The organism is Streptomyces sp. VNUA24, assembly GCF_029167005.1.
In the GTDB taxonomy this organism is placed as follows: Bacteria; Actinomycetota; Actinomycetes; order Streptomycetales; family Streptomycetaceae; genus Streptomyces; species Streptomyces scabiei.
In genome coordinates this window covers 5,856,842-6,779,587 of sequence record NZ_CP119143.1, presented here as the reverse complement: position 1 = coordinate 6,779,587, position 922,746 = coordinate 5,856,842, and the positions used below count along the sequence as shown (strand labels likewise).

General features: G+C 71.3%; 782 protein-coding genes, 20 tRNA genes, 3 rRNA genes, 1 other RNA gene, 13 pseudogenes and 4 riboswitches. Of the genes and pseudogenes, 376 read left to right on the top strand and 443 right to left on the bottom strand.

The window, feature by feature from the left end; translation table 11 throughout:
- Positions 1–278 precede the first annotated feature (278 nt).
- The 5 genes from PYR72_RS29065 (at position 279) to PYR72_RS29045 (ending at position 3,623) form a co-directional block, all read left to right on the top strand.
- Positions 279–677: a hypothetical protein gene (locus PYR72_RS29065; protein ID WP_013003076.1), complete on the top strand. Its 399-nt coding sequence runs from the start codon at positions 279–281 to the stop codon at positions 675–677.
- Entirely contained in the window at positions 674–1,723 is a 1,050-nt protein-coding gene (locus PYR72_RS29060; RefSeq protein WP_275458032.1) for a hypothetical protein, read from the top strand. The genes PYR72_RS29065 and PYR72_RS29060 overlap by 4 nt, the downstream gene beginning before the upstream one ends.
- A gap of 37 nt (positions 1,724–1,760) precedes the next feature.
- A complete protein-coding gene (locus PYR72_RS29055) occupies positions 1,761–2,363 on the top strand; it encodes a roadblock/LC7 domain-containing protein (RefSeq protein WP_275458031.1) in 603 nt (200 codons plus the stop codon).
- Between the two features lie 16 nt (positions 2,364–2,379).
- Positions 2,380–2,754 (top strand): hypothetical protein, encoded by a 375-nt coding sequence (locus PYR72_RS29050; RefSeq protein ID WP_013003073.1) that lies wholly within the window; start codon positions 2,380–2,382, stop codon positions 2,752–2,754.
- A 161-nt stretch (positions 2,755–2,915) separates the two neighbouring features.
- Positions 2,916–3,623 carry a lipoprotein gene (locus PYR72_RS29045; protein ID WP_275458030.1) on the top strand — a complete coding sequence of 236 codons (708 nt, stop codon included), beginning with the start codon at positions 2,916–2,918 and terminating at the stop codon, positions 3,621–3,623.
- Positions 3,624–3,636: 13 nt separating this feature from the next.
- Here PYR72_RS29045 and PYR72_RS29040 read toward each other — a convergent pair whose 3' ends face one another.
- The 4 genes from PYR72_RS29040 to PYR72_RS29025 all read right to left on the bottom strand — a co-directional run bounded on the left by PYR72_RS29040 (position 3,637) and on the right by PYR72_RS29025 (position 7,846).
- Positions 3,637–4,203 (bottom strand): hypothetical protein, encoded by a 567-nt coding sequence (locus PYR72_RS29040; RefSeq protein WP_275458029.1) that lies wholly within the window; start codon positions 4,201–4,203, stop codon positions 3,637–3,639.
- 110 nt (positions 4,204–4,313) lie between these two features.
- Entirely contained in the window at positions 4,314–5,174 is an 861-nt protein-coding gene (locus tag PYR72_RS29035; protein WP_037724962.1) for a MurR/RpiR family transcriptional regulator, read from the bottom strand.
- Positions 5,174–6,760 (bottom strand): aromatic amino acid ammonia-lyase, encoded by a 1,587-nt coding sequence (locus PYR72_RS29030; protein ID WP_275458028.1) that lies wholly within the window; start codon positions 6,758–6,760, stop codon positions 5,174–5,176. The genes PYR72_RS29035 and PYR72_RS29030 overlap by 1 nt, the downstream gene beginning before the upstream one ends.
- 189 nt (positions 6,761–6,949) lie before the next feature.
- Entirely contained in the window at positions 6,950–7,846 is an 897-nt protein-coding gene (locus PYR72_RS29025) for an alpha/beta hydrolase (protein WP_275458027.1), read from the bottom strand.
- 161 nt (positions 7,847–8,007) lie between these two features.
- On the opposite strand from PYR72_RS29025, the gene PYR72_RS29020 reads away from it, so the two are divergent.
- Together PYR72_RS29020 and PYR72_RS29015 are read left to right on the top strand one after the other, a co-directional pair.
- On the top strand, positions 8,008–8,988 hold the full coding sequence (locus tag PYR72_RS29020; RefSeq protein WP_275458026.1) for a helix-turn-helix domain-containing protein: 981 nt from the start codon (positions 8,008–8,010) through the stop codon (positions 8,986–8,988).
- A 41-nt stretch (positions 8,989–9,029) separates the two neighbouring features.
- Positions 9,030–9,467, top strand: a complete 438-nt coding sequence (locus PYR72_RS29015) for a hypothetical protein (protein WP_275458025.1) — start codon at positions 9,030–9,032, stop codon at positions 9,465–9,467.
- Positions 9,468–9,865: 398 nt separating this feature from the next.
- On the opposite strand, the gene PYR72_RS29010 is transcribed toward PYR72_RS29015, so the two are convergent.
- Positions 9,866–11,254 carry a cystathionine beta-synthase gene (locus PYR72_RS29010; RefSeq protein ID WP_275458024.1) on the bottom strand — a complete coding sequence of 463 codons (1,389 nt, stop codon included), beginning with the start codon at positions 11,252–11,254 and terminating at the stop codon, positions 9,866–9,868.
- Between the two features lie 156 nt (positions 11,255–11,410).
- Between PYR72_RS29010 and PYR72_RS29005 the strand changes: the two genes are divergently transcribed.
- The 3 genes from PYR72_RS29005 to PYR72_RS28995 all read left to right on the top strand — a co-directional run bounded on the left by PYR72_RS29005 (position 11,411) and on the right by PYR72_RS28995 (position 15,152).
- Entirely contained in the window at positions 11,411–12,505 is a 1,095-nt protein-coding gene (locus tag PYR72_RS29005; protein ID WP_275458023.1) for an SGNH/GDSL hydrolase family protein, read from the top strand.
- A gap of 351 nt (positions 12,506–12,856) precedes the next feature.
- Positions 12,857–14,074 (top strand): acetyl-CoA C-acetyltransferase, encoded by a 1,218-nt coding sequence (locus PYR72_RS29000; RefSeq protein WP_275458022.1) that lies wholly within the window; start codon positions 12,857–12,859, stop codon positions 14,072–14,074.
- A gap of 295 nt (positions 14,075–14,369) precedes the next feature.
- Entirely contained in the window at positions 14,370–15,152 is a 783-nt protein-coding gene (locus PYR72_RS28995; RefSeq protein ID WP_275460549.1) for a hypothetical protein, read from the top strand.
- A 19-nt stretch (positions 15,153–15,171) separates the two neighbouring features.
- Here PYR72_RS28995 and PYR72_RS28990 read toward each other — a convergent pair whose 3' ends face one another.
- Positions 15,172–15,483: a hypothetical protein gene (locus PYR72_RS28990; protein WP_173402906.1), complete on the bottom strand. Its 312-nt coding sequence runs from the start codon at positions 15,481–15,483 to the stop codon at positions 15,172–15,174.
- A 103-nt stretch (positions 15,484–15,586) separates the two neighbouring features.
- On the opposite strand from PYR72_RS28990, the gene PYR72_RS28985 reads away from it, so the two are divergent.
- On the top strand, positions 15,587–15,817 hold the full coding sequence (locus PYR72_RS28985) for a DUF4287 domain-containing protein (protein WP_013003062.1): 231 nt from the start codon (positions 15,587–15,589) through the stop codon (positions 15,815–15,817).
- Between the two features lie 93 nt (positions 15,818–15,910).
- Here PYR72_RS28985 and PYR72_RS28980 read toward each other — a convergent pair whose 3' ends face one another.
- Together PYR72_RS28980 and PYR72_RS28975 are read right to left on the bottom strand one after the other, a co-directional pair.
- The gene (locus tag PYR72_RS28980; protein ID WP_275458021.1) at positions 15,911–16,792 is read right to left on the bottom strand and encodes a Bax inhibitor-1/YccA family protein; all 882 of its coding nucleotides are present in this window, start codon (positions 16,790–16,792) and stop codon (positions 15,911–15,913) included.
- A gap of 290 nt (positions 16,793–17,082) precedes the next feature.
- Positions 17,083–17,165: transfer RNA gene (locus PYR72_RS28975), tRNA-Leu, on the bottom strand.
- A gap of 586 nt (positions 17,166–17,751) precedes the next feature.
- Between PYR72_RS28975 and PYR72_RS28970 the strand changes: the two genes are divergently transcribed.
- Together PYR72_RS28970 and PYR72_RS28965 are read left to right on the top strand one after the other, a co-directional pair.
- Positions 17,752–18,522 carry an ABC transporter ATP-binding protein gene (locus PYR72_RS28970; RefSeq protein ID WP_275458020.1) on the top strand — a complete coding sequence of 257 codons (771 nt, stop codon included), beginning with the start codon at positions 17,752–17,754 and terminating at the stop codon, positions 18,520–18,522.
- A gap of 54 nt (positions 18,523–18,576) precedes the next feature.
- Complete coding sequence (locus PYR72_RS28965; RefSeq protein ID WP_275458019.1) at positions 18,577–21,114, top strand: ABC transporter permease; 2,538 nt, start codon at positions 18,577–18,579, stop codon at positions 21,112–21,114.
- A 101-nt stretch (positions 21,115–21,215) separates the two neighbouring features.
- Here the strand turns inward: PYR72_RS28965 and PYR72_RS28960 are convergent, their stop codons facing one another.
- The 15 genes from PYR72_RS28960 to PYR72_RS28890 form a co-directional block, all read right to left on the bottom strand.
- Positions 21,216–22,511 carry a class I SAM-dependent methyltransferase gene (locus PYR72_RS28960; protein ID WP_275458018.1) on the bottom strand — a complete coding sequence of 432 codons (1,296 nt, stop codon included), beginning with the start codon at positions 22,509–22,511 and terminating at the stop codon, positions 21,216–21,218.
- Between the two features lie 385 nt (positions 22,512–22,896).
- Complete coding sequence (locus PYR72_RS28955; protein ID WP_059079888.1) at positions 22,897–24,285, bottom strand: NAD(P)/FAD-dependent oxidoreductase; 1,389 nt, start codon at positions 24,283–24,285, stop codon at positions 22,897–22,899.
- 447 nt (positions 24,286–24,732) lie between these two features.
- Positions 24,733–25,674, bottom strand: a complete 942-nt coding sequence (locus tag PYR72_RS28950) for a Ppx/GppA phosphatase family protein (protein ID WP_275458017.1) — start codon at positions 25,672–25,674, stop codon at positions 24,733–24,735.
- Positions 25,671–26,213 (bottom strand): DUF501 domain-containing protein, encoded by a 543-nt coding sequence (locus tag PYR72_RS28945; protein WP_275458016.1) that lies wholly within the window; start codon positions 26,211–26,213, stop codon positions 25,671–25,673. The genes PYR72_RS28950 and PYR72_RS28945 overlap by 4 nt, the downstream gene beginning before the upstream one ends.
- Before the next feature lie 28 nt (positions 26,214–26,241).
- Positions 26,242–26,754, bottom strand: coding sequence for a septum formation initiator family protein (locus tag PYR72_RS28940; RefSeq protein WP_013003054.1), 513 nt, complete (start codon positions 26,752–26,754; stop codon positions 26,242–26,244).
- Positions 26,755–26,883: 129 nt separating this feature from the next.
- Entirely contained in the window at positions 26,884–28,164 is a 1,281-nt protein-coding gene (gene eno, locus PYR72_RS28935; RefSeq protein WP_013003053.1) for a phosphopyruvate hydratase, read from the bottom strand.
- Between the two features lie 416 nt (positions 28,165–28,580).
- Positions 28,581–29,273 carry a transglycosylase family protein gene (locus tag PYR72_RS28930; protein ID WP_275458015.1) on the bottom strand — a complete coding sequence of 231 codons (693 nt, stop codon included), beginning with the start codon at positions 29,271–29,273 and terminating at the stop codon, positions 28,581–28,583.
- 4 nt (positions 29,274–29,277) lie between these two features.
- Positions 29,278–29,478, bottom strand: a riboswitch (cyclic di-AMP (ydaO/yuaA leader).
- A gap of 182 nt (positions 29,479–29,660) precedes the next feature.
- Complete coding sequence (locus PYR72_RS28925; protein WP_275460548.1) at positions 29,661–30,713, bottom strand: transglycosylase family protein; 1,053 nt, start codon at positions 30,711–30,713, stop codon at positions 29,661–29,663.
- Positions 30,714–30,944: 231 nt separating this feature from the next.
- Positions 30,945–32,102, bottom strand: a complete 1,158-nt coding sequence (locus PYR72_RS28920; RefSeq protein ID WP_275458014.1) for a transposase — start codon at positions 32,100–32,102, stop codon at positions 30,945–30,947.
- Between the two features lie 127 nt (positions 32,103–32,229).
- The gene (locus tag PYR72_RS28915) at positions 32,230–33,510 is read right to left on the bottom strand and encodes a cytochrome P450 (RefSeq protein WP_275458013.1); all 1,281 of its coding nucleotides are present in this window, start codon (positions 33,508–33,510) and stop codon (positions 32,230–32,232) included.
- Positions 33,511–33,612: 102 nt separating this feature from the next.
- Positions 33,613–34,722: a nucleoside triphosphate pyrophosphohydrolase gene (locus PYR72_RS28910; protein WP_275458012.1), complete on the bottom strand. Its 1,110-nt coding sequence runs from the start codon at positions 34,720–34,722 to the stop codon at positions 33,613–33,615.
- Between the two features lie 82 nt (positions 34,723–34,804).
- The gene (locus PYR72_RS28905; protein ID WP_275458011.1) at positions 34,805–35,482 is read right to left on the bottom strand and encodes a SurA N-terminal domain-containing protein; all 678 of its coding nucleotides are present in this window, start codon (positions 35,480–35,482) and stop codon (positions 34,805–34,807) included.
- A gap of 186 nt (positions 35,483–35,668) precedes the next feature.
- Entirely contained in the window at positions 35,669–37,162 is a 1,494-nt protein-coding gene (locus tag PYR72_RS28900) for a serine/threonine-protein kinase (RefSeq protein WP_267892303.1), read from the bottom strand.
- 44 nt (positions 37,163–37,206) lie between these two features.
- Positions 37,207–37,827 (bottom strand): hypothetical protein, encoded by a 621-nt coding sequence (locus PYR72_RS28895; protein WP_275458010.1) that lies wholly within the window; start codon positions 37,825–37,827, stop codon positions 37,207–37,209.
- Between the two features lie 232 nt (positions 37,828–38,059).
- Positions 38,060–40,090 carry an N-6 DNA methylase gene (locus tag PYR72_RS28890; protein WP_275458009.1) on the bottom strand — a complete coding sequence of 677 codons (2,031 nt, stop codon included), beginning with the start codon at positions 40,088–40,090 and terminating at the stop codon, positions 38,060–38,062.
- Between the two features lie 271 nt (positions 40,091–40,361).
- Here PYR72_RS28890 and PYR72_RS28885 point away from each other — a divergent pair, with 271 nt between their 5' ends.
- Entirely contained in the window at positions 40,362–41,099 is a 738-nt protein-coding gene (locus PYR72_RS28885; protein WP_275458008.1) for a hypothetical protein, read from the top strand.
- Positions 41,100–41,132: 33 nt separating this feature from the next.
- On the opposite strand, the gene PYR72_RS28880 is transcribed toward PYR72_RS28885, so the two are convergent.
- Both PYR72_RS28880 and mfd read right to left on the bottom strand, forming a co-directional pair.
- Positions 41,133–41,855, bottom strand: coding sequence for an HNH endonuclease family protein (locus tag PYR72_RS28880; protein ID WP_275458007.1), 723 nt, complete (start codon positions 41,853–41,855; stop codon positions 41,133–41,135).
- Between the two features lie 137 nt (positions 41,856–41,992).
- Positions 41,993–45,526, bottom strand: coding sequence for a transcription-repair coupling factor (gene mfd, locus PYR72_RS28875; protein WP_275458006.1), 3,534 nt, complete (start codon positions 45,524–45,526; stop codon positions 41,993–41,995).
- Positions 45,527–45,870: 344 nt separating this feature from the next.
- Between mfd and PYR72_RS28870 the strand changes: the two genes are divergently transcribed.
- On the top strand, positions 45,871–47,331 hold the full coding sequence (locus PYR72_RS28870) for a DUF2079 domain-containing protein (RefSeq protein WP_275458005.1): 1,461 nt from the start codon (positions 45,871–45,873) through the stop codon (positions 47,329–47,331).
- A gap of 107 nt (positions 47,332–47,438) precedes the next feature.
- On the opposite strand, the gene PYR72_RS28865 is transcribed toward PYR72_RS28870, so the two are convergent.
- Both PYR72_RS28865 and PYR72_RS28860 read right to left on the bottom strand, forming a co-directional pair.
- Positions 47,439–50,018 (bottom strand): FtsX-like permease family protein, encoded by a 2,580-nt coding sequence (locus PYR72_RS28865; protein WP_275458004.1) that lies wholly within the window; start codon positions 50,016–50,018, stop codon positions 47,439–47,441.
- Positions 50,015–50,803 (bottom strand): ABC transporter ATP-binding protein, encoded by a 789-nt coding sequence (locus PYR72_RS28860; protein WP_275458003.1) that lies wholly within the window; start codon positions 50,801–50,803, stop codon positions 50,015–50,017. Before PYR72_RS28860 ends, PYR72_RS28865 begins: the two co-directional genes overlap by 4 nt.
- A 465-nt stretch (positions 50,804–51,268) precedes the next feature.
- On the opposite strand from PYR72_RS28860, the gene PYR72_RS28855 reads away from it, so the two are divergent.
- The 3 genes from PYR72_RS28855 (at position 51,269) to PYR72_RS28845 (ending at position 55,082) form a co-directional block, all read left to right on the top strand.
- The gene (locus PYR72_RS28855; RefSeq protein ID WP_275460547.1) at positions 51,269–52,789 is read left to right on the top strand and encodes an MFS transporter; all 1,521 of its coding nucleotides are present in this window, start codon (positions 51,269–51,271) and stop codon (positions 52,787–52,789) included.
- 170 nt (positions 52,790–52,959) lie between these two features.
- Complete coding sequence (locus PYR72_RS28850) at positions 52,960–53,427, top strand: DUF485 domain-containing protein (protein WP_275458002.1); 468 nt, start codon at positions 52,960–52,962, stop codon at positions 53,425–53,427.
- A complete protein-coding gene (locus PYR72_RS28845) occupies positions 53,424–55,082 on the top strand; it encodes a cation acetate symporter (protein ID WP_275458001.1) in 1,659 nt (552 codons plus the stop codon). The genes PYR72_RS28850 and PYR72_RS28845 overlap by 4 nt, the downstream gene beginning before the upstream one ends.
- A gap of 285 nt (positions 55,083–55,367) precedes the next feature.
- Here PYR72_RS28845 and PYR72_RS28840 read toward each other — a convergent pair whose 3' ends face one another.
- The 3 genes from PYR72_RS28840 to PYR72_RS28830 all read right to left on the bottom strand — a co-directional run bounded on the left by PYR72_RS28840 (position 55,368) and on the right by PYR72_RS28830 (position 60,272).
- Positions 55,368–56,243 (bottom strand): cellulose-binding protein, encoded by an 876-nt coding sequence (locus tag PYR72_RS28840; RefSeq protein ID WP_275458000.1) that lies wholly within the window; start codon positions 56,241–56,243, stop codon positions 55,368–55,370.
- 245 nt (positions 56,244–56,488) lie between these two features.
- Positions 56,489–59,254, bottom strand: coding sequence for an SUKH-4 family immunity protein (locus PYR72_RS28835; RefSeq protein WP_275457999.1), 2,766 nt, complete (start codon positions 59,252–59,254; stop codon positions 56,489–56,491).
- Positions 59,255–59,261: 7 nt separating this feature from the next.
- Positions 59,262–60,272 carry an SMI1/KNR4 family protein gene (locus PYR72_RS28830; RefSeq protein ID WP_013003033.1) on the bottom strand — a complete coding sequence of 337 codons (1,011 nt, stop codon included), beginning with the start codon at positions 60,270–60,272 and terminating at the stop codon, positions 59,262–59,264.
- A gap of 322 nt (positions 60,273–60,594) precedes the next feature.
- Between PYR72_RS28830 and PYR72_RS28825 the strand changes: the two genes are divergently transcribed.
- Complete coding sequence (locus tag PYR72_RS28825) at positions 60,595–61,095, top strand: YwqJ-related putative deaminase (RefSeq protein ID WP_275457998.1); 501 nt, start codon at positions 60,595–60,597, stop codon at positions 61,093–61,095.
- 223 nt (positions 61,096–61,318) lie between these two features.
- Positions 61,319–61,813: an SUKH-3 domain-containing protein gene (locus PYR72_RS28820; RefSeq protein ID WP_275457997.1), complete on the top strand. Its 495-nt coding sequence runs from the start codon at positions 61,319–61,321 to the stop codon at positions 61,811–61,813.
- Between the two features lie 84 nt (positions 61,814–61,897).
- Here PYR72_RS28820 and PYR72_RS28815 read toward each other — a convergent pair whose 3' ends face one another.
- A complete protein-coding gene (locus tag PYR72_RS28815) occupies positions 61,898–63,241 on the bottom strand; it encodes a histidine kinase (RefSeq protein WP_275457996.1) in 1,344 nt (447 codons plus the stop codon).
- Positions 63,242–63,408: 167 nt separating this feature from the next.
- Between PYR72_RS28815 and PYR72_RS28810 the strand changes: the two genes are divergently transcribed.
- The 7 genes from PYR72_RS28810 to PYR72_RS28780 all read left to right on the top strand — a co-directional run bounded on the left by PYR72_RS28810 (position 63,409) and on the right by PYR72_RS28780 (position 69,113).
- Complete coding sequence (locus PYR72_RS28810; RefSeq protein WP_275457995.1) at positions 63,409–64,281, top strand: hypothetical protein; 873 nt, start codon at positions 63,409–63,411, stop codon at positions 64,279–64,281.
- Between the two features lie 11 nt (positions 64,282–64,292).
- Positions 64,293–64,363: transfer RNA gene (locus PYR72_RS28805), tRNA-Gln, on the top strand.
- 138 nt (positions 64,364–64,501) lie between these two features.
- Entirely contained in the window at positions 64,502–65,950 is a 1,449-nt protein-coding gene (gene glmU, locus PYR72_RS28800) for a bifunctional UDP-N-acetylglucosamine diphosphorylase/glucosamine-1-phosphate N-acetyltransferase GlmU (RefSeq protein WP_275457994.1), read from the top strand.
- A 110-nt stretch (positions 65,951–66,060) separates the two neighbouring features.
- Positions 66,061–67,035 carry a ribose-phosphate diphosphokinase gene (locus PYR72_RS28795; protein ID WP_013003028.1) on the top strand — a complete coding sequence of 325 codons (975 nt, stop codon included), beginning with the start codon at positions 66,061–66,063 and terminating at the stop codon, positions 67,033–67,035.
- Between the two features lie 183 nt (positions 67,036–67,218).
- The gene (locus PYR72_RS28790) at positions 67,219–67,812 is read left to right on the top strand and encodes a 50S ribosomal protein L25/general stress protein Ctc (protein WP_275457993.1); all 594 of its coding nucleotides are present in this window, start codon (positions 67,219–67,221) and stop codon (positions 67,810–67,812) included.
- A gap of 86 nt (positions 67,813–67,898) precedes the next feature.
- Positions 67,899–68,501, top strand: a complete 603-nt coding sequence (gene pth / locus PYR72_RS28785) for an aminoacyl-tRNA hydrolase (protein WP_059079913.1) — start codon at positions 67,899–67,901, stop codon at positions 68,499–68,501.
- Between the two features lie 78 nt (positions 68,502–68,579).
- Complete coding sequence (locus PYR72_RS28780; RefSeq protein ID WP_275457992.1) at positions 68,580–69,113, top strand: hypothetical protein; 534 nt, start codon at positions 68,580–68,582, stop codon at positions 69,111–69,113.
- A 195-nt stretch (positions 69,114–69,308) separates the two neighbouring features.
- Here PYR72_RS28780 and ppc read toward each other — a convergent pair whose 3' ends face one another.
- Positions 69,309–72,041, bottom strand: coding sequence for a phosphoenolpyruvate carboxylase (gene ppc / locus PYR72_RS28775; RefSeq protein WP_275457991.1), 2,733 nt, complete (start codon positions 72,039–72,041; stop codon positions 69,309–69,311).
- Between the two features lie 381 nt (positions 72,042–72,422).
- Here ppc and PYR72_RS28770 point away from each other — a divergent pair, with 381 nt between their 5' ends.
- Positions 72,423–73,457, top strand: coding sequence for a fatty acid desaturase (locus tag PYR72_RS28770; RefSeq protein ID WP_059079916.1), 1,035 nt, complete (start codon positions 72,423–72,425; stop codon positions 73,455–73,457).
- A complete protein-coding gene (locus PYR72_RS28765) occupies positions 73,454–74,131 on the top strand; it encodes a TetR/AcrR family transcriptional regulator (RefSeq protein ID WP_037724988.1) in 678 nt (225 codons plus the stop codon). The genes PYR72_RS28770 and PYR72_RS28765 overlap by 4 nt, the downstream gene beginning before the upstream one ends.
- A 186-nt stretch (positions 74,132–74,317) precedes the next feature.
- Here PYR72_RS28765 and PYR72_RS28760 read toward each other — a convergent pair whose 3' ends face one another.
- The 4 genes from PYR72_RS28760 to PYR72_RS28745 form a co-directional block, all read right to left on the bottom strand.
- On the bottom strand, positions 74,318–76,402 hold the full coding sequence (locus PYR72_RS28760; RefSeq protein WP_275457990.1) for a glycosyltransferase family 4 protein: 2,085 nt from the start codon (positions 76,400–76,402) through the stop codon (positions 74,318–74,320).
- A 489-nt stretch (positions 76,403–76,891) separates the two neighbouring features.
- Positions 76,892–77,755 carry a PaaX family transcriptional regulator C-terminal domain-containing protein gene (locus PYR72_RS28755; protein ID WP_275457989.1) on the bottom strand — a complete coding sequence of 288 codons (864 nt, stop codon included), beginning with the start codon at positions 77,753–77,755 and terminating at the stop codon, positions 76,892–76,894.
- Positions 77,756–77,943: 188 nt separating this feature from the next.
- The gene (locus PYR72_RS28750) at positions 77,944–79,314 is read right to left on the bottom strand and encodes an MFS transporter (RefSeq protein ID WP_275457988.1); all 1,371 of its coding nucleotides are present in this window, start codon (positions 79,312–79,314) and stop codon (positions 77,944–77,946) included.
- Between the two features lie 129 nt (positions 79,315–79,443).
- Entirely contained in the window at positions 79,444–80,259 is an 816-nt protein-coding gene (locus PYR72_RS28745; protein WP_275457987.1) for a trans-aconitate 2-methyltransferase, read from the bottom strand.
- 134 nt (positions 80,260–80,393) lie between these two features.
- Here PYR72_RS28745 and PYR72_RS28740 point away from each other — a divergent pair, with 134 nt between their 5' ends.
- Positions 80,394–80,891, top strand: coding sequence for a MarR family transcriptional regulator (locus tag PYR72_RS28740; RefSeq protein ID WP_059079921.1), 498 nt, complete (start codon positions 80,394–80,396; stop codon positions 80,889–80,891).
- Here the strand turns inward: PYR72_RS28740 and PYR72_RS28735 are convergent.
- Positions 80,850–81,626: a response regulator transcription factor gene (locus tag PYR72_RS28735; protein ID WP_037724993.1), complete on the bottom strand. Its 777-nt coding sequence runs from the start codon at positions 81,624–81,626 to the stop codon at positions 80,850–80,852. The genes PYR72_RS28740 and PYR72_RS28735 overlap by 42 nt on opposite strands.
- A 261-nt stretch (positions 81,627–81,887) precedes the next feature.
- Between PYR72_RS28735 and PYR72_RS28730 the strand changes: the two genes are divergently transcribed.
- On the top strand, positions 81,888–82,331 hold the full coding sequence (locus PYR72_RS28730) for a GNAT family N-acetyltransferase (protein ID WP_275457986.1): 444 nt from the start codon (positions 81,888–81,890) through the stop codon (positions 82,329–82,331).
- A gap of 2 nt (positions 82,332–82,333) precedes the next feature.
- Here PYR72_RS28730 and galK read toward each other — a convergent pair whose 3' ends face one another.
- From galK to rsmI, 18 genes are all read right to left on the bottom strand, one after another.
- Positions 82,334–83,494, bottom strand: a complete 1,161-nt coding sequence (gene galK, locus PYR72_RS28725; RefSeq protein ID WP_275457985.1) for a galactokinase — start codon at positions 83,492–83,494, stop codon at positions 82,334–82,336.
- Between the two features lie 140 nt (positions 83,495–83,634).
- The gene (gene galE / locus PYR72_RS28720) at positions 83,635–84,597 is read right to left on the bottom strand and encodes a UDP-glucose 4-epimerase GalE (protein ID WP_275457984.1); all 963 of its coding nucleotides are present in this window, start codon (positions 84,595–84,597) and stop codon (positions 83,635–83,637) included.
- Complete coding sequence (galT, locus tag PYR72_RS28715) at positions 84,594–85,655, bottom strand: galactose-1-phosphate uridylyltransferase (protein WP_275457983.1); 1,062 nt, start codon at positions 85,653–85,655, stop codon at positions 84,594–84,596. Before galT ends, galE begins: the two co-directional genes overlap by 4 nt.
- Positions 85,656–85,808: 153 nt before the next feature.
- Complete coding sequence (locus PYR72_RS28710; RefSeq protein WP_275457982.1) at positions 85,809–89,177, bottom strand: S8 family serine peptidase; 3,369 nt, start codon at positions 89,175–89,177, stop codon at positions 85,809–85,811.
- A 123-nt stretch (positions 89,178–89,300) separates the two neighbouring features.
- A complete protein-coding gene (locus PYR72_RS28705) occupies positions 89,301–90,311 on the bottom strand; it encodes an ABC transporter permease subunit (protein WP_275457981.1) in 1,011 nt (336 codons plus the stop codon).
- Positions 90,308–91,255: an ABC transporter ATP-binding protein gene (locus PYR72_RS28700; RefSeq protein WP_275457980.1), complete on the bottom strand. Its 948-nt coding sequence runs from the start codon at positions 91,253–91,255 to the stop codon at positions 90,308–90,310. The genes PYR72_RS28705 and PYR72_RS28700 overlap by 4 nt, the downstream gene beginning before the upstream one ends.
- A 61-nt stretch (positions 91,256–91,316) precedes the next feature.
- Positions 91,317–91,763: a GntR family transcriptional regulator gene (locus tag PYR72_RS28695; protein WP_275457979.1), complete on the bottom strand. Its 447-nt coding sequence runs from the start codon at positions 91,761–91,763 to the stop codon at positions 91,317–91,319.
- A 711-nt stretch (positions 91,764–92,474) separates the two neighbouring features.
- Positions 92,475–93,158, bottom strand: a complete 684-nt coding sequence (locus PYR72_RS28690) for a response regulator transcription factor (RefSeq protein WP_078852412.1) — start codon at positions 93,156–93,158, stop codon at positions 92,475–92,477.
- 272 nt (positions 93,159–93,430) lie between these two features.
- On the bottom strand, positions 93,431–95,419 hold the full coding sequence (locus PYR72_RS28685; protein WP_275457978.1) for a PQQ-binding-like beta-propeller repeat protein: 1,989 nt from the start codon (positions 95,417–95,419) through the stop codon (positions 93,431–93,433).
- Positions 95,420–96,418: 999 nt separating this feature from the next.
- On the bottom strand, positions 96,419–98,212 hold the full coding sequence (locus tag PYR72_RS28680; protein WP_275457977.1) for a PQQ-binding-like beta-propeller repeat protein: 1,794 nt from the start codon (positions 98,210–98,212) through the stop codon (positions 96,419–96,421).
- 332 nt (positions 98,213–98,544) lie between these two features.
- Positions 98,545–100,359: an ABC-F family ATP-binding cassette domain-containing protein gene (locus tag PYR72_RS28675; RefSeq protein WP_275457976.1), complete on the bottom strand. Its 1,815-nt coding sequence runs from the start codon at positions 100,357–100,359 to the stop codon at positions 98,545–98,547.
- A gap of 363 nt (positions 100,360–100,722) precedes the next feature.
- Positions 100,723–102,120: an acyltransferase gene (locus PYR72_RS28670; protein ID WP_275457975.1), complete on the bottom strand. Its 1,398-nt coding sequence runs from the start codon at positions 102,118–102,120 to the stop codon at positions 100,723–100,725.
- A 67-nt stretch (positions 102,121–102,187) separates the two neighbouring features.
- Positions 102,188–103,108, bottom strand: a complete 921-nt coding sequence (locus PYR72_RS28665; protein ID WP_275457974.1) for a 4-(cytidine 5'-diphospho)-2-C-methyl-D-erythritol kinase — start codon at positions 103,106–103,108, stop codon at positions 102,188–102,190.
- Positions 103,105–104,043: a 16S rRNA (adenine(1518)-N(6)/adenine(1519)-N(6))-dimethyltransferase RsmA gene (rsmA, locus tag PYR72_RS28660; RefSeq protein ID WP_275457973.1), complete on the bottom strand. Its 939-nt coding sequence runs from the start codon at positions 104,041–104,043 to the stop codon at positions 103,105–103,107. Before rsmA ends, PYR72_RS28665 begins: the two co-directional genes overlap by 4 nt.
- 309 nt (positions 104,044–104,352) lie before the next feature.
- A complete protein-coding gene (locus PYR72_RS28655; protein ID WP_275457972.1) occupies positions 104,353–105,774 on the bottom strand; it encodes a resuscitation-promoting factor in 1,422 nt (473 codons plus the stop codon).
- Positions 105,775–105,929: 155 nt separating this feature from the next.
- Positions 105,930–106,841: a TatD family hydrolase gene (locus PYR72_RS28650; protein ID WP_275457971.1), complete on the bottom strand. Its 912-nt coding sequence runs from the start codon at positions 106,839–106,841 to the stop codon at positions 105,930–105,932.
- 59 nt (positions 106,842–106,900) lie between these two features.
- On the bottom strand, positions 106,901–107,326 hold the full coding sequence (locus PYR72_RS28645; protein WP_275457970.1) for a hypothetical protein: 426 nt from the start codon (positions 107,324–107,326) through the stop codon (positions 106,901–106,903).
- Between the two features lie 430 nt (positions 107,327–107,756).
- Positions 107,757–108,605 (bottom strand): 16S rRNA (cytidine(1402)-2'-O)-methyltransferase, encoded by an 849-nt coding sequence (gene rsmI / locus PYR72_RS28640; protein WP_275457969.1) that lies wholly within the window; start codon positions 108,603–108,605, stop codon positions 107,757–107,759.
- 154 nt (positions 108,606–108,759) lie between these two features.
- On the opposite strand from rsmI, the gene PYR72_RS28635 reads away from it, so the two are divergent.
- The 3 genes and pseudogenes from PYR72_RS28635 to PYR72_RS28620 all read left to right on the top strand — a co-directional run bounded on the left by PYR72_RS28635 (position 108,760) and on the right by PYR72_RS28620 (position 112,785).
- Positions 108,760–110,499 (top strand): phospholipid carrier-dependent glycosyltransferase, encoded by a 1,740-nt coding sequence (locus PYR72_RS28635; RefSeq protein WP_275457968.1) that lies wholly within the window; start codon positions 108,760–108,762, stop codon positions 110,497–110,499.
- Between the two features lie 1,241 nt (positions 110,500–111,740).
- A pseudogene (locus tag PYR72_RS28625) lies at positions 111,741–112,084 on the top strand (hypothetical protein); the annotation flags it as partial.
- Between the two features lie 200 nt (positions 112,085–112,284).
- Entirely contained in the window at positions 112,285–112,785 is a 501-nt protein-coding gene (locus PYR72_RS28620; protein ID WP_275457967.1) for a hypothetical protein, read from the top strand.
- Between the two features lie 308 nt (positions 112,786–113,093).
- Here PYR72_RS28620 and PYR72_RS28615 read toward each other — a convergent pair whose 3' ends face one another.
- Positions 113,094–113,390 carry a hypothetical protein gene (locus tag PYR72_RS28615; protein ID WP_275457966.1) on the bottom strand — a complete coding sequence of 99 codons (297 nt, stop codon included), beginning with the start codon at positions 113,388–113,390 and terminating at the stop codon, positions 113,094–113,096.
- 390 nt (positions 113,391–113,780) lie between these two features.
- On the opposite strand from PYR72_RS28615, the pseudogene PYR72_RS28610 reads away from it, so the two are divergent.
- The 3 genes and pseudogenes from PYR72_RS28610 to PYR72_RS28600 all read left to right on the top strand — a co-directional run.
- Positions 113,781–114,737 (top strand): annotated as a pseudogene (locus PYR72_RS28610) (IS110 family transposase); the annotation flags it as partial.
- A 121-nt stretch (positions 114,738–114,858) separates the two neighbouring features.
- Complete coding sequence (locus PYR72_RS28605) at positions 114,859–116,235, top strand: IS1380 family transposase (protein ID WP_275453335.1); 1,377 nt, start codon at positions 114,859–114,861, stop codon at positions 116,233–116,235.
- 159 nt (positions 116,236–116,394) lie between these two features.
- Positions 116,395–116,649, top strand: a pseudogene (locus PYR72_RS28600) (IS110 family transposase); the annotation flags it as partial.
- A 44-nt stretch (positions 116,650–116,693) separates the two neighbouring features.
- Here the strand turns inward: PYR72_RS28600 and PYR72_RS28595 are convergent.
- On the bottom strand, positions 116,694–117,218 hold the full coding sequence (locus PYR72_RS28595; protein ID WP_275457965.1) for a hypothetical protein: 525 nt from the start codon (positions 117,216–117,218) through the stop codon (positions 116,694–116,696).
- A gap of 49 nt (positions 117,219–117,267) precedes the next feature.
- Here PYR72_RS28595 and PYR72_RS28590 point away from each other — a divergent pair.
- Together PYR72_RS28590 and PYR72_RS28585 are read left to right on the top strand one after the other, a co-directional pair.
- A pseudogene (locus tag PYR72_RS28590) lies at positions 117,268–117,454 on the top strand (hypothetical protein); the annotation flags it as partial.
- A 63-nt stretch (positions 117,455–117,517) separates the two neighbouring features.
- On the top strand, positions 117,518–117,793 hold the full coding sequence (locus PYR72_RS28585; protein ID WP_275457964.1) for a hypothetical protein: 276 nt from the start codon (positions 117,518–117,520) through the stop codon (positions 117,791–117,793).
- A gap of 128 nt (positions 117,794–117,921) precedes the next feature.
- Here the strand turns inward: PYR72_RS28585 and PYR72_RS28580 are convergent, their stop codons facing one another.
- A complete protein-coding gene (locus PYR72_RS28580; protein ID WP_275453335.1) occupies positions 117,922–119,298 on the bottom strand; it encodes an IS1380 family transposase in 1,377 nt (458 codons plus the stop codon).
- A 743-nt stretch (positions 119,299–120,041) separates the two neighbouring features.
- Between PYR72_RS28580 and PYR72_RS28575 the strand changes: the two genes are divergently transcribed.
- Both PYR72_RS28575 and PYR72_RS28570 read left to right on the top strand, forming a co-directional pair.
- Complete coding sequence (locus PYR72_RS28575; protein WP_275457963.1) at positions 120,042–121,676, top strand: penicillin-binding transpeptidase domain-containing protein; 1,635 nt, start codon at positions 120,042–120,044, stop codon at positions 121,674–121,676.
- Positions 121,677–121,858: 182 nt separating this feature from the next.
- Positions 121,859–123,601 carry a penicillin-binding transpeptidase domain-containing protein gene (locus PYR72_RS28570; protein ID WP_275457962.1) on the top strand — a complete coding sequence of 581 codons (1,743 nt, stop codon included), beginning with the start codon at positions 121,859–121,861 and terminating at the stop codon, positions 123,599–123,601.
- A gap of 160 nt (positions 123,602–123,761) precedes the next feature.
- On the opposite strand, the gene PYR72_RS28565 is transcribed toward PYR72_RS28570, so the two are convergent.
- Entirely contained in the window at positions 123,762–124,394 is a 633-nt protein-coding gene (locus PYR72_RS28565; RefSeq protein ID WP_275457961.1) for an alpha/beta hydrolase, read from the bottom strand.
- 143 nt (positions 124,395–124,537) lie between these two features.
- Here PYR72_RS28565 and PYR72_RS28560 point away from each other — a divergent pair, with 143 nt between their 5' ends.
- The 3 genes from PYR72_RS28560 (at position 124,538) to PYR72_RS28550 (ending at position 126,257) form a co-directional block, all read left to right on the top strand.
- Positions 124,538–125,050 (top strand): YbaK/EbsC family protein, encoded by a 513-nt coding sequence (locus PYR72_RS28560; RefSeq protein WP_275457960.1) that lies wholly within the window; start codon positions 124,538–124,540, stop codon positions 125,048–125,050.
- Entirely contained in the window at positions 125,047–125,892 is an 846-nt protein-coding gene (locus tag PYR72_RS28555; RefSeq protein WP_275457959.1) for an EamA family transporter, read from the top strand. Before PYR72_RS28560 ends, PYR72_RS28555 begins: the two co-directional genes overlap by 4 nt.
- Positions 125,893–125,981: 89 nt before the next feature.
- Positions 125,982–126,257, top strand: a complete 276-nt coding sequence (locus PYR72_RS28550) for a DUF1876 domain-containing protein (RefSeq protein WP_037724654.1) — start codon at positions 125,982–125,984, stop codon at positions 126,255–126,257.
- A 271-nt stretch (positions 126,258–126,528) separates the two neighbouring features.
- Here PYR72_RS28550 and PYR72_RS28545 read toward each other — a convergent pair whose 3' ends face one another.
- From PYR72_RS28545 to PYR72_RS28520, 6 genes are all read right to left on the bottom strand, one after another.
- The gene (locus PYR72_RS28545) at positions 126,529–127,707 is read right to left on the bottom strand and encodes a serine hydrolase domain-containing protein (RefSeq protein WP_275457958.1); all 1,179 of its coding nucleotides are present in this window, start codon (positions 127,705–127,707) and stop codon (positions 126,529–126,531) included.
- Between the two features lie 166 nt (positions 127,708–127,873).
- A complete protein-coding gene (locus PYR72_RS28540; RefSeq protein WP_275457957.1) occupies positions 127,874–128,344 on the bottom strand; it encodes an organic hydroperoxide resistance protein in 471 nt (156 codons plus the stop codon).
- Between the two features lie 154 nt (positions 128,345–128,498).
- Complete coding sequence (locus tag PYR72_RS28535) at positions 128,499–128,972, bottom strand: MarR family transcriptional regulator (RefSeq protein ID WP_275457956.1); 474 nt, start codon at positions 128,970–128,972, stop codon at positions 128,499–128,501.
- Between the two features lie 275 nt (positions 128,973–129,247).
- Positions 129,248–130,042, bottom strand: coding sequence for an ABC transporter ATP-binding protein (locus PYR72_RS28530; RefSeq protein WP_275457955.1), 795 nt, complete (start codon positions 130,040–130,042; stop codon positions 129,248–129,250).
- Positions 130,030–130,791, bottom strand: a complete 762-nt coding sequence (gene cbiQ, locus PYR72_RS28525) for a cobalt ECF transporter T component CbiQ (protein WP_275457954.1) — start codon at positions 130,789–130,791, stop codon at positions 130,030–130,032. The genes PYR72_RS28530 and cbiQ overlap by 13 nt, the downstream gene beginning before the upstream one ends.
- Before the next feature lies 1 nt (position 130,792).
- Positions 130,793–131,860: an energy-coupling factor ABC transporter permease gene (locus PYR72_RS28520; RefSeq protein ID WP_275457953.1), complete on the bottom strand. Its 1,068-nt coding sequence runs from the start codon at positions 131,858–131,860 to the stop codon at positions 130,793–130,795.
- A gap of 301 nt (positions 131,861–132,161) precedes the next feature.
- Here PYR72_RS28520 and PYR72_RS28515 point away from each other — a divergent pair, with 301 nt between their 5' ends.
- Together PYR72_RS28515 and PYR72_RS28510 are read left to right on the top strand one after the other, a co-directional pair.
- On the top strand, positions 132,162–132,506 hold the full coding sequence (locus PYR72_RS28515) for an SsgA family sporulation/cell division regulator (protein WP_275457952.1): 345 nt from the start codon (positions 132,162–132,164) through the stop codon (positions 132,504–132,506).
- A gap of 104 nt (positions 132,507–132,610) precedes the next feature.
- Positions 132,611–133,288 (top strand): histidine phosphatase family protein, encoded by a 678-nt coding sequence (locus PYR72_RS28510; RefSeq protein ID WP_275457951.1) that lies wholly within the window; start codon positions 132,611–132,613, stop codon positions 133,286–133,288.
- Between the two features lie 14 nt (positions 133,289–133,302).
- Here PYR72_RS28510 and PYR72_RS28505 read toward each other — a convergent pair whose 3' ends face one another.
- From PYR72_RS28505 to PYR72_RS28480, 6 genes are all read right to left on the bottom strand, one after another.
- Complete coding sequence (locus PYR72_RS28505; protein WP_275457950.1) at positions 133,303–134,199, bottom strand: intradiol ring-cleavage dioxygenase; 897 nt, start codon at positions 134,197–134,199, stop codon at positions 133,303–133,305.
- Between the two features lie 120 nt (positions 134,200–134,319).
- Positions 134,320–134,706, bottom strand: a complete 387-nt coding sequence (locus PYR72_RS28500; RefSeq protein WP_275457949.1) for a hypothetical protein — start codon at positions 134,704–134,706, stop codon at positions 134,320–134,322.
- Positions 134,703–135,119, bottom strand: a complete 417-nt coding sequence (locus PYR72_RS28495) for a DinB family protein (protein ID WP_275457948.1) — start codon at positions 135,117–135,119, stop codon at positions 134,703–134,705. The genes PYR72_RS28500 and PYR72_RS28495 overlap by 4 nt, the downstream gene beginning before the upstream one ends.
- Positions 135,116–135,766, bottom strand: coding sequence for a hypothetical protein (locus tag PYR72_RS28490; protein WP_275457947.1), 651 nt, complete (start codon positions 135,764–135,766; stop codon positions 135,116–135,118). Before PYR72_RS28490 ends, PYR72_RS28495 begins: the two co-directional genes overlap by 4 nt.
- A gap of 259 nt (positions 135,767–136,025) precedes the next feature.
- Positions 136,026–138,338 (bottom strand): MMPL family transporter, encoded by a 2,313-nt coding sequence (locus PYR72_RS28485; RefSeq protein ID WP_275457946.1) that lies wholly within the window; start codon positions 138,336–138,338, stop codon positions 136,026–136,028.
- 196 nt (positions 138,339–138,534) lie between these two features.
- Positions 138,535–139,137 (bottom strand): TetR/AcrR family transcriptional regulator, encoded by a 603-nt coding sequence (locus PYR72_RS28480; protein WP_275457945.1) that lies wholly within the window; start codon positions 139,135–139,137, stop codon positions 138,535–138,537.
- Between the two features lie 551 nt (positions 139,138–139,688).
- Between PYR72_RS28480 and PYR72_RS28475 the strand changes: the two genes are divergently transcribed.
- Entirely contained in the window at positions 139,689–142,928 is a 3,240-nt protein-coding gene (locus PYR72_RS28475; protein WP_275460546.1) for a S41 family peptidase, read from the top strand.
- A gap of 120 nt (positions 142,929–143,048) precedes the next feature.
- Here the strand turns inward: PYR72_RS28475 and PYR72_RS28470 are convergent, their stop codons facing one another.
- The 4 genes from PYR72_RS28470 to PYR72_RS28455 form a co-directional block, all read right to left on the bottom strand.
- Entirely contained in the window at positions 143,049–143,318 is a 270-nt protein-coding gene (locus tag PYR72_RS28470; RefSeq protein WP_275457944.1) for a hypothetical protein, read from the bottom strand.
- A 101-nt stretch (positions 143,319–143,419) separates the two neighbouring features.
- Positions 143,420–144,316, bottom strand: a complete 897-nt coding sequence (locus tag PYR72_RS28465; protein WP_275457943.1) for an SDR family oxidoreductase — start codon at positions 144,314–144,316, stop codon at positions 143,420–143,422.
- Positions 144,313–145,248 carry an alpha/beta fold hydrolase gene (locus tag PYR72_RS28460; protein ID WP_275457942.1) on the bottom strand — a complete coding sequence of 312 codons (936 nt, stop codon included), beginning with the start codon at positions 145,246–145,248 and terminating at the stop codon, positions 144,313–144,315. The genes PYR72_RS28465 and PYR72_RS28460 overlap by 4 nt, the downstream gene beginning before the upstream one ends.
- The gene (locus PYR72_RS28455; protein WP_275457941.1) at positions 145,245–146,828 is read right to left on the bottom strand and encodes an NAD(P)/FAD-dependent oxidoreductase; all 1,584 of its coding nucleotides are present in this window, start codon (positions 146,826–146,828) and stop codon (positions 145,245–145,247) included. The genes PYR72_RS28460 and PYR72_RS28455 overlap by 4 nt, the downstream gene beginning before the upstream one ends.
- 156 nt (positions 146,829–146,984) lie before the next feature.
- Between PYR72_RS28455 and PYR72_RS28450 the strand changes: the two genes are divergently transcribed.
- Positions 146,985–147,650, top strand: coding sequence for a MerR family transcriptional regulator (locus PYR72_RS28450; RefSeq protein ID WP_275457940.1), 666 nt, complete (start codon positions 146,985–146,987; stop codon positions 147,648–147,650).
- A gap of 246 nt (positions 147,651–147,896) precedes the next feature.
- On the opposite strand, the gene PYR72_RS28445 is transcribed toward PYR72_RS28450, so the two are convergent.
- Positions 147,897–151,103, bottom strand: a complete 3,207-nt coding sequence (locus PYR72_RS28445) for a BTAD domain-containing putative transcriptional regulator (RefSeq protein ID WP_275457939.1) — start codon at positions 151,101–151,103, stop codon at positions 147,897–147,899.
- Positions 151,104–151,429: 326 nt separating this feature from the next.
- Between PYR72_RS28445 and PYR72_RS28440 the strand changes: the two genes are divergently transcribed.
- Positions 151,430–152,692: a hypothetical protein gene (locus PYR72_RS28440; RefSeq protein WP_275457938.1), complete on the top strand. Its 1,263-nt coding sequence runs from the start codon at positions 151,430–151,432 to the stop codon at positions 152,690–152,692.
- Between the two features lie 66 nt (positions 152,693–152,758).
- On the opposite strand, the gene PYR72_RS28435 is transcribed toward PYR72_RS28440, so the two are convergent.
- Positions 152,759–154,945 carry a tetratricopeptide repeat protein gene (locus PYR72_RS28435; protein WP_275457937.1) on the bottom strand — a complete coding sequence of 729 codons (2,187 nt, stop codon included), beginning with the start codon at positions 154,943–154,945 and terminating at the stop codon, positions 152,759–152,761.
- A gap of 187 nt (positions 154,946–155,132) precedes the next feature.
- Positions 155,133–155,936: an exodeoxyribonuclease III gene (locus PYR72_RS28430; RefSeq protein ID WP_275457936.1), complete on the bottom strand. Its 804-nt coding sequence runs from the start codon at positions 155,934–155,936 to the stop codon at positions 155,133–155,135.
- 141 nt (positions 155,937–156,077) lie between these two features.
- Between PYR72_RS28430 and PYR72_RS28425 the strand changes: the two genes are divergently transcribed.
- Entirely contained in the window at positions 156,078–156,560 is a 483-nt protein-coding gene (locus PYR72_RS28425) for a GNAT family N-acetyltransferase (protein WP_275457935.1), read from the top strand.
- A gap of 334 nt (positions 156,561–156,894) precedes the next feature.
- On the opposite strand, the gene PYR72_RS28420 is transcribed toward PYR72_RS28425, so the two are convergent.
- The 7 genes from PYR72_RS28420 to galU form a co-directional block, all read right to left on the bottom strand.
- Positions 156,895–156,968: transfer RNA gene (locus tag PYR72_RS28420), tRNA-Ala, on the bottom strand.
- 126 nt (positions 156,969–157,094) lie between these two features.
- On the bottom strand, positions 157,095–158,486 hold the full coding sequence (gene glpR, locus PYR72_RS28415; protein WP_275457934.1) for a gephyrin-like molybdotransferase receptor GlpR: 1,392 nt from the start codon (positions 158,484–158,486) through the stop codon (positions 157,095–157,097).
- 288 nt (positions 158,487–158,774) lie between these two features.
- Positions 158,775–159,416 (bottom strand): GNAT family protein, encoded by a 642-nt coding sequence (locus PYR72_RS28410; RefSeq protein ID WP_037724629.1) that lies wholly within the window; start codon positions 159,414–159,416, stop codon positions 158,775–158,777.
- A 17-nt stretch (positions 159,417–159,433) separates the two neighbouring features.
- Positions 159,434–159,964 carry a MogA/MoaB family molybdenum cofactor biosynthesis protein gene (locus PYR72_RS28405; RefSeq protein ID WP_275457933.1) on the bottom strand — a complete coding sequence of 177 codons (531 nt, stop codon included), beginning with the start codon at positions 159,962–159,964 and terminating at the stop codon, positions 159,434–159,436.
- Positions 159,961–160,443, bottom strand: a complete 483-nt coding sequence (moaC, locus tag PYR72_RS28400) for a cyclic pyranopterin monophosphate synthase MoaC (RefSeq protein WP_013002929.1) — start codon at positions 160,441–160,443, stop codon at positions 159,961–159,963. Before moaC ends, PYR72_RS28405 begins: the two co-directional genes overlap by 4 nt.
- Positions 160,444–160,527: 84 nt before the next feature.
- Positions 160,528–161,850 carry a gephyrin-like molybdotransferase Glp gene (gene glp, locus PYR72_RS28395; protein ID WP_275457932.1) on the bottom strand — a complete coding sequence of 441 codons (1,323 nt, stop codon included), beginning with the start codon at positions 161,848–161,850 and terminating at the stop codon, positions 160,528–160,530.
- Positions 161,847–162,758, bottom strand: a complete 912-nt coding sequence (gene galU, locus PYR72_RS28390; RefSeq protein WP_013002927.1) for a UTP--glucose-1-phosphate uridylyltransferase GalU — start codon at positions 162,756–162,758, stop codon at positions 161,847–161,849. The genes glp and galU overlap by 4 nt, the downstream gene beginning before the upstream one ends.
- Positions 162,759–162,861: 103 nt before the next feature.
- Between galU and PYR72_RS28385 the strand changes: the two genes are divergently transcribed.
- Positions 162,862–163,470, top strand: a complete 609-nt coding sequence (locus PYR72_RS28385; RefSeq protein WP_275457931.1) for a 5-formyltetrahydrofolate cyclo-ligase — start codon at positions 162,862–162,864, stop codon at positions 163,468–163,470.
- An 87-nt stretch (positions 163,471–163,557) separates the two neighbouring features.
- Here PYR72_RS28385 and PYR72_RS28380 read toward each other — a convergent pair whose 3' ends face one another.
- Complete coding sequence (locus PYR72_RS28380) at positions 163,558–166,416, bottom strand: penicillin acylase family protein (RefSeq protein WP_275457930.1); 2,859 nt, start codon at positions 166,414–166,416, stop codon at positions 163,558–163,560.
- Between the two features lie 368 nt (positions 166,417–166,784).
- Between PYR72_RS28380 and PYR72_RS28375 the strand changes: the two genes are divergently transcribed.
- The 6 genes from PYR72_RS28375 (at position 166,785) to mscL (ending at position 172,867) form a co-directional block, all read left to right on the top strand.
- Positions 166,785–168,398, top strand: coding sequence for a potassium/proton antiporter (locus PYR72_RS28375; RefSeq protein WP_275457929.1), 1,614 nt, complete (start codon positions 166,785–166,787; stop codon positions 168,396–168,398).
- Between the two features lie 266 nt (positions 168,399–168,664).
- On the top strand, positions 168,665–169,972 hold the full coding sequence (locus tag PYR72_RS28370) for an MFS transporter (protein ID WP_275457928.1): 1,308 nt from the start codon (positions 168,665–168,667) through the stop codon (positions 169,970–169,972).
- Between the two features lie 69 nt (positions 169,973–170,041).
- Complete coding sequence (locus PYR72_RS28365) at positions 170,042–170,386, top strand: FmdB family zinc ribbon protein (RefSeq protein ID WP_275457927.1); 345 nt, start codon at positions 170,042–170,044, stop codon at positions 170,384–170,386.
- Positions 170,387–170,461: 75 nt separating this feature from the next.
- Positions 170,462–171,442 (top strand): S-methyl-5'-thioadenosine phosphorylase, encoded by a 981-nt coding sequence (locus tag PYR72_RS28360; RefSeq protein ID WP_275457926.1) that lies wholly within the window; start codon positions 170,462–170,464, stop codon positions 171,440–171,442.
- Between the two features lie 219 nt (positions 171,443–171,661).
- Positions 171,662–172,288, top strand: coding sequence for a hypothetical protein (locus PYR72_RS28355; protein WP_275460545.1), 627 nt, complete (start codon positions 171,662–171,664; stop codon positions 172,286–172,288).
- Positions 172,289–172,390: 102 nt separating this feature from the next.
- Positions 172,391–172,867: a large conductance mechanosensitive channel protein MscL gene (mscL, locus tag PYR72_RS28350; RefSeq protein WP_275457925.1), complete on the top strand. Its 477-nt coding sequence runs from the start codon at positions 172,391–172,393 to the stop codon at positions 172,865–172,867.
- Positions 172,868–172,895: 28 nt separating this feature from the next.
- Here the strand turns inward: mscL and PYR72_RS28345 are convergent, their stop codons facing one another.
- Positions 172,896–173,078 (bottom strand): hypothetical protein, encoded by a 183-nt coding sequence (locus tag PYR72_RS28345; RefSeq protein WP_013002918.1) that lies wholly within the window; start codon positions 173,076–173,078, stop codon positions 172,896–172,898.
- Positions 173,079–173,292: 214 nt separating this feature from the next.
- Between PYR72_RS28345 and PYR72_RS28340 the strand changes: the two genes are divergently transcribed.
- The 4 genes from PYR72_RS28340 (at position 173,293) to PYR72_RS28325 (ending at position 178,020) form a co-directional block, all read left to right on the top strand.
- Positions 173,293–174,561 carry a low temperature requirement protein A gene (locus tag PYR72_RS28340; RefSeq protein WP_275457924.1) on the top strand — a complete coding sequence of 423 codons (1,269 nt, stop codon included), beginning with the start codon at positions 173,293–173,295 and terminating at the stop codon, positions 174,559–174,561.
- The gene (locus tag PYR72_RS28335; RefSeq protein WP_275457923.1) at positions 174,551–175,582 is read left to right on the top strand and encodes a P1 family peptidase; all 1,032 of its coding nucleotides are present in this window, start codon (positions 174,551–174,553) and stop codon (positions 175,580–175,582) included. The genes PYR72_RS28340 and PYR72_RS28335 overlap by 11 nt, the downstream gene beginning before the upstream one ends.
- A 304-nt stretch (positions 175,583–175,886) precedes the next feature.
- Positions 175,887–177,104, top strand: a complete 1,218-nt coding sequence (locus tag PYR72_RS28330) for an Ig-like domain-containing protein (protein ID WP_275457922.1) — start codon at positions 175,887–175,889, stop codon at positions 177,102–177,104.
- Positions 177,105–177,261: 157 nt separating this feature from the next.
- Positions 177,262–178,020: a DUF6227 family protein gene (locus tag PYR72_RS28325; protein WP_275457921.1), complete on the top strand. Its 759-nt coding sequence runs from the start codon at positions 177,262–177,264 to the stop codon at positions 178,018–178,020.
- Between the two features lie 64 nt (positions 178,021–178,084).
- Here the strand turns inward: PYR72_RS28325 and PYR72_RS28320 are convergent, their stop codons facing one another.
- The 5 genes from PYR72_RS28320 to PYR72_RS28300 all read right to left on the bottom strand — a co-directional run bounded on the left by PYR72_RS28320 (position 178,085) and on the right by PYR72_RS28300 (position 184,793).
- Complete coding sequence (locus PYR72_RS28320; RefSeq protein WP_275457920.1) at positions 178,085–178,363, bottom strand: hypothetical protein; 279 nt, start codon at positions 178,361–178,363, stop codon at positions 178,085–178,087.
- Positions 178,364–178,564: 201 nt separating this feature from the next.
- Positions 178,565–180,691 carry a fructose-specific PTS transporter subunit EIIC gene (locus tag PYR72_RS28315; protein WP_275457919.1) on the bottom strand — a complete coding sequence of 709 codons (2,127 nt, stop codon included), beginning with the start codon at positions 180,689–180,691 and terminating at the stop codon, positions 178,565–178,567.
- Positions 180,692–181,004: 313 nt separating this feature from the next.
- Positions 181,005–181,952, bottom strand: coding sequence for a 1-phosphofructokinase (gene pfkB / locus PYR72_RS28310; RefSeq protein ID WP_059085022.1), 948 nt, complete (start codon positions 181,950–181,952; stop codon positions 181,005–181,007).
- Positions 181,949–182,821 carry a DeoR/GlpR family DNA-binding transcription regulator gene (locus PYR72_RS28305; protein WP_275457918.1) on the bottom strand — a complete coding sequence of 291 codons (873 nt, stop codon included), beginning with the start codon at positions 182,819–182,821 and terminating at the stop codon, positions 181,949–181,951. Before PYR72_RS28305 ends, pfkB begins: the two co-directional genes overlap by 4 nt.
- 253 nt (positions 182,822–183,074) lie before the next feature.
- A complete protein-coding gene (locus tag PYR72_RS28300) occupies positions 183,075–184,793 on the bottom strand; it encodes an MFS transporter (protein ID WP_275457917.1) in 1,719 nt (572 codons plus the stop codon).
- A 61-nt stretch (positions 184,794–184,854) separates the two neighbouring features.
- On the opposite strand from PYR72_RS28300, the gene PYR72_RS28295 reads away from it, so the two are divergent.
- Positions 184,855–185,829, top strand: coding sequence for a YafY family protein (locus PYR72_RS28295; protein ID WP_275457916.1), 975 nt, complete (start codon positions 184,855–184,857; stop codon positions 185,827–185,829).
- A 624-nt stretch (positions 185,830–186,453) separates the two neighbouring features.
- Here PYR72_RS28295 and PYR72_RS28290 read toward each other — a convergent pair.
- A complete protein-coding gene (locus PYR72_RS28290; RefSeq protein WP_275457915.1) occupies positions 186,454–187,452 on the bottom strand; it encodes a sigma-70 family RNA polymerase sigma factor in 999 nt (332 codons plus the stop codon).
- 193 nt (positions 187,453–187,645) lie between these two features.
- Between PYR72_RS28290 and PYR72_RS28285 the strand changes: the two genes are divergently transcribed.
- A complete protein-coding gene (locus tag PYR72_RS28285; protein ID WP_275457914.1) occupies positions 187,646–188,164 on the top strand; it encodes a GNAT family N-acetyltransferase in 519 nt (172 codons plus the stop codon).
- Between the two features lie 15 nt (positions 188,165–188,179).
- Here the strand turns inward: PYR72_RS28285 and PYR72_RS28280 are convergent, their stop codons facing one another.
- Both PYR72_RS28280 and PYR72_RS28275 read right to left on the bottom strand, forming a co-directional pair.
- Positions 188,180–188,578 (bottom strand): DUF1330 domain-containing protein, encoded by a 399-nt coding sequence (locus PYR72_RS28280; protein ID WP_275457913.1) that lies wholly within the window; start codon positions 188,576–188,578, stop codon positions 188,180–188,182.
- Between the two features lie 225 nt (positions 188,579–188,803).
- Positions 188,804–189,589, bottom strand: a complete 786-nt coding sequence (locus PYR72_RS28275) for a class III extradiol ring-cleavage dioxygenase (RefSeq protein ID WP_275457912.1) — start codon at positions 189,587–189,589, stop codon at positions 188,804–188,806.
- A gap of 207 nt (positions 189,590–189,796) precedes the next feature.
- On the opposite strand from PYR72_RS28275, the gene PYR72_RS28270 reads away from it, so the two are divergent.
- Positions 189,797–190,303: a MarR family transcriptional regulator gene (locus tag PYR72_RS28270; protein ID WP_275457911.1), complete on the top strand. Its 507-nt coding sequence runs from the start codon at positions 189,797–189,799 to the stop codon at positions 190,301–190,303.
- Between the two features lie 465 nt (positions 190,304–190,768).
- Here the strand turns inward: PYR72_RS28270 and PYR72_RS28265 are convergent, their stop codons facing one another.
- On the bottom strand, positions 190,769–192,337 hold the full coding sequence (locus tag PYR72_RS28265) for an MFS transporter (protein WP_275457910.1): 1,569 nt from the start codon (positions 192,335–192,337) through the stop codon (positions 190,769–190,771).
- A 156-nt stretch (positions 192,338–192,493) separates the two neighbouring features.
- Positions 192,494–193,153, bottom strand: a complete 660-nt coding sequence (locus PYR72_RS28260) for a TetR/AcrR family transcriptional regulator (protein ID WP_275457909.1) — start codon at positions 193,151–193,153, stop codon at positions 192,494–192,496.
- Positions 193,154–193,425: 272 nt separating this feature from the next.
- Here PYR72_RS28260 and PYR72_RS28255 point away from each other — a divergent pair, with 272 nt between their 5' ends.
- From PYR72_RS28255 to PYR72_RS28245, 3 genes are all read left to right on the top strand, one after another.
- The gene (locus tag PYR72_RS28255; RefSeq protein ID WP_275457908.1) at positions 193,426–194,820 is read left to right on the top strand and encodes a M6 family metalloprotease domain-containing protein; all 1,395 of its coding nucleotides are present in this window, start codon (positions 193,426–193,428) and stop codon (positions 194,818–194,820) included.
- A 358-nt stretch (positions 194,821–195,178) separates the two neighbouring features.
- Complete coding sequence (locus PYR72_RS28250) at positions 195,179–196,909, top strand: IclR family transcriptional regulator C-terminal domain-containing protein (RefSeq protein ID WP_275457907.1); 1,731 nt, start codon at positions 195,179–195,181, stop codon at positions 196,907–196,909.
- A 186-nt stretch (positions 196,910–197,095) separates the two neighbouring features.
- On the top strand, positions 197,096–197,836 hold the full coding sequence (locus PYR72_RS28245; RefSeq protein WP_275457906.1) for a TetR/AcrR family transcriptional regulator: 741 nt from the start codon (positions 197,096–197,098) through the stop codon (positions 197,834–197,836).
- Positions 197,837–197,887: 51 nt separating this feature from the next.
- Here PYR72_RS28245 and PYR72_RS28240 read toward each other — a convergent pair whose 3' ends face one another.
- From PYR72_RS28240 to PYR72_RS28230, 3 genes are all read right to left on the bottom strand, one after another.
- Positions 197,888–198,709 carry an ABC-2 family transporter protein gene (locus PYR72_RS28240; protein WP_275457905.1) on the bottom strand — a complete coding sequence of 274 codons (822 nt, stop codon included), beginning with the start codon at positions 198,707–198,709 and terminating at the stop codon, positions 197,888–197,890.
- 2 nt (positions 198,710–198,711) lie between these two features.
- On the bottom strand, positions 198,712–199,446 hold the full coding sequence (locus PYR72_RS28235; protein ID WP_275460544.1) for an ABC-2 family transporter protein: 735 nt from the start codon (positions 199,444–199,446) through the stop codon (positions 198,712–198,714).
- Between the two features lie 129 nt (positions 199,447–199,575).
- Positions 199,576–200,745: an ATP-binding cassette domain-containing protein gene (locus PYR72_RS28230; protein ID WP_275457904.1), complete on the bottom strand. Its 1,170-nt coding sequence runs from the start codon at positions 200,743–200,745 to the stop codon at positions 199,576–199,578.
- A gap of 218 nt (positions 200,746–200,963) precedes the next feature.
- Here PYR72_RS28230 and PYR72_RS28225 point away from each other — a divergent pair.
- A tRNA-Arg gene (locus PYR72_RS28225) sits at positions 200,964–201,036 on the top strand.
- 101 nt (positions 201,037–201,137) lie between these two features.
- Here the strand turns inward: PYR72_RS28225 and PYR72_RS28220 are convergent.
- The 10 genes from PYR72_RS28220 to PYR72_RS28175 form a co-directional block, all read right to left on the bottom strand.
- A complete protein-coding gene (locus PYR72_RS28220) occupies positions 201,138–202,274 on the bottom strand; it encodes a site-specific integrase (RefSeq protein ID WP_275457903.1) in 1,137 nt (378 codons plus the stop codon).
- Positions 202,274–202,486, bottom strand: coding sequence for a helix-turn-helix domain-containing protein (locus tag PYR72_RS28215; RefSeq protein ID WP_275457902.1), 213 nt, complete (start codon positions 202,484–202,486; stop codon positions 202,274–202,276). Before PYR72_RS28215 ends, PYR72_RS28220 begins: the two co-directional genes overlap by 1 nt.
- Positions 202,479–203,762, bottom strand: a complete 1,284-nt coding sequence (locus tag PYR72_RS28210) for a replication initiator (RefSeq protein WP_275460543.1) — start codon at positions 203,760–203,762, stop codon at positions 202,479–202,481. The genes PYR72_RS28215 and PYR72_RS28210 overlap by 8 nt, the downstream gene beginning before the upstream one ends.
- Before the next feature lie 155 nt (positions 203,763–203,917).
- Positions 203,918–204,163, bottom strand: a complete 246-nt coding sequence (locus PYR72_RS28205) for a SpdD protein (RefSeq protein ID WP_107464697.1) — start codon at positions 204,161–204,163, stop codon at positions 203,918–203,920.
- A 25-nt stretch (positions 204,164–204,188) separates the two neighbouring features.
- Positions 204,189–204,383, bottom strand: coding sequence for a hypothetical protein (locus PYR72_RS28200; RefSeq protein ID WP_033531893.1), 195 nt, complete (start codon positions 204,381–204,383; stop codon positions 204,189–204,191).
- A gap of 24 nt (positions 204,384–204,407) precedes the next feature.
- Entirely contained in the window at positions 204,408–204,599 is a 192-nt protein-coding gene (locus PYR72_RS28195; RefSeq protein WP_031059711.1) for a mobile element transfer protein, read from the bottom strand.
- A gap of 11 nt (positions 204,600–204,610) precedes the next feature.
- Positions 204,611–205,261, bottom strand: a complete 651-nt coding sequence (locus tag PYR72_RS28190) for a DUF2637 domain-containing protein (RefSeq protein ID WP_275457901.1) — start codon at positions 205,259–205,261, stop codon at positions 204,611–204,613.
- A gap of 88 nt (positions 205,262–205,349) precedes the next feature.
- Entirely contained in the window at positions 205,350–206,726 is a 1,377-nt protein-coding gene (locus tag PYR72_RS28185) for an FtsK/SpoIIIE domain-containing protein (protein ID WP_275457900.1), read from the bottom strand.
- Positions 206,726–207,082 (bottom strand): hypothetical protein, encoded by a 357-nt coding sequence (locus PYR72_RS28180; RefSeq protein ID WP_275457899.1) that lies wholly within the window; start codon positions 207,080–207,082, stop codon positions 206,726–206,728. The genes PYR72_RS28185 and PYR72_RS28180 overlap by 1 nt, the downstream gene beginning before the upstream one ends.
- Positions 207,083–207,250: 168 nt before the next feature.
- Entirely contained in the window at positions 207,251–208,039 is a 789-nt protein-coding gene (locus PYR72_RS28175; RefSeq protein WP_060903208.1) for a GntR family transcriptional regulator, read from the bottom strand.
- Positions 208,040–208,146: 107 nt separating this feature from the next.
- Between PYR72_RS28175 and PYR72_RS28170 the strand changes: the two genes are divergently transcribed.
- From PYR72_RS28170 to PYR72_RS28155, 4 genes are all read left to right on the top strand, one after another.
- Positions 208,147–208,554, top strand: coding sequence for an NUDIX hydrolase (locus PYR72_RS28170; protein ID WP_275460542.1), 408 nt, complete (start codon positions 208,147–208,149; stop codon positions 208,552–208,554).
- Positions 208,555–208,600: 46 nt separating this feature from the next.
- Positions 208,601–209,029, top strand: coding sequence for an ATP-binding protein (locus tag PYR72_RS28165; protein WP_275457898.1), 429 nt, complete (start codon positions 208,601–208,603; stop codon positions 209,027–209,029).
- A complete protein-coding gene (locus tag PYR72_RS28160; RefSeq protein ID WP_275457897.1) occupies positions 209,023–209,415 on the top strand; it encodes a hypothetical protein in 393 nt (130 codons plus the stop codon). Before PYR72_RS28165 ends, PYR72_RS28160 begins: the two co-directional genes overlap by 7 nt.
- Before the next feature lie 456 nt (positions 209,416–209,871).
- Entirely contained in the window at positions 209,872–211,182 is a 1,311-nt protein-coding gene (locus PYR72_RS28155; protein WP_275457896.1) for a hypothetical protein, read from the top strand.
- A gap of 931 nt (positions 211,183–212,113) precedes the next feature.
- Here the strand turns inward: PYR72_RS28155 and PYR72_RS28150 are convergent.
- From PYR72_RS28150 to PYR72_RS28140, 3 genes are all read right to left on the bottom strand, one after another.
- Positions 212,114–213,217 carry a CU044_5270 family protein gene (locus tag PYR72_RS28150; protein ID WP_275457895.1) on the bottom strand — a complete coding sequence of 368 codons (1,104 nt, stop codon included), beginning with the start codon at positions 213,215–213,217 and terminating at the stop codon, positions 212,114–212,116.
- A complete protein-coding gene (locus PYR72_RS28145; RefSeq protein WP_275457894.1) occupies positions 213,214–213,858 on the bottom strand; it encodes an RNA polymerase sigma factor in 645 nt (214 codons plus the stop codon). The genes PYR72_RS28150 and PYR72_RS28145 overlap by 4 nt, the downstream gene beginning before the upstream one ends.
- Positions 213,859–214,128: 270 nt before the next feature.
- Positions 214,129–214,809, bottom strand: coding sequence for an NAD(P)H oxidoreductase (locus PYR72_RS28140; RefSeq protein WP_275457893.1), 681 nt, complete (start codon positions 214,807–214,809; stop codon positions 214,129–214,131).
- 115 nt (positions 214,810–214,924) lie between these two features.
- On the opposite strand from PYR72_RS28140, the gene PYR72_RS28135 reads away from it, so the two are divergent.
- The gene (locus tag PYR72_RS28135) at positions 214,925–215,866 is read left to right on the top strand and encodes an AraC family transcriptional regulator (RefSeq protein ID WP_275457892.1); all 942 of its coding nucleotides are present in this window, start codon (positions 214,925–214,927) and stop codon (positions 215,864–215,866) included.
- A 147-nt stretch (positions 215,867–216,013) separates the two neighbouring features.
- On the opposite strand, the gene PYR72_RS28130 is transcribed toward PYR72_RS28135, so the two are convergent.
- Together PYR72_RS28130 and PYR72_RS28125 are read right to left on the bottom strand one after the other, a co-directional pair.
- A complete protein-coding gene (locus tag PYR72_RS28130) occupies positions 216,014–216,961 on the bottom strand; it encodes a CU044_5270 family protein (RefSeq protein WP_275457891.1) in 948 nt (315 codons plus the stop codon).
- Between the two features lies 1 nt (position 216,962).
- Entirely contained in the window at positions 216,963–217,595 is a 633-nt protein-coding gene (locus PYR72_RS28125; RefSeq protein WP_275457890.1) for an RNA polymerase sigma factor, read from the bottom strand.
- Between the two features lie 272 nt (positions 217,596–217,867).
- Between PYR72_RS28125 and PYR72_RS28120 the strand changes: the two genes are divergently transcribed.
- The 5 genes from PYR72_RS28120 (at position 217,868) to PYR72_RS28100 (ending at position 223,932) form a co-directional block, all read left to right on the top strand.
- Positions 217,868–218,065: a hypothetical protein gene (locus PYR72_RS28120; RefSeq protein ID WP_275457889.1), complete on the top strand. Its 198-nt coding sequence runs from the start codon at positions 217,868–217,870 to the stop codon at positions 218,063–218,065.
- 771 nt (positions 218,066–218,836) lie between these two features.
- Positions 218,837–219,589, top strand: a complete 753-nt coding sequence (locus PYR72_RS28115; protein ID WP_275457888.1) for a hypothetical protein — start codon at positions 218,837–218,839, stop codon at positions 219,587–219,589.
- Positions 219,590–219,782: 193 nt separating this feature from the next.
- A complete protein-coding gene (locus PYR72_RS28110; protein ID WP_275457887.1) occupies positions 219,783–220,277 on the top strand; it encodes an HNH endonuclease signature motif containing protein in 495 nt (164 codons plus the stop codon).
- A gap of 182 nt (positions 220,278–220,459) precedes the next feature.
- A complete protein-coding gene (locus PYR72_RS28105) occupies positions 220,460–223,462 on the top strand; it encodes a M36 family metallopeptidase (RefSeq protein WP_275457886.1) in 3,003 nt (1,000 codons plus the stop codon).
- Between the two features lie 176 nt (positions 223,463–223,638).
- The gene (locus PYR72_RS28100; RefSeq protein WP_275457885.1) at positions 223,639–223,932 is read left to right on the top strand and encodes a zinc-ribbon domain-containing protein; all 294 of its coding nucleotides are present in this window, start codon (positions 223,639–223,641) and stop codon (positions 223,930–223,932) included.
- 82 nt (positions 223,933–224,014) lie between these two features.
- Here the strand turns inward: PYR72_RS28100 and PYR72_RS28095 are convergent, their stop codons facing one another.
- Complete coding sequence (locus PYR72_RS28095; RefSeq protein WP_275457884.1) at positions 224,015–224,617, bottom strand: ATP-binding protein; 603 nt, start codon at positions 224,615–224,617, stop codon at positions 224,015–224,017.
- Positions 224,618–224,793: 176 nt separating this feature from the next.
- Between PYR72_RS28095 and PYR72_RS28090 the strand changes: the two genes are divergently transcribed.
- The 5 genes from PYR72_RS28090 to PYR72_RS28070 all read left to right on the top strand — a co-directional run bounded on the left by PYR72_RS28090 (position 224,794) and on the right by PYR72_RS28070 (position 227,867).
- Positions 224,794–225,711: a helix-turn-helix transcriptional regulator gene (locus PYR72_RS28090; protein WP_275460541.1), complete on the top strand. Its 918-nt coding sequence runs from the start codon at positions 224,794–224,796 to the stop codon at positions 225,709–225,711.
- Complete coding sequence (locus tag PYR72_RS28085) at positions 225,665–225,808, top strand: DUF397 domain-containing protein (RefSeq protein WP_275457883.1); 144 nt, start codon at positions 225,665–225,667, stop codon at positions 225,806–225,808. The genes PYR72_RS28090 and PYR72_RS28085 overlap by 47 nt, the downstream gene beginning before the upstream one ends.
- 281 nt (positions 225,809–226,089) lie before the next feature.
- Complete coding sequence (locus tag PYR72_RS28080; RefSeq protein ID WP_275457882.1) at positions 226,090–227,073, top strand: hypothetical protein; 984 nt, start codon at positions 226,090–226,092, stop codon at positions 227,071–227,073.
- A gap of 93 nt (positions 227,074–227,166) precedes the next feature.
- The gene (locus PYR72_RS28075; RefSeq protein WP_275457881.1) at positions 227,167–227,535 is read left to right on the top strand and encodes a hypothetical protein; all 369 of its coding nucleotides are present in this window, start codon (positions 227,167–227,169) and stop codon (positions 227,533–227,535) included.
- Positions 227,529–227,867, top strand: coding sequence for a type II toxin-antitoxin system PemK/MazF family toxin (locus PYR72_RS28070; protein WP_275457880.1), 339 nt, complete (start codon positions 227,529–227,531; stop codon positions 227,865–227,867). The genes PYR72_RS28075 and PYR72_RS28070 overlap by 7 nt, the downstream gene beginning before the upstream one ends.
- A 13-nt stretch (positions 227,868–227,880) precedes the next feature.
- Here the strand turns inward: PYR72_RS28070 and PYR72_RS28065 are convergent, their stop codons facing one another.
- A complete protein-coding gene (locus PYR72_RS28065) occupies positions 227,881–229,077 on the bottom strand; it encodes an MFS transporter (RefSeq protein WP_275457879.1) in 1,197 nt (398 codons plus the stop codon).
- A 108-nt stretch (positions 229,078–229,185) separates the two neighbouring features.
- Between PYR72_RS28065 and PYR72_RS28060 the strand changes: the two genes are divergently transcribed.
- The 4 genes from PYR72_RS28060 (at position 229,186) to PYR72_RS28045 (ending at position 233,738) form a co-directional block, all read left to right on the top strand.
- A complete protein-coding gene (locus PYR72_RS28060) occupies positions 229,186–230,262 on the top strand; it encodes a winged helix-turn-helix domain-containing protein (RefSeq protein ID WP_275457878.1) in 1,077 nt (358 codons plus the stop codon).
- Positions 230,259–230,765 (top strand): glutathione peroxidase, encoded by a 507-nt coding sequence (locus PYR72_RS28055; RefSeq protein ID WP_013002850.1) that lies wholly within the window; start codon positions 230,259–230,261, stop codon positions 230,763–230,765. Before PYR72_RS28060 ends, PYR72_RS28055 begins: the two co-directional genes overlap by 4 nt.
- Before the next feature lie 100 nt (positions 230,766–230,865).
- Positions 230,866–231,723: a MerR family transcriptional regulator gene (locus tag PYR72_RS28050; protein WP_275460540.1), complete on the top strand. Its 858-nt coding sequence runs from the start codon at positions 230,866–230,868 to the stop codon at positions 231,721–231,723.
- A 341-nt stretch (positions 231,724–232,064) separates the two neighbouring features.
- A complete protein-coding gene (locus tag PYR72_RS28045) occupies positions 232,065–233,738 on the top strand; it encodes a hypothetical protein (protein ID WP_275460539.1) in 1,674 nt (557 codons plus the stop codon).
- Between the two features lie 82 nt (positions 233,739–233,820).
- On the opposite strand, the gene PYR72_RS28040 is transcribed toward PYR72_RS28045, so the two are convergent.
- The 4 genes from PYR72_RS28040 to PYR72_RS28025 all read right to left on the bottom strand — a co-directional run bounded on the left by PYR72_RS28040 (position 233,821) and on the right by PYR72_RS28025 (position 239,684).
- Complete coding sequence (locus tag PYR72_RS28040) at positions 233,821–234,738, bottom strand: hypothetical protein (RefSeq protein WP_275457877.1); 918 nt, start codon at positions 234,736–234,738, stop codon at positions 233,821–233,823.
- A gap of 131 nt (positions 234,739–234,869) precedes the next feature.
- Positions 234,870–235,259 (bottom strand): peptidase inhibitor family I36 protein, encoded by a 390-nt coding sequence (locus PYR72_RS28035; RefSeq protein ID WP_275457876.1) that lies wholly within the window; start codon positions 235,257–235,259, stop codon positions 234,870–234,872.
- Positions 235,260–235,340: 81 nt separating this feature from the next.
- Positions 235,341–236,555 (bottom strand): helix-turn-helix domain-containing protein, encoded by a 1,215-nt coding sequence (locus PYR72_RS28030; RefSeq protein WP_275457875.1) that lies wholly within the window; start codon positions 236,553–236,555, stop codon positions 235,341–235,343.
- A 225-nt stretch (positions 236,556–236,780) separates the two neighbouring features.
- Positions 236,781–239,684 (bottom strand): D-alanyl-D-alanine carboxypeptidase, encoded by a 2,904-nt coding sequence (locus tag PYR72_RS28025; RefSeq protein WP_275457874.1) that lies wholly within the window; start codon positions 239,682–239,684, stop codon positions 236,781–236,783.
- Positions 239,685–239,981: 297 nt separating this feature from the next.
- Between PYR72_RS28025 and PYR72_RS28020 the strand changes: the two genes are divergently transcribed.
- The 3 genes from PYR72_RS28020 to PYR72_RS28010 all read left to right on the top strand — a co-directional run bounded on the left by PYR72_RS28020 (position 239,982) and on the right by PYR72_RS28010 (position 242,606).
- Positions 239,982–240,740 (top strand): GPP34 family phosphoprotein, encoded by a 759-nt coding sequence (locus tag PYR72_RS28020; protein WP_059084037.1) that lies wholly within the window; start codon positions 239,982–239,984, stop codon positions 240,738–240,740.
- A 515-nt stretch (positions 240,741–241,255) separates the two neighbouring features.
- A complete protein-coding gene (locus tag PYR72_RS28015; protein ID WP_275457873.1) occupies positions 241,256–242,125 on the top strand; it encodes a helix-turn-helix transcriptional regulator in 870 nt (289 codons plus the stop codon).
- Positions 242,126–242,396: 271 nt separating this feature from the next.
- Complete coding sequence (locus PYR72_RS28010) at positions 242,397–242,606, top strand: DUF397 domain-containing protein (RefSeq protein ID WP_046917909.1); 210 nt, start codon at positions 242,397–242,399, stop codon at positions 242,604–242,606.
- 146 nt (positions 242,607–242,752) lie between these two features.
- Here PYR72_RS28010 and PYR72_RS28005 read toward each other — a convergent pair whose 3' ends face one another.
- Positions 242,753–243,610: a hypothetical protein gene (locus PYR72_RS28005; protein WP_275457872.1), complete on the bottom strand. Its 858-nt coding sequence runs from the start codon at positions 243,608–243,610 to the stop codon at positions 242,753–242,755.
- 80 nt (positions 243,611–243,690) lie between these two features.
- Between PYR72_RS28005 and PYR72_RS28000 the strand changes: the two genes are divergently transcribed.
- The gene (locus PYR72_RS28000) at positions 243,691–244,479 is read left to right on the top strand and encodes an SDR family oxidoreductase (protein WP_275457871.1); all 789 of its coding nucleotides are present in this window, start codon (positions 243,691–243,693) and stop codon (positions 244,477–244,479) included.
- Between the two features lie 195 nt (positions 244,480–244,674).
- Positions 244,675–246,252: a sodium:solute symporter family protein gene (locus tag PYR72_RS27995; protein WP_275457870.1), complete on the top strand. Its 1,578-nt coding sequence runs from the start codon at positions 244,675–244,677 to the stop codon at positions 246,250–246,252.
- 3 nt (positions 246,253–246,255) lie between these two features.
- Here the strand turns inward: PYR72_RS27995 and cpt are convergent, their stop codons facing one another.
- The 4 genes from cpt to PYR72_RS27975 all read right to left on the bottom strand — a co-directional run bounded on the left by cpt (position 246,256) and on the right by PYR72_RS27975 (position 251,559).
- Entirely contained in the window at positions 246,256–246,849 is a 594-nt protein-coding gene (gene cpt, locus PYR72_RS27990; RefSeq protein WP_275457869.1) for a chloramphenicol phosphotransferase CPT, read from the bottom strand.
- Between the two features lie 89 nt (positions 246,850–246,938).
- Positions 246,939–247,385, bottom strand: a complete 447-nt coding sequence (locus tag PYR72_RS27985; protein WP_275457868.1) for a GNAT family N-acetyltransferase — start codon at positions 247,383–247,385, stop codon at positions 246,939–246,941.
- Between the two features lie 24 nt (positions 247,386–247,409).
- Positions 247,410–248,525, bottom strand: a complete 1,116-nt coding sequence (locus PYR72_RS27980; RefSeq protein WP_275457867.1) for an ADP-ribosylglycohydrolase family protein — start codon at positions 248,523–248,525, stop codon at positions 247,410–247,412.
- A 361-nt stretch (positions 248,526–248,886) separates the two neighbouring features.
- Positions 248,887–251,559, bottom strand: coding sequence for a tetratricopeptide repeat protein (locus tag PYR72_RS27975; RefSeq protein ID WP_275457866.1), 2,673 nt, complete (start codon positions 251,557–251,559; stop codon positions 248,887–248,889).
- A gap of 120 nt (positions 251,560–251,679) precedes the next feature.
- Between PYR72_RS27975 and PYR72_RS27970 the strand changes: the two genes are divergently transcribed.
- A complete protein-coding gene (locus PYR72_RS27970) occupies positions 251,680–252,201 on the top strand; it encodes a DUF2165 domain-containing protein (RefSeq protein WP_275457865.1) in 522 nt (173 codons plus the stop codon).
- A 33-nt stretch (positions 252,202–252,234) separates the two neighbouring features.
- Here PYR72_RS27970 and PYR72_RS27965 read toward each other — a convergent pair whose 3' ends face one another.
- The 3 genes from PYR72_RS27965 to PYR72_RS27955 all read right to left on the bottom strand — a co-directional run bounded on the left by PYR72_RS27965 (position 252,235) and on the right by PYR72_RS27955 (position 257,387).
- The gene (locus tag PYR72_RS27965) at positions 252,235–254,820 is read right to left on the bottom strand and encodes a bifunctional FO biosynthesis protein CofGH (protein ID WP_275457864.1); all 2,586 of its coding nucleotides are present in this window, start codon (positions 254,818–254,820) and stop codon (positions 252,235–252,237) included.
- A gap of 812 nt (positions 254,821–255,632) precedes the next feature.
- Entirely contained in the window at positions 255,633–256,478 is an 846-nt protein-coding gene (locus tag PYR72_RS27960) for an LLM class F420-dependent oxidoreductase (RefSeq protein WP_275457863.1), read from the bottom strand.
- A 69-nt stretch (positions 256,479–256,547) separates the two neighbouring features.
- Complete coding sequence (locus tag PYR72_RS27955; RefSeq protein ID WP_275457862.1) at positions 256,548–257,387, bottom strand: serine hydrolase domain-containing protein; 840 nt, start codon at positions 257,385–257,387, stop codon at positions 256,548–256,550.
- A gap of 187 nt (positions 257,388–257,574) precedes the next feature.
- Between PYR72_RS27955 and PYR72_RS27950 the strand changes: the two genes are divergently transcribed.
- Positions 257,575–259,155 carry a CehA/McbA family metallohydrolase gene (locus PYR72_RS27950; RefSeq protein ID WP_275460538.1) on the top strand — a complete coding sequence of 527 codons (1,581 nt, stop codon included), beginning with the start codon at positions 257,575–257,577 and terminating at the stop codon, positions 259,153–259,155.
- Positions 259,156–259,331: 176 nt separating this feature from the next.
- A complete protein-coding gene (locus PYR72_RS27945) occupies positions 259,332–260,174 on the top strand; it encodes an SAM-dependent methyltransferase (protein WP_275457861.1) in 843 nt (280 codons plus the stop codon).
- Between the two features lie 61 nt (positions 260,175–260,235).
- Here the strand turns inward: PYR72_RS27945 and PYR72_RS27940 are convergent, their stop codons facing one another.
- Positions 260,236–261,135 carry an endonuclease/exonuclease/phosphatase family protein gene (locus tag PYR72_RS27940; protein ID WP_275457860.1) on the bottom strand — a complete coding sequence of 300 codons (900 nt, stop codon included), beginning with the start codon at positions 261,133–261,135 and terminating at the stop codon, positions 260,236–260,238.
- A 73-nt stretch (positions 261,136–261,208) separates the two neighbouring features.
- Between PYR72_RS27940 and PYR72_RS27935 the strand changes: the two genes are divergently transcribed.
- Entirely contained in the window at positions 261,209–261,679 is a 471-nt protein-coding gene (locus PYR72_RS27935) for a nitroreductase/quinone reductase family protein (protein ID WP_275457859.1), read from the top strand.
- Here the strand turns inward: PYR72_RS27935 and PYR72_RS27930 are convergent.
- Both PYR72_RS27930 and PYR72_RS27925 read right to left on the bottom strand, forming a co-directional pair.
- Positions 261,643–261,900 (bottom strand): hypothetical protein, encoded by a 258-nt coding sequence (locus PYR72_RS27930; protein WP_275457858.1) that lies wholly within the window; start codon positions 261,898–261,900, stop codon positions 261,643–261,645. The two genes, PYR72_RS27935 and PYR72_RS27930, sit on opposite strands and share 37 nt — an antisense overlap.
- Before the next feature lie 71 nt (positions 261,901–261,971).
- Positions 261,972–262,721: a class I SAM-dependent methyltransferase gene (locus PYR72_RS27925; RefSeq protein WP_275457857.1), complete on the bottom strand. Its 750-nt coding sequence runs from the start codon at positions 262,719–262,721 to the stop codon at positions 261,972–261,974.
- Positions 262,722–262,901: 180 nt separating this feature from the next.
- Between PYR72_RS27925 and PYR72_RS27920 the strand changes: the two genes are divergently transcribed.
- Positions 262,902–263,825 (top strand): virginiamycin B lyase, encoded by a 924-nt coding sequence (locus tag PYR72_RS27920; protein WP_275457856.1) that lies wholly within the window; start codon positions 262,902–262,904, stop codon positions 263,823–263,825.
- 210 nt (positions 263,826–264,035) lie between these two features.
- Complete coding sequence (locus PYR72_RS27915) at positions 264,036–264,575, top strand: hypothetical protein (RefSeq protein ID WP_275457855.1); 540 nt, start codon at positions 264,036–264,038, stop codon at positions 264,573–264,575.
- A 19-nt stretch (positions 264,576–264,594) separates the two neighbouring features.
- Here the strand turns inward: PYR72_RS27915 and PYR72_RS27910 are convergent, their stop codons facing one another.
- From PYR72_RS27910 to PYR72_RS27890, 5 genes are all read right to left on the bottom strand, one after another.
- Positions 264,595–265,224, bottom strand: coding sequence for a hypothetical protein (locus PYR72_RS27910; protein WP_275457854.1), 630 nt, complete (start codon positions 265,222–265,224; stop codon positions 264,595–264,597).
- Positions 265,225–265,264: 40 nt separating this feature from the next.
- The gene (locus PYR72_RS27905) at positions 265,265–266,731 is read right to left on the bottom strand and encodes an aldehyde dehydrogenase family protein (protein ID WP_275457853.1); all 1,467 of its coding nucleotides are present in this window, start codon (positions 266,729–266,731) and stop codon (positions 265,265–265,267) included.
- On the bottom strand, positions 266,728–268,458 hold the full coding sequence (locus PYR72_RS27900; RefSeq protein WP_275457852.1) for a D-aminoacylase: 1,731 nt from the start codon (positions 268,456–268,458) through the stop codon (positions 266,728–266,730). The genes PYR72_RS27905 and PYR72_RS27900 overlap by 4 nt, the downstream gene beginning before the upstream one ends.
- 250 nt (positions 268,459–268,708) lie before the next feature.
- A complete protein-coding gene (locus PYR72_RS27895; protein WP_343245542.1) occupies positions 268,709–269,836 on the bottom strand; it encodes an LLM class flavin-dependent oxidoreductase in 1,128 nt (375 codons plus the stop codon).
- Positions 269,837–269,972: 136 nt separating this feature from the next.
- Entirely contained in the window at positions 269,973–270,728 is a 756-nt protein-coding gene (locus PYR72_RS27890) for a glucose 1-dehydrogenase (RefSeq protein WP_275457850.1), read from the bottom strand.
- A 198-nt stretch (positions 270,729–270,926) separates the two neighbouring features.
- Between PYR72_RS27890 and PYR72_RS27885 the strand changes: the two genes are divergently transcribed.
- Both PYR72_RS27885 and PYR72_RS27880 read left to right on the top strand, forming a co-directional pair.
- Entirely contained in the window at positions 270,927–271,673 is a 747-nt protein-coding gene (locus PYR72_RS27885) for a hypothetical protein (protein WP_275457849.1), read from the top strand.
- A 129-nt stretch (positions 271,674–271,802) separates the two neighbouring features.
- A complete protein-coding gene (locus PYR72_RS27880) occupies positions 271,803–272,594 on the top strand; it encodes a hypothetical protein (protein ID WP_275457848.1) in 792 nt (263 codons plus the stop codon).
- 116 nt (positions 272,595–272,710) lie between these two features.
- Here the strand turns inward: PYR72_RS27880 and PYR72_RS27875 are convergent, their stop codons facing one another.
- Complete coding sequence (locus PYR72_RS27875) at positions 272,711–273,343, bottom strand: response regulator transcription factor (RefSeq protein WP_275460537.1); 633 nt, start codon at positions 273,341–273,343, stop codon at positions 272,711–272,713.
- 454 nt (positions 273,344–273,797) lie between these two features.
- Between PYR72_RS27875 and PYR72_RS27870 the strand changes: the two genes are divergently transcribed.
- A complete protein-coding gene (locus tag PYR72_RS27870) occupies positions 273,798–274,544 on the top strand; it encodes a hypothetical protein (protein WP_275457847.1) in 747 nt (248 codons plus the stop codon).
- Positions 274,545–274,898: 354 nt separating this feature from the next.
- Here PYR72_RS27870 and PYR72_RS27865 read toward each other — a convergent pair whose 3' ends face one another.
- Positions 274,899–275,825: an LLM class F420-dependent oxidoreductase gene (locus tag PYR72_RS27865; RefSeq protein WP_275460536.1), complete on the bottom strand. Its 927-nt coding sequence runs from the start codon at positions 275,823–275,825 to the stop codon at positions 274,899–274,901.
- A 77-nt stretch (positions 275,826–275,902) separates the two neighbouring features.
- Positions 275,903–277,177: an amidohydrolase family protein gene (locus PYR72_RS27860; RefSeq protein WP_275457846.1), complete on the bottom strand. Its 1,275-nt coding sequence runs from the start codon at positions 277,175–277,177 to the stop codon at positions 275,903–275,905.
- Positions 277,178–277,342: 165 nt separating this feature from the next.
- On the opposite strand from PYR72_RS27860, the gene PYR72_RS27855 reads away from it, so the two are divergent.
- From PYR72_RS27855 to PYR72_RS27845, 3 genes are all read left to right on the top strand, one after another.
- The gene (locus tag PYR72_RS27855) at positions 277,343–280,345 is read left to right on the top strand and encodes a BTAD domain-containing putative transcriptional regulator (protein WP_275457845.1); all 3,003 of its coding nucleotides are present in this window, start codon (positions 277,343–277,345) and stop codon (positions 280,343–280,345) included.
- A 206-nt stretch (positions 280,346–280,551) separates the two neighbouring features.
- Positions 280,552–280,743, top strand: coding sequence for a sigma-like protein (locus tag PYR72_RS27850; RefSeq protein ID WP_275457844.1), 192 nt, complete (start codon positions 280,552–280,554; stop codon positions 280,741–280,743).
- Positions 280,744–280,836: 93 nt separating this feature from the next.
- Positions 280,837–281,238: a DUF6247 family protein gene (locus PYR72_RS27845; RefSeq protein ID WP_275457843.1), complete on the top strand. Its 402-nt coding sequence runs from the start codon at positions 280,837–280,839 to the stop codon at positions 281,236–281,238.
- A gap of 71 nt (positions 281,239–281,309) precedes the next feature.
- Here PYR72_RS27845 and PYR72_RS27840 read toward each other — a convergent pair whose 3' ends face one another.
- Entirely contained in the window at positions 281,310–282,974 is a 1,665-nt protein-coding gene (locus tag PYR72_RS27840) for a fatty acid--CoA ligase family protein (protein ID WP_275457842.1), read from the bottom strand.
- Between the two features lie 157 nt (positions 282,975–283,131).
- Between PYR72_RS27840 and PYR72_RS27835 the strand changes: the two genes are divergently transcribed.
- The 3 genes from PYR72_RS27835 to PYR72_RS27825 are packed head-to-tail and all read left to right on the top strand — an operon-like array spanning position 283,132 to position 285,503.
- Positions 283,132–284,280 (top strand): lipid-transfer protein, encoded by a 1,149-nt coding sequence (locus tag PYR72_RS27835; RefSeq protein WP_275460535.1) that lies wholly within the window; start codon positions 283,132–283,134, stop codon positions 284,278–284,280.
- Positions 284,281–284,310: 30 nt separating this feature from the next.
- Positions 284,311–284,727 (top strand): OB-fold domain-containing protein, encoded by a 417-nt coding sequence (locus PYR72_RS27830; RefSeq protein WP_275457841.1) that lies wholly within the window; start codon positions 284,311–284,313, stop codon positions 284,725–284,727.
- Complete coding sequence (locus tag PYR72_RS27825; protein WP_275457840.1) at positions 284,724–285,503, top strand: enoyl-CoA hydratase/isomerase family protein; 780 nt, start codon at positions 284,724–284,726, stop codon at positions 285,501–285,503. Before PYR72_RS27830 ends, PYR72_RS27825 begins: the two co-directional genes overlap by 4 nt.
- A gap of 67 nt (positions 285,504–285,570) precedes the next feature.
- Here the strand turns inward: PYR72_RS27825 and PYR72_RS27820 are convergent, their stop codons facing one another.
- The 4 genes and pseudogenes from PYR72_RS27820 to PYR72_RS27805 all read right to left on the bottom strand — a co-directional run bounded on the left by PYR72_RS27820 (position 285,571) and on the right by PYR72_RS27805 (position 291,220).
- A complete protein-coding gene (locus PYR72_RS27820) occupies positions 285,571–286,797 on the bottom strand; it encodes a CU044_5270 family protein (RefSeq protein WP_275457839.1) in 1,227 nt (408 codons plus the stop codon).
- Complete coding sequence (locus PYR72_RS27815) at positions 286,794–287,444, bottom strand: sigma-70 family RNA polymerase sigma factor (RefSeq protein WP_275457838.1); 651 nt, start codon at positions 287,442–287,444, stop codon at positions 286,794–286,796. The genes PYR72_RS27820 and PYR72_RS27815 overlap by 4 nt, the downstream gene beginning before the upstream one ends.
- A 147-nt stretch (positions 287,445–287,591) precedes the next feature.
- Positions 287,592–289,933, bottom strand: a pseudogene (locus PYR72_RS27810) (PQQ-binding-like beta-propeller repeat protein).
- 348 nt (positions 289,934–290,281) lie between these two features.
- Positions 290,282–291,220, bottom strand: coding sequence for a VOC family protein (locus PYR72_RS27805; RefSeq protein ID WP_275457837.1), 939 nt, complete (start codon positions 291,218–291,220; stop codon positions 290,282–290,284).
- Between the two features lie 238 nt (positions 291,221–291,458).
- Between PYR72_RS27805 and PYR72_RS27800 the strand changes: the two genes are divergently transcribed.
- The gene (locus PYR72_RS27800) at positions 291,459–292,106 is read left to right on the top strand and encodes a TetR family transcriptional regulator (protein ID WP_275457836.1); all 648 of its coding nucleotides are present in this window, start codon (positions 291,459–291,461) and stop codon (positions 292,104–292,106) included.
- 223 nt (positions 292,107–292,329) lie between these two features.
- On the opposite strand, the gene PYR72_RS27795 is transcribed toward PYR72_RS27800, so the two are convergent.
- Entirely contained in the window at positions 292,330–292,815 is a 486-nt protein-coding gene (locus tag PYR72_RS27795) for a nitroreductase/quinone reductase family protein (protein ID WP_275460534.1), read from the bottom strand.
- A 53-nt stretch (positions 292,816–292,868) separates the two neighbouring features.
- Positions 292,869–294,164, bottom strand: a complete 1,296-nt coding sequence (locus PYR72_RS27790; RefSeq protein ID WP_275457835.1) for an acyl-CoA dehydrogenase family protein — start codon at positions 294,162–294,164, stop codon at positions 292,869–292,871.
- Between the two features lie 117 nt (positions 294,165–294,281).
- On the opposite strand from PYR72_RS27790, the gene PYR72_RS27785 reads away from it, so the two are divergent.
- Both PYR72_RS27785 and PYR72_RS27780 read left to right on the top strand, forming a co-directional pair.
- Positions 294,282–295,505 (top strand): acetyl-CoA acetyltransferase, encoded by a 1,224-nt coding sequence (locus PYR72_RS27785; RefSeq protein WP_275457834.1) that lies wholly within the window; start codon positions 294,282–294,284, stop codon positions 295,503–295,505.
- Between the two features lie 575 nt (positions 295,506–296,080).
- Positions 296,081–296,794 carry a pyridoxal 5'-phosphate synthase gene (locus PYR72_RS27780; RefSeq protein ID WP_275457833.1) on the top strand — a complete coding sequence of 238 codons (714 nt, stop codon included), beginning with the start codon at positions 296,081–296,083 and terminating at the stop codon, positions 296,792–296,794.
- 72 nt (positions 296,795–296,866) lie between these two features.
- Here the strand turns inward: PYR72_RS27780 and PYR72_RS27775 are convergent, their stop codons facing one another.
- From PYR72_RS27775 to PYR72_RS27755, 5 genes are all read right to left on the bottom strand, one after another.
- Positions 296,867–297,670, bottom strand: a complete 804-nt coding sequence (locus tag PYR72_RS27775) for a class I SAM-dependent methyltransferase (protein WP_275457832.1) — start codon at positions 297,668–297,670, stop codon at positions 296,867–296,869.
- Positions 297,670–298,320 (bottom strand): GNAT family N-acetyltransferase, encoded by a 651-nt coding sequence (locus PYR72_RS27770; RefSeq protein WP_275457831.1) that lies wholly within the window; start codon positions 298,318–298,320, stop codon positions 297,670–297,672. Before PYR72_RS27770 ends, PYR72_RS27775 begins: the two co-directional genes overlap by 1 nt.
- A 24-nt stretch (positions 298,321–298,344) precedes the next feature.
- The gene (locus PYR72_RS27765) at positions 298,345–298,794 is read right to left on the bottom strand and encodes an OB-fold domain-containing protein (protein ID WP_275457830.1); all 450 of its coding nucleotides are present in this window, start codon (positions 298,792–298,794) and stop codon (positions 298,345–298,347) included.
- A gap of 42 nt (positions 298,795–298,836) precedes the next feature.
- Positions 298,837–299,283 carry a DoxX family protein gene (locus tag PYR72_RS27760; protein ID WP_275457829.1) on the bottom strand — a complete coding sequence of 149 codons (447 nt, stop codon included), beginning with the start codon at positions 299,281–299,283 and terminating at the stop codon, positions 298,837–298,839.
- 101 nt (positions 299,284–299,384) lie between these two features.
- Positions 299,385–300,908 carry an ATP-binding protein gene (locus PYR72_RS27755; protein ID WP_275457828.1) on the bottom strand — a complete coding sequence of 508 codons (1,524 nt, stop codon included), beginning with the start codon at positions 300,906–300,908 and terminating at the stop codon, positions 299,385–299,387.
- Between the two features lie 441 nt (positions 300,909–301,349).
- Between PYR72_RS27755 and pglX the strand changes: the two genes are divergently transcribed.
- The 5 genes from pglX to PYR72_RS27730 all read left to right on the top strand — a co-directional run bounded on the left by pglX (position 301,350) and on the right by PYR72_RS27730 (position 310,945).
- Positions 301,350–304,946 carry a BREX-2 system adenine-specific DNA-methyltransferase PglX gene (gene pglX, locus PYR72_RS27750; RefSeq protein ID WP_275457827.1) on the top strand — a complete coding sequence of 1,199 codons (3,597 nt, stop codon included), beginning with the start codon at positions 301,350–301,352 and terminating at the stop codon, positions 304,944–304,946.
- A gap of 221 nt (positions 304,947–305,167) precedes the next feature.
- Entirely contained in the window at positions 305,168–306,382 is a 1,215-nt protein-coding gene (locus tag PYR72_RS27745) for an NAD(P)/FAD-dependent oxidoreductase (protein WP_275457826.1), read from the top strand.
- A 497-nt stretch (positions 306,383–306,879) separates the two neighbouring features.
- Positions 306,880–309,132: an acetate--CoA ligase family protein gene (locus PYR72_RS27740; protein ID WP_275457825.1), complete on the top strand. Its 2,253-nt coding sequence runs from the start codon at positions 306,880–306,882 to the stop codon at positions 309,130–309,132.
- A gap of 124 nt (positions 309,133–309,256) precedes the next feature.
- Positions 309,257–310,081, top strand: a complete 825-nt coding sequence (locus tag PYR72_RS27735) for an enoyl-CoA hydratase-related protein (RefSeq protein ID WP_275457824.1) — start codon at positions 309,257–309,259, stop codon at positions 310,079–310,081.
- 195 nt (positions 310,082–310,276) lie between these two features.
- Positions 310,277–310,945 (top strand): flavin reductase family protein, encoded by a 669-nt coding sequence (locus tag PYR72_RS27730; protein ID WP_275457823.1) that lies wholly within the window; start codon positions 310,277–310,279, stop codon positions 310,943–310,945.
- On the opposite strand, the gene PYR72_RS27725 is transcribed toward PYR72_RS27730, so the two are convergent.
- From PYR72_RS27725 to PYR72_RS27710, 4 genes are all read right to left on the bottom strand, one after another.
- A complete protein-coding gene (locus tag PYR72_RS27725) occupies positions 310,935–311,471 on the bottom strand; it encodes a hypothetical protein (protein WP_275457822.1) in 537 nt (178 codons plus the stop codon). The genes PYR72_RS27730 and PYR72_RS27725 overlap by 11 nt on opposite strands.
- A gap of 79 nt (positions 311,472–311,550) precedes the next feature.
- The gene (locus tag PYR72_RS27720) at positions 311,551–312,600 is read right to left on the bottom strand and encodes a Zn-dependent alcohol dehydrogenase (RefSeq protein WP_275457821.1); all 1,050 of its coding nucleotides are present in this window, start codon (positions 312,598–312,600) and stop codon (positions 311,551–311,553) included.
- A gap of 5 nt (positions 312,601–312,605) precedes the next feature.
- Positions 312,606–313,772 (bottom strand): acyl-CoA dehydrogenase family protein, encoded by a 1,167-nt coding sequence (locus PYR72_RS27715; RefSeq protein ID WP_275457820.1) that lies wholly within the window; start codon positions 313,770–313,772, stop codon positions 312,606–312,608.
- 79 nt (positions 313,773–313,851) lie between these two features.
- Entirely contained in the window at positions 313,852–314,763 is a 912-nt protein-coding gene (locus PYR72_RS27710) for an SDR family NAD(P)-dependent oxidoreductase (RefSeq protein WP_275457819.1), read from the bottom strand.
- A gap of 134 nt (positions 314,764–314,897) precedes the next feature.
- Between PYR72_RS27710 and PYR72_RS27705 the strand changes: the two genes are divergently transcribed.
- The gene (locus PYR72_RS27705; RefSeq protein WP_275457818.1) at positions 314,898–315,830 is read left to right on the top strand and encodes a cyclase family protein; all 933 of its coding nucleotides are present in this window, start codon (positions 314,898–314,900) and stop codon (positions 315,828–315,830) included.
- Positions 315,831–316,767: 937 nt separating this feature from the next.
- Here the strand turns inward: PYR72_RS27705 and PYR72_RS27700 are convergent.
- From PYR72_RS27700 to PYR72_RS27685, 4 genes are all read right to left on the bottom strand, one after another.
- The gene (locus tag PYR72_RS27700) at positions 316,768–317,343 is read right to left on the bottom strand and encodes an ATP-binding protein (protein WP_275457817.1); all 576 of its coding nucleotides are present in this window, start codon (positions 317,341–317,343) and stop codon (positions 316,768–316,770) included.
- 505 nt (positions 317,344–317,848) lie between these two features.
- Positions 317,849–319,003, bottom strand: a complete 1,155-nt coding sequence (locus tag PYR72_RS27695) for an acyl-CoA dehydrogenase family protein (protein ID WP_275457816.1) — start codon at positions 319,001–319,003, stop codon at positions 317,849–317,851.
- 95 nt (positions 319,004–319,098) lie between these two features.
- Entirely contained in the window at positions 319,099–320,229 is a 1,131-nt protein-coding gene (locus tag PYR72_RS27690) for an acyl-CoA dehydrogenase family protein (protein WP_275457815.1), read from the bottom strand.
- Positions 320,230–320,240: 11 nt separating this feature from the next.
- Positions 320,241–321,452, bottom strand: coding sequence for an amidohydrolase family protein (locus PYR72_RS27685; protein WP_275457814.1), 1,212 nt, complete (start codon positions 321,450–321,452; stop codon positions 320,241–320,243).
- Between the two features lie 264 nt (positions 321,453–321,716).
- On the opposite strand from PYR72_RS27685, the gene PYR72_RS27680 reads away from it, so the two are divergent.
- Complete coding sequence (locus tag PYR72_RS27680; RefSeq protein WP_275457813.1) at positions 321,717–323,243, top strand: AMP-binding protein; 1,527 nt, start codon at positions 321,717–321,719, stop codon at positions 323,241–323,243.
- Here PYR72_RS27680 and PYR72_RS27675 read toward each other — a convergent pair.
- Positions 323,227–323,739, bottom strand: coding sequence for an EF-hand domain-containing protein (locus PYR72_RS27675; protein WP_086755908.1), 513 nt, complete (start codon positions 323,737–323,739; stop codon positions 323,227–323,229). The genes PYR72_RS27680 and PYR72_RS27675 overlap by 17 nt on opposite strands.
- Before the next feature lie 195 nt (positions 323,740–323,934).
- Positions 323,935–324,312, bottom strand: coding sequence for an STAS domain-containing protein (locus tag PYR72_RS27670; protein ID WP_275460533.1), 378 nt, complete (start codon positions 324,310–324,312; stop codon positions 323,935–323,937).
- A 627-nt stretch (positions 324,313–324,939) separates the two neighbouring features.
- Between PYR72_RS27670 and PYR72_RS27665 the strand changes: the two genes are divergently transcribed.
- On the top strand, positions 324,940–325,521 hold the full coding sequence (locus PYR72_RS27665; protein ID WP_275457812.1) for a sigma-70 family RNA polymerase sigma factor: 582 nt from the start codon (positions 324,940–324,942) through the stop codon (positions 325,519–325,521).
- A complete protein-coding gene (locus PYR72_RS27660; protein WP_275457811.1) occupies positions 325,518–326,846 on the top strand; it encodes a zf-HC2 domain-containing protein in 1,329 nt (442 codons plus the stop codon). The genes PYR72_RS27665 and PYR72_RS27660 overlap by 4 nt, the downstream gene beginning before the upstream one ends.
- A gap of 310 nt (positions 326,847–327,156) precedes the next feature.
- Here PYR72_RS27660 and purU read toward each other — a convergent pair whose 3' ends face one another.
- On the bottom strand, positions 327,157–328,038 hold the full coding sequence (gene purU / locus PYR72_RS27655) for a formyltetrahydrofolate deformylase (RefSeq protein ID WP_275457810.1): 882 nt from the start codon (positions 328,036–328,038) through the stop codon (positions 327,157–327,159).
- A 97-nt stretch (positions 328,039–328,135) separates the two neighbouring features.
- Positions 328,136–328,636, bottom strand: a complete 501-nt coding sequence (locus PYR72_RS27650; protein WP_013002768.1) for a hypothetical protein — start codon at positions 328,634–328,636, stop codon at positions 328,136–328,138.
- Between the two features lie 128 nt (positions 328,637–328,764).
- Between PYR72_RS27650 and PYR72_RS27645 the strand changes: the two genes are divergently transcribed.
- Positions 328,765–330,069: an ABC transporter substrate-binding protein gene (locus PYR72_RS27645; RefSeq protein WP_275457809.1), complete on the top strand. Its 1,305-nt coding sequence runs from the start codon at positions 328,765–328,767 to the stop codon at positions 330,067–330,069.
- Between the two features lie 55 nt (positions 330,070–330,124).
- Here the strand turns inward: PYR72_RS27645 and PYR72_RS27640 are convergent, their stop codons facing one another.
- Together PYR72_RS27640 and PYR72_RS27635 are read right to left on the bottom strand one after the other, a co-directional pair.
- Entirely contained in the window at positions 330,125–331,798 is a 1,674-nt protein-coding gene (locus tag PYR72_RS27640) for a hypothetical protein (RefSeq protein WP_275457808.1), read from the bottom strand.
- 163 nt (positions 331,799–331,961) lie between these two features.
- Positions 331,962–333,344: a transcriptional regulator gene (locus PYR72_RS27635; RefSeq protein ID WP_275457807.1), complete on the bottom strand. Its 1,383-nt coding sequence runs from the start codon at positions 333,342–333,344 to the stop codon at positions 331,962–331,964.
- 319 nt (positions 333,345–333,663) lie between these two features.
- Here PYR72_RS27635 and PYR72_RS27630 point away from each other — a divergent pair, with 319 nt between their 5' ends.
- Positions 333,664–334,332, top strand: coding sequence for a bifunctional DNA primase/polymerase (locus PYR72_RS27630; protein WP_107118230.1), 669 nt, complete (start codon positions 333,664–333,666; stop codon positions 334,330–334,332).
- A 244-nt stretch (positions 334,333–334,576) separates the two neighbouring features.
- On the opposite strand, the gene PYR72_RS27625 is transcribed toward PYR72_RS27630, so the two are convergent.
- The 3 genes from PYR72_RS27625 to PYR72_RS27615 all read right to left on the bottom strand — a co-directional run bounded on the left by PYR72_RS27625 (position 334,577) and on the right by PYR72_RS27615 (position 339,805).
- Complete coding sequence (locus PYR72_RS27625; RefSeq protein ID WP_275456303.1) at positions 334,577–335,848, bottom strand: IS30 family transposase; 1,272 nt, start codon at positions 335,846–335,848, stop codon at positions 334,577–334,579.
- A gap of 74 nt (positions 335,849–335,922) precedes the next feature.
- Complete coding sequence (locus tag PYR72_RS27620; protein WP_059080430.1) at positions 335,923–336,780, bottom strand: alpha/beta hydrolase; 858 nt, start codon at positions 336,778–336,780, stop codon at positions 335,923–335,925.
- Between the two features lie 2,332 nt (positions 336,781–339,112).
- Positions 339,113–339,805, bottom strand: a complete 693-nt coding sequence (locus PYR72_RS27615; protein ID WP_013002761.1) for a metal-dependent transcriptional regulator — start codon at positions 339,803–339,805, stop codon at positions 339,113–339,115.
- A 422-nt stretch (positions 339,806–340,227) separates the two neighbouring features.
- Between PYR72_RS27615 and PYR72_RS27610 the strand changes: the two genes are divergently transcribed.
- The 4 genes from PYR72_RS27610 (at position 340,228) to PYR72_RS27595 (ending at position 344,861) form a co-directional block, all read left to right on the top strand.
- Positions 340,228–340,989 carry an SIS domain-containing protein gene (locus PYR72_RS27610; RefSeq protein ID WP_275457806.1) on the top strand — a complete coding sequence of 254 codons (762 nt, stop codon included), beginning with the start codon at positions 340,228–340,230 and terminating at the stop codon, positions 340,987–340,989.
- Positions 340,990–341,169: 180 nt separating this feature from the next.
- Positions 341,170–342,663: a PAS domain-containing protein gene (locus tag PYR72_RS27605; RefSeq protein WP_275457805.1), complete on the top strand. Its 1,494-nt coding sequence runs from the start codon at positions 341,170–341,172 to the stop codon at positions 342,661–342,663.
- An 87-nt stretch (positions 342,664–342,750) separates the two neighbouring features.
- The gene (locus tag PYR72_RS27600; RefSeq protein ID WP_275457804.1) at positions 342,751–343,392 is read left to right on the top strand and encodes a 1,4-alpha-glucan branching protein; all 642 of its coding nucleotides are present in this window, start codon (positions 342,751–342,753) and stop codon (positions 343,390–343,392) included.
- A gap of 440 nt (positions 343,393–343,832) precedes the next feature.
- Positions 343,833–344,861: a 2-oxoglutarate and iron-dependent oxygenase domain-containing protein gene (locus PYR72_RS27595; RefSeq protein ID WP_275457803.1), complete on the top strand. Its 1,029-nt coding sequence runs from the start codon at positions 343,833–343,835 to the stop codon at positions 344,859–344,861.
- A 15-nt stretch (positions 344,862–344,876) separates the two neighbouring features.
- Here PYR72_RS27595 and PYR72_RS27590 read toward each other — a convergent pair whose 3' ends face one another.
- Positions 344,877–345,980 (bottom strand): citrate synthase 2, encoded by a 1,104-nt coding sequence (locus PYR72_RS27590; protein WP_059080423.1) that lies wholly within the window; start codon positions 345,978–345,980, stop codon positions 344,877–344,879.
- Positions 345,981–346,135: 155 nt separating this feature from the next.
- Between PYR72_RS27590 and pdxH the strand changes: the two genes are divergently transcribed.
- Positions 346,136–346,765 carry a pyridoxamine 5'-phosphate oxidase gene (gene pdxH, locus PYR72_RS27585; protein WP_275460532.1) on the top strand — a complete coding sequence of 210 codons (630 nt, stop codon included), beginning with the start codon at positions 346,136–346,138 and terminating at the stop codon, positions 346,763–346,765.
- A 7-nt stretch (positions 346,766–346,772) separates the two neighbouring features.
- Here the strand turns inward: pdxH and PYR72_RS27580 are convergent, their stop codons facing one another.
- The 8 genes and pseudogenes from PYR72_RS27580 to PYR72_RS27545 all read right to left on the bottom strand — a co-directional run bounded on the left by PYR72_RS27580 (position 346,773) and on the right by PYR72_RS27545 (position 357,653).
- The gene (locus tag PYR72_RS27580) at positions 346,773–347,525 is read right to left on the bottom strand and encodes a TetR/AcrR family transcriptional regulator (protein ID WP_275460531.1); all 753 of its coding nucleotides are present in this window, start codon (positions 347,523–347,525) and stop codon (positions 346,773–346,775) included.
- Positions 347,522–348,268 carry an enoyl-CoA hydratase family protein gene (locus PYR72_RS27575; RefSeq protein ID WP_275457802.1) on the bottom strand — a complete coding sequence of 249 codons (747 nt, stop codon included), beginning with the start codon at positions 348,266–348,268 and terminating at the stop codon, positions 347,522–347,524. Before PYR72_RS27575 ends, PYR72_RS27580 begins: the two co-directional genes overlap by 4 nt.
- Positions 348,265–349,833 carry a 4-coumarate--CoA ligase family protein gene (locus tag PYR72_RS27570; protein ID WP_275457801.1) on the bottom strand — a complete coding sequence of 523 codons (1,569 nt, stop codon included), beginning with the start codon at positions 349,831–349,833 and terminating at the stop codon, positions 348,265–348,267. The genes PYR72_RS27575 and PYR72_RS27570 overlap by 4 nt, the downstream gene beginning before the upstream one ends.
- A 44-nt stretch (positions 349,834–349,877) precedes the next feature.
- Positions 349,878–351,041: an acyl-CoA dehydrogenase family protein gene (locus PYR72_RS27565; RefSeq protein WP_275457800.1), complete on the bottom strand. Its 1,164-nt coding sequence runs from the start codon at positions 351,039–351,041 to the stop codon at positions 349,878–349,880.
- 81 nt (positions 351,042–351,122) lie between these two features.
- Positions 351,123–352,973 (bottom strand): biotin carboxylase N-terminal domain-containing protein, encoded by a 1,851-nt coding sequence (locus tag PYR72_RS27560; RefSeq protein WP_275457799.1) that lies wholly within the window; start codon positions 352,971–352,973, stop codon positions 351,123–351,125.
- 5 nt (positions 352,974–352,978) lie between these two features.
- Positions 352,979–354,577: a carboxyl transferase domain-containing protein gene (locus PYR72_RS27555; RefSeq protein WP_275457798.1), complete on the bottom strand. Its 1,599-nt coding sequence runs from the start codon at positions 354,575–354,577 to the stop codon at positions 352,979–352,981.
- A gap of 584 nt (positions 354,578–355,161) precedes the next feature.
- Positions 355,162–356,847 (bottom strand): annotated as a pseudogene (locus PYR72_RS27550) (acyclic terpene utilization AtuA family protein); the annotation flags it as partial.
- Positions 356,848–356,855: 8 nt separating this feature from the next.
- Positions 356,856–357,653 (bottom strand): TIGR03084 family metal-binding protein, encoded by a 798-nt coding sequence (locus PYR72_RS27545; protein ID WP_275457797.1) that lies wholly within the window; start codon positions 357,651–357,653, stop codon positions 356,856–356,858.
- A gap of 253 nt (positions 357,654–357,906) precedes the next feature.
- Here PYR72_RS27545 and PYR72_RS27540 point away from each other — a divergent pair, with 253 nt between their 5' ends.
- A complete protein-coding gene (locus PYR72_RS27540; protein WP_275457796.1) occupies positions 357,907–358,872 on the top strand; it encodes an EamA family transporter in 966 nt (321 codons plus the stop codon).
- 31 nt (positions 358,873–358,903) lie between these two features.
- On the opposite strand, the gene PYR72_RS27535 is transcribed toward PYR72_RS27540, so the two are convergent.
- Positions 358,904–359,455, bottom strand: coding sequence for a UTRA domain-containing protein (locus PYR72_RS27535; RefSeq protein ID WP_275457795.1), 552 nt, complete (start codon positions 359,453–359,455; stop codon positions 358,904–358,906).
- Positions 359,456–359,502: 47 nt separating this feature from the next.
- On the opposite strand from PYR72_RS27535, the gene PYR72_RS27530 reads away from it, so the two are divergent.
- Entirely contained in the window at positions 359,503–359,862 is a 360-nt protein-coding gene (locus tag PYR72_RS27530; RefSeq protein ID WP_275457794.1) for a DUF952 domain-containing protein, read from the top strand.
- Positions 359,863–359,935: 73 nt separating this feature from the next.
- Here PYR72_RS27530 and PYR72_RS27525 read toward each other — a convergent pair whose 3' ends face one another.
- Positions 359,936–360,583, bottom strand: a complete 648-nt coding sequence (locus PYR72_RS27525) for a tetratricopeptide repeat protein (protein WP_275457793.1) — start codon at positions 360,581–360,583, stop codon at positions 359,936–359,938.
- 88 nt (positions 360,584–360,671) lie between these two features.
- On the bottom strand, positions 360,672–363,671 hold the full coding sequence (locus tag PYR72_RS27520) for an FAD-binding and (Fe-S)-binding domain-containing protein (protein ID WP_275457792.1): 3,000 nt from the start codon (positions 363,669–363,671) through the stop codon (positions 360,672–360,674).
- A gap of 271 nt (positions 363,672–363,942) precedes the next feature.
- Here PYR72_RS27520 and PYR72_RS27515 point away from each other — a divergent pair, with 271 nt between their 5' ends.
- From PYR72_RS27515 to serC, 5 genes are all read left to right on the top strand, one after another.
- Positions 363,943–366,561 carry an ATP-binding protein gene (locus PYR72_RS27515; protein WP_343245541.1) on the top strand — a complete coding sequence of 873 codons (2,619 nt, stop codon included), beginning with the start codon at positions 363,943–363,945 and terminating at the stop codon, positions 366,559–366,561.
- Positions 366,558–367,064, top strand: a complete 507-nt coding sequence (locus tag PYR72_RS27510; RefSeq protein ID WP_275457790.1) for a roadblock/LC7 domain-containing protein — start codon at positions 366,558–366,560, stop codon at positions 367,062–367,064. The genes PYR72_RS27515 and PYR72_RS27510 overlap by 4 nt, the downstream gene beginning before the upstream one ends.
- Positions 367,061–367,408 (top strand): DUF742 domain-containing protein, encoded by a 348-nt coding sequence (locus PYR72_RS27505; protein ID WP_275457789.1) that lies wholly within the window; start codon positions 367,061–367,063, stop codon positions 367,406–367,408. The genes PYR72_RS27510 and PYR72_RS27505 overlap by 4 nt, the downstream gene beginning before the upstream one ends.
- Positions 367,389–368,672: a cytochrome P450 gene (locus tag PYR72_RS27500; protein ID WP_275457788.1), complete on the top strand. Its 1,284-nt coding sequence runs from the start codon at positions 367,389–367,391 to the stop codon at positions 368,670–368,672. Before PYR72_RS27505 ends, PYR72_RS27500 begins: the two co-directional genes overlap by 20 nt.
- Before the next feature lie 339 nt (positions 368,673–369,011).
- Positions 369,012–370,130, top strand: coding sequence for a phosphoserine transaminase (gene serC / locus PYR72_RS27495; protein ID WP_275457787.1), 1,119 nt, complete (start codon positions 369,012–369,014; stop codon positions 370,128–370,130).
- Positions 370,131–370,202: 72 nt separating this feature from the next.
- Here serC and PYR72_RS27490 read toward each other — a convergent pair whose 3' ends face one another.
- From PYR72_RS27490 to PYR72_RS27475, 4 genes are all read right to left on the bottom strand, one after another.
- Positions 370,203–371,822, bottom strand: coding sequence for an alpha/beta hydrolase (locus tag PYR72_RS27490; protein WP_275457786.1), 1,620 nt, complete (start codon positions 371,820–371,822; stop codon positions 370,203–370,205).
- 262 nt (positions 371,823–372,084) lie between these two features.
- The gene (locus tag PYR72_RS27485; protein ID WP_275457785.1) at positions 372,085–373,635 is read right to left on the bottom strand and encodes a cellulase family glycosylhydrolase; all 1,551 of its coding nucleotides are present in this window, start codon (positions 373,633–373,635) and stop codon (positions 372,085–372,087) included.
- Positions 373,636–373,842: 207 nt separating this feature from the next.
- On the bottom strand, positions 373,843–374,709 hold the full coding sequence (locus PYR72_RS27480; RefSeq protein WP_275457784.1) for an ABC transporter permease: 867 nt from the start codon (positions 374,707–374,709) through the stop codon (positions 373,843–373,845).
- The gene (locus PYR72_RS27475; protein WP_275457783.1) at positions 374,706–375,686 is read right to left on the bottom strand and encodes an ATP-binding cassette domain-containing protein; all 981 of its coding nucleotides are present in this window, start codon (positions 375,684–375,686) and stop codon (positions 374,706–374,708) included. The genes PYR72_RS27480 and PYR72_RS27475 overlap by 4 nt, the downstream gene beginning before the upstream one ends.
- Before the next feature lie 97 nt (positions 375,687–375,783).
- Between PYR72_RS27475 and PYR72_RS27470 the strand changes: the two genes are divergently transcribed.
- Entirely contained in the window at positions 375,784–376,746 is a 963-nt protein-coding gene (locus PYR72_RS27470; RefSeq protein WP_275457782.1) for a TetR/AcrR family transcriptional regulator, read from the top strand.
- A 43-nt stretch (positions 376,747–376,789) separates the two neighbouring features.
- Here PYR72_RS27470 and PYR72_RS27465 read toward each other — a convergent pair whose 3' ends face one another.
- Positions 376,790–377,839 (bottom strand): WD40 repeat domain-containing protein, encoded by a 1,050-nt coding sequence (locus PYR72_RS27465; RefSeq protein WP_275457781.1) that lies wholly within the window; start codon positions 377,837–377,839, stop codon positions 376,790–376,792.
- 231 nt (positions 377,840–378,070) lie between these two features.
- Between PYR72_RS27465 and PYR72_RS27460 the strand changes: the two genes are divergently transcribed.
- From PYR72_RS27460 to PYR72_RS27445, 4 genes are all read left to right on the top strand, one after another.
- Complete coding sequence (locus tag PYR72_RS27460; RefSeq protein WP_275457780.1) at positions 378,071–378,754, top strand: GDSL-type esterase/lipase family protein; 684 nt, start codon at positions 378,071–378,073, stop codon at positions 378,752–378,754.
- 98 nt (positions 378,755–378,852) lie between these two features.
- Positions 378,853–379,443, top strand: a complete 591-nt coding sequence (locus tag PYR72_RS27455) for a Uma2 family endonuclease (RefSeq protein WP_060878860.1) — start codon at positions 378,853–378,855, stop codon at positions 379,441–379,443.
- Between the two features lie 108 nt (positions 379,444–379,551).
- A complete protein-coding gene (locus PYR72_RS27450) occupies positions 379,552–381,000 on the top strand; it encodes an MFS transporter (protein WP_275460530.1) in 1,449 nt (482 codons plus the stop codon).
- Positions 381,001–381,069: 69 nt separating this feature from the next.
- On the top strand, positions 381,070–382,062 hold the full coding sequence (locus tag PYR72_RS27445) for an aldo/keto reductase (protein ID WP_275457779.1): 993 nt from the start codon (positions 381,070–381,072) through the stop codon (positions 382,060–382,062).
- Positions 382,063–382,291: 229 nt separating this feature from the next.
- Here PYR72_RS27445 and thpR read toward each other — a convergent pair whose 3' ends face one another.
- The 3 genes from thpR to PYR72_RS27430 all read right to left on the bottom strand — a co-directional run bounded on the left by thpR (position 382,292) and on the right by PYR72_RS27430 (position 385,129).
- The gene (gene thpR, locus PYR72_RS27440) at positions 382,292–382,864 is read right to left on the bottom strand and encodes an RNA 2',3'-cyclic phosphodiesterase (RefSeq protein WP_275460529.1); all 573 of its coding nucleotides are present in this window, start codon (positions 382,862–382,864) and stop codon (positions 382,292–382,294) included.
- A gap of 36 nt (positions 382,865–382,900) precedes the next feature.
- Entirely contained in the window at positions 382,901–384,259 is a 1,359-nt protein-coding gene (locus tag PYR72_RS27435) for an MFS transporter (protein WP_275460528.1), read from the bottom strand.
- A 432-nt stretch (positions 384,260–384,691) separates the two neighbouring features.
- On the bottom strand, positions 384,692–385,129 hold the full coding sequence (locus PYR72_RS27430) for a MarR family transcriptional regulator (RefSeq protein WP_275457778.1): 438 nt from the start codon (positions 385,127–385,129) through the stop codon (positions 384,692–384,694).
- A 164-nt stretch (positions 385,130–385,293) separates the two neighbouring features.
- Here PYR72_RS27430 and PYR72_RS27425 point away from each other — a divergent pair, with 164 nt between their 5' ends.
- Entirely contained in the window at positions 385,294–385,476 is a 183-nt protein-coding gene (locus PYR72_RS27425; protein ID WP_037722774.1) for a hypothetical protein, read from the top strand.
- 16 nt (positions 385,477–385,492) lie between these two features.
- On the opposite strand, the gene PYR72_RS27420 is transcribed toward PYR72_RS27425, so the two are convergent.
- Positions 385,493–386,911: an NCS2 family permease gene (locus PYR72_RS27420; protein WP_275457777.1), complete on the bottom strand. Its 1,419-nt coding sequence runs from the start codon at positions 386,909–386,911 to the stop codon at positions 385,493–385,495.
- A gap of 149 nt (positions 386,912–387,060) precedes the next feature.
- Between PYR72_RS27420 and PYR72_RS27415 the strand changes: the two genes are divergently transcribed.
- The 3 genes from PYR72_RS27415 to PYR72_RS27405 all read left to right on the top strand — a co-directional run bounded on the left by PYR72_RS27415 (position 387,061) and on the right by PYR72_RS27405 (position 391,199).
- Positions 387,061–387,522 carry a DUF2530 domain-containing protein gene (locus PYR72_RS27415; protein WP_275457776.1) on the top strand — a complete coding sequence of 154 codons (462 nt, stop codon included), beginning with the start codon at positions 387,061–387,063 and terminating at the stop codon, positions 387,520–387,522.
- 544 nt (positions 387,523–388,066) lie between these two features.
- Positions 388,067–390,469 (top strand): HAD-IC family P-type ATPase, encoded by a 2,403-nt coding sequence (locus PYR72_RS27410; RefSeq protein ID WP_275457775.1) that lies wholly within the window; start codon positions 388,067–388,069, stop codon positions 390,467–390,469.
- Between the two features lie 175 nt (positions 390,470–390,644).
- Positions 390,645–391,199 (top strand): hypothetical protein, encoded by a 555-nt coding sequence (locus tag PYR72_RS27405; protein WP_275457774.1) that lies wholly within the window; start codon positions 390,645–390,647, stop codon positions 391,197–391,199.
- Between the two features lie 70 nt (positions 391,200–391,269).
- Here the strand turns inward: PYR72_RS27405 and PYR72_RS27400 are convergent, their stop codons facing one another.
- From PYR72_RS27400 to PYR72_RS27380, 5 genes are all read right to left on the bottom strand, one after another.
- A complete protein-coding gene (locus tag PYR72_RS27400) occupies positions 391,270–392,118 on the bottom strand; it encodes a hypothetical protein (protein ID WP_275457773.1) in 849 nt (282 codons plus the stop codon).
- 385 nt (positions 392,119–392,503) lie between these two features.
- Complete coding sequence (locus tag PYR72_RS27395; RefSeq protein ID WP_275457772.1) at positions 392,504–393,274, bottom strand: calcium-binding protein; 771 nt, start codon at positions 393,272–393,274, stop codon at positions 392,504–392,506.
- A 275-nt stretch (positions 393,275–393,549) separates the two neighbouring features.
- The gene (locus PYR72_RS27390) at positions 393,550–394,095 is read right to left on the bottom strand and encodes an MOSC domain-containing protein (RefSeq protein WP_037722784.1); all 546 of its coding nucleotides are present in this window, start codon (positions 394,093–394,095) and stop codon (positions 393,550–393,552) included.
- A 69-nt stretch (positions 394,096–394,164) separates the two neighbouring features.
- Positions 394,165–397,317: a molecular chaperone Hsp90 gene (locus PYR72_RS27385; protein ID WP_275457771.1), complete on the bottom strand. Its 3,153-nt coding sequence runs from the start codon at positions 397,315–397,317 to the stop codon at positions 394,165–394,167.
- A 314-nt stretch (positions 397,318–397,631) separates the two neighbouring features.
- Positions 397,632–398,564, bottom strand: coding sequence for a DUF3027 domain-containing protein (locus PYR72_RS27380; protein WP_275457770.1), 933 nt, complete (start codon positions 398,562–398,564; stop codon positions 397,632–397,634).
- Between the two features lie 850 nt (positions 398,565–399,414).
- On the opposite strand from PYR72_RS27380, the gene PYR72_RS27375 reads away from it, so the two are divergent.
- From PYR72_RS27375 to PYR72_RS27360, 4 genes are all read left to right on the top strand, one after another.
- Complete coding sequence (locus PYR72_RS27375; protein WP_275460527.1) at positions 399,415–400,761, top strand: MFS transporter; 1,347 nt, start codon at positions 399,415–399,417, stop codon at positions 400,759–400,761.
- A 74-nt stretch (positions 400,762–400,835) separates the two neighbouring features.
- The gene (locus PYR72_RS27370; protein ID WP_275457769.1) at positions 400,836–401,306 is read left to right on the top strand and encodes a hypothetical protein; all 471 of its coding nucleotides are present in this window, start codon (positions 400,836–400,838) and stop codon (positions 401,304–401,306) included.
- Positions 401,307–401,322: 16 nt separating this feature from the next.
- Positions 401,323–402,093, top strand: a complete 771-nt coding sequence (locus PYR72_RS27365) for a futalosine hydrolase (RefSeq protein ID WP_275457768.1) — start codon at positions 401,323–401,325, stop codon at positions 402,091–402,093.
- Positions 402,094–402,145: 52 nt separating this feature from the next.
- A complete protein-coding gene (locus PYR72_RS27360; protein ID WP_275460526.1) occupies positions 402,146–402,973 on the top strand; it encodes a 1,4-dihydroxy-6-naphthoate synthase in 828 nt (275 codons plus the stop codon).
- Positions 402,974–402,995: 22 nt separating this feature from the next.
- Here the strand turns inward: PYR72_RS27360 and PYR72_RS27355 are convergent, their stop codons facing one another.
- The 3 genes from PYR72_RS27355 to PYR72_RS27345 form a co-directional block, all read right to left on the bottom strand.
- Positions 402,996–403,379: a cold-shock protein gene (locus tag PYR72_RS27355; protein WP_005486266.1), complete on the bottom strand. Its 384-nt coding sequence runs from the start codon at positions 403,377–403,379 to the stop codon at positions 402,996–402,998.
- A gap of 852 nt (positions 403,380–404,231) precedes the next feature.
- Positions 404,232–404,540 carry a hypothetical protein gene (locus tag PYR72_RS27350; protein WP_275457767.1) on the bottom strand — a complete coding sequence of 103 codons (309 nt, stop codon included), beginning with the start codon at positions 404,538–404,540 and terminating at the stop codon, positions 404,232–404,234.
- A 242-nt stretch (positions 404,541–404,782) separates the two neighbouring features.
- Positions 404,783–406,399 carry a recombinase family protein gene (locus tag PYR72_RS27345; protein ID WP_275457766.1) on the bottom strand — a complete coding sequence of 539 codons (1,617 nt, stop codon included), beginning with the start codon at positions 406,397–406,399 and terminating at the stop codon, positions 404,783–404,785.
- 165 nt (positions 406,400–406,564) lie between these two features.
- Between PYR72_RS27345 and PYR72_RS27340 the strand changes: the two genes are divergently transcribed.
- Positions 406,565–406,816 (top strand): hypothetical protein, encoded by a 252-nt coding sequence (locus PYR72_RS27340; RefSeq protein WP_275457765.1) that lies wholly within the window; start codon positions 406,565–406,567, stop codon positions 406,814–406,816.
- 60 nt (positions 406,817–406,876) lie between these two features.
- Here the strand turns inward: PYR72_RS27340 and PYR72_RS27335 are convergent, their stop codons facing one another.
- Both PYR72_RS27335 and PYR72_RS27330 read right to left on the bottom strand, forming a co-directional pair.
- On the bottom strand, positions 406,877–407,503 hold the full coding sequence (locus PYR72_RS27335) for a haloacid dehalogenase-like hydrolase (RefSeq protein WP_275457764.1): 627 nt from the start codon (positions 407,501–407,503) through the stop codon (positions 406,877–406,879).
- Between the two features lie 278 nt (positions 407,504–407,781).
- Positions 407,782–408,846 carry a hypothetical protein gene (locus PYR72_RS27330; RefSeq protein WP_275457763.1) on the bottom strand — a complete coding sequence of 355 codons (1,065 nt, stop codon included), beginning with the start codon at positions 408,844–408,846 and terminating at the stop codon, positions 407,782–407,784.
- A gap of 202 nt (positions 408,847–409,048) precedes the next feature.
- On the opposite strand from PYR72_RS27330, the gene PYR72_RS27325 reads away from it, so the two are divergent.
- Together PYR72_RS27325 and PYR72_RS27320 are read left to right on the top strand one after the other, a co-directional pair.
- Positions 409,049–411,763 carry a helicase C-terminal domain-containing protein gene (locus tag PYR72_RS27325; protein ID WP_275457762.1) on the top strand — a complete coding sequence of 905 codons (2,715 nt, stop codon included), beginning with the start codon at positions 409,049–409,051 and terminating at the stop codon, positions 411,761–411,763.
- A gap of 226 nt (positions 411,764–411,989) precedes the next feature.
- Positions 411,990–412,193 carry a hypothetical protein gene (locus tag PYR72_RS27320; protein ID WP_275457761.1) on the top strand — a complete coding sequence of 68 codons (204 nt, stop codon included), beginning with the start codon at positions 411,990–411,992 and terminating at the stop codon, positions 412,191–412,193.
- Here PYR72_RS27320 and istB read toward each other — a convergent pair.
- From istB to PYR72_RS27305, 3 genes and pseudogenes are all read right to left on the bottom strand, one after another.
- Positions 412,177–413,616: an IS21-like element helper ATPase IstB gene (istB, locus tag PYR72_RS27315; protein WP_275457760.1), complete on the bottom strand. Its 1,440-nt coding sequence runs from the start codon at positions 413,614–413,616 to the stop codon at positions 412,177–412,179. The genes PYR72_RS27320 and istB overlap by 17 nt on opposite strands.
- Positions 413,617–413,902: 286 nt before the next feature.
- Positions 413,903–414,259: a carboxymuconolactone decarboxylase family protein gene (locus tag PYR72_RS27310; protein WP_275457759.1), complete on the bottom strand. Its 357-nt coding sequence runs from the start codon at positions 414,257–414,259 to the stop codon at positions 413,903–413,905.
- A 678-nt stretch (positions 414,260–414,937) separates the two neighbouring features.
- Positions 414,938–415,084, bottom strand: a pseudogene (locus tag PYR72_RS27305) (VapC toxin family PIN domain ribonuclease); the annotation flags it as partial.
- 737 nt (positions 415,085–415,821) lie between these two features.
- Here PYR72_RS27305 and PYR72_RS27300 point away from each other — a divergent pair.
- The 12 genes and pseudogenes from PYR72_RS27300 (at position 415,822) to PYR72_RS27245 (ending at position 430,652) form a co-directional block, all read left to right on the top strand.
- On the top strand, positions 415,822–416,781 hold the full coding sequence (locus tag PYR72_RS27300) for a polyphosphate kinase 2 family protein (RefSeq protein WP_275457758.1): 960 nt from the start codon (positions 415,822–415,824) through the stop codon (positions 416,779–416,781).
- A 63-nt stretch (positions 416,782–416,844) separates the two neighbouring features.
- Complete coding sequence (locus tag PYR72_RS27295) at positions 416,845–419,574, top strand: HAD-IC family P-type ATPase (RefSeq protein ID WP_275457757.1); 2,730 nt, start codon at positions 416,845–416,847, stop codon at positions 419,572–419,574.
- Between the two features lie 58 nt (positions 419,575–419,632).
- On the top strand, positions 419,633–421,381 hold the full coding sequence (sulP, locus tag PYR72_RS27290; protein WP_275457756.1) for a sulfate permease: 1,749 nt from the start codon (positions 419,633–419,635) through the stop codon (positions 421,379–421,381).
- A 633-nt stretch (positions 421,382–422,014) separates the two neighbouring features.
- Entirely contained in the window at positions 422,015–423,505 is a 1,491-nt protein-coding gene (locus PYR72_RS27285) for an APC family permease (protein WP_275457755.1), read from the top strand.
- Positions 423,502–423,939 (top strand): hypothetical protein, encoded by a 438-nt coding sequence (locus PYR72_RS27280; RefSeq protein ID WP_275457754.1) that lies wholly within the window; start codon positions 423,502–423,504, stop codon positions 423,937–423,939. Before PYR72_RS27285 ends, PYR72_RS27280 begins: the two co-directional genes overlap by 4 nt.
- A 28-nt stretch (positions 423,940–423,967) precedes the next feature.
- Entirely contained in the window at positions 423,968–425,284 is a 1,317-nt protein-coding gene (locus tag PYR72_RS27275; RefSeq protein WP_343245540.1) for a dipeptidase, read from the top strand.
- 31 nt (positions 425,285–425,315) lie between these two features.
- A complete protein-coding gene (locus PYR72_RS27270) occupies positions 425,316–426,434 on the top strand; it encodes an aminopeptidase P family protein (protein WP_275457752.1) in 1,119 nt (372 codons plus the stop codon).
- 112 nt (positions 426,435–426,546) lie between these two features.
- A pseudogene (locus tag PYR72_RS27265) lies at positions 426,547–426,651 on the top strand (NUDIX hydrolase); the annotation flags it as partial.
- 149 nt (positions 426,652–426,800) lie between these two features.
- Positions 426,801–428,033 carry a helix-turn-helix transcriptional regulator gene (locus PYR72_RS27260; protein WP_275457751.1) on the top strand — a complete coding sequence of 411 codons (1,233 nt, stop codon included), beginning with the start codon at positions 426,801–426,803 and terminating at the stop codon, positions 428,031–428,033.
- Positions 428,034–428,313: 280 nt separating this feature from the next.
- Positions 428,314–428,529 carry a hypothetical protein gene (locus PYR72_RS27255; protein WP_275457750.1) on the top strand — a complete coding sequence of 72 codons (216 nt, stop codon included), beginning with the start codon at positions 428,314–428,316 and terminating at the stop codon, positions 428,527–428,529.
- Between the two features lie 651 nt (positions 428,530–429,180).
- A complete protein-coding gene (locus PYR72_RS27250; RefSeq protein ID WP_275457749.1) occupies positions 429,181–430,296 on the top strand; it encodes a hypothetical protein in 1,116 nt (371 codons plus the stop codon).
- Complete coding sequence (locus PYR72_RS27245) at positions 430,293–430,652, top strand: ASCH domain-containing protein (RefSeq protein WP_275457748.1); 360 nt, start codon at positions 430,293–430,295, stop codon at positions 430,650–430,652. The genes PYR72_RS27250 and PYR72_RS27245 overlap by 4 nt, the downstream gene beginning before the upstream one ends.
- Positions 430,653–432,334: 1,682 nt before the next feature.
- On the opposite strand, the gene PYR72_RS27240 is transcribed toward PYR72_RS27245, so the two are convergent.
- Positions 432,335–432,763, bottom strand: coding sequence for a winged helix-turn-helix domain-containing protein (locus PYR72_RS27240; protein WP_275457747.1), 429 nt, complete (start codon positions 432,761–432,763; stop codon positions 432,335–432,337).
- Between the two features lie 164 nt (positions 432,764–432,927).
- Between PYR72_RS27240 and PYR72_RS27235 the strand changes: the two genes are divergently transcribed.
- The 6 genes from PYR72_RS27235 (at position 432,928) to PYR72_RS27210 (ending at position 437,875) form a co-directional block, all read left to right on the top strand.
- A complete protein-coding gene (locus PYR72_RS27235; protein ID WP_275457746.1) occupies positions 432,928–433,287 on the top strand; it encodes a hypothetical protein in 360 nt (119 codons plus the stop codon).
- Positions 433,284–433,571: a hypothetical protein gene (locus PYR72_RS27230; RefSeq protein ID WP_275457745.1), complete on the top strand. Its 288-nt coding sequence runs from the start codon at positions 433,284–433,286 to the stop codon at positions 433,569–433,571. The genes PYR72_RS27235 and PYR72_RS27230 overlap by 4 nt, the downstream gene beginning before the upstream one ends.
- Before the next feature lie 2 nt (positions 433,572–433,573).
- Positions 433,574–434,974 carry a cell division protein FtsK gene (locus PYR72_RS27225; RefSeq protein WP_343245539.1) on the top strand — a complete coding sequence of 467 codons (1,401 nt, stop codon included), beginning with the start codon at positions 433,574–433,576 and terminating at the stop codon, positions 434,972–434,974.
- Between the two features lie 49 nt (positions 434,975–435,023).
- The gene (locus PYR72_RS27220) at positions 435,024–435,737 is read left to right on the top strand and encodes a DUF2637 domain-containing protein (RefSeq protein ID WP_275457744.1); all 714 of its coding nucleotides are present in this window, start codon (positions 435,024–435,026) and stop codon (positions 435,735–435,737) included.
- Positions 435,738–435,887: 150 nt separating this feature from the next.
- Positions 435,888–437,369 carry a replication initiator gene (locus tag PYR72_RS27215; RefSeq protein WP_275457743.1) on the top strand — a complete coding sequence of 494 codons (1,482 nt, stop codon included), beginning with the start codon at positions 435,888–435,890 and terminating at the stop codon, positions 437,367–437,369.
- Positions 437,366–437,875, top strand: coding sequence for a hypothetical protein (locus PYR72_RS27210; RefSeq protein ID WP_275457742.1), 510 nt, complete (start codon positions 437,366–437,368; stop codon positions 437,873–437,875). The genes PYR72_RS27215 and PYR72_RS27210 overlap by 4 nt, the downstream gene beginning before the upstream one ends.
- 280 nt (positions 437,876–438,155) lie before the next feature.
- On the opposite strand, the gene PYR72_RS27205 is transcribed toward PYR72_RS27210, so the two are convergent.
- The 3 genes from PYR72_RS27205 to PYR72_RS27195 form a co-directional block, all read right to left on the bottom strand.
- A complete protein-coding gene (locus tag PYR72_RS27205) occupies positions 438,156–438,641 on the bottom strand; it encodes a hypothetical protein (protein WP_275457741.1) in 486 nt (161 codons plus the stop codon).
- On the bottom strand, positions 438,641–442,510 hold the full coding sequence (locus tag PYR72_RS27200; RefSeq protein ID WP_275457740.1) for a DNRLRE domain-containing protein: 3,870 nt from the start codon (positions 442,508–442,510) through the stop codon (positions 438,641–438,643). Before PYR72_RS27200 ends, PYR72_RS27205 begins: the two co-directional genes overlap by 1 nt.
- Positions 442,511–442,880: 370 nt before the next feature.
- Positions 442,881–444,440 (bottom strand): recombinase family protein, encoded by a 1,560-nt coding sequence (locus PYR72_RS27195; protein WP_275457739.1) that lies wholly within the window; start codon positions 444,438–444,440, stop codon positions 442,881–442,883.
- 108 nt (positions 444,441–444,548) lie between these two features.
- On the opposite strand from PYR72_RS27195, the gene PYR72_RS27190 reads away from it, so the two are divergent.
- Positions 444,549–446,189: a DNA repair helicase XPB gene (locus PYR72_RS27190; RefSeq protein WP_275457738.1), complete on the top strand. Its 1,641-nt coding sequence runs from the start codon at positions 444,549–444,551 to the stop codon at positions 446,187–446,189.
- Positions 446,190–446,433: 244 nt separating this feature from the next.
- Here the strand turns inward: PYR72_RS27190 and PYR72_RS27185 are convergent, their stop codons facing one another.
- The gene (locus PYR72_RS27185) at positions 446,434–446,631 is read right to left on the bottom strand and encodes a hypothetical protein (RefSeq protein WP_037722794.1); all 198 of its coding nucleotides are present in this window, start codon (positions 446,629–446,631) and stop codon (positions 446,434–446,436) included.
- 373 nt (positions 446,632–447,004) lie between these two features.
- On the opposite strand from PYR72_RS27185, the gene PYR72_RS27180 reads away from it, so the two are divergent.
- Positions 447,005–449,065: an ATP-binding domain-containing protein gene (locus PYR72_RS27180; protein WP_275457737.1), complete on the top strand. Its 2,061-nt coding sequence runs from the start codon at positions 447,005–447,007 to the stop codon at positions 449,063–449,065.
- Here PYR72_RS27180 and PYR72_RS27175 read toward each other — a convergent pair.
- Together PYR72_RS27175 and PYR72_RS27170 are read right to left on the bottom strand one after the other, a co-directional pair.
- Positions 449,062–449,637 carry a hypothetical protein gene (locus PYR72_RS27175; RefSeq protein ID WP_275457736.1) on the bottom strand — a complete coding sequence of 192 codons (576 nt, stop codon included), beginning with the start codon at positions 449,635–449,637 and terminating at the stop codon, positions 449,062–449,064. The two genes, PYR72_RS27180 and PYR72_RS27175, sit on opposite strands and share 4 nt — an antisense overlap.
- 104 nt (positions 449,638–449,741) lie before the next feature.
- The gene (locus tag PYR72_RS27170; RefSeq protein ID WP_275457735.1) at positions 449,742–450,995 is read right to left on the bottom strand and encodes a hypothetical protein; all 1,254 of its coding nucleotides are present in this window, start codon (positions 450,993–450,995) and stop codon (positions 449,742–449,744) included.
- Positions 450,996–451,568: 573 nt separating this feature from the next.
- Here PYR72_RS27170 and PYR72_RS27165 point away from each other — a divergent pair.
- Entirely contained in the window at positions 451,569–452,354 is a 786-nt protein-coding gene (locus tag PYR72_RS27165) for an NPP1 family protein (RefSeq protein ID WP_059080378.1), read from the top strand.
- Between the two features lie 26 nt (positions 452,355–452,380).
- Here the strand turns inward: PYR72_RS27165 and PYR72_RS27160 are convergent, their stop codons facing one another.
- Positions 452,381–452,908, bottom strand: a complete 528-nt coding sequence (locus PYR72_RS27160; RefSeq protein WP_275457734.1) for a hypothetical protein — start codon at positions 452,906–452,908, stop codon at positions 452,381–452,383.
- 141 nt (positions 452,909–453,049) lie between these two features.
- Here PYR72_RS27160 and PYR72_RS27155 point away from each other — a divergent pair, with 141 nt between their 5' ends.
- Positions 453,050–454,168 carry a hypothetical protein gene (locus PYR72_RS27155; protein WP_275457733.1) on the top strand — a complete coding sequence of 373 codons (1,119 nt, stop codon included), beginning with the start codon at positions 453,050–453,052 and terminating at the stop codon, positions 454,166–454,168.
- Positions 454,169–454,191: 23 nt separating this feature from the next.
- On the opposite strand, the gene PYR72_RS27150 is transcribed toward PYR72_RS27155, so the two are convergent.
- The gene (locus PYR72_RS27150) at positions 454,192–454,890 is read right to left on the bottom strand and encodes a copper homeostasis protein CutC (protein WP_275457732.1); all 699 of its coding nucleotides are present in this window, start codon (positions 454,888–454,890) and stop codon (positions 454,192–454,194) included.
- Between the two features lie 71 nt (positions 454,891–454,961).
- Here PYR72_RS27150 and PYR72_RS27145 point away from each other — a divergent pair, with 71 nt between their 5' ends.
- The 3 genes from PYR72_RS27145 to PYR72_RS27135 all read left to right on the top strand — a co-directional run bounded on the left by PYR72_RS27145 (position 454,962) and on the right by PYR72_RS27135 (position 458,978).
- Positions 454,962–455,282 (top strand): DUF397 domain-containing protein, encoded by a 321-nt coding sequence (locus tag PYR72_RS27145; RefSeq protein WP_275457731.1) that lies wholly within the window; start codon positions 454,962–454,964, stop codon positions 455,280–455,282.
- A gap of 132 nt (positions 455,283–455,414) precedes the next feature.
- Positions 455,415–455,576, top strand: a complete 162-nt coding sequence (locus tag PYR72_RS27140; protein ID WP_275457730.1) for a hypothetical protein — start codon at positions 455,415–455,417, stop codon at positions 455,574–455,576.
- Between the two features lie 90 nt (positions 455,577–455,666).
- Positions 455,667–458,978, top strand: coding sequence for a S8 family peptidase (locus PYR72_RS27135; protein ID WP_275457729.1), 3,312 nt, complete (start codon positions 455,667–455,669; stop codon positions 458,976–458,978).
- A 3-nt stretch (positions 458,979–458,981) separates the two neighbouring features.
- Here PYR72_RS27135 and PYR72_RS27130 read toward each other — a convergent pair whose 3' ends face one another.
- Positions 458,982–459,590 (bottom strand): hypothetical protein, encoded by a 609-nt coding sequence (locus PYR72_RS27130; protein WP_275457728.1) that lies wholly within the window; start codon positions 459,588–459,590, stop codon positions 458,982–458,984.
- A 141-nt stretch (positions 459,591–459,731) separates the two neighbouring features.
- Here PYR72_RS27130 and PYR72_RS27125 point away from each other — a divergent pair, with 141 nt between their 5' ends.
- The 6 genes from PYR72_RS27125 to PYR72_RS27100 all read left to right on the top strand — a co-directional run bounded on the left by PYR72_RS27125 (position 459,732) and on the right by PYR72_RS27100 (position 466,446).
- Positions 459,732–461,495 carry a histidine kinase gene (locus tag PYR72_RS27125; protein WP_275457727.1) on the top strand — a complete coding sequence of 588 codons (1,764 nt, stop codon included), beginning with the start codon at positions 459,732–459,734 and terminating at the stop codon, positions 461,493–461,495.
- Between the two features lie 108 nt (positions 461,496–461,603).
- A complete protein-coding gene (locus PYR72_RS27120; RefSeq protein WP_275457726.1) occupies positions 461,604–462,263 on the top strand; it encodes a response regulator transcription factor in 660 nt (219 codons plus the stop codon).
- 80 nt (positions 462,264–462,343) lie between these two features.
- A complete protein-coding gene (locus PYR72_RS27115; RefSeq protein ID WP_275457725.1) occupies positions 462,344–463,150 on the top strand; it encodes an SGNH/GDSL hydrolase family protein in 807 nt (268 codons plus the stop codon).
- Positions 463,151–463,334: 184 nt separating this feature from the next.
- Entirely contained in the window at positions 463,335–464,012 is a 678-nt protein-coding gene (locus tag PYR72_RS27110; protein WP_275457724.1) for a hypothetical protein, read from the top strand.
- Between the two features lie 44 nt (positions 464,013–464,056).
- Positions 464,057–465,313, top strand: a complete 1,257-nt coding sequence (locus tag PYR72_RS27105) for a Cmx/CmrA family chloramphenicol efflux MFS transporter (RefSeq protein ID WP_275457723.1) — start codon at positions 464,057–464,059, stop codon at positions 465,311–465,313.
- Between the two features lie 29 nt (positions 465,314–465,342).
- Positions 465,343–466,446: a GNAT family N-acetyltransferase gene (locus tag PYR72_RS27100; RefSeq protein ID WP_275460524.1), complete on the top strand. Its 1,104-nt coding sequence runs from the start codon at positions 465,343–465,345 to the stop codon at positions 466,444–466,446.
- An 80-nt stretch (positions 466,447–466,526) separates the two neighbouring features.
- Here the strand turns inward: PYR72_RS27100 and PYR72_RS27095 are convergent, their stop codons facing one another.
- Both PYR72_RS27095 and PYR72_RS27090 read right to left on the bottom strand, forming a co-directional pair.
- Positions 466,527–466,802, bottom strand: a complete 276-nt coding sequence (locus PYR72_RS27095; protein ID WP_275457722.1) for a DUF4031 domain-containing protein — start codon at positions 466,800–466,802, stop codon at positions 466,527–466,529.
- A complete protein-coding gene (locus PYR72_RS27090) occupies positions 466,799–467,254 on the bottom strand; it encodes a hypothetical protein (protein ID WP_275457721.1) in 456 nt (151 codons plus the stop codon). The genes PYR72_RS27095 and PYR72_RS27090 overlap by 4 nt, the downstream gene beginning before the upstream one ends.
- A 55-nt stretch (positions 467,255–467,309) precedes the next feature.
- On the opposite strand from PYR72_RS27090, the gene PYR72_RS27085 reads away from it, so the two are divergent.
- Together PYR72_RS27085 and murQ are read left to right on the top strand one after the other, a co-directional pair.
- Positions 467,310–468,293 carry a MurR/RpiR family transcriptional regulator gene (locus PYR72_RS27085; protein ID WP_275457720.1) on the top strand — a complete coding sequence of 328 codons (984 nt, stop codon included), beginning with the start codon at positions 467,310–467,312 and terminating at the stop codon, positions 468,291–468,293.
- Positions 468,294–468,519: 226 nt separating this feature from the next.
- Complete coding sequence (murQ, locus tag PYR72_RS27080; RefSeq protein WP_275457719.1) at positions 468,520–469,521, top strand: N-acetylmuramic acid 6-phosphate etherase; 1,002 nt, start codon at positions 468,520–468,522, stop codon at positions 469,519–469,521.
- A gap of 9 nt (positions 469,522–469,530) precedes the next feature.
- On the opposite strand, the gene PYR72_RS27075 is transcribed toward murQ, so the two are convergent.
- Together PYR72_RS27075 and PYR72_RS27070 are read right to left on the bottom strand one after the other, a co-directional pair.
- Positions 469,531–469,947: a PIN domain-containing protein gene (locus tag PYR72_RS27075; RefSeq protein ID WP_275457718.1), complete on the bottom strand. Its 417-nt coding sequence runs from the start codon at positions 469,945–469,947 to the stop codon at positions 469,531–469,533.
- Positions 469,944–470,168 carry a type II toxin-antitoxin system VapB family antitoxin gene (locus PYR72_RS27070; RefSeq protein WP_275457717.1) on the bottom strand — a complete coding sequence of 75 codons (225 nt, stop codon included), beginning with the start codon at positions 470,166–470,168 and terminating at the stop codon, positions 469,944–469,946. The genes PYR72_RS27075 and PYR72_RS27070 overlap by 4 nt, the downstream gene beginning before the upstream one ends.
- A gap of 186 nt (positions 470,169–470,354) precedes the next feature.
- On the opposite strand from PYR72_RS27070, the gene PYR72_RS27065 reads away from it, so the two are divergent.
- The gene (locus tag PYR72_RS27065; protein WP_275457716.1) at positions 470,355–470,933 is read left to right on the top strand and encodes a hypothetical protein; all 579 of its coding nucleotides are present in this window, start codon (positions 470,355–470,357) and stop codon (positions 470,931–470,933) included.
- Between the two features lie 204 nt (positions 470,934–471,137).
- On the top strand, positions 471,138–472,007 hold the full coding sequence (locus PYR72_RS27060; protein ID WP_275457715.1) for a hypothetical protein: 870 nt from the start codon (positions 471,138–471,140) through the stop codon (positions 472,005–472,007).
- A gap of 15 nt (positions 472,008–472,022) precedes the next feature.
- Here PYR72_RS27060 and PYR72_RS27055 read toward each other — a convergent pair whose 3' ends face one another.
- The 4 genes from PYR72_RS27055 to PYR72_RS27040 all read right to left on the bottom strand — a co-directional run bounded on the left by PYR72_RS27055 (position 472,023) and on the right by PYR72_RS27040 (position 474,772).
- Entirely contained in the window at positions 472,023–472,223 is a 201-nt protein-coding gene (locus PYR72_RS27055; protein ID WP_059080358.1) for a type II toxin-antitoxin system VapB family antitoxin, read from the bottom strand.
- A 54-nt stretch (positions 472,224–472,277) separates the two neighbouring features.
- Positions 472,278–472,961 (bottom strand): hypothetical protein, encoded by a 684-nt coding sequence (locus PYR72_RS27050; RefSeq protein WP_275457714.1) that lies wholly within the window; start codon positions 472,959–472,961, stop codon positions 472,278–472,280.
- Between the two features lie 286 nt (positions 472,962–473,247).
- Positions 473,248–473,802 (bottom strand): hypothetical protein, encoded by a 555-nt coding sequence (locus tag PYR72_RS27045; protein WP_275457713.1) that lies wholly within the window; start codon positions 473,800–473,802, stop codon positions 473,248–473,250.
- Between the two features lie 112 nt (positions 473,803–473,914).
- A complete protein-coding gene (locus tag PYR72_RS27040) occupies positions 473,915–474,772 on the bottom strand; it encodes an LLM class flavin-dependent oxidoreductase (protein WP_275460523.1) in 858 nt (285 codons plus the stop codon).
- Between the two features lie 509 nt (positions 474,773–475,281).
- On the opposite strand from PYR72_RS27040, the gene PYR72_RS27035 reads away from it, so the two are divergent.
- Positions 475,282–476,181, top strand: coding sequence for a hypothetical protein (locus tag PYR72_RS27035; protein WP_275457712.1), 900 nt, complete (start codon positions 475,282–475,284; stop codon positions 476,179–476,181).
- Here PYR72_RS27035 and PYR72_RS27030 read toward each other — a convergent pair.
- From PYR72_RS27030 to thrC, 5 genes are all read right to left on the bottom strand, one after another.
- Positions 476,174–477,295 (bottom strand): NADH:flavin oxidoreductase, encoded by a 1,122-nt coding sequence (locus PYR72_RS27030; protein WP_275457711.1) that lies wholly within the window; start codon positions 477,293–477,295, stop codon positions 476,174–476,176. The genes PYR72_RS27035 and PYR72_RS27030 overlap by 8 nt on opposite strands.
- 216 nt (positions 477,296–477,511) lie before the next feature.
- Positions 477,512–479,134 (bottom strand): chaperonin GroEL, encoded by a 1,623-nt coding sequence (groL, locus tag PYR72_RS27025; RefSeq protein ID WP_275457710.1) that lies wholly within the window; start codon positions 479,132–479,134, stop codon positions 477,512–477,514.
- A gap of 368 nt (positions 479,135–479,502) precedes the next feature.
- Complete coding sequence (locus PYR72_RS27020; protein WP_005486335.1) at positions 479,503–479,709, bottom strand: cold-shock protein; 207 nt, start codon at positions 479,707–479,709, stop codon at positions 479,503–479,505.
- 462 nt (positions 479,710–480,171) lie between these two features.
- The gene (locus tag PYR72_RS27015) at positions 480,172–480,447 is read right to left on the bottom strand and encodes a MoaD/ThiS family protein (protein WP_275457709.1); all 276 of its coding nucleotides are present in this window, start codon (positions 480,445–480,447) and stop codon (positions 480,172–480,174) included.
- Between the two features lie 102 nt (positions 480,448–480,549).
- Positions 480,550–481,842, bottom strand: coding sequence for a threonine synthase (thrC, locus tag PYR72_RS27010; RefSeq protein WP_275457708.1), 1,293 nt, complete (start codon positions 481,840–481,842; stop codon positions 480,550–480,552).
- Between the two features lie 17 nt (positions 481,843–481,859).
- A riboswitch (SAM riboswitch) is annotated at positions 481,860–482,006 on the bottom strand.
- Between the two features lie 131 nt (positions 482,007–482,137).
- On the opposite strand from thrC, the gene PYR72_RS27005 reads away from it, so the two are divergent.
- Entirely contained in the window at positions 482,138–483,082 is a 945-nt protein-coding gene (locus PYR72_RS27005) for a glucosyl-3-phosphoglycerate synthase (protein WP_275457707.1), read from the top strand.
- A 224-nt stretch (positions 483,083–483,306) separates the two neighbouring features.
- A complete protein-coding gene (locus PYR72_RS27000; RefSeq protein ID WP_275457706.1) occupies positions 483,307–484,725 on the top strand; it encodes a trehalose-6-phosphate synthase in 1,419 nt (472 codons plus the stop codon).
- 13 nt (positions 484,726–484,738) lie between these two features.
- Here the strand turns inward: PYR72_RS27000 and otsB are convergent, their stop codons facing one another.
- The 3 genes from otsB to PYR72_RS26985 form a co-directional block, all read right to left on the bottom strand.
- Entirely contained in the window at positions 484,739–485,614 is an 876-nt protein-coding gene (gene otsB / locus PYR72_RS26995; protein ID WP_275457705.1) for a trehalose-phosphatase, read from the bottom strand.
- A 17-nt stretch (positions 485,615–485,631) separates the two neighbouring features.
- Positions 485,632–485,859, bottom strand: a complete 228-nt coding sequence (locus PYR72_RS26990; RefSeq protein WP_059080344.1) for a DUF3263 domain-containing protein — start codon at positions 485,857–485,859, stop codon at positions 485,632–485,634.
- 180 nt (positions 485,860–486,039) lie between these two features.
- Entirely contained in the window at positions 486,040–487,287 is a 1,248-nt protein-coding gene (locus PYR72_RS26985; RefSeq protein ID WP_275457704.1) for an extracellular solute-binding protein, read from the bottom strand.
- 266 nt (positions 487,288–487,553) lie between these two features.
- On the opposite strand from PYR72_RS26985, the gene PYR72_RS26980 reads away from it, so the two are divergent.
- The 3 genes from PYR72_RS26980 to PYR72_RS26970 all read left to right on the top strand — a co-directional run bounded on the left by PYR72_RS26980 (position 487,554) and on the right by PYR72_RS26970 (position 490,899).
- A complete protein-coding gene (locus PYR72_RS26980) occupies positions 487,554–488,534 on the top strand; it encodes an ROK family protein (RefSeq protein WP_275457703.1) in 981 nt (326 codons plus the stop codon).
- Positions 488,534–489,838, top strand: a complete 1,305-nt coding sequence (gene nagA, locus PYR72_RS26975; RefSeq protein ID WP_275457702.1) for an N-acetylglucosamine-6-phosphate deacetylase — start codon at positions 488,534–488,536, stop codon at positions 489,836–489,838. Before PYR72_RS26980 ends, nagA begins: the two co-directional genes overlap by 1 nt.
- 134 nt (positions 489,839–489,972) lie before the next feature.
- Positions 489,973–490,899 carry a 1-phosphofructokinase family hexose kinase gene (locus tag PYR72_RS26970; RefSeq protein ID WP_275457701.1) on the top strand — a complete coding sequence of 309 codons (927 nt, stop codon included), beginning with the start codon at positions 489,973–489,975 and terminating at the stop codon, positions 490,897–490,899.
- 10 nt (positions 490,900–490,909) lie between these two features.
- On the opposite strand, the gene PYR72_RS26965 is transcribed toward PYR72_RS26970, so the two are convergent.
- Both PYR72_RS26965 and cdgB read right to left on the bottom strand, forming a co-directional pair.
- Positions 490,910–491,893 (bottom strand): carbohydrate-binding protein, encoded by a 984-nt coding sequence (locus tag PYR72_RS26965; protein ID WP_275457700.1) that lies wholly within the window; start codon positions 491,891–491,893, stop codon positions 490,910–490,912.
- 213 nt (positions 491,894–492,106) lie between these two features.
- The gene (cdgB, locus tag PYR72_RS26960; RefSeq protein ID WP_275457699.1) at positions 492,107–493,870 is read right to left on the bottom strand and encodes a diguanylate cyclase CdgB; all 1,764 of its coding nucleotides are present in this window, start codon (positions 493,868–493,870) and stop codon (positions 492,107–492,109) included.
- Between the two features lie 328 nt (positions 493,871–494,198).
- On the opposite strand from cdgB, the gene PYR72_RS26955 reads away from it, so the two are divergent.
- Both PYR72_RS26955 and PYR72_RS26950 read left to right on the top strand, forming a co-directional pair.
- Complete coding sequence (locus PYR72_RS26955) at positions 494,199–494,693, top strand: DUF1877 family protein (RefSeq protein WP_275457698.1); 495 nt, start codon at positions 494,199–494,201, stop codon at positions 494,691–494,693.
- A gap of 480 nt (positions 494,694–495,173) precedes the next feature.
- Entirely contained in the window at positions 495,174–495,686 is a 513-nt protein-coding gene (locus PYR72_RS26950; RefSeq protein WP_275457697.1) for a flavin reductase family protein, read from the top strand.
- Between the two features lie 22 nt (positions 495,687–495,708).
- Here PYR72_RS26950 and arfB read toward each other — a convergent pair whose 3' ends face one another.
- Positions 495,709–496,137: an alternative ribosome rescue aminoacyl-tRNA hydrolase ArfB gene (arfB, locus tag PYR72_RS26945; RefSeq protein WP_059080336.1), complete on the bottom strand. Its 429-nt coding sequence runs from the start codon at positions 496,135–496,137 to the stop codon at positions 495,709–495,711.
- 200 nt (positions 496,138–496,337) lie between these two features.
- Between arfB and PYR72_RS26940 the strand changes: the two genes are divergently transcribed.
- The gene (locus tag PYR72_RS26940; RefSeq protein ID WP_230221891.1) at positions 496,338–496,913 is read left to right on the top strand and encodes a TerD family protein; all 576 of its coding nucleotides are present in this window, start codon (positions 496,338–496,340) and stop codon (positions 496,911–496,913) included.
- Between the two features lie 184 nt (positions 496,914–497,097).
- Here PYR72_RS26940 and PYR72_RS26935 read toward each other — a convergent pair whose 3' ends face one another.
- A complete protein-coding gene (locus PYR72_RS26935; RefSeq protein ID WP_275457696.1) occupies positions 497,098–497,820 on the bottom strand; it encodes a hypothetical protein in 723 nt (240 codons plus the stop codon).
- Between the two features lie 115 nt (positions 497,821–497,935).
- Here PYR72_RS26935 and PYR72_RS26930 point away from each other — a divergent pair, with 115 nt between their 5' ends.
- Positions 497,936–498,925, top strand: a complete 990-nt coding sequence (locus PYR72_RS26930) for a bifunctional GNAT family N-acetyltransferase/NUDIX hydrolase (protein ID WP_275457695.1) — start codon at positions 497,936–497,938, stop codon at positions 498,923–498,925.
- A gap of 100 nt (positions 498,926–499,025) precedes the next feature.
- On the opposite strand, the gene PYR72_RS26925 is transcribed toward PYR72_RS26930, so the two are convergent.
- Positions 499,026–500,534, bottom strand: coding sequence for a M1 family metallopeptidase (locus tag PYR72_RS26925; RefSeq protein ID WP_275457694.1), 1,509 nt, complete (start codon positions 500,532–500,534; stop codon positions 499,026–499,028).
- A 7-nt stretch (positions 500,535–500,541) separates the two neighbouring features.
- Here PYR72_RS26925 and PYR72_RS26920 point away from each other — a divergent pair, with 7 nt between their 5' ends.
- Complete coding sequence (locus PYR72_RS26920) at positions 500,542–501,042, top strand: hypothetical protein (RefSeq protein ID WP_275457693.1); 501 nt, start codon at positions 500,542–500,544, stop codon at positions 501,040–501,042.
- Between the two features lie 652 nt (positions 501,043–501,694).
- Here the strand turns inward: PYR72_RS26920 and PYR72_RS26915 are convergent.
- Positions 501,695–502,363 (bottom strand): pentapeptide repeat-containing protein, encoded by a 669-nt coding sequence (locus tag PYR72_RS26915; protein ID WP_275457692.1) that lies wholly within the window; start codon positions 502,361–502,363, stop codon positions 501,695–501,697.
- Positions 502,364–502,554: 191 nt separating this feature from the next.
- Here PYR72_RS26915 and PYR72_RS26910 point away from each other — a divergent pair, with 191 nt between their 5' ends.
- Positions 502,555–503,763: an FAD-dependent oxidoreductase gene (locus PYR72_RS26910; RefSeq protein WP_275457691.1), complete on the top strand. Its 1,209-nt coding sequence runs from the start codon at positions 502,555–502,557 to the stop codon at positions 503,761–503,763.
- A gap of 100 nt (positions 503,764–503,863) precedes the next feature.
- Here PYR72_RS26910 and PYR72_RS26905 read toward each other — a convergent pair whose 3' ends face one another.
- Complete coding sequence (locus PYR72_RS26905; protein ID WP_275457690.1) at positions 503,864–505,276, bottom strand: FAD-dependent oxidoreductase; 1,413 nt, start codon at positions 505,274–505,276, stop codon at positions 503,864–503,866.
- Between the two features lie 118 nt (positions 505,277–505,394).
- Here PYR72_RS26905 and PYR72_RS26900 point away from each other — a divergent pair, with 118 nt between their 5' ends.
- The 3 genes and pseudogenes from PYR72_RS26900 to PYR72_RS26890 form a co-directional block, all read left to right on the top strand.
- Entirely contained in the window at positions 505,395–506,282 is an 888-nt protein-coding gene (locus PYR72_RS26900; RefSeq protein ID WP_275457689.1) for an aminoglycoside phosphotransferase family protein, read from the top strand.
- Between the two features lie 118 nt (positions 506,283–506,400).
- Positions 506,401–507,567 carry a helix-turn-helix transcriptional regulator gene (locus tag PYR72_RS26895; RefSeq protein ID WP_275457688.1) on the top strand — a complete coding sequence of 389 codons (1,167 nt, stop codon included), beginning with the start codon at positions 506,401–506,403 and terminating at the stop codon, positions 507,565–507,567.
- A gap of 704 nt (positions 507,568–508,271) precedes the next feature.
- Positions 508,272–508,364: pseudogene (locus tag PYR72_RS26890) on the top strand (winged helix-turn-helix domain-containing protein); the annotation flags it as partial.
- Positions 508,365–509,167: 803 nt separating this feature from the next.
- Here the strand turns inward: PYR72_RS26890 and PYR72_RS26885 are convergent.
- The 4 genes from PYR72_RS26885 to PYR72_RS26870 all read right to left on the bottom strand — a co-directional run bounded on the left by PYR72_RS26885 (position 509,168) and on the right by PYR72_RS26870 (position 517,139).
- Positions 509,168–515,248, bottom strand: a complete 6,081-nt coding sequence (locus PYR72_RS26885; RefSeq protein ID WP_275457687.1) for a DNRLRE domain-containing protein — start codon at positions 515,246–515,248, stop codon at positions 509,168–509,170.
- 550 nt (positions 515,249–515,798) lie between these two features.
- On the bottom strand, positions 515,799–515,990 hold the full coding sequence (locus PYR72_RS26880; protein ID WP_275457686.1) for a hypothetical protein: 192 nt from the start codon (positions 515,988–515,990) through the stop codon (positions 515,799–515,801).
- 133 nt (positions 515,991–516,123) lie between these two features.
- On the bottom strand, positions 516,124–516,423 hold the full coding sequence (locus PYR72_RS26875) for a hypothetical protein (RefSeq protein WP_275457685.1): 300 nt from the start codon (positions 516,421–516,423) through the stop codon (positions 516,124–516,126).
- Positions 516,414–517,139 carry an ATP-binding protein gene (locus PYR72_RS26870; RefSeq protein ID WP_275457684.1) on the bottom strand — a complete coding sequence of 242 codons (726 nt, stop codon included), beginning with the start codon at positions 517,137–517,139 and terminating at the stop codon, positions 516,414–516,416. The genes PYR72_RS26875 and PYR72_RS26870 overlap by 10 nt, the downstream gene beginning before the upstream one ends.
- Positions 517,140–517,502: 363 nt before the next feature.
- Here PYR72_RS26870 and PYR72_RS26865 point away from each other — a divergent pair, with 363 nt between their 5' ends.
- The 4 genes from PYR72_RS26865 to PYR72_RS26850 are packed head-to-tail and all read left to right on the top strand — an operon-like array spanning position 517,503 to position 519,459.
- A complete protein-coding gene (locus PYR72_RS26865) occupies positions 517,503–517,910 on the top strand; it encodes a hypothetical protein (RefSeq protein WP_275457683.1) in 408 nt (135 codons plus the stop codon).
- Positions 517,882–518,406 (top strand): DUF6879 family protein, encoded by a 525-nt coding sequence (locus tag PYR72_RS26860; protein WP_275457682.1) that lies wholly within the window; start codon positions 517,882–517,884, stop codon positions 518,404–518,406. The genes PYR72_RS26865 and PYR72_RS26860 overlap by 29 nt, the downstream gene beginning before the upstream one ends.
- Positions 518,407–518,413: 7 nt before the next feature.
- The gene (locus PYR72_RS26855) at positions 518,414–519,268 is read left to right on the top strand and encodes a helix-turn-helix transcriptional regulator (RefSeq protein WP_275457681.1); all 855 of its coding nucleotides are present in this window, start codon (positions 518,414–518,416) and stop codon (positions 519,266–519,268) included.
- An 8-nt stretch (positions 519,269–519,276) separates the two neighbouring features.
- Positions 519,277–519,459: a DUF397 domain-containing protein gene (locus tag PYR72_RS26850; RefSeq protein WP_152170417.1), complete on the top strand. Its 183-nt coding sequence runs from the start codon at positions 519,277–519,279 to the stop codon at positions 519,457–519,459.
- Between the two features lie 197 nt (positions 519,460–519,656).
- On the opposite strand, the pseudogene PYR72_RS26845 reads toward PYR72_RS26850, so the two are convergent.
- The 5 genes and pseudogenes from PYR72_RS26845 to PYR72_RS26825 all read right to left on the bottom strand — a co-directional run bounded on the left by PYR72_RS26845 (position 519,657) and on the right by PYR72_RS26825 (position 525,407).
- A pseudogene (locus PYR72_RS26845) lies at positions 519,657–521,371 on the bottom strand (relaxase/mobilization nuclease domain-containing protein).
- The gene (locus PYR72_RS26840) at positions 521,368–521,937 is read right to left on the bottom strand and encodes a MobC family plasmid mobilization relaxosome protein (protein WP_275457680.1); all 570 of its coding nucleotides are present in this window, start codon (positions 521,935–521,937) and stop codon (positions 521,368–521,370) included. Before PYR72_RS26840 ends, PYR72_RS26845 begins: the two are co-directional and overlap by 4 nt.
- 344 nt (positions 521,938–522,281) lie before the next feature.
- Positions 522,282–523,103: a DUF2637 domain-containing protein gene (locus PYR72_RS26835; RefSeq protein WP_275457679.1), complete on the bottom strand. Its 822-nt coding sequence runs from the start codon at positions 523,101–523,103 to the stop codon at positions 522,282–522,284.
- A 487-nt stretch (positions 523,104–523,590) separates the two neighbouring features.
- Positions 523,591–524,886: a DUF3631 domain-containing protein gene (locus PYR72_RS26830; RefSeq protein WP_275457678.1), complete on the bottom strand. Its 1,296-nt coding sequence runs from the start codon at positions 524,884–524,886 to the stop codon at positions 523,591–523,593.
- 290 nt (positions 524,887–525,176) lie between these two features.
- Positions 525,177–525,407 (bottom strand): hypothetical protein, encoded by a 231-nt coding sequence (locus PYR72_RS26825; RefSeq protein WP_275457677.1) that lies wholly within the window; start codon positions 525,405–525,407, stop codon positions 525,177–525,179.
- A 111-nt stretch (positions 525,408–525,518) separates the two neighbouring features.
- Between PYR72_RS26825 and PYR72_RS26820 the strand changes: the two genes are divergently transcribed.
- Positions 525,519–526,184, top strand: a complete 666-nt coding sequence (locus PYR72_RS26820; RefSeq protein ID WP_275457676.1) for a helix-turn-helix transcriptional regulator — start codon at positions 525,519–525,521, stop codon at positions 526,182–526,184.
- Entirely contained in the window at positions 526,181–527,794 is a 1,614-nt protein-coding gene (locus PYR72_RS26815) for a site-specific integrase (protein ID WP_275457675.1), read from the top strand. The genes PYR72_RS26820 and PYR72_RS26815 overlap by 4 nt, the downstream gene beginning before the upstream one ends.
- 128 nt (positions 527,795–527,922) lie before the next feature.
- On the opposite strand, the gene PYR72_RS26810 is transcribed toward PYR72_RS26815, so the two are convergent.
- A tRNA-Thr gene (locus PYR72_RS26810) sits at positions 527,923–527,996 on the bottom strand.
- Positions 527,997–528,229: 233 nt separating this feature from the next.
- On the opposite strand from PYR72_RS26810, the gene ugpC reads away from it, so the two are divergent.
- From ugpC to PYR72_RS26795, 3 genes are all read left to right on the top strand, one after another.
- Positions 528,230–529,366 (top strand): sn-glycerol-3-phosphate ABC transporter ATP-binding protein UgpC, encoded by a 1,137-nt coding sequence (gene ugpC, locus PYR72_RS26805; protein WP_275457674.1) that lies wholly within the window; start codon positions 528,230–528,232, stop codon positions 529,364–529,366.
- 241 nt (positions 529,367–529,607) lie between these two features.
- On the top strand, positions 529,608–530,057 hold the full coding sequence (locus tag PYR72_RS26800; protein WP_013002643.1) for a hypothetical protein: 450 nt from the start codon (positions 529,608–529,610) through the stop codon (positions 530,055–530,057).
- A gap of 226 nt (positions 530,058–530,283) precedes the next feature.
- Entirely contained in the window at positions 530,284–531,015 is a 732-nt protein-coding gene (locus PYR72_RS26795) for a nucleotidyltransferase family protein (protein WP_037688459.1), read from the top strand.
- Positions 531,016–531,162: 147 nt separating this feature from the next.
- On the opposite strand, the gene PYR72_RS26790 is transcribed toward PYR72_RS26795, so the two are convergent.
- From PYR72_RS26790 to PYR72_RS26765, 6 genes are all read right to left on the bottom strand, one after another.
- Positions 531,163–532,893, bottom strand: coding sequence for a DoxX family membrane protein (locus tag PYR72_RS26790; RefSeq protein ID WP_275457673.1), 1,731 nt, complete (start codon positions 532,891–532,893; stop codon positions 531,163–531,165).
- Between the two features lie 128 nt (positions 532,894–533,021).
- The gene (gene rlmB, locus PYR72_RS26785; protein WP_275457672.1) at positions 533,022–533,963 is read right to left on the bottom strand and encodes a 23S rRNA (guanosine(2251)-2'-O)-methyltransferase RlmB; all 942 of its coding nucleotides are present in this window, start codon (positions 533,961–533,963) and stop codon (positions 533,022–533,024) included.
- Between the two features lie 122 nt (positions 533,964–534,085).
- Positions 534,086–535,489 (bottom strand): cysteine--tRNA ligase, encoded by a 1,404-nt coding sequence (gene cysS, locus PYR72_RS26780; protein WP_275457671.1) that lies wholly within the window; start codon positions 535,487–535,489, stop codon positions 534,086–534,088.
- A gap of 472 nt (positions 535,490–535,961) precedes the next feature.
- A complete protein-coding gene (ispF, locus tag PYR72_RS26775) occupies positions 535,962–536,492 on the bottom strand; it encodes a 2-C-methyl-D-erythritol 2,4-cyclodiphosphate synthase (RefSeq protein WP_275457670.1) in 531 nt (176 codons plus the stop codon).
- Positions 536,482–537,258: a 2-C-methyl-D-erythritol 4-phosphate cytidylyltransferase gene (gene ispD / locus PYR72_RS26770; protein WP_275457669.1), complete on the bottom strand. Its 777-nt coding sequence runs from the start codon at positions 537,256–537,258 to the stop codon at positions 536,482–536,484. The genes ispF and ispD overlap by 11 nt, the downstream gene beginning before the upstream one ends.
- Before the next feature lie 352 nt (positions 537,259–537,610).
- A complete protein-coding gene (locus PYR72_RS26765; protein ID WP_003953493.1) occupies positions 537,611–538,093 on the bottom strand; it encodes a CarD family transcriptional regulator in 483 nt (160 codons plus the stop codon).
- 818 nt (positions 538,094–538,911) lie between these two features.
- On the opposite strand from PYR72_RS26765, the gene PYR72_RS26760 reads away from it, so the two are divergent.
- Positions 538,912–539,604 carry a copper chaperone PCu(A)C gene (locus PYR72_RS26760; protein WP_275457668.1) on the top strand — a complete coding sequence of 231 codons (693 nt, stop codon included), beginning with the start codon at positions 538,912–538,914 and terminating at the stop codon, positions 539,602–539,604.
- A gap of 154 nt (positions 539,605–539,758) precedes the next feature.
- Here the strand turns inward: PYR72_RS26760 and PYR72_RS26755 are convergent, their stop codons facing one another.
- Positions 539,759–540,439, bottom strand: coding sequence for a response regulator transcription factor (locus PYR72_RS26755; protein ID WP_009340348.1), 681 nt, complete (start codon positions 540,437–540,439; stop codon positions 539,759–539,761).
- Positions 540,436–541,701: an ATP-binding protein gene (locus tag PYR72_RS26750; protein WP_275457667.1), complete on the bottom strand. Its 1,266-nt coding sequence runs from the start codon at positions 541,699–541,701 to the stop codon at positions 540,436–540,438. The genes PYR72_RS26755 and PYR72_RS26750 overlap by 4 nt, the downstream gene beginning before the upstream one ends.
- A 288-nt stretch (positions 541,702–541,989) precedes the next feature.
- Here PYR72_RS26750 and phoU point away from each other — a divergent pair, with 288 nt between their 5' ends.
- The 6 genes and pseudogenes from phoU to PYR72_RS26720 form a co-directional block, all read left to right on the top strand.
- Positions 541,990–542,679, top strand: coding sequence for a phosphate signaling complex protein PhoU (phoU, locus tag PYR72_RS26745; protein ID WP_005476809.1), 690 nt, complete (start codon positions 541,990–541,992; stop codon positions 542,677–542,679).
- Positions 542,680–543,280: 601 nt separating this feature from the next.
- Entirely contained in the window at positions 543,281–543,529 is a 249-nt protein-coding gene (locus tag PYR72_RS26740; RefSeq protein ID WP_013002634.1) for an SCO4226 family nickel-binding protein, read from the top strand.
- Between the two features lie 117 nt (positions 543,530–543,646).
- Complete coding sequence (locus PYR72_RS26735) at positions 543,647–543,946, top strand: hypothetical protein (protein WP_343245538.1); 300 nt, start codon at positions 543,647–543,649, stop codon at positions 543,944–543,946.
- A gap of 60 nt (positions 543,947–544,006) precedes the next feature.
- Positions 544,007–544,390, top strand: coding sequence for a hypothetical protein (locus tag PYR72_RS26730; RefSeq protein ID WP_275457666.1), 384 nt, complete (start codon positions 544,007–544,009; stop codon positions 544,388–544,390).
- Between the two features lie 785 nt (positions 544,391–545,175).
- Positions 545,176–546,231: a ParA family protein gene (locus PYR72_RS26725; protein WP_275457665.1), complete on the top strand. Its 1,056-nt coding sequence runs from the start codon at positions 545,176–545,178 to the stop codon at positions 546,229–546,231.
- A 142-nt stretch (positions 546,232–546,373) separates the two neighbouring features.
- A pseudogene (locus tag PYR72_RS26720) lies at positions 546,374–547,011 on the top strand (site-specific integrase); the annotation flags it as partial.
- A gap of 100 nt (positions 547,012–547,111) precedes the next feature.
- On the opposite strand, the gene PYR72_RS26715 reads toward PYR72_RS26720, so the two are convergent.
- Positions 547,112–547,873: a phosphoglyceromutase gene (locus PYR72_RS26715; RefSeq protein ID WP_059080320.1), complete on the bottom strand. Its 762-nt coding sequence runs from the start codon at positions 547,871–547,873 to the stop codon at positions 547,112–547,114.
- A gap of 153 nt (positions 547,874–548,026) precedes the next feature.
- On the opposite strand from PYR72_RS26715, the gene PYR72_RS26710 reads away from it, so the two are divergent.
- Entirely contained in the window at positions 548,027–549,514 is a 1,488-nt protein-coding gene (locus PYR72_RS26710; RefSeq protein WP_275457664.1) for an MFS transporter, read from the top strand.
- Between the two features lie 487 nt (positions 549,515–550,001).
- On the opposite strand, the gene PYR72_RS26705 is transcribed toward PYR72_RS26710, so the two are convergent.
- The gene (locus tag PYR72_RS26705; protein ID WP_275457663.1) at positions 550,002–550,445 is read right to left on the bottom strand and encodes a DUF2000 domain-containing protein; all 444 of its coding nucleotides are present in this window, start codon (positions 550,443–550,445) and stop codon (positions 550,002–550,004) included.
- 49 nt (positions 550,446–550,494) lie between these two features.
- On the opposite strand from PYR72_RS26705, the gene PYR72_RS26700 reads away from it, so the two are divergent.
- Positions 550,495–551,361: an AraC family transcriptional regulator gene (locus PYR72_RS26700; protein ID WP_275457662.1), complete on the top strand. Its 867-nt coding sequence runs from the start codon at positions 550,495–550,497 to the stop codon at positions 551,359–551,361.
- On the opposite strand, the gene PYR72_RS26695 is transcribed toward PYR72_RS26700, so the two are convergent.
- Both PYR72_RS26695 and mshA read right to left on the bottom strand, forming a co-directional pair.
- On the bottom strand, positions 551,306–551,821 hold the full coding sequence (locus PYR72_RS26695) for a YbjN domain-containing protein (protein WP_275457661.1): 516 nt from the start codon (positions 551,819–551,821) through the stop codon (positions 551,306–551,308). The two genes, PYR72_RS26700 and PYR72_RS26695, sit on opposite strands and share 56 nt — an antisense overlap.
- A gap of 102 nt (positions 551,822–551,923) precedes the next feature.
- On the bottom strand, positions 551,924–553,264 hold the full coding sequence (mshA, locus tag PYR72_RS26690; RefSeq protein ID WP_275457660.1) for a D-inositol-3-phosphate glycosyltransferase: 1,341 nt from the start codon (positions 553,262–553,264) through the stop codon (positions 551,924–551,926).
- Positions 553,265–553,408: 144 nt separating this feature from the next.
- Between mshA and PYR72_RS26685 the strand changes: the two genes are divergently transcribed.
- The 3 genes from PYR72_RS26685 (at position 553,409) to PYR72_RS26675 (ending at position 557,700) form a co-directional block, all read left to right on the top strand.
- The gene (locus PYR72_RS26685; protein ID WP_275457659.1) at positions 553,409–554,206 is read left to right on the top strand and encodes a class I SAM-dependent methyltransferase; all 798 of its coding nucleotides are present in this window, start codon (positions 553,409–553,411) and stop codon (positions 554,204–554,206) included.
- 409 nt (positions 554,207–554,615) lie between these two features.
- Positions 554,616–555,731 carry a C40 family peptidase gene (locus PYR72_RS26680; RefSeq protein ID WP_275457658.1) on the top strand — a complete coding sequence of 372 codons (1,116 nt, stop codon included), beginning with the start codon at positions 554,616–554,618 and terminating at the stop codon, positions 555,729–555,731.
- A 538-nt stretch (positions 555,732–556,269) separates the two neighbouring features.
- A complete protein-coding gene (locus PYR72_RS26675) occupies positions 556,270–557,700 on the top strand; it encodes a response regulator (protein ID WP_275457657.1) in 1,431 nt (476 codons plus the stop codon).
- A gap of 12 nt (positions 557,701–557,712) precedes the next feature.
- Here the strand turns inward: PYR72_RS26675 and PYR72_RS26670 are convergent, their stop codons facing one another.
- The 3 genes from PYR72_RS26670 to PYR72_RS26660 form a co-directional block, all read right to left on the bottom strand.
- The gene (locus PYR72_RS26670) at positions 557,713–558,057 is read right to left on the bottom strand and encodes a DUF2516 family protein (RefSeq protein WP_059080455.1); all 345 of its coding nucleotides are present in this window, start codon (positions 558,055–558,057) and stop codon (positions 557,713–557,715) included.
- Positions 558,058–558,281: 224 nt separating this feature from the next.
- Positions 558,282–558,890: a hypothetical protein gene (locus PYR72_RS26665; RefSeq protein ID WP_275457656.1), complete on the bottom strand. Its 609-nt coding sequence runs from the start codon at positions 558,888–558,890 to the stop codon at positions 558,282–558,284.
- A 116-nt stretch (positions 558,891–559,006) separates the two neighbouring features.
- On the bottom strand, positions 559,007–559,477 hold the full coding sequence (locus PYR72_RS26660) for a helix-turn-helix transcriptional regulator (RefSeq protein ID WP_275457655.1): 471 nt from the start codon (positions 559,475–559,477) through the stop codon (positions 559,007–559,009).
- A 373-nt stretch (positions 559,478–559,850) separates the two neighbouring features.
- On the opposite strand from PYR72_RS26660, the gene PYR72_RS26655 reads away from it, so the two are divergent.
- From PYR72_RS26655 to PYR72_RS26645, 3 genes are all read left to right on the top strand, one after another.
- On the top strand, positions 559,851–560,798 hold the full coding sequence (locus PYR72_RS26655) for a GNAT family N-acetyltransferase (protein ID WP_275457654.1): 948 nt from the start codon (positions 559,851–559,853) through the stop codon (positions 560,796–560,798).
- Positions 560,795–561,394, top strand: a complete 600-nt coding sequence (locus PYR72_RS26650; RefSeq protein WP_275457653.1) for a DinB family protein — start codon at positions 560,795–560,797, stop codon at positions 561,392–561,394. Before PYR72_RS26655 ends, PYR72_RS26650 begins: the two co-directional genes overlap by 4 nt.
- A gap of 599 nt (positions 561,395–561,993) precedes the next feature.
- A complete protein-coding gene (locus PYR72_RS26645) occupies positions 561,994–562,857 on the top strand; it encodes a nitroreductase/quinone reductase family protein (protein ID WP_275457652.1) in 864 nt (287 codons plus the stop codon).
- Between the two features lie 226 nt (positions 562,858–563,083).
- Here PYR72_RS26645 and PYR72_RS26640 read toward each other — a convergent pair whose 3' ends face one another.
- From PYR72_RS26640 to PYR72_RS26625, 4 genes are all read right to left on the bottom strand, one after another.
- Positions 563,084–565,273, bottom strand: a complete 2,190-nt coding sequence (locus PYR72_RS26640; RefSeq protein ID WP_275457651.1) for an AAA family ATPase — start codon at positions 565,271–565,273, stop codon at positions 563,084–563,086.
- Between the two features lie 116 nt (positions 565,274–565,389).
- On the bottom strand, positions 565,390–566,013 hold the full coding sequence (locus PYR72_RS26635; RefSeq protein WP_275457650.1) for a TetR family transcriptional regulator: 624 nt from the start codon (positions 566,011–566,013) through the stop codon (positions 565,390–565,392).
- Positions 566,014–566,107: 94 nt separating this feature from the next.
- A complete protein-coding gene (locus tag PYR72_RS26630) occupies positions 566,108–568,312 on the bottom strand; it encodes an aminoglycoside phosphotransferase family protein (RefSeq protein WP_275457649.1) in 2,205 nt (734 codons plus the stop codon).
- Positions 568,313–568,495: 183 nt separating this feature from the next.
- Positions 568,496–569,407, bottom strand: a complete 912-nt coding sequence (locus PYR72_RS26625) for a GntR family transcriptional regulator (protein ID WP_275457648.1) — start codon at positions 569,405–569,407, stop codon at positions 568,496–568,498.
- 208 nt (positions 569,408–569,615) lie between these two features.
- Between PYR72_RS26625 and PYR72_RS26620 the strand changes: the two genes are divergently transcribed.
- The gene (locus PYR72_RS26620; protein ID WP_275457647.1) at positions 569,616–569,798 is read left to right on the top strand and encodes a hypothetical protein; all 183 of its coding nucleotides are present in this window, start codon (positions 569,616–569,618) and stop codon (positions 569,796–569,798) included.
- Here the strand turns inward: PYR72_RS26620 and PYR72_RS26615 are convergent.
- Both PYR72_RS26615 and PYR72_RS26610 read right to left on the bottom strand, forming a co-directional pair.
- Complete coding sequence (locus PYR72_RS26615) at positions 569,789–570,526, bottom strand: HAD family hydrolase (RefSeq protein WP_275457646.1); 738 nt, start codon at positions 570,524–570,526, stop codon at positions 569,789–569,791. The genes PYR72_RS26620 and PYR72_RS26615 overlap by 10 nt on opposite strands.
- Positions 570,526–571,413 (bottom strand): winged helix-turn-helix domain-containing protein, encoded by an 888-nt coding sequence (locus PYR72_RS26610; RefSeq protein WP_275457645.1) that lies wholly within the window; start codon positions 571,411–571,413, stop codon positions 570,526–570,528. The genes PYR72_RS26615 and PYR72_RS26610 overlap by 1 nt, the downstream gene beginning before the upstream one ends.
- Positions 571,414–571,592: 179 nt before the next feature.
- On the opposite strand from PYR72_RS26610, the gene PYR72_RS26605 reads away from it, so the two are divergent.
- Positions 571,593–571,784 carry a hypothetical protein gene (locus PYR72_RS26605; RefSeq protein WP_275457644.1) on the top strand — a complete coding sequence of 64 codons (192 nt, stop codon included), beginning with the start codon at positions 571,593–571,595 and terminating at the stop codon, positions 571,782–571,784.
- A gap of 40 nt (positions 571,785–571,824) precedes the next feature.
- Here the strand turns inward: PYR72_RS26605 and PYR72_RS26600 are convergent, their stop codons facing one another.
- The 3 genes from PYR72_RS26600 to PYR72_RS26590 all read right to left on the bottom strand — a co-directional run bounded on the left by PYR72_RS26600 (position 571,825) and on the right by PYR72_RS26590 (position 575,214).
- Positions 571,825–572,742 (bottom strand): winged helix-turn-helix domain-containing protein, encoded by a 918-nt coding sequence (locus tag PYR72_RS26600; RefSeq protein WP_275457643.1) that lies wholly within the window; start codon positions 572,740–572,742, stop codon positions 571,825–571,827.
- A 280-nt stretch (positions 572,743–573,022) separates the two neighbouring features.
- Positions 573,023–574,312, bottom strand: coding sequence for a GNAT family N-acetyltransferase (locus PYR72_RS26595; protein WP_275457642.1), 1,290 nt, complete (start codon positions 574,310–574,312; stop codon positions 573,023–573,025).
- Positions 574,313–574,578: 266 nt separating this feature from the next.
- Complete coding sequence (locus PYR72_RS26590) at positions 574,579–575,214, bottom strand: AmfC protein (protein WP_275457641.1); 636 nt, start codon at positions 575,212–575,214, stop codon at positions 574,579–574,581.
- A 215-nt stretch (positions 575,215–575,429) separates the two neighbouring features.
- On the opposite strand from PYR72_RS26590, the gene dtd reads away from it, so the two are divergent.
- Positions 575,430–575,855, top strand: coding sequence for a D-aminoacyl-tRNA deacylase (gene dtd, locus PYR72_RS26585; protein ID WP_059084287.1), 426 nt, complete (start codon positions 575,430–575,432; stop codon positions 575,853–575,855).
- Between the two features lie 20 nt (positions 575,856–575,875).
- On the opposite strand, the gene PYR72_RS26580 is transcribed toward dtd, so the two are convergent.
- From PYR72_RS26580 to PYR72_RS26570, 3 genes are read right to left on the bottom strand one after another with little or no spacing between them, the layout of a single operon-like run.
- Entirely contained in the window at positions 575,876–576,841 is a 966-nt protein-coding gene (locus PYR72_RS26580) for a folate-binding protein (RefSeq protein WP_275457640.1), read from the bottom strand.
- 9 nt (positions 576,842–576,850) lie between these two features.
- Positions 576,851–577,288 (bottom strand): transcriptional repressor, encoded by a 438-nt coding sequence (locus tag PYR72_RS26575; RefSeq protein WP_059084270.1) that lies wholly within the window; start codon positions 577,286–577,288, stop codon positions 576,851–576,853.
- A 16-nt stretch (positions 577,289–577,304) separates the two neighbouring features.
- Complete coding sequence (locus PYR72_RS26570; RefSeq protein WP_005476868.1) at positions 577,305–577,880, bottom strand: FABP family protein; 576 nt, start codon at positions 577,878–577,880, stop codon at positions 577,305–577,307.
- Positions 577,881–578,118: 238 nt separating this feature from the next.
- Here PYR72_RS26570 and PYR72_RS26565 point away from each other — a divergent pair, with 238 nt between their 5' ends.
- Positions 578,119–578,481, top strand: a complete 363-nt coding sequence (locus PYR72_RS26565; protein ID WP_275457639.1) for a DsrE family protein — start codon at positions 578,119–578,121, stop codon at positions 578,479–578,481.
- A 14-nt stretch (positions 578,482–578,495) separates the two neighbouring features.
- Here PYR72_RS26565 and PYR72_RS26560 read toward each other — a convergent pair whose 3' ends face one another.
- The 7 genes from PYR72_RS26560 to PYR72_RS26530 all read right to left on the bottom strand — a co-directional run bounded on the left by PYR72_RS26560 (position 578,496) and on the right by PYR72_RS26530 (position 584,149).
- Positions 578,496–578,759 carry a DUF3099 domain-containing protein gene (locus PYR72_RS26560; protein WP_005476872.1) on the bottom strand — a complete coding sequence of 88 codons (264 nt, stop codon included), beginning with the start codon at positions 578,757–578,759 and terminating at the stop codon, positions 578,496–578,498.
- A gap of 96 nt (positions 578,760–578,855) precedes the next feature.
- Positions 578,856–579,143 (bottom strand): DUF1416 domain-containing protein, encoded by a 288-nt coding sequence (locus PYR72_RS26555; RefSeq protein WP_013002600.1) that lies wholly within the window; start codon positions 579,141–579,143, stop codon positions 578,856–578,858.
- A 69-nt stretch (positions 579,144–579,212) separates the two neighbouring features.
- Positions 579,213–580,052 (bottom strand): sulfurtransferase, encoded by an 840-nt coding sequence (locus PYR72_RS26550; RefSeq protein ID WP_275457638.1) that lies wholly within the window; start codon positions 580,050–580,052, stop codon positions 579,213–579,215.
- Between the two features lie 446 nt (positions 580,053–580,498).
- Positions 580,499–581,227, bottom strand: a complete 729-nt coding sequence (locus tag PYR72_RS26545) for a DUF2993 domain-containing protein (protein ID WP_275457637.1) — start codon at positions 581,225–581,227, stop codon at positions 580,499–580,501.
- Positions 581,228–581,647: 420 nt separating this feature from the next.
- The gene (locus PYR72_RS26540) at positions 581,648–582,874 is read right to left on the bottom strand and encodes a hypothetical protein (protein ID WP_275457636.1); all 1,227 of its coding nucleotides are present in this window, start codon (positions 582,872–582,874) and stop codon (positions 581,648–581,650) included.
- 10 nt (positions 582,875–582,884) lie between these two features.
- On the bottom strand, positions 582,885–583,139 hold the full coding sequence (locus PYR72_RS26535; protein WP_275457635.1) for a MoaD/ThiS family protein: 255 nt from the start codon (positions 583,137–583,139) through the stop codon (positions 582,885–582,887).
- 80 nt (positions 583,140–583,219) lie between these two features.
- Positions 583,220–584,149, bottom strand: a complete 930-nt coding sequence (locus PYR72_RS26530; protein WP_275457634.1) for an alpha/beta fold hydrolase — start codon at positions 584,147–584,149, stop codon at positions 583,220–583,222.
- A gap of 218 nt (positions 584,150–584,367) precedes the next feature.
- Here PYR72_RS26530 and PYR72_RS26525 point away from each other — a divergent pair, with 218 nt between their 5' ends.
- The 6 genes from PYR72_RS26525 to PYR72_RS26500 all read left to right on the top strand — a co-directional run bounded on the left by PYR72_RS26525 (position 584,368) and on the right by PYR72_RS26500 (position 590,167).
- On the top strand, positions 584,368–585,147 hold the full coding sequence (locus PYR72_RS26525; protein ID WP_275457633.1) for a response regulator transcription factor: 780 nt from the start codon (positions 584,368–584,370) through the stop codon (positions 585,145–585,147).
- 94 nt (positions 585,148–585,241) lie between these two features.
- Positions 585,242–586,264, top strand: a complete 1,023-nt coding sequence (locus tag PYR72_RS26520) for a LacI family DNA-binding transcriptional regulator (RefSeq protein WP_275457632.1) — start codon at positions 585,242–585,244, stop codon at positions 586,262–586,264.
- Between the two features lie 177 nt (positions 586,265–586,441).
- A complete protein-coding gene (locus tag PYR72_RS26515; protein ID WP_275457631.1) occupies positions 586,442–587,572 on the top strand; it encodes a trypsin-like peptidase domain-containing protein in 1,131 nt (376 codons plus the stop codon).
- A 68-nt stretch (positions 587,573–587,640) separates the two neighbouring features.
- Entirely contained in the window at positions 587,641–587,826 is a 186-nt protein-coding gene (locus tag PYR72_RS26510; protein ID WP_059084261.1) for a hypothetical protein, read from the top strand.
- Positions 587,827–587,975: 149 nt separating this feature from the next.
- Positions 587,976–588,710, top strand: coding sequence for a response regulator transcription factor (locus PYR72_RS26505; RefSeq protein WP_275457630.1), 735 nt, complete (start codon positions 587,976–587,978; stop codon positions 588,708–588,710).
- Complete coding sequence (locus tag PYR72_RS26500; RefSeq protein WP_275457629.1) at positions 588,707–590,167, top strand: HAMP domain-containing sensor histidine kinase; 1,461 nt, start codon at positions 588,707–588,709, stop codon at positions 590,165–590,167. Before PYR72_RS26505 ends, PYR72_RS26500 begins: the two co-directional genes overlap by 4 nt.
- 54 nt (positions 590,168–590,221) lie before the next feature.
- Here PYR72_RS26500 and PYR72_RS26495 read toward each other — a convergent pair whose 3' ends face one another.
- The 3 genes from PYR72_RS26495 to PYR72_RS26485 are packed head-to-tail and all read right to left on the bottom strand — an operon-like array spanning position 590,222 to position 591,614.
- Positions 590,222–590,530 (bottom strand): hypothetical protein, encoded by a 309-nt coding sequence (locus PYR72_RS26495; RefSeq protein WP_275457628.1) that lies wholly within the window; start codon positions 590,528–590,530, stop codon positions 590,222–590,224.
- Positions 590,531–590,586: 56 nt separating this feature from the next.
- On the bottom strand, positions 590,587–590,787 hold the full coding sequence (locus PYR72_RS26490) for a DUF397 domain-containing protein (RefSeq protein WP_275457627.1): 201 nt from the start codon (positions 590,785–590,787) through the stop codon (positions 590,587–590,589).
- The gene (locus tag PYR72_RS26485; RefSeq protein WP_275457626.1) at positions 590,784–591,614 is read right to left on the bottom strand and encodes a helix-turn-helix transcriptional regulator; all 831 of its coding nucleotides are present in this window, start codon (positions 591,612–591,614) and stop codon (positions 590,784–590,786) included. Before PYR72_RS26485 ends, PYR72_RS26490 begins: the two co-directional genes overlap by 4 nt.
- Before the next feature lie 149 nt (positions 591,615–591,763).
- Between PYR72_RS26485 and PYR72_RS26480 the strand changes: the two genes are divergently transcribed.
- From PYR72_RS26480 to PYR72_RS26470, 3 genes are all read left to right on the top strand, one after another.
- Positions 591,764–592,000, top strand: coding sequence for a hypothetical protein (locus PYR72_RS26480; protein WP_275457625.1), 237 nt, complete (start codon positions 591,764–591,766; stop codon positions 591,998–592,000).
- Positions 591,997–592,272 (top strand): hypothetical protein, encoded by a 276-nt coding sequence (locus tag PYR72_RS26475; protein WP_275457624.1) that lies wholly within the window; start codon positions 591,997–591,999, stop codon positions 592,270–592,272. Before PYR72_RS26480 ends, PYR72_RS26475 begins: the two co-directional genes overlap by 4 nt.
- A 159-nt stretch (positions 592,273–592,431) precedes the next feature.
- Entirely contained in the window at positions 592,432–593,292 is an 861-nt protein-coding gene (locus PYR72_RS26470; RefSeq protein WP_275457623.1) for a hypothetical protein, read from the top strand.
- 107 nt (positions 593,293–593,399) lie between these two features.
- Here PYR72_RS26470 and PYR72_RS26465 read toward each other — a convergent pair whose 3' ends face one another.
- The gene (locus PYR72_RS26465; protein ID WP_275457622.1) at positions 593,400–595,202 is read right to left on the bottom strand and encodes a bifunctional metallophosphatase/5'-nucleotidase; all 1,803 of its coding nucleotides are present in this window, start codon (positions 595,200–595,202) and stop codon (positions 593,400–593,402) included.
- A 274-nt stretch (positions 595,203–595,476) separates the two neighbouring features.
- On the opposite strand from PYR72_RS26465, the gene mshD reads away from it, so the two are divergent.
- The 10 genes from mshD to PYR72_RS26415 all read left to right on the top strand — a co-directional run bounded on the left by mshD (position 595,477) and on the right by PYR72_RS26415 (position 605,527).
- Entirely contained in the window at positions 595,477–596,403 is a 927-nt protein-coding gene (mshD, locus tag PYR72_RS26460; RefSeq protein ID WP_275457621.1) for a mycothiol synthase, read from the top strand.
- Between the two features lie 121 nt (positions 596,404–596,524).
- Positions 596,525–596,938: a GntR family transcriptional regulator gene (locus PYR72_RS26455; protein WP_275457620.1), complete on the top strand. Its 414-nt coding sequence runs from the start codon at positions 596,525–596,527 to the stop codon at positions 596,936–596,938.
- On the top strand, positions 596,935–597,834 hold the full coding sequence (locus PYR72_RS26450) for an ABC transporter ATP-binding protein (protein ID WP_275457619.1): 900 nt from the start codon (positions 596,935–596,937) through the stop codon (positions 597,832–597,834). The genes PYR72_RS26455 and PYR72_RS26450 overlap by 4 nt, the downstream gene beginning before the upstream one ends.
- The gene (locus PYR72_RS26445) at positions 597,831–598,832 is read left to right on the top strand and encodes an ABC transporter permease (protein WP_275457618.1); all 1,002 of its coding nucleotides are present in this window, start codon (positions 597,831–597,833) and stop codon (positions 598,830–598,832) included. The genes PYR72_RS26450 and PYR72_RS26445 overlap by 4 nt, the downstream gene beginning before the upstream one ends.
- Positions 598,829–599,809 carry an ABC transporter permease gene (locus PYR72_RS26440; protein WP_275457617.1) on the top strand — a complete coding sequence of 327 codons (981 nt, stop codon included), beginning with the start codon at positions 598,829–598,831 and terminating at the stop codon, positions 599,807–599,809. The genes PYR72_RS26445 and PYR72_RS26440 overlap by 4 nt, the downstream gene beginning before the upstream one ends.
- A gap of 470 nt (positions 599,810–600,279) precedes the next feature.
- Positions 600,280–602,514, top strand: coding sequence for an RNA degradosome polyphosphate kinase (locus PYR72_RS26435; protein WP_275460521.1), 2,235 nt, complete (start codon positions 600,280–600,282; stop codon positions 602,512–602,514).
- Entirely contained in the window at positions 602,495–603,598 is a 1,104-nt protein-coding gene (locus PYR72_RS26430) for a CHAD domain-containing protein (protein WP_275457616.1), read from the top strand. The genes PYR72_RS26435 and PYR72_RS26430 overlap by 20 nt, the downstream gene beginning before the upstream one ends.
- Complete coding sequence (locus PYR72_RS26425) at positions 603,595–604,017, top strand: NUDIX hydrolase (RefSeq protein ID WP_275457615.1); 423 nt, start codon at positions 603,595–603,597, stop codon at positions 604,015–604,017. Before PYR72_RS26430 ends, PYR72_RS26425 begins: the two co-directional genes overlap by 4 nt.
- A 396-nt stretch (positions 604,018–604,413) precedes the next feature.
- Complete coding sequence (locus PYR72_RS26420) at positions 604,414–605,247, top strand: hypothetical protein (protein ID WP_275457614.1); 834 nt, start codon at positions 604,414–604,416, stop codon at positions 605,245–605,247.
- Positions 605,248–605,341: 94 nt separating this feature from the next.
- A complete protein-coding gene (locus PYR72_RS26415; RefSeq protein WP_275457613.1) occupies positions 605,342–605,527 on the top strand; it encodes a hypothetical protein in 186 nt (61 codons plus the stop codon).
- A 116-nt stretch (positions 605,528–605,643) separates the two neighbouring features.
- Here the strand turns inward: PYR72_RS26415 and PYR72_RS26410 are convergent, their stop codons facing one another.
- Positions 605,644–606,009 carry a metal-sensitive transcriptional regulator gene (locus PYR72_RS26410; protein ID WP_013002575.1) on the bottom strand — a complete coding sequence of 122 codons (366 nt, stop codon included), beginning with the start codon at positions 606,007–606,009 and terminating at the stop codon, positions 605,644–605,646.
- Positions 606,010–606,197: 188 nt separating this feature from the next.
- Here PYR72_RS26410 and PYR72_RS26405 point away from each other — a divergent pair, with 188 nt between their 5' ends.
- Positions 606,198–606,818: a DUF47 family protein gene (locus PYR72_RS26405; protein WP_013002574.1), complete on the top strand. Its 621-nt coding sequence runs from the start codon at positions 606,198–606,200 to the stop codon at positions 606,816–606,818.
- A 7-nt stretch (positions 606,819–606,825) separates the two neighbouring features.
- Positions 606,826–607,824, top strand: coding sequence for an inorganic phosphate transporter (locus tag PYR72_RS26400; RefSeq protein WP_059084245.1), 999 nt, complete (start codon positions 606,826–606,828; stop codon positions 607,822–607,824).
- A gap of 121 nt (positions 607,825–607,945) precedes the next feature.
- On the opposite strand, the gene pstB is transcribed toward PYR72_RS26400, so the two are convergent.
- From pstB to pstS, 4 genes are all read right to left on the bottom strand, one after another.
- Entirely contained in the window at positions 607,946–608,722 is a 777-nt protein-coding gene (pstB, locus tag PYR72_RS26395) for a phosphate ABC transporter ATP-binding protein PstB (RefSeq protein WP_037726303.1), read from the bottom strand.
- An 88-nt stretch (positions 608,723–608,810) separates the two neighbouring features.
- A complete protein-coding gene (gene pstA / locus PYR72_RS26390) occupies positions 608,811–609,866 on the bottom strand; it encodes a phosphate ABC transporter permease PstA (protein ID WP_275457612.1) in 1,056 nt (351 codons plus the stop codon).
- Positions 609,863–610,870 (bottom strand): phosphate ABC transporter permease subunit PstC, encoded by a 1,008-nt coding sequence (gene pstC, locus PYR72_RS26385; protein WP_275457611.1) that lies wholly within the window; start codon positions 610,868–610,870, stop codon positions 609,863–609,865. The genes pstA and pstC overlap by 4 nt, the downstream gene beginning before the upstream one ends.
- A gap of 136 nt (positions 610,871–611,006) precedes the next feature.
- Entirely contained in the window at positions 611,007–612,137 is a 1,131-nt protein-coding gene (pstS, locus tag PYR72_RS26380; protein ID WP_275457610.1) for a phosphate ABC transporter substrate-binding protein PstS, read from the bottom strand.
- A gap of 679 nt (positions 612,138–612,816) precedes the next feature.
- Between pstS and PYR72_RS26375 the strand changes: the two genes are divergently transcribed.
- Positions 612,817–614,376, top strand: coding sequence for an FAD-binding oxidoreductase (locus tag PYR72_RS26375; RefSeq protein WP_275457609.1), 1,560 nt, complete (start codon positions 612,817–612,819; stop codon positions 614,374–614,376).
- Positions 614,377–614,547: 171 nt separating this feature from the next.
- Here PYR72_RS26375 and PYR72_RS26370 read toward each other — a convergent pair whose 3' ends face one another.
- From PYR72_RS26370 to PYR72_RS26360, 3 genes are all read right to left on the bottom strand, one after another.
- Entirely contained in the window at positions 614,548–615,276 is a 729-nt protein-coding gene (locus PYR72_RS26370; RefSeq protein ID WP_275457608.1) for a phosphatase PAP2 family protein, read from the bottom strand.
- Positions 615,277–615,509: 233 nt separating this feature from the next.
- Entirely contained in the window at positions 615,510–616,517 is a 1,008-nt protein-coding gene (locus tag PYR72_RS26365) for a bifunctional lytic transglycosylase/C40 family peptidase (protein ID WP_275457607.1), read from the bottom strand.
- A 28-nt stretch (positions 616,518–616,545) separates the two neighbouring features.
- On the bottom strand, positions 616,546–616,713 hold the full coding sequence (locus PYR72_RS26360; RefSeq protein WP_275457606.1) for a hypothetical protein: 168 nt from the start codon (positions 616,711–616,713) through the stop codon (positions 616,546–616,548).
- Between the two features lie 18 nt (positions 616,714–616,731).
- On the opposite strand from PYR72_RS26360, the gene PYR72_RS26355 reads away from it, so the two are divergent.
- The 7 genes from PYR72_RS26355 (at position 616,732) to PYR72_RS26325 (ending at position 629,784) form a co-directional block, all read left to right on the top strand.
- A complete protein-coding gene (locus PYR72_RS26355; RefSeq protein WP_275457605.1) occupies positions 616,732–621,777 on the top strand; it encodes a hypothetical protein in 5,046 nt (1,681 codons plus the stop codon).
- Positions 621,778–622,303: 526 nt separating this feature from the next.
- A complete protein-coding gene (locus PYR72_RS26350) occupies positions 622,304–622,612 on the top strand; it encodes a hypothetical protein (protein WP_013002563.1) in 309 nt (102 codons plus the stop codon).
- Between the two features lie 204 nt (positions 622,613–622,816).
- Positions 622,817–623,674: a hypothetical protein gene (locus PYR72_RS26345; protein ID WP_275457604.1), complete on the top strand. Its 858-nt coding sequence runs from the start codon at positions 622,817–622,819 to the stop codon at positions 623,672–623,674.
- Positions 623,664–624,983: a hypothetical protein gene (locus PYR72_RS26340; RefSeq protein ID WP_275457603.1), complete on the top strand. Its 1,320-nt coding sequence runs from the start codon at positions 623,664–623,666 to the stop codon at positions 624,981–624,983. Before PYR72_RS26345 ends, PYR72_RS26340 begins: the two co-directional genes overlap by 11 nt.
- Positions 624,980–626,539 (top strand): SCO6880 family protein, encoded by a 1,560-nt coding sequence (locus tag PYR72_RS26335; RefSeq protein WP_275457602.1) that lies wholly within the window; start codon positions 624,980–624,982, stop codon positions 626,537–626,539. The genes PYR72_RS26340 and PYR72_RS26335 overlap by 4 nt, the downstream gene beginning before the upstream one ends.
- A 66-nt stretch (positions 626,540–626,605) precedes the next feature.
- Positions 626,606–628,042 (top strand): ATP-binding protein, encoded by a 1,437-nt coding sequence (locus PYR72_RS26330; RefSeq protein WP_275457601.1) that lies wholly within the window; start codon positions 626,606–626,608, stop codon positions 628,040–628,042.
- Between the two features lie 104 nt (positions 628,043–628,146).
- The gene (locus tag PYR72_RS26325) at positions 628,147–629,784 is read left to right on the top strand and encodes a type IV secretory system conjugative DNA transfer family protein (protein ID WP_275457600.1); all 1,638 of its coding nucleotides are present in this window, start codon (positions 628,147–628,149) and stop codon (positions 629,782–629,784) included.
- Positions 629,785–629,809: 25 nt separating this feature from the next.
- On the opposite strand, the gene PYR72_RS26320 is transcribed toward PYR72_RS26325, so the two are convergent.
- From PYR72_RS26320 to PYR72_RS26295, 6 genes are all read right to left on the bottom strand, one after another.
- Positions 629,810–630,199 (bottom strand): signal peptidase I, encoded by a 390-nt coding sequence (locus PYR72_RS26320; RefSeq protein ID WP_275457599.1) that lies wholly within the window; start codon positions 630,197–630,199, stop codon positions 629,810–629,812.
- Positions 630,200–630,235: 36 nt separating this feature from the next.
- Positions 630,236–630,778 (bottom strand): GNAT family N-acetyltransferase, encoded by a 543-nt coding sequence (locus PYR72_RS26315; protein ID WP_275457598.1) that lies wholly within the window; start codon positions 630,776–630,778, stop codon positions 630,236–630,238.
- A gap of 112 nt (positions 630,779–630,890) precedes the next feature.
- Positions 630,891–631,007, bottom strand: a 5S ribosomal RNA gene (gene rrf / locus PYR72_RS26310).
- A 90-nt stretch (positions 631,008–631,097) separates the two neighbouring features.
- A 23S ribosomal RNA gene (locus tag PYR72_RS26305) occupies positions 631,098–634,218 on the bottom strand.
- Positions 634,219–634,527: 309 nt separating this feature from the next.
- Positions 634,528–636,053: ribosomal RNA gene (locus tag PYR72_RS26300) — 16S ribosomal RNA — on the bottom strand.
- The 16S, 23S and 5S rRNA genes sit together here, the layout of an rRNA operon.
- A gap of 672 nt (positions 636,054–636,725) precedes the next feature.
- A complete protein-coding gene (locus PYR72_RS26295; protein WP_275457597.1) occupies positions 636,726–637,283 on the bottom strand; it encodes a MarR family transcriptional regulator in 558 nt (185 codons plus the stop codon).
- Positions 637,284–637,454: 171 nt separating this feature from the next.
- Between PYR72_RS26295 and PYR72_RS26290 the strand changes: the two genes are divergently transcribed.
- A complete protein-coding gene (locus tag PYR72_RS26290) occupies positions 637,455–638,714 on the top strand; it encodes an MFS transporter (protein ID WP_275460520.1) in 1,260 nt (419 codons plus the stop codon).
- 204 nt (positions 638,715–638,918) lie between these two features.
- Here PYR72_RS26290 and PYR72_RS26285 read toward each other — a convergent pair whose 3' ends face one another.
- Both PYR72_RS26285 and PYR72_RS26280 read right to left on the bottom strand, forming a co-directional pair.
- Positions 638,919–640,592 (bottom strand): SpoIIE family protein phosphatase, encoded by a 1,674-nt coding sequence (locus tag PYR72_RS26285; protein ID WP_275457596.1) that lies wholly within the window; start codon positions 640,590–640,592, stop codon positions 638,919–638,921.
- Positions 640,593–640,817: 225 nt separating this feature from the next.
- Complete coding sequence (locus PYR72_RS26280) at positions 640,818–642,182, bottom strand: NAD(P)/FAD-dependent oxidoreductase (RefSeq protein ID WP_275457595.1); 1,365 nt, start codon at positions 642,180–642,182, stop codon at positions 640,818–640,820.
- A gap of 480 nt (positions 642,183–642,662) precedes the next feature.
- On the opposite strand from PYR72_RS26280, the gene PYR72_RS26275 reads away from it, so the two are divergent.
- Positions 642,663–643,463 carry a helix-turn-helix domain-containing protein gene (locus PYR72_RS26275; protein ID WP_059084756.1) on the top strand — a complete coding sequence of 267 codons (801 nt, stop codon included), beginning with the start codon at positions 642,663–642,665 and terminating at the stop codon, positions 643,461–643,463.
- A gap of 267 nt (positions 643,464–643,730) precedes the next feature.
- Complete coding sequence (locus PYR72_RS26270; RefSeq protein WP_275457594.1) at positions 643,731–645,590, top strand: sigma-70 family RNA polymerase sigma factor; 1,860 nt, start codon at positions 643,731–643,733, stop codon at positions 645,588–645,590.
- Positions 645,591–645,661: 71 nt separating this feature from the next.
- Here PYR72_RS26270 and PYR72_RS26265 read toward each other — a convergent pair whose 3' ends face one another.
- Complete coding sequence (locus PYR72_RS26265; RefSeq protein WP_275457593.1) at positions 645,662–647,755, bottom strand: asparagine synthase-related protein; 2,094 nt, start codon at positions 647,753–647,755, stop codon at positions 645,662–645,664.
- Positions 647,756–648,468: 713 nt separating this feature from the next.
- Between PYR72_RS26265 and PYR72_RS26260 the strand changes: the two genes are divergently transcribed.
- From PYR72_RS26260 to PYR72_RS26245, 4 genes are all read left to right on the top strand, one after another.
- Positions 648,469–649,893: a hypothetical protein gene (locus tag PYR72_RS26260; RefSeq protein ID WP_059084754.1), complete on the top strand. Its 1,425-nt coding sequence runs from the start codon at positions 648,469–648,471 to the stop codon at positions 649,891–649,893.
- A gap of 206 nt (positions 649,894–650,099) precedes the next feature.
- Complete coding sequence (gene lhgO, locus PYR72_RS26255; protein WP_275457592.1) at positions 650,100–651,311, top strand: L-2-hydroxyglutarate oxidase; 1,212 nt, start codon at positions 650,100–650,102, stop codon at positions 651,309–651,311.
- Between the two features lie 97 nt (positions 651,312–651,408).
- Positions 651,409–652,275, top strand: coding sequence for a tRNA (guanosine(46)-N7)-methyltransferase TrmB (gene trmB / locus PYR72_RS26250; protein WP_275457591.1), 867 nt, complete (start codon positions 651,409–651,411; stop codon positions 652,273–652,275).
- 98 nt (positions 652,276–652,373) lie between these two features.
- Positions 652,374–653,747, top strand: coding sequence for a PrsW family intramembrane metalloprotease (locus PYR72_RS26245; protein ID WP_275457590.1), 1,374 nt, complete (start codon positions 652,374–652,376; stop codon positions 653,745–653,747).
- Positions 653,748–653,771: 24 nt separating this feature from the next.
- Here PYR72_RS26245 and PYR72_RS26240 read toward each other — a convergent pair whose 3' ends face one another.
- The 5 genes from PYR72_RS26240 to PYR72_RS26220 all read right to left on the bottom strand — a co-directional run bounded on the left by PYR72_RS26240 (position 653,772) and on the right by PYR72_RS26220 (position 659,022).
- Positions 653,772–654,716, bottom strand: a complete 945-nt coding sequence (locus PYR72_RS26240; protein ID WP_275457589.1) for an aldo/keto reductase — start codon at positions 654,714–654,716, stop codon at positions 653,772–653,774.
- 164 nt (positions 654,717–654,880) lie between these two features.
- On the bottom strand, positions 654,881–655,942 hold the full coding sequence (locus PYR72_RS26235; protein ID WP_275457588.1) for a M23 family metallopeptidase: 1,062 nt from the start codon (positions 655,940–655,942) through the stop codon (positions 654,881–654,883).
- Positions 655,943–655,952: 10 nt separating this feature from the next.
- A riboswitch (cyclic di-AMP (ydaO/yuaA leader) is annotated at positions 655,953–656,114 on the bottom strand.
- Between the two features lie 263 nt (positions 656,115–656,377).
- Positions 656,378–657,490, bottom strand: a complete 1,113-nt coding sequence (locus PYR72_RS26230; RefSeq protein WP_275457587.1) for a PP2C family protein-serine/threonine phosphatase — start codon at positions 657,488–657,490, stop codon at positions 656,378–656,380.
- Between the two features lie 116 nt (positions 657,491–657,606).
- Positions 657,607–658,266: a GTP cyclohydrolase II gene (ribA, locus tag PYR72_RS26225; RefSeq protein WP_275457586.1), complete on the bottom strand. Its 660-nt coding sequence runs from the start codon at positions 658,264–658,266 to the stop codon at positions 657,607–657,609.
- Positions 658,267–658,428: 162 nt separating this feature from the next.
- The gene (locus PYR72_RS26220) at positions 658,429–659,022 is read right to left on the bottom strand and encodes a MarR family transcriptional regulator (protein ID WP_275457585.1); all 594 of its coding nucleotides are present in this window, start codon (positions 659,020–659,022) and stop codon (positions 658,429–658,431) included.
- Positions 659,023–659,071: 49 nt separating this feature from the next.
- Between PYR72_RS26220 and PYR72_RS26215 the strand changes: the two genes are divergently transcribed.
- Both PYR72_RS26215 and PYR72_RS26210 read left to right on the top strand, forming a co-directional pair.
- A complete protein-coding gene (locus PYR72_RS26215) occupies positions 659,072–660,229 on the top strand; it encodes a dihydrofolate reductase family protein (RefSeq protein ID WP_275457584.1) in 1,158 nt (385 codons plus the stop codon).
- A gap of 98 nt (positions 660,230–660,327) precedes the next feature.
- A tRNA-Met gene (locus PYR72_RS26210) sits at positions 660,328–660,401 on the top strand.
- Positions 660,402–660,541: 140 nt separating this feature from the next.
- Here PYR72_RS26210 and cyaB read toward each other — a convergent pair.
- From cyaB to PYR72_RS26185, 5 genes are all read right to left on the bottom strand, one after another.
- Positions 660,542–661,126, bottom strand: coding sequence for a class IV adenylate cyclase (gene cyaB / locus PYR72_RS26205; RefSeq protein ID WP_275457583.1), 585 nt, complete (start codon positions 661,124–661,126; stop codon positions 660,542–660,544).
- Positions 661,127–661,228: 102 nt separating this feature from the next.
- Positions 661,229–662,434 (bottom strand): FtsX-like permease family protein, encoded by a 1,206-nt coding sequence (locus PYR72_RS26200; protein WP_275457582.1) that lies wholly within the window; start codon positions 662,432–662,434, stop codon positions 661,229–661,231.
- On the bottom strand, positions 662,431–663,201 hold the full coding sequence (locus tag PYR72_RS26195) for an ATP-binding cassette domain-containing protein (RefSeq protein WP_275457581.1): 771 nt from the start codon (positions 663,199–663,201) through the stop codon (positions 662,431–662,433). The genes PYR72_RS26200 and PYR72_RS26195 overlap by 4 nt, the downstream gene beginning before the upstream one ends.
- Positions 663,202–663,223: 22 nt before the next feature.
- Entirely contained in the window at positions 663,224–664,849 is a 1,626-nt protein-coding gene (locus PYR72_RS26190) for a hypothetical protein (RefSeq protein ID WP_275457580.1), read from the bottom strand.
- A 15-nt stretch (positions 664,850–664,864) separates the two neighbouring features.
- Positions 664,865–665,329 carry a hypothetical protein gene (locus tag PYR72_RS26185; RefSeq protein ID WP_013002534.1) on the bottom strand — a complete coding sequence of 155 codons (465 nt, stop codon included), beginning with the start codon at positions 665,327–665,329 and terminating at the stop codon, positions 664,865–664,867.
- Positions 665,330–665,717: 388 nt separating this feature from the next.
- Here PYR72_RS26185 and PYR72_RS26180 point away from each other — a divergent pair, with 388 nt between their 5' ends.
- Positions 665,718–667,109, top strand: a complete 1,392-nt coding sequence (locus tag PYR72_RS26180; protein ID WP_275457579.1) for a chloride channel protein — start codon at positions 665,718–665,720, stop codon at positions 667,107–667,109.
- A gap of 79 nt (positions 667,110–667,188) precedes the next feature.
- Here PYR72_RS26180 and PYR72_RS26175 read toward each other — a convergent pair whose 3' ends face one another.
- Positions 667,189–667,566, bottom strand: a complete 378-nt coding sequence (locus PYR72_RS26175) for a hypothetical protein (protein ID WP_275457578.1) — start codon at positions 667,564–667,566, stop codon at positions 667,189–667,191.
- The gene (locus PYR72_RS26170) at positions 667,566–667,916 is read right to left on the bottom strand and encodes a hypothetical protein (RefSeq protein WP_275457577.1); all 351 of its coding nucleotides are present in this window, start codon (positions 667,914–667,916) and stop codon (positions 667,566–667,568) included. Before PYR72_RS26170 ends, PYR72_RS26175 begins: the two co-directional genes overlap by 1 nt.
- Before the next feature lie 172 nt (positions 667,917–668,088).
- On the opposite strand from PYR72_RS26170, the gene PYR72_RS26165 reads away from it, so the two are divergent.
- Positions 668,089–668,385, top strand: a complete 297-nt coding sequence (locus tag PYR72_RS26165; RefSeq protein ID WP_275457576.1) for a winged helix-turn-helix domain-containing protein — start codon at positions 668,089–668,091, stop codon at positions 668,383–668,385.
- Positions 668,386–668,892: 507 nt separating this feature from the next.
- Here the strand turns inward: PYR72_RS26165 and PYR72_RS26160 are convergent.
- Both PYR72_RS26160 and PYR72_RS26155 read right to left on the bottom strand, forming a co-directional pair.
- Positions 668,893–669,951, bottom strand: a complete 1,059-nt coding sequence (locus tag PYR72_RS26160) for a hypothetical protein (protein WP_275457575.1) — start codon at positions 669,949–669,951, stop codon at positions 668,893–668,895.
- A 101-nt stretch (positions 669,952–670,052) separates the two neighbouring features.
- Complete coding sequence (locus PYR72_RS26155; RefSeq protein ID WP_275457574.1) at positions 670,053–671,072, bottom strand: LacI family DNA-binding transcriptional regulator; 1,020 nt, start codon at positions 671,070–671,072, stop codon at positions 670,053–670,055.
- A 304-nt stretch (positions 671,073–671,376) separates the two neighbouring features.
- On the opposite strand from PYR72_RS26155, the gene PYR72_RS26150 reads away from it, so the two are divergent.
- From PYR72_RS26150 to PYR72_RS26130, 5 genes are all read left to right on the top strand, one after another.
- On the top strand, positions 671,377–672,762 hold the full coding sequence (locus tag PYR72_RS26150; protein WP_275457573.1) for an extracellular solute-binding protein: 1,386 nt from the start codon (positions 671,377–671,379) through the stop codon (positions 672,760–672,762).
- Between the two features lie 5 nt (positions 672,763–672,767).
- A complete protein-coding gene (locus PYR72_RS26145; RefSeq protein WP_275457572.1) occupies positions 672,768–673,688 on the top strand; it encodes a sugar ABC transporter permease in 921 nt (306 codons plus the stop codon).
- A 2-nt stretch (positions 673,689–673,690) separates the two neighbouring features.
- Positions 673,691–674,539, top strand: coding sequence for a carbohydrate ABC transporter permease (locus tag PYR72_RS26140; RefSeq protein ID WP_275457571.1), 849 nt, complete (start codon positions 673,691–673,693; stop codon positions 674,537–674,539).
- A gap of 48 nt (positions 674,540–674,587) precedes the next feature.
- Complete coding sequence (locus PYR72_RS26135) at positions 674,588–676,261, top strand: alpha-amylase family glycosyl hydrolase (protein WP_275457570.1); 1,674 nt, start codon at positions 674,588–674,590, stop codon at positions 676,259–676,261.
- A gap of 115 nt (positions 676,262–676,376) precedes the next feature.
- A complete protein-coding gene (locus PYR72_RS26130; RefSeq protein ID WP_275457569.1) occupies positions 676,377–677,348 on the top strand; it encodes a carbohydrate kinase in 972 nt (323 codons plus the stop codon).
- 36 nt (positions 677,349–677,384) lie between these two features.
- Here the strand turns inward: PYR72_RS26130 and PYR72_RS26125 are convergent, their stop codons facing one another.
- The 7 genes from PYR72_RS26125 to PYR72_RS26095 form a co-directional block, all read right to left on the bottom strand.
- The gene (locus PYR72_RS26125; RefSeq protein WP_275460519.1) at positions 677,385–678,428 is read right to left on the bottom strand and encodes a serine hydrolase domain-containing protein; all 1,044 of its coding nucleotides are present in this window, start codon (positions 678,426–678,428) and stop codon (positions 677,385–677,387) included.
- A 100-nt stretch (positions 678,429–678,528) separates the two neighbouring features.
- Positions 678,529–679,644, bottom strand: coding sequence for a glycosyltransferase family 4 protein (locus tag PYR72_RS26120; protein WP_275457568.1), 1,116 nt, complete (start codon positions 679,642–679,644; stop codon positions 678,529–678,531).
- Complete coding sequence (locus PYR72_RS26115) at positions 679,641–680,177, bottom strand: deoxycytidine triphosphate deaminase (RefSeq protein ID WP_275457567.1); 537 nt, start codon at positions 680,175–680,177, stop codon at positions 679,641–679,643. The genes PYR72_RS26120 and PYR72_RS26115 overlap by 4 nt, the downstream gene beginning before the upstream one ends.
- Complete coding sequence (gene dcd, locus PYR72_RS26110) at positions 680,174–680,713, bottom strand: dCTP deaminase (protein WP_275457566.1); 540 nt, start codon at positions 680,711–680,713, stop codon at positions 680,174–680,176. Before dcd ends, PYR72_RS26115 begins: the two co-directional genes overlap by 4 nt.
- Complete coding sequence (locus PYR72_RS26105) at positions 680,710–681,945, bottom strand: metallophosphoesterase (RefSeq protein ID WP_275457565.1); 1,236 nt, start codon at positions 681,943–681,945, stop codon at positions 680,710–680,712. Before PYR72_RS26105 ends, dcd begins: the two co-directional genes overlap by 4 nt.
- Complete coding sequence (locus PYR72_RS26100) at positions 681,942–683,228, bottom strand: UDP-N-acetylglucosamine 1-carboxyvinyltransferase (RefSeq protein WP_275460518.1); 1,287 nt, start codon at positions 683,226–683,228, stop codon at positions 681,942–681,944. The genes PYR72_RS26105 and PYR72_RS26100 overlap by 4 nt, the downstream gene beginning before the upstream one ends.
- A gap of 39 nt (positions 683,229–683,267) precedes the next feature.
- Entirely contained in the window at positions 683,268–683,699 is a 432-nt protein-coding gene (locus PYR72_RS26095; protein ID WP_275457564.1) for an ATP-binding protein, read from the bottom strand.
- A 206-nt stretch (positions 683,700–683,905) separates the two neighbouring features.
- Here PYR72_RS26095 and PYR72_RS26090 point away from each other — a divergent pair, with 206 nt between their 5' ends.
- Positions 683,906–685,165 (top strand): helix-turn-helix transcriptional regulator, encoded by a 1,260-nt coding sequence (locus PYR72_RS26090; protein WP_275460517.1) that lies wholly within the window; start codon positions 683,906–683,908, stop codon positions 685,163–685,165.
- Positions 685,162–685,707, top strand: coding sequence for a flavoprotein (locus PYR72_RS26085; protein ID WP_275457563.1), 546 nt, complete (start codon positions 685,162–685,164; stop codon positions 685,705–685,707). The genes PYR72_RS26090 and PYR72_RS26085 overlap by 4 nt, the downstream gene beginning before the upstream one ends.
- A 257-nt stretch (positions 685,708–685,964) precedes the next feature.
- Here PYR72_RS26085 and PYR72_RS26080 read toward each other — a convergent pair whose 3' ends face one another.
- From PYR72_RS26080 to PYR72_RS26060, 5 genes are all read right to left on the bottom strand, one after another.
- The gene (locus PYR72_RS26080) at positions 685,965–687,680 is read right to left on the bottom strand and encodes a mobilization protein (protein WP_275457562.1); all 1,716 of its coding nucleotides are present in this window, start codon (positions 687,678–687,680) and stop codon (positions 685,965–685,967) included.
- Complete coding sequence (locus PYR72_RS26075) at positions 687,677–688,234, bottom strand: MobC family plasmid mobilization relaxosome protein (protein ID WP_275457561.1); 558 nt, start codon at positions 688,232–688,234, stop codon at positions 687,677–687,679. The genes PYR72_RS26080 and PYR72_RS26075 overlap by 4 nt, the downstream gene beginning before the upstream one ends.
- Before the next feature lie 345 nt (positions 688,235–688,579).
- Complete coding sequence (locus tag PYR72_RS26070; RefSeq protein ID WP_275457560.1) at positions 688,580–689,374, bottom strand: DUF2637 domain-containing protein; 795 nt, start codon at positions 689,372–689,374, stop codon at positions 688,580–688,582.
- Positions 689,375–689,824: 450 nt separating this feature from the next.
- The gene (locus PYR72_RS26065) at positions 689,825–691,087 is read right to left on the bottom strand and encodes a DUF3631 domain-containing protein (protein ID WP_275457559.1); all 1,263 of its coding nucleotides are present in this window, start codon (positions 691,085–691,087) and stop codon (positions 689,825–689,827) included.
- Positions 691,088–691,351: 264 nt separating this feature from the next.
- Positions 691,352–691,591 (bottom strand): hypothetical protein, encoded by a 240-nt coding sequence (locus PYR72_RS26060; RefSeq protein ID WP_275457558.1) that lies wholly within the window; start codon positions 691,589–691,591, stop codon positions 691,352–691,354.
- Between the two features lie 96 nt (positions 691,592–691,687).
- On the opposite strand from PYR72_RS26060, the gene PYR72_RS26055 reads away from it, so the two are divergent.
- Together PYR72_RS26055 and PYR72_RS26050 are read left to right on the top strand one after the other, a co-directional pair.
- Entirely contained in the window at positions 691,688–692,368 is a 681-nt protein-coding gene (locus tag PYR72_RS26055; protein ID WP_275457557.1) for a helix-turn-helix transcriptional regulator, read from the top strand.
- Positions 692,365–694,002: a site-specific integrase gene (locus PYR72_RS26050; RefSeq protein WP_275457556.1), complete on the top strand. Its 1,638-nt coding sequence runs from the start codon at positions 692,365–692,367 to the stop codon at positions 694,000–694,002. Before PYR72_RS26055 ends, PYR72_RS26050 begins: the two co-directional genes overlap by 4 nt.
- Before the next feature lie 34 nt (positions 694,003–694,036).
- On the opposite strand, the gene PYR72_RS26045 is transcribed toward PYR72_RS26050, so the two are convergent.
- The 5 genes from PYR72_RS26045 to PYR72_RS26025 all read right to left on the bottom strand — a co-directional run bounded on the left by PYR72_RS26045 (position 694,037) and on the right by PYR72_RS26025 (position 699,639).
- Positions 694,037–694,109, bottom strand: a tRNA-Lys gene (locus PYR72_RS26045).
- 191 nt (positions 694,110–694,300) lie between these two features.
- The gene (locus PYR72_RS26040; RefSeq protein WP_275457555.1) at positions 694,301–695,875 is read right to left on the bottom strand and encodes an amino acid permease; all 1,575 of its coding nucleotides are present in this window, start codon (positions 695,873–695,875) and stop codon (positions 694,301–694,303) included.
- 187 nt (positions 695,876–696,062) lie between these two features.
- Positions 696,063–698,339 (bottom strand): DEAD/DEAH box helicase, encoded by a 2,277-nt coding sequence (locus PYR72_RS26035; RefSeq protein WP_275457554.1) that lies wholly within the window; start codon positions 698,337–698,339, stop codon positions 696,063–696,065.
- A gap of 324 nt (positions 698,340–698,663) precedes the next feature.
- Complete coding sequence (locus tag PYR72_RS26030; RefSeq protein ID WP_275457553.1) at positions 698,664–699,203, bottom strand: hypothetical protein; 540 nt, start codon at positions 699,201–699,203, stop codon at positions 698,664–698,666.
- Positions 699,204–699,288: 85 nt separating this feature from the next.
- Complete coding sequence (locus PYR72_RS26025) at positions 699,289–699,639, bottom strand: metallopeptidase family protein (protein WP_059249887.1); 351 nt, start codon at positions 699,637–699,639, stop codon at positions 699,289–699,291.
- 193 nt (positions 699,640–699,832) lie between these two features.
- On the opposite strand from PYR72_RS26025, the gene PYR72_RS26020 reads away from it, so the two are divergent.
- From PYR72_RS26020 to PYR72_RS25985, 8 genes are all read left to right on the top strand, one after another.
- On the top strand, positions 699,833–701,458 hold the full coding sequence (locus PYR72_RS26020) for a metallophosphoesterase (RefSeq protein ID WP_275457552.1): 1,626 nt from the start codon (positions 699,833–699,835) through the stop codon (positions 701,456–701,458).
- An 81-nt stretch (positions 701,459–701,539) separates the two neighbouring features.
- A tRNA-Glu gene (locus PYR72_RS26015) sits at positions 701,540–701,612 on the top strand.
- Between the two features lie 37 nt (positions 701,613–701,649).
- Positions 701,650–701,724 (top strand) — tRNA-Asp (locus PYR72_RS26010).
- A 24-nt stretch (positions 701,725–701,748) separates the two neighbouring features.
- Positions 701,749–701,822, top strand: a tRNA-Phe gene (locus tag PYR72_RS26005).
- A 99-nt stretch (positions 701,823–701,921) separates the two neighbouring features.
- Positions 701,922–703,571, top strand: a complete 1,650-nt coding sequence (locus PYR72_RS26000; protein ID WP_275457551.1) for a hypothetical protein — start codon at positions 701,922–701,924, stop codon at positions 703,569–703,571.
- Between the two features lie 81 nt (positions 703,572–703,652).
- A complete protein-coding gene (gene hrpA, locus PYR72_RS25995) occupies positions 703,653–707,630 on the top strand; it encodes an ATP-dependent RNA helicase HrpA (RefSeq protein WP_275457550.1) in 3,978 nt (1,325 codons plus the stop codon).
- Positions 707,631–707,729: 99 nt separating this feature from the next.
- A tRNA-Asp gene (locus PYR72_RS25990) sits at positions 707,730–707,804 on the top strand.
- Positions 707,805–708,074: 270 nt separating this feature from the next.
- Entirely contained in the window at positions 708,075–708,266 is a 192-nt protein-coding gene (locus tag PYR72_RS25985) for a DUF6274 family protein (RefSeq protein ID WP_275457549.1), read from the top strand.
- A gap of 515 nt (positions 708,267–708,781) precedes the next feature.
- On the opposite strand, the gene bldC is transcribed toward PYR72_RS25985, so the two are convergent.
- Complete coding sequence (bldC, locus tag PYR72_RS25980) at positions 708,782–708,988, bottom strand: developmental transcriptional regulator BldC (RefSeq protein WP_003949541.1); 207 nt, start codon at positions 708,986–708,988, stop codon at positions 708,782–708,784.
- A gap of 654 nt (positions 708,989–709,642) precedes the next feature.
- Positions 709,643–710,485 carry a hypothetical protein gene (locus tag PYR72_RS25975; RefSeq protein ID WP_275457548.1) on the bottom strand — a complete coding sequence of 281 codons (843 nt, stop codon included), beginning with the start codon at positions 710,483–710,485 and terminating at the stop codon, positions 709,643–709,645.
- Between the two features lie 222 nt (positions 710,486–710,707).
- Between PYR72_RS25975 and PYR72_RS25970 the strand changes: the two genes are divergently transcribed.
- Both PYR72_RS25970 and PYR72_RS25965 read left to right on the top strand, forming a co-directional pair.
- Complete coding sequence (locus tag PYR72_RS25970; RefSeq protein ID WP_275457547.1) at positions 710,708–711,802, top strand: Glu/Leu/Phe/Val dehydrogenase dimerization domain-containing protein; 1,095 nt, start codon at positions 710,708–710,710, stop codon at positions 711,800–711,802.
- Between the two features lie 313 nt (positions 711,803–712,115).
- The gene (locus PYR72_RS25965) at positions 712,116–712,370 is read left to right on the top strand and encodes a DUF3073 domain-containing protein (RefSeq protein WP_275457546.1); all 255 of its coding nucleotides are present in this window, start codon (positions 712,116–712,118) and stop codon (positions 712,368–712,370) included.
- Between the two features lie 204 nt (positions 712,371–712,574).
- On the opposite strand, the gene purM is transcribed toward PYR72_RS25965, so the two are convergent.
- The 4 genes from purM to PYR72_RS25945 form a co-directional block, all read right to left on the bottom strand.
- Entirely contained in the window at positions 712,575–713,645 is a 1,071-nt protein-coding gene (purM, locus tag PYR72_RS25960) for a phosphoribosylformylglycinamidine cyclo-ligase (protein WP_275457545.1), read from the bottom strand.
- Positions 713,646–713,686: 41 nt separating this feature from the next.
- The gene (gene purF, locus PYR72_RS25955) at positions 713,687–715,213 is read right to left on the bottom strand and encodes an amidophosphoribosyltransferase (protein ID WP_275457544.1); all 1,527 of its coding nucleotides are present in this window, start codon (positions 715,211–715,213) and stop codon (positions 713,687–713,689) included.
- Between the two features lie 84 nt (positions 715,214–715,297).
- Complete coding sequence (locus PYR72_RS25950; RefSeq protein WP_275460516.1) at positions 715,298–716,119, bottom strand: META domain-containing protein; 822 nt, start codon at positions 716,117–716,119, stop codon at positions 715,298–715,300.
- A gap of 54 nt (positions 716,120–716,173) precedes the next feature.
- Entirely contained in the window at positions 716,174–716,971 is a 798-nt protein-coding gene (locus PYR72_RS25945) for a maleylpyruvate isomerase family mycothiol-dependent enzyme (RefSeq protein ID WP_275457543.1), read from the bottom strand.
- A 185-nt stretch (positions 716,972–717,156) separates the two neighbouring features.
- Here PYR72_RS25945 and PYR72_RS25940 point away from each other — a divergent pair.
- Positions 717,157–717,697, top strand: a pseudogene (locus PYR72_RS25940) (Uma2 family endonuclease).
- Between the two features lie 67 nt (positions 717,698–717,764).
- Here PYR72_RS25940 and purL read toward each other — a convergent pair.
- The 3 genes from purL to purS are packed head-to-tail and all read right to left on the bottom strand — an operon-like array spanning position 717,765 to position 720,960.
- Positions 717,765–720,023, bottom strand: coding sequence for a phosphoribosylformylglycinamidine synthase subunit PurL (purL, locus tag PYR72_RS25935; RefSeq protein WP_275457542.1), 2,259 nt, complete (start codon positions 720,021–720,023; stop codon positions 717,765–717,767).
- The gene (purQ, locus tag PYR72_RS25930) at positions 720,020–720,700 is read right to left on the bottom strand and encodes a phosphoribosylformylglycinamidine synthase subunit PurQ (protein WP_059084297.1); all 681 of its coding nucleotides are present in this window, start codon (positions 720,698–720,700) and stop codon (positions 720,020–720,022) included. The genes purL and purQ overlap by 4 nt, the downstream gene beginning before the upstream one ends.
- Positions 720,697–720,960: a phosphoribosylformylglycinamidine synthase subunit PurS gene (gene purS / locus PYR72_RS25925; RefSeq protein ID WP_005482678.1), complete on the bottom strand. Its 264-nt coding sequence runs from the start codon at positions 720,958–720,960 to the stop codon at positions 720,697–720,699. The genes purQ and purS overlap by 4 nt, the downstream gene beginning before the upstream one ends.
- Before the next feature lie 341 nt (positions 720,961–721,301).
- Between purS and PYR72_RS25920 the strand changes: the two genes are divergently transcribed.
- The 8 genes from PYR72_RS25920 (at position 721,302) to PYR72_RS25885 (ending at position 726,162) form a co-directional block, all read left to right on the top strand.
- A complete protein-coding gene (locus PYR72_RS25920) occupies positions 721,302–721,619 on the top strand; it encodes an Lsr2 family protein (RefSeq protein WP_275457541.1) in 318 nt (105 codons plus the stop codon).
- Between the two features lie 163 nt (positions 721,620–721,782).
- Positions 721,783–721,854, top strand: a tRNA-Gly gene (locus PYR72_RS25915).
- An 80-nt stretch (positions 721,855–721,934) separates the two neighbouring features.
- Positions 721,935–722,007: transfer RNA gene (locus PYR72_RS25910), tRNA-Gly, on the top strand.
- Between the two features lie 197 nt (positions 722,008–722,204).
- Positions 722,205–723,242 carry an ABC transporter ATP-binding protein gene (locus PYR72_RS25905; protein WP_275457540.1) on the top strand — a complete coding sequence of 346 codons (1,038 nt, stop codon included), beginning with the start codon at positions 722,205–722,207 and terminating at the stop codon, positions 723,240–723,242.
- Positions 723,239–724,099, top strand: coding sequence for an ABC transporter permease (locus PYR72_RS25900; protein ID WP_275457539.1), 861 nt, complete (start codon positions 723,239–723,241; stop codon positions 724,097–724,099). The genes PYR72_RS25905 and PYR72_RS25900 overlap by 4 nt, the downstream gene beginning before the upstream one ends.
- A gap of 13 nt (positions 724,100–724,112) precedes the next feature.
- A complete protein-coding gene (locus tag PYR72_RS25895) occupies positions 724,113–725,435 on the top strand; it encodes a histidine kinase (RefSeq protein ID WP_275457538.1) in 1,323 nt (440 codons plus the stop codon).
- Entirely contained in the window at positions 725,432–726,067 is a 636-nt protein-coding gene (locus PYR72_RS25890; protein WP_275457537.1) for a response regulator transcription factor, read from the top strand. Before PYR72_RS25895 ends, PYR72_RS25890 begins: the two co-directional genes overlap by 4 nt.
- Positions 726,068–726,089: 22 nt before the next feature.
- A tRNA-Gly gene (locus tag PYR72_RS25885) sits at positions 726,090–726,162 on the top strand.
- Between the two features lie 98 nt (positions 726,163–726,260).
- Here PYR72_RS25885 and PYR72_RS25880 read toward each other — a convergent pair.
- From PYR72_RS25880 to ffs, 6 genes are all read right to left on the bottom strand, one after another.
- Positions 726,261–727,160, bottom strand: coding sequence for a phosphoribosylaminoimidazolesuccinocarboxamide synthase (locus PYR72_RS25880; protein ID WP_275457536.1), 900 nt, complete (start codon positions 727,158–727,160; stop codon positions 726,261–726,263).
- Between the two features lie 85 nt (positions 727,161–727,245).
- Positions 727,246–728,757 carry a N,N-dimethylformamidase beta subunit family domain-containing protein gene (locus PYR72_RS25875; RefSeq protein ID WP_275457535.1) on the bottom strand — a complete coding sequence of 504 codons (1,512 nt, stop codon included), beginning with the start codon at positions 728,755–728,757 and terminating at the stop codon, positions 727,246–727,248.
- 227 nt (positions 728,758–728,984) lie between these two features.
- Entirely contained in the window at positions 728,985–731,162 is a 2,178-nt protein-coding gene (locus PYR72_RS25870) for a hypothetical protein (protein ID WP_275460515.1), read from the bottom strand.
- A 492-nt stretch (positions 731,163–731,654) separates the two neighbouring features.
- Positions 731,655–732,908 carry a phosphoribosylamine--glycine ligase gene (purD, locus tag PYR72_RS25865; RefSeq protein WP_275457534.1) on the bottom strand — a complete coding sequence of 418 codons (1,254 nt, stop codon included), beginning with the start codon at positions 732,906–732,908 and terminating at the stop codon, positions 731,655–731,657.
- 126 nt (positions 732,909–733,034) lie between these two features.
- Positions 733,035–735,425: a DNA polymerase III subunit gamma and tau gene (locus PYR72_RS25860; protein WP_275457533.1), complete on the bottom strand. Its 2,391-nt coding sequence runs from the start codon at positions 735,423–735,425 to the stop codon at positions 733,035–733,037.
- Positions 735,426–735,604: 179 nt separating this feature from the next.
- An RNA gene (gene ffs, locus PYR72_RS25855) (signal recognition particle sRNA small type) lies at positions 735,605–735,701 on the bottom strand.
- 118 nt (positions 735,702–735,819) lie between these two features.
- Between ffs and PYR72_RS25850 the strand changes: the two genes are divergently transcribed.
- Positions 735,820–735,907 (top strand) — tRNA-Ser (locus tag PYR72_RS25850).
- Positions 735,908–735,986: 79 nt separating this feature from the next.
- On the opposite strand, the gene PYR72_RS25845 is transcribed toward PYR72_RS25850, so the two are convergent.
- The 14 genes from PYR72_RS25845 to PYR72_RS25780 all read right to left on the bottom strand — a co-directional run bounded on the left by PYR72_RS25845 (position 735,987) and on the right by PYR72_RS25780 (position 746,124).
- Positions 735,987–737,225 (bottom strand): tyrosine-type recombinase/integrase, encoded by a 1,239-nt coding sequence (locus PYR72_RS25845; RefSeq protein ID WP_275457532.1) that lies wholly within the window; start codon positions 737,223–737,225, stop codon positions 735,987–735,989.
- Positions 737,226–737,235: 10 nt separating this feature from the next.
- Positions 737,236–737,469 (bottom strand): excisionase family DNA-binding protein, encoded by a 234-nt coding sequence (locus tag PYR72_RS25840; RefSeq protein ID WP_275457531.1) that lies wholly within the window; start codon positions 737,467–737,469, stop codon positions 737,236–737,238.
- On the bottom strand, positions 737,462–738,814 hold the full coding sequence (locus PYR72_RS25835) for a replication initiator (RefSeq protein ID WP_275457530.1): 1,353 nt from the start codon (positions 738,812–738,814) through the stop codon (positions 737,462–737,464). Before PYR72_RS25835 ends, PYR72_RS25840 begins: the two co-directional genes overlap by 8 nt.
- A 106-nt stretch (positions 738,815–738,920) precedes the next feature.
- A complete protein-coding gene (locus PYR72_RS25830; protein ID WP_275457529.1) occupies positions 738,921–739,235 on the bottom strand; it encodes a SpdD-like protein in 315 nt (104 codons plus the stop codon).
- A gap of 27 nt (positions 739,236–739,262) precedes the next feature.
- A complete protein-coding gene (locus PYR72_RS25825; RefSeq protein ID WP_275457528.1) occupies positions 739,263–739,418 on the bottom strand; it encodes a hypothetical protein in 156 nt (51 codons plus the stop codon).
- A gap of 17 nt (positions 739,419–739,435) precedes the next feature.
- Positions 739,436–739,615, bottom strand: coding sequence for a mobile element transfer protein (locus PYR72_RS25820; protein ID WP_033526533.1), 180 nt, complete (start codon positions 739,613–739,615; stop codon positions 739,436–739,438).
- 14 nt (positions 739,616–739,629) lie between these two features.
- Positions 739,630–740,370, bottom strand: a complete 741-nt coding sequence (locus PYR72_RS25815; protein ID WP_275460514.1) for a DUF2637 domain-containing protein — start codon at positions 740,368–740,370, stop codon at positions 739,630–739,632.
- 5 nt (positions 740,371–740,375) lie between these two features.
- Positions 740,376–740,858: a hypothetical protein gene (locus PYR72_RS25810; RefSeq protein WP_275457527.1), complete on the bottom strand. Its 483-nt coding sequence runs from the start codon at positions 740,856–740,858 to the stop codon at positions 740,376–740,378.
- A gap of 83 nt (positions 740,859–740,941) precedes the next feature.
- Positions 740,942–742,360 carry an FtsK/SpoIIIE domain-containing protein gene (locus PYR72_RS25805; protein WP_275457526.1) on the bottom strand — a complete coding sequence of 473 codons (1,419 nt, stop codon included), beginning with the start codon at positions 742,358–742,360 and terminating at the stop codon, positions 740,942–740,944.
- Between the two features lie 5 nt (positions 742,361–742,365).
- The gene (locus PYR72_RS25800; RefSeq protein ID WP_275457525.1) at positions 742,366–742,713 is read right to left on the bottom strand and encodes a hypothetical protein; all 348 of its coding nucleotides are present in this window, start codon (positions 742,711–742,713) and stop codon (positions 742,366–742,368) included.
- 200 nt (positions 742,714–742,913) lie between these two features.
- Positions 742,914–743,762, bottom strand: coding sequence for a protein phosphatase 2C domain-containing protein (locus PYR72_RS25795; protein WP_275457524.1), 849 nt, complete (start codon positions 743,760–743,762; stop codon positions 742,914–742,916).
- Positions 743,759–744,610 (bottom strand): sigma factor-like helix-turn-helix DNA-binding protein, encoded by an 852-nt coding sequence (locus PYR72_RS25790; RefSeq protein WP_275457523.1) that lies wholly within the window; start codon positions 744,608–744,610, stop codon positions 743,759–743,761. Before PYR72_RS25790 ends, PYR72_RS25795 begins: the two co-directional genes overlap by 4 nt.
- A gap of 175 nt (positions 744,611–744,785) precedes the next feature.
- Positions 744,786–745,175: an ATP-binding protein gene (locus PYR72_RS25785; RefSeq protein WP_275457522.1), complete on the bottom strand. Its 390-nt coding sequence runs from the start codon at positions 745,173–745,175 to the stop codon at positions 744,786–744,788.
- Positions 745,176–745,272: 97 nt separating this feature from the next.
- Positions 745,273–746,124, bottom strand: a complete 852-nt coding sequence (locus PYR72_RS25780; RefSeq protein WP_275457521.1) for a helix-turn-helix transcriptional regulator — start codon at positions 746,122–746,124, stop codon at positions 745,273–745,275.
- A gap of 976 nt (positions 746,125–747,100) precedes the next feature.
- On the opposite strand from PYR72_RS25780, the gene PYR72_RS25775 reads away from it, so the two are divergent.
- The 3 genes from PYR72_RS25775 (at position 747,101) to PYR72_RS25765 (ending at position 752,921) form a co-directional block, all read left to right on the top strand.
- Positions 747,101–749,479: a tetratricopeptide repeat protein gene (locus tag PYR72_RS25775; RefSeq protein ID WP_275457520.1), complete on the top strand. Its 2,379-nt coding sequence runs from the start codon at positions 747,101–747,103 to the stop codon at positions 749,477–749,479.
- A 409-nt stretch (positions 749,480–749,888) separates the two neighbouring features.
- Positions 749,889–751,577 (top strand): DUF262 domain-containing protein, encoded by a 1,689-nt coding sequence (locus PYR72_RS25770; RefSeq protein ID WP_275457519.1) that lies wholly within the window; start codon positions 749,889–749,891, stop codon positions 751,575–751,577.
- A gap of 858 nt (positions 751,578–752,435) precedes the next feature.
- Positions 752,436–752,921 (top strand): DUF4265 domain-containing protein, encoded by a 486-nt coding sequence (locus PYR72_RS25765; RefSeq protein ID WP_275457518.1) that lies wholly within the window; start codon positions 752,436–752,438, stop codon positions 752,919–752,921.
- A gap of 198 nt (positions 752,922–753,119) precedes the next feature.
- On the opposite strand, the gene PYR72_RS25760 is transcribed toward PYR72_RS25765, so the two are convergent.
- A complete protein-coding gene (locus PYR72_RS25760) occupies positions 753,120–753,416 on the bottom strand; it encodes a hypothetical protein (protein WP_275457517.1) in 297 nt (98 codons plus the stop codon).
- Between the two features lie 518 nt (positions 753,417–753,934).
- Positions 753,935–754,255 carry a hypothetical protein gene (locus tag PYR72_RS25755; protein ID WP_275457516.1) on the bottom strand — a complete coding sequence of 107 codons (321 nt, stop codon included), beginning with the start codon at positions 754,253–754,255 and terminating at the stop codon, positions 753,935–753,937.
- A gap of 1,420 nt (positions 754,256–755,675) precedes the next feature.
- Here PYR72_RS25755 and PYR72_RS25750 point away from each other — a divergent pair.
- The 3 genes from PYR72_RS25750 to PYR72_RS25740 all read left to right on the top strand — a co-directional run bounded on the left by PYR72_RS25750 (position 755,676) and on the right by PYR72_RS25740 (position 758,856).
- Positions 755,676–758,102: a helicase-associated domain-containing protein gene (locus tag PYR72_RS25750; protein ID WP_275457515.1), complete on the top strand. Its 2,427-nt coding sequence runs from the start codon at positions 755,676–755,678 to the stop codon at positions 758,100–758,102.
- Between the two features lie 119 nt (positions 758,103–758,221).
- Positions 758,222–758,437: a type II toxin-antitoxin system VapB family antitoxin gene (locus tag PYR72_RS25745; protein WP_275457514.1), complete on the top strand. Its 216-nt coding sequence runs from the start codon at positions 758,222–758,224 to the stop codon at positions 758,435–758,437.
- Positions 758,434–758,856, top strand: coding sequence for a PIN domain nuclease (locus PYR72_RS25740; RefSeq protein WP_275457513.1), 423 nt, complete (start codon positions 758,434–758,436; stop codon positions 758,854–758,856). The genes PYR72_RS25745 and PYR72_RS25740 overlap by 4 nt, the downstream gene beginning before the upstream one ends.
- A gap of 49 nt (positions 758,857–758,905) precedes the next feature.
- Here the strand turns inward: PYR72_RS25740 and PYR72_RS25735 are convergent, their stop codons facing one another.
- From PYR72_RS25735 to PYR72_RS25670, 14 genes are all read right to left on the bottom strand, one after another.
- The gene (locus PYR72_RS25735; protein ID WP_275457512.1) at positions 758,906–759,163 is read right to left on the bottom strand and encodes a hypothetical protein; all 258 of its coding nucleotides are present in this window, start codon (positions 759,161–759,163) and stop codon (positions 758,906–758,908) included.
- Positions 759,164–759,177: 14 nt separating this feature from the next.
- On the bottom strand, positions 759,178–759,426 hold the full coding sequence (locus tag PYR72_RS25730) for a hypothetical protein (protein WP_275457511.1): 249 nt from the start codon (positions 759,424–759,426) through the stop codon (positions 759,178–759,180).
- A gap of 11 nt (positions 759,427–759,437) precedes the next feature.
- Positions 759,438–762,065 (bottom strand): class III lanthionine synthetase LanKC, encoded by a 2,628-nt coding sequence (gene lanKC, locus PYR72_RS25725; RefSeq protein ID WP_275457510.1) that lies wholly within the window; start codon positions 762,063–762,065, stop codon positions 759,438–759,440.
- Positions 762,066–762,223: 158 nt separating this feature from the next.
- Positions 762,224–763,891: a daptide biosynthesis intramembrane metalloprotease gene (gene mpaP, locus PYR72_RS25720; RefSeq protein WP_275457509.1), complete on the bottom strand. Its 1,668-nt coding sequence runs from the start codon at positions 763,889–763,891 to the stop codon at positions 762,224–762,226.
- A 223-nt stretch (positions 763,892–764,114) separates the two neighbouring features.
- Positions 764,115–764,858 carry an ABC transporter permease gene (locus tag PYR72_RS25715; protein WP_275457508.1) on the bottom strand — a complete coding sequence of 248 codons (744 nt, stop codon included), beginning with the start codon at positions 764,856–764,858 and terminating at the stop codon, positions 764,115–764,117.
- Positions 764,851–765,684, bottom strand: coding sequence for an ATP-binding cassette domain-containing protein (locus PYR72_RS25710; protein WP_275457507.1), 834 nt, complete (start codon positions 765,682–765,684; stop codon positions 764,851–764,853). Before PYR72_RS25710 ends, PYR72_RS25715 begins: the two co-directional genes overlap by 8 nt.
- Entirely contained in the window at positions 765,681–765,878 is a 198-nt protein-coding gene (locus PYR72_RS25705) for a hypothetical protein (RefSeq protein WP_013002404.1), read from the bottom strand. The genes PYR72_RS25710 and PYR72_RS25705 overlap by 4 nt, the downstream gene beginning before the upstream one ends.
- A 177-nt stretch (positions 765,879–766,055) precedes the next feature.
- Positions 766,056–766,211: a daptide-type RiPP gene (locus PYR72_RS25700; RefSeq protein WP_275457506.1), complete on the bottom strand. Its 156-nt coding sequence runs from the start codon at positions 766,209–766,211 to the stop codon at positions 766,056–766,058.
- 98 nt (positions 766,212–766,309) lie between these two features.
- Positions 766,310–766,483, bottom strand: coding sequence for a daptide-type RiPP (locus PYR72_RS25695; protein WP_275457505.1), 174 nt, complete (start codon positions 766,481–766,483; stop codon positions 766,310–766,312).
- 79 nt (positions 766,484–766,562) lie between these two features.
- Positions 766,563–767,825 (bottom strand): daptide-type RiPP biosynthesis dehydogenase, encoded by a 1,263-nt coding sequence (mpaC, locus tag PYR72_RS25690; RefSeq protein WP_275457504.1) that lies wholly within the window; start codon positions 767,823–767,825, stop codon positions 766,563–766,565.
- Positions 767,822–769,108 carry a daptide-type RiPP biosynthesis aminotransferase gene (mpaD, locus tag PYR72_RS25685; RefSeq protein ID WP_275457503.1) on the bottom strand — a complete coding sequence of 429 codons (1,287 nt, stop codon included), beginning with the start codon at positions 769,106–769,108 and terminating at the stop codon, positions 767,822–767,824. The genes mpaC and mpaD overlap by 4 nt, the downstream gene beginning before the upstream one ends.
- On the bottom strand, positions 769,105–770,139 hold the full coding sequence (gene mpaM / locus PYR72_RS25680) for a daptide-type RiPP biosynthesis methyltransferase (RefSeq protein WP_275457502.1): 1,035 nt from the start codon (positions 770,137–770,139) through the stop codon (positions 769,105–769,107). Before mpaM ends, mpaD begins: the two co-directional genes overlap by 4 nt.
- A gap of 8 nt (positions 770,140–770,147) precedes the next feature.
- Positions 770,148–771,206, bottom strand: coding sequence for a daptide biosynthesis RiPP recognition protein (gene mpaB, locus PYR72_RS25675; RefSeq protein ID WP_275457501.1), 1,059 nt, complete (start codon positions 771,204–771,206; stop codon positions 770,148–770,150).
- Positions 771,207–771,226: 20 nt separating this feature from the next.
- On the bottom strand, positions 771,227–772,189 hold the full coding sequence (locus PYR72_RS25670; protein ID WP_275457500.1) for an LLM class flavin-dependent oxidoreductase: 963 nt from the start codon (positions 772,187–772,189) through the stop codon (positions 771,227–771,229).
- A gap of 265 nt (positions 772,190–772,454) precedes the next feature.
- Here PYR72_RS25670 and PYR72_RS25665 point away from each other — a divergent pair, with 265 nt between their 5' ends.
- Complete coding sequence (locus tag PYR72_RS25665) at positions 772,455–773,474, top strand: helix-turn-helix transcriptional regulator (protein WP_275457499.1); 1,020 nt, start codon at positions 772,455–772,457, stop codon at positions 773,472–773,474.
- 115 nt (positions 773,475–773,589) lie between these two features.
- On the opposite strand, the gene PYR72_RS25660 is transcribed toward PYR72_RS25665, so the two are convergent.
- From PYR72_RS25660 to PYR72_RS25650, 3 genes are all read right to left on the bottom strand, one after another.
- Complete coding sequence (locus tag PYR72_RS25660; protein WP_275457498.1) at positions 773,590–773,961, bottom strand: hypothetical protein; 372 nt, start codon at positions 773,959–773,961, stop codon at positions 773,590–773,592.
- A 147-nt stretch (positions 773,962–774,108) separates the two neighbouring features.
- Positions 774,109–774,555, bottom strand: coding sequence for a hypothetical protein (locus tag PYR72_RS25655; RefSeq protein ID WP_275457497.1), 447 nt, complete (start codon positions 774,553–774,555; stop codon positions 774,109–774,111).
- Complete coding sequence (locus PYR72_RS25650) at positions 774,552–774,791, bottom strand: hypothetical protein (RefSeq protein WP_275457496.1); 240 nt, start codon at positions 774,789–774,791, stop codon at positions 774,552–774,554. Before PYR72_RS25650 ends, PYR72_RS25655 begins: the two co-directional genes overlap by 4 nt.
- Before the next feature lie 205 nt (positions 774,792–774,996).
- On the opposite strand from PYR72_RS25650, the gene PYR72_RS25645 reads away from it, so the two are divergent.
- Positions 774,997–775,482 carry a TrkA C-terminal domain-containing protein gene (locus PYR72_RS25645; protein WP_275457495.1) on the top strand — a complete coding sequence of 162 codons (486 nt, stop codon included), beginning with the start codon at positions 774,997–774,999 and terminating at the stop codon, positions 775,480–775,482.
- Positions 775,483–775,509: 27 nt separating this feature from the next.
- Here the strand turns inward: PYR72_RS25645 and PYR72_RS25640 are convergent, their stop codons facing one another.
- Positions 775,510–776,448: an NAD(P)-dependent oxidoreductase gene (locus PYR72_RS25640; protein WP_275457494.1), complete on the bottom strand. Its 939-nt coding sequence runs from the start codon at positions 776,446–776,448 to the stop codon at positions 775,510–775,512.
- A 216-nt stretch (positions 776,449–776,664) separates the two neighbouring features.
- Between PYR72_RS25640 and PYR72_RS25635 the strand changes: the two genes are divergently transcribed.
- From PYR72_RS25635 to PYR72_RS25625, 3 genes are all read left to right on the top strand, one after another.
- Positions 776,665–777,642 carry a TauD/TfdA family dioxygenase gene (locus tag PYR72_RS25635; protein ID WP_275457493.1) on the top strand — a complete coding sequence of 326 codons (978 nt, stop codon included), beginning with the start codon at positions 776,665–776,667 and terminating at the stop codon, positions 777,640–777,642.
- A 90-nt stretch (positions 777,643–777,732) separates the two neighbouring features.
- Positions 777,733–778,599, top strand: coding sequence for a DUF72 domain-containing protein (locus PYR72_RS25630; protein WP_275457492.1), 867 nt, complete (start codon positions 777,733–777,735; stop codon positions 778,597–778,599).
- A gap of 79 nt (positions 778,600–778,678) precedes the next feature.
- Entirely contained in the window at positions 778,679–779,143 is a 465-nt protein-coding gene (locus tag PYR72_RS25625) for a GNAT family N-acetyltransferase (RefSeq protein ID WP_275457491.1), read from the top strand.
- A gap of 72 nt (positions 779,144–779,215) precedes the next feature.
- Here PYR72_RS25625 and PYR72_RS25620 read toward each other — a convergent pair whose 3' ends face one another.
- The 4 genes from PYR72_RS25620 to PYR72_RS25605 all read right to left on the bottom strand — a co-directional run bounded on the left by PYR72_RS25620 (position 779,216) and on the right by PYR72_RS25605 (position 784,945).
- A complete protein-coding gene (locus PYR72_RS25620; protein ID WP_275457490.1) occupies positions 779,216–781,240 on the bottom strand; it encodes a copper resistance protein CopC in 2,025 nt (674 codons plus the stop codon).
- A gap of 125 nt (positions 781,241–781,365) precedes the next feature.
- Entirely contained in the window at positions 781,366–781,899 is a 534-nt protein-coding gene (locus PYR72_RS25615) for a cupin domain-containing protein (protein ID WP_275457489.1), read from the bottom strand.
- Positions 781,900–781,991: 92 nt separating this feature from the next.
- Positions 781,992–782,603, bottom strand: a complete 612-nt coding sequence (locus PYR72_RS25610; RefSeq protein WP_275457488.1) for a GNAT family N-acetyltransferase — start codon at positions 782,601–782,603, stop codon at positions 781,992–781,994.
- Positions 782,600–784,945 (bottom strand): penicillin acylase family protein, encoded by a 2,346-nt coding sequence (locus PYR72_RS25605; RefSeq protein WP_275457487.1) that lies wholly within the window; start codon positions 784,943–784,945, stop codon positions 782,600–782,602. The genes PYR72_RS25610 and PYR72_RS25605 overlap by 4 nt, the downstream gene beginning before the upstream one ends.
- Positions 784,946–785,039: 94 nt before the next feature.
- On the opposite strand from PYR72_RS25605, the gene PYR72_RS25600 reads away from it, so the two are divergent.
- The 6 genes from PYR72_RS25600 (at position 785,040) to PYR72_RS25575 (ending at position 789,121) form a co-directional block, all read left to right on the top strand.
- The gene (locus PYR72_RS25600) at positions 785,040–785,786 is read left to right on the top strand and encodes a siderophore-interacting protein (RefSeq protein WP_275457486.1); all 747 of its coding nucleotides are present in this window, start codon (positions 785,040–785,042) and stop codon (positions 785,784–785,786) included.
- 68 nt (positions 785,787–785,854) lie between these two features.
- Positions 785,855–786,448 carry an HhH-GPD-type base excision DNA repair protein gene (locus tag PYR72_RS25595; protein ID WP_275457485.1) on the top strand — a complete coding sequence of 198 codons (594 nt, stop codon included), beginning with the start codon at positions 785,855–785,857 and terminating at the stop codon, positions 786,446–786,448.
- Positions 786,449–787,262: 814 nt separating this feature from the next.
- A complete protein-coding gene (locus PYR72_RS25590; protein WP_275457484.1) occupies positions 787,263–787,532 on the top strand; it encodes a hypothetical protein in 270 nt (89 codons plus the stop codon).
- Between the two features lie 74 nt (positions 787,533–787,606).
- Positions 787,607–787,801, top strand: coding sequence for a hypothetical protein (locus PYR72_RS25585; RefSeq protein WP_275457483.1), 195 nt, complete (start codon positions 787,607–787,609; stop codon positions 787,799–787,801).
- Between the two features lie 225 nt (positions 787,802–788,026).
- Positions 788,027–788,323, top strand: a complete 297-nt coding sequence (locus tag PYR72_RS25580) for a type II toxin-antitoxin system VapB family antitoxin (RefSeq protein WP_003999914.1) — start codon at positions 788,027–788,029, stop codon at positions 788,321–788,323.
- A gap of 153 nt (positions 788,324–788,476) precedes the next feature.
- Positions 788,477–789,121, top strand: a complete 645-nt coding sequence (locus PYR72_RS25575; RefSeq protein ID WP_275460513.1) for a LytR C-terminal domain-containing protein — start codon at positions 788,477–788,479, stop codon at positions 789,119–789,121.
- Between the two features lie 67 nt (positions 789,122–789,188).
- Here PYR72_RS25575 and upp read toward each other — a convergent pair whose 3' ends face one another.
- On the bottom strand, positions 789,189–789,824 hold the full coding sequence (gene upp, locus PYR72_RS25570) for a uracil phosphoribosyltransferase (RefSeq protein WP_059083870.1): 636 nt from the start codon (positions 789,822–789,824) through the stop codon (positions 789,189–789,191).
- 467 nt (positions 789,825–790,291) lie between these two features.
- Here upp and PYR72_RS25565 point away from each other — a divergent pair, with 467 nt between their 5' ends.
- From PYR72_RS25565 to PYR72_RS25525, 9 genes are all read left to right on the top strand, one after another.
- On the top strand, positions 790,292–790,471 hold the full coding sequence (locus tag PYR72_RS25565) for a hypothetical protein (RefSeq protein ID WP_059083869.1): 180 nt from the start codon (positions 790,292–790,294) through the stop codon (positions 790,469–790,471).
- A gap of 354 nt (positions 790,472–790,825) precedes the next feature.
- Positions 790,826–791,350, top strand: coding sequence for a hypothetical protein (locus tag PYR72_RS25560; protein WP_275457482.1), 525 nt, complete (start codon positions 790,826–790,828; stop codon positions 791,348–791,350).
- A 22-nt stretch (positions 791,351–791,372) separates the two neighbouring features.
- Positions 791,373–791,924: a tRNA adenosine(34) deaminase TadA gene (tadA, locus tag PYR72_RS25555; protein WP_275457481.1), complete on the top strand. Its 552-nt coding sequence runs from the start codon at positions 791,373–791,375 to the stop codon at positions 791,922–791,924.
- 55 nt (positions 791,925–791,979) lie between these two features.
- Positions 791,980–792,064: transfer RNA gene (locus PYR72_RS25550), tRNA-Ser, on the top strand.
- Between the two features lie 238 nt (positions 792,065–792,302).
- The gene (locus tag PYR72_RS25545) at positions 792,303–792,788 is read left to right on the top strand and encodes a hypothetical protein (protein ID WP_275457480.1); all 486 of its coding nucleotides are present in this window, start codon (positions 792,303–792,305) and stop codon (positions 792,786–792,788) included.
- A gap of 197 nt (positions 792,789–792,985) precedes the next feature.
- Complete coding sequence (locus PYR72_RS25540) at positions 792,986–793,162, top strand: hypothetical protein (protein ID WP_275457479.1); 177 nt, start codon at positions 792,986–792,988, stop codon at positions 793,160–793,162.
- A gap of 45 nt (positions 793,163–793,207) precedes the next feature.
- Positions 793,208–793,501 (top strand): Dabb family protein, encoded by a 294-nt coding sequence (locus PYR72_RS25535; protein ID WP_013002375.1) that lies wholly within the window; start codon positions 793,208–793,210, stop codon positions 793,499–793,501.
- 208 nt (positions 793,502–793,709) lie between these two features.
- Positions 793,710–794,597, top strand: coding sequence for an RNA polymerase sigma factor SigF (locus PYR72_RS25530; RefSeq protein WP_037725961.1), 888 nt, complete (start codon positions 793,710–793,712; stop codon positions 794,595–794,597).
- 649 nt (positions 794,598–795,246) lie between these two features.
- Positions 795,247–796,167, top strand: a complete 921-nt coding sequence (locus PYR72_RS25525) for an RNA polymerase sigma factor SigF (RefSeq protein ID WP_013002373.1) — start codon at positions 795,247–795,249, stop codon at positions 796,165–796,167.
- Between the two features lie 363 nt (positions 796,168–796,530).
- On the opposite strand, the gene PYR72_RS25520 is transcribed toward PYR72_RS25525, so the two are convergent.
- Complete coding sequence (locus PYR72_RS25520) at positions 796,531–796,734, bottom strand: hypothetical protein (RefSeq protein WP_275457478.1); 204 nt, start codon at positions 796,732–796,734, stop codon at positions 796,531–796,533.
- 172 nt (positions 796,735–796,906) lie between these two features.
- On the opposite strand from PYR72_RS25520, the gene PYR72_RS25515 reads away from it, so the two are divergent.
- From PYR72_RS25515 to PYR72_RS25500, 4 genes are all read left to right on the top strand, one after another.
- Entirely contained in the window at positions 796,907–797,353 is a 447-nt protein-coding gene (locus tag PYR72_RS25515; RefSeq protein WP_275457477.1) for a MarR family transcriptional regulator, read from the top strand.
- A 140-nt stretch (positions 797,354–797,493) separates the two neighbouring features.
- Positions 797,494–800,001, top strand: a complete 2,508-nt coding sequence (locus PYR72_RS25510) for an MFS transporter (protein ID WP_275457476.1) — start codon at positions 797,494–797,496, stop codon at positions 799,999–800,001.
- A 146-nt stretch (positions 800,002–800,147) separates the two neighbouring features.
- Positions 800,148–800,987, top strand: a complete 840-nt coding sequence (locus PYR72_RS25505) for a YceI family protein (protein WP_275457475.1) — start codon at positions 800,148–800,150, stop codon at positions 800,985–800,987.
- Between the two features lie 92 nt (positions 800,988–801,079).
- Entirely contained in the window at positions 801,080–801,550 is a 471-nt protein-coding gene (locus tag PYR72_RS25500) for a PPOX class F420-dependent oxidoreductase (RefSeq protein WP_275457474.1), read from the top strand.
- A gap of 35 nt (positions 801,551–801,585) precedes the next feature.
- Here the strand turns inward: PYR72_RS25500 and PYR72_RS25495 are convergent, their stop codons facing one another.
- The 10 genes from PYR72_RS25495 to PYR72_RS25450 all read right to left on the bottom strand — a co-directional run bounded on the left by PYR72_RS25495 (position 801,586) and on the right by PYR72_RS25450 (position 814,126).
- Entirely contained in the window at positions 801,586–802,347 is a 762-nt protein-coding gene (locus PYR72_RS25495; RefSeq protein WP_275457473.1) for a TetR/AcrR family transcriptional regulator C-terminal domain-containing protein, read from the bottom strand.
- A 150-nt stretch (positions 802,348–802,497) separates the two neighbouring features.
- Positions 802,498–804,012, bottom strand: a complete 1,515-nt coding sequence (locus PYR72_RS25490; RefSeq protein ID WP_275457472.1) for an MFS transporter — start codon at positions 804,010–804,012, stop codon at positions 802,498–802,500.
- A 148-nt stretch (positions 804,013–804,160) separates the two neighbouring features.
- The gene (locus tag PYR72_RS25485) at positions 804,161–806,452 is read right to left on the bottom strand and encodes a glycosyltransferase family 39 protein (protein ID WP_275457471.1); all 2,292 of its coding nucleotides are present in this window, start codon (positions 806,450–806,452) and stop codon (positions 804,161–804,163) included.
- Entirely contained in the window at positions 806,449–807,990 is a 1,542-nt protein-coding gene (locus tag PYR72_RS25480; RefSeq protein ID WP_275457470.1) for a glycosyltransferase, read from the bottom strand. Before PYR72_RS25480 ends, PYR72_RS25485 begins: the two co-directional genes overlap by 4 nt.
- Positions 807,991–808,016: 26 nt before the next feature.
- Positions 808,017–809,729, bottom strand: a complete 1,713-nt coding sequence (locus PYR72_RS25475) for a HAMP domain-containing sensor histidine kinase (RefSeq protein ID WP_275457469.1) — start codon at positions 809,727–809,729, stop codon at positions 808,017–808,019.
- Positions 809,726–810,466: a response regulator transcription factor gene (locus tag PYR72_RS25470; protein ID WP_275457468.1), complete on the bottom strand. Its 741-nt coding sequence runs from the start codon at positions 810,464–810,466 to the stop codon at positions 809,726–809,728. The genes PYR72_RS25475 and PYR72_RS25470 overlap by 4 nt, the downstream gene beginning before the upstream one ends.
- 252 nt (positions 810,467–810,718) lie before the next feature.
- Positions 810,719–811,213 carry an antibiotic biosynthesis monooxygenase gene (locus PYR72_RS25465; protein WP_275457467.1) on the bottom strand — a complete coding sequence of 165 codons (495 nt, stop codon included), beginning with the start codon at positions 811,211–811,213 and terminating at the stop codon, positions 810,719–810,721.
- Between the two features lie 106 nt (positions 811,214–811,319).
- The gene (locus PYR72_RS25460; RefSeq protein WP_275457466.1) at positions 811,320–812,210 is read right to left on the bottom strand and encodes a DUF2797 domain-containing protein; all 891 of its coding nucleotides are present in this window, start codon (positions 812,208–812,210) and stop codon (positions 811,320–811,322) included.
- Positions 812,211–812,445: 235 nt separating this feature from the next.
- Positions 812,446–812,667, bottom strand: a complete 222-nt coding sequence (locus tag PYR72_RS25455) for a hypothetical protein (protein WP_013002359.1) — start codon at positions 812,665–812,667, stop codon at positions 812,446–812,448.
- A gap of 184 nt (positions 812,668–812,851) precedes the next feature.
- Positions 812,852–814,126, bottom strand: a complete 1,275-nt coding sequence (locus tag PYR72_RS25450; RefSeq protein WP_275457465.1) for a M23 family metallopeptidase — start codon at positions 814,124–814,126, stop codon at positions 812,852–812,854.
- A gap of 502 nt (positions 814,127–814,628) precedes the next feature.
- Here PYR72_RS25450 and PYR72_RS25445 point away from each other — a divergent pair.
- Genes PYR72_RS25445 through PYR72_RS25415 form a run of 7 tightly spaced genes read left to right on the top strand, consistent with a single transcriptional unit; the run spans position 814,629 to position 818,332 of the window.
- A complete protein-coding gene (locus PYR72_RS25445) occupies positions 814,629–815,753 on the top strand; it encodes a hypothetical protein (RefSeq protein ID WP_275457464.1) in 1,125 nt (374 codons plus the stop codon).
- The gene (locus PYR72_RS25440; protein ID WP_275457463.1) at positions 815,750–816,115 is read left to right on the top strand and encodes a hypothetical protein; all 366 of its coding nucleotides are present in this window, start codon (positions 815,750–815,752) and stop codon (positions 816,113–816,115) included. Before PYR72_RS25445 ends, PYR72_RS25440 begins: the two co-directional genes overlap by 4 nt.
- Positions 816,112–816,534, top strand: a complete 423-nt coding sequence (locus tag PYR72_RS25435) for a hypothetical protein (RefSeq protein WP_275457462.1) — start codon at positions 816,112–816,114, stop codon at positions 816,532–816,534. The genes PYR72_RS25440 and PYR72_RS25435 overlap by 4 nt, the downstream gene beginning before the upstream one ends.
- The gene (locus PYR72_RS25430) at positions 816,531–817,295 is read left to right on the top strand and encodes a hypothetical protein (protein WP_275457461.1); all 765 of its coding nucleotides are present in this window, start codon (positions 816,531–816,533) and stop codon (positions 817,293–817,295) included. Before PYR72_RS25435 ends, PYR72_RS25430 begins: the two co-directional genes overlap by 4 nt.
- Positions 817,292–817,438, top strand: coding sequence for a hypothetical protein (locus tag PYR72_RS25425; protein ID WP_275457460.1), 147 nt, complete (start codon positions 817,292–817,294; stop codon positions 817,436–817,438). Before PYR72_RS25430 ends, PYR72_RS25425 begins: the two co-directional genes overlap by 4 nt.
- A 10-nt stretch (positions 817,439–817,448) precedes the next feature.
- Complete coding sequence (locus tag PYR72_RS25420) at positions 817,449–817,961, top strand: hypothetical protein (RefSeq protein WP_275457459.1); 513 nt, start codon at positions 817,449–817,451, stop codon at positions 817,959–817,961.
- Positions 817,961–818,332: a hypothetical protein gene (locus PYR72_RS25415; RefSeq protein WP_275457458.1), complete on the top strand. Its 372-nt coding sequence runs from the start codon at positions 817,961–817,963 to the stop codon at positions 818,330–818,332. Before PYR72_RS25420 ends, PYR72_RS25415 begins: the two co-directional genes overlap by 1 nt.
- A 602-nt stretch (positions 818,333–818,934) precedes the next feature.
- Here the strand turns inward: PYR72_RS25415 and PYR72_RS25410 are convergent.
- Together PYR72_RS25410 and PYR72_RS25405 are read right to left on the bottom strand one after the other, a co-directional pair.
- Entirely contained in the window at positions 818,935–819,159 is a 225-nt protein-coding gene (locus PYR72_RS25410; RefSeq protein ID WP_275460682.1) for a hypothetical protein, read from the bottom strand.
- Positions 819,156–819,365: a hypothetical protein gene (locus tag PYR72_RS25405; RefSeq protein WP_343245537.1), complete on the bottom strand. Its 210-nt coding sequence runs from the start codon at positions 819,363–819,365 to the stop codon at positions 819,156–819,158. The genes PYR72_RS25410 and PYR72_RS25405 overlap by 4 nt, the downstream gene beginning before the upstream one ends.
- A gap of 166 nt (positions 819,366–819,531) precedes the next feature.
- Here PYR72_RS25405 and PYR72_RS25400 point away from each other — a divergent pair, with 166 nt between their 5' ends.
- Together PYR72_RS25400 and PYR72_RS25395 are read left to right on the top strand one after the other, a co-directional pair.
- Positions 819,532–820,809 (top strand): hypothetical protein, encoded by a 1,278-nt coding sequence (locus PYR72_RS25400; RefSeq protein ID WP_275457457.1) that lies wholly within the window; start codon positions 819,532–819,534, stop codon positions 820,807–820,809.
- Positions 820,806–821,357, top strand: a complete 552-nt coding sequence (locus PYR72_RS25395; protein ID WP_275457456.1) for a GNAT family N-acetyltransferase — start codon at positions 820,806–820,808, stop codon at positions 821,355–821,357. The genes PYR72_RS25400 and PYR72_RS25395 overlap by 4 nt, the downstream gene beginning before the upstream one ends.
- Positions 821,358–821,480: 123 nt before the next feature.
- Here PYR72_RS25395 and PYR72_RS25390 read toward each other — a convergent pair whose 3' ends face one another.
- The 5 genes from PYR72_RS25390 to PYR72_RS25370 all read right to left on the bottom strand — a co-directional run bounded on the left by PYR72_RS25390 (position 821,481) and on the right by PYR72_RS25370 (position 826,725).
- Positions 821,481–822,104, bottom strand: a complete 624-nt coding sequence (locus PYR72_RS25390) for a bifunctional DNA primase/polymerase (RefSeq protein ID WP_275457455.1) — start codon at positions 822,102–822,104, stop codon at positions 821,481–821,483.
- Between the two features lie 722 nt (positions 822,105–822,826).
- Positions 822,827–823,744, bottom strand: coding sequence for a hypothetical protein (locus PYR72_RS25385; protein WP_275457454.1), 918 nt, complete (start codon positions 823,742–823,744; stop codon positions 822,827–822,829).
- A gap of 240 nt (positions 823,745–823,984) precedes the next feature.
- On the bottom strand, positions 823,985–825,292 hold the full coding sequence (locus tag PYR72_RS25380; RefSeq protein ID WP_275457453.1) for an AAA family ATPase: 1,308 nt from the start codon (positions 825,290–825,292) through the stop codon (positions 823,985–823,987).
- Positions 825,289–826,161, bottom strand: a complete 873-nt coding sequence (locus PYR72_RS25375; protein ID WP_275457452.1) for a bifunctional DNA primase/polymerase — start codon at positions 826,159–826,161, stop codon at positions 825,289–825,291. Before PYR72_RS25375 ends, PYR72_RS25380 begins: the two co-directional genes overlap by 4 nt.
- Positions 826,162–826,521: 360 nt before the next feature.
- Complete coding sequence (locus PYR72_RS25370; RefSeq protein WP_275457451.1) at positions 826,522–826,725, bottom strand: helix-turn-helix domain-containing protein; 204 nt, start codon at positions 826,723–826,725, stop codon at positions 826,522–826,524.
- A gap of 118 nt (positions 826,726–826,843) precedes the next feature.
- Between PYR72_RS25370 and PYR72_RS25365 the strand changes: the two genes are divergently transcribed.
- Together PYR72_RS25365 and PYR72_RS25360 are read left to right on the top strand one after the other, a co-directional pair.
- Positions 826,844–827,431 carry a helix-turn-helix transcriptional regulator gene (locus PYR72_RS25365; RefSeq protein ID WP_275457450.1) on the top strand — a complete coding sequence of 196 codons (588 nt, stop codon included), beginning with the start codon at positions 826,844–826,846 and terminating at the stop codon, positions 827,429–827,431.
- Positions 827,424–828,644, top strand: a complete 1,221-nt coding sequence (locus PYR72_RS25360; RefSeq protein ID WP_275457449.1) for a site-specific integrase — start codon at positions 827,424–827,426, stop codon at positions 828,642–828,644. The genes PYR72_RS25365 and PYR72_RS25360 overlap by 8 nt, the downstream gene beginning before the upstream one ends.
- A gap of 117 nt (positions 828,645–828,761) precedes the next feature.
- Here the strand turns inward: PYR72_RS25360 and PYR72_RS25355 are convergent.
- Positions 828,762–828,837, bottom strand: a tRNA-Arg gene (locus PYR72_RS25355).
- Positions 828,838–829,035: 198 nt separating this feature from the next.
- Positions 829,036–829,126: transfer RNA gene (locus PYR72_RS25350), tRNA-Ser, on the bottom strand.
- A gap of 212 nt (positions 829,127–829,338) precedes the next feature.
- Between PYR72_RS25350 and PYR72_RS25345 the strand changes: the two genes are divergently transcribed.
- The gene (locus PYR72_RS25345; RefSeq protein ID WP_275457448.1) at positions 829,339–829,899 is read left to right on the top strand and encodes an SSI family serine proteinase inhibitor; all 561 of its coding nucleotides are present in this window, start codon (positions 829,339–829,341) and stop codon (positions 829,897–829,899) included.
- Between the two features lie 332 nt (positions 829,900–830,231).
- Positions 830,232–835,250, top strand: a complete 5,019-nt coding sequence (locus tag PYR72_RS25340; protein ID WP_275457447.1) for a PAS domain-containing protein — start codon at positions 830,232–830,234, stop codon at positions 835,248–835,250.
- 128 nt (positions 835,251–835,378) lie between these two features.
- Here PYR72_RS25340 and PYR72_RS25335 read toward each other — a convergent pair whose 3' ends face one another.
- From PYR72_RS25335 to PYR72_RS25310, 6 genes are all read right to left on the bottom strand, one after another.
- Positions 835,379–837,037, bottom strand: a complete 1,659-nt coding sequence (locus PYR72_RS25335) for a long-chain fatty acid--CoA ligase (RefSeq protein ID WP_275457446.1) — start codon at positions 837,035–837,037, stop codon at positions 835,379–835,381.
- A 177-nt stretch (positions 837,038–837,214) separates the two neighbouring features.
- The gene (locus PYR72_RS25330; protein ID WP_275460511.1) at positions 837,215–837,754 is read right to left on the bottom strand and encodes a SigE family RNA polymerase sigma factor; all 540 of its coding nucleotides are present in this window, start codon (positions 837,752–837,754) and stop codon (positions 837,215–837,217) included.
- Between the two features lie 481 nt (positions 837,755–838,235).
- Complete coding sequence (locus PYR72_RS25325; protein WP_275457445.1) at positions 838,236–839,402, bottom strand: lipid-transfer protein; 1,167 nt, start codon at positions 839,400–839,402, stop codon at positions 838,236–838,238.
- Positions 839,399–839,848: a MaoC family dehydratase gene (locus PYR72_RS25320; protein WP_275457444.1), complete on the bottom strand. Its 450-nt coding sequence runs from the start codon at positions 839,846–839,848 to the stop codon at positions 839,399–839,401. The genes PYR72_RS25325 and PYR72_RS25320 overlap by 4 nt, the downstream gene beginning before the upstream one ends.
- Complete coding sequence (locus PYR72_RS25315; RefSeq protein WP_275457443.1) at positions 839,845–841,005, bottom strand: bifunctional MaoC family dehydratase N-terminal/OB-fold nucleic acid binding domain-containing protein; 1,161 nt, start codon at positions 841,003–841,005, stop codon at positions 839,845–839,847. The genes PYR72_RS25320 and PYR72_RS25315 overlap by 4 nt, the downstream gene beginning before the upstream one ends.
- A 313-nt stretch (positions 841,006–841,318) precedes the next feature.
- On the bottom strand, positions 841,319–841,624 hold the full coding sequence (locus PYR72_RS25310) for a hypothetical protein (RefSeq protein ID WP_275457442.1): 306 nt from the start codon (positions 841,622–841,624) through the stop codon (positions 841,319–841,321).
- A 398-nt stretch (positions 841,625–842,022) separates the two neighbouring features.
- Between PYR72_RS25310 and PYR72_RS25305 the strand changes: the two genes are divergently transcribed.
- On the top strand, positions 842,023–842,889 hold the full coding sequence (locus PYR72_RS25305) for a bifunctional DNA primase/polymerase (protein WP_275457441.1): 867 nt from the start codon (positions 842,023–842,025) through the stop codon (positions 842,887–842,889).
- Between the two features lie 90 nt (positions 842,890–842,979).
- Here the strand turns inward: PYR72_RS25305 and PYR72_RS25300 are convergent, their stop codons facing one another.
- The 6 genes and pseudogenes from PYR72_RS25300 to PYR72_RS25275 form a co-directional block, all read right to left on the bottom strand.
- Positions 842,980–843,189 (bottom strand): antitoxin, encoded by a 210-nt coding sequence (locus tag PYR72_RS25300; protein ID WP_037726275.1) that lies wholly within the window; start codon positions 843,187–843,189, stop codon positions 842,980–842,982.
- Positions 843,190–843,366: 177 nt separating this feature from the next.
- Positions 843,367–844,059, bottom strand: coding sequence for an SUMF1/EgtB/PvdO family nonheme iron enzyme (locus PYR72_RS25295; RefSeq protein WP_275457440.1), 693 nt, complete (start codon positions 844,057–844,059; stop codon positions 843,367–843,369).
- A gap of 439 nt (positions 844,060–844,498) precedes the next feature.
- Positions 844,499–844,888, bottom strand: coding sequence for a hypothetical protein (locus PYR72_RS25290; protein ID WP_275457439.1), 390 nt, complete (start codon positions 844,886–844,888; stop codon positions 844,499–844,501).
- 116 nt (positions 844,889–845,004) lie between these two features.
- Positions 845,005–846,147, bottom strand: coding sequence for a tyrosine-type recombinase/integrase (locus tag PYR72_RS25285; protein ID WP_275457438.1), 1,143 nt, complete (start codon positions 846,145–846,147; stop codon positions 845,005–845,007).
- Positions 846,147–846,290, bottom strand: a pseudogene (locus tag PYR72_RS25280) (excisionase family DNA-binding protein); the annotation flags it as partial. The gene PYR72_RS25285 and the pseudogene PYR72_RS25280, both read right to left, overlap by 1 nt.
- A 47-nt stretch (positions 846,291–846,337) precedes the next feature.
- Positions 846,338–847,630: an IS256 family transposase gene (locus PYR72_RS25275; RefSeq protein ID WP_275457437.1), complete on the bottom strand. Its 1,293-nt coding sequence runs from the start codon at positions 847,628–847,630 to the stop codon at positions 846,338–846,340.
- A 13-nt stretch (positions 847,631–847,643) separates the two neighbouring features.
- On the opposite strand from PYR72_RS25275, the gene PYR72_RS25270 reads away from it, so the two are divergent.
- Positions 847,644–848,093 (top strand): hypothetical protein, encoded by a 450-nt coding sequence (locus PYR72_RS25270; RefSeq protein WP_275457436.1) that lies wholly within the window; start codon positions 847,644–847,646, stop codon positions 848,091–848,093.
- 392 nt (positions 848,094–848,485) lie between these two features.
- The gene (locus PYR72_RS25265; protein ID WP_275460310.1) at positions 848,486–849,016 is read left to right on the top strand and encodes a hypothetical protein; all 531 of its coding nucleotides are present in this window, start codon (positions 848,486–848,488) and stop codon (positions 849,014–849,016) included.
- Here the strand turns inward: PYR72_RS25265 and PYR72_RS25260 are convergent.
- Entirely contained in the window at positions 848,934–849,740 is an 807-nt protein-coding gene (locus PYR72_RS25260) for an IS5 family transposase (RefSeq protein ID WP_275453327.1), read from the bottom strand. The two genes, PYR72_RS25265 and PYR72_RS25260, sit on opposite strands and share 83 nt — an antisense overlap.
- 707 nt (positions 849,741–850,447) lie before the next feature.
- Here PYR72_RS25260 and PYR72_RS25255 point away from each other — a divergent pair.
- The 3 genes from PYR72_RS25255 to PYR72_RS25245 all read left to right on the top strand — a co-directional run bounded on the left by PYR72_RS25255 (position 850,448) and on the right by PYR72_RS25245 (position 853,805).
- Positions 850,448–851,827, top strand: a complete 1,380-nt coding sequence (locus PYR72_RS25255) for an ATP-binding protein (RefSeq protein ID WP_275457435.1) — start codon at positions 850,448–850,450, stop codon at positions 851,825–851,827.
- Positions 851,824–852,465, top strand: a complete 642-nt coding sequence (locus PYR72_RS25250; RefSeq protein WP_275457434.1) for a DUF4276 family protein — start codon at positions 851,824–851,826, stop codon at positions 852,463–852,465. Before PYR72_RS25255 ends, PYR72_RS25250 begins: the two co-directional genes overlap by 4 nt.
- Before the next feature lie 533 nt (positions 852,466–852,998).
- Positions 852,999–853,805: an IS5 family transposase gene (locus tag PYR72_RS25245; RefSeq protein ID WP_275453327.1), complete on the top strand. Its 807-nt coding sequence runs from the start codon at positions 852,999–853,001 to the stop codon at positions 853,803–853,805.
- Here the strand turns inward: PYR72_RS25245 and PYR72_RS25240 are convergent.
- Positions 853,723–854,253, bottom strand: a complete 531-nt coding sequence (locus PYR72_RS25240; protein WP_275460310.1) for a hypothetical protein — start codon at positions 854,251–854,253, stop codon at positions 853,723–853,725. The genes PYR72_RS25245 and PYR72_RS25240 overlap by 83 nt on opposite strands.
- 413 nt (positions 854,254–854,666) lie before the next feature.
- Between PYR72_RS25240 and PYR72_RS25235 the strand changes: the two genes are divergently transcribed.
- Entirely contained in the window at positions 854,667–855,188 is a 522-nt protein-coding gene (locus PYR72_RS25235) for a hypothetical protein (protein ID WP_275457433.1), read from the top strand.
- 265 nt (positions 855,189–855,453) lie between these two features.
- Positions 855,454–855,819: a hypothetical protein gene (locus PYR72_RS25230; RefSeq protein WP_275457432.1), complete on the top strand. Its 366-nt coding sequence runs from the start codon at positions 855,454–855,456 to the stop codon at positions 855,817–855,819.
- 248 nt (positions 855,820–856,067) lie between these two features.
- Here PYR72_RS25230 and PYR72_RS25225 read toward each other — a convergent pair.
- Positions 856,068–856,152, bottom strand: a tRNA-Ser gene (locus tag PYR72_RS25225).
- Between the two features lie 177 nt (positions 856,153–856,329).
- On the opposite strand from PYR72_RS25225, the gene PYR72_RS25220 reads away from it, so the two are divergent.
- Positions 856,330–856,824 carry a hypothetical protein gene (locus tag PYR72_RS25220; protein WP_275457431.1) on the top strand — a complete coding sequence of 165 codons (495 nt, stop codon included), beginning with the start codon at positions 856,330–856,332 and terminating at the stop codon, positions 856,822–856,824.
- Positions 856,825–856,933: 109 nt separating this feature from the next.
- Here the strand turns inward: PYR72_RS25220 and PYR72_RS25215 are convergent, their stop codons facing one another.
- Positions 856,934–858,742, bottom strand: coding sequence for a trypsin-like peptidase domain-containing protein (locus tag PYR72_RS25215; protein ID WP_275457430.1), 1,809 nt, complete (start codon positions 858,740–858,742; stop codon positions 856,934–856,936).
- A 254-nt stretch (positions 858,743–858,996) separates the two neighbouring features.
- On the opposite strand from PYR72_RS25215, the gene PYR72_RS25210 reads away from it, so the two are divergent.
- From PYR72_RS25210 to PYR72_RS25200, 3 genes are all read left to right on the top strand, one after another.
- Positions 858,997–859,806, top strand: coding sequence for a glycerophosphodiester phosphodiesterase (locus PYR72_RS25210; protein WP_013002327.1), 810 nt, complete (start codon positions 858,997–858,999; stop codon positions 859,804–859,806).
- 429 nt (positions 859,807–860,235) lie between these two features.
- Positions 860,236–860,865 (top strand): ATP-binding protein, encoded by a 630-nt coding sequence (locus PYR72_RS25205; RefSeq protein WP_275457429.1) that lies wholly within the window; start codon positions 860,236–860,238, stop codon positions 860,863–860,865.
- 151 nt (positions 860,866–861,016) lie between these two features.
- Complete coding sequence (locus PYR72_RS25200) at positions 861,017–862,006, top strand: DUF5926 family protein (protein WP_275457428.1); 990 nt, start codon at positions 861,017–861,019, stop codon at positions 862,004–862,006.
- 255 nt (positions 862,007–862,261) lie between these two features.
- On the opposite strand, the gene PYR72_RS25195 is transcribed toward PYR72_RS25200, so the two are convergent.
- Together PYR72_RS25195 and PYR72_RS25190 are read right to left on the bottom strand one after the other, a co-directional pair.
- Positions 862,262–862,882, bottom strand: a complete 621-nt coding sequence (locus tag PYR72_RS25195; RefSeq protein WP_275460510.1) for a hypothetical protein — start codon at positions 862,880–862,882, stop codon at positions 862,262–862,264.
- A gap of 196 nt (positions 862,883–863,078) precedes the next feature.
- Entirely contained in the window at positions 863,079–863,744 is a 666-nt protein-coding gene (locus PYR72_RS25190; RefSeq protein WP_013002323.1) for a bifunctional DNA primase/polymerase, read from the bottom strand.
- 513 nt (positions 863,745–864,257) lie between these two features.
- Here PYR72_RS25190 and PYR72_RS25185 point away from each other — a divergent pair.
- Together PYR72_RS25185 and PYR72_RS25180 are read left to right on the top strand one after the other, a co-directional pair.
- On the top strand, positions 864,258–865,781 hold the full coding sequence (locus tag PYR72_RS25185) for a PP2C family protein-serine/threonine phosphatase (RefSeq protein ID WP_275457427.1): 1,524 nt from the start codon (positions 864,258–864,260) through the stop codon (positions 865,779–865,781).
- Positions 865,782–865,941: 160 nt separating this feature from the next.
- Positions 865,942–867,414 (top strand): aminopeptidase P family protein, encoded by a 1,473-nt coding sequence (locus PYR72_RS25180; RefSeq protein WP_275457426.1) that lies wholly within the window; start codon positions 865,942–865,944, stop codon positions 867,412–867,414.
- Between the two features lie 96 nt (positions 867,415–867,510).
- Here PYR72_RS25180 and PYR72_RS25175 read toward each other — a convergent pair whose 3' ends face one another.
- Together PYR72_RS25175 and PYR72_RS25170 are read right to left on the bottom strand one after the other, a co-directional pair.
- On the bottom strand, positions 867,511–868,383 hold the full coding sequence (locus PYR72_RS25175; RefSeq protein ID WP_275457425.1) for a triphosphoribosyl-dephospho-CoA synthase: 873 nt from the start codon (positions 868,381–868,383) through the stop codon (positions 867,511–867,513).
- 8 nt (positions 868,384–868,391) lie between these two features.
- Positions 868,392–869,315 (bottom strand): intradiol ring-cleavage dioxygenase, encoded by a 924-nt coding sequence (locus PYR72_RS25170; protein ID WP_275457424.1) that lies wholly within the window; start codon positions 869,313–869,315, stop codon positions 868,392–868,394.
- A gap of 381 nt (positions 869,316–869,696) precedes the next feature.
- On the opposite strand from PYR72_RS25170, the gene fxsA reads away from it, so the two are divergent.
- The 4 genes from fxsA to fxsT all read left to right on the top strand — a co-directional run bounded on the left by fxsA (position 869,697) and on the right by fxsT (position 877,845).
- Positions 869,697–869,894, top strand: a complete 198-nt coding sequence (fxsA, locus tag PYR72_RS25165) for an FxSxx-COOH cyclophane-containing RiPP peptide (RefSeq protein WP_013002318.1) — start codon at positions 869,697–869,699, stop codon at positions 869,892–869,894.
- A 34-nt stretch (positions 869,895–869,928) separates the two neighbouring features.
- Positions 869,929–872,337 (top strand): FxsB family cyclophane-forming radical SAM/SPASM peptide maturase, encoded by a 2,409-nt coding sequence (locus PYR72_RS25160; RefSeq protein WP_275457423.1) that lies wholly within the window; start codon positions 869,929–869,931, stop codon positions 872,335–872,337.
- Between the two features lie 148 nt (positions 872,338–872,485).
- On the top strand, positions 872,486–873,736 hold the full coding sequence (locus PYR72_RS25155; protein ID WP_275457422.1) for a TIR-like protein FxsC: 1,251 nt from the start codon (positions 872,486–872,488) through the stop codon (positions 873,734–873,736).
- 101 nt (positions 873,737–873,837) lie between these two features.
- Positions 873,838–877,845, top strand: coding sequence for an FxSxx-COOH system tetratricopeptide repeat protein (gene fxsT / locus PYR72_RS25150; RefSeq protein WP_275457421.1), 4,008 nt, complete (start codon positions 873,838–873,840; stop codon positions 877,843–877,845).
- A gap of 30 nt (positions 877,846–877,875) precedes the next feature.
- Here the strand turns inward: fxsT and PYR72_RS25145 are convergent, their stop codons facing one another.
- Positions 877,876–878,328, bottom strand: a complete 453-nt coding sequence (locus PYR72_RS25145) for an ATP-binding protein (protein ID WP_275457420.1) — start codon at positions 878,326–878,328, stop codon at positions 877,876–877,878.
- 1,303 nt (positions 878,329–879,631) lie between these two features.
- Between PYR72_RS25145 and PYR72_RS25140 the strand changes: the two genes are divergently transcribed.
- The 9 genes from PYR72_RS25140 to PYR72_RS25100 all read left to right on the top strand — a co-directional run bounded on the left by PYR72_RS25140 (position 879,632) and on the right by PYR72_RS25100 (position 889,898).
- Positions 879,632–880,447 carry a hypothetical protein gene (locus tag PYR72_RS25140; RefSeq protein ID WP_275457419.1) on the top strand — a complete coding sequence of 272 codons (816 nt, stop codon included), beginning with the start codon at positions 879,632–879,634 and terminating at the stop codon, positions 880,445–880,447.
- A gap of 163 nt (positions 880,448–880,610) precedes the next feature.
- A complete protein-coding gene (locus tag PYR72_RS25135; RefSeq protein ID WP_275457418.1) occupies positions 880,611–881,354 on the top strand; it encodes a YcnI family protein in 744 nt (247 codons plus the stop codon).
- An 83-nt stretch (positions 881,355–881,437) separates the two neighbouring features.
- Positions 881,438–882,109: an SCO family protein gene (locus PYR72_RS25130; protein WP_275457417.1), complete on the top strand. Its 672-nt coding sequence runs from the start codon at positions 881,438–881,440 to the stop codon at positions 882,107–882,109.
- On the top strand, positions 882,106–882,573 hold the full coding sequence (locus PYR72_RS25125) for a copper chaperone PCu(A)C (protein WP_275457416.1): 468 nt from the start codon (positions 882,106–882,108) through the stop codon (positions 882,571–882,573). The genes PYR72_RS25130 and PYR72_RS25125 overlap by 4 nt, the downstream gene beginning before the upstream one ends.
- Before the next feature lie 13 nt (positions 882,574–882,586).
- Positions 882,587–884,629 (top strand): copper resistance protein CopC, encoded by a 2,043-nt coding sequence (locus PYR72_RS25120; RefSeq protein ID WP_275457415.1) that lies wholly within the window; start codon positions 882,587–882,589, stop codon positions 884,627–884,629.
- A gap of 8 nt (positions 884,630–884,637) precedes the next feature.
- Positions 884,638–886,038 carry an iron uptake transporter deferrochelatase/peroxidase subunit gene (gene efeB / locus PYR72_RS25115; protein WP_275457414.1) on the top strand — a complete coding sequence of 467 codons (1,401 nt, stop codon included), beginning with the start codon at positions 884,638–884,640 and terminating at the stop codon, positions 886,036–886,038.
- 116 nt (positions 886,039–886,154) lie between these two features.
- Positions 886,155–887,090, top strand: a complete 936-nt coding sequence (gene pheA, locus PYR72_RS25110; protein WP_275457413.1) for a prephenate dehydratase — start codon at positions 886,155–886,157, stop codon at positions 887,088–887,090.
- A gap of 634 nt (positions 887,091–887,724) precedes the next feature.
- The gene (serS, locus tag PYR72_RS25105; protein ID WP_275457412.1) at positions 887,725–889,002 is read left to right on the top strand and encodes a serine--tRNA ligase; all 1,278 of its coding nucleotides are present in this window, start codon (positions 887,725–887,727) and stop codon (positions 889,000–889,002) included.
- Between the two features lie 89 nt (positions 889,003–889,091).
- Positions 889,092–889,898, top strand: a complete 807-nt coding sequence (locus PYR72_RS25100) for an HAD family hydrolase (protein ID WP_275460509.1) — start codon at positions 889,092–889,094, stop codon at positions 889,896–889,898.
- A 539-nt stretch (positions 889,899–890,437) separates the two neighbouring features.
- Here PYR72_RS25100 and PYR72_RS25095 read toward each other — a convergent pair.
- From PYR72_RS25095 to PYR72_RS25070, 6 genes are all read right to left on the bottom strand, one after another.
- Positions 890,438–890,521, bottom strand: a tRNA-Ser gene (locus tag PYR72_RS25095).
- A 284-nt stretch (positions 890,522–890,805) separates the two neighbouring features.
- Positions 890,806–891,135: a hypothetical protein gene (locus PYR72_RS25090; RefSeq protein ID WP_275460681.1), complete on the bottom strand. Its 330-nt coding sequence runs from the start codon at positions 891,133–891,135 to the stop codon at positions 890,806–890,808.
- Positions 891,136–891,278: 143 nt separating this feature from the next.
- The gene (locus PYR72_RS25085) at positions 891,279–891,998 is read right to left on the bottom strand and encodes an ABC transporter permease (protein ID WP_275457411.1); all 720 of its coding nucleotides are present in this window, start codon (positions 891,996–891,998) and stop codon (positions 891,279–891,281) included.
- Between the two features lie 10 nt (positions 891,999–892,008).
- Positions 892,009–892,920, bottom strand: coding sequence for an ABC transporter ATP-binding protein (locus tag PYR72_RS25080; protein WP_005482879.1), 912 nt, complete (start codon positions 892,918–892,920; stop codon positions 892,009–892,011).
- Positions 892,917–893,870, bottom strand: coding sequence for an ABC transporter permease subunit (locus PYR72_RS25075; RefSeq protein WP_275457410.1), 954 nt, complete (start codon positions 893,868–893,870; stop codon positions 892,917–892,919). Before PYR72_RS25075 ends, PYR72_RS25080 begins: the two co-directional genes overlap by 4 nt.
- Positions 893,860–894,849, bottom strand: coding sequence for an ABC transporter ATP-binding protein (locus PYR72_RS25070; protein WP_275460508.1), 990 nt, complete (start codon positions 894,847–894,849; stop codon positions 893,860–893,862). Before PYR72_RS25070 ends, PYR72_RS25075 begins: the two co-directional genes overlap by 11 nt.
- Before the next feature lie 419 nt (positions 894,850–895,268).
- On the opposite strand from PYR72_RS25070, the gene PYR72_RS25065 reads away from it, so the two are divergent.
- The 6 genes from PYR72_RS25065 to PYR72_RS25040 all read left to right on the top strand — a co-directional run bounded on the left by PYR72_RS25065 (position 895,269) and on the right by PYR72_RS25040 (position 901,657).
- Positions 895,269–896,126 (top strand): M24 family metallopeptidase, encoded by an 858-nt coding sequence (locus PYR72_RS25065; RefSeq protein WP_275457409.1) that lies wholly within the window; start codon positions 895,269–895,271, stop codon positions 896,124–896,126.
- Complete coding sequence (locus tag PYR72_RS25060) at positions 896,123–897,907, top strand: SDR family oxidoreductase (RefSeq protein ID WP_275457408.1); 1,785 nt, start codon at positions 896,123–896,125, stop codon at positions 897,905–897,907. The genes PYR72_RS25065 and PYR72_RS25060 overlap by 4 nt, the downstream gene beginning before the upstream one ends.
- A gap of 148 nt (positions 897,908–898,055) precedes the next feature.
- The gene (locus PYR72_RS25055; RefSeq protein ID WP_275457407.1) at positions 898,056–898,997 is read left to right on the top strand and encodes a MerR family transcriptional regulator; all 942 of its coding nucleotides are present in this window, start codon (positions 898,056–898,058) and stop codon (positions 898,995–898,997) included.
- Between the two features lie 132 nt (positions 898,998–899,129).
- Positions 899,130–899,678 (top strand): RNA 2'-phosphotransferase, encoded by a 549-nt coding sequence (locus PYR72_RS25050; protein WP_275457406.1) that lies wholly within the window; start codon positions 899,130–899,132, stop codon positions 899,676–899,678.
- Positions 899,679–899,714: 36 nt separating this feature from the next.
- The gene (locus tag PYR72_RS25045; protein WP_275457405.1) at positions 899,715–900,617 is read left to right on the top strand and encodes an LLM class flavin-dependent oxidoreductase; all 903 of its coding nucleotides are present in this window, start codon (positions 899,715–899,717) and stop codon (positions 900,615–900,617) included.
- Positions 900,618–900,787: 170 nt separating this feature from the next.
- Positions 900,788–901,657, top strand: coding sequence for a Cof-type HAD-IIB family hydrolase (locus tag PYR72_RS25040; RefSeq protein ID WP_275457404.1), 870 nt, complete (start codon positions 900,788–900,790; stop codon positions 901,655–901,657).
- Here the strand turns inward: PYR72_RS25040 and PYR72_RS25035 are convergent.
- The 6 genes from PYR72_RS25035 to hisC all read right to left on the bottom strand — a co-directional run bounded on the left by PYR72_RS25035 (position 901,654) and on the right by hisC (position 911,688).
- Complete coding sequence (locus PYR72_RS25035; protein ID WP_275457403.1) at positions 901,654–902,745, bottom strand: IS630 family transposase; 1,092 nt, start codon at positions 902,743–902,745, stop codon at positions 901,654–901,656. The two genes, PYR72_RS25040 and PYR72_RS25035, sit on opposite strands and share 4 nt — an antisense overlap.
- Positions 902,746–902,844: 99 nt before the next feature.
- The gene (locus PYR72_RS25030; RefSeq protein ID WP_275457402.1) at positions 902,845–903,909 is read right to left on the bottom strand and encodes a peptidoglycan DD-metalloendopeptidase family protein; all 1,065 of its coding nucleotides are present in this window, start codon (positions 903,907–903,909) and stop codon (positions 902,845–902,847) included.
- 216 nt (positions 903,910–904,125) lie between these two features.
- A complete protein-coding gene (gene cydD / locus PYR72_RS25025; RefSeq protein ID WP_275457401.1) occupies positions 904,126–907,737 on the bottom strand; it encodes a thiol reductant ABC exporter subunit CydD in 3,612 nt (1,203 codons plus the stop codon).
- 126 nt (positions 907,738–907,863) lie between these two features.
- Complete coding sequence (gene cydB, locus PYR72_RS25020) at positions 907,864–908,868, bottom strand: cytochrome d ubiquinol oxidase subunit II (RefSeq protein WP_275457400.1); 1,005 nt, start codon at positions 908,866–908,868, stop codon at positions 907,864–907,866.
- Positions 908,869–908,895: 27 nt separating this feature from the next.
- Complete coding sequence (locus tag PYR72_RS25015) at positions 908,896–910,404, bottom strand: cytochrome ubiquinol oxidase subunit I (RefSeq protein WP_275457399.1); 1,509 nt, start codon at positions 910,402–910,404, stop codon at positions 908,896–908,898.
- A gap of 204 nt (positions 910,405–910,608) precedes the next feature.
- Positions 910,609–911,688 carry a histidinol-phosphate transaminase gene (gene hisC, locus PYR72_RS25010; RefSeq protein WP_275457398.1) on the bottom strand — a complete coding sequence of 360 codons (1,080 nt, stop codon included), beginning with the start codon at positions 911,686–911,688 and terminating at the stop codon, positions 910,609–910,611.
- A gap of 424 nt (positions 911,689–912,112) precedes the next feature.
- Between hisC and PYR72_RS25005 the strand changes: the two genes are divergently transcribed.
- The 3 genes from PYR72_RS25005 (at position 912,113) to PYR72_RS24995 (ending at position 915,583) form a co-directional block, all read left to right on the top strand.
- Positions 912,113–913,225, top strand: a complete 1,113-nt coding sequence (locus PYR72_RS25005) for a LacI family DNA-binding transcriptional regulator (protein WP_275457397.1) — start codon at positions 912,113–912,115, stop codon at positions 913,223–913,225.
- 215 nt (positions 913,226–913,440) lie between these two features.
- Positions 913,441–914,520: a metallophosphoesterase gene (locus PYR72_RS25000; RefSeq protein WP_275457396.1), complete on the top strand. Its 1,080-nt coding sequence runs from the start codon at positions 913,441–913,443 to the stop codon at positions 914,518–914,520.
- 184 nt (positions 914,521–914,704) lie between these two features.
- Positions 914,705–915,583: a hypothetical protein gene (locus PYR72_RS24995; protein WP_275457395.1), complete on the top strand. Its 879-nt coding sequence runs from the start codon at positions 914,705–914,707 to the stop codon at positions 915,581–915,583.
- A gap of 189 nt (positions 915,584–915,772) precedes the next feature.
- Here PYR72_RS24995 and PYR72_RS24990 read toward each other — a convergent pair whose 3' ends face one another.
- Positions 915,773–917,212: a VWA domain-containing protein gene (locus PYR72_RS24990; protein WP_275457394.1), complete on the bottom strand. Its 1,440-nt coding sequence runs from the start codon at positions 917,210–917,212 to the stop codon at positions 915,773–915,775.
- 95 nt (positions 917,213–917,307) lie between these two features.
- Positions 917,308–919,152, bottom strand: coding sequence for a phosphomethylpyrimidine synthase ThiC (gene thiC, locus PYR72_RS24985; RefSeq protein ID WP_275457393.1), 1,845 nt, complete (start codon positions 919,150–919,152; stop codon positions 917,308–917,310).
- Positions 919,145–919,301, bottom strand: a riboswitch (TPP riboswitch). It overlaps the preceding gene by 8 nt.
- Before the next feature lie 71 nt (positions 919,302–919,372).
- Here thiC and PYR72_RS24980 point away from each other — a divergent pair.
- A complete protein-coding gene (locus PYR72_RS24980; RefSeq protein ID WP_275457392.1) occupies positions 919,373–920,824 on the top strand; it encodes a YibE/F family protein in 1,452 nt (483 codons plus the stop codon).
- A 30-nt stretch (positions 920,825–920,854) separates the two neighbouring features.
- On the opposite strand, the gene PYR72_RS24975 is transcribed toward PYR72_RS24980, so the two are convergent.
- Together PYR72_RS24975 and PYR72_RS24970 are read right to left on the bottom strand one after the other, a co-directional pair.
- Entirely contained in the window at positions 920,855–921,292 is a 438-nt protein-coding gene (locus PYR72_RS24975) for an SsgA family sporulation/cell division regulator (protein ID WP_275457391.1), read from the bottom strand.
- 98 nt (positions 921,293–921,390) lie between these two features.
- Complete coding sequence (locus PYR72_RS24970; protein ID WP_275460507.1) at positions 921,391–922,176, bottom strand: helix-turn-helix domain-containing protein; 786 nt, start codon at positions 922,174–922,176, stop codon at positions 921,391–921,393.
- Between the last annotated feature and the right edge of the window lie 570 nt (positions 922,177–922,746).

Genomic DNA, 922,746 nt, shown 5'->3' with positions numbered 1-922,746 from the left:
CCCAGGAATGCGCACCACACGCGCGCCCCTCGCGCCCCCCAGAATGAGGGACACCCGGCGCCCCGCCCGCCCCCGGTATGCGACCCGGCCGCATAGCCGCACCTCAGCGCGTCGGCGGACCGCCCGGCACCCAACAGCGGCGAAAAGCAGGCAAGTCGACCTACCTTAGTCACCTCTCCGCATGTTCCGCCGGAAAATGCCAGATCGCTCACTCCCCACGCACACGTTGCGTAGCGTCTGCGTCACTCAGCCGAACCGCAGGCAGGAGGGGAGCCACGGTGCCCGGAATCGACGAGTGTCTGGTGGAGGCCATGAGGCTGCCCGGTGCCCTGGGCGCCGCGGTGGTCGACTGGACCAGCGGGCTGGCCCTGGGCACCGTCGGGGAGGCACCCGGCGGTGACCACGAGACGACCGCCGCGGAGGCGGCGGAGCTGGCACGGCTGGCGGCGGAGCACCGGGCGTTCGCACCGGAGGAGGGCTCGGACTGGTCCGGCGCGGATCTGCCGGTCGAGGACCTGATCGTCAGCAACCGGGACACGTACCACGTGCTGCGGTTCGTGCGGACGACCTTCGACAGCAGTGTGTTCCTGCACCTGTGGCTGACCCGTTCGGACGGCAACCTCGCGCTGGCCCGGATCCGGCTCGGCGAGATGGCGGGACGGCTGGTGCTGGCATGAGCGTGATCACCACACCGGCGCCCCCGCTGCCCGTGCGCGGCGAACACTTCCGGCAGGCCGTCTCCCCGATGCTGAGCCGGCTCGCCGCCGAGCGGGCCACCGGCGTACTGCTGCGCGAGAGCGGCTCGCTGTACCTGTCCGAGGGGGAGGTCGTGCATGCCGAGAGCCCCCGTTCCCCGGGCCTCGACGTGCTGCTCGCCACCGGGGGCGTCCTGGACCGCGACGGCTGGCGGGAGGCGGTCGACACGGCCGGGGCCGGGCTGCGGGTCGGGCGGTTCCTCGTGGACAGCGGCCGGGTCGCGCGGGGCGCTCTCGAACTGTGCCACGCGGGGGCGCTGTTCGACGCGGCGTACTTCGTGCTCGGCCCGAGCAGCGCCCCGGCCAGCTTCCGTTACGGGGCCGCGCACTGGCTGGGGCCGATCCGTCCGGTGCCGGTGGCCGCCGTGGCGCGCGAGGCCCGGCGCCGCCGCGACCTGCTGCACCGCATCTGGCCCGACGCCGAGACGGACGACGCGCCGCTGGCCAGGGCCGCCGACCGGGGCGTGCCCCCGGTCCCGGCCCGCCAGGGAGCCGTGCTCGGCCAGGTGAACGGTCTGCGCACGGCCGCCGAGATCTCCCTCACCCTGGGCCGCCCGGCCTTCCACACCCTGGTGGACGTACGGAGGCTGGCGGCCGCGGGGCTGATATCCGCGACCCGGCACACCCCGGTGGGAACCCCACCGGCGCCGGCCGGCCCGGACCACCACTCCCGGGCCCCCCACCCCGAGCACTCCCCCGCCCCGCACCCGGGCCACACCGAGACGTCACCCGATCCGGGCCGCCTCGCCCCACCGGCGGCCCTCACCCCACCGGCCGCTCCGGGCCGGCACGCGGCCACCGGCCCCACGACGGCCGGACCCACGACCACCGGACCGGCCGGATCCGCGATCGCCGGACCCGCGGCCACCGCCGCGGCCCCGTCCCTCGTCCCACCTTGGCCCCTCACCACCACAGACCCCGACGTGGCTCTACTGCAAAGGCTCAGGGATGCGCTGGAGGCCCTTTGAGCGGCAGCGGGAGCGTCCCGCCGAGAGGAGACTGCTCATGGCCGCGGAGGCCGAAGTCCTCGACGAACTGCACCGGTTGAGGGCCCGTGTACCCCAACTGACCGGCGCGCTCGCGGCCAGTGTGGACGGGCTCGTGCTCGCCCACGACACCCCCGGCGTCGAACCGGAGGGCCTCGCGGCACTCACCGCCGCCGCGCTCGGCGTCGCCGTACGGATGACGGACACCGCCGGCCGGGGCGAGCTGCGCGAACTGCTGCTGCGCGGCGACGACGGCTATGTGGCCACGTACGCGGCGGGCTCCTCCGCGGTGCTGACCCTGCTGGCCCAGGACCGGGTCAACGTGGGCCGGCTGCACCTGGAGGGCCGCCGGGCCGGCGGCCGGATAGGCGAGCTGATGGACGCCCGGCCGCGGCCGGACGACTCCGCGGCCGCCGAGACCAGGCCGGTCACCAGGAACCCGGCCCGAGCGGTGGCGAGGACCACGAGCACGGCCACGAGCACGGCCTCGGCCACCGCCGCGTCCCCGGCACCGGCCAAGGCCACGGTCAGGTCGACCATGCCCCGCCGCACCCCCCGCGCCCTCCCCTCGCGCACCACCCCCCGAACCACTCCCAACGCACCTACCACCAGTGAAAGCTGAAAGGACACCGCACACCATGGCCAACACCGAGACCACGTTGAAAGAGGCCCTCGCGTCCATCGAGGGCGCGACCGGCGCCGCCCTGGTCGACTACACCAGCGGCATGGCACTGGGCACGATCGGCGGCAGCAAGGGGTTCGACCTCAACGTCGCCGCCGCCGGGAACACCGACGTCGTCCGAGCCAAGCTGCGCACCATGGAACACCTCGGCCTCAAGGGCGAGATCGAGGACATCCTGATCACCCTGTCCGACGCCTACCACCTGATCCGCCTGCTCACCGGCCGCGGCGGCAACGGCCTCTTCCTCTATCTGGTGCTCGACGCCAAGCGGGCCAACCTGGCCATGGCGAGGCACCAGTTGAAGCGGATCGAGGCGGAGCTGGAGGTCTGACCCGACCGACACCAGGGCTCCGGCGGCGCACCCCACCAGGGGAGCGCCGCCGAGCACGTTCCCGGCACCTCCGACCTCGGCCCCGCCCGCACACTCGTGCGAACGACACCCCTCCCGCTCCGCTACCGTGTCCGCCCTGGGACCAGGAGAAGAGGACGACGGTGGGGACAGTGGTACGGGGGACGGTGCCGGCGCTGCTGGCGCTGCTGGCCGGGGTGCTGACGGGGTGCGCGGAGCCGGCGGAGGGCGGCGAAGGAAAGCCGTCGGCGAGCGCGGGCAGGCCGGCGGAGGAGCGGTCCGGGTCGGGGTCGTCGCAGGAGACCGTCAGGAGCGGCGGCAGCGTGGGGGCGGCCGGTTCCGCCTGCGCACTGCCGGTCACCTTCGAGACCGCCGAGAAGTGGCGGCCCCAGGCCGTCGAGACCGGGGCGCCCGGCGGCGGGAGCGGTTCCGAGGAGGAGGAGCTGGCCGCCGAACTGGCCGAAGGGCTGCTGCACCAGGGCCCGTTCACCGCCGCGTGCGAGATCGACGCCAAGCCGGCCGGGAACATCGGCTTCCTCCGCGTGTGGACCGGCGAGGCCGGTGCGAAGGGCGGGGAGGCGAAGGCCCTGCTCAAGAAGTTCGTGGCGGCGGAGGGCGGCACCAGCGAGGCCGAGTACCACGCGTTCCGCTCGGACTCCGGTGTCTCCGGCGCCGAGGTCGAGTACCTCTACACCAGCGAGGCCCTGGGCGAGACCAAGAAGGAGCGGGCCTTCCTGACGGTCACCCCGAAGGGGCCCGTCGTCGTCCATCTCGGCGGCCTCGACACCGAGGAACACGAGGAGATGCTCCCGGCGTACGAGCTGGCCAGGCGGACCCTGAGCACCATCTGAGAGGGCGCGCGGCCTACCGCCGGCCGCCCCCGGGCGCCGCGTCGCCCGCGCCGAGCCCGGTGACCCGGTACGCGTCCACCCGCTTACCGGCAGGCCCGCCGCCCCGCGCGGACAGCCGGTCCACGGGGACCCAGTAGAGCAGGCCGGCGGCGTGTTCGCGGCGGCCCAGCCAGGCCGCCCTGAGACGCAGGCCGGCGCCGACTCCGGCGAGCAGCAGACCGCCCGCCGCGGGCAGCGCGAGGGACGAGCCCAGGGCGAGCAGGAAAGCGAGCAGCAGCCACCAGCGGTGCCCCCGGCGCCAGTTGCGCAGGGTCACGGCACGGTCCTGGAGGACGTCGTGCTTGCCGGCGCGCACGGCCGCGCGCTCCGGCGCGAGGTACCGGCCGCGCCGGGCCCACGCCACCGCTGCGGCGGCGAGGAGGAACAGGGCCGCCCCGGCCAGCACACCGATCCGCCGCCCGGTCAGGCCCGGCGGCACCGCGCCGGCCCCCGCCGCGACCACTCCCAGCCACCACGTCGGCCCGGCCCCGGCCCGCATCACGACGGCCACCCGAGCGAGCCCCTGCCCTCCGCGCGCCACACCTGTCCCCTTCCCGTCCCGCTTCGGACGTCGTCACGACGGTCGCGGGCACGGTATCCGGCGAACGTGAAACGCGCCTGAGAATCGGCGGGATCTCCCGGCCGGAGGGGCTACTCGACGAACAGCCCCCTGCTCGCCGCCCGCGCGTCGAACTCCTCCAGCCGGGCCTGGGCCTCCGGCAGGTCGTCGCACATCGCCTCCAGGAGCACCCGGCCCAGCAGCATCGGGGCACAGGCCGTGTCGAAGGCCAGCCCGGTGCCGACGGCCGCCGGCAGCAGCAGGTCGGAGACCTTGGCGACGGGCGCGAACGCGGAGTCGGCGACGGTGACGACGAAGAGGCCCGCCTCCCTGGCGTACGCCAGGGTCTCGACGACCTCGCGCGGATGCCGGGGCAGCGCGAAGCAGAGCAGCGCGCTCGCACCCGCCCGTACGGCGGCGTCGATACGGTCGTGCAGCATGCTGCCGCCCTCGTGCAGCAGCCGTACGTCCGGGTGGACCTTGGCGGCGAAGTAGCCGAAGCCGTACGCCTGGGAGGCCGCGGCCCGCAGACCGAGCACGGGCAGCGGGCGGGACGCGGCCAGCAGGCGCCCGGCCCGCGCGACCGGCCCGGGGTCGGCGAGCACCTCGGCCAGGTGCCGCAGGTTCTCGATCTCCGCCTCCACGGCCTGCTGGTACTCGTTGTAGGCGGTGGTGTCCGGGGCCGGCTCGGCGGGCGCGACGTCGCGCAGATGGCGGCGCAGCGCCGGGTAGCCGTCGAAGCCGAGCGCCACCGCGAAGCGCGTCACGGACGGCTGGCTGACCCCGGCCAGCTCCGCCAGTTCCACACTGGACAGGAACGGCACGTCGGCCGCCCGCCGCACCATGCTGTGGGCGATGCGCCGCTGCGTGGGCGTCAGCCGGTGGCCCTCGAAGAGCGCCTGCAGCCGCGCGGCGGGACTGTCCGTCACGCCCGTGCCCTTGTCCGCGCTCATCACGCGCTCCCCCTCAGTGGGTCCGCCTGGACGTCCGTCCAGATCTCGGTGAACCGGTCGAGCAGTTCGGCCGCCGCGCCGACGTCCGCCGTCAGCGGCCGGTCGGCCGGGTCCGCGTCGAGCACGGTCTCGGCCAGTTCCAGCGCCCGCGCGACGGGCAGCCCGGCATCCGGCCGCAGGTCGCGCTGGCGCAACGCCCGCACCGCGGCGACCAGTTCGCACCCGACGACCAGCCGGTACGGGCCGCACGCCCGCAGGGTCTGCCGGGCGGCGAGCGAGGCGAAGCTGGCCTGTTCCTCGACGCCCCGGGAGAGTACAGCGTGGCCGAGCGACGCGGGCGCCGAGAAGGCCCGCAGATCACCGAGGGCGGCCCCGGCGGCGTACTCCAGGATCATCACGCCCGAGGACGCGGGTTCGTGGTCGGCGAGGAAGGGGCGCAGCCGGGTGTAGGCGGGCTCGTTGAGGGAGGAGAGCCGGGAGGTCGACAGCCGGGCCACCTGCGTCACGGCGAGCCTGAAGTGGTCCAGGGCGAGGGCGAGCTGGGCCTGGTAGAAGCCGCCGTGGTGGTAGGCGGCCAGGTCCTCGGGGCAGATCAGCGGGTTCTCCGCCGCCGCGTTGATCTCGACCTCCAGGACGCCCTCCAGGGCGTCGGCCGCGTCCAGGGCGGGCCCGTGGATCTGCGGCAGGCACCGGAAGCCGTACGGGTCCTGGATGCGGCCCAGCGGGGGTGTGGGCCGGTCGGCCGCCCCGATCAGCTCCCGCATGCGCCGGGCCACTTCGCGCGACCCCAGGTGGGCGCGCGCGACGTGCACGGGCGCCGCGTACGCCTCGTGCGAGCCGTCCACGGCGAGCAGCGACAGCGCGGCCACGACCTGGGTGGCGGCGATCAGCCCCCGCAGCTCGTGGAGCGCGAGCGCGGCCTGTCCGAGCGTGAGCGCGTTGCTGCTGATCAGCGCGAGGGCGTCGTTGTTGTCCAGCGGCTGGGCCTCGGGGACCCCGGTGCCGGCCTCGAACCGTGCCCCGGCCTCCCCGCCGGTGCCCGGCCCCCGCCACGGGTGCTCCCCCGCGAGGGCCAGCCCCATCTGGGCCAGTGCCGCGATGTCGCCCGTACCGACGGACCCGAACTCGTTCACCACGGGGTACGCCCCGCTCTCCAGCGCCTCGCAGAGGGCCGTGACCACGCTGGGCCTCAGTCCGGCGCCGCCCGCGAGCAGCTGGTTGGCGCGGACGGCGAGCATGGCCCGTACCTGCCGGGCGGGCAGTTCGTCCCCGACGGCACCCGCGTGGCTGCGCAGCAGCCGCAGACCGTGCTCGGCGGCGGCCTCGGTGGGCACGTCCTCGCTGCGGTTGGCGCCGACGCCGGTGGAGCGGCCGTACACCCGTCCGGTCGCCGCGATCTGCCGGGCCGCGTCCCAGGACTCCTCGACCCGCCGCATCGCCTCGCTGCCGGGTACGGGCCGCGCGGCCCCGTCGGCGAGCCGGACGACGTCGGCGACCCCGAGGGCGTGCCCGTCGAGGACGACGAGGCCGCCGCCCCCGGCGACGGCGGCGGCGTCCGACGCACCCACGATCGGAGAGGACCTCATCCGCAGCCTCCAGCCCTGCACGGACACCGGTGTCCTGGCACCGGCCGGTCGGCGGCCGACCGTTCGGCCACCGGATATTCAGACACCGAGAACTCTGCATGAGGCTATGCAGGCAGGGCAAGAGATGCCGGGCACCGGCGTACGCGGGCGTGCTTCCCGGCGGCCGGAGGGCCGGTCGCCGGGCGCTCGTCAGCGCAACTGCTCGGCGAAGAACTCGGCCGCGGCGTCGGCCACCCGGTCGAAGGCCGGACCCGCCCTGTACGCGTCGAAGTGGCCGGCCGGCACGGTCAGCAGCCGTTTCGGCTCCCGGGCCCGCGCGTAGGCGCCGAGCTGCAGGTCGGGCGGGCACACCAGGTCGGCCTCACCCACGATCATCAGCAGGGGGGTGGGGCTGACCTGTTCGATGAGCAGCCCCGGCTCGTAGCCGGACACCAGCTCCATCGACCGCAGGGTCACCTCGTTGCGGTACGTGGGAAGGTCGCGCTCGGACTGGAAGAACTCCCAGGAATCGGGGGTCGGCAGCGCCGCCGGCGCGGTGGGGTCGGGACTGGCCACCGGGATCATCGCCGGCTCCTTGCCTGCCATGCGCGCCAGCCGGTCGGCGCGCTGGAACGCGGCGGCCGCGGCGAGGGCCGGCGCGGGGACCAGGCGCCGACCGCATTCCCGGCCGCTGACCATGGGCATCTGGCTCACGACACAGCGCACCCGCCGGTCCTGGCCGGCGAGGACGATCACATGGCCGCCCGAGAGACTGGAGCCCCAGGCGCCGATGCGCTCCGGATCGGTCTGCGGCAGCGTCTCGGCGAAGGTCACGGCGTCGCTGTAGTCCCGCATCTGCAGGAGGGGGTCGATCTCCTGCCGGGGCGTGCCCTCACTGGTCCCGAAGTTCCGGTGGTCGTACACCAGCACCGCGAGTCCCTCGCGCACGAAGCGCTCGGCGTACGCGGGCGTGTGCCCACCGTCCTTGACCCCCGAGAAGCCCGTGGCCATCACGACCGTCGGGAAGGGGCCGGGCCCTTCCGGCACGTAGTGCCAGCCGCTGAGCCGTACGCCGTCGTTGGTCTGGAATTCGATGTCGGTTCGCATACCGGGATCCTCACGGCCGCCCCGCGTCCCCGCTGGTCCGTGCGCGCAACCGAACCTGCCGGTTCGCGCAATCCGCCCGCGCCGCGACGGCCCGGCCGCGGCACGGCCCGCGACCGGTCACGGGAGCCCTCGGGGCGGGGACGGCGTGGTTGACTCCGTGCATGAGCACTACGGCAGTGCGGACGACCCGCCTCGACTGGCGCGGGGGACACGAGCAGGACGAGGCTCTGCTGTCCGCCACACATCTGCCCTGGACGGTCGAGTCGCGGGCCACGGCCCCGCCGCACGGCCTCGGTGACCGGGTCCGGGTCCGCTCGTGCGAGCTGGGCCGGGCCCGGCTCGTCGACTGCACGGTGGCCCCCGTCACGGCCCGCCGGGGCCACCGCGAGATCGCCCGGACCGACGGCGAATGGATCGGCGTTCTCCTGCAGCTGGAGGGCCGGAGCCTGATCAGGCACGGCGACACGGCCGTCGAGTCGCGGCCGGGCAGCGTCACCGTGTGGGAGAGCACCGTGCCGGGACGGTTCGCCGTCACCGAGACGGAACGCAAGCGCACGATCATGTTCCCCCGCGAGGTCGCCGCCGGGCTGTGCCCGTCACTCGATTTCCGGTCGGTGATCCAGCTGCCGGAGGACCGGCCCGCCGTGCGGTTGTTCCGTACGGTCGCCGACGACATCGCGAACTGCGCCGGCGACCTCGACGAGGGTGCCCGCCAGGCCGCGTCCCGGGTTCTGGCGGAACTGCTCGCCGCCTGCCTGCGCCCGTACCAGGCGGTCGGCCGGGCCGCCCTGCAGGCAGGTCTGTTCGCCAACGCCTGCGCCTACATCGACCGGCACATCGGCACCTCCGATCTGCGCCCCGGCACCATCGCCGCGGCTCTGCGCGTGCCGTTGCGCACCTTGCAGGACGTCTTCGCCCAGCGTGGCGAGACCATCTGGGGCTACATCAAGTCGCTGCGGCTGACCCGGTGCCGCGCCGAACTGGAGCGGGGTGACGGCCGGACCGTCACGGAGATCGCGTTCGCGTTCGGGTTCAGCAGCTCCGGGCACTTCAGCCGCTCCTTCCGAGAGCGGTACGGGGTCACGCCCCGCGAGGTGCGCGCGGCGGGCGTGGGGAAACCGGTGCGCGGACAGGGGGGCTAACCCCAGTGCCGGGCGGCCCGCGGCTCCCTACCGTGGACGGCATGACCGGTATGGACGCTCGTGACACCCGGCTCGGGGACGCCGAGCTGAAGAAGGAACTCGCCGCGACCCTGCACGCCCGCCGAGAGCTGGGCGAGGAGTACGAGTCGGCGCTCGTCGACTCGTTCCTGGAGAAGGTCGACCAGCGCATCGACGGCGCGGTGGACCGCAGGGTCCGGCGTCAGGTCGCCGAGCAGCAGATGGTGGTGGCCCGCGGCAGCCGCGCTCCCAGGTCGACCGACAGCTGGGGCGAGCGCTACGGCTTCGGCCTGGTCTCCCTCGTCGCCGCCATCCCCCTGTCCGGCATCGGCGGCGGCGTGGCCGACCTGCGGGGCCTGTTCGTCACCTGGGCGGGCATCGTGGGCGTGAACCTGGCCTGGGCCCTGCGCGGTTCGTCGACCCTGCGCCGGCTCGGGCGCGGGAGCACGGACCCGGACTGAGGGCGGTGATCCGCACGCCGGTCACCGGAAGAGATGTGCGCGGGGACCGCCGCACCCCCGTGTGACGGGGGGCGGGACGACGGCGGTCCCCGCGGGGACGCGGGCCGGGTCAGGACCGGGCTTGCGCGTCCTTGGCGTCCATGGAGGTCCGGGAGCCGCTCCGGAGGTCCTTGACGCCGTTTCGTCGTCGGCCGGGGCGGGGAGCCGCTCCCGCCCTGCCGACATCCACCAATGTGCCGGACCCGTGTTAAGCGAGTGCTGCGTGGACGTGACGCCCTCGTACCACTTCTGCGAAGTCAAACCCCTGCCTCGCAACAATTTTCGACGCAGGGGGCCCTTTACGGGCATTTCGTCTCCGTGACGCGCGTCCGGCGAGACCGCCGGGCGGCCTGTCGCCGCTACACCCCGCCCTTGGCGAGGAACGCGAGCAGGTCCTGCCGGCTGACGACCCCGGTCGGCTTGCCCTCGACCAGCACGATCGCCGCGTCGGCCGTACCGAGCACGGACATCAGGTCGCCCACCGGCTCTCCGGAGCCGACCTGCGGCAGCGGGGCCGACATGTGCTTCTCCAGCGGGTCGTCGAGCGAGGCGCGCTGGGTGAACAGGGCGTCCAGCAGTTCCCGTTCGACCACGGAGCCGACCACCTCGGCGGCCATGACGTCCGGGTGCCCGGCGCCCGGCTTCACGATCGGCATCTGCGAGACGCCGTACTCGCGCAGCACCTCGATGGCCTGGCCGACCGTCTCGTCCGGGTGCATGTGGACGAGCGAGGGGATGGCGCCGTGCACCTTGTCGTTCAGGACGTCGGCGACGCGGGCGCTCGGGCCCTCGTCCTCCAGGAAGCCGTAGTCGGCCATCCACTCGTCGTTGAAGATCTTGCTGAGGTAGCCGCGCCCGCTGTCGGGCAGCAGGACGACCACGACGTCGTCCGGGCCGAGCCGCTCGGCGACCTCCAGCGCGGCGACGACCGCCATGCCGCAGGAGCCGCCCACCAGCAGGCCCTCCTCCTTCGCGAGGCGGCGGGTCATCTGGAACGAGTCCTTGTCGGACACGGCGACGATCTCGTCGGCGACGGTCCGGTCGTAGGCGGTCGGCCAGAAGTCCTCACCGACGCCCTCGACGAGGTACGGCCGCCCGGAGCCGCCCGAGTACACGGACCCCTCGGGGTCGGCTCCGACGACCTGGACGCGGCCGTCGCTGGCGTCCTTGAGGTAGCGGCCGGTGCCGGAGATGGTGCCGCCGGTGCCGACGCCCGCCACGAAGTGCGTGATCCGCCCCTCCGTCTGCTCCCACAGCTCAGGGCCGGTCGAGTGGTAGTGGGAGAGCGGGTTGTTGGGGTTGGAGTACTGGTCCGGCTTCCACGCCCCGGGGGTCTCCCGCACCAGCCGGTCGGAGACGTTGTAGTACGAGTCGGGGTGCTCGGGGGCGACCGCGGTGGGGCAGACGACGACCTCGGCGCCGTAGGCCCGCAGCACGTTGATCTTGTCGGTGCTCACCTTGTCGGGGCACACGAAGATGCACTTGTACCCCTTCTGCTGGGCCACGATGGCGAGCCCCACACCCGTGTTTCCGCTGGTGGGCTCGACGATCGTGCCGCCGGGCCGCAGCTCGCCGCTCTTCTCCGCCGCCTCGATCATGCGCAGCGCGATGCGGTCCTTCACGGAACCGCCGGGGTTGAAGTACTCGACCTTGGCCAGGACGGTCGCCTGAATGCCCTCGGTCACGCTGTTGAGCCTCAGCAGCGGGGTGTTGCCGACGAGGCTGATCATCGAGTCGTGGAATTGCACCGTTGTCTCCGGAGCCGCAAAAAGGGATGGTCGTAATGTTCCGCCAGCCTAAGCCCCACCCTCACTCTTCTCCTCCCTGTTCACCCGTCGTCGGGATTGGCCGAGGGCCGGTACGGGGCAAGGAGTGGGTACGGAACGAGGAGGTGGCGGCGACGCATGACGAGCATGTCGAGAGCACGGGTGGCCCGCCGCATCGCGGCGGGCGCGGCGTACGGCGGGGGCGGCATCGGTCTGCTGGGCGCCGCCGCCGTGGGTGTGCTGCTGGCCGAGGTACGGATGGCCAAGCGGATCGTGGGCAACGGGCACAGCCCGCACCCGCCGAGCGCGGAGGGTGTGTACGGTCACACGCACGGCAGCCCGTACGGCCGCGCGTACGGCTACGGGTCGTACGGCAGTTCGTACGACGCCCCTGACGATCCCCCGCTCCGCCTCGTCATGCTCGGCGACTCCACCGCCGCCGGCCAGGGTGTCCACCGGTCCCGGCAGACCCCGGGCGCGCTGATCGCCTCGGGGCTCGCGGCGGTCGCGGAGCGCCCGGTGCTGCTGCGCAACGTCGCGCTGCCGGGCGCCCGGTCGGACGACCTCGACCGGCAGGTCGCGCTGGTCCTGGAGGATCCGGCCCAGGTCCCCGACGTCTGCGTGATCATGATCGGGGCGAACGACGTGACCCACCGGATGCCGCCGACGCGCTCGGTCCGCCACCTCTCGGCGGCCGTGCGGCGGCTGCGGACCGCGGGGGCCGAGGTGGTGGTGGGCACCTGTCCCGACCTCGGCACCATCGAGCCGGTGCAGCAGCCGTTGCGCTGGCTCGCCCGCCGGGCCTCGCGGCAGCTGGCGGCCGCCCAGACGATCGGAACCGTCGAGCAGGGCGGCCGCACCGTGTCGCTGGGGGACCTCCTCGGCCCCGAGTTCGAACAGAACCCCCGGGAGCTGTTCGGCCCCGACAACTACCACCCCTCCGCCGAGGGCTACGCGACCGCCGCGATGGCCGTGCTGCCGACGGTGTGCGCGGCGCTGGGCCTGTGGCCGGCGGACGAGGAGCGGCCGGACGTCAGCCGCCGCGAGGGGTTCCTGCCGGTGGCCCGGGCGGCCGCGGAGGCCGCGTCCGAGCCCGGCACCGAGGTGACGGCCGCGATGCCGACGGGGCCGCGTGGGCCCTGGGCCCTGCTCAAGCGGCGGCGTCGGCGGCGGGTGCCGGCCACGGACCCCGCCCCGGCGGCCTCCGCGGAGGCGCAGCCGGGCGCCTCGTAGCCCGGGGGCGCCCGTAGCAGTGCGCGTGCGGCCCGGTGGGGCTTCTCGCGCAGTTCCCCGCGCCCCTAAAAGCCCAGGCCCTGCGGGCCTGAAAGCCGACGGGCGTGCGGGCCTGAAAAGCTCGGGGCGCAGCCCCTGCTTTTCAGGGGCGCGGGGAACTGCGCGACCAGCCCCCACGCACCCGCACCCGCCGACGCACCCGCACCCCCCGCCCCACTAGGCGCCCCACCCCAAAAAGCAAGCGCTTAGAAAAGTGCGGTCGGCGTCACACCCGACTACCCGTGACCCCGCCCATACGTACGGGTAACTTCCCCCACAGCCCTGCTTTCCGTCGCATGCCATGGAGCCGTGATGCCCGAAGCCGTGATCGTCTCAGCCGCCCGCTCCCCCATCGGCCGCGCTTTCAAGGGCTCGCTGAAGGACCTGCGCCCGGACGACCTGACCGCCACCATCGTCGCCGCCGCCCTCGCCAAGGTCCCGGAGCTGGACCCGAAGGACATCGACGACCTGATGCTCGGCTGCGGCCTCCCCGGCGGCGAGCAGGGCCACAACCTGGGCCGTATCGTCGCCGTCCAGCTGGGCATGGACCACCTGCCGGGCTGTACCGTCACCCGCTACTGCTCCTCCTCGCTCCAGACCTCCCGCATGGCCCTGCACGCCATCAAGGCCGGCGAGGGCGACGTCTTCATCTCGGCGGGCGTGGAGGTCGTCAGCAGCACCGCGCGCGGCACCAGCGACATCCCGACCGCCCGCAACCCCCTCTTCGCCGAGGCCGAGGCCCGCACGGAGGCCGTCTCCAAGTCGGTCGGCGCCTCCTGGCACGACCCGCGCGAGGACGGCCTGCTCCCCGACCCGTACATCGCGATGGGGCAGACCGCCGAGAACCTGGCCCGTCAGTGGGGCGTGACCCGCGCGGACATGGACGAGTTCGGCGTCCGCTCGCAGAACCTCGCCGAGGAGGCCATCGGCAAGGGCTTCTGGGAGCGCGAGATCACCCCGGTGACGCTGCCCGACGGCACGGTCGTCAGCAAGGACGACGGCCCGCGCGCGGGCGTCACCCTGGAGGCCGTGCAGGGCCTGAAGCCCGTCTTCCGCGAGGACGGCCTGGTCACCGCCGGCAACTGCTGCCCGCTGAACGACGGCGCCGCCGCCCTGGTCATCATGTCCGACACCAAGGCGCGGGACCTCGGGCTCACCCCCCTCGCCCGGATCGTCTCCACCGGCGTCTCCGGCCTCTCCCCCGAGATCATGGGCTACGGCCCCGTGGAGGCGTCGAAGCAGGCCCTGTCCCGCGCGGGTCTCACCGTCGACGACATCGACCTGTTCGAGATCAACGAGGCCTTCGCCGCCCAGGTGATCCCCTCCTACCGCGACCTGGACATCCCGCTGGACAAGCTGAACGTGAACGGCGGCGCCATCGCCGTCGGCCACCCCTTCGGCATGACCGGCGCCCGCATCACCGGCACGCTCATCAACTCGCTGCAGTTCCACGACAAGCAGTTCGGTCTGGAGACGATGTGCGTCGGCGGCGGTCAGGGCATGGCAATGGTCATCGAGCGCCTCAGCTGACCCGCCGCCCGCACGCGGAGCCGTGACTGTTCGAACGCGCTCCGCGATGCCATGGCCCGGAGTCCCGATTTTCCGGGGCCTCCGGGCCGTTTTGTGATCCAATCTCCCCCAGGATGTGACCTATCTCCCTTCGGAGAGGGATTTACGCAGGTCAGAGTCGTTTCACTACCAAACATCGGGCCCAGATTCCTGCCCGATTCGTGACGTTACGCACTGACAGCTGGTTAGTCCGCCCTTCAAGCTGATGTAGGAAGTCGGGGGTCGACTTTGAACCGGGAGTACGTCAGTGAGCGCTATGCCGATCGCCTTGCTGCTCACCACGGCCGCCACCGCGGCCGTGGGCGTCGCCGTCCTGCGCACCCTCACGGGGCTGCGCCGACAGGTCACCGCCCTGCGCGCCGAGCTGGCCGCGAGCCGGGCCGCCGGGGTGCGGGCGCCGGTACCGGCCGCCCGGCCGGCCGCCGACACGGAGGAGATACGCGCCGCCGTCGCCGAGGCGCTCGCCGAGGAGCGGGAGCGTGAGCTGGCCGAGGCGAGGGCTTTCTGGGCGGCGCAGGAGTCCCGTGACGTCGCCGACGCGCCCTCCCTGCTGGGACTGCCCGAGAGCGACCTGTTCATGCCCCGGCAGTCCGACTTCGCGGGTCTGGAGCACCTGGAGCCGGTGATCGAGCCCAGCCTGGAGGGCGACGAGTTCGCCCCGGACTCGGCCGAGCTGGCCGCGGCCCGCCGCCGGCACCCCTCGCACCCCGACTTCGTGCCGGTGCAGTCGCCCGTCACCAACGACCACGAGCGCACGGTCGCCTGCCTGGAGGACCTGGCCGCCTCCCGCACCGAGCTGGCCGACGTCCGTCCGGGCCCCCTGGGCACCCTCGACGTCTACGTCTTCGCCGACGGCACCACGCTCTGTATGACCCCCGGGCACCGCGAGACCGCCGAACGCCTGGCCACGGCCCTGCAGACCGGTGACACCCCGGTCCTCCTGGGCGGCTCGGGCATCTCGGGCGCGTACACCCTGACGTTCGCGTGCGGCGACGACATGGTCTACATCCTGGCGGACCGGGTCATCGCGTCGCTGTAAGGGCCGCCGCGCCCCGGGCTCACACCCCGGCCCGCCGCTGGGCCTCCTCCACCAACGCCACGGCCTCCGCCACCGCACCCTCGTCGCCGAGCACCAGTGCGAGATCGTTCCCGGCGACCATGACCTGATCGGCCGCCGCGAACATCCCCACGTCCGGCATCTCCCGGGCGTCCGTGCCCGGCGCCTCCAGCCGCTGGGCACGCCGTGCCATCTCCCTGGCCAGCGCCAGCGCCTCCGCGGCGGCCCCCCGCTGCAGCCGGCTCTGCGGGGCGGCCCGCAGGCGGTCGGCGAAATGATCCACGGCACGGGTCAACGGTGTCGTATCAAGCACGCCGCGAGAGTACGCGCCTTCACCGGACTGTTGCCAACAGCCCGCCACTCAGGCAACGTGACCTGAAGGACCGGCTTACATTCCCTTTCGTCCGGAGGCGCCGATGTCCCAAGTCTTCTCCGAGGAGACCCACCGCAACCTGCTCGCCCGCATCCCTCACTGCACCGGTCGTGAAGTCTCCGACTGGCTGCGCAAAGTCGACGACGGCCCCGCTCTCCACAATTTCGAGGAGAAGGTCAGCTGGCTCCGGCACGAGTACGACCTCGCGTACGGACACGCCAAAGCGATCATTCACGAGTACGACCTGAGGAGGGCCGCGCGGAAACTCCGCTGAAGACGCCGAGAACTACGAAGGGCCCCCGGACCGTGAGGTCCGGGGGCCCTTCATCGCCGGGGCGGGATCACTCCCGTCTCCTGGGGGTCACTCCTAGTCGTCGCCGCTGAAGATGGCGACCAGACGGAGCATCTCGACGTAGATCCACACGAGGGTCATGGTCAGGCCGAACGCGGCCAGCCAGGCCTCCTCGCGCGGGGCGCCGTAGGCGATGCCGTCCTCGATCTGCTTGAAGTCGAGGGTGAGGAAGAAGGCGCCGAGCAGGATCGCGAGGATGCCGACGACCGCGCCGAGCGGGCCCATGCTGCGCAGTCCGCCGTCGGGGGCGAGCCCGAAGACGACGAGGAGCAGGTTGACCGCCATGACCAGGACGAACGCGATCGCGATGGTCATACCGATGCGGGCGTACCGCGCGGTGACCCGGATCCAGCCCGCCTTGTAGACCAGCAGCGTGGCGCCGGAGACGGCCATCGTGCCGAGCACCGCCTGGAAGGGCGCGCCGCTCCACTGCGTGTTGAACATCTCGCTGAGCACACCGAGGAAGACACCCTCGAAGGCCGCGTAGGACAGGATCAGCGCGGGCGAGGCCTTGCGCTTGAAGGACTGCACCATCGCCAGGACGAAGGCGATGAGCGCGGCGCCGATGGCCAGGCCGTAGCTCGTGGGCGACACCGGCAGGAGGGCCCAGGCGAGGACCGCGCCGACGACGACCGTGCCGAGCGTCATGGCCGAGCGCATGACGACGTCGTCCATGGTCATGGCGCCCGTGCGGGCCGGGGCCTGCGGCGGGACACCGTGCTGGACGTCCTGCTGGGCGTACGGGTTCGTCGCGTACGGGTTGCCGCCCTGCTGGGCGTAGGGGTTGCCCTGGGTGCCGACAGCTGCTCCCCCGGCCTGCGGCGCGGTGTTGAAGCCCGCGTAGCCGTTGTCGCGGCTGAACCCCCGTCGCGAGAAGACCGGGTTGCTGCTCCTCATTTCACTCCTCCATGGCCACCCTGCGTGGCCTTGGCTCAAGAGTAATAGGTAGGCAAAGGATTGACTCTACTGCTTGGGGAGGATCTTTCCCTGCCATGTCCTCGAACACGCTACGCGTCTCCGTGATTCCCCGCCCCACACCCCACAACCCCTGACCAACCCGGTACGAGTCCGCGATCATCCGGAGACCGAACACGAGAGCGCCCACACCGTCACGCGCCCCCGGGGCGCTGCCCGCCCGAGGGCGGCATGTGAGAGTGTGGGCGAAAATGTTCGAGTTTGGTCGGAGGTGCCCGGAACCGGACTTGAACCGGTACGCCCGCGAGGGGCAGCGAGGTTTAAGCTCGCCGTGTCTGCATTCCACCATCCGGGCAGGCCATGGGCTCCGCGCTGAGCTTCCGAGCCTATCGGGAGGCTTCGCCCGAACACTCGACCGGCGGACCGATGTTGTCTTATTTTATTGACGTCTGAGGGTGCATCAGCCCACGGAACACGCCATCCGCACTTGCCAATAGCCTTCCGGACGGCACGACCGGGCGTATGGGGAATGACGGAATTTCACCGCCCGAACGAGCGCCCCGGTGAGGACACGCGCGGTGACGCGGCGGCTCTCGTGGGTCATCGGGGTCCCGCGACGGGGATCTGACGGTCCCTCGAATCGGACAGGAAACCTCAGCCGCCGGTCACGCGGCCCGGCGCACGCCCACGGCTCCCGGCGGCCCGCTCTCCGGGCGGACGCCGCCGTCATCCCCAGGTATGACGCCCCGCCCGCCCGTCCGTCGCAAGTCTGCCCCCGGAACCAGGACAGCGGCTGACTACACGGCGCCCTCGCCTCGGGACGATGGAGACATCCACGAAGCGACCGGCTTCCGGCCTGCCGCGCCGCACGGCCGGGCACGCCCCGGGCCGTCCTTCCGGCGCCCCCTCGACCGTCACCCGCCCCCAAGGAGCACCCACCCGTGACCACCACTCCCCTCGCCGACCGGGCCACCGTCGTGGCCGCCCGCGCCACGGAACTGTCGAAGGTCTACGGACAGGGCGAGACCCGGGTGGTCGCGCTGGACCAGGTCTCCATCGACTTCCGGCAGGCCCAGTTCACCGCGATCATGGGCCCCTCGGGCTCCGGCAAGTCCACGCTGATGCACTGCGTGGCGGGCCTGGACACCTTCTCCTCCGGCTCCGTCCGCATCGGCGACACCGAGCTGGGCTCGCTCAAGGACAAGCAGCTCACCAAGTTGCGCCGGGACAAGATCGGGTTCATCTTCCAGGCGTTCAACCTGCTGCCGACCCTGACCGCGCTGGAGAACATCACCCTCCCGATGGACATCGCGGGCCGCAAGCCGGACAAGCAGTGGCTGGACACCGTGATCCGCATGGTGGGCCTCGCCGACCGGCTGAGCCACCGGCCCGCCCAGCTCTCCGGCGGCCAGCAGCAGCGCGTCGCCGTGGCCCGCGCTCTCGCCTCCCGGCCGGACATCATCTTCGGCGACGAGCCGACCGGAAACCTCGACTCGCGTTCGGGCGCCGAGGTGCTGGGCTTCCTCCGCAACTCCGTACGGGAGTTGGGGCAGACCGTGGTGATGGTGACCCACGACCCGGTGGCCGCGGCCTACGCGGACCGGGTCGTCTTCCTCGCCGACGGACGCCTCGTGGACGAGATCCACGAGCCGACGGCCGACTCCGTCCTCGACCGCATGAAGCGGTTCGACAGCAAGGGCCGTACGAGCTAGGCGCTCCCCCTCACCCTCGCCCCGCCCCTCCGACCCCTGACAGGGACCCCACTCATGTTCCGTACCGCCCTGCGCAACGTGCTCTCGCACAAGGCCAGGCTTCTCATGACCGTGCTCGCGGTGATGCTCGGCGTCGCCTTCGTCTCGGGCACGCTGGTCTTCACGAACACCATCTCGGACGCGCTGCAGCGGAGTTCGGCCAAGGGCTTCGACCATGTGGACGTCGCGGTCCGGCCGGGGTACCAGCCGGACGAGGGCGACACCGTCGCCGAGCAGCCCAAGCTGACGCCGGGTCTGCTGAAGAAGATCGAGGGGGTGCCCGGCGCCGAGTCCGCGATCGGGGTGGTGAGCGGGTTCACCGCCCTCGCCGACAAGGACGGCAAGCTGATCGGCGGCGGCTTCCAGTCGCAGGGCGGGAACTTCTGGGGGACGGACGATCCCCGCTATCCGCTCCGGGACGGCACCGCGCCGAAGGGCACGGACGAGGTCGCCATCGACTCCGAGACCGCGAAGCGGGCCGGGTACCGGGTGGGCGACACCATCCGGCTGTCCGTCGACGGCCCGGTCCTCACCCCGACCGTCAGCGGGATCTTCACGACGGACGACGGCAATGTCGCGGCCGGCGGCAGCCTCGCCCTGTTCGACACGGCGACCGCGCAGAAGCTGTTCCACGACGAGGGCGAGTACGACGAGATCACCGTGGCCGCGGCGGCCGGCACCAGCCAGACCCAGCTGCGGCAGGCCGTCGACAAGGTCCTCCCCGAGGACGCCGCGGAGACGATCACCGGACGGCAGCTCGCCGATCAGCAGGCCACGCAGATCGCCACCCAGATGAGCGGCATGAAGAACGCGCTGCTGGTCTTCGCCGGGATCGCCCTGTTCGTGGGCACGTTCATCATCGCCAACACCTTCACGATGCTCGTCGCCCAGCGCACCAAGGAGCTGGCGCTGCTGCGTGCCGTCGGCGCCTCCCGCCGCCAGGTGACACGGTCCGTGCTGATCGAGGCGTTCGTGGTGGGCACGGTCGCCGCGGTCACCGGCCTCGTCGCCGGTGTGGGCATCGGCGCCGGGATGCGGGCTCTGATCAGCACCCTCGGCGAGACCGTCCCCGACGGCCCGCTGGTGGTCTCCCCCGGCACGGTCGGCACCGCCCTGCTGGTCGGTGTGCTGGTCACCATGCTGGCCGCCTGGCTGCCGGGCCGCCGCGCCGCGAAGATCCCGCCGGTCGCCGCGATGAGCAGCGTCCACGCGAAGGCGACGACCAAGTCGCTCGTCGTACGGAACACGCTGGGCGCGCTGCTGGCGGGCGCCGGCGCCGCCACCGTCCTGTACGCCACCACGATGGACGGCTCGGACGGCCAGGCCCCGATGGGCATCGGCGCGGTCCTGCTGATCATCGGTGTCTTCGTCCTCACCCCCCTGCTCTCCCGCCCGCTGATCGCGGCCGCGTCCCCCCTCATGCGGGTCTTCGGGATCTCCGGCAAGCTCGCCCGGCAGAACTCCGTGCGCAATCCGCGCCGTACCGCCGCGACCGCCTCGGCGCTGATGATCGGTCTGACGCTGATCACCGGGATGACGGTGATGGCGGGAAGCCTGCAGCAGGCCATCTCCAGGATGGCCGCCGACGCCATCAAGGCGGACTACGTCGTCTCGATGACCAGCGGCAGCTACCTCTCCCCCGACGTGGAGAAGAAGCTGTCCGCCGCCGAGGGCGTCACCGCCGTCTCCCCGCTGCGCAACGCCGAGTCCCGCATCGGGGACGAGACCGAGTACCTGACGGGCGTCAACGGCGCGGCGATCGGCAAGGTCACCGACCTGCCCCTCGACGCGGGGACGTTCAAGGTCGGCGGTGCGGACGTCGTGGTGGACGCGGACACCGCCGCCCGGCGCGGCTGGAAGGCGGGCTCGGAGTTCACGGCCAGCTTCGAGGGCGGCGAGAAGCAGAAGCTGACGGTCGCCGGGGTCTACGAGAGCAACGAACTGATCCGGGGCATCCTCCTGGACAACGCCACGCTCACCGAGCGGCTGCCCGCCTCCGCCGACCCGGCCGACATGATGGTCATGGTGAAGACCTCGGCGGGTGCCTCCGACGCCACCAAGGACCGGCTGGAGAAGGCCCTCGGCGACAACCCCGCGATCCAGGTCCAGAGCGGCAAGGACCTCTCCGACGACATCGCGCAGATGTTCACACTGATGCTGAACATGCTCTACGGCCTGCTGGCCATGGCCGTGATCGTCGCCGTCCTCGGTGTCATCAACACCCTGGCCATGTCGGTCTTCGAGCGTGCGCAGGAGATCGGCATGCTCCGGGCGATCGGTCTCGACCGGCGGGGCATCAAGCGGATGGTCCGTCTGGAGTCCCTCGTCATCTCCCTGTTCGGCGGTGTCCTCGGCATCGGCCTCGGCGTCTTCTTCGGCTGGGCCGCCGGCGAACTCCTCGCCAGCCGGATGCCGACGTACGAACTGGTCCTGCCCTGGGCGCGGATGGCCGTCTTCCTGCTGCTCGCCGCCACGGTCGGCATCCTGGCCGCGCTGTGGCCGGCCCGCCGCGCGGCGAAGCTCAACATGCTGGCGGCGATCAAGTCGGAGTAGCCGCGCGGGAGCGGCGACGACCGACCGAGGGGCCCCGTTCCGGTGCGGAACGGGGCCCTTCGCGCGCCCCCGTACGGCCGCTCACGCCCCTGTACGGGGAGTCAGGCTCCCCAGGTCCGGGCCCTGAGCGGGAGCCCCGACGCGCCCCCTTCCGAGGGCCGTACGGCCAGCACCTGGTTGACGCCGAGCCGGTTGCGTTCGAAGCCGAGGGCACAGGCGGCCATGTAGAGGCGCCAGACACGGGCGCGGCCGGGACCGGCGAGGGCGACCGCCCGGGCCCAGCCCGCTTCGAGCCGGGCGACCCACGCGCGCAGGGTGAGGGCGTAGTGCTCGCGGAGGGACTCCACGTCCCGCACCTCGAACCCGGCGCGTTCGAGCTGGGTGACGGTGGTGCCGACGGGGGCGAGTTCGCCGTCCGGGAAGACGTACGCGTCGATGAAGCCGTCGAGGGAGTAGGCGCCCTCGTCCTGCTGGGGACGGCGGGAGATCTGGTGGTTGAGCAGCCGTCCGCCGGGGGCGAGGAGCCGGTACAGGTCCCTGGCGTACTCCAGGTACCGGTCGGCGCCGACGTGTTCGGCCATGCCGATGGAGGAGATGGCGTCGTAGGGCCCGTCGACCACGTCCCGGTAGTCCTGGACGCGGATCTCGACACGGTCGGTGAGGCCCTCGTCGGCGACCCGCTTACGGGCGTACGCGGCCTGCTCCTGGGAGAGGGTGACCCCGACGACGTGCACGCCGTACGCGCGGGCCGCGTGCACGGCCAGGGAGCCCCAGCCGCAGCCGACGTCGAGGAGCCGCATGCCCGGGGCCAGGGCGAGTTTGCGGCAGACGAGGTCGAGCTTGTCGTGCTGGGCGGCTTCGAGGGTGGCGTCGGGGGCCGGCCAGTAGGCGCACGAGTACACCATCGACGGGCCGAGGACGAGCTCGTAGAAGTCGTTGCCCACGTCGTAGTGGTGGCTGACGGCCCGTCTGTCGGTGCGCCGGGTGTGCCGGTGGCGGGCGCGGACCTCCTCGCGGGGCGGGGCGGGCGGGACCAGGGCGGCGGGGCCGGCCAGTTTCAGCAGACCTCCGACGGCCGCGCGGGCCTCCGGGTCGCGCAGGGCCCGGCGCGTGCTCCGGGCGTCCTCGTCCCGCTCCCACACATGGGCGGCCACCAGGTCCAGTACGGCGTAGAGGTCCCCCTCGACGCCGAGGTCGCCGGCGACCCAGGCGCGGGCCAGGCCCAGTTCGCCCGGCTTCCACAGCAGCCGGCGCAGGGCCCTGCGGTTGCGTACCACCAGGGCGGGGGCCTCCGGTGGGCCTGCCGTCGAGCCGTCCCAGGCCCGCAGCCGGACCGGGAGCGGTTCTCCCGACAGCTGCTCGAACAGGTTCTTCAGCCGCGACGCGGCGTCCTGCATGGCGCACACCTCCGTGACAGGAGATCCCGGAATGTCCAACGCCACGGTAATCACCTGCGGGGCTGTGCCGTATTCCCGTGGGGAGGTGTGTTCTTCGGGTGCGGGCCCGGTGGGGCTTCTCGCGCAGTTCCCCGCGCCCCTAGAAGCCCAGGCCCTGCGGGCCTGAAAGCCCAGGGGCCCGGGGGTCCGAAGGCGGCGGGTGTCGGCGCTGAAAAGCACGGGGCGCAGCCCCTGCTTTTCAGGGGCGCGGGGAACTGCGCGACCAGCCCCCACTCACCCGCACCCACCCACGAACCGAACCCCCCGAGCTCCCCCACGCACCCCGAAGGGCCCCCCGCACCACGGATGGCGGGAGGCCCTTCGGAGGACACCAGGGGTCAGGGCGTCAGGACGCCTTGGCCTTCTCGGCGGTCTTGCTCGCGGCGGCGACCGGCGCGGGCGCCGGCTTGGCGGCCTCGTAGAACTCCTCGCGAGGAGTCTCGATGGCGCCCAGGGAGACCACCTCACGCTTGAGGAACATCGCGAGGGTCCAGTCCGCGAAGACACGGATCTTCCGGTTCCACGTCGGCATCGCGAGGCCGTGGTAGCCGCGGTGCATGTACCACGCCAGACGGCCCTTGAGCTTGATCTTCATCTTGCCCATGACGATCATCGCGACGCCCTTGTGGAGGCCGAGACCCGCCACCGCGCCCTTGTTGGAGTGCGCGTACTCCTTCTGCGGGAAGCCCCGCATACCGGAGACCACGTTGTCGCCGAGGACCTTCGCCTGACGCAGCGCGTGCTGGGCGTTCGGCGGGCACCAGGCGTTCTCGACGCCGGCCTTGCGGGCCGCGACGTCCGGGACCTGGGCGTTGTCGCCCGCGGCCCAGATGTAGTCGGTGCCGGTGACCTGGAGGGTCGGCTGGGCGTCCACGTGGCCGCGGGGGCCGAGGGGGAGGCCGTAGCGCGAGAGGACCGGGTTCGGCTTGACGCCGGCGGTCCAGACGATCGTGTTGGAGTCGACCTCCAACCCGTTCTTCAACACGACGTGGCCGTCTACGCAGGAGTCCATGGAGGTGTTGAGGTAGACCTCGACCCCACGGCCCTCCAGGTGCTCCTTGCCGTAGCTGCCGAGCTTCGGACCGACCTCGGGGAGGATCTTGTCGGCGGCGTCGACGAGCACGAAGCGCATGTCCTCGCGGGACACGTTCTTGTAGTACTTCGCGGCGTCGCGGGCCATGTCCTCGACCTCGCCGATGGTCTCCGCGCCGGCGAAGCCACCGCCCACGAAGACGAAGGTCAACGCCTTGCGGCGGACGTCCTCGTCGGTCGTGGAGTCGGCCTTGTCGAGCTGCTCCAGCACGTGGTTGCGCAGGCCGATGGCCTCCTCGATGCCCTTCATGCCGATGCCCTGCTCGGCGAGGCCGGGGATCGGGAAGGTGCGGGAGACCGCGCCGAGCGCGATCACCAGGTAGTCGAAGGGCAGCTCGTACGCCTCGCCGACCAGCGGGGCGATCGTGGCGACCTTGCGGTCCTGGTCGATGGTGGTGACCCGACCGGTGAGGACCTCCGCCTTCGGCAGCACGCGTCGCAACGGGACGACGACGTGCCGGGGGGAGATGCTGCCGGCGGCGGCTTCGGGGAGGAAGGGCTGGTAGGTCATGTACGACCGGGGGTCGACGACCGTGACGGTCGCCTCGCCGTAGCGCATCTTCTTGAGGATGCGCCGAGCTGCGTACAGGCCTACGTACCCACCGCCTACTACGAGGATCCTGGGACGCTCCGTGGTGCTCATGCCATCGAGTATGTACCCGCCATCCGGGGGTCGCTCGTGCGCCCCTTCACAAGCTTCCTCGCCCCCTCTGCTACACTGCGCGACCCCTTGGGCGGGACCCGCGGTCCACCAGGGAACCAGCCGGTGGGTTTGACCGTTGTCAAGGCCGCGTGAACTGCCGTTCCGGTCTCCCGGGAGCGCTGGACCACCCCCCGGTTTCACACGGACGAGACCCCCGCGACATCCCCTCGGGGACGCCCCGTCGACCCCCCGAAGCCCCGGAACGCTCTGCGGAGCCTCAAAACATCGCTCAACTGGGCCGATTCTCTTGTGAAGAACTTCACGAAGTTTCCCGGCGGAGGGCCGCCGAGGGGCGCCGGAGCACCCCTCGGACGCGCTCATACGTTATCCGAACAGCTCAAGCGAGGCTACTGACGAGTAGTAAAACAGGTGCGGGCCGCCCGGGAGCTAGGCGACGGACCAGGCGATTCCGTCCAGGATGTCGTGTTCGCTGACCACGACCTCCGACGCGCCGATCCGCTCCATGATCGAGAGCAGGACCAGAGCGCCCGCGGCGATCACGTCCACCCGGCCCGGGTGCATCGACGGCACCGCCTGCCGCTCGGCGTGCGTCGAGGCCAGCAGCCACTCGGTGATCTCCCGGACGCGGTCGTGGGAGACCCGGGAGTGGTGGATGGCCACCGAGTCGTACGCGGGCAGATCCTGGGCGATCGCCGAGATGGTCGTCACCGAACCGGCGAGCCCGACGAGGGTGTGCGCCTCCCGCAGCGGGACGTCCCGCTCGGCGAGGTCGAGGGCGGCCTCGATGTCGGCGCGGATCGCGGCGATCTGCTCCGGCCCGGGAGGGTCGACGACGGCCCCGTCCCGGACGAGGTGCCGCTCGGTCAGCCGGACGCAGCCGATGCCCACGGAACGGGCGCCGCGCACGTGGCCGTCGCCGACCACGAACTCGGTGGAGCCGCCGCCGATGTCCACCACCAGGTACGGCGTGGTGAGGTCGGTGCGGCCCGTCAGCTCCTTGGTGGCGCCCGTGAAGGAGAACTCGGCCTCCCGGTCGCCGGAGATCACCTCGGGCTCGACGCCCAGGATGTCGAACACCCCGCGGACGAAATCGTCCCGGTTCTCGGCGTCCCGGGAGGCGGAGGTGGCCACGAAGCGGATCCGCTCGGCACCCAGTTCCTTGATGAGGGCCGCGTACTCCCGGCAGGCCGCGAAGGTCCGCTCCAGCGCCTCGGGCGCCAGCCGTCCCGTACGGTCCACGCCCTGGCCCAGCCGGACGATGGTCATCCGCCGGTCCAGCTCGACGAGTTCACCGGTGGCCGGTTCGCAGTCGGCGACCAGCAGCCGGATGGAGTTCGTGCCGCAGTCGACGGCGGCGACCCGGGTCACTGGCCGTCCTCCTTCGCGGACTCCGGCGCGGGCACCACGCACGGGCCCTTCGCCCACCACTCGGGCAGCATCGCGATCGCCTCGTCGCCCAGCGGGTTGACACCGGGACCGGCGGCCAGCGAGTGCCCCACCAGGACGTGCAGGCACTTCACGCGGTCCGGCATGCCGCCGGCGCTCGGGAAGCCCTCCAGGACCTCGATCTCGTCGCGGCGGGCGATGTAGTCCTCGTGCGCGGCCCGGTAGGCGGCGGCCAGTTCGGGGTCCGTCGCCAGCCGCTGTGTCATCTCCTTCATCACGCCGTTGGCCTCCAGCGTGCCGATCGCGGAGGCCGCGCGCGGACACGTCAGGTAGTACGTCGTGGGGAACGGCGTGCCGTCCGGCAGACGCGGGGCCGTCTCGACGACGTCCGGCTGGCCGCACGGACAGCGGTGCGCGATCGCGCGGAGGCCGCGCGGGGGGCGCCCGAGCTGCTGCTGGAACGCCTCGACGTCGGCGTCGGTCGGCTCGGTGCGCTCGGTGGTCGGCGGAGGGGTCTGCATAACCTGCTACTCAAGTCCTCGGTGTGGCTCATCGGTCGACGGTCACGGAGGTGACCGTCCGGCTGTCGGCGGCGTCGGCCTTGTCGACCCCGTCCCAGACATTGGTGTACCAGGGACGGTCGGCCGCCCCCTGGGTCGTACGGGACTGCTTCGCCGCGTCCGGGTCGATCATGGTGTAGCCGGTCTCGCCCGGCATCACGTAGTGCAGCCGCTCCCGGATGCGCTGCTCGGCGTACGCGTCGTCCTGCCAGCGCGCCTTGAGGTCGCGCAACTCCTCGACCCGCTCGCGCGCCTCCTGGCGCTGCCGCTGCATGTCGGCGATCTCGGCGCGCTGGGAGACGTACTGCCTTATGGGATAGGCGAGCGCCACGATCATCGAGCAGAGGACGAGGGCGAGCAGCGCGGCCCGGCCGGTCAGCCGGGAGCGGCGGACCTGGCGCTTGGCCTGGGAGCGGTAGACCCGGGCGGCCGTCTGCTCACCGAGCACCTTCAGCCGGGTCGCGGTGGAGAAACGGTCCCGGTCCCGGTCCTTCACGGCCATGTCCCGCGTCCCCTTCCGCTGCTGCCTTCTCCCGCGCACGCGCGTACGTCCCCGCACACGGTACGGGACCGGTACGGGGACGTACGTACGACTGGCGCGGGCTTGGCCCTCAACGGGTCAGTCGGCGGCTCAGCCCTTGAAGCGCGGGAAGGCGGAGCGGCCGGCGTAGACCGCGGCGTCGTCGAGGATCTCCTCGATGCGCAGCAGCTGGTTGTACTTGGCGACGCGGTCCGAGCGGGCCGGGGCACCGGTCTTGATCTGGCCGCAGTTCACGGCGACGGCCAGGTCGGCGATGGTGACGTCCTCGGTCTCGCCGGAGCGGTGGGACATCATGCACTTGAAGCCGTTGCGCTGCGCCATCTCGACGGCGTCCAGGGTCTCGGTCAGCGAGCCGATCTGGTTGACCTTGACGAGCAGGGCGTTGGCCGAGCCCTCCTCGATACCGCGGGCGAGGCGCTCGGGGTTGGTGACGAAGAGGTCGTCGCCGACGATCTGGACCTTGTCGCCCAGCTTCTCGGTGATGGTGTTCCAGCCGGCCCAGTCGTCCTCGAACAGCGGGTCCTCGATGGAGACGAGCGGGTACGACGCGACGAGGTCGGCGTAGTACTCCGTCATCTCGGCGGCGGAGCGCTCCTTGCCCTCGAAGGTGTAGACGCCGTCCTTGTAGAACTCGGAGGCGGCGACGTCCAGGGCGAGGGCGATCTGCTCGCCGGGGGTGTAGCCGGCCTCCTTGATGGCCTCCAGGATGAGGTCCAGGGCGGCGCGGTTGGACTCCAGGTTCGGGGCGAAGCCGCCCTCGTCGCCGAGGCCGGTGGACAGGCCCTTGGTCTTCAGCACCTTCTTGAGGGTGTGGTAGACCTCGGCGCCCCAGCGCAGGGCCTCGGAGAAGGACTCCGCGCCGATGGGGGCGATCATGAACTCCTGGATGTCCACGTTGGAGTCGGCGTGCGAGCCGCCGTTCAGGATGTTCATCATCGGAACGGGCAGCAGGTGCGCGTTCGGGCCGCCCAGGTAACGGAAGAGCGGGAGGTCGCTGGCCTCGGAGGCGGCGTGCGCGACGGCGAGGGAGACGCCGAGGATGGCGTTGGCGCCGAGGGAGCCCTTGTTGTCGGTGGCGTCCAGGTCGAACATCGCCTGGTCGATCAGGCGCTGCTCGGTGGCGTCGTAGCCGACCAGCTCCGGGCCGATCTGCTCGATGACCGCGAGGACGGCCTTCTCGACGCCCTTGCCGAGGTAGCGGTTGGGGTCGCCGTCCCGCAGCTCGATGGCTTCGAAGGCGCCGGTGGAGGCACCGGAGGGAACGGCGGCACGACCCGTGCTGCCGTCGTCGAGGCCGACCTCGACCTCGACGGTGGGGTTGCCTCGTGAGTCGAGGATTTCCCGGGCTACGACGACGTCGATGGACGGCACGAGCATCTCCTTCATGGGATGTGACGCTGGTTGTGCGGGGCCGCTTGGGGCCGTGCGACTAGAGCCTAACCGCCCCCGGGCCGTCGGCAGCCGACCGACCGTCCCGTGGACAGACAGACCGTACCCATTGTTCCCGCCCGGAACAAAGGGGGGGTGAACAAGAGAAGTCGCCGACGGTGCAAAAAAAGCCCCGCCCCGGTGCGTACGGGGGAATGCGCACCGGGGCGGGGAGCCCGTGGGGACGGGGGGACGGCCCTCACGAGGTCTTCACTCTGGAGGACACGGATGTGAGCGGGCTGTGGTTCAGCCGGGGAGCGGCCTGATTTCCGGCCCGGCTGAACCTGCCCTCGCCTGCCCGGCCGTGGGGGCGGCCGTGGGGGCGGCAGGCGTGTGGCGGCCGTCGTGGACGCCGTGGGTCAGCTCAGGTGGAGCTGCTGGCCCGGGTAGATGAAGTCGGCGTCGTCGATGATGTCCTTGTTCAGCTCGAAGAGCTTCTCCCAGCCACCCTTGACGTGCTTCTTCGCGGCGATGCCGCTGAGGGTGTCGCCCTTGACGACCTTGTACTCGCCGTCGCCCTTCTTGACCTTCTTGCCGGTCGGGGTCTTGACGGTGGCGCGCTCGGAGGAGCGGGAGGCGCGGTTGCCCTCGGTGCTCTTCTTGGTGCTCTCCTGCGTGCTCTGCGAGGAGCCGGAGGAGTTCGTGGTGCCGGAGGAGGCGGGGGCGCCGTCGTACGAGGCGCCGGACAGGCCGACACCGCAGACCGGCCAGGCACCCTTGCCCTGGCCCGCGAGGACCTTCTCGGCGATCGCTATCTGCTGGGCCTTGCTCGCCTGGTTGGCGGTGGAGGCGTACTGCGTACCGCCGTAGGCGGCCCAGGTGGAGGCCGAGAACTGCAGGCCGCCGTAGTAGCCGTTGCCGGTGTTGATGGACCAGTTGCCGCCGGACTCGCACTGGGCGACGGCGTCCCACTCGGAGGCGGTGGCGGCCGAGGCGCTGCCGGCGGCCATCAGCGGGGCGGCGACGGCGGCGGCACCGGTGACGCCGACGACGGCGATGGCGCGAGCGGCCTTGGACGGGCGACGGTGCTTGCCCTTGCTGGAGAACAGCATGGAGAGATCCCCTCACCGACGCCTGCGAGGTGAGCTGTCGGGTTCGGGCCGGTTGAGTTGCCCGGCCGCGCACGCTCGCCTCTCGGCTCACGTCGCGCGGCTTCACCCCCAGCCGGTTCCGGTCGTTGCGCCCCCGAAGGGCCGCAACCGCCGGACCCGGCACTTACCTTGGGTCCCCCGCTCCTGCCTACGGCGCTTGACGCGACGACTGTTCCTCACGGCCGATGGCAGGATTCGGCGTGCCGACCGGGAGGGCCCGCTGTGGCGAGCGGTCACGACCGTAAACAGGTGATTGCCCGAATTTCAAAGACGATCAGGGGGTCTGTGATTCATCTCCCACGGAGATCAAAACGGGCAATCAGGGTCGAACCATGACCCGAACTGCCGCTACTTTTCGCCCGTTTCGGCACCGACTTCGAGGGTCTGACCGGGAAGGATGAGGTCCGGGTCGGTTCCGACCGTGCGCTCGTTCTCGGCGTACAGCGACCGCCACCCGCCGTCCAGGCCGAGCGAGTCCACAATGCCGGTCAGACTGTCCCCCACGCGGACGGTGTAGGCGCCCTCGACCGCCTCGCGCGAGGCGCCGCCGTCCCGTGAGGCGTGACGGCCGGAGGAGGTGCCGTCGGCGCGTGAGCCGTCGCCGGACTCCGCGGCGGAGCCGGTGTCCGTGCCGGATCCCTCGTCGGCGCTGGCGCCGCGGTGGCGGCCCGTACCGCTCTCGCCGTCGCCGGAGGCCGCGGAACCGTCGCTCCGGCGCGCGTCGTCCGACGTTCCGCCGCCGGACGTGCGGGAGTCGCCGTCGCCGGAGCCGGTGGAGTCCGCGGAGTCGGAGTCGGAGTCCGTGGTCGCCTTCGCGGAACCGTCGTCCGTGTCCGCGTCCGCGGACGGGGTCGGCGAGGCGGCCCGCTTCCCCGAGCCGTCGCCGGAGTCGGCGTCGTCGGTCGACTTGGCCGAGTCGGCCGAGTCCGGCGAAGCGGAGGAATCCGGCGAACCGGATGTACCGGAACCGCTGCCGGAGTTCGACGAGTCGTCCGCGACGCCGGTGTCCACGTCGGCGGAACCGGAGTCGCCGCCCAGGTTGTGGAGCAGTCCGCAGGTGGACCAGACGCCGACGCCCTGGTCGGCGAGGACCTTCTCGGCCACGGCTATCTGCTGGGAGCGGCTGGCCAGGTCCGCGGTCTTCGCGTACTCGAGGCCGCCGTACTTCTCCCAGTTGGCCTGGGTCAGCTGGAGACCGCCGTAGCGTCCGTTCCCGGTGTCCGCGCTCCAGAAGCCACCGCTCTCGCACTCCGCCACCTGGTCCCAGGTGGTTCCGCTCGCCGCACTCGCGCCGGTGGCGCCGAGGAGCGGGATGGCGATGGCCGACCCGGTCACTCCCGCCGCGACGAGGAGAGCCGGAGCCTGACGGGGGCGACGGTGACGACCGTTCCCGGAGAGCATGCGGTTGCCTTTCACACGACAGCGGTGGCCTGTGCGACGGGCGTGACGACCCCTTCGCACTGACGTGTGAACGTAGCCTTAGACGATCGTTTATAACAAGTCGATGCAGCACAGATCACGTCACCATCTCGGCCGTGAACCATCAGGCTGCCGCATGAGAGTTCACACCGCGTCGCGCTCCCGACTGCCCCCTACGACAGGACGGTCACGGGTCGCATCTCCCGCTGTCGGCTACGCCGGTGACGGGACGGGCATGGTGACGAATGCCCACGCCGAGCGTGCGCGGTTGCGCACGTTGACCCCGGCGACGACATCGGCAGGCCCAGCGAGGCCGCACCGACGACAACGGAAGTGATCCCGGTCGGACCGGTTGGCCCGCTCGGTGTGGCCGCAGCGCGGACAACGCTGCGATGTGTAGGCCGCATCCACCTCCAGGAATGGCACCCCAGCCCGGCGGGCCTTGTAGGCGAGATGCTGCCCGAGCTGGTGGAAAGGCCAGGAGGAGAGCCTGTCCCGCTGGCCGCCGCGTGGCCGTACCCGCTCGCGAATGCCGCCGAGTGCTTCGACAGCGATGCCGCGACCGGTGCGTTGGGCGACGGACACGATCTCCTTACTGATCCGATGGTTCACGTGAGCGGTATGGCGCTTCTCCTTCTGCCTGCAGCAAGCCAGGCGCCGCCGAGCCGATCGGGTGTTCTTCCGCTGCAACTCAGCGCGCTTGCAAGCCTGCCAACGTCGATAGCGAGTCAAGCCGCGCCCTTGATGGTTGGCACCGTCGGAGGTGGTGGCCAGGTTCACGATGCCCCGATCCACCCCGATCCAGTCGACTGGCTCGTAAACGTCCGGCTCGGAAATCTCGCAGGTAGCGATGAGGAACCACTTGCCACCCCGCTGGACCAGGTCGCTCTCACCCTTGCGATGCGCCATGAGCATCTTGAGCTGGTCGGACGAGCAGGCGAAACGGATGCCCTTCATCCGCCCATTCACCGTCCAGATGGACACCGTGCGTGCGTCGCACTGCCAGGACAGGCAGCGGTCGTCGAACGGCTGCGCCGCCTCCGGCCGGAAGACGATCGGGGCGCCGACCGCCTTGCGGTACCGCTTCGAGGCAGATGACCCCACATTGCCAGCCCGCAGATTGGCTTTCAGTGTCGCGTAGGCGTCGACCACCTTCTTCACCACCCGCACCACCGGCTGTGCGGACAACCCGAAGGTTGCTTTCAAATCCGCATACACGTCCCTCTGTAGACCGTTACGGTCCGTCAAGTCCTTGGCAAAGGCGACGGCAGAGGCATAGGTGGCAGCCCGGTTGCAGGCGCTCAGGGTCACGTCCAGCGCCGACGCCTGCTCGGGCGTCGGCAGCAGCTTCACCTGCACCACCAGCTTCATGACATCGGACCGTAGTGCGGCAGCCGCACATACGGCCGCCACTCGACTCACGGCCACCATGACGGGCGAACCTCAGGACAATCGTTCGTTTTCCCTGCTTCTTCTGGCCAGCCCTCCTGATACCGAATCAGCTGAACTCCACTGGCAATGTGCGCAGTCCGCGCATGATGAGCCCGCCGCGCCACCTCAGGTCGATGGGATCCACCGCGAGTCGGAGATCCGGGAGGCGGGTGAGGAGCGTCGCCAGCGCGGTCTGGCCTTCGAGCCGGGCGAGTGGCGCGCCGAGGCAGTAGTGGATGCCGTGGCCGTAGCCGAGGTGCTGGTTGTCACGGCGGGAGAGGTCCAGGGTGTCGGGGTCGTCGAAGCGGGCCGGGTCGCGGTCGGCCGCCGCGAGGACGACGAGGACGGGATCGCCGGGGGCGATGTCCTGCCCGCCGAGGGTGAGGGGCTCGGTCGCGAAGCGCCAGGTGGCGAGTTCGACGGGACCGTCGTAGCGCAGGAGTTCCTCGACGCCTGTTTCGAGCAGTCCGGTCTCCCCGGCGGCGAGGGAGCTCTGCAGCCGGGCACGCTGCCCGGGGTGGGTGAGGAGGGCGTACGTGCCGTTCCCGATGAGGTTGACGGTGGTCTCGAACCCGGCGAACAGCAGGATGAACGCCATCGCCGCCGCCTCGTTCTCGGTGAGGTGCTCACCGTGGTCGGAGGCGCGGATGAGCGCGGAGATGAGGTCCTCGCCGGGGGCGGGGTGGTCGGTGAGCCCTTCCCGCTTGCGGTGGATGAGGTCGGCGAGGTAGCCGCGCATCTTCTTCACCGACCGTGCGACACCGCCCCGCGGACCGCCGCCGTGCCGGATCATCATGCCCGCCCAGTCCCGGAAGTCGTCCTGGTCCTCGCGGGGGACGCCGAGCAGGTCGCAGATCGCGTAGATGGGCAGGGGGAAGGCGAACTCGTGGATGAGGTCGGCCTCCCCCCGGTCCGCGAATCCGTCGATGAGCCGGTCGGTCAGCTCCTGGACCCGGGGGGCGAACTCGGCGACCCGGCGGGGCGTGAACGCCTTCGAGACGAGGCGACGGAGCCTGGTGTGGTCCGGCGGATCGATGTTCAGCAGGTGCGTCATCAGCTCGGCCTTGCGCTCGCCGGGGATACCCGTCTTCCCCTTGGCGTGCGCGGGCTCGGCGTGATGCGCAGGGTTCTTCGACAGCCTCCCGTCGGCGAGGGCCTGCTTCGCGTCGCCGTAGCGGGTGACCAGCCACGCCTCCACACCACTGGGCAGACGGGTCCGGTGGACGGGGGCGTGCTCTCGGAGCCAGGCGTACGCCGGGTAGGGATCGGTGGCGAACTCCCAGGTGAAGAGCTCGGGCGCGCCGGTACCCGTGGGCACGGCGGAGCTGGGTGCGGGCTGGTTGGTCACCCGCCGACGGTATCCGGCGCCGGCGGGGCGGCCTGCCCGTGCCCCGGCTGCCGACGGCGTCGGCGAGCGGTGACCGGCGACCGGCGACCGGCGACCGGCGGTTCAGGTTCCGTCGGTGTCCGTGTCCGTGTCCGTGTGCGTGTCTGCGTCCGCGTCTGCGTCCGTCCGTTCCTCCGCTTCGGGGCGGATGCCCTCCGGTTCCGGGTGGACGCCCTCCGCGACCCGGATCGCGTCCCGGTACGCGCGGGCCGCCGCCCGGAGCGCCGCCTCGGGGTCGATGCCCCGGGACTCGGCGTCGGCGGCAAGGGCGAGGAGTCGGTGGCCGAGGTCGTCGCCGACGGGTATCGGGACGTCGAGGCCGGCGGTGCGGACGCGGGAGGAGAGCTTGGCGGCGAGGGCGAGACCGGGCTGGCCGAGGGGTACGCCGTCGGTGACCGACTCGCGCCGCTTCTCGACGGCCTTGGTGCGCAGCCAGTGCTCCTTGACCTCTTCCGGGGTCGTGGCCGTCGCGTCGCCGAAGACGTGGGGGTGGCGGTGGATGAGCTTGGTGACGATGCCGGCGGCGACGTCGTCGACGGAGAAGGGGGCGTCGGGGTCGTCCTCGGCGATGCGGGCGTGGAAGACGACCTGGAGGAGGACGTCGCCCAGCTCCTCACGGAGCTCGTCCCGGTCGCCCTCCTCGATGGCCTCGACGAGTTCGTACGCCTCCTCGATGCCGTACTTGGCGAGGCCCCGGTGCGTCTGCCGCGAGGACCAGGGGCACTCGGCGCGGATCCGGTCCATGACCTGGACGAGGTCGAGGAGACGGGCGCCGGGGAGGTCGTAGGAGGCGGGCAGCAGCTCCAGGGACGGCATCCGGGCGCGGCCGGAGCCGGCGAGGCGGGCCAGGCCGTCGGTGAGGCGGGGCTCGCCGTCGGCGCCGGCCACCACGACCACCGTGCGGTCGCCGGCGCAGTCGTCCACCAGTTCCTCGGCCGTGGGGGCCGCCCGCTCGACCGTGATCCCCGCCTCGCGGAGGTAGGGGAGCTGGGGATGCGCCGCGTCTGCGCAGAGAACGCGGTCGGCCCCGTGCAGTGCCTGCCAGGCCGGCCAGGAGAGCAGGCCGGGCGCGACACGGTGGCTGGTGGTGAGCAGGACGACCCGGCCGGGGCCGGGGGCCGTGCTCTCGGGGGCCGTGGTGGCGGAGGTGCCGTCGGGGCGGTGTGCGTTCACCCCACGAACGTAACCCACGTCACGGACGGCCCCCGGAGTTGTCCACAGGCGGGCGCCCGGGGCATCGGCGGGGGCCCGGAGGTCACCCCTGCGCCTGCTCCGGCGTCGCCGCCCGGGTGACCTCCTTCAGCCATGGTGTCTTCGCGTCCACCAGCCCGACCCTGCCGGACGACGGGTCGACGCCCCAGCTGCCGTAGCGGGGGTTGAGGTCCACGTCGAGTTCCTTCGACGCCTTGGAGAGCGCCTTCCAGAAGGCGGCGCCGCCCTCCGGGGTGTTGAGGTCGGCTCCGAGGGCGGCGGAGAGCTTCTGGACCTCGACGTCGCTGCGGAGGCTCTCCTCCAGCTGCCCCGGGGCGACGCTGTAGCGCTGCAGGTAGGCCGTCTCCAGGGCCTCGGCCCCGCCGGCCTGCGCTTCCAGGTCGGCCCGGTACTTCTGGACCTCCTTGCGGGTGACGGTCACGCCCGCGTCCTTCAGGGCCTGGTCGAGGACCTTCTCCAGGACCATGCCGTTCAGGGTGTTGCGGGTGAGGGCGCTGCTCTGGGCGACGGCCTGCTGGTACTGGCTGTCGTCCGTGCTGACGGCGCGCTGGGCGGTGCGCACCTCGTTCACCCTGTTCTCCAGCTGCGCGACCGTGATCCGGTCCTGGCCGACGACGGCCGCCGCGCCGGGATGCGCGTCGTTTCCGCAGGCGGTGAGGAGCGGGGCCGCGGCGGCGATCGCTGCGGAGAGGAGGAGCGCGGAGCGACGGCGGCGGTGCAAGTGAGCCTCCCGAGGAGATTGTGCGGCGGTGCACAAGGTCTTGCGGTGATCGATGGTAGGCAGTGGCCCTGCTCTCGGCCAGCCATTCGACCAACGATTCACGCCGACTTCGGGCACCGTCGCTCCGGGAGCCCGCCGCCACCGGCCCGTCCCGGCCCATCCCGGCCGCCGACAGCGTCAGCTCTGTCAGCCGCGTACCTGCCCCAGCCACTGCAGAGTGCGCCGGACCTCGCCCGCGAGGGGGTGGCCGGGGCCGCGCAGCCGTTCCACGTCGAGCAGCAGGCGGCCCAGGGTCTCGTGGGCGGCGCCCCGGTCGCCGAGGGCGAGCAGCAGGTGGCCGATGCGGCGGCGGACGTCGAGGGCGAGTTCGGGGTCGCCGCCGACGTACTGGTTCTCGTAGTAGGGCAGCAGGGAGCGGTACTCGGCGAGGGCCGCGGCCGGTTCGCCGAGCTGTTCGAGGCACTGGGCGGAGTCGTAGCGCCAGCGCAGGGCCTGGGGGTCGGCCTGTCCGGCCTCGGTGGCCCGCTCGTCGGCGAGGCGGCGCAGCTCGGGCAGGGCGCGGCGGTACTGGCCGTCGTCCATGAGGGTGGCCGCGTACTGCTTGCGCAGGGTGCGGACGACGGGTGAGTGCTCGCCGTGCTGGGCGGCGGCGGCCGGGAGGATCGCGCCGAGGATGTCGACGGCCTGGGTGATGCGGCCCTCGCCGAGCAGCCGTTTGACCTCGTCGACGGCGCCCGCCACATCGGGCTTGTCGACGGCGGGCACCGGGTCGGGCACGGCGGACGGCTGCGGCGCGGGGATGCGGGCGCGGTCCGGCCAGGGGGCGTGCGGGCGCAGGAAGGGGCGCGTGGGGTCGAGCGGGGAGCCGGTGGGCATGCCGCGCGCGGGCAGCAGCGGAAGGAGCTGTTCGTACGTCTCCTGCGCGGAGGACGGGCGGTGCTGCGGGTCCTTGGAGAGCAGCCGCAGGACCAGGGCCTCCAGGTTCTCGGGGACCTCGGGGCGCAGTCGGCGGACGGGGACCGGCGGCTCGTAGAGGTGGCGGTGCAGGACTCCGAGGGCCGTGGAGCCGGTGAAGGGGACGTTCCCGCTGAGCAGTTCGTGGATGAGCACGCCGAGGGCGTACAGGTCGGTGTAGGGGCCGACCGCGCCGCCCATGGCCTGTTCGGGGGCCATGTAGGCGGGGCTTCCGATGGGTGAGCCGGTGTGGGTCAGGCGGGTGGTGTCGGTGTCCATCACGGAGGCGACGCCGAGGTCGAGGACGGTGACCGTGCCGTCCTGCTTGACCATGACGTTCCGCGGCTTGAGGTCGCGGTGGATGATCGGCACGGCGTGCACGGCCGACAGCACGGCGCACAGCTGCGCGGCGACCGAGACGGCCCACTGCCACGGGTACGGGTCGTGCTCGGCAAGGTGGTCGGAGAGGTCGGCCCCGTCGACGTACTGCATGACGAGGAACAGCTCCTCGCCCTCGCTGCCCGCGTCGTGCACGGTCACCAGGCCGGGGTGGTCGACCTGGGCGGTGACGCGGCACTCGCGCACGAAGCGGCGGCGCAGCTCGTCGGCCTCCTGGCCCGCGACCTTGTCCGGGCGCAGCAGCTTCACCGCCACGCGCCGGTCGAGGCGCTGGTCGTACGCCGTCCACACCTGGCCCATGCCGCCCTGGCCGATGAGCGTGGACAGTTCGTAGCGGCCGGTGATCAGGCGTCCGGTTCCCTTCCCCTGGGTCACCGGTCTCCTTCGTGATTGCGGAGATAGTCACTGAGCTCGTCCAGCTCGGCGCGCACCTGGTCGATACGGGCGGGCCCGGGGCGCTGCGGCTCCGGGGCGGGCCGGGGCTGCGGCGGGGGCTGGTGCTGGGCGGGCGGCTGCGGGACCGGCGGCGGGGTGTAGGGCTGGGGGACCTGGACGGGCGGGTAGCTGTACCCGCTCTGCCCGGTGTTGTAGCCGGTCTGCTGCGCGTACCCGGTGGTCTGGGCGTACGGCGACGCGTGGAGCCCCCGGGCGCGGCTGAAGTGGCGTATGTCCGCGTACAGGTAGTACGCGACGATCGCCGCGAGTCCGCCGAACAGCAGCCCCATGCCGACGTCGCCGCGCCAGGTCGTGAACTCCTCCTCGCCCGGGTCGCTGCCGATGATGTACAGCGTCACGACGATGTGGACGAGCGACAGGGCGAACAGCCACCAGTCGCGGGGCCTGCGGGTCACCGAGGCGAGCCGCACCATGCAGGCCCAGGCGAGCAGGCCACAGCTCATGACCGCGACCACCACGAAGATCACACGGAGTGTGACCTGGCCCCCCTGGTCGGGGCCGGGGGGAGGTGTCGGCGCATAGCCGTGGCCTTGCATGGCTGCTCCTGAGGGCCTGGTGAGAGTGAACGCGCGATGTCGTCCCGAGGGTATCGGTCGATCACGACATGAGGTCCAGGGATGTGGACAACCGTTGTAGTACTGCAGTGCTGGTCACGCCGCCGTGGGCGGAGCGGTTCCGTCCGGTAGCCGGGAGTGGGCGGAAGTCGGCGGCTGACGGCGGGAGTCGGCCGGGGCGGGCGGGCGCCCGCCGGTGTCCCCGCGCGAGGTGTCAGTCCGGGGCGACGGTGCCGTCGGTCAGTCCGTCGTACATGCCCCTCACCAGCCGTTCGCCCAGGCGGCCGGCCTGGCGCAGGGCGTCCTCGAAGGCGGCGAGGGCGCGGAAGCGTTCGCCGTAGCGGCGCTGCTGGTCCAGGGGCAGCCGGGGCAGTTGGAGGCGGCGTACGTCGAGGCGGGTCGCGGTGGAGGCGTAGCTGCTGGCCTGGCGGCTGTTGGCGGTGCCGCGCAGGAAGCCGGCGACGAACCACGCGTCCAGCGCGGCCCGGTCGGGGCGCAGCAGGGTGAGGTTGCGGCCGAGGGCGGCGCCCGCGGTCTCCTCGTCGATCACCCGTGCGACCCCGCCGCCGCCGAGGACGGGGACGACGATGTCGCCGGCTTCCACGAGCACGGGGTCCTCGCCGGCCCCGGGCAGCGTTCCCGAGGGTGCTGTGCCGGCCAGCACGTCGTGGTCGGTGAGCACGCGCGCGTGGGGGCCGCTTCCGCCGGTGCGCAGCACCAGGGCTCCCCCGCGCGCGAGTTCGCCGACCGTGGTGAGCGGCCAGCGGGCGGGGCCCGCCTCCCCGGCGAGCGCGGGTGTGAGGTCGGTGGTCAGGCGGAGCGTCTCGCCGAGGCGGTCGCGTACGGCGGCCAGTTGCTCGGCGCCGCCGCCCGCGGCCGGGGGCGGCAGATGCCGGGCGGGGGCCAGGTCCACGTCGTCGTCGAGGAGTTCGATGACCGGCAGCGAACGGCTCAGCCCCGGCTGTTCCGTCACCTCGCCGGTCCGGTCGAAGGTCCGCCAGGCGTCGAGCACGGCGGTACGGACGGCCGCCCGGTCGGACCCGCCGCGCCCCTCGTGGACGAGCCGGCCGGTGTCGACGAGCAGCAACTCGGGCGGCACGGGGGCCCGGCCGGGCCTGCGCAGCACCCACAGGTGCAGCGGGATGTTGTACGGGGGCGCCGCGCCGACCGGCAGGGCGATCACGGCGCGCAGCGCGCCCCGGCGCAGCAGGTCGGCACGGATACGGCGCCCGGAGCGGCGGCTCGCGACGGCCGGCGGCATCAGCAGCACGGCGGTGCCGCCGTCCTGAAGGCGGGCCAGCGCGTGCTGCACCCAGGCGAGTTCGGACTCCGTACGGGCCGGGAAGCCGTACTCCCAGCGGGGGTCGTAGGCCAGTTCGTCGTGGCCCCAGTTGCGCTCGTTGAACGGCGGGTGGCACAGGACGGCCTCGGCCCGCAGCCCTTCGTGGGCGTCCGCGCGGAGGCTGTCCCCCGCGGCGGTGCGGACCGCGGCGTTCCCGCTGCCGAGGGCGAGGCGCAGGGCGGTGAGGGCGGCCAGTTCGCGGGAGCTGTCCTGGCCGTACAGCTCCTGGCCGGGGCGGGCGGCGACGGCGTGCAGGAGCGCTCCGGTGCCGCAGGCCGGGTCGAGCACCGAGCGGGCGGGTCCGGCGAGTTCGGCCATCAGCTCGGCGAGGCCGGCCGGAGTGAGCGTGTACTGACGCGGGTTGGCGTCGAGGTGCCGGGCGAGCAGGAACTCGAAGGTCTGCCGCGCGCCCAGGTCGGCCGCGAGTTCGGTGGCGCCGCGCAGCAGCGGGATCGAGGGCAGCAGCCCGGCGGGCGTCGGCCGGGGCACGGCGGACTCGGGTGACGGGCCGAGGCGCGGGGCGAGGACCTGCCACAGCGGCTCGGCCAGGTCCCGGGCCAGCTGCCCGTCGTCGGGGCAGGCGCTCGACTCCAGCCAGGCCAGGGGCCGTTCGTGGAGGTGGAGCAGGGCGCAGCCGACGTGCACCAGGGCGGTGACGGGCCCGTCCGGGTGCCCGGTGACCTGCTGCCAGACGCGCTCCTTCAGGGGCACCTCGGCGAGCTTGCCCTGGTGGCGCAGCCACTCCTCGACCTCGCCGAGCGCGAAGGCCGGACTGGTCTCGGTGCCGCCGACCGGTTTGGGGAAGTCGGCATGCCGTCGGCGCCAGTTGCTGACGGCGGCGCGCCCCACGCCGGCGAGCCGCGCGATCTCCGCGGCGGTGACCTCTGTTCCGTTCCCCTGCACGCGCCCGGCTCCCCTCGTACCTGGTGGTGTGACGTCGAGCATACCGACGGGCGCAAGATCTACCCCTTCACATCGTGAACCGACTCAAATCTGTGAACCGTGTTGACTCGGTTCACAGGCTCTGCTCTGATTGACCCATCGAACGACGGACTGCCCCAACCGGGCGGTCACACGTCGGACGTGCTGTCACACCCGGGAACGCCGCGGCGCACAGCGCCACACCACCGCTCGTCCCACGCAGCTCACACCGATTTCCCAGGGGGGAACTCCCATGCGTCGCACCGCACTCGCCGCTCTCTGCATCGCCGCCGCGGCCACCTTCTCGCTCACCGGCTGTCTGCCCGGCGAGGAGAAGGCGGACGGCCCGTTCGCCGGTCTGACCGGCGGCGAGATCGCCGACAAGGCCGTGAAGGCCACCTCGGGCGCCGACTCGCTCCGGATGAAGGGCGAGATCCAGGACGAGTCCGCCGGCGGCACGGTCCGGATGGACATGGCGATGAACCGCAAGGGCGACTGCGCCGGCACCATGAGCATGGGCGGCGAGGGCCAGGCCGAGCTGATCAAGGTCGGCGACACCCTCTACATGAAGTACGACGAGGCGTTCCTGCGCGCCCAGTCGAAGGACTCCTCCAAGGAGGAGGCCGACATGGTCGTCGACATGCTCGCCGGCAAGTGGACCAAGACGTCCGCGACCTCCGCGGACTCCAAGGACATGGCGAGCTTCTGCGACCTCGACACCGTCCTCGCGGACTTCGAGGACGTCAACTCCGACGCCACGCGCGGCAAGACCGCCGAGGTCGACGGCACTCCCGCGATCGTCCTCAAGGAGAAGGACGGCAAGGACAGCTACACCCTGTACGTCGCCACCAAGGGCGAGCCGTACCTCCTGCGGGTCGTCAGCAAGTCCGCGAAGGAGCCCGGCGACCTGGTCTTCACCGACTTCGACAAGCCGGTCCCGGCCGAGGCCCCCGAGGGCAAGGTCATCGACATGGACAAGGACTTCGGCTGATCCGCCGCGCCGCGCGGCGGCACCGCGACGGCCTCAGCCCGCGTGGAAGCGGGACGGGGCCTTCGTCGGGTTGCCGCCGGTGGGCAGCTTCTGCTGCGGGCAGGTGCGCAGCACCCGCTTCATGGCGGCCTGTTCGGCGGAGGTGACCCACAGGCCGTACTTCGTCTTCACGGCGACCTGGGCGGCCACATAGGTGCAGCGGTACGCCTTGTTGGGCGGGAGCCAGGTGGCCGTGTCACCGTCGCCCTTGCCCCGGTTGGTGCCGGAGTCGACCGCGAGCAGGTTGAGCGGGTCGTTGGCCAGGGCTATGCGCTTGCTGTCGTCCCACTTCTGGGCGCCCTTCTGCCAGGCGTCGGAGAGGGCCACCACGTGGTCCACGTCGACCTTGCTGCGGCCCCGCACGTACGGCACGTCCTTCCCCGTGTAGGGGTCGGGGTCGAGCATCCCGGAGACCACCGTGCAGTCCCCGTCGCGGAACTTCACGTCGTCCAGGTCGCGTTTGAGTATGTCGTCGCGGGTGTCGCAGCTGTTGGAGTCCGTGTCGGCCCAGGCGCTGCCGAACTCGTCGCGGTCGTACGTGTTCTTCGGCGCCCGCCCCTTGACGGTCAGCGCCTCCGCGGCGGCGTACGCGGCGCCCCCGCCCCCGGCGGGGTTCTCCTGCGGTCCGGCCGCACCGCCCGTGCCGTCCAGTTCGCAGCCGGTCGCGGCGGCCAGCACCAGAGCGACGACGGCGACCCCACCCCTCAGACGTACCACGCGACACCCCTTCCCTCTGTTCGTTGCCGTTCGGCGGTCCCGCTCGGGGTTCCCCGTCCCGCCCGCTCGACACCGTAGCCGCCGCCGGACGCACCGGTGGTGGGTGCCCCGGCGGCACCCACCACTTCACGGGGCCCCTACGACCCGAGGATCGACGCCAGGAACTCCCCGGTCCAGCCCAGCAGATCCCGCCCGAGCAGCGGCTTCCCGCCCACCTTCGCCGTCTTCGGGCGGGGCACCAGCACCTGGTGGGCGGCCGGCTTGATGACCGTGCCGGGGTACAGGCGCTTCAGGCGCAGCTCCTGCGACTCGCGCAACTCCACGGGCGCGAAGCGGATGTTGGTGCCCTGGAGGACGATCTCGCCCACCCCGCAGGCCCGGGCGAGCATCCGCAGTCCGGCGACGAGCAGCAGGTTCTCCACCGGCTCGGGCAACTTGCCGTACCGGTCGACGAGTTCCTCGCGCACCGCGGCGATGTCGGCCTCGGTGTTGACGGAGGCGATCGCCCGGTACGCCTGCAGGCGCAGCCGCTCGCCCGGCGCGTAGTCGTGCGGGACGTGCGCGTCGACCGGCAGCTCGATCTTCACTTCCAGCGGCGGCTCCTCCTCGATCCCGCCGCTCTCCAGCTGGCGCCGGTAGTCCGCGACCGCCTCGCCGACCATCCGCACGTACAGGTCGAAGCCGACCCCCGCGATGTGCCCGGACTGCTCGCCGCCCAGCAGGTTGCCCGCGCCGCGGATCTCCAGGTCCTTCATCGCCACGTACATGCCCGCGCCCATCTCCGTGTGCTGGGCGATGGTCGCGAGCCGTTCGTGCGCGGTCTCCGTCAGCGGCTTCTCGGGCGGGTAGAGGAAGTACGCGTAGCCGCGCTCCCGGCCCCGGCCGACCCGGCCGCGCAGCTGGTGCAGCTGCGACAGGCCGAAGGTGTCCCCGCGCTCCACGATCAGCGTGTTCGCGTTGGAGATGTCGATGCCCGACTCCACGATCGTCGTGGAGACGAGGACGTCGAACTTCTTTTCCCAGAAGTCGACGACGACCTGCTCCAGCGCCTGCTCCGACATCTGTCCGTGGGCCGTCGCGATCCGCGCCTCGGGGACGATCTCCCGCAGCCGGGAGGCCGCCCGGTCGATGGACTCCACCCGGTTGTGGATGTAGAAGACCTGGCCCTCGCGCAGGAGTTCACGGCGGATCGCCGCACCGATCTGCTTCTCCTCGTACGGGCCGACGAACGTCAGGACCGGGTGGCGCTCCTCCGGGGGTGTGGTGATCGTCGACATCTCGCGGATGCCGGTGACCGCCATCTCCAGGGTGCGCGGGATCGGGGTCGCGGACATCGTCAGCACGTCCACGTTCGCGCGCAGCTTCTTCAGCTGCTCCTTGTGCTCGACGCCGAACCGCTGCTCCTCGTCGACGATGACCAGACCGAGGTCCTTGAACTTCGTCTCGGAGGAGAACAGGCGGTGGGTGCCGATGACGATGTCGACCGCGCCCTCGCGCAGCCCCTCCAGGGTGCCCTTGGCCTCGGTGTCCGTCTGGAAGCGGGACAGGGCCCGGACGTTCACCGGGAACTGCGAGTACCGCTCGCTGAAGGTGCCGAAGTGCTGCTGCACCAGCAGGGTCGTCGGCACGAGCACGGCGACCTGCTTGCCGTCCTGGACGGCCTTGAACGCGGCCCGGACCGCGATCTCCGTCTTGCCGTAGCCGACGTCGCCGCAGATCAGGCGGTCCATGGGGACCGTCTTCTCCATGTCCTCCTTGACCTCGGCGATCGTCGTCAGCTGGTCGGGGGTCTCCGCGTACGGGAAGGCGTCCTCCAGTTCGCGCTGCCACGGGGTGTCCGCCCCGAACGCGTGACCGGGCGCCGCCATCCGGGCGGAGTACAGCTTGATGAGGTCGGCGGCGATCTCCTTGACCGCCTTCTTCGCGCGCGCCTTCGTCTTCGTCCAGTCGGCGCCGCCGAGGCGGTGCAGGGTCGGCGCCTCGCCACCGACGTACTTGGTGATCTGCTCCAGCTGGTCGGTGGGGATGTAGAGGCGGTCGCCGGGCTGGCCGCGCTTGGCGGGCGCGTACTCGACGACCAGGTACTCGCGGGTCGCGCCCTGCACGGTCCGCTGGACCATCTCGATGTAGCGGCCCACACCGTGCTGCTCGTGGACGATGTAGTCGCCCGCCTCCAGGGTGAGCGGGTCGATGGTCTTGCGGCGGCGGGCGGGCATCCGGGCGCCGTCCTTGCCGGCCGCCTTCTGCCCGGACAGGTCGGTCTCGGTGAGGACCGCGAGCTTCAGGGCGGGGTCGATGAAGCCGTAGTCGATCGAGCCGCACGCCACGTGCACGACCGAGGGGGCGATCTCCCCCAGCTCGGCCTCCAGCCGGGCCGGGACGCCCTCGCCGCCGAGCACCTCGACCGTGCGGGCGGCCGGGCCGTGGGCCTCGGTCACGAAGACCGTGCGCCAGCCGTCGGCGAGCCAGCCCTTGGTGTCGGCGAGGGCCTTGGCCGTGTCCCCCCGGTAGGTCTCCGGGGCGTGCATCCCCAGCTTGAGGGTGTCCGAGCCCAGCTCCTCGTCGGCCGCGAACGGCGACACCGACCACCACATCATGTCCAGCTCACGGGCCCGGTCGCGGACGTCCGCGATGGACCGCAGGGAGGCCGCGCCCACGTCGATCGGCGCCTCGCCGCCCCCGGCGGTCGCCGCCCAGGACGCCTGGAGGAACTCCTGCGAGGTGGCCACCAGGTCCGCCGCCCGCGTCCGCACCCGCTCCGGGTCGCACACGACCGTCATGGCGCCCTTCGGCAGGACGTCGATCAGCAGTTCCATGTCGTCGACGAGGACCGGGGCGAGGGACTCCATGCCCTCGACGGCGATCCCCTCGGCGATCTTGTCGAGGAGTTCGGACAGCTCGGGGTGGCGTTCGGCCAGCTCGCGGGCGCGGGCGCGCACCTCGTCCGTGAGGAGCAGCTCACGGCAGGGCGGCGCCCACAGGCCGTGCTCGGCGACCTCCAGCGATCTCTGGTCGGCGACCTTGAAGTACCGGATCTCCTCGACGTCGTCGCCCCAGAACTCCACCCGCAGGGGGTGCTCCTCGGTCGGCGGGAAGACGTCCAGGATGCCGCCGCGCACGGCGAACTCGCCGCGCTTCTCGACCAGCTCGACACGCGCGTACGCCGCTGCCGCCAGGGCCTCGACCGTACGGTTCAGATCGGCCGTCCCGCCCGTGCGCAGGGCGACCGGCTCCAGGTCGCCGAGGCCCTTGACCTGCGGCTGGAGCACCGAGCGGACGGGGGCGACGACGACCGAGACGGGACCGGTCTCCGGGTCGTCCGGGCGGGGGTGGGTCAGGCGGCGCAGGACGGCGAGGCGGCGGCCGACGGTGTCGCTGCGCGGGCTGAGGCGCTCGTGCGGGAGCGTCTCCCAGGCGGGGTACTCCACCACGCCGTCCGGGGGCAGCAGCGAGCGCAGGGCAGCCGCCAGGTCCTCGGCCTCACGGCCCGTCGCCGTCACGGCGAGTACGGGGCGGCCGGCGTCCCGCGCGAGGGCGGCCACGGCGAAGGGGCGGGCCGCCGGGGGGCCCACCAGGTCGATGTGGTTGCGGTGGCCGTCGGATGCCGCCCTGATCGCTTCCGCGAGGGGGGCGTCCTTGACTACGGCGTCTAGCAGGCCGTGGAGGCTCATTCGGGGCGTTTCCCGTCCGGGTGGGCAAGGGGTGGGGTCTGGTGGGGCAAAAGGTGTGGGGCGACTGGTGTGGGGCAACACGAACGCCCGGACTCGTGTGAGGGGCCGGGGGTGTCCAGGGTACGACGGGTGGTGCGGGGGGCGTGGACGGCTTTTTCTCGCCCCCGCCGCCCCTACCCTTCCCATCCATCAGGGGCTGCGCCCCTTCGACCCCCAGCCGCGGGTCCGGTGGGGGCTGGTCGCGCAGTTCCCCGCGCCCCTGGAAAGCAGGGGCTGCGCCCACTGCTTTCCAGGGGCGCCTAGTCTCTATGGGCGCCCCTGTCCCCTGTCGAACGTGAGTACCCATGGCATCGAGCGCCCCGTCCACGGAGTCGTCGGGTCCGGCGCTCATACCGGGGCCGGTCGCGGTGGCCGCACCGGCCCGTGACCGGCGTCTCCCGCTCGTGGGCCGGGAGCCGTACGTGCTCGCGTTCCTGTTCTTCGTGGCGTACGCGACGGTGTCGGTCGGGCGGTACCTGCGGATGGGGACCCGTTCGTACGACCTGGGCATCTACGAGCAGACCGTGCGGGCGTACGCGCACTTCCAGGCGCCGATCGCCGAGCTGAAGGGGCCGGGGTACAACGTGCTCGGGGACCACTTCAGCCCGGTCACCATGCTGCTCGCGCCGTTCTACCGGCTGTTCCCCACGTCCGTGACGCTGCTGGTCGTGCAGGCGGCGCTGTTCGCGCTGTCGGCGGTGCCGGTGACCCGTGCGGCCACCCGGGCGCTGGGGCGCGCGCGGGGGCTCGCCCTGGGGGTGGCGTACGGGCTGTCGTGGGGGCTGCAGAACGCCGTGGACTTCGACTTCCACGAGATCTGTTTCGCGGTGCCGCTGATCGCCTTCTCCCTGGAGGCGCTGCTCGCCCGGCGGTGGCGCGCCGCGCTGCTCTGGGGGCTGCCCCTGGTCCTGGTCAAGGAGGACCAGGGGCTGACGCTGGCGGTCGTCGCGGCCGTCGTCGCACTCCGGGCCCGGCGCCACGGCGCGCCCCGGGTGGTGCCGTACGCCCTCGCGGTCGCGGTGTTCGGCGCGCTCGCCACCCTGCTCGCGTTCACCGTGCTCATCCCGGCCTTCAACACCGCCGGTTCCTCCGACTACCTGGCGAAGGTCGGCGGCGGGGGCCCGCTCGACGGCCTGGACGTCAAGATCCGTACGGTCCTGTGGGTGCTGATCCCGACCAGCGGGCTGCTCGCCCTGCGCTCCCCGCTCGTCCTCGCCGTCCTGCCCACCCTGGGCTGGCGGTTCGTCGCCTCCGACCACAACTACTGGGGCACGGCCTGGCACTACAGCGCCGTCCTGATGCCGATGCTCTTCCTCGCGCTCGTCGACGCGCTGCCCGGCGCCCGTCACAGCCTCCGCCCGTGGCTGCGCTCGTACGCCCTGCATCTGCCCGCCGCCGTCCTCGCGGCCTCCGTCGCGCTGACGCCCTCACTGCCCCTGGGCACCCTCACCGAGGGGTCCGCCTATCGTGTCCCGGCCGAGGTCGGGGCCGTGGAGAGGCTGCTGGGCACCATCCCCGACGGAGCCACCGTCGAGGTCAACATCGGCCCCATCAGCCGGCTCACCTCCCGCTGCCGCGTCTTCTGGATCGGCCGGACCGGGAAGCTCGCGCCCGACTACATCGCCTTCAACAACCGCACGGGCTGGGTGAAGGACGTCCCCGCGTACGCCCGGCAGCTCCATCCCCGCGACACGTATGCGCTGCGGGGCGTCATCCAGGGGTTCGTGCTGCTGAAGCGCACGTCCCCGGAGCGAGGAGCCTCCTGAAACGGGTGGAGCCCGGCGCCCGGAAGCCTTCGCCTCCGGACGCCGGGCCCTCCCCCGGTTTCCCCCGTTCCCCGTTCCCCCGTTCCCGGGCCCCCCGTGCCCGGTGGCTAGTCGGTGGCGATCGCGTTCAGCACGTTCATCCGGCCCGCCCGGAACGCCGGGACCAGCGCGGCGAACAGGCCCACGAAGGCCGAGCCGATGAAGACCCCGATGATCGTCGGCCACGGGATGTCGAGGACGTTCAGGCCCTCCAGGGCGAGGAGCTGCTGCGCGGTCGCGCCCCAGCCCATGCCCAGCCCCAGGCCGAGGAGCGCGCCGAAGAGGGCGATGACGACCGACTCCAGGCGGATCATGCGGCGCAGCTGGCGGCGGGAGAGGCCGATGGCGCGCATCAGACCGATCTCACGCGTCCGTTCGACCACCGACAGGGCCAGCGTGTTCACGACTCCCAGGATCGCGACGATGATCGCCAGGGCGAGCAGGCCGTAGATCATGTTGAGGAGCTGGTCGATCTGGCCCTTCAGGGCCTCCTTGTAGTCCGTCTGGTCACGGACCTCGTACTGCGGGTAGTCGTGCAGCGCGTCCTTGAGGGACGTGTACGCGGCCGCGTCCTGGCCCTCCTTCGCCGAGGCGAAGAGCAGCTGGTCGAGGGGCATCCTGTCGGCCGGCACGTACCTGGCCATCGTGTCGATGGAGGTGTACATGGCCCCGGCGTCGATGACGACGTCGCTGCTGGTGATGGCGCGGACGGTCAGGTCGGCCGTGCGGCCGTCCTTGAAGGCCACGGCGATCTTGGAGCCGAGCCGGACGTCGTGGTCCTTCGCGAACTTCTCGTGGACGGACATCGAGTCGGGCCTGTACGCGTCGGCCAGCTTGCCCGCGACGACCTCGGTGGCGAGGTCGGTGGCGTAGCTCGGGTCGGCGGCGGTGATCGCCGTGTCCTTGAGCGTCTTGCCGTCGGGGGTGGTGAAGTCGGCCTGGGTCCACTTGTACTCGGTGAGGCTCTTGATGCCCTTCGCGGAGCGCGCGGCCTCGACGGCCTGCGGGGTGATCAGCTCACCGCGGTCGGACTGGATGATGAAGTCCGTGCCGACCGTCTTGTCGAGCTGCTCGGTGGCCGAGGCGACCAGGGAGGAGCCGACGACCGACAGGCAGGCGACCAGGGCGAGGCCGATCATCAGGGCGGCGCCGGTGGCCCCCGTGCGGCGGGGGTTGCGCAGCGCGTTGCGCTCGGCCATCCGGCCGACGGGTCCGAAGGCCCGCAGGACCACCGCGCCCAGCACCCGCACCACCGCGCCGGCCAGCAGCGGGCCGATGACGACGAAGCCGATGAGGGACAGGACGACCCCGCCGCCGAGCCACATCGACCCCTCGCTCGCCTTGTCGGCGGCGGAGGCGAGGTAGAGGCAGAACCCGCCGGCGCCGGTCAGCAGGAGACCGAGCACGGCCCGGACGAGGCCGGCCTTGGCGTCCAGCGGTGCTCCGGCGTCGCGCAGGGCGGCCATGGGGGAGACCTTGCCGGCGCGCCGGGCGGGCACGTAGGCGGCGAGGACGGTGACGACGATGCCCAGGAGCAGGCCGACCGCCGGGGTGGTCCAGGCGATGGTGAGGTCGTCGGTGGACAGGTTCATGCCGGTGGCGCTCATCAGCTTCATCAGCCCGATGGCGAGGCCGACACCGCCGGCGACACCGAGGACCGAGCCGAACACGCCCAGGAGCAGCGCCTCGACGAGCACCGACCGGTTGACCTGGCCGCGGCTGGAGCCGATGGCCCGCATCAGGCCGATCTCGCGGGTGCGCTGGGCGACCAGCATCGAGAAGGTGTTGATGATGAGGAAGATGCCGACGAGGAAGGCGATCCCGGCGAAGCCGAGCATGGCGTACTTCATCACGCCCATGAACTCGCCGACGTCCTTGGCGTTGGCGTCCGCGACCTCCTTGGCGGTCTGCACCTTGTAGCCGCCGCCCAGTTCGGCGGAGACGTTCTTCTTCACCTGCGCGTCCGTGAAGCCGGCGGCGGCGGTGACGTTGACGTTGGTGTAGACACCGGTCTCGCCGACGAGGGTCTTCTGGGCGGTGGCGGTGTCGAGGTAGAAGATCGCGGCGCCGGGGTTGGTGACCTGGAAGTCGGCGATGCCGGAGACCTTCGCCTCATGCGTGCCGACCGCGCTGATCACGCCGATCTCGTCGCCGAGCTTCAGGTCGTGCTTGTCGGCGGTGTCCGCGTCGACCATGATCTGGTCCGGGCCGCGGGGCGCCGCACCGGAGGAGATCTTCATGGTGCGGGCGTCGTTGGCGTTCCAGTTGCCGACGATGGTCGGGGCGCCGCTGGTGGGCGAGAGGTTGTCCTTGTCGGCGTCGACGACCGTGACCGAGGTGGAGAAGACGGTCCCCTCGGCCGACTTCACGCCGTCCGCGTCACCCACCTTGTCCACGACCGACGCCGGCATGACCGGCGGCTTGCCGGTGTCGGACCGCGTCTCCCCGCTGTCCGAGGCGCCCTTGGCGCTGACCGTGACGTCGGAGGAGGTGGCCGCGAACAGCTTGTCGAACGTGGTGCCCATCGTGTCGGTGAAGACCAGGGTCCCCGTCACGAACGCCACCGACAGCATGACCGCGATGGCCGAGAGCGCCATCCGCCCCTTGTGCGCGAAGAAGTTGCGCATCGAGGTCTTCATGACGGTCATGACGTACGCCCCCGGGCGTCGAAGTCCTTCATCCGGTCCAGCACGGTGTCGGCGGTCGGCTTGAGCATCTCGTCGACGATGCGGCCGTCCGCCAGGTACAGCACCCGGTCCGCGTAAGAGGCGGCCACCGGGTCGTGGGTGACCATCACGATGGTCTGGCCCAGCTCGTCGACCGACCTGCGCAGGAAGCCCAGGACCTCGGCGCCGGCCCGGGAGTCCAGGTTGCCGGTCGGCTCGTCACCGAAGATGATCTCCGGCCGGGCGGCCAGCGCCCGGGCCACGGCGACGCGCTGCTGCTGGCCGCCGGAGAGCTGGGTGGGCCGGTGCTTGAGCCGGTCGCTCAGGCCGACGGTGTCGACGACCCGGCCCAGCCACTCCTTGTTCGGCTTGCGTCCCGCGATGTCCATCGGGAGCGTGATGTTCTCTATCGCGTTCAGCGTGGGCAGCAGGTTGAACGCCTGGAAGATGAACCCGATCCGGTCCCGGCGCAGTTGCGTGAGCTTCTTGTCCTTGAGCCCGGTGATCTCGGTGTCGTCGAGGTAGATCTGACCCGACGACACGGTGTCGAGTCCGGCGAGGCAGTGCATGAGGGTGGACTTGCCGGACCCCGAGGGGCCCATGATCGCGGTGAACTGGCCCCGCGCGATGTCCACGTCCACGTGGTCGAGGGCGACGACGCGGGTCTCCCCGGACCCGTACGCCTTGACGACCTGCCGCGCCCGCGCGGCAACGGCCGTAGTCCCTCCAGTACCCCCGTGCCTGGTGATGGTCACAGCCGATGTCACGGTATGTCTCCTAAGTCGGGCAGCGGATGGTTCCGTTGCTCAGTGGGCGAGCCGTACGAGCGTGGTGCCGGGCCGTACGCGGTGCTGTGCTGTGCTGTGCTGTGCTGCTGAGTCTGGCCTGCGGAGGGGGCCCGGCGCGCTGGTGCCCAGCGCAGTCTTCTGCTGGGGAAAACCCCACCCCCACCGGTCCGGTACACCGCCCCCCAGCGGCGTAAAGCCAGGTTAAGGACGGCAGGTGCCCGGTCTCCTCCTCCGTCGGTACGAACCCGTCCCCAGCCGTAGTGCGGAGGTACCCCTAGGGGTTGTCGCCCGGCGGGAGGAGACGGTCTCGGGGTCGGCCTCCTCCCCGCGCCGCGACCAGGCTGCACCCTGCCGTGGCGTGAGGGTCAATGGCATGGTGGTCGGCGGCAGATAGGTGCAAGGGGAAGGCATCCGGTGGACGACGATTCCGTGGGCGGCAATCCGGTGGACGACATACGCCCCGTCCTGCGCGACACGGCACGGCGCACCGGACCCGACCGGCGAGGGGCCGTCACCGCCGCCCTGATGCTGGCCATGGGTCTGGCGGCGCTGGACTCCACGATCGTGTCGACCGCCGTCCCGCAGATCGTCGCCGACCTCGGCGGCTTCTCCGTGTTCTCCTGGCTGTTCTCCGGCTATCTGCTCGCCGTCACCGTCACCCTGCCCGTCTACGGCAAGCTCTCCGACACCTTCGGCCGCAAGCCGGTGCTGGTCGTGGGGGCGGTCCTGTTCCTGCTGGGCTCCCTGCTGTGCGCGCTGGCCTGGAACATGGGTTCCCTGATCGCCTTCCGCGTCGTCCAGGGCCTGGGCGGCGGGGCGCTGCAGGGCACGGTCCAGACGCTGGCGGCCGACCTCTACCCCTTGGAGGAGCGGCCCAGGATCCAGGCCAGGCTGTCCACGGTGTGGGCGGTGTCGGCGGTGGCGGGCCCCGGGGTGGGCGGCGTCCTGGCGGCGTACGCGGACTGGCGGTGGATCTTCCTCGTCAACCTCCCGCTCGGCGCGGCGGCGTTGTGGCTGCTCGTCCGTCATCTCCACGAGCCACGGCGGGAGTCGACGGGCCGCCCCCGGGTGGACTGGGCCGGCACCCTGACCGTCTTCGCCGGCGGCGGGGCGCTGCTGCTGGCCCTGGTGCAGGGCGGGGTGGCCTGGGCCTGGCTCTCGCCGCCCTCGCTCACCCTGCTCGGCACGGGGGCCGCCCTGATCGCCCTGCTGGTGCTGATCGAGCGCCGGGCGGCCGAACCGATCATCCCCGGCTGGGTGTGGCGCCGGCGCACGATCGCGTCGGTGAACCTGGCGCTCGGAGCGCTGGGTCTGCTGATGGTCGCGCCGACGGTGTTCCTCGCGACCTACGCCCAGTCGGTGCTGGGGCTGGCGCCGGTGGCCGCCGGGTTCGTGGTCTCCGTCTGGACGCTGAGCTGGCCGGTGTCGGCGGCCCTCAGCCAGCACGTCTACCGCCGCATCGGCTTCCGCGACACGGCGCTGCTCGGCATCGCCGCGGCCGCGGCGCTCCTGTTCGCCTTCCCGTTGCTGCCCTACCCGGGCGAGGCATGGCAGCCGGTGCTGCTGATGCTCCTGCTGGGCGCCGCGCTGGGCCTCTTCCAGCTCCCGCTGATCATCGGCGTCCAGTCGACGGTGGCGTGGGAGGAGCGCGGCACGGCCACCGCGTCGATCCTCTTCTGCCGCCAGACCGGGCAGACGCTGGGGGCCGCGGCCTTCGGCGCGGTCGCGAACGGGGTGCTGGCCTCCCGGCTCGGGGGCGCGGGAGACCTGGACGGCGTCACCCGGTCCCTCGGCGCGGGCGACGCGGCCGCCGAACCGGTCCGCCGCGCGCTCGCGGACGCGGTCCACGCCGTCTACCTGGGCGCGGCCTGCGCGGCGACGGTGGCGTTCCTGGTGCTGCTGGTGGCACCGCGCAGGTTCCCGGTACTCGCCGCCGACACTCCTGACCCTCGTTCAAAAACCTGAGTTAATCCGGGTAACACCCCAGGTCAGCGTGAGATGCGTCTAGTAAGCGCATACCGACCGATCAGTTTGTCGAAACGCTCGCGCACCGCCGCACCCCCGAGTAGCGTTCACGCCCGCCCCCCGCTCCCCGCGGTCCACGAAGGACCCGAGCCGCGCAAGGAGACCAAGGGATGACCGACGCCTTCTCGTCACCCCCGCACCAGCCGCCGTACCGCCCGCCGCACACGCCGTACCCTCCGCACACCTCGTCCCCCTCGTACCGGACCTACCCCTGGGACCCCCAGGAGCCGGCCGCGGACCCGGGCCCCCGGTCCGCCCGCACTCACCCGCCCCTCGGTCACCACAGCGACCTGCGGGTGCTGCGCAGCGCGTACCGCTGGCAGCGGCGGGTGGCGACGCTGGCCGCGCTGGGCTACTTCGTGCTCTTCCTCGTCCTGTCCGCGTTCGCCCCGTCGTTCATGACGAGCGAGGTCAGCGGCGGACTCTCCACGGGCCTGCTGCTCGGCCTGCTCCAGGTCCCGGTGACCTGTCTGGCCATCTGGCTGTACGAGCACACCGCGCGCCACCGGGTCGACCCGCTGGCCGACCGCATCCGCGAACTGGCGGCGGCGGACGCGCGGCGGGGGGCCGCCCGATGACCACCTTCACCCCCCTGACCACCGCCGCGGGCGGCCTCGCCGAGTTCAGCGGGTCGGCCCGGGCCATGTCGCTCGTCGGGTTCACGGCGGTCGCGACGATCACCCTGCTGCTCTGCGTGATGACGGGCCCGGACCGGGACGACCTCGACGAGTTCTACACCGGCTACAGCTCCCTCTCCCCCCTGCGCAACGGCCTCGCCATCGCGGGCGACTACATCTCGGCGGCGACGGTGCTGGGCACCGGCGGAGTGATCGCCCTCTTCGGCTACGACGGTGTCGTCCTCGCCCTCAGCACGGCCCTGTCCCTGATGCTGCTGATGTTCCTGCTGGCCGAACCCCTGCGCAACGCGGGCCGGTTCACGATGGGCGACGCGCTGGCCCGGCGGATGCCCGGCCGGTCCGTACGGATCGTCGCCTGCGTCGTGACCATCGCCGCGCTGATGCCCATGATGCTGGTCCAACTGGCAGGCACCGGCGACCTGCTGGCGTTCGTCCTCGGTTTCTCCGGCGACAGCCTGAAGACCGGTGTCGTGGTGGTCGTCGGCGCGCTGATGATCGGCTACGCGGCGATCGGCGGCATGAAGGGCACCGCCCTCATCCAGATCATCAAGATCGTGATGCTGCTCGGCTCCGGCGCGCTGATCTCCGTACTGATCCTGGACAAGTTCGACTGGGACCCCGGTCTGCTGCTCGGCACGGCGGCCGAGCGGAGCGGTATCGGCAGCGGCTACCTCAGCTCCGGGCTGCAGTTCTCCGGCGGCCCGCACCCCGAACTCGACATGATCAGCGCCCAGTTGACGGTCGTCCTCGGCGGCGCCTGCCTGCCGCACGTCACCATGCGCATGTACACGGCGAACAGCGCCCGCCAGGTCCGCCGCTCGCTGTCCTGGGCGGTGCCCTCCGTCGCCCTCTTCGTCCTGATCATCTCGGTGATCGGCTTCGGGGCGACGGCCCTGATCGGCCGCGAGGCGATCGCGGGGGCCGACCCGCAGGGCAACACGGCCTATCTGCTGGGCTCCATGGCGGCGTTCGGCACGGAGGTGTCCACGGCGGAGACCCTGCTCTTCACCACGGTCACCACGGCGGTCTTCCTGACCCTCCTCGCCTCCGTGGCCGGGATGATCCTCGCCTGCGCCAACTCCCTCGCCCACGACGTCTTCGCGGCCTGCGCCCCCCGCCCCCTCACCCCGCGCCGCGAGATGACCGTCGCCCGGCTCTCGGCGGGCGCGGTCGGCGTCACGGCGATCCTCCTCGCCACGCTGGTCCAGCACCGCAACCTCCAGCCGCTGGTCACCCTCTCCTTCTGCCTCGGCGCCTCCGCGATCGCGCCCGCGCTCGTCTACGGGCTCTTCTGGCGCCGGTACACCCGTACGGGGCTGATGTGGACCCTCGTCGGCGGCAGCCTCTCGGTCCTCGTCCTCATGACCGGCACCAACCTGGTCTCCGGCTCCCCCTACTCGGCGTTCCCGCGCGCCGACTTCAACTGGTTCCCCTTCACCACCACCGGCCTCGTCTCCATCCCGCTGGGCTTCCTCGCGGGCTGGCTCGGCACGGTGGCCTCCGGCGGGGAGCGGGCCGGGGAGCAGCGTCGGCAGTACGAGGCGGTGGAGGGGTGGATCCTGGCGGGGGGTGCGCGGCGGGACGGGGGCGCCTGAGGGGGTGGGGGGTGCGGGGTTCGTGGGCGGGTGCGGGTGAGTGGGGGCTGGTCGCGCAGTTCCCCGCGCCCCTGAAAAGCAGGGGCTGCGCCCCGTGCTTTTCAGGCCCGCAGGCCGTCGCTCTTCAGGCACGCGGGGCCTGGGCTTTCAGGCCCGCAGGGCCGTCGCTTTTCAGGCCCGCGGGGCCTGATGCCTTTAGGGGCGCGGGGAACTGCGCGACCAGCCCCCACCGGACCCGCACCCGCCCACGAAACCGCACCCCCCACCCCCTGCCGCGCCCGCGACCTAATCCGTCAGCGCCGACAGGCTGTCCCGGATGCAGTCCATCTGCGCCCGCACCTCGTCCCACCTCTCCCCGTGCTCCCGCAACACCCGCTCCGTCTCCCGCACCACCCACTCCTCCCGCCGCCGCGCCTCCGCCAGCGCCTCGGCGGCCCGCTCCTCCGCGTCGTCCTGCATCCGTACGGCATCGGCCTCCGCCGCCTCGAACTCCCGCTCCGCCTCGGCGAGGGCGGCCTCCGCCCGAGCCACCCGTTCGGCCAGCCCCGCGTCGAACGCGGCCTCCCGTTCGGCCACCTCCCGCTCGATGCCGGCCACCCGCTCGTCGTACTCCTTGGCCAGCTCGGTGAGCATCCCCTCGGTCCGCTCCCGCACCTCCCGCAGCGCGGCCAGCGCCTCGCCGCGCCCCTCCTTCACCCCGCGCCGGGCCTCGATGCGCAGCTCGTCGGCCTCGGCCCGGGCGGCCAGCACCACCTGCCGGGCCCGCTCCTCGGCCTCGCCGCGCACCTCGTCGGCGTATGCCTCCGCCGCCTCCCGCAGCCGCAGCCCCGTCTCCTCCGCCTCGGCGACGATCCGCCGGGCGCCCTCACGGCCGCGCTCGCGCACGGCCGCGGCCTCCTCGGCACCGAGGGAGAACAGCTGCCGGGCCCCCTCGCCGAGTGCCTCGTACGTCTGCGGGGTCAGTCCGGCGACCGTCTCGTGCAGCCGGTCTCGTTCGATGCCCATCTCCCGGGCCAGCACGGTCAGCCGGGCGGCCCGCTCCCACGCGGCGTCCCGGTCCCGCGACAGGGCCGCCGTGTGGGCGTCGACCTGGTCGGTGCGGTAGCCGCGCCGTACGACGTCGAACGCGAAGTCATGGGGTGCCGTCGGTGCGCTGCTCATGCTGGGCCCTCTCCGCCGGACGCACACGAAATGATGATTTCGCGCACATCTTGATGGATCGGACAGAAAGGTTCATAACGCGACACTCCGTGCGAGGGTCACGGGAGGACCCGCGTGCGCCGGACAGGAGCAGGGGCCCGGGCGGGGGCGGCCGGCGCACGCGAAGGGCCCGGCCCCGGTCTCGTACGACCGGGCCGGGCCCTCGGCACACGCGCGCGTGGCGCGGCGGCGTCAGCCGCGACGGATCACAGCAACCCGTCCCACATCTGCTCCAGCAGCACCGACCACCAGCTCTCCGGCGAGGCGAGCGCCGCCGGGTCGAGCGCGGCGAGCTGCGCCTGGAAGTCGACGGTCCAGCGGCCCGCCTGCTCCTGGTTGAGCCCGAACCGCAGCCGCCACATCCGGCCGAGCAGCGCCAGGCAGCGCGCGAACTCCGGCAGACCGGTGTTCACGAACTGCGGCGGCACGGGCGCACCGCCCGGCCCCGCCTCGACCGGCACGGCCACGATGTTCGCCGTGCCGTACTGCACACACAGCGCCTTGCCGAAGTCGCTGCCCATCACCAGGTACGACCCCGCGTCGGCCGCCGGCTGCACCCCCCGCTCCTGCGCCAGCTCCGCCAGCGTCGGCACCGGACGGCCCGGCTGGGCCTGCGCCCAGAAGAACGGGCCCATGTCGACCGGCAGCCCGGCCACGACCAGCGTGTGCGCCACGATCGGCGGAACGCCCTGCCGCGACACCGCCTGCTGGTCGAACCGGAACACCCCCGGCCCGAACGCCGCCGCCATCTCCTGACCGATCGCCTCCGGCGGGACCGGCGGCGCCGGCTGCACCGGATGCAGGGGCGCCCGCACCGGCGCGTGCCGGGCCGGACCGTCCGCCACCTGGTGCAACTCACCCTGGTGGGCGATGAGCTGGGCCATGCCCTGCTGGCGGCTCGCGTGGTCCTTGCCGTACGGCGCGATGGACGTGATGCGGGCGTTCGGCCACTGCTCACGGATCATCCGCGCGCAGTACGCCCCCGGCAGCTCGCACGACTCCAGCTCCGTGTGCAGCTCCAGCACCGCCTCCGGCGGGATGTTCATGCCCCGCAGCTCATGGAAGATCTGCCACTCCGGGTGCGGCGTCCCCGGCGCCGAACGCCGGATCACCTGCTGCTCGGAACCGTCCGGCGCCCGGAACCGCAGCACGGCCTGGTAACCGGGACCGACGGCGGGCTGACCCACGGGCGGCTGCGGATAGCCGTACGCCGGCGGGGCACCCATCGGCGGACCGGGCACCGGCCCCGGCTGCCCTGGACGACCGGGCATCCCCGGGTGCGCGCCCGGCGGCATCCCGGGCGCGCCCGGACCGCCCACGGCAGGCCCGGCCAGCATCGTCTCGGCATGGTGCACGGGCCCGGGACCAGCGGGGCCGCCGGGGCCACTCGGCTGACCGGGAGCCCCGGGGTGACCGGGAGCCCCGGGGTGACCGGGAGCCCCGGGCACACCCGGCTGCCCCGGAGCGCCGGGCGGACCCGGCGGCAGCGGCGCGCCCGGACCGCCCACGGCGGGCCCGGCGAGCATGGTGGCCGCGTGGTGCATCCCCCCGGCGGGCGTGCCCCCGGGCGGATTCGGCACCCCGGGGGCACCGGGCGCACCCGGACCACCGGGCTGCCCCGGAGCACCGGGAAGGCTCTCCGGCCCGTTCGGGCCGAGGGCGGAGACCAGCTGGGTCGGCACGTACCCGCCCGCCGGGGTACCCGGCGCACCGGGCCCGGACGGCGGCGGAGGCGTACCGCCCGGAGCACCCGGGGCACCGGGCGGAGCCGGGGGCGGCGGCACACCGGGCCCACCGCCCCGGCGCGGCGGCGCCGCCTTGCTCGTGGCCGCGTCGGCGATGTCACCGGCATGGGGCGCCGGCGCACGCCCCGGCGGCGTACCAGGACCCTGCGCGCCACCGGGCCCCTGCGGATACCCGTACGACTGCGCACCGGGCGGCGGGGTCCCCGGACCCTGCGGGCCACCCGGCCCCTGCGGATACCCGTACGACTGCCCGCCCGGCGGCGGGGTCCCCGGACCCGACGGCTGCTGCTGCGCCGGGGCGCCCGGCGTGCCCGGCGCGGAGCCGGGGCCGCCCAGGACCGGCGACACGGCCGTCCGGGGAAGCCGGCTGCCGCCGGAGATCAGCGCGGTCTGCGCGTCCGGCAGCGCGTTGGGCGCCGGAGCGTCGTCCTCGTCGCTCACCTCGGTCAGCTGCCGCGCGAACACCGTCTCCGGCAGCGGCACCGAACGGTCGTCCCCGGCATCGGCGTTGGTGTCCGTGCCCGCCCACGGCGTCGCCCCGTCGGGCACCCCGGGGACCTCGTCCTGCGGCTCGGTCTCCCTCGGCGGCGGCACCGCGTCCCGCACCTCGTCCTCCGCCGACGCGGCGGCGGGCCACGGCGTGGCGTCGGCCGGCGCGTCGGACACCCCACGACCGCCGGAGGAAGACTGCCCCACCGGCCCCGCCAGCGTCTCGGGCAGCGCACCACCGCCCCCGGACGCCCCGTCGGCGCCCACCGAGCCCGACCCGCCCGGACCGTCGGCCGCAGCGGCCGCCGCACGGGACCCCGCACCGTCCGAAGCGTCGTCCCGGGCACCCGCGCGGTGATCCGGGATCCCCATCCGGTCCGCCGCCTCCTGCAGCCACTCCGGCGGAGTCAGCAGGAACGACGTCTGGTTCAGATCCACCCGGGCCGCCGGCACCGGCGCGGGAGCCGGAGCCTCGTCCACCCGGCCGTACTCCTCCTCGAACCGGCGGATCACCTCACCCACCGGCAACGACGGCCACAACGTGGCATCCCCGCTGTCCCGGGCGATCACCAGCCGCTGCGCGCCACCGTCGGACCGCGGACCGTCCGCACGGTCCTCGGCCCACACCACGAACCCGAGATCGAACTCCCGCACCCGCACCTCACGGTGCTGGTACGCCGGCAGATCCCCGTTGATCCACTCCTCGGCGCGCTCCTGCGCCTGAGCGAACGTCACCATCGAAAACTCACTCCCCCACCGAGGACGCGGCGGCGCCCGCGGCGACCGGCACGGCCTGCGCGAAGCCACCGTCCACCATCAGGTTGGCCACCGTCTCCAACTCCGGCGGATTGCCCGCCAGCCGGGCCAGGAACGCGTCGAAGTCCGCACCCGCGGGGAGCAGCAGCCGCTCCACCCGCTCGGCCGGCGGCCACGACGGATCGACGTCACGGGCGTCGTCGTACGCGCAGAACCAGACCGACCCGATCCGGTCGCCCTTCACCTTCACCGCGAGAATCCCGCCCTGCGCGAACGCCACGGCCAGGTAATCCTTGGTGAGGTGGTCCCGCAGACACTTGTTGACGTACACCAGATCGTTGACCGCGGCCTCGTCCCGCACCGTGAAGAACGGCTGGTCGACCAGCAGCCCCAGCTCCGCGTCCAGCGCCGCCCCGACGGGCGCACAACCGCCCGCCGCCTTCAGGAACGACCGGTACGCACCCGGCAGCCGGTACCCGAGATCCTCCTCGACCCCCTGCACCTGCGCCTCGGTCACCGCCACCGCCGACGACTTCGGCAGCCCGAAGTGCGCCGGCCGGGTCTCCTGCAACGGCCGCGTGCCCCGCTTGTGCTGGTCCACGCGCGCCGTCGCGATACCACCGTGGTGCCGCAGCAGCGCCTTCACCTCGACCGGCACCAGCTCCAGCCGCCGGCCGCCCGGCGCGTGGTGCCACGTCCAGCCGTGTGGCGTCGCCACCGGCGGGATCGTGTCCCACAACTCGTGCCCGGTCGCCGCCAGCGCCGCGTTCGCGGACACGTAGTCCGTCAACCGCAGCTCGTCCACCCCGAACCCTTCCGGAGGATCGGCGATCTCCGCCGCGGCACGCGCGTAGGGCGAGAAGTCCGGATAGCCGTGCGCGTCGACACGGACACCCCTCGGATGACGCGCGGCCCGGACGGGGTCCGGGAACTGCACGACCTGCCCGGCGTAGGCCGCGTTCGGCGGCGCGGCTTGCTGCCCGAGCCGACCTGTCGTCATGGCGGTAGCCCCCTGCGGCGTTCTGTGTGACCTGCTCTGGCTGCGATGTCGCTCTGTCGTACCGCTCCCCCGAGCGGAAAAGACCCTGATACGGCCTGTTCCGCCCACCTTCGATCGCAAGACCGAAAGGATCGCGGTGGTCGACAGCCTATGCGGTACGACGGCACCGGTCACCGGGCCTCCGGTTCCGTGACCAGCCGTCACACCACCCTTACGGAACGCCGAAGCCCGGGCGTGTCGAACTGCCCCAGCTTCCGCACGGGCCACGCCGTTTGGCACTCTGTGTCCCCTGGCGGGGTATGCACAGGAGGGGATCACGTTCATGAGCGCGACGCAGGCGGGACCTTCGGGCGACCCCCGCATCGGCTGGAGCACCGCGGAACAGCCGCACGCCCCCGCCCTCCTCCACCGCCGCGACGGCATCCTGCCCACCGTGGCCGCCGCCCTCTCCGTACGCGGCGAGACCCTCACCGGCACCGCCGCCCGCGGCGACCACGCCCCGCCCCTGCACCCCCTGGTCCAGGAGTTCCTCGACTCCCTCGCCACCGCACAGCGCGACCGCTTCACCGGCCGCTGCGCGGAGGCCATCCTCATCTCCCGCCACATCACCGCCGCCGACGCGGCCCGCAGCAGGCGCGCCGCCCGCAGACCCATGTCCAACGGCGAGGCCCGCAAGGCCCTCAAGCAGGCCAAACTCACCACCCGCCACATCCGCGAGGACGGCGACCCCCTCCACGGCGCGTTCGCCACCCCCTGCCGCTCCTGCGCGGCGCTCAGCGCCCACTTCGGCGTCCGCGTCGTGGACCCGGCACAGGACAACTGAGCCGGACCACCCCGCCCGGTCCCACCGGACACCCTCCCGGCCAGGAACCTCTCCCCCGGAAATCGCGTCGGAACACACGAAACCGCTCCGGGACCGCGAGCCACCTGGTACGCCGGAACCCCGGCCCCTCACCGGCCCGCACGCGCACCACCCACGCACCACCGACGCACCACCCCAGCACCATCGGTGAACCACCGACGAACCCCCGACGAACAAAGGGCAGATGCACACCGACCGCACCTCCACCACCCGCTTCTCCGTCCCCGTCGACGCCGCCCTGCGCACCGCCGGATGGCTGCCGGGCCGCTGGGACATAAAGCAGGCCGAGATCTGGGCCGACACCCTGCGCGAGCACACCTCCCCGGCCGGCCACCGCCACGCGGTCTTCCCGGCCGCGGTCGAGGCATGGGCCGAGTTCGGCGGCCTCCGCCTCACCGCCCAGGGCCCCGGCCGCCGGCTCGCCCCCGCCGACCTCCACCTCGACCCGCTGCACGGCCTCCACATGGCCCGCACCCTCGGGGACCTCGGCCGCGCCCTCGACACCGAGGTCTGCCCCCTCGGCCACGAGACCGCCACCCACTCCCTCGTCGCCATCGACGCCGAGGGCCGCACCTACGCCCTCGACCACACCGGCGACTGGTACCTCGGCCCCACCATCGACGCGGCCCTCACCACACTCCTGACCGGCACCGACCCGACCCGCCTGACCGCCAACTGAACGCGGCGCGCCGCCCCGGACCACCCGCAACGCCCCCCCACGAGCCACCACGAGCCGCCACGCACCCCCACACCCCCGCGCCCCCTACGACGCCGGAATCACCGCCGACACCCGGAACCCCCCGGCGTCCGTGGGCCCCGACACGAAGACACCCCCCAGCTCCGCCACCCGCTCCTTCATCCCGAGCAACCCGTTCCCCCCGCTCGGCAACCGCGCCGCCCCCGCCGCACCCGGCACCGGCGGCGCCCCGTTCTCCACCTGCATCGCTATCTCCGCCGCCCGATGCGCCAACCGCACATGCGTCTTCGCCCCCGCCGCATGCTTGTGCACATTCGTCAGCGCCTCCTGCACCACCCGGTACGCCGTCTGCTCCACCTCCGCCGCGTACACCCGCACCTCCCCCTCCACCGACAGCTCGACCACCATCCCCGCCGCCGCCGACTGCCCCACCAACGCCTCCAGCTCGGCCAGACACGGCCCCTCACCGGCCTCGTCCTCCGCCCGCGAGGCCGCGGCCGCGGCAGCCGCCCCCACCGCCGCCAACGGCACCGGCGCCGACGCCGGCTCCACCCGCGCCATCGACGAGAACCCCTCACCCGACCGCAGCACCCCGAGCATCTCCCGCAACTCGGTCAACGCCTGCCGCCCCATGTCCCCCACGAGCGCCGCGTTCCGCACGGCCTTCTCCGGATCCTTCCGCGCCACCGCCTGCAACGCCGCCGCGTGCACCACCATCAACGACACCCGGTGCGCCACCACGTCGTGCATCTCCCGCGCGATCCGGGTCCGCTCCTCACCCCGGGCCCACTCCGCCCGCTCCTCCGCCCGCTCCGCGAGCAGCTGCAACTCCCGCTCCAGCGAATCCGCCCGCTCCCGCAGGCTCTCCATCAACCGCCGGCGCGCCCCCACGTACAGCCCCAGCAGCACCGGCGGCGCCGTCAGCCCGATCGCCATCGTCGACGCCAGGAACGGCGCGAACGCCTCCCCGCCCCCGACGGCCCCGTCCCCCCGCAGATCACTCTGGGTCGCCTGCACGAACCACACGATGAACACACCGGCGAACGCCATCCCCGACAACGCCCCGATGATCCGCCGCGGCGCCTCCGACGCCGCCAGCGTGTAGAGCCCCACGAGCCCCATCAGATAGCCCATCTGGGCGGGCGCCACGGCGATGAACACCAGCACGACCGCGACGGGCCACATCCGTCGCACCAGCAGCACGGACCCGGCGAGCGCCCCGAACGCGACCCCCACCGCCTCCGGCAGCCCGGCGTTCCGCGCGAACGTCACACCCTCCACCGCGCACTCGACCGCCGACACCAGCGCCAGCCCACCGTCGAGGAACGCCCCCCGACGCCGCTCCCACCACCACGGCCCGGCCCCGTCCCCCGTCCCGGCCGCGGTGTGGTCTTCCCCCGTCGTGGTCATGGCCCAAGCCTACGTTCGAGCGCCACGGCTTTTCCGGCGAGTTTCCCGTACCGCCCCACACCACGCCCCACCTTCGAACAGAAGCGAAACCACCCGCTTTCCCTCGAACTGCTGAATCGCCCGTCGTTCGACCCCGGAACCCCTCATTCCACCCGGACGGTATGCCCATGGCACATCCACACGGCAAGTACGCCGACTTCGAGGGACTACGGGACCAGGCGCTGACCCTGCGCCGCGAAGGCCTCAGCCGCCGCCAGATCCGCGACCGACTCCACGTCGACAACAACGACCTCCTCAACCGCCTCCTGGAAGGCGAACCGCCGCCGGAATGGACGAAGCGTCCGAACGCGAAGGACGACCTCCGAGCCAGGGCCAGAGAGCTACGCCTCCAGGGCTGGACGTACGACCAGATCCAGGTCGAGCTGGGCTGCTCGAAGAGCTCGATCTCGCTCTGGGTACGGGACCTGCCGAAGCCGGAGCGCACGCGCAGCGCCGAGGAAGCGTCGGCCATCGCGAGAAGAGGCTGGGAGGCCACACTGCAGCGCCGCGAAGAGGAGCGCCGACTGACAAAAGCCACAGCCATGCACGCGATCGGCGAGCTGTCCGAACGAGAGGTCTTCCTGGCGGGCGTCGCCCTTTACTGGGCGGAAGGCGCCAAGGACAAGTCGTACAGCCGACGAGAGAGGCTGGCCTTCATCAACAGCGACCCGAACGTCATCCGCTTCTTCCTACGCTGGCTCGATGCACTCGGCGTGGAGCGTGACCGACTGCGCTTCCGCGTGAGCATCCACGAGTCGGCCGACGTGACGGACGCCGAAGCATTCTGGGCCGAACTAGTCGGCGTGAATCCCTCCGCACTACAGAAGGCCACCCTCAAGAAGCACAACCCGAAGACGAAGCGGAAGAACACCACAGAGGCCTATCGAGGCTGCCTGAGCATCTACGTGCTCCGCAGCGCCGACCTATACCGTCGCATGGAGGGCGCTTGGTACGGCATAGTGGGGGGCGGCATCGCTTCCGATCTAGGAAATCGGACATAGCGGTTAAACTATCCCGGATCGTCTAAGGGTAGGACAAACGGTTTTGGTCCGTTGAATGAGGGTTCGAATCCTTCTCCGGGAGCCCACAGCACACAAGACCTCAGTTCGGGTCCTGACCCCAAGCACCACGGGTCAGGGCCCGCTCCCATTTCCCCCTCTCAACGCCCCGGTATCCTGCGGATGACAACCCCCTCCCCATCCACAGCCGAAGGGCATCCCCGTGAGCGCAACCCGCCCGGCAGCCGTCGTCGTCCTCGCAGCGGGTGAGGGCACCCGTATGAAGTCGGCCACACCGAAGGTTCTGCACAGCATCTGTGGCCGTTCGCTGGTCGGTCACGTCCTCGCCGCCGCGCGGGAGCTGGAGCCGGAGCACCTGGTCGTCGTCGTGGGGCACGCCCGCGAGAAGGTCACCGCGCATCTCGCCGAGGCCGACCCCGGCGTACGGACGGCGGTGCAGGCGGAGCAGAACGGCACGGGCCACGCGGTGCGGATGGGCCTGGAGGAGCTGGGCGGGGTCGTGGACGGGACCGTGGTCGTCGTCTGCGGTGACACTCCCCTGCTCACGGGCGCGACGCTGCGCGCCCTGGCCGCCACGCACACGGCCGACGGCAACGCGGTGACCGTGCTGACCGCCGAGGTCCCGGACGCCACCGGCTACGGCCGGATCGTGCGCGACGGTGCCTCCGGTGCCGTGACCGCGATCGTGGAGCACAAGGACGCCACCGAGTCGCAGCGCGCGATCCGTGAGATCAACTCCGGGGTCTTCGCGTTCGACGGGCAGCTCCTCGCGGACGCCCTGGGGAAGGTCAGGACCGACAACAGCCAGGGTGAGGAGTACCTCACGGACGTGCTGGGGATCCTGCGGGAGGCCGGGCACCGGGTGGGTGCCTCGGTCGCCGGGGACCACCGTGAGATCGCCGGGATCAACAACCGTGTGCAGCTCTCCGAGGCGCGGCGGATCCTGAACGACCGGCTGCTGACCGAGGCCATGCTCGCCGGGGTGACCGTGATCGACCCCGCCACCACCTGGGTCGACGTCACCGTGACGTTCGAGCAGGACGCGCTGGTCCACCCGGGGACCCAGTTGCTGGGTGCCACGCATCTGGGCGAGGGCGCGGAGGTGGGGCCGAACACGCGGCTGAAGGACACGCGGGTGGGGGCCGGCGCGCGGGTGGACAACACCGTGGCGGACGGTGCGGAGGTCGGGCCGCAGGCGAGCGTGGGGCCGTTCGCGTACATGCGCCCGGGTACGCGTCTGGGTCCGAAGTCGAAGCTCGGTACGTACGTCGAGACGAAGAACGCGACGGTCGGCGAGGGGACGAAGATCCCGCATCTGTCGTATGTCGGTGATGCCACGATCGGCGAGTACTCGAACATCGGTGCGGCGAGTGTGTTCGTGAACTACGACGGCGAGAGCAAGCACCACACGACCGTCGGGTCGCACTGCAAGACGGGTTCGGACAACATGTTTGTGGCGCCTGTCACGGTCGGGGACGGCGCGTACACCGCCGCGGGGTCCGTGATCACGAAGGATGTGCCGCCCGGTTCGCTGGCCGTGGCCCGTGGCCAGCAGCGGAATATCGAGGGTTGGGTGGCTCGTAAGCGTCCGGGGAGCGCGGCGGCGAAGGCCGCCGAGGCGGCCGCCCGGGAAGACGAAAGCGCAAGCTGACCGGAAACAGGTGCGCCAAGGACGTCGTACCGTGATAAGTGCACACCCGCACCCCAGCTGAGTGAGCGGCTTCCGCATGCCTGGCTGAGAACCTCTGAGGAGACAGTGCTGTGACCGGGATCAAGACGACCGGCGAGAAGAAGATGATGTTCTTCTCCGGCCGCGCCCACCCCGAGCTTGCCGAGGAGATCGCCCAGCAGCTGGGTGTCGGGGTCGTCCCGACGAAGGCCTTCGACTTCGCGAACGGCGAGATCTACGTCCGCTACCAGGAGTCGGCGCGTGGTGCGGACTGCTTCCTGATCCAGAGCCACACGGCTCCGATCAACAAGTGGGTCATGGAGCAGCTGATCATGATCGACGCGCTGAAGCGTGCGTCGGCCCGTTCGATCACCGTGATCGTGCCGTTCTACGGTTACGCGCGGCAGGACAAGAAGCACCGTGGGCGTGAACCGATCTCGGCGCGTCTGATCGCGGATCTGATGAAGACGGCGGGTGCGGACCGGATTCTCGCGGTCGACCTGCACACGGACCAGATCCAGGGCTTCTTCGACGGTCCGGTCGATCACCTGTTCGCGCTTCCGCTGCTGGCGGACTACGTGGGCGCGAAGGTGGACCGGGACAAGCTGACGGTGGTGTCGCCGGACGCGGGCCGTGTGCGGGTGGCGGACCGCTGGTGCGACCGGCTGGGCGCGCCGCTGGCGATCGTGCACAAGCGGCGTGACAAGGACGTGGCGAACCAGGTGACCGTCCACGAGGTCGTGGGTGAGGTCAAGGGCCGGGTGTGTGTCCTGGTGGACGACATGATCGACACCGGTGGCACGATCTGCGCGGCCGCGGACGCGCTGTTCGCGCACGGTGCGGAGGACGTCATCGTGACGGCGACGCACGGTGTGCTGTCGGGTCCGGCGGCGGATCGGCTGAAGAACTCGAAGGTGAGCGAGTTCGTGTTCACCAACTCGCTGCCGACGCCGAACGAGTTGGAGCTGGACAAGATCACGGTGCTGTCGATCGCGCCGACGATCGCGAGCGCGGTGCGTGAGGTGTTCGAGGACGGTTCGGTGACGAGCCTCTTCGACGAGCAGTAGGGGTCACCGGCGTTCGCCGGAGATCGTTTTGGGTACGGCCTTCCTTTCCGAGTAGACTGCTGCAGTTGCTCGGCGAGGGAGGCCGTACCCGTGTGTACGGCGGTCCGTTATCGACGCGCTCTTCGTAGCAGGCCGATGGTTTGGCCGGGTGACCACCTTTCCCCCGTTCTACGAGGAGTGATCATGTCCGAGGTCAAGCTCGCCGCGTCGACCCGTACCGAGTTCGGCAAGGGCGCCGCCCGCCGTATCCGTCGCGACGCCAAGGTTCCCGGTGTTCTGTACGGTCACGGTTCCGACCCGCTGCACCTGACCCTTCCGGGCCACGAGCTGCTGCTCGCGCTGCGTACGCCGAACGTCCTGATCTCCCTGGACATCGACGGCAAGACCAGCGAGCTGGCGATCCCGAAGTCCGTGCAGCGCGACCCGATCAAGGGTTTCCTGGAGCACGTCGACCTGCTGCTCGTGAAGAAGGGCGAGAAGGTCACCGTCGAGATCCCCGTGCACGCCGAGGGTGAGCTGGCGGCGGGTGGCAACCTGCTGGAGCACGTCCTGAACGCGCTGCCGGTCGAGGCCGAGGCCACGCACATCCCCGAGTCGGTCACGGTCTCCGTGGAGGGCCTGGAGGCCGGCGCGTCCGTCCTCGCGAAGGACATCACCCTGCCGAAGGGTGTCACCCTGGCCGTCGACGCCGACGCCGTGGTGCTGCAGGTGCTGGCCGCGCAGGCCGAGGAGCCCTCGGAGGAGTCCGCCGAGGGTGACGAGGCCGCGGAGGCCTGAGCCCTCGCTCCGTCATCGGTTCGTCAGCCGCTGCTTCCCTCCGGGGGGCGGCGGCTGGCGCGTATCCGCCCGCGTACCAAGGAGACATGCACGTGACGACCGATCCGAGTGCCCCCTGGCTCGTCGCCGGGCTCGGCAATCCCGGGCCCGAGTACGCGGCGAACCGGCACAACGTGGGGTTCATGGTGGCCGATCTGCTGGCCGAGCGGATCGGGGGGAGGTTCAAGCGGGCCGGGAAGGCGCAGGCGCAGGTCGTGGAGGGGCGGATCGGGCCGCCGGGGCCGGCGAACCGCCGGGTGATCCTGGCGAAGCCGATGTCGTTCATGAATCTCTCGGGCGGGCCGGTGACGGCTCTGCGGGACTTCTACAAGGTGCCGGTGGCGAACATCGTGGCGATTCATGACGAGTTGGACATCGACTACGGTGTGCTGCGGCTGAAGCTCGGTGGTGGTGACAACGGTCACAACGGGCTGAAGTCGATGACGAAGGCGATGGGCTCCGACTATCACCGGGTGCGGTTCGGGATCGGTCGTCCGCCGGGCCGGATGCAGGTCGCGGACTTCGTGCTGAAGGACTTTTCCGCCGCGGAGCGCAAGGAGTTGGACTATTTCGTGGACCGGGCGGCGGACGCGGTGGAGTGCCTGGTGATCGAGGGGCTGGAGCGGGCGCAGGGGACGTACAACTCCTGAGCCGATCCGGACAAGTCCCGATTCGTGCGCTCGTGGGCGCCGACCTGGGGGAGTTGACCGACCGCAGGGGCATGGCCAATGATCCCCGCCATGCCCGCCACCAAAGCACCCGCTCACCGTTCGCCGCGCCGTCGGCGCGCGGGCGGCGGTGGTACGTCGGTCGCGCTGCGGTACGGGCGGCTGGCGGCGACCGGGGTGATCGCGGTGGTGCTGCTGATCGCCGGGGTGTGGGGCTCCTGGGACTGCGCGCAGCACGTGATGCTCAGCAAGGGGCGCGAGCAGGGCACGATGACGGTGTCCCGGTGCGTCGGTGAGACCTGCTGGGGTCCGTACGAGCCGGTGTCGGCGGGGTCGCGGGCCCGGGGCCGGGTCGACATCGAGCGGTCGGTGGCGGTGGAGACGGGTGAGACGTACACCGTCGTGGTGAAGCCGGGCAGCAGTGACGTGGTGCGGACGGGTCCGGCGGGTCTGCTGCACGCGTGGGTGCCGTTGGGTGGGGCGCTGTTGTTGGCGGCGGTGGTGGTGGCCGGGGGGCTGCGGATGGTGCGGTCGGCGTGGGTGCTGGGCGGGCTGGGGTTCGCGCTGATCACGGCGGCGTGGGTGGCGCTCTGAGCCTGCGGCGCGGGGCGGACGGTTCGATAGCGGCTGACGGCCCGGTGGGGCTTCTCGCGCAGTTCCCCGCGCCCCTAAAGGCCCAGGCCCCTGCGGGCCTGAAAAGCACAGGGCGCAGCCCCTGCTTTTCAGGGGCGCGGGGAACTGCGCGAACGGCCCCCACCGGGCCGCCCGCCGCGAACGAATCCGCCGAAGTCAGCCCGTGTTGCGCAACCCCGCGGCGACACCGTTGACCGTGAGCAGCAGCGCCCGCGCCAGCAACGGATCCGCCTCCTCCTCCGCGGCGGCAGCGTCCCGCTGACGCTTGAGCAGGGCGACCTGGAGATACGAGATCGGGTCGAGGTAGGCGTCACGGATGGAGAAGGTCTGCTGCAGGACGGGGTTGGCGTCGAGCAGCTTCTCCTCGCCGGTGACGCGCAGCACCTCGCGGACGGTCAGCTCGTGTTCGGTCCGGATGGTGTCGAAGACGTGCTTGAGCTCGTCGGGGACGAGGGTGTCGACGTAGTGCTGGGCGATCCGCAGGTCCGTCTTGGCCAGCGTCATCTCGACGTTGGAGAGGAAGTTGCGGAAGAAGTGCCACTGCTCGTGCATCTCGTCGAGCACGGTGTCCAGGCCGGCCTCGCGCAGTGCCTTCAGGCCGGAGCCGACACCGAACCAGCCGGGCACGATCTGCCGGGACTGGGTCCAGCCGAACACCCAGGGGATGGCGCGCAGACCGTCGAGGGAGACACCCGAGCCGGGGCGGCGGGAGGGCCGTGAGCCCAGGTGCAGGTCGGCGAGCTGGTCGACCGGTGTCGAGGCGAGGAAGTACGTCGGCAGGTCGGGGTCCTCGACCAGCCGGCGGTAGGCCGCGTGGGCGGCGTCGCTGACCAGGTCCATGGCCGCGTCCCAGCGGGCGAGGGCCTCGACCGACTGGCGGGGGGAGGTGTGCAGCGCGGATGCCTGCAGGGTCGCCGCGACCGTGAGTTCGAGGTTCTCCCGGGCCAGGGACGGCACGAGGTACTTGTCGGAGATGACCTCGCCCTGCTCGGTCACCTTGATCTCGCCCTCCAGCGTGCCCCACGGCTGCGCGAGGATCGCGTCGTGCGAGGGGCCGCCGCCGCGGCCGACGGTGCCGCCGCGGCCGTGGAAGAGACGCAGGCGTACGCCGTAGCGGTGGGCGACGTCGCGCAGGCGGCGCTGGGCGCGGTGGATCTCCCACTGCGAGGTGGTGATGCCGCCGAACTTCGACGAGTCGGAGTAGCCGAGCATGACCTCCTGGACGTCGCCGCGCAGGGCGACGAGCCGTCGGTAGGAGGGGTCGGCGAGCATCTCTTCGAGGATCGTGTCGGCGGCCTTGAGCTCGTCGGTGGTCTCCAGGAGCGGGACGATGCCGATCCTGGCCCAGCCGGCGTGCAGGTCGATGAGACCGGCCTCGCGGGCGAGGACGGTGGCGGCGAAGACGTCGTCGGCGCCCTGGCACATGGAGATGATGTACGACTCGATGACCTCGGGGCCGAAGACGGCGAGCGCCTTCTTGACGGTCTCGAAGACGCCGAGGGTCTTGGCGCCGGCGGCGTCCAGCGGCGCGGGGGTGGGGGCCAGCGGCCTCCTCGACCGCAGCTCACGGGCGAGGAGCTTGTGGCGGTACTCGCGGGGCATGTCCTCGTAGCGCCAGGACTCCTCGCCGAGCCGGTCGAAGAGCTGGCCGAGGGCGTGGTGGTGGGCGTCGGCGTGCTCGCGGACGTCCATGGTGGCGAGCTGGAGGCCGAAGGCGGCCAGGGTGCGGATGGTGCGGTTCATCCGGCCGTCGGCGAAGAGGCCGCCGCGGTGTTCGCGCAGCGAGGTCTGGATGAGGGTGAGGTCGCGCAGGAGTTCGGCGGTGCCGAGGTAGTCGCGGCCGTCCTCGTGCGGGATGCCCTTGGCCAGGCGCTGCTTGGTGTTCTCCAGCTTCTGCCGGATGCAGGTGGCCTTGAGGCGGTAGGGCTCCTCGGCGTTGAGGCGCTTGTAGCGGGGGCTGATCTCGGGGAGGGCTTCGAGGTCGGCCCGGAGGGAGGTCAGCAGGTCCTCGGTGGCTCCGGTGTAGCGGATGGAGTTGGAGAGGAAGCCGCGCAGTTCGTCGATGAGTTCGAGGGCGTCGTTGATGCCGTGTTCGTGCTGGAGGATGAGGACGTCCCAGGTCACCTGGGGGGTGACGTTGGGGTTTCCGTCGCGGTCGCCGCCGATCCAGGTGCCGAAGGTGAGGGGACGGGTGGCGTCGGGGATGGTGACGCCGACCCGCTCCAGCTCGGCCGTCAGGTCCTCCAGGACGTCGCCGACCGCGCCGGCGTGCAGTTCGTCCAGGTAGTAGATGGCGTTGCGGGCCTCGTCGGCGGGCTCGGGGCGTACGACGCGCAGTTCGTCGGTCTGCCAGACGAGGTCGATGTTCTCGGCCAGTCGGGTGTCGTGGCGGCGGCGGTCGGAGTCGATGACGGGGGTCTCCAGCAGCGCGGCGATGCGCCGGAGCTTGTTGAGGACCGACCGGCGTGCCGCTTCGGTGGGGTGGGCGGTGAAGACGGGGCGGACGTTGAGGTTCCCGACCGTTTCGCGTACGTGTTCGGGGTCGGCGTCCTTCAGGCGGTCGGCCGTTCGGGCGAGCAGGCCGCCCTCGGCGGCACGGCGTGCCCTCAGCTCGCGGCCGCGGTGCACCTGTTCGGTGACGTTGGCCAGGTGGAAGTAGGTGGAGAAGGCGCGGACGAGCTTGGCGGCGGTCTCCAGCTCGGTGCCGCGCAGCAGGTCGGCGGCGGCTTCGCCGTCCTCGCGGGTCAGGCGGCGGACGCGCTCGACCAGGTCGAGAAGGTCGGGGCCCTCCTGGCGTACGAGGGTCTCGCCCAGCAGGTCGCCCAGGCGCCGGATGTCGGCGCGCAGTTCGCTGCTGACCGTGGTGGTCTGGTCGTCGGCACTGCTCACAGGTGCGGCTCCTTGCAGTGTTGAAGCTCGTCCGGAGGGGAACCCGGGCGGGGGCCCGGTGGGCGGCGGCCTCGCGGGCCCCGGCGTGCGGGCGGGATGCGGAGCGGACCGCGCTGTCCGACCGCGTCCAGGATAGGCGTCCGTGCGGGCGCCTCCGGAGACGGGTGCCACTTTTGCGGCACTGAGTGCCACCTGTCCAGCGAGCCCGTCCGCCACACCTGGACGCGCAGAGAGGTGGACTCTTGCCGCCCGGCACCGCGCTGCCATACTTACGATGCCGTAGGTTACGGAACCGTAGGGAATGCCGTCAGGTGGCCCTCGCACGCTGTCGCCGCAGGCACTTCCCCCCACTCTCCACCCTCGACCCCCCAGGGGACGCCCATGAGCACAAGGTCCGATGTGATCGAAGACGCGCCGAACGCACATGGTTCGCCAGGCTCCGCGGCGGCCGGCTCGCCCGCGCCGTCGGCCACGCTGGGCGGCGAGCAGAAGCGTTCGATCGAGCAGATCACGCTGCTCCTGTTCATCATCGTCCCGTTCCTCGCGGTCGTCGCGGCGGTACCGCTGGCCTGGAACTTCGGGGGCGTGAGCTGGCTGGACCTCGGTCTGCTGGTGTTCTTCTACTACCTGGGCTGCCACGGCATCACGATCGGCTTCCACCGGCACTTCACGCACGGCTCGTTCAAGGCCAGACGCCCGCTGAAGATCGCGCTGGCGATCGCCGGGTCGATGGCCGTCGAGGGCCCGCTGGTCCGCTGGGTGGCCGACCACCGCAAGCACCACAAGTTCTCCGACGCCGAGGGCGACCCGCATTCGCCGTGGCGTTTCGGCGAGACGCTCCCGGCGCTGCTGAAGGGCCTGTGGTGGGCGCACATCGGCTGGATGTTCGACGAGGAGCAGACCCCGCAGGAGAAGTACGCACCGGATCTGATCAAGGACCCGGCGCTCCGGGCGATCTCCCGTCAGTTCATCTACTGGACGATGCTCTCCCTCGCGCTGCCGCCGCTGATCGGCGGTCTGGTGACGATGTCCTGGTGGGGCGCGTTCACGGCGTTCTTCTGGGGCTCGCTCGTCCGGGTGGCGCTGCTGCATCACGTGACCTGGTCGATCAACTCGATCTGCCACGCGGTCGGCAAGCGCCCCTTCAAGTCCCGCGACCGCTCGGGCAACGTGTGGTGGCTGGCGGTCCTGTCCTGCGGCGAGTCCTGGCACAACCTGCACCACGCCGATCCCACCTCCGCCCGGCACGGCGTGGAGCGCGGCCAGCTGGACTCCTCCGCGCGGCTGATCCGCTGGTTCGAGGTGTTCGGGTGGGCGTACGACGTCCGCTGGCCGTCACGCTCGCGTATCGATTCCAGGCGCAAGACGGGTGAGGACGGCTCCGAGCACCGGACGGCGGCCGCCGAGGCGGCATGATTGACGCCGTGGCGACCGACTCCAGCAGCACCCCGAGCAACGAGAAGCCGCGGCGTGTGCGCCGCACCCGGATGACGGGCGCCGAGCGCCGGGCACAGTTGCTGGAGGTCGGGCGGGCCCTGTTCGCCGCGAAGGGCTTCGAGGCGACGTCGGTGGAGGAGATCGCGGCGAAGGCCGGGGTGTCCAAGCCGGTGGTGTACGAGCACTTCGGCGGCAAGGAGGGCCTGTACGCGGTGGTGGTGGACCGTGAGATGAGCCGTCTGCTGGACATGGTGACCAGCTCCCTGACGGCCGGTCACCCCCGCGAGCTGCTGGAGCAGGCCGCCTTCGCGCTCCTGGACTTCATCGAGGAGTACACGGACGGCTTCCGCATCCTGGTCCGTGACTCCCCCATCCCGCAGTCGACGGGGTCCTTCGCGTCCCTGATCTCCGACATCGCCACGCAGGTGGAGGACATCCTCGGCCGCGAGTTCAAGAGCCGCGGCTTCGACCCGAAGCTCGCGCCGCTGTACGCGCAGGCGCTGGTGGGCATGGTCGCCCTGACGGGGCAGTGGTGGCTGGACGTCCGGCGCCCGAAGAAGGCGGAGGTGGCCGCGCACCTGGTGAACCTGGCGTGGCACGGCCTGGACGGCCTCAACCAGAAGCCGCGGCTGATCGGACACCGCAAGAGCTGAGCGGGGGTGCGTTGTCGGGTGCGGGCCCGGTGGGGCTTCTCGCGCAGTTCCCCGCGCCCCTAAAAGCATCAGGCCCCTGCGGGCCTGAGAAGCACGGGGCGCAGCCCCTGCTTCTCAGGGGCGCGGGGAACTGCGCGAGAAGCCCCACGCACCCGCACCCGCCGACGGAACCGCACCCCCGAGCCGTCAGGCGCCCTCGCCCACATCCCGCGCACTGAGCGCCAGCTCGTTGCGGACCGTGAAGTACGGCCGCACCCGGGTCCACCCCCGCCCCGCGTGCACGAGCACCCGCCCCGGCACCAGATCGGTCTTGCGCCGCTCCACCACGTCCCCGCCGATCCGCCCCACCGGCACTCCCGCCACCGTCAGGTCCCACAGATCGTGCTCGACCGCGCGCCGGGCCATGATCTCGCCGTACGGAACGGTGAACCGCACCACCCGCTCCCCGACGGCACGGGCGACGACGGTGAAGTCGTACGCGGTGTCGGTCCGGGAGACGGCCCGGACCTCGGCCCCCTCCCGCACGGCGTCGGCGTCCCCGTACAGCGTCGCGGTGACGGTCACCGACTCCTCGCCGACCTCGACGGTGTCGATCTCCGCGTGGGCGGGCCGCAGCCATGTCCGCAGCGCGAGGAACCCGTCGGCGGTCGGGTAGGGGATCCACGCCCCCACGCCGTCCCGGCCGGCGCGCGGCGGGCGCCCGACGAGCGCGGCCTGCTCGACCAGCCGCGCGGTCAGCCGCAGCCGCTTGGCCGTGCCGCGCGGCACGACGTAACAGTCCCAGCGGCCCTCGGCGAGGGTGTGCTCGGTGGGGCGGAGGACCGCCCGCAGCACGGTGTCCGGCGCGTCGGCGCCCGGCAGGACCGGCACGCCGATCTGCCGTTCGCCGGGGTCGCGGCGGAGCCGGGCGACGAAGTCGAGCGGCCCGGCCGGCAGCTCCGCGGGGTCCAGCAGGACGACGAGACCGCCGTCGCCGGTGGCGCGGGCGTGCGCGGACGGGGTGGCGGCGCTCCCCCCGGTTCCGGCGGCGGGTGTGTCCCGCACGCGGCGCGAACGGAGCGCCCGGGCGGCCCTCACGGCGAGCCGTCCGAGGCGGGCGGCGCCGTCCCGGCGGCGGCTCCGGGCGCCGGCCAGTTCCTCGAAGAGGTCCTCGTAGCGGCGGGCGACGGCGGCGGGCGCGTACGTCCCGGCCTTGGTGAGCGCCTCCTTGCCGAGCCGTTCGCGCAGGGCCTCGTCGGTGACGACACGGTTCAGGGCGTCGGCGTAGGCGTCGACGTCCCCGTCGAGCGGGACGAGGATGCCGTCCCGGCCGTCGGTGATGATCTCGCCGGGGCCGTGCGGGCAGTCGGTGGCGACGACCGGCACCCCGCAGTGCATGGCCTCGACGATGGTCATGCCGAAGGACTCCATGTCGGAGGAGACGGCGGCGACGGCGCCCTTGGCCCACTCGGTCTCGATCGGTGAGACCGCCCCCATGAGGAAGACCCGGTCGTGCAGCCCGAGCCGGTCGATCTGCTCGCGCAGGTTCTCCTTCTGCGGGCCGCGTCCGTAGATGCGCAGGGTCCAGCCGGGGTGGTCGGCGGCCACCTTGGCGAAGGCGTTCACCAGCCGGTCGTACCGCTTGATGGGGATGAGCCGGCCGGCGGCGACGATGACCCGGGAGTCGAGGGTGGAGCGTTCGACGGCGCCGGCCCGGACGCCGTTGGGCACGCACACGATGGTGGTGCCGACGTGGGGCAGCGCGGCACGGTACTGGGCGGCGTCGGCCTCGGAGACGGTGACGTAGGCGTCCAGACCGGCGATGGCCTTCGTCTGGTCGGTGCGCAGCGGTTCGCGGTACTGGTCGAGGCTCAGGTGCTCCTGGCCGACGCGGAGGTAGCGGCGACGGCCGTCGCGGGCGAGGTAGCCGTTGAGGTCCGGACGGGTGGCGATGACCACGTCGGCCTCGGTGCGGGCGAGGAAGCCGCCGATGCGTGCGTCCTGGAGCCCGGTGTAGGGCAGGTTCCCGGTGGCCCCGCTGTACGGGAACATCGTGCCGGGCCGTTCGGTGAGCGGGTGGTCGCCCTCGTAGCCGGCGGTTCCCTCCCGCAGGTCGATCAGCGAGGTCAGCCGGACGCGCGGATCGAACGTGAGGGCCGGTTCGGCGCGGGAGCGGTGGACGCTGACGACCTCGACGTCGTGCCGGTCGGCGAACGCGGCCGAGAGGTTGGCCGTCGAGCGGATGGTGCCACCGATACCGAAGGCGTTGTTGATCAGAAAAGCGATCTTCATATGTGGTTCCCCTGGAAACCGCCCGGGCGCGGGCGGCATCGCGCCGGTCGGTCAGGGAATGCGCGCGGGCACGGCTGTCACATGGTCGGCGATCGACGAATGAGCGATAGAACGAGGAATGAGTGAACGGGTGAGCGAATGAACGGGTGAATGCATGAATGAACGAACGGACGCAGCGGAAATCGACCGGACGCCCCGAAAGCGCGTCATACGGTGAAATTCCCGCCGGACGGCGAAAAGCCTATGCGGCGAACGTCCCGATTCCCGCCGGAACGCGCCGGGCGGCTCGACGGATCCTCATGGCCCCGGATTCGCCTGGTCACGGATTCGCCTGGTCACGGCAGGCTCCCCTGCCGGCCAGGTCAGGCGGATGGGAGGGGGAAGGAAAAGTGGGCCGAGATTATGTTCACCAGAAACAGGAACTCAGAATAATCTCGGCCACGCGCGCGCCGGAATTATCGGCCGCGACGTCACCGACTGATGTGCGTGCTACTGGTTTTCGAGCGGGGCGGGCCGCAGCGGAGTCGTCTCCAGTACGTCCGCCGCCATCCGTGCGGCCGGCTCCGCGGTGTGCGCGGCGATACGCCGGAACGTGTCCTGGGCCTGTCGCGCGGGCCATTCGGCGGGCAGATGCCGCACGGGAAGGCGCGGGTCGGTGCGGATGACACGCAGCCATTCGGCGACGAGCCGCAGCCGGGTGGCGATCGGGTCGGCGGCGGTGAGATCGGCGGTGGTCCACCGCTTGTCGAAGGCGACGTAGCGCGCGGCCAGTCCCTCCAGGTCCCAGCTCTCGCGGATCATCAGGCCGACGTCGGTGAACGCGTCGGCCTGCGCGTGGAACACCTTCACATGCGCGTCCAGACCCAGCTCGGAGACGATTCCCCGCACGTCCACCCGGCCCGGCGCGATCCACAGGCCGCTGTAGAGGGCGCCGAATCCGGACCAGGTGAGCCGGGAGCGCAGATCGTGCCGCTGGCGCTGCCAGGACTCGGGGAGGGAGAAGCCGAGGAGGGTCCAGGTGCCGTCCCAGTCCTCGTTCACGGCGCCGTCGCGCCAGATGCGCTGTCCGCCGTCGCGCAGGATGTCCCCCGCGTGCGGGGTGAGCCCGAAGAACATCCTCCGGCCCTCCCGCTGCCGCCGCAGCAGCCCCCGGTTCACCATCCGCGTCAGCGTGGACCGAACGGCCTGCTCTCCGGTGCCGACCCGCCCCAGCACGTCGATGATGCTCCCCGAGTACACCCCGAGGTCGCCTTCCTCCAGGTCGAGCACGTGATTACCGAAGAAGGACAGCACCAACGACTGCGGCCGCAACTGCGCACCGACGACATCGACTTCCAGGATCGCGTCCTCCACAGCGGTAAGGGTACGGGGGCTGCGCGGGCCGGTTCAGGCGACTTCCCCCGCCGGCAAGCAATCCACCACCGCCCAACAGAACCGCCCCGCAGGGGGCGCGGGGAACTGCGCGAGAACCCCCACCGGACCCGCACCCGAACACCCGCACCCCCCCCGCCCCGAACCCGGCCGCGGCCCGCCGCATCCCCCTACGAAGCCACCTCTTCCCTCGCCGCCCCCTCCCGGAGGGACACCTCGCCCAGTGAATCCCGGTGGGTCTCGCGGACGAACCACACGGTCGCGGCGGTGATCGCCGCACCCCCGCAGATCAGCAGCGAGATCGGCGTGCTGGACCCCCCGTCGGCCGCCACCAGACTCCCCGCGATCATCGGCGAGAACCCGGCACCGATCAGGGTGGCGAGCTGGTACCCGAGGGACGCCCCCGTGTAGCGCACCTTCGTCCCGAACATCTCGGTGAGCAGCGCCCCCAGCGGCCCGTACATCACGGACTGGGCGAACCCGTGGCCGAGGACGACCGCGAGGATCAGCAGTCCGGGCGAACCGGAGTCCACCAGCGCGAGCACGGGGAAGGCGAGCGCGACGGAGGCGACGGCCCCGGCGAGGACGACGGGCCGGCGGCCGACCCGGTCGGAGAGCGCCGACGCGCACGGCAGCACGACCAGGGCGACGGACGCGGAGACGGTGAGCGCGGTGAGGACCTGCGGCCGGGGGTAACCGATCCCGGTGGCGTACGCGATCAGGTAGCTGGTCAGCAGCGACTGGGCCGTGAACGCGCCGATGCCGACACACGCGGCCAGCACCAGCGCCCGCGGCCGGCGCAGCACGTCCACGATCGGCAGCCGCGCCTCGGTCCGGTCCTTCTTCACCTGGGCGAAGAGCGGGCTCTCGACGACCTTCAGCCGGACGAAGAGGCCGACGCCGAGCAGGACGACGCTGAGCAGGAACGGCACACGCCAGCCCCACGCGGTGAACTCGTCGCGGGGCATGGCGACGACGAAGGTCACGACGAGCGAGGAGAGCAGGGAGCCGAGCGGGGCTCCCATCTGCGTGAAGCTGGACCACAGTCCGCGCCGCTTCTCGCCGGCGTGTTCGACGACCATCAGGGTGGCCCCGCCCCATTCGCCGCCGATGGCGATGCCCTGGAGGACGCGCAGGGTGATCAGGAGGACGGGGGCCCAGACGCCGATCGTGTCGTAGGTGGGCAGCAGGCCGATGAGGAAGCTGGCGCCGCCCATCAGGCCCATGGTCAGCAGCAGCATGGACTTGCGGCCGAGCCGGTCGCCGTAGTGCCCGAAGACGATGCCGCCGAGGGGGCGGGCCACGTATCCGGCGGCGAACGTGCCGAACGCGGCGATCGTGCCGACGGCCGGGTCGGCGCCCGGGAAGAACAGTTCGCCGAAGACGAGCGCGGCGACGGTGCCGTAGACGAGGAAGTCGTAGAACTCGACGGCCGTACCGAGCAGCCCGGACAGCGCGACGCGGCGCAACTGCTTGGCGCGCAGGGCCTGTTCGGGCGGTCCGGGCTGTTCGGCGGAGGTGGGGAGGGGGGACGGGGGCATGCGGTTCTCCCTGGAGCGAGGGGGGAAGAGGGAGGGAACACCGCGAAGGTAGGCGCCTGTCTACCCGCCGTCAATATTCTGCACAACATCGACTTCGGGCAGCGCGCCCGGCCCCACCGCCCTGGAAACTCAGGCCCCCTCCGGCTTGCGGGCGACGGCGAAGATGCGGCGGAACGGGAACGGGGTGCCGTGGGCGGTGGCCGGGTAGGCCGCGCGGAGGGCCGCCCGGTACTCGGCGACGAACGGCTCGGCGTCCGCGCCCAGTTCGGTGAGGACCGGCCGCAGTCCCGTACCCCTCACCCAGTCGAGCACCGGGTCCTCGCCCTGGAGGAGGTGGACGTACGTCGTCTCCCAGGCGTCGGCCTCGCAGCCCAGGTCGGCGAGGGCGGCGAGGTAGCCGGCCGGGGTGTGGACCGCGTCCTCGTGGCGGAGCGTGTCGCCGAGCCGGTCCTTCCAGCGGGCGGAGTGGGCGAGTTCGCGCATGAGGCGATGGCTGGGCGAGTCGAAGTTGCCGGGGACCTGGAAGGCGAGGGTGCCACCGGGGGCGAGGGCGTCGACCCAGGCGGGGAAGCGGTCGAGGTGCCCCGGCACCCACTGGAACGTGGCATTGCTGACGATCAGGTCGTACGGCTCCCCGGGCACCCAGGTACGGACGTCGGCCGGGGTGAAGTCGATGCTGCCGCCGCCCGGGGTGGGTCCCTCGTGGTCGACGTGGGCCCGGTCGAGCATCTCGGGCGAGTTGTCGTACCCGGTGATGTGCGCGGTGGGCCAGCGGTCGGCGAGGAGGCGGGTGACGTTGCCGGGGCCGCAGCCGAGGTCGGCGACGCGCGGGTGCGCGGCGGGCGGGTCGGGGACGTGGGCGAGCAGGTCGACGAAGGCGCGGGCGCGGTGGCCGGCGTGCCGCAGGTACTGCTGGGGGTCCCAGGTGGGGCTGGTCGCGGGCATGGGGGTACCTCCTCGTGGATCCGTGTCGCTCCGTCCTCACTCTCACGGGCGATTATCTCGAAGTCAAGAGACTTGCTCCTAACTCTCTCGATCTCAAGAGACTTCACGTCGACACAACCACTACACTGATCGTCATGGAGGACGAGGTCGATCGGCTGGTCGCAGCGTGGCGCCGGGAGCGCCCCGACCTCGACGTGGAGCCGCTGGAAGTACTCAGCCGGGTGAGCAGACTCGCCCGGCACCTGGACCGCGCGCGCAGGCTGGCGTTCGCCGAGCACCAGCTGGAGCCGTGGGAGTTCGACGTGCTGACCGCGCTGAGGCGTGCGGGGGACCCGTATCAGCTCTCGCCGGGCCAGCTGCTGACGCAGACGCTGGTGACCTCGGGCACGATGACGAACCGCATCGACCGGCTGACGAAGAAGGGCCTGGTCGAGCGGCTGCCCGACCCCAGTGACCGCCGGGGCGTGCTCGTCCGGCTCACGGACGAGGGCCGGGACCGCGCCGACCAGGCGCTCGCCGGGCTCCTCGACCAGGAACGGGCGATCCTGGCCGAGCTGTCCCGCACCCAGCGGGGCGACCTGGCGGGCCTGCTACGCCAGTTGACCGCCCCGTTCGACAACATCCCCGGCTAGGTCCACCGGTCCGACCCCCGCCCGGCGCGCGAGCGCGACGGCGGCGAGCGTGGAGTGGACGCCCAGCTTGCCGAGGACGTTCTGCATATGGGTGCGGACGGTGTGCGGGGAGAGGAACAGGCGCTCGGCGACGGCCTTGCGCCCCAGCCCCGCCACCATGCACCGCAGCACCTCCCGCTCACGCGGGGTGAGGGACTCGACGAGCCGCTCGCTCTCCGTGCGGTGCTTGCGCGCGGCGGTCAACTCCCGCAGGACACCCGTGAGCAGCGCGGGCGGCAGATGCGTCTCGTCCCGCAGCACGCCCCGGATGACCGTGAGCAGCCGGGACAGCGAGCAGTCCTTGGCGACCCACCCGGACGCGCCCGCCTGGAGGGCCAGCGCGGCCCGGCGCGGATCGTCCTTCTCGGCGAGGACGACCGTCCGTACGCTCGGCTGGCCCGAACGCACACCCGCGACCAGCGATATCCCGTCCACCAGCCCGTCCTCGCCACCGTCCGAGACGGCCACGGGCACGGCGGCCGGGCGGGCGCCCGGGGCATGGGCTCCCAGGTCGGCGTCGACCAGGAGCACGTCGAACCTGCGTCCCTCGGCCGCCGCGCGGTCCAGGCAGCGCAGAGCGGCGGGGCCGCTGCCCGCCGCGGACACGTCGACGTCCGGCTCGGCGGCCAGGGCCGCGGCGAGCGACTCGGCGAAGATACGGTGGTCGTCGACGACCAGTACTCGGATGCGCACCACAGAAACCCCCACTGGTCGGGGGACGACCGGCGCGAGTACGGCGCCCGAAGCGTGCCCCGGTGAACACCTGGGACGGGGCGTCGCAGCCGCACGGCCGCCGCCGTGCTGAACCGCTACCCCCACTCCGGGCGTCGTACCCGACTGTCTCGCCCCCTGATCAGCACCGGCCCCCACCGGCGCTGTTCATCAGAGTACGGCCGGGGAGCAGGAGCGGAAGGTAATTTGCAGAACTGTTTGTCCGGCACGTTTATGGTGGGCCACATGTTTCGTATCGAGACAGAAGTCGACAGAGAACGAAGCCAATTACTGCTTTCCCGGCTGCGCGCGAGTAACACCGCCGCCTCGCCGGTCCTCCGTGAGCTGCGCGGCACCCCCGGTGAACGGGAGTCCCCGCTCCAGGTGTGGGCCCTGGACGAGGCGGGCGAGGTCGCCGGCGGACTGGTCGGCCACACCTGGGCCACCTGGCTGCACGTCACCTATCTGTGGGTCGACGAGCGCCACCGCGGCGAGGGCCTCGGCTCGCGGCTGCTGGCGACGGCCGAACGGATCGCCGTCCGCGACCGGGCCTGCCGGTCCGTCCGCCTGGAGACCTGGGACTTCCAGGCCCCGGATTTCTACAAGCGGCTCGGCTACGAGGTGGTGTGCGTGATCCCCGACTATCCGCCGGGGATCACCGAGTACACGCTGACGAAAAGGATCGGCTGAGGTCAGGAGAGCCGTCGGGCGCCCGCCGACGGCACCGCCGCGAAGACCCGGGGGGCGGTGAAACCGGCGGCGGCGAAGGCATCCTCGACCGACTTGGTGACCGCGTCCGCGTCGCTCTCCTCGACCAGGACGATCGCGGAGCCGCCGAAGCCGCCGCCGGTCATCCGGGCACCGAGGGCGCCCGCGCCCAGCGCGGTGTCGACGACGAGGTCCAGTTCGGGGCAGGAGATGCGGAAGTCGTCGCGCAGCGAGGCGTGGCCCTCGACGAGGACGGGCCCGATCGCCCGGGTCTCGCCCGACTCCAGCAGGGAGACCACGCGTTCGACGCGCTGGTCCTCCGTCACCACGTGGCGGACCAGGCGGCGGACCTCCTCCTCGTCGCCGAGGCGGCTCAGGGCCGCGTCCAGCTCGTCGTAGGCGACGTCCCGCAGCGCGTCGACGCCGAGCAGGGCGGCGCCCTTCTCGCAGCCGGCGCGGCGCTTGCCGTACTCGCCCTCGCTGTGGGAGTGCTTGACCTGGGTGTCCACGACGAGCAGCCGCATGCCCTCGGCGGCCAGGTCGAAGGGGATCTGCCGCTGGGAGAGGTCCCGGGTGTCGAGGAACAGGGCGTGGCCGCTCTCGCAGCAGGCGGAGGCCGTCTGGTCCATGATCCCGGTCGGGGCGCCGACGTAGACGTTCTCCGCGCGCTGGCACAGGCGGGCCAGCTGCCAGCCCTTGAGACCGAGGGCGTAGAGGTCGTTGAGGGCGAGGGCGACGACCACTTCGAGGGCCGCCGAGGAGGACAGGCCCGCGCCCGTGGGGACCGTCGAGGTGAGGTGGATGTCGGCGCCGGTGACGGCCGTGTGGCCGGCCTCGCGCAGGGCCCAGACGACACCCGACGGGTACGCCGTCCAGGCGCGGTCGGCGCCCGGGGTCAGCGCGTCGAGGGACAGTTCGGCCACGCCGCCCTCGATGTCGTCGGAGTGCAGGCGCAGCAGGCCGTCCGTGCGCCGGGACACCGCCGCGATCGTGGTGTGCGGGAGGGCGAAGGGCATGACGAAGCCGTCGTTGTAGTCGGTGTGCTCGCCGATGAGGTTCACCCGGCCCGGCGCGGCCCACACCCCCTCCGGCTCCGCCCCGTACAGCTCCTCGAACCGCTCGGCGACGACGACAGCCTCGCTCATCCCCTGACCCTGACCTTTCCGTACTCGACCGACGAACCGGCTCGACCGTGTGAAACGGGCCGGGCCGGCACACTACTGGGCGCCCATCGGGGCGTCTCCGCCCCGTTCGGCGTGCGCCTGCCTACGGGGCGTGCGCCTGCCTACTCGGCGTGCGCCTGCGCGAACCGCCAGGCGTCCGCGACGATCCCGGCGAGGTCCGCTCGGGAGGGGTTCCAGCCGAGGCGGGCGCGGGCCGTGTCGGCGGAGGCGACCAGGGTCGCCGGGTCGCCGGCGCGGCGCGGGGCGACGACCTCGGGGATCGGGTGGCCGGTGACCTGCCGGACGGTCTCGATCACCTCGCGCACCGAGAAGCCGTTGCCGTTGCCGAGGTTACAGATGAGGTGCTCGCCGGGCCGTGCGGCGTCCAGCGCCAGCAGGTGGGCGTCGGCGAGGTCGGCGACGTGGATGTAGTCGCGGATGCAGGTGCCGTCGGGGGTCGGGTAGTCGTCGCCGAAGACGGAGATCGCGTCCCGGCGGCCCTGGGCGACCTGGAGCACCAGCGGGATGAGGTGCGACTCGGGCTCGTGGCGCTCGCCGCAGGTGCCGTAGGCGCCGGCCACGTTGAAGTAGCGCAGCGAGACGGCGCCCAGGCCGTGGGCGGCGGCCTCGCCGGTGATCATGTGGTCGACGGCCAGCTTGGAGGCGCCGTAGGGGTTGGTCGGCCTGGTGGGCGCGGACTCGACGATCGGGGTGGTCTCCGGCTCGCCGTAGGTGGCGGCCGTGGAGGAGAAGACCAGCTTGCGCACACCGGCCTCGCGCATCGCGGCGAGCAGGGCCATGGTGCCGCCGACGTTGTTGTCCCAGTACTTCTCGGGCTTCACCACGGACTCGCCGACCTGCGAGAACGCGGCGAAGTGCAGCACGGCGTCGAACGTCGCGTCGAGCCACTTGGCGGCGTCGCGGATGTCGCCCTCGATGAAGGACGCGCCGGCGGGCACGCCCTCGCGGAAGCCGGTCGAGAGGTTGTCGAGGACGACGACCTCGTGGCCCGCCTCCAGCAGATGCTGGGCGACCACGCTGCCGACATAGCCCGCGCCACCGGTGACCAGGTACTTGCCGCTCATGAACTCGCTACCTCTCGCAGTCGCTCGGCCGCGCGCTCCGGCGGCACGTCGTTGATGAACACGTTCATGCCGGATTCGGAACCCGCGAGGAACTTCAGCTTGCCGGAGGTGCGGCGGATGGTGAAAAGCTCGAGGTGGAGCGCGAAGTCCTCGCGCTGGACGCCCTCGAACTCCTCCAGCGTGCCGAACGGGGCCTGGTGCCAGGCCGCGATGTACGGGGTCGGAGGCTCACCCTCGCCGAAGATCCGGTCGAAGCGCCTCAAGAGTTCCAGATAGACCTGGGGGAATTCTGTGCGGGCGTCCTCGTCGAGCGCGAGCAGGTCGGGCACGCGGCGCTTGGGGTACAGGTGGACCTCGTACGGCCAGTGCGCCGCGTACGGCACGAAGGCGGCCCAGTGCTCGGTCTCCAGGACCATCCGGTCGCCGGCCAGTTCGCTCCGCAGGACGGCGTCGAAGAGGTTCTCGCCGCCGGTGGCGTCCTTGTGGGCCGCGAGGGAGCGCAGCATCAGCGCGGTGCGGGGTGTGGTGAAGGGGTAGCCGTAGATCTGCCCGTGCGGGTGGCCCAGGGTCACGCCTATCTCGGCGCCGCGGTTCTCGAAGCAGAACACCTGCTCGACGGAGGGGAGATGCGACAGCTCCGCCGTGCGGTCGGTCCACGCGTCCAGGACGAGACGGGCCTGTTCGTCGGTGAGGTCGGCGAAGGAGGCGTTGTGGTCCGAGGTGAAGCAGACGACCTCGCAGCGGCCGGAGTCACCGGCCAGGGACGGGAAGCGGTTCTCGAACACCACGGCGTCGTACGACGAGTCCGGGATCTCGCTGAGCCGGTCGCCCTCGGAGGGGCAGAGCGGGCATTCGTTCGCCGGGGGGTGGTAGATGCGGCCCTGCCGGTGCGAGGCGATCGCGACCGAGTCGCCGAGCAGCGGGTCCCGGCGTACCTCCGACGTGGTGACGGTGCGCTCCAGGGGTCGCTTGTCCACCGCGTCGCGCACCGTGTCGTCGCGCAGGTCGTAGTAGATCAGCTCACGACCGTCGGCCAGCCGGGTCGAGGTCTTCTTCACGCCGGACTCCCCATCCCACCCATCAAACAGAACCAAACACATCAAAGCACAGGTTCCGACGTTCGTCACCATCACAAACAAACAAAGATCACCAGATCCAGACTGGTCGGCCCCCGCCGGTTGCCCGGCGGGGGCCGACTGCGTCGTGGTCGTCTACTTGGTCGTGCGGTAGGCCCGGTGGACGGTCTGGGTCAGGGTGTTGCCGTCGGCGTCGGTGAGGGCGACCCGCAGGGAGACGGGGCCCGGCTCGGCGGGACTGCGCAGCTTGAGCAGCTTGCCGTCGACGGCGGTGGCCTTCTTCCAGGTCCTGCCGTCGTCGTAGGAGACGGTGAAGGCCAGCTTGCGCAGCGTGGTGGCCTTGGTGGCCGCGCCCTGGAGGGTGAAGGGCACGGTCAGGGTCGTACCGGCCTTGGCGGTACTGGCCGTCGACAGCTTGGGCGTGTAGCGGACGACGGTCAGCGGGAGCCGCCTGGGGGTCTCACCTGGGACGTGGGCCGAGGCGAAGGTCCAGGTGGCGGTCGTCCGGGTGCTGACCGCGAACCGTGCCGGGTCGCGGGAGACGTCCACGGCGAGCCTGTAGGTGCGCTTGCCCGCGGGGACCGTGTACGAGTCGCCGTTCAGCGGGGCGTTCACGGCGAAGATCTTCTTGCCGTCGGCGTGGAGCGAGCTCCTGGCCCGGGTGTGGTCGGAGGTTCCCAGGTTGCCGACGCCGTCGGAGAACAGCGGGACGTACGCCGAGAAGGTGTCGCCGACGCGTACCGCTTCGGGCCGGTCGAGGACGGCCGAGAGGGGGCCCGAGGGGAGGGACGGACCGAAGACGCCGACGTTGAACCGCTGGGTGTGGACCTTGCCCGCCCCGTACGCCCGGGGAATGCCGGCCTGCGTGCTCTCCCACGTCGGCTCGCCCTCGGCGTCGGGCGCGCCGTACTGACTGGCCTGGTAGAACCACTTGATTCCGTTGGGCAGCACGTAGTCGGTGCCGGACAGCGGCAGACGGCCCGCGGTCGTGTGCGGGTTGTAGAAGCCGCCGTACATCAGCGGTGCGGCGGCGACGGTCGTGGTCCTGCCCTTGACCGGCGCACCGACGACGACCTCGACCTTGGTGAGCTGGGCCCGCCTGACGTTCTCGGTGAAGCCGGACAGATCACCCGTACGGTTCCAGGCCAGCCGGTAGTTGACGGCCTTGTGGGTCCAGATGCCGTGGTACAGAGCGGACACCTCGGCGGCCGGCGCCGGGGCGCCGAGCTGTCCGACGCGGATGCTGCCGAAGGAGGGGACGTCGTAGACGGAGGTGTACGGCTTGTCGTCGACGTCGACGTGGAAGAAGAACATCGCGCCCGCGGGCCTGGCCGCGGCGTCCGGCACGGTGATCCTGACGGGCTTCGTCCTCCGGGCGTCCATGACCACGGTCGTGTCCTCGGTCAGCGCGAACTTCGGGTGCAGCAGCACGGACCCTCCGTCGCCGGCGGTGCGGAGCATGCCTTCCAGGGCGTAACGCCCCTTCGGCAGACGGATGGTGACCTCGCCGTCCTTCTCGTCGGAGGCGTCCGTCCAGACGTCGTTGTCCAGACCGTAGATGCTCGTCGAGGCGTCGCCGAGGGCCTTGCCCTCGAGGTCGAGGTGCTTGACGGTCAGGTCGTACGACTCGACCTCGCGGACCACGCCCAGGGAGGTGCGCGCGGTCGTCGTGCCGCCGGCGGTCGTGCCGTCCGTGCCGGTGGCGGTCAGCGAGCCGCCGAAGCCGCCGTCGGCCGTTCCCACGCGGGTGTCGGCGGTCACGGTGGCCGTCGCCTCGCCGCCCGCCGGGACGGTGAGGCGCTGCGGCGAGACGGTGAACAGGCCCTCGGCGGCGGGCTTTCCGTCGTTGCCGTACGCCTCGGTGGCCAGGTCGAGGGTGACCGGCTCGGTGCCCGCGTTGCGGTAGGTGACGTCCTTGGTGACCGGCCGGTCGTCGGTGTGGGGGTACGCCTGGGTGCCGAAGCCGAGCGCGGTCGGACTGCTGGTGAGCTGCTGGGTGATCGCCCTGGCGACGTCCAGCCGGCCGGTGCCCTGCGTGTACGCGGAGGTGGCGTCGGTCGGTTTCGCGGAGGCGGTGAGGGCGGCCTTGATCTGCGGGCCGGTCCAGTCCGGGTGTCGCTGCGCCAGGATCGCCGCGGCGCCCGCCACGTGCGGGGTCGCCATCGACGTACCGCTCAGGGAGACATAGCCGTCGGCGGCGGGGTCGCCCATGTCGCCCTCGGCGGCCCTGGCGGCGACGATGTGCACGCCCGGCGCGGTGACATCGGGCTTGAGGAAGCCGTCGGCCGTGGGACCTCGGCCGGAGAACCCGGCGATGGCGTCCCGGCGGTCGACCGCGCCGACGGTGAGCGCGGCGGCCGCGCTGCCGGGCGTTCCGATGGTGCCCTCTCCCGGGCCGTCGTTGCCGGCGGCTATGACGAACAGGACGCCGGAACGGGCCGACAGGTCGTCGACGGCCTGCTCGACGGGGTCGATGCCGGGGGTGTCGGTGCCGCCCAGGCTCATGTTGACGACCTCGGCGCCCTGCGCGACGGCCCACTGCATGCCCGCGATGACACCGGAGTCGTCGCCCTCGCCGGAGTCGTCGAGCACCTTCCCGACCAGGAGCCGGGCGCCGGGCGCGACGCCCGCGTACGTCGCGCCCGTGGGGGACGCGGCCCCGGAGCCCGCGATCGTCGAGGCCACATGGGTGCCGTGGCCCGCGCGGTCGACGGTGTCCGCGGCGGCGGAGAAGTTCTTCACCGCCTCGATACGGTCCTTGAGGTCCGGGTGGGTGGCGTCGATGCCGGTGTCGAGGACGGCGACCTCGACGCCCTTGCCGTCGTATCCCGCCCTGTGCGCCGCGGGCGCGCCGATCTGCGGCACGCTCCTGTCCAGGGTCGCCTTCACCTTCCCGTCCAGCCAGATCTTCCTGACCTTCGCGGAGCCGGTGCCGCTGGTGAGGGTCTCCCACAGTCCCGCGCCCTCGGACTTTCGGACGCGTACGGCGTCGCCGTTGATGCTCGGCAGATCCCGCCGGACGGTCGCGCCCGCGCCGCGGAACGTGCTCGCCGACAGGGACGTGCCCTTGTCGTAGGTGACGATCAGCGGCAGGTCGGAGCGGCGGGCGTCGTCGTAGCGCGAACGCACCAGGTGCGTCACATCGAACAGCCGCCGGTCGGCGGTCCCGTTCGCGAGCAGCGGTTCGGCGTCGCGCGGCAGGACGTACGCGTGGCCCGCGGCCTGCTGGACGCGGAAGGCCATCCCCTCGCGGCCCTCGGCGGCCGTCACGCCGGTGACCTTGCCCTCGGCGTCGAGGGTCACCCGGTCGCCGGTGACGAGGGTGACGGTCCTCGCGGGGGCGCCGGCCCGGGGCCCCGGTGGGGCGGCCTCGGCGCTGTCGGACGTGCTCACCAGCAGCCCGGCGCCGAGCGCCGCCGCCAGGGCGGCCGCCAGCGGGACGGTGGTGACCGCTCGTTTCCTGCGCTTGTGCGACTTCAACTCGGGCCTTTCGACATGCTTCATGGCGATGTGTTCGCCGAATCGGGGCAGCATCGGGACGCGGCGGAGCGACGGTGTGGCCGCTCGGCCGCGTACGGGGTGACGACTGCGAGGAGGATCGGGTCGGACGAGGCGCTCGGACGGATGTCAGACGAGGCGCTTGCGACCCCAGAGGATGACGAACGCCGCGATGCCGGCGGTCAGGGCCAGCAGGATCGAGGCGCCGAGCCACTGCATGGACGACATCTGGGAGAAGGGGATGTAGTCGACGGACCAGCCGACGACCTGCGCCTTGTCCAGGCAGGCTTCGCGGGCCTTCTCGGTCGCCTCGGCGCAGCTGCCCCAGCCGATGAGGTCACCGGAGGCGGTGAGGTAGGACTCGTCCAGGACGTAGGCGTTGCCGGGCAGGTCCGGTGAGGAGTTGTCACCGACACCGTTGTGGGTGGTGATCGTGGCGACGTTCCCGAGGGACGTCCGGACGTACGACCACGCCATCTGCAGCGCGACGGCGAAGCCCAGCGTGACGACCATGGACAGCAGGGTCCGGCGCAGCAGCATGCCGATCGCCACGCCCCCGACGACGGTGAGCAAGGTGAGCGCCACGGGCACGGGTCCGCTGTTGTCGAACGCACCCGGCTCGGCCCAGGTCAGGACGTACGACGACGACTTGACAGGTGACCACCACCAGGTGAACGCGGCGGAGACCGCCGTGGCGCACACCACGACCACGAGCGCGGTCATGGCGAGCTTGGTGACGAGCCAGCGGACGCGGCTCACGGACTGTGCGTTGATCAGCTTGGCGGTGCCGGTCTCCAGGTCGCCGGCGAGCAGGGGCGGGCCGAGGAGCACGCCGATCACGACGGGCAGGAGCCCGAGCAGACCGGCGGCCGCGTTGAGCGGCTTCTGGTCGAACTTGTTCTCCCAGCCGGACTTGAGGTCGGGGTAGCCGTACCCGTCGAGGTACGTGATCATCTGCTGGCGCTGGTAGACGATCACCGCGACGGTGACGGCGGTGGCGGCCAGCAGCGTCCAGTAGGCGGCGCGGTGCTGACGCCAGACGAGCCAGTTCATGCCGCTGAGCCGGAGGCCGCGGCCACGGCCGGCCTCCGCGGCGGCGGGGTCGTAGGAGATGCCGTCGGTGCCGGTCATCGTGCTCATGCCGCCACCGCCTGCGGGGCGACGTAGGAACTGGGGCTGATCAGCGGCGGGGCATCGGGCGAGCGCAGATAAGCGAGCAGGAGCTCCTCCAGGTTCGGGACGCTCGCCTCCCACGGGCCGCCGGTGACCGGCCCGTCGGGGCGTACGAGCGAGGTGAACTGCCGTCCGCTGGTGCGGGTCTCGACCACGGTGTGGTACGCCAGCTCCGGGGGCGTCCGCCCGTCGGAGTGGACCCCGGTCAGCACGGCGTGGGAGGTGCGCAGTTCGTCGACCTCACCGGCCAGACGCAGCCCGCCGTCCGCGATGACCAACAGGTAGTCGCAGGTGTTCTCCAGCTCGGCGAGCATGTGGGTGGACATCAGCACGGTGGTGCCGCGCTCGGCGGCCTCGGCCAGCAGGGTGCCCATCAGCTCGTGGCGGACCAGCGGGTCGAGGTCGGACATCGGCTCGTCGAGGAGCAGCAGGTCGGGACGCTTGCCGAAGGAGACGGCGAAGGCCACCCTGGTGCGCTGGCCGCCGGAGAGTGTGCCGATCCTCGCGTCGAAGGGCACGTTGCCCGCGCGGACGATGTCCTCGGCGGCCCGCTGGTCCCAGCCGGGGTTCAGCTCTCGTCCCATCCGCAGCGTCTCGGCGACGGTGAAGCGCCGGAACAGGGGCTTCTCCTGGGCGAGGAACGCGGTTCGCCGGGTGGCCTCCGCCGACTCGGGGGCCGCGCCAAACACGCGCAGGGTGCCGGTGGTCGGCTCCAGCAGATTGGCGGCGATGGACATCAGCGTGGTCTTTCCGGCCCCGTTGGGACCGACCAGACCGCAGATCCGCCCGGCCGGCAGCCGGAAGGAGCAGTCCCGCAGCGCCCAGCCCCGGCGGTACTTCCGGCCCACCCCGCGGGCTTCTATCGCGGACGTGTCCGCCGGCCCCCCGTAGCCCGTCTCATAGCTCGTCATGCGTGTCCCCTCGTCCTGTGGTGCCTGTGGTGCCTGTGATTCCTGTGGTGGTTCCTGCGGGTCACACCGGTCCCGTCGGTCCCGGCGGTCCCGCGTGCTCGGCGGCAGGCCCGGTCCCGGCGTACCGCTCCTCCATCACCGACGTGACCAGAGCGGTCACGTCGTCCTGTTCGAGACCCGCCTCGCGGGCCCGGTCCATCCAGCTCTCCAGCTCGCCGCGCAGCAGCGAATCCACCGCCGCCTGCGGACGGGCCAGCGACTGACTCACGAACGTCCCCAGCCCCGGCCGCGCTTCGACCAGCCCCTCCCGCTCCAGCTCGCGGTACGCCTTGAGCGTGGTGTTGGGGTTGACCGCGGAGGTCTGCGCCACCGACTTGGCCGTGGGCAACTGGTCGCCGGGCCCGAGTACGCCGAGCCGCAGCGCCTGCTTGGTCTGCTGAACGATCTGCTGATAGGCGGCGACCCCGCTCCGCCTGTCGATGCGGAACTCCAACCCCTTCACCACCAATTCACTAGTCGACTAGTGAATTGATGATGGAGCACACATCGCGAACCTGTCAAAGCCCACAGGTCGGGGCGCCGGCGAGGGGGCGCGAGGGAAGCCGTCGCGCGCGGCGGGGGGTGGGGGCAACACCAGGAGCCGGCGGGTGTTCAGGGGATCCGCTGCTACGACCCGTGGGGCACGGTGGGAAGTCCGCGCCCGGCCGTCGGGTGCACGCCGAACCGGCCGGGTCACGTCGGCCGGGTCAGGCCGGGCGGGTCAGGCTTGGTCGTCGTCGAACAGCTCGGTGGCGTCGTCCGGCCTGTAGGGGTCTGCAGAACCGCCGCGAGGGTGACATCCCGCGCCACCTCGGCCTCTACCTCGTCCACGATCACGGGCACGTTGTCCGGCCCGAGGAGGAGAGGCCGTACGACCGGCGAGGCACGGTCCGGCAGACCGCTTCAAAGGGGCCGAGGGGCATGCCCTACGGGGGCGGGCCGGTCGCCGAGTCGGACACGGCATGGCGTGGCACTCCCCGCGGCACGGTCTTCATCGACGCCGAGGCCCGACGCGGCGTACCGCGGACGGGAGAAGCCGTGTCACTGGCCCCGGCACGTGGCGGAAGTAGACGTTCTCCGACGGCGGCGAAGGCGACACCTGCGTCGAACGCGCCGCCTCCCCCGCGCCCACCTCCTCCACGCCATGAGCGACGGCAGGCCCCACGCGCCGGGTGGGTGATCAGGGTTCCGGGTGCGGGACCGGGCCCGCCCGGTCCAGGAGGCCCGTGCGGGCGGCCAGGGCGGCCGCCTCCAGGCGGGAGCCCACGCCCAGCTTCATCAGCACCCGCTGCACGTGCGTGCGGGCCGTCGACGGGGCGATGCCCATGCCCGCCGCGATGAGGCGGGTGTCCTCGCCGTCCGCGACCCGCACCAGGACCTCGACCTCCCGCGGGGTCAGCATCTGGAGCAGCCGCTGTCCCTCGTCGTCCGGCTGGGCCGCCGGGTTGAGGAGTTCACCGAACGCGCTCTGCAGCAGTTGCGGCGCCACCGCCGCCTCCCCCGCGCGGGCCTTCATGATGGCCCGCTCGACGCCCTCGATGCGCTCGTCGTGCCGGACGTAGCCGGACGCGCCGGCCGCGAACGCCGCCGCGATGCCGCGCGGGTTGGGCACCGGGCCGAGCACCAGCACCGCCACCTGCGGGCGTTCACGCTTGATCTTCACCACCGGGTCGAACATGCCCGGCTCGGCGGGTGTCGCCGTCCCGAGCAGGCACACCTCGGGTGCCCTCGTGATCACCAGATCCGCCGCGCCCGCGGCCGGCGCCGTCGCCGCGAGCACCCGGTGCCCGCGCAGCTTCAACGCCGAGGCCAGCGCCTCGGCCAGCAGTCGGTGATCGTCGACCACCATGAGCCGGACTCCCATCGAGCCACCCCACCCCCCAGTCCCCCAGATGGTTGCCAACTATGGCCGCCCACTGGTCCTCACGGACAGAAGCCCCCCGACTTCACCGTCGGCTCCCCGCTCTTCATGCCCCCGGAAGCTACACGCTTGTTCGACGTTGCGCTCCCCCTACCGGAGAGAAGTGCCCGGATTACCGAAATTCCCGCCCATTCGAGAGGGATGCGGGATACGTGCACGGCCCCGCCCCTGAGCTGGGGCGGGGCCGACGACGGAGATCGAGGGGGCGCTTGGGGTTACTTCACCCCGAAGCCGAGCGCCGTGTACTCCTTCTCGTCCTTCGAATACGGCTTGCTGACCAGTTCCGAGCCGATGAACCACCGTCCGTCGGTGTAGAGCATCTCGCTCAGCGTGGGCGTCATCCCGCTGATCGCGCGGAGCACCGACTCGGAGGACGGGGTCTCCAGGAGCTTGGTCTGCTTCAGCGTCTTGCCGTCGATGGAGACGATCTGGGCGCCCTTGTCGTACGGGCCGTCCTTGTAGGCGATGATGTTCGGCCCGTCCATCCGGATCGGGAACAGGTCGTAGTCGTCACCCGCGTCGACCCGGTCGCCGGTGGACTTCCCCGTGGCCAGCGAGAAGGAGACGATCTCGTTGGTGGAGCTGTACGAGCCGGTGCCGTCGTGGTTCTTGGTCGGCATGTACACCTTGTCGTTGCCGACGTAGATGCCCCGGCAGGCCCAGACACCGCGGACCGGGCACTCGTAGTCGTACTTGTCGTCCGGGATGGAGATCTTGGCGCGCAGCTTGCCGCTGTCGTCGAGCGAGAAGATGTCCGTCGTGCCGGTCAGCGGGACGTCGCTGCCGGTCACCACGCCGAAGACCACCGGCTTGGTGGAGATGATCTTGGCGCGCTGGATGCCGGAGGGCACCTTGTAGGTCCACTTGACGCTGCCCGACCTCGGGTCGAGCAGCTGGATCTGGAAGGTCTCGCTGCCGTAGTCGCCGCACTTGCGGACCGCGATCAGCTGGGCGCCGCCCGCGTAGCCCTCGTCGGTGCACTCGCCGACCTTGGGCGACCACAGCACCTTGCCGGAGTTGACGTCGAACGCGGCGCCGCCGCCGTAGCCGCCGGCCGCCGCGACCGTCGTGCCGGAGATGGTGACCTCGCCGAACGGCACCTTCTCGCCGCTGGTGTCGGCGCTCTTGGTCCACACCTCCTTGCCGGTCTCGACGTTGAACGCGGTGACCTCGGTGCAGGGCTGGCGGTCGTCGTTGTTCTTGCGCTTGGCCGACTCGGTCACCACGACGGCGATGCCCTCGGTGGTGATCTCACGGGAGCCCGCGCAGGTCTGACCGGTGAGGTCCAGCGTCCACTTGGTCTTGCCGGTGTCCGGCTCGTAGCCGACGATCTTGTTCAGGGCGGACTTGGCGTACGTGGTCTTCGTCAGCCAGGAGCCCTTGACGCTGTCGATGGTCAGCTTTTCCTTGACCTCGTGCGCGGGCACCTGGAAGAGGATCTTCGCGGCGGCGCTGCCGGGCGCCTTCTCCTGTGCCTCGGTCGGCACCTCCACGCCGCCGGACGAGGAGCCGCCGGACGACGAACCGCCGTCGTCGCCCTTGGTGTCGTCCTTGCCGCCGGTCGTGCCCTCCGAACTGGCGGTGTCCTTCTTTCCGGTGTCGTCGCCCCCGCTGGTGGAGGTGTAGAGGACACCGCCGCCGACGATCAGCGCGATGGCCACGACCGCCGCCGTGATGATGATCGCCGTGGCGTTGACCTTCTTCTTGCCGGCCGGCTGCCCCACCTGCGGGTGCATCGCCATGGTCGGCGGCTGGTAACCGTAGGGGCCGGGCGGCTGCTGCCCGTAGGGGCCGGGCTGCGGGTGCTGGCCGTACGGGCCGGGCTGCGGCTGTCCGTACGGACCCGGCTGGCCCGGGTAGCCGTAGCCGGGCTGCGGCGGGGGCGTCTGCGGGTAGCCGTAGCCGGGGCCCTGCGCGGGCGGGGGTCCCTGCGGGGGCTGGGCCGGGGGCGGGGTCTGCTGGGCCGGGGGCGCCTGCGGGTAGCCGTAGCCCGGTCCCGGCGCGGGCGGGCCCTGCGGCGGGGGTGCCGGGGCGCCGAAACCGCCGGCCGGCGGGGGCGTGGGCGCGCCGAAGCCGCCCTGCGGCGGAGTGTCCTGCGGGGGCTGCGCGGGCGGCTGGCCCTTGTCCAGCGACGGGGGCTCGGCGGGCGGCTGGTTCGGGGGCGGGCCCGGGGGCTGGTTCGGCGGGGGCGGCGGCTGCGTCATGACGTGAATACCTCGAAGCGGATAGCGGAGGACAGAAGAGGGACGGAGGGGGTGGTCGACCGGTTCACGGCGGGGCCGGACGGCGCCGGACACCCGGCGCCCGAGGCCCGGACCGGCGCGCGGGACCGGCCGACGACGGGGACCGAGCAGGAACCACGGGCCGGCCCGACGGTATGCCCCGGGCTGTCAACACCAGCCGGGCCGTTGACACCGATCGGACCGGTGACGAAGGCCGGGCCGGTGCCACGGACCCGGGCGGTGCCACCGACTGAACCGGTGCCACAGCCCAGGCCGGGGCCGGAGACCGAGCCGGCGCCACGGACCGGCCAGAGACCACGGACCGGAGCGGTGCCAGAGCCGCAGCCGGGGCCACGGACCGAACCGAGGCCACAGTCCGCACCGATGGCACAGACCGAACCAGTGGCACCGGCCGAACCGAAGCCACGAACCGAATCGAAGCCACAGGCCAGGCCGGGGCCGGAGACCGAGCCGGCGCCATGGACCAACCTGAGACCACGGACCGGAGCGGTGCCAGAGCCGCAGCCGGAGCCACGGACCAAACCGAGGCCACAGTCCGGACCGCTGGCACAGACCGAACCAGTGGCACCGGCCAAACCGAAGCCACAGACCGGACCAGTGGCATCGGCCGAACCGAAGCCACGAACCGGACCAGTGGCACAGGCCGAGCCGAAGCCACGGACCGAACCGAGGCCACAGGCCAAACCGATGGCGCAGGCCGAACCGAAGCCACAGGCCGAACCAGTGGCACAGGCCAAACCGAAGCCCCGCGTCGGAGCGGGCTCACGCGCCGGGCCCGGGGCGTCGCCCGAGTCGGCGGCCAGGGCGGCATCCGGGACGTCGGCCAGGGCGTCGCCCGGGACGCCGGCCGGAGTATCGCCCGAGTCGGCGGCCAGGGCGTCGTCCGGGACGTCGGCCGGGGTGTCGCCCGAGTCGGCGGCCGGGGGGTCGCCCGGGCGTGGCTCGTGGCGGTCGTGCGGGTCACTTGCCGAAGGCCAGCATCAACTTCTCCTTCGCGTCGTCGACTCCGGTCAGCAGGGTGGTGGAGATGTAGAAGCGCCCGTCCACGTAGTCGACGGCCTTCGCGTAGAAGGAGCCCTCGATCTCCGCGGCGCTCGCCGGCATCTGGAGGAGCTTGGTCGCCTTGGGGGCACCGGCGGCCGGGACGGACACGACCTGGCCGCCCGCGTCACGCGTGGGTTCCACGTACGCCAGGAGCCGGCCCCCCTCCGCCTTGAGCGGCACGATCTCCGCGTCGGCGGAGGGCGACTTGAGGCGCCACTTCTCCTTGCCGGTCGCGAGGTTCAGGGCGACGACCTCGTTCGTGCCGTCCTTCTCCTCGGTCGGCAGGTAGAGGGTGTTCGCGTCGGCCGCCACGGCCGTGCAGCCCGCCACGTCACGGGTGAGGATGCCGCCGTCGCACTCCGGCGCGAACGAGTCGTCGGAGTCGACCTGCGAGCGGGTCGAACCGTCGGCCCTGAACGTGGAGATGTTCCACGTGTTCTCTTCCTCGTTGGCGAGGTAGAGCACGATCGGGTCCACCGAGTAGGCGTGTTCGACCTTCCAGCCCTTGGGGATCTTCCGCGTCCACTTGGCCTTGCCGGTCCTCGGGTCCAGCTCCTGGACCTCGTCGTGCTCCTTGTCGGTGGTCACCGCGCAGGAGGAGACGGCGATCAGCCGCGCGCCGCCCGCGAACCCGGCCGGGTAGCACGACTGACCGTAACTCTTCTTGTCGAACAGCTTCTTGCCGGTGTTGACGTCGTACGCCGTCCCGGACTGCGAGCGGCCCACCATGAGCGTGTCCCCGGTGACGGAGAGCCCGACGCTGATGGCGCTGTCGAACAGCTCGCCCTCCTCCACCTCCGCCGACCAGCCCTTGTCACCGGTGTTCAGGTCGATCTGCTGGAGCTGGTCACACTCGGCGTTCTTCGAGGTGTTCTTCTGGTACGAGATCACGACCCGGCCGGCGGCGGTCGCCTTCGGGGTGACCGCGCAGATCTTGCCGGGGAACTCGATCGGGTCCCAGGCGGGGTTGCCGTCCGACACGTTGTAGCCGAAGAGCTGCTTGTACGCGGGCTTCACCGCCACCTTGTCGGTGACCCACAGGCCGGGGGCGCTCGCACCGGAACCGGGGGCGTCGGGCGCGCTCTTGTACCAGAGCACCTTCGCCTCGCCGGCCTTGACGTCCGCGTTGAGGTCGGAGATGTCGAGGTCCTCGCCGCCGTCGCCGCTGCCGTCACCCTCGTTGACGGGCGCGGACGGCGCCTCCGAGGGCTTGTCGTCCTGGCTCGGCTCCGTGCTCTCCTTGGCGACCGGCTTCTTCTCGCCGTCGTCCCCGAGGCGCGTCACCGCGAACACCGTGCCGCCGACCACGAGCAGTGCGGCCACGGCGGCACCGACGATCATCGCGGGCCTGCCCTTGAACGGGCTCTTGGAACCACCGCCACCGGCCGCCGGCGGGGTGGGCGCGCCCGGGTACTGCGCCTGCGGGTAGCCGTAACCGGCCTGCGGCGACGGATTGTACGGGCCGGGCTGCGCGTAGGGGCCGGACTGCTGCGGCTGTCCGTACGGGCCGGGCTGGGTGTAGGGGCCGGGCTGCGCGGGCGGCGGCTGCTGGGGGTAGCCGTAGCCGGGACCCGGAACGGGCGGGCCCTGCGGCGGGGGCGTCTGCGGGTAGCCGTACGGCTGTTGCGGCGGTTGCGGTTGTGACGGCGGCGGCGGGCCTTGCGGTGTTCCGTAGCCGCCCTGCGGCGGCTGATCGGGTGGCTGAACCATCAGCGCTTTCCCCCTGTTCGCTGCTTTCGAGCCACCCGTGGTCACGCGTGGTGTCGCTTCTCAGACTGTGAAGACTCTTCTCAGACGGCTCTTTCTATCACTGCGAGGCTCCTCCGCACGGGGCCGGTCGCACCCCTGTTCCCAAGGGAGAACCGGCCCGTAATGCCTCCGTTACGCACCTTCACGCCCCCTTCACGGGACGCACGCCCCATACGCCGCAAGCCCTCCGCGCCCCGAAAGGGGCGCGGGGAACTGCGCGAGCAACCACGCTCGACCCGCACCCGGCATCGAACACCGGGCCAACTCGCGTCACCCCGCACGAAGCGGAGCGCTCACGCGTCGTCCGCCAGTTCCAGCCACCGCATCTCCAGCTCCTCCTTCTCGCCGGCCAGCGCCCGCAGTTCGGCGTCCAGCTCCCCCACCTTCGCGAAGTCCGTCGCGTTCTCGGCGATCCGCGCGTGCAACGTCGCCTCCTTCTCGGAGACCTTGTCCAACTGCCGCTCGATCTTCTGCAGTTCCTTCTTCGCGGCCCGCGCGTCGGCGGCGTTGCGCTGCGGGGTCTCGGCGGCGGCGGGCTTCACGGCGATCCCGGAGGAGGCCGCCGCGGCCTCCTCCATGGCGTGCCGCCGCTCGATGTACTCGTCGATCCCGCGCGGCAGCATCCGCAGCGCCGCGTCGCCGAGCAGCGCGAACACCCGGTCGGTCGTGCGCTCGACGAAGAACCGGTCGTGGGAGATGACGATCATCGAGCCGGGCCAGCCGTCGAGCAGGTCCTCCAGCTGGGTGAGGGTCTCGATGTCGAGGTCGTTCGTCGGCTCGTCGAGGAAGAGGACGTTGGGCTCGTCCATCAGCAGCCGCAGCAGCTGGAGCCGGCGCCGCTCACCACCGCTGAGGTCGCTCACCGGCGTCCACTGCTTCTCCTTGTTGAACCCGAAGGTCTCGCAGAGCTGCCCCGCGGTCATCTCGCGCCCCTTGCCGAGGTCGACCCGGTCGCGGACCTGCTGCACGGCCTGGAGCACCCGCAGGTTCGGGTCCAGCTCGGCGACCTCCTGGGAGAGGTAGGCGAGCTTGACCGTCTTGCCGGTGACGACCCGGCCGGCGGCGGGCTGCTTCTCCCCCTCGCTGCGGGCGGCTTCGGCCATGGCCCGCAGCAGGGAGGTCTTGCCGGCGCCGTTGACGCCGACGAGGCCGATGCGGTCGCCCGGCCCGAGCTGCCACGTCAGATGCTTCAGCAGCACCTTCGGGCCGGCCTGCACGGTGACGTTCTCCAGGTCGAACACGGTCTTGCCGAGCCGGGACGACGCGAACTTCATCAGCTCGCTCTTGTCGCGCGGCGGCGGCACGTCCGCGATCAGCTCGTTCGCGGCCTCGACGCGAAAGCGCGGCTTCGACGTACGGGCCGGGGCGCCGCGCCGCAGCCAGGCCAGCTCCTTGCGGACCAGGTTCTGCCGCTTGGTCTCCTCGGTGGCGGCGATCCGCTCGCGCTCGGCGCGGGCGAAGACGTAGTCGGAGTAGCCGCCCTCGTACTCGTAGACCGAGCCCTTCTGCACGTCCCACATCCGGGTGCACACCTGGTCCAGGAACCACCGGTCGTGGGTGACGCAGACGAGCGCGGACCGGCGCTCCCGCAGATGGTTCGCGAGCCAGGAGATGCCTTCCACGTCGAGGTGGTTGGTGGGCTCGTCGAGGACGATCAGGTCCTGTTCCTCGATGAGCAGCTTGGCGAGCGCGATGCGGCGCCGCTCGCCGCCGGAGAGGGGGCCGATGACGGTGTCGAGGCCCTGCGGGAAGCCGGGCAGGTCGAGACCGCCGAACAGGCCGGTGAGCACGTCCCGGATCTTGGCGTTGCCCGCCCACTCGTGGTCCGCCATGTCCCGGATGACCTCGTGGCGGACGGTGGCGGCGGGGTCGAGGGAGTCGTGCTGGGTGAGCACGCCGGCGTGCAGGCCGCCGGAGTGGGTGACCCGGCCCGAGTCGGCCTCCTCCAGCTTGGCGAGCATCCGGATCAGGGTCGTCTTGCCGTCCCCGTTCCGCCCCACGACACCGATCCGGTCCCCTTCGGAGACGCCGAGCGAGACCCCGTCGAGCAGGGCGCGGGTGCCGTACACCTTGCTGACGTTCTCGACATTGACCAGGTTGACGGCCATTACTCTCCTGCCACGGGGACGATCGACCCTCCAGGGTAGTCGGCGGGGTGGAGGGGGCGTGACGGGCGCCCGGCCGGGGCGAGCAGGACGGCCCCTGCGTCCGGCAGCGGGTCCGGTGGGGGCTTGTCGCGCGGTTCCCCGCGCCCCTGAAAGCCGGGGCCGCGCGACCACGACGCACCCGCACCCGCTGCCGGAGGCCGCGCGCCCCGGGGGCGTGTCCACCCGGGGCGCGCGGCGTTCGTGCGAGACCCGGGCCGCGCCGGTGCGGTGCGGGGCACGGCGTGATGCCGTCGGTGTCTCGGCGAGGAAGACGGCCGGGACGGCGTTCGCGTTGGCCGCCCGGCGCGATTCCTCCGCGCCGGCTCACACGGAACGGATCCGCGACGGGCGCCCGCGCCCCGCCCGCTCCACCAGCAGCCAGCCCGCGACGGTCATCGCCACCGCCACCGGCGCGCTCACCTGTACGGCGATCAACAGGGCCGTACGCCCCTCGAACAGCCCGCCGAAGCCGACCATCGACAGCCCCAGCACCCCGAAGAGGCAGAGCACGACCCCGACGGTGGCGGCCGCTCCGGCGTACGCCGTCGGCCCGTGCGCACTCCCGCGCGGGCGCGGGACGCCGGCGCGTGCCGCGGGCCGCTCGAAGCGCCGGAAGGCGGCGACGAGCAGCGCGGTCAGCACCGCCGCGGCCACGATGCGCGGGGGCAGCTGGGCCCACCAGGCGCCCGTCGCGGGCGCGGGCAGCGGCACCCGCAGCGCGAGCAGCACGCCGTAGACGCCGAGCATGGCCGACAGATGCCACAGGAACGCGGTCATCGACACCCCGTTGGCCGCCACGACCGCCCGCCACACCCTCGGCCGCTCCAGCCACCGCCCGGCCGGTCCGCGCAGCCACTCCACCGCGCCGACCAGCCACAGCCCGTGGCACAGCAGCGCGAAGGTCGGCGGCGCCATGTTGGACACCTTCTCGCCGGGCATCCCGACCATCGACAGCGGATACGGCCCGTACGCCACCAGCAGCGCGGCCCCCGCGAGCCCGGCCCCGGCGAGCAGGTACGGCCGGGTCAGCCGCCCGTCGGCGCGCAGGAACCCGAGCTGGTGGACCGCGAGCCACACGAAGGCGAAGTTGAGGAACTCGACGTACGGCACGCCGAGGGCGAAACGCAGCACGTCGACGGCGCCCGCCGCCGCGACCAGCGCCCCGAACGCGCCCCACCCGTACCTCTCGTGCAGCCTCAGCAGCGGCGGGGTGAAGGCGACCATCGCGAGATAGATGCCGATGAACCACAGCGGCTGCGCGACCAGCCGCAGCGCCACGTCGAGCAGTCCGCCGCCCCGGCCCGCGAGCTGGAGGAAGACTGCCGCGACGCCCCACACCCCGATGAAGACCATGGTGGGCCGCAGGAGCCGCTGAAGGCGGGCGCGGAGGAAGGCGGGGTACACGGAGTCGCCGTCCGGGTGGCGGCGGCCGAGCGAGCGGTAGGACAGGGCGTGCGAGAAGCCGCCGACGAAGAAGAACACCGGCATGATCTGCAGGGCCCAGGTGAGGATCTGCAGGCCCGGCTCGACGGCGAGGAGGTTGCCCACCTCGACCCGGCCGTCCTCCCCGCCGCCGGTGGTGACCGCCGCCATCAGCCAGTGGCCGAGGACGACCGTGCCCAGGGAGGCGACGCGCAGGAGGTCGACGTACCGGTCACGGGAGGACGGGGTGGCGGCGGCGAGTTCGCTCGCGCTCGCGCCGGCATGCACGGTTGCACTCATGGGAGTATGGTCGCGCCGGCGCCCGGTCGGGCGTCAGCGCTCCCGTACTCAACTGCCGTCTGAGTACCTAGGCTTGGGTGTTCGTGTTCCGGACGACGGTCGCCCCGGGGGCCGGTGAGACGGCCACCCGTGCCGTCCGGCAGGTGCCGGACGCGAGCAGCCCCTCGGCGACGGCGTGGGCCGCGTCGGCGTCCCGGGCGAGGAAGGCCGTGGTCGGGCCCGAGCCGGAGACGAGCGCGGCGAGCGCGCCGGCCGCGCCGCCGGCGGTGAGGGTGTCGGCCAGCTTCGGGAAGAGCGAGAGCGCCGCGGGCTGGAGGCCGTTGGAGTCCGGCAGGAAGGCCGCCAGCGCGTCGGCGTCCCCCTTGGCGAGCGCGTCGAGCAGGACCTGGGAGGCGACGGGCTCGGGGACGGTGTCGTCTGCGTGCAGCCGGTCGAACTCGCGGTAGACGGCGGGCGTGGAGAGCCCGCCGTCGGCGACGGCGAACACCCAGTGGAAGGTGCCGCCGACGTCGAGGGGCCGGAGTTGCTCGCCCCGTCCGGTCCCGAGGGCCGCCCCGCCCACCAGGCTGAACGGCACGTCACTGCCCAACTCGGCGCAGATGTCGAGGAGTTCGTCGCGCGAGGCGTTCGTCCCCCACAGCGTGTCGCAGGCGAGGAGCGCACCGGCCGCGTCCGCGCTGCCGCCGGCCATGCCGCCGGCGACCGGGATGTCCTTGGCGATGTGCAGATGCACGGCCGGCTCGACGCCGTGGCGTTCCGCCAGCGCGAGCGCGGCCCGCGCGGCGAGGTTCGTCCGGTCCAGCGGGACCTGGTCGGCGCCGGGGCCCGCGCAGGTGACGGTCAGCTCGTCGGCCGGCGTCGCGGTGACCTCGTCGTACAGACCTACGGCGAGGAAGACGTTGGCCAGGTCGTGGAAGCCGTCGGGCCGGGCACCGCCGACCGCGAGCTGCACATTGACCTTGGCGGGGACGCGAACGGTGACGCTCACGAGCGGTGGTGCTCCTCGGTGTGGTGGCTGTCGTAGGTCCTGGCGCCGGTACGGGTCCCGGTGCCGGCGGTGCCCTCGGTGACGCGGTGCTCGGCGATGGCGGCGAACTCCTCGACGCCCAGGGACTCGCCGCGGGCCTGCGGGGAGACACCGGCGGCGACGAGGGCGGCCTCGGCGGCGGCCGCGCTGCCGGCCCACCCGGCGAGGGCGGCCCGCAGCGTCTTGCGCCGCTGGGCGAACGCCGCGTCGACGACCGCGAACACCTCCCGTCGGGTGGCGGCGGTCTTGACCGGCTCGGTCCGGCGGACCAGCGAGACGAGCCCGCTGTCGACGTTCGGCGCGGGCCAGAAGACGTTCCGCCCGATCGCCCCAGCACGCTTGACCTCCGCGTACCAGTTCGCCTTCACCGACGGCACGCCGTACACCTTCGAGCCCGGCCCGGCGGCGAGCCGGTCGGCGACCTCCGCCTGCACCATCACCAGGGTGCGCTCGATGCTGGGGAAGGTCTCCAGCATGTGCAGCAGCACGGGGACGGCGACGTTGTACGGGAGGTTGGCGACGAGCGCGGTGGGCGGGGGGCCGGGAAGCTCGGTCACCTGCATCGCGTCCGAGTGCACGAGGGCGAAGCGGTCGGCGCGGGCGGGCATGCGGGCGGCGATGGTGGCGGGGAGCGCGGCGGCGAGGACGTCGTCGATCTCGACGGCCGTGACCCTGTCGGCGGTCTCCAGCAGGGCGAGGGTGAGCGAACCGAGACCCGGGCCCACCTCGACGACCGTGTCCTGCGGGCGGACGTCCGCGGTCCGCACGATCCGGCGGACCGTGTTGGCGTCGATCACGAAGTTCTGGCCGCGCTGTTTGGTGGGGCGCACGCCGAGCGCTGCCGCGAGTTCACGGACGTCTGCGGGGCCGAGGAGGGCGTCGGGGGGGCTGCTCACGGCACCCAGGGTACGGGGCGGGGTGGGGTGCGATGTTCGGGTGCGGGTGGGTGGGGGCCGGTCGCGCAGTTCCCCGCGCCCCTGAAAAGCAGGGGCTGCGCCCCGTGCTTTCAGGCCCGCAGGCCGTCGCTTTTCAGGCCCGCAGGCCGTCGCTTTTCAGGCCCGCGGGGCCTGGGCTTTCAGGCCCGCAGGGGCCTGATGCTTTGAGGGGCGCGGGGAACTGCGCGACCAACCCCCACGCACCCGCACCCGCCGACGAACCGAACCCCCCACCCCCCAAGGCGCCCCAGACCACAGGCACCGCACCCCTCACCCCCGCAGCCGCGCCCCACAGTGCGGCCAGGGACTCGCCCCCCGCTGCACATACAGCTTCTTCGCCCGCAGCGTCTGCTCGCCCGCGGACGCGTCCTGCGGCCGGCCGCTCCCGCCGAGGCTCTGCCAGGTCCGGGTGTCGAACTGGTACAGCCCCCCGTACGTCCCGGAGGGATCCACCGCGTTCGCCCGCCCCCCGGACTCGCACGCCGCCAGCCCCGCCCAGTTCAGCCCCTCCGCCCCCGCCACGGACGTGGGCATCGCCTTCGTCCCGACCTTCACGACCTGGTCCCGCGGCTCCCGCACGACCTCCGTGCGCAGCAGCCGGGGCCGCTGCCGGACCCCGTTGACCGTGCGGAGCGCGTACGTGATGCGGCGGGTGCCCGGCCGGCCCGCCCGCTCGACGACCTCGGTGCCCCGGAAGAGGGACGGGTCCTCGACGCGGTGCACCCGGAACGGGACCGGCACCTCCCGCACCTCCGTGGACCCGGTCACCCGCAGCACGGTCACCGTCTGTCCGTCCCGGGGGAAGCTCGACGCGTCGACCGAGGTGGTGTCCTCACCGCGCAGGGTGATGCCGGCCTGCTCCACCGCCTCCCCCACGGTCGCCGCGTTCGTACGGATCGTCCTCGTCCGCCCGTCCGCCATGATCGTGACGGTGCGCTCGGTGCGGACGTCCAGCTCCAGCCCCTGACGCCCGATCCGCTGCGAGCGTGAGGTCGAGACGTACGCGCCCTCCGCACGGACCCCGAGCTGCCGGAGCGCCCCGTCCACCGTGCGGGCGGTCGTCCAGACCTCGCGCCGCCGGCCGTCCAGGGTCAGGGCGACGGGCCGCCCGTAGTGGACGGCGACCTCGTCGCCGCTGCTCAGCGCGGTACCCGGGGCGGGGGCGACGACATCGTGGGCGCCGAAGGCGACCCCCTCGTCGGCGAGCAGTTCGGAGACGTCGTCGGCGAAGGTGTGCAGCGTGCGCGGCCGCCCGTCGACGGTCAGCTCGATCGCCTTGTCCTTCGCCACGAACGCGGAGGTCCCGCCCGCGAGAAAGGCCACCACCAGCGCCTGCGGGACCAGCCGCCGCAGCGATCCCGGCCGGTCGGCGGCCCGTCTGCGCCGCACGGCCCGCCGCGAGCCGCCCGCGCCACCCTCGGCGGCCGCGCCGGGCCCGGAGAACGGCCCGTCCGGCTCCGCGGGGGCGGCGGCGTAGGCGGGCCGGTACGTGTCCGCGTAGACCCCGTACGGCAGGGTCTCGGCCTCGTACGGCGGGGTCTTGGCCTCGTACGACAGGGTCTTCGCCTCGTACGGCGGCACTCCGGTCCCGTACGGCAGTGTCCCGGCGTCGTGCGCGACCGGCGGCCGGCCCGTACCGTCCGGGCCATGGCTCTCGTAGGTCTCGTACGACGACGACTGCACGTTGCTCACGACGACACGCTCCAGAGGGGATCCGGGTCCGGGTCGGGCGACGTGAACCTAGCGGACTTCGGTCACCCTCCAAAGCAACGTGGTCACGCAGTGTCGCGACACGGGCCACTGATCATCTTTCTGGGTCACCCGTACGGCCCAAGGAGCGTGATCCGTCAGTAATCGAACACCCTCGCCGTGTTCGCCGCGATCGCCGTCGCCAGCGCGTCCTCGCCGATCCCCCGGACCGCGGCCATCGCCCGGACCGTGACCGGAACGAGATACGGCGCGTTGGGCCGTCCGCGGTACGGCGCGGGTGTCAGGAAGGGCGCGTCGGTCTCGACGAGGACGAGTTCGAGGGGGGCGACGGCGAGGGCGTCGCGCAGCGGCTGGGCGTTCTTGAAGGTCATGTTCCCGGCGAAGGACATGAACCAGCCGTGCTCGGCGCAGACCTCGGCCATGGCGGCGTCGCCGGAGTAGCAGTGGAAGACGGTCCGTTCGGGAGCGCCCTCCTCCTTCAGGACCCGCAGCACGTCGTCGTGGGCGTCGCGGTCGTGGATGACGAGCGCCTTGCCGTGCCGCTTGGCGATCTCGATGTGCGCGCGGAAGGAGCGCTCCTGGGCGGCCTTGCCCTCCGGTCCGGTCCGGAAGTAGTCAAGGCCCGTCTCCCCGACGCCCTTGACCTGCGGTAGCGCGGCCAGCCGGTCGATCTCGGCGAGCGCGTCGTCGAGGGCCGCGTCACCGCCGGGGGTCCGGGCGCCCTGCCGGGACCAGCCGTCCGGGTCGCCGTGCACGATCCGCGGCGCCTCGTTGGGGTGCAGGGCGACCGTCGCGTGCACGGCCTCGTACCGCGCGGCCGTCTCGGCCGCCCAGCGGGAGCCCTTGATGTCGCAGCCGACCTGGACGACCGTGGTCACCCCGACGGAGGCGGCCTTCGCGAGGCCCTCCTCGACCGTGCCGGACTGCATGTCCAGATGGGTGTGCGAATCCGCGACCGGTACCCGCAGGGGTTCGGGGAGCGGCGGCGCGGCGTTCCTGTCGTTCCTGGCGTTCTTGCCGGACGCGGTACCGGAGTCGTTCGAAGGCATGCCCCGATCCTACGAATCGCACGATCGGGACATGCCCTGCAGGCTCACTGGGGGGAGGATCAGCTCGCCTTGCGGTGGAACGGGTGCAGCAGGTCGGAGAAGTGCCAGTGGTGGTGCTCCCCGGCCTCCGCCGCCCCGGTGTCCGCCGCGTCCGGCGCGTCCGCGGTGTCCGCCGCCGCCGGGCGCGGCTTCGGCACGTGGCGCCGGTGCTCGGCGTCCCGGACCGACGACACCTGGCCGGCCCGCATGATGCGTACGACATGACCGTCGCAGTTCTGGCACGCCGGCCGGGAGAGCGGGGACGGCACGACCTTGCCGTCGGCCACGTACATCACGAAGTCCCGGCCCTGGGCGTCGTTGTGGTGCTCGATCTCGTACGACTGCTCCCAGCCGTGCCCGCAGCGCATGCAGGCGAACGAGTAGGACTCGTGAACGACGGCGGTGGCGGTGTCGCGCAGCACTGCGCGCTCTGCGATCTCGGTCATTGCCAGCTCCTCTGGTCCGCTGGACGCCGAGGACGAGTACGTCCTCTGCACCCATGGGACTCCTCGGAGGACCTGGAGTGCACCCCACCTGCCGACTGTTGAAGCCGTTTTGGCCCGTCCTTGTGGGAAGGCCGTTCGCGCGAGGGCTGTGCTTTGCTCTGCTTTGCCGGGACATGGGGCGCGTCGGGGGTGGGGGGTCGGGTACGTCGACGGGCGCACGCCGGTGAGGCTTCTCGCGCAGTTCCCCGCGCCCCTGAAAAGCATGGGCCGCGCCCACTGCTTTTCAGGCCCACAGCGCCGTCGGCTTCAGGCCCGCAGGGCCGTCGGCTTCAGGCCCGCAGGGCTTGTGTCTTTCAGGGGCGCGGGGAACTGCGCGACCAGCCCCCACCGGACCCGCACCCGCCCACGCACCCCCCACCCCCTCGTCCCCCTACGGCGCAGCCCGCTTCGACGCGACCACCGCGTCGAAGACCTCCCGCTTCGGCAGCCCCGCCTCCACCGCCACCGCGGCGATCGCCTCCTTGCGCCGCTCCCCGGCCTCCTCCCGGACCCGGACCCGCCGCACCAGCTCCGTCGCGTCCAGCTCCTCGGGCCCCTTCTCCGGCGCCCCCTCGACCACGACGGTGATCTCGCCGCGCACCCCGGCCGCCGCCCACTCGGCCAGCTCCCCGAGGGGCCCGCGCTTGACCTCCTCGTACGTCTTGGTCAGCTCGCGGCACACCGCCGCCCGCCGCTGCGCGCCGAAGACCTCGGCCATCGCCGTGAGCGTGGCGTCCAGGCGGTGGGGCGCCTCGAAGTAGACGAGCGTGCGCCGCTCCTCGGCGACCTCGCGCAGCCGCCCCAGCCGCTCCCCCGCCTTGCGCGGCAGGAACCCCTCGAAGCAGAACCGGTCCACGGGCAGCCCGGACAGCGCGAGCGCGGTGAGAACGGCGGAGGGACCCGGCACGGCGGTGACGCGGATGTCCTTCTCCACGGCCGCGGCGACGAGCCGGTACCCGGGGTCGGAGACGGACGGCATGCCCGCGTCGGTGACCAGCAGCACCCGCGCCCCGCCCACCAGCGCCTCGACGAGTTCCGGCGTACGCGCGGCCTCGTTGCCCTCGAAGTAGGAGACGATCCGCCCGCCCGGCTGCACCCCGAGCGCCTGGGTGAGCCGCCGCAGCCGCCGGGTGTCCTCGGCGGCGACCACGTCCGCACCGGCCAGTTCCTCGGCGAGCCGGGGCGGCGCGTCCGCGACATCACCGATGGGGGTACCTGCCAACACAAGGATTCCAGTCACCCCCCCATCCTCCCAGGGGCGGAGCCGGCGGCGGGGCGCGGGACCAGCGGCGGCGGGGCTCGGGACCGGTGGCGGGGCGCGGGACCAGCGGCGGCGCCCGGCCCGGATTCCCGTCCCACGGGACTCCCACAGCCGTGTTCCCTACGATGGCGCGGTGACCAGTACCGCGTCCTCCACGGACACCCGGCAGGACCAGGCCACCGAAGACCAGCGGCCGTCGTGGCAGCACCGCCTGCGCCGATTCGGCTACGCGGCGCCCCCCAGAGGCGACGTCCGCACCCGGCTCGTCCCCCCGTACACCCGGCCGGGCCCACGGGTGTGGGCCGCGCTCGGGCTGCGCGAGAAGGGCGCGGCACGCCTGGTCCGGTGGTCGGCGTGGGGCGGTCCGCTGCTGGTGACGCTGTTCGCCGGGCTGACGCGGTTCTACAACCTGGGCAGCCCCAGGGCGGTGATATTCGACGAGACGTACTACGCGAAGGACGCGTGGGCGCTCGTCCACCGCGGCTACGAGGTCAACTGGGCGAAGAACGCCAACGAGCTGATCCTCCAGAACAACGGGAACGTGCCCATCCCGACCGAGGCGGCCTACGTGGTCCACCCCCCGGTCGGCAAGTACGTGATCGGTCTGGGCGAGCTGATGTTCGGGTTCGACCCGTTCGGCTGGCGTTTCATGACGGCCCTGCTCGGCACGCTCTCCGTGCTGATGTTGTGCCGGATCGGCCGTCGGATCTTCCGCTCGACGTTCCTCGGCTGCCTGGCGGGCGCGCTGATGGCGGTGGACGGCCTGCACTTCGTGATGAGCCGCACGGCACTGCTGGACCAGGTGCTGATGTTCTTCGTGCTGGCCGCGTTCGGCTGCCTGGTCGTCGACCGCGACAAGGCGCGGCAACGCCTGGCCGCCGCCCTCCCCCGGGACGGCGACGGCGTGGTGCGCCCGGACGTCCTGGTCGCCGAGACGACACGCCTGGGCTGGCGCCCGTACCGCTGGCTGGCCGGTCTCTGCCTGGGCCTGGCCCTCGGCACCAAGTGGAACGCCCTGTACTTCCTGGTGTTCTTCGGGATCATGACCGTGCTCTGGGACTACGCGGCCCGCAAGGTCGCCGGCGCCCGGCAGCCGCTGATCGCGACGCTCCAGCGCGACCTGGGCCTCGCGTTCCTGTCCACGGTCCCGGTCATGATCGCCACGTATCTGGTCTCCTGGACGGGCTGGATCCTCTCCCCCGACGACGGCAGCGGCGGCTACTACCGCAACTGGGCGGTGACCGAGGGCAAGGGCGGCTGGTTCGCCTGGCTCCCGGACTGGCTGCGCAGCCTGTGGCACTACGAGCACGCGGTCTACGAGTTCCACATCGGGCTGTCGTCCCCGCACACGTACCAGTCGAACCCGTGGAGCTGGATCGTCCTGGGCCGCCCGGTCTCGTACTTCTACGAGTCCCCGTCCCCCGGCAACGACGGCTGCCCCGTCGACACCGCCGACAAGTGCGCCCGCGAGGTCCTCGCCATCGGCACCCCGCTGCTGTGGTGGGCGGCCGCCTTCGCGGTCCTGTACGTCCTGTGGCGCTGGCTCTTCCGCCGCGACTGGCGGGCCGGCGCGATCGCCTGCGGTGTCGCCGCCGGCTATCTGCCCTGGTTCCTGTACCAGGAGCGCACGATCTTCTTCTTCTACGCCGTCGTCTTCCTGCCGTTCCTCTGCCTGGCCGTCACGATGATGATCGGCGCCATCCTCGGCCCCCCCGGCGCCCCGGAACGCCGCCGCGTGGCCGGCGCGGCGGGCGCCGGCGTCCTGGTCCTCCTGATCGCCTGGAACTTCATCTACTTCTGGCCCCTCTACACCGGCCAGCCCATCCCCATCGACTCGTGGCGGTCGCGGATGTGGCTGGATACCTGGGTCTAGCTGCGCAGACGCACCATGGCCAGGCGACCGGTGCCGGGCCATGGTGGTCGTCGTTGGTCGTCGTTGGTCGTCAGTGGTCGTCGTCGGCCGCCCTCGGACGGCCCGGAGACGGCCCGATGGTGCGGTGAGCCGCAAGCGGCCGAAGTGCAGCAACGTGCCCGATCTTGAAGTAGGGCCGGGCACCCGCAGTCCCGGCCCTCAAGGGCTCAGCGGTGCTGAACCCACCAGATGATTCCCGTCACGATGCCAGCGCCGCTCGCCGCAGCAATACTGCGGACCATCTCCCGACTGGCGATACGAGTCAGTTCCCGTAGGCGCCTCCGCCAGCGCGACGTTGGATCATCGCTGGTTTGGGGCTTCTCCAGCGACACGGAAGGAGCCGGCGAGACATGCTGACTCGACGGGACTACGGCCGGGCCCGTAGTCTCGGGTTTGGTACTGATGGCTTTCTCCAATCATTTGCCTGATGACGGTGCGAGCTGTTGGAACCATGCGATTGGTGGCCCCTCGTTGGCGCGGGGGGCCACAACCGTTTCGCGCTCCCTTCGAGAAACGATTTGGTCTGGGCGACGCGGAACCTGTTGGCGCAGGTCCACAGTGGTTGAAGAACCCGCCCTCTGCGATGCGGGCCCGCCGTCTGCCTCAACATCGACGTTAGCAGGCGACAACAGGACCACCTTCTGTGTCACCCGGCTCCGCCCTGGACACCCTTTGGAATTGCCGTAGACCGCTAGAGCAGTACCGACCACACTCGAAAACATTCGATCCATTCACGAAAAATACAGACTCAATCTGATCGAATTCTCGCACCATTGAAGCAAAAGCAATGACCGGCTGGAGCTAACGCATCTAAAAGCACAAACGGTGCACGGTGACCTCACCGGCACGACCGGTCTTGGTGTAGCCGCTGTGCGTGATCCAAGGCAGGCTGCTGTCGACCTCGAACGCCTCAACCGAGGCCGCCGCACGCCGCTTCGGGGCTCCACACCCGGCTAGAGCATGGCCAGGGAGCCGTTCGCGGGCGGCCATACCCGTCCATCGCCGTAGGCGTGGACCGTGATGGACCGCTCTGGACCGGGATGAGCGAGACGGACAACTGAGACGAGTGAACGGTGCACCCATCAGGTCCGATCTGCCGTTTCGGACACCAGACGCCTTGTGAAGCCCTCGCCGCGAAGCCGCCCGTAAGCGGCTAGAACGTCGTCGGGAACCTCTTGCTCGATCATGAAGACTTACCGGGGATACACCTTGGGTCGCTGCCGGGCGCCGACGAGCACCCCCATCACCCCGCCGCACCGGCGCCCCTCGCTCCCGTCCAGCCGGGCACCGTCCCGGCGGTCGCGTCCGTTGTCCTCCCCGAGGGGCGAGTCGTCACCGATCTACGCCATCGACCACGCCGGCCCGGAGCCAGGGCCACCAAACCGGCCGTCTCCCGCGCGGCCGTGACGTCGCGCTCGAGGGCATCGGGTTCGCCGCCGTCATCTTCGGCGGCTGGATAGCCGTGCAGGCATTCAGTGTGAGCGGCGACAAGGGCAGGACCTCAGGCAACATTCGCAAGGCCGTGACCAAGCGCAACCGCTTCCACAGCCGAAGGTATCAAGACTGGCTAGAAGCAATGGGCGCGATGTGGCCAAAATGCACTACACATACACTCTACGGGGCTTTTATAGCTAATTCGCGACACTTCAGCGATGCCATGAAGAGGTATTGAAGGAAATGCTTCCCCTTGCCACATGTGAGGGAGGGGACATGTCCAGCTCTTCGGGTTCTGCGGGACCAAACTGGATGGAACGCCATCCGGTGATGTGCAGCGTCTCTGCCGCCATCATCGCGTCCATGATCACGGGAGGTGCTACCTACACAGCTCAGCGAGACAAGGACGCCGCGCCGGTCGAGGTAGCACCGACAGGGGAGATCACGGAGCCGACGTCTGTGAAGGTGGGAAGTAAAGTGCGCCTTAGCGGGTGGATCAAGGACCTCCCCAAGGGGTACGCAGTCTGGGGGTTCAACGCCCAAGAGTCGAGTGGACAGCTTTGGCCGCTCTACAGCCCGTGCGTGGTCAATGAGGCCAAAACTGCGTGGACATGCCCCGATGTCCGTGTAGGTGGAGCGAACGATGGCCCGGGTTCGGAATGGGAACTGCGCGTCTTCGCGGTAACGGCACAGGATGTCGTCGACATCAAGGCCTACGCTATCGCGAAGGTATACAAGGGCGAGAACCCGGATTTTGCGAACCTCTCTGACGACGCGATCCTCATCGATGAGATGAAGGTCATCCGGGAGTAGGCCCGGGCCGGGGCTCGCCGCGTGGGCGGCGAGCCCGGAGGTGCCAGCAGCCGTAGCCACCGCGGCGTTCTACCAGCCTGACAGACCGCACCTCGCTCGGTCCATGAGCAGTCGAGTTGCTCAGAATCGCCGGGCGAGCCCGCGCCCGTGGCCAGCTCACGCAACAAGAACTCAGGTCGTCACCGGTCTGGTAGACCAGCGCGACGGACTCTTCGCTGAGGAGATCCCGACGTCTGCGATGGGCTCGCTAGGCAGCAACACGGCCACCCGCAGACTCGCCCGTTCGGGGATGCGCCGGCGGTAGTCAGTCAACTGCCCGATCGCCTCCGTACGTTTGCCCGGGTGGTCCGCCCCTTCGCCTCATATAGCGCATGATCCGTAGCGTCGTACAGGTCAGGGGTTAGCGCTCCGGGCTCGCCCTCGATGGTGATCTGGAAGCTGTGGCTCTTATGGCCCACCGCGGCCAGGTAAGCGGCAAACACCTCGACCAACTCGCCCTCCCGGCGCAGGACCTTGCGCCGTCCGGCAGAAATGTCCGCAACCGTCTCCGCCGTGGTGTGCTGCTCGGTCTTCTTGGCACTCGCTCCGCTTTGTGTCGGCAGCACGACCGCCTACAGCTCGAAGGGCGTGGCGCCGCCCTTCGAGCCCATTCCGAGGAGTCGCCCCGATGGACGTGACACTTCCCTGGCGGACGCAGGGGTCATCCCAAAGCCCAAGCGCGGCGATGCGTACGCGTCGGCCCCCGAGGACGGCATGCACGCGCTCCTTACCTTGTTGGCGGGTTGATTCCGCTCCTTCGTACGATCGGGAGACCCAGGGGCCTGGGTGTGGCTGAAAGCGCTCATGCCGTCCGTGTGGCTTTGACTGATAGGCCGCCCAGCGCCCCGCGACGACACGGCCACTCATTGGGATGCGCGAACAGAGATCGCTTCGTAAGGACACGTCGGCGTGGTCGTCTGCAGGGACCAGTCAACCGATCGACGAGGGAGGCTCGGGTGCCCGAGCTCTGGGCAGGGACGGATGCCGGCAAGGCCGCGCACCACTGCACGGTGATCGACACAGACGGGACGAAGGTGCTCTCACGCCGAGTACCAAACAACGAGGCGGAACTGCTGGAGCTGATACGCGACGTCCTCGCGCTGGCTCAGGATGCCCCGGTGACCTGGGCCGTCGACCTGAACGCGGGCGGAGCCGCCCTGCTGATCGCATTGCTCACCGGTCACGGCCAACGGCTCGTCTATATCCCTGGCCGCACAGTTCACCACGCCTCCCACAGCTACCGAGGGGACGGCAAGACCGACGCCAAGGACGCCTACGTCATCGCCGACCAGGCCCCGATGCGCAGGGACCTGCAGCCTCTGCAGGACTGGGATGAGATCGCGGTGGACCTGAAGATTCTCACCGCTCGCCGCTGCGACCTGGCAGCCGACCGCACGCGGGCCATCAACCGAATGCGGGCTCAGATGCTGGAGTACTTCCCTGCTCTGGAGCGGGCGTTCGACTACGCCGCATCCAAGGGTGCTCTCGTGCTGCTGACCGGCTACCAGACGCCAGCTGCCTTACGACGGATCGGTCCGAGCCGACTGGCGAACTGGTTGAAGAGCCGCAAAGTGCGTGGCACGCAGGCCCTGGCCGACGCTGCCGTCGCTGCAGGGCAGGCCCAGCACACTGCTGTCGCCGGGGAGACCACGGCCGCCGCTGTGGTCCAAACCCTGGCCAAGGCCGTACTGGCGCTGGACGAGGAGATCTCCAGCATCGACCTGAAGATCGCTGCCCGCTTCCGTGAGCATCGCGACGCGGAAGTGATCGTCAGCATGCCCGGAATGGGCCCGTTGCTGGGGGCGGAGTTCATCGCCTGCACCGGAGGGGACAGGGACGCCTTCGGGAGTGCGGGGCGCCTCGCCGGAGTCGCTGGTCTCGCCCCGGTCCCACGGGACTCAGGGCGCATTAGCCTCGCGCTTTCACGAAGCGGGCTGTCCGGCAGGTGATCAGGCAAGCAGAAAGTGCCTCTGACCAGCGAGAATGAGGATTGCTGAGGTCCTTGTTCCCGCCCCTGTCGGAGGCACTTTCCAGGTGAAGCAGCCTATCGGGTCCTATCCCCATGTCCTTGTCCGGGACGACGGCCGGGCCGTGGTCTCGCAGGCCGGTTCAGTGCTGCTGGTCGAAACCGTCCGCAAGACCGGCCTCGACCAGGCCATATCCGCAGCACTCGCCCCCTGGCGGAAACCGCGGGCCGTCCACGACCCGGGCAAGATACTCGTAGACCTTGCGCTGGCGGTCGCGCTCGGCGGCGACTGCCTCGCCGACATCGCGATGCTGCGGGCCGAGCCGGCCGTGTTCGGACCGGTCGCCTCCGACCCCACGGTCTCCCGCCTGATCGACACCCTCGCCACCGCGGACGAGAAGGCGCTGAACGCCATCCGCACCGCCCGGCACGAAGTCCGGGCCCGCGCCTGGTCGTTGGCCGGCAGCCGGGCACCGGACACCGGTGGGCAGGTGATCGTGGACCTGGACGGAGTCCTGGTCGTCTCCCACTCCGACAAGCAGGATGCCGCCCCGACCTGGAAGAAGACCTACGGCCACCACCCGCTGATGGCCTTCGTCGACCACGGGCCGGGCGGGACCGGCGAACCCGTCGCCGCTCTCCTTCGTCCTGGGAACGCGGGCTCGAACACCGCCGCCGACCACATCACCACCACTCGCCTCGCCCTCGCTCAACTGCCCAAGAAGTACCGGCGCGGACGGCAGACCCTCATCCGCTGCGACTCCGCGGGCGGCACCCACGAGTTCGTGGCCTGGCTCGCCCAACGCGGGCGCTGGCTGTCCTACTCCGTTGGCATGGTGATCAACGAAACCATCCACCAGCACGTTCTGAAGATCCCGGCATCGGCCTGGACTCCGGCCATCGAGACCGACGGCGAGGTCCGCGACGGAGCATGGGTCGCCGAACTCACCGGCGACATCCTTGAGGGCTGGCCGAAGGGCATGCGGCTGATCGTCCGCAAGGAACGGCCGCATCCCGGAGCCCAGTTGAGGATCACCGACGCGGATGGCATGCGGGTCACGTGCTTTGCCACCAACACCGCCGACCGCCCGATCGCCCAGCTTGAGCTCCGTCACCGCCTGCGGGCCCGGGCCGAAGACCGGATCCGGGCCGCCCGCGCGACCGGCATGCGCAACCTGCCCCTGCACGACACCGCGCAGAACAAGGTGTGGCTGGAGATCGTCCAGCTCGCCCTCGACCTGCTGGCCTGGATGCCCATGCTCGCCCTGACAGGCCAGACCCGCCTCTGGGAACCCCGCCGTCTGCGATTCCGCCTGTTCTCCGCAGCCGGGCAACTCGTCACCACCGGCCGGCGCCGCGTTCTCCGCCTCGCCCGCCACTGGCCCTGGACCGGTGAGGTCACCACCGCACTCGAACACCTTGCACTCTTGTCGAACCCCGGCTGACCAGCAACCTTCCCGCCCCTACGAGGGAACCAGTCCACCGGAGCAGTGGAACCCGGCGTCCACCCGAGACGAAACTCGGGCCCTCGGCCTGCCCGCCATGAGCCCCAGAAAGCGGAACGGTCCACCGACTACGTCAGCGGACCGTCACGAAAGATCGAGGTTAGTGGCCACATGCGTCGGCCACATCGCTACCACCGCCGGCTCCTGCGCGTCTTCTATCTCTCCGCTCAAATCGCCGCTCTCTTCTGTCCCACCTCGAAGACCTTCTACGACCGCAAACGGTCCGAGGGCAAGAGCCACAAGCAGGCGATCCTCGCCCTCGCCCGTCGACGCCTCGACGTCCTGTGGGCCCTCATCCGCGACCAGCGAACCTTCGACGTCCTACCACCTCAGCGCGGTCTCGCGGTGGGCTGATCCCTGTCGCCTGGGACGGCGCGTGCTTGCTGCCGCGGTGTGTCTCAGTTCCTGATGAGAGGCTCGTAGGAGTGGTCCTCCGGCGTGAAGATGAGGACGAAGTCTTCTCCCATCCGAACAGCTACCTCCCGCAAGCGGGCCAAGACGTCTGCCTGTGCTGGCAGGTCGAGGCCCAGGGCCGCCGCGGCACGGTCTCTCCGAGCCGCGAGATCCGGCATGTCCTCCAGGTACTCGGCCGAGAGCTCTCGACTCTCCTCGTCCGTGAACGCTTGGCAGTCGCGCCACCAAGGGGCGACCAGCAGCAGCCGCAGGAGCTCGGGCAGGCCGATCGCAACCAGAGCCGCACCTCCTTCGGAGTCGGCATAGAGGATGGGACGTTCCTCTCCACCATCACCGCAGAAGAAGTACGTGCCCCCAGCGCCGTCGCCGGCGAAACTCTCGAGCGCAGCCCCCGAGGCGAGGTGGACCTCCTCGACATGGTCGCCTCGGTCCAGGTCGAAGTCGCCCGGCCAGGCGAGAAACCGGGCAGCCTCGCCCTGTTCACGGACGGCAGTGATCAACGAATCCATGAGCAGCACCCTACGGCTCACTGGTTGACAAGCATCATTGGGAATCAGTCACTTCTACGCATCCGTGCTGTTGGACGCAGGCGAGAACATCCGGGCCCTCAGCCAGTATCTGGGACAAAGTAGATCCGGAGTTCACGCTCCGGACGTACACGCACCTCTTGCCGAGCAGCGAGGGGCGCACCCGTAAGGCAGTCGATCGCCTCTTTGCCGTACATGAGCATGATGAGATGCGCTGATCCTGGCCCACTCTCTTGGATAGGCCGCTACCTGCGCATACAGCCCCGGCCTACCGTTCCAGCATGGTTCTTCAGGATCTGCTCGGCCCGTCGATAGGCGCAGTGGCCACACTCGCGGGCCTCTTTGTCGGCGGCCGCATCGGAAGTAAGTCTCAGGAACACCACTGGACACGAGAAGCGATTCGCGATGGATGCACCGAGGTTCTCAAGACCTATGCAGTGATCAATGAACAGCTCAGCCAGTGGGCGCGCCACGGAGAACGACCGGACATCGATTGGCCGGAGTGGAACCGGGTGATGGGGTTAGCCTCGATCTTTCGTGACGGTCCGCTGACGTAGTCGGTGGACCGTTCCGCTTTCTGGGGCTCATGGCGGGCAGGCCGAGGGCCCGAGTTTCGTCTCGGGTGGACGCCGGGTTCCACTGCTCCGGTGGACTGGTTCCCTCGTAGGGGCGGGAAGGTTGCTGGTCAGCCGGGGTTCGACAAGAGTGCAAGGTGTTCGAGTGCGGTGGTGACCTCACCGGTCCAGGGCCAGTGGCGGGCGAGGCGGAGAACGCGGCGCCGGCCGGTGGTGACGAGTTGCCCGGCTGCGGAGAACAGGCGGAATCGCAGACGGCGGGGTTCCCAGAGGCGGGTCTGGCCTGTCAGGGCGAGCATGGGCATCCAGGCCAGCAGGTCGAGGGCGAGCTGGACGATCTCCAGCCACACCTTGTTCTGCGCGGTGTCGTGCAGGGGCAGGTTGCGCATGCCGGTCGCGCGGGCGGCCCGGATCCGGTCTTCGGCCCGGGCCCGCAGGCGGTGACGGAGCTCAAGCTGGGCGATCGGGCGGTCGGCGGTGTTGGTGGCAAAGCACGTGACCCGCATGCCATCCGCGTCGGTGATCCTCAACTGGGCTCCGGGATGCGGCCGTTCCTTGCGGACGATCAGCCGCATGCCCTTCGGCCAGCCCTCAAGGATGTCGCCGGTGAGTTCGGCGACCCATGCTCCGTCGCGGACCTCGCCGTCGGTCTCGATGGCCGGAGTCCAGGCCGATGCCGGGATCTTCAGAACGTGCTGGTGGATGGTTTCGTTGATCACCATGCCAACGGAGTAGGACAGCCAGCGCCCGCGTTGGGCGAGCCAGGCCACGAACTCGTGGGTGCCGCCCGCGGAGTCGCAGCGGATGAGGGTCTGCCGTCCGCGCCGGTACTTCTTGGGCAGTTGAGCGAGGGCGAGGCGAGTGGTGGTGATGTGGTCGGCGGCGGTGTTCGAGCCCGCGTTCCCAGGACGAAGGAGAGCGGCGACGGGTTCGCCGGTCCCGCCCGGCCCGTGGTCGACGAAGGCCATCAGCGGGTGGTGGCCGTAGGTCTTCTTCCAGGTCGGGGCGGCATCCTGCTTGTCGGAGTGGGAGACGACCAGGACTCCGTCCAGGTCCACGATCACCTGCCCACCGGTGTCCGGTGCCCGGCTGCCGGCCAACGACCAGGCGCGGGCCCGGACTTCGTGCCGGGCGGTGCGGATGGCGTTCAGCGCCTTCTCGTCCGCGGTGGCGAGGGTGTCGATCAGGCGGGAGACCGTGGGGTCGGAGGCGACCGGTCCGAACACGGCCGGCTCGGCCCGCAGCATCGCGATGTCGGCGAGGCAGTCGCCGCCGAGCGCGACCGCCAGCGCAAGGTCTACGAGTATCTTGCCCGGGTCGTGGACGGCCCGCGGTTTCCGCCAGGGGGCGAGTGCTGCGGATATGGCCTGGTCGAGGCCGGTCTTGCGGACGGTTTCGACCAGCAGCACTGAACCGGCCTGCGAGACCACGGCCCGGCCGTCGTCCCGGACAAGGACATGGGGATAGGACCCGATAGGCTGCTTCACCTGGAAAGTGCCTCCGACAGGGGCGGGAACAAGGACCTCAGCAATCCTCATTCTCGCTGGTCAGAGGCACTTTCTGCTTGCCTGATCACCTGCCGGACAGCCCGCTTCGTGAAAGCGCGAGGTTAGTGCGCCTCGTTGCCACACCGGCGGTGGTCAGCGCGGGAGACGCGATCGACACTGACTTCTGGGAGTGGGAGCACGAACTCAAATCCGGACGGGGAGGGCTTGAGAACTGGCTGCGGTTTCAGGACCGGCTCGACGCCAAGCATCTCGCCTTCGTGAACGCCGCCAGGCAGAACGTGAAACCACGGAGCATCAGCCTCACCAGATCGGTAGGGCGACCGCCTACTGATCATCCGATGTGGCGGACAGGCTGACCGAACCGCTCTGAGCCATGATCCTCTCGGACCACATGAACCATGATCACGGCCCAGGGGCGGGCCTGGGGTTCCCGAGACGGCCCGCAGAGGAAGCGAACGCGCCGTAGGGCCCCATCGGGCCCCGCCCTGCGGACTGCATCCACCTCTCGCCCCTGCACACCGGCCAGCCCATCCCGATCGACTCGTGGCGGTCGCGGATGTGGCTGGATACCTGGGTGTGATGGCCGGAAGCGGCGCGCCCAGCTCCGGCGGGCTAACAATCAGGGCACACACGGGAGTCATTTGCCCCACGTGTTACCCCGGCGTGCCTACAGTGAGCCCCGGCAAGCGGTTTCTGAACGCGTTCAAAGGGGGAGTCGCGTCATGCGCAAGGGGGTCAAGGGCGCCATAGTCGGCGGGGTGCTCGCGGCGATGCTGGGCGGTGCCGGGTACGGCGGGTACAACTTCGTGACGGCGCTGAACGGGGACGGGGGAAGTCCGCAGAAACGGACCGGGCCCCCGGACGCGGACGAGGTCCGGGAGACCACGGACAAGTTCTTCGCGGCGTGGGAGAAGGGCGACCCGTCGGCGGCGGCGTCCTACACGAACGACGCGCTGGACGCGGGGAAGGTCTTCGACAGCTTCACCGGCGTCGCACGCATCGACGACGTACGGATCGAGCCGGACGAGCCCACCGGCAGCGGCGGCAGGACCGTCCCGTTCTCCGTCCGGGCGACCGTGTCGTACAAGGGCAAGAGCAAGGACCTCGCCTACAAGAGCCGGCTGACCGTCGTGCGGGGGAAGACCACCGGGCGGGCCCTGGTCGACTGGCGGCCCTCCGTCGTGCACCCCGGGCTGAAGAAGGGGGACACGCTGGTCACCGGGGAGGCGGCGGCGCCGCCCATCGAGGCCGTGGACCGCGACGGCAAGGTGCTGACGAAGGAGAAGTACCCCTCCCTCGGGCCGATCCTCGACACCCTGCGCGACCGATACGGCGCCGAGGCGGGCGGCACCCCCGGCATCGAGCTGGGCATCCACCACGCCGCCGCGGAGGCCGGCGACACCACCCTGCTGACCCTCGTCAAGGGCAGGGCGGGCAAGCTGCGGACCACGATCGGCGCGGGGATCCAGGCGGCGGCCGAGCGGGCGGTCACCCAGCACCCCGAGTCGTCGGTGGTCGCCGTGCAGCCCAGCACCGGACAGGTGCTGGCCGTCGCCAACCACCGCGACGACGACTTCAACGCGGCCTTCCAGGGTGAACTCCCGCCCGGCTCCACGATGAAGATCATCACCGCCGCGATGCTCATCGACAACGGCGTGACCTCGATGAACGGCCCCGCGCCCTGCCCCGACACGGCGACCTGGATGAGCCAGACCTTCAAGAACCTGCCCGGCCTGAAGGCGGACGAGACGTCGAGCGCGACGCTCGCCAACAGCTTCGAGCGGTCCTGCAACACGGCCTTCATCAAGCTGATCGACGAGAAGCCGCTGTCCGACGAGTCGTTGACCCGGGAGGCGCAGGAACGGTTCGGGATCGGCCGGGACGACTGGAAGACGGGCATCGTCTCCATGGACGGCAAGGTGCCGCCCTCCGGCGGGCCGAACCGCGCCGCCAACGCCATCGGCCAGGGCGACGTCCTGATGAACCCGTTGAACATGGCCTCGGTGACGTCCACGGCGATCACGGGCACCTTCCGGCAGCCGTACCTGGTGTCCCCGGAGCTGGACGACCGGAAGCTGGCCACCGCCAAGGGGCTGTCGGCCGGTACGTCGGCGCAGTTGAAGCAGATGATGCGGCTGACCGCGACCCGGGGGACCGCGGCGACCGTCATGTCCGGACTCGGCGGTGACATCGGGGCGAAGACCGGCTCCGCGGAGATCGACGGGCAGGCCGTGGCGGACAGTTGGTTCACCGGGTTCCGCGGGGACGTGGCGGCGGCGGCGATGTCGGAGGGCGGCGGCCGAGGCGGCGAGGCGGCCGGTCCGATCGTGGTGGAGGTGCTGAAGGCCGGGGGGTGAGCGGGTCGATGAGACGCGGTGGGGCGCAGCCCCCGCGTTTCAGGGGCGCGGGGGGTGCGCGACCGGCCCCCACCCACCCGCGGACAAACCCGGCCCCACCCACGGAGTGACCCGCGGGACTCTAGTGTGGGGGTTCTCGTTGTGGGACGAGAGGGCAGTCGGGGGCAGCGGAAGGTCGGAGCGTGGGTAAGAGAAGGCGTGTCGACGAGCGGAAGGCCGCGAAGTCGGGGAGGCCGCGGCGGCATCTCGTGCTGGGCGGAGCGGCGGTCGCGGCCCTGGGCGGCGGCGCGTTCGCCGTGTACACGGTGTTCGGCGCCGGCGCGTCGGCCGACGACGGCTCCGCCGACGCCAAGGCCGTGAAGAGCGGGCCCCTGTCCGCCGGTGAGGTCCGTACGGCCGCGACCGCGTTCCTGACGGCCTGGCAGAAGGGCACCGTCACCGAGGCGGCCGCCGCCACGGACGACGCGGCGGCCGCGAAGGCCGCGCTGACCGGCTTCGCCAAGGACGCCCACGTCAAGGACGTCACCCTCACCCGGGGCAGACGCGCGGGCGACGAGGTGCCGTTCACGGTGAAGGGCACGGTCTCCTACAAGGGCACGCAGAAGCCGCTCACCTACGAGAGCGCCCTCACCGTCGTCCGGGCGAAGAAGGACGGCGAACCCGTCGTCGACTGGCGGCCGTCCGTCGTCCACCCCGAACTGGCCGAGGGCGACCGCCTGGTGACCGGCGAGGCGGGCACGCCCCCGGTGAAGGCCCTCGACCGGGACGGCGGTGAGCTGACGACGAAGAAGTACCCGTCGCTGGGCTCGGTGCTGGACGGTCTGAGGGAGAAGTACGGCAAGAAGGCGGGCGGCAGGGCGGGCGTCGAACTGCGGATCGTCCGCGCGGACCCGGAGAAGACCGGGTCGGACGGCGGGTCCTCCGCCAAGTCCACCAAGTCGGCCGGCTCCACCAGGTCCACGAAGGAGAAGGCCGCCGACAAGACGCTGCTGGAGCTGAGCGAGGGCACCCCGGGGGAGCTGAGGACGACGCTCAGCCCGGCGCTGCAGGCCCTCGCCGAGACGAAGGTGGCGGCCACGAAGCGGGCGTCGGTGGTGGTGATGCGCCCCTCGACCGGCGAGATCCTGGCCGCGGCCAACTCCGGCAGTTTCAACGTGGCGTTCCAGGGCTCCCTGGCTCCCGGCTCCACGATGAAGATCGTGTCGTCGGCGCTGCTCATCGACAAGGGGCTCGCGTCGGCGGAGAAGGTCCACCCCTGCCCCAAGTTCTCCTCGTACGGCGGCTGGAAGTTCCAGAACGACGACAAGTTCCAGATCAGGAACGGCACGTTCAAGGCCAGCTTCGCGCGTTCCTGCAACACCGCCTTCATCTCCCAGGCGAAGAAGCTGGACGACGACTCCCTGACCCTGGAGGCCCAGCAGGTCTTCGGGCTCGGCCTGAACAACTGGGCCATCGGCGTGTCCAGCTTCGACGGCGCGGTGCCGGTGCAGCGCGACGCCCCGATGGCGGCCTCGCTGATCGGCCAGGGCGGTGTGCGGATGAATCCGCTGAACATGGCGTCGGTGGTGTCGACGGCCAAGACGGGCGCCTTCAAACAGCCCTACCTGGTCGCCCCGTCCGTCGACGGCCGCACCCTCGCCACCGCCGCGCGGCCGTTGTCCGCCGAGGCCCGCACCCAGTTGCGCGAACTCCTGCGGTACACCGCCGCGGCCGGTACGGCGGCCGAGGCGATGTCGGGTCTCGGCCCCGACTTCGGGGCCAAGACCGGCTCCGCCGAGGTCGACGGCCAGAAGGAGCCCAACGGCTGGTTCACCGCCTGGAAGGGCGACCTGGCCTCCGCCGGGGTCGTCCAGCAGGGCGGCCACGGCAGCGAGTCGGCGGGCCCGATCGTGGCGGCGCTGCTGAAGGCGGGCAGCGGGGGCTGAGCCCGGGGTGACCGGCGGCGGACATCCGCGTCGGCGTCCCCTTCGACATCGGTTTCGACATCGGTTTCGACATCGGTTTCGGCGTCGGTTTCGACGTCGGCGTCGGTTTCGGCGTCGGTTTCGGCGTCGGTTTCGGCGTCGGTTTCGGCGTCGGCGTCGGTCACGTACGGCCGTGCACGGGGGCCTTCTCGTACGATCCGGGCGTCGCGTCCAGGCACCAGTCGAAGACCGACGGCCAGGAGCCGTAGCCCGCGTCCAGGTCCAGGTGGCCCTGGCCCGGGAGTACGTCGGCGTCCAGGCCCAGCGGCCCGGCGTAGACCGCGGCCGCGCCGCCGGGGCAGTACGGGTCGTCGTCGCCGCCCACGACCCGGGTGTACGAGGCGGCCGCCGCCAGCCGGGCGGGGTCCGGCGGCGGCGGGGCGAACTCGGCTATCTCCGGGTGGTCCAGGGCGACTTCGGGGGCGGGCGGGGCGACGAGCAGGACGCGGTCGACGGGGCCGGACAGGACGTCGTCCCGCGCCACCGCGTGCAGCCACAGCAGACAGGCCAGGCTGTGGCAGACCACCGTGATCCGTCGGCCCGCCAACTCGCCCAGCAGCGCGTCCAGTTCGGCCAGCCACCGCTCCAGGTCCGGGTCGTCCGGCTCGGGCAGCTGCGGATACGCCACCTCGTGGCCCAGGTCGGTGAGGCGGTCGGCCAGCCAGTGCTGCCAGTGGGCGGCCGGGCGGTGGTTCTGCCACCCGTGCAGGATCAGGAAGGCGCGGGTGCCGTCGGCGGTCGGGGTCTGTGTCATGCCCAGATCGTCAGCGAAACGCCGTTGCAGGTCCAGTGCCGTCTCTGTGGCTGGATGGACCACCGGGCCCGCGGCCACCGGGGCCACCGGACCTCCCCACAATCCCCTCGCATGGCCCGTACACGCACCGCTAGCGTGCCCGCATGACCAACCCCACGCAGGACACCGAGGGCTCCGTGGCCCACCCCCGTTTCGCCGAGGCGCTCACCGGGCTGGGCCTGGGCGAACTGCACGCCCGGATCCGCCGCTTCCCGGAGGCGACGAGGACCGCGGCGGAGGCGGCCGCCGCGCTCGGCTGCGAACTGAGCGAGATCTGCAAGTCGCTGATCTTCGAGGCGGACGGCGTCCCGGTGCTGGTGCTCATGGACGGCGCGTCGAGGGTCGATCTGGAGGCGGTCCGGCGCGAACTCGGCGCCACGAAGGTCACCCGGGCCCGCGCGGACGTCGTACGGGAGACGACCGGGTACGCGATCGGCGGGGTCCCGCCCTTCGGTCACCGGACGCGGACCCGTGTCCTCGCCGACCGCTCGCTCCTGGACCACCCGACGGTGTGGGCGGCGGCCGGCACCCCGTACACCGTCTTCCCCATGGCTCCGGCGACGCTGATCGCCCACGCGGGCGCCACCCTGGTGGACGTCCGCGAGCCGCACGCGTGACCCCGGCCGTCACCGCGGCGGTGCTCCTCGCCGCGGTCACCCACGCCGGCTGGAACGCCCTCGCGCACCGGATCACGGACAAGCTGGTCGGCTTCACGCTGATAGCCGGCGGCGGGGCACTGATCGGGTTCGTGATGGTGCCGTTCGTGCCGCTCCCGGCGGCCGGCGCGTGGCCGTACCTGATCGCCTCGGCGATCGTGCACCTGGTCTACTACGTGCTGCTGATGACGTCCTTCCGGCTGGGCGACTTCGGCCAGGCGTACCCCCTCGCCCGCGGCTCCGCACCCCTCGTCGTCACCGTCCTCGCCGCCGTCTTCGCGCACGAGGTCCCGGACGGCTGGGCGGCGGCCGGCATCCTGCTGAGCTGCGCCGGGCTGAGCGGGGTCGCGCTGTGGGGCCTGCGCGGCGACCGTCCGCACTGGGCGGCGATCGGCGCGGCGCTGGCCACGGGCCTGTCGATCGCCGCGTACACGGTCGTGGACGGCCTGGGCGTACGGGCCTCCGGGTCCGCCCTCGGCTACATCGCCTGGCTGATGGCCCTGGAGGGGCTGGCGATCCCCGCGTACGCGGTGTGGCGCTGGCGCGGCGGAACGGTGGCCCGACTCCGCCCCTTCGCCGCCGTGGGCCTGCTCGGAGCCGCCCTGTCGGTGCTGGCGTACGGCCTGGTCCTGTGGGCCCAGACCAAGGCGGAACTGGCCCCCATCGCGGCCCTGAGAGAGTCGTCGATCATCGTCGGCGCGGCCATCGGGGCGGTGTTCTTCAAGGAACGCTTCGGAGCCCCGAGACTCGTGGCGGCGGGGCTGCTGGTGGTGGGGATCGGTCTGATGCTGCGGGCGGGATAACCGGGTGGGCGATCTTGTGGCGCTGGGCGGTCGTGCGGTTGTGGGTGGGGAGGCGCACTCTGGAGGGAGTGGTTTCGGAGGTGATCGTCATGATGAAGTCCACGGTCGGATGGCACGTCGAGCTGGAGTTCCAGGAGGACGACCAGCGCACCCGGGCGGCGGCGCTCGTACGGCTCCCCGACGGGCAGGAAGTACGTGCGAACGGCTATGCCAGCCGTCACCGCACCGACGCCTCGCAGCCGCGGGTCGGTGAGGAGATCGCCGGTGCGCGGGCCTTGAACGAGCTGGCCATGAAGCTCCTCACCAAGGCCCACGACGAGATCGACTCGGCGTCGGGGCGGACGTCCCATCCGATAGCTCTCTGAACGGCAGGAAGGGTCGCGGACGGCCGGACGGCATCACCCCGCCCCGGCCTGGCCCGGCCCTGCCCGTGGCGAACAGTGGACGCGTTGCCAAGTGACAGTGGACCGTCAGCCAACGACACGGGTGGTTTTTCCGCGCATCCTGGTGATCGCCGCCGTGGAGTGCGGCCGTCCGGATCACCGGGACCGGGCCAGGACACCAGCGGGGGAGCCCTGGGCCGGTCCGGCCGCTCATCCGTGGCGGCCCCTCCGCGGCGGATCGCGCTTGCCCTGATCAGCCCTGCGGCAGGGCTGTCCGCACCGCCCTGACGAGCGCCTGCGCCCGGGGGTCCGCCGTCACCGTCTTGCGGTAGCCGTTGGTGACGTAGCCGAAGGCGATGCCGCTCTCCGGGTCGGCGAAGCCCAGGGGGCCGCCCCGGCCGGGGTGGCCGAAGGAGCCCGGGCCGAGCAGCGGGGAAGCGGTGCCGTGGAGCATGTAGCCGAGGCCGAAGCGCGTGTTGATGACGAGGACGCGGTCGGGTCCGGCGGATTCCTCGGCGCGGGCCGCCGCCAGCGTCGCCGGGGCGAACAGCCGTACGCCGTCGACCTCGCCGAGGAGCGCCGCGTAGAAGCGGGCCAGGCCGTCCGCCGTCGCGATGCCGTTGGTCGCGGGGAGGGCGGACGCGCGGTACGCCGGGTCGTTCTGGTCCGGGAACGGGGTGATCGCGGCGAAGGCCCGGCGGGTGAGGGAGTCCGGGTCGTCGTACGCCTCGGTGACCGTCCGCTTGGCGCGCACCCGGAGGCCGCCCGTGGGCTCGGGTGCCGACTCCAGACGGCCCGCGCGGCCGACCCGTCCGGCCGCCGCCACCGCGTCCGGCAGGCCCAGCCACAGGTCGTCGTCCAGGCCCAGCGGCGCGGCGATGTCGGACGCGATCCACTCGCCCGTACCCCGCCCGGTCACGCGCCGGACCAGTTCGTCGAGCATCCAGCCGTACGTCAGCGGGTGGTAGCCGTGATCGGTGCCGGGCTCCCAGGCGGGGGCCTGCGCGGCCACCGCCGCCGGTCCCCGGCGCGGGTCGAGGGCCTCGGCGGGGGTGAGGGGCCGGTCCAGGACGGGGAGCCCGGCCCGGTGACCCAGCACGTGCCGCACCAGCGTGCGGTCCTTGCCGTGCGCCTTGAACTCCGGCCAGTAGCGGCCCACCGGCGCGTCGAGGTCCAGTCCACCGCGCTCGGCCAGCATCAGCGCCACCGCCGCGGCGACCCCCTTCGTCGCCGAACGCATGATCTGGGCGGTGCCGTGCCGCCAGGGTTCGTCGCCGTCGATGTCACGGGTGCCGGCCCACAGGTCGACGACCTTGCGCCCGTGGAGGTACACGACGACCGCCGCGCCCCGCTCGCCGAGCGCCTCGAAGTTGCGTACGAACGCTGTCCTGACCGGTTCGAAGCCCCCGGCGACCGTACCGTTCACGTCCACACCGGTGCTCCTGTCCGTTCGCCCGCCGCGGTCACGCTCCTCGACCGCGCGCCCCCACCGCCCGTCGCGACCGCTCGCCGCGACGACGGATGCAACGTACAGGCACGGTGCTCGATTCCTGCCGCCCGGGGCCTGTTGCGGAGCCTCCCCCGCCGCTCCGCCGCGCTCAGCCCAGCAGGATGGTGACCTCGATGTTGTCGCGGGTGGCGTTCGAGTACGGGCAGACCTGGTGGGCCGCGTCGACGAGCTTGGCCGCGATCTCCTGGTCGATGACCGGGAGGGAGACGCTGAGGGCGACGGCGAGGCCGTAGCCGCGCTGCTTGTTGGGGCCGATGCCGACCTTCGCGGCGACGGTGGAGCCGGTCAGGTCGTAGCCCTCGCGGCGGCCGACGAGGACCAGCGCGTTGTGGAAGCAGGAGCTGTATCCGGCCGCGAACAGCTGCTCGGGGTTGGTGCCGTCGCCGTCGCCGCCCATCGCCGGCGGCATCGCGACCTTGAGGTCGATCTGGCCGTCCTGGCTGGTGATGTACCCGCTCCGGCCGCCGTGCGCGGTGGCCTCGGCGACGTACATGATCTTCGTCGGACGCGTGTCCGGACGGCTGTCCGCACCGGTCTCCACCGCGGCGTGGTCAGTCACTTCCTTGGCCTCCCCCAGGACGAGCGCGTGGCCTCCCCAGGACAGGCGCGCACGAATACATCGTGCACAAGGTACCGGTCGGTAGGGGACAGCGGTTACCAGGGGGTAGTAACCATGGGTAACAAAAGGTCACCGGCCACGAGGTCACCGATGCTCAGCGGCCCGCCGCCTTGGTCGCGCGGGCCGTCACCTGCCACAGTTCCTCGCGCAGCCGGGCCACCTCGGGGGCCTGCAGTCCGGTGGCGGCGGCGAGGGTGGCGGGGACGGCGGCCGCGCGGTCGCGCAGCTGTTCGCCGCGGCCGGTGAGGGTGATCCGGACGGAACGCTCGTCCCGCAGCGAGCGCTCCCGGCGCAGCAGTCCGGCCGACTCCAGCCGCTTGAGCAGCGGGGAGACCGTGCCGTAGTCGAGCCGCAGGGCGGCCGTCAGTTCCTTGACGGTGGTCTCGCCGTGCTCCCAGAGGGAGAGCATGACCAGGTACTGCGGGTAGGTGAGGCCGAGTTCGTCGAGCAGCGGGCGGTAGGCGGCGGTCACGGCACGCTGGGCCGCGTACAGCGCGAAACAGAGTTGCTCGTCGAGGAGCAGCGATCCGTGCGGTTGCGCATCCGCTTCGTTCGTCACGGGGGTCATTGTCGCGGATGCGGGGCGTTGGGGGGTGGGGGGTCCGGGGGGTGGGGGGTCCAGGGGGTGGGGGGCGCCGGGGGTGCGTTGTCGGGTGCGGGTCCGGTGGGGGCTGGTCGCGCAGTTCCCCGCGCCCCTAAAAGCATCAGGCCCCTGCGGGCCTGAAAGACCACGGCCCTGCGGGCCTGAAAAGCACGGGGCGCAGCCCCGGCTTTTCAGGGGCGCGGGGAACTGCGCGAGAAGCCCCACCGGGCCGCACCCGACCACGCACCCTTCCCCCGCCCCTACCCCACCCGCACCGACCGGGGATCGAAGCCGAACGGGAGTTCAAGGCGGTGGGCCCGCATCAGGGCGTCGTCGACGAGGAGTTCGCCCGTCGCCCCGTCCGCCGCGATCACCCCCTCGCTGAGGATCAGCGAACGCGGGCACAGTTCGAGCGCGTACGGCAGGTCGTGCGTCACCATGAGGACGGTGACGTCCAACGCCCGCAGGATGTCCGCGAGTTCACGGCGCGACGCCGGATCGAGGTTGGAGGACGGCTCGTCGAGGACGAGGATCTCCGGCTCCATGGCGAGGACGGTGGCGACGGCCACCCGCCGCCGCTGCCCGAACGAGAGGTGGTGCGGCGGCCGTTCCTTGAACTCCGTCATGCCGACCTGCGCCAGGGCCCGGTCCACCCGGGCCTCCAGCTCGGCCCCCGCCATCCCCGCCGCCGCGGGCCCGAAGGCCACGTCCTCCCGGACGGTCGGCATGAACAGCTGGTCGTCCGGGTCCTGGAAGACGATGCCGACCTTCCGCCGGATCTCCGCCATGTGCCGCTTGCCGACGGGCATCCCCGCGACGGTCACCGTGCCCGCGCCCCCGGTGAGGATGCCGTTGAGGTGCAGGACGAGCGTGGTCTTGCCGGCCCCGTTCGGCCCGAGCAGCGCGACCCGCTCACCGCGCCGGACGGTGAAGTCGACGCCGAAGAGGGCCTGATGGCCGTCGGGGTAAGCGAAGGCCAGCCCGGCGACTTCGAGAGACGGAGACGGGGACGGGGACGGGGGTGCGGGGTTCTCGGACACGGTCACAGGCTCCATCCCAGCAGACACACCACGAGCGCGGCGACCGGGAGGGCGAACGCGTACGACCACTGCGCCCGGGACGCGGTCACCTCGTCGATCACGGGCATGGTTCCCGCGTACCCCCGGCTGAGCATGGCCAGATGGACCCGCTCACCGCGCTCGTACGAGCGGATGAACAGCGCCCCGGCCGTCTTGGCGAGGACCCCCCAGTGCCGTACGCCGCTCGCCTCGAACCCGCGTGACTCGCGCGCGATCCGCATCCGCCGCAGCTCGTCGGTGATCACGTCCCCGTAGCGGATCATGAAGGACGCGATCTGGACGAGGAGCGGGGGGAGTCTGAGCCGCTGGAGTCCGAGGAGGAGGGCGCGGAGTTCGGTGGTGGACGCGAGGAGGACGGAGGCGGCGACGCCGAGGGTTCCCTTGGCGAGGACGTTCCAGGCGCCCCACAGCCCACTGACGCTCAGCGACATCCCGAGGACCTCGACGCGCTCGCCCTGCGCCACGAACGGCATGAGCACGGCGAACGCGACGAACGGGATCTCGATCAGCAGCCGCCGCAGCAGGAACCCGGCGGGCACCCGGGCCGTGTACGCGACCACGCCCAGCAGCACGGCGTACAGCCCGAACGCCCACACGGCCTCCCGGGGCGTCGACACCACGACGACGACGAAGGCGAAGACGGCCGCGATCTTGGTGTGCGGCGGCAGCGCGTGCACGGGCGAGTGCGCGTGCCGGTACAGCTTGTGGGCGTGGCCGGCACCCATGTCAGCCGACGTTCCCGGGGACGGCGGAGGGGGACACGTCCTCGCCAGCGCGCCGCCTGCGGACGGCCCAGAAGACGCCCGTGCCGGCGACGACGGTGACACCGACTCCGATCACGCCCGCGAGACCGCCGGCGAGCCGGGCGTTGTCGAGGCCCTCGACGCCGTAGTCGGCGAGCGGGGAACCGGCGGCGGCGTGGTCCTCGGCCTTGGCGTCGATGCCCTTGTCGGCGGCGACCTTCTCCAACCCGTCGGGGCTGGCGGACGCGTAGAAGCTGACGACACCGGCGAGGAGGAGGGAGGCGCCGAGGCCGGCGAGGAGCACCTTGCGCGTGGAGCGGGCGGCGACGGGGGCGGGCGGGGCCGCCGGCGCGGCGGCGGGGGCGTCGACCAGTTCGCCGTCGATCCGCAGCTTGAGCGGGGTGGTCAGGCCGCGGGCCCCGTACACGAGGTCCGGGCGTACGGCGATGACGGCGCCGACCGTGGCGGCGGTGATCGCGGCCTCGCCGATGCCGATGAGGACGTGGACGCCGACCATGGCAGTGAGGACCGAGCCGATCGGCACGTCCGTGGTGCCGCCGACCGCGTAGACGAGCGTGAAGGCGGCGGCCGCGGCGGGCACGGAGACCAGGGCGGCGACGAAGGCGGAGACGGTGACCGAGCGGCGCTTGCCGGGGAGGACCTTCACCAGCCCGCGGAAGACGGCGTAGGCGACGACGGAGGTGACGACCGCCATGACGTCGATGTTCACGCCGAGCGCGGTGAGGCCGCCGTCGGCGAAGAGGATGCCCTGCATCAGCAGCACCACGGACACGCACAGGACCCCGGTGTAGGGGCCCACGAGTATCGCGGCCAGGGCGCCACCGAGCAGATGTCCGCTGGTCCCGGCCGCGACCGGGAAGTTCAGCATCTGCACCGCGAAGATGAACGCGGCGACGAGGCCGGCGAGCGGCGCCGTCCTCTCGGCCAGCTCCCGGCGGGCCCCGCGCAGGCTCACGGCGACCGCGCCGGCGGCGACGACTCCGGCTGCCACCGAGACGGGGGCGTTGATGAATCCGTCGGGCACGTGCATACGAGGGCTCGCTCTCCTGGTAGCCGCGGCTGGCTGGAACCTTACGATGATAGAGCCCTCTTGCGAGTCTGTTGCAAGAGCGCGTCACTGCGGACTGCGCAAGGCTCGCCGAAGCCTGCGGGCGGCCTTCCGGCGGCCTTCCGGCGGCCTTCCGGCAGCCTTAGGGCGGCCTTAGGGCGTTCCGGCGGGTCGTCCAGTGGGCCCTCCGGGGGCGCCGGGCGGAAAATATGCGACATTGGAGAGGCAGTGGACAGCGGATTCACAGCTTCTGCTTGGGTCACTCAGCGTGAGGAGCAGCCCGATGTCTGTCACCGTCGAGCAGTACGCCCGGGCCCACGTCGTCACCGACACCCCCGACGACCGGGACACCGTGCCGGTCGTCCTGCGCTACGACCCCGACAGCGATGCCTCCGCCGTCCGCGTGCGCCTGCCCGGTCCCGACGAGTGGACCTTCCCCCGCGAGCTGCTCGAACGCGGCCTACGTACCCCCACCACCTCCGGGCCCGTGAGCATCTGGCCCTGCGGCCGCGTCCAGGCGGTCATGGAGTTCCACTCCGCGCAGGGGGTGGCGGTGATGCAGTTCGACACGAAGGCACTGATCCGCTTCCTGCGGCGCACCTACACGGCCGTGCCGGTGGCGCACTGACCGGGGCGTCCGGGCAGTCCGGGCAGGGGTGGACGCCCGCGCCCGGGACGGGGCTCGCGCCCGGGGAGGGGCTCGCGCCGCCGTACGCCCTCGCGTCGCTGTGGGTGGTCCGGCACGGGCAGAGCACCGCCAACGTGGCGTACGCCGAGGCCGAGCGGACCGGGTCGACCGTGCCGTTGCCGGGCCGGGACGCGGATGTCCCGCTGTCCGGGCGGGGCCGGGCGCAGGCCGAGGCACTGGGCGGGTGGCTGGCGGGGATCTCCGCGGACGGAGGCAGGGGAGACGGCGGCCCGGGGCCGGACCTGGTGGTCTGTTCGCCGTACGTGCGGGCCCGGCAGACCTGGGAGTCGATGGCCGGGCATCCGCGTGTGGTCCCGCCCCCGCTTCTCGTCGACGAACGGCTGCGGGACCGGGAGACGGGGATCTTCGAGTTGCACCCGCCGAGCGCGCAACGGGCCCGTTCGCCCGAGGAGGCGGACCGGCGGGCCCTGGTCGGCGACTGGTACTACCGTCCGCCGGGCGGGGAGGCGCTGACCGATGTGGTGCTGCGCGTGCGGGACTTCGTCACCGAGCTGGACCGGGTTGCCGGGGGCCGGCGGGTGCTGCTGGTCGCGCATGACGCGATCGCCGTCGCCGTCCGTCTGGTCTGCGCGGGCCTCGGCGCGGCCTCCCCCGGCGCGCTGCCGCCCGTCCCCAACGCCTCGGTCTCGCAGTGGGAGAGCGACGGGGGACGGCTGCGGCCGACGCGGTGGGGGGAGACGGCGCACCTCGGCCCGAACTGAACGGCTCCGGGGGGTCAGACCGGCACGGTGAGGGTCGCCGTGTATCCCTTGCCGGTGCTGCCCTTCATGGTGGCGAGCTGCTGGTCGTAGCCGTCGCTGAAGACCATGTCGGTCTCCAGGGAGAGCTCGCCGAGGTTCCGGACGCTGTCGCCGTAGCCGTCCGTGGCGTACACGGTCTCGCAGACGTCCTTGGGGAAGGCGAGCTGCGAGACGGCGGCGGTCTTCCCGGCCGCGGTGGCGTCGGCGAGGCTGTCGTAGACCTCGAAGTGGAGGTGGGGCCAGCGGCCGGGGTAGCAGCCGGGGAAGACCGACGTGAAGGTGAGCCGGCCCTCGTCGTCGGTCTCCTGGACGCCGCGCAGGTAGTTCTCGTCGGTGACGCCGTCGGAGTAGAGGGAGTACCGGCCCTCGCGGTCGCACTGCCACAGGTAGACGGCCGCGCCCTTCTTCGGGGTGTCGCAGCCGGAGGACCGGTCGACGACGGTCAGGGTGATCGTCAGGGGGATGCCTGCGGCGACGCCGTCCGCCGAGCCGAAGCTCTTGGTGATGTCCTTCCGGACGACACCGCTCTCCTTGAGGACGTTCGGGCCGTTCGAACCGTCACCGGGGTACGGGCCGGCCGTCTCGGTGGGGATGACCTCGCAGTCCGAGCCGGAGGTGCCGGAGGAGGACGTACCGGAGGAGGACGAGCCGGAGGAGGACGAGCCGGAGGAGGAGGCGTCCGACGCGGAGCCGGTGCCGGAGTCGTCCGTGGAACAGGCCGCCAGCAACGGGACCATGCTCGCGCCGGCCAGCAGTCCGATCATGCGGCGGCGGGCCAGCACGGGAAGGTCGTGGGAGAGCCCTCTGTCGAACTCGTCGTCGTGGTGGTGCCCTCGGCGGTGGCCGCCGCTGTTGCCGGGTGCTGTGCTCATGATGCCGAACCACGCCTTCCGAGTGTCCCCGTCATGGAATGCGCGTGATGCTATGAGGGTTTGCTGTGCGCTTCCCAGGAGTCCGCCAAGGGCGCCTCGTGGGTCGGGCGCCTTTTGCGGTCACCGTACGGCAGCCAGGACCACGAGCGTGAACAGCACGGCAGGGGCCGCGATCATCGTGGCCAGGTGGACGGCCAGGGTCCGCGTCATCCCCAGCGCCGGGAGCAGGACCAGGCCGCCCAGGAACCACCAGCCGTAGATCCGGCCCGCGAGATGCCAGGCCGCGGTCTCCTCGGCACGGGTGGCCGGCTCCACGAACAGCACGCCGACGGCGGCCAGGAGGAGCACGCAGCACAGCAGCACGTTCCCGACGCCGACGACGACCCCGGTCACGCCCCGCCCGTCCACCGCCCGCATGTGCCGCCGCAGGCGCCGGAGGCGTCCCGCGCGGGCCGGCGGGGGCTCGTGCGCGGTCCCCGAGGTGCCCGCGGCCCCGTCGGCCCTCACGCCCCCACGGTCCCGTCGATCCCTTCCCGCAGGAAGTCCGCGTGGCCGTTGTGCCGGCCGTACTCCAGCAGGACGTGGATCATGACCATCCGCAGGGAGACGTCCTCGTTCCAGCGCGGCTGGCGACCGGTGAGCTCCAGGGACTCCGCCTCCCGTTCGATACGCCGCGAGGTCGCCACCTCCGCCTCCCAGGCCCCGAACGCCTCCGCCCGCGTCGAGGCGCTCGCGTCGTACGCCGCCTGGAAGTCGATCTCCTTCGACCACACCATGGGGGCGTCCTGGTCCTCGAACACCCGGCGGAACCAGGCCCGTTCGACCTCCGCCATGTGCCGTACGAGACCCAGCAGCGACAGCGTCGACGGGGGCATCGACCGACGCCGCAACTCCTCGTCGGTGAGACCCGCGCACTTCATGGCAAGGGTCGCGCGGTGATGGTCGAGAAAGGCGCGGAGGGTCTCGCGTTCGGCCCCGAGGAGGGGCGGCCCGACCCGCTCGTCCCGAGCACCGCCGTCGCGACCACCTCGTCCACCCGCCCTGCCGGCTCCGACCCGCCGGTCCGGTCGAAGCCGGCGGGCGCGCCCACCCCATCGACCTGACCGACCTCGCCGACGCGCTGCCGGGTCTGTTCGGCCACACCGAGCCCGCCCGCCCCATCGACCCGGCCGATCTCGCCGAGGCGCTGACCGGCCTGCTCCGCCTGCTCGGCCCCACCAGCCCGCGCACCCCGGTCGGGCGCGCTGGGGACGCCTCCCTCATCGACCTGGTCGGCCCCACCGACCCGCATCGCCTGCTCCGCCTGGCCGGCCCGACCTGTGTGCACGTCCCGGTCGGTCCCGCCAGTCCGGTTGGCCCCGCCGAACTCGCCCGCCCGGTTGGCCTCGCCCGGGCGCTCGCCCCGCCCGGCCTCACCGGCCTCGACCTCACCGGCCGGCTCGGCGCCACGGGTCCGGTCGGCCTCGCGTATCCGGTCGTCGGCCCCGCCCGCCCGTACGGCCTCCTCGCGCACGCCGAGCAACTCGCCCTCGTCACGCCCGGTGGTCCCCACGGCCTCCTCGCGCACGCCAGACACCCCTCCCCCGTCACGCACACCAGACACCTCAACCCCGTCACGCATGCCCGCACCCCCTGCCCCGCCACGCACGCCGGTCACCCGGTCCCGGCACACACGTCGGCTCTGTCGGTTCTCTCGGTCCTCGCGCCTCTTCTCCTGTCACCCGTCATCTTCACCCCTCGCACGGAAGCCGGTGAGGGCGCCCGTCTCCACGGGGCCTCACCGGCGGTCCTGATTCTGCGGTCCTGATTCTGTGCGGGCGCCCGCGTCAGGCGCGGACCAGTTCCCTGTCCTCGTCCTCGTCCTCGTCGTCCTCGGCCACGTCACCGGAGGTGTCGGCCGTCCGCAGTCCCTCGCCCTCGACGTCGACGTTCGGCAGCGCGCGGTCGAGCCACTTCGGGAGCCACCAGGCCCGGTCGCCCAGGAGGGCGAGGACGGCCGGGACGATGGCCATGCGGACGACGAACGCGTCGAAGAAGACGGCGATGGCGAGACCGAAGCCGATCATCTTGATCATCGACTCGCCGGAGCCGATGAAGCCGGCGAAGACGGCCATCATGATCGCCGCGGCGGCCGCGACCACCCGCGCGCTGTACCGGAAGCCGGTCACCACGGCCTGGTGCGCGTTCTCACCGTGCACGTACGCCTCGCGCATGCGGGTCACGAGGAACACCTCGTAGTCCATCGCGAGACCGAAGACCACGCCCACCATGAAGATCGGCATCATCGACATGATCGGCCCGGTCTCCTCGACCCCGATCAGCCCCGCCAGCCAGCCCCACTGGAAGACCGCGACCACGGCGCCGAGCGCGGCCAGCACGCTGAGCAGGAAGCCGAGGGCCGCCTTCAGCGGGACCAGGACCGACCGGAAGATCACGATCAGCAGGAGGAAGGCGAGGCCCACCACGAGCGCCAGATACGGCAGCAGCGCGTCGGTGAGCTTCTGCGAGAAGTCGATGTTCATCGCGGTGGCACCGGTGACCAGCACCTTCGCGTCGGTGTCCGCGCTCACGCCGGCCCCCGCGTCACGGATGGCGTGCACCAGGTCCTCGGTCTGCGTCGAGGACGGCTTGGACTTCGGGATCACCGTGATCATCGCGGTGTCGCCGGCCTTGTTGAACGTCGCGGGGGTCACCGTCACGACATCGTCGAGGCCCTTGATCCCGTCCGTCACCGCGGTGGCGGCCCGCTGCGGGGACGCGCTGTCCTTGGCGTCGACGACGACCATCAGGGGGCCGTTGAAGCCGGGGCCGAAGCCGTCGGAGAGGAGGTCGTACGCCCGGCGCTGCGTGGTGGACGTGGCCTGCGAGCCGTCGTCGGGAAGGCCCAGCTCCAGCTGGGTGGCGGGCACCGCGACCGCTCCGAGGCCGACCACACCGAGCAGCAGCACGGCCACCGGGCGACGGACGACGAAGCTCGCCCAGCGGGTGCCCAGTCCGGGCTTCGCCACGACCGCACTCCCGGCGGCGTCCGCGGTGGGGACCCCGGCGGAGCCTGCGCCGGCGACCGCGGCGGAGCCTGCGGTGGACTTCTTCCCCCTGCCGCGTCCGAGCAGCCCACCCTTCTCGCCGGCCGGCCGGACCTTGCGGCCCGCGTAGCCGAGCAGCGCCGGGACCATGGTGAGGGCGATGAGGACGGCGACGACGACCGTGCCCGCCGCCGCGAGACCCATCTTGGTCAGCATCGGGACGTTGACGACCGCGAGTCCGGCCAGCGCGATGACGACCGTGAGTCCCGCGAAGACGACCGCCGACCCGGCGGTGCCGACGGCCCGGCCCACCGCCTCCTCGCGGCCCCTGCCCTCGGCCAGCTCGGACCGGTAGCGGGAGACGATGAACAGCGCGTAGTCGATACCGACCGCGAGACCGATCATCAGGGCGAGCGTGGAGGTGGTGTCGCCCAGGTCGAGCGCGCTGGCGAGGGCGGTGATGGTGGAGACGCCGATGCCGACCCCGATGATCGCCGTCAGCAGCGGCAGTCCGGCCGCGACCAGCGAGCCCAGGGTGACGACGAGGACGACCGCGGCGAGGGCGAGGCCGATGATCTCGCCGGTGGCCGCCGTCTCGGGCTCGGGCTGCAGGGCGTCGCCGCCCATCTCGACCGTGAGCCCGGCGGCCTGCGCCTTGTGCGCGGTGGTCTCCAGGGCCTCCTTGGAGGAGTCCTTCAGCTCCATGGCCGGGACCTCGTACGTCACCGAGGCGTAGGCGATCGTCCCGTCCGCGCTGACCGCGCGGGTGGTGAACGGGTCGCTGACGGAGACGACTTCGGAGCCGTCGCCCAGTTCCGCGACGGTCTTCTCGACGGCCGCCTTGTTGGCGGCGTCGGTCATCTTCTCGCCCGCGGGCGCCTTGAAGACGACCCGGGCGGTGGCGCCGTCGGCGCTCATGCCGGGATAGCGCTGCTCCAGCAGGTCGAAGGCCTTCTGGGCCTCGGTGCCCGGGATGGAGAAGGAGGAGGAGCCGGCGGCGGGCGCGGAGGCGGCGCCGACGCCCGCGAGCGTCAGCAGCGCCACCCAGATCAGGACGGTGACATGCCGTCGCCGGAAGGCGAACCGGCCGAGTCTGTAGAGGAAAGTGGCCACGGGGCGGTACTCCCGTTCAGGTCGTGGACGTGCAGGAGGGCAGAACGGATCAGCCCGTGCCGCGGGGAGGGGAGAAGGCAGGGCGGGGCGAGGCAGGGGTGATCGGCCCGACGACATGAGCGGTGCGTCAGGTGGGGCGTCGGATGGGGCGTCAGATGGGGCTCAGCCGCGCGTCACGCGGCCTCGCACAGGTGGGTCAGTCGGTCGGCACACCGAGGGCGGGGAGGACCACGGCGTCGATGTACGAAGCGATGAAGGCCTGGGTCGGAGGCAGCTCGTCGATCATGCCCCGCGCGACGAAGGCGCCGACGAACATGTGCAGGACGTAGTCGACGGCCGGGTTGTCCTCGCGGATCTCACCCCGGTCGACGGCACGCTGCAGCATGCGGCGGATCTCCAGCAGCTCGGGCTCGATGATCAGCTCGCGGAACGCCTTCAGGAGGTCGGGATTCCCGTGGATCGCCATGGCCAGCCCCCGCATGAGCGCGGAGTTCTGTTCGATGGCGCAGTCGTCCTGACTCATGATCAGCGCGTGCATGTCGCCCCGCAGGGACCCGGTGTCGACGGAGTCGAAGTCCGGACGGGGCTTGTTGGCCCGCATCGCCTTCGCCACCAGCTCGGCCTTGCCGCCCCACTGGCGGTAGAGGGTGGCCTTGCTGGACCGGGTGCGGGCGGCCACGGCGTCCATGGTGAGGGCGTCGTAGCCGACCTCCCGGAGCAGGTCGAGGACGGCCGCGTACAGCTCGGCCTCGCGTTCGGGCGTGATCCGGCTGCGGCGCACCGTCGCGGTCTCCGTCATCCCACTCCCCTTGCTCCGGCTTCCCGTTCGGGACGACAAGGCTACCGGCCGTGCCACCGGGGCACGGGCCGAGAACCCCGCTTCCGAACGAAACGGTTTCGTACGCTTACGACGATACCCCGACCCGCGAAGAAAACGAAACCGTTTCGTACGTGTGCAGGGTCACGGCCGAAGCCGCCGGAGCCGCGGTGGGTGAGGTCGCCGGGACCACGGCGGGCGAAGTCGCCGGAGCCGCCGCGGGTGAGGTCGCCGGGACCGCGGCGGGTGAAGCCCCCAGGAAGCCTCGGGGGGCCATGGCGGGTGAAGCCCTCCGGGGCCATGCCGGGTGAAGCGGCCGGCGTCACGACGGTGAAGTCGCCGGAGCCACGGCGGGTGAAGTTGCCGGGGCCTCCCCCGCGGCGAAGCATGGGGAGGTGAGCGACACCCATGACCAAGGGCCGGACCGCGAGCGCACCCGTGAGCGGGCAACGGGCCGGGAGCAGGCACGGCAGGCGGGCCCGGACGCCGGCTACCTCCGCCACCCCCACCTCAGCGGCGACCGCCTCTGCTTCGTGGCGGAGGACGACCTGTGGCTGGCACCCCTCGACGGCTCGGACCGTGCCTGGCGGCTGACCGTCGACCGTACGAAGGTGGCCTGCCCGCGCTTCTCGCCCGACGGCCGGCACATCGCGTACACGAGTTGGCGGAGCATCACCCCGGAGATCCATCTGACCCCGGTGGACGGCGGCGCCCCCGCCCGCCGGCTCACCCACTGGGGCAGTCCCGACACCGAGGTCCGCGGCTGGACACCCCCGAACCGGCAGGGCCGCTCGGACATCCTCGCCGTCGCCTCCCACGGCGAGCCCTTCTCGTACTTCACCTGGGCCTACAAGGTCCGCACCGACGGCGACCCCGGCCGCAAACTGCCCTGGGGCCCGGTCTCCGACATCCAGTCCGCCGAGATCGACGGCGAGCGCCGCACCCTGCTGCTCACCGGCACGCCCCCGCACGAACCGGCCTCCTGGAAGCGCTACCGGGGCGGCGCCACGGGCCGCCTCTGGCTGCACGGCGAACGGCTGCTGGCCGGCCTCGAAGGGCACCTGCACTCCCCCGTGTTCGTCGGCGGCCGGATCGCCTTCCTCTCCGACCACGAGGGCGTCGGCAACCTCTACTCCTGCGCGTACGACGGCTCCGACCTGCGCCGCCACACCGACCACGACGCCTTCTACGCCCGCCACGCGTCGAGCGACGGCACCCGGGTGGTGTACCAGTGCGCGGGCGAGCTGTGGATCGTCGACGACCTCGCCCCCGACGCCCGCCCCCGGCGCCTGGACGTGACGCTCGGCGGGGCGCTCACCGGGCGGCGGCCCTACCAGGTGCCGGCCGCGCAGCACGTGGACGGCCTCTCCGTCGACGAGACGGGCCGGGCGAGCGCGGTCGTCGTACGCGGCAGCCTCTACTGGCTGACCCACCGCGACGGCCCCGCCCGGACCATCGCCGACACCCCCGGCGTACGCGTCCGGCTGCCCGAGATGCTCGGCTCCGGGGGCCAGGTGGCGTACGTGACGGACGCGGACGGCGAGGACGCGGTCGAGATCGCCCACCTCCCCCGGGCCACCGGCGACCGCGAACCCCGCCGCCTCGCCTCCGGCGGCCTGGGCCGGGTCCTGGAGCTGGTGGCGGACCCGAGCGGTGGGCGTCTCGCCGTCGCCGCGCACGACGGCCGGGTCCTGCTCCTCGACACGACGGAGGAGTCCGACGGCGAGGTCGTCGAACTCATCGCCTCCCTCAACGGCCCCGTCCGCGACCTCGCCTTCTCCCCCGACGGCGCCTGGCTGACCTGGTCCCACCCGGGCATCGGCCGTTCCCTGCGGCAGATCAAGATGGCCCGGATCAAGGACCGGCTCGTCGTCGACGTCACGAGCGGCCGCTTCGAGGACGAGAACCCGGTGTTCACCCGCGACGGCCGCTACCTCGCCTTCCTGTCCTGGCGCGGCTTCGACCCGGTGTACGACGTCCACACCGGCGACCTGTCCTTCCCGCTCGGCTGCCGCCCCTACCTGCTGCCGCTCTCCTCCGCCACACCGTCCCCCTTCGCCCTGAACCCCGACGGCCGCCCGGTCGCCGGCGGCATGGACCCGACCGACGACGAGGACACCGACGGGACGGTCACCGTCGAGACCGAGGGCCTGGAGAGCCGCGTCACCCCCTTCCCCGTCACCGCCTCCAAGTACTCGGCGCTGTACCCGGTCTCCGGCGGCGGCCTCGTCTGGCTGCGCTGGCCGATCTCGGGCGCCCTGGGCGAGACCTTCGCCAACCCGGACGACATGACGGGCCGCCCGACCCTCGAACACTTCGACATCAGCCGGGCGAAGAAGTCCGAACTCGTCGATCATCTCGACTGGTTCGCGGTCAGCGGCAACGGCTCACGGCTGGTCGTCGTGGACGAGGGCGATCTGCGGGCGGTGCCCGCCACCGAGTCCGGCGACGGCGACTCGACCGTCTGGATCGACCTCAGGCGCGTCCTGCACGAGGTCGACCCTGCCGCCGAGTGGCGCCAGTCGTACGCGGAGGCCGGCCGGCTGATCCGCGCCTACTTCTGGGACCCCGGGATGAGCGGTATCGACTGGGACGCGATCCTCGACCAGTACCGCCCCCTGGTCGAACGGGTCGCCTCCCCCGACGAGTTCGCGGACCTGCTGCGGGAGGTCCTGGGCGAACTCGGCACCTCCCACGCCTATGTCTCCGCCGCCCGCCGCAACGAGGGCCCGCCCCACTACCAGCGCCGCCAGGGCCTCCTCGGCGCCAACCTCGTCCGCCGGGACGGCCACTGGACGGTCCGCCGCATCCTGCCCGGCGACTCCTCCGACTCCAAGGCCCGCTCCCCGCTGGCCGGCACCGGCATCAGGGAAGGTGACGCGCTGACCCACGTCGACGGCCGCCCGGTGGACCCGACGACCGGCCCGTACCCCCTGCTGGCGGGCGCGGGCGGCACCACCGTCGAACTCACCTTCGCCCGGCCCGTCGCCCGCCCTGCCGAGGAAGGCCCTTCGGGCCCCTCGGATGCCGCGGGCGAGGGCCGCTCCCGCCGTGTCGCCGTGGTCCCGCTGATCGACGAACGTCCCCTGCGCTACCAGGACTGGGTGGCCAAACGCCGTGAGGTGGTACGGGAGTTGAGCGGTGGCCACTGCGGCTATCTGCACATCCCGGACATGGGCGGCTCGGGCTGGGCCCAGTTCAACCGCGACCTGCGCATGGAGGTCTCCCGGCCCGCCCTGATCGTGGACGTGCGCGGCAACGCGGGCGGCCACATCAGCGAGTTGGTGGTGGAGAAACTGTCCCGCACGATCCTCGGCTGGGACCTGACCCGGGACGCCCAGCCGGTGTCGTACGCGTCGAGCGCCCCGCGGGGCCCGGTGGTGGCGCTGACCGACGAGGCGACCTCGTCCGACGGCGACATGATCGCGGCGGCGTTCAAACTCCTCGCCCTCGGCCCCGTCGTGGGCCAGCGCACCTGGGGCGGCGTCGTCGGCATGACCGGCCGCCATCAGCTCGGCGACGGCTCGGTCATCACCGTCCCCATGAACGCCGCCTGGTTCGACGCGTACGGCTGGACCGTCGAGAACCGGGGCGTCACCCCGGACCTGGAGACCCTGCGCACCCCCCTGGACTGGGCCGAGGGCCGCAACACCCAGCTGGAGGCGGCGGTGACCCTGGCCCTGGACCTCCTCAAGACCCACCCCCCGGCGGACCCGCCGGACCACACCGGCGTCCCCGACCGGAGCCGCCCCCAACTGCCGGGACGCCCCTGACCGGCTGGCGCGGGACGCACGACGCGGCCGACGCAGGGCGCCCTCCCGGAAGGAGGGCGCCCCACGTTCAGCGTGTCCGGAGCGGGTCCGGCACTACACGTCGGCACTACACGTCCGGCACTACACGTCCTGCCGGAACCGGTCCTCGTCGTCCCGCATCAGCCGCTCGGACTCCTCGTCCCGCCGCCGCGCGCCACGCTCCGGCTGCCCGTGCTCGCGCTGCGGCCGGTGCTCGCGCTGCGGCTGCCCGTGCTCACGGCCGGGCTCGCGCCCGTGCTGCTCACGCTCACGCTCACCAGGCCGCTGAGCCTGCTGCCGCTCCTGCGGCGACTGCCCGGACTTACGCTTCAGCTGCTCAGCCTTGTCCTGGAACTGGTCCTTCATGCCCATGTGGATTCACTCCCGTTGTGGGTGAGGGGATCGGGCCTCGACCAGACAAACACGGGCGGACATACGATGCATTTCGATCAGTGACGTACGGTGACGCACCGCTATCGGGGCTCCGGCGCCTCGACCCCCCGCGTCCGCTCGTCCGCGGCCCCGCCGGCCCCCACCAGCCCCTTGGCCACCCCGCGCAGCCGCGGCTCCATCCGCCGCACCTCGCGTGGCGCGAACGTGCCGATGAGACCCGGGAGATACCCGCGCACGCCCTGCATCCCGCGCAGCCACCACTGCCCGTACACATGACTGGACCGCCGCTCGATCCCGGCGACCAGCCGGTCCACCGCCGGCCCCAGCGGATACGTCTTCCCCGCTGGCCACGGAAGCCGCTCCCGCAACTCCCGCATCGCCTCCTCCTTGTCGGCCCCGCGCACCATGTCCGTGTCGGTCCAGGACAGATACCCGACCCCGACCCCGACCCCCCGGTGCGCGACCTCGGCCCGCAGACAGTGCGCGTACGCCTCCACACCCGACTTGGAGGCGCAGTACGCCGTCATCATCGGCGCCGGGGTGATCGCGGCGAGGGAGGCGATCTGCAGCAGATACCCCCGGCTCTCGATCAGCGCCGGCAGGAACGCCCGCCCGGTGACGGCCGATCCGACGAGGTTGACCTCGATGACCCGCCGCCAGGACTCGGGGTCGGAGTCCACGAACGGCCCGCCCGTGGCGACGCCCGCGTTGGCGACGACGATGTCGACCCGCCCGAACCGCTCCTTCACCTCGGCGGCGACCCGCGTCATGGCCTCCTGGTCGGTCACATCGGCGTGCCAGTACGCGCAGTCTCCGTACACCCGCTCCGACACCCGCTTCAGCTCGTCCGGTTCGAGGCCGACGAGCGCGACCTTCACCCCCCGCACCGAGAGCTTGCGCGCGAGGAGTTCCCCGACGCCCCGCGCGGCCCCGGTGACGACCGCGACCCGCCCCTCCAGGGTGCTGCCGTTGCTCATGCGCCCGCCTCCTCCAACTCGTCCCGCTCCACCCGTACATGTGCCGCCGCCAGCCCGCGTATCCGGGCGGTGACCGCCTCCGGCGCCTCCACCGGCGCCATGTGTCCGACCCCGGTCAGCTCGCTCACGCCCACGCAGTCGGGCAGCGCGGCGGCCAGCGCCCGCGCGTGCACGGGCGGGGTCATCCGGTCCGCCGTGCCCACGACGACGGCCGTCGGCACCGTCAACTCCCGTACCCCGTGGTCGAGGTCGAGGGTGGCGAGGACGTGCGACCAGGCGTGCCGCACCCGCGCCGGGCACGCGTGCACGATCCGCGCGCACGCCTCGACCATCACCGGCGACGCGCCGGGGCCCATGGTCGCGTACTTGAGGATGCGCCGGGCGACCGGTGTGACCGGCCCGAGCGGGGCCCGGGAGCCGAGGACCTGCCGCGTGAGCCAGGTGCGTACCCGGCCCGGCCGCATCGGCACGACCAGCGACTCGTCGACCAGCCGTGAACTGCCCGTGCTGCACAGCAGGACCGCCGCCGCGTGCTCCCGGAAGCCCGGCCGCCCGGCGGCCGCCATCAGCGTCATCCCGCCCATGGAGTGCCCGGCCAGCACCGCCTTCTCGCCCGGCGCGAGCGTCGCCGCGAGCACGGCCTCCAGATCGTCGGCGAGGGCGTCCGCGTGGCACGCGGCGGAGGCGGTGCTGCGGCCGTGGCCGCGCTGGTCGTAGACGACGACCCGGTGGTCGGCGGCCAGTTCCCGCACCTGCGCCGCCCAGTAGGCCGTCGAGCAGGTCCAGCCGTGCACCAGGACCACCGCGGGCGCGTCCTGTGGACCGTGTGTCTCGACGTGCAGCCGCGTCCCGTCGGCGGACACGGCCGTCAACTCCCGGACGGCGACGGGAGGGGCGTAGGGCCCGTGCTTCACATGGGTCAGTCTTGTCACGCTCCGGCCTCCACCTTCGCCGTGCCGTCCGTCGCGGAGGCCCCGGGCGTCTCGTCGTTCTCCGTACGCGTCCGGGCCGCCCGCAGCACCGTGTACTCGCTCAGGTCGACGCGCCGGGTCGCGCTGCGGAACTCGCTGGTCGTGCCCGGCCAGACGGTCGTGTTGCGGCCGTCGGCGTCGAGGTACCAGCTGGTGCAGCCGCCCGTGTTCCAGACCGTGCGCTCCATGCGCTGCTGCAGCCGCTGGTTCCAGGCCGCCACGGCGGCGGGCCGGGCGTCCAGGGCGACCCGGCCGCCCAGCACGTCCAACTGCCGTACGTAGTCGGCCAGGTAGTTCAGCTGGGACTCGATCATCAGGATCATGCTGGAGTTCCCGAGGCCCGTGTTGGGCCCGATGATCGTCATCCAGTTGGGGAACCCGGCGGCCGACGCCCCGCGCAGGGACCGCATCCCGCCGTCCGCCCACGCCTCGGCGAGGGTCCGGCCGTCCGCGCCCACGACCCGGTCGGCGATCGGCATGTCGGTGACGTGGAACCCGGTGCCGAAGACGATCGCGTCGACCTCGGCGGCGGACCCGTCGGCGGCGACGAGCGTGGAGCCGTCGACCTTGGCCAGCCCGGACGCGATGACGTCGACGTTCGGCCGGGTGAGCGCCGGATAGTAGGTGTTGGAGAGCAGGATGCGCTTGCAGCCGATGCGGTAGTCGGGGGTGAGCCGGGCGCGCAGCTCCGGGTCCCGCACCGCGCGGGCCAGGTTCCGCTTCGCCACCCGCTCCACCAGGCCCAGCGCCTTGGGGCGTTTGGTGAACGCCTGCACCTGCATCTCCCGGACGCCCCACAGCACTCCGCGCCGCGCCTGCGCGGTGAAGGGCAGCTGCCGGTGCAGCCACTGCTCGACGGGGCCGATGCTCCGGTCGACCCGTGGCATCACCCAGGGCGGGGTCCGCTGGAAGAGGGTCAGCCGGCCGACCTCGGGCGCGATCGCCGGCACGATCTGGGCCGCGGAGGCGCCCGTGCCGATCATCGCGACCCGCTTGCCGCGCAGGTCGTAGCCGTGGTCCCAGCGGGCGGAGTGGAAGACCTTGCCGGGGAAGGAGCCGAGACCCGGCAGTTCGGCCTCGGTGGGGATCCTCGGATCGGACAGCGGCCCGGTGGCGGAGACGACGAGGTCGGCGCAGAGCCGCCCGCCGCTGGTCTCGATGTCCCAGCACAGCCGCTCCCCGTCCCAGGCCATCCGCAGCACCTCGGAGTCGAAGCGGATGTGCGGGCGCAGCCCGAAGACGTCCGTCACGTGCTCCAGGTAGGCCCGGATGTGCTCCTGCCCGGAGAAGGCGCGCGGCCAGGCGTGGTTCGGCGCGAAGGAGAACGAGTACAGATGGGAGGGCACGTCACAGGCGCACCCCGGGTAGTCGTTGTCGCGCCAGGTGCCGCCCACGGAACCGGCCCGCTCCAGGACGACGAAGTCGGTGATCCCCTCGCGCCGCAGCCGCACGGCCGCGCCGAGCCCGCCGAACCCGGACCCGACCACCGCCACCCGCACATGCGGCACCCGTTCCCGCCCGCCCTGATCCTGCCCGGCCATCCGGTACCTCCACGCCTCATCGCGTGCGCACGCCGCGTTCGCACCTCATGTCCGCGCCAGTAATCACTGGCGCAGTGGGAGCGTAGGGCAGGACCGTACCGATGGGTAGGGGTCCGGCCCTCTGGAGTTACCAGCGGTACGACATAGGCTGCGCGGGTGGCAGAAGACGGCGAGCGACACGAGTACCGCATGGAGGAGCTGGCCAGGGAGGCCGGCATCACCGTACGCACCCTGCGCTTCTACCGGGAGCGCAGGCTGATCCCGCCGCCCCGCCGCGAGGGCCGTATCGCCTGGTACGACGACACGCACCTGGCCCGGCTGCGCACCATCTCGGCCCTGCTGGAGCGGGGCCACACGCTCAGCGGCATAGCCGAGCTGGCCGAGGCGTTCGACCAGGGCCGCGACGTGGGCGAACTGCTCGGCCTGGGGGACCCCACCGAGGAGGTCCCGGTCCGTCTCTCCCCCGAGGAACTCGCCGACCACTTCGGTGACCAGGCGACCCCCGAGAACCTCGCCACCGCCCTGGACCTCGGCTATCTCGCCACCGACGGCGGCGAGATCGTGCACATCAGCCGCCGCCTGCTGGACGTCACGGCCGCCCTGGTCCGCGAGGGCGTCTCACTGGCCGACGTCCTCACCGTCGGCCGCCGCGTACGCGAACACGCCGAGGCCCTCGCCACCCTCTTCACCGACCTCCTCAGCACCCAGCCCGACCACACCCCCGAAGACCTCCACCGCCTGCGCCCTCTGGCAAAGAGCGCAATGGAGGCGGAGCTGTCACTGGCGCTGGACCGACGACTACGGGAGTCGACAAATAAATAAGTACAGAACACACTCCACGCGCGCCACATTCACCCGAACGAGTGAGCAGAATCGATTCCACACATCATCGAATCGGCTTCGAATCCGCTAACGTAGGCCAAACATCGTTCGGACGTTCCACTTGTGGATACTTTTTCGATCAGGAGAGAAGTGCGCACGCTCGCCGTCTGTTTCGCCACCGCCGCCATTCTCGTCATGAACATGACCTCGGCGCACGCCGAGTGCATTTGGTAGGCACACCGGCTCTCACGAGCCGGTAGCACCCCGGTCGTCGAACAAGCGGTGCAGCTCAGCCGCCTCCCCGTCCGCCCCGAGCCTCCGGTACATCGCCAGCGCGCGTTCCGCGTGGGCTCGGGCGGACCGAATGTCGCCCATACAGAGACCCACCCGGGAAATACCGGCCAGCGCCCGCGCCGAACACAGGGAATACCCGTGCTCGTGCGCGATGGAAAGCGCGTTCCGATAGGTCTCCAGGGCGATACCCCACCGTCTCTCCCGGTAATGCGTGTCGGCAATTCCGAGGAGGGCCCTCTGCCGCTCGTACGCGTTGTCGATACGTCGGGCCACCTCCTCCGCCGCGCCGAAGTGCGTCAGGGCTTCCGCCGTACGGCCGGTACTCGCGCAGGTCTCGCCCAGGGAGATCAGGGTGTTGACCTCACCGATGGCGTCCCCACCCGCCCGGTGACTGGCCAGGGCCCGGCGGAAGCAGGAGAGCGCCCACTGCGGCTGGCCGGTCGCCGCGTACACGGCCCCGAGGTTGGTGTCGAGAATCGCGAGTTCCTTCTTTCCGCCGACCTCGCGCATCAGGACCAGGGCGTGCTCGTAGTGGTGACGAGCCTCCTCGTGGAGTCCCAGAGCGAGCCGGATGTCCCCCAGGTTGTTCCATGCGACGGCCTCACCATGACGGTCCCGCAGCTCCCGGTTGATGCCCAGCATGGTCCGGAAGCACTGTGCCGCCTCGGTGTACTCGGCCCGGTGCACCCTGGCCGTGCCCTGCACGTTGAGGGTCGCGGCGATGCCGTGCCGGTCGTCGACGGCACGGTAGAGCGCCAGGCACCGGTCCAGTTCCCGCAGACACGCCTCGCCGCGGCCCGCCCCGAGATGGGCCCGGCCGATCTCCAGTGACGCGTCGGCCCGGCCACGGGTGTCGCCGAGTCTGTTGTACAGCGTGAGGGCCTCGGTCGCGGCGGCGAGAGCCTCGCCGTGGTTCTCCCGGGCGAGGACGCTCGCGCGCTCCACCAGCGTCCACGCCAGGGCCGGCCGGTCGCCGGCCGCGCGCAGCGCGGTCAGTGCGGCGGACTGCAGTTCGGCGGTGATGTCGTGCGTGCCCCAGCGCTGGAGGGAGTGGGCGAGGACGTGCGGGAACAGAGCGGCGAACTCGGGGAACTCCGCCGCGGCCGTCCGGGCCACCGCCAGCAGGTTGCCCCGCTCCACCGTCAGCCACACCGTCGCTTCGTCGGCGGCGGATTCGGCGTGCGGGGCCGTCGTGAACCCTGGGCCGACGGGCGCGACCAGCTCCGCCGGGACGTGGCGTCTGCGTCGACGCGGGTGGGCCAGCCGGTCCGCCCGGTCGGCAGCCGTGAGGTAGTAGGACGACAACCGCCGCAGGGCCGCCCGGCGTTCGGCCGGCGGATCCTCCCGGCGGCCGAGCCGGCCGCCGAACGCACGGGCCAGATCGTGCAGTTGATAGCGGTCCCGGACCGGCTCGTCGAGCAGGTGGCGGTCCAGCAGGGACTCGGCCGCACGGCGCACGGCACCGGGGTCGACATCGCCGGAGAGCGCCATCGCCGCCTCCAGGGTGATGTCGGGGCCCGGATGCAGGGCCAGCCCTCGGAAGAGTCTGCGCGCCGAGGGGTCCAGGTCGGCGCAGGACATCTCCAGGGCGGCGGCGACCCGCTCGTCGAACTCCTCCAGCCGGTCGCCGGCCCCGTCCAGCCGGTCCGCGACGTACTCCAGGTCCCAGGTGTCCCGGTGCCGGAACCGGCTCGCGTGCAAGGACAGCGTGAGCGGGTGCCTGCCGCACAGTTCCACGACACGGCGCAGGGCTACGGTGTCGGAGACCCGGGCCGCCCCCGCGATCCGGGCGAAGAGCGCACCGGCCTCGGACACGGACAGCACGTCCAGCAACAGCGAGGTGGCGCCGTCCAGTTCGGTGAGCCGGTTACGGCTGGCGACGATCGCGCGGCACTCCGGTGAGCCGGGCAGCAGCGGGCGGATCTGCTCGGCGTCCCGGGCGTTGTCGAGCACCACCAGCACCCGGTGCCGGGCCGTCCACTCACGCCAGCGCGCGGCCCGCTCGTCCAGGGTGACCGGCAGCGGATCGGGGACCCCGACGGTGTGCAGCAGGAACGCCAGGGCGTCCGCCGGATCGTGGGGCGGCTGGTCGCCGTAGGCGCGCAGGTCCACGTAGAACTGGCCGTCCGGATAGCGTCCGCGCATCCGGTGGGCGGCGTGGACGATCAGCGCGGACTTGCCGACACCGGGCATGCCGTGCACCACGGTGACCGGGAGCGCCGTCCCGGTGTCGCCGGGTCCCCGGTCGGCGAGCAGGATGTCGATCTCGCTCGCGCGGCCGGTGAAGTCCCTGGTGTCGCGCGGCAGACTGCTTCCCGGATGCCTGCCCGCCGGCTCCGCCGCCCACGGGCCACCGCCCCGGCCGGCTCCGGGTGCGACGCCCGCGGGGTGCGGCTCCCGCAGGGTGGGGTCCTGGCCGAGGATGCGGAGCTGCAGCTCCTGCAGTTCCGTGCCGGGGTCGATGCCGAGTTCCTCGTTCAGCCGGGCGCGCGTCGTGCGGTACAGGGCCAGCGCCTCCCCGTCCCGGCCCGATCGGTACAGGGCCAGCATCAGGGTGGTGACGGCCTGTTGGGCCAGGGGTTCCAGGGAGACCAGCTCCCGGAGTTCACCCAGCAGATCGGCGTGGCGGCCCAGCTCCAGCTCCAGCCGGATGCGCTCCTCGCGGACCCGCCGGTGATCCTCCGTCAGCCGCGCCCGGGCGGACGCGGCCCAGTCGCCGGTGAACTCCGCGAACGGCTCCCCCCGCCACAGCGACGCGGCGGTGTGCAGCAGCCCGACCGCGTACTCCCGGTCCCCGCGTCCGGCGGCCGCGCGGGCCTCACCGCGCAGCCGCTGCAGCCGTACGAAGTCCACGTCGTCCGCGTGCCGGACGCGCAGCCGGTAGCGGCGCGGGGAGGGGCGCTCCAGCAGTGCCAGGTCACCTACGGCGCGCCGGAGCCGGTTGCGCAGCCGGGAGAGGTAGGTGTGCAGCGTCTCCACGGCGGTCACGGGCACCTCGTCGTCGTCCCAGACCCGTTCGACGAGCGTATCGACGGCGACGGGATCGCCCTGGGCGTAGAGCAGGACCGCGAGCACCCGGCGTTCCTTGAGAGAACCGAGCGGGTACTGCCGTCCCTCGTGCCACAGTTCGAGCGGCCCGAGCGCAAGAAGGTGCACCACTTCCCCCAGGTGGTTCGCTTCGTCCAGGCGTCGTTCGCGGTCGTGCTTTCCTCACGCCGGCGGTCTCCGCACGGGCGGGCTGGTGGATCGCACATCTGTCCACCTCGCGTCTCACTGTCGCCACCGCCCCGCGAAAGGAACAGAGGTGCAAGACAGGGCGCACAGGCGCGTGCAGGGGCGCACGGGGCCGGGTGCGGATGCGCAGGCGGAAGGTGCAAGTTTTCTGCAAGTCCGCCGTCCGTCCTCCCGGGCAGACCCCCCACTGTGGCCGCGCACCAACCGGATACGGCCACGACTCAACTCGCTTCATCCACGGGGGAGTTCATATGAGTCTGCTGATGCCGGACGCCGACCGGCGCCCTGCTGTGCCCTTGCGTCTGGATGTCGAGCGCTGGGCGACCTTCCGCATCCGCAAGCGCGTGCTCGCGGTGGTGCACACCGTCACCTCCGCCCGTCGGCTGCTCGACGCGGTACGGCTGCTGGAGGGGGACCCGCGGGTCCAGGTCATGTTCACGGTGGCCGGTGACGTCTTCAACCACGGCGTGGACGAGTTCCTGGAAACCACCAGGGCTCTCGTCGTGCCCTGGGGCCAGGCGGTGCACACCCGCTTCGACCTCGCGCTGGCCGCGAGCTACGGGAGTCTGCACGAACTGAACGTCCCGGTGATCGTGCTCCCGCACGGCGCCTCGTACAACAGGAGGGTCTCCCTGCCCCAGGGCCGCCGCGTCCGTCTGCCCGCCGTGCGCGAGGTGTACGGGCTGGGCCGGCAGTGGCTGATCCGTGACGGGGTGGTGGTGCCGGCGGCGATCGTGCTGGCGCACGAGGACGACCGTACCCGTCTCGGCCGGGAGTGCCCCGAGGCGCTTCCGGTGGTCGAGGTGGTCGGAGATCCCTGCTACGACCGCGTCGCCGCGAGCCTGCCCGCACGGGACCTGTACCGGCGCGCACTCGGCGCGGCACCGTGGCAGGAGCTCGTCCTGGTCTGTTCGACCTGGGGCCCCGACTCCCTGGTCGGACGCCACTGGAGCCTGCTGGAACAGCTGGCCGCCCAGTTGCCCCGGGAGGAGTTCCGCATCGTCGTCATGCTGCACTCCAATGTCTGGAACGCCCACAGCGAATGGCACATCCGCAGCGCCTTCGCCGGGCTGGGCCGCTGCGGCATCGGACTGGTCAGCCAGGACGCCGAATGGAGCGGCGCGGTCGTCGCGGCCGACTACATCGTGGGAGACCACGGCTCCGTGTCGCTCTACGGGACGATGACGGGCGCCCGTCTGCTGAGTTCCGGCTCACCGGACACGGACCTCGATCCCTCGTCGCCGATGGCCGAACTGCGCGCGCTGGCGCCGTGGCTGGACACGGACCGGCCGCTGCTGCGCCAGTTGCGGCAGAGTTCGCTCGCCTACCGCCCGGGCCGGTACGCGCGCGTCGCGGCCCGGATCACCTCCGAACCGGGCCGGTTCGCGCGAAGGATGCGCGCCCTCCTCTACCGGAAGCTGCGCCTGCGCGCCCCGGTCGCCCGCCTCGCCCCCGAGGCGGCGGCGCCTCCGACCCTGGTGCGATACGGCCCGCCCGACGGCGCCGGGCCGTGAACGCGGCCGGGAAGCGGACGCCCACGCGGTCCGGTGGTGCCGCCGGTCGACACCGGCCGCTCCGCGTCATCCGACGCCGTCGGGACCGGCCTGCGCTCCTGTGCCGGTCCCGGTCCCGACCAGCAGGCGCAGTCGCTCGTGCAGTTCGTCCGCCTGTGCCGGCTGGTTCGCCGCGACGGCCAGCGCGAGCGCCCGCTCGTAGCGGTCACGGGCGAGGGCACGCTGCCCGCGGCCCTCGGCCACCACGCCCAGCGCATGCAGCGCCCGGGCCGTCTCGGAGTCGGCCCCCACGGCACCGAGATCGGCGACCGCTCCGGAGAGCAGCCGTTCCGCCTCGTCGGGCTCGCCCAGCAGGAGCACGGACCGGCCGAGCAACGTCGCGGCGCGAGCGGCGTTGTACGGGTCGTCCGCGGCCAACAGCACGGCCCGTGCCTCGGCGGCCCCGTCGGCTGCCCGCTGCGGACGGCCGAGAGCGAGGTCGATGTCGGCGACGTTGAGCCGGGCGAGTCCGCCCGCGCGCGCGTCACCGCAGCGGGGGAGTTCGAGGGCCGCGCGGGCGAACAGCGCGGCCGCCTCGCCCGGTTGCCCCAGGCGCTGGTGCGCCAGACCCCGGTAGTTCAGCGTGCGGGCGTGGCCGAGCGGGTCCCCCAGGGAGGCGAAGAGCCCGGACGCCTCCTCGAACATCGCCAGCGCCCGGCCGTACCCGCCACGGCCGAGTTCGCCCTGCCCCCCGGAGGTGAGCATCCGGCACACGGCCCGGGTGTCGCCCACCTCGCGGGCCGCGGCCAGCCCTTCCTCGTACGCGGCGAGCCACTCGTCGTAGTGCTTGCGCCGGACGAAGAGCGGGCCCAGGGCATCGGCGAGCTGCCAGCAGGTGTCCGGCGCGCCCGCCTGCCTGGCACGCCGGAGCACCGCCATCACCTGGGGCAGTTCCCGCTCCAGCCAGTCCAGTGCGGCCCGCGGTCCGGGCCCCAGGGCTGCCTCGACCACCGGCCCGGGGCCGTAGGAGCGCTCCCGCAGAGGGTGGTACGGCTCGACGGCCCTCTCCGCCCGGGTCGCGGTCGCCAGATAGTGGTCCGCGACCCGGCGGAACGCGGCCGCGCGTTCCGTCTCGGACTCGTCCTGCGCGGCCTTCTCGACGGCGTGCAGCCGGACGAGGTCGTGGAAGCGGTAGCGGTCCTCGCCGACGTCGACGAGCAGGTTGGCGTCGTACAGGTGCTCCAGCGCGTGGACCGCGTCGCGGTCCCGGGGAGCGGCGCCGTCGCCGGGCGGCCCGGCGGTGTCGCCGTGCTCCGGTCCACCGGTGGCGGGCCCGCGCGCCAGCAGCGCCGCCGCGACCGTGCTCTCGAACTCCCTCCCGGGGTGCACAGCGAGCAGACGGTAGAGCCTGGCCGCCGCCTCGGGCAGCCCTCGGTACGACAGGTCCAGTGCGGCGCGCACGCCGAGGTCTCCTTCGATCGCGAGGGCGTCCAGTCTCCCCTGCTCGGCGGCGAGAGCCCGCACCATCGTCTCGATCCGCCGGCCCGGCCGGGCGGCGAGCCGCGCGCCCGCGACGCGCACGGCGAGCGGCAGCCCGGCGCACAGACCCACCAGGGCTCGGGCGTCGTCGGCCTGGGTGGCGACACGGTCGTCGGCGAGGGTCGCCGCGAGCAGTTCGACCGCGGCGTGCGGGGCGAGGGGTTCCAGATGCAGCCGGTGGCAGCCTTCCAGCGTCAGACCCGGCATCCGCCGCCGGCTGGTCACGAGCGTGACGTTGCGCCCGCCCGGCAGCAGCGGCCGTACCTGGGCCGCCGTGGCCGCGTCGTCGAGCAGGACGACGAGGGCGCGCTCGGCGGTCAAGGACCGGTAGAGCGCGGCCCGTTCCTCCCGACCGTGGGGCACCTGTCGCGACGGCACCCCCAGTGCGCGCAGGAATCCGCCCAGCACCTCGGCGGGGTCGGCGGGCCCCGACGAGGACTGGGCGGCCAGGTCCGCATGGAGCTGACCGTCCGGGAAGTGCGGACGCAGCCCGTGCAGCCAGGACAGGGCGAGAGCGGTCTTTCCCACCCCTCCGAGGCCGCTGACGGCGACGAGGGTGGGGTGGCCCCGGCGGGAGGCCGAGGCGCGATGCAGGTCCAGACGCTCGACCTCGGCCGTGCGGGCCGTGAGCGCGACGACGGGCGGAAGCTGCCACGGCACCGCGGCGCGCGGTCGCGGTGCCGTGCCGTCGCCGGTACGGATCCGCACGTCGCCGTACACGACGGCGGCCTGCACGCTGGGACCGCACACGATGCCGCCGAGTTCGTTGTGACTCTCTGGCCCCTGCCCCCGCACGACCACCCCTCCGACCGGTCGGCACCGTCTTCTGCGGAGGAGTATGTCCACACCGCCATCGAACAACCGGCGCACAGCGGCACAGAGTGCCGAGGACGTGTGGCGCGGGTCGCCGTCCGGCGACGGCTCAGAGGTCGTAGACCGCCGTCACCGGCGCATGGTCCGACCACCGCTCGGCGTGGGTCGCGGCCCGCTCCACGAACCCCTTGACCGCCTTGGCGGCGAGCCCGGCCGTGGACACCTGATAGTCGATCCTCCAACCTGAATCGTTGTCGAAGGCCCGCCCCCGGTACGACCACCAGGTGTACGGCCCCTCCACGTCGGGGTGCAGGGCGCGCAGGACGTCGACGTACGCGCCGTCGGCCTCGTCGAAGACCTGGCCGAGCCAGGCCCGCTCCTCCGGCAGGAACCCGGAGTTCTTCTGGTTCGCCCGCCAGTTCTTGAGGTCGGCCTGCTGGTGGGCGATGTTCCAGTCGCCGCAGACGACGACCTCGCGCCCGTCGGCGGCGGCCCGTTCCCGCAGGTCCTTGAGATAGGGCAGGAACTCGCCCATGAACCGGACCTTCTCGTCCTGCCGCTCGGTGCCGACCTCACCGGAGGGGAGGTAGAGGCTGGCCACGGTGACGCCGGGCAGGTCGGCCTCGACGTACCGTCCGCTCCCGTCGAACTCGGCCGACCCGAAGCCGATCCGGACGCGGTCGGGCTCGCGCCGGGTGTAGAGCGAGACACCCGCGCGCCCCTTGGCGGCGGCCGGGGCGTGCACGACGTGCCAGCCCTCGGGCTGCCGCACCCCCTCGGGGAGTTGCTCCGGCTCGGCCCGCACCTCCTGGAGGCACACCACGTCCGCCGAGGTTCCGGCGAGCCATTCCACGAAGCCCTTCTTCGCGGCGGCCCGCAGCCCGTTCACGTTCACAGAGGTCACAGTCAGCACGCGGGCACGATACCCGTACCGTGGACGGGGTCCGGATACGAGGAGGATCGAACCGGACGGCCGCGCTCCGGGCGCCGCCGGGACGCGTCCGCGCCGCACACCCCCGCGGAGAGCGTCATGCATAGATGTACGATGCAAGGCATGATTATCCACCCTGTGCCTTTCGACCACCCCGACGCCGTGAAGCTGAACGACGAGGTCCAGGCCGAATACAGCGTCCGCTACGGCGACGACGGCGACGCCACCCACATGGACCCGGCGCACTTCCTGCCACCGCGGGGCCTGTATCTGATCGCCTACGACGAGCACGGCAGAGCCCTGGCCACGGGCGGCTGGCGCAGCCAGGACGCCAACGACGAGGGCAACCGGGACGGCGACGCCGAGATCAAGCGGATGTACGTCACCCCCGAGGCGCGGGGCCTGGGCCTGGCCCGCCGCATACTCGCCGCGCTGGAGTCCGACGCCCGCGCCGCAGGCCGCGCCCGCATGGTCCTGGAGACCGGCAGCAAGCAGCCCGAGGCCGTCTCGCTCTACACCTCCAGCGGTTACGAGCCCTGCGGGAAGTTCGGCTACTACCGCTTCCACGAGCTGAGCCTGTGCTTCGCGAAGGACCTGCGCGGCTGACCTCCGGCCGCCCGTAGATCCCGGCGCCCGTCGCGGTGTCGGGCCCCTACGGTGTGCCCGTGAAGAAGCCCCCATCGCGTGGCCCACGACCGCTGCCGGCTCAAGCTGTCCCTCTACCCGCAGGGGGCGCGGCGCCGCCGCCGTGAACCTGGCCTCGATCCGTCCGCCCAGGAGGTCGTGGTGGACGGCCGTACTTCGACGCGATCACGGAGCCGGCGCGGGGGCCCGGCGCGGGGGCCCGGCGCGGGCGCCCGGCGTGGGCGCTGACGGATCATCGTCCTGACAACACGTCAGAGCCTCCAGTGGTGATCACCACTGGAGGCTCTGAGCTGCGTGGACCTGTGGGGATTTGAACCCCAGACCCCCTCGATGCGAACGAGGTGCGCTACCAGACTGCGCCACAGGCCCTTGCAACGAGTGAAACTCTAGCACCCCGATCGCCGTGCTCGGAAATCCGTATCCGAGGCGCCACCCGACGGTCCCCGGCGGGCTCCCTGGCTGGTCAGCGCCAGGGAGAGTTCCGGGGCCGTGAGATCACTCGTTGGCCGCCCGGGGGCGGTCGCCGTCCTCGTACTGGTCGAAGAGCGGCGTACGCCCCCGCTCGCGGGAGCGGCGCGCGGACGCGGCCCGGCGGGCGTCGCAGCGGCCGTCGTCGGACGCGTCCGCCTCGTCCGCACCGGCGTCCGCCGCTCCCTCCTCCGCGCCCCGCTCCGCCTCCGGTTCGCGCCCGGTGGCGGGCGCGGGGTGGGACGGGGCGCCCGGGGTGCCGTGCGGGTCGGCCGCGCTGGAGCGTGCGGAGCTCCAGGCGTCCGGGGCGCCGAGGTCCACGCCGGAGGTGGCGCGGGGGGCGACCGGGGCGGTGACGTAGGTGGGGAGCGGCACGGGGACCGGGTCCCAGCTGTCGCCCTGGCCGGGCCGCCGCTGGCGCTCCCGCTGCTGGTCGACCCACTCGGCGTGGTCGGTCTGTTCGACGAGCGCGCGGCGGTCGGCCGCGAGCGCGGTCAGCTCGGCCCGGCTCTCCTCGCTCTCGGGTCCGTCCTCCGGCTCGTCGGTGTCCACCGGGTCCGGTGCGGGGCGCCGCCGCTGGGGCTGCCGCTCCCGCAGCCGCTGGGCCGCGACCTCCGCCTGCCGCCGGTCCATGGTGTACGCGAACCGCTTCAGCTCCTGGCGGCGCAGGTGCGCGATGTACACGCTCAGCAGTACCGCGGGGACGGCCGGCGCCCACAGGAAGGCGAGTCCGCCGACCGCCGCGACGACCGCGCCGAGGGTGAAGGCGAGGAAGAGCAGCACCGTCGTACGCCGTCGGCGCGCGAGTACCTTCGAGCGCTGGGCGCGCGCTTTGGCCTCCGCCGAGGTGCCCCGGCGTGCGCCCGCCGTCTGCTTGTCCGGGCGCTTCGTGCGCGCGGGTGCGGACGGGCGGGCCGCCCCCGACGGGTGGGCCGCGCCCGACGAGTGGGCCGCCCCCGACGAGTGGGCCGCGCCCTGCTTCCCGGACGGTGTGCCCGGCTGCTTGGTCTGCGGTGCCCCGCTCTGCTGGGGCAGCGGCTTCGACGGTGCCGGTGCGCTCGCCTGCGCCGCGGGTTTCCCCGGCTGCTGCCCCTGCGGCTCCGGCTCACCCCGCTCCACCGGCAGTTGGGCCTTCGTGTGCTCCCGGTGCGGGGGCATGGCGAAGGCCCGGACGTCCACCGAGTCGGTGACGTCGTCCGGTCCGGCGCTGGGCTCCCCCTCGTCGGTGGAGCGCGCCCGCAGGTCCTTGGCGTATCGGCGCTCCATCCCCGCCCGGCCGGAAAGCAGCCGGATGGCGGTGCTGAAGCGTTCCGTCGGACGGGCTTCGTTCAGCTCGTCCTGCCTACGGAGCCACATCGGCACCAAGTAGGCGGCCCAGGCCCCGACGATGACTGCGTAGATGAGGCCGCTGCTGCTCACGACTCACACGGTAGAGGGGTTTGCGTGAGGCCATCCGCCAATTGAGCCGGTGTGTCGCACGATCCGGCTGATATTTCGAGCTTTTTTTGTGACCGATCCGATCAGCGGGCCGCCGAGAGCACGAAATTAACGTGCCAGAACGCACTCACAACGCACCGAGAGCGCCCCGAGAACGCCCCGAGAACGTGCCGACTCGTTCAAGCCGGATCGCCGTCCGATCGCCGCGCGTTCACCGGCCGGGGCATTTTTTCGAACACGCATTTCATTTATGGGGGCGTCCATGGGCGTCTATGGCGGCGGCCCCGTGGTGCCGGCGTCGGAACCGGCGTTCCGTGCGTTCCGCGCCCGTTCGCGCTGCCAGCGCCCGAGCAGCCCCTCGGGGACCTCCTCCGCGGTGAGCGCGAAGACGAGATGGTCGCGCCAGGCCCCGTCGATGTGAAGATATCGTGGACGAAGACCTTCCTCACGGAATCCGAGTTTCTCCACCACGCGCCGGCTGGGCCGATTCTCGGGGCGAATGCAGACCTCGATGCGGTGCAGTCCGACGGTCCGGAAGCAGTGGTCCACGACGAGTGCCACCGCCGTCGGCATCACCCCGCGCCCGGCCACCGACTCGTCCACCCAGTAGCCGACGTGTCCGGAGCACATGGAGCCCCAGGTGATCCCGGCGACCGTCAACTGGCCCACCAGCCGCCCCTGGTACTCGATCACGAACGGCAGCATGCGGCCCGCGTTGGCCTCCGACCGCAGATGGCGGACCATCTGACGGTAGGTCGGCCGGTGGGCGATGGGTCCGCTGGGCGTGGGCGGCGGGATGGTCGCCTCCCAGGGGCGCAGCCAGTCCCGGTTGCGCCGGTTCACCTCGCGCCAGGCCCGCTGGTCACGCATCTTTATGGGCCGCAGGACGACTTCGCCGTCGACCAGCGCCACGGGCCAGGATGGAGTGTTCAGCTCGCACCCCCGTGGCCGGATGCCGGGTGGTCCCCGCCGCGGAGCTGGTCGACGGCGTGGGTGAGCAGGGGTTCCAGTACGGCCAGGCCGTCCCGGACGCCGCCGGTGGAGCCCGGCAGGTTGACGATCAGGGTCCGGCCCGCGACTCCGGCGAGGCCCCGGGAGAGTGCCGCCGTCGGCACCTTGTCCCGGCCGTACGCCCTGATGGCCTCGGGGATGCCGGGCACCTCGTGGTCGAGGACCGCGCGGGTGGCCTCGGGGGTGCGGTCGGTGGGGGAGATCCCGGTGCCGCCGGTCGTCACGATCACGTCGTACCCGGCGGCGACTCCGGCCCGCAGCGCGGCCTCCACGGGGTCTCCGTCGGGCACGACCCGGGGTCCGTCGACGGTGAACCCGAACGTCCGGAGCCCCTCGGCGATCAGGGGTCCGCCCCGGTCCGCGTAGACGCCGGCCGCGGCCCGGTTGGAGGCGGTCACGACCAGCGCGCGGTGGGGCGCTCTCCCGGTGTCCTCGGCGGGCGGCGTCATGTCCGGTTCCAGTCGCCCGACTTGCCGCCCGTCTTCTCCTCGACGCGGACGTCCGTGATGACCGCGCCCTTGTCGACGGCCTTGACCATGTCGATCACGGTGAGGGCGGCGACGGAGACCGCGGTGAGGGCCTCCATCTCGACGCCCGTACGGTCGGTGGTCTTCACGGTGGCGTGGATCTCCACAGCGTCGTCCGCGACCGACAGGTCCACCTTGACGCCCGAGACCGCGAGCGGATGGCAGAGCGGGATGAGGTCGGGGGTGCGTTTGGCGCCCATGATCCCGGCGATGCGCGCGGTGGCGAGGGCGTCCCCCTTGGGCACCCCCTCGCCGCGCAGCAGTTCGACCACCGTCGGCGAGACCAGGACCCGGCCGCTGGCGCGGGCGGTGCGCGCGGTCACGTCCTTCCCGGAGACGTCGACCATGCGGGCTGCGCCCGCCTCGTCGATGTGGGTCAGTCGGTCGTGCGGCGTACTCATGGTGGTGTGACGCTCCCGGTCGGGGCCCGTCGCGGTGCGGCGCGCGGTCGGTTGTGCGCGACACGGTACGCCACCCCCGAGGGTTCAGCCGAGCAGGACGACCTCGACCTCCGACGCGGGCTCGACCGACTCGGTGCCCTCGGGGATCACGATCAGCGCGTCGGCGTGCGCGAGGGCCGCCACGAGGTGCGATCCGGCGCCGCCGACGGGCGTGACCTCGCCGTCGGCGTACGTCCCGCGCAGGTACTGCCGGCGTCCCGCGGGCGAGGTCAGCGCCTTGGGGGCGCGGAGGGTGGCCGTGGCCGTCGGCCGGTGGACGTCGGGCAGGCCCATCAGGGTGCGGATGGCGGGCCGGACGAAGATCTCGAAGGAGACGTACGACGACACCGGGTTGCCGGGCAGCGCGAGCAGCGGGGTGTGGTCGGGGCCGATGGTGCCGAAGCCCTGGGGTTTGCCGGGCTGCATGGCGAGCTTGCGGAAGTCGATGCCGGCGCCCTCCTCCTCCTCGTCGCCGACGGACTCCAGGGCCTCCTTGACGACGTCGTACGCGCCCACGCTGACCCCGCCGGTGGTGACGACCAGGTCGGCGCGGACGAGCTGGTCCTCGATGGTGGAGCGGAGGGTCTCGGCGTCGTCGGCGACGGCTCCGACGCGGTAGGCGATCGCGCCCGCGTCCCGGGCGGCCGCGGTGAGGGCGAAGCTGTTGGAGTCGTGGATCTGGCCGGTGGCCGGGGTCTCGCCCGGGGGGACCAGTTCGCTGCCGGTGGAGAGCACGACCACGCGCGGGCGGGGGTGGACGCGGACCGAGGCGTACCCGATGGCGGCCAGCAGTCCGAGCTGCGGCGGGCCGAGGATCGTGCCCGCGGCCAGGGCGCGTTCGCCGGCCTTCACGTCGCTGCCCTGCGCGCGTACGTGCGCGCGGGCCTCGGCGGGGCGGTGCACGGCGACCTGGCCGGTGGCGCCCTCGGGGTTCGCGCTGCGGGCGCGCATCCCGGAGACGGGTCCCTCGCCGAGGCCGCCGTCGGTCCACTCCACCGGGACGACGGCCTCCGCGCCGGGCGGCAGCGGGGCGCCGGTCATGATGCGGGCGGCCTCGCCGGGCCCCACGTGCGGCTGTTCCGCCTGGCCCGCCGCGACGTCCCCGATCACCGTGAGCACGGCCGGGAACTCCTCGCTCGCGCCCGCGATGTCCGCGACCCGTACCGCGTACCCGTCCATCGAGCTGTTGTCGAACGGCGGCAGGGAGATCGGCACCGTGACGTCGTCGACCAGCACGCAGCCCTGGGCGTCGAGGAGTTGCAGCTCGATGGGTTCCAGGGGGCGGACGGTGGCGAGGATGTCCTCCAGGTGCTCGGTCACCGACCAGAGGTGGTCCGGGTCGGTGGTGCGGGTCGCGGCGGTGCTCACTGTGGCTCCATCTCCTCGGCTACGTAACTGCGAAGCCAGGTCCGGAAGTCCGGGCCCAGGTCCTCACGTTCGCATGCGAGTCTGACAATGGCACGCAGGTAGTCGCCACGGTCACCGGTGTCATAGCGGCGGCCCTTGAAGACGACGCCGTGCACGGGGCCGCCGACCTTCTCGTCCGCGGCGAGCTGCTGGAGGGCGTCGGTGAGCTGGATCTCGCCGCCGCGGCCCGGCTCGGTGCGGCTCAGCACCTCGAAGATCTGCGGGGCCAGGACGTACCGGCCGATGATCGCGTAGTTGGACGGGGCGTCGGCGGCCTCCGGCTTCTCGACCATGCCCGTGACCTTGACGACGTCTCCGTCGACCGTGGCCTCGACGGCGGCGCATCCGTAGAGGTGGATCTGTTCCGGCGCGACCTCCATGAGCGCGATGACGCTGCCGCCGTGCTCCTCCTGGACCTGGACCATGCGCTTCAGGAGCGGGTCGCGGGGGTCGATCAGGTCGTCGCCGAGGAGGACCGCGAAGGGTTCGTCGCCCACGTGCGGCGCGGCGCACAGGACGGCGTGGCCGAGGCCCCTGGGGTCGCCCTGGCGGACGTAGTGCATGGTCGCGAGGTCGCTGGACTCCTGGACCTTGGCGAGCCGGTGGGCGTCGCCCTTCTTCTGGAGGGCCGACTCCAGCTCGTAGTTGCGGTCGAAGTGGTCCTCAAGGGGGCGCTTGTTCCGGCCGGTGATCATCAGGACGTCGTCGAGACCCGCCGACGCGGCCTCCTCCACCACGTACTGGATCGCCGGCTTGTCGACCACCGGCAGCATCTCCTTGGGAGTCGCCTTGGTGGCCGGCAGGAACCGGGTTCCCAGACCCGCGGCGGGGATGACAGCCTTGCTGATCCTGGGGTTCGCCTCACTCATGGGCGGAACCATATCCGGTGCCTTTGTGGGGAATCTGTGGCTCCGATGAATTCGTTCTCATATAAGCCGATTACGAACAATACTGGAGCTACCTGTGAGCCGGATGGGACCTGAACCGGAGCTTTCCAAGCGAACGTTGCGACGAGAGCTCCTCCTGGTGAGGAACGGGTTGACGACGGATGACGTCCGGAACACGACGGGCGCCCTTGCGGAACGGGCCCTCGGTCTGCCCGAGCTGGCGCACGCGCGCACGGTCGCGGCGTACGTCGCCGTGGGGAGTGAACCGGGCACGCTCGCGCTCCTCGACGCGCTCCGCGCCCGGGGCGTGCGCGTCCTGCTGCCGGTGCTGCTCCCCGACAACGACCTCGACTGGGGCGCCTACGAGGGAGAGCCCGCCCTCGCGCGCGTACGGCACGGCGGCGGACGCATGGAGCTGCTCGAACCCGCCGGCGAGCGCCTCGGCCCGGAGGCCGTGACCACCGCCGACGTCGTCCTGCTGCCGGGCCTGGCGGTCGACGCGCGCGGGATGCGGCTGGGCCGGGGCGGCGGCTCCTACGACCGTGTCCTGGCCCGCCTGGAACGCGCGGGAGCCGACCCGGCGCTGGTGGTGCTCCTGTACGACACGGAGGTCGTGGAGCGGGTGCCCGAGGAGCCGCACGACCGCCCGGTGCACGCGGTGGTGACCCCGGCGGGGGTACGGCGGTTCCGGTGACCCGCATACGACTGTTCCGGTGACCCGGACACGGAAGCAGCCCTCCACGCGCGCGTGGAGGGCCGCTTTCCCGCGTTCAGACCGGCGTCACGGTTTCAGCAGCAGCGTGTCGCTGGTGTCGCGCTCGACGGCCTTGTCCGAGAACGACCAGGTCAGCAACTGGCCCTTGACCCACTTGTCGGTCTGGTCGGTGTAGTGCGCGTTGTACGCGTGCCCGGAGGCGCCGGTGAGGTTGATCCACTTGGACTTGTCGAGGTCCCCGAGGTTCACCACCATGCGCATCGAGGGCACCCAGACCACCTCGTAGCCGCCCGCCGCGTTCCAGCCGGTGGCGTTGACCGTGGCCTCGCCGCCGCCGAGCTTCCAGGGGCCGCGGTTGAGCATGTACTTGAGGAAACCGGGGCCCGCGGTGCCGAGGGTCTGGTTCTTCAGGAACAGCCGGTGCAGCCGGCCCCAGCTCCAGGTGTCGATGTCCTTGCCCAGCTTGGCGGTCAGCTCCCAGCGGGCGTCCCGCATGGCCCGGTTGAACAGCTCGTCACGGGTGTCGACGGCGTCCAGGGTGCGGGTCTTCGGCGCGGACCACCAGGCGTTGTCCTGGTCGTCGATGATCCGGCGGACCACCTCGAACCAGCGGTCGCCGCCGTCCGGCTGCGCCTGGTCGGCGTCCCGCCTGCCGCACTCGCGGACCCTGCGGTCCTCGTCGGCCGGCCCGGTGGCGTCGACCGGCTCCACCGACAGGCACTGGCCCTCGACGCGCAGTTCCTTGGGCAGCTTGTTGCCGAAGGCGAGCTTGAGGATGTTGCGCCAGACGGAGTTGAAGTACGCGGCGGCCGCCGAGTCGGCGTCCTGCGTGTAGTCCCAGCCCTCCAGGAGCTTCTGCGCCTCGCGCACGTGCGGGTCGTTCACGTCGATCTTGAGCAGCAGCGGCACGAGCAGCTTGGCGATCTCGCTGCTGTTGTCCATCTGCATCTGCCGCATGTCGTCGGTGGAGATCTTGCCGCCACCCTTGATCTTCGACTCGATGAGACTGGTGATCCGCTGCGCGCGCGTGCCGTAGCCCCAGTCGGTGGTGAGCGTGTACGGGTACTTCTTGTCGACGACGGCCTGGTTCGCGGTGACGATGTAGCCGCGCTTCGGGTCGAACTCCCAGGGCAGTTCGTCCTGGTCGATGTAGCCGGTCCAGCGGTACCTGGCGTCCCAGCCGGGTGCGGGGATCGAGCCGTCGCCCCGGCCCCGGGTGGGGATCTTGCCGGGCAGCTGGTAGCCGATGTGGCCCTCGGTGTCGGCGTAGATCAGGTTCTGCGAGGGGACGTCGAACAGGGCGGCGGCCTTGCGGAAGTCCGCCCAGCCCTTGGCCTTGTTCATGGCGAAGACGGCGTCCATGGAGGTGCCGGGGTCGAGCGCGGTCCAGCGCAGGGCGATGCCGTAGCCGTCGCCGCGGTCGGGTGCGTCCTGGTCCACGGTGGCTTTCTTGCCGACCTGGACCAGTTCGTTGCTGCGGTCGGAGAGCAGCGGGCTGCCGTCCTTGGTGAGCCGGACGACGATCTTCTTCGACTCGCCGCCGGCGACCTCGATGGTCTCCTCGCGGGTCTCGAAGGGCAGGACCTTGCTGCCGTACTGGTAGCCGTCGCCGGTCAGCTTCTCCAGGTAGAGGTCGGTGACGTCGACGCCGGAGTTGGTCATGCCCCAGGCGATGTCGGCGTTGTGGCCGATGACCACGCCGGGCATGCCCGCGAAGGTGTAGCCGGAGACGTCGTACTGGCACTTGGCGGAGACGGCCTTGCAGTGCAGGCCCATCTGGTACCAGACCGAGGGCAGCGACGCCGACAGGTGCGGGTCGTTGGCGAGGAGCGGCTTGCCGGTGATGGTGTGGTCGCCGGAGACGACCCAGGAGTTGGAGCCGATGCCGTTGCCGTTCACGCCGACGGCCTCGGGCAGGTTCTCCAGGACGTTGTAGAGGCCGCCCAGCTGGGTCTGGAGGGCTCCGGAGTCCGTGGACGTCCCCGCGGTGCCCGTACCCGTTCCCGCGCCGCCGGTGCCCTGCGTGGAGCCTCCGGCGCCCTGCCCTGTGCCCGTGCCCGTTCCGGTGCCGCCGGTGCCCGTACCCGTGCCGCCGGTGCCCTGGGTGGAGCCGCCGGCGTTCTGCGAGGAGCCCGACCCGTCCGACCAGGTCTTGGTCAGCTCGTCGTACTGGCCCTCCCGCACGATCGTCCCGTTGCGGTCGTAGGGGTACTGCGGGTACAGGTCGGCGATCTGCTTCGGGCCGAGGCGGCTGGTCATCAGGGCGCGGTCGATCTCGTCCTGCATGTTGCCGCGCAGGTCCCAGGCCATCGCCTTCAGCCAGGCGACCGAGTCGACCGGGGTCCACTCCTCGGGCTTGTAGTCGTTCTCGAAGCCGAGGGCCGCGTACTCCAGCGAGATGTCGGCGCCGTCCTTGCCCGCGAGATAGGCGTTGACCCCCTTGGCGTACGCGTCGAGATACTTCCTGGTCTCGGCCGAGAGCGTCTTCTGGTACTCCTCCTCGGCGATGCGGTGCCAGCCGAGGGTGCGCAGGAACTCGTCGGTGTCGACCTGGCTCTCGCCGAACATCTCCGAGAGGCGGCCGGCCGTCAGGTGGCGGCGCACGTCCATCTCGTAGAACCGGTCCTGCGCCTGGACGTAGCCCTGCGCCATGAACAGGTCCTCGTCGGAGGAGGCGTAGATCTGCGGGATTCCGTAGCCGTCGCGCTTGACGTCGACCGGTCCCGACAGACCGTCCAGGGTTATCGAACCCTTGGTCTGGGGGAAGGAGGCGCGCACGGTGGAGACGGACCAGAACGCCCCGTAGCCGACGCCACCGATGATGGCCAGAACCAGGACGATCAGGAGAAGACGGACTTTGCGTCCCTTCTTCCTGCCGGACTTGCCGGACTGCTGGCCGGAGGAGGCGGGATTGTCGGTGGGCATCGCTGTCCTTGCTGTCCTAACACGAGCGGCAGGTCGGGCTGTGCTTTGTACTGAACGCTGGAGCAACCATAGGCGCAGGGCCCGGCACGACTTGACGCGGAGTCGGGAACTGGCGCGGACGGCTGTTCGATCTTGCCCCCGCGAGCGTCAAGAAATCGTCAAGAGTTAGGTAAGGTAACGAAGTACTTGCACTGACGTAACCGCAATCGCACGGTTTCCGTGATCGGCTCGGCACGCCCACGCGCGCGTGCCCCGCATCCAGTGCTCGGCAGCCCCATCCGGAACCACGTGCGGTTCGGCGAGAAAGGTACGGCCCTCTGACTGTCCACGACCTCAACCAGCTCCTGCTCGTCTGCTCGCTCGTCCTGTTGGTCGCGGTCGCCGCGGTCCGGATCTCGTCGCGCAGCGGGCTCCCCAGCCTGCTCGTCTACCTGGGCATCGGCATCGCCATGGGCCAGGACGGCATCGGCGACATCCACTTCGACAACGCCGAACTGACCCAGGTCATCGGCTACGCGGCCCTCGTCGTGATCCTCGCGGAGGGCGGCCTCGGCACGAAGTGGAAGGAGATCAAGCCGGCCCTGCCCGCCGCCGCCTCACTGGCGCTGGCCGGGGTCGCGGTGAGTGTCGGGGTCACGGCCGCGAGCGCGCACTACCTGATCGGGCTGGAGTGGCGGCAGTCACTCATCATCGGCGCGGTCGTGTCCTCCACGGACGCGGCGGCCGTCTTCTCCGTGCTGCGCAAGATCCCCCTCCCCGCGCGCGTGACGGGCACCCTGGAGGCCGAGTCCGGCTTCAACGACGCCCCCGTCGTCATCCTCGTCGCCGCGCTCTCCATGGCCGGACCGGTCGAGCACTGGTACGTGCTCATCGGCGAGATAACGCTGGAACTGGCGATCGGCGCCGCGATCGGCCTCGCCGTGGGCTGGCTGGGCTCCTGGGGCCTGCGGCACGTGGCACTGCCCGCCTCCGGCCTCTACCCCATCGCCGTCATGGCGATCGCCGTCACCGCCTACGCGGCCGGCGCCATGGCCCACGGCAGCGGCTTCCTCGCCGTCTACCTGGCCTCCGTCGTCCTCGGCAACGCCAAGCTGCCGCACTGGCCGGCCACCCGCGGCTTCGCCGAGGGCGTCGGCTGGATCGCCCAGATCGGCATGTTCGTCCTGCTCGGCCTGCTCGTCACCCCGCACGAGATGGGCGACGACATCTGGCCCGCGCTCGTGATCGGCCTGGTGCTGACCATGGTCGCGCGACCGCTGAGCGTGATCGTCGCGCTGACCCCGTTCCGGGTGCCGTGGCGCGAGCAGACCCTGCTGTCCTGGGCCGGCCTGCGCGGCGCGGTGCCCATCATCCTGGCGACGATCCCCATGGTGAGCGGGATCGAGGGCAGCCGCCGCATCTTCAACATCGTCTTCGTGCTGGTCGTCGTCTACACCCTCGTCCAGGGGCCCACCCTGCCCTGGCTGGCCCGCAAGCTGCGGCTCGGCTCCGGCGAGGCGGCCGCCGACCTCGGCATCGAGTCGGCGCCCCTGGAACGCCTGCGCGGCCACCTGCTGTCCGTCGCCATCCCCGAGAAGTCCCGGATGCACGGCGTCGAGGTCAACGAGCTGCGGCTGCCCCCGGGCGCCGCCGTCACCCTCGTCGTACGCGACGGCACCTCCTTCGTGCCCCTGCCGACCACGGTGCTGCGCCGCGGTGACGAACTGCTCGTCGTCGCCACGGACCCGGTCCGCGACCAGGCCGAACGCCGCCTCAGGGCCGTCGGCCAGGGCGGCAAGCTGGCCTACTGGCTGGGGACGGGGAACGGGAACGGGAACGGGGACGGGGACGGGGACGGGGACGGGGAGGGTGGCGGTGAGGCGAACCGGGGCGGGAGTGGACGCGGAGGCCGGGGCGGGAGCGGGAGCGGAGGCCGGGGCGGCGGGAGCGGAGGCCGGGGCGGGAGCGGAGGCGGGCGCGGGAAAGGTGGGGCGGGGCGTTAAGGGGAGGTTTCGTCCTGTTCACACCCTCTGGATTCGGAGGTGCGGCCGCCCATGGTGCTCGGTTTCACAGGCTCCCCGGCCGATCATCCCTGTACGATGAAGGCGCACTTGATCGGACCAACTCTGCCTGACGCAGAGCTGGCGCGACCGTATGGCGGCCGGGACGCCCCTCTCAGCGGGCTCCGGCATCTACCGCAGTAGCGCAAGAGGACAGCTCTCGGCGCCCCCCGCACGGGCGCGCTACCAGGCGGCGGAAAGGCACGGCCGTGGCATCCACGGTCTCCTCGAACACCTCACGCACCCCGCGCACCCCTGGCCCCTCGAAGGCCTCCCGCCCGGGATACGGGCAGCTGCTGCGCACCCCGCGCGCGTGGACGTTCCTCCTCCCCGGCTTCGCGGCCCGCCAGCCGTTCGCCATGCTGACCCTCTCCCTCGTCCTGCTGGTGCAGCACACCACCGGCTCGTACGGGGCGGCGGGCGCCGTGGCGGCCGCCACCGGTGTCTCCATGGCGCTGTTCGCCCCCTACAGCGGCCGTCTCGCCGACCGGCACGGACAGCGGGCCGTCCTGATCCCCGGCGTTCTCGTCCACGGTGCCGCCGGCCTCACCCTGACGGCGCTGGCCCTGATGGACGCCCCGCTGTGGGCGCTGTTCGTGGCCGCCGTGCCGACCGGGGCGTCGGTGCCGCAGATCGGCCCCATGGTGCGGGCCCGCTGGGGCGTCACACTCAAGGGCTCGCCCCTGATGAGCACCGCCGCCGCCTTCGAGTCCGTCACCGACGAGCTGACCTTCGTGCTCGGCCCGCTGCTCGCGACCGCGCTCTGCACCGCCGTGCACCCGGCCGCCGGTCTGCTCACCGAGGCCGGGCTCACCCTGGTCGGCGGTCTGCTGTTCGCCGCGCAGCGCGCCACCCAGCCCCAGGTCGTTCCCGCGGCGCACGCGCGCGTGGAGCGGGTCTCCGCGCTCGCCGTGCCCGGCGTACGCGTCCTGATCGTCACCTTCCTGGGCATCGGCTCCGTCTTCGGCGGCATGCAGGTCTCCCTCGCCGCCTTCTCCGAGTCGATCGGCGAGCCCGGCATCAACGGCGTCCTGTACGGCGTCTTCGCCGCGGGCAACATGCTCGCCGGCATCGTCTGCGGCGCGATCGCCTGGAAGGCGGCCCCGCAGCGGCGCCTGCTCGTCGGCTACACCGCCCTCGCGCTGGCCGCCTCCGCCCTGTGGACCGCCGACTCCGTGCTCGTGCTCGCCGCGCTCGGCCTGCTGGTCGGCATGTGCATCGCCCCCGCCCTGATCACCGGATACACGCTGGTCGACTCGCTGGTCCCGTCCGGCGCCCGCACGGAGGCCTTCACCTGGCTCACCGGCGCGGTCGCGCTCGGCCAGGCGGCCGCCGTCACCACCGCCGGCCAGCTGGAGGACCGGCTGTGGACCGGCGCCGGATTCCTGGTGCCCGCGGCCGGTACGGTACTGGCCCTCGCCACGCTGTTCGCCCTGCGTACGAGGCTGGTGGGCACCCCCCGGAGCCGTACCGTCGCGCGTGTCGTCGGTCACCGAGTGCCGGTGACAGTGGACTGATCCCGGGGGAATACGTCACTATGGACCGTCGTTAGCACTCATCGAGTGAGAGTGCCAGGAGGAAGACCAGTGCCGACGTACCAGTACCAGTGCACCGAATGCGGTGAGGGCCTCGAAGCGGTGCAGAAGTTCACCGACGACGCCCTGACCGAGTGCCCCGCCTGCAACGGCCGCCTCAAGAAGGTGTTCTCCGCGGTCGGCATCGTCTTCAAGGGCTCCGGTTTCTACCGGAACGACAGCCGCGGCTCCTCGTCGAGCAGTAGCCCCGCGACGTCGAAGTCGTCGGACACGAAGTCGTCCTCGGACTCCAAGTCCGCGTCGACCTCGTCCTCGTCCTCGTCGGGTTCGTCGTCCTCGGACTCGAAGTCGTCGTCCGCGGGCTCTTCCTCCACCAGCAGCACCTCGGCGGCCTAGCACCCTCGTCCGGGACCCCGCCGTCGTACGACGGCGGGGTCTTCGGCGTGTCCGGGCCCCGGTTAGGGTGCGGGCATGGCGAACACGGAGCAGGCGGACGGGACGGGGCCGGTGGGCGGGACGAGCACGGCGGACGGCACGGTGGGGACGGGCTCGGCGGGGACGGAGTCGACGGGAACCGAGCCGACGGGGACGGACGCGACAGGAACGGACGCGGCGGGGACGGACCTGGCGGAGATCGGTGTCATCGGGGGGTCGGGTTTCTACTCCTTCCTCGACGACGTGACCGAGATACAGGTGGACACCCCCTACGGACCCCCCAGCGACTCCCTCTTCCTCGGTGAGATCGCCGGGCGCCGGGTCGCCTTCCTGCCGCGCCACGGCCGTGGGCACCATCTGCCGCCGCACCGCATCAACTACCGGGCCAACCTGTGGGCACTGCGGTCCGTGGGCGCGCGCCAGGTGCTCGGGCCGTGCGCGGTGGGCGGACTGCGGCCGGAGTACGGACCGGGCACGCTCCTCGTCCCGGACCAGCTGGTGGACCGCACCAAGTCCCGCGCCCAGACCTACTTCGACGGCCTTCCGCTGCCGGGCGGGTCCGTCCCCAACGTCGTCCATGTCTCACTGGCCGACCCCTACTGCCCCACGGGCCGCAGGGCCGCCCTCGAAGCGGCGCGCGGCCGGGACTGGGAACCGGTGGACGGCGGCACCCTGGTGGTGGTCGAGGGTCCCCGTTTCTCCACCCGCGCGGAGTCCCTCTGGCACCAGGCCCAGGGCTGGTCCGTCGTCGGTATGACCGGCCACCCCGAGGCCGTCCTCGCCCGCGAACTGGAGCTCTGCTACTCCACCCTGACCCTGGTCACCGACCTCGACGCCGGCGCCGAGACCGGCGAGGGCGTCTCCCACGAGGAGGTCCTGCGGGTGTTCGCCGCGAACGTCGACCGGTTGCGGGGCGTCCTCTTCGACGCGGTCGCCGCCCTGCCGGCGAACGACAGCCGCGACTGCCTGTGCGCGACGGCACTGGGCGGCATGGACCCGGGGTTCGACCTGCCCTGACGCTGCCGCGACACTGCCCTGACGGGGGGTTCCGGCTGCCACGGCTCCGACGGAACTCCTCGTTCGGGTGATGGGGTTTTCCACAGTCGGCCGGTGGTCCACAGGTCTCGGCGGGTTCCGCCGCCGGCCCTCATCGTGGGACCGCCAGCCGATCTCCCACAGCAGGTGGTGGTCCCCATGTCCCGTCCCTCGTCCGAGCCGACGCCCCGGCCCCCTCACATGTCCCCGTTCCCGTCGCCGTCCCCATTCCCGTCGCCGTCCCTGCCACCGGCCCCTCCCCCGTCCTCCTCCCCGTCGCCGTCCCGGCCCGCGCCCGGGCGGGTCCCCTCCTGGGCCATCGGCCCACCCGGCGCCGACGCCCCTCCCACCTGCGAGGTTCCGCACTTCGCACCGCTCAGGGTGCGCGGCGGGGCACACCGCCTGCGTCGTCTCGCCCGCTGCCGGCGACGGGCCATGGCCGCGGGCCTGGCGGTGACCGCGGCGGCCCTGCTGGTGACAGGAGCGGGCCCCCGGGAGTCCGGACGGGTCAGGGGCCACCCCGTGGCCGACCCGGTCCCCGAGCGCCCCGCCCCCGTGGAGAGGGTGACCGCGCCGGTACGCATCGCCGACGCCGCGACGGTACGGCTGCTGCGCCCCGGCGACCGCGTCGACGTGATCGCGGCCGAGGAGTCGGCGACGGGCGCCGGCGCCGCACGGATCGTCGCCCGCGGCGCCCGGGTCTCCAAGGTGCCGGCCGCCGACGCCGCCGAGAGCGGAGCCCTGGTCGTCCTGACCGTGCCCCGCCGCACCGCGGCCCGGCTGGCCGGCGCGAGTGCCACGTCCCGGCTGGCGGTGACACTGTGGTGACGCCGGATCCCACGATGGTGGGACCCGACTGGACACGGGGGCCGGGCCCTGCCGTAGGTTGCGGAGTCATTTGTTCCACAATCAGCGCGGAAGGGCCTCGTGGTGAGCAAGCAGAAGGAGCCGGGCGTCTGGGAGGGCTTCAAGGCCTTCCTGATGCGGGGGAACGTCGTCGACCTGGCCGTCGCCGTGGTCATCGGCGCGGCCTTCACCAACATCGTCAACTCGGTGGTGAAGGGGGTCATCAGCCCGCTGGTGGGGGCGTTCGGCACGAAGAACCTGGACCAGTACAGCTACTGCCTGAAGGACCCCTGCAAGGTGGGGACGGACGGCACGGTCACCGACGGCGTCTCGATCCTCTGGGGCACGGTGCTGAACGCGACGCTCACGTTCCTCATCACCGCGGCCGTCGTCTACTTCCTGATGGTGCTTCCGATGGCCAAGTACCTGGCCCGTCAGGAGGCCCGCCGCAAGGCGAAGGAGGGCACGCACGAGGTCATCGAGGTGACCGAGCTGGAGGTCCTGAAGGAGATCCGCGACGCCCTGGTGGCCCAGCGCGGCTCCGGCCACGACCGCACGTAGCGGCTCCCGCTGCCCTCGGCCGGCGGTGTCAGAGGTGGTGGGGCGGCTTCTCGTCGAGGAAGCGCTTCAGGTCGGCCGCGCTGTCGCCGCCGTCGCCGGGCCGCTCGCCCCATCCGTGGTCCGTGTCGTCGGACGACGGACGGCTGAACGGGTCGTCGAAGACCAGCGCGGCCTTGGGGTCACGCGGTTCGGGGGCGGGAGCGGTACTCATGCCTCCAGAGTACGGCCCCGGTCCCGGCCGACGGGCGGCCCCGGCCACTCCCCCGGGCACGTCCGCACGTCCGCGCGTCCGCCCGGCACGACCACGCGCTCGCCGAGCCAGTCCGCGCGTCCGCCCGGCATGTCCGCGCACTCCGTCGGTCCCTCCCGGTACTTGTGCGACCCCGGGCAGGAATTTCCCCGGGTTATCTGGTGTGCTTGGCCGCATGACGTCCCGTTCCACGCCCCCGACCCCCTCGGTTCCCGCACCCACCGGCCGGGCCCCGGTGCGCAGGCTGGTCGCACGGGGGCGCGGGGAGGAGCACCGGGTCGCCTCGCCGCTGGAGCTCCTGTTCGACCTGTGCTTCGTGGTCGCCGTCGCCCAGGCGGGCGTCCAGCTGGTGCACTCCGTCGCGGAGGCGCACGCGGCCGAGGGCATCGCCAACTACGCGATGGTGTTCTTCGCGATCTGGTGGGCCTGGATGAACTTCACCTGGTTCGCCTCGGCGTACGACAACGACGACGTGCCGTACCGGCTGGTGACCCTCGTCCAGATCGCCGGTGTGCTGGTGCTCGCCGCCGGGGTCACCCGGGCCTTCGAGGACCACGACTGGCTGCTGGTCGTGCTCGGGTACGTGATCATGCGGCTGGCGATGACCGCGCAGTGGCTGCGGGCCGCACGGACCGCGACGGGCCCCGAGCGGACCACGGCCCTGCGGTACGCGGGCGGTGTGGCGCTCTGCCAGATCGGCTGGCTGGGGCTGCTGGTCCTGCCGGAGCCGGCCAGGCCGTGGCTGTTCCTGGTGATGGCGATCGCCGAACTGAGCGTCCCGGTGTTCGCGGAGAAGGGCTTCCAGACGTCCTGGCATCCGCATCACATCGCCGAGCGGTACGGCCTGTTCACCATCATCGTGCTCGGCGAGACGATCCTGGCGGCGACGGTCGCCGTGAAGTCGGCGGTGGACGACGAGGACGCGCTGGGCGAGCTTTTGCCGATCGCGGCGGGCGGACTGCTGATCGTGTTCTCGGCGTGGTGGGTCTACTTCACCGTCCCCATCCACGGCCATCTGCGCTCCAGCAAGGAGAGCTTCCTGTGGGGCTACGGCCACTACCTGATCTTCGCCTCGGCGGCCGCGATCGGTGCCGGGCTGGAGGTGGCGGTGGAGCAGGCGGTCGGCAAGGCGCACATCTCCACGCTGGCCGCGTCCGCCGCGGTGACCCTGCCGACGGCGCTGTATCTCCTGTCCGTGTGGGCGCTGCACGCCCGCCACTACAAGGTGGGTACGACCCGGCAGGCGGTTCTGCCGCTCTCCGCGCTGGCCGTGGTCGGGTGCACGTTCCTGGGTCACTGGGCGGTCCCGGCCGCCGGCTTCGTGGCCGCCGCGACGGTCGCGGTCGGAGTCACACTCACTGCCCGGGACCACCACGCCGAGGAGACCCGCCAGGCCCCGGGGGCGGACCCGGCCCACGACACCCGTGACGCCCATGGCCGTTGACGCGCTCACCGACGTCGCCGGTCTGCGGGTCGGTCACGCCACCCGGGCGGGCGGGGGCTGGCTGACCGGGACCACGGTCGTGCTGGCCCCGGTGGGCGGCGCGGTCGCGGCGGTGGACGTGCGCGGAGGAGGACCGGGCACCAAGGAGACGGACGCGCTCGACCCGCGCAACCTGGTGCAGAAGGTCGAGGCGTTGGTGCTGACCGGCGGCAGCGCGTACGGGCTGGACTCGGCGTCGGGCGTGATGGCCTGGCTGGAGGAGCGGGGGCGGGGCGTGCGCGTCGGCCGGGACCCGGCGCACGTGGTGCCGGTGGTTCCCGCCGCCTGTGTCTTCGACCTGGGCCGGGGCGGGGACTTCGGGGCCAGACCGGATGCCGCGCTCGGCCGGGCCGCGGTCGAGGCGGCCGACGCCGGCGGGCCGGGCGCCCCGGTGGCGGAGGGGTGCGTGGGTGCCGGGACGGGAGCGACGGCCGGGCTGCTCAAGGGCGGCATCGGCACCGCGAGCACCGTGCTGGACTCGGGTATCACGGTGGCCGCTCTGGTGGTGGCCAACGCGGCAGGCTCGGTGACGGATCCGGAGACGGGGGTGCTCTACGGGGAGCTGTTCCAGGGGCGTGCGGCGTACCCGCCGCCGGAGGTCCACGCGAGCGCGCGGCGCCGGATCGCGGAGGCGGCCGCGCAGAGTCCCCCTCCCCCGATGAACACCACGCTGGCCGTGGTCGCCACCGACGCCGACCTGACCCGCGCCCAGGCCCAGAAGCTGGCCGGCACGGCCCACGACGGTATCGCCCGCGCCGTGCGCCCCGTGCATCTGCTCAACGACGGGGACACGGTGTTCACCCTGGCGACGGGCGCCCGCCCGCTGCCGCCGCAGGCTGGCCCCCTCGCCCTGAACGAACTCCTCGCGGCGGGCGCCGACCTGGTGACGCGGGCGATCGTACGGGCGGTGCGGGCCGCGGAGTCGGTGGACGGGCCTGGGGGCACGTGGCCGTCGTACCGGGAGCTGTACGGGGACGCGTGAGGAGGGAGGGGGCGGGCGATGGGGCGGTGGGAGGGGAGGGGGCGCGGGAGGGGAGGGGGTGGGGGCGGGGGGAGGCCCCCAAGGGGATCAAAAGGGGCTGAGGGATCGGTAGTTCCAGCGTTCAGCGGGTGCCGTCGGGTTCAGCCGGTGCCGCCGGGGGCGATTGTCCCGGTTCTGTCACGCGATGCCGTCAGGCCGGAGTCAGCGGGAACCCTCCCGGCCGTCGCCGGCTCTTTCTCCACGTAACCGAGCGGAGCACGTAGATCACGCGGATCACGCGGACGCGAAGAAGCTGGAGCAGATCGTGACAAGGCCGAAGATTGCTGTACGGCGGGCACTGGGGACCTGTGCCGTGCTGGTGGTCGGTGCGCTGACCCTCACCGGCTGTGGCGGAGACGCCCAGGCCGACAACAAGGGTGGTGGCAAGGGGACTTCGGCCGAGGACGCGGTGGCGCGGATCACGATCTCGGCGAAGGACGGGTCGACGGGCGCGTCCATCAACGCGACCGGGGTGAAGGTCAGCGGCGGCAAGCTGACCGAGGTGAAGATGACCGCCGTCGAGAGCGGCGCCGCCGTGGCGGGCGAGATAGCGGCGGACGGGCGGTCCTGGAAGCCGAAGGAGCAGTTGGAGCGCGGTACGAAGTACCGGATCTCCGCGACCGCGAAGAGCGCCGCCGGGAAGACGGCGGCGGCCAACTCCATCTTCACGACCGTGTCGTCGGCCGACAGTTTCATCGGGACGTACACCCCGGACAACGGCACCACGGTCGGGGTCGGGATGCCGGTGTCGTTCACCTTCGACAAGGCCATCACGGACAAGAAGGCCGTGCAGTCGCACATCAAGGTGACGTCGAGCAGCGGGCAGCAGGTGGTCGGGCACTGGTTCGGGGGGCAGCGCCTGGACTTCCGGCCCGAGGAGTACTGGAAGGCCGGTTCCAAGGTCACGGTGAAGCTGGACCTGGACGGCGTGGAGGGCGCGAACGGTCTCTACGGCGTGCAGGACAAGACGGTCACCTTCACGGTCGGGCGGGCGCAGGTCTCCACGGTGGACGTGAACACGCAGACGATGACGGTCGAGCGGGACGGGAAGACGCTGAAGACGGTGCCGATCTCGGCGGGCGCCGCCGCGAACCCGACGTACAACGGCCAGATGGTGATCTCGGAGAAGTTCCGGCAGACGCGGATGAACGGGTCGACGGTGGGCTTCGGCGGTGAGTACGACATCGCGGACGTGCCGAACGCGATGCGGCTGACCACGTCGGGCACGTTCGTCCACGGCAACTACTGGTACAACCGGGGCAACCCGCCCTTCGGGCGTGAGGGCACCAGCCACGGCTGCATCGGTCTCGCCGACGCCCAGGGCGCGAGCGGCGACACGCCCGGCAAGTGGTTCTTCGACAACTCCCTCGTCGGCGACGTGGTGATCGTGAAGAACTCCCCGGACAAGACAGTCGCGCCGGACAACGGCCTCAACGGCTGGAACATGCCGTGGAGCGAGTGGACGGCCGGAAGCGGTATCTGACCACTCTGTTCAGCTGGTTCGTGGGGCCGCGCGGGAACAGACCGCGCGGCTCCGTCGTTCAACGGGCGTACGTTTTCTCGGTTCCCGGACATGATGTCCGACCGAGGGGCTACGGTATGCACCCACAAGGTGACATGCAGCAACGCCGGGAGAAACCTTGAGCGTTCCGTACGAGACGGCAGCGTACGAACCACCCGAGTCGCCCGAGTCTCCTGAGGAGCACCTCGCGCGGCTCCTCGGCCGCGCCCTGAACTCCTTCGAGCTGCCCGACGAGACGCTCCGGCAGCTGGACTGTGCCCTCGCCCACGACAGCTCGCTGCATTCCGCGCACTACAGTTCGGGGCTGCATCGGGCGACGTACCGGCACACCTGGCTGCTGGCCGACGGCTCGGCCGTCACGCTGTGGGAGCTGGTGCACAATACGGCGCTCGGCGGTGAGGTCCAGCACGAGGTGTACACGGACGAGGAGGAGCTGCGGGCCGCGACCGCGCGCCTGCCGCTGCCGCCGGACGCCGCCGACTTCGAACTGCCCGCCGTCGTGGAGCTGGCGGCGTTCCCCGAGCCCCGCCACGAGTACGTGCCGGACGATTCGGCGGACCATGCGCGTCGCCTGCTGCGGCGCGCGGAGAATCCGGACTCGCCCGGGGACGAGCTGGCCACGCTGTTGTTGCGCACCGCGTTCGCCCACGAGATCACCCAGGCGTTCGGCCGTCCGCACCGTCCCGCGCGGCGGGGCCGGCCCGGCTTCAGCTTCTCCCTCTACGAGCATGCGTTCCTGCTCACGGACGGGCAGGAGATCTCGCTGTGGGAGGTCGAGCACACGGCCACGGCGGACGGACGCCATATGTGCGAGGTGTACGCGACGGAGGACGCGGCCCGGGACGCGATGGAGCGTCGGGCGGGGACGCTCGGCTAGCGGGCTCGGGCGGACACCCGGGCCGTGAGGGCCCGGGCGGCGGAAGGCCCGGGCGGTGGCGGGCTCAGGCGAGGCGGTCGTCGCTGAACTGGCGGGCCAGGAACGCGAAGGCGTCCTGTTCCGCCGGGGTCAGCTCCACGTGCTCCACGTACGGGCCCCTGCGGCGCTGGTGCGGCAGACCCCACCCGCGCTGCCCGCGCCGGCCGGCCAGTGCGGCGAAGCGGCCTCGGTGGACCTGGTGGTCCCGGTTCAGTACGCGGACCAGCAGGGCGACCCAGACGACCGACGCGAGGACGAGGGCGGCCAGGCCCAGCGGCTGGAGGATCGACACGTGCTCAGGCATGCCGTCCAGTAGACACCACAGGAGGGGACTTCGGGCCCGGACCGTGACGTATCTCGCAGGTGTGGCGTACACGTCATACGCACGTCAAAGTGCCCTAAAGGGGCGCGCGGGGGCGAGTACGTGTGAGGCCGCGGTCTCCCGGGACGCGTGAGGCCGCGGCCCCTGCCGGGTGGGGGCCGCGGCCTGCGTACGGTCGCGGGTTCAGGCCGCGACCGGCTCCTTCGTCCGCTCCTCGGCGGTCGCGGGCGTGGAGTCGGCCGCCGTGCCCGCCGGGGTCTTGCGCAGGCCCTTCAGGAGGATGACCAGGCCGGCGGTGACGGCCGTGCCGACCGCGATGGCCAGCAGGTAGAGGAGCGGCTTGCCGATCAGCGGGGTGACCCAGATGCCGCCGTGCGGGGCGCGCAGGGTCGAGCCGAAGGCCATGGCCAGTGCGCCGGTGACCGCGCCGCCCGCCATGGACGCCGGGATCACGCGCAGCGGGTCGGCCGCGGCGAAGGGGATCGCGCCCTCGGAGATGAAGGAGGCGCCGAGCACCCATGCCGCCTTGCCGTTCTCGCGTTCGGCGGTGGTGAACAGCTTCTTGCGGAGCGTGGTGGCGAGCGCCATGCCGAGCGGCGGGACCATGCCGGCCGCCATGACGGCTGCCATGATCTTCATCGCGGAGTCGCTGGGGTCCTGCACGGCGATGCCGGCGGTGGCGAAGGCGTAGGCGACCTTGTTGACCGGGCCGCCCAGGTCGAAGCACATCATCAGGCCGAGCAGGACACCGAGCAGGACGGCGTTGCTGCCGGAGAGGCCGCTCAGCCAGTCCGTCATGCCCTTCTGTGCCTGGGCGATGGGCTTGCCGATCACCACGAGCATCAGGAAGCCGACGATCAGCGAGGAGATCAGCGGGATCACGACCACCGGCATGATGCCCCGCATCACCGGCGGGATCTTGATCCGTTGGATGCCGAGGACGACTCCGCCGGCGATCAGACCGGCGACCAGGCCGCCGAGGAAGCCGGCGTTGATGTTGGCGGCGATCATGCCGCCGACGAAGCCCGGCACGAGGCCCGGCCGGTCCGCCATGCCGTAGGCGATGTATCCGGCGAGGACCGGGATCAGGAAGCCGAAGGCGACGGCGCCGATCTGGAAGAGCAGGGCCGCCCAGCTGTCGATCTGGAGCCAGTCGAAGTGCTCGGTGACGGGCTTGGCCTGGTTGATCTCCCAGCCGCCGATCGCGAAGCCGAGGGCGATCAGCAGACCGCCCGCCGCGACGAACGGGACCATGTAACTCACACCGGACATCAGCCATTTGCGCAGCTTGGTGCCGTAGCCGTCGCCGGGTTCGCCCGCGCGGTCGACGGGGGTGCCGGGCCGGGCGGCGGCCGTGACCTCGCCGCGCTCGGCCTTCTGCCGGACCTCGGCGATCAGCGCGCCGGGGCGGCTGATGCCCGCCTTCACGCCGACGTCGACGGTGGGTTTGCCGGCGAACCGGTCCTTCTCCCGTACGGGCACGTCGTGGGCGAAGATCACGCCGTCGGCGGCGGCGATGACCGCCGGGTCGAGGCGGGAGAAGCCGGCCGAGCCCTGCGTCTCGACGACGAGCTCGACGTCACCGGCGTCCCGGCCCGCGTTCTCCAGCGACTCGGCAGCCATATAGGTGTGCGCGATGCCGGTGGGGCAGGAGGTGACGGCGACGATACGGAAGGGGCGGGCTTCGGCGGGGGCGGCCGCGGCCGGGACCGGGGCGGCCACTGCCGGAACCGGGGTGGTCTCGGCCGGGGTGGTTCCGGTCGGGGTGGTTCCGGTCGGGGTGGTGCTGACCGCGGCGGCGTCGGGGGAGGCCGTTCCGCCCGACGCCGCCGCGGAGTCTTCGGTGCCCTCGGCCGCGTCGGCGCCGGTGGCGTCGCCCCGGATGAGCGCGGCGGCGTGGGCCGCGTCGTCCACGGCGCGCAGCGCGTCCGTGAACTCGGTGTTCATCAGCTGGCGGGCGAGAGAGGAGAGGATCGTGAGGTGGGCGTCGTCGGCGCCCGCGGGCGCGGCGATCAGGAAGATCAGGTCGGCGGGGCCGTCGGGCGCGCCGAAGTCGACGCCTGCCGCGCTGCGGCCGAAGGCGAGGGTCGGCTCGGTGACGTGCTCGCTGCGGCAGTGCGGGATGCCGATGCCGCCGTCGAGGCCGGTCGGCATCTGTGCCTCGCGGGTGGCCACGTCGGCGAGGAAGCCGTCCAGGTCGGTGACCCGGCCCTTCGCCACCATGCGCTCGGCGAGGGCACGCGCCGCCGCTTCCTTCGTCTCGGCGGACAGGTCGAGGTCGACCAGGTCCGCGGTGATCATCTCGCTCATCGCGGGCTCCTTCGCACGCGTATCGCCCGGGGGGTGTGGTGGGCGGGGGTGGGGACGGAAGTGTGGGGGGCGGGGGCCGGGAGGCAGGGGCGGGGGTGGGGACGGGGTGCGGCGAGGGATGCCACAAAACGAAGGTTCGTTCGCGGAGAGGCCGGGGCGGAGGAGGCAAAACGAGGGTTCGTTCGCGGAGAGACCGGGCCGGAGGAGGTAAAACGAAGGTTCGTTCGCAGGGAGACCGAGACGGCGACGCGAGGCGCGGGCGCGGGCAGATTCGCCGCCCGGCCAAAATGAACGTTCGTTCGCGATTCCCGCGTCACGACACCGGCTCCCTCAGCACCCGGTCCGCCGGCACCTCCGCCGTGACCGTGACCGCCGCCGGGTCCAGGTCGCGGGGTGTCGGCATGACGCTGCCCGGGAGCTGGACGGCCGCGGCCCCGTGGGCGACGGCGGAGGCGAGCGCCTCGGGGCCGTGCCCGCCGGCGATCAGGAAACCGGCGAGGGAGGAGTCGCCGGCGCCGACGTTGCTGCGGACGGCGTCGACGCGGGCGGTGCCGAACCAGGCACCCGAGGCGTCGACGAGGAGCTGACCGTCGGCGCCGAGGCTGGCCAGCACCACACCGGCCCCCATCTCACGAAGTTCCTCCGCGGCCTTGACGGCGTCGCCGACCGTGGCGAGGGGGCGTCCCACGGCCTCGGCCAGTTCCTCGGCGTTGGGCTTGACGACGTCGGGGCGTTCGCGGAGCGCGGCGAGCAGCGCCGGGCCGGAGGTGTCCAGGGCGATACGGGCGCCGGCCGCGTGGGCGCGGGCGACGAGTTCGGCGTACCAGGACGGGTCGAGGCCGCGCGGGAGGCTGCCGCAGCAGGCGATCCAGGAGGCGTCGGCGGACCGGGCGCGGACCGCTTCCAGGAGGAGTTCGCGTTCGGTGGCGGACAGTTCGGGGCCGGGTGCGTTGATCTTCGTCAGGACGCCGTCGGCCTCCGCGAGGGCGATGTTGGAGCGGGTCGCCCCGGCGACCGGCACCCGGGCGACCTCGATGCCCTGGGCGTCGAGCAGGTCGGCGACCAGGGCGCCCGGTGCTCCGCCGAGAGGCAGTACGGCCACGGTGCGCCGGCCCGCGGCGGCGACCGCCCGGGAGACGTTGACGCCCTTGCCGCCCGGGTCCATGCGTTCACCGGTGGCCCGGATGACCTCGCCGCGGTCGAGGGAGGGGACCTCGTAGGTGCGGTCGAGGGACGGGTTCGGGGTGACGGTGAGGATCATGAGCGGTCTTTCCGGCCCGCGGCGGAGCCGCCCTCGTGGGAGCCGCCCTCGTGGGAGCCGCCCGGGGTGGAGCCACTCGTGTGGGAGCCGCCCGCGGCGTCGGCGCCCGGGACGCGCAGCACCTCGGTGCCCTGTCGTTCGATGGTGAGGGCGTCCTCGACGCTCAGCCCGCTGTCGGTGATGAGCAGGTCCACGTCGGTCAGGTCGCCGAAGCGGGCGAAGTGCTCCTGGCCGTGCTTGGAGGAGTCGGCGAGCAGCACCACGCGCCGGGCCGCGGCGACGGCCGCGCGCTTCACGGCGGCCTCGGCCAGGTCGGGGGTGGTCAGACCGCGGTCGACGGAGAAGCCGTTGGCGGCCACGAAGAGCACGTCCGCGCGGATCTCGCCGTAGGCCCTGAGCGCCCAGGCGTCCACGGCGGCGCGGGTCCGGTGGCGGACGCGGCCGCCCACCAGATGGAGCTGGATGCCCGGGTGGTCGGCGAGGCGGGCGGCGATGGGCAGGCTGTGCGTGACCGCGGTGAGGGCGGATTCCAGCGGGATGGCGGCGGCGAGGCGCGCGATGGTCGTACCGGCGTCGAGGACGATCGTGCCGTCGTCCGGCAGTTCGGCGAGGGCGGCCTGGGCGATCCGGTCCTTCTGGTCGGCGGCGGTGCCCTCGCGTTCGGCGAGGTCCGGCTCGAAGTCCAGGCGGCCGGCGGGGATCGCGCCGCCGTGCACGCGCTGGACGAGCCCGGCACGGTCGAGGGCCTTGAGATCCCGGCGGATCGTCTCGGCCGTGACCTGGAACTGCTCGGCCAGCGACACCACGTCCACCCGGCCGCCGTCACGCGCGAGCCGGAGAATCTCCTGCTGCCGCTCGGGTGCGTACATGCCCGTTCGCCTCCGACTGGTGCCCGACTCTGTGGTTTCGCTCGGAGACTACGCCGGGATGTCCGGAAAGTAAACAGGTACGACCGCGATACGGGCACAGTCGGGCATGGTCGGGCACAAGTGGGCATGGGCGGGCGCGGACACGCAGGGGCGGGCGTGACCGGGCGGTACGCCGAGAGCGGGGCCGGCGACCCGAAGGTCCCCCGCCCCGCTCTCGTCGTCTGCCCGGCGGGCAACCCCACCGGCCGACAGGTCAGCGCACCGGCCCACCGGCCTCCACGACGGCCGGCACCCCGGGCTCCATGGACGCCCGCTCACCGTCACCGTCCTGCGCCACCGCCTCGTCCCGCGCCACCGCCTCATCCTGCGCCGCCACCGCGTCCTGCGCCGCCAAGCCGGTCTCCGCCGCCACCCCGGTCACCGCCGCCCCGGTCTCCGCCACCCCAGCCTCCGTCGCCCGCCTCGGCAGCGCGAACATCAGCAGGAAGATCGCGAACAGGACCGCGGCCACCCAGCCGAGGGCGTATTCGAAGGAGTCGACGAAGGCGGGGCGGACGTCGGCCGGAGCGAGGTGGTCGTCCATGACGCCGAAGAAGACGACGGCGACCAGGCCGAGCCCCAGCGCGTTGCCCATCTGCTGGACCGTGCTGATCAGCCCGGACGCGGACCCGGCGTGCTCACGCGGCACCCCGGAGAGGATCGCGTCGGTCAGCGGGGCCACGATGAGCCCCATGCCCGCGCCCATCACGACCAGCGGGAGGGTCATCTGCCAGGAGGTGATGGCGAGGCCGTAGTGCTCGGAGGCGCCCCTGTACAGCAGGACTCCGGCCGCCATCAGCAGCGCGCCCGCCTGGAGGACCTTGCGGCCGAAGCGCGGAACGAGCTTCTGGACCGAGACGCCGGCCGCGACCGACACGGCGAGGGAGAACGGGACACCGGTGAGACCGGCCCGCAGGACGCTCCAGCCGAGGCCGGTCTGCAGGTAGAGCGTCCAGACGAGGAAGAACACACCGAGGGCGATGCCGAAGACGGTCTGTACGGCGATGCCCGCCGCGAAGCTCTTCACCCGGAACAGCGACAGTTCGATGAGCGGGGACCCGTCGCGCGCGGTCTTGCGCCGCTCGTACGCCACCAGCACCGCGAGCACGACCAGCGAGCCGGCCATCGAGACGTATCCCCACAGCGGCCAGCCCAGCTCCCGGCCCCGGGTGAGGGGGTAGAGCAGCATCAGCAGACCGGCGGTGACCAGCGCGACGCCCACGAGGTCCAGCTTCAGGGCGTGCGGTGCCCTGGACTCGGCGATGAAGCGGCGGCCCAGGATCAGGCCCGCGACGCCGACCGGGAGGTTGATGAGGAAGATCGCCCGCCATTCGAGGCCGAGCGGGTTCCACTCGATGAGCAGCGCGCCGAGCAGCGGACCGGAGACCGCGCCCAGGCCCACGATCGCCCCGAACAGGCCGAAGACCTTGCCGCGTTCGTGCGCCGGGAAGGTCGCGTGCACGATCGACAGCACCTGAGGCACCATCAGCGCGGCGGTCGCGCCCTGCGCGATCCTGGCCGCCACCAGCATCTCCGGGTTCGCGGCGAGGCCGCACAGCGCGGAGGCGAGGGTGAAGCCGCCGATGCCGAGGAGGAAGATCCGCCGGCGGCCGTGGATGTCGCCGAGCCTGCCGCCGGTGACGAGGCCCGCGGCGAAGGCGAGCGCGTACCCGGCGGTGATCCACTGGATCTGGCTGAACGAGGCGTGCTCGGTGCGCTGGATGGAGGGGATGGCGATGTTGACGATGGTGACGTCGACGAGGTCCATGAAGGCGGCCGTCATGACGACGGCGAGGGCGATCCAGCGCCGCCGGTCGGCCTCGGGGGGCGACGGAAGCGCTGTTTCGGTGACGGTGGCCGGGTCACCGGCGGTCGGTCGGGGCTGGTCGCGCAGTTCGCCGCGCCCCTTCAGGGCGCTCGTTGTCGAGGTCATGCTGTGACGGTAGAGGCCGAGTAGGTCAGATCGTGTCCTAGTTATCCGGCATGCTCGGAGCATGACTACGGACACCCCGGCGCGGCTGCTTCAGCTCCTTTCCCTCCTTCAGACGCCCCGCGAGTGGCCGGGCGGTGAACTCGCCGACCGGCTGCGGGTCTCGCGGCGGACCGTCCGGCGGGACATCGACCGGCTGCGCGAGCTGGGCTATCCGGTGCAGGCGACCATGGGCGCCGACGGCGGCTACCGGCTGGTGGCGGGCAAGGCGATGCCCCCGCTGGTCCTGGACGACGAGGAGGCGGTGGCGATCGCGGTCGGCCTGCGGGCCGGGGCCGGGCACGCTGTGGAGGGCGTGGACGAGGCGTCCGTACGGGCGCTCGCCAAGCTCGAACAGGTCCTGCCGTCGCGGCTGCGCCACCGGGTCTCCACGCTGCAGGCCGCCACCACTCCGCTGACCAGCGGCGACGGCGCGACGGTCACGCCGGAGACGCTGACCGTGATGGCCTCGGCGGTGGCCGGCGGGGAGCGGCTGCGCTTCGCCTACCGTTCCGGTGACGGCACGGACTCGCGGCGCCACTGCGAGCCGTACCGGCTCGTGTCGACCGGCCGTCGCTGGTATCTCGTCGCCTACGACCTCGATCGCGCCGACTGGCGCACCTTCCGGGTCGACCGGGTGGAGGAACCCTTCGCCACCGGGGCCCGGTTCGCCCCGCGCGAGCTGCCGACGGGGAGCGCGGAGGAGTTTCTGCGGCGGTCGATGTACCGGCGGCAGGAGACCTACGCCTTCGACGTCACCTTCGCCGCGCCCGCCGAGTTCATCGCGGCCCGGCTGCCCCGCTGGCTGGGTACGCCCGAACCGGTCGACGAGCACAGCTGCCGGCTGCGGGCCTCCGTCGGCGATGCCGTGGAGTGGCTGGCCGTGCGGGTGGCCATGGTCGACTGTGAGTTCACCGTGCACGAGCCGCCTGAACTGGTGTCTTACGTAAGGGAGTTGGGTGCCCGGCTGACCCGGGCGGCGGGCGGCGCCGGGGAGTGAGGGGCGGGGCGAGGGTTCCGTGAGGGCTGTGACGTGCGGGTTCGGCCTTCGCGACACCTCCGGCGGAGAACGCCCGCTGTGGCACAATCTGCCGTTCGGGTCACCCCGGGGTTCAGGTCCGGGGTGGCCCTTCGTTCTGCCCGGCCCGGCGGACGGAAAGAAGCCGGGCCTCGGCGCCAAGGGGGGGAGGCGCCGAAGCCCGGCTCTCGGAGAGTCCCGGCGCTGGGGGGAGAGCGTCGGGACTTGGCTTCGGGTGGTCTCGGGGCGGTGCGATGCGGACCGGTGCGAGCGGGGTGTTCAGGGTGTGCTGCGGGGTGTGCTGTGGTGTGACTCCGACTCCCTCGGACTCGGGGTCCCGGGCCTGACGGCTCCGGGCCCGGTGAAGTCGTGGGCCCGGAAGTCTTGTGCCCCGGGAAGGGGGAGTTGAAGCGGCGCACTACGGCCAACCAGCGGTACAGAAATGGCCAAGTCCCGGCGGGGACAGGGCGACGGGCGGACGGCACGGCGGACCAAGCCCCGCTGCGGCCCCAGGGGTTGGGCCGTACGGGGCTGGTGGTCCGTACCGGGCGACGGTCGCCGTACCGCTCCTCGAACGGGTCGGGAACGGGTGGGGCGACGGGTCGTTCAGGCGACCGCGTCGAAGCCCGTGTCGCGGGCGAGCTTCTTCAGTTCGAGCAGGGCGTGCTTCTCGATCTGGCGGATGCGCTCGCGGGTGAGCCCGTGCTCCTTGCCGACCTCGGTGAGGGTGCGCTCGCGGCCGTCCTCGATGCCGTACCGCATCTTGATGATGGACGCGGTGCGCTGGTCGAGGCGCCCGATGAGGCCGTCCAGCTCCTCGCTGCGCAGCAGCGTGAGCACGGACTGCTCGGGCGAGACCGCGGAGGTGTCCTCCAGGAGGTCGCCGAACTGGGTGTCGCCGTCGTCGTCCACCGACATGTTCAGCGAGACCGGGTCGCGGGCCCAGTCGAGGACGTCGGTGACACGGTCCGCGTTGGAGCCCAGCTCGGCGGCGATCTCGGCGGGCTCGGGGTCGCGCCCGTGCTCGCGGTTGAACTCGCGCTGCACACGGCGGATCCGGCCCAGCTCCTCGACGAGGTGCACGGGCAGCCGGATGGTGCGCGACTGGTCCGCGATGGACCGGGTGATGGCCTGCCGGATCCACCAGGTGGCGTACGTCGAGAACTTGAAGCCCTTGCGGTAGTCGAACTTCTCCACCGCGCGGACCAGGCCCGCGTTGCCCTCCTGGATGAGGTCGAGCAGGGGCAGACCACTGCGCGGATAGCGCCGGGCGACGGCCACGACGAGGCGCAGGTTCGACCGTATGAAGATGTCCTTGGCCCGCTCGCTGTCGGCGACGAGGGCTTCGAGTTCTTCGCGGGTCGCGTCCGCCTGGGCCTCCTCCTCGCCGTCGAGGATCTGCTGGGCGAACACGCCCGCCTCGATGACCTGGGACAGCTCGACTTCCTTGGCGGCGTCGAGCAGCGGTGTACGCGCGATCTCGTCGAGGTACATGCCGACCAGGTCGCGGTCGGCGATCTCGCCGCCAGAGGCGCGAACGCTGCGAGCCGCGTCGGTCCGGCCGGAGGCGGACGAACGACGAGCGGCGACGGCAGGGGTTGCCATGCGTGCTCCCTTGCGATGGTGGGCTGGCAGGGTCGTGTCTGTTCCTACGTGTGTCTTGATGCGGCCGCTCGGACACTCTCCCGAGTGCCCTGCTTCCGAAGGAAACAACGACTGGAATCAGGACAGAATTCCCAACCCGTCCCACTATTTTTCTGATCTTGCAGTACCCTGTGCCGCCACAAGGGGAGGCGAGATGTCCGGAGAGTCCGCGGAGGTGCAGGTCAGACCAGGAGTCGCGACCGACCTCGCCGCCCTCACCGACATCTACAACCACTACGTCCGTGAGACGCCCATCACATTCGATACCGCTGTCCTCACTCCGGAAGAGCGCCGCCCTTGGCTGCTCTCCCACCCTGAAGACGGCCCGCACCGCCTGATGGTTGCCACCGCGAAGGACTCACAGCGGATTCTCGGGTACGCCACGAGCAGCGCGTTCCGCCCGAAGGCGGCGTACGGGACCTCGGTGGAGGTGTCGGTGTACCTCGCCCCGGACGCGGGTGGCCGGGGCGTCGGCACACTGCTGTACCGGGCCCTTTTCGCCGCGCTCGCCGCCGAGGACGTCCACCGCGCCTATGCCGGCATCGCCCAGCCGAACGAGGCGTCGACGCGGCTGCACGAGCGGTTCGGGTTCCGGTACGTCGGCACGTACCGGGAGGTCGGGCGGAAGTTCGGGCGGTACTGGGACGTGGCCTGGTACGAGAAGGAGCTCTGACCGCCGCCGGCCGGACTACCGCTCGGCGGTGGACGGCGATTCGGTGGACGGCGGCTCGGTGGGCGGCGGCTCGGTGGGCAGGGAGTCCCTCATGGCCTGCGCGGTGGCGGTGGGGTCATAGCCGTCGGGTACCCCTTCGACCAGGATGATGTCGCCCGCGATGTGCCGTGACCGCAGTGGGGCGATCTCCTGGTACGCGGGAGAGTCCCACCAGCTGCGCGCCTCCGCGATCCCGGGGAAGCCGATCACCACGACGGCCCCCGGCCAGCTCCCCTCCTTCACCTCGTGCCGGGCGACATGCACGAGGAATCGGCCGCCGTACGGCTCGAAGGTGGCGGGGATGCGCTCGATGTACTCGGCGATCTCCGGGTGCGGGGCGGCGTCCCTCAGGTGGGCGATGGCGTAGGCGGGCATGGGGTGGGGTCCCTCCGGTCGGCCGGGCTCGGGCGGGCCGGGCGGGGGGACTCGCACGAGCCTCGCCGCTCCGACTCCGACGAGCCTGGCAGGCGGACGGGCCGGGGTCGATGACCTCTCGGGTAAGGGACCGCCGCGGGCCCGCAGGCCCGTACGCCGGTGGGTCCGCACGCCGCAGGCCCGTGGGCCCGCGGGTCCGTACGCCCGCGGGCCAACTGTCACCCCTTACCCGAACTGCACCGACCGCTTCGCCAGGCCCAGCCAGAAGCCGTCGATCACCGACCGCTGGGCGTCCAGCTCGCCGGCGGCCTCGGCCGCGCCCATCGTGACGAAGAGGGGGGCGAAGTGCTCCGTGCGGGGGTGGGCCAGCTGGCCGGCCGGGGACTTGTGCAGGAAGTCGAGCAGGGAGTCCCAGTCGCGGGTTTCGAGGGCCTGGTGACCCCAGTCGTCGAACTCGGCGGACCAGGCGGGGGTCCCGGCCTGGCGGAGGGCGGCGAGGTTGTGGGTGAAGAAACCGGAGCCGACGATCAGCACGCCCTCGTCGCGCAGGGGGGCGAGCTTGCGGCCGATGTCCATCAGCTTCACCGGGTCGAGGGTCGGCATGGAGATCTGCAGGACCGGGATGTCGGCGTCCGGGTACATCTCCACCAGCGGGACGTACGCGCCGTGGTCCAGACCCCGGTCGGGGATGTCCTGGACGGGGATGCCGGGGGCCTGGAGCAGCTTGCGGACCGAGGCGGCCAGCTCGGGGGCGCCCGGGGCGGCGTACTGGACCTGGTAGTAGTGCTCGGGGAAGCCCCAGAAGTCGTAGACGAGGGGGATGGTGGTGACCGCACCGAGGGCGAGGGGGGCCTCCTCCCAGTGCGCGGAGATCATGAGGATGGCCTTGGGGCGGGGCAGGGTCGCGGACCAGGCGGCCAGTTCGCCGGGCCAGATCGGGTCGTCGGCGAGCGGCGGGGCCCCGTGGCTCAGGTACAGGGCGGGCATGCGCTCGACGGGGGCGGCGGACATAGGGGTGACTCCCTCAGCACACGCGACGCACCACGACGCGCGCGCCTCGGCGGGCCCGGTGGTCGCTTCTGTCTCCTTGGATTCGCCTGGCTCACCAGGCGCTTGAGACTCCTCCCAACTCCCCAGTAGTTGAAGTCTCAATATTTCTGGTTTCACCTTACATCTCTATAGTTCAAAATTCAAGAAGGGGCCTCGTACAGTGGGAGCATGAAGACCGCATCCACTGAGGAAGAACCGCGCTGGCTCACCGCCGAGGAGCGGCGCACCTGGCTGGCCTATGTCCACGCTACGACCCTGTTGGAGGACCACCTCGACCGCCAGCTGCAGCGTGACGCGGGCATGCCGCACCTTTACTACCATCTGCTCGTCGTTCTGTCCGAGGCTCCGCAGCGGCGGCTGCGGATGACCGAGCTGGCGATGCAGACGAAGATCACGCGATCACGGCTGTCCCACGCCGTGGCCCGGCTGGAGAAGAACGGGTGGGTGCGGCGCGAGGACTGCCCGTCGGACAAGCGGGGCCAGTTCACGGTGCTGACGGACGGCGGTCAGGAGATGCTCGGCCAGAGCGCGCCCGGGCATGTGGGCGCGGTGCGGCAGGCGCTGTTCAACCGTCTCACCGACGACCAGGTGAAGGCGCTCGGCGAGATCATGGGGATCGTCGCGGAGGGGCTCCAGCCCAGCGAGGCGGGGGCGGACCTGCCGTGGCTCCGGTAGCGCTCCGCCGGGTTCGGCGGCGGGGTCGTCGCCGTTTCCCTTGAGGGGTGCTCGGGGGCTGGGGGCGCGTAGGGGAGCGTGGGGGTGTGGGGGCCCGTGCCGTGCCTGAGGGGTCGTGGGGTCCGGGAAGTCCGTAGCGGGTGGGACCGCTTGGGGGGCCTGCAAGTCCGCGGGGTCGTGAAGGTGTCCGTGGGGTCGTGAAGGTGTCCGTGGGGTCCGTGGGGTCGCGGGCCCCAGGGGGTGACGGGGGATCCGGGGGTCAATGGGGTCGTGGGCCCCAAGGGGTGACGGGGGATCCGGGGGTCCGCGGGGTCGCGGGCCCCACAGGTGCAGGCGGTGTCCGGGGTGGGTGGGGTCGCGCGCCTCTGGGGCCGCCTGCCGTTGTGCGGGAGGGGCGGGGCAGGGGGTGACCCCCTGCCCCGCCCCTCCCTTTCCGGCACGGCTTCCGTCAGTCCGGCGCGGTACTCAGTGGGCGATCACCGGGACCTTCAGCTCGTCCGTCGCGCCCTCGTCGTCCGATCCCGTCGCCGCCATGTCGGGCTTGCCCGTGGTGACGAAGGTGAAGGCGATGGTGGCGGACACCACCAGGATGGCCACGGCGAACCAGATCGCGTTGGTGTACCCGTGGACCATGCCCTGGAGCTGGACCAGCTGGGCGGCCGGCTTCGAGGTGGCCGAACCGATGTGGTCCGCGATGTAGGACGTGGTCGCGGAGGCGGCGATCGTGTTCAGCAGCGCCGTACCGATGGCGCCGCCGACCTGCTGCGAGGTGTTGACCATGGCGGAGGCCACGCCCGCGTCACGCGGCTCGACCCCGTACGTCGCCAGGGACATCGCCGGCATGAACGCCGTACCCATGCCCAGGCCGAGCAGCAGCTGCGCCGGCAGGAGCAGGCCGGCGTAGGAGGAGTCGACCTCCATCTGCGTCAGCAGGAGCATGCCGAGGCCGGCGACCAGGAAGCCGGGGGCCATCAGCAGGCGCGGCGCGACCCGGGTCATGAGGCGGGTGCCGATCTGCGTCGAGCCGGTGATCATGCCCACGATCATGGGCAGGAAGGCGAACCCGGTCTTGACCGGCGAGTAGCCCTTCACGATCTGCAGGTAGTAGGTCAGGAAGAGGAACAGGCCGAACATCGCGATGATCGCGAGACCGAGGGAGAGGTAGACACCGGCACGGTTGCGCTCGGTGATCACGCGCAGCGGCAGCAGCGGGGCCTTGACCTTGGACTCGACGAACACGAAGGCCGCGAGGAGGACCGCAGAGGCGACGAACAGGGTGATCGTCATCGAGTCGCCCCAGCCGTCGGACTCGGCCCGGGTGAAGCCGTAGACCAGGGAGACCAGGCCCAGGGTGGACAGGACCACGCCGGGGATGTCGAGCGGGGAGCGGTTGCGGCCGCCCGCCGGCTCACGGATGACGAAGTACGCGCCGACCGCGGCGATCACCGCGAACGGGATGTTGACGAAGAACGTCCAGCGCCAGTCGAGGTACTCGGTGAGGAAGCCGCCGAGGATCAGGCCCACGGCGCCGCCGCCACCGGCGATCGCGCCGTAGATGCCGAACGCCTTGGCGCGCTCCTTGGCGTCGGTGAACATCACGGCGAGGAGGGAGAGCGCGGCGGGCGCGAGCAGCGCGCCGAAGGCGCCCTGGAGCGCGCGGGCGCCCAGCATCATCGCCTCACCGGTGGCCGCGCCGCCCAGTGCGGAGGCGCCGGCGAAGCCGATCAGGCCGGTGACGAAGGTGCGCTTGCGGCCCCACAGGTCGGAGATACGGCCGCCGAAGAGGAGCAGACCGCCGAAGGCCAGGGCGTAGGCGGTGATGACCCACTGACGGTTGCCGTCGGATATCCCGAGGTCCTGCTGGGCGGACGGGAGGGCGATGTTCACGATGGTCGCGTCGAGCACGACCATCAGCTGGGCGAGGGCGATGAAGACGAGCGCTTTCCAGCGGCTGGCGTGCGCGTCGTCCTGCTGCTTCTGCAGGTCGGCGGCCGATCCGGAGGATCCGGAGGCGCTGCGGACTGTTTCGGACATGGGGGTACCCACTTCGGGACTTCGTGACGGAAAGATCGGTATCGGTGACGGATAAGGGCGTCGTGAGGGAGCGGCTTGTCGTCGTCGACAGCCTCGGGGTCAGCGGATCAGAGAGATCAGCAGGTCAGCAGGTCAGCAGGTCAGTGGGTCAGCGGATCAGGACGGGCAGGGCCTCCGTAGGTCCTCCACGGTGACCGGAGCACCGGGCAGTTCGGAGGGGGCCGGGGCGCGTAGGCCGTCCAGGAGCAGTTGCAGATGGCGGTGGAGGAACCGGTCGACGCCCGCGCACTGGGTGCCGGCCGGGGGCCTGCTGAGCTGGCTGACGGCGATCATCAGGTCGCCGACGCCCACGTCGGAACGGAGCTGCCCGGCGTCCCGGGCCCGCTGCATGATCCCCTCGACCTGCTCCTCCAGCCGCTCGCGCGCCGCCTCCAGGTCGGGGTGGTGCTGGTCGAACGTGTTCTGGATCATCGGGCAGAGCGCGCTGATCCGTTCGTCGGCCGAGATGTGCACGAAGCGCGAGAGCGCCTCGAACGCGTCACCGGTCTCGGTGAGCGCGGCCTCGGCCGCCAGGGCCGTACGGTCCATGACGGAGCAGACGACCTCACGGACCAGCGCGTCGCGGTCCGGGAAGTTGCGGTACAGCGTGGCGTTGCCGACGCCGGCCCGCCGGGCGATCTCGTCGAGCGGCACATCGGGGCCGAACTCCACGAACATCTCCCGGGCGGCGCCGACGATCCGCTCCCGGTTGCGCAGGGCGTCGGCCCGGGGGCGGGACACCTTGCGACGTACGGCGGTGGCGGTGGCGGTCTCCACGGCGTACTCCTCTGCTGCTGATCCGGTGGTGTGTGGGGGGCGCCCGGTGACTATCCGGGGATGGAGTCCCCGTTTCGTTCGGACACAAGGCTAAACGGGGAGACGGTCCCCGGTTATTTCCCCTCACCGAAGACTTCTCCTGTGACCTGAGTCACAGAGGCGGCTGCCCACGTTCGGCCCTTCCAGCGCGCGCCCGCGCACCCCTCGTCCGAGGGTGATCGAAAGAGGACAGCCTCGTCACGGACGGCTGCCGTGGAGCGAAGGGCGCGTGGATGCAGCAGCCGTTCCGCAGAAACGGGATACCCGCGCGCCGGACACGTCCCCACCGGACCCACCAGACCCACCAGACCCACCAGAGCCACCAGAGCCACCAGAGCCACCAGAGCCAACGGGCCCGTTCGCGCCGGATACGTCCGCGCCGGATCGTCGCGCTCGCCTCCGTCACCGCCCTCACGCTCGCGGTCACCACCTCGGCCGGCACCGGGCAGCTGGTGGCGAAGGAGACGACCAGGGCCGCGGGGGCCGGCGCCCTGCTGCGCGGTTCGACGCTCGACCCCTGCATGATCCGCGGCCCGCTCGGCACGCAGATGTCCGAGGGCATCCCCACCCCGCCCGGCTACGCCCGCTCCACCGGCACGGTCCGCGCGCTCAACCTGATGATCGACTTCTCCGACGCGCCCGGCGAGGGCAGCGCGATGGACCGCTTCGCGGAGTTCGCCCCGCAGACCCAGAAGTGGTTCAGGACCAGCAGTTACGGCCGTATCGACTACCGCCCCGAGGCGCCGCTCACCGACTGGCTGCGGATGCCGAAGTCCTTCCGCTCGTACGGCATAGAGCGCGGCGCCCCCTTCGACCCCGGCTACCGCCGCCTGGTCCAGGACATGGTGCGGGCCGCTGATCCACTCGTGGACTTCCGGTCGTACGACCTGATCAACGTGCTTGTCACCCCGAACGCGGGCCCCTCCGCCCTCGACACGGTCCTGTCGGTGACCTTCGCCGGCAACCGGGAGGCACCGATCGCGGACGGCGTGCCGGTCGCCAACGCGTCGTTCGTCTACAGCCGGCAGGACGACGGCTCGGGTTCGTACGGGGAGACCGGGTACCGGGTGCTGCCCCACGAGAACGGCCATGTGTTCGGGCTGCCCGACCTCTACACCCACGAGGGCGGGGGCGCGGTCGGGCACTGGGACATCATGAGCGAGGACTGGGGCGTCGACAACGATCTGCTGGGCTGGCACAAGTGGAAGCTCGGGTGGCTCGACGAGACGCAGGTCGGCTGCGCGGCGGCGGCAGGCGCGGCCGCGTACACGCTGACCCCGCTCGCCACCGCCGGAGGCGCGAAGCTGGTCGTCGTCCCACTGGGCTCCCGGTCGGCGTACGTCGCCGAGCTGCGGACCCGGGCGGGCAACGACGCGGCGGTGTGCCGGCCGGGGGTGCTCGTGTACCGGGTCGACGCGACGGTCGACACCGGGAACGGGCCCATCAAGGTGCACGACGCCCGCCGGGACAGCGGGGGGTGCACCCGCAGCCCCAACGTCCACGCGGAACTGTCCGACGCGCCGCTGGTCCCCGGTGAGACGTTCAGGGACAGACGGGCGGCGGTGGAGATCGCCGTGGTGGGGGTGGAGGCCGGGGGGAGCCATCGGGTGGTGGTCAGGCGGAGGTGAGGGGGCGGGGAGCGGGAGGGGTCGCGGAGTGGGAGGGGGGGCGGAGTGGGAGGGGGGCGCGGAGCGGGAGGGGGGCGCGGAGCGGGAGGGGGGCGCGGAGCGGGAGGGGGCGCGGAGTGGGAGGGGGGCGGATGTCGGGGGTGCGTGGTCGGGTGCGTTGTCGGGTGCGGGGCCGGTGGGGCTTCTCGCGCAGTTCGCCGCGCCCCTGAAAGGCAGGGGCTGCGCCCCGCGCTTCTCAGTCCACCGCCGGCCGCGTTCGGATCCCCGTCGGCCGCTGGTCAGGGGCGCAAGGGAGCGGAATTCCGAGCCACTGAGCACCCGGCGTGGCGGCGCGGCCGGGGCGCATTACCGTGAGCGCATGCTCCCGAACGCCCCCGGCGCGGCCGCCACCACCCCCGCCACGACCGCCGCGCCCGCAGAAGCCGTCGCACCCCTGATGCGGGGCATCGCCGTGCTGCGTCGGCTCACCGAGGCGGACGGGACGCTGAGTCCGAGCGCGCTGGAGAAGGCCACCGGGCTCGCGCGCTCCACGGTCGACCGGATCACGGCGACGCTGGCCCGCATGGGCTACGTACGCCTGGACGGCCGCGACGCCGTCCTCGCCCCCCGCCTGATGGAGCTGGGCAACGCCTATCTGGCGGCCCTGCGCCTCCCCCGCCTCCTCGACGCCCACGCCGACGCCCTCGCCGACGAACTGGACGAGTCGGTCTCCCTCGCGGTCCGCGACCGGGACGGCATCCGCTTCATCCACCAGGCGACCCGCCGCCGCGCGATGTCCCTCAGCTTCCGCATCGGCGACCTCCTCCCCGCCGAACGCACCGCCCCCGGACCGCTGTTCGCCACCGAGTGGGAGCCGACCGACTGGGCCCGGTGGCGGACCCGCCGCACGGCCGACCCGGAGGGCCACGGCTTCCCGGCGGTGCCTCCGCGTGCCGGGGCGTACGACGACTTCGAGGACCGTACGGCACGGGCGGGCGCCCAAGGGTGGGCGCTGGACGACCAGTTGATCGAACCGGGGCTGGTCGCGGTGTCCGTACCCGTGCGGGACCCCCGTACGGGACGCATCGCGTGCGTGGCGAACGTCGTCAGCCACACCAGCCGGCACACGGCGGAGTCCCTGCGATCGACGCTGCTGCCGAGGCTGCGGACGGCCGTGGCGGCGATGGAACAGGAACTGCCGCGCGAGCAGGGCGAGTTGCGCAGACCCTCGCCCCCGGCCGCCGCTTCCGCCCCTTCCATCCCCTCCATCCCCTCCATCCCTTCCGCCCCCTCCGGTCTCGCCGCCTGGACGGGCGCCTCCAAGCAGGAACTGGGCCGGGAGTTCATCGAGTCGCTCGCCCGAGGGCTCACCGTGATCACCTCGTTCGGCGAGGGACGCGCCGAGCTGACCCTCACCGAGGTCGCCCGGACCACGGGGCTCGCCCGTGCGACGGCCCGGCGCGCGCTGATCACCCTCGAACACCTGGGGTACGTCGAGTCGTCCGACCGTGTCTTCCGCCTCACCCCCCGCGTCCTGGGCCTGGGCTTCCCACCCCTGTCGATGCTGCCCCTCCCCCGCATCGCCGCGCCGCACCTGGCCGAACTCTCCGCGCGCGTCCACGACTCGGCGTCCCTCGCGATCCTCACCGGGGGCGGGGACGAGGTGCAGTACACGGCACGGGTCGCCACCAGCAGCATCATGAGCGCCAACATCACCCTCGGCACCCGGCTGCCGGCGTACGCGACCTCCCTGGGCCGCGTCATGCTCGCCGACCTGCTCCCGCAGGCCCCCCTGCCGGACGCTCTCGCCGCCCTCACCCCGCACACGGTCACCGACCGGCAGGAACTGCGGACCGTCCTGGAGCGCGTACGGGAGACCGGATACGCCCTCGTCGACGGGGAGTTGGAGGAGGGCCTGCGGTCCGTCGCCGTGCCGGTGCGAGAGGGTGGCGGGAGGGTCGTCGCCGCGGTGAACGTCGCCATGCACAGCAGCCGCCGTTCGGTGGCGGAGTGCGTGGAGGAGGTCCTGCCCGCACTGCGGGACGCGGCGGGGCGGATCGAGGGCGAGCTGGCGGTGGCGGGGATGTTCCGCCGCGTCCCCGAGGTCTGACCTGCGCCCCACCCCATGCCCGACGCCCTACGCCGAACACCGAACACCGAACACCGAACGCCGAACACCGGAGTCCGCACGTGAGGGCTCCGGTCCGTCGCGAACACCGTGAGCGAACACCGTACGCGAGCCGCGTCAGCCGTACGCTGTGCGCGTCAGCCGTACGCAGCAGAGGAGAGGCTCCCCATGGCACCCGAGAAGCCGGTCAGGAAGCAGGAGGGGTTCCAGTCCGTGTGGACGCGGCCCCGGACCGCACGGGAGCAGCCCGTGCTGAGCCGGGAGCACATCGTCGCCGAGGCGCTGCGGCTGCTCGACGAGGAGGGGATCGACGCGCTCAGCATGCGCAAGCTCGGCGGCCGACTGGGCGCCGGAGCGACCTCCCTCTACCGCCATGTGGCCAACAAGGACGAGCTGCTGGAGCTGGCCGTCGACGAGATCTACGGCGAGATCGAGGTCGAGGCCGACCCCGTCCCGGCGAACTGGCGTGCCGACACGGCCAGATGCGCCCACAGCCTGCGCGCCACGATCCTGCGCCACCCCTGGATGGCCTCGATCCTCGGCGAGCTGGGCATGTCCTATCTCGGCCCGAACTGGATGCGCAGCTCCGAGGCCATGCTGAAGCTGCTCACCACCGCCGGGTTCCCGGCCGACGAGGCCGACCGGGCGCTGTCGACGCTCGTCGCGTACGTCATCGGCACGGCCACCAGCGAGGCCGCCTGGCTCAACGTCCTCGCCCGCAGCGGCGAGGACGAGCAGAGCATGGTCGAACGGCTGTGGCCGGCCGCCGAGCAGGCCGCCCAGGACTTCCCCCTGCTGCGCGAGGGCTACGCCGAACAGCGGGGCGCGGACCCGCGGGAGGCCCGGGAGGAGGGGTTCCGGTACGGGCTCGACCGGGTGCTGGACGGGCTGGAGACACGGCTGAAGTGAGCCGACTCACGCCTGAGTTCGGGGGAAGCCACCTCAACTCGTCTCCTCTCCTCACCCGTTGACGCCGGTGTATCTGCTCAGACTCCAGTTCCACAGCAGCCGCGACAGGACGAACGCGGTGAGACCGATGAAGGGGGAGGCGACCGCCAGCGCCTCCGGTACGCCCATCGCGTCGCCGTGGCCGGTCAGTACCCCGGCCGGGAAGTACGCGATGAAGGCGAGCGGGACGACGAAGGTGAAGGCGGCGGACACGGCCCTCGGGAGGATGCTGAGGGGGTAGCTGCCGAAGGTCCCCATCAGCTCCTCCAGCCACTGGCTCCAGTACGCGGTGGCCGGGAAGTGCAGCGCGGCGGCGGCCAGGGCGGTGAAGAGCGCGGCCTCGACCAGCATGCCGCCGGCCACCCCGGCCAGCACGTACGCGATCCGGCCCGCCGTCCAGTCCAGGGAACTGCGCTGCAGCGCGGCGACGAACAGTCCGGCCGCGACGACCAGGTCACCGATGGCGTTGACCGGGAAGAAGGCGAGCTGGACCTGCCGGTAGACCGGCATCGGACGGATCAGGCAGGGGTCGACGATCCCCTCCTGGACGAGGACCTGCATGTACTGGACGCGGCCGAGAAAGAGCACGTACAGCCCGTGGGCCAGCATGCGCATGCTGGCGATGAGCAGCACGTCGGAGCTGGACCAGCCGCCGAGTCCGGGGAACCGCGTGAGCAGGACCGAGGCGAAGACGACGATGGAGACCTGCCAGATCGCGCCGACGGCGACGTTCATCAGGAACTCGCCCCGGTACTCCAGCCGGGCCTTGAAGTTGAGCCTGGTGATCCGCCAGACGACCCGCCACGCGTGCGCGGTCCCATGGGGTGCCGTCATGGTCATCCTCCCTGGGCCACGACGCGACGGCCGGCCCGTTCCCAGAGCCGGCGGGTGAGCAGCGCGAGCAGCACGATCCAGACGGCCTGCACCGCCAGCTGCCCGAAGGCGTCGCCGACGGCGATCCGGCCGACGTAGATGGACAGCGGTACGCCGAGCGTCGCCTGGAACGGCAGGAACGCGCTGAGCGTGATGAACCAGTCCGGGAAGTACCACAGCGGGGCGTACACGCCGGAGAGCAGGTTCTGCGCGAAGACGAGGATCAGCAGGGCCGCCTCGTTGCGCAGGGTCCAGAAGCACAGCAGGTCGACCAGCATCATCACGTAGTACAGGACCAGTTGGCCGAGCAGCAGGCTCACCGCGAAGACCCCGGCCACGGCGGCGGAGGCGGGCGGGGCGACGACTCCGGCGGCGAGGGACAGCAGGTATCCGGCGAGCACCCAGCCGAAGCCGTACAGCTGGTCGCCGAGGGCGCGCAGCGCGTAGTAGCGCTGGGGCCTCATCGGCCGCAGGTACCAGTAGACGATCGTGCCGAAGTGCAGGTGCTGGATCACCGTGTCGCGGCCCGCCCGCCGGTCGAGGCCGCGGATACGGCTCGCGAGCACGGCGAGGACGGCATAGCCGACGGCCTGGGTCTCGTCGAGCCCGGCGCTGGAGTCGGTGTTCGCGTACAGCCCGCGCCAGAGAAAGACGACCAGGCAGACCTGGACGAGGAGGCGTACGGCGGTCGCGGTCATCCGGGGCGGGGCGAGCAGTTCACCGCGGGGGGTGATCCAGGAGACGCGGCGGGCACGGGTGAGGACGGACGGGGCGGGCGGGGCGGGTGGGGCGGACGGGGTGGACCGGGTGGACGGGGCGGCCATGGGTCAGCCGCCCTGGGAGGGGGAGGCGGAGGCCGAGGCGGATGTACCAGGTGCGGCAGGTGTGGCAGGTGTGGCAGGTGGAGTGGGTGGAGTGGGTGGAGTGGGTGTGACGGGATCCTGGTCTGCTGTCGTCGGACCGGCTGGTGGCAGGTCACTCAGGTAGGCGGCGCGCATGACGTCCTCCAGGTCGTTCTCCTCCAGTGCGAGGTCAGCGACCCGGAACCGCCCGATGATCACCTTCAGCGCCTCGTGCACGCTGGGCGCGTCCTCCCCGACCGGCCCGAACACGACGCGCGGCCCTTCCCGGCGGAGCACCCCGACCCCGGCGAACCCGGGCAGCGGAACGGGGGCGCCGGCGCCGACGGTCGCGACGATGTCGACGTCTGCCGGGTCGGCGAGGGTGGCCCGGACCTGCCAGGTGCCGCCGAAGCGGCGCCGGATCTCCTGGAGCGAGCCGTCGAGGACGATCCGGCCGTGGTTGATGAGCACGACGCGCTCGGCGAGCCGTTCCACCTCGGTCATGTCGTGCGTGGTGAGCAGGACCGTACGGTCGCGCTGCTCGACCTGGTGCCGCAGGAACCGCCGCACCTGCTCCTTGACCACCACGTCCATGCCGATGGTGGGCTCGTCGAGGAAGACGACGGGCGGGTCGTGCAGCAGGGAGGCGGCGAGATCGCAGCGGACCCGCTGCCCGAGCGACAGGTGCCGGACGCGGGTGTCCCAGAACTCGGAGAGTTCGAGCAGCCCGTCGAACTCCTCGATACGGTCCCGGAACTGCCCCTCGGGGACCCCGTAGATGTCCCGGAGGATCTCGAACGAGTCCCGCGCGGGCAGGTCCCACCACAACTGCGTCCGCTGCCCGAACACGGCCCCGATGTTGTGGGCGTTGCGCTCCCGGTCCCGGTGCGGGACGACCCCGGCGACGACCGCCTCACCGGAGGTGGGCGTGAGAATGCCGGTGAGCATCTTGATGGTGGTGGACTTCCCGGCCCCGTTGGGACCGAGCAGGGCGAGCAACTCCCCCCGCCCCACGCTGAATTCGACGTCCCGCACCGCGACCTTGTCCACGCGCTGCGGACTGACGAGCGATCTGAGCGCCCCCGCGAGGCCGGGCCGCCGCACGGTCGTCCGGAACACCTTGGACAGCCCACGCGCCTCGATCACCGCAGACAACGGCCCCACATCCCCTCAGCCGGCTCGGTCGAGCCCCACCACACCGTCCGACCCACCGAACAGCATCCGAAGCACCGGCAGGCATGCTAGGCCCGCCCCACGCCCCGCAAAACCGATTTGTTTGCCCACCCCACCCAGTTCCGGCCCACCCCCACCCCACCCCGGACACCAACCCCCACCCCACCACCCCACCACCCGCTACACTGACCGGGCACCTTGCCTTCGTAGCTCAGGGGATAGAGCACCGCTCTCCTAAAGCGGGTGTCGCAGGTTCGAATCCTGCCGGGGGCACAGCCAAAGGGCCAGCTCAGGAGGTTTTCCTCCCAGGCTGGCCCTTCGTCGTGTTCGAGGCCGTGCCACACGCGTGCCACTAATGCCACGCGGATGCCACATCACTCCTGGCCGGTGGACTCTCCCCCGCCCTCGCGGATCATCACCCCGAGCCGGTCGGCGATGGCCCGGTCACGGTCGCTGGTCATGTGCTGGTAGATCAGCGCGGCGCGCGAGCTGCTGTGGCCCATGCGAGTCATCAGCTCACGGGTGCTGGCCCCGGCCGTCGAGGCCAGCGTGTTGCCCGTGTGCCGAAGATCGTGGAAGTGCAGCTCGGCCGTGACGCCCGCAGCCTTCCGGGCCTTGACCCAGTCATCGCGGAAGTTGCTTCGTCGCAGTTGCCCGCCCTGCGGCCCGACGAAGACGTGACCGTCACGACCAGGAGCCGCGAAGTGCTCCAGATGACGCGTGACCTCGCCGAGCAGCTCGGCCGGGAAGGAGACGGTACGCACCCCGGCCGCAGACTTCGGCGCCTTGTCGAACAGCAGACCGCTCTGCAACTCAGCCTGAGCCCGGCGAACAGTGACGGTCAGCCCCTCCTGGTCGATGTCCCGACGCCGCAGGGCCGCCAGCTCCCCGAACCGCAGCGTCGTGAAGGCCGCCAGGAGCACGAGCAGCCGGTAGCGCGGCGCAATGGAGTCGGCGACGGCGAAGACCTCGGGCACCGTGAGGATCGGCCGCTCGGGTACGTCGTAGCGATCCGCCCCCTTGACGCGGCACGGGTTGCGCCGGATCAGCTCGTCGTCCACGGCCGTGTTCATCAGGGCCCGCAGCAGTTGGTACGCCTTGACGACCGTCGGCTCACCGATGCCGGCGGCGAGGAGCCTGCCGCGCCAACTGCGCACCCGAGTCGTCGTCACGTCGGCCACCGATCCGGCCCCGAAGGTGGGCAGGATGTGCAGCCGCACCACCGACTCGTTCCGCTCTCGGGTACGGTCGGCGAGCTTCCGGTCCCGCAGCCACGCGGTTGCGTACTCCTCGAAGTTCACCGCCCCGGCGTCCGGGTCCGACCACTGCCCACGCGTGATGTCGGACTCGATGTGCGTGAGAGCGGCTTGAGCATCGGTCTTGGTCGGGTAGGTCTTCTCGGCCGGACGCAACTGGCCCGTCTCCGGGTCGCGGTAGCGGACCTGCCACCGACCGGACGGAAGCTGCCGGACCGACCCGAAGTTTCTGCGCCTCCCCTTCTTGTTGGCCATCAGGCGGCCCTCCGGAGAGAGCCTCGCCGGTGGCCGATCGGCTGCACCGTGTTTGCGTCGATGAAGGCATTCACCGCGCTCTCTGGGATGCGGACGTGGCGGCCGACCTTGACGAACGCAATGCGTCGCTCGGCGACGAGGCGACGCGGGAAGCGTTCTGTGGTGCCGAGGAGTTCGGCCACCTGCGCCACGGTGAGGTAGCGGTCAGCCACGGGTGGGTTCTCCTTCCGTTCCGGGAGCGGGGGTGAGGGATTCGGCGAGCCAGGCTTCGGTGTCGGAGAGTCCGGTTCCTGCAAAGACCCAGTGGGCGAGGACGTACGTCGTATCCGGAGTCGGTCCGTTGGCTGTCGCGGCTTGTGCGCGGCGCCATTCGGCGCGGGCGTCGCGGAGGGCGCCGAGCGTGGTGGAGTAGCGGCGGGATTTGGTGGAGAAGTGGCCGCGGAAGCCGAGCATGTGGGCCCAGGCGCGGAGGCGGAGGTGTTCGAGATCTTTGCGGGCGCCGAGGGTCCAGGCGGTTCGGATGAGGCGGCGGGCGTGGTCGCTGATGTCGAGCTGGGCGAGTTCGGCGGCGAACTTGAGTGGGCGGTCGAGAGCTCCCGTGGCGGTTTCGGCGCCCTTGGTGGCGTACTTGGCGATGTACGAGGCGACCGCGCGCTCGGTCAGTTCCTGGCCGTCGTTGAAGTCGGCGGATCGGATGGTGCGGACGTCGAGTTGGGGGCCGAAGGTGAAGGTGTGGGTGCGTCCGTCGATGGCCGGGCCGTCGACTCGGACCTTGGCCGCCGCTGTTTTGATGGCGTCGGTGAGGAGTTCGGCGGTGGCCCAGGGCGGGGGTGGGGTGTCGCCGCCGGTGGGGCCGTCGATGCGGATGACGGCGTGGAAGTGGACGGCGCCGCGCTTTTGGTACTCGGCGACCTTGGCGAAGGAGACGCGGGCGTGGTCGCGGAAGCGGCGTTGTGACAGGCCCGCGCGCTTGGCGACTTCCCGGCGGAGGTAGGTGGAGAAGCGTCGCCAGAGCGGACCGGCGTGGGCGTTCCAGAGGACGGCCGCTTCGTAGTCGTAGGTGTCCGGGTCGAGGGCGGTACCGAGTACGGCGTCGTCCTGGTCGTGGTGGGTGCCGCAGCGGCAGGGGCGTCCGCTGGAGGGGCGGTTGTGGACGGGGCCGAAGCTGGGTGCGGTGAAGGTGGCGAAGACGCGCGGGTGGGTGGCGACGTGTTCGGGGACGCCCTTGCCGCCGCGCAGGCCGGAGGTGATCAGGTGGAAGGTGTCGCGGCGGTAGACCTCGGAGCAGGCCGCGCACCGAGTCGTACGGCGATTGTTGCAGCGGACGAGGAGTTGGCCGGCCGGGAGGTCGGTGGAGTCGAGGTGCTGGAGGACGCGGCCGATCTCGCCGGTCGTGGTGTCGACGTCGTGCTCGGTGCGGTGGCCGTCGAGGCGGATCGGGTTGGTGCAGCCGCCGAGGCCGGAGAGCTGGCGAAGGATACCGGGCAGGGTGCCGTGCTCCGCGAGCTTCGCGAGTTCCGGGAGCGGGGGCGGTGTCGTGCGGGTGAAGATGGCGGTTCTCCTTCTGACTGGCTCGGTCAGGAGTGATGGCCCCGGGGCGGCAGATGCTTGGTCGTGTGTGCCGCCCCGGGTGTCGTGCGCGTTCAGCGCCGGTTCTGCTCGCGGATCAGGGAGCGCAGGACCACGGCCGCGATGGCGACGGAGACGGCCGAGACGGCGACGGCGGCCAGGAGCGCGGTGAGGACGACACCGCCGACGACCACGGCCGCCACGACTCCGGGACTGATGGAGACCGCCGGGAGCGAGCGCCGTACGGGCGCCGGATCGGCCGGGGTGTGGGTGTGTGCGGGCGGCGGGGTGGGGCTGTCGGGGTACTTGGGCAGGAACACGGTCACGTTCTCCTCATCTACTCGTCTAGGCATGTGAGCCGTTTATGACGTCCACGCCGGAGCGGGTGCCGGACTCGATGGCGGGGGCGAGGAAGGTCTGAGAGAGGTAGAAGCCGAAGAGGGCGATCAGGACGACGACCCAGGTGCGGACGCCGAGGAACTTGACCGCTCCCCAGGCGAAGAAGCCGAGGACGACGACGAGCGGCAGGCTGACGGTCACGGTGTACGGGGTCCCTTCGGAGGATCAGCGGACGGGGCAGCGATGGGTGCGTGCGGCAAGCTCGGCGGCGGCACGGCTGTCGTAGTCGGCGGAGAAGCCGCAGCGCGGAGCCGTACAGGCGGCGGTGTGCTTCTCGCGGCCCCGGCCGTCGTAGGACGTGGCGACCTGGACCGGGCCGATGCGGGTGACGTTGCGGAAGCGGCGGTTGGCGGACACGGGATCTCCTCTCAGAGGTGGGCGGCGATGGCTTCGGCCATGGGCGCGGGGACGCCGAGGCGGGCGCGGAGCGTCGGGGTGTCGATCGGTGCTCCCGTGCGGGTGTGGTGTTCGGCGGCGACCTTGCGGGCGTGTTCGACGAGGGCGGCCGGGACGGGTACGGCGGGCCGCTCGGGCGGCGGTGGCTCGATGGCCGGTGGTGTCGGCGGCGGTTCCTCGGGGGCAGGTTCGGGCGCGTGCTCCTGGTCCACGGTGTCGTCCGTGTCCTCGGGGCCCTTGTGGTCTTCGCCGGCTGTCGCGGGGGTGGTGTGGGCGAGGAGGGTTCCGCCGAGGAAGGCGACGGCGGGCCAGCCCGCGACGAGGATGCGCAGCCAGGCCGGGACGTTGTCGAGGTCGAGGAGGCCGGCGGTGGCGACGTTCGCGCCGAGGGAGGCGGCGAGGGCGATGACGAACCAGCACCACCCGGCCGCTTTCGCCTCACCCGAGCGCAGTCGGCGCCAGGCGGCGACGAGCAGCAGGTCGACCGAGACCGGGTAGGCCCACGCCTTCCACCCGTCCTGACCGGCCGCCGAGGCGATGTCGTGCAGGTGGGCGAAGGACAGCGCGGCGGCGATGAGCGCCTGGACGAGCACCGCGTCGACACGGGCCAGTTGGGCGCGCATGAGCGGCTCCTTTTCGGATTCAGGCATGACAGGGGTAGGGAGTTGGCGTGAGACGGTCACGCCGACCGGGGTGAGGGGTGGGCGAAGGTCAGTCGGTCACCGGGTGCGGCTGCACCGTCGGGGCCGAGGACTCGACGGGCCGTGCGGGGGTGTCGGGGCGGAAGGGCTTGAGCGCGGGCAGGTCGGGCACCAGGGGGGCCGCCTCCCGGCAGATCCCGGCAGCGTCGCTGAGGGAGAGGTACGGGGTGCGGATGCGGGACCAGCCGCCGGAGGTGTCACCGGCCACGGCCAGGCCGGGCAGCTCGGGAGCGATGGCGCAGGCGGCGAAGACCGCTTCTGGGGCGATGTCGCCGAGCGCCATCTTCGCGGAGGCTTCGTCGTTGACGCGGTGGCAGACCCGTCCGGTCAGCTGAGCCCGGAGCATCGTGGCACCCTTGCCCAGCTCAGCGCCGAAGCGCTGCCCGCACACCTCCAGGTAGATCCCGGCGGCGCGGCCGAGCTGGGCGAGCCGGATGAGCTGGGTGACCATCTCGTCTCGCCGTTCCTCGTCCTTCTTCGTGGCGACGAGGAAGAGTTCGGCCACCTCGTCGACGAACAGCACGATCGGCACCGGGCGTTCGCTCTCGGGCAGGCCCCAGATGTCGGAGGTGATCTCCTCGTCGGGTGTGCCCGGTGCGATGCCCTGCCGGGCCTTGATCAGGTCATAGCGGTCCTCCATTTCCTTGATGAGCACGGGCAGCAGCTCGGCAGCTTCGTCGGGATCGGTGGCGAGGGCGGAGAGCCGGGAGGCGAACGGCGCCAGCTCCACCCCTCGCTTGCAGTCGATGCCGACGAGCGCGACGGGTTGCCGGGCGAGTCCGGTGATCAGGTGGCGCAGGTACATGGACTTGCCCGACAGGGTGGCGCCGAGGGTGAGCTGATGCGGAATGGTGCGGTAGTCGCGTACGAACGGGGTGGCGTCTTCCCGCAGTGCCACGGGCACCTTGAGGAGTTCGGCGGTGGCTTTCCGGGGCATCCGGACGTTCCGCAGCACGTCGAAGCCGACGAGCCGAAGTTCGACCACGCCCGGCTTGACCGTCGTCACGTACACGGCGTGGACGCCCCAGGCGTGCCGCAGCCGTTCGGCCGAGGCGGCGACGTCGGCGGGTTCCTGGCCCGGGGCGAGCCGGAGGCGGAGCCGCAGCCCGGTTGAGGTGGGCCGGATGATGCCCCGCCGGGGCGGTACCGGCCGGACCTCTCGCCGAGTGGTGGCCTTGACGGCGAGGACCCGCAGCCGGGACGGCGCCACGGTCAGCCCGCACGCCTCCATGACGGAGCTGTACGAGCTGAAGAGCCGGGCGGTCGATATCGGCAGGCCGACCGTGGGCCAGTACACGCGAGGGTGCTTGGCCCGGGTGTAGGCAGCCCCGCCACCGAGCGCGGCGACAGGACCACCCACCTCTAGAAGAGTCACCAGATCGGACATCAGGCCGTGGCCCCCATGGCGGCCGGGAAGGCAGCCGGAGTCACGGCGGCGGCGCGGAAAGCGATGCCGTGACGCTGCTGCCCGTTGAACACCGACTCCCACGGCCGGGCCACCAGCCCCGGCAGCGAGACCGGCGCCCCCAGCGTCAGCCCCTCGGCCACACCGCCCTCAGGCACGGTGACCTTGACCAGCGACGACTCACCGTCCTCGATGTAGACGACGCCGATCGTCATCAGCGCTTCCCCGCTGAGAGCGTCCTTGGCGATCTCGCCCGTCTGCCGGTCCCGGACCTTGGGCTCGGGAGCCTCGGTCAGCAGGATCGTCGCGGCCGAGGTCTCAACACGAATGGTGCGCAAGGAAATTCACCCATCTACTCGTCTATACATGATGCGGTCTGTGAACCCGACCTCCGGGCTCATGTGGACCACCCTGCCACACCACTTGCCCACTCGTCTATACGAGTATGCGTGTTGGGGCGTACGAGTCGGAGAAGCGTCCCCCGCGCACCACCGCAAATCACCTCATCACGTCGCCGGAAGCTGATACGACAGCACGTACGCATCCGCCGCCATGACCGTGTCGCAGACCTCCACGGCCCGCCCCTCGGCATCGAAAGCAGTCCGGATCAGATGGATCACCGGCACACCGGAGGCCAGCCGAAGCGTCTTCACCTCGGCAGGCGAAGGCATCCGGGCGCGGATCTCCTCCTCGAAGTGGTCGAGGCGGTGACCCAGCTCTTCGAGACGGGCGTAGATCCCGCCGGGCCCGGGGTTCGGCTCAGCAATCGGCGTACCGCGCGCGATGTCGAGCGGCAGATACGAGGTGGCGAACTCGACCGGCCGCCCGTCGAGGAGATACCGGCGCCGACGAGCCAGCACCCGCCGCACGGACCCGAGCCGTGTCGATACGTCCTGACTGGCCTTTTCTTCCTTGACCTCAAGGCTGTCGACCTGGGGGTGACTGCCGGCCGCGTTGGCTTCGACGATGAAGGCCGCCTTCCCCTGCTCGCGGTGGCGCCGGGCGAACCGGTCGGAGGCGAGCCGCCGCACGGGCGGCCGGGGCCGGACGAAGACGCCCTTGCCGTGCTCGGCATGCACGAGCCCTTCGCCCTGGAGGACGGAGAAGGAGTTGCGGACCGTCATCCGGGATACCCCGTAGTGGTCAACAAGCTCAGCCTCCGAGGGCAGTTTTTCACCCTCCTTGAACCGCCCACGGTCGATGGCCTCGCGCAACTGGTCGGCGATCTGCCGAAAGACCGCACGATCACTCGTGGGATCGAGATCACCGAGGAAGCCGGAAGGAAGAGAGGGCACGTGTACTCCTTTAGATATCTAGACGAGTGGGCGATTGTTGTTGCTACGGTGGAGAGCCTAGCCAGCCGAGAGGGCCGAGGAACGTGAGCACCGAACGTCCGCACTCCGTGAGCGTCGCCGGAGTCATCGTCGACGACCAGGGCCGGGCCCTCTTGATCAAACGCCGTGACAACGGCAAGTGGGAACCCCCGGGCGGAGTCCTCGAACGCGAGGAAACCCTCCCCGAAGCCCTCCAGCGCGAAGTCCTCGAAGAGACCGGCATCAAGATCGCACTTCCCGCGACCCTGACCGGCGTCTACAAGAACATGACAGGCCTGATCGTCTCGCTGGTCTTCCGCTGCGAGGCGGCCGACGGCACACCGACCACCGGCGACGAGACCCGCGCACTGCGCTGGGCCACCCGTGAAGAAGTCACCGAGCTTGCCGACGAGGCATACGCGATCCGCGTCACCGACGCATTGGACGCGGCATCCCCGCCGGCCATCCGCGCCCACGACGGCGTGAAACTCGTCTAGCCCGAACCCGCTGCACATGGCGGCCTACCAGCACGAAGGAACTTGTATGCACGAGTATACGAGCATCGCCCGGGTCTGGGGACTCACTTGCCCAGGATTTCCGGAAGAGGTGAGCCGGGCCCGCCGCTGGACCCGCGACATCCTGCGCGGATCTCCCCTGGCCGAGGACGCCGAGCTGATCGTGAGCGAGCTGAGCGCGAACGCGATCCTCCACACGGCCAGCGGCATGGAATCCGGCAGCTTCCACCTGGCCCTCGCGGTAACCCGGCAGGTGATCGCCCTCTCGGTCACGGACGGCGGAGGAACCGGCACGACCCCCAAGGCCGAGCACCAGGACGACGAGGCCGAACACGGCCGGGGCCTGGGCATGGTCACCGCACTCGCCCACCGGGTCGTCGTCCACGGCAGCAACGGCGGCTACACGGTCACCGCGGAACTGTTCACCGGCACCCGACCGGGAGACCACCTGTGCTGAAGGACGAAGCCCGCCGGGGCTACTGGTGCGAGTGCTGGACCAAAGACCTCACCGACGAGGGCGAGTTGGTACTCCGGGCATCCTTCGACGCCTACACGGCACCCCAGGCCGACCGATGGGTAGCCGTCGCGCTCCGCACCATCTCACCGGCATTCGACCCGGAAGCATCCGAGCAGGCATGGCAGTGGCTGTACGACGGCCGCATAGACACACGCCGAGCCCTCATGCGCTCCGAGCCCTGCACCGTGTCAGTCACCTTCGACTCGACCCGCATCACCTGGACGATCCGCCCCGTGATCTTTCTGCCTCTCGCACACCGCCAGGCCACAGAACTGCCAGCTTGCGCATACGACTTCAAGCCCCGACCGCCCCAGCAGACCAACTGAGTTACAACTTTCTCTACTGGTTCAAGGCGGCTCGCTCCGCTCCCCGCGCGCGGCCCGGCCCCCGACCGGGCCTGCGCTCCTGTCTCCGCCCCGCTCCAGCCCGGCCGGCGCCCGTGCCGCGCTCAAAGCATGCAGCCACCTGATGCCGGAGAGAAGGGGTACGTCGCGGCTGGGGCGGTCGGCTCCACGGCTTTAGCCACCTCCCCGGTCCGGGTCCCACGTCGAGCAAGACCAGGGGGCCACTCGTGCACATTGCGGTCAGGCCCAAAGCCTGCCCGAGTTGCCAGCCAGCGTACGGCCCCCTGATCATGCTCGACCCCAGACCGGGCAGGCCACCGGCCAAACCCGCTCCGCCGACCTTTGACCTGGCCCAAGATGCGTAAACCGGACGCATCAGCCAGCCCGTGAGGGTATAACACTTGGATCAGAGCGCAAGCGGGGAGGGGATGCGGTTCTATGACCGAGATTGATTTTGAAGAGGCGATGGATTGCTTGAAACTCGTCCTGGCAATCGACGCCTGGACGGAAAGTCAAGTGATCCTGCAGAAACCAGTTACCCTCGACACGGCGCATCGAATCGACCGACTTGAAGTCGCAGAGATCAAGTCCGCCATGGAACGCGCCAATGCGGCTAGGGGGCTGCAAGGCGCGGAAGTAAGCTGGGGAACTTCCTTTGAAGTAATGGTGGTCCGCAATGCCACGAGCATTGCGCGGATGGGGTTCAATATTCGCACAATCGAAGAAACGTCCTCCTTCGATGAAAATGGGCTCAAATTCTCCATCGGAAATCCCAGTCTGGAATTTTCGCTAAGCGTGCTAAGGGAAATGAGAGAGGGCGATCAGGCGCGAAGGGCAAATTTTCTGCGCACGTCACGCAATCGGCGAGATTTGCAAATCTACCTATCTCCCGAAGATGTGCAAAACATGATCAAACCTGGCGCTCCACTTGCTCGGAGAATCGTCGGAGAAATCGTTCCATTTATCACTCTGAAAATAGAATCGGCCAAGCCGCGGTCCGACTTCAGGGAGATCTCCGAGGCCTTTCTGTTCCAACTTGCCTACAACTATGACGTCTCCTATCGAGTTGCGGATAATCTAGAGCACTTGGTCTCCTCGGGTCGCGTGAGGAGGAGAGGTCGGGCGGCCGACGCAACGATGGATGCCCCTCGAATGACTTACAAATCCGACCTCGTGCATCATTATCAACTCGCGGTCTCCGCCGACAGTCCTATGCTTCAGTACCTTTCGTACTATCACATTGCAGAGCACTTCTTTGAGCGCGTATTCAATGACGATTTCGTAGAGCAGGTGCGCAGGAAAATTGCCGATCCTGCCTTCTCCCTCAAGCGAGCTAAGGATATTCAGGGTGTCATAAAGCTGATCTCTTCTACGCAGAGAAAGGTTCGCGACGAGGGAGGCGTGGACGAACAGCGCGCACTTAATCTAGTCCTCGATAAGTACGTAGACCTCCCGAGACTTGCCAGCGAACTAAACGCCCACGACGGTGATCTACTCGATTATTACAAGAAGCAATCGCCATCATTTTCCGAGAATGTCACGGTTGACCTCGCCAATGAACGTGAACCCGAAGTGAAAAGCGCTCTGGCTAAGAGGATCTATCAGACACGCAATTCCCTCGTGCACGCTAAGGACGGTGCACGCCCGCGCTATTTCCCTTTCGTTAACGATGCGGAACTGGCTCGCGAGGTACCCCTTCTTCGATTCTGCGCGGAGCACATCATTATCGAAAATGGAAAGGTGATTTGATCCTCACGGTTGACATTACCGGCTCATTAACGTCGCCGGACAACGGTGGAGCCTGGCGGCCGAGACTGGACTCCGGACGGCCCAACGAGCATGAGGCTGAACCGTCCGCAGAGCCGGGGGGGGAACCTGCGTACGTCATTCTGCGTCGTGGCGATGCCGAGGCCGACGACTCTCGGGTGGACCTGTGTTCGGCCAAGACTCGGGGGCGTGCCAGATCCGTGCCAGGTCGTGCGGGGAACCACGGGGAATGCCGGGTAAGCGGTAAGCAGCCAACCGGACGCCGCTCAGGCTCCGCCGCAGGTCGGCACAGCGGCTACCTCGAATCACCTGGGCTTCCCAAGCTGAGGGCTCGCGCATCGTCGTGACGGGATCCGCCGTCAGAGCTTGCTCTGGTCGACGACACAAGCCAGTAGCGTGGCTGAGACCGGTGGGGGTACAGCGAGGCATACGCGTGCGTGGTCGGCCGACGCACCCGCCGTCGTGGCTGACTGTCGTCGGCTGAGGTTCGTGCCACTGCCGTGCCAGATGCAGGGGTCAGCCACGGTCAACGGGGGTATCTCGCGGGCGAATTCTCAGCAGCCTGGGCAGGTATCGAAGCTCCAGGTCAGCGGCCTTGCTCCCCCGCCTCTCTCCTAAAGCGGGTGTCGCAGGTTCGAATCCTGCCGGGGGCACCAGCGAAAAGGCCCCGGACCGATCATGGTCCGGGGCCTTTGACGGCAAGGGTGACGGCAGTCCTATCCGGACATATGGCGTTCAGCAATGTGCAAGGTGAACCGCGCCGGACAGGGTCGGGTCTGGTGCAGGTTCAGGTGACGGGTTCGGGCACGCGGTCTGGACGGCCGGCGTGGTCATGACGGTCTCGAATTCGACGGGGTCAGCCGGTCGAGTGAGGCCTGTCTGCGGCGGCGGTGATGGGTCCGCTCGATCCAGGTCACGAACTTGCCTGCCCGGGGACCTGCCGGGTGGCGTCGACGACCGCGCGCTCGGTGATCGCGCTGGTGTGCGCGACGGTACCGACCTTGAGGGGACTGTCAGGCGTGGCCTTGACCACCACGACGCGCTCGCCGAGGAACCGCAGCGTCTTCTTGTCGAAGATCCACTCGGTGCGCTCGCCGGCTACGGGGTCCTCCCGCGCGATCGCGATCCCGTGCCTGCCCGTGGCGTCGACCGCGTCGTTCACCGCGACGACGCCGGGGATCTTGGCCGCGGCCTTGTAGAGGGCGGCGCCGACCTCGGCGGGCGGGTAGCTCTCGAACAGCAGATCGCCGATCGCGACGAAGGCCGCCTGGTCGCGGGGGACTTCGGGGTCCCGGACGGCGTCCGAAGCGCGGTAGATCCGCCGCAGCAGCGCGTCGGGGTCGGTCGGCAGCTCGGCCAGGGCGTTGTAGGCGGCGCTGTCCGGGGTGTCGCTCTGCAGGGTCATGCCCTTGTCGCTGGTCTCACCGGCCTCGATCAGCCAGCCGTCCCTGCCGTCGAGGGATTTCCAGACCTGGCGGGAGTGCAGCTTGGTACTGACCGCCGCGCTCTTGTTGTCGCCGTCGACCGCGATGTAGGTGTCGGCCACCTTCGAGGCGATGTAGATGTACTGGCCCTTGCGCGGGGTGGGCTCGGAGGTGTCGGCGGCGGCCAGGGAGATGCGTTCGAGGAGCTGGGGGGCGCCCTTGGCGTCGGCGACGCCAATGCTGGTGGTCAGTGCGGGGCCGGTGGCCAGGACGGTCGTGCGGCCGTGGCCACCGGCCCCGTCGCCGCCGCCGGTGAGGGTGAGGCCGCCCGCGACCGCGCCGGCCAGGGCGAGGGCCGCGGCGGGCAGGAGGATCGTACGGCGCAGGAACGGGTTGGAGCGCTTCACGGGCGCGACCGGAGAGGTGGCGGACGTACGGGAGGGGGTGCGGAGGTCTTCGTGGATCCGGGCCATCATCTGCTCCCTGTGGAACTGGTGGCGGCCCGCCGGCAGATCCCGCTCGGCGGAGGGCAGCAGACTCTGCGTCTCCGTCCACTCGGCCGGGTGGGGCCGGTGGGAGGGGCTGGCGTTCATCGGTTTCCTTCCTGTGCGGACCGGACCGCGTATCCGCGATCACCTGTTATCTGCCGGTTCATGCGAATGGGTTCCCTTTTTTCTCCGAGCAGTTGCGCGTCGGCGAGCTTGCGCAGCTTGGCGCGGGCGCGGGAGAGGCGGGAGCGGACGGTGCCGACCGGGATACCCAGGGCGCGGGCCGCCTCGGTGTACTCCAGCCCCTCCCACAGGCACAGCGTCAGGACCTCACGCTCGGGGCGCTTGAGCAGGCTGAGGGCGGCGAGCGTGGCGTTGATGCGGCGCCGGTCGTCCAGGCGTCCGGCGGTCTCCTCGGCGTGGTCCTCGACCCGTTCCTCGGCGGCGTGCGCGGCGGCCGCGGCGCTCGCCGCGGTGCGGTAGCGGCGGTTGCTGCGGTGGTGGGAACGGGCGACGTTGGTGGCGATGCCCAGCAGCCACGGACGCAGCGAGCCGCCTTCGGCCTCCACCGAGGCCCGGCGCCGCCACGCCTCCATGAAGGTCGTCGACATCACGTCCTCGGCCAGCGACCAGTCGGCGGTCAGCCGGAAGGCGTGGTTGTACACCGCGAGGGCGCACGCGTCGAAGAGTTCCGCGAAGGCGTCCGGATCTCCGTTTCGCACCCGGGTTCGCATATCTGTGGTCACGTCTTGAGCTGACGTACGGTGCGGGCGAGTTCCGGTGAGACACGTCACAGCCGTCGTACAGGTCGGACGAACGGCCCGATCGCCGACCGACCGGGCGGAGTTGAGGCCCCGGCATCAGTACAGCGTTCACCGCGGTGGTGAACTGCTTCACCCGGCTCCCCGGCATGATCACGGCGGCGCTCGCCGCGCCGCCGGGCCTCCTGGTCGATCTGTGGACGGCGCCGGCCGGGATCATCGCGCTGTTCACGGTCGTGCGGCCTGCGTCCGTCCTCAGGCGGCTGCCGGTTCCGCGGCGAGGAACCCTTCCAGGGCCTTCGCCGCGCGGCGGTCGAACTCGGCGTACTGCGCCTCGCGCTCGGCTCCCGCGACCGCGTCGCCGATGAGCAGATTGCCCTCGGCGTCGACGCGCTGTGGGCGCTCCTCGGCGTCGGGGAGCAGGGCGACGGAGGAGGAGGAGAAGCCGCAGTAAGAGGCGATGCCCTCGCTCAGGTTGGTCTCCAGCACGGCCTGCATCCCCTCTGTGACGGGGTCGTCGGAGGTGGCGCCGGCCAGGCCCAGCCACAGCATGCGCTTGCCCGCCAGGCGGGGCTTGCTGCGGCCGTAGGCGAATCCGTAGTTCCACACGCGATCGATCCAGCCCTTGAGGAGGGCGGGCACGCTCTGCCAGTACACGGGGAAGACGGCGACGACGACGTCGGCGTCGAGAACGCGCCGCATATGGGCCTGGACTTCGTCCGAGTACGGCTTCTCCCGGTTGCCCCAGTCCGGCTGGTCCGCCACGTTCATCCGCGGGTCGAACCCCTCGGCGTGCAGGTCGAGCAGGTCGACGCGGTATCCGGCGGACTCGAGTCGCGCGGTGGTACGGCGTGCGGTGTGCGCGGTGAGGGAATCGGTCCGGTGGTGTGCGACGACCACGAGGGCGGTCCTGGCAGCGTTGCTGCGGTGCGACACGGTTTCTCCTGGCTGGGTCTCGGTCGGTTCGACCGGTCCAGTACACCCGTGATCCTTTAGACGATCCATAGGGGAAACGCTCCGCCACATAGGAGTTCGTCTACGTTCGTCTACGATGACATCCGTGGATCCTTTGAGTGCGCTACTCAGTGGCATCCGGGCCGAGGGCTCGATCGTCAGCCACGCCGTGCTGGAAGCGCCCTGGACCATCCGCTTCGTCGACGGCGCCCCGCTCACGATGGTCAGTGTGCTGCGGGGCGGTGGCATCCTGCTGCTGCCCGACGGCAGCGAACAAGCGGTCGGCGTCGGTGACACGGCCATCGTGCGCGGCCCCGACACGTTTCACCTCGTGGACCAGTCGGCCACCCTCGACCGCCCACACGTCGAGTACGAAATCGCGTGCTTCGCGGCGGATGCCGCATGCACGGCCCAAGACCTCGGCGGCATCCGCTGGGGCGACGAACCGGACGGAGCAACCGCCCTGATCGTGGGCGCATACCGCGCCTCGGGCCATCGTCATGAACGACTGCTCCGCGCCTTGCCGCCCGTACTCGTGATCAACGAGGACACGGAGGTCTGCTCCTGGCTGGAGAAGGCCGCCGCCGACGCCGCCCTGCGCTCCGCCGGCTCCCAGGCTCTGATGGACCGACTGCTGGACTGGGCCCTGGTGTGCACGCTGCGTACCTGGTTCGACCGGGCGGGCTCGGAAGCTCCCGACTGGTATCGCGGCCTGGCCGACCCGATCCTCGCCCCCGCTCTCGAAGCCTTCCACGCCCGGCCCTCCCAGAGATGGACGGTAGAGGCGCTCGCCACCGAATCCGGTGTCTCCCGAGCGCTGTTCGCCAAACGCTTCACCAAGGTGATGGGCCGCCCGCCACTGGCCTACCTCAACGGATGCCGCATGGACGAGGCCGAGGCGCTCCTGTCCGACACCGACTCCTCCATCGCTCGGATCGCCAAGTCCGTCGGCTATGCCGATGCCTTCGGCTTCAGCGCCGCCTTCAAACGCCATCGGGGCGTGAGCCCCAGCGCCTTCCGCGCCCGTGACACCCCTTGAACGAAACGGCCGGTCGGCCGGGGCACTCGACGAGGAGCCGGCCGGGCCGGGTGCCCCTCCGCCTCTGCGCGGCGGCCGGCCTCTCAGCGCCGCCGGGGTGGACCGCCGAGAGGCTCAGGAGCGCTGGGGCACTGCCGCCCGCTCGGTTCAGGGCTTCTCGCCCTCCCGGTCGACCAGGGCCTGGGTCGTCTTCATCTCGCAGGATGTGACCTCGCCCTTCTTGTACGAGCGTCCGGTCGACGCGCCGTCCTCGTACTTCTCCTCGTAGTCGCGCACCGCGACCGACTGGTTCCCCCGGTACTGGAAGGTGTCGGGGTCGAGGAGGTACTCCCGGCGCTGTACGGGCTTGCTGCCCAGGTCCGGGTATACGGCGATGGCGTCATGCCCCGTCGGGTCCTTCACCAGGTGCGGAACCACCTCGATCCCGGGGTCCGCGGCCAGGGCCCGGTACAGCTTGGCCATCCCCTGCGGAGGCACGGGGTAGGCCTCGTCGACAGTCGCCAGGAGCGCGAAGGTCTCGCGCTGCTCACGCGTCAAGCCGGTGTCCTTGCCCAGCGGGAACATGTCCGCCGCCCGCTTCCGGATCTCGGCGGGGTCGTCCGGCAGTGCGGCGAGCAGGCGGTACAGCCGCCGCTGCGAGGGCTCGGTGTCGCCGTCCTCGTCGTCCTCCCGCACGGGGCTGTCGTACCGGACCCACTCCTCCCTCACCTCGGGCTTGGCATCGGGCGCCGCGTCCGACGCTCCGTACTGGCACTGTGCGGTCTTCAGGTAGATCCACTGGCCGTCGCGCGGATGCAGATCCGGCTGCTGCGACACCACGTCCGCCGCCTGCTCCAGGAGTGCCGTCGGGGACGTCAGGTCGGGTCCGGCCGGCTGCACGCCGCGCTCGGGCCCGTCGCCGCCGACGAGCGTGGTCACCACCACCGCGATCGTGACCACCGTCGCGGCGACCCCGGCAGCCGCCATGCGCCAGTCCAGCCGCACCCTGCGGACAGAACCCTGCTGTGCTGCCTGCAGCAGCCTTTCGCGGCCGGGGGCCAGCCGCGCCCGGTCCGGCGTCGGCGCGTCGGCGCGCAGTTCGTGCATCTTGGTCATGTCATCCATGGGTTACCGCCCCGCTGTGGTCGCTGACGAGGGTGGGGTCGGCGCCGAGCGCCGTACGCATCTTGCGCCGCGCCCGGTTCAGCCGGGAGCGGACCGTGCCGACCGGCACCCCGAGGGCGTCGGCACACTCCTGGTAGGTGAAGTCCGCCCAGGCGACCAGCAGCAGCACATGCCTGTCCTTCGCGGCCAGGGCCGCGATCGCCCCGGCCAGCGCCTGCTGCGATGCCTCGGCCGTCACCCGCTCGTCGGCCCGTTCCGACCAGGACTCGGCCACCGGGTCGACGCCGGTACGGGCCAGCGCCCGCAGCGCCCGCACCTCCGAGCGGCGGTGGCTGCCGATGAGGTTGCCGGCGATGCCGTAGAGCCAGGGCCGGGCACTGGCGCGCGCGACGTCGAAGCGCGCGCGGTTGCGGAAGGCGATGAGGAAGGTCTGCGCCGTGATGTCGTCGGCATGACTGTCGCCCAGGCGGCGCATCACATACCGGTGGATCTCGGCGGCATGTCTGTCGTAAAGCCTGGCGAACATCTCCGGCCGCTCCAGGGATTCCTGAATGATCAGCGCGTCGTCGGTGGGTGGGTCCCCCACGAGGCCCTCGCTTCTTCGTTCGGTTGGAGTGGAGTGCATTGCACCCCCTGTTGTCCGAAGGGGCCAGGAGGGTTCACGCGCGGGAGAGGTGCCAGTTCGTGTGCCCGGACAGTTCACGGGCTGTCGCCGCCGGGATCCGTGACGGCGGCGTGCCGTTCTGGGGTTTGGGGCGTGGTGTGCTCAGAAGTACTCACCAGGCGCTGCCGAGAAGGGAGGGCGCTCTGGACGGAGACACGACCACCTCGTATATCGTCATGGTCCTTGGCTGGAGAGCACTCACGTCGACAGCCGTGGGTGGAGAAGGATCCGGTATGAGTGACGTGTATGTCCCTGAGCGAGGAGACCGCTACCACCTCTACGAGGACTGCGCGGACATCGGCTCCGGACAACTGGGCAATACCGCCCAGGGATTCGGGACGTACAGCGTCATGCCGATGCCTCTCGACCAGGCGGAAGCCCTGAACAGAACCCTTTGCCGAACCTGCCGCAAGGCCGCACCGCGCTCGTAGCTCCGCACCACCCAGCTGGCGACCGCAGCCATGAGTTCACCGGGCAAGACAGTGCCGGGACAGGTTCCAGCCGTCAACGCGTCACGTGCCGCAGTCGTGCCGGATGCAAGAGTCAGCCACGGTCGGCAGGAGGACCGGCCGGAACCATCCTGCCAACTGGCTTGGTCGGAGTATCCGCAGTTCATCTACCTTCCAGCCAGCTCCCTCCTGAAGCGGGTGCCGCAGGTTCGAAGCCTGCCAGGCGCGCAGAGAAGTGCCGGGCCACAGGCCCTTGCCGTCCGGACGGCAGTAGGGGCGTCTCCACTGCTGTCCCGGGCGGCGCGCGTGAGAAGCACCGTCGCAGATCGACGTGGCTGAACTGAATCGGCGACGCATCCTCCCGGTGCCTGAGCACGCCAAGAACGCTCGTACCGGTCCGGACCACGCGTTCCTTCCCAGCCTGGAAACGGTCGACGGTCAACCTCCCGCGCCGGTAGAGTTTCTGGCCTCTCCGAACGACGCCCGGGCAACACGGCACCTGGGCAGCACCCGCCGGTGCGGCCCCCTCCCCATGCTCGACGCCACCGCGGTCGGGCGTGATCACGCGGAGAGCAAGTGCTTCGTGGCTCGCGGCCTCGCGGTCGTCGGGGGTACGGCGCGCACCGGTTTGCCTCGCCCCCTGCAGGCAGTTGGAACAGGGAGCAGGGCGTGCCCAGGGAAAAGTGGAGCCCTTCCGGCTGTGCACATGACACACTCGGTCCCCTTGTCAGCACATGGAGGAGGTCCCCTGTCATGCGCCACTTGGCCACCGTGGCGGCCGGTATCGCGGCCGTCGTCTTGATGACCGGGTGTGGCGCCGGAGAGACCGAGAAAGCATCCGTACCGACGTCGAGGAGCGGATCAGCGGCCACACCAGGGTCCGACGGTGCGTTCGAAGTCGAGGCGGCGCTCAAGAACGCCGACCCAGCTCCTTACTCGGCTGAGATCAGGACGGAGACCTATACGGGCTCCACGCTGACGGTCGTCATGGCCGGACGGATGAACTTCAACGGATCGGGCCCTACGGGCAAACTGACCTTGGCGACCTCCGACAGTGTCCCGAAGGACCAGGCATTCCGTACGGAGACGATCCTCCTCAAGGACGCCACCTACACGAGGACACGCGATGAGGACGGGTCGGCCGGTGAGTGGCAGCGTACGGAACTGGACTCGTCAAGCCCGGGAATAGCTGACTACGCTGCTTACGCACAGTTGCTCTTGGACCTTGGGCCGAATGCCCGAAAGGGTCAGGAACAGACCGGCGGAGTCGCGGCGTACCGGCTTTCAGGGAGCCTCACCCAGGACCAACTCCGCACGGTGGACCGTCGGCTGTACGACAGGATGCGTGCCACGGGTACCGAGGAGTTCGCCTGCGACGTATGGGTCAATGAAGCCGGTCGAGTCGTGCGCTTCGAACAGTGGCTGGAGATGTCCGGCAACTCGGCACGCAACGTCGTGACGTTCAAGAACTTCAGGCGCCCGGTGCCGGTGAGTGCACCCGAGTAGGTCCGTCCCGACCGTCGCGTACGGGCAGGGCGGCCTACGTCGGCTGACGTCGGCGACCGACACCAACGAGGGCGATCAGCCACGGTCGGCGCGGGAGCCCTGGGACACATGGCCAAGGCCCACATGCCTGGTCGGTCCTGCCGTAGGCCGAGGTCGGACGGCACGTCGATGTCCAGCGAAGGAGAGGGCGGCGGTGAGCGACCCGGAACCCCCCGCGCCCCCGTCTCGCAGCGAGGCCAAGCGGGTGCAGGATCGGCGGCGGCGGGCGCGGTTGCGGGCCCATGGGCGCGTCGAGCGTTACGACGTGGCGGAGATCGGTGTGCGGGACGGCTGGGTGTGCGGTCTGTGCGGGGATCCGGTGGACCGGGACCGGCGGCACCCTGATCCGCGGTCCCCGAGCGTCGACCACGTCCGCACCGTCGCGGCCGGCGGCACGGACACCCGTGACAACGTGCGTCTCACCCACTGGGGCTGCAACCACGAGCGCAACGACCGCACCCCGCTGAGGACCGTCGAGGAAGCGGAGGCGCAGCGCGCCGTCCTGCTGCGGATTCCCTCGCTCCGGGAGTACGCCGAGAGTCTGGTCGCGGAGGAGATGGTCCGGCGCTCCCTGGCCTCGCACGCACCGGAGCGGTACCGGGCCAAGTTGGCGCGCCGGGTGGCACGTTACGAGCAGGAGGGGCGCTGATCGCGCGGGCGCACGCGCCCCGTACCCATGCGCTCGTCCAGGCAGTCGTGGGGCCTGCGGTGTTTCTGTGAAACTTGAAGTTTCAGGGTTTCAGGCGTCCCCGTGCGGATGACAGGGTCGAAACGCACAACTCGACCGCTACGGGCGGTCGTTGGACTCCTCACCCCCCACGAGGCAGTGACATGGCGAAAGCCTCCTCGCAGAGAACGCGAGCGACCATACTCACCGCGACGGCCGGCCTGGCGCTGGCCGTCGCCCTTCTGCCCGGTTCCGCCGACGCGGTGCCGGACGACCCGACGGGCCGCCCCGCCCCGGGCAACGGATCCCCCGCGGCGGAGAGCGAGCCGCCCGCCCCGTCGCAGCAGACGCTGGTACGGCGTGACGCGCGGCTGGCGAAGGCCGAGCAGCGGCCCGGCGTACAGCGGCTGCGGGACCGGCTCGGTGCTCAGGGCGTGCTCGAACTCGACCCGGCCACGGGCACCGCGCGCCAGGTCGCCCGGCTCGACGGGTATCTGACCGCGCGCAGCGCGGCCGACCCGGAGGACATCGCCCGTGCGTACCTGCGGGCCCATCCCGACGTCTTCGGCCTCTCCGCCGGCCAGGTGCGCGCCCTGACGCTGCGCAAGCAGTACACCGACGTCGCCGGCACCCGCCATCTGTCCTTCGTGCAGTCGGTCGACGGTGTCCCGGTGTTCGGCAACGGCGTCAAGGCCCACGTCGCCCGCGACGGGCGGCTGATCAGCGTGCAGGGCTCCCCCGTGCGGAACCTGCCGTCCGCGCTGTCTGCCGGGCGGATCACCGGCACCCAGGCGCGGCACACCGCCGTCCGGGACATCGCGGGCGCCCGGGCCGTCGGCGACGACAACACCCGCGGCGACACCGCCAAGCAGGTGGTGTACGCGGCATCCGGCGGCGCCGCCCGCCGCGCGTGGCGGACCGTCACCTCGCCGGACGGCCACGCGATGTGGCTGCACGTCGTCGACGCGGAGACCGGGCGGGTGCTGTACCGGCAGAACCTGTCGTCCGACCAGTCCGCCGACCGGTCCGCCGGTCGTCAGTCCGGCCGGACTGACGGCGTCACGACGGCCGAGAAGGCCAGCAATAAGGCCAGCAATGAAACCACCATGAAGGTCACCGAGAAGGCCAGCGAAAACGCCGGCAGGAAGGCCACGACTCCGCCCGCCAAGGCTCTGGCCTGGGATCACGCGCCCGGTGACGTACGGGGCGGCAGGCAGCGCTCCCGCAACCTGACCGCCCGCGGATGGCTGCCCGCCGGCGCCAAGACCCTCGACGGCACCGTGGCGCACGTCTACAGCGACGTGAACGACAACAACCAGCCGGACGCCGGGGAGGAGGTCGCGCCGACGAAGAAGGGAGCCTTCTCCTTCCCGTTCAAGCCCTTCACCGGTGACGGCTGCGGCACCCCGGTGCCGTGCTCCTGGGACGCCAAGACGCCGAACTCCTGGGAGACCAACCGCGCGCAGAACGCCGCGCAGGTCTTCTCCTTCCTCGGCACCTTCCACGACCACCTGAAGGCCGCCCCGATCGGCTTCACCCGGGCCGCGGGCAACTTCGACGCCCGGGACGGCGACGCCGTCCAGGCACAGACCGACGACGGCGCGGCCGTCAAGGACGGGCTGCCCGACGACGACCACCTGAACAACGCCAACATGGGGACGCCGCCGGACGGACGGCCGCCGACGATGCAGCTGTACCTCACCGCGCCGTCGGACGGCTATCCGATCGTGCAGGGCAACTGGGGCGACGACGCCGCGACCGTCTACCACGAGTACACGCACGGTCTGTCGAACCGGCTCGTCGTCGACGCGGACGGCGTCTCGACACTCGTCGGCCGGCAGGCCGGGGCCATGGGCGAGGCGTGGAGCGACTGGTACGCCCTCGACTTCCTCGCCGACGAGCACCTGCGCAGGGACACCCGTCGTACGGACGGCGAGATGACCCTCGACCCGGCCGGCTGGGCCGACTCCGCGCCGAGCCGGACCCAGGCGCTGGACTGCCCGGTCGGCTCCACCTCGCCCAGGTGCCCCGGCACGTCGGCGGCGGGCCCCGGCGGGTACACGTACGGCGACTACGGGAAGATCTCCCGCCGTGGTCCGGAGAGCCACGCGGACGGCGAGATCTGGGGCGAGACCCTGTGGGACCTGCGCTCGGCGCTCGGCAGCCCGCTCTCCCAGTCGCTGGTGACCCGGGCGATGGAACTGTCGCCCGCCAACCCCAGCTTCCTCGACCAGCGCAACGCCATCCTCCAGGCCGACACCGTGGTCAACGGGGGACGCGCCCACGACCGTATCTGGAAGGTCTTCGCGCACCGGGGCATGGGCTACTTCGCCGCCGCCCTCTCGGGTGACGACACCCGGCCCGACGAGGACTTCTCCCTGCCGCCGGGCCCGGACACCCCGGTGGCCACCCTCACCGGCAAGGTCACCGACGACGCGTCCGGCGCCGCCGTGGGCGGGGTGACGGTCAGCATCAGCGGGCACTCCTCCGGCTTCCCGGGCGCCGACTTCTCCGCCGTGTCCGCGGCGGACGGCACGTACACGATCCCGGACGTCCCCGAGGGCACGTACCGGAAGGTGTACGCGAGCGGCAACGGCTACGAGCCCCAGATCCGCACCCTCGTCGTCGGACGGGCCGGTGCCGCCGACTGGCAGGTGCGCCGCGACTGGGCGGCCTCCTCCGGCGGTGCCGAGGTCGCGGACTTCGGCGGACCCGACAACTCCGGGTTCGGCTGCGGGCCCGGCGGGCTGATCGACATGGCGGGCACCGTCTGGGGCTCGGACGTCGGCGACGGCGGAGCGCACCCGCACAACACGGTCCGGCTGCCCGCGGCGGTGGACATCGGCGAGCTGCTCGTCGATCCGACGGCGGGTTGCGGGGACGACACGACCGCGTCGCTCGGCGACTACCGGATCGACACCTCCGCCGACGGCACCACCTGGACCACCGCCGCCGAGGGGCACTTCGGCCCCGTCGACACCGGCCGGGAGAACGCCGTCGCCCTCCGGGCGGGCACCGGTGACGACGTCCGCTACGTCCGGCTGACGCTGCTCGGCAGCCAGGCCGCCGACAACGGTGTGGACTGCGCGAAGGACTCCGGTCCCTCGGGCTGCACGTACGTGGACGTGACCGAACTCGTGATCCACGGCACCCCCCACCGGGGCTGACGGCACCGGCATCATCCGCCGCACCCCCGAGGGCGGCGTTCCGGCGACGGGACGCCGCCCTCGGCCGTGCCGGCGGGCTCGGTGTGCGGAACATGCACACTGGAGGGCAGTGTGTGCGGCGCGTGCGGTGACTGCGGTGCGTGCGGCGCGTCTCCGAGCGCCCCGGGAAGGATCAGATGTTCGTCATCTTCGGCACCAAGGGATACCTGTACCAGCTCGCGATACTGACGCTGGTGTGCGGGCAGTGCGGAAACCCCGCCGCGCACACGCTCAGGAAGCGGGTCACGAAGTTCACCCTGTTCTTCGTGCCGCTGTTCCCGTTCTCGACGAAGTACCAGACCCAGTGCACCTTCTGCGGCGCGGAGCAGAAGGTGACCGCCGAGCAGGCCGAACAGCTCCAGGCACAGAGCGCGGGCGGTCCCGGCGGCCAGTCCCACGGCCAGCCGCAGCGGCAGCCGTACCAGTCCTGAGGACGGCGGGAATCGGCAGCAGCGACAGCGCCGCCACCGAGATCGCCGAGTGGGTCAAGGACAACGGCAGCGCCGTGAGCGACTACAGCGGGCTGTACCGACTGGACGCCTCCGACGTCGGCTGATCACCAGCTCCCGCCAGGGGCGGGCCACCGGATTTCCCTCCGGCGGCCCGCCCGGCTGTTTCGATGGACACCTCCGCCCATACCGTCTTCCCCACGGGCCGACGAGGCGCCGACCCCCAGCGCACGGCCAGGACGTCCACCAGGAGCAGGCCTCGACCGGACTCGCCCTCGGGGTACGACAAGGGCGGGGCCTTGGGCGGCCATTTCGCGGAGGCCGCGTCCGCGACCTCGACGCGAACCAGGCCCGCAGCCGCGTCGAGGGCGATCCGAAGGCCGAAGCCGTGTCCGGGTACTCGACCGTGCTGTACGGCGTTCGCGGCGAGTTCGCCGACGACGAGCGCGACCGCGCACGACGTGTCGGACACCGACAGGTAGCCCCACTCCTGCATGCGGCGGACGGTGAGTCGGCGGGCGAGCCGCACACCCCTCGGCGAGGATGCGAACTGCTCGGCGAACGCCGGGAGTTCGCGTTCCGCGTCTGTCGGCGCGCCGGTTTTCGCCGCAGGGTGCGCGGCGCTCCGTCGTGGCCCGTCTCCCGGGGTGGTCGTTCCTGTCAGCACGGTTGGTCCGTCCTTGTCCGTCGAGCCGAGACATGTCGCGACGTACGCGAGTCATCACTTTCCGTGCTCAAGAATCGTCCGGTCGGCCTACGCTCGACAGGTGACACAGCCTTACTTTTCCTCCCGTAAGGAACGGAAGTGACGCTTTGGCCAACGGAATTGACCCCAGCACGTCGATGGCGGCCCTGTTCGGCGCGCGAGTGCGCAGGCTCCGTACGGCGGCCGGACTGACGCAGGCCGAGCTCGGTGACCGGACGCACGTGGTGAGCACGCGGATCACCCAGATCGAGCGGGCGTCCGGAGCGAAGCCGACGCTGGAGCTGGCGCGTGCGCTGGACGCGGTCCTCGGTGCGGACGACCTGTTGGTCGAGTTGTGGCCGTATGTGTACCGGGAGGCGTTTCCGGACTGGTCACGGAAGTTCATGGAGTACTCGGCGCGGGCGGTGACCATCCGCGAGTACGCGGCTCATGTGGTGCCTGGCCTGTTGCAGACGCAGGACTACGCGCGGGCAGTGCTGAGCGTCGGCCGAACGCTCGCAGGCAAGGAGCAGTTGGAAGAGCGGGTCGCCCTTCGCATGGGACGACAGGAGCGTCTCGGTACGCCCGCTCGTCCCGAGCTGTGGGTGGTCCTCGACGAGGCGGTGCTCAGGCGTCCGGTCGGCGGCCAGGCGGTGATGTGTGAGCAGTTGGCGCGGTTGCTCGGGACCAGGGCGGAGCCTCACCTCACCGTGCAGGTACTGCCGTTCGACCAGGGCGAGCACGATGCCTTGGGCGGATCGCTCACCGTGCTCACCATGCAGGACGGCTCGGAGATCGCCTACACGGAAGGCGCGCACTACGGCCAACTCATCGAGGATCCGGACGAAGTCAGGAGTTTCGCGCTGACTTACGATCGGCTGCGGGCGGCAGCTCTGCCCCCGCTCATGTCGCTCGACATGATCCGATCCGTGATGGAGGACAACCACCGTGGAGCGAAGGTCCCGTCCCGATCTGAACGGCGCCGCCTGGCGCAGGAGCAGCTACAGCAATCAGGAGGGCGGCAACTGCGTGGAGGTGGCCGACCGGTTCCGAGGAGCGGTCGTCCCCGTCCGTGACAGCAAGGTCCCGCACGGTCCGGCGCTGTGCTTCGAAGCCGCCTCCTGGGCCGTCTTCATAGGCGAGTTGAAAGCCGGGCCGCACCACCGCCCCTGAGACGACCGGGCCCTGGCCGCCGTCCGCCTTCCGGGCTCACCGGGCCCTTGTCCGCGAGGGTCCGGCGGGCCGCTGACCTCCTGAAAGAACCGGGGGAAAGAACTACCCGCCCACCCACCCTCCCTGGCCGCGAGGCCCGCGTCACCCGTCCGAGTGACCGGCTTGCAGGCGCGGGATGCGGGCGGTTACGTTCGCCGCGACAACCGCAAACAGATACGGCCCCCGGCCGGGACTGCAATCCCGATCGAGGGCCTGACCAACCAGGAAGTAGCACCTTCCCGATGGCTGACCCGCAGTCTAACGCGCGCCTGCGCGCCGACGCCGGAGCACCGAGCTCCGGCGTGATCCACGTACGCACCCGCCTCACGGCCGACTTCACGGTGATCTCCAACGCCCTCGCGCAGCGGCGCGGCAGCGCGGTCACGGTCGGTGTGGCGACGTACATCTCCTCCCTCCCCACCGGCACCCTCGTGAGCATCACCGCCCTGTGCGAGCACTTCGACGAGGGCGAGATCCTGATCTCGCGGGCCCTCAGGGAGCTCGAAGCCGCCGGATACCTGGAACGCCGCCGCGAGCGGACGCCCACGGGGCACATCCGTACCCGCACGTACTTCTACGACGTCCCCGGCGGCGACCCCGACCCGGACCCCAACCCAGACCCGGGCGGGCCTCCCCGGCCGCCCAAGGCGCGTGCGCCCCGGAAGCGGCCCGCCACTTCCGCGCCCGTGCCCGGGGCGGAGGCCGCGTCCACGTCAGCGTCCACGTCCGGGGCCGTGCGAGAGCCGGTGCAGGTGCAGGTGCCCGCGCAGGTGGGGGAGAAGACGGAGGAGGCGGCGAAGCCGGACTCCAGGACGGAAGCGGAGGCATCGGCCCTGCTCGCCGACGTCGACCCCCGGGCCGTCGCCGTACTCGCCGGCCTCCGTCGGGCCGACCCCCGCCTCGTCCTGTCCGAGCGGGAAGCCACTCGCCTCGCCCCGGCCGTCAGCCGGTGGCTCGCGGTGGGCCTGCTGCCCACCCAGATCACGGACCACCTCACCGCACGACTCCCGGCAGACCTCCTGGTCCGCCCGGTCGGCATCCTCGCCTACCGGCTCAAGGAGACTCCACTGACCTGCGCACCTGCGACCGGAAGCCCCGAGACCGCGGAGCGCCCGGCGGTCCTGCCCATGCGGAACTGCGACGGCTGCGACCGGGGGTTCCACTCCGCGGGACACAGCCACTGTCGCGACTGCCGGACCCGGGACCCGCTCCCCGCCGCCGTCTGAGGCGGCAGCGACTCAGCACGCTTGACCACGAAAGGCACAGGAATGACACTGGGTGTACGACATTTGTCCTACAGCGGAATCAAGGGGGTGGGAATGACTCCGAAGGCCGAGCAGAAGAACCGCGCAGAAGGTGCCGAGAGCAAGAAGCGCACCTCGGCCACAGCGGCCCGAACCGCGCCGACCCGACCGACGCGGGGCGCCGGCGGTGCGACAAGCGTGGCCCAGGTACGGCTGCGCCCGGACGAACTGGCCGATCTGCAACGTGTGATGCGAACCCTCAACCTGCACTCGCTCTCCGATGCCCTGCGCGAAGGGCTTCGGTTGTTGTCCCGCGAGGCGGCCGAGGTGGCAGCCGCCCAGGAGATCCGCGACTTCTACCAGGGCGCTTCGGCTCCGACTCCCGTCGGCGTCGTGCCCGCGACAGCGGACGAACTGGCGGCGGCGGACGACACCGCGTGGTGAACATCGGCTCCGCCCTGCGGGGCGAGGTGTGGGGTTGCGCCCTCCCCGGCCCCTTCGGCCCGCATCCGGTGGTCGTCCTCACGGTGAACCGCATCGCCGAACCGCTGTCGGCGCTGACTGTCGCCGTGATCACCGGAACGAGCGGCCCCGCCTCCACCCACGTTCCGATCGGCCCTGACTGCGGGGTGACCAAGTACGACGAGTCGTACGTGAACTGCACCGACCTGCACACCGTGGACAAACCAAGGCTCCGGAGACGTCTCGGTCTGCTGGATGCGAGCGAGATGCGGACTGTGGAAGATCGCGTTCGCGTGGTCCTGGGGCTGGCGTAACCCGACGTCGGTCTCACGACACGCGCGCCGGTGACGTGAGCCCCGTCCGCTCGTCTCGTCCCGCCGCCCACAACACCAGCGTCACCAGCACCGACGCTCCCGCCATCACCGTCATCGCGGTTCCCGGTGAGGCCAGTTGGGCCAACCCGCCCGCCAGACCCGCGCTCACTCCCTGCAACGTGAGCATGCCTGCCGAGTGCAACCCCAAGGCGTGGCCCGTGAGTTCGGGCGGGGTCAGGGCGAGCAGTCGCTGTTGCTGGACCAGGCTCGCCCCGAAGCCGACGGAGGCGAGGGTCGCGCAGGCCGCCGCGGCGGGGGTCGGGGGGTGGACGGCGAAGAGGAGGTACGGGGTGGCCAGGAGCAGCAGGAGCGGGGTGGCCAGGCGGTCCCGGATCCGGGGCGGGAGGAGGCGGCCGACCGTCACGTCGCCCGCCAGCATGCCGAGCGCGGCGCAGGCGAAGAGGAGGCCCGCCCGGTCGGGGTCGTACGCGACGAAGAGGGACTCACAGCCGACGACCAGGCCGTTGGGGATCCACAGGCCCAGGTAGAGGCGGCGCCGCGGGGCGGAGGACCACAGGCGGGCGTTCGTGCGCCAGGTCTCGGCGACGGACGGACGGCCGGTGGCGCGCGGGGCGCGGCGGGACAGACCGAGAGCCGTGCACAGGGCCGCCGTCGCGTACAGGGCGGCCGCGACCAGGAGGGTGACCGCCGGGGACAGCAGCGCGACCAGGGCGCCGCCGGTCGCGTACCCGGCGATCTGGGTCACCCCGTGGAGCATGTTGAACACCGAGCGGCCGAGGAGATAGCCGTCCTCCGGGAGGATCTCGTTCAGCAGGCCCCAGCGGACCCCGCCGCCGAGGGAGGCGACCAGGCCCTGGGCCGCGATCACCGCGAAGACCGCCCACAGCGGCAGGCCGGGCAGGGCGAGGGCGGCCGTGCTCGCCGCGAGGGCCACGGCCAGGCCCGTCATCGTCGCTCTCGGCGACAGGCGGTCCGCCGCCGAGAGCAGGGTCGTCGCGCCGGCCACCTGCGCGAGGGACGGGCCGAACATGCTGAGGGCGGACAGCAGCGGGGAGCCCGTCGCCGTGTAGACGGAGGTGGCGAGGGCGAGGCCGCCGATCGTGGAGGCCGCGACCTGGAGGGCGGAGGACAGGAAGAGAGGGGTGAACTCCCGGGTGCGGAAGAGGGCTTGGTAGCCGTGGCTGCGCATGGGACAGGAGACTCGGGCCCCGCACCGCGCCCGCCGTAATGTTTCGCGCACACGCGAAAGCTCCCGCCGGGCCGGGCGGGCTCGCGTCGCACCCCGGGAGGTGGCCGCGTGGGCTGGTGGCAGGTCAACGCCGACACCCTCGCCGGGAGCCGGTTCGTCGTCTCCCCGCTCGCGGAGACCTTCGCGAGTCTGAAGATGCTGCACGCCGGGGTCGCCACGCACCCCGGGGAGCACGCCTGGCTCGCGGCCCATCTGCCCGCGTACCGCAGCGAGTTGGGCCGGGACCCCGTCACCGCGCTGCTGGTCCGCGCGGGGCTCGGCCGGGACTGGATCGCCGACTTCCTGACACCCACGCCGCGCGAGGACGAGTCCTTCGCGGACGAGATCGCCCGCGTCCGGGACGCCGACCCCGCCGCCGCACGCGCCCACCTCACCCTCTCCCGGCCCGGCCCGCTGCCCGCCGCCCTGCACCGGGACGACCTGCCCGCCCGTGCAGCCGGCCTGCTGACGTACGTGTGGGAGGAGACCGTACGGCCCTACTGGGAGCGGCGTCGGCGGGTGCTGGAGGCCGATGTGCTCGCACGGACGGCACGGCTCGGGCAGGGCGGCTGGGCGGCCGTGCTGGACGCGATGCGGCCGGGGATGCGGTGGCTCGGCGAGAACCGGCTCCAGGTGAACGCGCACGCATATCCGCCGCGCGAGATCTCGGGGGCGCGGCTGGTCTTCGTGCCGGTCACCCGGCAGCGGACGGGGTGGGTGGCGTGGGAGGAGGGGGAGCGGTACGCCGTCGTGTACCCGTGCTCGGGCGTCCTCGCCGACGGCGGGGACGGCCCCGGCCACACTCAGGGTCAGGGTCAGGGTCACGGGGCGTACGGCCGTGAGGCGTACGGCCGCGGCACCCCCGTCGTCCCGGCCGCCCTCGGGGCGCTCCTCGGCATCGCCCGTGCCCGGGTGCTCGTCCTCCTCGACTCCCCCATGAGCACCACCCAGCTGTGCGCGGTGACCGGGCAGGGACTCGGCTCCGTCGGCCGGCATCTGCGGGTGCTGCTGGACGCGGGGCTGGTGCGGCGGGGACGGGCCGGGCGGTCGGTGCTGTACGGGCGCACCCCGGAGGGAGAGGTGCTGGTGCGGGCGTCGCACCCTCGCGGTGGCGAACAGGCTTCCGGAGATAGCATCCGTTTATGACTACTGACCACGCCACCCCCTCCCCCCTCGACGTCGAGATCGGCGCCCTGAAGGGCGGCTCCGCCGACCTCGCGCAGTACGCCGGACAGGCCGTCCTCGTCGTGAACGTCGCCTCCAAGTGCGGCCTCACCCCGCAGTACACGGGCCTGGAGGCGCTGCAGGCGCGCTATGCCGCGCAGGGCTTCACCGTGCTCGGCGTGCCGTGCAACCAGTTCCTCGGGCAGGAGCCGGGCTCGGCGGAGGAGATCGCGGAGTTCTGCTCGGCGACGTACGGCGTGACCTTCCCGCTGACCGAGAAGGTCGAGGTGAACGGTGGCGGCCGGCACGCGCTGTACGAGCGTCTGGTGGACCACGCGGACGCCGAGGGCCACACCGGCGACATCCGCTGGAACTTCGAGAAGTTCCTGATCGGCCGCGACGGCACGGTCGTCGCCCGCTTCTCGCCGCAGACCGAGCCGGAGTCCGCGGAGCTGGTCGCCGCCGTGGAGAAGGCCATCGGCTGACCGCCCCGCGTTGACCTTGCCCCTGGGTCAGGGGGCACCGTCCCTCTCGCCGGGCGGAGGGCGCCCGGTGACGGAGGATGACCCAGTGCACGTGGACGACATGGACGGCCTGCTCACCATCGGCGCCTTCGCCGCCCGCGCGCGGCTGTCGGCGAAGGCGCTGCGGCTGTACGACCGGCTGGGGCTGCTCACGCCGGCGTACGTCGACGAGGTGAACGGCTACCGGTACTACCGGGCCGCGCAGGCCGAACGTGCCCGTCTGGTGGCGCTGCTGCGCCAGCTCGACATGCCTCTCGCCCGGATCGCCGAGATCGTGGGCGCCGTGGAGCAGGAGGGCACGCGGGCCGCCGAGCGGCTCGACGCGTACTGGGCCGGGGCCGAGGAGCGGTTCGCGTCCCAGCGGACCCTGGTCGCCTACCTCCGTGGACGGTTGTCGGGAAGGGGATCCGAGATGGACGGAACGTTCACGGTCGAGACGGTCGACACCGCTGCGCAGGTGCTGCTGACCCAGTCACGGCACACGCTCGCGGACGAGTTGCCGGCGTGGATCGGGGCGTCGCTGGGGCGGCTGGAGGCGGGCGCGGAGGCGTGCGGGGGAAGCACGGGCGCGCCGTTCGTCGTCTACCACGCCGAGGTGTCGATGGAGAGCGACGGCCCCGCGGAGGCGTGCGTCCCGGTGGCGGACGAGAGTGCCGCGCGGGCGTGGGCGGCCGCGCACGGGCGGTCCTGGGAGACGCGGGTGCGCGTGGAGCCGGCGGGGCGGCTGGTGTACACGCGGATCAGCAAGGCCCAGGTGGCGTATCCGCAGATCCTCGCGGCGTTCGAGGCGGTCGAGCGGTGGATCGCCGGGCGCGGGCTGGAGATCACCGGGCCGTGCCGGGAGATCTACTTCGCGGACTGGGAGGCGGCGGGTCCCGAGGACCCGGTGTGCGACGTGGCGTTCCCGGTCGCATCCTGACCTTGCCGGCACCGGCACGGGGTGCCGCCACCCGGTGCCGGTGCCGGGTACCGGGTGCCGCTGTGGTCGAATGGCGAGGAGGCCGGGACGCGGGCCGCCGTAGGGGTTTCCCTACCGCCGTAGCGGATCGCACACGTCCTGTCGGCCAACTGTCGGCGAGTGGTTAGCGTCTACCTCGACACACGGAGAACGCCAGGGACGACGTCCGTGCAGACCGCACCCGCCCGCACGAGCCGAAACGGAACGGAAGAGCCGCAGTGGCCTTTGCCGAGCTGACCCCACGACGACCCGTCTCGCGCGCCGACGAACCGTCGCGCGAGCCGTGGCGGGAACGCCATCGGGTGCCCCTCACGGCCGCCCTGTGCGCCCTTCCGCTGTACGTCGTGTGGTGGGCGGTCTTCGCGACCGGCGGCGGCGATCTGGCGGCCCAGGTGGCGTGGGCGGAGTTCGCCAAGATGTACCCGGACTCCGCGGTCAACCTGTTCTGGTACGGGGGTCTGCACGCGGCGAACTACAGCGTGCTCTCGCCGTACCTGATGGCGGCGTGCGGGGTGGTCCCCGTGACGCTGGTGTCGGGGCTCTCCGCCTCCTGGCTGGCCGGTGCCGTCGTCACTCGTACGGGTGTACGTGCGCCGGTGCCGGTCGCGCTGGCGGCGACGTTCTCGCTGTGGTGCCAGGTGGTGTCGGGGCGCTCCACGTTCATGCTGGGCACGGCCTTCGCGATGGGGGCCCTACTCGCGGTGCTGAGCGGTCGGGGCGCGCGGCAGCTGTCGGTGGCGGCGGTGTGCGCGACGCTGTCCACGCTCGGGAGCCCCGTCTCCGGGCTGTTCCTCCTCGTGGTCGGCGCCGCGTATCTTCTGTGCCGTGAGTGGGGCCGGGCGGGGGTGCTGATCCTGCCGCCGGTGGTTGTCGTGGCCGTGACCACGCTGCTGTTCCCGTTCGAGGGCGAGCAGCCGATGGCCTTCAGCCGGATATGGCCGCCGGTCGTGCTGTGCGCGGTGGTCGTGCTGGTCGCGCCGAGCGCCTGGCGGGTGCTGCGCCTGAGCGCCGCGATCTACGCGCTCGGCGTGGTCCTCTGCTACCTGATCCCCACGCCGATCGGCACGAACGTCGAGCGGCTCCTGGAGCTGGCGGGTCCGGCGGCGGCCCTGGCGATCTGCCTGTACCGGGGCGAGGCCCGCGCGGACGGCTCCCGGCTCCCCCTGTCCTGGTTCACGCCCCGGCGGCGGACGGTGGCCGGGGCGGTGGCCCTGGTGCTGTCGGTGACCTGGCTGACCGGCAAGACGACCGCGGACATCGTCACCAACACCAAGGTGCCGGAGTGGGCGGTGAAGACGGACGGCGTCGTGAAGGAGCTGAAGCGGCTCGGCGCCTGGAAGACCCGCGTCGAGGTGGTGCCGGCCCGCGACCACCGCGAGGCCGCCATCCTCGCGCCGTACATCAACATGGCGCGCGGCTGGAACCGGCAGGCCGACGTCGAGCGCGGCCGCCTCTTCTACGAGGGGCACGGCGGGACCGAGGTGCCCGAGGGGGCGTTCACGCCGGCCGCGTACAAGGCGTGGCTGTCGCAGTGGGCCGTCGGGTTCGTGGTCCTCGTCAACGGGGAGCCGGACGGGCCCGCGGAGCTGGAACACGCGCTGGTGACCAGTGGGCCGGACTATCTGCAGCCCGTCTGGCAGGACGCCAACTGGAAGATCTACCGGGTGAAGAACGCCACCCCGCTGGTCGACAGGCCGGCCACGGTCGTCAGCGCGGACGGCGCGAACCTCGTCGTCCACATGCCGAGGGCCGGCGAGGTCACCGTGCGCGTCGCCTACTCCCCCTGGCTCTGGGCGGACAACGGCTGCCTCACCGCCGACCGGGAATCCGACGGCGACCTCACCGAGTTCACCCGCCTGACGGTGCACGAACCGGGCGACGTCCGCATCAGCTCCCAGTACGGCGGCCCGTCCCGCAAGACGACCCTGGAATGCGAGAAGGAAGCGGACGAGAAGGGGACGGGCGGGGGCGAGTAGGGGGCAGCGGGTAGCGAGGCGCTGCAGGGGACGCGCGACTGCACCGAAGCCGGGAGCCCGGAGCCGGGAGCCGGGAGCCGGGTCAGGAGTGTTCGCGGAGCGTTGCGCGGGCCGCGGTGAGGTGGGCCTGGCGGGTGGCTTTCAGGGCCTGGAAGTCCGTGGGGGCCTCGGCGATCGCCGCCCGCTGGATGCGGGTCTCGGCGGCGCGCCAGACGGGGACCACTCCGGTCTCCTCCTTGCAGCGGACGTCCGCGCGTGCCGTCGCGATCTCGCGGGCGGAGGGGGCCGTCGAGGCACCCCAGCGCGGGTCGTTCACCGCGGCCGGCGGATCGGCGTACCGGAAGCCGTCCTTCGCCATACAGGCGCTCCACTCACGGAACACCGCCCGCACCCGGGGATCGCGCCGCGAGTCCTCGAAGGCGCGCAGGGCACGGCGGTTGAGGACGCCGTAGTCGGACGCGGGCACTCCCCGCAGCAGCCGGTCGTGCGCCTGCCGCCAGCAGCCGCCGGTGCCGTCGTCGCCGTACGCGGCCCGCCGCTCCCCGGCGGTGAGGGCCTCGGCCCGCCGCTCCAGCGCGGACGTGAAGCGCACCTCGGCGACCGGGTCCGGCGGCGCGTGGAACCCGAACTCCCGGGCCACCGCGTCCTCGATGACCCCGTAACGGCGCCGGTTCGGCGGGTCCGTCTCGGCGGCCTTCACCGGTGGACGGGCCGTCCAGCCCATCCCCTTCGCCCTGAGACAGTCCCCCATCAGCACGTCCTCGGCGGCCGCGACGAGGTAGTCGTCCGCCTTGGACATCTTGTACGTGTCGAAGGGCAGCACCAGTTCCCGTGCCTCCGCGCTCGGCGCGGGCGCGGCCTCGGCGGCGGCCTGCTCGCGGGCCGGCGGCCGCCGCGTGGTCGTGTCGGCCGCGCAGCCCGCCGTGACGACCACCAGACCGAGGACGGCGACACCGCGCAGCGGCCGGCGGGCGAGGCGTACGGACGCGGGGAAGGACATGGACGCGGGCTCCTCTGCCTGTATGTGTGGGTGTGGGCGTGTACGTGTGGGCGTGCCGGTACGTGCGCGGGGGCGCCGCGTCCGGACGCGGCGCCCCCTCATGGCGCGTGCGGGTGGGAGACCCGGCTGCCTCAGAACTCGACGCAGCTCACGGAGTTGTCGCCGATGTCGTTGTTGCTGAAGTCCGCGTCCGCGCTGTTCGCGGCGGCACGGTAGGACTCACCGGTCTTGCCCGCGCCCTGCCACAGCCAGACGGACGAGGTACGGCCGTTGGACATGGAGCTGGCCTCGTTGTCCATGATCGTGTTGGTGCCGGCCCACTTGTTGTTGGAGAGGTTGCAGTCCGTGGCGCTGAACACGGCCTTGTGTCCGCCGAAGTCGTCGTGCTCGAAGAGGGTGATGGACCCGGCCCGGATCTGGGCCGCCGCGCCCGCGGTGTCGGCCGCGGTGGCTGCGGGGGAGGCGGCGATCAGGCCGGCTCCGAGACCGAGGGTGGCGACCGCGATGGCGATCTTGCGCATCTCTGTATTCCTCCGTTGCCGCTTGCCGGTCGGCGGACGCCGACCGGCTTGCCGTGCGAGGACGATCCTTCCGAACGCGGGTCAGGAAGTCGTTGGCGATGCGTGCGCAACGGTTGGATACGCGTGCGCCGGGTGGTGCGCGGGTGACACGGGGGCGGGCCCCCACTCCGGGGCCGGTTCCGGAGCCGGTTCCGGGGCCGGTTCCGAGGCCGGCTTCGGCTCCGGCCCCGTACACGCCTTGCGGTACTCGCTCGGCGCGATGTCGTACGCCGCCCGGAAGAGCCGGCTGAAGTGCGCGGCGTCCGGGAACCCCCAGCGGGTCGCGATGGTCTGGATGGGCGTGCCGCGCTGACCCCCGTCGGCCAGGTCGTGGCGGCAGCCCTCCAGCCGGCGGTGCCGTATCCAGGCGGCGACCGTCAGCCCCTGTTCGTGGAAGAGCTGGTGCAGATGGCGCAGGGAGATCCGGTGCGCGTCGGCCACCTCGCGGGGGCCGAGTCCGGGGTCGCCCAGGTGGCGCAGGATGTGGGTGTGGATGCGGTTCTGCAGGGCCAGCCGCTCGGGGTCGGCGGCCGGATCGGCCCCCCGCCCGGAGCCCGTCCCGGCGGCCGGACCGCCGTCCGGCCTGGCCAGGAGCGCCCCCATGAGGTCCACGGTGACGGCGGCGACACGGGAACGGTCGGCCGGGCTCCAGCTCCCGGCCTGCCGTACGACGTCGTGAAGGTGGCGCGAGAGCATCGACGCCATGGCCTCGGTCCGGGCGAAGCGGGTGAGCAGCCACTGCTCGGCGCCCTCGGCCCGCACCGGGATCAGCTTCGCCGACACCAGGGCGGTGAGCACCGACACCCGCCCGGCGCCGCCGCCGCAGACCCCGGCGTCCGGTGACGGCACCGGCGGGGTCATGCGCACGGTGAACGGGCGGGTCGTGTCGCAGAAGGTGAGGTCGCCCGGGGCCAGCGCGACGGCCCGTCCGCTCTCGTCGGCGACGGTGACGTGGCCCGCCCGGCTGAGCACCAGCGCGTAGCGACGCGGCCCCCCGGCCGCCGGGCCGGACGGGCGGGCGGCGCGGCGGGCGTGGGCCTCCAGCGGCGGTGACGTGGTGGTCGCGACCCGGACGATCCCGAGGTCCACCAGGCGCAGGCTGGCCGGGAAGTCGGCCGCGTGCGGGGTGCGCACCTCCAGGGGTGCGAGGGCGAGGGCGTGGGCGAGCCGGTGCCGCCAGGCGGTCAGCCGCTCGGCTCGCGGGAGCAGGGTGGTGTGCAGGTCGGCAGGGCAGCTCGGGCCCGCGGTCTCGGTCAAGACGATCTCCCCGTGGCGATGGTCGGGCGGATGGTCAGTCCGGGCTGTGACCCTGAGCGATCACAGCGATCCCGCAGGGATCAAAGCATTGCGAACCGAGTCCCGTCCATGACAATCGATCACCAGGAAGAAGCACCCCAGCGCCTTGGGAAACAAGTCCCGGACATGCGGAAGCGCCCCTGTCCGTCCGTATGGTCGGACAGGGGCGCCTCGGCGTCGGGTCGCTCAGCTCACCCGGGTCAGCTTGGTGAGGAAGCCGGGTTCGGTGAGCGTTTCCCGGAGGGCGACCGGGACCTTCACCCCGTCGCCGGTGCCGTTGCCGACGATCAGTGATCCGACCACGGTCCCCGGCTTCGCCTCGTGCGGGATGGTCGCGTTCGCGTCGAGTTCGAGCCGCACGGTCTTGCCGGCCCAGCCGACCGCCGAGACGTTCTTCGTGACCACGACCGGGGTCCGGCCGCCGAGTCCGTCGTCGACCTGTCCGACGACGTCACCCTTCTTCAGGATCGTGTCGGAGGTCAGCGCGTCCTGGGCGGCGATCATCGCGGTCTTGCTGACCGCGTTGACCGTGTCGATGATCGGCGGGGTGTGCTGGCCGAGGACCGCGCCGACGACGATCGCCGTCTCGCCGCCGACCTCCTGCGTGGCCGCGAAGAGGAGGTTGCCGCCGGCGGCGGTGGTGGAGCCGGTCTTGATGCCGATGGCGTTGTTGTACGGGACGAGACGGTTGTAGTTGTCCCACTTCTTGCCCGACGGGTCCACCCAGGTGGGCAGTTTGGTGATGTCGGTGAGGGCCTTCATCTTCACCAGCGCGTTGCCGAGCTTGACCTGGTCCTCGGCGGTGGAGACGGTCGTCTCCTTCAGCCCGGAGGGGTCGGTGTACGTCGTGTTCTTCATCCCGAGGTCCTTGGCGGCGGCGTTCATCTTCTTGACGAACGCCTCCTCCGAGCCCTTGCTGTCCCAACGGGCCAGCAGCCGCGCGATGTTGTTCGCGGACGGAATCATGATGGCCGCGATCGCGTCGTACTGGGAGAGCTCGTCGCCCTCCTTGACGGTGTTGAGGGTGGACTCGCCGTCCTTGTCGTAACCGCCCTCGGTCTCGCCCTTGGCGTCGACGGTGATCGTCTCGCCCTTCTCGCCGGGCTTCATCGGGTGGTCCTTGAGGATGACGTACGCGGTCATCGCCTTGGCGACGGAGCCGATGGCCACGGGCTTCTGCTCGCCGAAGCTGTCCATCGTGCCGATGCCGTTGACGTCCATCCAGCCCTGGCCCTCGGCGGGCCACGGCAGGTCGACCTTGCCGCCCTTGAACGCGTACGACTCGTCGGCGGTCAGGGCGAGGGCAGGGGCGGGCAGCGGACGCAGGGACTGTGCGACCGCGAACACGATCACCAGCAGGACTGCCAGGGGCGTCCAGATCTTGACCCGGCGGATGAACGTCCGTACGGGGGTCTGGCGCGGCGGCGGGGTGTTGGTCAGCTCGGCCAGCAGGTCGAGCGGCGGCTTCGGCGGCAGCGGCTGCTGTGTCGTCCGCTCGGGGCCTACCTGCGGGATGGCCCGCGTCGCCTCCGCCGGGGTGACGGCGGGCCCGTCGGGCGCGGCGGGCGCGGCGGCCGGGGGCCTGGCCGGGGCGTGCTCGTCCAAGGGCTTCAGGGCGACGAATTTGCTGGTGCGCTCGGACGGGGCCGGGGGGTCCGCGAGGGCCTTCCCGGCGGGCTCGGCGTCGGCCTCGGCCCGGTCGGTCCCGGCGTCGGCCTCGGCCCGGTCGGCGGGTTCGGTGGCCTTGGGGGCGGTGGCGCCGCCCAGCTTGAGCATGGTGGTGGGCTGGTCCACGGCGGGGGGCCGCGGGGCCCGGAAGATGGCGGTCGGCTGGTCCACGGCCTGCTTCGCCTCGGCCTGCTCCGCCTCGGCTGCGGCCGGGTCCTCGCCCTCGCCCTCGGGCTTCCCCTCGGCCCGGCTTTCGTCGTCGACGGCATCCCGCTCGTCGGCGGCGGAACGGTCCTTCACCTCGTCGGCCGCAGCCGGACGCGCGTCCTCGGGGTGGGCATCGCCCGCGGCACGGGCGACGACCGCGTCCTCCGGCTCCGTCCGCACGGCTGCGGCGGGCACGCGGAGCGTGGTCGTCTTCGAGTCGTCGCCGGTGCGGGGGGACCGGGGGGCGGCCTCGGCCTCGGCCTCGGCCTTGTCCTTGACGCCGACCCCCGTGCCTGTGCCGGTGCCGGTATCGGCATCTGCGGCTGCGTCCGCGTCTGCGTCGGTCTCGCCTTCCGCATCCGCGTCCGTACCCGTGGCGGCCACGCGGTCGCTCTCCTCCCCCGCGCGGGCGCCGGGCAGGCGGGCCGCCGAGGCGGCGGGGGCGGGCGCGTCGGCACCGCGTTCAGGTGAGTCGGTGTCGTCGTGATCGGCGCCGGGCTCGTCCGTCGGGGCCTCGTCGGCGGCCTCGGGCTCGTCCGCCGTGCTCCGGGCGCCCTCACCGGCTCCGGCGGCTCCGGCGGCTCCGGCGGCTCCGGCGGCTCCGGCGGCTCCGGCGGCTCCGGCGGCTCCGGCGGCTCCGGCGGCAGGCTCGCTCCCGGGGGTCTCCTCCCGGTGCCGCTCCTCTCCGCCGCCCTGGCCGTCCTCCGCCTCGTCGGAGTCGGCGGGGGCCTGCGCGGAGCCGTGCGGGGCGTTCGGGGCGCCGTCGGAGCCCTCACCGTCGCCGGAGCCGGCATCCGCCGAAGCGTCGTCGGAGGGGGACTCGGACGCGGTGTCCGCGGCAGGGCGAGACGAACCGGTGTCCGAGTCGCCGGAACCGGCACCGGCACCCGACGGCCCGGCTGCCGGCCCGCCGGAACCCGTGTCCGCACCCGAGCCGCCCGTCTCCGGACCACCGTCACCCGGCACGGCCGCAGCCGCATCGGCCTCGGCCGTGTCGCGGTCGGTCGCGACCTCCGTCGTCTCGGTCAGGGAGCGGCGGGAGAACACCGCCGTCGCCTGGTCGGGCTTCGGGGCGGTGTCCCGGGACATCGCGAGGCGTGGGTCGGGGGACGGCTTCGCGGGACCGGGGGTGTCCCGGACCGGTGGCTCGTTCCCCGTTGTCGACTCCGTCGACGACTCGTACCGCTTCGACCTGTCGGGGGACGTGCCCGCCACCGATGCCTCCTCCCGCGCGCCGCCCGTCCAAGGAGCGCGCGCCCAACCGAACCGTGAACCGTGAACCCGTGAATCCGCGAATCCGTGAAAAAAACCCGCCGCCCGGACACTAGCCACCGGCGCACCACCGCGCCTCGCCGCTGTCCGAACCATGTACCAGTGTCCTGTGTGCGGGCTTAACCCCTGCGGTAGACGAGAACGACATACCTATCGGTTCCACTACATTCCGGTCACGCACCCTCGACAGACCAATGTGAGAGGGGTCACCCTGTCTTTCATCCACGCGGGGAGGCATGGATGGGCAGGAGCCGCAGAACACTTCCGGAGGAGCTTCTGCTGCTGGCGTTGGACCCGGCCACGGGTACCACCGCGCAGCCGCAGTCGCTCGACCTGGGTCTGGCCGGAGCGCAGCTAGTGGAGCTGGCGCTGGCCGGACGGATAGCCCCAGACGGGGATCGTATCGCCGTGGTGTCCCCACGGCCGACTGGAGATCCGACTCTGGACTGCGCGTTGGAGTTGCTGCGAAGGCGTGGCGCTCCCGTACGGGCGGTCCACTGGATCGGCGGGCCGCGTCTCGGGCTCCGCCAGATCTACCTCTCGCATCTGGAGCGGTGCGGCATGGTGCATGCCGTGGCGGGCCAGATGTGCGGAGTGCTGCCGACCACTCGCTACCAGGCGAGTCAGACCGAGATCAGCCGGGAGATCCGAGCCCGGCTGGACTCCGCGATCCGCACCGGCGTACCGCCGGACCCGCGGACCGCGGCGCTCGCCGCCCTGGCGCACGCGGTCGGCCTCGGCAAGCACCTGTATCCGGGGAACGAGGGACGCTCGTCCCGCTCCCGGCTGCGGGACCTGATCCGGCACGACCCCATGGGCGGCCTGGTGGCCCACGCCGTCATGGATGTGCAGAACGGTGTGGCCGCGCAGCCACGCCGCAGCCCGGCACCGACCGGCCGTCAGGCCGCCCCCGGCGCCAGGCCACCCGCACCGGAGCCCGCGCGCGGCGTTCCGATGCAGCCACGCCGTGGCTCGATGGCCCGCGTGGTGGCGCACTGAGCAGCACCCGCAGCACCCGCAGCACTTGAGTACGCGCAGCACCCGAAAGACCCGACACACCTGAGGCACGCGCGGAGCTCGACGTTCGACGCGCGCGTCACGGCACCGTGGTGTGCGGTGGGAGCAGGACCCCGGAGCCGCGGGTCCCGCCCCCACCGCACCACGGACGTCACGCGCGTGTCGTGCGTCTCGCACGTGCCGAGGGACCCAGGACCCGGTTCGGGAGCCGCAGGTTCGCGCGGGGCGTGCGGGGCCGTCACACGCCCCGCACGCCCCGCGCGACCGCATGTCCGCGTCCGGGGCGCGTCGGGGTACGTCCGGGTCGCGTCCGAGCCGCCCGGGCCGCGCACCCGTGTCCGTCCGGCGAAGATCCCTCCGCGGCGGAAAATCACCGGCACAAAGGGCGCGTGCGCAGCGCATATCCGCTGTTTTCCAGCGGTACTCGGCACCTTGGTGGCAATCTGCTCAGCAGCAGATACGCAAAGTAGAGGCACGCAGCCGGAGGTGCACGTCCCGTGGCGTCCAACGTCAATCCCACCGTCAGGCGACGCCGGTTGGGCCAGGAGCTGCGTCGGCTCCGCGAGCTCAAGGGCATGACCGCCGAGGAGGTCGCCGAGCGGCTGCTGGTCTCCCAGTCGAAGATCAGCCGCCTGGAGAACGGCCGCCGCAGCATCAGCCAGCGTGACGTCCGCGATCTCTGCGGGGTCTACGAGGTCGAGGACCAGCGGGTCGTCGACTCCCTCATGCAGATGGCCAAGGACTCCCGGCAGCAGGGCTGGTGGCATGCCTTCGGCGACGTCCCGTACAGCGTCTACATCGGCCTGGAGACCGACGCGGCCAGTCTGCGCGTCTACGACCCCCAGGTCGTCCCCGGGCTGCTGCAGACCCGCCCGTACGCCGAGGCGCTCATCGCGGGCGCGCTGCCCGAGACGACGGCCGCCGACATCGAGAAGCGGGTCCAGGTACGGCTGAGGCGACAGGAACGTATCTCCGCCCCGGAGAGCCCGCTGCGGCTGTGGACGGTCCTCGACGAGTCCGCGCTGCGCCGGGTCGTGGGCAACCGCTCCCTCATGCGCGAGCAACTGGAGCACCTGGTCGAGCAGTCCCAACTCCCGCACGTCACCGTCCAGGTGATCCCCTTCGACATGGGTGCGCACCCCGGGCTGAACGGGCAGTACGCGATCCTGGAGTTCCCGGACGCGTCGGACTCCAGCGTCGTCTACATCGAGGGCGTGACCAGCGACCTGTACCTGGAGAAGCCGGCCGACGTCCAGAAGTACAGCGTGATGTACGAGCACTTGAGGGCCCAGGCCCTGAACGTGGAGCAATCCCGCCAGCTCATCGAGAAGATCGCGAAGGAGTACGCGCGGCTCCGTCCCGAGTGAACGGGCTCTCCCGGCCCGGATGGGACTGAAGGGGCCGGAAGATACACCCTCGACACACTCGAGGGGAAGACCCCCATGGAATATGCCACCCACCCGAGTGAATAGTCGCTTCGTCAGGCGATGTTGGCGAGTAGCGTCGATCACGCCAAGGAAAGCAACGACCTTGGCGCAAACCGAGCCGTGGATTCCGGTAGCGGACAGCACCGTTTCCCCTTCCCTCTCCACGGCTCGGCGACAGCAACTCAGCGACCAACCGGCAAGCGGAGCAGAAATGGCAATTCAGCAAGGCGCCCAGAACTCGTGGGTCAAGTCGTCCTACTCCACGGGCAACGGCGCGTGCGTCGAGGTCAAGTCCCCCGTCGTCTCGGCCCTGTCCGTACGCGACTCCAAGGTCACCGACGGGCCGACGCTGGCGTTCCCCGCCGACTCGTGGAGCGCCTTCGTGGCCGAGGTCGGCCGGGGAGCCTTCGACCTCGCGTGACCATGGTTCACCACGACCATCACCACCTCCCTCATCACCCCAACTTCACACACACCCACTGACAGAGCCCTCTCGACCGGCCCGCCGTCCTGGCCGAGGGGGCTCGGCCTTGCCCGCGTTCCAGGGGGGCGGCCCCGGGCGCGGCATCAGCGCAGCCGGTCCACGTACCTGTCGGTACCCGGCACCGTCGGGACGAACGGCGCCAGCAACTCCTGCCGCCCCAGGCCCGATTCGGCGACCGCCTCGCCCAGCCCGCCGAAGGACGCCTCCCAGCGGTCACGCGGATCGGTCTCCAGGAACCACAGCAGCGTCAGGCGGGTGTCGACGCCCTCGACCTGCTTGACGTACGACATCCGGTCCAGGGGCAGCGGGGTGGGCCGGAAGACGGTGACCATCGCGGCCGGCGATCCCGCGAGCCGCTTCGGGAGGTGGCGGGACCGCAGCCACTCCAGCAACTCCGCCCGTTCCCCGGGCCCTTCGGCGTCGATCACCTGGAGCACGAGGCCCGCGTACGGGTGGTCGAGGGCATGGAAGTCCCGGGGGCCGGCGGCCCCGTCGCGGTAGACGGTCACCTCGTGGTCCTGGAAGGCCGTGAAGACGTGCGTACGGTCCTGGTAGACGCGTGCGTCGCGATTCAGCCGCCTGTTGATGGCGACGGTCCACCGCATGTGGTCGTCGTAGCGGCCGTCGGTGATCCAGTACGTGGAGAGGTAGCAGCCGGCGGTGACCGGCTGGGCGATCGCCGACTTCTCGGGTGTGCGCAGGAGCTGGAGGTCGCGGGTGGCGACCCAGCGGCGCCCCGAGAACATCCACGGCATCGCCATCGCGCCCGCGTAGTAGTGGTCGTCCTCGTACCAGCGGTTGTACGCGTACTCGTGGCCCGGGTGCGGCTCCACCATGGTGATCAGGGCATGGCCGGGGTGGACACCGTACGGGCCGACGGCGGCCAGTTCGGCGTACGTGGCGCTGCGGGTGTCCTCGCCCGTGTGCTCGGCGTCGCTCATGTGCTTCCCCTTCCGTCCACCTGCGGTCGCCCATACTCTGACGCTCCGTCAGATAATGCGCCAGAGCCGGGAGGTCTCCGATGTCACTGCTCAGCGGAAAGACGGTCGTCGTCTCGGGAGTCGGGGCGGGGCTGGGTCTGCGGGTCGCCGCGGCGGTCGTCCGGGACGGCGGGAACGCCGTGCTGGGGGCGCGCACGGAGGCGCATCTCGCCAAGGCCGCGGCGGAGGTGGACCCGGGCGGCGCGCACACGGCGTACCGGGCCACCGACATCACCGACGAGGAGCAGTGCGCGGCGCTCGCGGCGCTGGCGCGGGAGCGGTTCGGGGGCGTGCACGCGGTGGTGCACGTGGCGGCCTGGGACAGCTACTTCGGGGGCCTGGAGGACGCCGACTTCACCACCTGGCAGGCGGTCCTCGACGTGAACCTGCTGGGCACCCTGCGGATGACCCGGGCGTGCCTGCCGGACCTGAAGGAGGCGGGCGGCGGGGCGGTCGTCATCATCGGCACGCAGTCGGCGGTGGCCGCGCCCTCGCAGGTGCGGCAGGCGGCGTACGCGGCGTCCAAGGGCGCGCTGACGAGCGCGATGTACTCGCTGGCGCGGGAGCTGGGGCCGCACCGGATCCGGGTCAACACCGTCCTGCCGGGCTGGATGTGGGGGCCGCCCGTGGAGGCGTACGTGCGGTTCTCGGCGCACGGCGAGGGGGTGTCCGAGGCGGAGGTGCTGGCGCGGCTCACCGAGCGGATGGCACTGCCGGAGCTGGCCACGGACGGGGACGTCGCGGACGCGGCGGTCTTCCTGGCCTCCGACCGCGCACGGGCGATCACCGGCCAGTCGCTGCTCGTCAACGCCGGGGAACTGATGCGCTGACCTGCTCCCGCCGGGGCTCCCGCCCGAGGGAGGAGAGTGATCCTTTTCGGCCACTCATCGTTCATGTACATGAACTGAAGTCATCGCTCGGAACTTTTTTACCCCCTCTTGACTTACCCCTTCCTTGCCGTGGCCATGCCACCGAACCCAGAGTTCACATGCCTGACCCTGGCGGCGGACCCTGGAAGGGGGCCCATGAACAGTCTCGACTGGGCCGTGCTCATCGGCTACTTCGGTGTGATGGTCGCCATCGGCGTCTGGTCGCACAAACGCGTGGACAACGTCAGCGACTTCTTCACCGCGGGCGGCCGGATGCCCTGGTGGCTCTCCGGCATCTCGCACCACATGTCGGGCTACAGCGCGGTGATGTTCACCGGCTACGCCGGCATCGCCTACACCTACGGGGTCACCTCCTTCGTGACCTGGTCGTTCCCCATCGCCCTCGGCATCGCCATCGGCTCCAAGCTGTTCGCGCCGCGCATCAACCGGCTGCGCTCCCGGCTGCACGTGGCCTCGCCGCTCGAATACCTGAAGAACCGTTACAACCTGGGCACACAGCAGGCGTTGGCGTGGTCCGGGATGCTGCTGAAGATCGTGGACGTCGGCGCGAAGTGGGCCGCGATCGCCACCCTGCTCTCCGTCTTCACCGGCGTCTCCCTCAACCAGGGCATCCTGATCACGGGCACGATCACGGCCGTGTACTGCACGATCGGCGGCCTGTGGGCCGACGCGCTCACCGAGCTGGGCCAGTTCGTCATCCAACTCCTGGCGGGTATCGCGATGTTCGTGGCCGTCGTCGCCAAACTCGGTGACTACGGCGGCTTCTTCGGGGTCTGGGACCGCCCCGAGCTGGAGGGCCACGCCGAGCCGCTGGTCGGCCCCTACGGCACGGTCTTCCTGCTCGCCTTCCTCTTCATCAAGCTGTTCGAGTACAACGGCGGCATGCTCAACCAGGCCCAGCGCTACATGGCCACGGCCACCCCGTACGAGGCCGAGCGCTCCGCCCGGCTGTCCGCGATCCTGTGGCTGGTCTGGCCGCTGGTGCTGTTCTTCCCCATGTGGATGTCCCCGCTGCTGGTGAAGTCGGAGACGGGCAACGGCAGCGACACGTACGCCCTGATGACCGAACAGCTGCTGCCGCACGGTCTGCTGGGCCTCGTCATCGTCGGGTTCTTCTCCCACACGATGGCCATGTGCTCGTCCGACGCCAACGCCATCGCGGCCGTCTTCACCCGCGACTGCGCGCCGGTGATCTGGCGCCGGGCACGGACGTGGAGCGAGGGGCAGGGGCTGCGGGTCGCCCGCATCACGACGGTCGTCTTCCTCGGCCTGTCGATGGCGGCGGCCACCCAGGTCAACTCGCCCGCGTTCAAGGACATCATCACCGTCGTCATCAAGTGGGTCGCCGGCCTCATGGGCCCGATGGCCATCCCGATGATGCTCGGCCTGCTGCGGCCCTTCCGCCGCTCCGGCCCGACCGCGGCACTCACGAGCTGGGCGTGCGGGCTGTTCGCCTTCTGGCTGGTGAACTACCCGATCCACTGGAACATCGACGGCGGCGTACCCCTGCAGTACCAGGTCTCCATCCCGCTGGCCGTCTCGCTCGTGCTGTACGTCGTCATCGGCTTCGTCAAGCCGGAGGACACCCCCGAGCGGCTCGCGCTCATCGAGATCATCAACTCCGACGGCGACGGGGACGGCAGGGGCGGGGCCGGCGCGGCGGCCGCGGTACCGGCCCAGGGGAAGGACGCGTCCAGCCCGAGCGGGGTCTGAGGGCTACGAGGGCCGCGCCCGGGAGGGGTTCCGGGGGCGGCCCTCACGGCTGCCGAGGTGGGCCGCGATGGCGCGGGCGCAGTCCAGGGACTCGGTGTGGGTGGTGTCGACCTCCAGGTCGTAGCGCACACCCTCGTGGACGAGGCGCGCCTGGGCCTCGGCCATGCCCCGGACCCGGTCCCCGCGGGCGATCTCGCGGCCCGCCGCGACGGCGGCTTCGCAGCGGACGCCGACCCACAGCGCGTCCACTCCGGCGCCGTGCGGGCCGTCGAGAAGCCGCTGCCAGCGCTGCTGGGAGACCGCTCCGCCGAGGAAGACGTCGTCGACGATGACACGGCCCCCCGCGCGGGCCATGGCCACCAGGCCCTGGGCCCAGACCTGCTCCAGCACGCGGAAGTCCGCCCCGATGCCGACCTCGCCGTCGGCCGAGATCGCGATGCCGCCGTCCGACGTCTGCATCCGCGCGGGCATGGCCTCGGTGAGGGAGTCCACCCCGAACGCCAGCCACTGGTCCGGCAGTTCGGCCTGCAGACAGCGCACGATGCCGGACTTGCCCGCGCTGGAACCGCCGTTGAGGATGATCATCCGTGTGCTCACCGGGCCACGGTAGGGGGACGCGCTCGCGGCACGAAACCCATTTCGCGCGGGGCGTGCGACCGCGGGGCCCATGGACGAGGGGCGTGCGCTCACCCGCCGTCCGGCGGGCGTACCAGGAACGCGTCCACCCGGTCCTCGGTCTCCAGGCGGAAGCCGTGGCGTTCGTAGAGACGGCGGGCGGGGCTGCCCCGGAGGACGTTCAGGCGGACCGGGAGGCCGGCGGGGGCGGAGCGGGCGAGGAGGGTGCGGAGCACGGCGGAGCCGATGCCGGCGCCCTGGAGGTGCGGGGCCAGGTAGAAGTGCTCCAGCCAGTGCGCGTCGGCGGCCGGCCGCAGGGCCACGCAGCCGGCGAGGACCCCGCCGACCTCGATGATCCAGGTGTGGGCCGGGTCGAAGGAGTCGCGCAGGCGGCGGCGGACGCGGTCGGGGTCGTAGCGCCCGAGGCGTTCGAGGTCCGGGCGCATGACCACGGCGCGCAGCTCGGCGACGGGGTCGACGTCGGCCGGCCGGGCCGGGCGCAGGGTCCAGTCGGGCATGAGCGGCACCGTGGTCGCGCTTTCTCAGGCGCGCGGGTACCGGGCCAGCCAGCCCGGTACCGCGCCGCCCGGGGCGTGCAGGGCCGGGCCCTGGGTCATTTCGAGGGCGAAGTCGTCGGCGAGGACGAGGATCGTGGGGCGGCCCTCCAGTTCGGCGAGCCAGGCGGGGGGCAGCGCGGTCTCGCCGTGGAGGGCGCCGAGGAGGCCGCCGGTGAGGGCGCCGGACGCCCCCGAGGGGCCGCTGTGGTTGACGGCGAGGCACAGGCCGTGGCGGACGTCCTCGCCGACGAGCGCGCAGTACACGGCGACGGCCAGCAGTCCCGCCGCCGCGCCGTCCCCGGCGAGGCGTTCGACGACGGCGGGGGACGGCGTGCCCTGGCGGGCCGCGGCGACGGCCTGCTGGAGGGCGTCGGCGACGGGCTCGTGGCCGGGGCGGGCGGCCAGCAGGACCAGGGTCTTCTGCACGGCGGCGTCCAGACCCTCGCCGCGCGCCAGGGCGTGGACGATCACGGCGTAGGAGCCGGCGGACAGATAGGCGGCGGGGGCGCCGTGCGTCTGCGCCGCGCACTCGACGGCCAGCTGGAAGACCAGCTGGGGCTCCCAGCCGACGAGGAGACCGAAGGGTGCGGAGCGGGCCGCGGCCTCGGCGCCGCACGCGCCCGGGTTCTTGGGGGCGTCGAGGGTGCCCATGGTCCCGTCGGCGAAGCCGAGGAGGCAGATGAGGGAGGGGTCGCGGCGCGCGTAGAGCCACTCCTCGCGGGCGAGCCAGCCGTCGTCCTTGCGGCGTTCGTCGGGGCCCCAGTCGCGCTGTGTCGCGGCCCAGCGCAGATACGCCCGGTGCAGGTCGGTCGGCGGGTGCCACACGCCGGTGTCACGGCGGACCTGGGCGCGGATCAGCCCGTCGACGGTGAACAGGGTGAGCTGGGTGAGGTCGGTGATCGCGCCGCGCCTGCCGTACGCGGAGGCCAGATCGGTCAGCCACTCGGGGCCGTACGCCTCACCGATCTGCGCCAGGGTCAGCTGCTCGACGGGGGCGCCCAGCGCGTCGCCGACGGCCGCGCCCAGCAGCGTCCCGCGCACGCGGCTGCGGTAGTCCTGCTGCTCGACACGCCCCCAGACGGCACCGGCTGTCGCACCCACCCCAGCCTCCTCATGGCCCCGGCCTCGACCCGTACGTCAGTACATCAGTACATCCGTACGCCCGTACGGCTCGACAGTCCAGCACTGTAATCGAACAGGAACTGTCGATTCAGGGCTCTCATCGAGCACGGAACAACACCCGATGTGCGATCGCTCGGTCAATCCAGCACAGACGCGCAGAGATGAACAGGTCGTGCGCCGGGGTCCCACTCTCGGAGAAAGCGTGCGCCGGCGCAACATCCTCCGACGGTCCGTTCCGGACGGCTCGCGCTGCGCGGCTCACTCCGGGTGACCTGCTCCGGGCGACTCACTCCTGGCGCTCACTCCTGGCGCTCACTCCGGGCGGCGCACTCCTGGCGGCTCACTCCGGAGGTCGCGGAGGCTCCGCCCGCCGGGCCGTCGCCGCTGCCGCTGCCGCGGCCCGCTCGTGCACGTCCGCGACCGCCGGGTCGTCGGGGAGCAGCGTCCGCGCCCGCTCGGCGTCGGCCAGCGCCCGCTCCGGGGAGCCGAGTTCGAGGTGGAGGGCGGCGCGGTGGCGCAGGGCCCAGGCGTACCCGGGGAGCAGGGCGACCGCCGCGTCCAGGTCGGCGAGGGCGTCGTCGTGGCGGCCCAGCCGGAAGCGGGCGACGCCCCGGCTGGCGTACGCGGAGGCGTACAGGGGGTCCAGCTCGATGGCCCGGTCGTAGTCGGCGAGGGCCTCCTCGTCGCGGCCGGCGGCCCGCAGGGCGTCACCGCGTTCGCAGCGGACCCAGGGGGCGTCCGGGTCGAGGGCGACGGCATGGTGCAGATCGGCCAGCCGCCGCTCCTGCTCACCCCGGGACCGCCGTACGCGCGCCCGGCGCACCAGCGCCCAGACGTACTCCCCGTCAAGCTCCAGCGCGCGGTCCAGATCCGCGAGTGCCTCGTCGAGGCGGCCCTGCGCATGCCGGGCGGCACCGCGCGAGGCCCACGTCGAGCGGAGGACGGGGTCGAGGGCGACCGCGCGGTCGAGGTCGGCGACCGCCGCGTCCGGGTCGCCGAGGAGGCGGTGGTAGTCGCCGCGCAGGACGAGGGTGGTGATGTCGTCGGGGGCGAGCGCGTCGGCCCGGTCGAGGTCGGCCACGGCGCCCGCGTAGTCGCCGGTGTGCGCCCGCGCGACCGCCCGGCCCTGCCACGCCGTGGCGGACCCGGGGTCGAGGGCGAGGGCCTGGTCGTACTCGGTCACCGCCCGTTCGTGCGCGCCGTCCCGGTGCAGCGCACGCCCCCGCAGAGCGCGCGCGTACGCCTGGTGCCCGGTGTCGAGGGGGGCCCGGAGCAGCAGGACTCCGAGCGCGTCGTGGACACCGCCGCGCTCCAGCGCGCCCAGCAGGTCCCGCCCCCAGCGGGCCGTGTCCTCGTCGTCGGCGTCCTGCCCCGCCTGGGCCAGGGCCTCGGCCCACCGCCGGGCCACGGCGGTGTCCTCGCCGCACGCGTCCACGACGTCCCGCAGCATCCCGGCGAGCGCCCCGCGCTCCCCCGCGCACAGCCGGTGGTACGCCTCGGCCAGCCGCAGTTCGCGCCAGCGCGGCTCCCCCCACGGCTCCCCGCCCTCCTGTGTGGACGCGGCCCGCGCACGCCACCCGGCGAACGCCTCCGCCAGCCGGCGGTGCCGCTCGCCCCAGTCCCGGGGCGACCGCGTCCGCTGCAGCCGCACCATCGGCGCCCGTACGACGTCGTGGAAGACCACCCGGTCCCCGCGGTCGGTCACGAAGGGCAGGGCGCGCAGCCAGGCGAACAGCGCGTGGGGGTCCTCGGCGCCCGCTCCCTGGTCCGCACCCGCCCCCTCGGCCTCGCCCGTCACGGCCACGCGGAACACCTCCGCGTCCAGCCACCGGGGCAACGCGCAGGTCAGCGCGGCGGCCCGGCGTACGGGGTCGCCCTCCCAGCGCAGGAAGCGCTCCACGGCGGTGGCGCTCGCGTCGCCCGCGTCGGCGAGGTCGTCGAGGCCGGCGGGGCGGGCCTCGGCGAGGGTCGAGACCAGGACGGGCAGGCCGCCGGTGAGCCGCAGGACCTCCTCCACCACCGGCGGGGCGAGCACACCCCGGGCCGCGAGGAGACCGCGGGACTCGGCCTCCGTGAAGGGCCGCAGCGGGAGGTCGAGGACGAAGTCGCCGAGGCCGCCCCAGCGGGTGGCGTCGAGCGGGCGCTGGCCCGCCGTCACGAGGACCAGGTTGCCGGGGAGGGGGCCGTGGCGGTCGCCGGAGACCAGGTCGTGCAGCCACGGGTCCAGGAAGGCACCGGTGCGCTCGTAGGTGTCGAAGAGCAGGACCAGCCAGGGCGCTTCGGCCGCGGCGCCGGCCAGTTCCTCCAACAGGGCCGGGGTGAGGACGAGTTCGGGGGCGAGCAGCAGTTCGGCATCCTCGCGACCGCGGGCGCGTGTGCCGAGGCCCGACCGCAACCGGTCCGCCTGGCGGGCGAGTTGGGCGGGATCGACGGCACCGGCGAACGGGCCGACGACCGGGACGAGCCCGAGTGCGACCAGGGTCGCCCGGGCGGCGGCCATGCTCGCGGCCGACGGCTCGGCGGCTCCGCCGGGCCGCGCCCGCGTCGACGCCCCCGGTCCCCCTGCGTCACCCTCGTCCGCCGCTCCCCCGGCCGTCCTGTGCCGTGGTCCCTCCCGCTCGGCCGCGGCCATGGCGGCCAGTTCGGCCTCGTACCGGTGCTCGCGGTGGGCGGTGAGCAGCCGGTCCAGTTCCTTGAACCGCCTTCCCTGCCGGGCGAACCGGTCCGCGATCACGGCCATGGCCTCCGGCACGCTGCCGACGCCGTCGTCGACGTACGCGGTCAGGGCCCCGTGCTCCCGGGCGATCTGCTCCAACTCCCGGACCAGGAAGGTCTTTCCCATGCCCGCGTTGCCGTGCACGTGGAAGAGGAAGCGGCGCCGCTCGTCGTCGACGGGCAGAGCGAGATTGGCGCGGAAGGCGGCCCGTTCGGCGGTTCGGCCGACGAAGCCCTGGCGGGTGCGCCGCCGGATCAGCTCCTGCATCGTCGGGATCGGCGGCTGCGCGCGCCCCATGGATACCCCTCCGGCCGTCCTCGGTTCGCCATGGTTCTCCGCCATCGGCGGCTCCCATTGTGATCCAACGCGCCGAAAAACGCCTGGGGATGATCCGTGGCCCGGGCACATAGTGGAACCATGGCTGAAACCCGGACCTCCCGCGGCTCACTCCTCCCGCTCGCCTCGACCCTGCTCGTCGGCACGGTCGCCCTCTACATGGCGTTGGTGGCGTTCAGCAACATCACGGACTTCGGAACGAACCAGCAGTTCGTCCGCCATGTCCTCGCCATGGACACCACGTTCAAGGACGAGCACCTGATGTGGCGTGCCATCGAGTCGAAGGGCCTCCAGGACGCGGCCTACGTCCTCATCATCGCCTGGGAGACCGTGACGGCCCTGGTACTCATCGCGGCCACCTGCCTCTGGGCCCGCGCCCTCGCCTCCGGCACCTTCCCCACGGCCCGCCGCTACAGCACCCTCGGCCTCCTCATGGTCCTCCTCCTCTTCGGCGCCGGCTTCCTGGCCATCGGCGGCGAGTACTTCGTCATGTGGCAGTCCGCCGACTGGAACGGCCTCGACGCCGCCCTGCGGGTGTTCCTGCTGAGCGGGGTGGTGCTGGTGGTGACGCATCTGCCGACGGGTGGCGGCGAGGCGAACTGAGGAACGGCGCTCCGGGCGACGGGCCGGCGGGACTCACTCCACCACCGGCAGCAGTTCCGGGAGGTGGCCGTCCGACAGGGTGGCGGTGTGTTGGCGTTCCTCCGGGACCTCGCCGTAGAGGGTGGTGCGGGGGCGGGCGGGGCGGCCTGCCGCTTCGGCGACGGCGATGAGGTCCTTCACCGACTTGTAGGAGCCGTAGGAGGAGCCCGCCATGCGGGAGATGGTCTCCTCCATCAGGGTGCCGCCCACGTCGTTCGCGCCCGAGCGGAGCATCTCGGCCGCGCCCTCGGTGCCGAGTTTGACCCAGCTGGTCTGGATGTTGGGGATGTGGGGGTGGAGCAGCAGCCTCGCCATCGCCGTCACCGCCCGGTTGTCGCGCATCGTCGGGCCGGGGCGGGAGATGCCCGCCAGGTACACGGGCGCGTTGGTGTGGATGAAGGGGAGCGTCACGAACTCCGTGAAGCCGCCGGTCTGTTGCTGGATGCGGGCCAGGGTGCGCAGGTGGCCGAGCCAGTGGCGGGGCTGGTCCACGTGGCCGTACATCATGGTCGAGGAGGAGCGGATGCCCAGTTCGTGGGCGGTCGTCACGACCTCGATCCAGGTGGCGGTGGGGAGCTTGCCCTTGGTGAGGACCCAGCGGACCTCGTCGTCCAGGATCTCCGCGGCCGTGCCGGGGATGGAGTCGAGGCCCGCCTCCTTCGCGGCCGTCAGCCATTCCCGGACGGACATCCCGGTGCGGGTCGCGCCGTTCACCACCTCCATCGGGGAGAAGGCGTGGACGTGCATGCCGGGGACGCGGGTCTTCACGGCCCGCGCGATGTCGAAGTACGCCGTGCCGGGCAGGTCGGGGTGGATGCCGCCCTGCATGCAGACCTCGACAGCGCCGAGGTCCCACGCCTGCTGGGCGCGGTCGGCGACCTGGTCAAGGGAGAGGGTGTACGCGTCGGCGTCCGTGCGGCGCTGCGCGAAAGCGCAGAAACGGCAGCCGGTGTAGCAGACGTTGGTGAAGTTGATGTTGCGGGTGACGATGTACGTGACGTCGTCGCCGACCGCCGACCTCCGGACGTCGTCCGCGATCCGGGTGAGGGCGTCGAGCGCCGGGCCGTCCGCGTGCAGCAGGGCGAGGGCCTCGGCGTCCGACAGCCGTGTGGGGTCGTCGGCCGCCGTCGCCAGGGCCGCGCGGACGTCGGTGTCGATCCGCTCGGGGACCATGCCGGGTGCCGCCGCCTCGCGCAGGGCGCCCCAGTCGCCGTAGACGGAGTGGAAGTCCTCCCGGCGGTCGCCGGTACGGCCCTCGGTGTCGATGGCGGTGTGCAGATCCGTGCGGCCGACGGCGACGAAGACCTCCTCCGGCTCCTGCCAGGGGTGGCCCTCGACCACGGCGTCCGGGCGGGCCAGCCCGGTCTCGGGGTCGGCCAGCGCCCGCACGTGCGGGAGGAGGCGCGGGTCCAGCCAGGGCTCGCCGCGCGAGACGAACTCCGGGTACACGCAGAGGCGTTCGCGCAGCTCGAAGCCGGTGGCGCGGGAGCGTGCGGTGAGTTCCTCGATCTGCGGCCAGGGGCGCTCGGGGTTCACATGGTCGATGGTGAGGGGGGACACCCCGCCCCAGTCGTCGATGCCGGCGCCGATCAGCCGCTCGTACTCGCCCTCGACCAGGTTCGGCGGGGCCTGGATGCAGCCCGCCGGCCCCATCAGGAGCCGGGCGACGGCCACCGTGGCGACCAGCTCGTCCAGCTCCGCGTCCGGCATGCCGCGCATCGCGGTGTCCGGCTTGGCGCGGAAGTTCTGGATGATCAGTTCCTGGATGCCGTGGTAGGCGCGGGAGATCTTGCGCAGCGCGAAGAGGGACTCCGCGCGCTCCTCGTACGTCTCCCCGATTCCGATGAGGACGCCGGAGGTGAAGGGGACGGAGGAGCGGCCCGCGTCCTCCAGGACCCGCAGCCTGACCGCCGGCTCCTTGTCGGGGGAGCCGTGGTGGGGGCCGCCCGGCTCGGACCACAGCCGGGTCGCGGTCGTCTCCAGCATCATGCCCATGGAGGGGGCGACGGGCTTCAGGCGCTGGAAGTCCGTCCAGCTCATGACGCCGGGGTTGAGGTGCGGGAGGAGGCCCGTCTCCTCCAGGATGCGGATGGAGATGGCGCGGACGTACGCGATCGTGTCGTCGTAGCCGTGCGCGTCGAGCCATTCGCGCGCTTCCGGCCAGCGGTCCTCGGGCTTGTCGCCGAGGGTGATCAGTGCTTCCTTGCAGCCGAGGGCGGCGCCCTTGCGGGCCACGTCCAGCACCTCGTCCGGGGACATGAACATGCCGTGGCCGGCGCGGCGGAGTTTGCCGGGCACGGTGACGAAGGTGCAGTAGTGGCATTTGTCCCGGCAGAGCCGGGTGAGGGGGATGAAGACGCTCTTGGAGTACGTGATGACGCCGGGGCGGCCTGCCGCCTCCAGGCCCGCGTTCCGCACGCGTGCGGCCGTGGCGGCCAGGTCCTCCAGGTCCGTGCCGCGTGCCTGGAGGAGGACCGCCGCCTCGGTCGCGTCGAGGGCCACGCCGTCGCGGGCGCGTTTGAGGGCCCGCCGCATGGAGTTCTCGGTCGGGGCGGGCCCGGAGGTCGCGGAAGTCGTCATTCGTCGAGCATACGAGCGGCTTGGCTCCGCCTTGGCGGGGGCTCCGGGTGGGGTGGGGGCCGGGGGGTCGGTGGTGGGGTGGGAGGTGCGGTGTCTTGGCGGGTGCGGGTCGGTGGGGGCTGGTCGCGCAGTTCCCCGCGCCCCTGGGAGGGCGAGGCGCTGGGCCAGGGCCGAAACGCCCTCGGCAGCGGTCCTCGGCGGGCGCCTGAGGGGAAGGGAGGTTCGGTGCGTCGGCGGATGCGGGTCGGTGGGGGCTGGTCGCGCAGTTCCCCGCGCCCCTGGGAGGGCGAGGCGCTGGGCCAGGGCCGAAACGCCCTCGGCGCCGGCCCTGAGCGGGCGCCTGAGGGGAAGGGAGGTTCGGTGCATCGGCGGATGCGGGCCCGTGGGGGCTGATCGCGCAGTTCCCCGCGCCCCTCAAAGACCCAGGCCCCGCCAGCCTGGAAAGCTCAGCCCCCGTGGGCCCGAAAGCCCGGGCCCCGCCAGCCCGAAGCCCAGTTCACCGCAGGTCCGAAAGCCATGGCCCCGCCAGCCCGAAGCCCAGTTCACCGCACGCCCGAAAGCCCGGGCCCCGCCGGCCCGAAGCCCAGTTCACCGCACGCCCGAAAGCCCGGGCCCCGCCGGCCCGAAGCCCAGTTCACCGCAGGCCCGAAAGCCGGGGCCCCCGTCGGCCTGGAGCGCTCAGCCCCCGTGTCCCCGAAAGGCTCGGGGCGGAGCCCCGGTGTTTCAGGGGCGCGGGGAACTGCGCGACCAGCCCCCACCGGGCCCGCACCCGCCGAGCCGGACGGCGCGGAGAGCCCCATGCACCGGGCCCGCTAGAGAAACGTGCCGTACTCGTCCAGCAGCCCCAGCACCTCCGCCTCCCCCGCCGGAGGCAACTGCACCACGGCCTCCTCGATGCCCAGCTCCGCGTAGTACGCCAGCTTCCCCGCGCTCGGCTGCACCGCGTACGGGACCACCTGCAGGCCCGCGGGATCGCGCCCCGCGTCCGCCCACGCCGTGCGCAGCACCGGCAGCGCCTCCCCCAGGCCCCGCCCTCCGATCGGCAGCCACCCGTCCGCGTACTCGGCGATGTGCGCGAACAGCTTCGGCCCCGCGGCGCCGCCGATGAGCGTGCGCGGCCCCACCACAGGACCCCGCGCCTTCTGCACCGGCTTCGGATACGCGGAACTCGCCCGCACGCTCCCGAACTCCCCCTCGTACGCCGTCGGCTCGTCCGCCCACAGCGCCCGCATCAGCGCCATCCGGTCGCGCACCAGCTCCCGCCGGGTGCGCCAGGTGACCCCGTGGTCGGCGGCCTCCTCCACGTTCCAGCCGTAGCCGAGGCCGAGGGTGAGGCGGCCGCCGGAGAGGTGGTCGACGGTCGCGATCTGCTTCGCGAGGTCGATCGGGTCGTGCTGGGCGACCAGCGTGATCCCGGTGCCGAGGCCCAGCCGCTCGGTGACGGCGGCGGCCTGGCCGAGCGCCACGAAGGGGTCGAGGGTGCGGCCGTACTCGCGCGGCAGGTCCCCGCCGGCCGGATACGGGGTCGTCCGCTCGACGGGGATGTGCGTGTGCTCGGGGAGGTAGAGCCCCGCGAAACCGCGTTGCTCCAGCTCACGGGCGAGCCGGGTCGGGGTGATCGTCTCGTCGGTGAGGAAGATCGTCACGGAGATGCGCATGCGTCATCTGTAGCGGCTCGGGACGGGGATGTCCATACCGACCGGTCGGCACCCCCCTGTCCTGGATCTTCAGGCTCGGCCGGATGCCGCGAGCACCCGCGTCGCCAGACGTTCCGTGCGGGCCGGGCCGCCGAGCCGGTGGACCAGGATCCACCGTCCGTCGTCGCATGCGGCGCCCAGCACGGACGAACCGCGCGTGGCGCCGTTGTGCCACCGGACCGAGGGCCCCCGCTGCCAGGAGGGCGCCGGATCGCCCAGCCGGCGTTCGACGAGCAGGGCGACCACGAGGTGCGCCAGTGTCCGGCAGGTGGACCACATACCGCCGGCCGGCAGGATCGGCCCGGTCAGCGTCCACAGCGGACGCGCCCGGCCGAACGGGTCGCGCGGCACGAGCCGTCGTTCCTCCGGCGGACCCGCCGTCACCACCCCTTCCGCCAGCCCCAGCGGCGCCAGGACGTGACGGTCGACGAGCCGCTGGTAGGAGCACCCCGTGGCGGCCGTGAGCGCGGAACCGAGGACGGCGTAGCCGAGGTTGGAGTACTCCCGCTCGCCCAGCCGTCCGGCCGTCAGCCGGTCCAGGCCGTGCAACGTCTCCCGCAGCGCCGCCGCCGTGAAGGTGAGATACGGATCGTCCGGCGGGCCCGGGGGCCCGACGGGCAGACGGGGCAGTCCCGAGGTGTGCTCGGCCAGATGCCGCAGGGTGACGCCCGTGCCGCCCGGCACCTCGTCGAGGCAGTCCTCCAGCGGGGTGTCGAACCCGACCGTCCCCTCCGCCGCCAGCCGGGCCAGCACGGTCCCCGTGAGCACCTTGGTCAGCGAGCCGATCTCCACGAACCGGTCCACGTCGTGCCCGTACGCCACCCGGTCGGTGATCCCGGCGCCGCCCAGCAGGCAGGTGGGTGTCCGCATACCCGGTACCTCCGACTCCCTCTTCCTCTTCCTCTTCCGTCTCCGGCATGTCCTTCCGGGGCGAAACGAAAACCGGCGATTTCCTTGCCTTGTCCCTCAGTTCACCACCGCATAGGAAGGTGGCGCGCACCACCCCTGCACCACCCACGCCTTGTCCCTCACGACGACCGACCTGGGGAGCAGCAGCATGTGCGACGACCACGACCACGACCACGCCGAGGCGGACCGGGACGGCGATGGCGACGGCGACGGCGACGGCGACCGCGACGGACTCGGAAGGCGCGCGCTGTTCGTGACGTCGGCGGCGGCCACACTTACGTTGGGAAGCGTGACCTTCGGGACGAGCGGCGCCGAGGCCGCGCACGGTGACCAGGAGACCAGGACCATCCGGGGAACCCTCCCCACCGGCTCCCCCGACTTCGTGTACCTGCCGGTCGAGGTGCCCTCGGGGGTACGGGAGTTGAGGGTCTCGTACAGCTACGACAGACCGGCCGTCCCGGCGGGCACCCCGGGCAACGCCCTGGACATCGGGATCTTCGACGAGCGCGGCACCGCTCTCGGCGGCAAGGGCTTCCGGGGCTGGTCGGGCGGCGCCCGCTCGGAGTTCTTCCTCCGGACGGACGAGGCGACCCCCGGCTACCTGCCGGGCCCGGTTCGCCCCGGCACCTGGCACATCGCGCTGGGCCCGTACACGGTGGCTCCGGACGGGCTGCCGTACGAGATCACGGTCACCCTCACCTACGGCACCCCGGCCCCGGTCGTGCGGCCGGTGTACCCGCCGGAGCGGGCCGAGGGGCGCGGGCGGGCCTGGTACCGGGGCGACTGCCATCTGCACTCCTGGTACTCCGACGGCCGCCGCACGCTCGGCGAACTCGCGGCGCTGGCGCGGGCGGCCGGTCTGGACTTCATCAACAGCTCCGAGCACAACACCCCCTCCGCGCACGCCCATTGGGCCGAGCACGCGGGTGACGACCTGCTCGTCATGCTGGGCGAGGAGGTCACCACCCGCAACGGTCACGTCGTGGCGCTCGGCATCGATCCGGGGACCTTCGTCGACTGGCGCTACCGGGCCCGGGACAACCGGTTCGGCCGGTACGCCCGGCAGATCCGCCGCGCCGGCGGCCTGGTCGTCCCGGCGCATCCGCACGCCACCTGCGTGGGCTGCAACTGGAAGTTCGGCTTCGGCGAGGCGGACGCGGTGGAGGTGTGGAACGGCGCCTACTCGCCGGAGGACGAGGTGGCGCTCGCCGACTGGGACGGCATGCTCGTGGCGTCAGTGAAGGAGGGACGCGGCTGGATCCCGGCGATGGGCAACAGCGACGCCCACCGCGACCCCGACCCGGTCGGACGCCCCCAGACGGTGGTGCTCGCCGACGACCTGACCAGGGAGGCCGTCCAGGAGGGCCTGCGGGCGGGCCGCTCCTACGTCGCCGAGTCCAAGGACGTGTCCGTGTCCTTCACGGCAACCGGCGCGCGCGGCGAGCACGCGGGCATCGGCGAGCGGCTGGAGGTGGCGCCGGACACCCCCGTCACCGTCCGTCTGGAGGCCACGGGCAGCGCGGGCTGCAGCATCCGCTTCGTCACCGACCAGGGCGTGCTGTTCACCTCGGCCGCGCTCGGGGAGTCCGGCACCGGCTCGGCCGAGTGGCGTACGACGGCCTCGTACGCGGCGTACGTACGGGCCGAGGTCCGCCGGCCGGCGATCGTGCCGGGCTTCCCGGGCCCGCTGGCGGCCTTCACCAACCCGATCTTCCTCGGACGGCGGTAGCAGCCTGCCGGAAGATCCGGTGACCGTAGGGAGAACCCGCGTTCGCAATACGTGCGTTGGGCCTTAGGTTTGGCTGGACACATCACCTGCGTCTGTACGGCTGCCACGGCCCGCACGACCGACACCGGCCGAGCCGTACGCGCGGACGCACCTGCACGGCGGAGGAGACGGCGCCCATGACCGATCACGCGACCACGCCCGACCCGGCGGCGGCTCCGGCGGCGAAGGAGAAGGTCGACACCTCGGTGCCCGCCTCCGCCCGCATCTGGAACTACTGGCTGGGCGGCAAGGACAACTACCCGGTGGACGAGGCGGCCGGTGACGCGTACGCCGGTGCCTTCCCCGGCATCGTGACCATCGCCCGCAGCAGCCGCGCGTATCTGCGGCGCAGCATCCGGCACCTGGTGGAGGTGGAGGGCGTCCGGCAGTTCCTGGACGTCGGCACCGGGCTGCCCACGGCGGACAACACCCACCAGGTCGCGCAGCGGAGCGCGCCGGAGGCGCGGATCGTCTACGTCGACAACGACCCGACGGTCCTCGCGCACGCCCGCGCGCTGCTGTACTCCGCCCCCGAGGGGGCCACCGCGTACGTCGACGCGAGCCTCTACGAGCCCGAGCGCATCCTCGCGGCCGCCGCCGGGACGCTGGACCTGTCCCGGCCGACGGCGCTGATCCTCAGCGGCATCCTGGGCCACGTCGCCGACTACGAGGAGGCCCGCGACATCGTCCGCCGTCTCATGGCCGGCCTCCCCTCCGGCAGCTACCTCAACATCAACGAGGGCTCCCGGGGCACCGACCCCGACTACGAGCGCGCGCAGGACGCGTACAACGAGACCGGCGCGGTCCCGTACTTCCTGCGCCCCATCGACCAGATCACCGGCTACTTCGACGGCCTCGACCTGATCGAGCCCGGCATCGTCTCCGTACCGCTGTGGCACCCGGACCCCGCGGCCGAGGGCGAGCCGCAGCCGAAGCCGAAGCCGATCGGGCAGCACGGCGGGGTGGGCCGGAAGCCGTAGCCCGCCGCGTGGGCGGTGCGGGCGGTACGGGCGGTACGGGTGGCGCGGGCGGCCTCGGGTCTCAGCCGGGGCCGGTCCCGTCCGCCCGGCCGTCCGCCCGGCCGTCCGCCGGGCCCGCCAGGTCGGCGACGACGGCCAGATGGTCGGACGGCCACACGCCGTCCACGGGCCCCTCGCCCGCCCTGCGCACGGCGCGCACGTGCCCGAGCCCGCCGGGCCCCGGCGGTCCGACGTGGATGTAGTCGACCCGCACGCTCGGCCCGAACGACCCGGCGACGTACGGGTTCGCCAGGTCCCAGGTGGCCGAGGGCGCGCCCGGCTCGGCGTACTCCCAGACGTCGAAGAAACACTGTCCGGGCACAGCGGGCGCGGTCTTGTAGCCGCCGAACAGCCGGACCTCGTCGGAGTCGGGCCAGGCGTTGAAGTCGCCGGTGATCACCGGCGGGTGGGCATGTCCGCCCCGGTGCCGGGCCACGAACCCGGCGAGCGCGGTGACCTGCCGGCAGCGCACCGCGGACGCGTCGGTCGCCGAGCTGAGGTGGGCGGTGAAGAAGGGCACCGGCGCGCCCGGCGCGTCGAGGAGGGCGTAGAGGGCGCCGCGCGTGCTGCCGCCGTCTCCGCTCGGCAGCGCGATGGTGTCCCGCTCCCGCACGGGCCACCGGCTGAGCACGGCGCCACCGATCCCCACGTCCGGGTCCCCGATCCGCCGCTGCCAGCGGCCGGCGTCCCCGTACGCGCCCCAGGCCCAGTGCATCCCCAGCTCCCCGGCGAGCCACCCGGCCAGATTGTCCCCGCCCCCGTCCCCGCACCCGCCGTCCCGGCCGGGCTCGCCGCCCCGCTGCCAGACCTCCTGCAACCCGACCGCGTCGGGGCGCAGTTCACGCAGCACGGCGAGGATCGCCTTCTGCCGCTCCTGCCAGGGTCCGAACCGCCACCACAGGTTCCACGTCACGACCCGCACCGTCCGCCCACCGCCTTCGCCCGTACCCGATCCTGTGACCAGTACCTGCCACCTTCCGAGGGGAACCACGCCCATGACGAGCCACGCGAGCCCTGCGGACGGCCCGGAACGCCCGGGCCCCAAGCAGCGGGCCGTCACGGCCTTCCAGCGTCACGTCGCCAATCCGGTGCTGCGCCGGATCCCGCTCCAGACCCTCCTGGAGACGACCGGCCGCACCTCGGGTCTCCCCCGCCGCACCCCCGTCGGCGGCCGGCGCGTCGGCGACACGTTCTGGCTGGTCTCCGAGTACGGCGAGAGGTCCCACTACATCCGCAACATCAAGGCCGACCCGTCGGTGCGGGTACGCATCCGGGGCCGCTGGCACACCGGCACCGCCCACCTCCTCCCCGACGACGACCCGGTGGCCCGTCTGCGCACCCTGCCCCGGGTGAACAGCGCGGCGGTCCGGGTGCTGGGGTCGGGGCTGCTGACGGTACGGGTCGATCTGGGCGGGGAACGCCCTCCCGGTCAGTCGTCCTCGGGATCCGGCTCGAAACTGAAGTAGACGCTCAGCACATACGGTTCGTCCTCGTCGTACTCATAGTCCCAGGACACGTCCACCAGGAAGACGTCGTGCTCCCCCACCCACACGGACGCCTTCCGGAACGCCTCCGCTGCGCTCGTGGCCGGGAACAGCTTCCGCGCCATGGGATGCACCTGGGTATCGGCGTCCGAGTCGTCGAAGCCCGCCGGAACGGCCAGGCAGAGATCGGGATCGAGTTGCATGGACTGCGCCCTCCTGTCGATGACGCCCGGTAAGACCGCGGCACCCGGTCGGGGGTTGAGAGGGGAACGGGTCAGTCCGCCGCCGGCCGGCGCGCCACGAACACGAACTCCCTGCCGGGGCGGTCGGGGGCGTCCCGTACGTCCTCCAGCAGGTATCCGTGGGCGGCGAGATCCGCCTCGACCTCGGCCCGCTCGCGGAACCTGAGGGTGGAGTCCGACGTCAGCGTCACCTCGCCGTCATCGCCGTCGTCGCCGTCGAGGACGTAGTGCCAACGGAAGCTCACCAGCGGGCCGGTGACCCGCGTCAGCTCCACCCAGCTCACGACCGCGCCGAACCCCGCTACCTCGGTGACCCGGTACGAGTCCTCGCGATTCCACTCCTCCCAGGCCCGCGCGGCGGGGTCGCGGGTCTCGAAGACCAGACTGCCGCCCGGCCGCAGGGCCTCGTACGCGCCCGCCAGCGTCCGCCGCCACATCTCCGGTTCCACGATCGCCTGCGCCACGTTGGCCGTCATCGTGACGAGGTCGACCCGCAGCGGGGGAAGGGCGGTGACGTCGCCGTGGACCCACCGGACCCGGTCGGCCCCCGGTTTGGCCCGCGCGACGTCCAGGGAGGCACCGGCCGGGTCCAGCCCGACCACCTCCACCCCGCGCTCCGCGAGCAGCAGCGCGAGGACGCCCGTTCCGCAGCCGATGTCCAGCACGCTCCGCGCGCCGGACTCCTGCGCGTGCAGGAGGTAGGCGTCCAGGTCGCCGCGATCGGGGTCGAGCGGGTCGTACAGTTCGGCGAGCCACCGGTCCCGGAAGATCTCGTCAGCCATGCGGCCACCGTAGGGGACGGGGCGGATCGGCTGCTCCAACGGCCCACGCCCCTGCGGCAATTCGGGCGACAGGGCGCGGCCCGCTCTGGAACGCTGGGCGTCGACCGCCGTTCCCCGGCCCCGACTCTTCGACTTCTCGACTCTTCGACTCTTCGACTCTTCGACTGAGGCTTCGCATCCATGACTTCTCGCCGCCCGGCCGTGTCCCTTCAGGAGTTCCCCGTCTCCGACGCCGAGGCGGGGCCGTACGGAATCGCCGCCGGGCCGGACGGCGCCCTGTGGTTCACGCTGGTCCACGCCGGACGCGTCGGCAGGATCACGCCCGACGGGGAGACCGCTTCGTACGCCCTCGCATCGGCGTCCGGCGGGCCCTCGGTCATCACGGCCGGGCCGGACGGCGCGCTGTGGTTCACCGAGTTCAAGGGGCACCGGATCGGTCGGATCACCACGGCCGGGGAGGTCACGTCCTTCGCCCTGCCGACGCCCGACGCCGGGCCGTTCGGGATCGCGGCCGGGCCCGACGGCGCGCTGTGGTTCACGGAGGCGGGGGCAGGCCGGATCGGGCGGATCACGACCGAGGGGGAGGTCGTCGAGTTCCCGCTCCCGGTCGCCGGGGCGTTCCCGTCGGCCATCGCCGCCGGGCCGGACGGCAGGCTGTGGTGCACGATGAACCAGGCGAACGCGATCGGTGCCGTCACGGTGGACGGTGACGTGACCGTCCACCCGCTGCCGACGCCGGGCGCCGGTCCCGTGGGCATCGCCGACGGTGGTGACGGGGCCCTGTGGTTCGTCGAGATCGGGGCCGGGCAGATCGGGCGGATCACTCCGGACGGGAAGATCGACGAGTTCCCGCTGCCGGACCGCGCGTCCCGCCCGCACGCCATCGTCGCCGACACCGACGGCGGTTGCTGGTTCACCGAGTGGGGCGCCAACCGCGTGGGCCGGATCACGTACGACGGCCACCACCACGAGATCCACGAACACGCGCTGCCGACCCCCGCCTCGGAACCCCACGGCATCGCTCTCGGCCCGGACGGCTCGGTGTGGACGGCCCTGGAAACCGGCTCGGTGGCCCGCCTGCGGGTCGTCGCGGACGCGGGCTGACGTACGTCGTCCGGCGCGGCCCCGCGGGCGTCGTCGGCGGGGCCGGGGAGGGGCCACGGGCGCACGGCGGGTGGGCGCCGCCAACCTCAGATGATGCTCTGAACCCCCGCTTTCGCCTTGTTGCCGTGTTCGGCCCGGTGTCACGATCACCGCCTCGCCCGCCACCAACGGGCCGACAGACGGGGGCCGTTCATGTCACGCACTACACGTATGCCACGCCGCACACTCACCGCCCTGGCCCTGTTGTCGGGGGCCGTCCTCCTCGCCGCCACCGCCTGCTCGGCGGACGCCGAGACCGGTTCGCAGCGGCGGGAGCCCGTACGGACGGCCGAGTCGAGCCCCGCGAGGACGACACCGGCTGCGGACTCCGGCGAGGGGGACGAGGCCGCCGTGTCCGAGACGGCCGAGGAAGTCGCCCCGGACCTGGACATGGCCGAACGCATCGTGCTGCGTCGGGACGGCGCTCGGGGCAGCGCGGCGATGGAGTTCGGCAAGGCGAAGAAGGGTGACGGCAAGGCGCTGACCGTCGGGGCGGAGTGCGAGGGCGAAGGGGAGATCGAGGTCTCCCTGCGTCCCATGGATGCCTCGTTCTCCGTGGCCTGCGGCGACGGTGAAGTGAGCGGTGAGTACAACGAGTTCTCCGTCGAGGACGCGGTCCGCGCGGGCACCGTCACCGTCAATGCCCCCTCCACCGTGCGCTGGTCCCTGTCCGTCGGCCGCGGCGACCCGACCGAGCTGGAAGCCGACTAGGGGCAGGCCCCCTACCCCCTCAACCCGTCGTGCGGGCGAACGCCGCGAGCGTGGTGAAGTCCGGGTCCCGCAGGCCGAGGCGGGGGTCCACGCGGTGCAGCAGGGCGGAGCCGTGGTGGTGGGCGGCGATGAACTCCCGGTCGGCGCGGCCGATCTCGTCGTCGACCCAGGCGAAGGGGCGCCCGGCCGCGTGCTCGACGAGGCGCCGCGTCTTCCAGAAGATCCCGGGGGTCGCGGCCGTGCCGGACACCTGCGGCGGCCCGGACGGGCCCGGACCGGCGGGCCACTCCACCACGGGCAGTTCCGGCAGCCCGAGGACCGGCCCGATGTAGGTGTTCGCCTCGCCGACCCAGGTCGTCGCCCAGGTGACGTCGAACAGGGCGGCCAGCTGCAGGAGTCGCCGTCCGTGCTCGGGGTTGAGCCAGACCCGGAGCGGCTTGACGTACGCCTCGGGCTGTCCCGGGTGCTGGGCGAGCCAGCCCTGCGGTTTCATCCGGTGGGTGGTGTACCCGGCGGGCCGCCGCTCCGGCTTCGCGGCGTACGGGTTCAGCGGCCCGTCGACGTCGAGATAGAGGAGCGGCCGGTCCGTCGACCCCCGAGGCTCACCCCGCTCGCCTCCCTCACCCCGCTCGTCCGGCTCACGCAGCATGCGGACATCATCGCGTCCGGGAGGAACGGAGGGGAAGCCCTCACCCCGGCCAGACGATCGCCTGCGTCTCGCTGTACGCGTGCAGCGCGTACGACCCCACATCGCGCCCCACCCCGCTCTTCTTGAACCCGCCGAACGGGGCCTCCATGTTGCGGCCGACGGTGTTCACGCCCACGCCTCCCGCCCGCAGGCACCGGGCCACCCGGAAGGCGCGGGCCACGTCCCCGGACCAGACGTAGTCGATGAGGCCGTAGTCGCTGTCATTGGCGAGGGCCACGGCCTCGTCCTCGTCGTCGAAGGGGAGGACGACGACCACCGGGCCGAAGATCTCCTCGCGGACGACGCGCAGGTCCGGGACGCAGTCCGCGAGGACCGTGGGAGCGACGTAGAAACCCCGTTCGTACGGCGGCCGTTGCCCGCCCGTCACCACCCGGGCGCCTTCCTTGCGGCCCAGTTCGACATAGGACTCGACGCGGTCCCGGTGCGCCGCCGAGATCACCGGGCCGACCACCGTGCCCGCCTCCCGCGGGTCTCCCACCGTCAACCGGTCGGCGTACGCGGCCAGTTGGGTGACCAGGCGGCCGTAGACACCGCGCTGGGCGATCACCCGTGTCGGTGCCGTGCAGATCTGCCCGCTGTAGAAGGTGAAGGTGGTCGCGATGCCGGCGACCGCCGCGCCCAGGTCCGCGTCGTCGAAGACGACCGCCGCGCCCTTCCCGCCCAGCTCCATCAGCTGGCGCTTCATCCCGCGCCCGCACACCTCCGCGATCCGCTGTCCGACCGCCGTCGAGCCGGTGAAACTCACCATGTCGACGTCCGGGGAGTCCACGGCGGCCTCACCCGCCTCCGCGCCGGAGCCGCTCACCACGTTCACCACGCCCGGCGGGAGACCGGCGGCCTCCAGCGCCTCCGCCATGCGGTAGACGGAGAGCGGGTCCTGCGGGGCCGGTTTCACGACGACCGTGTTGCCCATGGCGAGGGCGGGGGCGATCTTCCCGGCCGGGTTGGCCCAGGGGTTGTTGTACGAGGTGATGCAGGTGACCACGCCCACGGGGTGCCGTACGGCGAGGGCGCCCATCACGGCCGCCCGGCCGAAGGGACCCGCCTCGTTGATCTGCGGGGCGATGGGCTCCTCCACCGGCTCGACGCGGGAGTACCGCTGGAACCGGGCCGCCCCCACCCCGACCTGCATGGCCCGTGCCGTGCCGGTCGTCGCACCGCTCTCGGCCTGTGCGAGTTCGGCGTACGGGACGAGGTGGCGCCGTATGTGGTCCGCCGTACGGGCGAGGATCGCGGCCCGCTCGGCGGCCGGTACCCGCGACCACGGCCCGAACGCCTCGCGGGCGGCGGCGGCCGCCGCGTGCACCTGCTCCCGCGACGCCTCCGGCGCCCACCCGACGACCTCCTCCGTCGCCGGGTCGACGACCTCGTAGTGCCCGCCGTCGGGCTCCACCCAGGAGCCGCCGACGAACAACCGCTGCCGCTGCGTGGCCCCCGTGGGACTCACTTCGTACTCACCGTCCGGGTGTCCCGGCCGCTCCGCAGCACCTTGCCCGGCACGGCCCCGGTCACCACGTCGTCGCGGATCGCCTCGACGCCGTTGACCCAGACCGCCCGTACGCCGATCGCCCGGGAGTCGAGGCGCGGGCTGTCGCCCGGCAGGTCGTGCACCAGGGTGGCCTTGCCGGCGTCGACGCGCTCCGGGTCGAACAGGACGAGGTCCGCATGCCAGCCCTCCCGCACCTGCCCCCGTTCGCGCAGCCCGAAGAGGCGCGCCGGGTCGTCGGTGAGCATCTTCACCGCCTGCTCCAGGCCGACCAGTTTCCGGCCGCGCAGGCAGTCCCCGATGAACCGGGTGGTGTACGGGGCGCCGCACATCCGGTCCAGGTGGGCGCCCGCGTCCGAGCCGCCGAGCAGCACGTCCTCGTGCCGCCAGGTCTCGGCGCGCAGGGCCCAGGAGCCGGGGTCGTTGTCGGTGGGCATGGGCCACAGGACCGTACGGAGGTCGTCGGCGGCGCAGATCTCCACCAGGCACTCGAAGGGTTCCTGGCCTCGCTCCGCCGCGATGTCCTTGACGACGCGGCCGGTCAGGCCCTCGTTCGCCTCGCTGTAGGTGTCGCCGATGACGTACCGCCCGAAGTTCGCGAGCCGCCGGAAGACGCCGGCCTCCTTGGAGTCCGCGCGCCGCAGCATCTCCGCCCGGACCTCGGGGTCGCGCAGGCGGGCGATCCGCTCGGGCACCGGGAGGCCCAGGACCGGGCCCCATCCGGGGATCAGGTTGAGCGCGCAGAACGTGCCCAGCGACATGTTCATCGGGGTGAGGATCGGCATGGTCAGGGCCACCACCCGGCCGCCGGCCTTGCGCGCCCGTTCGCTGGCCTCCAGCTGGCGCGGCACGCGTTCGGGGACGGCGGCGTCGATGGTGAGGACGTTCCAGTTGAGGGGCCGCCCGGCGACCGCGCTCATCTCCACGAAGAGATCGATCTCGTCGTCGCTGAACTGGTCAAGGCAGCCCGCCACGATCGCCTCGATCTGGGTGCCCTCGTGCTCGCCCACGGCCCTCGACAGGGCGATCAGTTCGGCGGGCCTCGCGTGCCGCGAGGCGACCGGCATGCCGTCGCCGTCGCTGTGCGTCGAGGACTGCGTGGTCGACAGCCCCCACGCCCCGGCGTCCATCGCCTCGTGGAACAGCCGGAGCATCGCGTCCAGTTGCTCGTCGGTCGGCTGTCCGCCGACGGCGTCCGGGCCCATCACGTAGCGCCGCAGCGCGCAGTGGCCGACCATGAAGCCGGCGTTGACGGCGATCCGTCCTTCGAGGGCGTCCAGGTACTCCCCGAAGCCGTTCCAGTTCCAGGGCGCGCCTTCCTCCAGCGCGACCAGGGACATCCCCTCGACCTTGGACATCATGCGCCGCGTGTAGTCCGCGTCCTCGGGGCGGTCGGGGTTCAGGGGCGCGAGCGTGAACCCGCAGTTCCCGCCCGCGACGGTCGTCACCCCGTGGTTGAGGGACGGTGTCGCGTACGGGTCCCAGAACAGTTGGGCGTCGTAGTGGGTGTGGGGGTCGACGAAGCCGGGGGCGAGGACGAGCCCGCGCGCGTCCTCCGAGGTGCGGGACTCCTGCGTCACCTCCCCGACGACGGCGATACGGCCGTCGCGTATGCCGACGTCGGCGGTGTACGCGGGGGCGCCCGTTCCGTCCACGACGGTCGCGCCTCTGATCACATGGTCGAGCACGGCTACGCCCCTTCCACACAGGCGACAAGCACGGGAAACGAAGGCTGTGCTGCCGCGCCCCGAAGGGGCGCGGGGAACTGCGCGGGCCACCAAGACGGGCCCGCAGCCGCCGGACGAACGGCCGACCGCCGAGGAGCCCACCGCTGACGAGCCCACCGCCGACGAGCCGACCGCCGACGAGCCGACCGCCGACGCAAGACCTCGGCCTGCCGCCGAGGGCGCACCGCGGCCCGCCGGCGCCGGGCGCCCCTCAGCCGGCGCTCGCCGCGGAGCGGAACCGCGAGGTGCGGTGCACCGGATCCGTGTCGATCTTCGGGATCACGTGCTCCCCGACCAGCCGGATCGTCTGCAGCGTCGCCTCCTTGGGCACCCCCACCGGCAGTCCGAAGCTCAGCTGGTCCGCCCCGGCCTGCTCCCACCGCTTGCACTGCCGGAACACCTCGTCGGGGTCGCCGCAGATCAACAGCTCTTCCTCGATGAGGAGTTCGATGAACTCCTCGTTGTACTCGGGCAGCGTCTCCGGCCACACGGGGAAGCCGTCGGGCCGGGGGAACGTGTCGTGGTACCGGAAGACGAGCGAGGGCAGATAGTGCAGCCCGCCGTTCACGGCGATCCGCACCGCCTCGTCGTGGGTGGGCGCGCAGATCGCGGTCGTGGTCACCATGACGTTGTCGTTGACGAAGTCACCGATGGGTTCGGCGTCGACGATCGCGCTCTTGTACTTCTCCAGCACCCACTCCATGTCGGAGACCTTCTGCACGCTGAAGCCGAGCACGCCGAGCCCCTTGCGCGCGGCCATGGAGTACGAGGGCGGCGACCCGGCGGCGTACCACATCGCGGGGTGCGACTTCCCGTACGGCTTGGGCAGGATCTTGCGCGGTGGCAGCGACCAGTGCTTGCCCTGGAAGCCGACGTACTCGTCCTGGAGCCACATCTTGGGGAACTCGGCGATGGTCTCTTCCCAGATCTCCTTGGTGTGGTTCATGTCGGTCACCCCGGGGATGAACCCGAGGATCTCGTGCGAGCCGGCCCCGCGTCCGCTGCCGAACTCGAAGCGGCCCTCGGTGAGGTGGTCGAGCATGGTGACCTTCTCGGCCACCTTCACGGGGTGGTTGACCTGGGCGAGCGGGTTGAAGATGCCGGAGCCGAGGTGGATGCGGTCGGTCGCGTGGGCCAGGTAGCCGAGGAAGACGTCGTTGGCGGAGAGGTGCGAGTACTCCTCCAGGAAGTGGTGCTCGGACGCCCACGCGTACTTGAAGCCGGACCTGTCCGCCTGGATGACGTACTCGGTCTCCTCCATCAGCGCCTTGTGCTCGGCGAGGGGGTCCGTCTCGGCCCGCTTGCCCACGTATCCCTGTACAAAGAGCCCGAATTCCAAGGAGGTTCACCGTCCTCAGCGATACCCGGCGGCATTATCTGACTGTACGTCAGATCTCGTCAGGGCCGACTGTTCCACCGGCCCCGTGGAGCGTCAATAGCTGACGTGCCGTCAGATAGGCGTCCGGAACCCGCCCTCAGAGCAGGCTGACCCCGGCCAGCCAGCCGCCGTCGATCACGAACGGCTGCCCGGTGATGTAGGACGAGTCCTCGCAGGAGAGGAACAGCGCCAGGCGGGCCACCTCGTCGGGGCGGCCGATCCGGCCGAGCGGGACACGCTTGCGGTAGAGCCTGGCGACCGTCTCGGCGGACGCCTCGTCGCCCGGGTCGGTCATCGGGGTGTCGACGGAACCGGGACAGACCGCGTTGACCCGGATGCCCTTGCGGGCCAGCTCCAGCGCGGCGACCCGCGTGAGGCCGACGATCGCGTGCTTGGTCGCGGCGTACGCGCCGACGTACGCCATCCCCGTCAGCCCCGTGTACGAGGCGGTGTTGACGATCGTGCCGCCGCCGGCCGCCTCGATCTCGGGGGCCAGGGTCTTGATGCCGAGGAAGACACCGACCTGGTTGACCCGTACGACCTGCATGAACTCGTCGAGCGGGGTGTCGACGAGGGAGTTGAAGCGCAGGACGCCGGCGTTGTTGACGAGGCCGTCGACGCGGCCGTACGCGTTCTTGGCGGCGGCCACGGCGGCCGCCCAGTCGTCCTCGCGGCCGACGTCGAGGTGGGCGTAGAGCGCGCCGATCTCCTTGGCGAGGGCCTCCCCCTGGTCGTCGAGGACGTCGGCGACGACCACCTCCGCCCCCTCGGTCCGGAACAGCCGGGCCTCCTGCTCGCCCTGGCCGCGTGCGGCGCCTGTGACGAGGACGACACGTCCGTCGAGCTTGCCCATGTGGACTCCCTTCGCGGTGCGTTGGCCGAGGTCAGGGTACCGCTGAATCTGATGATGCGTCAGATAGCCGGTGAATCATTCACTCACGCAATCATAAGTGACCGGCAGGTAGGGATATTTGACCCTGTCGGGGATCCGTAAAGGCGGCCAATAATCCCTCATCGAAAGGTAAAGCCACCCCCAAGGAGACACTGCGACATGGCAGCCAAGAGGCGCTTCAAGAACAAGAAGGTCCGGTACATCGCCATCGGAGCCTCGCTCACGACAGGAGTGGCCGTCGCCGCCGTTCTGCTGCCGTCGGCCAGCGCCGCCGAGGAGTTGACGGCCGACCAGATCATGAAGAAGTGCGAGCGGGCGAAGGTACTCAACGGCAAGCAGCAGGACATCTTCGATTTCGGAGGACATCCGGTTGCCGGTCCCAGTTTCGAGTCCGACAACTGTGATTTCGTCGAGACGAAGTTCGAGACCTTCGACGGTCCCACGGAGAAGGTCACCGTCGACTTCCCGAACTGCGAGCCGAACGCCACCGAACCGTCGAAGGTGACCACCGAGTTCTCCAAGGCGGTGGGTCAGGGCGAGGGCAAGTACACCGTGACCCAGCAGGGTGCCCTCGGCGGCCTCTTCGGAGCACTGAGCGGATCCTGGGTGAAGCACAAGGGCACCCTCGACATGACCGTCAAAACGGCCACCGCAAGCGAGTCGGAAACCCGGGAAGTGCCGGTCGGCAAGGTCATGCACGTGACGTTCACGCCGAAGATGCAGCGCATGACGGGCGAGTGGCGGGTGCGCATCGACGCCGACCCCGGCAGCTTCGCCGTGAACCCCACGCCCGAGCAGAACTTCGTGGCGCCGGACGTCGTCGAGGGTCCGGTGATTCTGGAGAGCGCCGCGGGCACACCCGGACTCGCGGACGGCACCAGCAAGGTCGTGCTGGAGGACTGCTGACGGCCGCCACCGGTCGCCCCCACACCACACCTCCCCCCGGATCCCGGCGAGCCGCCTCCCCGCGCCCTCCCCGCACGGGCACCCCTCTCCATCCGCTCATCCCCCCGATTCCCCTCGCAGGAGACACGCATGACACGCACCAGGCGCAGCGGCAACCACCGCAGCAAGAAGAAGCGCATCACCCTCGCGCTGGCACCGGTCGCCGCCCTGGGTCTCGCCATCCCCCTGATGTACAGCGCCGGCGCCGCGACCCCCGACGAAGTGGCCACCGACTGCCGCACAAACTCTGACAAACTGGACAACTGCGAGTTCGTGGACGTCCAGGTGAAGAGGGACAGCCTGGGTCCCAACGAGCGGGTCACCTCGGTCACCGACAACTGCGGGGTCAGCACCGCGGCGACCAAGACCTTCAGCGGCACCGCGTCCGTGACACGCGTCATCCAGCTGGAGGACGGCTTCAGTGTGGACGGCAGCACGAAGCTGGGGAACTCCTTCTTCGAGATCGGCGGCAAGTTCTCCACCTCGGAGATCAACATCAAGCGCGACGACACCACGTCGTCGTTCTCCTTCTCCCGGTCCGACACGGTGAAGGCCGACCACATCGCCTTCTTCATGTGGTCCCACAAGCGCACCGACGTGAGCGGCTTCCTCAAGGCCACCTACAAGGAGGCCCAGGACGGTCAGACGGTGTTCTTCTCGCCCAGTGAGGGGGCGACGAACGTGCACGTCTTCTATCCGCAGCTGCTGGCCAGCGGAACTCCGGACGGCCGCCTCTGGCTGCGCAACGTGCAGTGCGGTACGCCCCAGGCCAACGGAATCATCAACAGCGAGGGAAGCGTGCGCGCCGAACCCGGATTCGAGCAGGGCGGCGAGAACGTGACCGACGTCGAGATCCCGCTCTCCGAAGTGACCATCCAATAGCGTCCGGAGAAACCCGAATAATCCCCCGTGCCCTGCGCGGGGGATTTTTTGTGCGGCTTCCGGTAAACGCGTCCGCGTTTATCGAAGTTGCCTCGAAGGACTTCAGCCGAGTGTTCTCACACGCGAACCTCCGGGGTCGCTCCCAGCCATCTCAGTACGGCCTCCGTGCTCCCCCGGGCGTCCAGCTTGGCGTAGATGTTGCTGAGGTTGTTGCGGACGGTCTTCTCGCTCAGCGACAGACGCAGGCCGATCTCCTGGGCGCCGAGGCCGGTGGAGAGCAGTTCCATGACCTGGCGCTCGCGGGGCGAGAGCAGTGAGCGCAGCCGCTCTCTCGCCTCCCCGTGCCCGGGCAGGTGCCGGGCCGCGTCCCGGATGGCGGCGCAGGCGACGGGCGAGAAGTAGGTGTGGCCGACCGTGGCGGCCACCACCGCGGAGGAGAGCATGCAGGTGCAGTAGTCGCCGTCGACCAGGTAGCCGGCCCCGCCCCGGAACGCCTCCACGACCGTCTCGGGGTCGCGGCAGGGGCTGACGACGATCACCGGGGCGCTCATGGGCCCCATGGCCTTCAGCAGCCCCGCGAACGACACCGACGGGTCCTCGGAGCGCAGGACCACGACGTCCGCCTCGGTCTCGCGGAGTTCACGGTAGGGCGGCGGGACGAGCAGGGCGCTGCTCACGTACCGGTCGTCGGGGCCCGGCCAGTCCTCGTGCGGCCACTGCCCCGGGGCACAGGCCAGGGCGACGGACAGGCCGGGGGGCGACGGTGCCGTCGGGCGGGGTGGGCGTGCCGGGACTCGGGTGGGTTGTGCGGGAACAGCCGAAACGGGGGTGCCTGCGTGCTGGGACGTTCTGACGTGCCGGGGGGATCGCACCTCGCGTGTCCTTCCGCCGAAGCCATGACTCCCCTACATACGTGACTCCGGGGTCAGTTGTTCGAAGTTTCAAGGACGAAAAGCGAAGCTGTCTGACAGGTTCGCCGCCCCGGCCAACGGGCGGCCGAAACCCGTCTGTCCTGAACTCTCGTGCGCAGCAGCCGAGTTCAGAGGGCTGGACCCTCGCGGAGCGGACGGGCGGTAAGGTCCGGACGTGCGTTGATCCGCCGGGCGGTGGCCGAGTGCCGCCGCAGAGGACGCGGGCGACACCGGCGAGTCCCGGGGCCGCCCGGTTCGGCCTACCCGCCTCCACCCACCCGGAGATCACGCCATGACCGCTCAGCGGCCCGCCCTCTCGTACTCCTACGACGCGTTCGTCGGACTCGCCACCGCCGACCCGGCCGTCGTCGGCCTCGTCCTCAAGGGCTCCCGGGCCCACGAGGGCATGACCACCGCGCACTCCGACCACGACCTGTACGTCGTCCTCGCCGACGGCACGGCCACGTCCCTCACCCGCTGCCACGGACACCGCACGCCGGAACTCGACCTCGTGGTCCTCTCCCTCGACGACTTCCGCGCGACGGGCATGCCCGGCTTCGAGCGCTACGCCCTGGCCCGCGCCCGGGTCGTGCTCGACCGGCTGGACGGGGAGATCGCCCGGATCCTGGCGGCCAAGGCGCGGCTCGGCGCGGACGAGGCCCGCCGGGAGGCGGCCGCCCACCTCGACGCCTACGCCAACTCCCTCTACCGCTCGGTCAAGAACGACCGCGACGGCCAGGCGCTCGCGGCCCGCCTGGACGCCGCCGACAGCGTCCGCCACCTGCTGGAGACCCTCTTCGCCCTGGACCGCCGCCCGCGCCCCTACAACAAGTACCTGGAGTGGGAGCTGACCCGCTTCCCGCTCCCCGACTGGAACACGGCCACGCTCCTGGACGCCGTGCACGACATCACGACCACGGGCGACGTCTCCACACAGCGCCGCCTCTTCGCCCAGGTCGAAACGGTGACGCGCCGCGCCGGGCACGGTCCGGTCCTGGACGCGTGGGGCGAGGACCTGCGGCTGATGCGGCCGCGGTAGGGGCAGGGCCGTCGCGGTGACCGGAGAGAAGCGTGGCCAGGCATCAGGCGACGCTACCCGCTCGCCTCACGCCGGTCGGGACGCAGCGCGGCGCGAGCCGCTGCGACCTCTTCCCGGGAGAGCGGGTCATGGTCGGTCTCGAAGTCGGTGACCAGGTCATGCAGCTTGTCCATGGCCACACGCTGTTCCAGTGCCTCGGCCACATAGGCCGAGAAGCCCCCGGGGCCCACCTGCGCGCGTACAGCCTCGGCGAGGTCCTCGGGAAGGCTGACAGAGTATTTCCTCCAGCCACGCATGCACCTCATGCTGCCAGAGAAGGGCATTCACCGCCTTGCCTGACACCATCGGCAGACCTCACAGGGTCCTCGCAGAGTCCTCCTGAAGCAGCGGCCCCACCTCGGCCCCGAACACCCCCACCTGGTCCGCGAGTTCACTCACCCCTCGGCTCCGGAAGCGCACCTGGATCTGGTTCACGCCCATCGCCCCGTACGCGCGCAGGGAGTCCGCGAGGGCGGCCGGGCTGCCGGTCAGGGTGCGGCGGCCCACCTCCCAGGACGGGGTGCCCATGTACAGCGGCTCGGTGATCGCGCCGATCGTGAGCGGGGTCGCGACGCCGGCCTCCTCCCGCAGGCGGCGCAGGCGGGCGATCTGGGACGGGAGGCGGTCGCGGGGGTCGCCCTGGGGGAGCCAGCCGTCGCCCCGTACGGCGGCCCGGCGGACGGCGGCGGGGGACGAACCGCCGACCCACACCGGGACGCGGGCCTGGGCGGGGCGCGGGCGCTGGCCCAGGTCCTCGAAGTCGTAGAGCTTGCCGTGGTGGGAGGGGAACTCGTCCGGGCCGAGGGCCGCGCGCAGGGCGTCCAGGCACTCGTCCAGGACCGCGCCCCGGCGTTCGAAGTCCACCCCCAGCGCCTCGAACTCCTCGCGCACGTGGCCGGCGCCCACGCCGAGGACCAGCCGGCCCCCGGAGAGGTGGTCGAGGGTGGCGTACTGCTTGGCCGTCAGGAGCGGTTGCCGCAGCCCGACGACGGCGACATGGCTGAGCAGCCGGACCCGTTCGGTGACGGCGGCCAGGTAGGCGAGCGTGGCGACGGGGTCGTACCAGACCGTGCTCATCGCGGGCGCGAGGCGGCGCGGTATGGCCACGTGGTCGCAGGCGGCGATGTACGCGAATCCGGCCCGGTCGGCGGCCCGCGCGATCCGTGCCAGGTCCTCCGGGCCGGCGTCCGCCTCCCAGGGCTCGGCGTAGAGGGTGCTCTGCGACTGGACCGGCAGCTGCATCCCGAAGGCGAGCCCGCCGCCGGACCCGCCCGGCCGCCCTTCCCCGGTGGCGCTCACCTCGCGCTCCCCCGTCCCGCTCACCTCGCGCTCCCCGGCCCCGCCCACAGCCCCTCCTTCGTCAGGCCCAGCAGTTCGATCGCGTTCCGCCGCACGATGCGGTCCACGACGTCCGGGTCCAGGTGGCCCATCTGCGCCTCGCCGACCTGCCGCGACTCGGGCCAGGTGGAGTCGGAGTGGGGGTAGTCGGTCTCGTACAGCACGTTGCCGACGCCTATCGCGTCGATGTTCCTCAGCCCGAACGCGTCGTCGAAGAAGCAGCCGTAGACGTGGTCGGCGAAGAGTTCCGACGGCGGGCGGTGGACCTTGTCGGCCACCCCGCCCCAGCCCCGGTTCTCCTCCCACACCACGTCGGCGCGCTCCAGGATGTAGGGGATCCACCCGATCTGCCCCTCGGCGTACATGACCCTGAGGTTGGGGAAGCGTTCGAACTTGCCGCTCATCAGCCAGTCGACCATCGAGAAGCAGCAGTTGGCGAAGGTGATCGTGGAGCCGACGGCGGGCGGCGCGTCGGCGGAGGTCGACGGCATCCGGCTCGACGAGCCGATGTGCATCGCCACGACCGTGCCGGTCTCGTCGCAGGCGGCGAGGAAGGGGTCCCAGTCGTCGGTGTGGACGGAGGGCAGACCGAGGTGCGGGGGTATCTCGGAGAAGGCCACGGCCCGCACGCCGCGCGCCGCGTTCCGGCGTACCTCCGCCGCCGCCAGCTCCGCGTCCCAGAGCGGGATGAGGGTCAGCGGGATCAGCCGGCCCCGGGCGTCGGGGCCGCACCACTCCTCCACCATCCAGTCGTTGTAGGCCCGCACGCCCAGCAGCCCCAGTTCGCGGTCGGCCGCCTCGGTGAACGTCTGGCCGCAGAAGCGCGGGAAGGTCGGGAAGCAGAGGGCCGACTGGACGTGGTTGACGTCCATGTCCGCGAGGCGCTGCGGGACGTCGTACGAGCCGGGGCGCATCTGCTCGTAGGTGATGATCTCCAGCTTGATCTCGTCCCTGGAGTAGCCGACGGCGGTGTCCAGGCGGGTCAGCGGGCGGTGCAGGTCCTCGTAGACCCACCAGTCGCCGATCGGGCCGTCGTCGCCGGGAGCGCCCATCACGGGCTTGAAGCGGCCGCCGAGGAACGTCATCTCCTTCAGCGGCGCGCGGACGATCCGGGGGGCCGTGTCCAGGTACTTCTTCGGGAGCCTGTCCTGCCAGACGTTCGGCGGCTCCACCGTGTGGTCGTCGACGGAGATGATCTTCGGGAACGGGGTGGGGGCGGTGGCGGGATCCGTGGCGCTCGTCTCCAAGGTGTCCATGTCCGTCACGGTAGCGCTGATCTGACGACCCGTCAGTAATCTGTTCGCCTGTGTGGACCTGGTGACACTCCCGTGGCTCCGCGTGATCGAACCCCTCCACGGCTGACGGATCCGCCACGAGCAAGGCAAACTGGCTCGTGCACCAAGGAGGCTTGGGAGACGTCGATGGGTGGTGAACCGGGAGTGCCGCAGAGCGGTGTGCCGCGCGTGCCGGAGCAGAGGGCCGCCGTGGACGCAACGGTTCCGGAACCGGCCCCCCAGCCGCCGGCCGACCTGCGCTTCGCCGTGCTCGGACCCGTACGGGCCTGGCGCGGCACCGAATCCCTCGCCACCGGTTCGCCTCAGCAACGGGCACTGCTGGCCGCGCTGTTGCTGCGCGAGGGCCGCACGGCCACCGCGCACGAGCTGATCGACGCCCTGTGGGGCGACGACCCGCCCTCGCAGGCGCTGGCGGCGGTGCGGACGTACGCCTCGCGGCTGCGCAAGGTGCTGCCCGGGGTGCTGGTCAGCGAGTCCGGCGGCTACGCGGTCCGCGAACTGCCCGGCGGCGCGCTGGACCTGGCCGTGGCCCAGGAACTCGCCGCCGACGCCGAGAAGGCAAGAAGCTCCGGCGATCTGCTCCGGGCCCGCGAGCTGCTGAACAGGGCGCTGGGACTGTGGGACGGCGAAGTCCTGGCGAGCCTGCCGGGACCGTACGCGGAGACCCAGCGCGCCCGCCTGGAGGAGTGGCGTCTCCAACTCGTGGAGTCACGCCTCGACATGGACCTGGAACAGGGCTGCCACGCGGAGGCGGTCTCCGAGCTGACCGCGCTCACCGCCGCCCATCCTTTGCGCGAGCGACTGCGCGAACTGCTGATGCTGGCCCTGTACCGCAGCGGACGGCAGGCCGAGGCCCTCGCGGTCTACGCCGACACCCGCCGCCTGCTCGCCGACGAACTGGGCGTGGACCCCCGCCCGGGTCTGCGGGAGCTGCAGCAGCGCATCCTCCAGGCGGACCCGGGCCTCGCGGAGCCCTCCGCGCCCCTCGCGGCCGAGACCTCCGCGGCCCCGGTCCGGCCCGCCCAACTTCCCGCAACGGTTCCGGACTTCACCGGCCGCGCCGCGTTCGTGAAGGACCTGAGCGAGGTGCTGGCGGAGGCGTCCGGCGCCGAGGGCCAGGTGATGTCGGTGTCCGCGCTGGCGGGCATCGGCGGCGTCGGCAAGACGACACTCGCCGTGCACGTGGCCCACCAGGCCCGGTCGTCCTTCCCGGACGGGCAGCTGTACGTCGACCTCCAGGGCGCCGGCGCCCGGCCCGCCGAGCCGGAGACGGTCCTCGGCTCGTTCCTGCGCGCGCTCGGCACGGCCGACTCCGCGATCCCGGACTCCCTGGAGGAGCGGGCCGCGCTGTACCGGTCGGTCCTGGACGGCCGCCGGATCCTGGTGCTGCTCGACAATGCGCGGGACGCGGCCCAGGTACGGCCGCTGCTGCCCGGCACGGCGGGCTGCGCGGCCCTGGTCACCGCCCGGGTGCGGATGGTGGACCTGGCCGGCGCCCATCTCGTCGACCTCGACGTGATGTCGCCCGACGAGGCCCTGCAGCTCTTCACCAGGATCGTCGGCGAGGAGCGTGTCGCCGCGGAGCGCAAGGCCGCGCTCGACGTCGTCGCGGCCTGCGGCTTCCTGCCGCTCGCCATCCGCATCGCCGCGTCCCGGCTGGCGGCGCGCAGGACGTGGACGGTGTCCGTCCTCGCCGCCAAACTCGCCGACGAGCGGCGCCGGCTGGACGAGCTGCAGGCCGGTGACCTGGCGGTGAAGGCCACCTTCGAGCTGGGTTACGGCCAGCTGGAGCCCGCGCAGGCCCGCGCCTTCCGCCTCCTCGGCCTCGCGGACGGCCCGGACATCTCGCTGGCCGCGGCGGCCGCCGTGCTGGACCTGCCGCCGGAGGAGACCGAGGACCTCCTGGAGATCCTCGTCGACACGTCCCTCCTGGAATCCGCCGCCCCCGGCCGCTACCGCTTCCACGACCTCGTCCGCCTCTACGCGCGTGCATGCGCCGAACGCGACGAACAGCCGCCGAGCGAGCGGAGCGCGGCGATGTCCCGGCTGCTGGACTTCTATCTGGCGACGGCGACCCGGGTGTACGCGATCGAGCGGCCGGGGGACCGGACGGTCGCCCATCTGGAGCGGAGCCGTTATGCGGGACGGGAGTTCGTCTCCGCCTCCGACGCGTTGGACTGGCTGCACGCGGAGGCGGAACCGCTCCTCGCATGCGTCCAGCAGTCGCTGGGGGCGTCCACGCTGCGCCGGGCCGTCGACCTGCTGCTGGCCACCATCGACCTGGCCGAGTCCGGCGCCGGTTCGCGCCGCTACGAGACGACCGCGCTCGCCGCGCGTGACGCGGCGGCGGCCGTCGGGGACGCGCACGCCGAGACCCGGGCACGCATCACACTGGCCCAGGTCCTCAGCCAGGCGGGACGCTTCGACGAGGCCGAGCGGGAGGCCGAGCGCGCCGATCTGGTGAACGAGGCGGCAGGCGACCCCTGGACCAGCGGCACCGCCCCCAACCAACTGGGGATCATCGCCATCTGCACCGCCCGCTTCCCGGACGCCGAAGCCTTCCTGCTCAGGGCCATCGAGGCGTTCCAGGCGGACGGCAACAAGCCCGGCGAGGCGAGCGCGGTGTGCAACCTGTCCCGCTCCCTCGCCTCCATGGGCCGTACCGCCAGCGCCGTCGATCTCGCCCGGCGGGGCGTGGAGATCTACGACGAGCTGGGTCTGACCGTACGCCTCGCGAACTCCCGCTATGCCTCGGGAATCGTGCTCACCCAGGCGGGCCGGCTCCATGAGGCCCTGGAACAGCTCGAAGCGGCACTGCTGATCTTCACCGAGAACCGGCAACGGCTGTGGGAGGGCACGACCCACTTCCGGGTGGCCCAGGTCCACCTGGCGGCGCGGCGGCCCGCGCAGGCGGCCCAGCACGCCGAACAGGCGCTGGCGATCGGCTGCATCGGCGGCGACTGGATGCGGGCCAATGCCCTGACCCTGTTGGGCCGGGCCCTGGTGGCCCTCGGCCAGTCGGACCGGGCCCGTGTCTGCTGGCGTGAGGCGCTGACGATGTACGAGCGGAACAACTCGGCGGAGGCCGACGAGGTGCGCGGTCTGCTGCATCCGCTCGCGGCGGCGTGACATCCCTGGGGCAGGACGTTCATCGAACGTTTATGGGCGGCTGACAAGCTCAGTTCATCGATCCGTCGCGTCGGGGGGCAGGCGGATCCGAAGGGCCTCACGGTCGGTCGAGGCCACCTGAAACGCCCGTTCGGCGACCCCCGGGGGAGTTGCCGAACGGGCGCTTTCCGCCCAGAAGCACCGTTCACTCACGGGGAGTTCCAGCGATGAGCGACAAGTTGAAGCAAGACCCGGAGATCACCACGATGGACCAGCACGCACCCGCCCCGCCGAAGAAGGACGGGCCGGTCACCACGCTGGACCAGCACGCGCCGGCCCCGCCGAGCGAGGACCCGGAGATCACCACGATGGACCAGCACGCACCCGCCCCGCCCGCCCTGGACCTGGGCGGCAAGTGACCTTCTCCTGACGGGGGATCGGCCGCGGTGGCGCGGAGGGGGAGCCACCGCGGCCGAGGTGTGTCCGGGGGCGGTGCTCAGGGAGGGACGAGGATGATCACAGCGCCTGCCGGGCCGGGCACGCCCGTCGTGCCGCGGCCGGAGAGGACCCCGCCCGCGCTGCGCGCGGCCCTGGCGCGGGTGGCGCCGCACCGCCTGGGCGAGATGGAACGGCAGAAGGACGAGGCCATCACCCTGGCCGCCCGCACGGGCAGCCTGGGCCCGATCACCCGCTTCCTCGACACCTGGGCCGTCACCGTCGAGATCGCCCGGCACCCCGCCACGGCCGCCCGCCTGCACACCGCGGAGCACACCGCCCGCACCGTCGACCACGTCGACCCGGCCTGGCGCGAGGCGATGCACGAGATCCGCGACCTGCACGCGACGGCCCGGAGATCACTCGATCAGGAACCACCCGGCCAGGACCCGGCCGGGCGGACGGCGGCCGACCGGTAGCGGGCCGACCGGTAGCGGGCCGACCGCGTACCGGCGAGGGCGCGCACGGACGATCCCGCATCGCCCACCCCTCACCGCCCCCGCAACTCCCCCTTCACCACCTTCCCGCTCGCGTTCCGCGGCAGCTCCCTCATGAACTCCACCGATCTCGGCACCTTGTAGTTGGCCATCTCGCGCCGGGACCAGGCGATGAGGTCGTCGGCGGTGACGTGGGAGCCGGGGCGGCGGACGACGTAGGCCCTGCCGACCTCGCCGAGGCGGGTGTCGGGGACGCCGACGACCGCCACGTCGGCCACGTCCGGGTGGAGGCCGAGGAGCTGCTCGATCTCCGCCGGGTACGCGTTGAAGCCGCCGACGATGAACATGTCCTTGATGCGGTCGGTGATCCGGAGGTTGCCCGCCTCGTCGAGGACGCCGACGTCACCGGTGCGGAGCCAGCCGTCGGCGGTGACCGCGCGGGCGGTCTCGGCGGGGTCCTCGAAGTAGCCCCGCATGACGTTGAAGCCGCGGACGAGCACCTCGCCCGGCGAGCCCGGAGGCAGGGCGGAGCCCAGCGGGTCCACGACCCGCACCTCCGTCCCCGGTATCGCCCGCCCGGACGTCGAGGCGATCACCGACGGCTCGTCGCCGCGCCGGCACATCGTGACGATGCCGGACGCCTCGGACAGGCCGTACGCCGTCAGGACGGTGTCCACGCGCAGCTCCGCCCGCAGCCGTTCGACCAGGCGCAGCGGCACCACCGCCGCGCCGGTCACCACCAGGCGCAGGGAGCCGAGGTCGTAGTCGTCGCGGGCGGGGTGGTCCAGGAGGGACTGGTGGAGGGTGGGCGGGCCGGGCAGGACGGTGACGCGTTCCGCCGCCACGTTGGCCATCGCCGTCTCCACGTTGAACACCGGCTGCGGGATCATCGTCGCGCCCCGCATGAGGCAGGCGATCACGCCCGCCTTGTAGCCGAAGGTGTGGAAGAAGGGGTTCACGATGAGGTAGCGGTCGCCGCGGCGGAGCCCGGCCAGCTCGCTCCACACCTCGTACGCCCGCAGGGTCTGCGCGTGGGTGATGACCACGCCCTTGGACCGGCCCGTGGTGCCGGAGGTGAAGACGATGTCGGACGGGGAGTCCCCGGTCAGCGCCTCCGCCCGCTCCCGCACGGCCCGCTCCCCCACCCCGTCGCCGCTCGCGAGGAAGTCCTTCCAGGTGCGGAAGTCGGCGGGTGCGTCGTCGGCCAGCACCACCACCTGTTCCAGGTGCGGGAGTCCGGGCAGCGGTCCCGGCCGCTCGCACACGCTCCCGGCGCCCCGCGCCCGCAGCCGTCCGCCGTCCGCGCCGGCGGCCCGCCGCAGCGAGGCCACGTACGACGTCCCGAGGAACGTCCCGGTGACGAACAGCAGCCTGGCCCGGCTGCGCGCCAGCACGTCCGCCGCCTCGCCGCCCTTGAAGCGGGTGTTCAGCGGGACGAGCACCGCGCCCGCCGAGACCGCGCCGAGCGCGGAGACGATCCAGTCGAGGGAGTTCGGCGCCCAGAGGGCGACCCGGTCGCCGGTCCGGACGCCGTTCGCGACGCAGGCGGCCGCCGCGCGTTCCACCCGCGCGCCCAGCTCCGCGTACGACACCCGCGTACGCCCGTCGACGACGGCCTCGTCCCCGCCGTACCGCCGGGCCGCCGAGCGGACCAGCCCGGGGACGGTCCCCCACGCCTCCCGTCCCAGGTCCGCGCGTCCCTCCACCTCACCGATCACAGCAGCCTCCGTAGCGAGAAACCAGTGTCCACGTACTGCCCGGCCATGAGCTGACTACCCGTCAGATTAGCTGTACCCTGACGGACTGTCAGCAGCCGACAGCCCCTGTGCGGAGGTGTGCTCCGCAGCCTGTGCGGAGGTGTGCCCCATGGCTCCCATGACCGTGCTCAAGGACGCGACGGCGATCGTCGGCATCGGCCAGACCGCCTTCGCCAAGCAACTGCCGGCAACGGAACGGGCCTTGGCGTGCCGGGCGATCCTCGCCGCACTCGACGACGCGGGCATAGCCCCGGACGAGGTCGACGCGCTCGCCTCGTACACGATGGAGGAGACGGACGAGGTCGAGGTGGCCAAGGCGCTCGGTCTCGGCGACCTCACCTTCTTCAGCAAGGTCGGCTACGGAGGCGGCGGTTCGTGTGCCACGGTCGCGCATCTGGCCGCCGCGATCGCGACCGGCCAGGCCACGGTCGGCGTCGCCTGGCGGTCCCGCAAACGCGGCTCGGGCCCCCGCCCGTGGAAGAACACCACGGTCCAGCTCCCCACCCCCGCGCAGTGGACCCGCCCCTACGGTCTGCTCCGCCCCGCCGACGAGATCGCCATGCTCGCCCGCCGCCACATGCACGAGTACGGCACCACCCGCGACCACCTCTTCAACGTCGCCCTGGCCTGCCGCAACCGGGCGAACCAGAACCCCGCCGCGATCATGTACGAGCGCCCCCTGACCCGCGAGATGTACATGAACTCGCGCTGGATCAGCGAACCCCTCTGCCTCTTCGACAACTGCCTGGAGACGGACGGGGCGTTGGCCTGTGTCGTGGTCTCCGCCGAACGCGCCCGCGACTGCCGCCGCACCCCCGTCTACGTCCACTCCGCCGCCCAGGGCCTGCCCGCCCAGCACCACGGCATGGTCAACTACTGGAACGACGACCCGCTGACCGGCCCCGCCTGGACCGCCGCCCGGCACCTGTGGAAACACGCGGACATCACCCCGGACGACATCGACGTGGCCCAGATCTACGACGCGTTCACCGCGCTGATCCCCCTCTCCCTGGAGGGCTACGGCTTCTGCGGCCGGGGCGAGGGCGGCGCGTTCACCGAGGGCGGCGCCCTGGAGAGCGGCGGCCGGCTGCCCCTCAACACCTCCGGCGGCGGCCTCAGCGAGGCGTACGTCCACGGGTTCAACCTGATCACCGAGGGCGTACGGCAGCTGCGCGGCACGAGCACCGCCCAGGTACCGGGGGCGGCGAGCTGCCTGGTGACGGCGGGCGAGGGCGTCCCGACGTCGGCCCTGCTGCTGAGGAACTGAACACCGGACGGAACCGAAGGAGTCGAGGACATGCTGACCCCCGCCGTGGACGAGGACGGCGCCCCCTTCTGGGAGTACGCCGCCCGGGGCGAACTGCGCATCCAGGCCTGTGCCGACTGCGGCGAACTCCGCTTCCCGCCCCGGCCCTGCTGCCCCCACTGCCGCTCGTTCGCGGCGACGTGGCGCCGGGTCGGCGGCCGGGGGCGCATCTGGTCGTACGTCCTGCCCCACCCGCCCCTCCTGCCCGACTACGCCGAGCAGGCCCCGTACAACGTCGTCCTCGTCGAACTCGCCGACGCCCCCCGCGTCCGCCTCGTCGGCAACCTGGTGAGCGCGCCGGGCGCCCGCCTCGACTCCGTCCCCGCCGACCGTCTGCGGATCGGCGCCCGGGTCCAGGTGGTCTTCACCGCCGACGGCCTCCCCCAATGGGTACTGGAGCGGCCGTGACCCTGCGGACCACGACGGACAAGGACACGGGCGTCGCCCTGCTCACCCTGGACCGCCCGGAGCGGCACAACGCCCTCGACCTGACGACGATCGAGCAACTGACCCTGACCTGGAGGGAGTTGCGCTACGACGACACCGTACGGGCGGTCGTCGTGACCGGCGCCGGCGACCGGGCTTTCTGCACGGGCCTCGACCGGGATGCGGCCTCCTCCGTCCCCCAGCCGCACTCCCCCTACACGATCGAGGACCCCCTCCTCCGGGTCGGCCCGAAATCCAACGACCTCTGGAAACCGGTGATCGCGGCGGTCAACGGCATGGCCTGCGGCGGCGCGTTCTACCTCCTCGGCGAAGCGGAGTTCCTCGTCGCGGACCCCTCGGCCGCCTTCTTCGACCCCCACACCACCTACGGCATGGTCAGCGCCTTCGAGTCGATCCTCATGTCCCAGCGCATGCCCTACGGGGAGGCCACCCGCATGGCCCTGACGGGCACCGCCGAGCGGATGTCGGCCCGCAGGGCGTACGAGGTGGGCCTGGTCTCGGAGGTGACGGAACCCGGCGGATCCGTCCCCGCCGCGCTCCGCTGCGCCGAGGTGATCGCCGGGTACCCGCCGGAGGCCGTCCAGGGCACGGTCCGCGCCTGCTGGGCCGCCCGGGAGACGGCACGGGCGCACGCGCTGGCGTACGCCCCGCACCTGGTCTCCCTGGGCAACCTGCCGACGGACCGGCAGACGGAGCTGTTCACGGGCCGCCGGCCGGGTGGGTACCGGGTGCGGTGAACTCCGGCCCGCACCCCCGCGCACCCACGCCCCCGCGCACCCGGGACGCCGCCCCGCCCGCCCCCGCTCAGTGCCGGGCGTTCGCCGGTACCTCGATCTGGCTGTCGGCCCAGCCCGTCCGGGTCGTCGCCGTGTAGTTCACCGTCGTGCCGGCGTCGAGACCCGCCTCGCGGGCCCTGGCCGACGGTTCGACCAGCACGAGCAGTTCGGCGAGCAGCCCGCCGGTGGACGGGTCCACCACGACCCGCTGCTCCACACGGCCCAGCGGTGTCGCGTGCGTGCCCGGGAAGGCGATGCCGACGCCCTTGCGCCCCAGCGGGTCGGTGACCCGCCCGAGCCCGCGGACGCCGGGCTGTTCCGCCATCACCCGGTACGCGGCGGCCCGGACGGCGGGCTTCACCGGCATCGTGATCAGGTCGGCGGCCTGACGCAGGACGTAGGCCGTGCGGTCGCCGATCTCGGCGCCCTCGTCCTGCCCGTGCCGGCGCTCCAGCTCCCGCCGCAACTCCGCAGTACCGGAAGGGAGTTCGAGCAGATCCTGGTAGGAGGCGTTGCGCGGGCCGAGCGCGTAGATCTTCTCGTCCGCGTCCGTGCGCATGACCATCGGCCGCCGGGGCCCCATCGTGTACCCGAGCGTGCCGCCCGCCTCGTTGCCGAGAACCTCCGCCTGCATCGTCCGAGGGGAGCCGGCGGCCCGCCAGCGTGCCGCGTCCTCCTCGGTCCGGGGGGCGATCTCGGCGTCCAGACCGGAGACCAGCAGGCTCCGGGTCCCCGGGCGCACCCCCACCGACCACCGGGAGGTCGCCGTGTCGCGCACGGCGAGGAGCTGCCCCTTGCCGTCCTCCGCGCCGACGACGTTCACGTCCTGCGAGCGGGTGGTGGTCTGCCAGTACGTTCCCTCGCCGTCCGCCGTGCCGACCTTCCTGGCCGCGCTGAGCAGTTCGAGGCGTCCGTCCGGCGCGGACGCGTCCGGCCCTGCGGCGGAGGAGGAGTGCGGGGACGCGCCCGGGCGGGTGCCGAGCGGGTCGCGGTCGAGGGTGCTCACGACCACGGCCGACGCGGCGACGGCCGCGAGGGCGGCCGCGGTGCCGAACGGCCGGATGCCGGACCGCAGTCGCTCCGGGACGCGGAGGCGTGCCGGGCGGTCGTCCGTCGACCGGGCGAGGATGCGCGCCAGGTCCGCGCGCTGCCGCGGGGAGTCCGCGAGCTTCGACGGGTCCAGTTCGTCGGGCCGGGCGTCCGCGAGCACCTGCATGACGTCGGGCCGCCCGGACCGTCCGTGGGTGTCCTTCACGTGAGTGCTCCTCTGCGATCGGTGCGGCCGGGGGCCTGGGGTGCGTGGGGTGTGGGCGGTGCGGGCGGTGCGGGCGGTGTGGGGGACGCGGGCGGTACGGGCGCCGTGGAGTGCGCGTTCCGTACGGGGGCCGCCGGGGCCGGGTGCGCCGGGTGCGCCGGGTCCAGGGCCTTCTCCAGACGGCGGCGGGCTCGGTGCAGCCGGACGGCCAGCGTCGCGGTGGTGCAGCCCAGGACCCGGGCGGCCTGCCGGGCACTCAGCCCGTGCCAGGCGATGAGTGTCAGCAGCTCCCGGTCGGCCTCGGACAGGCTCGCCAGGGCCTGCAGCGCGGCGTCCCGTTCGGTCACGTCCGCCGCGACGTCACCGGTCTCGCCGCGGGCACCGCGGCCGATCTGCTGTGCCTCCGCGGCGGCGAGGGCGTACTGGTGGGCGTCGCGGCGGCGCAGTTCGCGCACCAGGTTGCGCGCGACCCCCAGGAGCCAGGGCAGCGCAGGGCGCGGGATGTCCCGTACCCGCCGCCAGGCCACGGTGAAGGTCTCGCTGGTGATGTCCTCCCCCACCTGCCGTCCCACCAGGCTGGTGGCGTAGGCGAGGACGCGTGGATAGCACTCCTCGTAGATGTCCCTGAAGCGTTGCGCATGGGTCACGCGCCATCCCCTCGTATCGGCTGTCTCACCGAGCAATGCGCGGGGCGGCCGGCTTCTTACAGGGGGAGCGGAGATTCACGGTCTGTGGCCCACGTCACGTCCGGTGCGTGCGTGGGCCGGGGAGGGGGAAGGGGGACTCTCGCGGTGCTAGGACGTCCGGGCCGTCCCCGTCCCCTTCTCCGCGTCCAGCGCGTACACGCACCGGTCCTTGCTGCAGGCGTACACGACGCCGTCCTTGACGACGGGCGACCCGGTGATCTCCCCGCCCGTGGCAAGCTTCCACCGCAGGCGGCCGTCGTCGGCCTTCAGCGTGTACAGCAGGTGGTCCGTCGAGCCGAAGTGGATCCGTCCCTCCGCCACCGACGGCGCGCCGACGATCTCGCCGCCCGCCTGGAAGCGCCACTTCGGTGTGCCCGTGACCGCGTCGAGGGTGTAGAGCCCCTTGCCGCTGCCGACGTGGACGTGTCCGGCGGCGACGAGGACCGGCTCCAGCGAGGAGCGGGCCTCCGTGGCGATGCGCCAGCGGTCGCGGCCGTCGGTCGCGTCGAGGGCGTAGACCGTGCCGAGGTAGTCGGCGAGGTAGACGCCGCCGCCCGTGACGGCGGGGCCGGGCGCGAACGTGGGCGCAGAGAGGAAGACGGCCGGTGCCTCGAAGTGCCAGCGGACATGGCCGCTCGCGATGTCGACGGCGAGGACGCGGCTGCCGGCGGAGATGTACACATAGCCGTCGGCGGCGGGTGCGAGCCGGACCGGGACGCCGCCGCAGGAGGCCGCGTCCCCGATGGGGTACGACCAGCGCTCCTCGCCCGTACGGGCCTCCAGCGCGCGCAGCCGGGCGTCCTTCCAGACATAGACCGTGCCGTCCTGGACGACCGGTCCGGCCTCGGGGGTCTCGAAGTCGGTCTGGGCGCCGGTCAGCTCCCAGAGCTTCTGCCCGTTGGACGCCTCCCAGCCCTGGACGCCGCCGCCGCGGGTGGCGGTGACCACGGTGCCCCGGTCGGCCTTCAGCGAGTACACCCAGGCGTCCGTCGACAGCCGCCACAGGTCCCCGCCCTCACGGGCGTCGAGCGCGAAGAGGGTGGGTCCGTCGGAGGCGTGGATGCGTCCGTCCGCGACCGCCATCGACCAGGCGACGTCACGGGTCTTGAAGCGGCGCCGGCCGGTGGCCACGTCCAGGGCGTGCACCTCGAAGGAGGTGACGTAGACGAGGTCGTCGGCGACCGACGGGGTGCCCCACACATCGTTCGACATGCGGAAACGCCAGGGGCGCCAGCCGGAGGGTGCCGACTCGGGGGTGGCGGGCGGGGTGGCGACGGGCGCGGGGTCGGCGCCGTTCACGCCGGCGCGCGGCCGCGACCAGGACGCGGCGAGGCCCGCCTCGGGCGGGGGCGCCTTCACGGCGGCCGCACGGGCGTCGGCGACGCGGGGCCCGGGCCCGATGGGCACCTGACCGCCGGCGAGCCGCACCGGCCCGGTGTCGGGGGCGCCGACGGGGACGGGCGCGGGGTCGTACGGCGGCGGGGCGGGGGGACCGGGGCGGTCGGGCGGCCGCCGCCGCTGCGGCCGGAGGAGGTCTGCGGCTTGGGCGCCGGGCGCCCGCCCCGACGGGTCTCGATCATGGTGACGGCCTTCTCCGGCAGCCACGCCGAGGCCGTACCGCTGTCGTCCGAGCCGGAGCCGAAGAGGTGCGGGGCGAGCTGGGCCTGGAGGTCGGCCGGGTTGGGGCGCGCGGTCGGGTCCATCTGCATACAGGACTCGATCAGCGGGCGCAGGTCCTCCGGCAGACCGGAGAGGTCGGGGCCCTCGCGCAACAGCATGAAGACGGTCTCGACGGGGTTGGCGCCGTGGAACGGGGCGTGCCCGGTGGCGGCGAACACGAGCATCGAGCCGAGCGAGAAGACATCGCTCGCGCCGGTCACGCTGCGCGAGTCCTTGGCCTGCTCGGGCGACATGTACGCGGGCGTCCCGACGGCGACGTTCGTCATCGTCAAACGCGTGTTCGAGACGCCGGACGCGATGCCGAAGTCGATCACGCGGGGCCCGTCCTCGACGACGAGCACGTTGGAGGGCTTCAGGTCGCGGTGGACGAGCCCGGCGCCGTGGATGGACTGCAGGGCCTCGGCCACGCCCGCGGCGAACCAGCGGACGGCCTGGACCGGCATGGGTCCGCAGTCGTTCACTATCTCTTCGAGGGAGGGCGCGGGAACGTACGCGGTCGCCAGCCACGGCACGGCGGCACGCGGGTCGGCGTCGACCACCGCCGCCGTGTAGAAGCCGGACACCGCGCGGGCCGCCTCGACCTCGCGCGTGAAACGGACCCGGAAGAGCTGGTCCTCGGCCAGTTCCGTCCGCACCGTCTTGATCGCCACACGCCGGCCCGACGCCGAGCGCGCCAGATAGACCAGCCCCATGCCGCCGGCACCCAGCCGTCCCAGCACCTCGAACGGCCCGATCCGCCGCGGATCGTGCTGCGTCAGCTGATCCACCACTTGCCCTGCCACCTCCCCGTACGGACCGCGTCACCCGTATTGTGCGCGCGACCCCGTGCAGCGTCTCACCACCGCACCGCCCTGGCGGCACGCACCCCGATTCTTCCTGTAGCGGGGGCAGGTTGCGAACCCGGGGGCGAGTCGGGGTGTCTCAGGACAAAACCACGTGGGTCCGCCTCTCGGGAAGCGGGAGCCCGGATGGTGGGACACCGGGGCGAGCGACGTACCACCGGCGCACAACCGCGTCCTTCCGCCCGCGCAGCGCCCCCGTCACGCCCCCGGAGCGCCCGCGCGCACCAGGAGCCGGACACCCGTTCACCCGCCTGCCGGTCACCGTCTTCCCGCTGGTCAGCCGTCGTCCTCCGGGGCGTTCGCGTCGCGTGCGCCCTGCGCCGGGGGGTCGTCCGTACGCCGGTCGTCGCCCTCCTGCCGCAGTTCGTCCGGGTGCTGTTCGGTCTGCTCCGCCTCCTGCGGCGCCTCCCGCCAGGCGTTTCCGTCCTTCCGCTGCAGCAGCGCGAACGACGCGCCCTGGTTGTCCGTGACGACCGCCACATTCCCGTACGAGGTGGCGAACGGCGGCACCTGCACACGCCCCCCGAGCCGGCCGACGGCCGCGACCGCCTCCGCGCAGTCCTCCGTCCCGAAGTGGACCAGGAAGTGCGGCGGCATCTCGGCCGGGAAGACGTCCGTGAGCGCGGCACGGCCGAAGTCCGGGACCGCGTCCGGGCCGAAGAGGGCGTCGTGGAAGAGGTGCGCGTAGAAGGAGTTGGCCGCCTTGGTGTCCCGGGTGTACAGCTCGGCCCACGCGAACGTGCCGGGCTCGTGGCGCCGTCCGAAGCCGGGGTGCGCGCCGGGCTGCCAGAGGCCGAAGACGGCGCTCTCGGGGTCGGTGGCCAGCGCGGCGACGCCGAGCGTGCCGACCGGGGTCGGCGGGGTGATCACCTGACCGCCGGCCGCGGTGATCCGGGCGGTGAGGGCGACCGCGTCCGGCGTGGCGAAGTGCACGGTCCACACGGTGGGGAGGCGGCCGTCGGGCTTGGGAGCGAGGGCGGCCACGGGGGCGCCCTCGACGTACGCCCACACCTCGTGCGCGCCGTCCCCGGGGGCCACCGCGAAGGTCCACCCGAAGAGTTCGCCGTAGAACCGCTTGCCGGCTTCCACGTCGGGCAACTGGGCGTCCACCCAGCAGGGGACGCCCTCGGGGAACGGGACACCTCCCGCCCCGGCGGCGGCTCCCGCTGCGGCGGCGGCTCCCGCTGCGGCGGCGGCTCCCGTCTCATCGGCCATAGGGCCAAGCTAAGGGCGGCGCACGCGGGGCGCGCGTCGGGCGCGTCCGTACCGGGGGAACCGGGGCCGCGCCCCGCGGCTCCCGGGCCCGCGGCACCCTGTCCGTCGGGCCCCGCTCACCCGAAACAAACGCGCCACCACACTGCGTGATCAGCGCACGAACCCCTAGGTGACGCCCCTGCTCCCCATTTGCAGTCGGCCGAATCGCGCTCCGATCGCCCCTCGGTAAGCTGACGGCATGACAGGACAAGTGCGTACCGTCGACGGCCGCGTGGCCGGCCGACGAGGGCAGGCGACCCGGCAGAAGCTGCTCGACTGCCTCAGCGAGATGCTCAGCTCGTCGCCCTACCGGGACGTCAAAGTCATTGATGTCGCCCGGAAGGCGGGGACTTCACCCGCGACCTTCTACCAGTACTTCCCGGACGTCGAGGGCGCCGTCCTGGAGATCGCCGAGCAAATGGCCGCCGAGGGCGCCACCTTGACGCGCCTGCTCGAAGGCCGCTCCTGGGTCGGCAAGGCCGGCTGGCAGACCGCACAGGAACTCGTCGACGGCTTCCTGGACTTCTGGCGCAAGAACGACGCCATCCTCCGCGTCGTCGACCTGGGCGCCGCCGAAGGCGACAAACGCTTCTACAAGATCCGTATGAAGATCCTGAACTCGGTCACCAACTCCCTGTCGGAGACGGTCTCCGAGCTGCAGGCCAAGGGCCGCGTCGACAAGGACGTGAACCCGGCGGCCCTCGCCGGCTCCCTCGTCGCGATGCTCGCCTCGGTCTCCGGGCACCAGAAGGGCTTCCAGACCTGGGGCGTCAAGCAGGCCGAACTGCGCCCCAACCTGGCGCTGTTGGTCCACCTGGGCATCACCGGCAAGAAACCCCTGAAGTAACCAGGAGCACCCGGGCACGCCCCCGGACGCGATTCCTGTCACGCAGACGGCACCCTCGGCCGAGGAGTGCCGCCTGCCGCGTTCCGGGGACTGCCCGGCGGGCCTGTTCAGCGGGCCTGTTCAGCGGGCCTGTTCAGCGGGCCTGTTCAGCGGGTCTGTTCAGCGGGTCTGTTCAGGGGGACTTGAGAGCCGGGGGAATCCGTGGAGACCGCCGGGACGCGGTTCACCGCCGTACGATCCGGAACACCCGTATCTCGCGGTCCACCCGCGCCTGATACGTCGAGTACGGCGGCCAGAAGCGCAGCAACTCCTTCCAGACGGCCGCCCGTTCCTCCCCCGCCAGCAGGTGCGCGGTGACGGGGATGTCCCGGCCCTTCCAGTTGATCACGGCGTCGGGATGGGCCAGCAGGTTCGCGCTCCAGGCCGGGTGGCCGGGGCGGCCGAAGTTCGACCCGATGAGCACCCAGCTGTCCCGTCCCTCCTCGGGCATACAGGCCAGCGGCGTACGGCGCGGCTCCCCGCTGCGCGCGCCGGTCGCGGTCAGGACGACACCGGGCAGCAGCTGCGCGCTGAGCAGCACCCGCCCCCGGGTGACCCGGTGCACGGCCCGGTCCAGCGCCGGTATGACGTGCGGTGCGACCCGGGCGAACGCCGGGGCCGAGGAGACCTTCTGCACCAGCCGCACGCCCATGTCCTTCACGGCCGTCATGCCCTTCCCGCCCTTCGCCGCCCCTGCCGCCGGCCCGGCCGCCCTCTTCGAAGTCATCCGCCCCGCACCACCCTCCGCTCGTCCGGCCCGTCGGCCGTGGGGACCCCCGTCTCGTCGGCCGTGAAGATACCCGCGATGTCGGCCGCCCGCCCCCGCAGCCGGTGCACGGGCCCAAAGAGCGCCTCGTCCCCCGCCGCCCGCTTGAAGTACAGCTGTGCCTCGTGTTCCCAGGTGAAACCGATGCCCCCGTGCAGCTGGATGCCTTCGCCCGCCGCCACCCGCAGCGCCTCCAGCGCCTGCGCGAGCGCCAGCCCGCCGACCCGCTCCCCGCCGCCCGCTCCGCCCGGCCCGCCGGACCGCGCGGCGGCCCAAGCGGCGTAGTACGCCGCCGACCGGGCCGCCCGCACGCGCACGTACACATCGGCGAGCCGGTGCTTCACGGCCTGGAACGACCCGATCGGCCGCCCGAACTGCTCCCGCTGCCGCGCGTAGGCGACCGTCCGCTCCAGCGCCCGGTCGGCGGCTCCCACGGCCTCCGCCGCGAGCACGGCGGCGGCCGCGTCCCCGGCCCCGGCCAGGGCCGACAGCACGCGGGCGTCGGCGCCCGCGCCGGCCCCGGCCTCCTCCCCCAGCAACTCGGCCTGTACATCGCGCAGTTCGAGCCGGGCCACCGGCCGTGTCTCGTCGATGGAGGTCTGCCGCACCCGGACGAGGCCCCCGCCGGATCCCGCCTCCCCGCGCGGCGCCCGCACGAGGAACAGCAGCGTCCGCGACCGGGCGTAGCCCCCGGTGTGCGCGGCCACGAGCAGCAGCCCCGCGCTGTGCCCGTCGAGCACCTGCCCGGCCTCCCCGTAGAGCCGCCACCCGTCCCCGACGCGTCGCGCCTGGATGCCGCCGGCCCGGCCGCCCCCGGCCCACGATCCTCCGTTGTCGCAGGTCAGGGCCAGGGCGGCGGAGAGTGCGGTGCCCGGTACGGCGAGGGCCGCGGTGAGCCGGCCCGCGGCGAGGCGCGGCAGCAGCACGGCGCGCTGCGGCTCGGTGCCGAGGGCGAGGATCAGGGGAGCGACGAGAACGGCGGTGGACAGCAGTGGGGAGGGGGCCAAGGCGCGCCCCAGTTCCTCGCTCGCCAGGGCGAGTTCGGTCGCGGAGCAGCCGACGCCGCCGTACGCCTCGGGGAGCGCGAGCCCCGGCAGTCCGAGCTGTTCGGAGAAGGCGAGCCAGAGGCCGGGGTCGTACCCCTCCTCCGTCCGCACGGCGGACCGGACCTCCTCCGGGCCGCAGCGCTTGAGCAGCAACTCCCGTACCGTGCGCCGGATCTCCTCCTGCTCGGCGGTGAAGCGGGCGTCCATGGCGGTCCCCCTTCCACTCCCCCATCGTCAACGTGATCTGACGGTCCGTCATATTAGGCCGGAAGACCGCGGAAGCACAGGGTTGCCGACCCGCTCATCTGATGTACCGTCAGATCCATGACCGCTGCGCCCGCTCCTTCCGGATCCGGTGGCCCTCGTGACACGGCACGGCGAGGCGGCGGCCGGAAGGTCGCGATCGTCGGTGCCGCGCTGTCCGACTGCGGCCGGGTGGACGACGCCACCCCCTACGCGCTCCACGCACAGGCCGCCCGCCGGGCCCTCGCCGACGCGGGACTGGAGCACACGGCCGTCGACGGCCTCGCCTCCGCCGGACTCGGCACGCTGGCGCCGGTGGAGGTGGCCGAGTACCTGGGCCTGCGGCCCACCTGGGTGGACTCCACCTCGGTCGGCGGCGCGACCTGGGAGGTCATGGCGGCGCACGCGGCGGACGCGATCGCCGCCGGGCATGCGAACGTCGTCCTCCTCGTCTACGGCTCCACCGCCCGCGCGGACATCCGGGCGGGCCGCCGCACCGGCACCCTCTCCTTCGGGGCGCGCGGCCCCCTGCAGTTCGAGGTCCCGTACGGGCACACCCTGATCTCCAAGTACGCCATGGCCGCGCGCCGCCATATGCACGAGTACGGGACGACCCTGGAACAGCTGGCCTCCGTCGCCGTACAGGCCCGGTCGAACGCGGCGGCCAACCCCGAGGCCATGTTCCGCACGCCGATCACCGTCGACGACGTCCTCTGCTCCACGCCGATCGCGGACCCGTTCACCAAGCTCCACTGCTGCATACGGTCCGACGGCGGCGCGGCGGTCCTGCTGGCGGCCGAGGAGTACGTACGGGACTGCCGGCCGGCCACGCCCGTCTGGATCCTCGGCACCGGCGAGTACACCTCCCACACGACCATGTCCGAGTGGCCGGACTTCACGGTCTCCCCGGCGGCGGTCAGCGGCCGCCTCGCCTTCGAACGAGCGGGCGTGCGCCCCGCCGAGATCGACTTCGCCGAGATCTACGACGCCTTCACCTACATGACCCTCGTGACCCTGGAGGACCTCGGGTTCTGCGCGAAGGGCGAGGGCGGGGCCTTCGTGGAGAAGGACCGCCTGACCCTGACCGGCGACCTGCCCGTCAACACCGACGGCGGGGGCCTCTCCGCCCAGCATCCCGGTATGCGCGGCCTGTTCCTCCTCGTGGAGGCCGTACGCCAGCTGCGCGGCGAGGCGGGCCCGCACCAGATCCCCACCTCCGACGGCACCCCGCCCCGCCTGGCCGTCGCGTCGGGGACGGGCGGCTGGTTCTGCTCGTCGGGGACGGTGGTACTGGGGCGGGAGTGAGTGCGGGCCGACGTTTCTCGCCCGGTGCCGTGCGTGTTGCCGCCGCGCGCGTATGCGCGTGCGCTCCGGGCGACGAATCTCGTCCGCCCCGGACGACGGGTCTCGTCCGCACTGCGCGCGTATGCGCGTGCGCCCCGCACGAAAGGGCTCGTGCGCCTCGGGCGACAGGTCTCGTGCGCCTCGGGCGACGGATCTCGTCCGCCTTGCGCGCGTATGCGCGTGCGCCCCGCACGGAAGGGCTCGCCCGCCTCGGGCGACAGGTCTCGTCCGCCTCAGGCGACAGGTCTCACCCGCCCCGAGCGACGGATCTCGCCCGCCCTGCGCGCGTAAGCGCGTGCGCCCCGCACGAAAGGCTCGCCCGCCCCGCGCGACAGGTCTCGTCCGCCCCGGACGACGGGTCTCGTCCGCCTCGGGCGACAGGTCTCGTCCGCCCCGAGCAACGGATCTCGCCCGCCCTGCGCGCGTAAGCGCGTGCGCCCCGCACGAAAGGGCTCGCGCGCCCCGCGCGACAGGTCTCGTCCGCCCCGGACGACGGGTCTCGTCCGCCCCGGGCGCGGTGTGAGACCGTCCCACCCATGATCGAACCTTCCGCCCCGTCGGGGCCCGCGTCCCCGGACTCCGCCCCGCCGTCCGCTCTCGTCCAGGCCCTGCGGGGTCTGCGGGTCTGGGATCCGCAGGTCAGCGCGCTGCCGTTGTTCGACCCGGCGGCGGCCCCGGCCGAACCCGTGGCGCTCTTCGCCGCCTGGTTCGGCGAGGTCGTGGCGGCCGGGGAGGTGGAGCCGCACACGATGTCGCTGGCCACGGCGGACGCGGAGGGCCGGCCGGACGTCCGTACGGTGATGCTGCACGACGTGGACGCGCACGGCTGGCACTTCGCCTCCCACGCCGGCAGCCGCAAGGGACGCCACCTCGCGGCCCGCCCGTACGCCTCCCTCGGCTTCTACTGGCCCCTCCTCGGCCGCCAGGTCCGGGTGCGGGGCGGCGTCACGGTCCAGCCCGCCGAGGTCGCCCACGCCGACCTGCACGCCCGCTCCACGGGCGCGCTGGCCGCCGCCCTCGTGGGCCACCAGAGCGAGGTGCTGCCCTCGTACGAGGAGCTGGAACGCGCCTCGCAGGCCGCCTGGGAACGCGCCGAGCGCGAGCCGGACGTGGCGGTGCCCTCCTGGACGGCGTACGTCGTGGAGCCGGACGAGGTGGAGTTCTTCCAGGGCGACGCCCGACGACGGCACGTACGGCTGAACTACCGGCGGGAGGGCGACGGCTGGGTCACGGAGCTGCTCTGGCCGTGACGGCCGGGGTGGCCGGGGTGGCCTTGGCGCAGTGGGGCGCGGAGGCGCGCGGAGGGCGCACCCGCGGACCGCTCAGACCTTCTCCCACACGGACACGTGCTCGGTGCTGTCGTTCGTGAACGGCTCGCCCTTCCATCCCGCCCAGCGGTCGCGCAGCCGCATGCCGGCCAGCCGGGCCATCAGGTCCAGTTCGGCCGGCCAGACGTACCGGAAGGGGATCGAGCGGTACACCGGCCGCCCCTCGACGACGACCATGTGGTGCGACCGCATCCCCTGCGTCGCCACGTCGTACGTGTCGAACCCCAGCCGCGTCGGCCCGACATGGAACGGCACCGCGTCCTGCCCCGGCGGCAACCGCCGCAGATCCGGCACCCCGACCTCGATCACGAAGCGGCCGCCCGGCAGGAGATGCGCGGCGGCGTTGCGGAAGCAGTCCACCTGGGCGTCCTGCGTGGTGAGGTTGTTGATCGTGTTGAAGACGAGGTAGGCGACGGTGAAGCCGGGACCGTCCACCCGGGTCGTGGCGAAGTCCCCGAGGGTGACGCCGATGTCCGCGCCGCCCGGCTTGGCCCGCATCCGTTCCACCATCGCCCGGGACAGGTCGATGCCGTGCACCGGCACACCGCGCCGGGCGAGCGGCAGCGCGATCCGCCCGGTGCCGATCCCGAACTCCAGCGCCCGCGCGTCCCCGCCGGGCCCGCCCGCGAGCCCGGCGATCAGCTCCACGGCCGGGTCGATGGCCTCCGCGCCGAACCTGGGGGAGGAGGGGTCGTCGTAGTGCGCGGCGACGGCTTCGCCGAAGTAGCCGTCGGGGTCGTCGACGCTCTCGTGGTTCTGGTACGCCGACTCGTGGGCGGAGTGGTCGTCCGTGCTCATCAGAGTCCTTCCGGTGCCGGGTCGGTGGCCAGCCGTGCGTGCAGATGGGCGTCCCGGAAGGCGTCGTGGCGCTCCTCCTCGAACGCCGCCCCGCGCATGGTCCCCTCGTACGGGAACCCGCACAGCTCGGCGACCCGGCAGGACGCGGCATGGCCGACGACATGGTCGAGTTCGAGCCGGTGGATGCCGAAGTCGGTGAAGGTCCAGCGGGCGGCGAGGTCGAGGGCGCGGGTGGCGACCCGGCGGCCACGGGCCTCGGGCAGCACCCAGTAGCCGACGACGGCCCTGCGCAGGGACATGTCGATCCCGCTCAGCCCGACCTGCCCGAGGGTCACACCGCTGCGCGCGTCCGCGACGCGGAAGGACACGGTCTTCCCCTCCGCGTCGGACTCGGTCCGCAGCCGGAGCGACTCCCGGGCGCCGTCGAGATCCTCGTCCGGCATCAGGGGGGTGTTCCACCGCCGGAAGTCGGGGTCGGCCCGCCCGCGGAACCACGCCTCCACGTCCGCGTCGGACTCCGGGTCCCACGCGCACAGCCGCAGGCCGTGCCCGTGCGGCAGCTCGCCGGAGGACGGCGGGGGAAGGTCGGGGTACGGACCGGCGGATCGCTCGGGGTACGGACCGGCGGATCGCTCATCAGTACGGCTCACGCCCCCATTGAAACGCGCGCCCCCTCACGGACGCGCGCGAAATACGGGCACCACCACACCCCCGCCCTCCCGGAAGGCGACCTCCAACGCCATCCCCATCCGCAGCCCCGCCTCCGGAGCCCCCTCCTCCCGCACCACCTCGGTCATCATCCGCGGCCCCTCGGCGAGATCGACGACCGCGGGGACGTACGGCGTCCGCTCCCCGAAGGGCGGCAGGTCGTTCCGGTGCACGACGGACCAGGTGTAGAGCGTGGCGTGCCCGGACGCCTCCTCCCACCGCACGTCCTCGCTCCAGCAGTACGGGCAGAACTCCCGCGGATAGTGATGAGCGCGCCCGCATCCCGCCGCCCCGCAGCGCCGCAGCAGCAGCCGCCCGCCGGCGGCGGCGTCCCAGTACGTGCGCGTGAAGTCGTCCACCTCGGGCAGATCGAACCGCACGCCACCACCCCCACTGTTCCCACCCCCGCCGCTCATCCGTCGTCCCTTCCCTCGCGCACCCCTCCCCCTCCCGGAACGTCAGAACAACCCCAGCGCACTGTCGACCGACCACGTCTGCCAGGACATCCCGAACAGCCCCACCACCGAGATGAGCGCCATCATCGAGTTCTGCCCCTGCTCGGCCCAGTCGTGGATCATCAGCACGAGATAGAGGAGGTTGAGCAGCAGCCCGCCCACGAGCGCGACCGGCGTGAGGAACCCGAGGATCAGCCCCAGTCCGAGGGCGAGTTCGGCGTAGACGACGACGTACGCCATCACCTTGCGCCGCGGCTTGACGACGACATCGAACCCGCCGCGCACCGCCCCCCACCGATGCTTCTCCGCCACTCCGGCGGCCCACTCGATCCCAGCCCCCTCGAACCAAGCCTTCTTGTCCTTGTGCCGCCAGCTCTCCAGCCACCACAGCCCGAGCCCGATACGCAGCACGGCCAGCCACTCGGCACCGCCGAGCCAGATCGTCTCCATGCACATCGCCACCCTTCCGCGCCCGCACGGGGTTTCTGACGGTACGTCAGTTCAGCGGATGGAGGGAAAATCCACAAGAGACGCGGGCGGGCCGACGAAGCCTAGGGCGCGAACCCGACCGGCGCGGCCCGTCCGTAGAGTTCATCGAGGCCGACCAACAGCACGCCGCCTTCCTCGGCCTTGGTACGCAACGCGTCACTGAATCCCGCCGCGCTGAAGAAGGCCAGCCCGCAGTGGCTCGTGTCGAAGCCCCTCTGGGCAAGCAGATGGCGGGCCCGGTCCAGTCGCTCCAGATGGCCGACTCCGAGGACAGTGCCCCATTTCGCTTCTCCCAGAAGGCCGACCGAGGGCCGCCGCCCTCCGGAACCCGGCTCGACGACGGCCACATCGACCTGCAACTGCCGTCGCTCCGCCGAGTCGGTCACGACGCCGCTGCCGACCTCTCCCAGAGAAGTACTGAGCAACGACCGCCCCGGCCCGATCACATACTCACGGCAGACCGCCTCGAAGTGCGGTCCGGCCACCTGCGCCGCGAACCGCTCGGCCGCCTGCTCCCACACCTCCGCCGCCTGGCCGCTCTCCAGCCGGGCCCAGGCAGGACGCATCACGGCTTCGTAGAAGTTGATCAGAGGTTCGGTGATGCGGTACTGCGATTTGCCCGCCCGGAAGATGTCGGACTCCCGCACCAGGAGATGGCTGTCCTCCAGGACGTTGAGCGGATGCGAGATGTCGACGGACTTGCGGCCGATGTATCCCGCGATGCCGCCCCGCGTCGAGTTGCCCTGCGCCACGGCGGCGAGGACCGAGTGATAGAGCGCCGTGTCCCTGATGTCGGCCTCCTCGGCGAGCAGATAACGCGCCTCGCGGAAAAGGGGGCTGAACGGAGAGAGGACGGTACGGCAGACCCAGTCGTCGAAGGCGCGCAGGTCCTCGGGAACGTCGTCCGCCAGGAACTGCCGGCGATACGCGGGCGTACCGCCGACGACAGCGTGCAGTCGGGCTGCGAGGGCGGGGTCCTCGGCCACGCCCCAGAACTCCGCGGCGGCCCGATACCCGAAGGGCCTGACGACCAGTTCGAGCTGCGCCCGGCCCCGGAGGGGAGCCGTGCTCGCCAGCAGCCCACCCATGACCGACATCGCCGAACCGCAGAGAAGCAGCCGCATTCGGCTCACCCGCGTTTGATGCCGATCGATCTCGCGCTGGATGAGAGAGGGAAGTTCGGGGGCGACCTTCACCAGATAGGGAAATTCGTCGATGACGACGAGACCCGGGCGCGCCTCGCCCTCTCCTTCTTCGCCCTCGGCCGCAAGCCCGAAGAGGTAGGAGATGGCGTCGTCCCACGTCGCGAAGGAGAAGGACGCGGGAGAACCCACGTGTTCGGCCAAGGCGGCGCTGAACTGGCGAAGCGACTCCGTGGCCGTACCCGCCGTGGCCCCGAAGTAGAAGCCCCCGTGCTGTTCGACGAGGGCCCTCAGCAGATACGTCTTGCCCATCCGACGCCGACCGCTGACGACCCCGAGCATGGCCTGCGGCAGGGGGCGGTGCGCGAAGGCCACGAGCGCCTCCCACTCGGGCCCGCGGTCGAACACATGAGGAGGTTTGACCGACCTCTTCTGACGCACCACACTTCCTCCTTAGGAGTACATCCCTAAGAAGTGTACTCCTTACCGACTGGGCGCCGCGAGGAACGCTCGGGCCGCGAGCCCCAGGGTTGCCAAGCCCAGGAACGCACCCCCTCCCGTCGTCAGAACCGTCACCATCTCGCCGCCGGCCGCCCGGACGGCTACGGCGGCGAGGCCCGCGCACACCAGGGATCCCAGCAGAATGAGCGCCAGCCAGATCCCTCTGAACGCCCTGTCGTTCCCCTCCATGGGGCACACCTCTTCCACAGCACCGGATCGCGTCGAGCCGACCGCCGGTCGACGGCCGTACGAGTGAACAGCCTAAGGGAACACTCCAACACTCTCCACTATTTACGACACTCTCGCGGTGATAACCTCAGCGTCGGATGCAATGGTGGACCGACCGGCCATGAATGCCCGTCCGTCCCAGAAGGAGGAAGGGCCATGTCGTCTCGCGTCGGCCTGCTCACGGACCTGCGGCGGATCAGGTCGGAGATCGCGCGCGATCTGACCACGCGCGCCCCCTCCGACCCCGCCACCGACAGGATGCGCGAGGAGTACAGGGCCGCCCGGGCGCAGATGCTGACCGCGTCGACGTGGCAGGCCCGGCTGGAGGAGCAGCTCTCGCAGATCGCAACCGGGTGGGTCCTGGCCACCGTGTTGGTCCGGTTCTGCGAGGACAACGGACTGCTCGACCTTTCCTTCGCCACGCGGCGGGCCGACGAGCCCGATGCCGAGCCGAGTGCCGAGCCGGGTGCCGACGACCCGATCAGCTCCGCCGTGAACCGTCTCTCTTCCCACCCCGCCATGGCGGCGGTCTTCAGCAGAAGCAGTCACCCCATGTGGCGGATGCGACCGAGCCACGAGGCGCGCCGGGCGCTCGTCGACTTCTGGCGTCTTCGGACCCCGGACGGGCTCCTTGTCCACGATTTCGAGGACGCGTCACGGGACACGCGGTTCCTCGCCGATCTCTACGGGCACCTGAGTGACCAGGACCGGAAGTCTTCTGGGCAGGTCAGCACTCCGGACTTCGTGGTCGAGCTGATCCACGATCTGACCCTGGAGCCGGCACTGGAGGCCCACGGATCGACAGCCGGGCCGGCTGGATTCCGGATGATCGACCCCGCGTGTGGCACCGGTGGGTTCCTGCTCGACGCGTACGCCCGCCTGTGCCGTCGCTGGTCCGATGCCCGCCCCGAAATGAGCCCATGGCAGCGCGCCGCCCGGGCTCTCGCCTCGGTTCACGGGTGCGACATCGATCCCTGTGCCGTCAGCATCTCGCGCTTCCGGCTGCTGATGGCCGCGATGGACGTCGCCCGGGCACGGAGACTGGACGACGTTCCGGACATCCCCTTGCTGGTCGCGACCGGGGACGCGCTTCTGCACGACCGGGCCGGTGCCTCCCTCGGCCCCGAGTTCACCGACTTCCCTACCGGGCCGGGACTCACCGGCTCCGGATCTCCGGCCGACATCGACGAGTACGCGGAGCGCCACAGCCTTCTGCGCCCCTCCTCCTACCATGCGGTCACGAGCAATCCCCCGTACGTCACCGTCAAGGACAAGGCTCTCTTCGCGGCCTACCGCGACACGTACGAGAGCTGCGAAGGGCCCTACGCCCTGTCGGTGCCCTTCACGGAGCTCGCCTTCCGTCTGGCACTGCCGGGTGCCTCGGCCGGGCGGATCGGTCTGCTGGTGGCCAACTCCTTCATGAAGCGCGATTTCGGCCGCAAGCTCATCGAACGCGTCCTGCCACGCGTGATGCTCTCGCACGTCATCGACACCTCCGGGGCCTACATCCCCGGTCACGGCACGCCCACCGTCATCCTCGTCGGTCAGAACCGCGTTCCCCCGCCCGAGGTTCCCGTCCACGTCGTCGTCAGCCTCCGTGGCGAGACCCGCGGTGGTGAGCTCCTGCCGGCGGTACCCGCCGACGCACCCGCCTGGCAGTCGCTGTGCCGACTGGCGTTCGCCCCCGGTGTCATGGGCCACTGGGCCGAGTCCTACCTCCTTAAACGCGCGCAGCTGAACGTGTTCCCCTGGAGCCTCACTCCCTCGGCCGCTCGTCATGTGCTGCGTCTCATGGAGAACGGGAAGCGCCTTCGCGAACGCGTCGCCCGCATCGGATACGCGGCCAACACCGGTTCCGACGACCTGTTCTGTTCCACCCCCGCCGCCTTCCGCCGCTACGGTGTCGAGGACGCTGCCACGGTCCCGGTACTGACGGGGTCCGAGGTCCGCGACTGGTCCTCGGACGCGCCCGGGAGGGCGTTCTTCCCTCGCACCGGGAACGGCAGAGAGGTCATCGACCTGGACCTCTTCCCACGGCATCGGCGACGGCTGTGGCCCTACCGCACGGTGCTGCGACAGCGCCGGGGGGCCAACAAGTCGTCCCCCTGGTACGACTGGCACCAGTTCGCGCTGGACTGGGACGCTCACCCGTGGTCGATCGTCTTCCCCTGGGTCGCCACCCACCCCCACTTCACGGTTCTCCGCGGCGGTGCAGTACCCCTGAATTCAGCACCGGTGATCAAACTCCCGCCGAACGCGACGGAGTCGTCCCATCTGGGACTCCTCGGGGTGCTCAACAGTTCGGCCGCGTGCTTCTGGCTGAAGCAGGTGAGTCAGAGCAAGGGGCAGGCCCATATCGGCACGCTCCGAGGCGGCGAGGCCTGGGAGAAGATCTACGAGTTCACGGCCGGCCGTCTGCTCGACCTCCCGCTCCCTGGCACCCTCCCACCGGCGACGGCGGAGGAGATCGACGCGCTGGCCACCGAGTCGGCCGTCTGTCTGTCCGAGATCTCCGCCCCGGATGCGCCTCTCACCGCCCGGACGCTGGACTCGGCCAGGGAGCGCTGGTTCTCGCTCCGCGCGCGGATGATCGGGCTCCAGGAGGAGCTGGACTGGCAGGTGTACGCGGCGTACGGGATCGTCGACGACACCGAGGAACTGACTGCCGTGGTCGAGCCCCCTCCTCTGCAGGTCGGTGAGCGGGCGTTCGAGATCACGCTCGCCAGGAGGATCGCCGTAGGCGAGACGGGAACGTCGTGGTTCACCGACGATCCAGAGGGCAAGTGGTTCACACGCCATCAGGCCACCCCGGTGACCGAGATTCCCGAGCAATGGCCGTCCGAGTACAGGAACCTCGTACAGCGCCGAGCGGAGGCCATCTCCCGGAACGCGTTCCTGGCGCTGCTGGAGCGGCCCGAGTACAAGCACCGCTGGATCGCTCCCGACTGGGATGCCATCGTCCAGGACATCCTCCGGGAGCGTCTGCTCGACCACTGTGAAGCGGAACGGCTGTGGTTCGAGACCACGCCGAACGGTCGGCGCCCGGTCGCTCGGACGGTGTGGGAGCTGAGTGACCTGCTCGCGGAGGACGAGGAGTTCATGTCCCTGCTCTCGCTCTACGCCGACCCGGCTCACGCGGTCGGCACAGGCATCCCGCGTGTGCTGTTGGACCTGCTCACCACCGAACACGTGCCGCAAGCGGCGCCGCTCCGGTACCGACCGTCGGGCCTCGCAAAGCGGCGCACGTGGGAAGAGCTGTGGCAGGCGCAGGCGCGGGAGGACGAGCGAGGTCCTGTCGACGCCCGGGACCTGCCGGAGCCGCCTCGATTCACCACCGTGGACTTCCTCAAGTCCTCCTACTGGAAACAACGCGGGAAGTTCGACCTGCCGAACGAGCGTCTCGTCTCTTTCGGTTCCTCCATCGCCCCTCTGTCCTCCACGACCTTGCTCGGCTGGGCGGGCTGGGACGCCCGCGAGCGGGCGCAGGTACTGCTCGACACCCTGGAGACGGAGTCCCACGCCCACGCGCACCGGCCCGAGTCCGCCCTGCCGCTGCTTTCCGCACTCGCGGAGGTGCTGCCCTGGGTCACCGCCGTCGACCGGGGCCTCGGCCCGGTCACGGCATCCGACGGGGACGAGCGGTACCGGAGGAGCTACGAGCACCACCTCGACCGCCTGGGCCTGTCCGCCGAGGACGTGACGTCATGGCGGCCCGCCGCCCCCCGGCGGGGACGGCCGCGCAAAGGGGTGTAGGCGATCGGCGGGGAGAACGGAACCGCGGCCGGACCGCGCGCCGTCACCCCGCACCCCGCACCCCGCGACCTCACCCCCAGGTGCCTCTCCCCCTCACCCCCACATTCCGAGAGACCTACGCCACAGACCCCACCCACCCCTCCTACACCCGTGATCAATCCGCAACCAATTCCGGGCTTGACCGAGACCCAACAAATGAGGGCGTGAATACGCTCAGGCGCATGGCCGACTCCAGAGCTTCCGTGACTCCCGCCTCCCCCGACCGCCCCGTCTACGTGATCGGCGGCGGCCCCGGTGGGCTGGCCGTCGCGTACGCGCTGCGGGCTCGGGGGGTGCGGGCCGTGGTGCTGGAGAAGGCCGAGGGGGTCGGGGCGTCCTGGCGGCGGCACTACGACCGGCTGCACCTGCACACCACCCGCCGCCTGTCGGCACTTCCCGGCCTGCCCATGCCGCGCCGGTTCGGGCGCTGGGTGTCGCGGGACAACGTGGTGCGCTACCTGGAGAAGTACGCCGAGGTGCACCAGCTGGAGATCGTGACCGGCGTCGAGGTGTCCCGCGTGGAGCGGACCGCCGACGGCACCGGCTGGCTGCTGCACGCCACCGGGGGCCGTGAGCTGACCGGCGGCGCGGTCGTCGTCGCCACCGGCTACAACCACACGCCCCACGTCCCCGACTGGCCCGGCCGCGACACGTTCACCGGTGACCTCGTGCACGCCTCCGGATACCGCAACCCCGAGTCCTACGCCGGCCGTGACGTCCTCGTCGTCGGCATCGGCAACACCGGCGCCGAGATCGCCGTCGACCTCGTCGAGGGCGGTGCACGACGCGTACGGCTCGCGGTGCGCACGGCCCCGCACATCGTGCGCCGGTCGACCGCCGGATGGGCGGCCCAGTACACGGGCGTCCTCGTACGGCGGCTGCCCGTCTCCCTCGTGGACCGGCTCGCCAAGCCGATGGCGAAGCTCAGCGTCCCCGACCTGTCCGCGCACGGCCTGGCCCGGCCCGACACCGGTCTCTACTCCCGCGTACAGGAGGGCGCCGTCCCCGTGCAGGACGTCGGGCTCATCGACGCCGTACGGAAGGGCAAGGTCGAGATCGTCGGCTCGGTCGAGGGGTTCGAGGACGGCAAGGTCGCCCTCGGCGACGGCACCCGGATCGAGACCGACGCCGTGATCGCCGCGACCGGCTACCGCCGCGGTCTCGACGGGCTCGTCGGACACCTCGACGTCCTCGACGGACGCGGGAAGCCGGTCGTGCACGGGGCCCGCTCCCCGGGGAACGCCCCCGGCCTCTACTTCACCGGCTTCACCAACCCCATCAGCGGCATGTTCCGCGAACTCGCCCTCGACGCCGAGAAGATCGCCAGGACGATCGCGAAGAGGGGTGGCGTCACCACCCGCGACGCGGTCACCGTACAGATCCGCACCACCAGCTGAACGATCGACCGGCCGACCCGCCGACCGGCCGACCCGTCGGCCCGTCGGCCCGGCGGCCCGGCGGCCCGGCGGCCCGGCGGCCCGGCGGGCGAACGACGGAACGGCCGGACCACACAACCGCCAGGCGGCACACGGCGCGGTGGGCGAACAGCCGGACGACAGAACAAACAGCGGCACCCGGCACCCGAACGGCCAGGCGTCGGACGAGCGCTGCTGCCCCCGCTCCCCTTCCTCGCCCACTCCCGCCCCCCGTTCCCCGACCCCGCCTCCCGTTCCCCCGCCCCTCCCCCCCCACCCCCTCCCGCCCCAGACCCACCCCCCTCCCCCACGTCTGACCGCCCCCTCGTACGGGTACAACCTCCTTACTGCCGCGTAGCTTTGCCCGCACGACCATTCCTGACGGAGCGTCAGTTCAGTAGTCTGATATCTGACGTGTCGTCAGAAACGTGAATGCGTCACGTCACTGAATTGGCTGTCACACAGGAGCGGGCGGACCGATGCTTGGATCAACCCACGGCACCCTCACCACCGACTCCCGCCGGGCCCGGGCCATCGCGTGCGGGGAGCACCCCGCGCAGGTCGTGCACGGCAGGCCCGCCGAGGCCGGCGACCTGGACGTCAGCGGGCGTCCGCTGTACGCCGACGTCCCCGATCTCGACCGGCTGTTCCGCCCGGAATCCATGGCCGTCGTCGGCGCCTCGGACTCCGAAGGACGACCGAACACCGGGATCACCCGGCAGCTGCTCGCCTGGTCCGAACGCGTCGGCGCCCGGCTGCACCCCGTGCACCCCACGCGGGAGTCGGTCTTCGGCATCCCCTGTGTCCCCACCGTGGCCGACCTGCCCGAACAGGTCGACCTCGCCGTACTGCTCCTCTCCGACCCCCTCCCCGTGATCGGCGAACTGGCCGAGGCCAAGGTGAAGTTCGCCGTCGCCTTCGCCTCCGGCTTCGCCGAGACCGGCGCGGAGGGTGCCGCCGCGCAGGAGCGGCTGGCCGCGGCCGTGGCCCGCGCCGACGGTCTGCGGCTGCTCGGCCCCAACACCAACCTCAACGCCTTCGAGCGCTTCCGGGACGACCTCGACGGCCCGGCGATCGCCCTGATCACCCAGTCCGGCCACCAGGGCCGCCCCGTCTTCTCCCTCCAGGAACTCGGCATCCGCCTCTCCCACTGGGCCCCCACCGGCAACGAGGCCGATCTGGAGACCGCCGACTTCATCTCCTACTTCGCCGAGCGCCCCGAGGTCGGCGCCATCGCCGCCTATGTCGAGGGCCTCAAGGACGGCCGCGCCTTCCTGCTCGCCGCCGACCGGGCCGCCCGGCGCGGTGTGCCCGTCGTCGCCGTCAAGGTCGGCCGCACGGAGACCGGCGCCCGCACCGCCGCCTCCCACACCGGCAAGCTGACCGGCGCGGACGCGGTGGTCGACGCGGCGATGCGGCAGTACGGCGTGATCCGCGTCGACGGTCTCGACGAACTGCAGGACACGGCCACCCTCCTGGCACGGGCCCGGCGCCCCCGCACCGCCGGAGCGGCCGACCCCCGCCCCGAGGGTGTCGTCGTCTATTCGATCTCGGGCGGCACCGGCGCCCACTTCGCCGACCTGGCCACCGAGGCCGGACTCCCCCTCCCCACCCTCTCCGCCGCCAAGCAGGCCGAGCTGCACCAGTGGATCCCGGACTATCTGAGCGTGGCCAACCCCGTCGACAACGGCGGCCACCCGGTGGGCGACTGGCGCGGGCCCCGCATCCTCGACGCGATCCTCGACGACCCCGCGGTGGGGGTGCTGATCTGTCCCATCACGGGCCCCTTCCCGCCGATGAGCGACAAGCTGGCCCAGGACCTGGTGGCCGCCGCCGAGCGGACGGACAAGCTGGTGTGCGTGGTGTGGGGGTCGCCGGTGGGCACCGAGGCCGCGTACCGCGAGACGCTGCTCGGCTCGTCCCGGGTGGCGACCTTCCGTACCTTCGCGAACTGCATCACGGCCGTCCGCGCCCACCTCGACCACACCCGCTTCACCAGCGCCTACCGCTCCCCCTTCGACGAGGCCCCGCGCTCCCCCTCGCCCTCCTTCCGCAAGGCGAAGGCGCTGATGCGGCCGGGGCAGCAGCTGAGCGAGCACGCGGCCAAGCAGCTGCTGCGCGCGTACGGGATACGTGTCCCGCGCGAGCAGTTGGTGACCAGCGCGGCGGCGGCCGTACGCGCGGCGAGCCTCGTGGGCTACCCGGTGGTGATGAAGGCGTCCGGTGCGCGCATCGCCCACAAGACGGAACTCGGCCTGGTGAAGGTCGGACTGACCTCCGCGAGCCAGATCCGGGACGCCTATCGCGAGCTGACCGACATCGCCCGCTACGAGGACGTCTCCCTCGACGGGGTGCTGGTGTGCCAGATGGTCGAGCGGGGTGTGGAGATGGTCGTGGGCGTCACCCACGACGACCTCTTCGGGCCCACCGTCACGGTCGGTCTCGGCGGTGTCCTCGTGGAGGTCCTGCGCGACTCCGCCGTACGCGTGCCCCCCTTCGCCGAGGACCAGGCGCACGCCATGCTCGCCGAACTGCGCGGGCGGGCCCTGCTGGACGGGGTACGCGGGGCTCCCCCGGCCGACGTGGACGCCCTCGTGGAGGTCGTGCTCCGCGTGCAGCGCATGGCGCTGGAGCTCGGGGACGAGATAGCGGAGCTGGACATCAACCCGCTGATGGTGCTGCCGAGGGGACAGGGGGCCGTGGCGCTCGACGCGCTGGCAGTGTGCCGCTGAGCGCCGGCACGGCGGCACACCCAGGGCGCCCACGGCACCCACGGCACCCACGGCACCCAGGACAGCCACACCGGCCAGGACCACCACGCCGACTGTCACTCTCCGTAGAAACAGGAGCACCCGCATGTCCGCTTCCCCCCATGAACATCCCGAAAAATCCCGTGACTCATTGATACTGCACGCCACTGACAACGCCGTCTCGTGGATCACTCTCAACCGCCCCGAGGCGATGAACGCCCTCACCCCCGACCAGCGCGACCACCTCATCCGGCTCCTCTCCGACGCCTCCGCCGACCCCGCCGTGCGCGCGGTCGTCATCACGGCGACGGGCCGGGGCTTCTGCACGGGGGCGGACCTGCGCGGCGCGTCGGCCGGCGGGGAACGGGTGGCCGGTGACGTGGCGCGCACCATCCGGCTCGGCGCACAGCGCCTCGTCGCGGCCGTCCTCGACTGCGAGAAGCCGGTGATCGCGGCGGTGAACGGCACCGCGGCCGGCCTCGGGGCGCATCTCGCCCTCGCCTGCGACCTGGTGCTGGCAGCCGAGGAGGCCCGCTTCATCGAGGTGTTCGTGCGACGCGGCCTGGTCCCCGACGGGGGCGGCGCATATCTGCTGCCCCGGCTCGTCGGGCTCCACCGGGCGAAGGAGCTGATGTTCTTCGGGGACGCGCTGTCCGCCGCCGACGCGGAACGCCTCGGTCTCGTCAACCGCGTCGTCCCCGCGGCAGACCTGGAGAAGACGGCCCGCGAGTGGGCCGAACGCCTCGCCGCCGGCCCGACCCGCGCCCTGGCGCTGACCAAACACCTGGTCAACACCTCCCTCGACGCCGACCGCGCCACCGCCTTCGCCGCCGAGGCCGCCGCGCAGGAGATCAACATGACGACGGCGGACGCCCAGGAGGGCGTGAAAAGCTTCGTGGAGCGACGGACACCGCGCTACGAAGGCCGCTGAGCCCCGGCCCGTCACGCAAACCGCCACCACCACCACCACCGCCACCGCCACCGCCACCGCCACCGCCACCGCCACCGCCACCGAGGAACACGTACGGAGGAACACGTGCGGAGGAACCGCCGCGGAGGAACCGGTGCGGGACTTTACCCATCTCCCCTTCACTTCTGACGGACCGTCAGTTTCAATGAGAAGGTGATGGGACATGCGGGAATGGCGGCCGCCGCCGTCCGCTACCTGAGGACGGACCCGGCGGACCCGGCGGACAGCGGCCGGAGGACGACGCGTCCGGAGCCGGGCGTCGAGGCGCTGCCGCGCCCCGAACTGCGCTGCGTGGGCGAGAACGAGCGCGCACCGGTCGACCAGGCGGAGTTCCGCCGCGTCCTGGGCGCCTTCGCTACGGGCGTCACGGTGATCACCGCCCCGGCGACCGGACCGTCGGCGGGAGCCGGCGCCCCGGCCGCCACCGAGCCCCCCGCGGGCTTCGCCTGCCAGTCGTTCTCGTCCCTCTCGCTCGATCCGCCGCTGGTGGCGTTCATGGTCGGCCGTACGTCGACGACCTGGCCCCGCATCGCCCGCGCGGGCGTCTTCTGCGTGAACGTACTCGGCGCGGAGCAGGGCGAGTTGTGCCGGCGGTTCGCGGTCAGCGGAGCGGACAAGTTCGCCGGTGTCGCCCACACCCCGGCCCCCGTCACGGGCTCACCCCGCCTCGCCGGCGCCGCCGCCTGGATCGACTGTGTGATCCACGCCGTGCACACCGGCGGCGACCATCTGATCGTGGTGGGCCGGGTGGAGGCGCTGGACACGGACGACGGGACGCCGCCGCTGCTGTTCCACCGGGGACGCTTCGGGCAGCTCAGGACCTGACGAGCAGCATCGCGCCGACGGCCGCCACCCCCAGCACGACCAGCGTCCCCCACCCGAGGATCGCGGCGCAGGGCTGGACGGGGCGGCCCGCCTCGGCACGTGCGACGGCGTGGTGGGTGGTCAGGGCCGGGGGCAGGACCGCCGCGTAGAGGACGAAGCCGGTGAGCTGCCACGACGGGGCGGCCAGAGCGGGGAGCACCCACAGCGTGCAGGCGGGCGGAATCCACCACCAGGCGATACGGCCGGTCAGCTGCCGTGCGGTCCAGTGGGCGAGCAGGACGGCCGGGAGAACGTACCCCACGGTCAGCATGGTCGCGGCGAACAGGACGAGCACGAGCAGCAGCGGGACGACGGCGAACGCCGTACCGACCCCGGGCCCCGGCAGCGCGCCGGCCCCCAGCAGGAACAGCACCGCGCACAGCAGCGCGCCCTCCACCCCCAGTACGGCCATGGACACCGCCGACGGCGCGGCCCCCTCGCGGACCGCGCCCTCCCCTGCCACTCCAGCCGCCGCCATGCGCGTCATCACCGGCTCCCCTCCCCGTTCGAAGGGAGTGTTCCCCGGCCGAAACGGTTGCCCCACACGGGGCCCACGAACCCGTGGCCTAGAAGGTGAGCACCGCCCGGGCCACCCGCCCCTCCTCCGCGTCCTGCGCCGCCTTCGCGAACTCCTCCACCGGGTAGGCGGCCGTGACCAGTTCGTCCAGGAGCAGGCGGCCCTCGCGGTAGAGGTCGGCGTAGAGCGCGATGTCCCGTTGCGGGCGGGAGGAGCCGTACCGGCAGCCGAGGATCGACTTGTCCAGGTAGAGGGAGGAGACGAGGAAGGACGCCTCGGCGGTCGCGGCCGGCACGCCGAGCAGGACGGCCTGGCCGTGCCGGTCCAGCAGGTCGATCGCCTGACGGATGAGCTGCACGCGGCCGACGCACTCGAAGGCGTGGTCCGCGCCCGTGGGGAGGATGTCCCGCACACCGGCCGTGGAGGTCAGGAAGTGCGTGGCCCCGAACAGCCGCGCCGCCGCCTCCTTCTCCGGGTTGGCGTCCACGGCGACGATCCGGGTCGCCCCCGCGATCCGCGCGCCCTGGACGACGTTGAGCCCGATGCCCCCGGCACCGATCACGACGACGGAGTCCCCGCGGTCGACGCGCGCCCGGTTGAGCACCGCGCCGACGCCGGTCAGCACTCCGCAGCCGATCAGCGCGGCGGAGGTGAGCGGGATGTCGTCCGGTATCCGCACGGCCTGGACGGCCTTGACCACGGTCCGCTCGGCGAAGGCGGAGTTCGCGGCGAACTGGAACACCTCCCGCCCGGCGCGCGAGAACGGGCGGGTGGGCCGTCCGATCGCGCTGCGGCACATGGTGGGCCGCCCCCGGTCGCAGTCGGCGCAGGCCCCGCAGTTGGCGAGGGTGGACAGGGCCACGTGGTCCCCGGGCCGGACGTGCCGGACGCCCGCCCCCACCGCCTCGACGACCCCCGCCCCCTCGTGCCCCAGGACCACCGGCACCGGGAACGGGATCGTCCCGTCCACCACCGACAGGTCGCTGTGGCAGAGCCCGGCGGCCGAGACGGCCACCAGCACCTCCCCGGGCCCCGGGTCCCGTACGACCAGGTCGTCGACGACCTCGGCCCGCTTCCCGTCGAACACCACTCCGCGCATGGCCCTCACCCCTCAGCTCGGCCTCTCGGCTCCCTCGGCAGACCGAGCACCCGCTCGGCGATGATCGTGCGCTGCACCTCGTCCGAACCGCCGTAGACGGTGTCGGCCCGGCTGAACAGGAACAGGTACTGGAAGGGGTCCAGGGCGTACGGCTCCGGCGCCGACCAGTCCCGTGGCCCGAGGACCGCCCCCGCGCCCCGCACCTCCATCGCCAGCTCGCCGAGGCGCTGGTGCCACCGCCCCCACAGCAGCTTGGACACACTCGGCGCGCCCGGCTCCGCGCCGCCCTCCGCGCCGCCGAGCGTGCGCAGGGCGTTCCACCGCATCACCCGCAACTCGGCCCACTGCCGGACGAGCCGGTCGCGGACGACCGGATCGTCCGCCGCCCCGCTCGCCACGGCGGCCCGTACGACGTCGCCCAACTCCCGCTCGAAGCCGATCTGCTGGGCGAGGGTGGACACCCCCCGCTCGAAGCCGAGGAGGCCCATGGCGACCCGCCAGCCGTTCCCCTCGCCCCCGACGACGTGTTCCGCGCGGGCGTGCGCCCCGTCGAAGAACACCTCGTTGAACTCGCTGGTCCCGGTCATCTGCCGGATGGGCCGCACCTCGATCCGGCCCGGCTGGTCCATGGCCACGAGCAGCAGCGACAGCCCGTGGTGCCGTCGCGACCCTGCCTCGGTACGGGCCAGCACGAAGCACCAGTCGGCCTCGTGGGCGAGCGAGGTCCAGATCTTCTGCCCGGTGATCCGGTACGACCCGTCGTCCGCGCGCTCCGCCCTGGTCCGCACTCCGGCGAGATCCGATCCGGCGCCCGGTTCGCTGTACCCCTGGCACCAGAGTTCCTCGCCGCGCGCGACCGGCGGCAGGAACCGCCGCTTCTGCTCCTCGCTGCCGAACGCGAGCAGCGTCGGCGCGAGCAGTTTCTCCCCGATGTGCCCGGACCGGGCGGGTGCGTCGGCCCGCGCGTACTCCTCGGCCCACACGACCTGCTGGACGAGTGTGGCCGTCCGGTTGCCGTAGCCGCCCTCGCTCCAGCCGAGTCCGATCCACCCGGCGGCGCCCAGCGTCCGTTCCCAGGCCCTCCGGTCCTCGCCCGCTCCGGCGTGCGCCGCCAGCCAGGCCCGCACCTCCGCCCGGAACGCCTCGTCCTCGTCACTGAACCCGAAGTCCATGCCACCTCCCGTTCGCCGGCTGCGGGTCAGGGTGCGGGGCCGAACGCCAAGGGGTGCGGCCCCGCCCCTCAGGCGCTCCTCACGCGTTCGGCCGCTCCCCGGCCGCCGCCGCCCGGGCCATCGCCTCCACCCGCTCCAGCAGCGGCATCGGGTCCGTGCCCACCGCCCCCGGCAGCACCTCCGCGATCCGTTCCGGGGTCCACCCCTGCTCCGCGTACGCCGAGCGCAGCTCCCGGGGCTGTGCCCACACCGCGATCTTCGGCCCGGCGACCGTGTAGACCTGTCCGGTGATCCGCTCCTCCCGGGCGCGGTCCGACAGCAGGTACACCACGAACGCGGCCACGTCCTCCGGCTCACCGATCTCGGTCAGCTCCGTCGGCACACCCGCGGACATCCGCGTACGCGCGACCGGCGCCACCGCGTTGGCCGTCACCCCGTACCGGTGCAGGCCGAGGGCCGCGCTGCGGACCAGGGAGATGATCCCGCCCTTGGCCGCGCTGTAGTTGGCCTGCGACACGGACCCCTGGTGGTTGCCGCTCGTGAACCCGATCAGGGTGCCGGACCGTTGCCTGCGCATGACGGCGGACGCGGCCCGGAACACGGTGAACGTGCCCTTCAGATGGGTGGCGATCACCGGGTCCCACTCGTCCTCGGCCATGTTGAACAGCATCCGCTCGCGCAGGATCCCGGCGACGCAGACGACGCCGTCGATACGCCCGTACGTCCGCACGGCCGTGTCCACGAGGCGCTGTCCGCCGGCCATCGTGGAGATGTCGTCGGCGACGGCGACGGCCTCGCCGCCGGCCGCCTCGATCTCCTTGACGACCGTCTCGGCGACGGAGCTGGTGGGTTCGGAGCCGTCGACGGAGACGCCGTAGTCGTTGACGACGACCCGCGCACCCTCGGCGGCGGCGCCGAGGGCGACCGCCCGGCCGATCCCCCGCCCCGCTCCGGTGACGGCGACGACCTTGCCTGCCAAGAAGTTTCCCACCCCGGCCCCTTCCCCTCATCGCGGTGTCTGACGGACCGTTATCTGACGCACCATTACCTGACGTGCCGTCAGATTTGCTGTACGGCGATTCTACGGCCCGCCGGACACACCCACACAAGCCCCGGGGAGGGCCGATGTCATTGCCCGTGGAGTTCCACGACATCGCCAAGCGCGTGAACAACTGGGGGCGTTGGGGGGTGGACGACGAGATCGGCACCCTCAACCTGATCACCGACGAGGTCGTCCGGGAGGCCGCCGCCTCGGTCCGTTCCGGGCGCCGGGTGCCGCTCGCGCTGCCCCTCCAGCAGGACGGGGTGCAGACGGGGATGATGCCGGGCCGGGTGAACCCGCTGCACGCGATGGTGCAGATCAACCAGGAGATCTTCGGGCCGGGCACGGTCGCCTGCAGCGACGACACCGTGACCATGGGGCTCCAGGCGGCGACGCACTGGGACGCGCTCACCCATGTCTCGCACTCGGGCCGGATCTACAACGGCCGCCCGGCGGACACCATCACCTCGCACGGCGGCGCGGCCTTCGCCGGCATCGACAAGGCCCGGCACATCGTCTCGCGCGGGGTGCTCCTGGACGTCCCGCGCGCCCTGGGACTCGGTGACGACCGCCTGCCCGGCAACCATGCGGTCACCCCCGAAGACCTGGACGCGGCCGAGGAGTTGGCGGGCACCCGGGTCCGCGCGGGGGACATCGTGCTGGTCCGCACCGGGCAGATCCGGACCTACCTCAGCGGCGACAAGCACGCGTACGCGTTCCCCTCACCGGGGCTCTCCCTGCGTACTCCGGAGTGGTTCCACGCGCGCGATGTCGCCGCCGTCGCCAACGACACGCTGACGTTCGAGATCTTCCCGCCCGAGATCGAGGACCTGTGGCTGCCGGTGCACGCGCTCGACCTGGTCGAGATGGGCATGCCGCAGGGGCAGAACTGGAATCTGGAAGAGTTGTCCACAGCCTGTGGACAAGCCGGGCGGTACGACTTCCTGCTCTCGGCGATGCCCGAGCCGTTCGTCGGCGCCACGGGCACGCCGGTGGCGCCGGTCGCCATCCTGTAGACACGCCGCGCCACGGGTCCCGGGGCCGGGCCGGACAGGGAGGACCCTGAGCCGGCTGGCGGCGCGCCGCTGCCCGCCCCGAGCACGGCACCGCGCGCCGCCATCCGGCTTCGGCGGGCCCGCTCCGCCCCCGGATCCCTGCGCGAGCCGACGCCGAACACGACCCACGCTCGTCGAGGACCTCCGTCACCGAAACCCTCGTCGTCCCCTCGCGGCGAATCGCTGGACACAAGCGTGATCAAACGGACACGACACGTCAACACCCGTTCGGGCGCCGACCGCGTGGAACCGGTATCGCGGCGGTGCGTACGGAAGCACGTCCCGGCGCACGGGTCGGGCGCCGCCGGTGGGCCGCCCCGCGCCGCGCACTCGCGCGCAGGCGCGCGCGGCGCTCAGCGGGGCGGGGGGTGCGGCGCCCGGCGGGGCGGGGGGTGCCGTTCGTGTGCGGGAGCGGGTGCGCCGTGGTTGCTCGCGCAGTTCCCCGCGCCCCCGGGGACCCGGGCCCGCCCCTTCTACATACGTGCGCGGCGACGGCCGCCAGAAGGCCGGGCGCCCGCCCACAGCCTCACCGTCGACCCGGCTCCGCCCGAGGGGCAGGGCCGCGGGCGGATGGGTACCGGGGCGGGGGGCACTGTCGGGCGCGGGTGCGTCGTGGTTGCTCGCGCAGTTCCCCGCGCCCCCGGGGACCCGGGCCCGCCCCTTCTACATACGTGCGCGGCGACGGCCGCCAGGAGGCCGGGCGCCCGCCCACAGCCTCACCGTCGACCCGGCTCCGCCCGAGGGGCAGGGCCGCGGGCGGATGGGTACCGGGGCGGGGGGCACTGTCGGGTGCGGGTGCGTCGTGGTTGCTCGCGCAGTTCCCCGCGCCCCTGAAGACCCGGCCCGCCCCTTCCACAGAGGTGTGTGGCGCCGGCCCACAGCGTCGACCGCCCCCGGCCTAGACCGCCTCGTACGCCATTCCCTCGCGCGCCCGGCTCTCCCGGGCCACCGCCGCGACCCCGGTCACCGCGCCGCACGCCGGATAGACCGCCGGCGCCAGGACGCCACCGCCCGCCGTCGGCGCACCACCCGACGCACCCGAGAAGCCGACCGCCCCGGCGACCCCCGGCACCACCCGGTCCAGCTCGCACCAGATGCGTTTGCCGACACCCTCGTACGACCAGCCCCAGCGGTCCGCGAGGACCTCGACGAGGGCGAGGCCGCGTCCGCCCGTCTCGTCGCCGTCGGCGCACCGCGGGGCCGGCGGACACGCGCTGGTGTCGGCGACCTCCAGGCGGACCTTGCCGATGGCGCCGTCACGCAGACCGGACAGCAGCAGCCGCAGCACGGCCGGACGGCCGGTGTGCACCACCGCGTTGGTGACCAGCTCGGAGACCAGGAGGATCAGCGTCTCGGCGAGCGGTTCGTCGTCCCCTATCCCGGACCCGGCGAGCCGTGAACGGGCCCATCTCCGTGCACGACCCACCTCTGCGGGGTCGGGCCGGATCTCCAGCTGCACTTGAAGCACCTGCACCGCTCACACCATCCGAACCGGCGGACACATCGCCGCACGCCCCTCAGGGGCCACGATCGTGGTCATCTGCTGCCTGGCCGACGCCACCGTCATCGACACCGTCGACACCGGGATCACGGAACGTGATCCCCTTACAGGACAGCATGGTTGACGTACAGTCACCCCAACAAGCGCTTCGGGCATATTCCAGCGCGAAGGAGTACGCGTACGGCATACTGTGCGACGCTCGTCGCGGGGAGTCGAACAGACTGGGGCCGCGAGACTCCGGCCCACTTCACGGGTACCGCGCACCGCCGGATCCGGGGCCGCCACAGGGGCAACACCGGCTCGGCTCGACCTCGGAACCACTCGCATCCACCAGAAGGTACCGGAGCGGGACTCCGACTCCAGGCCGTGACAAGTCACACCTAGGACACAACCCGGTATCAACGCTCGGTAATTCCGGTATGCCACGTTCCGCGACATTCGCGGATTACGGTGCCACACGTTGCCGCTCCGCACCTGGTCAGCGCGGTCGGACCGCCTCGCTCAGCAGTTCCCTCGCCAACAACTCCTCACTCTCCGTGATCGATCCGCCACGTTCCGCCCGTACCCATGCCCGCTTCAGACACAGGTGTACGTCGGCCTCCCAGGTGAACCCCATGCCGCCGTGTACCTGGAGACAGTCACGGGCCCCGCGCACCGCGGCCTCGTCGGCCAGCAGCCGGGCCACCGCGATGTCCACCGGATCGGCGGTCACCGCCGCCGCGTACAGCGCCGCCCGCGCCACCTCCACCCGCACCAGCAGTTCGGCGCAGAGATGCTTGACCGCCTGGAACGCCCCGACCGGCCGCCCGAACTGCTCCCGCGTCCGGGCGTGTTGCACGGCGGCCTCACAGGCCCGGACCGCCGTCCCCACCTGCTCGGCGGCGGTGAGCAGGACGAACAGATCATCGAGGCGGTCGTCCGAACCGCCCCCCGGCACCCGGTGCAGCGGCGTCAACGGATCGACCGACCGCACCTCCACGGCCACCGACGGACCTCCCGCCTCCCGCCGACCTCCGGTCCCCCGCACATCTCTGGTCCCTCGCACATCTCCGATCTCCCGCACATCTCCGGTCCCCCGCACATCTCCGATCTCCCGCTGACCTCCGGTCCCTCGCAGACATCCGGCCTCCGGCAGGTCTCCGGCCTCTCGCAGCTCTCCGAACTCCTGCGGCCCTTCGGCCTCCCGCAGATCCCCGGCCCCCCGCAGGCCCCCCGTCGCCGACAGATCTCCCGCGTCCCGCACATCCCCCGCCGTGTCCACGACCGCGTCCGCCTCCGCCAGCCACTCCACCAGTCCCCCGCCCCCGACGGCGGTCACCACGGCCTCCCCGGTCGCCGCTCCCGGCACCGTGCCCGCCGCGAGGTGTGTGGCCACGAGGGGCCCCGGCACCAGGGCACGCCCCGCCTCCTCGAACACCAACACGGCCTCCGGCAGCCCCAGACCGACCCCGCCCTCCGCCTCCGGCAGCCGCAACGCGAAGAACCCGGCCGCCCCCAGCTCCCGCCAGAGCCCCCGGTCCAGCCCGGGTCGCTCGACGGCCGCCCGGAGCGCCTCCTGCCCGAAGCGCCGCGCCAGCAGCTCCCGAACGCCGTCGCGCAACGCCCGTTGATCCTCCGTGAGCCGAAACCGCACAGCCGACCGCCCCTCATCGACACCGAGTTCGAGACCGAGTACGAGACCGAGTACGAGACCTAGTACGAGACCGAATTCGAGACCGCACGCGCCCGTCACCCCTTGGGCAGCCCCAGGATCCGTTCGCCCACGATGTTCCGCTGGATCTCGGAGGTCCCCGCGGCGATGGTGTACGACAGCGAGGCGAGCCGGTCGAGGACCCACGGCCGCCCGAGGTCGACGGCCCCCGCCCCCAGCACCTCCCCCGCCGCGTCGAACAGCTCCTGCCGCGCGCGCGAGTACCTGAGTTTGAAGACCGACCCGCCCACCCCCGGCACCCCTCCGGACGCCTCCGCCGCGCTCACGTTCCACTGCGTGAGCCGCCACAGGGCCCGGAACTCCGCGTTCAGCCGTCCCAGCCGCCGCCGCACGGAGGAGTCGTCCCAGCGTCCGTTCTCCCGCGCCTCCCGCGCGATCTCCCCCAACACCCGTCGGCAGGCGACCACTTCGCCGACGAAGGCCGTTCCGCGTTCGAACGACAGCGTCACCATCGTCACGCGCCACCCGTCGTTCTCCTCGCCCACCCGGTTGGCGACCGGCACCCGCACCTCGTCGAGGAAGACCTCGGCGAACTCGGTGGAGCCGGCGAGGGTGCGCAGCGGCCGTACGGTCACCCCGGGCGCGTCCATGGGCATGGCCAGCCAGGTGATGCCCCGGTGCTTCGGCGCCCCGGGGTCCGTGCGCACCAACAGTTCGCACCAGTCGGCGACTTCGGCGTGCGAGGTCCAGATCTTCGACCCGCTCACCACGTACGTGTCGCCGTCCCGGCGCGCGCGGGTGCGCAGCGCCGCGAGGTCGGAGCCGGCGTCCGGTTCGCTGAACCCCTGGCACCAGACCTCCTCGCCCCGCAGGATCGGCGGCAGCCAGCGCGCCCGCTGCCCGGCCGTCCCCTCGGCGGCGATGGTGGGCCCGGCGTGCAGCAGCCCGACGAACCCCGCGCCCACGTACGGGGCGCCCGCCTTCTCCGTCTCCTCCAGGAAGATCAGCCGCGTGGTCGGCGAGGCGTCCCAGTGGACGTCGGCGTACCCGGCGTCGTACAGGGTCCGCTGCCAGCCGAGGTCGTAGGCGCGCCGCCCGGGCCAGTCGTCGGGGGAGGGCTTCGGCGGCAGCGCGGGAAGCGTCTTCGCCAGCCACTCCCGCAGCCGTGCCCGGAACTCCTCCTCCTCCGGGCTGTACGCGAGATCCATCGCCCGGGACCCTACTTAGCGAGGCCGCGGTCGCGGTCGAAGTCGAGGCCGAGCATGCGGATCGCGTTGCCGCGCATGAGCTTGTAGACGGTCTCGTCGTCGAGGCCCTTCACATGGTCGAGGGCGACCTCCTTGGTGTGCGGGAAGGTCGAGTCGACGTGCGGGTAGTCGGTCTCGAAGGTGGCGTTGTCCCGGCCCACGACGTCCAGCGAGGCGACCCCGTGCTTGTCGCGGAAGAAGCAGCAGAACATCTGCCGGTAGTAGTACGTCGACGGCGGCTCGGGGATCAGGTCGCGTACGCCGCCCCAGGCGCGGTGCTCCTCCCAGACGTCGTCGGCGCGTTCCAGGGCGTAGGGGATCCAGCCCATCTGCCCCTCGCTGTAGGCGAGTTTGAGGGTCGGGAACTTCACCAGGACCCCGCTGAAGAGGAAGTCCATCATCGAGGCCATCGCGTTGTTGAAGGAGAGCGATGCCTGGACGGCGGGGGGCGCGTCGGGGGAGGCGGCCGGCATCTGGGAGCTGGAGCCGATGTGCATGTTGACGACCGTGCCGGTCTCCTGGCAGGCCGCGAAGAAGGGGTCCCAGTAGCCGGAGTGGATGGAGGGCAGGCCGAGGTAGGTGGGGATCTCGGAGAAGGTGACGGCCCGCACGCCCCGGGCGGCGTTCCGCCGGATCTCCTCGACCGCGAGGCCGACGTCCCACAGGGGGATCAGGCAGAGCGGGATGAGCCGGCCGCCGCTGTCGCCGCACCACTCCTCGACCATCCAGTCGTTGTAGGCGCGCACGCAGGCGAGGGCGACCTCCTTGTCGTGCGCCTCGGCGAAAGTCTGGCCGCAGAAGCGCGGGAAGGTCGGGAAGCAGAGGGACGCCTCGACGTGGTTGAGGTCCATGTCCGCCAGCCGGGCCTTCGGGTCCCAGCAGCCGCGCCGCATCTCCTCGCGGGTGATGCCCTCCAGGGTCATCTCGTCCCGGTCGAAGCCGACGGCCGCGATGTTCCGCTTGTACGGGAACTTCAGGTCCTCGTAGATCCACCAGTCCGTCGGCTGCCCCTCCGGGTCCATGGTGATCTGGTACTTGCCGGCGACGTACGCCAGCTCGCCGATCCCGGCGGTGAGGGGCTTCGGACCCCGGTCGCGGTACTTCTCCGGCAGCCAGGTGTCGAAGAGGTGCGCGGGCTCGATCACATGGTCGTCGACGCTGATGATGCGGGGCAGTTCGGTCATGGATCCCCCACTCAGTTATCTGATGGACCGTCAGATCCTCGTGAGCAGGTTAGTGGCACACCCCTGGACCGACAAGGCGCCCCGGCCTACGCTCTGGCCACGATCTGACATACCGTCAGCCAGTGGCGAGTGAGCCGAAGGGGCGCGTCGGTGTCGAGCCCGCGAGCGCGCGGAGGCCCGCAGGGTCGAGCACGGTCGCGGGCTCGACACCGACTGAGGCGCCCCGGAGGCGAACCGAGCCTCAAAAGAAGGGGGCCCCGCGCTGTGAATGACACCGCCCACGCACTCGGCACGTCCCGCACCCTGTGGGAACTCCTCGACCGCCGCGCCGGCCTCACCCCCGACCGGCCCGTCCTGCTCCAGGACGACCGCGCCGTGAGCTTCGGCGAACTGCGCGCCCGCGCCGAGCGGGTGGCGGCGGGGCTGTACGACAGGGGCGTACGCCCGGGCACGGTCGTCGCCTGGCAGCTGCCCACCCGGATCGAGACGGTCCTGCTCTCCCTGGCGCTGGCCCGCCTCGGCGCCGTCCAGTCCCCGGTCATCCCCTTCTACCGCGACCGCGAGGTCGGCTTCGCGCTGCGGGAGTCGAAGGCGGAGTTCTTCGCGGTGCCGGGAGAGTGGCGGGGCTTCGACCACACGGAGATGGCCGGGCGGCTGGGGGCGCGCGGCGTCTTCGAGGCGTACGACCGGCTCCCGGAGGGCGACCCCTCGGCGCTCCCCGCCCCGCCGGCCGACGGCACCACCGTCCGCTGGATCTACTGGACCTCGGGCACCACCTCCGACCCCAAGGGCGTCCTGCACACGGACCGTTCACTGATCGCGGGCGGCTCCTGCCTCGCCCACGCGCTGCGCCTCACCCGGGACGACGTCGGCTCGATCGCCTTCCCGTACGCGCACATAGGCGGACCGGACTACCTGGTGATGCTCCTGCTGTACGGCTTCCCGGCGGTGCTGTTCGAGCACTTCGCGCTGCCGGACGCGCTGGAGGGCTACCGCAAGCACGGGGTGACCGTGGCGGGCGGGTCCACGGCGTTCTACTCGATGTTCCTGGCCGAGCAGCGCAAGCAGCCGGGCGTGCCCGTCGTGCCCACCCTGCGGCTGCTCGCGGGCGGCGGGGCGCCGAAGCCGCCCGAGGTCTACCACGCGGTCGTCCGGGAGATGGGCGTGCAGCTCACCCACGGCTACGGCATGACCGAGGTGCCGATGATCACGATGGGGGCGCCGGACGACTCGGCGGAGAACCTGGCGACGACGGAGGGACGGCCGCCGGCCGGGATGGAGATCCGGATCGCGGCGGACGGGGAGGTGCGGTTGCGGGGGGAGGCGGTCTGCCGGGGCTATCTGGACCCGGCGCAGTCGGCGGCGGCCTTCGACGCGGACGGGTTCTTCGTGACCGGCGACCTAGGGCATCTGACCGGCAGCGGCCATCTGGTGCTGACGGGCCGTGCGAAGGACGTCATCATCCGCAAGGGCGAGAACATCTCGGCCAAGGAGATCGAGGACCTGCTGCACGGCCACCCCGCCGTCCGGGACGTGGCGGTGATCGGACTCCCGGACGCCGAACGCGGGGAACGGGTCTGCGCGGTGCTGGAACAGCCGCCGTCGGCCGAGCCGCTGACGCTGGAGGCGGTGGTGGCGTACCTGCGCGCGGAAGGGCTGTCGGTCCACAAGCTGCCGGAGCAGGTGGAGGTGGTGGACGCCCTTCCGCGCAACGAGACCCTGCGGAAGGTCCTCAAGTACAAGCTGCGGGAGCGTTACTCGGGAACCGGGAGCGCTACTCGGGGACGGTGAAGTAGCGGGCGAACGCGTTCACGACCTCGACCTCGTCCACCTTGCCGTCGGCGTCGGTGTCGAGCGTGGCGGCGGCCGCGGCGGCCACCTCCTCGGGGGCGCCGAGGGCCTTGAGGACGCGGGCGGTCTCCTCGACCGTCGCCCTGCCGTCCCCGTCGGCGTCCGCGACGGCCAGGGCCGCGTGCAGGAAGGGGCGGGCGATCTCGGCGAAGCGGTCGGGGTTGTCCCGCAGCCGCTTCACCGCGCCGTTCACGAACTCGTCCCGGGTGATGCGCTGGTCGCCGTCCCGGTCCGCTATGCCGGCCATGCCCTGCCAGAACGCCTCGGCGCCGCCGTACAGGGCCTGGCCCTTGTCCGAACGGGCGGTGGTGCCGAACTCGTTGAGAACCGCCTTGCTCGCCGCGCTGAAGTCCTCGCGGTCGATCCAGCCGTTGCCGTCCTGGTCGAAGGTGGCGAACCGGGCGGCGATCCTGCGCTCGTACTCGCTGCTGACCATGTTTCCTCGGGCCCGCCTTACGTCAAGTGGGGTGCTTCTCGGACGGAGCGTACGACGTCAGAGGCCCTGACGGTGCGGGAAAGCGTCGCTTGTACCAAGACCGCGGGAATTCCGGGACAACTGTGTGGCCGCCGGGACACCACCGTGTGCGACGCCTCCCGCGCGCGTGCCGCTCCTCGGGAGGGATGCGAGAGGTCAGGCCGACAGGGGGCCGGCCTCGTCGTCGGACTCCGGCGCGACCGCCGAGGCGACGTCCGGGTGGACGTCGAAGAGGCGGCGGACGCCGAGGGCGGCGAGGACGCGGTTGACGTGCGCGCCCTCGGACGGGCCGCCGCCCGCGTGGCCGTCGGCGGGCAGGATCAGCCGCAGCCGTCCCCGGCACGACCGCATGAGCCGACGGGTGGCGACGAGGACCCCGACACCGCTGGAGTCGCAGAAGACGACGTCGGTGAGGTCGAGGACGAGGCTGCGGCGGCCGTCGGCCACGGCCTGGTGCACCCGCTGACGCAGCTGGGGCGAGGTGACCAGGTCCATCTCCCCGGACACGTGCAGCACGACCCACTCGCTCCGCACACCCGCACCCCGGACGTCGTCACCCCGTACGTCCTCGCCCTGTACGCCCTGCCCGTCCTGATCGCCGTCGGTCACCTGGAACGTCACCGCGATGCCTCTCAGTCGCCGAACCGGAAGCCACTGCACCGCTTCCTGCTGCGCGGCTGCCCCGCCGTCGTTCCATGAAACACCCCCCGCCCGCCGAAAGCGCGGGGTAAGCGAGCCAATTCAGGGGCCTTTTCGGTGCGATTTCTATCGAGTACGGTCACATGTGATCGACTATTGCCCGCGAATGGATGCGGATCGGACATCCATCGGTCGAATGCGGGCAGATCCGAGCCATGCGGAGTCACAAGGGGTCACAAGGGGTCACGCCAGCGGTCGTACAAGCATACGAAGGATGGGCGGACGCCCACGTGGGCGGCATGGAAACGGCTTGCGCCGGCGGTCATACCACCTCCGCCCCCAGGAGGGGCGCACATTGCCATAAAGGGGCGTGCGCGGTGAGCGGTGCCGACTACATTCGGGACGGCAGTGCACGGAGGCTGGAACAGGACCGGGGACGGGACGGGCGGACACCGGGTCCGCGGTTCCGCGGTCCGGCGGCCATCAGGAACGGCGCGGGTACGAGCAGGGTGAGGGGGCCGTATGGCGACGCAGGACGCACCGCCCCGCTGGGACCGCAGGATGCAGCAGCGGCTGGCACGGGGCGAGGCGGCGGCGCTCGGTGAGCTGTACGACCGGTTCGCGTCCCTCGTGCACGGGCTCGCCCACCGCGTCCTCGGCGACGAGCGGGGCGCCGACGGCATCACCCGCGAGGTGTTCCTCCAGCTCTGGGAGAACCCCGAGGCGTACGACCCCCGGCACGGCCCCCTGCGCTCCTGGGTGGCGGCGCTGACCCACCGCCTGGCGGTGCAGCGGCTGCGCGCCACCGAGACCGCCGCGCTCGCCCGGGGCGACGGCGGCACCACGGAGGACCTGGAGCGCAAGGTCCACCACGCCTCGGTCGCCGCCCGCGCCGACTACATAGTGCAGGCGATGCCCACCCCCTTGCGGGCCGCCCTGGAGCTGGCGTACTTCCAGCGCCGCGACTACCGCCAGACCGCCGCCGACCTCGGCGTCACCGAGGACGAGGCCCGCCGCCGCCTCCGCCTCGGCCTGCAGCTCCTGTCCACCGCCCACGACACCCGCCCCTCCGGCACCCCGCCCGAACCCGGGGCCACGGCGTGACGGGCGGACCGACCCCGTTCGAGGGGCCCGGCGGCCGGGGGAACGGCTCCGGCGGACCGTCCGGACCCGACGGCCCCCGCGGCGGCGACGGCAAGGAGCCGGTCGGACCGCCGCGCATACCTCTGCCGCGCTCCTCCGTGGAGGACACCGGACTGCCGCTGCCGGACCCCGTCCCGCCGGCGGCGCCCCCGGCGGTCCTCGTGCTGGAGCACCACGTGCTCAAGGCCCTGCTCGGCGCCTGGGCGCTGGCCGCGTGCTCGGCGGAGGAGGCGCTGGCCGTCGAGGAGCACCTGGGTACGTGCGGGACGTGCGCGGACGAGGCCCGGCGGCTGCGGGAGGCCGTGGGCCTGCTGCATCCCCCGGAGAGCCTCGACCTGGACCCGGCGCTGCGCACCCAGGTGCTGGGCGTCTGTCTGGGCCGCCGCCCGCCGCGCATCCCCGTTCCGCGCTGGGCCGCCCCGTACGACGCGGAGACGGCCCGCCTCGACGCGCTGCTGCAGGACATCGGCACCGCCGACTGGCACGCGCCCGTACGCCTGCGCTGGTTCGAGGGCGCCGGGCCGGTGAGCCGGCGGACGACCGTCGCCGGGGTCATCGCGCATCTGCTGAGCGTCGACGGGCTGGTCGCGACGGCGCTCGGCCTGGACGACCCGCTCGACCTGCCGACCGCCGAGGACGACGGGCCGGTCGACCGCACGCCCGCGGGGCGCACCGAGGCGTACTGGAAGGCGTCCCACTTCCCGCCCGGTCGCGCCCTGCGCACGCCCTGGCGGCAGCAGAGCCACGACATCGTCCGCACGACGTCGTTCACAGGCGACGGCGACCGGGACGGCTCCGACGGCTCGGGGCGCCTGGCGGTCTCGTACGGCGGCTTCGCACTGCCCCTGCGGGACGCGATGCTGGACCGGGCCTTCGAGTGCTGGATCCACGCGGAGGACATCGCGGAGGCCGTGGACTACCCGTACGAGCCGCCCTCCGGCCGCCATCTGCACGGCATGATCGACCTGGCGGCGCGCATGCTGCCGCTGTCCCTGGCCGAGCGCCGCCGCACCGGACTGGCGTCCCCGCCCGCCGGCACGCCCGGCCGCAGCCTCCGCCTGGAGATCGAGGGCTCCGGCGGCGGAGAGTGGCTCATCCCGCTGGACTCCCCCGCGACCACCGGCTCCACCGACCACGAGGTCGCCCACGTAGCCCTGGACGGCGTCGAGTTCTGCCGCCTCGCCGCCGGCCACGTCCCCCCGCAGGAAGCGGCCGCGGGCCAGTCCGGCGACCGAGAGGCCATCAAGGACGTCCTCTTCGCAGCAGCGGCCCTGAGCCGCATGTAAAGGAAGCCGGAGAAAGCCGCCCCGCGCCCCGTCAGGACCGCGCCCCGCTCAGGGGCGCGAGGAACTGCGCGACCAGCCCCACCCACCCGCACCCGAAGACGGCCTGAATCGGGCGCAGCCCATTCAGGGGCGCGGGGAACTGCGCGAGCAACCCCCACCCACCCGCACCCGAAGACGGCCTGAATCGGGCGCAGCCCATTCAGGGGCGCGGGGAACTGCGCGACCAGCCCCCACCCACCCGCACCCGCACCCGCACCCGCCGAACCGCTGTCACCCCCGAGCAACAAGGCACCCCCGCCCGGCGGAGCCCTTACGCGAAGACGACCGTCCGCCGCCCGTTCATCAGGATCCGCCGCTCCGCGTGCCACTTGACCGCCCGCGCCAGCGCCTGGCACTCCACGTCCCGCCCGACCGCGACCAGCCCTTCGGGCGTCACCCCGTGCCCCACCCGCTCGACCTCCTGCTCGATGATCGGCCCCTCGTCGAGGTCGGCGGTGACGTAGTGCGCCGTCGCCCCGATCAGCTTCACACCCCGCGCATGCGCCTGGTGGTACGGCTTCGCGCCCTTGAAGCTCGGCAGGAAGGAGTGGTGGATGTTGATGATGCGCCCGCTCAGCTGCTTGCACAGGTCGTCGGAGAGGACCTGCATGTAGCGGGCCAGCACGACCAGCTCGACGTTCTCCTCGCGCACGATCTCCAGCACCCGCGCCTCGGCCTGCGCCTTGGTGTCCTTGGTGACCGGAACGTGGTGGAACGGAATGTCGTACGACCTCACCAGCTCGGCGAAGTCGGTGTGGTTGGAGACCACGGCCGCGATCTCCACCGGCAGCGCCCCGATGCTGGCCCGGAAGAGCAGGTCGTTCAGGCAGTGACCGAACTTGCTGACCATCAGGACGACGCGCATCTTCTCGTCGGCCCGGTTGATCTGCCAGTCCATCTGGAAGGAGTCACCGATCGCCGCGAAGCTGGCCCGCAGCTTCTCCACGTTCACCGGCGCCTCCGCCGAGAAGTGGACGCGCATGAAGAACAGTCCCGTGTCGTGGTCGCCGAACTGCTGGCTGTCCTCGATGTTGCCGCCGGTCATGAAGAGGTAGCTCGACACGGCGTGCACGATGCCCGGCTTGTCCGGGCAGGCAAGGGTGAGGACGTACTGGTCGGCGGGGGCCGCGGCTCGGGTGGACTGCGCGTTCATGCCCGACAGGGTCCCATATGGCGTACCCGTACCGGCAACCGTCCCGAGGACCGGACCCCCGCCCCCGGCGCCCCGCCCGCGCCACCCCGCGGGCGGCCTACGCCGCCCGCGTCATGATCCGCAGCACCTCAAGGGTGCGCGGCGCCGTGTCCGGGTCCTCCCCGTCGCTCGCCGAGAGGCGTACGTGGGCCTCACGGGCGGCCCGCACGGCCTCGGGCCAGGCGTCGTGGTCGAGGTAGGCGGAGACGGGCGCGTCCGGGCCGACCTGGTGCATGATCCGCAGCACGCGCAGCACGGCGGTGTCGACGAGGGCCGCCTCCTGGGCGTCCCGGAAGATCGTGCCGACGTACTTCTCGGCGGACCAGTTGTCCAGCCAGGTGTCCTCGACCAGGCGGTACACGGCATCGGTGACGTCCCCGTACCCGTCGACGCCGGCCAGCCAGACGTCTCGCTGGAACCCGGGGTCGGAGAGCATGTGCAGCGCGGAGCGCACATTGCTGCGCCAGCGCCACCACGGCATGTCGTTCAGTGGCATGTCGCCCATGGTGGATGAGCGACGCCCGCGACGGGAAGGGGTCTCCGAGCCTTGGACGGTCATCGATCCTGCGTTCCTCTCTGCGACCTCAGGAAAATACGATCGTAGCTCTTCGCAATTCACCTCCCGGTCACCTCGTGTTGCCCCTCCGTGACGCCCGGGTTGGCGATGTGGCGGAATCGTGCGGAGTCATGACTGGCTTCCGGGCACGACGGATCCCTCTGCTGACCCACCTCCCCCACGGGCTCGCCACACGCCTGGTCAGGGCCACCACGCTGGCGGCGTGCGCGTCGCTCGTCGCCGGGTGCGGGGTCGTCCCTGGTACCACGGGGGGTACCGGGGACGGCCCCGTCACCGTCATGACCTGGGCCCCCGAGAAGACGGCCGCCACCAACAAGCCCGGCATGCCCGCGATGGCGAAGGCGTACGCCCGCTGGGTCAACGCCAACGGCGGCATCAACGGCCGCGAGCTGAAGATCCTCACCTGCAACGACCACAACGAGACCGTGACCGCCGCGAAGTGCGCCCGCCGGGCCGCCGACGCGAACGTGGTCGCCGTCGTCGGGTCCTACAGCCAGCACGGCCGTTCCTACCTCGCCCCGCTGGAGTCCGCGGGCATCCCCTACATCGGCGGCTACGGCGTCACCGACGACGAGTTCGCCAGCGCGCTGTCCTACCCGGTCAACGGCGGCCAGGCCGCGCTGATGGCGGGCCTCGGCGAGCAGCTCGCCAAGGCGTGCGGCCCGGTCGCCCTCGTACGCCCCGACTCGATCGCCGGCGACCAGCTGCCCCTGCTGCTGGACTCGGGGCTGCGCTCCGGGGGCCACCAGGGGTCCGAGGACCAGCTGGCGGCCGAGGACGCCACCGAGTACGGCGGGCACGCGCGGGAGGCGCTGCGGCGGGCCGCCGCCGATCCGGCCGCGCGGGGGTGTGTGGTCCCGGCGCTCGGCGACCGCACCTTCACCTTCATGGACTCCTTCCGCCGGGACCGCGCGGACTTCCCGTCCGTCCGCACCGGGACCGTGCTCGGCAGCGTCGACCAGACGGTGATCGACGCCACCGGTGGCAGGTCGGGGCCGTACGAGGGGGCGTACGTCACCGGCTGGTACCCGGTGGAGACCGACAAGCGGTGGGACCGGATGAAGCGGGTGATCCGGGAGCACGCCTTCGACGACAACCGGATCGACCCGGCGGACCCGGGGGTGCAGACCACGTGGATCGCGTACACCGTCCTGCGGGCCGCCCTGGAGAAGATCGGCGACGGCGAGGTCACCGCCCAGGCGGTCCGGCACGTCCTCGACGACGGTCTGAAGGTCGGCACGGGCGGTCTCACGCCGCCCCTGCGGTGGCGCTTCGAGGACCTCATCGCCTCCGCCGGCTTCCCCCGCCTCGTCAACCCCGACGTCACCTTCCAGGTGGTCCGCAAGGGCCGGCTGGTCGCCGCCCGCCAGGACTTCGTGAACGTGGAGAAGACCCTGGTGGAGGCGGAGGGCTGAGCGGACCGGCCGGTTCGGTCCGGCGGACGGACCGCCGGCCGGCCGGGGCGCGTCGTTACAGCTGGACCGCCTGGCGCTGGGTCAGGCCGTACTTCGTGGCGATCGTGTTCCAGAGCTTCGCGGCCTTGGCCTTCTCCGCGCTGGCGGTGCCGCTGGCCACGTTGCCGGCCTGGGCCTGGCCGGTGGGGCGGGCCTGGCCCTTGCGGCAGCCCTTCTTGCCGGCGGTCTGGTCGGCCCACGCGGCGTAGTGGTCGTCGGCGGAGGCGGACGCCTGCCATGCCTTGGTGAGCGAGGCGGTGAGGGCCTCGTGGTCGGGCAGCTTGTCGACGGACAGTTCACCGAGCCGGGTGACCAGCTCGTTGCGCTGCTCGGCCGCGTCCCGCAGGTCGGTGGCGGCCTGCCCCAGGTTCGTGCAGGTCTTGATGTTCCCGACGGCCTTGATCACGCTGTTGCGGCTGTTGCCGCTGTCCGCCAGGAGCTTGTCCAGCGCGACCGCCTGCGCCTTCGCCGGGTCGGCCGGCGCCTTCGACTCCTCGGGCTCCCCGGTCGCCGCCACCGGCGTGTTGGCGCTCGGCGACTCCTTGTCCCCCGAACCGGCCATCAGCGCGCCCGCCCCGATGCCGAGCACCGCGATCCCCACCCCGACGAGCGCGATGAGCGGCGCCCGCGACTTCGTCCGGCCGCCCCCCGCGCCGCCGCTCTCCCGTCTCCCGGAGGACGACCGCCCGGCGTGACCGCCGTGGCCGCCGTGACCGCTCGGGCCCTGCGGCGGCTGCGGGGCCTGCGCGGGGTCGATCTTCGGCAACTGCTGCGTGGCCCCGGAGACACCCGCGGCCCCCGCGTCACTGCGGAAGAGACTGTCGAACACGTCCGGCTGCTGCGGGGGCTGCCGGCGCTGTTGCGCCCGCTGCTGCCCCGGCGCGCCGTACGACTGTGGCGGTGCGGGTGTCTGCGCGGCGACCGGCGGTATGAACTGCGTCGGCTGGGCGTCCGGATTCCCGCCGGGCATCGCGTGCGGGGGCTGTCCGGGGTGGCCGGCGGGCGGCATCGGCCCGGCGCCGTGGTCCGGGACCCGCCCGAGGTACGCCGTCGCGTCGGCCGACGCCTCGGGGGGCAGCGCGCCCGGCCCGACCGGCGGCAGGAACTGCGTGGCGGCCTCCGCGGCGGGCGGGTGCGCGGCCACCGGCGGTATGTACTGCGTGGCCCCTTCGTCCATCGGCAGGGCGCCGGCGGCCGGCACGGGCGGCAGGAACTGGGTGGCCCCCTCGTCCAGGGGTGCCTGCGGCACCGCCGCCCCACCGGCGACCGGCGGCAGGGGCGCGCCCGAGCCCACCCCGCCGTAGCCCCCGAGGCCGTACGTCTGCCCCTGGGGGCCCTCGGGCGGCAGCGGCGTCCCGCCCTGGGCGCCGTACGCGGCCTCGGTGCCGTACGCGGCCTGGGCGCCGTACGTGTCGTACGCGCCCTGGCTCCCCTGGCCGCCCCACTCCGGAGCGGCCGGCGCCGACGGCGCGCCGCTGTAGGGGGCGGCCGGCGCGGCGGCTTCCCCGGAGCCCCAGGGCTCGCGCTGGTCCCACGGCTCACGCTGGTCCCAGGGCCGGGGCGGGGCCGGCGGCAGGGGCGCCGGTGGCAGATCGCTCGGATGGAGGGGCGCCCCACCGTCCGAGGGCAGCACGATGCCTTCGCGCGCGGTACGCGCCGAGGGCTCCTCGCCCTGTCCACTCTGCGTCACCGAGACTCCTACGAATGGGGGACTTGCGGAATCGTCGGCTCACGCTACCGGTTCCGGATGACGGCCCTTGCACCGCCCGCGCCCCCGACGGGGGGCCGAAGCCCTCCGCCGGGGCGCGGGAAACCGCGCGAGCGAGCCGTCCCAGTACCCCCTCCGCGGCGCTCTACGCCGCCTGCAGGTCCATCCGCGCCCCGAACTCCCTGACCACCGCCTCCTCCCGGAACGGCTCCAGCCGCTGCTGGAACTCGTCCAGGTACTCGGCCCCGCGGTTCGAGCGCAGCGACCCCAGCAGTTCCACGGCCTTCGTCCCCGTGTGGCAGGCCTGTTCGATCTCCCGCTGCTGCACCTGCGCCGTGGCGAGGAGCACATAGCCGATCGCCCGCCGCCGGGCCCGTGACTCCGGATGTCTGGCCAGCGACTCCTCGGCCCGCCGGGCCGCCGCCTCGGCCTGCCCCAGATCCCGGTGGCAGTGCGCCAACTCGTCGGCGAGATACGCCTCGTCGAAGTGCCTGATCCACACCGGGTCGTCCCCGGCCGAGGGGTCCGCGCCCTCCAGTGCCTCGACGGCCCGCCCCGCCGCGGCCTGCGCGGCGCGCGCGTCGCCCATCAGCGCGTGCCCGCGCGCCTCCGCGGCGTGGAACATCGACTCCGCGCGCGGAGTGGCCCGCCCCCGCGCCCCCTCCTGCGCCGCGCGCGCCAACTGCGCGATCTCCCGCGGGTTTCCGAGCTGCGCGGCGAGGTGGCTCATGGACGCGGCCAGGACGTACCCGCCGTAGGCCCGGTCGCCGGCGGCCTGGGCGAGGCGGAGCGCCTGGATGTAGTACCGCTGGGCGAGGCCGGGTTGCCCGGTGTCGACCGCCATGTACCCGGCGAGTTCGGTCAGTCGGGCGACCGCGGCGAACAACTCCCTCCCCACCGCCTCCCGGTAGGAGCCGGCGAGCAGCCCCGAGACGACGCTGTTCAGATAGTGCACGACGACCGGCCGTACGTGCCCGCTGCCGTACTGGTGGTCGAGGTCGACGAGCGCCTGTGTCATCGCGCGCACGGCGTCCACGTCGGCCGACCCCACGCGGGGTCCCGCCGTGCGGGCGACCTGGGCGTCCGGTGCGGAGATCAGCCAGTCCCGGCTGGGCTCGACGAGCGCGGAGGCGGCGACGGACGAGCCGGAGAGGAAGTCCCGCCGCCCCACGTCACTGCGCCACAGCTCGCAGACCTGCTCGATCGCCCCGAGCACCGTCGGCGAGAACTGCAGACCGACCCCGGACGCGAGGTTCTTGCCGTTGGCCATGCCGATCTCGTCGATCGTGACCGTCCGGCCCAGTTTGCGGCCGAGGGCCTCGGCGATGATCGCGGGCGCCCGGCCCCTCGGCTGCTGTCCCCGCAGCCAGCGGGCCACGGACGTCTTGTCGTAACGGAGATCCAGGCCGTGCTCCGCGCCGCACATGTTGACCCGCCGGGCCAGTCCCGCGTTGGAACAGCCCGCTTCCTGGATGAGCGCCTGCAGTCGTTCGTTCGGCTGCCTGGCGACGAGCGGCCTTGCGGCCATGGCGTACCCCCTGTGGCTGTGGTGCCTTGCCCACGCACCGAGTTGACGTGTCCTCAGTGGCCGATTCCTCTCGCATACGTGTACCCATCTGGCGAAAGGATCCGGCCTCGAAGATCAATGCCCCGCCGACATACCGAAGATGCGAGACATACCTGGATTGCCGGGGTAAACACGGATGCTGTACCCCACACGTGGCTACCCGGCTCACTTCGTGATCCCGCCCGCGCGCCCCCGCCCGTGCGCCGATGCGCCCCGGGCCGATCGGCGATGCTCTCCCCCGCGCATGTGACTTCCGTAACCCCTGATGACCGCTAGAGTTGTGTTCATCGTGGAAGAGACCATCGCGGGCCCTGAAGCTGCCCATATCCCGAAGCAGCGCGGCGAATCGCTGCTGGACACCGCCGTTCGATACGCCGAAGAGCGTCACTGGGACGTGTTCCCCGGTACGTGGCTGGAAGCCGTCGACGGGGTGCAGCACTGCTCCTGTGGCAACACGGTGTGCGCCACCCCCGGCGCGCACCCGGCGCGCGAGGACTGGGCGACCCAGGCGACCGGCAGTGCGACCGTCGCACGCCGTCTGTGGTCGAAGCAGCCCACCGCGTCGATCCTGCTGCCGACCGGCCACACGTTCGACACGATCGACGTTCCCGAGACGGCCGGACTGCTGGCGCTGGCCCGCATGGAGCGCATGGAGCTGACACTCGGCCCGGTGACCTGGACGCCGGACCGCCGGATGCACTTCTTCGTGCTGCCCGGTGCCTCCGTCAAGGTCCCCGATCTCGTACGGAAGTTGGGCTGGTCGCCGCTGGCGCTCGACCTCAAGGCGCTGGGCGAGGGCGAGTACGTGGCGGCTCCGCCGACGCGGTACGGGTCGCGGGGGGCCGTGCAGTGGGCCCGGCGCCCCACGCCGGCGAACCGGTGGCTGCCGGACGCGGAGGAACTGATCTCGCCGCTCGCCTACGCGTGCGGCAGGGACGGACGTCGCTGACTCTCCACGCCGACGGTGAGGTGCGGGGCGTGACGACCGCCTTCGGGATCGACGCGGGGAGCAAGGGCACGCCCACCGCGGACAGTTGAGGCTTCCGGGAGCCATATGGCTTGCGTGAGAACCCTGTTGGGTCACCCGCTGGGTCACCTGTCGGGTCACCTGTCGGGTCACCACTACAACGACGAGGAAGGGCCCCGGAGCGATGGCGAATTCCAGGGGTCGTTGCAACACCGCGGTGAGTTGATCAAGCCGCGAGCAGTTTAGACAGACGCTCGGCTGGGGTTTCCCAGCCGAGCGTTTTGCGTGGGCGGCTGTTGAGTTCGGCGGCGACGGCGTCCAGGTCCTCGCGGGTGTGGACGGACAGGTCGGTGCCCTTGGGGAAGTACTGCCTCAGCAGGCCGTTGGTGTTCTCGTTGGAGCCGCGTTGCCAGGGGCTGGCCGGGTCGCAGAAGTAGACCGGGACGTCGGTGGTGACGGTGAAGTTGTGGTGGTAGGCCATCTCCGTGCCCTGGTCCCAGGTCAGAGATCGTTTCAGGTGGGGTGGGAGGGTCTGGACGGTGTCGACCAGCGCGGTGCGGACGGCGGCGGCGCTGTGGCCGTGGGGAAGGTGGAGGAGCATCAGGTAGCGGGTGCTGCGTTCGACCAGGGTGGCGATGGCGGAGCGGGTGTTGGCGCCGATGATGAGGTCGCCTTCCCAGTGGCCGGGAACGGCGCGGTCGGCGGCTTCGGCGGGCCGTTCGCTGATCATGACCATCGGGTGCGGGAACCGCTGCCTGCGGCTCGCAGCCTGACGGCGGGGCCGTCGCATGGCGCGTCCGGTCCGCAGGGCTCGTGTCAGTTCCCGCTTCAGCTCACCGCGGCTCTGGACGTAGAGGGCCTGGTAGATCGTCTCGTGGACCACGTGCATCTCCGGCCGGTCGGGAAAGCGCCTGCGCAGAGCGTGGCAGATCTGCTCCGGACTCCACCGTTTGGTGAGGTGGTCCTGGATGAAGTCCCGCAGCTCGGGGTTCTGCCCGATCTTGCCGGGCTTGGGACGGGGGCGTCGCCGTTCGGCGCGACGGTGGGCGTGGAATGGCTGGTAGGCCCAGCCGCCCCTGGGCATGGGCCGCCGGTTGCGGCGTATCTCCCGGCTGATGGTGGAGGGGCTGCGGCCCAGCTCGGCCGCGATCGTGCGGATGGACGCCTTCTCCCGCAGCCGGTCGGCGAGGTGGATGCGCTCGGCCTCGCCCAGGTACCGGGACGGGCCAGCCGCTTCGGGCTCTGCCGCCGATCGGGCAGGCACCTCATGGGGCTCCCACGGAATCCCGGTGTCGGCGATGGGCGCGTACGCCCTCTTCTTCCCGGATGCCTGCCGGCCGTAACGCCATCGTGTGCCGGTGCGGCGGTTGATGCCGACGATCCGGCAGGCTTCCGTGTTGCTTATCCCAAGATCCACAAGCCGAAGGTATTCCTCCCGCTCCCGGACCAGAGGCTTGGCGCCGTAGTTGCCCCGTTCCTCACGAACCTCGAAGTCCATCGCACCCCTTGAACTGGGGTGTTGCGACGACCACTAGAACCCGGGGATACGGGGCCCTTTCGCTTCGTCCGGGGTCAGTCCGCGAAGCCGTCCAGGAACGGCTCTATCGCCGCGCGCCACGCGTCCGGCTGGTCGTAGTGGACGAGGTGGCCCGCGTCGGCGACCTCGGCGTACTGGCCGTGGGGCAGCACGCGGACCATCTCCTGGGACTCGGCGCGGCCCAGCTCGCCGTCGAGACCGCGGACGACGAGGGCGGGGCAGCGGACCTGGGTCAGCTCCTCCCAGTGCGCGTCGTACACCCACGTCTCACGGGTCTTCAGCATCTGCTCGGGGTCGAAGACGGGCCGCCAGCCGTCGGGGCCCTCGTGCATGACCTCGGCGTAGAACTCGCCGCGGGACGGGCTCGGGCGCTCCACCCAGGGATCGTCCTCGCCGAACCACTTGCGGACGTCGGCGAGCGTGGCGAACGGCAGCGGCCACGCCTTGAACCAGTTCTCCCACTCGCGCTGCGAGGCGGCGCCCAGCGCCGAGGCCCGCATGTCGCAGATGATCAGACCGCGCACCAGGTCCGGGCGGCGGGCGGCGAGCTGCCAGGCGGTCAGGGCGCCCATGGCGTGGCCGATGAGGACGACCGGGCCGAGGCCCAGCTGCTCGACGGCGGCCTCGGCGTCCTCGACGTAGGCCTCCCTGGTGTAGGCGGCCTGTTCCGGCTTCGCGCTCTGGCCGTGGCCGCGCTGGTCCAGTGCGACGGCGCGGTGCCGTTCGGAGAGCCAGCGGGCGGTGGGGGCCCAGTGGGAGGCGCGGCCCATGAGGCCGTGCAGTAACAGCACCCCCGGCCGGGGCTCGTGTTCGCCGGACTTGGGCGGTTCGTCGAACTCCCAGGCGGCGAGACTCACGCCGTCCGCTCCCGTCACGTCGATACGCCGCACCATTGGCACCCCCCAGACTCCCGCCCGGACCGCTCGCTCCCGCCTCGTGTACCCATTTCGAGCCGGTCGGTCCACTCGTCCCACCTGCTGTCGTTCCGCTGTTCCGCTGCTGCCCTTGCCGCTGCCCTTACTGCTTCCCCGCCGCATCCGCCGTCGCTCCCGCCGCTGTCGCCCTGTGCGCGCCGCCCGGACGACGGGCACTTGTGTTACAGCGTGCATATCGGTTGACACGTTACGTGTGGGGTGTGCGCATCAGTTATGGCACGAGTCACGCGGCGCCACGCCGCACACGTTATCGAATACACATTCGAGGATGCCGCTCCGGGCGCCAACACCCCTCATTCGAGTGACCTCCCTCAGGGATTGCCCGCCGTCGCCGAGGGGAGATCTTCAACGGGAGGCGGACCGCTCGGGGACAACGGTCCGAGGGGGATGACCCTGGGAGCTCGGGGCTCCGGGTCAGCACAGGGGAGGACAGGCCCCGGCGCCGAGTGGCGCCGGGGCCCTCCTCACGTCCACGGCACATCACGCCCTGCCCCCTCCCCTGCCACCGGAGATCCGCCGTCTCGGGCGGCCAAGAGCCCCTCAGGTCATATGCCTCACGCGCAAGCCTCGCATGCGAACGGGTTGCGCGCTGCGATTCCGCGCACTGAATCTTCGATTCACCGGCATCCCGGACGCGGACCTCTCCCGTCCACAACTCCCCCTCCAGTACCGGGAGTTGGCAGGTGATACGAACACCCGCCGACACACCCGGAACAACGACGCCCAGAAGCCGCCACGAACCGCCACCGCCGACCGAACTCGGCCGGTACACGACGCCGACGGCCGGAACCCACCGGTACGGCAGCGCGTCGGGACGGGCCCCGGGAGCCTCGGCGGCGAGGCCGCGGGGCCGTGGGGCTGGCTCACATGACGCATCGGCGGTATCGGCTGACACCGAGCCCTGAACCCGCGGCCCGCCCACCGGTCGGCACGGCCCCGGCACCGCCCACCGGGCGGCACGGCGGCGCTCGCGGCGGCGGCAGTCAATCGGTGAGCGGCAGCGGGCGCACGGGCCCAGGCATCCTCGGCAGCGAGGGCCACGGGTCGCCGCACCGGCCGGTTCGACCCCGGCACCCCCGACGGCCAGGACGGAGGACCGGCACCGCACGGCGGCGGTCGACGGTCGGGGGCGGGCGGCGCGAGCCCGGCGACACCGATCTTGAACCCGAGGTGCGCCCCACCGGGCGGCATGGTCTCGGAACCCCCGTCGACCACGGCGGCGCCCGCCGCGACGATCGACGGTCGGGGACAGCGGGGCGTGACGCGGGGCCGGCCTCTTCGGCGGCGAGGGTCGCGGGGCGCCGCCACGTGTTACGTGCCGGGCACCGGCCCGCGCCGGGCCGGACCCGCGGTGCGCCCCACCGGTCGGTACGGTCCCGGGACCGTACCGACGGTCAGGGCGGAGGACCGTCGCACGTCGGCGCGGCGGTATCGGCCGACGTCAGCGGCCGGGATCGGCCAGTGCGGGGGACGCGCCCCTCGGAGGCGCGCATCGGGTGGACAGCGCGTCGGTGGGGGCGCGGCGGCGCGCGTGCACCGAGGACGGGAGCCGCCCGTGCTCGGTACCGGTCCCGGCGCCCCCTTCGACCAGGGACGGAAGAAGGCTGAGGCGCGCGGGCGCAGGCCGGGGTGTGCGGCGTGGGGGGGGCGTGGGCCCCTGCCCCGGCACCCGTCGGCGGCGGGGCGCGGCGGCGCGCGTGCGCCGAGGACGGGAGCCGCCGGCGCTCGGTACCAGTCCCGGCGTCCTCTTCGGCCAGGAACGGAAGAAGGCTGACGGCGCGCGGGGGCAGGCCGGGGTGTGGGGCGTCGATGGCGCGGGGCCCCTGCCCCGGCACCCGTCGGCGGGGAGCGGCGGCGCGCGTGCGCCGAGGACCGGAACCGCCCGCGCTCGGTACCGGTCCCGGCGTCCTCTTCGACCAGGGACGGAAGAAGGCTGACGGCGCGCGGGCGCAGGCCGGGGTGTGCGGCGTCGATGGCGCGGGGCCCTTGCCCCGGCACCCGTCGGCGGGGAGCAGCGGCGCGCGTGCGCCGAGGACGGGAGCCGCCCACGCTCGGTACCGGTCCCGGCGTCCCCTTCGGCCAGGCACGGAAGAAGGCTGAGGCGCGCGGGCGCAGGCCGGGGTGTGCGGCGTGGGGGGCGTGGGCCCCTGCCCCGGCACCCGTCGGCGGCGAGGAGCGGCGGCGCGCGTGCGCAGCCGGTGCGGCGGGGGGCCGCGCCGGTACCGGTGCGCGGGAGGGTGCCCCTACCGGCGCCGGGGCGGTAGGGGCGAGGGCGGCTTCGGGCGGGGGGTCAGCGCTTGGCGACGAACACGTGGGAGGCCACGTCCGCCTCCAGCTCCGCCGCCTCGCCGCCGCTGCCGACGAGGACACCGCCGGCCGCCTCCGTCACGCTCACCACGGAACCGGGCTGCACGCCCGCGCGGCGCAGCGTGTACATCAGCTGGGCGTCCGTCTGGATGGGCTCTCCGATCCGGCGTACGACCACGGTCTTGCCCTCGGTGCCCGGGTCCAGGTCGGCCAGCGACACCATGCCCTCGTCCAGGAAGGGATCGGCGCCGTCCTTCTCGCCCAGCTCCTCCAGACCCGGGATCGGGTTGCCGTACGGCGACTCGGTGGGGTGGCGCAGCAGCTCCAGGACGCGGCGCTCGACCGCCTCGCTCATCACGTGCTCCCAGCGGCACGCCTCCGCGTGCACCTGTTCCCACTCCAGGCCGATCACGTCGACGAGCAGACACTCCGCGAGGCGGTGCTTGCGCATCACACGCGTGGCCAGCCGGCGCCCCTCCTCGGTCAGCTCCAGGTGACGGTCCGCGGCGACGCCCACCAGGCCGTCGCGCTCCATGCGCGCGACCGTCTGGCTCACCGTCGGGCCACTCTGGTCGAGCCGCTCGGCGATCCGGGCACGCATGGGGACCACACCTTCCTCCTCCAGCTCGAGGATGGTGCGGAGATACATCTCCGTCGTATCGATCAGTCCGGACATACGTGCCCCTCGATGAGATCCAGCCGGAGGCTTCGACGGCCATACCGGCTTGCTGCGACTTGCTGCGCTGGCCCTGGACCCAATTCTTACGCATCCGACCGACAACCGGGTGGTGCCGGGGGAACGACGGCGGTATGACTCGCGTCGGGTGGCCGATTTGTGACCCGACGCCCCTTTCCGGCGGACGACGAACCACTCGGGCGGTTCCGGGACGGGCGGCTGCGACTCCGGGACGGACTGGCCGCGGTCCCGGGACGGGCGGCTGCGGTCCGAGGGCGGGCGCGGATCGCACACAGCCGGTCGGCACCGCTCGCCCGCAGCCATATTGACACCCCACTGGTCCAGACCTTTAACGTGATCCGCGACACTCGGGACTCGCGACTCGGGACTCGGGAAACGACAGAAGGCGAAGGGGTCGGCGCATGGGGCTGGACGGCGGCACGGCGGGTGGGCGGTTCCTCGACGCGGCGATCGGGCTGCTGGAACGCGTACGGGACGAGGAGGCCGAGGCGGTCGTCGCGGCCGGCGAACTGATCGCGGACACCGTCGCCGACGGCGGCCGCCTCTTCGCGTTCGGAGCCGGCCACTCCTCTCTCGCCGCCCAGGACCTCGTCTACCGGGCCGGCGGCCTCGCCCTGATGAACCTGCTGGCCGTCCCCGGCACGCTCGGCGTCGACGTGCTGCCCGCGACGCTCGGCTCCGCACTGGAACGGGTCGACGGACTGGCGACCGCCGTGCTCGACAACAGCCCCCTGCGCACCGGCGACCTGCTGGTCGTGATCTCCCTCTCCGGCCGCAACGCCCTGCCCGTGGAGATGGCGGCGCACGCCCGGGAACGCGGGGTGAAGGTCATCGGCCTCACCTCCGTCGCATACGCCACGGCGACGACCTCACGCCACTCCTCCGGCACCTTCCTCAAGGACCACTGCGACCTCGTCCTCGACTCGAAGATCGCGGTCGGCGACGCCGAACTCACCCTCGACACCATCCCCGCCCCCTTCGCCCCGGCCTCCACCGTCGTCACCTCCGCCCTCCTCCAGTCGGTCATGGCCACCGCCGCCGCCTCCCTCGCGGACCGGGGCATCGAGCCGCCCCTGCTCCGCTCCGGGAACGTCGACGGCGGTCTCGACTGGAACGACCGGATCATGCGGGAGTACGGAGATCGCATCTTCTACCTGCGCTGACTGAGCAACCGGGTTCGTGGGAACGTTGAGAAGGGTGAGGAGGAAATCCCGCGAACAACGATTTCGTCCAAATCTTGCGTGAACCAGATGTGGGCTGGGTCACGTTCGAGTTGAATGATGGCCAGTGAGCGAACCGACGCGCCGTACACGCGGACGTAACGCAGCCTGCAGGGGGTTCAGGTGAGTGCTTCCCGGCGTCGTGGGACCACCGACGAGCTCGGACCCGACGAGCCCGAGCGGAACGGTCCGACGGACGAGAACGCGAAGGACGCCAAGGACACCGACGCCGAGGGCACCGACGGCTCGGTGGACGGCGAGGACACCGACGGCACCGGAAGGACGGACTCCGGTGGCTCGGACCTTCTCGCCGCCCTGCTGGACGGGATGGACGCCGCCCTCTGCGCCTTCGACGCCGACGGCGTCGTCACCCACTGGAACCGCGAGGCCGAACGCATCCTGGGCTGGAGCGCCGAGGAGGCGGTGGGCCGCCGCGGCTTCGCCGGATGGGCCGTACGGACCGCCGACGCCGAGGAGATCGAGGGGCGGCTGATGGCCGCCATGCACGCCGCCGGCCGGCAGGTCCACGAGTTCGCCCTGGTCACCAAGGACGGCGGACGCGTCCTCGTACGCACCCAGTCCGCCGCCGTACGCGGACCCGACGGCAAGCCCGCCGGCCTGTACTGCGCCTTCAGCGAGGTCCACGCGCAGATCGACCTCGAACGGTCCATCGCCCTCAGCGAGGCCCTCTTCGAGGACGCGTCCTGGGGTGTCGTCCTCGTCGACGCCGACCTGCGCCCCGCCGTCGTCAACGCCCACGCGGCCCGCTCACTCGGCATCGGCCGCACCTCCGTCCTCGGCCGCCCCCTCGGCGAACTCCTCGCCCAGGGCGTCGAGGAACTGGAGAGTGCCCTCACCCACGTCCTCGCCGAGGGCGCCCCGCCCGCGCCCGCCGAGATCTGGGTGGGCGTGCGCACCCCCGAGGGCGAGAAGCGCCGGTGCTGGCGCAGCGGCTTCCTGCGGCTCGCCTCACCACTGGCCGAGGAACCGGTTCCCCTCGGCGTCGGCTGGCTCTTCCAGGACATCACCGAGTCCAAACAGGGCGAACAGGAAGCCGCGCAGCTCCGCTTCCGCGTCAACCAGCTGCACCGGGCCGCGCGCGCCGCCGCCGAGTGCGAGGACCCCGGCGAGGCCGCCACCGTCCACCTCGACTTCGCCCTCGCCGGCTTCGCCGACCACGCCCTCATCGACCGGGTCTCCGGCGGCTCCCTCACCGACGGCGAAGGCCCCGCCCGCCTCGTGCGCGCCGCCGCCACCCCCTCCGGCCGGCCCGGCCCCAGCCACCTCGCCGGCCACGCCGGCATCCCGGTCCGCTACGGCCCCGGCCACCCGGCCCTGCAGTGCGTCGACCGGGCCGGCTCGGTCCGCGCCAGCGCCGGTACGGCCACCCCGGAAGCGGCCCGCGAATGGGCCACCGGACGCCAGTGGCCCCCGGACACCGTCCACGCCCTCTGCGCGGTCCTGCGCAGCCGGGGCCGCACCCTCGGCGTGGTCACCTTCCTGCGCACCGCAGGCCGCACCCCCTTCGAACGCTCCGACGCGACCTACGCCGAGGGAGTCGCCCTGCGCATCGCCTCGGCCCTGGACCTCGAAGCCCTGGAGAGGTCGTCGCAGTAGGAAAGTCGCAGGAGGACGTGCGCGGGTCCCCCGACAGGCGAAGGCAAGGGCTCGCGTCCGCCGATCGTCCCGGCGGAGAATCCCCGCATGGCTGTCATCCACCACACCACCCTGAAGCCCACCAAGCTCGAACTGCTGACCTCCTGGCTGCCCACCCGCCCCTGGTACTCCGGCGGCCCGGACGCCCCGGTACTGGCCCGGGCCGGCGGCTTCCGGCTCGACGACCCCGAGGGCGAGGTCGGCATCGAGTTCATGGTCGCCACCGACACCTCCGGCCCGGCCCCGGTCCACTACCTGGTCCCCCTCACCTACCGGGGCGCCGAACTCCCCGACGCGGCCCACGCCCTCGTCGGCACCATGGACCACGGCGTCCTGGGCCCACGCTGGGCCTACGACGGCTGCCACGACCCGGTGCTGATCACCCAGCTCCTCGCCCTCGTCGAGGGCCACACCGAGCCCCAGGCCCAGAGCCTCACGGACACCCCGGACCACGAGGTCACCCGGTCCTACGAGGGGGACGGCCCCCTGCCCCCGGCCGCCTCGCCGGCCACCGACACCGCCGAGGGCACCGAACTGAAGCTCGGCCCCGGCGGCCTCGTCCTGCACCTGAACCGTGTCCTCAAGCCGGGCCCCTCCGGCCTTACGTCCTCCGTGAAGGGCCAGGTCACCGGCCATTGGACGCTGCCGGACGACACCCGGGCACACGGGGTCTTCGCCGTCCTGCGGTAATTCCTCGGCAATCCCCTCGGAAAATCACTTGAGCGTCCCCGGAGCGCTTCCTAGGGTGTGCGGTACACGAGAGAGGAGGTGGTTCGGCAGATGTATTGCAACCGGACGCGTGAGGTGGCTGCGGGCTAGCGGCCCTGCACCACACACAGTGCGGTGCCGGACCAGCACGCGTCGAGCGTGCAGCCGGCCCAATCTCAAGCAGTCACCCGACCCGCAGGCTCGCCGGTACGTCCGGCCGGCTTCTTCGCTCTTGGGCGGAGGGACCCAGAGTCTGCGGGTCGTCTGCGTTTCTTAGGGCGCAGTATGCTTTCACCATGCTTCCGATACTCGTTCGACGCCGGCACGTGGACTTCGTGCGCGTCACGAGCATGGGCTGTCGGCCTTCCGTCTGACCTCGGAACCCGGCCCCCAGCACGCTTCTCTCACCTCGGACGCATCTCATGACGAACTCAGCGACGGCATCGTCGTCCCTCCAGCTGCCCATCATCGATCTCTCCGCCGCCGATCGCGGGCCCGCGGCGCGGGCGCTGCTGCACGCGCAGCTGCACAGTGCCGCCCATGACGTGGGGTTCTTCCAGCTCGTCGGCCATGGGGTGAGCGAGGAGGAGACCCGGCGGCTCACCGGCGCCATGCGGCGGTTCTTCGCCCTGCCCGAGGCCGAGCGGCTCGCCATCGACAACGTCAACTCGCCGCATTTCCGGGGGTACACGCGCACCGGCGACGAGCGGACGGGCGGCAGCCGGGACTGGCGGGACCAGTTGGACATCGGGGCCGAGCGGGCCGCGCGTCCGCCGGGGGACGGGGAGCCCGCCTACTGGTGGCTGCAGGGGCCCAACCAGTGGCCCGACTCGCTGCCGGAGCTGCGGGAGGCCGCCCTCGCGTGGATCGACCGGCTCGGTGCCGTGGCGCAGCGGCTGCTGCGTGAGCTTCTGGTGTCCATCGGGGCGCCCGCCGATTTCTACGACCCGGTCTTCGGGGAGCGGGCGCATCCGCATCTGAAGCTGGTGCGGTACCCGGGGAGCGCGGGGGACGGTGCCGATCAGGGGGTGGGGACCCACAAGGACTACGGGTTCCTGACGCTGTTGCTGCAGGACCGGGTCGGCGGGTTGCAGGTGGAGCGTGCGGACGGGCTGTTCCACGACGTGCCGCCGCTGCCGGGGGCGTTCGTGGTCAATCTCGGGGAGCTGCTGGAGGTGGCGACGAACGGCTATCTGCTCGCGACCCGGCACCGGGTCGTGAGTCCGGCCGGGGCGACCGAGCGGTTCTCGGTGCCGTTCTTCTACAACCCCCGGCTCGACGCGCGGGTCGAGCCGCTCGTCTTCCCGTACGCGTCCGTCGCGCCCGGGGTGACCGACGATCCGGGCAATCCGCTGTTCGCGGAGTACGGGTTCAACGAGCTGAAGGGGAAGCTGCGGGCGCACCCGCTGGTCGCGGAGCGGCATCACGCGGGGCTGCTCAGCCCCGCGTGACGGTACGCCCGTGTTCTAGTGCGCGGCGATGTCGGCGTAGCCCGCGATCTCCTGGGGGCTGCGGGCGCCCGGTCCCACGTAGCGGGCGGAAGGGCGGACGAGGCGGCCGGTGCGCTTCTGTTCGAGGATGTGCGCGGACCAGCCGGCGGTGCGGGCGCAGGTGAACATCGACGTGAACATGTGGGCCGGGACCTCGGCGAAGTCGAGGACGATCGCGGCCCAGAACTCGACGTTCGTGGCGAGGACCCGGTCGGGGCGGCGGGCGTGGAGTTCGGCGAGGGCGGCCTTCTCCAGGGCCTCGGCGACCTCGAAGCGGGGGGCGCCGAGGTCACGGGCGGTGCGGCGCAGGACGCGGGCGCGGGGGTCCTCGGCGCGGTAGACGCGGTGGCCGAAGCCCATGAGGCGTTCGCCCTTGTCGAGGGCCTGTTTGACGTAGGCGTCGGCGTCGCCGGTGCGTTCGATCTCCTCGATCATGCCGAGGACGCGGGAGGGGGCGCCGCCGTGCAGGGGGCCGGACATGGCGCCCACGGCTCCGGAGAGGGCCGCCGCGACGTCGGCGCCGGTGGAGGCGATGACGCGGGCGGTGAAGGTGGAGGCGTTCATGCCGTGCTCGGCCGCGGAGGTCCAGTAGGCGTCGACGGCCGCGACGTGCTTGGGGTCGGGTTCGCCGCGCCAGCGGATCATGAAGCGTTCGACGACGGACTGGGCCTTGTCGATCTCGCGCTGCGGGACCATGGGATGGCCCTGGCCGCGGGCGGACTGGGCGACGTAGGAGAGGGCCATGACGGCGGCGCGGGCGAGGTCGGCGCGGGCCTGTTCCTCGTCGATGTCCAGGAGGGGTTTGAGGCCCCAGACCGGGGCGAGCATGGCCAGCGCGGACTGGACGTCGACGCGGATGTCGCCGGAGTGGACGGGGATGGGGAACGGCTCGGCGGGCGGCAGGCCGGGGCGGAAGGCGCCGTCGACGAGCAGGCCCCAGACGTTGCCGAAGGAGACGTGGCCGACCAGGTCCTCGATGTCGACGCCGCGGTAGCGGAGCGCGCCGCCCTCCTTGTCCGGTTCGGCGATCTCCGTCTCGAACGCGACGACTCCTTCGAGCCCGGGTACGAAGTCGGACATCAGGCGGCTCCTCTTGATGTGTGCGACAGGGGGTTCCAAAACCATACGCCTGAGTGCCAGGTTTGGGGAGTGTCTGCGGCACTCAGTGCCACTTCTCTTCCGATGAACCGTCGATACGGCAGGATGACCATGTGAACGATCACGACCCCGCTGTCATGCGCAAGCAGTACCGCGCGGACGGTCTCGACGAGAGCGAGCTGGCCGGCGACCCGATGGAGCAGTTCGCGCGGTGGTTCGGGCAGGCCGCGCGGGAGGGCGCGGTGTTCGAGCCGAACGCCATGGTCGTGTCGACGGCGGACGCCGAGGGGCGCCCGAGTTCCCGTACGGTGCTGATGAAGGCGTACGACGCGCGCGGCTTCGTCTTCTACACGAACTACGGCTCCCGCAAGGCCCGTGACCTGGACGAGAACCCGTATGTCTCGCTGCTCTTCCCCTGGCACGGGATCGCCCGGCAGGTGATCGTGACGGGGACCGCGCTGCGGACCGGGCGGGACGAGACGGCGGCGTACTTCCGGACCCGGCCGCATGGTTCGCAGCTGGGGGCGTGGGCCAGCGCGCAGTCCACGGTGATCTCCTCGCGGGCCGAGCTGGACGCCGCGTACGAGGAGTTGCACGCCCGCTATCCGGAGGGCGAGCAGGTTCCGGTGCCGCCGGACTGGGGCGGTTTCCGGGTGACGCCGCGGACGGTGGAGTTCTGGCAGGGGCGGGGGAACCGGCTGCACGACCGGCTGCGGTACGCGGCGGAGGCGGACGGGTCGTGGCGGGTGGAGCGGCTGAGTCCGTAGGGCCCGGTCACCGGGGCGGCTTCGGGGCCCCTCGGTCCAGGGCCTCGTCCAGCAGGGCCGCCCACTGGGCCACCACCCTGTCCCGGCGGCCGGAGTCGTCGGTGAGGAGGTTGGCGAGGCCGAGGCCGCGGGCCATGTCGAGGAGGCCCTGCACGGTTTCGCGGACGCCGGGGACGGTCTCGTCGGCGCGCAGCAGCTCGACGGCGATGCGGTGGGTCTCGCGGCCGACCCGGGCTTCGAGTTCGGTGACGCGGCAGCGGAGCTGCTCCTCGTCGGAGGCGGCGACCCAGAGGTGGAGGGCGGCCCGGAAGAGGGGGCCGGTGAAGAGGTCCACGACGGCGGCGACGACGGCCCGGCGGTCGGTGGTGCCCTCGGGGAAGAGGGCGCGCAGGGCGAGGGAGCGTTCCTCGGCGACGTATTCGACGGCGGCGGTGAACAGGTCCTCGCGGGTGCGGAAGTGGTGCTGGGCGGCGCCCCGGGAGACGCCGGCGCGTTCGGCGACGACGGAGACGGTGGAGCCGGCCCAGCCGTGTTCGGCGAGGCAGGACACGGCGGCTTCCAGCAGCCGTTTGCGGGTGACCCGGCTGCGGTCCTGCTTGGGTCCCCGGTCCGCCACCGGGGACGAGCCGGTGCCGGTGCCGGTGCCGGTACCCGTATCGGTCTCGGCGTCGACCTCGACCTCGGTCTCGGCCTCGGTCTCGGCCTCGGTCCCGGTCTCGGTCTCGGTCTCGGTCTCGTCGGAGGCGCCCACGGCGCTCACAGCACCCATCCCGGTTCCCGTCTTTCGAGGAAGGCCGTCATGCCCTCGCGGGCGTCGGCGGAGGCGAACAGCCGGGACGAGAGCCGGGTCAGTTCGCCCGCGTCCTGGTCGAAGTTCTCCAGCACCTTAGCCGTGAGCAGGTGTTTCGTCTCCGCCAGGGCCCTCGGTGAGGCCCGGCGCAGTCCGTCGAGGACGGGTGCGAGCACGTCGTCGACGTCGGCGCCGGTGTCGGTGATCAGCCCGATGCGGGCGGCTTCGGCGGGGCCGAAGCGCTCGCCGGTGAGGTAGTAGCGCGCGAGGGCGCGCGGGTCGGTGCGGGGGCGCAGGGTGAGGGAGATGACGGCGGGCGCGACCCCGATGCGTACCTCGGTGAGGGCGAAGGTGGCCTCGGGTCCGGCGGCGGCGATGTCGCAGGCCCCGAGCAGGCCGAGGCCGCCCGCGCGGACGTGCCCGGTGACCCGGGCGACGACGGGCTTGGGCAGTTCCAGGAGCAGGCGCAGGAGAGCGACCAGGGCCGCCGGGTCGGGCGGGTCGCGCAGGTCGGCGCCGGCGCAGAAGGTGCTGCCGGTGTGGGTGAGGACGACGGCTCGTACGGTGTCGTCCTTGCCGCACCCGTCGAGGGCGTCGCGGAGTCCGGCGACGAGGGCGGCCGAGAGCGCGTTGCGGTTGGCCGGGGAGTCGAGGGTGAGGGTGGTGATGCCCCGGTGGTGCGTGGTGCGTACGAGGGGGTGGGGGTCGGTCACAGGCGCTCCCTGAGTTCGCGGCGGAGGATCTTCCCGGAGGTCGCGCGGGGCACGGTGTCGACGAAGGTGACGTGGCGGACGCGTTTGTAGGGGGCGACGCGTTCGGCGACGTACATCATGATCTCGTTCTCGGAGAGTTCGCGGTCCGTGGGGCGGCGGACGACGAAGGCGTGCGGGACCTCGTTGCCGTTGTCGTCGTAGTGGCCGATGACGGCGGCGTCGGCGATGCCGGGGTGGGTGACGAGGAGTGCTTCGAGTTCGGCGGGGGCGACCTGGAAGCCCTTGTACTTGATCAGTTCCTTGACGCGGTCGACGACGTGGAGCCAGCCGTCGGCGTCGGTGTGGCCGATGTCGCCGGTGGAGAGCCAGCCGTCGGCGTCGATCATGTCGGCGGTGGCCTCGGGGCGGCCCAGGTAGCCCTTCATCACCTGGGGGCCCCGGATGACGATCTCGCCGGGTTCGCCGGGGCCGAGGTCCTTGCCGGGGTCGTCGAGGGAGACGATCCGCATCTCGGTGCCGGCGATGAGCTTGCCGACGGTGCCGGGAGGCGCCGAGGCGGCCTGGTCGAGGGGCACGATGTGGGAGCAGGGGGAGAGTTCGGTCATGCCGTAGCCCTGGACGACCGGCGGCAGGCCGAGGCGGGCGGAGCAGGCGGCGGCCAGCGTCGCGTCCAGGGGCGCGGCGGCGGACAGGATGTGCCGGACCGAGGTGAGGTCGTGGCGCTCGGCCGCCGGGTGCTTGGCGAGGGCGAGGACGATCGGCGGGGCCACGTAGAGGTGGGTGATGCGATGGCGGGCGATCGCCGCGAGGTAGGTCTCCAGGTCGAAGCGGGGCAGGACGACGACCGTGGCGCCGCGCCGCAGCGGGGCGTTCATCAGGGCGGTGAGCCCGTAGATGTGGAAGAACGGCAGGACGGCGAGGACGCGGTCGCCGGGGCCCACCGGTATCAGGGGTTCGAGCTGGGCGAGGTTGGTGGCGATGGACCGGTGGGTGAGCATGACGCCCTTGGGGACGCCGGTGGTGCCGGAGGAGTACGGCAGGGCCGCCACGTCCGTGGCCGGGTCGAGGGCGACGGACGGTTCGGGGGCGGTGGAGGCGAGCAGGTCGATCAGCGAGCGGTGCCCGGGGGCGCTGTCGCAGACGAAGATCTCCCGTATGCCGCCGACGCGTTCGGCGGCGGCGCGGGCGGTCTCCAGGAGCGGGGAGACCGTGACGATCCAGCTCGCCCCCGAGTCCCGGAGCTGGGTGGCCAGTTCGCCGGGGGTGGCCAGCGGGTGCACGGTGGTGACCGTGGCGCCCGCGCGGGTGGCCGCGTAGAACGCCGTCGGGTAGGCGATCGTGTTGGGGCTGTGCAGGGCGAGCACGTCCCCCTTGCGGACGCCCGCCGCGGCGAAGGAGGCGGCGAGACGGCGGTGGAAGCGGTCCACCTGCTCGTAGGTGAGGGTCGTGCCGTCGACGCCGTCGATCAGCGCGGGCAGGTCGCCGAACTCGGCGGCACGGGCCAGTACGGCGTCGTGGATGGGGAGGTCGAGGGGCGGGACGTCTGCGTACTCGCTGCGGAACATGGTTCCTCCAGGGCGACCGGATGCGGGGCCCAGGCCGGTACGGCCTAGTACGACTTGGGCAGGCCCAGGGTGTGGTGGGAGACGTAGTTGAGAATCATCTCCCGGCTCACCGGCGCGATACGAGACACGCGGGCGGCCGTTATCAGCGAGGCGAGGCCGAACTCGGCCGTGAGGCCATTGCCGCCGAGGGTGTGCACGGCCTGGTCGACGGCCCGCACGCATGCCTCGCCCGCCGCGTACTTGGCCATGTTGGCGGCCTCGCCGGCACCCGCGTCGTCGCCGATGTCGTAGAGGTGGGCCGCCTTCTGCATCATCAGGCGGGCCAGTTCGAGTTCGATGTGGGACTGGGCGAGGGGGTGGGCGATCGCCTGGTGCGCGCCGATGGGCTGCCGCCAGACCGTGCGGTCGCGGGCGTACTCGACGGCCTTCGCGAGGGCGTACCGGGCCATGCCGATCGCGAAGGCGGCCGTCATGATCCGCTCGGGGTTGAGGCCGGCGAAGAGCTGGAGCAGTCCGGCGTTCTCGTCGCCGACGAGGGCGTCGGCGGGGAGCCGGATGTCGTCGAAGGTCAGCTCGAACTGCTTCTCCGCGGCCCGGAGTTCCATGTCGATGGGGCGGTACTGGAAGCCCGGGGTGTCCGTGGGGACGATGAAGAGGCAGGGCTTGAGGGTGCCGGTGCGGGCGTCCTCGGTGCGGCCGACGATGAGGACGGCGTCCGCCCGGTCGACGCCGGAGATGTAGACCTTGCGGCCGGTGAGCAGCCAGTCGCCGGTCTCGTCGCGGCGGGCCGTGGTGGTGATGCGGTGGCTGTTGGAGCCGGCGTCGGGTTCGGTGATGCCGAAGGCCATGAGACGGGTGCCGTCGGCGAAACCGGGGAGCCACGTCTGTTTCTGGGCCTCTGTGCCGAAGCGGGCGATCACCGTGCCGCAGATCGCCGGGGAGACGATCAGCATGAGGAGCGGGCAGCCCGCGGCGCCGAGTTCTTCGAGGACGATGGAGAGTTCGGCGATGCCCGCGCCTCCGCCGCCGTACGCCTCGGGGAGGTTGACGCCCAGGTAGCCGAGTTTGGCGGCCTCGGCCCAGAGTTCGTCGGGGTGGCGGCCCTCTTTGGTGGTCGTGGTGATGTAGTCGCGGCCGTAGCGTTTGCCGAGGGCGGAGACTGCGGCTCGTAGGGCTTTGTGTTCTTCGGATTCCAGCACGGGGGACATGAGGGCTCCTATGGGGGAGGGTGAGTCGGTCGCGTGGCGGCTGCAAGTGGTTCGTGGCTTGTCGCGCAGTTCCCCGCGCCCCTATCGGGGCTGCTCCTCGACCACGGCCAGAAGGGCGCCCATCTCCACCTGTTGGCCGGGTACAGCGTGCAGAGCCGTCAGGGTGCCCGTCGCCGGGGCCGTGATCTTGTGTTCCATCTTCATCGCCTCCAGCCAGAGGAGGGGTTGGCCCGCCTCCACCGCCGAGCCCGGCTTCAGGTTGTCCGCCACCCGGACGACCGTGCCCGGCATGGGGGCCAGGAGGGAGCCGGGGGCGTGGGCGGTGGTGGGGTCGGGGAAGCGTGGGAGGGCGGTGAGGGTGGTGGCGTCGACGTGGACGCGGTCGCCGTACCGTGCGACCTCGAACGTCCGCCGTACGCCGTCCACTTCGAGGACGACGCGGCAGCCGTCCGCGTGGATCACCCGGACGCCGTCCGCCTCCGGGCCGGTCCCGGTGTGCCGGTAGCGGACCTCGTGCTCCTCCCCCGCCATGACGTATCGCTTGACCTGCGGCTGGGAGGGCAGGTTGCGCCAGCCGCCGAAGCGGGGGTCGCCGTTGGCGGCGGCGTCGGCCAGGGCGGCGGCCAGTGGGGCGTACGGGTCGGGGGCGGGGCCGGTGAGGCCGGTGAGGTGGCGGTCGTAGAACCCGGTGTCCATGCGGGCCGAGGTGAACTCCGGGTGGCGCAGGGAGTTCACCAGCAGGGCCCGGTTGGTGACCGGGCCGTGGATCGTCGCCCGCTCCAGGGCGCCCGCCAGAGCGCGGACGGCCTCCGCGCGGGTGGGGGCGTGGACGACGGCCTTGGCGAGCATGGGGTCGTAGTGCACGCCGATCGTGTCGGCGTCCTCGTAGCCGGTGTCCAGGCGGACCCCGGGCACGGACAGGCGGTGCAGGGTGCCCGTCTGGGGGGCCCAGTCGCGGGCCGGGTCCTCGGCGTACAGGCGGGCCTCGATCGCGTGGCCGCGTGCGGGCGGGGGGTCGGCCGGGAGGGCGTGGCCCTCGGCGACGCGGATCTGTTCGGCGACCAGGTCGACGCCGAAGACGGCCTCCGTGACCGGGTGTTCGACCTGGAGGCGGGTGTTCATCTCCAGGAAGTGGGCGTGGCCGTCGGCGACGAGGAACTCGACCGTGCCCGCGCCGGTGTAGGAGACGGCTCGGGCGGCGCATACGGCCAGGCTGTGCAGTTCCTCGGTGAGTTCGCCGGAGAGGGCGGGGGCCGGGGCCTCCTCGACGACCTTCTGGTGGCGGCGCTGGAGGGAGCAGTCGCGGGTGCCGAGCGGCCAGATCGTGCCGTGGGTGTCGGCGAGGATCTGGACCTCGACGTGGCGGCCGTTCTCGACGTAGGGCTCGACGAAGACCTCGCCGTCGCCGAAGGCACTCGCGGCCTCGGCGCGGGCGCTCCGCAGTGCCGCGTCCAGGTCGTCGAGCCGGCGGACCACGCGCATGCCGCGTCCGCCGCCGCCCGCCGCGGCCTTCACCAGGACCGGCAGGTCGTCCTCGGTGACCTTGTGGAGAGGGGTCAGACCCATGAGTTCCTTGGCGCGGGTCTTGGAGGCCATGGCTTCGATCGCCTCGGGAGGCGGGCCGATCCAGGTGAGGCCCGCGTCGAGGACCTGGCGGGCGAAGCCGGGGTTCTCGGAGAGGAAGCCGTAGCCGGGGTGGACGGCGTCGGCGCCGGCCGCGAGGGCCGCCTTCACGACGAGGTCGCCCCGCAGGTAGGTGTCGGCGGGGGCCGCGCCCGGCAGGCGTACGGCGGTGTCGGCCGAGCGTGTGTGCAGGGCGGTCTCGTCGGCGTCGGAGTGCACGGCGACCGTACGGATGCCCAGGTCACGGCAGGTGCGGAAGATCCGGCAGGCGATCTCGCCCCGGTTGGCCACCAGGAGGGAAGTAATCATGGGCCTCACATCCGGAAGACGCCGAAGCCACCGCGCGCGCCCTCGTAGGGCGCGGTGTGGATCGCGGACAGGCACAGGCCGAGCACGGTACGGGTGTCGCGGGGGTCGATGACCCCGTCGTCGTACAGCCGCCCGGACAGGAACATCGGCAGGGACTCGGACTCGATCTGCTGCTCCACCATGGCGCGCAGCGCGGCGTCCGCGTCCTCGTCGTAGGGCTGCCCCTTGGCCGTGGCCGACTGGCGGGCCACGATCGACAGGACGCCGGCGAGCTGCTGCGGGCCCATGACCGCCGACTTGGCGCTGGGCCAGGCGAAGAGGAAGCGGGGGTCGTAGGCGCGCCCGCACATGCCGTAGTGGCCGGCGCCGTAGGAGGCGCCCATCAGGACGGACAGGTGGGGCACGCGGCTGTTGCTCACCGCGTTGATCATCATGGCGCCGTGCTTGATGATGCCGCCCTGCTCGTACTCCCTGCCGACCATGTAGCCGGTGGTGTTGTGCAGGAAGAGGAGGGGGATGTCGCGCTGGTTGGCGAGCTGGATGAACTGGGCCGCCTTCTGCGACTCCTCGCTGAAGAGGACCCCGCGGGCGTTGGCGAGGACGCCGACCGGGTAGCCGTGCAGCGCGGCCCAGCCGGTGACGAGGCTGGTGCCGTAGAGGGGCTTGAACTCGTCGAAGTCGGAGGCGTCCACGATCCGGGCGATGACCTCGCGGGGGTCGAAGGGCGTACGGAGATCGCCGGGGACGATCCCGAGCAGTTCCTCCGGGTCGTACTTCGGCGGGGCGGCCGGGGCCGGATCGGCGTACGCCTTGCGGTGGTTGAGGCGGGCGACGACCCGGCGGGCCTGGCGCAGGGCGTCCTGCTCGTCGACGGCGAAGTGGTCGGCGAGGCCCGAGGTGCGGGCGTGCATCTCGGCGCCGCCCAGCGACTCGTCGTCGCTCTCCTCGCCGGTGGCCATCTTGACCAGCGGCGGGCCGCCGAGGAACACCTTCGCCCGCTCCTTGACCATGATCACGTGGTCGGACATCCCGGGGACGTAGGCGCCGCCGGCGGTGGAGTTGCCGAAGACGACGGCGACGGTGGGGATGCCGGCGGCGGACAGCCGGGTGAGGTCGCGGAAGATCGCGCCCCCGGGGATGAAGATCTCCTTCTGGGAGGGGAGGTCGGCCCCGCCGGACTCCACCAGGCTGATGCAGGGCAGGCGGTTGGCGAGGGCGATGTCGTTGGCCCGGAGCGCCTTCTTCAGGCTCCACGGGTTGCTCGCGCCGCCGCGCACGGTCGGGTCGTTGGCGGTGATCAGGCACTCGACGCCCTCGACGACGCCGATACCGGTGACGAGGGAGGCGCCGACCGCGTACTCGCTGCCCCAGGCCGCGAGCGGGGACAGCTCCAGGAAGGGGGTGTCCGGGTCGAGGAGCAGTTCGATGCGTTCACGGGCGAGCAGCTTGCCGCGCCCGCGGTGCCGGGCGGTGTACTTCTCGCCGCCCCCCGCGAGGGCCTTGGCGTGCTCGACGTCGAGGGCGGCGAGCCGGGCGAGCATGGCCTCGCGGTTCGCGGCGTGCTCGGGGGCGCCCGGGTCGAGGGCGGAGCTGAGGACGGTCACGGGTGTACCTCCGCGGGGTCCGGGCGGTCGTCGGCGGGTGGGCGCGGGAGGGACTCCGGGCGGTCGGCGGCGGGCGGACGCAGGAGGGACTCCGGGCGGTCGGCGGCGGGCGGACGCAGGAGGGACTCCGGGCGGTCGGCGGCGGGCGGACGCAGAAGGGACTCCGGGCGGTCGGCGGCGGGCGGACGCAGAAGCGACTCCGGGCGATCGCCAGCGGACGGGCGCAGAAGCGACTCCGGGCGATCAGCGGCAGGCGCGCGCAGAAGCGACTCAGAGCGATCAGCAGCAGGCGGACGCAGAAGCGACTCCGGGCGGTCAGCAGCAGGCGGACGCAGGAGGGACTCCGGGCGATCGGCGGCGGGCGGACGCAGAAGCGACTCCGGGCGATCGCCAGCGGGCGGGCGCGGGAGCGACTCCGGGCGATCAGCGGCAGGCGGACGCAGAAGCGACTCCGGGCGGTCAGCAGCAGGCGGACGCAGAAGCGACTCCGGGCGGTCAGCAGCAGGCGGACGCAGAAGCGACTCCGGGCGGTCAGCAGCAGGCGGACGCAGGAGCGACTCCGGGCGGTCGGCGGCGGGCGGGGGCAGGAGGGACTCCGGGATGTCCAGGTGGCGGGAGCGCAGCCATTCGCCGAGGGCCTTGGCCTGGGGGTCGAAGCGGGCCTGCGCGGCGACGCCCTCGCCGAGGATGCCCTCGACCACGAAGTTGAGGGCGCGGAGGTGCGGCAGGACGTGCCGGGTCACCGCCAGGGTGCCGCTCTCCGGGATCAGCTGCCGGAACCGGTCCACGGTCAGCTCATGGGCGAGCCAGCGCCAGGCCGCGTCCGTCCGGACCCACACGCCGACGTTGGCGTCCCCGCCCTTGTCCCCGCTGCGGGCCCCCGCGACCAGCCCCAACGGGGCGCGCCGGGTGGGACCGTCCGGCGGCGGTTCCGGCAGCGGCGGCTCGGGCACGTCGTCGAGTACGGCGGTGTCGGGGGCCGGGGGTACGGGGATGCGGCGGCCGTCGTCGAGGACGGCCGTGTGGGGGGCCTCGTCCTGCGGGACGTACGCCGCCTCGAAGACGCCGTAGGGCGTGCCCTTGCCCGGTGGGGCCAGCACGTGGAAGCCGGGGTAGCTGGCGAGCGCCAGTTCCACGGCCGCCGCGCCGAGCGCCCGTCCGGCCTTCTCCGGGTCCTGGTCCCGGACGACCAGCCGCAGCAGGGCGCTCGCGGTCTCCTCGGTCGGGGCGTCGGGCCGGTCGGTGCGGACGAGACTCCAACGGGCCTCGGCGGGCGGGGACTTGGCGAGCGCATCCGCCATCTGCCGGCGGACGAGGCCGGCCTTGGCCTCGATGTCCAGCCCGGTCAGCACGAAGACGATCTCGTTGCGGAAGCCGCCGAGCCGGTTGACGCCGACCTTGAGGGTGGGGGGCGGGGCCTCGCCGCGGACGCCGTGGACACGGACGCGGTCGGGCCCGTCCTGGGTGAGCCTGACCGTGTCGAGGCGGGCGGTGACGTCGGGCCCCGCGTAGCGCGCGCCGCCGGTCTCGTAGAGCAGCTGGGCGGTGACCGTGCCGACGTCGACGAGGCCGTCGGTGCCGGGGTGTTTGGCGATGACGGCCGAACCGTCGGCGTGGATCTCGGCGAGCGGGAAGCCGGGGCGGGTGGCGCCGGCCTCGCCGAAGAAGGCGTAGTTGCCGCCGGTGGCCTGCGTGCCGCACTCCAGCACGTGCCCGGCGACGACCGCGCCCGCGAGGCGGTCGTACGCGCCGGGGCCCCAGCCGAAGTGGGCGGCGGCGGGCCCGGTGACCAGGGCCGCGTCCGTCACCCGGCCGGTGACCACGATGTCGGCGCCCTCGCGCAGACAGGCCGCGATGCCGAAGCCGCCGAGGTAGGCGTGGGCGGCGAGGCTGCCGGGGTGCAGGGCGGTGCGGTCGTCGCCCTCGACGTGCGCGACGCGGACGGGGACGCCGAGCCGGGCGGCCAGCTCCCGTACGGCGTCGGCGAGCCCGGCGGGGTTGAGCCCGCCGGCGTTCGCGACGATCCGTACGCCCCGCTCCCGCGCCAGGCCCAGGCACTCCTCCAGCTGGCGCAGGAACGTGCGCGCGTATCCGGCGGTGGGGTCCTTCAGGCGGTCGCGGCCGAGGATGAGCATGGTCAGTTCGGCGAGGTAGTCGCCGGTGAGGACGTCGAGTTCGCCGCCGGTGAGCATCTCGCGCATGGCGTCGAAGCGGTCGCCGTAGAAGCCGGAGGCGTTGCCGATGCGGAGGGGGGCGGCCGGCGTCGGCACCGTCGCCGTCACCGGGTGGTCCCCTTCGGTTCGCGTCCCGCGCCCGGAGGGCCGGCGAACGCCTGGGCGATGTCCAGCCAGCGGTCGGCGTCGGCGCCCTCGGTGTGCAGGGCGAGGTCGCCGCGGTGGGCGCGCTGGGTGACCAGGAGACAGAAGTCGAGGGCGGGACCGCCGACCCGGTCGGTCGCGTCCTCGGGGCCGTACGTCCACAGCTCGCCGCCGGGGCTGGTGAGTTCGACGCGGAACTCCTCGAACGGCGGGGTGAGCCCGTGCACGCCGAAGGCGAAGTCGCGGGTGCGGATGCCGAGCCGGGTGATGTGGCGGAGCCGGTCGCCGGGGGCGATCCGGGGGACTCCGAGCGCGTCGGCGACGTCCAGGCCGTGGGCCCAGGTCTCCATGAGGCGGGCGGTCGCCATGGAGGCGGTGGACATGGGCGGGCCGTACCAGGGGAAGCGCGCGCCCTCGGGTGCCGCGCGCAGGGCGTCCTCCAGGGCGGCGCGCCCGGCCCGCCAGTCCGCGACGAGCCGCTCGGGCGGTTTTCCGGCCCCTTCCTCCGCGCCGAGGTCCACGAAGTCGCCGGGTGCCGTCAGCGCGCTCTCGACCTCACGGGCGAAGGCGGCCTGGTCGGTCACGGCCAGCACGGAGGAGTGGTCCGTCCAGGCGAGGTGGGCGATCTGGTGGGCGACGGTCCAGCCGGGGGCGGGCGTCGGGAGCGCCCACTGCTCCGGGCTCAACTCGGCCACGAGCGAGTCGAGTTGGTCGCTCTCGGCATGGAGGTCGTCGATCACGGGCGTCGGGTCGGCCATGGGGGGAGCATGACAGCGGCGCCATAAACAATCAAGCGTGCTTGCATTTTTGGGGCGGGAGAGTGGAGGGGTCGCGGCGAACGTAAGCTGCAAAAACTCTTACAGACATGACTTAGTCCATTGCTTTGCACTCTCAAGTCACTCATACTGAACGATACGACTTCCCGGCCCGCTCTCGACCTTCTCCTCCACACTCCCTTCTTCTCCGGACTCCCTTCTTCTCCGCACTCCCCGCTCTTCTTGGACGGCCCCCGTGACACTCCCCCGCGCTGACCAGTCCGCGCCCGCCGCCGCGACCTCGCCGGCGGCCGGCCCCACGGCCGACCTCACCACCGGCGGCACCCGCGCTTCCCGCGGTCCGGGTGCCCTCGGGCCCGTAGGGCTGCTGCTGGCCGGCGGGATCTCGGTGCAGTTCGGCGGGGCGCTGGCCGTGACGCTGATGCCGCGGGCCGGGGCGCTCGGGGTGGTGACACTGCGGCTCGCGGTGGCCGCGGTGGTGATGCTCGTGGTCTGCCGCCCCCGGCTGCGCGGGCACTCGCGCACCGACTGGGGCACGGTGGTCGTCTTCGGCGCCACCATGGCCGCGATGAACGGCCTCTTCTACCAGTCCGTCGCCCGCATCCCCCTGGGCCCCGCCGTCACCCTGGAGGTGCTCGGCCCGCTGGCGCTCTCCGTTCTCGCCTCCCGCCGGGCCGTGAACCTGGTGTGGGCCGGGCTCGCCCTCTGCGGCGTCTTCCTCCTGGGCGGCGGAGGGAACTTCGGCGCCCTGGACCCGCTCGGCGTCGCCTTCGCCCTCGCCGCCGGAGCGATGTGGGCCCTGTACATCCTCTTCAGCGCGCGTACGGGCAGGCGGTTCCCGCAGGCCGACGGGCTGGCGCTGGCCATGGCCGTCGCGGCGGTGCTGTTCCTGCCGCTCGGCATCGTCGAGTCGGGGACCCGGCTCCTGGACCCGACGACGCTCGCCCTCGGCTCCGCCGTCGCCGTGCTCTCCTCCGTCCTCCCCTACACCCTCGAACTCCTCGCCCTGCGCCGCCTCCCCGCGTCCACCTTCGCGGTCCTGATGAGCCTGGAGCCCGCGATCGCGGCCACCGCCGGCTTCCTGATCCTCGACCAGGCCCTCGCCGCCACCGAGGCCCTCGCGATCGCCCTGGTCATCGGGGCGAGCATGGGGGCGGTGCGGACTCAGGTGGGGCGGGGGAAGGCGGGGGTCCCGGGGTGAACGAGCCGGGCGCGGGCGGTCGTCTCCGCCGCTACGGGCCTGTCTCGATCGCGATCTCGTAGCGCAGTCGCTGGCTCCTGGCCGGCATCACCATCCGGTCGACCTGGATCGGGCGGCCGTCGCGGTCGAGGGTGACCCGGGTCAGCCGGAGCACCGGTTCGTCCGGCGCGGTCCGGAGGGTCGCCCGCTCCTCGTCGTCCGGTTGGTCGGCCGTGACGTCCTCGCGGACGAGGGCGCCGACGTGACCGAGCCGGGCGAGCAGGGTGACGGCTCCTCCGGGGATCTTCGCGGTTCCGGCGAGAGCGGAGCCGCGGGCGATGCCCACCGGATAGTAGGTGTCGGTGAGTTCGTGCGGGTGGTCGTCGAGGAGGATCAGGCGTCGGCGTACGACGACCGGCTCGCCCTCGGCCTGCCCGAGCAGCAACGCGACCTCGGCGGGCGCCGCCACCTCACCGGCGTGCAGGATCCGCTGGGTGCCCCGCCTCCCCCGGGCCGCCGCGTCCGCGCCCCAGGCATCGCCCCGCGCCTGCTCCCGCGGGGTCAGATACGGCATCGAGGTACTGACCCACCTGTTCTCGTGCACCGAGCCTCCCGGCCGTCGGACCTGTCTCCCTGTTGTATAACCGGCCTGTGATCTACCACGTCGTCTCCCTCGATGCCTGGAACGCCCACCCCGACCAGCCGTACGCGCCCTCCTCGCTGCCGGAGGACGGGTTCGTGCACTGCTCTCCCGACGAGGCGACGACCCTGGCCGTCGTCAACGCCTTCTACCGGGACGCGCCGAAACCGCTGCACGTGCTCGTCCTCGACGAGGAACGGCTGTCCGCCCGGGTGGAGTTCGAGGCGGCCGCGCCCGCTCCACCGCCGGGGGTCGGGGCGGACGTTCTGTTCCCCCACGTGTTCGGGCCCCTCGACCGGGACGCCGTGGTGCGCGTCCTGGAGATCCGGTGGGACGCGCAGGGGCGGGCGACGGGGCTCGGCGAGAACTGACGGTTCAGTCCATCGGCGGCCTCGGGCCGACCCCTCCCGGGCGCCCCTCCACGCGGTAGGACGGGCCCGCGACCTAGGAGGGGATCAGCGTGCTGGCTTGCTCGACCCAGCCCGACACGGCCTTGGCGCCGCAGCTCTCGGCGACGGAGCCGGCCTCACGGAGATGGCGGGAGGCCGCCGATGAGTCGCCGGTTTCGGCCGCGAGGTAGGCCAGTGCCACCAGGCCGGCCGCCTCTCCGGCCCTGAAGCCGATCTCCCGGCGCAGTGTCACCGATTCGGTCAGCCGCTCGCGGGCCCGGTCGAAGTGGCCCGCGTCCTTGTCCGCGAAGCCGAGATGACGGACCGCGTAGGACATCGTCATCCGGTCGTCGACGGATCTCGCCAGCGCGTACGACCGCTCGAAGTAGCCCCTGCCGGTGGCGCCGTCCCCCTTGACCACCTGGTGCCAGCAGCCGACCCAGAACAACGCGTCCGCCTCGCCCGAGGCGTCCCCCAGACGCTCGTACAACTCGGCCGCACGCTCGAACAGCACCAGTTCCTGGCTGTTCTCCTCGCGATCGTTCAGGTAGCGGACGTGCAGGAGCTTGCCGCGCGCCAGGGAAAGCGGCGCCTCGACCGCGTCCAGTACGCCGTCGGACCGCTCCAGCGCGGACGTGTCCCCGCCGAACATCGCCGCTTCGAACAGCTCTCCGGTATGTCTGATCCAGTCCTGCCCTTGCATGCTGCAACCCCTCCCCGTCGGACCATGTCAGCGCCGAGGTTATGCCCCTGCCCCCGGGAAGACGGGCGTTTTTGGACGGTCACGTCGCTCATCGCAACCCCTCCGCCAGCACCTCCGCCAGGTGCAGCCCCCGTCTGCCCGCCAGCTGTTCCAGCTGGGTGCGGCAGGAGTAGCCGTCCGCCAGGATCAGCGTGTCGGGGGTCGCGTTGCGTACCGCCGGGAGGAGTTGGTCCTCCGCGCAGGCCACCGAGACCTCGTAGTGGCCCTTCTCGAAGCCGAAGTTGCCAGCGAGGCCGCAGCAGCCCCCGCTGAGGTCGCCGGTGAGGCCGGCGGCCGTGCGCAGGCGGCGGTCGGGGGCGTCGCCCAGGACCGCGTGCTGGTGGCAGTGGGTCTGGCCGGTCACCGGGCGGCCGATGACGGGCGGGGTCCAGTGCGGGGCGTGGCGTTCGAGCGCCTCCGCGAAGGTGAGGACCGAGGCGGCGAGCCGGTGGGCGCGGGGGTCGTCGGGGAGCAGTTCGGGCAGGTCGGTGCGGAGCGCCGCCGCGCAGCTCGGTTCGAGGACGACCACGGGGAGGGCGACGGGGAGTGTGGGTGGAGTGAAGCCCGGGTCCTCGTCCGCCGGTCGCCGCCCCGGCGCGGGGCTCCTGGACGCATCGAGCACGTCCAGCGTGTCCAGCGTGCGGCGCAGCACCGCGCGGGCCCGGTCGAGCTGGCCCGTCGAGATGTACGTCAGGCCGCAGCAGACCCGGCCCTCCCTCGCGGGCGGGACGAGCACCCGCAGACCGGCCGCCTCCAGCACCTTCAGCGCCGCTCGCCCGACGGACGGCGAGAGGTGCTCCGTGAAGGTGTCCGGCCACAGGAGCACGGTCGGGGGTGCGGCCGGTGCGGCGCGTTCCTCGTCCGCCGGCTCCGGCCGGACCCGCTCCCCGAGCGACCGCGCGTACCACCGCGTGAACGGCACCCGCGCGAGCCGGGGCAGCTCCCGCTCCTCTGCGATCCCGCCCAGCCGTTTGGCGAGCGCGGCGAGAGGGCGTACGCCGGCGAGGAAGCCGACGAGTCCGGCCGTGTGCGTACGGGCCACGAGGCGGAGCCACACCGGCAGCCACCCCATCGCGTAGTGGGACGCCGGGCGGCGGCGGCCGGCGTAGTGGTGGTGGAGGAACTCCGCCTTGTACGTGGCCATGTCGACGCCGACCGGGCAGTCGGAGCGGCAGCCCTTGCAGGACAGACAGAGGTCGAGGGCGTCCCGGACCTCCGGTGAGCGCCAGCCGTCGGTGACGACCTCGCCGGCCAGCATCTCGTGCAGCAGGCGGGCCCGGCCCCGGGTGGAGTGCTCCTCCTCCCCCGTCGCGCGGAAGGAGGGGCACATGACGGCCCCGGACGCCGGACTCACCTCGGTGGTCCGGCACTTGGCGACGCCCACGCAGCGCCGGACCGCCGCCGAGAAGTCCCCGCCGTCGTCCGGGTAGGCGAACTCCACCGGCACGCGTGTGCGCGGCAGGACCGCGAAGCGCAGGTTCGCGTCGAGCGGGGCCGGGCGGACGAGCATGCCGGGGTTGAGGAGGTCGTCGGGGTCCCAGATCCCCTTCACCTTCTCGAACAGCCGGACCATCTCGGGCCCGTACATCGTCGGCAGGAGTTCGGCGCGGGCCTGTCCGTCGCCGTGTTCCCCGGAGAGGGAGCCGCCGTGCGAGGTGACCAGTTCGGCCATTTCCTCGGAGAAGCGGCGGAAGCGGGCGATGCCCGCCGGGGTCAGCAGATCGAAGTCGATCCGGACGTGGATGCAGCCGTCGCCGAAGTGGCCGTAGGGCGTGCCCCGCAGGTCGTGGGCGCGCAGCAGGCCCCGGAAGTCCTTCAGGTAGGCGCCGAGCCGGGCAGGTGGCACCGCGCAGTCCTCCCAGCCCGGCCACGCCTCGGTGCCGTCGGGCATCCGGGTCGCCGTACCGCTCGCGTCCTCGCGGACCCGCCACAGCGCGCGCTGGGCGGCGAGGTCGGTCACCACCAGGGAATCCACGAGCGCGCCGTCCGCCCCGGCCGCGCGGAGCAGCGTGCCGGCGTGCGCCCGCGCCTCGGCGGGCGTGGCGCCGCCCGTCTCCACGAACAGCCAGGCCCCGCCCGCCGGGAGGCCGGCCGTCCCCGGCGGGACGAGGTCCGCGGCCATGCCCTCCACCGTGAGCGGGCGGTGCGGCAGCAGGCCGGGGGCCGCCTCCGCCGCCGCGCTCTCGTCGGCGTACGCCAGGACGGCGAGGGCACGCGCGCGGGGTGCCTCGACGAGACGGACGACCGCTTCCGTGAGCACCCCGAGCGTGCCCTCGGAGCCGCAGAAGGAACGGGCCACGTCCGAGCCGTTCTCCGGGAGGAGGGCGTCGAGGGCGTAGCCGGAGATACGGCGGGGGAGGTCGGGGAAGCCGGTGCGCAGGCGGGCCAGTTCCCGCTCCACGAGCGGGCGGAGGCCGTCCGGCGCGCCCGACCAGCCCGGCCCGAGCCGCCGTGCCTCGCCCCTGGCGTCGGTCACCGACAGTGCGCGGACGCTGTCGGCCGTGGTGCCCCAGGCGACCGAGTGCGCGCCGCAGGAGTTGTTGCCGATCATGCCGCCGAGGGTGCAGCGGCTGTGGGTGGAGGGGTCCGGGCCGAAGCGCAGGCCGTGCGGGGCGGCGGCCTCCTGGAGCCGGTCCAGGACCAGGCCCGGCTGGACGACCGCCGTGCGCGCCCCGGGGTCGAGGGAGACCAGCCGGTTCATGTGGCGGGTGAGGTCCAGCACCACGCCCGTGCCCGTGGCCTGCCCGGCGATCGAGGTGCCGCCGCCGCGCGCGACGACCGGGACGCCGTGCTCCCGGCACACGGACAGGACGGCCGCCACGTCGTCCGCGTCCCGGGGCGCGACCACGCCCAGCGGCACCCGGCGGTAGTTGGACGCGTCCATGGTCGTCAGCGCACGGGCCGTCACGCCGAAGGCCGCCTCGCCGCGCACACCGGCCGCCCGCAGCGCGGCCGGCAGGGCGGCCCGCAGCGCCGCCGCGTCCGCGTCACCTGCCGTGTCCCGCGCGGCCGCGCCTCCACCGCCCGTCGTGCCCCCGAGTTCCGTCATGCGTCCCAGGATGCACCCGACCACTGACAGTGACGACGAGGCGACGACGAGGCGGGGGCGCGACGGGCGGAAAGGCGGCGCGCCGCTCACCGGGGACGTTGGCTTGATTCCGGAGAGCTAACCGGAAACCGGCCAACCCCCGTCACGAACTCCCATATAGTGACGCCCAATTGAGCACCAGACGTCGCTTCTCGTTCAGGGACCGACCGAGTTACCGAATCCAGGAACCGACTGAGTTACCGAGTTCAGAACCGACCGAGGACACCAGCCGATGACCGCGCCCAGCTCACCTCGCTCACCAGGCGAACGCCCCGCCACGCGCTCAGTCCTTCCCCTTCCCCTGGTGACCGCCCTGCTCTCCGCGACCGCCGCCGGGGCCGCGGTCGCGGTGGCGCCCGAGTCCCTGCGCCTGCCCCTCGCCGGGGGCGCCGGCGCGGCGGCGTTGCTGCTCACGGCCGCCGTCGCGGTCGCCGTGCACGCGCGCGTGTCGGTGCGCCTGCTGCGCCTGCGGCTCGACGCCGTCTCCCAGGAGACCGGTCTGCTGCTGGGGGAGCGGGTGCGGACGGCCGAGGAGTACGCGCGGGAACGCGGACGGCTGACCGAGGAGTTCGTCCAGGAGCGGGCCCGGATCGCGGCCGAGTTCGCCCGGGAACGGGTACGGCTGACGACGGAGTCCGAGCGCGAGCGCGCACGGCTGTCCGACGAACGGGACCGTACGGCGGAGGAGGTCACCCAGGAGCGGGTCCTGCTCTCGGAACGCGCCAGACAGGCCGAGACCGAGCGGTCCGCCCTCCTCGCCGTCACCGCCAACGTGGCCGGCCGGATGCAGGCCCTCGCCACCGGCACGCTCGCCGACCTCCGCGCCATGGAGGAACGTCACGCCGACGAGGACGTCCTCGCCGACCTCCTCCACCTCGACCACCGCACCGCCCAGGCGGGCCGTCTCGCCGACTCCGTCGCCGTCCTCGCGGGCGCCCGCTCGGGCCGCCGCTGGGCGCGCCCGATCCCGATGGAGTCGATCCTGCGCGGCGCGATGGGCCGGATCGGCGCCTACCGCCGGGTCCGGCTGCACTCCTCCAGCGAGGCCGCCGTCGCCGGGCACGCCGCCGAGGGGGTCATGCACGCGCTCGCCGAACTCCTCGACAACGCGGCCAACTTCTCGCCGCCGACCGCCGAGGTCCATGTGTACGTCGAGGAGGTCCCGGCCGGCGCGATCATCTCCGTCGAGGACTCCGGACTCGTCATGGGCGACGTCCAGCTCCGGCGCGCCGAACGGGCCGTGTCGGGCGAGGCGACCGATCTGGCGAGCCTGTCCGGCACCCGTCTCGGCCTCGCCGTCGTCGGCCGCCTCGCCCGCAAGCACGGCCTGCGCATCTCCTTCCGCCCGTCCGCGCGCGGGGGCACGGGCGTCCTGATGCTCATCCCGCAGGACGTCCTGGCGAGCAGCGTCCCCACGGCACCCACGTCGTCCGCGCCCCCGCCCCACGCGGGCGTGCGCGCCCCGCGCGACCTGGACGCCGAGCCGACGCCCACCCACGAGTTCCCGGCGGACGCCCCCGCCGCCCCCGCCGCGCCCGTCGCCGACCCGGTGGCCGACGCCCTGATCGACTCCCTGTCCGGCTTCAGGTACGGGACACCGGCGCCCGACCCGGCCGCCTCCGACACCCCGGCCGGTCCGCCGACGCCCGGTTCCTCGCCGGGCTCCCTGTACGGCTCGTCGTCCGGAGCGCCGTTCGATGCCTCGTCCGGGTCGTGGGCCGGCTCCTCGTCCGGGTCCGCGTCGGGGTCTGCGTCGGGGGCGTGGTCCGATTCGTCATCCGGGTCCGCGTCCGGGTCCGGGTCGGGGCCGTGGTCCGATTCGTCGTCCGGGTCCGCGTCCGGTTCCGCGTCCGGGTCGTGGTCCGATTTGCCGTCCGGGTCCGCGTCCGGGTCGTGGTCCGGTTCGTCGTTCACCTCGTCGCTCAGTTCCGAGTTCGGCACCGGGGAGTACGCGTCCGGCTCCGGCGACACGCCCGGGCCGGGCTCGGCGGACGAGACCCCGGCCCCCTCCGACGGCCTCCCCCGGCGTCGGCGCGGCCAGTCCCTCGCCGACGCGGAAGCCCGTACCCAGGCCGCCGCCGACGCGCCCACCCGGCCGGCACGGACCTCCCGGCCCGCCGAGGACGCCGGCAGCGGAGCGGTCCGCTTCAGCAGCTTCCGCCGCGCGGTGCGGGGCACGGGCGGCGGGCTGGACCAGGCGTTCGTCCAGGGAACCGCCGCGGGGGACGAGGGCTCCCCCGATCTGCCCGGCACCTCGGCCGGACCGGAGCCGGGCACCGCCCTGGAACCCGTACGGGACACCGCCCCGCCCGCCGAGACCGTGCGCCCGCCGGAGCTGGAGCCCGTAAGGGAGCCCGAGTGGGGCGCGGGGGCCGGTGCGGCGTGGGAGCCCGGACCCGAACCCGTGGCGGAGGCGGCCTGGGAGCCCGGGCCGCGCGTACGGGAGAGCGAATGGGAGCCCGAGCCCTCGCGGGGACTCGCGTGGGAGCCGGAGGCGGTGAAGGAGGCGGTCTGGCAGGCGGAGGCCGCCGCCGAGCTGCCCTGGGCGCCGGACCCCGCACGGGAGGCGAGATGGGAGCTGGATCCCGTACGGGAACCGGCCTGGGAGTCCGTACGAGAGACCGTTCCGGAACCGGCCTGGGAACCCGCACGCGAGCCCGTTCCGGAAGCGGTCCGGGAACCCGTACGGGACACCCGCCCCGCCCCGGACGGCGACACCGCCTCCGCGTCCGTCCCCTCCCCGACCTACCCCGACCCCACCCCGGACCCGGACCCCGGCCCGGCCGGGGAGCGGCTCCCCGCCCCGGACCCGCGCACGCACCCCCACCTGGAAGGCGACCCCACCCCATGACCGGTACCGGTATCGGCACCACCGCCGACGACAGGCTCACCTGGCTCATGGAGGGACTGCTGGAACGCACGCCGGGCGCCCGGCACGCGCTCGTCCTCTCCCGGGACGGCCTGAGGCTGTGCCGTACCCCCGAACTGTCCGTCGACCGGGCCGACCAGCTCTCCGCGATCGCCGCCGGCATCCAGTCGCTCTCCCACGGGGCGTCCGTGGAGTTCGGCGACGGCAGCGGAGGCGTGCGGTCGGCGATGGCGGAGTTCCACGGCGGGGTCCTGTTCATCGTGGAGGCGGGCGAGGGCGCGCATCTGGCCCTGGTGACGGACGAGGACGCCGACCCGGGCCTCGTCGGCCACAACATGAGCGAGCTGATCGAACAGCTCGGCGAGCACCTGAGCGCGAAGCCGCGTCACCGGACCGGCGCGACCACGTCCGCGACCACCGCCACGACCACCTCCACGACGACGACCCCGACCGCGGCTACGGCTCTGGCGCCCCGTACGTCATGAGCCGGCCCGGCAGGGACGACCTGCCCGACCGGCTCTACACGCTCACCGGGGGACGCAGCCGTTCGGCCCCCGGAACGCCGTTCGACCTGATGACCCTGGTGGTGGCCGAGAGCCAGCCGCTGCCGGGCATGCAGTCGGAACACGTGGCGATCCTGCGGCTGACGGAGCGGCCGACGGCGGTCGTGGAGATCGCCGCCGAGCTGCGGCTGCCGGTGAGCATCACGAAGGTGCTGCTCTCCGACCTCCTCTCGGCCGGCCGGGTCAGCGCCCGGCATCCGAACCAGGCCACGCTGATCGACCCGGACATCCTGGAGCAGGTGCTAGTTGGACTTCGCAACCTCTGACGCCGACGGCGACCAGCCGTTCCCCCCGTCTCCGCTCCCGCCGTCCGCGTCCGCCCCCGTCCCCCTCCTCGGCGCGCGCTTCCGGGGTGCGCCCGCCCCGCTCTACCGGGATCTACGGCGGGAACACGGCGAGGTGGCGCCCGTGCTCCTCGACGGGGGTGTACCGGCGTGGCTGGTGCTCGGGTACAGCGAACTGCACCAGGTGACCAGCGATCCGGAGCTGTTCAGCCGGGACTCCGGGCTGTGGAACCAGTGGCGGAACATCCCGGCCGACTGGCCGCTGCTTCCCGTGATCAGTCCGCAGCAGCCCTCGGTGCTCGGCACGACCGGCGAACGGCACCGGCAGCGTGCCGCGCTGATCGAGGAGGCGCTGGAGGCGGTCGAACCGCTCGAACTGCGCGGCCAGGTCGAGCGGTTCGCGGACGAGCTGATCGACGGGGTGTGCGGGGTGGGCGCGGCCGATCTGGTGGGGCAGTTCGCGGCGCTCCTGCCCGTACGGGTGCTGGCGTACCTCTTCGGTCTCCGCGAGGACCACGGCCCCGGTCTCGTGGCCGCGCTGAACGACATCCTCGACGGGCAGGACCGGGCGATGGCGGCGGAGGGGTATCTGCGCACGGCGATGGACCGGCTGGTGTCGGAGCGCCTGGCGCGGCCCGGTGACGACGTGGTCTCCCGGCTGCTGGCGAGGGCGCGCGCGTACGAGGTGACGGTCGAGGAGGTCACCCACGACGTGATGGTGATGCTGGCGGTGGGGCACCAGCCGACCGCCGACTGGATCGGCAACTCCCTGCACCTGATGCTGACGGACGAGCGTTTCGCGGCGTCGCTGTTCGGCGGGCGCAGCAGTGTGGCCGAGGCCATGAACGAGGTGCTGTGGGAGGACGCGCCCATCCAGAACGCGGCCGGGCGCTGGACCACCCGTGACACCCGGCTCGGCGGCCGGGTGCTGCGGGCGGGCGACCTCGTGCTGCTCGGCCTGCAGGGGGCCAACTCCGACCCGCGGGTGCGGGCGCGGGGGGACGCGCTCACCGGAGGCAACAACGCGCACTTCTCCTTCGGCCACGGGGAGCACCGCTGCCCGTTCCCGGCCCAGGAGACCGCCGAGGTCATCGCCCGAACGGGTATAGAAGTGGTCCTGGACCGGCTCCCGGACATGGACCTCGCGGTCCCGCCCACGTCCTTGTCCCGACGTGCCTCTCCTTGGCTGCGGGGGCTGGTGGAACTGCCGGTGCGGTTCTCGCCGGGGCCCGTGCGGGGGGCTTGACGCCGGGTGGGTCGCCCCCGCCGCCCCTACCCGTCCCATCCTTGAAGGGCTGCGCCCCTCGACCCCCAGCCGCGGGCCCGGTGGGGCTTCTCGCGCAGTTCCCCGCGCCCCTGGAAAGCAGGGGCTGCGCCCGCTGCTTTCCAGCCCCCAGCACCGGTCGACTTTCAGGGCCACGGGGGCCTGGGCTTTTAGGGGCGCGGGGAACTGCGCGACCAGCCCCCACTCACCCGCACCCGCCGACGAGACCCGCGCCCCCGGTCAGGAGGCGCCCGGTGACCCCGTCTCACCCGACGGACGACGTTTCGCCCGCGTTTCGCGGAGCCGCTAGGCTCCATGCCCGTGGCTGATATCCAGATCCCCGCTGACATCAAGCCCGCCGACGGACGTTTCGGCGCGGGCCCCTCCAAGGTGCGGACGGAGGCGCTGGACGCGCTGGCCGCGACCGGTACCTCCCTGCTCGGCACCTCCCACCGCCAGGCCCCGGTGAAGAACCTGGTCGGCCAGGTCCGTGAGGGCATCAGCGAGCTGTTCTCCCTGCCCGAGGGCTACGAGGTCGTCCTCGGCAACGGCGGCTCCACGGCCTTCTGGGACATCGCGACCCACGGCCTGATCGAGAACAAGAGCCAGCACCTGACCTTCGGCGAGTTCAGCTCGAAGTTCGCCAAGGCCGCGAAGCTCGCCCCCTGGCTCGCCGAGCCGACGGTCGTCTCCTCCGACCCCGGCACCCACCCGGAGCCGTCCGCCGAGGCGGGCGTCGACGTCTACGCCTTCACCCACAACGAGACCTCCACCGGTGTCGCCGCCCCGATCCAGCGGGTGGCCGGTGCCGACGAGGGCGCCCTCGTCCTGGTCGACGCCACGTCCGGCGCCGGCGGCCTGCCCGTCGACATCGCCGAGACCGACGTCTACTACTTCGCCCCGCAGAAGTCCTTCGCCTCCGACGGCGGCCTGTGGATCGGCGTCTTCTCCCCGGCCGCCGTCGAGCGCGCCGAGCGGATCCACGCCTCCGGCCGTCACATCCCGGAGTTCTTCAGCCTCCCCACGGCGATCGACAACTCCCGCAAGAACCAGACGTACAACACCCCGGCGCTGGCCACCCTCTTCCTGCTCGACCAGCAGCTGAAGTGGATCAACGGCCAGGGCGGTCTGAGCTGGTCCGCGGCCCGGACGAAGGACTCCTCGACCCGCCTGTACACCTGGGCGGAGGAGAGCAAGTACGCGAGCCCGTTCGTCACGGACGCGGCCAAGCGCTCCCAGGTCATCGGCACGATCGACTTCTCGGACGAGATCGACGCCGCCGCCGTGGCCAAGGTCCTGCGCGCCAACGGGATCGTCGACACCGAGCCCTACCGCAAGCTCGGCCGCAACCAGCTGCGCGTCGCCATGTTCCCGGCCATCGCCCCGGACGACGTCGAGGCCCTCACGAAGTGCGTCGACTACGTCATCGAGAAGCTGTAACACCGTCTCGTACGACGCCGAAGGGCGCCCGGCAGCACGTGCCGGGCGCCCTTCTCGTTCGTTGACGCGCGGTCAGCCCCGGAAGCCGAGGATGCCGTGCAGGGTCTCGCCGTTCGTCGCGGCGTCACCCGGTGCCGTGCTCAGCGTCGACTGCGCCGACTGCTCCGCGGCCGCCGGCTTCGGGTCGGCCAGCTTCTTGCAGGTGGCGTCGGCCGTGCCCTTGCCGTGCGGCACCTTGCCGTTGGTCAGGTACGTCGCCAGGTACTTGTCGAGGCAGCTGTTGCCGCTCAGCGTGATGCCGTGGTTGCCGCCGCCCTGCTCGACCACCAGGCTGGAGTTCTTGAGCAGCTTGTGGACGGTCACACCACCCTGGTACGGGGTGGCCGCGTCGTCCGTCGCCTGGAACAGCAGCGTCGGGGGCAGCTTGGAGTTGGCGACGTTCACCGGCTTCAGCGACTTGGTCGGCCAGAACGCGCACGGCGCGTTGTACCAGGCGTTGTTCCAGGCCATGAAGGGGGCCTTCTTGTAGACCGCCCAGTTGTCCTTGGTCCACTGCTTCCAGTCGCGCGGCCAGGACGCGTCACGGCACTGCACCGAGGTGTAGACGCTGTAGCCGTTGTCACCGGAGGAGTCGATGGCGGCGAAGTTCTGGTACGCCTCGACCAGCGGGTCGGAGTTCTTGTCGCCCACGTAGGCGGCGAACGCCTCGGCGAGGAACGGCCAGTAGCCGTTGTAGTACCCGCCGGGGATGAAGGTGTCCTCCAGCTCCGAGGCACCCACCTTCACCGAGCCGCCCACCGGCTTCTTGGCGAGGGCGGCACGCATGGCGTACCACTTCGCCTCGATCTTCTTGGCGTCGGTGCCGAGCTTGTAGGTGGCGTTGTTCTTGGCCACCCACTTCATGAACGCCTTGTGGCGCTTGTCGAAGGCGTAGTCCTGGTCCAGGTTGTCCTGGTACCAGACACCCGTCGGGTCGACGATCGAGTCGAGCACCAGACGCCGCACCTTCGTCGGGTACAGCTTGGCGTAGACCGCGCCGAGGTAGGTGCCGTACGAGTAGCCGAAGTAGTTGATCTTCTTCGCGCCGAGGGACTTACGGATCGAGTCCAGGTCCTTCACGGCGCTGATCGTGTTGATGTACGGCAGGACGTCCTTGTACTTCGTGCCGCATGCCTGGGCGAAGGACTGGGCGCGCTCGACGTTGGCCTTCTCGAGCGCCGACGTGCTCGGCACGGAGTCCGGACGCACCGGGTCGAAGTAGCCCGGCTTGCAGTCCAGGGCGGGCTTGCTCGCGCCCACGCCACGCGGGTCGAAGCCGATGACGTCGTACTGCGCGGCCACCTTCTTCGGCAGCGAGGAGGCGACGAATCCGGCCAGCGTCAGACCGCTGCCGCCGGGGCCGCCGGGGTTGACCAGCAGCGGGCCCTGGAACGTCTTCGAGGTGTGCGGCACGCGGGACAGCGCCAGCGTGATCTTCTTCCCGCTCGGCTTCGCGTAGTCGAGCGGCACCTTCACCGAGCCGCACTGCAGCGTCGGGTAGTTGTCGGTGGCGCACTTCTTCCAGGCGACCTTCGCGACGGCGGCCTGGACGGTGTTCGCGGAGGGCGACCCGCTGGCGTTGGCGGGTACGGCGCTGAGCGTCCCGGCCAGAACAACGCCGGCGCCGCACAGCACGGCTGCGCTTCTTCTCATGAAGTTCTCTCTGAACGATGGGGGGTGCAGGTCCGCGAGGTTCGCGGCCCAGGCCGCATGGTTCCCGAAGAGGACACACCGCGATAACTAATTCGACCAAGACTTGACCGAATTGAGTCATTGCTTACTCGCAAATGACTCACAGAAAGGGGCGGTTGCGCCAATCCGGACAGATCGCCGCACCGCCTCGGCCGCTCCGCCGGAGATCTGCCGGAGAAGGGCGCCCGGCGGCTGCACCGGGCGCCCTCTCACCCCCCGCTCGTCACGTGGCCGTACAGCTCACACTCGGCGCGCCCCCGCCCCCGGGCGCGCCCCCGAAGCCGAAGCTCGCCGAACCGCCCGCGGCGACCGTGCCGTTGTGTGCGGCGTTGGTCGTGGTGACCGTCGCGCCGCTCTGGGTGTAGGAGGCGTTCCACATGTTCGTCACCCGCTGGGAGCCGGACCAGGTCCAGGTGACCTTCCAGGAGGAGAGGGCGGTGGTGCCGGTGTTGGTGACCTTCACCTCGGCGTTGAAGCCGCCGCCCCAGTCGCTGCTGACCGTGTACGCGGCGGTGCAGGCGGGCGTGCCGCCGCCCGGGCCGCCGGGGTCTCCCGGGCCGCCGGGGCCGGTGCCCCCGCCCGGCGGGAAGCCCGGGGCCTTGACGCTCGCGAGATAGCCGTCCTTGACGGCGTCCACCGTCTGCCAGTCGTCCTTCAGGATGCCGCCGGTGTCACCGGAGTTGGGGTTCCAGGACCAGAAGGTCCAGTGGAAGGAGTCGTTGCCGTGGGCGGAGGTCGAGCGGAGGTAGGCCACCAGGGCGGCCAGCCACTTCTGGTCGGTCGTGGACTGGAGCGTCGTACCGAACTCGCCGACCCACACCGGGGCGATGTTCTGCTTGAAGATGTAGCCCCAGTACTTGTCCCAGATGCCCGGCATGTTGGCCGGGAAGGACGGATCGCTGAACCAGTCCTGCTGGGCGACGCTGGTGGCGTAGTCGTGGGCCGAGTACACCAGCCGGTTCGCCACGTCGAGTTGCACCGGGTACTGGGCCACACCCATCAGGTTGCCGCCCCACCAGCCCGAGACGCCGTTGAAGGTCTGGACGCCCTCGACGAGGATCAGCAGGTCGGCGTTGACGGACAGGACCGCGTTGCCGGCGCGCTGGGCGGCCAGGCGCCAGTCCTTGGCGGTGTCGCCGCAGCCCCAGCAGGCGGGGTCGTGGGGCTCGTTGTGGAGGTCGATGCCGACGACCGTCGGGTTCCCCTTGTAACGGGTCGCCAGCGCCTTGAGGTTGGTGATCCAGGTCGTCTCGGGGACGGCCGAGGTGTACCAGAGCGCCGACTGCCCGGCCGCGTCCGGACGGTGCCGGTCGAGGATGACCTTCAGTCCGCTCTGACCGGCGTACGCGACGATCTTGTCCAGCACCTGGAGCGAGGTCAGGCCCTGGAGGTCGGCGTTCTTGCCGCCCGAGGTGTTGATGCTGTCGGGCATGGTGCCGGGCTTGAGGATGTCGTCGCTGTAGGGCATCCGGAGGGTGTTGTAGCCCAGCGACTTCATCTGGTCGATCATGCTCTTGTAGTCGCGGGACCAGAGACCGTGGGGGACGTGGTTGGCGGTCTCGAAACCGAACCAGTTGATGCCGGCGATCCGGACCGACTGGCCGTTCGCGTCCAGGATCTGCCGGCCGCTGGTGTGCCAGTAGCCGGCCCCGGCCTCGGCGGCGGCGTCCGGCGCGGCGGCCGCCGCGGCCGGGTGCGCGCCGCCGGCCAGGGGCAGCAGCAGGGCGGCGGCCGCGCACAGGGCGCCCAGGGTTCTCCGTAAGCTGCGGAACATGTCGCTGCTTCCTCCTCGGGAGGGGGCGGGCCCGTAACCGATGGGAGCGCTCCCATCACCCGTGCCTCCCATTGGAAACAGATCGCATGAACACGTCAAGGCATCCGGCGTCACCTGATACGCCGGACGCCCCGGGCCGTGCGCCCCGCGAGGCCGCCCAGCCCCCGCTCCCGGGGGCCCGGCTCACCCGCTCACCCGCTCACCGGCTCACCGGCTCAGCTTCTGGAACCTCCGCACCGCCAGCGGCAGGAAGACCAGCGTGAGCACCACCGGCCACACCCCGGCCATCAGCAGCGCGTGCTGTTCGATCCAGGAGTCACCGCCGCCGACCGGCGTGCCGAACAGGTCACGGGTCGCGGCGGCCGTCGAGGAGATCGGGTTCCAGGCGGCGATCCAGCCCAGCCAGTCGGGCATGAGCTGCGGGGCGACGAAGATGCTGGAGATCATGGTCAGCGGGAACGCGACCGCGAAGAGTCCGCCCGCCGCCTCCGGGTTGGGGACCAGCAGGCCCAGCCAGACGCCGATCCAGATGAGCGCGAAGCGCAGCCAGAGCAGCAGGCCGAACGCGGCCAGGAAGCCGAGGCCCGCCTCCGGTCGCCAGCCCATCGCGAAGGCGGTCAGCATCATGATGGCCAACTCCGCGCAGGCGCCGAGGAGATCGGTGACGCCCCGCCCCGCGACCACCGCCGACGGCGCCATCGGCATGGAGCGGAACCGGTCGATGACGCCCTTGGTGGAGTCGTAGACCACGAGGGTCGCCGTGTTGATGAACCCGAAGGCCATGGTCATCACGAACATGCCCGGCATCAGGAAGTCCCGGTAGTCCCCGCCGCCGGGCACCTGCATGGCGCTGCCGAAGACATAGCCGTAGAGCAGGACGGAGAGGATCGGGAAGCCCAGCTGCCAGGCGATGTTCACCGGTTGGCGCCGGTAGTGGGTCAGGCCGCGGCGGACGATGTTCCAGACGTCGGCCAGCAGCCAGTACGTACGGCCGCGCCCGCTCGACACGTCCAGGTCGACGGCGCTGGTGGCGGTGTTCCCGGCACCGGCGGCGTTCGGTTCGACGGTGGTCATGCGGCGGCCCCCTCGCCGTTCTCGGCGGTCTTCTCCGTACGGTGGCCCGTCAGGCGCAGGAACACGTCGTCCAGGCTGGGCCTGCGCAGGCCGATGTCCTCGACCCGCACGCCCTCGTCCTGGAGGGTGCGGGCCACCTCGGTGAGGGCCGAGACGCGGTCGGTCACGGGCGCGTGGACGCGCAACTCCGTCTCGTCCGACTCCGGTTCGCCGTCCGAGACGCGGGCGACCACCTTCACCGCACGCGGAATGTCGGCGCGCTCGGCGACGACGACCTCGATCCGGTCGCCGCCGACCGTGCTCTTCAGCCCGTCCGGGGTGTCGTCCGCGATGGCCCGTCCCTGGTCGATGACGGTGATGCGCGAGGCGAGCCGGTCGGCCTCCTCCAGATACTGCGTGGTGAGCAGCACGGTCGTACCGCCGGCCACCAACGCCCGTACGGAGTCCCAGACTTCACCCCGGCTGCGCGGGTCGAGGCCGGTCGTCGGCTCGTCGAGGAAGAGGACGGACGGGGCGAGGATCATCGAGGCGGCGAGGTCGAGCCGCCGCCGCATGCCGCCGCTGTACTTGCCGACGCCCTTGTCGGCGGCGTCGGTGAGGTCGAACCGGTCGAGCAGCTCGACCGCGCGCAGCTTCGCCCGCTTCCCGCCGAGGTGGAACAGCCGGCCGAACATCTCCAGATTCTGACGGCCCGTCAACACCTCGTCCACGGCGGCGTACTGGCCCGTCAGCCCGATACGGGCCCGCACCTCGCGCGGATGCCGGGCCACGTCGAGGCCGGCCACCGCCGCCCGGCCGCCGTCCAGGCGCAGCAGCGTGGAGAGGATGCGTACGGCGGTGGTCTTGCCCGCGCCGTTCGGGCCGAGGAGGCCGTGCACCGTGCCCTCGCGGACGGTGAGGTCGAAGCCGTCCAGCGCGCGTTTCTCCCCGTACCGCTTCTCCAGGCCCTCGGCCCGGACCGCGTATCCCTCACTCATGAGTCCCCCTTCGGACGCCGCATCAGAACCGGGTACACCGTACCCGATTACGCGTACGACGTACCCAGTTTTTTCGCGAGGATCTAGACTCGGGCGCATGACAAGGGGCAGGAGCGGTACGGAGGGCGGTACGGCGGCCCGTACCGCCGGCGGGACCGCGAGCGGTACGGAGACCAGCGGCAGCGGCGACATCGTCCGCACCCAGCAACTGCTCTGGGGCACCGGCCCGCGCCCCAGCCGCGGCCCGAAGCCCGGGCTCACCCTGGACCGGATCGTGGAGGCGGCGGTCCGGGTCGCCGACACGGAGGGGCTGCACGCCCTCTCCATGCGCCGGGTCGCCACCGAACTCGGCACCGGGACCATGTCCCTGTACCGCTATGTCCCCGGCAAGGGCGAGCTGCTGGACCTGATGCTCGACCGCGTCCAGCGGCCCTCAGAGAACCCCGCCGACCTCGGCGACGGCGGCTGGCGCTCCGCCCTGGAGGCCCTGGGCCGGGCCACGCTGGCGCTCTACCGCCGCCACCCCTGGCTGCTGCAGGTCAACCAGTCCCGCCCCGTCCTCGGGCCGAGCGCGCTCGACGGCCTGGAGAAGGTGCTCTCGCGCATCAAGTCCATGGGGCTGACCGACCCCGAACTGGTCAGCGCCATCATCGCCGTGGACGGCTACGTCGTCGGCGCCGCCCGTACCCAGCTCTACGAGCAGGAGGCGGAACACCGCACCGGCCTCACCGACGCGGAGTTCTGGCAGGCCCAGGCGCCGATCCTCGAACAGCTCATGCTCTCCGGCCGCTACCCCCTTCTCGCCGGCCTCTCCGAGGACGCGTTCGGCGCGGAGTTCGACCACTTCGAGTTCGGGTTGCAGTGCGTCCTGGACGGGCTGGAGACGCTGGTGAACCGGCGGCGCGCGGGGGCGGGAGCGGGGGCGGGGACGGGGACGGGGGCGACCGTGGAGACCGCGGAGTCCACCGAGTCCACCGAGTCCGCCCAGTCCACGGAGTCCACGGAGTCCACGGGGACTGCGGTGACCGCGGTGACCGCGGTGACCTCCGTGGACGGGTGAGTGACTCCGCAGGCCGGGAGGAGCCCCCGGAGGATCCCCGGGCTCAGGAGGACGGGCGTCGCCGCAGTCGCCTGAAGCCCCAGAGGACGACGACCCCGCCGGCCACGGCGAGCGCGCCGACCTTGAAGGTGGAGCCGGTCCCTTCGCCGTCCGCTCCGGCCGTGCCGGAGTCCTTCCCGCCGGAGGACGACGAGCCGGAACCGCCGCTTCCGGAGCCGCCGCCGGGCACGTCCCTCGCGACGACCGAGCTGCCCGCCCCCTCGCTGCCGTACATGATCTTCGAGCCGTCGGTGTCGAAGGTGACGGACTCGCCCTGCCGCTGCAGGGGCACGTTCAGCCGCTCGGCCTTCTTGATCCTGCCGCCGTTCCAGTCGTAGAGGATGCCGCCGAAGTACGCGCGCAGGGCGAGCTGTTTGCCGTCCGGCGAGAAGGCGCCGTCGGTGACCTCCAGGTCGGGGACGGCCGCGACCTTCTTGAACACGTTCGTGCCGGAGGGCGAGAGGTCGGCCGGGCCCTCGTACAGCGATCCGCCCTCCTCGTTCTTGTCCGCGATGTAGACCCGCCCGGTCTTCGGATGCACCATCAGCGCCTCCGCGTCCCGCGCCCCGTCCTCGTACTTCACCACGTACTGCGTGGCCTTGATCGTCTGGTCCTTCAGCTCCTTCGGCTCCGGGAGTTCGTAGATCCAGACGTACGCCCAGGTGCCGCCGAGGTTGTCGCCGATGTCGCCGACGTAGAGCTTGTCGCCCGGCCCCATGGAGATCGCCTCGACGTCACGCGGGGTGCCGACGCCCGTCATGGTGACCGTGGCGACCGTCTCGCCCGTCCTGCTGTCGACCGCGTAGAGGAACGCGCCGTCGTCGCTGTCGTTGTGGGTCCAGTAGACCCCCGGGTGCTGACGCGACGCGGCGAGACCGCTCGACTCGGTGATCCGCGAGTCCTTCATCGTGAACCCGTCGTCGTCGGCGGACGCGGGCGCGGCCGGGAGGGCGGCGAGCAGGACCGCGGCGAGACCGGCGAAGCCGGCGCGGGCCGCGCGGGGCGCGCGGAACCGGCGGAGGGGGTGAGGGTGGTTGAGGGGGCGACGGCGCATGGGCCCAAGCCTGCCATCTCGCTCCGCTGAGTGGTTGTGGGAGCGCCGTGGGGGTGTCGGGTGCGTGGGCGGGTGCGGGCCCGGTGGGGCTTCTCGCGCAGTTCCCCGCGCCCCTGGAGGAGCAAGGGCTGCGCCCGCTGCTCCTCCAGGAGCGCCCACGTGGCGGGGTTCACAGGGATGTTCTGCGTCGAGAGGTCGTACCGGCCGGTAGCGATCGTTCATGATGTGCGGATGCTCAGGTTCATGCCCGTAGGCGACTCCATGACGATCGGGAGCGCGGGCGAACACACGTGGCGCTACCGGCTCTGGCAGCACCTGCGCACGACGTACGACGGCCCCTTCAAGATCGTCGGACCGCGCGAGACCCTGCACGACAAGGCGACGGACGCGCCGACGTCGTACGAGTACGCCGGGACCGACCCCCGTTTCCCCCGCGCCCACCTCGCCGGCTGGGGCGAGGGGTGGCTGCACATGGCCCCGCTGATCGCCGACGCGGTCCGCTCCCACCGGGCGGACGTCCTGCTCGTCTCCCTGGGCCTCATCGACCTCGGCTTCTACACCAACGCCGAGCAGACCGCCGAGAACACCCGCCGCTTCGTCGCGGCCGCCCGCGAGGCGAACCCGCACGTCCGCATGGTCCTCCTCCCGGTCACCCCCAACGTCCGCGCCGAGTCCGACGCCCCCTTCGCCGCCCAGGTCGCCCGCTTCAACGAACTCCTCGCCAAGACGGCCGCCGACCTCGACGAACCCCGTTCCCCCCTCCTCCTGGCCTCCGCGCCCCCGTCGTACGACATCCACTGGGACACCTACGACGGCACCCACCCCAACGCCTCCGGCGAACACAAGATCGCGGCCACCTTCGCGAACGCGATGCACGAGGCGTGGGACCTGGGGGGACCGTACGAGGAGGCATAGCCTCCGCGTCCCTTCATCGGTCGTGCCCTCGTCACCGTACGTATCGTTGTACTGCGCGGCCGTCCTCGATCGAGGGGCGGCCGGGGAGGAGCGCCACGATGACCGTCCTTGAAGACAGGATCGCGATGGCCGAGAGCGACAACACGCGGCAGCTGGACGAGATGTTCGAGCGGCTCGAGAAGATGCCCGTCCCCGAGGGATACAAGGTCGAGATCGTCGAGGGGACCGTCTACATGTCGCCGCAGCGGGATGCCCATTGGAAGACCATCTTCGCGATCCTCCAGGCACTCCTGGAGGCCTTCGGGAAGGGGGTGAACACCGTCTCGGACGTCCGCATCGACTTCCCCGGCCAGCTGAACGGCCTCGCCCCGGACGTGGCGAAGCTGCGTGACGACGCCGAGAAGGACTCCCACGGCCGCTGGCGTCACGAGGACGTCGAGTTCATCGCCGAGGTCATCTCCAAGGACACCGCCAGGAACGACTACGGCCCCAAGAAGACCGCGTACGCGCTGGCCGAGGTCCCCGTCTACCTGATCGCCGACCCGTACACGGGCACATGCCGGCTGTTCACCCAGCCCAAGGACGGCGACTACATCAACGACCTGTCGGTCACCTACGGCGGCGACGTCGACATGACCACCACCCTCCTCGGCCTGGTCCTGCCGACCGCCGATCTCCCCCGGGGCTGACGCCCTCACCCGCGACCTCCCGGCCCCGCCGTCCGCACTTGCCCGGCCGCGGCCCACTCGCTTGGATGTCCCGGTCGGAGGCGGCGACGGCGGATGCGGGGCGGGTGGATGGCGCGGGGCGGCGGGCTGGGGCGGGAGTTCCGGTGGTTGTGGACGGCGTACACGGTCAGCGCGTTCGGTACGCGGCTGTCGTTCGACGCGTTCCCCCTGATCGCGGTGCTGGTCCTGCACGTCGGCCCGGCGCAGGTCTCCGCACTGGCGGCCGTCGGCCTCGCGGTGGGCGCGGCGGTGGCCGTGCCGCTCGGCCCCTGGGTGGAGTTCCGCCGCAAGCGCCCGGTGATGACGGCGATGGACCTGGTCCGCTGTGCGGCCCTGCTGACCGTCCCGGCCGCCTACGCCCTCGGCCTGCTCACCTTCTCCCAGCTCCTCCTGGTCTCCGTGGTCGTCGCCGTGGCCGACATCACCTTCACCGCGGCGAGCGGCGCCTTCCTGAAGTCCCTGGTCCCCGCGGAGCACCTCGTGGCCGCCAACGGCCGCTTCGAGGCCACGACCTGGACGACCACGATGCTCGGCCCGCCGCTCGGCGGCGCCGCCATGGGTCTCTTCGGGCCGGTCGTCACGCTGCTGATCGACGCCGGCAGCTATCTGCTCTCGGCGGCGGGCATCCGGGCGATCGGCGACAACGGCGATATCGGCGACATCAGCGACAAGGAACCGCGCCCGGCAGGCACCGCAGCGCCCGCACACGCCGCCGCACCCGCGGCGCCGGCAGCACCCTCAGCGCCCGCGCAGACCGTCGCACCCGCAGCACCCTCAGCACCCGCGACACCGGCGGCGCCCGCGGCGCCCGCGCACGCCGTCGTGCCCGCCGGTGGCTCCGGGCCCACGACGTCCGAGCCCCTCCGCAAGCCCGTCGTACCCACCCCGAAGCGCGCCCCCGCACCCCGTCTGCGCCCCGCCGACCTCCTCGACGGCTGGCGGTTCCTCCTCGCCGATCCCGTCCTGCGCCCCCTGTTCACCAACACCGTCCTGGTCAACGCGCTGATCATGGCGCCGGCCCCGCTGCTGCTGATCCTCATGGTCGGGGAACTCGGCTTCGCCCCCTGGCAGTACGGCCTCGCCTTCGCCGTCCCCTGCCTCGGTGGGCTGATCGGCTCCCGTCTCTCCCCCCGACTGGTCGCCCGGCACGGCACGGACCGGGTCCTGCGGGTCGCCGGAACCCTGCGGGCCTGCTGGCCGCTGGGCCTGGCCTTCGTCGGCAGCGGCCCGGCGGGGCTCGTCCTCGTCATGATCACCGAGTTCGGTCTGATCACCTGCATCAGCGTCTTCACCCCCGTGCTCGCCACCCAGCGCCTCACCCGGACCCCCTCGGACCGCGTCGCCCGCGTGCTGACCGCCTGGTCCGTCACCGGCAAACTCGTCACCGCCGCCACGACCGCCCTCTGGGGCCTCCTCGCCGCCCTCACCGGCCCCCGCACCGCGATCGCCGTCGGCGGCCTCCTCCTCCTGGCGACCCCGCTGCTCCTGTTCGCCCCGGCACGTCCACGACGGGCTTAGCCGATCATGGACCCCGTCCCGCACGTCCCCCTTGCCTAGAGCGCACTCCACCGTTTTGGCTGGACGGTCATGAAGTACACACAGCTCGGACGCACAGGTCTCAAGGTCAGCCGGCTGGTCCTCGGCACGATGAACTTCGGTCCGCAGACGGACGAAGCGGACAGTCACGCGATCATGGACGCCGCGCTGGACGCGGGCATCAACTTCTTCGACACGGCGAACGTGTACGGCTGGGGCGAGAACAAGGGCCGTACCGAGAGCATCATCGGCAACTGGTTCGCGAAGGGCGGCGACCGCCGCGACAAGGTGGTCCTCGCCACCAAGGTCTACGGCAACATGGCGGCCTCCGCCGACTCCTGGCCCAACCACGACAAGCTCTCCGCGCTGAACATCCGGCGGGCCGTGGACGCCAGCCTCAAGCGGCTGCAGACGGACCACATCGACGTCTACCAGTTCCACCACATCGACCGGGCCACCCCGTTCGACGAGATCTGGCAGGCCGTCGACGTGCTCGTCCAGCAGGGGAAGATCCTCTACGCGGGCTCGTCCAACTTCCCGGGCTACAAGATCGCCCAGGCGAACGAGACCGCCGCCCGCCGCGGCGGCACCATCGGCCTCGTCAGCGAGCAGTGCCTCTACAACCTCGCCGAGCGCCGCGCCGAGATGGAGGTCATCCCGGCCGCCCAGGAGTACGGGCTCGGGGTCATCCCCTGGTCGCCGCTGCACGGCGGACTGCTCGGCGGGGTCATCAAGAAGGAGGCCACGCAGGGCCGCCGCGCCTCCGGCCGCAGCGCCGACGCCCTCACCGACCCGGCCGTGCGCGGCCAGGTCCAGGCGTACGAGGACCTGCTCGACAAGCACGGCGTCGAACCCGGCGAGGCCGCCCTCGCCTGGCTGCTGACCCGGCCCGGCATCACGGGCCCGATCGTCGGCCCCCGTACGGCCGAGCAGCTCGGGTCGGCGATCCGCGCGAGCGAGCTGGACCTGAGCGAGGAGCTGCTGACCTCGCTGGACGAGATCTTCCCGGGCCCCGGCCCGTCCCCGGAGGCCTTCGCCTGGTGACCACCGGCGGCCGCCCGTAAGGGGCACGGGGAACCGCGCGACCGGCCCTCACGGCAGGGCGGGGGGCGAGGACGGTCCGCGGTTCCCCGACGGCCACCGGAATCAGGCGCTCACCTGCCGAGCGCCGCCGCGAGAGCGACCACCGCGAACATCAGCACAAGCACACCGGCCATGATCCGGTTACGGGTCTTCGGGTCCACCCCCCGAGCCTAACCGGCGGCCCGAACGGTCATCCGGCCGCCCCGAGCGGCCAGCGCCCCACCGCCTCGTACCGGGGCTGCTCCCCCGGCACCCCGGACGTCGGCAGGTTGCTGCGCACCAGGACGAGGTCGGGCACCGTCCACGTCCGCCCGGCGAAGGTGCCGAGGACGTCGACGTACGGGCGTACGTCGATGTCGCTCCGGCTGCGGGCCACGGTCAGATGGGGCGTGTACCGGCGGTGCTCCCCCATCGGCACCCCGGCCCTGCGCGCCGCCGCCTCCGCGCGGTCGGCCAGCAGCCGGAGCGCGTCGAGGTCTCCCTCGGCGCCCGCCCACAGCGCCCGCCCGTGCCCGAACTGCCCGCCGCCGCGCACCGCCAGCGGGAACGGCTCGCTCCGCCCCGCGGCCCGCTCCAGGCGGCGGGACAGCTCCTCCACGACGTCCTCCTGGACCTCCCCGTAGAAGGCGAGGGTGTAGTGCCAGCCGGGCGGTTCGGTCCAGCGCAACCGGTCCGCCCCGGCGAGACCCTTCAACTCCCCGACCAGAACCTCGAGTTCGTCGAGGACATCGGCGGGCGGCAGCACGGCGGCGAACAGCCGCACGGTACGCGTGGCACTCATGGGGCCACCTTCGCAGGTCTACGCCGCCGTCGTCACGGGAACGGCCCGCTCCTTGGGGACGACCCGCATCCTCGGGTGCCCCCGGTTCCACCCCATCGACAGCCGCAGTCCGCCGGCCCTGACGAGGACCAGGCCCACGGCGACGGCGGCGACGGTGGAGACGACGCCTCCGGCGACGAAGCCCGCGCGGGCGCCGTACGCGTCGGTGGCCCAGCCGGCGACCGGCGCGCCCAGCGGGGTGCCGCCGAGGAAGACCATCATGTAGAGGGCCATGACACGGCCGCGCATGACGGGGTCGGTGTTCATCTGGATCGCCGTGTTGGTGGTGACGTTCACCGTCAGGCCGAACATCCCGATCGGCACCATGAGCAGCGCGAACATCCAGTACGCCGGTGCCAGCGCGGCCACGATCTCCAGCAGGCCGAAGGCGAGCGCGCCCCCGATCAGCACCCGCAGCCGGGCGGTGCCGCGGCGGGCGGCGAGCAGGGCGCCGGCGACCGAGCCGACCGCCATGAGGGTGTTGAAGAGGCTGTACGAGCCGGCGCCCGAGTGGAACACGTCGTCCGCGTACGCCGACAGCCAGACGGGGAAGTTGAAGCCGAAGGTGCCGATGAAGCCGACCAGGACGATGGGCCAGAGCAGCTCGGGACGGCCGGCCACATAGCGCAGACCCTCGCGGAGCTGGCCCTTGGCGCGGGGCGCGCGCCGGACGGGGTGCAGCTCGCGGGTGCGCATCAGCAGCAGTCCGGCGATGGGGGCGACGAAGGAGAGGCCGTTGAAGAGGAAGGCCCAGCCCGAGCCGACGGTGGTGATCATCACGCCGGCGACGGCGGGGCCGACCAGCCGGGCCGACTGGAAGTTCGCCGAGTTGAGGCTGACCGCGTTCTGCAACTGGTCCGGTCCGACCAGCTCCGACACGAACGACTGCCGGGCCGGGTTGTCGACCACGGTGGCCATGCCCACGGCGAAGGCGGCCACGTACACGTGCCACACCTGGACCTGGCCGGAGAGCGTCAGCGCGGCGAGCGCGAGTCCCGTGACCGCCATCGACGTCTGGGTCAGGAACAGCAGCCGACGCTTGGGGAACCGGTCGACCAGCACACCGCCGTACAGCCCGAACAGCAGCATCGGCAGGAACTGCAGCGCCATCGTCACACCGACGGCCGTGGACGAACCGGCCAGGCTCAGCACCAGCCAGTCCTGGGCGATCCGCTGCATCCAGGTGCCGACGTTCGAGACGACCTGTCCGACGAAGAACAGCCGGTAGTTGCGCACCCGCAGCGACCGGAACATGGACGCGCGCTCACGGGCAGCGGGGACCTGCGGGGCGGCCGGGGTGTCCGGCGCGGCGGCGGGCGGGGAGTCGGTGGGGGTCACTGGCGGGGCGGTGGCGTCCGCCGGGGTCGCGGGCGGCCCCTCGGGGAGCGCCTCGGGGGCGGTGGGGCGGGTCTGCGGGCCGGCGGTATCCGGCGGTGCCTCCCGCACCTCGTGCGGGGGCGGGGTGGTGTGGGGGGTCGGTGGCGCGGGGACGGAAGCTGCTCCGGGGCCCGTACTCAAAGGGTTCGCCTCCTTGGGTGGAACGCGTGCGTGTCGTGCGGTTGCGTCAGCCTCACGACTCCTGTTCTGTCTGCTCTGGCCTCTTACGCCCTCTTCCAGGTGATTCTGTGCACTTCCGTCTCCTTGTGCCTGCCGGTTCCGGGGCCCGCCCATGCCCGCGCCCCGGCGGCGCGCGGGCCGCCGTCCGGGGCGCACCGGTGGCCGGGCGGGCGTGCGCCCCGGCCGGGGCGCGCCCGGCGGCCGGGCGGCGGGTCAGAGGTGGGCGAGCTTCTCCAGGACCGGCGCGGCCGCGCGCAGCTTCTCCCATTCGTCCTGGTCGAGGCCCTCGACCAGGGAGGAGAGGAACGCGTTGCGCTTGCGGCGGCTCTCCTCCAGCATCGCCTCGGCCCGCTCGGTCTGGGTGACCACCTTCTGCCGCCGGTCCTCGGGGTGCGGCTCCAGTTTCACGAGGCCCTTGCTCTCCAGCAGGGCGACGATCCGGGTCATCGACGGCGGCTGCACATGCTCCTTGCGGGCCAGCTCACCGGGGGTGGCCGTACCGCAGCGGGCGAGGGTGCCGAGCACCGACATCTCGGTCGGGCTCAGCGACTCGTCGACCCGCTGGTGCTTGAGCCGACGGGACAGGCGCATCACGGCGGAACGGAGGGCGTTCACAGCGGCCTCGTCGTCGCCATGGTTCAGGTCAGGCATGTTCTTTAGCATAACTCATTACTCTCGCTAAAGACCACCGGAACTCCACAGCCGTGCCCGTGAGGCCCACCACTCATGCCCGTTCGGGGCCCCTCGTCACTCATATGAGTGACTAGTAAGCGGAACGTGACACCAGAGGCGGTGGATACACGACTCTTGTACACATGGGGACCACTGTGCTCAGCCTGCGGATAGACGGGGAGCTGCTCGACCGGCTCCGGACCCACGCGGCGAAAAGGGGAATGAGCGTCCAGGACTATGTGATCGGGACGCTCATCCGGGACGACTTCGACGAGCGGTTCCAGACCGCCGTGGAGGAGACGGAGAAGTTCTACGGGGTGAGGTGAGGCAGCCGGGCGCCGCTCACGTCAGCCCCAGCGCCGGCATCAGGTAGTAGAAGCCGAAGACCGCCGCCACCACGTACATCGCCACCGGGACCTCACGCCCACGGCCGGCGGCCAGACGCAGTACGACGAAGGTGATGAAGCCCATGCCGATGCCGTTGGTGATCGAGTAGGTGAACGGCATCATCACCATCGTCACAAAGGCCGGGATCGCGAGGGTGTAGTCGGCCCAGTCGATCTCGCGGACCGAGTTCGCGAGGATCAGGAAACCGACCGCGAGCAGGGCCGGGGTGGCCGCCTGGGAGGGCACCATCGTGGCGACGGGGGTCAGGAACAGCGCGACGGCGAACAGCGCACCGGTGACCAGGTTCGCGAACCCGGTGCGCGCACCCTCACCCACACCGGCCGTCGACTCCACGAAACAGGTCGTGGCGGACGAGGAGCTGGCGCCGCCGGCGGCCACGGCGATGCCGTCGACGAAGAGCACCTTGTTGATGCCGGGCAGCTGGCCGTCCGCGTCCGTCAGCCTGGCCTCGTCGCCGACGCCCATGATCGTGCCCATCGCGTCGAAGAAGCACGACAGCAGGACCGTGAAGACGAAGAGGACACCGGTCAGCACGCCGACCTTCGAGAACCCCCCGAAGAGGCTGACCTGGCCGATCAGTCCGAAGTCGGGGCTCGCGACCGGGTTGCCGGGCCACTTCGGCGTCGTCAGCCCCCAGGCGCCCTCGGGCAGGTCGGCGGCGGCCTGGACGACGACCGCGAGCAGCGTCATCGCGACGATCGAGATCAGGATCGCGCCCGGCACCTTGCGCACGATCAGCGCGAGCGTCAGCAGCGCGCCGAGGACGAAGACCAGCACCGGCCAGCCGTCGAGGTGCCCGGTGGCACCCAGCTGGAGCGGCACGGTCGTGTGGGCGGCGTCCGGGATACGGGTGACGAAGCCGGAGTCGACCAGCCCGATCAGCATGATGAACAGACCGATACCGATGGAGATGCCCTTGCGCAGGCCCAGCGGCACGGCGTTCATGACCCGCTCCCGCAGCCCCGTGGCCACCAGCAGCATCACGACGAAACCGGCCAGGACGACCATGCCCATCGCGTCCGGCCACGACATGCGCGGCGCGAGCTGCAGCGCGACGACCGTGTTCACGCCGAGGCCCGCCGCCAGGGCGATCGGCACGTTGCCGATGACACCCATGAGGAGCGTGGTGAAGGCGGCGGTGACGGCGGTCGCGGTGACCAGCTGGCCGTAGTCCAGCTGGTGACCGTACATGTCCTTCGCGCTGCTCAGGATGATCGGGTTCAGCACGATGATGTACGCCATCGCGAAGAAGGTGGCGAAACCGCCCCGGATCTCGCGTGACAGCGTGCTGCCGCGCTCGGTGATCCGGAAGTGGCGGTCGAACACGCCGAGGGTGCTGCTCTGCGGGGACATGCGGAACCTCATCCCCAACAGGGCAGTCCAGCGCTGTTGGAGTTTTCTACGAACAGAAGCGGTCAGACAGAAACCGTTTCAGTATGAACATATAATTCAGCTCTCGCCATCTCCGCGCGTAGACCCGTCCGCCTCGTAAGCTGTGCCCCATGGCGAAGTGGACCCCCAAGCACGAGGCACCGGCGCCCCTGGAGGGGCCCATCGTGCCGACCATCATCGGCGGCACGATTGTGTGGCTCGTCCTCTTCGTCGTCCAGCTCCCCTTCTACGGCTGGTACGAGGACCACGGTCACACCTGGTGGATCTGGACGTGCCTCGCGGGCGGCGGCCTGGGGTTCATCGGCATCTACTACGTCCGCCGACGGGACGCCGCGATCAAGCGGGACGCGGCACGGAAGGCCGAGGAGGAGGCCACCGGGCCCGGGACGACGGCGCCCGAGGCGGCGGAACCCGGGACTGCTGGGCCCGAGACCGCTGGACCGGAGACCGCTGGACCCGAGACCGCGGAGCCCGAGACCGCGGAGCCCTCGAAGACCGGAACCGAGGCGGCCGGGAGCCGGGCGGCCGGCTCCGAGGACGACGACGTGACCGCGCGGCCGGCCACCGGCTGAACGACGACGTGCCCGCGCGGCCCGCCCCCAACTGAGCCGGGCCGGAGCCGGGGCTGCAGCCCCGAGAACCGGCCGGTCGGCAGCCCCGGCGCGGCGCCCCGCGGCCGGAAACGTACGCCTCCGGCGCCCTGACGGACGCCCACGCCCACGCCACCCCGAGGCGGCCGGGAGACACCCCCGGGTGACGACAGCGGGGCCCGCCGGGGGCGCCCCCGGGTGACGACAGCGGGCCGAGGACCACACCACCTCCCGGACACCGGCAGCCCGCACCCCCACCCGACGGACGACACACGAGCCCGGCAGCACGACAGACGCGCCCGTCACCCCGAGCGGTCCGGGCGACAGTCTCGGGGTGACGACAGCGGAGCCGAGAAAGCACAGCCCCCGGACACCCGGCGGCCCCCCACCCCCACGCGGCCCCGCCCCACCCCCCACACATCCCGTACGACCCCGGCGGCACGGCGGCGTCCGGTCCTCCTCCCCAGGTCGGATCTTTGGCCCACTCGGCGGGTGAAGGCCCAAATCCGCACGTACCGTCGAAGGCATGACGCACATCGACGCGGGTACCGAACTCGATCCTGTGCACCCCACCGCCGCCCCGGCCCACCCGGGGCGGGCGCGTGGTCTGACGGCCGCCGAGGTGGCCGGCCGGGTCGCCCGCGGCGAGGTGAACGACGTACCCGTGCGGAGCAGCCGCTCCCTGGTGGACATCGTCCGCGCGAACGTCTTCACCCGGTTCAACGCGATCATCGGCGTCCTCTGGGTGATCATGCTGTTCGTCGCGCCCATCCAGGACAGCCTGTTCGGCTTCGTGATCCTGGCCAACACCGGCATCGGCATCGTCCAGGAGTGGCGGGCGAAGAAGACCCTCGACTCCCTCGCGGTGATCGGCGAGGCGAAACCCACGGTCCGGCGGGACGGGGTCGCCGCGCCGGTCGGGACCTCCGAGATCGTCCTCGGGGACCTCATCGAGATCGGCCCCGGCGACAAGATCGTCGTGGACGGCGAGTGCGTCGAGACCGACGGGCTGGAGATCGACGAGTCGCTGCTCACCGGAGAGGCCGACCCCGTCGTCAAGCAGCCCGGCGACCCGGTGATGTCGGGCAGTTTCGTGGTCGCCGGCGGAGGGGCCTTCACCGCGACCAAGGTGGGCCGGGAGGCCTACGCCGCCCAGCTCGCGGAGGAGGCGAGCCGCTTCACCCTGGTCCACTCCGAACTGCGCTCCGGCATCTCCACCATCCTCAAGTACGTCACCTGGATGATGATCCCGACCGCGATCGGCCTGGTCGTCAGCCAGCTGATCGTGAAGGAGAACGACTTCAAGGACTCCGTCGCCCGCACGGTCGGCGGCATCGTCCCGATGGTCCCCGAGGGCCTGGTGCTCCTGACCTCGGTCGCCTTCGCGATCGGGGTGATCCGTCTCGGCCGCAAGCAGTGCCTGGTGCAGGAACTGCCGGCGATAGAGGGCCTGGCGCGCGTCGACACCGTCTGCCTGGACAAGACCGGCACCCTCACCGAGGGCGGCATGGACGTCACGGAACTCCGCCTCCTGAACGGCGCCGACGAGGCGTACGTCCGCACGGTGCTCGGCGCGCTCGGGGAGTCCGACCCCCGCCCGAACGCCTCCCTCCGGGCCGTCATCGACGCCTGCCCGGACAGCGGCGGCCGGCGCTGCACCGAGTCCCTGCCGTTCTCCTCCGCCCGCAAGTACAGCGGCGCGTCCTTCGGCGAGCGCGACGGCGGGTCCAGCACCTGGCTGCTGGGCGCCCCCGACGTCCTGCTCCCCGACGGCGACCCGGCCCTCACCGAGACCGACCGGCTCAACGAGCAGGGGCTGCGTGTCCTGCTGCTGGCCCGGGTGACCCGCGCACTCGACGACCCCGAGGTCGCCCGGGACGCCCGCCCGACCGCCCTCGTCGTCCTCGAACAGCGGCTGCGCCCCGACGCCGCCGACACCCTGCGCTACTTCGAGGAGCAGAACGTACGGGCGAAGGTCATCTCCGGCGACAACGCGGTGTCGGTCGGCGCGGTGGCCGGGAAACTGGGCCTGACCGGCGAGGTCGTCGACGCCCGGCGGCTGCCCGGCGAACGCGACGGCATGGCGGACGCCCTCGACTCCGGCACGGTCTTCGGCCGGGTCACCCCGCAGCAGAAGCGGGACATGGTCGGCGCGCTGCAGTCCCACGGCCACACGGTCGCGATGACCGGCGACGGCGTGAACGACGTGCTGGCCCTCAAGGACGCCGACATCGGTGTGGCGATGGGCTCCGGCTCGGAGGCGACCAGGGCCGTCGCCCAGATCGTCCTGCTGAACAACAGCTTCGCCACCCTGCCGTCGGTGGTCGCGGAGGGCCGCCGGGTCATCGGCAACATCACGCGGGTGGCGACCCTGTTCCTCGTCAAGACGGTGTACTCGGTGCTCCTCGCCGTCCTCGTCGTCTGCTGGCAGGTGGAGTACCCCTTCCTCCCCCGCCATCTGACGCTGCTCTCGACCCTGACGATCGGCGTCCCGGCGTTCTTCCTTGCCCTGGCCCCCAACAAGGAGCGCGCGCGACCCCACTTCGTGCGGCGGGTGATGCGGTACTCGATCCCCGGCGGTGTGCTGGCCGCCGTCGCCACCTTCGTCACGTATCTGATCGCCCGGCATCACTACACGGGCGAGGGCGCGTTGGAGGCCGAGACCAGCGCGGCCACCCTCACGCTCTTCCTGATCTCCCTGTGGGTGCTGGCCATCATCGCCCGCCCGTACACCTGGTGGCGTCTGGGCCTGGTCGCCGCGATGGGCGGATGCTTCCTGGTGGTCCTCGTCGTCCCCTCGCTCCAGGACTTCTTCGCCCTGCGGCTGGTCGGGGCGACCATGCCGTGGATCGCGGTCGCCGTCGCGGCCGGGGCGTCGGCCCTGCTGGAGTTCCTGTGGAGGTGGGTGGACCGCCGCTTCCCCGCGTAGGGCGCGCAGCGGAGCCGTAGGGCACACACGCGCGCCGTAGGGCGTACGCCCGCGCCGGAACCCGGACGACCCCGGCCGGCGTCCTCTTCCTCCGAGCGGCCTCGACGAGGCCGCGCCGTCGCGTCACCGGCACCCACGGCACCGGGAGGCGGCGCAGGGAGGGGAGCAGCAGCGCATGAACCCGTACCAGTCGGTGGAGTTCCACGCCCCGTGCGGACACCGGATCTCGGCTCCGGCCGACCGGGTCGGGCAGGACGTCCGCTGCCCGCACTGCCACCAGGTGGCCCGGGTCCCGTCGGCCGACGTCCCCTACGCCTCGGCGGTGCCGCTGCCCGCCGGAGCCGCCGAACCGGCGGCGCTGACCGCGCTCTACGTCACCGCGCTGATCGGCGGGCTCCTCGGCGCGGGTCTCGTCTACTTCGTCATGTTCGACGAGTTCTCCGAGACCGAGCTGGTCTCGATCACCCCGCTGTGGTTCTTCCCCATCGTCTTCGGCCTGTACGGCTTCGCCTCGCAGCGGCTGCTGCGCCGCATCGCGACGGGCCGCGCCAGGGACCTCAAGGAGGCCGCCGGCATGTCGATCGACGTGGCCGGTTACTGGGCGGCCCTGGTGCTCTTCCCGTTCCTGGTGCTGAAGTGGCGCAGTTCCCTGCTGGTGTCGCTGGCGGCGGCGCTGTTCTGGGCCGTGCTGCTGTGGCTGTTCTTCTTGCTGCTCTTCCCGAGCCTGTGACGGCGCGGGAAACCCGGCACGGCAGCCTCCGGCAGCACGGCCCGTCCCCTGTCATGTCACCGCGCGGGGCCTACTTCACGTCGACGTAGTCGGCCGTCGCGCCGACCGGCGCCGTCGTGGTCACCCCGGCGTAGCTGAAGCGCCAGTACCCGTCGTACGTGGCGGTGCCGGTGGCCTTCACGTTGCCGGAGGCGTCCGAGTACACGGTTTTGACGGTGGTGTACGTGCTGCTGCCCGCCTTGCGGAACTGCAGCTTGACCGGCTGCTTGGCGAAGGGCTTGTAGGTGTGGCTCTGCCAGTCGGCGCGGGTGAGCCGGCCCGTCGCGGTGACGGTCCCGCCCTTCTTCACCGGCTCCGGACCGGCGTTGACGGTGAGCTTCGCGAGCCGCTGCACGAGGGTGGAGGCCAGTCCGCCCTGCTCCTTGTAGCCGATCTTGCTGTAGTCGAGCTTGTCGTTCGAGGGGTCCTGGCCGTTGAAGGCGACGGCGTCGGCGCCCGCCTTCCAGGTCCCGGCCTGCGAGTTGAGCAGGTCGCCCTCGCCCGGGCGGATGGTGATGGTGCCCTTGCAGCTCGCCGTCGTCGACGTGGTGACCTTGCAGGTGGCGAAGTCGTCGCCGAAGAGCTGCGGGGTGTCGTCGTCGCCGAAGGTGCCCCGGTAGAGGAAGGGTTCGGTGACGAAGTCCTTCGCGGTGATGTTCACGCCGGAGCCGTGCTTCAGGGTGAACGAGACCGGCGTGTCGACGGTGCCGCCGATGCCGACCTTGACGGACTTCGCGATCTTGAAGTTCGAGAAGCTGACGTCGAGGGTGTACGGGTTGCCGCTCATCGCCGTCGAACCGGCGGCGTGCGCGGCCGGTATCCCGAGGGCGGAAAAGGCCAGGGCGCCGACGACGGCGGCCACGGTGGCTCTGGTGCGCATGTGTTCCCCACGTGGAAAATGAGTGATCCAGGGCCTTGTGGCCCGGACGATCTGAACACGCGTTCCCGCGCCCGCATTCGTCCCGGACCCGAATTTGGCCTGGCCATACGCACTCTTGGACGACGTATACGAATCGTTTGGCACGTCTCTTACGGAATTCCGCGGACTCTTACGGGAGTCGGGGTCATTCCTTACGGAAAGGCGCTCCGGTACGGAGAAGGCCGGGCGCCCGAAAAAAGGGGCGCCGGCCGTCGCCCTGACGGCTGGTGGGCACCCGGGGCGCCGAGGGCCGTGGGTCCGTCGACCGGCGCGCGCCACGACGGAGGGGGCGCCCCGGCGGAACCGGGACGCCCCCTCGCTGTCGCTGTCTGCTCGACGTCGCCGCTTACTTGACGTCGATGGCGTCGGCCGCCGAGGTCACGGCCGCCGTGCCGGAGCTGCCCGCGAAGGTGAAGCGGTAGGCACCGTCGGCGGACGCCTTGACGGTGGTCTTCAGGGCGCCCGTGGAGGACGACTTGACCGTCTTGACGTCCGTGTAGGTGGACGTGCCGCTCTTCTTGAACTGCAGCTTCACGGACTGGCCGCCGTACGCCGGGAACTTCTCGGTGTCCCAGTTGGCGCGGGTCAGCTTGCTCGTGACCGTGATGGTGCTGCCCTTCTTGACCGGCTCCGGAGAGGCGTTGGCGCCGGTGAGCTTCGTCTGGCGCTGGATCTTGAAGGTCTTGGCCGGGTCCTTCTTGGCGTTGTCGTCGTCGTTGGCCCAAGCGAAGATCCAGGCCTTCCAGGTGCCGGCGACGGAGTTGATCAGGTTCTTCTGCGTCTCGACGGTGAAGCTCGCCTTGCAGGACGCCGTCGTCGCGCTGACCTCGGTGCAGGTGGCGCGGCTGTCGGAGTTGCCGTTGGCCACCGCGCCGCTGTCGGCGGTGTCCAGGGTCGCGCCGTGGTAGAGGACCACGGTGACGTCGTCGAGGTCGATGCCCGCGTTGTCCGACGCCTTGAAGGTGACCGTGACGGTCTTCTTGCCGGTGCCGACGACGACCGGCTTGCCGCCGTTGACCACGACGTTGGAGATCGTCGTGTCGCCGGCGGTCGGAGCGGCCTGCGCGGCCGGGGCGACGAAGGCGGACAGGGCCAGGGCGCCGATGGCGGCACCCACGATCGCACGCTTGTGCAAGGTATTCCCCACGTGGAAGGGGTCTCGCGGACGGTTCCGTCGCGCGAGGCCCGGTTCAGGTCTGTCGAGCCGGCCGGGTTCCGGGAGTCGTGTGACGCCCGGGACTCCTGAGAAAGCCGTCGGCTCGGGTGATCAGATCCACGAGGCAGGGGAATGGTTGTACGAGTTTCGCGCATCCGATGCGAATGTGTCCCGGATCACAGTGAACCTCGCGCCACCCCCGGCGCAACCGGGCGGAACCGCCAGGTCGCAGGGGTTCAGACGCGCTCCAGCGGTCGGTGCGGCCCGGCGGGAAGCTCCACGGCGATCCCGTCACCGGGGCGGACGACACCACCCTGCCGGACGACCCCCATGATCCCGGACTTGAAGGTGAACTCCCCGGTCGAGGCGTCGAGCGCGAAGACCTCCTTCAGCAGCCCCTTGCGGAACGTGTTGATCTGGTCGCACGGGTTGCGCAGCCCCGTGACCTCGACGACCGCCTCGTCGCCGAGGCGCAGCAGCGCGCCCGTCGGCAGTCCCAGCAGGTCGACCCCGCGCGTGGAGACGTTCTCACCGAGCTGACCGGCCGCGACCGTGAAGCCCTTCGCGGCCAGCTCGTCGAACAGTTCCTCGTGCATGAGGTGCACCTGACGCAGATTGGGCGCGTCCGGCTCGTAGGTCATACGGAACCGGTGCTTCACGGTCTTCCCCGCATGGACGTCGCCCTCGACGCCGAGCCCGGTGAGCAGCGTGATGCTCGTCCGGTTCGGCTTGCTGAAGGAGTACGTCCCGTTCGCGCTCACCGCCGTGACCCGCGCCGTCATCGTGTGTCCGCCCTCATCGTGTGTCCGCCTCTCAGCCATGTGTCCGCCGCTCGACGGTGTGTCCGCCCCTCAGTCGAACCAGCGGTCCCGTGCCAGTTCCGCCGTCCTCGACGGGTCTTCGAGCAGGGCGGCCACCTCGAAGCGGCGCGGCCACTGGCCCGCCGCCCAGGCGAGCCCCGCGGCGACGCCCTCCAGGGTGGCGGCGTGCAGAACGCCGTCGCGGGTGCGGCGCCAGTCCAGCTCCACGCCGTCGACGAGCAGTTCCTCGTGCTCCACGTACGAGGCGGGGGTCGCCGGGCCGAGCAGGACCCGCACCGCCTCCGGGACGTCGTGTTCCGTGCCCTCGGAGTCCACCTCGCCCGTCACCGACTCGCTGAGCCGCCGCACCTGGAACAGCTCGGCCAGCTCCCCGGCCCGCGACGGCCGTACGGGAAGCAGGGGTGTCCCGGCGGTGAAGGGCAGCAGGTCGGGGGAGTCGACGACGACGGCGTCGGCCGCGTCCACGACGGTCACCTCGCCGTCCACCACCGCGCGCAGCTCGTCCGGCAGGGTCACCTGGTCGGGGTCGAGGTCCGCCAGCGCGCCGTACAGACCGTGGAGTTGGGCGGCGGACACCGGGAGGTCCGGGTCGGCCAGCCGGTCCAGCAGCTCGGCGGCGCCGCCCGGCTCGTCCAGCAGCGCGGCCACCGAGGTGCGCACGCCCAGCGCCCGCAGGACCTGCTCGTCGTCGAAGCCGGTGGCGTCGGCCTCGTCGTACAGGCCGCGCAGCAGCGGGTCGCCGCCGGCCGCGAGGAGACCGGCGGGGCGGCGGCCGTCGAGGACCGGGTGCCCGCGCAGCCACCAGGCCGTGTAGGGGCGGACGACCTCGTGGGTGCCGTCGGGGAGCAGCACGCGGACCGGCTGGACGAGGGCGTCGCGCAGCGGCGGCTGCGCGAGCAGCGCGAGCGCCTCCGGCCAGCGGTCCTCGTCGACGAGGTCCAGGTCGCGCACGGCCACGATCTCCGTCGCGACCGGCGGCACGGGGCTGTCCGGGAAACGGTCGAGGACGTCCTCGGACCACACGTCCACCGCGTCCAGCAGTCCGGCGTCGTCGGGTTCGGCGAAGTCCCCGTCGCGCGGCTCCAGTTCGTCCGGGTCGAGGACGACGTCGGTGGCGCGGACGAGGGCGAAGGTGGCGAGGACTCCACAGGCCGCCAGGGGCTGTTCGCCCCAGCGGTCGGCCAGTTCGGCGTCCACGAGGGCGAGTTCGTCCTCGCGCATGACCCGGGCGAAGGGGCTGCCGGGGAGGACGAGTTCACCGGCGGGAGCCAGTTCGCCGTCCTCGTCGGGCAGGGCGAGGGCGCCGAGCCAGGGTTCGTCGCCGGGTTCGAGCGCGGCGTCCCGGGCCAGGGCGAGGACGAGGTCGGCGAGTTCGTCGGCGTCCGGCCGTCCGTCCTCCTCGTCCCAGACCCCGCCGTCGTCGTCCAGGGACGCGGCGACGGCGGCCCTGACCTGCGGGGTGGTGAGCACGGCGCGCGGGGTCGCGGGCAGGGCGCCCAGCTTCTCCAGCAGCGGATGCGCGGCGTCCGGGTGGGCGACCTTCAGCCCGAGACGGGCCAGGGTCTCGGGGCGGGCCGCCTGCGGGCCGTCGGGGGCCGGGAGGAGGATCTGCCGCGGCCCGATGGTGGTCCGCCCGTCCGCGAGCGGGACGGGAAGGCCGGACAGACGGTCCGGGTCCACGCCCGCGAGGCTGTCGTAGAGCCGCCGCCACCAGTCGGGCGCCTTCTCCAGGCCCGCGAGCCGGTCGATGACGTCCCCCAGCGGCAGGCGCGCGACGCCCAGCGTGCGCAGCTCCGCGCGCCGTTCGAGCCCGGCGGGCAGCAGGCTCGGCAGGACGTCGGCGAGCACCCGCACGGTCTCCGCGCCGGCGCCCTCGACGACCTCGGCGTCCCGGGGGCGCAGGGCGGCGGTCCACCCCTCCAGCCCGTCCGGTTCGTCGTCCGGCTCGGGCGTCACCGCGCGCGGCAGGAACGCGGTGCGCGGCAGCCGCTCCAGGATCGCCCGGCGCAGCGCGCCGTCCAGCTCGCCCTTGCCCAGCGGGCCGGGCACCAGGTCGATGATCCCCTCGGCCACCGGCTCCCAGGCGGCCAGCAGCCCCGCGTACGCGTCCGCCGCGCGCTCCACCAGGAAGTCGGTCAGCGGACCGGGCGCCGCGTGCCGCCGGGTCGTGTCCAGGGGGAAGGAGGCGATGAGCAGCGCGGGCACGCCGAGGGCCTCGTCACTGGGGGTGGGCGCGTGCACGACGGGGCTGGTGCGCGGGCGTACCGGCGCGCCGTCGGGCCCGGTCGGCACGGCCCAGGTGACGGACCAGTGCGGCCGCAGCCGCTCCTCGACGGGCCGGTCGGCGAGCAGCGCGGCGTCGAGCGCCCCGTGCTCGGCGGCCGTGCGCCAGCGCGTGACCCCGTCCCGCGAGTCCTCGACGACGACGTGCGCCCCCTCCACGCTCCGCCGCACCGTCCGCACCTCGTCGGCGCCGATCTCGATGACGACCTCGTCGAGACCGGGCAGGGCGAGGAGCAGCGCGTCGTCGACCGCGTGCAGCAGCCGCTCGGCGAGGTCGGCGGCGGCGGTGTCGCGCAGCGGCAGGATGACGACGGTGTCGTACGACTCCGGGGCGCTCCCCTCGGCCGCGAACGGCAGCCGCAGCAGCGGCACATGACCGTCCCGGCGGCGGATCTCGTCCCCGAGGCCCGGGCTGTGCCGGGCGGTCTCGGCGGCCAGCAGCCGCGCCTCGGCCAGCGACCAGCGGATACCGCCGTGCCGTCCGACGACGGCGGGCTCGTCGGTGACGGCGAGCACGGCGGCGAAACCGACGCCGAAACGGCCCACGGCACCGTCGTGGCCCTGCGCATCCCGCTTCGCGGACGCGCGGAGCGTGGACAGCGACTCCACACCGCCCGCGTCGAGGGGGGCGCCGGTGTTGGCGGCGACGAGGACGCCGTCGCGGAGCGTCAGCCGCAGCCGGCCGGGCACCTTGGCCCGCGCGGCCGCGTCGGCGGCGTTCTGCGCCAACTCCACGACGAGGCGGTCGCGGTAGCCGCCGAGGACGAGATCCTCCTCGGCGTTGGCGTCCTCACGGAACCGGGCCGGACTGGTGGCCCAGGCGTCGAGCACGCCCCGGCGCAGCCGAGCCGTCCCGAACGGGTCCGCACCCTCGGCCGCCGGCCGCACGAACTTGCTCACGGTTCACTTCTCCCTGTCGCCTGGTGTCCACGAAGGTACCGCGTCGCTGCGCCGGCCCGGCCGTGCGCTCAGGGGGGTGGGGGGTAGCTGGTACGTGGGCGGGTGCGGGTGGGTGGGGGCTGGTCGCGCAGTTCCCCGCGCCCCTGAAAAGCCGGGGCTGCGCCCCGTGCTTTTCAGGCCCGCGGAACCTGTGCTTTCAGGCCCGCAGGGCCTGGCTTTTAGGGGCGCGGGGAACTGCGCGAGAAGCCCCACCGGAGCCGCACCCGCCGACGAAACCCGCACCCCCGAGCTGTGAGGCGCCCTTCGAGAAGGCCCTATGAATGCCCCAGATCCGCCTCGGACTCGGCCTCCTCCGAACCCACCGGCACCGACCCGGAATCCGCCGACGGCCGCAGCGGGAAGGGGTCCACGCGGGTCTCGTCCAGCCGCGGCGGAGCCGGCCGCGGCGGCGCGGGCATGACCGCCGCCTCCGAGTGCCCCCCGCAGCCGTACGTCAGGGACACCATGCGCCCGTCCGCCGGAGCGAACTCGTTCGCGCACACCCCGAAGGCCTGCCCCAGGGAACCGCCGATCGCGACGAGGAACCCGCAGCTCACGCACGCCGCCGGCGCGGCCTGCGCCATCGCCGTCTTCGCCCCGAACCCTTCCTCCCAGCGGTCCGCGGCCGTGTGCAGCCCGTACCGGGACAGCACCCGGGCGCGCCGCATGCCCAGTTCCTCGGCGACGGCGGCGATCGATCCGCGGGTCGGCGCGAGCGGCAGGTTCGCCGGGACCCCGGCGGTGACCTCGGCGTCCTCCGCCTCCACCAGCTCGGCCATGTCGTGCGAGACGGGCGAGTTCGGCAAGGGCTCGTCCTCGCCGGAGTACCCGGGCTCCAGGCGCAGGTCCTCGGCGTCCGTGGGCAGCAGGTCGCCGGGGCCCATGTCGCCGGGACGGAGCCGCTCGCTCCACGGCACCCACTCCGGCGCGAGCAGCGCGTCGGGGCCCGGGAGCAGGACGACCTCGTCCAGCGTCACGAACTTCGCGCGTGAGGCGCGGGCGACGGTGACGGCCCAGCGCCAGCCTCGGTAGCCCATCTCCTTGCACTCGAAGAAGTGCGTCACGACCCGGTCGCCCTCGGACACGAGCCCCGCGTGCTCGCCGACCACGCCTGGTGCGGCGGCCTCCTCGGCGGCGGAGCGGGCGAGGTCGACGGCCTCGGCACACAGACGGTCGGGGGTGCGGCTTCGCGTTGTCGCTGCGCTCACAGGTATCGCTTCTCTCCTACGCCGTCTCACGAGTGCGCCTCCCTCGGCGGGGGGTGCGGACGGAGCGGACCAGGGGGCCGCGTCGACGTCCGCGCCCGATCGCACTCGGGCGCACCTATGTCATCCATTCTGCGGGATGAACGAGAGGCGCGCGGCCGAGAACAACCGCCGCAGGCGCGCTATGCACGCTACCTTCTCCGAGGCTCTGCGCCCACACCGACGTAGCGGTTCCACGAATCCGCTGCGCTGGGCCCGGGCGGGGAGGGGTGCGTCGGGGGCTCTGTGGGCGCCCCCGGCAGTTGGCAGAAAACCACCGGGCAGGCTGCGGATACCCGGAGGTCGCAGCCCGTCCGCGGGCCGGTGGGGCTTCTCGCGCAGTTCCCCGCGCCCCTGAAAGCCCAGGCCCCTGCGGGCCTGAAAGCCCAGGGCCCCGCGGGCCCGGAAGGCGGCCGGTGTCGGCGCTGAAATCCGTGGGCGCAGCCCCGGCTTTTCAGGGGCGCGGGGAACTGCGCGATCAACCCCCACGACCCGCAGACACACAACCGACCCCACCACCCCGACACCGGCCCACCAGAAAATCTCAGGCCGGCACCCCAGGGGCGCGGGGAACTGCGCGACCAGCCCCCACCCGCCCGCAGACAGACAACCCACCCCGCCGACTCACCCCGCCGACCCGCCGCGCCGGGGACCGGCCGTCGTAGGGGACCGGCCGTCGCCGGGGACCGGCCGTCGTAGGAGACCGGCCGTCGTCGGGGCCATCCGAGCGGTAGGCGCACTACGGTCCCCCTTCTCGGGGCACTATGACGAGGTGACCGGCGCCGAGCGGAGCGGAGCGCGCGGATCGGGCCGGGTGACCGGCGCCGTCCGCTCGGTCGGCCGCGCCCTGCACCTGCCGTTCACCGGCCCCGCCCGCGGCATCCGCAAGGCCACCCACGCCCACGGCGCCGGCGAGTCCGGCCTCGGCAAACTCATCGAACTGCACGGAGTGAACGGCGCGGGCGACGTGATGATCACCGTCTCCCTCGCCTCCACCGTGTTCTTCTCCGTCCCCACCGACGAGGCCCGCGGCCGGGTCGCCCTCTACCTCGCCATCACCCTCGCCCCCTTCGCCCTCCTCGCCCCCGTCGTCGGCCCCCTGCTGGACCGCCTCCCGCACGGCCGCCGCGCCGCGATGGCCGGCGCCATGCTGGCCCGCGCCCTCCTCGCCCTCCTCCTCGTCGGCGCCGTCGAGACCGGCAGCCTCCAGCTCTACCCCGCCGCCCTGGGCGTCCTGGTCGCGTCGAAGGCGTACGGGGTGGTCCGCAGCGCGGTCGTCCCCCGCCTCCTCCCGCCCCGGTTCTCCCTGGTGAAGGCCAACTCCCGGGTCACCCTCTGCGGCCTGCTGGCCACCGGCGTCGCCGCGCCCATCGGCGCCGGGCTGCAGGCCCTCGGCCCGCGCTGGCCGCTCTACGGCGCCTTCGTGATCTTCGTCGCGGGTACGTTCCTCTCCTTCACGCTCCCCGCGAAGGTCGACTCCGCCAAGGGCGAGGACCGGGCCCTGCTCGCGGCCGATCCCGAGCACCTGCACGGCCCGCACCGCAGCGAGACACTGAAACGGCCGGGCCTCAGGACCGTCGGCCCGGCGGTCACCCACGCCCTGGCCGCCAACGCCGCGCTGCGCGGCCTCTCCGGGTTCCTGATCTTCTTCCTGGCGTTCCTGCTGCGCATCCACCCCCTGCACGGACAGAGCGCCGCCGTCTCCCTGGGCATGGTGGCCGTGGCGGCCGGCACCGGAAACGCCCTGGGCACCGCCGTGGGGGCCTGGGCGAAGCAGCGGTCGCCGGAGCTGATCATCGTCACCGTCGTCGCCGTCGAACTCGGTGTGGCGATCACGGCGGCCCTGTTCTTCAGCGCGTTCTTCATCGCCTGCCTCGCCGCCGTCGCCGGTTTCTCGCAAGCCCTGTCGAAACTGTGCCTGGACGCCCTGATCCAGCGCGACGTCCCCGAACTCGTCCGCACCTCCGCCTTCGCCCGCTCCGAGACCCTGCTGCAGATGGCCTGGGTGGTCGGCGGCGCCATCGGTATCGCCCTCCCCCTCAACGGCACCCTCGGCATGGCCATGGCCGCCGCGATCGTCGCCGCGGGCTGGCTCACCACCGTGCGCGGCCTGCTCTCCTCCGCCCGCCACGGCGGCGCCCCCCGCGCCCGCGTGGCCTGACCGATTCCCCGGCCGGCCCGGCACGCCGTACCCCACGTAGGGGCACCCCCGGACGGGCCAGATAGCCTTCGCCCATGACCTTCCCGCGTTCCCGTCGCGCCGCAGCCACTCTCGGCGCCGTTTCCGCCGGACTTCTCGTCCTGTCGGCCTGCGATGAGCCGACGCCGATGGCCACCGTCACGATCGGCACCGAGTCGATCAGCGCCGAGGCCGAGTGCTACCGGACCCTCGACGTCGCCCAGGCCAAGGAGTGCGCGGAGGAGAAGCCCTCGAAGTCGATCGAACTGCCGGAGGGCAAGGCCCTGCGCATCGGCGTCGACCCGGAGGTGGCGAAGACGGGCTGGGCCCTGTGGATCAACGGGGAGCAGGCCACCAGCGACACGTTCGACAAGACGTACTGGTCCTTCGAGAACCCGGGCCTCTTCGCCACCCAGCCCGGCCAGCCCGCCCAGAAGTCGCTGACGATCAGCATCGTCGAGCAGAACGCCTCGGGCTCGGCGATCAAGGGCGTGTGGAACTTCAAGCTCACGAACCCGGACGCCTGATCCCCTGCCGCCGCCGATGCGCATCCTCGTAGCCACCGCCGTCCCGGCCGAACGGGACGCGGTGGCACGGGCGCTCCCGGGCCCCGCCACCGAGGTACGCATCCCGGCGGGCACCCTCCACCGCTTCCACGGCACCCCGCACGAGCACGACCTCCTCGCCGCCGGTGTGGGCCCCGCCCTCGCCGCCGCCTCCACCGCCGCCGCGCTGACCGCGGCGGCCCTGGCGGGCAGGCCGTACGGGCTGGTCGTGTCCGCCGGTATCGCGGGCGGCTTCCCGCCCGACGCGCCCCTCGGCGCGCTCGTCCTCGCCGACGAGATCACGGCGGCCGACCTGGGCGCCGAGACCCCGGACGGCTTCGTCCCGGTCACCGACCTCGGCTTCGGCGCCGTCACCCACCACCCGCCGCGCGACCTCGTGCGCGCCGCCGCGACCGCCGCCGGCGCCCGCACCGGCACCGTGCTCACCGTCTCCACGGTCACCGGCAGCGCCGAGCGCGCGGCCGCCCTGCGGGCCCGGCACCCGCGCGCACTGGCCGAGGCGATGGAGGGCTTCGGGGTCGCCGAGGCCGCCGCCGCCCACAGCACACCCGTCCTCGAACTGCGCGCCGTCTCCAACCCCGTGGGCCCGCGCGACCGCGCCGCCTGGCGCATCGGCGACGCGCTGACCGCACTCACCGCGGCCTACGGGAAGCTCACGCCCGTACTGGAGAGTTGGGACCCCCATGAGCCCTACGCGTCACATGAGCCCCACGAGCACCACGCCCCCTCCGACGCCCACGAGCACTGAGGCGGCGCCCGTGAACCCCGCCACCACCCCCGCCGGGACGACCGCGCTGCGCATGGCGTACTCGCCCTGCCCCAACGACACCTTCGTCTTCGACGCCTGGGCGCACGGCCGGATTCCCGGCGCGCCCGCGCTCGACGTGACGTTCGCGGACATCGACATCACCAACGGCATGGCCGAGCGCGGTGAACTCGACGTGCTGAAGGTGTCCTACGCCGTGCTGCCGTACGTCCTCGACGAGTACGCGCTGCTGCCCTGCGGCGGGGCGCTCGGACGGGGCTGCGGCCCGCTGGTGCTGACGCGGGAGCCGGGCACGGACCTCACCGGCCGTACGGTGGCCGTGCCGAGCGAGCGGTCGACCGCGTACCTCCTCTTCCGCCTCTGGGCGGCGGACACCCTGCCCGACGGGGTCGGCGAGATCGTCGTGCTGCCGTTCCACGAGATCATGCCCGCCGTGCGCGACGGCAGGGTCGACGCGGGACTCGTCATCCACGAGGCCCGCTTCACCTACCAGAACTACGGCCTCCACAAGCTGGCCGACATGGGCGAGCACTGGGAGGGGACGACCGGGCTGCCGATCCCGCTGGGCGCGATCATCGCGAAGCGCTCACTGGGCGCCGACGCCCTGACCGGGCTCGCCGACACGATCCGCGCCTCCGTCCGGGCGGCCTGGGACGACCCCGAGATCTCCCGCCCGTACGTCCTCGAACACGCCCAGGAGATGGACCCGGCCGTCGCCGACCAGCACATCGGCCTGTACGTCAACGAGTTCACGGCCGGCCTCGGCGAGGACGGCTACGCGGCCGTCAGAGGTCTGCTCACCCGCGCGGCGGCCGAGGGACTGGTACCGCCCCTCGGCCCGGACGCGCTCGAATTCCCTTAGGCGACCTGCTCGGTTGCCGACGCTAGACGTCCAACTGGTCGGCCACGGCGCGGAGAAGACCCGCGATCTTCCCGCCCGCGGCACGGTCGGGGTACCGGCCGCGCTCCAGCATGGGCGTGATGTTCTCCAGCAGCGTGGTCAGGTCCTGCACGATCGAGGCCAGTTCGTCGGGCTTCTTGCGCTGGGCGGCGGCGACCGAGGGGGCCGGCTCCAGGATCGTCACGGAGAGCGCCTGGTCACCGCGCTGACCGGCGACGACCCCGAACTCGACCTTCTGGCCGGGCTTCAGGGTGTCGACACCGGCGGGCAGTACGGAGGAGTGGACGAAGACGTCACCGCCGTCGTCACGGGAGAGAAAGCCGAAGCCCTTCTCACTGTTGAACCATTTGACCTTGCCAGTCGGCAAAGCACACGCTCCCTCGATCGCTCCCGGACTGGCCGGACACCCTTGATCTGCCGTTGCGACAGCCTACCGGGGGTCTCTCCACCCGAACACGCCTTAAAACGAGACTGAGCCCCTGCCCGTCTCGACAGATGCGCAACGTGGTGCAGGGAGTGTGAGGGGCCGTCCAATGTGCCGGTAGAGGGTACGTGGGGGGGGAGACTCCTGCAGCCTTGACGGGGTAGAGACCGGCGCGGGTGCGCTCAAGCTCAGCAAAGGCGACCTCATGGTGAAAGGAACTTTCCCTCACCCCTGGGCGAGCAGTTGCCGGTGAGAGTTCCCGTAGGAATGCGGAGAGCGATTCCGGCCTCCGGGTTCGGTCGCGGTCTTCGCGTGGTAACGGGGCCCCATCATCAGAATCCGGTCGAAGTCTGGAATTCCCTCGTCGGTCGGCGGGATCTGGGCAGGTCCCGGGATGCCCGGATCGGGGAGAAGAGCAGGATCAGTGCGGCGAGCGGGGTGCCGGCGACGACGCCTGCGGAGACGCTGAAGCCGCCTGCCAGAAGCAGGATCCCGGCCCCGTCGACGGTCAGCGGGATGACGGGATGACGGGATGAGCAGAGCAAGCAGGGGAAGTACCAGTTCGAACAGCAGTGTCGCGCGCGGGCCGTGCCGATCCGGTGAGCGACACGACGCGCGGCGAATGCCCCTGCCACGCCTCCGGCACTGGTAGCCGCGACGAGAACACCGACCGCCCCTGGGGCAGGCCGACGCTCCGGACCAGGAAGACCACCTGGATCGACTGGTATCCCATGAGCGCCAGATTGGAGGCGGCTCCGAAGAGTGTGAACGTGCGAAACCAAGGGTCGACGGCGATCAGTCGCAGGCCCTCGCGCACATCCACTTGGCGAACATCCCGTTCACCGCACCCGCCAACTGTGCGATCAGACCGCCGGAGCCGAGCCCGGCAATCTGCGCGGCGGACGCGCTGCCGTGCAGTTTGGCGTTGCCCTCGGGCTCCAGGAGGCAGGCGAGACAGGCGCTGTAGGCGGTCTGGAAGAACACCGCTGCCGTGCCTGTCAGCAGGGCGACGGTCAGCAGTGGTCCGATACTCAGCCAGCCGAACCATGCGGTGACCGGGACACTGGCGAAGAGCAAGAAGGAGACCGCGGCGGCGGCCAGCATGATCGGTCTGCGTCGCAGCCGGTCCACCCAGACGCCGACCGGGAGGCCGCTGATCAGCCACGGCGCCCAAGGGGCGGCACTCAGCAGACCGTGTCAACTACGGCCAGAAGCGGCCCTGCTGCCGATCGAGGCGTCCGGGATCAGGTGGGACAGCCGTATGGAAAGGCAAGGCACGCGGAGGACCCGACCACCTCCCATCCGCATTCAACCGCCAAAGGCAGGTCCTCTCTTTTCACCTCTCCTCAGCGGCTGAACGCCAACGCCTTCGATCGGCATTCCTCGGTGACGTTATGACTGATCACCATTTTCATCGTCCCGCCTTTCTCTCCAGGGCGGGCAAGAGCAAGCTCACTCGCCATGTCCTGGATAGCTCCCAGGTCCATGACCATTCCCCTTCCGCTTTCGTCCTGCCCCTTGCTCCAGGCCCAGACCTTCACCTCATAAGCGCGGAGGAATTCCCTACGGTCTTCTCGACCTTTGGACTCCCACACTTCCCCGTACTTCCTCCCTGTCGCCCTGAGAGTCGAGTTCACCCTCTCTTCCTCCTGCCTGGCCAGGAGAACCACCTTCGCCGACATCCCCTTATGCATACGCCGGTACGACTCTCCCTGCCCCTCACCGTCGTACTCTCCTGCCAGAAAGTCGGCTTCCAATTTTTCCAGGCGCACCTTTGCCGACTGGAGTTCCCGTGCCCGAGAGGGGCCCTTACCGGCTCGCTCGTACATCTCCCAGGTTCCGACGCTTCCCCGAATCTCCTGCTCGACCCACGCGTCGAGCACATCGGCACGGACGTAGAGGCCCGCGGCGCAGCCGCCACCCTTGAACTTGCTGGAGCAGCGGTAATACCTGTGTCCCGGCATCTTCTCGCCGTCCTTCCTGGTGTGGCCGGAGCCAAGGAGAGAGGTCACGGGTGAATTGCACTCTCCGCAGCGCGCGACACCGGCAAGCAGACTCTTTCCCCCTGTACGACTTTCTGCCCCTGCATGCTTGGAAGCCGGTTTGATCCTGTCAACCAGGTCTGCCCATTCATCCATGGATGCCAGAGTTTTCTCCGGAAGAATGACAGGCTCTCCCTGATCATCCAGAACAGCCTCCCCTTTGTACGTATAAACACCGGGAATCCAAGAGGAGCGCAGAAATTTATTGATGACGGTCGATTGCCATTGCGTTCCCCTGATCTTCTCCCCCCTCAACTTCCTGAGGTGATCTCCCCATGTGAGCACCCCGCGACTGTTGAAGTCTCGGGCAATCCGATGTGTGGACTGCCCCTCACGGACACGGGTGAAAATCTCTTCTACGTAGGGGTGGAAGTCCTGGTCAATCTCCAGCACCTTCCTTCTGCCTCCCTCCACGGCCTTGATTCGGTAGCCGGTAGGCGGAGCGCCCGTAAGCCATGAACGGTTCTCCAGGCGGCTCTGTACGCCGTTGAGGATGCGCGCCTGGATTGCGTCCCACTCGGCCTCTGCGAAGACAGCCGTCATGCGAGCCATCATCTTTCCCTGAGGGGTGCTCAGGTCGAACCCCTCTTCAACACAGACGATCAACTTCCCGTTTTCCTGCGCCCACTCCAGGATGTCGTTGAAGTGCATCGAGCGACGGGTCAGCCTGTCCATCTTCGCTGCGATGATCACGTCGAACTCATCGGCTCGCTTCGTGAGCCAGCGTCCTAGCTTGGGGCGCTTGAAAGGGCTCATCGAGCCTGAAACGTCCGTGTCCTCCGCCTCCCCCACCAGAACACCGGACAGGTGCGGGGAACTGACGTGGTGTCGGATCACGCCACGCTGCCACTCGATGGACGTGGAGCCGTCCGAGTCGGCGGACAGCCGGAGGCAGGCGAGGTAGCGCAGACCAGGTGTCATGGCAGGAGCGTAGTGTTCTATATGTGCCGAGGTGACAGGCTCGTACTTTTCGGTAGGCACGCTCATTCTTTCGAGCACGCGTCCGGAAGATGTTCCGACGGTGTTCTCGACGGGTGACAAGACGTCGGCCGACTGTTCCCTCGCGCTGGGAACTACCCTGGTCGGGTGCGTGACAAAACCCAACCGAATTCCGCCGAACCCGGTGACCGGCTGATCCGTGCCGGGGCGATCGTGTTCTTCGTCGGCGCCGTGGCCACCCTCGTCACCGTGGCCCCGCTCTTCCTCGGGACGGAGCCGTTCCCGACCTACATGTTCGTCCTGAGCATGCTCATGGGCGTCGGATTCCTCGTCGCCGGCGCGGGAGTCCTGCAGTCCGTCGCGGCGGGGCGCAGAAGGGCGCGCGAGGTACGTCCCTGATGCCCTGCCCCTGATGCCCTGCCCCTGATGCCCTGTCTCTGATTCCCTGTCTCTGATTCCCTAGGGGCGGTGGTGGCTCGTGAGCCACGCGGGGAACGCCGTCAGGTCCGCCAGGACGACGTCGGCGCCGGCCTCGCGCAGCTCCCGCTCGTCGCAGGGGCCGGTGGCCACGGCGACCGCGTACGCCCGGGCGGTGCGGGCGCCGCGGACGTCGCCGGTGTGGTCGCCGACGTAGACGCTCGCGGCGTGCTCGCGCAGCGCGGCCGCCTTCGCCTCGGCCCACAGGTCGCCCACCACCACGTCGGGCTCGATGCCGAGGTGCTCCAGGTGCAGCTTGGCGTTGGGTTCGTACTTGGCGGTGACGACGATCGCCCGCCCGCCGGCCGCCCGGACCGCCGCGATGGCCTCCGGCGCGCCCGGCATCGCGGGGGTCGCCGCGATCGCGATCGCCGGGTACATCGCGCGGTAGAGCTCCGCCATCGCCGGGATGTCCGCGGCCGGGAACCAGCACGCCAGCTCGTCCGCGAGCGGGGGGCCGAGGCGGGTGATCGCCAGGTCGGCGTCTATGTACGTGCCCGTCCGCGCCGCCAGTGCCTCGTAGCAGGCGTGGATCCCCGGCCGTGAGTCGATCAAGGTCATGTCGAGATCGAACCCGACGGTGAGTGCGCGAGAAGTCATACCGCCCATTGTGGGGCGAGGGGGGTGCGGGGAGGCTCCTGGGTGCGTTGGCGGGTGCGGCCCGGTGGGGGCTGGTCGCGCAGTTCCCCGCGCCCCTAAAAGCATCAGGCCCCTGCGGGCCTGAAAGCCAATGGGCCCTGCGGGCCTGAAAAGCACGGGGCGCAGCCCCGGCTTTTCAGGGGCGCGGGGAACTGCGCGAGAAGCCCCACCGGGCCGCACCCGCCAACGCACCCGCACCCCCGAGCTCCCCCGCGCACCCCCAAGCACAGCACACGGCACCCCCACCCTCACCGGGGCCGCTGCGACCGCCAGAACAGATACAGCGCCGAGGACACCGCAGCAACCCGGAGCAACCAGGGCCACGCATCCGCCAGCGCAGCGCCCATGTGGCCCTCGGCGATCGGCTCGCCCCAGCGCCCGTCCGTACGTCCCCACAGCCACACGACCCCGCCCGCGGCCACCGCCCCGGGAATGCCCATGACGGCCCACTTCGACTCGGCGGGCGTCAGCCTCCGTGACAGGTAGGCGATCAACCACCCGAGCCCCAGCGGCACCAGGCTCCCCATGACCGCCCCCGCGACCAGCAGCGCGGCGGCCAGCAGCAGCAGCGGATTGCTCCACCCCGCCCCCGAGGCCCGCAGCCGGGGCAGCCGCAGCCGTCGCCGCCGTCCGCCGTCCTCCTCCGTGACGACCGTTGCCGCCGCCGCGGCCGCCGCTTCCTTCTCCTTCTCGGCGGCTCCGCGAACCGCCTCCTCCTCGGCCCGCACCGGCGGCGGCTTCAGCAGCTCGGGGATCTCCACACCGCCGACGAACCCGGGAACGGAGTCCCCCAGCCCGAACCCGATGTCCGCGCCCGCGGGCCCCCCACCGCCGCCGACCCGCCACCAGTCGGGCTGTGCGTCGCCGTCGCCCAGCTCGTGCAGCGGGGCGAGATGCGGCGGGGCGGCACCGCCCGCCGGGGGCGGCGCGATGCCGGCGTCGGCGGGGCGGGGTCGCGGAACGACCTTCCGCAGCCCCCGGGACAGCCCCTTGGCCGGCTCCCCGGCGTCGTCCGTGCCGTCCCCGTCCGCCCCGGTCGCCCGCTGCACCGGCACCGCGGCGGCCCGGGGCTCGGGTACGTCGCCGGGCGCCCCGGCCGCCTCGACGACCTCACCGGGCGTACCCAGTCGGGCGATGATGCGCCGCACGGCGGCCGGACTGTCGACGGGCGCCTTGGCCCGCCGCCGGTCGATCTCGTCCCTCAGCCCCGCCACCAGACGCATCCGCGTCGCCGACGGCAGCTGCCGCTGCTGAGCCAGATCACCGACCCGGCTCAGATACTCGTAGACGACCTGGTCGCTCTCAATCCCCACGAAGCCCCTCCGGGGTTGGCGCGCGTGCTTCCTCCCGACGTTATCGCTTCCGCCCGAAAGGCACGGGGCGCAGCCCCCGCCTTTCAGGGGCGCGGGGAACTGCGCGAGAAGCCCCACCGGACCCGCACCCGCCGACGATCCGAACGCCCCCACCCCCTGAGGCGCCCCAGCCCGGCGGAGCCCAGGCGCTAACGTTGGCCGGATGAGCACCGAGGAGCACACCCCCACGGAGGCGGCGCCTGCCGGTGGAGCCCCCCGTTCGCTGGCGGAGGCGCTGCGCGGGCGGGACGACCGTTCGCTCGCCGTGCTGCTCCGGGCGCGGCCGGACCTCATCACGCCCGTGCCGACCGACCTGACCCAGCTCGCGACCCGCGCGGGGACCCGCGCCTCGGTGGTGCGGGCCCTGGAGCGCCTGGACCGGTTCGCTCTGCAGACCGCGCAGGCCCTGGCCGTGGCGTCCGACCCGGCGTCGTACGGCGAACTCGCGGGACTGCTGGCCGGTGACGAGGGCGACCCGGCCGTCACCGCCGCGCTGCCCCACGCGCTCGGCGCCCTGCGCGACCAGGCCCTCGTGTGGGGTCCCGAGGACCGGCTGCGTCTCGTACGCACGGCCCGGGAGCTGCTCGCCCCCTCCCCGCAGCACCCCTCCCCGACCGGTCTGGGGCCGACCGTCGCGGAGGCCACGGCGGGCATGTCGCCGGGGCGGGTGCAGGAGATCGTCGCGGAGGCGGGGCTGGCCAGCACCCACGACTCGGTGTCGGCCGTCACCGCCCTCGGCGGGCTGTTCCGCGATCGCCGCCGCATGGCCGCGCTCCTCGCCGCCGCGCCCCCGGAGTCGCTCGACGTGCTGGCGCGGCTGATGTGGGGGCCGCCGTACGGGCAGGTCACGGCCAGTCCGGCGGGCCATCTGCGGTGGCTGCTGGACCGGGGTCTGCTGCTGCCCACCGCCCCCGGCACGGTCGTCCTGCCGCGCGAGGTGGCGCTGCATCTGCGGGCGGGCCGGGCGCACCGGGAGGTGCGGCCGCTGCCGCCGCCCGTGGAGGCGTCGGGCGCGCACCGTCCGCAGGTGGTGGACGCGACGGCGGCCGGTCAGGCGTACACCGCGCTGGCGACCGTGGAGGAGCTGCTGAAGGACTGGGACGAGGGCGGGCCGGGCGTCCTGCGCGCGGGCGGGCTCAGTGTGCGGGACCTGAAACGCACCGCCGCGGCCCTGGACCTGCCGGAGCAGACCACCGCGTTCTGGGTCGAACTGGCTTATGCGGCGGGGCTGTTGGCGTCGGACGGCGAGGCCGACGAACGGTACGCCGCGACCCCGGCGTACGACGAGTGGCTGGAGCTGCCCGCCGCCGAGCGCTGGGCGCGGCTGGCCACGGCGTGGCTGTCGGCGACCCGTACGGCCGGGGTGATCGGTGAGCGGGACGCCAAGGACCGTACGTTGTCGGCGCTGGGGCCGGGGCTGGACCGTTCGGCCGCGCCCGAGGTGCGGCACCGGGTCCTCGCGCTGCTGGCGGGGCTGCCGGAGGGCACGTCGGCCACGCCCGACTCCGTGCTGGCCCGGCTGCACTGGGAGCGCCCCACGCGCGGCGGTCAGCAGTCCCCGTCGCCGCAGCCCGCGTCATCGTCCTCGTCCTCGTCCCCGGCGTCGGCGTCGGCGTCGGCGTCGGCGTCGGCGTCTGCGTCTGCGTCGGCGTCGGCGTCTGCGTCTGCGTCGGCGTCGGCGTCTGCGTCGCAGGCCCGGCAGGGGGACGATCTGCGGGCCCGGATCGCCCGGTGGACCCTGTCGGAGGCCGAGTCGCTGGGAGTCACCGGGCGGGGCGCGCTGTCCTCGCACGGCCGCGCGCTCCTCGGTCTGCCGCACGAGGACGCGGCCCCCGCCGACCTGCCGGAGACGCCCGGCGACCGGCTCCCCGCCCATCACGTTCCGTTGCCGCACCCTCCGGCGCCCTCCCCCGACCCGGTCGCCGAGCGGGCGGTGGCCGCCTCCCGGGCCGCGCGGCTGCTCGCGCCGCTGCTGCCCGAGCCGCTGGACCACGTGCTGCTGCAGGCGGACCTGACGGCGGTGGCTCCCGGGCCGCTGAAGCGGCCGCTGGCCGACGCGCTGGGGGTCCTGGCGGACGTGGAGTCGAAGGGTGGCGCGACGGTGTACCGGTTCACGCCGGGGTCGGTGCGCCGGGCGCTGGACGCGGGCCGGAGCGCCTCCGACCTGCACGACTTCCTGGCCGCGCACTCCCGTACGCCGGTCCCGCAGCCGCTCGCGTATCTCATCGACGACGTGGCCCGGCGCCACGGGCAGCTGCGGATCGGCGCGGCGTCGGCGTACGTGCGCTGCGACGACGACGCGATGCTCAGCGAGATCCTCGCCGACAGGCGCGCGCAGGGGCTCGGGCTGCGGCGGCTGGCGCCGACCGTGCTCGCCGCGCAGGCGGACCCGGCGACGCTGCTGGACGGGCTGCGGGCGATGGGCTACGCGCCGGCCGCCGAGTCGGCGGAGGGCGATGTCCTGATCACCCGGGCCCATGCCCGTCGCACTCCGCCCCGCACGGCCCCGGAGCCCGTCCCGGACGGGCCTCCGGCGCCGGACGACACGCTGCTGGGCGCCGCGATCCGCGCCATTCGCGCCGGTGACCTCGCCTCCACCGCGCCCCGCCGGACGACGGGGGAGCCCGCCCCGTCGGGCGCTCTGCCCCGCACGGGTTCAGCCGAGACCCTCGCGACCATGCAGGCGGCCGTCCTCACCGGCGAGGCCCTGTGGATCGGCTACGTCAACGCCGAGGGCTCCGCCAGCCAGCGTGTGATCGCCCCGGTCCGCGTGGAGGGCGGCTTCGTGACGGCGTACGACCACACGGCGGACGAGGTGCGGACGTTCCCGCTGCACCGGATCACGGGCGTCGCGGAGCTGGCGGACGACACGACCTGAGCGGCGGCGCGGCCCCCTCGGATCCGCCCGTGTCGATCAAGTCGATCAAGCCGTCTCCCGACCCTCACCCGTACGGGCGTACCCCGGCGTTCATGCAGGCCACCGGGTGAAATCCCCCGGACGGGCGGTCGGGCGGCGGTGTGCGCATCGGGGGGCGGGCGGCGGGGCAGCCACCCTGGGTCCGATCGAGATCGATTCCCTGCGCTCGAAAGGCCCACCCGTACGCATGCGCCGCCTTCTCACGCTCGTCCCCGCCCTGGCCGCCGTCACCCTGGCCGCCGTCGCCCTGGCCGCCGTCGCCCTGGTGGGCGTGCTCGCCTCCCCGGCGGCGGCCAACCCGCCCCTGCCCCTGCCCGAACTCGGCACCCTGGTGGGTGAGGGCATCGGTGTGGAGGGGCCCCTGATCCAGAACGTCAGCCTGCTGAAGTGACGCGGCCGACCCGGTAGCTGTCCCCTTCGAGGCGGACGATCTCGGCGTGGTGCGCGAGGCGGTCGACGACCGCGGGGGCGGCCCCGCCGAGGATCTCGTCCCAGCGGCCGAGCGGCCGGTCGCTGGTCACGACGAGCGAGGCGCGCTCGTAGCGGTGCGCGATCAGCTGGAAGACCAGCCGGGCGGTGTCCGTGTCGAAGGGGAGGTAGCCGACCTCGTCGACGATCAGCAGGGGGCAGGCGTCGAGCGCGGTCAGCTCCTCCGCGAGCCTGCCCTCGGCCCGTGCCCCGGCCAGCCGCGCGGCCCACTCGGTGGCGGTCGCGAACAGCACCCGGTGCCCGGCCTGGCAGGCCCGTACGCCGAGCCCGATCGCCAGGTGCGTCTTGCCGGTGCCGGGGGCGCCGACGAACACCACGTTCCGTCCGGCGGCCATGAAGTCCAGCGTCCCGAGCCGGGTCAGCACCCGTCGGTCGAAGGAGGACGGGTGGCTCGTGTCGAAGTCCTCCAGCAGCTTCCGCGCCGGGAAGCCGGCCGCCCGCACCCGCCCCTCGACCCCGCTCTCGGCCAGGGGCGGCGTGGGCCGGGCCTCGTACGGCACGATGCGGGCCCCGCCCCGGGTGAACCGGGTCCCGGGGGCGGAGACCCGGCCGTCGTCGGCCAGGTGGTTCTCGTACGGGGCGGCCTGGGCCGGGATCGGCAGGGTCCCCCGCCGGAGGGCGGAGGCGGCCGGGCCCTTCGGCAGCAGGTCCGGTCCCGGCGACGGCGTGGGCCCGCCGGCCTCGTCCCGGAACCCCGTGGGCTCCGCCGGCACCCGCGGGTTCGGCACGAACGGCTTCGCGGTGTGGGACGGGCCGGGGTGGGAGCAGCCGTGGCCCTTGTCCTCGCGGAGCATCGGCCCCGACATGTACGCCAGGAGCACCGCGGAGGCGATGAAGGCCATGTGGATCACCGTGCCCCAGAGCAGGGCGTGGTGCGAGGTGTGGTGGACGTCCACGAACATCTGGAGGAGGTGGACGGAGGAGATGCCCACGATGGCGGTGGCGAGCTTGACCTTGAGCACGTTGGAGTTGACGTGCGAGAGCCATTCCGGCTGGTCACGGTGGCCCTGGAGGCCGATGCGGGAGACGAAGGTCTCGTAGCCGCCGACGATCGTCATGATCAGCAGGTTGGCGATCATGACCACGTCGACCAGTTTGAGCACGGCGAGCATCACATAGGTCTCGGTGGCACTGCCGCCCACGCACCTGACGATTAACGTCCACAGCTCGTTGAAGAACTTGTAGACGTACACCCCCTGCGCCGCGACGAGGCCGAAGTACAGGGGTGCCTGGAGCCAGCGGGTGGCGAACAGGGCGTAGCCGAGCGTGGTGCCCTGCGGAGAGACGGACGGGGTGACCGGGTCTGCCGGGGTGGTTGGCTGCACGGTGCGCATTCTTCGGAATCAATGCGGCAAATCTGAATTCCTGCCACTCATCGGAATGAATAGACATGTAATAAGACCGTGGGTCCGGAGGATCGGGGCCGCGAGAATCCTTGTCGATCAGGCACACTGGACGTTTGGCCGAATCGAAAGGTGCCGCGTGTGAATGGTCCCCTCATCGTCCATACGATCAGGTGCGATGCACACACTAACGAATAGGTCCGAGCTGTGCAGCCGGGGTGGTTGCTGTAATGCACTGCTAGCCAGCAACCACCGATGCAGGGTTGTCTCAGGAGGCGTTGCGGCTGTCGGCCTCGGCCTGTGCGATGGCCTCGGCCTCGCTCTCGGCCACGGCGAGTGCGACACCGAACGCCTGGGCGATGTGGCCTGCGGCCGACATGACACGCGCCGTCCCTACCACCGGAGCGATCGCGACGAGAAGGTCCTGCAGCTGCTCGACCGTGAAGTCGGCCTTCATCGCTGGGTTGATGTGGGCCAGGTAGGAGATCGCCGGTGCGTCCATGGCGACGAGTGCGGCTATGCGGGCGAGGATGAGCGTCCGCTCGTCCATGTGGCAGCGCTCGATGGAGTCGATCGTCATGGCGGCGATCGTGTCGAGTACCGGAGTCTCAGATGCAGTAGCCATGCTGGGGTCTCCTTCTCGTGCTGTAGGGAGTTGAACCGCCCCCCGCTCAACGCGTCCCCCTCGCCTGCCCGGCGGTTGCGACTCAAGCGTAGGCACCCTCAGATGGCGGCGCGCGTCGAGCCGGTCAACCGGATCAGGCGTGGCGATCTTGCAGTGGCCGGAGCCATGCGCTCTGCGTCCTGTTCCTCGAACGTGCAAGCGTCCGAGGAGCGGAACAGGGGCGTCACGGTGACGTCCGGCGCATCGGGGTCGCCGTTCGCGTGCCATGTCAGTAGGCTCCACCGTTCCTCCAGGTCAGGACGCGAATCGGCCCCCATGGGCCCGCAGCTTCCCAAGCTGAGAGTGCGAGTTCGATTCTCGTCACCCGCTCTTCTTGAAGCCCCAGGTCAGTGGCCTGGGGCTTTTGCGCGAGCGGGGCTCTCCCGCGTTTTCTGGCACAAGTCGTGCTCGAAGATTGGGCACGCGGTGGGCATGAGTGTTTCGGGGGTGCAGCCCGCTCACGTTGTAGTACAGCACTGACCTGCAACTTCACGTCAACCATCAGCAGGTCCGTGCGGTGAGAGCACTCAGCCTGCCCGTCCCGAACGACGCCGGACGCTTACCGATCATCGCTCAACTCGACACGAGGGGACACAACTTCCTTGCGGGAGCGCGCGCTTGGCCGCCGAGGATCTCGCGTCAGAGCGGAAGGTCGTCCGGGAGTACCCGGAACGCCTTGTGGCGACCCAATGGCCGTACGGTCCGGAAGCCCCGTCGGTCGAGGGTGAGGATCGCGTCAGTGGCATAGTCGGCCGCGTGGGCGTGCCGGCCTGCTTCCCCCATGTTGGTCAACAGCACCCCCGCTTCCTGCCCGTCGGTTACGTCGGCACCTGTGGCCGCCCGCGGCGGGTACGGCAACTTCGGCGTCCAGGCCCAGGTCGCGCAAGGTGCCGTAGCCGTGACATCACGCGGGTGAAAGCGGAAGCGCGCGCGGGGAACCGATGACGAGTTCCCTCGATCAGTCGCCCGGGCGTGCGGACGCCTCCTCCTTCCATGGCTTCCCGCCCCCGGCCTCAGGGAGCGATCTTGTCCGGGCGCGCGGACAATGAGCACAAGGGATCCTGTCGCGGCTGTGGCGGGATACGTGGTTCTGCGGTCCGGAGGTCGTGGGACATGGGATCAACGGCCATGACGATCGAAGAGCAGACTCCTCAGGTCGCATGCGTTCCCGTCGAGGGTTTGCGTCGTCGCCCCGAACCTGTGGAGCGCACTGATTCGGCTGCGCAGCCGAACCTCCCGTCACACGGCTCGCGTGACGAACTCGTGTCCATCCAGAACATGGTGGTGCGGCTGAGTGCAGCCTATCCATCGGTCGACGCGGTCACCGTAGAGGCGACGGTCAGGGCCGCGTACGACTCTTTCCGTCAGGCCAGGGTCAGGGCCTACATCCCGATCCTGGTCGAACGCCGGTCTCGCAGGGTGCTCCGTGATGCCGACGGCACCGCCTCAAGTCAGGCCGGCGACGGCAGGGCGGCATCCGGGACGCGCCGTGCTCACCCCGGTCCAGCGAGGGGCTGATCCTGATGTCGGACGAGAGAGCCGAACGCATCGCGGATTTCGTCGGGCCACTCCGGGTGAAACCGGGGTCGAAGGTGCGCCTGGAGCGTGACTACGACCCTCGCTACAAGGCCGGTCTGAAGAAGCGGCACGGGATCGAGCTGCTGCGCACCGGGGTGTCGCTGCTGGCCGAGTACCAGGAGCGGCTGGCCGCCCAGGACACGTACGGCGTGCTGCTCTGTCTCCAGGCCCTCGACGCCGGTGGCAAGGACGGGACGATCCGCCATGTGATGAGCGGCGTCAACCCCCAGGGCGTACGGGTCAGCAGCTTCAAGGTGCCCTCCGCCGACGAACTCGACCACGACTACCTGTGGCGCTACGCCGCCCGGCTGCCCGCGCGCGGCGAGATCGCCATCTTCAATCGCTCGCACTACGAGGAGGTCCTCGTCGTGCGAGTCCACCCCGAGAACCTCGTCCGGCAGAAGCTGCCGGACGACACACGCGGGCCGGGCATCTGGGAGCGGCGCTACCGGGAGATCAACCACTGGGAGCGCTACCTCACGGACAACGGGTTCAAGGTGGTGAAGATCTTCCTCAACCTGTCGAAGGAGGAGCAGCGCACCCGCTTCCTGAAGCGGATCGACCTGCCGGAGAAGAACTGGAAGTTCTCCGCGGCCGACGTCCGGGAGCGGCGCCACTGGGACGACTACCAGCGCGCGTTCTCCGAGATGCTGTCGGCCACGAGCACGAAGTGGGCGCCTTGGTACGTCGTGCCGGCGGACCGGAAGTGGTTCGCGCGGATCTGCGCGGCGGCGATCCTCGCGCACAGCCTGATGGACATCGATCCGCGGTACCCCGACGTGGGGAAAGCGGCACGGAAGGAACTGCTCGTCACCAAAGGTGAGTTGGAGCGGGAAGCCCCCGCCGGGGCGTCGGCGGACCCATATGCCGACCGGCATCCATCGGCCAAGAAGAAGCGCGGCTAGACATGCCGGCCCGGTGCGCGACCGCGCCGGGCCCGTCCGTGGCCACGGATCGGAGGCAGAACGATGACGACGCGTTCGAATCCCGTGGGAGAACAGCCTCGGCCGCATCGGCCTTCGCAGGACGGCTGGTACGCGCGCGCTCCCGAGGAGGTCGTGGCGGCCTTCGGCGTCGATCCGGCGGTGGGTCTCTCCAAGGCACGGGCCACGCAGCTCCTGACCGCGCACGGCCCGAACGCGCTGCCCGAGGAGAAGCGAACCCCGGCTTGGCGCCGGTTTCTCCTGCAGTACCGCAGTTACATGCAGATCGTCCTCGTGGTCGCGGCCGTCGTCTCGCTACTCATCAAGGAGTGGACCACCGCGATCCTGTTGATCGTCCTGACGCTGCTGAACGCGGTCGTGGGCCTACGTCAGGAGGGCAAGGCTGAGAGCGCGATGAACGCGCTGCAGTCGATGATGAAGGCGACGGCGCGGGTGCGCAGGGACGGGACGGAGGCCGAGATCCCTGCCGAGCAGCTGGTCGTCGGCGACATCGTGCTCATCGCGGCCGGGGACCAGGTCGCTGCGGACGGACGCATCATCGAGGCCAGTGCCCTGCAGATCGACGAGTCGGCGCTCACCGGCGAGAGCGTGCCCGCCGCGAAGGACGCCGGCACACTGCAGGGCCCCCTGCCCGCGCCCGGCGACCGGACGAACATGGCGTTCATGAACACCCCGGTCACCCACGGCAGCGGCATCCTCGTCGTCACCGCGACCGGCGCCGGAACCGAGGTCGGCAAGATCTCCGGAATGCTGTCGGCCACCGAGAAGGAGGTACCGCCGCTCACCAAGGAGCTCGACACCCTGACGCTGTGGATCACTGGGGCCGCGGCTCTGACGATGATCGTGATGTTCGTCCTGGGGCGCCAGCGCGACCAGGCTTGGGACGTCCTGTTCGTCAGCGCGGTGTCGCTGGCAATCGCCGCCATCCCCGAGGCCCTGCCGACCGTGACCCAGGCGATCCTGTCCGTCGGCAGCCTCAACCTGGCGAAGCGGAACGCCATCGTGAAGGAACTGCCGTCGGTCGAGACCCTCGCGTTCACGTCGGCGATCAATTCGGACAAGACCGGCACCCTGACGATGAACCAGATGACCGCCGTCGAAGTGGTGAGTCCCACCGACCGGTACACCGTCTCGGGTACCGGCTACGGGCTCGACGGGAAGGTCCACCATGCCGCGGGTTCCTCCACGGGCGTCGAGGACGCGATCGTGCCGTACGTGGTGGCCAGCGACGCGAAGCTGGTGGACGGCGAGGTGGTGGGCGATCCCACCGAGGGCGCGCTGCTGGTGCTCGCGCACAAGGCCGGGCTGGACATCGACGCCACCCGGGAGGGTCTTCCTCGGCTCGCCACGCTGCCGTTCGACCCGGAATACAAGCTGATGGCCACCTTCAACTCGGTGGTCGACGCCTCAGGGCGGCAGGTCGTCCGGTGCTTCGTCAAGGGCGCGGTCCCGGCGGTGGTGGCGCGTGCTTCCACCGCGCTCGCGGCGGGCGAGACCATCCCGTGGGACGCCGAACTGGGCGCGCGCGCCGAGACCCAGACCGAGCGGATGGGCGGCGAGGGGCGCCGGGTGATGGCCGCGGCCACCCGAGATCTGGACCCGGCCGGCTTCGATCCGGACGGCGACCTGCTCGCGTATGTCACCGACCTGCGGATGACCAGCCTCGTCGGCATGGTCGATCCGCCCAGGGAGGATGCCAGAGCCGCCGTGGCCGACGCGCAGGCGGGGCACATCCGGGTCCGGATGGTGACCGGTGACGACGTCACCACAGGGGCGGCGATCGCGCGACAGCTCGGCATCCCCGGAGAGGCGGTCCTCGGCGCCGATTTCGCCGCCATGAGCGACGAGGAGCAGCTCGCCCGCATCGACGGCATCGGCGTGGTGGGGCGCGTCGCGCCGGAGCACAAGGTGCTGCTCGCCGACACGCTCAAGAAGAAGGGCGATGTCGTGGCGATGACCGGGGACGGCGTCAACGACGCACCCGCCATCAAGGGCGCCGACATCGGTATCGCCATGGGCAGCGGAACGGACGTGGCGAAGAACGCCGGACGCATGATCCTCTCCGACGACCGCTTCGCCACCATCGTCTACGCCGTGGAACAGGGCCGCAGGCTCTACGACAACCTCACCAAGTACATCCGGTTCGTCCTGCTCCTGCTGGTCACGTTCGTCCTGACCTTTCTCGGGGCCACCGTCTTCAACATCGCCGCCGGTGAGCCCTTCACCCCGCCGCAGGTGCTGTGGATCCACTTCGTGGTCAACGCCTCCTTCGGCTTCGCGCTGGGCTTCGACCGGGAGAGCCCCGGACTCATGCGCCGCAGGCCGCGCCCGCGAGGGGAGTCGGTCCTGACCCGGCCCGTCCTGGTCACGGTCGGACTCGGCGGGCTGGCGATCACCGGCCTCCTGCTCGGGCTGATCAAGCTCGGTCAGGCTCTGTTCGACAGCGTCGGGACCGGTCAGTCGATCGCGTTCACCGCCTTCGCCCTCTGTCTGGTCGTGGCAGCGTTCGAGTGCCGCAGCGAGACGGAGTCGGTGCTGACGACGTCCACCTTCGACAGCAGGCAGATGAACTGGGTGGCGCTGACCCAGTTCGTGCTCGCGGTGCTGGTGACCCAGATGGACGGCTTCCGCCGCGTCCTCGGGACGACCGAGATCAACGCGCGGCAGTTCGGCTGGGCGCTGCTGGCCGCCCTGGCGCTTCTGCTCCTGTGGGAACTGGGCAAGCTCATGGCACGTCGGTCGAGAGACGCCTGAATGGTCGAGACCGGTCGGAGAGGACCGGGAGCGGCAGGGCGGAACGGAGGGAGCGTCTGTGACAACCCCGCACACCACCCCCGGACTTCTCTCCCGGTTGCAGGCTGTTCCCGGGATCCGTGCGGTGTCGTCCTACCGGCGCGAGTGGCTGGTGAAGGACCTGGTCGCGGGGGTCGTCCTGACCACGCTGCTCGTGCCGCAGGGCATGGCGTACGCCGAGTTGGCGGGCCTGCCGCCCATCACCGGTCTGTACACGACGGTTCTCTGCCTGGTCGGATACGCGGTGTGCGGGCCGTCCCGGATCCTGGTGCTGGGCCCGGATTCCTCGCTGGGGCCGATGATCGCCGCCACCGTGCTCCCCCTGGTGGCGGTCGGCGGGGATCCCGACCGGGCTGTCGCGCTGGCGTCGGTGCTCGCGCTCATGGTGGCGGCCATCATGATCCTGGCCTCGGTGGCGAAGCTCGGGTTCATCGCCGACCTGATCTCCAAACCGACGATGATCGGCTACATGAACGGCCTGGCCCTGACCATTCTGATCGGTCAGCTGCCCAAGCTGCTCGGCTTCAAGGTCGAGGCGGACAACCTGATCGGCGAGTGCGTCGGCTTCGTACAGAAACTCGCCGACGGGGCGGCGGTGCCGGCCTCCGCCGCGGTGGGCGTCGGCGGGATCGTCGTGATCCTGGTCCTGCAACGCCTGATGCCGAAGATCCCGGCCGTGCTCGCGATGGTGGTCCTGGCGATCGCCGCGGCCGCCGTCTTCGACCTCGGCGAGCACGGCGTCAGCCTGGTCGGTGAACTGCCCGAGGGCTTCCCGCCGTTCACGATCCCCGACATCCGGCTCGCCGACCTGGCACCGCTGTTCGGCGGTGCGCTGGGCATCGCCCTGGTGTCCCTGGCCGACACGATCTCCAACGCGTCGGCCTTCGCGGCCCGCACGGGGCAGGAGGTCCGCGGCAACCAGGAGATGGCGGGGATCGGTGTGGCCAACCTTGCGGCCGGTCTCTTCCAGGGCTTCCCGGTCAGCACGAGCGGATCCCGTACGGCGGTGGCGGAGCGCGCGGGGGCCAGAAGTCAGCTCACCGGGGTCGTCGGAGCGGCGCTCATCGTCCTCATGCTCGTGCTGGCCCCGGGCCTGTTCCGCAATCTCCCCCAGCCGGCCCTTGCCGCCGTGGTCATCACCGCGTCGCTGTCCCTGGCCGACGTCCCGGGGTCGGTACGGCTGTGGCGGCAACGCCGGGCGGAGTTCCTGCTGTGCCTCGCGGCCTTCGTCGGGGTGGCCCTGCTCGGCGTACTGCCCGGGATCGCCATCGCCGTGGCCCTGTCCGTCCTCAACGTCTTCCGGCGCGCCTGGTGGCCGTACAACACCGTGCTGGGGCGGGTCCAGGGCCTGGAGGGCTACCACGACATCCGCTCCTACCCGCAGGCCCGAAACCTGCCGGGCCTGGTGATCTACCGGTTCGACGCCCCGCTCTTCTTCGCCAACGCCAACGCTTTCCGCGACGAGATCAGGCGTCTGGCCGACGCCGGCCCGCGGCCGAGCTGGATCGTGATCGCGGCGGAGCCCATGACCGACGTGGACACGACCGCCGCCGACGTCCTGGAGGAACTCGACGAGAACCTCAACGCGCGGGGCGTGCATCTGGTGTTCGCCGAGCTCAAGGACCCCGTGAGGCGCAAGATCGAACGGTACGGGCTCACTCGTACCATCGACCCCCGGCACTTCTTCCCTACCGTGGAGGCCGCCGTCGCCGCCTTCCGCCTGCGCACCGGAGCGGAGTGGACGCCCGACACCACCGATGAGCAGTGACCGCCCTTCAGCCGGGCGAAGTCCGCTTCGAAAGGTTGCTGGTTGCGCACGCAAGGTCAGCCGTACAGCTCCGGCCCCCGTGTCCTGGACAGCTACCCCACGCGACCTGTGGTGCCACCGAACGACACGAGCCGAGGCCGTGCCCAATCCGTGCCCGTAAGAACGGACAACCACGGTCAACAGCGGTGCGACCAGACCCGCACAACGGCGTCGGCGCCACGAATCAACGCAAGTCAGCGGCCATACGGCCACTCAAGCGCCATCGCTTCCCAGGCTGATGTCACGGGGCTGCGGCTTCCTCCGACTGCGCGACTCTCCCCGTGATTCCCCGCTGTTCCCCGCCTGATCTGGTGCGCTCGTGGTGCTGGGCTGCCTCTGTCAGAACGTGGACCACTCGGATGCGGGGATGCAGTCCCGGCTGTTCTCTGCCTCCTCGCGGCCTCCTCGCGGATTGAGGATGACAGGTCTAGTGAGGACGACTTCTTCTGCACGTCGTGCACCGAGGCCAAGCCGTGCCCTGCGCGGCCGGTCGACTCACTCCTTCGGCGTTCGCCGACATGCGCGACCAGACAGAGAGTGACGAAAGTGGCTCTGAGCGCAACTCGCGCCGACCACTCCGTGAAGGAGGCACCGATGAGCGCCATGGACGTACCGGGCGAGGGCGCGGGCAGGGCACGAGCCGATCGAGCCGCGAGCGCGGCTGCGGCCGTCCCTGGAACGAAGTGGCTGACGTGGCTGACGCTGGCGATGATGACGACCAGCTCCGTCGCCAGTCTGCGTGCCTCTCCGACGATGGCCGTGTACGGGTTGGCCTGCGTGTTCCTCTACTTGCTGCCTGCGATCGTCTTCTTGGTGCCGACCGCGCTGGTGTCGGCGGAACTCGCCTCTGGCTGGAACGGAGGCGTCTACAACTGGGTCTCGCAGGGCTTGTCCAAGACCATGGGCTTCCTCGCTGTGTGGTGCCAGTTCGCGATGACGATCTTCTACTATCCGACGCTGCTCGCCTATGTGGCCAGCACCATCGCCTACGTGATCAACCCGGACCTGGCCAGCAACGGTGTCTACACGGCGATCGTGATCGTCGTGCTCTACTGGACGGGCGTCTGGGTGTCCTCACGGGGCACGAACGCCGTCGCGGGGCTGGCTTCGCTGGGCCTGGTCATCGGGACCCTGATCCCGGGTGCGCTGCTCGTGATCCTGGGCATTGTCTTCCTCGGACAGGGCAACCCGTCCGCCGCACCGATGAACGGCTCGAACTTCTTCCCCCAGTGGACCGGAGTGGCCAGCCTGGTCCTGATCGTGAACAACTTCCTCAGCTACTCCGGCATGGAGATGAACGCGGTACATGTCAACAAGCTGAAGAACCCGGCCAAGGAGTTCCCCAAGTCGATGTTCCTGGCCATGGGCATGGTCCTGCTGATCTTCATTCTTCCGGCCCTCGCCATCAGCTGGGTGATCCCCGCAAGCCAGATCAGCCTGACCGCAGGCGTCATGCAAGCCTTCGATGTCTTCTTCCAGTACTTCCACATCGGCTGGCTCGTGCCGATCGTCGCCGTCGGCCTGTGCGCCGCCTCCCTCGGCGGCATGCTGACCTGGCTGGCCGGCCCGTCCAAGGGCCTGTTGCTCATCTCCCGGGAGGAGGGCTACCTCCCTCCGTTCCTCCAGCGGCTGAACAAAAACGGCATCCAACAGAACATCCTGGTCACCCAGGGGGTGATCACGACAGTCATCGCCCTGATGTACGCGCTGATCCCAGATGTGTCCAGCGTCTACTGGGTCTTCTCGGTGATCACCACCCAGGTCTATCTGATCATGTACCTGCTGATGTTCGTGGCGGCGATCCGGCTCCGCCGCACCCAGCCCGACCACCCGCGCGGCTACCGTGCTCCGATGCTCACCACTATGTGCGTGGTCGGGTTCGTGGCCTCGGCTCTGGCGATGGTGATCGGCTTCGTGCCGTCCTCCCAGTTCGGCGGCGGCAGCGTCTGGGCCTACATCGCAATCGTCGGCGGGGGCCTGCTGCTGTTGGGTCTCGTCATCCCCTTCGCGTTTCTCAAGGCGCGTAAACCCAGCTGGCGCCAGCCCGATGCCAGCGACGCGACGGTCGAGGGAGGTACGGCATGAGCCCGACTCGGATGGCCTCCGAACACAAGTGGATCTACATCGGCGCCAGCGTGGTACTCGTCGTTATCGCGGTCATCGGCCTCTTCACATACACGCAGCAGAAAGCCACCAACGAGGCACGGCGCAAGGCTCAGGAGCTGTCCGACGCCCTGGTCGCAAAGGGCTTCCGCAGATTCGACACCGACAACATCGCCCTTGCCCTCGGCACGGACGGCGGCGCGGTCTGCACAGACCCCAACTCCGCTCTGAAGCGGGGACTGTGGCGGGTGCAGATGGCCAACGGCGCGGGTGGCCCGGGCATGCGTCCGATCATCGCCGACTCCCGGATTCTGGAGGCCGGTGCCGAAGTCATCAGGGTTTACTGCCCCGACAAACTCGCCGACTACCAGGAGAAGATCGACGACCTGAAGACTGCGGACCTCGTCAATGACTAGTGACCTCGCCGGCCGGGTGGCCGGACTCATGCCCAGAGCCAAGGCCGAGCTGGCCGAACTGGTGGCGTTGCCATCCGTCGCCGACCCACGCCAGTTCCCGCCTGAGCACTGTCGGCACGCGGCCGAGTGGGTGGCGTCCGCGTTCGCCGACGCCGGGCTTCAGAACGTGCGGCTGGCGGAGACTCCGGACGGCAGCCATGCGGTGCTCGGTGATCGGCCGCCGCCCCCCGGCGCACCGACCGTCCTGCTCTACAGCCATTACGACGTGCAGCCTCCGCTCGACGAATCCGCTTGGCGGACACCGCCGTTCGAGCTGACCGAGCGGGACGGACGCTGGTACGGGCGCGGCGCCGCCGACTGCAAGGGCAACATCGTCATGCACCTCACCGCGCTGCGGGCGCTCGGCGATGACATCCCTGTGGGCCTGAAGCTCGTCGTCGAGGGCTCCGAGGAGCAAGGCACCGGCGGACTGGAGGCGTACGTACCGCACCACGCCGACGAGTTGCGCGCCGATACGCTGCTGATCTGCGACACCGGCAACGCGGCCGTGGGCGTTCCCACCGTCACGACCGTGCTACGGGGCCTGGTCAACGTCGTCGTCACTGTGTCCACGCTGGCCGGGGACATGCACTCGGGCATGTTCGGCGGACCCGCCCCGGACGCGCTGGCCGCGCTGATCCGGATGCTGGACTCCCTGCGTGACGCCGACGGCGGCACGCACATCACCGGCTTGCACAGCAACGGAGCCTGGCAGGGTGTCGACTACGAGGAGCAACAGTTCCGCACGGATGCCGGGGTACTGAGCGGCGTCGAGCTTCTGGGGTCCGGCACTATCGCCGACAGGCTGTGGGCTCGGCCGGCGGTCACTGTGCTTGGCATCGACTGCCCACCCGTAGTGGGTTCGGCAGCAGCCGTTCCCGCCCGGGCCCGAGCCCGGGTCAGCCTGCGGGTACCGCCTGGGACGGATGTCGAGCGGGCGGCAGAGACACTCGCTGAGCACCTGAAGGCCGCCGCTCCCTGGGGGGCCCGGGTCGACGTGGAACGGGAGGGCACGGGCTCCCCCTTCCGCGCCTCCAGCGACGGCCCTGCCTACGTCGCGCTCGACAGGGCCATGCGGGAGGCATACGGCAGGCCCATGTCCTACCTCGGCCAGGGCGGCTCGATCCCACTGTGCAACGTGCTCGCCGCGACATTCCCCCAGGCCGAGCTGATCCTGATGGGCGTGGAAGAACCGCGCTGTTTGATCCACGCCCCCAACGAGAGCGTGGACCCCACCGAGATCGAGCGGATGGCCTTGGTCGAGGCGCTGTTCCTGGGCTACTACGCGGACAGCCATACGAGTTGACCAGACGGCTCGACCAAGGAGTACCGACAGCATGCCCAAACCGTTCACCGTCGAGGACTTCACCCGCCGGATGGCACGAGCCACCGAAGCCGCCGTCAGTGCGGGTCTGTCGGGGCTGGTCATCACGCCGGGCCCCGACCTCGTCTATCTGACCGGCTACCAGCCCACGGCCATCACCGAGCGGCTGACTGCCCTGGTTCTCGCTCCCGATCGTGAACCCACCATGGTGGCACCACGATTGGAGATCCCCGACGTCCAACACGCCCCTGGAGCAACGGCACTGACGCTGACGGACTGGACCGACGGCACCGATCCGTATGCGACGCTCAGCCCCCTTCTGGAGCCGGACGGCCGGTACGGCATTTCGGACTCAGCTTGGGCCATGCACCTACTCGGCCTGCAGGAAACCCTGCCCAGGAGCGGCTATCGCACGCTCACCCGCGCTCTGCCCATGCTGCGTGCGGTCAAGGACGCCGACGAACTGGAGCGACTGGCCTCGGCGGGAGCCGCCGCCGATGAGGCATTCCGGTCCATCCTGAACGTCACCTTCGCCGGACGCACCGAGAACGAAGTCGCTGCCGACCTCGCGCGACTGCTCACCGAGTTCGGCCACAGCCAAGTGGATTTCACCGTGGTGGGCTCTGGGCCGAACGGCGCAAACCCTCACCACGAAGCCGGTGACCGGGTGATCCACAACGGTGACACCGTGGTGCTGGACTTCGGTGGACTGAAGGACGGCTACGGCTCCGACACGACCCGCACCGTCCACGTCGGAACCGACATCCCCGACGAAGTGAGTGAGGTCCACGGGATCGTGCGGCGCGCTCAGCAGGCCGCGTTCGAGGCTGTGCGGCCCGGGGTGGCATGCCAGGAGATCGACCGGGTGGCCCGGGCTGTGATCACCGAAGCCGGCTACGGAGAGTACTTCATCCACCGCACCGGCCACGGGATCGGCCTGACCACGCACGAGCCGCCCTACATGGTGGAGGGTGAGGAACAGGTTCTGGTCCCCGGGATGTGCTTCTCGATCGAGCCAGGCATCTACCTCCCCGGTCGCTTCGGCGTTCGGCTGGAGGACATCGTGACCGTCACCGAAACCGCCGGCCGGAGGTTCAACAACACGCCGCACGACTTGGTCGCCGTCGCCTGATGTCGGCCCGCAGGCGAACAGCCTCTGGACCTCTCGTCCCGAGCGACCACCACGTCCGGCTCTGGCCGATGACACCACCCTGTCAGCTGGCCGATGATTCAGCTGTCGTGGGATTCCCCTCACGGAGGTGCGGGGCATGATCGACCGTCGCGAGGTCGTGAGCAGTGGCTCTCTCGTCGGCCTGCTCTACCTGCTCATGGACGAAGCGATCCGCTGACACAGCGTCGCCGAGCACTTCTCTACCTACAGCACTCCACAGGCGGCACGCGACCTCTGTACCGTCAAGGGTAGAAGCCCCGATGGATGGAGCACGATGCCTCGCCGCCTGCTGGACCGTCGGCGCCTCACCCCTAGGGGGGCGCGCTGATGCTGGAAGAAGCCGAAGAGATCGGCCGTCGCGCACGTCGCGCACGGCTCCGCCTCGGCATGACGCAAGCCGACCTCGCTGCCGCGCTGGGCAAGACACAGGGCTGGGTGTCCAAGATGGAACGCGGGCACATCGAACTCGACCGCGTTGGCCTGCTCAACCTGCTCGCCTCGGAACTGCACGTGCACCCGAACGACCTGATCGGACGGCCGTACAGCAGCACCACCCCGGCCGAGAATCAGTGGCAGGTGTCTGCCGCCGCGATCATGCGTGAGCTACGCCGTTACGACCTCGCTCCCGTCTTCGACGGAACCCCCCGCCCAGCCGGTCAGCTGTGGCAGGAAACCACCCGCCTGCATCGCCTCCGTGACGCTGCCGCGAACGTGGCGATCGTGCAGGTGCTCCCCGACCTGTTCCGCGAGGCGCGCGCCCTGGCCGAAGTCGCCACGGGCCACGAGCAGGAAGAGGCGTATGCCATCTACGCGGTGTGCTGCAAGTTCGCACACACCGCCGCGCACGCCCTTGGACACCCGGAACTGGTCGCCATGGCATGCGAACGGGCCGCATGGTCGGCGCGGCTGTCTGGCGACCCGGTGATGCCTGCCGTCGCCGACTGGATGCGCGTGTGGGACATGTGGGCAACGGCGGACTGGGACGACTCTGTTGCCTTGTCCGACAAGGCGATTCGAAGTGTGCAGCGGGAGTACGACCGCGGTGACCCGTTGGCTGTTCGGGCCTGGGGGACATTGCAACTGCGCGCTGCTGTGTCTGCCGCGCGCGGTGGCCGCAAGGCCGAAGCGAAGGACCGGATCAAGCACGCGCGGAGTGCGGCCAAGCGGATGCAGGAAGCCGCCGGCCCTCCGGTGTACGACCGCCACAGCCTGACCTTCTCGCCGGGAAACGTGCAGATCCACGCGATCAGCGTCGCCCTGGAGATGCACGAGCAACGTGAGGCGCTGTCGATAAACCGGCGCACGAGCAAGGAGTTGGTCGCGTCTCTTCCCAACTCCCGTCAGGGGCATCACCACATGGACCTAGCCCGCGCGTGGCTGTGGGACGGGAACCGCGACAAGGCTCTGAAGGAGCTGGAAAAGGCTGAGGAGATCGCTCCGCAGCTCGTCCGCAACCACCCCATGGCGCGTTCAACTCTGCGCAGCATCGTGTACGCCGAACGGGCAAGCACTCGCGAGAAGCTGCGCCGCATGTCAGACCGCTTTCACCTCGACGGCTGAGGGTCATATTCCTGCGGTTCATATTGGGCCCCGAGCGCACACTTAGCTTCTGGGCATGGCCGAACGAACCTCGCAGCAACTCCCCACGTCTCAGACCGTTTTAACCGCAGGGAGCCCTTTCCACCCCCGCCTTGGCGACCTCGCCATCGATCTGGCCAAGGCGGGAACGATCGGGGTCGTCGTCGCTCTGCCAAGCGACAGCTCGGCGTCTTACCAACTCCGTCCGCCTGGCGGAGGCGTGGACTGGCGCGCAAGGTCCGACGGAAGCACCCTCCGCCCCGTGCCGGTTCCGGTCACGCACGTCACACCCGTGAAGCGCGACGCCGTGTACGACCCGCGTGCGCAGCAAGCCGCTATGGCGGTGACCGTCCACTACGAGGACGGCGGCGTCTGCGAGTCGATGCTCGTCCTCACCCCTGCGCAAGTCGAGCTGTACTACAACCAGCTCGGCCGCATGCTTCAGGCGAGGGAATCAGCCCAGGATCGTCGGCGGTGAGCCGGGACGTGCTGACGCTCGCCCCACCGACCTCTGCACGTGCCTTCGTGCGACCTCCCGTCGCATTCCGGTGTGAGGCCACTGCTCATGACCTCAGCGGCTCCCTCGAAGTCCTGCTCGCTACCTATCGCGGTCGTTCCCCACGCCTCGCGGCACGGTGGCTGAGAGCGTCCGCGCACCGTTTCGCGCGGCTGCTGTCCCCTGACGTCGGGGCCCAGAGCCTCCGTGGCGCGCCGCTCATTCCCACGGGTCCGGAAGTCCCCCGCCCTGATGTCGAGTTGCGAGCGTGGGCGAACAGCGATCCGGCCTACGAGCAAGCCCTTCGAGCCCTCGCCGCAGGCCGAGTCTTCGTGTTCACCGTGACGGATTACGACGCTCGGTACTGCCTCCGCGTGTTCCCGTTGCCGACTCGCCGGCCTCGCCTTCCGCAGCATCCTTCCCTGGCCAGGGGGCTACCCCACCCCTCGGTGAGGGCGGGCCGTCACCGACGTCCCCGCGGGCGTCGTCCGACCCGATGACTCCCGCCCCCGCGTCTTTTCCGGTTCCCCCCGGCGCGGGGGCGGGTCCACCACGCAAATCGCAGCTCACCCGCTGAACGCACACTCGCCGCTCTGCGGCGCTGTCCTGCCCATCTACCGAGGGGAAGACGCGGTGACCATCTATCCCGTATCGCCGAACACCGTGCTCGCCAACGCGCTGACCAGTGCTGAGGACCTGCTGAGGCCGCACATCGCCGAGGTGGCCCCGGAGCGCATCGTGTTCGTGGTGGGAACGCAGATCAACGGAGCACCGCACGTCGGCACGTCCCTGGTTCAGGCGCTCACGTTCGCCACGGCGGCCCGGATCCGGGACAGGTTCGGCGTACCGGCTGAAGTCCAGTTCGGCGCACTCGACAACGCCCCGTACGCCATCGTCACCGACAAGGAGACCGGTCACCGCTACCAACGGGCCTACGCGCACGCCCTGGGCGAGGCGGGCATCGCTGACCAGGTCGACAAGCTGTACCGCCCGCTGTTCACCGCGTTGTCCGAGCGCCTGGACGTGCCGTACTCCGTCGAGACCTACAGCCAGCAGCAGGCGGGCGAGCACTTCCGCCGTACCTGGCTGCTCCTGCTGCCCCGCCTGGACGCCGCACGCTGGCACCTGGCTCCGTCGTCCGGCGTGCCACACGTTCGTGTTCCCTGCCCGCGCCCTGGCTGCGGATGGGCCGAGAAGTACGCCGAACGCACCCACGTCCGTGACGACGGTTTCGAGCGGGCAACCATCTCGGCTGTGTGCCTGCACCACGGCGAATACGAGGTCGTCATCGAACCCGCGACGGGTGGATACCTCGACCTCGCCACGCTGTACCGCAACCTCGTCAAGGAACTGGCGGTCGTTGGAGCGCGAGGCACGCTGCACGTCATGGTCAAGGGCAGCGACTGGATGCCCGGCTGTCTTCTCGTCGACGGCGCCCTTCAGGCTGTGGGCCTCACTCGCGGACAGATGACCGCCCGGCTCTTCTGCCCCCAGGTCGTCACGGACACGGGCGCGAAGCTGTCCAAGTCCCTCATCCGCGAGGGGCGCGCGCCCTTGCCCGACGGTGCGGCCCCGTGGATGCTCGACACCCGCGAGTGGCCTGGCTCGTTGGGAGAGTACGTCGATCGCCTGCTCGGTCTGACCGACGTGTTACTCGCCGACCCACGCCATTTCTTCCGCTCGTACTCGGCCGGTGAACTCGGCCGGCTCATGTCCGCTGCAACAGCAAGGAGCGTTCCCGCCCCATGACGGAGACTGCCGCCGCGCGCGTCCGCGAACTGAACCTCTACCGCCGTTACTTCGACCTCGTCGCTGCCGGTGAGAAGACCATCGAGGTGCGGGTGAAGTACCCCCACCTCGAAGACCTGGCCGCCGGAGACGTCATCCGCTTCCGCATCAAGGGCACCGAAGCGACGTGTGACGTCCTGGTGAAGCGGGTCACGGAGTACAGGACGTTCGAGGAACTGCTCGACGGGGAGGGACCGGCGAACGTCAACCCGGCCTCCTCCCGAGAGCAGCAGCTCGCCAACATCCGCGATATCTACCCGGCGGAGAAGGAAGCGCTCGGCGCGCTCGCCATCGAAATCGAGCTGCCGCCTCGGTAAGCCCGCCGCACTGTCCCCGCTCCCCCGAGGGGACTGCTTGCGGCTTCCTGGCGTCCGCCGCTCGTGCCCGTGCTGCGGGCGGCGGACGCCCACAAGAAGAGACCGGACCACCCCTCAGCCTGGACAGCGATCTGGGGTGGTCCGGTCTTGGAATCCCTGGTCAGGAACCCGGTGCCGATGGTACCGGGGCGCTCGGCGTGCTCGAACGCGGGTGCGGCTGCAACCCAGGTACCCCGCTGTCCAGTTTGAGAGGGTCACTGTTGAAGTCCGGTTGTCCGCATCCCAGTTCTGACCTGCACCACCGAAAGTCAGCCACGGCGGCGGGTGCGTCGAACGAGCACCCGTCACGTGTGTCTCCAGCAACCCCCCGCCGGCCTCAGCCACGCTTCCTCCATTCGTCACGGCCCTCGACCCCTTCTCGGCCTGGGCGTTGCCGACGAACGGCCTGGCCCATGGGCCTGCCTGCTGCTTTGAAGTCCATCGGCTGAGAAGCGCGGACTGGTCGGATGGCGCGGCCTCGCTTGGTCGGGGTCGGCCTGGTCCTGGTTCTCGGAGTGGTCGCGTTGCTTCCTGGTCTGACTGTTCGCCTCGGCATGGCTGCGCGCTGAGCGGGTGGGGGCCGCCGGAGCGGTGGCGGAGACAAGGAGCGGCGGCGGCCCATGGCCGCCAGCGCGCGCGGCCCGCCGTAGGCGGGCCGCCTTGATCCAGTAAAGAAACTCTGAACAGCTCCGCTGCTCTGGGCCCGTGGCCGGTCATGCGCCCATGCGATGTCCTCGACTTCCCAATCCGCTCCGCGCCTCCGCAACCGTTATAGACGTACATGGGCGCATTGCTGCCTATTTGATCCGGCGGTCGGCAGACTTTATCCACAGGTAAATCAGTCCAGGGTTGGAGCTGTGGAAAAACACACGGCAAATCGCGCTCGCCGTTACCAATCCGTGACATTCGGGCTGTCACGCCAGGGCGGATTTCTGTACCTGATAGCAGGTGAGGGGACGGGAATCTGCGGCGTCTATGAGCGCGAGAGGAGGGGGACGAAATGCCGCACGAGAGGAGCAGGGGAGTGGCGAGGGTCACATTTACTCGGGGTCACACCCGACCCGAAAAGCGAACCCCTATAGGCACCCCTCGGCGTGATGGGCGGAACATAGCCGACGATCACCGGTTAGCCAAACCGGCGATTCTCCGGACCATTGATGTTCCTCGGCGAAGGAAGGGAGATGTGTGGTGTTGGCCGCAAAGTGCGGGGGCGGTGGGGCGTCCGTTCGGATTCAAGCGGAGCGCGCCGCATGCAATCCGACCTCTTCGCCTCGCCGTGGGCCTGGATCTCTCGGTTCGCTCTGTTCGCCGAGTGGGCGCCGGTTGGTCACGCCTCCCGCCATGCGGGCCGCGCGGAAAGGTTCTTGCCCGCTGGACGGGAGCGTGAGGCCGGGGCCTTCGAACGTGTCCGGTCGGAGCGGTAGACCTGACTCAACAGGCGTGATGACTGCTGGTCGGTCTGCGCGGGCAAGCCCGGATTCGGCTGACTCTGGGCGGCTCGATGGGATGCAAGGAAATGGCACGGAAGCAAGGCGGGGAGCGGAAAATGACCGAGCATGAAATAGCCGTGCTGGATGCGGAGTTGACCGACGTATGCGCGGCGGTTGCCCGGTTGGATGCGATGGTGCAGCGGTTGGCGACGGCTATTTCCGCGGCTGCGCCTCCACGATCTCCAGAAGCCGAGTCACCGCGTCCTCAAGCCGCTTGATGTCGGCCTTCATGGCCTTCATGTCCTCGGCGAGTGATTCCGCGCTGGGGCCGGGAGCGTCGTCGGCTGTTACGAGCCGATCCTCTTGGCCCTGCTCGCCGGGGGCTGCTTCGGCCGGCGCGGTGGTGGCGCTGTTGCGAACGAAACTGCCCCGGCCTTGGACGCTGTAGATCAGCCCTTCGCTCTTGAGGAGCCGTAGCGCGTTCTGCACGGTGCTGCTTGCGATGCCGTACCGGTCCTGGAGGGCGCGGGCAGAGGGCAGCTTGTCGCCGGGCTTCAGTCGGCCGGTGCTGATTTCTCTGCGGAGGACTTCGGCGGCCTGGACGTATGGCGGCCGGGAGTCGTCTTCGAGCGGCAGTGTCATGCCCGCAGGATACGGCGCTTACCCCACACGCGATACACCCGCTCACCCTTGTGTGGCGTGTGTAGCGAGGCACCGGCTGTGCGGGTGTTACGTGTGTAGCGCGTGTTGTGGTTATGTAGTGGTGCGGCCGGAACCACCGGCCCGAATCGAAAGGATGTGCCCCCATGGCTCGTATCCGTGTTGGTCTGCTCCCGTCGGCGTCGTTCATGGTCGGCAACATGGCCGTGCCGAAGTACGCGGACGCCGAGAAGACCCAGTTCGCGACCGACCGTGAGACCGGCGCGAAGCTGTTCACGATCACCCTCTTCTTCATGGAGGAGGACCGCGCAGAGGCCATGAAGATCACCGTTCCGGAGACCGGTCTGCCCAACGGCCTCAAGCCGGGTGTGCCGGTCATGCCGGTGGAGCTGTTCGCCACCCCGTGGGCCCGGATCTTCAACGGGTCGCTCTCGGACGGCATCGCGTACCGCGCGGACCGCCTCGACCTGGTCGGCGGCTCGGCTCCGGCCGCTGAGACGGCGTGAGCGGCACCGACTTCTCCCGCACCGGCCGCGACACCCGGCTTCACAGTGTCGCGGCGGTGTGGGAGAGGGCGGGCTTTCCACCCGCATCGGCTCTTCGTCATGCGGAGATCTGCCTGACGCTCGCCGGTCACGACGACAGGGTTCGTCTCGTCGCGGCGATGTGGGCGAACCACGGTTTTCCGCCCTCCGAAGCGGTCCAGCGCGCGGAAATCTGCCTGATCCTCGCTGCGCCGACACCCACCGACCGCACCCGAAACCGGAATCGAAAGAAGGAAGCGAAGTGACCGTGAACGACGTGAGTGAGGTGATGGGCTACGCCCCGGTCCTGATCGGGGTGGGTCTGGCCGGTGTCGCCGTGTGGGCGCTGGTGTGGGTCGTCCGCTACCTGCGGGCCGATGCCATGACGCGGCAGTCCATCCGGCAGGCCGTGCGGGTGCGGCGGACCTGGAAGCGGCTCGCGCAGATGCTGAAGCTGTGCGCCATCGACAAGATGCCGACCGCGTTGGCCTCGCTGTCGAACGCGGACGGCAAGCCCGTCAAGCCTCGCGTCCTGGTCCCCACGCTGAAGGTGACGCACGACGCGTACGGGGTGATCGCGCGGGCGGGCTGCTTGCCGGGGGTCGGCCTGGAGCAGTACCAGAAGGTTGCCCCGCATTTGGCGGACGCCTGGCGGTGCACGCGAGTGGCGGTCACGCAGGATGAGCCGGGCTCGGTCGTCATCCGGGGTGTGCGGCTCGATCCGCTGAAGTTCCCCACCGAGCACCGTCCCACGGGCAAGGTGCCGGAGAAGGTCGCCCGGTTGGATCTGGGCGTGGACGAGTACGCCCAGCCGGTGTCCGTCGACCTTCGGCACGTGACCGGTATGGGCGTGGCCGGCCTCCCTGGCAAGGGCAAGACGTCGCTGATCAACAGGCTTCTGTCCGACTGGGCGCCCGCGCCGTGGGTTCAGTTCGCCTGCGCTGACGGCAAGGTGTCCGCCGCGTACGAGGGTGACTACGCGGACTGGGTACGGCGCATGTTCGCCTTCGTGGGCGATGACCTCGAAGAGGCCAACAAGCTGTTCCGGCGGCTGGTGGACCTGCGGCGGGTGCGCTCGACCCTGGTGCGCGATGTGCTCGGGGTGAAGTCCGTGTGGGACGTGGACCCGTCCGAGAAGTGGCCGCTGGTCGTGCTGATCATCGATGAGGCGCACACCTACTTCCGCGACCACAAGGGCAGCGACCCCAAGACGAAGAGGCTCGCCGCGCTCGCCGCCGAGAACGCCCGGCTCGTGGAAGACCTGGTCAAGAAGGGCCGCTCGGTGGGCATGCTCGTCATCCTCGCCACGCAGAAGAGCACAGGCGATGCCATCCCGACCTTCATCCGCGACGTGTGCCCCATCGGCCTGAGCTTCGCGCAGAAGACCGCCGAAGCCGCCGTGGCGGCCCTCGGTGAGGACATCCGGGACTGGCCGGACGCCAACCCGATCAACCTTCAGGACCCGGCCTATGTCGGCGTCGCCTCGATGAACCACCAGTCACAGCCCGGCTTCACCCGCATCCGTACCCCGTACGTGCCGGACGAGTGGGCGGCCGAGATCGCGCACCAAACCGCGCACCTGACCGCCGACCCGGCCGACCTGCTCCCCACCGTCGACCTCACCAAGACCGACCCGAACGACGACGGCTCCACGCCGATCGCGGCCTGACGACCCGGCGGCCAACGCCCCACCACCTGTGAAAGGAGGTGAACACCCAATGTCTGAGGACCGGATCACTCAGCGCACCGTCACCGTGGTCATGGGCATCATCGCCCTCCTTGCGTTCGTCTTCTCCTTCGGCAACGTCTGGGCCCTGGCCCTGCGCCTGGGCGTCCCCGCCCCCATCGCACCCCTGATCGCCCCCATGGTCGACCTGTCCGTGGTCGGGCTCCTGGTGGCCCTGCGCTACCTGTCCCTGCGGGGCGTCCCGCCGGAGCAGATGAAAGCGGCGACCCGCCTCATGCACGTCTCCGGCCTGCTCACCCTGGCTCTCAATATCGCCGAACCGATCACCGCCGCGCACTACGGCCGCGCTGCCTTGGACGCCGTGGCCCCGCTGCTGCTCCTCGGCTGGGGAGCGGTCGGCCCCCAGCTCCTGCGTTCCTTCCACGCGGTCACCAGGGAAGCAACCGCCCCGGCCCCGGTTGACGAGACGGAAACGGCACAAGAGCCTGCCCCGGCACCCCTCCAGCCCGCGCCCGTTGCTGCGTCCACCGCGCCCGTCACACCGGAACTGAGCCCGGCCCCGGCCCCGATCGCTTCGGCCCTCACCGCGCCTGCGGTCAAGGTCCCCGAGCCGCTGCTGATCGAAGCGCGCACCATCGCCGCGTCCCACCACGCCGAGCACGGAGAAACGATTTCTCCGGCCCAGCTCAAGAGGCGACTAGGCATCGGCCTGCCCATGGCCACGGCTCTTCACGCCGCTCTGTAGAGCCGCGTTCTCCCCGCCGGCCTTCCGGCACCACCCACCTCGCCCGTCCCTGGGCCCGACCTGCCATGCCTGCGGGCAGCAGCCCGAGCGCACTGAATCGCTGCTGCCCGCAGGTCCCACCCTCGCGCCGGAAAGGAGACCCCGCCACCCATGCGCCGCCCCCTCGACCTGCGCCACGTGATCAGCCCCGGCCTGCGGGATCTGATCGAACTGGCCAACACCCACGACTTCGACCGCGTACAGCAGCAGGTACGCGACCTGCGCGGCTGCACCAGCCCCGTCAACCTCCACGGCTTCACCATCACCACCGACCAGACCACCAAGGAAGTGGTCCGCTCCTATCGCTCCGAAGACGAACCCTCCGGACGCCTGCTGACCACCTGTGGCAACCGCCGCTCCTCACGCTGCCCCGCCTGCTCCCGCGTCTACGCCGCCGACACCTACCACCTCATCAAGGCCGGACTCTCCGGCGGCAAGAACGTCGCCGAAACCGTCCGCGACCACCCCCGCGCCTTCGTCACCCTCACCGCCCCCTCCTTCGGCCCCGTCCACAACCGGCCCACCACCGACGCGGGCAAGCCCCGCCCCTGCGCTTGCGGCGACACCCACGCCGAAGATGCCCCCGAACTCGGCACCCCCCTGAACCCGGCCACCTACGACTACACCGGCGCCGTTCTGTGGAACGCCCACGCCGGACAGCTCTGGGCGCGCTTCACCACCTACCTGCGCCGGGCCCTGGCCAAGCACTTCGGCATGACACAGAAGGCCCTGAACTCCGCTCTGCGCGTCTCCTTCGCCAAGGTCGCCGAGTACCAAAAGCGCGGCCTGGTCCACTTCCACGCCGTGATCCGCTTCGACGGCCCCGACGGACACACCAGCCCGCCCCCGGCCTGGGCCACCTTCGACGCCCTGAGCGCTGCCGTGGGCTTGGCCGTGAAGAGCGCTCGGCTCACCATCGAGTCCGACGCCATCGGCGAACGCGTCATCGCCTGGGGCGGCCGGTACAAGGCCGACCCCATCACCGCTCTGGGCGACGGCGAACTCACAGACGCCCGCGTTGCCGAGTACACAGACGCCAAGGTGGCCGGGTACGTCGCCAAGTACGCCACCAAGAACGCCGAAGGCACCGGCACCGTGGACCGCACTCTGATGTGCCGTCCCTGTGCCGGACGTGGCTACGTACGCGGCCCTGACCGCTTCCACGACGTGTGCGCCGACTGCGACGGCACCGGACAGGCCGAACCCATCAAGGCCCTGCCCGTACAGCAGCACGTACGGCAGATGATCCGCACCGCCTGGGCCCTCGGCCACCTGCCGGAGCTCGCCCACCTCAAGCTCTGGAAGTGGGCCCACATGCTCGGCTTCCGCGGCCACTTCTCCACCAAGTCCCGCGCTTACTCCACCACCCTCGGCGCACTCCGCGACGTCCGCCGCGCCTGGCGTCTCGCCCAGGCCGAAGCCGCCCGCGCCCGCGCCGGCCTCCCCGCCACCGACGAGACCACCCTCGTCACCGCCTCCTCCTGGACCTACCTCAGCAGCGGCTACCGCCCCGGTGAGGAGTTCCTCGCAGCCCAGGTCCGCCACGACATAGCCCATACGCAACGCCTCAAGCAGGAGGGGGATTTCTCATGATCAACCGCAAGACGACGTTCGTCGGCCGCTTCCACTGCGGCCAAGGCTCCTGGCGTGTCTCCACTGGGACTGCGGAAGTCGCCACGGTCATCGGGCAGCTCTTCGGCAGGCAATCGCCGTCCCACGACAGCCACGAAGCCGACCACTTCGAGGTGCTGCCCCGATCAACCTCCATGCGGGTCGTCATCTCCGGCCCCGAATCCATCAAGGCCGGCCTGCTGACAGCCGCACCCCGCTTTGAACCCCAGCCCAGTACTCGACTCTCGTTCCGCCTCGCCGACGCACACGCCCTTGGCGGCTTCCGCCTCAGTTCCCCCTCTTGGGACCTGGCAGAGTCCGTCCCCACGCTCAGGAAGGCACTGTCCGAGACGGACGGGGACGCCCTCTGCGAACTCGTCGCAGAGACAGTCGAGTTCACGACCCGCGACGGTGCAACGCTGTCGTATTGCCGCCCTGCTATCAAGGTCATCGGCCCTTGGCGCAACCCCGACCAGCACGCCGTCTGACCTGAGAGGGCATTACGCGGGGCGCAGGCACCACCTTGATGCCGCCGGGCCTATCTGCCGGTCACCTATCTCATCCGCGCTGCAGTCAACGCCCTGTTCAAGCAGTGCGCGGTGCCGCCGCCCCGGCACTGCTGCAGCCGCCCTCGAATCCTGTCATGCCCATCCGGCGCGGGCCCGGCGCAATGCGGCGGCCTCCGCTGGCAGCGGCTGCGCTGAGCCCGAGTCGGAGCACCAAGAGGGGGCCGCCCTGAGAAGGGCGGCCCCCAAGGGATCACGGTGTCTACGGGTTCATCGGGTCGCCCTCACCCATATCCACCCACCACACGCCGTCATCACGAGTGAGGTCGAGCGTCTGTTCGCTTCCGTCTGCGAAGCGAAGCTCGACACTGGCCAGCCCCGGTGTGACGGGGTCCGCCACTACAGCCTTCACCGGCTGGTCGGCCTGCGCGCCGAACTTGGAGATCAGGCGACGAGCGGCCGCTTCCCTGCCCGTGTACCACGGAACACCGATGTTAGCCAGGTCCTTGGCGTCACCGTCCTGGAGGCGCTGGACATAGACCTGCAGCACCAGTTCGGTCTCGCGGGCGACCTCCCCGGCCTCGGGATAGTCGGACTTGGTGGGATTCACTGTCAGGTGCACCTCGGGGGTGCTCCGCAAGGCGTACGGCGCCGGATCGCGCTGCAGCCACCAGACCAGAACGCCCGCAGCAACACTCAGGGCGGCGACAGCGGCTATGAGCCACCGTGCTTTCAGCGTCCTGGGCATCAGTACCACTCCGGAATGACGCGATGGATGTTTGCCCACGTGCCCCTCTTGCTCTTGATGTAGACGTCAAGTCGCTGGTTCAGGCGGTTGTTGTTGTGGGCACTCACGTACGCCTTGCCGTTCTTCATTTTGGTGACGACGCCAGCATGGTCCCAGCCTCCCTCGCCGCGCCAGTTGAAGAAGACCGCGTCACCGATCTTGGCCTCACTCTGCTTCGACTCAGTGTTCACGATGCCTGCACTGTGCAGGCTCAGAAAGTGCTCCATCTTATCGGCAACGGTCCACGTGTGGGACCACCGGTAGTAGAACCCCGTGCCGGTGTGCGGCGGCGCCGAGTGCTTGGTACGCCACCAGTTGTGCACGCTCTTGTTGTCCTTGCCCACGCCCTTCATCCGCATTCCGCCGCCGTGATAGAGCGCCTTGGAGACGAAGTTGGTGCAGTCCTGGCTGTACTCGTGCCGGTCGTTCCAGTGCTTCTTTGCCCAGTTCGCGGTGCCGCTGCGGCTGATGCTTGCGTACGCCTCGTACTGCGCCGGGTCCAAGCCGAGCGCGGCTGGGCTGTCGGGTACCTGCCGGGTGAGCGCGGTGGGTGAGATGTTGCTCTCCACGCTGCCGTACGTCACAGTTCCGAAAGCGTCGTCTCCCTTCGACAGACGCTGCTCGAACTGCTGCGCGTTGAGCTTGCTGTCCAGTACAGGCGCGTCCTCCCCAGAGAAGGTGTAGAGGACTGCCGTTTCGTTGGTTTCCGGTTCCTCCGGGCTGTCGGCGAGAGTCCGCTTCTCACTCACGGTCGCCCGGACGGCCACCGAACCGTCGGCGGAGGGCATCACGAGGATGTCTGACAGGGTCGACGTCATTGCCGTGTAGGTGAGGTCGTCCGCCTCCAGGGCCTCACGGATGTCAAGCAGCCAGAACTCCTCGGCCTTCAGCAGCGAGGAGTACTTCGCGGCATGCGGCTTGCCCTGTGTTGCGGCACTGGCGCTGTCGTGTGCACCCGTGGTCAGAGCGGCGACGGCCTCAAGGTATTCGTTGAGTGTCGCCGTGTACGTGGCGGTGCTCAGGTGAGCTTCCAGCGGGGTGGTGGCATTGCTGGTGACGGAGTCACTGGTGCCATACGGGCTGGTTGCCTTGACCCGGAACGTGTAGGGAGCATCGTTCGTGAGGCCGGTTATCACGGCGTCCGTGCCGCTTGTGGTGCGGGTGGCCACCACAGCACCGGACGAGTCGACCGCGGTTACCTCGTACGTGAGGTGCGTGTCGTTGTAACCGCTGTCCTGGCTCGCGGTCCACGTGAGCAGTGCGCCCTGGTCACCCGCCTGGGCCCGCAGGTCCCGGGGCGATGACGGTGCGGTGGCGGCGCCGTACTCGACGGTGAGTGAGGCCGAGGTGAAACTGATACCCGCCGTGCCAGACGCGCCTTCCGCCCGGCGAAGGACGAGGCCGTGGTTGGCATTGGCACCGTCGGCCCACCCGGTGACAAGGCCCGTGACGTCGATTTTCCAGGGGGCAGTGGCATCCAGGTTGACGCCGGGAGCGGTGACCTTGTCCAGATCCGCTCCCGTCCCGCCGGTGGTCCATGCGTCGTTGAGCGCGTGCACCGCGAGGTCGGGTGTGGTCGCGGACGACTGCAGTTGCAGCGTGGCACTGGTGATGCGCGCTCCAGCCGGGACATTCGACAGGTCGGCCTTCAGATAGCTGCGCCAGTTCTTGCCGGATACGCTGCCAACCTTCAGCGCTGTACCGGTGTCACCGGTACAGGTCGCCGCGTCGGTGCAGACCGTGGCCTTGGTGAGCGGAACACTCACTGACGTGGCCGCAGCCGTCTCGGCGGGCGGTGTACCGGACCCTGCGGATATCGCGGTCTTCGCCGTCCACGCGGAGCACTTGCCCTCGAAACAGGCCCTCATCGACCAGTCGAACGGGCCTCCCGAGGTGAGCTTGTCGGCGGGGATCTGGAAGCCGACACGCTCGCCGTTGGGTACGAACTGGCTGCCCAAAAGCTCGGTTCCACTCGCGTTGCCGAGCCGGAACTGAGCCTCGACCATGCCGCCATTGAGCGAACTGACGACACCGGTGACCAAGGGAGACGCGGTGTCGGTCGCTCCGGCCTGGAGCTGCTTGGGCAGGTCTGCGGGCCGCACAGCGCTCGCATCAACGAGGAACGTCGTCCAGCCGGACCAAGCAGACGTGTCGATCCCGTCGCTGGTACGTGACCGTACCCTCAAGTGGGTGCCGTCCGGTAGCGCGGAGGCGGTCGGAATCTGGGTCGTGGCCACAGTTCCCGGCGTGAACTCCACTGTCTTCCCCGCCCACGTGTACGTGGTGTCGGCGTGTGCGGGATCGGGCTCCACCTGGAACTCGGTGATCAGTGCGGAACCGGCATCGCTGTCGTTGACCCCCGCCTGAAGCATCGGCGTGAGGGATCCGATTGTGAGCTGCGTTCCCGTCTTGCGCGGGGTGATTCCCAGCTGCGTGGGTACGGCAGGCGCTGCGTTGTACGTGACGATCAGCGAAGGCTCCGTTGCGGAGTCGTGCGATCCGTCGACGTAGTTGGCGGACCGGTAGCGCCGCCAGGTGAGGGGGTCAGTCTCATCCACGGCTGCCAGCCGCACCCCGTAGTTGGGCTGACCGTCTGCCCATGCCTGAACGATGCCAGCGACATCCCACGAGACATGACCGGCGGGGCAGTTCGAGCTATAGCCCTTCGCCGTCTTCGATACCGGAGCCGCCGCTGTGGTGGTGCTCGGCTGGGTCGACCAGGTGATCGCCGAGGGGTCCCAGTCGGCGGTCACCCGCCGGACCTGGACTCCGGCGTTTGCCGTCGAGCAGGAAGACGACCAGTAGGAGTACAGACGCAGGTCGGCGTCGATGATTCGCTTGCCGCTGAACCTGGCTGTATCGAACTTGAGGTAGGAACGCGCCTTCTCGGTTCCGTCGTATGTGCCGGCCTTCAGCTCGGTGGAGCCTCGCTGGGACGATGGATAGGCCGCGTCCTGAACCCAGGTGTCCGTGATCGGACCGAGCAGGGTGCTGGTCGGGTCCACCGTCACCGGGTACTGCACATCAGGATCGTCAAGGAACGACTTGGCCGGCTTGAGAACCAGGGTCTGGTTGTCTCCGCTGCCCTCCACCGTCACGGCGACATCGGAGATGTCCTCCGGTTCACGTGAACCGGCACGTTCCTCGGACCCCCACATGACGGGAACAGGCGCGGTGGCCACATCCCGGCCGTCCTTGCCCTCCCAGAGCAAGCGCTTATCGTTGGTCTCACGGAGCTTCAAACCCTCGGCCGCCACGGGTATGCGCAGTTCTACCTGCTCCTCCGGCCGCTCCCTGAGTACAAGGAGATGCGAGAAACCCTCCGGCAGTGCAGACACCACCAGATCAGCGTTGGGCTGGACATTTTGGTAGGTCGCGGTGTTGCCCTTGAGCACGGGCTTGGGGAGTTCCCCGTCCCAGCCGATACCCAGGCTCTGACTTCCCTCGCTCACCTGGGCGAGAGGGCCGGAGCCTCCATCGGAGATCCTGATGTCCGAAGCGGCCTGCTTGGGCTGGACGACCCCGTCCCGGAGAACGAGCGTGGTGTCCACGTTCCGCCACGCACCGTTCTCGTCCTTGACCCTGATCGGCCCGGTGGTTGACTCCTCGGTCACCGAACCGTCGGGATTGACGTACACGGTGGAGCTCTCGGTGCGCAGGGAGGGGACTTCGACCCGCTTACCGAGCACGGCAGCACGAATGCGGGCCGCGCCGATGCTTGCGTCGTCGCTGTCGGGCTTCGGCGCCGCCTGCGGTGCATCGAGTGTCCCGACTGCACCGGCAGGCTGGGCTGGGACACCAAGTTGCAGAGCCAGGAAGCCGGCCAGCACGCATGCGCTGGTCCCGAGAGTTCGCGAACTCCCGGGTCTGAAACGTCTCTTCACTAGTACCCCCCAGTTAAGGAAATCGTAAGAGATCTTCACGAAGAAGATCGAGTTTGTCCAGATAGTTAAGGACTGCGAGGACTGTAGAGACCAGCACTGACAATCCGTCCCCGCCTGCCCGTTCACGCCGAATGCGGGACCGCTGCGGATCCGCGAAGCTACGGCTGCGGCACCGACCTGCGTCATGCGCGCGGCACAGGCCGTCCGCGGCACGGCGGCTAACCGAGAAAATGGGCTTGTGGGATGAACACAGACGCGGCACCCCCACCTCGTCCGTCAGGTGGGGGCGCCGCTGGTGTGTCCAGTGACGTCGGCGTCAGACCTGGCTGTCAGCCGCCTCGGTCTCCCGTTCGCTCTCCTTCGCCGCTGCCGCTCGCCGCATATGCCCCTCCTCGCCGAAGTACACCGACAGACGCGACGTGTCCAGCTTCTTGCCGCCACGCCGCGCGGGTGCCACCTCCACGTAGCCGCCCGCGTTCAACAGCAGATCTCGCTTACCGGCCACGTCCGAGCGCTTCCACTGCTCGGCGTGCGTCTCGCCGGTCGGCTCCGCCTTCACACCGCCCGGCCTCGCCGTTCGCTGCCTCTCCTTCAGGGCCGCCAGTCGCTCTTCCAGCTTGGCGTACTGCTCCGCGTACCGGATCGCTCCGTCGTCGCCTCTGAACAGGCCCCGGTCATAGCGATCCTTTTGCAGGTCGGCCAACGCTTCCTCGGCCTGCCTGATCTGCGGGCGGAAGTCCTCGCCCACCTCCTGGACCATCCGCATCACGGAAAGGTGCCCGTACTTCGCGAGGAACTGCTCGGTGACGTGCTCCTCGGTGGTCACCCCCGCCACGGTCGGCCCGTAGCACTTCACGCCCTGCTTCCCCTCCCCCTTGGCCGCCCGCTGGCGGTACTTCAGCGGGCCGATGCACCGGTACCGAAGCTGACCGTTGCGCCCGCTGAAGGTGTACATGCGCTCGCCGCAGACTCCGCAGTGCATGATGCCGCGCAGCAGCGACGTACCCTCCCGGCGCTTTTCACCGGGGTTGGCCCGCCGCTCCAACTCGTCCTGGAGCGCCTGCCAGGTGTCCGTGTCGAGGATCGGCGGGCGGTTGACCAGGGGCAGACCGTCCGTCCGCAGGATCGGCTTTCCGTCCTCGATGACCTGGCCGAGCAACTGGGGGTTGCCCAGCAGGCTGCGCAGCGTGGTCGTGTACCACTGCTTGGAGTCGCTGCGCTTGCCCGTGGTCTGGCGTGAGGTGTGGCCGGGCGACGGGACGCCGTCCTTGTTGAGGTCGTTGATGATCTGCATGAGCGAGTCCTTGGCCAAGACCCGCTCCACGATCCGCTTGATCGTCTTGGCCTCGTCCTCGTTGACCGCGAGGACCTTACCCGCCCCGTTGGGGTTGGGGACGACCATGTACCCATACGGCACCCGACCGCCGGTGTAGCGGCCCTCGCGGCGCAGGTGCTCGTGCGCGCTGGACACCCGCATGCCGATGGTGTCGGACTCCAGCTCGGCGAAGACCGCGATCACCTTCGCCATGGCCCGGCCCATGGACGACGTGAGGTCGAGCGGCTCCGTCGCCGACGCGAGCGCAACGCTCTGGTGCTCGGCGAGTCGCATGATCTCCGCGAAGTCGACCGTCGAGCGCGCAAGCCGGTCGATCTTGAAGAACACGATCACGTCCAGCTCGGCGAGTCTGGTCAGGATGCGTTGCAGTCCCGGCCGGTCGAGCCCGCGTGAGAAGCCCGAGACATCGATGTCCTCCTCGGCGGCCACGACCTCCCAGCCGCGTGCCTCGCACAGCGCTTCACAGGCCGCGCGCTGGCGTTCCGGCGAAGTCGTCTCGTCGGTTTCGCGCGATAGGCGAACATAGATAGCGGCGCGCATCCCCGGCGCGCTGGCCGGGACGCCCTTCCGGCGTCGGGCACGGGGCATAGCCCGTGCTGTGACAGGCGTTGGTTCTGTCATGAGACGACCTTATCTCCGGAGGTATGTGTGTCCTGCCTAATCGTCCAGTCCGACAAGACGCTGCTCCTGGAGGTCGACCACGAGCAGGCGGACGAGTGCCGTCGGGCCATCGCGCCGTTCGCCGAGCTGGAGCGGGCGCCCGAGCACATCCACACCTACCGGGTGACCCCGCTCGGCCTGTGGAACGCGCGGGCCGCCGGGCACGACGCCGAGCAGGTCGTCGACGCGCTGGTGCAGTACAGCCGCTACCCGGTGCCGCACGCGCTCCTCGTGGACGTCGCCGAGACCATGGACCGCTACGGCCGCCTCACCCTCTCCAAGCACCCGGTGCACGGTCTCGTCCTGACCACCACCGACCGGCCCGTGCTGGAGGAGATCCTGCGATCGAAGCGGGTCACTCCGCTCGTCGGCGCCCGGATCGACCCGGACACCGTCGCCGTGCACCCCTCCGAGCGCGGGCAGATCAAGCAGACCCTGCTGAAGCTGGGCTGGCCCGCCGAAGACCTCGCCGGATACGTGGACGGCGAGGCCCACCCGATCGAGCTGGCCGAGGACGGCTGGGCGCTGCGGCCCTACCAGAAGCAGGCCGTGGAGAACTTCTGGCACGGTGGCAGCGGCGTCGTCGTCCTGCCCTGCGGTGCCGGGAAGACGCTGGTCGGAGCCGGGTCCATGGCCCAGGCCAAGTCGACCACCCTCATCCTCGTCACGAACACCGTCTCCGCACGCCAGTGGAAGCACGAGCTGATCAAGCGGACGTCGCTGACCGAGGAGGAGATCGGCGAGTACAGCGGGACGCGCAAGGAGATCCGGCCGGTCACCATCGCCACGTACCAGGTGCTCACGACCCGCCGGAAGGGCGTCTACCCGCACCTGGAGCTGTTCGACTCCCGTGACTGGGGGCTCATCGTCTACGACGAGGTGCATCTCCTTCCCGCTCCGGTCTTCAAGTTCACCGCCGATCTGCAGGCCCGCCGGCGGCTGGGGCTGACGGCGACCCTCGTCCGGGAGGACGGGCGGGAGTCGGACGTGTTCTCGCTCATCGGGCCCAAGCGGTTCGACGCCCCCTGGAAGGAAATCGAGGCGCAGGGCTACATCGCGCCCGCCGACTGCGTCGAGGTCCGGGTGAACCTCACCGACTCCGAGCGGCTCGCCTACGCCACCGCCGAGCAGGAGGAGAAGTACCGCTTCTGCTCCACGACCGCGACGAAGCGGAAGGTGGCCGAGGCGATCGTCCGCCGCTTCGCGGGGCAGCAGATCCTCGTCATCGGCCAGTACATCGACCAGCTCGACGAGCTGGGCGCCCATCTGGACGCGCCGGTGATCAAGGGCGAGACCAGCAACGCCCAGCGCGAGAAGCTGTTCGAGGCGTTCCGGCAGGGCGAGATCAACGTGCTGGTGGTGTCGAAGGTCGCGAACTTCTCCATCGACCTCCCGGAGGCCACGGTGGCCATCCAGGTCTCCGGCACCTTCGGCTCCCGCCAGGAGGAGGCCCAGCGTCTCGGCCGCGTCCTGCGCCCCAAGTCGGACGGCCACCAGGCGCACTTCTACTCGGTGGTCGCCCGGGACACCATCGACCAGGACTTCGCCGCCCACCGGCAGCGGTTCCTCGCCGAGCAGGGGTACGCCTACCGGATCATGGACGCGGACGAACTGCTGACGGAGGGCTGAGGAGCCTGAGGAGCTGCTGACGGACTGCTGAGGGCGCGGCGGCCACGCGCGGGGCGGCCGGTGCCGCCGGGGCGCCGAGGACCGGGCCGCCTTGAGTGCGGGCAGCGGGAGCCGGGGGCGTCGGGCGGCACAGGCAGGAGCGACCGCCCCGTGCCGGGCGCCGGGCGCGGGGCGCGGCGGGGTGGGCGGGGTACGCGGGGTGAGGCCGGGCCTCACGAGACGGGACGCGGGGTGGGGCCGGGCCTCACCGGCGGCGTATGCCCGCCTCCTCCGCGTACTCACCGAGCACGATCACGCCGAAGGCGGCGCTCGCGAAGACCTTGACGGCGCGCAGGGCGTCGGCGAGGCGGTGACGGTTGTGGTGGTCGTCGAGACCGGTCGCGCCGGACGGCGGACCGGGTCGGCCGGAGGCCGAGGCGGGGATGAACGTCGCTGCACTCATGTCTCCATGGTGGAACGTCCGCCTGTGGATCGCGTCGGTCTGCGGAGTGAACCCGCTGAGTCCCCGGCTCACTCTCAGGTCTGGGCCGCCCCTCGTACCCGCGACGTACGCACCCCCTAGGGGTACCGCCGGGAAACCCGTTGGCCCTGGCCCCCCTCCCTCACCTACACTCTCCGCTCTTGCCCGCCTCCCTTCCGTGGAGCGCCGTCGCCCGGACGGAAACCGGTCGGCCACCGCCACAGGCAGAACACCGCCCTCAGGCACACCGCCGTCAGGCACACCGCCGTCAGGCACACGCCCTCAGGCACACCGCCGTCAGGCACGCCGTGAGGGCGGCACCCCTAGGTCCCGTAGGCCACCCGGAGGCACCCCCTTGTCCGCGCACCCCACCGCCGACCCCACCCACCCGGCCGACCCCCTCTCCCGAGAGCGCTCGCACCTCGCCGCCTCCCGTTCCGCCCTGCGTGCCATGCGGGAGGACGTGGAGGCGCTGGACATCAAGGACGTCACCGCGAACTGGGTGAACGCGGAGGTGCTGGCCCGCCAGATCGAGGAGCGGATCAAGTCGCTGGCCGACCTGAGCCACACCCCGCTCTTCTTCGGCCGTCTCGACTACCTGCACGCCCCCGGCGCCGACCGGGCCGAGGGCGCGGACGGGGAGCGGTTCTACATCGGGCGCCGTCACGTGCACGACGCGGACGGCGATCCCATGGTCATCGACTGGCGCGCCCCCGTGTCACAGCCGTTCTACCGGGCCTCGCGGACCGATCCGCTGGACGTCGGCCTCCGGCGCCGTTTCGGCTACACCGGCGGCGACCTCACCGCCTACGAGGACGAGCACCTCTCCGACCCCGCCGAGGCGGCCACCACCAGCAAGCTGCTGCAGCAGGAGATCGAGCGGCCGCGCGTCGGTCCGATGCGGGACATCGTGGCGACCATCCAGCCGGAGCAGGACGAGATCGTCCGGTCCGACCTCGCCGGCTCCCTCTGCGTCCAGGGCGGCCCCGGCACCGGAAAGACCGCCGTCGGCCTGCACCGCGTCGCCTACCTCCTCTACGCCCACCGCGAGCGCCTCGCCCGCACCGGCACCCTCGTCATCGGGCCGAACCGCTCCTTCCTCCACTACATCGAGCAGGTCCTGCCCGCGCTGGGCGAGCTGGAGGTCAAGCAGGCCACCGTCGACGACCTCGTCTCCCACGTCGAGGTGCGGGGCACGGACGAGGCACCGGCCGCCGTCGTCAAGGGCAACGCCCGGATGGCCGAGGTGCTGCGCCGGGCCGTCCGCTCGCACGTCACCCTGCCCACCGAGCCCGTGATGGTCGTCCGGGGTTCCCGTCGCTGGCGCGTACCGGCGTACGAACTGGAGGACATCGTGCGGGAGTTGCTGGAGCGGGACATCCGTTACGGGGCCGCGCGCGAGGCCCTGCCGCAGCGGATCGCGCACGCCGTGCTGGTGCAGATGGAGCGGTCCGGGGAGGCGCCCGACGACCGGGTGCAGGACGCGGTGGCCCGCAACGCGGCCGTGAAGGCGGCGGTGAAGGCGGTGTGGCCGCCCGTGGAGCCCGCCAGGCTGGTCCTGCGGCTGCTCTCCGACGCGGACTTCCTCGCCGCGCACGCGGACGGGATCCTCACCGCCGACGAGCAGAAGACGATCCTGTGGGCGAAGCCGGCGCGGAGCGTGAAGACGGCCAGGTGGTCCGCCGCCGACGCCGTGCTCGTCGACGAGGCCGCCGACCTGGTGCAGCGCACGCACTCCCTCGGGCATGTCGTCCTCGACGAGGCCCAGGACCTCTCGCCGATGCAGTACCGGGCGGTGGGGCGCCGCTGCACGACCGGGTCCGCGACCGTCCTCGGCGACCTCGCGCAGGGCACGACCCCTTGGGCGACACGGAGCTGGGAGGAGGCCCTGACGCACCTCGGCAAGGCGGAGGCCCATGTGGAGGAGCTGACGGCCGGTTTCCGCGTGCCGACCGACGTGATCACGTACGCCTCCCGGCTCCTCCCGCACATCGCGCCCGGTCTGACGCCAGTCGCGTCGGTCCGTGAGAACCCGGGTTTCTTCGACGTCCGGCCGAGCGCGGACGACTCCCAGGTCGTCGCCGCCTGCCTGGAGTTGCTCCGCAACGAGGGCTCGACCGGCCTCATCGCCGCCGACGCCCGCGTCCCCGCGCTCGCCGAGGCGCTGACGGCGGCCGGGATCGGCTTTCTGGCGCCGGGCGAGGAGACGACGTACGAGACCCGGCTCACGCTGGTCCCGGCCTCGCTCGCCAAGGGTCTCGAGTACGACTACGTCGTCCTGGACGAACCCCGGGCGGTCGTCGACGGCGAACCGGACGAACGCACGGGCCTGCGCCGCCTGTACGTGGCCCTCACCCGAGCGGTGTCGGGCCTGATCGTGACCCACACGGGCCCGCTGCCGGAACAGCTCGGCTAGCCGGCGTCCCGCTCATCCCGTCCGTCCCCGGCGTCCCATCGGGCCCGGTCGTCCGGGGTGTGCGGGGAGGCGAAGCGGAAGGGGACCGAGAGGCGGTCGGCCAGCGCTCGGCCGCAGCGGTCGGCGGCGACGGCCGACGGGTGGCCGGTGAACGCGCCGTCGCCCTCCCTGGTCGCCCCGAGGTACCGCTCGGCCGTGCTCCGGTAGAGGGTGGCCAGCCGGTGCTCGCCCTGGGGATCGGTGGTGAGGGCGAGCAGCTCCACGAACCAGTCGTGGACCGTGTCGCCGTCCCAGACCGCCTCGATCGAGGTGACGCGGCCGGGGCAGCCGGCGGCGAGGGCGGCCAGGGAGTCCGGGTCGAGGGGGCTGTCCGGGGTGCGGGCGACGCGGTCGCCGTGGTGGCCGTAGCGGTCGTGGACGATGCGCTGGGCCTCGGTGAGGCCGAGGCCCTGGGCCCGGCCCGCGGCGTGGACGACGCGGGCCGCCTGGAAGCCGGCGTCCTGGAGGACGTATCCGTCCACCTGTGCACGGATGCCGGCGGGCAGCCTCTCCCACCACTCGGACGTGTTCATGGCCTCGAATGTACGTGCGCGCGGGTACCCGCACGACGGCCCCCGGCGACCGAGGTCGGCGGGGGCCGTGGTGTGCGCGGGGGCCGTGGTGCTGCGCGTGCGGCCTACTTGAACTTGTTGCTGGTCGCCAGGTAGACCTGCTTGGCGTTCTTCCCCAGGCGCGGGCCGGTGATGAACGTGGAGCGGTCGCTCAGGGAGTTGTTGGAGACCAGGTAGGTGCGGCCCTTGTGGCTCATGAACCAGGGGCCGCCGGAGGCGCCGCCGTTCATGGTGCAGCCGACCATGTACTGGGCCGGGTAGTCGCTCGGGTAGCCGTAGCCGAGGACGAAGCGCTTGGTCGCGCCCTGGCAGTGGTACATCTTCGAGCCGTCGTACGGGGCCTCGGCCGGGTAGCCGCGGACCTTCATGTTCTTGACCTTGTTGGCGGCGGGGGCGTTGAACCACACCGGCAGGGCCGAACCGACGCGCTCCTCCAGGGACTTGGCGCCCTTCTCCGGCTTCATGTGCAGCACCGCGTAGTCGTACGCGGCGGCCACGGTGCCCTGGCTGGCGGCGCCGCCCTTGATCCAGGTGCCGGAGGTGGTGGCCCAGTCGGCCCAGGCGAGGCCGTACGGGGAGACGTTGGCGGCCCGGTAGTCACGGGACGCCTGGTTGATGTCCAGCCGGCCGGTGTCGTTGAAGGAGGGGACGAAGGCGATGTTGCGGTACCAGCCGCCGCCCTTGCCCGCGTGCACGCAGTGCCCCGCGGTCCACACGAGGTTGGACTTGCCCGGGTGGGCGGGGTCCTTCACGACCGCGGCGGAGCAGACGCTCGACCCCTGGGGCGTGGTGAAGAACAGCTTGCCGACCGGGGCGGCGTTCTTGTGGTAGGTCGCCTTGACCTTGGTGGCCTGCTGCCTCTTGACCTTGCCGTCGGGCAGCCAGACCTGGGTGGTCTTGCTCCCGCCGGTGGCCGTGTTGCCCGCCTCGGCGATCGCCGGGAGGTCCGGCAGGTTCTCCTCGGCCTCGGCGATGCGCTCGGGCGTCCAGAAGTCCTGGATGTACGGGTTGGCGAAGTCCTCGGCCCTGGAGGCCCAGTCGTCGAAGTCCTGCCAGCCGCCGTCCTTCCACTTCCGCAGCGCGTCACCGGTGAGGTCGGTCGGCACGCCCTTGGGGAGCTTGAAGCCGCCGACGGTGGTGTCACCGCCGCTCTGGTTCTCGCCGGTGTCGACGCCGTCGCCCGCGTCGGCCCCCGCGGTCGTCGAGCCGGAGCTCTTGGCCCCGCTCTCGTCGGTCTTGCTGCAGGCGGTGCTGGTGACCATGATCGCGGCGATCACGGCGGCGGCGGCCGTGAGGCCGCGGCGGCGTATGAATGGCATGGAAGCCCGTCCCCGTGTGTTGAAGCGCTTGTCATGCCCCGGCTTAAGCGGGGCGGAGACCACTATGCCCGCGGGCGAAGGGCGGAACGATCTCCGAGCCGCCCTCCGCGGCGAGTTCGCACACAACAACTACGAGGCGGATATCTGGCCGTGATGTGCCCCGCGTGGTGACGTCCGGCGTACGGGGGCGCGGTGACGTCCGACGTACGGGGCGCGGTGACATCCGACGAGCGGACCCCGTCGGCGTCCGGCGCACAGGGCGCGGTGACGTTCGACGAACGGGCCCCGTCGGCGTCCGACGTACGGGCCCCGTCGGCGTCCGGCGTACAGGGCGCGGTGCCGTCAGACGAACAGGTCTCTTCGGCGTCCCGGCGTACGGGGCGCGGCGCACGGGTAACGCACAGGATCCGCCCGGTGATTGATTTTTCATCACTCCGACCCCGCCTGCCTCTTGCGCACTACCCGCGAGTACGGCGAATCTGACCTGCGCATGCCACTTCGAGCAGGTCGGCATGTCCCCACCCCCGGCTCCCGGCCGTTCACCCCCGCGCCGCGGTCCATCAGGAGGTCGCAGTGAAGACTGGTTCACGCACGCGTACTTCGCGTCGATTCCGCAGATCCGCCGTCACGCTCGGCGCCACCGTCGCGCTGGTCGTCGGTGTGGCGGGCAGCGCGTACGCGGACCCGCCCGGCGCGCTCCCCGCCAACGCCGAGGCGCTGGAGAAGACATGGCAGCCCGCGTACGACTACGACACGGACGGCTGCTACTCGACCCCCGCGATCGGCCCCACGGGCACGGTCAACGGGGGCCTCAAGCCGTCCGGTTCGCTCAGCGGAAGCTGCCGGGACGCGTCCGACCTGGACAACACCAACGGGTACTCGCGCTACAAGTGCAACAACGGCTGGTGCGCGATCATGTACGACCTCTACTTCGAGAAGGACCAGGCGGTCGCGGGCAGCGGTATCGGCGGCCACCGGCACGACTGGGAGCACGTCGTCGTCTGGGTGCAGAACGGCACGGCCCAGTACGTCTCGACCTCCAACCACGGCGGCTTCACCGTGCACGCCGCGTCGTCGGTGCGCTGGGACGGCACCCACGCGAAGATCGTCTACCACAAGGACGGCATCCGCACCCACTGCTTCCGCCTCGCCGGCTCCAACGACGAGCCGCCGGAGAACCACAAGGGCACCTGGCAGTACCCCCCGCTCGTCGGCTGGAACGGCTACCCGGCCGGCGTCCGCGACACCCTGGTCGCGTACGACTTCGGCAGCGCCAACTTCGGCCTCAAGGACGGCAGTTTCGCCTCCAACCTCTCCAAGGCGAAGCCGTCGGGGATCACCTTCGACCCGAACGCGTAGCGGACAGCGGGCAGTGGGTCGGGGCCCTACAGCACCAGCGCGAGGAACCCGACCCCGTAGGCGGCCACGAACAGGGGCGGCACCCCCTGTTCGAGGCGGGTCAGGGGCATGTATCTGCGCCAGTCCTCGCCCTCCCCCAGCTCCGCCCATTCGGCACGCGAGTAGGCGTACGCGGGCAGCCGGCTCTCGAAGGCGCCGATCACCGCCCACTTCGCCGTGTTCAGCTGACGGTAGGAGCGGACCATCAGGTACCACGCCGCGCACTGCCCGACGAGGATCAGCAGACCGGCGAGGAGCAGCCACGCGGACACCCTGCCCGGACGCGGACCGAGGCCCGCGACCATGGCCGTGGCGATCGCGCTGTTGAGGGAGAGGAAGAAGGTGTTGGCGGCGCCCCGCCGCGCGCTGACCCGGTCGGCCGTCTCGACACAGAGTTTGTACTGCTCGAAAAGCATGCTGAGGTACGCGGCGTTGGCAGGCGCGTACCCGGCCGGGACCGTGTAACTGCCCGGTTCCACGTCCGAGTTCCACAGGGACTGGTTGAGGTCTGCCACCGGTTCATCATGGCCGCCGGGGAGCGGGCGGCGGCGAGGGCGGCCGGTACGTGCCACGAAAGAGCGAATCCGGGGCCGTATCCCCCCTCGGCCGCGCCGGTTCGATTGCGGGCGGCCACGGCCTCCGGTCCAGTGGCTTGCATGACTGATCACCACGGTCCGCCCGTCCCGCCCGTGCCACCCGTCCCGCCCTCCCCCACTCCGCCCGTCGGCCTTCCGCCCCTCGGGACCCCCCGTCGGCGTCAACGCCCGCTGCTCGGCTGCGGGTTGCGGCTGGTCGGTCTGGCCGGGACGTTCTGCGGCGGGCTGTTCGTCATCATGGCCGCCAGCCGGCTGAACACCGTCTTCGTCCCCGTCGCCGACGAGTCCGTGCCGCGCAACGTCCTGATCGTCCTGGGCATCGGGCTCTGGGGCGCGGTGTCGCTGACGGTGGGCATGCGCATGCGGCGTCAGGGTCGGCGTCATCACGTCCGCGTGGTCCGCTCGCTCGACGAGGCCAGGAGCGAACCGTACGTCCTCTACCTGCGCCCCTTCGCGGAGGACGTCACCGGCACGGCGATGCGGCACGCGTTCAGCCGCTGGACGGGGACGGGCGGCGCGCTGGTGAACGGCAGTTCGCTCACCCTGGAGGAAGGGGTGTGCCGGACCTTCCGCGGCTTCGGACGCCCCCTCGCCGTGGGAGAGCCCGACGAGGCGCTCCCGCTGCCCGGCTCTCGCCGTCTCTATCTCCCCCTCGGGGACTGGCAGCCCACGGTCACCTCGCTGATCACGGACGCCCGCCTCGTCCTCCTCGTGGCCGGCACCAGCGCGGGCACGCTGTGGGAACTCACCGAGGTGATGCGCCTGCGCCGCCCCGAGTCGGTGCTCGTGCTCCTCTACGGCGACCGCGAGGGGACGGACCTGCGGCAGGAGTACGACCACTTCCGGCTCGCCGCCGAGTACGAACTGATCGAACGCCAGGAGGAGTTGCGCGAGGTCCACGGCCCCGACTGGCAGCCGCCCGCCTTTCCTCCCCTGCCCGGCTTCCAGCACCCGGACCGGCTGAAGTGGGTCCCGCTCATGCAGGCCGTCATCCGCTTCCGCGCCGACTGGACCCCCGAGATCGTACTCATCGACCCCACGGCGGTCAGCGCCTGGACGCACGAGGGACGCCTGCGCAAGATGACCCACGGTCAGCTCGCCCCGCTGCTGGCCCGGTTGCGGGAGGACCTCGGCGACACGGGACGCGGCCGGGCCACACTCCCCTCGCACGGGCGGTGACCGGCGGGTCGGCCGCCGTCATATCACCCGCGGCGCGCGTCCAGGGCCGTACGCCACGTGCGTACGGCGTCGGCGGCGACCGGGGTGGCCCAGCCCTGCGGGCGGGCGGCGCCTCCGATGTGGAAGGCGTCCACGCGGGCGGCGCGCAGGCGCGAGAGGTGGTCGAGACGCAGGCCCCCGCCGATCATCAGGCGCTGGGTGTAGCCGGGGTCGCCGCGCCGCGCGGCCTCGGCCAGCAGCACCGGGAGTCCGTCGTCGACCCCGTCCGCCGAGCCCGCGGTCAGGTACGTGTCCAGACCCGGCAGGTCCGCGAGCTGCTTGCGCAGGGCCTCCCGGTCGGCGGCGCGGTCGATCGCCCGGTGGAACGTCCACGCCCGCCCGTCCAGCTCGGCGACCACCCGCTCCACCGCGCCCAGATCGGGCCCGTCGTCCTCGCCCAGGAACCCGAGCACGAACTCCTCCGCCCCGGCCGCCCGCAGCTCGCGCGCCACCCGCACCAGCGCGTCCACGCGCCCCGCCGCGAACCCGTCGGTGAGCCGCAGCATGACCCGTACGGGGATGTCGACGGCGGCCCGCACCTCCACGAAGGTCGCGACGGTCGGGGCGAGTCCGTCGGCCCCCATGTCCGCGACCAGCTCCAGCCGGTCGGCACCACCGGTCTGGGCGGCGACGGCGTCCTCGGCATCGAGGGCGATCACCTCCAGAAGCGCGCGCGTGGTCATGGGGCCCCTTCCGTCGGGCTTCGGCTTCACATGGACGACAACAGGTCTAGTCCAATTTACAACAGGCGGGGATGTCGGACGAGGCCGTCACGTCCCGCACCCGGACGACCGGGGGATGCTGGAGGCCGGGACGCGCAGGATGCGGAAACCTGGACGCTCCTCCGCCGGAAACGGGTCGTAGGCCCGGACCACCGCCCACGTGTGCTCCGCCGTCCGAGCAGGCCGGGGACCAGGATCGGCGCCCAGTCCTTGATCGTGAGCGCCCTGATCGAGCACTCGTCCCCGTCCGCGTCCCCGTCCGCGCCAGCAAGAACCCCGCCGGTGGTGTCCTCGTGTTCCGGGCCGCCGCCTGGTCCCGTTTCGTGGGGAACGTGAGGCGGACGTACTCGTAAGTCACGTCCGATCACGGAGCAGAACCTAGGTAGCCGTACTCAGGTGCCCGGCTCTCCGAGACGACATCGTCGACCTCAGCGCAAGCAGCACCGCAATGGTCAACGTCCCGTAGTCGCAACGGAGTTCAGAAAATGACTGCCTCGCCCCGTTCCTCGTCCCGCTCCCTGTCCCGGGCCCTGTGCCGCAAGCTGTTGAACTCCGCCGCCCTGGGCTATCTCGCCCTCGTGATCGGGGCCGCGTACCGCTGGGCCGTCGAACGGCCCATGAGGAGCGTCCACTTGGGCAACGCCTGACGCCTCGGGACCGTCTTTTCTCGGCAATTCGTCAACGTTTCCAGGGGTGGGAGAGCTGTGCTGCGGTACAGAAGAAGCAGGGGTGCGGCCATGGTCGCCGCACTGGTCACGACATGTCTCACGGTGGCGGGCGGTACCTCGGGGGCCGCGTCCGCCGACAAGGCGGAGAGCATGGCGGAGGCGCGCGGGGGGCGCGCCGGAGCCGTCGTCACCTTGATATCCGGCGACCGCGTGCACGTCGACGCCGCCGGCCGGGTGACCCGCGTGCAGCCCGGTGAGGGCCGCGAGGACATCCCGATGGCCGTGCGGCGGACGGGCGACCGGACGTACGTCCTGCCGGCCGACGCGCTCCCCCTGATCGGGCAGGGCACGGTGGACCGTCGGCTGTTCGACGTGACGGGGCTGCTCAAGGCCGAGTACGACGACGCGCACCGGGCGACGCTGCCGCTGATCGTCTCGTACACGAAGAACACGAAGAAGCGGGCCACCGCGCAGGCGGCGATCGCGGAGACGGACGTCCGCGTGGGCCGCGAGCTGCCCGCCGTCGGCGGCGAGGCGCTGAGCGCGCCCAAGAGCGGTGCGGCCGAGGTCTGGGACGCGCTCACGGCCGAGCGGCGCGGCGGGCAGGCACTGACGGCGGCTCCGGGCATCGCCCATGTGTGGCTGGACGGCCGCCGCGAGGCGACCCTCGACAAGAGCACGGCGCAGATCGGCGCCCCGACGGCCTGGCGGGCCGGGTACGACGGCAAGGAGGTGAAGGTCGCCGTACTGGACACCGGTGTGGACGAGACGCATCCCGACCTCAAGAACGTCGAGATCGCGCAGAAGGACTTCTCGGGGTCGGGCAGCACCGTCGACCGCGTCGGCCACGGCACGCATGTCGCGTCGACCGTGGCGGGGTCGGGGGCGAGGTCCGGCGGCACGCACAAGGGGGTCGCGCCGGGCGCGCGGATCCTGGACGCCAAGGTGCTCGGCGACGACGGTTCCGGCTCGGAGTCCGGGATCATCGCGGGCATGCAGTGGGCCGCCGACCAGGGCGCCAGGATCGCCAACCTCTCCCTCGGCGGCGACGACTCGGCGACGAACGACCCGCTGGAGAACGCCGTCGAGCGCATCTCCGCCGAGAGCGGCACCCTCTTCGTCATCGCGGCCGGGAACTCGGGCCCGGAGGCGGAGACCATCGGCTCCCCCGGCAGCGCGCCCTCCGCGCTCACCGTCGGCGCGGTGGACCGCAAGGACGCCATAGCGGAGTTCTCCAGCGTCGGCCCCACGGCCGACGGTTCGCTGAAGCCGGACCTCACCGCTCCGGGTGTCGGCATCGTCGCGGCGAAGGCCGCCCAGGGTACCGAGGGCGACCCGGCCATCCCCGGCTATGTGTCGATGTCCGGTACGTCGATGGCGACCCCGCACGTGGCGGGCGCGGCGGCGATCCTCGCGCAGGAGCACCCGGACTGGACCGGTGAGCGGATCAAGCGGGCGCTGACCTCCTCCACCGAGCCCGGTGCCCGTCTGTCACCGTTCCAGCAGGGCACCGGGCGGACCGACCTGGCCCGTGCGATCACGCAGACCGTGGCCGGCGAGCAGTCCTCGGTGAACCTCGGCACGCAGCTGTGGCCGCACGCCGACGACAAGCCGGTGACCCGCCGGATCAGCTACCGCAACGACGGCACCGAGCCCGTCACCCTCGATCTGTCGACGACCGGGACGACCGGGCCCGAGGGCAAGCCCGCACCGGCCGGCTTCTTCACCGTCGGCGCCGACCGGATCACCGTCCCGGCGGGCGGCACCGCGGGTGTCGACGTCACGGCGGACACCCGGATCGGCAGCCAGGACGGCGTGTTCGCCGGGGTGCTCGTCGCCCGCGCGACCGAGGGCGGCCAGCGCGTCCGTACCTCCTTCGCCGTGCACCGCGAGGCGGAGGCGTACGACCTCACCCTGAAGTACGTCGACACCGAGGGCAGGCCCTCGCAGTCGGGGACGCTGGTCCTCGGCCAGAACGTCGACCTCCAGCAGGACCTGTACGACACCGACGGCGACGGAGTCGTCAAGGCCCGTGTGCCGAAGGGGACCTACCTGCTGGAGTCGGTGGTCCGGACGCCCAAGGGGGCGGCGGCCGACCCGGATCTCGCGCTGATGACGCAGCCGAAGCTCACCGTCACCAAGAAGACCACGGTGACCTTCGACGCCCGTAAGGCCAAGCCGGTGGACATCACCGTGCCGGGGTCCGCCAAGAGCGTGCAGACGCTCGTGCGGTACTCCCTGGAGACCGGTTCCTTCTTCCACAACTCGGACTGGCAGATGGCCTCCTTCAAGGGGTTCCGCACCGGCCATGTGGGCGCCACGCTGCCGGCGAAGGAGTTCGGCTCGCAGGTCGGCGGCACCTGGCAGAAGGGCAGTACGACGTACAACGTGGTCTACGACCGGAGCGGTTCGCTGTTCACCGGGCTCACCCGCAAGGTCGCCGCGAGTGAACTCGCCCTGGTGAAGCTGGGGATCGGCGCCTCCGTCAAGAACGCCAAGGGCGTGGTCATCCCGACCTGGGAGACGGGCTCGGGGGCCGCGAACGGGACGTTCAGCAAGCCGTTCGCCCTGCCGTCCACCGCGAAGGCGTACGTCAACGCGCCCAAGGGCGTCAAGTGGGGCTTCAGCACGATGCAGCTCCGGCCCGGAGCGAGCGGCGACTTCGACGTCTACGTGTCCGAACCCGCCGTTCGGGCCTACCAGGCCGGGAAGACGTACACGCGGACGCACAACGTCGGTGTGTTCAGCCCGAAGATCGACAAGTACAACACCGCCATGCGCTGGGGCAATGAACTCAGTGTCTGCATAGGGGAGTTCGCGGACGGCTCAGGGAACTACGTCGAGTCGGCGACCACCGGGCGGCGCTCCGCCGTCACCGTCGACGGCAAGAAGATCGTGGACGAGGCGGGGCCGCTCTGCCAGGACCTCAGCGGTCTGCCGTCCCGGTCCGCCACGTACCGGGTCAGCACGGACGTGACCCGCTCCACGAAGGTCGCCGGGGTCAGCACCCGTCTCGTCGCGGCCTGGACCTTCACCTCGAAGAAGGTCACCGGTGACTTCTACCGGGCGCTGCCGCTCTCCTCGGTCCGCTTCGCCCCCAAGCTGGACCTGGCCGGCAGCGCGCCCGCCGGCCGCAGGTTCACGGTCCCGCTGACCCTCCAGGGGCCCGCGGCCAAGGACTTCAAGTCCCTCGCCGTCCAGGTCTCCTACGACGGCGGCAAGAAGTGGACCAAGGCCCCGGTCACCACGGAGAAGGGTGAGCGGAGCCTCGTGCTGAACCACCCGAAGAAGGCCGAGTCGGTCTCCTTCAAGGCGAAGCTCACGGACAAGAGCGGCAACACCTACGAGGTCACCGTGGTGAAGGCGTACCTGCTCCGGTAGGCGTCAACGGTCCTCAAGGGTGTCCAGTGCCACGGCCTGCGCGATGGCGAGACGGCGGTCGATGTCGGCGGAACCGATGTCGAGCACGTACCGGTCGCGCAGGCCGAACTTCCTGTCGAGCGACATCAGCCGCTTTGCTCCTCCGGTCGCCGTGAAGTCGAAGTGGTAGGGCCAGAGGAAGGGCACGTACTCCAGGTACGGCAGGAACTCCCAGACCCGGCGCAGCAGGGCCACCACCCTGTTGCGCTCGCGGCCGGTCAGCTCCGGTGTCCCCGGCTGCTCCATGGCCCAGGTCGAGCGCACCAGCGAGACGACGGGCCGCTCGCGGAACGAGCCGATGACGGCACCGGCGCCGTCCCGTACGTCGTGGACGGCGCCGAAGCCGTCGACCTGACGGGCCTCGGACGTGCACAGCACGCTGGTCCTCGACTCGTCGGTGTAGATGGTCACCTCCTCCTTGGCCGACATGACCTTCCGCCGCGCGAAGGCGACCACCTCCCCCTCGCGGTCGCCCGGCCCTGCCACGGTCACCACGTACTGGTTGGCCGTACGGGCCGTCTTCTGCCGGATGGTGAAACGCGCGTGCCCCTGGAGCTGTTCGTCGTCCCTCACGTGGAGTCCCCCTGTCGTACCGCTGCTTCCCGGCACGTCATCGTCGTCGTGAGGGCAAGGGGGGATCAGCCCTCTTTCGTCGTTCGCCGCTACGACCGGAGGAGGACGCGGCCCCGTGCGGAGGCCGCCTATCGTCGGCCCGTGGATGAGGCAAAGACCGCACACATCGCACTCCGGAGCCGTCGGCGTATCGCGGGGGAGGTCGTGCTCGCGGGTGTTCTCGCGTGGCTCGCGGGGCAGTTGGACGCGGCGGTGGCCGGGTTCGGTGTACGCAGCTTCGCCGTCGCCGCGGGGGTCGCCGTGCTGTCGGCGGCCCGGCGCTCGCTGCCGGCGACGGTCCTGCTCGTCACCGCCGCCGCGGCCGGTGAACTGGACGCCGCCACACCCTTGTTGATGTGCGTGAGCTGGTCGGCGGGCAGCCGCGTCGTCGGACCCTGGCGGGCGGTGGCCGTGTTCGCCGCCGCGTTCGTGCTGCATGGCGCGCGTTCCGTCCACACCGCGGTCACCGCGGCCGATCCGCTGTCGTGGCCCATGGCGGTCGCGCTGACCACCGGGCTGTTCCTGCTGCTGTCGGTCGGACCGGCGATGATCGCCCGCTACCGGGCCCAACGCCGTGAGCTGCTGGCCGTGCTGCGGCGGCACAACGACCAACTCGTGCGCGAGCAGGCGATGGTGGCACGGCAGGCACGGCTCCTGGAACGCAACCGCCTGGCCCAGGACATGCACGACAGCCTGGGCCACCAACTCGTCCTGATCAGCGTCCACGCGGGCGCGCTCCAGGTCGACCCCGACCTCGACGAACGCCAGCGGGACGGCGTACGGATCCTGCGCGAGGCATCCGTCACCGCGATGGAGGAACTGCGGGAGGCGGTGGGCGTCCTCCACGAGGAGAGGGACGAGCGCGGCCGAACCGACGGACGAGCGAGGAGAGTTCCCGAGGCCGACAATGGCCCCGGCACCGGCCCCGGCACCGGCGACCCGGGCGACGGCCGGCACGGCTCCCGAACGATCGCCGCCCTCGACGCCCTCGTCGCATCCTCCCGGGCGACGGGCGCCACCGTCGACCTCCGCAGGTCCGGCACGGTACGCCCCCTGGCCCCCGCCGCCGACCACACCGCGTACCGCATCGCCCAGGAGGGCCTGACCAACGCCCTCAAGCACGCCCCCGGCGCCCCGATCACCCTCGCCCTGCGTTACGAGCCGGACAGCCTGGTGGTGGAGGTCGCCAACGGCCCCGTATCGGCCGCCAGTTCGCCGGAGGCCACGCCCGCACCGGTCAGCGGCGGCCGGGGCCTGGAGGGCCTGCGGGAACGGACCCGGCTCGTCGGCGGCATGCTGCACACGGGCCCCGGCACCGACGGCGGCTTCCGCGTCGCGGGCATCCTTCCCTACGGCACCGGAGGCCCTCACGACACCGGAGGCGCGACTTTCGTCGATCAGGACGACGACTTTGTGGGGCAGTCCGGAGCAGGCACGGCCGACGACAGTGGAGCGGTCATCGACCGAACTGATCCACAAGGGGAGTTGGCCGCCACCATGAGCAAAGGCAAGAACATCGCCATCGGCTGCGCCGTCACGGCGGTCGTCGTGGTCGTGGGGGTGCTCGGCCTCGGCGCATGGGGGCTGGGCAAACTCATGAAGGAGGCGGAGAAGGTGTCGCTCTCGCCGAGCGTGTACGAGGCGGCGAAGATCGGCGATCCCGAGTCCGCGCTGCGGGAGAAGCTGCCCGACGGGGATTCGGTACTGACCGAGGGCCTGGAGAAGCAGGGCCCGCCGGTACCGGAGGGCGCCACCTGCCTCCACTTCATGTCCGACGACCCCGACGCTCTCACGAGCGTTTTCTTCCGGTTCTGCTTCCGCGACGGGAAACTGGTGGACAAGCAGACCTTCACGGACGAGGTCTGACCTTGAGCGCGACCTGTCGGATCTTGAGCGCGACCTGTCGGACCGGATCGGGGCATGATGGCGGGGCCATGCCATCCGCTCCCCGACCGACACCGCGCAGGAGGCCGAGTGATCCGGGTCCTCGTCGCCGACGACGAGCCGCTCATCCGGGCCGGGATCAGGATGATCCTCATGTCCGCCCCCGACATCGACGTGGTCGCGGAGGCGGGGAACGGCCGCGAGGCGGTGGAGAGCACCCGGAGCACCGCCGTCGATGTGGCCCTGCTGGACATCCAGATGCCGGTGATGGACGGGCTGACGACCCTGGGCGAACTGCGCCGGGTCGCGCCGCACGTACGGGCCCTGATCCTGACCACGTTCGGGCAGCGGGACAACGTCCTGCGCGCCCTCGGCCAGGGCAGCGTGGGCTTCCTGCTCAAGGACTCCGCGCCCGACGAACTGATCCACGCCGTGCGGGCGGCAGCGGCGGGGAACGCGTATCTCTCGCCGGCGGCCACCCGTCATGTGGTGCACGCCCTCGCCTCCCCGGAATCGACCCGCGCGGAGGCGGCCAGGCGCCGCGTCGACGTGCTGACCGCACGGGAACGCGACGTGCTCGCGCTCCTCGGCGAAGGGTTGTCCAACGCGGACGCGGGCCGCCGCCTGCACATGAGCGAGGCCACCGTGAAGACCTACGTGAGCCGCATCCTGAACAAGCTGGACTGCGACAACCGGGTACAGGCGGCCCTCCTCGCCCGCGACGCCGGTCTGCGCCCCCCGCGGCTCTGAGCGACGCGGCGCACCGACTCACCGACGACAGAAGAACGCTGAAGAAGAGCTGAAGAAGAACAGTGAAAGAGAAGAAACCCATGCGCAGATTAGCCTCGGCCGTCACCGCCGGTCTGATGACCTTCGCGGGAGCGCTCACGGCAACCATTGCCCCGGCCCAGGCGGCGGCCCCGACCGCCGAGTACGTGGCCCTCGGCGACTCGTACGCCTCAGGCGTCGGCGCCGGCTCGTACGACCCGGCGAGCGGTGACTGCAGGCGGAGCACGAAGAACTACCCGCGCCTGTGGGCGGCGGCCAACCCCGAGTACAAGCTGACGGACGTCACGTGCAGCGGGGCGAAGATCCCTGACGTCCGGGCGAAGCAGCTGACCGCGCTGAAGCCGACGACGAACCTGGTCACCCTCACGGTCGGCGGGAACGACGCCCAGTTCGCCCCGGTGGTCGAGGCCTGCCTCACCAAGGACGACAGCTACTGCGAGAGCGTCACGATGTGGACGTCGTACTACGCCAGGAACCAGATGGTGGACGAACTCACCGCCCTGTACAAGGACATCAAGGCCCGCTCCCCGAAGGCGCTGATCCTCGTCTTCGGCTACCCGAAGGCCCTGTCCTCGACCGGCACGTGCTCCCCGATCGACCTCAGCCCCCGCAAGCGCACCGCGATGAACGGCTTCGCCGACGCGCTCGCCGAGGGCACCCAGAAGGCGGCGGCCGGCCAGAACGCCTACTTCGTCGACATGCGCAAGCCGTTCGGCGGCCACGGCGCGTGCGGCACCGACCCGTGGCTGCACGGCGTCAACCTGACCGAGACCGCCGCGACCTTCCACCCCAACGCGGCGGGCCAGGAGAAGGGCTACGCGGCGAAGTTCCTCGCCACCTGGGGCTGATCCCCGGGTGACCGTACGGCCGGGCCCAGCCATGGGGGTTGAGCCCGGCCCCGGTCGCCCGGTCGCCCGGTCGCGCGGTCGCGCGGTCGCGCGGTCGCGCGGTCGCGCGGTCGCGCGGTCGCGCGGTCGCGCGGTCGCGCGGTCGCGCGGTCGCGCGGTCGCGCGGACACGGCACAATGCGGGTATGCCGCCCGACCCTGACACCGTCGACGCCCGCCGGGAAGCCCTCCGCCACCGGTGGCTGCCCGCGCTGCTCTCCGCCCGGGACGGGGCCCCCGGGCCCGCGCCGGAGCCGTACGCCGACAACCTGATCGAACGGTGGGCGGAACCCCAGCGGAAGTACCACACCCTCGACCACCTCACGGCGGTACTGGACCGGATCGAGGTGCTGGAGGAGTTCGCGGCGGACCCGGATCTCGTGCGGCTGGCGACCTGGTTCCACGACGCCGTGTACCTGCCCGACCGGTCGGAGAACGAGGAGCGGTCGGCCCGGCTCGCCGAGCGGGCGCTGACCGAGGCCGGGGTGCCGGCGGAGAAGGTGGCGGAGGTCGCCCGGCTGGTGCGGCTGACGATCACCCACGATCCGGCCGACGACGACACCAACGGGCAGGTGCTGTGCGACGCGGATCTCGCGATCCTGGCGTCGCCGCCGGAGGCGTACGCCGCCTACGCCGCCGCCGTGCGGGAGGAGTACGGGTTCGTGCCGGACCAGGCGTTCCGCGAGGGCCGGGCGGCGGTGCTGCGCCAGCTCCTGGACCTGCCCCGGCTGTTCAGGACGCCGTACGGGGAGCGGGAGTGGGAGGGCCGGGCGCGGAGGAACCTCCGCACCGAACTGGCGGCCCTGACGGAACCGGCCGGGTAGGAACAGGGGGAATGCGGCCCGCCGGTCCTCGGTTGCCCCTGTATATGTCTTCTCCCACCACCGCTCCGGACCCCGCCGCCCGCTTCCGCATACCCCTGTCCGTCTACGTCCTCGGCCTCGCCGTCTTCGCGCTCGGCACCAGTGAGTTCATGCTGTCGGGGCTGCTGCCGCCCATCGCCGAGGACATGCACGTGTCGATCCCCCGGGCGGGGCTGCTGATCTCGGCCTTCGCGATCGGGATGGTGGTCGGGGCGCCGCTGCTGGCGGTGGCGACCCTGCGCCTGCCCCGGCGTACGACGCTCGTCGCGCTGATCACGATCTTCGGGTTCGGGCAGGTCGCGGGCGCCCTCGCCCCGAACTACGGCGTCCTCTTCGCCTCCCGCGTGGTGAGCGCGCTCGCCTGTGCCGGGTTCTGGGCGGTCGGGGCGGCCGTGGCCGTCGCGATGGTGCCGGTGAACGCGCGGGCGCGGGCGCTGGCCATCATGATCGGCGGATTGTCGATCGCGAACGTGCTCGGGGTTCCCGCGGGGGCGTTCCTCGGGGAGCACTTCGGGTGGCGTTCGGCGTTCTGGGCGGTGGCGGTGGCCTCGGCGATCGCGCTCGTCGGGGTCGTGACCCTGGTTCCGGCCATTCCCCGGCCCGAGGAGCTGCCCCGGCTGGGGCAGGAGGTCCGGATCTACCGCGACCGCCAGGTCTGGCTGACGATCGCCGTCGTGGCACTCGCCGCCGGAGGCGTCTTCTGCGCGTTCAGCTATCTCGCGCCGCTGCTCACGGACGTGGCGGGGCTGGACGCGGGCTGGGTGCCGACGGTTCTCGCGCTGTTCGGGATCGGCGCGCTGATCGGCACGGCGATCGGGGGCCGGGTCGCGGACGCGCACCTCTTCGGGGTGCTGATCAGCGGCATCACCGCCTCCACCGTCTTCCTCGTCGCCCTGGCCCTGCTCGCCCAGTACGCCGTGGCCGCCGTCCTGCTCTCCTTCCTCCTCGGGGTGTCCTGCTTCTACACCGCCCCGGCGCTCAACGCCCGGCTGTTCAACGTCGCCGGCGCCGCCCCGACCCTGGCCGGCGCCACCACCACCGCCGCGTTCAACCTCGGCAACACCGGCGGACCCTGGGTCGGCGGGGTGGTCATCGACGCGGGCCACGGCTTCGCCTCCACCGCCTGGGCGGGCGCCGCCATCACCGCCGCCGCGATCGGCACCACCGCCGTGTCGCTGCGCCTGCACCGGCGTACGCGGTCCTCGCGGCTGGTGGCCGGGAGCGGTGACAGCGCCGTAAATCCAGTACGTACGGACGTCTGACGCCGCCTATCCTCGCCGCCATGCGACCAATGGGTGGGGATCAGGTGGGGGAAGCCGTCGAGCACTGTCTGGCGGTGCTGGGGACGGTGGCCGACCGGGACTGGGAGGGCGTGAAGGCCGGCCGGCTGGAGTGGAGCTGCCGGGGGACGGCCGACCACATCGCCTCGGACCTGATCGCGTACGCGGGGCAGCTGGCGGGGCGGCCGACGGCACGCTGGGTACCGTTCGAGATCGACATGTCGGAGTGCGAGAACAACACCGACGTCCTGGAGGTGATCCGGACGACCGGCGTGCTGCTGGCGGCCACCGTCACCGCCACTCCCCGCTCGGTCCGCGGCTTCCACCCGTATCCGTTCCGCGCGGCCGACCGTGAGGGCTTCGCGGCGATGGGGGTCGCCGAGGTGCTGCTGCACACGTTCGACATCGCCGAGGGCCTCGGGCTGCCCGCGTCCGCGCACGTACCGCCCGTCGGGCTGTGCGAGTCCGTGCTCGCGCGCCTCTTTCCGCACGTCAGGCCCGGTGACGACCCCTGGGCGACGCTGCTGTGGGCCACCGGCCGGGGCGAGCTGCCGGGGCGGGCGCCCGTCACGCAGTGGCAGTGGCGCAATCCGCTGCACATCGACGCCGGACGGCTCGTCCTCCAGGGCGTCCACCCCGCGGCCGCGTCCGATCTCGCCGAGGGCGGCACCGGGGGCTTCGACTGGATCGTGGGCGGGCCCGTCGACGGGACACGCGTCGGGGCGGGGATGACGTTCCAGGGGTACGAGGCGGGGGTGCACCGGCCGGAGTGGGGCATGTTCGTGCTCGTGCGCAAGGAGGACGGGCTCGCCGTCGGCGCGCTCGGCTACCACGGCGCACCGGACGAGGAGGGCCGCGTCGAGGTCGGCTACGACCTGGTCGAGGGGGCTCGCGGGCGCGGCTACATGACCGAGGCTCTGGGGGCACTGGCCGACTGGGCCCGGCAAAGGGCCCGGGAGCAGGGGGACGTGCGGACGCTGTTCGCGGTCGTCGAGAAGACCAACACGCCTTCCCAGGGCGTCGTCTCCCGGGCCGGTTTCGAGAAGGTCAGCGACGACTGGGGCGACGGCGAGCACGGGACGCAGTTCGCGTACGAACTCCGCCTCGACGCCTGACGCCCGCCGGGACGGACGCGCACGGGCCGGGACCGCTCAGACCGGGCACGCACGGGCCGGGACCGCACGGCCGGGACCGCTCAGGCCGTCGTGGCTCCGCGCCGCTTCGGTCTGCGCAGTCCCGCCTCCGTCAGCCTGCGCAGCAGTTCCTTCGAGCCCACCTGTACGGCCCCCGCCCGTACGACCTCCTCGTAGCGGTGGGACGGGATGTCGTAGTGGTCGCGCTCGAAGGCGCGCTCGGGGATGTCCAACCGCCGTGCGAAGGCGTGCAGTTCGTCGAAGGACGCGTCGCTCACGAGGTGGGACCACATGCGCCCGTGCCCCGGCCAGGTGGGCGGATCGATGTAGAGACTCACGACGAGGACCCCTTCCCGAAGCCCTCTCCGGACCCCTTCCCGAACCCCTCCCCGGACTCGTCCGCGGACTCTCCTGCGAGGGCCGTCCCCAGCGCCCCCACCGCCGCGACCCGCACCCCCGCCTGGTGGCACACCCACCGCGGGTCGGGTCCCAGTTCCGGTTCCACGTCGAGCGCGTGCGGGTCGCCGTCCTCGCAGACCGGGCAGAGGGGCCAGCGGCCGTACCGTTCGAGCAGGGCGTCCTGGACGTCCTGGGCGACGAGCCCGGCGACGTACGGCACCCCGTCCGGCCACTGCTCGACCCACCAGCGGCGCTGGACGACCGATTCCTCCACCATGGACACGACATCGGCCTCGGCGACCCTCCCGGCCGCCAGATCGGCGAGAACGAGGGCGCGGGCCGCGTGCAGCGCCTGCTCAAGGGGGCTCACGGGGTCACTGCTGGGGCTCATGCATCCATTGTGCGGCCCTTGACCACGGGGCCGGACAGAAAATATCTTTCATTATGTGAGTGATGACGTGAAGGAAATTTTCGCAACCGCGGCGGGACAGGGCGCGAGCCGCCCCGCCGAGGGGCGGAGCGGGTCCCCCACCACGTCGTCCGCACCCCCCGCCCCCGCCGCCCTCGCGGCGAAGGTGCGGACGCTGGCCCCGTCCATGACCCGTTCCATGCAGCGCGTCGCGGAGGCCGTCGCGAACGACCCGGCGGCCTGCGCCGCCCTCACGGTCACCGGCCTCGCCGAGCTGACCGGCACCAGCGAGGCGACGGTCGTCCGCACGGCCCGCCTCCTCGGCTACCCCGGCTACCGCGACCTGCGGCTCGCCCTCGCCGGCCTCGCCGCCCACCAGCAGTCGGGCCGCGCCCCCTCGGTGACGGCCGACATCGCGGTCGACGACCCGCTGTCCGACGTGGTCGCCAAACTCGCCTACGACGAGCAGCAGACCCTCGCGGACACGGCCGCCGGACTCGACATGGGCCAGCTCGGCGCGGCGGTCGGAGCGCTGGCCGGGGCCCGTCGTATCGACATCTACGGCGTCGGCGCGTCCGGGCTCGTCGCCCAGGACCTCACGCAGAAGCTGCTCCGCATAGGGCTGATAGCCCACGCGCACAGCGACCCGCACCTCGCCGTCACCAACGCGGTGCAGCTTCGCGCGAAGGACGTGGCCGTGGCGATCACCCACTCCGGCTCGACGGGCGACGTGATCGAGCCGCTGCGGGTCGCCTTCGACCACGGGGCGACGACGATAGCGATCACCGGACGGCCGGACGGACCGGTCTCCCAGTACGCCGACCACGTGCTGACGACCTCCACGGCCCGGGAGAGCGAGCTGAGACCGGCCGCGATGTCGTCCCGGACGAGTCAGCTGCTGGTGGTGGACTGCCTGTTCGTCGGGGTGGCACAGCGGACGTACGAGTCGGCGGCGCCCGCGCTGTCGGCGTCGTACGAGGCGCTGGCGCACCGGCACCGCACCGGGGGCCCGTCGCGCTAGCGGCCGGGCGACGAGCGCCCCGCCCCCGCGTCCAGGCCACTCCCCGCCCCCACGCACATCCGCGCGAACGCACCGGCCACCGGCACACCAGCGCACCGCCACACCGCCACACCTACGCCCCGCCGCCCACAGTCCGCCCGTCGCCACCGCCACCGCCACCGCCACCGCCACGAGACGTCCCGCGCACCGCCGTACCACCGCACCGCCCCGTACGGAATGAGCCGCCATGCCCCCCACCCCGCCTCCCGCCTCCTCCGACACGACCTCCGACACCACCGCCGATGCCACCGCCGACGCCCTCTCCAACCACCTCGCCGTGCGCGCCGAGTTGGAGTCGCTGACGACCGAGGCGTTCCGGCCGGAGCTGGCCGACATCGATCAGCTGCCGACGCTCGACATCGCGAAGCTGATGAACGCCGAGGACGCGACCGTGCCGACGGCGGTCGCCGCGCAGCTGCCGCTGATCGCGGCGGCCATCGACGCGATCGCGGAGCGGATGGCGCGGGGCGGCCGGCTCATCTACGCGGGAGCGGGTACGGCCGGGCGGCTGGGTGTCCTCGACGCGTCCGAGTGCCCGCCGACGTTCAACACCGCGCCCTCGCAGGTCATGGGCCTGATCGCGGGCGGCCGGGAGGCCGTGGTCACCTCGATCGAGGGGGCGGAGGACTCGGCGGAACTGGCCCGCACCGACCTCGACGCGCTCGGGCTGACGCCCGACGACACGGTGGTCGGTGTCTCCGCCTCCGGCCGCACCCCGTACGCGGTGGGCGCGGTGGAGCACGCGCGCGCGGCCGGCGCGCTCACGATCGGCCTGTCCTGCAACGCGGCCAGCGCCCTCGCCGCGGCGGCCGACCACGGTATCGAGGTCGTCGCCGGGCCCGAGCTGGTCACCGGCTCGACCCGTCTCAAGGCGGGCACGGCCCAGAAGCTGGTCCTCAACATGCTCTCGACGATCACCATGATCCGCCTCGGCAAGACCTACGGGAACCTCATGGTCGACGTCCGCGCCACCAACGACAAGCTCCGCGCTCGCTCCCACCGCATCGTCGCCCTCGCCACGGGCGCGACGGACGCCGAGATCGAGACGGCCCTGACCGCCACGAACGGCCAGGTCAAGCACGCCATCCTCACCATCCTGAGCGGCGTGGACGCCACCACGGCGACCCGCCTGCTGACAGAGACCGGAGGCCATCTGCGGGCGGCCCTGGCAGCGGCGACGACGGGCTGACCCACCGACCTACAGGGGCCCTTGGTGAACGTTGAGCTGGCGCAGCTCGACCGCCAGACGGGCGGCCGTCACGAAGTCCCTGTCGTCGTGCAGGACGACCAGACCGTGGTGAGCGGCGGTGGCGCAGATCTGCAGATCGACGGCGGACAGTGCCTGGTGTTCGCCCCGCTCGGCGGCCCTCAGTTGCAGTCCGCCGATCCAGTGCGGCGCGTTCTTCGGTACGGAGGCATCGGCGTACAGGTCCTCGAACATCGCGAGGTACGCCTCGTACTCCTTGAGATCACGAGCGGACCGCAGGAACTCCGCCCGCTGCGGATAACACGACCGGAGGTCGCCGTCCATGACGACCGGGCGCCACACGTCGTGGAGACGCCGGTCCCGGAGCAGGCACCACAGGGCGGACGAGTCCAGCAGATAGCCGCTCACGCGCGGTGGGCCTCCTTGTCCGCGCGATGCGCGGCCTCGGCCCCCTCGATGTCCCACTGCTGGGCGAGTTCGAAGTACTTGTCGTGCGCGGCGCCGCGCTGCAACCGCAGGTTGTACTCCTCCAGCGCCTTCGCCACGGCCGCCGTCTTCGTCCGGTGCCCGCCCAGGCGCTTGGCGGTCTCCAGCGCCTCGTCGTCGATGTCGATGTGCGTCAGGGACATACGGCCCTCCGGCTCCCGCGATGTACAGAATCATCGGCGATCCCGCCCTTCAGTGTACATAGCCGACCCTGCGAGGCCCGGCCCCGGAGGTGATGTCAGTGGGGTGTGGCACGGTGGTGGGGATCGCCGATGTCCCGTGTCCCGCATGCCCCACCTGCCCACTCCCGCCAGGGAAGGACCGAGCCCGTGAACCACGCCCAGCTCACCGCCCTCGGCCGCGCCCTGCGCCTCCTCGGCGAGCACGGCGACGCGCTGACCGCCGACACGCCGGACGCCCGGCTGCACGAGGTGAAGGAGGACATCAAGCGCGCCCTGGAGCTGCTGGACGAGACGGTCACGTCGGCCAAGCCGACGACGCGCTGCGCCGAGCATCCGAACGGCCCGGTCGACGAGGAGGCCCCCGACCTCTGTCTCCTGTGCGAGACCCGCCGCCGCACCGCCCGCCGCACCCAGTTGAACGACAGCTACGGCCCTCCCCGCCCCACCGGCCCCACCGCCCAGGCCCCCTCGCGCTACGGCGTACGGGACGACCGCCCGGAGCCGCAGCAGCGCTGGCTCCCCGAGGCGTGGAACGGCCAGGTCTGGCAGCTCTGCGGCACCCCCCGCCGCGACCGCCGCGAGGCCGAGCTGTTCCTCGCCGCCCAGCGCCGGGGCCCCCGTCCCGCCGTCGCGTACCGCCTGGTCCAGGAGTTCACGGACTACGACGTGACCCGTATCTGGGGCGAGCCGGTCCGGATGGACATCGAGCCGATGGGGAACGTCTGAGCGGCGACCCGGCGGGAGCGTGTTGAACGTGCTGATCACCGGCCGCCGACCGGCATCCGCTGATCGGACCAACGGCCGCTCCGGCACCGGGCCGCCTCCCCCTCGCATCTGGCAGAGTCGACGGGGGTCCAGGGTCCGTGGCCGACGGTGCCCGGCCTCAGTGACCTGGGGAGACACCATGGGCGCAGCGGCAGACGACCCTCGATGAGCCAGCCCGGACAGCCACCACTGTCGGAACAGCCAGGACAGCGCGCCGAGGGCGCCGGCCCGTTCACGACTCGGCTCACCTGGCAGCCGCCCGGCGGCGGAACCGCGGTCTGGGAGTCGCGGCTCGCCCGGCGCCGCGGGCTCATCACCGTCCACCCGACCGGCGCGGCCGCCGCCCGTCACGCCCGCGCCGACGACACCGCCGTCGCCCGGCTGCGCAGGCTCAACGCGATCGCCGCCACCGTCTTCGTCGTCGGCGGAGCGCTGTTCGCCGCGGGTGCCGCCGTCGCCCAGTTCGGCTCGGGCGACGCCACCACCGCCGCGTCGATCTACTTCGCCGGCGGCCTCTTCTTCAACACCGGCGGCTATGTGTCCCTGCTCCAGGTGATCAACGCGCCTCGCCATGTGCCGGGCGGCGAAGGCGTCCTGGTCACCCGGCGCTGGCGCTGGTGGAGCTACGAGCCGGGCCGGGCCGACTGGCTGAGCACGTTCGTCCTGTTCGCCGGCACCCTGGTCTTCGGCGTCAACCTGCTCGACTCCTTCCTGCAGGGCCTGAGCGTGCAGCAGGTCAACCGTCTGATCTGGACGCCCGACATGATCGGCTGCGCGCTCTTCCTGATCTCCGGACACCTCGCCCTGGTGGAGATCTGCCACGGCCGGCCACGCCTGCTGCCGCACGACCTCGGCTGGTGGATCGTCGCCGTGAACCAGCTCGGCTCGGTCCTCTTCATGGTCTCGGCGTTCGCCGCCTACACCCGCCCGGCCACCGGCAGCCTCATCAACGCCGACATCGCCAACTGGGGCACCCTCACCGGCGCCCTCTGCTTCTCCGTCGGCGGCATCCTCCAGTACCTCGAACGCCCGTAGCCGCCGGCACCGCGATCAGCCCTGGGGCTCCTGCGGCTTGACGTCGACCTCGCGCAGGCCCTGCTCCTTGAGCCCGGTGCGGGCCTCGGTGCGGTGCCCCCGGGCGATGTAGTCCCGCACGACCGCCTCGACGGCGTCCTGCGGCGATCCGACTCCCGCCAGGACCATCACCTCCACCACCAGTTCGGCATCGAGACTGATGTTGACCTTGGCCACTGAGCTGCCCCCTTCGTCGGCCTCGGAGACTAACAGCCGCCCGGCAGAAGGACTTCAGCCGACACCGGCCGGCAGCGTCGTCACGGAGGACACCCGCAGCCGTACGGGGAGGGCACCGGAGTCCAGGTTGGCCGCCAGTTCCTCGGCCTCCTGCGGGGTGAAGTTCCCGGAGATCTCGGCCGTGCCGCCGGTGATCGCGCTGGTCACTGCAGGGGCGGAGACGACCTCACCGTCGAGGACGATGGCGAACTGGTTCTGCGGCGACGTCTGCCGGGCCAGCCTGCCCGTGACGTCGGCGAACTTCTTCGCGCCCGCCGAGGTGAACTCCAGCGTCACGAACCAGCCGCCCCCGCGTGCCGCGTCGACGTCCGCCGCCGCGTCGGACACCTCCGTACCGGGCACGGCGACCGGGCCGAGTTCGTACGTGGACAGGACGTCCTGCTGCTCCCCGCACGCGGTCAGCGGCTGCGACGGGGAGGCGTCCACGTCCGCCCGGCACCGGCCCTTGTCCTCCGCCGGCGCCTGGGCCAGCACCGGCCGGAACGCCAGCTCGGCCGGCGCGCCCAGCGCCTTCAGCGACTCCTGGCTCCCGGCCGGACCGGCCACCGTGATCTGCCGCCGCTCCTCGACCGTCACCTCGACATCCGTCAGCTTGGCGGCCTTCACCCGCTCCCGCATCAGCCCGGCCGCCCGGTCCAACGCCTCCGCGGACACGGGTTCTTCGGACGTGAACGTCACGTACGCCCGGCCCCCGCCCGATGAACCCGAGGGCAAGGCCGTGGTGCGTGGCCTGTCCGACCCCGCCGCCTTCGAGTCGCCGCCCGGACCGTCACCCGCGCCGCCGCACCCGCACAGCAACCCCACCAGACACACCAGTCCGAGCATCCCTCGCCGCACAGCCGTCCCCCGCCCTCGATCCCTGACCGCCCAGCCTGGCACGCCCGTGCCACAAAGGGGACAACTTCCCTCCAAGTGTCACCAAGCGCCCAACACGGAGGCTGCCCTTGCCTGTTGACGTGAAGCGTCAGCCGAACGGGTTGCCGTGACCCGGTGGCCGGCCGCCCGGCGGCAGGTAGCGCAGGCGCCCGGCCGGGTCGGTCACCGGCGTGAACCCTGCGGCCCGGAGCCGCGCGGCGTACCCGGCGTTGCGGCGACGGGTCGCGGCGAGCCCCAGGTACGCCAGCCCCATGAGCACGACCCAGCTGCCGACGCCGACGGCGACAGCCACACCGACGGCAACGCCCTTGAACGGGTATCCGATGCCGAAGGCCAGCCCGGTGAGACCGATACCCGCGAGGCCCAACCTCTCCTTGTCCGTGTGCTGATGGCCGAGGTCGAACATCATGCGGGCCCTGAGGAGTTCGATCTCGTCAGGCACGACGGGCGGCAACGGACCCCCGTTCCGCGCGTCGGGATACCGCGCCCGGTTCCGCGCGGCACGCTCCCGGCCCTCGGGGCTCGGGTCGGGCACGAGCCGCAGCACCATCTTGTTGTCGCCGCTGGTGTTCAGGTCCAGGTACTCGTACCCGAACTGCTCGGCGAGGAAGGCGAGTCGGGTGAGTCCCTTCATCGTCGACATGCCGAAGGCAAGCCGTAGGGGTTCCCCGCTCTCCATCTTCCGCAACATCTTCCGCGCGCGTCTCGTACCCACCGGGACCCCCGTCCGCCACCAACGCCTACCGCATCAACACCTACTGATCGAACAGCATTTCACTCAGGCGCCCGATCTGATCGGGGTCGGACGACCAGCAGTACAGGACCACCTCGTCCGCCCCGATCCCGGCGTACCCGTCGACCGCCGCCCGGATGGCCTCCGGCGTGGTCAGCAGCCCCTCCGCCATGTACTCCGCGCGCCCGGTGAAGGCGTAGTAGCGCAGCAGGTGGGCGCGGGCGTCGGCGATCACGGACGGCGGCCCGACCGCGACGCTGACCTGGGCCACGAGCTTCGGGCGCCCGGAGCGCCCGTGCTTCTCCCAGGCGGCCTCGACGTCACGGAACAGGCGGCCCAGGTACGCCGGAGGCAGCGCCGCACCGAGGAAGCCGTCGCCCCAGCGTGCGACGCGTTCGAGCGCGGCGGGGGCGAAGCCGCCGAAGAGGATCTCGGGGCCGCCGGGGGTGGCGGGCAGGGGCCCGACCGGTCCGACCCCCTCCGCGTACGGCTGCCCCGACCAGGCCCACCGCAGCTGCTCCAGCTGCTCGTCGAGGCGACGTCCGCGCCGCCGGATGTCGATCCCGGCGACCCGGCAGTCGTCCTCACGCCCGCCCACACCGATGCCGAGGGTGAAGCGCCCGCCGGAGATCCGGTCCAGCGTGGCCGTCTGCTTGGCGAGGATCGCGGTGTTGTGGTGCGGGGCGAGCAGGACCTCGGTCTGGACGCGGACGCGGTTCGTGGCCCCGGCGAGCGCGGCCAGCGTGACCAGCGGCTCGGGGTTGTCGTAGACGAGGCGGTCCAGCAGTCCGAGTGTGCGGAAGGGGCTGGCGTCGGCGAGGCGGGCCCAGGTCAGCAGCCCGGCGGGGTCGTCGACGGGCAGCCCGAGCCCGAGGGGGATGCGTGCGGGTACGGCGAGGGAACTCATGGCGGGACACTCCTGTGCGCGGAAGAAGGGCAGGGCAAACTCACTGCCGCCCGCTTCTTGGCCACGCACCCGCGTGTGTGCGTGTCGCCCGCTCCCGTTCTGCGGCGTCCTTCTGGAGAGCGTGATCACCGAAGTGCGCCCACGCTACCCGGCCACCCCGCCCTCCGGCGAGTGAATTAGCCCCCGCCGGGACGCCCCGAAGCTCAAGCGGTCAGCCCCGAGCCCTCTTTTCAAGGAACGGGAGGTGGGCCTCAACCCACCCTCCCACCCGGCAAGTTGACGGCATGCGGTCGACTTGCAACGCAACGTGACGTTGCTGATACGGTGCCCGCAGACGAAACAGCCCCCGCCAGGTGCTACCAACACCTGCGGGGGCTTGACCTACAAGATCGAAGGAAAAGTTCGATCCCATGGCTGTTGCCAACTTTAGTGCTGCCGTCCCGCCCGTGCACGCGGACCCTCACCCTCCGCATCGCCACCCCATGGCGGCCCCGGGTTACGGCAAACGTGCCGCGCCCGGTCAACTCCCGCGCACCGCACATGACTTCGCGGACCTCCTCCCCCGCGAGGCGGCGATCGCCGCGTACCTGGATCGCCTCCCCGACGGCGCCGACATCAGCGTGAAGACGCTGGCCAAGGAGCTGCCGTACGGCCAGTGCGCCCTGCGGACCGCCCTCAACAGGCTCCAGGCGGCAGGGCACTTGCGCCGGGGCCGCGAACATCTGACCGCCGTGTCGGGGACCTCCCACTGGATCACCCGAACGTGGTTCTCCCGTACCGCGCGCGACGACGACTGGTGGGCGAGGTTCACCCGGGGTGACGTACCGGAGGAGTCGCACAAGCCGCCGCCGACCCGCTCCCGCGCCCACATCCTCCTCGCGGCCCTGGGCCGGGAGACCCCCGCGCTCTCCCTCTCCCAGGCCGACTGCGCGGACCTGGCTCCGCTGCTGCTGCCGTGGTTCGAGCGGGGCGCGACCGACGAGACGATCCGCCGGGCCCTCACGGCGGGCCTCCCCACCCCCGTCCACAGCCCGGCGGCCCTCATCCGCACCCGCCTCCGCGACAAGCTCCCCCCGGAGCCGGAACCGCGGCAGGCCCCGGAGCCGTCGTCGTCCCGCCCTCCCCTGCGCATGCTGGAATGCGCCCACTGCCGCACCCCGGGCCGACCGGAGGCCCTGCCGGGCGGCGTCTGCGGCCCCTGCCGGGGCGAACGCGCTCCGGCGCGTCGCCCCGACGCGCCCCTGTCCTCGTCGACCGTCCGCACCCTCGCGGCGGAGATCCGTGCGGCGATGGACCGGCGACGACAGGAGCAGCGGGAGGAGCAGGGGCGACAGGAGCGGCAGGGCAACACCCGTACGACCGCCCCGGCGAAGCTCAGCTGAGCGAGGTCAGCGCCGCCGGCTGGAACGCCTTCAGTTCGTCGAAGCGGCCGTCAAGGACCTTCGCGGCCCACTGCGGGTCCTGGAGGAGCGCGCGGCCCACGGCGACGAGGTCGAACTCCTCGGCCTCCAGGCTGTTCAGCAGGTCGTCGATCCCCTTCGACGGCGCGCCCTCACCGGCGAACGCGGTGAGGAACTCGCCGTCCAGGCCCACCGAGCCGACCGTGATGGCGGGCTTGCCGGTGAGCTTCTTCGTCCAGCCCGCGAGGTTCAGCTCGGAACCCTCGAACTCCGCCTGCCAGTAGCGGCGCGTGGACGCGTGGAACGCGTCGACGCCGGCCGCGACGAGCGGGTTCAGCAGGGCCTCCAGCTCCTCGGGCGTGTGGGCGAGGCGCGCGTCGTACCCGTCCTGCTTCCACTGCGAGTAGCGGAAGATGACGGGGAAGCCGGCCGACACGGAGTCCCGCACGGCCGCCACGACCTCCGCCGCGAACTTCGTCCGGGAGACGAGGTCGCCGCCGTAGGCGTCGGTGCGGCGGTTGGTGCGCTCCCAGAGGAACTGGTCGATGAGGTAGCCGTGGGCGCCGTGCAGCTCGACGCCGTCCATGCCGATGCGCTCGGCCTCGGCGGCGGACTTGGCGAACGCCTCGACGACCTCGTCGATGTCGGCCTGCGTCATGGCCCGGCCGCCCTCGGCCTCGGTGCCGTCGACCCGCAGCCCGGACGGGCCGAGGACCGGCGCGTCGGGGAAGAGCTGTCCCTGCCGCCGGACGGCCCCGATGTGCCACAGCTGCGGGACGATGGTGCCGCCGTGGGCGTGCACCGCCTCCGCGACCCTCGCCCAGCCCGCGAGCTGCTCCTCACCGGCGAACCTCGGCACGTTGTGCACGTCACCGGCGGTCTCGTGCCCGACGTAGGTCCCCTCGGTCACGATCAGGCCGACCCCCGCGGCCGCCCGCCGTCCGTAGTACGCGGCCACGTCCGCCCCCGGCACACCGCCGGGCGAGAACGTGCGCGTCATGGGCGCCATGGCGATCCGGTTGGGAACGGTCAGACCGTTGATCGTGACGGGCCGGGACAGTACCTCGGCGGCACGGGAGGGGGAGGCGGTGGTCACGTGAGGGCTCCTCGGGGACGAACGGATGGAACAGGCCGGTGACTCGCATTACATGCGCGTGCATATAGCCACCCTCCGGACAACCGCCTCGCCCACCCCGGCATTCCGCCCCCGCCCCCGCCTCCGATGTGACCCCGGACACGCCCGAGGGCGGCACCCCCTGGGTCCAGGGAGTGCCGCCCTCGGTACGGAAGGACGGTGATCGACCGGGGTCGATCAGAAGTCCATGTCACCGCCCGGCATGCCGCCGCCGGCGGGCGCGGCGGCCTTCTCCGGCTTGTCGGCGATGACGGCCTCGGTGGTGAGGAAGAGCGCGGCGATGGAGGCCGCGTTCTGCAGCGCGGAGCGCGTGACCTTCGCCGGGTCGATGATGCCCTCGGCGATCATGTCGACGTACTCACCGGTCGCGGCGTTCAGGCCGTGGCCGACGGGGAGGTTGCGCACCTTCTCGACGATGACACCGCCCTCCAGGCCACCGTTGACGGCGATCTGCTTGAGCGGGGCCTCCAGGGCGAGCTTCACGGCGTTGGCGCCGGTCGCCTCGTCACCCGACAGCTCCAGCTTCTCGAAGACCGAGGAGGCCTGCAGCAGGGCCACGCCACCACCGGCGACGATGCCCTCCTCGACGGCCGCCTTCGCGTTGCGAACGGCGTCCTCGATGCGGTGCTTGCGCTCCTTGAGCTCGACCTCGGTCGCGGCACCGGCCTTGATGACGGCCACGCCGCCCGCGAGCTTCGCCAGGCGCTCCTGGAGCTTCTCGCGGTCGTAGTCCGAGTCGCTGTTCTCGATCTCGGCGCGGATCTGGTTGACCCGGCCCTGGACCTGCTCCGAGGAGCCGGACCCGTCGACGATCGTGGTCTCGTCCTTGGTGATGACGACCTTGCGGGCGCGGCCCAGCAGGTCGATCGTGGTGTTCTCCAGCTTGAGGCCGACCTCCTCGGAGATCACCTCGCCGCCGGTGAGGATGGCGATGTCGTTCAGCATCGCCTTGCGGCGGTCGCCGAAGCCCGGGGCCTTGACGGCGACGGACTTGAAGGTGCCACGGATCTTGTTGACGACCAGGGTCGACAGGGCCTCGCCCTCGACGTCCTCGGCGATGATCAGCAGCGGCTTGCCCGACTGCATGACCTTCTCCAGGAGCGGGAGCAGGTCCTTGACGTTCGCGATCTTGGAGTTCGCGATCAGGATGTACGGGTCGTCGAGGACGGCCTCCATACGCTCCATGTCGGTGGCGAAGTACGCCGAGATGTAGCCCTTGTCGAAGCGCATACCCTCGGTGAGCTCCAGCTCCAGACCGAAGGTCTGGGACTCCTCGACGGTGATGACGCCTTCCTTGCCGACCTTGTCCATGGCCTCGGCGATGAGCTCGCCGATCTGGGTGTCGGCGGCGGAGATGGAGGCCGTGGAAGCGATCTGCTCCTTGGTCTCGACATCCTTCGCCTGCTCCAGCAGGGCGCCGGAGACGGCCTCGACGGCCTTCTCGATGCCGCGCTTGAGGGCCATCGGGTTGGCACCGGCGGCGACGTTGCGCAGGCCCTCGCGTACGAGCGCCTGGGCGAGGACGGTCGCGGTGGTCGTACCGTCACCGGCGACGTCGTCCGTCTTCTTGGCGACTTCCTTGACCAGCTCGGCGCCGATCTTCTCGTACGGGTCCTCGAGCTCGATCTCCTTGGCGATGGACACACCATCGTTGGTGATCGTGGGGGCGCCCCACTTCTTCTCGAGGACGACGTTGCGGCCCTTGGGGCCGAGCGTCACCTTGACGGCGTCCGCGAGCTGGTTCATGCCGCGCTCGAGGCCGCGCCGTGCCTCCTCGTCGAACGCGATGATCTTGGCCATGTGAAGTGGTCCTCCCGGACAGGGGGTGGATTGCTCCGGACCGCGCTGGCGCCCGCGACGGACGGCCTGCCTGCCTCGTGGTTCCTTGCCCCACCCGGCCTGCGGGCCTCGCCGACCCGGTCCTCGTTGTCACTCTCACCTTCAGAGTGCTAACGCCAATGATTAGCACTCGCCCCCTGCGAGTGCAAGCGCCTCTCGATGATCCGCAGGTGAACGCGCCCCTCGCGCCCCGCGCGCGACCCCGGTGCGCACCCCTCCGGGACCGGTCCGGGGGCCTGCGCACACAAGAGGGCCCGCACCCCGGAGCGGGGTGCGAGCCCTCCTACGAAGAACGAAGAACGTCGCTGCGTTGAAACCCGGCGCGTACTTCAGCCGGCCGCGAGCCGGACCATGTCCGCCTGCGGCCCCTTCTGACCCTGCGAGATCTCGAACTCGACCCGCTGGCCCTCTTCCAGGGTGCGGTAGCCGTCCATCTGAATCGCGCTGTAGTGGACGAATACATCCGCACCACCGTCGACCGCGATGAAGCCGTACCCCTTCTCCGCGTTGAACCACTTGACGGTGCCCTGAGCCATGCCTAACTCCCCTATTACTGGCCCTTGCACAGATCCACACTTCGCGGATCCGGGTCAGACCTCACCCCCCAACGGTTGGGGGTGTGCGCCGGAACGCGTCGACCGCGGCCGAATGTATCTGTCCAACTGCCCTCTGCAACAGGTCAATCGGACGAGAAATCTGGACACGACCGGTCGGGAATGTACGAACAATTCGCCCGAATTCAGGGCAAGTCGGGCTCCACAAAAGGAGCGAAACACGCAAATACCCTGCACACTTTGGCTACTTCATATAGGGCGTGCGGCGGAATCACATATGCGTCCGGCATGGAATCACTACGGTGATCGGACCGGGTTCCCCAACTCTACAGTGCTCAACCATAGAGAATTGCCCCCTCCGCTTCTCTCACGGAGGGGGCAATTCGATGAACGCTCGGTAATCGAAGTTACCGACGGTTACTACCGACCGGTACGGACCGGGGGTCAGCCACCCGCGACGGCCGGAATGATCGACACGCCCGCGCCGTCCGGCGTCGCCGTCTCCAGCCCCTGCTCGAACCGGACGTCGTCGTCGTTCACGTACACGTTCACGAACCGCCGCAGCTTGCCCTGGTCGTCGAGAACCCGGGCGGCGATCCCGTTGTGGTTCTTCTCCAGGTCGGCGATGACCTCGGCGAGGGTGCCGCCCTCGGCACTGACCTCGGCCTGCCCGCCGGTGTAGGTGCGAAGGATGGTCGGAATGCGGACGTTGACGGACATGATGTGAAACCTCCGGGGAGTGCAGCGAACCTAAGGGGCGCGGGGAACTGCGCGACAAGCCCCCACTTACCCGCAGCAGAACGACTTGCTGACGGGTCCTGCTTACGCGAGACCGGCCTCGCGGAACGAATCAAGGCTGGGCCGGATGGTGGCGGTGAGCCCCGTCCCCGCCACCGCGTCCAGCGTCTTGAGACCGTCACCGGTGTTGAGCACGACCGTGGTGAGCGTCGGGTCGAGCAGCCCGTCCTCGATCAGCTTCTTCGTCACGCCGACGGTCACACCACCGGCGGTCTCGGCGAAGATCCCCTCGGTCCGCGCGAGCAGCTTGATCGCCTCGACGACCTGCTCGTCCGTCACGTCCTCCACGGCCCCCCCGGTCCGCCGCGCGATGTCGAGCACGTACGGCCCGTCCGCCGGGTTGCCGATCGCCAGCGACTTCGCGATGGTGTTCGGCTTCTGCGGCCGTACGACGTCGTGGCCCGCCTTGTACGCCACCGACACCGGCGAGCAGCCCTCGGCCTGCGCACCGAAGATCTTGTACGGCTTGTCCTCGACGAGCCCGAGCTTGATCAGCTCCTGCAGCCCCTTGTCGATCTTCGTGAGCTGCGACCCGGAGGCGATCGGCACGACCAGCTGATCCGGGAGCTTCCAGCCCAGCTGCTCGCAGATCTCGTACGCCAGGGTCTTGGAGCCCTCCGCGTAGTACGGCCGCAGGTTGACGTTCACGAAGCCCCAGCCCTCGCCGGCCGGGTCGCCGATCAGCTCGGAGCAGAAGCGGTTCACGTCGTCGTAGTTGCCCTCGATGCCGACCAGCTCGCCGCCGTAGACCGCGGCCATGACGACCTTGCCCTGCTCCAGGTCGTGCGGGATGAACACGCAGGACCGGAAGCCGGCGCGGGCGGCGGCGGCGCCGACGGCGCCGGCCAGGTTGCCCGTGGAGGAGCAGGACAGGGTGGTGAAGCCGAAGGCGCGGGCCGCCTCCAGCGCCTGGGCGACGACCCGGTCCTTGAAGGAGTGCGTGGGGTTGCCGGAGTCGTCCTTGACGAAGAGCTTGCCGGCGTCGACGCCGAGCGCGGCGGCCAGGTTGTCGGCCTGCACGAGCTGGGTCCAGCCGGGATTGATGTTCGGCTTGGTCGCCACGTCGGCCGGGACGGGCAGCAGGGGGGCGTACCGCCAGATGTTCGCGGGACCGGACTCGATCCGCTTGCGCAGCTCCTCCGTGTCGTAGGCGGAGTAGTCGTACGCGATCTCCAGCGGCCCGAAACACTCCTCGCAGGCGAAGACCGGCCCGAGGGGGACGCGGTGGCCGCACTCACGACAGCTCAGTGCGGCGGCGGGGCCGAGGTCTACTGTGGAGGGGGAGTCGGTGGTGCTTGCAACAGTCTGCGCAGCCATGGAGGCGAGGCCCTTTCTCCTCATCTTCCTCGCGGCGCACTTCGCCGCGAGACGGATTTGGCACCTTCCCGAGCCGGGAGCCTCACCACGACGACGTGGTCAGACCGGCTGGAGGGTTGCCGGGGCTTCATCGGGCCGTATCCCTCTGCCCCTCTGGATGAGCGGTATTTGGTTGTATGAGCCGACGGGCACCGACATGCGATGGTCACCAGCGTTGTCCAAGACTGTAACCGAAGGCCAGGACAGTTGAGAGAGCCGTCCGAACCGCGAGATGAACGCAGAGGAGCCGCGCACTGTGCTGAAGGAAGTCGAGCACTGGCTGAACACCCGCTCCTGGTCCACGGCCGACCGCCCGCTCCACAGGATCATGGCCGCGAAACGAGCGAGCGGCCAGTCGGTCAGCGTCGTCCTGCCCGCGCTGAACGAGGAGGAGACCGTCGGCGACATCGTCGCGATCATCCGCCACGACCTCATGCGGCAGGTCCCGCTCGTCGACGAGATCGTGGTCGTCGACTCCGGCTCCACCGACCGGACGTCGCAGGTCGCGGCGGCGGCCGGGGCGCGCGTCGTCCACCGCGACGACATCCTGCCCCGCGTCCCGGCCGTGCCCGGCAAGGGCGAGGTGCTGTGGCGCTCGCTGCTCGTCACCCGGGGCGACATCGTCTGTTTCATCGACGCCGACCTCCGGGAGTTCTCGTCCGACTTCGTCTCCGGGATCGTGGGCCCGCTGCTCACGGACCCCGGGGTCGACCTCGTCAAGGCGATGTACGACCGCCCCCTCGGCTCCGCCGCCGGCCAGGGCGGCCGTGTGACGGAACTCATGGCCCGCCCCCTGCTCAACATGCACTGGCCGCAGCTGGCCGGCTTCGTCCAGCCGCTCGGCGGCGAGTACGCGGCGCGGCGCTCGCTCCTGGAGCGGCTGCCGTTCCCCGTGGGCTACGGCATCGAGCTGGGCATGCTGGTCGACGCGCTGCACCTGGTCGGCCTCGACGCGCTCGCCCAGGTCGACGTGGGCGTCCGCAAGCACCGGCACCAGGACGGGGCGGCGCTGGGCCGCATGTCCGCGGCGATCTACCGCACGGCCCAGCTCCGGCTGGCCCGCGGGCATCTGATCCGGCCGGTCCTGACGCAGTTCGAACGGGGCCGGGAGGGTTTTGAGCCGCGCACCTATTCGGTGGACCTGGAGGAGCGGCCGCCGATGGTGGAGATCACGGAGTACGCGAAGCGGAGGGCGGCGTAGGGGGCGGGGGTGCGGGGCTTCTCGCGCCCCTGAAAGCCAACGGTCCTGCGGGCCTGAAATGCCCGGGGCGCAGCCCCGGGCATTTCAGGGGCGCGGGGAACTGCGCGACCAGCCCCCACCCACCCGCACCCGCCACACAACAGGCGCTCCACCCTCATGAGGCACTCCTGTATACGGCCGCACCCCACGTTTGACCGGCGGAGCCCTTGGCTAGGTTGAGCCGTATGGCATCAACGCACGGCGCGGCCCACGTACTCGTCGCGTCCAACCGGGGACCCGTCACCTACACGCTGGACGAGGAGACCGACACGCTCGCGGCGAAGCGCGGCGGCGGCGGTCTCGTGTCGGGCCTCTCCGCGATCGACCCGTCCTCCGGCGCCGTCTGGGTGTGCTCCGCCCTGGGCGACGGCGACCGCGAGGCCGTACGACGCGGTGTCTCCGAACCGGGCGTGCGCATGCTGGACATCCCCGCCGACGTGCACCACGACGCGTACAACGGCGTGGCCAACTCCACGCTGTGGTTCGTGCACCACATGCTCTACCAGACCCCCCTGGAACCGGCCTTCGACGCGGAGTTCCGACGGCAGTGGGCGGCGTACGAGACGTACAACCGCGCCTTCGCCGAGGCGCTCGCCGACGAGGCGGCGGACGGCGCGGCCGTGCTGGTGCAGGACTACCACCTGGTCCTGGTCCCCCGGATGCTGCGCGACCTCCGCCCCGACCTGCGGATCGGCCACTTCTCGCACACCCCGTGGGCACCCGTCGACTACTTCCGGATGCTTCCCGACGACATCGCCGCGCAGGTGCTCGACGGCATCCTCGGCGCCGACCGGGCCGCGTTCCTCACCCAGCGGTGGGCCGACGCGTTCACCGCGTGCTGCCGGGCCGTCCTGGGCCCGGAGAGCCTGTCCGGCACCCGGATCGGCGTGCACGGCCTGGGCGCCGACGCGGACTTCCTGCGCTCCCGCGCCCACCAGGAGGACGTCGACGACCGCATCGCCCTGCTGCGGGAGCAGATCGGTACGGCCCCGGAGGGCACCCCGCGCCGCACGATCGTCCGCGTGGACCGCACGGAGCTGTCGAAGAACATCGTGCGCGGCCTGCACGCCTACCGGCAGCTCCTCGACGACCGGCCGACCTGGCGCGAGCGCGTCGTGCACGTCGCCTTCGCGTACCCGTCGCGGCAGGACCTCGCGGTGTACCGGGACTACATGACCGAGGTCGAGCGGGTCGCGGACGACATCAACGAGCGGTACGGGACACCGGACTGGACCCCGGTCGTCCTCCACCTCAAGGACGACTTCGCCCGGTCCCTGGCGGCGTACCGCCTCGCGGACGTGGCCCTGGTGAACCCCATCCGCGACGGCATGAACCTCGTCGCCAAGGAGGTGCCGGTCGTCTCCGACGAGGGGTGTGTGCTGGTGCTGTCCCGGGAGGCCGGGGCCTTCGAGGAACTGGGCGACGACTCGGTGGTGGTGAACCCCTACGACGTGGCGGGTACGGCGGCCGCGCTGCACGAGGCGCTGAGCCTGTCGGCGGACGAGCGGGCGGAGCGGGGGAAGCGGCTGGTCGCGGCGGCCACCGCGTTGCCGCCGACGCAGTGGTTCCTGGACCAGTTGCGGGCGTTGGAGGAGGGCCGGTAGCCGGGGCCGCCGTTCAGGGCCCTCCGCGTCGGACGTGCGCGGCGACGGCCGCCAGGAGGTCGACGACTCCCTGCGGGCCGTCCACCACCAGGTCCGCCCGCTCGGACAGTTCGTTGACCTCCGCGCTGCCGCTGCAGACCAGGAGGCCGGGCGTGCCCTCGGTGCGGAGTTTCTCGACGGCGGCGAAGGCGGGGAGGTCGCCGAGGTCGTCACCGGCGTAGAGGACGGACGCGGCGCCGGTTTCCGCCAGGTACTCGCGCAGGGCGACGCCCTTGTCCATCCCCGGGGGCCGCAGTTCGAGGACCATACGGCCGGGTTCGACGATGAGGCCGTGGCGGGCGGCGAGGTCGGTGAGCGGGGCGCGCAGCGCGTCGAAGGCGGCCTGGGGGTCGGTGGCGCGGCGGGTGTGCACGGCGACCGCGCGGCCCTTCTCCTCGATCCAGGTGCCCTGCCGGGCGCCGACGCCGTCCAGGAGGCCGGGGAGTTCGGCGCGGACCGCCGCGACTCCGGGGTGCGGGGCGGGGGCGCTGACGGTGCCGGTGACGGCGTCCCAGCGTTCGGCGCCGTAGTGGCCGAGGACGACGAGGTGTTCCAGTCCGGGGACACCGGCGAAGCCGCCGTGGCGGACGGCGACGGCCGCCGGGCGGCCGGTCACCACGGCGACGGAGGCGACCTTCGGGGCGAGGGCGGCGAGGGCGGCGACCGCGTCGGGGTGGGCGCGGGCCTGCTCGGGGTCGGGGACGATCGGGGCGAGCGTGCCGTCGAAGTCGAGTGCGATCACCGTGCCGCCCGGGCGGCCGAGGATCGCGTCCAGCGCGTCCCGCCCGGCCTGGGTCACGGGGGTCGGCAAGGTGGCCTTGGGGTTCTCTGCGTCCTTGTGGCTGCCCATGGCGTCGACCCTATCCGTCATCGCTCGGCCCGGCGTCCCTCCCTGACTCTTCGCAGCCGGTTGACGGTGACCGGGTCGTGGGCGAGGGCGCGGGGGTCGTCGAGCAGCGCGTTGAGCAGCTGGTAGTACCGCACGGGGGCGAGGCCGAGCCGCTCCCGGATGACCCGCTCCTTGGCCCCGGGCCCGCCCCACCCCTGCCGCTCCACGGCAAGAATCGCCTGCTCCCGCGCGTCCAGCTCGTCCATACGACGACGGTAACGGAGGAGTGTGACAGCGCGAGGGGGTGGGGCGGGGTGGGGTGCGTTGTCGGGTGGGCCTGAAAAGCATGGGGCGCAGCCCCTGCTTTTCAGGGGCGCGGGGAACTGCGCGAGAAGCCCCACTCACCCGCACGCGACAACGCACCCGCCCCCGGCCAAGAGCCCCCCTCACTCCCCCCGCTCGGCAATGGTGGCCGTCTGCTGCAGCTCGGTAAGCACGGCCCCCGGCTTCGCATCGCGCCGCACCGCCCGCCCCACCTGCTCCTTGACCGCCGCGCTGACATCCGACCAGGACGTCTTGCCCACCGGATACAGCTCCGCGCTGGGCAGCGCGTCGAGGAACGGTCCGAGCGCGGCCTCGCCCTTGTCCCCGGCCATCTCCTGGGACGCGGACGCGGTCACCGGCAGCAGGTCGTACTCCCGGGAGAAGCCGAGCACGTTCTCGTCGCTGTAGACGAAGTCGAGGAAGTCACCGATCTCCTTCCCGTGGCCGTTCTGCTTGAAGGCCATCATCCAGTCGGCGACCCCCATGGTCGCGTGCTCCCGCTCGTCGCGCCCCGGCATGGCGGCCGTGCCGTACGCGACCCCCTTGTCGGCGGCCATCCGCATCAGGGTGGGGTGCCCGTTGAGCATGCCGACCTCGCCCCGCGCGAACGCCGCGAAGGCGTCGGCGCGGTTGAGTTCCCCGGGGGCGGTGGGCCCGGTGAGGCCCGGGTCGACGAGCCTGTCCTTGAGCCAGGTGAAGGTGCGGACGTTGTCCGGGGAGTCGATGCGGTAGGTGCCGACGTTGTCGGTGTAGCCGCCCCCGCCGCTGAGCAGCCACTGCATGGTCTCGGCCTGCGCCTCCTCTGACCCGAGCGGCAGCGCGTAGGGGGTGGTGACTCCGGCGCGGTCGAGGGCGGCGGCGTCGGCGGCCAGTTCGTCCCAGTCGCGCGGGGCGCGGTCGAGGCCCGCCTTCGCGAACAGCTTCTTGTTGTAGAAGAGGACGCGGGTGGAGGCCGCGAACGGCATGCCGTACGCGACCCGCCGTACCTTGCCCGCGTCGGCGAGCTGGGGCAGGAAGCCGGCCTGGACGGGGATGGAGAGCAGGTCGTCGACCTCGTAGAGCCGGCCGGCCGAGGCGTAGTCGGCATAGGTGCCGGCCTGCGCGAGATCGGGGGCCTCACCGGCGGCGACCATCTCCTTGATCCGGCGGTCGACGTCGTTCCAGGAGTAGACGCTGACGTCGACCTTCACGCCCGGCGTCTTCTTCTCGTACGCCTTCACGAGCGCGTCCCAGTACTTCTGGGAGCTGTTGGCCTTGGAGTCGCCGTAGTCGGCGGCGACCAGTCTCAGCGTGACGCCGGGGCCGTCGGCCGCGGAGCCGCCGCAGCCCGCGAGCGTCGCCGTCAGTCCCAGCGCGGTGAGCGCCGCCACGGCACCGTTCCTGACTCCGCCGTTTCCGGCTCCGCTGTTCCCGGCTCCGGTCCTCGTCCGCCTCTGTCGCTGCCGCTGTCGCACTCCCACTGCCCCAAACCTGTCGCATGAGCCCCGCGCACAACAGCCTGAATCACAGGCCCCGTACGGAAGGCCGTTGATCGCTCAACTTCCCAAACACTCCATAAGGTCTACACCACAAGGTCTACACCACGACTCGGTAAGTGGACTAGACCTCTCGCGGGTCAAAGGGCCACACTGTCCCCGTGAGACATGTCATCGCCCTCGATGTGGGCGGCACCGGGATGAAGGCCGCACTGGTCGGGGCCGGCCCCGTGCCCGGCGCACCCCCCGTGCTGCTGCACCAGACGCGGCGCGCCACCGGACGCGAGCGCGGGGCGGAGGCGGTGGTCGGCTCGATCCTCGACTTCGCCGCCGAACTGCGCGCCCACGGCGAGCGGCACTTCGGCGAACCCGCGGCCGCCGCCGGGGTCGCCGTGCCCGGCATCGTCGACTCCGGACGGGGCATCGCCGTCTACGCCGCCAACCTCGGCTGGCGCGACGTCCCGCTGCGCGCGCTCCTCGCCGAACGCCTCGGCGGCGTCCCGGTCGCCCTCGGCCACGACGTGCGCACCGGCGGGCTCGCGGAGGGGCGCGTGGGCGCGGGCCGGGGCGCGGACCGCTTTCTCTTCGTGGCGCTCGGCACCGGGATCGCCGGCGCGATCGGCGTCGACGGACGGGTGGAGGCCGGCGCCCACGGCTTCGCGGGCGAGATCGGCCACATCGTCGTACGCCCCGGGGGCACCCCGTGCCCGTGCGGGCAGCGCGGCTGTCTGGAACGGTTCGCCTCCGCGGCGGCCGTCAGCGAGGCATGGGCGGCGGCCTGCGGCGACCCCGGGGCCGACGCGGCGGACTGCGCCAAGGCCGTCGAGTCGGGCGACCCGCGCGCCGTCGCCGTCTGGGGGCACGCGGTCGACGCCCTCGCCGACGGTCTCGTCACCGCCCTCACCCTGCTCGACCCCCGCACCCTCATCATCGGCGGCGGTCTGGCGGAGGCCGGTGACACCCTGTTCGGCCCTCTCCGCACCGCGGTGGAGAGCCGGGTGACCTTCCAGAAGGTCCCCACCATCGTGCCCGCGGCCCTGGGCGACACCGCGGGCAGCCTGGGCGCGGGCCTGATGGCCTGGGACCTCCTCACCCCCACGACCCCCACGGCTCCCAAGGCCCCTTCGGAGGTAACCACCTGATGGCCCCCGCATTTTCCGACACCGGGTCCGACAGCAGCGCCCCGTCAGGGACCGCGCATCCTGCCACCGGTTCCGACAGCGCCCCGTCAGGGGCACGGGAAACCGCGCGACCAGCCCCCACGGGCCCGCAGTCGCCGCCCACAGCGCACCCCTATGTCCTGGAAGGCGCCAACGTCGTCCTCCCCACCGGCACGGTGAAGAACGGCCGTCTCACCATCGACGGGACCAAAATCTCCGACACCCCCCCGGAGAACGCCCACACCATCGACGTCCGCGGCCACTGGGTGGTCCCCGGCTTCGTCGACCTGCACAACCACGGCGGCGGCGGGGCCTCCTTCACCTCCGGCACCGTCGAGGACGTCCTGCGCGGCATCCGCACCCACCACCTGCACGGCACCACCACCCTCGTCGCCTCCACCGTCACCGGCGACATGGACGGCCTCGCCCACCGCGCCGGCCTGCTGTCCGAACTCGCCGAGCAGGGCGATCTCGCCGGCATCCACTTCGAGGGCCCCTTCATCTCCCCGTGCCGCAAGGGCGCGCACGCGGAGTCGCTCCTGCGCGACCCCGACCCCGCCGAGGTCCGCAAACTGATCGACGCGGCACGCGGCAGGGCGGTGATGGTCACGCTGGCCACCGAACTCCCCGGCGGCCTCGACTCGGTACGCCTCCTCGCCGAACTCGGCGTCATCGCGGCGATCGGACACACGGACGCCACGTACGAGCAGACGGTCCGGGCCATCGACGCGGGCGCGACCGTGGCGACGCACCTGTTCAACGCGATGCCCCCGCTCGGCCACCGCGAGCCCGGGCCGATCGCCGCGCTCCTGGAGGACGACCGGATCACGGTCGAGCTGATCAACGACGGCACCCATCTGCACCCGGCCTCCCTGCAGCTGGCGTTCCGTCACGCGGGCGCCGGCCGGGTCGCGTTCATCACCGACGCGATGGACGCCGCCGGCTTCGGCGACGGCCGCTACATGCTCGGCCCGCTGGAGGTCGAGGTCGCGGACGGTGTGGCCCGCCTGGTGGAGGGCGGCTCGATCGCGGGCTCCACCCTCACCCAGGACCGCGCCCTCAAACGTGCCGTCACCGTGGACCGCATCCCGGTCGAGGACGCCGTCGCCGCCCTGTCCGCCAACCCGGCCCGCCTGCTCGGCCTCTACGACCGCATCGGCTCCCTCGACCCGGGCAAGGACGCCGACCTCGTCCTCCTCGACGCGGACTTCGACCTCAAGGGCGTGCTGCGCAAGGGCGAGTGGGTGGTCGACCCGTTCGGCGACGGGCCGGCACGACCGGCCTGATCCGGCCGGCCGCCGGCTCCGGTGCGCGCCGGCGGAGACCAGGGGGTCTGGGCCGACCGCCGCGCGTTTGGCATGATCGAGCCTCCGCGCAGTCGCGGTCGAAGCCGCTGTCGAGCCCCAAGGGGTGAGCCCGGGTGATCCTCACGGTCACACTGAACACCGCTCTCGACATCACCTACCGCGTACGGGAACTCCGGCCGCACGCCACGCACCGGGTGACGGACGTGACCGAACGCCCCGGCGGCAAGGGCCTGAACGTGGCCCGCGTCCTGGCGGCGCTCGGCCACGAGGTGACGGTCACCGGCTTCGCCGGGGGTGCGACCGGCCGGGCCCTGCGGGACCGGCTCACGCACACACCGGGGGTGGTGGACGCGCTGCTCCCGGTGGAGGGCGCGACCCGCCGTACGGTCGCCGTGGCCGACGCGAGCGGTGACACGACCCAGCTCAACGAACCGGGCCCGCTCATCTCCCCCGCCGAGTGGTCCGCCTTCCAGGAGGCGTACGTCGAACTGTTGCGCTCGGCCTCGGTGGTGGCCCTGTGCGGCAGCCTGCCGCCGGGGGTGCCGGTGGGCGCGTACGCGGGTCTGATCCGCACGGCCAGGACCCACTCCGTGCCCGTCCTGCTGGACACCAGCGGCGAGCCCCTGCGCCGGGGGGTGGCGGCCCGCCCCGACCTGCTGAAGCCCAACGCCGAGGAACTGGCCGAACTCACCGGCTCACACGAGCCGTCCCGCGCGACCCGGGACGCCCGCCGCCGGGGCGCGCAGTCGGTCGTGGCCTCGCTGGGCCCCGAAGGTCTCCTCGCCCACACCCCCGAAGGCAGTTGGCGCGCCACCCCGCCCCGCCGCTTCCGCGGCAACCCGACCGGAGCGGGCGACGCGGCGGTGGCGGGCCTGCTCTCCGGCCTGACCGACCGCCTCCCCTGGCCCGACCGCCTGGCCCGGGCCGTGGCCCTGTCGGCGGCGACCGTACTCACCCCGGTGGCAGGCGAGTTCGACCGTCAGACGTACGAGGAACTGGTGGGGCGGGTGACGGTGACGGGGGAGGTCACGGCGGCGTGAGCGAAGGCTCTCAGCCTTCGGCTTCCTCGTTCTTGCCGGCCAGGTAGATCTGGTCGATGTTGACGTCACAGGAGTTGCCCTGCTCGCACGAGATCTTGATCTCGTTGGTGCCCTTGTTGAGCTGGACGGCCGACCAGCTGTACGTCCAGCCCTTCTCGTAGTCGCCCTCCGGGGCTTTCGAGAAGTTCTTGAGGTTGAGCGGGCGGCTCTGGACCTTGCCGTTGACCGTGAGCGTGGCGTTGGCATCCTTGCCGGGCACGCCGTAGATGACGTACAGCCGGTAGGAATCGGTCTTCGGGACGTCCTCCGCCTTCCACGTCACCGAGGAGCCCACGGAGTTGAAGTTCCCGACGTAGAAGCCCCCGTCCGACCTGGCGCCCGGCACGTCCGAGGCGATCGCCGCGTTGCCGCCGAGGAGGAGGGTCTTGGCCTCGGCCTTGGGGAGTTCGCCGGGCTCCGTCTTCTTCGACTTGCTGGGCGACGGGCTGGGGTCCTTGCTCTCCCCTGCGGTGGGGGTGGTGCCGGCGCCCGTGTCCTTGCCGGAGGCGTCGTCGCCCTCGTCGCCGCCGAGCATGACGACGCCGATACCGATCACGACCGCGGCCACGACGGCGATCGCGCCGATGAGGAGGCCCTTGGTGTTGGGGCCACGGCCGCGGCCGCCCCCGCCGTTGCCGTACGCCTGCTGCCGGGTCGTCGGGGCGCCGCCGGAGAAGCTCTCGGCGGTCTGGTGGTGCCCGTTCGGCCGGGCGGGCGGCTGCTGGCCGTACCCCTGCTGCGGGACCTGTCCGTACTGCGCGGTGGCGGCCTGCGGAGCCTGCTGGGTCTGCTGCCCGTACTGGCGTTCCCCGACCGGCCGCGTCCGGTTGACCGCGTTCGGGTAGCCGTAGCTCGCGCTGGGCGGCTGGGCTCCTCGGGCCTGCCCGTCCTCGTAGAGGTAGCCGAACGGGTCGTCGTCCTCGGGCGTGCTCGCGCCGTTGTTGCCGGGCGTCATCCCTAGGTCTCCTCAGCGGTGCGGTACTTACACGTACGGGTGGCGGATCATTGCTTCGGGGTGTAGGAGAGCGAGCCTACCCGCTCGCGGGGACCCAAACGGGTGACTCGGACCTCATCACCGGGCCCACCCACCGCCCACCGGCCGAATTCCCTCCGGCGCACGCCGCTGACCTGCACCGATACACGCATGTATGCAGCATCACTCCGGACGCTACCCGGCCCGCCTGTGCTGCCTGGGACGAGATCGTTTCTCGACGTACATCCGCTCGTCAGCTGATTTCAACACCTCGTCCGCCGTCATTCCGCAATGCGCCCATCCGATACCGAAACTGGCCCCCACGCGCATCGCGCGGCCGTCGACCCGGATCGGCTGGATGATCTCGTTGCGCAGGCGTACGGCGAGGTCCTGGGCGTCCGCGCGGCCGAGGCCGTCGGCGAGGACGACGAACTCGTCGCCGCCGAGCCGGGCCACCGTGTCGCCGTCGCGCACACCCCGGCTGAGCCGCCGGGCGACCTCGATGAGGACGGCGTCGCCCGCGTTGTGCCCGAACCGGTCGTTGATCGACTTGAACCCGTCGAGGTCGCAGAAGAGCACCGCGAGCCCCTTGGTCCCGTCGTCCCGCTCGTCCTCGGGCGCGACCGTGTGGACATGGTGGTCGAAGCTGTCGAAGGCGCCGCCGGCCCGGTGGAAGTCGAAGGCGTGCCCGTGGCGTCCGGCGGCCTCGTAGTCGTCGAACGAGGGGTGCGGCAGCCGCGCCGCGTGCTCGGCACCGCCGTGCTCCCCGAACTCCCCGTACCCGCCGCCGAATTCCCCCTGTTCACCGAAGTGTCCGAAGGCCGCGTTCATGGAGTCGGCCGCCGCACCGGCCGGGAGCGACTGGGGGCGCTGGCACAGGCGGGAGGACAGGCGCGAGCGCAGCTCCGCGGAGTTCGGCAGCCCGGTCAGGGCGTCGTGCGAGGCCCGGTGCGCGAGCTGCAGCTCACGCCGCTTGCGCTCCTCTATGTCCTCGACGTGCGTGAGCAGGAACCGGGGCCCGTCGGCGGCGTCCGCGACCACGCTGTTGCGCAGCGACACCCAGACGTACGTCCCGTCGCGCCGCCCGAGCCGCAGCTCCGCGCGCCCGCCCTCGGCGGAGGTCCGCAGGAGCGTGCCGATGTCCTCGGGGTGGACGAGGTCGGAGAAGGAGTAGCGCCGCATCGCGGAGGCGGGCCGCCCGAGCAGCCGGCAGAGCGCGTCGTTGGTCCGCAGGATCCGGCCGTGCTGGTCGCCGCCCATCTCGGCGATGGCCATACCGGAGGGGGCGTACTCGAAGGCCTGCCGGAAGGACTCCTCGCTGGCGCGCAGCGCCTGCTGCTCCCTTTCGAGCCTGACCAGTGCGCGTTGCATGTTGGCGCGCAGTCGGGCGTTGCTGATCGCGATGGCGGCCTGGAAGGCGTACATCTGGAGCGCTTCGCGGCCCCATGCGCCCGGTCGCCGACCGTTGCGCGGCCGGTCCACCGAGACGACACCGAGCAGTTCGCCGCAGGAGGCGCCGCCGGCGCCCGGGGTGTACATCGGGGCGAAGAGCCGGTCGGAGGGGTGCCATTCGTCCTCGAACCGGGGGGCGGGGCCGTCGGTGTACCACTGCGGTACGTCGTCCTCGTCGAGCACCCACCCCTCGGTGTGGGGTATGAACCGCAGGTCGCCCCACGCCTCGCCCATGCTCAGCCGGCGGTCCCAGGCTTCGCGGGAGCCGACGCGGCCGGTGATCAGGGCCTCGGCGGCGCTGTTCCCGGCTAGGGCGGCGACGACCAGGTCGCCGTCGGGGCGGACGAGGTTCACGCAGGCCAGTTCGTAGCCCAGGCCGTTGACCACGCCGTCGGCGACGGTCTGCAGCGTGTCGGCCAGGCTGCGCGCGGTGTTCATGTCCGCCATCACCTGGTGCAACTGCCGCAGCGTCGTCAGCCGGACGTAGGGCTCCGAGTCGGTTTCCATTCGCCCTCCCCCCGAGATCTCGTGGCAGCTCCAGGCTCCAGGTAACCTGCTTAACTCGCGGGCTTACTACCGCTTACAGTTCCCGCTTACAGCTTGCAGCGTCCCCGCCACTGAATCACAGCGCGAAGCCCACTCGGTACACAGGGTCAACAAAATATGGCTCCTGTGACTCAAGTCACAACAGAACATGAGCAATTGAGTGGAGTTTATGCGTTTCTCTCGTGCGCTTCCTGAACAGAATTCAGAACTCTGTGTAGGCGCTGTGCGCGGGCGCCGACCGGGGACGATCGCCGGCAGCGGGGCCGACCTGGGCTCCTAGCATGAGCCCATGGGCGACACCGTGGAGTACCTCCGCCTGACGGCGGACGAGTTGGAGCGGATCAAAAACGATCCCGACTGGGCGTGGAACCACATGGAGGACGTCCGCGAGGGCGAGGAGGCGTACGAGCCGGCGCCCCGCGACGCGCGCTACTACGCCATCGACTCCCGCAGACTCCAGGAGCTGCTGCTCCGGCGGGCCGGGTTCCCCGTGGACGTGATCAACGGCGAGCAGCCCGTCCGCTACCCCGACCCGTCCGCCGGGGACTACCACTACCTGACCCCCGGCCAGGTCGCCACGGCGGCGAACGCGCTGGCCGCCCTGGAGTGCGACCGGCTCGTCGCGCACACCGATCCCCGGGAACTGGTCGAGACGGGGTTCTACCCGGACGCGCCCACCGCGACGCTGTACCTCGACGCGGCACGGCACCACCACGCCGGACTGACGGAGTTCCTGGGCGCGACGGCCCGGGAGGGCCGAGCCGTCCTGGTCTGGCAGCTGTGACGACGGCCGAGAGTTCCGACGGCCGGGCCGGCGGGTGCGCTCGGCGGGGCCGGTGCGCTCGGCGGGGTCGGCGGATGTGCTCGGCCGGGTCGGCAGATGCACTCGGCCTGGTCGGCGAATGTACGCGGCCTGGTCGACGGATGTACGCGGCCTGGTCGACGGATGTACGCGGCCAGGTCGGCAGATGCGCTCGGCCAGGTCGGCAGATGCGCTCCGCGGAGCCGGCGGATGCGCTCAACCGGATCTGCGGATGTGCTCCGCGGGCGGTGCGAGGCCGTTCTCCCGTGTGGACGAGCCCTGGTCGGAGCGGCCCTAGGTCGCAGGGACGGGGAGGGATCGGGCGGGGGCCCGATGTGGCGGGCGACGGCCGCGGGCTAGCGTGCGGGCGTGCCGAAGAACTCGCTGTCAGCCCCTCCCCCGGCCGCGCCCACCCCCGACCCGGTTTCGCCCGCCGTCGCCCCCTCGGTCCATGCTGAGGGGGTGAGCGAAGACGAATTCCGCGCCGCGATGTCCCGGCTGGCGGCGGGTGTGGTCCTGGTGACCGCGCACGAGGCGGCGCTGGGCCCGGACGGGCCGCGCGGCGAGGACGTCGGGATGACGGCCACCTCCTTCATGTCCGTGTCCCTCGACCCGCCCCTCGTCATGGTCAGCCTGCGCGAGGGCTCCCGGATGGACGACCTCCTCGCCGAGCAGCCGCTGTGGGCGGTCTCCGTCCTGTCCGAGCACCAGCGCACCGCGGCGGCCCGCTTCGCCATGAAGAACCGCGTCAGCGACCGTCTGCTCTTCGAGGACCTCGCGCACACCCGGGGCGGGACCAGCGGCGCCCTCCTGATCGACGGTGCCCTGGCCACCCTGGAGTGCCGCACCGAGCAACGGGTGACCGCCGGCGACCACACCCTGGTCATCGGCCGGGTCCTCGCCGCGACGGCGGCGGGCACGACCACGGGCCCGCTCGGCTACTTCCGCGGCCGCTACCGGCAACTGGCCCCGTAGGACACGCCCCGCCGCGTACGGCTCAGCCCCAGTCCCGCCCCGACCGTCCCCGCTTGGTGTCGGACCGCTGCTTCTTCTCCCGCAGCCGCCGTTCGTTGATCCCTCTCGGGATACGGGTCGCCCGCCGCGGCTTGGGCGGCGGCGCGGTCGCCTCCGCGAGCAGCGCGGCCAGCCGTACGGCGGCGGTCTCCCGGTTGCGCCACTGGGAGCGGTGCTCGGAGGCCCGTACGCTGACGACCCCGTCGACGAGCCGGCCCGCGAGACGCTCCAGCGCACGCGCCTTCCACACCTCGGGCAGGGCCTCGGTGTTCGCCAGGTCGAAGCGCAGCTCGACCTGGGAGTCGCTGGTGTTGACGTGCTGACCGCCGGGGCCGGAGGAGCGCGAGAAACGCCACTGGAGCTCGGCCTCGGGGAGCGAGACGGAGCCACGGATGACGTGAGGACCGGACATGCCCCCATGGTCGCGCGGATGTCCGGTCCACGTCACGCCCTTTTCACCGGGCGCCGGAAGGGTGGGTAAAGAAAGTAAAAAGCGCTGGAACCTCTGGCGCCCCTCCCGACGTTCATAGGGGTACAGGTAGCTTCGTCCCCGGTACGAAGCCCGTAGAGGCACGCGAGTGCCCGCACGCAACGAGGGAAGGACTCCCAACCATGGCTGTAAGCCTGTCCAAGGGTGGCAACGTCTCGCTCACCAAGGAGGCTCCGGGCCTGACCGCCGTCACCGTGGGCCTCGGCTGGGACGTCCGCACCACCACCGGCACGGACTTCGACCTCGACGCCTCCGCGATCGCGGTCAACACGCAGGGCAAGGTCTACTCGGACGGACACTTCGTCTTCTTCAACAACAAGCAGACCCCGGACCAGACCATCGTCCACACCGGCGACAACCGCACGGGCGAGGGCGCCGGTGACGACGAGGCGATCAACGTCAACCTGGCGGGCCTCCCCGCCGACATCGACAAGATCGTCTTCCCGGTCTCCATCTACGACGCCGAGAACCGCTCGCAGAACTTCGGCCAGGTCCGCAACGCCTACATCCGCATCGTCAACCAGGCCGGCGGCGCCGAGATCGCCCGCTACGACCTCTCCGAGGACGCGGCCACCGAGACCGCCATGGTCTTCGGCGAGCTGTACCGCAACGGCGCCGAGTGGAAGTTCCGCGCGGTCGGCCAGGGTTACGCCTCGGGCCTCGTCGGCATCGCCCAGGACTTCGGCGTCAACGTCTGACGTCCGGCCCGACGCCCGGGGCACCACGACTCCCGGCGCACCGCACCACCGCACCACCGCACCACGCTGCCGAAGGCCCCGCCCCGACACCCCTGTCGCGGCGGGGCCTTCGGCCGTCCCGCCCACACCCGTGCCCGCCCCCGCACCCGTGCCCGCTCGCCTCGCCTAGGTCGCGCGACCCGGGTCACACCCGCCAGTCGGGGGTGTACTGGATGTGCAGCGAGGCGGGCACGCCCCGTCGGTTCTGCGGCCGCGACCAGGGCCCCGCCCCCAGCTCCACACAGAAGTGCCGGGCCTCCGGATGCCGGTGCCCGTACGACGGGGCCTCGTCGACGAGCCCGCGCAGGAGAGCGCCGCGCTCGCGGAACGCGGTGGGGCTGCCCACGACGAAGAGCGTGTGCGCGGCGATGTCGAAGGCGAGGTGGTCGCGGTAGGACCGGTGGTGCCACCGTTCGTACCGGACGGTGTCCGCCTCCGGGAAGTCCCCTTCCGGGGTGCCCGTCGTCTGCGGCCTGCCCGCGTCGAGCCGGGCGCGCACCTCTTTCCACGACGCCACCGGGAACCGCAGGCTGTGGTGGAGCAGCACCAGGTCCAGCAAGACGGGTTCACCCTCGCCGCCACCGTCGACGCCACCCTCGCCCCCGTCGACGCCATCGACGCCATCGACGCCATCGACGCCATCGGGAGCGCGCTGGGCGCGGAGCGGCAGATGGACCAGCGAGCGGGCGGACCGGGCGGCCAGCGCCCACAGCGCGACCAGTTGCTCCGCGCCGGCCCGGTCGGCGTACATCGACAGCCAGTGCCGGTCGTCGCGCAGCACCAGCCGCGCGGGGGACGGGGCGGGCCGGATCACCCGCACCTCGTCGCCGCCCAGCCGGGCCCTGTGCACCCGCACCCTCTGCTCCACGCGCTCCCCCCTCGCTCCTCGCTCCTCGCTCCCCGGGAGAAACTGTAGGCGGGCTCGCGTGCAGGGCCGCCCCGAGCCGAAGCCGGCTGTCGGACCCGGTCGATAGCGTGCGGGCATGCTGCTGCTCGCGCCCCTCCGTACCGCCGAGGACGGAACCGTCCCCGGCCCCCTCCTCGACGAACTCACGGCCCTGTACGCCTCCCAGCGCGACTTCTACGCGCTGAGCGGCGACTTCCCGGACGCGAACGACATCCGTCCCGAACAGGTGGCCGAGGCCCTGTCACTGGAGCTGGCCGACCCGGAGACGGAGATCCTGCTCGCCCGCACCGCCGGGGAGGGGCGGCTCGTCGGGGTCGCCCTCACCCTCGCCCGCCATCCCGATCCGGCCGACCCGGACCCGTGGATCGGGCTGCTGCTCGTCGACGCCACCGCGCAACGACGGGGGTACGGCAGCCGGTTGGCGCACCTCGTCGAGGAACGCTTCCGGCGGGCCGGGCGCAGCGCCGTACGGCTGGCGGTACTCGACAACAACCCCGGCGGCCTCGCGTTCTGGACGTCCCTCGGCTACGAGGTGATCGAGCGGCGCCGGGACCGGCAGCTGGGGCGCCCCTGCAGCGTGTTGCGCAGGACACTGCGCGCGCCGCGGCAGGCCGCGCGGGTCGCCGTACTCGATCCGGACGGAGCGGTCTTCCTGTTCCAGTACGACAACGAGGAGGTGGGCGTGCACTGGGCCCTGCCCGGCGGCGGTCTGGAGGCCGGTGAGACCCCGCGCGAGGGCGCCCGGCGGGAGCTGCGCGAGGAGACGGGCTGGACGGACGTGGAACCGGGCGCCTTCCTCCACACCTGGACCCATGACTTCACCCGCGCAGGCGTCCCCGTCCGCCAGCACGACCACCTGTACGCCGCCCGGGGCCCCCGCCGCGAGCCGGTGGGCGGCCACCTCGCCACGGCGCGCGCGGCGGAGGGCATCCTGGCCTGGCGCTGGTGGAGCCGACGGGAACTCTCCGCAGCGACGGAGTCCGTGTGGCCGCCCGAACTGCCCCGGCTGCTCACGGAGTTCGAGGAGTCGGAGGCCCCCTCGGAGCACGGGACCGGCCGTCCCTGACGCCCTTTCTCCTGGTCTTCTGGTCCCCTCGTCTCCTCGTCTCCTCGTCTCCTCGTCTCCTCGTCTCCTCGTCTCCTCGTCTCCTCGTCTCCTCGTCTCCTCAGGGCTTCGGCGGCCTGCCCTCCCCGTACAGCCAGTCCTCCCAGACCGGGGTCAGGTCCGCGTCCGGAGCCGCCTTCGCCGCGTACTTCTCCACGTACGCCGTGAAGTCGGCCGTGTCCGCGTTGCCGTGGCGGTGGGCGGTCGCCCAGCCGCGGATCAGCCCGAAGAAGGCGTCGTCGCCGACGGCCTCGCGGATCTTGTGCAGGACCATGGCTCCGCGTTCGTACACGGGGCTGTCGGAGATGTGCGCGGCGCTCGGCGGCTTCGCGGGCGGGAAGTCCCAGACGGCCTCGTTCGCCTCGGCGTCCCGGAAGTGGTCGCCCACGTACAGCGCGTCGAAGGTCTCCTGGGCGGTGTCACCGCCGTGGTCCTCCGCCCACAGCCACTCGGCGTAGGTGGCGAACCCCTCGTTCAGCCACATGTCCCGCCAGCTTCTGGGGGTGACGGAGTCGCCGTACCACTGGTGGGCCAGTTCGTGGACGAGGAGGGAGAGGTCGGGGGCGCCGGGGAAGACGGGCCGGTTCTGGGTCTCCAGCGCGTACGCCACGTCCTGCGGCCGTTCGACGATCGCGCCGGTGGAGGAGAAGGGGTACGGGCCGAAGTTCCCCTCCGCCCACGCGACGACCTCCGGGATGCGGCCCAGGACCGCACGGCTGTCCCCGGCCTGCGTGGGATCGACGGCCACGTACACCGGCAGCCGGCCTGTCCCGCTGCCCCCGCCCACCGTCGAGCGGTCGATCTCGTACCGCCCGACCTCGTACCGCCCGATCGCGAGCGTGGCCACATAGCTCGCCATCGGCTCGGCGACGCGCCAGGAGTACGTCGTACGCCCGCCGTCGCCGCTCTCGCTCGTCAACTCCCCGTTGGAGACGGCCCGCAGGCCCTCGGGGACGGTGACCGTGATGGCGTAGGACGCCTTGTCGGAGGGGTGGTGGTTGCCGGGGAACCAGGTCATCGAGCCCGTCGGTTCGCCGAGGGCGAGGGCGCCGTCGGCGGTCGGCAGCCAGCCCTCCCGGGAGCCGTCCGGGTCGGTGATCGTCTCCGGCGTGCCCGAGTAGCGCACCGTCGTACGGAACGTCCGCCCCTCGTCGAGCCCCCGCTCGGGGGTGACGGTCAGCTCCTGCCCCGCCCGCTTCCACCGCGCCGCCGCGCCCTCGACGGCGACGGACGCGACGTCCATGCCCCGGAGGTCGAGGTTGAAGGAGGAGAGGTCCCGCGTCGCCCGCGCGGTGACGACGGCGGTGGCCCGCAGGGGGGCCGGCGCGTCGGGGTCGTAGCCGAGGGTGAGGGCGTAGTGGGTGACGTCGTACCCGCCGTTGCCGAGCCCGGGGAAGTACGGGTCCCGGAGGCCGGCGGAGCCCTTGGTCCTGTCGGCGGCCCCACCGCTGTCGGCGCACGACGTGAGCGTGAGCGTGAGGGCGAGTGCGAGTGCGACGGCGAGCAGGGCGGACGGGACAACCGGTGCGGATCGGGACACGTCGGGGATCCTATGAGGACATGACACCATCGCCTACGTGCTCGACATCGGCTACGCCCTCTCCAACCGCTTCCCCGACCCGCCGCAGACGGACTACCGCCGCGCCGACGTGTACGCGCTGCGGCACGACCTGTTCTGCGGGGACGTCTACCTCGCCGACACCAAGGCGGACCGGGAGCTGTCCACAGCCTGGGGATGGGTGCCGGTGCTGGACTTCGCGTGGGCGCTGTGCGACATCGTGGAGCGGCTGGACCAGGACCCCGCCGGTTCCCGCGCCTCCCGGCCCCAGTACGCGGAACTCGACTTCACCGAGTCCACCGACCGCATGCTCTTCGAGCGGCGCTTCGGGTGGGTGGACGTGGAGGCGGACTGGATGCCGGCGGAGGAACCTCCGCTCACCTTCTCCCACACCGAACTCCGCCGCGAGGCCCGCGATTTCCTCCACGACGTGATCGCCGACCTCTGCGACCTCCACGAGCCCCTGGCCGAAAACCCAGCGATCTGGACCCTCCAGTCCCGCTTCCCGAGAATGCCGTAGCCCCGCCGGGGGCGCGGCATTTCGTCCGCGGCCAACTGGGTCTCGTCCTTTCGTCCGCGGCCAACTGGGGCGCGGCATTTCGTCCGCCGCGGCCCGGTGGGGGTGCGTGGCATTTCGTCCGCGGCCCGGTGGGGCTTCTCGCGCAGTTCCCCGCGCCCCCAAAAAGCCCAGGTTCACGTCGGCCCAAAAGATCAGCCCCGTTGCAGCCCTGAAAAACAGATCCCCGTGGGTCCTGAAAGACCAGACCCCCATGCCCCTGAAAGACCCGCCCCCGTGACCCTGGAAAACCACCCCTCGTGCGTCTGAAGGTTCACCCCTCGTGCGTCTGAAGGTTCAGCCCTCGTGGGTCTGAAGGTTCAGTCCTCGTGGGTCTGAAGGTCCAGCTCTCGCGGGTCTGAAAGTCGACCGGTGTCGGGCCTGGAAAGCAGCGGGCGCAGCCCCTGCTTTCCAGGGGCGCGGGGAACTGCGCGAGAAGCCCCACCGGACCCGCGGCCGGAGGTCAAAGGGACGCAACCCCGGCCTTCCAGGGGCGCGGGGAACTGCGCGAGAAGCCCTCACCGGGCGGACGTATGGGGGTCGAAGGGGCGCAGCCCCTGTGAGGATGGGACGGGTAGGGGCGGCGGGGGCGAAAACCAACCCGGCACCCCGAACGTCACCCCTCCACCCGAATCCCCATCTCCCCCGCCAACACCGGCGCCAGATCCATCAACTGAGCCGCACTGATCACCGCCCCCGACAACCGCTCCACCCCCCGCCCGATCTCCACCGAAGCAGCCCCCCGCAGATCCACATCCACCAAGGTCACCCCGGTCAGATCAACCCCCTTGAGCGCACACCCCTCGAACGCCACCCGCTCCAACCGCGCACCCCCGAAATCCGGCTCCACCAGCACACAGTCCTCGAAGACCACGTCCCTGAGCCGAGCGTCCCGCAGATTCAGGTAGTCGATCTTCCCCCCACGCACCAGCACCCGCTCCAGCACGGCCCCGTGCAACCGAACCCCGCCGAGCCGCGCGTCCACCAGCTCCACATCCCGCAAGGTCGCCTCGGCCAGATCCGTACCGACACCCCGTATCCCGGTGAGCACGGAGTCGAGCACCCGGGCCCGCCGCAGCCGTGTCTCGTCCAGCGCGCACCCCGTGAGCGCGCAGTCCATGAACCGGGCACCCCCGCCGTCCTGCCCCGCGAGGTCCCGCTCCCGGAACTCCAGCCCGTCATAGTCCCCGTCGGGCTCCAGCTCCCCGCCCGCGAACGCCTCCAGCACCGGCAGCCGCACCTCCGGCCGCCGCGCCACCTTCACCACCGACCTCGCCCTCGCCATGCCCCCATCCTGCACCCCACCACCGACAGTCCACGTGACCTGCGCGAACACCCCGCCGTGACCGGCCATGTCACATTCCGGCGCCCCGACCCGTCGTACCCACCGACAGCCGCGTACCGACCGGCCGACGGGCCGACCGACCAACCGCCCAACCGCCCGACCGAAGACACCGACCCGAGGGAGCCCCCGCCATGCCCACCAGCCGCACCCACACCCCCCTCACCGTCATCGGCGGCGGCTTCGCCGGACTCACCGCGGCGATCACCGCCGCCGAGGCGGGCGCGCGGGTCACGGTGTACGAGGCGCACCACACGCTCGGAGGCCGGGCCCGGACCGCGGAGGGGCCGTACCGGACCAACGAGGGACCGCACGCCCTCTACAGCGGCGGCCCGCACTGGACATGGCTCGCGCAACGGGACCTCATCGGGCCGCTCGCCCCACTCCCCCCGCTGGAGGCCGCCCGGCTGCGCCTGCACCACAAGGGCGTCCTGCGCCGGACACCGCCGTTCGCGATGCTCAGGCTCCTGCGCCCCCGCCGCACGGGCCCGCAGGCGCCCGTGGACGCCGACTTCCTCACCTGGGCGACCGGGCAGGCAGGCGAGGAGGCCGCGCGCGCCGCAGCGCACTACGCGGCGGTGGCGCTGTTCCACCACGACCCGGGCTCCCTGTCCGCCGCGTTCGTGCAGGAACGGCTGCGCCGGGCCACGAAACTGCCCCCCGAGGCGCACTACCCGCGCGGCGGCTGGGCGAGCGTCATCGACCGGATGGCGGCCCGCGCCTGGAACCTGGGAGTCCGCATGGAGACCCTCAGCCGCGTCGACAGCCTCGACGCCCTCGGCGGCAGGGACACCGGCCCGGTCGTCGTCGCCACCTCCCTGGACGCGGCCCGCCGCCTGCTCAAGGACGACTCGCTGACGTGGCCGAGCGGCCGTACCGCCCTCGTGGACCTCGCCCTGCGCACCCGCCGCGGGGACGCGTTCGCCGTCTCCGACCTGGACGCGCCCGGGTGGATCGAGCGGTTCACCGCGCAGGACCGCACGCTGGCCCCCGCGGGCGAGCAGCTGCTCCAGGGGCAGTTCCCGATCGGCCCGCACGCGGCACGGGCCGACGGTGTCGCCCGCGCCGAACACCTGCTCGACCTGGGCTTCCCCGGCTGGCGGGACCGGGTCACCTGGCGCCGCGAGGCCACGTCGAACGGCCGTACGGGCGCGGTCGACCTGCCCGGCACCACCTGGCGCGACCGCCCGGCCGTGGACCGCGGCGACGGCGTCTACCTCGCGGGCGACCAGGTGGCGGCACCGGGAGTGCTCTCGGAGGTGTCGTTCAACAGCGCCCTGGCGGCGGTCTCCCTGGCCCTGGGCCGCAGGTCACGAACCTCCCAGCACCTGAAGCGCGCATGAGCCACCACACCCGCCCCACCAGCCCCGCGCCGCGCACCCGCCGCCACCAGCTCCAGGCCGCGCGCCCTCCCCCGCCGGCCCGCGCCGCGCCCCCGCGCCCTCAGTGCCGCCCCGCCACCCGGTCCGCCACCCGCGCCAACCGCGACGACTCCCCCTTGTGCGAGGCAGCCTCCCGCCGGTCCGCGGCGCGGTACGTGGCGTACATGCCCTGCACCCCCGCCCACCGCAGCGGCTCCGGTTCCCACTTGCGCACCCGGTGGTTCACCCACGGCAGCGAGGTCAGCTCGGTGTCCCCGGCCTGCCCGGAGTCCCGCCGGACGAGGTCGCGCAGGGTGCGGGCGGCGAGGTTGGTGGTGGCCACACCGGAACCGACGTAACCGCCGGCCCAGCCGAGCCCCGTCGACGGGTCGAGGGTGACCGTGGCACACCAGTCGCGGGGCACCCCGAGCACGCCCGACCAGGCGTGGTCGATCCGCACCCCCGCCAGCGAGGGGAAGAACCGCACCAGGATCTCGTACAGCGCCTCGACCGTCGCCGCCTGCGTACGCCCGTCGTTGTCCGTCCGCGACCCGAAGCGGTACGGCACCCCGCGGCCGCCGAGCGCGATCCGGTCGTCGGCGGTGCGCTGCGCGTACATGTACGCGTGCGCCATGTCGCCGAGCGTCTCGCGGCCCTCCCAGCCGATCGCCGCCCACTGGCCGGCCGTCAGCGGCGCGGTGGCGATCATCGAGGAGTTCATGGGCAGCCAGGTCCGCCGCTGGCCCTTGAGGTTCGCCGTGAACCCCTCCGTGCAGCGCAGCACATAGGGCGCCCGGACCGTGCCGTACGGCGTGACCGCGTGCCCGGGCCGGATCTCGGTCACCGGCGTCAGCTCGTGCACGGTCACCCCCAGCCCCTCGACGACGGCGGCCAGCCCCGTCACCAGCTTCACCGGGTTCAGCCGTGCCCCGTGCGGCGTCCACGTCGAGCCCACGGCGTCCGCGACCCTGATCCGCTCGGCCGTCTCCCGCGCGCCGTACAGCTCGCGGTCGTCCTCCTCGTACGCCCTCTCGTGCTCGTGGAAGGCCCTGAGACGGCTCAACTGGGCCGGGGTGTAAGCGACTTCGAGCACCCCACCCCGGTGGATGTCCGCCTCGACGCCCTCCTCGCCCGCCACCCGCACGACCTCGTCGACGGTCTCGTTCATCGCCCGCTGCAACCGCACGGCGGCCTCCCGCCCGTGCAGCCGGGCGTACCGGTCCCGTCCCGCGATGCCGTTGTAGAGCCAGCCGCCGTTGCGCCCCGAGGCCCCGTACCCGCAGAACTTCTGCTCCAGGACGACGATCCGCAGTCCGGGCGCGGCCTTCTTGAGGTAGTAGGCCGTCCACAGCCCGGTGTACCCGCCCCCGACGATCGCCACGTCGGCGGCCGCGTCCCCGCCCAGCGGCTCCCTCGGGACGGGGAGGCCCGCCTGCGCGTACCAGAAGGAGATCCCACCGTTGACGGTGCCGGCCATCGCGTCCGAGCTGCTCATGGCGGGACGCTAACCCCTGCCGAGGGGCCCTGTCTCCTACGGATTTCGTGGCCCACGAGCCGCCGCCGGGCCGGAAATCGAAGGCGTACCGGGCCGGTACGCCCGTAGGGTCGCCCCCATGACCGACACCGTCCCGGTACCGGCGGAACTGGCCGCCACGCTGGAGAAGTACTTCCAGGAGAAGGGCCGGTCCTTCGCCGCCGCCCTGCCGGGCCTGGCCGCCCGGTTCCTGGACCACTGGGGGCTGCGCCCCGACGGACCGGCCATGCACGGCATGTGCGCCCTGGTCCTGCCCGTGGTCCGCACGGCCGACGGCACCCCGGCCGTGCTCAAGCTGCAGATCCTCGACGACGAGAGCGAGGGCGAGCCGGTCGCCCTGCGCGTCTGGAACGGCGACGGGGCGGTACGGCTGCTGGACCACGACCCCGCGACGGGCACCATGCTGCTAGAACGCCTCGACCCGGCCCGCATGCTGTCCCACGAGCCCGACACCCACGCGGCCGTCCTGGTCATCGCCCGCCTCCTGGCCCGGCTGACCGCCGCCCCGGCCCCGCCGGCCCTGCGCCGCCTGGCCGACATCGCGGCGGACATGCTGGACCGCACGCCCCCGGTGCTGGCCCGCATCCCGGATGCGTCCGACCGCCGTCTGATCGCCGACTGCGCGGCGGCGCTCCGCGAGGTGATGGCCGAACCCGGCGACCGCCTCCTCCACTGGGACCTGCACTTCGACAACGTCCTGGGCGCCGACCGCGCCCGCTGGCTCGCCATCGACCCCAAGCCCCTCGCCGGCGACCCCGCCTTCGACCTCTGGCCGGCCCTCAACAACCGCTTCGACCCGGACGACGTCCTCTGGCGCTTCGACGCGATGACCGAGGTCCTCTCCCTGGACCGCGACCGTGCCCTCGCCTGGACCCGCGCCCGTCTCCTCCAGAACGCCCTCTGGGAGATCGAGGAGGGTCGGCCCCTGGACCCGGAGGACCTGGAACTCGCCCGCCGCCTGCGCTGACCTGCCTCCGGGACGACGGGGGAACCGCCCCGGGCCCTCCCGTCCTCTCTCCTCATGAGGAGTCCCTTCATGAAGGGTGCCCGGGACGCCGTCCCGGGACGCGAGGCAGGAGGACCGGGTGCCGTCCCAGGACGAGGTGGAGGACTTCGCGGCGCTGCTGCGACACCTGAAGGCGCGCACGGACCTCAGTTACGCGGCCCTCGCCCGCCCCCTCTCCATCAACGCCTCGACACTGCACCGGTACTGCGCGGGGGAGGCCGTACCGCTCGGCTTCACGGTCGTGGAACGGTTCGCCGCGCTGTGCGGGGCCGACCCGGCCGAACGCGTCGAGCTGCACCGGCGATGGATCCTGGCGGTCGCGGCACGCCGCCGCTCCCGGACGGCGGCCCCGCCCGCCCCGGACGCCACCGAGCCCCCCGGCCTCCCTCCCCTTCCGGCACCCGCGCCCGCGCCCGCGCCCGCCCCGCGAACGCCCTGGTACAGGCGCCGCGCAGGACTCGCCGCGGCTGTCGTGACCGCGTTGGCAGCCGCCTTGATCGGCCTGTCCGCGCTGACGTCTCCGACGACCGCGAAGACGCCGGACCCGCGGCACGGCTCCCCGACACCGCCCGCACCCGCCTCCGCACACGCCTCCGCGCCCGCCTCGGCCGGGAAAGCCGCCCCCGAGACGACCGCCCCACCCCTCACCTGGACGGTCAACTCCCAGCTCTGGGGGACCGGTTGCGACCACGACTACATCATCGACAAGGCACCCCGGCAGGTGCCGCCGCCCCCGCTCCCGCAGGACGCCGCCCCCTGGGCACGTTCGCAGGGCGCGGTGCACGGCGGCCGGACGCTCATGGACATCACCGTGCAGGGCCGGACGGACACGGCCGTCGTCCTGGAGGCCCTGCACGTCCGCGTCGTGGAACGATCAGCCCCGCTCAAGGGCACCGTCTACTTCACGGGCCAGGGCTGCGGCGCCGACCTCGACCCCCGCACGTTCGCGGTGGACCTGGACAAGGACCGCCCGGTCGCCCGCCCGGCCCAGACCATCGAGAGCGGCACGGGCACCCCGGCCAGACGCATGCCCTACCGGGTCTCCGCGAAGGCCCCCGAGGTCCTGATGATCGACGCCCGCACCGTCGACTGCGACTGCAGCTGGTACCTGGAACTCGACTGGTCCTCCCAGGGCCACACCGGCACCGCCCGCATCGACGACCACGGCACCCCGTTCCGCACCAGCGGCACCAAGGGCCTGCCGCAGTACTGGTACGCCAACGGCGGCTGGACCCCTACGACCTGAACCAAGAAAAACCCCAGGTCAGACAAATCCGACCCGGGGTTCCGGCAGAGCCCCCTGTCGGATTCGAACCGACGACCTACGCATTACAAGGGCTGGTGAGGTTGTGATAGCGGATGTCGCCTGATCACACCAGATCCTGTTTCCCCTGATCAACGACTTGCAGGGAGCTCTGCGCCTGCCTCTGCGTCCATATGTTGCCGCGCCGTCCGCTCACGCATTGCTCACGCATCGCGGCGGAGACTGCGGACGCTGATCCGCACGAACTCCGTCGGCGGCACACATGAATCGCTCCAGTCTGATGGAGCCTCCACCGATCCCGGAGCGGTCCAGGGCGCCCTCTTCCCCATTCGGCAACGTCGTCCTTCCAAATTAGAGCCCGTTGGAAGGCTGACGTCGCTCAGGGTCCGGTTCAGCCTCAGCGCGAGAGGTTGCGCCGAACCCTTAAAGCATCAGGTGCGATGGGTCAGGAATCAACACCCGAGTTCTTATCTCCTCGGGAGTCGATTTCTCGATGATGAAGTCGTGCAAGCGGCGCCCCGAGCACCACGATGGCGGATCCCACGTAGATAAGCACACCACCCTGCGAGGACCCTTCATCATAAGAAGAGATCACCCATACCGCCCCGGAAGTAATCACCCCGACGCCTATGAGAAAACAGGCGACTGAGAGTCTTCCTGGTAGAGAGGAGAGGATGCCTCGCCATCCAGGAATCAACCGCTGCTCCTATTACCTGAAGCGGTGGGGGCTGTCCTTCCAGCGCCCGGACAAGCGGGCCGCGGAACAGGACCCGGAGGCTCATCCGATATCCGGCGTTGCATCGTCCGGCGATGCTGAAATGCCAGCAGCACTCCGAACAAAGCAGGAAACAGGGCGAGACGCAGAACACCGGTCGACAGGTCAAGTTGCTGCTCACTTTCGGTGAACAGCCCCCACAAGACGGCACCGGTGAAGAGCGCCAGAGCCAGGGACAGAAGCATCACGGATGCCCTGCCCGCCATAGATGACATGAACCAACGCACTGAGGTCTCCGACCCACTGATGCCAGGCGTACGTGGGGACCACGTGAGATCTGACAATCTTTGTTCCTCTGCGGGGGTAGTGCTTCAGGAGATACTCGAGGTACCACTGATAAATCGGTCGGCGCGACAACGCCGCCCAGGATGAAGGCGCCAGCCACCAATCCGACACCCGGAACCACTCCGGAGAAATAACGCAAATCACCCATCTGCTACGTTGGTGAGCCCTTCCGGTCTACGACCGGAAGGGCTCACCAAGTCACTCGACTGGATCAAATCCAGCTACAGCAGGGGGCTGGAGCGAAACCCAGGCGGCTAGCAGCCATCCTCGTATCACTCTTTCCGGCCAATTCCACCTCTTCGAAAATGCAGATAGGCGAAGATAATTGCCGCCACCTCTAGAGCAGGCGTCGCGTAGAGCATGCCTTGACCGATCGCATCGCCGTGACGCCAAGGAAACGACATGCACACCCATCCGAGAATCCAGAAGAATATCCCGGACAACCCAAGACAGAGCGACCATTTACCCACAGGCGATGTTCGCAGCGGGGCAACCTCCCGCTTTCCGCCAGGCTGATTTGACCTACTGATGCGTGACATACGCGGGAATCGATACATAAGCCTTCACTGTCTTTGTGCCCCTTCTTGGATACCACTCGAGCGTCTTAATGAGCCACTGCCTGTACACCTCACCTGTAGCATAGATGGCAGTAGCCAGGAGAAGAGCTGGACCAGATGCAGCTGCAGCCGAATATTCGATCCAGGCCGCTATCGCGGTTATCCCGAAGTTACCGATTTCCATGCGATCCGTGAGCCACTTCGTCTTCTTTCGACTCAACTTCAGGGTGCAACTGACATAGCCACAGGAAAGCTTAGTCTTGTTGTATTTCTTAATCGCTTTTCGACCGTCGAGATCGTATTTGCCCACCGGGTCCGAGGGATAGTTGTAGGTGTTCGCATTGCCCCCGAGCACAGGGTCGACACTGAGGAAGCGCCCGGTAGTGGAGTCGTACAACCGGACTCCCATCAGGGTCAGCCCGCTGAGGGTGTGAGTCGACCTCTGGTAGATGCCGAGTGAGCCGTACTGAGCCGCAGGGGTGCCATGGAGCTTGTTGCCGTACTCGTCGTAGTGCTGGACCGTGCTCGCCACGGTGGTGTCGAGCGGTTGCTGGACCATGATGTCGCCGTGGATGTTGGCGAAGTGGAGGACGATGGAGCCACTGGCCCCTGTGGTGGCGGTCAGCCCACCCGTCATGTCCGTGATGTTGCGGCTGACCGTGTCGCCGGTCTTGCTCCACGTCGGACGGTCAGTTGCGTCACCATAGTGGCTGGTGGTGGTGCCACCAGTGCTCCACGAGCCATCGGTTGCCTGGATCTGGGCAGTCTGGACGGCGAGGCGTCCGGCGGCGTCCAGGGTCCAGGTGTTACGGCTGGTGCCGACGGTTTCCGAGGCCACCAAGTCGTTGGTGTGGTAGGCCAGATACGATTCACCGTTGGACGTAGTGCGGCCGAACGCGTCGTAGGCGTAGCCGGAGTTCACCAGGCGGTCCGCGCTGTCGTAGGTGTACGACGTTGTGGCCGTGGTGGTGTCGTCGGTGCTGCTGTCGCAGTCGTCTGAGCTGGTCTTCAGCGCGGTGCGGTTGCTGTTGGTGTCGAGGGTGTAAGCGCGGGTGACGCAGCCGGTCGTGGTGGTATCGGCTGCCTGGATGAGGCGGCCGGAGCTGTCATAGGCGTATTCGGACTGGGTAGTGGAGCCGTCTGTCTGCGTGTGGCTCGTCTGACGGCCGGTTATCGCATATCCGGCGTTGTCGGAAGCCGCCGTGACGCCGTCCGAGGCCGTGTATTCGCGGCCGGTCTTTTTGCCGGTCGGATCGGTGTTGACGGTGAGTTTGTAGTCACCCGGCAGGGTTTCGGAGGTCAGTACGCCGTCCGCATCGTAGGAGGCGGTGAACGTACCTGCTACCGAGTCGGTCAGGGTCTTGATGTTGCCGGCTGTGCCGTAGGTGTAGGTCACCGTGGACGGTGCCGAGTCGGTGGTCTTGACCGGTCGGTTCAGGAGGTCGTAGGCCGTGGTGCTGGTGTTGCCCGCACCGTCGTCATACGAGATCTGGCGACCGAGGGTGTCGTATCCGTAGGTGATCGTCTGGCCGTTTGAGGACTGCGTGGCGACTTTGCCGTTGTCCGTGTTGTAGGTGACGGTGATGGCCGGTGCGGCCGTACCAATGCCTCCGGTGATCGCCGTCTTGGTGACGCGGCCTGCGGCGTCCACGGTGGTCGTCGTGGTACGGGTCACGCTGTTCGCTGTCTCGGCCTTGCTAGCGATCCGGCCCCAGCGGTCGTAGGTGTAGACCGTGGTGACCAGGCTGGCGGGGTTGCTGCCACCGCCCGTGATCGTGGCCGCCGGTGTGGTCCGGCACAGCAGCCCGGCCCAGATCACCGAGGAGCAGGCGCCCGTGCCATCTGCGCTGTAGTACGTGTACTGGAGCGTGCCGGCGTCCGAGCCCGACGATCCCGCGGTGCGGGTGGTCGCCACGCGGCCGGAACCGTCGTACGTCGTGACCGTGGTGCTCTCCTCCCCGCCGCTGGTGGACTTCTGCTGTCCGGTGGCCCAGTCGTAGGCGGCCGTCGATGTCTGCGTGTCCGCGTCGGTGGCGTATCCCGGTATTGCCGCTCCTGTCACCACCGAGGTCACGAGGCCGGAGACCGCGGCGGAGGTAGGTCGGTCCTCGTCGTACGAGTACGACGTGTGCTCACGGGCCGGGGTCACTGTCCCGGCGGCAAGCGTGGTCTCGCTGGTGGAGCCGGTCAGCTGTTTCGTGAGGGTCACCTGGTGCAGCGGTCCGTACTCGTCTGTGAGGCGTTCGCCGTCCGCCGAGTACTCCGAGACCGTGGACAACTGCTGAGCTCGTTCGGCTGTGGACAGGTCACCCACACCGAGCGTAGCCAGTTCGTCCGAAGCTCCGGTTGCTGTGCCGAGAGCGAGTTCACGGTTGGCAGCGGTCAACTCGGCCACCGTGTTGCCGTACTCGTCGTACTCGGTGGTGGTGAGCGCGCCGCCAGGGCCTGCGGTGTTGCTCTCCTCGCCATTGGCACTGATGTAGGTAATGGTCGCCCGACCGTAAGCGGACGCTGCCAGGCCCGCACCGTTGCTGGACGACGGTACGGAGTCGGCCGGGAAGACCGCTGTGGCGTCGGTGGGCGCCTCGTTCTGGGCCCAGGTGGCGACCTTGGCGGCGTCCATCTGGTACGGGGCAGTGGCGCCGGAGAGCGGGACGTCGTAGACGACCGTGGTGGCCGCTGTGCCCGACGTGGCGCTCGCGGAGCCCTCGGCGAGACCAGAGCGGGACGCCTTGAGCAGCATGCCCTCCCCCGCGGTGAGCGCGGAGCCGGCCTTGCCGTAGGTGAACGCCCAGGGCAGCTCACCCGGTGCGGCAAGCGTGGCGACGCGGCCGTCGGAGTCGTAGGTGTAGGTGGTCTTCAGCGCGGGGCTGACCCGCGGGTCCCAGGCTTCGCGCAGACGGCCGGAGCCGCTGTACCGGTAGGAAGCAATGGTCTCGGCGGTCGCGGCGGAGGCACCGGGGTCGGTGGCCCAGAGCCGGATCGACTTGACCCGGTCCTTGAAGTCGCCCACCGCGCTGTCAGTGGCTGTCGTGGCGTCCGCGTAGACGAACTCCAGTACCCGGCAGCCCTTCGTGGACGGCGTCGCCTGGCAGGTCGTCGCGTTGACCGCGCTCGTCGGCGAAACCACGTATCTCGGACGCGCCAGCTTCTTGCCGTCGACGTCCACTGTGGTCGAGAAGACGGTGACCGTCGAGTCGTCGACCGCCGAGGCCGACGAATAGAGCGCCCACGTCGTCGAGGAATCTTCCACCTTGGCGAACACGGCGGTGTTGGCTTCCGTGTCGGTCAGTGTGAACTTCTCGGTGCTGGTCGAATAGGCCAGAGTGAGGGACTCCGCGCCGATCTCCGGCTCCCAGCCGCCCCCGCTCGTTTCCGTGAACGCGATCGCGCTTCCGTCGCCGGACAGCACCTCGACGGAAGTGCCGGAGGTCTCGCGGAGCTGCGTGTAGTCACTCGCTGCTGCCGTGACGGACGACGTCCAACCCGGGCCGAAGATCTCGGCCTGGCCCTCGGTGTCGGTGGCGTTGGCGCGGGATGAATATGTGCGCTCCACACTCGCCTCGAATGCCGTGGCGTCCGTGGCCGACAGGGTGTAATCACCGGTGAGTTGGTTCACCTGACCGGGGCCAACCTGGGTCGACGGAGCAGTGCCGGCGTCGCGGTCGAGAGTGACCTCGACCGTCTGCGAATGGCCGGTGGTGGTGCCGTCGGTGAACGCGGCACGCAGTTCGATCACACCGTCCTCGGTGAGCGAGGAGACGGTGTTCCACACCAACTTCGTGGCGGTGCCGCTGGTGACAGCAACCGGCCACGAGGAGACTGCGTTTCCGGAGGCGGTGACGTGCGCGACCGGCACGGTGTGCCAGTCGTCTGCCTCGCCCCGCCGGTACTGCCACGTCACGCCGGTGTAGGAAGGCAGCCCCTTGGCAGACAGAGTCAGGCGGCGGGCAGTGTCGTCGCCGTCCTGCGGCGACAGAATCGCCGCGCCGTCGGCGCCTACACCGAAGCTGTAGGCAGTGGTGGACGTGGACAGGTTTCCGCCGGAGTCGACCGTACGGACATACAGGGTGTGCCAGCCGCTCGCCGGGTCGATCGAGATAGTGGCCGCGTCACCACCCGATCCATTCGTGGTGTCGAGCTTCTTGTTCGGCAGGCCGCTGTCGTCCAAGCCCCAGAGATAGCCGGCACCATCGCTGGAGGGAGTGTCGATGGTGCAGGACACCGCGGAATCAGCCTTCGCGGTCCAGCCGTTCTCCTCGTACGTGTCGCAGGAGACGGTCGGAGCTGCGGGCTTAGTCGTGTTCAGCACGAATGTGGTGTAGCCGGTCCAGGATCCGTAGTCCGTGCCGTCGTACGCCCGTACCCGGTAACGCAGGTGCGCTCCGGCCGGGAACGCGTTAGCCGAGGCGATCGCGAGCGTCGCGGCGGAGCCGGAAGCCACTGAGGCGGACGTACCCGTGTAGGAGTAGGTGGTGTCCGCGTAGGCAGGGTCCGCGCTGATCTCGAACTGAGCCTTCGTCTTCGATCCGTCTGGATCGGTCACCTTCGCCGACAACGTCGGCGTCAGCGACGTCACATACCGGTTGCCGTTGTAGGTGTTGACCTGCGAGGGCGAGATCGCCGTCGAAGCGGGCAACGCCGGGTGGGAGTTGTACGTCACCGTCAGGTGCGGCTCGGTGGAGCCGTCCCCCGACACGTAGTTGGCTGAGCGGAAACGACGCCAGGTGAAGGAGTCAGCCTCGTCGGCGCCCGCGATCCGCAGACCATGGTTCGTGGAACCGTCCGCCCATGCCTGCACGATGGCGTCGATGTCGAAGTTCATCGTGCCGGCGGGGCAGTCGGTGGCCGAGTAGCCCTTGGCCGCCGTGTTCGTCACCGCGCCTGTCGCGGTGGTCGACGGCTGGTCGCCCCAGGTGATGTCCGACGACGACCACGACCCGGTGATCCGCCGCACCTGTGTGCCCGCCCCCGTTGTCTGGCAGGTCGAGGAGTAGTACGAGTACAGCGCCAGGTTTGTGTCGGTGATGTGCTTGCCCTTGAACGCCGACACGTCGAACTTCAGATACGAGCGGGCCTTCGTGTTTCCCCCGTCGTACGTGCCCGACTTCAACTCCGTCGAGGAGACCTGCGAGTCGGTGTAGTCGGTGGCCACCCAGGTGTCCGTGGTGACGGCGAGCGTGGATGTGGGGTCGACGGTGACCGGATAGGTCAGATCCCGCTCGAAGTAGTCCGCGTCTGGGGTGAGAACCAGGGTCTGGCCGCCGTCTTCGGCGGTCTCGACCTTCGTCGCTACCTTCTCCTGATGCTTCGACTCGCCGGAGAGCTTGTCCTTGGAGGAGTCCCACATCATCGGTGCCGGCGCCTCGGCCACCAGTTTCCCGGCGCCGTCCTTCATCAGCAGATGCCCGGAATCGGCCACCGACAGCTTCAGGCCGTCCAAGTCCAACGGAATGCGGAACTGCAAGCCCGCCTGGGGAGCGGTGTCCAGCACGACGTTCTGGCTGAAGCCCTGAGCCAGAGCCGTCACCGTCAGCGTCTGCCCGGCCCCGATGTCGTACGAGGCGGTATCACCCTTCACCGAGGGGGTGGGCAGCTCGGACTCCCAGCCCATCCCGAAGGACTTCTCCCCCTTCGCCACCGACGCCAGCGCCTTGTCCCCGCCGTCGGAGACCTTGATCTCGGCCGCCGCTACATCCGGCTCCAAGGCCGAACCCTTGTCCGACAGCGAAGTATCGATGTCCTGCCAGACACCGCCCACCTTCTGCCGGACAGGACCGGCATACGTGGATGTCTGCAGTTCACCACTCGGCAGGGCGTACGTGGTCGACGTCGCCGAACGCTCCGACAACACCTCGATCTTCCGGTCCTGCAACCGAGCCATCAGCAACGCCGCCGCCGCCGAATCCGCCGACGAGGCAGCCGCCTTCTTGTCCGACGCAGACACCACCTCGGTGGCGTCAGAGCCGGTGGCGAACGCCGCACCCGACACCAGCGACACCAGCGCCGTCTCCGCCGCCATCACCACGGCCACCGCCAGCGCCACACGCCTCAGCGAGCCGCGTGACAGTCTCGCCCGCCCCCGTGAAGACGGGAAGCCCCGCCCCCTGATTGGTCTCAACACAACTCCTGCGATCACCCCGTGCGCCCGATGCGCCACGAGCCGCAGGATCAAACAGCAGTAACTCGTGAAAGTAAAGACCAGGTTTATTCACACTGTTATCACAACGCGACTCGACGAAGGATGTGCCGCATTGACTGCCTCCAACTCAGGTCAGATCACTGCCTCGTTGCCGCCTTCCCGCCTCCACAACCCACACCATGCCACCCCACACCGGGCATCGCTTCCCTCACATTCTCAGCTCCGCCGCACACCAAACCCGCGATGATTGTGACCAAGCCGTGATCAGTAAGCAGTAATGCAACGGGGGCAATACAGACAGGCAGCGAGCATCGGGGCACGGACACATAGGCAGGTCTCCGGCATGACGGCGGTCTCGGTTCCGCATCTCGGGTGACGCAATGGGCCCGTCGGCAGGCACGGGGAGATATGCGGATTGGTGCCTGCCGACGGGGGTCTGGATGGGCGCGCGGCTCTACATCGGCCCCAGGCGCTTGAGGTCCGCGAGCTTGGCTGCGGCGTCCTCCGCAGCGTCCGTGCCGATCCGACGGGCGGCTGGGGGGAGCCCTTCGTCCTTGGCGACGCCGATCCCGGCACCTACCGCGCCGATGAGGTCGAACAGCTCGCCGTCGTCCAGTTCCTGTGGCTTCTGTTCCTCGGTCGCCAAGGCGCCTCTCTTCTTCGTGGTCGGGTGGCGGCCCCGTCCCTGCCGCGACCTGTCCTTCTGAGGTCTTGGGGGAGCCTCCAGTTCGAACGGCAGGGACGGGGGGCGAGGGCCCGCCCATGGCGCGGCTGCCCAGCTACGCGACATGGGCGGGCGATCTGTCGAGTGGCGCGCTGGTGGGCCACTGGGTGATGGGGCGAGGCGGTGCGGGCGCGGCTGTCCGGGGGCGCTGCCGACGTACGGCTCGCTCGCTCATCGTGTAGTGGAGCTGTTCGAGCCTGAACACGCACCACTGGCAGGCTTGGAGGGCGAAGGTCTCGCCTGCCACGGTGATATCGCCGATCCCCGTCACGGGAAGTCCGGTCCGCTCGCACTTGAAGCAGGTCCCGCCTTGCCAGTCGAACCGGCTCCACAGCTCGGCGGGCCTCAGTCCCATTCCGGTTCCTCCTCCGCGAGGTGGGGCAGAGGGGTTCCGCCGACCACGGGCACGAAGCGCACCGGACGGGCATGCCAGATGAACCTGTAGCGTCCGGCCGAGAGGGGGAGCGTGAACTCCTCGCCGTTCTTCAGGGCTTCGGCGGGCTCGCGCCATCCGTCGGACAGCCAGTCCCAGACGTAGCCAGCCACCGACGCGTCGATGGCCGAGGCGATGACGCGCATCTGGATGCGAGCCCAGCGGATCGCGCGGTCCGGCGTGGGCATGGCTGCGAGCGAGAGTTGCCTGCCGTCCTCTTGGCGCCACTCGCACCAGAAACCCGACTTGGGCACCACCGGTTCCGGTACCGCGATGGTGCACCACGTGAGTGTGCCGTCCTCGCTGGTCCCCCAGTCCTCGGCCAGGGCTTCGACGATCAGCATGCCGCGACCGCTCTCCTCGTCGGCGGCCGGTCTCTTCACCTGAGGTCGGCCCGGAGTTCCGTCAGCCACCTCGATGCGGACCTCGCCCCGCCAGTACGAGACGGAGATGCTGACGTCCTCCGTCTCGCCGTATCGGACGGCGTTGGTGACCAACTCGCTGATCAGCAGGTTGGCTGTGTCGATGCAGGAGCCGATCCCCCACAGCCGAAGGTGAGCGGCACTGATCCGGCGCAATTGCCCTACTCGCTGCGGGGTGCGGGTGCAGGAGACGACGAAGCGAACTGGCTGGTCCATGTCTCTCCCCGGACCGTGTACCTGCGGAACCCTTTCGTGCGGCGGAACAGCACTGGCTATGCCGCCGGAAGCGTTCCGTAATCTGCCGCGCGTCGCCTCGGGAGCGGTCGCACTCTGCAAGGCAAGAGCCATCGCTGTCCTCCGCACGTCACGGGCAGGAAGGTTGCTCTCGGCGCCACACCTCAGGCGCGTCCGCCGGCTTCCCTTGGTTGCTCGGGTTTGGAGACGACCGTAGGACGGCTGTCTCTCAACCCCCAAGAAGATTGCGCGAGTTTGCAGCAAGTCGATTGACTGGGCTGAGTACCTCGCTGACCATCGTCATGTCGCGCAAACCAGCGCAAGGCAGCGGACGGGAGAGCAGCCGTGAAGCTACGGTTCCTTGGTAAGAACTCCACCCCCGGAGACAGCCCCACCCTGTACGCCAGTGACCAGGACAGCTACGTCATCCAAGGCTGGAAGGTGTTCGCGAACGACTTGCTCATGCGGCTCGACGTGCCCGAAGGTCAGACGGTGATCGAGGTTCCGCCGGAGCTGTTCGAGCACCTGACGAAGGACGGACATACGACCGGCGAGATCAAGAGCTTCACCGCCCCGATCATGCTCGTCACGGAACAGGACACGTGCATCCTGCAAGGCCCGGAGATGACCGATCCCGAGGCGCTGAGTCAGATGCGGATGCCCGACTATGAGACCTGCATCGAGGTCCCCAAGTCCTCGATCATGGCCCTACTGGAGGAGAACAGTGGACCTGATCACCTCGGCCCAGCGTGACGAGCTGTTCAACAGCTTCGAACGCGATGCCTTCCACCTGGAGCTGAGGGACGACTACGGGTCTCCCATCGAGGACACGCCCTACGCACGCTGGCAGAGGGGTGAGCCCGACGACTACGTGTGGCTCGACCCCTGGATGACGCTGATGAAGCGCGTCACGGGCGAAGGCAAGACCGTCAGGCGCGTCCGGGTCGTCACCGAGCCGCACTCCCAGTACGTCGGCTGGGAGCACTCGTTGACCCGCCTCAACCAGGAGGCCGGCGAGGACATCCGATGGCTTCCGCGGCACCGTCTGCCGGAAGGCATCGACTTGCCCGTCGGCGGTAACGACTGGTGGCTGTACGACGACCGTCTCCTCGCCGTCGGCCATTTCGACCCCGAAGGCCGAGTGCTGGGGTCGGAAATCATCGAGGACCCGGACACCGTGGCCGAGTGCGTCCGCGTGCGTGACCTCCTCTGGGCCGCCGCCATCCCGCACGCCGAGTACAAGCCCTGACCCATCCGTGAATAACCAAGCTCAAGAAGCACGAGAGGCACTGGGTGTCCGGCTGCGCGGATTCCGGAAGGACGCCGGATTCGCGAGCGGCCGGGCATTCGCCGTGGCCACAGGTTGGGCCGAGTCCAAGGTCTCCCGGCTGGAGAACGGCAAGCAGAACCCCAGCGAAGACGACATCCGGGTCTGGTGCATCAAGACCAACAGGCAAGAGCTCGTTGATGACTTGATAGCCACGGTGCGCCACATCGACGAGCTGTGGCTCGAGTGGCGTCGGCAGCTGCAGACTGGGGCGGAACGACGCCAGCGCAAGGCCCTGCCGGTCTACGCCAAGACCAGGGTCTTCCGCATCTGGCACCCGACGCTGGTGTGGGGAACGATCCAGACGGCGGACTACGCGGCCGAGACGTTCAGACAGGTCGTCGACTACTACGAGATCCCCGACGACGCGGAAGCGGCCACCGCCAAGCGACTCGAACGGCAGCAGTACCTGTACCGGGGCAACCGAATCTTCAACGTGGTCCTCGGCGAACAGGCCCTTTACACCAACTTCGGCGGCCCCGAGGTGATGAAGGGGCAGCTCGATCGCCTGCTTGCGGTCATGCGGCTCCCCCGGCTGAGCCTGGGCATCATCCCCCGCTCCGCGCCCCTGGGCATCTGGCCCGGGAACTCCTTCTCGATGTTCGACGACAAGCTCGTCCTCGTCGAGACCTACTCGGCGGAGTTCTCCGTCACCCAGCCCCGTGAAATCGAGCTGTACACCAAGGCGTTCGCCCTCTTGCAGCAGTCAGCGGTCTACGGTGCCGCAGTCCGAGACCTGATCCTCGCTGCGATCCACCACTTCGATCAGATGCCGAGCGACTAGGAGACACCATGCAGCCCGTGGCCCCGAACTGGCGTACCAGCTCCTACACCGGGACGGAGAACTGCGTTGAAGTGGCCGACAACGACGCGCAGCACGTGATGGTTCGGGACACGAAGGCCCGCGACCGGGGGCTCATAGCCGTCCAGCGAACCCCCTGGACGGCATTCGTGGAGTACGCCAAGCAGGGATAGTGGTGATGGTGTTCGGTCGGCTCTCTGAGGCGAACATGTGCGTAAGTCGTCCACCCGCCCGGCGCGCCCGCTGCCGTTCCGCGCGAAGCCGAAGCTGTGCGGCTGCGCCGAGCCGTAGGAACTGATGGCCTCCGCCGCGAACGGCGAGGCCATCCGCCTGATTTGGCCATGCCGGATGGGCGCACTGCGCTGGGTGCCTACCGGCGCTGTCGGTGCTGCTGTTCGGTAGGCGTTGGAGCCACCGCTGGGAGCCGACTGTTTCGGGTCTGCTGAGTGGGGGGCGAGCCTGCCGTGGTCGTCTGCAGGCGGGCAGCTTCGGCTCGGCGGTTGGGTGCTGGGTTTCGGGCGGTGTGCTGGATGCGGGTGATGAGCACGCGAGCAGGTTGGCGGGCGGTGGCCAGCTCGCGTTGAGCGGCGGCTTCCTTGAGGAGCTGGTGGGGTTGGTGGCCGCGGGCTTCGGCGTCGGCGAGGACGGTGGCGAGCGCGGGCCAGGCCGTGTCGGTGAGGATTCGCTCGGCGTGGTCGGGGACGGCTGCTCGTACGTCGCTGGCGAGAACGCGGCGGGCTTGATCCCTGGGTGGCCGGGCTGTGAGTTCGGCGAGTGTCGGGGTGAGGGCGCGGTCGGCGGCTGTCTGGAGGTGCTGGACGGCCTGTCGGGCGGCGTCGGCTTGGTGGGCGTGGTGCTTCGCGTCGTGCCAGCGTCCGGCGATGATGGCGGCCCAGACGAGGGCGGCGACCAGGGCGGCCAGGGCGCTGCCGTCGGGGCGGTGGCGGTGTGGACGATGTCGCGTGCCGCGCTGCGCAGGGCGTGGGCGGCTCGGTCTTCCGCGCGGACCTGGGAGCGTTGGGCTCGGGCGAACGCCTTGGAGGCGGCCCGGAGTTCGGAGCGCAGATGGGTGGGTGTCTTCTGGGCGGTGGCTTCGAGGAGTTCGCCGAGGGCGGTGATGTGGGCTTGGGCGTGGGTGTCGTCGGCGAGGTCGGTGTGGAGGGTGTCGAGGGCGTCGGTGGCTTGGTGCCACGGAGTGCTGGGGTGGTTGCGGCGGGCGGTGGGGTGTTCTTCGGGCCGGCTGGATTCGAGGCGGGCCTTGATTTTGGGTAGGGAGAGGTCGGGGGAGATCTTGCTTCCGGGGTGGTAGATCTGCTCGCCGGCCGCGTTGACGTCGCCGGGGCGGCCGGCTGCGTAGCCGAGGAGGTCGCCTGACGGGCCGCGCCGGACTTGGACCTTGACGCCGCTGGCTTCGAGGTAGGAGATGAGTTCCTCGGCGCCTGTCACGTGGGGGATGGCGGTGCGGATGCGGTCCTGGAGCCAGGCGGGGCTGGGCTGTTGCCAGCCGAGGCGTTCGGCCTTGTGCATCTCGGCCTGGGTGGGGCGGCGGGCGCCGGTGCGGTCGCCCTTCTTCAACTGCCTGAGCCCGTAGTCCTTCTCGATCTCGCGGCAGGCGTCGCCGACGCGGATGCCGCTGTCGTGGAGTTTGGGGCGGCGGCCGTCTTCGCGGACGGTGGTGGCGAGGATGTGGATGTGGTCGTCGGCGTGGCGTACGGCGATCCAGCGGCAGGCCAGGTCGTCACCGGCCGGGGCGATGCCGGCGGCCTGGACGATGCGCTGGGCGATCTCGCCCCACTCGGCGTCGGAGAGGTAGCGGTCCTCGGGGGCGGCGCGGACGGGGCAGTGCCAGACGTGGTCGGTGACCGGCTTGCCGAACTCGCTGTTACGCAAGGAGACCGGCTCGTCGAGGTAGCGGCCGAGTTGGGTGAGGGTGGCGTTCTCGTCGCGGCCGGGGTCGGGCATGCCAAGCATCGCGAAGCCGGCCACGATGTGCGGGTCGAAGTGCTCGTCGTGGCCGCCGGGGCCGTAGAGGTAGGCGAGCAGGCCACGGGTGTTGGATCCGGCGGGCTTGATGGCGGCGATCACGCTGTCCCGGCCTCCTCCGGGTCGGCGGGCTGGCGCAGGGCTCCGGCGATCAGCTCCAGCAGATGGTGGAGTTCGTCGAGGCGTTGGCGTATGTCGGGTGGGGTGTGGTCGCTGTTGAGGGCGCGGGCGATCTGGTTGACGTTGACGCCGATCCGGTTGAGCTGGCGCAGGACCTGGGCGCGGAAGTGGTGGGTGCGGCGGCGGTCCTCGGACAGGGGCAGGTTGGCAGTGAACCGGCCGGTGATGAAGGCGAGGACGATGTCGGCGGCGAAGCCGGAGTCGCCCTTGTAGCCGTGCTCGGCAGCGGCCTGCTGGAGGCGGGCTCGCTGGTCGCCGGTGAAGCGCAGCGGGCCGACACGGTCGTTGCGCTTGGTGCCGGTGAAGCGGCGGATCGTGGGCTGCACGCTCTGCACGGCAGGCTCGCCGGCGGCGACGGCTGCGGTGTCGGCGGCGTCTGCGGGGCGCAGGACGGCTCGCTGGACGGAGCGAAGGGTGTCCGGGTCGGGGCCGCCCTTGGCCCCGACCCCCTGGTCCGGCGCCCCCTGGCGCTGGGCCGCCTCCGCCACCCCCGGGGCGGAGACCCCCGGGATCCGGCCTTGAGTCGGACTCGGGGTACTACTGGCTCCGCCAGGGGCAGCCCGTCCGAACGCGCGGCGCAAACGCCCCATCAGCGTAGGGGACTTCGACAGCGGCAGCGGCTCGTCGGGAGCGTGGTCGGAGCGGTGCGGGTCGTGCGTCACGGGCGGTTCTCCGGAAGGGACGGGGGCAGGCGGGTCGGGGGGAAGGACTGGCGGAGTGCGGGTGGCCGGCGCGCCCTCCACAGGTGTGGATAAGCGGACGGTGAGCGGTGCGGTGGTCGGCTGGCTGGGGTGACCGGAAAGGGGTTCCGGTCACCCCGCTGGGTTTCCGGTCAGCCTCTGCTCGGAGCGGTCTTGGCGGCGGCTTCGATGTCGGGCCGGAGGATCTCCATCACCTCGGTCTGCCGCTGACTGCCGATCGTCAGGTCCCTGTCCTTGACGGCCTTCCGGAGAAGGGACCGGCTGAGTGTGCCGTGCTCAGTCAGGGCGATCCGGCCGATCTCCACGAGCTCTGTGAGTGTGGCCTTGGGCGGACGGCCACCGCGCGGCTTGCCCTCCGAAACCTCGGGCGGTGGTTCCGTCGGCTGGACGGAACCGGCGGCCGGACGCTCAGCGAGCCCGACCGGCTCGGCCCGTGGCTCGACGGGCTCGACGGGCTCGGCGGGCGCGGCGGGCGCGGTGACCGGTGGTCCCGGCACCTGGACGGGTGCGGCGTCCAAGCGGTCGGCGGGTTGGTCGACCAGTTGGTGGATCTGCCGCATCAGGACGCCGAAGGCCAGCAGCGCGGCGGTCGGGGGAACCGCGGCGACCACATAGTCGAGCAGGGGAACGGCGCTGGCGTTGCCCGTGCCGTTGACCCCGGCCACGTTGAGCGCGATGGAGCCGGCCGACCCGGTTGCGGTGAGGGTGATCGCCCACCAGTCGGTCACCCGGCGCAGGCCCGCGCGGAGCATGAGCAGTTCGCCCGCGACGATGAACGCGTCCAGGGTCGCCGGCCAGGCCCATTGCCGGATCGGGGAGCTCTTGAGGCCGTGCTGTCCGGCGACCTCCGCGAGATGCGCGTACGACAGCCAGAACCCGCCGGCGGTGAGCGCCACGATGACGACTCCCGCCGCGACGAGCGCGTACCGCTCGGCCGCCTGCTTGGTCGTCATCGGGCGCCCTCCGTCAGGGCGCTGGTCCCGGTGGGTGAGTGTGGGGAGGGTGGTCAAGCGGGGTTCTCCTGGGGTGGTGGCGTGGTCCGTCTTAGCCGTCTTGGCCGTTGCAAGCGCAGGTCAGGGCCGGTACGGCTGAGAGGTTGGTATTCCGTCCCGGCAGCGTCGGCACGTCCTGGGGCAGGCGGTGGGGCTGCGGTTCGGTGGCCGTGGACGGATCGCACCGTCGTGCCGTCCCGGGCGCATACGCGGTGACCTGTGGCGATACGGTGAGGACGTCCGGGACGGCACAAGACGGATCGGGCAGCGTCCGGTTGGTGGCAGCGCGGTCTTCATGATCGCGTTGCCGTCTTGCCCCTGGCTTCCGTCCCGGCCGCATGCCGTGTGACCTGCTAGATCACGGCAGGGACGGCAGGGACGGTCACCGGGGGAGGCGGGGCTCAGCCCGAGGCTGGGGCGCCGGGCCCGGCGTTCACTGAGTGAACACTCAGCCCGAGGCCGGTGCGGTGGGTTCGGCGTTCACTGAGTGAACGGTGGGGCAGTAGCGCCGCCACGCGTCGAGGAACTTGTTGCGCATGTAGCCCTTGCGCTGGGTTCCGTCGGCGAGCCGGACGTTGCCGGGCTTGATGTCGTACCGACGCAGCATCCTCGCCAGCTCGCGGGAGGTCAGCCCATAGCGGCCCCATTCCGCCCACGGGCTCTCGGCGTTCTGCCGCAGCTGGTGCAGCAGCTCGTCCGTGGAGAGGCTGTCGACCTCGCGCTGGGCGACGAAGACACGGCGGATGTCGGCGAGGATCCGGGCCTCGCCGGGCTGGTCCTCCTCCGCCTCGACCTCCGCGGCCACCATCCCCGCACACGCCTCGCGAGCCCGGCGGGGCCAGGACCCGGCGGCCAGGTCGGCCACGATGACCAAGGGCTCCCAGGTATCGGCGGCCCGATCCTCCACCGGCATACCCGGCTCCAGATCCGCCGCCTCGTCCAGCAGTGGCCTGGACCAGGCGGCGATACGGTCCCGCAGATCATGGAGTCCTGGGATGTCCCGGCGGGAGCGGAAGGGCTTGACGCTCTCGCCCTCCGCCCGGCGCCGCATCCGGATGACCACCGACCGGTCCATGATCGTGTCGGGCAGGTCGCCGATCCCGGCCAGGGCGGCCATGGCGAAGGTGGCGAACCGGTGCGGGGTGTGGTCGTTGCCGACGACCCGGGTGACGTAGCGGTTGCGCTGGTGGCCGGCGTTGAGCAGGCCGCGCATCTCCTCGTTCTTCTCCGCCTGCTTCGGCGTGCCGAAGATGGTGTCCGCCTCGTCCACCAGCAGGGTGGGCGGCTCCTCGGTGATGGACCGGAAGACCGCGGCCGGGGTGGTGTTGATGGTGAGCATCGGCTCGTGGACCGTCTCGGTCAGCACGTCCAGCAGCCGTGACTTGCCGCACCGCTTCGCCGGCCCCACCACCGCCAGGCGCGGGGCGTGCTGCCACGCGGGCTGCAGATGCGTCGCCGCCACCCACAGCGTGACCGCGTCCAGCGCCTGCGGCGAGGGCAGGATCACGAACTGGGCTATCTGGGCACGCAGTTCGTCCAGCAGCTCGGAGCCGTGCGTCGGCTCAGGGTCCGGCACCGCCTGTTCGACAGGCTGATCCGCCAGGTCCAGGGACGAGTCCGGCACCGTGTCGTCGGCCGCTGGCGTCTCTTCGCCCGCGGGGTGCCCCGGCTGGCCGGGCACGGCAACGGCAGGCCACGCGGCTTTACCGGGGTCGGAATAGGGCTCGGGTGTCGTAGGTTGCACAGGGCAGCTCCACTCCTGCGGCAATCGGGCATGGCTGGCCCGGTGCGCGCGGGTCGTTCGTTGGATGCGGGCGGCGGGGTTTCCCGAGCCTCCGGCGTTGCTGCGCCGGAGGCTCGCTGCGTTCCGAGGCGGGACACTCGCCTTGTCCCGAGTCTGGACACTCGTTTTGTCCCGAGTCGGGACGCTCGCGTTGTTCCCCGAGGGAACACGGACAGTACGTCCACGCCCGGCGACAGTCCAGCGTTTCTGTGTCAGCTCAGCGCAGAACCGTTTGCTACGCTGCCCGGCTTTCACGCCGCCAGCCCGAGCAGCTCCAGCAGATCCGCGGTCACGACCCGGTAGGCGTTGCCGAGCCGCAGCACCTTGCACGGGTACTCGCCCCGCTTCGCCAGCTCATACCCCTTACTCCGCCCGAGCCCCAGAGCCCGGTTGCCCGTCTCCAGGTCAACCGATACGGGGAGAGCAAGCAGCTCTTCCCGACTCATCCCCTTCGACTGCCCGGTCGTCGCGTCTTCGCGCATGCAGTGCACCCCTTTCGGTACAGCCCTCGGCGAACGCGCCCATCACGTCCGACTCCAGGCATGCACCAACCATCATGACCAAGCTAATGTGTCCATATGACACAACGCGGTGTGGATGCTGATGAGGACGACTTCCCGGAATGGGCGGATCGGGTCAAGGCCAACGTGGCCGGCGAAGTCCGGCGCAGAAGGAAGGAGATGGGATGGAGCGCACAGGACTTGGCCGACGCGTGCGAGCGGCTCGGGCACCCCATCCCGCGCAACGTGATCGCCAACATGGAGTCCGGACGCCGGGCCAACCTGCCCCTGGTGGACGTCATGGTCCTGGCCGCCGCTCTGGAGACGTACCCGGTCTGCCTGATCTTCCCGGTCGGCTACGTCGAACGGACCCAGGAACTCCCCTTCCAGGACCTCATCCCCACCTGGGACGCCCTGCGGCGCTTCACCGGCGAGCAGGAAATGCCCATGTACGACGCGGGCCTGGTCCCCGACTTCGAACACCACGCCAGCCTCGTGCAAACCGCCCTCGCCGCCCTCGAAGAGGAAGAACAGGCCCGGTTCGCGGCCAGGACCGCCACCAGCCGCGCCCAGCAGGAAGAAGCCGAGCGCAAGCGGACGAAGTACGCCGACCAGGCCATCTCCGCCAAGTACAACCTCCGCCACCTCCGCCGCGAACTCCGCGAGGACGGCGCCACCCCACCCCACCTGCCACCCGCACTGGGCGACGTCGACCCACCCGAACCTGACCCCAAAACCACCACGGAGGAACGCCTTTGAAGGGCTCCACCTACCGCCGCTGCTCCTGCCGCGACCCGAAGACCGGCAAGGAACTCGGCACCTCCTGCCCCAAGCGCAGCAGCAGGAACCACTGCACGTACTCCATACGCCAGGAGCTGCCGCCCCGCGAGGACGGCAGCCGACGATCCTTCGCCCGTGGCGGGTACGCCAGCCTCAAAGCGGCTCAGGCCGACCTCGACCACGTACGCGCACTCCTGGGGCTCGCCGAGCCGGACGACCCCGAGGGTGTCCAGCTGATCGCCGAGATGCTGGCCGAAGTCAGCCGCGACAAGCTGCCCCTCCCCGACGTGGAGGAGACGAGGCGGCGCCTCAACGCCGGCCAGGACCTCGTGGGCAGCCTCACTGTGGGCGAGTGGCTGGACCGGTGGCTCGCGGGCAAGCGCATACGGAAGTCTGGCGGCAGCCGCTACGAGACCGACGTCCGCGTGCACCTCAAACCCCACATCGGCGACCGGCGCCTCGACCGGCTTCGCGTGAGCCACCTCAGCGAGATGTTCACCGCCATCACCGACGCCAACGCCGGGATCCTGGAGCAGAACGCCCAGCGGCGCACGGCGGTCGAGGAGTTGGCGGCCGTGCCGTGGAAGGGCGTGGAGAACCGGGCCCGCCGCACGGCCATGAAGGCGGCGATCGACGCGATGCCACCCTTCCGCCGCGTCACCGGGCCGTCCACACGCCAGCACATCAAGGCCACACTCCGCGCGGCCCTGAACGACGCGATCGGCCAGCAGATCATCACCTTCAACCCAGCGGCCCACGTCGAGATCGACCCCGTCCGCAAGCCGAAGGCCCTGGTGTGGACGGACGAGCGGGTCGCCCGGTGGCAACAGACCGGCGAAAAGCCCTCCCCCGTCATGGTCTGGACGCCGGAACAGACCGGTGCGTTCCTGGACTTCGTGGCCACGGACCGCCTGTACGCCATGTGGCATCTGATCGCCTTCCGCGGCCTGCGTCGCGGTGAGGCATGCGGCCAGCCTTGGTCGGAGACCAACCTCGATCGGCACTCCCTCAGCGTCACCGGCCAACTCATCCAGGACGGATGGGAAGTCGAGGCGTCCGAGCCGAAGACCGACAGCGGGTTCCGCGTCGTGGCCCTGGACGACGACACCGTCGACGTGCTGGAGCGGCATCGCAAGCAGCAAGCGGCGGACCGCGAGGAGTGGGCGTCGGCCTGGGTCGAGACCGGCCTCGTCTTCACCCAGGAAGACGGCTCCTGGCTACACCCCGGCAAGGTCACCGACCTCTTCGAGCGCCTCGTCACCGCCTCCGGGCTGCCTCCGATCCGGCTGCACGACCTCCGCCACGGCGCGGCCACGCTCATGCTCGCCGCCGGCATCGACGTGAAGATCGTGTCGGACACGCTCGGGCACAGCGACACCCGGATCACGCGGGACATCTACCAGAGCGTCCTGCCCCAGGTCGGCAGGAACGCGGCCGAGGCCACCGCCAAGCTGGTCCCGCTTCAGCGGAAGACCGAGGCGGAGGAGGCCGCCCGCAAGGCGGCGAAGGCCGCCAAGAAGGCCAAGGACAAGGCGAAAGCCAAGGCCAGGGCCGAGAAGAAGGGCAAGCGGAAGAAGCCCAAGAAGTAGGGCACCGGACCGCCCCGCTCACGCATCGCTCACGCAAGCCACCCCACGGCTCACCGGCTGTGTGACGCGTCACGCCCCGAGCAGCAGAAAACCCCAGGTCAGCGGCTATCTGTCCTGGGGTTTCTCGGAGCCCCCTGTCGGATTCGAACCGACGACCTACGCATTACAAGTGCGTTGCTCTGGCCAGCTGAGCTAAGGAGGCGGGGCCCCTCGCGGGGGCGCCCGTGCAGTGTACCCACGTCACAGGGTGTGCTCGTCGAAAATTTCCGCGAAGTTCACAGGGGCCCGGGTACTGACAGACCGGGTGAACGGCAGGTACCGTCCTGACCCAGTCCACTGCCGTGGACTACACCACCGTGGAACCGTCCGCGGTGGATCACCACCTTTACTCGGATCGTCCGGCACGTTCCTGCCGGTGAAGGGGGCCTACGACCCATGGCCACAGTTACGTTCGACAAGGCGACCCGGATCTACCCGGGTTCCACCAAGCCCGCCGTCGACGGTCTCGACATCGAGATCGAGGACGGCGAGTTCCTCGTCCTGGTCGGCCCGTCCGGTTGCGGCAAGTCCACCTCGCTCCGCATGCTCGCGGGGCTCGAGGACGTCAACGGCGGAGCCATCCGCATCGGTGACCGCGACGTCACGCACCTGCCGCCGAAGGACCGGGACATCGCCATGGTGTTCCAGAACTACGCGCTCTACCCGCACATGACCGTCGCCGACAACATGGGCTTCGCCCTGAAGATCGCCGGCGTCAACAAGGCGGAGATCCGGCAGAAGGTCGAGGAGGCCGCGAAGATCCTCGACCTCACCGAGTACCTGGACCGCAAGCCGAAGGCCCTCTCCGGCGGTCAGCGCCAGCGTGTCGCCATGGGCCGCGCCATCGTGCGTGAGCCCCAGGTCTTCCTCATGGACGAGCCGCTGTCGAACCTCGACGCCAAGCTCCGCGTCTCGACCCGTACGCAGATCGCGTCCCTGCAGCGCCGTCTCGGCATCACCACCGTCTACGTCACCCACGACCAGGTCGAGGCCATGACGATGGGCGACCGCGTGGCGGTCCTCAAGGACGGTCTGCTCCAGCAGGTCGACACCCCGCGCAACATGTACGACCGCCCGGCCAACCTCTTCGTCGCCGGCTTCATCGGCTCCCCGGCCATGAACCTGGTCGAGGTCCCGATCACCGACGGCGGCGTGAAGTTCGGCAACAGCGTCGTCCCGGTCAACCGCGACGCGCTCAAGGCCGCCTCCGACAAGGGTGACACCACCGTCACCGTCGGTGTCCGCCCCGAGCACTTCGACGTCGTGGAGCACGACGGCTCCGTCGCCTCCGCCCTGTCCAAGGACGCCGCGGACGCCCCGGCCGGCCTCGCCGTCACCGTCAACGTCGTCGAGGAACTCGGCGCCGACGGTTACGTCTACGGCACCGCCGAGGTCGGCGGCGAGACCAAGGACCTCGTGGTCCGCGTCAACGGCCGCCAGGTCCCCGAGAAGGGCGCGACGCTGCACGTCGTACCGCGTCCGGGCGAGAACCACGTGTTCTCGACCTCCACGGGCGAGCGTCTCTCCGACTGATCCGGACACGGCCCGTCCGTGACCGTGCGCGAAACCTCCAGCCCGGGATAAATCACCCAGGTTGACGAAGAAGGCCCCGCAAACATCCGCGGGGCCTTTTTCGTTGCCGCCAACTACCCCGACAAACAGGGTGATTTCGACCGGCGTGCGTCAACCCGCCACCCGGAGGGCGGCGCTTCGACATCCCCCGTATCGGTGACCTAATGTCGCCATATCACTACCCCGCGCTACCCTCACTCGCGTGAAGCACACCCACACCCACACGCAACGGACGCGCCACGGCCGCGGTCCCGCCCGCCGGATCGGCCGCTCCCTGGCCCTGGTCCTGCCCGTCGTCATGGTCCTCTCCGGCACCCTCGCGGTCACCCGGGTCAACTGGACGGGCACCGAGCCCGCGGAGTCGATGCTCGCGGCCTCGGAGGTCTCCCAGCGCGCCAAGACCCGTGCCCCGCACGAGGTGCTGCGCGACAAGCTCCTCGTGGAACTCCAGGAGGAGAACCCGGGCGTCGCCCTCACCCACCTCCAGCAGGCGGTGAACGGCCGCCCGGCACTGGCGAAGCACTGCACCTCCATCGCCCGCGCCCTCGGCCGCGCCGCGGTCCGCGCCTACGGCCCCACCCGGGCCCAGTCCTTCGCCCGCCCGGTCTGCGACACCTCCTTCGCGACGGGGGTGGCCGCCCAGTACAGCTGAGGACGGCGCGGCGCGGCGCCGACGAGCGCGCGACGCACCGCTGAGGGCCCCGCAGCGCCGTGGAGACCACAGAGACGCATCCAGCGGCTCCCCCGGGGCTCTCAGAGGCTCCCAGAGGCTTTCCAAGGCCCCACAAGGATCCCCGGGCGCTCCCGGCACCCGGCATCCCCGTACACCGATCCCAGGGCCGTGCTCCCGCGAACGGGGCGCCACGTACAGTTCGGGCATGACCGATCCGAACGCCGCGTCGCGCCCCGTTCAAGCCGTGGTCCTCGCCGGTGGCCAGGGCTCACGGCTGCGTCCGTACACCGACGACCGGCCCAAGCCCATGGTCGAGATCCCCGGTACGGGCACCCCGATCATCGGCCATCAGCTCACCTGGCTCGCCGAGGAGGGCGTGACCGACGTGGTCGTCTCCTGCGGCCACCTCGCCGACGTCCTGCAGAAGTGGCTGGACTCGGCCGACCTGCCGGTCCGCGTCACCACGGTCGTCGAGACGGAACCCCTGGGCCGGGGCGGCGGCCTCAAGTACGCCGCCTCCCACCTGCCCCACCCCGACCGCCCCTGGTACGCCACCAACGGCGACATCTGGACGCGCTTCTCGCTGCGCGACATGGCGGACTTCCACGCCGAACGCGACGCCCTCGCCACCCTCGCGCTCGCCCGCCCCCGCATCCCGTGGGGCGCCGTGAAGACGGACGGCTTCGGCCGCGTGACGGACTTCATCGAGGCCCCGCCCACGACGTACGAGATCAACGCGGGCGTCTACGTCTTCTCCCCCGAGTTCACCGACCTGCTGCCCGTCCGCGGCGACCACGAGCGCACCACGTTCCCGCGGCTGGCCCGGGAGCGCCGTCTGGCCGGCTTCCCCATCCCCCAGGGCGCCTACTGGCGGGCCATCGACACGGCCAAGGACCTCACGGAGGCGGCCAAGGAACTGGCGGCCCTGAGCCGCTGAACGACGGCCACCGTCCTCTCTTCTCTCCGGCAGTCCTTCTCTCCGGCAGTCCTTCTCTCCGGACAGGTCCTTCTCTCCCGACACGGCAGTGGGCCCCGCGCGAAGATCGCGCGGGGCCCACTCGCACATCGCCGGAAACCGGCGGACCTACCCCAGCAGGCCCCCCACCAGCCCGGGCTGCCCGCCCGAGGAACTACCCCCGCCGGACCCCCCGGTGGACCCGGTGGCTCCCCCGGTCGCGCCGCTGGAGGCCCCTCCGCTGGAGCTGGGCCCGGCGGTGGTGCTCGGCGCCTGCTGGGCCGGCGCGGTCTGCTGCGGCGGCGCCTGCCCCGCCGTGCCCTGCGTCTGGCTCGGCTGCCCCCCGGTGACCGCCCCCGTGGACGGCTGCGCGGCCCCGGGAGTCGTGGCCGCCTCCGACGGCGTCGCCGACGTCGCGCCCGCGGTGGGCGAGTTGGAGGCGGACGGGCTGTTCTCACGGCGTGCGCTCGGCTCACCCGGCAGCGGCGATCCCGGCAGCTCGTTGCGCGGCGCCTCCCCGGGCCCGGGGACGACGATCCGGTCGGCGTCGCGCACCGCCCCGCCGAACAGGGACCCCACGAGGAGCGTCAGCCCGACGACGATCGCGGCGACGAGTGCGCCGCGCCGCAGCACGTAGCGCCGCAGCTCCCAGATGTCGGCGCGCGGCCCGAGCGTGCGCCAGGCGCCGCCCGCGAGCCGCCCGTCGACCGAGTACACCGGCGCACCCGCGATGATCAGCGGGGACCAGGCGGCGAGGTAGATGATGTCCGGCGTCTCGTAGACGGGGACGGTCTTCCAGCTGACGGTGACCAGCAGCGCGGCCGACAGCAGCGCCCCGACACCGGCGGCGACCCGCTGCCAGAGTCCGAACACGGTCAGCACGCCCACGATGACCTGGGCGAAGGCGATGACGAGCCCCGAGCCCACCGGGTGTTCCAGGGCGAACTGCCGCAGCGGCTCGGCGACTTCCCACGGGTGCAGCGTGTTCAGCCACTTCACCATGGAGCCGCGCTTGCCGCCGTCGAAGTAGTGCGGGTCGCAGAGCTTGCCCATGCCCGCGTAGACGGAGATGAAGCCGAGGAAGACGCGCAGCGGCAGCAGCACCACGCCGAGGTTCATCCGGCGGCCGGGGTAATAGGCGTGCCGGACGGGCTCGTTGCCGGTCCGGCGTCCGCCGCGCTCGTCCTCGCCGTCGCCGTAGGAGTCCGCGAACTCCCCGTCGGCGTAGGCGTCCTGGCCGTACTCCGGTTCGTCGTACGCGCTGTCGACGGTCCGCATGGCGGGGAGCAGCCGGGTGCCGTCGGTGTGGTCGCCGTGCGTGCGCTGGCTGCCCACGAGGGGCGTCTCGACGGTCTCGACGGTCAGGTCGGCCGCGTAACGCCCGTCCTCGTCGCCGTAGCGCCCCCCGCCGCCCGCGTAGCCGCCGCGCGGCCCGTCCACGCGGGGGATGACCTGGGTCGAGCCGGTGTCGCCGAGCGGGTCGGGAGCCCCGCGGCCGACGCCCGCGCCGCGTACCGCCTGGAGGAGCCGGTGGGCCCCGGTGTCGTCCGGCGCGGACCTCCCGCTCCAGACGACGGGCGCGCGCCGGCGCCCGGCGGCGGGCGCCCCGGAGCGCCCTGCCGCGCCCACGGCCGGGATACGCGCGGTGTCCGCGCCGGCGCTCAAGTGCCGTGCGATGCGCGGGGACGCCCGCGTGGAGGCGCCCAACTGCACGCGGAAACTCGCGTGGTTGACGATGACCTGCGCCGGATCGCTCGGCACCTTCACCATGCTCAGCGCGGGAGCGTCGTCGAATCCCGATTCGAATCCCGACGAACGGTCCCCCGTGGGTGTGCGGGGTGTTCTGGTGTCCACACTCATCTAACCGAGTGACGTGTCGTTAGGACACTGCTTTGACCGCCCTGATCTGTCCGGACCCCGTCAAGGTGATCCGGCGTTCCCGGAAACCCCAGTTGGGGCCAGGTCACCCACCCGTCACACCGACGGAACTACGCCCGACGACGGGCCGCCTCGTACAGCACGACTCCCGCCGCGACACCGGCGTTCAACGACTCGGCCCCGCCCGGCATGGGGATCCGCACCCGGTGGTCGCACGTCTCGCCCACGAGGCGGGACAGGCCCTTGCCCTCGCTGCCGACGACGATGACGACCGGGCCGCCGAGGGCCTCCAGCTCACCGATCTCGGACTCCCCGTCGGCGGCGAGTCCGACCACCACGACACCGGCCTTCTTGTACGCCTCCAGCGCGCGCGTCAGGTTGGTGCAGCGGGCGACGGGCGTACGGGCGGCCGTACCGGCGGACGTCTTCCACGCGCCGGCGGTCATCCCGGCCGCACGCCGCTCGGGGACGACGACGCCGTGGCCGCCGAACGCGGAGACGGACCGGACGACGGCACCGAGGTTGCGCGGGTCGGTCACCCCGTCGAGGGCGACGATCAGCGGGTCCTCGCCCTCGTCGTACGCGGCGGCCACCAGGTCCTCGGGGTGCGCGTACTCGTACGGCGGGACCTGGAGGACGAGGCCCTGGTGGTTGAGTCCGTTGGTCATGCGGTCCAGCTCGGGCCGCGGCGCCTCCATGAGGTTGATGCCGCCGCGCTCGGCCGCCAGCTGCAGCGCCTCGCGCACCCGCTCGTCGTTGTCGATGAACTGCTGGACGTACAGCGTCGAGGCGGGCACGCCCTCACGCAGCGCCTCGACGACGGGGTTGCGTCCGACGACCATCTCGGACGTGCCCTTGCCGCCGCGGCCGCGCGCCACGGGACGGCGTGCGGCCTGCTTGGCCTTGGCGTTGGCGATGCGGTTGGCCTTGTGCTTCTTGCGCATCTCGGCGGGCGGCGTCGGGCCCTTGCCCTCCAGACCCTTGCGCCGCTGGCCGCCACTGCCGACCTGCGCGCCCTTCTTGCCGGACATGCGGCGGTTGTTAGCGGCCATGACCTACCCGTCTCTGAAGCGTGTGTGCGTACGCGTCGGGCGTACGTCGTCGTGTGTACGTAATGCAGTGTGCCGCCCGGAGGCCCGGGCGGCACAATCGATCAAGGTGACCGGAGCTCTGCTCAGCGCGGGCCGAGTGTCCAGCGCGGGCCGTCGGGGCTGTCCTCGATGGCCAGACCCGACTGGTTGAGCTGGTCGCGGATGGCGTCCGCGGTCGCCCAGTCCTTGCGCCCACGGGCCGCCTCGCGCTGCTGGAGCACGAGCCCGACGAGCGTGTCGACGACCCCGTGGAGGTCCTCGCCGCGGTCGCCCTCGGCACCGGCCCAGTGGGCGTCGAGCGGGTCGAGGCCGAGCACGCCGAGCATGGCCCGCACCTCGGCGAGCCGGGCCACGGCCTCTTCCTTGTCGTCGGCGGCCAGCGCGCTGTTGCCCTGCCGGACCGTGGTGTGCACGACGGCGAGCGCCTGCGGCACTCCGAGGTCGTCGTCCATGGCCTCGGCGAACGCCGGTGGCACCTCGGCCGCGGGCTCCACGACCCCGCCGGCCTTCTCGATGACCCGCTGGACGAACCCCTCGATCCGGGCGAACGCCGACTCCGCCTCGCGCAGGGCGGCCTCGCTGTACTCGATCATCGAGCGGTAGTGCGGGGTGCCCAGGTAGTACCGGAGCACGATGGGCCGCCAGTGCTTGACCATCTCGGAGACGAGGACGCTGTTCCCCAGCGACTTCGACATCTTCTCGCCGCTCATGGTGACCCAGGCGTTGTGCACCCAGTACGCCGCGAAGTCGTCGCCGAAGGCCTTGGCCTGCGCGATCTCGTTCTCGTGGTGCGGGAAGATCAGGTCGAGGCCGCCGCCGTGGATGTCGAACGCGGTGCCCAGGTACTTGTGCGCCATGGCCGAGCACTCCAGGTGCCAGCCCGGCCGCCCCCGGCCCCAGGGCGTCTCCCAGGTCGGCTCCCCCGGCTTCGCCGACTTCCACATGGCGAAGTCACGAGGGTCGCGCTTGCCGGTCTCGCCCTCGCCGGAGGGCTGGAGGAGGTTGTCCAGCTCCTGGTTGGACAGCTGCAGGTACCCGGGGAACGAGCGCACGTCGAAGTACACGTTCCCGTCGGCCTCGTAGGCGTGACCGCGCTCGATCAGCCCGCGCATCATCTCGACCATCTCGGTCACGTGCCCGGTGGCCCGCGGCTCGTAGGTCGGCGGCAGGCAACCGAGCACGCCGTAACCGTCGTTGAACGCGCGCTCGTTCTCGTACCCGATCGACCACCACGGGCGGCCCTGGTCGGCCGCCTTCGCGATGATCTTGTCGTCGATGTCCGTGACGTTCCGGACGAACGTCACGTCGTACCCGCGGTACTCGAACCACCGGCGCATGATGTCGAAGTTGAGCCCCGACCGGATGTGCCCGATGTGCGGAGCCGCCTGCACCGTGGCGCCACACAGGTAGATCGAGACACAACCCGGCGTGAGCGGGGCGAAGTCACGGATCTGCCGGGCGCTGGTGTCGTACAGGCGAATAGTCACGCCCCCAAGCGTAGTGGCCCACCAGCCGTGCCCCGAGCCCTTCACCCCAAGGACGGCAGATTCGTGACGTATGCGCACCCAGCACCGTGCCACAGCACCCCTCGGACGGGCCGAAGGCCCAAAAAGGAGCGCGAAGAACGACGCGAGAAACCCCACCGCACCGGCACATGGAACTCCATGGGTGCACACCCCGCGCCCTTCAGGGGCGCGGGGAACTGCGCGAGAAGCCCCACCGGGCCTGCACATGGAACTCGATGGGTGCGCACCCCCGCACCTTCCAGGGGCGCGGGGAACTGCGCGAGAAGCCCCACCGGACCCGCGGCCGGAGGTCAAAGCGACGCAGCCCCGGCCTTCCAGGGGCGCGGGGAACTGCGCGACCGGCCCCCACCGGGCGGACGTATGGGGGTCGAAGGGGCGCAGCCCCGCTGAGGATGGGACGGGTAGGGGCGGCGGGGGCGAGAAGAGCCCCGGCTCACCCCACCCGCACGACCAGGGCCGTGGCCACCGCCATCAGCCCCTCGCCCCGCCCGGGAAAGCCCAGCCCGTCGGTTGTGGCTCCCGACACCGACACCGGCGCCCCCACCACCTCCGACAACACCTTCTGCGCCTCGTCCCGCCGCTTCCCGATCTTCGGCCGGTCCCCGACCACCTGCACGGCCACGTTCCCGATGACGAACCCCCCGGCCCGTACGATCCGCGCCGCCTCGGCCAGCAGCGTCACCCCGGACGCCCCCGACCACTCCGGCCGGCCCGTCCCGAAGTGCTGCCCGAGATCCCCCATCCCGGCCGCGGAGAACAACGCGTTGCACGCGGCGTGCGCCACGACGTCCGCGTCGGAGTGCCCGGCGAGACCCGGCCCCTGGCCCTCCCACTTCAGCCCGGCGCACCACAGCTCCCGCCCCTCCTCGAAGGCGTGGATGTCGGTACCGATCCCGACCTGCGGCAGCACCACGGAACCCGGCAGCGACCCCGGCGCCGCGACCCCGGCGTTCTCAGAACCCATCGTTCAGCCTCCTGCGCGCCAGAACCGCCTCCGCGAGCACCAGGTCCAGCGGCCGCGTCACCTTGAACGCCTCCTCGTGCCCGGGCACGACCACGACGCCGAGCCCGAGCCGCTCCACCATGCTCGCGTCGTCGGTCACCTCCCCGGTGACCGTCTCGTGCGCCCGCAGCAGCGTCTCCCGGTCGAACCCCTGGGGCGTCTGCACGGCCCGCAGCCGCGCGCGCTCGGGCGTGGCGACGACCGGCTCCGGCGCACCGGGCGCGTCCGCCGGCTCGACCTCCTTGACGGTGTCGGCGAGCGGCAGCGCGGGCACCACGGCGGCCGCCCCGTCCCGTACGGCCTCGATGACCGCGTCGACGGTGTCGACCGGCACGAGCGGACGGGCCGCGTCGTGGACGAGGACCACGTCGTAGCCGGGGGGCAGTGCGTCGAGCCCCAGCTTCACCGACTCCTGGCGCGACTCTCCGCCGGGGACGACGAGGAAGTCGGTCCGCTCGGGCAAGGCGTGCGCGTCGAGCAGCGTCTTGACCTCGGGGGCGCCGTCGGGCGGTGCCACGACGATCACCAGGGAGACCGCGCGGGAGGCCGCCATGGCCCGTACCGCGTGGATCAGCATCGGGGTGCCGTTCAGCGCACGCAGCGCCTTGGGGGCGCCCGGGCCGAGGCGTACGCCCCGGCCCGCCGCCGGGATCACGGCCGCCGTGCGGGGTGCCGTACGGGGTGCCGCCCCGGCTGCGGAAGGCGAAGGGCGCGAATCGTCAGACATCGGTTCCTGTCAGGTTTGTGTGCTCGGCCTACGTGGGTATGGCCACAGCGTGCCGGGCGCGACACCTTGACCGGACCCTTCCGTGACATCTGGTCGAGCCAGCTGCCCGGGCCCGGCACGCCAAGTACGAGCCAGGAGTACGCGTACGACAGGTACGGGCATTCCGAGCTCGCAGGAGCACCGGGGCACGCCAAGTATCGCCGAGTATCGGGGTTCCCCTTGAGGCGTTCGGCATCCGGGTACGAACATGCCGCAGCGCCCGGCGACATCACGTACGTCATCGGGCACCGCGGCATTTCGATGTGCTGCGCTGAACGGCTGAGCGGGCTGGCTGCCTGCCTCAGGAGTCAGTTCAGGACGCGAGAACCTCGTCGAGCAGGGCCTCGGCCTTGTCCTCGTTCGTGTTCTCCGCGAGGGCGAGCTCGCTCACCAGGATCTGGCGGGCCTTGGCGAGCATGCGCTTCTCGCCGGCGGAGAGTCCGCGCTCCCGCTCGCGACGCCACAGGTCACGCACGACTTCCGCGACCTTGATGACATCGCCGGAGGCGAGCTTCTCCAGGTTTGCCTTGTAGCGACGCGACCAGTTCGTGGGCTCCTCGGCATACGGTGCGCGCAGCACCTCGAAGACCCGGTCCAGGCCGTCCTGACCGACCACATCACGTACACCGACGAACTCCGCATTGTCCGCCGGCACACGCACCGTCAGGTCGCCCTGAGCGACCTTGAGCACCAAGTAGGTCTTGTCCACGCCTTTGATCTGGCGAGTTTCGATGGCCTCAATCAGCGCGGCCCCGTGATGGGGATAGACCACGGTGTCGCCAACCTTGAACGTCATGTGACAGGTACCCCTTCCGTGGCTATCCAGGGTAACACGGAAACGGCGTGTTCTGAATGGCGTTTTCGCAGGTCAGGGCGCATCTCGGGGCTTGACAACTGCAACAGGAACGTGCTGCGAGGGCCGAACGGGAGAGGGTATCCGCAGGTCGGAGCGGCTCTCCGGGCGGACGGAAACGCGTACGTTACACGCATCCGGAGGGCCGTACGAGCGCCCGAACGTCCCGCTTTGTCCGCCCCCATGTGTGCGACTTACGCTACTCCGTTCGATGAGCGGAGTCGGGTACGAGACGAATCCGGAATTGATCAAGGAGTTCGATCAACCCGTGCCGTTCCGCCGTTACCGGATCGTGTTCTGAAGCCGTTCCGGTGACGTTTCGGGGGCGGTTCCCGCGCGTGTTCCGCCCGGCGTTCGGCCGGTGTTCCGACGGGCGTTCCGACCGGCCTTCCGGCCGACGTTCTCATCGGCGTTCTCATCGGCGTTCTCATCGGCGTTCTGACCGGCGTTCCCGTGGGCGTTCCGGCCCGTGTTCGCGGAGGCGTCCGGCCGCTGTTCTGACGGTTGATCGATTTTCCGTACCGGCCGGCATTCCCCGGCGGAAATCGGCGGCACGGCCCCGGCGAAGTCCGAGGGGGTTTTGTGAATGCCGGACAGAGGTGCCGACGGGGGCCGCCCATTGCTTCCGGTGACTTGTCGGGGACTTGTCGGGGACTTGTCGGGGACTTGGGGAGGGTCGGGTGCGGCGGCGGAGGGACGGCTCGGTAACCTAAGGCCGCTACAGACCACGTACCGCCCACGTTCTAGGAGTTGCCGCCGCCGTGAGCAGCAGCCTTCGACGCGGCGCCCTCGCCGCCGCCGCCATCGCGTTCTCGATCGCCTCACTCGCCGCGTGCGCCGCCGGCAACAACGCCCAGACCCTGGAGATCAAGCCGGACAACGCGGCCACCAGCGTCGGCGACATCAAGATCCAGAACGCGATCGTGGTCACCCAGCCCGGCACCGAGACCAAGGGTCCCGCCGTGGTCTCCGCGACCGTCTTCAACGGTGCCACGACCGACCAGACCCTGGAATCCGTCACCGTCGAGGGCGCCGGCACCGCCGAGCTGACCGCCGCCAAGGGCGAGGGCAAGGGCGGCAAGATCGTCGTCCCGGCCGGCGGCTCCGTCATCCTGGGCGGCGAGAACAACGCCTCCGCGGTCCTGACGGACCTCACCGAAGCGGTCCAGGACGGCAACGCCCAGAAGGTCACCTTCTCCTTCAGCGAGACCGGCGAGGTCGGCCTGCGCGCCTTCGTGGTCCCCGCCGAGCACTACTTCGAGAAGTGGGGCCCGAGCGACATCCCCGAGGCCCCGCCCGCCAGCGCGTCCCCGTCCGAGAAGACCTCCGGCTCCCCGTCCGCGACCGTCTCCAGCTCCCCGGCCGACGGCGAGTCCGCCGCCGAGGAGGGCACCGCCGCCGGCTCCACGGCCTCCCCGTCCTCCTCGTCCTCCGAGGAGAGCGGCGGCCACTGAGCGCCGCACGCGCCGACGCCGAAGGGCGGCACCCCTCGCAGGGGGTGCCGCCCTTCGGCGTTCGGCCACGACAGCGCGGGCCGGTGCCGGCCACTGCCGGGCGCCGGGCCGCGTCGTCGCCCTACGGCGGCACCCGGCCCGGCGGGGCGTCGGCCTACGGCTCGAACTTGTACCCGAGGCCCCGCACCGTCACCAGGTACCGCGGCGCGCCCGGGTCCGGTTCGATCTTGGCTCTGAGGCGCTTGACGTGGACGTCGAGGGTCTTGGTGTCACCGACGTAGTCGGCGCCCCAGACCCGGTCGATGAGCTGCATACGGGTCAGGACACGGCCCGCGTTGCGCAGCAGCATTTCGAGCAGGTCGAACTCCTTGAGGGGGAGGTCGACCTTGGAGCCCGAGACAGTGACCACGTGACGGTCGACGTCCATCCGGACGGGACCGGCCTCCAGCGCGGCCGGGGTGACCTCCTCGGGCTCGCCGCGGCGGCGCAGTACGGCCCGGATACGGGCGACGAGCTCGCGGGAGGAGAAGGGCTTGGTGACATAGTCATCGGCTCCTATTTCCAGGCCCACGACCTTGTCGATCTCGCTGTCCTTGGCGGTCACCATGATCACCGGGACATTGGAACGGCCGCGCAGCTGACGGCAGACCTCGGTGCCCGGCAACCCGGGCAGCATCAGGTCGAGCAGGACGAGGTCGGCTCCGTTGCGCTCGAACTCGTCGAGGCCGTCGGGCCCGGTGGTCGCGATGGCGACCTCGAAGCCCTCTTTGCGGAGCATGTAGGACAGGGCGTCGGAAAAGGACTCCTCGTCCTCGACGACGAGCACTCGGGTCACGGAAGGACCTCCGGGGCGGGATGCGATGCGTACGGTCCGTACGGGGATGGGGCGGTGTCGGGCTGTCCGTCCTCGTCGTCGAGGTCCGGGTGCCGGTCCGCACGGACACGGGACGCGCCCGCCTCCGGCAGCCTGAGGGTGAACGTGGAGCCCTGTCCCTCCGAGCTCCACACCGTGACCTCCCCGCCGTGCGAGGCGGCCACGTGCTTGACGATCGCGAGACCGAGACCCGTGCCGCCGGTCTGGCGGGAGCGGGCCGGGTCCACGCGGTAGAAGCGCTCGAAGATGCGCTCCTTGTCCTTGTCCGAGATGCCGATGCCCTGGTCGGTCACGGCGATCTCGACATGGTCCCCGCCGGGCCCGGACACCTGACGTGCGGCTATGCCGACGCGGGTGCGGGCCGGGGAGTAGTTGACGGCGTTCTCGACGAGGTTGCCGAGGGCGGCGGCGAGCTGCCCGCGGTTGCCCCACACGCGCAGCTCGGCGGTGCCGCCGGCGGCCATCGTGATCTGCTTGGTGCCCGCCTGGTGGCGGCAGCGGTCGACGGCCTCGGCGACCAGCTCGTCCACCCGGACGGGTTCGGCGTCCTCCAGCGGGTCGTCGTTCTGCACCCGGGAGAGGTCGATGAGTTCCTGGACCAGGTTGGTGAGCCGGGTGGCCTCGATCTGCATGCGCCCGGCGAACCGCTCCACCGCCTCGGGGTCGTCCGACGCGCCCATGACGGCCTCGCTCAGCAGCGACAGCGCGCCCACCGGCGTCTTCAGCTCATGGCTGACGTTGGCGACGAAGTCCCGCCGCACGGCCTCGATCCGGCGGGCCTCGGTGAGGTCCTCGACCAGGAGCAGCACGAGCCGGGAGCCGAGGGGCGCGACGCGCGCGGAGACGGCGAGCGCCTCCCCGCGTCCCGTGCCGCGCCGCGGCAGGTCCAGCTCGACCTGTCGTATCTCGCCGTCCCGGCGGGTGTCGCGCGCCATCTTGAGCATCGGCTCGATGGAGAGCTTGCCGCCCCGCACGAGCCCGAGGGCGTACGCGGCGGAGCTGGCCTTGACGACGGCGTCGGCCTCGTCGAGCACGACGGCGGAGGAGCGGAGCACGGAGAGCACGGTGTCCACGCCGGGCGGAAGCACCGGGTCCGTGTGCAGGGAGGTCCTGGTGGGACGCTTCTGCTCGCGTTCGCTGACGCGGAACGCCAGCATGGCGATGACGCCGGTGAGCACTCCGGCGATCGCTGCCGCTGCGGCGACCGCCGCGTTCACGTCCATGCATCCAGGTTAGGCACGAGGTCGGACATCCCCACAGCGATCGGAGGGCGACCTCGAACACTCGTCGCCCAGAGTTCACCTTGGAGCCAGTATTGGTTCATTTGGGATGGCCGAAACGGACGCGTACGGGCCTGAACGTGGGAGCGTGGGGTTCGTCCGGGCCCCCGGTCACCGTTTCGCCGTCGCCGTTCATATGGGTCGTTCGGCCTCCCTGGCCTGGCGCAACGGTCTCCGGAACGGCTTTTCTGGTTACCCACGAGCTGACGTACGTAAGAGAGGGACACCCTGATGCGGGACGCGTACCACGAGGAACTTGACTCGATCGGTGAGGGCCTGGTCGAGATGGCCCGACTGGTCGGTTCGGCGATCGGTCGCGCCACGACGGCGATGCTCGACGCCGACCTGAAGCTGGCCGAGAGCGTGATCGAGGCGGACAAGAAGGTCGACGACCTCCAGCACGACCTGGAGGCCCGCGCGATAGCCCTGCTGGCCAGGCAGCAGCCGGTGGCGACGGATCTGCGGATCGTCGTGACGTCGCTGCGTATGTCGGCGGACCTGGAGCGCTCCGGCGACCTCGCCCAGCACGTGGCCAAGCTGACCCGGCTCCGCTTCCCCGAGAACACGGTCCCGCGTGACCTGCACGCGACGATCCTGGAGATGGGCCAGCTCGCCCAGCGCCTGATGGCGAAGGCCGCCGAGGTCATCATCACCAAGGACGTCGACCTCGCGCTCCAGCTGGAGAGCGACGACGACGCGATGGACCTCCTGCACCGCACCCTCTTCCAGCACCTCATGGACGACCGCTGGAAGCACGGCATCGAGACCGCCGTCGACGTCACCCTCCTCGGCCGCTACTACGAGCGCTTCGCCGACCACGCCGTGTCCGTCGCCAAGCGCGTGGTGTACCTGGTCACGGGTGAGCACGCGGACGAGCTGCAGGCGGACATCCAGCCGGTCACGGGGGTCGAGGGGGCGTAGTCCCCCCTCGCGAGAGGGGAGCGCGGGGCTCCTGTTGCGGAGCCCCCGGCGCCCGCCCGCCCGGTAGGGCGTGCGGGCGCCTCCGTGCGCCGTTGATGCGCCCGGCCGCGAGGCCCTGCAATGGGACCACCAATGGGCACGGGCAGGACGCGGGCGAGGCTCGGACCATCGATGCCCTGCCGCGGGCCCGGCCGGCCGACCGCCAGCGGCCGCCCTGCCGCCCCAGCTGCCTCAGCTACCTCCGAGGAGGGACCATGGCCGACTCCCCATCACCCGCCAGCCCCAGCACTCCGGACCCGACACAGGTACGCGACACCCATCAGCCCGCGGACATCAGGATTCTGCCGCTCGTCGGCGCCTGTGGCTGCGGCTCCGGATGCGGCTGCGGCTGCCAGTCCGGCAACCCGTGCCAGTGCGGCTGACCGGCACGGGCCGCTGTCGCCCGTAGGCGGGAGGAGGGGCCGCGGCCGCCTCCGGCGACGGCCCCTCCTCCCGCCTCGGGCCCCGGCGCGGCCGGCGAGGGGTCGCACCCTCGGGCGTACGGGCGCAGCATGAAGGGAGGACGGAAGCAGAGGCCGACCAGGAAGAGGGAGGTGCGGCCATGAGCAAGTTCATGGACGTCCACCACAACATGAAGGGCATCACGGCGGACCAGCTGCGCGAGGCGCACAACGCCGACCTGGCCATAGAGAAGGACGAGCAGGTCCACTTCGAACGCGCCTGGGCCGACCCCGAGTCCGGCACGGTGTACTGCCTCTCCGAGGCCCCCTCCGCCGAGGCCGTGCAGCGCATCCACGAACGCGCCGGCCACATGGCGGACGAGATCCACCCGGTGCCGCTGGCGGTCTGAGCGCGCGGGGTCCCGGCCTGGCGCCGGTACGCCTCCGCACGCCCTGTCCGGCGGACCTCGCGGGATGGAACCATCCACTTGCCGACACCGATCGCGGTGCGAACCAAGGGGGATGCGATGGCTGTGGTGATGTCCATGCTCTGGGCGGACGTGACTCCGGAGCAGTACGACGCGGTGCGGGACGCGGTGGACTGGGAGGAGGTCCCGGCGTCCGGCGGCCACCTGCACGTGGCCTGGTTCGACGACCGGGGCCTCCATGTCACCGACGTCTGGGAATCCCAGGAGGCGTTCGAGTCGTTCTTCGCCGAACGCCTTGCCCCCGCGATCCAGAAAGCGGGCCTCACGGGCACCCCGGAAACCACCCTGAGCCCCCTGCACCGCCGCTTCGTCGCACCGGACGTCACGGGCGCCGCGTGACATCCGCCGCCGGGGGCCCGGGACCTTGCCCCGACGGCGGACGCCGATGAAGCTGGGCCGATGCCCGGACAGCGCAGAAGGAAACGAGGACAACAGAACGAGGCCCGGCGGACCTCGGCGCGTTTCGCCCCGGACGCGGGCCGGTCGGAGGCGGGCCGGTCGGACGTGGTCCGGTCGGAGGCGGGTCAGTCGGAGGCGGGCCGGTCGGACATGGTCCGGTCGGAGGCGGGCCGGTCGGACGTGGTCCGGTCGGAGGCGGGCCGGTGGGAGGTGCTGTTCGAAACGCAGGACGAATCGGAATGGCACACGCATCTCCGCCGCCTCCGCGCGTCGGACGCCCAGATCGACTGGACGGCGGCACGGCTGGACAGACTCTGCGGCCGCGACACCCACCCGACCACGTTCCGCCTGAGCGTCTTCGTGCGGGGGCGCGGGCCGAGCTGAGGTTGACGGGGCCCGAGCAGGTCCCAGCCGTACGAATACGCCCCCGCCCTGCGCCATATACGCAGGTCGGGGGCGTGATCATGGAGAACTACTTCGTCTTGCCCTGGGTCTTGCCGGGGATCTTGGTGAGCTGGGTTTTTGCTGGTCAGAGACGGTGGGCTCGCGGGCCTGGTGGTCGTCGTTGGTCGTCATCGGCCACTGTTGAGGGACCTCGGACGGCCCAGGGACGGCCCGGCTTTGCCCGGTGCGGGGCCTCGTTCGGCTGACGGCCGGCACCTTCGTCGCGGCCCGTCTCGGCCTCAGTCAACGAAAGCCCGCCACGACGGCGCGTCAGCCATCCGAGTAGTTAGTGGCTGCGCGTGGGACGACACCTGGCGAATGGTCTGGGCACCCGACACCGAACCGGGCGCCGTCCCGCTCACCACCATGCGACACCCAGCCGCATCGGCAACCGCCGCCGACATCCCCAACCCCGACGCGGGCAGCCCCGCCACCTGCGCACCTCCGCCACCTGGGCAGCCCCGCCACCTGGGCAGCCCGACGCGGCTGGGCACGCGCAGAAAGGGCCCTGGCCTCCATCGCTTTGGAAGCCGGCGCCCTTTTTGCGGTTCCAGCGGAAACGCGCGACACCGGGGCCAACACCGAAGCGGCAACGCGGCGTTGTCGATCCACCCCGCCATCCAGGAGCGAGCCACCTCCCGCCGTATCCAGCGCAAATTCTGGGCAGGGAAGGGTCCGGAAACGCTAGTCTCGCCCCCCGTGCCCACCGCAGTCCTGGAGATCTCATGGCAGGCGAGCTCCCGCGGCTCAAGCGTGAAAGCGCCGAGTCCAAGCCCGAAGTGGCTCCCGAAGAGATCCCGTCCACCGACACGGACCGCAGCGAGGACACCCTGGACCCGGATCTGTCGTCTTGGTGGTGGTACGACTCCGACTTCCGCCCCAAGGGCCGGAACTGGCCCCTCATCTGGGCGTACATCATCGAAGGCGGCGGGTCCACCAAGACCACCAGCGCCACGTCCATGGCCGTCATTGCCGCCCTGGACGGCTACCCAGGCGTTGTCTTCGACCTCGACAGCAACATGTCGGCGACCAGCGTCCTCGGCTACGACGAGACCGCCCTCAAGGGCAAGAAGACCGCGATCGACCTGCTCTACGGCAGGGCCACCCTGGACGAGGTCGCGCTGCCCGCCCGCTACCGCGTCGGCGACGGCGACGACCCCGAAGAGGACTTCGAGCCCATCGAGAACCTGCGCGTCGTGCCCGGCAGCCCCGCCATGGCCGACGCGGACCTCGCCATCGCAGAGGACGCGGACCGCAACGACTGGTTCGCCGAGATCCTGCACTCCTACAAGGGCGACGAAGCGGTCTTCTACCTGGACTTCCCGGCGAGCTACGGCATGATGTCCTCCTCCGTGCTGCGCATGCTGGACGAAGAGGACTCCGTCATTCCGTCGATCAAGGCCGACCCCAAGGCCGTCAAGCTGGTCAAGCGGCTCACGGACGAACTGGAGCGAGTCCGCGACAAGGAGCGCGGCAGCCGGTCCGTCCCCGGCCGGCCGACACTCAAGCGCTTGATCCTCACCGGCACGCAGCCGCTGACCTGGCCCGAGCAGGTGGCAGCCCGCCGCGGCACGGCCGCGGCAGAGGCGATGTACAGCTCCGTGCTGCTGCCCTACATCCGGTACTCGGCAGACGCCGAGAAGATCTACGAGGACGCAGTTCCCCTGCCGATCCTCCTGCCCGACTCGGTGGCCTCCGTGGACTACCGGGAAGTGACGAAGTGCATGTGGATTGTCCCGTATCTCAACGAGTGTGGATGCGACTACTGCGAGGATCCGTGACCGCCTCGACTGCCTCTGCAGTGACGAGGACTTCACCGCCCGGTACCCGCGTGACGGCCGCCCTGGAGCCTGTGATTCCAAGACATCCACCCGGTGACATGGCGGTCACTCGGTGCCGTCCGGGACTGTTTGTTCAGAAATTCAGGCGTCGATGGAGTCGCAGCTTCGGCTGCACGCCTTCCCCTGCCTGGGCTCGCGTCCGCTCGGCTCCTTCCAGCCTGCTCACATCCATGACTGGGTGGGGAAGCTGCAAGAGAACGGCGTCCGGGGCTCGTACGCCCGGACGATCTACTCCAACGTGCGTGCCGCGCTGAGTGCGGCCGTGGACGACGGTCATCTCCCCCGGAATCCGTGTGCTGCTCGCTCAGTCCGGCCGCCGACGGTGGACGTCAAGCGCGTCGCTCCCTGGACGCCGGAACGGGTCTTCGCCGTGCGGGCCGCCATGCCTGAGCGGTACCAAGCCATGGTCGACCTGGGTGGCGGCTGCGGGCTCCACCAGGGCGAGATCCTTGGCGTCGCTGTCGACGCGATCGACTTCGAGTCGGACACGCTTCACGTGGTCCAGCAACTGAAGTCTGGCGGACTTCGCTCAACGAGGAGGTGTGGAAGCGGGCGCTGGCCTCGGCCGGGGTGATCCCCAAGCGTAAGCCGGGCGAGTCCTACGTCGAGTCCCGCGAGAACGGCATGCACGCGCTCCGCCACTTCTACGCCTCGGTGCTCCTGGACGCCGGAGAGAACATCAAGGCCCTCGCCGAGTACCTGGGGCACTCCGACCCCGGCCCGAGCCGTCCCGCACCTGACGGCCCACAGACGGCCCAGCCCCACCAAGAAGCCCCCTACCGGCGGACAACCCGCAGGTAGGGGGCTTGTTCGGCGCTGCTTACTTCTTCTTGCCCTGGTTCTTGACCGCCTCGATCGCCGCCGCCGCGGCGTCCGGGTCGAGGTAGGTGCCGCCGGGGTTGAGGGGCTTGAAGTCGGCGTCCAGTTCGTAGGAGAGCGGGATGCCCGTGGGGATGTTGAGGCCCGCGATGTCGGCGTCCGAGACTCCGTCGAGGTGCTTGACCAGGGCGCGCAGGGAGTTGCCGTGGGCGGCGACGAGGACCGTGCGGCCCGCGAGGAGGTCGGGGACGATGCCGTCGTACCAGTACGGGAGCATGCGGACCACGACGTCCTTCAGGCACTCCGTGCGGGGGCGGAGCTCCGGCGGGATGGTCGCGTAGCGCGCGTCCGAGGCCTGGGAGAACTCCGAGTCGTCCGCGAGCGGCGGCGGCGGGGTGTCGTACGAGCGGCGCCACAGCATGAACTGCTCCTCGCCGAACTCGGCGAGCGTCTGCGCCTTGTCCTTGCCCTGGAGGGCACCGTAGTGGCGCTCGTTCAGGCGCCACGACCGGTGCACCGGAATCCAGTGGCGGTCGGCGGACTCCAGGGCCAGCTGCGCGGTGCGGATGGCGCGCCTCTGGAGGGAGGTGTGGAGCACGTCCGGGAGCAGGCCGGCGTCCTTCAGCAGCTCACCGCCGCGCGTCGCCTCCTTCTCTCCCTTCGGCGTGAGGTTGACGTCCACCCAGCCGGTGAACAGGTTCTTCTCGTTCCACTCGCTCTCGCCGTGGCGGAGGAGGATCAGCTTGTACGGTGCGTCGGCCATGGCTCCGAGCGTAATCCACGGCCGGGAATCACCACCCACCTGGCCGACAGGCGGACAGACCATCGAGGGGCGGGGTAATTCGGTGGCCCTGCCCCGAGCGCGTTCGTAAGGTGTGTCCGCTGTCTTGGCCGCTTACGTCCGTGGGGGATCCGCATGCCACTCGTCGCCGTCCGGCGTGCCGTCCGGGAGTCGGTCTCCGGACTGCCCCGGGAGTTCTGGTGGCTCTGGACCAGCACGCTGGTGAACCGGCTGGGCGCGTTCGTCGCCACCTTCATGGCGCTCTATCTGACGCTGGACCGCGGGTACTCCGCCTCCTACGCCGGTCTCGTCGCCTCGCTGCACGGGCTCGGCGGGGTCGTCTCCTCGCTCGTCGGCGGCGTCATGGCCGACCGGCTCGGGCGGCGGCCCACCCTGCTCGTCGCCCAGGCCTCCACGGCCGGATCGGTCGCGCTCCTCGGCTTCGTCCAGGACCCCGTGGCCATCGCCGCCGTCGCCTTCCTCGTCGGGGCGGCCAGCAACGCCTCCCGCCCGGCCGTCCAGGCGATGATGGCGGACATCGTCCGGCCGGAGGACCGCGTCCGGGCGTTCTCCCTCAACTACTGGGCCATCAACCTCGGTTTCGCCGTCTCCTCCATGGGCGCCGGGTTCATCGCCGAGGTCAGCTACCGCGCCGGTTTCCTGGCCGAGGCGGGGATGACGCTGGTCTGCGCGATCGTCGTCTTCCTGAAGCTGCCGGAGTCCCGCCCCGAGCGGACGGCGGCGGAGAAGGCCGGGGCGGAGGACGTCGGACTGGGGACCGTGCTGCGTGACGGCCGGTTCATGGGTGTCGTCGGGCTCTCGTTCCTCGTCGCGCTGATCTTCCAGCAGGGGTCGGTGGGTCTGCCGGTCGCGATGGGGGCGGCCGGTTTCACCCCTGCCGACTACGGGCTCGCCATCGCCGTCAACGGAGTGCTGATCGTCGCCCTGCAGATCCCGGTCACCCGGATCATCGAGCACCGCGACCCCGGACGGCTTCTCATCGTCTCGTCCGTGCTCGCGGGGTACGGCTTCGGCCTCACCGCCTTCGCCGGGTCGATCGGCGTCTTCGCCCTCACCGTCTGCGTCTGGACCCTGGCGGAGATCGTCAACGCGCCCACCCAGACCGGCGTCGTGGTCCGCCTCTCGCCCGCGCAGGGGCGCGGCCGCTACCAGGGCATGTACACGATGTCCTGGTCCGTGGCCGCGCTCGTCGCGCCGCTGATGTCCGGCGTCGTCATCGACCGCTGGGGTGCCGGGTGGCTGTGGGGGCTGTGTGCCGTGATCGGGACCGTGGCGGGGGTGGGGTACTGGGCGTTGATGCGGCGGCTTCCGGGGGCTGAGGCGGAGCTTGCCGAGCCCCACCTCACCGGGGAGCCTCGCGTCGAGGTGTCGGGCGTTGAGGAGGCGGTGGTGCGGGAAGTGGTGGTGCGGGAGGTCGTAGTGCCTGAGGTCGTGGTGCCTGAGGTTGATGCGCCAGGCGTCGGAGTGCCTGCCGCCCGGGAGCCCGGGGCCGGGAAGCCTGTCGGCGGAGGGTCTGGCTTCGGTGAGCCCGTCGCCGGACGACCGGTGGATGGAGGGTCCAGCGCCGTAGAACAAGTGGGCGGAGGGTCCAGCGCCGTATAGCCCGTCGGCGTGCGGCCGGTCGACGGAGAGCACGTCGCCGGAGGCACGGTCGTCTGAGAGGGCCGCCCGAGAGGCGGCCGTCCGAGGACGCAACCTGAGCGGCCCTCGTCGGGCACCCCGCCGGACGACCGGCAGCGGGCACGCCTGGTGGAAGCAGCCCGAAAGGGCAGCCAGCGGAGACAACGGCCGAGGCACCCCGGGGAGACAACAGGCCGAGGCACCCGGCAGAGGCTGGGAAGCGGCACCCGACGAAGACCGGCGGCGGCACCCGGCGGGCACCGGCGCCAAGACATCCGACGGAGACCGGCGGCCGAGGAACCCGACGAAGACCGGCGGCGCCACACGGCGGAGACCGGCGGCCGAGGCATCCGACGGACGCGGGACGCAGCCCGGCGCCGAGGGCCGCACAGACCCGCCACCCCGAGGCGGAACCCCGCACAGCCGTGCCGGCCACAGAGACCGGCGCACACGGCTCGGCCCAAGCAGCCTACGGATGCATCCGCGCCCCCTTCACCACCTTGTCCACCCCATTGCGCGGCCCGTACACCGCGAGCCCCACCAGGTCCAGCTCCCCCGCGCCCACAGCCCGTACGGCCGCGCGGTTGTCGCGGTCGTTGCCCGTGGTGAAGAGGTCGGACGTGAAGAGGGCGCGGGGCAGCGCACGCGCCAGCGCCCGCGTGTGGGCCGCCCTCAGCACCTCCTTCGTGCCCTCGAAGACCAGGACCGGCTGGCGGAACATCGGCAGGTACACCGTGCCGTCAGCGTCCTCGTACGGCTCGCCGACCACCTCCGGGATCATCGGGCCGATACCGCTGACCAGGAACGACGTGACGTTGAGCCGTTGCCAGGTCTCCAGGTCGTCGCGAAGAAGGACGGCGATCTTGGTGTCGAAGCGGATGGGGGGCGTACTCGCGGAGGTCTCACTGCTCATGGAACGAGACTGCCGACCGGCGTACGCCCCCGTCTTGTACGTTCTTTGCATGTGCCCTCAGCGGCAGCGATCCCCGCAAGCGCAGCGGCGCCCCCAGCGCGAGGTGGCCGCCTGGCGGCCGCGCGTGCCCGGCATCGTCGAGGTGTTCCACGCGCACTACACCGAGTACGCCTACCCGATGCACGTGCACGACGTCTGGACGCTGCTGATCGTCGACGACGGGGCCGTGCGGTACGAGCTGGACCGGCACGAGCACGGGACGCCGAACGACACCGTCTCGCTGCTGCCGCCGTACGTGCCGCACAACGGGGCGCCTGTGACGGAGCACGGTTTCCGCAAGCGGGTGCTCTACCTGGACCTGGACGCGAGCCCATTGGACGCGAGTCTGATCGGGGCGGCCGTGGACGGTCCCGACCTGCGGGATCCGCAGCTGCGACGGCGAGTGGGGCAGTTGCACACGGCGCTCGCGCGGCCGGGGGACGAGCTGGAGGCGGAGAGCCGGCTGGCACTCGTCGGGGAGCGGCTGCGGCGGCATCTTCGCAGGCCGCCGGCGCGTTCAGCGGCGCGGCCTGACGACGGTCGTACGGTCGCCCACCGGCTGCGGGAACTCCTCGACGAGCGGGTCACCGACGGGGTGACCCTGGCGGAGGCCGCCGGGACGGTGCACGCCCACCCCGCCCATCTCGTACGGGCGTTCGGGGCGGCCTTCGGGATCGCGCCGCACCAGTACCTGATGTCCCGGCGGGTGGAGCGGGCCAGGCGGCTGCTGCTGGACGGGATGCCACCGGGCGAGGCCGCGGCGGCGGCCGGGTTCTACGACCAGGCCCATCTGACGCGGCACTTCGGACGGTGGGTGGGTGTCACCCCTGGCCGCTATCGGAGCGGTCGGCCGCCACGTCCCGGGTCAGATGACTGAACGCGTCCAGGTTGCGGGTCGGTTCGCCCCGGGAGACGCGCCAGGCGTACTCCTTGCGGATCGCTGAGGCGAAGCCCAGTTCGAGCAGGGTGTTGAAGGCTCCGTCGGCCGCTTCCAGGACCTGGCCGAGGAGGCCGTCGATGCCGTCGGGGGTGACGGCGGAGAGGGGCAGCCGGGACGTGACGTAGACGTCGCCGAGCGGGTCGACGGCGTAACTCAGGCCGTACAGCTTGAGGTTGCGCTCCAGGAGCCAGCGGTGGACGCCCGCCTCGTTCTCGTCGGGGTGCCGGATCACGAAGGCGTTGAGGGAGAGGGAGTGCCGGCCGACGATCAGGGAGACGGTCGTCGAGAGTTTGCGGGTGCCGGGGAGTTTCACGACGTACGTGCCGGGTGCCGGGCTCTCCCACTCCAGCTCGGCCTCGGTGAGGACCTGCTCGATGATCGACGCTTCGTCAGCCATGGGGCGAGCGTACCCGCCGGTACGAACCGGTCGACCAGTCCGCCAGTCCGCCGGTCGGCCGGCCGACCGGTCGGCCGTGGAGCCACGGCGGCCCTGCGGGGCTCACCCGTGGTGGCCCCGCACCCGGTACCGGCGGTGGTCGTGCATGGCCGCCGTGTAGACCTCCGCGGTGGCGGCGGCCGAGGTGTCCCAGCCGAAGGACTCGGCGTGCGCGGCGGCGGCCGCGCCCATGCGGGCGGGCAGGTCCGGGGTGTCGGCGAAATCGCGGAGCACGCGCGCGTAGGCGGCGGGATCGTGGCCCTGGACCAGGAACCCGGTCCGCCCGTCCCGCACGGCGACCGGGAGGCCGCCGACCGAGGCCGCCAGCACCGGCGTACCGGCCGCCTGCGCCTCGATGGCGACAAGCCCGAAGGACTCGCTGTACGACGGCATGACCAGCACGGACGCCGCCCGGAACCAGTCCGCGAGCTGCTCCTGGCCGACGGGCGGCCGGAACCGTACGACATCGGCTATGCCGAGCCGCGCGGCCAGCTTCTGCAGCCCCTCCGGCTTGGCGAGGCCGCTGCCGCTCGGCCCGCCGACCACCGGTACGACGATCCTGGACCGCAGCTCGGGACGCTCGTCGAGGAGGACGGCGACGGCGCGGAGCAGCACGTCGGGGGCTTTGAGGGGCTGGATACGGCCGGCGAAGAGGGGGATGAGGGCGTCCTGGGGCAGGCCGAGACGGGCCCTTGCCGCCGCGCGCCCGTCGGCCGGACGGAAGCGGTCGAGGTTCACACCCGGGTGGACGACGGCGACCTTGTCCGGGTCGGCCTCGTAGTGGCGTACGAGTTCACCGGCCTCCTCCGCCGTGTTGGCGATGAGACGGTCGGCGGCGCGGACGATCTGGGTCTCGCCGATGACCCGGGCGGCGGGCTCGGGGGTGTCGTCGTCGGCGAGCGCGGCGTTCTTGACCTTGGCCATGGTGTGCATGGCGTGGACCAGGGGCACGCCCCAGCGCTCGGCGGCGAGCCAGCCGACGTGGCCGGAGAGCCAGTAGTGCGAGTGGACGAGGTCGTAGTGGCCGGGCCGGTGACCCGCCCATGCCTGCATCACCCCGTGCGTGAAGGCACACAGCTGGGCCGGGAGCTCCTCCTTCGCCAGCCCTTCGTACGGCCCCGCGTCGACGTGCCGCACGAGGACGCCGGGGGCCAGTTCGACCGTCGGGGGCAGGGCCCCGGTCGTGGCCCTGGTGAAGATCTCCACCTCGACGTTCTGCGCGGCCAGCCGCTGCGCCAGCTCCACGATGTAGACGTTCATCCCGCCCGCGTCACCCGTGCCGGGCTGGTGCAGCGGTGACGTGTGCACCGACAGCATCGCGACCCGGCGGGGCTTCCGGTGCAGCCGAAGCCGCCCGGAGCCGGCCGGGGAGCGCCGTCCGAGCCTGCCGACGTAGTGGCTCACGTGGCGTCCTCCTCGCTCCGGGCATGCCGTTCGGAGGGTGTGGGGCCCTCTGGTCGGGCAGAACGCCGGAGGAGTCCGTTCCATTTCCTCTTTGCGGAATTATTACCGAACCTCGCTCAACCGTTCGAGGAATACGCTCGCCGCATGGCACGACCAGTCGGCACCGTCACGCGCGGCACCACCAACCCCAACCGCCTGCGCCGCATGGACCGCTGGATCGCGGCGACGCACGGCGCCGAACTCCGCCGCGCCGGCACCCCCCTCGCCGTCGACCTCGGCTACGGCGCCTCCCCCTGGACCGCCGTCGAACTCCTGCGCCGACTGCGCGCGGTGGCACCCCGGACCGAGGTGGTCGGCATCGAGATCGACCCGGCGAGGGTCGCGGCCGCGGGGCCGTACGCGCGCGAGGGCCTGACCTTCCGGCACGGCGGGTTCGAGGTCCCGGTGCCCGGCAGCCCCACCCTCGTCCGGGCGGCGAACGTCCTGCGCCAGTACGACGAGGAGGAGGTCCGGGCCGTCTGGGAGCGCCTGTGCGCCCGTCTCTCGCCGGCCACGCACTCCTCCGCCGGGGGCCTGCTCGTCGAAGGCACCTGCGACGAGATCGGCCGTCGGCACGTCTGGGTCGCGCTCGGTCCGGAAGGCCCGCGCACGGTCACCTTCGCCACCCGCCTCGGCTCCCTGGACCGCCCCTCCGACCTCGCCGAACGCCTCCCGAAGGCACTCATCCACCGCAATGTCCCCGGTGAGCCGGTGCACGCCTTCCTCCGCGACTTCGACCGCGCCTGGGCCGCCGCGGCGCCGTACGCCTCGTACGGCGCACGCCAGCGCTGGATCCGCACGGCCCGCGCCCTGAGCACGGACTGGCCGGTCCGGGACGGGGTGGCCCGATGGCGGCAGGGCGAGATCACGGTGGCGTGGGAGGCACTGGCCCCGAGGGCGTGAGCGCCTGCACCTTCGGACTGATTACACAGAGCAACATTCTCGTGACTCACGGGAACAATCGGCCGTGGTCGATCGTCACACAGTCGGGAGCAACGATCCCCTCGGCTCATGAGTCACACAGAAGCGACGTCACATACGGAGGGGCGTCACATACGGAGGGGGGGCAGCAAGACCGGGGGCGGCAGGGGCACGGGCGGCAGGCAGCAGGGGTGGAGGGCGAGGGGTGGGGAACGGCATGACAGCGGCGGGGCGGGCGCGGGGGTGTCGCAAGGCGGAGCCGAGGGCGGGGAGTTCGTCGCCGCTTACCTCTTTTGGATCACGCGAGGCCGTGACACGATCACCGGGCACCGGCACGTTACTGACGGTTAACCAGTTTTCTCTCTTTCTGGCGAGGTTGGGGGCAAGGGGTATGGGAGCCGGCAAGCGGAACCTGACCATGGCGGCCGTGGCCGTGGTCTGCGCGATGACCGTGCTGGCCGCACCGGTCGACGCGTACGCGAGCCAGAAGAGTCCGACCGAGCCGACCCCCACCCCGTCGAGCACCGCGGGCGGTTCCGGTACGCCGCAGACGTACCCGACCCCGGTGAGCAACGAGGATCTGGAAGCCGTACGCGCGAAGCTGGACGACCTCTACCACGAGGCGGCGGTCGCCACGGACGCGTACAACGCGGCCGAGGAGAAGGCCGACAAACAGTCCGAGGAACTCGTCGACCTGGCGCACGAGGTCGACCAGGGCCACGCGAGGCTGGACAAGTTGCAGGACCTGATCGGCGCGGCGGCCCGTGCCCAGTACCGCGGCAGCGGCCTTCCGCCCGAGGTGCGGCTGTGGCTGACCGAGAACCCCCAGGACTTCCTTGAGGGCGCGGACCGCCTGCGCCAGGGCCAGCTCGCGACCAAGGGTCTGCTCGCCGAGATGACCCGGACCCAGGAGGACCTGGAGCAGTACTCCAAGGACGCCGCCGCGCGCTGGAAGAAGCTGGAGGCCAACCGCAAGGCCAAGGAGAAGGCCAAGAAGAAGATCAAGAAGCAGATCGCCGCCGCGCAGGAGCTGGAAGGCCAGCTGGAGGACGACGAGCGGGAGCGGCTGGCGCAGTTGGAGGAGGCCGCCGCCGAGCAGTCACAGGCCACCTGGCTGGGCTCCGGCATCCTCGACGAGATCAACGGCAAGGCGTCGCCGCAGGGCAAGCGGGCCGTGAAGTTCGCGACGGACCAGATAGGCAAGTGGTACGAGTGGGGCGCCGAGGGCCCCGACACCTACGACTGCTCCGGCCTCACCAGCCAGGCATGGGCCGCCGCCGGCCTGACCATCCCCCGCACGTCCCAGGAACAGTGGCGCCTGCTCCAGCACATCGACATCAAGGACATGCGTCCCGGCGACCTCATCATCTACAACGCCGACGCCAGCCACGTCGCCATGTACCTGGGCAACGGCTCGATAGTCCACGCCCCTCGTCCGAACCGGAAGGTGTCGATCGCCGGGGCGGGGACGATGCAGATCCTGGGAGTCGTACGACCGGACGCGTGAGCGACCGGCTGCACCCCGGACGCGTGGGCGGCTGACTGCACCCCGGTCGCGTGGGCCGCTGGCTGCACTCCGGACGCGTGGGCGGCTGACTGCACCTCGGACGCGTGGGCGGGGCGCTCGGGGGCGGCGGGCCGTGCCGAGCGCCGGCTCGCACCACGGACCCACCTCGCGTGCCCCTCTGGCGTACCCACCCCGCGTACCCCCCGTGTGCCCCTCTGGCGTGCCCGCCTCGCAGGCCCGCCTCTGGTGCCCGCCCGCGTGCCCGCCTCACACGCCCGCCTCGCGTGACCCACCCCACGTGACACTCACCACCTTCCCCACCCGGCTCAACCTCCGCCGCGTGACATACGTCATCCCAGAAGAAAGCCCTGCCATGTCCAAGTGCGGTACATGATGCGGCATATGACTCCGGCCGTTTGCCGCCCGGCGTCCCGCCGAGCATTCCGTTGCGGCGGCGCCTGGCGCTATGGTCCCCGTCGGTGGGTCGAGGTCCCTCGCCCCGCCGTGCCCTCGGGGGGAGGGAAGGAACCGAAACACGATGCCCGTACCCGTACCGCGGCAGAGAGCGATCCCGGCCGTGGAGTGTGGTCAGGCGCACGCCGCGTCCGCGCCCAGCGGACCGTCCGGAGAGGGGGCGGCCATGAACGCCTCGGCCCTGGCCCCTGCAGACAAGTCGAACACGCCCGGCCCGCACGGCGACCGCGCCACGGGCCCCGCGGGCCTGCCCGGCCCCTCCACGCAGCCCGGCGGCCCCACCAACCTCACGGTCCTGCTCATCGAGGACGACCCGGCGGGTTCCCTCAACGTGCCCGAGCTGCTCGACTCCACGGGCAAACCGATCCGCGTCCGCACCGCCCGCAACCTCACCGAGGCCCAGCGGCTGCTGACCGACGACGTCAACTGCATCCTGCTGGACCTGGCCCTCCCGGCCCCGCCCCGCCCCGCGGACGCGGACCCCGAGGCGGCGGACCGGCCCGAGGACGAACTCTCCGTCCTCAAGCACGTCCTGCAACTGGCCCCCCGCCACGCCGTCCTGGCCCTCACCGACTCCGGCGACACCGAACGCGGCACAGAGGCCGTGCGGGTCGGAGCACAGGACTACCTCTTCCGGGACGAACTGGACGGCCGGCTGCTGAGCCGCGCGATCCGCTACGCGGTGGAACGCAAGCGGTCGGACACGGCCGAGCGCCGGCTCACCGAGTCCAAGCTGCGCGCCCAGGAGAACGCCCGCCTGGAGCGTGGCCTGCTGCCGACGCCTCTCCTGGAGGGCTCGTCACTGCGGTTCGCCGCCCGCTACCGGCCGGGCCGTTCCCGCGCCCTGCTCGGCGGCGACTTCTACGACACCGTCCGCACCCCCGACGGCACCGTCCACGTGATGATCGGCGACGTCTGCGGGCATGGCCCCGACGAAGCGGCACTCGGCGTCGAGCTGCGGATCGCCTGGCGGGCGCTGACGTTCGCGGGGCTCTGCGGCGACGAGCTGCTGTCCACGCTGCAGCGCGTCCTGGAGCACGAACGCGAGAGCGACGAGATCTTCGCGACGCTCTGCACGGTCGACATCGCCCCCGACGGCCGCCGCGCCGGCCTCTGCCTCGCCGGACATCCGGCACCCCTGATCGCGCGCCACGGCCGCGGCATCCGCCCCACCCCGCCGGCCGAGCTGCTGCCGTACGACAACGGCGGTCCGGCGCTCGGCCTGCTGCCGAACGCCCGCTGGCCGCGTACGCAGATCGAGCTGGGCGCCGCCTGGAGCCTGATGCTGTACACGGACGGCCTCATCGAGGGCCGGATCGGCCAGGGCAAGGAGCGGCTGGGTCAGGACGGCATGGTCGAGATGGTCCGCCGCCAGCTCGGCGAGGGACTGCGCGGCGAGGATCTGCTGCGCGCGGCGGTGAACGAGGTCCGCGACCTCAACGGCGGCGAACTGACCGACGACGTGGCGGTCCTCCTGCTGGACCGGGAGGGCTGACCTCCCGGGAGGTCACCGGCCGCCGTTGTACGGGCCGTACGGACCGTCGCTGCTGGAGCCCCGGCTGCCGCCCCGGCCACCGCCGCCGGAGATCTGGCGCACCGCGGGACGGACGTCGACGATGTACACGATGCTGGCGATGAGGCCGATGATCGGCAGGAACGACAGGATCGGGAACAGCAGGCTCACGACGAGCGCGATGCCGAGGATGATCAGCCAGAACACCTTGGTCTGCTTGTCCGTCGCGCGGAACGCGTCCTCCCGCCGGAACGCGGCATCGATCACCGCGAATGCGGCGAGTGCGATCACTGCGAGCTGCAACAGCCCCATGAACCCCGCGAAGCCGCTCATCAGCATGGTGCCCACCACCGCCCGTTCCGTTCACGCATCCGTATACCGACTGTCTCTCCTACGCGGCCACCGTACCCGTAGAACGGGCCGGCCACCCCAAAGGTGCCCGGCCCGTTCTCCGTACCGCGAAGTACCGCGCGGGTACCTCCGAGATACCGCGCGGGTACCTCTCGCTCTGTCGCCGACCTCTCCGTCGGCTATGTCGCCCACCGGGCGGCGCGCCCTGCCGACTACTTCGCGGGCGGGGTGGTCTTCTTCGCGGCCGGCGCCTTGCGGACCGGAGCGGCCGGCTTCTTCGGGGCGGCCTTCTTGGCGGCGGGAGCGGGCGCGGCCTGGGCCGGAACGGGCTTGGCGGCGGGCTCGTCCTTGACCTCGACCGGCTTGGACTTGGGCTCGACGGCGATCGCCAGCTCCTCGATCTCCTCCGCGGCCTCGCCACGCCAGGTCTTCACGGCCTGCTCACCGTGCTCGGCGACCTTCTCGTACGTCTCCCGGGCCTTCACGGCGTACTCGGCGGCGACGCCGACACCGCGCAGCGCGAGGTCCTGAGCGGTCTCGCCGAGCTTCTTCAGGTCGGTGTCGAGGGTGCCGATCAGCTCGGTGACCTTGGTCTGCAGAGTCTCCTGGGTCTCCTTGACCCGCGCGGTCGCCTTCTCCTGGACGGCCTTCGGGTCCGTCTGGCGCACGGCGTCGATCCGGGCCGGCGCCTCGGCACGCAGCTGCTCCACGATGCCGGGGACCTTCTTCGCCTTCTGCAGGGCGAGGTCGGCGGTGCCGGCGGCGAAGTAGAACGGCGTCGGGTCGGTGACGGCCTTGCGGATGTCGTCGGTGATGGCCATGGTGCTGGTCCTCCGGGTTGCTTGCAGCTGAGGGTGGGTGTGGTTCCGGTCCGCGGACGGCGACTCCGGCGTCGAAGCCGCCGGCGTCGTTGACGTCGTCGGGGTCGTCGACGTCGTCAACTCGCCGTCTGCCGTGGACCGGCATCGTCGCCGTCACCGGCCGCGTGCGGGGCGCGGCCGGGGGCCGGGGGTGCTTCCGGGTCCGTCTCCGCGCCGGGGCCGAGGTCGACGTCGATCTCGAATCCGTTCTCCTTGCGGAAGGACTCGTAGATCTGGAGCAGCACCTGCTTCTGCCGCTCGTTCAGCGTGGGGTCGGCGAGGATGACGGCGCGCGTCTCCACCTCGTCACGATCCCGCTCGGCGTCGAGGATGCCGGCCCGCACGTACAGCGTCTCGGCGGAGATCCGCAGCGCCTTGGCGACCTGCTGCAGCACCTCCGCGCTCGGCTTGCGCAGCCCGCGCTCGATCTGGCTCAGATACGGATTGGACACCCCGGCGGCATCGGCGAGCTGCCTGAGCGACAGCTGCGCGTTCCGCCGCTGTTCACGCAGGTACTCACCGAGATTGCCGACGTTGAGCGATGCCATGCCTCCACCATGCCCCACCCCCGCTAACTATTGCAAGCACCCGCTTGCAAAAGTGCGCCACGCCACTTGCGGCCGGATGGGCGACGCGGGCGGCGACCTGCAATGCGGGGCCGCTGACGGTGAGGTGGCCGACGCGTTTTGAGGCGGCCGGGCAGGTGCGGACGTTCCGTCGTACCCCGGTCCGCGCGATTGTCCCGGCTGGAACTCGGCCGGCTGCTGCGGCTGGAGTGTGATCCGTACGTGGCGACGACGGCATCACAGCCGTCCGACGCCCGTGGCGATCCGGAGGCCGCCCCCTTGGCTTCCCTCGCCTGCGCCGGCTCCCCTGGCCGGAAAGTCCGGGGCGCCCCGGTGGGATGGGGAAGCATGAGGCATGCGTCCGAACGACTGGCACCTCACCGCCGACGTCCATGACTTTCACGCCCGGGCCGGGGACTTCCTGCGGTCGCGACCCGCTCTGCACACCATGCCGCTGACGTTGACCGAGAAGTACAGAACCGAAGGGGTGGCCCCGCAGGACGGCTCCGCGGGCCCCGTTTTCGGCCGACTGGAGAGCGCGGGCGAGGTCCGGGCGGCGTTCCTGCAGCGGACCCCGGCCGGCTCCCTGAGCGTCACGTCCCTCACCCACGGGCAGGCCGACGCGCTCGCCGTCCGTCTGGCCGAGCTGAAGCATCCGGTTCCCGGCGTCGTCGGGGACCACGACTCGTCCACCGCGTTCGCCGAGGCGTGGCAGCGGCGGACAGGTGCGCAGCCGGTGCCCGGCATACGGCTCCATCTCTACCGTCTGGGCACGCTCACCCCACCAGAGCCCTTCCCCGAGGGCCGGGGGCGGGCCGTGGGCGAGGAGGACCGGGAGCAGCTCATCCGCTTCTGCCGCGAGTTCTGCGTCGACGTCGGCGAGCAGACCTCCATCGACCTGATCGACGCCGGCTCCTGGGCCGACTCACGCTTCGCCGACCGGCACTTCACGTTCTGGGAGACCCCGGACGGCACCCCCGTCTCGACGGCGGCCAGGACCTCGGTCGTCGGCGCCATGAGCAGGGTGGACCCCGTCTACACACCGGCCCGTCTGCGGGGCCGGGGCTACGCGGGCGCCGTGACGGTCGAGGCGAGCCGCGCCGCGCTGGCCGCGGGTGCGAAGGAGGTCGTGCTGTTCACGGACCCCGGCAACCTCACCAGCAACGCCCTCTATCAGCGCCTCGGTTACGTCCGGCTCACCGACTTCACCGTGTACGAGTTCCCCTCCCGGGCACCGGAGACGCGCGACCGGCACCGGGCGGCGGTGGACAGGGGTCCCGCGAGCGGCAGACTTGCCTCATGACCGCCGCCGCGCCGAGTGCCAAGGCCGACCTCCACTTCTACCTGCAGTCCGCCCGCGACGCCCTGCTGTGGAAGCTCGACGGGCTGTCCGAGTACGACATCCGACGCCCGCTGACACCGACCGGCACCAACCTCCTGGGGCTGATCAAGCACACGGCCGGCGTCGAACTGGGCTACCTCGGCGACACCTTCGGGCGCCCCTCGGGCGAACCGCTGCCCTGGCTCGACGGTGACGCCGAGCCCAACGCGGACATGTGGGCCACCGCCGACGAGTCCCGCGCGGACGTCGTGGCGCTCTACCGGCGGGCCTGGGCGCACGCGGACGCGACCCTCGACGCGCTACCGCTGGACACCGTCGGCAGGGTGCCGTGGTGGCCCGACGGCAAGGACGAGGTGACGTTGCACCACGCCGTGGTCCGCGTGATCGCCGACACCCACCGGCACGCCGGCCACGCCGACATCGTCCGCGAACTCATCGACGGGGCCGTCGGAATGAATGAGGGCAACACGAGCATCCCGGCGAGCGATTCGGCATGGTGGGAGGAGTACCGCGGGCGCCTGGAACACGCGGCCCGGGAAGCCGAGCGAAACTCCTGACCGGACGGTGAGTCAGGTCATTTCTTTCCGGCGTGCCGGCCCCCTCTCCCAGAACCGGCCGTAATGCAGGCTGAATACACATTGCCGGGCGCCCACTCCTCCCCTTATGGTGGGCGCATGACTGCCGGGTCGGCCTTGCGCCGCGAGTGGATCGGTTGCCCGGCCTCCGAATGAGGCCGGGGCGGGCGAGGAGCCCGCCTGCTGAAGTCGCGCACACCGAACACCGTTCTCCTTCGTACGAGTTCATCGCGCTCGCCGAGTTCATGGTGCTCGTCGAGTTCGTCGAGTTCGTCGAGTTCATCAGCGGCACGCCACTGATGTCTGCCTGCGCTCCGCCGAGTTCTTTCGGCGTCGCCCGACATCGCTCGACGTTCCTCGGCATTCCTCGGCATTCCTCGGCATTTCTTCGGTGTTCCACGACGCGCCCCGGGCGCGCCCCGTCACCCTCTCTCTCGCGCGCCGAATCAACCGCACGCACCCCGCGTATTCAACGCCGACCCCCATTCCGTCGGCCATTCGCGGACGCGCGCTGCGGCGATCACCCCTGCCCGAATTCCGTGCCCCCTTCCCGTCGCACGGCCGTCAACGGAAAGCAGAGAATGCCCAACCCTTTCAACCAGCAGGTCATCGACGAGTTCCGCGCCCGCCACGGCGAGGTGGGCGGCCCCTTCGAGGGCGCCCGGCTGATCCTTCTCACCACCACCGGCGCCCGTACGGGCAATTCGCACACCACTCCCCTCGGCTACCTCCCCGACGGCGACGGCACGATCCTGGTCATCGCGTCGGCCGGAGGATCGCCGAAGCACCCCGACTGGTACCGGAACATCACGGCCGAGCCCCGCGTCACCGTGGAGAGCGGGGCGTTCACCTACGAGGCCGAGGCCGTCGTACTGGAGGGTGAGGAGCGGGACCGGGCGTTCGCGCGGGCGGTCGAGGACGAGCCGGGCTGGGCGGAGTACCAGGCGAAGACGGACCGGACGATCCCGGTCGTCGCCCTGCGCGAGGTCCCCGTGTCCGGTCCCCCGCACATCAACGCCGGTTCCCTGGGCGAGGCCATCAAGGTCGTCCATGACGCCTTCCGCCGCGAACTCGCGCTGATCAAGAAGGAGTTGACCGCGAGCAACGGCCGGCCCGGCCTCGGTGCGCAGCTGCGCGTCAACTGCCTCACCTTCTGCCAGGGCCTCCACAACCACCACACCGGCGAGGACATCGGGCTCTTCCCCCACCTCTCCGAGCGCCACCCCGAGCTGGTCCCGGCCCTGACCCGCCTCCACGAGGAGCACGAGCGGATCGCCGCGCTCTGCGAGGAACTGCGCCGGGCCGTGACGGACGAGAACGCCGCCGCCGACGCCGTACTCCGCGAGGTGGAGCGTCTCGTCGCCGAACTCGAAGCCCACCTCACGTACGAGGAGGAGCAGTTGATCCCGGTGCTGGACGCCATGGCGGTGCCGACGGCTCCCTGAACGGTCCGGTGAGCGGCGCGCGAGCCCCCTGGGGGGAGGGAGAACGAGCTCGCGTTCGCGCCGCTCACCGGCACCGCTCACCGTAGCCACGCCGTCGATCACCAAGGTGCCGGTACGGTCATGACTCCGCCGCCTTCCGGTAACACGATCACACCGCCACCCTCGGTCGTCGGCCGAGACCCCCGCCCGCCGTCCTCGCCCTCACCCCCCATCCGGCACGACCCGCTCACCAGGGCAGCGCCCGCGCGTGCACCACGTCCAGCCGGGACACGGCCCGCGTGAGCACGACGTACAGCCGGTGCAGTCCCCGCCGCTCCGCCGCCACGATCGCGGCCGGCTCGACGACCACGACATGGTCGTACTCCAGCCCTTTCGCCTCCCCGGCCCCCAACACCGCCACCCGCATACCGGTTTCGCCCGGCCCGCCGACGGTGATCCCAGCCGCGCCCAGCGCCTCCCGCAGCCGTACGACGTCGGGCCCGTCGGCCGCGATGACCCCGATGGACCCCTCTCGGGCGAGCGCGTCCCGCACGGCGGCGACGGTCTCGGCGACGGTCGCGGAGACGATTCCGGGGAGGATTCCGGAGACGGCCCCGGCCCCGGCCTCGGCCCCGGTCTCGGCCCCCTCCACGCTCCTGATCCGCAGCTCCCCGTCCCTCCGCAGGGACCGGGCGGCGGGCACCTGCACCCCCAGACGCCCCAGCAGCCCGTTCGCCAGCCCCACGACGGCCTGCGGCACTCGGAACCCGGTGGTGAGCGGGACGACATGGGCGTCCGGCTTGCCCAGGTGGGCGAGGAGTCCGGGCCAGTCGCGGGCGGCCCACGGGGTCGTCCCCTGGGCCAGGTCGCCGAGGACGGTCACCGAGCCGTAGGCCGCCCGGCGGGCGATCGCACGGCACTCCATCGGGGAGAGGTCCTGGGCCTCGTCGACGACGACATGGCCGTAGCCTTCCGGGTGGGCGAGCAGGCCCGCGACCTCGTCGAGGAGCACGAGGTCGGCGGCCGACCAGCGGGCCGACCGCCATGTACGCGGTGGCTTCGCCCAGCGCAGGGCCTTCCGCTCCCCCGCGTCGAGAAGCCCCTCCGCCGCGCAGGCCGGCGCGTCCGGGTCCCCGAGCAGCCCGGCCACCACCTCCTCCGGCCGCACCTTGGGCCATACGGCGTCGACGTACGCGCCGACCGGCCGCGACCGCGAGATCCGGTACACCCAGGCGTTCGGGCGGGGCCCCGCCCGCCGCTCCGCCTGTAGCTGCAGCAGCCGCACGACCCGCGCCCGGACGCGCTCCCGACCGACGTCGTAGGGCAGATCCTGCGCCCGTACGTCCGCGACGATCCGCCGCAGCTCGTCCCCCGAGACCCGCCAGCGGTACGAGCCCTCCGCCAGGACGAGGGCGTCGAAGCGATGGCCGTCGCCCGCGACCCTCGCGTACAGGGCCCGGCGGAGCACCTCCGCCATCCGGGCGTCGTGCTTCACCACCGCCGCGCGCTCGTCGTCCTGGGCCGTGACCGGGTGCCGGGCGATCTCGTCCGTGACCGTCGACTGCCGTACCCCCGTCTCGCCCAGGGCCGGCAGCACCTCCGCGATGTAGGAGAGGAAGGTGCGGTTGGGGCCGAGGATCAGCAGTCCGCCGCGGCGGATGCGCTGGGGGTACGTGTAGAGGAGGTACGCGGCGCGGTGCAGCCCGACGGCCGTCTTGCCGGTGCCGGGGGCGCCCTGGACGCAGACGGAGGTGCCGAGATCCGCCCGCACGAGGTCGTCCTGCTCCGGCTGGATGGTGGCGGCGATGTCCCGCATGGGGCCGACGCGGGGCCGCTCGATCTCGGCGGCGAGCAGGCTGCCGGGGTGGGCGGCGGCCCGGTCGTGGCCGGGGCCGCGACGGTCCAGGCGCTCGTCCTCCAGCCCCGTGAGGTCGGCCGAGCCGCCCCGGCTGCCCGGCGCCCACCCGAAGCGGCGCCGGACGGCGACGCCCCGGGGGTCCCGGGAACCGGCCTGGTAGAAGGCCCGCGACACCGGCGCCCGCCAGTCGACGACGAGCGGCGGCACGGCCGGGGCCTCGCTGATCCGCAGGCGCCCGATGTGGTAGCTCTGCCCGGCGTGATCGGCGTCCGTGTGGTCGTCGAAGTCGAGCCGCCCGAAGAACAACGGCCCCTCGGGCAGCTCCCGCATCTCCTTCGCCCGGCTGCGCAGCCGGTACCCGAGCACTTCGGCGTCCGCCCCCGACGCGGAGACGTCCTCCCCGACGAGCACCTGCTCCCCCGCGCCGTCGACCATGGCGGCGAGGGCGGCACGGCAGATGTCGTGGTAGGCGCGCTCGTCCGCGAGCGTGCGCCGGAGTGCGGGGTCGAGGGCGGGATCGAGTGCGGGGTCGAGTGCGGGGTCGCAGGCGGGTTCGACGGCGGGTTCGGGAGACGTCATTCCACCGAGCGTACCGAAATAACGTAACCGAGTTACATTCTTTACCGAGGCTCATGCGGGGCGAGGACGTCCGGGAGCCAAACGGGCTGCCCCGGGCCGCCTCCCGGGTGCCCTTCTCAGACGGCCGCGCCATCGAGCGGAAGCGCCCCCTCCAGCCGCCCGAACACCCGCTCAGCGGCGGCAACGGCGTCCCGTTCGACCTCCTCCAGCGGCTCCCCCCGCTCGACCCGCCGCCGGTTCTCCTCCGCGAGCACCCGCCGTACGGCCACGATCTGCCCGGCGGCGATCCGCGCGTCCAGACCGCCCCCGAGCACCTCCGCGAGCGCGGCCTCGGCCCGCTCCAGATGGCCGTACGCCCGCGCGACCAGCGATGGTGTCCCGTAGAGCAGCCGGTGGAACGCGAGCACCTGCGGATGGTCGTTCAGCCCGGTCACCGGGTCCCGCCGCGCCAGCCCCGCCAGGAAATGCGCCCGCACGGCCCCCACGACCGACTCCCCCTCGGCCCGCCCGGCCACCACCCGCGCCGTCTCGTCCTCGTGATCGGCGATCCGGTGGAGCACGAGGTCCTCCTTGGCCGGGAAGTACCGGAAGAGCGTCGGCTTGGAGATCTCCGCCGCCGCGGCCACCTCGGCCACGGACACGGCATCGAACCCCTTCTCCAGGAACAGCCCGATCGCGATCTCGGACACCCGCTCGTACATCCGCCGCTTCTTGCGCTCACGCAGGCCGGTCTCACTCATGCGGTCGAGCGTACGCAGGCCGAGTCCTGCTCACAGACTCCGAGGACCTGCTCCCGTGCCAACCAGCCGCGGAGCCCGGCCATCCGTCCGTGGCTCAGCTCGTCCTGTCGTTTCCCACATCGAGGCGGGGCAGCGCCTGTGCGAGATAGGGGTTGGCCGGCTTGACCCCGAGCCCGAGGGACGCGGTCGCCGAGGCCAGGGTCATGGCGTAGGTGTCCACCGCCCGACGGACGTTGGGGGCGTCGAGGCTGTCACCCGTGACCAGCCGGTCCAGGTCCACGTAGGCGGAGCGGACGGTTTCGATCCACCGGTACACACGCCAGTCGTCCGGCCATCCCTTGGTGCAGTCCTCCGGCAGCGTACGGGCCCAGCGGGTGAACAGCCGGTCGCGGATGTCGGGGAGCGTGGGGGTCAGGTGTATGTGACGGACCAGGTCGTAGAGCGGGTCGCCCACCATCGCCATCTCCCAGTCGATGAGGGTCAACCCCGTACCACGGCTTCGGCGTACGAGGTTCCAGGGGTTGAGGTCGCCGTGCAGCAGGACGGACCGGCGCGGAGTCACCATGTGCCGGTCGAGAAGTTCGCCCAGTCGGCGGATGTTACCGGGCAGTCCCAGCTCCCTCGCGAGCGCCAGCGTCTCCTTGGGCAGCTCGTCGACCATGCGCAGCAGTTCGGTGCGCAGCCCCCGCCAGAAGTCATGTCCGAGGGTGTCCGAGCCCAACTCCTCACAGTCCACCCGGGTCAGCTCGTTGAGCTGGTCGACGAGATCGTCGGCCTCGTGCGGCAACAGCCCCTCGGCCGGATGGTCCGGGTGCCGGATCTCGCCTTCCGGACCCTCGTACGTGTGGATGGTGAACCGGTCGCCCAGGCTCGGGTGGCTATCGCCCAGGGCCAACACCCTCGGCGCGCGCACGTTCACGCCGGACCTCTCGATCGCGATCAGTACGGCGTGCTCGTTCAGGAACCGCCTTTCCCGGGGGGTGGCCGCTCCGACCTTCCGTCGCACCATGACTGGGAAAGGGATGCCCCGGACCTGCACAGCCGTACTGAGATGGGCGGTTCCCTTGAACACGTGGTGCGCGGGGGCGGCACCCTCCGCGAACAGCGCGTCCCTGACGGCCCAGGCAGGAAACTTCGGGTGCAGCCGCACCCGCTTGTCGGCCCGCCAGGGGATGGACTGCACCCGTCTGTCACGAATGTGCTGCTTGCCGTTGGACACGTACCAGCTCACGAGAACCCGCTCGATGGCCCTGCGGTCCGGCACGTTCTTGAGCCGCAGCGGCTCCTCGGCCACCAGCAGAGCCCGGTGCACGGCCTGGGTCGCGGCATCCACGTCCCGTTGGTCGAGGTGTCCGCCGAGCGAGGTGACCGCACGCATCACATCGGGGTAGACGGACTGAGCCTGTTCGAACGCGACGTAGTGCCTCAGATCCCGCTCGACTCCGTTGACCGCCTTGCTGCGCCGCTGCTCCATGGCCGCTCGCCACGCGTCCGTCACCTCGACCCACTGCTCCCGCGGGTAGGCCGTCCGCACCAGGTGCGTGGCGAGGTCGTGCACCGGGTCACCGTAGGTCGCCAGTTCCCAGTCGACGCAGATCAACGGCGGGTCACCGTGATAGGAGAAGATCACGTTGTCACGATGCAGATCCGTGTGGAGCAGGCCGAAGGGACGGCTGACCATCGCCGGCACACGCTCCGCGAACCGCACCATCGCGTCGTCGGGAATGCCCAGCGAGGCGAACAGCCCACCGAACCTGTTCCAGTTGGGCTGCCTGATCTGCTCCTCGGTCGCGAGCGCCAGAGCCCTGAGGAAGGCCCGGCTGTCCCGGCTGGTCCGGGGCCAGGACTGCGGCAGCGGCGGCAGGTCCTTCCTTCTCACCTGCGTCATGTCGGCCAACAGGCCGACGAGAGCGGAGATCAGGTGGGGCTCCAACGGCTTGCCGCTGCGGCAGATGGTGGAGAGCGGCACACCCTGCACATAGCTCAGGACCGTGACGTCACCGTGTTTGACCAGACACTGCGGAACATGAGGCAATTCACCGCGGATGGACCTGAGCACCTCCGACTCGTCCTGCCAGGTCCGGATCACGACGGGCAGCGCGTCACGCATCCTCTGCCGGACCGTGACCCGGTCATGACCCGCCAGCGTCGGCAGTCCCGCGGTGATCTCCTCCGGCGGCCGCACGACGTAGTTCAGGTTGTGGTGGCCCCGGCTGGGCTCCCCCTCGGCCCTCGCGTACGCCACGAGGCTGTCGAAGGCGTCGTCCGGCTCCGTCCTCGGAGCGGAAGACCCGGGCACTGGCGAACGGCCCAAAGGTCACTCCTGAAAGGTTGTGCACCGCGGTGTGCATGCGCCGCGAGATGAGTGGGCACACTGTAGTGCTCCACGCTCAGACAGCTTGACCAAGTCGCGAAATCGGCGCGAGAGCGTGACTCCCGCCACAAGGGCCCGGCGCACGCATCCGCCCTCGCCACCCGCACTTCAGGAGGTCGAGGCGAGCCGTTCCCAGCAGGAGTCGAACCAGGTCTGCATGCTCTCCATGAACACCGACCCGGTGGAGTTGGGGTCGCCCTCGTCGTTGACGTGCCGGGTCAGGGTTGATCCCAGACCGAGCACGTCCAGGGCGTCGATCTCCGTCCCGTCGTCGAGCAGGATGGGGCGCTCCACCACCTCGTACGGGCCGAACAGCGCCTCCACACCCCTGCGCAGATAGAGCTTGAAGGTGGGGACCAGCGGGACGAAACGCACCTCCACCTCCACGGACGGCACCAGGCCCTCTGTCTGCAGATCCTGCAGCGCCACGCGCAACGAGGTCGTGTGACGTCGGGTGATCTCCCGGAGCCTTTCCTGTATCTGGTCCTGCAACCGGTCCAATTGGCCTGCCTCGCCCAACTCGGCGACGGGGTGCATGGCCCGGGGGTACGGCAGCTCCATCGTTGCGTCGGGCTGCAGCATCCGCAGCTCGATGCGCTGGGGGGGAGCGAGCCCTCCGGTGCGGATGTGTTCAGCCTGCAGCCGGACATGCGCGTCCAGACTCTCCGACGTCAAGGTGAAGACGTCCAGCGTCACGACGGGTTGCGAGAAGGCCCGGCTCACGAACGGTCCCAGCGCGGCACGCAGCCTGGGAGCGGCCTGGGGCTCCCGCCCCGAGTGGATGGGGCTCTTCACCACCTTCGAGTGGCTGCCCTGGAGGGACTCGATCCAGCCCTCACTCTTCAACTCGCGCAGTACACGTTGCACGGTGTCACGCGAGACGCTGAACTCGTCGGCGAGTTCACGCTGGGGCGGCAGATTGCTGTCCAGGGCGTACCTGCCGTCGGCGATGCGGGCACGCAGCTCCTCCAGAAGGGAGTTGAACCGCCTGCCGCCGCCGTCCGCACGTCCTGCGCTCACACCGCGACCGTACCGCTCCTACGCGTCGCACAAACCGTCTTCAGTCACATTGGCGGCCGAGTTGACTGCTTCGGTTGACTGGCCCTCGTAACAAAACCGGTAGGCCCGTTAAGGGATCAACCAGTCCGGGCACATCCCATCCAAGTCAACCAGTCCAATTGGAACGGTTGTTGATGGACCATCATGGAGGAAATGGGGGCTGGTTCCCATGGCGTTCGTGCAACTGCTGTTGACCGTGACGGTACTCGGCATGGAGCAACTGTTCAGAACCCGGTACGGCGCCCTGGGGGTCACGTTCCTCGTGCTGTTCGGCATCGGCGTCAGAACCCGCAACACCACGTTTCTGTCCGCCGGAGCCGTGGTGTTCCTGTTGCTGATGGCTCAGGCCTGAGCCCGCAGCACACGCAGCACGGGTTGCAGCGACCGCACGACGACCTCGGCGCCCGCATCCCTCAGCAGCTTCTCCTTCCGGTCGCTTCGCGCGTAGCCGAGAAACGGCACTCCGGCCCGTGCGGCCGCGACACGGTCCGTGGGGGTGTCACCGATCATCAGGGCCGCGGAGGGAGAGGCTCCCAGGGCGTTCAGAGCCCGGTTCAGGCAGTGCGGGTCCGGCTTCAGCAGATCGAGATCACTGGTGCGCCCGTACAGGTGCGGGACGAAGCACTCGGCGAGGCCCCGGCCGGCCAGGTAACTCGAGACGGTGCGCGCCGAGTTGTTGCTGGCCACCGCCAACCGTCCGCCCTTCGCGAACCAGGTCCGTATGAGCGGATCGGCGTACGCCGTGGGCATGGCGGAGGGGACCGCCTTGAGTTCCTGCCCGGTGAGCCGCTCCTCCAGCTCCGTCACGAGGTCGCTGCGTGGATGCCGTCTGTTGACCGCGTACAGCACGACCATCGGATCGGAGTGGACCCGCTCCTCGTCGGTGAGCAGCCCGCTCAGGCCCTGCCCCTCCAGCCAGGTCACCAGATCTTTCGCGACCTGCTCCGCCGTGTGTCCGGCGAAGAGCCTGCATATGGGTCCGTCGAAGTCGAAGAGAACGTAACGAACCGGGGTGATCAGTGCTCGCAGGATCTCTGTCTCTACCGTCACCGCTTCAGTCTGCGCCGTATCAGGAGTCACTAGGAGAGTGTCAGGTCCGTCGTGATGGTTTCCCAGAGCGCGTTGAACCACAGTTGCGACTGCTCCACGAAGGTTGCGTCACGCGGCCCCGTGTTCTTCTCGAAGGAGAAGAGGAGGGACTGCGTGCCGAAGGCGTCGTACATCTGCAGGGGGCCGTCCTCCATCTGCTCCTCGCGCTGCATCAGCATGTAGTAGGCGATCAGGGCCTCCTGGCCGTTGAGGAGGTACAGCTTCACGGGCGGGGTGAAGGGCAGCGCGCGGAAGGCGACGCGGACGTCGAGCTGGTGGGACGTGCGCAGGGCCTGGAGGTTGTGGCGCAGGACGCGGATCTGGGCGTTGCGCTGGTCGAGCCAGCGTTTGTGGACGGGGTCCTCGTCGTCGGCGCCCCGCCCCTCCACCGGCACCGGGAAGGCCAGGTTGATCTTCCGGGAGGGGAGGAGGATGCGTACGTCGACGGACTTCGGGCGGATCGTGCCCTCGTGGATGCGGCGGACCGGCTCGCCGAGGGCCAGCATCAGGGTCTCGGCGGTGAGGCAGGCCGCGTCGATCCGGACGTGCGGCGCGGAGAAGGCCGCGGCGAGGCGGGGGCCGAGGCCCACCATCGTCGGCTGCGGTTCGTCCCTCGCGGGGTGCACGGCCTCGGCGACCCGGGGCGGGCTCCCCTTGCTCACGTTGCTCAGCAGCCCGTCGTCCTGGAGGGCGCGCAGCGCCTGACGGACGGTGCCGCGCTCCACGCCGAACTCCTCCGCCAGTTCGGCCTGGGTGGGCAGGCGCTCGCCGGGCCTGAGTTCGCCGCCGCGGATGCGGTCCCGCAGGGTGTCGGCGATCTCCTGGGACGAGAGCTTTCTGCTGCCGTTCACTGCAACGTTCTCCTGAGTCACGACCAAACGGTACAACTCTCACCCATCTTTGGGGAGTTCACCGCAAGGTGGTTATAAACATTGACCAAATGGGAACCATTTAAACGAAGTTGGCTGCCAACTTGGTCAAGTTGGCACAGCTCTTGATTCCCACCGGCCCCCGGTCACCGCCGCACGGCACCCAGCCCCTCGGAGGAGGTACCACCATGCCCGCTGCCCTCGCCCTCGCCTCCGCCCTCGTCGTCGTCGCCCTCCAGCGATTCGTCGAGTGGCGCTACGGCACCATGGGAGCCGTCGGCCTGCTGTTCCTCACGGTCGGACTGAAGGCGAACAACCACACGTGCAGCTCGATCGGCGCGGTCATGCTCGCCCTGATGTTCGCCGGCCCCGCGATGTGAGCCGCGCGCCCCTGCCGTCGGGGCGCCGGCACCCGGCTCCTCAGGTCGTGAGCAGCAGGTCCGAGCTGATCGTCTCCCACAGCGCGTCGAACCACAGGCCGGACTGTTCGACGAAGGTCGTGTCCCGCGGCGCCGCGGCCGCGCCCCGCTCGAACGCGAACAGCGTCGACTGGGTGCCCTCGGCGTCGTACATCTCCAGCTGCTCACTGTCCACTTCGGCCTCCTTCCGCTGGACCGTGTAGTACGCGAACAGCGCCTCGCGGCCGTTGAGCAGGTACAGCTTCACGGGCGGGGTGAAGGGCAGCGCGCGGAAGGAGACATGGACGTCGATGCGGTGCGTGGACCGCAGGGCCAGCAGATTGTGCTTCAGGACCTGCCCCTGGGCATTGCGCTGGGCGAGCCAGCGGCGCTGCAGCCGGCCGTCGACCGAGGCGTCGACCGGGGCCGGGAAGGCCAGCGGGATGTCCCGGCTGGGCAGCATCACCCGGACGTCGACCCTGGCCGGATTCAAGCGCCCCGCGTGAATCGCGCGCAACGACTCACCCACGGCGAGCGTGAGGGACACGGAGGTCAGGCACAGGGCGTCGATCCGCACGTGCGGGGCCGCGAACGCCGCCGACACCCGGGGGGCCAGCTCCACCATCGTGGGCCGCGGGGCCGCTTCCGGCCCGCCGACGGCCGCCGCCCCCGGGCCTGCGGCGACGGTGGCCGGACTGCCCTTGGAAACATTGGTCAGCAGGTGCTCGGACTGCAGGATGCGCAGGGCCTGCCGTACGGCCCCGCGCTCCACGCCGAACTCGTCGGCCAGCTTCGCCTGGGTGGGCATGCGCTGTCCCGGTCGCAGCTCGCCGGACCTGATCCGGCCGCGCAACACGTCGGCCACCTCGTGGTGTGACCTCTGGGGCCGCTGTGACGACTTCCGCCCATCGACGGCCGTGCGTTCCCGCTCCACGAACAAACACTACAACTTCTCGCCATCTTTGTGCAGTTCGTGGGAAGGTGGTTATGAGACGACTCCAAGCGGAGATAAGTAAGGAGGAGTTGGTCGCCAACTTTCACAACATGGTCAAAGCTGCTGACTGTTGGTGACACCGAGACCGACCGATCGCTCTCCCCTCCGGAGGGGAGCCGGGAGCCCGACCGGTCCGCACAGCCACAACTGAATGGATCAGCCACAACTGAATGCGCAGCCACAACCACAACTGAACAGCTACGGATTCCGCACCCATCACGAAAGGTCAGAAGATGTCCGGGCACCATGGGCGCCTGGACGTCCGCAGCAGGGCGTCGGCTACGGAGGCGGCGCCCTTCCGCTGTTCCCGGACCCGGCCGAGCGCGGCGAGCCGTACGGCCGACTCGTCGCCCAGCCACAGGGCTGCCAGGTCCGAGGCGTTCAGCACGAGGTCCCCGTCCTCGCTCGTGGGCACGCAACTCGCCCCGTCCGGGCCCGCGTCCAGCCGGTAGCGCCCGTCCGCGAAGCCGCCCGCGTCGGCGATCTCCAGCACCAGCGTCCCGGTCCCCGCGTACGTACGCGCCTCCAGCGCCCGTACGACGTCCAGGATCCGTACCCACAGCCAGTCTGCCTGGGTAGTGACGCTAACCGCGCGCGGGTCGGGGAAGAAGTGCGGCAACAGGTCGTCGGGGGCCCGCCAGCCGGACTTGACCTTGGTGATCCAGTCGATCGAGCAGAGGTAGTGCCACAGGGCGCGCTCGGCGGCCGGGGTCGTCGCGATCAGCCAGTTGACGTCGGCCGTGTTCTGCGGCTGCTTCATCTGCCAGCTGTCGTCCGCCTCGTAGGAGACGAGGCCCTCGATCTCACCGGCCGCCGAGCGGTACACGGCGTAGAACGGATCGGTCCAGGAGGAACTGGTCCGCAGGTCACCGGTGTTGACGCGCCACCAGCGCTCGTCGCGGCTCACCGCGCCCGGCAGGGCCTGGCGGAGCCGGTCGTGGAGGGCGGGGCCGAGCGCGCGGACGGCCGCGCCGTCGACGAGGTCGACCCGGCCGCCGTCCGCCGGGCCCGACCAGCGGGGGTCCAGGCCGGTGCGGGGCACGTCGACGGTGTACTCGGTGGTCCAGGTGGCCGGCCCGAAGCCGTAGCGGCCGTAGATCGGGTACTCGGCGGCGATCAGGGTGGCGACGACGTCGCCCCGTTCCTTCGCGGCGGTGAGGTCCTGGGCCATCATCCGGGTGAGGAGGCCGCGGCGGCGGTGGGTGGGGCTGACCGTGACGTTCGAGATGGCGTCGGCGGGGACGGTCCGGCCGCCGACGACCGTAAGTTCCTGGGGGAACGAGCGGAAGGTCGCGACCACCTGGGCGGTGTCGGCGGGCGTGAGGGGGGCGTGGACGCGGGAGTCGTCGAACGCGGCGAGGGTGCGGGACGGGTCGATGTGGAACGAGCGGTCCTTGAGCTCCTGCTCGGAGAGGGACTCCGGGGGGCGGAGGAAGCCGGTGTTCAGGGCGTTCAGCCAGGCCGGGATCTCGTCCTCGGTGACGGGGCGTACGGCTGTGTCGGGGGAGGCGCTCATGGGGTCACGCTAGGGGGGTGCTCCGCGGTGTGTCGCGGGTTTTTCCCGCCCCCGCCGCCCCTGCCCGTCCCTCCCTCAGGGGCTGCGCCCCTCCGACCCCCGGCCGCGGGCCCGGTGGGGGTTCTCGCGCAGTTCCCCGCGCCCCTGAAAAGCAGGGGCTGCGCCCACTGCTTTTCAGGCCCGCCGGTCGCCTTCAGAGCCGCGGGAGCCTGGGCTCTCAGGGGCGCGGGGAACCGCGCGACCAGCCCACCCGTACCCGGCCCTCCCTACGTCAGCAGGTCGTCCACCTGGGCCTCGCCCTCCCGGTAGCGGCGGGCGATCTCCGCGCTGCAGTCGTCGGCGGTGCGCTGGAGGCGCTGGCGGCGGCCGGAGATCTGTCGCTCGTGGTGGACGAGACGGGCGCGCCCGGCGGTGAGTTCGTCGTCGGTGCGGGCCCGGAGGTCGGAGAGTTCGACCTCGTCGAGCAGCTCGGCGGCGAGTCGGCGGTACTCCTCGCCGTAGGGCGTGCCCACGGTGACGTGCCGGGCCGAGGAGCGCTGCCGGGCCGGGGCGTCCGTGAGGATCGCCGAGAGCCGGTCCACGAGCGCCGCGGGCTCGTCGGCGGTCGCGGGGTCCGTCGCGCCGCCCCGGCGGGCCAGTTCGGCGCACAGGATGTCGATCCGGCCCTGGAGCAGCCGCCGCAGATAGCTGAGGTCGGCCTCGTCCCGCTGGGCGTCCCGGCGCAGCGCGCGCAGCTCGGGCAGCCGCAGCCGGGACAGGTCGTGCTCGGCCTGGTCCGGCGGCGGCAGCGGTCCGCTGTCCGTGCGCTGGACCGGTGGCCTGCGGATACCGGGGCCGGGCCCCGGGGTCGTACGGGTAAACGTCGCAGTCCCCGGGGGCTGCCCGGTACTCGATGTGCTCATGCGCCTCAACCGTCCCCTCGACCGGTGTGTGTGAGCATGGTGCCACTCTCGGTGGCCGCTTTGTGACCGAGTCGCCGCGATCCACCCCAGATGGTCGGTAATGGATCAATGAGAAAGACCGGGCAAAGCGACCCTCAAACCCCGGTGATCACAAACCCCCCGTACGAGGGACCCCTCACACACGGTTGATGGACGCCGGCGGCATGATGGTCGGCATGCGTGCGGTGGTGCAGAGAGTGGACGGCGCGAGTGTCGTCGTCGACGGTGAGACGGTCGGGGAGATCCGGGGCGAGGGGCTGTGCGTCCTGGTCGGGGTGACGCACGACGACACCGAGGAGAAGGCGGCGCAGCTGGCCCGCAAACTGTGGTCCGTGCGGATGCTGCGCGACGAGAAGTCGTGCAGCGACGTGGACGCGCCCCTGCTGGTGATCAGCCAGTTCACGCTGTACGGCGACGCGCGCAAGGGGCGCCGGCCCACCTGGAACGCGGCGGCCCCCGGCGACGTCGCCGAGCCGCTGGTGGAGGAGGTCGTCGCGCGGTTGCGGGCCCTGGGGGCGACCGTGGCCACGGGGCGGTTCGGGGCGAGCATGCGGGTCGGGCTGACGAACGACGGCCCGTTCACGGTGCTGCTGGAGATGTAGCCCGCCCGGACAGCCCTCGCCTACGGCTCGACCACCGTCTCCTGTGCCGCGGCCGTCGTGTCCGCCATCAGCCTCGCGTCCACCGGCACGTTGCGCTTGATCAGTGCCAGCGCCACCGGGCCCAGTTCGTGGTGGCGTACGGACGTCGTGACGAAGCCGAGCTTGCGGCCGTCGGGGCCGTCGTCGGCGAGGCGGAGTTCCGCGCCGCGCGGCGGGAGGTGGACCTCGCTGCCGTCGAGGTGGAGGAAGACCAGGCGGCGCGGGGGCTTGCCGAGGTTCTGCACGCGGGCGACGGTCTCCTGACCCCGGTAGCAGCCCTTCTGCAGATGCACCGCCGTACCGATCCAGCCCAGCTCGTGCGGGATCGTGCGGTGGTCGGTCTCGAAGCCGAGGCGGGGGCGGTGGTGCTCGACCCGCAGCGCCTCGTGGGCGAGCAGCCCCACGGCCGGGCCCGCCTTCTCCGCGAACGGCTCCAGGTCGGCGCGCGGCAGGAACAGATCACGGCCGTACGGCGTCTCGCGGACGACCGTGCCCTCGGGGATCTGGGTGATCGAGCCGGCCGGGAGGTGGACGACCGCGACGTCGTCCGTGCGGTCGGCCACGTCGACCCGGTAGAAGAACTTCATCGACTCCAGGTACGCGAGCAGCGCCTCCTGGGTGCCGGGCTCGACATGGGCCCAGACGGTGGTGCCGTCGTCGACCAGGTACAGCGCGTGCTCGATGTGGCCGTTGGCGGAGAGGATCAGCGCCTCGGTGGCCTCGCCGACGGGGAGGTCGCTGACGTGCTGGGTGAGGAGCAGGTGCAGCCAGCTGAGCCGGTCCTCCCCGGAGACGGCGATCACGCCACGGTGGGAGAGGTCGACGAATCCGGTGCCGTCGGCGAGGGTGCGCTGTTCGCGGAACAGGTCGCCGTAGTGCGCGGCGACACCTTCGTCCACCCCCTCGGCGGGGACGGCGCCGGGCAGGGACAGCAGAGGGCTCTTCATATGCCTAGCCTACGACTTGGCAGTTGAAGCCTTGAGTGTGCAGCTCTCGCAGCGGCCGAAGATCGCGAAGTGCTTCAGGTCGGTGTCGAACCCGAAGGTCTCGCGCAGCTTCGCCGTGAAGTCCTGCGCCACCGACACGTCGGCCTCGATGACGTTCTCGCAGTCCCGGCAGACCAGATGGATGTGGTGGTGCCGGTCCGCCAGGTGGTACGTCGGCGCGCCGTGCCCCAGATGGGCATGGCTGACCAGCCCCAGCTCCTCCAGCAGCTCCAGGGTCCGGTAGACGGTGGAGATGTTGACCCCCGAGGCCGTCTTCCGCACCTCCACGAGGATGTCGTCGGGGGTCGCGTGCTCCAGAGTGTCCACGGCTTCGAGCACGAGTTGCCGCTGCGGCGTCAGCCGGTAGCCGCGCTGCCTGAGGTCACTCTTCCAGTCGGTGCTCACCACACCTCAGAGTCTAGGACTACTTGAAGAACGCGATGCCGTCGTCCGGCATGTCGTCCGGGAGGGCCTTCGCCCAGCGTTCGACGTCCTCGGGGGTGACGACCTTCTTCAGGTGCGCGGACATGTAGGGGCGCAGCTCCACGTCGGGCGTCGCCTTCTCGCCGACCCACATCAGGTCGCTGTGCACATAGCCGTACAGCCGCTTGCCGCCGCTGTACGGTCCCGAGGCCGCCGTCCGCGCGACCGCGTCGGTGACCACGTCGATCTGCGGCTTCTGCTTGGCCAGCTCGCCGTACCAGACCTCGACGACACCGTCGTCACGGGTCATCACGATCTCGACCTTGCGGTCGGCGTCGATGCGCCAGAACCCGGACTCGGTCTCCAGCGGACGGACCTTGTTCCCGTCCTTGTCCAGCACCCAGGTGTGGGAGTGGTACTCCAGGAAGTCCCGGCCGTCGTGGGAGAAGGTGACCTCCTGGCCGAAGTTGCACTTCTCGGCACCGGGGAAGTCGTGGACGCCCGCGCCCGCCCAGTCGCCGAGCAGAAAGGCGAGGGGGACGAGGTCCTTGTGCAGGTCGGACGGGATCTCGATCATCGGTTCTTCCTAGGAGTGGGTCAGCGCTGGCCCTGGTACAGCTTCTTCACGGTCAGACCGGCGAAGGCGAGAACGCCGACGGCGACCAGGACCAGCAGGATTTCGAAGAAGAGTTCCACGGGGTGCTCCTCGGATGAGCGGGGTTCGGTACTGCACAAGGCCGGACCCCAGCTTACGCGGCCGGGGTCCGGGGTTCGCCGCGAGGTGCGGTGATCACGGCGCGGACTACCATGCGGCCATGGCGAAGAAGCTCGTGATCAAGGTGACGGCCGGGGCGGATGCTCCCGAGCGGTGCTCGCAGGCGTTCACGGTGGCCGCCGTGGCGGTGGCCAGCGGGGTGGAGGTGTCCCTGTGGCTGACCGGTGAGTCCGCGTGGTTCGCGCTGCCGGGCCGGGCCGCCGAGTTCGAGCTGCCGCACGCCGCCCCGCTCCCCGATCTGCTCGACTCGGTCCTCGCGGGCGGCACGCTCACCCTGTGCACCCAGTGCGCCGCCCGCCGCGACATCACCGAGAAGGACGTCATCGAGGGCGTCCGGATCGCGGGGGCGCAGGTGTTCGTGCAGGAGGCGCTCGCGGACGACGCCCGGGCACTCGTCTACTGAGCGGCGGACACGGCCTAGGGTCTCGGCCGTCTCCGGCCGTCCAGCTCGTCCCACCACTCGTCGGACTTCGGGTCGCCGGAGGGGTCGTCCCACCAGCGGTCGTCGGGGCCGCGCCGGTTGGCGACGACCGCGGCCAGCGGCGGGATGACCATGGCGACCACGCACATGCCGACCGCGACCGGGACCGACCAGAGGCGTACGACGCCCCAGGCCAGGACGAAGAGCGCGAGGCACGTGCCCATCATGGCGAAGTAGGCGTGGCGCCGGCGGGCGTACATGTCTCCAGCGTAGGCCCGCGCACCGCGCACGGCCGAGGGCCGTACCCCGGATCGGACATCAGGGGTACGGCCCTCGGCCGTTCGGGAACAACCGCCTCAGACGGCGATCGCGACCTCCGCCAGGCCGCCCTGCTCGGCGACGACGGTACGGTCGGCGGTGCCGCCGGGGACCAGCGCGCGGACGGTCCAGGTGCCCTCGGCCGCGTAGAAGCGGAACTGGCCCGTCGCGGAGGTCGGGACCTCCGCCGTGAACTCGCCGGTCGAGTCCAGCAGCCGGACGTAACCGACCACCGGCTCGCCGTCGCGGGTCACCTGGCCCTGGATCGTGGTCTCACCGGGCTTGATCGTCGAGGCGTCCGGGCCGCCGGCCTTCGCTCCGCACATGTCTTTCTCCAGATTCAGATAGGGGTCTGACCGGAAGGAAGGCCGGTCGGGTGGGTACGCGGGGGTGTCTTACTTGTTGGCGCCGAGCTCGATCGGGACGCCGACGAGGCTGCCGTACTCGGTCCAGGAGCCGTCGTAGTTCTTGACGTTCTCCACGCCGAGCAGCTCGTGCAGGACGAACCAGGTCAGCGCGGAGCGCTCACCGATGCGGCAGTAGGCGATGGTGTCCTTCGCCAGGTCCACCTGCTCGTCGGCGTACAGCTCCTTGAGGTCGTCGTCCGACTTGAAGGTGCCGTCGTCGTTGGCGTTCTTCGACCACGGGATGTTGCGGGCGCTGGGCACGTGGCCCGGACGCTGGGACTGCTCCTGCGGCAGGTGGGCCGGGGCGAGCAGCTTGCCGGAGAACTCGTCGGGCGAGCGCACGTCGACCAGGTTCTGCGAGCCGATCGCGGCGACGACGTCGTCACGGAAGGCGCGGATCGCGGTGTTCTGCGGCTTGGCCTTGTACTCGGTGGCGGGGCGCACGGGCACCTCGTCGACCAGCTCGCGGGCGTCCAGCTCCCACTTCTTGCGGCCGCCGTCGAGCAGCTTGACGTTCTCGTGGCCGTACAGCTTGAAGTACCAGTAGGCGTACGACGCGAACCAGTTGTTGTTGCCGCCGTAGAGGACGACGAGGGTGTCGTTGCCGATGCCCTTCTCCGACAGGAGCTTCTCGAAGCCCTCCTGGTCGACGAAGTCACGGCGGACCGGGTCCTGGAGGTCCTTCGTCCAGTCGATCCGGATGGCGTTCTTGATGTGGTTCTTCTCGTACGCCGTGGTGTCCTCGTCGACCTCGACGATGGCGATGTTCGGGTCGTCGAGGTTGGCCTCGACCCAGTCGGCGTCTACCAGGACGTCGCTGCGGCTCATGCTCTTTCTCCTCCGGGGCAGTTACGGCGGGGGCGGGTTGCGGGTGCCTCCGGCGGTTCGGCCGGGGCGCGCGGGGATGGGCCCTGGCTCGAACAGGGCAGGCATCGGGGACGCGGCGGCAGGACTCCGCCGCTCGCTCAGAAAGTGCGACAGAGCATGGCGGCGACGCGGCACAGGTCTACTGCCCGCCGCTTCGTGAGATCCGCCTGTCGCTTCATGACTGTCGATCGTAGGGACGGACAGGCGGACGTGTCACCGGCATGTCGGATACTGAGACGCGATCGTCCGTAATGTGGGACCGAAAGGGGGTACGCACTGCCGGCGCGGCGATTCCCGGGGGGTGTAGCGATCGTCACAGCTGCCCTGCGGACATCGCCGTCTCGCCACTCGGACACCGCAGGTCCGTCCGTCGCCCTCGGGTCACGGTCCCGGGTCCCGCCCCCGTCCTACCCGGCGAGCCTGACGTTCGAACCCCGGACCGTGATGTCCACGCCGTCCGGCGCGGCCTCGACCTTGTCGAGCTCGATGCCGCCCGGAAGACCGTCGATCTTCTGCTCGAAGTCGGTGATCGAGCGGACCTGGCCCTCGGCGGCCTCGACGACGAGGTTCGGCAGGTTGTCGGCGTGCACCTTCACGGTGTCGCCGTCCACGGTGACCGTGCTGAGCACCGGGTAGGTCGTCGACTTGCCGAGGAAGGTGACCTTGATGTCGACCTTGACCTTGCCCTTGCCGCCGTCGGAGAGGCCGACGACCTGGGCGGTCGCGCCGGGGAGGATCTGGGTGGGCGCGGACTTGGCGGCCTTGAGGAGTTCGTCGTACGCGATGGTCGCGGTGCCGGTGGCGGTGGCGGCGGTGGCGGAGCTGTAGTCGCTGGAGAAGGCGACGCCGTGCATGGTCGCCTTCAGGTCGGCGATGCGGATGCTCTCGCCCGCCTTGCCGGTGGTCGCCTCGTAGTCCTCGATGCCGACCTCGACGTCGTCGAGTTCGCCGCTCGCGACCTGGGTGAGGAACGGGAAGCCCTTGATGGAGACGTCGGGGGTGGTCGCGAGGCCCTCGCCGGTCTTCAGCTGCTGGGCCGCCTCGTCCTCGGCGAAGCCGACGGCCACGCGGTCGGCGATCACGAAGAGGCCGCCCAGGATCACGGCGACGATGACAAGTATTCGCAGTGCGCGCATGTCTCGGTGTTCCCCACGTAGTCCACTCGGCGCTCGGCCCGGCGATCGGTCCCGTTGTCAACGACCTGAGTGGCCGTTCTCCGCGAGAGTAATCGTGTGGGCGTAAAGGCGGGGTGGGCCGGGGTGCCTTGTTGATCAGCTGTGACAGGGGCGACGTGGGGCGGCCGGGGTGGGGTGTTCCGGGTGCGGTGTTCCGGGTACGTGGGCGGGTGCGGGTCCGGTGGGGGCTGGTCGCGCAGTTCCCCGCGCCCCTGAACGACCAGGCCCTGCGGGCCTGAGCACCCGGGCCCCCGCCGGACATGAAAGCCGAGCCCTCGCACGCCCCGAAAGCGAGGGGCGAAGCCCCTGCTTTCAGGGGCGCGGGGAACTGCGCGAGGAGCCCCACCGGGCCGCACCCGGCGAACGTACGACGGTGGGCCGTCAGGCCAGGGCGCGGCCGAGGAGGTACACCGCCGGGGCCGCGGCCGTCAGCGGCAGGGCCACGCCCGCGGTGAAGTGGACGAAGCGCGACGGGTAGTCGTACGCCGCGACCCGGTGTCCGATCAGCGCGCACAGGCCCGCCCCGGCGCCGAGCAGGGCCCCGGAGGTGCCGAGGCCGGTCGCACCGCCGACGGCGATGCCCGCGCCGGCCGCCGCCAGCAGGGCCACGACCACCGACGCCGGCGTGGGCAGCGGCAGGGCGCGGGCCACCACGGCCACCGCCACCGCGACCCCGCCCACCGTGACCGCGTCCGCCTCGGCCGCCAGATGACCGGTCGCGATGATCGCCAGCGCGGCCGAGGCCACCGTCGCCATCAGGCCGTACATCCGCTCGTCCGGGTCCGCGTGGCTGCGCAGCCCGAGCACGAGGGCGAGCAGCACCCACACACCGAGCGTCCCGAGGATCGCGGCGGGCGCGTGCTCCCGTCCGGCCGCGAACAGGGCCGCGTCCGCCGCGAGCGCGCCCGCGAACGCCAGCACGATGCCCTGCCGGGCCGGCCACATGCCGTTCAGCCGGAACCAGCCCGCCGCGGTCACGGCCTGGAGGATCACCAGCGGCACGGCGAGGGCGTACGCGCCGATCGCCGCCGCACCGGCCAGCAGCAGGCCCAGGACGGCCGTGATCAGCGCGGGCTGCATCCCGGGCTCGATGATCGGCGACCGCCCCTCGGCCCGCGCCCGCTGGGCGTCGGTGACCCGGGTGTTGCCGGTGAGGGTCGGCGGCCCGTACCCGGGCTCGGGCGCCGCGGCGGGGTCCGCCGGGGCCGGCACGGGCGCTTGAGGTACCTGAGGTGCTTGAGGCGCCTGAGACGCCTGCTGCCCGTACAGGTCGTACGGAGCCGGCTGCCCCTGCTGACCGGGGTGCCCCTGTGGACCGGGGTGCCCCTGCTGCCCGTCCTGCCCCGGCTGCCCGTACCGCGCGCTCGGGCCGTCCGGCTGCTGGGGCAGGTACGCCGTCTCCGTCAGATGACCGGCGGGCGGGGTCTGGGGCTGGATCTGGGTCTCCCAGGTCTGGCCCTCCCACTGCTGGGTGTACTGCTGGGCATGGGCGGCCCGACCCTCGTCGTAGCCCTGCCACTCGGGCTGCGCCGGGGCCCCGTACTGCTGCGCCCGCTGGTACTCGTCGTAGCCCTGGTGGCCCTCGTACCCGTACGGCTGGTTGCTCATGATCTGGGGGTCACCCTCCTGCGAACGGCGGAAGCACCTCGACCGTGCCGCCCTCGGCCAGACGTACCGTCTCATGGGCGCGGGTGCCCACCGGGTTGCCGTCGACGAGGAACGAGCATCGCCGCAGGACGCGGACGAGTTCGCCGGGGTGTCGGTCGCGGGCCGCGTTCAGGGCGTCCGCGAGGGTGGCCGCGTCGTAGGGCTCCTCGGCGAGGCCGGCTGCGGACTTGGCCGCGGCCCAGTAGCGGACGGTGCCCTTTGGCATCTGCGTTCCTCTGTATTAGTCGTGACGGGGATCAGGCTACGGGGCGGGCGGCGCGGCGGGGAAACCGCGGCGGCATCCGTTCACCGCACCCTCCCCGATACCCACTCCCCGACGCGGGCCAGCAGTTCCGCGCTCGCCGCGTTCTCCGCGTGCCCCATCCCCCGCTCCAGCCACAGCTCGCCGTTCTCCCCCGCCGCGGCCGCCAGCATGTCGGCGTGGTCGGTCGGGAAGTAGCCGTCGCTGTCGCCGTGGACCACCAGAAGCGGGGTCGGGGCGATGAGGGGGACGGATTCCACCGGGGAGAGGGGGACGGGGTCCCAGTCCCGGTGGTGGATACGGGTACGGAAGCCGTAGCGGCCGAGCAGGCGGCCCTCGGGGCGGGTGATGAGCCAGTGGACCCGGCGCATGGGGGCCGTGCCGCGGTAGTACCAGCGGGCGGGGGCACTGACGGAGACCACCGCGTCGGGGCCGTCGGGCAGGGCCTCGTCGCGCACGGGCTCATCGCGCACGGCCTCGTCGCCCGGAGTCCCGTCGCGCAGGGCCGCGTGGCGCAGGACGACCGAGCCGCCCATGGAGAACCCGACCGTGGCGACGCGCTCGTGCCCGAGCGCGCGGGCCCAGCGGACCGCCGCCGCGAGATCGAGCACCTCGCGGTCGCCGACCGTGGAGCGGCCGCCGGACCGTCCGTGACCCCGGAAGGAGAAGGTGACGACGGACCCGTACCGCGTGAGCTCCTGCGCCACCCTCCGAACATGTGGACGATCGACATGTCCGGTGAAGCCATGCGCGACGATGAATGCGAGAGGGCCGGAAGATGGAGTTCCGGTGCCCGCCGCGCCTTTGTATACAACGGCTTTCGGGTTGTATACGACCTCGATATTCACCCCGTCGTCAGTGCGTAGAAACCTGCGCAAAGGGGTGCGGGGCGGCGCCGAACTCGTTCGACCGGCCGTCTCAGAGTTCGGAATGTCGGAAGATCGCGTCACATGGCCTGCCGGACCAGCACTCATGTGGGCTATTCTGCTGGACAGAGGACTCGGGCAATGTTGCCCCCGGGTCCTTTTGTGCTTTCGGAAGCGTTGTATACGAGCGGGAAACGCCAGGTGACCGCAGGTGTACGGGCCCCGGGATCGCAGAGCAGAAACACTGATCGGCACCGCATTCGAAGATCGCGGTGGCGCACAGTGCCAACACACGTCCTCGCAGGGACCGAGGAGGAACCAGACGTATGAGTTCTCTGCTGCTCCTGACCAATGCCCTCCAGCCTTCCACGGAGGTGCTTCCGGCCCTCGGCCTGCTGCTGCACAACGTGCGCGTGGCCCCGGCTGAAGGCCCCGCTCTCGTCGACACCCCCGGTGCGGACGTCATCCTCATCGACGGCCGCCGCGACCTCCCGCAGGTCCGCAGCCTGTGTCAGCTGCTCCGCTCCACGGGCCCCGGCTGCCCCCTCATCCTGGTCGTGACCGAGGGCGGCCTCGCCGCCGTCACCGCCGACTGGGGCATCGACGACGTCCTCCTCGACACCGCCGGCCCCGCCGAGGTGGAGGCCCGGCTGCGGCTCGCCATGGGCAGGCAGCAGATCGTCAACGACGACTCCCCCATGGAGATCCGCAACGGCGACCTCTCGGTGGACGAGGCGACCTACAGCGCCAAGCTCAAGGGCCGCGTCCTCGACCTCACGTTCAAGGAGTTCGAGCTCCTCAAGTACCTCGCCCAGCACCCGGGCCGCGTCTTCACCCGCGCCCAGCTGCTCCAGGAGGTCTGGGGCTACGACTACTTCGGCGGCACCCGGACGGTCGACGTCCACGTACGGCGGCTGCGCGCCAAACTCGGCCCCGAGCACGAGTCCCTGATCGGAACGGTCCGCAACGTCGGTTATCGATTCGTTACGCCCGAGAAGGCGGAGCGCGTCGGTGACGACGCCAAGAGCAGGGCCGCCTCCTCAAAGGCGGCGGATGCGGACGAGACGGCGCCTCTGGAGGCCGTCGAGGTCGCGGCCGAGGCGTAGGGACGGTCCCGCTGGGCTTCGTACGCGCCGGTAACCCTTCGGTGTGCCGGCGTACGCCCTGCCCAGCGGCGATCCATCCGCGTAGACTCCGCGCGTGGCCAAGGTGACTCGGGATGACGTGGCACGACTGGCGGGTACCTCGACCGCCGTCGTGAGCTACGTCATCAACAACGGACCCCGGCCGGTCGCCCCGGCCACGCGCGAGCGTGTCCTCGCCGCGATCAAGGAACTGTCGTACCGGCCCGACCGCGTCGCCCAGGCGATGGCCTCCCGGCGCACGGACCTCATAGGCATGATCGTGCCGGACGCGCGCCAGCCCTTCTTCGGCGAGATGACCCACGCCGTGGAGCAGGCCGCCGCCGAGCGCGGAAAGATGGTGCTCGTCGGCAACACCGACTACGTCGCCGAGCGCGAGGTCCACTATCTGCGGGCGTTCCTCGGGATGCGGGTCTCCGGACTGATCCTCGTCAGCCACGCCCTGAACGACAACGCGGCCGCCGAGATAGAGGCGTGGGACGCGCGGGTCGTGCTGCTGCACGAGCGGCCCGAGGCGATCGACGACGTGGCCGTGGTGACCGACGACATCGGCGGCGCGAAGCTCGCCGTGGAGCACCTCCTGTCGCACGGGTACGCGTACGTCGCCTGCCTGGGCGGCATCGCCGAGACCCCGCTCGTCGGCGACCCCGTCTCCGACCACGTCGAGGGCTGGCGGCGCGCCATGGACGAGGCCGGCATCCCCACCGAGGGCCGGCTCTTCCAGGCCCCCTACAACCGGTACGACGCCTATCAGGTGGCGCTCAAGCTGCTGGCCGGGCCGGACCGGCCGCCGGCGATCTTCTGCTCCACCGACGACCAGGCGATCGGTGTGCTGCGGGCCGCGCGCGAGCTGCGCATCGAGGTGCCGAGCGAGCTGGCCGTCGTCGGGTTCGACGACGTCAAGGAGGCGGCGCTGACCGATCCGCCGCTGACGACGATCGCGACGGACCGTACGGGGATGGCACGGGCGGCGGTGGACCTGGTGCTGGACGACGGGATCCGGGTGGCCGGGTCCCGGCGCGAGCGGGTGAAGCTGTTCCCGTCGACGCTGGTGGCCCGGCGGTCGTGCGGGTGCGCGTAGCCCCATCGGGGCCGGCCGGCCGCTGAACACCGGGTAGGTCATCGCTCCTCTCACGATGCTTCCTTGCTTTCCCATGTCTGGCGGGCCCGGCGCCTTTATATGGGGCGAACGAGCTTCTGGTTCGGTTCTCAGGGAGCACTCAGGAACGTCTCATGGTCGGGCGGCAGGCTCTGAGTCATGACCGAGAGCTTCCGCCGCAGCGGCGAGTACGAGAACCCCTACCAGGGTGAGAACCCCTACCAGGGTCAGCAGCAGCACTCCGGGTACGCCCAGGGCGAGACCCAGCAGCAGCCCGCGTACCTCCAGCAGCAGCCCGCCTCCGCCCCGGTGAACCCGGAGTGGCCGCCTCCGCCGGCGTACGAGCCGGCCTCGGCGACGGCGGGAGCGGGCACGGGGACGCTGACGGCACCGGCACCGGCGCCCGCCCCGTCGAGAAGGCGGAGCCGGGGTCCGATCGCGCTGGTGGCGGCCGTGGCGTTCGTCGCGGCGGCGATCGGCGGCGGTACGGCGTACGGCATCCAGGAGCTGACCGGCACGAACAGCGCGACCTCCAGCTCCACCAGCACGAGCGTGGTGCCGACCAGCCAGAAGGGCACCGTCGCCGGGGTCGCCTCGGCGGTCAGCCCGAGCATCGTGGAGATCAACGCCAGCTCGAACGCCGGTGAGTCCACCGGTTCCGGTGTGATCATCACCAGTGACGGCGAGATCGTCACCAACAACCACGTCATCGCCGGCGCCTCCCAGATCAAGGTGTCGACGAGCAACGGCAAGACCTACACGGCCGAGGTCGTGGGCACGGACAGCAAGAAGGACCTCGCCCTCATCAAGCTGCGGAACGCCTCCGGGCTGAAGACTGCCACGCTCGGCGACTCCGCCGGCGTCAAGGTCGGCGACCAGGTCGTGGCGATCGGCTCCCCCGAGGGTCTGACCGGCACGGTCACCAGCGGCATCGTCTCCGCCCTCGACCGTGACGTGACGGTCTCGACGGACGAGAGCCAGGGCCAGCAGCAGGGCGGTGGCGGCGGCGGGCAGTGGCCGTTCGAGTTCGGCGGCCAGCAGTTCAACGGCGACACGGGCTCGTCGACGACGACGTACAAGGCCCTCCAGACGGACGCCTCGCTGAACCCGGGCAACTCCGGCGGCGCCCTCATCGACATGAACGGCAACATCATCGGCATCAACTCGGCGATGTACTCCGCCGCGGACGCCTCCTCCTCCAGCGCCGGCAGCGTGGGCCTCGGCTTCGCGATCCCGGTCAACACGGTCAAGGCCGACCTGAGCACGCTGCGGGCGGGCGGCTCGGACTGAGGTCCGCACCGCTTCCGGCCAGGCCCGTGCAGTCCCCTCCAGCCCCGTGCAGTCCAAAGGAGTTCGACATGATCACGCAGATTTCGCACGACGTGGAGACCGCCGGCGACCCGGCCGGGCTGGGCCTCGCCCTCGCGGTGGCGGCCGAGCTGCACCCGGCGGTGACGAGGGCCCCCGAGGTGGCGTCCGCCGTCGCCGCCCCGGCCCGTCGCGCCACGGCTGGCCGGCCCCGCCGACGCCCGGTCCGCGGCTGATCCGCGCCCGGTCCGCGGCTGATCCGCGGCTGATCCGCACGCGCTATTGCGCGGCCGGGTGACGTGCAAGGCTAGGACGAGAACCGCGCGACCAGCCCCCTACGGCGCCCCCGGCCCCGTACCCCATCCCACACGAGGACGACACCCACATGAGCCCCGCCGAAGGTGCCCCCGAACCCCAGCGCATCCTCATCGTCGACGACGAGCCGGCGGTGCGCGACGCGCTCAAGCGCAGCCTCGCCTTCGAGGGCTACGGCACCGAGGTCGCCGTCGACGGCGCGGACGCGCTGGAGAAGGCGACCGCGTACCGGCCGGACCTGGTGATCCTCGACGTCCAGATGCCGCGGATGGACGGGCTGACCGCGGCCCGCCGTATCCGCGGCGCCGGCGACACCACCCCGATCCTGATGCTCACGGCCCGCGACACCGTCGGCGACCGTGTCACCGGCCTCGACGCCGGCGCGGACGACTACCTGGTCAAGCCGTTCGAACTGGACGAACTCTTCGCCCGGGTACGGGCGTTGCTGCGCCGCAGCACCTACGCGTCCGCCCTCGCCGACACCGCCGAGGTGGACGAGGCGCTCACCTTCGCGGACCTGCGGATGGACCTGGCGACGCGCGAGGTCACGCGGGGCGCGCGCCCGGTGGAGCTGACGCGTACGGAGTTCACGCTGCTGGAGATGTTCATGGCGCACCCGCGCCAGGTCCTCACGCGGGAGCAGATCCTGAAGGCGGTCTGGGGCTTCGACTTCGAGCCGTCCTCCAACTCCCTCGACGTGTACGTCATGTACCTGCGCCGCAAGACCGAGGCGGGCGGCGAGCCGCGGCTCGTGCACACGGTGCGGGGTGTCGGGTACGTCCTGCGGCAGGGCGGCGCGGAGTGAGACGGCTCCTGGGCCGCTACCGGTCCCTGCCGATCCGGGCGCGGCTGGCGATGCTGGTCGCGGCGGCGGTGGCGTTCGCGGTGGCGGCGGTGTCGGTGACGTGCTGGTTCATCGTGCAGGGGAAGCTGTACGACCAGCTCAACGACGACCTGAAGAAGTCCATGGGCATGATGCGGAACACGGCCGCACAGGCGGTCAATTCCTGCACTCAGGTCCCGGCGAAGAACGACGGCCGCCAGGGCCCCCAGAACACCTACTTCCAGGTGATCCTGGAGAACGGGACGCCCTGTGTGCTGCCCTTCTCCGCGGGCCTGGTGAACGTCAGCGCGGGCGACGAGGAGATCGTCAGCGGCACGGACCGCGGTCTCGCCCTCTTCCGCAACGGCACCGACTCGGAGGGCGCCGACGTACGGATCATGACCGAGCCGGTGACCCTCACCGACCGTGCCACCGGCGAGACGTCCAACGCGGCGATCGTCGTCGCGCTCCCCCTCAAGGGCACCCAGTCCACCCTCAACGACCTCGCCCTCATCCTCCTCCTCGTCTCCGGCATCGGGGTCGTCGGTGCCGGAGCGGCCGGTCTGGCCGTGGCACGTGCGGGTCTGCGGCCGGTCGACAAGCTCACCGAGGCCGTCGAGCACGTGGCGCGCACCGAGGACCTGGGCATCCGCATCCCCGTGGAGGAGCGGAGCGAGGACGAGGTCGCGCGCCTGTCCCGTTCCTTCAACTCGATGACGAGCGCCCTCGCCAGCTCCCGCGAACTGCAGCAGCAGCTGATCGCCGACGCCGGCCACGAACTCCGTACGCCGCTCACCTCGCTCCGCACCAACATCGAACTCCTCACCCGCAGCGAGGAGACGGGCCGCCCCATCCCGGCGGACGACCGCAAGGCCCTGCTCGCCTCGGTGAAGGCCCAGATGACCGAACTGGCCGCGCTGATAGGCGACCTCCAGGAGCTGTCGCGCTCGGAGGCGGGTCAGCAGGGCGGCCGGCACCTCCAGGTGGTCGACTTCCAGGAGACCGTGGAGGCGGCCCTGCGCCGGGCCCGGCTGCGCGGCCCCGAGCTGACGATCACGGCGGACCTCCAGCCCTGGTACGTCCGCTCCGAGCCGTCCGCGCTGGAGCGGGCCATCGTCAACATCCTCGACAACGCGGTGAAGTTCAGCCCCGAGGGCGGCTCGATCGAGGTCTCCCTCGACGGGGGTGTCCTCCGGGTCCGCGACCACGGCCCCGGCATCCCCGCCGACGAACTCCCCCACGTCTTCGACCGCTTCTGGCGCTCCCCCAGCGCGCGGGCCCTGCCGGGCTCGGGCCTGGGCCTGTCCATCGTGGCCCGCACGGTCGAACAGGCGGGCGGCGAGGTGTCCCTGTCCCGGGCGGACGGCGGCGGCACCCTGGCGACGGTCCGGCTGCCGGGCGCGGCGACTCCGCCGCCGGGGGAGGCGGCGGGGGTGTGAGTGGGGGTGCGGGCCGGGGTGCTCGGGGTCAGTGGAAGCCCGTGTCGAGCACGATCACCCGGTGTGCCCCCGGTCCGAGCGCGTCGTCCGGCGGCCGGAGAGCATCTTCTCGGCAGCCATCGCGTAGACGTTGGCCAGTACGTCCGGCCCGTTGTCGAACTCCTCGTCCGTGAGCGTGCACCCCATCTGCTCACGCAGCACCTTGCGATCAGCCGCGACCCGCTCCGCGATCTGCTGCGCCGTCGGCTGCTCCTTGGCCAGCTGCTCGATCAGCCGGCCAAGGGTCATACCGCGTTCCTCGGCCACCTGGGCGAGATGATCACGGGCTTGCTTGGACACCTGGATGGTGGTGGTCTCTGTCATGGCCTCACCGTAGGACCGGGGGCGCACCGTTCCGGCCCGCATTCACCCGAAGGTGCTCAGTCCGCCGCGACGCCCTCGACGAAGGCGGACCAGGCACCGGCGGTGAACAGGAGGGGACGGCGGTCCGGGGCCTTGCTGTCCCGGACGGGGACTATGCCGGGGACTTCGTCGGCGACTTCGAGGCAGTTCGTCCCGCCCCCGTCGCTGTAGGACGACTTGCGCCACGCAGCGGCGCCGAGGTCGAGGGTCCGGTTCATGATCTGCGCTCCTCCAGAAGTCGTTTGATGAACGCGATCGACTCGGCCGGAGGCAGCGCCGCGTCCCGAACGAGATCGTAGGACAGCCGGAAGGCCAGGACCTTGTCCGGATCATCGATCAACTCGCCGATCCCATTGCCCTCCACGTACGCGACGGGATCGCCGGTCCGCTGCCAGAAAAGCCAGAGGTGGCTGTCCATGAGGTCATGCACACCGGCCGCCCAGGGAACGACCTGAATCGTGACGGAGGGCAACTCCGCGGTCTCCACCAAGTGCGAGAGCTGGTCCTTCCACACCTTCACCTTCGGCACGGGCCGCACCGCCCCCTCGTCGAGGATCACGCGGACGCTCGGCGCCGGGTCTCGGTACAGCAGTTCCTGCCGCCCCAGCCGCGCAGCCACCTGCTCCTCGATCGCATCGCTGTTGCCTGCCGTTGTCTGGGCTCCAGACAACCCCGACAACACCGTGCGGGCGTAGTCCTCGGTCTGCAAGATGCCCGGCACGCGGAGCTGGAACATCCACATGACCCGAGCCGTCGCCTCCAGCTCCATGAACGCCTTGTACTTGTCCTTGATCACCTCCTTGCGCGCGTCCCGCCAGAGGCGAACCAGCAGGCCACCCGACTCGTAGTAGGTGTCCAGGTCCTCCATCACCGCCCGCTTGGAGAGCCGCTCCCCCTTCTCCAGGCGATAGAGATAGCTCTTGTCGTACGAGGTCTCCGACGCCAGCTGGGTCAGCGTCTTGCCCGCCTTCTCGCGCAGGAGGAGCAGGGTCCGCCCCAGCGTGACACGCCCCGACTCGTCCTGTACGTCAACCAGTTCGCCCACGTCACCCCTCACCGTTGTCTGGGGCGCCAGACAACGCCGACCCCCTTCCGCAGCGTAGGACCCAGCCGTGACGATCAGGACACGAACGGTCATCACCGCTCGTCAGGACGACCCTGAAAAAACCCTGAGACGAAAGCCGAGGCACCGCCATGCGCGCACTCCTCGTCCGGCTCTGCGAGGCACTGCTCCGCTGGGCCGCGCCCGGTCCCCCGCCACCCGAGGCGGAGGAGCCGACGGAACCCGCCCCTCCTCCCCCGCCGCACCGGCCCGACGACATCTGGCCCTTCGAGCGCTACGACACCCTCGTACGGCCCTACGTGCTCAGCGCGGAGGAGCTGTACAGCCACGACGTCTTCGGCTACCACCGCATCGAGGTCCCGGCATGAGGGACGGACTGCGTCTGCTGCCGTGGACCACCCCAGACGGCAAGCCCTGCTATCTCGACCCGGACACCGCCCACCCCGGCCCCCTCTCCCTCCTCGCGGACAGTGTGGAGGTGTCCCAACTCGGGTCGGCGGAAGCGGTGCTGGCCGGGAGCAGGGCCGTACTGGCGGACGCGGCGGCCGGGGAGCGGGCGGTGCGGTTCGCGCTGACACGGGCGGCGGAGTCGCTGGAGGACGTGCTGCGGATCGCGGTCAGCAGGGGCGGCCAGTCGTGACGTGTTCGTGACATGTTTCTGAGAAGAGCCGGAGGAGGCTCTGACGCCGCTGTGAGGTCGGTCGTGTTCCCTACCGGGGAGTTCTTCGAGTTCCTCGTTCCCCAGACGACCGAACCGGTGGCTGCCGACGCCGGCGTACATCCGTAGGAGCGCACAGCTATGCGAACCGCACTCAAGGTCAGGGCATCCCTCAAGAAGGGCGCCCTCGTCGCCGCCTCCACCGCGCTGGCCGTGTCCGGCCTCCTCGCCGGCTCCGGCTCGGCGCAGGCGGCCGGCGGGCCCGGCGGCGCCACGAACATCCGGGGCGTGGACCCCGGCAACACCGACTCGATGATCGAGCGGCTCTGCGGCCAGAGGACGAGCCTCACGGGCGTGTACGGCGCGCTCAACGTCCGTACGGGTCAGTTCAAGACGCGGGACGAGTACCTGCGGGACGTCGTCGGCCTGTGGCTGCCGGCCGGCGACTGGGAGACCTTCCGCGGCTGGTGCGGCAACGCGCAGGCGTCGACCTGGTCCACCACGGGCGCCCCCGTCCGTACCTCCCCCTGGATCGGCAACCGGGGCTCGAAGGACGACAAGGAGACCTTCGTCAGCAGCTACAGCACGAAGACGTTCGCGAAGAAGAGCGTCGGCGCGGAGATCAGCCTGTCCGTGGCCAAGAGCATCTTCTCCGGCAGCGCGGGCGGCAGCTTCTCGTACGAGTGGGGCTGGGAGAAGTCGTCGAGCTTCGAGCGCCGCAGCGAGAAGACCATCCCGCCGTGCACGCAGATCGCCGTCACGTGGACGCCGTTCCAGCGCGTGGTCCGCGTCAACCCGATCTTCTACGTCGAGGACTACTCCTGGAACAAGGGCAACGGCGAGAAGACCGTCCACACCTGGCGCAACCGCTCCTACCGCACGATCTACTCGTACGGCTACTACATCGACGGCACCTCCGACAAGCTCCTGCCCAACGGCCAGCCCGACGGCCGCGAGGACAAGTGGGAGCAGAAGCTGGACCCGAAGACCTGCGCCAAGTGAGGCTCCCGCCCGCCCGCGCGCCGCGTCGGTGACGAAAAAGGTTCCCCGCACCCCCCAGGAGGGGCGCGGGGAACCTTCTTTGCCGAGCGGCCCGCGGGGCGGGGTGACTAGTTGAGGATCGTGATCCGGTTGGCGGCCGGGGGCGCGATCGGGCTGCTCGCCGAGGAGTTGGCCAGCAGGTACTGCTCCAGCGCGCTGAGGTCGTCCGCGCCGACCCGGTCGTTCGTGCCCAGGCCCAGGGTGGTGAACCCGTCGCCGCCGCCCGCGAGGAAGCTGTTGGTGGCGACACGGTAGGTGGCGTTCGGGTCGATGGCGACGCCGTTGAGCTTGACGGTGTCGGCGAGGACGCGGTCGGCGCCGGACTTGCGCAGGTCGAGCGTGTACGTCAGACCGGACGACGGCAGCAGCACCTTCGGCGCGGCGGTGTTCGAACCGCTGACCTGCTCCTTGAGGACCTGGATGATCTGCGAGCCCTTGAAGTCTTGCAGGTTGACCGTGTTCGAGAACGGCTGGACCGTGAAGCCCTCGGCGTAGGTGACCACGCCGTCGCCCTCGGTGCCCTTGGCCGCGTAGGTGAGCGGCGCGCGCACACCACCGGGGTTCATCAGCGCGAGGTCGACCTCCGGGTCCAGCGACTTGCCGTACCAGTACTGCGCGTCGGCGATGAGGTCACCCATCGGCGACTCGGTGCCGGTGCTGGGCACGTCGGCGGAGATGTAGCCGATGGCGCGGTTGCCGATGGGGGCGGCGAGGGTGTTCCACCTGCTGATGAGGGCCGTCATGTCGGCGGCCTTCGGCACGGTCCGGGTGACCACGTGGTTCGCGGACTTCACGGCCGTACGGGCGATGTCGCCGGTCACACGGTCGTACGTCAGCGTCGTGTCGGTGTAGAGGCGGCCGAAGGACGCGGCCGAGGTGACCATGCGCGGCTTGCCCGCCGGGTCGTTGATCGTGCAGGCGTACGCGGCGTGCGTGTGGCCCGTGACGAGGGCGTCGACCTTCGGCGTGATGTTCTTGGCGATGTCGACGATCGGACCGGAGATGCCGTCACCGGCGCCGGGCGAGTCGCAGTCGTAGTTGTACGACTGGGAGGCGGGGGCGCCGCCCTCGTGGATCAGCGCGACGACCGACTTGACGCCCTGGTCCTCCAGCTCCTTGGCGTACTTGTTGATCGTCTCGACCTCGTCCTTGAACTTGAGGCCCTTGACGCCCTCGGCGGAGACGACACCCGGGGTGTCCTCCAGCGTCACACCGATGAAGCCGACCTTGACGCCGTTCTTCTTCCACACCCAGTAGGGCTTCAGGAGCGGCTTGCCGGTCTTCTCCTCGATGACGTTCGCCGCGAGGTACGGGAAGTCGGCGCCCTTGAACTTCTTGCCGTCGACGTAGCAGCCGTCGACCTTGTGGCAGCCGCCCTTCTGCAGACGGCGCAGTTCCTTGGCGCCCTCGTCGAACTCGTGGTTGCCGACGCTCGTGACGTCGAGGTCGAGCCCGTTCAGCGCCTCGATGGTGGGCTCGTCGTGGAACAGGCCCGAGATCAGCGGGGAGGCGCCGACCATGTCACCGGCGGCGGCCGTGATCGAGAACTTCGCGTTGGCCTTGCGGGCCTCGCGCAGGTGCGTGGCCAGGTACTCGACACCACCGGCGTTGATCGTCGTGGTCGTACCGTCGTGGTGCAGCTCGGTCACCCGGCCCGAGGAACCGGCCGGCGGCTCCAGGTTGCCGTGCAGGTCGTTGAACGACAGCAGCTGCACGTCCTGGTAGCGCGGCTTGGTCTTGCCGGGCTTGTGCGACGGCGCCTCACCGGCGCTCGCCGGCATCGCGGCGGCCAGCGCCCCGACGGTCGCCAGGCCGGCCGCGGCGGCGAGGATCCGATTGCGGCGGCGCCGCGCTTGGGGTGTGGCTGACATGTGCCCCCCTGGATTCGTGAGAAGTAAGGAAAACGTGAGAACAGGCCCCGTCGGCCCGAAGCGTAGGGTCAACGCGCGTAGCGCGACAGGGGGTTCATGGTTACGACCTGGTTGCCATCAAGGAGGACTGGTGACGAAAGGGGGCGAACGGCGCGCCCCGAAGGGGTGCGGGGACCTGCGCGACCAGCCAGATTCAAGCCGCACCCGCAAAGACCGCGGAACCGGCCGGGCTCATAGGCGCGCCCCCACCGCACCCCCGGTTAATCTCGAACCCATGACCAGCGACGACACGGCCCAGCCCAGCGGAGCGCGCCGCATCGAGACCCGCCCGGACCTGACCGCCGCCCAGAAGGACGCCGTACTCGCGCTGCTGGACGAGGCCGCCCAGGTGGACGGCCAGCAGGCGGTCTCCGAGCAGGGCCGCCTCCAGCTCCGCGGCGGCCCCCGGGAAGGCGTACGCCACCTCCTCCTCAGCGTCGGCGAGGATCTGGTCGGTTACGCCCAGCTGGAGGACAACGACCCCGTCGAGGCGCCCGCCGCCGAGCTGGTCGTCCACCCCTCCCATCGGGGTCACGGCCACGGCCGGGCCCTCGGCTCCGCCCTGCTGGCCGAGTCGGGCAAGCGCCTGCGCGTCTGGGCGCACGGCGGCCACTCCGCCGCCCGCCATCTCGCCCAGGTCCTCGGCCTGACCCTCTTCCGCGAACTGCGCCAGATGCGCCGCTCCCTGACCGACTTCGACCCCGCCGAGCCGGTCCTGCCCGAGGGAGTCACCGTCCGCGCCTTCGTCCCCGGCGAGGACGACGCGGCCTGGCTCGCCGCCAACGCGGAGGCGTTCGCCCACCACCCCGAGCAGGGCTCCCTGACCCAGCGCGACCTCGACGACCGCAAGGGCGAACCCTGGTTCGACCCGGCCGGGTTCTTCCTGGCCTTCCGGGGAGAGGAACTGGTCGGCTTCCACTGGACGAAGGCGCACGCCGCGGAACAGCTCGGCGAGGTCTACGTCGTCGGCGTGCGCCCCGGCGCGCAGGGCGGCGGCCTCGGCAGGGCCCTCACCACGATCGGCCTGCGCCACCTCGCCGCCCAGGGCCTGCCCACCGCGATGCTCTACGTGGACGCCGACAACAAGGCGGCGGTGACCGTGTACGAGCGGCTGGGCTTCGTGACGTACGAGACGGACCTGATGTACCGCAGCGAAACCTGAGATACCGCGGCAGACCCTGACGTACCCGGAGATTTCCCCGAGCAGGGGGCGGTGTTGTTGACACCGCCCCCTCTCTTGCACCACCCTTTCACTACTCAATTAGTGAAAGGGTGGTTGTCGAGTGGTCGAGTACCGCATCGACCGGCGCAGCGGTGTCGCCACCTACGTCCAGATCGTCCAGCAGACCAAACAGGCCCTGCGGCTCGGCCTGTTGGAACCCGGCGACAAGCTCCCCACGGCCCGCGAGGTCGTGGAAGCCACCGCGATCAACCCGAACACGGTGCTGAAGGCCTACCGCGAGCTGGAGCGCGAAGGGCTGGTCGAGGCCCGCCGCGGCCTCGGCACGTTCGTCCGGAAGTCGCTGGGCGTCACGCCCGTCGACTCCCCGCTGCGGGCCGAGCTGGACGACTGGGCGGCACGGGCCAGGGAGACCGGGCTCGAACGGGACGACGTGGCGGCGCTCTTCACCTCCGTACTGGACGAGCAGTTCAGCGGGGATCGGCACGACCAGAGGGATCAGGGGGACGAGGCATGACGGGGACCGCGATCGAGGCGGCCGCGCTCGGCAAGAAGTTCGGGTGGCGACAGGGAGGCTGGGCACTGCGCGACTGCACGCTGCGGCTGCCCAGAGGACGGGTGTGCGCGGTCGTCGGACCGAACGGCGCGGGCAAGTCGACGCTCCTGGCCCACGCGGCCGGGCTGCTCGGCCCCACCGAGGGCACCATCGGCGTCCTGGGCACGACCCCGGCGGAGGCGCGCGAGCGCATCGGGTACGTGGCCCAGCACAAGCCCCTGTACCCCCAGCTCACCGTCGCCGAGACCCTGCGGCTGGGCCATGAGCTGAACCCCGGGCGCTGGGACGCGGCCGTCGCCGGGCGGGTGGTGGACGAGGGCGGGCTGGACCGGGCCGCCAAGGTCCGCTCCCTCTCCGGCGGCCAGCGCACCCGGGTCGCGCTCGCCCTCGTGCTCGGCAAGCGGCCCGAACTGCTGCTCCTGGACGAGCCGATGGCCGACCTCGACCCGCTCGCCCGGCACCAGCTGATGGGCACCCTGCTCGCGGAGGCCGCCGAGCACGGCACCACGGTTGTCATGTCCTCGCACGTGGTGGCCGAACTGGAGGGTTCCTGCGACCACTTGTTCCTGCTGGGCGCCGGACGCGTCCGCCTCGCGGGCCCGCTGGACGAGATCCTCGCCGCGCACACCCTGGTCACCGGCCCGGCCGGCGACCTCACCCCGCACACGGTCGTCGAGTCCCGCACGACGGGACGTCAGCTCACCGCGCTCATCCGCCCCCAGGGCCCCGTCGCCCCCGTCTGGCAGACCGCCGAACCGACCCTGGAGGAGCTGGTCCTGGCCCACCTGAGGGCACCTCAGGCACCGGCTCTCCTGCTCGACGACGAGGGTGCCGGGACTCAGGAGGCGGCCGTATGAGCACCACGGTCACCGCGACCCCGGCCGCCCGCCCCGGAAAGCGCGGCCCCGCCCCGGCCATGTCCCCCACCCGCGGCCTGATCCGGGCCACGCTCCGCGTGCACCAGTCGGCGCTGTGGTTCTGGGGACTGCTGGTGGTCCTCGTGGGCGGCGGACTGGTGTGGGCCACCGGACCGGGGCTCGACGCGGCCTGGGCCGACTGGGTCAGAAGCGGCTGCAAGCCGCTCGACTACTGCTCGACGGGCCCCGCCTACTCCAGCTACGAACTGCCCGTCAACCTGGGCTCCGCGATCCTCACCCTCGCCCCCGCCCTGATCGGCGCCTGGGCGGGCGGCGCCCTGATCGGCCGCGAACTGGAGACCGGCACGGCCCAGCTGGCCTGGACCCAGTCCGTCACCCCGGCCCGCTGGCTCGCCGCCAAGCTGGCCGTCCCGGCCGTGGTGATCGTCTCGGGGACGGTGCTGCTGACCCTGCTCAACCGGCTGGTGTGGTCGCGGGAGGAGCGGCTGCGGCACGCCGTGTCGGGCCGGGACTGGTTCGAGTACACCGCCTTCACGGCCAACGGCACCCTCGCCACGGCGTACGCCCTGCTCGCCCTGGCCCTCGGCGTCCTCGCGGGCCTGCTGATCCGCCGTTCCCTGCCCGCGCTCGCCGCCGGGTTCACGGGCGTGGCCGTCGTCATGGGCGTCCTGCGGCCACAGCGCCATGCCCTGTGGCCGGTCGAGACCGTCGTCACCAGGACACCGGAGCCGCACTGGCAGGGCGACCTGGTGGACCGCGGCTACCTCATGGCCTCGGGCGAGCGCATCTCGGACGTGGAGTGCCTGGACGACGTCTGCGGCCCGCCCCACATCACCGGGTACTACGCCGACTACCACCCCTCCTCCCACTTCTGGCCCCTCCAGCTCGTCGAGACCGGCATCGTCCTCGCCGTCACCGCCCTGCTGGTCTGGGCCGCCTTCCGCCTGCTGCGCCGCCGTACAGGAGGAACCGTATGAGCACCGCGACCGTCACCGCGCCCACCGAGGGCACCACGCCCCCTCGCGGCGGCCTGACCTGGACCGTGTGGCGTCTGCACCGCCCGGCGCTGCTGGTGTGGAGCGCGTACGTGCTGCTCATGGTCGGGTGGATGCTCTGGCTGCAGTACGTCACCGGCGCGGACATACGCGCCGAGCGGGCCGCCTGCCAGAAGCTGGAGGGCGGCTGCAAGGACTTCGAGTCGGCCTTCGGCTACTCCATGGGCATGAGCTGGGTAGGCAGCCTGATCGCCTACTCCTGCTACGCCGTGGCCGCCTGGGCGGGGGCCTCGCTCACCGGCCGTGAGCTGGAGCGGGGCACGGCCCAGCTGGCCTGGACCCAGTCCGTCACCCCGGTCCGGTGGCTCACCGTCAAGCTCGTGGTGCCCGCCGTCGCGCTGACCGCCGGCCTCGCCGTCCTGGTGCCGGTCTACCGCTGGGCCTGGTCCTCGAACCGGGACCTGCGCGGCGACGAGTGGTACTACACCGACCCCTTCGTGAACCGCGGCCCCGTGGTCCTGGCGTACGCCCTGTGCGCACTGGCCGTCGGCGCCCTGGCGGGCCTCGCCCTCCGGCGGGCACTGCCGGCCCTCACCGTGGCCCTCGGCTTCATGGTCGCGTTCCACGCGTGGCTCGACGTGCGGTACGACGAGCTGTGGCCGTCCACGACGCTCACCGGCACCGCCGCCAGTCGGCTGCCGATGACGGCGGACCAGCTGGAGCTGGGCGCGATCACCCGCTCCGGCACTCGCGTGAACGACCTGACCTGCTTCGACGCCGACTCCGACCTCGACTACACCACGTGCATGAGCAAGAACGGCTTCACCGACCTGTACGCCGAGGTGCACCCGGCGTCCCACTTCTGGCCGCTGCATCTCATGATGACCGGCGTCGTTCTCGCCGTCGCCGTCCTCGCCACCGTCGCCGCCTTCCGGCTGCTGCGCCGTCGCGCCCGCTGACGGCCCCCGGCCACAGGCCGGCCCATCGACCCGGCACGCCCCTCCTACGGGGGGAGGGGTGTGCCGACGGCGTACGGAAGGTGAACGGCGCGTGACGGCGGAACGGCGTGCGCCGGGGCCCGGCGCAGGTCCGCGCGGAACCGGCGGGCCTCCCCGCGCTATCCCGCACGTAAGGTCTCCGTAACCGGCGATTAAGACGACCTTGCGACGCTTCGGCAATGAACCCCGTCGTGCCCGAGCCCTCGCCTCCCCCACGCAACGGCCCAAGCAACGGGAAGAGCGCGGGGAACGGCCCCCGTGCGACCGTGCCCGCCGCCCCGGACCACGCCGCCGGTGTCGTCGACGTCGTGGCCCGTATCGACGCCGACATCGCCGAGAACGACGCCGCGAACGCCCTCGCGCCCGTCGCCGCACTCCCACCGGCCCTGTCCGACGCGCCTGTGATGCTCGCGGCGCGGAAGAATGGTGCCATGAGCCAGTCCAACGCCCAGGCAGACCAGGTCCAGCACGCACAGCCGACCGTCGGCTCCATAACGGGCCACCGCCCGCACACGGTGTCGGCCGCGGTCTCCGACCTGGAACCCGACATCGACGCCGACCTCGACGGATACGAGGAGGAGGACCACGGCGGCGCGAGGCTGCCGCAGGGCCGCTTCCTCGACCGGGAACGCAGCTGGCTCGCCTTCAACGAACGTGTCCTGGAACTGGCCGAGGACCCGAACACCCCCCTCCTCGAACGGGCGAACTTCCTGGCGATCTTCGCCAGCAACCTCGACGAGTTCTTCATGGTCCGCGTGGCCGGCCTGAAGCGCCGCATCGCCACCGGCGTCGCCACCAAGTCCGCCTCCGGGCTCCAGCCCCGCGAGGTGCTGGAGATGATCTGGGCCCGCTCCCGTGAGCTGATGGCCCGGCACGCCGCCTGCTTCCACGAGGACGTCGCCCCGGCGCTGGCCGAGGAGGGCGTGCACCTGGTCCGCTGGAGCGAGCTGGCCGAGAAGGAGCAGGCCCGCCTCTTCACCCTCTTCCGCCACCAGATCTTCCCGGTCCTGACGCCGCTGGCCGTCGACCCGGCGCACCCCTTCCCGTACATCTCGGGTCTCTCCCTGAACCTGGCCGTCCGCGTGCAGAACCCGGTCACCGGCACCTCGCACTTCGCCCGGGTCAAGGTCCCGCCGCTGCTGTCCCGCTTCCTGGAGGCGTCCCCGGGCCGGTTCGTCCCGCTGGAGGACGTGATCGGCGCCCATCTGGAGGAGCTGTTCCCGGGCATGGAAGTGCTGGAGCACCACGCCTTCCGGGTCACCCGCAACGAGGACCTGGAGGTCGAGGAGGACGACGCCGAGAACCTGCTCCAGGCCCTGGAGAAGGAGCTGATGCGGCGCCGCTTCGGGCCGCCGGTGCGCCTGGAGGTCGAGGAGAACATCAACCAGGAGGTCCTGGACCTGCTGGTGCGCGAGCTGAAGATCAAGGAGTCCGAGGTCTACCCGCTGACCGGGCCCCTGGACCTCACCGGCCTCTTCCGCATCGCCTCCCTGGACCGGCCCGAGCTGAAGTACCGCAAGTTCGTCGCCGGCGTCCACCGCGACCTGGCCGAGGTCGAGTCGGCGTCCGCGCCGGACATCTTCGCCGCCCTGCGCAGCCGGGACGTGCTGCTGCACCACCCCTACGACTCGTTCTCGACGTCGGTGCAGGCGTTCCTGGAGCAGGCGGCCGAGGACCCGGACGTCCTCGCGATCAAGCAGACCCTGTACCGGACGTCCGGCGACTCCCCCATAGTCAACGCGCTCATCGACGCCGCCGAGGCCGGCAAGCAGGTCCTCGTGCTGGTCGAGATCAAGGCGCGCTTCGACGAACACGCCAACATCAAGTGGGCCCGCAAGCTGGAGGAGGCCGGCTGCCACGTCGTCTACGGCCTGGTCGGTCTGAAGACCCACTGCAAGCTGTCCCTGGTGGTCCGTCAGGAGGGCGACACCCTCCGCCGCTACAGCCACGTCGGCACGGGCAACTACCACCCGAAGACGGCACGGCTCTACGAGGACCTCGGCGTGCTCACCTCGGACCCGCAGGTCGGCGCGGACCTCTCCGACCTGTTCAACCGGCTCTCCGGCTACTCCCGCCGCGAGACCTACCGCCGCCTGCTCGTCGCGCCCAAGTCCCTGCGCGACGGCCTGATCGCCCGCGTCAACAAGGAGGTCCAGCACCACCGTGCCGGACGTCCCGCACACGTCCGCATCAAGGTCAACTCGATCGTGGACGAGGCCCTCATCGACGCCCTCTACCGGGCCTCGCAGGCGGGTGTGCCGGTCGACGTGTGGGTGCGCGGCATATGCGCCATCCGGCCCGGCGTCCCGGGCCTGTCGGAGAACGTCCGGGTGCGCTCCGTCCTCGGCCGCTTCCTCGAACACTCCCGGATCTTCATCTTCGGCAACGGCGGCGAGCCCGAGGTGTGGTTCGGCAGCGCCGACATGATGCACCGCAACCTCGACCGCCGGATCGAGGCCCTGATCCGGATCACCGACCCGGCCCACCGGGCGGCCCTCAACCGCCTGCTGGAGACCGGCATGTCCGACCTGACCTCCTCCTGGCACCTCGGCCCCGACGGCGAGTGGACCCGGCACTCGTACGACACGGACGGCCAGCCCCTGCGCAACGTCCAGGAGATGCTCATTGACGCCCGGAGGCGCCGGCGTGGCACAGCAACACCTTGACCCCACGAACTCCACGGCCGTGCCCGCGGACGCCGTCGCCGGCTATCTGCGGGCCCGGGCCACGGAGTTCCTCCGCGCGCTGCGCACCCACCGGGAGACCGGTGGGGGCGCGGCCGCGGGAGCCGGGGAGTCCGCCGACGCGGCGCTCGCCCTGCGCCGCTCGGCCCGCCGCATCAGCGGCACCCTGCACACCTTCCGCCCGCTCCTGGACACGGACTGGTCGGAGGCGCTCCGCCCCGAACTGGCCTGGCTGGCCGGCACGCTGGGACGCGAGCACGCCTACGCGGCCCGCCTGGACCGCCTGGTGGGCGCCCTCAACCGCCTCTCGGGCGCGGCCCCGTTCCCGGCCCAGCAGGCGATGCCGGCCCGCACCGCCACCACCGTCGCCGCGGGCGGCCGCTCCGCCGCCCGCCCCGCCGCCTCCGCCGTCGGCACCCGCCCCCCGGCCACCCCGGACCGCGGCACCCTGACCGTCGGCGCGGCGAAGGCCGGCGCCCTGCTGGACCGCCAGCTCACCCTCGCCCGCACCCGGGCCCACTCCGCCGCCCTCCAGGCCCTCGGCTCCAGCCGCTTCCACGCCGTCGCCGACAGCGTCGCCGTCCTCGCCAGCGAGGTCCCGCTCTCCCCCGCCGCCCCCACCACGGACCCGCGCCCCCTCGCCGCGGCCGCCCACGACCGCCTGTGCGACGCGGTCTCCGGCCTCCCCCTGCACACGGCCGCCCACCCGTACAACGCCGAGGCCCTCGTCCACGGCCTCTCCCCGGACACCACGCCACACCCCCAGGACGCCCCCTGGCACCAGGTACGGCTCCTGCTGCGCCTGCACCGCTACGCCCTGGAGGTCCTCCACCCCGAGGCCGTCCCCGTCGACGTACGCCTCCTCGCGGCCGGCGAGGCCCTCAACCGGCACCGCGACGCCTCCGAGGCGGGCTCGGCCGCGGCCACCGCCGCCCGCACCCCCCGGATCGCCCCGGCCACGGCCTACGCCCTCGGCGTCCTGCACGCCGACCAGCGTCACGAGGTCGAGGCCGCCCGGTTCGCGTTCCAGCAGTCCTGGCAGAAGGAAGCGGTGAGCACGTCGTGACCGAGAACAGCGACTCCGTCATCCAGGCGGCCGGCTGCGTCCTGTGGCGCCGCTCGCCGGAGGCCGGGGACCTGCGGATCTGCCTGGTCCACCGGCCCAAGTACGACGACTGGTCGCATCCCAAGGGAAAGCTGAAGCGCGACGAGGACGCCCTCACCGGCGCGGTGCGCGAGGTCGAGGAGGAGACCGGCCACCGCTGCGCGCCCGGCCCCCGGCTGCCCACCGCCCACTACGTGGTCAACGGCCGCGCCAAGCGGGTGAGTTACTGGGCGGCCGAGGCGACCGACGGCCACTTCACCCCCAACGACGAGGTGGACCGGATCCTCTGGCTGGACCCGGACGCCGCCCGCGCACGCCTCACCCAGCCCCGCGACCGCGAACTGGTCGACGAGTTCCTGACGGCCCTGCGCCACGCCTGACGGCCCTGCGCCACGCCCGGCGCCCGCCGGCGTCACGTCCGCCCGGCCCGCCGCTCACACCCCGCTCGCCGTGTGCCCCTCCGCGTCCGTCCGGGCCAGGCTCCTGGCCCGCCGGGCGGGCCCGCGCCAGCCGCAGCTGCATCTCGCCACACAGAACCGGCCCTGCTCGACAGTGGTCGTCCGATGCTGTTGCGGGAGTACCGGCTCGCCTTGATGCGCCACACCGACAACGTTACCCAGGACGGGCGGCCCCGATCCCTTCCGCCCCCGCCCGCCCCCGCCGACGGGCACCCGCGCTCCCCGGCCCGCGCGCTCCCGCGTGACGACCTTTCCGGCCTCTCGTTATCCGAACGAGCAGAAGACCCGGTACGGACCCGGCCAGGGGGTTGGCTAGCGATGGCGACGCGGCGGCACAGCAGAACGGGCGCGGCACTCGTCGCGGCGGGACTCCTAGTCGGCGCGACCGGTGTCACCGGCTGCCACCCCGGCGGCCCCGAGGACGACTCCCTCCCCACCGACCCGGTGGACCTGCTGCACCGCGCCGCCCCGGCCCTCGTCCGCGCGGGCAGCTCCAAGGCCCGCACCGAGATGGAGATGGCCACCGGCGGCACCCGGGTCACCATCCACGGCGAGGGCGTCTACGACTACGCCAGACGGCTCGGCCGGCTGAAGGTGCTGCTCCCGCACGACCCCGCCGGCCGCAGCGAGCACCGCCCGATCACCGAACTCCTCGCGCCCGGCGCCCTGTTCATGAAGAACCGGGGTGCGGGCGTGCCCGCCGACAAATGGGTCCGCGTCGACACGGGCACCCTCTCCGACGGCAATCTGGTCACCGGCGGCGCCACCGACCCGTTCGCCGCGGCCGAGGTGCTGCGCGGGACGCGGACGGCGCGGCTCGTCGGCGAGAGCGAGGTGGACGGCACCCGGGTCCGGCACTACCGCGGCACCGCCGATCTGACCACCGCCTCCCGCGCGGCCTCCGAGGGCAACCGGGCCGCCCTGCGGGCCGCGGCCCGGGGCTTCGCCACCGCCCGGGTGCCCTTCGACGCCTATCTCGACGACGAGGGCCGCGTCCGCAAGGTCCGCCACCGGTTCAGCTTCGTCAACGGCGGCAGGCAGGGCACGGTCGCCGTCGCCTCGACGACCCTGCTGTACGACTTCGGCGTCCCCGTCACCGTCCGGCTGCCGCGGCCCGAGGACATCTACGCCGGGAAGATCGCCGAGGAGTAGCGGAGAGTACGGGGCCGGAAATGGTCCGTTGGTGCCATGCGCGGGCTGTGGCCCGCTGCCTACCCTAGGGGTCGGTGGCGGCAGAGAAGAGGTGATGCGCGTGGCTCCGGCAGGCGGTACGGCGGTTCAGGACCACGTGGCCCTCGCCGAGATCGAACTCTGCGGCGACCTCATCATCGCCGCCTCGACCACCGACGGCGACCGCCTCAGCCCCGACCGCATCGACGAGGTCCTGCGCGTCCGGGAAGAGCGCGCCCATGAGGACGGGCCGGCCCGCTAGCGGACGGCCGCACGCGGCGGCACCGTCCGGCGGGACACCGTGACCCCGCCCCGACGATCGCCCCCCGGTGGCCGAAAAGCGACCCCGGGCGACACCCCTCCGGACTCCCCCGGCGCTCAGGTCCGCAGCAGCCGGCCGATCGCCTTCGTGGCCTCCTCGACCTTCGCGTCGATCTCGGCGCCGCCCTTGAGGGCCGCGTCGGCGACGCAGTGCCGCAGGTGCTCCTCCAGAAGCTGCAGCGCGAAGGACTGCAGGGCCTTGGTGGAGGCGGAGACCTGGGTCAGTATGTCGATGCAGTAGACGTCCTCGTCGACCATCCGCTGGAGCCCACGGATCTGTCCCTCGATGCGCCGCAGACGCTTCAGGTGCTCGGCCTTCTGATGGTGGTACCCGTGGATTCCACGGTCGTGGTCGGTCACGACACCCTGCTCCACACCGTCTACGGCCGAGGGCGCTCCCGCGCCGGCCCCTGTGGTCGTCATCGCAGCCTCCAGACATATACCCCTACCGGGTATATGGTAGCGAACTTTGGCGGGTATACGCCCTGCGGGCAGCCCCCGTGCCGACCGATCTGCCTGATGGGCGACACTGGTGGACGGCCCATTAGCCGTGGCCGGATGATGCACCTAGCATCAGCCTGACCGAAACCCATGCATACCGAGGACCCCACGTGCGCTTTCGTCTGACCCCCAGGGAGACGAGCTTCTATGACATGTTCGCCGCATCCGCGGACAACATCGTCACGGGCTCGAAGCTCCTCATGGAACTGCTCGGGGCGGACACCGCCGGCCGGGCCGAGATCGCAGAGCGTATGCGGGCCGCCGAACACGCCGGTGACGACGCCACACACGCGATCTTCCACCAGCTGAACTCCTCGTTCATCACGCCGTTCGACCGCGAGGACATCTACAACCTCGCGTCCTCCCTCGACGACATCATGGACTTCATGGAGGAGGCCGTCGACCTGGTCGTCCTCTACAACGTCGAGGACCTGCCCAAGGGCGTGGAGCAGCAGATCGAGGTGCTGGCGCGGGCCGCCGAGCTGACCGCGGAGGCGATGCCGAACCTGCGGACCATGGCCAACCTCACGGAGTACTGGATCGAGGTCAACCGTCTGGAGAACCAGGCCGACCAGATCCACCGGAAACTGCTGGCCATGCTCTTCAACGGCAAGTACGAAGCCATCGAGGTGCTGAAACTCAAGCAGATCGTGGACGTGCTGGAGGAGGCGGCGGACGCGTTCGAGCACGTGGCGAACACGGTGGAGACCATCGCCGTCAAGGAGTCCTGAACCCTTCATGGACACCTTCGCTCTGGTCGTGACCATCGGGGTCGCGCTCTTCTTCACGTACACCAACGGCTTCCACGACTCCGCGAACGCGATCGCGACCTCGGTGTCGACCCGCGCGCTGACGCCCCGCGCGGCCCTCGCCATGGCCGCGGTGATGAACCTCGTCGGCGCGTTCCTCGGCAGCGGTGTCGCCAAGACGGTCAGCGAGGGCCTGATCTCCACGCCCGAGGGCTCCAAGGGGATGGGCATCCTCTTCGCGGCCCTGGTCGGCGCGATCACCTGGAACCTCGTCACCTGGTACTTCGGCCTGCCCTCGTCCTCCTCCCACGCCCTGTTCGGCGGCATGGTGGGCGCGGCGCTCGCCGGCGGTACGACCGTCTACTGGTCCGGCGTCCTGGAAAAGGTCGTCATCCCGATGTTCGTCTCACCGGTGGTCGGCCTGGTCGCCGGTTACCTGGTGATGGCGGCGATCATGTGGATCTTCCGCCGCGCCAACCCGCACAAGGCCAAGCGCGGTTTCCGGATCGCGCAGACCGTGTCGGCGGCCGGCATGGCCCTCGGCCACGGTCTGCAGGACGCCCAGAAGACGATGGGCATCGTCGTGATGGCGCTGGTCATCGCGGACGTCGAGGACTACGGCGACCCCATCCCGGTCTGGGTGAAGATCGTCTGCGCGGTCATGCTCTCCCTCGGCACGTACGCGGGCGGCTGGCGCATCATGCGCACCCTGGGCCGCAAGATCATCGAACTCGACCCGCCGCAGGGCTTCGCCGCCGAGACCACCGGCGCGTCGATCATGTTCGTCACGGCCTTCATCTTCAAGGCCCCCATCTCCACCACCCACATCATCACCTCGGCGATCATGGGTGTGGGCGCCACCAAGCGCATCAACGCCGTCCGCTGGGGCGTGGCCAAGAACATCATCCTCGGCTGGTTCATCACGATGCCGGCCGCGGCCCTGGTCGCCGCCGCGAGCTTCTGGATCGTGAACCTGGCGTTCCTGTAGGGCCGCACGCCCCCGAGAACGGCGCAGGGCCCGCCCCCGGGAAGACCGGGGGCGGGCCCTTCACCTACCTCGCGGCGGCACCGCCATGCAGCACCACGAGGGGTCCTTCGCGGACGGCGGCCTAGCCGAAGCGCCCGGAGATGTAGTCCTCCGTGGCCTGCACGGACGGGTTGGAGAAGATCCGCTCCGTGTCGTCTATCTCGATCAGCTTGCCGGGCTGCCCGACCGCCGCGAGGTTGAAGAACGCCGTACGGTCGGAGACACGCGCCGCCTGCTGCATGTTGTGCGTCACGATGACGATCGTGAAGCGCTCCTTCAGCTCACCGATGAGGTCCTCGATGGCGAGCGTCGAGATCGGGTCGAGCGCGGAGCACGGCTCGTCCATGAGCAGCACCTTCGGCTCGACCGCGATCGCGCGGGCGATGCACAGCCGCTGCTGCTGGCCGCCGGAGAGGCCGGAGCCCGGCTTGTTCAGCCGGTCCTTGACCTCGTTCCAGAGGTTCGCGCCCTTGAGGGACTTCTCGACGATCTCGTCCAGCTCGGACTTCTTCTTGCCGCCGACCAGCTTCAGGCCCGCCGCCACGTTGTCGTAGATCGACATCGTGGGGAACGGGTTCGGACGCTGGAAGACCATGCCGACCTCACGCCGCACGGAGACCGGGTCGACCCCGGCGCCGTACAGGTTCTCGTCGTCGAGCATGACCTTGCCCTCGACCCGGCCGCCCGGCGTGACCTCGTGCATCCGGTTCAGGGTGCGCAGGAACGTGGACTTGCCGCAGCCGGAGGGGCCGATGAAGGCCGTCACCGTGCGGGGCTCGATGGCCATCGAGATGTCCTCGATGGCCCGGAACGAGCTGTAGTAGGCGTTGAGGCCGCTGACGTCGATTCGCTTGGCCATGGAGATCACTGCTTCTTTCGCGGGGGAACTGGTCGCTGGGTGGCCGCGTCAGCGACCGGCCGCGCGGTACGGCCGCGCGTTGTCCTCGTCATCGTGGGGCCTTCCAACGGGCGATGCCGCGGGCCGCCAGGTTCAGGATCATGATGAAGGCGATCAGCGTCAGCGACGCCGCCCAGGCACGGTCGTACGCCGCTCCGGAGCCGCCGCTCTGCTGGAACTGCAGATAGATGTACATCGGCAGCGACGCCTGCGGGTCGGTGAAGGGGTTCGCGTTGATGTAGTTCGAGCCCCACACCAGCAGCAGGACCGGAGCGGTCTCACCGGCGATACGGGCGACCGCGAGCATCACACCTGTCGTGATACCACCGATGGCGGTCGGCAGCACGATTTTGAGGATGGTGCGCCACTTCGGCACGCCCAGCGCCAGCGACGCCTCGCGCAGCTCGTTCGGGACGAGCTTCAGCATCTCCTCGGTGGAGCGGACCACGACCGGCAGCATCAGGATGGTCAGCGCCATCGCGCCGGCGAACCCGGAGGGGCCCATCCCGAGGATCAGGATCCAGGTGCTGAGGATGAACAGACCCGCGACGATCGACGGGATGCCCGTCATGACGTCGACGAAGAAGGTGACGGCCTTGGCGAGCCGGCCCCGGCCGTACTCGACCAGGTAGATCGCGGTCAGCACACCGATCGGCACGGAGATGACGGCGGCGATGCCCACCTGCTCCAGGGTGCCGAGGATGGCGTGGTAGATACCGCCGCCGGGCTCCGTGGTGGCGACCACACCCATCGAGTGGGTGAGGAAGTAGACGTCGAGGACCTTCACACCGCGGCTGATGGTCTCCCAGATGAGGGAGACCAGCGGGATCACCGCGAGCAGGAACGCGACCCACACGAGGCTGGTCGCGACCCGGTCCTTGGCCTGCCGCTTGCCCTCGACGCGCGCGGCGATGCCGTACGAGCCGAGGACGAAGAGGATGCCCGCGATCAGGGCCCACTGGATGGAGCTCTCCAGGCCGGCCAGCGCGCTGATGCCGAGGCCCAGGGCGACGGAGCCCGCGGCGACCGCCCAGGCGAACCACTTGGGCAGCGACGCGGCCCGCAGCGTGCTCGGGCCCTTCGGGGTGAGAGTGGCGTTGCTCATGCGTTGGCCCCCGAGAACTCCTTGCGGCGGGCGATGATCAGCCGGGCCGCGCCGTTGACCAGCAGGGTGATGACGAACAGGACCAGACCGGAGGCGATCAGGGCGTCCCGGCCCATCTCGGTGGCCTCGCTGAACTTGCTGGCGATGTTCTGGGCGAAGGTGCCGCCGCCCGGGTCGAGCAGGCTGAGGTTGATCTCGAAGCTGGACGACAGGACCATCGCCACGGCCATGGTCTCGCCGAGCGCGCGGCCGAGACCGAGCATCGAGGCGGAGATGACGCCGGAGCGGCCGAAGGGCAGCACCGCCATGCGGATGACCTCCCAGCGGGTGGCACCGAGGGCCAGCGCGGCCTCCTCGTGCATCCGCGGGACCTGGCGGAACACCTCGCGGCTCACGTTGGTGATGATCGGCAGGATCATGATCGCGAGCAGGATGCCGACGGTCAGCATCGAACGGGGGGCGCCGCCCTGCCATTCGAGGATGCCGGTCCAGCCGAGGTAGTCGTTCAGCCAGCCGTAGAGCCCGTCGAGCTGCGGTACGAGGACCAGGATGCCCCACAGGCCGTACACGATGGACGGCACGGCGGCGAGCAGGTCGATCACGTACGCGATCGGGCCGCCCAGCCTGCGCGGGGCGTAGTGCGTGATGAAGAGGGCGATGCCGACCGCGACCGGGACCGCGATGGCCATCGCGATGACCGACGAGACGATGGTGCCGAACGCCAGCACCGCGATGCCGAAGACCGGCGGGACCGCGGTGGGGTTCCACTCGAAGGTCGTGAAGAAGTTGGCCTCGTCCTTGCTGATCGCGAGCGCGGCCCGGTAGCTGAGGAACACGGCGATGGCCGCCATGAGCACCAGCAGGAAGACGCCGGACCCGCGGGACAGGCCGAGGAAGACCCGGTCACCGAGGCGGGTGACGCCACGCTCGACGCGCTGCGGTTCGGCGGACGCGGAAGTCGGTGGGGTGGGGGGAGCGGGAGTGTCTTTGGTCGATATGTCCATCAGGTTCTCCGGTCTGCGGAGCCGGCGCGGTACGGGCGGCGGCTCGGGGCGGAGCCACCCGCGCTGGCGGAGGACTCCTGGCGGCGGTGCACCGGACGGTGCGGTCCGGTCCCGAGGGGACCGGACCGCACTCGGGTCAGCTCAGTTCCGAGATGGTCGAACGGACCTTGGTGATGATCTCCTCGGGCATCGGGGCGTACCCGGCCTCGGAGAGCAGCGCCTGGCCGTCCTCGGACGCGATGTAGGTGAGGAAGGACTTCGTGGCGGTCAGGGTGTCCGCCTTGTTGCCCTTGTCGCAGACGATCTCGTACGTGACGAGGGTGATCGGGTAGGCGCCCTCGGCGGTCGGCGTGTAGTTCAGCTTCAGCGCGAGGTCCTTGCCGGTGCCCACGACCTGGGCCTCGGAGATGGCCTTCGTGGCGTTCTCCACGGTGGCCTTCACCGGGGTGGCGGCGCCGGTCTTGACGTCGACCGTGCTGATGCCGTCCTTGGCGTAGGAGAGCTCCATGTAGGAGATCGCGCCCTTGGTCTCCTTCACGCCCTGCGCGACACCGGAGGAGCCCTGCGCGGACTGGCCGCCCTTGGCCTGCCAGGCCTTGCCGCCCTCGTACTTCCAGTTGTCGGGGGCCGCGGCGATCAGGTACTTGGTGAAGTTGTCCGTGGTGCCGGACTCGTCCGAGCGGTGGAAGGCCTGGATCTTGAGGTCGGGCAGCTCGGCGTCGGGGTTGAGCGCCTTGATGGCCTTGTCGTTCCAGTTGGTGATCTTGCTGTCGAAGATCAGGGCGAGGGTCTTGGCGTCCAGGATCAGGTTGTCGACACCCGGGACGTTGTAACCGACGGCGATCGGACCGCCGACCATCGGCAGGTCGATGCCCTGACCGCCCTTGCAGACCTCCTTGGAGGCCGTGACCTCTTCGGGCTTCAGCGCCGAGTCGGAGCCCGCGAAGGCGATCTGGCCCTGGGTGAACGCGGTGATGCCCGCGCCCGAGCCGCTGCCCTTGTAGTTGATCACGACGTCCTTGCAGGTGCCCTGGTACTGCTTCACCCAGGCGTCGATGGCGTTCTTCTGCGCGGAGGAGCCGTCGGCCAGCAGCTGGCCCTTGGCGTCGCCGCAGTCGATCTTGCCGGCGGCCGCCGGGGTGTCGCCGCTGCCGCTCGCGCCGCCACTGGTGTCGTCGGACCCGCATGCCGAGAGGGTCAGGACGCCGGTGAGGGCGACAGCACCGAGAGAAAGGGCGCGCAGGCGGTTCGTGCGCTGAAGCTTCACTTTCGGGAGTTCCTTCCAGGAGCCGCCGTCCACATGGCGGCGTGCGAAGTCGTCGTATCAGCCTCGGGACCTGCCCGGCCGGTGCCGTCAGTCCCTCGAACTGCTGTCGTCACGGGGTGCACGGCCTGGTTTCGGCCCGCATCCCGCACCGGGTAAGGCCGAAATTAGGCAGATCAGGTGAAGCCGCCGATGGACGGAAGTGAACGGCGAGTGAACCCCTGCCGAAAGTGCGGTGAGGTCACGGAACGCTCACGGGAAGAACACGCGCGGATTCCGATCCCGCGACCCCCGGCCGCGCACCCCACAGGCCCCCAGCGTTCCACACGACCTCACCACTCCCAGACGCTGTAACTCTCCGAACGCATTCAACTACAGAGAGAAACCATCCCCCATCCGGGGCCGCCCTACGCCCCCGCGCGGCCCCCGGCCCGGCCACGGTCCCGACGCGCGACGGCCCGAAACCCCCGGGAGACCCTCACGGAGCCCTCACATCGACGCTCCGGGACCCCGGCGGAACCCGCCGGGGACGGCGGTCGCAGAATCGTGGTCCGAAGGGCCACGGCCCGCGAGGACCGGAAAAGACAGGGAGACACGGGAGACAGGGTCGATTCCGGGAACCCCGTCACCACCCACCCCGTCTCGTTCCACGACCCACCACGCGGCGCACCGGGAGACGCACATGGAACGACGCATGTTCATCGGCGGCGGCGCGGCCGCGCTCACCACGCTGACGGCCTCCGCCTGCACCGGCACGGACCCCGCCCCCGCCGGCCGCGCCACGGACACCTCCCTGCGCACGACCACCACGACCGGCACCGGCATCGCGTCCAGGATCTCCGCCGCCGACTGGTCCGCCCTCGCCCGCGACCTCGACGGCCCCCTCTACCGCCCCGGCGACAAGGCATGGTCCACGGCCCGGCAGCTCTACAACACCCGCTTCGACACCCTGAAGCCCACCGCCGTCGCCTACGTCGCCCACGCCGACGACATCCGTACGACCCTCGCCTACGCCCGGGCCCACGACATCAAGGTGTCCATACGCAACGGAGGCCACTCCTACGCGGGCTGGTCCTCCGGCAACGGACGCCTCGTCGTCGACGTCTCCAAGCTGAACAAGGTCCGCGCCTCCGGGGGCGAGGCCGTGGTGGGCGCCGGCGCCAAGCTGATCGACGTCTACCGCGCCCTGGCCGCGAAGGGGGTGACCATCCCCGCCGGCTCCTGCCCGACGGTCGGCGTCTCCGGCCTGACCCTCGGCGGCGGCCACGGCGTCACCTCCCGCGCCTACGGCCTGACCTGCGACAGCCTCACCCAGGCCACGCTGATCACGGCCGACGGCAAGCAGCTGACCGCGAACGCCACCACCAACAAGGACCTCTTCTGGGCCCTGCGCGGCGCGGGCAACGGCAACTTCGGCGTGGTCACCGAACTCCGCTTCAGGACCCACCCCGCCCCCCAGGGCGTCACCGCGTACCTCACCTGGCCCTGGTCCAAGGCCGCCGCCGTGGTGCGGGCCTGGCAGGAGTGGGGCCCGACACAGCCCGACGAGATCTGGTCCTCCTGCCACCTGGAGAACGGGGGCAGCCCGTCCGTCGCGGTCGCCGCCTTCTCCCTCGGTACCTACGGCGACCTGGAGAACGCCCTCGACCGGCTGGCCGACCGCGTCGGCACCCCGGCCCGCAGCGTCTCCCTGCGGCGCCGCTCGTACCAGGACGCCATGGAGGGGTACGCGGGCTGCGGCTCCTTCTCGGCCGACGCCAAGTGCCACCTGCCCGGCTCCACCCCGGGCCGCTCCCCGCAGGGCGCGCTGGGCCGCGAGACGTACGCGGCACGCTCGGACTTCTTCGACCGCTCGATCTCCTCGGCGGGCGTCCAGACCCTGCTGACCCAGATCACCGGCGTGAAGGGCGGGGCCGGCAGCATCGCCCTGACCGCGCTGGGCGGCCAGGTCAACCGCGTCTCCCCCACGGCCACGGCCTTCGTCCACCGCCGCTCCCGGATGCTGGCCCAGTACCTCGCCTCATGGAAGTCCGGCACCTCCGGCGCGACCGCCCAGTCCTGGCTCGACAAGGCCCACAAGTCCATGGCCCGCCATGCCTCCGGCGCCGCCTACCAGAACTACACGGACCCCACCCTCACGGACTGGAAGAAGGCGTACTACGGGGACGCGGCCCCCCGGCTGACCACCCTGAAGAAGAAGTACGACCCGAACCGCTTCTTCACCTTCCCGCAGGCCCTGTAGGGCCCCGGAGGGGCCTTGAAGGGGCGCGGGGAACTGCGCGAGAAGCCCCACCGGACCCGCGGAGGATGGGGGTCGAAGGGGCGCAGCCCCTTGAGGATGGGACGGGTAGGGGCGGCGGGGGCGAAGAACATCCCGGGCGCACCCGGACACACACGGCACCCGCACGGACCCTCAGGCAGCCAGATCCCGCTCCTCCGCGTCCGCGGAAGCCCCACCCACCCGGGCCCCGGGAATCACCGCACGCCGCCCGTCCCGCCCCCGGGCCCGCACGACCCACCCCACCCGGGGCGAGCGCTCCACGGCCTTCATCAACGGCGTGAGCAGAGCCATCGCGAGCGGCGACAGCAGCAGCACGACCGCGGTGCCCAGCGCGAACCCGCCGATCACGTCGGTCGGGTAGTGCACGCCCATGTACACGCGGATGAACCCGCCCAGCAGACCGATCACCAGCCCGACCATGCCGAACTTCCGGTTGGCGACGAACAGCCCCACCGCCATCGCCATGATCAGCGTCGCGTGATCGCTCACGAAGGAGTAGTCGGTCTTGCCGGAGACCAACACCTCCAGCCCCTCGTGGTCGAGGAAGGGCCGGGGCCGCTCCACGAACCCGCGTATCGGCACGTTCACCAGCACGGCGACCCCGGCGGCGAGCGGCGCCCACATCAACGCGGCCACGGACGCGGCGGCATCCTCCCCGCCCCGCCTCCGCACGCCCCACCAGCACCACAGGATCAGCAGCACCATCGCGAAGAGCAGCCCGTACTCGCCCACGAACTCCATCACCCGGTCGAGCCAGGTCGGCGCGTCCTTGGCGAGGCCGTTGATCTCGTAGAGCAGCTCGACGTCGGGATTCGATCCGGATTCAGCGGCGATTGCGGCATGCGCGGCGAGTCCAGCCATCGTGCTGCGGCCCTTTCGTCATCGTTCTCGCGACCGCACCCTTACGTGCGCCGCGCTCTGCCACCCCCGTGGTACGTAGTGCTTCCGCATGAGCGTCAACGGGCTACGTCAATCAGGAACGCACACTCCCCTTCCATGCGTTCCACCCTCCACCGAATGATCACGCAGACGTTATCGAAGAGAGACACGTCTCTGCAGCTCAGGGCAGGGGTTCACAGACAATTACGGCTCTGTCAGACCGTTGTGGGCAATGCTTTCGCGCCATCTTCGGTAACCCGGGTGGCACCGAAGTAGTCGGGGGTGTCAATCGGGTCGAAACGGATGACGGCTCCCGTGCGCGGAGCGTCGATCATATATCCGCCCCCGACATAGATACCGACATGCCGAATGGCCCGGGAGTTGGTGAGGTCGTCGGAGAAGAACACCAGATCCCCGGGCAGCAGCTCGTCCCGCGACGGATGCGGCCCCGCGTTGTACTGATCGTTCGCGACCCGCGGCAGCGTGATCCCCACGCTCTCGTACGCCGCCTGCGTCAGCCCCGAGCAGTCGAAGCGTCCGCCCTGCTCAGCGGTACCGGTGCCGCCCCACAGATACGGCGTCCCCAGCTTCTTCTGCGCGTACGCGATGGCCCCGGCCGCCTGCTCGCTGGGATCGACCCGGCTCGTGGGCGCGGCGAAACTCTCCGACAAAGTGGTGATCGTCTTGACGTAGTTCTGCGTCTCCTTGTACGGCGGGACACCCCCGTACTTGATGACGGCGTACGCCCCCGCGTTGTAGGAAGCGAGCATGTTCGCCGTCGGATCACCGGGCACGTCCTTCACGTACTTCGCGAGGGAGCAGTCGTACGAGGCGGCCGACGGAATCGCGTCATTCGGGTCCCAGACGTCACGATCGCCGTCCCCGTCCCCGTCGACCCCGTGCGCGGCCCAGGTCCCCGGGATGAACTGAGCGATCCCCTGCGCGGCGGCGGGGCTCTGCGCCTTCGGGTTGAACCCGCTCTCCTGGTACAGCTGCGCGGCCAGCAACGCCGGATTGATGGCGTCGCACAGATTGCCCCACTTCTGCACGAGGGTCTGGTAGGCGGCGGGCACGGCCCCCTTGGCCAGCGAGACGGACTTCCCGCCGATGCCGCCCGCGAGGTTCCCGGCGACCATGTAGACGCCCACGACCAGCAGCATCACGAAGCTGAGGCCGACGCTGCAGGCAGCGATCGCCACGATCCATGCCTTACGCACCGTCAACCGCCCCTCACCGCGCGCCAGTCCGCCGTCAGCCAGTGTAGAGGCGGCCACCCGCCGGGGGAATGATCACCAACGTCGTCACGGCGCAGGAGACGGCGCAGGAGGCGGTGCAGGAGACGGCGTAGGAGAAGGTGCTGGAGACGTGGCGGACCACAGGCGGCCGACGTTCGGGTCGGCCGACGGCGGTGTCAGTCACGCGTGCCACGATCTCGGTATGAAGGTCCACGTCCCGCTCCCGACGCAGCCGCACACATCGACGGTGTACATCGACTGGGTCAGAGCGCACGACCCGGCCGGCGAACCCGTCGCGCTCGACGCGCTGGCGGCGGTACGCGCGCGGATCCCGGTGGCGTACGAGAAGCCGGGCCGTTTCCTGACCGGCATGGAGCAGTGGGCCGGAAGGCTGCCTCCGGCGCATCTGCCTTGGTTCTGGGACATGGTGGGCCATCGGCTGACCGGCTGGAGCGCCCGGTACGCGGGCAAGGCGTTCGCACTGGCGCGCACGGCGGAGCGCGAGCACGGGCTGCCGGTGGACGAGGAGTGGTACCGGGCGAACGTCCTGCTCCTCGCGGGGTGCGGAGCCCTGCCGGTCGCGGAATTGACCGGCCATCAGCGCCGACTGGCCGCGGTGCTCGGCGCGGACGAGGCGCACGCGGAGTACACGCGGGTGCTCACGGCATGGGCGGCGTCCCCGGGCGAGCTGCCGGCGACGCTGGCCGGAAGGGTGCGGGCGTCCGCGAAGGCGGCGGGGCTCGGCCGGGACGAGGACGCGCGGGTGCTCGCCGCGGTGGTGGGCGCGGCGAGGGAGAAGGCCGTACCGGACGCGCTGCTGGACGCGCTCGCCGCCCTGCTGGCGGAGTTCCCGCAGGACGACGAGGTGTACGCCACGCTGGTGGACGTCTTCCCGGACTCGCGGGGCGACGCGGCCTCCTGGCTGCGGGTGCTGCTGCGCTCGGGCGCGGCACGGGCCGTGGTGGCCGGGCGGGTGACGCCGGAGGGCGGGGTCGCCGGATGGCTGGGGCGGTACGCGCGGAGGTACAAGCACGCGCGGGTGGCGGGCGGCGGTGTGACGTCGCAGCAGGCACCACCCGAACTGTTCGAACTGGTGGCCCTGTTCGCGCCCCGGCTGCGCGCGGCGGGGACGCCCGTCCGGCTGCACGAGGACCGCTACGGGCATCCGGAGCTGGACGCCGATCTGCTGGACGCCTGTCTCGCGGAGGGGGCAGCGGTCGAGGACCCGGGCGACTCGATCCGGCTGCGTTTCTGGGGCGGCCGGTCGCGGCGCGACCTGTCCGCCCTCGCGGCCGACCCGGTGTTCGGGCCCCGGCTGGAGGGCACGGTCCACGCCGGGCTGCGCGGCGGCGGCACGGCCATCACCCGCCTGCCGGAGAACGCGGCCATCGCGGCCGAGGTGCGCACCAGGATCGAGAAACTGCTCGACGAGCTGCGGCACGGCGGCATCGCGGCGGCCGACGAGGCGGTGGACGAACTGACCGGCCTCCTCGACCGCCCGACGGCCACCGCCCTGGACGGCGTCGAGGAGGCCCTGGCCACCCTGGACCTGACCGGCCCCCTGTCCCGCGCGCTGACGGCGGGCCTGCCGGAGGAACTGGGCTGGCCGGCCCTGGAGAAGGCCCTGACAGAACTCACCGCCGAACCGACGACCGACGGGGCCGGAAGCGCCGACGGGGCGCACGAGGCCCACGGGGCCGACGGGGCCGACGGGGCCCACGGGAGTGAGAGCACCGACGAGGCCGGCGGAGGCGGGAGCACTCATGGGTGTGGCGGCGCCGGGAGCGCCGCCGGGTCCGGCGGAGGCGAAAGCACCGGCGTGTCCGGCGTGTCCGGCGGAGCCGGGAGCGCCACCGACGGTGCCGGAGCCGGGAGCGCCGGGAAAGGCACAGCCGGGGACACCGTCCGCGACGGCCACGGCGAGGTTGGCGACCGGAACGGCCGGGCGCAGGCCGCCGACCGGAACGGCCGGGCCGGGCGCGTCGTCCGGGGCGTGACCGCCACCTGGCCCGTGCTGACCGTCTACGGCGACGACCGGGCCGTGGCCGTGGACCACACCGGTCGGCGCGGCGCGTGCGCCTTCAACCTCCCCGAGGGCACGACGAGCCACAGCGTGCACTACGCGGGCGGCCGCTTCCTGGTGAGCTGGACGACCGACAAACGGACCGGCTTCGCCAGTCACGCCTGCTGGGCCGACCGGCCCGAGGAGGTGTTCGAACCGGAGCAGCGCCTCGGGCTGCGCCCGTACGACGGGCTCATCGACGGCGGCTTCGGCTTCCAGTTCGCGAGCCCCGACGGCGGCCGGTACGACGGCGACCGCGTGCTCCGGCCGGGCGACCGGTCCGGCATCGGCAGCCGGGAACTGCAGATGAGCGACGGCGAGCGGGTCTGGAGCGCCGACGTCTTCCGCGGCGACTGGCAGCGCGTCGACCCCGCGACGGGCGCCCGCAGCGGCGACCCCGAGCTGCCCGGCTTCCACCGCGACATGGAACCGGCGCCCGGCCGGGCGGTGTTCGCGGACGCGCTCACGCTGGCCGCCCTGCCCGAGGACGCCCCGCCGTCCCCGCTGGGCCAGGACGGACGCCTGACCGGCTGCCACGTCCAGTACCGCACGCCGTACGCGGGCCCCTCCCCGACCGACTTCCTGCTGCGGACCGTCGACGGCCGCGAGGGACGGTTCGTCAGCACCCGCCCCGGACTGCACCCCTGGGGCATCCTCCGGGCGCCCGAGGGCGGCGAGGACGCCGTCCTGGTCGAACCGCACCACGTACGCGTGCACGCCACCGCCGACGGCTCCCTGCTCTGGGAGTCCCACGGCTTCCCCGCCACCGCACGCCACCGGGGCCGCACCCCCTCACCCCACAGCGTCGGCCCCCTGCCCCCGCCCGCGTACTGGCACTTCCTCACCCCGCGCGACGACTCCTCCTCCAAGGCGCTCCGCGCGGTCCGCGACACCGACGCCCGCGCCCTGCTCGGCGCGGCGACCGCCGGGACACCGGGGGCGCGTACGGGCGCGGCCGAGGGAACCGGGGCCGCGGAGGCGGCCGTACGCGCCGTCCTGGGCCGGCTCCTGCCCGAGGTGACCGAACCGAGGATCGTGGACGGCGTGGTGCGGGTGACGCTGCTCGCCGCCGACGTCCTCCGGCGGCGCGCGACACTGTCCCGGCGCGTGCGCATCATGCGGTCGGGGCCGGTGGTGACCCTGCCGGCCGAGATCCCGGACACCGCCCTGTCCGCCGCCCTCCACGGCCTCCTGCCCGAACTCCGCGCCCACGGCGCCCCCGTGCCCGGCCCCCGGCCCGCGACGCTCACCTCGATCGCGGCGGACGGCCGGTATCTGCGGGGCGAGATCGACGACGAGACCCGACGGCTGGCCCTGCCCGCCGAGCCGCTGGACTGGCCCGCTCTGCTCGGCCACATCGACGCGGTGGCCTGGCGGGCCGCGGTGGAGACCACCTCCGCCGAGGAACGGACCGCCCTGGCCGCGCTGTTGGGCACCTGGAGCGGCCAGCCGTTCGCCGAACGGGGAGGCAGCTGGCGCACCGGCCGCGCACCGCTGCCGGCGCTCGCCGCGTCCCGCTCCGCCGGGGACCTGGTCACCTCGGCCGGCGAACGCGGCGGCACCGCCCGCTTCGTCCGGCGGGCGGCGGCCCCGGCCCCGGCTCCGTCACCCGGTCCCGCAGGCCCCATGGCCTCCTCCCCCACCGAGGGGGACGACGGCCACACCACGGTGACCGTCGAGCGGGACGACACCGCCCGGCTGTCCGAGCTGCTGGACCTGGTGGAGCGGCGGGGCCCGCTGCCCCTGCCCGCGCGGGCCGTCGAGGTCTTCTCCCGGCGCACGGGGGCGCGCGGCCCGATCGCCCTGCTGGTCCTGGCCGGTCTCCCCCGGCGCAAGGGGTCCGACGACGACACGAAGCTGCTGCGTTCGAAGCCGTACGGGGCGAACAGGCAGGTCATCGAGGAGTACCGCGCCCTGTGGCACCGCCTCGGCCCGGCCGGCCGACGCGCGGTCCTCGCCGCGGGTGTACCGGAGGCCCCGGCCGACCTGTGGGAGGACGGCGGCACGGTCGCGGCCGCGGAGCGCATGGCCGAGGCGTGGGTCACCCTGCTCGGCGCCACCCCGTACGTCGACGACGCCCTGGCCGACGCCGTGGAAGCGGACCTGGGCCTCCCCGCCACCTGGGCGCACGGCCTCACCGCCGGGCGGGTGCCCGCCGATCGGACCGCCTTCGGCGCACCGGGATTCGTCCTGGCGGGCGGTATCGGCGGCGGCCTCCAGCTGCACCGGGCGGAACCCGACGGCACCGCGGGCGCCCGCGTGGGCGGCTACGCGCTGCCGGACCGGGAACTCCTGACCGTCGTGGCCTGGGCCCTCACCGAGCGCCCGGTCGGCGACCCCTCGGCGGGGCCCGCGGTGCGGCTGTTCGGCAGACTGCGGGCCCTGCTGGACACCCCCGGCACCCTCGTCCACCTGGGCCGCCACCCGTCGCTCGCCACGGCCGCGCCCGGCACCCCCGGCTTCGCGCCCCACACCGGCCCGGTACTGCCCTGCGCCCAGCCCCTGAGGGCGAACGCCACCGCACCGACCGCCGTGTACGACGACGGCCTCCTCGTGGTCTCCGCCCCCCACGGCGACGTCTTCCTGCACACCTCCGCCCTCGCCGGTCCGGCCGCCCCGGCAGCGCTGGAACGGACCGAGCGCCTGTGCGGCGACCTGGCCCTGCCCCGCCTCCTGGGCGAGGTCCACGCGATCCAGGAGCTGCGCACGGGCGGGCTCGCCCGGATGACCGAGCGCGTCTCCACGACCCCGGTACCGCCGGGCGGCTACGAGCTGAACCCGGCCCTGAGCGTCCCCGGCCTGGTCACCGAGGCCGCGGGCACCCTGGGCATCGGCCCCGAGGCCGCGACGCTGTACCTCCAGCTCCTGACCCTCGCCCGCCCCACCGACCAGAACATCCGCCGCTGGAACGACTGGACTCCCGCCCGCCACCGGGCCGCGGAGACGGAACTGCTGACCACGGGCGCGGTGGAGCGGGCCAAGCGCCCCCGAGCGGGACGCACCCTGTTCGTACCGGGCCCCTGGACCGACCTCAAGTCCCCCCACCTCCCCCTGGAAACCGCCAAACTGCCCCACCACCGAGCCGAAGCCCTCACCCCGACCGACCTGCGCGGCCCGTTCCCCCGCCTCCTGTGCCCGGTCCCTCCGCACGAACTGTTCACGCGGACATGGACGACCACGCGGTGACCCGGCTTCTCCTCCTCCCGCGCCGGGACAAGGCCGTGCGCCCACCCCGGTGTTGACGTCGGCCCCGCCCGATCACCCGACCCCCACACACGACCCTTACGTCCACATCAGGCACACTCGGACTCCGGAGAACACCGGAGCGACCGCACACTCCCGACACCCCGTCAGAAGCGGGGCCGGGCAAGCCCCCAGACGACACGAAAGGGGAATAACGACGGAACCACACCACAGGTTCCGTTTCCTCCTCGTTGCCCGGCGTGACCTGCCGTGATACACAGAGTGACGATACGACCCTTCGTTTACCGTTCCGCGCCCCCCGTTAGGGGCCCGCACGGGCCGGCGGCAAGGGATCCGTACGAAAACCGCCAATCAATGACGCCAAGTCGACATACCTCGGCGTGATTGTCGGCGAGAATGGGCTCGACCTCTGCGCACCCGCGTGGAGGCGTGCGAAGCGGACGCCCCGGCGGACGCGCCGCACAGCCATCGAAGACAACGGAACGACCCACTAGGGGCGGTGACTTACATGTTCGTTGCGGCCGACAAGGGCGACATCACCACCATCATCGGCGGAATCGCCCCGGACTGGGGGCCTTTCGGCAGCCTGGGCAACGAGGCACGCGTGATGATCGAGGTCGTGATGGCGGTCGCCATCCTCCTGTGCCTCGGCATCGCGATCTGGGGCGCGGCCAAACAGCGCATCGGCGCGACCGCCCTGCGCGACACCTTCAGCGCCGAACAGGGCAAGGGCCTCATCATCGCCGGCCTCACCGGCGTCTTCATCATCGGCTCCCTGGGCACGCTCTTCACCATCGTGTACGGCATGGCCGTGTAGCGCGGCGGCCCGCCCACGTCCCGGCCGGGCCGCCGGCTCCGCCCGGTTCCCCCTCCCACCCCACCCGTCCGTCGTGCCCACCGGCTGAGGTTGCGTTTCCCTGATGTCGAGTCTCCACACCGCGCCCGCGCGGGAACCAGCGCGGCTACCGTCGTACTGCTACGCCTTTCGGTACGACGTCGAAGTTGAAGGGGCGACTGCGGCATGAGTCTCGGCGACGAGCAGGGGTACGGCGAGTCCTCACGCTCCGGTGACGACGCGTACGGGGGATACGCCGGCACCGGCCAGACCCGAACCCGCCTCCCCGAAGGCGGCGGCGACCCGTACGGCGGCGCCCCCCGCCGCCCCCGCTCCTCCTCCAGAAGCCTCGTCACCGTCGTCGGCGTCGTCGTCCTCCTCATCGCCGCCATCGCCTTCGCGAACCGTGGCGGCGACGGCGACGGCGCGGGAGTCTCCGACAAGGCTGAGACTGCGCCGACGGCCGCTTCCGGTGAGCAGCCGGTCAAGTCGAAGGCCGCAGGGATTCCCAACGGCTACGCGCAAAATGCTCAGGGAGCTGAGAGCGCAGCGGCTAACTACGCTATTGCGCTGGGCTCGGCTGACATGTTCAACACTCAGCGGCGGCACGAGATCGTAAACGCCGTCTACGCCCCCGACGTCGCGGCCAACCGTCAGGGCAAGCTCGACGATGTCTACGCCGACGCGAACTTCTTGGCCAACATCGGCCTGAGTAAAGACGGCTCAGCACCGAGCGGGCAAACATTCATCTCGCGTGTCATCCCCGTGGGCACCAAGGTCACCACCTCCAGCGACCGCGCCGCCTCTGTCGAACTCTGGTACACCTCGCTCTTCGGCATGTCCGGCGAAGACTCCACAAACCCGGTGACCGAAAGCTGGTTCACGACCACGTACGAACTGCAGTGGGTCGGCGGCGACTGGAAGGTCACCGACTTTACTCAGAAGGACGGCCCCGTCCCGGTCGGGCGGGACCAGAAGGCCTCCACCGCCGAGGACATGACCAAGGCCGTCCAGGAGTACGGAGGGTTCACGTATGCCCGTTAAGCACAGCGCGCTCAAGGTCGCTGCCGCTGTCACGGCCGTTCAGGCCACCGCGGTCCTTCTGGCCAGCCACGCCTTCGCTGCCCCCACGCCCACACCCAGTCCTTCTGACAGCAACAACCCCTGTGACCTGATCCGCGGCCCGGCTCAGGACTACTGCGAACGCGGATCCGGCGACAGGGGCAACACCCGCACCCTCCCCAACGACGTAGCCACCACCCTCGACCCCCTCTCCTCCCTCGCCCAAGGCTGCGCGGACGCCGCCTCCTGGACCATCGACAAACTCTCCGCCGCGGTCAACGACACCGCGAACGTCGACTTCACGAACCCCAAGTTCCTGCAGCAGTACGCCGTCGTGTTCGCGGCGTCGACGATCCTCACCCTCGTCCTGTGGCTGCTCGCGGTCGCCAAGCGGGCCGTGCGGGGCGTCCCCCTCACCACGGCCCTCTCGGAAGCCGTCGGCTTCCTCTGGCTGACCGTCCTCGCCTCCGCCTTCACCCCCCTGATCCTCTACACCGTCGTCTCGGCGACCGACGGCGTCACCGACGTCCTCGCCCAAGCCACCGGCGACCAGACGGACACCTTCTTCGGCACCTTCTCCGGCGCCCTGAAGAAGGGCGAGGACATCGGCGGCGGCCCGATCATGCTGATCGTCGTCTCCCTCGTCTCCATCCTCGCCGCCGGCGTCCTCTGGCTGGAGCTCGTCATCCGCGCCGCCCTGCTCTACGTCGGCGCCCTCCTCGGCACGGTCGTCTACGCCGGTCTGGTCGACAAGAACCTGTGGGGCCACGTCCGCCGCTGGGCGGGCATCATGATCGCGGTCATCCTCATCAAACCCGTGATCGTGATCGTCCTGGGCCTCGCGGGAGCACTCTCCGCGGACGACGGCCCCAACGCCTTCTCCGCCGTCGTCTCCGGCCTCGCCATCATCCTCCTCGCCATCTTCGCCTCGGCGATGATCTACCGCTTCGTCCCCGGCTTCGGTGACGAGATCGCCGGCTCCCGCAACAACCGCATCATGCGCGGCGCCGAAGGCAAGGCCGCCGCCGTCATCAGCTCCCCGGCCAGCCTCGTCGCCCAGGGCATCAAGACCCACAGCTCCCGGGCCGACAACAACGGCGGCGGCGGGAACACCACCCCCCGCCAGGCCAACCCCGCATCCGGCGGCGTGGCAGCCCACAGCTCGCGCCCCGCGAACGGAGGCGGCGGAACTGTCCCCTCCGCCGCACCCCCGCCCCGCACGAGCCCGGTCAACACCCCCCACGCCGGCAACACCCGCAACAGCAACCGCACGGGAGGTGAAGGGCGTTGACGACCGAGTCCCACCATCTGTCCCATCCGGTCACGCCCCGCCGTACCTATCTGATCGGCCGCGCCCGGCCGAACGCGATCATCGGCCGGAACCGCGAGTCCGGCGAGATCGCGCTCATCATCGCGGGCGCGTTCCTCGGCATGATGTCCGGCCTCCTCGTCCCCGTACTCGTCCCCCGCATCGCCCTGCTCACCGGCTTCCCGATGCTCGCGCTCGCCGCGGTCTACGTGCCGTACAAGCGCCGGACCTTCTACAAGTGGTTCGAGATCAACCGCAGTTACAAGCGCAGCCTGCGCCGCGGCACCACGTACCGCTCCACCAACATGGAGGCCGGCACCCGCCTCGACGGCCGTGAGGTCGAGGTCGGCCCCCCGCCGGGCATCGGCCGCATCACCTGGCTGGCCGCGCCCTTCGGCCCCGACGAGATCGCCGTCCTCCTGCACGCCGACCGCCGGACCGTCACCGCCGCCATCGAGATCGAGGGCCCCGGCGTGGGCCTGCGCGACTCCGAGGACCAGGAAGCCCTCGTCGACCGCTTCGGCACCCTCCTCAAGCACGTGGCCAACGGCGACGGCTTCGTCACCCGGCTGCAGATGCTCGCGCGCACCCTCCCCGCCGACCCCGACGCGCACGCCAAGGACGTCGCCCAGCGCGGCGACGACCGCGCCCCGGGCTGGCTGCAGCAGTCGTACGACCAGCTCCAGTCCATGGTCTCCACCAGCAGCGAGCAGCACCGCGCGTACCTCGTCGCCTGCATGCACTACTCTCGCGAACTCGCCGCCGAGGGCCACGCCATGGCCCGCGCCGCCCGTCCCAAGGGCCGCAAGCTCGACAAGGACGCCGGCCTCGCCGTCGTCATGGCCCGCGAACTGACCGACATCTGCTCGCGCCTCCAGGAGGCCGACATCCGCGTACGGCAGCCGCTCGGGCAGGGCCGCCTCGCCTCCCTCATCCACTCCATGTACGACCCGGACCACCCCATCGACCACATCCAGGCCATGACCAAGCGCAACGCCTGGCCGGCCGAACTCGACGCGATGGAACCGGACTACCTCCAGGCCAAGACCCGCGAGTCCTCCACCCGCGCCCCCTGGTGCCACGCCACGGCCTGGGTCAAGGAGTGGCCGATGACTCCGGTCGGCGTCAACTTCCTGGCGCCCCTGCTGGTCCACACCCCGGACGTCATCCGCACGGTCGCCGTCACCATGGACCTCGAACCCACCGAGGTCGCCATCGAACGCATGCTCACGGAGAAGACGAACGACGAGGCGGAGGCGTCCCGCGCCGCCAAGATGAACCGCACCGTCGACCCCCGTGACGTGGCCTCCCACTCCCGCCTCGACCAGCGCGGCGAGGACCTCGCCAGCGGCGCGGCCGGCGTCAACCTCGTCGGCTGGATCACCGTCTCCTCCCGCTCCCCGGAGGCCCTGGCACGCGACAAGCGCACGATAAGGGCCTCGGCCGGTAAGTCGTACCTCAAGCTGGAGTGGTGCGACCGCGAACACCACCGGGCCTTCGTCAACACGCTCCCGTTCGCCACCGGAATCCGAAGGTAGGGCTGCCCCGATGCGGGATCACCCGAGGACCCCTGGAGCCCCACCGCACTTGGAGGTGAAGCACTGATGCGGGACCCGATGTCCGCCCTCACGGACGCCTTCACGTCCTTCCTCTTCGGCAAGGTCGAGACGACCCGCCTCCCCGTGCGCACCTCCACGGGCCAGGCCCAGGCCGTGTACCTCCCGACCGCCGCCCCCGGCCTCGGCGACTCCGGCGTGATCATCGGCCGCGAGGTCTACTCGGGGAAGGGCTACATCTACGACCCCTTCCAGCTCTACGGCCAGCAGCTCCCCGCCCCGCACTGGCTCGTCCTCGGCGAGTCCGGCAACGGCAAGTCGGCCCTGGAGAAGACGTACGTCCTGCGCCAACTCCGCTTCCGCGACCGCCAGGTCGTCGTCCTCGACGCCCAGGGCGAGGACGGCGTCGGCGAATGGAACCTCATCGCGCAGGAGCTGGGAATAACTCCCATCCGCCTGGACCCGACGGCCGCCCTCGACATGGGCATCCGCCTCAACCCCCTCGACCCCTCGATCACCACGACGGGCCAGCTGGCGCTGCTCCGCACGATCATCGAGGTGGCGATGGGCCACGGCCTGGACGAACGCTCCGGCTTCGCCCTCAAGGTCGCCCACGCCTACGTCAACGAGACCATCGTCGAACGCCAGCCGGTCCTCACCGACATCGTCGAGCAACTCCGCCACCCCGAGCCGGAGTCCGCGGAGGCGATGAACGTCGCCATAGACGACGTACGGGCCTGGGGCCTGGACGTGGCGCTGGTTCTGGACCGCCTGGTCGACGGTGACCTGCGCGGCATGTTCGACGGCCCCACCACCGTGGGCATCGACCTCGACGCGCCCCTGATCGTCTTCGACCTGTCCCACATCGACCGCAACTCCATCGCCATGCCCATTCTGATGGCGATCGTCGGCGTGTGGCTGGAGCACACCTGGATCCGCCCCGACCGGAAGAAGCGCATCTTCCTGGTCGAGGAGGCCTGGCACATCATCAACAGCCCGTTCGTGGCCCAGCTGTTCCAGCGTCTGCTGAAGTTCGGCCGACGGCTCGGCCTGTCCTTCGTCGCGGTCGTCCACCACCTGTCCGACGTCGTCGACGGCGCGGCGGCCAAGGAGGCGTCCGCCATCCTCAAGATGGCCTCGACACGGACGATCTACGCCCAGAAGGCGGACGAGGCGAGAGCCACGGGCCGTGTCCTGGGCCTGCCCCGCTGGGCGGTGGAGATCATCCCCACCCTCACGCCCGGCATCGCCGTCTGGGACGTCAACGGCAACGTCCAGGTGGTCAAGCACCTGATCACCGAGACCGAACGCCCCCTCGTCTTCACCGACCGCGCGATGACCGAGTCCTCCGCCGACCGTCTGGCGGACGAGGACGACGCCCTGCGCGCCGCCGAGCTGGAGGCGGAGGAAAGGGCGGCCGCGTTCGTCGAACACCGGCTGAGCGAGATCGACGGCTACGGCTCCTCCGAGTCGACGGTGGCCTGACCGGGACCGGGACGAGTACCGACAGGACAGACCGACAGGACAGTGCGAGCGGGAACGGACAGGGTCGGGCCAGGACAGGGTGACAGCGTGAACGGCGGCATGCGATGAGACCGGACGACCGGCACCCCCGGCAGGGCGGCGGCGGCATCCCCGACGGGCTGCTGATCGCCCTCCTCGGCTTCCTGGTGGGCCTGACCGTGCTGATCTGGTCGGCCACCGGCCTGGCCGGCGTCTTCGCCCACGGCGCCTGGCCCGACGCCGTCACCTTCGGCCGCACCCCCCTCGCCGTACGCAACCTGGTCTCCGCCCCCCAGGACCTCGCCGCCGCCTGGCCCGACACCCCCGCCGACCAGCTCTCCGGCTACGGCCTCTTCTGGGGCCTCGTGATCAGCCAGCTCATGGTCCTCCTCGTCCTGACCGTCTTCACCATGGGCACGCTGGCCCGCTGGAAGGCCGTACGGGCCCGGGAGAAGGCCGCCCGGAGCCACCCACCGGCAGCCACGACGACAGCACCGCCCACCGCGTCCCCCGCCCACACCCCGGTGGAACAGGTCACCCACGCCGAGCCCCCCACCGCGGCCGGCACCACCCCGGCGTCCGGCACCCACGGGGACCCGGCAGCCCCCCTCCCCTCACCCAGCGGCCGCCTCGCCCCACCCGCGGGATTCCCCGCCACCCTCGCTCCACCGCTCCCCGAGCCACGGCACGGCACCCCGTCGGCACCACCCGCCCCACCGGCCGAGGCCGGCGCACCGGCCGACCCGCACCCAGGCGGGCCGACCCGCACGATCCCCTCGGCCCCCTTGATCCCCTCGGTTCCCCCGGTCGTCCTGGGCCCCGCCGAGTCCCGCCGCCCCCTTGCCGTCCAGGCCGTACGGGAGGCCGAGGGCCCCGCCCTGGTGGTCACCTCCGACCCCACGGTCTGGTCGGAGACGAAGGACGCCCGCGCGAAGCTCGGCCCGGTCCTCCTCTACGACCCCGCGCACCGCTGCGACACCCCGGCCCGCCTGCACTGGTCCCCCGTCACCGGCTGCGAGGACAAGCCGACAGCGCTGGCCAGGGCGACCGCCCTGCTCGCCGCCATCCGCCCCACCGCCAAGATCGACCAGGCCATGGCGGACACCGCCGAAACCCTCCTGCGCAGCTACCTCCACGCCGCCGCCATAGACAACCGCACCATCCGCCATCTGCACCGCTGGGCCCAGGGCGGCAACGTCCAGGAAGCGGTCCGCACCCTGCGCACGAACCCCAAGGCGGCCCCCGGCGCGGCGGGCGAACTGGAATCGGCCCTCACCTCGCACCCCGAACGCCGCGACATCGCCCAGCAGTTGACGGCCCGGGCCCTCTCCGCGCTCTCCACGGTCAACATCCGGGAATCCTGCACACCGAACCGCGCCGACTCCCTCGCCCTGGATTCCTTCGTACGCGAGGGGGGAACGCTCTATGTGGTCGGCGACCCCATCGAGGACCCCAAGGCGAACCCCTCCGCCATGCCCCTGCTGACGGCCCTCGCCTCAAGCGTGGTCGAGCGCGGCCGGCGCATGGCCGAACGGTCATCCTCCGGCCGCCTCGACCCACCACTCACGCTGGTCCTGGACGACGTGGCAGCCGTGGCCCCCCTCCCCCAGCTCCCCGCGCTCCTGACCGGGGGCGCCGACCAGGGCCTCCCCACCCTGGCCCTCCTCCGCTCCCGCGAACAGGCCAGATCCCGCTGGCCGCACCAGGAAATCCCGCTGCCGTAGCGGCCGTGCACAGTCCCGGGATCGGTCACTCCGCCGCCGACTGCTCCTCCTCGGAAGGCACCGCGTACCCGGCGACGGACGGCCACCGCACGGTCAGCACCACCGACTCCTCCTCCGCGACCCAGGAGTGATCCACCCCGCGCCCCCAGACGACATAGTCGCCCTGGCGCTCCAACACAACGCTACGGCCGGGGAAGTCGACCCGGAACCGACCGCTGATCAACACCTGAAGGGCGGTACGTTCCTCGCCCCGGACCCACTGCGCACGCGTGTCGCCCTGCGGGTGGACCCCCCATTTGATCTCCACGGCCTCACTTCTCCGCGGATCCCCCTCCGCCTTGAAGTGCCCGAGCAGCCACCCGCGGTCCAGCGCCGCGTCCTTGCCGGCGTTGCCCACATACACGCTGTCGTCCATGCCGCCGAACGCTAACACCAGCCCCGCCCGGTCCCTCTACGCGGCCGTCAGCACGTACTCCAGCTCAAGCTCCAGCCCCGTATCCCCCTCGACCGTCACCCCACTGTCCACGAACCCGTTCCGTCGATAGAAGGCCACGGCCCGCCCGTTCCCCTCGTGCACGAACAGCCGCACCCGGTCCACGCCGACGCCCCGGGCCCACTCCACCGCAGCCGCGAACAGCTGCTCGCCCACGCCCATGCCCCGGTATCCGTCCCGCAGGAACACGCCCACCAGATGCGCCTGCCGCCGCTCGACGGTCCCTCCGAAGAAGTCCCGCGTGCCGGCCTCTTCCACGAGCACGGTCACGGTCCCGACCCACCGGCCGTCCTCGCCCTCCGCCACGAACTGCTGACGCTCGCGCGCCCCCTCCGCAGCCCCTTCGGTCCGCTCCTTCCAAAAGGAGTCCGGCCTCGCCGAGGCAACGTCGTACGTCTCCAGGAACGCGAGATGCGCCACGGGATCCTGCAGCGCCGCCAGGCGCAGCTCCCGCACGTCCCGCCACTCATCAGCCCGCACAGCCCTCACCAGCAGATTCATGCCGGCCACGGTAGTACCGGGCTGCCGCCGGGTTCATCCGGTTTCCGGACCGGAAAACCCCCGGAAACGCAGAAAGGCCCACACCATAAGGTGTGGGCCTTTCCCAATATTTGTTCGGCGGCGTCCTACTCTCCCACAGGGTCCCCCCTGCAGTACCATCGGCGCTGTAAGGCTTAGCTTCCGGGTTCGGAATGTAACCGGGCGTTTCCCTCACGCTATGACCACCGAAACACTATGAAACACTCAACCGCACCACACCCGTGACCCAGGCATGGGGTTGTTCGTGGTTTCAGAACCAACACAGTGGACGCGAGCAACTGAGGACAAGCCCTCGGCCTATTAGTACCAGTCAACTCCACCCATTACTGGGCTTCCATATCTGGCCTATCAACCCAGTCGTCTACTGGGAGCCTTACCCCATCAAGTGGGTGGGAATACTCATCTCGAAGCAGGCTTCCCGCTTAGATGCTTTCAGCGGTTATCCCTCCCGAACGTAGCCAACCAGCCATGCCCTTGGCAGAACAACTGGCACACCAGAGGTTCGTCCGTCCCGGTCCTCTCGTACTAGGGACAGCCCTTCTCAATATTCCTACGCGCGCAGCGGATAGGGACCGAACTGTCTCACGACGTTCTAAACCCAGCTCGCGTACCGCTTTAATGGGCGAACAGCCCAACCCTTGGGACCGACTCCAGCCCCAGGATGCGACGAGCCGACATCGAGGTGCCAAACCATCCCGTCGATATGGACTCTTGGGGAAGATCAGCCTGTTATCCCCGGGGTACCTTTTATCCGTTGAGCGACGGCGCTTCCACAAGCCACCGCCGGATCACTAGTCCCGACTTTCGTCCCTGCTCGACCCGTCGGTCTCACAGTCAAGCTCCCTTGTGCACTTACACTCACCACCTGATTGCCAACCAGGCTGAGGGAACCTTTGGGCGCCTCCGTTACCCTTTGGGAGGCAACCGCCCCAGTTAAACTACCCATCAGACACTGTCCCCGATCCGGATCACGGACCCGGGTTAGACATCCAGCACGACCAGACTGGTATTTCAACGACGACTCCACCCGAACTGGCGTCCGAGCTTCACAGTCTCCCAGCTATCCTACACAAGCCGAACCGAACACCAATATCAAACTGTAGTAAAGGTCCCGGGGTCTTTCCGTCCTGCTGCGCGAAACGAGCATCTTTACTCGTAGTGCAATTTCACCGGGCCTATGGTTGAGACAGTCGAGAAGTCGTTACGCCATTCGTGCAGGTCGGAACTTACCCGACAAGGAATTTCGCTACCTTAGGATGGTTATAGTTACCACCGCCGTTTACTGGCGCTTAAGTTCTCAGCTTCGCCAAGACGAATCCTGACTAACCGGTCCCCTTAACGTTCCAGCACCGGGCAGGCGTCAGTCCGTATACATCGCCTTACGGCTTCGCACGGACCTGTGTTTTTAGTAAACAGTCGCTTCTCGCTGGTCTCTGCGGCCACCCCCAGCTCACCGAGTAAATCGGATCACCAGTGATGGCCCCCCTTCTCCCGAAGTTACGGGGGCATTTTGCCGAGTTCCTTAACCATAGTTCACCCGAACGCCTCGGTATTCTCTACCTGACCACCTGAGTCGGTTTAGGGTACGGGCCGCCATGAAACTCGCTAGAGGCTTTTCTCGACAGCATAGGATCATCCACTTCACCACAATCGGCTCGGCATCAGGTCTCAGCCTTATGTGCGACGGATTTACCTATCGCACGGCCTACACCCTTACCCCGGGACAACCACCGCCCGGGATGGACTACCTTCCTGCGTCACCCCATCACTCACCTACTGCAAGTCTGGTTCGTCGGCTCCACCACTCCCCTTTGCCCGAAGGCTCCGGGGCGGCTTCACGGACTTAGCATCGCCTGGTTCGATGTTTGACGCTTCACAGCGGGTACCGGAATATCAACCGGTTATCCATCGACTACGCCTGTCGGCCTCGCCTTAGGTCCCGACTTACCCTGGGCAGATCAGCTTGACCCAGGAACCCTTGGTCAATCGGCGCAAACGTTTCTCACGTTTGTATCGCTACTCATGCCTGCATTCTCACTCGTGAACCGTCCACCACTGCCTTCCGGCGCGGCTTCACCCGGCACACGACGCTCCCCTACCCATCCCAGCCCCCGTTGGGGGTATCTGCTGGAATGACACGACTTCGGCGGTACGCTTGAGCCCCGCTACATTGTCGGCGCGGAATCACTAGACCAGTGAGCTATTACGCACTCTTTCAAGGGTGGCTGCTTCTAAGCCAACCTCCTGGTTGTCTCTGCGACTCCACATCCTTTCCCACTTAGCGTACGCTTAGGGGCCTTAGTCGATGCTCTGGGCTGTTTCCCTCTCGACCATGGAGCTTATCCCCCACAGTCTCACTGCCGCGCTCTCACTTACCGGCATTCGGAGTTTGGCTAAGGTCAGTAACCCGGTAGGGCCCATCGCCTATCCAGTGCTCTACCTCCGGCAAGAAACACACGACGCTGCACCTAAATGCATTTCGGGGAGAACCAGCTATCACGGAGTTTGATTGGCCTTTCACCCCTAACCACAGGTCATCCCCCAGGTTTTCAACCCTGGTGGGTTCGGTCCTCCACGAAGTCTTACCTCCGCTTCAACCTGCCCATGGCTAGATCACTCCGCTTCGGGTCTTGAGCGTGCTACTGAATCGCCCTGTTCGGACTCGCTTTCGCTACGGCTACCCCACCCGGGTTAACCTCGCAACACACCGCAAACTCGCAGGCTCATTCTTCAAAAGGCACGCAGTCACGAGGCAAGCACAAGTGCTTGCCCGACGCTCCCACGGCTTGTAGGCACACGGTTTCAGGTACTATTTCACTCCGCTCCCGCGGTACTTTTCACCATTCCCTCACGGTACTATCCGCTATCGGTCACCAGGGAATATTTAGGCTTAGCGGGTGGTCCCGCCAGATTCACACGGGATTTCTCGGGCCCCGTGCTACTTGGGTGTCTCTCAAACGAGCCGCTGATGTTTCAGCTACGGGGGTCTTACCCTCTACGCCGGACCTTTCGCATGTCCTTCGCCTACATCAACGGTTTCTGACTCGTCCTGTCGCCGGCAGACGACAGAAGAGAGATCCCACAACCCCGTATACGCAACCCCTGCCGGGTCTCACACGCATACGGTTTGGCCTCATCCAGTTTCGCTCGCCACTACTCCCGGAATCACGGTTGTTTTCTCTTCCTGCGGGTACTGAGATGTTTCACTTCCCCGCGTTCCCTCCACTTGCCCTATGTGTTCAGGCAAGGGTGACAGCCCATGACGACTGCCGGGTTTCCCCATTCGGAAACCCCCGGATCAAAGCCTGGTTGACGACTCCCCGGGGACTATCGTGGCCTCCCACGTCCTTCATCGGTTCCTGGTGCCAAGGCATCCACCGTGCGCCCTTAAAAACTTGGCCACAGATGCTCGCGTCCACTGTGCAGTTCTCAAACAACGACCAACCACCCATCACCCCCGGACAATCACCGGAGTTCACTGGGGCCGGCACTGAAGGCAGCCGTACGGCCATACCCTCAGACACCCAACAGCGTGCCCGACCAGTCTCTCGTCCGGAGATCATGCTTTCCACACCCGCAAGGGGCAGTACTCACAGCCTCCGGCCCGACGAACCGGCCGAATAATCAACGTTCCACCCATGAGCAACCACCGTCGGACGTTCGCCGACGTTGTGGCCCTGGCTGCCTAGCGGCAGCTAGATGCTCCTTAGAAAGGAGGTGATCCAGCCGCACCTTCCGGTACGGCTACCTTGTTACGACTTCGTCCCAATCGCCAGTCCCACCTTCGACAGCTCCCTCCCTTGCGGGTTGGGCCACCGGCTTCGGGTGTTACCGACTTTCGTGACGTGACGGGCGGTGTGTACAAGGCCCGGGAACGTATTCACCGCAGCAATGCTGATCTGCGATTACTAGCAACTCCGACTTCATGGGGTCGAGTTGCAGACCCCAATCCGAACTGAGACAGGCTTTTTGAGATTCGCTCCGCCTCACGGCTTCGCAGCTCATTGTACCTGCCATTGTAGCACGTGTGCAGCCCAAGACATAAGGGGCATGATGACTTGACGTCGTCCCCACCTTCCTCCGAGTTGACCCCGGCAGTCTCCTGTGAGTCCCCATCACCCCGAAGGGCATGCTGGCAACACAGAACAAGGGTTGCGCTCGTTGCGGGACTTAACCCAACATCTCACGACACGAGCTGACGACAGCCATGCACCACCTGTACACCGACCACAAGGGGGCGACCATCTCTGGCCGTTTCCGGTGTATGTCAAGCCTTGGTAAGGTTCTTCGCGTTGCGTCGAATTAAGCCACATGCTCCGCTGCTTGTGCGGGCCCCCGTCAATTCCTTTGAGTTTTAGCCTTGCGGCCGTACTCCCCAGGCGGGGAACTTAATGCGTTAGCTGCGGCACCGACGACGTGGAATGTCGCCAACACCTAGTTCCCACCGTTTACGGCGTGGACTACCAGGGTATCTAATCCTGTTCGCTCCCCACGCTTTCGCTCCTCAGCGTCAGTAATGGCCCAGAGATCCGCCTTCGCCACCGGTGTTCCTCCTGATATCTGCGCATTTCACCGCTACACCAGGAATTCCGATCTCCCCTACCACACTCTAGTCTGCCCGTATCGAATGCAGACCCGGGGTTAAGCCCCGGGCTTTCACATCCGACGCGACAGACCGCCTACGAGCTCTTTACGCCCAATAATTCCGGACAACGCTCGCGCCCTACGTATTACCGCGGCTGCTGGCACGTAGTTAGCCGGCGCTTCTTCTGCAGGTACCGTCACTTTCGCTTCTTCCCTGCTGAAAGAGGTTTACAACCCGAAGGCCGTCATCCCTCACGCGGCGTCGCTGCATCAGGCTTTCGCCCATTGTGCAATATTCCCCACTGCTGCCTCCCGTAGGAGTCTGGGCCGTGTCTCAGTCCCAGTGTGGCCGGTCGCCCTCTCAGGCCGGCTACCCGTCGTCGCCTTGGTGAGCCGTTACCTCACCAACAAGCTGATAGGCCGCGGGCTCATCCTTCACCGCCGGAGCTTTCCACACTCATCGGATGCCCGAGAGTGTCGTATCCGGTATTAGACCCCGTTTCCAGGGCTTGTCCCAGAGTGAAGGGCAGATTGCCCACGTGTTACTCACCCGTTCGCCACTAATCCCCACCGAAGTGGTTCATCGTTCGACTTGCATGTGTTAAGCACGCCGCCAGCGTTCGTCCTGAGCCAGGATCAAACTCTCCGTGAATGTTTACCCGTGATCGGGTGCACACGTCACGAGAGCGGAACCACCGGAGGAATAGTCCGATGGTTCACAGCGTCCTCGCTGTGTTTTATTTCAAAGGAACCTCGTCCCAGCGAATGCTGGAGACGGGGTATCAACATATCTGGCGTTGATTTTTGGCACGCTGTTGAGTTCTCAAGGAACGGACGCTTCCTTTGTACTCACCCTCTCGGGCTTTCCTCCGGGCTTTTCCCTTCGGTCTTGCTGTCTTGCGTTTCCGACTCTATCAGACCGTTTCCGGTTCCGATTTCCTCGGTGCTTTCCAGGTTTCCGCTTTCGCGTTTCCCTTTCCGGCGAGTCCGACTCTATCAGATCCTTTCGGGCCTGATTCCCAGTCAGCGGGCTTTGTCCTCGCGGCTGTTGGGCCGTTCCGACGTTCCAAACCTTAGCGGATCTGCTCGGCAGTTCCCAATCGGGGCTGTCGAACCCAAATCGAATTGCATTCGGGCGCGCCGAATTCATCCCGACTGGGAGTCGCACTGGTTGGTTTGTGTGCCGCTCGAGGCGGCGGAGGTGCTGTCGCAGAACCGTTAAGGCTCCGTGGCAACCCGAAGAACTTTACGGATCGCAGGGTGGACTGTCAAGCCTCCCCCGGGTGACCCGCGACCAAACCTCGGGCGCTCTCGACCGTACCGCTCAGTCGAGGTCGGTGAGACGGCCGCCGGCGTCCGGCTGGGCGTGCTCGACGCGGCGGAGGAGCCGGGTGAGGACCTCGCCCAGCACGGTGCGCTCCACGGGGGAGAGGTCCTGGAGGAGGTCTTCCTCGAAGACCGAGGCGAGGCGCATGACCTCCAGCCACTTCTCGCGGCCCTCGGGGGTCAGTTCGACGATGACGCGCACCCGGTTGCTCTCGTCGCGCTCCCTGGTCACCAGGCCCTCGGCGACCATGCGGTCGATGCGGTGGGTCATGGCGGCCGGGGTGAGGCCGAGCCGCTTGGCCAGCTCGCTCGGGCCCATCCGGTACGGAGCGCCGGAGAGAACGAGGGCCTTGAGGACCTCCCAGTCGGCGTTGCTGATGTCGAGCGCGGCGGTCTGGCGGCCGTAGGCGACGTTCATACGGCGGTTGAGGCGGGACAGCGCCGACACGATCTTCTCGACCTGGGGGTCGAGGCCCTGGAACTCGCGCTGGTAGGCGGCGATCTGCTCGTCGAGCGTCGGCTCGGCGCTGCCGGAGGTGTCGGGGGTGTCGCCCATGGGCGAAGTATGGCACGGCGCTGCTTGGCGTCGAAGTCCTTCGAGGTGTACTGTTTAGCTTCTAAGTTTTAGCTTCGAAGTCTTCAGTGCTAACCCTTGAGCTGAGGGCTTCCCTTACCTAGGCAGGTGAACGTGACCAGGGGGACGGGCGCAGCGATGCGCCGGATTCACATGGGCAACGCGCTCGGCGCGTTCGGACTCGGCTTCACCGTCCCGTATCTGTACGTCTATGTGGCGCAGGTGCGGGATCTCGGTGCGACGACGGCGGGGCTGGTGCTGGCGGTCTTCGCCGTGGCAGCGCTGGTGGTGCTGCCCTTCGCGGGGCGGGCCATAGTCCGGCGCGGCCCGCTTCCCGTGCTGCTCACCGCCCTGGTCACCGCTGCCGTCGGTTCGCTCAGCCTGGGGCTGGCCTCCAGTGCGACGACCGTGCTGTTGTCCGCGGCGGCACTCGGAGCCGGACAGGCCGTGACACAGCCCGCGCTCGCGACGCTGATCGTCGACTTCTCGCACGCGGAGAACCGGTCCCGGGCCTTCGCCACGCAGTTCTTCCTGCAGAACCTGGGGCTCGGGGTCGGCGGGCTGATAGGCGGGCACCTGGTCGATGCCACGCGCGCGGGGTCGTTCGTCCTGCTGTTCTCCATACAGGCGGCGATGTTCCTGCTGCTCGTGGGTGTGATGGCGACCGTACGAGCGCCTCGCACCGCCGAGGTCGCGGGCGTGCCCGTCGCCGGGGCGTCGGCCGAGGGGAGCTGGAAGCAGCTGCTCGGCAACCGGGCCATGGTGCAGCTGTGCGTCCTGGGCTTCGTGCTGTTCTTCGCCTGCTACGGGCAGTTCGAGTCGGGTCTGAGCGCGTACGGGGTCGAGGCCGCCGGGATATCGACGTCCGCCCTCGGCACGGCGCTCGCCGCCAACACCGCGGTGATCGTCATCGCGCAGTTCGCCGTACTGCGGTTCGTGGAGCGGCGCCGGCGGTCCCGGGTGATCGCCGCCGTGGGGCTGATCTGGGCCGTCGCGTGGGGTGTGGCCGGGTTCGCCGGGCTGGGGCAGACCAGCGAGACCATGGCGACCGCCGCGTTCGTGTCGACCTACGCGCTGTTCGGTCTGGGCGAGGCCATGTTGTCGCCGACCGTCGCGCCGCTGGTGGCCGATCTGGCACCGACGGGGATGGCGGGGCAGTACAACTCCGCGTTCGCGCTGGTGAAGCAGCTCGCGTTGGCGGTCGGGCCGGCGGTGGGCGGGCCCATGGGGGCCTCGCTGCACGCGCCGTACGTCGTGACGTTCCTGCTGTTCTCGTTGGGGATCACGGTGTTGGCGCTGCGGTTGGGGCGGCGGCTCAGCGCGGTGCAGGATCAGCCGGGGCTCGGGGCGAGCCGGGTGGTCGCCCGGGGTGCGGCTGCCTCGGCGTCCCAGCCGGGGGTCGTGTCGGCGTAGGGGTCGCCCCCGCCGCCCTTACCCTTCCCATCCTCAAGGGGCTGCGCCCCTTCGACCCCCATGCGTCCGCCCGGTGGGGGCTGGTCGCGCAGTTCCCCGCGCCCCTGAAAAGCAGGGGCTGCGCCCACTGCTTTTCAGGCCCGCAGGGGCCTGATGCTGTTAGGGGCGCGGGGAACTGCGCGATCAGCCCCACCCGCCCCCGTCCTACGTCCCGCGGCCGGGGAGGGCGAACTCGCACCAGACCGCCTTGCCGCCGCCCGGCGTCCGGCGGCTGCCCCAGTCGGAGGCGATCGTGCCGATGATGGCGAGGCCGCGGCCGGACTCGTCCGCGGCGTCTGCTCTGCGGCGGCGGGGCAGGTGGTCGTCGCCGTCGGTGACCTCGACGATCAGACGGCGGTCGGTGCGGCGCAGCCGCAGGCGCATCGGCGGTGTGCCGTGCTGGAGGGAGTTGGCGACGAGTTCGCTGGCGGCCAGGACGCCCAGGTCGTGGAGTTCCGGCGGGAAGCGCCAGCTGGTCAGGACGCCAGAGGCGAAGGCGCGGGCGCGGGGGGCCGCTTCCACACCGCCGAGGAGTTCCAGCGCGGCGTTGCGGAAGAGTTCGCCGTCGGGGCCGACGCGGGCGGGGTGCTGGAGGACGAGGACGGCCACGTCGTCGTCGTGGTCGGCGGTGACGCCGGTCGAGCGGACGAGGCGGTCGCAGACGACCTGCGGAGTGCCCGTGGCGCCGGACAGGGCGCGTTCCAGGGCGGCGATCCCCTCGTCCAGGTCCTCGTTGCGGCGCTCCACGAGCCCGTCGGTGTAGAAGACGGCCGTGGAGCCGGGGCCGAGGGGGATCGAACCGGAGGCGTGGGTCCAGCCGCCGGTGCCGAGCGGGGGACCGGTCGGTTCGTCGGCGCGCAGGACCGTGCCGCTCTCGTCGCGGACGAGGATGGGCAGATGGCCCGCCGAGGCGTAGACCAGGCGGCCCTCGTTGGGGTCGTGGACGGCGTAGGCGCAGGTGGCGATCTGGTTGGGGTCGATCTCCGTGGCCAGGCCGTCCAGCAGCTGGAGGACCTCGTGCGGGGGGAGGTCGAGGCGGGCGTAGGCGCGGACGGCCGTGCGCAGCTGGCCCATGACGGCGGCGGCGCGCACCCCGCGGCCCATGACGTCGCCGATGACGAGGGCCGTGCGGCCGCCGCCGAGGGTGATGACGTCGTACCAGTCGCCGCCGACGGCGGTCTCGGTGCCGCCGGGGTGGTAGACGGCGGCGATGCGCAGGTCGTCGGGTTCTTCCAGCTCCTGGGGGAGGAGGGAGCGTTGGAGGGTGACGGCGGTCTCGCGCTGGCGGCGTTCGCTCGCGCGGAGGCGTTCGGCGGCCTCGGCGTGGTCGGTGACGTCGGCGGCGAAGATCAGGACACCGCCGTCGCTCCGGCCGGCTCCGCCGGGGACGGCGACCGGGGTGCAGGTGATCGTGTAGCTGCGGCCGCCGGCGGCCTTGCGGGACTTGACCGTGCGTGGCTTGGAGCTGCGCAGGACCTGGTCCAGGAGCGGGAGGAGGCCGAGGTCGTCCAGCTCCGGCAGGGCCTCGCGGGCCGGTTCGCCGAGCGGGCGGGCGCCGAAGGCGGCGGCGTAGGCGTCGTTGACGTAGGCCGTGCGGTGGTCGGAGCCGTGGACGAGGGCGACGAGGGCCGGGATGCGGTCGAGGATCTCGCGGGTGGGGAGGTCGTCGACGGCGGGTACGGCGGGGGTGCCGTCCGGGGGGTCGTCGGTCTGCCGTTCGGCGCGGGCGGCGGGTACGGATCCGTCCCCCCGCCGGTCCGGGGTGACCGTGTGTTCGGTCCGCGCTGCGGCGCGGCGCTGCGTACCGGGGAGCCGGGCGCTCCAGCGCGTGAAGTTCACCGAATCCTTGCCTCGTGCCTCGTGGTGTCGTCTGTGGCCGGCTCCGGATCCGGCCGTGGCCCGGGGGTTGTCGTCCCGGGTGCGGCGGTGGGGGACGCCTGGTCGTGGGTACGTGTGGGCGAGGGGTGGCCCCGCCCGGGAAATGGATCACGTCGCGGACCAGTCTGGCCGACCGGACCGACATCCGTCAGACGTCGGCCCGGTCGGTGGAGTTCCTGGATCGGGTCAGGACGACCCCTTCGGGTCCTCCGGGGGCTTTCCACCGGCCGCCAGTTCGAACTCCGCACGGGGATGTTCGAGTGAACCGAGCGAGACGATCTCTCGTTTGAAGAGGCCGGAGAGGGTCCATTCGGCGAGGACGCGGGCCTTGCGGTTGAAGGTGGGCACCCGGCTCAGGTGGTAGACGCGGTGCATGAACCAGGCGGGGTAGCCCTTGAGCTTCCGCCCGTAGACGTGGGCGACGCCCTTGTGCAGGCCCAGGGAGGCGACCGAGCCGACGTACTTGTGCGCGTACTTCTCCAGGGGCTGTCCGCGCAGGGAGCGGGCGATGTTGTCGCCGAGGGTGCGGGCCTGGCGTACGGCGTGCTGGGCGTTGGGGGCGGTCTCCTTGCCGGGTTCGGCGGTGACGTCGGGGACGGCGGCCGCGTCGCCCGCGGCCCAGGCGTGCGCGACGCCCTCCACGGTCAGCTCGGCGGTGCACTTCAGCCGGCCGCGCTCGTTCAGCGGGAGGTCGGTGGCGGCGAGGACCGGGTGCGGTTTCACACCGGCCGTCCAGACGACCGTGCGGGTCGGGAAGCGGGCGCCGTCGCTGAGCACGGCCACGCGGTCGGCGCACGAGTCGAGACGGGTGTGCAGGCGTACGTCGATGTTGCGGCGGCGCAGTTCGGTGACCGTGTAGCGGCCCATCTCCTCGCCGACCTCGGGGAGGATGCGGTCGGACGCCTCCACGAGGATCCACTTCATGTCCTCGGGCTTGACGTTGTGGTAGTACCGCGCGGTGTAGCGGGCCATGTCCTCCAGCTCGCCCAGCGCCTCCACTCCGGCGTAGCCGCCGCCCACGAAGACGAAGGTCAGGGCCGCGTCGCGGATCGCGGGGTCGCGGGTGGAGGAGGCGATGTCCATCTGTTCGATGACGTGGTTGCGCAGGCCGATGGCCTCTTCGACGGTCTTGAAGCCGATGGCGTAGTCCGCGAGCCCGGGGATGGGCAGGGTGCGTGAGACGGAGCCGGGGGCGAGGACGAGTTCGTCGTACGTCAGCTGCTCGGACTCCGTCCCCTCCTCCTCGGTGGCGAGGGTGTCGAGGGTCGCGATGCGTTTGGCGTGGTTGATCGCGGTGGCCTCGCCGATGACGACCTTGCAGTGGTTCAGGACGCGGCGCAGCGGCACGACGACGTGGCGGGGCGAGATGGAGCCCGCCGCCGCCTCCGGAAGGAAGGGTTGATACGTCATATAGGGGTCGGGGGACACGACGACGATCTCGACGTCGCCCCGTCCGAGTTCCGGTTTCAGCTGTCGCTGCAGGCGCAGCGCTGTGTACAGCCCGACGTAACCGCCGCCGACGATGAGAATGCGCATCGGTTCCTTCACCATCCCATGACGCACCTTGCTCGCTGGTTTGTCCACAGGCCCGGCAATTTGTGTGACCGGTCTCCACAATCGCGCGGAGATGGCCGATTCACCGGCGTGTGCGACAGGTGCGCAGGTCAGACGGTGTGAGTCGGGCGACGGGAGGGGGTGCAAACCGGACGTAAACCACCCGTACTCCGATCGAGGGGCGCTCCGTGCGGAACGTGCCCCTTCTGAATTGACTCCCTCTCAACTATGTTCGTGTGTCGACGGGGTGTAGGGGGATGCGTTCAAGAGGTTCGGTCGAGTCCGGGGTCGAGGTCGTGGATCGCGGGTTCGGGTCCGTTTTCCGAGGGGTCCGCGACGGGCGGTCCGGCTCGGGGACCGGGTTGCCGGCGAAGGAAGTCGGCGACCACCGACGACCTTGGACGCTCGTTCCGCCGCTCCGGCTTCCGATGACGGGGAGAGTCTCCGGGGGGAGACGTCATTACCGGGGGAACACGTATGCATATTCAGGAGTCCCATTGGTCGTCCGCGTCCACCATCGCACCCGGTGGTGCGATCGGCTCGGCGGGCGGCAACGGACGCGGTGAGGGAGTGCGGTCCGCTCCGCTCCGCGTGGATGCACAGCGCAACCTCGAGCACGTGCTGCGCGCGGCGCGCGAGGTGTTCGGTGAGCTGGGGTACGGCGCGCCGATGGAGGACGTGGCCCGCCGTGCGCGGGTCGGTGTCGGCACGGTGTACCGGCGTTTCCCGAGCAAGGACGTCCTGGTCCGCCGGATAGCCGAGGAGGAGACGTCTCGGCTCACCGAACAGGCCAGGGTGGCGCTCGGCCAGGAGGAGGACCCGTGGCAGGCGCTGTCGCGCTTCCTGCGGACCTCCGTGGCCTCCGGTGCCGGGCGGCTGCTGCCGCCGCAGGTGCTGCGGGTCGGGGTCGCCGAGGACGGGTCCGACGACATCGGCGCGATCGTCCCGGACGAGGCGCGGGTGCCGCAGCAGCGGGTCCAGCCGTCGGCCGAGCTCCGGCTCGTCCCGTCCGAGTCCGGCTCCGGTTCGGCCGTGGGCACCGCCGGTTCCGGTGGTCCCGTGGACGACGCCGGTGCTTCGGCGCTGCTCGAGGTCGTGGGGCAGTTGGTGGAGCGGGCCCGGGGCGCGGGTGAGCTGCGCGAGGACGTGACCGTGGCGGACGTCCTGCTCGTGATCGCCACGGGAGCGCCGGCGTTGCCGGACGCGGCACAGCAGGCCGCCGCGTCCGCTCGGCTGCTCGACATTCTGCTGGAGGGGTTGCGGTCCCGGCCTTCGTGACCGCGATCGGGTGACGTTCCGCCCCGGGGGCGGCGCGGGGTGGGTGTCCTCACCCCGCGCCGCCCCCGCCTGTTCCACGGCCCCCTGCCCGTTCCCGCGCACGTTTCCGGGACGCGTGTTACTCGTACGGGTGAATCGTCGCTCTGAGGTCTGGGAAGCCCCCTCGGACGAGTGGTATGCCCGTACTACCGGGGGCTGAACAAAAGCCAATATGGCACTCTGCCCTGGTGTTGGGGACTGGGTCGGCCGGCGGCGGGGGCTTCCGCGATGGGTGTTGACGGGCGGGACGAGCCGGCGCCGGAGACGGCGGCGGCCGGGGCCGGGGCGGAGCCCCAGGTGCCCGAGCAGGGCGGGCGCGGGCTTCCGGCGCCGTGGGACAGCTTCGACTCCGGGGTGCTGCCCCCGCGGGCGCCCTCCGACGCCGACCTGATCGAGGGGATGCGGTCGGGGGACGCCTCGGCGTACGAGGAGCTGTACCGGCGGCACGCGGAGGCCGTACGCCGGTACGCGCGCACGTGCTGCCGGGACGCGCACACGGCCGACGACCTGACGGCCGAGGTCTTCGCCCGCATGCTGCAGGCGGTCCGGGGCGGCGCGGGGCCGGAGCACGCCGTACGGGCCTATCTGCTGACGTCCGTGCGACGGGTCGCCGCGACGTGGACGAGCTCCGCCCGGCGGGAGCAGCTGGTCGACGACTTCGCGGTGTTCGCGGCCCATGCCTCGCGCGGCGCCCGGGTGTCGGACACGGACACGCTCGACCTCGGCGCGGACGTGCGGGCGATGCACGAGGCCGAGCAGTCGATGGCGATGCGGGCGTTCCGCTCGCTTCCGGAGCGCTGGCAGGCCGTGCTGTGGCACACCGAGGTCGAGGACGAGTCGCCCAGCGAGGTCGCCACCCTCTTCGGGCTCGACGCCAACGGGACCCGGGTGCTGGCCAGCCGGGCACGGGAGGGACTCAAGCAGGCGTATCTGCAGGCCCATGTCAGCGCCACGCTCGCCGGCGACCCCGGGGAGTGCGGGCGCTACGCCGACCGGCTCGGCGCCTACGCGCGCGGCGGCCTGCGGACGCGGGCCGAGCGGGGGCTGCGCGCGCATCTGGAGGAGTGCGCGGCGTGCCGACTGGCCGCCGGGCAGATCAAGGAGGTCGCGAGCGGCATCCCGGCCGTCGTCCCCGTGGCGGTCATCGGGTGGTTCGGCGCGGCCGGGTACGCGAAGGTGGCCGCGCTCGTCGCCGGGGGCGCCGGGGCCGGGGCCGTCGGAGCGGCGGCCGCGGCGGGCAAGGGGGCCGGCGGGGCCGCCGCGGAGGGACTCGGCGGACCCGCGAAGGCCGGGATCGCGGTGAGTGTGGCCGGGATGGTCGCCGCGGCGGTGGCGCTCGCGCTGACGGGCGACGACGTGCGGCCCGGGGAGCCGTCGGACCGGCCGTCCGCCTCGCGGCCCGCCGTGGCCGCGCCCCGGCCGGATCCGTCGACGCCCCGGGACACGCCCGCGAGGGGCGCGCCCGCCCGGGTGGTGCCGATGTCCCGGCCGTCACCGGCGCCGGAGCCGACGCCCGCGCCGTCGCGGTCCAGGACCCCGGCACCGGCCGTGAAGCCGACGCCGTCGCCCACGCCGGCCCCGCCCTCGGCTCCCGCTCCGAAGCCGTCGCCCCCACCGACTCCCGCCCCGCCGCCTCCGGCCCCGCCCGCTCCCCCGGCCGTCTACCGGTGGAACGAGCTGCGGTACGACGTCCTCGGCGACGGCACCGCGCCCGAGATGCGGCTCGCGGAGAGCAGCTGGGTCTGGCAGCGGTACGGGATGTCGATCGCCGGAAAGCGCTACGGCAACGGGGTGACCGTGCACGGCCGCTCCTCCGTGACCATCGACCTCAACCGCCGGTGCGACACGTACGACGCGCTGGTCGGCGTCGACGACCTGACGCAGGGCCTCGGCGAGGTCCGTTTCTCCGTCTACGGCGACGGGGTCCGGCTGTGGAGGTCCGGTCCGGTACGGGGCGGGGAACCGGCGGTACCGGTACGGGTGGCTCTCGGCGGGCGGGAGACGGTACGCCTGGTCGTGGAGCCGCACAGCCCCTACGACCTGCCGGTGCTCGCGGACTGGGCGGACTCGCGGTTCGGCTGCGGCTGAGCGGCCGGCCGTCCGCCGGCGGGCGCGCGTGCCGGCGGGTCGGACGTGGACCGGGCCCGGGGCCCGGCGGGTCAGACCTGGCGCGCCGTCGCTCCCGTGCCCAGGGCGCCTCTCTGGGGCGTGATGCCCGCGGGTACGGCGCGCTGTCGGGCGGGGGTGCCCGTCCAGCAGGTGCCGCGGCGGGCGAGGAGGCGGCGCAGCCAGAGTTCGAGGGCGACCAGATCGGCGAGGCCGTCGAGCGGGAGGGGTTCGCCCTCGGCGGCGGCGCGGAGGGCCTTGCGGACGACCCTGGCCTCGACGATGCCCGCCTGCGCGAGCAGGGGCGTGTCGAAGAGGGTGATCAGGGTGTCGGCGGCCACGCGGAGGCCGGTGCGGGCGGCGGCCTGCGAGGTGGCGTGGGAGGGGGCGCCCCAGCCGGGCGGGAGGTCGGTGACGCCGGCGCCCTCCAGGACCGTACGGAGGATCGCGGCGCGGGCGCCCGGCTGGACGCGGAGGGCCTCGGGGAGGGCGCGGCAGGCGCGGACGACCTGGTTGTCGAGGAAGGGGGTGTGCAGGCGCTGGGAGCGGATCTCCACCGCCTGCTCCAGCACCCGGAGGTCGGCCGCGTGCCGGGCCAGGGCCGCGCGGGCGCGGAAGTCGCCGGGGCGCTGGCCGGGGCCGACGGTGGAGCGGCCGGTCGTCGCACCCAGGCGAATCGATACTTCTGCCAGGGCCTCGCCGGTGAGCCAGCGGGCCGCCGGCCCCGGTCTCGCCCAGGTGAGGGCGGCCAGGGAGGCGCCCACCGCGCCGCCGGGCTCCTCGAAGCGGCGCTGCATCAGACGGTCGGCGAGGACCTCCACGCCGGAGCGGTACGGGGTGCGGGCCAGTTTCCGCGCCGCGCCGTACACGCGCGCGGGGACCATCACCGAGCCGTCGGCCTTGGCGAGGGCGGCGACCGGCCGGACCAGGTGACGGCGCTTGCGGTCCATCAAGAGGTCGGCGAGGCGGGCGGGGTGGGCGTCCAGGACCTGGCGGGCGCCGTAGCCGGTGAAGTGGTCCGCGCTGCCGGAGGCGAGGCGGGCGCGGTGGCGGGCCGCCGTCACCAGCGAGGGGCCGGGCTCGTCGGTGAGGGGGACGTCGAGGTCGGCGTACGGGAGCACCTCCTCGCCGCCGGTCACGACCACGTGGTGGAGGCGGGGGTTGGCGGCGAGGGTGCCCGCGCGTTCGCGTTCGGTCTCGCGGCCGGAGGTGACCAGGTCGTTGAAGGTGACGGCGAGGAGGCGTTCGCCGGCGCCCGTGCCGTGGCCGAGGACCGTGCCGGGGGCGCCCGGCAGGCCGGCGGCGAGCAGGGCGAGCGTGCCGGAGGCGGGGCCGCCGGAGACGTCGGCGCCGATGCCGGGGACGGGCATGCCGCGGGCGGCGCGGCGCTCGGCGGGGCCCATGCCGGGCACCGGGCCGGGGTCGACGTCGGGCACGTGCCGGGGGGCGGAGAGACGGACCCGCACGGATTCCACGAGGGCGTCACGGACCGCGTCCACGGCGCTGTCCGGGTCGGCGGAGGGCGCGGCGACGGCGAGGGAGGCGACCGGCTCGTAGCCGGCGATCTCACGCGCCCCGGCGCGCAGGATCAGTGCGTGCCCCGGAGGAATGCGGCGCACGCCGTCGTACGGAGTGGAGTCCTGGAGGGCGTCCGGCACGTCGGGGGCGGCCAGCAGGGCCGCGAGGTGCCCGAAGTCGAGGTTGGCCTCGACGAGGTCGGCGAGGGGCAGGGCGGCCGTCGCGTACGCCGTGCCGCCCGCCCAGGGGGTGTGGAAGACCGGGCGGGCGCCCGCGAGATCGCCGCAGACGGTGACCCGGCGGCCGACCTGGACGACGGCGGTGTAGCTGCCGGGCCACGCGGTGAGGTGGCGCAGGGCGCCGCCCCGGGCCGCGAACAGGCCCACGCGCAGCTGCTCGTCGGTGGCGCCGCAGATGCCGAGCACGGCGATCCTGGTCTGGACGTCGGCGGTCACGACCCGCACCTCGTCGGGCCGCCAGTCGCCGACGGCCCACAGCGGGTCGGGGTCGCCCCACAGGAGGTGGGAGCCGACCGGGTGCACGCTCTCGCCGTCGAATCCGGTCGCGCCGGCGGAACCGAAGGCGGGCGCGCCAGCGGCGGTACTGCTCCAACCCACCAACCACCGCATCGACGCCTCCACAGGCTGTGGACAACCGGTGCACCGTACGAACGGTCCCCATGCTGCCACGAAGGAGGCTTGCCGGAGGCGTGTGGTCCGGCTTGCGCACCGTCGAGTGCGCCCCCGAGGAGCCCTGAACGCTCCCCCGCCGTCTCCTCAAGTCGGCCTGGACGAGGGGCGGTCCATCCCCGTGGACCCCGGGTCTACGACGCGAATGCGCCCCCGGTACGCTCCCCCAAAACACCTAACGCGCCCTCAACAGACGTGGTCGGAGCGGTATTCACGCTCGACGACCACCGTCGATTTTCGGCCAAATCGTCCTCGAAGGGCGAAGTCGGCACGCCCGCCGTACCACCCCCGATGACGACACAGCGTCAACGCACAGTCCGGGAGGCGGAGTTCGCCCCCCGGACCGGTCCGCCGCCCGCGGGGATGTAGGCGGCGGTGTCCCCCAGCCCACTGGATCCAGTACAGCGGGCCGACCCACGCATCACCATGGAACCGCTCCCCCGGTGGCCGGAGTAGAGCGCACGGACAGGCGCACGGCCACACATCGGGAGCACATCACCACCCTCCGTGCTGCGCCCGCACTTTCGTACGGACCACAATCCCGCCAACCGGATTTACGCCCCTTAACGCTTGGGATGCGGCGAACTACGCTGGGTTTACGAATGCCGCGTGCCTATGCCGCCGCGGCAGCCGTCTGTTCGAGGGGTGGCGCAATGTCCAGGGAGCAACGCGGGCCGAACGAAAAGCTCGGCGCCGTTCTCGCCCTCGCGGGAATCAGCAACGCAGGACTCGCGCGTCGCGTCAACGACCTTGGCGCCCAACGCGGGCTGACACTTCGCTACGACAAGACCTCGGTGGCGCGGTGGGTCTCCAAGGGCATGGTCCCCCAGGGTGCCGCGCCGCATCTCATCGCGGCCGCGATCGGGCAGAAGCTCGGCCGTCCGGTGCCGCTCCACGAGATCGGCCTGGCGGACGCGGACCCCGCCCCCGAGGTGGGCCTCGCCTTCCCCCGTGACGTCGGACAGGCGGTGCGCGCGGCGACGGAGCTGTACCGCCTCGACCTCGCCGGCCGCCGCGCGGGCTCCGGCGGCATCTGGCAGTCCCTCGCCGGATCGTTCGCGGTGAGCGCGTACGCCACACCCGCCTCGCGCTGGCTGATAACCCCGGCCGACAGTTCGGTGGCGCGCGAGGCGGGCTCCGCGGAGGGCTCCGGGTCGCCGCTGAAGGTCGGCCACAGCGACGTGCAGAAACTGCGCGAGGCCGCCGAGGACGCCAGGCGCTGGGACTCCAAGTACGGGGGCGGCGACTGGCGTTCGTCCATGGTGCCGGAGTGCCTGCGGGTCGAGGCCGCGCCGCTGCTGCTCGGCTCGTACTCCGACGAGGTGGGCCGCGCGCTGTTCGGAGCGTCCGCGGAACTCACCCGCCTCGCAGGCTGGATGGCCTTTGACACGGGTCAGCAGGAGGCGGCGCAGCGGTACTACATCCAGGCGCTGCGGCTCGCGCGGGCCGCGGCCGACGTACCGCTCGGCGGATACGTGCTGGCGACGATGTCCCTGCAGGCCACCTACCGCGGCTTCGGCGACGAGGGAGTCGACCTCGCGCAGGCCGCGCTCGAACGCAACCGGGGCCTGGCCACCGCGCGCACGATGAGCTTCTTCCGGCTGGTCGAGGCGAGGGCCCACGCGCGCGCGGGCGACGCGGTGGCCGCCGGGGCGGCCCTCAAGGCCGCCGAGGGCTGGCTGGAGCGGGCCCGCGACGGCGACAACGACCCGAGCTGGCTCGGCTTCTACGGCTACGACCGCTTCGCCGCGGACGCGGCCGAGTGCTACCGGGACCTCAAGGCGCCGCGTCAGGTGCGCCGGTTCACGGAGCAGGCGCTGTCGCGGCCGACGGAGGAGTTCGTACGCTCGCACGGGCTGCGGCTGGTGGTGTCGGCGGTCGCCGAGCTGGAGTCCGGCAACCTCGACGCGGCGTGCGAGCAGGGCGTGCGGGCGGTGGAGGTCGCGGGGCGCATCTCCTCGGCGCGCACGACCGAGTATGTGAAGGATCTTCTGCACCGGCTGGAGCCGTACGGGGACGAGCCGCGGGTCATCGAGTTGCGGGAGAGGGCGCGGCCTCTGTTGATGACGCCGGCGTAGGTTTCCGGGCGCCTGTTCGTCTGCGGGGCCGGTGTGCTTCGGCGGGTGCGGGTGCGTGGGGGTTGCTCGCGCAGTTCCCCGCGCCCCTTCAGGGCGCGGCGCCGGGCGCCCGGTATCGAGACGTGACCAGTGCCATGAAGACGGCTTCCGGGTTTGAGGGCATTGTCAGTGGTGCAGTGCACTATCGGAGTCGGGAGGTGGGGCGCGTGCGGAGGCAGGGCGCGTACGACTGCGATGTGCTCGTGGTCGGCGGCGGGATCGTCGGGCTGTCGACGGCGTATGCGATCACGCGGGCCGCACCGGGCACGCGGGTCACCGTGCTGGAGAAGGAACCGGGCCCGGCCCGGCACCAGACCGGGCGGAACAGCGGCGTCATCCACAGCGGGATCTACTACCGGCCGGACTCGCTGAAGGCGCGGTACGCCGTCAGGGGCGCCGCCGAGATGGTCAAGTTCTGCGCCGAGTACGGCATCGACCACGCGGTCACCGGGAAGCTGATCGTGGCCACCGAGAAGTCGGAGCTGCCCCGGCTGCACGCCCTGGTCCAGCGCGGCCGGGAGAACGGGATCCCGGTGCGGGAGCTGGGCGCCGCCCAGATCGCGGAGTACGAGCCGGAGGTGCGCGGGCTCGCGGCCATACACGTCGGCACCACCGGCATCTGCGACTACGTCGGGGTCGCCCGGCAGTTCGCGCGGGCGTCCGGCGCCGAGATCCGGTACGGCGCCGAGGTCGAGCGGATCGACCGGCGGGCCTCGCTGGGGGTAGCCGTCCGGATCCGGGGCGGCGGCGTGGTCCGCGGCCGGGTGCTGGTGAACTGCGCGGGGCTGCACTGCGACGGGGTGGCCCGGATGACCGGGGACGACCCCGGGATGCGGATCGTGCCGTTCCGGGGGGAGTACTTCGAGCTGGCGCGGCCCGAGCTGGTCCGTGGACTGGTGTATCCGGTGCCCGATCCGGCGTTCCCGTTCCTCGGGGTGCATCTGACCCGCGGGATCGACGGCGGCGTCCACGTCGGCCCCAACGCGGTGCCGGCGCTGGCCCGCGAGGGGTACGCCTGGGGCACCGTACGGATGCGTGAGCTGGGGGCGACGCTGGCCTGGCCCGGGTCCTGGCGGATAGCCCGGCGGCACTGGCGGTACGGGGCGGGGGAGCTGCGCCGGTCGGTGTCGAAGAGGGCGTTCACGGCGGCCGTGCGGCGGTTGCTGCCGGCGGTCTCGGAGGGGGACCTCGTGCCCACGGCAGCGGGCGTACGGGCCCAGGCCGTGCTCCGGGACGGGACGCTGGTGGACGACTTCATGATCCGGGAGGGAGCGCGCGCGGTGCACGTGCTGAACGCGCCCTCCCCCGCGGCGACCGCGTCCCTGCCGATCGGGCGGGAGGTCGGGAGGAGGGCCCTGGCGGCGCTGGCCGAGGCGTGACAGGGACCCTGCCGGCGTCGGCCGAGGCGTGACAGGAAGCCTGACAGCGTCGGCCGAGGCGTGACGGGGCGCGCGGGAGTCGTAAAATCGGGGCACTGTGTCTGACTCCGCCGATGCCCCCGAGCCCCGCACCTCCGGTGCCTCCCTTCGGCACACCCGGGTCAAGGGTGAGCCGCGCTTCCCGGACGGGCCCAAGCCGGATCCCGCCGGGTCGCACTTCGAGCGGCGGATCAGGAGTTTCCAGCCACGGCGGAGCCGGGTGACCGCCGGGCAGGCGGACGCCCTGCAGCGGCTGTGGCCCAAGTGGGGGCTCGACATCGACGGACGGCCGCTGGACCTCGTCGGGCTGTTCGGCGACGAGAAGCCGGTCGTGGTGGAGATCGGGTTCGGGATGGGCGAGGCGACCGCGGAGATGGCCGCCGCCGATCCGGACACCAACCTGCTCGCCGTGGACGTGCACACCCCGGGCCAGGGGAACCTGCTGAACCTCGCGGACCAGCACGGCCTCACGAACGTCCGGGTCGCGAACGGTGACGCGATCATCCTCCTGCGGGAGATGCTCCCGCCCGCCTCGCTGCACGGGCTCCGGGTGTACTTCCCCGACCCCTGGCCGAAGAAGCGGCACCACAAGCGGCGGCTGATCCAGCCGGAGTTCCTCACGCTCGTCGCGTCACGGCTCGCGCCGGGCGCGGTCGTGCACTGTGCGACGGACTGGGAGCCGTACGCCGAACAGATGCTGGAGGTGCTGACCGCGCACCCCGACTTCGAGAACACCCGGGCCGACGGCGGTTTCGCGCCACGTCCGGCCTTCCGGCCGCTGACCCGTTTCGAGGGGCAGGGACTGGACAAGGGTCATGTGGTGAACGATCTGCTCTTCCGCCGCGTACAGCAGCGTGAACAGCAGCAGGAGCGACAGCGGACGCGGCAGTCCGACCAACCCGAACACCCCCCCACAGGCGTCTGAAGGCCGTCGTCATGGACCGAACCCGGCGGCGGGCGCGGTCCGGTGGGCCGCACCACGTGCCGTCGCGGGCGGGCCCCTCCCTCGTTAGGGTCAATGCAATGGCCACCAGTCCCCCCTACGCGACGCATCCCCACGGCTCGGCCGACGGGTACGCGTTCAGGCCCACGCGCTGGTGGCAGCGGAAGAGCGTCAGATACGGCGCGCTGACCGCGCTGCTCGCCGTCTCCGGCCTCGTCATCCTCGCGCTCGTCCGCGAACAGACCGGCACCGAGGGGTTCCTCGTCGGACTGGGGCTGGCCCTGCTGCCGCTGCCGCTGCTCATGTCCGCCTTCCGGTGGCTGGACCGGGTGGAGCCGGGGCCCTGGCGGAACCTGGTCTTCGCGTTCGCCTGGGGGGCCTGTGCGGCGGCGCTGATAGCCATCGTGGCCAACAGCTTCGCGACGCGCTGGATAGCGACGGCCACGGCCGATCCCTCGCACGCCGACACCCTGGGCGCCACGGTCATAGCGCCCGTGGTCGAGGAGACCGCCAAGGCCGCGGCCGTCCTGCTCGTCTTCCTGTTCAGACGACGCGACTTCACCTCGCTCGTGGACGGGGTGGTGATCGCGGGGTTCACCGCGACCGGCTTCGCGTTCACCGAGAACATCCTCTATCTGGGCACCGCCTTCGGGACCGACCAGCTCAGCGGGGGGACCGGGCTGGCGTCGGTCACCGCGGCCACCTTCTTCGTGCGCGTGATCATGTCGCCGTTCGCGCATCCGCTGTTCACCGTGCTGACGGGGATCGGCTTCGGGGTGGCGGCGGTCTCCGCCGACTGGCAGCGGGGTCGACGCGTCCTCGTGCCGCTCAGCGGGCTGCTGCTCGCCATGGCGATGCACTCGGTGTGGAACGGCTCGGCGACCTTCGGGGAGTACGGGTTCTTCGCGGTGTACGCGGGGTTCATGGTGCCGGCGTTCGGACTGCTGACGTGGTGGGTGATCTGGGCCCGGCAGCGGGAGCTGCGGACCGTGCGGGAGGCGTTGCCGGCGTACGCGGCCGCGGGCTGGCTGACCCCGCCCGAGCCGTACGTGCTGGGCTCGATGCGGGCCAGGCGGGTGGCGCGGGAGTACGCGGCCCATCACTTCGGGAAGGCCGGGGCGCGGTCGGTGGCGGAGTACGAGGCGTACGCGACACGGCTGGCGTTCCTCCGGCACCGGGGCCTGCGGGGGCGCGCCGGGAGCGACTTCGCGCTCCGTGAGCGGGAGCTGCTGTTCGAGCTGTGGCGGCGGCGGGAGGTGGCCCGCCCGGCGATGGGGTACGCCGGACGGGACGCCGAGCCCAGGTACGGCTATGGCTATGGCTATGGGCACGGGTACGGCTACGAGTACGGGGCGTACGCCGGATACAGCGGGTACGGCGGGTACGGGCCCCACCCCCAGCCGGTGGCCTACGGAGTGGCCGCGTACCCCGGGTACAACCCGTACCGCTCCTAGGACCCGCCGCCGGGGCCGTGTGGGCTACGCCGACGCGTCGGTCAGGCGCCGCAGCTCCTCGGGGGTGAGGGTGAGGTCGGCGACGGCCAGCAGGTCCGGGAGCTGGTCGAGGTTGCGCGCGGAGGCGATCGGCGCGGCGATGGTCGGCTGGGCCGCGAGCCAGGCGAGGGCGACGGTGGCGTGGGCGGCCCCACGGGCTTCGGCGATCTCGTCGAGGGCCGCGAGGACGCGGGTGCCGGCCGGAGTCGCGAGATAGGCGCCGGCACCGGCCGCCCGGGGGCTGTCGACCGTGATGCCGGGGCGGTACTTGCCCGTGAGGAAGCCCTTGGCGAGGGCGAAGTACGGGACGGCGGAGAGGCCGGCGTCGGCGGCGACGGTCTGCAGCGGGCCCTCGTAGGTGTCCCGGGAGACCAGGTTGTAGTGCGGCTGGACGGCCACGTAGCGGGCCAGGCCCTCGGCGTCCGAGAAGTCCAGGGACGCCTTCAGACGCTCGGGGGTGATGTTGGACGCGGCGATCGCCCGCACCTTGCCGGCCTTCACCAGGTCGTCGAGGGCGGTGACGATCTCCTCCACCGGCACCTCGGGCTTGTCGAAGTGCGTGTAGTAGAGGTCGATGCGGTCCGTGCCGAGGCGGGCGAGGGAGGCGTCGGCCGCGGCCTTGATGTTGGCCGCCGTCAGCCCCTGGTACTCGGGGTGCTGGCTCACCTTGGTCGCGATGACCACGTCGTCCCGGTTGCCCCGGGACCTGACCCACCTGCCGATGATGCTCTCGGACTCACCGCCCGTGTGGCCCTCCACCCAGGCCGAGTAGGAGTCGGCGGTGTCGACGAAGTTGCCCCCGGCGGCCGTGTAGGCGTCGAGGACGGCGAAGGACTGTGCCTCGTCGGCCGTCCACCCGAAGACGTTGCCGCCGAGGGAGAGGGGGAAGACCTCGATGTCGGACGTGCCCAGCTTGCGAAGAGAAGTCATGTCATCCCTCAACCAGCCCGGCGGACGCCCGCATTCCGCCCTGGCGTGAACGCCGCGTGAAGCCGTGGGAGCGAGGCGTCCGAGCGGAGGCCGGTCCCGGGGACGACGAACGCCGCGCGGTCCTCACGGACCCACGCGGCGTCGTCGTTCGTCGTCCGACCGCTCTACGGGGTCAGGCCCTTGCTGCGCAGCCACGCCGCCGGGTCGATGCCGTTGGCCGAGCCGCCGGTGTGGACCTCCATGTGGAGGTGGGCGCCGGTCACGTTGCCGGTGGCGCCCACGCGGCCGATGACGTCGCCGGTGGCGACCTTCTGGCCGACGCTGACGCCGATGGAGGACTGGTGGGCGTACCAGATCTCGGTGCCGTCATCGAGGGTGAGGACGGTCTTGTAGCCGTAGGAGCCCTCGTAGCCGGCCTGGGTGATCGTGCCGCTGCCGACGGCCTTGATCAGGGTGCCGGTCGGGGCGGCGAAGTCGAGGCCGGTGTGGTAGCCGGAGGACCAGTAGGGGCCGGCCTGGCCGAAGGTGGAGGTGAGGGTGTAGGAGGAGGTGGGCAGCGTGAACTGCGTGGCGAGGGAGGCCAGACGCTCGGCCTCCTTCTTCGCCGCGGCCTCCTCCGCCGCCTTCTTCTTGGCGGCGGCCTCCTTGGCCTCGGCTTCCTTCTTCTCCTGGGCGGCCAGCTCGGCGGCCTTGTCCGCGGCGGCGGTCTGGGCGGCCTCGGCGGCGGCCTTGTCGAAGGCGTCCTGCTGGGACTCGGCCTGGGCGATGATGCGGGCGCGCAGGGCCTCACCGGCGTCCGCGGTGCCCTGCTGGGCCTCGGCGGGGGTCAGGCCGGCGCTGCTGAGCGGCGTCCTGGACGCCTCGGGCTCCGGCTCCTCGGCCTCGTCCTCGAAGACCGAGCCGACGTTCGGCATGTCGGGCATCGAGATGGACACCGGGGCCTTGCCGGACTGCGCGCTGGCCATGCCGGCGCCGCTGACGGCGGCTATGACACCGACGCCGAGGACGGTGGAGCTGCGGCCGAGACCGCCACGGGCGAGTACACCGGTCTTCTTGGCGACACGGTGCCGGCCGCGAGCGGGGCGCAGGGTGTCCTCGCTGGGATTCCACTCCTGCCAGGGGCCCTCGTTGTCGCTGTTGTAGCTGCCGTAGCCGAACGTCCGGCTCTCGCCTTCGCGTTGGCTCGGCACGACTGGGGCTTCGGTCGCGGACCGGTTCGACGCCACGTGGGCGTACTCCTTCCTTCCTCCTCGCCTACCGGGTTAGCTGACGGGTTCGGAGCAGGAAGGTCTCCTACGCGCGTAAACCGGTCGTGCGGACTGCCACGACGGTCTCCGTGCGATTCACCCCAGGGTGGTGGTTCCCCGGTTCCCTTGCGGGATTCGGCGCGTGAGCACGGAGCCGTCTCTTGTGACGGCTGGGACGACCGCGCTGCGTTATCGAACGTTAATAGACGTGAGTACTCCATTCCAAGCTGTTCTGAATGATCGTTCCGGCCCCTCTGCTGGACTTTACGGGTCATGAGGGGTTTAAAACGGGCGAGTTGACTTGCCTCAGGAGTAACAAAAGTTCTGACGGGACATCAGCACGTCTACGGAGAACGGTCGAACAGCCACGCTGGGTGATATAGAGGCGGTCACCGGCCCCGCACCCGCCCGCGGTCACGGCCGGCGGACCGCCAGCAGGGCCATGTCGTCCGTCGTACCGTCCCCCGTGTGCCGGCGCACCTCGTCCGCCAGGGTCGTCACCAGGGAGCGCGGCGCGGAGAAGACCCGCCCGGACAGACGTTCGATCGGATCGTAGAAGACACCGCACGCGTCCCGCGCCTCCGAGAGCCCGTCCGTGTGGAACAGGAGCGTGGCCCCCCGCGGAAACCCGGCCTCCTCCGCGCGGTCGGGCCAGGCGCCCAGGTCCTCCATGCCCAGCGGGAGGGCCGGCCGCGGCGCGTCCAGGGAGCACAGGGTGCCGTCGGCGAGCAGCAGGAGGGGGGAGGGATGCCCCCGGTTGACGATCCGGGCGCGCCCGGCCCCGTGCGGGAACTCCGCCAGCACGGCCGTCACGAACCCCTCGTACTCCACCGCCGCGTCCCGCAGCGCGGCCTCCCGCCTGGTCGCCTCCCGGGCCAGCGCCCGCTCCAGCCGTTGGGCGACCGCTTCGAGCGTCGACTCCTGCTCGGCCGCCTCCCGGAACGCGCCGATCAGCACCGCCACCGCCGACACCGCGCCGAGCCCCTTGCCGCGCACGTCGCCCACGATCAGCCGTACGCCGTGGGGCGAGTCCTGCACCGCGTACAGATCGCCCCCGATCGACGCCCCCGCCTGCGCGGCCTCGTACCGCGCGGCGATCTCCAGCCCGCCGATCCGCTCCTGCGGCACCGGCAGGACGGCCCGCTGCGCCGCCTCGGCGATCTCCCGGGCGGTGGCGAGCCGGGCGTCGCTGCGGCGGACGAGACGGTTGATCAGTACGGCCAGTACGGCGACGGTGACCACCGTGGCGATCTCGGTGATCGCGTCCACCTGCCCCGTGTCGCCGTAGTAGCCGCGCACGGCGCTGACCCCGGAGATCGAGACGATCCCGGTGATCACCGTGCCGTGCAGCGAGAAGAGCGGGGCCGCCACCAGGGGCGCGGCGGTGAAGAAGGGGACCGCCGTGAACTCACGCGGGGTGAAGTGGTCGTAGAAGAGTCCGACGGTGATCAGCAGGGCCGGGACGGCGCGTGTGAGCGTACGGAGGAACGAGAACCGCCGCCCGACCGGCTCCCTCACACCCGCCATCCGTTCTCCGTGCCCACGGAAACAGGGTTTCCGTGGGCGGGGCGCGGGGCCAGTCGGCGGGGCCGAGTGGGCTAGGGCCCTTCTGACGGAGGGCAGGGGAGCGACCCTCGCCGGGGTCAGCCCGCCGTCACTCCTGCCAGTCCCGTCAGTCCCGTCAGCTCCGGCAGGGGGAGCGTGTGCTGGGTCTGGAGGACCTTCGCGCGCAGGTAGCGGACGTTGTGGGCGGTGGTGAAGACACCGGTGGGGACGCGGTGACGGACGCCCACGCCGAGGTCGCGGAGCTGCTGCGCCTTGTCGGGGTTGTTCGAGAGCAGGTCCAGCTCGTCGATGCCGAGGGCACCCAGCATCTGGGCCGCCGCCGTGTAGTCGCGGGCGTCCTCGGGCAGACCGAGGGCCGCGTTGGCCTCGTAGGTGTCGAGCCCCTGGTCCTGGAGGGCGTACGCGTCGAGCTTGTTGTAGAGGCCGATGCCCCGGCCCTCCTGGCGGAGGTAGAGGAGGACGCCACCGCGTTCGGCGATCCGCTCCACCGCCTCGCGCAGCTGCGGACCGCAGTCGCAGCGTGCGGAACCGAAGACGTCGCCGGTCAGGCACTCGGAGTGCAGCCGGACCAGGGGGTCCGTGCCGGGGGCGGGGTCCCCGAGGACGATCGCCAGGTGCTCCTGGCCGTCGACCAGGCCGTGGAAGGTGACCAGTTCGGCGTCGACGGCGTAACCGTCCTGGAAACGCAGCGGCACCCGGACGCGGGCACGCGGGGTGGCAGCGGGAATGTCGGGCATGCGGGTTCTCCGGTCCTGGTGCGGGGTGTCGTTGTGCTTCAGTTTTGAAGCACAACGCTCGGAGTGACTCTAACCCGTGCTTCAAATTTCAAGCAACTGATTTGGGGGTACGTCACATTCCCGTCATGCGCCGCGAGGCCATGCGCCGGTGCCGCACGCCCCTCAGGCGCGGTCCCGCTCGCCCGACCCGCCCGGGTCCCGCTCGCCCGACCCGCCCGGCTCGCCCTGCTGCCCCTGCTGGCTCGACGGGCATGCGCGGCGGCGCCACGGGAGGTCGTCCGAGCCGGGGGCCGCGAGGGGGCTGCCGCCCTGGATCGCTGCCGCGATGGCCCCGCAGATCTCCTCGAACTGGCTGATCTGCTCGGGGGCGAGATGGTCGAAGACGGCCCTGCGCACCGTCTCGACATGCCCCGGCGCCGTGCGCTCCAGCAGGGTCATGCCCTCGTCGGTGAGCACGGCCACGCTGCCGCGCCTGTCCCACGGGCAGTCCTCGCGCCGCACCAGGCCGTCCTTCTCCAGCCTGGTCACGACGTACGTCAGCCGGCTGCGCGTGATCTTCAGGCGCTCGGCGAGTTCGGTCATCCGCATGCGGCGCTCCGGCGTCTCGGAGAGCGCGGACAGCATGGAGTAGTAGAGGTGCGGCAGGCCGGCCTCCTGCTGGAGCTGGCGGTCGAGCGCGTCCTCCAGAAGGGAACTCGCGGCCACGTAGGCGCGCCAGGCACGCTGTTCGTCGGGGGTGAGCCAGCGGGTCGTCATACGTACAGTGTAGGTATTGTTTAAAACTTGAACCAAGGGAGCGCGTCCCATGCCCCAGCCCTACGTCCTGTTGTCCGCCGCCGTCTCCCTGGACGGCTTCCTGGACGACACCGGACCCGAGCGGCTGCTGCTGTCGAGCCCGGCCGACTTCGACCGGGTCGACGAGGTGCGCGCCTCCGTCGACGCCATCCTGATCGGCGCCGGCACCCTGCGCACCGACAACCCCCGGCTGCTGGTCAACTCCCCCGAGCGGCGCGCGGCCCGTGTCGCCGCCGGGCTGCCCGAGTACCCGCTGAAGGTGACGGTCAGCGCGTCCGGCGATCTCGACCCGGCGGCACGGTTCTGGCACACCGGCGGCGAGAAAGCCGTGTACACGACGGACAAGGGCGCCGACCGGCTGCGCGGGCTGGGCCTGCCGACGGGACCGGACGGCGTGACCGTGGTCTCCGTCGGCCCCGAACTGGAGTGGACGGCCGTCCTGGACCACCTCGCGGACGTGTGCGGCGTGCGGCGCCTCATGGTGGAGGGCGGCGGCCTCGTGCACACCCAGCTGCTCCGGCAGGACCTGGCGGACGAGATCCAACTGGCCGTGGCACCGGTGTTCGTGGGGGAGGCGGACGCGCCCCGGCTCTTCGGGACGGGCGCGTACCCCGGGGGGCCGAGGAGCCGGCTCCGCCTGCTGGAGACCCGGCCGGTCGGCGACATCGTCCTCATCCGCTACGCCCCCAGCGTCCCCGGCACCGGACGGGACGTCTCCCCCGCCGACCGCCACTGGCTGGATCTGGCCTGCGAACTGGCCGCCGCGTGCCCGCCCTCGCGGACCGCGTTCAGCGTGGGGGCCGTGGTGGTCGCCGAGGACGGTACGGAACTGGCACGCGGCCACTCCCGCGAGGGCGGCGACCCCGTGGTCCACGCCGAGGAGGCCGCCCTCGCCAAGATCGACCCCGCCGACCCGCGCCTGGCCTCCGCCACGGTCTACAGCAGCCTGGAACCGTGCGCCCGCCGCGCCTCCCGCCCCGCGCCCTGCGCCCGGCTCGTCCTCGACGCGGGCATCCGCCGGGTCGTCACGGCCTGGCGCGAGCCGGACACGTTCGTCGAGGACGCGGCGGCCGGGAACGCGGTGCTGGCGGCGGAGGGGGCGGTGGTCGTGCTGATCGGGGACTTCGAGGAGCGGGCACAGGCACCCAACCGCCACCTGACCGGCTGAGCCCCGCCCCCTCGGCACCGTCTCCGCCGTCGCCCTCCCGCCCCCACATCAATGCGTGTGCTCGGGGTCCCGCGGATGGCGTACACTGGTTTCAACGACGCGGGGTGGAGCAGCTCGGTAGCTCGCTGGGCTCATAACCCAGAGGTCGCAGGTTCAAATCCTGTCCCCGCTACTGAAGACTTGGGGCCGGAATCCGATCAAGGATTCCGGCCCCAGGTGTTTGTGTACGCCCCAGGTGTTTGTGTACGCCCCAGGTGTTTCTGTACGCCCCAGGTGTTTCTGTACGCCCCAGGTGTTTGTGTACGACTGCCCTCACCCGCTCCTCCGGGGCTGAGCGCCGCGGACCGCCGCCACCGCGTCGGTGTACGACTCGCGGGTGAGGTCCTCGGGTGCGATGCCCAGGTCGCGAAGGACCGCGCGGATGTCGTCGAGGGCCCCGGCGACCTCGTCCTCCTCCTGAACCAGGCTCTCGACCTCCAGGAACGTGCCGTCCAGCTCGGGGACCCGCACCAGGGTGGCGAGCATCCGCCGGCCGTACGCCTCGAAGGCGTGGCTGCGGCAGTGCTTCTCGAACACGATCGCCGGCACATAGCCGAGGTGCCGCAGGATGGCGTGCGCGACCTGCGAGTCCTCGACCCGCGTCTCGTACTCGGGTTTCGAACCGGACGCCTCGTCCACGGCCGCCGCCTTGAAGGTGAGCAGGGTCCGCCGCTCCCCCGTGCCGTGGTCGGCCAGGAGCCGCAGCCGCAGCTCCTCGTCCCGCCCGCGCAGGCTGCCGTCCGGCAGGTCGTAGTACGTGTCCAGATACGTCTCGACCCTGCCCTCACCCCACCCACCGAGCACCCGCGCGACCACCTCCGGCGCACGGACCCGGACCTTCAACTCCGCCTCGATCACGAGCCGTTCCTCTCCTTCGCCGACCGCGCTCCCCCTCGGCCCCCGTCGTGCCACTGTCCCCTGCCGGCTGTCCCCGAGGAAGGAGGAGCGGGTGTCCGCGCCTCAGCCGTGGGCCCGTGCCGTGAGGTAGGGGTCACGGCGCAGGACGTCACGGCTGCCGAGGAGGGTGCCGGTGGCCAGGCCCACGGCGGGCAGCAGCAGCGCGGCGGCGGCCCAGGCCGGACCCGGCAGGGCGTCCGTGCGGGAGATGGGCAGCCCGAGGAGGTCGCTGAGCGGACCGGCCAGCGCCACGGACACGCCCGTACCGGCGAGGACGCCCACGACACCGGCCACCCCGCCCGAGAGGACGGCCTCACCGAGCAGGATCCTGCGGAGCTCCGAGCGCCCGGACCCGAGAATCCGCAGAACGGCGAACTGCCCGAGCCGGGCCCGCGTACTGTCCGCCGCGCGTACCGACCCGAGCCCGACGGCGCCGATCGCCAGCACCAGCACCCCCGCCCGCATCGCGAGGTCCGCCACCCCGAACAGCCCGGGCAGGTCACGCACACGATCGGACACGGGCGACGCCGAGAACCCGTCCGCCTGGAGCGACTTGGTGACGGCGGCCACCTGCCTCTGATGCCCGACCCGTACGACGGCGGACTGCGCGCCCTCGTGCGCGCGGAAGGTGTCCGGAGTCTGTCCGGCGCGCGCCGCGGCCAGCAGCGCGGCCGTGTCCTCCGCGAGGTAGGCGACGTCGGGACCGTCGGCCTGCCAGGCGGGGTCGTAGAGCGTGGTGACCCGCAGTCTGATGACCTGGGTGGTGCCGGACGCCGCACCCGTCGCCCGGGTGTATCCGAAGGCGACGGTACGGCCGAGGAGCGGAGCGAAGTCGGTCCCCTGCGCTGAGGCCGGCAGAGCGACCTCGTCCCGCCCGAGCCCACCGGGGCCCGCCGGGTTCCGCCCCTTCACCACGGGCAGGTCGTCCCCCGGCGTCAGGGTGTGACCGGCCAGGTCGTACGTCCCCTCCTCCGCGGCGTAGAGCACGGACGGGTAGTCGGCGACGACCTGCCGTACGCCCGGCACGGACGCGGCGTCCCGCAGGGCCGAGGTGGTGAGCGGCCGGACCGAGGTGTCGCCCTCGAACGAGGACAGCTCGATCTGGGTGAGCCCGCCCGAGCCGAGCACGTCCCGCTCGACGGCCTCGGCGGCACCGGCTGCCACCCCCGCGGACGTGGTCAGCAGCGCGGCCAGAACGGTGAGGGCCGGCAGTGCCCTGCGCAGCGAACGGGCGTCACGCGTCCAGGTGTACAGACTCCAGCGGCTCATCCGAGGCTCCCCTCCCGGGCGTCCCGCAGGCCCGCCGCCGGCTCCCGGGCCTCCTGCCTGCCGACGGCCGGCTCCTGGGCGTCCGACGAGTCGGCGGCCGACAGGACTCCCCCGTCGAGCACGTACCGCCGGTCGCAGCGCGCGGCGACCGCCGGGTCGTGCGTGACGAGCAGGACGGCCGCACCCCGCTCCGCACACGAACGCAGCGCTGTCATCACCGCGTTCGCGGTCCGGGGGTCGAGGCCCGAGGTCGGCTCGTCGGCCAGGACGAGCACCGGCCGTTTGACGGCCGCTCGCGCGACGGCGATGCGCTGCCGCTGCCCGCCGGAGAGCTCGGTGACCCGGGAGTCGGCCAGGTCCGCCATGCCCAGATCGCCGAGGAGCGCCCGGGCCTCCGTACGGTGCCGGGTGAGCCGGGGACCGAACGCGGCGGCCACGTTCTCCCAGGCGTTCAGGAACGGCAGCAGCCCCAGATCCTGCAGGACGATGCCGATCGACCGGCGCCGCAGCAGATCCCGGCCGGCCGTGGACAGGGATCCGGTGTCCGTGCCGGTGAGGTGCAGCGAGCCCGCGGCCGGAGAGAGGATCAGCCCGAGGAGGGCGAGCAGCGTGCTCTTGCCCGAACCGGACGGGCCCTCGACGGCTGCCATGGTGCCCGCGTCGAGCGTGAGATCCGCACGGGTCAGACCTCCGCCGGACGCGTAGCCGAAGGCGAGGCCCTCGGCCACCACGGCGGGCGGGGCGGCGGGTGGGGCGGCGGTGTTCATGGGGCGGTGTCCTTCCGGATGGTCACGCGAGGAGGTAGTACGCCGCTCTGGTGGCGTCCGCCGAGGCCGCGCCGCCCGGCGAGGCGGCGTACAGGTCGGGGAACGCGGGGTCGCTGTAGCGCCGGAGAAGCCGGGGCAGGTCGTCCCAGAGACTCTGCGGAATGCTCTGATCGGAGGCGAGGGCCGCCTGGACCGCGTCCGAGGCGGTCATCAGGTCCCCCGCGCGCAGCGCCCTCCGGGTCTGCTCCGTGAGGTCGGTGCCCTCGGCGAGCCGTGCCGCCTGGGCCGTGCATCCGGCGTCCGCGAGCACGACCACGACGCGCAGCGAACGAGCGGACAGGCCCCCGCCGCTCGGGCCGTCCGGCGCCCCCACGGCCGTACGCCCGCAGCCCAGTCCGAACTCCGCACGTGCCGCCATGACGCCGTACCACCGGCGCTCGTTGTCCCGCGTCAGACGCCTCGGGACCGTCAGCCGAGCCGCTTCCGCCGCTCCCCTGGCGGCCTGCGGTCCACAGGTCAGGGCCAGCCGGTGGCAGGTCATGGCGAGCAGCAGCCGATCGGACGGTTCGAGGCCGGCGTCCGCGCCCATCCGCGCCAGTCGCCGCTTCAGCCAGTACGGCGTGTGCTCCTGCTGAGCGCCGGCCGTCAGGGCTCGCGCGGCGTCGTAGGTGGCGGTCAGCGTGCCCAGTTGGGCCGGCGTCTTCGTGACGAGGCCGTCGGCCCGGACGTGCCCCACGGGCTCGGGCAGCGCGCCGGCGCCGGAGCCCGCCTCGGCGCCGTCGGTCATCAGGGCGCGACGGACCAGCCACCGGGTCTGTGTGTCGGAGTCCGACAGCATCGGCACCAGGCAGTCGTGCGTCCGCCGGGTCAGCCGGTCCCGCAGCAGGGTCAGGGCGGCCCGCTGGATGGGGTCGAGGGCGGCGCACCCCGCGGCCAGCCGGGCGTCGGCCCCGCGCACCGCACGCGTCGCACGGGCCCGTACGCCGACCGCGCGCAGGGCCTCGGTCGCGTAGAGCACCGGTACGGCCTGCTCGGCACGGGCGGTGTCCGCGGCGAGGGTCTCCAGCCGGGCCCAGGGCACCTCGTCGTCCCGCCCCAGGCAGGTCAGGGTCTGCAGAAAGGCGGCTCTGGTGGCGAGCGAGGTGAGGGCGTCGTCCCCGGCGTCCGGCGCGGTCAGGTACCCGAGCGCCTCCCGCCCGGCCCGGTCCCGGAGCCCCGCCCGCTCCAGTACGGCGGTCGCCTCGCGGCTCTCGCCCGCTCCCCTCCCTCCGAGGGCGAGGCACACGTAGTGGGCCCGCCATGCCGGGGTGTCCAGGACGTCGGTACGGGCGAGTGCGGCGAGCCGGGCGGGCCGGACCTCGGGCACGCCCCCGCCTCGGCCCGTACCGCCACCGCCCCGGGACCCCTCGGCAAGGGCCGCCTCCAGACGCCCGTACGCGGTCGGGTACAGCGCGGGATCGCGACCGACGTCCACGCGGGTGGCGCGTACGAGATCGTTCGCGCCACGCAGGGCGTCGAGTTGGGTGGCCAGGTCGGCGCCGGGTGGCGCAGGCCGTTCCACCGGCCCGCCGCCGAACACCGCGGCGCCGAGCGCCACCGTGGCGGCCACCGCACCCACCGACAGGAGCGCCCGGCGACGACGGTCCACGTGCTCCCTCACCGCTCAGTCGTTGGCACAGGCCGAAGCGAACGCCTTGACGCCGGACTTGAAGGCGCCGCCGTCGGAACAGGTGGTGATGCTCGTGTTGAGCGAGCCTCCCGGGTCGGCGATCCCGCTGATGTCGGCGATCCAGGTGTTCTGGTTGGTCCAGCTGACCTGCCGGGTGTTCTCGCTGACCGGCGTACCGCTCGGGCTCAGCGCGAGGGTCGCCTGCCAGCCGTTGGCCTTCACCGTCGCCGTGTTGCTGATCCTGCTGACCGGGTACCTCGCCCCGCCCCTCGTGGTCTTCGTCGACGTCTTGAAGGAGCACTTGTCGGCGTAGGCGTTGCACTGCCACGCGCTGACCTCGACCCTCGCGCCCGTGCCGGGCAAGGGCGTCGACCCGGCGTCCGAGATGGCCGCCGTCGGCACAGCGGACCCCGTCACCAGCATTCCGACGAGCCCCGACGTCAGCAGGATCCTCTTCATCCGCCCTCCCCGCGTTCATGGCACGCACATGCAGACATGTCGGCCCAACCAGGGCACGAACTGTATATGTTGCGCAAATACTGAAGAGTGACCGAAAAGCGACGGGTGTATGCGTCCGTCACCTCGACTCGCCCGCGGAACAAACCAGAAGAAACCATCCAGCGCAGGGCGCCCCGGTCACAGTCGTCCGCGGACCGAAGGACGAGTGACCGGTTTCAGCCATCCGGCAGTCGGGATTGTTCACACCTGAGCGTGACGGCGGCCGTCCGCCGCCGTTGCCCCGCCCTCCGTCACACGCACAGCCCCGGCCGGCGAGCCGCACCTTGCCCCGCGTGTCAGGCTCGGGAGCGCGCGGAACGACGTCTGCACCCGCGAGGAGGCTGTGCGCATGCCGGTCGGTACGGACGCGTCCGGGGGCTCCCCGTCTCCGGACCCGAGGACGCTTCTGCGGAGCCGTGCCTACCTCGTGCTCCTGTTGACGGCCGCGCTGATCGGCGTACCGGTGTCCGCGGCGGCCTTCGGGTTCCTCGCGTTGGTCGGGGAGCTCCAGCCGCTGATCTACTCGGATCTGCCCGAGTCCCTGGGTTTCGAAGGAACTCCGTCCTGGTGGCCGCTGCCGCTGCTCGCCGTCGGGGGACTGCTGGTGGGTCTGACGGTCCGCTACCTGCCGGGGCACGGCGGTCATGAACCGAGCGCCGGGTTCCAGCCCGGCGGTGTGCCCGCGCCTATCGAGCTCCCCGGCATCTTCCTCGCCGCCTTGGCGACGCTCTGCTTCGCCGCCGTCCTCGGCCCCGAGGCCCCCCTCCTGGCACTCGGCAGCGGGCTCGCCGCCGGTGCCGTGCGGCTGGTCAGACGTGATCCGCCGGAGCAGATGAGCGCGGTGCTGGGTGCGACGGGAAGTTTCGCGGCCGTCAGCTCCCTGCTGGGATCGCCCCTGCTGGGGGCGTTTCTGCTGATGGAGGCGTCGGGGCTGGGCGGGATGATGATGACGACGGTGCTGGTACCCGGGCTGCTGGCCTCGGGCATCGGCGCGCTCGTCTTCGTCGGACTCGGCTCCTGGACCGGGCTGGGCACGTACTCCCTGGTCCTGCGCGACGTACCCGAGGCCGTGCGCCCGACGGCGGCGGAGTTCGGCTGGGCCCTGCTCATCGGGCTGTCGGCCGCGCTGGTGGCCGCGGGCATCCGATGGCTCGCCGTCCGGCTCAGGACGCACGTCGAACGGCGTCGAGTGGCGGCCACCGTCGTCATCGGCCTCGTCGTGGCGGGACTGGCGATCGGCTACGCGGAGGCCACGGACAAGCCAGCGACCGACGTGCTCTATTCGGGACAGACCGCGCTGGACCCCTTCCTCACGCACAGTGCCACGTACTCCGTGGGCGCGCTGGCGCTGCTGGTGCTGTGCAAGGGCCTCGCCTACTGCGTGTCGCTCAGCGCCTTCCGGGGAGGCCCGATCTTCCCCGCGATGTTCGTGGGAGCCGCGGGCGGCATCCTCTGCTCCCACCTCCCGGGGCTGAGCCTGGTCGCGGGGTTCGCGATGGGTATCGGCGCGATGAGCGCCGCGATGCTGCGCCTCCCCCTGGTCTCCGTCCTGCTGGCCACGCTGCTGATCGGGCTCGAAGGGGTCACCGTCATGCCGCTGGTGATCGTCGCGGTCGTCGTCTCGTACGTGGCTACGGCGCGGTGGACGCCGGAGCCCGGATCGGAGGCGGGGCATCGGCCAGAGCCGGTGTCCGGGTCTGGGTCTGGGCCGGGGTCGGGGTCGGGGCGACCGCAGGTGTGAGTGGTTCGGCTCGCCTCCGTCCGGCCGGCGCGGTGTCCGCCGGTCGGCCGGACGGAGGCGAAGCGTCCGCGGGCTGTGCCTACATCCCGCGTCCGGTCCCGTCGGTCCCTTCGGTCCCTTCGCCGTCGTCGGTGGCCTCGGTCTCCGGCACCGGCAGGCGCGCGCCCCTGGACTCGGCGACGCGCAGGGCGTCCGTCAGGCACTCGGCGAGACGGATGCCCGCGTAGCGGACCTCGGTGTACGGCGAGGCCGGGTCCTCCAGCACGGTGCGGGCGAGGCCGAGAACGTCGGTGCCGGTGGCGAGTTGGGTGGCCTCCAGTTCGTCGGCGAGACGGGAGAGGGGGCCGCCGTTGTGGTCGGTCACCAGGTACGAGGCTTTGCCCTTGGGGGACGGCCAGGGCAGGAGCCGGAGCGCGCGTCCACGACCGGGTACGGGTGTGCCGTTGACGTGTTCCATCAGACGGCCGCCTTCCGCAGACCGACCAGGTGCTGATCGAGGTCGACCCCGAAGTCGGCGGCGAGGACGAGCGCGAGACGGCGTCGCTGCTGGAGAGCGGCCTCCTCTTCGTGCACGGCGAGGTAGGGGCGCACGAGAGCGGAGGCAGCACCGTCGATGGGGCCGTGGAGGCCGTACGGGGAACGATGACGGGGGAGGTCGGAGTACGCGGACGCGGGAATGGAGGGGTGGCGTACGGCGGTCACGTGCAGGCAGAGGTAGGGACGCTGGCGGGGGAGGCGCCGTTTGCCGGGGCCGGGAGAGAAGAGGAGGCGCAGCCAGTGAAGGGCGCGGGGGATAAGGTCGGTCATGTCGACGCTCCTTGTAAGCGTGGGCCGTGCCCCGGGAGGTCTCCACACCTCGCCGGGGTCTTTGCTGCTCCGACTGTAAACATGACGAGTCAGGTAGCGCTATGACTCGGTAGGGAGCGTCATGACTCTCACTGCCCAACTATGATCACCCCTGACCGGCTAACGTACCGTCATGACCGAAGCTCAGGAGTGGCGCCCCGATCCCGCGTCCCGGATCTACGTGTACATGCAGATCGCCGAGCACATCGCCGCCCAGGTTCGCGCGGGAAGCCTGCCCGTAGGCGCACGCTTGGCCTCGGAGCCAGATCTCGCCGCTCGGTACGGCATCGGGATCAACACCCTCCGACGCGCGATCCGGGAGCTGCGGGAGCGAGGCATCGCCGACACGGTGCCCGCAAAGGGAACATTCATCATCAAGGTGCCCGAGTCCCTCGTTGATGGCCCGGAACCGAACGGGACCGCTGACTAGCGATCCCGCCCTCAGTCACCATGCGACTCCCGAACGGCGGCCGTTGCACTCGGGCCAGCAAGGGGCGACCCGGCGATCCCTGAGCCCCCGAAAACGGCGCGAGCCCCAGTCCAGACGTGGTCTGAGCTGGGGCTCTTGCGTAGGCCCTGTGGGACTCGAACCCACAACCAATGGATTAAAAGTCCTGGCCAAAGCATGACGGGTGGTTTCGGACGCTGCTTCGGAGTCCGGAACCACCTGGTCAGAGCATGTACGCCGTAACTGACGATCCACCACCTCCCGCCTCGTGCCGAAGCGTCCGCTCACGCATCGCTCACGCATTAGGGGCTGCCAGCTGGTACACCAACCCGTGGAGTCGGGGACTTAGGTTCCGTCATTCGCGTAGCGATTGGGAAGACAGGCGCCGACCAGAGGTTTCGTGGCTGTCCATGCGCTGAACTGCAGAAACAGATCTCGGAGTACTCACTGGTCGACGCCGTTTCCTAGATGTGTCCTCAGGAGGTGCCGTCACTGCGGGGGCTTGACCAGGAACGTCGCCTTGGGATCCACGTCTGTGGCACATGCGAGCGTCGGGAGCTCATGATCGGGTAGGCCGGCAAGTTCGACGGCCGCTCGTCCCAAGTCATGTGCCGCTTGGACGGAGTGACCGTTGGCGACGGAGGCATAGAACCGTGCTGCATACGTGATCGCATCCCCGTCGCCGATCTCATCCGCCATACCGATCGCGAAGGGCACCGTCTGAACCAGGTTGTCGATCTGGGCGGCGGAGTGGCAAGAGTTGAGCAGAACCAGCAGCGGCGGGTCGTCGGTGGCCTTGATCGCGCTCGCGAAGGCACGGGCCGTGACAACGGCACCTTCGTGGGGTTCGTCGACGTCCTGCTCGAAGGCGATCAGGTCAGTGTCGCTGTGGCCGGAGAAGTGCACAACGTGTGGACGGAATTGGCTGAGTCCGTCCAGAAGGTCATCCGTCGTTGCGGCAGGGCGGACGTCCAGGGCAACAAGGTCACGGTGCAGTGCCTGCTCCACCGCCCTCCGGATCCGCGCCTGCTCCCGGTTCACCCGGAGGTCCCCCTCCGAGGAGGCTCCCAGCATCAGCACACGCAGCTTCTCCGGCTTCGGTGCCCTCAGCTCCCGTAGCACGACGCTGACCTGCCCTTCCGTGGCGGCGAGACGCCCATGGATCATCCGCTGCGAGGCCGCTGCCCGGCGCTCCGCCTCCTTCTGCTCACGCTCACGCGCACGTTCGGCCGCTTGGCGCTCAGACTGCTCCGCCTTGGCCAACTTGACCTGCAGGTCGGCTGCTTCCTGGCCGTACTTGGCGGCCTTGGCAGTCCACGACGCTGCATCGCGCCCTGCGGCATTCGCCTGATCCTCGTAGCGGTCGGCCTCGCGAAGCTTGCTCTTCACCGTGGTGGCGCTCTTCGACTTCGCTGCTGCGGCACGGGCCTTGGCGGTGGCGCCGCGCTTGTCGGCCTCCTTACGGCGGTACTCGCCGACCTTCTTGTCCGCGTCGGCACGCGCCTTGTTCTTCCGCTCCAACTGCCCGCGGTAGTAGCTCGCATTCATGCCCGTGGCCTCTCGACTCGCTCCTTTCACTTACGCTACGGGCGACCACTGACAATCCCGTCCCCACGCATACATGAACCGAGCCCGGTGGAAGAGGGAGGCTACCCGCGCGGCGGCGCCGTGCTCCCCCTGATGACGAGCTGCGTCGGCACGACCACATCGCGCTCGGTCTCCTCGCCCCCCAGGATGCGCAGCAGCATCCGCCCGGCCAGCTCCCCCTGCTCCCGCACCGGCTGCCGCACGGTCGTCAGGTCCGTCAGCTCGGCCACAGGATGGTCGTCGATGCCGATCACCGAAAGGTCCTCCGGGATGCGCAGCCCGGCCCGCCGCAGCGTACGGATCGCGCCGAGGGCGACCTCGTCCGAGTGGGCGTAGACGGCCGTCGGCGGCTCCCGCTGACTGAGAAGTTTCGCCATGGCGTCGGCCCCCTGACCCCCACCCCAGTCCACGGTCACGACTAGCCGCTCGTCCACATCAATACCCGCGTCGCGCAGGGCGGCGTAGTACGCGTTCGAGCGCCCCGAAGGCTGCACCTCGTCCGGCTGGTCGGGGTCCACGGCCGCGATCATCGCGATCCGGCGATGGCCCAGGAACAGCAGGTGGTCCATGGCCTGACGGCCCGCCGTCTCGTCGTCGATCGACACGTTCGGGTACGGCGCGTGCTGGCCGCCCGCCGCGATGACCGTGACACCCATCAGCTCCAGCCGCCGCTGTTCCTCCTCCCCGACCGGGAAGGCCAGCACGACCACCGCGTCCACCTTGCGCCGCGCCGGCAGCCGGTGGAAGAAGTCGTGCCGGTCCTCGATGCCGTCGACGTGATAGAGGAGGACGTCCAGGTCAGCGGCCCGTAGCACCGACTCCAGGCCCTCCAGCAGCGCCGCGAAGAACCAGCGGGAGATGTGCGGGACGACGACCGCGACTCGGCCGGTGTCGCCGCCGGCGAGGCGGGACGCCTCGGGGGAGACCACGTAGGAGAGCTCCTCGGCGACCGCGAGGACGCGGCGGCGGGTGGCCTCGGCGACGCCGGTCTCGTTGTTGAGCGCGCGTGAGGCGGTGGCCATCGAGACGCCGGCGGCACGGGCCACGTCCGCCATGTTGATCTTCTGGGAGCTCTGCGCCATGCGGGAAGGCTAACCCACTCCGGGAAGATTTCGGAAACGCTTCCATAATTCTCGGAAGGGTTTCCGAGAGGTTCCGCCGGGTCGAATGTCGCCCCATGCGGCCATCTGATCGTTTCGGCACGTCAAATGCATGTTGCGGTTTCGTTACTTGACAGGCTCGGTCGGCAAGCTCAGTCTTTCGGCAACGGAAACGCTTCCGAAACCTGCTTCGCGCATCCAGCGGCCCAGGCAGGGGAAGCGCACCGACCCTCTGTCTGCCGACCATTGATGTGGAACGGCAGCCGCATGGATGCGAGGAGGCATCATGCCCAAGCAGCAGCACCCCACCTCCCCCGCCAGAACCGTCGGCCGTCGTCTGCGCACCCCGCTGGCGGCCGTCGCCGCCGCGTCCGCGCTGGCCACGCTCGCCGCGTGCAGCGCCCCCGGCTCGGACTCGGGCTCCGCGAACGCGACCCCGACCGCCGTCAACACGGCCGTCGCCGACAAGGCCGCGACCCTGACCCTGTTCTCCGCGGCCGGTCTGGAGACCTACGAGCAGGGCCTGGCCGACGCCTTCATGGCCAAGTACCCGAAGATCAAGGTCAAGCTGCGGGTCGAGGCGGACAACAACTACAACACCGTGCTGCCGAGGCTGCTCGCCTCCGACTCAACGCCGGACATCGTCCAGCCCTCCGACCTCCTCGGCGGCGTGAAGGACGGCCTGCTCACCAACCTCGACGCCTACGACAAGGCATACGACTGGAGTGCGAAGGTCCCCGCCTCCGCGCTGGCACCCGGCCGGGTGTCCAACGGCGTGATCGGCGAGGGTCCGCTCTACCAGGCGGGCGGTTCGGCAGGCCCGCTGGTCGGCGTCTTCTACAACAAGGAGCTGGCCGCCAAGGTCGGCATGAAGAAGGTGCCGTCCTCGATCGCCGAGCTCGAAGCCGTCATGGCCAAGGCGAAGAAGTCCGGAATCACCCCGATCGTCGCCTCCAACCAGGACGGCCTGATCGGCCACCTCTACAGCCTGCTGCTGGGCAACTACATGGGCGCCGACAAGCTCAGCGCCATCGTCTACCACCAGCCGGACGCCACCCTGGACACCCCGGATGCCGTCAAGGCCACCGAGACCCTCCAGAAGTGGATCAAGGCGGGCTACTTCGCCTCCGACGTCAACGCCCTCAACCAGGAGGCGTCGTACGGCCAGTTCACCGGCGGCAAGGGCCTGCTCTTCTTCCAGGGCAGCTGGATCACCCAGACCATCGACAAGAACTTCAAGGGCAAGTACGGCGTCTTCCCGATGCCGCCGGCCGAGAAGAACGGCCCGCACACGGGCATGACCAGCAACACCCTCGCCTTCTCCATCGCCGCGCGCTCGAAGAACAAGGACGCCGCCGGCCTGTTCCTGGACTTCCTCACCACCCCCGAGGCCGCGAAGGTCGCCGTCGACAACGGCTACGCCGCGCTGACCGACGGCACGGCCTCCCCGGGCAAGCCGTCGCTGTCCGGCACACTGACGGACCAGATCCAGGGCGGTTACGCCACCATCGCCGTCGACAACGGCTTCGACAGCTGGCTGCAGAACGCCGCCCCCGAGGTCAACACCAAGCTGACCCAGCAGCTCCAGCTCCTGGTCTCCGGCAAGGTCAAGCCCGCCGCAATGGTCAACACCCTCCAGACCACCTACGCCGACGCCCTCAAGAGCAGCTGAGCATCATGTCCTCCACCCGACCGACCAAGGTGGGCGCCGTCGCCGCCCGGAGCCGTCGCAGGCTCCGGGCCCGGCGGTGGGCCGGCTGGCTCTTCGCCCTCCCCGCCCTCGCCTTCTACGGCGTCTTCAACTTCTATCCCGTACTGATGTCGATCCAGTACTCCTTCTACGACTGGGACGGCATCGGGGCCTCCACCTGGGTGGGTCTGGAGAACTACACCGAGGTCTTCACTGACTCGGAGCAGTTCACCACCCTGCTCCACGCGTTCTACCTGATCCTCTTCTTCACGGTCCTGCCGGTGACCATCGCCCTGATCACCGCCTCCGTACTGAGACAGCTGGAGGGCCGCTTCACCGGAGGACTGGCCCGCACACTCCTCTTCCTCCCGCAGATCATCCCGGGAGCCGCCGCGGGCGTCGCCTGGACCTGGATGTACTCCGACAACGGCGTGATCAACCAGATCCTGCGAGCCGTAGGGCTCGATTCCCTCGCCCGCCCCTGGCTGGCCGACTTCACCTGGGCCCTGACCGCCGTCGGGTTCATCGGCACCTGGCTGTCCACAGGGCTGTGCACGATGCTGCTGCTCTCCGGCATCGGAAAGATCGACGGCAGCCTGTACGAGGCCGCCCGCATCGACGGCGCCGGACCGATCCGCCAGTTCCTCGCCGTCACCCTGCCCGGCCTGCGCAACGAGATCGGCGTCTGCGTCACCATCACGATCATCGCCGCCCTCGCCAGCTTCGACGTCGTCTACCTCTCCACCCAGGGCGGCCCCGGCACCCAGACCATGGTCCCCGGCGTCGCCGTCTACACCCTGGCCTTCAACGACGCCCGCCTCGGCGCGGCCTCCGCCCTCGCCGTCGTCCTCGCCCTGGTCGTGATCGCCGTCGTCGTACCGCTCCAGCGCCTGTTCCGGGAGAAGTGACCATGCCCGAACGCACGCAGACACAGAGCCTGCGGTCACTTCGCCGCCGCGCTCCCGGACTGATCCTCATCACGGCCGCCGCGCTCTACTCGGTCGTACCCCTGCTGAGCATGGTCAGCGCGGCCCTCGCACCCCAGGGGACCTTCCCCTCGGGCCTGAGCTGGCCCTCCGACCCGCACTGGCACAATTTCGTCGACGCCTGGAACGTCGCCAACATCACGACCCTGCTGAAGTCCAGCACCCTGATCGTGCTCGGCGTGGTCCCAGTAGCGGTCCTGATCTCCACGATGGCCGCGTACGCGATCGCGATCCTGGAGATCCCCCTCGGCCGCGTCTTCTACATCATCCTGGTGATGACGCTGACGCTCCCGTACGAGATCGTGATCGTCCCGCTCTACGAACAGACCAGGGCCATGGGCCTGCTGGGCACCCAATGGGCGCTGATCCTCCCGCTCATCGGGATGAACATGCCCTTCGCGGTGTTCTGGATGCGGGCCCACTTCGCCGGCGTCCCCAAGGAACTGTCCGAGGCGGCGAGCATGGACGGCGCGGGTCCCTGGCGGGCGCTGTTCCACATCCACCTCCCCCTCGCCCGCCCCGCGATCGCCTCCCTGGCGCTGCTGATGTTCCTGTCCACCTGGAACCAGTTCCTGCTTGCCCTGGTGCTGATCGACGATCCCGACAAGCGGACGATGGCCGGCGCGCTGCAGGCGTTCACCACCAAATACGCCACCGACCAGGTGCTGTTGAACGCCGGCGCCCTGCTGATCATGGCCCCCACGATCCTCGTGTTCCTGTTCCTGCAACGCCACTTCGTCAAGGCGCTGCTCCAGGGCTCGGTCAAGGGCTGACCCCCGCCCCCCACCACCTTCTTCTCCAGACAGTCAGGACCGAGCACCATGACCGACCCCACCCCCACCTCGCCGCACCCCGAAGCCGACTGGTGGCGCACGGCCGCCATCTACCAGGTATACATACGCAGCTTCGCCGACGGCGACGGCGACGGCACCGGCGACATCGCGGGCCTGCGCTCCCGCCTCCAGTACCTGGCCTACGTCGGCGTGGACGCGATCTGGATCAACCCCTGGTACCCGTCCCCGCTGGCCGACGGTGGCTACGACGTCTCCGACTACCGGGACATCCACCCCACCTACGGCACCCTCGACGAGGCGAAGCAACTGATCACGGAGGCGCATGAGCTGGGCCTGCGGGTCATCCTGGACATCGTCCCCAACCACACCTCCGACCAACATGCCTGGTTTCAGGAGGCGTTGGCGGCGGCCCCCGGCTCCCCGGAACGCGACCGGTTCATCTTCCGCGACGGCAGGGGCGAGGACGGAAGCGAGCCCCCCAACGACTGGCACGCGGCCTTCGGCGGCCGTACGTGGACCCGCACCCCCGACGGCCAGTGGTACCTCCACCTCTTCGCCCCCGAACAACCCGACTTGAACTGGGAGAACCCGGAAGTCCGCGCCGAGTTCGAGTCGATCCTGCGCTTCTGGTTCGACCTGGGCGTCGACGGCTTCCGCATCGACGTCGCCCACGGCATGATCAAGGACCCGGCGCTCCCCGACCTCGGCCTGACCGAGTTCTCGGTCCTGACGGGCGAGGACCAGCAGGACCACCCGCACTGGGACCGAGACGGCCTCCACGACATCTTCCGCAGCTGGCGCGCCATCGCCGACAGCTACCCCGACCCCCGCGTCTTCGTCGCCGAGGCCCACGTCCGCCCCAGCCGCATGCCCGAGTACCTCCGCCCGGACCAGCTCCACACGGCCTTCAACTTCGACTTCCTCAAGTGCCCCCTGGACGCGGGCAGACTGCGCGAGGTCATCGACCGCAGCATCACGAGCCTCGCCGCCGTCGGCGCCCCCGCCACCTGGGTGTTGTCCAACCACGACGAGACCCGTCACGTCACCCGCTACGGCCGCGCCGACACCGGCGTCCAGGCCCTGTTCCGGGACAAGCCCATCCCCACCGACCTCGCCCTCGGCACCCGCCGAGCCCGCGCCGCCGCCCTGCTGATGTTCGCCCTGCCCGGCAGCGCGTACGTCTACCAGGGCGAGGAACTCGGCCTCTACGAAGTCGAGGACATCCCCGAGGAACTCCTCCAGGACCCCATCTGGGAACGCACCGGCCACACCGTCCGAGGCCGCGACGGCTGCCGCGTCCCCCTCCCCTGGACCGGCGACACCCCACCCTTCGGCTTCAGCACCTCCGGGGCCCCGCCGTGGCTCCCCCAGCCCGAGGACTGGAAGGCGTACACGGCCGAGGCCAACCAGGCCGACCCCACCTCCATGCTCCAGCTCTACCGCACGGCCCTACGCCTGCGCCGCGACCACCCCGGCCTCACCGCCGAGGACTTCCGCTGGCTCGACAGCCCGCCCGGCACCCTCCTCTTCGAACGAGGCGAGGGCCTCCTCTGCACGGTCAACCTCTCCGACCAGCCCATTCCCCTTCCCACCGGCTATGGCCCGCTCCTCATCTCAGGCCCCCTGGACAAGGACGGCCTCCTGCCCCCGGACACCACGGCCCTGCTGTTCCGCGACGGAACCGACAGCCGGCCCTCCTGATCCACCAGGGCCTGTCCGGTGTTCCTCCCCGCCGCCCGGACAGGCCCTGGTTCATTCGACCGACAGGCCCAGCGCGACACCCCCACGCGCTTCCTGAGAGAGGCAGACCGCCACCATGCCCCGACATGGGTCCTCCACCAGCATCACCGTCCTCGGCGAGTGCGTAGCCGACGCCTTCACCGACCCCGCCCGGTCGGACCCCGGCGAACTCGTGCTGCGCGCCCTGCCCGGCGGAGGCCCCGCCAACACCGCCGTCGCCCTCGCCCGGCTCGGCACCCCCACGCGCTTCCTCGGCCGGTTCTCCGACGACGTCTTCGGCACCCTCTTCCGCACCCGGCTCAGCACCTCCGGCGTCGACCTGACCGACAGCGTCACCGCCCCCGAGCCGAGCACTCTCGCCATCGCCGACCTCGACAAGTCCGGCCAGGCGACGTACACCTTCTACGCCGACGGCACGGCCGACTGGCAGTGGACCGACGAGGAACTCGCCACCACCGGGTGGGACGGCGCGGCCTGCCTGCACACCGGCTCGCTGGCCCTGATACGCCACCCCGGCGGCACCCGCATCGAGGACCACTTCGCCAAGGCCCGCGAACACGCCACCGTGTCCATCGACCCCAACGTCCGCCCCTTGCTCGTACCGCCCGCCGCGTACCGCGAACGCCTGCCTCGCTGGTGCGCCCTCGCCGACATCCTCCGCCTCAGCGAGGACGACCTCGACCTGCTCCTCCCAGGCGTCAGCCCCGAAGAGGCATGCGACACCTGGCACACCGCCGGTGCTCGCCTGGTCGTGATCACACTCGGCGAACGCGGCGCCCTCGCCTCCCTCGACGGCGTACACGTCACCGTCCCGACCCCGGCCGTGGACGTCGTCGACACCGTCGGCGCCGGAGACTCCTTCACCGCCGGCCTGCTCCACCGCCTCGCCGCCCTCGGACACCTCGGCGGCCGACTCGACACGCTGTCTCTCACCGACGTAACCGACGCATGCACCTTCGCGGCCCACGTCGCCGCCCTGACCTGTTCCTCCGCCGGAGCGAACCCTCCTCACGCCGAACTCGTCAGCCGCTACATGAACGGCGAATAGCGCGGGCCGTACAAAGAAGCCGCCCAGCTGACAGGCTCAGCCGAAGGCAAGTGTGCGGAAGGCGTTGCGAATATCCGTGAGGGCTTGCCTGTCGCGGGTGTAGTAGAGCTTGTTGGTCAGCAGGACCGCCCACCGCTGGCGCTGGGGAGAGATCCACATGCCGGTGCCGGTAAAGCCGTAGTGGACCCAGATGTCGTCGGACGGATCGACGCCGGGTGCGGGGTGCCAGAAGAGGCCGCGCGCGGGGGTCAGGCGGCCCGTCTGGATGGTGAGTGACTCCGCCGTCCAGGCAGGCCCGAATCCTGCCCGTTCCGGGACGCGGTTCTGGTCCAGCATGTGGCGCAGGAAGAGAGCGAGGTCGTCCAGGACGGTGAAGGCGCCTGCGATACCGCACACGCCGCCGAGGAGGCGGGCGGAGAAGTCGTGGGCCGTGCCCTTGAGGTGGGTGTTGGTGTCCGAGTCGAGTTCGGTGGGCGCACAACGGGCGGCCATGTCTGCGGGTAGGGGGCCGAAGCGGGTGGAGTTCATGCCCAGTGACTGCCAGGTCCGTTCCGTGGCGAGTTCGTCGAGGGGCTGGCCGGATAGGTGTTCGGCGAGGTAGCCGAGGATGAGTGCGGCTCGGTCGGTGTACTCGACGGCCTCGCCTGGTGGGCGGTGCAGGGCTTCGTGCAGTACGCCGTCGCGGATGTCCTGGGGGTCGGTGCCGTACAGGTTCTTCAGTTGGGCCCGTAGCGGGACGCCTGCGGTGTGGGTGAGGAGTTGGCGGGCTGTCACGGGTGCGAGCGGGTGGCCGTCGACCTCCATCCAGAACTCGCCCAGCGGGGAGTCGAGGTCGAGTTTGCCCTCCTCCCACAGGGCTCCGACGGAGGACCAGACAGCGAGGATCTTGGTGAGGCTCGCGGCATCGAAGACGGTGTCGGAGCGCATCGGAGCGTTCGGTTCGTCGGGGTCGAGAACTCCTGTGGTGCCTTGGGCCCGGATGCCGGAGGCGTCGCCGACGGCCCAGACGGCGCCGGGGTAGACCTTGTCGCGGACGCCTTCGTCGAGCAGGAGTTCGATGCGGTCGGTGCGGTACGTCATGTTCTCCCTGTTCGCCGTGGGCATCCCGCCGGTCAGCGTAGTGACGGGGGTGGGTGGGGTGTGGCAATGGCGTGTCGGACATCGGCTGGACAGGGTGGTTCTAGGTGAGCCGGCGACCCAGATCGGTCAGGGCCTGGGCGGTGGCGGAGAGCGGGTAGTGGGCGGCGTTCGCGTAGCCCGCTTGTCGCAGAGCCGGGAGCAGGCCAGGTGTCGTGCGTAGCCGGTCCAGGTCACGGGCGAGGGCTGCGGGGTTGGTGAAGTCGGTTGCCACGCCGGAGGCGGCGAGGGCTTCGCTGAGGCCGGGTACGGGTTGGTAGAGGACCGGGAGGCCGCAGGCTTGGGCCTCCAGTGCGACCAGGCCCATGGCTTCCAGGGTGGTGGAGGGCATGACCAGTAGGTCGTGGTCGGTGAAGGATTTCCACAGCTGTGGGCGGCGGAGCCAGCCGAGGTAGCGGGCTCGTACGCCAGCTCGTTGCAGGAGCGGGGTCAGGGTGTGGAAGTGGGCTTGCGGTGCGGCGATGCTCAGTTCGACGCCCGGCACCGAGGCCAGGCTCTTCACCAGGGCCTCGACGCCCTTCTCGGCCGTGAGTCGACCCGCATACAGCAGCCGCAGATGGCTCGTCGGCGAGCAGGGAGGCCGGGCCGGTGGGTCGGTGATCAGGTGGTCGGGGATGCCCCAGGGGATGTGGGTGATCTTGCGGCGGTTGACCAGTGGGACGAGTTTGCGGAGTTGGTCGGCCATCGCGCTGGTGGGGACGACGATGGCGTCGGCGGCCTTTGTCGTCTCACGCAGCACCTGGAGCTGGTCGCGGTGGATCTCGGCGAAGAGCAGGTCGGTGCCGTGGACCAAGGCGATGCGGGGGTGTGTGGGGAGCGCGCGGATCAGGGCGGGGGTGGCGCCGAAGGTGAGGTGCTGCAGATGCAGCACGTCGATCAGGGTCGGGTCGATCGCGGCAGCCAGAGCTGAGCGAAGGGCGGCGACGTATTGGGTGAAGGCTTGTCCCTCCAGGCACTTTCCGGGGACTTGGAGGAGGTCGAGGCCAACCGGGAGGTGAGGGCGCGGGCCGGTTGGGGCGAGCATGAACGCCCTTGCGGGGATGAGTGGTTGCTCGCCCGTGTAGAGGTCGAGGAAGAGTTCGACACTGCCTCCTGGGCTTCCGGCGGGCAGGTCCAGCAGGGTGGCGGCCAGCGGCCCAGCGGTCGGTTGCGGGGTCACCGGGATCCTCCCGGGTTCTCTTCGTAGAGGCGGGAGATGTCGATGCCGTCCGACGCCGCGTACTTGGCGACCTGGTGCTGGTAGCTGGCCGGTGTGCCGAAGGCGCTGAGGAAGACGAGCTTGCCGAAGGTCATGCCCGCGTAGATGCGCACCGGCCGGACGGCGCGGATCTCCAGGGTCCAGCGGATGGCGTGGCCTTGGTGGCCGAGCGGGGCGGAGACGTGGACCCAGATACCGAGCGCCCCGATGGTCCGATCGCCGTTGAGCATCTGCGCGTACGTCTCGGAGCCCGTCCTCTCCAGCGTGACGCCGAGGTAGAGAACACCCGGCTTCAGCACCAGGCCCGCGGCGGGGATGGTCCGCTCGGCGAACTCGGTGGGGACGGCTGCGTCCAGGTCTCCGTCGCAGATACGGATGGTGTCGCCGAGTCGCCAGTCGTAGGCGTTCGGGGAGAGTCGGGCGGGGTCGTACGGGTCGATCGTGATCTCGCCTGCCTGGATCGCGGCGCTGATCGCGGGGCCGGTGAGGATCACGAGGCGACCGCCTTGAGCCGGGCCGTGTCGCGCCAGTAGGCGGAGGGCTGCGGGCCGACGGCGGCCTGGTACTTGCCCTGGTAGGGGGCGATGGCGCCGGTGGAGACGAAGAACATGATCTGCCCGATACACATGCCCGCGTACACCCGTAGCGGGCGAATCGGGGAGAGCATCAGCGTCCACTGGCCGTGGAAGCCGATGTCGCCGATCGGGGCGGTGATCTCGACGAACAGCCCGAGCCTGCCGACGGAGGAGCGGCCGAAGAGCAGCGGTACGTAGGTGTCGGAGCCGACCTGTTCGACGGTGTGTCCGAGGTACAGCTCGCCGGGCCGGAGTACGTATCCGCTCTTCCCGATCGTGATCTCGTGGGTGGGGTTGGGGCGGTGGGCGTCGATCACGGTGTCGGTGTAGGTCAGAAGGGTGGGGCCGAGGCGGACGTTGTAGCTATTGGGGTTGACCTGGCCCGGCTCGAAGGGGTCGATGGTCAGGCGTCCGTCGTGGGCAGCGGTGGTGATCTCGGGGCCGGTGAGGATCATCGCTCGCCTCCTGCGACGGTGGGGGCGGTACCCGCCAGGGGTGTGGCCAGGACGCTTTGCACGGCTTGGCCGAGCCGTAGTCCGGCTTGATGTGTTCGTCCGCCGAGGTGGCTGTCGGCGAGGTAGTCAGTCGTCAACACGCTCCTCGTCGCCGGGGGCAAAGGAGTGGGAGCGATGACCAGAGGACCGACACGGTCGGTGAGGTGGCTGAGCAGCTTCTCGTGGTCCTGGGCGTGGTCGTCGGGGAGGCGGGCGTGGACGAGTTGGTTGTCGAAGGGCTCGATGGTCAGCAGGTCACCGAGGGTGAGCACTTCGTCGAGCGGCGTGGAGCGCAGGGCGGTCTCGTTGAGGACGACCGCGTCCGCGCCGAGGCCCGAGTGCAGTCGGCCGGCAACCTCTGCCAGCAACTGGCGCCGGTCCAACGGGGCATTGCGGTAGGGCTCGTTCACGATGCCAAGCGGGCTCGCGAGCGTCCGGCTGGCGAGTGCGATCTTGTCTTGCACCGTGGCGAGGGCCTCGGGCAGCCCGTGCGAGCTGGGGAAGGTGCCCGTGCGGGCGGCCCAGCCGGTTCCGATGGGCTCTGCGGTGGCGTATCCGATGCCGAGTTCGCGTCCCTTGACCACGAGGGTGTCGCCCACGGGTACGGGGCCGTACGTGTCGCTGTGGCAGTGCCCGGAGAAGATGACGTCCGCGAAGGGGCAGGCGGCGGCCAGCTTCAGGTCCTCGTCGAATCCGGAGTGGGACAGCACGATCCAGGTGTCGGCGCGGTGGTGGTGTGCGAGCATCACCTCGCGCAGTGCCTGGGCAGGATCGGTGACGTGGTGACCGATCCGTTCGCCGGCGGGAATCGCGCTGAACGCCTGGGTGCCGATCACTGCGGTGACGGCGGCGCGTCGGCCGGCGATCCGCTCGATGCGTACGCGGTCGAAGAGGGGCTTGCCAGCGTCGTCAGTCGTGTTGGCGCACACGGTCATCTCGCGGAGTTCTGGCTCGAAGTGGTGGCGCCAGCCGTGGTTCCCGGGGGCCAGCAGGTCGTACAGGCTGGTGAGGATCTCGCGCTCGATCTGGCCCTGGCCGAGGCGGTAGAAGCCGGTGCCTTCGAAGAAGTCGCCGCAGTCCACGATCAGGCTTTCGGCCCTGGCTGCGTGGAGATGGGCGAGCATCGGTGCGGGGGAGGCGAAGGCGGAGTGGACGTCGGTCGTGGCGATGATCCGCCGTAAGTGCCGGTTCATGGCGTGACCTCGCAGATGTCGGCGCCGAGGGTGTACAGCTTGGTGGGGAGGTCGGCGTGGCCGCGTCGGAGTTGGTCGAGGCCGCCCAGGGTGGTGACGCCGTGCGCGGTCAGGCCGGCGATGAGCAGGGCGGAGCCGGTGCGGATGTCGGTGGCCTCTACTCCGGCGCCGGTCAACTGCTGCGGACCAGTGAGACGACACTTGGTGGAGGACAGCTCCTGGATCGCGGCACCGAGACGGGCCAGCTGCGGCAGCAGGTTGCCGTGGCGGCCGGGGTTGATGGTGTCGGAGAAGAGGTGGGTGCCGGGGCGGGTGAGGGCCAAGGCCATCAGGGACGGCTCGAAGTCAGCGTCCAGGCCACCGGGGGCGAGGGAAGCGACGGCTCGCAGTGACCGGCTGGTGGGACTGCTGTCTCGCGCTCGGACGGTGAGTACGTCGTCCTCCGCGTAGGCGGGGACCCCGAGCCATCGCAAGGCCCTGACCAAGGGGACGACATCGTCAGCACGTACGCCGCAGATGCGCGCGTCGCCGCCTGTGACCGCGACCGCGCACGCCAGAGTCCCGGCCTCGATCTTGTCGCCGGGCACCCGCCAGACGATGCTCTCCGTGGGAACAGACAAGGGCGGCGCGAGGGCGAGAAGCGCCTCGCTCACTCGGCACTGCCAGCCAGCCGCCCGCAACGCTTCTACGACAGCGAGCACTTCCGGCGAGAGGTTGGGCATCCCCAGCCGCAGTGGCCGTCCGGCCACGACCGCGCGCAGGAGGGCGGCGATGGTCGCGCCTCGGGAGCGGAAGGGCAGCGTGAGTGAGACGGTTCCGGCCCTGGGAGTGCTGGCTACTTCTACGACGTAGCCGTGGTCGTCGATGATCGTGCGGTCGCCGAAGCGTTCGTAGACCTTGAAGTGCTGCTCCATGCCGCGTTCCCCGATCCGGCAGCCGCCCGGCCAGGGGAGCCGCGCCCGCCCGTACGCGCCGAGCAGGGCGGGGACGAGGTAGTACGAGGCCCGGATGCGGGCGGCGATGTCGAGGTCGGGCCCGGCCTCGGGCTTGTCGCCCGGCAGGATCGCTGCGGTCTGCGGGTCGCTGACGGGTCGAGCCGTGTGCCAGCCGGCCTGCTGGAGCAGGGCGAGCATCGTCTCGACGTCTGCGTTCGCGGGGACGTTGTCCAGGTGCACCGGGCGGGGCAGTGCCGCCGCGGCGGCCAGGAGCGGCAGGGCTGCGTTCTTGGACCCGTCGACCGTCACGGAGCCGGTGAGAGGGCTCCCGGGTCGGATGGCCACCACTTCGGCGGCGACTGGAGGGATCCGTACGGCTGTCAACCGTCAACTCCTTTGCAGAGGAACGTGTCGTGAGGGTTGGAGGGGGCCGCCGACCTTGAACTCGGCCCAGCACCGCTTGCCGGACGGCAGCGGATCGACTCCGTGGCGATCGGCCAGGGCGGCGACGAGGAACAGGCCGCGCCCGCCCTCTGCCTCCGCGTCCGGCAGTCCGGCTCGCGGGACCTTGCGGCTGGCATCGGTCACCTCGATCAGCAGACGCTCGCCGTCGAGGCGGGCGCCGGCCGAGATCGGGCCGCGGCCCGCGTGCCGTACCGCGTTCGTCAGCAGCTCGGCGGCGACCAGTTCTGCCGTGTTCAGCAGGTCCTGGTCGAGGGAAGCGTCCCAGCCCCGTATCCCGTTCGCGAGCCGCCGCCGCGCGGAGCGGGCGGCGGCAGGTGTGCCGTGAACGGAGAATCGGATCTGGTCCGCTTCCATGAGCTGCCTCCTGGATCGGTGCGGCTGCTCCACGCAACCGCTCCGGAGGCAAGCGGGACTACGCCGTGTGCTGGGGCTGCATCACTTATGCAGGAGCCGCATCGCGGTGAATCGCCGCTCAGTTACGCTCGGTTGAGCAGGCAGGATCGGCGACGGCAGGAGGGGCCGTGGCACAGATGGCCGAAGAACAGAGCGAGGCCTGACGGATCGGCGAAGTGATCCGTCAGGCACGTGTTTTACAGCGGCGCTCGCAGAAGCACGTGGCCGCCACACTGGGGTATCACCAGTCGAAGGTGAGCCGTCTGGAAAGCGGCAGGGGCACGGAGGACGTGCGCACGCTGCGCGAGGTCGCGCAGGTGCTGGACATTCCACCGCACCGTCTCGGCCTCGCCGCCGCTGCTGACACCAGCCCCGCCGCCGAGCCCGGAGCAGAGGACATGCACCGCCGTACCTTCCTCGCCGCGAGCGTGGCCGCGCTCGCGGCCCCGCCGCCCTCATCGCCATCGTCAACCACTGCGCATCACGACCTGATCCAGGTTCTGATGCCGGGCACGGGCCCCGCCGCCACCGGGCAAGCGTTGGGCATCGACGAGTTGCGGGACCGGGTGCGGGCAGTACGCCGGATGTTCTACGTGTGCGACTACGCGGAACTGGAGCAGACCCTGCCGGGACTGATCGCCGACCTGCGCCAAGCCGCCGACGGTGGCACAGCTGGCTCGGCGGAGGCGTCCGGGCTGCTCGCGACCGCATACCAGACATCGGTGAGCCTGCTGCTGAAACGAGCCGACCAGGGCAACGCCTGGCTCGCGGCCGGTCGGGCCATGGCCGAGGCAGAACGATCCGGAGACCCGATCGTCCTCGCCGCCAGCGTCCGCGTACACGCCCACGCCCTCGTACGGGACAAGCACACCGCCCAAGCCGTGAACATGGTCCGCCACACCGCCGACCAGCTCACCGGCTCCTACGACCAGCGCTCCCCCCGCTACCTGGCGGCACTCGGACTGCTCCTGCTGCGCGGGGCAACCGCCGCCAGCAGAAACGGCGACCGCGACACCACCCAGGACTTCCTCACCGAGGCCAAGGAAGTGGCCCGCTACGTCGCCTTCGACCAGCCAGACGCCTGGGCGAACTTCAGCCCCACCAACGTCGCCCTGCACAAGGTCAGCGCGGCCGTCTCCTTCGGCGACGCCGGCATAGCCCTGCAGACCGCCCGGCCCCTCATGCGCCGCCACATTCCCGTCCCCGAGCGCCGGGCCGCCCTGTGGGTGGAGACCGCCCGCGCCTACAGTCAGCAGGGCAGACTCGCCGACGGCTACCAGGCCCTGCGCATCGCCGAGAGCTGCGCGGCACAGGACATCCGCCGCCCGGCCGTACGCGAACTGGTCGCCGACATGGCAGCCCGCGACCGCCGCCGGGCCCTGCCCGAACTGCACCACTTCAGCCGCCAACTGGGAGTGCCCGCGTGAGTGACCAGCCCGACAAGCCGTTCCTCCAGATCGTGGTCTGCGCGGCCGGAGTCGCCGGTGACGTCGGCAAACTGATCACCGCAGCGCACGAGCGGCAGTGGGACGTCGGTGTCGTCACCACTCCGCAAGGGCTCGGCTTCCTCGACGTGGAGGCGATCGAGGCCCAGACCGGCCGTCCCATTCGCTCGGCCTGGCGGTCGGCGGGCGAGCCGCGCCCGACCCGGCCCGCCGACGCGATCGCCGTCGCCCCGGCCAGCTTCAACACCGTCAACAAATGGGCCGCCGGAATCTCCGACAACCTCGCCCTTGGCATCTTGTGCGAAGCACCCGCGATGGACATCCCCGTCGCCGTACTGCCCTACCTGAACTCCGCCCAGGCCGCCCACCCCGCCTACCGCAGGAGCTTGGAGCAGTTGCGCGAGATGGGCGTCCTGATCGGCTCGTACGAGCCCCACCGACCGAAGGCTGGCGGCGGGGCCGACCGCTACCGCTGGGAAGAAGTGCTGGAGCTGCTCGCCCCCATACTGTCCGCGCGGTCGTGATCAGAGCTGCGCCGTGCGCCGTCACGCCTACCGGCCAGCACCGGTAGCCGGGCCCGTTCATGGCGTTCAGCCGGAGCGCTTGTACCGGCTCAGAACCCGCCGCTGGCCCGCCCAAGTACCACGTCCACCACGTCAATGAGGGGTTCGACCCGAACCTTCAGCGCCTCGTGGGCGCCGTGGTGTCGAGACAGCGGGCCAGCCACCTTCCGCTTCCAAGTCAGATTTGGCCATGCCGGATGGGCAACTGCGCTGGGTGCCTACCGGCGCTGTCGGTGCTGCTGTTCGGTAGGCGATGGGGTCACCGCTGGGAGCCGACCGTTTCGGGTCTGCTGAGTGGGGATCGAGCCTGCTGTGGTCGTCTGCAGGCGGGCGGCTTCGGCTCGGCGGTTGGGTGCTGGGTTTCGGCCGGTGTGCTGGATGCGGGTGATGAGCACGCGAGCGGGTTGGCGGGCCGTGGTCAGCTCGCGTTGGGCGGCGGCTTCCTTGAGGAGCTGGTGGGGTTGGTGGCCGCGGGCTTCTGCGTCGGCGAGGACGGTGGCGAGCGCGGACCAGGCCGGGTCGGCGAGGATCCGCTCGGCGTGGTCGGGGACGGCTGCTCGTACGTCGCTGGCCAGAACACGGCGGGCCTGCTCCCTGGGCGGCCGGACTGTGAGTTCGGCGAGCACCGGTGCGATGGCATGGTCGGCAGCGCTCTGGAGGTGCTGGACGGCCTCGCGGGCAGCGTCGGCCTGGTGGGCATGGCTCTTCGCTTGATGCCAGCGCCCGGCGACGATGGCGGCCCAGACGAGGGCTGCGACCAGGGCGGCCAAGGCGCTGCCGTCTGGGCCGGTGGCAGTGTGCACGATGTCGCGTGCCGCGCTGCGCAGGGCGTGGGCGGCACGGTCTTCCGCGCGGACCTGGGACCGCTGGGCGCGGGCGAACGCCTTGGAGGCGGCCTGGAGTTCGGCGCGCAGGTTGGCGGGTGCCTTCTGGGCGGTGGCTTCGAGGAGTTCGCCGAGGGCGGTGATGTGGGCCTGGGCGTGGGTGTCGTCGGCGAGGTCGGTGTGGAGGGTGTCGAGGGCGTCGGTGGCCTGGTGCCACGGGGTGCTGGGGTGGTTGCGGCGGGCGGTGGGGTGTTCTTCGGGCTGGCTGGATTCGAGGCGGGCGGTGATTTTGGGCAGGGAGAGGTCGGGGGAGATCTTGCTTCCGGGATGGTAGATCTGCTCGCCGGCCTCGTTGACGTCGCCGGGTCGGCCGGCGGCGTAGCCGAGGAGGTCGCCTGACGGGCCGCGCCGGACCTGGACCTCGACGCCGCTGGCTTCGAGGTAGGCGATGAATTCCTCGGCGCCTGTCACGTGGGGGATGGCGGCACGGATGCGGTCCTGGAGCCACTCGGGGCTAGGCTCATCCCAGCCGAGGCGTTCGGCCTTGTGCATCTCGGCCTGGGTGGGGCGGCGGGCGCCGGTGCGATCACCCTTCTTCAGGCGGCGCAGCCCGTAGTCCTTCTCGATCTCGCGGCAGGCGTCACCGACGCGCAGGCCGCTGTCATGGAGCTTGGGGCGGCGGCCGTCTTCGCGGACGGTGGTGGCGAGGATGTGGATGTGATCGTCGGCGTGGCGTACGGCGATCCAGCGGCAGGCCAGGTCGTCGCTGGCCGGGGCGATGCCGGCTGCCTGGACGATGCGCTGGGCGATCTCGCCCCACTCGGCGTCGGAGAGGTAGCGGTCCTCGGGGGCGGCGCGGACCGGGCAGTGCCAGACGTGGTCGGTGACCGGCTTGCCGAACTCGCTGTTACGCAGCCGCACGGGCTCGTCGAGGTAGCGGGCGAGTTCGGTGAGGGTGGCGTTCTCGTCACGGCCGGGGTCGGGCATGCCGAGCATGGCGAAGCCGGCGACGATGTGCGGGTCGAGGTGCTCGTCGTGGCGGCCGGGGCCGTAGAGGTAGGCGAGCAGGCCACGGGTGTTGGTCCCGGCGGGCTTGATGGAGGCGATCACGCTGTCCCGGCCTCCTCCGGGTCGGTGGGCTGGCGCAGGGCCTCGGCGATCAGCTCCAGCAGGTGGTGGAGTTCGCTGAGGCGTTGGCGTATGTCGGGTGGGGTGTGGTCGCTGTTGAGGGCGCGGGCGATCTGGTTGATGTTGACGCCGATCCGGTTGAGCTGGCGCAGGACCTGGGCGCGGAAGATGTGGATGCGGCGGCGGTCTTCGGACAGGGGCAGGTTGGCGGTGAACCGGCCGGTGATGAAGGCGAGGACGATGTCGGCGGCGAAGCCGGAGTCGCCCTTGTAGCCGTGCTCGGCAGCGGCCTGCTGGAGGTGGGCTCGCTGGTCGCCGGTGAAGCGCAGCGGGCCGACGCGGTCGTTGCGTTTGGTGCCGGTGAAGCGGCGGATCGTGGGCTGCACGCTCTGCACGGCAGGCTCGCCGACGACGACGGCGCTGTCTTCGGGGCGTAGGACGGCTTGCTGGACGGAGTGCAGCGTGTCCAGGTCGGGGCCGCCCTCGGCCCCGACCCCCTGGTCCGGCGCCCCCTGGCGCCGGGCCGTCTCCGCCACCCCCGGGGCGGAGACCCCCGAAGTCCGGCCTTGAGTCGGACTCGGGGTACTACTGGCTCCGCCAGGGGCAGCCCGTCCGAACGCGCGGCGCAAACGCCCCATCAGCGTAAGAGACTTCGTCAGCGGCAGCGGCTCGTCGGGAGTGTGGTCGGAGCGGTGCGGAGCGTGTGTCACGGGCGGTTCTCCGGAAGAAGCGGGGGCAGGCGGGTCGGCAGGCAAGGGCTGGCGGAGTGCTGGTGGCCAGCACGCCATCCACAGGTGTGGACAAGCGGACGGCGAGTGGGGCAGTGGTCGGCTGGGCGGGGTGACCGGAAAGGGGTTCCGGTCACCCCGTTGGATTTCCGGTCAGCCGCTGTTCGGACCGGTCTCGGCGGCGGCTTCGATATCGGGCTGGAGGATCCTCATCACCTCGGTCTGCCGCTGACTGCCGATCGTCAAGTCCCTGTCCTTAACTGCCTTCCGGAGAAGGGACCGGCTGAGAGTGCCGTGCTCAGCGAGGGCGATCCGCCCAACCTCCACGAGCTCCGCGAGCGTGGCCTTGGGCGGACGGCCACCCCGCGGCTTGCTCTCCGAAACCTCGGGCGGTGGTTCCGTCGGCTGGACGGAACCAGCCGCCGGAGGCTCCGCTGGCCGGACCAGCTCGGCCGGGGGCTTGGCGTGCGCGGTGACCGGTGGTTCCGGCGCCTGGACGGAAGCGGCGTACGGGTGGTCGGCGGGTTGGTCGACGAGCTGGTGGATCTGCCGCATCAGGACGCCGAAGGCCAGCAGCGCGGCGGTCGGGGGAACCGCGGCGACCACGTAGTCGAGGAGAGGCACGGCGCTGGCGTTGCCCGTGCCGCTGACCCCGGCCACGTTGAGCGCGATGGAACCGGCCGACCCGGTGGCGGTGAGGGCGATGGCCCAGCCGTCGGTCACCCGGCGCAGGCCCGCGCGGAGCATCAGCAGTTCGCCCGCGACGATGAAAGCGTCCAGAGTCGCTGGCCAGGCCCACTGACGGACCGGCGAACTCTTGAGACCGTGCTGTCCGGCCACCTCGGCGAGGTGCGCGTACGACAGCCAGAACCCGCCGGCGGTGAGCGCCACGATGACGACTCCCGCCGCGACGAGCGCGTACCGCTCGGCCGCCTGCTTGGTCGTCATCGGCCGCCCTCCGTCAGGGCGACGGTCCCGGTGGGTGGGTGTGGAGAGGGTGGTCAAGCGGGGTTCTCCTGGGGGTGATGGCGTGGTCCGTCTTAGCCGTCTTGGCCGTTGCAAGCGCAGGTCAGGGCCGGTACGGCAGGAGGGCTGGTGTTCCGTCCTGGCGGCGCCGGCGCGTCCTGGGGCACACACGGGCGGCGGGTGCTGCGGTTCGGTGGCCACGGACGGATCGCATCCGTCTTGCCGTCCCGGCCGTATGCGCGGTGACCTGCGGTGATACGGCGGGGACGCCCGGGACGGCACAAGACGGATCGGGGCAGCGTCAGGTTGGTGGCCGTGCGGTCGTCATGATCGCGTTGCCGTCTTGTCCCCGGTTTCCGTCCCGGCCGCATGCCGTTTGACCTGCGGGATCACGGCAGGGACGGCAGGGACGGTCACCGGGGGAGGCGCGGCTCAGCCCGAGGCTGGGGTGGTGGGTTCGGCGTTCACTGAGTGAACGGTGGGGCAGTAGCGCCGCCACGCGTCGAGGAACTTGTTGCGCGTGTAGCCCTTGCGCTGGGTGCCGTCGGCGAGGCGGACGTTGCCGGGCCTGATGTCGAAGGCGCGCAGCAGCGAGCCGAGCTCACGCGGGCCCAGCCCCTTGCGACCCCACTCCGCCCACGGACCTTCCATGTCCTGGCGCAGGTGGTGCAGGAGTTCGTCCGTGGAGAGGCTGTCGACCTCCCGCTGGGCTACGAAGACCCGGCGGATGTCGGCCAGGATCCGCGCTGAGCTGGGGTGGTCCTCCTCGGCCGCCACTTCGGCCGCCACCATCTCCGCGCACGCCGCGCGGGCGAGGCAGGGCCAAGGGCCGGCGGCGAGGTCGGCGACGATCACCAGGGGTTCCCAGGTGTCGGCGGCGCGGTCCTCCACCGGCATCGCCGGTTCCAGGTCGGCGGCCTCGTCGAGCAGCGGCCGGGCCCAGGCGGCGATGCGGTCGCGCAGGTCGTGGAGGGCTGGGGTGTCGCGGCGGGAGCGGAAGGGCTTGACGCTCTCGCCCTCGGCCCGGCGGCGCATACGAATCACCACCGACCGGTCCATGATCGTGTCGGGCAGGTCGCCGATGCCCGCGAGCGCGGCCATGGCGAAGGTGGCGAACCGGTGCGGGGTGTGGTCGTTGCCGACGACCCGGGTGACATACCGGTTGCGCTGGTGGCCGGCGTTGAGCAGGCCGCGCATCTCCTCGTTCTTCTCCGCCTGCTTCGGCGTGCCGAAGATGGTGTCCGCCTCGTCCACCAGCAGGGTGGGCGGCTCCTCGGTGATGGACCGGAAGACCGCAGCCGGTGTGGTGTTGATGGTGAGCATCGGCTCGTGGACCGTCTCGGTGAGCACGTCCAGCAGCCGTGACTTGCCACAGCGCTTCGCCGGCCCCACCACCGCCAGACGCGGGGCGTGCTGCCACGCGGGCTGCAGATGCGTCGCCGCCACCCACAGCGTGACCGCGTCCAGCGCCTCCGGCGAGGGCAGGATCACGAACCTGGCTATCTTCGCGCGCAGTTCGTCCAGCAGCGCCGAGCCCGGTGTCGGCTCCGGATCCAGGGGTGTGTCCGAGGGCGCGGCGGCTTCGACCGGCGCGGTGTTCTCGGGTTCGCGCTGGTCGGGGTTGCCCGGCACCGCGACCAGCGGCCAGGCGGCGGTACCGGGCGCGGAATAGGGCTCGGGTGTCGTAGGTTGCACAAGGCGGCTCCTCTTCTGCGCCACCGGGCATGCAGGCCCGGTGCGCGCGGATCGTTCGTTGGATGCGGGCGGCGGGGTTTCCCGAGCCTCCGGCGTTACCGCGCCGGAGGCTCGCTGCGTTCAGAGACTGAACACTCGCTCTGTCCCGAGACGGGACGCTCGCGTTGTTCCCCGAGGGAACACGGACAGTACGTCCACGCCCGTCGACAGTCCAGCGTTTCTGTGTCAGCTCAGCGCAGAACCGTCTGCTACGCTGCCTCGCTTTCACGCCGCCAGCCCGAGCAGCTCCAGCAGATCCGCGGTCACGACCCGGTAGGCGTTGCCGAGCCGCAGCACCTTGCACGGGTACTCGCCCCGCTTCGCCAGCGCATACCCCTTACTCCGCCCGAGTCCCAGAGCACGGTTGCCCGTCTCCAGGTCAACCGATACAGGGAGAGCAAGCAGCTCTTCCCGACTCATCCCCTTCAAGCCCTTCGACTGCCCGGTCGTCGCTTCTTCGCGCATGCAGCGCACCCCTTTCGGTACAGCCCTCGGCGAACGCGCCCATCACGTCCGACTCCAGGCATGCACCAACCATCATGACCAAGCTAATGTGTCTGCATGACACAACGCGGTGTGGATGCTGATGAGGACGACTTCCCGGAATGGGCAGACCGGGTCAAGGCCAACGTGGCCGGCGAAGTCCGGCGCAGAAGGAAGGAGATGGGATGGAGCGCTCAGGACCTCGCGGACCGGTGCGAACAGCTCGGGCATCACATCCCGCGCAACGTGATCGCCAACATGGAGTCCGGCCGCCGGGCCAATCTGCCGCTCGTGGACGTCATGGTCCTGGCGGCGGCCCTGGAGACGTACCCGGTCTGCCTGATCTTCCCGGTCGGCTACGTCGAGCAGACCCAGGAGCTCCCCTTCCAGCACCTCATCCCCACCTGGGACGCGCTACGGCACTTCACCGGTGAAGAGGAGGTGCCGATGTACGACGCGGGCCTGGTCCCCGACTTCGAGCGCCACGCCAGCCTCGTACAAACCGCCCTCGCCGCCCTCGAAGAGGAAGAACAGGCCCGGTTCGCGGCCAAGACGGCCACCAGCCGCGCCCAGCAGGAGGAAGCCGAGCGCAAGCGGACCAAGTACGCCGACCAGGCCATCTCCGCCAAGTACAACCTCCGCCACCTCCGCCGCGAGCTCCGCGAGGAGGGCGCCACCCCACCCCGTCTACCCCCCGCGCTGGGCGACGTCGACCCACCCGAAGAAGAACCCAACACCACCCCGGAGGAACGCCTTTGAAGGGCTCCACCCACCGCCGCTGCTACTGCCGCGACCCCAAGACCGGCAAACCGCTCGGCAAGAAGTGCCCCCAGCTCTCCAGCCGCAAGCACGGCGCATACTCCATACGCCAGGAGCTCCCGCCCCACGACGACGGCACCCGTCGCTCCTTCAGCCGCGCCGGCTACGACTCCCTGAAGGACGCTCAGGCGGACCTCGACCACGTCCGCTCCCTGCTCGCCCTGGCGGACAGGGACGACTCCGACAGCCTCCAGCGCCTCGTCGCCATGTTGGAGGAGGTCTCAGTCGAGAAAGCCCCGCTGCCGGCCATCGAGGAGACCCGCCGCCGTCTGCGGGCCGGCCTGGCCCTCCTTGGCAGCCTCACCGTCGGCGAGTGGCTCGACCAGTGGTTCGCCGCGAAGAAGCGCCGTAAGACCACGCTCAACGGCTACGCGTCCCACATCCGCGTCCACCTGAAGCCCCGCATCGAACACGTACGCCTCGACCGCCTCAACGTCGGCCACCTGGTGGAGATGTTCGACGCGATCGCCGACGAGAACGAGGTGATCGCGGCCGAGAACGAAGCCCGGCGAGAGCAGATCACCCGCTGCAAGCCGAGCAAGCCCGGTCGCCCCGTCGGAGTCGAGCGGAAGCTGCTCGCGGCCGAACGGGCCAAGCTGGCGGAGATGAAGCCGTTCCGGAAGACAACCGGCCCGGCCAGTCGTCAGGCGATTCGCCGCACTCTCCGCGCGGCCCTCAACTCCGCGATCGCCCAGCAGCTGATCACCTTCAACCCGGCCTCCCACGTCGAGTTGGAGTCCGGCAGGCGCCCGAAGCCCCTCCTGTGGACGGAGGAGCGGGTCCGGCGGTGGCGCGAGACGGGCGAGATGCCTGGCCCGGTCATGGTGTGGACCCCGCAGCAGTTCGGCGCCTTCCTCGACGCCGCCGAGGGCGACCGCCTGTACGCGATCTTCCCCCTCATGGGCACGCGCGGCCTCCGGCGCGGCGAGGCGGTCGGCCAGGACTGGCACGAGATCGACCTCGACGCCGGCCTCATCACCCCCGCCAAGGAGATCGTGGTGGACGGCTGGGACCCCTACGAGTCCGAGCCGAAGACGGACGGCAGCGCGAACACGATCGCGCTCGACAGCGTGAACATCGCCGCCCTACGCGACCACAAGGCCCGCCAGGAGAAGGAGCGCGCCGAGTGGTCCACCGCCTGGCAGAACACCGGCAAGGTGTTCACCAAGGAGGACGGCTCCTGGCTCCACCCGGAGACGGTCTCGGAAGCGTTCCGCCGCATCCTGGCCACGACCGACCTGCCACCCATCACCCTGCGGGACCTTCGTCACGTCGCCGCGACGCTCACGCACGGAGGCGGCGGCGACATCCACACGGTGAAGGAGACCCTGCGCCACTCCACCATCACGCTGACCTCGGACACATACACGAGCCTGCTCCCTGAGCTGGACCGCGACATCGCCGAGAAGGCAGCGAAGCTGATCCCGCGATCGCGTCAGGCGGCTGCCGATTCGTCCGTCCAGGCTGCACCCGATCCGCAGGCCACGAACGCATCCGCTCACGCATCGCTCACGCAGTGGCTTGCAAACGAAGCAGCGCCCGACCCGACCGAAGCCGACTCAGGCGCTGCGTAGCAGGTCAGAGGGGGTTTCCCCTCCCCCGCATCGGTAGGCCCTGTGGGACTCGAACCCACAACCAATGGATTAAAAGTCCACTGCTCTGCCAATTGAGCTAAGGGCCCAGGCGATGTTGCCTCCCCGAGCATAGCCGGACGTGGCCGGGAGTCCGATCGGGTATCGGTGACCCGGCCGCGTCGGAGTGCCGCAAAAAGGTCCGCCGCAGAACAGAACGGACGGAAGATCGCCGGAAGCAGGGCGAGTTGGCCGTTGCCGGGTCGGCGAACGGTCCCTGCCCTGTCGCCCCGTCACCGGGTCATGGATCCAGCGGCTCCGGCACCCCCTTGCGCGCCGCCTCCCGCGCCACACTGCGCGCGTGCCCGGGGTTGAGGAACCAGTGGCGGGCGGAGGCCGCCCACCAGATCGCCGCGAAGCCCAGCACCACCAGGACGGCGACGGGCGCGTAGTTGAAGTTCTCCCAGGTGACCGGGGACAGCTGCGGGAGCATGAACAGGACGGTGATGAAGAGGACCCAGACCACCGCGATGACGCCGATCACCCGCGACCAGCGGCCCAGGTGCCAGGGGCCGCGCTCGAACGCGTCGCCCTTGCGCAGCCGCAGCAGCGTCGGGATGACGTACGCGATGTAGAGGCCGATCACCGCGATGGAGGTGACGGCGGCGTACGCGGTGACATTGATCAGGTAGGGGAGGCCGAGGAGCAGCGCGCCGCCCGCCGCCAGCCAGACCGCCGCCACGGGGGTGCGGGTGCGCGGGCTGACGGTGTGCCAGACGTGCGAGAACGGGAGCGCGCCGTCGCGCGAGAAGGCGTAGATCATGCGGCTGTTGGCCGTGACGGACGCCATGCCGCAGAACAACTGTGCGCCGATGACGACGAGCAGGAGCAGTTTGCCGCCGGTCACGCCGAGCGCGTCGAGCAGGATCTGCGCGGGCGGCACCCCGGTCGCCGACTCGCGGGCGCCGTCGTAGGACTGGATGGCGAAGGTGAAGCCGAGGAGGAGGACCAGGCCCGCCACCCAGGACGTCCAGATGGACTGGACGATGCCCTTGGGGCCGGCCGTCGAGGCGTCGTGCGTCTCCTCGGTCATATGGGCGGAGGCGTCGTACCCGGTGAAGGTGTACTGCGCCATCAGCAGGCCCAGCAGCACCACGTACAGCCCGCTGCCCCAGCCCGTGTGGTTGACGAACTCCGTGAACACGAACGACGCCGACTGATGGCTGTCGGGGACGACGACGAGCGCGCCGACGATGACGATCACACCCACCACGTGCCACCACACGCTGATGCTGTTCAGCAGACCGACGATCCGGACGCCGAAGGTGTTCAGCAGGCCGTGCAGCAGCAGGATCGCGGCGAAGAGGAGGATCGTCCGGCCGGGGGTCACCTCGAAGCCGAACTCCAGGTTCAGATAGGCCGCCAGGAAGGACGCCGCGCCGAAGTCGATGCCGGCGGTCACGGCGACCTGGCCGAGCACGTTGAACCAGCCCGTGAACCACGCCCAGGCGGCCGCGCTGCGCTCCGGCGCCAGTCGGTGGGCCCAGAAGTACAGGCCGGCGGAGGTCGGGTAGGCCGAGCAGATCTCGGCCATGGCGAGGCCCACGAAGAGCGTCATCAGGCCGACCGCGACCCAGCCCCAGGTGATCACCGCGGGCCCGCCGGTGTTCATGCCGAAGAGGTAGAGCGTCATACAGCCGGAGAGGACCGAGATGATCGTGAAGGAGACCGCGTAGTTGGAGAACGCGGACATACGGCGGGCGAGGACCTGCGTGTAGCCCAGCTGGGCCAACCGCTCCTCGTCGGACACCGAGACCGACACAGAGTCCGGAGCCGAAGCCCCGGCCGCCCCACGGGCTATGTCGTCATCTGTCATGCCCCCAGCAATTCCCTCTCCGGGGACGTGATATGCGCCACACGGTGGCCGAAAATCGGCGGAGACCGGCCGATGCGGGACCGGCGGGGCCGAACACACGCGAAGGGCCCGTACGACCGGAGTCGTACGGGCCCTTCAACTGCTCTCAGTCGTCAGCCGGCGTCAGCCACCGGCCTCGGCGAGCGGATCAGCCGTTGCGCTTCCAGCGCGGCTTGTCGTCACGGCGCCCGAAGGACGAGCCGGTGCCGGAGCCGGAGCCGCGGTGGTCGTCACGACGGCCGTACGGACGCTCGTGGCCGCCGGAGCGGAAGCCCGGACGGTCACCGCCCTGGCGGTCGCGGTTGAACGGACGGTCGCTGCCCCGGTGGCCGCCACGCTCGTCGCGACGCTCGAAGGAGCGGCCGCCACGGTCGTTGTCGCGGCGGAAGCCACTGCCACCACGGTCGTCACGACGCTCGAACGAACGCCCACCGCGCTCGCCGTCCCGACGCTCGAACCCGCCACGGTCGTTGTCCCGGCGGAAGCCGCTGCCACCACGGTCGTCACGACGCTCGAAGGTACGGCCACCACGGTCGCCGTCCCGACGGTCGTTGTCCCGGCGGAAGCCGCTGCCACCACGGTCGTCACGACGCTCGAACGAACGCCCACCGCGCTCGCCGTCCCGACGCTCGAACCCGCCACGGTCGTTGTCCCGGCGGAAGCCACTGCCACCACGGTCGTCACGACGCTCGAACGAACGCCCACCACGGTCACCGTCACGACGGTCGTCCCGGCGGTCGAACCCGCCGCGCTCGCCGCGCTCGCCGTCGCGGCGGAACCCGCCACGGTCGTTGTCCCGGCGGAAGCCGCTGCCGCCACGGTCGTCACGACGCTCGTACGCCGGACGCTCGTACGCCGGACGCTCGTACGCCGGACGCTCGTACGCGGGACGCTCGGCCGGCTGCTCGGCGATCGCGGCCGGAGCCTCGGCCGCCGGGGCGTCCGCCTCGACGGCGGCGACGGCGGTGGCCTCCGCGGCGGCGGCGACGGCCGCCTCCGGGTCCTCGCCCCGCTCCCGCGCGGCACGCGCGGTCAGCCGGGTGGCCTCGTCGCGCAGTTCGGCGGCGCGGCGCGTGGCCCGCTCCAGCTCCTTGGTGAGCTGGGCGACCTCGCGCTCGGCCTGCTGCGCGGCGTTGTCGACCGACTCGGCCTGGACCTCGGTCATCGAACGGGCGCCGGTGATGTCGGCGACCTCGGTGTCGAAGGCCGTACCGCCCTGGATGATGTGGCGCGAGGCGTCGACGCCCGCGTCCTCCATCAGGCGGAAGATCTGCCGGCGCTGGTGCGGCAGGGAGAGCGACACGACCGTGCCGCTGCGGCCCGCGCGGGCCGTACGGCCGGAGCGGTGCAGGTAGTCCTTGTGGTCGCCGGCCGGGTCCACGTTCAGGACCAGGTCGATGCCGTCGACGTGGATGCCGCGGGCGGCCACGTCGGTCGCGACCAGCGCGTTGACGTAACCGTCCTTGAAGTCGGCCAGCGTCCGGGTGCGGGCGCCCTGGGTCATGCCGCCGTGCAGCGCGTCGGCCTTCACCCCGGCCTCGCGCAGCTGCTCGGCGATGCGGTCGGCGCCCAGCTGGGTGCGGACGAAGATGATCGTGCGGCCCTTGCGGGAGGCGATCGCGGCGGTGACCGGCGCCTTGTCCTTGGGCTTCACGATGAGGATGTGGTGCGACATGGTCGTGACGTTGCCCTGGGCGCTGTCGACCTCGTGCGTCACCGGGTTGCTCAGGTAGCGCTTGACCAGCGTGGAGATCTCGTTCTCCATCGTGGCGGAGAACAGCATCCGCTGGCCGCCGGCCGGGACCTGGTCGAGCAGTTCGGTGACCTCGGGCAGGAAGCCCAGGTCCGACATCTGGTCGGCCTCGTCGAGGACGGCGATCTGAGTGTTCTCCAGCGAGCAGGCGCCGCGGTTGATGATGTCGCGCAGGCGGCCCGGGGTGGCGACGAGGACGTCGACGCCGCGCTCCAGGGCGTAGATCTGGTTGCCCATCGACGTACCGCCGCAGACGACCTTCATCTTCAGGCCGAGGACGTCGCCGTACGGCTGGAGGGCGTCCGCGACCTGCATCGCGAGCTCACGGGTCGGGGTGAGGATGACACCGCGGGGCTTCTTGCGCTCGGTGTGGCCGCCGGCCAGCTGCGCGAGCAGCGGCAGACCGAACGACAGCGTCTTGCCGGAGCCGGTGCGGCCGCGGCCGAGGATGTCCTTGCCGGCCAGGGCGTCCGGGATGGTCGCGGCCTGGATCGGGAAGGGGGTGGTCACGCCGTTCTGCGCGAGCTTGCGCACGACGCCCTCGGGAAGGCCGAGCGTCGCGAACGTCACCTCGGGAGCCTTCTCGGCGGAGCCGTTCTCGACGCTCGCGAGAGTGTCGACGTCTTCGCCGTTCTCGGGCACGACGACGTGATCAGTACTGGAAATGGACATGCGTATGCGAAACCTTCCGGAGTCTCGTCGGCACGCGCCCGTCAACTCCGTGATTCGCACACGACCGCCTCTATGCGGTCCGCCACGGCAAGGGAGAGTACGCGCCACACGGCGCGCTTCTGTGATGGCGCCGGGCAATGGGGCAATGGGATCAAACGATCTGCCACCATACGCACCCGCCACCCCTCTAGGCAAACCGGGCGGATGTCCGCAGGTCCGGGCCCGATCGATTCGGGCGGGGGTGAGGGCCGACGTCAAACGGCGGCAGATACATCACCATACAGCATCGGCGGGGCAGCTCCTTCGGACCTCTGTGGAGCAGCCCTACACCGCGTCCCCCGCCTGCGGCGCCGGCTCGCGTTCCATCAGCTGCGCGCCCTGCTCGTGCGCCGACGACGACGGCTCGGCCGAGGGCTCGGGCGGGGGCGACGGCGACTCCGCCGGCTCGGTCGGCTCCGGTTCGGGCTCCACCACCGGCGGCGGGGACGGTTCTCCCCTCGGCGGCTCGGGCTTCTCCGGCCGCTCCCCCTTCCCCTCGCCCCCGTCCCCCTTCGGCGGCGTCGCCTTCCCGGAAGGCCCGGCCTTCCCGGAGGCCGACGCGGACACGGAGGGGGACGGGGAGGAGGACGGGCCGGGCGAGGCGTGGCCGGGCCGCTTCCCCTGCCCGGACCGGTATCCCGTGCCGCCCGCGTCCGTCACCGCCGTACCGCCGTCCGGCTTCTCACCGCCCGGCTGCCCCGCCGTCGGCGACGACCCGGGCTCCCGCGCCTCGTCCCCCACGCTCATACAGCCGGCCGCCGCCGCTACGGCCATGACCGCGGCGGCCAGACGGACGGATACGTTCAAGGCGCGCACGGCGGCCACCTCCGAGGGGGGCGTGAAGGGGAGTCCCCCTGCCCAACTCCCGCCGCCCGCAAGAGGACACGCGACCCTCCGGCGCCCGCCGCTCCTAGCCGTACCCCAGCGCGTGCAGCCGTGCGTCGTCGATCCCGAAGTGGTGCGCGATCTCGTGCACCACGGTCACCTCGGTCTCCGCGACCACGTCCTCCCGTGTCTCGCACATGCGCAGCGTCGGCCCGCGGTAGATCGTGATCCGGTCCGGCAGCACCCCCGCGTACCACTCCCCGCGATCCGTGAGCGGAGTCCCCTCGTACAGCCCGAGCAACTCCGGGTCGTCGGCGGGCGGCTCGTCCTCGACGAACACCGCCACGTTGTCCATCAGCCGTGTCAGCTCCGGCGGAATCCGGTCCAACGCCTCGGCGACCAGTTCCTCGAACTCCTCGCGCGTCATCTCCAGCACACGGCCATTGTCATGCACGACACGCGGGTACGAGAGACGCGGGCGGCACACGGCCCCCGCCGGACACGGCGAACCCGGCCCGCTCCGTACGACGGCGGGGCCGCGGCCGCACCCGTGCGACGACCGGGCGAAACCCCCGGCCCCCGCCCGCCCCCTCCGCATATCCGCCCCCACCCCTGGGCATACGCGACCAATGGCACGCGTCCCCGCCGACCCCTCCGCCGCCGACACCCCGCGCTCCCCGCGCACGGCCCTGCGCCGGTGCCTCCGCGCCCTGGCCCGCCGCCACCGGTCCCGCCGCGCGCACCCGACCGCCGAGCCGGCCCGGCGCCCCCACCCCTGGAAACGGGCGTTCGGCCTGGTCGCGGTCGTCCTGGTCGGCGCCTGGCTGGGGCTGCTGGTCGTGGGGAACGTCCGCACCCCCGTCGGCCCCATGAACACGACGATGACGCTGCGCCCCTCCCTCACCGGCGGCACGAAGATCAACGTCTCGCCGCTGGGCGCCCTGGAGCTGAACAGCCACCACGCCCCCGTACGCCTGGACGTCAACGTCGACCAGCTCGACCCGGAGCGGGCCCAGGCCCTGGTCGACCACCCCGAGCGGATCTCCGGGCTGCAGGAGGAGATCGCCGGCGACGTGCGGCACGGCACCGTCGACCTGGCGGTACGCTCCGGCGTCGCCGTCGTCTCGGGGGCCACCGCGCTCGGGCTCGCCGTGTACCGCCGCCCCCGCCGTGCCCTCGCCGCCGGCGGCCTCGCCCTCGTGCTGCTGGCCGGCGCCGGAGGCACCGCCGCCGCCACCTGGAACCCCAACTCCGTCCTGGAGCCGAAGTTCTCCGGCCTGCTCTCCTCCGCGCCGTCACTGGTGGGGAACGCACGCAGCATCGTCACCGAATTCGACGTCTACCAGAAGGAGTTGGCCCGCCTGGTGACGAACGTGACCAAGCTGTACGACGTCACGTCCACGCTCCCCGCGTACCAGCCGGACCCGACGACCATCCGCGTCCTGCACGTGTCCGACATCCATCTGAACCCCGCGAGCTGGAAGATCATCGCCTCGCTGGTCGAGCAGTACGAGATCAACGTCATCGTCGACTCCGGCGACACCATGGACCACGGCAGCGCCGCCGAGAACGGGTTCCTCGACCCGATCGCCGACCTCGGGGCCCCGTACGTCTGGGTGCGCGGCAACCACGACTCGCTGCTGACCCAGCGCTACATGGAGGGCATCGACCACACCCACGTCCTCGACGAGGGGAAGGCGGTGACCGTGGGCGGGCTGCGGTTCGCGGGGACGGGGGACCCGCAGTTCACCCCGGACCGCTCGACCGGGAAGGCGGGCCTGCCGTCCGAGGAGGAGGCCGGGCAGCGGCTGGCGGACGCCCTGCGCGCCCAGAAGGCGGCGGGCACCCCCGTGGACATCGCGGTCGCGCACAACCCGGACGCCGCCCGGGAGACGGACGGCCAGGTCCCGCTGGTGCTCGCCGGGCACCTGCACCACCAGGAGATGGAGATGCTGAGCCAGGGGACCCGGCTGCGCATCGAGGGCTCGACCGGCGGCAGCGGCCTGCGGGCCGTGGAGGGCAGGAACCCCGATCCGATCGAGGCGTCCGTCCTCTACCTCGACCGGGACACGCGCCGTCTCCAGGCGTGGGACGAGATCAGGCTGGGGGGCCTGGGGCTGACGACGGCGGAGGTCAGCCGCCATCTGCCGAAGGAGAACCAGCCGGGGGCCCGGCCGGGGGACGAGCGGTCCCCGTCGCCCTCCGGAAGGACGTCCACGGGCGGGTCCCCCAACGGGTCCCCCGGCGGCCCGTAAACCGTTTTGGCGATACCTCCTGCCATCCCATATGCTTCTCACGTCCCCGACGCGCTGACAAAGCGCCCAGGCGGGCCGATAGCCCTCATCGTCTAGCGGCCTAGGACGCCGCCCTTTCAAGGCGGTAGCACGGGTTCGAATCCCGTTGGGGGCACGCAAAATCGTGTGCGAGACTAGTCCCGCACAAGCTTGGTCCTGTGGAGCAGTTTGGAGTGCTCGCCACCCTGTCAAGGTGGAGGCCGCGGGTTCAAATCCCGTCAGGACCGCTGGTGTTTCTCACGAAGCACCGCGGCTGGGTAGCTCAGTTGGTACGAGCGATCGCCTGAAAAGCGATAGGTCGCCGGTTCGACCCCGGCCCCAGCCACATCGCGCGAAAACCCCCTCCGGGAGACCGGAGGGGGTTTTCGTCGCTCACAGTGAGGCCGCCGCGGAGCCGCGGCCCACCGAGAACCATGGGGGGTTCTTGAGACACATCACCAGGGGGCTCGTGACGGCCGGTGCCGTCCTGCTCTCCACCTTCGCGATACCGGGCACGGCCCACGCGGCCGCTCCGGTCGTCCAGGAGGCGTCCAGCGACTCGGCGGACTGGTCGGTCATCGACGTACGCCTGGGCCACGGCAGCGCGGTCGGCGAGGACGTCAAGAAGATCACCGCGAAGCTGCGTCCGCTCGGCAGCGCCGACACGGACACCCCGGTGGCCACGGTCACCGAGTTCACCCAGACGTACTTCGCGAGTTCCTGGGAGGGCACCTGGTCCTCCCCGCCCGTCCACCTGGACGCCCTCGGCGAGTACACGATCGACGTCGAGGCCACCACCAGCGGCGGCGAGACCACCGTCCAGCAGAACGCGGGCGTGCTGCGCTACCAGAAGCAGCCCGTGATCTCGGGCTTCTCCGTCACACCGACCGAGCCGAACATCGACGACAAGCTCGTCACGGCCACCGGCGATCTGGTTCTCCGCGATCCCAGCACGCGGGCGACCGAGGCCATGCCCGGCGCGTCCGTCGACGTCGACCTGGGCAGTTCGGTCGAGCAGACCGTCACCACCGACGAGCAGGGTCACTTCTCGCTCGCCCGCGAGGTGAGCCAGGGCGGCTGGGCCCGCGCCGAGTACCGCAGCGACCTGGGCTACGCCACGGTCCCCTGGGTCAGCATCACGCCCAAGGCCGCGGCGACCCGCCTGCTCCTCGACAAGAGCAGCTTCCATGTCGTGGCGAACGCCGAGATGAAGGTCACCGGACGGCTGGAGTACCGCAGCGGCGCCGAGTGGAAGCCGCTGGCGGGCATCCCGCTGGAGCTGGACTACAAGAACAGCAGCATCACGGACGCGACCGAGGCGACCAGCGACGCCGCCGGCCGCTTCACCTTCGTCAGGCGCGTGTACGGCGACACCACCTTCGAGGTCGGCTTCCCGCCCTACCCGTACAACCCCTGGATCCAGCGGACCGCGACCGCCGACGTGAAGGCCAAGGTCACCTCGACCAGCCGGTTCACCGAGTTCACGGCGGCGCAGAACGAGCGGGCCCAGCTCGACATCACCGGCAGCGTCGACCTGTCCGGCAACTACTACAGCGGCCGGATCAAGGTCGGCATCCAGTACTCCGCCGACGGAAAGACCGGCTGGACGACCAAGAAGACGGTCACGACCGGCTTCGGGTCGCAGTTCATCGTCGAGGGTCTCAAGGGCAACCCGGACGGCTACTGGCGGCTGCGCTACGCCGGTGACAGCAAGCGGGACTTCAAGGGCACCACCAGCAAGGCGATGCGCAAGGTGAAGGCCCTCACCCGGATCAAGGGCGCGGGCGCCTCCCCCGAGCCGGTCCGCAAGAACCACACCCTCACCGTGAAGGGCGTCCTCCAGGAGGCCAAGCCCGCGAGCACGGTGGGCTGGACCAGCTGGAAGGCGTACGGCGGCAAGCGGGTCCAGATCCTGTTCCGGCCCCGGGGCGAGAAGGACTGGTACCTGATGGGCACCGTCAAGACCAAGGCGAACGGTTCCTTCGCCAAGGGCATCAAGGCCCCGATGGACGGCACCTGGGTGCCCGTCCACCTGGAGCCCGACAGCAAGCACTTCGCGGGCGCCGGCGCGGAGGACTACGTCGACGTGCGGTAACGCGCATCACAGGCACACGACGAGGGGCGGACGCAAAAGCGTTCGCCCCTCGTTTCGTCGAGGTGAGATCCTGGGTTCCGTATGTCTACGCCACCTGCCCCCGCCTTCGGCGCCCTCGCCCCCCGCCTGGCCGAGCTGTCCCTGCGCGACGCGCACCGGCTCGGACGCAGGCTCGAAGGCGCGCGCAAGATCCGCAAGCCCGAGGCCCGGGCCGCCGTGCTCGCCGAGATCGAGGCGGAGGTCGCCAGGGGCGAGTCCCGCATGGCCGAGCGCGCCGCGCGCGTGCCGGCCGTCTCGTACCCCGAGCAGCTGCCCGTCAGCCAGAAGAAGGACGACATCGCGGCCGCGATCCGCGATCACCAGGTCGTCATCGTCGCCGGTGAGACCGGCTCCGGCAAGACGACGCAGATCCCCAAGATCTGTATGGAGCTGGGGCGTGGCGTACGCGGCATGATCGGGCACACCCAGCCCCGCCGTATCGCCGCCCGCACGGTCGCCGAGCGCGTGGCCGAGGAGCTGCGGACGCCGCTCGGCGAGGCCGTGGGCTGGAAGGTCCGCTTCACCGACCAGGTGAACCCGGACGCCACCTTCGTCAAGCTGATGACGGACGGCATCCTGCTCGCCGAGATCCAGACGGACCGCGAGCTGCGCGCCTACGACACGATCATCATCGACGAGGCCCACGAGCGGTCCCTCAACATCGACTTCCTGCTGGGCTACCTCGCCCAGCTGCTGCCCAGGCGCCCCGACCTCAAGGTCGTCATCACCTCCGCGACCATCGACCCCGAGCGCTTCTCCCGCCACTTCGGCGACGCGCCGATCGTCGAGGTCAGCGGCCGTACGTATCCGGTGGAGGTGCGCTACCGCCCCCTGCTGGAGGAGGACGGCGAGGACGCCGACCGGGACCAGATCACCGCGATCTGCGACGCCGTCGAGGAGCTGCAGGGCGAGGGGAAGGGCGACATCCTCGTCTTCCTCTCCGGGGAGCGGGAGATCCGGGACACCGCCGACGCCCTGATCAAGAAGAACTACCGGTTCACCGAGGTCCTGCCGCTGTACGCACGGCTCTCGCACGCCGAGCAGCACCGCGTCTTCCAGCCGCACACCGGCCGCAGGATCGTGCTGGCCACGAACGTCGCCGAGACCTCCCTCACCGTCCCCGGCATCAAGTACGTCATCGACCCGGGCTTCGCCCGCATCAGCCGCTACAGCCACCGCACCAAGGTCCAGCGGCTCCCGATCGAGGCGATCTCCCAGGCCAGCGCCAACCAGCGCAAGGGTCGCTGCGGCCGTACGTCGGACGGTGTCTGCATCCGCCTGTACAGCGAGGACGACTTCGAGGCGCGGCCCGAGTTCACGGACGCGGAGATCCTGCGGACGAACCTCGCCTCCGTCATCCTGCAGATGACCGCCGCCGGTCTCGGCGACATCGAGAAGTTCCCGTTCATCGATCCGCCGGACCACCGCAACATCCGTGACGGCGTCCAGCTCCTGCAGGAGCTCGGCGCGCTCGACCCGGCGCAGAAGGACGTCCGCAAGCGGCTGACCCCGATGGGCCGCAAGCTCTCCCAGCTGCCCGTCGACCCGCGGCTGGCCCGGATGGTCGTCGAGGCCGACAAGAACGGCTGTGCCCGCGAGGTCATGGTGATCGCCGCCGCGCTGTCCATCCAGGACCCGCGCGAGCGCCCCGCCGAGAAACAGGCCCAGGCCGACCAGCAGCACGCCCGCTTCAAGGACGAGACGAGCGACTTCCTCGCCTATCTCAACCTCTGGCGGTACGTCCGCGAGCAGCAGAAGGAGCGCGGTTCGTCGTCGTTCCGCCGGATGTGCAAGCAGGAGTACCTGAACTTCCTGCGGATCCGCGAGTGGCAGGACATCTACAGCCAGCTGCGCACGGTCGCCCGGCAGATGGACATCCATCTCAACGAGGACGACGCCCCCGAGCAGCACATCCACCTCTCCCTGCTGGCCGGTCTGCTCTCCCACATCGGCATGAAGGACGTGAAGGAGACCGGGGGCGAGAGCGGGCGGAGCACGGGCAAGAACGAGTATCTGGGCGCCCGGAACGCCAAGTTCGCGATCTTCCCGGGCTCGGCCCTCTTCAAGAAGCCCCCGCGTTTCGTGATGTCGGCGGAGCTGGTGGAGACCAGCCGCCTCTGGGCCCGCGTCAACGCCAGGATCGAGCCCGAGTGGGTCGAACCCCTCGCCGGGCACCTGCTGAAGCGCACGTACAGCGAGCCGCACTGGGAGAAGGACCAGGCGGCCGTGATGGCGTACGAGAAGGTCACGCTGTACGGCGTGCCGATCGTCGTCCAGCGGAAGATCAACTACGGGCGCGTCGACGCGGAGGCGAGCCGTGAGCTGTTCATCCGCAACGCGCTGGTCGAGGGCGACTGGCGTACGCACCACAAGTTCTTCGCCGACAACCGCCGGCTGCTCAGCGAGGTCGAGGAGCTGGAGCACCGGGCCCGGCGCCGGGACATCGTGGTCGACGACGACACCCTCTTCGACTTCTACGACCAGCGGGTCCCCGAGCATGTGGTCTCCGGCGCCCACTTCGACTCCTGGTGGAAGCACAAGCGCCATGAGCAGCCGGACTTCCTGGACTTCGAGCGCGCGATGCTCATCCGGGAGTCGGCGGAGGCGGTCACCAAGGCCGACTACCCGGACTCGTGGCGGCAGGGGCAGCTGAAGTTCCGGGTCACCTACCAGTTCGAGCCGGGTGCGGACGCGGACGGTGTGACGGTCCACGTCCCCCTCCAGGTCCTCAACCAGGTCACCGACGAGGGCTTCGACTGGCAGATCCCGGGGCTGCGGGAGGAGGTGGTGACGGAGCTGATCCGTTCCCTGCCCAAGCCGATCCGCCGCAACTACGTGCCGGCGCCCAACTTCGCGCGCCGCTTCCTCGACCAGGCGGTGCCCCTCCAGGAGCCGCTGCCGGTGACGATGGCCCGCGAGCTGAAGCGCATGGTGGGCGTCCCGGTGACGCCCGAGGACTTCGACTGGTCCCGGGTCCCCGACCATCTGAAGATCACTTTCCGGATCGTCGACGAGCGGCGCCGGAAGCTGGCCGAGGACAAGGACCTGGAGTCGCTGCGGCTGCGGCTGAAGCCGAAGGCCCGTCAGGCCCTCTCCCAGGCCGCCGCCGCGACCGCCGAACGCGAGGGCGGCGAGTCCCTGGAGCGCAAGGGCCTCACCGACTGGACGATCGGCTCGCTCACCCGTGTCTTCGAGACCCGCCGCGCGGGGCAGCCGGTGAAGGCGTACCCGGCTCTCGTCGACGACGGTCCGGCGGCCGGCACGGTCTCCGTCCGCCTCTTCGACACCGAGGCGGAACAGACCGAAGCGATGTGGAAGGGCACCCGGAGGCTCATTCTCCGCAACATTCCGGTCAACCCTGCGAAGTTCGCGAGCGAAAAGCTCACCAACGCCCAGAAGCTGGCGCTGTCCGCGAATCCGCACGGTTCGATCCAGGCGCTGTTCGACGACTGCGCCATGGCGGCGGCCGACAAGCTGATCGCCGACTTCGGCGGACCCGCCTGGGACGAGTCGTCGTACCGCAAGCTGTACGACAAGGTGCGCGCGGAGATCGTCGACACCACGGTCCGTACGGTCGGCCAGGTGCAGCAGGTACTGGCCGCCTGGCAGGCCTGTGAGCGCCGTCTGAAGTCCATGCGCAGCCCGGCCCTCCTCGCCAACCTGGCGGACGTACGGGGGCAGCTGGACGCCCTCGTGAAGCCGGGGTTCGTCACGGAGGCGGGACTGCGCCGGCTGCCGGACCTGATGCGCTATCTGGTGGCGGCCGACCGGCGGCTGCAGCAGATGCCGACCGGCGTGCAGCGGGACACGTCCCGGATGGAGAAGGTCCACGAGATGCGTGACGAGTACGCCTGGCTGCGGGAACAGCTGCCCCAGGGACGGCCCGTGCCCGCGTCGGTCCTGGAGATCCGCTGGATGATCGAGGAGCTGCGCGTGAGCTATTTCGCGCACGCCCTGGGCACCGCCTACCCCGTCTCCGACAAGCGGATCGTGAAGGCGATCGACGCGGCGGTGCCGTAACCGCCCCCGTACGGAAAGTGAGTTCGCGCGGGGGCACCCGCTCCTGTACAGTCTCTTCTCGCAGGCCAGCGCGGCAACAAGGCGCGGACTGCGAAACCTGGTCCTGTGGAGCAGTTTGGAGTGCTCGCCACCCTGTCAAGGTGGAGGCCGCGGGTTCAAATCCCGTCAGGACCGCACGAAGAAGAAGGCCCGCATCCGAACGGATGCGGGCCTTCTCGCTGTTCGACACCGGGCGCTGCCCCGGTGGTCGAGGGCCGGGTGCGCGCCGGCCTCCCCTGATCCCCGTGGAGGCGGACGGGGGCGTGCGGGGCGCCTGTGCCGGATCGTGCGGCTCCCGCGCCCGCGGAAGGGGCTTGCGGCCTTCCCTCCGGCCCGGGCGGGGTTGACGGCGTCACATTCCGCCGGTACCTCAGACTCAGGGCCCCGAGACCCCGGAGGTGGCGTATGACGGCGTCCGCTCGGCACGAGACCCGCGCCTTGCTCCGCGCTCATCTGTCGGCCGCCTCGTCGTACCGCCACCTCACCCGCCACTGTCCGATCTGCCACCGCCTGCTGCGGCTGGCCACGGAGCACGGGACGGGCGGCGAGGACGGCGCGGAGGACGCCGCGGAGGACGGGGCGCCCTCCAAGGCGTGAGACGCGCCCCGGAGGGAACGTACCCGGCGAGGGCGCGCGACGGGCAACTCCCGCCCCCTCTACCGCAGATGCCGATCGGGCAACAAGCATCCCGCCATGTGACGGGTGTCACTGCATGAGTTTTCGAAACGCGGGTTCTTACCGGTCTCCTACAACTGGTCAATTTAATATGTGCAATTGCACCAGTCTCCCGGGGCCTGCACAGGAGATCCGACAGGCCTCCCCAGAGTCCGACAAGCCCGCGCACAACCTGTCGCTTCCGGACCGGGAACCCGCCGTTCGGCGCACAAAAAAGATCGCGCTGGACCCGGCGGAGTCCAGCGCGATCTACGACGCACCCTTGGTGCTTGCCTGACCGATGCCCGGGGGACCTGGGGCCTCCCGGAAAGTTCTGTGTGGCTGGGGCGTGGGATCTGTTGGGGCAGAACCCGCGTCGTTCAAAGCGGTTCGAGCGGTGGTGCTTCCGGGCGCCCGGCCGATGGGGGACCAGCCGAAATGCCCTGTCGGGCGAGGTCTCAGGCCTCGCTGCGCTGCTGCGGGATGCCCGCGAGCAGTGCGCGGACCTCAGCCTCGCGGTAACGGCGGTGTCCGCCGAGCGTGCGGATGGACGTGAGCTTGCCGGCCTTCGCCCACCGCGTGACCGTCTTGGGGTCGACGCGGAACATGGTGGCGACCTCAGCCGGGGTCAGCAGCGGCTCGGCATCAGGGGTGCGAGCGGTCATGAGCGGCCTCCTCGGGAGAACCGAACCTTCTCGGTTCTTTCCTCTAAATTCTGCACCTTGACCCGCGTTGCCCGAAATGGCGGACGCGAGTCGAGTCGGTTATAGGACGAACGGCTTGTCCTCGGCACTACAACTACACCATCTGTCCAGCCGCGTCGGCCAAACCGATGGAATTGCCCTCCCAGGTGTTCATCAGCGACGGATGCCGATGGACCATGCCATAGCGGACAGTCACGCCACTGTGACGATCAGTCACAGTGGCGTGCAGGAGTCTCAAGACCCCCCAATAGCGTGCAATGCTGAGATTCCACCCATACGCGGGCAGAAGGAGCCTCCCCCGGGCTCCTTGTCCTATTTTGACACGAGGAGGTGCGTAAGAGGCAAGGCCCGCGTAAGTGCAATCCGTCACGCTTGGCGGCTTCTTGACGCAAAAGCCCGGATCGGGACCTACGTCCCCCCTGTGACACCTCGCAGATAACTGCGCGGTGTCAAGCCTTGGTCAAGGGTGGACAGTTCACCATGGTTCGGCCTCCATGGAAAGCCTTTGCCCACCGCCCCCACACGTCACATGTACGGCTGCGGGGTTGAGTCGGTTCAACCGGATCAGTCCGGTTCTGCTCGCCGAGTGCTCGAATCTGATCGCCGAGGGCGGTCTCAGTTGGCCGAGCGCCGGTCCCGCACCGCCCGCCAGCGCTCCACCAGCCGCCCGTACGCCGCCCCGGCGGCCGCCCCGTCCCCCTCGCGCAGGGCCTCGATGCCCTCGGCCACATCGGCGGCCGAGTGGTCGCCGTCCAGCTCGGCGGCGGGCAGGACGTGCACCAGGCCGCCGTAGTCCAGCTCGACGAGCGAGCGCGGATGGAACTCCTCCAGCCAGCGGCCCACATCGACCAGACCGTCGACGAGCGGCCCCTCGTCGACGGTGTCCCGCAGGGTCCGCAGCCCCCGCGCCACCCGCCGCCGGGCCTGCACCATGGGCGTGCGATAGCGAAGCACCGGCGAATTCTCGCCGGATCCCTTCTCGTACGTGCGCTCCTCGTCCGAGACGAGCACGAACCAGTTCAGCGGCACCTGCCAGGTCGCCGTGCGGATCCACGGGCGGGCGTCGGGGTTGCCGGCCATCCACCGCTCGTAGTCCTGGCTCGCCTGGCGGCGCACCAGCGGCGGCAGCACCGCGTCCAGGACCGGGGCGGGCAGCTCCTCGGCCAGATCGCCGAGCGCCTGCCAGCCGCGCAGCCGGGTCCGCCAGGGGCAGACACAGACCACCCCGTCGGCCTCCAGCACGAAGGCGTCCCCGCTCTCGTGCACCGGCACCGGGACCGGCGGGGTCGGCAGCAGGTCGGCCAGCGAGCGGCGCAGCTCGTCCTGGTACGAGGGCCGGTCGGTGCGCCGGGCGTAGCGGGTCCAGTGGCCGCGCTCCGGCTCGGGGAAGGCCGCCAGCGGCTCGTACACGCGAAGGTAGGACGCGTACGGGACGATCACCGAGGACACCTTGGGCACGCCTGCTCCCTCCCCCGGCTGCCACCGGGGAAACCTGCCGAACCCGCCCACCGGCGGGCCGGAAAACTGTGCGGATCGCACACGTGCCTACTCCACCCGTGGGGTGATCCTGAAGCTGCGCCGCTGTACGGCGGACGCAGGCTCTACTCTCATCCCCACAGACCCCGCCACCCGTACGGGAGCCTGTACCCCACCGCCGCTTCTTACCCAGGAGTCACCACAGTGACCGAAGTATCTGACGGCGTCCTGCACACCCTGTTCCAGTCGGAGCAGGGCGGTCACGAGCAAGTCGTGCTCTGCCAGGACCGGGCCAGCGGCCTCAAGGCCGTCATCGCCATCCACTCCACCGCGCTCGGCCCCGCTCTCGGCGGCACGCGCTTCTACCCGTACGCGACCGAGGCGGAGGCCGTCGCCGACGCGCTGAACCTCGCGCGCGGGATGTCCTACAAGAACGCCATGGCCGGCCTCGACCACGGCGGCGGCAAGGCCGTGATCATCGGCGACCCCGAGCGGCTCAGGAGCGAGGAACTGCTGCTCGCCTACGGCCGGTTCGTGGCCTCGCTGGGCGGCCGGTACGTCACCGCCTGCGACGTCGGCACCTACGTCGCCGACATGGACGTCGTCGCCCGCGAGTGCCGCTGGACGACGGGCCGTTCCCCCGAGAACGGCGGCGCGGGCGACTCGTCCGTACTCACCGCCTTCGGCGTCTACCAGGGCATGCGGGCCTCCGCCCAGCACGTCTGGGGCGATCCCTCGCTGCGCGGCCGCCGGGTCGGCGTCGCGGGCGTCGGCAAGGTCGGTCACCACCTCGTGGCCCATCTGCTGGCCGAGGGCGCCGAGATCGTGATCACCGACGTCCGCGAGGACGCCGTACGGCGGATCCTCGACCGGCACCCCGAAGGGGTCACCGCGGTCGCCGGCACCGACGCGCTCATCCGGACCGAGGGGCTCGACATCTACGCCCCCTGCGCGCTCGGCGGGGCCCTCGACGACGACTCCGTGCCCGTCCTCACCGCCAAGGTGGTGTGCGGCGCGGCCAACAACCAGCTCGCGCACCCCGGCGTCGAGAAGGACCTCGCCGACCGCGGGATCCTCTACGCGCCGGACTACGTGGTGAACGCGGGCGGGGTCATCCAGGTCGCCGACGAGCTCCACGGGTTCGACTTCGAGCGGTGCAGGGCGAAGGCCGCGAAGATCTACGACACCACTCTGGCGATCTTCGCACGTGCGAAGGCGGATGGGATTCCGCCGGCCGCCGCGGCCGACCGGATCGCCGAACAGCGGATGCACGAGGCGGCCTTGCGCCGCGGCCACTGAGTCCGGACGGCCGGCGCCGCGGGCTCTTCGCGCGGCGCCGGCCGGTACCCGCCGGCGGCTTTAGAGAGAACTCTCACTTCCGTCGGCGGGTCGCCCGCCCAGAAACGGTTAAAATCACCTTTGACCAGCGGGGAAAGGGCTCCTCGCAGGTTCTGGGCACGGGCACGTCCTGCGGGCGACGTACCGTATGGGCGTGGGCTCAGGTACCGTGGAAGCCCTACGGACCGGTCTCTCCATGGAGAGTCCGTTCCAGATCATGAACGCGTGTCAAGACTCTGGGGCCATCGAGCCCCGTATCCGAGGGGGTCGAGCCATGGGGCGCGGCCGGGCAAAGGCCAAGCAGACGAAGGTCGCCCGCCAGCTGAAGTACAGCAGCGGCGGGACTGATTTGTCGCGTCTGGCCAATGAGCTGGGCGCTTCGACTTCGAGCCAGCCGCCGAATGGCGAGCCGTTCGAGGATGACGAAGACGACGACGACCCGTACGCCCAGTACGCGGATCTCTACAACGACGACGATGAGGACGAGGACGACGAGTCCGGTCCCGCGTCGCATCGCCGCGGGGCTTGACGCCGTAACGCCGCGCTTACCCGGTCCGGGTGGGTTTCCACCTCCGGACCGGGTTTTGTGCGGTCTCGCTCCGCTCGGGGCTGGGGCGCCTCATAGCTCGGGTGCCACTGTGATCTGGCGGCTGCGGGTGCGTCGTGCGTTCTCGCGCAGTTCCTCGCGCCCCTGGGGGCGGCCTTCGGCCTGCCCCCCTGGGCGCGTCGGCGTTCAGGCTCGCGCGTAGTCGCCCACCAGTTGCGCGCCGGTCGGGTGGTCGGCTCGGTCGGTGATCTCGCCTGCCACCCAGGCGTCGACGCCACGGTCGGCCAGGGTCGTCAGGGCCACGTCCGCGGACTCCTGGGGGACGATGGCGATCATGCCCACGCCCATGTTCAGGGTCTTCTCCAGCTCCAGGCGCTCGACCTGGCCGGTCCTGCCGACGAGGTCGAAGATCGGGGCCGGGGTCCAGGTGGAGCGGTCGACCGTGGCGTGCAGCGTGTCGGGGATCACCCGGGCCAGGTTGGCCGCCAGACCGCCGCCGGTGACATGGCTGAAGGCGTGGACCTCGGTGGTGCGGGTGAGGGCCAGGCAGTCCAGCGAGTAGATCTTGGTGGGCTCCAGCAGCTCCGCGCCGAGGGTGCGGCCCAGCTCCGCGATCTCGGCGTCCAGGGAGAGACCCGCCTGGTTCAGCAGGACATGACGGACGAGCGAGTACCCGTTCGAGTGAAGGCCGGAGGCCGCCATGGCGATCACCGCGTCACCCGTACGGATGCGATCCGGGCCGAGCAGGTGCTCCGCCTCGACCACGCCCGTGCCGGCACCGGCCACGTCGAAGTCGTCCGGGCCGAGCAGACCGGGGTGCTCGGCGGTCTCGCCGCCGACGAGGGCGCAGCCGGCGAGCACACAGCCCTCGGCGATGCCCTTGACGATGGCGGCGACCCGCTCGGGGTGGACCTTGCCGACGCAGATGTAGTCGGTCATGAACAGCGGTTCGGCGCCGCAGACCACGATGTCGTCCATCACCATCGCGACCAGGTCGTGGCCGATGGTGTCGTACACGCCGAGCTGCCGGGCGATGTCGACCTTCGTGCCGACGCCGTCCGTGGCGGAGGCGAGCAGCGGGCGCTCGTAGCGCTTGAGGGCCGAGGCGTCGAAGAGGCCGGCAAAGCCGCCGAGGCCACCGAGGACCTCGGGGCGCTGCGTCTTCTTCACCCACTCCTTCATCAGCTCGACGGCGCGGTCGCCCGCCTCGATGTCGACGCCCGCCGCTGCGTAGCTGGCACCAGTTGTCTCAGACATGACGGTGAGAACTTTCGTGTCGTACTGCAGGTGGGACGGGCTTACGGGCGACGGATCGCGTCGGCCGCGGCCGTGGCGGCCGGTCCGGCGGCCAGCTCGGTCTCCAGGAGGCGCTTGCCGAGCAGTTCGGGGTCCGGCAGCTCCATCGGGTACTCGCCGTCGAAGCAGGCACGGCAGAGGTTCGGCTTGGCGATGGTGGTCGCCTCGATCATGCCGTCGAGGGAGATGTACGCCAGGGAGTCGGCGCCGAGCGAGGTGCCGATCTCGTCGATCGTCATGCCGTTGGCGATGAGTTCGGCGCGGGTCGCGAAGTCGATGCCGAAGAAGCAGGGCCACTTCACGGGCGGCGAGGAGATCCGGATGTGGACCTCGGCCGCGCCCGCCTCACGGAGCATCCGGACCAGCGCGCGCTGGGTGTTGCCGCGGACGATCGAGTCGTCGACGACCACCAGGCGCTTGCCCTTGATGACTTCCTTCAGCGGGTTCAGCTTCAGACGGATGCCGAGCTGGCGGATCGTCTGCGAGGGCTGGATGAACGTACGTCCGACGTAGGCGTTCTTCACCAGGCCCGCACCGAACGGGATGCCCGAGGCCTCCGCGTAACCGATGGCGGCCGGGGTGCCGGACTCCGGGGTCGCTATGACCAGGTCGGCCTCGACGGGCGCTTCCTCGGCCAGCTTGCGGCCCATCTCCACGCGGGAGAGGTACACGTTCCGGCCGGCGATGTCGGTGTCCGGGCGGGCCAGGTAGACGTACTCGAAGACACAGCCCTTGGGCTTCGCTTCCGCGAACCGGGAGCTGCGCAGGCCGTTCTCGTCGATGGCGATGAACTCGCCCGGCTCGATCTCGCGGACGAAGCTCGCGCCGCAGATGTCGAGGGCGGCACCCTCGGAGGCGACGACCCAGCCGCGCTCCAGCCGGCCGAGGACCAGCGGGCGGATGCCCTGCGGGTCACGGGCGGCGTACAGGGTGTGCTCGTTCATGAAGACCAGGGAGAAGGCACCGCGGACCTGCGGGAGGACCTTCGGGGCGGCCTCCTCGACGGTCAGCGGCTTGCCGTCCTCGTCGACCTGGGCCGCGAGGAGCGCGGTGAGCAGGTCGGTGTCGTTGGTGGCCGCGACGCGGGGCGTACGGCCCTCCTGCTTGGGCAGGTCGGCGACCATCTCGGCGAGCTGGGCGGTGTTGACCAGGTTGCCGTTGTGGCCGAGCGCGATGGAACCGTGCGCGGTGGCACGGAACGTCGGCTGGGCGTTCTCCCACACCGAGGCACCGGTGGTCGAGTAGCGGGCGTGACCGACCGCGATGTGACCCTGGAGGGAACCGAGCGAGGTCTCGTCGAAGACCTGGGAAACGAGGCCCATGTCCTTGAAGACGAGGATCTGGGAGCCGTTGCTGACCGCGATACCCGCGGATTCCTGGCCCCGATGCTGGAGGGCGTAGAGCCCGAAGTAAGTGAGCTTCGCGACCTCTTCACCCGGAGCCCAGACACCGAAGACGCCACACGCGTCCTGGGGGCCTTTCTCGCCGGGGAGAAGGTCGTGGTTGAGTCGTCCGTCACCACGTGGCACGCCACCGAGTGTAGGCGAGATCGCGCACCGGTCCGAATCCGGTGATCCCGCCCGCCCCCGTTCCCGACTACGGCCCTTCGCACGTCACTTGTCGGCGACAGCGCCGATACCCGTGTCGTTTTCGCTGGTCAGCGTGATGCTGCGGTGATCGATCCGATACTTCACCGTGCCCTTGAAGATCTTCAGAAAGCTCCGCTCGGCGGCCATGAGTGAGTCGGAGCACATCTTCCGGGTGGTCCGCGGACTGCCGAGGGTGATGCTGTCCTCGCTCACCGTGGCCTTCGCGGAGATGTCGTTGCAGCCGACGCTCGCGCTGAGGGTCCCCGCCTCCTTGTCGAGCGTGAACCACGCCTTGCCCCGGGCCGCCTCGGGGAGCGAGGTGGCGACGTCGTGGTCCATGAGGGAGTCGACCCGCCACTTCGTGCCGTACAGCCCGGCGGGCCGCTCCTTCGTCAGCTTCACGGTGTCGCCGTCGCCCGTGGTGAGGGTGAGTCCGCCGTCGGTGGTCCCGGCCGTGAAGGTCCCGGCGTCGAGGGTGCGGGCGAAGGTCTTCTCGAACTTCATGGGCGCGTCACCGCAGGCCATCTCGGTGGACCGGGCGGCCTCGAAGTCGATGCCGTCCTTCCCGAAGGCGGCGGTCGTGCCGAAGGTGTTGCAGCCGTAGTTGCCGTCGACGTCACCGTTGTCGGCGATCTTCAGGTAGGCGCCGTCGGGGGCCTGCTCGGTCTTCCCGTCCACGGTGAGGCTGTCCACCTTCCAGCGGACGCCGGTCACCGAGGACTTCTTGGTGCTCGCGTCGACGGCGCCGCTGCCGGGATCGCCGGCGGACTCGGAGCCACAGGCCGCGAGCAGCGGCAGCGGAAGCACGGCCAGGGCGGTGAGGGTCAGTCGCAGTCGCTTGTCCATGGCGGTGGGACGGGTGGGATGCGTGGGTGGTTCCACCGGGTTCCGTGGCCCGGATCAGCGCATGAGGGGCAGGAGCGTGCTCAGGTCGGCCCGCTCGCCGCTCGCGCTGACCTCGGCCTCGTCCAGGGCGCCGGCCCAGTCCAGGCGGCCGGTGGCCAGCCGGATCCACGTCAGCGGGTCGGTCTCGACGACGTTCGGCGGGGTGCCCCGGGTGTGCCGCGGCCCCTCCAGGCACTGCACCACGGCGTACGGCGGGATCCGCACCTCCGTCGAGCCGCCGGGAGCCCGTGCGGCCAGGGTGTCGGCGAGCAGCCGGACGCAGGTGGCGAGGGCGGTCCGGTCGTACGGAACGTCGAGGCCGGGGACGGCGGCGTTCAGGTCGTCGGTGTGGACGACCAGCTCGATCGTGCGCGTGACCAGGTAGTCGTCGAGCAGCATGCCGCCGGCCCGGGTGTCGATGATCCGGCCCGGTGGGGCCGCTTCGAGCGCGTCGGTGATCCGGCGCTCCACGTCCGCATAGCGGGCGGCGAGGTCCGGGGTGGCCGCGGCCAGGCCCCGGCTGCCCTCGTCGATCGCCTCGGCGTGGGCGGCGGTCGCGGAGGCGTAGTCGAGGGGGTTCAGCCCGGCCTTCGGCGGCCCGGGCCGCTCCAGGGCCCGGCTGACGCTCTCCACGGCCATGGTGAGGTGCGCGACCAGGTCCCGGACGGTCCACTGCCCGAGCCGAGTGGGCAGCGCGAGTTGTTCGGTGGTGAGGGTGCCCACGGCCTCCCGTACGTTCCCGAACTGGGCCAGCACGGCCTTGCGGGTCTTGGCGGGGTCGTAGGCGCGGGGGCGTTTCCTGGCGGGGGGCATGGGACGAGCCTAGGGCCCTTCTGGGCGAGGGCGGGGCGGACGGGAGGGGTCACTCGAAAGCGTGATCGACGGTGAACTGCGCCCGGCGGCGCCGGAGTCCCGGTGACACTGGCCTTCACGTCGAAGGGGGCAGCATGAAGGCCGGGGCCGAGCGCGCGTCCCAGATGTCGGTGGAGGAGTTCGAGGTGATCGCCTCCGCCGCTCCCGAGACCGTCACGCTGGAGTTCATCGACGGACGGCTCGGCGTCAAGAAGGCCGCGGACGGCAACCGGGGCACCGTCGTGGCCCGGCTGGCCCGGCACTGTCTGCGGACCACGGACCAGGCCCGACCTGGACCTGTACCGGGGCCAGGGGCTCCGGGTCGACGCGTCCGGGGAGGGCAGGGCGAGACCGGACGCGGTGCTCGTGCCCGAGGCGCACTTCGCGGGGCACGGCGAGTGGGCCGACCCCGACGGGGTCCTCATGGTCGTCGAGGTCACCTCCTACGACGCGGACACCGACCGGTGGAACCGGCGGGAGAAGCCGGCCGCCTACGGGCGGTCCGGGATCCCGCTGTACCTGCTGATCGACCGGGGCTCCCGCACGGTCGTCGTGCACAGCGGCCCCGACCCGCTGGTCGGCGGGTACCGCGACGTGCACACGGCGGCGTTCGGCGAGAGGGTGTCCCTCCCCGGTCCGGTCGGCATCGAACTCGACACGGAGATCCTCGGGGCCTACGTCCGCTGACCCGCCGGAACGCAGGGAAGCCCCGCCCGGACGTACCGATCCGGGCGGGGCTCCGTCGTACGGGGTACTACGCCAGCAGCGCCGGGATCGTGCCCTCGTGGGCCGTGCGCAGCTCCTCCAGGGAGAGCGTGAACTCGCCCTGGACCTCCACCACGTCACCGTCGACGACACCGATGCGGGTGGCCGGGAGGCCGCGCGCGCCGCACATGTCGGTGAAGCGGAGTTCCTCGGAGCGGGGGACGGCCACGACCGCGCGGCCGGCCGACTCCGAGAGGAGGAAGGTGAAGGCGTCCAGACCGTCCGGGACGATCAGGCGGGCGCCCTTGCCGCCGAGCAGCGCCGACTCCACGACCGCCTGGACCAGGCCGCCGTCGGACAGGTCGTGCGCGGAGTCGATCATGCCGTCGCGGGAGGCGGAGATCAGGATCTCGGCCAGCAGGCGCTCGCGCTCCAGGTCGACCTGCGGGGGCAGACCGCCGAGGTGGTCGTGGACGACCTGGGACCAGGCCGAGCCGCCGAACTCCTCGCGGGTGTCGCCGAGCAGGTAGAGGAGCTGGCCCTCTTCCTGGAAGGCGACGGGGGTGCGGCGGGCGACGTCGTCGATGACGCCCAGGACCGCGACGACCGGGGTGGGGTGGATGGCCACCTCGCCCGTCTGGTTGTAGAGCGAGACGTTGCCGCCGGTCACCGGGGTGCCCAGCTGCTGGCAGGCGTCCGCGAGACCGCGTACGGCCTCGGCGAACTGCCACATGACCGCCGGGTCCTCCGGCGAGCCGAAGTTCAGGCAGTCGGAGACGGCCAGCGGCTTGGCGCCGGTGGTGGCGACGTTGCGGTACGCCTCCGCCAGGGCCAGCTGGGCGCCGTGGTACGGGTCCAGCTTGGCGTAGCGGCCGTTGCCGTCGGTCGCGATGGCGACGCCCAGGCCGCTCTCCTCGTCGACGCGGATCATGCCGGAGTCCTCGGGCTGCGCGAGCACCGTGTTGCCCTGCACGAAGTGGTCGTACTGCGAGGTGATCCAGGACTTCGACGCCTGGTTCGGGGACGCCACCAGCTTCAGGACCTGGTCCTTCAGCTCCTCGGACGTCTCCGGGCGCGGGAGCTTGTTGGCGTCGTCCGCCTGGAGCTCGTCCTGCCAGGACGGCCGGGCGTAGGGGCGCTCGTAGACCGGACCGTCGTGCGCGACCGTGCGCGGGTCGACGTCGACGATCTTGCCGCCGTGCCAGAAGATCTCCAGCCGGTCGCCGTCGGTGACCTCACCGATGACGGTGGCGATGACGTCCCACTTGTCGCAGATCTCCAGGAACCGGTCGACCTTCTCCGGCTCCACGACCGCGCACATGCGTTCCTGCGACTCGCTCATGAGGATTTCCTCGGGCGAGAGCGTGGAGTCGCGCAGGGGGACGTCGTCGAGGGTGACGCGCATGCCGCCGGAGCCGTTGGACGCCAGCTCGGACGTGGCGCAGGACAGGCCCGCCGCGCCGAGGTCCTGGATGCCGACGACCAGCTTCTCCTGGAACGCCTCCAGGGTGCACTCGATGAGGAGCTTCTCCTGGAAGGGGTCGCCGACCTGCACCGCGGGGCGCTTGGAGGGCTTGGCGTCGTCGAAGGTCTCCGAGGCCAGGATGGAGGCGCCGCCGATGCCGTCGCCGCCGGTGCGGGCCCCGTAGAGGATGACCTTGTTGCCGGCGCCGGACGCCTTCGCGAGGTGGATGTCCTCGTGCCGCATGACGCCGATGGCACCGGCGTTGACCAGCGGGTTGCCCTGGTAGCAGGCGTCGAAGACGACCTCGCCGCCGATGTTGGGCAGGCCCAGGCAGTTGCCGTAGCCGCCGATGCCCGCGACGACGCCCGGCAGGACGCGCTTGGTGTCGGGGTGGTCGGCCGCGCCGAAGCGCAGCGGGTCGACGACCGCGACCGGGCGGGCGCCCATCGCGATGATGTCGCGCACGATGCCGCCGACACCCGTGGCCGCGCCCTGGTAGGGCTCGACGTACGACGGGTGGTTGTGCGACTCGACCTTGAAGGTGACCGCGTAGCCCTGGCCGACGTCGACGACCCCGGCGTTCTCGCCGATGCCGACGAGGAGGGCGTCCGACTGGGGCGCCTTCTCGCCGAACTGGCGGAGGTGGACCTTCGACGACTTGTACGAGCAGTGCTCGGACCACATGACGGAGTACATGGCCAGCTCGGCGCCGGTCGGGCGGCGGCCGAGGATCTCGACCACGCGCTCGTACTCGTCCTTCTTCAGGCCCAGTTCGGCCCAGGGCAGCTCGACGTCGGGGGTCGCGGCCGCGTGCTCGACCGTGTCCAGAGGCGTCCGGCTCATACGTTGACCAGCTTCTTGAGGATCGAGGTGAAGAAGGGGAGGCCGTCGGTGCGGCCGGTGCCGATCAGCGGCTCCACGGCGTGCTCCGGGTGCGGCATGAGGCCCACCACGTTGCCGGCCTCGTTGGTGACGCCGGCGATGTCCCGCTGGGAGCCGTTGGGGTTGAAGTCGAGGTACCGGAAGGCCACTCGGCCCTCGGCCTCCAGCTTGTCGAGCGTGTACGCGTCGGCGACGTACTGCCCGTCGTTGTTCTTCAGCGGGATGTGGATCTCCTGGCCGGCCGTGTAGTCGGTGGTCCAGGAGGTCTCGGCGTTCTCCACCCGCAGCTTCTGGTCGCGGCAGATGAAGTGCAGGTGGTCGTTGCGCAGCATCGTGCCGGGCAGGAGGTGGGCCTCGGTGAGGATCTGGAAGCCGTTGCAGATGCCGAGGACCGGCAGTCCGGCCTTCGCCTGCTCGATGAGCGTCTCCATCACCGGCGAGAAGCGCGCGATGGCTCCGGCGCGCAGATAGTCGCCGTAGGAAAAGCCGCCGCACAGCACCACGGCGTCGACCTGGTGGAGGTCCTTGTCCTTGTGCCACAGGGCGACGGGCTCGGCACCGGCGAGCCTGATCGCACGCTGGGTGTCCCGGTCGTCGAGGCTGCCGGGAAATGTGACGACGCCAATACGAGCGGTCACTTTCCGGCCTCCGCGACTTCCTCGACCTTGACGGTGAAGTCCTCGATCACGGTGTTGGCGAGGAAGGATTCCGCCAGTTCGTGGATGCGGGCGAGCGCGGCGTCGTCCACCGGTCCGTCAACTTCCAGTTCGAATCGCTTTCCCTGACGTACGTCGGAGACGCCCTCGAAACCGAGACGCGGCAGCGCGCGCTGCACCGCCTGGCCCTGGGGGTCGAGGATCTCCGGCTTGAGCATGACGTCGACTACGACGCGTGCCACTGGCACTCCCGGTGTGTGGTGCTGAGCAGGTTCCTTCAGACTACCCGTACAAAATTTCTACGCGGGTAGATTCGTAGGAAACTACAGGGATTCCGGGTGACGGCGGTCACGATCCGGTATCGGGTGATCACCCTCATGAAAACTTCTGGGAAAGATCCGGGATCCCTATTGCGCGAGGGACACGCGGGCGGATTAAGTCTGTCCTCACATTGCAATGCCGGGCACTGTACAAATGAATTGGCAATAGCGATACTTTGCCCAAATAACAGCCGGACAACCGACATCTTCCTGACGTCTGGGCACGTCAACGACGGAGATGTCGCACGAAGGGACCGATATTCGTGGCGCAGCGTGTCGTGGTCACTCTCTCCGACGACATCGACGGCTCGGAAGCGGCGGAGACGATCGCCTTCGGACTCGACGGCAAGTCGTACGAGATCGACCTGAACGAAGCCAATGCCAGGAAACTGCGTAAGGCGCTCGCGCCCTACGTGGACGCCGGCCGCAAGCGGTCGAGGTCGGGCAGGACCTACAAGCAGACCCAGGTCGCCCCGGACCCCGCGGCCGTCCGCGCCTGGGCCCAGGCCAACAAGCTGGAGGTCCCCGCGCGCGGCCGGATCCCCAAGCGGGTCTACGAGGCGTTCGCCGAGGCGCAGTAGGCGCCGCTCCGGACACGGCCGCCCTCAGGACCCGTCAGCGGGCCCCGGGGGCGGCCGACTTGGGCCCCGGGGGACAACCGACTTGCGTTGCCCCCCGGCGGATCAGCTAGAGTCTGGAGCACGCCGAGGGGCAAGGCCGAAAGGCCCGGCTCACCGGAGTCACGCGGGTGTAGTTCAGTAGTAGAACATCCCCCTTCCAGGGGGAAGGCGCAGTGTGCAATTCCTGTCACCCGCTCTGGATCGCTTGACCGACCACTCCTGTGGATCAGGTAAAGTAGTCCTCGCGCCGATCGGTGGGAGCCGATCGGAGGCAATGCGGACGTAGCTCAGTTGGTAGAGCGCAACCTTGCCAAGGTTGAGGTCGCCAGTTCGAACCTGGTCGTCCGCTCGTGAAAGAAGGCTCCGGTCCACTGGACCGGGGCCTTCTTCGTGCCCGCGTGTTCTTCGTGTCCTCGTGTTCCTCGTCTTCTTCACGGCCGCCCTCCCCCTCTTCCTCGTATCCCGCTCCCGCGTCTGACATTTGTCATGCCGAGTGATGACACCGCGCACTGCTCCGCGGCCCGTGTCACCGCGACGCTTGAGGACATGAAGACGAACGGGCACGACGACGTGAACACTCACGATCACGAGAACGTGATCGAGGTCACCGACCTGCGCCGCGTGTACGGGGGCGGCTTCGAAGCCGTACGGGGAATCACCTTCTCCGTCGGCCGGGGAGAACTCTTCGCGCTCCTGGGCACCAACGGCGCCGGCAAGACATCGACGGTCGAAGTTCTGGAAGGGCTCGCCCCGCCGTCCGGCGGCCGGGTACGGGTCCTCGGGCACGACCCCTACGGGGAGCGCGCGGCCGTGCGCCCCCGGATCGGGGTGATGCTCCAGGAAGGCGGCTTCCCCTCCGAGCTGACCGTCACGGAGACGGTACGGATGTGGGCGGGCTGCACCAGCGGGGCGCGGCCCGTCGGGGAGGCGCTGGAGATCGTCGGCCTCGGGCGGCGGGCCGGTGTCCGGGTCAAGCAGTTGTCCGGGGGCGAGAAGCGGCGCCTGGACCTGGCGCTCGCGCTCCTCGGGCGCCCCGAGGTCCTCTTCCTGGACGAGCCGACGACCGGGCTCGACGCGGAGGGCCGCCAGGACACCTGGGAACTGGTGCGGGAACTGCGGGACGGGGGAACGACCGTCCTGCTGACCACGCACTACCTGGAGGAGGCCGAGGACCTGGCCGACCGGCTCGCCATCCTCCACGAGGGCGCCGTCGCCGTCACCGGCACCCCGGCCGAGGTGACCGCCTCGCAGCCGTCCCGCATCTCCTTCGAACTGCCCGCCGGGTACTTCCTCGGCGACCTGCCGCCGCTCGGCGAACTGGGCGTCACCGGGCACGAGGAGCACGACCGCGTGGTGGTGCTGCGCACGAACGAACTCCAGCGGGCGGCCACCGGGCTGCTGCTGTGGGCCGAGCGGTCGCGGATCGAACTGCGCCGGCTGGAGGTGCGGTCGGCCTCGCTGGAGGAGGCGTTCCTGCGGATCGCGCGGGAGACGGCGGAGGCGGCGCGGGCGGTCGCTGGGGCACGTACGGACATGGGATCGCCCGCGGGCGAGGGAACGCACAAGGGCGGGGTGGCGGTATGAGAACGACGACGGGTACGGGGACCGCGGGTACGGGTACGGGTGCGGGGGCGGCGGGTACGGCCGCGGGCACGGCACCGGCCGTCACGGCCGGGACGACGACCCTCAGGGGCCGGATGACCGCGCTCGCCCGCGCCGAGCTGACGCTGCTGGGGCGGAGCCGGGCCACGCTGTTCACGGCGCTGTTCGTGCCGCTGGTGCTGCCGCTCAGCGTGCGCTCGGCGACGGACCAGATGGACCTCGACGAGGCGGGGCTGGACGTCGGGACGGTCATGCTCTGCGCCGCCGTCGGCTTCTCGCTGCTCTTCGCGGTCTACACCGCCCTGACCAACATCTTCGTCGTCCGCCGCGAGGAACTCGTCCTGAAGCGGCTGCGGACCGGCGAACTGCGCGACCCGGAGATCCTGGTGGGAGCCGCGCTGCCCGCCGCCGGTATCGCGCTCGCGCAGTGCGTGGTCGTCGCGATCGGATGCACGGTCCTGCTGGACATGAAGGCGCCTGCCGCGCCGCACCTGGCCGTGCTGGGGGTGCTGCTGGGTGTCGTGCTGTGCGTGGCGCTGGCGGCGGTCACCGCGAGCGTCAGCCGGACCGCCGAGAGCGCGCAGGTCACCAGCCTGCCGCTGATGTTCGTGTCGCTGCTCGGGTCCGGCATCACCGTGCCGCTCGAAGTGCTGCCGGACCGCCTGGCGTCCTTCCTCGAACTGCTGCCGCTCACCCCCGTGATCACCCTGGTGCGCGGCGGCTGGACCGGTGACCTGTCCGCGTACGACGCCCTGGGCGCCGTCGCCACCGCGCTGGCCTGGACCGTGATCGCGGTGTTTGCTGTACGACGGTGGTTCCGCTGGGAGCCGCGCCGATGAGGGGAGTTGAGCCATGCGGGGGCCGGGGACCTGGTGGCGGGTGAAGAGCACACCGGCGAAGGTGGAGACGTACACCCGGTGGTCGTTCCACATGTTCGCGGTGATCGAACTCCTCGCGGCCGGGCTGCCCGCCTTCGCCGAGGTGGGGCCGGGGCAGCCGCCCGGCTGGCTGATGCTGCTCCTGGTCAGCGCGCACGCCGCGACCTGTGCGGTGACCGCGTCCCAGGCGCTCGACTGGACGCGCGGCCGGCGGGCCCAGCCCGTACGGCTGCTGTGGGTCCTCACCGCCGTCACCGCGGTGAGCGCCGTCCTCACCTTCGTGATCGCCGAGCACGGCGTGAAGGGGGACATCGCCGACAACGCCGGCATCTTCAGCATCGTGGTGGTCTTCGGCGTCGGTAACGTGACGCTCGGCATCCGCGGCCGGAAGCAGGTCCTGGGCATCGTCGGCGGCTTCGCGGCGGGCTCCGCGCTGCTGCTCCTCCTGCTGGGCGCACCGGCGGCCGACACGCTGATCGCGTCGATGGTCGTGGTGATCAGCGGCGGGGCCCTGGCCTTCACGGCCGTCTTCTCCGTCTGGCTGCTCGACGCCGTCTACGAACTCGCCGACGCCCGCGAGACCCGCGCCCGGCTCGCCGTCGCCGAGGAGCGCCTGCGCTTCGGGCGCGACCTGCACGACGTGATCGGCCGCAACCTCGCGGTCATCGCCCTCAAGAGCGAGCTGGCCGTCCAGCTGGCCCGCCGGGAACGGCCCGAGGCCGTCGAGCAGATGATCGAGGTCCAGCGGATCGCGCACGAGTCGCAGCGCGAGGTGCGGGAGGTCGTCCGGGGGTACCGGGAGGCCGACCTCGGGGTCGAACTGGCCGGGGCGCAGGGTGTGCTGGCGGCGGCCGGCATCGACTGCACGGTGGACGGCGCCGAGGCCGCCGGGCTGCCCGGTGAGGTGCAGTCCGCGCTCGCCTGGGTGGTGCGGGAAGGAACGACGAACGTGCTCCGGCACGGGAACGCCGTGCGGTGCGCGGTGATGCTGAAGGTGACCGAGGGGCAGGTGGTTCTGACCGTGGAGAACGACGGGATGCGGACGGCGGGTGCGCAGGTCTTCGCCGGCCGTTCCGTCGGCGCCGGGTCCGGGCTCGCGGGGCTGCGGGAGCGGCTGGCGGTCGTGGACGGGACGCTGGAGGCGGGGCCGGTGGGCGGGGAGGCGTTCCGGGTGGTGGCGCGGGTGCCGCTGGGCCCGGCCGGTGCGGGGGGCGGTCCGGAGGCGACGTCCGCCCCGGTGTCCGGCACGGTCGCACCGGGCTCGGCCGCCGCGGCCGTACCCGGGGGTGTGTCATGACCGGCGCACCTGTGAGCGCGGGGCGGCCCGTGCGGCTGCTGCTGGCCGACGACGAGCATCTGATCCGGGGCGCGCTGGCCGCGCTGCTGTCGCTGGAGGACGACCTGGCCGTGGTCGCGGAGGCGGCGAGCGGACCGGAGGCGCTGGCCATGGCCCGGGCGCACGAGCCCGACGTCGCCGTGCTCGACCTGCAGATGCCGGGGGCGGACGGTGTGAGGGTCGCCACATCGCTGCGGGCCGAACTGCCGGACTGCCGGGTGCTGATCGTCACCGGGCACGGCCGGCCGGGGCATCTGAAGCGGGCGCTCGCCGCGGGTGTGCGCGGGTTCGTCCCCAAGACCGTCAGCGCGCAGCGGCTCGCGGAGATCATCCGGACCGTGCACGCGGGGAACCGCTATGTGGACCCGGAGTTGGCCGCCGACGCCATCTCCTCCGGGGATTCCCCGCTGACGGCGCGGGAGGCCGAGGTGCTCGAACTCGCGGCCGACGGGGCACCCGTCGCGGAGATCGCCGAGCGGGCCGCGCTGTCCCAGGGCACGGTCCGGAACTATCTGTCGTCTGCGGTGTCCAAGCTGGGGGTGGAGAACCGGCACGCGGCAGTGCGTCTCGCACGGGAGCGAGGTTGGGTATAGTGGTGCTGCGCCACGGCGCAACGCGGACGTAGCTCAGTTGGTAGAGCGCAACCTTGCCAAGGTTGAGGTCGCCAGTTCGAACCTGGTCGTCCGCTCGTGACAGAAGACCCCGGTCCACTGGACCGGGGTCTTCTTCGTTCCGCCCCGGCCGTGGCTGCGGGCGAGGCCGGGGCGGGGGCCCCGGCCTCCGGCATCAGCTCCAGGTGACGCCCGTCAGCCGCTCGTACGCCTCCACGTACTTGGCGCGGGTCGCGGCGACGATCTCCTCGGGCAGCGGCGGCGGGGGCTGCTCGCTCCCGCGGTCCCAGCCGGAGGCGTCCGAGGTCAGCCAGTCGCGGACGAACTGCTTGTCGAAGGACGGCTGGGCGTGGCCCGGCTCCCACAGGTCGGCCGGCCAGAAGCGGGACGAGTCCGGGGTGAGGACCTCGTCGGCCAGGACGAGGGTGTCGCCCTCGTAGCCGAACTCGAACTTGGTGTCGGCCAGGATGATGCCCCGGTCCCGGGCGATGTCCCGGGCGCGGCCGTACACGGCGAGGGTCGTCTGGCGCAGCTGGGCGGCGGTCTCGGCGCCCACCTGGCGGGCGACCTCCTCGTACGACACGTTCTCGTCGTGCTCGCCGACGGCGGCCTTGGTGGCGGGGGTGAAGATCGGCGCCGGCAGCTCCGAGCCGTCGACCAGGCCCTCGGGGAGGGCGAGGCCGCAGACCGTGCGGGAGTCGTTGTACTCCAGCAGGCCCGAGCCGGTGAGGTAGCCGCGGGCCACCGCCTCCACCGGGACCATCCGCAGCGACTTGCAGACGAGCGTGCGGCCCGCCCAGTCGGCGGGGGCGCCCGGCGGGAGTTCGGTGCTCAGGACGTGGTTGGGGACCAGGTCGGCGAGCTGGTCGAACCACCAGAGGGACAGCTGCGTCAGGACGCGCCCCTTGTCGGGGATCTCCGTCGGCAGCACCCAGTCGAACGCGGACGTTCGGTCGCTGGCGACCATCACGAGGTCGCCCGCCTCGTTCTGGTACAGCTCGCGCACCTTGCCGGTGTGCAGGTGCACCAGGCCCGGAACCTGGATCGGCTCGGGCTTTTCTACGAATCCGGACACGGTTCCTCCCCGTGGTGATGTCCAAGTGGCTCGATTCTCCCGTACGCGGGCGACCGATCTTGGCCAGGGGCTGTGCTCGGTGTCCTCAGTCGCGTTTGCAGATGCGGTCCAGGAGGTTCGCCGTGGCGCGCTGGACCCGGGTGTCGACGTGGCCGGGACGGTCCAGGGCCGGGGACCACGCGAACGTCCCGGACGCGAAGACCCAGGCTCCGGACGGGGCCCGGTACAGGGAGGTCTCCTGGTGGCGGACGACCTGGTCCTTGTCCCGGTAGGGGGAGTGCGCGAGGAGGATGCGGCCCCGGTGCTCCGGGAGCGGGGTGCGCGGGAAATAGCGGTCGGCCTCCCCGGCGACCATGCCCGGCAGCTCGTCGTTCTCGTGGGCGCCGGTCGCGTCCCAGAGCCAGTGGTCGGCGTTGCGCACGACCAGGGGGTGCGGTTCGGGGACCCGGCCCTCGTACTGGATGCCCATCAACTGCTGCTCGGGGCGGTCGATTTCGCGCCACAGTGCGGGTCTGCCGGGGCCCCGGCGTTTTCGGCAGGTGAGGAGGCGGTCGGGGGCACCGGACGGGGACGGGCTCAGCTCCACCTGCCAGTACATGGTGTTGGAGGAGAGGAAGACCAGCGAGGTGCCGCCGTCCCGGGCGAGTTCGGTGGTGCGGCGCATCTGCGGCGACCAGTACTCGTCGTGCCCCGGGAAGACCAGTCCCCGGTAGCGGCCGGGATCGACCCGGCCGGAGTGCAGGTCGCGGGCGTCGGCGTAGGCGAGGTCGTAGCCGTAGCGCTCGGCCCAGCGGATGAAGTCGTAGGCGTGGCCCACGTGGAGGGGGAGACCGGCGCCCGCGTACGGGCGGTCGAAGGAGACCGTCGTCGCGGCCTCGGACTCGCCGAGCAGCCGGCCGTCCTCGTCCCAGGCGTGGTAGAGGCTGGCGCCGGTGCGGCCGTCCTCCGGGTACAGGTTGTACGCCTGCCAGGTGATGTCCGGGAGCAGGAGCAGCAGGTCGGCCCGGCGGTCGTCGCGGACGGTGAACGGGACGTGGGAGCGGTAGCCGTCGGCGGTGGTCAGGACCGCCACGTACGCGCCGACGTTCCAGTGGGCGGGGATCTGCAGCCGCCACGAGAGCCACCAGTGGTGGCAGGAGACCGTGCGGTCGGCGGCCAGGGGCGGGGGCTGGACGATGCCGGAGAGACGGGGACTGGTGGTGATCTTCGCCGCGCCGTCACCGCTGTAGTGGCCGATGCGGTAGATGTCGACGGCGAATTCCTGGGGCGGGTCCACCGTGACGTGGAAGTCGATGGACTGGCCGGGGGCGGCGGCCCCGGTCGCGGTGAATCCCTTGATCTGCCGGCGCACGTCGTCGGCGGAGCGGGGGCCCGGCGGGGTGCGGGGGGCGGGGAGGCGGGCGCGGGTGCCCCGGGCGGACGCGGAGGGTTCGGGCGGGCCCGGCTCCACGTACCAGGGGACCACCTGGCCGGTGTCGTCGAAGTACGTCACATTGCCCCGGAGCCAGGGCACCGGGCCCTGGCCGAAGGGGTCCGTCACGGCATGGGCGAGGGCGCCCGATTCCCAGCGGCGGATGTGGTGGTGCTCCGAGCTCATGAGTTCTCCCCTCCCTCGCCCCCGTGAGCTGTCGCAGGCACATGCTCCGTACACGATCGCTTCCAGCACATCACATGACGCACGCGGTTCGTCACCGTTCGTCGCTAATCGGTGAGAGTGGAACAGCCGGGTCCGGAAGGGGAGTTGGGCTCCCCTTTCCGACCGGCCACACCCCCCTCGGGACTCCCTCGGTCACCGCGCGTCCGGCCTCCCGGCCCGCGTCGCGCTCAGACCAGACGGACCGGCTTCTCCGGGCGGACGCCCAGGCGGAGGAGCCAGTCGCGGAGGGGGGCCGGGTCGCCCTCCTCCACGAGGGTGAGGACGCGGGGCGCGAGATCGGCCGCCCGTACGCCGTCGACGAGGAGCGAGGGGCCGTCCAGCCAGTCCAGGCCCGGGGTCGCGCCCGCCGTGTCCATCGCCGCGCAGCACACCATCGCGGCGACGTGCTCCGTGAGCAGGTCGCGGCCCGTGCGGGGCGGCTGCATCGGGAACAGCGGCAGCAGGCCGTCGTCCCACAGCGCCCGGTCCGGCCCCGGCGCCTCGACCGCGCCGGCGGCGGTGTGCCCGCCCGCCGGGACCGCGGCCTCCTCCCGCGCCAGCTCGGCGGTCAGGGCGGCGGCGAGGGCGGCGGACCGGGCGTTGGCCAGGCCGGGTTCGTCGTCGGGGTCGAGGTCGGGGTCGGGGGCGCAGTCGGGGTCCGGCTCGGGGCCGGCGTCGGCGTCGGCCTGGGGCGGGGATATGTGGTGGCCGTCCGGTTCCAGGTCCGGGTTGTGCTCGTGTGCGCGGTCGTGGGGGGCCGGGGGCGCGCCGAGGAGGGTCTCGTCCTCGGCGGCGGAGGCGGCGCTCGACACGGTGGAGGGGGCGAGCGGGTGGTGTTCGGGGGCCGTGGGGGTGGCGGGCCGCCCGGTGAGGGGGTGGGGGGACGGCCGGTCGTGCGGCGCGGTCGTCGTGGCGGCGCCCGGACCGGGGGTCCCGGTGGCGGCCGGCGGGTGCGGGGCGTCGGCCGTGAGGGTGGTCAGGTGGGTGAGTACGCGGGAGAGCGTGGGGCCGCCGGGGGCCGGGCCGCCGGGGTCGTCCGCCGGGAGGCGCGTGCCCAGGGTGTCGAGGACGCGGTGGAGACGGGCCGCGTCGGTGCGCCACTTCCGGTCGACGACCTCGTCCGGGTACTCGTGCCAGTCGACCGGGGACCAGTCGGGGCCGGCCTCGGCGGGGCCGCCGTGGAAGAGGCGGGCGGCGAGGAGGGACGCGGCCTCGTCGACCACGCCGGGCTCTTCGAGCAGGTCGCAGGCGGGGCGCTCGCCCAGCCGGGAGGTGAAGCCCTCGGCGAGACGGTCACGGCGCGACAGCTCCGTGAGCGCGGCGACGACACCCGCGTCCAGACGGGACGGCCACCGGCCCATCCGCCACGCGGGCAGCGCGACCCGGGTGAGGAGCCGGTCCCAGCCCGCGTAGGCGAGGCCGACCTGCTCCTGGGCGACGATCCGCAGACCGTAGTCCACAGCCTGTGCACGCTCGGCCGCCGCCGCGGCGACCCCGCGCTCCATCTCGGCAGCGTGCCCCCGGCAGCCGCGCAGCAGCAGCCGGGTCACCCAGCCGACCCCGGCCAGCGCCGGACGGACGAGCACACCGCGCGACGGGGCCGAGGCGACCGCCACGGCCGCGTCCAGCCCGCGGACGAAACGGCGCGCCGCGGCTATGTCCGGGTGCGCCGACGGTCCCGTGCCCGCGACGACCGGCGCGAGCACCGCCCGCAGCTCGCCCACCCGCATCCACCACAGGAACGGCGAGCCGATGACGAGCACCGGAGCGGTGGGCGGGCGATGCCGCCGGGGGGAGGGCAGTCCCGCGGACGAGCCGCGCCCGTCCGCCATCTCGTCGGCGCGCGGGCCTCCGCCGCGGGAACCGGTGGCCCCCTGAGCCCCTTCGGCACCGGCGGCACCGTCGGCGCTTTCGGCACCGTCGGCCGAGGAGCGGCGGGGTCCGGCGGGCGGCTTGTGGGACGGGTGGGTGCGGTCCTCCAGCCAGCTGTCGCAGTCCGGGGTGAGCGCTATCGCCGAGGGGGGCGGGACGTCGAGGCGGTCGGCCAGGTCCCGGACCAGGCGGTAGAGATCGGGCGCGGCCTCCTCGGTGACCGCGACCGTGGGGCTCACGGCGGGCCGGGCCCGGGCGACGACGAGGGCGATGCCCGCGGCGGCGAGGAGCACGACGAGGGCGAGGCCGGACACGACACGGCTCGCCAGGGACCAGCCGGGGCCGGTCAGCCGGCCGGTCGCCCCGCCGACCAGCAGCACGACGGCCACGGCCGCGGGCAACAACGCCACGGCCAGCGCCCTGCTGCGGACCCGCAGCACGGCGAGGGCCCGGGCGCGCGCGGCCTGTGCGCCCGCCTCCTCACCACCTGCCATACCGGTCACGACCCGACGTCACCCCCTGCTGTCCCGTACGGCGCACCCCGCGACGACTGCCACCGCGGCGACTGCTCGTCACCGTGGTCGCCGCCGAATGCCCTGACGTTGCTCACTCCCCCACTGTGGCACCGACCACCGACATCGCAATGCCGGTGGGCCAAGTGCCGGAACGCTTGCGCCGCACCCTAGTTGGGGCCCAGGCCGTCGTCAGCCGGATGGGCCATCGCTCACTCGATGGAATGGCTTTGGGGAGAGGTGAAGGACGCCGGGCAAGGATCGGGCCCCGGATTCCGGCGGATTTCCCAGGGGTTCCTGGGGGCTCCGAGGGATTCCGGGGCCAGGGTTTCGTACCCGTTGGCGGTGCTTCGCATGCAGATGTCGCGAAGGGGATGGATGTGGAGGGACACGGAGGGGGCGTGCGGGTGCCGGCGGGGGCCGACGACCGTCAGGCGGACAACCGTCAGGCGAGGGCGGACAACCGTCAGGCGGTCACGCCTCGGCCGCCGCCTTCGCCGCGATGTCCGACCGGTGCTGGGAGCCGTCGAGGCCGATGCGGGCCACGGCGGTGTAGGCGCGGTCACGGGCCTGGGTGAGGTCCTTGCCGGTGGCCGTGACGGACAGGACGCGGCCGCCGGCGCTGACGACCTCGTCCCCGGCGCGCTTGGTGCCGGCGTGCAGGACGTACGCGTGCGGGGCGTCCACGGCGGCGACCTCGTCGAGGCCGGTGACGGGATCGCCGGTGCGCGGTGTGCCGGGGTAGTTGTGCGAGGCCACGACCACGGTGACGGCCGCGTCGGCGCTCCAGCGCAGGGGTTCGAGGTCGCCGAGGGTGCCGTTGGCGGCGGCGAGCAGCACACCGGCCAGCGGGGTCTTCAGACGGGCGAGGACGACCTGGGTCTCCGGGTCGCCGAACCGCGCGTTGAACTCGATCACCCGTACGCCTCGGCCGGTGATGGCCAGGCCCGCGTAGAGGAGGCCGGAGAAGGGGGTGCCGCGGCGCCGCATCTCGTCGACGGTCGGCTGGAGCACCGTCTGCAGCACCTCGTCGACCAGCTTGGGGTCGGCCCACGGGAGCGGGGAGTACGCGCCCATGCCACCGGTGTTGGGGCCCTCGTCGCCGTCGAGCGCGCGCTTGAAGTCCTGCGCGGGCTGCAGCGGGACGACGGTCACCCCGTCGGTGATGGCGAAGAGGGAGACCTCGGGGCCGTCCAGGAACTCCTCGATGACGACCCGGCCGCAGGCGAGCGCGTGCTCGCGGGCCTGGGCGAGGTCCGCCGTCACGACGACGCCCTTGCCCGCCGCGAGCCCGTCGTCCTTGACGACGTACGGCGCGCCGAAGGCGTCCAGTGCCTCGTCGATCTCCTCGGCGGTGGTGCAGACGTACGACCGCGCGGTCGGGACGCCGGCTCCGGCCATGATCTCCTTGGCGAACGCCTTGGAGCCCTCCAGCTGGGCGGCCTCGCCGGACGGGCCGAACACCGGGATGCCCGCCTCGCGCACGGCGTCGGCGACGCCCGCGACCAGCGGGGCCTCCGGGCCGACGACCACCAGGTCGGCCTCCAGCCGCGTGGCCAGCGCGGTCACGGCGGCGCCGTCCAGCGCGTCGACCGGGTGCGACTCGGCCACCTCCGCCGTGCCCGCGTTGCCGGGCGCGCAGTGGAGTGCGGTGACATCGGGATCGAGGGACAGCGAACGGCACAGCGCGTGCTCACGGGCACCGCTACCAATGACGAGGACCTTCACGGTGCCAGCCTAGCCGGAGGGGGCGGGGGGCCTTGTGGGGGCTTCCGAAGAGTGGGACGCGGCGGGTTCGTAGGATCGCACCAGAGGCGGGGCGGGAGTCCGCCCGTCCCCACCTCCGCGCGCCCGCTACTCGTTCGTGATCTCCTCCACCACGGTCGCCCCCAGTTCGCGCACGATGAGGTCGTGGCCGGAGAGGGCGGACTCGTCGAGGTCGGGGTCGTCGTCCTCGGGGATGTCGTCCTCGGGGGAGACGGGCGGGGGCTCGGGGGGCGGGGGCGGAGCCGCGACGGGCGGAGCGGCCGGGGCCGACGCGTGGGGCGCCGCCGAGCCGGGGGATGCCGGGCGGGAGGCCGCCGCGGGCGGGGGCGCGGCGGGGCGGGACGCGGGGGCCGGGGAGCCGCCGTAACCGCCACCGCCGTATCCACCGGCGCCGCCACCGCCGTGGCCGCCGCCCGTGCCGCCACCGGCGTAGCCTCCGGCGGCCGGCGCCGGAGAGCCGTAGCCGCCGGGGGCGCCCGGTCCCGCGGAGCCGCCCGAGGTGTCGATGACCGCCTCGATCTTCCAGTGCACGTGGAACTGCTCGGCCAGGGCCGCGCGCAGGACGTCCTCGCTGCCGCTGCTCGCGAAGTTGTCCCGGGCGCCCGCGTTGACGAAGCCGATCTGCAGGGTGGTGCCGTCGAACCCGGCGACGTGCGCGTTCTGGCTGAGCAGGATCCAGGTGAAGCGGCGGCGGTTCTTCACCGTCTCCAGGATGTTCGGCCAGAGCGTGCGGGGGTCGGGGCCGCCGGGGGCCGGGTTGTGGGCGGCGGGGGGCTGCGGGGCCGACGGGGCGCCGGGCTGGGCGTACGCGGCGGGCGGGCCCGAGGCGGGGGGCGCGGCCGGGGTCATGGGCGCGGGGCCGCCGCCGGCGGGCGCGGCCGTCGGCCAGCCGCCCGGACGGCGCCCGCCTCCCGCGGAGGCGGCGGTGGGCCAGGAGCCGGGGGCGGAGGCCGGTGCGTCGGCGGGGGCGGTGGGGGGCGGTGGGGGCGCCGGCGCGGCGGCCGGCGGGGCCTCGGGGGCGACCGGCGGGGCCGCCGCGGCCGGGGCGGGCTGTCCGCCGGCGGCGCCCGGGACCCCGTACGCGTCCGGGCCCGGCGCGCCTGCCCCGGCGGCGCTTCCGGTCCCGGGCCCGCCACCCCCACGGACCGCGGCACGGGCGGCGGCGGGGCCGCCACCGGGCGGGACCTGGGGGGCCGGCGGAGCATAAGGGGCCCCTCCGGCCTGCGGAGTCATGCCCGGGGGCGGGGCCGCCGCTCCCCCGTGTGCCTCGGGGCCGGGCACATAGCCCAGGGCGGGTCCGGCGCCGCCGCCCGAGAAGTTGACCCCGCGCTCCAGACGGTCCAGGCGGGCCATGACGGAGCGTTCGTCGCCGTAGGTGGCCGGGAGGAGCACGCGCGCGCAGATCAGTTCGAGCTGGAGGCGGGGCGAATTGGCGCCGCGCATCTCGGTGAGGCCCTCGTTGACGAGGTCGGCGGCGCGGCTGAGCTCGGCGGCGCCGAAGACGCCGGCCTGGGCCTGCATCCGCTCCAGGACCTCGGCGGGGGCGTCGATCAGGCCCTTCTCGACGGCGTCCGGCACGGCGGCCAGGATCACCAGGTCGCGCAGCCGCTCCAGCAGGTCGGCGACGAACCGCCGCGGATCGTTGCCCCCCTCGATGACGTGGTCGACGACGTCGAAGGCCGCGGCCCCGTCCCCGGCGGCGAAGGACTCGACGACCGCGTCGAGCAACGAGCCGTCCGTGTATCCGAGCAGCGACGTGGCCATGGCGTACGTCACGCCCTCGTCCGTCGCGCCCGCCAGCAGCTGGTCCATGACGGACATCGAGTCACGCACGGAGCCGGCCCCGGCGCGCACGACGAGCGGGAGGACCGCCTCGTCGACCGGGATCTTCTCCTTGCCGCAGACCTCGGCGAGGTACTCCCGGAGCGTGCCGGGGGGCACCAGCCGGAACGGGTAGTGGTGCGTACGCGACCGGATCGTGCCGATGACCTTCTCGGGCTCGGTGGTCGCGAAGATGAACTTGAGATGCTCCGGCGGCTCCTCGACGACCTTCAGCAGCGCGTTGAAGCCGGCCGACGTGACCATGTGGGCCTCGTCGATGATGTAGATCTTGTACCGGCTGCTCGCGGGGCCGAAGAACGCCTTCTCGCGCAGCTCACGGGCGTCGTCCACACCACCGTGAGAGGCCGCGTCGATCTCGATGACGTCGATCGAACCCGGTCCGTTCCGCGCCAGGTCCTGACAGGACTGGCACGCGCCGCACGGGGTCGGGGTGGGCCCCTGCTCGCAGTTCAGACAGCGGGCCAGGATCCGCGCACTGGTCGTCTTCCCGCAGCCGCGCGGCCCGCTGAACAGGTACGCGTGATTGACCCGGTTGTTCCGCAGCGCCTGCTGCAGCGGGTCGGTGACATGCTCCTGCCCGATGACCTCGGCGAACGACTCCGGGCGATAACGGCGGTACAGCGCGAGAGACGACACGCATACGAGGTTATAGGCGCCCACTGACAACCCGGACCGGCGGACGGCCGTGCATCGCCGTCGGGCACCGCCGTCGACCGGGGCGGGCGTCACGGGTGCTCGGGGCGCGGGGCTCGGGCGAGGAGGCAGGGGGCGCGGGGCGCGGGCCCGGACGCGCGGACACTCAGCGCGCCCTGGAAGCACAAGACCCCTCACGCACCCGCCAGAGCCAACCTACCCTTGCTGCCTTCCGGCCCTGGGGGAGTTCAGTCAGATAGCGCCGCGTGAGGGGCTGCCCCCACCCTACCCGATCCCCGACGGCCGCCGCCCCGCCTCCCCGCCCGCCCCTCCGCGTCGATCACCCGCCCCCGAACGAGTTCGCAACCACCCTCCGACGTCATGTAATGTTCCCGGCGGAGGATTCGCCTAGAGGCCTAGGGCGCACGCTTGGAAAGCGTGTTGGGGGCAACCCCTCACGAGTTCGAATCTCGTATCCTCCGCCAGTGCCTCACCGGGCACGATGTCGAAGGGCCCCACCGTTCGCGGTGGGGCCCTTCGACGTTGTCCGTCTCACTTTCCGTCTCAGTTCGTTTCCGGGAGCTCCCAAAGAGCGTCGCCGATCTGCTGCGCGACCTTGCGGAGCATGGTCCCCGTCACGTGCATGTACCGGGCACGCATTCGGGCCGCTCCCCCGGGCTCCCAACCCATGATCGAGTCGATCACGACGTCAGGTACGCCGAGGATCAGGAGGACGGTCGCGGCGGTGTGGCGAGCGTCGTGGAGACGGCCGTTACGGACGCCAGCGTCTCGGAGAAGCCGCTTCCAGACGTGGAAGTCGGTATTGGGGCTCAGCGGCCCGCCGACCGGCGAGGCGAAGACGTATCCCTTGCCCTCCCAGTCGGAGCCGGCCGCGACCCGCTCCCGCTCCTGAGCGTCATGGTGCTGACGGAGAATCTTGATCAGCGGATCAGGCAGGCCGATGGTGCGCCGCCCGGCACGGCTCTTGGTGGACTTGTGCTCGCGCCGGGTCTGCTCCCGCTTGGGGCAATAGCCCGCCTTACGGCCACACGGATTGGCGCCACAACCGTGCGCGTACTTGGGGCGAAGCCGGTTCTTGCGGATACGGACGTACCCGGCGGCGAGGTCGACGTCTTCCCAGTGCAGTCCCAGCGCCTCACCTTGCCGGAGGCCGAGCGCCAGGGCGACGACCCAGCGCGCGCTGTTGCGGAGCTTGGCCGCTTCGACGAGCAGGCTCTGCACCTCCTCGATGGTGTACGGCTCGATGTCCTCTTCTTCGAGGCGTGGAGCCTTGGCGATCTCGGCGGCATTCGTGGCGACGTGCCCGCGCCGGACGGCCTCACCGAGGGCGACCCGGATCGTGCGGTGGGCGTGGTGGGCGGTGCCGGCGGAGCTCCCGGACGCCTGCATCTTCCGGTAGAAGCGCTCCAGGTGCTCGGGCTCCAACTTGTCGAGCTTGTGGGCGCCCAGGCCGGGCACGAGGTGAACGCGTACGTCGACCTCGTACCCGTCGTACGTGTTCTCGGAGACGTATGGCTTGGCGATGTTCTCCACCCAGTGCTCAAGCCAGGCCTGGAGCGTCCAGCTCTGCCCCGGCTTCCTGAGCTTCTTATCGTCCCGCGCCCGCTCCATCTCGCGCACGGCCTTGGTCACTTCGGCCTTGGTCTTGCGCTCGATGTGACGGCGGTCGGGCTTGCCGTCGTCGCGGACGCCGACCGTCACTCGGCCGTGCCACTTGCCGTCCTTGCCGAGGTAGATGGTGGAGGCCCCGTTGGGCTGACGAGTGCGCTTCTGCTCTGCCATGTCATCCCTCTCAGGCCGCTTGGGCGGGTCGGTGACGCAGCTTGGCCACGTAGGCGGGTACGGCGTCGGTGGGGACGCGGCGGAGCCGCCCGACCATGACGGACTCGATCTCTCCCGCGAGGACGAGCCGGAAGCAGGTCGTACGGCCGATGCGGAGTCGCCGGGCCGCTTCCTCGACGGTCAGGAGGGCCAGGGAAGGGTCGAAGGGGTCCGTCGTGGCCAGGGTCAGGTGGCGCTCAACCATGGGTGGGTTCTCCTTCCGTCGAGGGGGTGTCGTCGGGTTGGCGTGAGGCGGCGAACCAGGTCTCTGCGGCGGTCAGGCCGGTCCCGGCGAAGCGCCAGTGAGAGAGGACGAGGGTGGAGTTCGGGTCGGGGAGGGGGTGGCCTGCTTCGGCGGCGCGGGCGCGGGTGAGGGCTTCGTTGTGGTCGGCGCGTTCCTGGCGGAGGGCGCCGAGGGTGACGGAGTAGGCACGGGACTTGGTGGAGAAGTGGCCGCGGAAGCCGAGCATGTGGGCCCACTTGCGCAGGCGGAGGGCTTCGAGTTCGGGGCGGGCGCCGAGGTGCCAGCAGGTGAGGATCAGTTGTCGGGCGTGGTCGGTGACACCGGAGCCGATGAGGTCGGTGATGGGGTTGCGAATCGGGCGGTCGAGGGTGCCGGCCGTCTCGGCGCCCTTGGTCGCGTACTTGGCGATGTACGCGGCGACGGCGCGGCTGGAGAGTTCCGAGGTGCCCGCGAAGTCCGCCGAGCGGATGGGGCGAAGGTCGAGCTGCTTCCCGAAGCGGAAGCTGTAGGGGCGCGCGTCGAGGAGGGGGCCGGGGGTTTCGGCGATGCGGGCCGCCGTACGGATCGCGTCGGTGAGGAGTTCAGTCGTCGCCCAGGACGGTGGGGTGTCCTCGGCACCTTCCGGGCCGTCGAGGCGGATCACGGCGTGGAAGTGGACGGCGCCGCGCCGCTGGTACTCGGCGACCTTGGCGTAGGAGACCTTGAGGGTGTCGCGGAGTTCTGAGCGGGTGAGGCCCGCGCGGGAGGCGAGCTGTTGACGCAGGTAAGTGGTGAAGCGGGCCCAGAGCGCACCGGCGTGCGCGTTCCAGAGGACGGCCGCGTGGTAGCCGTACCGGTCGGGGTCGAGCGGAGTGCCCAGGGAAGGGTCGTCCTCGGGGTGGGCCCGGCCGCAGCGGCAACGGCCGGTGGTGGGGCGGTTGTGGACAGGACCAAAGGAGGGGGCGGTGAACGTGGCGAAGACGCGGGGGTGTTGGGCGACGGCCGGGCCGATGCCCTTGCCGCCGCTCAGTCCGGCCGTGACGAGGTGGAACGTGTCCTTGCGGTACACCTCAGCGCAGGCCGCGCAGCGGGTAGCACGGCGGTTGTTGCAGCGGATGAGGAGTTGTCCGGCCGGAAGGTCCGTGTCGGCGATCTCGCGGACGATCTCTCCCGTGGCCGCGTGGATGTCGAACCGGTGACCCTCCATCCGTACGGGCCGCTCGCAGCCGCCGAGGTGCTGAATCTGTCGGGCGTAGGCGCTGAGGTCTCCGTGCCGGGCGAGGGCGGCGAGGTGGCGGATGGCTCCGAGGGGAGCCGGGGGGTGCATGTGCGGGTTCCTCCTGCCAGGGGATCAGGGTTGTGCGCGCCCACCGCCCACACCGTCCAGGGGGCTAGACAGTGTGGGCAGGCTGAACGCAGGTGGAGCCGTTGAGTCAGCGGCGGGTGAGAAGGGAGCGGATGACGACGGCGCAGACGGCGGTCGAGGTGGCTGTGACGGCGACGGCTAGGAGCATGGAGACGAGGACGGCGCCGACGACCAGGACCACGGCGGTACCGGCGCCGACCAGGGCCAGCGCGGTACCGGGGGTGAGCTGGACCACCGGATGTGTCGGCGCCGGAGTGGTCGTGGTGGGGGCCGGTAGCGGCTGACTCGGGGCAGCCGGGGTGACGGCGGTCGGCTGGACGATCACGGGCGGGGTGACCAGGCCGGTCGGCTGGGGCATGGTCGGGATCTTGGGCCGGAACATGAGCAGGTCTCCTTACACGTGTCGCGGTTACTTGACGAGGGAGTTGATGACGGGGGCCAGGAGGCTGTCGGCGATGAGGTAGCCGCCGAGGAGGAGCGCGGTGATGAGCCACCAGGGCGGGCGGATGAGCTTGACGCCCAGGACCCCGACGCAGAGCAGGGCGAGCCAGAGCGGTACGTCCATGGAGGGTTGGTCTCCTGTCAGGCGGAGCAGCGGTGGGTACGGGCGGCGAGTTCAGCGGCAGCGCGGGAGTCGTACTCGGCGGAGAAGTCGCAGCGGGGCGCGGTGCAGGCGGCCAAGTGGCGGTGCTTGCCGCGCTCGATGTAGGAGGCGACGTTCACGGGGCCGATACGGCGGACGTTGCGGAAGCGGCGGTGCATGGCGGGACTCCTTTTCAGAGGTGGGCGGCGACGGATGCGGTCATGGACGGGGGCAGGCCGAGCCGGGCGCGGACGGTGTCGGGGTCGGCGGGGTGGCCGGTGGCCGAGTGGTGTTCGTCGGCCAGGGCCCGGACGCGGTCTACGAGGGCGGGAGGGAGCGCGACGGAGGGAACGGGCGCCAGAGCCGGAGTTGGAGCGGGAGCAGGAGGAAGGTCGGGATCGGTGACCGGTTCGGTGGTGGTGGGTTCAGGGGCGGGATCGGGGTCCGTGGACGGTGCCGGGAGCGCGTCCCGGTCAGGCATGTCGACGGCGGTGGGGGCGGAGTGCGGCTCCTTTTCGGGGCCGGTGGTCGACGGGGCCGGAGCCTCTGGCGCTTCCTGCTGATGTGGTGTGTGGGCAAGGAGCGTGCCGCCGAAGAAGGCGACGGCCGGCCAGCCCGCGACCACGACCCGGAGCCAAGCGGGGACGTCGTCGAGGTCGAGGAGCCCGGCGGTGGCGACGTTGGCGCCGAGGGAGGCGGCCAGGGCCACCAGGAACCACAACCGTGGCCCCCCGGCCCCCTGTCCCGCTTCCTGGGCCTGCCGCATCCGACGCCACGCGGCGACCAAGAGGAGGTCGACACTGACCGGGTAGGCCCACGCCTTCCAGCCGCCCTGTCCGGCCGCTTCGGCGAGGTCGTGCAGGTGGGAGAAGGACAGGGCGCCCGCGATGACCGCCTGGACGATCACGGCGTCGACCCGCAGGCGCTTGACCATGGTCGTCACCGGGCCAGGGGACGGCCGTTGGCGGTGGCGATGGCCCGTAGAACGAGGTCGAGGTTCGTCGCGTCCAGGCCGCCGACAGCGTCACCCAGCGGGATGCGGGCAGCATCGTCGGCGAGCGAGGCGGCCAGGGCCAGGATGCGCAGTTCCCCGCTGGAAGCGGGCAGTTCCTTGCCCTCCAGCGCCTGAACGACCTTGGGCCAGTCGACCCCGTACGGCTCCGGCACGGGGCCCGAGTAGTCGACGAGCAGCAGGCCGGGCCGCTCGGCCAGCCGCTTGACCCACAGACCGTGACCGGTCAGGAGGCCGATGGCGGCCCGCCGGGCGGGGGAGCCGTCGGCGGCGGCCGTCAGGGTGTCGGCCAGCTCGGTGGCATCGACAGCCAGCGGGGTGTCGTCAGTGTCGTACCAGGGGCAGTCACGTTCGTCGTGGTCGACGCCGGTTTCGTTGCCGTCGACGTCACCGCAGTGTTCGCAGAACATCGGTCGTCCTTCCGGTTTTTGGCATGGGAGGGGTAGGGACATGGCGCGAGGCGATCACGCCGGCCGGGAGGGGAGGGAGAGGGCTACTCGGTCACCGGCTGAGCAGTGGGCGCGGCAGCGGCAGCGGCAGCGGCAGCGGCAGCGGTCGTAGGGGACGGCCCGGCGGACTCGACGGCGACAGTGGGCCGGAGGAAGGCGAGCCGGGGCAGTTCCGGCGCCAGGGCGGCGGTGTCGCGGCAGACGGCCGCAGCGTCGTCGAGGGTGAGGTGAGGGGAGCGGACTCGGGACCAGCCGCCGGAGGAGTCGCCGACGACGGCGACGCCGGGCCGTTCGGCCGGAATGGCGGTGGCGGCGAGCGCCGCCTCAGGCGAGATGTCGGCGAGGGCCATGTTGGCCGAGGCTTCGTCGTTGACGCGGTGGCAGACGCGGCCGGTGAGCTGGGCGCGCAGCATGGTGGCGCCCTTGCCGAGTTCGGAGCCGAAGCGCTGCCCGCAGACCTCCAGGTATATGCCGGCCGCGCGGCCGAGCTGGGCGAGGCGGATGAGCTTGGTGACCATGGCGTCGCGTCGCTTCTCGTCGTCGCGGCTCGCGGCGAGGAAGAGTTCCGCCACCTCGTCGACGACGAGGACGATCGGCACCGGCCGGACCGCTTCCGGCAGTCCCCACACGTCCGAGGTGAGCACGGCGTCCGGACCGGACCCGGCCCCGGCCCCGCTACGGAGACCGATCAGCCGGAACCGTGCCTCCATCTCGTCCAGCAACGCGTCGAGGAGTTCGTTGGCCCGGTCGGGGGTGTCGGCGAGCGCGGACAACCGGGGCGCGAACGGCGCCAGTTCGACACCCCACTTGCAGTCGATGCCGACGAGCACGACCGGCCGCCGGGCCAGACCGCACAGCAGGTTGCGCAGGTAGACGGACTTGCCGGACTGCGTGGCGCCGAGGATCAGTTCGTGCGGCACGGTGCGGAAGTCCCGTTCGTGCCATACGCCGTCCTCCCGCAGCGCCAGCGGCAGGCACAGCGGCGACCCGAAGGCCGGCCGACGCGGAGCGGGCCGCACATCGGCGAGCACGTCCCAGCCGACCAGCCGCAGTTCGAGCCGCCCCGGCTTCGTGGGACGGACGTACACGGCGTGGGCGCCCCAGGCGTGCCGCAACCGGTCGGCCGAGGCCATGAAGTCCTCGGGAGCCTGCCCGGCCGCCATGCGCAGCCGCATCACGAGCCCGGACCCGGTCGGCAGCGGGAACGACCGCCGAGGCGGTACGGGCGCCGCCTGCCGCCCCATCATCCGAGCGGTGGCCCGGCGGACGGCTGAGGCCGGGACCGTCAAACCACAGGCGTCCATCGTCTCCCGGTACGAGACGAGGACCCGCAGCACGGCGACCGGATACCCCGCCAGCCACCAGAACACCACCGGCGTACGACGGCGCATGACCAGCAGCACGACCAGGACGAGCAGAGCCAGCAGCAGGACCGGCAGCGGAATCCGGAAGTTGTCGGTCACGGCGCTCAACCCCGAGCCGGAGCCGGAGCGTTGACCATGACCGCGTCGGCCCGGTAGGCGATCCCGTGCCGGGCCCGCCCGCCGAACTCACTCTCCCAGGGCCGGGCGATCAGCCCCGACAGGATGACCGGCGCACCCATGACCAGACCGTCACCGATGCCCGGCTCAGGAACGGTCACCTTGATCATGTCCGAACCACCGGCCGCGATGAACACCAGCTCCAGCGTCATGAGCCGCTGGTTGGTCACCGGGTCAACCGCGACCTCACCGGTCTGCCGGTCCCTCACCTTCACCTCGGGCAGCTTCGTGACGAGCATCGTCGCGGCCGAAGTGTCCACAGGAATGACACGCATTTTCTGTACCTCACTGGGTCGTTGGCACCTCTCGCTGAGCGGCACCACACCAACTGGATACCCCCCTAGACAGCGCAAGGGAGGACCACCCACCTAACTGTCTAGGGGGGTTGACAATTAAGGTAGCGGTCGAAATCCAAACTGTCTAGGGGGGTATACGAGCGCGTCTGTGACCTCAACGCCTGCGCGAGCGACCCGAGCTATGTCAGCGTCAGGCCAGTGCTCAGTGCCCAGTGAAGGACGGTAGCGTCGTCGCGAGCCTTCCCACGCGGCCAGCGCCGCCCCTCGGGGTCGTCGGCCTCAGCCTCACGCACCCGGCGGATCAGTTCATCCGGCCCCGACGAGTCGAGCACGGACAACACCTCTGCCCAGTCGGCGAGTTCGAACCGGTCCACGAGCCGAGTCGCTCCATCGCTCAGCAGCGTCACCGACGCCAGCGAATCCAGGGAGACCGTTCCCGTCAGGGCATGCTCAGCCGCCCTCGGATCGGGGCCAGCGATCCAGAAGCCGCCCGGCCGGTTACGGAACCCGGTCAGGGTGTCCTGGTACTCGGCGAGCGCGGCGGAGTGTTCCGGCGTACCGGTGGGCAAGGCGTCGACGGGACCGCGAAGCCGCTTGCCGATCTCGCCCAGGCGCCGGTCGGTGACGACGGATGTACGGCCGCCCCGGTCTGCCATCAGCAGGGAGGAGTCACCGAGTACGAGGTAGTCCAGGACTCCCCCGCCAACGATCCTCGCGGCAACGACCGTACTGGTGGGACTGGCCCGGTAGGCGAGATCGCAGCTGTCCTCATGCAGGGACCGGACGAGGCCGATCGCGTCGGCCAGACACTCCGAGAGCGGCCTTACGGGACGAGCGGTGATGCCGCGCAGCAGCAGACCGCCCAGAGTCCCGGAGAACCAGGCAACGCCGTGCGTGCACCCGGTTTCGGCCCCGCCCACGCCGGCGCCGTCGAGGAGGACGGCCGCGCCCGGAGCCGCAGCGGCGAAGTCCTCGTTCTCCCGGTCGGGGCCGGGTTCGGCGGGGAGCGTGGCGAAGGTGACTCTCACACCGTCGTCTCTTCGTCGTGCCGGTACAGGGGGCAGAGCAGTTCGGCGGACTGCGGTTCGCTGGTGTCGGGGTCGTACTCGACTCCAACCAGCGTGGAGAACCGGCGGTCACCGACCTGCCCCCACAGCGCGTACAGGTCGTTGGCGAGCAGCTGCACGACGCCGAGGGAACCTTGCGTGTGGATACCGGCGATGGCGATCAGCGAGCCATTGCCGTCCGGGCGAGGCAGCCGACCAAGGTATCCGACGTCGTACGGCCGGGCCGGATCACTGTCCTGTCCCGAGCGGTAGACCGTATCGGTCCGCCGGTCCACCACGGTCCAGGGCCCGTCTTCCGCCTGCTCCCAGCCGAGCACGGGATCTTGGGCGTACGTGTCCCACATCTCCTGAGACATGCGCGGACCGCAGACGACGACCAGGCCGTCCCGGTTGAGGTCGATCTCACCGCTCACCTGCACATGCTCCGAGGCGACGTCGAGCCCGTACGACCGCGCCAGATCTTCCAGCCGCTTGCCGGAACTGACGTCATCCATGGCGACGACGGTCCGCCCGCGCTCATCGTCCCGCCGCAGCGGGGTGGCGATGGTGACCGCTCCCCGGCCGAGGAAGGCCCCTTCCGGCGCCGGACCCGTGTGCCGGATCTGATGAATGCGCCCGCGGCTCAGGCCCGCCTTCTCGGCGATCTGCGCGTACGACAGCCCTTGCGCGTGCAGGTCCTGGACCACTCGTCGGCGAAGGCGAGCAAGCTCGGTCACCTCTTGTTGCGCGTCGGCCAACCGAGTCGTGACCTCGCGCAGGAGCAGATAGGGATCATCGATCGCCATGATCCGCTGCAACTGGTCCGACATGACCTCACCTCCTAGCGATAACCAGGAGTCTAGGGCCCTAGACGGAATGGGCGGGAGACGCCGACCCGTATGCACTCCGATCACGTAGAACTGAGACCGCCGGTTGGGCACACCCCGAGGGCTCACCCGGTACCGCCCACGAAACGAAAGCGGACGGTCGCCGACACAGCCCCAGTCACACTCTCTCCCGCATCAGCTCTGCCCACACGCTCCGGCCATCTGGCCAGTTCTTGACGCCCCAGTCCTTGGCGCAGGCAGCGATCAGCGCCAGACCACGGCCGCCTTCTTCCTGCTCCGTCGCATCGCGCAGGCAGGGTTCACCCTCGCTGCCCGTGTCCACCACCTCGATGCGTACAAGGTCATGGCCGAAGCTGACGATCACAAGGAACCAACCGTCGGCCAGACCACTCGACGAGTGCCGCACGGCATTGGTCGCAAGCTCACTGACGATCAGGACGGCGTCGTCGACCGGGCCTCGCTCATCGAGCAGCGCGGCAACGAAGCGGCGGGCCTGCGGCACTTCTTCGGGCAGGCCGGGAAAGGCACGGCACCACTTGGTCAGCATGGGAAACCCCTCCTCTGCGTCTAGAGGGCTAGACAGCACAGCGGCAGAGTATTCCCACGAGTAGACAATGAGCCAGGCATCTAGAGGAATTATTCCTCTATCGAGTGAGGGTATCGCCCAGCCTTCGAAACTCCTGCATCACCCGCAACAGCAGCTCTCGCACGTCGTCGCCGAAGACCGCAGCTTCCTCGAAGCGAGCGAACGTCTCCTCGTAGGTGGCCAGTTCGACAGGGTCAACCGTGACACGCTCGCGGTCGAACGTCTCGACGACGACGGCCCGCTGGTCGCACAGGGTGAACCCGTGACGAGGCAGCACCGGCACCGGCCGGCGCCAGGGGATGACCCCGAGACGGACCGTGCTCAGGCTCTCCACGGCCAGGAGGCGGTCGAGCTGGGCGAGCATGAGCGCCGGGGTCCCCGGCCAGGTCCGCAACACGGCTTCCGTCAACACGAACGCCGACTCCCGCCCCGGCTCGTACAACACGCTCTGCCGCTCGACACGGGCAGCAACAGCCCGACCGACAGCCCCAGGTGTCGAGTTCGGCGCACTCGCGAAGACGTGTCGGGCGTACTCCGCGCTCTGAAGCAGGGCGGGAAGCACAAGGCACTGGAACGACCGCACCAGTCGCGCGGAACGAACCTCAGCGTCAACGGTGGTGGCGTCCGGGGGTGCGTCGTCGGTGAGTTGGCCGGAATCGGCAGCAGCGAGCACGGCATCCAACAGCTCCCGCACCTCACGAGCGGCGGACTCATCAAGGCCGAGGGCACGCGAGAGCCGGTCGAGCACATCAACGCTCGGAACCATGCGCCCGGTCTCGACCTTGGACACGGTCGGCTGCCCCACACCAGCCCTCTGCGCCAGCACCGCCCCCGTCAGGCCCACCTCTGCCCGAAGCCCACGAAGACGCGCGCCAAGCGCCCGCATCCGCTCCCGCCGCTCACTCCCCATGCTCAGGGTTCTACACCACGAGGCAGCCCGGCCATGATTCAAACTTTCTCTACTGGTTCAAGGCGGCTCGCTCCGCTCCCCGCACGCGGCCCGGCCCCCGGCCGGGCCTGCGCTCCTGTCTCCGCCCCGCTCCAGCCCGGCTGGCGCCCGTGCCGCGCTCAAAGCATGCAGCCGATTGAGGCCAGAGAAGGGTACGTCGTGGCTAGGGGCTCCACGGCTTTAGCCACCTCCCCGATCCGGGTCCCGCGCCGAGCAAGACCAGGGGGCCACTCGTGCACATTGCGGTCAGGCCCAAAGCCTGCCCGAGTTGCCAACCAGCGTACGGCCCCCTGATCAGGCTCGACCCCAGACCGGGGCAGGCCACCGACCAAATCCGTTCCACCGCCCGCATCCGTAGCCGGCAGGTGTGCGGCTCGCCTCCTGACAACCGGGCCACGTCTTGCCCGCCGTGCGGGCGATGCCTCCATTCGTACCAGAATCGCGCCTTTAGCACTCGTTGTGGGGAACCAGCTGCGCGATCAGAGCGATCGGAGCATCATGGGCTCATGACTGGGTGGGGAAGAAGACTTGCCTTGACCGGAGCCGGGACGGGGGCCGCGGTCACAACCGTCCTGATAGCAGTAGCCGCCGCAGGAGATCTCGACTACGCCGATAAGGTGGCCAGCGTCATCGGAGCAGTCGTCGCCCTTCTCACCGGAGTTGTATCGCTGCTGCTGCTTCTTCGGACGAACACACAGCCCCTCGGGCAGACGGTCGTTTCTACCGGAGAAAGATCCGTGTCTACAGGCGGCAGTATCAGCGGAACAGTTGCGACTGGCAACACCACATTGATGCGAACGGTTAGCCAGCGAGTACCACCACAGCCCGCCCCGGGACGGCCCCACGGAATAACCGCGCATGGCGACCGCTCAGTTGCTGTGGGCGGTGACATCACAGGAACCGTAAACACGGGCGATAGCGCATCAAGGCACGACCAATGAACCACAGCAAAAAGGAACAGAAAACCACACCTGGGCGCACCGTTCAAGCATCCGGGTCACGCGCCGTCGCAGCGGGTGGAGATATTGAGATCGCCGTAACTGGCGATCACAATACCAGCGTTGTACAGCACGTCTATAATTCAACGCTTCTATCTGCAGATGCCCTAGTGGCACCTCAAGCCGTACCCACCCCGGTAAGACTTAGCAATCTACCGCATGTGCCGCGACATTTCGTAGGCAGGCTTGAGATTCTGCATTTAATAAATGAGGCTCTACATAAGGAAACTATCCCAGTAATTGTAGTTTGCGGCCTCGGAGGAATCGGCAAAAGCACACTGGCAGCGTACTGGGCAGCCAGACACGGCAGAGATTGCAATCTGGTCTGGTGGATCACTGCCGATACTGAGTCAGCGCTACAAAATGGATTGGCGAATCTGGCTACTTCCCTCCAGCCTACTCTAGGACAATTCCTACCACATGACGCATTAGCTAATTGGGCCTTACAGTGGCTAGAAACTCACCAAGGGTGGGTTCTAATCCTCGACAATGTCACCGACGCAGCACACGTGCGCTCCATCCTTCCGCACTTAAGCGCCGGCCGCTGCTTGATTACAACGCGCAAGTTTTCCGGATGGCACGATACTGCCTCACTGATGCAGATAGATGTTTTGAATCCTAGCGAGGCCGTCGAGCTCTTCAATCACATCGAGAATCACTCCTCGCCAATGAGCGACGTTGCCAAAGTATGTGAATCACTTGGCTACCTTCCCCTGGCGGTGGAACAGGCTGCAGCATTTTGCCTGGAGACTGGCACGACGCCCAGCGATTACCTCGACATGCTGGCTGAATACCCAGCCCAGCTTTATGACGCTGGCCCAGAAGGAGGAGACGCAGAGCGCACGGTGGCTCGAATCTGGCAAATCACTCTTGCGAAACTTGATCCACTATCAACAAATATACTGAAGTCAATTTCTTGGTACGGTTCTGAGGCCATACCACTTGAACTACTAGAGGACGTCGGAAGCGCGCCCCAGCTTAGGGCCGCGATCGGCCAGCTTACAGCTCACAGCATGCTAAGCACTGGTTCCAGCGGCCGCCGAATTTTTATGCACCGATTGGTTCAGTCTGTCTTACGTAACGGACAGGGCGCTACGGGGGCCCGTGATGCAGCTATTCAGCGCCTTGCTAGCAAGGCACCCTACGACCCTGAGCATCACATAGAAGGCTGGCCATTTTGGTGGGATCTGCTTCCACATATTTTAGCGTGCGCCAGCCATATCGACGCAACGCTGCCCAATGAGACATGGGAGCACATCCTCAACCAAGCGAGCATCTTCCTGTTCATTCAAGGGGAGCATAAAGAAGCCAAACGGCTAGGGGTACTAGCACTTGACGTCGCAGAGCAGCTACACGGCGCCATTCATCCTGGGCTCCTAGACCATCTCACGCATCTGCATCACATCTACAACGAGATGGACGATCACGAGTCAGCTATCCAAGTCGCGAGACGGTGTTTGGATATAGCTCAGATCACCTGGGGAAACGAGAGCTATCAAGTCGCTCTGCGACTTGTCCATATCGCCGACATATACCAGCACATGCAGCAGGAAAGGGAGGCTTTAGCCACTGCGAGACAGGCCTTCAGGATTGCGAGTACAGTGCTGCATCCAGCAGATTATCGTTGGCGTACTTTCAAGCACATCCTAGGAGAGTCGTATTGCGCCACTGGACAGCCGCGCAAAGGCATCCCATATCTGCGAGAGGTACTCCACCGAACAACAGAGACAGACGGCAACGGTCATCCGCATGTTGCCACCGCACTCCGGTCCCTCTCAAACGCTTACCTAGCTGCTGGACTGCCGCAGGAGGCCCTGCCTCTAATGGAGACAGCAACGAGAATCGTAAGAAATTCCTATGGCGAAGATCATTATGCGGTGATGCATTTCGGGATGTCATTGTCGCGTATCTACCGCTCAGTCGGAGAGTACGAGAAGTCCATCGAGCTACTTCAGGAGCTAATGGAGCTAAGGCAATTTGAACGGCTGAGTCGATCCCATCAGAATGAGCTTCGCCTCAAACTTGGCTTAACATATGAAGCTCAAGGGAATTTCAATATGGCAGTGAATCACTATATCGCCATTTTGGACGCACTCGGCGAGATGCATAATACAGAAACAAAACTCGGCCTGATGAGTCGAATCGCTGCACTTCAATTCAGAATTGGGCTCCATGCTGATTCGATCCCGTATTGGGAATCAATGTTGGAGATTTTGACAATAATACTAGGTGAAAAAAGCAAGAGGACCGAATGGGTCCAATCAGGTCTGGAACATGCCCAGATGCACGTGCGTTGGGAAAGAGTATCGAAGGACTAAAGATGAAGGGCGAACATTGACAAACCCCCAGGTGGTGCGCCATTCGGCACAATAGAGGAATGGCATGCGATGCACCGCCTCCCGTTAAGCGACTGCAAGGACAACGGGATGGCGTACAAAAAGTTCGTCGATGCCGAGCGCGGGGTCTGGCGGCAAGGACTCGTGCCCTTGTTGGACCGAGGCCGCGTATGCGGGCAACGATCGGCTTCAACACGGCGCATGGGCAAGTAGGGGACTGGGATCCCAAGCTCAGCTGCGTGGAGGCAGTTCCTGGCGTGACTTGGGCAGTCGCTAGCCGAGTGCATCGCCGTATGGGTGGAGGGCGCCGCACCCGACGTGCCGTCAACATGCGGTCCCAAGTTCGCCAAGTCCATGTACTGCTCTCAAGCAGTGTCCTACGATACGAAGCATGCCTTCTGCCAAAGCGACGCCTACCTCGATCAAGTTTCAGCTCGTCGGTGTTGCGGAGCTGATCGAAATGCAAGAGATGCGCGTCCCTATTTATCAGCGCTCGTACCGCTGGCGCCCAGATGCGGAGGTCTCTCAGTACTGGAGCGATCTACGCCACGCCTTTGGAGAAACTGACGAGTACTTCCTCGGAACGGTTGTACTCACCACCGAAGGGGACAGTGCACGAAAGACCATCATCGATGGTCAGCAGCGCATCGTGACTACGTCCTTGCTATTGGCCGCGATCCGCGATCACCTCGAGAGTCGCGGTAACGAGAAGTTCAGCGTAATCGAGCGCGACTACCTTGCCAAGGAAACTTTGCAATCGGAGGGCAAGGACCCTCGCCTAATTCTGAACCCCGAAGACGATTCCATTTTTGCTTCTATCGTATCGGGAGATGCTGACCCCAAAGCGGCCGACAGTAAAGCTCCCGCGGTGATGAAGGGCTACGCGTTCCTGTCAGAAGCTGTGGGCGAAGTTGCCGACTCAGTCGGTGATGAAGCGGAGAAGAGACTTCTCCAATGGGCCACTTTTCTCCGCGAACGCGTTCGCCTTGGAGTTATCGAAGTTCCATCCGAATCCGATGCGTATGTAATTTTCGAGACCCTGAACAACCGGGGGGCCGACCTAACCACTGCCGACCTTCTCAAGAACTACATCTTCGGCAAAGCAGGGAGTGAACTCGACAAAGTACGCGACTACTGGATGCGCACCCTCGGGGCCCTAGAACTTTCTGCCGCAGATAGCAAGTTCACCGCCTTCTTGCGACACTACTGGAGCTCCCGCTATGGCTTGACGCGGGAACGAGACCTATACGCAAAGATTAAGGAAAAGGTGAGGACTAAGAGTCAAGCTTCGCAGTTCACGATTGACCTCTCCCGAGCGGCAGAAAAATATTCAGCTATCACAAACCCCGGTCATGAATTCTGGACCACCTTGGACCATGCGGGAAAGGCCGATCTGCAGATTCTAGCCAGGTTCAACCTGGCACCTAACAGGGCTCTATTGCTCGCCGCGATGGATAAGTTCTCAGCAGTGGAGCTTAAGAAGCTACTTCGCGCAGCTGTGAGCTGGTCCGTTCGAGGGACCGTCACAGAGACGATCAACTCCGGAACAACGGAAGAACGCTACTGTGACGCCGCTGTCGCAATCCGCAGCGGGCAAGTTAAGACAGTTAAAAGCGTGAGAGAAAGACTGGGAAGCACTATCCCGTCGGACGATCAGTTCAAAGAAGCTTTTGCGATTATGCGGGTACCCAAAAATGCCACGGCCCGCTATTATCTTCTGGCTCTGGAGCGCTACGAAGCTAAGACCTCCGAGCCTGAGCTAGTTCCCAACGAAGACGGCGACAAGCTCAACCTTGAGCACGTTCTTCCGCAGAATGCCACGCAAACGGATTGGCCATCATTCAAGACGGCAGACGAACGTTACAACTGGGCCTATCGTCTTGGGAATATGACTTTGCTTCCGAAAGGGAAGAACGGAAAGATCGGCAACAAGTCCTTCGCGGTTAAGGCTCCTATCCTTCAGTCGTCGGCGCTTTCCCTTACAGCCACAGTCGGTCAGCACACGCAGTGGACTGCAGGTGAGATCGCCGCACGGCAAAAAGCTCTTGCCGAGAAGGCTGTGTTCGCTTGGCCTCGTTGAAGGTAGGCCCCACCACGCACCGTCCCGTGAACAACCTGCAGACTTACTAAGAGGCTTATAGCCACTGACCTGTCAGTTTGTGGTGCACGCGTACGGTCACCCGAGCCGCATGCACCACAGGCCAGCCGATGCGGTGACGTGGGTAGGCACCCTGTCCGGTGGGACTGAGTTGAGGCGCGCCAAGCCTGCGTGCCCCGGGGGCGGATCAAATGAGTGTTATCTGCGTTTCGGGCGCAGGTGACCCCACGTTACTTCCGGACGAAGAGGTCATCGCGGCAAAGTGGCAACCTGCGCGCTTCCGCCGTCGTGGCTTGCTCTGGTCGACGGCCGACAGCGTGGCTCAGGCTGGCGGGGGTGCAGCGAGGCACACGCGCGCCTGCATGGTCGGCTGACCCGCCATCGTGGCTTACTGTCGCCGGCTGAAGCTCAGACACCCAGTGTCGAGCTCGGCCGGGGTTCGTTGCCTCTGAAAGGACCGTGCCATTCACGTGCCAGATCCTGCGGGGAGCCAGGGGGAACAGCGGTAACTTGCCTTACGAGCAACGGGACTCCCACACCGCTCGATCGCAGGTCAGCACAGCAACCGTCGCCAAGAAACACAAGCTTCCCAAGCTGAGGGCTCAGGCACCATCCTTACGGTCCGGCCGTCCCGGCTTGCTCTGGTCGACGACACCGGCAGCGTGGCTGAGGTCGGTGGGGGTGCAGCGAGACACACGCGCGCCTGATCGGTCGGCGCACCCGCCGTCGTGGCTGGCTGTCGTCGGCTGAGGCGCAGACGAACCCATGTCCCCACTCTGAGCAGACGTCTCCGATCACCCACCTACGACAGGCGCGGCGGGACTGTGCATCCTGAGCACCATGACGAACCCCGAAGGCCCGTACGTGAAGGTGCACTTCCGGCTTGAGATCGAGGACGACTGGCCCCCGGCATCGGTGGAGAGCCTGTGGGCCGTCGACCAGGGCGACGGCACCGCGCGGCTCGACAACATCCCGTGGTTCGTCCGGGGCATCGCGTGCGGGGACGTCGTGGCCACCGAGCCCGACGAGGAAGGCGCGCAATGGGCCGGCGAGGTGGTTCGACGCTCGGAGAACTGCACCATCCGCCTCATCGTGCTCCGTGACGACGGCTCCGAAGCCGCACGGCAGAGCGTGCTCAATGCCTTTCACGAACTCGACGTCTGCGGCGAGGGCATAGAACGGTTCCGCATGGTCGCCCTTGACATCCCACCCACCGCCGATCTCGCCAAGGTGCAACGACTCCTCAAACACGGCGTGGCCAAGGAGTGGTGGCACATGGAAGAGGGCTGCATCAACGCCGAATGGCGGGCCACATCCGCTGGCTGACGCTGTTCGTGGGCCCCATGGCTGGGCCGTCCCTGGGCCGTCCGAGGCCGCTCAACAGTGGCCAACAACGACCAACGACGACCACCAGGCGCACGATCCCACCGCCCCTGACCAGCAAAAACCCAGCTCCCCAAGATCCCCGACAAGACCCAGGGCAAGAAGAAGTAGTTCGCCGAGCGGTTAGCGCTGTCGTTTGGGTCAGGTCGTGTGACGGCGGCGGGCCCGGAACCAGTGGACGCCCTTCACGGCGTACACGGCGGCCATGAGCGCGAAGCCGACGAAGGTGAGCCGGAACCAGGATTCCGCCACTGCGAGACTCAGCAGCAAGCCGCCGAAGAGCAGCAGGGAGGCGACGACGTCCAGCAGGTCGAGGCGCGCCTCGAAACGCACCGCCGAGTCGGATCCGCGCAGTCGGCGGATGACGGGAACGAGGCCGAGCACCTGCAAGACGGCCAGACCGAGAGCGATCCAGACGAACAAGCCGGGTATGTCCACGGCGCGCACTGTATCGCGCCCCCGGAACCCTGAGTGGTCCGACTGCGTGATAACACCGACAAACAAAGGACGACTGCGAACGTCAGCGGACGGTCAGCGCAGGTGAGAGGCACACCAACCCATGGCAGCACCCCCACTCAAGTTGCTTCGGGACGAAGAAGTCTTCACTCCAGGTCTCACCGCCACGCTTCCGTCGGCGCGGCTTACTCTGGTCGACGGCATGGCAGCGTGGCTGAGACCGGCGAGGGTGCAGCGATGCACACGCGCGCCTGATCGGTCGGCACACCCACCATCGTGGCCGACTGTCGTCGGCTGAGGATCAGACACTCCCAGCACAGCTCCGCCAAGGGACGTACGAGGCTATGGCCCGTGCCATTCGCGTGCCAGATCCTGCGGGGAACCACGAGGAACAGCGGGAACTTGCCCCGGGTGCGACCAGGACTCCAACACCGCTCCGCCGTAGGTCGGCACAGCAACTGCCAGCAGAAAACCCGAGCTTCTCGTCTGATTCGACATCCTCACTCTGAGATGCGCAGCAAATAGATGTCGGACTTTGCAATTCGCAGCCACTGGCCATTCTCGGGGCAAGAGTTTTCGCCTTTTCCGAGATCCACTCTAAGCTCAATAAAGTCAGCTGAGAGTGTGGCTTCCTTGATGGTTACACGGGTCGGATTATCCTGGTTTCCGCACACCTTCGAAACCGAAGAAATTCCTTGAGGTGAAAATACTGCAGTCGCGACCTTCTCTTCACTCTCGGCGTCGGCTTGAGCGTAACCACTGGCAGTGATGAATCCCGCCACAATGAGAGCGACGACAAGCGCAGCAAAGGCTACCCACAAGAGGACCTTTTTTTGCCTTCGCTACAGGCTTGACGCTTTCCTCGATCTTCCCCATATCGCTACCGGCATCACTCTTAACCCCCTTGACCAAAGCTAGCACGCAGGCCAGGGCGGCTGCCGCAAAGAATCCGTACGGCGATACCACCCAACCTACCTCTAGGTGTCCCTTCGGGGCTGCAAATACGAGTAGTGCCGTGTATGCAGTCGCCAGCGAGAGAGAGGCGGTCAGGACACTTGATGAGGCTGTATTAATAGAGGTCAGTTGTTGTTTCACAACCTCTCTATAGGCCTCAATTGCTACGATTTCCTCAAAAGTCGGAGGGCGGAGGGTCGGGCCCCCATCATTCGCGTCCCCGGCATTGAGCACTTTCGGATCATTCATCGAGAATCCAGGTGTGTCCGCACGTGCATTGCACCACGACGCGACGGTGACCGCTGGATACGCCTTCGGTGAGAGATCCCACTAGTTGAAATCCGGGGTTTACCGTTGCTTCGATCAACTGCTTCCGAACGTCGGACGACGAATCTTCGAGGAGAGTTGCTTCTTGCATCAGAGGTTCAAGGCCCTTCGGGAAAATAATCCCTAGCAGTGGCTCATGAACGAGCGAAACCGTACCTTGATCTATTACGGCTACCGGCTCATGAGCGCTGCAATCGCCATCCCCTTGAGGGCACGGGATCCTCATACACCTTCTCCGTTCTGCTACCGTCAATTCCCTACGATGACTCCTCCTGCAGGTCGAAGTTAAGTCTCGCGGCTTAAAGCAGCCACCGGGGCTAGACCAAAGGAGTGGGAGTAGCCACGGAAGGTATGCCGCGATGAGCTGCCATGCTGGACAGCCTCATCGCCAGCCTGCTGCAGGAGCCGACAGCAGACGCGCGCTGCGGTCCTGGGCTGCACCTCGTCCGGTGTTCGGCGCCCACGTCGTCGTCCGTCTCACTTCCCGTCTCATTCAGGCTCGTTCACGGGCGTTCAGGCGGGACCGCAGATCGAGTTCGAGCTACTGGGCAGACGAGCATGAACGCAGGTGAACGCCTATGCCCACAGCCCAGCGACCTACCACCACAGTTGGAAAGCGTGTTGGGGGCAACCCCTCACGAGTTCGAATCTCGTATCCTCCGCAGCCGCCTGAACAGGCGAAACGAAGAGCCGAGCCGCAATCGCGGCTCGGCTCTTCGTCGTGCACTGGTTGCAGTTTTGGTTGCACTTATATCCGCTCATTAAAGATATTTCGGTGAGCGGACAGCCGGATCTACTCCTGCCGTCGGCTCGACTCGTCGGGCTTGGCCCGGCGGAGAGGTGCCGTGGGCTCTGTCTTCGTACGGCGTTCGCGGATCATGGAACTGCGCCATCCTGACCATGGCGCCGAAGCGGCTTCGGCCCGCCTGTGACGTTCCCTGTCTGTCGAGGTGCACCCTCATGAAGTCCCGATCGACGCTTGCGACCTGGCTGAGCGAACTCGACGGTTCCCGCCTGGCACGCGTACTCACCGTGCGGAAGGACGCAGCCTCCTCTCCCGAACCACGCTCGGTGGGGGAACTGGCGGACCGTCTCCAACGTCCGGGGTCCGTGGCACTCGTCCTGCCGCAACTCACTCTGCCGTGCTTGCAGGCCGCCGAGGCGCTGGCCGCCCTGGGAGCCCGAGCGACCCGGGACAGCCTGGCGGAGTTGCTCGGCGCGACGTCCCCTGCGGCGGCACACGCGCTGGACGCGACCCTGGAGGCACTGTCGGATCGGGCGCTCGTGTGGCACGACGGTAACAAGGCACTCCGTATGCCTACGCCCTTGCGGCAGGCGTGGAGCACGCCCCTGGGGCTTGACGCCCCGCTGGAAGAGCTGCTGGCCGGCACCACCTCGGAGGAACTGCGCGGCATGCTGGCGGTCCTGGGTATCAAGCCACCCGGCACCAAGCAGCAGCGACTCGCGGCTCTGGTGGAGCATCACAGTGATGCGGTACGGGTCGCCGCGCTGGTGGCGGGGGCACCGGCGGCCACACGGAAGTTGCTCGAGCAGAGCGCCAGGTCCACGCCACGTCAGTCACCGTTCGTCGTGTTCGGGGCTCCTGGCCGCGACCTCCCACCAGGCGGCCGATGGGCACTCGACCGCGGGCTTCTGCTCCAGGACCGTCACCAGTACGGGCCCGTCCGGATGCCGGTCGAGGTGGCCCTGGCTCTGCGGGGACCCGATTGGCACGCTCCCTTCGAACCTCTGCCGCCCGTCCCACAGTTGGTGCCCATCACCTCGGCGGAGGTGGAGCGGGAGGCCGCGGTGGCCGCCACCGCGTTCGCGGCCCATGCCGCCTCCGTCCTGTCGGCGTGCGCGACCGCTCCACCGACCCGGCTGAAGTCGGGCGGGATCGGCGCGCGTGAACTGGCCCGCATCGGCAAGGCAGCGCAAGCGGACGACGCCGTCGTACGTATCGCCCTGGAAACCGCGTGCGCCGCCGGGCTGCTGGCCCGCGACGGCGATCGCGTACCTCCCACCGAGGCGTACGACACCTGGGCCGAGCAGGAGCCCGCAGAACAACTCGCCGTACTGCTCCGAGCATGGCGGGACCTGCCGCTCACCCCCACCCGGGCGCGCGACGAAGACAACAAGGCGCTTCCCGCGCTCGCCGGTGCGCCTGCTTGCGGCGGCTGTCTGCAAGCACGCCACGGGCTGCTCACCGCGGCGGCGGGGCTCCCGGCAGGACAGGGTGTGACGGTCTCTTCGGAGCTGGGGCCGCTCGTGGCCTGGCACCGTCCGCTCGCCGACGATGCCTCACCCGAGGACACGGCACCGTTCAGCACCGTGATCCGCGAAGGCGAACTGCTGGGCGTGCTGGCACGGGGTGCGCTGTCCCCACTCGGTGCCCACCTGGCGGCCCACGCCGACGAAGAGCTCCACATCACGGCCCGGCGGCTGCTGCCCCCCGCGACCACGACGGCCCGGATCGGCGCCGACCTCACCGCCGTCGTCACCGGCACCCCGTCCGCGCGACTCTCGGCGCTGCTGGATTCGATGGCCGACCGGGAGACCAGTGGCACGGCGTCTGTATGGCGCTTCAGTGCCGGCAGTATCCGCCGGGCCCTGGACGCCGGCCGCACCCCGGACGACATCGCAGCCGACCTGGCCGGTAGCTCCGCCACGGCCCTGCCACAGGCGCTGACCTATCTCATCGCCGACACCGCGCGAGGTCATGGACGGGTGCGCATCGCCCCCGCGGCCTGTGTCATCCACGGCGACGAACCCGCGCTCCTGGCCGAACTCGCCACCCACCGCGCACTGTCCAACCTCGCCCTGCGGCAACTCGCCCCCACGGTCCTGGTCAGCGGCAGCCCACCGGCGACGACTCTCGCCACGCTCCGTGCCGCGGGCTACGCCCCGGTTGCCGAGACCGCACGGGGAACGGTACGCATCGAGAAGCGCCTGCCGCAGAGGGCCGCCGCCGTCCCGCCCCCGCGAGGGAACGTCGGGCGGCGCGGCCCCCGGACCATCGCGACCCGCGCCTCGGACCTGCCCACCGACACCGGGATGGACGTCCTGGCCGACCGGCTGCTCAAGGCCCCGACGACGGCACCGGAACCCGACCCGTTCGGCAGCGGGGTGCCTTTCGCGACGGACACCGAGGAGATCGTCGCCGGATACGCGAAGCACCTGTCGTACAGCGACGTCCGCCAGATCGCCCATGCCATCGACACCGGTGCGGCCATCACGGTCGAGTACGTCGCCACCTCGGGCAACCGGACCGTACGGACCCTCAGCGACCTGGAACTCGACCCGCCCTACCTCGACGCGTGGTGCCACCTGCGCGAAGCGGAACGCGTCTTCACTCTCTCCCGCATCCATGGCGTGATGCCCGCGTAGGACTCGACGGCCAAGGCCGGGTGCCCGGGCGCGCCGGGTGCCCGGGCACCTGGTGTGCGCACCTTGCAGACACCTCGTGAGATATACTTGACCCCACATTTGATATCAGGGAGGCACTCGTGAGTCGGACGGTTATCGACCTGGACGACGACCTGGTAGCGGACGTGGCAAAAGCGCTGGGTACGAGCACCAAGAAGGAGACGGTCAACACCGCTCTTCGCGAGGTGCTGGAGAGCCGGCGCCGCGCCCTGGCTCTCGCCCGGCTGCGGGCCACGGCCACGGACGGCGCGTTCGATCTGGGGCTATTCGAGAACAAGGGGAACTACCGTCGGTGAACTCGGCCCAGTTCCTGATCGACACCAGCGCGCTCGCTCGGTTCATGCGTGAGGACGCGGAGCAGTACGGCTGGGACCAGGCGGCAGCCGCGGGGCTCATCGCCGCCTGCCCGATCACCGAGCTTGAGTTCTTCTACAGCGCTCGCTCGGCCGCCGACAGAGCGCGCGGCATCGAGGACATGCGGTTGATCTTCGGCTGGGTTCCCGTCGACGACCGAGCCTACGACCGCGCCTGGCAGGTCCAGGAAGCCCTCACCAAGCAGGGAAAGCATCGCAGTGCGGGTGCGGTGGATCTCGTCGTCGCCGCGACGGCCGAGCTGCAAGGGCTCACCCTCCTGCACCGCGACCACGACTTCGCCTGCATCGCGGCAGTGACCGGCCAGGCACTCCAGTGGTACGGCCCGGAGAGCGGCAAATAGGCCTGCGGTGGTTGCAGTGGTGGTGGCATTCACCTCCGTCCAGCACCGTTCAGAAGCGTGTGGGGGTCGACCTCTCACCAGTTCGAATACTCGGCTCCAGCGGTATCCGGACCGGTGCGCAGTGCTGGGCGTCGCACGAGCGGGGGAAGGTGCCGTCGATCAGGGAGATGCCGTTCAGGACGACCCAGCCGTCGTCGTCGACCTCGGTGCACAGGACCGGGTGGAAGGAACAGTCTTCGTAGATGTCTCCCACGCGGATGCCCGCGGGGTTGCGGGGGTCGGTGGCGTCGTTCATGCGGTCCGACATGCCATGCGCGCTGTTCAGGCGTGGTGGGTGATGTCCGTCCAGTGCCAGGAGCGTAAGGACGGGTCCCTGAAGATGTGGTCCAGGGTGTGGGTCAGGTCGGGGGCCGGGGTCGTTCCGGCGGGGGGAGCCAGGCGGACGGTGAAGTGGTCGTCCCCGAGATCCGGTTCGTAGTGCCAGTCCTCCGGGAGCAGGGCCAGGAACCGGACGGCCGCCGGTGCGGGGGCGCCCGCGCCCGCGGTGGGGCGGGGGGCGATCAGGACCACGTGGTCGCCCCTCATGACGGGCGGTGGGGGGTCGGGAGGAACGGCAGGCCCTTGCCCGTGCCGAGGGCCTCGTCCAGGGCGAGCAGGACGCCCGCCGTGCCGGTGGCGAGGTCCGTCGACAGGCGCAGCGTCTGGTCGCCCAGGAAGGCGGGGTGGCCCCCGTGGGGGACGGCGTGCCAGCCGAAGGCCGCCCAGTGGCGAGGCAGGGCCGGGTCCGTACCCGGGTGCGTGTGCAGGTGGCGCAGGGCCAGTGCGGCTCCCGCCCGGCCCTGGAACAGGCCCGCCTGCGCCTGGTAGAGCGAGGCCAGCGAGGTGCGGAGGAGGGGGAGCGAGTCGGTCAGGTCCGGCTCGGGGGAGGTCAGGTGCGGGAGCAGGTCGCTGATGACCATCGCCGTTCCCGCCCCGCCCACCGCCAGGTACGGCATCCGGCCGATGCCCGGCCCGTTCACCAGCTCGGTGAGGTCGTGGCGCAGTCCCTCCACCGCCACGTGCAGCGGTTTCGGGTCGCCCGTCCGCTCGTACAGGCGCAGCAGGAACAGGGCCGCGCCCGTCGCGCCGTGGAGCAGGCCCGGGCGGGGGCGGGCCGCGTAGCCGCCCGGGGTGCGGTCCGCGACCAGGTCCGCCAGGCGTTCGGCCGCGTCGAGGTGACCGAAGTGGAGCAGGGAGAGGCCGATACCGGGGAGGCCGGCGAAGAGGGAGCCGTCGACGTCGTCCAGCGGCAGGGCGAGGGCCCGGTCCAGGACCTCGCGGGCCTCGGCGGTGCGGCCCAGGGCGTCGAGGGCGTACGCGATGCCGTGCAGGCCGTCGTAGAAGCCGGGGCGGGGGTCGGTCCAGCGGCGTACGCGCTCGGTCAGCCAGTCCACGTGCTCCGGCCGGATCTCCGTACCCGCGCCGGCGAGTGCCCACAGGACGCCGGCGGCGCCGTGGGCGAGCGCGAGGCCGCCGCCCGGGGCGGTGAACTGGGCGATGTCGCCGGGGAAGAGGCGGTCGTCGCGGTCCGGGGTCGCGGTGGCCAGGATTCCGGCCGCGAGCGCGTCGCGCAGGGAGGGCCAGTCGGTGGGGGTGAGGTTCTCGGTTCCGGGCCAGACCGGGGCCGTCGCCGCCGCCACTTCGCCGACGAGGGGCTCGCCACCGACGGCGGCCCCGGAGGCTACAGCGGACCCGGTGCCCGCGGCGGCCCCGGTGCCCATGGCGGACCCGGTGCCCGCGGCGCGCTCCGCGGCCGTCAGGTCCGCTTCCACCCGCTCCGCGAAGTCCGCCGGTACCGGGAAGTTCTCCGTCACCAGGGTGATCAGTTGCCGTGTCTTGCCGGGTCCCCAGCCCAGCACCACGGTCAGCGGCAGGAACACCGCGAGGCGCAGGCAGCCGAGGGCGTACCGGTCGACCGCCGGGCCCGTGCAGCCCGCCGGGGCGCGGAAGCCGGGCGCACCGATCGCCTGGGAGGCCGCGGCCTCGACCGGGGTCGCCGTCTCCAGGTCGATGAAGGCGACCGAGTCGTCCGGGCGGACCATGACGTTGTTGGGGTGCAGGTCGCCGAAGACCACGCCCCGGGCGTGCAGGTCCCGCACACCCGCGTCGATCCGGTCGAGGACGGACAGGGCCCAGGAGGTGTACGCCGCGAACGACTCGGGGGAGGTGTCGGCGTCCGGGTTCAGCAGCGGGTTGGCCTCGTGGATGCGGGTGTGCAGCGAGGCCCCGGGCACGAACTCCCTTGCCAGGAAGTAGTGTTCGCGGCCCCTGCGGTAGTCGATCAGCGGCGGTACGCAGTCCAGGCCCGCCAGCCGCTCCAGTGCCCAGCGCTCCCGCTCCAGCCGGGCCACCGCGTCCTCGCCCTCCTCGTCGAGGCCGGCCAGCGGGCGGGCCTCCTTGAGGAGCACCGTGGCGTCGCTTCCGGCACCCTGGCGCAGGTCGCGGGCCTCGTAGACACCGCCTCCGTTGGAGAAGTGCAGCGCCCTGACCGCGCGGAACGGGAAGTCGCCCATCGTGCTCGCGTTGCGGGCCGCGAGGGACTCGGCGAGGCAGTCCGGAAGGGTGACCCACGCGGGGGGCCGGAAGCCGGGGCCGCGTACGTCGGGGACGAGACGGCCCTCGGGGTCCTCGATGCAGTGCACCGGATCGCCCTTCGCGTCCCGGCCGAGGCGGGCGACGAACCCGCCGTAGCGCACGTAGAGCGGGCCGGAGCGCCAGCGCAGGTCGCTGAGGATGTACGGGCCGGGCTCGCCGCCGATCTCGGCGTCCAGCGCGACGAGCACCCGCTCCAACTGGACCTCGTCCAGCGGGTAGAGGGTGATGAACTTGCCGCTCGCGCCGCGGTCGCCGTACTTGCTGTTGCGCCGGTTCAGGACCTCGGCGCTGCGGATGTACTTGAAGGTGAGCCTCTCGCGCACGCAGTAGGCGCGGACGGCGTCGAGGATCCGGTCGGCGTTGTCCTGGGTCGCCGAGACGTGGATCTTCCAGCCCTGGCCGGGGAGTTCGGTGTCCGGCGGGGTCAGCACCACCCAGTCGCCGTTGACGGTCCGGGTCCAGCCGGCGGGTGGTTCCGCCACGGTGTCGGCGGGCCCGGTGGCCGTGGCGGCGACGGCCGGGTCCTCGTAGAACGCGGTGCCCGCCTGGCAGTAGGTCACGTACCGGAGATCCATGGTCGTCGGTCTCCCTCTCCCTCTTCGTCTCGCTGCTCGGATTCGTCTCGCCTGCCCGAATGCTTCTCGCCTGCCCGAATGCTTCTCGCCTGCTCGAATGCTTCTCGGCTGCGCGAATGCTTCTCGGCTGCTCGGGCGGCCGGCTTCCCGGCCGGCGGTCACCAGCGCCAGGCCGGTGCGACGTACTTGGTGTAGAGCCACTCCCAGCCCGGGCGGCTGCCCGCGTCCAGCTGGGCCGCGCCCGAGCGATCGGCGGGGGTCCGGTCCCGCCCGTCGCGGATCTCCAGCGGAAGGCCGAGTGCCGGGGTCGGCAGGGCCTCGCTGCGGACCGGGATCAGCGCCGACAGCGGGGCCATGGCCTCCGTGCCGTCCGCCCCGTCGACGGCGACCGTCGCGGAGCCGGTCTGCGCGCGGGTCGCGATGCCCGCGCGGTAGAGGCGTACCGGGGCGCCGGAGGTGATCAGCGCACGGTCGGTGGACAGGGGCAGGAGCAGCGTGATGCGGCCGTCCTCGGCCCTCGTGTAGCCGCCGTTGACGGTGTACGGGACCTGGACCAGCTGCCCGAGGACGGCGACGGCGGCCGCGGCGAGGGTGAGCACCGCGCCGAGGCGCAGGGGGCGGCCGCCCGCCGTACGGGCCTCGCGGGCGAAGCGGCGTACGCCGCGCGCCAGGTGGTGGACGAAGTAGCCGATGCCGCACAGGACGAGGAGCGCGCCCAGGGCGCCGAGGCGCTGGAGGCTGTCCGACCAGAGGGTGATCGCGCCCGCCACGATGTAGAGCGGGAACGTCATGCAGAGCAGGCCGAAGGGGACCGCCCAGCGCACGCCGGGCAGTTCGCGGCGGTAGCCGGTGCCGCCGGCCAGCAGACGGGCCAGCCACCTGCGGGCGTCGGTCATCGCCCGGTCGCGCAGGTGCGGGATGTCGAGGTGGCTCATCAGCGCGATGTAGCCGTCCAGCTTCACGAACGGCAGGAGGTTGAGGACACCGGAGAGATAGGTGACGACGGCGTACACGAGGATCCCGTCGCGCGCCGCCGAGTCGCCCATGAAGAGCGTGGCGAGGGCGGCGGCCCCGGCGATGACGGTCTGGGTGGCGATACCGGCGAGGGCGACCCCCACCCGCTGCTCCTTGCGCGGCAGCCGCCAGCCGTCGGACACGTCGCAGAAGAAAGCCGGCGACATGTAGAAGAGCATCATGCCCATCCGGGTCGGCCGTCCGCCGTGGTACGTGAGGACCGCGCCGTGGCCGATCTCGTGGACGGCGGTGGTGGCGAGCACCGCGCCGATCACGCACAGGTAGAGCAGGGGCGAGAACGGGCGCCCCAGCGCGCCCTGGAGATCGGCCGCCCGGAAGGCGAGGGCGAGCAGTCCGCCGAGCGCGACGGCCGAGGCGGCCAGGGCGGCCCGGCGGTGCGCGGCGGCCGCCACCAGCGGGGCGAGGCGGGCCAGCATCCGGTCCGGCTTGAGGAGGGTGAACTGCAGGGTGAGCGGCGGGACGAACCGGAACCAGGACCCGCGGTTCTTCCTCGGTACGCCGTCGTCCAGCACCTTCGCCCCGGCGAGCGTCCGTACCGCCGAGCCGACGTCGGCCCGGGTCCAGGGCGCGCCCAGGGCCTCGGCCAGGTCGTCGTGGCCGCGTACGCCGTCGACGGCCCGGACCAGGCGGGCCAGGTCCTCCTGGAGGCGGAAGTACTGGTGGCTGCCGCGCTGCACCACCCAGGGCGCGCCCGGCTCGGCCGGCTCGTGGACCACCACGTCGGGGGCGAGGCGGGGACGGGCCAGCCGCTCGGGGGCCAGTAGTACGGCACCGGCGGGTGAGCTGGACATGCCTGGTTCTCTCCTCGGGACGGCGGGACAGCGGGACGGCGGGGTGGTGGACGGCGGGGTGGATGGCGGGGTGGATGGCGGGGTGGGGCGCGGGACGGCATGCCGCAGGGCGACGTCGCGGTGGTGTCCGGCGCGACATCGGACGGCGGGCCAGGGTGAGGTCAGGCGGGGGCGGGGGCGGGGGCGGGGTGCGGGCCGTCGGGGGCCGACGGCCGGCGGACCGTCAGACGACGTCGCGGGAGGTGAACAGCTTCCGGGCGAGCAGCGCGGCGGCGGTCAGCCAGCCCGTGATCACCAGCAGCGCGAGCGGCGTGGACAGCAGGTCGGGCTTCTGGTCCCGGTAGACGGAACTCTGGGCGATCGTCATCAGGTACTTGCCGACCTCCGGCACCAGCCGCTGGAGCGCCGGGTCGACGACCAGGGTCAGCGCGACGACGGTCACGACGGCACCCACCTGGTGCCTCACGATCCAGCCGACGAGCGCGCCCCAGGGAGCGGCGAGCGTGTTGACGGCGCAGACGCCCAGCAGGATCAGCCAGGTCTCGCCGTGCCACGCGGGCCCGGTCCCGTTCGCCGCGAGCGTCCCCCAGGCGGAGGCGAGCGACAGCCCGGCGGTGAGCAGCGCGGCGAGGGCGCCCACGGCGGTGGCGGTCAGCACCTTGGCGGCCAGCAGGCGGGTGCGGCCGCCGCTCATCAGGACGGAGCGGCCGATGGCGCCCGAGGTGTACTCGCGGGACACGAAGACCGCGCCGAAGAGGGAGGTGAAGAGCGACATCATGAACCAGGAGCGGACGATGTCGTCGGTCACGGCGGCCCGGCCCAGGGTGCCCTTCTCGATGGCCGCGGCCCCCTCGGAGGCGTACCCGAGCGAACCGAGGACGGACATCAGGACGCCGCACCCGGCCAGGATCAGCCAGCCGCGGCCGGTCCACGCCTTGGTCCATTCGCCGGCGAGCAGGTTACGCATGGTTCTGTCCTCCTCCGACAGCGGATGAGACGGTCGTGGTGGCCGAGCCGGCCGAGGCGGCCGGCGGGTCCTGCGGGGCTGTCGCCGGGTCGACCAGGGCGAAGAACCGGTCCTCCAGGCGTTCCCCCTCGCCCGGGCCGACCAGTTCGTCGAGCGGGCCGGCGTACCGCAGCGAGCTCTGGATGATCACCACGTCGTCCACGGTCTGCTCCACCTCGGCGAGCAGATGGCTGGAGACCAGGACGGTCCGGCCCTCGTCGGCCAGGCCGCGCAGCAGGCCGCGCAGCCAGCGGATGCCGTCCGGGTCGAGGCCGTTGGCGGGCTCGTCCAGGACGAGGAGTTCGGGATCGGGCAGCAGGGCCGTGGCCAGCGCGAGGCGCTGCTTCATGCCGGTCGAGTAGCCCTTGACCGGGCGGGAGGCCGTGGTGCCGTCGGCCAGGCCGACCAGGTCGAGGACCTCCTCGACGCGGCGCGCGGGCAGGCCCAGCGTCCGGGCCCAGATGGTGAGTTCGCGCCGGGCGCTCGCTCCGGGCAGGGGGCCCACTACGTCCATGCTGACGCCCACCCGGCGGGCGGCGTGGGGCAGTTCGGCGTACGGACGGCCGAAGACGGTCGCCTCCCCGGACGTCGGCCGGCACAGGCCGAGGAGCATCCGCAGCGAGGTGGTCTTGCCGGCCCCGTTGCGGCCGAGGAGGCCGACGATCCGGCCGGGCCGGACCTCGAAGGTCAGGTCGTCGACCGCCGTGACCTCGCCGAAGCGCTTGGTCAGGCCGCGCAGGGCGACGACGGGGGCGTCGGCGGTGCTCGACGCGTTCGCGGTGCTCAACGGCGTTCCTTACGGAGGTTGGCGCCGATCCGGACCAGGCAGCTCAGCATGACGGCACCGAGGCCGGCCATGACGAAGATCTCCAGGCCGCCCGTCAGTTGCGTGGTGGCGACCGCCATGCCGAGCGGGATGAGAGCGCAGGCGAAGGCGAGGTTCTTGTTCTCGGCCGCTGCCTTGTCTCGGCTGTTGGCCATGCTGGACTCCTTGGTGGGACGGGGTGGGACCGGGGTGGGGGGAGGGGACGGGAGGCGAAGCGCGGATTCCGCGGTGGCGGCCCGGGGCCCTGTGCGGGCCCGGGACGCCGCCGCGGAAATCCGTATGCGGTTCGCTACCGCTGCCGGCCGATCGGCCGGATCAGGCGAGGTGCCGGATCAGGTGGCGATGACCGCGCTGGCGACGGTGCTGATCACGACGCCGGTCTTGAAGCCGCTCCAGAAGCCCGGGGCCTCCATGGCCTCCAGCTCCTGCATGCCCAGCTCCAGCGACGCGTCGAAGCCGGTGGGCTCCTGCGTGACGATGTCCTTCATATCTGTTTCCCTCCCGTTGAGTTGATACTGGATCAAGTCGAGTGGCAGTCGAGCGGGGCCGAATGCCGTCGAGTGATGGTCGAGTGGTCTCGAGTGGATCAGGTGATGATCGAGACCGCGACGCCCGTCGAGACACCGACGGCCGACACGACCGTCGCGCCGACGACGACGCCACCGGCGGTCCACCAGCCCGGGGCCTCCATCGCCTCGAGCTCCTGCATGCCGAGCTCCAGGGCGGAGGTGAAGGTCTCGTTCTCGAAGTTCTCCTGCATGGGAACTCCCCCTTTTCTCATGGGTGTCGAGAGCTGTCGCTCTCTGGTTCGCCCGCTCCCGGGACCGGGAGCGGAAGTCTCAGACGCGCGCGGTGAGCGCGCCGGGCACGGTCTGCGCGGTGGTCGCGCTCCGTGCGGTGGCCGGGCCGAGCGCCGCGTCCAGCAGGCGGCGTACGTCCTCCGCCCGGAGCCCGCCGAGCATCGGCAGCCCGGCGCCCCAGGCCCGTACCGTCCGCTCGGCCAGGGCCTCGATCCGTCCCGGGCCGTCGGCGGTGAGCCGCCGGCCCACCCGCCAGTCGTCCATCAGGGCGGCGATCCCGTCGGCCGGGTCCTCCGGCAGGGCCCGTGCCCGGTCCGGCGGCGCGGCGTCGCGCAGTCCGGCCCACATCCGGCGCAGCCGGGGCGCGGAGCCCAGCCGGGGCTCCCCGTCGAGCACGGCCCGCCACAGGTGCGGCAGCAGCGCGGCGACGGCGGTCATCTTCCGTACGCCGAGGGCCGACGACATCTCGTTGGCGATGAGCCAGCCCTTGACCGCGTACGGATCGCGGCCCTGGTGCAGCCATTCGCCGTGCGTGAGCCCGCTGAGCTTGGCGATGTCGAGGCGGAGCGCGTCGCCGGGCTCCTCCTCCCGTACCGCCTCGTAGCCCAGCTGGACGAGCCGCCGGGCGACCGTCTCGGTGAGCCGGTCCTCGGTGCGGTGGTCCTCCCGGTGGTCACCGGCGTACGGACTGACCGCCCGGAACAGCGCCTCCAGGACGCCCTCCACGACCAGTTCGCGGGGCAGCGTGGCGGTGGCCGACGGATCGAGCAGGGCCGCCTCCGGCCGCAGTACGCCGCCGAGGATCAGCCGCTTGCCCTGCGGGTACGCCAGGCAGGCGACCGCGCTCAGCTCGCTGCCGGTGCCGAGGGTGGTGGGTACGGCGAGCAGCGGGACGGTACGGGTGACCTCGCCCGGCAGGCCCATCAGGCCGCCGCGCTGGGGCACCGTGAGGCGGGTGTACGCGACCGGGTTGGCCCGCAGCAGAGCCGCGATCTTCGCCAGGTCGAGCACCGATCCGCCGCCGACGGCGACCACCAGTCCGACACCGGCCGACTCGTCGGCCAGACCCTCGGCGAGGGCGGCGGCCGTGGCGAGATCACCGGGGCCGGCGGTCAGGGCGGTCTGTGCCGTCCGCCAGTGGGCGCGGCCGAGGCGGTCGCGTACCAGGGCCGTGATCCCCGCCGTCGCGACGGCGGTGTCCACGAGGAGGGCGGCCGTGCGGCCCGCCCCGTCGGGGAGCCATGCCGTGAGGGCGTCGGGACCGATCAGTGCCCGGGTCGGTCCGCCCCGGCCGTGGCTCATGCCGCCGCCTCCGCCGGTATCGGCCCGCGGGTGAAGAGGGCGAGTCCGGCGCGGATGCGGTCCATCAGCTCGGTCAGTTCGGCGTCGGTGTAGGTCAGGGCGGGGAAGAGCTGGATGCCGTGCACGCCGGGGTGCACGAGGGCGCCCGCCGCACGGATCGCGGCGACCAGCTCGGGCACGCGGGCCTGCGGCAGCGGTTCCCCGTCCGGGGTGGTCAGCCGCAGTGACCGGAAACAGCCCACGCCGGTGGTGCCCGTCACCCAGGGGTGCTCGTCGACCAGCCGGGTCAGCTCCGTGTCCAGCCGTTCGCCGAGGGCCCGGCCGAGGGCGACCGCGTCCAGGCGGCGCATCTCGGCGATCGTGGCCAGGACGGCGGCGCAGGTGACGGGCGTGCCGGCCTGCGTCTCGCCGTGGGTCAGCATGGCGCCCGCCGCGTCGAAGGCGTCCGCGACCGTGTGCGCGGCGATGACGGCGGCGGCCGCGCTCGTCCCGTTGGTGAGCCCCTTGGAGGTCACCAGCAGGTCGGGCCGGGCGGACCAGCGCTGGGAGGCGAAGAAGTCGCCGGTCCGGCCGAAGCCGGTGGCCACTTCGTCGGCGACCAGCAGGAAGCCGTACTCCTCGCGCAGCCGCAGCAGTTCGTCGACGTACTCCTCCGTCAGCGGCACCGCCCCCGAGCCGAGCACCGGCTCGACGACGACGGCCGCGACCATCGCCCCCTGACGTTCCATCAGGGTGCGGATGCCGACCGGGTCGTTGGGGTCGACATGGCGGATGAGGCGCTGGTCGACGCCGTACACCTGCTGGCCGAGGTCCTCGCCGGTCAGCGCGAAGCTGCCGTACGTCAGACCGTGGTAGCTGCCGCGCAGCCCGACCACGAGTTTGCGGCGGTCCTCGCCGCGCAGAGCGTGGTAGTGGCGGGCGAGCTTCATGACGAGGTCGTTGGCGGCGCCCCCGGAGGTCGAGAAGAGGACCCGGCCGTAGATGTCGGTGCCGCACAGCTCGACGAGGGCGGCGGCCGCGGCCCGGGCGTAGGTGTTCTCGTAGCGGAAGACGCTCAGGTAGGAGGCGTCGCGCAGCGCGTCGGCGGCGGCCCGGGCGATGGCCTCGTTGCCGTAGCCGAGGTTGGTGTTCCACAACCCGCTGGAGGCGTCGAGGAGTTCGGTGCCGTCGGCGTACCGGACCCGTACCCCGTGCGCGGAGACCGCGCAGAGCGCGTCCGAGCCGTGCAGGGCGGGGGCCAGCAGGGACGGCCACAGCGCGTTCCTCGTGGTGCCGGGACTCATGGTGCGACCTCCGTTTCGAGCAGTACGTCGTGGTGGCGGGAGCCGACGGCCGGCAGCGGGTGCCGGGCGCGGACGGTGAATCCGGCGGCGCCCAGCTCGGCTTCGAGGAGGGCGGCGGGCAGGACGCCGACGCTGGTCGTGGTGACCTGGACCGGGCTGTCGTCGTCTGGGATCAGTGCGGGGAAGACGGTGACCGTGCGGGCGCTGTCGCCGACCGCCCAGTGCTCGTACATCCGGTAGGCGCGGCCCCCTTCGGCCTCGACCACCAGCTCGGCCTCGGCGGGTTCGCCGGAGTCCGTGTCCATGCCGACGGTCGACAGCAGGAACCGTCCGCCGGGCGCCAGGTGCCGGCGCACGGCCCGGTAGAGACCGGTCCGGCCGCGCTCGTCGAGGAGCGAGACGGAGGTGGTGCCGAGGACGATCACCGGGAAGGTGCGGTGCAGCGCGAAGTCGCTCATGTCGGCCTCGACGACCGTGCAGCGCTCGCGCAGGGCGGCGGGCGCGGCGGCCAGCCGGTCCTCCAGCAGCCGCAGCATGTACGGCGAGAGGTCGAGGGCGGTGACCCGGCGGCCCAGCGCGAGCAGCGGCATGGTCAGCCGCCCGGAGCCGGCCGCGAGGTCGAGGACGTCGCCGGGCAGGGTGCGTACGAGACCGGTCAGTTCGCGTACCTCGTGGGTGCTGCGGCCGGCCACGTCGTGGTAGACCTGCGCGCCCGCTTCGGCGTAGAGGTCGCCGGTGACGGCACGGGTGCCGAGCCGGGCGAGCAGCTCCCCGGCGCGTCCGGGGACGGCCGCGGGTGGGGACGGTGATGTCAGGGTGGTCGCAGCGCCGGTGCCGGTCGCAGCGCCGGTGCCGGTCGCAGCGCCGGTGCCGGTCGCAGCGCCGGTGCCGGTCGTGGTGCCGGTGCCGGTCGTGGTGCCGGCGCTGGTCATGGTGCCGGCGCTGGTCATGGTGCCGGCGCTGGTCGTGGTGCCGGCGCTGGTCGTGGTCGTGATGCTGATGGTGCTGATGGTGCTGATGGTGCTGGTCATGGTGGTGGTCACGCTCCGGCCCGGGCGAGGAACCGCTCGATGCGTACGGTGTGCTCCGGATCGGCGTACTCCGCCGCCGCCTCGGCCGAACCGCAGGCCAGCAGTGCTTCGACCGGCGTGGCCGCCGCCCGTTCCACGCTGAAGGTGCGGCCGGGGGCAGGGGCGTGCACGTACACGTCCTGGTCGGTCCAGAGCAGGAGCGGCGCGTCCGCGTCCCGCAGGTCGGCGTCGGCCCCGGCGGCCAGCGTCTCGGTGATCCGCCCGCCGAAGCCGGAGACCCGGATGTCACCGTCCACGCCCCGGGCCCGCAGGGAGCGGATGGCACCGAGGGCGGCCAGGTAGCGCCCGAGCCAGGGCCGGGCGGCCAGGGCGGTCTCCCGCAGGCCGGGGTCCACGACCGCGCCCAGGCACACCCCGCAGGTCGTGCCCGTGCCGTCGTTGAGCCGCCGCCACCGCGCGTCGAGGACGTCGGGGCCGTCGCCCGCCGTGCCGAGACGGGTCCCGCCCGGCGCGGTGGAGACCGCGCCGTCCGCGTCGACGTACAGCCGGTGCCGGGGTCCGGCAGCCGGGGTGCGGTCGGCGCCGAGGCCGGGGAGATCGGCGAGCTGGATGGCGGGGTGGGTGAGGAAGTCGGGGAAGGTGCCGTCGAGCAGGGCCCGGTCGGCGTCGGCGAGGAAGACGTCGAAGTCCGTGTCGTCGGCGATCCGGACGAGCGTCGGTCCGGCGACGGACATGTACTCGCTGATGCCGTAGCCCTGGATCTGGAGGTAGAAGCCCGCGCCCGGGGAGAACTCCCCGCCGGCGCCGGCCAGCGACCCCTCGTACCCGAGGACGCGGTGGCCGTCCGCCGCAGGCTCCTCGCCGGGCGCACCCGGCACGAGGACCAGCGTGTCCGCTCCGACGACTCCGGAACGCAGCACCGCGGCGAGATGCTCCCGGTTCTCCAGCACGACGGTTTTCGCGCCGTCGTACGAGAAGCCGTCGTACGGGAATTCGGGCGCACTTTCGGCGGCGGTGCCGGACTCACCGGTCCCCCAGTGAATGAGCCGCTCTTTCAGATCAGCCATTGTTTCGTCTTCCCCCACGGTCAGGCGGCCAGGGCGGCCAGAATTCGCTTCGTTTCGTCCAGGGCCGCTTGTGGGCCGTACAGATTGCAGACACCGGTCAGATTCAGGACGATCTCGTCCACTCCCGCGTCCCGGAACGCGCCCAGTTTCGCGACGAGTTCGTCCGGGTCCCCGCTGAGGAACGCCCCGCCGTCGACGAGTGCCTTGGCGTTCGCCGCCGGATCGTCTCCGGCGACATCCGTGCCGGACCGGCGCAGCATGTCGATGTAGTGGGCGCCCTGGAGATGCGCGGCGTTGCTCGCGAGCGCCAGTTCGGCGGGTTCGCGGTCGGGCCGGGCGAGGGCGAGCGGCACGATGGCGGTGAGCCTCGGCGTTCCGCGCCCCTTGTCCCCCGCGCCCTCGCGCATCGCCGGGAGCACGGTGTCCCGCAGGTAGTGCGCCGGAGTCAGCCAGGTCACGGCCACATCGGCGACCTCACCCGCGAGCCGCGCCATGCCGGGCCGCAGCACGCCGAGCCCGATCTCCACACGCGGTGCCGGGTAGCGCGGCATCTCGGCCCGGCAGCTGAAGTACTCGCCCCGGACGTCGACGGCGTCCCCCGCCAGCAGGCCGCGGACGATCGAGAGGTACTCGCGCGCCGCCGTGAGCGGACTGCGGTACGGCTCGCCGAGCAGCGACCGCTGCAACGGCCGGCCGCCGGGCCCGAATCCGGCGGTCACCGGCTGCCCGGTGGCCATCGCCAGCGAGCGGGCCTGGAGCGCGGCCTCGTAGGGGTGGCGGAGCGGCATGAGCGTGACGCCGAGCCCGGTCGGTACGCGGAATCCCGCTCCCGCCGCCGCGACGAAGCCCTGGTGCGGTTCGATCATCACGGACTGCCCCTGCCAGAGGCGGCTCGCGTTGCTCCAGTGCACCAGTCCGGCGTACGGAAGGATCTGCTCCGGCCGGCGCGGAAGAAAAGGCAGGAGTACGGAATAAGACGTCATGACCTTGTCCCCCGTTTCTCGTCTCTGGTCGTCATTGCGTCGATGCCGCTGGACATCGCGTGCGCAGCTTTTCTTTTTCTGCTGCGACTTCTTTTTCTTCTGCTACTGCTTCTTCTTGTTCTGCTTCGGTCGGCGTTCGTTCGTTCCGACACAGAGAACAATGCCAAACGGGAGCACCCCGTCGGGCAGTTCAGGAGCGCTACTTGCTGCCAGTGACCGTGCAGCTTGTTGCAGGTACTCTCATCGGTGATCAAACGGAGGCACCATGGGGGAATTGTCCGTACTCGGACTCACCGATACGGAAGAGGGCATCTACCGGCACTTTCTGCGGAACCCCGGCACGACGGCCGAGGACATCCAGCTGCTGCTGCACGTCCCGTTGGACGAGATCGCGGGAGCACTGGAGCGTCTGACCGAACTCGGCCTGCTGCACGGCGCGGAAGGCGCCGGAACCGGAGCGGACGGCGGGCCCGAGGTGATCTCCGCCGCCGATCCCGAGACCGCCGTGGACCGGCTCACCGACCTGCGGCTGCGCGAACTCCACCAGCAGCTCCAGCAGGTCACCCAGTCCCGGCACCTGATAGCCGGCCTGCGCGCCGAGCAGAGTGTGAAGGAGCGGCCCGACTCCGGGCCGATCGAGCGCCTGGAGGATCTCGGCCAGATCCGGGGGCGGATCGACGACCTGGCGTTCTTCGCCCGTGAGGAGATCCTCTCGGTCGAGCCGTACACCGAGCTGACCCCGGCGAACATCGCGCACGCCCGGCCGCTCGACACCCGCTGTCTGCGGCGCGGGGTACGGATACGCAACGTCGTCCTGCGCGAGGCCCTGGACCACGCGCCGACCGTCGGCTACCTGCGCGACCTCACCTCTCTCGGGGCCCAGATCCGGGTCGCGGACACCATCGCCGAACGGCTCCTGGTCTACGACCGCCGCACGGCGCTCGTCCCGGTCGACCCCGCCGACACCCGGCGCGGCGCCCTGCTCGCCCGGGAGGCGGGGCTGGTCGCGAACATCCTGGCGCTGTTCGAGAAGATCTGGGACCAGGCCACCGATCTCACCGTGCTCATCGACGCGGGGGCGGGCGCGGAGGACGGCGGGCTCACGGAGATGGAGCAGCAGGTCCTGGAAGCGATGTGCCACGTCGGCAAGGACGAATCGGGGGCGCGTTCGCTGGGTGTGTCGGTACGGACGTACCGCCGCCATGTCGCCGACGTCCTGCGCATCCTGGGCGCGAGCAGCAGGGCGCACGCGGCGCTCCTCGCGCGGGAGCGCGGCTGGGTGTGAGGCCGGGAGAGGTTCCGGGGGAGGCCACCGGACGGAAGCAGCGGAAAAGGGGGTGCCCCCGGCGACTGATCGCCGGGGGCACCCCCTGTCTGCTGCCGTACTGCCGGCCGTACGGCTACTGCTTCGGCTTCTCGATCTGCCAGCCGTTGACGGGCTTGTCGGTGCCGGCGCCCGGCTCGCCGCAGAGCGGCAGCCGGATGGGCAGCGGGGTCCCGCAGACCCGCTCGACGATCGGATCGACGACGGGGCCGAACACCTTCGCCCTCTGCACCTGCACCTGCGCCTGCGCCTGCGCCTGAACCCGTACCTGGGTCTGTGCCTGGGCCTGAGCGGGCGTCTGCGTCTGCGCCTGCGCCTGCGCCGAGCCCTGTCCCCCCGCCACGGCGAGCGCGAGCGCCGCGCCCGCCACCACCGCGGCCTTCTTGAACCCGGCGAAGCCGCCGAACCCGGTGAACTCGGCGGACCCGATGCATCCCTTGAACCCCACGACGTACCCCCGTTTGTTGTCCCCCGCGCGTTCCGGGCCGGTCGTGCCCCCGCGGTGACTCCCACTCTGCCAACGGAAAACCGCAGGCAGGACGGCGATTCGTGTCAGCTTGCTGCACGCGCTCACTCAACTTCATGCCACGGCCGGTCAGCGGGCCGGGGGCCGGTCCCAGAAGTCGGGCCCGGGCGGGGGCGGCTGGGCCGTGGTGAGGCGGCGGTAGGCGGCGCGGGCCTGGAGGAGCCGGGCGAGGGCGGTGCCGGTGAGGGCCGCGGTGAGCAGACAGACCAGCCAGAAGGTGTCACGCGGGTTGGTCCAGGTCAGCACGCCTGCGGGCGGAATGGCGAAGCCGTTGAGGAACAGCCAGCACAGGGCGGCCGTGCCGGGGGCCGCCGTGAAGCGGGCGTATCCGCCGAGGAGCGCGGAGAGCAACGACAGCGCGGCCAGGGCCAGGCCGGGCTGGTCCGTGCCGACCAGCGCGTTCAGGAGCGCCACCAGCGCCATCGCGCCCGCGAAGGCCGTGGCCCACACGAGCGGGGTCGCCACGGGCTGGGGGACGGGGCGGGGGCCGGTCCCCAGGGAGACCCACTGGATCACGGGCACGCTCCGCAGGTCCCGGGGGCGCGTACTCCGGCGGCGCCCGGGGCTCCGACGACCCCGCCGTCTCCGGAGCCACCGGCGGCGATGGGTATCCCCTCGGCGTAGGGCGGGAGCAGGCCGGCACCGGGGGTCGTGGGGCCGTCCGCGATCGTTCCGCCGGTCACCGGGGTGCCCGACGCGCGGGGCCGGCGGGCGGCCGCCGCGTGGGTTGTGGGGGCACCCGTGACGATCATGGCGGGGATCCTTTCGGTCGGCGCCCGGAGCGGAGCCGAGGGTGGTCCGGGGACGGTCCGGGGCGGTCCGGGGCACTCCAGGCGTTGAAGGGGGATTGTTCCACCGGGGAGCCGGTCCCGGAGCCGGCCGCCGGTTTTCCGGGTCTCGTTAGGGTGGCACCGACGGTTGTCCGACGACATATCCGAATCAGACAGGGGGCCGGCCGTGGGTGCTCCGCGACTCAGCAGTACGCCGTTGCCGGGGATCGGGGTCCGCTACGACCTCACGACCAGGGAGCAGCGGCGGATCTCCGTGGTCGCGCACAGGGACGGGGCCCGGACGCTGAGCGCGTACCGACAGGACGATCCGGACGCGTGCGCGCTGTCGGTGCGGCTGTCACCGGGGGAGGCGACCGCCCTCGTCGACGCGCTGATGCCGGAGCACCACAGCCCCAGCCTGCTGTCCACCACGGAACTGGGGCTGGTCGCGGAACGGATCGAGGTGGCCTCGACGTCCCACTGGAACGGGCGCGTGCTGGGCGACACCCGGATGCGGACCGAGACGGGCGCGTCCGTCGTGGCCGTTCTGCGCCGGGCCGAGGCGATCCCGTCGCCGGCACCGGACTTCCGGCTGGCCGGCGGGGACACGCTCATCGTGATCGGCACCCGCGAGGGTGTGGAGACGGCCGCCGCCGTCCTCGGGCGGGAGTGACCCCTCCGCGCCCCCTACGGCCTGGGGCTAGCCGTCCCTCCCTGCCCCCTCCCCTTCCGCTTCTCCCTCCCCCTCTCCTTCTCCTTCTCCTTCGCCGAAGCTGGCGAAGTACGCGGCCGCCATGTCCTCGTCGGCGTGGCCCTGGGCCGCGGCGCGGGTGAGGCGGGCGGCGCCCGCGGCGGCGATGTCGAGGCGTACGCCGTGTCGTCGGCCGGCCTCGACGATCAGACGGGCGTCCTTCGCGGCGGTCGAGACGGCGAAGGAGGCCGGGGAGAGCCGGTCGTCGAGGATGAGCGCGGACTTGGCGTGCAGATAGCCCATGTCGAGCGGGCCGCCCTCGATGATCTCGAAGAAGGACCGCGGGTCGACGCCGAGGGCCTGGGACAGGGCCAGCACCTCCCCGGCCGCGTTGGTCGCGGCGAGCACCCAGCTGTTGGCCACCAGCTTCAGCCGGGTCGCGGTGCCCGCAGCACCGTCCTCGCCGGTCCAGACGGTACGGGCGCCCACGGCGTCGAAGACGGGGGTCACCGTCGCCCGCCCCTCGACCGGGCCCGCGGCCAGCACGGTCAGCTGCCCCGCCTCCGCGGGCTGCCGGGTGCCGAGGACCGGGGCGTCGTAGAAGACCAGCCCCAGCTCACCGGCCAGCGCGGCCAGTTCGGCGACGCCCTCGACCCCGGCCGTCGTGGACTGGACCCAGACGGTTCCGGCGCGCAGGGCGGGCGCCGCCGCCCGCATCACGTCCAGGGCGGCGGGCCCGTCGTGCAGGATCGTGAGCACCACGTCGGCCCCGCGCACGGCCTCGGCCGGGCTGTCGGCGACCCGCGCTCCGCCGGCGGTCAGCGGCTCGGCCTTCTCCCGGGTGCGGTTCCACGCCCGTACGGTGTGCCCCGCACGGAGGAGGCTGCGGGCCATCGCGGCGCCCATGATGCCGGTACCCAGGACGCTTACGGTGAGCTTGTCGTTCATGACGTCAACTTCCTGCCGCGTACGATGCGTTGGCAGTTTCGCAGTCCGGGGCGGCGCCGGGAGCGGTACGACACCGGCGGCGGACCCACTTGGCGGTCGCGTTCGTCGCGCGGCTCGGCAGCCGTCCGATCAGGACACTTTCCCGGCCGCACCGCATGCACGGGCGCTCCCGGGGGAAGACCGGGCCTACGACCTGCGTCGAAGGGCGAGCGAGCGATGGGCATCGACACGGACACGTCCTCCGGGGGACCGGAGGACACCCTCGACGTGCGCCCCGCCTCCGGGCACATCGGCGCCGACATCCACGGCGTGGACCTCGCCGACCCGCTCGACGACACCACGGTCGCCGGGATCCGGGCCGCGCTGCTGCGCTGGAAGGTGGTGTTCTTCCGGGGGCAGCGGCTGGACCACGCCGGCCAGATCGCGTTCGCGCGCCGCCTCGGCGAACCGGTCCGGCTGCGGGCGCGGGGCTCGGTCTCCCCGGCCGCGTTCCCCGAGATCGAGACGACGGCCGACCGTCAGGAGCTGGGCCGCAAGCACGGGATGGACCAGGCCGAGTGGCTGGAGCGCCGCCGCCACTCCACCCTCCGCGGCTGGCACGCCGACCACACCGCACGCATCGACCCGCCCGCCCTGACCCTGCTCCGCGCCGAGCGCGTGCCCCCGTACGGCGGCGACACGACCTGGGCCAACCTCGCCACCGCCTACGCGGGCCTGTCGGAGCCGGTGCGCCGGTTCGCCGACGGGCTGCACGCCGAACACCGGCTGGGCGTCGGCTATCTCGCCCGCTCCGGCCCCGACCCCTACCTCCGCCACCTCCAGGACCACCAGGTCGCGTCCGTGCACCCGGTCGTCCGCGTCCACCCCGAGACCGGCGAACGGATCCTGTACGTCAACCCGTACTACGTCGAGCACATCGTCGACGTCAGCCGGGCCGAGAGCCGGCTCCTGCTGGAGATGTTCGTCGAGCAGATCACGCGTCCCGAGTACACGGTCCGCTTCCGCTGGGAGCCGGGTTCCGTGGCCCTGTGGGACAACCGGGCCACCGTCCATCTGGCCCCGAGCGATGCCGCCCACCTGGACTTCCCGCGCATCATGCACCGCGTGATGATCGCCGGGGACCGGCCCGTCGGCGTCGACGGCACACCCTCGAAGCCGCTCTGCGGCGGGCCGCTGCACGAGCGGGGCGAGTAGCGGCCCCGGCGAAGTCGGGCACCCGCGAAGGCGGGCACCGGTGACGCGGGGCGGGTGGCCAGGTCGCCGATTCCGGGTAACCGGCACCCCATGGGTGACATCCTCGTCGGGACCTGCTCGTGGACGGACCGGGCGCTGCTGGCCAGCGGCTGGTACCCGCGCGGGCACCGTGAGGCCGGACCCCGACTCCGTTACTACGCCGAGCGGTTCCCGGTCGTCGAGGTGGACTCCAGCTACTACGCGCTGCCCAGCCGCCGCAACAGCCTCCTGTGGGCCGAGCGGACACCCCCCGCCTTCCGCTTCGACGTCAAGGCGTTCTCCCTCCTCACCGGCCACCCGACCCGCCCGGCGGCCCTCCCCGAGGATCTCCGGGAATTACTCGGACCGGAGCCGCGCCGGGGCACGCCCGCCCTGCGGGACCGGGTCTGGGAGCGGTTCGCCGACGCCGTCGAACCGTTGCGGGCGGCCGGGCGGCTGGGCGCGGTGCTGTTCCAGTTCCCGCCGTGGTTCGCGCCGGGGCGGCGGGCGCAGGAGCTGCTGGAGGAGTGCGCGGGGCGTACGGCCGGCCGGCCCGTCTCGGTCGAGTTCCGGCACCCCGCGTGGTGGCGGGGCGACCAGGCCGGCCGCACCGCGGAGTCGCTGTCCCGGCTCGGTCTGGTCGCCGTGGGAGTCGACATGGCCCAGGGCCTGGACACCTCCCTGCCGCCGCTCGTCCCCGTCACCTCGCCCGAGCTGGCCGTCGTACGGTTCCACGGCCGCAGCCCCGCCTGGGGCACCGGCAGCAAGGAGGACCGGTTCCGGTACTCCTGCTCCACGGCCGAACTCGCCGCCTGGGCACCCCGGTTGCGGTCCGCGGCCGCACGGGTCGACGAGCTGCACGTCCTGTTCAACAACTGCTGTGCCGACGCGGCGGTACGCGCGGCGGAGACGATGCGGCGGATACTCGACACCGGATGAGCCCCGCGTCCGGAGTCAGCACGGGCGTTCGAGAGAAAGCGGATGCGGCCTCATCGTGCGGCTGCGAGCATGCGTCGCTGTGGAGATCAGCAAGGTGGAGGTCCGACGCGCGGTCGCCTCGGACGCTGCCGCGGTGGCCGATGTGTGGCTGCGTTCCTTCGCGACGGCGCTCCCGGGTGTGCGCCGGGCGCACACGGACGACCAGGTCCGGGCCTGGTTCCGCGAGGTGGTCGTACCCGGCGAGGAGACGTGGGTGGCCACGGCCGACGGGTCGGTGGTCGGAATGATGGTGCTGGACGACGAGGACCTGGATCAGCTCTATCTCGATCCCGCCTGGCAGGGCCAGGGCATCGGCGGCCGCCTCGTGAACCTGGCGAAGCAGCGCCGCCCGTCCGGGTTGGCGCTGTGGACCTTCCAGGTCAATGTGCCGGCTCGTCGCTTCTACGAGCGGCACGGCTTCGTCGCCGCCGAGACCACCGACGGGCACCGCAACGAGGAACGCGAGCCGGATGTCCGGTACGTGTGGCGCCCCGCGGAGCGATAGAGGCGTTGCCCATCGGTGGTCGAGGTAGGGGGTCGAGGTGAGTGGTCGAGCTAGGTGGTCGAGGTGGTCGCGCTAGCTCACCCGGACCGACTTCTCCACGGTGACCTGGTCGATCTCCGTGGTACGGACCGTGAGCCTCATCGTCCACTTGCCCGGCAGGGGGAGCTGGAGCTCGTCGGTGACCCAGTAGCCGCCGCGGTCGGTGATCTTCGCGTCGATCGGGCCGATCTTCTGGGCCTTGAGGGTGAAGGTGAGCCGCAGTTCGGGGACGGTGGCGATACCGCCGTCGGGGCCGAAGACGACCGCCTGCACGGAGTTCTTGCCGACGCGCCCCGGGCCGAGGTCGATCTGGACCTTGCCGTGCCCGTTCGGGGTGCCCACGTCGAAGGGGATCGTCGTCGAGGAGGCCGTGACCCCACCGGCCGCCTCGTTCGCGCTCTCCTTCGCGATCTCCGCCGCCGCCCGGCCCGGGAGGGTGCCCGTCAGCACGGTCGTGATCACCAGCACGACGACCGCGACGGTGAACTCCGCGAGCACGGACTGCCGAAGACGCTGGCGCGGCGCGTCCACGGCCGGGGATTCCTCGGCCGACGGCCCTGCGTGGTCGAGGGACGGTGTGTCGCCGTCGGCCCCGCCCGAGGGCACATCGGCGCCACCGCCCGAAACCTCGCCGGCGTCAGAACCCGCGCCACCGGCGGCTCCGACGCGCTCGGACACGCGCGTCGCCACCGCCACCGCCGCCGGCTCGGTGACCGCGCCCCGGTCCCCGGCGTTCACCGCGTTCACCGGCTCGGGAACCTCCGCCCGACCCTCCGCCGGAACCTCCCCCAGCCGCCCCGTCCAGCGTCGTGAGAACGCCGCCGCCACCAGCAGGAGCAGCACCGCCACCAGCTTGGCGACCAGCACCTCCCCGTACGCCGTGGACGTGAAGGCCGACCAGGAGCCCAGGCCGCGCCAGGACTGGTAGACGCCGGTGACGACGAGGACGACCACCGAGGCGAAGGCGAGCCTGGAGAAACGGTTGACCACGGCGGCCGACAGCGTCTCGGGCGCCCGGTACAGCACCGTGAGCAGCGCGGTCAGCCCGCCCAGCCAGACGGCCATGGCGAGCAGGTGCAGCACCGAGGAGGTCATCGCGACCGGCACCTGGATACCGGCGGAGGCGTGCTCCGCGGCCGCCCAGGTCCCGGCGAGTCCCACGGACAGCAGCGCACCGCCGGCCAGCGCGCCCCTGCCCCAGACGTTCCCCCGCCGGCGTACGCGCACGAGCAGGAGGGCCCCCGCCGCGAGCAGCACCAGCCGGGCCAGCAGGGCGAGTCCCGGCCGGCTCACCAGGGTCTCGCGCAGCACGGAGAGGTCGAGGGCGGCCCCGACGCCGGTACCTCGCTCGTACGGTCCGCGGAGCAGCAGCAGGACCGCCGAGGCGAGCAGCAGGGCCAGCCAGCCGGCCGGAAGCAGCCTGCGCAGCGCCTCGCTCGGCCCCCCGAGCACGACCGCGAGGAAGAAGGCCACACCGATGAGCAGGGCGAGGGCGCCGTACGCGAAGTAGCGGGTGATGTCGTAGAGGGAGGAGGTGAGGGGGTCCTCGGTGAGGTCGGCGGGGAGGACCGCGGTGGTCGCGGAGGGCTCGCCGACCGAGAAGAGCAGGGCACCCGAGATGGGGTGGCTGTCGGCCGACACCACTCGCCACGCGATCGTGTACGTGCCGTCGTCGAGGCCGGTGGGCAGGGTGACGCTGGCCGTGTCCGACCGGCCGCCCGCGCGCCCCGGTTTGCCCGTGTCGACCGCCCGGTTCTCCGGGTCTACGACGCGGATGGAGTCCTGGAGGAGGCTCACGGACTCGGTGAAGCGGAGGGTGATGTCCTTGGGGGCGACGTCGAGGACGCTGCCGTCGGCAGGATCGCTCCCCTTGAGGGCGGCGTGCGCGGACGCGTTGCCCGCGCCCGCGAGGAGGAACAGGATCAGCGCGGTGCCCAGCAGCACGAGGCGTCGCACCCCGCGGCCCGGGCGGCCTCTTCGGTCCACGGACCGGGCTGTGCCCCTGCCGCTCCTGCCGACCCCGTCCTCGACGGTGTCGCTGTACCTGCGTCGGTCCACGTAGTGCTCCGGATCCACGGTCGCCGGCTGTCGGACTCCTCGAACAGGTACGGACGCCACGAACGCCGCGTTCAACGCGATCCGCACCGGCCCGGCCCGTCCCCGGGCCGCCGACCGCCCTCGACCTACGCCCGCCCCAGCTCCCCGATCTCGGCGGCCCGGTCCGGGTACAGCAGCGCCAGCTCCGCCGCGTCGCCGTGCTCGTACCCCTCGAAGGTGAAGCCCGGCGCCATCGTGCACCCGAACAACGTCCAGCCCTCGCCGCCCCCGCCTCCGCCTCCGTCGCCGTCGCCGTCGCCGTCGCCGTCGCCGTCGCCGTCGAGGACCCTCGCCCCCATCCAGGTCCCCGCGGGCACGACGTACTGCACGTGCTGCCCGTCGAGCACCCGCGGCCCGAGGACGACGACCCGGGAGGAGCCGTCCGGGGCGAGGAGCAGCATCCGGAGCGGGTCGCCGAGGTGGTAGTGCCAGATCTCGTCGCCGGGCAGCCGGTGCAGCGCGGAGTAGTCGCCGGGTTCGGTGGTGAGCAGGGCGACGATCGCGGTTCCCTCCGGCCGCCCGTCGTCCCGCTCGGGCCCCGCCCACGTCTGCCGGAAACGGCCGCCCTCACGCGGGATGGGCTGCAACGCGTAGTGCGCGATGAGGTCTTCGGGAGTCATCCGACCGAGGCTACGCCGCCGGCCTCCCCCTTGGCCTGCCGTCGGCCTCCCCTCGGCCGGGAACACACCGCTCGGAGCGCCGCCCCTCGCGCCTACCGGCCGAGCACGCTCTCCCTCCGCAGGAACGCCAGCCGGGCCCGCTTCTCGGGCAGATACACCTCCGGCAGGTCGACCTCCGGCAGGACGACGACCGGCCCACGCTCGAACCCCTGCCGGGCGAACCGCGCGATCGCCCGCTCGTTGCGCTCGTCCGGATCGACGACGACCCGTGGCCGGTCCAGCCCGACCAGCACGTACGACGCGAAGACCGCCAGCACCGAGGACGACCACCCCGGCCGCCCTCCGCCCTCCCCGGCGGGCGCCAGCAGCACATGGACGCCGATGTCCCCGGGCTCGACCTCGTAGCACTCGCCGACCCGGTCGGCCTCCGGCTCGTACGTCTGCAGCAGCCCGACCGGCTCGCCGTCGAGCACGGCGAGGTAGGCATGGTGGGTGTCGAACGCCTCCAGCCCCTCGTACACCTCCCGGACCTGCTGCTCCGTGAGCCCGTTCATGCCCCAGAACTCGGCCCTCGGCTCACTCACCCAGCCGTGGACCACCCCGGCGTCGGCCTTCGCGTCCAGCGGCAGGAGCCGCACGGTCCCGAAGCCGTCGACCACCTGTTCGTGCACGGCCACCCGGTCGCCGTACGCCTCGCCGCTCATCGTGTCTCTCCTCGCTGTCCCGTTCCGCGCCTGTCGTTGTCCGGTGCCGCGCCGTCCCCGTCCTCCCGGGTGAGGCAGTCCCAGTCGGTGACGACCGGGACCAGTTCTCCCCCGAGCCACAGCGGGAGCTGGTCACGGTGGTGGGCCGAGCCGCTCACGCCGGACGCCCCGAACGGCACCACCCAGAGGCTGTCCTCGCGCCGGGCCAGGTCCCAGACGTAGCGGGCGGCGGGGCCGCGCGCGCTGAGGTCGGTGATGCCGGGGACGGCACTGGTGCACAGGACGCAGTCGTGGTCCCCGGCGAGCCCCGGCCCGTCGGAAGCGTCCGGTCCGTCGTCCGGGCCGCCGTCCAGGCCGCCGTCCGGGCCGTCGCCGGGGCCCTCGTCCGGGAGCGCGCGCCACGGCACGAGCCGGTGGCCGTCGCCCCAGCGCCCGGCCGTCCCGCCCGCGGCCTCCTCCAGCGCCTGCCGCACCACCGCGTCCCGGTCGATCCCGTACAACTCCTCCGCCCTGAGCAGATGTTCGAGCGCGAACCCGATCCTGACGGTGAGCGACAGCCACGGCCGGAAGACCTCGGGGTACGCCGGCGGCACCGCGAGCGCCGCGAACGCGGGCTCCGCCGCGAGCCGCCGTACGACCGCTGTGCGCAACGCCGCGTACGCCGCCGCGTCGACGCTGTCCGCCTCCATCCGCCGGTCCCAGCGCAGGAGCCGGTCACGGAGCGCGGCGGCGGCCGGGGAAAGCCCCACGGCGGTGTTCCCGGTGGCCGCCCTCGGCGAGCCGTGGGCGGCCAGACGGTCCAGCAGGGGCCCGGCGGAGGACAGATGGGTGTCCATGTGGAGCGCGGGCATCTCCGCGGCGGACCACACCCGCTTCCGGTCCAGCAGCGCGCGGATGCGGTCGGCTCGGTGCGGCGGCGCGAACTCCACGCCCAGCGGGGTCGCCGGCCCGCGCTGGTTGGCCATCACCGCCACACCGTCCTCGACCGTGCCGTACGGCATCTCGTGCCACCCCCGCCACTCGTGCCCCGGCTCCCAGGCCGCGACCAGGCGGGTCCGGTTGTCCCGGCTCCGCAGCGGCACCCGCCCCGCCACCCGGTGCAGCACCCCGCCCCGCGTGTCCGCCGCCAGCACGACGTTCACCGGCTCGGCCCACGCGTCGAAGGCCCGGTCCACATCGGCGACCACCCGCGCCCGGAGGAGGGGAAGCAGCGCGCTCAGCCCGAGGTCCCCGGTGACCCGCGGCGGACAGCGCAGAGCGAGGGGACCCACCGTGTCGGAGGCACCGGAATCCGGGCCGCCGGCGACGACCGGCCCCCGGGCGGTCTCGATCACCTCCACCTCCACGGGCTCCCCGCCCGCGACCTCGACGACCTCCACATGCCGGTGCGCGGGCCGCCACACCCCGTCGGGATCGAGAGCCTCCACACCACCCTCGCCGCCGCCCTCGTCCCCGCTCCCGTTCCCGCCCTCGTCCCCGCTCCCGTTCGCGCGCCGGAGCCGCTCCCGGTACAGGTCCTGGTAGTCGGCCATGGCGTTGGTGATGGCCCAGGCCACGTCGCCGGTGTGGCCGAAGTGGGCGATGCCGGGCAGGCCGGGGACGGCGAGGCCGACCACGTCGAACTCCGGGCAGGAGAGGTGGATCTGCTGGTAGACGCCGGGTTCCTCGATGAACCGGTGCGGGTCCCCGGCGATGACGGCCTGCCCGGTGGCCGTACGGGAGCCGTCGACGAGCCACCCGTTGCTGCCGGAGGTGGCGGGGCCGTCGGTGGCGAAGAGCCCGACCGCGTCGGCACCGAGATGCCGTACGGCCTCCTCCCGCCACAGCTTGGCGGGGAACCCGGCGAACAGGATGTGCGTGGCGAGCCACACGCCGAGCGGGTGCCAGACCTCCCAGCGCCCGGGCGTGAGCCCGGCGCGCCCGAACTCGGGCGCGCGCCGCCCGCCCTCGGCCAGCCCGTCGTTCACGCCCTCGACGTACGCCCGGACCCAGTCGGCGGTCTCCGGGTCCGTTCTCTCCAGCCGGTCGAAGCATCTTCGGGCCGTGTCGGCGAGCCGGGCCCGTCTCGCGAACAGGTCCCAGCCGAGGGACCCGGCGCCGAGGAAGGCGGCCGAGGTGCCCTGGACGCGGTGGCGTTCGACCTCCAGCTGCCAGGCGCGGTCGAGAGCGGTGACCCGGCCCTGGGCGTGGGCGAGGGCGCGGACGCCGGCGGCGCGGAGATGCGGGATGCCCCAGGCGTCGCGGTACGTCCCGTAGGGCTCGCCGGCCGATTCCCGGGATTCCGGGGATCCCTGGCTCACCACGTTCTCTCGGACAGGCTCCTGTCCGCCGCCGTCCCGCATGTTCCGCACTCTCCCGATCTCCCACCCTGTGCATGTTTAGGTTAGCCTCACCTAATCATCGGTGATCAAAGCGTACGCGAAGGGTGCAGAAGCCATGGGGCAGGGGCACGGTTGGGAGGGGGCGGTCCTCAAACTGCTCCGCGGGAAGGACTTCGTCCTCACGGTCACCGGTGCGGAACAGGTCACCGAGCACTACCGCCGGGTCCACCTCACCGACGGCGGCATGCTCGCGGTGACCGGGGTCCACCCCACGATGTGGGTACGCCTGTGGTTCGAGGCCGCCGGCAAACCGCACCAGCGGGCGTACACCCTGGTCGACCCCGACCCGGCCGCCGGCACCTTCAGCCTGGAGTTCGCCCTCCACGACGGCCGTGCCGCCGACTGGGCCCGCACGGCCGAGCCCGGCGACACCATCGAGGCCACGGTCCAGGGCACCGCCTTCACCGACCCCGACCCCGCCCCCTCCCGCATCCTCGCCATCGGCGACCCGGCCTCCCTCCCGGCCGTCAACTCCCTCCTCCGCGCGCTCCCGTCGGCCCCGGCGACGATCTGGTTCGAGATGGCGAAGGAGTTCGGGGAGCCGGCCCCCGACGCGGGCGGACTCCCCGTCCGCCTCGATCCCGGCCGCCACGACTTCCGCCCGGTGCCTCGCGAGGACGCCGGCGCCCGTCTCCTCGCCCAGGTCCGGGCCGAGGCCCCCGCCCTCCTGGCGGACACCCCCGCGCCGTACGTCTGGATCGCCTGCGACACCACGACGACCCGCGCCCTGACGGCGTACTTCCGCAAGGAGCTGGGCGTACCGAAGCAGCGGATCCACGCCCTGGGCTACTGGCGTCCGTAGGGGGAGCGGTGTCCTCGTCCGCCCGGGGCCGGGCTGCGGCGGGCCTTCCGGCGGGCGATCATCGGGGCATGAACGTGACCCTTCACCTCGCCCAGGACCCCGAGGCGGACGAGCTCCTCGGGCGCAGTCCGCTCGCCGCGCTGGTCGGCATGCTGCTGGACCAGCAGGTGCCGATGGAGTGGGCGTTCAAGGGCCCGTGGACCATCGCCCGGCGGCTCGACGCGGACGACCTGGACGCCCATGAGATCGCGGCGGCCGACCCGGAGTCGTTCGTCGCGCTGCTGTCGGCCAAACCGGCGGTACACCGCTACCCCGGCTCCATGGCCAAGCGGATCCAGCAGCTGTGCCAGTACCTCGTCGACCACTACGACGGCGACGCGAGCGCGGTCTGGCGGGACGCGGCGACCGGCGGGGAACTCCTCTCCCGCCTCGAAGCCCTCCCCGGCTTCGGCCGGCAGAAGGCGCAGATCTTCCTGGCCCTCCTCGGCAAACAGCTCGGCGTCCACCCCACCGGCTGGCGCGAAGCCGCCGGCTCCTACGGCGACCCCGACTCCTTCCGCTCCGTGGCGGACATCAAGGGACCCGACTCCCTGGCCAAGGTCCGCGCCCACAAACAGGAGATGAAGGCGGCGGCCAAGGCGGCGAAGTCCTCCGGCACCTAACCACACCGCCACCGCCCCACTCCGAGCACGGCCCGGCCCACTCCGAGCACGGCCCGGCCCACTCCGGGCACGGCCCGGCCCACTCCGGGCACGGCCCGGCCCCCCTCACGCACCCGTCCACGGGCACCTACCGCACGCCGGACACCCCACGGGCACCTGCCCGAACGCCCGACGCCCCGCGGACGCATGCCCACACGCCGGACGCCACACACCCCTGCCCGCACGCCGGACGCCCCGCGGACGCATGCCCACACGCCGGAGGCCGGACACCCCTACCCGCACGCCGGAGGCCGCACACCGCTGCCGGCCCCCGCACGCACCCGGCCACGCGCACGCCCGCGCATCCCGGCCACCCCACGAGCACCTGCCGCACGCCGGACACCCCACGGGCACCTGCCCGCACACCCGACGCCCCGCAGACGCATACCCACACGCCGAACGCCCCGCAGACGCCTGCCCCTACGCCGGAGGCCGCAGACCCCCGCCGGCCCGCCAGCCCCCTCACACCCGGCCACAGTCGCACGCCCACGTATCCGTGCGGGCATGCGCGTGGGGGCGCCCCGCGGGCGCCTGCCCGCACGTCGGACGCTCCGCGGGCGTATGTCCGCACGCCCTGACCCCCACACGTGTGCGCCCGCACGCCCGGACACCCCCGCACCCCTGCCCGTATGCCCGTACGCCGAGCGAGCGGATCCCCCGTCCCACCCGGTGCGCCCGCCCTTCCCCCGGGAATCCCTCCCTCGTGCACCCCACCCTCACGGAAGCCCTCCGTGCCCGAGCGAGGAAGAGAGCCCGGCGTGGAGCCTGGCTGCGGGTGCTCGCCCTGACCGTCGCCCTGCTCGTCCCCGCCACCCCGGCCGCCGGCGTCCCCTCGCTCGCGCCCGCCCTGGCGAGCGAGCTCCCGGCCGCCGAGTACGACCCCCTCGAAAGCGCCGCCCGCCCCGCCTCACGCCCCGCGCCACCGCTCCGGCCGGCGCCGGCCGCACCCGGCCACCACCACAGCCCCCGGCCCGCCCCCGCCTCGCCGTCGCCCCACCCCCCGTACGCCCCGCACCCCCTGCGCTCCGTGGTCCTGCGCTGCTGAGAGAGCCCCGCTCACCCGACCACCACCTCAGCACCGCTGAACCAGCCACAGCACAGGACAGGACGGACACCCCCATGCCCGCTGACCCCTACACGGTCCTCCGCGCCCTCCTCCGGGCCGAGGCCCTGCGCAGCACCCCCGAGCCGACCCCCCGGCCCCTCGAACGGACCGGAGAACGGACCGGAGAACGGACGGGTGAGCAATCCCCCGCGGACCGTCAGATCCCCGTCACGGACCCGGACCCCGCACACCGCCGGGCCGTCGGCTGACCCCGTCGCACCCCCACCGCGAACGCCCCGGAGCCGCCGGCCCCGGGGCGTTCGCCGCCCCCCGCCCCGGACCCACGCCTTCCGCGAAAGACCCACGCCGGGCACCGACGACCGTCCCCAGCCCCCACGGAATCACCGCTTTGCCCCACTTCGCTCATCCTTTTCCGCGCTCACACTCCGCCGCCATGGCTGCGCCCGGAACGTCTCGACCGGTAGGCTTTCCGTGTGATCTTCAAGCGCATCGGAAACGGCCGGCCGTACCCCGACCACGGCCGGGAAAGCACCCGGCAGTGGGCGGACGTCGCACCGCGCCCGGTCCGCCTCGATCAGCTCGTGACGACCAAGGGGCAGCTGGACCTGGAGACCCTCCTCGCCGAGGACTCCACGTTCTACGGCGACCTCTTCGCGCACGTGGTGAAGTGGCAGGGCGATCTGTACCTGGAGGACGGCCTCCACCGCGCCGTCCGCGCGGCCCTCCAGCAACGCCAGGTGCTCCACGCCCGCGTCCTCGAACTGGACTAGCCCGCACCACCCCCTGCCGTCCGCCTCCTGCCCCCGAACAGGTGGCCGGTTGGCCCTTTCGGGTTGGACTGCAGCGCGGTGAATGATCATCTAGTAGGCATCGCCGTCCAACGGCACTACGCTGCGCCCATGAGCATGCTGACGCCTCCCGGCATGGGCGGCCAGTACCGGATCACGGGGGACAAGTACCCGAAGCTGCGCCGGCCCAGGAGGCGTCGCAGGCTGGTCCTCGCGGTCGTCGCGTCCGTGACCGCGCTGGGCCTCGCCGGCTGGGGAACCCTGCAGCTCATCGACGTCTTCACCGGCGACGGGGACCAGGCCGCCGCGGCCGGCCCCAAGGCGGACTGCGCGTCCCGGGTGAGCCCGTCCCCGAAGAAGAGCGGGTCGGCCGGGAAGCCGGCGGCACCCGCGAAGGGCTATCCCGCACCCGGCAGGATCACCGTCAACGTCCTCAACGCCACCCCCCGTGCCGGTCTCGCCAAGGAGACCGCCGCCGCCCTGAAGAAGCGCGGCTTCCGCATCGGGAACGTGGGCAACGCGACCGAGGAGTACGACAAGAAGGTCAAGGGGACCGCGATACTGCTCGGCGCGAAGGCCGCCGAGAGCGCGGCGCTCCCCGTACTCAACACCCAGCTCACCGGCGCGCGGCTGAAGACCGACGCCCGGAAGAAGGCCACCGAGGTCGACCTCGTCATCGGCACCGGCTTCAAGGCCCTCAGCAAGCAGAAGGACGCCGACAAGGCCCTGGCCGATCTGACCAGACCCGAGCCGACGCCCTCCGCCGCGAAACCCTGCTGACGTACGAGACCGCTGAACGTACGAGACCGCTGAACGTACGAGACCGCTGACGTACGAGTCCGGGGACCTACTCGGCGGCGCCGTAGAGCCGGTCGCCCGCGTCTCCCAGGCCCGGCACGATGTAGCCGTGCTCGTTCAGGCGCTCGTCGACGGCGGCGGTCACGACCGTCACCGGTGAGCCGGCCAGTTCCCGCTCCATGACCTCGACACCCTCGGGGGCGGCGAGGAGCACCACGGCGGTCACGTCGTCGGCGCCGCGCGCGATCAGCTCGCGGATCGCGGCGACCAGGGTGCCGCCGGTGGCGAGCATGGGGTCGAGGACGTACACCTGACGCCCGGACAGGTCCTCCGGCATGCGGGTGGCGTACGTGGAGGCCTCGAGCGTCTCCTCGTTGCGGATCATGCCCAGGAAACCCACCTCGGCGGTCGGCAGCAGCCGGACCATGCCGTCGAGCATGCCGAGGCCCGCCCGGAGGATGGGCACGACGAGCGGGCGCGGGTGGGAGAGCTTGACGCCCGTGGTCGCGGCGACCGGCGTCGTGATGTCGACCAGCTCGGTGCGCACGTCCCGCGTGGCCTCGTAGGCGAGCAGGGTGACCAGTTCGTCGGCGAGGCGACGGAAGGTCGGGGAGTCGGTGCGCCGGTCGCGCAGCGTGGTGAGCTTGTGGGCGACCAGAGGGTGGTCGACGACGTGGAGACGCATGTCCACAACAGTAACCGGGGCAACAACCCCGAGCGCCCCCTCACCGTCCCCCACCCACCGCTTCCTCCGAGCTTCCTCCGAGCTTCTTCCGATGGCATCAAACCCGCCATCGTAGGGAAAGTGGGATGAACGGAGCGGCGACGGAACGACCGACGCCTGACGGTGGTGAGCCCATGCCAGACCCGAACAACGTTTCCCCACGTCCGCCGGGGCGGACGACCCGCGGCGCGACCGGTACGGCCGACAGAGCGGAACGACGGAACCGTCGAGCGCCGCGGAGCGCCGGGCGGACGGGACCCCCGGCGGTCGGGACGGCGCGCGGAACCGGAGGCGCGGCTCGGGTGACCGAGGACGAAGCCGCGGACAGGTCCGTCGACGAAGCCGTGGATCAAGCCGTGGATCAAGCCGTGGACGAAGCCGTGGAAGGGGTGCGGGTGGCGGTGCGAGGGGCCGAAGAGGTGGCAGGCATGGCGGACGGGGCGGCGCAGGGAAGCGGGCGGGAGAACGAGGCCGCGCGCCGGCGGCGGCGGGCACAGTTCCTGCGGGAGCTGACCGAGGCACGGGAGCTGCGCGACCGGGTCCAGCCGCGCCGCGCCAAGGCCGCCCGGCTCCGCCACGCCATGCGTATGCGCACCTTCCGCTGGTGACCTGACACCGGCCCTCTCCGCGCCTCTCCCTCCCCGTCCCCTTCCCCCTCGTCCCCTCGCCGTGAGGGCCATGTGCCGGGTTCGTGGGGTATGTGGGGGCGTTCACGGGGTGGCCGTGCATATGCTGCCGGGAACTCCGCGTACGATCCGCTGGTGGCGGCAACAGGTGCGCAGGTGAACGGCGGACCCACCGGCGATCAAAACAGCCGGACACAGGGAGCCGAAGACGTCCCCTGAGCGCTCTGTTTCTGCCACGATTCCGAGTGGGTGGGGCTCGGACCGCAAGCCTCCCCACCCACAGCCTCCGCCGGGGGGACCCCCAACCGGCACACCTATGACAGTGGGAGAGTCACGGTGTACTTCGCCGCACTGCTCGCGCGCACCGAAGACGGGTGGGAAGCGAGCGACACAGAGCTCGACGATGTGGAAACCCTGTCGGATCTGGCCGACCTGGCCCGTGAAGCCTCGCCCGGCGACGACACGGTGCTGGTGCTCATCGAGCAGGAGGACGCCTGGTTCGGCGTCGTCCGCATCGATGGCGAGGACGACCCTCGTATCTACGTGTCGGACGCCGCCGCCGCTGCCCGCAGCAGCTACGGCGAGATCCTGCTCACCGACGAACTGCTCGGAAGGGAGCCCGGCGACGACGCCGCCGACCTGGAGTCCCTCGACCTCGACGGCACCGAGGACGGCGAGTCCGACGACGACGAGGACGACACGTCCGCCGAGGCCGTGCCGCACAGCCCCGTCGGCGACACCGAGATCCTCGACGACCTGGGGGTGGGCGAGAAGGAGCTGCGCGCTCTCGACGCCGACGACGCCCTCGGTTCGATCGCCGAGGCCCTCGGGGCGTCGGAGGTCCTGGAGACGGTCCGCTGAGTTCCTCGGCTGAGGTCCCCCGGTGACCGACGCGACCGACGCGCCGGCACCGGGCGGACCCGATCCCGTACGTGATCCCTGGCGGGCCGCGATGCGGCTCGCCCTGGCCGAGGCCGGGCGGGCCGCCGAGGGCGGTGACGTCCCCGTGGGCGCGGTCGTCCTGTCCCCGGACGGCACGACCGTGCTGGCCACCGGGCACAACGAGCGCGAGGCCACCGGCGACCCGACCGCCCACGCCGAGGTACTGGCCCTGCGCCGGGCGGCCGCCGCACTGCGGGACACCGGGGCTCGCGGCGCCTCCGCCGAAGAGGGCGGGCGGCGGGCGGGCGAGTGGCGGCTGACCGGCTGCACGCTGGTCGTGACCCTGGAACCCTGCACGATGTGCGCGGGCGCCCTCGTGCAGTCCCGGATCGACCGGGTCGTCTACGGCGCCCGCGACGAGAAGGCCGGCGCCACCGGCTCCCTCTGGGACGTCGTCCGCGACCGGCGCCTCAACCACCGTCCCGAGGTCGTCGAAGGCGTCCTCGCCGACGACTGCGCCAGGCTCCTCACGGAGTTCTTCCGCACCCGCTGAGCCCCGGGCGATACCGATTTCAAAGCACGCCCCACCTTGCTGTAAGGTCTCCCTCGGTAGCGTGTCCGAGCGGCCGAAGGAGCTCGCCTCGAAAGCGAGTGTGGCGCAAGTCACCGAGGGTTCAAATCCCTCCGCTACCGCTGAAGAAGGGCCCGGTCCGATGGACCGGGCCCTTCGTGCTGGAGCGGCATCCCGAGGCGGGCGACACCCTCGGAAGCGCACGTGCATGCACATCCCTCGCGCCGGCACAACCCGGGAATCGACAGGACTGCGATCTCCGTCCCCCGTGCTTGTCTGGGACGGCGCCGCCCGGGTTCGGATCGCGGCGCCCACGGCTGAGCCGTACTCGCCGTCCGTCGCCCGAGGGGAAGTCTTGTCATGATCAGTCGTCCACTGGCCAAAGCGGCCTGCACCGCCGCCGCGGGCCTGCTGCTGGCAGGCGGAGTCGTCGTCGCCGCGCCGGGTACGGCACTGGCGGCCCGGTCCGATTGCGAGCGCGGAGCCAACGGCTTCCGCGACATCCCCGACAATATGACCGGTGTACCTGCCGGCCCCGATTCCAAGACGCTGCGTCCGTCCGACCCGCAGGGGCTCGTCGGGCGCATCAGCCTGCAAGCCGCCAGGATCGACGGCAAGATCTACGGCTTCGCCGCGCTCACGGTGCCTCGCGTGGGCGACGACGTCTGGATGGACTGGACGCTGAACGGCCGGGATGTCCACGTCCAGTGCGGCCCCTTCAAGGCAAGCCGCGACGGCCACCCGCTGACCAGCGCCGCGAAGGTGACGGACAACAGCCCGAACTACCGGTTCCGTGCCTGCGGCGGCGGTGGCGGCCAGGCGGTGCAGTGCACGGACTGGTGGTAGGCCAGGCCCACTGGTCCAGCTCCGCGCTCCGGCATCCGTGGATGCCGGAGCGCGGTGCCGTAGGGCCGGCAGTGCGCACGGGCCCCGAAAGCCCGAGGTCCGGCGTCTCTCCTGCGAACGGATGATCGGGTTACACTCGCCGCCGACAAAGAGGGACCGACAGGGCCCATGGGGCGCACGAGGCGGGGGAGGCCGCGGTGGCGGTGCAGGGGAAGAAGATCGCGGTGTACGTGCTCGTGGTCTTCGTGGCCTATGTGATCATCACGGACCCGGAAAACGCCGCCAGCTACGTCCAGATAGGGTTCGAGGGCATTTCCAACGCAGCCAAGTCCATCGGCGACTTCTTCACCTGGCTCGCCGACGGGGCCCAGTAGCCTCCGCCCCGCCCTCCTGCCCCGTACGACCTTCCCGGAGCACCCATGATCCGCCACCTGGTCCTCTTCAAGCTCAACGAGGGCGTCGAGCGCGACGACCCGCGGGTCGTGCGCGGCGAGAGCGCCTTCCGTGCCCTGGACGGCACCATCGCGGAGATCCGCTCCTGGGAGCTGGGCTGGAACCTCAGCGACCGCCCCATCGCCTACGACTTCGCGATCAACTCCGCGTTCGACGACCTGGACGGCCTGCGCGCCTACGCCGAGCACCCGGACCACCAGGCGGGCGTGGCGCTGTGGCGCGAGTTCGCCACCTGGGTCGTCGCCGACTACGAGTTCTGAGCCGCGGCCATACGGTCGTCGCAGCCGTAGCGGTCGTAGCGGTCGTCCGTACGCCCCGGCCCTTCCGCCCCGCACTCGAACAGTGCGGGGTTTTTTTACACCCACTTGCTCCTCTCGCTCTCCAGTCTTGTTCAACACGGCGCTATGCGGTGCTTGATCACAGTGCACATGTCTTGTGATGCTATGACCGCTTTTGACGGTTGAGTTGATGGATGAAGAGGTGGCGTTGACCGTGTCGGCCAGTACTGCGCCTCCCCAGGAAGAAGTCCCGGCTCCCGAGCCCACGTCGGCCCAGGTCACCGCCCAGGCCACCGCGCCCGCCCCGGAGAAGCGCCGCGGCGCCGACACCCGGGCCCTCACCCAGGTGCTGTTCGGCGAGCTGAAGCATCTGGCGCCGGGCACCCCGGAGCACAACCGCGTGCGGGGGGCGCTCATCGAGGCGAACCTCCCGCTCGTGCGCTACGCGGCCGCCCGCTTCCGCTCCCGCAACGAGCCCATGGAGGACGTCGTCCAGGTCGGGACCATCGGGCTGATCAACGCCATCGACCGGTTCGACCCGGACCGCGGTGTGCAGTTCCCGACCTTCGCGATGCCGACCGTCATCGGGGAGATCAAGCGGTACTTCCGCGACAACGTCCGCACGGTCCACGTCCCGCGCCGGCTGCACGAGTTGTGGGTCCAGGTGAACAGCGCGACCGAGGACCTCACCACCGCGTTCGGGCGCACCCCCTCCACCGCCGAGATCGCCGAACGGCTGCGCATCACCGAGGAGGAGGTCCTGTCCTGCATCGAGGCGGGCCGCTCCTACCACGCGACCTCGCTGGAGGCCGCCCAGGAGGGCGACGGAATGCCGGGACTGCTCGACCGCCTCGGCTACGAGGACCCGGAGCTGGACGGCGTCGAACACCGTGACCTCGTACGGCATCTCCTCGTCCAGCTGCCCGAGCGCGAGCAGCGGATCCTGCTGCTGCGTTACTACAGCAATCTGACGCAGTCGCAGATCAGCGCCGAGCTGGGCGTCTCCCAGATGCACGTGTCGCGGCTGCTGGCCCGGAGCTTCGCACGGCTGCGCTCGGCCAACCGGATCGAGGCGTAGGCGCTCCGCTTCGACGCCGGGTGCCCGAGCGTCCTCCGAGTACCTGAGCGTCCGCCGGGCGCCTGAGCGTCCTCCGAGCACCTGGGTGTCCGCCAGGTGCCTGAGCGTCCGCCAGGTGCCTGAGCGTCCGCCAGGTGCCTGAGCGTCCGCCGGGTGCCTGAGCGTCCTCCGAGTACCTGGGTGTCCGCCGGGTACTCGGGTGTCCGCCGGGTGCGGGCGGGTCGACGGAGAGGGCGCCGCCCGGTGAGCGGACCGGGTGACCGTCGGTAACCGGAAATCCTCCATGGATTCCCGGATGGACCGTGGGGCACGCGGGGCGCACGAGGGCAGGCGGGGCGCACAGAATCGGCCAGCAAGGCGCGTGCGCAGGCCATGGGCGTGACCGAATGCGCTGTCGAGGGGTCACCGGGGAGAGCGAATCGCTCATCGCGTCCTCTTCCGCCAGAATTGCTCTGAAATCCCGTCAGACAGCCCTTTTCCAGGGCTTATTCACCCTCTCCATGTCGACATGTCACTACATCGCGTTGCCGACGTGTGACATTCTCTCCCCAGCGCGTTTGCCGTGGCCTCGCCGCCGGTATTCAGGTGGAGGCTGCGTTCCTTACGACGGAGCGTCCGCCGCGACCGTCCGCGACCCAAAGGGGGTGGCATGTCCGCAGACCAGGGCAGCTCGAAGGTGCTCACGCTCGACAAGAGCGAAACCGCGCCCGACGCTATCCAGGCCCCTCAGGACCTTCAGGCGCTTGAGGACCTTCCCGGTCCCCAGGCTCCGCCGGTGACTGACCTTCCGGCCGTGTCGGCCTCGGCGAACATCGACACCCGCACCCTGTCCCGCTCCCTGTTCCTGCGGCTGGCCGCACTGGACGAGAACAGCCCCGAGCGTGCCTATGTCCGGGACACCCTCATCGAGCTCAACCTCCCGCTGGTGCGTTACGCCGCCGCCCGTTTCCGGTCGCGCAACGAGCCGATGGAGGACATCGTCCAGGTCGGCACGATCGGCCTGATCAAGGCGATCGACCGCTTCGACTGCGAACGGGGCGTGGAGTTCCCGACGTTCGCGATGCCGACGGTCGTGGGCGAGATCAAGCGGTTCTTCCGCGACACCTCGTGGTCGGTGCGGGTTCCGCGCCGGCTGCAGGAGCTGCGCCTGGCCCTCACCAAGGCCAGTGACGAGCTGTCGCAGAAGCTCGACCGCTCCCCGACGGTCACCGAACTCGCCGCCGTACTGGGCGTGTCGGAGGAGGACGTCGTCGACGGCCTCGCGGTCGGCAACGCCTACACCGCGTCGTCACTGGACTCGCCGGCCCCCGAGGACGACGGCGGCGAGGGCTCCCTCGCGGACCGTCTCGGCTACGAGGACACGGCGCTGGAGGGCGTGGAGTACCGCGAGTCCCTCAAGCCGCTGCTGGCCAAGCTGCCGCCGCGCGAGCGCCGGATCATCATGCTCCGGTTCTTCGCGAACATGACGCAGTCCCAGATCGGCGAGGAGGTCGGCATCTCCCAGATGCACGTCTCCCGCCTCCTCACCCGGACCCTGGCCCAGCTCCGCGAGGGCCTGATCTCCGACTGAGCCGGCGTCAGCCACGCGTTGACACGTGACCCGCCGGGGGGCCGATGGCAGCATGGCACCCCGGCGGTAGGCGTGTGCGCGGGACGTGTGCGGGCGCCTTGCCGGGTGCAGGTGCTCTGTCGGGTGCGGGTGCGCGGGGCTTCTCGCGCAGTTCCCCGCGCCCCTAAAAGCCCAGGCCCTGCGGGCCTGAAAGGCCAGGCCCCGCGGGGCCCGAAAATGCCAACGGTTCTGCGGGCCTGAAAAGCACAGGGCGCAGCCCGGCTTTTAGGGGCGCGGGGAACTGCGCGAGCAACCACGACGCACCCGGGCCCGCCCGATCACAGGCGGCGGCACATGAGTAGGCGCGCCACGCACCCCGGAGGGCTACAGCGCCAGCCACACCACCGCGGCGACCACGGCCACCGCCACGAGAACACCGACGATCACACCGACCCGCGGCCCGGCGGAGCCCCTCGCGGCGGCCTGACGGCCCCCCGAAGGCGTCTCGTCGACGAAGGCGCGGAACATCTGCGTGCTCCCCGCGGGGTCGTAGTTGCCCTGGGTGTGGGGGTTCTGGTTGTCGGCCATGGCCCGAGACCTTAGCGAATCCCGGAGGACGCCCCCAAGCGGGGTCGCCCGCCACCCGACCGCGCACCGTTCTCCTTTGCCAAGACTTGGGCCGCGCGGATCCCATTTCATTTGCCTGCAGCAACCATCCAGTCTTATGGTTGCCCTAAGCAACAAAGACGGGAGGGACTCCATGGCCGGGCAGGCGCACTACGAGGAGCTGGTCCGCCAGCTCAGTGCCATCGGGGCCGTGAAGCGGGAGCTCGCCAGGATGCTGCCGCACGAGTGCCCCGGCGGATCGGCGGGAGTCCTGACTCTGCTCGGCCGGCACGGCGAGATGCGGATGAGCAGGCTCGCCGAGCTGCTCTCGGTGGACATGTCGGTGACCAGCCGCCACGTCGCCCACGTCGCCGAGCGGGGCTGGATCGAACGCCTCCCCGACCCGGTGGACAAGCGCTCGCGCATCCTGCGCCTGACCCCCGAGGGCCGGGCCGTGCTCGCGGAGCTGGACCGGCGCAGCACCCGGCTGATGGCCGACCGGCTCAGCGACTGGTCCGACGACGAGATCGCGGAGCTCGCCCGGCTGCTGGCCCGGCTCCGCGAGAGCTTCGACGCCACCACGACCCGTACCCCCGTCTGACGGCCGACGCGACGACGCGCGGGCCCCGCCCGGCGGCCCCACACCGCGGCCCCGCCATCCGCACGCCGATCCGAACGCCCGTACAACGGCGTTCACCCCGACCCGTACACCCGCAAAGACCCGTAGGAAAAGGAAGCCCCATGGCAACGACCACACCAGCCGGTGTGCGGGCTCACGCCAAGCACGGAGGAGGCACCGCCAAGGGTGCTCCCCACAGCGGTGGCGGCGACCACGCCCCGATGACGCACCGGCAGATCATGGAAGCGCTGACCGGACTGCTGCTCGGCATGTTCGTGGCGATCCTGTCGTCGACGATCGTGTCGAACGCGCTGCCGGACATCATCAAGGACCTGGGCGGCGGACAGAGCGCCTACACCTGGGTGGTGACCGCGTCGCTCCTCGCGATGACCGCGTCCACCCCGCTGTGGGGCAAGCTCGCCGACCTGTTCTCCAAGAAGCTGCTGATCCAGCTCGCGCTCGTGATCTTCGTGCTCGGGTCGGCCGCCGCCGGTCTGTCCCAGAACGCCGGGATGCTCATCGCCTTCCGCGCGGTCCAGGGCATCGGCATGGGCGGCCTCTCCGCGCTGGCCCAGATCATCCTCGCGGCGATGATCTCCCCGCGCGAACGCGGCCGGTACAACGGCTACCTCGGCGCCACCTTCGCGACCGCCATGGTCGGCGGCCCGCTGGTCGGCGGTGTCATCACCGACACCAGCTGGCTCGGCTGGCGCTGGTGCTTCTACGTCGGCGTGCCCTTCGCCGTCATCGCCCTGATCGTGCTCCAGCGGACCCTGCACCTGCCCGTCGTCCGGCGCAAGGTGAAGGTCGACTGGGCCGGCGCCTTCCTCATCACCGCCGCGGTCTGCCTGCTGCTGATCTGGGTCACCTTCGCCGGTGACAAGTACGACTGGGTGTCGTGGCAGACGTACACGATGGTCGGCGGCACGGTGGCGCTGCTCGCGCTGTTCCTGCTGGTCGAGTCGAAGGCGAGCGAGCCGATCATGCCGTTGCGGCTGTTCCGCAACCGGACGATCGCGCTGGCGTCGCTGGCCTCGCTCTTCGTCGGTGTCGCGATGTTCGCGGGCACGATCTTCTTCAGCCAGTACTTCCAGCTGGCCCGTGACAAGTCGCCGACCATGTCCGGTGTCATGACGATCCCGATGATCGCCGGCCTGTTCGTCTCCTCGACCGTCTCCGGCCAGGTCATCACCCGCACCGGCCGCTGGAAGGCCTGGCTGCTCGCCGGCGGTGTGCTGGTGACCTCGGGGCTCGCCCTGCTGGGCACGCTCCGGTACGACACCGCGTACTGGCACGTCGCGATCTTCATGGCGCTGCTCGGGCTGGGCGTCGGCATGATGATGCAGAACCTGGTGCTGTGCACGCAGAACCAGGTGGCCCCCGGCGACCTCGGTACCGCCAGCTCGGTCGTCACCTTCTTCCGCTCCCTCGGCGGCGCGATCGGCGTCTCGGCGCTGGGCGCGGTCCTGAGCCACCGGATCTCGCACTACGCCCAGGAGGGCCTCGCCAAGCTGGGCGTGTCCGGTTCGGCCACGGGCCACGGCGAGATCCCCGACCTGGACGCCCTGCCCACGCCGATCCGCTCGGTCATCGAGAGCGCCTACGGCCACGGCATCGGAGACGTCTTCCTCTACGCCGCCCCCTTCGCCGTCCTCGCGCTCGTCTTCTCCCTCTTCATCAAGGAGGTCCCGCTGCGGACCACCGGGGCGCTCGCCCAGGCGGCCCAGGCGACCCAGGCGACCCAGGCGACCCAGGCGACCGAGACCCTCCCGGCCGCGGCACCGGCCACGACCACGGCCACCGAGGAGAACGCCGCGACCGCCGAGCATTCGGCGGCGGTCACGGCTCCGGCCCAGGTGCCGGGCGGCGGCGGGACTCCCGTACGGGGTCACGTCCGCGGGGCCGAGGGCGTGCCCGTGCCGCGGGCCGCCGTCACCCTGATCTCGCTCGGCGGACGGCAGCTCGGCCGTTCGGTGGCGGGAGCCGACGGAACCTACACGGTGGACGCGCCCGCCCCCGGGTCGTACGTCCTGATCGCGGCCGCCGACGGCTTCCAGCCGCAGGCGTCCACGGTGGTCGTGGGCGGCGAGCCGGTCGCGTACGACATCCTGCTCAGCGGCACGAGCGGGCTGAGCGGTGTGGTGCGGGCCGCCGGGGCCGGGTCGGCCGTCCAGGACGCCATGGTCGTGGTGACCGATGTGCGCGGCGACGTGCTGGCCAGTGGAGTCACCGATGAGCAGGGCGAGTTCGGCTTCGGCGAGCTGGTCCCGGGCGGAGTGACCGTCGCGGTGAACGCCGCCGGGTTCCGGCCGCGCGCGCTGCCCGTCGAGGTCGGCGGCACCGGGGTCACCCGGATCGAGATCGACCTGGAGGCCGGGGCACGGCTCCAGGGGGTCGTCCGGGCGCCGGGCGGAGCGCTGGCCGACGCCCGGGTGACCCTCGTCGACGCGGCGGGCAACGTGGTCGGCACGGCCACCACCGGCACGGACGGGGCGTACGCCTTCACCGATCTGGACAGCGGCGAGTACACGGTCATCGCGACCGGCTACCCGCCCGTGGCCACGGCCCTGACGGTCGCCGGACCCGGCGTCGACGGCCACGACATCGAACTCGCCCACCCCGGCGAGTAGTTCAGAAGTCGAACCACCGGCCGGTGGAGCCACCCCCGCTCCACCGGCCGGCCGCATCGCTGAGGAGTGGGACGGACATGGAACCGACCGGACCGACCGGACCGACCGGAATGACCGGACCGACTGGAATGACCGGACCGACTGGAATGACCGGACCGACCGGACTGACCGGACTGACCGCGAGGATCCGCACCCGGGACGGATGGGCCGTGTCGCACGCGGTCGTCACGGTGACCGACATGACCGGTACGCAGGTGCTGCGGGCCGGGGCGGACGCCGAAGGGCGCGTGCACGACCCGACGCCTCTCGCGCCCGGCGCGTACACGGTGATCGTCACGGCGGTCGGCTACAGCCCCTTCGCCGCCGGAGCCCTGGTGACGGCGAGCAGCCGCGCGGAGGTGGGCACGGTCACCCTCGCCCGGCTCGGCGGCGCGGAACTGCCGCCGCCCGGCCCCTGGAGCGTCGACCCCGCCCACTCCTCCGTCGCCGCTCTGGCCCGGCATCTCGGCATCTCCAGCGTCCACGGCCGCTTCACCGACTTCTCGGCCTCGATCGAGATCGCCCCGGCACCGGACGAGGGCACCAAGTCACGGGTGGAGGCGGTGATACGGGCCGCCTCGATCGACACCGGGAACGCGACGCGGGACCAGCACCTGCGCTCCCCGGACTTCCTCGACGTCGAACGCCACCCCGAGATCACCTACATCTCCACCGGCCTCACCCCCGCCGGCCCGGACCGCTGGACCGTCCACGGCGAGCTGACCATGCGCGGGGTCGTACGGCCCGTGGACCTGGACCTGGCGTACCTGGGCACGGGCGCGGACCCCTGGGGTGGCACCCGCGCCGCCTTCCGCGCCACCACCGAACTCCGCCGCGCGGACTTCGCCATGAACTACAACCAGGTGGTGCAGGCGGGGATCGCGGCGATCGGTACGACGCTCAAGGTCGAGCTGGACGTGCAGGCCGTACAGGGGCGGGGCGCGTAGCGCTCCCGCAAGGGGCGCGGGTGCTGGGCCAGGCGCGTGGGTACGCACGCCAGGGACAGGCTCGTGCGGCGGGCGCGCCCTACGCTGGCGCCATGGCAAGGAACATCGCGACCAACACCTCGGTCTCCCGCGAAGAGCTGCTCGACTTCGTCCGCCCCCGGCACCGGGCGCTCCTGCTCACCCGGCGGGCCGACGGCAGCCCCCAGGCATCCCCGCTGACCTGCGGCGTCGACGACTCGGGCCGGATCGTGGTCTCCACGTATCCCGAGCGGGCCAAGACGCGCAACGCCAAGCGGGACGAGCGCGTGAGCGTCGTCGTGCTGAGCGACGACTGGGACGGCCCCTGGGTCCAGATCGACGGCACGGCGGAGGTCCTCGACTCGCCGGACTCGGTCGAGCCCCTGGTGGAGTACTTCCGCAACATCTCGGGCGAGCACCCGGACTGGGACGAGTACCGGGAGGCGATGGTCAAGCAGGGCAAGTCGATCATCCGGGTCACCCCGGTGAAGTGGGGGCCGGTGGCCACCGGAGGCTTCCCGGCGCGGCTGGCGCAGGAGGGCTGAGGGGCCCGGGGTCCGTCGTTCGAGTCGCGCGTGGTTCAGCCCCTCGTCGCCATCACCTCGATGCCGGCGACGAGGGTCTCCAGGGCGTAGACGAAGTCCCGTTCGCGCATCTCCTCGACGGTGTCACCGCCGCGGGCCTCCATGAGGTCCGCGGAGTGCCGGATGACCTCGTGCGGGGCGAGGGAGTCGGACACCGCGCTCATGGCCTGGCGGAAGTACTCCTCCTGGGTCACCCCCGCGGCGGCGCAGCGCTGCACGAAGTGGCCCTCGATGGTGCCGAAGCCGTAGACGAACTGGAAGACCGCGGCGATCGCGCCGGCCTGGCCGTGCGGGGGCAGCCCGGTCAGGCCGATCACGCGCTGGACGGCGAGCGAGAAGTCGAGCGAGCGCGGGCCGATGTTGAGGAAGGTGCCGGCCAGGGGTGACACCCAGGGGTGGCGGACCAGGACCGCCCGGTACTGCCCGGCCAGCGTGCGCAGTTGGCTCCGCCAGTCCTCGTCGGAGTCCTCCGGGGGCAGCCGCATCTCGGCGAACGCCTGGTCGAGCGCCAGTTCCAGCAGTTCGTCCTTGGTGTCCACGTACCAGTAGACCGACATGGCCGTCACGTTCAGCTCGGCGGCCAGCCGGCGCATCGAGAACCCGCCCAGCCCCTCGGCGTCGAGCAGCCGTACGGACGCCGCGGTGATCCGCTCACGGTCCAGCCCCGACGGCTGCCCGCCCCGGCGGGCCCTGGCCGTCCCCTCCAGCCAGACACTGGCCCGCGCGGCTCCCTCGGGCCGACCGGCTCCCTTCACCATGACGCACCTTCCAAGACGTTCCTCCAGTGGTGACGATGCTAGGCGGGCGCGCGCCCGAAGGGGCGGGGCTGCTGCGATGTGCGGCTCCCCCTGGGGGTGCGAACGACCACGCCCGGGCGCGCCGGCCGCCCGACGACGTGACTCCGCCGGCTATGCGGCGCCCGCCGACCCCACCGCCCCCTTCTCCGCCCGGCGCAGCAACCCCGCCGCCACCAGCCCCCCGAGCAGCACGGCCACCGCGCCCACCAGCAGACTCGTCTCCAGCCCGGAGGAGAAGGCGGCCATCACCCGGGCCCGTTCCGCGGCCGTGTCCGCCGCCCCGAGCGCGGCCGGCAGCGAGACCGCGGCCACCGGGATCAGCGCCGCGAACCGGGAGTTGAGCACCGCCCCCAGCACCGCCACCCCCAGCCCGGTGCCGAACTCCGCCAGCGTGCCGTTGATCCCGGCCCCGACCCCCGCCTTGGCCGGCGGGATCGCGCTCATGATCGCGTGTGCCATCGCGGGGTTGGCGATCGCGCAGCCCACCCCGATCAGCACCAGCCCGAGCAGTGTCCCGGTGTAACCGCCGGAGGCCGTCGTCGCGATGGAGACCAGTCCGCCGGACATCAGCACCATGCCGAGCAGGATCGACACCGGCATCCCCAGTCGGGCCGTCCACTTCGCGGACAGTCCCGAGAAGGTGAGCGCGACGACGACCAGGGCAAGGGGCGCGGTCCGCAGCCCCGCCTCCCACGCGTCGTAGCCGAGCACGAACTGCAGATGCTGGGTGAGGAGGAAGAGCGCGCCGCCCATGCCGAACGTGATCAGGACCGCGCCGGCGACGGCACCCGTGAAGCGCCGGTCGCGGAAGAAGTGCGGGTCGAGCATCGGGTACGGGATGCGGCTCTCCCAGTACGCGAAGGCCGCGAGGACGAGGACGGCCACGGCGGCCGTGGCGAGCACGAGACCCGAGGTCCAGCCGTGCTCGGGGCCCGAGATGATCGCGTAGACGAGAGCGGTCATCCCGATCGTCGAGAGCACCGCCCCCAGCACGTCCGGCCGGCCCCCCAGCGGGTTCTTCGACTCCGGGACCAGGGCGATCACGGCCACCACGCCCAGCGCGGCGACCGGCAGGTTGATCAGGAAGATGGCACCCCACCAGAAGTGGGCGAGTACGAAGCCGCCGAGGAGGGGGCCGGCGGCGAAGCCGAGCGCGTTGACCGCGGCCCAGATGCCGATCGCCCGGGGCTGCTCCTCCGGGGCGAAGATCTGCATCGCTACGGCGAGGGTCGTGGTGAGCAGCAGCGCGCCGCCCACGCCCATCCCGGCCCGCGCGGCGATCAACTGCCCGGCGGACTGGGCGAGTCCCGCCACCAGCGAACCGATACCGAACAGCACCAGCCCGGTGATCAGCATCTTCTTGCGGCCGTAGCGGTCGGCGGCGCTGCCCGCGGCGAGCAGCAGTCCCGACTGCACCAGCGAGTACGCGTTGATCATCCACTGGATGTCCGAGGTGGCCGCGCCCAGTTCCTCGGTGAGGGAGGGGACCGCCACGTTCAGCACGGTGTTGTCCAGCAGCACGGTGAGCTGAGCGAGACAGATGACACCGAGGATGAGCCAGCGCCGGGGGTGGCCTCGGGTGCCGGAGGCGGGGGCGGGGGCGGCAGCGGTGGTGGCGGTCGGCATGCCGTCCACCGTAGATCAGCTCTTATACAGCGTACAACGCGGCGTACGCGGCACGTGGGTGCGCGTGGCTGCCGCGTAGGACAGGGCGGTGGCCCGGGGGTTCGTCCGCACCCCCGGGCCACCGCCCCCGCTCACCTCCGCCGTCTCCTCACTTCGCCTGCGTCAGGTCGTAGAACGTCGTGCCGTCGACCGTCACCGCCTCGAAGTTCTCCTGGACCCAGGAGCTGATCTGCGAGGAGGTGCCGTTGCCGCCGCCCATGCCGCCGCCGGAGCCGCCGCCGATGAAGTAGTGGATCCTGCCGTCCTCCACGTACTTCTTGAACTCCGCGAGGGTCGGGGACGGGTCGCTGCCGTTGAAGCCGCCGATCGCCATGACCGGGTCGCCGGTGGCCAGCTGGTAACTCGCCGCGTTCTGAGCGCCGATGGCCGCGGCGGCCCAGGTGTAGTCACCCACGTTCTTCTCCAGCAGTTCCTTGGCCTCGTCGCTGACGGAGGCGCCGTTGAGCAGGCCGCCCATGCCGCCACCACCGCCACCGCCCGCACGGCCGCCGTCGCCGTTCTGGGTCTGGCCGTTGCCGTTCTGGGTCTGGCCGTTGCCCTGGCCCTGCTGCCCGCCGCCGAAGCCGCCGGTCGGGGGTTGGCCCATCTGACCGTTGCCGTTCTGACCGCCCTGCTGGTTCTGACCGCCCTGCTGATTCTGGTTGCCCTGCTGGTTCTGGCCGCCCTGCTGGTTCTGGTTGCCCTGCTGGTTCTGGTTGCCCTGCTGGTTGTTCTGGCCCGGCATGCCGCCTCCGCCGCCAGGACCGCCGCCCATGCCGCCCCCGCCGCCGGGGCCGCCGCCCCGTCCGCCCTGGACGGACGGCCCGGCCGTGACGATCGAACCGGTGTGCCCCTCGCCCAGCGTGGTGAGCGTGTACGCCGTCGGCCCCGCGACCGCGGTGACGAGGCTCAGCCCCACGACCGCCAGCGCCAGCCGCCGGCCGAGCCGGGCCGCGAAGACCAGGCCGAGCGCGGCGGTCAGACCGCCGACGAGCACGACCCACTTGAGCCAGGGCAGGTAGTCGGAGGAGCGGTTGAGCAGGACGTAACCCCAGGCCGCGGTGGCCGTCATGGCCGCCGCCATCGTCAGCGACGCCCACAGTGCGGTCCGCCGCTCCCAGAGCAGTGCCGCGCCCATACCGGTCAGCGGCGCGATGTAGGGGGCGAGGGCCACGGTGTAGTACTCGTGGAAGATGCCCTGCATAAAGCTGAAGACCACCATGGTGATCAGCAGCGCGCCGCCCCAGAGGAGGAAGGCCGCACGGGTGGTGTCGGTGCGCTTCAGCTTCCGGGTGGCCCAGATCGCGGCGCAGAAGAGGATCAGCGCGGCCGGGATCAGCCAGGAGATCTGGCCGCCGATGTTGGAGCTGAACATCCGGTCCCAGCCGGTCTCGCCCCAGTTGCCGCCACCGCCTCCGCCACCACCGCCGCCGACGCTGCCGGTCTCCTCGCCGTTGAGACGGCCGAGACCGTTGTAGCCGAAGGTGAGTTCGAGGAACGAGTTGTTCTGCGAGCCGCCGACGTAGGGGCGGGAGGACGCGGGCCACAGCTCCACGATCGCGACCCACCAGCCGCCGGCGACGACCATCGCGAGCCCGGCGAGCAGCACCTGGCCGACCCGCTTCCTCAGCGGGGAGGGCGCGAGGGCGACGTACACGATCGCCAGCGGCGGCAGGATCAGGAACGCCTGCAGCGTCTTGACCAGGAAGGCGAGGCCGATGGCCACGCCCGCCCAGACCAGCCACTTCGTCCGGCCCTTCTCCAGGGCGCGCTGGGTGCAGTAGACCGCGGCGGCCATCAGCAGGGCGAGGGCCGCGTCCGGGTTGTTGAAGCGGAACATCAGCGCGGCGACCGGCGTGAGCGCGAACACCGCCATGGTGAGGAAGCCGGCCGGGGCGCCGAAGCGGCGGCGTACGGCCGCCCACAGCACTCCGGCGGTGGCGACGGCCATCAGGACCTGCGGGAACAGGATCGCGAAGGAGTTGAGGCCGAACAGCCGCACCGACAGCGCCATCGGCCAGAGCGAGGCCGGGGGCTTGTCGACGGTGATGGCGTTGGCGGAGTCCAGCGAGCCGAAGAAGAACGCCTTCCAGGACTGGCTGCCCGCCTGCACGGCCGCCGAGTAGAAGGAGTTGGCGTAGCCGGAGGCCGTGAGGTTCCAGGTGTAGAGGCCGCCGATCAGCAGCAGCGCGAGCAGGAAACCGGGGCGTGTCCAGCGGTGGTCCTCCGGCCGTCCCCGCCACAGCCGCCGGGCGAAGGGCGGCGCGGGCTCACCCGCTTCCGGGGCCGGGGGCTCGGCGGGCGCCTGTGCCACCACCGGTCCCTGCGGGGCCGTGGTCGGCGGTTCCCCGTCGGCGCCGGGATCCCCCGGCCGGCTCGTCGTCTCGAACTGCGTGGTCATCGTGCGTTCCTCGAATCCTGATCGTGCGGGCGCACCGGCCGCATCGGCATGGTCGGCTCCCCCCAGGTGGGGTCCGCGGCTTCTCCGGCGCGGAACGGGGTGGTGGTGTACGTCGGCCGGAACCGGTCCTGGTGGCCGTACGGCCCCGGCTGTCCCGGCCGTACCGTCGCCGCGGCCGCGGGGACCGGCGGGGAGGTGGGGTGGGGAACGGAAAGGGAGGTGGGGTGGGGAACGGAGCGGGTGTGCTGGGCGGGGTGGTGCGCGGCGACGACTGCCGAGCCCTCCGTGGGGGCCCCGTCGCGCCGGTCCGGGAACACCCAGGCCCGGAACAGCAGGAACCGCAGCACCGTCGCCGCCAGGTTCGCGGCGACCAGGACCGCCAGCTCCGTGGAGTGCGCGGGGTCGGAGGTGGCCGCGTTCAGCGCGGCGAGCGAGCCGCTGGTGAGGGCCAGTCCGATGCCGAACACCACCAGCCCCTGCGCCTGGTGCCTGATGACCCCGCCGCGGCCCCGGACGCCGAAGGTCAGACGCCGGTTGGCAGCGGTGTTGGCGACCGCCGAGACCAGCAGGGCCAGCGCGTTGGCGGTCTGCGACCCCGAGAGGGTCCGGAAGCCGCTGTAGAGGAGCAGATAGAAGAGGGTGGAGAGGCCGCCGACGACACAGAAGCCGAGGAGCTGGCGGGCCAGGCCGCGCGGTACGTCCTGGATCTCACGGTCGCGGGGGTCGTCCCCGAAGGGCCGGGCGAGCCGGTCCAGGGCGAGGGACCCGGTGGCCAGCGCCTTCCCGACCCTCCACACCCCCTTGAGGTCGTCGGTGGCGGTCCGCACGATGTGGACGGTCGAGTTCGGGTCGTCCACCCAGTCCACCGGCACCTCGTGGATCCTGAGCCCGGCCCGCTCCGCGAGCACCAGCATCTCGGTGTCGAAGAACCACCCGGTGTCCTCGACCAGCGGCAGCAGCACCTGGGCGACGTCCCGGCGTATCGCCTTGAACCCGCACTGCGCGTCCGAGAAGCGGGCCTGCAGCGAGCCGCGCAGGATCAGGTTGTAGGCCCGGCTGATGAACTCGCGCTTGGTGCCGCGCACCACCCGCGAGGAGCGGGCGAGCCGGGAGCCGATGGCCAGGTCGGAGTGACCGGAGATCAACGGGGCCACCAGCGGCAGCAGCGCGTTCAGGTCGGTGGACAGATCCACGTCCATGTAGGCGAGGACCGGCGCGTCGGACGCGGACCACACCGTCCGCAGGGCCCTCCCGCGCCCCTTCTGCTCCAGCCGGAAGGACCGGACCTCCGCGAGTTCCGCCTCCAGCCGCCGCGCCACCCGCGGGGTGCTGTCCGTGGAGGCGTTGTCCGCGATCGTGATGCGGAACGCGTACGGGAACGTGCGCGCGAGGTGCTCGTGCAGTCTGAGCACACACGGCCGGAGGTCCTTCTCCTCGTTGTAGACGGGGATCACTACGTCCAGGACAGGCGTACCGGCGTTTCCGGCCGGGAGGTGCTCCCGCGCCGGCAGGGTGCCGGGAGAAGAGTCGGTTCGCATGACCACCACATTCGCGAGCCGCTCTGTTATGCCCGTGTGCTCACACTGTGGTGCGCCTGTGAGTCCGGCTCCCGGCGTACGGCGTCGGCCACGAGGTCGTCTCCGTCGAACTCCCCGTCGTACCGGGCCTCGTCGAGCTGCCAGTTCGCGGCGTCGTCGAGGAGCGGCACGTCCCGGCCGAGGGCCGGCAGATGCACCGTGAACACGGTCCTGCCGGGCACGCTGTCGACGGTCACCGCGCCGCCGTGCGCGTCGGCCACGGCCTGCACGATGGCGAGGCCGAGCCCGGTCGACCCGGACGCCCGGGACCGCGACGAGTCGCCGCGCGCGAACCGCTCGAACACGTGCGGCAGCAACTCCTCGGGAATGCCCTGCCCGTCGTCCTCGACGTCGACGCACATCCACGGCCCGCGCCGCTGCACGCGCGCGGTGACGGTGGTGCCGGGGGGCGTATGCGTACGGGCGTTGGCGAGCAGGTTGACGAGGACCTGCTGCAGCCGGGCCGCGTCGGCCGACACGAGGGCGGGCACGTCCGGCAGGTCGAGCCGCCAGCTGTGGCTCCGCCCGGCGACGCGCGCGTCGCTGACGGTGTCCACGACGAGGGGGATGAGGTCGGTCTGCTCGAACTGCAGCGGCCGGCCGGCGTCGAGCCGTGCGAGCAGCAGCAGATCCTCGACCAGCATGGTCATCCGCCCGGACTCGGACTCGATCCGCCCGAGCGCGTGCCGGGTGTCGGGCCCGATCTCCTCCCGGCCGCGCCGGGTCAGCTCGGCGTAGCCGCGGATCGACGCGAGGGGCGTCCGCAGCTCGTGACTGGCGTCGGCCACGAACTGCCGTACGCGCGTCTCGCTCTCCTGGCGTGAGTGCAGGGCGCCGTGGATGTGGTCGAGCATGCGGTTGAGCGCGGCGCCGACCTGGCCGACCTCGGTGTGCGGGTCGGTCTCGGAGGCGGGGACGCGTTCGTTGAGGGTGACCTCGCCGGTGTGCAGGGGCAGTTCGGAGACCCGGGTCGCGGTGGCCGCCACCTTGCGCAGCGGCCGCAGGGCGACCCCGACGAGCACGGACCCGGCGATCCCGGCGGCGACGAGCCCGGCGCCGGTGACGCTGAGTTCGACGGCGATGAGGGTGTTGAGGGTGCTGGTGACGGACTTGGTGGGCAGGCCCACGTAGAACGTGTCACCGTCGCGGTTGGTCTCGTACTGGACCAGGTAGTCGCCCTGGTCCGGGAGGCTCACGCGGTGTGCCCTGCCGTCCGTCGAGACTCCGGCGAGTGCGGCGAGGTCGGCCTTGCTCAAGGTGACGGCCGTCATTTCCTGCTGGCCGGTGGTGCTGGAGCTGGCCAGCTTGCCAACGACCCCCTTGGTCACGGTCCCGTCCTCCACGGCGGCACCGATCGTGTACTCCGGCGAACCGCCCTTCGTGACGAACTGGAGTTTCTCGTCCGTCGTCAGGGTGAGGGTGTCGGAGCCGCCCGGCGCCCCGCTCTGCAGGGAAGCGCCCGGCCCCGGCCCCCTGGGCCCGTCGGTGCGCTTGGCGATGTCCTTGACGTTGGCCGCCAGCTGGTCGTACAGATGCTCGCTCAGCGCGAACGTCGTCACCGTCCCGATGACCGAGGCCACCACCGCGATCAACGCCACCGCGGAGACGACGAGCCGCGTACGCAGCGTGCGCGGCCGTCGTCCCCGCCCTCGCCGCGGCCGCGGCCACGACCGCGTACGCGTCCGCCGTCGCCCGCTCACGACGCCGCGGGCTTGATCAAGTAACCGGCCCCGCGCCGGGTGTGGATCATCGGCTCCCGCCCGGCGTCGATCTTCCGCCGCAGGTACGAGATGTACAGCTCGACCACGTTGGCCTGGCCGCCGAAGTCGTACGACCACACCCGGTCGAGGATCTGCGCCTTGCTGAGCACGCGCCGCGGATTGCGCATCAGGAACCGCAGCAGCTCGAACTCCGTGGCGGTGAGGTGGATGTTCGCCCCGCCCCGCGACACCTCGTGACTGTCCTCGTCGAGCATGAGGTCACCGACGACGAGCATCGAGTCGGAACGGCGGTCGGCGGCGCCGGAGCGGCGGATGAGCCCGCGCAGCCGGGCGACGACCTCTTCGAGGCTGAACGGCTTGGTGACGTAGTCGTCCCCGCCGGCGGTCAGTCCGGCGATCCGGTCCTCGACCGCGTCCTTCGCGGTCAGGAAGAGCACCGGCACATCGGGCAGCTCGCGCCGCAGCCGCCCGAGAACGGTCAGCCCGTCCATGTCGGGCAGCATCATGTCGAGGACGACGGCATCGGGCCGGAAGTCCCGGGCGGTCTGGAGGGCGCCCGTGCCGTCCCCGGCACTCCGGATCTGCCAGCCCTCGTAGCGCAGGGCCATGGACAGCAGTTCGGTGATCGACAGCTCGTCGTCCACCACAAGCACGCGGACGGGGCTCCCGTCCGGCCTCAGCAGTTCGGTGCGCCCCTGGGGCGAGGTCGTGGTCATGCTGGACACCTTGTCGGCGCCCCCTGAGAACGCCCTTTCCGGAACCTGTGATTTTTCTGAGAAACGCACAGGTACCTCTCAGGCAGCCCCTGGGAAGATCTCCGACCTCTCGGACACCGCCCCCGCCGACCAGCGCTTTCCCGGTCGTCCCCACGGCGTTCTCCCGGCCGCCGCACCGCGGGCCCACAGCTCCACGAGCGCGGGGACGCGCCCCCGCGCCCCCGCCCTGACCCCGCTCTTACGCAAGCGCCGTCATGCTTCGCGCCCGCCCCCGCTTTCGCCCTTGCCCCAGCCCCGGCCGTCCCCATCCCCTCGCACGAAGCTGTGACTCCGCTCGACCTTGGCGATGTGCAGGGTGTAGTTCTCGTACCACTCGGCCCTCCCCCGCTCCTGCGCCGCCCGGTGCTCGACGTCGGTCCGCCACCGCTCGATGGCTTCGGCGTCCCGGAAGTACCCCACCGTGATCGCCGGCCCGCCGGGCCGCCACGCCTGGTCCATCCCGAGGAACCCGGGCACCCCCTTCACCAGTTCCTCCATCCGCTCGGCGGTCTCCGCGTACCCGCTCTGGTCCCGGGTCCGCGTGGAGGTGAAGACAACGGCGTAGTACGGGGGTTCATGAGCAGGAACCGGCGCGACGACGGACGGGTCGACGAGCGCGTCGCCAGATGCGTCGTCGGGTGTGCCATCGGGTGTGTTCTCGGCTGTGCCGGCAGGTACGTCGGCAGGTGCTGTCCGCTGATCATCCATGGCCTCACTGTCGGGCCGGGCCACGAGCGCCGTCCACACACTTTCCGAACGGGATCCAAAAGGGATCACAGTCTTTACGCCCGCGCCGAGGGCCGAGCCGCCGCGCTCAGAACAGCCCGTCCTGCACGCCGCCCCCGTCCCTCCCGCTCCCCGACTCCCGTACGGGCACGGTGACGGCGTCACGGGCCTCGTGGCCGGCGGGCGCGGTCAATTCCCACCCCGTCATGAGGCGGCTGTCGAGGACGACGACGCCCCGGCCGGTGGCCAGATGCAGATCGGGCCCGGCGACGGCGAGCACCTCGCCGCCCACGACCCCGCCCGCGACCAGCTCACTCACCACACCGTCCGCGGCCGGCAGCCCGTCGAGCCCGAACACCCCGAAGTGATCGACCGCCCGGAACGGCACGGGCTCCAGCGACTCGGGCCACCCCGCGAGCCCCAGCGCGCGCCCGTGCAGCACGGCCAGCTCGGAGACGCGCTCCCCGGCGCCCGGCAGACGGGCCCGTACGACTCTCTTCTCGGCGTACGGAATCCGGTCCGGCACCCCGAGTGCGGCCCGCAGCACCTCCTCCGCCCGCCGCGCGGCCATCAGCGGCCCCCGCCCGAGCCACCCGAAGGAGACCGCCCCCTGCTCCAGCAGCCGGGCCGAGCCCCGCTCGACGGCGGTGATCCCGACCTTCACCATGCCGGGCCCGAACCAGGCGAGGTACACGTGATACGGCCGCGGGTCATCGGCGATCGTGTCGGCGGCCACGGAATGCGCCCGGTCAAGACGCGCGCACTCCTCGCACCGGGCCCCGGTGCTGCGCCCCGAGACCCCGGCCCGCAGCGGACATGGGTTGCCCCTGGCGCCGACGCACGTCCGCCGCCCCTCGGCCACGACCCCGAAGGCCATCGCCTTCCCCCGCGGCAGGGGACTCAGGCGCCCGCCGGTCCACGCCAGCAGCGGCCCGTCCGCGCCCCACCGCAGACCCGTACATCTCCACACGCGTGCCATCCCTCACGACCCTAGAGGGCACCACTGACAACGCCGCCGCCCGGCCGGGCGAGGACGGGGACAGACACCGTGGAGGAGCAGACACCTTGGTGGGAACAGACACCGTGGTGGGAGCAGACACCGTGGTGGGGCAGAACGGCACGGCGGGACGCGCTCCCCGCGGAGCGCAACCTGCCGCCGCTTCAGAACCCGGCCCCGACCCGGGCCCGGCCCTGGTTTCCGTCTGTGTCTCGGACTACAGCTTGCTCATCTTGGTGTACGGGCTGAGGATCCGCTGTCGCGCGGACCCGAAATCGACGAGCGCGGCGATGCCGTCCTCGATGCCGATCACCCGGCCGAGGCCGTACATGTCGTGTGTGACCTGGTCGCCCACCGCGAAGTGCTTGGGCGGCGGGGCGACCGGGGCCTTGAAGGGACTGGTGGGCAAATAGCGCTTCGGTGCACCTGGCTTTGTCATCTCGACCAGTATGCGCCCACGCGTATCCGCCAGTCCGCCCTCTTCCGTCCCCGGCCTCTCTCCCGACACGCTCCACTGACGGCGTCGTGTGATCGCCGCCCCACGAACCCGGTGGTCAGAACCGGTGCTCAGAACCCGGTGCTCAGAACCCGATGGTCAGAACCCGATGGTCAGAACCCGATGGTCAGAACTTCAGCACCTCACGGTCGAGCGGATACCGCGCACGGTGCGGCCCGTCGTACGGCGAGGGCGTGATCGGCAGGACGCCGGTCGGCTGCAGACCGAGGTTGTCGTCCCAGATCCGGGGCTCGACCTGCCCGACGACGCGGAACTGCCGGAACGTGAACGGCGGGCTGTCGGTCGGGAAGAACTCGGGGGTGGTCATCACCTGGAAGTGCAGATGCGGGGTGGTCGAGTTGCCGCTGTTGCCGATCAGCCCGAGGACCTGGCCGGAGGCGACCCGGTCGCCCTCCCGGACCCGGAGCGAGCCGGGTGTCAGGTGGGCGTAGAGCAGATAGCGGCCCGGCGCGACTTCCACGGTGACGTGGTTGCCGACCGTGTCCTCGATCGGCGGGACGGGCGGTGTCTCGGGCGGCGTGTTGTCCGGGATCCCGTCCTGGACCTCCACCACGGTGCCGCCGAGCGAGGCCACGACCGGCTGACGGTAGCTCAGGTAACTGGTGAGCCGCGCGGGGTCGCCCTCCCAGGTCTGCCCCTGCCTGCCGACCCGGTACCAGTCGATCGCGAAGCGCTGCGGCACGTAGAAACGGCCGTTGATCGGAGCGAGGCCCCGCCGGTGGTGGGTGTTGCCGCAGCAGGACTCGCTGGAGTACCAGGTACCGGGACGGACCGGCGGGCCCAGGTTCAACGGCGGTCTGTGAGCGGTCCGGGTGAACTGCACCGTCTCCTCGAAGGCGACGGTGCCGGAGGGCGCCAGAACGGCACCCTCAAGGTGATGTTCGAGGACCTTGGGCACCCGCTCACCGCGGTCGAGGACCAGGTCGAGCCAGATGATCCACTGCTGGGAGCCCTGGATGACGGTCGGCGTCGGCCCGGGAGGCGCCGGAGTGTCCGCGTCCGCACCCGGCAGCGGGTCACCCACCGGGTTGGCGGCGTCGGCCAGCGCCTGACCGCTCAGCGAGCCGACGACCCGGTGCGTGCGGGCGTCGCGGACCTCGACGCGGTCGAGCCGCAGGGGCGTGCTGCTGGGCAGGGAACTCGTGGTGAGCAGTTCGTACGAGAGGTGCGTCCTGTCGTCCGTGGCGACGAACGGCGCCGGTTCGGTCAGCACCGCCGCCGTCAACGGCGTGAACTGTGCGCCGGGCGCCGCGGTGGCCGCAGCGGTTCCGTGTCCTTGTCCCGTCGAGGCCACCAGCAGGCCGGTCGTGAGCACGGCGGCGGCGAGCCCGCGGAGAAGCGGGCGGCGGCCGGTGCGTTTGCGAGGGTCGCGCTCTGCCATTGCGCTCTCTCATTCGTCGGACCCGGGGCCGCGAAGGACACCGGCACGCCCCACGCCGAGGCACGGGCCCATGTAATCCGCCGGTGCGCGGCTCCGAGCGGAGGCCGCCGAGTCAGACACCGAACTGCACCCGTCCAGCCCCATCGACCACCACGTACGCACCTCCCGGCAACCCGCGCGCCGTCCTCCCCGCAGCCCTGTGCCGTCCTCCGCTGCCGCACGTCCGTTCAACGCAAGAGGCCCCGGATCTCTCCGGGGCCTCTCACCTGTGTGCACTCGGCAGGATTCGAACCTGCAACCTTCTGATCCGTAGTGATCTGAAGGACTTCCACAGGTTCCACAGGCTCCAGAGAGCGCCCCCCGAGACCGGCTCAGAGGCTCCGCATCCCGTCCTTCCCACGCAGTCCGTGAGACGCGTGTGAGACGGGGCGGCGCCGCTCGGTGATCTCACCCACCGCACGGCGCCTTGATCCAGACCCACCCTGATCAAGGAGTCCGAACCATGAGCACCACCGTACAGATCGCCTCCATGGACTTCGGCGAGATCCTCGCCGATGCCGACGAGGCCCGCGCCAACCCGAACGCGACCCGGACCAGGGCGCAGACCACCGTGGCGGAGGTCCTCGCCGAGCAGGAGCGCGAGGCGGTCCGCCGGTCCGTCGACGCGCAGTTCCCGGCCGTGGCCGCCTTCCTCGCCGAGGAGCCCGCGGAGTGCCCGGAGTGGTGCCTGCGGGCCCTCGAGCCGGAGCACCATGGCGACCACGTGAGCGCTGCCGTGGCCCTGATTGCCCCCGGCCACACGGCCCCGTACATCGATGCGCGCCTGGTGGACCTCGGAGGCGGGCCGTTCGTCGGCGTCGCCGGGGTGGACCTGACCCCGCAGCAGGCTCTCACCGAGGCGTCGAAGCTGCGCGCGTTCGCCGGGAGCGTCGAGGGCCTGGCCAACTACTTGGGCGCCATGCCGGCGGTGGAGCGCCCCTCGAGCCACGCCCTCAAGGTGGACGACCCCGGGCACTTCCCCTGGTGTGCCGTCGACGAGTGCGTGGAGCGCCGCTACGCCAACGGCGAGACCCTCGTCGAGCACAGCGGGACCGAGGCCGTGATGCCGGTGCCCGAAGGGATGGCCGGTCACCCGGCCGTGCTGCTGAGCGCGGGCCTGTACGCGAACACCGACTCCGGCTCGACGACCCTGTCCTTCAACTGCGGCGGCGAGGGCGTGGCCCTCGACAGCGAGGAAGCGGCTCGGGTGATCGGCAGCCTGGCCGTGTTCCTCGAGGACATGCACGCTCTGCACGCGCAGTTGGCCAAGGCGCCGACGGGCCCGGAGGGCCCGTGCGGCGGACTCGGGGGAGCGTGCGTCACGAGCCACCAGGTGCCGCCGCGGCTGCCCGAGGACGTCCACTGTGACGGCCCGCGCGTGACGATGGCCGGCGACTGCGGCGGGGAGTTCCCCGAGGTCTACCTGAGCCAGTGGGTGGGCGAGGGCCCGCGCGTCGTCGTCGACGGCCACAGGCAGGACCTCGACCTCGAGGGCCTGGACGAGATGCTGTCGAACCTCCACTCCTACGAGCTGCGCCTGCGCGCCATGCGCGAGCAGCTGGCCGCGCTGATGGGCGGCGCCCGATGAACCAGCGCGCTGTCACTCTGGCGACCGTCGACCACGGCAACGTCACCATCCCGGAGCCCACTTGGTGCGTGGGACACGACGACCACGTCCCGGTCCATCGCTCCGACCTGACCCACTACGGGCCCGAGACCAGCCTCGCTTTCCGTGGGGCCGCGCTGCACCGGCTCCGGATCGGGCAGGCCCCTTTCGCCAAGCTCGACACGCGTGAGCTGTGCGGCTATCTGGTGCAGGAGGAGTTCGCCGTCACTGTCACGCCCGCCGGTCTGCAGGCGTTCGCGGATGCCTTGGTCTGCCACGCGGGCGCCCTACGGCACGAAGCCCGCAAGCTCGCCGCGATCCTCGCCGGAGGTGAGGAGAAGTGAGCGAGCAGACCACGAACCCGGGCGACTCCCACGACCTCCGCGCGCTCCTGGCGGTCGTCCTCGACGCGTTCACCCTCCCGTACGGCGTCGAGGACTACGACAAGCGGATGGCCGAGCGGACACGCTGGGCACGGACCGCGGTCGAGGGCGCCCTCGCCGAGGACCCGGCAGACATCGGATGGAACGCGGACTACCTGCGCGGCAAGCTGCGCGCCGAGGAGGCAGAGGCCGCCGCGCGAGAGCGCAACCGGTGCCGGCGGTGCCGGAAGCCGTTCAACGAGGACGACACGGCGTCCGACGGCCGCGCCCGCCACGGTGACACCGCGTACTGCCGGGGGTGCGTCGGCAACTGCCACGACGGGGGCGCAGAGCACGTCTGCGTGATCTGCGACCCGAAGCGGTACGGGGGTGGCCGGTGAAGCGGGACCCGTTGCTGTGGGCCGCGCTGGTCGCGGTCCTGGTCGTCCTCGCATCGGCGGAGTACCGGCTGGCGGTGGCGTGCGGCTTCGGCCAGTACGTCGCCGCCGGCGTCCCGGCCGCCCTCGACGTCTACGCGCTCGCCGCGCTCCGCGCCCGCCGGGACGTCCTCGCGGTCGTCGCCGTGCTCATCGGCGTGAACGCTGCGAGCCATCTCGTCGAGGTCGGTCTCCTGCCCGTCGACGTGCCCCTCGTCGTCGCCGTCTCGGCGGTCGCCCCGCTCGTGCTGTGGCGCGTCCACCGGCTCGGCGGGCACCACCAGGAGCCCGCCCCCGCGCCCGCCGTATCCGCCGTACCCGAGGCGTACCCGCCCGTCGAGGTACAGCGGGATACACCGGCCCCCGAGCCGGTCGAGCAGGCGCCCGTGCTGCCGGTCCTCGGCCCGTTCGCCAGCCTCGAGGAACTCCCGCGTATCCGCCCGTACCCGGCCGCGTATCCGCCCGCTGAGCAGGAGGAACACGAGCGCGCCGAGGACGCCGTATCCACCCCGGATACGGACTCGGATACACCGGATACGCTCCCGCTCCCGCCCGGATACGCGCGCGCCGACGGCGCCGAGGACGACCTCACCGAACGGGCCCGGACCGACTTCGCGCAGCTGCTCGCCGACGGCCGCGCGCCCTCGATCCGGTCCCTCAGAGATACGTACTCGATCGGCCAGCCACGCGCACAACGCATCCAGGCCGAACTGGTCGGCTCGTGATCGCCGCTGGCTTCTTCGCTGCTGCCGCTCTCCTCGCGCTGTTCGGTCTCTGCGCCGTCGCGCTGCACGACGTCCCGAAGATCTCCGGGACCGTCGCCCTGATCATCACCATGACCGCGCTCGGCGTGGTCATCCTCCGCTGAGGAACCCACCATGAACTACGTCACCTTCGGGGGCGTCACCGTCGGACTCTGCATCCTCGGCTACCAGCTGATGAGCTGGTGGCCCGGCCGCAAGCAGCTGATGAAGGACCCCGCCCGGCACGCGGCCAAGCTACTTCCGTTCCTCGCCTCCTGGGCGTACGGATGCCTGACCACCCTCGGGATCGGCGGCCTGATCGGCGCCGCGTCCAGCAGCGTCCTGGGCCTGTCGAACTGGCTCGGCGACGTGGCCCTCGTCTGGGGTGTCGGCGAGTCCATCGGCCAGCAGGCCGGGGCGAAGACGTTCGTCCCCCTGTCCGGCCCCGGGGCGGCCCTCGTCCTCATCGCCACGTGCGTGTTCATCGCGGCCGTGAAGAAGGCCGGCGACGACACCTCGAAGACACTGAAGCTCGGCGCCTGGTGCGGCATCACTCTCGGCACGTCGGCCGGGGTCGCGGGGTTCGCCGCGGTGCCGCTCGCGCAGGCGGCGAACTGGTGCGGCGACAACCTGTACGCGGCCGTCTGATGGGCGGCAGCAAGCAGCCCGCAGCGGATCCGGAGGAGCCGTCCCGGGCGGCCGGCGGATGCGTGCTCGTGATCCTCGCGGGGGTCGTCGTGGCGGTCGCCTTCGCCGTGGACGAGGCCGCCGGGGTGCTCCTGGTCGTCGTCGTTGGGGCGGTCGCGCTGTACCGCTCGGCACGCCGCATGTCCGATTCGTCCGCCCCTCCCCCGCCGCAGGAGGGGCGCCCCTCCTGTAGCGAATGCGCAGGTCACGAGCTTCTCGGCGTGACCCCTCTCGGAGGTCAGAAGGGGATGTTGATCTACACGATCGCCGACCCCGACCGCCCCAACCACACCCACGTCCACACCGGACCGGGGGAGGTGACCGAGCCATGATCCGACGCTTCCTCGCCCGCGTCCTCGAGTACTGCGGTGACTGCGGCTGGTGGGTGGAGAACTGCCCCCACCAGAAGTGACCCCGCCCCTCCCGCCGTAGCTCTGCGGCACCACCGAGCGGCCCCCAGACGGACACTCGTCACCGTCTGGGGGCCGCTCGGTCTGTGCGTAGAAGCTGCGCAGGAGACCCGGTCCGGCCGCCTCGCCTGGGAAGCATTGCGCGGCCGGACCGGGGGTCTGTGCGGGCCGGGGACCTCCACCGGCCGGGGGTGCCGGTCCGGTCGCCGGCCCCCGCGCGGAGGGCTGGCGACCGGACCGGGGAGGAGGAGGCGCCCGCCGGGGGCGAGCACCCACCTTCTTCGGGACCGGCCACCGTCAGAGGGGGGCCACCAATCGGACGTAAGACCGGTCCCGAAGTCACTGGGTCTTGGCGCAGTCGGGGCAGGCGTACACGCCGACACTGCGATTGTGAGCGCCCCAGTAGCCGACGGCTATGCCCGCGTACACGGCATCGTCCCCGAGCGGCAGGCAGCACCAAACGCAGTGCTCCGCATTGCGCTGCGCGCGGGTCAGCTGCCACATGGTCGGGAGGGCGCGCGGGCTCATGACACCCCGCCCCGCGAACGGGCGTTGGCCTCGGCCACGCCCGCGCTGAGGGCCTCGCTCAGGGACAGGGGCCGCAGCTTGCCCGGGTCGGCGTCCCACTCCCGGCCGCCGCCGATCGGCCGCAGCTGCACGTACGGCCCCTCGAAGCCCATGACCCTGCCGACCCGTCTGCGGACGGTGTCCTCGACCGTGTCGCCGAGGGCCGGCCCGGGCACGGTCACCGCCTGATCTTCCGGCGCGGCCGGTGGTGGGCGCGTATGGCGACGTTGAGGTCCGAGACGCGCGACAGGTCGTCGGCCGCTCTGGCGGTGGCCCGCTGCTCCGCCAGGCGGGCGCAGTGCTCGCAGTCGGCCGGAGGCTTGGGCTCCTCGGCGGGGAGCCCGAGTTCGACGGGCGGGTCCATCGTCGTCTTCTGCACGGTGCTCACCTTCGAGACTCCCCTCGCTGTGTCCTCTCACCACGAGCCAACTCCCGCCCGCGCCTGTGCGCCGGACATGGCCCCGGACATTCGGGCGGACTTTCCGGCGGCAGACGGACTTTCCGCGCCGGACACAGCGGCTACGGTCGGATGAACAGCACATCGGGGGTGCGGAGTGGACGACGAGCGGACGCCGTTCGCGCACGAATGCGCGGCACGCGGATGGGACAGGCCGGAGGCGTTCCTGCGCGCGTTCGACTCGGCCGCGGCGCTGGTGGGGGAACAGGTCACGGTCACCGACCGGCAGTTCCGGCGCTGGCGGCTCCCCGCGCCTCCCCGGCCGCGGCCCCGGGCCTGGCGCGTGCTGCATGCGATGTTCGGCACAAGTCCGCTCAACCTGGGCTTTCCCGGACCGGAACCGAGTGCCACGGTGGAAGCAGTACCCGAGTTCCGCGAGGGGGTGTCCGTGGACCGCCGCGCCTTCGTCACCGACTCAGTCGGCGCCGTCGCCGGCCTCGCCCTGGGTACGTCCGAAGCCGTGGGCACGGCGCACCTGGTGGAGCTCCGCGAGGGCCTGCGCTCGCTCTACACCCTCGACGACGCGTACGGGGGCGGTGACGTCCGCTCCCTGGCCGTACGGCACCTGACCCGCGTCCGGCGCGTCATCAACACCGGCACCTACCCCGACACCATCGGCCGCCAACTCCAGCTCCTCTCTGGGGAGACGGCCGAGCACTGCGCCTGGCTGTACTACGACAACGACGACCAGGACACCGCCCGCCGCTACTGGGGCGAGGCCCTGACCACCGCCACCGTGCTCCGCGACGAGGGCCTCGAGGTGCTCGTGCTCACGGCCCTGAGCATGCAAGCCAGCTTCGAGGGCCGCCCCCGCGACGGGTACAACCTCGCCCGCGCCGCCCACCAGCGCGCCGTAGGCCTCGGCTCCGCGGTGCTGCTCTCCCTGATCGCCTCCCGCGAGGCCCGCGCGCTCGCGCTCATGAACGACCAGAGCAGCGCCCGTAAGCGTCTCGCCGACTCCATGCGCATGGTGGAGCGCGCCGACCGTGGAAGGCCGGCCCCCGAGTGGGCCGCGTTCCACGGGCACGCCGAACTCGACTACGCCCACGGCCTGCTCTACACCGACGCCGGTCACCACAAGGCGGCCGTGCCGTTCCTACGGGCCGCGCTCGCCCACCAGGACCGCACCTACGGCCGTAACCGGGCCCTGTACCGCCTCACCCTCGCTCGAGGGCTCGTACGGGCCGGGGAAGTCGACGAGGGCGCCGCCGAGGCCGTGGGCAGCCTCGAGCACCTCGAGGAAGTCGAGTCCGGGCGCGTCACGCGGCGCCTGGCCGAGGTGCACGGACTCCTCGACGCCGTGGACGCCACCAGCGCCCGCACAGCGGCCGGAGAACTGGCCGAGTACACCCACGCGAAGGGAGACGGCAGATGACCGAGGTGACGTACGAGCGGTACGAGGGGCAGGAAGCGGCTGGCCAGCTCGATGCGTTCCTCGCCACGTACGAGGAGGTGTACGCGGACCCGCCCTACTGCGAAGGGCCGCGCGATGTGGCCGAGTTCATCGACCGCTACCAACAGCAGATCCGTACGCGCCCCGGCTTCCGGCTCGTGCTCGCCCGCGACGAGGGCCACGTCGTGGGCTTCACGTACGGCTACCGGCTACCGGCCGACACCGGATGGTGGGGCAACCTCCTCGAGCCGCTCCCGCAGGAGTTCACCCACGAGACCGGCGGGCGGACGTTCGCGGTCCTCGAGCTGGCCGTGCGCAAACCGTGGCGCCGCCGGGGCATCGCGGCCGGGCTGCACGAGCAGCTGCTCGAGGGCCTGGCGGTGGAGCGGGTGACGCTGACGATGCGACCGGAGCCCGAGGCCGCGCCCGCACAGTCGGCGTACGCGTCGTGGGGGTACCGCAAGGTGGGCAAGTCCCACCCATGGGAAGAGGCCCCGGTCTACGACTGCATGGTGCTGGACCTGACCTGAGCGGGGGCAGCGCCTGGCCTCGAGGGAGTGCCCGGGCGGTGCCCGCTTAGTCTCTCGAAGCCGTACGGACGACCGCGGCCGGGCCGGGGCCAGCGGACGGATCCTCGGCGCCGCCGAGGGTGCTTACAGGAGCGTTGCGAGGACCTCGCTCAGGTCACCCAGCCTCGCCGGGGACGTCCGCCACCGGTTGCCCGTCATGGCGATGTACCGGGCATCGTCGTAGACCTCGAGGCCGGTGCCGTCTGCGTACAGCCAGCGTCGGCCGGTGCCCTCGAGGGAGCCCCGCCCGAACACGTGCAGTCCCCGGCCCGACCGGGAGACCTCCACATAGGTCTGGGGAAGCTGGCTCAGAAGCAGCTCGGCCCACTGCACGAGGGTGCCGTCTTCACGGATGACCCGGTCGAGGTCGAGGCACACGGTGCCGTCCCCCTTCGTGAGCACGTACCCGATGCCGGCACCGACCCGCGACCGGTAGGCCCGCGCGAAGTCGGACCAGGTCGCCGGATTGGTGCTGCTGGCAGGCTTGCCGTGCGTGGTGAGCGGGACCTTGCGTGCCGAGTGCCGGACCCAGCGGGCCCGGCCGGTCATCTCACGGGGCATTCCGCCGGTCTCCGCGGCGCGGCGCTCACGGTAGGCGGCCTGCTTGCACGCTGCGGAGCAGTAGCGGGCATCCGCCCGTGCCCGCACCGGCAGCGGTGCCGGGCAGTGCTCGCAGCGCGGGCGGCGAGTGACGGGGCGTGAGGGCATACGACCACCCTAGCGGCACGGTGTTACGGCTACAAGCGCCCTACCTGCGGGGAAGTGACTGCATGGGTATGCGTCGATCGTGGGGGGAGCGGCGCGGTGTGTGATCACTGCTGGTCGAGGGGGTGGGCTGAACCGCCCAGACCCGTAGCGGGAGCCAGCGTCTATACGCTTGCGGTCGGGATCGAGGCGCTCGAGGGGTCTCCCCCCAGGTCAGGAGCCCTGCGCGCGGCGGTCATCTGCATACCCGTGCACTCCTGGGCGGGCTGTGTGACGTAGTGGAGTGCGTCGCCCTCGCCCTCCACGCTGGCGCGCCGGGCCGCAGCCGCTCGACAGCGGCCACTCGTGGCTTCTGTCCCGTGGTTCGCAGAGAAGATTCTTTTGCGATTCTCGCGAGAAATTTCCGTTTCTCATCGATCGCACGAGCCGGGCCGGGCGGGGTGGGAGGAGGGGGAGGGGGTGTCTCCCTCTGGCCGGACGCCCTCGGCCGGACCGAGGGGAGGGCAGTACCGGGGCGGTGTGGCGCGCGGTCCGAGGTCAGTCTGTGCGGTGTCCGTGGCCGGACATAGGAGTGCCCCCGGGGGCGGGCCGGTGGCCAGTCCCCAGGGGCGCGGCGCTGGTGGGTCTGTGCAGCGAGGAGAGGCTGATGAGTTGCTGCTCGCCACCATCGATCCGTGTGCTGCCGCGGCGTGCACACGGTGACGTTGACGCCGGGTCGGTGGGTGTTACTTCCAGGCGTTGGGCACGACGGTGCTCTTGGCCTCGACGCGGAGGGGCCGGCCGCCGGGGCCGCCTACGCCGGTGGTCGTGCTGGCCTTCCACATGACGTAGTCCAGTTCCTTGGCCGGGGCGAGCGGCTCGTACGGCTGGGAGTCGATGCGGATGCTGTCGTATCCGGTGACGGCGTGGTGGTCGCCGACGTCTGCCGCTGCCCAGTCTCCATCGTGCCGGGGCAGGCCGAGGCGGCCGAAGGTGGTGTGCGCGTGGCGGAGCGACTTGTTGCGGTCCCCGATGGCGGTGAGGTACTCACTCACGGCGGCGAGCGCGGCCTGGCGCTTCTCCTCCAGCGCGAGCGGGTGTGTCTCCGCGAGGGCGGTCCGGGCCTCGGTGATGCTGTCCTCGAGCGCCTGGCGCCGGGCCCCTTCACGTTCGTCACGGACTGAGCGGCGTGCAGCGGAGAGCTTGAGCTGAGCGAAGCGCGCGCGCTCACGGGCGTTGCCGGTGTCGTCGACGGTCACCTCCTGGTCGCCGTTGACGACGCGCCGCTCGAGGTCGGTGAGCAGCGTTGCCGCGGCCTCGGCTGCCTCTCGCGCGGCGATCACGGCGGGGTGCTGCTCGACGGCGTCGGCTTCACGAGCCGCGGCCTCGGCGGCGCGCCGCTCCTCGGCGGTGGGCGCGGTGCTCGGGGTCTGTGTGGTGTGGGTCATGGTCTGCTCCTCGGGGTGGGTGTGCTGGTAGATGGCTGCGGCAAGGTGCTCGGCTGCGGCCAGGCTGCGGCCGTTGAGGAGATCGGGGCTGAGGCCGTAGCGGTCGGCGATCTCCGCGAGGTCCTCCGGATCGGCCGGTACCTCCGGTTCGGGGACGTTGTAGCCGAGGTTCCGGGCTACCTCGCGTGCGCGTTCCGGGGTGACTTTGCTGGTCATGGGTCTCGCTTCCTGCTCATCGTCGGGATTTTTTCTGAGACGGTGCGTGCGGGGTTCACCGTGGCGGGGCCCCGGACGTTCGTCCTGGTGTTGCCGACTCCCCCTCTCCCGGCCCGCGGTGAAGTGGGCAGTGCTCGGCGGGCGCGTATGCGTCCACGGCAGTAGCGGACGCTGTAGCAGAGGACTCAGCGCGCGGCGGTGCAGCCTGAGAGCGGCCCGTGCGGGGGCGTAGCCGGCCCCTCATGCGGGCCTCGCTGCGGGGCGTTCCGGCGGGTCATGGTCGTGGTCGTCTCGGGTGACGGTGAGTGACGGGGATTCCGTAGGTGACACGTAGGTGCCGTAGGTGCCAGGCCCGTGGGTGCTGGCACCTACGGCACCTACGGTGTTTTCGCTGGCATCTACGCTCTCGTCGGTGACGCTGAGTACCCACGTCCACTTCTTGCTCTTGCCGAATCCGGACGGCTCGGAGCGGACGCGTGCCTTGCTCCTCGCGCGCTGCAACGTGCGCTTGGCAATGCCGTCCTTCTCTGCGGCCTTGATGACGTCCCCGGCCGCTGCCTCGCCGCCGTTGTCGGTGAGGTAGCCGACGAGCCAGGCGACGGCTTCATCGCGCTCGCTGACTTCCTCGCGGTCGACGGGGGCGGCGAGGGTGTCCTCGACGCTGCGTTCGGAGATCCCGGTGAACACGAGTCGTCCGACGTTGGCGTTGCCCTTGTAGGTGGGGACGTCGTAGCCCTCGATCCGGTACGACAGGGAAGGCAGGTCGAGGCTGCCGAGGCTGTTCTTCGTCTGGGTCATCACCTGCTCGCCGGTTTCGCGGTCGCGGGCGAACGCGATGACCGCGCGGGCGAGGTCCTTGAAGGCACCGGATCCTGAGATGAGCTGAGAGGCGTCGGTGCTGGATCCCTTGTTGAAGTGCGCGATGCCGAGGGTGAGCGCCTTGGTCCGCTCGGCCATCCGCACGAGAGGCTCGAGGGCCTGGCGCACGTCCTGGGTGCGGTGGGCGTCGGTGCTGCTGCCGAGCGTCGACATGAGCGGGTCGACGATGAGCCCGGCGACGTCGTACTCCTCGATGGCCTTCTCGATGAGTGAGACGTCCATGGGGAGCGAGATCATCGTCTCGGCCCGGTGCGCGCCCCCCGCGTCGAGCAGCGTCTCCTCGGCGTCGACGCGGAACACGCGCTCGAGGTCGGCGCCGGCCGCGATGAGCCGGGGCACCAGGGTGCGTGACCAGGAGTCCTCAACTGCCGCATAGAAGACGCTCTTGGGGTGCCCGTAGAAGGTGCCGGGGAGGTCGCCTCGGGAGAGGCGGGCGGCGACCCAGATGCCGAAGCTCGACTTGCCGGTGCCCTCGCGTCCTGCCGCGAGAGTGAGAGCGCCGGCTGGAACGCGGCCCTCGCCAGGCTGCGGCTCCCACGCCCACACCACGGGCTCCGGGTCGATCTCGGAGGCACGGGTGAGCCGCAGCGAGCGCGTGGGGGCAAGGCGCTGTGCAGTGATGCCGTGGCTCTCGAGCATCTCGCGGGCGTCGTCACGGGGGTTGGTCACGCGACCGCTCCCGCCCGGCGCGGTGCCCGTTCCGCGCTGTGCAGGGTCCTCGAGGCCTCGGCGTCCGACAGGCCGATGCGGGCCGCGGCGTCGAGCAGCGCGCCGTGGACGGCGTCGCCCTCGACCTTGCCCGCGCGCACCAGCTCGAGGGCGCGGCACCCTGCCCAGAAGAGGCGGGAGTTCCGCTCGCCCTCGCGGGCCTCGAGTACGAACGCGACCAGGCCGACGAGCCCGTCGAAGGGGCGGGCCGTCTCGATCTGCCGTACGGGCCGGGCAGGGGTGGCGCGCGCTCCCAGGAAGGGCGGCCATGGCGCGAGCGGGTGGGTGAACTGTCCGTCGCCTGACCAGCGGTAGCGGGCGCCGGAGGGGTGCAGCGAGGGCGCGGCGACGATGTAGCCGTTGGCCTTGACGTCGACGCCGGGGCCGAGCTTGCCGGGCAGATCGGCGCCGGGGTGAGCGTAGATCAGGTGGAGGCCGTCCCCGCCCGTCAGCTGCATGAGCGTGGCGGGCAGTGTCCCGTGCTCGGCCTCGAGGCGGCACAGCGTCGCGTGTCCGCCGTTGCGCGGGTCGATGTCGACCACGGCCAGGCCGTTCGGGGAGCAGGGCAGACCGATGCCGGCAAACGGGTAGCGGCTCCACCACGCGGTGATCTGCGCGGGGTCGCGCGTGGCGTCGTGGTAGCCGTGCCCGTGCTGGCCGCACTCCCCGCGGCAGGGGTGACCGGCTTCGTGCGCGCGGGGAATCGCCGGCGTCTTGCCCGCCAGGGGGAAGACGGACCAGCCGTGCGCGGCGTAGGCGAGGGCGTGGCTCATCGTCGGCGGGCCGCCTACCTGCTCGGCTCTCCCTCGGGGGTCGGTTCGTGTCATCATCGGTGGGTCCGTTCTGTGTTGAAGCCCTGGGTCGCCTGCGAGCGATTTGGCCCAGGGCTTCGGCTTTGCTGGATCGGATGAGGGCCCCTACCGCGCGGGTGCTGAAACACCTGCGGCCTGGTGGGGGCCCGGCTCATGCCGCTTCGAGAAGCTGTACGAGGCTCGCGGTGACAACCCTCTTGGCCCCGAAATCGAGAACCCGTACAGGAGACTCGCCCCGCTTGATCAGCGAGTAGAGCTGGCTCTTCGAGACCCCGAGAGCCGCTGCCGCGCGAGGGACGTCAACCGTGGCTGGCCAGCGCCTGATGTCGTCGAGGGTGGGTTGTAGCGCCTCACCCCCAGCGGCCCGTGACCTCTCGTTCATGTCAGGCCCCCGGGAGTGACGGTCTGCGTCTTGAGCCACCGCTCGATGGCGCTGCTGCGGTACCGGACCCGGGCGTATTTCCCCGGCCCTGTCTTCACATAGTCCGGACCGACACCGCGCCAGCGATAGTTCGCCAGGGTCTGGGGCGCAATTCCGTACACGGACCGCACCTGCTTCGGAGTGAGAAGCAGATCCTTCATATCCCGCCTCGCATGAGTTGAGTTTAGAAGCATATGCGTTTACAGTCGACGCATGCCGCAGACGATAACAGACGTTCCGAGGCTCAGAAAGATTCCCTTGAGCCCTACGCTGAGGCTCATGAGTGAGCAGAGGACTGGCCGCGGGGCCGTCGCAATGGGGCCGACTGCCGAGGCTGTAGCCAGTAACGTGCGCCGGGTCCGCAAGCACAGGGGACTCTCCACCTACCAGCTGGCTGACAGGCTGAAGCGCGGAGGACGCCCCATCGCGGCGTCCGCGATCTCGAAGCTCGAGCGTGGCGAGCGGAAGGTTGATGTAGATGATCTGGCCGCCTTGGCGGTCGCGCTCGAGGTATCGCCTTCCGCTCTCCTGCTCCGCCTCACCGACTCCCCCGACGAGCAAGTCCTCATCACGGGTACCAGCGCGGTGGCGGCCGACGTGGCCTGGGATTGGGCGAACGGACGGCGCCCGTTGCACGTGACTCCGGGCAGGGAGCAGACGCAGCTGCTCGAGCATCAGTTGTTCAGTCTTCCTCCGTGGTTGCGTGATCCGGTCGGGCCGATGAACGACGCGATGCGGAACCTGCCGAGTCTGCGTGACCCGCAGGTGCGGAGCCTGCTGCAGCAGCTGACGGGCATGACGATCGACGAGCCGCAGCCGCTTCCCGAGAAGTACCGCAGCCAGGGGGAGAGCGGCGAAGATGGCTGACCCGATCAAGAAGATCACGCTCAAGGGCGGCAAGGTCCGGTACCGGTTCGTCGTCGACGTCGGCCAGGAGCCCAAGAGGGACAAGGCCACGGGGGCAGTGATCCTCAACCCGGAGACCGGCGAGCCGGTGATGCGGCGGAAGCAGCTCACCGTCACGAAGGACACCAAGACCGAGGCCCTCAACGAGTACGCGCGGATCCAGCACCAGAAGTCGACCGGCACCTTCATCGCGCCGGCGAAGACGACCGTGGCCGAGCTGGTCGACATGTGGCTGAGGACCGCGACACGAGACGTCGAGGTGGCCACGAAGCGCTCGTACGAGGACGCGATGCGGTACGTCCGTACGCACCTCGGCACCAAGCACCTGCAGCAGCTCACCGAGGACGACGTCGAGTCGCTCATCGACTGGATGCTGACCAGCGCGCGCCGGATCGGCGGGAAGCCGGGTACGGGCCTGAGCGTCCGTACCGTGAGCCTCACCCTCGGTCGTCTGCGGGCCGCGCTCAACCTGGGCATCCGTCGGGGCCTGGTCGCGCGGAACGTGGCTGAGCACGTCACGATCCCGAGGCAGGCCCGGAAGGACGACAAGGAGCGCCGCCGGGCGCGGGTGCCGTGGACCGAGGACGAGGTGAAGACGTTCCTCGCGCACGTCGCCCCGGACCGTCTGTACGCCGCGATGCTGCTCTCGCTGATCGGCCTGCGCCCGGCGGAGGTCTGCGGCCTCCGGTGGATCGACGTGGACCTCGAGGCCGGCACCGTGTCCGTCGAGAAGACGCGGACGCTGGTGGCGGGCGAGGTGATCGAGAAGGACACCAAGTCGGCCTCGGGCGAGCGGAAGTTGCCGTTGCCGACGATCGTGCTCGCCGCGCTGCGGATGTTCCGCGCCCGCCAGGCGCGCGAGCGTCTCCAGGCGGGCGAGGGTTACGAGGCGTCGGGGCGGGTCGTCGTCGACGAGCTGGGGGCCGCGGTCAAGACCGACTGGTTGCGCCGGCGGGCGTACGAGCGGATGGAGTCGGCCGGGGTGCGCAAGGTCCGGCTGTACGACGCCCGGCACGCGTGCCTGTCGTGGATGGCGAACAACGGCGTGCCGGACACGGTCGTGAGCGCGTGGGCCGGGCACAGCGACCTGTCGTTCACGAAGCGGACGTATGTGCACCCCGACCCGCAGTCGCTGAAGGCGGGTTCGGACAAGCTCGCCGAGCTGCTCGGCTGACCATGATCAAACTGGGGATGTGAGAAATCGTGAGACGAACGCTCACCAAGCACGACAAAGGCCCCGATCCGCCTTAGCAGTTCAGGGCCTCTGACCAGCACTCTAGGTGCTTCTCTCTGGTGCACTCGGCAGGATTCGAACCTGCAACCTTCTGATCCGTAGTCAGATGCTCTATCCGTTAAGCTACGAGTGCTTGTTCTGTTTTCTGCCGTTCCTGGTCCTTTCGGCCCGCTCGCGGCGACAGGAAGAACATTACATGACTGCCGTCGCCATGTGAAATCCGTTTCCCCTACCCCTTGTGACCTGGGAAAACGACCTGCGAGGCGGTCTCGGGCCGAGGGCGGGAACGACGAAGCCCCGGTCCGATGGACCGGGGCTTCGTGATCAAGCGCGGAGGCGGAGGGATTTGAACCCTCGATGGGATTGAAGTCCCAAACCGCATTAGCAGTGCGGCGCCATAGACCGGACTAGGCGACGCCTCCAGCACAACCGCCCGCGCGAGCGCGAGTGGTGCGTGCAGATGATGACACAGCCTGGTGGGCTGTCACCAATCGCCTCCCACGGTACTAGGCGGAGAGGCCGCAGGGCAAAGCCGTAGGGCACGTCGGGAGTGGTGCGGAGGCCGACCGCGACGGGTGGGGACGAGGGGTGGCACCGCACGCAACCGTGGGGCGGGCGTGACGTTAGTCAGGTCATGTCGCAGAGTCCTCCCTCCACCCGCCCGCTCCCTCCCTCCACCCGCCCGCTTCCTCCCGCCGCGTCGCCCAGTCGCCCCGCCGCTCTGGGCCGGCTGCTCCTCGGCGCCGCCGCCTCGCTGGCCGCGGCCGCCGCCGGCACGCTCGCGCCGGTGGCGCCGGACGCGTACGCCGCCGAGGCGGTGTCGCGAACGCCGCTGCCCCTGCCCTCGCTCACCGGCCCCTTCGGCTCCGCGGACCGGTTGACCGTCACCGTGCGGGATGCCGGCGGCAGGGCGGACGGAACGTTCGTCCTGCGGTGTCATCCGCAGGGCGGCAGTCACCCGGACGCGAGCGGGGCGTGCGGACGACTCGACCGGCGCACGGTGTGGGGGACGGATCCCTTCGCGCCGGCGGGGTCCCAGGCCATGTGCACGATGCAGTACGGCGGGCCGGCCACCGCCCATGTCACCGGGACCTGGGCCGGACGTCGCGTCGACGCGACGTTCGACCGCCGGAACGGCTGCGAGATCGCCCGCTGGGACGCGCTCGTGCCCGTACTGCCGGACCTCCGCGCCTAGAGAGACGGGGAAGGAAGAGAAAAGAGAGGAGAGGGTGGGGAGGGAGGGAATCGGCCACCCGGCGGGTGGGGGCGGCGGGCCGTTCGACAGCCGCGCGCAGCCCGTACATATGTGCCGCCGACAAGGCCCCCCGGCAAAACGCACGGTCACGGCATCCCCGTCCGCACAGTCACCGCATCTCCAGATGTTCGGTGTGCGACCTCCCTCTCATCCGGCGTCGCGAGCGCAACCTCTGCCCGTAGACTCCCTCGCGTGACACGTTGCGGGCCGGTTGGCAAGATGGCCTCGGGCCCAGCGGTCGGCAAGGTGCGGTAACAGGGAGGAAGCGTCTCGTGAGCAGCAGGCCATCCCGAGGCGCTGCTCGCCTCGCAGCCATACTGGACGCGCTGCCCGACGCGTTGGTGCTGGTCAACGCCAATGGGACCGTCGTCAACGCCAACACGATCGCGCTGGAGGCCTTCGAGACCCCCGGGACCGCGTTGGTCGGACGCGGTCTGCTGGACCTGCTCCCCGAGTTCGACTCCCGGCTCATCCCGGGCTCCATGCGGCGGCCCGACACCATGGACCCGACCGGGCGGACCAAGCCGACCCGGATGACCGCCCGCCGGACCGACGGCAGCGAGTTCCCGGTCGAGGTCACATCCGCGAATCTGGAGAACGGCCAGCAGGCGTACGACGGTTACGGCTACGCCAACGACGAGCTGCTCATGCTGGTCGTACGGGATCTTTCGGGCACCGTCGACACCGAGGCCGAACTCGCGCGTTCGCAACGGCAGACCGAGATGATCCTGCGGGCCGCGTCCGAGGGCGTGGTCGGGACGGACACGGACGGGCGGATCGTTCTTGTCAATCCGGCCGCCGCGCAGATACTGGGTTACCGGGCCAGTGACCTCGGCGGACGCGAGCTGCACACGCTCGTGCTGCACTCCCGCGAGGACGGCGCCCCCTTCCCGTACGGCGAGTCGCCGCTCGCGGACACCCTGCGGTCCGGGCGCAAGCACCGGGTGCGCGGGCAGGTGCTGTGGGCGAAGAACGGCGAGAAGGTGTCGGTCGACCTGACGACCGCGCCGGTGCGGGACGGGGACCAGCTCGTCGGCGCGGTGATGACGTTCACCGACCGGCGGCCGTACGACAAGCTCGCCGAGGAGAAGGACTCCGAGGCCGAGACGCACGCGGAGGAGCTGGAGCGGCTCGCCAAGGAGCACGCCGAGGAACTGGCGGGCGTCCGGGAGGAGCACGCCGCCGAGCTGGCCGAGCTGAGCGAGCAGCACGCCGAGGAACTGGCCGCCGGCGACGAGCGGTACGCGGCGCTCGGCGAGCGCGAGAAGGACCGGTACGAGGCGCTGGCCGCGCGGCACGAGCAGCTACTCGCCGTGCTGGGCACCTCGCTGCGCGGCCCGCTGGAGCAGCTCCGCAGCGAGCTGGGCACCCTCGCCGCCGACGACGCCGGACAGCTGTGGCCCGAGGCCAACCAGGTGCTGCACCACCTGACCGCCGGATACTCGCGGATCACGACCCTCATCGACAACGTGCTCGGCTACCAGCGGATCGACGCGGGCGAGGACGGCCTCGTGCGTACGGCCGTGATGCTGGACGCGGTCGTCGCGGCCGGTGTCGACGGGGCCGTGGAGCTGATCGGGCCGGGGCGGGTGCAGTTCGCCGTGCACGCGCCGCCCATCGAGGCCGAGGTGGACCAGGTGCGGCTCGCGACCGCGCTCGCGCACCTCGTCGCCGACGTGGCCGGTGTGGACGCGACGGGCAACACGCCCGTGTCCGCCGGCGGGTACATGGACAACACCGTGGTGGTGGCGGCCGCGCAGCGCGGTGAGGTCGTCCGTATCGAGGTGCGCGGACCGTACGCCGGGGGAGACCCGGTGCACCAGCCGATCGTCCAGGGGATCGTCCGGGCGCACGGCGGTGTGCTGCAGACGGTCGAGGTGCCGGGGATGAGCGGCAGCGCGTATGTGCTGGAGGTGCCGCTCGGGGGCGGCGCCGGGGCCGTGCCCGCCGCCCCGTTGCCCGCGGTGGTGGACGCCGAGGCCGGATCCGGTGCCCCCGCGGGCGGCGCCGAGGTCGCCCTGCCCGAGCAGGCCGCCGCCGGTGGCGGGCGCAGGCGGGCGCGGCGGTCGTCGGTGGACGCCTTCCTGGAGAGCGAGGACGCCCCCGAGGCCGGCGGGCCCGAGGCCGCCGTCGCTCCCACCGGTCGGCGCAGGCGCCGGGCCGAGGACGCGCCGGTCGCGATCGCCGCGGCCGGTGCGGCTGACGGGGGCGCCGAGGGGCGCGGTGTCACCGGACAACCCGTGGCCGCCGAGGGCGCGGTCGTCACGGCGGCCGAGCACGCGGCGGGAGCCGCTGCCGCCGCCAGCGGACTGGGGGGAACGGTGCCGCCGCAGGGCGTGCCCGCGCCCGGCGGGCGACGCGCGCGCCGGGAGCCCGCCGCCGCGCAGAACGCCCTGCCGGCCGCGCTGCCCTCGGGGCAGAGCACCGGCAGTGAGCTGAGCGTCGCCGACGCGGGCTCCCGTCCCGGTACCGCCGGCTCCGATGCCGCCGACGCGGGCGGCGCTCAGCAGCCCACCGGGCGCCGGCGTCGGGCTCTGGCCAGTGCGGAGGAGCGTGCCGCCGCGCCCGAGCCGGGCGCGCGCGCCGTCTTCGCGCTGCCGCCGGCAGAGGCCGACCGGGGACCCGAGTACGCGCAGGCGGCCGGGCTCGGTCCGGTGCCTCTGCCCGCCGGGCCGGGTGCGCCCGGCGCGGCGATGCCCATGCCGATGCCACTGCCCGCCGGCACCACCGCGCCCGTGCAGGGTGAGGGTGCTCCGGGCGCGGGTGTCGCGGGCGGCGGGGTGGCCCCGGCCGCCGCGGGGCAGCCGGTGGCCGGTGCGCAGCCGGTGGCCGGTGCGCAGCCGGTTCCCGCCGCGGGCCTCGTACCGGCGGGCGTGCCCGTGCAGGCCGGGGGAGCCGTGGGGCCGGGTATGGGTCAGGTGCCGGGCGTGGGTCAGGTGCCGGGTACGCCTGGCGTGGCACAGGTCCCCGGCGCGGCGCAGGTCCCCGGCGCGGGTCAGGGCACGGGCGTGCCCGCCGATGGTGTAGACGACGGCCGTCACGACGCCGCCCCGCACCAGGCGGCCGACGACCACACCCCACCGCAACCGCACCCGATCCCCACACCGACCGGCCGACGCCGAGCGGTCCGGCAGGCCGCTCCCCAGGGGGGTGACGGCATGGCCGTGGCGGCGCCCGCGCCCGGGGTGCCGGTCCAGGGTGCCCCGGCGCAGGGGATTCCTCCGCAGGGAGGCCCGGCGCAGCAGGTGCCCGCCCAGGGTGTGGCGCCGGTCGCCGCGCAGCCCGTCCCCGTCCAGAACGTCCCCGTCCAGAACGTCCAGAACATGCAGGGCGCCCCGCAGCCCGTACCCCTCCAGGGCGTGCAGGCCGTCCCGCAGCAGGTGCCCGGACAGGGCGTCGCCGCTGCTCCCGGTCAGCCTGTCGCGGTCGCGGCCGGCCGGCCCGTCGCTCCGCAGGGGGTGCCGGCGGGCGCGGCCCAGGCGGCCGTGGGACAGGCGCTCGCCGCCCAGGCGGCCGGCGGTCAGACCCCTGCCGGCCAGGCCGCCCCCGGACAACCGGGCGTCGGACAGCCCGTGCCCGCGCAGGGCACCGTCCCGCCGCAGCAAGAGGTCCCCGGGGCGCAGCCGGCAGCGGCTCAGGGCATCGCCCAGCCCGTGCCCGCGGCAGGCGTGCCCGGCGCCCAGCAGGCCGTCCCCGCGCAGGGCGCGGCTCCCGGCGCACCCCAGCCGCAGTCCTGGCCCGACGCCCGCCACGAGACCTCCGGTGCCGGCATCCCCGTACCCGCTCCGCAGGCGCCGCTGCCTCCGCAGTCCACCCCCTCCTCGGGCACCCCGCTGCCGCCGGAAGTGGCCGTACAACAGCCGCGCGCCGCCCAGCCGTTGCCCGCCGAAGCCATGGCACCGGCTCCGGCCCCGACGCAGGGACAGGTGCAGGGCCAAGCCCCGGCCCCGGCCCCGGCCACTCCGACGGCACCGGCACCGGCTCCGGCCCCTGCCGCCGCTCCCCTCGACTCCAACTCCACCCACGGGCGGGCGATCAGCGTACGGACGCTCGGCCAGGGCGTCCCCTTCTCCCGCCAGGGCGGCCCGCAGGCCCAGGCCGGCGCGCAGGCGCAGGGCGGAGCCACGCCCACCCCCCATCAGCCCGGTGGTTCGGGCCGTCGCCGCAAGCTGGGGACACCGCCGCAGCCGACCGGCGACCGCCCCGAGACCGCCGCGCGCCCGCACCCGCAGTCCAGCCCGACGAACGGCACCGGTTTCCGCATCGGCACCGGCCAGACGCCGCCCCCGGCCCAGCCGCAGCAGGCCGCCGCACAGGTGTCCCAGCCGTCGCTCGCCGGCCAGGTCCCGCTGCCCCCGCAGCCCTCCCTCGCCGGGCAGGTCCCCCTCCCGCCCCAGCCGTCCCTCGCCGGGCAGTCCCGGCTGACGGGCCGCACGGAGGGTGCCGGACGGTCGTACGCCATAGGGGCGCCCGACGAGAACGCGGACGAAGGTCCCGAGCCGCTCGACGGGCCCGGCGGTGCGGTGGAGGTCCCCGACCGTCCGCATCCGCAGCCGATGGACGACGAGTTGCCGCCGGAGCCGCTGGACAACCCACGGCGGCTGCTGGTGTGGCCCGCGCCGGACGCGGCGACCCACCAGGCACTGAGCGACCGCGGCTACCGGCCCGTGATCGTGAACTCCCGCGAGGACGTGGACGCCCAGATCGCCGCCTACCCGGCCGCCCTGTTCGTCGATCCGCTGACCGGGCCCATCACCCGCACGGCACTGCAGTCCCTGCGCCAGGCCGCCGTGGCCGCCGAGGTCCCCGTACTCGTGACGGCGGGGCTCGGCCAGGCGACACGCGAGGCGGCGTACGGTGCCGACCCGGCCGTGCTGCTGAAGGCGCTGGCGCCACGCGACTCCGAGCAGCATCCGCCGCGCGTCCTGCTCATCGAGGAGCACGCGGAGATCGCGCTCGCCCTCACCGGGACGCTGGAACGGCGTGGCATGCAGGTCGCGCGGGCCGCGTCCGACGCGGACGCCGTCACGCTGGCCGCGCAGATGCGCCCCAACCTGGTCGTGATGGACCTGCTGCAGGTGCACCGCCGCCAGGCCGGAATCATCGACTGGCTGCGGACGAACGGCCAGCTGAACCGCACACCGCTCGTCGTCTACACCGCCGCCGTCGACCCGTCCGAACTCCCGCGCCTGGCCGCGGGGGAGACGGTCCTGTTCCTCGCGGAACGCTCGACGAGCACGGACGTGCAGACCCGGATCGTGGACCTGCTGGCACGAGTCGGCACGAACTGAGCCCGAGGACGGCGGTGGGGCGGTGTTTCACGTGAAACACCGCCCCACCGCCGTATGCACGAGTACGGGACCCTTGGCAGATCCGTCGAGCCCGTCGAGCCCGTCGAGCCTGTCGAGCCCGTCGAGCTCTAGATCTGGGTCACGTCCAGCGAGCCCTCCGCGTACTGCCTGCGCAGCACCTTCTTGTCGAACTTGCCGACGCTCGTCTTCGGTACCGACTCGATGATCGTCCAGCGCTCCGGCAGCTGCCACTTGGCGATGCGGCCCTCGTCGGCGAGGAAGGCGCGGAGAGCGGCGAAGTCGGTGGTGGAGCCTTCCTTCAGCACGACCGTGGCGAGCGGGCGTTCACCCCACTTGTCGTCCGGTACGGCGACGACGGCGGCCTCGGCGACGTCCGGGTGGGCCATGAGGGCGTTCTCCAGCTCGACGGAGGAGATCCACTCGCCGCCGGACTTGATGACGTCCTTGGCCCGGTCGGTGAGGGTGAGGAAGCCGTCGGGGCTGATCGTGCCGACGTCACCCGTCTTCAGCCAGCCGTCCTCGCTGAACTTGTCGTCGGGCCGGACGGGCTCGGCGCCCTGGCCGCCGTAGTACGCGCCCGCGATCCAGGGGCCGCGCACCTCCAGCTCACCGGCGGACTCCCCGTCCCAGGGCAGGCGTGCGCCGTCGGGGCCGGTGAGACGGGCCTCGACGGAGGCGGGGAAGCGGCCCTGGGTGAGGCGGTACGCGAGCTCCTCCTCCGAACCGGCCTCGACGTGGGCCGGCGGCCGGGCGATCGTGCCGAGCGGCGAGGTCTCCGTCATGCCCCAGGCGTGGCAGACGCGCATGCCCAGCTTGTCGAAGGCTTCCATGAGGGCGGGCGGGCAGGCCGAGCCGCCGATGGTGACCTGGTTGAGCGAGGAGACCTCGCGCGGGCGTGCGGTCAGCTCCGCGAGCAGGCCCTGCCAGATGGTGGGGACGGCGGCGGCGTGCGACGGCTTCAGCGTCTCGATCATCTCGGCGAGCGGGCCGGGCTGCAGGAACCGGTCCGGCATCAGCAGGTTGACACCGGTCATGAAGGTCGCGTGCGGCAGGCCCCAGGCGTTGACATGGAACTGCGGGACGACGACGAGCGAGAGGTCCGCGTCCGTGAGCCCCATGGACTGGGCCATGTTGACCTGCATGGAGTGCAGGTAGATCGAACGGTGGGAGTAGACGACGCCCTTGGGGTCGCCGGTGGTGCCGGAGGTGTAGCACATGGCGGCGGCCGAGCGCTCGTCCAGCTCGGGCCAGTCGTACGTGGTCGGCTTGCCGGCGATCAGGTCCTCGTACTCGTGCACCTGGACGCTCGCTCCGGCCAGCAGCGACCGGTCGCCGGGGCCGGCGACGACGACGTGCTCCACCGGCTTGAGGTGCGGGAGGAGCGGGGCGAGGAGCGGCAGCAGCGAGCCGTTGGCGATGATCACGCGGTCGGCGGCGTGGTTGACGATCCAGGCGAGCTGCTCGGGGGGCAGCCGCAGGTTGAGGGTGTGGAGCACCGCGCCCATGGAGGGGATCGCGAAGTACGCCTCCACGTGTTCCGAGTTGTTCCACATCAGCGTCGCGACCCGCTCGTCGCCCTCGACTCCGAGGTCCTCGCGCAGGGCGTGGGCCAGCTGCGCGGTGCGGGCGCCGATCTCGGCGTAGGTGCGGCGTTCCGGCTCCCCCTCACCGGTCCATGTGATCACCTGCGACGTCCCGTGGATGACCTGCCCGTGGGTCAGGATCCTGGAGATCAACAGCGGTACGTCCTGCATGGTGCTCAGCACGGCGTCCTCCCGGGGCGGCTCTGCCTACGCGGTGGTAACGGTTGCGCTGATTCTGCTCACATACCGAGCGGTATGTCACTAGGGGACAGGATGATCGATCAGACGAGGTGCCCCATCGAGCGCGAGTGCGAGGGCGTCCGGCTTCGGGCCGGATACCCGACAAACCCAACGAACGACTCAGCGCACGGGTTCCAGTTCGGGATCCTCACGCAGCTTGCCCAGCGCACGCGAGACCGCCGACTTCACCGTACCGACCGAGACGCCGAGAACCTCGGCCGTCTGTACCTCGCTCAGGTCCTCGTAGTACCGGAGGACCACCATGGCCCGCTGCCGCGCCGGCAGCTTCATGATCGCCCGCCACATCGCGTCGTGCAGCGCCTGCTGCTCGGCCGGGTCGGCGGCCTGGGTCCCCTCCGGCTCCGGCAGTTCGTCGCACGCGAACTCGTCCACCTTCCGCTTGCGCCACTGGGAGGTGCGCGTGTTCAGCAGCGCCCGGCGCACATAACCGTCGAGGGCCCGGTGGTCCTCGATGCGCTCCCAGGCGACGTACGTCTTGGCCAGCGCGGTCTGCAGCAGGTCCTCGGCGTCGCACGGGTTCGCGGTGAGCGAGCGGGCGGTCCGCAGCAGCACCGGCTGGCGGTCCTTCACGTACGCCGAGAACGACGGGTAGGACGCGTACGGCGACGCGTGCGGCAGGTTCGTCGGCAGGTTCGTCAGGCCAGGCTGCGCCGACCGCGCCGCCGCCGACCGGACGGCCCCGGCCGAGCGGACCGCGGCCGGACGGGCCGCCGTCGCCGGACGGGCCAGCGTCGCCGAACGGGGGGCCGTCGCCGAACGGGCGGCCGCTGACGAGCGGGGGGCCGCCGTCGGCCGGGCTGCCGCAGTCGGTCGGGCTGCCGCAGTCGGCCGGGCCGGGGTCGACAGGGTCCGCGGCCCTGCTGCGGCGGCCGTCGAAGCGCTGGTGCAGACGGGTATGGTCATGGCTCCACGCTAGGAGCGGGCCACGCCCGGCGGATCGGCCGCAGGTCCCGAAGCCGAATCCCTCTCAGGTTGTAGAAGTGGGGCAGACCTCACCTACTGGAGGTGGATGAGCAGCCCCCAGGTACTGAGGGTGTACCCCTGAGAACCGCCTGCCCGGGGTGTACGGCACCGGCCCCAAGGCACCCGAAAGCCGCCTCATCCGTCACATCCCGCCCCCTCACCCGCCCGTCCCCAGGACCAACCCCGAGGTCGGCACCCCGGTCCCGGCGGTGACGAGGACCCGCTCGGCGCCGGGAACCTGGTTCACGGCGGTGCCCCGCACCTGCCGTACCGCCTCCGCGATGCCGTTCATCCCGTGCAGATACGCCTCGCCGAGCTGCCCCCCATGGGTGTTGATCGGCAGCCGCTCCTCCGCGACGAAGTCCCCCGCCTCCCCCGGCCCGCAGAAGCCGAACTCCTCCAGCTGCATCAGCACGAACGGCGTGAAGTGGTCGTACAGGATGCCCACGTCGATGTCGTCCGGACCCAGCCCCGAGGTCCGCAGAAGCCGGCGGGCGACCACGCCCATCTCCGGCAGCCCGGTGAGATCCCCGTCGTAGAAGCCGGTCATCTGCTGCTGCGCCCGGCCCGCGCCCTGTGCCGCCGCCACGACCACGGCGGGCGGCTTCGGCAGGTCCCGCGCGCGCTCCACCGAGGTCACGACGAGCGCCTGACCGCCGTCCGTCTCCTGGCAGCAGTCCAGCAGCCGCAGCGGCTCGACGATCCACCGCGAGGCCGCGTGCTCGTCCAGCGTGATGGGGCGGCCGTGGAAGTACGCCGCCGGGTTCGTCGCCGCGTACTTCCGGTCGACCACGGCCACGTGCCCGAACACCTCGGGGGTCAGCCCGTACGCGTACAGGTAGCGCTGCGCCGCCATCGCGACCCAGGAGGCGGGCGTGAGCAGCCCGAACGGGAGCGTCCAGCCCAGCGCCACGCCCTCCGCCGACGGCTCGCGGTGCCGTACGCCCGACCCGAACCGCCGGCCCGAGCGCTCGTTGAACGCCCGGTAGCAGACCACGACCTCGGCCACACCCGTCGCCACCGCGAGCGCCGCCTGCAGCACGGTCGCGCACGCGGCGCCGCCGCCGTAGTGGACGCGTGAGAAGAAGGACAGCTCACCGATGCCGGCCGCCTGCGCGACCGTGATCTCCGGGCTGGTGTCCATCGTGAACGTCACCATCCCGTCCACGTCCGCCGGCGTCAGCCCCGCGTCGTCGAGCGCCGCCCGCACCGCCTCCACGGCCAGGCGCAGTTCACTGCGCCCCGAGTCCTTGGAGAACTCGGTCGCACCGATTCCGACGATCGCGGCCCGCCCCCCGAGCCGGTCGACGGTTCGTACGCTCATGTCCGCCCCCCGGTGTGGGTGGCGGAAGGAGAACCGAGGTCGTCCGCGTGGGCCTCCGGCGTGGGCAGCGTGACGGTGACCGTGCCGGTGACGTGTCTGCCGATCCCGTTCTCGCCGATGATCCTGACCGTGGCGGTGCACCCGTCGGTCGTCTCGACCCTGCCGGTCAACACCATCGTGTCCCCGGGGTAGTTGGGCGCACCGAGCCGGATGGCCACCTTGCGGAGCACCGCGTCCGCGCCGAAGTGATCGGTGACATAGCGGCCCACCAGCCCGTTCGTCGTCAGGATGTTCATGAAGACGTCCGGTGATCCGCGCCGCCGCGCCAACTCGGGGTCGTGGTGCACGTCCTGGTAGTCGCGCGAGGCGATCGCCCCCGCGACGACGAGCGTACGGGTGATCTCGATCTCCAGCGGCGGCAGCGCGTCGCCGACCCGGACCCTCATATCCGCTCCACCTCCTCCCCCGCCTCGTCCGACCTGGCCGTCCCGTCCGACCTGGCCGTGTTGTCCGCGCCGGCCGTCCCGTCCGACCCAACCGTCCCGTCCGCGCTGAACACCGGCAGCTCCAAGTCCTCGTCGTAGCGCACGAACGCGAGCCGTACGGGCATCCCGATCCGCACCTTGTCGTACGGCACCCCGATGACGTTGCTGACGATCCGGACCCCTTCCGCCAGCTCGATCAGCCCGACGGCGTACGGCGGGTCGAAGGCCGGAAAGGGCGGATGATGCATGACGACGTACGAGTACACCGTGCCGTCGCCGCTCGCCTCGACCGTGTCCCACCCCGGGGAACCGCACGTGTTGCAGCCCGGGAGCCAGGGGAGCCGGAGCGTGCCGCAGTCGGTGCAGCGCTGGATGAGCAGGCGATGGCCCGCGACGCCTTCCCAGAACCCGGCGTTGTCGCGATTGACGACGGGACGGGGGCGCCGGGGGCGCGGTTCCGACGGCTGCTGCTTCCGCTCCTGCCGGTCCTGCCCGTCCTGCCGACCCTGCCCGTCCTGATGGTCCTGACGGTCCTGCCCGTCCTGGTCCTGCCGGTCCTGCCGGTCCTGCCAGTCGCGCTGTCGTCCGTCGGCCGGGGCGGGCGTCCCGGACGTCCCCGACGTCCTCGCCGGTGCGTACTTGAGGATCCGGAAGCGGTGGGTGCCGACGAGTTCGCCGCCTCCCTCACCGGCCCGGACGTCCATGCGGGTCGTGACGAAGTGCCCCGTGCCGAGCCGGGTGGTCTTCCGCTCGGACACCGACTCGACGACCGAGTCGAACGTGATCTCGTCCCCCGGCCGCAGCGCCCGCAGATACTCCTGCTCGCAGTCGGTGGCGACGACGGAGGTGTACCCGGCGTCGTCGAGCAGCGCGAGGAGTTCGTCGTACGCCGCCGAGCGGGTCTCGTGCCCGCTCAGTCCGCCCATCGTCCACACCTGGAGCATGGTGGGCGGGGCGATGGCATCCGGGCCGGTGTACGCCGGGTTGGAGTCGCCCAGCGCCTCGCACCAGTGCCTGATCATGGGCGCGTTGACGGGATCCTTGCCCCGGCCGCCGAGGACGGCGGCGCGCCCCTCGTACGCCTTGAGCCGTACGGGCAGGTCCTCGGGCACCGCCACGGCCCCACCGCCCCTTCCGCGGACAACCGAACAACCGACAGCAATTCTGACTACCCGTCAGATTGAAGGAACTGGTGCCGCAACTGTCAAGGTCGCCGGGGCATCCCTCCCCGCTCACGGGCACCCGGCGGACATCCGGAAACGCCTGTGCGGCGGCGCTTCGGCGCCGCCGCACAGGCGAGTCACACCCCACGAACATGTCCCACATGCTCTCCATGTCCGGTGCATCCGCACCCGAGGGCCGGAGCCGGACCTCAGGGCCGGGGCGACCTCATCCGCCCGCCCCCGGAACCCCGGCCCGCCCTCGACGGGCTCACCAGATGTCGGCGAAGTTGACGACGGCGTTCTTCTGGTCGATGGCCGTGAGGCCGAAGCCGTTGACCTGGGCGGTGTTGTTCTGGTTCGAGGCGCCCGAGCCGATCGCCTGCTGCTGCGAGGTCGACGAGTTGCCGCTGTTGTCGCGGCCGACCCCACTGCCGACGAGGTTCGCCACGCCGGCGTTCGATCCGTTGTCCGCGAACGAGCCGTTGTCGGCCGCTGCCACACCGGCGAAGAGGGCGGCGGCGAGCGGGAGTGCCGAGACGGCGGCGAGTACGCGGGCGGTACGGATGCTTGCCATGTGCATTTCCTCCAGGGCCTTTCACACAAGTACGGGTTGCCCCGGGGCAGTTGGCCGACCGCCTCGGTGCTGGTCTTCGACGTCGCACCCCAAGAGTTGCCCACCGAACCCTGGCGAACCACCCCGGAAGCCCCGATTCCCCCTGAAGCGTGAGGACAAGTCGATAAACCCCCTTGGATCAAGGAACTCCCAGCTCAGCACCAGCCACCCCGACACACTCCGCCAGGACGGGCCGGGACAAGGGGGCGAAGCGTTCCGCCACACACCCTCGCCGCCCCGCGAAAGCCCACGAACGGCCTATACACAGCCCACGAACAGCCGACGCACAGCCTCACGACGACCGAAAGGGCCGACCGAACCCCCTTCCCATTATCGAACGTACGTACGAACATGGAAGCATGGCCACCACAGACCGGCGCACCGGAACCCTGGCCCTGGCACACGCCCTCTCCGCCGCCGAACGCGGACTGGCGGTCATCCCGCTCTCCCGTTCGAAACTCCCGGCCCTGCGCTCCCCGCACCGCGACGACCCCCACCCCCGCCCCTGCCACGGCGAGTGCGGCCGCTTCGGCCATGGCGTCCACGACGCCTCCACCGACCCCCGCCGCGTCCGCGAACTCTTCTCCGCCGCCCCCTGGGCCACCGGTTACGGCATCGCCTGCGGCCTCCACCCCCACCACCTGATCGGCGTCGACCTCGACACGAAGTCCGGTACGGACTCCTCGGCGGCCCTGCGCGAACTGGCTCTGCGGCACCTCTTCACGATCCCCGAGACGGTCGTCGTGCTGACCCCCAGCGGCGGCCGCCACATCTGGCTCACCGGCCCGCCCGACGTCGTCGTCCCCAACTCCGCGAGCCGGCTGGCCCCGGGCATCGATATCCGCGGCGCCGGCGGCTACCTCGTCGGCCCCGGCTCCCGCACGGACCACGGTGTCTACGGCACCGCCCCCGGGACCTCCCACCTCGCACCGGCCCCCTGCCCACCGGCCCTGCTCCGCCTGCTGTCCCCACCGCCGCGCACGAACCCCGCCGGCCCCGCCGGCACCCATGCCCACGGCCACGGCCTGGTCCATTTCGTCCTGACCGCCCAGGAAGGCCAGCGCAACACCCGGCTCTTCTGGGCCGCCTGCCGCGCCTACGAGAACGGCCTCGGCCCGGACCTCACGAACGCCCTGGTCGAGGCGGCCGTACGCACGGGCCTCACCGAACGGGAGGCCCGCTCGACGGTGGCATCGGCGGCGCGGATGTCGGGCCGGAGGCCGTAGCCCACCGCCGCCGCCGACGACGAGAACCGGTCGAACAGAGGTGGGCTGAAGTCCCGACCGGTTCTCGCTCCCGTCGACCGCCCGGCGCTCCTACCGGGGCGGTTCCTCGCGACCGGTGTCGCCCTGCCCCGTCTGCTCCGAACCCAGCTGCTGCCGGAGCCGCTCCTGCGCGGAGTCGACCTGCCCGCTGTACTTCCCCTGCGTCCTGCCGTCGACGTAGTCACCGGCCTTGTCGATGCCCTGCCCGGCCTGCTCCTCGTGCCCCTTCAGCATCTGCTTGAGCTTGTCCATCACAGACATGGCGTCTCCTTCCACCGCGTACACGGTCCCCACCAGCATCAGCGCCCCGCCCGGACCCCGCATCTCGTACCCACGACGGCCGGGCGGCCCCGGCCTGGGCTGCCGGGGGCGAGGCCCTTCGGCCGGACGGGCCAGGTGGACAAGTGCCCGGCTCGGCGGCAGTCCCCGCCTCGCCCCTCACCCAGATCCATCCCCTGCCCCCGCACCTGCACCGGTCGGCACGGATGCGACCGGGCGGACCGCGGTGAAGTCCTGGGACTCGTCACGGGTGGCGGAGAGCAGCAGCACCCACTCGTCGCAGCCCTGCCACGGAAAGAGGTCACCGCCACCCCCGCGCGCCACCCGCGGTCCGTCACCGGTGCGGGGTCGCGCGTCCGCCGGGGCATCCGTGAAGTGCGGGATCCACACATCGGCACAGATCTCGTTCGACGACCCCATCGCCGCCAGCCCGAAGGCGTTCTCGGCGGCGGCGGTGCGTTCTTCGTCGCCGAAGTCGTCGAGCACGTGGTCCTCGTCCGGCCTCCCGTCCCCGCGGAAGGTCAGCGTGGTCGTACCGGCCCGGGCCGCGTACTCCCACTCCGCCTCGCTGGGCAGCCGGAAGGGCAGCGTTCCGAGCAGGTCGTCCAAGTCGTCCTCGAAGCGGGCCGTGCACGCGTCCGATGCGGCGAAACCGTCCTCGTACTCGGGCAGCCAGTGCCGCGCCTGCGCCACCGTCAGCGGATGCCGGGCGATCAGGAACGGCTCGACCCGCACCTCCCGCACGGGCCGGGCCCGGCCGGCCTCGGCGAAGAACGGTTCGAGGTCCTCATCGGCGCCGCCGGCCCGCTCTATCGCACGCATCGCGTCCAGTTCCCCGTCGGACAGCCCCATCAGGAACGTCCCCCCGGGAACGGCCCGGAAGACCACACCAGAAGAAACATGCCGCCAAGCCGGTCGACCGGCCACGATCTCATGAGCCCACATGGCGCGGGACGCTAGCAGCCGGGTGTTCAGGGGGAGGACGCCCGAGCAGGAACCGCGGCCGCACCGGACCGAGCGGAAACCCACGAGGAACCACAGACCGGCCAGGCCGGCCCAGCGGAACGCCGAACGACCCCTGACCGTATGACCTGATCAGGGGCCGTCCACGTACGCGGTGGGTGTGGGATTTGAACCCACGGTGACTTGCGCCACGACGGTTTTCAAGACCTTTCGGCGATCATGGCCGCCTGTCCCTCCGTCGCAGGTCAGACGCGTACGAGCGCCCCGGCGGAGCCGTCCGCGTCCTCGTCGTGCCCGCTACGTGCCCCAGGCGCTCGGTCGTGCCCGCTCAGCCGCCAGTCACAGCGGGAACGATCACGGCGGCGACAGCCGACAACAGCCCTCCTACGGCGAGAGCGCCATTGAACTTCTCTTTCGCCGTCGGAAACACGGAGCGACTCATGTTCCCGATCTTGCTGCGCAGAACGATCATCTTGATCTTCTGCCACCTGTGCTGACGTTTCGAGCACCCCATCAACACGCCATAAGCGTTGTTGCGGCAGTAGGTCTGCCCGTCTCGGTTCACCGCTCCACACCAGACCGGCACCTGGAAGGCGGCATAGGTCGAGACGCCGAGTGACAGAGCCACGATCACAGGCAAGGACCATTGCTGGCTCCAGGCCACGACCAAGGCAGCAGCCACCATGTATCCCCAGTACAGACGCACCACTTTCCCCATGAGCACGCAGAGTATCGGTGCATATGCGCAGCGCATAGACGTGAATTGGACACTGCGGCACAGCACAACGCCCCTGACCGTGCTTCTGGCCAGGGGCGTCGCAGGTGCAGGGTGCCTCAGAGGGGTTTATGGGCTTCGGGAGAGCCGGTCCCTTCTTGCCCTCCAAGCCATGCATCGGCCGCTTCGGCAACCTGGTCATCACGACCGGCGACCGGTCGGGCGTAGTGCCGAGTCGTGACGCTCGCGTTCGAGTGGCCGAGCCGGTGGGCGGCGGTCATAACGCCGTAGCGGTCGGCGACCCACGTCCCGTGTGAGGCCCGAAGGTCGTGCGGGGTCACGTCGGTGAGCCCGGCCGCCGAGACGGCGGGGTCGAAGTACGCCTTGCGCCACTGGTTGTAGCGCAGCGGCTTCCCGCCGGGTGTCGTGAACAGGAGTGCGTCATCCCCGCCGGACAGGGTCTCCAGGTGCCGGCCGAGTCGCTTCGCGAGGGACGGGCCGACGCGAAGAAGCCGTTTCTGGTGAGACTTCGGTGTGTCGAAGACCAAGGCGCCGTTGGCTTCGGCCAGGTTCTCGTCGACCAGGACGAAGCCGCCGGACACGTCGATGTCAACGCGCCGGAGGGCGAACGCCTCCCCCACCCGCAGGCCCGCGTAGGCCAGGAGAGCGATCAGTACGTCATGCGGCTTGGCAGCGCTCCGCACGATCCGGGAGGCTTCGAGCGGGGTCAGGATGTGCGGCTCGGTCTGCGGCATGCGCGGCAGCTTCACGCCCCTGCACGGCGTCTGCGAGATCATGTCGTTGTCGACAGCGGCCCGCATGATCTGCGACAGGACCCGATACGCCTGCCGTATGCGCGAGGCGCTGAGTCCTCGGGTGTTCATGCTGGCCACCCACTCAGTGACCGTGATCGGCCGGAGGCCCGACAGCTCACGGTCGCCGAGCGCCGGATTGATCAGCGAGTTGATCAGCGACCGGTACGACGCTTGTGTCTTGTGCTTGAGCTGAGGAGAGACGGCAGCCAGCCAGCGAGCCGCCCAGTCGCGCACGGTCGTCTGCCCCTCGGCAGGGTCGAGCCAACGCCCGTCTTCGATCTCGATGCGCTTCTTGGCCAGCCACCGGTCAGCATCCGTGGACGTGGCGAACGTACGATCCGCAGGCCGCAGCACGCCGTCAGGCCCCGGATACCGGGCTTGGAAGCGGCCCGAGGGGAGCTTGCGGACACGGCCGAAGTTCCGGCGGGACTTGCGCTTGCCAGCCATCAGGCAGCCCTCCGGAGGCCCGTTGGCCGCAGAACGGTCGGCTCCACGGTGTTGGCGGCGATGAACTCCCGAACGGCGCTCTCCGGGATACGAACGTGCCGACCGACCTTCACGAACCGGATGCGCCGCTCCTCGACCAGACGCCAGGTCGGGGACTGTCAAACGAGTGGTGTAACTGCGGTAGTTGAGATTACTGACGGGCCGCCGACAGGCGGCCGTCGAAGGTGATGTCGAAAGCGTTCAGGGCGGTCTTCCAGCGCATGGTCCAGCGGGCCTGGCCCTTGCCTGTGGGATCGAGGGACATGATCGCCATGTAGACGCACTTCAGGGCGGCCTGCTCGTTGGGGAAATGGCCACGGGCCTTGACCGCCCGGCGGATGCGGGCGTTGACCGACTCGATCGCGTTGGTGGTGCAGACGATGCGCCGGATCTCGGTGTCGAACCGCAGGAAGGGGGTGAACTCCTCCCAGGCGTTCTCCCACAGTTTCACGATCGCCGGATACTTCCTGCCCCAGGATTCGGCGAACTCCGCGAACCGGTCCAGGGCGGCCTCCTCGGTCGGCGCCGTGTAGACGGGCTTGAGGAGACGCGCGATCTTGTCCCAGTCCTGGCGGGCGGCATAGCGGAAGGAGTTCCGCAGCAGATGCACGACGCAGGTCTGCACGATCGTCCTGGGCCAGACCGTCTCCACCGCTTCGGGCAGGCCTTTGAGTCCGTCGCAGACCAGCATGAGCACGTCGCTGACGCCGCGGTTCTTGATCTCGGTGAGGATGTGCAGCCAGTGCTTGGCGCCCTCGCCACCGTCGCCGGCCCACAGGCCCAGGATCTCCCGACGGCCCTCGGTGGTGACGGCCAGGGCCACGTAGACGGGTCGGTTGGCGACCGCGCCGTCGCGGATCTTCACGTGGATGGCGTCGATGAAGACCACCGGATAGACGGCGTCGAGAGGACGGCTCTGCCATTCGGCCATGCCCTCCAGGACCTGGTCGGTGATGGTCGAAATGGTCTGGCGGGAGACCTCGGCGCCATAGACCTCGGCCAGGTGGGCTTGCACCTCGCCGGTGGTCAGGCCCTTCGCGGCCAGCGAGATGACCATCTCGTCGACGCCGGTCAGGCGCTTCTGACGCTTCTTGACGATCTTCGGTTCGAAGGACCCGTCCCGGTCGCGCGGCACCGTTATCTCCACCGGGCCGACGTCGGTCAGCACGGTCTTGGTGCGTTTGCCGTTGCGGGAGTTGCCGCCGTTCTTGCCGACCGGGTCGTGCTTGTCATAGCCGAGATGGTCCGTGATCTCGCCTTCCAGGCCGGACTCCAGCAACCGCTTCGTCAACTGCTGCAGAAGCCCGCCTTCACCGGTCAGCTGCAGCCCCTCCGCCTGGGCCCGGTGCACCAGCTCGTCGATCAACTGGTCGTCAACGGCCTTCGCCGACACCGCGCCTGCGGACTCGACACCCTCGGACTCGGACACGTTCTCACTGGTCATCGATGCATCTTCCATGATCGGGAGTTACACCGAACGTCTTACAGTCCCGCAGGTCGTTTTCGAGTCGGTCAGGTACTCCGCGATGTGCCACGACTGCGGTGCGGAGCTGGAGTGCTGCGGTGTCCAAGCGCTCGTTGACGGCCGCTTGCGGTGGGACATCGAGTCAACGTGTTCTGCGTGTGGGTTCGCGGTGGCCGTGTGTGACGGGGATCTACCGAGTGAACAGCGTCAGCAGCTGCTTGCGGAGCATGGGCCGGCGACCCTACAAGTGCTCGATGAGTCGGCAAACAGTGTCGTGATCATGAGGGTGCTCCGAGCCGAGCTGGGCATCGATCTGATCGACGCCAAGGCTGTGCTGCGCCGTGTTCTGAGCGGTGGCTACTCAGGAACGCTTCCTGAGCTGGAACTACTCGCCCAGAAGCTGCAGGCGGCTGGCATCGCGGCCGCCGCTACGCGGTCCTAGAACAGCGGCCAGCGTGCCAAAGCCCGGGAGGGGACGTCAGGCATCTACCGGGACCGGACAGACCCCGAGCGAGCGACTGCGTTACAACTTTCTCTACTGGTTCAAGGCGGCTCGCTCCGCTCCCCGCGCGCGGCCCGGCCCCCGGCCGGGCCTGCGCTCCTGTCTCCGCCCCGCTCCAGCCCGGCCGGCGCCCGTGCCGCGCGCACAGCAATCAGCCGCTTGCCGCGAGAGAAGGGGTACGTCGTGGCTGGGGCGGTCGGCTCCACGGCTTTAGAGGTCGTTCTCTTTCCGAACCCCGTGTGCGGATTCTGCTGGTCAGGCATGAGATTGCGGCTGCCGCGGGAGCCTCGAGTCATTGCTGATCGAGTTGCTGTGGAGGGCGGATGCCGTCGATGCGGGCGGTTCTGGAAGCGCGGCGGAAGGCCGCAGCTGTGCGGGTGGAGGAGCTCGAAGCCGAACTTGAGCGGGTGCGGGTGGACTTGGCGGACGCCGAAGAAGTCCTCAGACGCCGGGCGATCGGCCTCGAGCAGTTTCTGGAAGCGCTGGCCGAAGAAGAACAGCCTGCCGAGATGACTGTCGGTCTGCCGAGAAGGAAGTCGGTGGGACCGCGCCGTGCGGTGCCGCATCGCCAGAACGCGGCCGGCCTCGAGGACCTGTCGGTGGACTACCAGGCGGTGATGGAGGCTGCGGCGCAGGTCGGCGCGGACGGGCTGGGTGCCCGGCGGGCGGCCGTGGTGCTGGGTTGGGACAGCGCCTCCGCCTCACGGGTCGAGGGTGCACGAGCACGGCTGAAGAGGCTGGTGGAACGAGGCTGGCTGGTGGAGGTGAAGCCCGGAAGATTCACCCTGCCGGCAGGACGGCGGACTGATGAGACTGCGCGGCCAGGCGGCGGTTCATCAGGGCGATCATCGACCAGCGGATGACTGCTTCGCTCGTGTCGGTGCGGCGTTCGTAGTCCCGGACCAGGCGCCGACTGCGCAGAAACCAGGCGAAGGACCGCTCGACGACCCAGCGGCGGGGCAGTGGCTGGAAGCCGCGGACGTCTTCGCCTCGGCGGACGATGTCGAGGACGATCCCCAGGTGCCGGCTGGTCCAGTCGGTGAGGTGGCCGGTGTAGCCGCCGTCGGCCCAGACCCGTGCCAGCCGCCTGAAGCGGCCGGCTGCCGTCGGCAGAAGGGTCCGGGCGCCGTCCCGGTCGGTCACGGACGCCGGCGTGACCAGCACGGCCAGGAGGAGCCCGAGCGTGTCGGTGAGCAGGTGCCGCTTGCGTCCATTGATCTTCTTGCCCGCGTCGAACCCGCGTGAGATGTGGGCGACGGTGGCGTCCGCCTTCACCGACTGCGAGTCCATCACCGCCCCACTCGGCTCCGGGCCACGGCCTTCGGCCTGGCGAACGGCCTGGTGCAGGCGATCATGCAGTTCGCCCACCAGCCCGGTGTCCCGCCAGCGGGCGAAGAAGGCATAGACCCGCGGCCACGGCGGAAAGTCGGACGGCATCGCCCGCCACTTGATGCCGTTGTCGACGAGATAGCGCACCGCGTCGATCATCTGTCGGTGGCAGAACCCCTCCGGCCGTCCGCCTCGGCCCGCTAGCCAGCCCGGAACCGGCAGTAGATCTTTCACCACCGCCCACTCGGCATCGCTCATGTCCGAGCCGTACCGGGGCCGGCGCCCCGGCCGGTCAGCCGCGTTCCCGAACCTGTGGGCGAGACAGTCACACCCACGAGTGGACGGACTGGACCCGGCAACCATGACCACGCGACACTTCGACAACAGGGCCTCTTGATCCTCGCTGGACTCGACATCCGCGAGCTACCAAGAGGCCCTTCTTCCATGCACCCGCACCGACCGACTCACCCGAACCAGGCCCCTGTTCGAACCCTGCCGACCACCTGAGCGGATAGAGAACAGCCAGTTACATCCGGGGTTTGGCACCCGGGGCGAAGACAGGTGTACTGCCTCTGAGCAAGGGCAGAGTGGTTGGCAACTGTCGTCGCCTGTCGTCGTCGGCCACTCTCGGACGGCCCAGAGACGGCCCGAGCCAGGTCAGCCCCGGCGCACGTGAGAGGCAGATGGGTGTGTGGTCAGCACCGCACCTTGCCCCCAGGGCGTGCCGCTTATCCAACTCCAGGTGAGGGCAAATGACGCACAGTGAGACGGCAACGCGATACCAGTCGGGCGTGTTGCCGTCGATCGACGGCAGCCGCCGGATGGCCTGTGCAGGATCTCCTTCAAGCCACGCTTGACAGGCCCCAAAAGGCTATCCTGTTGGTATCCGCCCGGTCTCGCCACATCGCTCTGGAGGACACTTGCTAACCCGGCTTGAGGTTGACGGCTTTAAGAACCTGCTTGACTTGTCCGTTGAACTTGGCCCTTTCACGTGCATTGCTGGGGTGAATGGAACGGGTAAGTCAAACCTTTTTGATGCGATCCAGTTCCTCAGTCTCTTGGCTGACGGTTCTCTGATGGAGGCCGCTCAAGAAGTACGAGGAACCCACACAGAGCGCCATGGTGACGCTCGGGATCTTTTCTGGAACGGATACGGTACAGGCGAGCACCGGATGCGGTTTGCAGCCGAGATGATTGTTCCCCCTGGTCAGATTGAAGATGATTTTGGGCGCCTCTCAGATCCGGCAACCTCATCCTTTCTCCGCTACGAACTAGAACTCGGATACCAAATTCCGCGTGGGGCGGAGAAGATTGGCCGGTTTATTCTCCTGCATGAAAGTCTTGGGTATATTCGCAAGGGGGATGCTCATTCTAAACTGCGCTTTCCGCACAGTAAGCCGCTGTTTCGCGACACGATGATCCAAAGCAAGCGATATGGAACTTCGTTCATCTCGACTTCTGTCGAGGATGGGGATCCGGTAATTAGGATTCACCAGGATGGGGGTAGTCGCGGGCAGCCTCGCCCCGCAGCAGCGAGTCGGGCGCGGGCCACGGTAGTTTCAACTGTAACCTCAAGCGACGACCCGACAATTTTGGCCGCGCGGCGAGAAATGCAATCATGGCGCAGGCTGGCTTTGGAGCCCTCTGCTCTGCGTAGTTCTGATCAGTACATTGATCCTAGGTCAATTCAATCCAACGGCTTGCATTTGCCTGGTGCTCTTTTCAGGATTGGGCTTTCTAATCCTGAAGATGAGGATTTCACCTCGCAGGTCTACTCGCGAGTTGCCAACCGATTGTCGGACCTGTCTGGCCTACAGGTGAAGTCGTTGGATGTGCAAGAAGATGACGTACGGGAACTCTTGACCATTCGACTTCATGAGATGAGCGGAATGGCCCTTCCTGCTCGAAGTCTTTCAGAGGGAACCCTTCGTTTCCTGGCTCTCTGTGTTTTGCTTGAGGACCCTGAGGTCCGGGGGTTGATCTGCATGGAAGAGCCGGAGAACGGAATCCACCCCGCAAACCTCCCGGCAATGGTGGAACTCGTACGCGACCTGGCTGTCGACCCCATGGATACGCCAGGGGATGACAACCCGTTTCGCCAAGTATTGATTAATACGCATGCGCCGGGTGTGGTGCAGCTAACGGACCCCGATGACCTGCTCTTTGCGGATACGGCCGCCTACAAGTTGCCTGATGGTCGAATCACTCGACGGCTGAGGTTGCGCCCTCTTGAGGGAACTTGGCGGTCAGCCAATACTCAGGATTTTGTTACTAAGGCTGATATCCTTCCTTATCTGCAGAGCCCTCCAGGAGCCCAGCTGGCTATCGAGGGGGATGTTGCATGACCCTGAGAGTCCTATATCTTTGCGAGGGCAGCAGCGATCTTGGCCTGGTTCCGCACATTGAGCAAATTGCTGCTCGATGTGACGTGGACATTTCGGTAAGCGCTCCAGATCTGAATTGGCTCAGCAGTCAACCGGTAGGGCGCAGTGTTGCAGATAAGCTACGAGCCACTCGCAAACTGAGTGATAAGTACGACTTTGCAGTCCTGCATAGAGACGCTGATCGTGATGGAACTGAAGCTCGTCGAAGTGAGATCACATCAGCCGTCGAGTCGGAATGGCCCGAATTGGCGCACGTTCCTGCAATTCCTGTGACAATGCTCGAAGCGTGGCTCCTCTTGGATGAAGGCGCCATCCGCCAGGTGGCGGGAAACCCAAGAGGAAAAATGGATCTGTCGCTCCCGAAGGCGGCGAATGTTGAACGCATCGCCGACCCTAAGCAGCAGCTAAAAGACACACTTGCAAAAGCCAGTGGTCTTACTGGCCGCAGGTTGGTTGATTTCCAGAAAGTGCAACGGTTCTCGAAGAATCGCCAGCGGCTAATGGAGCTTCTGGACCATGATGGGAACGTTAGAAATGTGCCGTCTTGGAGGGCCTTTGTTGGTGAGCTAGAAGAAGGCCTTAAGGCGGCATCCTCTTAGATTTTCGGATTGAAGGTATGTGAGGCCACGAGTCGCGCGATGGCGGGACATTGGGGAGACCGACAGGAGCTACTCGATTTGGCGGCAGGTGACGCATGAGCTCCTTGTACGACGGTCGGTGGAGCGGCTTTGGGGTGGCGCTGCTTTGGCGCGAGTGATCATGGCCCCGTAAGCTTCCGGCGCGTCGGGCAGGTAGTGGACCTGCCCGGTAAAGCACGACGTTGGGGCCATGATCTTCGAGGCTCGCGCCAAAGTGGCTCCGTAACTGGCTGTTCTCTATCCGCTCAGGTGGTCGGCAGGGTTCGAACAGGGGCCTGGTTCGGGTGAGTCGGTCGGTGCGGGTGCATGGAAGAAGGGCCTCTTGGTAGCTCGCGGATGTCGAGTCCAGCGAGGATCAAGAGGCCCTGTTGTCGAAGTGTCGCGTGGTCATGGTTGCCGGGTCCAGTCCGTCCACTCGTGGGTGTGACTGTCTCGCCCACAGGTTCGGGAACGCGGCTGACCGGCCGGGGCGCCGGCCCCGGTACGGCTCGGACATGAGCGATGCCGAGTGGGCGGTGGTGAAAGATCTACTGCCGGTTCCGGGCTGGCTAGCGGGCCGAGGCGGACGGCCGGAGGGGTTCTGCCACCGACAGATGATCGACGCGGTGCGCTATCTCGTCGACAACGGCATCAAGTGGCGGGCGATGCCGTCCGACTTTCCGCCGTGGCCGCGGGTCTATGCCTTCTTCGCCCGCTGGCGGGACACCGGGCTGGTGGGCGAACTGCATGATCGCCTGCACCAGGCCGTTCGCCAGGCCGAAGGCCGTGGCCCGGAGCCGAGTGGGGCGGTGATGGACTCGCAGTCGGTGAAGGCGGACGCCACCGTCGCCCACATCTCACGCGGGTTCGACGCGGGCAAGAAGATCAATGGACGCAAGCGGCACCTGCTCACCGACACGCTCGGGCTCCTCCTGGCCGTGCTGGTCACGCCGGCGTCCGTGACCGACCGGGACGGCGCCCGGACCCTTCTGCCGACGGCAGCCGGCCGCTTCAGGCGGCTGGCACGGGTCTGGGCCGACGGCGGCTACACCGGCCACCTCACCGACTGGACCAGCCGGCACCTGGGGATCGTCCTCGACATCGTCCGCCGAGGCGAAGACGTCCGCGGCTTCCAGCCACTGCCCCGCCGCTGGGTCGTCGAGCGGTCCTTCGCCTGGTTTCTGCGCAGTCGGCGCCTGGTCCGGGACTACGAACGCCGCACCGACACGAGCGAAGCAGTCATCCGCTGGTCGATGATCGCCCTGATGAACCGCCGCCTGGCCGCGCAGTCTCATCAGTCCGCCGTCCTGCCGGCAGGGTGAATCTTCCGGGCTTCACCTCCACCAGCCAGCCTCGTTCCACCAGCCTCTTCAGCCGTGCTCGTGCACCCTCGACCCGTGAGGCGGAGGCGCTGTCCCAACCCAGCACCACGGCCGCCCGCCGGGCACCCAGCCCGTCCGCGCCGACCTGCGCCGCAGCCTCCATCACCGCCTGGTAGTCCACCGACAGGTCCTCGAGGCCGGCCGCGTTCTGGCGATGCGGCACCGCACGGCGCGGTCCCACCGACTTCCTTCTCGGCAGACCGACAGTCATCTCGGCAGGCTGTTCTTCTTCGGCCAGCGCTTCCAGAAACTGCTCGAGGCCGATCGCCCGGCGTCTGAGGACTTCTTCGGCGTCCGCCAAGTCCACCCGCACCCGCTCAAGTTCGGCTTCGAGCTCCTCCACCCGCACAGCTGCGGCCTTCCGCCGCGCTTCCAGAACCGCCCGCATCGACGGCATCCGCCCTCCACAGCAACTCGATCAGCAATGACTCGAGGCTCCCGCGGCAGCCGCAATCTCATGCCTGACCAGCAGAATCCGCACACGGGGTTCGGAAAGAGAACGACCTCTAAGTTGAGGAACTCTAGAACTTCGGCAACTACGGCGCCCCTTGCGTGGCTTAACTCCCATCGAGACTCCACTGACCTGGCAGGCATGTGCCACATGCGTGCCAGAACAGGCGGGGAACAGCGGGGAATCACGGGGCAAGGAGCAGCGCACCGAGGGGCGGCGATCAATCTGTTTCAGCAGGTCAGAGGTCCGATTGGCCTCCAGATGACCTAAGCTTCCCAAGCTGAGAGCGTCACCCGCAGGTGCCGTTCTTGCTTCGGCAGCCCCCTCGTGGAGTCAATACAGTGCCTCTCATGGACTGGACTGCACCTCTGAGTGCCATAGCCGGTGCACTGGCCGGCATCGTCGCAACGTTCGTCGTGGACCGAGACCGCTGGAAACGCGCCCAACAGGCCGATGCGCAGACCGTTTTGCGTGAGACCTTCGTGACCTACCTCGCCCACTTGGCCCGTGCGACCGAAGGTATGCGTTTTGCCGCCGAGGCAACCTACGACATGCCGGAAGAGCGCAGGCGTGCGGTCCGCGCGGCCTTCTCCGAGTCTGGTCTGTTCGAGCAGCGCTTCGGCCTGACGATGCTCGCTCCGCCGCGTGTAGTGGAGTTGGGTGTCGACGCGTTCCGCACCGTCCGTACGCTACGTGACCTCCTCGCAGAGGGTGCGCAAGTCACTGACGGGGCCTTCCAGACCGCACAGCACACGTACTACAAGGCCGCCCAGGCCGCAGCAGCGGCCATGCGCCAAGAACTTGGCATCCCCGAACTCCCGTTCGTCCCCCTGGCATCCAGCCACGATGAACACAGGCAGACACAGGCCTGAGCACCAGAGTCTGCGTGCCCTCATAGCCTGCCGGGGCCGTCTCAGTTTCCGTCTCATTCAGCCCCGTTCACGGCCGTTCATACGAGACCAGGCGTCGGGGGAAAGCCCACGAGCGGGCCGCCTATGAACGCAGGTGAACGCCCCTGCACACAGCCCACCGTCCCACCACCACAGTTGGAAAGAGTGCGCAACAGCGGCACTGTCAAAGCCTGGACCTACGGTCCAGGACATGGCAATCAGACCATCAGCACGTTGGCGTGCGCGTGTGGACGAAGAGACAGCGGAGGTTGCGGCGGGGACACGGGAGCCGGGAGATGCCTTCCTGTCGGAGCTTTTCCCCGGGTCGCTCCTGGCGGCGACGGACGGAGCCCTGCGCACGTTCGAGCTGGATGTGGCCGTACTCCGGGACCGGGACGATGAGCAGGCCTTCGAAGCGATCAAGCGTGTCGTGGTGGCGCTGAACGAGATCAATGAGGACCACGACGGCGCCGGCTACGAAACCGAAGAGCGTGAACAGCTGTGCCTCTACATCGATCAGACCTTGACCGAGCACGGCATCGACGTCCCCGCCCTGGCGGCGAGGCGAGGCATCAGCCGCACCGAGATCACGGATGACTGGCGGGACTGGTAGCCGTTGCTGTACCGCAACGACGTACAGCAACCCCAGCAACCAGCAGCGACCGTCACCGGCCCTCACAATCCTCCCCACAGCCTGTATGGCCTCCAATGACCGATCTCTGTAGAGCTACGGATCAGAAGGTGCACGTGCCCCACCCGTGCCCGATCGAGCGGGAAGTCGCGGGGAATCACGGGAGCCAGCGGGTACCACACAACACAACGGCCCCTGACCGATTTACCTGGTCAGGGGCCGCTCACCTGCGGTGGGTGTGGGATTTGAACCCACGGTGACTTGCGCCACGACGGTTTTCAAGACCGTTCCCTTAGGCCGCTCGGGCAACCCACCTGCGCCCCGCCGACCTGGGGCGGAGCGGGTACAGCGTACCCGGCGTGGGCGGTGCTCGGGGGCTTGGTCCGTGGGAGGGGCGGTGATGCGGGGGATCGGGGCGGCGGGCGGGGTTCGGCCGGTTCTCGGTTGTCGCGTGGGACGCGTCGGACCGCTACAACCATGGGGGGAGGGGCCATGAAACCGGAGATCGTCATCTCGGTGTCGGCGACCGTCATAGCGCTGGCGTCGCTGTGGGTGAGTTTCACCGAGTCCAGGAGCACCCGCGCCCACAACCGTCAGTCGGTGCGACCGCTCCTGCAGATCAGGCGGGTGAGGGACGTCGAAGGCGGGCGCACCGGCATCCAGGTGCTCAACGCAGGTCTGGGCCCTGCCCTGGTCACCGGGACCACGGTGTGGCTGGACGGTGCCGAGATCGGTGGCTGGGGCCACGAGAGCCACCGTCGGATCACCGCCGGCCTGCCGATGGAACCGAGGCATTCCACGCTGCCCCGAGGACTGCCGCTGCTCGCCGGCAAGGAGCTGCCGCTGCTGGTCCTGGACGACTTCGATCCGGTCGCGCACGAGCCGTTCTGGCGCCTCGTCACCGAACGGCTCCGGATCGAGATCCGTTACGAGTCGCTTTACGGCGGAGAGGAGTTCAGGGCGGTGAAGGGCCCCCGCCGGCAATAGGGGCCGGGAGGTCACCGTCCCGGGGGCGCATACACCCGCGCGCCCCGGTGCCGAACCACCCCACCGATCAAGGGTGTTCCGGCGCCGGGGCGCGCGGTCGAGGCGCGGGTCAGCTGTCGCCCTCGCGTTCGCCGAGGGTGACGTCCGCCGTGCGGGTCTTGCCGTCGCGGGTATACGTGAGGGTGACCTTGTCGCCGGGGCGGTGCGTCCAGATCTCGCCGATGAGGGTGGGGCCGCTGTCGATGACGTGGTCGTCGAGCTTGGTGATGACGTCACCGGGCTTGAGGCCGGCCTTGTCGGCGGGACCGTTCGCGGTGATGGAGTCCGAGCCGCCCTCACCGGAGTTGGTGATCTTCGCTCCGCCCGTGCCCTCCTCCAGGGAGACCGAGGCGCCGATCACCGGATACACCGGCTTGCCCGTCCTGATCAGCTGCTGGGCCACGTTCTTGGCCTGGTTGATCGGGATGGCGAAGCCGAGGCCGATGGAGCCCGCCTGGCCGGAGCCGAAGCTGCCGCCGCTGCTGGCCGACTGGATGGCCGAGTTGATGCCGATGACATTGCCGCGGGCGTCGAGGAGGGGGCCGCCGGAGTTGCCGGGGTTGATGGACGCGTCGGTCTGCAGGGCGCTCATGTAGGAGGCCTTGCTGCCGGAGGAACCGTCGCTGGAGGCCACCGGACGGTTCTTGGCGCTGATGATGCCCGTCGTGACCGTGTTGGACAGGCCGAAGGGTGCGCCGATCGCGATCGTCGAGTCGCCCACCGCGACCTTGTCGGAGTCGCCGAGCGTCAGCGGCTGCAGGTTGGACGGGGCGTTCTTGAGCTTGATGACCGCCACGTCGTAGCCCTGCGCGTGGCCGACGACCTCCGCGGCGTACTTCTTGCCGTCCGGGAAGGTGGCCGACACCTTGCCGCCGTCGACGGCCTCCGCCACCACGTGGTTGTTGGTGACGATGTGGCCTTCCTTGTCGAACACGAAGCCGGTGCCCGTGCCGCCGTCGCCGTCGCTGTTCGACGCCTCGATGGTCACCGTGCTCGGCAGCGCGGAGGAGGCCACGGCGGCGACCGTACCGGCGGCGCGCTTGACGTCCCCGCCGTTCTGGGAGGCCGAAACGGTCGTGGAACCCGTGGAGTTGTCGTTGCGGTCGGCCAGGGTGTAGCCGATGCCGCCGCCGACGCCGCCCGCGACCAGCGCGGCCACGAGCACCGCGGCGATCAGGCCGCCCCGCTTCTTGCCCGCCGGCTTGGGGGCCGGCTGCTGCGTCTGCTGCCACGAGGAGCCCCAGCCGCCGTCACCGGGCCCGCCGGGTCCGGCGGGGCCACCGACTCCTCCGGCCGCGCCCGTGTCCGCGTACGCGCCACCGCCGTTGTCCGCGTACGACGGGACCGCGGGCGGTGCCGGAGGGGGCCAGGAGGCGTCGGGCGCGGAGGACCCGGGGCCACCGGGAGCGTGTCCGTAACCACCGCCGGGCGCCTGGCCCATGCCGTATCCCTGACCGGGGGCCGCCGCGTACCCCGGTGCCCCGGCGGACACCAGCTCCGGGTGCGGCTGATGCGCCCCCGGCTGCTGCGCCACCGGCTGCTGAGCGGTCGGGTACTGCGCCGTCGGGTGCTGTCCGGTCGCGTGCTGCGTCACCGGCTGCTCGGCCGTCGGGTGCGGCGGCACCGGCCGCTCCGCCTGCGGCACGTGCGGCTGCACCGCGGTCGCACCCGGCTCCGGGGCCGTCGGCGGGACCGGCGGGAGCTGGGTCGTCGGCGCGTTGTCGGCGCTCGTTCCGCCCGCGGGCGCGGCGGAGGGCTCCGCCGGGGGCTCGCTCGGCTCGTGCGCCGGGGTCTGCGCGGAGGCAGCGGCAGTGTCCACCGGCACGGGAGGTGCGGACGGGGCCGGGGGTACCGGGGTGCCCTCGTTCTCGGTGCTCACAGCTTTTCTCCTCGATCCACGGCTTCACCTTGTAGGCGGTCGACTGTTCGTTGGTCGCGCATCGGACTGTGCGCATTTTTGTATGGGGTCAGCTTTTCCCACGAGCCGTCAGGGCACCATAAGCGGTGCCTGTGGGTCCGGGACCATCCTTTATATAGGATCTATCGGACTATTAACGCGTACTGTGCGTACGAACCCGGTCGTCCACCGTCACCGCCCCCACGCGTACCCCGTCCCGGTGGCACCATGACGCGGTGACCCACGTACGACAGCTCCCGATTCAGGTCGTCGCCCACCGGGGGGCCTCCGAGGCGGCCCCCGAGCACACCCTGGCCGCGTACAAGAAAGCGATCGAGGACGGCGCCGACGCCCTCGAATGCGATGTGCGGCTGACGGCGGACGGCCACCTCGTCTGCGTCCACGACCGGCGCGTCAACCGTACGTCCAACGGCCGGGGCGCGGTCTCCGCGCTGGAGCTGGCCGATCTGGCGGCCCTGGACTTCGGCTCCTGGAAGAACGGCGACGAGGCCCCCGACTGGGAGGTCACCCCCGAGGACCGGGCCGACACCTCCGTCCTCACCCTCGAACGCCTGCTCGAACTCGTGGCCGACGCGGGGCGCCGGGTGGAACTGGCCATCGAGACCAAGCACCCCACCCGCTGGGCGGGCCAGGTCGAGGAACGGCTGCTGGTCCTGCTGAAGCGGTTCGGGCTGGACGCGCCGGAGGCGGCCGCCGAGTCACCGGTACGGATCATGAGCTTCTCGGCGCGCTCGCTGCAGCGCGTCCGCGTCGCGTCCCCGACCCTGCCGACGGTCTACCTGATGCAGTTCGTCTCCCCCCGGCTGCGCGACGGACGGCTGCCGCACGGTGTCCGGATCGCGGGCCCCTCCATCCGGATCGTGCGCAATCACCCCGCCTACATCGAGCGCCTGAAGAGCGCCGGCCACCAGGTGCACGTGTGGACCGTGAACGAGCCCGAGGACGTCGACCTCTGCGTCGGGCTGGGTGTCGACGCCATCATCACCAACCGCCCCCGCGCGGTGCTCCACCAGCTCAGCCGCTGACCGCGCGACGCCCGCCCGAGCCCGCCCGAGCCCGCCGGAACTGCGCCAGGCGCTCGCCGGACCGCCCACCCGAGCCCGCCGGCGCGCCCGCCCCAGCCCGTCGGCCGCCCTCCCGCACACCGGGCCCCGCGCCTCCCCGCCGGGACCCGTCCGGACCCGCCGACCGCACGGCCTCCCACAACCTCGAACACACCGATTCCGACAGCTTCCAACACCACGCCGGGGACCGTTCCGAACACGCCTCTGTTCACAGCTGCGACCACCGCCCCGACCCCCTTCACCACCCCTGTGCGGCACTTGACGGAGGTAAGAATTCCGCCAAGGCGCCCGGTCGGCCACCGGGGACAAGTCGGCATATCGGGGACGAAATTCAGCCAGTCGGCTACCGGGAGTGCTCCGGCGCGTTCGGTGCGTGTTCGACCGTCGCGAGTGCGCCAGAGCACGTGTTCCGGCCGGTTTCCGGTCCAGTCCCATGGGGCATTCACACCGTGGCGTGGGGCGAAGGAGGTCTCGGGGGTGGCGTTGGTGGTGGCACAGGAGGTGCCCACGTCGTCGAGCATGGCCGTACCCCATGGCCCTGCGGGCGTGGGGCAGGCGAGGCACCGCATGCGCGATCAGTTGCGCGACGGCGGTGTGGCGGACACGGTCATCGACGATGCCCTGCTGATCCTTTCCGAACTGCTCAGCAATGCGTGCAAACACGGCAGGCCGCTGGGCGACGCCCTGGCTGGCGACGGTGACGTGCGCTGCGCCTGGCGCATGGATCCCACCGGACGCCTCACGGTCGAGGTGACGGACGGCGGTGGTCCGACCCGTCCGGTTCCGTCCACGCCCTCGGTCACCGCGCACGGCGGCCGCGGGCTGAACATCGTCACGGCACTGGCGGACGACTGGGGCGTGCGCGACGACGACCGCGGCGAGGTCACCGTGTGGGTCGTCGTCCAGGACGACATCTACCGCGCCCACCGCCGGGAGGACTTCGCGAGCCGCGTCGTCGCCCCGTCGGTCTCGACCGTCCCGGACCTGGACTTCGCGGACGCGTTCGACGACCTGGACTGACCGGGCGGCCCGCGGCCGGGCGTACGCAACCCGGCCCGAACCACCGGTTCCGGGACGACTCGGTGCGTTGTCCACAGGGTCCCGTCGGCCGTCGTACGAGCGGCTAGGCTCGCGCCAGTACGAGACGAGCCGTGATCGGGAGACACCCACGATGGCCAAGAAGCGACCCCACACGAAGGCCAAGCGCCCGCAGGGCACCGGCGGAGTCGGCGCCGCAGCCGCCGATGGGCAGGTCCCGGTGGTCGGCGCGCGCGAGCAATGCCCCTGCGGCAGCGGCCGCCGCTACAAGGCGTGCCACGGCCGGGCCGCCGCCCAGGCGGTGACCGAGCTGGTGCACCGCCCCTTCGAGGGCCTGGCGGGTGAGTGCGACTGGATCGCGCTGCGCGAGCTGGTGCCCGCCGCCACCGTCGAGCTGAAGCTGAAGGACGCGCTCCCGGAGGGCGTCCCGTCGGTGACGCTCGCCACCGTCCTGCCCATGGCGTGGCCCGCGCTGCGCCGCGACGACGGCTCGGTCCTGCTCGGTCTGCAGAACGACACGTCGTCCGGCGACATCAGCCGCGACCTCGCCGACACCCTCCAGCGCGCCCTCGAGGCCGCCCCGGGCACCCCGGTCCAGGGCCGGCGGGCCCCCGCCGACGGACCGCGTCTGCAGGATCTGCTGGACCCCGAAGGAAAGTTCGAGCCAGTTGTGCACACCGGCTTCGAGTTCTGGGTCCCGGACACGGAGAACACGACCCCGGAGGTGACCGCCTCCCTGGAGCGCGCCAACTCCGCGGCGATCCCGACTGTGAAGCTCGCGGGCGTGGACGCGGCGTACTGGTGCGAGACCCCCGAGAAGAACCATTTGCGATGGGTCATGCCGCACGCCGAGGAGCGGCTTCTGGACGCCCTCGCCCGGCTGCACGCGGCGGGGCGCTCCAGCCTCGGCGAGGGCACCCGTCTGGTCGGCTCCTTCCGTGCTCACGGGCTCACCGTGCCGGTCTGGGACCTCCCCAGCGGGGTCGGCGCGGACGACGTCGAGAAGCCGGCGGCGGAGTTCGCCGAGCGGCTCGCCGCGGCCCTGGCCGACGAGTCCCCGCTCACCCCGGACGAGCGCCGGGCGCGCGGCGGACTCACCAACCGGCAGGTGACGCTGAGTTGACGGTGCGCGCCGGCGCCGGCCGTGCGGGCGGCCGGCCGCGTGCGTTCGGGATGTGGTGACTCCTGTCACAACTCCCCTACGTGACAAGCGCATTCGTGTCCGAATAGCCAAGACCGAATTTGCGAAGCGCCGATCTCTTGTTACGGTTTCATTAGCCCGGTTGCTGGTGCATCCCCCGTCGCCAGCAACCGGGTCTTCTCATGCCCGGGGTCCTGGACGCTTCCGCCGCGTCGGCCCCGCTCGGCCTCAACGCCCTTACGAACGCCCTGAGTTGCTCCCTGAGCGCAGCAACAGCGGCCCTTCGCCGTCCGGGGCCGCGAACTCCGCCACGGCCGTGTACGCCCCCAACACGCCCCGCGTGCGCTCCCTGGGCGTCTCGCACGCCCCCGGCTCGTCGTGCGCACCCACGGCGCAGTGCATCCGTACGGTGTGACCGCCGGGCGCCATCATGCTGAGGACCGAGCTCAGCTCACGCCCGGTGGCGTTGCGGTAGTACGTGCGGGCCCAGGTCTGCTCGCCCTGCGTGAGGACACAGGTCTGCGCCTCGATGCCGTCGGGGGAGGTGAGTTCGGGACCGCAGCGGGTGGCCGTGGCGATGCCGATGCCCAGCAGACGCCGCGAGGACCCCGCGGCGTCGTCCGCGGCCTCGTCGGCGCCGCCTGCCGCCGGTCCGTCCGGCCCGCCCGCCTTGGGATCGACGTGCCCGGAGGACTTCTCGGCGGACCGTGCGAACGCGTCGCCGGCCCGGCCCGGTCCGGCGGCCGGGACCCGCTCGGGGGCGAGGGCGCGGTCGGAGGTGCGGGCGGGCTCGGACACGGGCACCTCGTCGAGGGTGCCCGCGGAGGCGGCGAGGGGCAGACCGAGCGCGACCGCCACGGCGGCGGTCAGGCCCGCCAGGCGGAGCCGGCGTGGATCGGGCCCGCCGCGCGCCGGCTCGAGGGCTCTACGACTCCAGGGCGGGGGAGCGCTGTGGCGACCGCGCGGAGGGGCCCCGCGGCCCCCGGGAAGACGCTGCATGTGCGGAAGATAACGACCGACCGGGGGCGCCCGGCCCCGTGCGCGCCGGGCGCGCTCAGAACTCGGGCGCGCTCACACCCGTACGAGTGAGGGCGTCGACCACCGCGTCCACGACCGCCTCCACGTCGGGCACCCAAGGCGCGGCCGAACCGGGCAGCGGTGCCCGCTCCCAGCGGATCAGACCGTGGCCGGTCTCGGAGGGGGGAAGGGCCAGATAGCCGCCCTCGCTGTGGAAGCGGAGCGAGCCGGGCACGAAGTCCTTGGCGTAGAGCAGTTCGCCCAACTGCTCCATGGAGTACGGCGCGACGAGGATCGCCCAGCGGTGCGGGGCCGCGACCACGGGGCCGAGGCGCATGCCGGTGCGGTCCAGCGCGGCCAGGGCGCGGGAGGCGGCCAGGGCGGGCAGGCTCACCGCGCAGGGGGCGGTGCCACCGGTGGCCAGCACGATCGGCGCGGTCGGGCGGTTGCCCCACCACCAGCGGACCATGCGCTCGTCGGTGGTGGCGGCCAGCAGGCCGGGATCGAAGGGGTGAGCGCCGGGCACCACGCACTCCGGGTCCGGGCAGCCGCAGCGGGCACGCCCCTGCGGGTCCGGCGCCACACCCGGGAGTACGGGCCACTGCCATTCCGTCGCGAACGTCAGGGCCTGCTCAAGAAGCTCGGGCCTCCCGCCGCTGCGCCTGGACAGGAGCCTGCGTCGCTTTCCGGGGATCTCGCGCATGAGCGCTCGTCCTTTCCGTTGCACGCATGGCAACACCGTGGGTCACATCACAACATGTGTCGTTCACTGCACTGTGCGTACCTGCTGGCGCATCACACCCCTGTCGCGGACAAGGGGAACCCCTGCGGGCCGGGCTCGGTTACGTCCGCGTCCATCGCTTGCGTCGACGTGCGTCTGTCAAAAGCATGGGCATGGCGTAGGGGTGGCGGCGCCTGGCGTTTTGCCGTCTCGCATGTGCTCGCCGCCTCCGCCACGGGAGGATGGGGCTCGGTCGTCGGTGGATAGGACGCCCGGGTCCGTCGCCAGGTTCCGGGCGACCTCCGCCACCCCTGGCCTTCACCGAGTACGTACCCATCACGACCGCTGTGACGCTCTGTTGAACAAGGCCAGTCGACCTCAATACACCGTTCACCACAACACTTTTCGGCCAACTTTCCTTTACCCGTAGGAATGGACAAGGGGTTGACAGATGTCCAACAGCGCCTCACGGACACCAGATGTCCCAGCAGGACAATGCTGGACATCCCCTCACGAGTGCGTGTACATGTGGAGAGACTGCTAGCGGCGCAGAATGACATGGGGGTTTGCGATGCTTTTGAGCAATACGCACCGGTCGGAAAGCCGGACACCATGAACGCCCCTCACCCTCCGAAAGTGGCTGGAATCGATTCAACGGTTCCCTCCCCCGCACACACTGTCGCGCCCGCGCCCGCCGCCCCTGATTCCCCACCGGCCCCTTCCGCCACAGGACCGGGCACCGCTCCCGGGGCCGTTCTGCAGGACAGACTCGCGGGCTGGGTCTCGGATCTCACGACGCTGCACGAACTCACCGAACGCCTGACCCGCACGGACTCACTCGACAGCGCGCTGGAGGAGACCCTGCGCGCCGGAGCCGCCCTGGTCGGCGCCCGGCGCGGTCTCCTCGTCCTGGAACCGGCCGGCGGACTCGGCCCGGACACCACCGTCGGGCTCGGTCTCGGCCGCGCCGACCTCGGGCACATCGAGACCGTGCCGCGCAGTTCCCTGGCGTACGGCCGCATCCTCGACGGACTGCCGGGCGGTGACGGCGAGATCGCCCAGCCCGACCTGTTCGCCGAGGACGGACTCGACCCCCGCCACCGCGAGGTCGCCGCCCGGCTCGGCTACGCGGCGAGCTACGCGCTCCCCCTGTCCACCGAGAGCGCCGGCCGACTCGGCGCCGCGGTCTGGCTCTACGACGAGCCCGCGGAGCCGGTCGAGCGGCAGCGGCACCTCGTCGGGCTCTACACGCGCTACGCCGCCGAGCACCTGGCCCGGCTCGCCGAGGTCGAACGCACGCGCGCCTCCATGGCGACCATCGCCGAGGAACTGCTGCCCTCCCGGCTGCCCCGGGTCGCCGGCGTCCAGCTCGCCGCCCGGCACCGCACCGGACCGCGCGGCGGCGGCGACTGGTACGACGCGCTGCCGCTGCCCGACGCCGCGCTCGGCCTCGCGGTCGGCTCGGTCACGGGATCGGGGCCCAGCGCGATCGCCGCGATGGGGCGGCTGCGGGCCTCGCTGCGGGCGTACGCCGTGATGGAGGGCGAGGACCCCGTCGCCGTCCTGTCCGACCTGGAGCTGCTGCTGCGCCTGACGGAGCCGGCCCGCTCCGCCACCGCGCTCTTCGCCTACGTGGAGCCCGCGCTGCGCAAGATCACGCTCGCCGGGGCGGGGCACAGCCCGCCGCTGGTGATCGGCGAACGGCGTACCGAGTTCGTGGAGACCTCCCTGTCGGCGCCGCTCGGCATGCTCGCCTGCTGGGAGGCGCCGAGCGTGGAGCTGACCGCCCATTCAGGAGAAACCGTCCTGCTGTACACCGACGGCCTCCTCCAGCGCACCGGTGAACCCGTCGACCGCGCCTTCGCCCGGCTGCACGCGGCCGCGGCCGGTGTCCCCCGGGCCCTGCGCACCGACCCGGGCGCCATCGCCGACCACGTCCTGCGCACCGTGCTGCCGGAGCGGCTCGACGCGGCCGACGGCACCGAGGACGTGGTGCTGCTGGCGGCACGGTTCGAGTAGACCCGGCGGCCCCTCGTTCGGGTGCGGCTCACCGCTCCCTCCCGGCTGCTTGCCGTGAGGGGCCGGTGACCCCTGGTGAGAGGTGTCCCGACCGCCCCGGGTCCCCGGCGGTGCGACCGTACGATGGACGCGGTCCAGTGCCGTACCTAGGAGGATGACCGTGGCGGACGAGCTCGAGCCGGCGACCCCGGAGACCGAGGCGACCGAGGCCGAGGAGCCGATCAAGCAGCGCAAGAACGGCCTGTACCCGGGCGTGTCCGACGAGCTGGCCGAGAACATGAAGTCGGGCTGGGCCGACACCGAGCTGCACGGCCTGGAGCCGATCGCCCAGGCCGCTCAGACCGCCGCCCGCCGTGCCGCGCTCTCCGCGCGCTTCCCCGGCGACCGCCTGGTGATCCCCTCGGGCAACCTCAAGACCCGCTCGAACGACACCGAGTACCCCTTCCGGGCATCGGTCGAGTACGCCTACCTCACCGGCAACCAGACCGAGGACGGCGTCCTCGTCCTGGAGCCCACGGGCGCCGAGGGCCATGAGGCGACGATCTACCTCCTGCCCCGCTCCGACCGGGAGAACGGCGAGTTCTGGCTCTCCGGCCAGGGCGAGCTGTGGGTCGGGCGGCGGCACTCGCTGACCGAGTCGGCCGAGCTGTACGGCATCCCCGCGAGCGACGTGCGCGAACTCGCCGACCGGCTGCGCGAGGCCACCGGCCCGGTGCGGGTCGTCCGCGGGTACGACGCCGGCATCGAGGCGGCGCTCCACGACAAGGTCACCGCCGAGCGCGACGACGAGCTGCGGGTCTTCCTCTCCGAGGCGCGGCTGGTCAAGGACGCGTTCGAGATCGGCGAGCTGCAGAAGGCGGTCGACTCGACCGTGCGCGGCTTCGAGGACGTCGTCCGGGTGCTGGACAAGGCCGAGGCCACCTCGGAGCGGTACATCGAGGGCACCTTCTTCCTGCGCGCCCGCGTCGAGGGCAACGATGTCGGCTACGGCTCCATCTGCGCCGCCGGCCCGCACGCCACGACGCTGCACTGGGTCCGCAACGACGGCCCGGTGCGCTCCGGCGACCTGCTCCTGCTGGACGCGGGCGTCGAGACGCACACGTACTACACGGCCGACGTGACCCGGACCCTGCCGATCAGCGGCACGTTCAGCGAGATCCAGAAGAAGATCTACGACGCCGTGTACGACGCGCAGGAGGCCGGTATCGCCGCCGTCCGGCCCGGCGGCAAGTACCGCGACTTCCATGACGCCGCGCAGCATGTGCTGGCCGAGCGGCTGGTGGCGTGGGGGCTCGTCGAGGGGCCCGTGGAGCGGGTCCTGGAGCTGGGTCTCCAGCGCCGCTGGACCCTGCACGGCACGGGTCACATGCTCGGCATGGACGTCCACGACTGCGCCGCCGCGCGCGTGGAGTCCTATGTCGACGGGACGCTGGAGCCGGGGATGGTGCTCACGGTCGAGCCCGGCCTGTACTTCCAGGCGGACGACCTCACCGTGCCCGAGGAGTACCGGGGCATCGGCGTCCGGATCGAGGACGACATCCTGGTGACGGAGGAGGGCAACCGCAACCTCAGCGCGGGTCTGCCGCGGCGCTCCGCTGAGGTTGAGCTGTGGATGGCCTCGCTGCGGAGCTGAGGGGCCGGGGGTCGTCTCGTTTCGTCCGCGGGTGAGTGGGGGCTGGTCGCGCAGTTCCCCGCGCCCCTGAAAAGCAGGGGCTGCGCCCCCTGCTTTTCAGGCCCGCAGGGCCTGGGCTTTCAGGGGCGCGGGGAACTGCGCGGCCGACCTCGCGGCAGTGACGGGCAGCGCGTCCACGAACAGCGCGCCGGCCAGCAGCGAGCCGCTCCCACGGGGACTCCACCCCCGCTCCCGGAGGTCCGTGTCGAGCGTGGTCAGCGCCTCCCGCCCCGCGGCCGTCGTCGTACCCCCCGCCTCGATCACCGCCCGCGCCCCGGCCTGCACCCGCCGCAGCCCGTGCGGCCCGGCGCAGTACAGCAGTTCGGTGTCCTGGAGCGTGGACATCACCGTGAGGAGCGCGTCGAGACGGGCGTCCCCCTCCGGTGTTCCCGCGCGGCGGGCCGCGGCCAGGACGTCCAACGCCCGCCGCACATGGGGGAATCCGGCGCGGGCCTCGCCCCGGGCGCCGGGCGCGCCGTACTGGGCGGAGACCGAGGAGCCGTGCGAAGGGCGCCGGGGCGCGCGCCGGTCGGGGTACGCGGCGATCTTCTTGGCGGCGGCGGTGAGTTCACGCCCGCGCGCGCCCGGCTCCAGGGCCGCCGCGGCGACCAGCAGACCCAGCACCCAGGTGGCGCCGCGGTGCCCGCCGCCGGCGAGACGCGTCGAGTGTTCGGTGCAGCGCCCGATCGCACCGAGTTCGGCCCGGAGTCCCGGGGTCGGGGCGCCGTTGCGGCGGGCACAGGCCGCCATCGCGGTGAGCCCGGGCAGCAGCGCCTTCGCCGACCAGCGCAGGGCGCGGTGGTCCTGGCGGGTCACGCGGACGCCGAGGTCGCGCGGGTCGGGCAGACCGGGCTTGGGTGTCAGTTCCAGCTGCCGGGTGAGGGCGGCCACCGCGCCCCGGGCCAGCGTCTCGTCCTCGCGGCTGCTCACGCGCGTCCCTACGAGGCCGACTCGGAGCCGGTGGCCCCGTCCGCCGGGGGCTCGCCGGACGGAGGCGCACCGCCCTCGCCGCCACCGCCGCCGGCGCCGGTGTTCTCGGCGTCGGGGTCGATGCCGAGGGTGAGGAAGCCCTTGTAACCGCGGGCGGGATTCGCCTTCTTCACCGCTTCGAGGGTGAGCAGGCCGCCGGCGGCGCCGCTTCCGTCGTAGACCATGTCGTCGTCGAGGGTGGTGTAGCTGCCGCTGTGCCGGGAGTACGGCTCCAGGGTGAAGACCTGCTGGGCGATCTCGTCGTCGAAGAAGAACTGGCCCGTGTGGTTGACCTTGCCGCCCTCGTAGGTGCCGTCCTCCTTCTCGCCGCCGGTGTGCACCTTCACATGGATGTGGCAGGTGCGCGGGGTGTACCAACCGGGGAAGATCGTCTCGAACTTGACGACCCCGTTCGCGTTGGCGATCTGATAGCCGCGCAGATACGTGGCGTCGTCGGCGGTCGAACCGTCCTCGCTCTCGGCGGGTGCCGAGCCGCCGGGATTCGCGGTGGTGTAGCCGGAGTAGTAGCCCCAGGCGTCGCAGTGCCAGATCTCCACCGCCGCGCCGGGGACCGGGGTGCAGCCGTCGGTGGCGTCCACCACCGTGAGGCGCAGCGTCAGGGGAACACCGCTCTTGCCTTCGGTGATGTCCTTGCGGACGAGGGCGCCGTCCAGGTAGTAGGGGCCCTCGGTGACGCTGGACATCAGCGTCATGCACGTGCTGTCGGCGGTGGTCGCGGACGCGGTGGCGGTCGCCCCGGTGCCGCTCGTGTTCTCGTCCGCGAACGCCGAGCGGTAGCCGGCGGCCACCAGCCCTCCGGCGGCGACCGTGCCTCCGGTGACCGCGAGGGCGCGGCGCCGGGTGATCGTCCTGCGTGTGTGGTTTCCCGTCATGGCGGTGACGTTAGGGACGCACCCCGTCAGGGGGCTGAGGTCCGGCTGTGCGCGGGCTGAGAGTGCCGGGAGGCCCGCGGTGCGCCCCGGAACGAGACCGTCCGGCCGCCCCGCCCGCGCCGGATCCGGCGGATGAGACGGTTCTCACGTTTGCCGTCCCTCATACGGACGAGGCTTGTGTTGCCGTTCGAAGCACTCCTCGGCGTCGGCTATGTTCTGGTCGCGACCAGCAGCCGACCGGATATTCGGCGCCGCCGGTCCGACCGGACGCCAACTTCTTCTGCTGCCGACGTTCGAGTGAGAAATTCCTGTCGGCAACCGCTTCATCGAGCCGCAAGACCGCAACCCGTCGGTTTCCACGCACAGATTGATGAGGTCTTCATGAACGCATCCCTCGACCCCACGGCCGAAGAGTCGGGATCCACGGCCGCCGTCGGTCCGGAGCGGGTGTCCTTGGTGCAGTTGGCGGCGCGGAGCAAGGGCGCGCAGTCGCCCGCTCTGACCCGTGCCGTGTCGAACGGCGTCGAACGGACAGGTCCGGGACGGGTCGCGGTGGCGGCCTTCCAGTCCTCCGTCTGACACCGCCCGTACCGGCCGCACCCCTGTGACCGTCATGGACCGACCGCCCCTGCCTCTGCGCCAGTTCGTGCTGAAGATGCACAGTCGCTGCGATCTCGCGTGCGACCACTGCTACGTCTACGAGCATGCGGACCAGAGCTGGCGCGGTCGGCCCCGGGTGATGTCGGGCCGCGTCCTGCGCGCCACGGCGGAACGCATCGCCGAGCACGCGAAGAACCACGGGCTCACCGCCGTCCACGTCGTGCTGCACGGCGGCGAACCCCTCCTCGCGGGCCGCGCCCGGCTGCGCGCGGCCGCCACCGAACTGCGCGCCGCGCTCGACGGCGTGTGCGCACTGGATCTGCGGATCCACACCAACGCCGTCACGCTCGACGAGCGGTTCCTGGAGCTGTTCGACGAGTTCGGCATCCAGGTCGGCGTCTCGCTGGACGGCGACCGGGCCGCCAACGACCTGCACCGGCGCTACGCCGACGGCCGCAGCAGCCACGACCGGGTCCTCCGGGCCGTCGAACTGCTCGGCCGGCCCCGCCACCGGCACCTCTTCGCCGGCATCCTCTGCACGATCGACCTGCGCAACGACCCGGTCGCCGTCCACGACGCGCTCGCCGAACTCGCCCCGCCCCGCGTCGACTTCCTCCTCCCGCACGCCACCTGGGAAAACCCTCCGTCGCGCCCCGCGGACGACGTCGACGGCACCGCGTACGCGCGCTGGCTGCTGGCCGTCCACGACCGCTGGACCGCGACCGGACGGGCCATGGAGGTCCGGGTCTTCGACTCGGTCCTGCGGACCCTGCGCGGCGGGAGCAGCCTCACCGAGTCGCTGGGCCTGGACCCGGCCGACCTCGCCGTGATCGAGACCGACGGGACCTTCGAACAGGCCGACTCCCTGAAGACCGCCCACGACGGGGCCCCCGCGACCGGCCTGGACGTGTTCTCCCACTCCCTGGACGAGGTCGCCGCGCATCCCGGGATCGTGGCCCGGCAGCAGGGCCTCGACGGGCTGGCGGAGCAATGCCGTTCCTGTCCGGTGGTGCGCTCCTGCGGCGGCGGCCTCTACGCCCACCGCTACCGGGCCGACGGCAGCGGGTTCCGCAACCCCTCCGTGTACTGCTCCGACCTGCTGTCCCTCATCACCGACCTCCGGGACCGTCACATGAGCGACCAGTCCGCACCCCCCGTGCTCGGCGAGGCCGTCCTCGACGAACTGGCCGCGGGCGGCGGCACGGACACGACCGTGGACCTGCTGGCCCGTCACCAGCTGGCCCTGGGCCGCGAACTGCTGGGCCGGGTACGGCACGCGTCGGCGCACGCACCGGCGGGCGAGGACACCGAGGGCGCGGAGGAGGCATGGGACACCCTGGCCGCGCTCGACGGCGAAGCCCCCGAGGCCGTGGACACGGTCCTCGCCCACCCCTACGTACGGCCCTGGGCGCTCGGCTCCCTCGGGGCCGGTCCGGGGCCGGGACCGGCGGAGCCGGTCGCGACGGCCGTTCGCGGCATCGCGGAGATCGCCGCCGCCGCGGCGGTGCGCGCCGGGCGCCCGGCGGCGGTCGTCGTCCCGGTCCGCGACGGGCTGCTGCGGCTGCCCTCGCTCGGGACGCTGACGGTGGAGCCGGGCGCCGAGAAGGCCGTGGTGCGCACGGACACCGGCGGCTTCACGGTCCGGGCGGCCGGGCGGACGTACACCGTGGCCCGCAACGGACCGGAGGAACCGGCCTGGCGGGGGAGCAGGCGGTTCGAACTGGACGGCTGGTCGGTGACCCTGGAGGACACCGACCCCTGGCGGGCCTGCCACGGGCATCCGGCGCACCCCCGGCTCGGCGAGGGGGAGGCCGAGGCGTGGCGGGACGGCCTGGCCGGGGCCTGGGCCTGGATCCGCCGCGAACTGCCCCTCTACGCGCCGGGTATCGCCGCGGGGCTCCGGGTGGTCACCCCGCTGCTGCCCTCCCCCGGGGGCGCCGACCTCAGCTCGGCGGCCCGCGACGCCTTCGGGGCCGTGGCCGTCGCGCGGCCCGACGCGCCGGAGACGCTGGCGCTGCTCCTCGTCCACGAGTTCCAGCATGTGAAGCTGGGCGCGGTCCTGGACCTGACGGACCTGTACGACCCGGCGTGCGAGCGGCTGTTCTACGCGCCCTGGCGCCCCGACCCGCGCCCCCTGGAGGGGCTGCTGCAGGGGACGTACGCCCATCTCGCGGTGGTCGACTTCTGGCTGGCCCGGTGGCGGAGCGGGGGCGGGCGGCCGGCCGAGACCCGGTTCTCCCGGTGGCGGGACCAGACGGCCGAGGCGGTGGACACCCTGGCGGCGTCGGGGGCGCTGACGCAGACCGGGGAACGGTTCGTCGCGGGGCTGGGGCGGGCGCTGGCGGGGGACGAGGTGAGCGCGGACGCGCGGCGTGCGGCCCGGCGGGTGGCGCAGGAGCACCGGCGGACCGTTCTGCCGTAGGGGAGTGGAGTGTCTCCTGCTCCGCCCACGTGTTCGAGCATCCGGCAATTCCCGCCTGAAGCAGGGACATTGGGCCCGTTCGTCATATTCCACGTGCCCCTGCCCGCTTCCTACACTGAGGAAAGTCAGCGGGCATCGGGGGTCACGGGTGCGAGGAGATGCGGCAGGCGGCGGGGGAAGCCCCTATTTCTTCCTGAGTTATGCGCACACCCCGCGCAACGACGCCGGTGACACCGATCCGAACATCTGGGTGAAAAAGCTGTACGACGGGCTGTGCGCGCACATCATGCAGATGACCGATCTGCCGCGCGGCGCACGGGCCGGGTTCCTCGACCAGGGCATGGCGGTCGGCACCCGCTGGACGGACGAGCTGTCGGAGAACCTCGCGCGCTGCAAGGTGTTCGTGCCGCTGTACTCGCCGCGCTACTTCATCAGCGAACAGTGCGGACGGGAGTGGTGGGCCTTCTCCCAGCGCCAGATCAGCCACCGGGCACGCGGCGGGGCCGCGCGGGAGCACGCGATCATCCCCGCGTTATGGGTGCCCGTGGAACCCGTGCAACTGCCGTACGCGGCCAGGGACCTGCAGTTCAACCACGTGTCCTTCGGCCAGGACTACGCGGAGGAGGGGTTCTACGGGCTGACCAAACTCCGGTACCTGCGGGACGAGTACGAGCGGGCGCTGTACCGGCTGGCGAAGCAGATCGTGCACGTGGCCCGGGTGACCGAGCTGGACGAGGGGCGGATGTACGACGAGTACGAGTCGCTGCCCAGCGCGTTCGGCGCCTCGGGGCATCCCCCGGAGTTCGACATCACGGTCCTGGCGTGCACGCGCTCCGACCTGCCCCCGGGCCGTGAACCCGACTGCTACGGCCCGCTGCCGCGGGACTGGAACCCGTACCACCCGGCGTCGGCCCGGCCGCTCGGCGAACACGCCGCCGACCTGGTGCGCACCATGGACTACAAGGTGAACATCGGGGACTTCGAGAAGGACGCCGACCGGCTGCTCGGGCCCGGCCCGCCCCGGGCACCGGGACTGCTGCTGCTCGACCGGTGGGCGCTGGGCTCCGCGAAGGGCCGGGAGCTGCTGGAACGCCTGTGCGAGGAACAGCGGCCGTGGATCAGCGTGATGATCCCCAGGTGCGAGGACGACGCCGGTCCGGCCCGGGAGAAGAGGCTGACGGCGCTCACCGAGCGGGCCCTGGCCGCCCGTATGACCGAGGGCAGCGGGCACCGCACCCTCAACGGCGGCATCCGCACCCTGGACGCCTTCGGCAACGAACTGCAGACGGCCGTGAAGCAGGCCGTCGCCTCCTACGAGGCGCACGCGCGGACCTTTCCGCCGGCGGGACCCCGCATGCCGCCCCCGCGGCTGCGGGGCCCGGGGGACCTGGGCGGCTAGCGCGGCCGGTGCCACGGGGACGCACGGAAACACGGGAGCACGGGAGCACGGCAAAGGGCGGGGCGGACAGGGCGGGGCGGACAGGGCGGAGGACGGCGGCCATGACGGAGAACCGCAACGGCACGGTGATCACGTTCTACTCGTACAAGGGCGGCACCGGGCGGACGATGACGCTCGCGAACGTGGCGTGGATCCTGGCCGCCGGCGGACACCGCGTCCTGGCCGTCGACTGGGACCTGGAGGCCCCCGGCCTGCACAAGTTCTTCCACCCCTTCCTGAACCCCGCGATGCTCCGGGCGACCCCCGGACTGAGCAACCTCATCGGCGACTACCGCCGCGAGGCGCTGCGCGACCTGCCCGGCCGCGCCCCGGACTGGCACCGCCGGTACGCCCGCGTCCGCCCGCACGCCCTGACCCTCGACTGGTCGTTCCCCGACGGCGGCAGCCTGGACTTCCTGTCCGCCGGCCGCCGCCACGACGACTACCCGATGATCGGCAACATGGACTGGGACCTCTTCTACGCCAGTTACGGCGGGGGCCGGTTCTTCGAGGCGATGCGCGCGGACATGCGGCGCCACTACGACTACACGCTGATCGACAGCCGTACCGGCCTCAGCGACCTCGCCGACGTCTGCACCGTGCAGATGCCCAACACCCTGGTCGTCTGCTACACCCTCAGCGGCCAGAGCATCGAGGGCGCCGCGGCCGTCGCGCAGAGCGTCAGGGAGCGGTTCGGCCACAAGGGCATCCGCATCCTGCCCCTCGCCATGCGCATCGACCTCGGCGAGAAGGACAAGCTCGACGCGGGCCGCGCCCTGGCCCGGGAGCGCTTCGCCGGACTGCCGGCCGGCCTGGACGGCGAGCGGCTCACCGACTACTGGTCGTCGATGGAGGTCCTCTACCAGCCGTACTACGCCTACGAGGAGATCCTCGCGGCCTTCGGCGACCCGCCGAAGACGGCCAACTCCATGCTGAGCGCCTGCGAACGGATCACCGCCGTCGTCTCCGAGGGCAGGGTCACCCGGCTGCCCGTGATCGGCGAGGAGAAGCGGGCCCGGTACAAGGCCGCGTACACCCGCAGGCGGCCGCTGCCCGTCTCCCGGCTGGTGCTCTACCACGTCTCCGAGGACCGGATGTGGGTGGACTGGCTGGAGTCGGTGCTGCGCGGCGCGGGCTTCGAGGTGGTGCCGACGGACGTCCGGGAGCTGACGCAGCACGCCGACGGGCTGCCCGGCGGCGACGGTCGCCCCGGCAACGGCTCCGGCGCCGAGGAGACGGACACCGACGACGACTCCGAACGGCTGCTCGCCGTGGTCTCCCCCGCGTTCCTCAACTCCCGGCGGGCCCGCCGGGCCTGGGACGGCGCCGTGCGCGCCGGGGGGCGCAAGCCCCGGAACCGGCCGGTGGCGGTGCGCGTCGACGACGTCCGGCTCAGCCTGCCGCACTCCGGCCGGGGCGCCATCGACCTGACCCGGCTGGACGAGGAGCGGGCGTACACCACGCTGCTGACCGGCCTCGACCACCCGGACATCCGGCCCGCGCCGCCCGGAGGCACCGCGCGCTTCCCCCGCACCGGCACCCGGATCTCCAACGTCCAGCCCCGCTACCCGTGGTTCACCGGCCGCTCGCCGATCCTGGACCGGCTGCGGGAGCGCCTGGTCAGCGGCCGCTCCGGACAGCGGCTGCCGCAGGTGCTGCACGGTCTGGGCGGGGTGGGCAAGTCACAGCTGGCCCGGGAGTACGCGCACCGGTTCAAGGCGGACTACGACCTGGTGTGGTGGATCGACGCCGAGCAGCCGGACCTGGTCCTGCCGAAGGTGGCCGCGCTCGCCCAGGAACTGGACCTGCCCGTCGGCGACGACGTCGCCGAGGCGGCCGGGGCGGCCATGACGGCGCTGCGGCAGGGGGACCCGTGCGAGCGGTGGCTGCTGATCTTCGACAACGTCCCCGACCTGGACAAGGCGCTGCACCTCTTCCCGGAACGTTCCGCGCCGCTGCCCGGCCATGTCTACGGCCACGTCCTGGTCACCACCCGCGCGCGGCCCGCCTCGACCGCGGTCCAGTCCCTGGAGATGGAGGTCTTCACCCGCGAGGAGAGCGTGGAGCACCTGTGCCGCCGGGTGCCGGGACTGCGCGAGGGCGACGCGGACCGGGTCGCGGACGCGCTGGGCGACCTGCCGCTCGCGGTGGAGGTCGCGGCGGCCTGGCTGGAGACGACAGCCACCCCGGTGGAGGAGTACATCGAGCAGCTGAGGGAGCAGTCCACGCGGGTGCTGTCCGTGCAGGAGGCCGTGGACGCGGTCGAGTACCCGTCCTCCGTGGGCGCCACCTGGAACATCTCCATCGCCCGGCTGCGCGAGGAGTCACCGGCCGCCGCCCGGCTCCTCGAACTGTGCGCCTTCTTCGCCGCCGAGCCCATCTCGATGTCCCTGATCAGCAGCGACGCGATGATCGACGCGCTCCTCCCCTACGACGGTGACCTGCGGGCGCGCTACATGCTGGGCCGGGTCACCCAGGCCCTGAACCGCCTCGCGCTCGCCAAGGTCGACTCGGCCGACAACTCGATCCAGGTGCACCGGCTGGTGCAGGCGGCGGTGCGCGACAGCCTGGACGACCAGCGGCACCTGGAGACCATGCACGAGGTGCACCGCATCCTCGCCGCCGCGCGGCCCAGCGAGGGCGCGGTGGACGATCCGGCGCAGTGGCCCGGTCTGGAGGTGATCTGGCCCCACCTGACCCCGTCGAACATCCGTTCCTGCACTCAGGACGAACCCCGCCAGCTGATGGTGGACCGCGTCCGCTACCTGGGCAGGCGCGGCGAGCTGCAGGCCGCGCGGACCCTGGCCACCACGCTGCACGAGCTGTGGACCGACGCGTTCGGGGACCGGGACGACGAGCAGATCCTCAACCTGCGCTTCCAGCTCGCGAACGTGCTGCGGGCCCAGGGTGACTACCAGGCCGCCGTCGCCATGGACGAGAGCACCCGGGACGGCAGGCGGCGGCTGTTCGGCGAGGCCCATCCGACCGTCCTCATCGCGTCCGGCAGCGTCGCCGCCGACTACCGGGCGCTGGGCCGCTTCAAGGAGGCCTTGGAGCTGGACACCCGGATCCACCAGGGCTTCGCGGCCGTCTTCGGCGAGGACCATCCGCGGACCCTGTCCGCCGCCAACAACCTCGCCATCGACTTCCGGCTGGCCGGCGACAGCGAGGCCGCCCGCCGGCTCGACGAGGACACGGTCCGCCGCCGCACCGCGCTGCTGGGCCCCACGCACCCGTACACCCTCGCCACCAAGGGGCTCCACGCCCGCGATCTGCGCGACCTCGGCGACTACCGGACCTCCGCCGAGTTCCTGCGCGAGGTCCGCGAGGGGTTCGAGCAGGTGTTCAACCCGGGGGTGCCGGAGGTGCTCCAGGCGGACAAGAGCCTCGCCGTCTCCCTGCGCAAGGCGGGCCGCACCGCCGAGGCGCTGCGGATCACGGAAGAGACCTGGAAGACGTACGCCCGCTACCACGACCGCTACGGCAGCACGATCCCCGAGGTCCTCGCCTGCGGGCTCAACCTCGCCGCGGACTACTACGCCACGGACGCCGAGGACGGTCCCGCGCGGGCGGTCCGGCAGGTCGAGGAGGTGCTCGACGGGTACCGGGACTCGTTCGGCGCCGAGCACCCGTTCACCATGTACTGCTTCAACAACCTCGCCATGTACCACCGGGCCCTCGGCAACACGGAGACGGCCGAGGAGCTGAGCCGCCACGCCCGTGACTGTCTGGCCGCCACCCTCGGGGACGACCACCCGTCCGTCCTGTCCGCCGGCCTCAACCTGGCCAACACCTACGGGGACCGCGGGCTGCACGACCGGGCCGAGCACTGGGAGCGCCGGGCCGTGGACGGACTGCGCCGGCGGTTCGGCCCGGACCACCCCGATGTGCTGGTCGGCATGGGCAACCTGGCGGTCACCCTCCGGGAGACCGGCAGTGAGGAGGCCGTACAGCTCCAGGAGAGGGCGGTGGCCCGGCTGACCCATCTGCTGGGGCGGGCCCATCCGGTCACCACGCTGGTCCGGTCCTGGCAGCGGGTCGGACGGGACCTGGAGCCGCACCAGATCTGACGGCCGCGGGGGGTGGGGCGTGCGCGTGCGCTACACCGCTACCAGCGGGGCGTCCTCGCGCCACTTCAGGATCTTGTCGAAGCTGACGACGGCGCCGCCGTGATCCGGTTTGTTGCCGATGTGGACGTGGTCGGCCAGTTCGCGGATGAGACACAGTCCGCGGCCGTTCTCGGCGTCGGCGAGCGCCTGGGCCGGGCGGACCGGCGGGCGGTGCGGGAAGCCGGGGCCGGAGTCCGCGACCTCGATACGGCACTTCTCGCCGTCGAGGTAGGCGGTGACCCGGTACGCCTCGGTGGTGGCGCCGGCCGAGAGCCCGCCGCCGTGCTCGACGGCGTTGGCGCAGGCCTCGCTGAGGGCGACGGAGAGGTCGTAGGAGACATCCGGGTCCACGCCCGCCGTCTCCATCGTGCCGATCAGCAGCCGCCGGGCGAGCGGCACGCTCGCAGCCTCACGCCGCAGATGGAGTGACCACCAGATGCTCATGCTCCAGCCTCCCGGCCGCGGCTCGACATACCGTTACGTATTGCCGCCGAGAGCACCGCGCAATCGCCCCGACGCGGTCTGTCCGCCCATACGGCGGATGCGCACCTCGTACATCCGGTGTATGCGGACGAATCCCTTCCGAATCACCCACCCCTCCGCACACACAAGCCCACGGCCCAACGGGCGAGGACTTGGCCCCCCGGCGCCGGGCGGCTGGGATCGCGGGCGCCGGGAGGCTTCGCTCTCCGGGGCCGGGAGGGTTGGCTCTCCGGAGCCGGGCGGCTTGGATCGCGGGCGCCGGAAGACTCGGACCGCCAGCGCTGAGAGGCTTCGTTCTCGGGGGCAGGGAGGGTTGGCTCTCCGGTGCCGGGGGCTTGGATCGCGGGCGCCGGAACACTCGGACCGCCAGCGCCGAGAGGCTTCGTTCTCGGGGGCAGGGAGGGTTGGCTCTCCGGTGCCGGGGGCTTGGATCGCGGGCGCCGGAACACTCGGACCGCCAGCGCCGAGAGGCTTCGTTCTCGGGGGCAGGGAGGGTTGGCTCTCCGGAGCCGGGGGCTTGGATCGCGGGCGCCGAAAGGCTGGGCTCTTCGGTGTCAGGAAGCTTGGACCGCAGGCGCGGGGAGGCTCGGACCGCGGGCGCCGAGAGGCTTCGTTCTCCGGGGCCGGGCCCCTTGGATCGCCGACGCCGGGAGGCTTGGCGCTCGGGCGCCGGGAGCCAGGCACTCGGACGCGAGGAGGGTGGCTCTCCGGTGCCGGGGAGCCAGGCACTCGGGCACCGGGAGGCATGGTGCTCCGATGCCAAGGAGCCAGGCACTCGGGGGCTTGGTTCTCTGGTGGCGGAAGGCTGGGCTCCTGGACGCCGGGAGACTTGGCTCTCCCGTGCCGGAAGGCTCGGCACTCCGGCTCCGGGGAGTTTGGCACTCCGGGTCCGGGAGGTTGACCCTCCGATGCCGGGGGAGCTTGGCCCTCGGTTGACGGGAGGCTTTGCTCGCCGGTGTCGGAAGGCCTGGCAGGCCAGGGGCTCGGAGGCGGCGTGGTCCCAGGGACGCGAGCCCTGCCGTGGCCCCCGGGCGCCTTCCAAGGCCACCGGACACCCCAACCCCCAGGGGCGCGGGGAACTGCGCGACCAGCCCCACCCGACCCGCACCCGCCGAACCAACCGCCTCCCCCCACTCCGATCGCGCAACGCCCGCACCCACCAGCTCCGACCACCACCCCTGAACACCGCCCCCCTCACCCCCGTACCTCCCGCCATGAACCCGCCGAACCCAGCGGAGCGCCCCGGTGCGATGATGGGCCCGCCATGACTGCCCCCCGCCCCCAGCCGCCGACCACGCCGCGCCCCGCGCGCGCCGGAGGTGAACTCCGGGTCCTTCGGGCCGCGGTGTTCGCCGCGGTCTGCGTCGCGCTGGCCGCGGCCGGCCACGCACTCGCCTCGTGCGCGGCGATCCCGCTGTGGACCCTGGGCGTGGGTTTCGTCGGCGTCTTCTCCGTCGCGGCCACCTTGGCCGGACGGGAACGCTCCCTGCCGGGCATCGCGGCGACGCTGGCGGTGGGCCAGACCCTGCTGCACAGTCTGTTCGGACTGGGCCAGCACGGCCCGGCCGCCGCCTCACGCACCGCGGAGGCCATGGACGCGGCGCTCGTGGAACGCGCCGCCCGCTTCGTGTGCGGCACGACCGCGGCGGCCCTGAGCCCCGCCCAGGCCCAGCGGATCCTGGTCGACGCCGGGGTCGGCGGCGCACACGCGGGGCACATCCCCGCGGACACCATGACGACCGCGACGGGCTCCTCCGCCACCCTGCTGCCGTCGCTGCCCATGATGCTCGGCCACGCGCTCGCGGCCGTCGCCGCCGGCTGGCTGCTCCGCCACGGCGACCTGGCGCTGCTGCGCCTGGCCCGCCTGTCGGCCCAGGAGCCGCTCGTACGGTCCCTGCGCGGCGCGCTCGCGCTGGCGCGGATCCTGCGGGCCGGGCTGCCGAGCGCCCCCGAGGCCGCTCCCCGCGCCCCGCGCGCCGGGTTCGCGGCGCCCGCGACCCTGCGGACGACCGCCCTCCAGCACACGCTCGTGCGGCGCGGCCCCCCGCCCGCGGCCCCCTCCTGCGCCCTCGCCGCCTGACCCGACGCCCGCTCACTCCACACCGGGGAGAGGGAGTCCGTCGTACGGCGTCGACGCACGCGCGCCTCCGCCTCGGCTCCGGGGCCCGGTCCCGGCCGCCGTCCACGGCACGCGCACCCCTCGTCCCCTCCTCTTCCTCACTCACTGTGGAGTGTCACCAGTCATGAAGGCTTCTCGTGTCGCCGCCGTCGGCGCCCTCGCCGGTTCCGCCGTCCTCCTCCTGTCCGGCCCCGCGTTCGCGCACGTCAGCGTCGCGGCGGAAGGCACCGCGGCCAAGGGCGGATACGCGACCGTCAACTTCAAGGTTCCCAACGAGCGCGACGACGCCACGACCACCAAGCTCGAGGTGAACTTCCCGACCGACCACCCGCTCGCCTCGGCCCAGCCGGAGGCCGTCCCGGGCTGGAACATCAAGGTCACCAAGGCCAAGCTCGACAAGCCCCTCGAACTGCACGGCGAACAGATCGACGAGGCCATCTCCAAGATCACGTGGACCGCCGACGGAGCGGGCATCAAGGCCGGCTTCTTCCAGAAGTTCCCGGTCTCCATCGGCCAGCTCCCCGAGAACACCGACGAACTGGTCTTCAAGGCGATCCAGACGTACTCCAACAAGGAGGTCGTCCGCTGGATCGAGGTGCCCAAGGACGGCGAGGAGGAGCCCGACAACCCGGCGCCCGTGCTCGCGCTGTCGGCCGCCACCGGAGACCACCACGGCTCGTCCGCCTCCACCGCCTCCGACGAGTCGGAGAACGCCGACGACGCCAAGGCCGCGTCCAAGGAGACCGCCGCCGAGCCCGCCGCCACGAGCGACACCACCGCCCGTGTCCTCGGCGTCGTCGGCATCGTCGTCGGCGCCGCGGGCGTCGCCTACGGCGTCCTGGCCGGCCGCCGGCGCACCAACGCCTGAGTCCCCGGCTTCCCGGCCCTCCCCCTCGGCGCGCACGGGTACGTCCCGTGCGCGCCGGGGCTCGAACCAACTGGACATCCTCCATGCGCACGAACACGAAGAAGAAGACGTTCGCGGCCGGCGCCCTCCTGGCCGCGGCCGTCCTCGGCCTCTCGGCCTGCGGCACGGGCGGCGCCTCCACGACCTCGGTCGCCGAGGTCTCCGACACCGGCCCCCAGAGGCACTCCACGGTCCTCGACCAGCCGTTCACCAAGCCGGACCTGGTCCTCACCGACACCCACGGCAAGCCGTACGACCTCCGCAAGGAGACCGCGGGCAGGCCGACGCTGATCTACTTCGGCTACACCAACTGCCCCGACGTCTGCCCGCTGACCATGAACAACCTGGCGGTCGCGAAGAAGGAGGTGGCGAAGAAGGTCTCGAAGTCCGAGCTGGCGAACCTCCGGCTGGTCTTCGTCACCACCGACCCCGAGCGGGACACCCCGGCGGAACTCGGCAAGTGGCTCAAGGGCATCGACCCCGAGATCGTCGGCCTGACCGGCGACTTCGACGACATCCAGCAGGGCGCCCTCCGCCTCGGCATCTCGATCAACCCGCCCACCAAGAAGAACGGCAAGATCGTCTCCGAGCACGGCACCCAGGTCATCGCGTTCTCGCCGAAGACCGACGCGGGCTATGTGCTGTACGACGAGGACGCCACCGTGCAGGACTACGAGAAGGACCTGCCGAAGCTGCTCAAGGGCGAGAACCCGTGAGGCCACGGCTCGCCGGCCCCGTCCTGGTCACCACCGCCGCACTCGTCCTCGCCGGGTGCGGCTCCGACGGCTCCTCCTCCGCCTCCGGCACGGCGAAGCTGTCCGTGAAGTCCGCCTACATGCCCCAGCCCGTCACGGAATCCCTGGCCGCCGGCTATCTCGTCATCGAGAACGACGGCGGCAGGGCGGACGAGCTGACCTCCGTCACCAGCGACATCGCCCAGGACGTCACCGTGCACGAGACCACCGGGCAGGCGATGCAGGAGGTCACGGGCCTGAAGGTCCCCGCCGACGGCGAACTCGTGCTCAAGAGCGGCGGAAACCATCTGATGTTCGAGAACCTGAAGCGCAAGCCGAAGGAGGGCGAGACGGTGTCCCTGCGGTTGCACTTCACCAAGTCCAAGGCCATCACGGTCGAGATGCCCGTGAAGTCGGCGACGTACCAGCCGACCAGCGGGCGCTGAGGGAGGGAGCACGGTGAGCCGGTTGAGGCCGTTGCTGTTGCTGTTGTTCGCCGCCGTCGGGGCGCTGCTCGCCGGCGCCGTGCCCGTCTCCGCGCACGCCGCGCTGACCGGCAGCGACCCTCAGCAGGGGTCGGTGGTCCAGGACGCGCCCGACCAGGTGTCGCTCACCTTCTCCGAGAAGGTCGCGATGTCCGACGGCGCGGTGCGCGTGTACGACCCCAAGGGCAAGGAGGCCGACACCGGCAAGGTCACCGACCTGGGCGGCAACAGCTACTCGGTCGGTCTGCACTCGGGCCTGCCGAACGGCACCTTCACCGTCACCTACCAGGTCGTCTCGGCGGACAGCCACCCCGTCTCCGGAGCCTTCACCTTCTCCGTGGGGGCACCCTCCAAGACGACGGTCGCGGTCCCCGAGCAGCAGGCCGGCGGCGGGGTCGTCGGTGGTCTGTACGGCTTCGCGCGCTACCTGTCGTACGCCGGTTTCATCGTGCTGGTCGGCGGGGCGGCCTTCGTGCTGGCCTGCTGGCAGCGCGGTGCCGGCGTACGGCCCGTGCAGCGGCTCGTGGTCACCGGCTGGCTCACCCTGACCACCGCCACCCTCGCCATGCTGATGCTGCGCGGCTCGTACACCGGCTCCGGCAAGCCGGGCGACGTCTTCGACCTCGGCCTCCTGAGCCAGGTACTCCAGACGAAGACGGGCGCCGCCCTCGTCTCCCGCCTGCTGCTGCTCGCCGCGGCGGCGCTGTTCATCGCGGTGCTGTTCGGCGCGTACGCACGACGGGACGAAGAGGGCGAGCAGGTCGAAGAGGGCGAGCAGGACGAGGGCAAGGACAAGAGCGAGGACAGGGGCGAGGAGGATCGAGAGGAAGACGGCGAGGACGACGGCGAGGACGACGGCTCCTTCCGACGCGACCTCACCCTCGGGCTGGCCATCGGCGGAGGCGTGGTCTCCGCCGGTCTCGCCGCGAGCTGGGCGCTGGCCGAGCATGCCTCGACGGGCATCCAGACCGGCGTCTCGATGCCCGTCGACATCCTGCACCTGCTGGCGGTCGCCGCCTGGCTGGGCGGTCTGGCGACCCTGCTCGTGGCACTGTTCCGGGCACCGGCGGACGCACCGATCGAGACCGAGGCCGTACGACGGTTCTCACGGGTCGCGTTCGCGAGCGTGCTCGTCCTGACCGCGACCGGCGTCTACCAGTCGTGGCGCCAGGTCGGCACCTGGTCCGCGCTGACCGGCACCTCGTACGGGCAGCTGCTGCTCGTGAAGATCGGCCTGGTCGCCGTGCTGGTCGGGATCGCGTGGATCTCCCGCCGCTGGACCGCGCAGCTGACGGAAGCACCGGAAGCACCAGAGGCGCCGGAGGTGGCGGAGACGGATGCCGCCGAAGCCGCTGCGACGGTGCGTGCCGCCGATGGGTCGGCGGCACGCACCGGCGGCGGTTCCGGGGAGGCGGCCGACGAGAGGTCCGGCGAGGGGCCCGAGCGGGCCGCCCAGCTCGCCCGGCAGCGGGCGGCGGTGGCGAGCACACGCGAGAAGCGCCTGCGGGACGCCGATCCCGGCCGCAGAGGGCTGCGCCGGTCGGTACTGGCGGAGGCGGGTGTCGCCGTGGTCCTGCTCGCCGTCACGACGGCGCTGACCGCGGCGGAACCCGGCCGCACCGTGGAAGAGGCCAAGGCGGCCAACGCCGCCGTGCGGCAGGAGAACGAGACGGCGGGAGCCCTGGCGCTGGACATGTCGTTCGACACGGGCGGCAAGAACGGCAAGGGCGTGGCCCGGCTCCAGATCGACCCCGCCCGCGTGGGCGCCAACGAGATGCACGTCTACGTCCAGGGCCCGGACGGCACACCCTTCGACGTCCCCGAGGTGAAGGTGGCCTTCACCCTGAAGGCCAAGGAGATCGGCCCCCTGCCCGTCGTCCCCGAGCGCGTCACCACCGGTCACTGGACGGCGAGCGGCGTCCAGATCCCCATGGCGGGCGACTGGAACATCGAGATCACCGTACGGACATCTGAGATCGACCAGGTGACCGTCAGCAAGAACGCGAAGATCGGCTGAAACACACCATGGCTGACCAGGACCTTGTCGAAGGCAACGCCGTCACACCGGACGGCGGGCGTGGCGGTGGCGGGAGTACGGCCCGTGCCGGGGCCGGTGACAGCAGCGGCACCGGGCCTGCGGCCGGTGCCGGACCCGCGGCCGGCGGCGCCCTCTCGCGTCGACTGCTGCTGGGTACCGCCGGCGCGACCGGACTCGCGCTGGGCACCGCAGGCGCCGCCGCCGGTTATGCGGCCGGGGCCTCCTCGTCCTCCTCAGCCTCGGGCGAGAAGGTCACACCGCTCTCCTCCCTCGGCGCGGGGGAGGAGAGGTTTCACGTGAAACATCAGCCGGGGATCACCACGCCCCTCCAGGCCCGTGGCCACCTCATCGCGTTCGACCTGACCGCCGGGGCGGGGCGCAAGGAGGCGGCCGCTCTGCTGCGCCGCTGGTCGGACACGGCCCGGCGGCTGATGGCGGGCAGGCCCGCGGCGCAGGACGACACCGATATCGCCCGGGACGCGGGACCGTCGTCGCTGACGGTCACCTTCGGGTTCGGCCACAGCTTCTTCGCCCGTACCGGTCTGGAGAAGCAACGCCCCGAGTCCCTGGACCCCCTGCCCGACTTCTCCTCGGACCAGCTCGACAGAACACGCAGCAACGGCGACCTCTGGGTACAGATCGGGGCCGACGACGCACTCGTCGCCTTCCACGCCCTGCGCGCGATCCAGAAGGACGCGGGCGGCGCGGCCCGGGTGCGCTGGCAGATGAACGGCTTCAACCGTTCGCCGGGCGCCACGGCCCACCCCATGACGGCACGCAACCTGATGGGCCAGATCGACGGCACCCGCAACCCGAAGCCGGCCGAGTCCGACTTCGACGAGCGGATCTTCGTGCCCGCGTCCGCCTCCCCGTCCACCTCCGGCGACCCGGCGTGGATGGCGAACGGCTCCTACGCCGTCGTACGCCGCATCCGCATGCTCCTGGACGACTGGGAGCAGCTCTCGGTCAAGGCGCAGGAGGAGGTCATCGGGCGGCGCAAGTCCGACGGCGCACCGCTGAGCGGCGGCGAGAAGGCGACCGAGACGACCGCGATGGACCTGGAGAAGACCGACGCCCAGGGCAATCTGCTCGTGCCGATCAACGCGCACGCCCGCATCAGCCGCCCCGACCAGAACGGCGGCGCGGCCATGCTCCGCCGCCCGTTCTCCTTCCACGACGGCATCGACGCGAAGGGGGTCCCCGACGCCGGCCTTCTCTTCGTCTGCTGGCAGGCGGACCCCCTCCGCGGCTTCGTCACCGTCCAGCGCAAACTCGACCGCGGCGACGCCCTCTCGAAGTTCGTCCGCCACGAGTCGAGCGGCCTGTTCGCGGTGCCGGGCGGCGCGGCGGAGGGGGAGTACGTGGGGCAGCGACTGCTGGAGGGCTGATCCGGCCGGTGGGCCCCAGCAGGCGTACGGGTGTCTCCGGAGCCCCCGCGTCGCCCGCAGGGGTGGTGGGACGGCATGCGTGCGCCGGGCCCCGCGAGGCCCATTAGGGTGAGCCCATGCCAGCCAGCTACGTCTACCTCGGCCCCGAGGGCACCTTCACCGAGGTCGCCCTGCGCACGCTGCCGGAGGCCGCGACCCGCGAGCTCGTCCCGATGGTGTCCGTCCCCGCGGCGCTCGACGCCGTCCGCAACGGCGAGGCCGAGGCAGCGTTCGTCCCGATCGAGAACTCCGTCGAGGGCGGCATCACGACCACCCTCGACGAGCTGGTCGCCGGCGCCCCGCTGATGATCTACCGCGAGGTGCTCCTCTCGATCACCTTCGCCCTGCTGGTCCGGCCGGGCACGAAGCTGTCGGAGATCAAGACCGTCACCGCGCATCCGGCCGCCCAGCCGCAGGTCCGCAACTGGATGAAGGCCAACCTCTCCCCGGACGTCGTCTGGGAATCCGCCGCCTCGAACGCCGACGGCGCCCGCCTCGTCCAGGAGGGCCGGTACGACGCCGCCTTCGCCGGGGAGTTCGCGGCCGCGCGGTACGGCCTGGAGGCGCTGCAGACCGAGATCCACGACGCGGAGAACGCCCAGACCCGGTTCGTCCTGGTCGGCCGCCCCGCCCGGCCCGCCGCGCCCACGGGCTCCGACAAGACGTCCGTCGTCATCTGGCAGCGCGACGACCACCCCGGCGGGCTGCGCGACCTCCTCGGTGAATTCGCCGTCCGCGGCGTCAACCTCATGCTGCTGCAGTCCCGCCCCACCGGCGAGGGCATCGGCAACTACTGCTTCGCCATCGACGCCGAGGGCCACATCTCCGACCGCCGGGTGGCCGAGGCCCTGATGGGGCTCAAGCGGATCTGCCTCCAGGTCCGCTTCCTCGGTTCGTACCCGCGTGCGGACGCCGCCACCGCGAAGATCCGCCCGACGCTGCCGGGCACCTCGGAAGCCGAGTTCGTGGCGGCGTCGGACTGGGTGGCGCGCTGCCAGGACGGCCGGTTCTAGCGACGGGTGTCGCGACGGCGGCGGATTCAGGACAGTCGCGTCCTGAGGGCGGATCTGTACGCCTGCCCCGTCCTGGGACCGGACGTAACGCCTGCCGCCAGTCCTACCTGCCTATTTTCTTTGTCCACAGAAGTTATCCACAGGGCGGCTTCTCGACCTGGGGACAAGTCGACAACACATCGCAACTCAGTCGACAAATCCCCTTGACGGCACCCAGCGCGTCCACAGCCCCGTAGGTCACCCTTCGTCCATGCGTTTCCCCCCGTCCATCCTTTAGAGCGACCCATTTACCCGCGAATCCACTCGAAAGTGGGCGTGAAGGCGGTTTGAGCCGGGAATCCTCAAGTCGGCCTCCGGCCCTTCCGGGAACCTTCCCCGTAGTCCACAGATCTTTCGCACAGCCTGTGGATAACTTTTCGACACCGTGGACCGCTGTGGACGACCCGGCCTCAAGTCCCCTACGGAACAAGGGAGTCGAGTCAACCAGGCGCCGCGATCGCCCCCTCTTTCAGGGGGCCACGCTCCCCGCATTGACTCTCGCCGCCCCCATCGACATTCGGCATGAAGCGCCACAGAACGGTCACGCGGTGAATTCGATTCGTGGGCCGGAACCACGCACCGGTAGCCTTGGAGGGTGATTGACCTTCGCCTGCTCCGTGAGGACCCCGACCGTGTGCGTGCGTCCCAGCGCGCCCGTGGAGAGGACGTCGCGCTCGTCGACTCCCTCCTGTCCGCCGACGAGCGGCGCAGGTCCTCCGGCGTCCGCTTCGACGAGCTCCGCGCCGAGCAGAAGTCGCTCGGCAAGCTGATCCCCAAGGCGTCCGCCGAGGAGAAGGCCGAGCTGCTCAAGCGCGCGGAACAGCTCAAGGCCGACGTCAAGGCCGCCGACGCCGAGCGCGACGCGGCCGACACCGAGACGCAGGAGCTCCTCCTGCAGCTCGGCAACCTCGTCCACCCCGACGTCCCCGTCGGCGGCGAGGAGGACTTCGTCACGCTGGAGACGCACGGCGAGATCCGTGACTTCGCGGCCGAGGGCTTCGAGCCGAAGGACCACCTGGAACTCGGCACGATCCTCGGCGCCATCGACACCGAGCGCGGAGCCAAGGTCTCCGGCTCACGCTTCTACTTCCTGACCGGCGTCGGGGCCCTCCTCGAACTCGCCCTGGTCAACGCGGCGATCGCCCAGGCCACCGCCGCCGGCTTCACCCCGATGCTGACCCCGGCGCTGGTCCGCCCGCAGTCGATGGCCGGCACCGGCTTCCTCGGCCAGGCCGCCCAGGACGTGTACCACCTCGACAAGGACGACCTCTACCTGGTCGGCACCTCCGAGGTCGCGCTGGCGGCGTACCACATGGACGAGATCATCGACGCCGACCGCCTCCCCCTGCGCTACGCCGGCTTCTCCCCCTGCTTCCGCCGCGAGGCCGGTTCGCACGGCAAGGACACCCGGGGCATCTTCCGCGTCCACCAGTTCGACAAGGTCGAGATGTTCTCGTACGTCGCGCCGGAGGACTCCCAGGCCGAGCACCAGCGCCTGCTGGACTGGGAGAAGCAGTGGCTGACGTCGCTGGAACTGCCCTTCCGCGTCATCGACGTCGCCTCCGCCGACCTCGGCTCCTCGGCCTCGCGCAAGTTCGACTGCGAGGCGTGGATCCCGACCCAGGGCAAGTACCGCGAGCTGACCTCGACCTCCGACTGCACCGAGTTCCAGTCGCGCCGTCTGCAGATCCGTGTCCGTGACGGCAAGCAGGTCAAGCCGCTGGCCACGCTCAACGGCACGCTCTGCGCCGTCCCGCGCACGATCGTGGCCATCCTGGAGAACCACCAGCAGGCCGACGGCTCCGTCCGCGTCCCCGAGGCCCTGCGCCCCTACCTGGGCGGCCGCGAGGTACTGGAGCCGGTGGCCAAGTGAGCGAGGCGGCTGCCGCCGGGGATGTCACGGACCCCGGGACGACCGCGGCGTCCGGAACGACCGAGACGCCCGAGGTCCGCACACCTTCCGTGCGGACCTCGGGCTTCCCGTACAAGCTGATCGCCACCGACCTCGACGGAACGCTCCTGCGCTCCGACGACTCCATCTCCCGACGCACCCGTGAGGCGCTCACCGCGGCCACCGCCGCGGGCGCCGCCCACATCGTCGTGACGGGCCGGGCCGTCCCGTGGACCCGCCACATCCTCGACGACCTCGGCTACACCGGCCTGGCCGTCTGCGGCCAGGGCGCCCAGGTCTACGACGCCGGAGAGCACCGACTGCTCACGGCCGTCACCCTGGACCGGCAGCTCGCCGCCGTGGCCCTCGCCAAGATCGAGGCGGCGGTCGGCCCGCTGCATCTGGCGGCCGGCCGGGCGGGCCTGGAAGGCGAGGTACTCGTCGGCCCCGGTTACGCCCTCCAAGGCTCCCTCCCCACCACCCCGCTCACGGACGTGTCCGACCTCTGGGCGGCCCCGCTGAACAAGATCTACATACAGCACCCCACCCTGACCACCGACGAGCTCGCCGAAGCCTCCCGCCAGGCCGCCGGCGGCTTCGTCACGGTCGCCATGGCCGGCGAGGGCATCCTCGAACTCCTCCCTCTCGGCCTCACCAAGGCCACCGGTCTCTCCCTGGCCGCCCGCCGCCTCGGCGCAAAGCGCACCGACACCATCGCCTTCGGCGACATGCCGAACGACATCCCCATGTTCACCTGGTCCGCCCACGGCGTGGCCATGGCCAACGCCCACGCCGACCTCAAGGCCGTCGCCGACGAGGTGACCACCTCCAACGACGACGACGGCATCGCGGAGGTACTGGACCGCCTGCTCGGCTAGCCACCGTGTCCCACGGGAACACCGCGGACGCGGGCCGGCAGCATGTACGCGGTGGCAGCGCGGGCCGGCCCTCCGGTCGGACGGGGTGACGGTGGCCGACGAGTTCTCCGGTCGGACGGCGTGACGGTGACCGGCAAGTTCTCCGGTCGGACGGGGTGACGATGGCCGACGAGTTCTCCCGTCGGACGGGGTGACGATGGCCGACGAGTTCTCCGGTCGGACGGGGTGACGATGGCCGACGAGTTCTCCCGTCGGACGGGGTGACGGTGACCGGCAAGTTCTCCCGTCGGACGGGGTGACGATGGCCGACGAGTTCTCCGGTCGGACGGGGTGACGGTGACCGGCAAGTTCTCCCGTCGGACGCGGCTGACGGAGTCGGCAGTGTCTCTGCGCGGTGGCGCGAGCGGGCCGCACCGGCACGCTCCCCGCTGTGGCGCCACGAGCCCACCCGCGAGCACCCTGGCCCCAGCTCGGTCGGGGTGCCCGACCCATATACCCCGGCCCAGTGGTCCGGCCAGGTCACAGCGACAGCGAAACGGCGGAGGATGCACGGATCGAACGTGCGCGGGCAGAACCCGACCACGGCTTAGCAAGCCGGTGCCTTACCACTCGGCCAATCCTCCGGGTGGGCGGCCCGCGCGAAGCGATTCGCGCGCTCGAAGCGGCCGCCCCGGGCAACCCCCCGCTGGGGGCGCGGACTCGACGGAGGGGTAACTACTCCGGAACCCGCCGTGGGTTGCCCTGCCGGGAACTCGACGTACTGCGCCTGAAGGACAGCATCGCCGGGCTCCTCTCCCAGAACGTGACGCCGGCTCGATCCGGCGACCTGGACATCAACCACTCTGCCCGGCAGCCGAGTTGTCCGCCACCGAATATCCTTCGCCCCGGCCGCCGCCCGCAGGGACGGTCACCGTCGGCGCCACCTGCGACGCCGCGCCTTGCTGAAGAACCATCCGGCGGGCGGCTCGTCCGAACGCCAGGGCTGAGGATCAGGTGCCTCCTGCCGCCACCGCGCCGCGAGCATCCGGGCCCGCGCCGACGGCTCGGCGGTCTCGGCGTCCCGTACGAAGTCCTCGTCCAGCACGACGTCGTCCCACGGGCTCCGCCCCGCACCCGCCGGGGCTCCGCCGTCGGATCCCCCTGCGGACGAGAAGCCGTCCTCGCCGGTGCCGGTGCTGGTGCCGTCGGTCGTCGTCCTCGGTGCGTCGCCGCCCTCGGGCGCCACCTCTGTCGCCATCCCCGTGCCTCCTGCCTCCGGGCCGCCCCTTCCGGCCGTGTATGCCTGCGTGCTTTCCTCGCTCAGTCTGCCCGGACGAACGTGAAGCCCCGGTCAAGATCAGAGAGGCGGATCTCCGGGGCGAGGCACCCCGGAGGGCGCCGTCACTCCTCGCCGGCCAGCTTCAGTGTCCGCAGCTTCTGCCCCGCGTACCAGGTCGCTCCCGCCGTGACCACCGTCAGCAGAACCACCGCGGTCGGGAGCCCCACGTCGGACGTCACCAGACCGCCGTCGGTGACCTTCTGGGCGACGGCGAGTGCCCACTGCTGAACGCTGAGCGTGCGGGCGCCCTCCACCAGCGACCCGAAGAGCGTCTCCCAGACGAGTGCGTACACCAGCCCGAAGACGACCGCGTGCCGGGTGACCGTACCCAGCAGGAGGAACATCGCCGCGTACGCGATCGAGGCGACCAGCGCCGCCACGGTGTAGGCGACCGCGATCTGTTGTCCGTTGCCGTTCAGGATCAGGCCCGCGACGAGCGTCGGGACCGCCGAGAACGCCATGGTGACGGCGATGGCCACGATCAGCTTGGTGAAGATGATCGTCGGGCGCTTCACCGGCTTCGCCAGCAGGTACACCACGGAGCCGTCGTCGATCTCCGGTCCGATCGCACCGGTCCCGGCGATGACGCCGATGATCGGCACCATCGTGGCGAGGGCGAATCCGCCGAGCAGGTCCGCGGCCACCTGGTCGTCGGCTCCGCTCAGGGCGCGTACCGCCACCGAGAGCACGATCAGCAGGGCGGGAAGCGCGCTGAGAATGAGGGCCCGACGGCGGCCGAGCAGAGCCCGGTAGGTGAGCCGGGCGACTGTGGGGTCGTACATCTTCGGCCTCCTACGCCGCGACGAGATACGAGAAGACGGACTCGAGCGACTCGTCCGACGGCGACACCGTGAGCAGACGGATGCCGTGGTCCCGGGCCACCCTCGGCAACAGCGTCGTGAACCTGCCGAAGTCGACGGCCTGGATACGCAACGCACCCTCGGCCAGGTCCACTTCGATCCCGGCGGTCGACGGATCGGCGATCAGTGCGGCGGCCAGCGCACGGTCGTCGCTGGAGCGCACCAGGTAGCGGTGCGGGCGGTCGGTCATCAGGCGGCGGATGCGCCGGAAGTCACCGCTCGCCGCGTGCCGTCCGGCGACGATCACCTCGATATGGGCCGCCAACTGCTCGACCTCTTCGAGGATGTGCGACGAGAACAGCACCGTGCGTCCCTCGTCACCCATGCGCCGCAGCAGATCCATGAGCTGCATGCGCTGGCGGGGGTCCATGCCGTTGAACGGCTCGTCCAGCAGGAGCAGGGACGGCTCGTGGACCAGTGCGGACGCCATCTTCACGCGCTGCCGCATGCCTTTGGAGTACGTCGAGATCTTGCGGTCCTGCGCGTACTCCATCTCCACCGTGGCGAGCGCCCGCTGGGCGGCCTTGGCCCCGAGGCCGTGCAACTCGGCGTTGGCGACGACGAATTCGCGTCCGGTGAGGAAGTCGTACATCGCCTCGCGCTCCGGGACGATGCCGATGTGCTTGTAGATCTGCTCATTGCGCCACACCGGCGTCCCGTCGAGGGTGACGGAGCCCGTGGAGGGGGCGAGGAATCCGCCCATCATGTTGATGAGAGTGGACTTGCCGGCGCCGTTCGGGCCGAGCAGGCCGGTGACACCGGGGCCGATCGTCATCGTGACGTCGTTGACCGCCACCACGTTGCCGAACCAGCGTGAGACGTGGTCGATGTTGAGGGTGGTCACAGCCCGACCTTCCGGTAGCGGCGCATCAGCAGGCCGTAGCAGCCGGCGATGAGACCCAGGACGACGAGGAGATAGAGGGCTCCCTGCCCGGTGGAGGGCCCGTGCCCACCGGGGAAGGCGGAGGTGGCGCCCAGGAAGGCGGTCTGTACGCCGTCGATCAGGGTGATGGGCGAGAAGAAGCCGAGCCAGGGCACCATGTCCGGGCTGTTCTGCTCGTCGGCGATGGCCTGGATGACGGACACGGCCCCGTAGGAGATGGTCAGGACGGCGATGACGGCCGCGATGCCGAAGCCGCGGCGCGGGGTGACCGCCGAGATCACCAGGCCGATGCCGGCGAAGAGGAGCGACAGCAGTGCCACGGCCACCAGTCCCTGTGCCAGTCCCTTGGTCTGGTCGGTGAAGTCGAACTCGGCCAGCAGCGCGCCCACATAGAGCACGAGCAGGGGCACCGCGGTCAGGATGAAGAGCGCCGAGGTCAGCGCCGCGAACTTCGCGCGGACGTAGTCGGCGGTCTCGATCGGGCGCGAGAAGTACAGCGGGACGGTCTTGAAGCGCAGGTCGCGCGAGACGGCCTGCGGTGCCTGGGAGGCGACGTACAGGCCGATGACGGCCTGCATGATGACCGCGTACTCGGTGTACTTGACGGGCAGGTCCGTGACGGGCAGGCCCTGGGACCGGGTGGCGATCGCCACCGCCACCATGATGGCCGCCGGCACGCACATGACCGCGAACAGCAGCATGGGCAGCACCTTGGACTTGGCCGAGCGGCCCAGCCCGTAGGCGCCGCGCAGGGACTGCGAGTACAGCGAGCGGCGGGCGTAGGCGCGGCCGAGGCGCGGGCCGTCGTACGAGCGGTATCCGATGTTGTGGATGCGGCTCTGCTCGCCCGTGCCGGCGGGCTGTCCACCGGCGAGGGCCGGTGCCTGCGCACCGTGCTGCTCAACCGCCATGGCCGACCGCCTCCTTCCCTGCGTCCTGGGCGCCGCGGCTGCCCGTCTGCTCGTCGTTGTCCTGGAAGACCTCGGCGATCTGGTGCCTGCGCTGTTCCATGCGGACGAGGCCGAGGCCCAGGTCGGCGACGACGTCGCGGACCAGGTCGTAGGTCTCGTCGCCCTGGGCGGTGATCAGCAGGATGTGCCCGGCGCCGGGGAGGCCGCTTCCTTCGGACACGGTCACCCCGCGCGCGTGGAGCGCCTTGCGCAGGGCTTCGGTGCCGTCGGGGTGCTCGTCGCTGTCGGTGACCTCGATCGCGAGGGTCGCCGTGCTCTGGGTGAAGTCCCTGGTGGAACTGGACCGCAGGAGCTTGCCGCCGTCGACCACGACGACGTGGTCGCAGGTGCGCTCCAGCTCGCCGAGCAGATGCGAGGTGACGAGCACCGAGATGCCGAAGTCGGTGTGGATGCGGCGGATCAGGCCGAGCATCTCGTCCCGGCCGACCGGGTCCAGGCCGTTGGTCGGCTCGTCCAGGAAGACCAGCTGCGGGTCGTGGACCAGGGCCTGGGCGAGCTTCACCCGCTGTTTCATGCCCGTGGAGTAACCGCCGATGGGGCGGTACCGCTCCTCGTACAGGCCGACGTGGCGCAGGGTGTCCGCGGTGCGCTCGCGCGCGGCCGTCGGAGGGAGTCCCGACATGCGGGCCATGTGCACGACGAACTCGGTGGCCGAGACGTCGGGCGGCAGGCAGTCGTGCTCCGGCATGTACCCCACGCGCTCGCGGATGGTGCCGCCCTTGGTGGCGACGTCCAGACCGAGCACCTCGGCACGGCCCTCCGAGGCGGGGGACAGGCCCAGCAGGATTTTGATCAGTGTGGACTTGCCGGCGCCATTGGCACCGACGAGTCCCGTCACACCGGGTCCGATGTCCACGGAGAGCCGGTCAAGAGCGGTCACCCTCGGGAACCGCTTGCTCAGGCTTTCGGTCGCGATCACAGTCACGATCTAGACATTAGGACCACGGACCGACGCCGTCGTCACCCCGCAGAGCTGTCTCCGCATCACCCTCGAGTCGTACGGGCCCGTAGGGGGCATCCACCGCCGGGTCCCCTACGGGTCCCCCTGAGGTCGAACCGGCCGGACGGGGCGTGCCCCATGGCCACGGCCGTCAAGTGGTGAACGGCCGGGGTCGCCGTTTCGTGCCCGGGGGCCACGGTCCTGCCCGGAGGCTCGGTTTCGTGCCCGAGCCGCGTGCCGCTGTTCGCGCCCACGCTCCGCGCGTCCCGTCCTCGTCGGTTCTCCACAGCCGCGGCCCACCCCATTGACGCAGCCGCCGATCACTGTCACATTCATTGATGTCACATGGCGAACACGGACCGTAGTCAACCGTAGTCAACGAGGGACGGGTGGGGGCAGTGCATGACACGACCGCGGCACCGAACGGCGAACTCACCGCGCGGCTACGGGGTTTCCGGCAGGTCCAGACGCTGGCGTACGAGTGCGCCGAAGCGGTCGCGGCCCAGCTGAAGCCCGGCGTGACCGAGCGCGAGGCGGCACGGATGCAGCGTCGCTGGCTGGGCGAGCGGGGTGTGCGGGACTGGTTCCACCTGCCGTTCGCATGGTTCGGGGACCGCACGGCGTTCGTGAACTTCCGTGTACCGCCGCAGTTCTTCCCCACCGACCGCCGCCTCGAAGCCGGCATGCCGTTCATCCTCGACATGGCCCCCATATACAAGGGCCACACGGCGGACATCGGCTACTCGGGCTGCCTCGGACCGAGCCCGCTGCACGACAGGCTGATGACGGACCTTCGAGCACACCGCGAACTGATCCTGCGCGAGGTGCGCGAACGCCGGTCGCTGCGCGAGATCTACGAGGACGTGGACCGGCTCATGGTCCGTCAGGGATATGCCAACCGGCATCGGGCCTACCCCTTCGGAGTCATCGCGCACAAGGTCGACCGGGTCACGGAACGCCGTTGGTCACCGCATGTGTTCGGTTTCGGCACGCAGGCGTTGAAGGGGCTCGCGTCCGACGCGCTGCGCGGACACCGCGAGGGCTGGTCACCGCTGTGGTCGCCCCACCGGTTCTCCGATCACCCGCCCCGGCCGGGGTTGTGGGCGGTCGAGCCCCACATCGGCTTCCGGGGCACGGGCGCGAAGTTCGAGGAGATCCTCGTCGTCACCGACTCCCGGAACCCCGAGGAGAGCGCGTTCTGGCTCGACGACGACCTCCCGCACGTCCGGCGGTGGGCGGAGGGAACCTGCCGATGACCGTAGGGGGAGACATGGAAGACGCGGGAGCGCTCGAAGGCGCGCGGGTGCGCAGGGTGCGCGCGGACGGGGTCGAGCTGTGCGTGGCCGAGCTGGGCGATCCCGAGCAGCCGACCGTGCTGCTCGTGCACGGTTATCCCGACACCAAGGAGGTCTGGTCCGAGGTCGCCGCACGGCTGGCGGAGCGCTTCCACGTGGTGCTGTACGACGTGCGGGGGCACGGCGGGTCGACGGCCCCCGAGCCGTTGCGCGGCGGGTTCACCCTGGAGAAGCTGACGGACGACTTCCTGGCGGTGGCGGACGCGGTCAGCCCGGGCCGCCCCGTCCACCTGGTGGGGCACGACTGGGGCTCGGTACAGGGCTGGGAGTTCGTGACGGTCGAGCGGACCGAGGGGCGCATCGCGTCCTTCACCTCCATGTCGGGTCCCTCCCTCGACCACATGGGGCACTGGATCAAGCGGCGGGTGCAGCGCCCGACCCCGCGCCGGATCGGTCAGCTCCTCGGCCAGGGCGCCAGATCCTGGTACGTCTACGTACTGCACACGCCGGTGCTGCCCGAGCTCGCCTGGCGCGGCCCTCTCGGCAAGCACTGGCCCGGTCTGGTCCGACGGGCCGAGAGGCTCCCCCGGGGCGGCTACCCCAGTCCCTCGCTGCCCACGGACGCCGCGCACGGGGCGTGGCTGTACCGGGACAACATGCGGCCCCGGCTGTCCCGCCCCCGTGACGACGCGTACGCCCACGCGCCCGTGCAGCTCATCACGCCCCTGGGCGACCAGTTCCTCTCCGAGCAGCTCCACGACGACCTGGAATCGTGGGCTCCACAGCTCACCCGCCGCACCCTGCCCGCCAAGCACTGGATCCCACGGACACGCCCCGATCAACTCGCCTCATGGATAACCGAGTTCGTCTCGGCGACCGAGGGCGGCCGGCCCGCACCGGTGGCGACCGGGAAGTACACGGACCGCTTCGGTGGGCAGTTGGTGCTGGTGACGGGCGCGGCCGCCGGTATCGGTCGTGCCACGGCCTTCGCGTTCGCCGAGGCGGGGGCACGCGTGATCGCCGTCGATCTCGACGCCGAAGGAGCGGCCCGCACCGCCGAGTTGTCCCGGCTGATCGGCGCGCCCGAAGCCTGGGCCGAGGTGGTCGACGTCTCGGACGAACAGGCCATGGTGAAGCTCGCCGAGAAGGTCGCCGCCGAGTACGGCGTGGTCGACGTGCTGGTGAACAACGCGGGGATCGGGCTGTCGGGGTCCTTCCTCGACACCACCGCGGAGGACTGGCGGAAGGTCCTCGACGTGAACCTGTGGGGTGTGATCCACGGCTGCCGGCTGTTCGGCAGGCAGATGGTCGAGCGGGGCCAGGGCGGTCACATCGTCAACACCGCCTCGGCCGCCGCGTATCTGCCCTCCAGGTCGCTGCCCGCGTACAGCACCTCCAAGGCGGCCGTCCTGATGCTGAGCGAGTGCCTGCGCGCGGAGCTGGCCGGCCGGGGCATCGGGGTGTCGGCGATCTGCCCCGGCATCGTCAACACCAGCATCACCTCGACCGCGCGCTTCGCCGGCGTCGCACCCGAGGAGGAGCAGCGCCGACAGCGGAGGGCCGCGAAGCTGTACGGACTGCGCAACTACCCGCCGGAGAAGGTCGCGGAGGCCGTTCTGCGCGCGGTCGTGCACGATCAGGCGGTCGTGCCCGTCACCCCGGAGGCCCACGGGGGACGCCTCCTGTCCCGGTTCGCCCCGCGGGCGCTGCGCGCGCTCGCCCGGCTGGAGCCACCGTTGTGAGCCCCGGCACGGGAGAACGGAGCGGAACCGGGTGTCCAGAGGGCGGCCCGCGCCGCGCCTTCCCCGGCCGGGGGAGGAAGGCACGAGGCGCGGCCGTCACCCGCCGCCCGCGCGTCGCTGACGCACCCCGACAGGAAGAGACCCGCGGATGGTGAACGACGAACCGGCCGCGGCCGCCTATCGCATCGAGGACCTGGCACACCTCAGCGGTGCCACGGTCAGGACGATCCGCGCCTACCAGGACCGAGGGCTGCTCCCCCGCCCCGAACGCCAGGGCCGGGCCAACGTGTACGCGGACACGCATCTGACCAGACTGCGCCAGATCGCCGACCTCCTCGACCGCGGCTACACCCTGGCCTCCATCAAGGAACTTCTGGATGCCTGGGACACGGGCCGCGGCCTCGGCGGGGTCCTGGGTCTGGCCGCGGAGGTCGACGGACCGTGGACCGACGAGAAGGCGGTACGGATGTCACGCGCCGAGTTGGCCGAGCGGTTCGGCGGCGTACCGGACGAGGCCGCGCTGGCGGACGCCCTACGGCTGGGCGTGCTGGAGCGGGTCCCCGGCGAGGAGGATCTCTTTCTCGTACCGAGCCCCCAGGAGCTGTCCGTGGCCGCGGAGTTGCACGCCGCGGGGGTGCCGTTGTCCGTGATCGCCGGTCATCTGCGGGAGTTGAGGGAACAGGTCGAACACATCGCCACCCGTTTCCTGGAGTTCACCACCGAGCACGTCTTCGCCCGCTACATCGGGACGCACCGGCCACCGACCGAGGAGGACGCGGTCGAGGCGACGGCTCTCGTCCGACGACTGCGCCCGCTCGCCCAGCAGACGGTGGACGTCGAACTCGCGCGTGCGATGCGGAGGTTCGCCACCCGCCGGCTGCGCCGTCATCTGGACCCCGAAGCCGCCGCCGAACCCGTCGACGAGACGTGTTCCGTGCGCGTACCGGCCTCGACAATGCGGGCGGTGGAGAAGCTGGTTGGGCCGGCACGAGCTGCGGCCTTCATCACCGCGGCGGCCGAACGGGAGGTACAGTCACGCGCTTTGGATGCTCTGACATCAAATATGCCCGAAAGTAACAAACTTGACTAATTACCCTATATTCGACGGTGAGTTGTCCACAGAATCTGCAATTCCCCTGTGGATAACCGCACTTCGCTGTGGATCAAACATCGGTATCAAAATCACGTGCGTGACGCGGGTCTCGCCAGGCACGCTGACGGCATGGACGAACGACGTACCGTGAGAGTGTCCAAGTACCTCTCCAAACACCTGCGACACCAGCCGGAGCGGATCGGGCTCACTCTCGACGAAGGTGGCTGGATCGCGATCGACACGCTCATCGAGGCGGCCGCCGCCCATCACTTCCCCTTCACCAGGGCGGAACTCGACCACGTGGTCGCGGCCAACGACAAGCAGCGCTTCGCCGTCCAGGGCGACCGGATCCGCGCCAGCCAGGGTCACACCGTCGACGTGGACCTCGGCCTCCCGCCGGCGACCCCGCCGCCGTACCTCTACCACGGGACCGTGCCGGCCTTCCTGAGTGCGATCCGCGACGAGGGGCTGCGCCCCATGAACCGGCACGACGTGCACCTCTCACCCGATCGCGAGACAGCCACCCGCGTCGGCGCCCGTCGTGGCCGCCCCGTCGTGCTCTCGGTGGACGCGGGGGCCATGCACCGGGACGGTCACGTCTTCCGTGTCAGCGCCAACGGGGTATGGCTGACCGAGGCGGTTCCGCCCCGGTACCTGCGGTTTCCCGAGGCGCGCTGAGCGGAACCTTCCGACGGCCGGCCTTAGGCTCGTCCCATGAGTCTGCGCCTGAGCACCGTGATCCTCCCCCACCTCCGCTGGCACGAGGGAGGCCGCGACACCTGGCAGCGGGCCGAGCAGCTCGGGTTCCACACCGCGTTCACCTACGACCACCTGTCGTGGCGCACCTTCCGGGACGGACCCTGGTTCGGCGCCGTACCCACCCTGACCGCGGCAGCCGCCGTCACCGAACGTATCCGCCTCGGCACGCTCGTCACCTCGCCGAACTTCCGGCACCCGGTGACCCTCGCCAAGGACCTGATCTCCCTCGACGACATCTCGGGCGGCCGGATCACTCTCGGCGTCGGCGCGGGCGGCACCGGCTTCGACGCCACCGCGCTCGGCCAGGAGCCGTGGACACCACGTGAGCGGGCCGACCGACTGGCCGAGTTCGTTCCCCTGCTCGACCGCCTGCTCACCGAGGACTCCGTCTCCTACGAGGGCGACCACTACTCCGCCCACGAGGCCCGCAACATCCCGGGCTGTGTGCAGCGCCCCCGGCTGCCCTTCGCGGTGGCCGCCAACGGCCCGCGCGGCATGCGGCTGGCCGCCCGGTACGGGCAGGCGTGGGTGACCACGGGAGACCCGAAGCTGTTCGAGTCGGGCACCCCCGAGCAGTCGGTCCAGGCGATTCGCGGCCAGATCGAGAGGCTGGCCGACACGGCCGCCGCGCTCGGCCGGGACACCGCCCGGCTCGACAAGATCCTCCTCACGGGCTTCACCCCGGACCGCGGCAGGCCGCTGGAGTCACTGGACGCGTTCGTGGACTTCGCCGGGCGCCACGCGGAACTGGGCATCACGGACATCGTGGTGCACTGGCCGATCCCGGACTCGGACTTCGCCGCGGACGAGAAGGTCTTCGAGCGGATCGCCATGGAGGCACCGGCGCAGCTGTCCTGAGAGGGCACGCAGCGGACGCGGAGGAGGCGTGCCGTACCCGTCGCGGTCGCTCGTAGCGGCCGGCGGCGGGCTCCCGCGACGGCGGAGGCGACGGCCGTACCAGGCCGGCGATCACTCACCTGTGCGGCCGCCCGCACGACCGTGCGCGCATATGCGCGACAATGGGGCCCGTGACCTCAGCGACGCGACAGCCCGAGACCCCGGCCCCGACCGTCCCGCTCCGGCTGATAGCCACGGACCTCGACGGCACCCTGCTCCGTGACGACAAGTCGGTCTCCCCCCGCACCGTCGCCGCCCTCGCGGCCGCGGAGGCGGCAGGCGTCGAGGTCTTCTTCGTGACCGGCCGACCCGCCCGCTGGATGGACGTCGTCAGCGAACACGTGCACGGCCATGGCCTGGCGATCTGCGGAAACGGCGCCGCGGTGGTCGACCTGCACGGCGGCCCCGGCGCCCATCGCTTCGTCAAGGTCCGCGCGCTGGCGAGGGAGAACGCGCTCGACGCCGTACGGCTGCTGCGCGAGGCCGCGCCGGGCACGGTCTACGCGGTCGAGCAGACGTTCGGCTTCCATCAGGAGCCCGAGTACCCGAAGCTGCACATGGAGATCCCCGACATTCTCGCGCCCGCGGAGAAACTGCTGGCCCCGGGGGGTGCGGCCGACGACGAGCCGGTGCTGAAGATTCTCGCGTACCACCCGTCGATCGACCCCGACGACTTCCTCGCCACCGCCCGGATCGCCGTCGGCGACCGTGCCACCATCACCCGCTCCAGCCCGAGCGCACTGCTGGAGATCAGCGGACCCGGCGTCTCCAAGGCCAGCACCCTCGCCCTGTGCTGCGCCGAGCGCGGCATCTCCCACGAGGAGGTCGTCGCCTTCGGCGACATGCCGAACGACGTCGAGATGCTCACCTGGGCCGGCCGGTCGTACGCCATGGGCAACGCCCACCCGGACGTCCTGGCCGCGGCCTCGGGCCGGACCGTGGCGAACAACGAGGACGGGGTGGCGGTCGTCATCGAGCGACTGCTGGCGGAACGCCTCTAGTGACCTGAGTCAGAGATTCGTCGGCAGTAGGCGGCTACTTTGTCGAGGATTTCGTCGGCGGTCTTCGTCCAGATGAACGGTCTGGGGTGTTCGTTCCAGTCGGCGAGCCAAGCGCGGATGTCGCGTTCGAGGGCCTGGACGGAGCGGTGAACGCCTCGCTTGAGTTTCTTCTGCGTGAGCTCGGCGAACCACCGCTCCACCAGGTTCAGCCAGGACGAACTCGTCGGTGTGAAGTGCAGATGGAAGCGCGGGTGCGCAAGCAGCCACTTCTTGATGACAGGCGTCTTGTGGGTGACGTAGTTGTCGAGGATCAGATGGACATCGAGGTCGGCGGGGACTTCCTTGTCGAGCTTGGTCAGGAACTTCTTGAACTCCACGGCCCGGTGGCGCCGATGCAGGGAGCCGATCACCTTGCCGGTGGCGACTTCCAGTGCGGCGAACAGCGTGGTGGTGCCGGCGCGGACGTAGTCGTGGCTGCGGCGTTCGGGAACGCCGGGAACCATCGGCAGCACGGGCTGGGACCGGTCGAGGGCCTGGATCTGGGACTTCTCGTCCACGCAGAGGACCAGAGCCTTCTCCGGCGGGTCGAGATACAGGCCGACGACATCACGGACCTTGTCGATGAACAGCGGGTCCGTGGAAAGCTTGAAGGTCTGCGACCGGTGCGGCGCCAGGGCGAACGCGCGCCAGATCCGCGGGATCGCCGACTGCGACATGCCCGTGGCCGCCGCCATCGACCGGGTCGACCAGTGGGTGGCGTTCTTCGGCTTCTCTTCAAGTGTCTTGACGATGACCCGCTCGACGTCAGCGTCGGTGATCTTCCGCGGGACGCCGGGCCGCGGCTCGTCGGACAGGCCGTCCAGGCCCCGTTCGAGGAAACGTCGCCGCCAGGTGCGGACGGTGTCCGCAGTGACCCGCAGCCGGCGTGACACCTCCATGATCGAGTGCCCGTCGGCGCACTCCAGCACGATCCGCGACCGCTGGGCCAGCGCCTGAGCCGTCGTGCGGCGACGCACCCAGCCCTCCAGCACGGCTCGCTGGGCATCGGTCACCGACAACGGCGGAATCTTCGGACCCGGACGACTCATACCAAACCAACGACGAATCTCCGACTCAGGTCACTAGCCGACGACCGCCCTGTCCCGCACCCACGGCTGCCGGCGGCCACCGACCGGCAGATGTCGGGGCTACAACCCCACCCCGTGGTCCCGCAGCCACGGCGCCGGATCCACGCCCGACCCCGGCTCCGGGGTGACGCGTACCTCGAAGTGCAGATGGGGTCCGGTGGAGTTTCCGGTGGTGCCCGACTGCCCGATCCACTGCCCCGCCGTCACCCGATCGCCCTGGTCGACGGTGACGGCGGCAAGGTGCGCGTACTGCGTGTAGTAGCCGTCGGCGTGCTCGACGACGATCTGGATGCCGAAGGCGCCCCCGCACGAGACCTTGACCACGCGTCCCGCCCCGACGGCCCGCACGGGTGTGCCGATCGGTACCGCGAAGTCCTGTCCCGTGTGCCGACTGACCCAGCGCTCACCACCGCTGCCGTACCCCGCGGAGAGCTCGTACCGGTCCACGGGCGTGACCCACGCGCTCGCGGGCCCGCGGTCCGGCTGGTCGAGCCGGACGGCCCCCCGGCAGGCACCGGCCGCGACCGCCGCGTCGGCCTCTCCCTGCAGCGTCCACTGGGCCTCTTCGAGCTTCTGGTGGATCGCCTGTTTGATCTCGGCGAGTCCGGTCCGCCGCTGCTCCAGCGCCCGCCACGCCGCGGCCGCCTTCGCCTCGTCCCGGGCGAGCCGCGCCTCCGCGCGACGATTCCGGCTCACGGCGTTGTTGACCGCCAGGTCGGCCTGCCAGACGGCCCGTCGGCCGCGCATCAACTCCTCGGGGTTCTCGGCGAACAGCATCTGCGCGGTGTACGGCACGCCGCCTCCCTCCCGATACTGGGCGCGCGCGATCCGGCCGAGATCGGCGTTCAGCACCGCGATGTGCTTCCGCTCCCGCGCGAGCAGCTTCTCCAGCCGCCGCACCTTCGTCCTCTGGCCCGCGGCGGCCCGTCGCCCCGCCTCGTACCGCTGTGTCGCCACCGCCGCCTCGTCGAACAGCCGCGCCACTCGGGCACTGGTCCCTGCCTCGCCCGATGAGCCCGCGGCCTCACCGCCGTCACCGTCGGCCGCCGTCGGCCCGGCCCCGAGGACCGCCGCCACGCACAGCAGCACCACGGCGAACAGCGGGTTCCGGCGAGAGAAGCGCATGTCAGCGATAGTGACCCGCGCCGGCGCCACCGTCCTGTTCGAGTCGTACGCCTGGGGGACAGGGTGCCTCGGACGGGTCAAAGGGCTCGGCCGAACAGGGTCCCGGCTGGGGCCCGTTCGGCGCGGAGGCTTGCGGAGGGCCCAGGCGCCCCGGTCAGGCCGAACAGGTCCTCCGCCCTGTCCTCGCGGGCGGAGTCCAGGACTTCGGCGACGCGCTCAGACCCGCGCCAACAGCTCTCCCGCGGCCTCCCGCTCCGCCATCGCCCGCAAGGGCACCTCCACCGCCACCAGTTCCGCGTAGGACCCGCGTTGCACGACGCGTCCTTCCGCCAGCACGACGACCTCGTCCACGGCATCCAGCCCGGCCAGCCGATGGGTGATCAGCACGGTCGTACGGCCCTCGGTCGCGGCCAGCAGGTCCGCGGTGAGCGCGTCGGCGGTCGGCAGGTCCAGGTGTTCCGCGGGCTCGTCGAGGACGAGGACGGGGAAGTCGGCCAACAGCGCGCGGGCGAGGGCGAGTCGCTGACGCTGACCGCCGGACAGCCGCGCCCCGTGTTCACCGGTCAGGGTGTCCAGCCCGTCCGGCAGTCCGTCGACCCAGTCGAGCAGGCGCGCCCGCGCGAGCGCGTCCCGCAGCTCCGCCTCACTCGCGTCCTTCCGAGCGAGCAGCAGGTTCTCCCGCACCGAACTGTCGAAGACGTGCGCGTCCTGGGCACACAGCCCCACGAACCGTCGTACGACGTCCCCTTCGAGCGCGTGCGCGTCCACACCACCCACCGTGTACGACCCTGCCCGCGCGTCCAGGAAGCGCAACAGCACCTGTGCGAGCGTGGTCTTGCCGGCTCCCGAGACACCGACCACGGCGACCCTGTGCCCCTGTTCCAGGGTGAGGTCCAGGTCGGCGAGCGCGTCCCGGTCCTGCCCGGCGTACCGTGCGCCGAGCCCTGCCAGCCGCAGCGGGAAAGGCGACACCGGCGCCCCGGCCGGCTCCACCGGCTCGCGTACGGGTTCGGGGGCGTCCAGCACCTCGTACACCCGCTCCGCGCTCCTGCGCACCCGCTGGCGGAACTGCACCGCCGACGGCATCCCGAGCACCGCCTCGAAGGAGGCCAGCGGGGTGAGCACGACGACGGCCATGGCCACACCGCTCAACCGCCCGTCGGCGACCGCCTGTGCCCCGAGGAACGCGGTGACGGCGACGGTGAGACCGGAGACGAGCGCGGTGAGCCCGTCACCGAGCGCGGTGGCGGTGGCGGCGCGGGACGCGATCCGGGTGAGCACCTGGTCGGCCTTCCGTGCCCCGGCCGTGCGCGCGGGCAGGGCACCGGCGACCGTCAACTCGGCGGTACCGGTGAGCAGATCGGCCACACGGGTGGCGAGGACCCCCCGCGCCGGTGCCAGCCGGTGCTCCGCCCGCCGGGCCACGGCCCCCGTGACGAGGGGCACTCCGGCCCCGGCTGCGAGGAGCCCGACGGCGAGTGCGGCTCCGGCCTCGGGCAGCAGCCAGGCCGTGAACCCGACCGACGCCGCGGAGACCACCGCCGCGGCCCCCGCCGGAAGCAGCCAGCGCACCCAGTAGTCCTGCAGGGCGTCCACATCGGCGACCAGTCGCGAGAGCAGGTCGCCCCGCCGGGTCGTCCGCAGCCCGGCGGGCGCCAGCCGCTCCAGGCGGCGGTAGACGGCCACCCTGGTGTCGGCCAGCATCCGCAGCACGGTGTCGTGCGACACCAGCCGCTCCGCGTACCGGAACACCGCCCGCCCGATCCCGAACGCCCGCGTCGCCGTCACCGCGACCATCAGATACAGCACGGGAGGCTGCTGAGAGGCCCGTGAGATCAACCACCCCGACGTCGCCATCAGACCCACGGCACTGCCCAGCGCGAGGCTGCCGAGCACCAGGGCCAGGGCGAGCCGGCCACGGCGCGGCCCGGCCATGGCGCGGACACGGCCGAGTACGGAGAGCGAGGAGCCCCCGGACGTCACTCCGGAGCGAGCCACCGCGCTCCCGGCACCTGCCTCCGCCCCCGGCCCAGCCCCGGCGGCCCCGGCTGCTGCCTTCGGTCCCGCCCCTGTCCCCGTCACGTCCAGGGAGTCACGTGCGGCGGTCGCTGTCCCGCCCGCCCCCGCACCGACGGCCGGCACGACCGCGCCACCGGCGAGGCCGGACTCCGACGCCCCCTCGGCCGCCCGCCCCTCCAGCCGCACCACGCGGTCCGCCACGTCCAGCAGCGCCGGCCGGTGGACCACCAACAGCACGGTCCGTCCCGCCGACAGCCGCCGTACCGCCTCCACGACCTCGGCCTCGGTCGCTCCGTCCAGCGAGGCCGTCGGTTCGTCGAGCAGCAGCACGGGCCGGTCGGCGAGGAACGCACGGGCGAGGGCGAGCCGTTGCCGCTGCCCGGCGGAGAGACCGGCACCGTCCTCACCGAGGACCGTCCCGGCCCCGGCAGGCAGCGCGTCCACGAACCCGAGCGCACCCGCGTCGCCGAGCGCCCGCCGCACGGCGGCGTCGTCCGCGTCAGGACGGGCCAGCCGTACGTTCTCGGCGATCGACCCGGCGAACAGATGCGGCCGCTGCGGCACCCAGGCGATACGTGAACGCCATGCGTCCAGGTCGAGCGAGGAGAGGTCGCTCCCCCCGACCCGCACCCCGCCCGACGCGGCCTGCGTGAACCCCAGCAGCACGTTCAGCAGCGTCGACTTCCCCGCGCCACTCGGCCCGACGAGGGCCACCGTCTCACCTGAGCCCACGGTGAAGGACACGTCCGAGACGGCGTCGTACGGCCGCCCGGGGTAGCGGACGGTCACCCGGTCGAAGTGGAGGTCACCGGCGGACGGCACCGCCCCGGTCCCGGACGACGGCACCGGCGTCTCCAGGACCTCGAAGATCTCCTCGGCAGCCGCCAGCCCCTCGGCCGCCGCATGGAACTGGGCACCCACCTGCCGGACGGGCAGATACGCCTCGGGGGCCAGCACGAGAACCACCAGCCCGATGTACAGGTCCATCTCGCCGTGCACGAGCCGCATGCCGATGGTGACCGCGACCAGTGCGACCGAGATCGTCGCAAGCAGTTCCAGGGCGAAGGACGAGAGAAAGGCGATCCGCAGCGTCCGCATGGTCGCCTGGCGGTACTCGCCGGTGATCCGTTTGATCGACTCGGCCTGGGCCTTGGCCCGACCGAACACCTTCAGGGTCGGCAGCCCGGCGACGACGTCCAGGAAGTGTCCCGACAGCTGTGACAGCAGCCGCCACTGGCGGTCCATCTGCGCACGGGTGGCCCAGCCGATGAGCACCATGAAGACCGGGATCAGAGGCAGGGTGCCGACGATGATCGCCGCCGACACCCAGTCCTCGGTGACGATCCGCGCGAGGACCGCGACGGGCACGACGACCGCGAGGCCCAACTGCGGCAGATAGCGCGAGAAGTAGTCGTCGAGCGCGTCGACCCCACGGGTGGCGAGGGCGACGAGCGAGCCGGTGCGCTGCCCACTCAGCCAGCCGGGCCCGAGCGCGGCGGAGCGCTCCAGCAGCCGCCCCCTCAGTTCCGACTTCACCGCCGCACTCGCGCGGTGAGCCGCCAGCTCGGTGAGCCAGGAGACCAGGGCCCGCCCCAGCGCGACCGCGGCCAGGAGCAGCAAGGGAGTGCGGAGTGCGCTGACCGGCATCTCGTGCTGGAAGGCGCCGACCACCACTTCCGCGAGGAGCATGGCCTGCGCGATGACCAGCGCAGCCCCGACGACCCCCAGGCCGACGACCACCATCAGGAACCCGCGGGTGGCGCGCGCGTACCGCAACAGTCGTGGGTCGATCGGTTTCACGTGAAACACCCTCTTCTCCGCAGGCATGTTTCACGTGAAACATGCCTCTTCAGCCCGAAGGGGGTGTGTTTCACGTGAAACATCACCGCACACACCCCCGACTGTGACGCAGGCACCCCGGCTCGGCGCACCGGCTCAGTGCGCCGACTCGGCGATGTGCTGCGTACCGATCCGCTTGCGGAACACCCAGTACGTCCACCCCTGGTAGAGCATCACGACCGGTGTGGCGATGGCCGCACACCACGTCATGATCTTCAGGGTGTACGGGCTGGACGATGCGTTGGTGACCGTGAGGCTCCAGTCCGCGTTCAGCGAGGACGGCATGACGTTCGGGAAGAGCGTCAGGAAGAGCATCGCGACGGCAGCGACGATCGTGATCCCCGACAGGGCGAAGGCCCAGCCCTCTCGTCCGGCTCGCACCGCCGCCAGCGCGGTCAGAAGTGCCGCGATCGCCACGGCCGCCGCGACCAGAGAGGCACCGTCGCCCTTCTCGATCTGGGTCCAGAGCAGGAAGACCAGGGCGAGCCCCGCCGTCACGGCTCCGACGCGCAGCGCCAGTGTCCGCGCCCGCTGCCGGATGTCCCCCACGGTCTTGAGGCCGACGAACACCGTCCCGTGGAAGGTGAACAGCGTCAGTGTGACGAGACCGCCCAGCAGGGCGTACGGGTTCAGCAGATCGGTGAGACCGCCCACGTACTCGAAGTCCCGGTCGATCTTCACTCCCCGCACGATGTTGGCGAAGGCCACACCCCACAGGAACGCCGGGAGCAGCGAGGTCCAGAAGATCGCCGTCTCCCAGTTGCGCTGCCAGTTCTCCTCGGGCCGCTTCACCCGGTACTCGAAGGCGACACCACGCACGATCAGGCAGACCAGGATGAGCAGAAGCGGGAGGTAGAAGCCGGAGAAGAGCGTGGCGTACCACTCGGGAAAGGCCGCGAAGGTCGCGCCGCCCGCCGACAGCAGCCATACCTCGTTGCCGTCCCAGACGGGTCCGATGGTGTTGATGAGGACCCGCTTCTCCGGACGGTCGCGGGCCAGCAGTTTGGTGAGGACACCGACCCCGAAGTCGAAGCCCTCCAGGAAGAAGTAGCCGATCCACAGGACGGCGATGAGGACGAACCAGACGTCGTGAAGTTCCATGACTGTGCTCCCTTGGCCCGGTGCGGCCTAGTACGAGAAGGCCATCGGCTTGTCGGCGTCACGGGAGTCGCCGCCGATCTTCGTGGGCGGGTTGAGGTCGGCTTCCGTCAGCTCCGGCGGCCCCGCCTTGACGTACTTCGCGAGCAGCTTCACCTCGACGACGGCGAGAACGGCGTACAGGGTGGTGAAGACGAGCATCGAGGTGATGATCTCGCCCTGGGAGACACCGGGGGAGACCGCGTCCTCGGTGCGCAGCACGCCGTAAACCACCCACGGCTGGCGCCCCATCTCGGTGAAGATCCAGCCCCAGGAGCTGGCGATCAGCGGGAAGCCCAGGGTCAGGACGGCGATGCGCCAGTACCACTTGGTGAGGGTCGGGCCGAGGGCCTTGCCCGGCAGCAGCACCAGATGGGGGGCCTCGTCGTCGCCGACCCGCAGGTGCTGAGGCAGCAGGAACTTGCGCCGGGTGAGCCAGAGGCCGACCGCGCCGATCGCGACGGACGCCATGCCGAAGCCGATCATCCAGCGGAAGCCCCAGTAGGCGACGGGGATGTTGGGCCGGTAGTCGCCGGGCCCGAACTTCTCCTGCTCGGACTTGTTGACGTCGTTGATGCCGGGGACGTACGAGTCGAAGTCGTCGTTGGCGAGGAAGGACAGCAGACCGGGGATCTCGATGGCGACCTTGTTGTGCCCCTCGTCGACGTCCCCGTAGGCGAAGATCGAGAAGGGCGCGGGCGCCTCGCCGTCCCACAGGGCCTCGGCGGCGGCCATCTTCATGGGCTGCTGCTTGAACATGACCTTTCCGAGCAGGTCGCCGCTGATCGCGGTGAGCATGCCGGCGATCACCACGGTGACCAGGCCGAGTCGCAGTGAGGTCTTCATCACCGGGATGTGCTTCTTGCGGGCCAGATGGAAGGCGGCGATGCCGACCATGAAGGCACCACCGGCGAGGAAGGCCGCCGAGAGGGTGTGGAAGACCTGGGTGAGCGTGGTGTTCTGGGTCAGGACGAGCCAGAAGTCGGTCAGCTCGGCCCGGCCCTTGGCCTCGTTGATCCGGTAGCCGACGGGGTGCTGCATCCAGGAGTTGGCCGCGAGGATGAAGTACGCCGACAGGATCGTGCCGATGGAGACCATCCAGATGCAGGCCAGGTGGATCTTCTGCGGCAGCTTGTCCCAGCCGAAGATCCACAGCCCGATGAAGGTGGACTCGAAGAAGAAGGCGATCAGAGCCTCGAAGGCGAGCGGGGCCCCGAAGACATCGCCGACGAAGCGGGAGTAGTCCGACCAGTTCATGCCGAACTGGAACTCCTGCACGATGCCGGTGACGACACCCATCGCGATGTTGATCAGGAAGAGCTTGCCCCAGAACTTGGTGGCCTTGAGGTACTTCTCGTTCCCCGAGCGCACCCAGGCGGTCTGCAGGCCGGCGGTGAGCGCGGCCAGCGAGATCGTGAGGGGGACGAAGAGGAAGTGGTAGACGGTCGTGATACCGAACTGCCAGCGCGCCAGGGTCTCCGGCGCCAGAGCGAGGTCCACGTCTTCTCCTTCCATGCCGTGGCACTGCCTCAGCCCGTCCCGCCTGTCACGTACATCTCAGGACAACCGGGACGCGCTTGTGAATGCATTCACATTCACAAGCAAGTATGACGCATGCCCGTTCGAGACGGGAGCGGGGGGTGCCCATAAGCAGGGGGCCCGGAGAAGAATCTCCGAACCCCCTGGTCAGCAGCCTCTGGCGCCTCAGAGTTCCTTGCGGAACTCCTCCGTCACCTTCAGGAAGATGTCGTTCGCCTCGGTCTCGCCGATCGTCACGCGCACCCCCTCCCCCGGGAAGGGCCGCACGACGACACCGGCCCGCTCACACGCGCCGGCGAACGCGACCGTGCGCTCCCCCAGCCGCAGCCACACGAAGTTGGCCTCGCTCTCCGGCACCGTCCACCCCTGGCCGCGCAGCGCCTCGACGACCCGCTTCCGCTCGCAGACCAGCGAGCCGACCCGGCCGATCAGCTCGTCCTCCGCGCGCAGCGAGGCGACCGCGGCGTCCTGGGCGAGCTGACTCACACCGAACGGCACGGCCGTCTTGCGCAGGGCGGCCGCCACCGGCTCATGAGCGATCGCGAACCCCACGCGGAGACCCGCGAGGCCGTACGCCTTGGAGAAGGTGCGCAGCACACAGACGTTCGGCCGCTCGCGGTAGAACTCGACACCGTCCGGCACCTCGACGTCCCTGACGAACTCCCGGTACGCCTCGTCCAGCACCACCAGCACATCGCCGGGCACCCGGTCGAGAAAACGCTCCAGCTCGGTACGGCGGACCGCCGTACCCGTCGGATTGTTCGGGTTGCAGACGAAAATCAGCCGGGTCCGGTCGGTGATCGCGTCCGCCATCGCGTCCAGGTCGTGCACATCGCCCGGCGTCAGCGGCACCTGCACGGACGTGGCCCCGCTGATCTGCGTGATGATCGGGTACGCCTCGAACGACCGCCAGGCGTAGATCACCTCGTCGCCCGGCCCCGAGGTCGCCTGCAGCAGCTGCTGGGCGACACCGACCGAGCCGGTGCCCGTCGCCAGGTCCGTGACCGGCACACCGAAGCGGTCCGCGAGCTCGTTCACGAGCCCCGTGCACGCCATGTCCGGGTACCGGTTGAAGGACGCGGCCGACCCCGTCACGGTCTCCAGCACGCCCGGCAGCGGCGGATAGGGGTTCTCGTTGGAGGACAGCTTGTACGCCACCGGGCCGCCCGCCGCGGCCGGCTTGCCGGGCTTGTAGGTGGGGATACCCTCCAGCTCGGCTCGCAGCTTGGGGCTCGTCTCGCTCACCGCAGTCCTCCTCGTCGACGTAATGCTTCTCACCTTATGAGGATTCGGCGCCGCTGCGAATGGCCTGTGGACAACCACGTGTGCCCGGTCTCCGCATCCTTCTCCACGTCCCAGTCGCCCCATCCGCCCCACGGGCATCACCGTACGAAGGTGTACGAAACAGGGGGCGCATCGCGTCCGAGCGCACGCGCCGGTGGCTCACGCCGTAGCGCGCGTCACCCGTGCAGGTGAGTTGAGACCTCTTCGAGACATGAGCTACTTGGCAGGCCCATGCGCGTCGACAAGTCACGTACTGGCATTGGATCGTTCAACTCCCTTGCAATGCAAGGAATTTATCCCCAAACGACCATGCAGAAACGTGCCTGTCAACGACTGCATATGCGTCCGCACTACCCCACCGCATGAGCCCTACTATCGGCTCGCCATGACAGCAGCAGGGAAGCACCAGGTGAGCCGCGCGGAAACTCCCCGCCGAGGCAGCCGGTCGGGCCGGGCGGGCATCCGGGACGTGGCCGCCGCCGCCGGAGTCTCCATCACGACCGTTTCCGACGCCCTCAACGGCAAGGGCCGGCTCCCGGACGCCACCCGACGCCATGTACGCGAGGTCGCCGACCGACTTGGCTACCGCCCCTCGGCGGCCGCCCGAACCCTCAGAACCGGCAAGTCCGGCCTCATCGGCCTGACCGTGACCACGTACGGGGATGAACCTTTCACCTTCACCGAGTTCGCGTACTTCGCGGAGATGGCGCGGGCCGCCACGTCGGCCGCGCTGGCCCGGGGCTACGCCCTGGTCATCCTCCCCGCCACCTCGCGGCACGACGTGTGGTCGAACGTCGCCCTGGACGGCACGGTGGTCATCGACCCCTCCGACCACGACCCGGTCGTCAGCGATCTGGTCCGCCAGGGCTTACCCGTGGTCTCCGACGGCCGTCCGGGCGGCACCCTGCCGGTCACCGCGTGGGTCGACAACGACCACGAGGCCGCCGTCCTCGGCATCCTCGACCACCTGGCCGACGCGGGCGCCCGCCGGATCGGACTCCTCACGGGCACGACGACCGACACGTACACGCATCTGTCCACGACCGCGTACCTGCGCTGGTGCGAGCGCGTGGGCCAGGATCCCGTGTACGAGGCCTATCCGGCGCACGATCCGTGCGCGGGGGCCGTGGCCGCCGACCGGCTGCTGGCCCGCCCCGACCGCCCGGACGCGGTCTACGGCCTCTTCGACCCGAACGGCACCGATCTGCTGGCCGCCGCCCGGCGGTACGGTCTGCGGGTCCCCGACGACCTGCTGCTCGTCTGCTGCAGCGAGTCCGCCGTGTACGCGACCACGGAACCCCCGATCACCACGCTCTCGCTCAAGCCGCGCAGGATCGGCACCGCCGTGGTCCAGCTCCTCATCGACGCCATCGAAGGGGTCGAATCGGACCAACCGGTGGAACAGGTGATACCGACGGAACTGATCGTGCGGACCTCGTCCGAGCGGCGCCCTCCGCGTACGACGGTCAGTCCGCCACGGTCACCCGAAGAGGGTTGACGCCCGAACTGAGGATCCGAACGGGATTTGGGCGGGGAGAGCCCCGCCCAATTCGGGAGAAAACCGCGGTGAACCGGGGCCCTGCGCCATTTCACCACCCCTGGGTCATCACATGGCGCGATCCGCATTCCTATGATGGGCGCACACACCGGCGGGCCGCTGCGACCAGGCAGTCCGATGCGGTGCAGATGCGGGCGATGGTGGTGGAGGGGTCGATGACGCAGGGGGCCGGTCAGGGACCCGAGGTGCGGACGCCGACGGTGCGCGATTTCCGTGTGCCCGCGTACGTCCACGAGGCCGGTCCGTACGGACAGACCACAGAGCCGGGCGAGGTCTCCGGGCCCGCCGAGGAAACCGAGGGTTACCCCGACGGGTACACCCCGACGCAGCGCGACCTGCCGGTGATCAACCGGGGGGACACGCTGCAGGTCGTGATCGACCCGGAGGCCGCGCCGGCCGAGGCGTCCTCCGCCCGGCCGAGCCCCCTCTTCGTCGTCGGGGACGTCCACGGCTACCTGGACGAGCTGCTCGCCGCGCTCCACGAGAAGGGGCTCGTCGACGAGGCGGGCAACTGGTCGGCGGGCACCGCCCGGCTCTGGTTCCTCGGTGACTTCACCGACCGGGGCCCGGACGGCATCGGCGTCATCGATCTCGTGATGCGCCTATCGGCCGAGGCGGCCGCGGCCGGCGGCTACTGCAAGGCCCTGATGGGCAACCACGAACTGCTGCTGCTCGGCGCCAAGCGGTTCGGCGACACCCCCGTCAACTCCGGCGCGGGCACCGCCACCTTCCAGGCCGCCTGGCTGCTCAACGGCGGCCAGAAGACCGACATGGACCGCCTCCAGGACCACCACCTCCAGTGGATGGCCCGCCTGGACGCCATGGAGGAGGTCGACGGCCACCTCCTGGTGCACTCCGACACCACCGCCTACCGGGACTACGGCGACTCCATCGAGGCCGTCAACGACACCGTCCGCGAGACGATCACGCGCAACGACGCGGACGAGGTCTGGGACCTCTTCCGCAAGTTCACCCGGCGCTTCTCCTTCCGCGACGAGGGCGGCGCCGATGCGGTGCGCTCGCTGCTGGAGACCTACGGCGGTACCCGCATCGTGCACGGCCACAGCCCCATCCCGTACCTGCTGGGCGAGGTCGGCTCGGAGGACGGCGAGGACGGCACGGGTCCCTCGGTCGACGGCCCGTACACCTATGCGGAGGGTCTGGCCGTCGCCATGGACGGCGGCGTGACCATGGCAGGAAAGCTGCTGGTCCAGGAACTCCCGCTGCGCGGCTGAGCCGGCGGCGGGCGGGCGTGGGACGTCGGAAAGACTTCGTCGGCCAGGGGCCGAATTCTTCAAACCCCCTGTCACCGCCCGCCGTCACCGCTCTACCATCGGCTTATCCGTAGCAGGCTCCCCTCCGTTTCTGCCCGACGGCTCGTCAGCATGCCGAGCCACAAGCCCTACGGAGCATCGGGGGATGCACATGAACAGCGTTCCGCAGCACCTGCTCAGTGAGGACCGCCAGGAGTTCGAGCGGATCCTCGGCGAGGTGCTGCGCTCCGCACCACACCGCCCGGAATTCGCCGCCGGCCTCCAGCGGCTCAACACCGAACAGCTGCGCACTATGGCGCTCAACGCCACGGCGATCATCACGGCCGCCGCGGCGACCGAGTACCAGTACTACGTGAAGGTCCGCGACGAGTTCCGCAGCCCGTCCGCGGCCACCGCGCCCGACCAGGAGCGGGCGGCGGCCGGCACCGGCGAACCGGACGGCTCCGCCGTGAACCTCGCGGCCACCGTCGGCGAGGTCACCGAGGCGGCCGGCGCGGGCGCCGGTGCCATCGCCGCGGTACTCGCGCCCGTCCTGGCCGGGACCGCCGCCGTGCTCTTCCTGCTCGTGGGGTACGTCATGAAGGCGCTCGACCCGGAGCGCGCGATAGCCGAGACCCTGCTCACCACCGGGTGGGTCTTCGGCGCGGTCACCGCGGCCGCCATCCTGGTGGCCGCTGTCGGCCTCCTGCTCACCGCCCTGCGCAACAACGCGACCGCCCTCCTGGACGACGGAGCCCGCAACGAACTGAACGAGGAAGTGACCCGGGCCAGGGAAGCCTGGCGCGACACGCTTCTGGAACGGGGCATCCTGCCGTTCCTCCGCGACGCCCTCGCCAACCCGAGCCCGGCTCTGCTGGACGAACCGGACCGGCCGGCTCCGCCCAGCCGTATGCCGCACCTCGGCTACAACCGCCCGAGCTTCAGCAGCAGCCCGGACAGCGGCAGCTCACGCTCCCGGCCCAGCTTCAGCAGCCCGGACTTCACCAGCCCGGACTTCGGCGGGCCGGAACACCAGCCCGAGTAGGACCCGGCGTTCCGGCCGCCGTTCCGGACGGCTGAGGGTCGCTCGGGAGGTCGCCGCCTGACCCGGACCGGTGGCCCCTGTCGCCGCCCGACCCGAGCTGTCGGGGGCGGACCGTGCGGAACCCGCACTCCAGGCGGCGGGTACTTCTGCCGGGCAGCCCCGGCCTGATCGCGCCCCGCGATCATCGGATCAGATGATGCCCGCCCGGCCGGCCGCGGTCACCCAGGCCGGGAACTCGGACAGCAGACGGTCGTACAGTTCCTGGTCGGGGACGGTACCGATGTCGTCCACCGCGAAGAAGCCGACGTTGTCCACACGACGGCCGGGCAGCGTGTCGAAGCGTTCCAGTACGCCGTAGTTGGCCCGCCCCAGTCCCACGAACTGCCAGAAGATCGGCTCCTCGACGGCGTCCCGCAGCTCTCGCTCGATCAGGGCGTCGCGGTAGACACCTCCGTCGGAGAAGAACAGGACCAACGTGGGGGCATCGGCCGGATTCTCCCGGACGTACGTACGAACCTGGGCGATCGCCTTCTGCTCCTCGTTCTGGATGCCGACCGTCCGCATGTCGACCTGGCCTTCCACCAGCCCTCTGGCCGGCTTCTTGCCACGGCGGAAGAGACTGATCTGCCCTACCCGTACATGCAGCTGCAGCCAGGCCGGGAGATCCCCGATGCGCAGGTCGGGCAGCCGCGCCGCGTTCGAGGCGAAGGTCCAGGCCTGCATCTGACCGTCGTCGTCCAACTGCGCGGCAACCGCTGCCATGCGCTCCACGACATCGGCGACGATGCCCTTGGAGTAGAGGAAGGACATGGACCCCGAGGCGTCCAGGACCAGGATGACGCGGGCGGTGACTCCCTCCGCACCGTGCTTTCTGAGGCTGACGGCCACCTGCTCCTTGCGCAGCGACAGGCGCTTGCGCATGTCGACGGGCAAGCGCTCCTCGTCCTTGTCGAGACGCGGGGAGCCTGCCGGACCCGGTGCCGGGGTCGGTGCCGGTGCCGGTGCTGCAGAAGGGGGCGCGGCGGCCGGAACAGCCGCTGCCGTGGCCGGAACAGGTGGCGCGGAAGTCTGGGACACCACGGACGGGTCCGAGGGCGCGTCGTCGACGGTGATACCGAAGTCGGAGGCCAGCCCCGCGAGCCCGGAGGCGTACCCCTGTCCGACCGCGCGGAACTTCCACTGACCCGCCCGCAGATACAGCTCGCCGCCGATGAACGCGGTCTCCGTCCCCGCCTCCATGGCGAACCGCGCGATCTCGGTCCCGGTCCCCGCGTCCCACAGCCGCAAGGTCAGTCCGGGCACCTGTCCGAACGTTCCACCGTCGGCCGAGGCACACAGCAGGACCCGCTCGACCGCCGGTTCGAGCGCACGCAGGTCCACCTCGACCGTGTCGGTCAGGACACCGCCGGCGCTCCGCTTCCCCCGGTGAGCCACGGCGTTCGACGCGTGCCGAGGCTGGTTGTAGAAGACGAAGTCACCGTCGTCGCGAACGCGTCCGACACCGGTGAGCAGCAGGGCCGAGGCATCGACATCGGGTACACCGGGGTCTTCGGACCACGTCAGCTCGACCCGTACCGAGGAAGAATCGACGGGAAGGTTGGCACCTTTGCTCAGTGCTCTCGCTGTCATGGAGGCAGTCTGCCCGCCGAAGGCACGGGAGGGCAGACCTGCCGCGGTCCGCGAGGGTGCGATGCCCCGAGCACCGGGGCATCGCACGCCGGGTCTCACTCCGCCAGCGGCAGATACACCCGGTTCCCGCCCTGCGCGAACTCCTTGGACTTCTGGAGCATCCCCTCGGCGATCTCCTCCTGGGACGCTCCCTCGGCCGCCGCACCGCCGAACCGCTCCGTGATGCTGCGACTGATCTTCATCGAGCAGAACTTCGGCCCGCACATGGAGCAGAAGTGGGCCGTCTTGGCCGGCTCCGCCGGGAGCGTCTCGTCGTGGAACGCACGAGCCGTGTCGGGATCGAGCGCCAGATTGAACTGGTCCTCCCAGCGGAACTCGAAGCGGGCGTCCGACAACGCGTCGTCCCACTCCTGTGCGCCGGGATGCCCCTTGGCCAGGTCCGCCGCATGGGCCGCGATCTTGTAGGTGATGACGCCGGTCTTCACATCGTCACGATCGGGCAGCCCCAGGTGCTCCTTGGGTGTGACGTAGCAGAGCATCGCCGTGCCCCACCAGGCGATCATCGCGGCACCGATGCCCGAGGTGATGTGGTCGTACGCCGGGGCGACGTCCGTGGTCAGCGGGCCGAGCGTATAGAACGGAGCCTCATCGCAGATCTCCTGCTGCAGATCGATGTTCTCCTTGATCTTGTGCATCGGGACATGTCCCGGGCCCTCGATCATCGTCTGTACGTGGAAACTCTTGGCGATCGTGTTGAGTTCCCCGAGCGTGCGCAACTCCGCGAACTGCGCCTCGTCGTTGGCGTCCGCGATCGACCCCGGCCGCAGGCCGTCGCCGAGCGAGTACGTCACGTCGTAGGCGGCGAGGATCTCGCACAGCTCCGCGAAGTTCTCGTACAGGAACGACTCCTTGTGGTGGGCCAGGCACCAGGCCGCCATGATCGAGCCACCGCGCGAGACGATGCCGGTCTTGCGGTTCGCGGTGAGCGGTACATACGCCAGGCGGACGCCCCCGTGGACCGTCATGTAGTCGACGCCCTGCTCGGCCTGCTCGATGACCGTGTCCTTGTAGATCTCCCAGGTCAGCTCCTCGGCCTTGCCGTCGACCTTCTCCAGCGCCTGGTAGAGCGGCACGGTGCCGATGGGGACGGGGGAGTTGCGCAGCACCCACTCGCGGGTGGTGTGGATGTTCCGGCCCGTGGAGAGGTCCATGACCGTGTCGGCGCCCCAGCGGGTCGCCCAGGTCATCTTCTCGACCTCCTCCTCGATGGAGGACGTGACCGCGGAGTTGCCGATGTTGGCGTTGACCTTCACCAGGAACCGCTTGCCGATGATCATCGGCTCGATCTCCGGGTGGTTCACGTTCGCGGGCAGTACGGCCCTGCCCGCCGCGATCTCCTCACGGACGACCTCGGGCGAGACGTTCTCCCGTACGGCCACGTACTCCATCTCGGGCGTGATCTCCCCGCGCCGTGCGTACGCGAGCTGGGTCACCGCCCCGCCGTCGCGGCTCCGGCGTGGCTGACGCGGACGCCCCGGGAACACCGCGTCGAGGTTGCGCAGTCCGCCGCGCGGCGAGGTGTGCTTGATCCCGTCGTCCTCGGGACGCACGGGCCGGCCCGCGTACTCCTCGGTGTCTCCCCGGGCGATGATCCAGTTCTCGCGCACGGGGAGCAGTCCCCGCCGCACATCGGTCTCCACCGCCGGATCGGTGTACGGGCCGGAGGTGTCGTACAGGGTGACAGACCGTCCGTTGGTCAGGTGCACCTGGCGGACCGGCACCCGCAGATCGGGGCGGGAGCCCTCGATGTACGCCTTGTGCCAGCCGATGGACTTCCCGTCCTCCCGGGGCTGTTGGCCCACGGTTGCTTCGCCCTCGGACGAGGCGGATGCCCCGCCCGTCTGGCTGGAGGCAGGCGTGCGTGTGTCCTCGATGGTCATGAGACCTACTCCCTACGCCGGCATTACCCGGTAACAGGTTCAGCGGTCGACGCAGCGATTTCCGCCCGGCGATGTTCCACGTGAAACATCGCGTCTGCGGAGGTCAGCGCCCTCTCAGCCCGGTGCTCCGAGCTCCCGCGTGTGCAAAGGTGCCTCCACGCTAGCGGCAGATGTGGCGCGGTGAACAGTGGGCATCGCTCGTTCTTGCGATGATCGGTCGGTGACCACGACGCAGCAGCCTCCGCCTCCGCCCCCCGAGCCGCCCCATGGCCATGGCCCCGGAAGCGGTCATGGCCATGGATCCGACGGCGGCCACGGCTACGGCCCGGGGGGCGGCCGCGGCTCCGGCGACGGGCACGGCCACGGCCCGTCCTCCGGCGGCCACGGCCACTCCCACAGCCACGGCCCGGCCGCTCCCGTCTCGCAGCACCTGCGCAAGGTCATCGCGGCGGTGCTGATCCCCTTCGCGACCGCGGTCGTCGTGGGCCTCGTCGTGCTCTGGCCCGGTGGCGCCCCCGCGCACGAGCGCACCGGCGTGGGCTTCGACCGGCAGACGCAGCAGGCCACGGTGACGAAGGTCGACGAGGTCGACTGCTCGTCGGTGAACGCCTCGGGCGATTCCCCGACCGGCGACACCTCCACGGCCGAGGGCTCGTCCGCCCAGCAGCAGGCCAACGGCACCTGCAAGAAGGCCACGATCCGCGTCGACACCGGCGACGACAAGGGCCGTACGTTCACGGAGATCGTGCAGCCGGACCAGTCGCGCCAGTTGGAGCAGGGGCAGGAGGTCGTGGTCGCGTACGAGCCCGCCGCGCCCAAGGACCTGCAGTACTCGGTCACCGATGTGAACCGGAAGCTCCCGATGGCCCTGCTCGCCGGGATCTTCGCCCTCGCCGTCGTGGTGGTGGGCCGGATGCGGGGTGTCATGGCCCTGGTGGCGCTGGCCATCAGCTTCATGGTGCTGACCCTCTTCATCCTGCCGGCCATCCTCCAGGGCTCGAACCCCCTGCTGGTGGCGGTGATCGGGGCCAGCGCCATCATGCTGATCGCCCTGTACATGTGTCATGGGCTCTCGGCCCGGACGTCCGTGGCGGTGATCGGCACCCTGATCTCGCTGCTGCTGATCGGCCTGCTGGGGTCGGGATTCATCGGCTGGGCCTATCTGACCGGCAACACCGACGACAACACCGGTCTGATCCACGGGCTGTACCCGACGATCGACATGAGCGGCCTGCTGCTGGCGGGCGTCATCATCGGCTCGCTCGGCGTGCTCGACGACGTGACGGTCACCCAGACCTCGGCGGTCTGGGAACTGCACGAGGCCAATCCGGCGATGGGCTGGCGCGGGCTATACCGCGCCGGCATCCGGATCGGCAGGGACCACATCGCTTCGGTGGTCAACACCCTCGTCCTCGCCTACGCCGGTGCCGCGCTGCCCCTGCTGCTGCTCTTCTCGATCGCGCAGAGCAGTGTCGGCACGGTCGCCAACAGCGAACTCGTCGCGGAGGAGATCGTGCGCACCCTCGTCGGCTCGATCGGTCTGGTGGCGTCGGTGCCGGTGACCACCGCGCTGGCCGCCCTGGTCGTCTCGGCCGACCGCCCGGGTACCCCCGAAGCGGCCGCCGTGCCCGCCCCGGCGCGTGGGGGACGGGGCCGCCGCCGCAAGCGCTGAAGCGTTACGGCACCCCGGCGCCGTAACGGTTCATCCCGCGCTCTGTTCCTCCGCCAGGATGCGGTCCAGGGCCTCGTCGAGCAGCGTGTCGAAGTCGGCGAGGGAACGCTCCTGCCCCAGCGGCACGAGCTTGTCCGTACGGTCCAGGAAGGCCACCAGCGGCGCCGTGCCGACCCGGAACACGGCCTGGTCGGAGCCCACCTGAAGCCGGATCAGGACCTCGCCGAACGTCTCCGGGTCGGCGGGTGCGATGTGCACGTCCCCGTCCCCGCACGGCCGCCCGACGCCGTCGATGAGCAGCTCCCGCCCGAAGGCCCAGGTCACCGGGGCGTCACCGGGCAGGTGGAAGGTCAGGCGCACGGCATAGGGATCGCAGGTCTCGTAACGGAGCTCCACCGGGATGCGGAAGGAGAGCTCCTCCGAGACGAGGAAGCTCATCATGACCTCTGCCTGTACCGACTCGCGCATCGCCTACCCCGCCGTGTTCGTCGACTGGCCAGGAATCATCCGCCTGACACCTCTGGAAGTTTGCTGAAAGTACACGGGAGATCACAAGGAGTGATTTTTCAGATACTGATAGAGATCGCGAGTGTTCCTAGCAGGTTTCCGATCTCGGTCTGCAACTGACGGGCGAGGGGCAGCAGCCGGTCCGCCTGGTGCGAGGGCAGCGAGATGGCGAGTGTCCCGGCGGTCGGCCCGACGGTGACGGGAAGAGCGGCGCAGACCGTGCCCAGGGCGTACTCCTGCCGCTCCACGACCGGTTCCATCCGTCCCATGCGGCCCAGGCGCCGTAGCAGCGTCTCGTCGTCACGGACGGTGTACGGAGTGAGGGACCGCACCGGATAGCGGTCCAGATGGTCGCGGCGGGCCTCGTCGCTCAGCTGGGACAGCAGACACTGCCCGATGGCGTGGGCGTGACCGGTCTCGCGGAAGTCGGCCCACTCCTCGACCGCCGGGGTGTTCGGGCTGTCGGCGACGCACTTGACCTCGATCTCGCCGTCCCGGTAGATCGCGAAGTACACCGGCACGCCCAGGGTGTCCCGCCAGTGCGCCAGAGCCTCACCCACCGTGCTGCGACGTTTCTGCTGTGCTCCGCTGCTGCTCAGCCGCTCGGCCGCCTCGCCCAGGAAGAACAGCCCCTTCTCGCGGCGCAGATAGCCCTCGTGCACCAGGGTGCGGAGCAGGTGGTAGGCCGTGGGCAGCGCGAGCCCGGCATCCCGTGCCAACTGCTTGGCGGGCGCTCCGTGTTCGCGCTCGGCCACCGCCTCCAGCAGCCGCATCGCGCGCTGCACGGAACCGATCAGGGTGCCGGAGTTCGCCTCCGTCGCCGCGGGCTGCGCGGGGGACGGGATACGGGCTCCTCGCCCCGGACCGTACCCGGGCCGCGCCCCGGGCCGTACGGGCCCTGCCGGCGGCCGGGTCCTGGTCGGCGGCGCCAGTGGCTGTGCCTGCGCGCGAGCCGTCGGAGCGGACGACTGCGTCCGCGGCTGCGTCCGTGTCCGCGGCTCTGCCCCTGGCTGTGTCTGCGTACGCGTCTGTGGGGCCGAAGGGTCGGGACGTCGCGCCTTCTCCTCGCCCGGCGACGTACGTGGCTGAGCGGGGGGAGCCGGAGTCTTCGACCTCGTACGCGGCGAGGGCTGCGGGAGGAGTGCGTCGGCGTCCCGGGCGCGCGCGTGCTCGGTGGCGATCGCCGGTGTCGACCTAGGGCCCGGTTGTGTGGGCGGAACCGCGCTCTGTGCGGACCGGGAGCGAGGCCGGGCGGAGGCGGAAAGGGGTTCTGCGGATGCCGTGTCAGCCATGGCCGAGGGTCACTCCCGAAGCGCGAGGGGGGCCGCCCGTGCGGGGGACACGGGAGGGGGATGCGCCGCCCGCGGGGTCGAACCCGCGGCGAGTTCCCGGACTCTAGCCGCCCGTCACCGCTC

Bases quoted from the DNA above. Each gene is read 5' to 3' on its own strand.
- PYR72_RS27220 (WP_275457744.1), top strand. From the start codon at position 435,024: ATGTCTGAGGACCGGATCACTCAGCGCACCGTCACCGTGGTCATGGGC.
- PYR72_RS27730 (WP_275457823.1), top strand. From the start codon at position 310,277: ATGGGACATGCGGGAATGGCGGCCGCCGCCGTCCGCTACCTGAGGACG.
- PYR72_RS27745 (WP_275457826.1), top strand. From the start codon at position 305,168: ATGGCCGACTCCAGAGCTTCCGTGACTCCCGCCTCCCCCGACCGCCCC.
- PYR72_RS26870 (WP_275457684.1), bottom strand. From the start codon at position 517,139: ATGGACCAGCCAGTTCGCTTCGTCGTCTCCTGCACCCGCACCCCGCAG.
- PYR72_RS26680 (WP_275457658.1), top strand. From the start codon at position 554,616: ATGGGAGCCGGCAAGCGGAACCTGACCATGGCGGCCGTGGCCGTGGTC.
- PYR72_RS27015 (WP_275457709.1), bottom strand. From the start codon at position 480,447: ATGTCCGTCAACGTCCGCATTCCGACCATCCTTCGCACCTACACCGGC.
- PYR72_RS25485 (WP_275457471.1), bottom strand. From the start codon at position 806,452: ATGACCACGCAGTTCGAGACGACGAGCCGGCCGGGGGATCCCGGCGCC.
- mpaP (WP_275457509.1), bottom strand. From the start codon at position 763,891: ATGTCCAGCTCACCCGCCGGTGCCGTACTACTGGCCCCCGAGCGGCTG.
- pstB (WP_037726303.1), bottom strand. From the start codon at position 608,722: ATGGCCAAGCGAATCGACGTCAGCGGCCTCAACGCCTACTACAGCTCG.
- PYR72_RS27365 (WP_275457768.1), top strand. From the start codon at position 401,323: ATGCGCATCCTCGTAGCCACCGCCGTCCCGGCCGAACGGGACGCGGTG.
- PYR72_RS25370 (WP_275457451.1), bottom strand. From the start codon at position 826,725: ATGAAGGATCTGCTTCTCACTCCGAAGCAGGTGCGGTCCGTGTACGGA.
- PYR72_RS25260 (WP_275453327.1), bottom strand. From the start codon at position 849,740: ATGAGCGATGCCGAGTGGGCGGTGGTGAAAGATCTACTGCCGGTTCCG.
- PYR72_RS27105 (WP_275457723.1), top strand. From the start codon at position 464,057: ATGTCTTCTCCCACCACCGCTCCGGACCCCGCCGCCCGCTTCCGCATA.
- PYR72_RS27205 (WP_275457741.1), bottom strand. From the start codon at position 438,641: ATGCCCAGGACGCTGAAAGCACGGTGGCTCATAGCCGCTGTCGCCGCC.
- PYR72_RS27935 (WP_275457859.1), top strand. From the start codon at position 261,209: ATGACGAGCCACGCGAGCCCTGCGGACGGCCCGGAACGCCCGGGCCCC.
- PYR72_RS25450 (WP_275457465.1), bottom strand. From the start codon at position 814,126: ATGGCAGAGCGCGACCCTCGCAAACGCACCGGCCGCCGCCCGCTTCTC.
- PYR72_RS27965 (WP_275457864.1), bottom strand. From the start codon at position 254,820: ATGACGACTTCCGCGACCTCCGGGCCCGCCCCGACCGAGAACTCCATG.
- PYR72_RS27420 (WP_275457777.1), bottom strand. From the start codon at position 386,911: ATGTCCCCGCAGAGCAGCACCCTCGGCGTGTTCGACCGCCACTTCCGG.
- PYR72_RS26735 (WP_343245538.1), top strand. From the start codon at position 543,647: ATGGCTGTGGTGATGTCCATGCTCTGGGCGGACGTGACTCCGGAGCAG.
- PYR72_RS27310 (WP_275457759.1), bottom strand. From the start codon at position 414,259: ATGGCTACTGCATCTGAGACTCCGGTACTCGACACGATCGCCGCCATG.
- thiC (WP_275457393.1), bottom strand. From the start codon at position 919,152: ATGACCATCGAGGACACACGCACGCCTGCCTCCAGCCAGACGGGCGGG.
- mpaB (WP_275457501.1), bottom strand. From the start codon at position 771,206: ATGGCTGATCTGAAAGAGCGGCTCATTCACTGGGGGACCGGTGAGTCC.
- PYR72_RS27975 (WP_275457866.1), bottom strand. From the start codon at position 251,559: ATGGGGCGCGCGCAGCCGCCGATCCCGACGATGCAGGAGCTGATCCGG.
- PYR72_RS25345 (WP_275457448.1), top strand. From the start codon at position 829,339: ATGTCGCAGAGTCCTCCCTCCACCCGCCCGCTCCCTCCCTCCACCCGC.
- PYR72_RS27620 (WP_059080430.1), bottom strand. From the start codon at position 336,780: ATGGTGCGGCGTATCGACGTGACGGGAGCGGACGGCGTGAGTCTCGCC.
- PYR72_RS28865 (WP_275458004.1), bottom strand. From the start codon at position 50,018: ATGACCGTCATGAAGACCTCGATGCGCAACTTCTTCGCGCACAAGGGG.
- PYR72_RS26415 (WP_275457613.1), top strand. From the start codon at position 605,342: ATGCGCGTGGCTCCGGCAGGCGGTACGGCGGTTCAGGACCACGTGGCC.
- PYR72_RS25470 (WP_275457468.1), bottom strand. From the start codon at position 810,466: ATGACCACGACCTCGCCCCAGGGGCGCACCGAACTGCTGAGGCCGGAC.
- PYR72_RS25265 (WP_275460310.1), top strand. From the start codon at position 848,486: ATGCGGGCGGTTCTGGAAGCGCGGCGGAAGGCCGCAGCTGTGCGGGTG.
- PYR72_RS27780 (WP_275457833.1), top strand. From the start codon at position 296,081: ATGATCGAACCTTCCGCCCCGTCGGGGCCCGCGTCCCCGGACTCCGCC.
- PYR72_RS29050 (WP_013003073.1), top strand. From the start codon at position 2,380: ATGGCCAACACCGAGACCACGTTGAAAGAGGCCCTCGCGTCCATCGAG.
- PYR72_RS27465 (WP_275457781.1), bottom strand. From the start codon at position 377,839: ATGCGCCGTCGCCCCCTCAACCACCCTCACCCCCTCCGCCGGTTCCGC.
- PYR72_RS28425 (WP_275457935.1), top strand. From the start codon at position 156,078: ATGATTATCCACCCTGTGCCTTTCGACCACCCCGACGCCGTGAAGCTG.
- PYR72_RS26790 (WP_275457673.1), bottom strand. From the start codon at position 532,893: ATGAGTGTGGACACCAGAACACCCCGCACACCCACGGGGGACCGTTCG.
- PYR72_RS24995 (WP_275457395.1), top strand. From the start codon at position 914,705: ATGCACATGAACAGCGTTCCGCAGCACCTGCTCAGTGAGGACCGCCAG.
- PYR72_RS26740 (WP_013002634.1), top strand. From the start codon at position 543,281: ATGAGCAAGTTCATGGACGTCCACCACAACATGAAGGGCATCACGGCG.
- PYR72_RS27865 (WP_275460536.1), bottom strand. From the start codon at position 275,825: ATGCAGCTGCCGGTCCAGTCGCAGAGCACCCTCTACGCCGAGCCCTGG.
- PYR72_RS27070 (WP_275457717.1), bottom strand. From the start codon at position 470,168: ATGTCCCTGACGCACATCGACATCGACGACGAGGCGCTGGAGACCGCC.
- PYR72_RS28645 (WP_275457970.1), bottom strand. From the start codon at position 107,326: ATGACCGAGATCGCAGAGCGCGCAGTGCTGCGCGACACCGCCACCGCC.
- PYR72_RS27920 (WP_275457856.1), top strand. From the start codon at position 262,902: ATGACTTCTCGCCGCCCGGCCGTGTCCCTTCAGGAGTTCCCCGTCTCC.
- PYR72_RS25460 (WP_275457466.1), bottom strand. From the start codon at position 812,210: ATGGCACGCGTGTGGAGATGTACGGGTCTGCGGTGGGGCGCGGACGGG.
- PYR72_RS25575 (WP_275460513.1), top strand. From the start codon at position 788,477: ATGGGCGGCCAGTACCGGATCACGGGGGACAAGTACCCGAAGCTGCGC.
- PYR72_RS28010 (WP_046917909.1), top strand. From the start codon at position 242,397: ATGGCAATTCAGCAAGGCGCCCAGAACTCGTGGGTCAAGTCGTCCTAC.
- PYR72_RS27850 (WP_275457844.1), top strand. From the start codon at position 280,552: ATGAGCGACAAGTTGAAGCAAGACCCGGAGATCACCACGATGGACCAG.
- PYR72_RS25250 (WP_275457434.1), top strand. From the start codon at position 851,824: ATGACCCTGAGAGTCCTATATCTTTGCGAGGGCAGCAGCGATCTTGGC.
- PYR72_RS26440 (WP_275457617.1), top strand. From the start codon at position 598,829: ATGAGCACCGCGACCGTCACCGCGCCCACCGAGGGCACCACGCCCCCT.
- PYR72_RS25515 (WP_275457477.1), top strand. From the start codon at position 796,907: ATGGCCGGGCAGGCGCACTACGAGGAGCTGGTCCGCCAGCTCAGTGCC.
- PYR72_RS26445 (WP_275457618.1), top strand. From the start codon at position 597,831: ATGAGCACCACGGTCACCGCGACCCCGGCCGCCCGCCCCGGAAAGCGC.
- PYR72_RS28285 (WP_275457914.1), top strand. From the start codon at position 187,646: ATGTCCGGAGAGTCCGCGGAGGTGCAGGTCAGACCAGGAGTCGCGACC.
- thrC (WP_275457708.1), bottom strand. From the start codon at position 481,842: ATGGCTGCGCAGACTGTTGCAAGCACCACCGACTCCCCCTCCACAGTA.
- rlmB (WP_275457672.1), bottom strand. From the start codon at position 533,963: ATGGCCGCTAACAACCGCCGCATGTCCGGCAAGAAGGGCGCGCAGGTC.
- PYR72_RS28220 (WP_275457903.1), bottom strand. From the start codon at position 202,274: ATGGCCAACAAGAAGGGGAGGCGCAGAAACTTCGGGTCGGTCCGGCAG.
- PYR72_RS27505 (WP_275457789.1), top strand. From the start codon at position 367,061: ATGAGCCGGCCCGGCAGGGACGACCTGCCCGACCGGCTCTACACGCTC.
- purU (WP_275457810.1), bottom strand. From the start codon at position 328,038: ATGAACGCGCAGTCCACCCGAGCCGCGGCCCCCGCCGACCAGTACGTC.
- PYR72_RS26200 (WP_275457582.1), bottom strand. From the start codon at position 662,434: ATGAGCCGCTGGAGTCTGTACACCTGGACGCGTGACGCCCGTTCGCTG.
- lanKC (WP_275457510.1), bottom strand. From the start codon at position 762,065: ATGGATCTCCGGTACGTGACCTACTGCCAGGCGGGCACCGCGTTCTAC.
- PYR72_RS26715 (WP_059080320.1), bottom strand. From the start codon at position 547,873: ATGGCCGACGCACCGTACAAGCTGATCCTCCTCCGCCACGGCGAGAGC.
- PYR72_RS26260 (WP_059084754.1), top strand. From the start codon at position 648,469: ATGTCCAGGGAGCAACGCGGGCCGAACGAAAAGCTCGGCGCCGTTCTC.
- PYR72_RS28930 (WP_275458015.1), bottom strand. From the start codon at position 29,273: ATGCTGTTCTCCAGCAAGGGCAAGCACCGTCGCCCGTCCAAGGCCGCT.
- PYR72_RS26055 (WP_275457557.1), top strand. From the start codon at position 691,688: ATGACACAACGCGGTGTGGATGCTGATGAGGACGACTTCCCGGAATGG.
- PYR72_RS26765 (WP_003953493.1), bottom strand. From the start codon at position 538,093: ATGACGTTCAAGGTTGGCGACACCGTGGTCTATCCCCATCACGGGGCC.
- PYR72_RS26535 (WP_275457635.1), bottom strand. From the start codon at position 583,139: ATGCCAAAGGGCACCGTCCGCTACTGGGCCGCGGCCAAGTCCGCAGCC.
- PYR72_RS28090 (WP_275460541.1), top strand. From the start codon at position 224,794: ATGGCGGCCCTGTTCGGCGCGCGAGTGCGCAGGCTCCGTACGGCGGCC.
- PYR72_RS26230 (WP_275457587.1), bottom strand. From the start codon at position 657,490: ATGGCGGGTGTGAGGGAGCCGGTCGGGCGGCGGTTCTCGTTCCTCCGT.
- PYR72_RS25035 (WP_275457403.1), bottom strand. From the start codon at position 902,745: ATGAGTCGTCCGGGTCCGAAGATTCCGCCGTTGTCGGTGACCGATGCC.
- PYR72_RS28705 (WP_275457981.1), bottom strand. From the start codon at position 90,311: ATGAGCACGATGACCGGCACCGACGGCATCTCCTACGACCCCGCCGCC.
- PYR72_RS26220 (WP_275457585.1), bottom strand. From the start codon at position 659,022: ATGACGACCCGCTGGCTCACCCCCGACGAACAGCGTGCCTGGCGCGCC.
- PYR72_RS29020 (WP_275458026.1), top strand. From the start codon at position 8,008: ATGAGCACTACGGCAGTGCGGACGACCCGCCTCGACTGGCGCGGGGGA.
- PYR72_RS25190 (WP_013002323.1), bottom strand. From the start codon at position 863,744: ATGCGCGAGATCCCCGGAAAGCGACGCAGGCTCCTGTCCAGGCGCAGC.
- moaC (WP_013002929.1), bottom strand. From the start codon at position 160,443: ATGAGTACGCCGCACGACCGACTGACCCACATCGACGAGGCGGGCGCA.
- PYR72_RS25630 (WP_275457492.1), top strand. From the start codon at position 777,733: ATGGGTGACATCCTCGTCGGGACCTGCTCGTGGACGGACCGGGCGCTG.
- PYR72_RS26565 (WP_275457639.1), top strand. From the start codon at position 578,119: ATGGCGAAGAAGCTCGTGATCAAGGTGACGGCCGGGGCGGATGCTCCC.
- PYR72_RS28830 (WP_013003033.1), bottom strand. From the start codon at position 60,272: ATGACGACAGGTCGGCTCGGGCAGCAAGCCGCGCCGCCGAACGCGGCC.
- PYR72_RS26160 (WP_275457575.1), bottom strand. From the start codon at position 669,951: ATGAATGCGAGCTACTACCGCGGGCAGTTGGAGCGGAAGAACAAGGCG.
- PYR72_RS28280 (WP_275457913.1), bottom strand. From the start codon at position 188,578: ATGCCCGCCTACGCCATCGCCCACCTGAGGGACGCCGCCCCGCACCCG.
- PYR72_RS25775 (WP_275457520.1), top strand. From the start codon at position 747,101: ATGAACCACAGCAAAAAGGAACAGAAAACCACACCTGGGCGCACCGTT.
- PYR72_RS28945 (WP_275458016.1), bottom strand. From the start codon at position 26,213: ATGCAGACCCCTCCGCCGACCACCGAGCGCACCGAGCCGACCGACGCC.
- PYR72_RS28320 (WP_275457920.1), bottom strand. From the start codon at position 178,363: ATGCCTGAGCACGTGTCGATCCTCCAGCCGCTGGGCCTGGCCGCCCTC.
- PYR72_RS28520 (WP_275457953.1), bottom strand. From the start codon at position 131,860: ATGCACGTGCCCGACGGATTCATCAACGCCCCCGTCTCGGTGGCAGCC.
- PYR72_RS26400 (WP_059084245.1), top strand. From the start codon at position 606,826: ATGGACACCTTCGCTCTGGTCGTGACCATCGGGGTCGCGCTCTTCTTC.
- groL (WP_275457710.1), bottom strand. From the start codon at position 479,134: ATGGCCAAGATCATCGCGTTCGACGAGGAGGCACGGCGCGGCCTCGAG.
- PYR72_RS27545 (WP_275457797.1), bottom strand. From the start codon at position 357,653: ATGGCCGACCCGACGCCCGTGATCGACGACCTCCATGCCGAGAGCGAC.
- PYR72_RS26465 (WP_275457622.1), bottom strand. From the start codon at position 595,202: ATGTCAGCCACACCCCAAGCGCGGCGCCGCCGCAATCGGATCCTCGCC.
- PYR72_RS28480 (WP_275457945.1), bottom strand. From the start codon at position 139,137: ATGACGGAGACCGCGACGGTGCGCCGCAGCCGGATCACGCCCGAACGC.
- cdgB (WP_275457699.1), bottom strand. From the start codon at position 493,870: ATGGAAACCGACTCGGAGCCCTACGTCCGGCTGACGACGCTGCGGCAG.
- PYR72_RS27390 (WP_037722784.1), bottom strand. From the start codon at position 394,095: ATGACGGCGCGGGTCACGGCGGTGAGCGCGAACGGGACGTACTCCTTC.
- PYR72_RS27360 (WP_275460526.1), top strand. From the start codon at position 402,146: ATGGCGTACTCGCCCTGCCCCAACGACACCTTCGTCTTCGACGCCTGG.
- PYR72_RS25050 (WP_275457406.1), top strand. From the start codon at position 899,130: ATGGACGAACGACGTACCGTGAGAGTGTCCAAGTACCTCTCCAAACAC.
- PYR72_RS26530 (WP_275457634.1), bottom strand. From the start codon at position 584,149: ATGAGTGCTGGTCCGGCAGGCCATGTGACGCGATCTTCCGACATTCCG.
- PYR72_RS28380 (WP_275457930.1), bottom strand. From the start codon at position 166,416: ATGCCCACCGACAATCCCGCCTCCTCCGGCCAGCAGTCCGGCAAGTCC.
- PYR72_RS28255 (WP_275457908.1), top strand. From the start codon at position 193,426: ATGCAGCAGCCGTTCCGCAGAAACGGGATACCCGCGCGCCGGACACGT.
- PYR72_RS27140 (WP_275457730.1), top strand. From the start codon at position 455,415: ATGACTGCCTCGCCCCGTTCCTCGTCCCGCTCCCTGTCCCGGGCCCTG.
- PYR72_RS27610 (WP_275457806.1), top strand. From the start codon at position 340,228: ATGGGGCTGGACGGCGGCACGGCGGGTGGGCGGTTCCTCGACGCGGCG.
- PYR72_RS26705 (WP_275457663.1), bottom strand. From the start codon at position 550,445: ATGAGCAGTGAGACCTCCGCGAGTACGCCCCCCATCCGCTTCGACACC.
- PYR72_RS26060 (WP_275457558.1), bottom strand. From the start codon at position 691,591: ATGCGCGAAGAAGCGACGACCGGGCAGTCGAAGGGCTTGAAGGGGATG.
- PYR72_RS27690 (WP_275457815.1), bottom strand. From the start codon at position 320,229: ATGGATCTCGCGTACAGCCCGGAGGAGGAGGAGTTCCGGGCACGGCTG.
- hrpA (WP_275457550.1), top strand. From the start codon at position 703,653: ATGTCTACGCCACCTGCCCCCGCCTTCGGCGCCCTCGCCCCCCGCCTG.
- PYR72_RS27145 (WP_275457731.1), top strand. From the start codon at position 454,962: ATGTCGGACGAGGCCGTCACGTCCCGCACCCGGACGACCGGGGGATGC.
- pheA (WP_275457413.1), top strand. From the start codon at position 886,155: ATGCCAGCCAGCTACGTCTACCTCGGCCCCGAGGGCACCTTCACCGAG.
- pstC (WP_275457611.1), bottom strand. From the start codon at position 610,870: ATGGACATATCGACCAAAGACACTCCCGCTCCCCCCACCCCACCGACT.
- PYR72_RS26175 (WP_275457578.1), bottom strand. From the start codon at position 667,566: ATGGAACACGTCAACGGCACACCCGTACCCGGTCGTGGACGCGCGCTC.
- nagA (WP_275457702.1), top strand. From the start codon at position 488,534: ATGGCCCCCGCATTTTCCGACACCGGGTCCGACAGCAGCGCCCCGTCA.
- PYR72_RS26295 (WP_275457597.1), bottom strand. From the start codon at position 637,283: ATGGGCGACACCCCCGACACCTCCGGCAGCGCCGAGCCGACGCTCGAC.
- PYR72_RS27600 (WP_275457804.1), top strand. From the start codon at position 342,751: ATGGCTGTCATCCACCACACCACCCTGAAGCCCACCAAGCTCGAACTG.
- mpaM (WP_275457502.1), bottom strand. From the start codon at position 770,139: ATGACCAGCACCATCAGCACCATCAGCACCATCAGCATCACGACCACG.
- PYR72_RS27885 (WP_275457849.1), top strand. From the start codon at position 270,927: ATGGCAGCCAAGAGGCGCTTCAAGAACAAGAAGGTCCGGTACATCGCC.
- PYR72_RS28740 (WP_059079921.1), top strand. From the start codon at position 80,394: ATGGAGGACGAGGTCGATCGGCTGGTCGCAGCGTGGCGCCGGGAGCGC.
- PYR72_RS28105 (WP_275457886.1), top strand. From the start codon at position 220,460: ATGGCGAAAGCCTCCTCGCAGAGAACGCGAGCGACCATACTCACCGCG.
- ispD (WP_275457669.1), bottom strand. From the start codon at position 537,258: ATGTCTGACGATTCGCGCCCTTCGCCTTCCGCAGCCGGGGCGGCACCC.
- PYR72_RS28505 (WP_275457950.1), bottom strand. From the start codon at position 134,199: ATGAGCACAGCACCCGGCAACAGCGGCGGCCACCGCCGAGGGCACCAC.
- PYR72_RS27590 (WP_059080423.1), bottom strand. From the start codon at position 345,980: ATGTCCGACTTCGTACCCGGGCTCGAAGGAGTCGTCGCGTTCGAGACG.
- PYR72_RS29030 (WP_275458028.1), bottom strand. From the start codon at position 6,760: ATGAGGTCCTCTCCGATCGTGGGTGCGTCGGACGCCGCCGCCGTCGCC.
- PYR72_RS25600 (WP_275457486.1), top strand. From the start codon at position 785,040: ATGGGGCAGGGGCACGGTTGGGAGGGGGCGGTCCTCAAACTGCTCCGC.
- PYR72_RS25845 (WP_275457532.1), bottom strand. From the start codon at position 737,225: ATGGCAGAGCAGAAGCGCACTCGTCAGCCCAACGGGGCCTCCACCATC.
- PYR72_RS24975 (WP_275457391.1), bottom strand. From the start codon at position 921,292: ATGCGCGAGTCGGTACAGGCAGAGGTCATGATGAGCTTCCTCGTCTCG.
- PYR72_RS25770 (WP_275457519.1), top strand. From the start codon at position 749,889: ATGCCTTCTGCCAAAGCGACGCCTACCTCGATCAAGTTTCAGCTCGTC.
- PYR72_RS28690 (WP_078852412.1), bottom strand. From the start codon at position 93,158: ATGGGAGTCCGGCTCATGGTGGTCGACGATCACCGACTGCTGGCCGAG.
- PYR72_RS28940 (WP_013003054.1), bottom strand. From the start codon at position 26,754: ATGGCCGTGAAGGACCGGGACCGGGACCGTTTCTCCACCGCGACCCGG.
- PYR72_RS26495 (WP_275457628.1), bottom strand. From the start codon at position 590,530: ATGACAGAGACCACCACCATCCAGGTGTCCAAGCAAGCCCGTGATCAT.
- PYR72_RS28275 (WP_275457912.1), bottom strand. From the start codon at position 189,589: ATGTCCGCCGCCCCCGTCGAGCGCATGCCCGCCCTGTACCTGAGCCAC.
- PYR72_RS25490 (WP_275457472.1), bottom strand. From the start codon at position 804,012: ATGCCGACCGCCACCACCGCTGCCGCCCCCGCCCCCGCCTCCGGCACC.
- PYR72_RS28495 (WP_275457948.1), bottom strand. From the start codon at position 135,119: ATGAAGTGCGCGGGTCTCACCGACGAGGAGTTGCGGCGTCGGTCGATG.
- PYR72_RS26245 (WP_275457590.1), top strand. From the start codon at position 652,374: ATGGCCACCAGTCCCCCCTACGCGACGCATCCCCACGGCTCGGCCGAC.
- PYR72_RS25360 (WP_275457449.1), top strand. From the start codon at position 827,424: ATGGCTGACCCGATCAAGAAGATCACGCTCAAGGGCGGCAAGGTCCGG.
- PYR72_RS28165 (WP_275457898.1), top strand. From the start codon at position 208,601: ATGCACGAGTATACGAGCATCGCCCGGGTCTGGGGACTCACTTGCCCA.
- PYR72_RS26670 (WP_059080455.1), bottom strand. From the start codon at position 558,057: ATGCTGATGAGCGGCTTCGCGGGGTTCATGGGGCTGTTGCAGCTCGCA.
- PYR72_RS26710 (WP_275457664.1), top strand. From the start codon at position 548,027: ATGCCACTCGTCGCCGTCCGGCGTGCCGTCCGGGAGTCGGTCTCCGGA.
- PYR72_RS26340 (WP_275457603.1), top strand. From the start codon at position 623,664: ATGCCCGTTAAGCACAGCGCGCTCAAGGTCGCTGCCGCTGTCACGGCC.
- PYR72_RS25900 (WP_275457539.1), top strand. From the start codon at position 723,239: ATGAGAACGACGACGGGTACGGGGACCGCGGGTACGGGTACGGGTGCG.
- pglX (WP_275457827.1), top strand. From the start codon at position 301,350: ATGTCGTCTCGCGTCGGCCTGCTCACGGACCTGCGGCGGATCAGGTCG.
- PYR72_RS26525 (WP_275457633.1), top strand. From the start codon at position 584,368: ATGAGTTCTCTGCTGCTCCTGACCAATGCCCTCCAGCCTTCCACGGAG.
- PYR72_RS26420 (WP_275457614.1), top strand. From the start codon at position 604,414: ATGGCGACGCGGCGGCACAGCAGAACGGGCGCGGCACTCGTCGCGGCG.
- PYR72_RS27565 (WP_275457800.1), bottom strand. From the start codon at position 351,041: ATGTCCCCCGTGCTGGAATCCGAAGAACACAAAGCCCTACGAGCCGCA.
- PYR72_RS28035 (WP_275457876.1), bottom strand. From the start codon at position 235,259: ATGCGCAAGATCGCCATCGCGGTCGCCACCCTCGGTCTCGGAGCCGGC.
- PYR72_RS28120 (WP_275457889.1), top strand. From the start codon at position 217,868: ATGAGTGACGTGTATGTCCCTGAGCGAGGAGACCGCTACCACCTCTAC.
- PYR72_RS25870 (WP_275460515.1), bottom strand. From the start codon at position 731,162: ATGGCAGGTGGTGAGGAGGCGGGCGCACAGGCCGCGCGCGCCCGGGCC.
- PYR72_RS25905 (WP_275457540.1), top strand. From the start codon at position 722,205: ATGAAGACGAACGGGCACGACGACGTGAACACTCACGATCACGAGAAC.
- PYR72_RS27760 (WP_275457829.1), bottom strand. From the start codon at position 299,283: ATGGAGACGATCTGGCTCGGCGGTGCCGAGTGGCTGGCCGTGCTGCGT.
- PYR72_RS26795 (WP_037688459.1), top strand. From the start codon at position 530,284: ATGACCGATCCGAACGCCGCGTCGCGCCCCGTTCAAGCCGTGGTCCTC.
- pstA (WP_275457612.1), bottom strand. From the start codon at position 609,866: ATGAGCAACGCCACTCTCACCCCGAAGGGCCCGAGCACGCTGCGGGCC.
- PYR72_RS26370 (WP_275457608.1), bottom strand. From the start codon at position 615,276: ATGGCTGGACTCGCCGCGCATGCCGCAATCGCCGCTGAATCCGGATCG.
- PYR72_RS28620 (WP_275457967.1), top strand. From the start codon at position 112,285: ATGGAACGCCATCCGGTGATGTGCAGCGTCTCTGCCGCCATCATCGCG.
- PYR72_RS27000 (WP_275457706.1), top strand. From the start codon at position 483,307: ATGGCATCAACGCACGGCGCGGCCCACGTACTCGTCGCGTCCAACCGG.
- PYR72_RS29060 (WP_275458032.1), top strand. From the start codon at position 674: ATGAGCGTGATCACCACACCGGCGCCCCCGCTGCCCGTGCGCGGCGAA.
- PYR72_RS27430 (WP_275457778.1), bottom strand. From the start codon at position 385,129: ATGCCTGACCTGAACCATGGCGACGACGAGGCCGCTGTGAACGCCCTC.
- PYR72_RS27235 (WP_275457746.1), top strand. From the start codon at position 432,928: ATGGCTCGTATCCGTGTTGGTCTGCTCCCGTCGGCGTCGTTCATGGTC.
- PYR72_RS26275 (WP_059084756.1), top strand. From the start codon at position 642,663: ATGCATATTCAGGAGTCCCATTGGTCGTCCGCGTCCACCATCGCACCC.
- PYR72_RS25390 (WP_275457455.1), bottom strand. From the start codon at position 822,104: ATGCCCTCACGCCCCGTCACTCGCCGCCCGCGCTGCGAGCACTGCCCG.
- galU (WP_013002927.1), bottom strand. From the start codon at position 162,758: ATGAGTGAGGCGAACCCCAGGATCAGCAAGGCTGTCATCCCCGCCGCG.
- PYR72_RS28075 (WP_275457881.1), top strand. From the start codon at position 227,167: ATGACTCCGAAGGCCGAGCAGAAGAACCGCGCAGAAGGTGCCGAGAGC.
- PYR72_RS27870 (WP_275457847.1), top strand. From the start codon at position 273,798: ATGACCGCTCAGCGGCCCGCCCTCTCGTACTCCTACGACGCGTTCGTC.
- PYR72_RS25145 (WP_275457420.1), bottom strand. From the start codon at position 878,328: ATGAGCATCTGGTGGTCACTCCATCTGCGGCGTGAGGCTGCGAGCGTG.
- PYR72_RS25750 (WP_275457515.1), top strand. From the start codon at position 755,676: ATGAAGTCCCGATCGACGCTTGCGACCTGGCTGAGCGAACTCGACGGT.
- PYR72_RS27335 (WP_275457764.1), bottom strand. From the start codon at position 407,503: ATGGGCGGTATGACTTCTCGCGCACTCACCGTCGGGTTCGATCTCGAC.
- PYR72_RS28980 (WP_275458021.1), bottom strand. From the start codon at position 16,792: ATGAGGAGCAGCAACCCGGTCTTCTCGCGACGGGGGTTCAGCCGCGAC.
- PYR72_RS25800 (WP_275457525.1), bottom strand. From the start codon at position 742,713: ATGCGTGTCATTCCTGTGGACACTTCGGCCGCGACGATGCTCGTCACG.
- PYR72_RS26130 (WP_275457569.1), top strand. From the start codon at position 676,377: ATGCCCCGACATGGGTCCTCCACCAGCATCACCGTCCTCGGCGAGTGC.
- PYR72_RS25695 (WP_275457505.1), bottom strand. From the start codon at position 766,483: ATGCAGGAGAACTTCGAGAACGAGACCTTCACCTCCGCCCTGGAGCTC.
- PYR72_RS28135 (WP_275457892.1), top strand. From the start codon at position 214,925: ATGACATCCGTGGATCCTTTGAGTGCGCTACTCAGTGGCATCCGGGCC.
- PYR72_RS27625 (WP_275456303.1), bottom strand. From the start codon at position 335,848: ATGGACTTCGAGGTTCGTGAGGAACGGGGCAACTACGGCGCCAAGCCT.
- PYR72_RS25565 (WP_059083869.1), top strand. From the start codon at position 790,292: ATGGCGGACGGGGCGGCGCAGGGAAGCGGGCGGGAGAACGAGGCCGCG.
- PYR72_RS25465 (WP_275457467.1), bottom strand. From the start codon at position 811,213: ATGGATGATCAGCGGACAGCACCTGCCGACGTACCTGCCGGCACAGCC.
- PYR72_RS29005 (WP_275458023.1), top strand. From the start codon at position 11,411: ATGACGAGCATGTCGAGAGCACGGGTGGCCCGCCGCATCGCGGCGGGC.
- PYR72_RS25520 (WP_275457478.1), bottom strand. From the start codon at position 796,734: ATGGCCGACAACCAGAACCCCCACACCCAGGGCAACTACGACCCCGCG.
- mshD (WP_275457621.1), top strand. From the start codon at position 595,477: ATGACCAGCGACGACACGGCCCAGCCCAGCGGAGCGCGCCGCATCGAG.
- PYR72_RS26095 (WP_275457564.1), bottom strand. From the start codon at position 683,699: ATGGAAGCGGACCAGATCCGATTCTCCGTTCACGGCACACCTGCCGCC.
- PYR72_RS28780 (WP_275457992.1), top strand. From the start codon at position 68,580: ATGATCCCCGCCATGCCCGCCACCAAAGCACCCGCTCACCGTTCGCCG.
- PYR72_RS25780 (WP_275457521.1), bottom strand. From the start codon at position 746,124: ATGGGGAGTGAGCGGCGGGAGCGGATGCGGGCGCTTGGCGCGCGTCTT.
- PYR72_RS25060 (WP_275457408.1), top strand. From the start codon at position 896,123: ATGACCGTAGGGGGAGACATGGAAGACGCGGGAGCGCTCGAAGGCGCG.
- PYR72_RS27455 (WP_060878860.1), top strand. From the start codon at position 378,853: ATGACCGTCCTTGAAGACAGGATCGCGATGGCCGAGAGCGACAACACG.
- pdxH (WP_275460532.1), top strand. From the start codon at position 346,136: ATGCGCAAGCAGTACCGCGCGGACGGTCTCGACGAGAGCGAGCTGGCC.
- PYR72_RS28360 (WP_275457926.1), top strand. From the start codon at position 170,462: ATGGCGAACACGGAGCAGGCGGACGGGACGGGGCCGGTGGGCGGGACG.
- PYR72_RS27345 (WP_275457766.1), bottom strand. From the start codon at position 406,399: ATGACACCTGGTCTGCGCTACCTCGCCTGCCTCCGGCTGTCCGCCGAC.
- PYR72_RS25950 (WP_275460516.1), bottom strand. From the start codon at position 716,119: ATGGACAAGCGACTGCGACTGACCCTCACCGCCCTGGCCGTGCTTCCG.
- PYR72_RS27285 (WP_275457755.1), top strand. From the start codon at position 422,015: ATGAGCGCCATGGACGTACCGGGCGAGGGCGCGGGCAGGGCACGAGCC.
- PYR72_RS27300 (WP_275457758.1), top strand. From the start codon at position 415,822: ATGTCGGACGAGAGAGCCGAACGCATCGCGGATTTCGTCGGGCCACTC.
- PYR72_RS27275 (WP_343245540.1), top strand. From the start codon at position 423,968: ATGCCCAGAGCCAAGGCCGAGCTGGCCGAACTGGTGGCGTTGCCATCC.
- PYR72_RS25530 (WP_037725961.1), top strand. From the start codon at position 793,710: ATGGATGAAGAGGTGGCGTTGACCGTGTCGGCCAGTACTGCGCCTCCC.
- PYR72_RS28790 (WP_275457993.1), top strand. From the start codon at position 67,219: ATGTCCGAGGTCAAGCTCGCCGCGTCGACCCGTACCGAGTTCGGCAAG.
- PYR72_RS25385 (WP_275457454.1), bottom strand. From the start codon at position 823,744: ATGACCAGCAAAGTCACCCCGGAACGCGCACGCGAGGTAGCCCGGAAC.
- PYR72_RS27525 (WP_275457793.1), bottom strand. From the start codon at position 360,583: ATGCAAGGGCAGGACTGGATCAGACATACCGGAGAGCTGTTCGAAGCG.
- PYR72_RS28745 (WP_275457987.1), bottom strand. From the start codon at position 80,259: ATGCCCGCGACCAGCCCCACCTGGGACCCCCAGCAGTACCTGCGGCAC.
- PYR72_RS28065 (WP_275457879.1), bottom strand. From the start codon at position 229,077: ATGCGCAGCCACGGCTACCAAGCCCTCTTCCGCACCCGGGAGTTCACC.
- PYR72_RS27185 (WP_037722794.1), bottom strand. From the start codon at position 446,631: ATGAGTGCAGCGACGTTCATCCCCGCCTCGGCCTCCGGCCGACCCGGT.
- PYR72_RS25365 (WP_275457450.1), top strand. From the start codon at position 826,844: ATGAGTGAGCAGAGGACTGGCCGCGGGGCCGTCGCAATGGGGCCGACT.
- PYR72_RS27890 (WP_275457850.1), bottom strand. From the start codon at position 270,728: ATGGGCAAGCTCGACGGACGTGTCGTCCTCGTCACAGGCGCCGCACGC.
- PYR72_RS28840 (WP_275458000.1), bottom strand. From the start codon at position 56,243: ATGAGCAGCGCACCGACGGCACCCCATGACTTCGCGTTCGACGTCGTA.
- PYR72_RS26350 (WP_013002563.1), top strand. From the start codon at position 622,304: ATGTTCGTTGCGGCCGACAAGGGCGACATCACCACCATCATCGGCGGA.
- PYR72_RS25545 (WP_275457480.1), top strand. From the start codon at position 792,303: ATGATCAGTCGTCCACTGGCCAAAGCGGCCTGCACCGCCGCCGCGGGC.
- PYR72_RS27960 (WP_275457863.1), bottom strand. From the start codon at position 256,478: ATGCGCATCTCCGTGACGATCTTCCTCACCGACGAGACGATCACCCCG.
- PYR72_RS25510 (WP_275457476.1), top strand. From the start codon at position 797,494: ATGGCAACGACCACACCAGCCGGTGTGCGGGCTCACGCCAAGCACGGA.
- PYR72_RS25665 (WP_275457499.1), top strand. From the start codon at position 772,455: ATGGGGGAATTGTCCGTACTCGGACTCACCGATACGGAAGAGGGCATC.
- PYR72_RS27795 (WP_275460534.1), bottom strand. From the start codon at position 292,815: ATGACGGCCGTGAAGGACATGGGCGTGCGGCTGGTGCAGAAGGTCTCC.
- PYR72_RS25045 (WP_275457405.1), top strand. From the start codon at position 899,715: ATGAGTCTGCGCCTGAGCACCGTGATCCTCCCCCACCTCCGCTGGCAC.
- PYR72_RS25615 (WP_275457489.1), bottom strand. From the start codon at position 781,899: ATGACTCCCGAAGACCTCATCGCGCACTACGCGTTGCAGCCCATCCCG.
- PYR72_RS28185 (WP_275457900.1), bottom strand. From the start codon at position 206,726: ATGTCCGATCTGGTGACTCTTCTAGAGGTGGGTGGTCCTGTCGCCGCG.
- PYR72_RS25395 (WP_275457456.1), top strand. From the start codon at position 820,806: ATGACCGAGGTGACGTACGAGCGGTACGAGGGGCAGGAAGCGGCTGGC.
- PYR72_RS26605 (WP_275457644.1), top strand. From the start codon at position 571,593: ATGCCCGCTGCCCTCGCCCTCGCCTCCGCCCTCGTCGTCGTCGCCCTC.
- PYR72_RS26900 (WP_275457689.1), top strand. From the start codon at position 505,395: ATGACCGACACCGTCCCGGTACCGGCGGAACTGGCCGCCACGCTGGAG.
- PYR72_RS25765 (WP_275457518.1), top strand. From the start codon at position 752,436: ATGACGAACCCCGAAGGCCCGTACGTGAAGGTGCACTTCCGGCTTGAG.
- PYR72_RS27175 (WP_275457736.1), bottom strand. From the start codon at position 449,637: ATGAACACGTCCGAGTGGTGGGAGAGGCTGCCCGCCGGCATCCGTGCA.
- PYR72_RS27860 (WP_275457846.1), bottom strand. From the start codon at position 277,177: ATGGACACCTTGGAGACGAGCGCCACGGATCCCGCCACCGCCCCCACC.
- PYR72_RS26650 (WP_275457653.1), top strand. From the start codon at position 560,795: ATGACCGCCGCCGCGCCGAGTGCCAAGGCCGACCTCCACTTCTACCTG.
- PYR72_RS25835 (WP_275457530.1), bottom strand. From the start codon at position 738,814: ATGCACCCCCCGGCTCCCCTCGGAGCCATCCGCCACCTCGCCGCCCTC.
- PYR72_RS25585 (WP_275457483.1), top strand. From the start codon at position 787,607: ATGCCCGCTGACCCCTACACGGTCCTCCGCGCCCTCCTCCGGGCCGAG.
- PYR72_RS27450 (WP_275460530.1), top strand. From the start codon at position 379,552: ATGGCGCGGGGCGGCGGGCTGGGGCGGGAGTTCCGGTGGTTGTGGACG.
- PYR72_RS25830 (WP_275457529.1), bottom strand. From the start codon at position 739,235: ATGTTCCGGCCCAAGATCCCGACCATGCCCCAGCCGACCGGCCTGGTC.
- PYR72_RS27320 (WP_275457761.1), top strand. From the start codon at position 411,990: ATGCGCCGCCTTCTCACGCTCGTCCCCGCCCTGGCCGCCGTCACCCTG.
- phoU (WP_005476809.1), top strand. From the start codon at position 541,990: ATGCGGGACGCGTACCACGAGGAACTTGACTCGATCGGTGAGGGCCTG.
- PYR72_RS26580 (WP_275457640.1), bottom strand. From the start codon at position 576,841: ATGAAGAGCCCTCTGCTGTCCCTGCCCGGCGCCGTCCCCGCCGAGGGG.
- PYR72_RS26150 (WP_275457573.1), top strand. From the start codon at position 671,377: ATGCCCAAGCAGCAGCACCCCACCTCCCCCGCCAGAACCGTCGGCCGT.
- PYR72_RS26955 (WP_275457698.1), top strand. From the start codon at position 494,199: ATGGGCGACACCGTGGAGTACCTCCGCCTGACGGCGGACGAGTTGGAG.
- PYR72_RS25810 (WP_275457527.1), bottom strand. From the start codon at position 740,858: ATGTTCTGCGAACACTGCGGTGACGTCGACGGCAACGAAACCGGCGTC.
- PYR72_RS27715 (WP_275457820.1), bottom strand. From the start codon at position 313,772: ATGGACTTCGGGTTCAGTGACGAGGACGAGGCGTTCCGGGCGGAGGTG.
- PYR72_RS26035 (WP_275457554.1), bottom strand. From the start codon at position 698,339: ATGTCCATTTCCAGTACTGATCACGTCGTCGTGCCCGAGAACGGCGAA.
- PYR72_RS28670 (WP_275457975.1), bottom strand. From the start codon at position 102,120: ATGAGTGCAACCGTGCATGCCGGCGCGAGCGCGAGCGAACTCGCCGCC.
- PYR72_RS25820 (WP_033526533.1), bottom strand. From the start codon at position 739,615: ATGCACCGCCGCTTCCGCAACGTCCGCCGTATCGGCCCCGTGAACGTC.
- PYR72_RS28250 (WP_275457907.1), top strand. From the start codon at position 195,179: ATGCTCCCGAACGCCCCCGGCGCGGCCGCCACCACCCCCGCCACGACC.
- PYR72_RS28150 (WP_275457895.1), bottom strand. From the start codon at position 213,217: ATGAACGCCAGCCCCTCCCACCGGCCCCACCCGGCCGAGTGGACGGAG.
- PYR72_RS25895 (WP_275457538.1), top strand. From the start codon at position 724,113: ATGCGGGGGCCGGGGACCTGGTGGCGGGTGAAGAGCACACCGGCGAAG.
- PYR72_RS26915 (WP_275457692.1), bottom strand. From the start codon at position 502,363: ATGGCGAGGGCGAGGTCGGTGGTGAAGGTGGCGCGGCGGCCGGAGGTG.
- PYR72_RS25495 (WP_275457473.1), bottom strand. From the start codon at position 802,347: ATGGTGAAGGGAGCCGGTCGGCCCGAGGGAGCCGCGCGGGCCAGTGTC.
- PYR72_RS29015 (WP_275458025.1), top strand. From the start codon at position 9,030: ATGACCGGTATGGACGCTCGTGACACCCGGCTCGGGGACGCCGAGCTG.
- PYR72_RS27295 (WP_275457757.1), top strand. From the start codon at position 416,845: ATGACGACGCGTTCGAATCCCGTGGGAGAACAGCCTCGGCCGCATCGG.
- PYR72_RS27830 (WP_275457841.1), top strand. From the start codon at position 284,311: ATGCTGACCCCCGCCGTGGACGAGGACGGCGCCCCCTTCTGGGAGTAC.
- PYR72_RS26545 (WP_275457637.1), bottom strand. From the start codon at position 581,227: ATGCGCGCACTGCGAATACTTGTCATCGTCGCCGTGATCCTGGGCGGC.
- PYR72_RS27260 (WP_275457751.1), top strand. From the start codon at position 426,801: ATGCTGGAAGAAGCCGAAGAGATCGGCCGTCGCGCACGTCGCGCACGG.
- PYR72_RS27115 (WP_275457725.1), top strand. From the start codon at position 462,344: ATGCGCAGATTAGCCTCGGCCGTCACCGCCGGTCTGATGACCTTCGCG.
- PYR72_RS29000 (WP_275458022.1), top strand. From the start codon at position 12,857: ATGCCCGAAGCCGTGATCGTCTCAGCCGCCCGCTCCCCCATCGGCCGC.
- galE (WP_275457984.1), bottom strand. From the start codon at position 84,597: ATGAGCGGCAAGTACCTGGTCACCGGTGGCGCGGGCTATGTCGGCAGC.
- PYR72_RS25245 (WP_275453327.1), top strand. From the start codon at position 852,999: ATGAGCGATGCCGAGTGGGCGGTGGTGAAAGATCTACTGCCGGTTCCG.
- PYR72_RS25635 (WP_275457493.1), top strand. From the start codon at position 776,665: ATGGGCATCGACACGGACACGTCCTCCGGGGGACCGGAGGACACCCTC.
- PYR72_RS25320 (WP_275457444.1), bottom strand. From the start codon at position 839,848: ATGAGGGTCCGGGTCGGCGACGCGCTGCCGCCGCTGGAGATCGAGATC.
- PYR72_RS26515 (WP_275457631.1), top strand. From the start codon at position 586,442: ATGACCGAGAGCTTCCGCCGCAGCGGCGAGTACGAGAACCCCTACCAG.
- PYR72_RS26105 (WP_275457565.1), bottom strand. From the start codon at position 681,945: ATGAACCGGCACTTACGGCGGATCATCGCCACGACCGACGTCCACTCC.
- PYR72_RS29025 (WP_275458027.1), bottom strand. From the start codon at position 7,846: ATGCGAACCGACATCGAATTCCAGACCAACGACGGCGTACGGCTCAGC.
- PYR72_RS26850 (WP_152170417.1), top strand. From the start codon at position 519,277: ATGCAGCCCGTGGCCCCGAACTGGCGTACCAGCTCCTACACCGGGACG.
- PYR72_RS28235 (WP_275460544.1), bottom strand. From the start codon at position 199,446: ATGACCGCGACCGCCGTACGCCTCCTCGTCCAGGTCTGCCTGGTCGTC.
- PYR72_RS28985 (WP_013003062.1), top strand. From the start codon at position 15,587: ATGTCCCAAGTCTTCTCCGAGGAGACCCACCGCAACCTGCTCGCCCGC.
- PYR72_RS25875 (WP_275457535.1), bottom strand. From the start codon at position 728,757: ATGAGCTCGGAGCACCACCACATCCGCCGCTGGGAATCGGGCGCCCTC.
- PYR72_RS26470 (WP_275457623.1), top strand. From the start codon at position 592,432: ATGCGAACCGCACTCAAGGTCAGGGCATCCCTCAAGAAGGGCGCCCTC.
- galK (WP_275457985.1), bottom strand. From the start codon at position 83,494: ATGAGCGAGGCTGTCGTCGTCGCCGAGCGGTTCGAGGAGCTGTACGGG.
- PYR72_RS25785 (WP_275457522.1), bottom strand. From the start codon at position 745,175: ATGCTGACCAAGTGGTGCCGTGCCTTTCCCGGCCTGCCCGAAGAAGTG.
- PYR72_RS26555 (WP_013002600.1), bottom strand. From the start codon at position 579,143: ATGTGCGGAGCGAAGGCCGGCGGCCCGGACGCCTCGACGATCAAGCCC.
- PYR72_RS28305 (WP_275457918.1), bottom strand. From the start codon at position 182,821: ATGTACGCACCCGAGCGGCAGCAGGAGATTCTCCGGCTCGCGCGTGAC.
- PYR72_RS26450 (WP_275457619.1), top strand. From the start codon at position 596,935: ATGACGGGGACCGCGATCGAGGCGGCCGCGCTCGGCAAGAAGTTCGGG.
- PYR72_RS27785 (WP_275457834.1), top strand. From the start codon at position 294,282: ATGACCGCTGCGCCCGCTCCTTCCGGATCCGGTGGCCCTCGTGACACG.
- ribA (WP_275457586.1), bottom strand. From the start codon at position 658,266: ATGCCCGACATTCCCGCTGCCACCCCGCGTGCCCGCGTCCGGGTGCCG.
- PYR72_RS25200 (WP_275457428.1), top strand. From the start codon at position 861,017: ATGGCCAAGAAGCGACCCCACACGAAGGCCAAGCGCCCGCAGGGCACC.
- PYR72_RS26180 (WP_275457579.1), top strand. From the start codon at position 665,718: ATGCCGGTCGGTACGGACGCGTCCGGGGGCTCCCCGTCTCCGGACCCG.
- PYR72_RS25310 (WP_275457442.1), bottom strand. From the start codon at position 841,624: ATGGCAAGCATCCGTACCGCCCGCGTACTCGCCGCCGTCTCGGCACTC.
- PYR72_RS28245 (WP_275457906.1), top strand. From the start codon at position 197,096: ATGGCACCCGAGAAGCCGGTCAGGAAGCAGGAGGGGTTCCAGTCCGTG.
- PYR72_RS27615 (WP_013002761.1), bottom strand. From the start codon at position 339,805: ATGTCCGGACTGATCGATACGACGGAGATGTATCTCCGCACCATCCTC.
- PYR72_RS26265 (WP_275457593.1), bottom strand. From the start codon at position 647,755: ATGCGGTGGTTGGTGGGTTGGAGCAGTACCGCCGCTGGCGCGCCCGCC.
- PYR72_RS28965 (WP_275458019.1), top strand. From the start codon at position 18,577: ATGTTCCGTACCGCCCTGCGCAACGTGCTCTCGCACAAGGCCAGGCTT.
- PYR72_RS27650 (WP_013002768.1), bottom strand. From the start codon at position 328,636: ATGACCGTCCAAGGCTCGGAGACCCCTTCCCGTCGCGGGCGTCGCTCA.
- PYR72_RS27485 (WP_275457785.1), bottom strand. From the start codon at position 373,635: ATGTTCCGCAGCTTACGGAGAACCCTGGGCGCCCTGTGCGCGGCCGCC.
- PYR72_RS25505 (WP_275457475.1), top strand. From the start codon at position 800,148: ATGACCGGACCGACCGGACTGACCGGACTGACCGCGAGGATCCGCACC.
- PYR72_RS27570 (WP_275457801.1), bottom strand. From the start codon at position 349,833: ATGTTCCGCAGCGAGTACGCAGACGTCCCGCCCCTCGACCTCCCCATC.
- PYR72_RS27350 (WP_275457767.1), bottom strand. From the start codon at position 404,540: ATGCTGGCCGCCGCCGCGGTCTCCTTCTTGCTCTTCGCCAGTGTCCCG.
- PYR72_RS27675 (WP_086755908.1), bottom strand. From the start codon at position 323,739: ATGGTCAGCAGCGAGTACGAGCGCAGGATCGCCGCCCGGTTCGCCACC.
- PYR72_RS27835 (WP_275460535.1), top strand. From the start codon at position 283,132: ATGACCGTGCTCAAGGACGCGACGGCGATCGTCGGCATCGGCCAGACC.
- mpaC (WP_275457504.1), bottom strand. From the start codon at position 767,825: ATGAGCCACGGCCGGGGCGGACCGACCCGGGCACTGATCGGTCCCGAC.
- dtd (WP_059084287.1), top strand. From the start codon at position 575,430: ATGCGTGCGGTGGTGCAGAGAGTGGACGGCGCGAGTGTCGTCGTCGAC.
- PYR72_RS27685 (WP_275457814.1), bottom strand. From the start codon at position 321,452: ATGACCGAACTGCCCCGCATCATCAGCGTCGACGACCATGTGATCGAG.
- PYR72_RS26325 (WP_275457600.1), top strand. From the start codon at position 628,147: ATGAGACCGGACGACCGGCACCCCCGGCAGGGCGGCGGCGGCATCCCC.
- efeB (WP_275457414.1), top strand. From the start codon at position 884,638: ATGGCTGACCAGGACCTTGTCGAAGGCAACGCCGTCACACCGGACGGC.
- mfd (WP_275458006.1), bottom strand. From the start codon at position 45,526: ATGAGCCTCCACGGCCTGCTAGACGCCGTAGTCAAGGACGCCCCCCTC.
- PYR72_RS28820 (WP_275457997.1), top strand. From the start codon at position 61,319: ATGCACACCGACCGCACCTCCACCACCCGCTTCTCCGTCCCCGTCGAC.
- PYR72_RS28005 (WP_275457872.1), bottom strand. From the start codon at position 243,610: ATGAGCGACGCCGAGCACACGGGCGAGGACACCCGCAGCGCCACGTAC.
- PYR72_RS28405 (WP_275457933.1), bottom strand. From the start codon at position 159,964: ATGACGCCGCCCGCCGAGGACACCGGGAGAGCGCCCCACCGCGCGCTG.
- PYR72_RS28595 (WP_275457965.1), bottom strand. From the start codon at position 117,218: ATGGATTCGTTGATCACTGCCGTCCGTGAACAGGGCGAGGCTGCCCGG.
- PYR72_RS27930 (WP_275457858.1), bottom strand. From the start codon at position 261,900: ATGCAACTCGATCCCGATCTCTGCCTGGCCGTTCCGGCGGGCTTCGAC.
- PYR72_RS28530 (WP_275457955.1), bottom strand. From the start codon at position 130,042: ATGGAGCCTGTGACCGTGTCCGAGAACCCCGCACCCCCGTCCCCGTCC.
- PYR72_RS25420 (WP_275457459.1), top strand. From the start codon at position 817,449: ATGAACTACGTCACCTTCGGGGGCGTCACCGTCGGACTCTGCATCCTC.
- PYR72_RS25270 (WP_275457436.1), top strand. From the start codon at position 847,644: ATGATCGGGAGTTACACCGAACGTCTTACAGTCCCGCAGGTCGTTTTC.
- PYR72_RS27240 (WP_275457747.1), bottom strand. From the start codon at position 432,763: ATGACACTGCCGCTCGAAGACGACTCCCGGCCGCCATACGTCCAGGCC.
- PYR72_RS28650 (WP_275457971.1), bottom strand. From the start codon at position 106,841: ATGCCTTCGAACGACTCCGGTACCGCGTCCGGCAAGAACGCCAGGAAC.
- PYR72_RS25480 (WP_275457470.1), bottom strand. From the start codon at position 807,990: ATGCGAACCGACTCTTCTCCCGGCACCCTGCCGGCGCGGGAGCACCTC.
- PYR72_RS29035 (WP_037724962.1), bottom strand. From the start codon at position 5,174: ATGAGCGCGGACAAGGGCACGGGCGTGACGGACAGTCCCGCCGCGCGG.
- PYR72_RS26355 (WP_275457605.1), top strand. From the start codon at position 616,732: ATGAAGGTCCACGTCCCGCTCCCGACGCAGCCGCACACATCGACGGTG.
- PYR72_RS26185 (WP_013002534.1), bottom strand. From the start codon at position 665,329: ATGAAGAGGATCCTGCTGACGTCGGGGCTCGTCGGAATGCTGGTGACG.
- PYR72_RS27060 (WP_275457715.1), top strand. From the start codon at position 471,138: ATGAGCCAGCCCGGACAGCCACCACTGTCGGAACAGCCAGGACAGCGC.
- PYR72_RS26675 (WP_275457657.1), top strand. From the start codon at position 556,270: ATGCCCGTACCCGTACCGCGGCAGAGAGCGATCCCGGCCGTGGAGTGT.
- PYR72_RS28050 (WP_275460540.1), top strand. From the start codon at position 230,866: ATGGACGGCCTGCTCACCATCGGCGCCTTCGCCGCCCGCGCGCGGCTG.
- PYR72_RS26330 (WP_275457601.1), top strand. From the start codon at position 626,606: ATGCGGGACCCGATGTCCGCCCTCACGGACGCCTTCACGTCCTTCCTC.
- PYR72_RS26835 (WP_275457679.1), bottom strand. From the start codon at position 523,103: ATGACGACCAAGCAGGCGGCCGAGCGGTACGCGCTCGTCGCGGCGGGA.
- PYR72_RS28055 (WP_013002850.1), top strand. From the start codon at position 230,259: ATGACTACTGACCACGCCACCCCCTCCCCCCTCGACGTCGAGATCGGC.
- PYR72_RS27790 (WP_275457835.1), bottom strand. From the start codon at position 294,164: ATGGACGCCCGCTTCACCGCCGAGCAGGAGGAGATCCGGCGCACGGTA.
- PYR72_RS27445 (WP_275457779.1), top strand. From the start codon at position 381,070: ATGAAGTACACACAGCTCGGACGCACAGGTCTCAAGGTCAGCCGGCTG.
- PYR72_RS25700 (WP_275457506.1), bottom strand. From the start codon at position 766,211: ATGAAGGACATCGTCACGCAGGAGCCCACCGGCTTCGACGCGTCGCTG.
- PYR72_RS25285 (WP_275457438.1), bottom strand. From the start codon at position 846,147: ATGGCTGGCAAGCGCAAGTCCCGCCGGAACTTCGGCCGTGTCCGCAAG.
- PYR72_RS25640 (WP_275457494.1), bottom strand. From the start codon at position 776,448: ATGAACGACAAGCTCACCGTAAGCGTCCTGGGTACCGGCATCATGGGC.
- PYR72_RS27020 (WP_005486335.1), bottom strand. From the start codon at position 479,709: ATGGCTCAGGGCACCGTCAAGTGGTTCAACGCGGAGAAGGGGTACGGC.
- PYR72_RS26270 (WP_275457594.1), top strand. From the start codon at position 643,731: ATGGGTGTTGACGGGCGGGACGAGCCGGCGCCGGAGACGGCGGCGGCC.
- fxsT (WP_275457421.1), top strand. From the start codon at position 873,838: ATGACGGAGAACCGCAACGGCACGGTGATCACGTTCTACTCGTACAAG.
- PYR72_RS28870 (WP_275458005.1), top strand. From the start codon at position 45,871: ATGGCATCGAGCGCCCCGTCCACGGAGTCGTCGGGTCCGGCGCTCATA.
- PYR72_RS27280 (WP_275457754.1), top strand. From the start codon at position 423,502: ATGAGCCCGACTCGGATGGCCTCCGAACACAAGTGGATCTACATCGGC.
- PYR72_RS27665 (WP_275457812.1), top strand. From the start codon at position 324,940: ATGGCGACGCAGGACGCACCGCCCCGCTGGGACCGCAGGATGCAGCAG.
- PYR72_RS25325 (WP_275457445.1), bottom strand. From the start codon at position 839,402: ATGAGCGTACGAACCGTCGACCGGCTCGGGGGGCGGGCCGCGATCGTC.
- PYR72_RS25160 (WP_275457423.1), top strand. From the start codon at position 869,929: ATGGACCGACCGCCCCTGCCTCTGCGCCAGTTCGTGCTGAAGATGCAC.
- PYR72_RS27955 (WP_275457862.1), bottom strand. From the start codon at position 257,387: ATGCGGACACCCACCTGCCTGCTGGGCGGCGCCGGGATCACCGACCGG.
- cbiQ (WP_275457954.1), bottom strand. From the start codon at position 130,791: ATGGGTGCCGGCCACGCCCACAAGCTGTACCGGCACGCGCACTCGCCC.
- PYR72_RS28680 (WP_275457977.1), bottom strand. From the start codon at position 98,212: ATGGTTCAGCCACCCGATCAGCCGCCGCAGGGCGGCTACGGAACACCG.
- PYR72_RS25790 (WP_275457523.1), bottom strand. From the start codon at position 744,610: ATGTCGGACCAGTTGCAGCGGATCATGGCGATCGATGATCCCTATCTG.
- PYR72_RS26940 (WP_230221891.1), top strand. From the start codon at position 496,338: ATGGCTGTAAGCCTGTCCAAGGGTGGCAACGTCTCGCTCACCAAGGAG.
- PYR72_RS27645 (WP_275457809.1), top strand. From the start codon at position 328,765: ATGACTGGCTTCCGGGCACGACGGATCCCTCTGCTGACCCACCTCCCC.
- PYR72_RS26660 (WP_275457655.1), bottom strand. From the start codon at position 559,477: ATGGCATCGCTCAACGTCGGCAATCTCGGTGAGTACCTGCGTGAACAG.
- PYR72_RS28700 (WP_275457980.1), bottom strand. From the start codon at position 91,255: ATGACGAGCTATGAGACGGGCTACGGGGGGCCGGCGGACACGTCCGCG.
- PYR72_RS27475 (WP_275457783.1), bottom strand. From the start codon at position 375,686: ATGAGTGAGGGATACGCGGTCCGGGCCGAGGGCCTGGAGAAGCGGTAC.
- PYR72_RS26560 (WP_005476872.1), bottom strand. From the start codon at position 578,759: ATGTACGCCCGCCGGCGCCACGCCTACTTCGCCATGATGGGCACGTGC.
- PYR72_RS25815 (WP_275460514.1), bottom strand. From the start codon at position 740,370: ATGGTCAAGCGCCTGCGGGTCGACGCCGTGATCGTCCAGGCGGTCATC.
- PYR72_RS28345 (WP_013002918.1), bottom strand. From the start codon at position 173,078: ATGAGTACCGCTCCCGCCCCCGAACCGCGTGACCCCAAGGCCGCGCTG.
- PYR72_RS26165 (WP_275457576.1), top strand. From the start codon at position 668,089: ATGACCGAAGCTCAGGAGTGGCGCCCCGATCCCGCGTCCCGGATCTAC.
- PYR72_RS26645 (WP_275457652.1), top strand. From the start codon at position 561,994: ATGCCCAACCCTTTCAACCAGCAGGTCATCGACGAGTTCCGCGCCCGC.
- PYR72_RS26290 (WP_275460520.1), top strand. From the start codon at position 637,455: ATGGGCAACGCGCTCGGCGCGTTCGGACTCGGCTTCACCGTCCCGTAT.
- PYR72_RS25135 (WP_275457418.1), top strand. From the start codon at position 880,611: ATGAAGGCTTCTCGTGTCGCCGCCGTCGGCGCCCTCGCCGGTTCCGCC.
- PYR72_RS28295 (WP_275457916.1), top strand. From the start codon at position 184,855: ATGACTACGGACACCCCGGCGCGGCTGCTTCAGCTCCTTTCCCTCCTT.
- bldC (WP_003949541.1), bottom strand. From the start codon at position 708,988: ATGACCGCTCGCACCCCTGATGCCGAGCCGCTGCTGACCCCGGCTGAG.
- PYR72_RS26655 (WP_275457654.1), top strand. From the start codon at position 559,851: ATGCGTCCGAACGACTGGCACCTCACCGCCGACGTCCATGACTTTCAC.
- PYR72_RS26620 (WP_275457647.1), top strand. From the start codon at position 569,616: ATGGCGTTCGTGCAACTGCTGTTGACCGTGACGGTACTCGGCATGGAG.
- PYR72_RS25220 (WP_275457431.1), top strand. From the start codon at position 856,330: ATGAAACCGGAGATCGTCATCTCGGTGTCGGCGACCGTCATAGCGCTG.
- PYR72_RS26195 (WP_275457581.1), bottom strand. From the start codon at position 663,201: ATGAACACCGCCGCCCCACCCGCCGCCCCGCCCGCCGTGGTGGCCGAG.
- PYR72_RS28565 (WP_275457961.1), bottom strand. From the start codon at position 124,394: ATGACACAGACCCCGACCGCCGACGGCACCCGCGCCTTCCTGATCCTG.
- PYR72_RS28265 (WP_275457910.1), bottom strand. From the start codon at position 192,337: ATGTCCGAAACAGTCCGCAGCGCCTCCGGATCCTCCGGATCGGCCGCC.
- PYR72_RS27470 (WP_275457782.1), top strand. From the start codon at position 375,784: ATGACAAGGGGCAGGAGCGGTACGGAGGGCGGTACGGCGGCCCGTACC.
- PYR72_RS26410 (WP_013002575.1), bottom strand. From the start codon at position 606,009: ATGACGACCACAGGGGCCGGCGCGGGAGCGCCCTCGGCCGTAGACGGT.
- PYR72_RS25005 (WP_275457397.1), top strand. From the start codon at position 912,113: ATGACAGCAGCAGGGAAGCACCAGGTGAGCCGCGCGGAAACTCCCCGC.
- PYR72_RS25090 (WP_275460681.1), bottom strand. From the start codon at position 891,135: ATGGCGACAGAGGTGGCGCCCGAGGGCGGCGACGCACCGAGGACGACG.
- PYR72_RS25415 (WP_275457458.1), top strand. From the start codon at position 817,961: ATGGGCGGCAGCAAGCAGCCCGCAGCGGATCCGGAGGAGCCGTCCCGG.
- PYR72_RS25445 (WP_275457464.1), top strand. From the start codon at position 814,629: ATGAGCACCACCGTACAGATCGCCTCCATGGACTTCGGCGAGATCCTC.
- PYR72_RS26480 (WP_275457625.1), top strand. From the start codon at position 591,764: ATGCGCGCACTCCTCGTCCGGCTCTGCGAGGCACTGCTCCGCTGGGCC.
- otsB (WP_275457705.1), bottom strand. From the start codon at position 485,614: ATGGGCAGCCACAAGGACGCAGAGAACCCCAAGGCCACCTTGCCGACC.
- PYR72_RS27950 (WP_275460538.1), top strand. From the start codon at position 257,575: ATGTGCGACGACCACGACCACGACCACGCCGAGGCGGACCGGGACGGC.
- PYR72_RS26215 (WP_275457584.1), top strand. From the start codon at position 659,072: ATGCCCCAGCCCTACGTCCTGTTGTCCGCCGCCGTCTCCCTGGACGGC.
- PYR72_RS25650 (WP_275457496.1), bottom strand. From the start codon at position 774,791: ATGATCGTCACGGGTGCCCCCACAACCCACGCGGCGGCCGCCCGCCGG.
- PYR72_RS26905 (WP_275457690.1), bottom strand. From the start codon at position 505,276: ATGAGCAGCTCGGACGCGATGGCCGGCACCGTCAACGGTGGGATCTCC.
- fxsA (WP_013002318.1), top strand. From the start codon at position 869,697: ATGAACGCATCCCTCGACCCCACGGCCGAAGAGTCGGGATCCACGGCC.
- PYR72_RS25705 (WP_013002404.1), bottom strand. From the start codon at position 765,878: ATGGCCAACAGCCGAGACAAGGCAGCGGCCGAGAACAAGAACCTCGCC.
- PYR72_RS28925 (WP_275460548.1), bottom strand. From the start codon at position 30,713: ATGCTCTCCGGGAACGGTCGTCACCGTCGCCCCCGTCAGGCTCCGGCT.
- PYR72_RS26730 (WP_275457666.1), top strand. From the start codon at position 544,007: ATGCCCGGACAGCGCAGAAGGAAACGAGGACAACAGAACGAGGCCCGG.
- PYR72_RS28835 (WP_275457999.1), bottom strand. From the start codon at position 59,254: ATGGTGACGTTCGCTCAGGCGCAGGAGCGCGCCGAGGAGTGGATCAAC.
- PYR72_RS28155 (WP_275457896.1), top strand. From the start codon at position 209,872: ATGACCGAGATTGATTTTGAAGAGGCGATGGATTGCTTGAAACTCGTC.
- PYR72_RS27325 (WP_275457762.1), top strand. From the start codon at position 409,049: ATGAGCACCGAGGAGCACACCCCCACGGAGGCGGCGCCTGCCGGTGGA.
- PYR72_RS28130 (WP_275457891.1), bottom strand. From the start codon at position 216,961: ATGACCAAGATGCACGAACTGCGCGCCGACGCGCCGACGCCGGACCGG.
- PYR72_RS28815 (WP_275457996.1), bottom strand. From the start codon at position 63,241: ATGACCACGACGGGGGAAGACCACACCGCGGCCGGGACGGGGGACGGG.
- PYR72_RS26825 (WP_275457677.1), bottom strand. From the start codon at position 525,407: ATGCGCGAAGACGCGACGACCGGGCAGTCGAAGGGGATGAGTCGGGAA.
- cydB (WP_275457400.1), bottom strand. From the start codon at position 908,868: ATGGAACTTCACGACGTCTGGTTCGTCCTCATCGCCGTCCTGTGGATC.
- PYR72_RS27480 (WP_275457784.1), bottom strand. From the start codon at position 374,709: ATGACCACCGTCGAACCGAACGCCGCCGGTGCCGGGAACACCGCCACC.
- PYR72_RS27740 (WP_275457825.1), top strand. From the start codon at position 306,880: ATGCTTGGATCAACCCACGGCACCCTCACCACCGACTCCCGCCGGGCC.
- PYR72_RS27425 (WP_037722774.1), top strand. From the start codon at position 385,294: ATGGGGACCACTGTGCTCAGCCTGCGGATAGACGGGGAGCTGCTCGAC.
- murQ (WP_275457719.1), top strand. From the start codon at position 468,520: ATGCCCCCCACCCCGCCTCCCGCCTCCTCCGACACGACCTCCGACACC.
- PYR72_RS25965 (WP_275457546.1), top strand. From the start codon at position 712,116: ATGGGGCGCGGCCGGGCAAAGGCCAAGCAGACGAAGGTCGCCCGCCAG.
- PYR72_RS27245 (WP_275457748.1), top strand. From the start codon at position 430,293: ATGACGGAGACTGCCGCCGCGCGCGTCCGCGAACTGAACCTCTACCGC.
- PYR72_RS28535 (WP_275457956.1), bottom strand. From the start codon at position 128,972: ATGACCCCCGTGACGAACGAAGCGGATGCGCAACCGCACGGATCGCTG.
- PYR72_RS28995 (WP_275460549.1), top strand. From the start codon at position 14,370: ATGCCGATCGCCTTGCTGCTCACCACGGCCGCCACCGCGGCCGTGGGC.
- PYR72_RS28455 (WP_275457941.1), bottom strand. From the start codon at position 146,828: ATGGCCGGGCAGGATCAGGGCGGGCGGGAACGGGTGCCGCATGTGCGG.
- PYR72_RS27510 (WP_275457790.1), top strand. From the start codon at position 366,558: ATGACCGGTACCGGTATCGGCACCACCGCCGACGACAGGCTCACCTGG.
- PYR72_RS28315 (WP_275457919.1), bottom strand. From the start codon at position 180,691: ATGAGCGAGATGATCACCGCGGACCTGGTCGACCTCGACCTGTCCGCC.
- PYR72_RS24990 (WP_275457394.1), bottom strand. From the start codon at position 917,212: ATGACAGCGAGAGCACTGAGCAAAGGTGCCAACCTTCCCGTCGATTCT.
- PYR72_RS27195 (WP_275457739.1), bottom strand. From the start codon at position 444,440: ATGCGCGCCGCTATCTATGTTCGCCTATCGCGCGAAACCGACGAGACG.
- PYR72_RS25290 (WP_275457439.1), bottom strand. From the start codon at position 844,888: ATGGGGAAAGTGGTGCGTCTGTACTGGGGATACATGGTGGCTGCTGCC.
- PYR72_RS26990 (WP_059080344.1), bottom strand. From the start codon at position 485,859: ATGGACGAGCTGGACGCGCGGGAGCAGGCGATTCTTGCCGTGGAGCGG.
- PYR72_RS28100 (WP_275457885.1), top strand. From the start codon at position 223,639: ATGTTCGTCATCTTCGGCACCAAGGGATACCTGTACCAGCTCGCGATA.
- PYR72_RS27560 (WP_275457799.1), bottom strand. From the start codon at position 352,973: ATGATTACTTCCCTCCTGGTGGCCAACCGGGGCGAGATCGCCTGCCGG.
- PYR72_RS25375 (WP_275457452.1), bottom strand. From the start codon at position 826,161: ATGATGACACGAACCGACCCCCGAGGGAGAGCCGAGCAGGTAGGCGGC.
- PYR72_RS25500 (WP_275457474.1), top strand. From the start codon at position 801,080: ATGGCAAGGAACATCGCGACCAACACCTCGGTCTCCCGCGAAGAGCTG.
- PYR72_RS28575 (WP_275457963.1), top strand. From the start codon at position 120,042: ATGCGCAAGGGGGTCAAGGGCGCCATAGTCGGCGGGGTGCTCGCGGCG.
- PYR72_RS28685 (WP_275457978.1), bottom strand. From the start codon at position 95,419: ATGACGCAGCCGCCGCCCCCGCCGAACCAGCCCCCGGGCCCGCCCCCG.
- PYR72_RS28125 (WP_275457890.1), bottom strand. From the start codon at position 217,595: ATGCACTCCACTCCAACCGAACGAAGAAGCGAGGGCCTCGTGGGGGAC.
- PYR72_RS28340 (WP_275457924.1), top strand. From the start codon at position 173,293: ATGACGTCCCGTTCCACGCCCCCGACCCCCTCGGTTCCCGCACCCACC.
- PYR72_RS27410 (WP_275457775.1), top strand. From the start codon at position 388,067: ATGACGCACATCGACGCGGGTACCGAACTCGATCCTGTGCACCCCACC.
- PYR72_RS27100 (WP_275460524.1), top strand. From the start codon at position 465,343: ATGGGTGGGGATCAGGTGGGGGAAGCCGTCGAGCACTGTCTGGCGGTG.
- PYR72_RS26635 (WP_275457650.1), bottom strand. From the start codon at position 566,013: ATGAGTGAGACCGGCCTGCGTGAGCGCAAGAAGCGGCGGATGTACGAG.
- PYR72_RS28515 (WP_275457952.1), top strand. From the start codon at position 132,162: ATGTCTGTCACCGTCGAGCAGTACGCCCGGGCCCACGTCGTCACCGAC.
- PYR72_RS25840 (WP_275457531.1), bottom strand. From the start codon at position 737,469: ATGGTTGAGCGCCACCTGACCCTGGCCACGACGGACCCCTTCGACCCT.
- PYR72_RS26965 (WP_275457700.1), bottom strand. From the start codon at position 491,893: ATGACGCCCGGCAACAACGGCGCGAGCACGCCCGAGGACGACGACCCG.
- PYR72_RS26280 (WP_275457595.1), bottom strand. From the start codon at position 642,182: ATGGTGAAGGAACCGATGCGCATTCTCATCGTCGGCGGCGGTTACGTC.
- PYR72_RS26695 (WP_275457661.1), bottom strand. From the start codon at position 551,821: ATGGCTGACGAAGCGTCGATCATCGAGCAGGTCCTCACCGAGGCCGAG.
- PYR72_RS25605 (WP_275457487.1), bottom strand. From the start codon at position 784,945: ATGCGGGACGGCGGCGGACAGGAGCCTGTCCGAGAGAACGTGGTGAGC.
- PYR72_RS26435 (WP_275460521.1), top strand. From the start codon at position 600,280: ATGAGCCAGTCCAACGCCCAGGCAGACCAGGTCCAGCACGCACAGCCG.
- PYR72_RS27970 (WP_275457865.1), top strand. From the start codon at position 251,680: ATGGCTGAAACCCGGACCTCCCGCGGCTCACTCCTCCCGCTCGCCTCG.
- PYR72_RS28270 (WP_275457911.1), top strand. From the start codon at position 189,797: ATGAAGACCGCATCCACTGAGGAAGAACCGCGCTGGCTCACCGCCGAG.
- PYR72_RS28190 (WP_275457901.1), bottom strand. From the start codon at position 205,261: ATGCGCGCCCAACTGGCCCGTGTCGACGCGGTGCTCGTCCAGGCGCTC.
- PYR72_RS27110 (WP_275457724.1), top strand. From the start codon at position 463,335: ATGCCGCCCGACCCTGACACCGTCGACGCCCGCCGGGAAGCCCTCCGC.
- PYR72_RS25185 (WP_275457427.1), top strand. From the start codon at position 864,258: ATGCTGGACATCCCCTCACGAGTGCGTGTACATGTGGAGAGACTGCTA.
- PYR72_RS28845 (WP_275458001.1), top strand. From the start codon at position 53,424: ATGACCACCTTCACCCCCCTGACCACCGCCGCGGGCGGCCTCGCCGAG.
- PYR72_RS26135 (WP_275457570.1), top strand. From the start codon at position 674,588: ATGACCGACCCCACCCCCACCTCGCCGCACCCCGAAGCCGACTGGTGG.
- PYR72_RS25945 (WP_275457543.1), bottom strand. From the start codon at position 716,971: ATGCCCCCCGCCAGGAAACGCCCCCGCGCCTACGACCCCGCCAAGACC.
- PYR72_RS25670 (WP_275457500.1), bottom strand. From the start codon at position 772,189: ATGACGTCTTATTCCGTACTCCTGCCTTTTCTTCCGCGCCGGCCGGAG.
- PYR72_RS26750 (WP_275457667.1), bottom strand. From the start codon at position 541,701: ATGGACGTGAACGCGGCGGTCGCCGCAGCGGCAGCGATCGCCGGAGTG.
- PYR72_RS26375 (WP_275457609.1), top strand. From the start codon at position 612,817: ATGGAACGACGCATGTTCATCGGCGGCGGCGCGGCCGCGCTCACCACG.
- pth (WP_059079913.1), top strand. From the start codon at position 67,899: ATGCACGTGACGACCGATCCGAGTGCCCCCTGGCTCGTCGCCGGGCTC.
- PYR72_RS28730 (WP_275457986.1), top strand. From the start codon at position 81,888: ATGTTTCGTATCGAGACAGAAGTCGACAGAGAACGAAGCCAATTACTG.
- PYR72_RS26020 (WP_275457552.1), top strand. From the start codon at position 699,833: ATGGCACGCGTCCCCGCCGACCCCTCCGCCGCCGACACCCCGCGCTCC.
- PYR72_RS27270 (WP_275457752.1), top strand. From the start codon at position 425,316: ATGCCCAAACCGTTCACCGTCGAGGACTTCACCCGCCGGATGGCACGA.
- PYR72_RS26685 (WP_275457659.1), top strand. From the start codon at position 553,409: ATGGCACGACCAGTCGGCACCGTCACGCGCGGCACCACCAACCCCAAC.
- mpaD (WP_275457503.1), bottom strand. From the start codon at position 769,108: ATGAGTCCCGGCACCACGAGGAACGCGCTGTGGCCGTCCCTGCTGGCC.
- PYR72_RS27045 (WP_275457713.1), bottom strand. From the start codon at position 473,802: ATGTCGACGATGAAGGGACTCACCCGACTCGCCTTCCTCGCCGAGCAG.
- PYR72_RS28760 (WP_275457990.1), bottom strand. From the start codon at position 76,402: ATGAAGATCGCTTTTCTGATCAACAACGCCTTCGGTATCGGTGGCACC.
- PYR72_RS27705 (WP_275457818.1), top strand. From the start codon at position 314,898: ATGTCATTGCCCGTGGAGTTCCACGACATCGCCAAGCGCGTGAACAAC.
- PYR72_RS26595 (WP_275457642.1), bottom strand. From the start codon at position 574,312: ATGAGCGCCTCCCCCGACACAGCCGTACGCCCCGTCACCGAGGACGAG.
- PYR72_RS25535 (WP_013002375.1), top strand. From the start codon at position 793,208: ATGATCCGCCACCTGGTCCTCTTCAAGCTCAACGAGGGCGTCGAGCGC.
- purL (WP_275457542.1), bottom strand. From the start codon at position 720,023: ATGAGCCGGACGCCTCTGGACACGGTCGAGCACGCGGCCGCGACCCCC.
- PYR72_RS26590 (WP_275457641.1), bottom strand. From the start codon at position 575,214: ATGAGCACATCGAGTACCGGGCAGCCCCCGGGGACTGCGACGTTTACC.
- PYR72_RS27775 (WP_275457832.1), bottom strand. From the start codon at position 297,670: ATGAGCACGGACGACCACTCCGCCCACGAGTCGGCGTACCAGAACCAC.
- PYR72_RS28750 (WP_275457988.1), bottom strand. From the start codon at position 79,314: ATGCCCCCGTCCCCCCTCCCCACCTCCGCCGAACAGCCCGGACCGCCC.
- PYR72_RS28465 (WP_275457943.1), bottom strand. From the start codon at position 144,316: ATGAGCAACGGCAGCACCCTGGAGGGGCGGGTCGCGGTCGTCACCGGG.
- PYR72_RS27150 (WP_275457732.1), bottom strand. From the start codon at position 454,890: ATGACCACGCGCGCGCTTCTGGAGGTGATCGCCCTCGATGCCGAGGAC.
- PYR72_RS25055 (WP_275457407.1), top strand. From the start codon at position 898,056: ATGGTGAACGACGAACCGGCCGCGGCCGCCTATCGCATCGAGGACCTG.
- PYR72_RS28960 (WP_275458018.1), bottom strand. From the start codon at position 22,511: ATGCAGGACGCCGCGTCGCGGCTGAAGAACCTGTTCGAGCAGCTGTCG.
- PYR72_RS28710 (WP_275457982.1), bottom strand. From the start codon at position 89,177: ATGAAGCATGTCGAAAGGCCCGAGTTGAAGTCGCACAAGCGCAGGAAA.
- PYR72_RS27490 (WP_275457786.1), bottom strand. From the start codon at position 371,822: ATGAGAAGAAGCGCAGCCGTGCTGTGCGGCGCCGGCGTTGTTCTGGCC.
- PYR72_RS28765 (WP_037724988.1), top strand. From the start codon at position 73,454: ATGATTGACGCCGTGGCGACCGACTCCAGCAGCACCCCGAGCAACGAG.
- PYR72_RS28920 (WP_275458014.1), bottom strand. From the start codon at position 32,102: ATGAAGCTGGTGGTGCAGGTGAAGCTGCTGCCGACGCCCGAGCAGGCG.
- PYR72_RS28550 (WP_037724654.1), top strand. From the start codon at position 125,982: ATGATGAAGTCCACGGTCGGATGGCACGTCGAGCTGGAGTTCCAGGAG.
- ugpC (WP_275457674.1), top strand. From the start codon at position 528,230: ATGGCCACAGTTACGTTCGACAAGGCGACCCGGATCTACCCGGGTTCC.
- PYR72_RS25075 (WP_275457410.1), bottom strand. From the start codon at position 893,870: ATGGCGGTTGAGCAGCACGGTGCGCAGGCACCGGCCCTCGCCGGTGGA.
- PYR72_RS27880 (WP_275457848.1), top strand. From the start codon at position 271,803: ATGACACGCACCAGGCGCAGCGGCAACCACCGCAGCAAGAAGAAGCGC.
- PYR72_RS25275 (WP_275457437.1), bottom strand. From the start codon at position 847,630: ATGACCAGTGAGAACGTGTCCGAGTCCGAGGGTGTCGAGTCCGCAGGC.
- PYR72_RS27765 (WP_275457830.1), bottom strand. From the start codon at position 298,794: ATGAGCGGCGGGGGTGGGAACAGTGGGGGTGGTGGCGTGCGGTTCGAT.
- PYR72_RS27735 (WP_275457824.1), top strand. From the start codon at position 309,257: ATGTCCGCTTCCCCCCATGAACATCCCGAAAAATCCCGTGACTCATTG.
- PYR72_RS28895 (WP_275458010.1), bottom strand. From the start codon at position 37,827: ATGCAAGGCCACGGCTATGCGCCGACACCTCCCCCCGGCCCCGACCAG.
- PYR72_RS27460 (WP_275457780.1), top strand. From the start codon at position 378,071: ATGCTCAGGTTCATGCCCGTAGGCGACTCCATGACGATCGGGAGCGCG.
- PYR72_RS28440 (WP_275457938.1), top strand. From the start codon at position 151,430: ATGAGTCTGCTGATGCCGGACGCCGACCGGCGCCCTGCTGTGCCCTTG.
- PYR72_RS25455 (WP_013002359.1), bottom strand. From the start codon at position 812,667: ATGACAAAGCCAGGTGCACCGAAGCGCTATTTGCCCACCAGTCCCTTC.
- PYR72_RS26125 (WP_275460519.1), bottom strand. From the start codon at position 678,428: ATGACGTACCGCACCGACCGCATCGAACTCCTGCTCGACGAAGGCGTC.
- PYR72_RS28000 (WP_275457871.1), top strand. From the start codon at position 243,691: ATGTCACTGCTCAGCGGAAAGACGGTCGTCGTCTCGGGAGTCGGGGCG.
- PYR72_RS28240 (WP_275457905.1), bottom strand. From the start codon at position 198,709: ATGACGGCACCCCATGGGACCGCGCACGCGTGGCGGGTCGTCTGGCGG.
- PYR72_RS27915 (WP_275457855.1), top strand. From the start codon at position 264,036: ATGCCACGCCGCACACTCACCGCCCTGGCCCTGTTGTCGGGGGCCGTC.
- PYR72_RS27995 (WP_275457870.1), top strand. From the start codon at position 244,675: ATGAACAGTCTCGACTGGGCCGTGCTCATCGGCTACTTCGGTGTGATG.
- PYR72_RS25140 (WP_275457419.1), top strand. From the start codon at position 879,632: ATGACTGCCCCCCGCCCCCAGCCGCCGACCACGCCGCGCCCCGCGCGC.
- PYR72_RS29055 (WP_275458031.1), top strand. From the start codon at position 1,761: ATGGCCGCGGAGGCCGAAGTCCTCGACGAACTGCACCGGTTGAGGGCC.
- PYR72_RS26640 (WP_275457651.1), bottom strand. From the start codon at position 565,273: ATGACGTCTCCCGAACCCGCCGTCGAACCCGCCTGCGACCCCGCACTC.
- PYR72_RS28020 (WP_059084037.1), top strand. From the start codon at position 239,982: ATGGGCAGGAGCCGCAGAACACTTCCGGAGGAGCTTCTGCTGCTGGCG.
- PYR72_RS26925 (WP_275457694.1), bottom strand. From the start codon at position 500,534: ATGGTGTCATGTCCTCATAGGATCCCCGACGTGTCCCGATCCGCACCG.
- PYR72_RS27170 (WP_275457735.1), bottom strand. From the start codon at position 450,995: ATGCCATTCATACGCCGCCGCGGCCTCACGGCCGCCGCCGCCGTGATC.
- PYR72_RS25610 (WP_275457488.1), bottom strand. From the start codon at position 782,603: ATGAGCGGCGAGGCGTACGGCGACCGGGTGGCCGTGCACGAACAGGTG.
- PYR72_RS26490 (WP_275457627.1), bottom strand. From the start codon at position 590,787: ATGAACCGGACCCTCGACCTCGGCGCCGCTGCGTGGCGCAAGTCGTCC.
- PYR72_RS27415 (WP_275457776.1), top strand. From the start codon at position 387,061: ATGGCGAAGTGGACCCCCAAGCACGAGGCACCGGCGCCCCTGGAGGGG.
- PYR72_RS28825 (WP_275457998.1), top strand. From the start codon at position 60,595: ATGAGCGCGACGCAGGCGGGACCTTCGGGCGACCCCCGCATCGGCTGG.
- dcd (WP_275457566.1), bottom strand. From the start codon at position 680,713: ATGATCCTCACCGGCCCCGAGATCACCACCGCTGCCCACGACGGACGC.
- PYR72_RS26665 (WP_275457656.1), bottom strand. From the start codon at position 558,890: ATGGCCATCACCGACGACATCCGCAAGGCCGTCACCGACCCGACGCCG.
- PYR72_RS28290 (WP_275457915.1), bottom strand. From the start codon at position 187,452: ATGGCAACCCCTGCCGTCGCCGCTCGTCGTTCGTCCGCCTCCGGCCGG.
- PYR72_RS27845 (WP_275457843.1), top strand. From the start codon at position 280,837: ATGATCACAGCGCCTGCCGGGCCGGGCACGCCCGTCGTGCCGCGGCCG.
- PYR72_RS25240 (WP_275460310.1), bottom strand. From the start codon at position 854,253: ATGCGGGCGGTTCTGGAAGCGCGGCGGAAGGCCGCAGCTGTGCGGGTG.
- PYR72_RS28560 (WP_275457960.1), top strand. From the start codon at position 124,538: ATGACCAACCCCACGCAGGACACCGAGGGCTCCGTGGCCCACCCCCGT.
- PYR72_RS26930 (WP_275457695.1), top strand. From the start codon at position 497,936: ATGCTGCTGCTCGCGCCCCTCCGTACCGCCGAGGACGGAACCGTCCCC.
- PYR72_RS28885 (WP_275458008.1), top strand. From the start codon at position 40,362: ATGCGTCGCACCGCACTCGCCGCTCTCTGCATCGCCGCCGCGGCCACC.
- PYR72_RS27405 (WP_275457774.1), top strand. From the start codon at position 390,645: ATGAACCCGTACCAGTCGGTGGAGTTCCACGCCCCGTGCGGACACCGG.
- PYR72_RS25440 (WP_275457463.1), top strand. From the start codon at position 815,750: ATGAACCAGCGCGCTGTCACTCTGGCGACCGTCGACCACGGCAACGTC.
- PYR72_RS27910 (WP_275457854.1), bottom strand. From the start codon at position 265,224: ATGCTGCGTGAGCCGGACGAGCGGGGTGAGGGAGGCGAGCGGGGTGAG.
- PYR72_RS26510 (WP_059084261.1), top strand. From the start codon at position 587,641: ATGATCACGCAGATTTCGCACGACGTGGAGACCGCCGGCGACCCGGCC.
- PYR72_RS28955 (WP_059079888.1), bottom strand. From the start codon at position 24,285: ATGAGCACCACGGAGCGTCCCAGGATCCTCGTAGTAGGCGGTGGGTAC.
- PYR72_RS25000 (WP_275457396.1), top strand. From the start codon at position 913,441: ATGACGCAGGGGGCCGGTCAGGGACCCGAGGTGCGGACGCCGACGGTG.
- purM (WP_275457545.1), bottom strand. From the start codon at position 713,645: ATGTCTGAGACAACTGGTGCCAGCTACGCAGCGGCGGGCGTCGACATC.
- PYR72_RS27155 (WP_275457733.1), top strand. From the start codon at position 453,050: ATGACTGATCACCACGGTCCGCCCGTCCCGCCCGTGCCACCCGTCCCG.
- PYR72_RS25595 (WP_275457485.1), top strand. From the start codon at position 785,855: ATGAACGTGACCCTTCACCTCGCCCAGGACCCCGAGGCGGACGAGCTC.
- PYR72_RS27515 (WP_343245541.1), top strand. From the start codon at position 363,943: ATGACCGCGCCCAGCTCACCTCGCTCACCAGGCGAACGCCCCGCCACG.
- PYR72_RS27925 (WP_275457857.1), bottom strand. From the start codon at position 262,721: ATGGCTGACGAGATCTTCCGGGACCGGTGGCTCGCCGAACTGTACGAC.
- PYR72_RS28675 (WP_275457976.1), bottom strand. From the start codon at position 100,359: ATGGCCGTCAACCTGGTCAATGTCGAGAACGTCAGCAAGGTGTACGGC.
- PYR72_RS27090 (WP_275457721.1), bottom strand. From the start codon at position 467,254: ATGAGCCCCAGCAGTGACCCCGTGAGCCCCCTTGAGCAGGCGCTGCAC.
- PYR72_RS26315 (WP_275457598.1), bottom strand. From the start codon at position 630,778: ATGAATCTGCTGGTGAGGGCTGTGCGGGCTGATGAGTGGCGGGACGTG.
- PYR72_RS27805 (WP_275457837.1), bottom strand. From the start codon at position 291,220: ATGGCCGATGAGACGGGAGCCGCCGCCGCAGCGGGAGCCGCCGCCGCA.
- PYR72_RS27800 (WP_275457836.1), top strand. From the start codon at position 291,459: ATGACAGGACAAGTGCGTACCGTCGACGGCCGCGTGGCCGGCCGACGA.
- PYR72_RS25525 (WP_013002373.1), top strand. From the start codon at position 795,247: ATGTCCGCAGACCAGGGCAGCTCGAAGGTGCTCACGCTCGACAAGAGC.
- PYR72_RS25305 (WP_275457441.1), top strand. From the start codon at position 842,023: ATGGCCACCACAGACCGGCGCACCGGAACCCTGGCCCTGGCACACGCC.
- PYR72_RS25890 (WP_275457537.1), top strand. From the start codon at position 725,432: ATGACCGGCGCACCTGTGAGCGCGGGGCGGCCCGTGCGGCTGCTGCTG.
- PYR72_RS26155 (WP_275457574.1), bottom strand. From the start codon at position 671,072: ATGGCGCAGAGCTCCCAGAAGATCAACATGGCGGACGTGGCCCGTGCC.
- PYR72_RS26910 (WP_275457691.1), top strand. From the start codon at position 502,555: ATGCCCACCAGCCGCACCCACACCCCCCTCACCGTCATCGGCGGCGGC.
- PYR72_RS27855 (WP_275457845.1), top strand. From the start codon at position 277,343: ATGGGTGGTGAACCGGGAGTGCCGCAGAGCGGTGTGCCGCGCGTGCCG.
- PYR72_RS26345 (WP_275457604.1), top strand. From the start codon at position 622,817: ATGAGTCTCGGCGACGAGCAGGGGTACGGCGAGTCCTCACGCTCCGGT.
- PYR72_RS25235 (WP_275457433.1), top strand. From the start codon at position 854,667: ATGGACTGGACTGCACCTCTGAGTGCCATAGCCGGTGCACTGGCCGGC.
- PYR72_RS25715 (WP_275457508.1), bottom strand. From the start codon at position 764,858: ATGCGTAACCTGCTCGCCGGCGAATGGACCAAGGCGTGGACCGGCCGC.
- PYR72_RS28470 (WP_275457944.1), bottom strand. From the start codon at position 143,318: ATGGGCATGAAGGACCAGTTCCAGGACAAGGCTGAGCAGCTGAAGCGT.
- PYR72_RS27400 (WP_275457773.1), bottom strand. From the start codon at position 392,118: ATGCGCACCAGAGCCACCGTGGCCGCCGTCGTCGGCGCCCTGGCCTTT.
- PYR72_RS27985 (WP_275457868.1), bottom strand. From the start codon at position 247,385: ATGCCCGACTGGACCCTGCGCCCGGCCCGGCCGGCCGACGTCGACCCC.
- PYR72_RS27370 (WP_275457769.1), top strand. From the start codon at position 400,836: ATGACCTTCCCGCGTTCCCGTCGCGCCGCAGCCACTCTCGGCGCCGTT.
- PYR72_RS26240 (WP_275457589.1), bottom strand. From the start codon at position 654,716: ATGACTTCTCTTCGCAAGCTGGGCACGTCCGACATCGAGGTCTTCCCC.
- PYR72_RS28810 (WP_275457995.1), top strand. From the start codon at position 63,409: ATGGCACATCCACACGGCAAGTACGCCGACTTCGAGGGACTACGGGAC.
- ispF (WP_275457670.1), bottom strand. From the start codon at position 536,492: ATGGGTTCTGAGAACGCCGGGGTCGCGGCGCCGGGGTCGCTGCCGGGT.
- PYR72_RS27725 (WP_275457822.1), bottom strand. From the start codon at position 311,471: ATGACGCGCATGGCGGCGGCTGGAGTGGCAGGGGAGGGCGCGGTCCGC.
- PYR72_RS26700 (WP_275457662.1), top strand. From the start codon at position 550,495: ATGTGCCCTCAGCGGCAGCGATCCCCGCAAGCGCAGCGGCGCCCCCAG.
- PYR72_RS25030 (WP_275457402.1), bottom strand. From the start codon at position 903,909: ATGCGCTTCTCTCGCCGGAACCCGCTGTTCGCCGTGGTGCTGCTGTGC.
- PYR72_RS28355 (WP_275460545.1), top strand. From the start codon at position 171,662: ATGTCCCCGTTCCCGTCGCCGTCCCCATTCCCGTCGCCGTCCCTGCCA.
- PYR72_RS27215 (WP_275457743.1), top strand. From the start codon at position 435,888: ATGCGCCGCCCCCTCGACCTGCGCCACGTGATCAGCCCCGGCCTGCGG.
- PYR72_RS28850 (WP_275458002.1), top strand. From the start codon at position 52,960: ATGACCGACGCCTTCTCGTCACCCCCGCACCAGCCGCCGTACCGCCCG.
- PYR72_RS28385 (WP_275457931.1), top strand. From the start codon at position 162,862: ATGGGACCTGAACCGGAGCTTTCCAAGCGAACGTTGCGACGAGAGCTC.
- PYR72_RS27945 (WP_275457861.1), top strand. From the start codon at position 259,332: ATGACCGATCACGCGACCACGCCCGACCCGGCGGCGGCTCCGGCGGCG.
- PYR72_RS26145 (WP_275457572.1), top strand. From the start codon at position 672,768: ATGTCCTCCACCCGACCGACCAAGGTGGGCGCCGTCGCCGCCCGGAGC.
- PYR72_RS25295 (WP_275457440.1), bottom strand. From the start codon at position 844,059: ATGGGGCTGTCCGACGGGGAACTGGACGCGATGCGTGCGATAGAGCGG.
- upp (WP_059083870.1), bottom strand. From the start codon at position 789,824: ATGCGTCTCCACGTCGTCGACCACCCTCTGGTCGCCCACAAGCTCACC.
- PYR72_RS25170 (WP_275457424.1), bottom strand. From the start codon at position 869,315: ATGACGGGAAACCACACACGCAGGACGATCACCCGGCGCCGCGCCCTC.
- PYR72_RS28080 (WP_275457882.1), top strand. From the start codon at position 226,090: ATGGCTGACCCGCAGTCTAACGCGCGCCTGCGCGCCGACGCCGGAGCA.
- PYR72_RS26320 (WP_275457599.1), bottom strand. From the start codon at position 630,199: ATGGACGACAGCGTGTATGTGGGCAACGCCGGCAAGGACGCGGCGCTG.
- PYR72_RS27720 (WP_275457821.1), bottom strand. From the start codon at position 312,600: ATGCGCGGAGTGGTGTTCGACGGGAAGCGGGCCGAGGTCGTCGACGAC.
- PYR72_RS26040 (WP_275457555.1), bottom strand. From the start codon at position 695,875: ATGACAGATGACGACATAGCCCGTGGGGCGGCCGGGGCTTCGGCTCCG.
- PYR72_RS26140 (WP_275457571.1), top strand. From the start codon at position 673,691: ATGCCCGAACGCACGCAGACACAGAGCCTGCGGTCACTTCGCCGCCGC.
- PYR72_RS27520 (WP_275457792.1), bottom strand. From the start codon at position 363,671: ATGACGGAACTCGGGGGCACGACGGGCGGTGGAGGCGCGGCCGCGCGG.
- PYR72_RS28300 (WP_275457917.1), bottom strand. From the start codon at position 184,793: ATGACCTCGACAACGAGCGCCCTGAAGGGGCGCGGCGAACTGCGCGAC.
- PYR72_RS25735 (WP_275457512.1), bottom strand. From the start codon at position 759,163: ATGTCGGACCGCATGAACGACGCCACCGACCCCCGCAACCCCGCGGGC.
- PYR72_RS26170 (WP_275457577.1), bottom strand. From the start codon at position 667,916: ATGACCGACCTTATCCCCCGCGCCCTTCACTGGCTGCGCCTCCTCTTC.
- PYR72_RS26505 (WP_275457630.1), top strand. From the start codon at position 587,976: ATGAGCCCCGCCGAAGGTGCCCCCGAACCCCAGCGCATCCTCATCGTC.
- arfB (WP_059080336.1), bottom strand. From the start codon at position 496,137: ATGTCCGGTCCTCACGTCATCCGTGGCTCCGTCTCGCTCCCCGAGGCC.
- PYR72_RS28115 (WP_275457888.1), top strand. From the start codon at position 218,837: ATGCGCCACTTGGCCACCGTGGCGGCCGGTATCGCGGCCGTCGTCTTG.
- PYR72_RS25300 (WP_037726275.1), bottom strand. From the start codon at position 843,189: ATGTCTGTGATGGACAAGCTCAAGCAGATGCTGAAGGGGCACGAGGAG.
- pfkB (WP_059085022.1), bottom strand. From the start codon at position 181,952: ATGATCCTCACCGTCACCCCGAACCCGTCCCTCGACCGCACCTACGAG.
- PYR72_RS27635 (WP_275457807.1), bottom strand. From the start codon at position 333,344: ATGGCCGCAAGGCCGCTCGTCGCCAGGCAGCCGAACGAACGACTGCAG.
- PYR72_RS28335 (WP_275457923.1), top strand. From the start codon at position 174,551: ATGGCCGTTGACGCGCTCACCGACGTCGCCGGTCTGCGGGTCGGTCAC.
- PYR72_RS26725 (WP_275457665.1), top strand. From the start codon at position 545,176: ATGGCAGGCGAGCTCCCGCGGCTCAAGCGTGAAAGCGCCGAGTCCAAG.
- PYR72_RS28585 (WP_275457964.1), top strand. From the start codon at position 117,518: ATGGTTCTTCAGGATCTGCTCGGCCCGTCGATAGGCGCAGTGGCCACA.
- PYR72_RS27210 (WP_275457742.1), top strand. From the start codon at position 437,366: ATGATCAACCGCAAGACGACGTTCGTCGGCCGCTTCCACTGCGGCCAA.
- PYR72_RS26475 (WP_275457624.1), top strand. From the start codon at position 591,997: ATGAGGGACGGACTGCGTCTGCTGCCGTGGACCACCCCAGACGGCAAG.
- PYR72_RS26070 (WP_275457560.1), bottom strand. From the start codon at position 689,374: ATGACGACCAAGCAGGCGGCCGAGCGGTACGCGCTCGTCGCGGCGGGA.
- PYR72_RS25085 (WP_275457411.1), bottom strand. From the start codon at position 891,998: ATGTACGACCCCACAGTCGCCCGGCTCACCTACCGGGCTCTGCTCGGC.
- PYR72_RS28770 (WP_059079916.1), top strand. From the start codon at position 72,423: ATGAGCACAAGGTCCGATGTGATCGAAGACGCGCCGAACGCACATGGT.
- PYR72_RS26570 (WP_005476868.1), bottom strand. From the start codon at position 577,880: ATGATCGAGATCCCGTCCGACCTGCACAAGGACCTCGTCCCCCTCGCC.
- PYR72_RS25130 (WP_275457417.1), top strand. From the start codon at position 881,438: ATGCGCACGAACACGAAGAAGAAGACGTTCGCGGCCGGCGCCCTCCTG.
- PYR72_RS26540 (WP_275457636.1), bottom strand. From the start codon at position 582,874: ATGAGCAACCAGCCGTACGGGTACGAGGGCCACCAGGGCTACGACGAG.
- PYR72_RS25985 (WP_275457549.1), top strand. From the start codon at position 708,075: ATGACGGCGTCCGCTCGGCACGAGACCCGCGCCTTGCTCCGCGCTCAT.
- PYR72_RS27135 (WP_275457729.1), top strand. From the start codon at position 455,667: ATGGTCGCCGCACTGGTCACGACATGTCTCACGGTGGCGGGCGGTACC.
- PYR72_RS26875 (WP_275457685.1), bottom strand. From the start codon at position 516,423: ATGGGACTGAGGCCCGCCGAGCTGTGGAGCCGGTTCGACTGGCAAGGC.
- PYR72_RS27035 (WP_275457712.1), top strand. From the start codon at position 475,282: ATGGCGGCCCCGGGTTACGGCAAACGTGCCGCGCCCGGTCAACTCCCG.
- PYR72_RS28040 (WP_275457877.1), bottom strand. From the start codon at position 234,738: ATGTCCTTCCCCGCGTCCGTACGCCTCGCCCGCCGGCCGCTGCGCGGT.
- PYR72_RS25825 (WP_275457528.1), bottom strand. From the start codon at position 739,418: ATGGACGTACCGCTCTGGCTCGCCCTGCTCTGCGTCGGGGTCCTGGGC.
- PYR72_RS26550 (WP_275457638.1), bottom strand. From the start codon at position 580,052: ATGAGCCGCAGCGACGTCCTGGTAGACGCCGACTGGGTCGAGGCCAAC.
- PYR72_RS27595 (WP_275457803.1), top strand. From the start codon at position 343,833: ATGACGAACTCAGCGACGGCATCGTCGTCCCTCCAGCTGCCCATCATC.